General features: G+C 56.5%; 846 protein-coding genes, 11 tRNA genes, 7 rRNA genes, 2 other RNA genes, 10 pseudogenes and 2 other annotated features (2 of these 878 only partly in view). Of the genes and pseudogenes, 356 read left to right on the top strand and 520 right to left on the bottom strand.

Annotation, left to right across the window (positions count from 1 at the left end):
- Positions 1-931: the 5' portion of a glycoside hydrolase family 1 protein gene (locus BWI95_RS11660; protein WP_076769515.1), read on the bottom strand. It extends 473 nt beyond the left edge of the window; the window shows 931 of its 1,404 coding nt (coding positions 1-931); it begins with the start codon at positions 929-931; its stop codon lies beyond the left edge, outside the window.
- A gap of 281 nt (positions 932-1,212) precedes the next feature.
- Positions 1,213-1,434 (bottom strand): hypothetical protein, encoded by a 222-nt coding sequence (locus BWI95_RS11655; protein ID WP_054804549.1) that lies wholly within the window; start codon positions 1,432-1,434, stop codon positions 1,213-1,215.
- Positions 1,435-1,774: 340 nt separating this feature from the next.
- On the opposite strand from BWI95_RS11655, the gene BWI95_RS23725 reads away from it, so the two are divergent.
- Positions 1,775-1,957: a YnfU family zinc-binding protein gene (locus BWI95_RS23725; RefSeq protein WP_023479047.1), complete on the top strand. Its 183-nt coding sequence runs from the start codon at positions 1,775-1,777 to the stop codon at positions 1,955-1,957.
- 74 nt (positions 1,958-2,031) lie between these two features.
- Here BWI95_RS23725 and BWI95_RS11645 read toward each other — a convergent pair whose 3' ends face one another.
- Both BWI95_RS11645 and BWI95_RS11640 read right to left on the bottom strand, forming a co-directional pair.
- Positions 2,032-2,499: an Hsp20 family protein gene (locus tag BWI95_RS11645; RefSeq protein WP_023479051.1), complete on the bottom strand. Its 468-nt coding sequence runs from the start codon at positions 2,497-2,499 to the stop codon at positions 2,032-2,034.
- Between the two features lie 185 nt (positions 2,500-2,684).
- Positions 2,685-2,761, bottom strand: a tRNA-Arg gene (locus BWI95_RS11640).
- Positions 2,762-3,118: 357 nt separating this feature from the next.
- Between BWI95_RS11640 and fimY the strand changes: the two genes are divergently transcribed.
- Both fimY and fimZ read left to right on the top strand, forming a co-directional pair.
- On the top strand, positions 3,119-3,844 hold the full coding sequence (fimY, locus tag BWI95_RS11635; RefSeq protein ID WP_042717839.1) for a fimbria biosynthesis regulator FimY: 726 nt from the start codon (positions 3,119-3,121) through the stop codon (positions 3,842-3,844).
- Positions 3,845-4,456: 612 nt separating this feature from the next.
- On the top strand, positions 4,457-5,089 hold the full coding sequence (fimZ, locus tag BWI95_RS11630; RefSeq protein WP_042717797.1) for a fimbria biosynthesis transcriptional regulator FimZ: 633 nt from the start codon (positions 4,457-4,459) through the stop codon (positions 5,087-5,089).
- Positions 5,090-5,141: 52 nt separating this feature from the next.
- Here the strand turns inward: fimZ and sfmF are convergent, their stop codons facing one another.
- The 5 genes from sfmF to fimA form a co-directional block, all read right to left on the bottom strand.
- Positions 5,142-5,642 (bottom strand): fimbria assembly protein, encoded by a 501-nt coding sequence (sfmF, locus tag BWI95_RS11625; RefSeq protein ID WP_054804544.1) that lies wholly within the window; start codon positions 5,640-5,642, stop codon positions 5,142-5,144.
- 9 nt (positions 5,643-5,651) lie between these two features.
- The gene (gene fimH, locus BWI95_RS11620; protein ID WP_054804543.1) at positions 5,652-6,647 is read right to left on the bottom strand and encodes a type 1 fimbria D-mannose specific adhesin FimH; all 996 of its coding nucleotides are present in this window, start codon (positions 6,645-6,647) and stop codon (positions 5,652-5,654) included.
- Between the two features lie 4 nt (positions 6,648-6,651).
- Complete coding sequence (fimD, locus tag BWI95_RS11615; RefSeq protein WP_076769514.1) at positions 6,652-9,177, bottom strand: outer membrane usher protein FimD; 2,526 nt, start codon at positions 9,175-9,177, stop codon at positions 6,652-6,654.
- Between the two features lie 21 nt (positions 9,178-9,198).
- The gene (gene fimC, locus BWI95_RS11610; protein ID WP_076769513.1) at positions 9,199-9,885 is read right to left on the bottom strand and encodes a type 1 fimbria chaperone FimC; all 687 of its coding nucleotides are present in this window, start codon (positions 9,883-9,885) and stop codon (positions 9,199-9,201) included.
- Positions 9,886-9,979: 94 nt separating this feature from the next.
- Complete coding sequence (gene fimA / locus BWI95_RS11605; protein WP_054804542.1) at positions 9,980-10,534, bottom strand: type 1 fimbrial major subunit FimA; 555 nt, start codon at positions 10,532-10,534, stop codon at positions 9,980-9,982.
- 513 nt (positions 10,535-11,047) lie between these two features.
- Here fimA and folD point away from each other — a divergent pair.
- The 5 genes from folD to BWI95_RS11580 all read left to right on the top strand — a co-directional run bounded on the left by folD (position 11,048) and on the right by BWI95_RS11580 (position 15,896).
- Positions 11,048-11,914, top strand: coding sequence for a bifunctional methylenetetrahydrofolate dehydrogenase/methenyltetrahydrofolate cyclohydrolase FolD (folD, locus tag BWI95_RS11600; RefSeq protein WP_042717786.1), 867 nt, complete (start codon positions 11,048-11,050; stop codon positions 11,912-11,914).
- A gap of 1 nt (position 11,915) precedes the next feature.
- Complete coding sequence (ybcJ, locus tag BWI95_RS11595; protein ID WP_023479056.1) at positions 11,916-12,128, top strand: ribosome-associated protein YbcJ; 213 nt, start codon at positions 11,916-11,918, stop codon at positions 12,126-12,128.
- A gap of 594 nt (positions 12,129-12,722) precedes the next feature.
- Complete coding sequence (locus tag BWI95_RS11590; protein ID WP_054804690.1) at positions 12,723-14,225, top strand: PTS transporter subunit EIIC; 1,503 nt, start codon at positions 12,723-12,725, stop codon at positions 14,223-14,225.
- A gap of 66 nt (positions 14,226-14,291) precedes the next feature.
- On the top strand, positions 14,292-15,308 hold the full coding sequence (locus BWI95_RS11585) for a substrate-binding domain-containing protein (RefSeq protein ID WP_076769512.1): 1,017 nt from the start codon (positions 14,292-14,294) through the stop codon (positions 15,306-15,308).
- Between the two features lie 66 nt (positions 15,309-15,374).
- Entirely contained in the window at positions 15,375-15,896 is a 522-nt protein-coding gene (locus tag BWI95_RS11580) for a metal-dependent hydrolase (RefSeq protein WP_054804661.1), read from the top strand.
- Positions 15,897-15,990: 94 nt separating this feature from the next.
- Here the strand turns inward: BWI95_RS11580 and cysS are convergent, their stop codons facing one another.
- Positions 15,991-17,376: a cysteine--tRNA ligase gene (gene cysS / locus BWI95_RS11575; RefSeq protein WP_054804662.1), complete on the bottom strand. Its 1,386-nt coding sequence runs from the start codon at positions 17,374-17,376 to the stop codon at positions 15,991-15,993.
- Positions 17,377-17,550: 174 nt separating this feature from the next.
- On the opposite strand from cysS, the gene ppiB reads away from it, so the two are divergent.
- From ppiB to mnmH, 5 genes are all read left to right on the top strand, one after another.
- Positions 17,551-18,045: a peptidylprolyl isomerase B gene (gene ppiB, locus BWI95_RS11570; protein ID WP_023479044.1), complete on the top strand. Its 495-nt coding sequence runs from the start codon at positions 17,551-17,553 to the stop codon at positions 18,043-18,045.
- A 3-nt stretch (positions 18,046-18,048) separates the two neighbouring features.
- Positions 18,049-18,771, top strand: a complete 723-nt coding sequence (gene lpxH / locus BWI95_RS11565; RefSeq protein WP_076769511.1) for a UDP-2,3-diacylglucosamine diphosphatase — start codon at positions 18,049-18,051, stop codon at positions 18,769-18,771.
- A gap of 128 nt (positions 18,772-18,899) precedes the next feature.
- Entirely contained in the window at positions 18,900-19,409 is a 510-nt protein-coding gene (purE, locus tag BWI95_RS11555; protein ID WP_054804663.1) for a 5-(carboxyamino)imidazole ribonucleotide mutase, read from the top strand.
- The gene (gene purK, locus BWI95_RS11550; protein WP_076769510.1) at positions 19,406-20,470 is read left to right on the top strand and encodes a 5-(carboxyamino)imidazole ribonucleotide synthase; all 1,065 of its coding nucleotides are present in this window, start codon (positions 19,406-19,408) and stop codon (positions 20,468-20,470) included. The genes purE and purK overlap by 4 nt, the downstream gene beginning before the upstream one ends.
- A gap of 321 nt (positions 20,471-20,791) precedes the next feature.
- Positions 20,792-21,865 carry a tRNA 2-selenouridine(34) synthase MnmH gene (gene mnmH, locus BWI95_RS11545; RefSeq protein WP_054804538.1) on the top strand — a complete coding sequence of 358 codons (1,074 nt, stop codon included), beginning with the start codon at positions 20,792-20,794 and terminating at the stop codon, positions 21,863-21,865.
- 321 nt (positions 21,866-22,186) lie between these two features.
- Here mnmH and BWI95_RS11540 read toward each other — a convergent pair whose 3' ends face one another.
- The 6 genes from BWI95_RS11540 to ybbA all read right to left on the bottom strand — a co-directional run bounded on the left by BWI95_RS11540 (position 22,187) and on the right by ybbA (position 29,469).
- Positions 22,187-22,846, bottom strand: coding sequence for a methionine ABC transporter permease (locus BWI95_RS11540; RefSeq protein ID WP_076769509.1), 660 nt, complete (start codon positions 22,844-22,846; stop codon positions 22,187-22,189).
- Positions 22,839-23,858 carry a virulence-associated ABC transporter ATP-binding protein SfbB gene (gene sfbB, locus BWI95_RS11535; RefSeq protein WP_054804541.1) on the bottom strand — a complete coding sequence of 340 codons (1,020 nt, stop codon included), beginning with the start codon at positions 23,856-23,858 and terminating at the stop codon, positions 22,839-22,841. Before sfbB ends, BWI95_RS11540 begins: the two co-directional genes overlap by 8 nt.
- A gap of 62 nt (positions 23,859-23,920) precedes the next feature.
- Positions 23,921-24,757 carry a MetQ/NlpA family ABC transporter substrate-binding protein gene (locus BWI95_RS11530; protein ID WP_076769508.1) on the bottom strand — a complete coding sequence of 279 codons (837 nt, stop codon included), beginning with the start codon at positions 24,755-24,757 and terminating at the stop codon, positions 23,921-23,923.
- 288 nt (positions 24,758-25,045) lie between these two features.
- Positions 25,046-26,188, bottom strand: coding sequence for a porin (locus BWI95_RS11525; protein ID WP_054804537.1), 1,143 nt, complete (start codon positions 26,186-26,188; stop codon positions 25,046-25,048).
- A 183-nt stretch (positions 26,189-26,371) separates the two neighbouring features.
- The gene (gene ybbP / locus BWI95_RS11520) at positions 26,372-28,786 is read right to left on the bottom strand and encodes a putative ABC transporter permease subunit YbbP (RefSeq protein WP_076769507.1); all 2,415 of its coding nucleotides are present in this window, start codon (positions 28,784-28,786) and stop codon (positions 26,372-26,374) included.
- Positions 28,783-29,469 (bottom strand): putative ABC transporter ATP-binding protein YbbA, encoded by a 687-nt coding sequence (gene ybbA / locus BWI95_RS11515; RefSeq protein WP_054804540.1) that lies wholly within the window; start codon positions 29,467-29,469, stop codon positions 28,783-28,785. Before ybbA ends, ybbP begins: the two co-directional genes overlap by 4 nt.
- Between ybbA and tesA the strand changes: the two genes are divergently transcribed.
- From tesA to BWI95_RS11480, 7 genes are all read left to right on the top strand, one after another.
- On the top strand, positions 29,440-30,063 hold the full coding sequence (gene tesA, locus BWI95_RS11510) for a multifunctional acyl-CoA thioesterase I/protease I/lysophospholipase L1 (protein WP_164483652.1): 624 nt from the start codon (positions 29,440-29,442) through the stop codon (positions 30,061-30,063). The two genes, ybbA and tesA, sit on opposite strands and share 30 nt — an antisense overlap.
- Positions 30,064-30,091: 28 nt before the next feature.
- Positions 30,092-30,862, top strand: coding sequence for an SDR family oxidoreductase (locus BWI95_RS11505; RefSeq protein WP_076769505.1), 771 nt, complete (start codon positions 30,092-30,094; stop codon positions 30,860-30,862).
- A 59-nt stretch (positions 30,863-30,921) separates the two neighbouring features.
- Positions 30,922-31,776 carry a thioredoxin family protein gene (locus BWI95_RS11500; protein WP_054804535.1) on the top strand — a complete coding sequence of 285 codons (855 nt, stop codon included), beginning with the start codon at positions 30,922-30,924 and terminating at the stop codon, positions 31,774-31,776.
- A gap of 85 nt (positions 31,777-31,861) precedes the next feature.
- Positions 31,862-32,776, top strand: a complete 915-nt coding sequence (locus tag BWI95_RS11495) for an SPFH domain-containing protein (protein ID WP_023479088.1) — start codon at positions 31,862-31,864, stop codon at positions 32,774-32,776.
- Entirely contained in the window at positions 32,773-33,234 is a 462-nt protein-coding gene (locus BWI95_RS11490; RefSeq protein WP_128483472.1) for an NfeD family protein, read from the top strand. The genes BWI95_RS11495 and BWI95_RS11490 overlap by 4 nt, the downstream gene beginning before the upstream one ends.
- A gap of 21 nt (positions 33,235-33,255) precedes the next feature.
- On the top strand, positions 33,256-35,463 hold the full coding sequence (locus BWI95_RS11485; RefSeq protein ID WP_054804534.1) for a PA5441 family protein: 2,208 nt from the start codon (positions 33,256-33,258) through the stop codon (positions 35,461-35,463).
- Entirely contained in the window at positions 35,433-36,170 is a 738-nt protein-coding gene (locus BWI95_RS11480; RefSeq protein WP_054804533.1) for a DUF3142 domain-containing protein, read from the top strand. Before BWI95_RS11485 ends, BWI95_RS11480 begins: the two co-directional genes overlap by 31 nt.
- Here the strand turns inward: BWI95_RS11480 and cueR are convergent.
- Entirely contained in the window at positions 36,124-36,534 is a 411-nt protein-coding gene (cueR, locus tag BWI95_RS11475) for a Cu(I)-responsive transcriptional regulator (RefSeq protein WP_054804532.1), read from the bottom strand. The two genes, BWI95_RS11480 and cueR, sit on opposite strands and share 47 nt — an antisense overlap.
- A gap of 206 nt (positions 36,535-36,740) precedes the next feature.
- On the opposite strand from cueR, the gene BWI95_RS11470 reads away from it, so the two are divergent.
- From BWI95_RS11470 to ybaK, 4 genes are all read left to right on the top strand, one after another.
- On the top strand, positions 36,741-37,037 hold the full coding sequence (locus BWI95_RS11470; RefSeq protein ID WP_023479055.1) for a TM2 domain-containing protein: 297 nt from the start codon (positions 36,741-36,743) through the stop codon (positions 37,035-37,037).
- A gap of 171 nt (positions 37,038-37,208) precedes the next feature.
- On the top strand, positions 37,209-39,707 hold the full coding sequence (copA, locus tag BWI95_RS11465) for a copper-exporting P-type ATPase CopA (protein ID WP_054804531.1): 2,499 nt from the start codon (positions 37,209-37,211) through the stop codon (positions 39,705-39,707).
- 85 nt (positions 39,708-39,792) lie between these two features.
- Positions 39,793-40,602, top strand: a complete 810-nt coding sequence (locus BWI95_RS11460; protein WP_054804530.1) for a TraB/GumN family protein — start codon at positions 39,793-39,795, stop codon at positions 40,600-40,602.
- A gap of 77 nt (positions 40,603-40,679) precedes the next feature.
- Positions 40,680-41,159 carry a Cys-tRNA(Pro)/Cys-tRNA(Cys) deacylase YbaK gene (gene ybaK, locus BWI95_RS11455; protein ID WP_076769504.1) on the top strand — a complete coding sequence of 160 codons (480 nt, stop codon included), beginning with the start codon at positions 40,680-40,682 and terminating at the stop codon, positions 41,157-41,159.
- Between the two features lie 4 nt (positions 41,160-41,163).
- On the opposite strand, the gene ushA is transcribed toward ybaK, so the two are convergent.
- Positions 41,164-42,771 (bottom strand): bifunctional UDP-sugar hydrolase/5'-nucleotidase UshA, encoded by a 1,608-nt coding sequence (ushA, locus tag BWI95_RS11450; protein WP_415859157.1) that lies wholly within the window; start codon positions 42,769-42,771, stop codon positions 41,164-41,166.
- Positions 42,772-43,334: 563 nt separating this feature from the next.
- Between ushA and ybaL the strand changes: the two genes are divergently transcribed.
- Complete coding sequence (ybaL, locus tag BWI95_RS11445) at positions 43,335-45,017, top strand: YbaL family putative K(+) efflux transporter (protein ID WP_054804529.1); 1,683 nt, start codon at positions 43,335-43,337, stop codon at positions 45,015-45,017.
- Positions 45,018-45,469: 452 nt separating this feature from the next.
- Here ybaL and BWI95_RS11440 read toward each other — a convergent pair whose 3' ends face one another.
- From BWI95_RS11440 to BWI95_RS11400, 9 genes are all read right to left on the bottom strand, one after another.
- Positions 45,470-46,774, bottom strand: a complete 1,305-nt coding sequence (locus BWI95_RS11440; protein ID WP_076769502.1) for an inosine/guanosine kinase — start codon at positions 46,772-46,774, stop codon at positions 45,470-45,472.
- Positions 46,775-46,835: 61 nt separating this feature from the next.
- Positions 46,836-47,798: a ferrochelatase gene (hemH, locus tag BWI95_RS11435; protein WP_023478268.1), complete on the bottom strand. Its 963-nt coding sequence runs from the start codon at positions 47,796-47,798 to the stop codon at positions 46,836-46,838.
- A 112-nt stretch (positions 47,799-47,910) separates the two neighbouring features.
- Positions 47,911-48,555: an adenylate kinase gene (gene adk / locus BWI95_RS11430; protein ID WP_023478294.1), complete on the bottom strand. Its 645-nt coding sequence runs from the start codon at positions 48,553-48,555 to the stop codon at positions 47,911-47,913.
- A gap of 170 nt (positions 48,556-48,725) precedes the next feature.
- Complete coding sequence (htpG, locus tag BWI95_RS11425) at positions 48,726-50,600, bottom strand: molecular chaperone HtpG (protein WP_076769501.1); 1,875 nt, start codon at positions 50,598-50,600, stop codon at positions 48,726-48,728.
- 109 nt (positions 50,601-50,709) lie between these two features.
- Complete coding sequence (recR, locus tag BWI95_RS11420; RefSeq protein WP_023478251.1) at positions 50,710-51,315, bottom strand: recombination mediator RecR; 606 nt, start codon at positions 51,313-51,315, stop codon at positions 50,710-50,712.
- Entirely contained in the window at positions 51,315-51,644 is a 330-nt protein-coding gene (locus BWI95_RS11415; protein WP_023478246.1) for a YbaB/EbfC family nucleoid-associated protein, read from the bottom strand. The genes recR and BWI95_RS11415 overlap by 1 nt, the downstream gene beginning before the upstream one ends.
- 82 nt (positions 51,645-51,726) lie before the next feature.
- Positions 51,727-53,658: a DNA polymerase III subunit gamma/tau gene (gene dnaX, locus BWI95_RS11410; RefSeq protein WP_076769500.1), complete on the bottom strand. Its 1,932-nt coding sequence runs from the start codon at positions 53,656-53,658 to the stop codon at positions 51,727-51,729.
- Positions 52,330-52,394: a sequence feature (DnaX frameshifting element), on the bottom strand. (Overlaps the previous gene by 65 nt.)
- Positions 53,659-53,767: 109 nt before the next feature.
- Positions 53,768-54,319 carry an adenine phosphoribosyltransferase gene (apt, locus tag BWI95_RS11405; protein ID WP_023478292.1) on the bottom strand — a complete coding sequence of 184 codons (552 nt, stop codon included), beginning with the start codon at positions 54,317-54,319 and terminating at the stop codon, positions 53,768-53,770.
- A 151-nt stretch (positions 54,320-54,470) separates the two neighbouring features.
- Positions 54,471-54,848, bottom strand: a complete 378-nt coding sequence (locus tag BWI95_RS11400) for a DUF454 family protein (protein ID WP_042717622.1) — start codon at positions 54,846-54,848, stop codon at positions 54,471-54,473.
- Between the two features lie 67 nt (positions 54,849-54,915).
- On the opposite strand from BWI95_RS11400, the gene priC reads away from it, so the two are divergent.
- Positions 54,916-55,443 carry a primosomal replication protein N'' gene (gene priC, locus BWI95_RS11395; protein WP_042717620.1) on the top strand — a complete coding sequence of 176 codons (528 nt, stop codon included), beginning with the start codon at positions 54,916-54,918 and terminating at the stop codon, positions 55,441-55,443.
- A gap of 13 nt (positions 55,444-55,456) precedes the next feature.
- The gene (gene rsmS, locus BWI95_RS11390) at positions 55,457-55,618 is read left to right on the top strand and encodes a pleiotropic regulatory protein RsmS (RefSeq protein ID WP_023478300.1); all 162 of its coding nucleotides are present in this window, start codon (positions 55,457-55,459) and stop codon (positions 55,616-55,618) included.
- A gap of 17 nt (positions 55,619-55,635) precedes the next feature.
- On the opposite strand, the gene mscK is transcribed toward rsmS, so the two are convergent.
- Both mscK and acrR read right to left on the bottom strand, forming a co-directional pair.
- Positions 55,636-58,989 (bottom strand): mechanosensitive channel MscK, encoded by a 3,354-nt coding sequence (gene mscK, locus BWI95_RS11385; protein ID WP_054804489.1) that lies wholly within the window; start codon positions 58,987-58,989, stop codon positions 55,636-55,638.
- Between the two features lie 122 nt (positions 58,990-59,111).
- A complete protein-coding gene (gene acrR, locus BWI95_RS11380) occupies positions 59,112-59,765 on the bottom strand; it encodes a multidrug efflux transporter transcriptional repressor AcrR (protein ID WP_076769499.1) in 654 nt (217 codons plus the stop codon).
- A 142-nt stretch (positions 59,766-59,907) separates the two neighbouring features.
- Between acrR and acrA the strand changes: the two genes are divergently transcribed.
- From acrA to BWI95_RS11345, 7 genes are all read left to right on the top strand, one after another.
- On the top strand, positions 59,908-61,107 hold the full coding sequence (acrA, locus tag BWI95_RS11375) for a multidrug efflux RND transporter periplasmic adaptor subunit AcrA (protein ID WP_076769498.1): 1,200 nt from the start codon (positions 59,908-59,910) through the stop codon (positions 61,105-61,107).
- A gap of 22 nt (positions 61,108-61,129) precedes the next feature.
- A complete protein-coding gene (gene acrB, locus BWI95_RS11370; RefSeq protein ID WP_076769497.1) occupies positions 61,130-64,279 on the top strand; it encodes a multidrug efflux RND transporter permease subunit AcrB in 3,150 nt (1,049 codons plus the stop codon).
- Positions 64,280-64,810: 531 nt separating this feature from the next.
- Entirely contained in the window at positions 64,811-65,185 is a 375-nt protein-coding gene (tomB, locus tag BWI95_RS11365; RefSeq protein ID WP_023478264.1) for an Hha toxicity modulator TomB, read from the top strand.
- A gap of 23 nt (positions 65,186-65,208) precedes the next feature.
- On the top strand, positions 65,209-65,427 hold the full coding sequence (locus BWI95_RS11360; RefSeq protein WP_023478287.1) for an HHA domain-containing protein: 219 nt from the start codon (positions 65,209-65,211) through the stop codon (positions 65,425-65,427).
- 75 nt (positions 65,428-65,502) lie between these two features.
- Complete coding sequence (gene maa, locus BWI95_RS11355; RefSeq protein WP_076769496.1) at positions 65,503-66,069, top strand: maltose O-acetyltransferase; 567 nt, start codon at positions 65,503-65,505, stop codon at positions 66,067-66,069.
- 103 nt (positions 66,070-66,172) lie between these two features.
- Complete coding sequence (locus BWI95_RS11350) at positions 66,173-66,676, top strand: YlaC family protein (protein WP_054804487.1); 504 nt, start codon at positions 66,173-66,175, stop codon at positions 66,674-66,676.
- A 126-nt stretch (positions 66,677-66,802) separates the two neighbouring features.
- A complete protein-coding gene (locus BWI95_RS11345) occupies positions 66,803-67,504 on the top strand; it encodes a GNAT family N-acetyltransferase (RefSeq protein ID WP_076769495.1) in 702 nt (233 codons plus the stop codon).
- Here BWI95_RS11345 and ykgO read toward each other — a convergent pair.
- Positions 67,501-67,641 (bottom strand): type B 50S ribosomal protein L36, encoded by a 141-nt coding sequence (gene ykgO / locus BWI95_RS11340; protein WP_023478279.1) that lies wholly within the window; start codon positions 67,639-67,641, stop codon positions 67,501-67,503. The genes BWI95_RS11345 and ykgO overlap by 4 nt on opposite strands.
- A gap of 3 nt (positions 67,642-67,644) precedes the next feature.
- Positions 67,645-67,905, bottom strand: coding sequence for a type B 50S ribosomal protein L31 (locus BWI95_RS11335; protein ID WP_023478283.1), 261 nt, complete (start codon positions 67,903-67,905; stop codon positions 67,645-67,647).
- Between the two features lie 261 nt (positions 67,906-68,166).
- Between BWI95_RS11335 and BWI95_RS11330 the strand changes: the two genes are divergently transcribed.
- Genes BWI95_RS11330 through BWI95_RS11315 form a run of 4 tightly spaced genes read left to right on the top strand, consistent with a single transcriptional unit; the run spans position 68,167 to position 71,468 of the window.
- Positions 68,167-69,195: an isopenicillin N synthase family dioxygenase gene (locus BWI95_RS11330; protein WP_076769494.1), complete on the top strand. Its 1,029-nt coding sequence runs from the start codon at positions 68,167-68,169 to the stop codon at positions 69,193-69,195.
- 22 nt (positions 69,196-69,217) lie between these two features.
- Entirely contained in the window at positions 69,218-70,024 is an 807-nt protein-coding gene (locus BWI95_RS11325; RefSeq protein WP_076769493.1) for a MetQ/NlpA family ABC transporter substrate-binding protein, read from the top strand.
- Positions 70,021-70,812 carry a methionine ABC transporter ATP-binding protein gene (locus tag BWI95_RS11320; RefSeq protein WP_054804486.1) on the top strand — a complete coding sequence of 264 codons (792 nt, stop codon included), beginning with the start codon at positions 70,021-70,023 and terminating at the stop codon, positions 70,810-70,812. The genes BWI95_RS11325 and BWI95_RS11320 overlap by 4 nt, the downstream gene beginning before the upstream one ends.
- Positions 70,809-71,468 carry a methionine ABC transporter permease gene (locus BWI95_RS11315; protein WP_167552480.1) on the top strand — a complete coding sequence of 220 codons (660 nt, stop codon included), beginning with the start codon at positions 70,809-70,811 and terminating at the stop codon, positions 71,466-71,468. Before BWI95_RS11320 ends, BWI95_RS11315 begins: the two co-directional genes overlap by 4 nt.
- Position 71,469: 1 nt before the next feature.
- On the opposite strand, the gene BWI95_RS11310 is transcribed toward BWI95_RS11315, so the two are convergent.
- Positions 71,470-72,840 carry a PTS transporter subunit EIIC gene (locus BWI95_RS11310; RefSeq protein ID WP_076769492.1) on the bottom strand — a complete coding sequence of 457 codons (1,371 nt, stop codon included), beginning with the start codon at positions 72,838-72,840 and terminating at the stop codon, positions 71,470-71,472.
- Between the two features lie 277 nt (positions 72,841-73,117).
- Between BWI95_RS11310 and BWI95_RS11305 the strand changes: the two genes are divergently transcribed.
- Positions 73,118-74,317: an enolase C-terminal domain-like protein gene (locus BWI95_RS11305; RefSeq protein WP_054804484.1), complete on the top strand. Its 1,200-nt coding sequence runs from the start codon at positions 73,118-73,120 to the stop codon at positions 74,315-74,317.
- 1 nt (position 74,318) lies between these two features.
- On the opposite strand, the gene BWI95_RS11300 is transcribed toward BWI95_RS11305, so the two are convergent.
- The 7 genes from BWI95_RS11300 to yczE all read right to left on the bottom strand — a co-directional run bounded on the left by BWI95_RS11300 (position 74,319) and on the right by yczE (position 81,557).
- Positions 74,319-75,035 (bottom strand): GntR family transcriptional regulator, encoded by a 717-nt coding sequence (locus BWI95_RS11300; RefSeq protein ID WP_042712883.1) that lies wholly within the window; start codon positions 75,033-75,035, stop codon positions 74,319-74,321.
- 105 nt (positions 75,036-75,140) lie between these two features.
- Complete coding sequence (locus tag BWI95_RS11295; protein ID WP_076769491.1) at positions 75,141-78,212, bottom strand: beta-galactosidase; 3,072 nt, start codon at positions 78,210-78,212, stop codon at positions 75,141-75,143.
- Between the two features lie 103 nt (positions 78,213-78,315).
- Positions 78,316-79,395 (bottom strand): LacI family DNA-binding transcriptional regulator, encoded by a 1,080-nt coding sequence (locus BWI95_RS11290; protein WP_076769490.1) that lies wholly within the window; start codon positions 79,393-79,395, stop codon positions 78,316-78,318.
- A gap of 214 nt (positions 79,396-79,609) precedes the next feature.
- On the bottom strand, positions 79,610-79,828 hold the full coding sequence (locus BWI95_RS11285; RefSeq protein WP_023478265.1) for a hypothetical protein: 219 nt from the start codon (positions 79,826-79,828) through the stop codon (positions 79,610-79,612).
- Positions 79,825-80,076, bottom strand: coding sequence for a hypothetical protein (locus tag BWI95_RS11280; protein WP_023478273.1), 252 nt, complete (start codon positions 80,074-80,076; stop codon positions 79,825-79,827). The genes BWI95_RS11285 and BWI95_RS11280 overlap by 4 nt, the downstream gene beginning before the upstream one ends.
- Positions 80,077-80,312: 236 nt before the next feature.
- A complete protein-coding gene (locus tag BWI95_RS11275) occupies positions 80,313-80,858 on the bottom strand; it encodes a GNAT family N-acetyltransferase (protein WP_054804689.1) in 546 nt (181 codons plus the stop codon).
- Positions 80,859-80,945: 87 nt separating this feature from the next.
- Positions 80,946-81,557 (bottom strand): membrane protein YczE, encoded by a 612-nt coding sequence (gene yczE / locus BWI95_RS23100; RefSeq protein WP_083699384.1) that lies wholly within the window; start codon positions 81,555-81,557, stop codon positions 80,946-80,948.
- A gap of 84 nt (positions 81,558-81,641) precedes the next feature.
- On the opposite strand from yczE, the gene yczR reads away from it, so the two are divergent.
- Entirely contained in the window at positions 81,642-83,063 is a 1,422-nt protein-coding gene (gene yczR, locus BWI95_RS11260) for a MocR-like transcription factor YczR (RefSeq protein ID WP_076769487.1), read from the top strand.
- A 3-nt stretch (positions 83,064-83,066) separates the two neighbouring features.
- Here the strand turns inward: yczR and BWI95_RS11255 are convergent, their stop codons facing one another.
- Complete coding sequence (locus tag BWI95_RS11255; RefSeq protein WP_054804462.1) at positions 83,067-83,660, bottom strand: hypothetical protein; 594 nt, start codon at positions 83,658-83,660, stop codon at positions 83,067-83,069.
- A 112-nt stretch (positions 83,661-83,772) separates the two neighbouring features.
- Between BWI95_RS11255 and BWI95_RS11250 the strand changes: the two genes are divergently transcribed.
- Positions 83,773-84,192, top strand: coding sequence for a GFA family protein (locus tag BWI95_RS11250; RefSeq protein ID WP_076769486.1), 420 nt, complete (start codon positions 83,773-83,775; stop codon positions 84,190-84,192).
- A gap of 10 nt (positions 84,193-84,202) precedes the next feature.
- Here BWI95_RS11250 and treC read toward each other — a convergent pair.
- Positions 84,203-85,866: pseudogene (gene treC, locus BWI95_RS11245) on the bottom strand (alpha,alpha-phosphotrehalase).
- Between the two features lie 16 nt (positions 85,867-85,882).
- Complete coding sequence (treB, locus tag BWI95_RS11240; protein ID WP_076769485.1) at positions 85,883-87,304, bottom strand: PTS trehalose transporter subunit IIBC; 1,422 nt, start codon at positions 87,302-87,304, stop codon at positions 85,883-85,885.
- A 244-nt stretch (positions 87,305-87,548) separates the two neighbouring features.
- Between treB and treR the strand changes: the two genes are divergently transcribed.
- Positions 87,549-88,496: a trehalose operon repressor TreR gene (gene treR / locus BWI95_RS11235; protein WP_054804464.1), complete on the top strand. Its 948-nt coding sequence runs from the start codon at positions 87,549-87,551 to the stop codon at positions 88,494-88,496.
- Positions 88,497-88,547: 51 nt separating this feature from the next.
- Here treR and BWI95_RS11230 read toward each other — a convergent pair whose 3' ends face one another.
- The 5 genes from BWI95_RS11230 to BWI95_RS11210 all read right to left on the bottom strand — a co-directional run bounded on the left by BWI95_RS11230 (position 88,548) and on the right by BWI95_RS11210 (position 94,308).
- On the bottom strand, positions 88,548-89,327 hold the full coding sequence (locus BWI95_RS11230) for an acetoin reductase (RefSeq protein WP_042717102.1): 780 nt from the start codon (positions 89,325-89,327) through the stop codon (positions 88,548-88,550).
- Between the two features lie 69 nt (positions 89,328-89,396).
- Positions 89,397-90,794: a dihydrolipoyl dehydrogenase gene (gene lpdA, locus BWI95_RS11225; protein WP_076769484.1), complete on the bottom strand. Its 1,398-nt coding sequence runs from the start codon at positions 90,792-90,794 to the stop codon at positions 89,397-89,399.
- A complete protein-coding gene (locus BWI95_RS11220; RefSeq protein WP_076769483.1) occupies positions 90,787-92,313 on the bottom strand; it encodes a 2-oxo acid dehydrogenase subunit E2 in 1,527 nt (508 codons plus the stop codon). Before BWI95_RS11220 ends, lpdA begins: the two co-directional genes overlap by 8 nt.
- Before the next feature lie 2 nt (positions 92,314-92,315).
- Positions 92,316-93,335: an alpha-ketoacid dehydrogenase subunit beta gene (locus BWI95_RS11215; protein WP_042717108.1), complete on the bottom strand. Its 1,020-nt coding sequence runs from the start codon at positions 93,333-93,335 to the stop codon at positions 92,316-92,318.
- 10 nt (positions 93,336-93,345) lie between these two features.
- Positions 93,346-94,308 (bottom strand): thiamine pyrophosphate-dependent dehydrogenase E1 component subunit alpha, encoded by a 963-nt coding sequence (locus tag BWI95_RS11210; protein ID WP_023478290.1) that lies wholly within the window; start codon positions 94,306-94,308, stop codon positions 93,346-93,348.
- A gap of 228 nt (positions 94,309-94,536) precedes the next feature.
- Between BWI95_RS11210 and BWI95_RS11205 the strand changes: the two are divergent.
- Positions 94,537-97,286 (top strand): annotated as a pseudogene (locus BWI95_RS11205) (LuxR C-terminal-related transcriptional regulator).
- A 39-nt stretch (positions 97,287-97,325) separates the two neighbouring features.
- On the opposite strand, the gene ffs reads toward BWI95_RS11205, so the two are convergent.
- Positions 97,326-97,422, bottom strand: an RNA gene (gene ffs / locus BWI95_RS11200) — signal recognition particle sRNA small type.
- A gap of 170 nt (positions 97,423-97,592) precedes the next feature.
- Here ffs and BWI95_RS11195 point away from each other — a divergent pair.
- Complete coding sequence (locus BWI95_RS11195; protein ID WP_054804465.1) at positions 97,593-97,907, top strand: MGMT family protein; 315 nt, start codon at positions 97,593-97,595, stop codon at positions 97,905-97,907.
- 37 nt (positions 97,908-97,944) lie between these two features.
- Here BWI95_RS11195 and BWI95_RS11190 read toward each other — a convergent pair whose 3' ends face one another.
- Positions 97,945-98,514 carry a YbaY family lipoprotein gene (locus BWI95_RS11190; RefSeq protein ID WP_054804466.1) on the bottom strand — a complete coding sequence of 190 codons (570 nt, stop codon included), beginning with the start codon at positions 98,512-98,514 and terminating at the stop codon, positions 97,945-97,947.
- Positions 98,515-98,729: 215 nt separating this feature from the next.
- On the opposite strand from BWI95_RS11190, the gene tesB reads away from it, so the two are divergent.
- Entirely contained in the window at positions 98,730-99,590 is an 861-nt protein-coding gene (gene tesB, locus BWI95_RS11185) for an acyl-CoA thioesterase II (RefSeq protein ID WP_023478293.1), read from the top strand.
- 74 nt (positions 99,591-99,664) lie between these two features.
- Here the strand turns inward: tesB and amtB are convergent, their stop codons facing one another.
- The 5 genes from amtB to BWI95_RS11160 all read right to left on the bottom strand — a co-directional run bounded on the left by amtB (position 99,665) and on the right by BWI95_RS11160 (position 105,621).
- Positions 99,665-100,951, bottom strand: coding sequence for an ammonium transporter AmtB (gene amtB, locus BWI95_RS11180; protein WP_023478272.1), 1,287 nt, complete (start codon positions 100,949-100,951; stop codon positions 99,665-99,667).
- Between the two features lie 31 nt (positions 100,952-100,982).
- Positions 100,983-101,321 (bottom strand): P-II family nitrogen regulator, encoded by a 339-nt coding sequence (glnK, locus tag BWI95_RS11175; RefSeq protein ID WP_023478250.1) that lies wholly within the window; start codon positions 101,319-101,321, stop codon positions 100,983-100,985.
- 254 nt (positions 101,322-101,575) lie between these two features.
- Complete coding sequence (locus BWI95_RS11170; protein ID WP_054804468.1) at positions 101,576-103,354, bottom strand: SmdB family multidrug efflux ABC transporter permease/ATP-binding protein; 1,779 nt, start codon at positions 103,352-103,354, stop codon at positions 101,576-101,578.
- Complete coding sequence (locus BWI95_RS11165; RefSeq protein ID WP_054804469.1) at positions 103,347-105,110, bottom strand: SmdA family multidrug ABC transporter permease/ATP-binding protein; 1,764 nt, start codon at positions 105,108-105,110, stop codon at positions 103,347-103,349. Before BWI95_RS11165 ends, BWI95_RS11170 begins: the two co-directional genes overlap by 8 nt.
- Before the next feature lie 52 nt (positions 105,111-105,162).
- Positions 105,163-105,621, bottom strand: coding sequence for an Lrp/AsnC family transcriptional regulator (locus tag BWI95_RS11160; protein ID WP_023478271.1), 459 nt, complete (start codon positions 105,619-105,621; stop codon positions 105,163-105,165).
- A 115-nt stretch (positions 105,622-105,736) separates the two neighbouring features.
- On the opposite strand from BWI95_RS11160, the gene BWI95_RS11155 reads away from it, so the two are divergent.
- Complete coding sequence (locus tag BWI95_RS11155; RefSeq protein ID WP_076769482.1) at positions 105,737-106,789, top strand: PLP-dependent cysteine synthase family protein; 1,053 nt, start codon at positions 105,737-105,739, stop codon at positions 106,787-106,789.
- 73 nt (positions 106,790-106,862) lie between these two features.
- Here BWI95_RS11155 and cof read toward each other — a convergent pair whose 3' ends face one another.
- Positions 106,863-107,681: an HMP-PP phosphatase gene (gene cof / locus BWI95_RS11150; RefSeq protein ID WP_054804470.1), complete on the bottom strand. Its 819-nt coding sequence runs from the start codon at positions 107,679-107,681 to the stop codon at positions 106,863-106,865.
- A gap of 98 nt (positions 107,682-107,779) precedes the next feature.
- Between cof and BWI95_RS11145 the strand changes: the two genes are divergently transcribed.
- Positions 107,780-109,477 carry an SgrR family transcriptional regulator gene (locus BWI95_RS11145; protein ID WP_076769481.1) on the top strand — a complete coding sequence of 566 codons (1,698 nt, stop codon included), beginning with the start codon at positions 107,780-107,782 and terminating at the stop codon, positions 109,475-109,477.
- 65 nt (positions 109,478-109,542) lie between these two features.
- Positions 109,543-110,238, top strand: a complete 696-nt coding sequence (queC, locus tag BWI95_RS11140; RefSeq protein WP_076769480.1) for a 7-cyano-7-deazaguanine synthase QueC — start codon at positions 109,543-109,545, stop codon at positions 110,236-110,238.
- A 603-nt stretch (positions 110,239-110,841) separates the two neighbouring features.
- Here queC and BWI95_RS11135 read toward each other — a convergent pair.
- From BWI95_RS11135 to bolA, 9 genes are all read right to left on the bottom strand, one after another.
- Positions 110,842-111,249 carry a YbgC/FadM family acyl-CoA thioesterase gene (locus BWI95_RS11135; RefSeq protein ID WP_076769479.1) on the bottom strand — a complete coding sequence of 136 codons (408 nt, stop codon included), beginning with the start codon at positions 111,247-111,249 and terminating at the stop codon, positions 110,842-110,844.
- Positions 111,250-111,344: 95 nt separating this feature from the next.
- Positions 111,345-111,719, bottom strand: coding sequence for a ComEA family DNA-binding protein (locus BWI95_RS11130; RefSeq protein ID WP_054804407.1), 375 nt, complete (start codon positions 111,717-111,719; stop codon positions 111,345-111,347).
- 146 nt (positions 111,720-111,865) lie between these two features.
- Positions 111,866-113,740 (bottom strand): peptidylprolyl isomerase, encoded by a 1,875-nt coding sequence (gene ppiD, locus BWI95_RS11125; protein ID WP_054804406.1) that lies wholly within the window; start codon positions 113,738-113,740, stop codon positions 111,866-111,868.
- Positions 113,741-113,949: 209 nt separating this feature from the next.
- Complete coding sequence (hupB, locus tag BWI95_RS11120; protein ID WP_010428111.1) at positions 113,950-114,222, bottom strand: nucleoid-associated protein HU-beta; 273 nt, start codon at positions 114,220-114,222, stop codon at positions 113,950-113,952.
- 209 nt (positions 114,223-114,431) lie between these two features.
- Complete coding sequence (gene lon / locus BWI95_RS11115; RefSeq protein ID WP_023481941.1) at positions 114,432-116,786, bottom strand: endopeptidase La; 2,355 nt, start codon at positions 116,784-116,786, stop codon at positions 114,432-114,434.
- A gap of 184 nt (positions 116,787-116,970) precedes the next feature.
- Positions 116,971-118,245: an ATP-dependent protease ATP-binding subunit ClpX gene (gene clpX, locus BWI95_RS11110; RefSeq protein WP_054804405.1), complete on the bottom strand. Its 1,275-nt coding sequence runs from the start codon at positions 118,243-118,245 to the stop codon at positions 116,971-116,973.
- 124 nt (positions 118,246-118,369) lie between these two features.
- Positions 118,370-118,993 carry an ATP-dependent Clp endopeptidase proteolytic subunit ClpP gene (gene clpP / locus BWI95_RS11105; protein WP_007373538.1) on the bottom strand — a complete coding sequence of 208 codons (624 nt, stop codon included), beginning with the start codon at positions 118,991-118,993 and terminating at the stop codon, positions 118,370-118,372.
- A gap of 285 nt (positions 118,994-119,278) precedes the next feature.
- A complete protein-coding gene (gene tig, locus BWI95_RS11100) occupies positions 119,279-120,577 on the bottom strand; it encodes a trigger factor (RefSeq protein WP_023481893.1) in 1,299 nt (432 codons plus the stop codon).
- A gap of 349 nt (positions 120,578-120,926) precedes the next feature.
- Positions 120,927-121,244, bottom strand: a complete 318-nt coding sequence (gene bolA, locus BWI95_RS11090) for a transcriptional regulator BolA (protein WP_042713623.1) — start codon at positions 121,242-121,244, stop codon at positions 120,927-120,929.
- A 297-nt stretch (positions 121,245-121,541) separates the two neighbouring features.
- Between bolA and BWI95_RS11085 the strand changes: the two genes are divergently transcribed.
- The 8 genes and pseudogenes from BWI95_RS11085 to BWI95_RS11050 all read left to right on the top strand — a co-directional run bounded on the left by BWI95_RS11085 (position 121,542) and on the right by BWI95_RS11050 (position 130,516).
- Positions 121,542-122,120: a lipoprotein gene (locus tag BWI95_RS11085; protein WP_023481890.1), complete on the top strand. Its 579-nt coding sequence runs from the start codon at positions 121,542-121,544 to the stop codon at positions 122,118-122,120.
- Between the two features lie 43 nt (positions 122,121-122,163).
- A complete protein-coding gene (gene ampG, locus BWI95_RS11080; protein ID WP_054804404.1) occupies positions 122,164-123,639 on the top strand; it encodes a muropeptide MFS transporter AmpG in 1,476 nt (491 codons plus the stop codon).
- A 582-nt stretch (positions 123,640-124,221) separates the two neighbouring features.
- Positions 124,222-125,169, top strand: a complete 948-nt coding sequence (gene cyoA, locus BWI95_RS11075; protein ID WP_023481938.1) for a cytochrome o ubiquinol oxidase subunit II — start codon at positions 124,222-124,224, stop codon at positions 125,167-125,169.
- 16 nt (positions 125,170-125,185) lie between these two features.
- On the top strand, positions 125,186-127,177 hold the full coding sequence (gene cyoB, locus BWI95_RS11070) for a cytochrome o ubiquinol oxidase subunit I (protein ID WP_023481935.1): 1,992 nt from the start codon (positions 125,186-125,188) through the stop codon (positions 127,175-127,177).
- Positions 127,167-127,781: a cytochrome o ubiquinol oxidase subunit III gene (locus BWI95_RS11065; protein WP_023481905.1), complete on the top strand. Its 615-nt coding sequence runs from the start codon at positions 127,167-127,169 to the stop codon at positions 127,779-127,781. Before cyoB ends, BWI95_RS11065 begins: the two co-directional genes overlap by 11 nt.
- A complete protein-coding gene (locus tag BWI95_RS11060) occupies positions 127,781-128,110 on the top strand; it encodes a cytochrome o ubiquinol oxidase subunit IV (protein ID WP_023481940.1) in 330 nt (109 codons plus the stop codon). Before BWI95_RS11065 ends, BWI95_RS11060 begins: the two co-directional genes overlap by 1 nt.
- A gap of 11 nt (positions 128,111-128,121) precedes the next feature.
- A pseudogene (gene cyoE / locus BWI95_RS11055) lies at positions 128,122-129,008 on the top strand (heme o synthase).
- A 146-nt stretch (positions 129,009-129,154) separates the two neighbouring features.
- On the top strand, positions 129,155-130,516 hold the full coding sequence (locus tag BWI95_RS11050) for an MFS transporter (RefSeq protein WP_076769478.1): 1,362 nt from the start codon (positions 129,155-129,157) through the stop codon (positions 130,514-130,516).
- Between the two features lie 39 nt (positions 130,517-130,555).
- Here BWI95_RS11050 and BWI95_RS11045 read toward each other — a convergent pair whose 3' ends face one another.
- On the bottom strand, positions 130,556-131,047 hold the full coding sequence (locus tag BWI95_RS11045; RefSeq protein ID WP_054804403.1) for a YajQ family cyclic di-GMP-binding protein: 492 nt from the start codon (positions 131,045-131,047) through the stop codon (positions 130,556-130,558).
- A gap of 138 nt (positions 131,048-131,185) precedes the next feature.
- On the opposite strand from BWI95_RS11045, the gene panE reads away from it, so the two are divergent.
- Positions 131,186-132,097: a 2-dehydropantoate 2-reductase gene (gene panE, locus BWI95_RS11040; protein ID WP_076769477.1), complete on the top strand. Its 912-nt coding sequence runs from the start codon at positions 131,186-131,188 to the stop codon at positions 132,095-132,097.
- Positions 132,060-132,653, top strand: coding sequence for a protein deglycase YajL (yajL, locus tag BWI95_RS11035; protein ID WP_054804402.1), 594 nt, complete (start codon positions 132,060-132,062; stop codon positions 132,651-132,653). Before panE ends, yajL begins: the two co-directional genes overlap by 38 nt.
- Before the next feature lie 274 nt (positions 132,654-132,927).
- Here the strand turns inward: yajL and thiI are convergent, their stop codons facing one another.
- Positions 132,928-134,376: a tRNA uracil 4-sulfurtransferase ThiI gene (gene thiI / locus BWI95_RS11030; protein ID WP_054804401.1), complete on the bottom strand. Its 1,449-nt coding sequence runs from the start codon at positions 134,374-134,376 to the stop codon at positions 132,928-132,930.
- Positions 134,377-134,580: 204 nt separating this feature from the next.
- Here thiI and xseB point away from each other — a divergent pair, with 204 nt between their 5' ends.
- The 4 genes from xseB (at position 134,581) to BWI95_RS11010 (ending at position 138,651) form a co-directional block, all read left to right on the top strand.
- Positions 134,581-134,823, top strand: a complete 243-nt coding sequence (gene xseB, locus BWI95_RS11025; protein WP_054804400.1) for an exodeoxyribonuclease VII small subunit — start codon at positions 134,581-134,583, stop codon at positions 134,821-134,823.
- Entirely contained in the window at positions 134,824-135,723 is a 900-nt protein-coding gene (ispA, locus tag BWI95_RS11020) for a (2E,6E)-farnesyl diphosphate synthase (RefSeq protein WP_076769476.1), read from the top strand. It abuts the gene before it with no gap.
- Positions 135,724-135,752: 29 nt separating this feature from the next.
- Positions 135,753-137,615 (top strand): 1-deoxy-D-xylulose-5-phosphate synthase, encoded by a 1,863-nt coding sequence (dxs, locus tag BWI95_RS11015; RefSeq protein WP_076769475.1) that lies wholly within the window; start codon positions 135,753-135,755, stop codon positions 137,613-137,615.
- A gap of 61 nt (positions 137,616-137,676) precedes the next feature.
- On the top strand, positions 137,677-138,651 hold the full coding sequence (locus BWI95_RS11010) for an aldo/keto reductase (protein ID WP_054804399.1): 975 nt from the start codon (positions 137,677-137,679) through the stop codon (positions 138,649-138,651).
- A gap of 239 nt (positions 138,652-138,890) precedes the next feature.
- Here the strand turns inward: BWI95_RS11010 and pgpA are convergent, their stop codons facing one another.
- From pgpA to nrdR, 6 genes are all read right to left on the bottom strand, one after another.
- The gene (gene pgpA / locus BWI95_RS11005; protein WP_042712115.1) at positions 138,891-139,412 is read right to left on the bottom strand and encodes a phosphatidylglycerophosphatase A; all 522 of its coding nucleotides are present in this window, start codon (positions 139,410-139,412) and stop codon (positions 138,891-138,893) included.
- Entirely contained in the window at positions 139,390-140,367 is a 978-nt protein-coding gene (gene thiL, locus BWI95_RS11000; RefSeq protein ID WP_054804398.1) for a thiamine-phosphate kinase, read from the bottom strand. The genes pgpA and thiL overlap by 23 nt, the downstream gene beginning before the upstream one ends.
- 75 nt (positions 140,368-140,442) lie before the next feature.
- A complete protein-coding gene (gene nusB / locus BWI95_RS10995; protein ID WP_023481929.1) occupies positions 140,443-140,862 on the bottom strand; it encodes a transcription antitermination factor NusB in 420 nt (139 codons plus the stop codon).
- A 19-nt stretch (positions 140,863-140,881) separates the two neighbouring features.
- The gene (gene ribH / locus BWI95_RS10990) at positions 140,882-141,352 is read right to left on the bottom strand and encodes a 6,7-dimethyl-8-ribityllumazine synthase (protein ID WP_042712118.1); all 471 of its coding nucleotides are present in this window, start codon (positions 141,350-141,352) and stop codon (positions 140,882-140,884) included.
- Positions 141,353-141,441: 89 nt separating this feature from the next.
- The gene (gene ribD / locus BWI95_RS10985; RefSeq protein WP_076769474.1) at positions 141,442-142,545 is read right to left on the bottom strand and encodes a bifunctional diaminohydroxyphosphoribosylaminopyrimidine deaminase/5-amino-6-(5-phosphoribosylamino)uracil reductase RibD; all 1,104 of its coding nucleotides are present in this window, start codon (positions 142,543-142,545) and stop codon (positions 141,442-141,444) included.
- A 2-nt stretch (positions 142,546-142,547) separates the two neighbouring features.
- Positions 142,548-142,997 carry a transcriptional regulator NrdR gene (gene nrdR / locus BWI95_RS10980; RefSeq protein ID WP_054804396.1) on the bottom strand — a complete coding sequence of 150 codons (450 nt, stop codon included), beginning with the start codon at positions 142,995-142,997 and terminating at the stop codon, positions 142,548-142,550.
- Positions 142,998-143,150: 153 nt separating this feature from the next.
- Between nrdR and BWI95_RS10975 the strand changes: the two genes are divergently transcribed.
- The 6 genes from BWI95_RS10975 to BWI95_RS10950 all read left to right on the top strand — a co-directional run bounded on the left by BWI95_RS10975 (position 143,151) and on the right by BWI95_RS10950 (position 149,121).
- Positions 143,151-143,693, top strand: a complete 543-nt coding sequence (locus tag BWI95_RS10975; RefSeq protein WP_054804395.1) for a SadB/YajI family lipoprotein — start codon at positions 143,151-143,153, stop codon at positions 143,691-143,693.
- Between the two features lie 292 nt (positions 143,694-143,985).
- Positions 143,986-144,867, top strand: a complete 882-nt coding sequence (locus tag BWI95_RS10970; protein ID WP_042712126.1) for a nucleoside-specific channel-forming protein Tsx — start codon at positions 143,986-143,988, stop codon at positions 144,865-144,867.
- Between the two features lie 174 nt (positions 144,868-145,041).
- Positions 145,042-145,725, top strand: a complete 684-nt coding sequence (locus BWI95_RS10965) for an ABC transporter ATP-binding protein (protein ID WP_076769472.1) — start codon at positions 145,042-145,044, stop codon at positions 145,723-145,725.
- Positions 145,726-145,734: 9 nt separating this feature from the next.
- Positions 145,735-147,132: an ABC transporter permease gene (locus tag BWI95_RS10960; RefSeq protein WP_076769471.1), complete on the top strand. Its 1,398-nt coding sequence runs from the start codon at positions 145,735-145,737 to the stop codon at positions 147,130-147,132.
- Between the two features lie 31 nt (positions 147,133-147,163).
- Positions 147,164-147,955 (top strand): outer membrane lipoprotein-sorting protein, encoded by a 792-nt coding sequence (locus BWI95_RS10955; RefSeq protein WP_054804394.1) that lies wholly within the window; start codon positions 147,164-147,166, stop codon positions 147,953-147,955.
- On the top strand, positions 147,952-149,121 hold the full coding sequence (locus BWI95_RS10950; protein WP_076769470.1) for a hypothetical protein: 1,170 nt from the start codon (positions 147,952-147,954) through the stop codon (positions 149,119-149,121). Before BWI95_RS10955 ends, BWI95_RS10950 begins: the two co-directional genes overlap by 4 nt.
- Here the strand turns inward: BWI95_RS10950 and BWI95_RS10945 are convergent.
- The 13 genes from BWI95_RS10945 to gspG are packed head-to-tail and all read right to left on the bottom strand — an operon-like array spanning position 149,109 to position 158,995.
- A complete protein-coding gene (locus BWI95_RS10945) occupies positions 149,109-149,852 on the bottom strand; it encodes a prepilin peptidase (RefSeq protein WP_083699382.1) in 744 nt (247 codons plus the stop codon). The genes BWI95_RS10950 and BWI95_RS10945 overlap by 13 nt on opposite strands.
- A 4-nt stretch (positions 149,853-149,856) precedes the next feature.
- Positions 149,857-150,372: a type II secretion system protein gene (locus BWI95_RS10940; RefSeq protein ID WP_156884906.1), complete on the bottom strand. Its 516-nt coding sequence runs from the start codon at positions 150,370-150,372 to the stop codon at positions 149,857-149,859.
- Entirely contained in the window at positions 150,359-150,715 is a 357-nt protein-coding gene (locus BWI95_RS10935; protein WP_083699380.1) for a type II secretion system protein, read from the bottom strand. The genes BWI95_RS10940 and BWI95_RS10935 overlap by 14 nt, the downstream gene beginning before the upstream one ends.
- Complete coding sequence (locus tag BWI95_RS10930) at positions 150,702-151,175, bottom strand: type II secretion system protein (RefSeq protein ID WP_054804390.1); 474 nt, start codon at positions 151,173-151,175, stop codon at positions 150,702-150,704. The genes BWI95_RS10935 and BWI95_RS10930 overlap by 14 nt, the downstream gene beginning before the upstream one ends.
- A complete protein-coding gene (locus BWI95_RS10925) occupies positions 151,175-153,040 on the bottom strand; it encodes a secretin N-terminal domain-containing protein (RefSeq protein ID WP_076769466.1) in 1,866 nt (621 codons plus the stop codon). The genes BWI95_RS10930 and BWI95_RS10925 overlap by 1 nt, the downstream gene beginning before the upstream one ends.
- A complete protein-coding gene (locus BWI95_RS10920; RefSeq protein WP_054804389.1) occupies positions 153,037-153,555 on the bottom strand; it encodes a hypothetical protein in 519 nt (172 codons plus the stop codon). The genes BWI95_RS10925 and BWI95_RS10920 overlap by 4 nt, the downstream gene beginning before the upstream one ends.
- The gene (locus BWI95_RS10915) at positions 153,552-154,100 is read right to left on the bottom strand and encodes a hypothetical protein (protein ID WP_156884905.1); all 549 of its coding nucleotides are present in this window, start codon (positions 154,098-154,100) and stop codon (positions 153,552-153,554) included. Before BWI95_RS10915 ends, BWI95_RS10920 begins: the two co-directional genes overlap by 4 nt.
- 8 nt (positions 154,101-154,108) lie before the next feature.
- Positions 154,109-154,633, bottom strand: coding sequence for a hypothetical protein (locus BWI95_RS10910; RefSeq protein WP_076769465.1), 525 nt, complete (start codon positions 154,631-154,633; stop codon positions 154,109-154,111).
- A 2-nt stretch (positions 154,634-154,635) separates the two neighbouring features.
- Positions 154,636-155,322, bottom strand: a complete 687-nt coding sequence (locus BWI95_RS10905) for a hypothetical protein (protein ID WP_128483523.1) — start codon at positions 155,320-155,322, stop codon at positions 154,636-154,638.
- The gene (locus BWI95_RS10900; RefSeq protein WP_232374436.1) at positions 155,300-156,937 is read right to left on the bottom strand and encodes a GspE/PulE family protein; all 1,638 of its coding nucleotides are present in this window, start codon (positions 156,935-156,937) and stop codon (positions 155,300-155,302) included. Before BWI95_RS10900 ends, BWI95_RS10905 begins: the two co-directional genes overlap by 23 nt.
- The gene (locus tag BWI95_RS10895) at positions 156,937-158,115 is read right to left on the bottom strand and encodes a type II secretion system F family protein (protein ID WP_083699378.1); all 1,179 of its coding nucleotides are present in this window, start codon (positions 158,113-158,115) and stop codon (positions 156,937-156,939) included. Before BWI95_RS10895 ends, BWI95_RS10900 begins: the two co-directional genes overlap by 1 nt.
- The gene (locus BWI95_RS10890; RefSeq protein WP_232374435.1) at positions 158,103-158,558 is read right to left on the bottom strand and encodes a transglycosylase SLT domain-containing protein; all 456 of its coding nucleotides are present in this window, start codon (positions 158,556-158,558) and stop codon (positions 158,103-158,105) included. The genes BWI95_RS10895 and BWI95_RS10890 overlap by 13 nt, the downstream gene beginning before the upstream one ends.
- A 14-nt stretch (positions 158,559-158,572) precedes the next feature.
- Positions 158,573-158,995, bottom strand: a complete 423-nt coding sequence (gene gspG / locus BWI95_RS10885) for a type II secretion system major pseudopilin GspG (protein WP_042712149.1) — start codon at positions 158,993-158,995, stop codon at positions 158,573-158,575.
- Positions 158,996-159,228: 233 nt separating this feature from the next.
- Between gspG and BWI95_RS10880 the strand changes: the two genes are divergently transcribed.
- A complete protein-coding gene (locus BWI95_RS10880) occupies positions 159,229-159,912 on the top strand; it encodes a LuxR C-terminal-related transcriptional regulator (RefSeq protein ID WP_034814117.1) in 684 nt (227 codons plus the stop codon).
- Between the two features lie 98 nt (positions 159,913-160,010).
- Here the strand turns inward: BWI95_RS10880 and BWI95_RS10875 are convergent, their stop codons facing one another.
- From BWI95_RS10875 to queA, 10 genes are all read right to left on the bottom strand, one after another.
- Positions 160,011-160,781, bottom strand: a complete 771-nt coding sequence (locus BWI95_RS10875) for a lytic polysaccharide monooxygenase (RefSeq protein ID WP_076769463.1) — start codon at positions 160,779-160,781, stop codon at positions 160,011-160,013.
- Between the two features lie 196 nt (positions 160,782-160,977).
- Positions 160,978-162,546, bottom strand: coding sequence for a PKD domain-containing protein (locus BWI95_RS10870; RefSeq protein ID WP_054804381.1), 1,569 nt, complete (start codon positions 162,544-162,546; stop codon positions 160,978-160,980).
- Between the two features lie 168 nt (positions 162,547-162,714).
- Positions 162,715-164,034, bottom strand: coding sequence for an ATP-binding protein (locus BWI95_RS10865; protein WP_083699376.1), 1,320 nt, complete (start codon positions 164,032-164,034; stop codon positions 162,715-162,717).
- 63 nt (positions 164,035-164,097) lie between these two features.
- Positions 164,098-164,817 (bottom strand): hypothetical protein, encoded by a 720-nt coding sequence (locus tag BWI95_RS10860; RefSeq protein ID WP_054804378.1) that lies wholly within the window; start codon positions 164,815-164,817, stop codon positions 164,098-164,100.
- Between the two features lie 14 nt (positions 164,818-164,831).
- Complete coding sequence (locus BWI95_RS10855; RefSeq protein ID WP_232374434.1) at positions 164,832-165,449, bottom strand: response regulator; 618 nt, start codon at positions 165,447-165,449, stop codon at positions 164,832-164,834.
- A 232-nt stretch (positions 165,450-165,681) separates the two neighbouring features.
- A complete protein-coding gene (secF, locus tag BWI95_RS10850; protein WP_023481942.1) occupies positions 165,682-166,653 on the bottom strand; it encodes a protein translocase subunit SecF in 972 nt (323 codons plus the stop codon).
- A 10-nt stretch (positions 166,654-166,663) separates the two neighbouring features.
- A complete protein-coding gene (gene secD, locus BWI95_RS10845) occupies positions 166,664-168,511 on the bottom strand; it encodes a protein translocase subunit SecD (RefSeq protein ID WP_076769460.1) in 1,848 nt (615 codons plus the stop codon).
- 27 nt (positions 168,512-168,538) lie between these two features.
- Positions 168,539-168,871 (bottom strand): preprotein translocase subunit YajC, encoded by a 333-nt coding sequence (gene yajC / locus BWI95_RS10840; protein WP_023481946.1) that lies wholly within the window; start codon positions 168,869-168,871, stop codon positions 168,539-168,541.
- Between the two features lie 21 nt (positions 168,872-168,892).
- Positions 168,893-170,020 (bottom strand): tRNA guanosine(34) transglycosylase Tgt, encoded by a 1,128-nt coding sequence (gene tgt / locus BWI95_RS10835; protein ID WP_023481912.1) that lies wholly within the window; start codon positions 170,018-170,020, stop codon positions 168,893-168,895.
- Between the two features lie 158 nt (positions 170,021-170,178).
- The gene (queA, locus tag BWI95_RS10830) at positions 170,179-171,243 is read right to left on the bottom strand and encodes a tRNA preQ1(34) S-adenosylmethionine ribosyltransferase-isomerase QueA (RefSeq protein WP_076769459.1); all 1,065 of its coding nucleotides are present in this window, start codon (positions 171,241-171,243) and stop codon (positions 170,179-170,181) included.
- A gap of 93 nt (positions 171,244-171,336) precedes the next feature.
- Here queA and acpH point away from each other — a divergent pair, with 93 nt between their 5' ends.
- Positions 171,337-171,918, top strand: coding sequence for an ACP phosphodiesterase (gene acpH, locus BWI95_RS10825; RefSeq protein ID WP_054804377.1), 582 nt, complete (start codon positions 171,337-171,339; stop codon positions 171,916-171,918).
- Positions 171,919-172,155: 237 nt separating this feature from the next.
- On the opposite strand, the gene BWI95_RS10820 is transcribed toward acpH, so the two are convergent.
- The 7 genes and pseudogenes from BWI95_RS10820 to phoB all read right to left on the bottom strand — a co-directional run bounded on the left by BWI95_RS10820 (position 172,156) and on the right by phoB (position 183,609).
- On the bottom strand, positions 172,156-173,523 hold the full coding sequence (locus BWI95_RS10820; protein WP_076769458.1) for a DUF3999 domain-containing protein: 1,368 nt from the start codon (positions 173,521-173,523) through the stop codon (positions 172,156-172,158).
- Positions 173,520-176,220, bottom strand: a pseudogene (locus BWI95_RS10815) (DUF2339 domain-containing protein). Before BWI95_RS10815 ends, BWI95_RS10820 begins: the two are co-directional and overlap by 4 nt.
- A 55-nt stretch (positions 176,221-176,275) precedes the next feature.
- Positions 176,276-178,093, bottom strand: coding sequence for a maltodextrin glucosidase (gene malZ / locus BWI95_RS10810; protein ID WP_076769457.1), 1,818 nt, complete (start codon positions 178,091-178,093; stop codon positions 176,276-176,278).
- Between the two features lie 344 nt (positions 178,094-178,437).
- Complete coding sequence (proY, locus tag BWI95_RS10805) at positions 178,438-179,787, bottom strand: proline-specific permease ProY (RefSeq protein WP_054804600.1); 1,350 nt, start codon at positions 179,785-179,787, stop codon at positions 178,438-178,440.
- 85 nt (positions 179,788-179,872) lie between these two features.
- Entirely contained in the window at positions 179,873-181,192 is a 1,320-nt protein-coding gene (gene brnQ / locus BWI95_RS10800) for a branched-chain amino acid transporter carrier protein BrnQ (protein ID WP_054804601.1), read from the bottom strand.
- A 407-nt stretch (positions 181,193-181,599) separates the two neighbouring features.
- Entirely contained in the window at positions 181,600-182,898 is a 1,299-nt protein-coding gene (gene phoR / locus BWI95_RS10795; protein WP_054804602.1) for a phosphate regulon sensor histidine kinase PhoR, read from the bottom strand.
- A gap of 21 nt (positions 182,899-182,919) precedes the next feature.
- Positions 182,920-183,609 (bottom strand): phosphate response regulator transcription factor PhoB, encoded by a 690-nt coding sequence (gene phoB / locus BWI95_RS10790; protein WP_023481914.1) that lies wholly within the window; start codon positions 183,607-183,609, stop codon positions 182,920-182,922.
- 197 nt (positions 183,610-183,806) lie between these two features.
- On the opposite strand from phoB, the gene sbcD reads away from it, so the two are divergent.
- Both sbcD and sbcC read left to right on the top strand, forming a co-directional pair.
- The gene (gene sbcD / locus BWI95_RS10785) at positions 183,807-185,009 is read left to right on the top strand and encodes an exonuclease subunit SbcD (protein WP_054804603.1); all 1,203 of its coding nucleotides are present in this window, start codon (positions 183,807-183,809) and stop codon (positions 185,007-185,009) included.
- Positions 185,006-188,146, top strand: coding sequence for an exonuclease subunit SbcC (sbcC, locus tag BWI95_RS10780; RefSeq protein WP_076769456.1), 3,141 nt, complete (start codon positions 185,006-185,008; stop codon positions 188,144-188,146). The genes sbcD and sbcC overlap by 4 nt, the downstream gene beginning before the upstream one ends.
- 600 nt (positions 188,147-188,746) lie before the next feature.
- Here sbcC and mak read toward each other — a convergent pair.
- Entirely contained in the window at positions 188,747-189,655 is a 909-nt protein-coding gene (mak, locus tag BWI95_RS10775; RefSeq protein WP_054804569.1) for a fructokinase, read from the bottom strand.
- Between the two features lie 99 nt (positions 189,656-189,754).
- Here mak and rdgC point away from each other — a divergent pair, with 99 nt between their 5' ends.
- A complete protein-coding gene (gene rdgC / locus BWI95_RS10770; RefSeq protein WP_023478948.1) occupies positions 189,755-190,666 on the top strand; it encodes a recombination-associated protein RdgC in 912 nt (303 codons plus the stop codon).
- Between the two features lie 77 nt (positions 190,667-190,743).
- Here rdgC and ppnP read toward each other — a convergent pair whose 3' ends face one another.
- The 5 genes from ppnP to BWI95_RS10745 form a co-directional block, all read right to left on the bottom strand.
- Positions 190,744-191,028, bottom strand: coding sequence for a pyrimidine/purine nucleoside phosphorylase (gene ppnP, locus BWI95_RS10765; RefSeq protein ID WP_054804570.1), 285 nt, complete (start codon positions 191,026-191,028; stop codon positions 190,744-190,746).
- Between the two features lie 86 nt (positions 191,029-191,114).
- On the bottom strand, positions 191,115-191,795 hold the full coding sequence (locus BWI95_RS10760) for an AroM family protein (protein ID WP_034812323.1): 681 nt from the start codon (positions 191,793-191,795) through the stop codon (positions 191,115-191,117).
- Between the two features lie 224 nt (positions 191,796-192,019).
- Positions 192,020-192,211 (bottom strand): protein YaiA, encoded by a 192-nt coding sequence (gene yaiA, locus BWI95_RS10755; protein ID WP_034812321.1) that lies wholly within the window; start codon positions 192,209-192,211, stop codon positions 192,020-192,022.
- Between the two features lie 50 nt (positions 192,212-192,261).
- On the bottom strand, positions 192,262-192,786 hold the full coding sequence (aroL, locus tag BWI95_RS10750) for a shikimate kinase AroL (protein WP_054804568.1): 525 nt from the start codon (positions 192,784-192,786) through the stop codon (positions 192,262-192,264).
- Positions 192,787-193,000: 214 nt separating this feature from the next.
- On the bottom strand, positions 193,001-193,462 hold the full coding sequence (locus BWI95_RS10745; RefSeq protein ID WP_054804567.1) for a YaiI/YqxD family protein: 462 nt from the start codon (positions 193,460-193,462) through the stop codon (positions 193,001-193,003).
- A 130-nt stretch (positions 193,463-193,592) separates the two neighbouring features.
- Between BWI95_RS10745 and proC the strand changes: the two genes are divergently transcribed.
- Entirely contained in the window at positions 193,593-194,399 is an 807-nt protein-coding gene (proC, locus tag BWI95_RS10740; RefSeq protein WP_042712193.1) for a pyrroline-5-carboxylate reductase, read from the top strand.
- 37 nt (positions 194,400-194,436) lie between these two features.
- Here the strand turns inward: proC and BWI95_RS10735 are convergent, their stop codons facing one another.
- The 6 genes from BWI95_RS10735 to BWI95_RS10710 form a co-directional block, all read right to left on the bottom strand.
- The gene (locus BWI95_RS10735) at positions 194,437-195,960 is read right to left on the bottom strand and encodes an FAD-dependent oxidoreductase (protein WP_054804566.1); all 1,524 of its coding nucleotides are present in this window, start codon (positions 195,958-195,960) and stop codon (positions 194,437-194,439) included.
- Positions 195,961-196,138: 178 nt separating this feature from the next.
- On the bottom strand, positions 196,139-196,459 hold the full coding sequence (gene psiF, locus BWI95_RS10730; protein WP_042712197.1) for a phosphate starvation-inducible protein PsiF: 321 nt from the start codon (positions 196,457-196,459) through the stop codon (positions 196,139-196,141).
- 90 nt (positions 196,460-196,549) lie between these two features.
- A complete protein-coding gene (gene phoA / locus BWI95_RS10725; protein ID WP_054804565.1) occupies positions 196,550-197,965 on the bottom strand; it encodes an alkaline phosphatase in 1,416 nt (471 codons plus the stop codon).
- 101 nt (positions 197,966-198,066) lie between these two features.
- Positions 198,067-198,327 (bottom strand): anti-adapter protein IraP, encoded by a 261-nt coding sequence (gene iraP, locus BWI95_RS10720; RefSeq protein ID WP_076769455.1) that lies wholly within the window; start codon positions 198,325-198,327, stop codon positions 198,067-198,069.
- Between the two features lie 191 nt (positions 198,328-198,518).
- Positions 198,519-199,715 carry a multidrug efflux MFS transporter gene (locus tag BWI95_RS10715; RefSeq protein ID WP_076769454.1) on the bottom strand — a complete coding sequence of 399 codons (1,197 nt, stop codon included), beginning with the start codon at positions 199,713-199,715 and terminating at the stop codon, positions 198,519-198,521.
- A gap of 170 nt (positions 199,716-199,885) precedes the next feature.
- Positions 199,886-200,569: an extensin-like domain-containing protein gene (locus BWI95_RS10710; RefSeq protein WP_054804563.1), complete on the bottom strand. Its 684-nt coding sequence runs from the start codon at positions 200,567-200,569 to the stop codon at positions 199,886-199,888.
- A gap of 104 nt (positions 200,570-200,673) precedes the next feature.
- Between BWI95_RS10710 and ddlA the strand changes: the two genes are divergently transcribed.
- Positions 200,674-201,774 (top strand): D-alanine--D-alanine ligase, encoded by a 1,101-nt coding sequence (gene ddlA, locus BWI95_RS10705; protein ID WP_076770305.1) that lies wholly within the window; start codon positions 200,674-200,676, stop codon positions 201,772-201,774.
- 3 nt (positions 201,775-201,777) lie between these two features.
- On the opposite strand, the gene BWI95_RS10700 is transcribed toward ddlA, so the two are convergent.
- Positions 201,778-201,996, bottom strand: a complete 219-nt coding sequence (locus BWI95_RS10700; protein ID WP_054804562.1) for a DUF2754 family protein — start codon at positions 201,994-201,996, stop codon at positions 201,778-201,780.
- A gap of 268 nt (positions 201,997-202,264) precedes the next feature.
- On the opposite strand from BWI95_RS10700, the gene BWI95_RS10695 reads away from it, so the two are divergent.
- Positions 202,265-202,576 (top strand): DUF2755 family protein, encoded by a 312-nt coding sequence (locus BWI95_RS10695; protein ID WP_054804561.1) that lies wholly within the window; start codon positions 202,265-202,267, stop codon positions 202,574-202,576.
- On the opposite strand, the gene BWI95_RS10690 is transcribed toward BWI95_RS10695, so the two are convergent.
- From BWI95_RS10690 to BWI95_RS10680, 3 genes are all read right to left on the bottom strand, one after another.
- The gene (locus tag BWI95_RS10690) at positions 202,573-203,682 is read right to left on the bottom strand and encodes a DUF1615 domain-containing protein (RefSeq protein WP_054804560.1); all 1,110 of its coding nucleotides are present in this window, start codon (positions 203,680-203,682) and stop codon (positions 202,573-202,575) included. The two genes, BWI95_RS10695 and BWI95_RS10690, sit on opposite strands and share 4 nt — an antisense overlap.
- Positions 203,683-203,694: 12 nt before the next feature.
- Positions 203,695-204,915 (bottom strand): peptide antibiotic transporter SbmA, encoded by a 1,221-nt coding sequence (gene sbmA / locus BWI95_RS10685; RefSeq protein ID WP_076769453.1) that lies wholly within the window; start codon positions 204,913-204,915, stop codon positions 203,695-203,697.
- 120 nt (positions 204,916-205,035) lie between these two features.
- Positions 205,036-205,569 (bottom strand): isochorismatase family protein, encoded by a 534-nt coding sequence (locus BWI95_RS10680; RefSeq protein ID WP_054804559.1) that lies wholly within the window; start codon positions 205,567-205,569, stop codon positions 205,036-205,038.
- 190 nt (positions 205,570-205,759) lie between these two features.
- Between BWI95_RS10680 and ampH the strand changes: the two genes are divergently transcribed.
- The 9 genes from ampH to BWI95_RS10635 all read left to right on the top strand — a co-directional run bounded on the left by ampH (position 205,760) and on the right by BWI95_RS10635 (position 215,549).
- On the top strand, positions 205,760-206,917 hold the full coding sequence (gene ampH, locus BWI95_RS10675) for a D-alanyl-D-alanine-carboxypeptidase/endopeptidase AmpH (RefSeq protein ID WP_054804558.1): 1,158 nt from the start codon (positions 205,760-205,762) through the stop codon (positions 206,915-206,917).
- A 118-nt stretch (positions 206,918-207,035) separates the two neighbouring features.
- Entirely contained in the window at positions 207,036-208,007 is a 972-nt protein-coding gene (gene hemB / locus BWI95_RS10670; RefSeq protein ID WP_076769452.1) for a porphobilinogen synthase, read from the top strand.
- 272 nt (positions 208,008-208,279) lie between these two features.
- Positions 208,280-209,998, top strand: coding sequence for a bifunctional ornithine lipid synthase OlsF (gene olsF / locus BWI95_RS10665; protein ID WP_076769451.1), 1,719 nt, complete (start codon positions 208,280-208,282; stop codon positions 209,996-209,998).
- A 626-nt stretch (positions 209,999-210,624) separates the two neighbouring features.
- Complete coding sequence (locus BWI95_RS10660; RefSeq protein WP_054804673.1) at positions 210,625-211,125, top strand: hypothetical protein; 501 nt, start codon at positions 210,625-210,627, stop codon at positions 211,123-211,125.
- 10 nt (positions 211,126-211,135) lie between these two features.
- On the top strand, positions 211,136-211,585 hold the full coding sequence (locus BWI95_RS10655) for a DUF421 domain-containing protein (RefSeq protein WP_023478242.1): 450 nt from the start codon (positions 211,136-211,138) through the stop codon (positions 211,583-211,585).
- A 57-nt stretch (positions 211,586-211,642) separates the two neighbouring features.
- Complete coding sequence (locus BWI95_RS10650) at positions 211,643-212,179, top strand: 2-oxo-tetronate isomerase (protein WP_076769450.1); 537 nt, start codon at positions 211,643-211,645, stop codon at positions 212,177-212,179.
- Positions 212,180-212,264: 85 nt separating this feature from the next.
- Complete coding sequence (locus BWI95_RS10645; RefSeq protein ID WP_054804671.1) at positions 212,265-213,221, top strand: D-2-hydroxyacid dehydrogenase; 957 nt, start codon at positions 212,265-212,267, stop codon at positions 213,219-213,221.
- 109 nt (positions 213,222-213,330) lie between these two features.
- Positions 213,331-214,713 carry a D-arabinono-1,4-lactone oxidase gene (locus BWI95_RS10640; RefSeq protein WP_076769449.1) on the top strand — a complete coding sequence of 461 codons (1,383 nt, stop codon included), beginning with the start codon at positions 213,331-213,333 and terminating at the stop codon, positions 214,711-214,713.
- Complete coding sequence (locus BWI95_RS10635; RefSeq protein ID WP_076769448.1) at positions 214,710-215,549, top strand: glycosyltransferase family 8 protein; 840 nt, start codon at positions 214,710-214,712, stop codon at positions 215,547-215,549. Before BWI95_RS10640 ends, BWI95_RS10635 begins: the two co-directional genes overlap by 4 nt.
- A 600-nt stretch (positions 215,550-216,149) precedes the next feature.
- Here BWI95_RS10635 and BWI95_RS10630 read toward each other — a convergent pair.
- The 5 genes and pseudogenes from BWI95_RS10630 to BWI95_RS10610 all read right to left on the bottom strand — a co-directional run bounded on the left by BWI95_RS10630 (position 216,150) and on the right by BWI95_RS10610 (position 222,199).
- The gene (locus tag BWI95_RS10630) at positions 216,150-216,929 is read right to left on the bottom strand and encodes a heme ABC transporter ATP-binding protein (RefSeq protein ID WP_076769447.1); all 780 of its coding nucleotides are present in this window, start codon (positions 216,927-216,929) and stop codon (positions 216,150-216,152) included.
- Positions 216,922-217,917 (bottom strand): FecCD family ABC transporter permease, encoded by a 996-nt coding sequence (locus BWI95_RS10625; RefSeq protein ID WP_054804078.1) that lies wholly within the window; start codon positions 217,915-217,917, stop codon positions 216,922-216,924. Before BWI95_RS10625 ends, BWI95_RS10630 begins: the two co-directional genes overlap by 8 nt.
- A pseudogene (locus BWI95_RS10620) lies at positions 217,917-218,730 on the bottom strand (heme/hemin ABC transporter substrate-binding protein). The gene BWI95_RS10625 and the pseudogene BWI95_RS10620 overlap by 1 nt, the downstream one beginning before the upstream one ends.
- Positions 218,727-219,779: a hemin-degrading factor gene (locus BWI95_RS10615; protein ID WP_054804077.1), complete on the bottom strand. Its 1,053-nt coding sequence runs from the start codon at positions 219,777-219,779 to the stop codon at positions 218,727-218,729. The pseudogene BWI95_RS10620 and the gene BWI95_RS10615 overlap by 4 nt, the downstream one beginning before the upstream one ends.
- Before the next feature lie 65 nt (positions 219,780-219,844).
- The gene (locus tag BWI95_RS10610) at positions 219,845-222,199 is read right to left on the bottom strand and encodes a TonB-dependent receptor domain-containing protein (RefSeq protein ID WP_076769446.1); all 2,355 of its coding nucleotides are present in this window, start codon (positions 222,197-222,199) and stop codon (positions 219,845-219,847) included.
- A 205-nt stretch (positions 222,200-222,404) separates the two neighbouring features.
- Between BWI95_RS10610 and BWI95_RS10605 the strand changes: the two genes are divergently transcribed.
- Complete coding sequence (locus tag BWI95_RS10605; protein WP_023479005.1) at positions 222,405-222,692, top strand: Rdx family protein; 288 nt, start codon at positions 222,405-222,407, stop codon at positions 222,690-222,692.
- 1 nt (position 222,693) lies between these two features.
- Here the strand turns inward: BWI95_RS10605 and hutX are convergent, their stop codons facing one another.
- Complete coding sequence (hutX, locus tag BWI95_RS10600; RefSeq protein ID WP_054804074.1) at positions 222,694-223,182, bottom strand: heme utilization cystosolic carrier protein HutX; 489 nt, start codon at positions 223,180-223,182, stop codon at positions 222,694-222,696.
- A gap of 698 nt (positions 223,183-223,880) precedes the next feature.
- The gene (locus BWI95_RS10595; protein ID WP_023478999.1) at positions 223,881-224,054 is read right to left on the bottom strand and encodes a con-10 family general stress protein; all 174 of its coding nucleotides are present in this window, start codon (positions 224,052-224,054) and stop codon (positions 223,881-223,883) included.
- A gap of 346 nt (positions 224,055-224,400) precedes the next feature.
- Here BWI95_RS10595 and zinT point away from each other — a divergent pair, with 346 nt between their 5' ends.
- From zinT to BWI95_RS10565, 6 genes are all read left to right on the top strand, one after another.
- Complete coding sequence (zinT, locus tag BWI95_RS10590) at positions 224,401-225,039, top strand: metal-binding protein ZinT (protein WP_156884945.1); 639 nt, start codon at positions 224,401-224,403, stop codon at positions 225,037-225,039.
- 186 nt (positions 225,040-225,225) lie between these two features.
- Positions 225,226-225,780, top strand: a complete 555-nt coding sequence (gene paoA, locus BWI95_RS10585; protein ID WP_076769445.1) for an aldehyde dehydrogenase iron-sulfur subunit PaoA — start codon at positions 225,226-225,228, stop codon at positions 225,778-225,780.
- Positions 225,777-226,727, top strand: coding sequence for an FAD binding domain-containing protein (locus BWI95_RS10580; protein ID WP_076769444.1), 951 nt, complete (start codon positions 225,777-225,779; stop codon positions 226,725-226,727). Before paoA ends, BWI95_RS10580 begins: the two co-directional genes overlap by 4 nt.
- Positions 226,728-226,730: 3 nt before the next feature.
- Positions 226,731-228,920 carry an aldehyde oxidoreductase molybdenum-binding subunit PaoC gene (paoC, locus tag BWI95_RS10575; RefSeq protein WP_076769443.1) on the top strand — a complete coding sequence of 730 codons (2,190 nt, stop codon included), beginning with the start codon at positions 226,731-226,733 and terminating at the stop codon, positions 228,918-228,920.
- A gap of 9 nt (positions 228,921-228,929) precedes the next feature.
- On the top strand, positions 228,930-229,868 hold the full coding sequence (locus BWI95_RS10570; protein WP_054804071.1) for an XdhC family protein: 939 nt from the start codon (positions 228,930-228,932) through the stop codon (positions 229,866-229,868).
- Entirely contained in the window at positions 229,868-230,434 is a 567-nt protein-coding gene (locus tag BWI95_RS10565; RefSeq protein ID WP_076769442.1) for a nucleotidyltransferase family protein, read from the top strand. Before BWI95_RS10570 ends, BWI95_RS10565 begins: the two co-directional genes overlap by 1 nt.
- On the opposite strand, the gene BWI95_RS10560 is transcribed toward BWI95_RS10565, so the two are convergent.
- Positions 230,414-231,022 carry a histidine phosphatase family protein gene (locus BWI95_RS10560; RefSeq protein WP_054804069.1) on the bottom strand — a complete coding sequence of 203 codons (609 nt, stop codon included), beginning with the start codon at positions 231,020-231,022 and terminating at the stop codon, positions 230,414-230,416. The two genes, BWI95_RS10565 and BWI95_RS10560, sit on opposite strands and share 21 nt — an antisense overlap.
- Between BWI95_RS10560 and BWI95_RS10555 the strand changes: the two genes are divergently transcribed.
- The gene (locus tag BWI95_RS10555; protein WP_232374431.1) at positions 230,999-231,517 is read left to right on the top strand and encodes an Imm10 family immunity protein; all 519 of its coding nucleotides are present in this window, start codon (positions 230,999-231,001) and stop codon (positions 231,515-231,517) included. The genes BWI95_RS10560 and BWI95_RS10555 overlap by 24 nt on opposite strands.
- A gap of 33 nt (positions 231,518-231,550) precedes the next feature.
- Here BWI95_RS10555 and BWI95_RS10550 read toward each other — a convergent pair whose 3' ends face one another.
- A complete protein-coding gene (locus BWI95_RS10550) occupies positions 231,551-231,820 on the bottom strand; it encodes a hypothetical protein (RefSeq protein WP_054804067.1) in 270 nt (89 codons plus the stop codon).
- Between the two features lie 230 nt (positions 231,821-232,050).
- Between BWI95_RS10550 and BWI95_RS10545 the strand changes: the two genes are divergently transcribed.
- Together BWI95_RS10545 and BWI95_RS10540 are read left to right on the top strand one after the other, a co-directional pair.
- Complete coding sequence (locus BWI95_RS10545; protein WP_076769441.1) at positions 232,051-232,386, top strand: hypothetical protein; 336 nt, start codon at positions 232,051-232,053, stop codon at positions 232,384-232,386.
- Between the two features lie 65 nt (positions 232,387-232,451).
- Entirely contained in the window at positions 232,452-232,994 is a 543-nt protein-coding gene (locus BWI95_RS10540) for an RNA 2'-phosphotransferase (protein ID WP_054804066.1), read from the top strand.
- Positions 232,995-233,313: 319 nt separating this feature from the next.
- Here the strand turns inward: BWI95_RS10540 and BWI95_RS23290 are convergent, their stop codons facing one another.
- The 4 genes from BWI95_RS23290 to BWI95_RS10525 form a co-directional block, all read right to left on the bottom strand.
- On the bottom strand, positions 233,314-233,697 hold the full coding sequence (locus BWI95_RS23290) for a hypothetical protein (protein WP_156884904.1): 384 nt from the start codon (positions 233,695-233,697) through the stop codon (positions 233,314-233,316).
- Between the two features lie 312 nt (positions 233,698-234,009).
- The gene (locus BWI95_RS23710) at positions 234,010-234,705 is read right to left on the bottom strand and encodes a hypothetical protein (RefSeq protein ID WP_232374429.1); all 696 of its coding nucleotides are present in this window, start codon (positions 234,703-234,705) and stop codon (positions 234,010-234,012) included.
- 145 nt (positions 234,706-234,850) lie between these two features.
- The gene (locus BWI95_RS10530) at positions 234,851-235,231 is read right to left on the bottom strand and encodes a barstar family protein (RefSeq protein WP_076769440.1); all 381 of its coding nucleotides are present in this window, start codon (positions 235,229-235,231) and stop codon (positions 234,851-234,853) included.
- A gap of 158 nt (positions 235,232-235,389) precedes the next feature.
- Complete coding sequence (locus BWI95_RS10525; protein ID WP_076769439.1) at positions 235,390-235,767, bottom strand: hypothetical protein; 378 nt, start codon at positions 235,765-235,767, stop codon at positions 235,390-235,392.
- Positions 235,768-235,990: 223 nt separating this feature from the next.
- Here BWI95_RS10525 and BWI95_RS23705 point away from each other — a divergent pair, with 223 nt between their 5' ends.
- Positions 235,991-236,059, top strand: coding sequence for a hypothetical protein (locus BWI95_RS23705; protein ID WP_232374451.1), 69 nt, complete (start codon positions 235,991-235,993; stop codon positions 236,057-236,059).
- A gap of 151 nt (positions 236,060-236,210) precedes the next feature.
- On the opposite strand, the gene BWI95_RS10515 is transcribed toward BWI95_RS23705, so the two are convergent.
- From BWI95_RS10515 to BWI95_RS10430, 5 genes are all read right to left on the bottom strand, one after another.
- Positions 236,211-236,777, bottom strand: coding sequence for a hypothetical protein (locus BWI95_RS10515; protein ID WP_232374427.1), 567 nt, complete (start codon positions 236,775-236,777; stop codon positions 236,211-236,213).
- On the bottom strand, positions 236,778-237,176 hold the full coding sequence (locus tag BWI95_RS10510) for a DUF6896 domain-containing protein (protein WP_054804062.1): 399 nt from the start codon (positions 237,174-237,176) through the stop codon (positions 236,778-236,780).
- A gap of 1,168 nt (positions 237,177-238,344) precedes the next feature.
- A complete protein-coding gene (locus tag BWI95_RS10500; protein ID WP_076769438.1) occupies positions 238,345-238,818 on the bottom strand; it encodes a hypothetical protein in 474 nt (157 codons plus the stop codon).
- A 9-nt stretch (positions 238,819-238,827) separates the two neighbouring features.
- Entirely contained in the window at positions 238,828-253,521 is a 14,694-nt protein-coding gene (locus BWI95_RS23085) for a hemagglutinin repeat-containing protein (protein ID WP_083699370.1), read from the bottom strand.
- Between the two features lie 11 nt (positions 253,522-253,532).
- Positions 253,533-255,194 (bottom strand): ShlB/FhaC/HecB family hemolysin secretion/activation protein, encoded by a 1,662-nt coding sequence (locus BWI95_RS10430; RefSeq protein ID WP_054804076.1) that lies wholly within the window; start codon positions 255,192-255,194, stop codon positions 253,533-253,535.
- Positions 255,195-256,059: 865 nt separating this feature from the next.
- Between BWI95_RS10430 and BWI95_RS10420 the strand changes: the two genes are divergently transcribed.
- Positions 256,060-256,545 carry a hypothetical protein gene (locus BWI95_RS10420; protein ID WP_232374426.1) on the top strand — a complete coding sequence of 162 codons (486 nt, stop codon included), beginning with the start codon at positions 256,060-256,062 and terminating at the stop codon, positions 256,543-256,545.
- Positions 256,546-256,740: 195 nt separating this feature from the next.
- On the opposite strand, the gene BWI95_RS10415 is transcribed toward BWI95_RS10420, so the two are convergent.
- The 6 genes from BWI95_RS10415 to proB all read right to left on the bottom strand — a co-directional run bounded on the left by BWI95_RS10415 (position 256,741) and on the right by proB (position 261,026).
- The gene (locus BWI95_RS10415; protein ID WP_076769436.1) at positions 256,741-257,355 is read right to left on the bottom strand and encodes a hypothetical protein; all 615 of its coding nucleotides are present in this window, start codon (positions 257,353-257,355) and stop codon (positions 256,741-256,743) included.
- 94 nt (positions 257,356-257,449) lie between these two features.
- Positions 257,450-257,866, bottom strand: coding sequence for a type II toxin-antitoxin system VapC family toxin (locus tag BWI95_RS10410; RefSeq protein WP_076769435.1), 417 nt, complete (start codon positions 257,864-257,866; stop codon positions 257,450-257,452).
- Complete coding sequence (vapB, locus tag BWI95_RS10405) at positions 257,863-258,093, bottom strand: type II toxin-antitoxin system VapB family antitoxin (RefSeq protein WP_042715980.1); 231 nt, start codon at positions 258,091-258,093, stop codon at positions 257,863-257,865. The genes BWI95_RS10410 and vapB (BWI95_RS10405) overlap by 4 nt, the downstream gene beginning before the upstream one ends.
- A gap of 377 nt (positions 258,094-258,470) precedes the next feature.
- Positions 258,471-258,546, bottom strand: a tRNA-Thr gene (locus tag BWI95_RS10400).
- Between the two features lie 111 nt (positions 258,547-258,657).
- Positions 258,658-259,911, bottom strand: a complete 1,254-nt coding sequence (gene proA, locus BWI95_RS10395; RefSeq protein ID WP_076769434.1) for a glutamate-5-semialdehyde dehydrogenase — start codon at positions 259,909-259,911, stop codon at positions 258,658-258,660.
- An 11-nt stretch (positions 259,912-259,922) separates the two neighbouring features.
- Positions 259,923-261,026, bottom strand: coding sequence for a glutamate 5-kinase (gene proB / locus BWI95_RS10390; protein ID WP_023479003.1), 1,104 nt, complete (start codon positions 261,024-261,026; stop codon positions 259,923-259,925).
- Between the two features lie 294 nt (positions 261,027-261,320).
- Here proB and phoE point away from each other — a divergent pair, with 294 nt between their 5' ends.
- Positions 261,321-262,394 (top strand): phosphoporin PhoE, encoded by a 1,074-nt coding sequence (phoE, locus tag BWI95_RS10380; RefSeq protein WP_023478988.1) that lies wholly within the window; start codon positions 261,321-261,323, stop codon positions 262,392-262,394.
- A 134-nt stretch (positions 262,395-262,528) separates the two neighbouring features.
- Here phoE and crl read toward each other — a convergent pair whose 3' ends face one another.
- The 3 genes from crl to gpt all read right to left on the bottom strand — a co-directional run bounded on the left by crl (position 262,529) and on the right by gpt (position 264,788).
- Entirely contained in the window at positions 262,529-262,927 is a 399-nt protein-coding gene (gene crl / locus BWI95_RS10375; protein ID WP_023479000.1) for a sigma factor-binding protein Crl, read from the bottom strand.
- A 57-nt stretch (positions 262,928-262,984) separates the two neighbouring features.
- Positions 262,985-264,229: an esterase FrsA gene (gene frsA, locus BWI95_RS10370; protein WP_054804052.1), complete on the bottom strand. Its 1,245-nt coding sequence runs from the start codon at positions 264,227-264,229 to the stop codon at positions 262,985-262,987.
- Between the two features lie 100 nt (positions 264,230-264,329).
- Positions 264,330-264,788 carry a xanthine phosphoribosyltransferase gene (gpt, locus tag BWI95_RS10365; RefSeq protein WP_023478997.1) on the bottom strand — a complete coding sequence of 153 codons (459 nt, stop codon included), beginning with the start codon at positions 264,786-264,788 and terminating at the stop codon, positions 264,330-264,332.
- 256 nt (positions 264,789-265,044) lie between these two features.
- Between gpt and pepD the strand changes: the two genes are divergently transcribed.
- A complete protein-coding gene (pepD, locus tag BWI95_RS10360; RefSeq protein WP_076769433.1) occupies positions 265,045-266,502 on the top strand; it encodes a cytosol nonspecific dipeptidase in 1,458 nt (485 codons plus the stop codon).
- Between the two features lie 41 nt (positions 266,503-266,543).
- Here the strand turns inward: pepD and prfH are convergent, their stop codons facing one another.
- The 3 genes from prfH to dinB form a co-directional block, all read right to left on the bottom strand.
- On the bottom strand, positions 266,544-267,158 hold the full coding sequence (gene prfH, locus BWI95_RS10355) for a peptide chain release factor H (RefSeq protein ID WP_054804051.1): 615 nt from the start codon (positions 267,156-267,158) through the stop codon (positions 266,544-266,546).
- On the bottom strand, positions 267,155-268,294 hold the full coding sequence (locus BWI95_RS10350; RefSeq protein WP_054804050.1) for an RNA ligase RtcB family protein: 1,140 nt from the start codon (positions 268,292-268,294) through the stop codon (positions 267,155-267,157). The genes prfH and BWI95_RS10350 overlap by 4 nt, the downstream gene beginning before the upstream one ends.
- Positions 268,295-268,501: 207 nt before the next feature.
- On the bottom strand, positions 268,502-269,557 hold the full coding sequence (gene dinB / locus BWI95_RS10345; protein ID WP_054804049.1) for a DNA polymerase IV: 1,056 nt from the start codon (positions 269,555-269,557) through the stop codon (positions 268,502-268,504).
- Positions 269,558-269,907: 350 nt separating this feature from the next.
- On the opposite strand from dinB, the gene dpaA reads away from it, so the two are divergent.
- Complete coding sequence (gene dpaA, locus BWI95_RS10340; protein ID WP_023479016.1) at positions 269,908-270,645, top strand: peptidoglycan meso-diaminopimelic acid protein amidase; 738 nt, start codon at positions 269,908-269,910, stop codon at positions 270,643-270,645.
- Here dpaA and BWI95_RS10335 read toward each other — a convergent pair.
- Together BWI95_RS10335 and lpcA are read right to left on the bottom strand one after the other, a co-directional pair.
- The gene (locus BWI95_RS10335) at positions 270,616-271,383 is read right to left on the bottom strand and encodes a class II glutamine amidotransferase (protein ID WP_023478998.1); all 768 of its coding nucleotides are present in this window, start codon (positions 271,381-271,383) and stop codon (positions 270,616-270,618) included. The two genes, dpaA and BWI95_RS10335, sit on opposite strands and share 30 nt — an antisense overlap.
- 141 nt (positions 271,384-271,524) lie before the next feature.
- Positions 271,525-272,106, bottom strand: coding sequence for a D-sedoheptulose 7-phosphate isomerase (gene lpcA, locus BWI95_RS10330; RefSeq protein ID WP_023479022.1), 582 nt, complete (start codon positions 272,104-272,106; stop codon positions 271,525-271,527).
- 237 nt (positions 272,107-272,343) lie between these two features.
- On the opposite strand from lpcA, the gene fadE reads away from it, so the two are divergent.
- Both fadE and BWI95_RS10320 read left to right on the top strand, forming a co-directional pair.
- Positions 272,344-274,791 (top strand): acyl-CoA dehydrogenase FadE, encoded by a 2,448-nt coding sequence (gene fadE, locus BWI95_RS10325; protein ID WP_076769432.1) that lies wholly within the window; start codon positions 272,344-272,346, stop codon positions 274,789-274,791.
- Positions 274,792-274,900: 109 nt separating this feature from the next.
- Complete coding sequence (locus BWI95_RS10320; RefSeq protein WP_023478982.1) at positions 274,901-275,671, top strand: amidohydrolase; 771 nt, start codon at positions 274,901-274,903, stop codon at positions 275,669-275,671.
- Between the two features lie 557 nt (positions 275,672-276,228).
- Here BWI95_RS10320 and BWI95_RS10315 read toward each other — a convergent pair.
- The 10 genes from BWI95_RS10315 to BWI95_RS10270 form a co-directional block, all read right to left on the bottom strand.
- The gene (locus tag BWI95_RS10315) at positions 276,229-277,830 is read right to left on the bottom strand and encodes a gamma-glutamyltransferase family protein (protein WP_076769431.1); all 1,602 of its coding nucleotides are present in this window, start codon (positions 277,828-277,830) and stop codon (positions 276,229-276,231) included.
- Positions 277,831-277,839: 9 nt separating this feature from the next.
- Positions 277,840-278,715, bottom strand: coding sequence for an ABC transporter permease (locus tag BWI95_RS10310; protein ID WP_023479468.1), 876 nt, complete (start codon positions 278,713-278,715; stop codon positions 277,840-277,842).
- Positions 278,715-279,659, bottom strand: coding sequence for an ABC transporter permease (locus BWI95_RS10305; RefSeq protein WP_023479449.1), 945 nt, complete (start codon positions 279,657-279,659; stop codon positions 278,715-278,717). Before BWI95_RS10305 ends, BWI95_RS10310 begins: the two co-directional genes overlap by 1 nt.
- A 23-nt stretch (positions 279,660-279,682) precedes the next feature.
- Positions 279,683-281,197 (bottom strand): ABC transporter substrate-binding protein, encoded by a 1,515-nt coding sequence (locus BWI95_RS10300; protein ID WP_208864608.1) that lies wholly within the window; start codon positions 281,195-281,197, stop codon positions 279,683-279,685.
- An 11-nt stretch (positions 281,198-281,208) separates the two neighbouring features.
- A complete protein-coding gene (locus tag BWI95_RS10295; RefSeq protein WP_023479459.1) occupies positions 281,209-282,276 on the bottom strand; it encodes an ABC transporter ATP-binding protein in 1,068 nt (355 codons plus the stop codon).
- Complete coding sequence (locus BWI95_RS10290) at positions 282,273-283,286, bottom strand: ABC transporter ATP-binding protein (protein ID WP_054804608.1); 1,014 nt, start codon at positions 283,284-283,286, stop codon at positions 282,273-282,275. The genes BWI95_RS10295 and BWI95_RS10290 overlap by 4 nt, the downstream gene beginning before the upstream one ends.
- Positions 283,283-283,999 (bottom strand): FadR/GntR family transcriptional regulator, encoded by a 717-nt coding sequence (locus BWI95_RS10285; RefSeq protein WP_023479491.1) that lies wholly within the window; start codon positions 283,997-283,999, stop codon positions 283,283-283,285. Before BWI95_RS10285 ends, BWI95_RS10290 begins: the two co-directional genes overlap by 4 nt.
- Positions 284,000-284,404: 405 nt before the next feature.
- A complete protein-coding gene (gene hpxK, locus BWI95_RS10280; RefSeq protein ID WP_076769430.1) occupies positions 284,405-285,667 on the bottom strand; it encodes an allantoate amidohydrolase in 1,263 nt (420 codons plus the stop codon).
- Positions 285,664-286,905, bottom strand: coding sequence for a pyridoxal-phosphate-dependent aminotransferase family protein (locus BWI95_RS10275; RefSeq protein ID WP_054804607.1), 1,242 nt, complete (start codon positions 286,903-286,905; stop codon positions 285,664-285,666). The genes hpxK and BWI95_RS10275 overlap by 4 nt, the downstream gene beginning before the upstream one ends.
- Before the next feature lie 169 nt (positions 286,906-287,074).
- On the bottom strand, positions 287,075-287,914 hold the full coding sequence (locus BWI95_RS10270; RefSeq protein WP_054804606.1) for a MurR/RpiR family transcriptional regulator: 840 nt from the start codon (positions 287,912-287,914) through the stop codon (positions 287,075-287,077).
- Positions 287,915-288,029: 115 nt separating this feature from the next.
- Between BWI95_RS10270 and BWI95_RS10265 the strand changes: the two genes are divergently transcribed.
- The 4 genes from BWI95_RS10265 to hpxZ are packed head-to-tail and all read left to right on the top strand — an operon-like array spanning position 288,030 to position 291,564.
- Positions 288,030-289,613, top strand: a complete 1,584-nt coding sequence (locus tag BWI95_RS10265) for a gamma-glutamyltransferase family protein (RefSeq protein ID WP_054804605.1) — start codon at positions 288,030-288,032, stop codon at positions 289,611-289,613.
- 9 nt (positions 289,614-289,622) lie between these two features.
- Entirely contained in the window at positions 289,623-289,811 is a 189-nt protein-coding gene (gene hpxX / locus BWI95_RS10260) for an oxalurate catabolism protein HpxX (RefSeq protein WP_415859156.1), read from the top strand.
- On the top strand, positions 289,808-291,184 hold the full coding sequence (locus BWI95_RS10255) for an AtzE family amidohydrolase (RefSeq protein ID WP_076769429.1): 1,377 nt from the start codon (positions 289,808-289,810) through the stop codon (positions 291,182-291,184). Before hpxX ends, BWI95_RS10255 begins: the two co-directional genes overlap by 4 nt.
- Complete coding sequence (gene hpxZ / locus BWI95_RS10250) at positions 291,181-291,564, top strand: oxalurate catabolism protein HpxZ (protein ID WP_054804669.1); 384 nt, start codon at positions 291,181-291,183, stop codon at positions 291,562-291,564. Before BWI95_RS10255 ends, hpxZ begins: the two co-directional genes overlap by 4 nt.
- A 391-nt stretch (positions 291,565-291,955) precedes the next feature.
- Here hpxZ and cysH read toward each other — a convergent pair whose 3' ends face one another.
- From cysH to cysJ, 3 genes are all read right to left on the bottom strand, one after another.
- Positions 291,956-292,690: a phosphoadenosine phosphosulfate reductase gene (gene cysH / locus BWI95_RS10245; RefSeq protein WP_076769428.1), complete on the bottom strand. Its 735-nt coding sequence runs from the start codon at positions 292,688-292,690 to the stop codon at positions 291,956-291,958.
- Positions 292,691-292,766: 76 nt separating this feature from the next.
- Complete coding sequence (cysI, locus tag BWI95_RS10240) at positions 292,767-294,479, bottom strand: assimilatory sulfite reductase (NADPH) hemoprotein subunit (RefSeq protein ID WP_054804670.1); 1,713 nt, start codon at positions 294,477-294,479, stop codon at positions 292,767-292,769.
- On the bottom strand, positions 294,479-296,287 hold the full coding sequence (cysJ, locus tag BWI95_RS10235) for an NADPH-dependent assimilatory sulfite reductase flavoprotein subunit (protein ID WP_076769427.1): 1,809 nt from the start codon (positions 296,285-296,287) through the stop codon (positions 294,479-294,481). The genes cysI and cysJ overlap by 1 nt, the downstream gene beginning before the upstream one ends.
- 304 nt (positions 296,288-296,591) lie before the next feature.
- Between cysJ and queD the strand changes: the two genes are divergently transcribed.
- Positions 296,592-296,951: a 6-carboxytetrahydropterin synthase QueD gene (gene queD, locus BWI95_RS10230; RefSeq protein ID WP_023479478.1), complete on the top strand. Its 360-nt coding sequence runs from the start codon at positions 296,592-296,594 to the stop codon at positions 296,949-296,951.
- A gap of 45 nt (positions 296,952-296,996) precedes the next feature.
- Here the strand turns inward: queD and queE are convergent, their stop codons facing one another.
- The gene (gene queE, locus BWI95_RS10225) at positions 296,997-297,668 is read right to left on the bottom strand and encodes a 7-carboxy-7-deazaguanine synthase QueE (RefSeq protein WP_042717647.1); all 672 of its coding nucleotides are present in this window, start codon (positions 297,666-297,668) and stop codon (positions 296,997-296,999) included.
- Between the two features lie 183 nt (positions 297,669-297,851).
- On the opposite strand from queE, the gene BWI95_RS10220 reads away from it, so the two are divergent.
- The gene (locus BWI95_RS10220; protein ID WP_054804283.1) at positions 297,852-298,793 is read left to right on the top strand and encodes a TPM domain-containing protein; all 942 of its coding nucleotides are present in this window, start codon (positions 297,852-297,854) and stop codon (positions 298,791-298,793) included.
- On the opposite strand, the gene BWI95_RS10215 is transcribed toward BWI95_RS10220, so the two are convergent.
- Entirely contained in the window at positions 298,779-299,468 is a 690-nt protein-coding gene (locus BWI95_RS10215) for an N-acetylmannosamine-6-phosphate 2-epimerase (RefSeq protein ID WP_054804282.1), read from the bottom strand. The two genes, BWI95_RS10220 and BWI95_RS10215, sit on opposite strands and share 15 nt — an antisense overlap.
- A gap of 395 nt (positions 299,469-299,863) precedes the next feature.
- Here BWI95_RS10215 and BWI95_RS10210 point away from each other — a divergent pair, with 395 nt between their 5' ends.
- Positions 299,864-300,973: an SDR family oxidoreductase gene (locus BWI95_RS10210; protein ID WP_076769426.1), complete on the top strand. Its 1,110-nt coding sequence runs from the start codon at positions 299,864-299,866 to the stop codon at positions 300,971-300,973.
- A 52-nt stretch (positions 300,974-301,025) separates the two neighbouring features.
- On the opposite strand, the gene eno is transcribed toward BWI95_RS10210, so the two are convergent.
- The 5 genes from eno to rlmD all read right to left on the bottom strand — a co-directional run bounded on the left by eno (position 301,026) and on the right by rlmD (position 308,835).
- Positions 301,026-302,324, bottom strand: coding sequence for a phosphopyruvate hydratase (gene eno, locus BWI95_RS10205; protein ID WP_023479467.1), 1,299 nt, complete (start codon positions 302,322-302,324; stop codon positions 301,026-301,028).
- A gap of 77 nt (positions 302,325-302,401) precedes the next feature.
- Positions 302,402-304,039 carry a glutamine hydrolyzing CTP synthase gene (gene pyrG / locus BWI95_RS10200; RefSeq protein WP_023479487.1) on the bottom strand — a complete coding sequence of 546 codons (1,638 nt, stop codon included), beginning with the start codon at positions 304,037-304,039 and terminating at the stop codon, positions 302,402-302,404.
- 352 nt (positions 304,040-304,391) lie between these two features.
- On the bottom strand, positions 304,392-305,183 hold the full coding sequence (gene mazG / locus BWI95_RS10195) for a nucleoside triphosphate pyrophosphohydrolase (RefSeq protein ID WP_054804281.1): 792 nt from the start codon (positions 305,181-305,183) through the stop codon (positions 304,392-304,394).
- 60 nt (positions 305,184-305,243) lie between these two features.
- Positions 305,244-307,481: a GTP diphosphokinase gene (relA, locus tag BWI95_RS10190; RefSeq protein ID WP_054804280.1), complete on the bottom strand. Its 2,238-nt coding sequence runs from the start codon at positions 307,479-307,481 to the stop codon at positions 305,244-305,246.
- Between the two features lie 52 nt (positions 307,482-307,533).
- Positions 307,534-308,835 (bottom strand): 23S rRNA (uracil(1939)-C(5))-methyltransferase RlmD, encoded by a 1,302-nt coding sequence (gene rlmD, locus BWI95_RS10185; RefSeq protein WP_076769425.1) that lies wholly within the window; start codon positions 308,833-308,835, stop codon positions 307,534-307,536.
- 57 nt (positions 308,836-308,892) lie between these two features.
- Here rlmD and barA point away from each other — a divergent pair, with 57 nt between their 5' ends.
- Positions 308,893-311,664, top strand: a complete 2,772-nt coding sequence (gene barA, locus BWI95_RS10180) for a two-component sensor histidine kinase BarA (RefSeq protein WP_076769424.1) — start codon at positions 308,893-308,895, stop codon at positions 311,662-311,664.
- A gap of 129 nt (positions 311,665-311,793) precedes the next feature.
- Here barA and BWI95_RS10175 read toward each other — a convergent pair whose 3' ends face one another.
- The 8 genes from BWI95_RS10175 to syd form a co-directional block, all read right to left on the bottom strand.
- Positions 311,794-312,936: a glycerate kinase gene (locus BWI95_RS10175; RefSeq protein WP_054804279.1), complete on the bottom strand. Its 1,143-nt coding sequence runs from the start codon at positions 312,934-312,936 to the stop codon at positions 311,794-311,796.
- Positions 312,937-313,023: 87 nt separating this feature from the next.
- Positions 313,024-314,364 (bottom strand): glucarate dehydratase, encoded by a 1,341-nt coding sequence (gene gudD, locus BWI95_RS10170; protein WP_054804278.1) that lies wholly within the window; start codon positions 314,362-314,364, stop codon positions 313,024-313,026.
- Positions 314,365-314,384: 20 nt separating this feature from the next.
- Positions 314,385-315,725 carry an enolase C-terminal domain-like protein gene (locus tag BWI95_RS10165; RefSeq protein WP_076769423.1) on the bottom strand — a complete coding sequence of 447 codons (1,341 nt, stop codon included), beginning with the start codon at positions 315,723-315,725 and terminating at the stop codon, positions 314,385-314,387.
- On the bottom strand, positions 315,725-317,080 hold the full coding sequence (locus BWI95_RS10160) for an MFS transporter (protein WP_054804277.1): 1,356 nt from the start codon (positions 317,078-317,080) through the stop codon (positions 315,725-315,727). Before BWI95_RS10160 ends, BWI95_RS10165 begins: the two co-directional genes overlap by 1 nt.
- Positions 317,081-317,460: 380 nt before the next feature.
- Positions 317,461-317,910: a flavodoxin gene (locus BWI95_RS10155; protein WP_076769422.1), complete on the bottom strand. Its 450-nt coding sequence runs from the start codon at positions 317,908-317,910 to the stop codon at positions 317,461-317,463.
- A gap of 5 nt (positions 317,911-317,915) precedes the next feature.
- Positions 317,916-318,710, bottom strand: coding sequence for a tRNA pseudouridine(65) synthase TruC (gene truC, locus BWI95_RS10150; protein ID WP_054804276.1), 795 nt, complete (start codon positions 318,708-318,710; stop codon positions 317,916-317,918).
- Positions 318,710-319,039: a YqcC family protein gene (locus BWI95_RS10145; RefSeq protein ID WP_054804275.1), complete on the bottom strand. Its 330-nt coding sequence runs from the start codon at positions 319,037-319,039 to the stop codon at positions 318,710-318,712. The genes truC and BWI95_RS10145 overlap by 1 nt, the downstream gene beginning before the upstream one ends.
- 630 nt (positions 319,040-319,669) lie before the next feature.
- Positions 319,670-320,215, bottom strand: a complete 546-nt coding sequence (syd, locus tag BWI95_RS10135; protein ID WP_054804274.1) for a SecY-interacting protein — start codon at positions 320,213-320,215, stop codon at positions 319,670-319,672.
- A 68-nt stretch (positions 320,216-320,283) separates the two neighbouring features.
- Here syd and queF point away from each other — a divergent pair, with 68 nt between their 5' ends.
- From queF to xni, 5 genes are all read left to right on the top strand, one after another.
- Complete coding sequence (gene queF, locus BWI95_RS10130) at positions 320,284-321,129, top strand: NADPH-dependent 7-cyano-7-deazaguanine reductase QueF (RefSeq protein ID WP_054804273.1); 846 nt, start codon at positions 320,284-320,286, stop codon at positions 321,127-321,129.
- 89 nt (positions 321,130-321,218) lie between these two features.
- Positions 321,219-322,583 (top strand): nucleotide 5'-monophosphate nucleosidase PpnN, encoded by a 1,365-nt coding sequence (gene ppnN / locus BWI95_RS10125; RefSeq protein ID WP_076769421.1) that lies wholly within the window; start codon positions 321,219-321,221, stop codon positions 322,581-322,583.
- A 457-nt stretch (positions 322,584-323,040) separates the two neighbouring features.
- Positions 323,041-324,330 carry an HAAAP family serine/threonine permease gene (locus BWI95_RS10120; protein WP_023479482.1) on the top strand — a complete coding sequence of 430 codons (1,290 nt, stop codon included), beginning with the start codon at positions 323,041-323,043 and terminating at the stop codon, positions 324,328-324,330.
- Between the two features lie 57 nt (positions 324,331-324,387).
- On the top strand, positions 324,388-325,755 hold the full coding sequence (locus BWI95_RS10115) for an L-serine ammonia-lyase (protein ID WP_054804272.1): 1,368 nt from the start codon (positions 324,388-324,390) through the stop codon (positions 325,753-325,755).
- A 112-nt stretch (positions 325,756-325,867) separates the two neighbouring features.
- Entirely contained in the window at positions 325,868-326,620 is a 753-nt protein-coding gene (gene xni, locus BWI95_RS10110; protein WP_023479496.1) for a flap endonuclease Xni, read from the top strand.
- Between the two features lie 33 nt (positions 326,621-326,653).
- Here the strand turns inward: xni and puuE are convergent, their stop codons facing one another.
- Genes puuE through BWI95_RS10095 form a run of 3 tightly spaced genes read right to left on the bottom strand, consistent with a single transcriptional unit; the run spans position 326,654 to position 329,079 of the window.
- The gene (puuE, locus tag BWI95_RS10105; protein WP_076769420.1) at positions 326,654-327,595 is read right to left on the bottom strand and encodes an allantoinase PuuE; all 942 of its coding nucleotides are present in this window, start codon (positions 327,593-327,595) and stop codon (positions 326,654-326,656) included.
- Between the two features lie 30 nt (positions 327,596-327,625).
- The gene (locus BWI95_RS10100) at positions 327,626-328,363 is read right to left on the bottom strand and encodes an aspartate/glutamate racemase family protein (RefSeq protein ID WP_023479471.1); all 738 of its coding nucleotides are present in this window, start codon (positions 328,361-328,363) and stop codon (positions 327,626-327,628) included.
- On the bottom strand, positions 328,360-329,079 hold the full coding sequence (locus BWI95_RS10095; protein WP_054804271.1) for a GntR family transcriptional regulator: 720 nt from the start codon (positions 329,077-329,079) through the stop codon (positions 328,360-328,362). The genes BWI95_RS10100 and BWI95_RS10095 overlap by 4 nt, the downstream gene beginning before the upstream one ends.
- A gap of 146 nt (positions 329,080-329,225) precedes the next feature.
- Between BWI95_RS10095 and BWI95_RS10090 the strand changes: the two genes are divergently transcribed.
- Positions 329,226-330,698 (top strand): NCS1 family nucleobase:cation symporter-1, encoded by a 1,473-nt coding sequence (locus BWI95_RS10090; RefSeq protein ID WP_076769419.1) that lies wholly within the window; start codon positions 329,226-329,228, stop codon positions 330,696-330,698.
- Positions 330,699-330,744: 46 nt separating this feature from the next.
- On the opposite strand, the gene BWI95_RS10085 is transcribed toward BWI95_RS10090, so the two are convergent.
- Both BWI95_RS10085 and dnaQ read right to left on the bottom strand, forming a co-directional pair.
- Positions 330,745-330,821, bottom strand: a tRNA-Asp gene (locus BWI95_RS10085).
- 134 nt (positions 330,822-330,955) lie between these two features.
- Positions 330,956-331,687, bottom strand: a complete 732-nt coding sequence (dnaQ, locus tag BWI95_RS10080; protein ID WP_042712390.1) for a DNA polymerase III subunit epsilon — start codon at positions 331,685-331,687, stop codon at positions 330,956-330,958.
- Here dnaQ and rnhA point away from each other — a divergent pair.
- Complete coding sequence (gene rnhA, locus BWI95_RS10075; protein WP_161629337.1) at positions 331,641-332,213, top strand: ribonuclease HI; 573 nt, start codon at positions 331,641-331,643, stop codon at positions 332,211-332,213. The genes dnaQ and rnhA overlap by 47 nt on opposite strands.
- Here the strand turns inward: rnhA and BWI95_RS10070 are convergent.
- Positions 332,210-332,917 carry a class I SAM-dependent methyltransferase gene (locus BWI95_RS10070; protein WP_054804270.1) on the bottom strand — a complete coding sequence of 236 codons (708 nt, stop codon included), beginning with the start codon at positions 332,915-332,917 and terminating at the stop codon, positions 332,210-332,212. The genes rnhA and BWI95_RS10070 overlap by 4 nt on opposite strands.
- Positions 332,918-332,950: 33 nt before the next feature.
- Here BWI95_RS10070 and gloB point away from each other — a divergent pair, with 33 nt between their 5' ends.
- On the top strand, positions 332,951-333,706 hold the full coding sequence (gene gloB / locus BWI95_RS10065; RefSeq protein WP_076769417.1) for a hydroxyacylglutathione hydrolase: 756 nt from the start codon (positions 332,951-332,953) through the stop codon (positions 333,704-333,706).
- Between the two features lie 73 nt (positions 333,707-333,779).
- Positions 333,780-335,150, top strand: a complete 1,371-nt coding sequence (gene mltD, locus BWI95_RS10060) for a murein transglycosylase D (protein ID WP_054804269.1) — start codon at positions 333,780-333,782, stop codon at positions 335,148-335,150.
- A gap of 60 nt (positions 335,151-335,210) precedes the next feature.
- On the opposite strand, the gene BWI95_RS10055 is transcribed toward mltD, so the two are convergent.
- Positions 335,211-336,011 (bottom strand): endonuclease/exonuclease/phosphatase family protein, encoded by an 801-nt coding sequence (locus BWI95_RS10055; protein ID WP_054804268.1) that lies wholly within the window; start codon positions 336,009-336,011, stop codon positions 335,211-335,213.
- A gap of 215 nt (positions 336,012-336,226) precedes the next feature.
- Between BWI95_RS10055 and yafC the strand changes: the two genes are divergently transcribed.
- Entirely contained in the window at positions 336,227-337,123 is an 897-nt protein-coding gene (yafC, locus tag BWI95_RS10050; protein WP_042717373.1) for a DNA-binding transcriptional regulator YafC, read from the top strand.
- Between the two features lie 36 nt (positions 337,124-337,159).
- Here yafC and dkgB read toward each other — a convergent pair whose 3' ends face one another.
- Entirely contained in the window at positions 337,160-337,963 is an 804-nt protein-coding gene (gene dkgB, locus BWI95_RS10045) for a 2,5-didehydrogluconate reductase DkgB (RefSeq protein ID WP_076769416.1), read from the bottom strand.
- Between the two features lie 184 nt (positions 337,964-338,147).
- Here dkgB and BWI95_RS10040 point away from each other — a divergent pair, with 184 nt between their 5' ends.
- Together BWI95_RS10040 and fabF are read left to right on the top strand one after the other, a co-directional pair.
- Entirely contained in the window at positions 338,148-338,693 is a 546-nt protein-coding gene (locus tag BWI95_RS10040; protein WP_054804267.1) for a winged helix-turn-helix transcriptional regulator, read from the top strand.
- Between the two features lie 2 nt (positions 338,694-338,695).
- On the top strand, positions 338,696-339,976 hold the full coding sequence (gene fabF / locus BWI95_RS10035; protein ID WP_054804266.1) for a beta-ketoacyl-ACP synthase II: 1,281 nt from the start codon (positions 338,696-338,698) through the stop codon (positions 339,974-339,976).
- An 83-nt stretch (positions 339,977-340,059) separates the two neighbouring features.
- Here fabF and BWI95_RS10030 read toward each other — a convergent pair.
- The 5 genes from BWI95_RS10030 to BWI95_RS10010 all read right to left on the bottom strand — a co-directional run bounded on the left by BWI95_RS10030 (position 340,060) and on the right by BWI95_RS10010 (position 345,477).
- Positions 340,060-340,136, bottom strand: a tRNA-Asp gene (locus BWI95_RS10030).
- Between the two features lie 55 nt (positions 340,137-340,191).
- Positions 340,192-340,307 (bottom strand): 5S ribosomal RNA (rrf, locus tag BWI95_RS10025).
- Between the two features lie 203 nt (positions 340,308-340,510).
- Positions 340,511-343,424: ribosomal RNA gene (locus tag BWI95_RS10020) — 23S ribosomal RNA — on the bottom strand.
- Between the two features lie 198 nt (positions 343,425-343,622).
- Positions 343,623-343,697, bottom strand: a tRNA-Ala gene (locus tag BWI95_RS10015).
- Positions 343,698-343,935: 238 nt separating this feature from the next.
- Positions 343,936-345,477 (bottom strand): 16S ribosomal RNA (locus BWI95_RS10010).
- 469 nt (positions 345,478-345,946) lie between these two features.
- Here BWI95_RS10010 and BWI95_RS10005 point away from each other — a divergent pair.
- Positions 345,947-346,501: a gamma carbonic anhydrase family protein gene (locus BWI95_RS10005; protein ID WP_054804499.1), complete on the top strand. Its 555-nt coding sequence runs from the start codon at positions 345,947-345,949 to the stop codon at positions 346,499-346,501.
- Here the strand turns inward: BWI95_RS10005 and BWI95_RS10000 are convergent.
- Genes BWI95_RS10000 through dprA form a run of 6 tightly spaced genes read right to left on the bottom strand, consistent with a single transcriptional unit; the run spans position 346,477 to position 350,270 of the window.
- Positions 346,477-346,734, bottom strand: a complete 258-nt coding sequence (locus BWI95_RS10000; RefSeq protein WP_054804498.1) for a DUF1488 family protein — start codon at positions 346,732-346,734, stop codon at positions 346,477-346,479. The genes BWI95_RS10005 and BWI95_RS10000 overlap by 25 nt on opposite strands.
- Positions 346,731-347,549 (bottom strand): shikimate dehydrogenase, encoded by an 819-nt coding sequence (gene aroE, locus BWI95_RS09995; RefSeq protein WP_076769415.1) that lies wholly within the window; start codon positions 347,547-347,549, stop codon positions 346,731-346,733. Before aroE ends, BWI95_RS10000 begins: the two co-directional genes overlap by 4 nt.
- A gap of 5 nt (positions 347,550-347,554) precedes the next feature.
- Positions 347,555-348,127: an L-threonylcarbamoyladenylate synthase type 1 TsaC gene (gene tsaC / locus BWI95_RS09990; RefSeq protein WP_076769414.1), complete on the bottom strand. Its 573-nt coding sequence runs from the start codon at positions 348,125-348,127 to the stop codon at positions 347,555-347,557.
- Positions 348,128-348,131: 4 nt separating this feature from the next.
- A complete protein-coding gene (locus BWI95_RS09985) occupies positions 348,132-348,674 on the bottom strand; it encodes a DNA topoisomerase family protein (protein ID WP_076769413.1) in 543 nt (180 codons plus the stop codon).
- Positions 348,675-348,700: 26 nt separating this feature from the next.
- On the bottom strand, positions 348,701-349,174 hold the full coding sequence (gene smg, locus BWI95_RS09980; protein WP_023479416.1) for a DUF494 family protein Smg: 474 nt from the start codon (positions 349,172-349,174) through the stop codon (positions 348,701-348,703).
- Positions 349,146-350,270 carry a DNA-protecting protein DprA gene (dprA, locus tag BWI95_RS09975; RefSeq protein ID WP_076769412.1) on the bottom strand — a complete coding sequence of 375 codons (1,125 nt, stop codon included), beginning with the start codon at positions 350,268-350,270 and terminating at the stop codon, positions 349,146-349,148. Before dprA ends, smg begins: the two co-directional genes overlap by 29 nt.
- 129 nt (positions 350,271-350,399) lie before the next feature.
- Between dprA and def the strand changes: the two genes are divergently transcribed.
- From def to mscL, 5 genes are all read left to right on the top strand, one after another.
- A complete protein-coding gene (gene def / locus BWI95_RS09970; protein WP_054804496.1) occupies positions 350,400-350,909 on the top strand; it encodes a peptide deformylase in 510 nt (169 codons plus the stop codon).
- A gap of 20 nt (positions 350,910-350,929) precedes the next feature.
- On the top strand, positions 350,930-351,877 hold the full coding sequence (gene fmt / locus BWI95_RS09965) for a methionyl-tRNA formyltransferase (RefSeq protein ID WP_076769411.1): 948 nt from the start codon (positions 350,930-350,932) through the stop codon (positions 351,875-351,877).
- Positions 351,878-351,924: 47 nt separating this feature from the next.
- On the top strand, positions 351,925-353,214 hold the full coding sequence (gene rsmB, locus BWI95_RS09960) for a 16S rRNA (cytosine(967)-C(5))-methyltransferase RsmB (RefSeq protein WP_076770300.1): 1,290 nt from the start codon (positions 351,925-351,927) through the stop codon (positions 353,212-353,214).
- 22 nt (positions 353,215-353,236) lie between these two features.
- The gene (trkA, locus tag BWI95_RS09955; RefSeq protein ID WP_023479428.1) at positions 353,237-354,613 is read left to right on the top strand and encodes a Trk system potassium transporter TrkA; all 1,377 of its coding nucleotides are present in this window, start codon (positions 353,237-353,239) and stop codon (positions 354,611-354,613) included.
- Positions 354,614-354,756: 143 nt separating this feature from the next.
- The gene (gene mscL, locus BWI95_RS09950) at positions 354,757-355,170 is read left to right on the top strand and encodes a large-conductance mechanosensitive channel protein MscL (RefSeq protein WP_023479411.1); all 414 of its coding nucleotides are present in this window, start codon (positions 354,757-354,759) and stop codon (positions 355,168-355,170) included.
- Here mscL and BWI95_RS09945 read toward each other — a convergent pair.
- From BWI95_RS09945 to rpsJ, 31 genes are all read right to left on the bottom strand, one after another.
- Complete coding sequence (locus BWI95_RS09945; RefSeq protein WP_076769410.1) at positions 355,124-355,375, bottom strand: alternative ribosome-rescue factor A; 252 nt, start codon at positions 355,373-355,375, stop codon at positions 355,124-355,126. The two genes, mscL and BWI95_RS09945, sit on opposite strands and share 47 nt — an antisense overlap.
- 58 nt (positions 355,376-355,433) lie before the next feature.
- On the bottom strand, positions 355,434-355,865 hold the full coding sequence (gene zntR, locus BWI95_RS09940; protein ID WP_054804495.1) for a Zn(2+)-responsive transcriptional regulator: 432 nt from the start codon (positions 355,863-355,865) through the stop codon (positions 355,434-355,436).
- Between the two features lie 2 nt (positions 355,866-355,867).
- The gene (locus BWI95_RS09935) at positions 355,868-356,236 is read right to left on the bottom strand and encodes a DnaJ family domain-containing protein (RefSeq protein ID WP_054804494.1); all 369 of its coding nucleotides are present in this window, start codon (positions 356,234-356,236) and stop codon (positions 355,868-355,870) included.
- Between the two features lie 105 nt (positions 356,237-356,341).
- Entirely contained in the window at positions 356,342-356,728 is a 387-nt protein-coding gene (gene rplQ / locus BWI95_RS09930; RefSeq protein ID WP_023479432.1) for a 50S ribosomal protein L17, read from the bottom strand.
- A gap of 40 nt (positions 356,729-356,768) precedes the next feature.
- Positions 356,769-357,758 (bottom strand): DNA-directed RNA polymerase subunit alpha, encoded by a 990-nt coding sequence (locus BWI95_RS09925; RefSeq protein ID WP_023479415.1) that lies wholly within the window; start codon positions 357,756-357,758, stop codon positions 356,769-356,771.
- Between the two features lie 25 nt (positions 357,759-357,783).
- The gene (gene rpsD, locus BWI95_RS09920) at positions 357,784-358,404 is read right to left on the bottom strand and encodes a 30S ribosomal protein S4 (protein WP_000135224.1); all 621 of its coding nucleotides are present in this window, start codon (positions 358,402-358,404) and stop codon (positions 357,784-357,786) included.
- A 32-nt stretch (positions 358,405-358,436) separates the two neighbouring features.
- A complete protein-coding gene (gene rpsK, locus BWI95_RS09915; protein ID WP_002919257.1) occupies positions 358,437-358,826 on the bottom strand; it encodes a 30S ribosomal protein S11 in 390 nt (129 codons plus the stop codon).
- A 16-nt stretch (positions 358,827-358,842) separates the two neighbouring features.
- Complete coding sequence (rpsM, locus tag BWI95_RS09910; RefSeq protein WP_023479435.1) at positions 358,843-359,199, bottom strand: 30S ribosomal protein S13; 357 nt, start codon at positions 359,197-359,199, stop codon at positions 358,843-358,845.
- A gap of 146 nt (positions 359,200-359,345) precedes the next feature.
- Entirely contained in the window at positions 359,346-359,462 is a 117-nt protein-coding gene (rpmJ, locus tag BWI95_RS09905; RefSeq protein WP_000868187.1) for a 50S ribosomal protein L36, read from the bottom strand.
- A 30-nt stretch (positions 359,463-359,492) separates the two neighbouring features.
- Positions 359,493-360,824: a preprotein translocase subunit SecY gene (secY, locus tag BWI95_RS09900; RefSeq protein ID WP_007369823.1), complete on the bottom strand. Its 1,332-nt coding sequence runs from the start codon at positions 360,822-360,824 to the stop codon at positions 359,493-359,495.
- A 7-nt stretch (positions 360,825-360,831) separates the two neighbouring features.
- The gene (rplO, locus tag BWI95_RS09895; RefSeq protein WP_023479414.1) at positions 360,832-361,266 is read right to left on the bottom strand and encodes a 50S ribosomal protein L15; all 435 of its coding nucleotides are present in this window, start codon (positions 361,264-361,266) and stop codon (positions 360,832-360,834) included.
- Between the two features lie 3 nt (positions 361,267-361,269).
- The gene (rpmD, locus tag BWI95_RS09890) at positions 361,270-361,449 is read right to left on the bottom strand and encodes a 50S ribosomal protein L30 (protein ID WP_001140434.1); all 180 of its coding nucleotides are present in this window, start codon (positions 361,447-361,449) and stop codon (positions 361,270-361,272) included.
- A 6-nt stretch (positions 361,450-361,455) separates the two neighbouring features.
- Positions 361,456-361,956, bottom strand: coding sequence for a 30S ribosomal protein S5 (gene rpsE / locus BWI95_RS09885; RefSeq protein ID WP_007369821.1), 501 nt, complete (start codon positions 361,954-361,956; stop codon positions 361,456-361,458).
- A gap of 14 nt (positions 361,957-361,970) precedes the next feature.
- Entirely contained in the window at positions 361,971-362,324 is a 354-nt protein-coding gene (gene rplR, locus BWI95_RS09880) for a 50S ribosomal protein L18 (protein WP_017460073.1), read from the bottom strand.
- A 9-nt stretch (positions 362,325-362,333) separates the two neighbouring features.
- Positions 362,334-362,867: a 50S ribosomal protein L6 gene (gene rplF, locus BWI95_RS09875; protein WP_023479418.1), complete on the bottom strand. Its 534-nt coding sequence runs from the start codon at positions 362,865-362,867 to the stop codon at positions 362,334-362,336.
- A gap of 12 nt (positions 362,868-362,879) precedes the next feature.
- The gene (rpsH, locus tag BWI95_RS09870) at positions 362,880-363,272 is read right to left on the bottom strand and encodes a 30S ribosomal protein S8 (RefSeq protein WP_023479407.1); all 393 of its coding nucleotides are present in this window, start codon (positions 363,270-363,272) and stop codon (positions 362,880-362,882) included.
- A 33-nt stretch (positions 363,273-363,305) separates the two neighbouring features.
- Entirely contained in the window at positions 363,306-363,611 is a 306-nt protein-coding gene (gene rpsN, locus BWI95_RS09865) for a 30S ribosomal protein S14 (RefSeq protein ID WP_007369817.1), read from the bottom strand.
- Positions 363,612-363,625: 14 nt separating this feature from the next.
- The gene (gene rplE, locus BWI95_RS09860; RefSeq protein WP_023479410.1) at positions 363,626-364,165 is read right to left on the bottom strand and encodes a 50S ribosomal protein L5; all 540 of its coding nucleotides are present in this window, start codon (positions 364,163-364,165) and stop codon (positions 363,626-363,628) included.
- A 14-nt stretch (positions 364,166-364,179) separates the two neighbouring features.
- Entirely contained in the window at positions 364,180-364,494 is a 315-nt protein-coding gene (gene rplX, locus BWI95_RS09855) for a 50S ribosomal protein L24 (RefSeq protein WP_016538464.1), read from the bottom strand.
- Positions 364,495-364,504: 10 nt separating this feature from the next.
- Positions 364,505-364,876, bottom strand: a complete 372-nt coding sequence (gene rplN, locus BWI95_RS09850; protein WP_023479426.1) for a 50S ribosomal protein L14 — start codon at positions 364,874-364,876, stop codon at positions 364,505-364,507.
- Positions 364,877-365,041: 165 nt separating this feature from the next.
- Entirely contained in the window at positions 365,042-365,296 is a 255-nt protein-coding gene (gene rpsQ / locus BWI95_RS09845; protein WP_017460070.1) for a 30S ribosomal protein S17, read from the bottom strand.
- A complete protein-coding gene (gene rpmC / locus BWI95_RS09840; protein ID WP_004388609.1) occupies positions 365,296-365,487 on the bottom strand; it encodes a 50S ribosomal protein L29 in 192 nt (63 codons plus the stop codon). Before rpmC ends, rpsQ begins: the two co-directional genes overlap by 1 nt.
- The gene (rplP, locus tag BWI95_RS09835) at positions 365,487-365,897 is read right to left on the bottom strand and encodes a 50S ribosomal protein L16 (protein WP_007369814.1); all 411 of its coding nucleotides are present in this window, start codon (positions 365,895-365,897) and stop codon (positions 365,487-365,489) included. Before rplP ends, rpmC begins: the two co-directional genes overlap by 1 nt.
- Positions 365,898-365,909: 12 nt before the next feature.
- Positions 365,910-366,611, bottom strand: a complete 702-nt coding sequence (rpsC, locus tag BWI95_RS09830; RefSeq protein WP_000529945.1) for a 30S ribosomal protein S3 — start codon at positions 366,609-366,611, stop codon at positions 365,910-365,912.
- Between the two features lie 17 nt (positions 366,612-366,628).
- Entirely contained in the window at positions 366,629-366,961 is a 333-nt protein-coding gene (rplV, locus tag BWI95_RS09825; protein ID WP_002919773.1) for a 50S ribosomal protein L22, read from the bottom strand.
- A 14-nt stretch (positions 366,962-366,975) separates the two neighbouring features.
- The gene (rpsS, locus tag BWI95_RS09820; protein ID WP_001138115.1) at positions 366,976-367,254 is read right to left on the bottom strand and encodes a 30S ribosomal protein S19; all 279 of its coding nucleotides are present in this window, start codon (positions 367,252-367,254) and stop codon (positions 366,976-366,978) included.
- A gap of 16 nt (positions 367,255-367,270) precedes the next feature.
- A complete protein-coding gene (gene rplB / locus BWI95_RS09815; RefSeq protein ID WP_023479412.1) occupies positions 367,271-368,092 on the bottom strand; it encodes a 50S ribosomal protein L2 in 822 nt (273 codons plus the stop codon).
- A 17-nt stretch (positions 368,093-368,109) separates the two neighbouring features.
- Positions 368,110-368,412 carry a 50S ribosomal protein L23 gene (rplW, locus tag BWI95_RS09810; protein ID WP_000617546.1) on the bottom strand — a complete coding sequence of 101 codons (303 nt, stop codon included), beginning with the start codon at positions 368,410-368,412 and terminating at the stop codon, positions 368,110-368,112.
- Positions 368,409-369,014 carry a 50S ribosomal protein L4 gene (rplD, locus tag BWI95_RS09805; protein ID WP_023479434.1) on the bottom strand — a complete coding sequence of 202 codons (606 nt, stop codon included), beginning with the start codon at positions 369,012-369,014 and terminating at the stop codon, positions 368,409-368,411. The genes rplW and rplD overlap by 4 nt, the downstream gene beginning before the upstream one ends.
- Positions 369,015-369,024: 10 nt before the next feature.
- Entirely contained in the window at positions 369,025-369,654 is a 630-nt protein-coding gene (gene rplC / locus BWI95_RS09800; RefSeq protein WP_023479430.1) for a 50S ribosomal protein L3, read from the bottom strand.
- A 32-nt stretch (positions 369,655-369,686) separates the two neighbouring features.
- Entirely contained in the window at positions 369,687-369,998 is a 312-nt protein-coding gene (rpsJ, locus tag BWI95_RS09795; RefSeq protein ID WP_001181005.1) for a 30S ribosomal protein S10, read from the bottom strand.
- Between the two features lie 377 nt (positions 369,999-370,375).
- Between rpsJ and BWI95_RS09790 the strand changes: the two genes are divergently transcribed.
- The gene (locus BWI95_RS09790) at positions 370,376-370,831 is read left to right on the top strand and encodes a prepilin peptidase (RefSeq protein WP_076769409.1); all 456 of its coding nucleotides are present in this window, start codon (positions 370,376-370,378) and stop codon (positions 370,829-370,831) included.
- On the opposite strand, the gene bfr is transcribed toward BWI95_RS09790, so the two are convergent.
- The 11 genes from bfr to fkpA all read right to left on the bottom strand — a co-directional run bounded on the left by bfr (position 370,828) and on the right by fkpA (position 379,053).
- Positions 370,828-371,304, bottom strand: a complete 477-nt coding sequence (bfr, locus tag BWI95_RS09785; protein ID WP_034812713.1) for a bacterioferritin — start codon at positions 371,302-371,304, stop codon at positions 370,828-370,830. The two genes, BWI95_RS09790 and bfr, sit on opposite strands and share 4 nt — an antisense overlap.
- Before the next feature lie 72 nt (positions 371,305-371,376).
- Positions 371,377-371,571, bottom strand: coding sequence for a bacterioferritin-associated ferredoxin (bfd, locus tag BWI95_RS09780; protein WP_034812717.1), 195 nt, complete (start codon positions 371,569-371,571; stop codon positions 371,377-371,379).
- 175 nt (positions 371,572-371,746) lie between these two features.
- Positions 371,747-372,931, bottom strand: a complete 1,185-nt coding sequence (tuf, locus tag BWI95_RS09775) for an elongation factor Tu (RefSeq protein ID WP_076768836.1) — start codon at positions 372,929-372,931, stop codon at positions 371,747-371,749.
- Positions 372,932-373,001: 70 nt separating this feature from the next.
- The gene (fusA, locus tag BWI95_RS09770; protein WP_023481958.1) at positions 373,002-375,116 is read right to left on the bottom strand and encodes an elongation factor G; all 2,115 of its coding nucleotides are present in this window, start codon (positions 375,114-375,116) and stop codon (positions 373,002-373,004) included.
- Between the two features lie 100 nt (positions 375,117-375,216).
- Positions 375,217-375,687, bottom strand: coding sequence for a 30S ribosomal protein S7 (gene rpsG / locus BWI95_RS09765; protein WP_007369802.1), 471 nt, complete (start codon positions 375,685-375,687; stop codon positions 375,217-375,219).
- Between the two features lie 96 nt (positions 375,688-375,783).
- Positions 375,784-376,158 carry a 30S ribosomal protein S12 gene (rpsL, locus tag BWI95_RS09760; protein WP_003023654.1) on the bottom strand — a complete coding sequence of 125 codons (375 nt, stop codon included), beginning with the start codon at positions 376,156-376,158 and terminating at the stop codon, positions 375,784-375,786.
- Positions 376,159-376,283: 125 nt separating this feature from the next.
- Positions 376,284-376,571, bottom strand: coding sequence for a sulfurtransferase complex subunit TusB (gene tusB, locus BWI95_RS09755; RefSeq protein ID WP_042717852.1), 288 nt, complete (start codon positions 376,569-376,571; stop codon positions 376,284-376,286).
- Positions 376,572-376,578: 7 nt separating this feature from the next.
- On the bottom strand, positions 376,579-376,938 hold the full coding sequence (gene tusC, locus BWI95_RS09750; protein ID WP_076769408.1) for a sulfurtransferase complex subunit TusC: 360 nt from the start codon (positions 376,936-376,938) through the stop codon (positions 376,579-376,581).
- Positions 376,938-377,324 (bottom strand): sulfurtransferase complex subunit TusD, encoded by a 387-nt coding sequence (tusD, locus tag BWI95_RS09745; protein ID WP_076769407.1) that lies wholly within the window; start codon positions 377,322-377,324, stop codon positions 376,938-376,940. The genes tusC and tusD overlap by 1 nt, the downstream gene beginning before the upstream one ends.
- Entirely contained in the window at positions 377,324-378,046 is a 723-nt protein-coding gene (locus BWI95_RS09740) for a helix-turn-helix transcriptional regulator (RefSeq protein WP_023482043.1), read from the bottom strand. The genes tusD and BWI95_RS09740 overlap by 1 nt, the downstream gene beginning before the upstream one ends.
- A gap of 158 nt (positions 378,047-378,204) precedes the next feature.
- Positions 378,205-379,053 carry an FKBP-type peptidyl-prolyl cis-trans isomerase gene (fkpA, locus tag BWI95_RS09735; protein WP_076769406.1) on the bottom strand — a complete coding sequence of 283 codons (849 nt, stop codon included), beginning with the start codon at positions 379,051-379,053 and terminating at the stop codon, positions 378,205-378,207.
- Between the two features lie 229 nt (positions 379,054-379,282).
- On the opposite strand from fkpA, the gene BWI95_RS09730 reads away from it, so the two are divergent.
- Positions 379,283-379,501: a protein SlyX gene (locus BWI95_RS09730; RefSeq protein ID WP_023482131.1), complete on the top strand. Its 219-nt coding sequence runs from the start codon at positions 379,283-379,285 to the stop codon at positions 379,499-379,501.
- A gap of 110 nt (positions 379,502-379,611) precedes the next feature.
- Here the strand turns inward: BWI95_RS09730 and slyD are convergent, their stop codons facing one another.
- From slyD to kefG, 4 genes are all read right to left on the bottom strand, one after another.
- Positions 379,612-380,205, bottom strand: a complete 594-nt coding sequence (gene slyD / locus BWI95_RS09725) for a peptidylprolyl isomerase (RefSeq protein ID WP_023482004.1) — start codon at positions 380,203-380,205, stop codon at positions 379,612-379,614.
- Between the two features lie 94 nt (positions 380,206-380,299).
- The gene (locus BWI95_RS09720; protein WP_023482007.1) at positions 380,300-380,500 is read right to left on the bottom strand and encodes a YheV family putative zinc ribbon protein; all 201 of its coding nucleotides are present in this window, start codon (positions 380,498-380,500) and stop codon (positions 380,300-380,302) included.
- 10 nt (positions 380,501-380,510) lie between these two features.
- The gene (gene kefB / locus BWI95_RS09715) at positions 380,511-382,316 is read right to left on the bottom strand and encodes a glutathione-regulated potassium-efflux system protein KefB (protein ID WP_054804337.1); all 1,806 of its coding nucleotides are present in this window, start codon (positions 382,314-382,316) and stop codon (positions 380,511-380,513) included.
- Positions 382,316-382,867 carry a glutathione-regulated potassium-efflux system ancillary protein KefG gene (gene kefG / locus BWI95_RS09710; protein WP_023482071.1) on the bottom strand — a complete coding sequence of 184 codons (552 nt, stop codon included), beginning with the start codon at positions 382,865-382,867 and terminating at the stop codon, positions 382,316-382,318. Before kefG ends, kefB begins: the two co-directional genes overlap by 1 nt.
- 179 nt (positions 382,868-383,046) lie before the next feature.
- On the opposite strand from kefG, the gene BWI95_RS09705 reads away from it, so the two are divergent.
- Positions 383,047-384,951, top strand: coding sequence for an ABC transporter ATP-binding protein (locus BWI95_RS09705; RefSeq protein WP_076769405.1), 1,905 nt, complete (start codon positions 383,047-383,049; stop codon positions 384,949-384,951).
- Positions 384,952-385,009: 58 nt separating this feature from the next.
- Here the strand turns inward: BWI95_RS09705 and BWI95_RS09700 are convergent, their stop codons facing one another.
- Positions 385,010-386,500: a nicotinate phosphoribosyltransferase gene (locus BWI95_RS09700; RefSeq protein ID WP_054804338.1), complete on the bottom strand. Its 1,491-nt coding sequence runs from the start codon at positions 386,498-386,500 to the stop codon at positions 385,010-385,012.
- 12 nt (positions 386,501-386,512) lie between these two features.
- Positions 386,513-387,373: a ribose-phosphate diphosphokinase gene (gene prs / locus BWI95_RS09695; protein WP_076770299.1), complete on the bottom strand. Its 861-nt coding sequence runs from the start codon at positions 387,371-387,373 to the stop codon at positions 386,513-386,515.
- A gap of 196 nt (positions 387,374-387,569) precedes the next feature.
- Here prs and BWI95_RS09690 point away from each other — a divergent pair, with 196 nt between their 5' ends.
- Positions 387,570-388,292, top strand: a complete 723-nt coding sequence (locus BWI95_RS09690) for an NUDIX hydrolase (RefSeq protein ID WP_076769404.1) — start codon at positions 387,570-387,572, stop codon at positions 388,290-388,292.
- Positions 388,293-388,326: 34 nt separating this feature from the next.
- Here BWI95_RS09690 and BWI95_RS09685 read toward each other — a convergent pair whose 3' ends face one another.
- Positions 388,327-389,292 carry a 5-bromo-4-chloroindolyl phosphate hydrolysis family protein gene (locus BWI95_RS09685; protein ID WP_054804339.1) on the bottom strand — a complete coding sequence of 322 codons (966 nt, stop codon included), beginning with the start codon at positions 389,290-389,292 and terminating at the stop codon, positions 388,327-388,329.
- A 14-nt stretch (positions 389,293-389,306) separates the two neighbouring features.
- A complete protein-coding gene (locus BWI95_RS09680; protein WP_054804340.1) occupies positions 389,307-390,419 on the bottom strand; it encodes a toxic anion resistance protein in 1,113 nt (370 codons plus the stop codon).
- A 173-nt stretch (positions 390,420-390,592) separates the two neighbouring features.
- Here BWI95_RS09680 and BWI95_RS09675 point away from each other — a divergent pair, with 173 nt between their 5' ends.
- From BWI95_RS09675 to BWI95_RS09665, 3 genes are read left to right on the top strand one after another with little or no spacing between them, the layout of a single operon-like run.
- Entirely contained in the window at positions 390,593-391,612 is a 1,020-nt protein-coding gene (locus tag BWI95_RS09675) for a hydrolase (protein WP_076769403.1), read from the top strand.
- Positions 391,609-391,827: a YheU family protein gene (locus tag BWI95_RS09670; RefSeq protein WP_023481955.1), complete on the top strand. Its 219-nt coding sequence runs from the start codon at positions 391,609-391,611 to the stop codon at positions 391,825-391,827. Before BWI95_RS09675 ends, BWI95_RS09670 begins: the two co-directional genes overlap by 4 nt.
- Positions 391,828-391,881: 54 nt before the next feature.
- Positions 391,882-392,751, top strand: coding sequence for a phosphoribulokinase (locus BWI95_RS09665; RefSeq protein WP_023482098.1), 870 nt, complete (start codon positions 391,882-391,884; stop codon positions 392,749-392,751).
- A 30-nt stretch (positions 392,752-392,781) separates the two neighbouring features.
- On the opposite strand, the gene BWI95_RS09660 is transcribed toward BWI95_RS09665, so the two are convergent.
- Positions 392,782-393,186: an OsmC family protein gene (locus tag BWI95_RS09660; RefSeq protein WP_054804341.1), complete on the bottom strand. Its 405-nt coding sequence runs from the start codon at positions 393,184-393,186 to the stop codon at positions 392,782-392,784.
- Positions 393,187-393,495: 309 nt separating this feature from the next.
- Between BWI95_RS09660 and crp the strand changes: the two genes are divergently transcribed.
- Positions 393,496-394,128: a cAMP-activated global transcriptional regulator CRP gene (gene crp / locus BWI95_RS09655; RefSeq protein WP_000242758.1), complete on the top strand. Its 633-nt coding sequence runs from the start codon at positions 393,496-393,498 to the stop codon at positions 394,126-394,128.
- A gap of 48 nt (positions 394,129-394,176) precedes the next feature.
- Positions 394,177-396,255: a YccS/YhfK family putative transporter gene (locus tag BWI95_RS09650; protein WP_076769402.1), complete on the top strand. Its 2,079-nt coding sequence runs from the start codon at positions 394,177-394,179 to the stop codon at positions 396,253-396,255.
- Here BWI95_RS09650 and argD read toward each other — a convergent pair.
- Together argD and pabA are read right to left on the bottom strand one after the other, a co-directional pair.
- Positions 396,245-397,465, bottom strand: a complete 1,221-nt coding sequence (gene argD, locus BWI95_RS09645; RefSeq protein WP_076769401.1) for a bifunctional acetylornithine/succinyldiaminopimelate transaminase — start codon at positions 397,463-397,465, stop codon at positions 396,245-396,247. The genes BWI95_RS09650 and argD overlap by 11 nt on opposite strands.
- Positions 397,466-397,552: 87 nt before the next feature.
- Complete coding sequence (gene pabA, locus BWI95_RS09640; RefSeq protein ID WP_054804344.1) at positions 397,553-398,116, bottom strand: aminodeoxychorismate synthase component 2; 564 nt, start codon at positions 398,114-398,116, stop codon at positions 397,553-397,555.
- 151 nt (positions 398,117-398,267) lie between these two features.
- Between pabA and BWI95_RS09635 the strand changes: the two genes are divergently transcribed.
- Both BWI95_RS09635 and BWI95_RS09630 read left to right on the top strand, forming a co-directional pair.
- Complete coding sequence (locus BWI95_RS09635; RefSeq protein ID WP_076770298.1) at positions 398,268-398,645, top strand: type II toxin-antitoxin system RelE/ParE family toxin; 378 nt, start codon at positions 398,268-398,270, stop codon at positions 398,643-398,645.
- Positions 398,623-398,946, top strand: a complete 324-nt coding sequence (locus BWI95_RS09630) for a helix-turn-helix domain-containing protein (RefSeq protein ID WP_054804345.1) — start codon at positions 398,623-398,625, stop codon at positions 398,944-398,946. Before BWI95_RS09635 ends, BWI95_RS09630 begins: the two co-directional genes overlap by 23 nt.
- A gap of 19 nt (positions 398,947-398,965) precedes the next feature.
- Here BWI95_RS09630 and BWI95_RS09625 read toward each other — a convergent pair whose 3' ends face one another.
- The 4 genes from BWI95_RS09625 to BWI95_RS09610 form a co-directional block, all read right to left on the bottom strand.
- Entirely contained in the window at positions 398,966-399,568 is a 603-nt protein-coding gene (locus BWI95_RS09625; RefSeq protein WP_054804346.1) for a putative adenosine monophosphate-protein transferase Fic, read from the bottom strand.
- On the bottom strand, positions 399,558-399,728 hold the full coding sequence (locus tag BWI95_RS09620; protein ID WP_023482040.1) for a YhfG family protein: 171 nt from the start codon (positions 399,726-399,728) through the stop codon (positions 399,558-399,560). The genes BWI95_RS09625 and BWI95_RS09620 overlap by 11 nt, the downstream gene beginning before the upstream one ends.
- A gap of 126 nt (positions 399,729-399,854) precedes the next feature.
- Positions 399,855-400,427, bottom strand: coding sequence for a peptidylprolyl isomerase A (gene ppiA / locus BWI95_RS09615; protein ID WP_023482023.1), 573 nt, complete (start codon positions 400,425-400,427; stop codon positions 399,855-399,857).
- A 155-nt stretch (positions 400,428-400,582) separates the two neighbouring features.
- The gene (locus BWI95_RS09610) at positions 400,583-401,881 is read right to left on the bottom strand and encodes a cytosine deaminase (protein WP_076769400.1); all 1,299 of its coding nucleotides are present in this window, start codon (positions 401,879-401,881) and stop codon (positions 400,583-400,585) included.
- A gap of 240 nt (positions 401,882-402,121) precedes the next feature.
- Between BWI95_RS09610 and nirB the strand changes: the two genes are divergently transcribed.
- From nirB to cysG, 3 genes are all read left to right on the top strand, one after another.
- Complete coding sequence (gene nirB, locus BWI95_RS09600; protein WP_054804347.1) at positions 402,122-404,665, top strand: nitrite reductase large subunit NirB; 2,544 nt, start codon at positions 402,122-402,124, stop codon at positions 404,663-404,665.
- Positions 404,662-404,988, top strand: a complete 327-nt coding sequence (nirD, locus tag BWI95_RS09595) for a nitrite reductase small subunit NirD (protein WP_054804348.1) — start codon at positions 404,662-404,664, stop codon at positions 404,986-404,988. The genes nirB and nirD overlap by 4 nt, the downstream gene beginning before the upstream one ends.
- Positions 404,989-405,111: 123 nt before the next feature.
- Positions 405,112-406,476, top strand: coding sequence for a siroheme synthase CysG (gene cysG / locus BWI95_RS09590; protein ID WP_054804349.1), 1,365 nt, complete (start codon positions 405,112-405,114; stop codon positions 406,474-406,476).
- Between the two features lie 695 nt (positions 406,477-407,171).
- Here the strand turns inward: cysG and trpS are convergent.
- The 12 genes from trpS to BWI95_RS09525 all read right to left on the bottom strand — a co-directional run bounded on the left by trpS (position 407,172) and on the right by BWI95_RS09525 (position 417,258).
- A complete protein-coding gene (gene trpS / locus BWI95_RS09585) occupies positions 407,172-408,176 on the bottom strand; it encodes a tryptophan--tRNA ligase (protein ID WP_076769398.1) in 1,005 nt (334 codons plus the stop codon).
- Positions 408,169-408,930 carry a phosphoglycolate phosphatase gene (gph, locus tag BWI95_RS09580; protein WP_076769397.1) on the bottom strand — a complete coding sequence of 254 codons (762 nt, stop codon included), beginning with the start codon at positions 408,928-408,930 and terminating at the stop codon, positions 408,169-408,171. Before gph ends, trpS begins: the two co-directional genes overlap by 8 nt.
- Complete coding sequence (gene rpe, locus BWI95_RS09575) at positions 408,923-409,600, bottom strand: ribulose-phosphate 3-epimerase (RefSeq protein ID WP_023482084.1); 678 nt, start codon at positions 409,598-409,600, stop codon at positions 408,923-408,925. Before rpe ends, gph begins: the two co-directional genes overlap by 8 nt.
- 55 nt (positions 409,601-409,655) lie before the next feature.
- Positions 409,656-410,483, bottom strand: coding sequence for an adenine-specific DNA-methyltransferase (dam, locus tag BWI95_RS09570; RefSeq protein WP_023482009.1), 828 nt, complete (start codon positions 410,481-410,483; stop codon positions 409,656-409,658).
- A gap of 67 nt (positions 410,484-410,550) precedes the next feature.
- Positions 410,551-411,912, bottom strand: coding sequence for a cell division protein DamX (damX, locus tag BWI95_RS09565; protein WP_054804632.1), 1,362 nt, complete (start codon positions 411,910-411,912; stop codon positions 410,551-410,553).
- 87 nt (positions 411,913-411,999) lie between these two features.
- Positions 412,000-413,088 (bottom strand): 3-dehydroquinate synthase, encoded by a 1,089-nt coding sequence (aroB, locus tag BWI95_RS09560; RefSeq protein WP_076769396.1) that lies wholly within the window; start codon positions 413,086-413,088, stop codon positions 412,000-412,002.
- Positions 413,089-413,142: 54 nt separating this feature from the next.
- On the bottom strand, positions 413,143-413,664 hold the full coding sequence (aroK, locus tag BWI95_RS09555) for a shikimate kinase AroK (protein WP_002920267.1): 522 nt from the start codon (positions 413,662-413,664) through the stop codon (positions 413,143-413,145).
- Positions 413,665-413,950: 286 nt separating this feature from the next.
- A complete protein-coding gene (gene hofQ / locus BWI95_RS09545; protein ID WP_076769395.1) occupies positions 413,951-415,186 on the bottom strand; it encodes a DNA uptake porin HofQ in 1,236 nt (411 codons plus the stop codon).
- The gene (locus BWI95_RS09540) at positions 415,152-415,499 is read right to left on the bottom strand and encodes a HofP DNA utilization family protein (RefSeq protein ID WP_054804634.1); all 348 of its coding nucleotides are present in this window, start codon (positions 415,497-415,499) and stop codon (positions 415,152-415,154) included. The genes hofQ and BWI95_RS09540 overlap by 35 nt, the downstream gene beginning before the upstream one ends.
- Positions 415,489-415,950 (bottom strand): HofO family protein, encoded by a 462-nt coding sequence (locus BWI95_RS09535; protein ID WP_076769394.1) that lies wholly within the window; start codon positions 415,948-415,950, stop codon positions 415,489-415,491. Before BWI95_RS09535 ends, BWI95_RS09540 begins: the two co-directional genes overlap by 11 nt.
- Positions 415,934-416,473: a PilN domain-containing protein gene (locus BWI95_RS09530; RefSeq protein WP_054804635.1), complete on the bottom strand. Its 540-nt coding sequence runs from the start codon at positions 416,471-416,473 to the stop codon at positions 415,934-415,936. Before BWI95_RS09530 ends, BWI95_RS09535 begins: the two co-directional genes overlap by 17 nt.
- Positions 416,473-417,258: a DNA utilization protein HofM gene (locus BWI95_RS09525; protein ID WP_076769393.1), complete on the bottom strand. Its 786-nt coding sequence runs from the start codon at positions 417,256-417,258 to the stop codon at positions 416,473-416,475. Before BWI95_RS09525 ends, BWI95_RS09530 begins: the two co-directional genes overlap by 1 nt.
- 119 nt (positions 417,259-417,377) lie before the next feature.
- Here BWI95_RS09525 and mrcA point away from each other — a divergent pair, with 119 nt between their 5' ends.
- Positions 417,378-419,930: a peptidoglycan glycosyltransferase/peptidoglycan DD-transpeptidase MrcA gene (mrcA, locus tag BWI95_RS09520; RefSeq protein WP_076769392.1), complete on the top strand. Its 2,553-nt coding sequence runs from the start codon at positions 417,378-417,380 to the stop codon at positions 419,928-419,930.
- A gap of 66 nt (positions 419,931-419,996) precedes the next feature.
- Here mrcA and nudE read toward each other — a convergent pair whose 3' ends face one another.
- Positions 419,997-420,557, bottom strand: coding sequence for an ADP compounds hydrolase NudE (gene nudE / locus BWI95_RS09515; RefSeq protein ID WP_042717419.1), 561 nt, complete (start codon positions 420,555-420,557; stop codon positions 419,997-419,999).
- Positions 420,558-420,874: 317 nt separating this feature from the next.
- Between nudE and BWI95_RS09510 the strand changes: the two genes are divergently transcribed.
- The 5 genes from BWI95_RS09510 to pckA all read left to right on the top strand — a co-directional run bounded on the left by BWI95_RS09510 (position 420,875) and on the right by pckA (position 427,012).
- Entirely contained in the window at positions 420,875-423,010 is a 2,136-nt protein-coding gene (locus tag BWI95_RS09510; protein WP_042717418.1) for an intracellular growth attenuator family protein, read from the top strand.
- A gap of 66 nt (positions 423,011-423,076) precedes the next feature.
- Complete coding sequence (yrfG, locus tag BWI95_RS09505; protein WP_054802626.1) at positions 423,077-423,754, top strand: GMP/IMP nucleotidase; 678 nt, start codon at positions 423,077-423,079, stop codon at positions 423,752-423,754.
- Complete coding sequence (gene hslR, locus BWI95_RS09500; protein ID WP_023481974.1) at positions 423,754-424,155, top strand: ribosome-associated heat shock protein Hsp15; 402 nt, start codon at positions 423,754-423,756, stop codon at positions 424,153-424,155. Before yrfG ends, hslR begins: the two co-directional genes overlap by 1 nt.
- Positions 424,156-424,179: 24 nt before the next feature.
- Complete coding sequence (gene hslO, locus BWI95_RS09495; protein ID WP_054802627.1) at positions 424,180-425,058, top strand: Hsp33 family molecular chaperone HslO; 879 nt, start codon at positions 424,180-424,182, stop codon at positions 425,056-425,058.
- 334 nt (positions 425,059-425,392) lie between these two features.
- On the top strand, positions 425,393-427,012 hold the full coding sequence (gene pckA / locus BWI95_RS09490) for a phosphoenolpyruvate carboxykinase (ATP) (RefSeq protein ID WP_054802628.1): 1,620 nt from the start codon (positions 425,393-425,395) through the stop codon (positions 427,010-427,012).
- Between the two features lie 62 nt (positions 427,013-427,074).
- Here the strand turns inward: pckA and feoC are convergent, their stop codons facing one another.
- From feoC to greB, 5 genes are all read right to left on the bottom strand, one after another.
- Positions 427,075-427,314, bottom strand: a complete 240-nt coding sequence (feoC, locus tag BWI95_RS09485) for a [Fe-S]-dependent transcriptional repressor FeoC (protein WP_054802629.1) — start codon at positions 427,312-427,314, stop codon at positions 427,075-427,077.
- A gap of 11 nt (positions 427,315-427,325) precedes the next feature.
- Complete coding sequence (gene feoB, locus BWI95_RS09480; protein WP_076769391.1) at positions 427,326-429,644, bottom strand: Fe(2+) transporter permease subunit FeoB; 2,319 nt, start codon at positions 429,642-429,644, stop codon at positions 427,326-427,328.
- 30 nt (positions 429,645-429,674) lie between these two features.
- Positions 429,675-429,902 carry a ferrous iron transporter A gene (feoA, locus tag BWI95_RS09475; protein WP_023482091.1) on the bottom strand — a complete coding sequence of 76 codons (228 nt, stop codon included), beginning with the start codon at positions 429,900-429,902 and terminating at the stop codon, positions 429,675-429,677.
- Positions 429,903-430,351: 449 nt separating this feature from the next.
- Entirely contained in the window at positions 430,352-432,688 is a 2,337-nt protein-coding gene (locus BWI95_RS09470; RefSeq protein WP_054802736.1) for a Tex family protein, read from the bottom strand.
- Between the two features lie 101 nt (positions 432,689-432,789).
- Complete coding sequence (gene greB / locus BWI95_RS09465; protein WP_023482054.1) at positions 432,790-433,263, bottom strand: transcription elongation factor GreB; 474 nt, start codon at positions 433,261-433,263, stop codon at positions 432,790-432,792.
- Positions 433,264-433,480: 217 nt separating this feature from the next.
- Here greB and ompR point away from each other — a divergent pair, with 217 nt between their 5' ends.
- Complete coding sequence (gene ompR / locus BWI95_RS09460; protein ID WP_006177890.1) at positions 433,481-434,200, top strand: osmolarity response regulator transcription factor OmpR; 720 nt, start codon at positions 433,481-433,483, stop codon at positions 434,198-434,200.
- Positions 434,197-435,549: a two-component system sensor histidine kinase EnvZ gene (envZ, locus tag BWI95_RS09455; protein WP_054802631.1), complete on the top strand. Its 1,353-nt coding sequence runs from the start codon at positions 434,197-434,199 to the stop codon at positions 435,547-435,549. The genes ompR and envZ overlap by 4 nt, the downstream gene beginning before the upstream one ends.
- A gap of 42 nt (positions 435,550-435,591) precedes the next feature.
- Here the strand turns inward: envZ and bioH are convergent, their stop codons facing one another.
- The gene (bioH, locus tag BWI95_RS09450; protein ID WP_076769390.1) at positions 435,592-436,362 is read right to left on the bottom strand and encodes a pimeloyl-ACP methyl ester esterase BioH; all 771 of its coding nucleotides are present in this window, start codon (positions 436,360-436,362) and stop codon (positions 435,592-435,594) included.
- A gap of 38 nt (positions 436,363-436,400) precedes the next feature.
- Between bioH and gntX the strand changes: the two genes are divergently transcribed.
- From gntX to gntT, 3 genes are all read left to right on the top strand, one after another.
- Positions 436,401-437,084 (top strand): DNA utilization protein GntX, encoded by a 684-nt coding sequence (gntX, locus tag BWI95_RS09445; protein WP_054802632.1) that lies wholly within the window; start codon positions 436,401-436,403, stop codon positions 437,082-437,084.
- A 58-nt stretch (positions 437,085-437,142) separates the two neighbouring features.
- Positions 437,143-437,718 (top strand): Fe-S biogenesis protein NfuA, encoded by a 576-nt coding sequence (gene nfuA, locus BWI95_RS09440; RefSeq protein WP_023481993.1) that lies wholly within the window; start codon positions 437,143-437,145, stop codon positions 437,716-437,718.
- A gap of 612 nt (positions 437,719-438,330) precedes the next feature.
- Entirely contained in the window at positions 438,331-439,647 is a 1,317-nt protein-coding gene (gene gntT, locus BWI95_RS09435) for a gluconate transporter (RefSeq protein ID WP_054802633.1), read from the top strand.
- 437 nt (positions 439,648-440,084) lie between these two features.
- Here gntT and malQ read toward each other — a convergent pair whose 3' ends face one another.
- Together malQ and malP are read right to left on the bottom strand one after the other, a co-directional pair.
- The gene (malQ, locus tag BWI95_RS09430; RefSeq protein ID WP_076769389.1) at positions 440,085-442,166 is read right to left on the bottom strand and encodes a 4-alpha-glucanotransferase; all 2,082 of its coding nucleotides are present in this window, start codon (positions 442,164-442,166) and stop codon (positions 440,085-440,087) included.
- Positions 442,167-442,175: 9 nt separating this feature from the next.
- Positions 442,176-444,569 (bottom strand): maltodextrin phosphorylase, encoded by a 2,394-nt coding sequence (gene malP / locus BWI95_RS09425; RefSeq protein ID WP_076769388.1) that lies wholly within the window; start codon positions 444,567-444,569, stop codon positions 442,176-442,178.
- Positions 444,570-445,083: 514 nt separating this feature from the next.
- Between malP and malT the strand changes: the two genes are divergently transcribed.
- Positions 445,084-447,789 carry an HTH-type transcriptional regulator MalT gene (gene malT, locus BWI95_RS09420; protein ID WP_076769387.1) on the top strand — a complete coding sequence of 902 codons (2,706 nt, stop codon included), beginning with the start codon at positions 445,084-445,086 and terminating at the stop codon, positions 447,787-447,789.
- Between the two features lie 3 nt (positions 447,790-447,792).
- On the opposite strand, the gene BWI95_RS09415 is transcribed toward malT, so the two are convergent.
- From BWI95_RS09415 to glpE, 3 genes are read right to left on the bottom strand one after another with little or no spacing between them, the layout of a single operon-like run.
- Complete coding sequence (locus BWI95_RS09415) at positions 447,793-448,551, bottom strand: DeoR/GlpR family transcriptional regulator (protein ID WP_054802634.1); 759 nt, start codon at positions 448,549-448,551, stop codon at positions 447,793-447,795.
- Between the two features lie 17 nt (positions 448,552-448,568).
- Positions 448,569-449,399 (bottom strand): rhomboid family intramembrane serine protease GlpG, encoded by an 831-nt coding sequence (glpG, locus tag BWI95_RS09410; RefSeq protein WP_076769386.1) that lies wholly within the window; start codon positions 449,397-449,399, stop codon positions 448,569-448,571.
- A 58-nt stretch (positions 449,400-449,457) separates the two neighbouring features.
- Positions 449,458-449,787 (bottom strand): thiosulfate sulfurtransferase GlpE, encoded by a 330-nt coding sequence (gene glpE / locus BWI95_RS09405; protein WP_054802635.1) that lies wholly within the window; start codon positions 449,785-449,787, stop codon positions 449,458-449,460.
- Positions 449,788-449,975: 188 nt separating this feature from the next.
- Between glpE and glpD the strand changes: the two genes are divergently transcribed.
- The gene (glpD, locus tag BWI95_RS09395; RefSeq protein ID WP_076769385.1) at positions 449,976-451,481 is read left to right on the top strand and encodes a glycerol-3-phosphate dehydrogenase; all 1,506 of its coding nucleotides are present in this window, start codon (positions 449,976-449,978) and stop codon (positions 451,479-451,481) included.
- Positions 451,482-451,532: 51 nt separating this feature from the next.
- Here glpD and gntU read toward each other — a convergent pair whose 3' ends face one another.
- From gntU to BWI95_RS09370, 5 genes are all read right to left on the bottom strand, one after another.
- Positions 451,533-452,873 carry a gluconate transporter gene (gene gntU / locus BWI95_RS09390; protein WP_023481953.1) on the bottom strand — a complete coding sequence of 447 codons (1,341 nt, stop codon included), beginning with the start codon at positions 452,871-452,873 and terminating at the stop codon, positions 451,533-451,535.
- Positions 452,870-453,403: a gluconokinase gene (gene gntK, locus BWI95_RS09385; RefSeq protein WP_054802636.1), complete on the bottom strand. Its 534-nt coding sequence runs from the start codon at positions 453,401-453,403 to the stop codon at positions 452,870-452,872. The genes gntU and gntK overlap by 4 nt, the downstream gene beginning before the upstream one ends.
- A gap of 136 nt (positions 453,404-453,539) precedes the next feature.
- Positions 453,540-454,535 (bottom strand): gluconate operon transcriptional repressor GntR, encoded by a 996-nt coding sequence (gene gntR / locus BWI95_RS09380; protein ID WP_042712859.1) that lies wholly within the window; start codon positions 454,533-454,535, stop codon positions 453,540-453,542.
- A gap of 104 nt (positions 454,536-454,639) precedes the next feature.
- Complete coding sequence (locus tag BWI95_RS09375; protein WP_023482050.1) at positions 454,640-455,335, bottom strand: pirin family protein; 696 nt, start codon at positions 455,333-455,335, stop codon at positions 454,640-454,642.
- A 122-nt stretch (positions 455,336-455,457) separates the two neighbouring features.
- Positions 455,458-456,495 carry an oxidoreductase gene (locus BWI95_RS09370; RefSeq protein ID WP_054802637.1) on the bottom strand — a complete coding sequence of 346 codons (1,038 nt, stop codon included), beginning with the start codon at positions 456,493-456,495 and terminating at the stop codon, positions 455,458-455,460.
- A 237-nt stretch (positions 456,496-456,732) separates the two neighbouring features.
- Between BWI95_RS09370 and BWI95_RS09365 the strand changes: the two genes are divergently transcribed.
- Positions 456,733-457,341 (top strand): bactofilin family protein, encoded by a 609-nt coding sequence (locus BWI95_RS09365; RefSeq protein WP_076769384.1) that lies wholly within the window; start codon positions 456,733-456,735, stop codon positions 457,339-457,341.
- Between the two features lie 217 nt (positions 457,342-457,558).
- Complete coding sequence (yhhY, locus tag BWI95_RS09355) at positions 457,559-458,050, top strand: N-acetyltransferase (protein ID WP_054802638.1); 492 nt, start codon at positions 457,559-457,561, stop codon at positions 458,048-458,050.
- A gap of 35 nt (positions 458,051-458,085) precedes the next feature.
- On the opposite strand, the gene ggt is transcribed toward yhhY, so the two are convergent.
- Positions 458,086-459,846: a gamma-glutamyltransferase gene (ggt, locus tag BWI95_RS09350; protein ID WP_076769383.1), complete on the bottom strand. Its 1,761-nt coding sequence runs from the start codon at positions 459,844-459,846 to the stop codon at positions 458,086-458,088.
- A gap of 123 nt (positions 459,847-459,969) precedes the next feature.
- Here ggt and BWI95_RS09345 point away from each other — a divergent pair, with 123 nt between their 5' ends.
- The gene (locus BWI95_RS09345) at positions 459,970-460,497 is read left to right on the top strand and encodes a DUF2756 family protein (protein ID WP_054802639.1); all 528 of its coding nucleotides are present in this window, start codon (positions 459,970-459,972) and stop codon (positions 460,495-460,497) included.
- On the opposite strand, the gene ugpQ is transcribed toward BWI95_RS09345, so the two are convergent.
- From ugpQ to BWI95_RS24020, 7 genes and pseudogenes are all read right to left on the bottom strand, one after another.
- Positions 460,494-461,234: a glycerophosphodiester phosphodiesterase gene (gene ugpQ / locus BWI95_RS09340; RefSeq protein ID WP_054802640.1), complete on the bottom strand. Its 741-nt coding sequence runs from the start codon at positions 461,232-461,234 to the stop codon at positions 460,494-460,496. The two genes, BWI95_RS09345 and ugpQ, sit on opposite strands and share 4 nt — an antisense overlap.
- Positions 461,231-462,304, bottom strand: a complete 1,074-nt coding sequence (locus BWI95_RS09335; protein WP_076769382.1) for a sn-glycerol-3-phosphate import ATP-binding protein UgpC — start codon at positions 462,302-462,304, stop codon at positions 461,231-461,233. Before BWI95_RS09335 ends, ugpQ begins: the two co-directional genes overlap by 4 nt.
- A gap of 1 nt (position 462,305) precedes the next feature.
- Entirely contained in the window at positions 462,306-463,151 is an 846-nt protein-coding gene (ugpE, locus tag BWI95_RS09330) for a sn-glycerol-3-phosphate ABC transporter permease UgpE (protein WP_054802641.1), read from the bottom strand.
- A complete protein-coding gene (gene ugpA, locus BWI95_RS09325; protein ID WP_054802642.1) occupies positions 463,148-464,035 on the bottom strand; it encodes a sn-glycerol-3-phosphate ABC transporter permease UgpA in 888 nt (295 codons plus the stop codon). Before ugpA ends, ugpE begins: the two co-directional genes overlap by 4 nt.
- 97 nt (positions 464,036-464,132) lie before the next feature.
- Complete coding sequence (ugpB, locus tag BWI95_RS09320) at positions 464,133-465,449, bottom strand: sn-glycerol-3-phosphate ABC transporter substrate-binding protein UgpB (protein ID WP_023481967.1); 1,317 nt, start codon at positions 465,447-465,449, stop codon at positions 464,133-464,135.
- A 282-nt stretch (positions 465,450-465,731) separates the two neighbouring features.
- Positions 465,732-465,830 carry a Hok/Gef family protein gene (locus BWI95_RS24025; RefSeq protein WP_232374450.1) on the bottom strand — a complete coding sequence of 33 codons (99 nt, stop codon included), beginning with the start codon at positions 465,828-465,830 and terminating at the stop codon, positions 465,732-465,734.
- Positions 465,799-465,894 (bottom strand): annotated as a pseudogene (locus BWI95_RS24020) (hypothetical protein); the annotation flags it as partial. The pseudogene BWI95_RS24020 and the gene BWI95_RS24025, both read right to left, overlap by 32 nt.
- Positions 465,895-466,094: 200 nt before the next feature.
- Here BWI95_RS24020 and BWI95_RS23285 point away from each other — a divergent pair.
- Complete coding sequence (locus BWI95_RS23285; protein ID WP_156884903.1) at positions 466,095-466,256, top strand: hypothetical protein; 162 nt, start codon at positions 466,095-466,097, stop codon at positions 466,254-466,256.
- A gap of 217 nt (positions 466,257-466,473) precedes the next feature.
- On the opposite strand, the gene livF is transcribed toward BWI95_RS23285, so the two are convergent.
- The 5 genes and pseudogenes from livF to BWI95_RS24015 form a co-directional block, all read right to left on the bottom strand.
- Complete coding sequence (gene livF, locus BWI95_RS09310; protein ID WP_023482055.1) at positions 466,474-467,187, bottom strand: high-affinity branched-chain amino acid ABC transporter ATP-binding protein LivF; 714 nt, start codon at positions 467,185-467,187, stop codon at positions 466,474-466,476.
- A 1-nt stretch (position 467,188) separates the two neighbouring features.
- Positions 467,189-467,956, bottom strand: coding sequence for a high-affinity branched-chain amino acid ABC transporter ATP-binding protein LivG (gene livG, locus BWI95_RS09305; RefSeq protein ID WP_023482112.1), 768 nt, complete (start codon positions 467,954-467,956; stop codon positions 467,189-467,191).
- On the bottom strand, positions 467,953-469,230 hold the full coding sequence (locus BWI95_RS09300) for a high-affinity branched-chain amino acid ABC transporter permease LivM (protein ID WP_054802643.1): 1,278 nt from the start codon (positions 469,228-469,230) through the stop codon (positions 467,953-467,955). Before BWI95_RS09300 ends, livG begins: the two co-directional genes overlap by 4 nt.
- Entirely contained in the window at positions 469,227-470,153 is a 927-nt protein-coding gene (gene livH, locus BWI95_RS09295) for a high-affinity branched-chain amino acid ABC transporter permease LivH (RefSeq protein WP_023482039.1), read from the bottom strand. Before livH ends, BWI95_RS09300 begins: the two co-directional genes overlap by 4 nt.
- 56 nt (positions 470,154-470,209) lie before the next feature.
- Positions 470,210-470,359 (bottom strand): annotated as a pseudogene (locus BWI95_RS24015) (leucine ABC transporter subunit substrate-binding protein LivK); the annotation flags it as partial.
- A 625-nt stretch (positions 470,360-470,984) separates the two neighbouring features.
- Between BWI95_RS24015 and panM the strand changes: the two are divergent.
- Complete coding sequence (panM, locus tag BWI95_RS09285; RefSeq protein ID WP_054802644.1) at positions 470,985-471,368, top strand: aspartate 1-decarboxylase autocleavage activator PanM; 384 nt, start codon at positions 470,985-470,987, stop codon at positions 471,366-471,368.
- A 142-nt stretch (positions 471,369-471,510) separates the two neighbouring features.
- Here panM and BWI95_RS09280 read toward each other — a convergent pair whose 3' ends face one another.
- The 6 genes from BWI95_RS09280 to ftsY form a co-directional block, all read right to left on the bottom strand.
- Entirely contained in the window at positions 471,511-472,614 is a 1,104-nt protein-coding gene (locus tag BWI95_RS09280; RefSeq protein ID WP_139569052.1) for a branched-chain amino acid ABC transporter substrate-binding protein, read from the bottom strand.
- A 244-nt stretch (positions 472,615-472,858) separates the two neighbouring features.
- Positions 472,859-474,121, bottom strand: coding sequence for a 4-aminobutyrate--2-oxoglutarate transaminase (locus BWI95_RS09275; protein WP_054802645.1), 1,263 nt, complete (start codon positions 474,119-474,121; stop codon positions 472,859-472,861).
- A 148-nt stretch (positions 474,122-474,269) separates the two neighbouring features.
- Entirely contained in the window at positions 474,270-475,127 is an 858-nt protein-coding gene (gene rpoH / locus BWI95_RS09270; protein WP_023482062.1) for an RNA polymerase sigma factor RpoH, read from the bottom strand.
- Positions 475,128-475,393: 266 nt separating this feature from the next.
- Entirely contained in the window at positions 475,394-476,452 is a 1,059-nt protein-coding gene (gene ftsX, locus BWI95_RS09265; protein ID WP_054802646.1) for a permease-like cell division protein FtsX, read from the bottom strand.
- Positions 476,445-477,113: a cell division ATP-binding protein FtsE gene (gene ftsE, locus BWI95_RS09260; RefSeq protein ID WP_023482101.1), complete on the bottom strand. Its 669-nt coding sequence runs from the start codon at positions 477,111-477,113 to the stop codon at positions 476,445-476,447. The genes ftsX and ftsE overlap by 8 nt, the downstream gene beginning before the upstream one ends.
- 2 nt (positions 477,114-477,115) lie before the next feature.
- Positions 477,116-478,606, bottom strand: a complete 1,491-nt coding sequence (ftsY, locus tag BWI95_RS09255; RefSeq protein ID WP_054802647.1) for a signal recognition particle-docking protein FtsY — start codon at positions 478,604-478,606, stop codon at positions 477,116-477,118.
- Positions 478,607-478,796: 190 nt separating this feature from the next.
- On the opposite strand from ftsY, the gene rsmD reads away from it, so the two are divergent.
- From rsmD to zntA, 4 genes are all read left to right on the top strand, one after another.
- Positions 478,797-479,399 carry a 16S rRNA (guanine(966)-N(2))-methyltransferase gene (rsmD, locus tag BWI95_RS09250; RefSeq protein ID WP_054802737.1) on the top strand — a complete coding sequence of 201 codons (603 nt, stop codon included), beginning with the start codon at positions 478,797-478,799 and terminating at the stop codon, positions 479,397-479,399.
- Complete coding sequence (locus BWI95_RS09245) at positions 479,389-479,658, top strand: DUF1145 family protein (RefSeq protein WP_223284346.1); 270 nt, start codon at positions 479,389-479,391, stop codon at positions 479,656-479,658. Before rsmD ends, BWI95_RS09245 begins: the two co-directional genes overlap by 11 nt.
- A 122-nt stretch (positions 479,659-479,780) precedes the next feature.
- Complete coding sequence (locus BWI95_RS09240) at positions 479,781-480,407, top strand: lysoplasmalogenase (protein ID WP_023482129.1); 627 nt, start codon at positions 479,781-479,783, stop codon at positions 480,405-480,407.
- 75 nt (positions 480,408-480,482) lie between these two features.
- Positions 480,483-482,690 carry a Zn(II)/Cd(II)/Pb(II) translocating P-type ATPase ZntA gene (gene zntA / locus BWI95_RS09235; protein ID WP_054802648.1) on the top strand — a complete coding sequence of 736 codons (2,208 nt, stop codon included), beginning with the start codon at positions 480,483-480,485 and terminating at the stop codon, positions 482,688-482,690.
- Here zntA and tusA read toward each other — a convergent pair.
- Positions 482,687-482,932 carry a sulfurtransferase TusA gene (gene tusA / locus BWI95_RS09230; protein WP_054802738.1) on the bottom strand — a complete coding sequence of 82 codons (246 nt, stop codon included), beginning with the start codon at positions 482,930-482,932 and terminating at the stop codon, positions 482,687-482,689. The two genes, zntA and tusA, sit on opposite strands and share 4 nt — an antisense overlap.
- A gap of 188 nt (positions 482,933-483,120) precedes the next feature.
- Between tusA and BWI95_RS09225 the strand changes: the two genes are divergently transcribed.
- Together BWI95_RS09225 and BWI95_RS09220 are read left to right on the top strand one after the other, a co-directional pair.
- Positions 483,121-483,786 (top strand): 7-cyano-7-deazaguanine/7-aminomethyl-7-deazaguanine transporter, encoded by a 666-nt coding sequence (locus BWI95_RS09225; protein WP_042713185.1) that lies wholly within the window; start codon positions 483,121-483,123, stop codon positions 483,784-483,786.
- A gap of 72 nt (positions 483,787-483,858) precedes the next feature.
- Positions 483,859-484,416 carry a DcrB family lipoprotein gene (locus BWI95_RS09220; RefSeq protein ID WP_042713186.1) on the top strand — a complete coding sequence of 186 codons (558 nt, stop codon included), beginning with the start codon at positions 483,859-483,861 and terminating at the stop codon, positions 484,414-484,416.
- Positions 484,417-484,485: 69 nt separating this feature from the next.
- Here BWI95_RS09220 and BWI95_RS09215 read toward each other — a convergent pair whose 3' ends face one another.
- On the bottom strand, positions 484,486-485,676 hold the full coding sequence (locus BWI95_RS09215; protein WP_076769381.1) for an MFS transporter: 1,191 nt from the start codon (positions 485,674-485,676) through the stop codon (positions 484,486-484,488).
- A gap of 147 nt (positions 485,677-485,823) precedes the next feature.
- Here BWI95_RS09215 and BWI95_RS09210 point away from each other — a divergent pair, with 147 nt between their 5' ends.
- Positions 485,824-486,873: an AI-2E family transporter gene (locus BWI95_RS09210; RefSeq protein WP_023482089.1), complete on the top strand. Its 1,050-nt coding sequence runs from the start codon at positions 485,824-485,826 to the stop codon at positions 486,871-486,873.
- Here BWI95_RS09210 and arnF read toward each other — a convergent pair.
- The 8 genes from arnF to BWI95_RS09170 all read right to left on the bottom strand — a co-directional run bounded on the left by arnF (position 486,870) and on the right by BWI95_RS09170 (position 495,147).
- On the bottom strand, positions 486,870-487,256 hold the full coding sequence (gene arnF / locus BWI95_RS09205; protein ID WP_054802649.1) for a 4-amino-4-deoxy-L-arabinose-phosphoundecaprenol flippase subunit ArnF: 387 nt from the start codon (positions 487,254-487,256) through the stop codon (positions 486,870-486,872). The genes BWI95_RS09210 and arnF overlap by 4 nt on opposite strands.
- Positions 487,253-487,591 carry a 4-amino-4-deoxy-L-arabinose-phosphoundecaprenol flippase subunit ArnE gene (gene arnE, locus BWI95_RS09200; protein WP_042713190.1) on the bottom strand — a complete coding sequence of 113 codons (339 nt, stop codon included), beginning with the start codon at positions 487,589-487,591 and terminating at the stop codon, positions 487,253-487,255. The genes arnF and arnE overlap by 4 nt, the downstream gene beginning before the upstream one ends.
- The gene (gene arnT, locus BWI95_RS09195; protein WP_054802650.1) at positions 487,588-489,228 is read right to left on the bottom strand and encodes a lipid IV(A) 4-amino-4-deoxy-L-arabinosyltransferase; all 1,641 of its coding nucleotides are present in this window, start codon (positions 489,226-489,228) and stop codon (positions 487,588-487,590) included. Before arnT ends, arnE begins: the two co-directional genes overlap by 4 nt.
- Positions 489,225-490,127 carry a 4-deoxy-4-formamido-L-arabinose-phosphoundecaprenol deformylase gene (arnD, locus tag BWI95_RS09190; RefSeq protein WP_076769380.1) on the bottom strand — a complete coding sequence of 301 codons (903 nt, stop codon included), beginning with the start codon at positions 490,125-490,127 and terminating at the stop codon, positions 489,225-489,227. The genes arnT and arnD overlap by 4 nt, the downstream gene beginning before the upstream one ends.
- Positions 490,128-490,129: 2 nt before the next feature.
- Positions 490,130-492,109 (bottom strand): bifunctional UDP-4-amino-4-deoxy-L-arabinose formyltransferase/UDP-glucuronic acid oxidase ArnA, encoded by a 1,980-nt coding sequence (arnA, locus tag BWI95_RS09185; protein WP_076769379.1) that lies wholly within the window; start codon positions 492,107-492,109, stop codon positions 490,130-490,132.
- On the bottom strand, positions 492,106-493,089 hold the full coding sequence (gene arnC / locus BWI95_RS09180) for an undecaprenyl-phosphate 4-deoxy-4-formamido-L-arabinose transferase (RefSeq protein WP_054802652.1): 984 nt from the start codon (positions 493,087-493,089) through the stop codon (positions 492,106-492,108). The genes arnA and arnC overlap by 4 nt, the downstream gene beginning before the upstream one ends.
- Position 493,090: 1 nt before the next feature.
- Entirely contained in the window at positions 493,091-494,227 is a 1,137-nt protein-coding gene (arnB, locus tag BWI95_RS09175) for a UDP-4-amino-4-deoxy-L-arabinose aminotransferase (protein ID WP_076769378.1), read from the bottom strand.
- A 410-nt stretch (positions 494,228-494,637) separates the two neighbouring features.
- Complete coding sequence (locus BWI95_RS09170) at positions 494,638-495,147, bottom strand: phenolic acid decarboxylase (protein ID WP_042713196.1); 510 nt, start codon at positions 495,145-495,147, stop codon at positions 494,638-494,640.
- Between the two features lie 98 nt (positions 495,148-495,245).
- Here BWI95_RS09170 and BWI95_RS09165 point away from each other — a divergent pair, with 98 nt between their 5' ends.
- The 9 genes from BWI95_RS09165 to BWI95_RS09125 all read left to right on the top strand — a co-directional run bounded on the left by BWI95_RS09165 (position 495,246) and on the right by BWI95_RS09125 (position 503,468).
- Positions 495,246-496,106: a LysR family transcriptional regulator gene (locus BWI95_RS09165; RefSeq protein ID WP_054802653.1), complete on the top strand. Its 861-nt coding sequence runs from the start codon at positions 495,246-495,248 to the stop codon at positions 496,104-496,106.
- Positions 496,107-496,299: 193 nt separating this feature from the next.
- Complete coding sequence (gene nikA, locus BWI95_RS09160) at positions 496,300-497,871, top strand: nickel ABC transporter substrate-binding protein (protein ID WP_054802654.1); 1,572 nt, start codon at positions 496,300-496,302, stop codon at positions 497,869-497,871.
- Positions 497,868-498,809: a nickel ABC transporter permease subunit NikB gene (gene nikB, locus BWI95_RS09155; protein WP_054802655.1), complete on the top strand. Its 942-nt coding sequence runs from the start codon at positions 497,868-497,870 to the stop codon at positions 498,807-498,809. The genes nikA and nikB overlap by 4 nt, the downstream gene beginning before the upstream one ends.
- The gene (nikC, locus tag BWI95_RS09150; protein ID WP_076769377.1) at positions 498,809-499,642 is read left to right on the top strand and encodes a nickel ABC transporter permease subunit NikC; all 834 of its coding nucleotides are present in this window, start codon (positions 498,809-498,811) and stop codon (positions 499,640-499,642) included. Before nikB ends, nikC begins: the two co-directional genes overlap by 1 nt.
- Positions 499,642-500,403, top strand: coding sequence for a nickel import ATP-binding protein NikD (gene nikD / locus BWI95_RS09145; RefSeq protein WP_054802656.1), 762 nt, complete (start codon positions 499,642-499,644; stop codon positions 500,401-500,403). The genes nikC and nikD overlap by 1 nt, the downstream gene beginning before the upstream one ends.
- On the top strand, positions 500,403-501,194 hold the full coding sequence (gene nikE, locus BWI95_RS09140) for a nickel import ATP-binding protein NikE (RefSeq protein ID WP_054802657.1): 792 nt from the start codon (positions 500,403-500,405) through the stop codon (positions 501,192-501,194). Before nikD ends, nikE begins: the two co-directional genes overlap by 1 nt.
- Positions 501,176-501,589 carry a nickel-responsive transcriptional regulator NikR gene (nikR, locus tag BWI95_RS09135; RefSeq protein ID WP_054802658.1) on the top strand — a complete coding sequence of 138 codons (414 nt, stop codon included), beginning with the start codon at positions 501,176-501,178 and terminating at the stop codon, positions 501,587-501,589. Before nikE ends, nikR begins: the two co-directional genes overlap by 19 nt.
- A gap of 74 nt (positions 501,590-501,663) precedes the next feature.
- Entirely contained in the window at positions 501,664-502,458 is a 795-nt protein-coding gene (locus tag BWI95_RS09130) for an SDR family NAD(P)-dependent oxidoreductase (protein ID WP_076769376.1), read from the top strand.
- Between the two features lie 17 nt (positions 502,459-502,475).
- Complete coding sequence (locus tag BWI95_RS09125) at positions 502,476-503,468, top strand: alpha/beta fold hydrolase (protein ID WP_076769375.1); 993 nt, start codon at positions 502,476-502,478, stop codon at positions 503,466-503,468.
- 40 nt (positions 503,469-503,508) lie between these two features.
- Here the strand turns inward: BWI95_RS09125 and BWI95_RS09120 are convergent, their stop codons facing one another.
- The 12 genes from BWI95_RS09120 to BWI95_RS09060 all read right to left on the bottom strand — a co-directional run bounded on the left by BWI95_RS09120 (position 503,509) and on the right by BWI95_RS09060 (position 518,235).
- Positions 503,509-505,401 carry a methyl-accepting chemotaxis protein gene (locus BWI95_RS09120; RefSeq protein WP_376783330.1) on the bottom strand — a complete coding sequence of 631 codons (1,893 nt, stop codon included), beginning with the start codon at positions 505,399-505,401 and terminating at the stop codon, positions 503,509-503,511.
- Positions 505,402-505,601: 200 nt separating this feature from the next.
- On the bottom strand, positions 505,602-505,955 hold the full coding sequence (locus BWI95_RS09115; RefSeq protein WP_076769373.1) for a hypothetical protein: 354 nt from the start codon (positions 505,953-505,955) through the stop codon (positions 505,602-505,604).
- Positions 505,952-506,452: a hypothetical protein gene (locus tag BWI95_RS09110; RefSeq protein WP_076769372.1), complete on the bottom strand. Its 501-nt coding sequence runs from the start codon at positions 506,450-506,452 to the stop codon at positions 505,952-505,954. The genes BWI95_RS09115 and BWI95_RS09110 overlap by 4 nt, the downstream gene beginning before the upstream one ends.
- Before the next feature lie 162 nt (positions 506,453-506,614).
- Positions 506,615-507,118, bottom strand: a complete 504-nt coding sequence (locus tag BWI95_RS09105) for a hypothetical protein (protein WP_076769371.1) — start codon at positions 507,116-507,118, stop codon at positions 506,615-506,617.
- The gene (locus BWI95_RS09100; protein ID WP_083699366.1) at positions 507,118-507,504 is read right to left on the bottom strand and encodes a hypothetical protein; all 387 of its coding nucleotides are present in this window, start codon (positions 507,502-507,504) and stop codon (positions 507,118-507,120) included. Before BWI95_RS09100 ends, BWI95_RS09105 begins: the two co-directional genes overlap by 1 nt.
- Positions 507,505-507,588: 84 nt before the next feature.
- Entirely contained in the window at positions 507,589-507,915 is a 327-nt protein-coding gene (locus BWI95_RS09095) for a hypothetical protein (RefSeq protein WP_054802661.1), read from the bottom strand.
- A 131-nt stretch (positions 507,916-508,046) separates the two neighbouring features.
- On the bottom strand, positions 508,047-508,673 hold the full coding sequence (locus BWI95_RS09090) for a hypothetical protein (RefSeq protein WP_156884902.1): 627 nt from the start codon (positions 508,671-508,673) through the stop codon (positions 508,047-508,049).
- Between the two features lie 613 nt (positions 508,674-509,286).
- Positions 509,287-509,751 (bottom strand): hypothetical protein, encoded by a 465-nt coding sequence (locus BWI95_RS09080; RefSeq protein WP_076769369.1) that lies wholly within the window; start codon positions 509,749-509,751, stop codon positions 509,287-509,289.
- Positions 509,752-509,753: 2 nt separating this feature from the next.
- A complete protein-coding gene (locus BWI95_RS09075) occupies positions 509,754-514,304 on the bottom strand; it encodes an RHS repeat-associated core domain-containing protein (RefSeq protein ID WP_083699364.1) in 4,551 nt (1,516 codons plus the stop codon).
- Positions 514,305-514,306: 2 nt separating this feature from the next.
- On the bottom strand, positions 514,307-514,726 hold the full coding sequence (locus BWI95_RS09070; protein ID WP_054802667.1) for a DcrB-related protein: 420 nt from the start codon (positions 514,724-514,726) through the stop codon (positions 514,307-514,309).
- Complete coding sequence (locus tag BWI95_RS09065; protein WP_076769368.1) at positions 514,726-516,648, bottom strand: type VI secretion system Vgr family protein; 1,923 nt, start codon at positions 516,646-516,648, stop codon at positions 514,726-514,728. Before BWI95_RS09065 ends, BWI95_RS09070 begins: the two co-directional genes overlap by 1 nt.
- A gap of 387 nt (positions 516,649-517,035) precedes the next feature.
- Positions 517,036-518,235: a BaiN/RdsA family NAD(P)/FAD-dependent oxidoreductase gene (locus BWI95_RS09060; RefSeq protein ID WP_076769367.1), complete on the bottom strand. Its 1,200-nt coding sequence runs from the start codon at positions 518,233-518,235 to the stop codon at positions 517,036-517,038.
- A 229-nt stretch (positions 518,236-518,464) separates the two neighbouring features.
- Between BWI95_RS09060 and pitA the strand changes: the two genes are divergently transcribed.
- Positions 518,465-519,961, top strand: coding sequence for an inorganic phosphate transporter PitA (gene pitA, locus BWI95_RS09055; protein ID WP_023481972.1), 1,497 nt, complete (start codon positions 518,465-518,467; stop codon positions 519,959-519,961).
- Between the two features lie 718 nt (positions 519,962-520,679).
- Here the strand turns inward: pitA and uspB are convergent.
- Entirely contained in the window at positions 520,680-521,015 is a 336-nt protein-coding gene (uspB, locus tag BWI95_RS09050; RefSeq protein WP_023481978.1) for a universal stress protein UspB, read from the bottom strand.
- Positions 521,016-521,468: 453 nt separating this feature from the next.
- Between uspB and uspA the strand changes: the two genes are divergently transcribed.
- Entirely contained in the window at positions 521,469-521,906 is a 438-nt protein-coding gene (gene uspA, locus BWI95_RS09045; RefSeq protein ID WP_023482018.1) for a universal stress protein UspA, read from the top strand.
- Between the two features lie 65 nt (positions 521,907-521,971).
- On the opposite strand, the gene rsmJ is transcribed toward uspA, so the two are convergent.
- On the bottom strand, positions 521,972-522,724 hold the full coding sequence (gene rsmJ / locus BWI95_RS09040) for a 16S rRNA (guanine(1516)-N(2))-methyltransferase RsmJ (RefSeq protein WP_054802668.1): 753 nt from the start codon (positions 522,722-522,724) through the stop codon (positions 521,972-521,974).
- 3 nt (positions 522,725-522,727) lie between these two features.
- On the bottom strand, positions 522,728-524,770 hold the full coding sequence (prlC, locus tag BWI95_RS09035; RefSeq protein ID WP_023482076.1) for an oligopeptidase A: 2,043 nt from the start codon (positions 524,768-524,770) through the stop codon (positions 522,728-522,730).
- A gap of 180 nt (positions 524,771-524,950) precedes the next feature.
- Here prlC and BWI95_RS09030 point away from each other — a divergent pair, with 180 nt between their 5' ends.
- The 9 genes from BWI95_RS09030 (at position 524,951) to pqqF (ending at position 533,778) form a co-directional block, all read left to right on the top strand.
- Complete coding sequence (locus tag BWI95_RS09030; protein WP_054802669.1) at positions 524,951-525,793, top strand: 23S rRNA (adenine(2030)-N(6))-methyltransferase RlmJ; 843 nt, start codon at positions 524,951-524,953, stop codon at positions 525,791-525,793.
- An 84-nt stretch (positions 525,794-525,877) separates the two neighbouring features.
- Complete coding sequence (gene gorA / locus BWI95_RS09025) at positions 525,878-527,230, top strand: glutathione-disulfide reductase (protein WP_054802670.1); 1,353 nt, start codon at positions 525,878-525,880, stop codon at positions 527,228-527,230.
- Positions 527,231-527,285: 55 nt separating this feature from the next.
- Entirely contained in the window at positions 527,286-528,326 is a 1,041-nt protein-coding gene (locus BWI95_RS09020) for a dipeptidase (RefSeq protein WP_054802671.1), read from the top strand.
- 40 nt (positions 528,327-528,366) lie between these two features.
- A complete protein-coding gene (gene pqqA / locus BWI95_RS09015; protein ID WP_071789594.1) occupies positions 528,367-528,438 on the top strand; it encodes a pyrroloquinoline quinone precursor peptide PqqA in 72 nt (23 codons plus the stop codon).
- 56 nt (positions 528,439-528,494) lie between these two features.
- Positions 528,495-529,406, top strand: coding sequence for a pyrroloquinoline quinone biosynthesis protein PqqB (gene pqqB, locus BWI95_RS09010; protein WP_054802672.1), 912 nt, complete (start codon positions 528,495-528,497; stop codon positions 529,404-529,406).
- Positions 529,407-529,414: 8 nt separating this feature from the next.
- Positions 529,415-530,170 carry a pyrroloquinoline-quinone synthase PqqC gene (pqqC, locus tag BWI95_RS09005; RefSeq protein WP_076769366.1) on the top strand — a complete coding sequence of 252 codons (756 nt, stop codon included), beginning with the start codon at positions 529,415-529,417 and terminating at the stop codon, positions 530,168-530,170.
- Positions 530,170-530,448, top strand: coding sequence for a pyrroloquinoline quinone biosynthesis peptide chaperone PqqD (gene pqqD / locus BWI95_RS09000; RefSeq protein ID WP_076769365.1), 279 nt, complete (start codon positions 530,170-530,172; stop codon positions 530,446-530,448). The genes pqqC and pqqD overlap by 1 nt, the downstream gene beginning before the upstream one ends.
- Entirely contained in the window at positions 530,441-531,574 is a 1,134-nt protein-coding gene (gene pqqE / locus BWI95_RS08995) for a pyrroloquinoline quinone biosynthesis protein PqqE (protein WP_076769364.1), read from the top strand. The genes pqqD and pqqE overlap by 8 nt, the downstream gene beginning before the upstream one ends.
- A 2-nt stretch (positions 531,575-531,576) precedes the next feature.
- Complete coding sequence (pqqF, locus tag BWI95_RS08990; RefSeq protein WP_076769363.1) at positions 531,577-533,778, top strand: pyrroloquinoline quinone biosynthesis protein PqqF; 2,202 nt, start codon at positions 531,577-531,579, stop codon at positions 533,776-533,778.
- 214 nt (positions 533,779-533,992) lie between these two features.
- Here the strand turns inward: pqqF and BWI95_RS08985 are convergent, their stop codons facing one another.
- Entirely contained in the window at positions 533,993-534,886 is an 894-nt protein-coding gene (locus BWI95_RS08985) for a LysR family transcriptional regulator (RefSeq protein ID WP_076769362.1), read from the bottom strand.
- A 131-nt stretch (positions 534,887-535,017) separates the two neighbouring features.
- On the opposite strand from BWI95_RS08985, the gene aguB reads away from it, so the two are divergent.
- The 3 genes from aguB to BWI95_RS08970 all read left to right on the top strand — a co-directional run bounded on the left by aguB (position 535,018) and on the right by BWI95_RS08970 (position 539,075).
- Positions 535,018-535,905 (top strand): N-carbamoylputrescine amidase, encoded by an 888-nt coding sequence (gene aguB, locus BWI95_RS08980; RefSeq protein WP_023481996.1) that lies wholly within the window; start codon positions 535,018-535,020, stop codon positions 535,903-535,905.
- Positions 535,905-536,987 carry an agmatine deiminase gene (gene aguA / locus BWI95_RS08975; protein WP_054802674.1) on the top strand — a complete coding sequence of 361 codons (1,083 nt, stop codon included), beginning with the start codon at positions 535,905-535,907 and terminating at the stop codon, positions 536,985-536,987. Before aguB ends, aguA begins: the two co-directional genes overlap by 1 nt.
- 408 nt (positions 536,988-537,395) lie before the next feature.
- Positions 537,396-539,075, top strand: a complete 1,680-nt coding sequence (locus BWI95_RS08970; RefSeq protein WP_054802675.1) for an alpha,alpha-trehalase — start codon at positions 537,396-537,398, stop codon at positions 539,073-539,075.
- A 102-nt stretch (positions 539,076-539,177) separates the two neighbouring features.
- Here the strand turns inward: BWI95_RS08970 and BWI95_RS08965 are convergent, their stop codons facing one another.
- On the bottom strand, positions 539,178-540,770 hold the full coding sequence (locus BWI95_RS08965) for an STY4199 family HEPN domain-containing protein (protein WP_054802676.1): 1,593 nt from the start codon (positions 540,768-540,770) through the stop codon (positions 539,178-539,180).
- 276 nt (positions 540,771-541,046) lie between these two features.
- On the opposite strand from BWI95_RS08965, the gene BWI95_RS08960 reads away from it, so the two are divergent.
- The gene (locus BWI95_RS08960; protein WP_076769361.1) at positions 541,047-541,445 is read left to right on the top strand and encodes a YdeI family stress tolerance OB fold protein; all 399 of its coding nucleotides are present in this window, start codon (positions 541,047-541,049) and stop codon (positions 541,443-541,445) included.
- Between the two features lie 42 nt (positions 541,446-541,487).
- On the opposite strand, the gene BWI95_RS08955 is transcribed toward BWI95_RS08960, so the two are convergent.
- Positions 541,488-542,246, bottom strand: coding sequence for an SDR family NAD(P)-dependent oxidoreductase (locus BWI95_RS08955; RefSeq protein ID WP_054802739.1), 759 nt, complete (start codon positions 542,244-542,246; stop codon positions 541,488-541,490).
- 118 nt (positions 542,247-542,364) lie between these two features.
- Here BWI95_RS08955 and BWI95_RS08950 point away from each other — a divergent pair, with 118 nt between their 5' ends.
- The 3 genes from BWI95_RS08950 to BWI95_RS08940 all read left to right on the top strand — a co-directional run bounded on the left by BWI95_RS08950 (position 542,365) and on the right by BWI95_RS08940 (position 545,947).
- Entirely contained in the window at positions 542,365-543,267 is a 903-nt protein-coding gene (locus BWI95_RS08950; protein ID WP_054802677.1) for a LysR family transcriptional regulator, read from the top strand.
- 49 nt (positions 543,268-543,316) lie between these two features.
- Positions 543,317-544,360 carry an inner membrane protein YhjD gene (gene yhjD, locus BWI95_RS08945; RefSeq protein WP_054802678.1) on the top strand — a complete coding sequence of 348 codons (1,044 nt, stop codon included), beginning with the start codon at positions 543,317-543,319 and terminating at the stop codon, positions 544,358-544,360.
- Between the two features lie 270 nt (positions 544,361-544,630).
- Entirely contained in the window at positions 544,631-545,947 is a 1,317-nt protein-coding gene (locus tag BWI95_RS08940) for an MFS transporter (RefSeq protein ID WP_054802679.1), read from the top strand.
- 39 nt (positions 545,948-545,986) lie between these two features.
- On the opposite strand, the gene BWI95_RS08935 is transcribed toward BWI95_RS08940, so the two are convergent.
- Both BWI95_RS08935 and pdeH read right to left on the bottom strand, forming a co-directional pair.
- Positions 545,987-548,041 carry an AsmA family protein gene (locus BWI95_RS08935; RefSeq protein WP_076769360.1) on the bottom strand — a complete coding sequence of 685 codons (2,055 nt, stop codon included), beginning with the start codon at positions 548,039-548,041 and terminating at the stop codon, positions 545,987-545,989.
- Between the two features lie 67 nt (positions 548,042-548,108).
- Positions 548,109-548,879 carry a cyclic-guanylate-specific phosphodiesterase gene (gene pdeH / locus BWI95_RS08930; RefSeq protein ID WP_076769359.1) on the bottom strand — a complete coding sequence of 257 codons (771 nt, stop codon included), beginning with the start codon at positions 548,877-548,879 and terminating at the stop codon, positions 548,109-548,111.
- A gap of 231 nt (positions 548,880-549,110) precedes the next feature.
- On the opposite strand from pdeH, the gene kdgK reads away from it, so the two are divergent.
- Positions 549,111-550,040, top strand: a complete 930-nt coding sequence (gene kdgK, locus BWI95_RS08925; protein WP_076769358.1) for a 2-dehydro-3-deoxygluconokinase — start codon at positions 549,111-549,113, stop codon at positions 550,038-550,040.
- 41 nt (positions 550,041-550,081) lie between these two features.
- Here kdgK and BWI95_RS08920 read toward each other — a convergent pair whose 3' ends face one another.
- The 9 genes and pseudogenes from BWI95_RS08920 to bcsR form a co-directional block, all read right to left on the bottom strand.
- Entirely contained in the window at positions 550,082-551,572 is a 1,491-nt protein-coding gene (locus BWI95_RS08920) for a M16 family metallopeptidase (RefSeq protein WP_054802680.1), read from the bottom strand.
- Between the two features lie 216 nt (positions 551,573-551,788).
- Entirely contained in the window at positions 551,789-553,075 is a 1,287-nt protein-coding gene (locus BWI95_RS08915) for a dicarboxylate/amino acid:cation symporter (RefSeq protein ID WP_023482021.1), read from the bottom strand.
- 249 nt (positions 553,076-553,324) lie between these two features.
- Positions 553,325-554,935, bottom strand: a pseudogene (locus BWI95_RS08905) (EAL domain-containing protein); the annotation flags it as partial.
- A gap of 219 nt (positions 554,936-555,154) precedes the next feature.
- Positions 555,155-558,643, bottom strand: coding sequence for a cellulose synthase complex outer membrane protein BcsC (gene bcsC, locus BWI95_RS08900; RefSeq protein ID WP_076769357.1), 3,489 nt, complete (start codon positions 558,641-558,643; stop codon positions 555,155-555,157).
- On the bottom strand, positions 558,625-559,731 hold the full coding sequence (bcsZ, locus tag BWI95_RS08895) for a cellulose synthase complex periplasmic endoglucanase BcsZ (protein ID WP_076769356.1): 1,107 nt from the start codon (positions 559,729-559,731) through the stop codon (positions 558,625-558,627). Before bcsZ ends, bcsC begins: the two co-directional genes overlap by 19 nt.
- A gap of 6 nt (positions 559,732-559,737) precedes the next feature.
- Positions 559,738-562,134 carry a cellulose biosynthesis cyclic di-GMP-binding regulatory protein BcsB gene (bcsB, locus tag BWI95_RS08890; RefSeq protein ID WP_076769355.1) on the bottom strand — a complete coding sequence of 799 codons (2,397 nt, stop codon included), beginning with the start codon at positions 562,132-562,134 and terminating at the stop codon, positions 559,738-559,740.
- A 25-nt stretch (positions 562,135-562,159) separates the two neighbouring features.
- The gene (bcsA, locus tag BWI95_RS08885; RefSeq protein ID WP_076769354.1) at positions 562,160-564,763 is read right to left on the bottom strand and encodes a UDP-forming cellulose synthase catalytic subunit; all 2,604 of its coding nucleotides are present in this window, start codon (positions 564,761-564,763) and stop codon (positions 562,160-562,162) included.
- Positions 564,760-565,506, bottom strand: a complete 747-nt coding sequence (gene bcsQ / locus BWI95_RS08880) for a cellulose biosynthesis protein BcsQ (RefSeq protein WP_054802681.1) — start codon at positions 565,504-565,506, stop codon at positions 564,760-564,762. The genes bcsA (BWI95_RS08885) and bcsQ (BWI95_RS08880) overlap by 4 nt, the downstream gene beginning before the upstream one ends.
- 11 nt (positions 565,507-565,517) lie before the next feature.
- The gene (gene bcsR / locus BWI95_RS08875; RefSeq protein ID WP_023482010.1) at positions 565,518-565,706 is read right to left on the bottom strand and encodes a cellulose biosynthesis protein BcsR; all 189 of its coding nucleotides are present in this window, start codon (positions 565,704-565,706) and stop codon (positions 565,518-565,520) included.
- A gap of 172 nt (positions 565,707-565,878) precedes the next feature.
- Between bcsR and bcsE the strand changes: the two genes are divergently transcribed.
- The 3 genes from bcsE to bcsG are packed head-to-tail and all read left to right on the top strand — an operon-like array spanning position 565,879 to position 569,304.
- Entirely contained in the window at positions 565,879-567,438 is a 1,560-nt protein-coding gene (gene bcsE / locus BWI95_RS08870) for a cellulose biosynthesis c-di-GMP-binding protein BcsE (protein WP_076769353.1), read from the top strand.
- Complete coding sequence (gene bcsF / locus BWI95_RS08865) at positions 567,435-567,635, top strand: cellulose biosynthesis protein BcsF (protein WP_054802682.1); 201 nt, start codon at positions 567,435-567,437, stop codon at positions 567,633-567,635. The genes bcsE and bcsF overlap by 4 nt, the downstream gene beginning before the upstream one ends.
- A complete protein-coding gene (gene bcsG / locus BWI95_RS08860) occupies positions 567,625-569,304 on the top strand; it encodes a cellulose biosynthesis protein BcsG (protein WP_054802683.1) in 1,680 nt (559 codons plus the stop codon). Before bcsF ends, bcsG begins: the two co-directional genes overlap by 11 nt.
- A gap of 152 nt (positions 569,305-569,456) precedes the next feature.
- Here the strand turns inward: bcsG and BWI95_RS08855 are convergent, their stop codons facing one another.
- The 20 genes from BWI95_RS08855 to BWI95_RS08755 form a co-directional block, all read right to left on the bottom strand.
- Positions 569,457-570,452, bottom strand: coding sequence for a glycosyl hydrolase family 8 (locus BWI95_RS08855; RefSeq protein WP_076769352.1), 996 nt, complete (start codon positions 570,450-570,452; stop codon positions 569,457-569,459).
- 8 nt (positions 570,453-570,460) lie between these two features.
- On the bottom strand, positions 570,461-570,937 hold the full coding sequence (gene bcsD, locus BWI95_RS08850; protein ID WP_415859155.1) for a cellulose biosynthesis protein BcsD: 477 nt from the start codon (positions 570,935-570,937) through the stop codon (positions 570,461-570,463).
- Entirely contained in the window at positions 570,934-574,896 is a 3,963-nt protein-coding gene (locus BWI95_RS08845; RefSeq protein WP_076769350.1) for a cellulose biosynthesis protein BcsC, read from the bottom strand. The genes bcsD and BWI95_RS08845 overlap by 4 nt, the downstream gene beginning before the upstream one ends.
- On the bottom strand, positions 574,893-577,148 hold the full coding sequence (gene bcsB, locus BWI95_RS08840) for a cellulose biosynthesis cyclic di-GMP-binding regulatory protein BcsB (RefSeq protein WP_076769349.1): 2,256 nt from the start codon (positions 577,146-577,148) through the stop codon (positions 574,893-574,895). The genes BWI95_RS08845 and bcsB (BWI95_RS08840) overlap by 4 nt, the downstream gene beginning before the upstream one ends.
- On the bottom strand, positions 577,145-579,250 hold the full coding sequence (gene bcsA / locus BWI95_RS08835) for a UDP-forming cellulose synthase catalytic subunit (protein WP_076769348.1): 2,106 nt from the start codon (positions 579,248-579,250) through the stop codon (positions 577,145-577,147). Before bcsA (BWI95_RS08835) ends, bcsB (BWI95_RS08840) begins: the two co-directional genes overlap by 4 nt.
- A 14-nt stretch (positions 579,251-579,264) precedes the next feature.
- Positions 579,265-580,068, bottom strand: coding sequence for a cellulose biosynthesis protein BcsQ (gene bcsQ / locus BWI95_RS08830; RefSeq protein WP_054802685.1), 804 nt, complete (start codon positions 580,066-580,068; stop codon positions 579,265-579,267).
- The gene (gene bcsO, locus BWI95_RS08825; RefSeq protein ID WP_054802686.1) at positions 580,059-580,487 is read right to left on the bottom strand and encodes a cellulose biosynthesis protein BcsO; all 429 of its coding nucleotides are present in this window, start codon (positions 580,485-580,487) and stop codon (positions 580,059-580,061) included. Before bcsO ends, bcsQ (BWI95_RS08830) begins: the two co-directional genes overlap by 10 nt.
- A 1,054-nt stretch (positions 580,488-581,541) precedes the next feature.
- The gene (gene dppF / locus BWI95_RS08820) at positions 581,542-582,555 is read right to left on the bottom strand and encodes a dipeptide ABC transporter ATP-binding subunit DppF (protein WP_042713255.1); all 1,014 of its coding nucleotides are present in this window, start codon (positions 582,553-582,555) and stop codon (positions 581,542-581,544) included.
- Positions 582,542-583,534 (bottom strand): dipeptide ABC transporter ATP-binding protein, encoded by a 993-nt coding sequence (dppD, locus tag BWI95_RS08815; protein WP_042713256.1) that lies wholly within the window; start codon positions 583,532-583,534, stop codon positions 582,542-582,544. The genes dppF and dppD overlap by 14 nt, the downstream gene beginning before the upstream one ends.
- Before the next feature lie 10 nt (positions 583,535-583,544).
- A complete protein-coding gene (gene dppC / locus BWI95_RS08810) occupies positions 583,545-584,447 on the bottom strand; it encodes a dipeptide ABC transporter permease DppC (RefSeq protein WP_054802687.1) in 903 nt (300 codons plus the stop codon).
- Between the two features lie 9 nt (positions 584,448-584,456).
- Entirely contained in the window at positions 584,457-585,476 is a 1,020-nt protein-coding gene (dppB, locus tag BWI95_RS08805) for a dipeptide ABC transporter permease DppB (RefSeq protein WP_042713258.1), read from the bottom strand.
- 141 nt (positions 585,477-585,617) lie between these two features.
- Positions 585,618-587,225 carry a dipeptide ABC transporter periplasmic-binding protein DppA gene (gene dppA, locus BWI95_RS08800; RefSeq protein WP_042713259.1) on the bottom strand — a complete coding sequence of 536 codons (1,608 nt, stop codon included), beginning with the start codon at positions 587,223-587,225 and terminating at the stop codon, positions 585,618-585,620.
- 758 nt (positions 587,226-587,983) lie between these two features.
- A non-coding RNA gene (locus tag BWI95_RS08790) (RtT sRNA) lies at positions 587,984-588,115 on the bottom strand.
- A gap of 29 nt (positions 588,116-588,144) precedes the next feature.
- Positions 588,145-588,221 (bottom strand) — tRNA-Pro (locus BWI95_RS08785).
- A gap of 91 nt (positions 588,222-588,312) precedes the next feature.
- On the bottom strand, positions 588,313-589,995 hold the full coding sequence (gene eptB, locus BWI95_RS08780) for a kdo(2)-lipid A phosphoethanolamine 7''-transferase (protein WP_054802689.1): 1,683 nt from the start codon (positions 589,993-589,995) through the stop codon (positions 588,313-588,315).
- Positions 589,996-590,208: 213 nt separating this feature from the next.
- On the bottom strand, positions 590,209-590,640 hold the full coding sequence (locus tag BWI95_RS08775) for an organic hydroperoxide resistance protein (protein ID WP_042718589.1): 432 nt from the start codon (positions 590,638-590,640) through the stop codon (positions 590,209-590,211).
- A gap of 103 nt (positions 590,641-590,743) precedes the next feature.
- Positions 590,744-591,004, bottom strand: coding sequence for a Txe/YoeB family addiction module toxin (locus BWI95_RS08770; RefSeq protein ID WP_054802690.1), 261 nt, complete (start codon positions 591,002-591,004; stop codon positions 590,744-590,746).
- Entirely contained in the window at positions 591,001-591,255 is a 255-nt protein-coding gene (locus BWI95_RS08765) for a type II toxin-antitoxin system Phd/YefM family antitoxin (RefSeq protein ID WP_232045137.1), read from the bottom strand. Before BWI95_RS08765 ends, BWI95_RS08770 begins: the two co-directional genes overlap by 4 nt.
- Before the next feature lie 218 nt (positions 591,256-591,473).
- Positions 591,474-592,676 carry an L-lactate MFS transporter gene (locus tag BWI95_RS08760; protein WP_076769346.1) on the bottom strand — a complete coding sequence of 401 codons (1,203 nt, stop codon included), beginning with the start codon at positions 592,674-592,676 and terminating at the stop codon, positions 591,474-591,476.
- A 241-nt stretch (positions 592,677-592,917) separates the two neighbouring features.
- Positions 592,918-593,598 carry an autotransporter domain-containing protein gene (locus tag BWI95_RS08755; RefSeq protein ID WP_054802691.1) on the bottom strand — a complete coding sequence of 227 codons (681 nt, stop codon included), beginning with the start codon at positions 593,596-593,598 and terminating at the stop codon, positions 592,918-592,920.
- Positions 593,599-593,745: 147 nt separating this feature from the next.
- Here BWI95_RS08755 and tag point away from each other — a divergent pair, with 147 nt between their 5' ends.
- Entirely contained in the window at positions 593,746-594,327 is a 582-nt protein-coding gene (gene tag, locus BWI95_RS08750) for a DNA-3-methyladenine glycosylase I (protein ID WP_076769345.1), read from the top strand.
- Entirely contained in the window at positions 594,305-594,751 is a 447-nt protein-coding gene (locus tag BWI95_RS08745; RefSeq protein WP_076769344.1) for an N-acetyltransferase, read from the top strand. Before tag ends, BWI95_RS08745 begins: the two co-directional genes overlap by 23 nt.
- On the opposite strand, the gene BWI95_RS08740 is transcribed toward BWI95_RS08745, so the two are convergent.
- Complete coding sequence (locus BWI95_RS08740) at positions 594,714-596,993, bottom strand: molybdopterin guanine dinucleotide-containing S/N-oxide reductase (protein ID WP_054802742.1); 2,280 nt, start codon at positions 596,991-596,993, stop codon at positions 594,714-594,716. The two genes, BWI95_RS08745 and BWI95_RS08740, sit on opposite strands and share 38 nt — an antisense overlap.
- A gap of 243 nt (positions 596,994-597,236) precedes the next feature.
- Between BWI95_RS08740 and BWI95_RS08735 the strand changes: the two genes are divergently transcribed.
- The 5 genes from BWI95_RS08735 to ghrB all read left to right on the top strand — a co-directional run bounded on the left by BWI95_RS08735 (position 597,237) and on the right by ghrB (position 602,406).
- A complete protein-coding gene (locus BWI95_RS08735) occupies positions 597,237-598,253 on the top strand; it encodes a LacI family DNA-binding transcriptional regulator (RefSeq protein WP_076769342.1) in 1,017 nt (338 codons plus the stop codon).
- 114 nt (positions 598,254-598,367) lie between these two features.
- Positions 598,368-599,129 (top strand): sugar phosphate isomerase/epimerase family protein, encoded by a 762-nt coding sequence (locus BWI95_RS08730; RefSeq protein ID WP_054802692.1) that lies wholly within the window; start codon positions 598,368-598,370, stop codon positions 599,127-599,129.
- Positions 599,122-600,063, top strand: coding sequence for a sugar kinase (locus BWI95_RS08725; RefSeq protein WP_054802693.1), 942 nt, complete (start codon positions 599,122-599,124; stop codon positions 600,061-600,063). The genes BWI95_RS08730 and BWI95_RS08725 overlap by 8 nt, the downstream gene beginning before the upstream one ends.
- Positions 600,064-600,142: 79 nt before the next feature.
- Complete coding sequence (locus BWI95_RS08720) at positions 600,143-601,435, top strand: MFS transporter (RefSeq protein ID WP_054802694.1); 1,293 nt, start codon at positions 600,143-600,145, stop codon at positions 601,433-601,435.
- On the top strand, positions 601,432-602,406 hold the full coding sequence (gene ghrB / locus BWI95_RS08715; protein WP_054802695.1) for a glyoxylate/hydroxypyruvate reductase GhrB: 975 nt from the start codon (positions 601,432-601,434) through the stop codon (positions 602,404-602,406). Before BWI95_RS08720 ends, ghrB begins: the two co-directional genes overlap by 4 nt.
- Positions 602,407-602,473: 67 nt before the next feature.
- On the opposite strand, the gene BWI95_RS08710 is transcribed toward ghrB, so the two are convergent.
- Both BWI95_RS08710 and BWI95_RS08705 read right to left on the bottom strand, forming a co-directional pair.
- Positions 602,474-602,875, bottom strand: coding sequence for a hypothetical protein (locus BWI95_RS08710; protein ID WP_054802696.1), 402 nt, complete (start codon positions 602,873-602,875; stop codon positions 602,474-602,476).
- 252 nt (positions 602,876-603,127) lie between these two features.
- Positions 603,128-603,838, bottom strand: coding sequence for a DUF3053 domain-containing protein (locus BWI95_RS08705; protein WP_042718608.1), 711 nt, complete (start codon positions 603,836-603,838; stop codon positions 603,128-603,130).
- A gap of 390 nt (positions 603,839-604,228) precedes the next feature.
- Here BWI95_RS08705 and BWI95_RS08700 point away from each other — a divergent pair, with 390 nt between their 5' ends.
- On the top strand, positions 604,229-604,522 hold the full coding sequence (locus BWI95_RS08700) for an HTH-type transcriptional regulator (protein WP_042718609.1): 294 nt from the start codon (positions 604,229-604,231) through the stop codon (positions 604,520-604,522).
- Positions 604,523-604,573: 51 nt separating this feature from the next.
- On the opposite strand, the gene BWI95_RS08695 is transcribed toward BWI95_RS08700, so the two are convergent.
- The 3 genes from BWI95_RS08695 to BWI95_RS08685 form a co-directional block, all read right to left on the bottom strand.
- Positions 604,574-605,161 (bottom strand): hypothetical protein, encoded by a 588-nt coding sequence (locus BWI95_RS08695; RefSeq protein ID WP_076769341.1) that lies wholly within the window; start codon positions 605,159-605,161, stop codon positions 604,574-604,576.
- Positions 605,161-606,123 (bottom strand): hypothetical protein, encoded by a 963-nt coding sequence (locus BWI95_RS08690; RefSeq protein ID WP_042718613.1) that lies wholly within the window; start codon positions 606,121-606,123, stop codon positions 605,161-605,163. The genes BWI95_RS08695 and BWI95_RS08690 overlap by 1 nt, the downstream gene beginning before the upstream one ends.
- A gap of 174 nt (positions 606,124-606,297) precedes the next feature.
- On the bottom strand, positions 606,298-607,917 hold the full coding sequence (locus tag BWI95_RS08685) for an ABC-F family ATP-binding cassette domain-containing protein (protein WP_054802697.1): 1,620 nt from the start codon (positions 607,915-607,917) through the stop codon (positions 606,298-606,300).
- A 420-nt stretch (positions 607,918-608,337) separates the two neighbouring features.
- On the opposite strand from BWI95_RS08685, the gene BWI95_RS08680 reads away from it, so the two are divergent.
- The 3 genes and pseudogenes from BWI95_RS08680 to BWI95_RS08670 all read left to right on the top strand — a co-directional run bounded on the left by BWI95_RS08680 (position 608,338) and on the right by BWI95_RS08670 (position 610,308).
- Entirely contained in the window at positions 608,338-608,709 is a 372-nt protein-coding gene (locus tag BWI95_RS08680) for a response regulator (protein WP_054802698.1), read from the top strand.
- Positions 608,706-609,347 (top strand): chemotaxis protein CheC, encoded by a 642-nt coding sequence (locus BWI95_RS08675; protein WP_076769340.1) that lies wholly within the window; start codon positions 608,706-608,708, stop codon positions 609,345-609,347. Before BWI95_RS08680 ends, BWI95_RS08675 begins: the two co-directional genes overlap by 4 nt.
- Positions 609,348-609,349: 2 nt before the next feature.
- Positions 609,350-610,308, top strand: a pseudogene (locus BWI95_RS08670) (GGDEF domain-containing protein).
- Positions 610,309-610,506: 198 nt separating this feature from the next.
- Here BWI95_RS08670 and glyS read toward each other — a convergent pair.
- The 3 genes from glyS to BWI95_RS08655 all read right to left on the bottom strand — a co-directional run bounded on the left by glyS (position 610,507) and on the right by BWI95_RS08655 (position 613,932).
- A complete protein-coding gene (glyS, locus tag BWI95_RS08665) occupies positions 610,507-612,576 on the bottom strand; it encodes a glycine--tRNA ligase subunit beta (protein ID WP_076769339.1) in 2,070 nt (689 codons plus the stop codon).
- Positions 612,577-612,585: 9 nt separating this feature from the next.
- Complete coding sequence (gene glyQ, locus BWI95_RS08660; RefSeq protein WP_042718627.1) at positions 612,586-613,497, bottom strand: glycine--tRNA ligase subunit alpha; 912 nt, start codon at positions 613,495-613,497, stop codon at positions 612,586-612,588.
- Between the two features lie 135 nt (positions 613,498-613,632).
- Positions 613,633-613,932 (bottom strand): YsaB family lipoprotein, encoded by a 300-nt coding sequence (locus BWI95_RS08655; RefSeq protein ID WP_054802743.1) that lies wholly within the window; start codon positions 613,930-613,932, stop codon positions 613,633-613,635.
- A gap of 171 nt (positions 613,933-614,103) precedes the next feature.
- Between BWI95_RS08655 and BWI95_RS08650 the strand changes: the two genes are divergently transcribed.
- Positions 614,104-615,099, top strand: a complete 996-nt coding sequence (locus tag BWI95_RS08650) for an acyltransferase (RefSeq protein WP_076769338.1) — start codon at positions 614,104-614,106, stop codon at positions 615,097-615,099.
- On the opposite strand, the gene BWI95_RS08645 is transcribed toward BWI95_RS08650, so the two are convergent.
- From BWI95_RS08645 to xylA, 4 genes are all read right to left on the bottom strand, one after another.
- Positions 615,092-616,009, bottom strand: a complete 918-nt coding sequence (locus tag BWI95_RS08645; RefSeq protein WP_054802699.1) for a GlxA family transcriptional regulator — start codon at positions 616,007-616,009, stop codon at positions 615,092-615,094. The two genes, BWI95_RS08650 and BWI95_RS08645, sit on opposite strands and share 8 nt — an antisense overlap.
- Positions 616,010-616,546: a cysteine hydrolase family protein gene (locus tag BWI95_RS08640; RefSeq protein ID WP_054802700.1), complete on the bottom strand. Its 537-nt coding sequence runs from the start codon at positions 616,544-616,546 to the stop codon at positions 616,010-616,012.
- 121 nt (positions 616,547-616,667) lie between these two features.
- A complete protein-coding gene (xylB, locus tag BWI95_RS08635) occupies positions 616,668-618,122 on the bottom strand; it encodes a xylulokinase (protein ID WP_076769337.1) in 1,455 nt (484 codons plus the stop codon).
- Between the two features lie 39 nt (positions 618,123-618,161).
- Positions 618,162-619,484, bottom strand: a complete 1,323-nt coding sequence (gene xylA, locus BWI95_RS08630; RefSeq protein WP_042718634.1) for a xylose isomerase — start codon at positions 619,482-619,484, stop codon at positions 618,162-618,164.
- Positions 619,485-619,833: 349 nt separating this feature from the next.
- Between xylA and xylF the strand changes: the two genes are divergently transcribed.
- From xylF to xylR, 4 genes are all read left to right on the top strand, one after another.
- Positions 619,834-620,826 carry a D-xylose ABC transporter substrate-binding protein gene (xylF, locus tag BWI95_RS08625; protein ID WP_076769336.1) on the top strand — a complete coding sequence of 331 codons (993 nt, stop codon included), beginning with the start codon at positions 619,834-619,836 and terminating at the stop codon, positions 620,824-620,826.
- An 87-nt stretch (positions 620,827-620,913) separates the two neighbouring features.
- Positions 620,914-622,455 carry a xylose ABC transporter ATP-binding protein gene (locus BWI95_RS08620; protein ID WP_076769335.1) on the top strand — a complete coding sequence of 514 codons (1,542 nt, stop codon included), beginning with the start codon at positions 620,914-620,916 and terminating at the stop codon, positions 622,453-622,455.
- Positions 622,433-623,614, top strand: a complete 1,182-nt coding sequence (gene xylH / locus BWI95_RS08615; RefSeq protein WP_042718639.1) for a xylose ABC transporter permease XylH — start codon at positions 622,433-622,435, stop codon at positions 623,612-623,614. The genes BWI95_RS08620 and xylH overlap by 23 nt, the downstream gene beginning before the upstream one ends.
- Positions 623,615-623,716: 102 nt before the next feature.
- Positions 623,717-624,895 (top strand): D-xylose utilization transcriptional activator XylR, encoded by a 1,179-nt coding sequence (gene xylR, locus BWI95_RS08610; protein WP_042718640.1) that lies wholly within the window; start codon positions 623,717-623,719, stop codon positions 624,893-624,895.
- 48 nt (positions 624,896-624,943) lie between these two features.
- Here xylR and BWI95_RS08605 read toward each other — a convergent pair whose 3' ends face one another.
- A complete protein-coding gene (locus tag BWI95_RS08605) occupies positions 624,944-625,771 on the bottom strand; it encodes a protein bax (RefSeq protein WP_076769334.1) in 828 nt (275 codons plus the stop codon).
- Positions 625,772-626,088: 317 nt separating this feature from the next.
- On the opposite strand from BWI95_RS08605, the gene BWI95_RS08600 reads away from it, so the two are divergent.
- Both BWI95_RS08600 and avtA read left to right on the top strand, forming a co-directional pair.
- Positions 626,089-628,125, top strand: coding sequence for an alpha-amylase (locus BWI95_RS08600; RefSeq protein ID WP_076769333.1), 2,037 nt, complete (start codon positions 626,089-626,091; stop codon positions 628,123-628,125).
- Between the two features lie 136 nt (positions 628,126-628,261).
- Entirely contained in the window at positions 628,262-629,518 is a 1,257-nt protein-coding gene (gene avtA, locus BWI95_RS08595) for a valine--pyruvate transaminase (RefSeq protein ID WP_187291293.1), read from the top strand.
- Positions 629,519-629,525: 7 nt separating this feature from the next.
- Here avtA and BWI95_RS08590 read toward each other — a convergent pair whose 3' ends face one another.
- The 4 genes from BWI95_RS08590 to BWI95_RS08575 form a co-directional block, all read right to left on the bottom strand.
- Entirely contained in the window at positions 629,526-629,993 is a 468-nt protein-coding gene (locus BWI95_RS08590; protein ID WP_054802701.1) for a 4Fe-4S dicluster domain-containing protein, read from the bottom strand.
- A gap of 106 nt (positions 629,994-630,099) precedes the next feature.
- Entirely contained in the window at positions 630,100-631,950 is a 1,851-nt protein-coding gene (selB, locus tag BWI95_RS08585; RefSeq protein ID WP_076769332.1) for a selenocysteine-specific translation elongation factor, read from the bottom strand.
- Positions 631,947-633,323 (bottom strand): L-seryl-tRNA(Sec) selenium transferase, encoded by a 1,377-nt coding sequence (selA, locus tag BWI95_RS08580; RefSeq protein WP_076769331.1) that lies wholly within the window; start codon positions 633,321-633,323, stop codon positions 631,947-631,949. Before selA ends, selB begins: the two co-directional genes overlap by 4 nt.
- Before the next feature lie 92 nt (positions 633,324-633,415).
- Entirely contained in the window at positions 633,416-634,024 is a 609-nt protein-coding gene (locus BWI95_RS08575; protein WP_054802702.1) for a glutathione S-transferase, read from the bottom strand.
- Between the two features lie 654 nt (positions 634,025-634,678).
- On the opposite strand from BWI95_RS08575, the gene BWI95_RS08570 reads away from it, so the two are divergent.
- The 8 genes from BWI95_RS08570 to trmL all read left to right on the top strand — a co-directional run bounded on the left by BWI95_RS08570 (position 634,679) and on the right by trmL (position 643,264).
- Positions 634,679-636,592, top strand: coding sequence for a PTS mannitol transporter subunit IICBA (locus tag BWI95_RS08570; protein ID WP_076769330.1), 1,914 nt, complete (start codon positions 634,679-634,681; stop codon positions 636,590-636,592).
- Positions 636,593-636,701: 109 nt separating this feature from the next.
- The gene (gene mtlD, locus BWI95_RS08565) at positions 636,702-637,850 is read left to right on the top strand and encodes a mannitol-1-phosphate 5-dehydrogenase (protein ID WP_054802703.1); all 1,149 of its coding nucleotides are present in this window, start codon (positions 636,702-636,704) and stop codon (positions 637,848-637,850) included.
- The gene (mtlR, locus tag BWI95_RS08560) at positions 637,850-638,437 is read left to right on the top strand and encodes a mannitol operon repressor MtlR (RefSeq protein ID WP_076770295.1); all 588 of its coding nucleotides are present in this window, start codon (positions 637,850-637,852) and stop codon (positions 638,435-638,437) included. Before mtlD ends, mtlR begins: the two co-directional genes overlap by 1 nt.
- Positions 638,438-638,491: 54 nt before the next feature.
- The gene (locus tag BWI95_RS08555; RefSeq protein ID WP_042718723.1) at positions 638,492-638,854 is read left to right on the top strand and encodes a YibL family ribosome-associated protein; all 363 of its coding nucleotides are present in this window, start codon (positions 638,492-638,494) and stop codon (positions 638,852-638,854) included.
- Between the two features lie 261 nt (positions 638,855-639,115).
- Positions 639,116-640,771: an L-lactate permease gene (gene lldP / locus BWI95_RS08550; RefSeq protein ID WP_042718661.1), complete on the top strand. Its 1,656-nt coding sequence runs from the start codon at positions 639,116-639,118 to the stop codon at positions 640,769-640,771.
- Positions 640,768-641,544: a transcriptional regulator LldR gene (gene lldR, locus BWI95_RS08545; RefSeq protein ID WP_076769329.1), complete on the top strand. Its 777-nt coding sequence runs from the start codon at positions 640,768-640,770 to the stop codon at positions 641,542-641,544. Before lldP ends, lldR begins: the two co-directional genes overlap by 4 nt.
- Positions 641,541-642,728: an FMN-dependent L-lactate dehydrogenase LldD gene (gene lldD / locus BWI95_RS08540; RefSeq protein ID WP_076769328.1), complete on the top strand. Its 1,188-nt coding sequence runs from the start codon at positions 641,541-641,543 to the stop codon at positions 642,726-642,728. Before lldR ends, lldD begins: the two co-directional genes overlap by 4 nt.
- A gap of 62 nt (positions 642,729-642,790) precedes the next feature.
- On the top strand, positions 642,791-643,264 hold the full coding sequence (trmL, locus tag BWI95_RS08535) for a tRNA (uridine(34)/cytosine(34)/5-carboxymethylaminomethyluridine(34)-2'-O)-methyltransferase TrmL (protein WP_042718666.1): 474 nt from the start codon (positions 642,791-642,793) through the stop codon (positions 643,262-643,264).
- Between the two features lie 146 nt (positions 643,265-643,410).
- On the opposite strand, the gene cysE is transcribed toward trmL, so the two are convergent.
- The 5 genes from cysE to BWI95_RS08510 all read right to left on the bottom strand — a co-directional run bounded on the left by cysE (position 643,411) and on the right by BWI95_RS08510 (position 646,563).
- A complete protein-coding gene (cysE, locus tag BWI95_RS08530; RefSeq protein ID WP_076769327.1) occupies positions 643,411-644,232 on the bottom strand; it encodes a serine O-acetyltransferase in 822 nt (273 codons plus the stop codon).
- 83 nt (positions 644,233-644,315) lie between these two features.
- Positions 644,316-645,326 carry an NAD(P)H-dependent glycerol-3-phosphate dehydrogenase gene (gene gpsA, locus BWI95_RS08525; protein ID WP_042718668.1) on the bottom strand — a complete coding sequence of 337 codons (1,011 nt, stop codon included), beginning with the start codon at positions 645,324-645,326 and terminating at the stop codon, positions 644,316-644,318.
- The gene (secB, locus tag BWI95_RS08520; protein ID WP_042718670.1) at positions 645,326-645,793 is read right to left on the bottom strand and encodes a protein-export chaperone SecB; all 468 of its coding nucleotides are present in this window, start codon (positions 645,791-645,793) and stop codon (positions 645,326-645,328) included. The genes gpsA and secB overlap by 1 nt, the downstream gene beginning before the upstream one ends.
- Before the next feature lie 39 nt (positions 645,794-645,832).
- Entirely contained in the window at positions 645,833-646,084 is a 252-nt protein-coding gene (gene grxC, locus BWI95_RS08515) for a glutaredoxin 3 (RefSeq protein WP_054802704.1), read from the bottom strand.
- 47 nt (positions 646,085-646,131) lie between these two features.
- The gene (locus tag BWI95_RS08510) at positions 646,132-646,563 is read right to left on the bottom strand and encodes a rhodanese-like domain-containing protein (protein WP_042718673.1); all 432 of its coding nucleotides are present in this window, start codon (positions 646,561-646,563) and stop codon (positions 646,132-646,134) included.
- Between the two features lie 244 nt (positions 646,564-646,807).
- On the opposite strand from BWI95_RS08510, the gene gpmM reads away from it, so the two are divergent.
- The 3 genes from gpmM to BWI95_RS08495 are packed head-to-tail and all read left to right on the top strand — an operon-like array spanning position 646,808 to position 650,559.
- Positions 646,808-648,352 (top strand): 2,3-bisphosphoglycerate-independent phosphoglycerate mutase, encoded by a 1,545-nt coding sequence (gpmM, locus tag BWI95_RS08505; RefSeq protein ID WP_076769326.1) that lies wholly within the window; start codon positions 646,808-646,810, stop codon positions 648,350-648,352.
- A gap of 9 nt (positions 648,353-648,361) precedes the next feature.
- On the top strand, positions 648,362-649,627 hold the full coding sequence (gene envC, locus BWI95_RS08500) for a murein hydrolase activator EnvC (protein ID WP_054802705.1): 1,266 nt from the start codon (positions 648,362-648,364) through the stop codon (positions 649,625-649,627).
- Positions 649,628-649,629: 2 nt separating this feature from the next.
- On the top strand, positions 649,630-650,559 hold the full coding sequence (locus BWI95_RS08495) for a divergent polysaccharide deacetylase family protein (RefSeq protein ID WP_054802706.1): 930 nt from the start codon (positions 649,630-649,632) through the stop codon (positions 650,557-650,559).
- Between the two features lie 6 nt (positions 650,560-650,565).
- Here BWI95_RS08495 and BWI95_RS08490 read toward each other — a convergent pair whose 3' ends face one another.
- The 3 genes from BWI95_RS08490 to kbl all read right to left on the bottom strand — a co-directional run bounded on the left by BWI95_RS08490 (position 650,566) and on the right by kbl (position 654,116).
- Entirely contained in the window at positions 650,566-651,600 is a 1,035-nt protein-coding gene (locus BWI95_RS08490; RefSeq protein ID WP_076769325.1) for a glycosyltransferase, read from the bottom strand.
- Between the two features lie 287 nt (positions 651,601-651,887).
- Positions 651,888-652,913, bottom strand: coding sequence for an L-threonine 3-dehydrogenase (gene tdh / locus BWI95_RS08485; protein WP_042718684.1), 1,026 nt, complete (start codon positions 652,911-652,913; stop codon positions 651,888-651,890).
- A gap of 9 nt (positions 652,914-652,922) precedes the next feature.
- Positions 652,923-654,116: a glycine C-acetyltransferase gene (kbl, locus tag BWI95_RS08480; protein ID WP_042718685.1), complete on the bottom strand. Its 1,194-nt coding sequence runs from the start codon at positions 654,114-654,116 to the stop codon at positions 652,923-652,925.
- Positions 654,117-654,330: 214 nt separating this feature from the next.
- Here kbl and rfaD point away from each other — a divergent pair, with 214 nt between their 5' ends.
- The 4 genes from rfaD to BWI95_RS08460 are packed head-to-tail and all read left to right on the top strand — an operon-like array spanning position 654,331 to position 658,542.
- Positions 654,331-655,263 (top strand): ADP-glyceromanno-heptose 6-epimerase, encoded by a 933-nt coding sequence (gene rfaD, locus BWI95_RS08475; RefSeq protein ID WP_076769324.1) that lies wholly within the window; start codon positions 654,331-654,333, stop codon positions 655,261-655,263.
- Between the two features lie 2 nt (positions 655,264-655,265).
- Entirely contained in the window at positions 655,266-656,312 is a 1,047-nt protein-coding gene (gene rfaF / locus BWI95_RS08470; RefSeq protein WP_042718688.1) for an ADP-heptose--LPS heptosyltransferase RfaF, read from the top strand.
- Positions 656,313-656,315: 3 nt separating this feature from the next.
- Complete coding sequence (gene rfaC / locus BWI95_RS08465) at positions 656,316-657,275, top strand: lipopolysaccharide heptosyltransferase RfaC (RefSeq protein WP_076769323.1); 960 nt, start codon at positions 656,316-656,318, stop codon at positions 657,273-657,275.
- Between the two features lie 10 nt (positions 657,276-657,285).
- Positions 657,286-658,542 (top strand): O-antigen ligase family protein, encoded by a 1,257-nt coding sequence (locus BWI95_RS08460; RefSeq protein WP_054802707.1) that lies wholly within the window; start codon positions 657,286-657,288, stop codon positions 658,540-658,542.
- Positions 658,543-658,577: 35 nt separating this feature from the next.
- On the opposite strand, the gene BWI95_RS08455 is transcribed toward BWI95_RS08460, so the two are convergent.
- From BWI95_RS08455 to rfaQ, 9 genes are all read right to left on the bottom strand, one after another.
- On the bottom strand, positions 658,578-659,660 hold the full coding sequence (locus tag BWI95_RS08455) for a glycosyltransferase family 9 protein (RefSeq protein ID WP_076769322.1): 1,083 nt from the start codon (positions 659,658-659,660) through the stop codon (positions 658,578-658,580).
- Positions 659,661-659,686: 26 nt separating this feature from the next.
- Positions 659,687-660,544 carry a 3-deoxy-D-manno-oct-2-ulosonate III transferase WaaZ gene (waaZ, locus tag BWI95_RS08450; RefSeq protein WP_076769321.1) on the bottom strand — a complete coding sequence of 286 codons (858 nt, stop codon included), beginning with the start codon at positions 660,542-660,544 and terminating at the stop codon, positions 659,687-659,689.
- An 85-nt stretch (positions 660,545-660,629) separates the two neighbouring features.
- Positions 660,630-661,328, bottom strand: a complete 699-nt coding sequence (gene rfaY / locus BWI95_RS08445) for a lipopolysaccharide core heptose(II) kinase RfaY (RefSeq protein ID WP_076769320.1) — start codon at positions 661,326-661,328, stop codon at positions 660,630-660,632.
- Between the two features lie 20 nt (positions 661,329-661,348).
- Positions 661,349-662,371 carry a glycosyltransferase family 8 protein gene (locus BWI95_RS08440; RefSeq protein ID WP_076769319.1) on the bottom strand — a complete coding sequence of 341 codons (1,023 nt, stop codon included), beginning with the start codon at positions 662,369-662,371 and terminating at the stop codon, positions 661,349-661,351.
- 19 nt (positions 662,372-662,390) lie between these two features.
- Positions 662,391-663,407 carry a lipopolysaccharide 3-alpha-galactosyltransferase gene (gene waaO / locus BWI95_RS08435; RefSeq protein ID WP_054802710.1) on the bottom strand — a complete coding sequence of 339 codons (1,017 nt, stop codon included), beginning with the start codon at positions 663,405-663,407 and terminating at the stop codon, positions 662,391-662,393.
- Positions 663,404-664,498 (bottom strand): lipopolysaccharide 1,6-galactosyltransferase, encoded by a 1,095-nt coding sequence (gene waaB / locus BWI95_RS08430; protein WP_076769318.1) that lies wholly within the window; start codon positions 664,496-664,498, stop codon positions 663,404-663,406. Before waaB ends, waaO begins: the two co-directional genes overlap by 4 nt.
- 19 nt (positions 664,499-664,517) lie before the next feature.
- Positions 664,518-665,315 carry a lipopolysaccharide core heptose(I) kinase RfaP gene (gene rfaP / locus BWI95_RS08425; RefSeq protein ID WP_054802711.1) on the bottom strand — a complete coding sequence of 266 codons (798 nt, stop codon included), beginning with the start codon at positions 665,313-665,315 and terminating at the stop codon, positions 664,518-664,520.
- Positions 665,308-666,432, bottom strand: a complete 1,125-nt coding sequence (locus BWI95_RS08420; protein WP_054802712.1) for a glycosyltransferase family 4 protein — start codon at positions 666,430-666,432, stop codon at positions 665,308-665,310. Before BWI95_RS08420 ends, rfaP begins: the two co-directional genes overlap by 8 nt.
- Positions 666,432-667,484 carry a lipopolysaccharide core heptosyltransferase RfaQ gene (rfaQ, locus tag BWI95_RS08415; protein WP_076769317.1) on the bottom strand — a complete coding sequence of 351 codons (1,053 nt, stop codon included), beginning with the start codon at positions 667,482-667,484 and terminating at the stop codon, positions 666,432-666,434. The genes BWI95_RS08420 and rfaQ overlap by 1 nt, the downstream gene beginning before the upstream one ends.
- A 386-nt stretch (positions 667,485-667,870) precedes the next feature.
- Here rfaQ and waaA point away from each other — a divergent pair, with 386 nt between their 5' ends.
- Both waaA and coaD read left to right on the top strand, forming a co-directional pair.
- Entirely contained in the window at positions 667,871-669,148 is a 1,278-nt protein-coding gene (waaA, locus tag BWI95_RS08410) for a lipid IV(A) 3-deoxy-D-manno-octulosonic acid transferase (protein ID WP_054802713.1), read from the top strand.
- 8 nt (positions 669,149-669,156) lie between these two features.
- Positions 669,157-669,636: a pantetheine-phosphate adenylyltransferase gene (coaD, locus tag BWI95_RS08405; RefSeq protein WP_076770294.1), complete on the top strand. Its 480-nt coding sequence runs from the start codon at positions 669,157-669,159 to the stop codon at positions 669,634-669,636.
- A 39-nt stretch (positions 669,637-669,675) separates the two neighbouring features.
- Here coaD and mutM read toward each other — a convergent pair whose 3' ends face one another.
- The 4 genes from mutM to radC all read right to left on the bottom strand — a co-directional run bounded on the left by mutM (position 669,676) and on the right by radC (position 671,873).
- Positions 669,676-670,485 carry a bifunctional DNA-formamidopyrimidine glycosylase/DNA-(apurinic or apyrimidinic site) lyase gene (mutM, locus tag BWI95_RS08400; RefSeq protein WP_054802714.1) on the bottom strand — a complete coding sequence of 270 codons (810 nt, stop codon included), beginning with the start codon at positions 670,483-670,485 and terminating at the stop codon, positions 669,676-669,678.
- A 78-nt stretch (positions 670,486-670,563) separates the two neighbouring features.
- Positions 670,564-670,731: a 50S ribosomal protein L33 gene (gene rpmG / locus BWI95_RS08395; RefSeq protein ID WP_003024094.1), complete on the bottom strand. Its 168-nt coding sequence runs from the start codon at positions 670,729-670,731 to the stop codon at positions 670,564-670,566.
- A gap of 20 nt (positions 670,732-670,751) precedes the next feature.
- Positions 670,752-670,988 (bottom strand): 50S ribosomal protein L28, encoded by a 237-nt coding sequence (rpmB, locus tag BWI95_RS08390; protein ID WP_002436699.1) that lies wholly within the window; start codon positions 670,986-670,988, stop codon positions 670,752-670,754.
- A gap of 216 nt (positions 670,989-671,204) precedes the next feature.
- The gene (radC, locus tag BWI95_RS08385) at positions 671,205-671,873 is read right to left on the bottom strand and encodes a RadC family protein (protein ID WP_042714990.1); all 669 of its coding nucleotides are present in this window, start codon (positions 671,871-671,873) and stop codon (positions 671,205-671,207) included.
- 169 nt (positions 671,874-672,042) lie between these two features.
- On the opposite strand from radC, the gene coaBC reads away from it, so the two are divergent.
- The 4 genes from coaBC to BWI95_RS08365 all read left to right on the top strand — a co-directional run bounded on the left by coaBC (position 672,043) and on the right by BWI95_RS08365 (position 675,615).
- Positions 672,043-673,257 (top strand): bifunctional phosphopantothenoylcysteine decarboxylase/phosphopantothenate--cysteine ligase CoaBC, encoded by a 1,215-nt coding sequence (coaBC, locus tag BWI95_RS08380; protein WP_042714991.1) that lies wholly within the window; start codon positions 672,043-672,045, stop codon positions 673,255-673,257.
- Complete coding sequence (gene dut, locus BWI95_RS08375) at positions 673,235-673,693, top strand: dUTP diphosphatase (RefSeq protein ID WP_042714993.1); 459 nt, start codon at positions 673,235-673,237, stop codon at positions 673,691-673,693. The genes coaBC and dut overlap by 23 nt, the downstream gene beginning before the upstream one ends.
- A gap of 124 nt (positions 673,694-673,817) precedes the next feature.
- Entirely contained in the window at positions 673,818-674,414 is a 597-nt protein-coding gene (gene slmA, locus BWI95_RS08370) for a nucleoid occlusion factor SlmA (protein ID WP_054802716.1), read from the top strand.
- 184 nt (positions 674,415-674,598) lie between these two features.
- Positions 674,599-675,615, top strand: a complete 1,017-nt coding sequence (locus BWI95_RS08365) for an SMP-30/gluconolactonase/LRE family protein (protein ID WP_083699360.1) — start codon at positions 674,599-674,601, stop codon at positions 675,613-675,615.
- 35 nt (positions 675,616-675,650) lie between these two features.
- Here BWI95_RS08365 and pyrE read toward each other — a convergent pair whose 3' ends face one another.
- Complete coding sequence (gene pyrE / locus BWI95_RS08360; RefSeq protein WP_054802717.1) at positions 675,651-676,292, bottom strand: orotate phosphoribosyltransferase; 642 nt, start codon at positions 676,290-676,292, stop codon at positions 675,651-675,653.
- A 119-nt stretch (positions 676,293-676,411) separates the two neighbouring features.
- Positions 676,412-677,128: a ribonuclease PH gene (gene rph / locus BWI95_RS08355; protein ID WP_042715001.1), complete on the bottom strand. Its 717-nt coding sequence runs from the start codon at positions 677,126-677,128 to the stop codon at positions 676,412-676,414.
- A gap of 124 nt (positions 677,129-677,252) precedes the next feature.
- On the opposite strand from rph, the gene BWI95_RS08345 reads away from it, so the two are divergent.
- Together BWI95_RS08345 and BWI95_RS08340 are read left to right on the top strand one after the other, a co-directional pair.
- Entirely contained in the window at positions 677,253-678,116 is an 864-nt protein-coding gene (locus BWI95_RS08345) for a YicC/YloC family endoribonuclease (RefSeq protein ID WP_054802718.1), read from the top strand.
- Between the two features lie 263 nt (positions 678,117-678,379).
- The gene (locus tag BWI95_RS08340; protein ID WP_042715004.1) at positions 678,380-678,997 is read left to right on the top strand and encodes a trimeric intracellular cation channel family protein; all 618 of its coding nucleotides are present in this window, start codon (positions 678,380-678,382) and stop codon (positions 678,995-678,997) included.
- On the opposite strand, the gene ligB is transcribed toward BWI95_RS08340, so the two are convergent.
- The gene (gene ligB / locus BWI95_RS08335; RefSeq protein ID WP_054802745.1) at positions 678,991-680,670 is read right to left on the bottom strand and encodes an NAD-dependent DNA ligase LigB; all 1,680 of its coding nucleotides are present in this window, start codon (positions 680,668-680,670) and stop codon (positions 678,991-678,993) included. The genes BWI95_RS08340 and ligB overlap by 7 nt on opposite strands.
- 254 nt (positions 680,671-680,924) lie before the next feature.
- Here ligB and gmk point away from each other — a divergent pair, with 254 nt between their 5' ends.
- The 7 genes from gmk to BWI95_RS08300 all read left to right on the top strand — a co-directional run bounded on the left by gmk (position 680,925) and on the right by BWI95_RS08300 (position 690,149).
- The gene (gmk, locus tag BWI95_RS08330) at positions 680,925-681,548 is read left to right on the top strand and encodes a guanylate kinase (protein WP_054802719.1); all 624 of its coding nucleotides are present in this window, start codon (positions 680,925-680,927) and stop codon (positions 681,546-681,548) included.
- A gap of 54 nt (positions 681,549-681,602) precedes the next feature.
- Positions 681,603-681,878: a DNA-directed RNA polymerase subunit omega gene (rpoZ, locus tag BWI95_RS08325; RefSeq protein WP_007369481.1), complete on the top strand. Its 276-nt coding sequence runs from the start codon at positions 681,603-681,605 to the stop codon at positions 681,876-681,878.
- An 18-nt stretch (positions 681,879-681,896) separates the two neighbouring features.
- The gene (gene spoT / locus BWI95_RS08320; protein WP_076769316.1) at positions 681,897-684,014 is read left to right on the top strand and encodes a bifunctional GTP diphosphokinase/guanosine-3',5'-bis pyrophosphate 3'-pyrophosphohydrolase; all 2,118 of its coding nucleotides are present in this window, start codon (positions 681,897-681,899) and stop codon (positions 684,012-684,014) included.
- 4 nt (positions 684,015-684,018) lie between these two features.
- Positions 684,019-684,708, top strand: a complete 690-nt coding sequence (trmH, locus tag BWI95_RS08315; RefSeq protein WP_054802720.1) for a tRNA (guanosine(18)-2'-O)-methyltransferase TrmH — start codon at positions 684,019-684,021, stop codon at positions 684,706-684,708.
- 3 nt (positions 684,709-684,711) lie between these two features.
- On the top strand, positions 684,712-686,793 hold the full coding sequence (gene recG, locus BWI95_RS08310) for an ATP-dependent DNA helicase RecG (RefSeq protein ID WP_054802721.1): 2,082 nt from the start codon (positions 684,712-684,714) through the stop codon (positions 686,791-686,793).
- Between the two features lie 125 nt (positions 686,794-686,918).
- Positions 686,919-688,304: a nucleobase:cation symporter-2 family protein gene (locus BWI95_RS08305; RefSeq protein WP_054802722.1), complete on the top strand. Its 1,386-nt coding sequence runs from the start codon at positions 686,919-686,921 to the stop codon at positions 688,302-688,304.
- A gap of 123 nt (positions 688,305-688,427) precedes the next feature.
- Positions 688,428-690,149 (top strand): AsmA family protein, encoded by a 1,722-nt coding sequence (locus tag BWI95_RS08300; RefSeq protein ID WP_054802723.1) that lies wholly within the window; start codon positions 688,428-688,430, stop codon positions 690,147-690,149.
- A 194-nt stretch (positions 690,150-690,343) separates the two neighbouring features.
- Here BWI95_RS08300 and yicI read toward each other — a convergent pair whose 3' ends face one another.
- Together yicI and BWI95_RS08290 are read right to left on the bottom strand one after the other, a co-directional pair.
- A complete protein-coding gene (gene yicI, locus BWI95_RS08295; protein ID WP_076769315.1) occupies positions 690,344-692,662 on the bottom strand; it encodes an alpha-xylosidase in 2,319 nt (772 codons plus the stop codon).
- A gap of 10 nt (positions 692,663-692,672) precedes the next feature.
- On the bottom strand, positions 692,673-694,064 hold the full coding sequence (locus BWI95_RS08290; RefSeq protein ID WP_054802724.1) for a glycoside-pentoside-hexuronide family transporter: 1,392 nt from the start codon (positions 694,062-694,064) through the stop codon (positions 692,673-692,675).
- Between the two features lie 286 nt (positions 694,065-694,350).
- On the opposite strand from BWI95_RS08290, the gene BWI95_RS08285 reads away from it, so the two are divergent.
- Positions 694,351-694,445, top strand: a tRNA-Sec gene (locus BWI95_RS08285).
- 112 nt (positions 694,446-694,557) lie between these two features.
- Here the strand turns inward: BWI95_RS08285 and BWI95_RS08280 are convergent.
- A complete protein-coding gene (locus tag BWI95_RS08280) occupies positions 694,558-694,743 on the bottom strand; it encodes a hypothetical protein (protein WP_076769314.1) in 186 nt (61 codons plus the stop codon).
- 134 nt (positions 694,744-694,877) lie between these two features.
- Here BWI95_RS08280 and BWI95_RS08275 point away from each other — a divergent pair, with 134 nt between their 5' ends.
- The 5 genes from BWI95_RS08275 (at position 694,878) to BWI95_RS08255 (ending at position 700,304) form a co-directional block, all read left to right on the top strand.
- The gene (locus tag BWI95_RS08275; RefSeq protein WP_042715025.1) at positions 694,878-695,177 is read left to right on the top strand and encodes a SymE family type I addiction module toxin; all 300 of its coding nucleotides are present in this window, start codon (positions 694,878-694,880) and stop codon (positions 695,175-695,177) included.
- 120 nt (positions 695,178-695,297) lie between these two features.
- A complete protein-coding gene (locus tag BWI95_RS08270) occupies positions 695,298-696,341 on the top strand; it encodes a virulence RhuM family protein (RefSeq protein ID WP_054802725.1) in 1,044 nt (347 codons plus the stop codon).
- Between the two features lie 351 nt (positions 696,342-696,692).
- Positions 696,693-697,283 carry a hypothetical protein gene (locus BWI95_RS08265; protein WP_042715029.1) on the top strand — a complete coding sequence of 197 codons (591 nt, stop codon included), beginning with the start codon at positions 696,693-696,695 and terminating at the stop codon, positions 697,281-697,283.
- 251 nt (positions 697,284-697,534) lie between these two features.
- Positions 697,535-699,028 carry a pyridoxal-dependent decarboxylase gene (locus tag BWI95_RS08260; protein ID WP_232374422.1) on the top strand — a complete coding sequence of 498 codons (1,494 nt, stop codon included), beginning with the start codon at positions 697,535-697,537 and terminating at the stop codon, positions 699,026-699,028.
- Between the two features lie 217 nt (positions 699,029-699,245).
- The gene (locus BWI95_RS08255) at positions 699,246-700,304 is read left to right on the top strand and encodes an AbrB family transcriptional regulator (protein ID WP_076769313.1); all 1,059 of its coding nucleotides are present in this window, start codon (positions 699,246-699,248) and stop codon (positions 700,302-700,304) included.
- Positions 700,305-700,476: 172 nt separating this feature from the next.
- On the opposite strand, the gene vapB (BWI95_RS08250) is transcribed toward BWI95_RS08255, so the two are convergent.
- The 3 genes from vapB (BWI95_RS08250) to BWI95_RS08240 form a co-directional block, all read right to left on the bottom strand.
- Entirely contained in the window at positions 700,477-700,698 is a 222-nt protein-coding gene (gene vapB / locus BWI95_RS08250; RefSeq protein WP_054802727.1) for a type II toxin-antitoxin system VapB family antitoxin, read from the bottom strand.
- Positions 700,699-700,804: 106 nt separating this feature from the next.
- Positions 700,805-701,698: a dihydrodipicolinate synthase family protein gene (locus tag BWI95_RS08245; RefSeq protein ID WP_054802728.1), complete on the bottom strand. Its 894-nt coding sequence runs from the start codon at positions 701,696-701,698 to the stop codon at positions 700,805-700,807.
- 13 nt (positions 701,699-701,711) lie between these two features.
- Positions 701,712-702,401 carry a B3/B4 domain-containing protein gene (locus tag BWI95_RS08240; protein WP_076769312.1) on the bottom strand — a complete coding sequence of 230 codons (690 nt, stop codon included), beginning with the start codon at positions 702,399-702,401 and terminating at the stop codon, positions 701,712-701,714.
- 45 nt (positions 702,402-702,446) lie between these two features.
- On the opposite strand from BWI95_RS08240, the gene BWI95_RS08235 reads away from it, so the two are divergent.
- Together BWI95_RS08235 and BWI95_RS08230 are read left to right on the top strand one after the other, a co-directional pair.
- Positions 702,447-703,049 (top strand): helix-turn-helix domain-containing protein, encoded by a 603-nt coding sequence (locus BWI95_RS08235; RefSeq protein ID WP_076769311.1) that lies wholly within the window; start codon positions 702,447-702,449, stop codon positions 703,047-703,049.
- Positions 703,050-703,156: 107 nt separating this feature from the next.
- Positions 703,157-704,329, top strand: a complete 1,173-nt coding sequence (locus BWI95_RS08230) for a multidrug effflux MFS transporter (protein WP_054802731.1) — start codon at positions 703,157-703,159, stop codon at positions 704,327-704,329.
- Positions 704,330-704,409: 80 nt separating this feature from the next.
- Here the strand turns inward: BWI95_RS08230 and BWI95_RS08225 are convergent, their stop codons facing one another.
- The 3 genes from BWI95_RS08225 to BWI95_RS08215 form a co-directional block, all read right to left on the bottom strand.
- On the bottom strand, positions 704,410-704,820 hold the full coding sequence (locus BWI95_RS08225) for a lysozyme inhibitor LprI family protein (RefSeq protein ID WP_054802732.1): 411 nt from the start codon (positions 704,818-704,820) through the stop codon (positions 704,410-704,412).
- Positions 704,821-704,929: 109 nt separating this feature from the next.
- Positions 704,930-705,883, bottom strand: a complete 954-nt coding sequence (locus BWI95_RS08220; protein ID WP_076769310.1) for an aldo/keto reductase — start codon at positions 705,881-705,883, stop codon at positions 704,930-704,932.
- 61 nt (positions 705,884-705,944) lie between these two features.
- Complete coding sequence (locus tag BWI95_RS08215) at positions 705,945-706,880, bottom strand: LysR family transcriptional regulator (protein ID WP_076770293.1); 936 nt, start codon at positions 706,878-706,880, stop codon at positions 705,945-705,947.
- A gap of 194 nt (positions 706,881-707,074) precedes the next feature.
- On the opposite strand from BWI95_RS08215, the gene nfsB reads away from it, so the two are divergent.
- The 3 genes from nfsB (at position 707,075) to BWI95_RS08200 (ending at position 708,593) form a co-directional block, all read left to right on the top strand.
- Entirely contained in the window at positions 707,075-707,728 is a 654-nt protein-coding gene (gene nfsB, locus BWI95_RS08210) for an oxygen-insensitive NAD(P)H nitroreductase (protein ID WP_054802733.1), read from the top strand.
- A 157-nt stretch (positions 707,729-707,885) separates the two neighbouring features.
- Positions 707,886-708,191 (top strand): type II toxin-antitoxin system MqsR family toxin, encoded by a 306-nt coding sequence (locus BWI95_RS08205; protein WP_076769309.1) that lies wholly within the window; start codon positions 707,886-707,888, stop codon positions 708,189-708,191.
- A complete protein-coding gene (locus BWI95_RS08200; RefSeq protein ID WP_076769308.1) occupies positions 708,192-708,593 on the top strand; it encodes a type II TA system antitoxin MqsA family protein in 402 nt (133 codons plus the stop codon).
- A 57-nt stretch (positions 708,594-708,650) separates the two neighbouring features.
- Here the strand turns inward: BWI95_RS08200 and BWI95_RS08195 are convergent, their stop codons facing one another.
- The 6 genes from BWI95_RS08195 to BWI95_RS08170 form a co-directional block, all read right to left on the bottom strand.
- A complete protein-coding gene (locus tag BWI95_RS08195) occupies positions 708,651-709,844 on the bottom strand; it encodes a zinc-dependent alcohol dehydrogenase (protein ID WP_042715056.1) in 1,194 nt (397 codons plus the stop codon).
- Between the two features lie 73 nt (positions 709,845-709,917).
- A complete protein-coding gene (locus tag BWI95_RS08190) occupies positions 709,918-710,892 on the bottom strand; it encodes an ABC transporter ATP-binding protein (RefSeq protein ID WP_054802734.1) in 975 nt (324 codons plus the stop codon).
- Positions 710,889-711,872 carry an ABC transporter ATP-binding protein gene (locus tag BWI95_RS08185; protein WP_076769307.1) on the bottom strand — a complete coding sequence of 328 codons (984 nt, stop codon included), beginning with the start codon at positions 711,870-711,872 and terminating at the stop codon, positions 710,889-710,891. The genes BWI95_RS08190 and BWI95_RS08185 overlap by 4 nt, the downstream gene beginning before the upstream one ends.
- Positions 711,869-712,816, bottom strand: a complete 948-nt coding sequence (gene opp4C / locus BWI95_RS08180; RefSeq protein ID WP_076769306.1) for an oligopeptide ABC transporter permease — start codon at positions 712,814-712,816, stop codon at positions 711,869-711,871. The genes BWI95_RS08185 and opp4C overlap by 4 nt, the downstream gene beginning before the upstream one ends.
- Positions 712,817-712,818: 2 nt before the next feature.
- A complete protein-coding gene (locus tag BWI95_RS08175; RefSeq protein WP_054803558.1) occupies positions 712,819-713,775 on the bottom strand; it encodes an ABC transporter permease in 957 nt (318 codons plus the stop codon).
- A 47-nt stretch (positions 713,776-713,822) separates the two neighbouring features.
- On the bottom strand, positions 713,823-715,448 hold the full coding sequence (locus BWI95_RS08170) for an ABC transporter substrate-binding protein (RefSeq protein WP_373456989.1): 1,626 nt from the start codon (positions 715,446-715,448) through the stop codon (positions 713,823-713,825).
- A 708-nt stretch (positions 715,449-716,156) separates the two neighbouring features.
- Here BWI95_RS08170 and BWI95_RS08165 point away from each other — a divergent pair.
- Complete coding sequence (locus BWI95_RS08165; protein ID WP_156884901.1) at positions 716,157-717,011, top strand: hypothetical protein; 855 nt, start codon at positions 716,157-716,159, stop codon at positions 717,009-717,011.
- Between the two features lie 49 nt (positions 717,012-717,060).
- On the top strand, positions 717,061-717,900 hold the full coding sequence (locus BWI95_RS08160; protein ID WP_042715068.1) for a helix-turn-helix transcriptional regulator: 840 nt from the start codon (positions 717,061-717,063) through the stop codon (positions 717,898-717,900).
- A gap of 188 nt (positions 717,901-718,088) precedes the next feature.
- Here BWI95_RS08160 and BWI95_RS08155 read toward each other — a convergent pair whose 3' ends face one another.
- From BWI95_RS08155 to BWI95_RS08150, 3 genes are all read right to left on the bottom strand, one after another.
- On the bottom strand, positions 718,089-718,298 hold the full coding sequence (locus tag BWI95_RS08155) for a hypothetical protein (protein WP_042715070.1): 210 nt from the start codon (positions 718,296-718,298) through the stop codon (positions 718,089-718,091).
- 123 nt (positions 718,299-718,421) lie between these two features.
- Positions 718,422-718,865, bottom strand: coding sequence for a hypothetical protein (locus tag BWI95_RS23280; RefSeq protein WP_156884900.1), 444 nt, complete (start codon positions 718,863-718,865; stop codon positions 718,422-718,424).
- A gap of 201 nt (positions 718,866-719,066) precedes the next feature.
- Positions 719,067-720,023 carry a LacI family DNA-binding transcriptional regulator gene (locus BWI95_RS08150; protein WP_076769303.1) on the bottom strand — a complete coding sequence of 319 codons (957 nt, stop codon included), beginning with the start codon at positions 720,021-720,023 and terminating at the stop codon, positions 719,067-719,069.
- 292 nt (positions 720,024-720,315) lie between these two features.
- On the opposite strand from BWI95_RS08150, the gene BWI95_RS08145 reads away from it, so the two are divergent.
- From BWI95_RS08145 to BWI95_RS08120, 6 genes are all read left to right on the top strand, one after another.
- Positions 720,316-720,630, top strand: a complete 315-nt coding sequence (locus BWI95_RS08145; RefSeq protein ID WP_042715075.1) for a PTS sugar transporter subunit IIB — start codon at positions 720,316-720,318, stop codon at positions 720,628-720,630.
- A gap of 11 nt (positions 720,631-720,641) precedes the next feature.
- Positions 720,642-721,973, top strand: coding sequence for a PTS sugar transporter subunit IIC (locus tag BWI95_RS08140; protein ID WP_076769302.1), 1,332 nt, complete (start codon positions 720,642-720,644; stop codon positions 721,971-721,973).
- A gap of 12 nt (positions 721,974-721,985) precedes the next feature.
- On the top strand, positions 721,986-723,377 hold the full coding sequence (locus BWI95_RS08135; RefSeq protein WP_076769301.1) for a glycoside hydrolase family 1 protein: 1,392 nt from the start codon (positions 721,986-721,988) through the stop codon (positions 723,375-723,377).
- A gap of 5 nt (positions 723,378-723,382) precedes the next feature.
- Positions 723,383-723,688, top strand: coding sequence for a PTS lactose/cellobiose transporter subunit IIA (locus BWI95_RS08130; protein WP_094422682.1), 306 nt, complete (start codon positions 723,383-723,385; stop codon positions 723,686-723,688).
- A gap of 144 nt (positions 723,689-723,832) precedes the next feature.
- Positions 723,833-725,212: a carbohydrate porin gene (locus BWI95_RS08125; RefSeq protein ID WP_076769300.1), complete on the top strand. Its 1,380-nt coding sequence runs from the start codon at positions 723,833-723,835 to the stop codon at positions 725,210-725,212.
- A gap of 100 nt (positions 725,213-725,312) precedes the next feature.
- Positions 725,313-726,215 carry an EamA family transporter gene (locus BWI95_RS08120; protein WP_042715084.1) on the top strand — a complete coding sequence of 301 codons (903 nt, stop codon included), beginning with the start codon at positions 725,313-725,315 and terminating at the stop codon, positions 726,213-726,215.
- Positions 726,216-726,458: 243 nt separating this feature from the next.
- Here BWI95_RS08120 and nepI read toward each other — a convergent pair whose 3' ends face one another.
- Both nepI and BWI95_RS08110 read right to left on the bottom strand, forming a co-directional pair.
- The gene (nepI, locus tag BWI95_RS08115; RefSeq protein ID WP_042715086.1) at positions 726,459-727,643 is read right to left on the bottom strand and encodes a purine ribonucleoside efflux pump NepI; all 1,185 of its coding nucleotides are present in this window, start codon (positions 727,641-727,643) and stop codon (positions 726,459-726,461) included.
- Positions 727,644-727,739: 96 nt separating this feature from the next.
- Positions 727,740-728,192 carry a DUF1198 domain-containing protein gene (locus BWI95_RS08110; protein ID WP_054803550.1) on the bottom strand — a complete coding sequence of 151 codons (453 nt, stop codon included), beginning with the start codon at positions 728,190-728,192 and terminating at the stop codon, positions 727,740-727,742.
- Between the two features lie 157 nt (positions 728,193-728,349).
- On the opposite strand from BWI95_RS08110, the gene BWI95_RS08105 reads away from it, so the two are divergent.
- The gene (locus tag BWI95_RS08105) at positions 728,350-730,383 is read left to right on the top strand and encodes a DUF4034 domain-containing protein (RefSeq protein ID WP_076769299.1); all 2,034 of its coding nucleotides are present in this window, start codon (positions 728,350-728,352) and stop codon (positions 730,381-730,383) included.
- A 153-nt stretch (positions 730,384-730,536) separates the two neighbouring features.
- On the opposite strand, the gene ilvN is transcribed toward BWI95_RS08105, so the two are convergent.
- The 3 genes from ilvN to ivbL all read right to left on the bottom strand — a co-directional run bounded on the left by ilvN (position 730,537) and on the right by ivbL (position 732,717).
- Positions 730,537-730,821, bottom strand: a complete 285-nt coding sequence (gene ilvN / locus BWI95_RS08100) for an acetolactate synthase small subunit (protein WP_076769298.1) — start codon at positions 730,819-730,821, stop codon at positions 730,537-730,539.
- Positions 730,822-730,824: 3 nt separating this feature from the next.
- On the bottom strand, positions 730,825-732,513 hold the full coding sequence (gene ilvB / locus BWI95_RS08095; protein WP_076769297.1) for an acetolactate synthase large subunit: 1,689 nt from the start codon (positions 732,511-732,513) through the stop codon (positions 730,825-730,827).
- Positions 732,514-732,618: 105 nt separating this feature from the next.
- Positions 732,619-732,717, bottom strand: coding sequence for an ilvB operon leader peptide IvbL (ivbL, locus tag BWI95_RS23275; protein WP_124966939.1), 99 nt, complete (start codon positions 732,715-732,717; stop codon positions 732,619-732,621).
- Positions 732,718-732,734: 17 nt separating this feature from the next.
- Between ivbL and BWI95_RS23610 the strand changes: the two genes are divergently transcribed.
- The 4 genes and pseudogenes from BWI95_RS23610 to emrD all read left to right on the top strand — a co-directional run bounded on the left by BWI95_RS23610 (position 732,735) and on the right by emrD (position 735,642).
- Positions 732,735-733,064 (top strand): hypothetical protein, encoded by a 330-nt coding sequence (locus BWI95_RS23610; RefSeq protein ID WP_156884899.1) that lies wholly within the window; start codon positions 732,735-732,737, stop codon positions 733,062-733,064.
- Between the two features lie 168 nt (positions 733,065-733,232).
- A complete protein-coding gene (tisB, locus tag BWI95_RS24010; protein ID WP_076769296.1) occupies positions 733,233-733,328 on the top strand; it encodes a type I toxin-antitoxin system toxin TisB in 96 nt (31 codons plus the stop codon).
- A 119-nt stretch (positions 733,329-733,447) separates the two neighbouring features.
- A complete protein-coding gene (locus BWI95_RS08080; RefSeq protein WP_054803557.1) occupies positions 733,448-734,281 on the top strand; it encodes a DMT family transporter in 834 nt (277 codons plus the stop codon).
- A gap of 177 nt (positions 734,282-734,458) precedes the next feature.
- Positions 734,459-735,642: pseudogene (gene emrD / locus BWI95_RS08075) on the top strand (multidrug efflux MFS transporter EmrD).
- Here the strand turns inward: emrD and BWI95_RS08070 are convergent.
- The 4 genes from BWI95_RS08070 to BWI95_RS08055 form a co-directional block, all read right to left on the bottom strand.
- A complete protein-coding gene (locus BWI95_RS08070; RefSeq protein ID WP_208864607.1) occupies positions 735,545-736,633 on the bottom strand; it encodes a cellulase family glycosylhydrolase in 1,089 nt (362 codons plus the stop codon). The pseudogene emrD and the gene BWI95_RS08070 overlap by 98 nt on opposite strands.
- A gap of 94 nt (positions 736,634-736,727) precedes the next feature.
- Positions 736,728-737,078 carry a DUF202 domain-containing protein gene (locus BWI95_RS08065; protein WP_054803545.1) on the bottom strand — a complete coding sequence of 117 codons (351 nt, stop codon included), beginning with the start codon at positions 737,076-737,078 and terminating at the stop codon, positions 736,728-736,730.
- Complete coding sequence (locus tag BWI95_RS08060; RefSeq protein WP_042715102.1) at positions 737,068-737,415, bottom strand: YidH family protein; 348 nt, start codon at positions 737,413-737,415, stop codon at positions 737,068-737,070. The genes BWI95_RS08065 and BWI95_RS08060 overlap by 11 nt, the downstream gene beginning before the upstream one ends.
- Positions 737,416-737,448: 33 nt before the next feature.
- Complete coding sequence (locus tag BWI95_RS08055; protein WP_054803544.1) at positions 737,449-739,119, bottom strand: putative transporter; 1,671 nt, start codon at positions 739,117-739,119, stop codon at positions 737,449-737,451.
- 275 nt (positions 739,120-739,394) lie between these two features.
- On the opposite strand from BWI95_RS08055, the gene oxlT reads away from it, so the two are divergent.
- Positions 739,395-740,660 (top strand): oxalate/formate MFS antiporter, encoded by a 1,266-nt coding sequence (oxlT, locus tag BWI95_RS08050; protein ID WP_054803543.1) that lies wholly within the window; start codon positions 739,395-739,397, stop codon positions 740,658-740,660.
- A gap of 106 nt (positions 740,661-740,766) precedes the next feature.
- Here oxlT and BWI95_RS08045 read toward each other — a convergent pair whose 3' ends face one another.
- The 4 genes from BWI95_RS08045 to ibpA all read right to left on the bottom strand — a co-directional run bounded on the left by BWI95_RS08045 (position 740,767) and on the right by ibpA (position 743,424).
- Positions 740,767-741,234 (bottom strand): PIN domain-containing protein, encoded by a 468-nt coding sequence (locus BWI95_RS08045; protein WP_076769294.1) that lies wholly within the window; start codon positions 741,232-741,234, stop codon positions 740,767-740,769.
- Complete coding sequence (locus BWI95_RS23605) at positions 741,234-742,367, bottom strand: AAA family ATPase (RefSeq protein WP_076769293.1); 1,134 nt, start codon at positions 742,365-742,367, stop codon at positions 741,234-741,236. The genes BWI95_RS08045 and BWI95_RS23605 overlap by 1 nt, the downstream gene beginning before the upstream one ends.
- 103 nt (positions 742,368-742,470) lie before the next feature.
- Positions 742,471-742,902: a small heat shock chaperone IbpB gene (gene ibpB / locus BWI95_RS08035; RefSeq protein ID WP_042715111.1), complete on the bottom strand. Its 432-nt coding sequence runs from the start codon at positions 742,900-742,902 to the stop codon at positions 742,471-742,473.
- A 108-nt stretch (positions 742,903-743,010) separates the two neighbouring features.
- A complete protein-coding gene (gene ibpA, locus BWI95_RS08030) occupies positions 743,011-743,424 on the bottom strand; it encodes a small heat shock chaperone IbpA (RefSeq protein WP_042715112.1) in 414 nt (137 codons plus the stop codon).
- Positions 743,418-743,489: a sequence feature (ROSE (Repression Of Heat Shock gene Expression) occurs in the 5'-region of heat shock genes and acts as an RNA thermometer to modulate expression.), on the bottom strand. It overlaps the preceding gene by 7 nt.
- 247 nt (positions 743,490-743,736) lie before the next feature.
- Here ibpA and BWI95_RS08025 point away from each other — a divergent pair.
- A complete protein-coding gene (locus BWI95_RS08025; RefSeq protein WP_042715115.1) occupies positions 743,737-744,066 on the top strand; it encodes a YceK/YidQ family lipoprotein in 330 nt (109 codons plus the stop codon).
- Between the two features lies 1 nt (position 744,067).
- Here BWI95_RS08025 and BWI95_RS08020 read toward each other — a convergent pair whose 3' ends face one another.
- The 11 genes from BWI95_RS08020 to dnaA form a co-directional block, all read right to left on the bottom strand.
- Positions 744,068-745,294: a DUF3748 domain-containing protein gene (locus BWI95_RS08020; RefSeq protein ID WP_054803539.1), complete on the bottom strand. Its 1,227-nt coding sequence runs from the start codon at positions 745,292-745,294 to the stop codon at positions 744,068-744,070.
- A gap of 51 nt (positions 745,295-745,345) precedes the next feature.
- Positions 745,346-746,683 (bottom strand): MFS transporter, encoded by a 1,338-nt coding sequence (locus BWI95_RS08015; RefSeq protein WP_076769291.1) that lies wholly within the window; start codon positions 746,681-746,683, stop codon positions 745,346-745,348.
- Between the two features lie 109 nt (positions 746,684-746,792).
- Positions 746,793-747,941, bottom strand: coding sequence for a galactonate dehydratase (dgoD, locus tag BWI95_RS08010; protein ID WP_054803538.1), 1,149 nt, complete (start codon positions 747,939-747,941; stop codon positions 746,793-746,795).
- The gene (locus tag BWI95_RS08005) at positions 747,938-748,555 is read right to left on the bottom strand and encodes a 2-dehydro-3-deoxy-6-phosphogalactonate aldolase (protein ID WP_054803537.1); all 618 of its coding nucleotides are present in this window, start codon (positions 748,553-748,555) and stop codon (positions 747,938-747,940) included. The genes dgoD and BWI95_RS08005 overlap by 4 nt, the downstream gene beginning before the upstream one ends.
- Positions 748,539-749,417 (bottom strand): 2-dehydro-3-deoxygalactonokinase, encoded by an 879-nt coding sequence (locus BWI95_RS08000; RefSeq protein WP_054803536.1) that lies wholly within the window; start codon positions 749,415-749,417, stop codon positions 748,539-748,541. The genes BWI95_RS08005 and BWI95_RS08000 overlap by 17 nt, the downstream gene beginning before the upstream one ends.
- The gene (dgoR, locus tag BWI95_RS07995) at positions 749,414-750,103 is read right to left on the bottom strand and encodes a D-galactonate utilization transcriptional regulator DgoR (protein ID WP_042715123.1); all 690 of its coding nucleotides are present in this window, start codon (positions 750,101-750,103) and stop codon (positions 749,414-749,416) included. Before dgoR ends, BWI95_RS08000 begins: the two co-directional genes overlap by 4 nt.
- A 242-nt stretch (positions 750,104-750,345) precedes the next feature.
- Positions 750,346-751,158 (bottom strand): sugar-phosphatase, encoded by an 813-nt coding sequence (gene yidA / locus BWI95_RS07990; protein ID WP_054803535.1) that lies wholly within the window; start codon positions 751,156-751,158, stop codon positions 750,346-750,348.
- 127 nt (positions 751,159-751,285) lie between these two features.
- The gene (gene gyrB, locus BWI95_RS07985; protein ID WP_054803534.1) at positions 751,286-753,700 is read right to left on the bottom strand and encodes a DNA topoisomerase (ATP-hydrolyzing) subunit B; all 2,415 of its coding nucleotides are present in this window, start codon (positions 753,698-753,700) and stop codon (positions 751,286-751,288) included.
- Positions 753,701-753,728: 28 nt separating this feature from the next.
- Positions 753,729-754,802: a DNA replication/repair protein RecF gene (recF, locus tag BWI95_RS07980; protein WP_042715128.1), complete on the bottom strand. Its 1,074-nt coding sequence runs from the start codon at positions 754,800-754,802 to the stop codon at positions 753,729-753,731.
- A gap of 138 nt (positions 754,803-754,940) precedes the next feature.
- Positions 754,941-756,041 carry a DNA polymerase III subunit beta gene (gene dnaN, locus BWI95_RS07975; RefSeq protein WP_054803533.1) on the bottom strand — a complete coding sequence of 367 codons (1,101 nt, stop codon included), beginning with the start codon at positions 756,039-756,041 and terminating at the stop codon, positions 754,941-754,943.
- A 4-nt stretch (positions 756,042-756,045) separates the two neighbouring features.
- Positions 756,046-757,443, bottom strand: a complete 1,398-nt coding sequence (gene dnaA, locus BWI95_RS07970) for a chromosomal replication initiator protein DnaA (protein ID WP_054803532.1) — start codon at positions 757,441-757,443, stop codon at positions 756,046-756,048.
- 603 nt (positions 757,444-758,046) lie between these two features.
- On the opposite strand from dnaA, the gene rpmH reads away from it, so the two are divergent.
- The 6 genes from rpmH to BWI95_RS07940 all read left to right on the top strand — a co-directional run bounded on the left by rpmH (position 758,047) and on the right by BWI95_RS07940 (position 762,940).
- The gene (gene rpmH / locus BWI95_RS07965) at positions 758,047-758,187 is read left to right on the top strand and encodes a 50S ribosomal protein L34 (RefSeq protein ID WP_000831330.1); all 141 of its coding nucleotides are present in this window, start codon (positions 758,047-758,049) and stop codon (positions 758,185-758,187) included.
- 17 nt (positions 758,188-758,204) lie between these two features.
- A complete protein-coding gene (gene rnpA, locus BWI95_RS07960) occupies positions 758,205-758,564 on the top strand; it encodes a ribonuclease P protein component (RefSeq protein WP_076769290.1) in 360 nt (119 codons plus the stop codon).
- Positions 758,528-758,785, top strand: a complete 258-nt coding sequence (gene yidD, locus BWI95_RS07955; protein WP_076769289.1) for a membrane protein insertion efficiency factor YidD — start codon at positions 758,528-758,530, stop codon at positions 758,783-758,785. The genes rnpA and yidD overlap by 37 nt, the downstream gene beginning before the upstream one ends.
- Before the next feature lie 2 nt (positions 758,786-758,787).
- Positions 758,788-760,434, top strand: a complete 1,647-nt coding sequence (gene yidC / locus BWI95_RS07950; RefSeq protein ID WP_054803530.1) for a membrane protein insertase YidC — start codon at positions 758,788-758,790, stop codon at positions 760,432-760,434.
- Positions 760,435-760,627: 193 nt separating this feature from the next.
- Positions 760,628-761,992: a tRNA uridine-5-carboxymethylaminomethyl(34) synthesis GTPase MnmE gene (gene mnmE / locus BWI95_RS07945; RefSeq protein ID WP_054803529.1), complete on the top strand. Its 1,365-nt coding sequence runs from the start codon at positions 760,628-760,630 to the stop codon at positions 761,990-761,992.
- Between the two features lie 210 nt (positions 761,993-762,202).
- Positions 762,203-762,940 (top strand): 4'-phosphopantetheinyl transferase family protein, encoded by a 738-nt coding sequence (locus BWI95_RS07940; RefSeq protein WP_076769288.1) that lies wholly within the window; start codon positions 762,203-762,205, stop codon positions 762,938-762,940.
- A gap of 53 nt (positions 762,941-762,993) precedes the next feature.
- Here BWI95_RS07940 and BWI95_RS07935 read toward each other — a convergent pair whose 3' ends face one another.
- Complete coding sequence (locus BWI95_RS07935; protein ID WP_042714859.1) at positions 762,994-764,331, bottom strand: NCS2 family permease; 1,338 nt, start codon at positions 764,329-764,331, stop codon at positions 762,994-762,996.
- Between the two features lie 167 nt (positions 764,332-764,498).
- Between BWI95_RS07935 and yieH the strand changes: the two genes are divergently transcribed.
- The 3 genes from yieH to BWI95_RS07920 are packed head-to-tail and all read left to right on the top strand — an operon-like array spanning position 764,499 to position 766,707.
- On the top strand, positions 764,499-765,164 hold the full coding sequence (yieH, locus tag BWI95_RS07930) for a 6-phosphogluconate phosphatase (RefSeq protein WP_042714857.1): 666 nt from the start codon (positions 764,499-764,501) through the stop codon (positions 765,162-765,164).
- Positions 765,165-765,189: 25 nt separating this feature from the next.
- Complete coding sequence (gene cbrC, locus BWI95_RS07925) at positions 765,190-765,777, top strand: PF03691 family colicin E2 tolerance protein CbrC (RefSeq protein ID WP_076769287.1); 588 nt, start codon at positions 765,190-765,192, stop codon at positions 765,775-765,777.
- 27 nt (positions 765,778-765,804) lie between these two features.
- Entirely contained in the window at positions 765,805-766,707 is a 903-nt protein-coding gene (locus BWI95_RS07920; RefSeq protein ID WP_054803528.1) for an ADP-ribosylglycohydrolase family protein, read from the top strand.
- A 38-nt stretch (positions 766,708-766,745) separates the two neighbouring features.
- Here BWI95_RS07920 and phoU read toward each other — a convergent pair whose 3' ends face one another.
- The 5 genes from phoU to pstS form a co-directional block, all read right to left on the bottom strand.
- Positions 766,746-767,471 (bottom strand): phosphate signaling complex protein PhoU, encoded by a 726-nt coding sequence (gene phoU, locus BWI95_RS07915; RefSeq protein WP_042714854.1) that lies wholly within the window; start codon positions 767,469-767,471, stop codon positions 766,746-766,748.
- A 68-nt stretch (positions 767,472-767,539) separates the two neighbouring features.
- Positions 767,540-768,313 (bottom strand): phosphate ABC transporter ATP-binding protein PstB, encoded by a 774-nt coding sequence (gene pstB, locus BWI95_RS07910; RefSeq protein ID WP_042714852.1) that lies wholly within the window; start codon positions 768,311-768,313, stop codon positions 767,540-767,542.
- 46 nt (positions 768,314-768,359) lie between these two features.
- Positions 768,360-769,250, bottom strand: a complete 891-nt coding sequence (pstA, locus tag BWI95_RS07905; protein WP_076769286.1) for a phosphate ABC transporter permease PstA — start codon at positions 769,248-769,250, stop codon at positions 768,360-768,362.
- The gene (gene pstC / locus BWI95_RS07900) at positions 769,250-770,209 is read right to left on the bottom strand and encodes a phosphate ABC transporter permease PstC (RefSeq protein WP_076769285.1); all 960 of its coding nucleotides are present in this window, start codon (positions 770,207-770,209) and stop codon (positions 769,250-769,252) included. The genes pstA and pstC overlap by 1 nt, the downstream gene beginning before the upstream one ends.
- Positions 770,210-770,333: 124 nt before the next feature.
- A complete protein-coding gene (pstS, locus tag BWI95_RS07895) occupies positions 770,334-771,374 on the bottom strand; it encodes a phosphate ABC transporter substrate-binding protein PstS (protein WP_076769284.1) in 1,041 nt (346 codons plus the stop codon).
- Between the two features lie 435 nt (positions 771,375-771,809).
- On the opposite strand from pstS, the gene BWI95_RS07890 reads away from it, so the two are divergent.
- A complete protein-coding gene (locus BWI95_RS07890; RefSeq protein WP_128483958.1) occupies positions 771,810-772,199 on the top strand; it encodes a hypothetical protein in 390 nt (129 codons plus the stop codon).
- Between the two features lie 44 nt (positions 772,200-772,243).
- Here BWI95_RS07890 and BWI95_RS07885 read toward each other — a convergent pair whose 3' ends face one another.
- The 4 genes from BWI95_RS07885 to glmU form a co-directional block, all read right to left on the bottom strand.
- Positions 772,244-772,591, bottom strand: a complete 348-nt coding sequence (locus tag BWI95_RS07885; protein WP_042714846.1) for a hypothetical protein — start codon at positions 772,589-772,591, stop codon at positions 772,244-772,246.
- 10 nt (positions 772,592-772,601) lie between these two features.
- Positions 772,602-774,863, bottom strand: a complete 2,262-nt coding sequence (locus BWI95_RS07880) for a type VI secretion system Vgr family protein (protein ID WP_076769283.1) — start codon at positions 774,861-774,863, stop codon at positions 772,602-772,604.
- 97 nt (positions 774,864-774,960) lie between these two features.
- Positions 774,961-776,790 carry a glutamine--fructose-6-phosphate transaminase (isomerizing) gene (glmS, locus tag BWI95_RS07875; protein WP_054803525.1) on the bottom strand — a complete coding sequence of 610 codons (1,830 nt, stop codon included), beginning with the start codon at positions 776,788-776,790 and terminating at the stop codon, positions 774,961-774,963.
- A 243-nt stretch (positions 776,791-777,033) separates the two neighbouring features.
- Entirely contained in the window at positions 777,034-778,404 is a 1,371-nt protein-coding gene (gene glmU / locus BWI95_RS07870) for a bifunctional UDP-N-acetylglucosamine diphosphorylase/glucosamine-1-phosphate N-acetyltransferase GlmU (protein ID WP_076769282.1), read from the bottom strand.
- A 343-nt stretch (positions 778,405-778,747) separates the two neighbouring features.
- Here glmU and BWI95_RS07865 point away from each other — a divergent pair, with 343 nt between their 5' ends.
- Positions 778,748-780,853, top strand: coding sequence for a right-handed parallel beta-helix repeat-containing protein (locus BWI95_RS07865; protein ID WP_076769281.1), 2,106 nt, complete (start codon positions 778,748-778,750; stop codon positions 780,851-780,853).
- Positions 780,854-781,187: 334 nt separating this feature from the next.
- On the opposite strand, the gene BWI95_RS07860 is transcribed toward BWI95_RS07865, so the two are convergent.
- The 13 genes from BWI95_RS07860 to asnC form a co-directional block, all read right to left on the bottom strand.
- Complete coding sequence (locus BWI95_RS07860; RefSeq protein ID WP_042714842.1) at positions 781,188-781,607, bottom strand: F0F1 ATP synthase subunit epsilon; 420 nt, start codon at positions 781,605-781,607, stop codon at positions 781,188-781,190.
- Between the two features lie 20 nt (positions 781,608-781,627).
- Positions 781,628-783,010, bottom strand: coding sequence for a F0F1 ATP synthase subunit beta (gene atpD / locus BWI95_RS07855; RefSeq protein ID WP_042714841.1), 1,383 nt, complete (start codon positions 783,008-783,010; stop codon positions 781,628-781,630).
- Between the two features lie 26 nt (positions 783,011-783,036).
- On the bottom strand, positions 783,037-783,900 hold the full coding sequence (atpG, locus tag BWI95_RS07850) for a F0F1 ATP synthase subunit gamma (protein WP_042714839.1): 864 nt from the start codon (positions 783,898-783,900) through the stop codon (positions 783,037-783,039).
- A 50-nt stretch (positions 783,901-783,950) separates the two neighbouring features.
- Positions 783,951-785,492 (bottom strand): F0F1 ATP synthase subunit alpha, encoded by a 1,542-nt coding sequence (atpA, locus tag BWI95_RS07845; protein ID WP_042714836.1) that lies wholly within the window; start codon positions 785,490-785,492, stop codon positions 783,951-783,953.
- Positions 785,493-785,504: 12 nt separating this feature from the next.
- Positions 785,505-786,038 (bottom strand): F0F1 ATP synthase subunit delta, encoded by a 534-nt coding sequence (atpH, locus tag BWI95_RS07840; protein WP_042714834.1) that lies wholly within the window; start codon positions 786,036-786,038, stop codon positions 785,505-785,507.
- Positions 786,039-786,051: 13 nt separating this feature from the next.
- On the bottom strand, positions 786,052-786,522 hold the full coding sequence (gene atpF, locus BWI95_RS07835; RefSeq protein WP_042714832.1) for a F0F1 ATP synthase subunit B: 471 nt from the start codon (positions 786,520-786,522) through the stop codon (positions 786,052-786,054).
- Between the two features lie 58 nt (positions 786,523-786,580).
- Positions 786,581-786,820, bottom strand: a complete 240-nt coding sequence (atpE, locus tag BWI95_RS07830; RefSeq protein ID WP_007369368.1) for a F0F1 ATP synthase subunit C — start codon at positions 786,818-786,820, stop codon at positions 786,581-786,583.
- Between the two features lie 48 nt (positions 786,821-786,868).
- Positions 786,869-787,687, bottom strand: a complete 819-nt coding sequence (gene atpB / locus BWI95_RS07825; RefSeq protein WP_076769280.1) for a F0F1 ATP synthase subunit A — start codon at positions 787,685-787,687, stop codon at positions 786,869-786,871.
- An 8-nt stretch (positions 787,688-787,695) separates the two neighbouring features.
- The gene (gene atpI, locus BWI95_RS07820) at positions 787,696-788,076 is read right to left on the bottom strand and encodes a F0F1 ATP synthase subunit I (protein WP_054803523.1); all 381 of its coding nucleotides are present in this window, start codon (positions 788,074-788,076) and stop codon (positions 787,696-787,698) included.
- Positions 788,077-788,694: 618 nt separating this feature from the next.
- A complete protein-coding gene (rsmG, locus tag BWI95_RS07815; protein ID WP_042717098.1) occupies positions 788,695-789,318 on the bottom strand; it encodes a 16S rRNA (guanine(527)-N(7))-methyltransferase RsmG in 624 nt (207 codons plus the stop codon).
- Positions 789,319-789,413: 95 nt separating this feature from the next.
- Positions 789,414-791,303 (bottom strand): tRNA uridine-5-carboxymethylaminomethyl(34) synthesis enzyme MnmG, encoded by a 1,890-nt coding sequence (gene mnmG, locus BWI95_RS07810; protein WP_076769279.1) that lies wholly within the window; start codon positions 791,301-791,303, stop codon positions 789,414-789,416.
- A 372-nt stretch (positions 791,304-791,675) separates the two neighbouring features.
- Positions 791,676-792,125: an FMN-binding protein MioC gene (gene mioC, locus BWI95_RS07805; RefSeq protein WP_076769278.1), complete on the bottom strand. Its 450-nt coding sequence runs from the start codon at positions 792,123-792,125 to the stop codon at positions 791,676-791,678.
- Positions 792,126-792,242: 117 nt separating this feature from the next.
- The gene (asnC, locus tag BWI95_RS07800) at positions 792,243-792,701 is read right to left on the bottom strand and encodes a transcriptional regulator AsnC (RefSeq protein ID WP_039054911.1); all 459 of its coding nucleotides are present in this window, start codon (positions 792,699-792,701) and stop codon (positions 792,243-792,245) included.
- Positions 792,702-792,851: 150 nt separating this feature from the next.
- Here asnC and asnA point away from each other — a divergent pair, with 150 nt between their 5' ends.
- Positions 792,852-793,844, top strand: coding sequence for an aspartate--ammonia ligase (gene asnA / locus BWI95_RS07795; RefSeq protein ID WP_054803522.1), 993 nt, complete (start codon positions 792,852-792,854; stop codon positions 793,842-793,844).
- Here asnA and viaA read toward each other — a convergent pair.
- Complete coding sequence (gene viaA, locus BWI95_RS07790; RefSeq protein ID WP_076769277.1) at positions 793,841-795,292, bottom strand: ATPase RavA stimulator ViaA; 1,452 nt, start codon at positions 795,290-795,292, stop codon at positions 793,841-793,843. The genes asnA and viaA overlap by 4 nt on opposite strands.
- Positions 795,289-796,782 carry an ATPase RavA gene (gene ravA / locus BWI95_RS07785; RefSeq protein ID WP_054803521.1) on the bottom strand — a complete coding sequence of 498 codons (1,494 nt, stop codon included), beginning with the start codon at positions 796,780-796,782 and terminating at the stop codon, positions 795,289-795,291. The genes viaA and ravA overlap by 4 nt, the downstream gene beginning before the upstream one ends.
- 223 nt (positions 796,783-797,005) lie before the next feature.
- Between ravA and kup the strand changes: the two genes are divergently transcribed.
- The 7 genes from kup to rbsR all read left to right on the top strand — a co-directional run bounded on the left by kup (position 797,006) and on the right by rbsR (position 804,935).
- The gene (gene kup, locus BWI95_RS07780) at positions 797,006-798,874 is read left to right on the top strand and encodes a low affinity potassium transporter Kup (protein WP_076769276.1); all 1,869 of its coding nucleotides are present in this window, start codon (positions 797,006-797,008) and stop codon (positions 798,872-798,874) included.
- Between the two features lie 203 nt (positions 798,875-799,077).
- Positions 799,078-799,497: a D-ribose pyranase gene (rbsD, locus tag BWI95_RS07775; RefSeq protein ID WP_042711919.1), complete on the top strand. Its 420-nt coding sequence runs from the start codon at positions 799,078-799,080 to the stop codon at positions 799,495-799,497.
- Between the two features lie 7 nt (positions 799,498-799,504).
- Complete coding sequence (gene rbsA / locus BWI95_RS07770; protein WP_076769275.1) at positions 799,505-801,010, top strand: ribose ABC transporter ATP-binding protein RbsA; 1,506 nt, start codon at positions 799,505-799,507, stop codon at positions 801,008-801,010.
- Positions 801,011-801,015: 5 nt separating this feature from the next.
- Positions 801,016-801,981, top strand: a complete 966-nt coding sequence (rbsC, locus tag BWI95_RS07765; RefSeq protein WP_042711909.1) for a ribose ABC transporter permease — start codon at positions 801,016-801,018, stop codon at positions 801,979-801,981.
- Between the two features lie 26 nt (positions 801,982-802,007).
- A complete protein-coding gene (gene rbsB, locus BWI95_RS07760; RefSeq protein WP_076769274.1) occupies positions 802,008-802,898 on the top strand; it encodes a ribose ABC transporter substrate-binding protein RbsB in 891 nt (296 codons plus the stop codon).
- A 111-nt stretch (positions 802,899-803,009) separates the two neighbouring features.
- A complete protein-coding gene (gene rbsK / locus BWI95_RS07755) occupies positions 803,010-803,939 on the top strand; it encodes a ribokinase (protein WP_054803555.1) in 930 nt (309 codons plus the stop codon).
- A 3-nt stretch (positions 803,940-803,942) separates the two neighbouring features.
- Positions 803,943-804,935, top strand: a complete 993-nt coding sequence (rbsR, locus tag BWI95_RS07750) for a ribose operon transcriptional repressor RbsR (protein ID WP_094192957.1) — start codon at positions 803,943-803,945, stop codon at positions 804,933-804,935.
- Here the strand turns inward: rbsR and mdtD are convergent.
- Positions 804,927-806,330 carry a multidrug transporter subunit MdtD gene (gene mdtD / locus BWI95_RS07745; protein WP_042711905.1) on the bottom strand — a complete coding sequence of 468 codons (1,404 nt, stop codon included), beginning with the start codon at positions 806,328-806,330 and terminating at the stop codon, positions 804,927-804,929. The genes rbsR and mdtD overlap by 9 nt on opposite strands.
- A gap of 10 nt (positions 806,331-806,340) precedes the next feature.
- Complete coding sequence (locus BWI95_RS07740; RefSeq protein ID WP_054803519.1) at positions 806,341-807,030, bottom strand: FadR/GntR family transcriptional regulator; 690 nt, start codon at positions 807,028-807,030, stop codon at positions 806,341-806,343.
- A 454-nt stretch (positions 807,031-807,484) separates the two neighbouring features.
- Here BWI95_RS07740 and BWI95_RS07730 point away from each other — a divergent pair.
- The 6 genes from BWI95_RS07730 (at position 807,485) to rrf (BWI95_RS07705) (ending at position 812,748) form a co-directional block, all read left to right on the top strand.
- Positions 807,485-809,026: ribosomal RNA gene (locus tag BWI95_RS07730) — 16S ribosomal RNA — on the top strand.
- A gap of 84 nt (positions 809,027-809,110) precedes the next feature.
- A tRNA-Glu gene (locus BWI95_RS07725) sits at positions 809,111-809,186 on the top strand.
- A 201-nt stretch (positions 809,187-809,387) separates the two neighbouring features.
- Positions 809,388-812,294 (top strand): 23S ribosomal RNA (locus tag BWI95_RS07720).
- Positions 812,295-812,385: 91 nt separating this feature from the next.
- Positions 812,386-812,501 (top strand): 5S ribosomal RNA (gene rrf / locus BWI95_RS07715).
- A gap of 14 nt (positions 812,502-812,515) precedes the next feature.
- A tRNA-Thr gene (locus BWI95_RS07710) sits at positions 812,516-812,591 on the top strand.
- A 41-nt stretch (positions 812,592-812,632) separates the two neighbouring features.
- Positions 812,633-812,748: ribosomal RNA gene (gene rrf / locus BWI95_RS07705) — 5S ribosomal RNA — on the top strand.
- 118 nt (positions 812,749-812,866) lie between these two features.
- Here rrf (BWI95_RS07705) and BWI95_RS07700 read toward each other — a convergent pair.
- The 18 genes from BWI95_RS07700 to msrP form a co-directional block, all read right to left on the bottom strand.
- On the bottom strand, positions 812,867-813,625 hold the full coding sequence (locus BWI95_RS07700; protein ID WP_054803019.1) for an amino acid ABC transporter ATP-binding protein: 759 nt from the start codon (positions 813,623-813,625) through the stop codon (positions 812,867-812,869).
- Between the two features lie 8 nt (positions 813,626-813,633).
- Positions 813,634-814,680, bottom strand: a complete 1,047-nt coding sequence (locus tag BWI95_RS07695) for an amino acid ABC transporter permease (protein WP_369811789.1) — start codon at positions 814,678-814,680, stop codon at positions 813,634-813,636.
- Between the two features lie 66 nt (positions 814,681-814,746).
- The gene (locus tag BWI95_RS07690; RefSeq protein ID WP_076769272.1) at positions 814,747-815,928 is read right to left on the bottom strand and encodes an amino acid ABC transporter permease; all 1,182 of its coding nucleotides are present in this window, start codon (positions 815,926-815,928) and stop codon (positions 814,747-814,749) included.
- A gap of 73 nt (positions 815,929-816,001) precedes the next feature.
- A complete protein-coding gene (locus BWI95_RS07685; protein ID WP_023480752.1) occupies positions 816,002-817,027 on the bottom strand; it encodes an amino acid ABC transporter substrate-binding protein in 1,026 nt (341 codons plus the stop codon).
- Between the two features lie 473 nt (positions 817,028-817,500).
- Positions 817,501-817,722 carry a lipoprotein gene (locus BWI95_RS07680; protein WP_023480815.1) on the bottom strand — a complete coding sequence of 74 codons (222 nt, stop codon included), beginning with the start codon at positions 817,720-817,722 and terminating at the stop codon, positions 817,501-817,503.
- A gap of 336 nt (positions 817,723-818,058) precedes the next feature.
- Positions 818,059-820,146, bottom strand: a complete 2,088-nt coding sequence (locus tag BWI95_RS07675) for a putative bifunctional diguanylate cyclase/phosphodiesterase (protein WP_076769271.1) — start codon at positions 820,144-820,146, stop codon at positions 818,059-818,061.
- Positions 820,147-820,311: 165 nt separating this feature from the next.
- Positions 820,312-820,473: a DUF2556 family protein gene (locus BWI95_RS07670; RefSeq protein ID WP_042713125.1), complete on the bottom strand. Its 162-nt coding sequence runs from the start codon at positions 820,471-820,473 to the stop codon at positions 820,312-820,314.
- Positions 820,474-820,633: 160 nt separating this feature from the next.
- Positions 820,634-820,930, bottom strand: a complete 297-nt coding sequence (fis, locus tag BWI95_RS07665) for a DNA-binding transcriptional regulator Fis (RefSeq protein ID WP_000462905.1) — start codon at positions 820,928-820,930, stop codon at positions 820,634-820,636.
- A gap of 25 nt (positions 820,931-820,955) precedes the next feature.
- Positions 820,956-821,921 carry a tRNA dihydrouridine synthase DusB gene (dusB, locus tag BWI95_RS07660; RefSeq protein WP_034813628.1) on the bottom strand — a complete coding sequence of 322 codons (966 nt, stop codon included), beginning with the start codon at positions 821,919-821,921 and terminating at the stop codon, positions 820,956-820,958.
- Between the two features lie 310 nt (positions 821,922-822,231).
- Positions 822,232-822,969, bottom strand: a complete 738-nt coding sequence (locus BWI95_RS07655; RefSeq protein WP_076769270.1) for a carbonic anhydrase — start codon at positions 822,967-822,969, stop codon at positions 822,232-822,234.
- Positions 822,970-823,111: 142 nt separating this feature from the next.
- Positions 823,112-823,993 (bottom strand): 50S ribosomal protein L11 methyltransferase, encoded by an 882-nt coding sequence (gene prmA, locus BWI95_RS07650; protein ID WP_076769269.1) that lies wholly within the window; start codon positions 823,991-823,993, stop codon positions 823,112-823,114.
- Between the two features lie 11 nt (positions 823,994-824,004).
- Positions 824,005-825,456 (bottom strand): sodium/pantothenate symporter, encoded by a 1,452-nt coding sequence (panF, locus tag BWI95_RS07645; protein WP_076769268.1) that lies wholly within the window; start codon positions 825,454-825,456, stop codon positions 824,005-824,007.
- Positions 825,446-825,688, bottom strand: a complete 243-nt coding sequence (locus BWI95_RS07640) for a YhdT family protein (protein ID WP_023481056.1) — start codon at positions 825,686-825,688, stop codon at positions 825,446-825,448. Before BWI95_RS07640 ends, panF begins: the two co-directional genes overlap by 11 nt.
- Before the next feature lie 108 nt (positions 825,689-825,796).
- Positions 825,797-827,146, bottom strand: coding sequence for an acetyl-CoA carboxylase biotin carboxylase subunit (accC, locus tag BWI95_RS07635; RefSeq protein ID WP_023480919.1), 1,350 nt, complete (start codon positions 827,144-827,146; stop codon positions 825,797-825,799).
- Positions 827,147-827,156: 10 nt separating this feature from the next.
- Positions 827,157-827,627, bottom strand: a complete 471-nt coding sequence (accB, locus tag BWI95_RS07630) for an acetyl-CoA carboxylase biotin carboxyl carrier protein (protein WP_023480963.1) — start codon at positions 827,625-827,627, stop codon at positions 827,157-827,159.
- Between the two features lie 21 nt (positions 827,628-827,648).
- Positions 827,649-828,101: a type II 3-dehydroquinate dehydratase gene (gene aroQ / locus BWI95_RS07625; protein ID WP_054802956.1), complete on the bottom strand. Its 453-nt coding sequence runs from the start codon at positions 828,099-828,101 to the stop codon at positions 827,649-827,651.
- A 234-nt stretch (positions 828,102-828,335) separates the two neighbouring features.
- Entirely contained in the window at positions 828,336-828,935 is a 600-nt protein-coding gene (gene msrQ / locus BWI95_RS07620; RefSeq protein WP_076769267.1) for a protein-methionine-sulfoxide reductase heme-binding subunit MsrQ, read from the bottom strand.
- Complete coding sequence (gene msrP / locus BWI95_RS07615; RefSeq protein ID WP_076769266.1) at positions 828,936-829,934, bottom strand: protein-methionine-sulfoxide reductase catalytic subunit MsrP; 999 nt, start codon at positions 829,932-829,934, stop codon at positions 828,936-828,938. It abuts the gene before it with no gap.
- 290 nt (positions 829,935-830,224) lie between these two features.
- On the opposite strand from msrP, the gene csrD reads away from it, so the two are divergent.
- The 8 genes from csrD (at position 830,225) to tldD (ending at position 842,507) form a co-directional block, all read left to right on the top strand.
- Positions 830,225-832,168 (top strand): RNase E specificity factor CsrD, encoded by a 1,944-nt coding sequence (csrD, locus tag BWI95_RS07610; protein WP_076769265.1) that lies wholly within the window; start codon positions 830,225-830,227, stop codon positions 832,166-832,168.
- 306 nt (positions 832,169-832,474) lie between these two features.
- The gene (gene mreB, locus BWI95_RS07605) at positions 832,475-833,518 is read left to right on the top strand and encodes a rod shape-determining protein MreB (RefSeq protein WP_006818047.1); all 1,044 of its coding nucleotides are present in this window, start codon (positions 832,475-832,477) and stop codon (positions 833,516-833,518) included.
- Between the two features lie 61 nt (positions 833,519-833,579).
- Positions 833,580-834,578, top strand: a complete 999-nt coding sequence (gene mreC, locus BWI95_RS07600) for a rod shape-determining protein MreC (RefSeq protein ID WP_023480946.1) — start codon at positions 833,580-833,582, stop codon at positions 834,576-834,578.
- A complete protein-coding gene (gene mreD, locus BWI95_RS07595) occupies positions 834,578-835,066 on the top strand; it encodes a rod shape-determining protein MreD (RefSeq protein WP_023480801.1) in 489 nt (162 codons plus the stop codon). Before mreC ends, mreD begins: the two co-directional genes overlap by 1 nt.
- 8 nt (positions 835,067-835,074) lie before the next feature.
- Positions 835,075-835,668: a Maf family protein gene (locus tag BWI95_RS07590; protein WP_054802958.1), complete on the top strand. Its 594-nt coding sequence runs from the start codon at positions 835,075-835,077 to the stop codon at positions 835,666-835,668.
- Positions 835,658-837,127 (top strand): ribonuclease G, encoded by a 1,470-nt coding sequence (rng, locus tag BWI95_RS07585; protein WP_076769264.1) that lies wholly within the window; start codon positions 835,658-835,660, stop codon positions 837,125-837,127. The genes BWI95_RS07590 and rng overlap by 11 nt, the downstream gene beginning before the upstream one ends.
- A 55-nt stretch (positions 837,128-837,182) precedes the next feature.
- Entirely contained in the window at positions 837,183-840,977 is a 3,795-nt protein-coding gene (yhdP, locus tag BWI95_RS07580; RefSeq protein ID WP_076769263.1) for an AsmA2 domain-containing protein YhdP, read from the top strand.
- 84 nt (positions 840,978-841,061) lie between these two features.
- Complete coding sequence (gene tldD, locus BWI95_RS07575) at positions 841,062-842,507, top strand: metalloprotease TldD (RefSeq protein ID WP_054802959.1); 1,446 nt, start codon at positions 841,062-841,064, stop codon at positions 842,505-842,507.
- A 43-nt stretch (positions 842,508-842,550) separates the two neighbouring features.
- Here tldD and aaeR read toward each other — a convergent pair whose 3' ends face one another.
- A complete protein-coding gene (gene aaeR / locus BWI95_RS07570; protein ID WP_076769262.1) occupies positions 842,551-843,474 on the bottom strand; it encodes an HTH-type transcriptional activator AaeR in 924 nt (307 codons plus the stop codon).
- A gap of 178 nt (positions 843,475-843,652) precedes the next feature.
- Between aaeR and aaeX the strand changes: the two genes are divergently transcribed.
- The 6 genes from aaeX to BWI95_RS07540 all read left to right on the top strand — a co-directional run bounded on the left by aaeX (position 843,653) and on the right by BWI95_RS07540 (position 852,848).
- Entirely contained in the window at positions 843,653-843,856 is a 204-nt protein-coding gene (gene aaeX / locus BWI95_RS07565) for a p-hydroxybenzoic acid efflux pump operon protein AaeX (RefSeq protein ID WP_023480966.1), read from the top strand.
- A 7-nt stretch (positions 843,857-843,863) separates the two neighbouring features.
- Positions 843,864-844,796 (top strand): p-hydroxybenzoic acid efflux pump subunit AaeA, encoded by a 933-nt coding sequence (gene aaeA / locus BWI95_RS07560; RefSeq protein ID WP_076770292.1) that lies wholly within the window; start codon positions 843,864-843,866, stop codon positions 844,794-844,796.
- A 5-nt stretch (positions 844,797-844,801) separates the two neighbouring features.
- Positions 844,802-846,769 (top strand): p-hydroxybenzoic acid efflux pump subunit AaeB, encoded by a 1,968-nt coding sequence (aaeB, locus tag BWI95_RS07555; RefSeq protein WP_076769261.1) that lies wholly within the window; start codon positions 844,802-844,804, stop codon positions 846,767-846,769.
- Between the two features lie 83 nt (positions 846,770-846,852).
- On the top strand, positions 846,853-848,307 hold the full coding sequence (locus tag BWI95_RS07550) for an NAD-dependent succinate-semialdehyde dehydrogenase (protein ID WP_076769260.1): 1,455 nt from the start codon (positions 846,853-846,855) through the stop codon (positions 848,305-848,307).
- Positions 848,308-848,334: 27 nt separating this feature from the next.
- Positions 848,335-848,604, top strand: coding sequence for a barstar family protein (locus tag BWI95_RS07545; protein ID WP_054803020.1), 270 nt, complete (start codon positions 848,335-848,337; stop codon positions 848,602-848,604).
- A 152-nt stretch (positions 848,605-848,756) separates the two neighbouring features.
- Positions 848,757-852,848 (top strand): S6 family peptidase, encoded by a 4,092-nt coding sequence (locus BWI95_RS07540; RefSeq protein ID WP_083699358.1) that lies wholly within the window; start codon positions 848,757-848,759, stop codon positions 852,846-852,848.
- Positions 852,849-852,906: 58 nt separating this feature from the next.
- Here the strand turns inward: BWI95_RS07540 and yhcN (BWI95_RS07535) are convergent, their stop codons facing one another.
- The 3 genes from yhcN (BWI95_RS07535) to argR all read right to left on the bottom strand — a co-directional run bounded on the left by yhcN (BWI95_RS07535) (position 852,907) and on the right by argR (position 854,386).
- Positions 852,907-853,170: a peroxide/acid stress response protein YhcN gene (yhcN, locus tag BWI95_RS07535; RefSeq protein ID WP_054802963.1), complete on the bottom strand. Its 264-nt coding sequence runs from the start codon at positions 853,168-853,170 to the stop codon at positions 852,907-852,909.
- Positions 853,171-853,272: 102 nt separating this feature from the next.
- A complete protein-coding gene (yhcN, locus tag BWI95_RS07530) occupies positions 853,273-853,536 on the bottom strand; it encodes a peroxide/acid stress response protein YhcN (protein ID WP_023480826.1) in 264 nt (87 codons plus the stop codon).
- Between the two features lie 379 nt (positions 853,537-853,915).
- The gene (gene argR, locus BWI95_RS07525) at positions 853,916-854,386 is read right to left on the bottom strand and encodes a transcriptional regulator ArgR (protein WP_023480960.1); all 471 of its coding nucleotides are present in this window, start codon (positions 854,384-854,386) and stop codon (positions 853,916-853,918) included.
- 412 nt (positions 854,387-854,798) lie between these two features.
- Here argR and mdh point away from each other — a divergent pair, with 412 nt between their 5' ends.
- A complete protein-coding gene (gene mdh, locus BWI95_RS07520) occupies positions 854,799-855,737 on the top strand; it encodes a malate dehydrogenase (protein WP_042715833.1) in 939 nt (312 codons plus the stop codon).
- A gap of 51 nt (positions 855,738-855,788) precedes the next feature.
- Here the strand turns inward: mdh and degS are convergent, their stop codons facing one another.
- The 3 genes from degS to zapG form a co-directional block, all read right to left on the bottom strand.
- Positions 855,789-856,856, bottom strand: coding sequence for an outer membrane-stress sensor serine endopeptidase DegS (gene degS, locus BWI95_RS07515; protein ID WP_023480784.1), 1,068 nt, complete (start codon positions 856,854-856,856; stop codon positions 855,789-855,791).
- A 91-nt stretch (positions 856,857-856,947) separates the two neighbouring features.
- Positions 856,948-858,318 (bottom strand): serine endoprotease DegQ, encoded by a 1,371-nt coding sequence (gene degQ / locus BWI95_RS07510; RefSeq protein ID WP_076769259.1) that lies wholly within the window; start codon positions 858,316-858,318, stop codon positions 856,948-856,950.
- A 171-nt stretch (positions 858,319-858,489) separates the two neighbouring features.
- Positions 858,490-858,888 carry a Z-ring associated protein ZapG gene (gene zapG / locus BWI95_RS07505; RefSeq protein WP_042715830.1) on the bottom strand — a complete coding sequence of 133 codons (399 nt, stop codon included), beginning with the start codon at positions 858,886-858,888 and terminating at the stop codon, positions 858,490-858,492.
- Positions 858,889-859,077: 189 nt separating this feature from the next.
- Between zapG and zapE the strand changes: the two genes are divergently transcribed.
- The 5 genes from zapE (at position 859,078) to sspB (ending at position 862,744) form a co-directional block, all read left to right on the top strand.
- Positions 859,078-860,205, top strand: coding sequence for a cell division protein ZapE (gene zapE, locus BWI95_RS07500; protein ID WP_054802964.1), 1,128 nt, complete (start codon positions 859,078-859,080; stop codon positions 860,203-860,205).
- 248 nt (positions 860,206-860,453) lie between these two features.
- Positions 860,454-860,882 carry a 50S ribosomal protein L13 gene (gene rplM / locus BWI95_RS07490; RefSeq protein ID WP_023480976.1) on the top strand — a complete coding sequence of 143 codons (429 nt, stop codon included), beginning with the start codon at positions 860,454-860,456 and terminating at the stop codon, positions 860,880-860,882.
- 15 nt (positions 860,883-860,897) lie between these two features.
- Positions 860,898-861,290 (top strand): 30S ribosomal protein S9, encoded by a 393-nt coding sequence (gene rpsI, locus BWI95_RS07485; protein ID WP_023480836.1) that lies wholly within the window; start codon positions 860,898-860,900, stop codon positions 861,288-861,290.
- A gap of 309 nt (positions 861,291-861,599) precedes the next feature.
- Positions 861,600-862,238: a stringent starvation protein SspA gene (sspA, locus tag BWI95_RS07475; protein WP_023480809.1), complete on the top strand. Its 639-nt coding sequence runs from the start codon at positions 861,600-861,602 to the stop codon at positions 862,236-862,238.
- A 2-nt stretch (positions 862,239-862,240) separates the two neighbouring features.
- Positions 862,241-862,744 carry a ClpXP protease specificity-enhancing factor gene (gene sspB / locus BWI95_RS07470; RefSeq protein ID WP_023481029.1) on the top strand — a complete coding sequence of 168 codons (504 nt, stop codon included), beginning with the start codon at positions 862,241-862,243 and terminating at the stop codon, positions 862,742-862,744.
- A gap of 92 nt (positions 862,745-862,836) precedes the next feature.
- Here the strand turns inward: sspB and BWI95_RS07465 are convergent, their stop codons facing one another.
- Positions 862,837-864,255, bottom strand: coding sequence for a glutamate synthase small subunit (locus BWI95_RS07465; RefSeq protein WP_054802965.1), 1,419 nt, complete (start codon positions 864,253-864,255; stop codon positions 862,837-862,839).
- Positions 864,256-864,264: 9 nt separating this feature from the next.
- Complete coding sequence (gene gltB, locus BWI95_RS07460; protein ID WP_076769258.1) at positions 864,265-868,725, bottom strand: glutamate synthase large subunit; 4,461 nt, start codon at positions 868,723-868,725, stop codon at positions 864,265-864,267.
- Positions 868,726-869,393: 668 nt separating this feature from the next.
- On the opposite strand from gltB, the gene mnmL reads away from it, so the two are divergent.
- The 4 genes from mnmL (at position 869,394) to mtgA (ending at position 874,369) form a co-directional block, all read left to right on the top strand.
- Positions 869,394-870,320, top strand: coding sequence for a tRNA modification radical SAM protein MnmL/YtqA (mnmL, locus tag BWI95_RS07450; RefSeq protein ID WP_054803021.1), 927 nt, complete (start codon positions 869,394-869,396; stop codon positions 870,318-870,320).
- Positions 870,321-870,420: 100 nt separating this feature from the next.
- A complete protein-coding gene (gene arcB / locus BWI95_RS07445) occupies positions 870,421-872,757 on the top strand; it encodes an aerobic respiration two-component sensor histidine kinase ArcB (RefSeq protein ID WP_042715680.1) in 2,337 nt (778 codons plus the stop codon).
- A 230-nt stretch (positions 872,758-872,987) separates the two neighbouring features.
- On the top strand, positions 872,988-873,641 hold the full coding sequence (elbB, locus tag BWI95_RS07440) for an isoprenoid biosynthesis glyoxalase ElbB (protein WP_054802967.1): 654 nt from the start codon (positions 872,988-872,990) through the stop codon (positions 873,639-873,641).
- Positions 873,638-874,369 carry a monofunctional biosynthetic peptidoglycan transglycosylase gene (mtgA, locus tag BWI95_RS07435; protein WP_054802968.1) on the top strand — a complete coding sequence of 244 codons (732 nt, stop codon included), beginning with the start codon at positions 873,638-873,640 and terminating at the stop codon, positions 874,367-874,369. Before elbB ends, mtgA begins: the two co-directional genes overlap by 4 nt.
- Here the strand turns inward: mtgA and npr are convergent, their stop codons facing one another.
- The 11 genes from npr to BWI95_RS07380 all read right to left on the bottom strand — a co-directional run bounded on the left by npr (position 874,370) and on the right by BWI95_RS07380 (position 882,291).
- Positions 874,370-874,642: a PTS phosphocarrier protein NPr gene (gene npr / locus BWI95_RS07430; protein ID WP_023481048.1), complete on the bottom strand. Its 273-nt coding sequence runs from the start codon at positions 874,640-874,642 to the stop codon at positions 874,370-874,372.
- Positions 874,639-875,493, bottom strand: coding sequence for an RNase adapter RapZ (gene rapZ, locus BWI95_RS07425; RefSeq protein WP_023480906.1), 855 nt, complete (start codon positions 875,491-875,493; stop codon positions 874,639-874,641). The genes npr and rapZ overlap by 4 nt, the downstream gene beginning before the upstream one ends.
- A 45-nt stretch (positions 875,494-875,538) precedes the next feature.
- Positions 875,539-876,030 (bottom strand): PTS IIA-like nitrogen regulatory protein PtsN, encoded by a 492-nt coding sequence (gene ptsN / locus BWI95_RS07420; RefSeq protein ID WP_023480947.1) that lies wholly within the window; start codon positions 876,028-876,030, stop codon positions 875,539-875,541.
- An 80-nt stretch (positions 876,031-876,110) separates the two neighbouring features.
- A complete protein-coding gene (hpf, locus tag BWI95_RS07415; RefSeq protein ID WP_054802969.1) occupies positions 876,111-876,398 on the bottom strand; it encodes a ribosome hibernation promoting factor in 288 nt (95 codons plus the stop codon).
- A 22-nt stretch (positions 876,399-876,420) separates the two neighbouring features.
- Entirely contained in the window at positions 876,421-877,854 is a 1,434-nt protein-coding gene (gene rpoN / locus BWI95_RS07410) for an RNA polymerase factor sigma-54 (RefSeq protein ID WP_034813638.1), read from the bottom strand.
- A 48-nt stretch (positions 877,855-877,902) separates the two neighbouring features.
- Complete coding sequence (lptB, locus tag BWI95_RS07405; protein WP_076769257.1) at positions 877,903-878,628, bottom strand: LPS export ABC transporter ATP-binding protein; 726 nt, start codon at positions 878,626-878,628, stop codon at positions 877,903-877,905.
- 6 nt (positions 878,629-878,634) lie between these two features.
- Positions 878,635-879,195 (bottom strand): lipopolysaccharide ABC transporter substrate-binding protein LptA, encoded by a 561-nt coding sequence (gene lptA, locus BWI95_RS07400; RefSeq protein WP_042713870.1) that lies wholly within the window; start codon positions 879,193-879,195, stop codon positions 878,635-878,637.
- Positions 879,164-879,739, bottom strand: coding sequence for an LPS export ABC transporter periplasmic protein LptC (gene lptC / locus BWI95_RS07395; RefSeq protein ID WP_042713872.1), 576 nt, complete (start codon positions 879,737-879,739; stop codon positions 879,164-879,166). Before lptC ends, lptA begins: the two co-directional genes overlap by 32 nt.
- Positions 879,736-880,302 (bottom strand): 3-deoxy-manno-octulosonate-8-phosphatase KdsC, encoded by a 567-nt coding sequence (gene kdsC / locus BWI95_RS07390; RefSeq protein ID WP_076769256.1) that lies wholly within the window; start codon positions 880,300-880,302, stop codon positions 879,736-879,738. Before kdsC ends, lptC begins: the two co-directional genes overlap by 4 nt.
- A gap of 14 nt (positions 880,303-880,316) precedes the next feature.
- Positions 880,317-881,303, bottom strand: a complete 987-nt coding sequence (kdsD, locus tag BWI95_RS07385) for an arabinose-5-phosphate isomerase KdsD (protein WP_023481006.1) — start codon at positions 881,301-881,303, stop codon at positions 880,317-880,319.
- A 13-nt stretch (positions 881,304-881,316) separates the two neighbouring features.
- Positions 881,317-882,291: a calcium/sodium antiporter gene (locus BWI95_RS07380; RefSeq protein ID WP_042713876.1), complete on the bottom strand. Its 975-nt coding sequence runs from the start codon at positions 882,289-882,291 to the stop codon at positions 881,317-881,319.
- Positions 882,292-882,521: 230 nt separating this feature from the next.
- Here BWI95_RS07380 and mlaF point away from each other — a divergent pair, with 230 nt between their 5' ends.
- From mlaF to murA, 7 genes are all read left to right on the top strand, one after another.
- On the top strand, positions 882,522-883,334 hold the full coding sequence (gene mlaF / locus BWI95_RS07375) for a phospholipid ABC transporter ATP-binding protein MlaF (protein WP_054802970.1): 813 nt from the start codon (positions 882,522-882,524) through the stop codon (positions 883,332-883,334).
- 7 nt (positions 883,335-883,341) lie between these two features.
- On the top strand, positions 883,342-884,124 hold the full coding sequence (gene mlaE, locus BWI95_RS07370; RefSeq protein WP_054802971.1) for a lipid asymmetry maintenance ABC transporter permease subunit MlaE: 783 nt from the start codon (positions 883,342-883,344) through the stop codon (positions 884,122-884,124).
- 4 nt (positions 884,125-884,128) lie between these two features.
- Positions 884,129-884,680 carry an outer membrane lipid asymmetry maintenance protein MlaD gene (gene mlaD, locus BWI95_RS07365; protein ID WP_023480973.1) on the top strand — a complete coding sequence of 184 codons (552 nt, stop codon included), beginning with the start codon at positions 884,129-884,131 and terminating at the stop codon, positions 884,678-884,680.
- 17 nt (positions 884,681-884,697) lie between these two features.
- Positions 884,698-885,336 (top strand): phospholipid-binding protein MlaC, encoded by a 639-nt coding sequence (mlaC, locus tag BWI95_RS07360; RefSeq protein WP_023481036.1) that lies wholly within the window; start codon positions 884,698-884,700, stop codon positions 885,334-885,336.
- A complete protein-coding gene (gene mlaB, locus BWI95_RS07355) occupies positions 885,333-885,626 on the top strand; it encodes a lipid asymmetry maintenance protein MlaB (protein ID WP_042713885.1) in 294 nt (97 codons plus the stop codon). Before mlaC ends, mlaB begins: the two co-directional genes overlap by 4 nt.
- 126 nt (positions 885,627-885,752) lie before the next feature.
- Positions 885,753-886,007, top strand: coding sequence for a BolA family iron metabolism protein IbaG (gene ibaG, locus BWI95_RS07350; protein ID WP_023480818.1), 255 nt, complete (start codon positions 885,753-885,755; stop codon positions 886,005-886,007).
- A 53-nt stretch (positions 886,008-886,060) separates the two neighbouring features.
- A complete protein-coding gene (gene murA / locus BWI95_RS07345) occupies positions 886,061-887,320 on the top strand; it encodes a UDP-N-acetylglucosamine 1-carboxyvinyltransferase (protein WP_054802972.1) in 1,260 nt (419 codons plus the stop codon).
- A gap of 55 nt (positions 887,321-887,375) precedes the next feature.
- Here murA and sfsB read toward each other — a convergent pair whose 3' ends face one another.
- Positions 887,376-887,651: a DNA-binding transcriptional regulator SfsB gene (sfsB, locus tag BWI95_RS07340; protein ID WP_023481038.1), complete on the bottom strand. Its 276-nt coding sequence runs from the start codon at positions 887,649-887,651 to the stop codon at positions 887,376-887,378.
- A gap of 213 nt (positions 887,652-887,864) precedes the next feature.
- Positions 887,865-888,836, bottom strand: coding sequence for an octaprenyl diphosphate synthase (gene ispB / locus BWI95_RS07335; protein ID WP_023481026.1), 972 nt, complete (start codon positions 888,834-888,836; stop codon positions 887,865-887,867).
- A 260-nt stretch (positions 888,837-889,096) separates the two neighbouring features.
- Between ispB and rplU the strand changes: the two genes are divergently transcribed.
- The 4 genes from rplU (at position 889,097) to cgtA (ending at position 891,938) form a co-directional block, all read left to right on the top strand.
- The gene (gene rplU / locus BWI95_RS07330; protein WP_003025032.1) at positions 889,097-889,408 is read left to right on the top strand and encodes a 50S ribosomal protein L21; all 312 of its coding nucleotides are present in this window, start codon (positions 889,097-889,099) and stop codon (positions 889,406-889,408) included.
- Between the two features lie 19 nt (positions 889,409-889,427).
- Positions 889,428-889,685 carry a 50S ribosomal protein L27 gene (gene rpmA, locus BWI95_RS07325; RefSeq protein ID WP_017457338.1) on the top strand — a complete coding sequence of 86 codons (258 nt, stop codon included), beginning with the start codon at positions 889,428-889,430 and terminating at the stop codon, positions 889,683-889,685.
- A 93-nt stretch (positions 889,686-889,778) separates the two neighbouring features.
- Entirely contained in the window at positions 889,779-890,744 is a 966-nt protein-coding gene (locus BWI95_RS07320) for a DMT family transporter (RefSeq protein WP_023480720.1), read from the top strand.
- Between the two features lie 15 nt (positions 890,745-890,759).
- Complete coding sequence (gene cgtA, locus BWI95_RS07315; protein WP_042716908.1) at positions 890,760-891,938, top strand: Obg family GTPase CgtA; 1,179 nt, start codon at positions 890,760-890,762, stop codon at positions 891,936-891,938.
- Positions 891,939-892,017: 79 nt separating this feature from the next.
- Here the strand turns inward: cgtA and dacB are convergent, their stop codons facing one another.
- Positions 892,018-893,451, bottom strand: coding sequence for a serine-type D-Ala-D-Ala carboxypeptidase (gene dacB, locus BWI95_RS07310; protein ID WP_076769255.1), 1,434 nt, complete (start codon positions 893,449-893,451; stop codon positions 892,018-892,020).
- A gap of 247 nt (positions 893,452-893,698) precedes the next feature.
- On the opposite strand from dacB, the gene greA reads away from it, so the two are divergent.
- On the top strand, positions 893,699-894,175 hold the full coding sequence (gene greA, locus BWI95_RS07305; protein ID WP_023480955.1) for a transcription elongation factor GreA: 477 nt from the start codon (positions 893,699-893,701) through the stop codon (positions 894,173-894,175).
- Between the two features lie 153 nt (positions 894,176-894,328).
- On the opposite strand, the gene yhbY is transcribed toward greA, so the two are convergent.
- A complete protein-coding gene (gene yhbY / locus BWI95_RS07300) occupies positions 894,329-894,622 on the bottom strand; it encodes a ribosome assembly RNA-binding protein YhbY (protein WP_042712846.1) in 294 nt (97 codons plus the stop codon).
- A 118-nt stretch (positions 894,623-894,740) separates the two neighbouring features.
- Between yhbY and rlmE the strand changes: the two genes are divergently transcribed.
- From rlmE to BWI95_RS07270, 6 genes are all read left to right on the top strand, one after another.
- Positions 894,741-895,367 carry a 23S rRNA (uridine(2552)-2'-O)-methyltransferase RlmE gene (rlmE, locus tag BWI95_RS07295; protein WP_076769254.1) on the top strand — a complete coding sequence of 209 codons (627 nt, stop codon included), beginning with the start codon at positions 894,741-894,743 and terminating at the stop codon, positions 895,365-895,367.
- A 102-nt stretch (positions 895,368-895,469) separates the two neighbouring features.
- A complete protein-coding gene (gene ftsH / locus BWI95_RS07290) occupies positions 895,470-897,401 on the top strand; it encodes an ATP-dependent zinc metalloprotease FtsH (protein WP_054802973.1) in 1,932 nt (643 codons plus the stop codon).
- A 97-nt stretch (positions 897,402-897,498) separates the two neighbouring features.
- Positions 897,499-898,347 (top strand): dihydropteroate synthase, encoded by an 849-nt coding sequence (gene folP / locus BWI95_RS07285; RefSeq protein WP_054802974.1) that lies wholly within the window; start codon positions 897,499-897,501, stop codon positions 898,345-898,347.
- Positions 898,340-899,677 carry a phosphoglucosamine mutase gene (glmM, locus tag BWI95_RS07280; RefSeq protein ID WP_054802975.1) on the top strand — a complete coding sequence of 446 codons (1,338 nt, stop codon included), beginning with the start codon at positions 898,340-898,342 and terminating at the stop codon, positions 899,675-899,677. The genes folP and glmM overlap by 8 nt, the downstream gene beginning before the upstream one ends.
- Positions 899,678-899,903: 226 nt before the next feature.
- Positions 899,904-900,236 (top strand): preprotein translocase subunit SecG, encoded by a 333-nt coding sequence (secG, locus tag BWI95_RS07275; RefSeq protein ID WP_054802976.1) that lies wholly within the window; start codon positions 899,904-899,906, stop codon positions 900,234-900,236.
- Positions 900,237-900,256: 20 nt separating this feature from the next.
- Positions 900,257-900,343: transfer RNA gene (locus BWI95_RS07270), tRNA-Leu, on the top strand.
- Between the two features lie 129 nt (positions 900,344-900,472).
- Here BWI95_RS07270 and argG read toward each other — a convergent pair.
- A complete protein-coding gene (argG, locus tag BWI95_RS07265; protein ID WP_023481007.1) occupies positions 900,473-901,819 on the bottom strand; it encodes an argininosuccinate synthase in 1,347 nt (448 codons plus the stop codon).
- Positions 901,820-902,196: 377 nt separating this feature from the next.
- Between argG and BWI95_RS07260 the strand changes: the two genes are divergently transcribed.
- The 12 genes from BWI95_RS07260 (at position 902,197) to mtr (ending at position 915,895) form a co-directional block, all read left to right on the top strand.
- A tRNA-Met gene (locus tag BWI95_RS07260) sits at positions 902,197-902,273 on the top strand.
- 209 nt (positions 902,274-902,482) lie between these two features.
- On the top strand, positions 902,483-902,935 hold the full coding sequence (gene rimP, locus BWI95_RS07255; protein ID WP_017457352.1) for a ribosome maturation factor RimP: 453 nt from the start codon (positions 902,483-902,485) through the stop codon (positions 902,933-902,935).
- 28 nt (positions 902,936-902,963) lie between these two features.
- On the top strand, positions 902,964-904,451 hold the full coding sequence (gene nusA, locus BWI95_RS07250) for a transcription termination factor NusA (protein ID WP_076769252.1): 1,488 nt from the start codon (positions 902,964-902,966) through the stop codon (positions 904,449-904,451).
- A gap of 24 nt (positions 904,452-904,475) precedes the next feature.
- Entirely contained in the window at positions 904,476-907,190 is a 2,715-nt protein-coding gene (gene infB / locus BWI95_RS07245; protein WP_076769251.1) for a translation initiation factor IF-2, read from the top strand.
- Between the two features lie 95 nt (positions 907,191-907,285).
- On the top strand, positions 907,286-907,687 hold the full coding sequence (gene rbfA, locus BWI95_RS07240) for a 30S ribosome-binding factor RbfA (protein ID WP_023480926.1): 402 nt from the start codon (positions 907,286-907,288) through the stop codon (positions 907,685-907,687).
- On the top strand, positions 907,687-908,634 hold the full coding sequence (gene truB / locus BWI95_RS07235; RefSeq protein WP_076769250.1) for a tRNA pseudouridine(55) synthase TruB: 948 nt from the start codon (positions 907,687-907,689) through the stop codon (positions 908,632-908,634). Before rbfA ends, truB begins: the two co-directional genes overlap by 1 nt.
- Positions 908,635-908,779: 145 nt before the next feature.
- Positions 908,780-909,049, top strand: coding sequence for a 30S ribosomal protein S15 (rpsO, locus tag BWI95_RS07230; RefSeq protein WP_017457357.1), 270 nt, complete (start codon positions 908,780-908,782; stop codon positions 909,047-909,049).
- 244 nt (positions 909,050-909,293) lie between these two features.
- A complete protein-coding gene (gene pnp, locus BWI95_RS07225; protein ID WP_076769249.1) occupies positions 909,294-911,429 on the top strand; it encodes a polyribonucleotide nucleotidyltransferase in 2,136 nt (711 codons plus the stop codon).
- Between the two features lie 109 nt (positions 911,430-911,538).
- Positions 911,539-912,423 (top strand): lipoprotein NlpI, encoded by an 885-nt coding sequence (gene nlpI, locus BWI95_RS07220; protein ID WP_023481039.1) that lies wholly within the window; start codon positions 911,539-911,541, stop codon positions 912,421-912,423.
- A 109-nt stretch (positions 912,424-912,532) separates the two neighbouring features.
- Entirely contained in the window at positions 912,533-912,613 is an 81-nt protein-coding gene (gene yrbN, locus BWI95_RS24005; protein WP_124971232.1) for a protein YrbN, read from the top strand.
- Entirely contained in the window at positions 912,606-914,510 is a 1,905-nt protein-coding gene (locus BWI95_RS07215) for a DEAD/DEAH family ATP-dependent RNA helicase (protein ID WP_076769248.1), read from the top strand. The genes yrbN and BWI95_RS07215 overlap by 8 nt, the downstream gene beginning before the upstream one ends.
- 140 nt (positions 914,511-914,650) lie before the next feature.
- The gene (gene mtr / locus BWI95_RS07210) at positions 914,651-915,895 is read left to right on the top strand and encodes a tryptophan permease (RefSeq protein WP_076769247.1); all 1,245 of its coding nucleotides are present in this window, start codon (positions 914,651-914,653) and stop codon (positions 915,893-915,895) included.
- A gap of 221 nt (positions 915,896-916,116) precedes the next feature.
- Here the strand turns inward: mtr and BWI95_RS07205 are convergent, their stop codons facing one another.
- The 3 genes from BWI95_RS07205 to ubiU all read right to left on the bottom strand — a co-directional run bounded on the left by BWI95_RS07205 (position 916,117) and on the right by ubiU (position 919,146).
- On the bottom strand, positions 916,117-917,124 hold the full coding sequence (locus tag BWI95_RS07205; RefSeq protein ID WP_054802979.1) for a luciferase-like monooxygenase: 1,008 nt from the start codon (positions 917,122-917,124) through the stop codon (positions 916,117-916,119).
- 140 nt (positions 917,125-917,264) lie between these two features.
- Complete coding sequence (locus tag BWI95_RS07200) at positions 917,265-918,143, bottom strand: U32 family peptidase (RefSeq protein WP_054802980.1); 879 nt, start codon at positions 918,141-918,143, stop codon at positions 917,265-917,267.
- A gap of 7 nt (positions 918,144-918,150) precedes the next feature.
- Positions 918,151-919,146: a ubiquinone anaerobic biosynthesis protein UbiU gene (gene ubiU / locus BWI95_RS07195; protein WP_054802981.1), complete on the bottom strand. Its 996-nt coding sequence runs from the start codon at positions 919,144-919,146 to the stop codon at positions 918,151-918,153.
- 240 nt (positions 919,147-919,386) lie between these two features.
- Between ubiU and ubiT the strand changes: the two genes are divergently transcribed.
- Together ubiT and BWI95_RS07185 are read left to right on the top strand one after the other, a co-directional pair.
- Complete coding sequence (ubiT, locus tag BWI95_RS07190) at positions 919,387-919,911, top strand: ubiquinone anaerobic biosynthesis accessory factor UbiT (RefSeq protein ID WP_076769246.1); 525 nt, start codon at positions 919,387-919,389, stop codon at positions 919,909-919,911.
- A complete protein-coding gene (locus BWI95_RS07185; RefSeq protein ID WP_076769245.1) occupies positions 919,905-920,408 on the top strand; it encodes a GNAT family N-acetyltransferase in 504 nt (167 codons plus the stop codon). The genes ubiT and BWI95_RS07185 overlap by 7 nt, the downstream gene beginning before the upstream one ends.
- On the opposite strand, the gene BWI95_RS07180 is transcribed toward BWI95_RS07185, so the two are convergent.
- Entirely contained in the window at positions 920,395-920,736 is a 342-nt protein-coding gene (locus BWI95_RS07180; RefSeq protein WP_076769244.1) for a GIY-YIG nuclease family protein, read from the bottom strand. The genes BWI95_RS07185 and BWI95_RS07180 overlap by 14 nt on opposite strands.
- 14 nt (positions 920,737-920,750) lie before the next feature.
- On the opposite strand from BWI95_RS07180, the gene BWI95_RS07175 reads away from it, so the two are divergent.
- The gene (locus BWI95_RS07175) at positions 920,751-921,188 is read left to right on the top strand and encodes a YhbP family protein (RefSeq protein ID WP_076769243.1); all 438 of its coding nucleotides are present in this window, start codon (positions 920,751-920,753) and stop codon (positions 921,186-921,188) included.
- On the opposite strand, the gene BWI95_RS07170 is transcribed toward BWI95_RS07175, so the two are convergent.
- Positions 921,174-921,692, bottom strand: coding sequence for a type 1 glutamine amidotransferase domain-containing protein (locus tag BWI95_RS07170; protein WP_054802982.1), 519 nt, complete (start codon positions 921,690-921,692; stop codon positions 921,174-921,176). The two genes, BWI95_RS07175 and BWI95_RS07170, sit on opposite strands and share 15 nt — an antisense overlap.
- 119 nt (positions 921,693-921,811) lie before the next feature.
- Between BWI95_RS07170 and BWI95_RS07165 the strand changes: the two genes are divergently transcribed.
- Positions 921,812-922,465 carry an NAD(P)H-binding protein gene (locus BWI95_RS07165; protein ID WP_054802983.1) on the top strand — a complete coding sequence of 218 codons (654 nt, stop codon included), beginning with the start codon at positions 921,812-921,814 and terminating at the stop codon, positions 922,463-922,465.
- A 54-nt stretch (positions 922,466-922,519) separates the two neighbouring features.
- On the top strand, positions 922,520-922,746 hold the beginning of the coding sequence (locus tag BWI95_RS07160; protein WP_076769242.1) for a permease. The gene runs 811 nt beyond the window's last position; 227 of the gene's 1,038 nt are visible here — the first part of the coding sequence; its start codon is at positions 922,520-922,522; its stop codon lies beyond the right edge, outside the window.

The raw sequence follows: 922,746 nt of genomic DNA, 5'->3' as shown, positions 1-922,746 counted from the left end.
CGGGCCTGGCCGCGGCGCAGCTGCTCATGTAATAGCTGAAGGAGATAAAATCGACGGTCTCTTTGAGATCTTCCCTGTCCTGCGGTGTCACACGCAGCGTAATGCCATTTTCACGAAAATAGCGCGCAATCCACGCCGGGTACTCACCCCGCGCCTGAACATCGCCGAAGAAAAGCCACTCGCGGTTCTCCTGCTGCGCTTGCAACAGATCCTCCGGTTTACAGCTGATCGGGTAGCGCACCGCCCCCAACAGCATGCAGCCAATCTTCGCCTCCTCGATAATGTCATGACACGCTTTGACGGCCCGCGCACTGGCGACCAGCTGATGATGAAGCGCCTGATAAATCTCCTGTTTGCTGCGCTCTCCCATCAAACCTGCGCCGGTAAAAGGGGCGTGCAGCGCCATATTGATCTCGTTAAAGGTGAGCCAATATTTCACTTTATGACGATAACGGGTAAACACCGTGCGGGCGTAACGTTCAAAAAGATCGATAACCTGCCGGCTGCTCCAGCCGTCATATTTTTTCACCAGACCAAAGGGCATTTCATAATGTGAAAGGGTGATGAGCGGCTGAATACCATACTGCGCCATCTCATCGAAAAGCCGATCGTAGAACGCCAGCCCCTCTTCGTTCGGCTCCGTTTCATCACCGTTCGGGTATATTCGCGCCCAGGCAATCGAGGTGCGCAGGATGGTAAATCCCATTTCAGCGAAGAGTTTTATGTCCTGCGGGTAACGGTGGTAAAAATCGATGGCGATATCTTTGAGGTTGCCGTTTGTGCCCGGACGCACTGCAATTTCGCCATCGATTCCCCAAGGTTGCAGATCGGCGGTTGAGACACCTTTCCCCCCCTGATTCCATGCCCCCTCGATCTGGTTGGCGGCGACCGCTCCCCCCCATAAAAACCCGTCGGGAAATACCATTTTCATCGCTTCTCTCTCCTTGTTGTCATAGCGCCTCGACGCGAAACGTCGAACGACAGGCGAAAAAAAACCTGATTCCCTTAACGCCTGGCAGGCATTAAGGGGATCAGGTTTCGCTCGGTTTATCGATGACGATCCGGGTGGACTTTTATAACGAATCCCATTATCTGGCTCAAGCGCTCAAAACGGGAAATGTGATGATAATCAAGGATGACGGGGAGAGGAAAATAACGATAAATTGATGAAGACGCCCATTCGGGCTGCTTCATCAATGCGGGGCTAAAGCGTTAATCTGCTTCTAACGCATCCTGAATCGCATCGGCAAGCGTAGCGACTTCCTGCGAGACATTACGTAAATCCATCTGGCTGCGAATACCGGAATTTGCCGTTGTTGCAGAGACAGCCGCCTTCGAAATTTCCAGTGCTGCCTGTACGGCCAGTAAACGTTTTCTGTTTTCCAGCGCGTCATTACCGGTCGCGTCATCCAGATCAAAATATCCTTCTAACACTGTTTGCTCCTCAGTTTTCATTTCCAGTGGTCGGATATAACACCATCAGGTGCAGCAGGATGCAATCACATCCCTTTAAGATGTGAATAAAAATGCCGCCTGCCGATTAAAGGGGTAAAAAAAAAGCCGCTCGGGAAGAGCGGCGCAGAAACAGTATCAGGGTTAATAGGGGTTAATGATGATAGCTATTCAAATCATAGCGTTATATTAAAAACCTCGCTTAATATTGGGATTTATCCTGGAGGCGCCTGAGCGGCTAAGTTATTAGTTAAAATAATGATATCGAGCTATACGCAGCAGAATCGTGTATGGTTGCCGGCCATACATCAGGAAAAAATCTATGTCACAACGCAAAGATGCCAAAAGCCGCCGTAACTACCTCGTAAAATGTTCCTGCCCTCACTGCTCACAACATTCCGAACACAGTTTCTCCCGCGTCCAGAAAGGGGCAATGTTAATGTGCCCGCACTGCAGCAAAATTTTCCATCAAGATAAAAACGCTCTCGCTCAGGCAACAAGCTGAGTGTGCTATCACCTTCGGTGATAGAGATAAGGCCCGCATGGGCGGGCCTTAGCATGTGATTAAAAACGCCACGATTATGCCTGGTGCTCAATCACCTTCTGACTATTCTCAATAGCGATTTTGCGTGGTTTTTCACTCTCGGGGATCTCCTGATAAATGGAGACCTCCAGAATGCCGCTCTCTAATTTCGCGTTGCTCACTTTGGCATGATCGGGCAGCGAGAAGCTCAGGCGGAAATCCGCGCGCCGTATGCCTTTATAGATCCACCCCTGCTCTTCCTCGGAAGCCTCTTCACTGCGCTTACCGGAAATATGCAGGTTGCCGCCTACCGTCTCGATTTCCAGCTCCTCCTCCTTCCAGCCAGGCACGCTGACATGCAACAGGTAGTTGTTGGCATCGACTTTTTTCAGATCGTAGGCAGGCGTCGCCGCCACAGGCGTGTTGCCGGTGAGCTGGCTAAAAAGCGAATCAATACGGTTAAAACGATCGGCAAAAAGCGAATCTGAAAAGCCAGGGAGTGCTGACAAGGTTCTGAGTGCCATAAGTTAACCTCCTGAATAATCAATTCAAAAGCTCAAGTTAAAGGCAAGCCTTGCTTGTCCGCTAATAAAAATAATGCCATCGGCACGTTTTTCAAGAGTGGGTAAAAAAATTTTTTTTGCGGCTGTGCAATGTGCAGAAGAAGCGGTGGGGAGAAGAGTACGCGATGCCGGCATCGGCGGGAAAATGGTACGCCCTACAGGGTTCGAACCTGTGACCTACGGCTTAGAAGGCCGTTGCTCTATCCAGCTGAGCTAAGGGCGCATTGCGCGAATGTCACCACCTTTACGGTGGAAACGCCTGGAATTATACGGTGAGCACCAGGTGAGTCAATGTATTTTAGGCGGGTTGCCTGCGAAGTGAACGCGCCTGCGCGTTTTCCCGGCAATCCGCCAGTTTATGCACCGTTACGCCTACGTCCCCGCCTTAACCCTGCCCCACTTATTGGGAAATGTCGCAGATGGCTTTAAGTATCTGTACCTGTTTCTGCATGAATCAGATTGTAAGAATGTTGCTCTTAACAGGGCATAAAACAGGACATGCAGCGTGGGTTTGCTGCTGACAAAGCCTCAATGGACAGGGCGTTTTAGCCGAATAATAAAATACGTTGGCGAGGGAAAAATGCGAAAACGTATCCGTAGAGAAAAACATCGCAGCGATAAACCGACACATCGGGTTCTACCTTACCGGGGCGCAACGCCTCCCCTTTTCGATACGCTGGAACAACTGGTTCAGCAACTCAATTTCGCACTGCCGGAATATATGATTAGCCAGACGCTAATCTCTACCGACCACTACCTGAGTTATGCCTGGCGCAGTTGCCTCTTCTCCGGTAAACGCAATGCGGTCTTTCCATCGCTTGAGATGGCAAATCATCAGCTTTGCGAACCCTATCTGTCGCACTTAATTGTCGATATGGAGACCCTGACCACCTCCAGGCTGGAGGCGCTGGAAACCCTGCGGCAGCCCAATTTATGTAATCGCGGTCTGCACATCTATCTCTTAACGTCAAAAGACGATCCGGCGCAAATGAGCTTTCTGCGCGCAGCGGGCCCGTTTCATGTTATTGCCCGCGATCTCTCCGTTGTTCCGTTCCGCCAGGCGCTGTTGGTGCCCCCTGAAAGAAGTATTCACGCTCCGCTCTTTCCGGCCACAGAGTGGAAAATTCTCTCTTCACTGGCGCGAGGATTAACCATGAAACGCATCGCACGACAACTCAACCTTCCCTATCACCGCGTTGTTTACCGACTCAATACCCAACTTAAGCTGCTTGGCCTTCCCGATCGACAAAGTCTTATTCATCTCCTGCATCGTCTGACCCTTAACAGGCATCACCAGACGCTATGAATAAAACCACTCCTCATCTTGCCCTCGGGGTTAAAAGGAAGAAGAACGCACAGCTCGGCAGTGCATTTTTCACAAGACAATAACAATTCAAACAAATCCTGGAGCCAGAGAGAGCGCCTGTCTTTCTCTGGTATCCGCTCTCCACAATGCTTTGTCCACTCAGGCTGCGAATAATGTGCCATTCATCTTCTTAACACGCTGAAAACAATCAGTTTGTTATTTTGTTTTGCTCGCCGTAAAAATGATAATTCACTAAAACAAGAAAAATTGATAACAGATAGATTCAAATATCTTTTATGCGCTTTTATTCTTCAGGATTTCCTGTCGGCAAATAACTCACGCTAACTCATAAGACCTCTCCATACATATTTACCAGGTATAATTGATCTAGCGCATTAACTCGCACGCCATTTCTCTTGCGTTAATACGGAATAGATTATTTCTCCCCTTCGCAGTCTGCGAGGGGAAATAGTCTGGCAGACACCAGGATGCTACCGGTTTTCCCATGAAAATTATCTTCGTCACAGAAAACGTCAACGGCAATTACTCTTCTTAACGTCTGTGGCACACCTGCGTAGACGAGGCATAAAAAACAATCAGAGGCTAAAAAAGATGAAACCGGCTTCCGTCATTATTATGGATGAACATCCTATCGTCAGGATGTCGATAGAAGTTCTGTTACAGAAAAGCCAGAATGTAAAAGTCGTTCTGAAAACAGATGACAGCCGCAGCGCGCTTGATTTTATTCGCGCTAATAAAGTTGATCTGGTTATTCTGGATATTGAATTACCGAAGACTGATGGCTTTACTTTATTGAGAAAAATCAAAGCAGTACGCGAAGACGTCAACGTGCTTTTTCTCTCTTCAAAATCAGAGTCGTTTTATGCCGCACGTGCAATCCGCGCAGGCGCGAATGGTTTCGTCAGTAAAAGAAAAGATCTCAACGATATTTATAATGCGGTAAAGATGATTCTTGCCGGATACTCTTTCTTTCCTTCCGAAACGCTCAATTACATTAATCACCCCGGCAAACGTAAAGGGGAAACGCGGGATATGCCGCTCTCTAATCGCGAAGTCACGGTATTACGCTACCTGGCTAACGGTTTTTCGAACAAAGAGATTGCGGAACAATTGATTCTCAGCAACAAAACCATCAGCGCCCATAAATCAAATATCTTCTCTAAACTAGGCGTTCATACCATCGTTGAGCTGATTGATTATGCCAAGGCCCACGAACTCTTATAAAAAAGGCCGCAACAGGTGCGGCCTTTTATAAACCCTCGCGTTAAAAGAAAGCTTAATAATAATTAATGGTAAACGTGGCATCTGATTTAGCAATACCAGGCGTAGGGTTATTCACCAGCGCAATGTAATTGGCAAAGAACTGCAAAAGCGAATTGCCATTGTAATCCACGCTAATTGCCTGGCTGGGTGCCTCAAGATCTAAAGGCGACAGATCGTGGTCGCGCAGTTGGATCGCCACCTGATGCACCATCTTATCGTCGCTGAGTGCCAGCCATGCCGGATTACTGGCGGCTTTTCCCGAAAAGGTTATCGAAACACTTCCCGGCGGGCACCCCTTCAGTTTCAACGAAAAGGCGACCGGAGTGGTGATACTCCCTGCCATCTGCAACTTCCTGACCGGCCAGCGTCCTAACGAAACGGTTTTGTGGTTATCGCTGCTTTCCACCGCACAACCGGCGTGAATAACCCTCGCGCGCAGCTCAATGTTGCTTTGCGCAGCGGCAACATTGATCCCGTAGCCGAGCAGCAAGAAAAAGTGTAAAAACCGGGGCATTACGGCTCCTTAATTATATTCCACGCGTAAAAATCCGCGGGCGCTGAAGGGCCCCTCTGCCGGTTTCTTGCCGGTAACGCTGACGGGCCAGGCACGAATACCGACCTGTGCCGCAGCATTCTTATCGAGCTGAAGTGGGATCACACTGAAAATATTATTGGGCGTAAAGGGCTGGCCCATCTCATTGGCGACCACAAAGCCCAGATCCGGATTATCTGAGAGCAGTATGTGGTTGTCCGACTTTTCCGCTTCGAGCCGCACCGAGATGTACGCCCGGGCGTGAACATTGGTACAGCTGATTGACACCGTTTGACTTTGCGGCGTCACACCGCGTGGGCGATTCCCCGCTCCGGCCTCGCTAAACAGTGCGGCGCGAATATCACCAAAATCAAACTCCACCACCTGCCCGGCATTCACCTCGCAGCGCTGCGGCACTTCCACCACCCCGCCGAGGCTGATGGTATAGACCGGCGTGATCAGCGGATCGTTTACCCCGGTGGTGACGTAAACGGTAAAGAGGGTCTGCTGCGGGATAGTTACCTGGTTCATAAAGCGCTCGGTCACCCGCAGCTTGAGCAGCAGCTGCGAGTCCATCACGCCGAATGGCCGCTGCTTCGCCACATCCTCCTCCTGCCCCATGCGGATATAGTTACCCGGCGGATAAAATTCACCGGCAAAGCTGTCGCGGATGCGCATCGCCGCCTGCAAATGCGGGGAAATTTGTAGATAGTGGTAACCGTGCGCAGTAAATTCCACCGGGAAACGCGTGACGTAACTGCGGTAGGTATGCGTTTGTTGGGTTCCCGCCGGGCAGATTGCCCGTACGCCGATCCACGCTGATTTCTCCGATCGCGTAACCACTTTATTGAGCCGGTTACTGCTGCCATCGAAGCTGTTCGACAAATCATATGTAATATCGGTTGGTGTACCGTTGGCGTTGTAACAACTGGCGGCGAAGGCCTGCGTTGCCGCAAGCCATAACACGCCGGCAAAAATCGGTCGCATCGCGTTATCCTTTACTGACACAGTGTGCACTGGCGAGGGTGATGGGCTGCTGCAGGCTGGCTTCCGGCAAGGTATACGGGGCGAAGCAGCGTTCGTGATCGCGCTCCCCCCACTGCACCAGTAACTCTCCACGCAGCGGTAATCCGCTTAAAAAGATCTGTCCCTCCTCGCCCACCATGCTGCTGACGCCGCTGCCGCGTTCAGTGACCAGCGAGCCAAAGGGAACCGCGCGGTCTCCGCGCATGACGGTAAGCAGCGCACGCACGCCAATACGGGTCGTGAAACTGGCGCGCACCAACGCGCCCTCGGTGGGCACGACGCTGCCGACATTATTCTCAAGATCGGTATGATCGCTGAGCGTCGCCGTATCAAGCGCAACGCGATTTTGGCGATAGACGGTGGCATACGGCACCACAGCGTAACCGCGCCAGTCGGTAGTAATTGCCGGCTGATTTTCAATACGTACCCCCTGCGCGCCCGGCGCTTTTATCAGCACATTGGTATCGCCAAGCGGCTGGGCAAACGTGAGGCCATCGGCATGGGCTACCGCGCCACCACCGAATTGCCAGTTATAGTCGCGCTGCTGTTTATCGTAGTTGTAGCCGAGATTAAGCCTGCCCCATGCCGCCTGCCAGTGAGCATTTGCACTGCCGTTATAGCCGCGGGAATTACTGCTCCCCTGATTGAGGTTGTAGCTGAGGTTGCCGTCCTCCAGCAGTGTCCCGCCAATGCCGGTCTGCCAGCTGGACTGCCCGCTGCTGCTGCGGTTGAAGTTGGCGCTGGCGTAGACGTTTTGCGCCGCACTGCCGCCCGCCCCAAATCCGAGGGCGCTAAAGGGAACAGAGATATTGAGCGCTGCGATACGTTCCGCCCGCCTGTCGCCGGAAGCGTAGCTCCACGACCACGACACGGCATAGCTCATCCCTCGCCAGCCATCGGCATAGCCAAGCTGCAACCAGCGTCGGCTACGCGATTTATCCCAATAGGTTTGCTGCATGCCGGAGATATAGAGCGATCCATAATCGGTCAAGCTATGCGTGACATTGGCCTGCAAGCGCCGCTTTTTGTTCGCGCTTCCCTCTCCTGATGGTTTGACTTCACCGACCGCGTTTTCGCTGGCCGGATACGCCACCTCGTCCAGCGTGTGAAAACCGCGCGTCGAGTAGCGCCATGCCAGAAACTGAAAGTGTGTGCCAAGTTGATTGAGGGAGTTGGCATACATAAAGCGCAGCGACTCGCCCTGCTCTTTGCGAGCGTTGGCAAGGCGGCTGCGCGCATGGGTAAGATCGAGTGAGAGCGCTCCCAGATTGCCCATATTCACGCCTGCACCGCTGGCAAACGCCGTGTAATCGCTGGCAAGCTGCGTGCCGCCGTACAGGGTATAGCCATTTGCCAGCCCCGCCACCATCGTTCCCTGGGTAAAAAAGGGCGAAGCGTACTGACGGTTGCCGCTGCGATAACGCCCGGCGACCACATCATATTTGATGCGTCCTTCACGCTGCAGCAGCGGCAGCGTCGAATAGGGGACGCTATAACGCTGCTCGCTGCCATCTTTCTCCTCCAGCACAACGTCAAGATCGCCGCTGGAGGAGGTCGGATTGAGATCGGTGATGGTAAAAGGCCCGGCGGCAACCGTGCTTTGATAGATGACGTAGCCATTCTGGCGAATGGTGAGCCTCGCTGGCGTTCGCGCAATGCCGCGCACGGTGGGCGCATAGCCCTGCTGGCTATCGGGGTACATGGCGTCCGCTGAAAAGAGGCGCAGGCCGCGAAAACCAATGCTATCAAACAGTGCATTCTGCGTATTACTGTCCCCCATCACCAGCTCGCTTTTCAGCGGTACAACCGTCCGCTGTAGCCAGCTGGCAATGCTTTCCCAGCGTCGGTTGCCGGTGCCTGCGTTGCGCAACGCCCCACTGTTACGCAGCCGCCAGGGACCATAATTTAGCCCGCTCTGCAGAGCCACAAAATAGCTGTCGCGCTGCGTGCCGTGGTTACCGCTAAAGCTGTAATTTAACAACGCGGCGGGAATGCCTTCATCCCATGATTCCGGCGGGATGTAGTCACGGGCGTGAAGATGCATTGAGGCCTGTGGCAGGCCGATATCGAGCCGCATAGTTGAAAAGGTAAAGGCAGTTTGTGCCCCGGGGATAGCCTGGCTTATGTCAATACAGTCGCGATCCCGCTGCAGCTTCACCGCAGGGAATGCAGCCATATTGACGCCAAGGCGTGCTAATAGCGCTTCTGAGAAACAGGGCGTTAACCCGCCCGATGCTTTACCAGCAGCGCTGTTTGCCTCACGCTCAAAGCGGATATCCTGTGTGGTAATAAATTCATCGTTGCGCCAGATATCGACGCGGTAACTGCCCGGGCGCTGAAACCCTTTTTCCAGCAGCGATAAATCAGCGACCGAGCCGGGATCGTCAGATAAGAAAGCCGGATTGAAGTAGCGTTCAGCATAGAGATCCAGCGGGCATAGCGCGGCCAGCATGGGGAGCGCGAACCGGCGCGGAGGATATTTTATGGTCATAAATGTTTACCACTCGCCCGTCTAACGCAGGCTAACCGTTCTTTCTGCCGTCACGGCACCGTAGTCATTGACTGTCTGAAAAGTGAGATCGCCCGGGGCATCGGACGGCAACACCACCTGCGTACTATTTTTTGGCGCAACCATGACGTTGTTTAACTTCCGCTGGTTAATATGCACATTCACCAGCGAAAGATAGTAGGGCGAATTATTGGTGATCTTCAGCGCGTTCCCTTCGCGCGCAAAGCTCAGCGCCGCCGGGGCATCGCTTGCCGGATCGACGAGCGTTGAGGGGCGCACAAAGAGCTTAATGCGGGACAAAATCGCCAGATGCAGTACGTTTTTGCCCGCCATGCTCTCCTTATCCACCGAGGGGATCGCTTTGACATTGAGCCAGAACAGCGACTCCCGGTCGCCGGGCAGCGGTGGGCCGACATAAATAATTCGTAACGTATTTTCACTGTTCGGTTCACTAACGAATAATGGCGGGGTAATAGCAAATGTTTTTACTCTCTGCCCCTGCTCATTTTCAACCCATGAATTAATTAAAAAACGGGATTTCTTGTCACTATTATTCACCGCGAGAGAAGTCTGTTTCGCCTCGGCCGGATATATAACACGCGTGGCACCTAAAGAAATCCCACCTTCCGCATTTACGGCACTGGAAATAATAAATATAGCCGCAATACCCATTCGTAGTAAATTCTGCATGGTCAACTTTCTTGTAATAAGAATATTCAAGACAAAATAAACAGATGTCCACAAGAACTCATCCCTGAGAGTGTAGCCTCCTGTCCCCCATTCCTTATTCGTACTTCATAATAAACATCGTGTCAGCATTGGCCGAACCCGGCGTTACTTCTGCCGAGGTTGCTTTATAGCGGGCGGCGAAACGCAACGTATTGCTTCCGGTCGCCAGGTTTTGCGCAACAGAGTAAGTTACACCGTCGGGTTTCAGCTTTTGGGAATTACTGTCGAGGATCTCAATAGCCACCCCTTTCGCGCTGGCGCCGCTGTCGCCCGCAGTAAGCGCTAACAATGTCGGATCGACATCATCAGCCTTTCCTGCGAAAGCGACAGACGCCTGCGTGGCAACGCTGCGATCGCAGTCATTTACCGTGAGTGTAAACGGCACCAGAGGCGTCGTATCACCGACATTGCTAAACAAGGTCGTATGATATTGGCCCATGGCAACGGTCTGGGAGTTTGACTGCACGCTAATCGCGCAGGCAAGCTGTACCATTTCACCTTCAAAATGAATATTACCACCCGGAATAATGACTGGCCCGCGGGCCTGCGCTACACCGGATAACAGCATCATGCTAACTGCAAGAGAAATAACTATGGGTCTGGTGTTCATATCATATCCTTATAATTCTTCTGGCGATCTTCATCATCCTGTTGAATTTCGCCGATGACTGAAGGCATTAACTGCCCGAAAGATATTCTCTTCCGTGAAAATATTACGAAGCACTCCTCATTCGTATGCCCCCCAGGTCAAGCAAAACGAATTAAAGTTATGTAATTATCATTATTACTTGCTGCTCTATTAAATTATCCCTGTCGCAAATTTTAAAATAGACACAAATGCTGCATTTCCCCTAAGTGGTTTCTTAAGAAGAGCTAAGAAATAGCCCTGCCATATTTTATTGGAGGCTTATGAAATAGCGGCGAATACCGCACAGACGCAGGCTTAACCTTACGTTTCTTAGGGGTGATGAGTTGTTTCTTTTTTGTTAATTGATGATCAGAACTTTTCGCCTCGTCCAGGCTGGCAAGTGAAATCCGCAAACGGTAACTGACAGCGCGGCGTGCTTCTGACAGAATAGCGCGCATCCCCTTTAGGCAATTTAACAGATGGATCTTCTCTCTGATGGCAGCAAAAATTATTGATGGTAAAACGATTGCGCAGCAGGTGCGCTCTGAGGTTGCTGAAAAAGTTCGTGCCCGCGTTGCCGCCGGTTTTCGCGCGCCCGGTCTGGCCGTCGTTTTGGTTGGCAGCAACCCGGCCTCACAAATTTATGTCGGCAGTAAACGCAAAGCGTGCGAGGAGGTAGGTTTTATCTCCCGCTCTTACGATTTGCCGGAAACCACCAGCGAAGCCGAGCTGCTGGGGCTGATTGATAAGCTTAATGCCGACAGCGCAATCGATGGCATTCTGGTACAGCTGCCACTGCCCGCGGGCATCGACAACGTTAAAGTGCTCGAGCGTATTGCACCCGATAAAGACGTAGACGGCTTTCACCCTTACAATGTCGGACGTCTGTGTCAGCGTGCACCGCGCCTGCGGCCCTGCACGCCGCGTGGGATCGTCACCCTACTTGAGCGTTACAACATCGACACTTTCGGTCTGAACGCCGTGGTGATTGGCGCGTCGAACATTGTTGGCCGCCCGATGAGTATGGAGCTGCTGCTGGCCGGCTGCACCACCACCGTAACGCACCGCTTTACTAAAAACCTGCGCCACCATGTGGAAAACGCCGATCTGCTGATCGTCGCGGTGGGCAAACCGGGCTTTATTCCCGGCGAGTGGATTAAAGAGGGCGCGATTGTTGTCGATGTCGGTATCAACCGGCTGGAAAACGGCAAAGTAGTGGGTGATGTGGTGTTTGAAGAGGCCGCTGCGCGTGCCGCTTACATTACGCCTGTCCCCGGCGGCGTCGGTCCAATGACCGTGGCAACCCTGATCCAGAACACGCTGCAGGCGTGTGAAGAATATCACGATGTAAAAGGCAATTAAGATGGCAACATTTTCCCTTGGTAAACACCCGCACGTTGAGCTGTGCGATCTGCTGAAACTGGAAGGCTGGAGCGAGAGCGGCGCGCAGGCGAAGATCGTTATCGCCGACGGTTATGTTAAGGTCGACGGCGTGGTTGAAACGCGTAAGCGTTGCAAAATTGTCGCCGGGCAAACCGTGACCTTCGACGGGCAGAGCGTCACCGTCACCGCGTAATCTCCTGTGCCCGATGGCGCTGCGCTTATCGGGCCTGCGATTTCCCTGCTTTCCCTCTGCGGCAAGCCTGCCCGATGGCGCTGCGCTTATCGGGCCTACGATTTCCCGCTTTCCCTCTGCGACAAGCCTGCCCGATGGCGCTGCGCTTATCGGGCCTACGATTTCCCCGCTTTCCCTCTGCGACAAGCCTGCCCGATGGCGCTGCGCTTATCGGGCCTACGATTTCTCCGCTTTCCTTCTGCGGCGAGCCTGCCCGATGGCGCTTTGCTTATCGGGCCTACGATTTCCCGCTTTCCCTCTGCGGCGAGCCTGCCCGATGGCGCTGCGCTTATCGGGCCTACTATCTCCCTATGCTGATCCGATCCGCGTAGGCCGGATAAGGCGCAGCCGCCATCCGGCAATGCCCACTCAATGCCCCTTCACCGATAACGGTCAATTACCGATCAACCTCAAAGAATCACCAATTCCTCTGGCTGAACACCAAATTTCTGTTGCGGCGTTTTAAGAGTTATCTCACGATAAGTAGAACGTTCTACTAAAACGTTCTACTAACAAAAATAACGCGCAAAATGCGCAACTTCGGGGGAAGTCAGCATGAGTCTGATATCTGGATTTGTTAAATCGCTCTCTAAATTGTCGATGATTGGTCGCGCCTTAATGCTGCCTATCTCGCTGCTACCCGCTGCGGGCCTGTTACTGGCCTTTGGCGATAAATTCCATCTGCCGTTAATGATGAATGCCGGTGGCGTTATCTTTGACAACCTGCCCATGCTTTTCGCCATCGGCTCTGCGGTTGGTCTGGCCTCGGAATCGGGCATCGCCGCCCTCTCTGCGGCGGTCTCGGTATTTATTACCAACATCACCATCGGCACCATGCTCGGCATCACGCCGGAGATGGCCTCCCAGGGCGGCAAATACGCGATGGTGGTCGGCATCCCGACCTTACAGATGGGCGTCTTCGGCGGCCTTATCTGCGGTATCCTCGCCGCGTGGTGCTATAACCGCTTCCATACCCTGCAATTGCCCGAGTTTCTCGGCTTCTTCTCCGGTAAGCGTTTTGTCGCCATCGCCACCGCGTTTCTCTCGTTCTTACTCGGTCTGCTGCTGCCCTATGTCTGGCAACATATTCAGGCCGGTATCGATGCGCTGTCGGTGGTGGTCAACGGCGATAACCAGGCAGCATCGACCTTTATCTTCGGTCTGGTCGAACGCGCGCTGATCCCGCTGGGCCTGCACCACATCTGGTACCCTTCGTTCTGGTACTCGTTTGGCGATTACACCACTCAGGCAGGCCAGGTGATCCACGGCGATCAGACAATCTGGTTCAAAATGCTGGAAGAGGGTGTGAAATCCTTCAGCAGCGACAGCTACCACGATGCCGGTAAGTTTATGCAGGGCGAGTTCCCACTGATGCTGATTGCGCTGCCAGCGGCCTGTCTGGCGATGTACCACGAAGCGCATACGCGCAACAAAAAGATCGCCTTCGGTATTCTCTTCTCCGCCGCGTTGACCTGCTTCCTGACGGGCATCACCGAGCCGGTTGAGTTCACCTTTATCTTTGTGGCCCCGATCCTCTACGTCTTTAACGCCATCATGGCGGGCCTCGCCTATATGTCGATGTATCTGCTGCATGCCCACATCGCCAAATCCTTCTCCGCAGGCTTTATCGACTACCTGTCGTTCGGCATCCTGCCATCGTTTAACGGCTATCAAACCAACTACCTTAACGCAGTGATTGTCGGTATCCCGATGGCGGTGATCTACTACTTCACCTTCCGCTTTGTGATCCGTCGTTTTGATGTCAAAACGCCGGGGCGCACCGACGTAACGGCGACGGCAGATGATAAAACCGACAGCGAGCTGGCCGGTGAAATCATTGGCCTGCTGGGCGGCGAGCAGAATATCGCCTCCGTCGGCTCCTGCATCACCCGTCTGCGTCTGGAAGTAGCAGATAGCAAGAGAGTGGATAAAGATGGGCTGAATAATCTTGGCGCGCGCGGCGTGGTGTTTGTCGGCGATAGCGGCATCCAGGTCATTTTTGGCGCAAGGGCACAATTTATTGCCCAGAGCATGTCCACACAGATCGGCAAAGCATAAGATAGCGGCCTGGCACGCACCGGCGTGTCAGGCCCGGCTGAACAGCGTAAACGACAGGGAGCAGCGTTGAAGAAAGTCAGCATTATTGATGTGGCAAAGCACGCGGGCGTCTCCGTTTCCACGGTCTCGCTGGTGCTGCGCCAGAAAGGGAAAATCTCCGACGCGACCATCGAAAAAGTGCAGGTAGCGATTGCCGCACTCGGGTATGTGCATAACGTCGCGGCGGCGAATCTGCGCGCCAACACCTCCAATCTTATCGGTCTTATCCTGCGCGACTTCAGCGACAGCTTCTCAATCAAAGTGATGGCCAGCATCGTGCAGGAGCTGGAAAAGCACGGCTTTATGGTCTTTCTCGGCCAGCCGCTGAATGATGGCGAGCACCTCGAGCGCAGCCTGCTCTCCTTTAAACAACAGGGTGTGGCTGGCGTGATTTACCTCTCGTGCGATACGCGATCGCTCACCCTGCCCGCGCAACTGCAACAGTGTGCGCTGCCGCTGGTGGTGGTCTCGCAATCACTGCTGGAGGAGCCCTGCGATCTGGTGATGCGTGATAACCGCCAGGCCGCTGCGCTGGCGACCCGCTACCTGATTGAACGCGGTCATCGCAATATTGCCTATATCGGCGGTATTGAGGGAGATGTGATCCGCCAGCAGCGGCTGCTCGGTTTTCGCCACGCCATGGCGCAGCACGGCCTGGTACTGCGCGAGGGCGCGACGCCCGCCTGCCGCGGCGACACGGAAGCCGCCAGCCGCGCAACTCGTCAACTGCTGGAACAGCACAACACCATCACCGCCCTGCTCTGCCACTCACCCGATGCGATGATTGGCTCGATAAGCGGCATTCATCACACCGGGCGCACCGTCGGTAAAGATCTCTTTTTGACCCAGCAGGTGGCGCTGGTCGGCTTCGAGGATATGCTGCACATCAATCTCACCTCGCCAGCGTTTACCTACGTCTCCTCCGCCAGTGAAGAGAGCGGTCGCCAGGCCGCCGGGCTGATGATGCGCAAGCTCAAGGAGCCGCAGTTACAGACGCAGCGCATTACCCTCTCCGGGCAGCTCATCGTGCGTGAATCCGCCTGATGCGCAAATCAGGCGTGAAGAGTGCGCGTTTTAGCTATAATCCCTTTTTTCTCAGGGAGATGCTTTATGCCAACTATCGTCACTCACGCTGCTGTTCCGCTCTGTCTCGGGCTTGGGCTCGGCAGTAAAGTCATCCCTCGGGGTTTGCTGCTGGCGGGTATGGGACTTGCCATGCTGCCGGACGCCGATGTGCTGGCGTTTAAATTCGGCGTTGCCTACGGTGATGTTCTTGGCCACCGCGGTTTTACCCACTCCCTGCTCTTCGCCTTCGTCGTCCCGCTACTGGTCGCCTGGCTCGGCCATAAGCGCTTTAAGGCAAGCCTGACGCGCTGTTGGGCATTTTTAACCCTCTCCCTGCTGTCGCACAGCCTGCTGGACTCCATCACTACCGGCGGGAAAGGGGTTGGCTGGCTCTGGCCCTGGTCTGATGAACGCTTTTTCGCGCCATGGCAGGTGATAAAAGTCGCGCCGTTCGCCCTGTCACGCTATACCACGCCCTACGGGCATCAGGTGATCCTCTCTGAGCTAATGTGGGTATGGCTGCCGGGCGTGGTGGTGATGGGTTTGTTGTGGTGGCGCAGACGGTAAGGCCGGTCTGTAGAAAGAAAAAGCCGCCATCCGGCACAGTGCGGATGGCGGCTTCGATAAGCGGACAGCGCGTTCGCCTGCCCGGTATGCGGGATTACTTACGGCGCCAGGTGGTGCCCTGCGGGCCATCTTCCAGCACGATGCCCATCTCGTTCAGGCGATCGCGTGCGGCATCGGCCGCCGCCCAGTCCTTCGCTTTACGCGCATCCAGACGCTGCTGAATAAGCTGCTCAATCTCCGCGACTTCGCCGTCATCCGCCTGCGCGCCGCTCTGCAGGAAGAGATCCGGGTTCTGCTCCAGCAGACCCAGTACGCCCGCGAGTTTACGCATATGCGAGGCCAGCGCGTTTGCTGAATGAGCATCTTCCGTTTTCAGACGGTTCACTTCACGCGCCATATCAAACAGCACCGAGTAGGCTTCCGGCGTGTTGAAGTCATCATCCATCGCTTCAATAAATCGCGCTTCAAAGGCTTCACCCCCCTCAGCCGCAACCGATTCGTCGGTTCCGCGCAGCGCAGTGTAGAGACGCTCCAGCGCCGAGCGGGCCTGCTTGAGGTTCTCTTCGCTGTAGTTGAGCTGGCTGCGGTAGTGGCCGGACATCAGGAAGTAGCGAATGGTTTCCGCATCGTAATACTTCAGCACGTCGCGCACGGTAAAGAAGTTACCCAGCGATTTTGACATCTTCTCGCGGTCAACCATCACCATACCGGAGTGCATCCAGTAGTTAACGTACTCGCCATCGTGCGCACAGGTCGACTGGGCGATTTCGTTTTCATGGTGCGGGAACATCAGATCCGATCCGCCGCCGTGAATATCAAAATGCGATCCCAGCTGTTTGCAGTTCATCGCCGAACACTCAATGTGCCAGCCCGGACGCCCTTCGCCCCACGGCGACGGCCAGCTCGGCTCGCCCGGCTTGGACATCTTCCACAGCACGAAATCCATCGGGTTGCGCTTGATATCCGCCACTTCGACGCGTGCGCCCGCCTGCAGCTGGTCGAGATCCTGGCGCGAAAGCTGGCCGTAATGCGGATCGCTTGGCACGGAGAACATCACATCGCCATTATCCGCCACATAGGCGTGGCCGCGAGCCAGCAGGCTCTCGGTGATCTCAATGATTTCGTGAATATGGTGCGTCGCGCGCGGTTCGTTATCCGGGCGCAGAATATTGAGTGCGTCAAAATCGGTGTGCATTTCGGCGATCATGCGATCGACCAGCGCAACGAAATCTTCGCCATTCTCATTGGCACGTTTGATGATCTTGTCGTCGATATCGGTGATATTGCGCACATATTTCAGCTTATAGCCGAGGAAGCGCAGATAGCGTGCGACAACGTCAAAGGCGACGAAAGTACGGCCATGACCAATGTGACAGAGATCGTAAACAGTGATACCACACACGTACATGCCGACTTCCCCGGCATGGATAGGTTTGAATTCCTCTTTTTGGCGCGTCAGTGTATTAAAAATTTTTAACATCGAAGATTCCATGTAGACGTGTGTGGGCGTGAAAACCGTATATATTACCTGTAATTCAAACCCGAAGCAGCTCACTTTGCAAGGTGATCCAGCCTCGCGGTTATGCTATAACAAGCCACTATCTCTGACCCAAACGCGGGTCTACGCACCACACTATCAGAACAGGATGCAATAATGGTTACTTTCCACACTAATCACGGCGATATCGTAATCAAAACCTTTGATGACAAAGCGCCTGAAACAGTTAAAAACTTCCTGGACTACTGCCGTGAAGGTTTCTACAACAACACGATTTTCCACCGTGTGATCAACGGCTTTATGATTCAGGGCGGCGGTTTTGAACCGGGCATGAATCAGAAAGTCACGAAAGACGCGATCAAAAACGAAGCCAACAACGGCCTGAAAAACACCCGTGGCACGCTGGCAATGGCGCGTACCCAGGCTCCGCACTCCGCAACCGCACAATTCTTCATCAACGTCGCGGACAACGACTTCCTGAACTTCAGCGGTGAAAACCTGCAGGGTTGGGGCTACTGCGTCTTCGCAGAAGTGGTTGAAGGCATGGACGTGGTCGATAAAATCAAAGCGGTCTCTACCGGTCGCAGCGGCATGCACCAGGACGTTCCGAAAGAAGATGTGATCATCGAAAGCGTGGACGTCAGCGAGTAATTCGTGGCAACACTCTTTATCGCAGATCTGCATCTGCACACGGAAGAACCGGCGATCACCGCCGGTTTTCTCCATTTTTTAGACGGCGTTGCCCGTGAGGCCGATGCGCTCTACATTCTGGGCGATCTGTTCGAAGCCTGGATCGGCGATGACGATCCCAACCCGCTGCACCAGCGCGTCGCAGCCGCCATCCGCGCCCTTGTCGACAGCGGCGTCCCCTGCTATTTCATCCACGGCAACCGCGATTTTTTGCTCGGTAAACGCTTTGCCCGCGAAAGTGGTATGCAGCTTCTCCCGCAGGAAAAAGTGCTTGAGCTGTATGGGCGTAAGGTGCTGATTATGCACGGCGACACGCTCTGTACCGACGATGCTGGCTACCAGGCTTTCCGCGCCAAAGTGCATCAACCGTGGCTGCAAACCCTGTTTCTCGCCCTGCCGCTGTTTATTCGCCACCGCGTGGCGGCAAAAATGCGCGCCGACAGCCGTGCCGCCAACAGCAGCAAATCACTGGCGATCATGGACGTCAACCAGCAGGCCGTAATTGAGGCGATGGAAAAGCATCGCGTCCAGTGGCTGATCCACGGTCACACGCACCGCCCGGCCATTCATCAACTGACCGCGAATGAGGCTCCCGCCTTTCGTGCCGTACTCGGTGCCTGGCACAGCGAAGGCTCAATGATCCGCGTCAGCGAAAGCGACGTAGAGCTGGTGCAATTCCCCTTCTGAAACCCCAACTGGCTTACCCACGAATCAGGCAAACTTCACTGCGCAACCGTTTTCCTTGCCTTTTTTCCATGCTATTCTCTCTGCCCTCTGAAGTAGTCTGAAGCACACCCACAGGAGTTTTGAGACGCATGTCTTTAAGCAACCAACCGGCGCGCATCGCCATTGTTATGGGTTCTAAAAGCGATTGGGCCACCATGCAATTCGCCGCAGAAATCCTCGATACCCTGAATGTCCCGCACCACGTTGAAATCGTCTCTGCCCACCGTACGCCCGATAAACTGTTTAGCTTTGCTGAGCAGGCGGAGCAAAACGGCTTTCAGGTGATTATCGCAGGCGCCGGCGGCGCGGCGCATCTGCCGGGCATGATTGCCGCCAAAACGCTGGTGCCGGTGCTGGGTGTGCCGGTACAAACCGCAGCGTTAAGCGGCGTCGACAGCCTCTACTCCATCGTGCAGATGCCGCGCGGTATTCCCGTCGGTACGCTGGCGATAGGTAAAGCGGGCGCGTCAAACGCGGCGCTGCTGGCAGCGCAGATCCTCGCCCAGCACGATGCAGAACTGCATCTGCGCCTGGCCGACTGGCGCCAGGGGCAGACGGATGAAGTGCTGGATAACCCGGATCCACGGGGTGCGGCATGAAACAGGTCTGTATATTAGGCAACGGTCAGCTTGGGCGCATGCTGCGCCAGGCGGGTGAACCGTTAAGCATTGCCGTCTGGCCGGTTGGGCTGGACGACGCGCCGGAAGCGGTGCCGTTTCAGCAGAGCGTGATTACCGCCGAGATTGAGCGCTGGCCAGAAACCGCGTTAACCCGCGAGCTGGCGCGCCATCCGGCGTTTGTGAACCGTGACGTTTTCCCGGTGATCGCCGATCGCTTCACGCAAAAACAGCTGTTCGACAAACTCAACCTCGCTACCGCGCCGTGGCAACTGCTTGCCGATAAAAGCGAGTGGCCAGGCGTGTTTGAGCGCCTGGGCGATCACGCTATCGTGAAGCGTCGCGTTGGCGGTTATGACGGTCGCGGCCAGTGGCGTTTACGCGCAGCCGATATCGATCAGTTGCCGGATGAGTGCTACGGCGAGTGCATCGTTGAGCAGGGGATCAACTTCTCCGGCGAAGTATCGCTGGTAGGCGCCCGCGCCCACGATGGCAGCACCGTTTTTTATCCGCTGACCCACAACCTGCATCAGGACGGCATTCTGCGCACCAGCGTGGTCTTCCCGCAGCCGAATGCTAAACAGCAGCAGCAGGCGGAAGCGATGCTGTCGGCGATCATGCATGAGCTGAATTATGTCGGCGTAATGGCAATGGAGTGTTTCGTTACCCCTGGCGGTCTGCTGATCAATGAGCTGGCACCACGTGTGCATAACAGCGGTCACTGGACGCAAAATGGTGCCTCGATCAGCCAGTTTGAGCTGCATCTGCGCGCGATAGTCGATTTACCCCTGCCGCCGCCGGTGGTCAACAGCCCGTCGGTGATGATCAACCTGATCGGCAGCAATCTTAACTACGACTGGCTGAAGCTGCCGCTGGTGCATCTGCACTGGTATGACAAAGAGGTGCGCGCCGGGCGCAAAGTGGGTCATCTCAACCTCAATGATAGCGATACCGGCCGCCTAAGCGCGACGCTGGAAGCGCTGGTGCCGTTACTGCCCCCCGAATACGCCAGCGGCATTGCCTGGGCGCAGTCGAAGCTGTAAGGGTAACAGCTGCCGGATGGCGGCTTGCGCCTTATCCGGCCTACATTCGTGATGCTGATGGTTCTGTAGGCCTGATAAGCGAAGCGCCATCAGGCATTTGCCGCACCGCACTCGATTGCCGGATGGCGGCTTACGCCTTATCCGGCCTACATTGCATGATGCTGATGGCTTTGTAGGCCTGATAAGCGAAGCGCCATCAGGCAAAATCCCCCTGCCCCCACACCGTAGGCCGGATAAGCGTTAGCGCCATCCGGCAAAATTCCCCCACACCCGACGCATTCCGGCGTAAAATCGGCACCAGTTTTTGCAGAAGGACGCCCGATGAACGACGCCACCGATTATCTCGCCATCCTGCGGGATAACACGCCCCTTATTGATCTCCGCGCCCCGGTTGAATTTGCCAAAGGCGCGATGCCCGCCGCCATAAACCTGCCGCTGATGAACGACAGTGAACGCGCTGCCGTCGGCACCTGCTATAAACGCGACGGCGCAGAAGCCGCGCTGAAGCTCGGCCACAAACTGGTTAACGGCGACACCCGCGAGCAGCGAATTGCGGCGTGGGTTGCAGCCCATAAAACCGCGCCACAAGCCCTGCTCTGCTGCGCACGCGGCGGCCAGCGCTCGCATATTGTGCAGCAGTGGCTGCGCGAACGGCAGATTGACCTGCCGCTGGTCGCAGGAGGCTATAAAGCACTGCGCCAGGCGGCAATTGAGGCGACGCAGGCGCGCATTCAGCGTCCGCTACTGCTGGTGGGCGGCTGTACCGGCAGCGGCAAAACCCTGCTGGTACGCGAGCATCCTAACGGAATCGATCTGGAGGGGCTTGCCCACCACCGTGGTTCCTCGTTTGGCCGTACGGCTAAGGCACAGCACGCGCAGGCGACGTTTGAAAACCACCTGGCGGCCGCGCTGCTAAAAGTGTCGCCACCATTCTGGCTGCTGGAAGATGAAGGCCGGGCGATTGGCGCAAACCATCTGCCAGAAGCCCTGCGCGAGCGCATGGCGCAATCGCCGCTGGTGATTGTCGACGATCCGTTTGAGCTGCGCCTTGAGCGGCTGCGCGAGGAGTATTTTGTGCAAACCCTGCAGGCTTTTATTGACCGTGACGGTGAAGAGGCAGGATGGGAGACTTATGCGGAGTATCTGCGGCACGGGCTGTTTGCCATTCGCCGCCGGCTCGGTTTACAGCGCTATGAGCAACTGACTGTCCATCTGGAAGCGGCGCTGGCTGAGCAGCGAAGCCGCGGCACATCGGAGGCGCATTTCGCCTGGCTCGCCCCACTACTGGAGGTCTATTACGATCCGATGTATCGCTACCAGCTGGAGAAACGCGCGCCGATCGTCCATTTTCGCGGCACATTCAAAGAGGTTTCTGCCTGGCTGGCAGCACAGTGAAGCGTGCCGGATGGCGCTAACGCTTATCCGGCCTACATACCGTGACGTCGATGGGTTTGGTAGGCCTGATAAGCGAAGCGCCATCAGGCATATGCCGCAACCGCACTCAATTGCCGGATGGCGGCGGTGCCTTATCCGGCCTACATACCGTGACGTCGATGGGTTTGGTAGGCCTGCTAAGCGTTAGCGCCATCAGGCATTTACCGCACCGTACCCGATTGCCGGATGGCGGCGGTGCCTTATCCGGCCTACATACCGTGATGCCGATGGGTTTGGTAGGCCTGATAAGCGTTAGCGCCATCAGGCACATCCCTTTCGGGTCTAATGCCGGTCGCGTTTATCGGCCCGTTTTGCCAGCCAGTCGCCAACGACCTGCACAATCTGCACCAGAATAATCAGCGCCACGACGGTGACGATCATTACCTGGGTTTCATACCGGTAATAACCGAAACGGATCGCAAGGTCGCCGACCCCGCCGCCGCCGACAATCCCCGCCATTGCCGAATAGCCAATCAGGCTAACCAGCGTAATGGTTAAGCCGCGCAGCAGCCCGGCGCTGGCTTCCGGCAGCAGCACGGTGCAGATAATGCGCAGCGGGCTGGCACCAAACGCTTCCGCCGCCTCAATAATCCCCTTGTCCACTTCACGCAGCGCGCTGTCCACCAGCCGCGCATAAAAGGCGATAGCCGCCATCGATAACGGCACCGACGCCGCGATAGGCCCAATCGTGTTACCGAGCAGCCACTGCGTCAGCGGCAGGAGCAGCACCAGCAGGATGACAAACGGCACCGAGCGGATAATGTTCACCAGAATCGAGCTCAGCAGGTAGACGGCGCGGTTTTGCCAGAACAGATGCCTGTCGGTGACGAAAATCAGGAAACCGAGCGGCAGGCCGCCGACAATCGCCAGCACCGTTGAGATGCTGAGCATCTGGAATGTTTCGCCAAACGCGAGGCTCAAATCAGCCAGTAAATCATCCACGGATCACCTCCACCTGCGCCGTCCGGCTGTGAATGTACGCCACGGCATCGCTGACTGCCTGCGGATTTTCCGCCGTCAGCTGTACCACTAAAATGCCCAACGCGCGCTCACCGATATACTCGATTTTGCCGTGCAGAATATTGACCGCCACGCCGAATTTTACCGCCGCGTCCGAAAGCACTGGCTGCTCGGCAGAGTCGCCGATAAACAGCACCTTCAGCAGCTGGCCTGGCAAATGTTCATGCAGACGCGCGGGCAGTGTCAGGTTGAGAGTGTGCGACACCAGTTGCTGCGTAAACGGGTGCTGCGGATGGGCAAAAATATCGAACACCTCGCCCTCTTCCACCACTTTGCCCGCCGACATCACCGCCACGCGATCGCAGATGGTTTTGATGACATTCATCTCATGGGTGATCAGCACAATGGTGATCCCCATCTGCGCGTTAATCTCTTTTAGCAGCGCCAGAATGGTGGCAGAAGTTTCCAGATCCAGCGCGGAAGTCGGCTCATCGCAGAGCAGCACATCCGGGTGGTTAGCGATAGCGCGCGCAATGCCGACGCGCTGCTTCTGCCCGCCGCTAAGCTGCACCGGGTAGCGGTTCGCTTTATCGCTTAAGCCTACCAGCGCAAGGATCTCCGCCACACGTGGCGCAATTTTACTCCGCTCCCACCCCGCGGCCTTCAGGCTGAAGGCGACGTTTTGCGCCACCGTGCGGGTGTGCATCAGGTTGAAGTGCTGGAAAATCATGCCAATGCGCTGGCGCGCCTGGCGCAGCGTCACGCCCTCTAAATCAGAAATGGTGACGCCGTTAATATTGACTCGGCCTTCGCTTGGGCGTTGCAGAGCATTAAGCGTGCGCAGCAGGGTACTTTTGCCCGCGCCGCTGGTACCGACAATGCCGAAAATCTCTCCGGCAGCAATGCGCAGCGAGACCGCCTCGACGGCGCGCGTCGCGCCGCTGCCACCGCGCCCGGCCGGAAAATCGACGCAAACGTTATCTAGTTCAATCATGCCAACCTCAAACGGCAAAAAACAAAAGGCAGGCCGCAGCCTGCCTGGTCATCAATCCGCTGTTATTGTTTATCCGCGCTCTGCATCCAGTCGGGTTTCTGGAAAGCGGCAAAGATATTTTTCGGATCGTCGATCACCGCGCGGTAAGCCGGGGATTTCACCGCCGTCACGATATCTTTCGCGAAGGGCTTGTCGGCATCTTCACTGCGCACAGCAATGATGTTTTTCAGGTTCTCGTCGAGCTTCTCCTGCTTGATCGCCGAAGCGAGATCCATCCCGGCGGCCACCGCAAAGTTGCCGTTTACCAGCGAGGCGGTAACACCGTCGAGCGTACGCGGCAGCTGCGCGGCTTCCAGCGGTTTAAACACCAGCCCTTTCGGGTTGCTGGCGATATCGCGCTCGGAGGCTTTGGTCGGATCGATAGCGTCTTTGATGGTAATCAGCCCCAGCGATTGCAGGAAGCGCAGCCCGCGCGCCAGGTTAGTGGGATCGTTTGAGAGGGTGATGATGTCGCCCTTCTTCAGCTCATCAAGGCTTTTGATTTTGTGGGAGTAAAAGCCCATTCCTGCGGTCGGCACGGCGATCAGCTTGCTGAGCTTGAGGCCTTTATCGGCGGTGAATTTATCGAAATAGAGGCTGTGCTGGAAGAGGTTAGCATCGATGCTGCCGTTAGCCAGCGCCATATTTGGCTGCACGTAATCGCTGAACTCGCGCACCACAACTTTGTAGCCCTTCTCTTTCAGCGAAGGGGCAATCGCCTGTTTCACCATATCGCCATACGGACCCGGCGCGACGCCGAAAACGATGGTGTGTGGATCGCTGTTGGCCTGCGCGAAAGGCAGACCGCAAACCAGAAGTAGAGCGCTAAAAAGCGCGCGTAAACCGAGACGAGGTCCCATACATTCTCCCTGATGGTAATGATGTGCTGTGTGACGCGGCGTGCAGTGCGTCGCGTTCAGTGTGCGCCTTGTCGATAAGGCCGGGGAATAAGATGGCACAAAGCCAGCGCAGCGGTAATTGAAAAAAATTCAACTTGTCAGGGGGAAGGAGGAGAAATGCCGGATGGCGGCGATGCCTTATCCGGCCTACGCTGGTACATTTCCGTAGGCCTGATAAGCGAAGCGCCATCAGGCATTTGCAGCGTGCTGTGCGGCCTGCGCATCAGAGGCAGGCCGCACAGGTATCGATTAGAAATCGTAACGCAGACGAACCAGGTTCATATCGCCCAGGTTGTCGGTGCTGGAGGTGAAGACGTGTTCGTAATCGACACGGAAACCATAATCCAGCTGCACGGTTACACCCACGCCATTATCGATACGCTGATAATTACGGCCGCTGGTGAACTCCAGACGGTCACCCATCACGTACGGCTGAATGTATTTCACCGCGTACTGTGCGATCGGGAATTTATACCCGGCAAAATACTCAACGCCCCACGCATCGCCCGCGAAGTAGTTATGCACATCCTTCTTCTTGGTCAGCATGAAGTTTTGATACCAGCCGCCGCCCAGGGAGAAGGTCCAGTTATCCGGGGTCCAGCTCAACGCGGTGCCGAGGATGTTCTGATCGTAGGTTTTGCTGTCGCCGGTAGAAGGCTGACGCATATCCGCACGGGTGTAGTTCCACGCCGCGCCCCAGGTCAGATCGTCGGTCAGGTGATAATCGAGACCCAGTGAACCGCCGCTCTTACGTTTGTAACGGTTGCCGTCGGTCGCCAGGTAATCATCGCTGAACAGGTAAGAAGCATAGATATCCGCGTCACCCTCGGTTTTCTTATATTTCAGCATTTTGCGTGAACGATAAGAGCCGTCGTAATCGCCTTTGATGCCGTTACCCGGTGCCTGCGCCAGCATGTCGTAGTCCCAGATATCGGTTTTCGCGCCAACCACGTCGTAATAAACGCTGTTCTGCTGACCGAATGTCAGCGTGCCCCAAGTCTGGCTTTTCAGGCCGGTGTAGAGCATACGGCGCGTGGTGTTGTGCGCGGTTTCCGCGTAGTGGTTATCCCAGTCGAACAGTTTCGGGATATCAACGCCCAGCTCGTAGTAGCTGACCCAGCTGATGTCATCGAACAGGTAGTAATCTGCTGCGAAACGGAAGCGGGTACCGCCGTCAAAACCGTTACGTTTAAAGGCGTTTTTGCCATCGTTACCGGTAATATTCTGGAACTGCGGGCGAATAGAACCACCAACGGTAAAGTTCAGGCGGCTAAGGGGATCGCCCGCCTGCGGGTTTTGTTTCAGGACAGTAATTTCTGCTTGTGCTGTGAAAGACGCCAACGCCACTGCTGCGCCAATGGCTGTCGCCAGGGCGCTTGTTTTTATTTTCATTATTTTTCCTTGGGAATAGATACAACTAACTGTTAATTAGCGCGGGCATCATAGCTTTTATAAGATTCTGGTGGGCGAAGTTTTTTTAATGTTTTGTGCTACTAAACAACTATCGATTAATTGTTTACACGTTGAAACAGCGCGACACCGATTGAATTATCGGTGCCGCTTTTTCAGGCAGGATTAACCACTAAATTGACGAAAAAGCGCTTTGCCTTTTAATAACCGGCTGCCTAACCACCCGCCGCACAGGGAGAGCAGCAGTGCGCCGCAGAGCGGCAGCGTAATCCACAGCCGCCAGTCGGGCTGCCACGGGAAGTCAAACACGCGGGTTTGCAGCAGCGCCAGCGCCGTTTCCGCGCCGATGGCGGCAACCAGCCCGGAGACCAGCCCCAGCAGCGCAAACTCACACCACAAGGTGGTGCGCAGCAGCCGTTTGCCCGCCCCCAGCGTGCGGTAGACCACCAGCTCCTGGTGACGCTGACGCATACCGACCTGCACCTGCGCCAGCAGCAGTAACACGCCGCAGGCGGTAACCAGCACCACCATTACTTCTAGCGCCCGGCTCACCTGCTCCAGCACCTGGCCGACCTGTTTTAAAATCGCGCCAATATCGAGCAGGCTGATGGTCGGAAAGGCGCGGTTAAGCTGCGTTAACATGCCGTTGTTCCCCTCCAGCCGGAAGCTGGTGAGCCAGCTCTGCGGCTGCCCGTCGAGCGCACCCGGCGGGAAGATAAAGAAGAAGTTGGGCCGCAGGCTCTCCCAGTCCACCTTGCGCAGGCTGGAGATCTTTGCGCTGAACGCCTGCGTATCGCCGGTAAAGGTGACCGTATCGCCAAGCTTCAGACCAAGCCGCTCGGCAAGCCCCTCCTCCACCGACACTTCACCCGCTTTTGGCGGCCAGTTGCCTGCGGTAAGCGGGTTGTGATCCGGCCGCTGCTGCTGCCAGGTGAGGTTAAGTTCGCGATTCAGCGCCTCGTCGGCGTTGCCCTCCGTCGACTGGCCGTTAATTTGCGTCATCCTCGCCCGCACAATCGGGTAGAACGCCGCCGGGATCACCTGATGCTCAGCAAGGAAGGTTTTCAGCGGCGCAATCTGCTCCGGGGCGATGTTAATCAGAAAGTAGTTCGGGCTTTCGGCCGGTAACTGCTGCTGCCAGCGATCGAGCAGATCGCCACGCAGCACCAGCAGCATCGCCAGTAACATAAACGAGAGGGAGAAGGCCGACAGCTGGCTGAGCGTCGACCACGGCTGGCGCAGCAGGCGATTCACCGCCAGACGCAGCGGCAGCGCTTTCAGGGTCAGGCGCTTCAGCACATTGAGCAGCAGCCAGCCGACCACGCCACAGAGCATTGCCAGCACCACCGCCCCCGCCAGCACCGCCCACAGCAGCATGCTGCCGCCCATCAGCCAGGCGAGCAGCAGCACGGTGATAATCGCGACCGCCGAAAGATAGATCTTAAGCGGCCAGACATTCGCCACCGCATCGCGGCGCAGCACCCGCAGCGGCTGCGTCGCCAGCAGCAGACGATAGGGACGCAGCCCCACCAGCAGCGAGATCACCACGATTGCGCCGATGGCCCACAGCCACGGCCAGTAGCTTGCGGGCGGCAGCGCAGCGGGCAACACCGGTTTGAGAAGGAGCATCAGCACCTTTTCAAACAGCAGCCCCAGCGCGCCGCCGGTGATCACCGCCAGCCCAAGCAGCAGTGCCCACTGACCGACAATCAGCTTTTGCAGCTGTGCGCGACCGGCACCGAGGGTTTTCAGAATCGCCACCAGATCGTAGCGGCTGCGGCAGTAGTGGCTCATCGCCACCGCAACGGCGGCGACCGCCAGCAGCAGCGTCAGCAGCGCCGATAGCAGCAAGAACTGCTGCGAACGCTGTAAGGATTTCCCCAGCGCGCCGTCATCCTGCTCCAGCCCGTACCAGCGCTGATCCGCGCCAAGCTGCGGCAGCAGCCACGTTTCATACTTCTCTAACTGCGCGGGCGTACCGGCAAACTTCACCCGCCAGCTGACGCGGCTGCCCGGCAAGACAGCGCCGGTTTTTGCTACATCAGCGCTGTTCATTAGCAGCCGCGGTGCCATCTGAAAGGGGTTAAAGCCGGAATCGGGCTCCTGCGTCACTTCGCCAGCGATGCGCAGCGTGGCGTCGCCCACCTCAATCGTGTCGCCCGGTTTAACACTCAGTAAAGCCATCAGGCGCGGAGCGAGCAGCGCCGTGCCCGGCTGCGGCTTCAGCCCGGCGGGCTGCGTTTCCAGCTCACCATAGAGCGGGTAGCGATTATCCACAGCTTTAACACTCGCCAGCTGCGGCGTGTCGCCGGCAAACGTCATGGTGCTGAAGCTCACCTGCTCACTCACTTGCAGGCCGCTTTTACGCGCCTCCTCCAGCCAGCCAGGGGGAATTTCACGCGAGCTGCGCAGGGCGCGGTCGCCGGCCATAAAATCGCGGCTCTGCTGGCTTAAGCCCTTCTCCATGCGATCGCCGATGGTGCCGAGCGCCAGCACGCAGGCCACCGCGAGGCTCAGCGCCATCCAGACAATCAGCAGGGACGGCGAGCGCCATTCGCGCCAGAACCAGCGGGCAATCATGCTTCCTCCCGCAGTTCGCCGTTGACCAGCCGCAGACGCCTGTCACAGCGCGCCGCCAGCTGCGCATCATGGGTCACCAGCAGCAGCGTGGTGCCGTAGTGTTGATTCATGGAGAAGAGCAGGTCAGCGATTTTGTCGCCCGTTTGCCGATCGAGATTGCCGGTCGGCTCATCGGCGAAGAGCACTGCCGGGCGACCGTTGAAAGCGCGGGCCAGCGCCACGCGCTGCTGCTCGCCGCCGGAGAGTTGTGCCGGGAGATGATCGAGGCGCTTGCCCAGCCCCAACTCGTCGAGCAACGCTTTGGCACTGCTGCGGCTTTCACTGCTCTTCTCGCCACGCAACAGCGCGGGTAGTTCCACGTTTTCCAGCGCGTTAAGGGTCGGGATCAGCATGAAGGATTGAAAAACAAACCCGACATTTTGTGCGCGTAATTGCGCGCGCGCCTCTTCGTCCATTTTGTGTAAGGGTTTACCGAGCAGATGCACTTCGCCGCTGCTGCCATCATCCAGCCCGGCGAGGATGGCGAGCAGCGTCGACTTCCCGGAACCGGACTCGCCAATCAGCGCGATGGTTTCAGCTGGTTTGACAACCAGCTCAACTCCGGTAAGGATTGAAAGCTCCTGCTCCCCCTGACCGACGGACTTCTTAAGATGATGAACTTCAACAATGTTTTCCGCTGGCATTTGCCCTTCCTGTTTTTGCTTTTGTTAACCTTTCGCGCCGCGGCGGCGGACACGCTATTGATTCTTGGCGACAGCCTGAGTGCGGGCTATCGGATGGCGGCAACGGCGGCCTGGCCTGCGCTGCTCAATAACAAGTGGCAGCAACAGCCTGTGGTGGTGAACGCCAGTATCAGCGGCGACACCTCGCAGCAGGGCCTGGCGCGCCTGCCCGCGCTGTTAAAAGAGCATAAACCGCGCTGGGTGCTGGTCGAACTCGGCGGCAATGACGGCCTGCGCGGTTTTCCGCCGCAGCAAACGGAACAGACACTGCGCCAGATTATCCAGACGGTAAAGAGCGCCGATGCGAAGCCGCTGCTGATGCAAATACGGCTGCCCGCCAACTACGGTCGTCGTTATACTGAGGCCTTTGGTGCCATTTACCCGAAGCTTTCCAGCGAGCTGGATGTTCCTCTGCTGCCCTTTTTTATGGAAGAAGTCTATCTGAAACCGCAGTGGATGCAGGATGATGGTATTCACCCCAATCGCGATGCCCAGCCGTTTATTGCCGACTGGATGGCGACGCGACTGGCTCCTTTAGTTAATCACGCCTCCTGAATATTCAGGCGCGTCCCCAGGTAAAGTTATGCAAAAAACGGTCTTAATAACAGGATGTTCCAGCGGTATTGGTCTGGAGAGCGCCCGCGAGCTAAAGCGCCAGGGGTTTCGCGTGCTGGCGGCCTGCCGTAAAGCCGACGATGTGGCGCGGATGGATCAAGAGGGATTCACCGGCGTTTTGCTCGATCTTGATGACGCGGCGAGCGTGGATCGCGCAGCGGATGAAGTGATCGCCCTGACCGGTAATCGCCTCTATGGCCTCTTCAATAACGCCGGTTACGGCGTGTATGGGTCTCTTGACGCCATCAGCCGTGAACAGCTGGAGCAGCAGTTTTCCAGCAACTTTTTCGGCATTCACCAGCTTACGCTGCGTCTGCTCCCGGCTATGTTGCCGCACGGCGAAGGGCGCATTGTGATGACTTCATCGGTGATGGGCCTGATCTCCACGCCCGGTCGCGGTGCCTATGCCGCAAGTAAATATGCGCTGGAAGCCTGGTCCGACGCGCTGCGCATGGAGCTGCGCCACACCGGCATTAAAGTGAGCCTGATTGAGCCTGGCCCCATCCGCACCCGTTTTACCGATAACGTCAACCAGACGCAGCGCGATAAACCGGTAGAAAATCCCGGCATCGCCGCGCGCTTTACCCTCGGCCCGGAGGCGGTGGTCGCCAAAGTGCGCCATGCTTTTGAGAGTAAACATCCGAAATTACGCTACCCCGTCACGCTGGTGACCTGGGCGGTCAGCCTGCTGAAACGGCTGCTGCCCGCGCGCATGATGGATAAAATTTTGCACGGATGAGTTGAAGGCGCGTGACGCGTCCCCATCTCATTCTTACTTGTTTAAACAGAGAAATTGCCATGTCCGTACAGAATATCGTCAATATTACCGAAGCGAACCTGCAACAGGTGCTGGAACAGTCCGTTGCGACCCCGGTGCTGTTCTATTTCTGGTCCGAGCGCAGCCAACACTGTCTGCAATTGACGCCGGTCCTGGAAACGCTGGCCGCGCAGTACAACGGGCAGTTTATTCTGGCGAAAGTGGATTGCGATGCCGAGCAGATGGTCGCCTCGCAGTTTGGCCTGCGCGCCATTCCAACCGTCTATCTCTTCCAGAACGGTCAGCCGGTCGATGGCTTCCAGGGCCCGCAGCCGGAAGAGGCGATCCGCGCCCTGCTCGACAAAGTGCTGCCGCGCGAAGAAGAACTAAAAGCGCAGCAGGCGATGGAGCTGATGCAGGCAGGCAACCACGCGGAGGCGCTGCCGCTGCTGAAAGAGGCGTGGCAGCTCTCTAACCAGCAGAGCGAAATCGGCTTCCTGCTGGCGGAAACGCTGATTGTGTTAAACCGCGCCGACGAAGCGGAAGCGGTGCTGAAAGTGGTGCCATTGCAGGATCAGGACACCCGCTATCAGGGGCTGATCGCGCAGATCGATCTGTTGCGCAAAGCGGCCGATACGCCGGAAATCCAGCAGCTGCAACAGCAGGTTGCCGATAATCCGGAGGATGCGGCGCTGGCAACCCAACTGGCGTTGCAACTGCACCAGGTCGGACGTAACGAAGAGGCGCTGGAGCTGCTGTTTAACCACCTGCGTAAAGATCTGGGTGCGGCTAACGGCGACGCGCGTAAAACGCTGCAAGAGATCCTCGCCGCGCTCGGTACCGGCGATGCGCTGGCGTCGAAATACCGTCGTCAGCTCTACTCGCTGCTTTACTGATCACCCTGCTAAATTTGGCGATCGGGCTGCTTTCGTCGCCAATTCGGGCTAAGATGGCATCAAATTAAACAGGAGGTTTTTTTTGATGCCAATCGTCATTATCGTTCTTATCGTCGTCGCGCTGGTTATTGTCTTTTCCGGTGTAAAAATTGTCCCCCAAGGCTTCCAGTGGACCGTGGAACGCTTTGGCCGCTTTACCCGCACACTGCAACCGGGTCTTAGCCTTGTCGTGCCGTTTATGGATCGCATTGGTCGCAAGATCAATATGATGGAGCAGGTGCTCGACATCCCTTCCCAGGAGATCATCTCCAAAGATAACGCCAACGTCACCATTGACGCCGTCTGCTTTATTCAGGTTATCGACGCGCCGCGCGCCGCCTATGAGGTGAGCAATCTGGAACTGGCGATCGTCAACCTGACCATGACCAACATCCGTACCGTGCTCGGCTCAATGGAGCTGGATGAGATGCTCTCGCAGCGTGACAGCATCAACACCCGCCTGCTGCACATTGTCGATGAAGCCACCAACCCGTGGGGCATCAAGGTAACGCGTATTGAGATCCGCGATGTGCGCCCGCCGGCGGAGCTGGTCTCCTCAATGAATGCGCAGATGAAAGCGGAGCGTACTAAACGTGCCTACATCCTTGAAGCCGAAGGGATCCGCCAGGCGGAGATCCTGAAAGCCGAAGGGGATAAACAGTCGCAGATCCTGAAAGCTGAAGGTGAACGTCAGTCTGCCTTCCTGCAGGCAGAAGCGCGTGAGCGTTCGGCGGAAGCGGAAGCCCGCGCCACGCAGATGGTTTCTGAAGCGATCGCCTCCGGCGATATCCAGGCGGTGAACTACTTTGTGGCGCAGAAATATACCGAAGCGCTGCAGCAGATTGGCTCCGCCAACAACAGCAAAGTGGTGATGATGCCGCTGGATGCCAGCAGCCTGCTGGGTGCCATCGGCGGTATTGCAGAGCTGGTGAAAGATAGCGCCAACGAGCGTAAAAAATGATCGCCGAACTGCTGCTTGAACATACCTACCTCGCCTGGCTAACGCTGGGTGGGCTGCTGCTCGCCGCCGAAATGCTCGGCGGCAACGGCTATCTGTTATGGAGCGGCATTGCGGCCGTCGCCACCGGTTTGCTGGCGTGGGTCATCCCGTTTAGCTGGGAGTGGCAGGGGGTGCTGTTTGCCCTGCTGACGCTGCTGGCCGCCTGGCTCTGGTGGCTGTGGTTGTCAAAACGCGTAAAACAGCAAAACCCCGCCGACGCCTCGCTTAACCTGCGCGGGCAACAGCTGCTCGGTCGCCGTTTCACGCTCGATAATGCGCTGGTCAACAGTCGCGGACATATGCGCGTGGGCGACAGCTCATGGCCGGTCTGCGCCGATGCCGATCTCGCCGCCGGTACGCGCGTCGAGGTCATCGCCATTGAAGGTATTACGCTGCGTATCACTCCCGTAAGCGACTAACTTAATCCAAGGATCCCGGCTATGGGCCCGCAAAAACAGCTCGCGCTGGGCATCCTGCTCGCGCTTGGCGCCAGCGCATCCGCGCTGGCCTCTTCCGATATTGATGATTGCACATGGGGCAGCCCCGGCTGCTACCTCTCCACACCGCCGGTTATCGCTATCCATACCGATACCCGCGACAACCTGCTGCGCCTGCTGGGCGACAGCAAAGGCCTCTATCCGCTGCGCCAGCCGATGCCGGCAGATGTTACCCGCAGCCGCAACGTGTACTTCGGCGTGCATCACGATGACGCGCCGCCTGCCGCTGCGACAGAAGCCACAACGCTTGCCGCCACGCTGCGCCAGCAGATGAATGCGCTGGGCGTCGCGAGCGACAACACGCTGCCGCCCGCCCTGCTGCGCCTGCTTGCCGACGGCAATGACGCGCAAACCGCAACAGCGGTTGATGACGCGGGCAACGACGGTGAAACCCGCTTTGTCTCACAAAACAACGCGACGCTTTCAGCCTTCTTCGCCGCCCTGCTTGAGGATAAATCCCTGACCGCGCCGCAGCGCCAGGCGCTGGCGACCGCACGTATCGCTGCTAATGAATCTTCGCAGAGTACAGAGGCGATCAGCGCCCTCTCCTTCCCGGAGAATTCAGCAGCGGCGGGTTTTCGCACCTATCTTCAGGCCGCCAATAGCTTTTATGCCGGTGATTATGCCGCCGCCGAGCCGCTTTTCACTTCGCTGACAAAGAGCACGCAACCGTGGCTTGCCGAGACGGCGAGTTACATGCTGATGCGTAATGCGCTCAACGCCAGCAGCGAAAACGCCAACGGTGAATATGGCGATTTTGACGTTGCGAAAATTGATAAGCCCCACGCTGAGCAGGCGCGAAGCGCGGCGGAAAGTTACCTCAAGCAGTGGCCGCAGGGGCGCTATGCCGCCTCGACCCAGGGGATGCTGCGCCGTATTGATTGGTATCTTCAGCAGTGGGACAGCCTTGCGGTGCGCTACGAAAACGCACTCTCTGCCTCCACCAGCGGCGATGCGCTGGTGACGCTGATCAATGAGAGCGACAACAAGCTGCTGAGTAAGGATGTTAGCTGGGGAGGCGATGCGTTTGTCAGCGCGCCGAATGCTTCGCTGATGACCTTTATTGCCGCCCTGCGCTGGATGCGCGAATCGCCCTGCCGGGAAAATATGCCCTGTATCGATAACGCCTGGCTTGAGAGCCATAAAGCGGAGTTCGACAACAACCAGCGCGGCGCCTTATGGAACTACCTTCGTCTGCAACTGGCTTATAGCACGCAGGATTACGCTGCGGTGGTCAGCGGTATCACCCCGGCAAAAGCGCTGGCGGAGCATGACGTACTCGCCTTCAGCGAACAGGTGCTATATGGCGATGCGCTGATGGCGCAAAAAGCCTGGCCCGAGGCGCAAAGCCACTGGCTGCGCCTGCTCGATTTAAGCCGTGACGTCGAACAACAGCAGTTGTTACAGGCCAAACTGGCGGCCACGCTGGTCGCGAGTGAGAAGGTCGATGAGATCTTTGCAGCGAAGAGCCGGGTCACTAACCTGCGCTTTCGCTCGCTGGTGCTGAAAACCAAAGCCTCGCGCCCGCTGCTGCTTGCGCAGGCACAACACGGGCCGAACAGCGAAGAGCGTACGATCGCCCTGCACACCTTGCTGATGCGCGATTTGACCGCCGGAAACTACGCCGACTGGTTACAGGATAAAAAGCTGATTGCCGCCATTACGCCGCCGGTAAAAGATGAGGCGTTCTCGGATGTCGATCTGAACGTCTTTAACTGGCAAGGCAGCGATGAGGCGAGCCGCTACACCTGTGCCGCGCTGGATAAGACCGTCACTACGCTGAGCAAAACGCCAACGGATGGGCATGCGCTGAACTGCCTCGGCGAATTCTTCCGCACCACGCAGGCGAGGGTCTCGCTGGGCGCCGATCGCGGTGGCAATGATGCCCTTGACGATGCCACCACAATGAAAGCGCTGCCCGGCGTGCCGCAGCGGCTGGCCGCCTATCAGCAGGTAATTAACGACCCGAAAGCGGAGCCGGAAGATAAGAGCTATGCCCTCTACCGTGCAGTGATGTGTTATGCCCCCTCAGGCTATAACGATTGCGGCGGCGAGGACGTGGAGAAATCGGTGCGTAAAGCCTGGTTCCAGCAACTGAAGAGCCGTTATCCCGGAAGCGTATGGGCCAACGAACTCCGCTACTACTGGTAATCACGCTTGCTGCCCTGCTCGCTTCATTAAGCCCTGCAAAAGGGCAGGAGCAAGCGTTCTGGCTCTGGTCCGGCGTGCGCCCCGGCGAGGCGTTGCGCCAGGCCGACGTGGTCTATCTTCACCAGGGCGAGGTAGTGATCCACGGCGGTAAAGCGGTGTTTGAGCGCAAAGGGCTGCCCGTTAACCGGCTGGTCTTTCCGCGCATCTGGTTGACGGTGCGCTTTGCCACTCTCGACGTGCCGGATACGGTGCTGCTGCGCCTGAACAGCCTGCTGGCGCGTTGGCAGGCGGCGGGAAATGAGGTCGTTGGCCTGCAGATTGATTTCGATGCCGCCACCTGGCGGCTCGATGAGTACGCCCGCTTTCTGCAACGGCTGCGGCACACGCTGCCCGCGCACTATGCGCTGGGGGTTACCGGGCTGCTGGACTGGGCGAAAACCGGCAGCGTGGCCACGCTGAATGCCTTGCCGGTGGATGAACTGGTGGTACAGAGCTATCAGGGACGCCGTACGGTGGCGAATTTTACCGATTATCTGCCGGCGCTCGCTGGCCTGCGCATTCCCTTCAAACTGGGCGTCGTGGCGGGCGGGATGTGCGATGAGCAAGAGATTGCGAAGCTTGCCGCCTCGCGCTGGTATCGCGGCACGGTGACCTTTCTGCTTAACCCTTTGCCTGGCGATGACAGCAGCCGGAAAGGTTGTCCATAATCGGACAATCGGCACCCTCGTCGCCGGGGCAGGCTTCTGCCAGCGTCAACAACTGGGTGCGCATCGCCTGCAATTCGCTGATATGGCGCTCAATCTCGGCCACTTTCTGTAACGTACGGGCTTTCACATCGGCGCTGTGGCGGGTGGGATCGTTAAACAGATTAACCAGTTCGCCGCACTCCTCAAGGTTAAATCCCACCTGGCGCGCCTGGCGCAGCAGCGTCAGCTCATTGAGATGCTGCTGGTTGTAGCTGCGATAGCCGTTTTCACCGCGCAAAGGCGGCGTCACCAGCCCCTTCTGCTCATAAAAACGGATCGCTTTACTGGTTAAACCGGTCTTTTTTGCCACATCGCTGATATTCATCATCTTCCTCATCATTTACACAGACTCAGAGGGCGGCAAATAGTGCGACGCCTGTTATGAGGCCGGGAAATAATATTAATCCTTACGATATCGCAAAACAAATATATGCATGTGGTAAATATTTCTATTTGCTCATCTGCCGCTTCGCTATACCATAGCGCGGGATTTTCAAATAATGATAAAAGTTCGACACACAGGAGTTGTTTATGAGTGATATGGCTTTTTGCCGCGGTTGCGGAAAGGAGATACATAAAGAAGCGGTGGCATGCCCGAGCTGCGGTGCGCCACAGAGCACCGCTGGCAAGAAAAGCCGCATCTCCGCTGCGCTGTTCGCCTTCTTCCTTGGCGGCTTCGGCGCGCACAAATTCTATTTAGGTAAACCGGGACAGGGCATTCTTTATCTGCTGTTCTTCTGGACCTGTATTCCGGCAATCATCTCCTTTATCGAATTTATTATTTACCTGTGTAATTCCGACGAAGAATTCGCGCGTAAATATGGCTGAGTATTAACCGCCAAATGATGCCAGACCCCGCTCAATGCGGGGTTTTTTATTTCTGACGGCGTTTTTTGCCGTGTGAGCTATTTTGTGCCGCCCTGAACTTGACCTTCCCCTCGCGGGAAGGTTTAAGCTTATTGCGTGTTATCAAACGTCTCATCCCTGAGGAGAACGCGTATGTCTCAAACCATAGAGCTAAACCTGGATGGCCTCACCTGCGGCCATTGCGTTAAACGTGTAAAAGAGAGCCTGGAAAAGCGCCCCGACGTTGAGGCGGCCGATGTCACCATCGAGCATGCCCATGTAACGGGCAGCGCCAGCGCCGAAGCGCTTATCGCGACTGTCGAAGAGGCGGGATACGGCGCGAGCGTCAGCCACCCAAAGGCTAAACCGCTGGCAGAGTCATCACTCCCGTCGGAAGCACTGACAGCGGCCACTCCAGAGCTTCCGGCAGCACACGATCTTGATGACAGCCAGCAGCTGTTGATCAACGGCATGAGCTGCGCCAGCTGTGTCTCCCGGGTACAAAAAGCCTTACAGGCGGTTCCGGGCGTCACGCAGGCACGGGTAAACCTGGCGGAGCGCACTGCGCTGGTGATGGGCAGCGCGCCCGCCGCAGAATTGGTCAGCGCCGTTGAGCAGGCGGGCTACGGCGCGGAAGCGATTGAAGATGATATTAAGCGTCGCGAGCGCCAGCAGGAGACGGCGCTCGCTACCCTGAAGCGCTTTCGCTGGCAGGCGATTGTCGCCCTGCTGGTCGGCGTGCCGATCATGCTGTGGGGGATGATCGGCGACAATATGATGGTTACCGAGGCTAACCGCTCGCTGTGGCTCGGCATTGGCGTGCTCACGCTGGCAGTGATGGTGTTTGCCGGTGGGCACTTCTACACCAGCGCATGGAAAAGCCTGCGTAACGGCACCGCAACCATGGACACGCTGGTTGCCCTTGGTACCGGCGCGGCCTGGCTCTACTCGATGAGCGTCAATATCTGGCCGCAGTGGTTTCCGATGGAAGCCCGCCACCTCTATTACGAAGCCAGCGCGATGATTATCGGTCTGATTAACCTCGGTCACATGCTGGAAGCGCGCGCTCGCCAGCGCTCGTCAAAAGCGCTGGAGCGGCTGCTCGATTTAACCCCGCCAACGGCGCGGGTGGTCACGCCTGAGGGCGAAAAAAACCTCCCGCTGGCCGAAGTGCAGCCGGGCATGACGCTGCGCCTGACCACCGGCGATCGCGTACCGGTGGATGGCGAGATCCGCGACGGCGAGGGGTGGTTTGATGAAGCAATGCTGACCGGCGAGCCGGTGCCGCAGCAAAAAGGCGCGGGCGAGACGATCCACGCTGGCACCGTGGTGCAGGATGGCAGCGTCCTCTTTACCGCCAGCGCCGTGGGTAGCCACACCACGCTGTCGCGCATTATCCGCATGGTGCGCCAGGCACAGAGCAGTAAACCGGAGATTGGCCAGCTCGCTGACCGCATTTCAGCGGTGTTCGTTCCGGTGGTCGTCGCCATCGCCCTGCTGAGCGGTGCCATCTGGTACCTCTTCGGCCCGGCCCCGCAGATTGTCTATACGCTGGTGATCGCTACCACGGTGCTGATTATCGCCTGCCCCTGCGCCCTTGGGCTGGCGACGCCGATGTCGATTATCTCCGGCGTCGGGCGTGCGGCGGAGTTTGGCGTGCTGGTGCGCGATGCCGATGCGCTGCAACGCGCCAGCACCCTCGATACGCTGGTGTTTGATAAAACTGGCACCCTGACGCGCGGCAAACCGGAAGTAGTGAGCATCACCGCGCTGGAGGGGGATGAAACGATCGCCCTGCGCCTGGCAGCAGCGCTTGAGCAGGGCTCCAGCCACCCGCTGGCGCACGCGATTGTGGAAAAAGCCGCAAGTGATGCGCTGCCGGAAGTGAAGCAGTTCCGCACCCTGCGCGGGCTGGGGGTCAGCGGCGAGATTGACGGGCAGCGCGTGCTGCTCGGCAACCAGGCGCTGCTGGCGGAGCAGCAGATCGATACGCGCGCGCTGGATGAGGAGATTGCCGCCCAGGCCAGCCGTGGCGCGACGCCAGTGCTGCTGGCGGTAGAGGGCAAAGCGCGGGCGCTGTTCGCCATTCGCGATCCGCTGCGTGACGACAGCGTGCAGGCACTACAACGCCTGCACCGCGCCGGTTACCGGCTGGTGATGCTGACCGGCGATAACCCGACGACGGCAAATGCGATTGCCAAAGAGGCGGGCATCGATGAGGTGATTGCCGGAGTATTGCCGGATGGCAAAGCCGAGGCGATCAAACAGCTCCAGCAGCAGGGTCGCCAGGTGGCGATGATTGGTGATGGCATCAACGATGCTCCGGCGCTGGCGCAGGCCGATGTCGGTATTGCGATGGGCGGCGGCAGCGATGTGGCGATTGAAACGGCGGCCATTACGCTGATGCGCCATAGCCTGATGGGTGTGGCCGATGCGCTGGCAATTGCCAACGCCACACTGCGCAATATGAAGCAGAACCTGCTCGGCGCGTTTATCTATAACTCGCTTGGCATCCCGATTGCCGCCGGGATTCTCTGGCCGCTGACCGGCACACTGCTCAACCCGGTGGTAGCCGGAGCAGCAATGGCGCTCTCCTCAATTACCGTGGTGAGTAACGCCAACCGACTGCTGCGCTTTACCCCGCGCGACTAAGCCCCCGCCCCGCCGCTACCTGTGGCGGGGTTTACACCCTCCCGCTTCGCGCGTTAGCATGCCTTTTTACTCTCAGGAAGCGCGTATGAGCCTGTTTCAACGATTGAAAGCTTTTCTTTTCGCGCTTCGTCAGCGCCGCTACCCCTGGCCTGCATTGGACGTTGAGTTGCCCGGTGACCGGCACCTTCACCTGGTCGGCAGCATTCATATGGGCACCCACGGCATGGCGCCGCTGCCCGCCGCGCTGCTGCAAAAGGTGCGCGAGGCCGATGCACTGATTGTCGAGGCGGATATCGCCGGTTCCGACTCGCCGTTTGCTAACCTTCCTGACGCCGACCCGCTCGACACCCGCCTCAGCCCGGCGCTGCTCGCTTCGTTAGGGAGCACGCTGGAGAGCCTGTCGTTAAGCCGTGCGGCATTTGAGACGCGCCCGGCCTGGCACATCGCGCTGGTGTTACAGGCAACGCAGGCGCAGCGGCTCGGGCTGCGTTCCGACTACGGCATTGACTACCAGCTGCTACAAGCCGCACAGCGTTTTAACGTGGCGATCATGGAACTGGAGGGCACCACCAGCCAGCTCGATATTTTGCGCCAGCTGCCGGACGACGGTAGCGAACTGTTGCAGGACACCCTCACCCACTGGCATGAGAATGCGCGCCTGTTACAGGTGATGATGAGCTGGTGGCTGGAGAGCCCGCCGCGTGATGAAAACCTCAGTCTTCCCTCAACCTTTAGCCAGCCGCTGCACGATGTGCTGATGCATCAGCGTAACCGCGCATGGTGCGACTATCTGTTCCGCCTGCCGCCGGGGCGCTATGTGGTGGCCGCAGGCGCGCTGCATCTCTATGGCGACGGCAATCTTCCCTCGCTGTTAGCGGAAAAAATGGCCCATTAGCGCAAGATGCTACTATTTTCCCGGGTGGAAGCAGGCGTATGCTTACGGCGTGAAACCGCTTGATAAGAAGGATTATTATGACGCCCGCCGTAAAGTTACTGGAAAAAAATGGCATCGCTTTTCAACTCCACAGCTACGATCACGACCCTAACGAAACCAACTTCGGCGATGAAGTGGTGCGTAAGCTGGGGCTGGATGCCGACAGGGTTTATAAAACGTTGCTGGTGGCGGTCAACGGCGATATGAAGCAGCTGGCCGTGGCGGTGACGCCGGTGGCCGGGATGCTCGATTTGAAAAAGGTCGCCAAAGCGCTGGGCGCGAAAAAAGTCGATATGGCAGATCCGATGGTAGCGCAGCGCACCACCGGCTATCTGGTGGGCGGCATCAGCCCGCTCGGGCAGAAAAAACGCCTGCCGACGCTGATCGATGCGCCCGCACAAACCTTTGACACTATCTATATCTCTGGCGGTAAGCGCGGGCTGGATATTGAACTGGCGGCGAGCGATCTGGCGAAACTGCTGAGTGCGCAATTTGCCGATATCGCCCGCCGCGAGTGAGGCGTTACTGCCAGCTCACTTCGCCTTTCGGTTCGTAAGCATTCACATCCAGCGGTGAGTTGTTCTGGATGAACTCTTTCAGCACTTCAGCGTCAATAAAGCCGGTGTTCACGTACCCGGCTTTATCATCCAGCCGCGGATAACCATCACCGCCGGTGGCGTTGAAGCTCAGGGTCGCCAGACGGTAGCTTTTCGCCTCATCCAGCGGTTCGCCTTTGATCTTCACGTCGCTCAGCTGGCCGCCTTTCGCTACAAAACTGACGTTGGCAAACTGCGGGTAGGCGCCGGAATCGGGCTTCATCTGCGCTACTGCTGTCAGGTAATCCAGCAGCTCTTTACCCGTAAGATTGACGTAGGCGACGGTGTTACCAAACGGCTGCACTTTCAGCACATCTTTATAGGTGATATCGCCTGCTTCAATGCTGTCGCGAACGCCGCCGCCGCTCATCACCGCCAGATCCGCGCCGGTGCGCGCCATCTGCGCCGCAAGCAGTACCCGCGCCAGGTTGGTCTGCACAAAGCGCACTTTGCTGCGATCCCCCTCAAGGCGGCCCGTCGTACTACCAATCTTCACGCCCAACTGCGCTTTGCCTTTGTTCTGGAACGGCGTCAGCAGCGAGAGCATCTGCGCGTTTTCGGCAATTTCCGGCGTGTAGAGCACGCGTTCGCTTTTGCCGTTGTCGTAGGTCACTTTCTTCTTCAGGTTGACCGGGATGAGCTGGTAGCGCACCAGTTTCATCTCGCCGTTACGGAACTGAAAATCCGCGCGACCAACGTATTTACCCCACTCATGGGCCTGCACAATCCAGGTGCCGTTTTGCTGATCCGGTGCGCACGGTGTGCCGGGCACATAATCGGCCTGTTTTTTATTCTCCGAGGCCATGCAGACCGGATCCTGTGAGTGACCGCCCACAATCAGCGCCAGCGCCCCTTTCGGCAGGCTGCGCGCCATTTCGACGTCGCCCGGCGCGTTGGAACCATGCTCGCCGTTGTCGTAATGGCCCATATGGGTGGTGGCGATAATCACATCCGGTTTTTCATTTTGATTCAGTTCATCAATGACCAGCTTCGCTTCGGCAGCCGGTTGGCGGAACTCGATATCAGTGAAGTACTCCGGGTTACCGATTTTGGCCGTGTCGTCGGTGGTCAGGCCGATCACGGCAATTTTCAGCCCTTCGCGGTTGAAGATCATCCACGGCTTAAAGAGGCGCTGATTGGTGCTCTTCTGGTAGATATTGGCGGAGAGGAAGGGGAACTTCGCCCACTTCTCCTGCTGGCGCAGGACGCTCATCGGATTGTCGAACTCGTGGTTGCCGACCGCCATTGCGTCATAACCAATAAGGTTCATGCCGCGGAAATCGGGCTCGGCATCCTGCAAATCGGACTCCGGGACGCCGGTATTGATGTCACCGCCTGAAAGCAGCAGCACGCTGCCGCCCTGCGCCGCCACCTCTTTGCGAATGCCGTCCACCAGCGTCTTCTGCGCCGAGAGGCCATATTCGCCATACTCGCTGCGCCAGAAGTGACCGTGGTGATCGTTCGTGTGCAGGATGGTGATGTTATAGGTTTTATCCTGCTCGTAAGCCTGCGCCGGCAGGCTTAATGCGCCCATCGCCGCCAGCAGGCTCACCGTAATACTCTTCTTTAACACGCTCATGCTTCTCTCCCTGACCCCATTGGTGAAAGGAGAAAATACAGCGCTCGTCAATAATAGACAAATAAGTTCTGGTGACTCTGCCAGGCAGCGTTTGTTACGCGTCACTTTTTATTTCCTGCCTGCCCCTTCATTCTGCGTAAGCGTGCTGCAAACCCAATCTTGCGGACGCGCGAGCGCAACAAGCGTAGCGATGCGCGGTTGCATTGCATGAGCAGGCAGAAAGCGCATCTTCCCCTGTTTACACAGGATGATCACCATATTCGCTCACCATCACGCTGACTTCCCTGCCTTTCTGCCCGGGGAAAGCCCTAGTTTTCTCTGCCGTTTATCCTTTAAAACGGCGTTAGCGCCCTTAGTTATGTTATGGCAGAGCCGGTTGGCGATTTTTTTCATCCAAATTGCTGTTTTCTTCATAATTCAACAATTATTAACAAACGCAGCCGGCAAAATTGTCATAAACTGTTACTTAGCTATCGGTCGACGACCGTGGGATCCACGCATCAACGAAAGGAGACGGAATGCATCACGCCACACCGCTTATTACCACCATTGTCGGCGGGCTTGTGCTCGCTTTTATCCTCGGCATGATTGCCAACAAACTGCGCATTTCCCCTCTGGTGGGCTACTTATTAGCGGGCGTGTTATCAGGGCCGTTTACGCCGGGTTTTGTGGCGGACACCAAACTGGCACCCGAACTGGCGGAGCTGGGCGTGATACTGCTGATGTTTGGCGTCGGTCTGCACTTCTCCCTGAAGGATTTGATGGCGGTAAAGGCCATCGCCATTCCCGGTGCCATCGCACAGATAGCCGTCGCGACGCTGCTGGGTATGGCGCTCTCCGCCGGGCTTGGCTGGTCGCTGATGACCGGCATCGTCTTTGGTCTCTGTCTCTCAACCGCCAGTACCGTGGTGCTGCTGCGCGCCCTTGAGGAGCGACAGCTGGTGGATAGCCAGCGCGGGCAGATTGCCATCGGCTGGCTGATCGTTGAAGACCTGGTGATGGTGTTAACGCTGGTGCTGCTGCCCGCAGTAGCGGGCATGATGGAGAAAGGCGATGTCGGCCTTGCCTCGCTGGCGGTGGATATGGGCATCACCATCGGTAAAGTGGTGGCCTTTATCGCCATTATGATGCTGGTCGGTCGCCGCCTGGTACCGTGGATCATGGCGCGCAGCGCCGCGACCGGATCCCGCGAGCTGTTTACCCTTTCGGTGCTGGCGCTGGCGCTCGGTATCGCCTTCGGCGCGGTTGAGCTGTTTGATGTCTCCTTCGCCCTCGGTGCCTTCTTCGCCGGCATGGTGCTTAATGAGTCCGAGCTGAGCCACCGCGCGGCCCACGACACGCTACCGCTGCGCGATGCTTTTGCGGTGCTCTTCTTCGTCTCCGTCGGCATGCTGTTCGATCCGATGATCCTTGTCGATCAGCCGCTGGCGGTGCTGGCAACGCTGGCAATTATTGTCTTTGGTAAATCGGCGGCGGCTTTTCTGCTGGTGCGCATGTTTGGCCACTCGCCGCGTACCGCATTAACCATCGCCGCCAGCCTCGCGCAGATTGGTGAGTTCGCCTTTATTCTTGCAGGGCTGGGGATGGCGCTGGATCTGCTGCCGCAGGAGGGGCAAAACCTGGTGCTGGCAGGGGCGATCCTGTCGATTATGCTCAACCCAATCCTCTTTACGATCCTCGAGAAATATCTCGATAAGACCGAGACGCTAGAGGAGCAGACGCTGGAAGAGGCGACGGAAGATGAGAAGCAGATCCCGGTTGATATCTGCAACCATGCGCTGCTGGTCGGCTTTGGCCGCGTCGGCAGCCTGCTCGGCGAGAAGCTGATTGCCCAGGGCATTCCGCTGGTGGTGATTGAAACCTCCCGCACGCGGGTGGATGAGCTGCGCGAGCGCGGTGTTCGCGCGGTGCTGGGCAACGCGGCGAATGAAGAGATTATGAATCTGGCGCATCTGGATTGCGCCCGCTGGCTGCTGTTGACCATTCCGAATGGTTATGAAGCGGGTGAGATTGTCGCCACCGCGCGCGAGAAGTGCCCGAACATTGAGATTATCGCCCGCGCCCATTATGACGATGAGGTGGATTACATCAGCGAACGCGGTGCAAACCAGGTGGTGATGGGTGAGCGCGAGATCGCCAATACGATGTTGAATATTCTGGCGAATACGCCAGCGGGAAATGAAGCCGCTGAAACCGCGTAGGCCGGATAAGCGTGCAACGCGCCATCCGGCAATGGGGTTTTCATATGGCTCTGGTGGTATTATTCCGTTCACCAGGCGTGGGGGAGTTTCATTGACCTCTTATGCGGTGAACGGGATAAGGGAAGCGGCCGCGCTCCCCTTATCAATCCCCGCGGCCCCGCGAGGAAATCGGTGCTGCGCACTGCGCTCACCTCCCGCGTGCCCGACTGCGGCCGGCTCGACTCGACATCCTGTCTCGGTTCGCCTCTGTCCGCCATCCATGGCGTCCAGACCTTGTCATTCACGCTTCGGTTCGCCGATTTCAGCGGGGACACAACACCCCCGCTGTCATATTAGAGATAAAAGCAAAGTCGGTATCGCTGATAGATTGCCGGATGGCGCTAGCGCTTATCCGGCCTACGCCGTTTCAGCAACACGGGTACAATTACGCGGCTTCGTTACTGGCCTTATCCTTAACGCTCCCAGTACGCCTCTTCGAGGCTATCTTCCCGCTCCGGCAGGCCGCGGGTTAAGCGCGGGGAGTGCTGGTTCAGCACCTGGTAACTGACGCGGTTCGCGTATTTGCACACCTGCGCCAGCGACGAGTAGGTCAGCCAGCTGAAGTTATGCTTACTGGAATTTGGCACGTTATTACGGTGATAGTTATTAGCAGTAATATCATGCAGCAGCGCCGCCAGCGCGCCATCGCCTGCGCCGTTGGTGTTCATGATCTTCTCCGGCCCGCCCATATAGGGGGCGATATGGGAGTAGATGCGCAGCGGATGCTCGCAATCCTTATGACGGATCGCACGGCTAAACTCATACTGGTTAAATTCGGCAATCGCGCCCGGCAGCAGCGGGTGCTGGGTTTTGCGCTTCGCCTCATCTTCGGTAAAGCCCGCCATATATAAGCCGACCGGCCCGGCGGTGCAGAGCACCAGATCGACCCAGTCCAGCGCTTTATCCGCCGCCATCAGCGGATCGCTCTCACCGGTCAGGGCGTGCCCCTCCTCTTCATTCATCGCCAGAATCGAGACGTTCTCTTTGAGGAAGTCGCGCCACCACGGCACGTTATCGGCGATAACGTATTTGGTACCCAGCGTCAGCACCACCGGCACATTGTGCTTTTTGGCATAGGCCACCGCCTGCATGGTCGCCTCCGGCATCGGCTCGCCGGGCTTACAGCGCACTAAATAGGAGGAGAGCACCAGCGCGGAGGCGCCAGCAATCACCTCTTCAGAAATACTTTCCGGGCGCAGCTGGTTCATATGACCGGGGCTGATGGCGAAGGTGCGCTCACCGCTGTCGCTGACCAGCGTAAAGCAGCGGCCAATTGCACCCTCAACGCCCTGCAGGTAGTTAAGATCGGTACGGCTGGAGGTGTTGCAGAGGTAACGGTAAGCGTAACCGCCGATTTGCACGTTGTCGCACATCACGCCCAGCAGCACCGAGCGGTCATCGGCCAACACCGAGTAGTTGTGCAGGGTATTGCCAATGGTGCCGCCGGCAAACTGGTGGGTAATCAGGTTATTGCTCACCAGTTCCTGATAGAGCGCTTCGGCGACATCATCGGCGATCACCAGCGAATGGCCCGCACTGAGGCCGAAACGTGCGATAAACGCATCATCCACTTTCGCTTCGATATCCACCAGCGTCTGGTCGATGCCGACCACCCAGCTGGTGCCGGTTTCGCTCTCAGGCTGGATTTGCTGCAATAAGGGGTCGCGGGCGTTGACGGGGAAATAGTGTTTGGACTTACGTTTACCGGGAAATTTCATCTTTGTGCTACGTGCAATACATTCGGGCCGTGCATGGTATCACACTCGGCCCGCGCAGCGATCAGCGATATTTGGCCGTTAAGTTGACCATCATCTCAATATGTTCCGGTGAATCATTCAGCGCAGGAATGTATTCATACTTTTCGCCCCCGGCTTCGAGGAAGAACTCGCGGTTCTGCACAGCGATCTCCTCCAGCGTCTCCAGGCAGTCGGCGGCAAAGCCCGGTGACATCACCTGAATATGCTTCACGCCCTTCTCACCGAGCATTTTCAGCGTCTCATCGGTGTAAGGCGTCAGCCACGGCTCGCGGCCAAAGCGCGACTGGAAGGTCATCATCACCTTCTCCGGCGGCAGGTCGAGAGCGGAAACCAGCTCACGGGTGGTATCGCGGCAGCGCTGCGGGTAGTCATCCCCCTGCGAGGCGTAACGCTGTGGAATACCGTGGTAGGAGAGCAGGAGCAGATCCGGTTCGCCATGCTGCGCAAATGAGGCGCGCACGCTGTTCGCTAACGCCGCGATGTAGTCTGCGTTATCAGCGTAGTCGCGAATAAAGGAGATGCCGGGGATAAAACGTTTTTTGCCGAGAATACGCGCCAGCTCATCCCAGACGGCGGCAACCGTCGAGCAGGAGTACTGCGGGTAGAGCGTGAGCACAACGATATGTTCGACGCCCTGCGCCATCAGCGCCTCGACCGCGCTCTCCAGCGACGGTGAACCGTAGCTCATGCCGAGCGCAACAGGCACATCCGGCAAGCGAGCGGCTAACGCCTTTTCCTGCCTGCGGCTGTAGACCATTAATGGTGAGCCCTCTTCCATCCAGACGGATTTATAGAGTTTCGCCACGCGGGGAGAACGAATAGGCAGGATCACGCCGCGTAACAGCGGCCACCACAGCAAGCGGGGCGTATCGACCACGCGTCTGTCGCTTAAGAACTGCCGCAGATACCGTTTAACGGCCTGGGGGGTGGGTGCATCGGGGGTGCCGAGATTGGCCAACAAAATGCCCGTTTTTGCCTGACTCATTCGCGCCTCTTAACCATTTAACTGGTTGATTATTGTAGCCGAAAAGCGGGTAAACGGAACCAATTGCTGTGATTGATAGTTTCCCCCGACACATAGCCGGGGGAAATGGAAATTACCCGAGGATTTTTTCCAGTTCAGCGCGCACGTCGCTAACCGCTTTGGTGCCGTCAACTTTAACGTACTGGGTGTTACCCGCTTCCGCTTCTTTCTGATAGTAACCAATCAGCGGAGCCGTCAGCTGATGGTATTCGACCAGGCGCTTACGCACGGTCTCTTCCTGATCGTCTTTACGGGTGGTCAGCTCGTCGCCGGTCACATCATCTTTCCCTTCCTCTTTCGGCGGGTTGTATTTGATGTGGTAAACGCGGCCAGAGGCGGCGTGAACGCGACGACCAACGATGCGATCGACAATCAGCTCGTCCGGTACGGCGAATTCCAGCACGAAATCGACATTGATGCCGGCTTCTTTCATCGCATCCGCCTGCGGAATGGTGCGCGGGAAACCGTCCAGCAGGAAGCCGTTGCGGCAATCTTCCTGGGCGATACGCTCTTTCACCAGCGCAATAACCAGCTCGTCGGTGACCAGCTTGCCGGCGTCCATGATATCTTTCGCCTGTTTACCCAGCTCGCTGCCGGATTTTACTGCGGCACGCAGCATGTCACCCGTAGAGATTTGCGGAATACCGTATTTCTCCATGATGAACTGCGCCTGAGTTCCTTTACCTGCGCCCGGAGCGCCCAGCAGAATAATACGCATTGCGAAAATCCCCTCAAATGTTGGTTCAATTTTTCAAAAGCGCTAAAAGATACCATCAAGAGGAGGCAGGCTCAAGAAAGGCGCGGACGCTGAAACGGTAATGCTACCTTTTTCTTAAACGGCAAAAGCGGGAATAAAAAAGGGAGGCGCGGTGGCCTCCCTGGTGCAGCTTACGAAACCAGCAGCTGGTTCATACGGCGAATAAACTGGTTTGGATCTTCCAGCGTACCGCGTTCGGCAAACAGCGCCTGGTCCAGCAGCAGCTCAACCCACTGGTTAAACTGCCCTTCGTCCTGGGTATCCGCCGCGCGTTTCACCAGCGCGTGATCCGGGTTCAGTTCGAAGATGTATTTCACTTCCGGTGCGCTCTGGCCAGCCGCGGCAAACAGCTTCGCCATCTGCGTGCTCATCTCATCAGCATCGGTCACCACAACGGCCGGAGTATCGGTCAGACGGTGAGTCAGACGCACCTCTTTCACGCGCTCACCAAGCAGGGTTTTCACGCGCTCAACAAACGGCTCCAGCGCTTTTTCCGCTTCTTTGGTGGTCTCATCCACTTCGTCAGCCAGCTTGTCCAGTGAGGCATCGGCTTTCGCTACAGACTGGAACGGCTTACCGTCGAACTCGGTCAGGTAGCTCATCATCCACTCATCAATGCGGTCGGAAAGCAGCAGCACTTCGATGCCTTTCTTACGCAGCAGCTCAAGGTGCGGGCTGCTCTTCGCCGCGGCGTAGCTGTCGGCGGTGATGAAGTAGATCTTCTCCTGGCCCTCTTTCATGCGTGAGACATACTCTTCCAGCGACACGGTCTGCGCGGAGGAGTCGTTGTGCGTGGAGGCGAAACGCAGCAGTTTGGCGATGGTTTCCAGGTTGCCGCTGTCTTCGCCGGTCCCCTCTTTCAGCACCAGGCCGAACTGCTGCCAGAAGGTCTGGTATTTTTCCGCGTCATCCTTCGCCAGTTTTTCCAGCATCTGCAACACGCGTTTGGTCAGCGCGGTGCGCAGGCTGCGGGTAACGCTGCTGTCCTGCAGAATTTCACGGGAGACGTTGAGCGGCAGATCGTTGGAGTCGACCAGCCCGCGCACGAAACGCAGGTAGTTCGGCATAAACTGCTCGGCTTCATCCATGATAAAGACGCGCTGAACGTAGAGTTTCAGGCCGTGCTTGTGATCGCGGTTCCACATATCCCACGGTGCCTGCGACGGGATATAGAGCAGGCTGGTGTACTCCTGCTTCCCTTCAACGCGGTTATGGCTCCAGATCAGCGGATCGCTGTAATCATGGGAGATATGTTTGTAGAACTCATTGTACTCGTCATCTTTGATTTCAGACTTGTTACGCGTCCACAGCGCCTGTGCCTTGTTGATCTTCTCCCAGGTGACAACGGTTTCGCCGTCTTTCTCTTCCTGTTTTTCGATCTCAACCGGCAGCGCGATATGGTCGGAGTATTTGCTGATGATGGAGCGTACGCGCCAGTCGTTGAGGAAATCATCTTCCCCTTCGCGCAGATGCAGAGTGATCTCGGTACCGCGATCGGCTTTGGTGATATCAGCAACGGTGTATTCGCCCGCGCCTTCCGATTCCCAGAAGACACCGTTTTCCGCGCTTTCGCCCGCCGCGCGGGTGCGTACGGTCACTTTGTCGGCAACGATAAATGCCGAGTAGAAACCAACGCCGAACTGGCCAATCAGCTGGCTATCTTTCGCCTGATCGGAGCCCATCGATTCGAGGAAGGCTTTGGTGCCGGATTTGGCAATCGTCCCCAGATGGTCAATCACTTCATCGCGGTTCATGCCGATACCGTTATCGGCGATGGTCAGGGTACGCTTCTCTTTGTCGAAGGAGACGCGCACGCGCAGGTCGCCGTCGCCTTCATAGAGATCGGGTTTAGAGAGCGCGCGGAAACGCAGTTTATCCGCCGCATCCGAGGCGTTGGAGATAAGCTCACGCAGGAAGATTTCTTTGTTGGAATAAAGAGAGTGAATCATCAAATGCAGAAGCTGTTTTACTTCTGACTGGAAGCCACGTGTTTCTTGTCCTTTCATTGGGAAAACCTCAACAATGCCATTTACAAGGTGGAAAAAGCGTTGAGGGAGAAGTGGGGATAACGGCGGGGATTTTCAAGCGGAGGCAAAAATTTCTGCCCCCGTCTGGTTAAAAACGAATCTTGTGACGCCCGGCGAGAGAGTGGGAAAGCGTGGTGCCATCCACCATCTCCAGCTCGCCGCCCACCGGCACGCCGTGGGCGATACGGCTGGCTTCCACGCCATATTGCCCGCACAGCTCGGCAATATAGTTAGCGGTCGCCTCCCCTTCCACCGTCGGGTTGGTGGCGAGGATCACCTCCTGAATCTTTTCAGATTCGAGGCGCTGCTCGAGCCGGTCGAGACCGATATCATCCGGCCCGATACCATCCAGTGGCGACAGGTGGCCCATCAGCACAAAGTAGCGCCCGGAAAACTGACCGGTTTGCTCAATGGCGTAGATGTCCGCCGGGCTTTCCACCACGCAGATTTGACCGTTTTCCTGACGTCGCGGGTTGGTGCAGATGTTACACACCTCCTGCTCGGTAAAGGTGCGGCAATCCGCGCAGTGACCAATCTCCGACATCGCCCGGGTGAGCGCCTGCGCGAGGCGCATGCCGCCGCTGCGATCCCGCTGCAGCAGCGTAAATGCCATGCGCTGCGCCGACTTCGGGCCGACGCCCGGCAGGCAGCGCAACGCTTCCATAAGCTGCGTTAACAGCGGACTGGTTTGCATCAGAACGGCATCTTAAAGCCTGGCGGCAGGGACATACCGGAAGAGACAGAGGCCATCTTCTCTTTCTGCGTCTCTTCAATGCGGCGTGCAGCATCGTTGAATGCAGCGGCGACCAGATCTTCCAGCATCTCTTTGTCGTCTTCCAGCAGGCTCGGATCGATCTCCACGCGACGGCAGTTATGCGCGCCGTTGATGGTCACTTTCACCAGACCCGCGCCTGATTCGCCGGTCACTTCCAGCTGCGCGATCTCTTCCTGCACTTTCTGCATCTTTTCTTGCATCTGCTGGGCCTGTTTCATCAGGTTACCCAGACCGCCTTTTCCAAACATAGGCTTCTCTCTTTAGCTGTGGTGACTCACCAGGTTGATAAGTCACATTCAGGGTTGAAAACGGGAAGTATCGCTCTTCCTGTCAAAGGGGGCGGATACTCTCTTCATCCAGATCCGCATCGAAAAAGCGCTGCAGGGTCTGGATATTGCTATCCGCAATAATCGACTCGCGCGCCTGCGCGAGCTTCTCTTCATAGATGGCCTGACGCCACTCCAGCGGCGTACGCACCGCCGGATTATCATCTTCAATAATAGTCAGTTCAACCGTCGAACCGTGCAATTCGCTAAGCGCCTCGCCGAGCGTCTTCACCGCGCCGGGCGAATGGAGATGGCGCTGGGCGCTGCGGAGGTGCAGACAGATGCGCGCGCCATCCTGCTCTTTCCAGGCATTCAGCGCCACCTGCTCGACCAGTTTAGGCAATTTCAGCAGACTCACCTCTTTTGCCCACGCGTCGCGCTCGATCGCCTCTTCTGCCAGCTTCTTCGCCAGCTCCGGCGTTTTCTCGTGCTCAAGCGCCTTTTTCAGCGCTTTTGGCGTGGCGATGACCTCTTTTACCGTCTCAACGACGGTGGTCGCTTTCCAGCGATAGGCCTCTTTTTTCACCGGCTTGTTGTCGGCCGTTGCCGCCGCCGGGCGGGACTGTACGCGCTCGGTGACAGAGGCGAGCCTCTCCAGCGCGGCGTTACTCACCGGCCGCGCGCGGGTTGCGGCTGCCGGTTCACTCTTTTTTGCTTTGTCTGCTCCCTGCGCCTGCTGCAGCTGTCTGCGCGCCGCCAGCACCTGGCTGGTAGAGGGCGGCAGCGAAACATCTTGCTGGGGCGCGGACTGCGCCTGCGGTGCAGGAGCGACCTGCTGCGGCGACATCACCGCCGTCGGCGCGACCGGCGCAAACGAGGCCTGCTGCACCTCTGGCGCAGGCAACGGCGCGCGCGGATGGAACGCCAGCGCGCGCAGTAGGGTCATCTCAACGCCCATCCGTCTGTCGGGCGCGAAGGGTAACTCTTTGCGGCCAATCAGCAGCGTCTGGTAGTAGAGCTGAATATCGGCAGGCGGTACGGTGCGCGCGAGTTCGCGCAGACGGTGCTCCACCGACGCCATATCGCTGCCGAGTGCCGCCGGGGTGAGCTGAACCATGGCGATGCGGTGCAGCAGGCTCTGCATCTCCAGCAGCAGCGCGTCCCACTCGACGCCACGCGAGGCGGCATCATGAACCAGCGCCATTGCCCGCTCGCCGTTGGCAGCGATGACCGCTTCCACCAGGGAGAGCGCCTGATCGTCATTCAGCGTGCCGAGCATGGCGCTGACTACCGCAGCGGAAAGCTGGCCGTTGCCGCTGGCAATCGCCTGATCGGTCAGGCTCAGGGCATCACGCAGGCTGCCGTCGGCGGCGCGCGCCAGCAGTTGCAGCGCGCGCGGCTCGGATTCGATCTTCTCGTCAGCGAGAATATGTTCAAGCTGGGTGCGGATCTGATCGACATCCAGCGCTTTAAGATGGAACTGCAGGCAGCGGGACAGGATCGTCACCGGCAGTTTTTGCGGATCGGTGGTCGCCAGCAGGAATTTAACGTGCGCGGGCGGCTCTTCAAGGGTTTTCAACAACGCGTTGAAGCTGTGACGCGAGAGCATGTGCACTTCGTCAATCAGATAGACTTTGAAGCGGCCACGCGCTGGCGCGTACTGGACGTTGTCCAGCAGATCGCGGGTATCTTCCACTTTGGTACGCGACGCGGCGTCGATCTCAATCAGATCGACAAAGCGGCCCTGCTCGATTTCACGGCAGTTATCGCAGACACCGCACGGTGTCGCCGTAATGCCGGTTTCGCAGTTAAGCCCCTTCGCCAGCAAACGGGCAATAGAGGTTTTTCCGACGCCGCGGGTGCCGGAGAACAGATACGCATGATGAATGCGTCCTGATGTTAAGCCGTTCGCCAGTGCGGTCAGCACATGCTCCTGGCCGACGACGTCAGCAAAAGTTTGCGGTCGCCATTTTCGGGCTAAGACCTGATAACTCATTGGCAGGCTCTGAAACGCTGGAAGGTGGATTCACGAGGGGTAATGCTAACACAGCATCGGCTGAGAATGCACTTCATCCCTCAGGCGTGAGGGATGAAGGTACGCGGGATCAATGCCCCGGGAACGAGACCAGGCTGTAGCTAGTAACACCCTGTTTTTTCAGGCGCTCTTCGCCGCCCAGGTCGAACAGATTGATAATGAACGCCGCGTCGGTAACCTCGCCACCCAGACGGCGGATCAGTTTCACCGTCGCTTCGATGGTACCGCCGGTTGCCAGCAGATCGTCGACCACCAGCACGGTGTCGCCAGCCTGGATCGCATCAACATGGATCTCTAACTGATCGGTGCCATACTCCAGCTCATAACTCTCGCTGATAGTTTCACGTGGCAATTTACGCGGCTTACGTACCGGCACAAAGCCAACGCCGAGGCCTAACGCCACCGGCGCGCCGAACAGGAAGCCACGCGCTTCGGTACCAACAACTTTAGTGATCCCGGCGTTTTTGTAACGCTCAACCAGCAGTTCAATGCTGAGGGCGTACGCCTTCGGGTCTTCCAGCAAACTGGTGACATCACGGAACAGGATGCCCGGCTTCGGGTAATCCTGAATGCTTTTGATGCTGTTTTTGAGAAATTCAAGCTGCTGCGCAGTCGCTGTCATGGATATTTGCCTGATAGAAACGGTATTACTCACGGGACGTATGATAACGGCTCAATTGGCCCCTGGTTAAGCTTTAACCAGTCGACCCCGTGCTCGAAAACGCTCGAATTTACTGGCAGTGAGCGAGAATTGCAACTGCCATCGCAGCGCATTAGGTTTTTTGTTGCTTTGCATCAACCACCGGTATCCGCCACAGGAAAATCAGCAGACACGCGAGGATGATCAGCAGCAAAACGCGCACCCACATCATCTTCACAAAATAGAGCGAAACCGCGAAGGTCAGAAGCGTAATAACTATCGCACGCGGCTTTGCGCCGGGCGGCATGGCGCGATACTGCTGCCAGTGCCGCAGATAGCCGCCAAACCAGGAGCGGTAGAGCAGCCAGTGATGAAAACGCGGCGACGAGCGGGCAAAACACCAGGCGGCCAGCAGAATAAAAGGTGTGGTCGGTAAAACGGGCAGAACGACACCCAACGTGCCAAGCACTACCGCCAGCCAGCCAATGATGATTAAAATAGTGCGTTGCATAGTGCTAATCGTTGCCGGAATAAGCGGCTAATGTACCATAATCGCCGTGAAAAAGAGGGAATGAGAGATGAAAAGCGACGCGCTTTTAGAGAGGCTGGAGCAGCAGCTTGCCCGGTTACGCCAGCAGGCCGCGCCGCTGGCGGATCACTTCACCGTCAGCGCCCGTTTTGATCGCCATCTTTTTCAGACAAAAGATACGCGCATGCGTGCTTATCTTAATGAGACCGATAAAAACCTGGCGGCGCTGCGCGAGACCGTGGCGCGCAACCATCTGCCGCAGGCGCTCTGGCTTGCGGAGCATTTAACCGCACAAATCGCCGCGCTGACGCGGGAGAGCGCCGTCTGGCCGCTGCGCCAGTGGGATCACGCCTCGCCCGGCATTACGCGCTGGCAGCGGCGGCGCTTGCAGCATCAGGAGTATGAGCGCCGCCTGCAGGCGATGAAAAACGAGCGTAACGTACGTTTAGCGTCGGTCACCACTCTCGCCGAGCAGCAGAAACTGCATAAAGAAGTGGAAGCATTAGATGTCCGGCTCGGCCGCTGTCGCAAAGCGCTGGAGAATATTGAGCGCGTGCTGGCGCGTTTAACCCGTTAACCAAGGAGAGAAGATGTCGCTGGAAAATGCCCCGGATGAGGTCAAGCTGGCGGTCGATCTGATCATGCTGCTTGAACAGCATGAGATCGCACCCGATCTGGTGTTAAAAGCGCTGGAGATTGTCAAACGGGATTTTGAACAGAAGCAGTTACAGCCAGCAGCCCCCCTTCCCTGAGGAAGAGGGGCCAGCCATTACGGCGCTTCAGGAGTCGGATCGTCGCCCTTTATCTCGCGCTTCACTTCCGTTAACTCATCACCCTTCTCATTGCGCAGGTGCACTTCGAGCTGGTTAAAGGCGATATTGATGTCGTTTTCCCGGCACATGCGATCGATGGTGCGGTTAAGCTCATCCACCGTATAGCTGCGATCGCGCAGTTCACGCACATAGAGACGCAGCTCGTGATCCAGCGTGCTCGGCCCGAAGGTGGTAAAGAAGACCGCCGGTTCCGGGTCGTGCATCACTTTCGGGTGATCCATCGCCGCTTTCAGCAGCACCTTCTTCACTTTCTCCAGATCGGAGCCATAGGCCACGCCGATACGGATCACCACGCGGGTGATGGTATCGGAGAGCGACCAGTTGATCAGCCGCTCGGTCACAAAGGCCTTATTCGGGATAATCACCTCTTTGCGATCGAAGTCGGTGATGGTTGTCGCACGAATACGGATCTTGCTTACCGTGCCGGAGAAGGTACCGATGGTGACGGTATCGCCGATACGCACCGGGCGCTCAAACAGGATAATCAGACCGGAGACAAAGTTACCGAAGATCTCCTGCAACCCGAAGCCGAGACCGACCGACAACGCCGCCGCCAGCCACTGCAACTTATCCCACGAGACGCCAAGCGATCCGAAGACCGTTAGCGCTCCAACCGCGATAATGACGTAGTTCAGAATAGTGGTGACGGCGTAGGAGGAGCCCTGGCGCATATTGAGTCGCGACAGGACTAACACTTCCAGCAGACCCGGCAAGTTGCGGATCAGCGCCCAGGCCACCACAAAGGCGATAATCGCAAACAGCAGGCTGCCGAGAGTAACGCTCTTGGTCACCGCCGCCCCCGCTTCGGTGCCGTTGTAGTGCCACAGCGTAATGCTGTCGAGGTAGGCAAACACAGTGATCAAGTCTGACCAAATCGCCCAGAAGACCACGCCAAACAGCGCCACCATCACCAGCATGGTGATGCGCAGTGTCTGCTGGTTAACCTGCTCCAGCGCAATGGTCGGCTCTTCCGGCGGCTCGGCGCCTTCCGCGCCCTCTTTCACCATATTCTGGCGACGTGCCAGCGCACGGCGATAGGCAATACGCCGCGCCGCCACGCTCAGACCGCGCAGCACCGTCTGGTAGAGCAGGTTCCAGATAATCACCAGATAGACGGTTTCAATCCAGCGCCCGGCAAGACGCAGCGTGGTGTAGAAGTAGCCGGTAGCGGTCAGCACCATTAAGGCAATCGGCACAATCGCCAGCACCGTGACGGTGACCAGGCGCAGCGCATGGGACTCTTTATCGTGCCAGCTTTCGCGGAACATCGGCCACACCAGCGCGGTGATCACCAGCAGGTTCAGCAGAATAACAAACTGCCCGAGCACATCATCCATCAGATGCAGCGGCGACAGCTCCGCAACCACTGACCAGAAGTGGAGCGGCAGCAGCGCGAGGCTGATGCGCACAATCTGCCGCCGCCAGTGGCTGGTCAGTTGCGCCGGCATGCCAAAGTGATTAACGGCGACGCCCTCTTTTTCCAGCACTTTCCAGCACAGGCCAAAGACCAGCCAGAAGAGCGCCAGCTTCTTACTGAACGCCCACAGCAGCTCGCTGATGTTGAGCTGCATGGTCAGCAGAATCAGCCCCGCCGCCAGGATAAGCAGGCAGATCGGCAAGGCGCGGATCAGATCGATGAGGATCGCTTTTGGCGTATGTAGCTGGCTGTCGCTGCGTAGCTGCCCGACCTGCTCTGCCAGCTTGACCTGGTAGTTTTTCAGCCAGCGCAGACGCCAGCGGATCAGCCCGGCAATCAGCAGCAGCGGCAGCCCGGCGAGAAACGCGATCGCCACCGCCGGCAGCGCTTTTTCCCAGTTGACGGTGATGTGGGTGCCTTTGACCTCATCGCGCAGCGTTTGCGGGAAGGCTTTGAACCACTCCCAGTCCATCGGCTTGTTGCTGTTCACCCAGAAGATTTGCTGAGTCAGGATCTCCTGCAGGCTTTTCGACACGCTCATCAACTGCTGCTGATTGACCTGCAGGTTAATGGCCATCATCAACTGATTGCCGAGCTGCTTGTTCAGTTGATCGAGCAGCTCACGGCGCATATCGACCACCTGCAGCAGCGCGTCGTGTACTTCGTCGTTGACTTCGCTCTGGTGGCCCTCTTCCAGTTTGGCGACGAAGTTCTCGTTCTGGAACAGCGCGTCACGCTTCTGGTTGATGTCGAACTGCTCCAGACGCAGATCCGCAATGCGGTTGGTCATATCCTCAAGCTCATCGGCTGAGGGCAGCGTTTGTTGTTGCTGATAGAGGATGCGCGACAGCAGCAGGCTCCCCTTCAGCACCGAAATTTGTTCTTTAATATTGCGCTCGGATTGCAGGGCGCGGTCGAGCCAGTTCTTCACTTTGATATTCTGCTGCACCAGCGCGTTGCCGCTTTCGGTGGCTTCAATCAGCTTCTGGCTCAACTGGTGGTTAATCTCCAGCTCCTGGCTCACCAGCGGGTTCGCCTGAATGCGCGCGGTATCATCCGGCGTCACCGCCTCCTGCGCCGTCTTCTCGGTCAGCGTCAGGCGTTTGCTGTTAACCGCTTCCTGCAATAACTGGAGCTGGTGTTCGAGGCGGTTACTGTTTGCGGTGACATAATCCCGCTGCTTCTGCAGCGTATCCTGCAAAGTGGTATTGCCTTCGAGGCTTTTGCGCAGCTGTTCAATCTGCGCATTGAGCAGGGTTTGCTGAGCCTGTAACAGCGTTTGCTGCGTCGGGCGCAACGCCCCTTCGCCGGCGAGCGTGCCGTTCAGACGGTTGCGGATCTGCTGCAACTGCTGCGAGGCGCTATACATGGCGTTCTGCACGCGCTCCGGCTGCGTCTGCAGCGACACCAGTTGGCTGTTGTAGTTGGAGAGATCGTTCTGCGCGGTTTGCAGATCTTCAAGCAGTTGCGAAACGCGGGACTCCAGTTGACGAAGCGAGAGCGTGGCAAGGGTTTTGCGCGTCTCCTCATCGCTGTCTTTATCATTAAGCGCGTTGAGAGCATCGGTAGCCTGACGCAGCTGTTCCGGCGCCTGCGCCACTTTCTGCTTCAGCAGCGCGGTCTCCTGCTTGACGCGGTCGATTTTATCCAGCGTATCAAGAGTCTCATTGAGATCCTGAATAACCAGCTTCTCCTGCGCGGAGTGATCTTTTTGTTTATTGAGTGCGTCGAGCTGATTCTGCACTTCGCTGCGCGAAGGCAAATCACTTCCGCTCTGTGCGGACGCCGCCAGGCTTGAGAAGCTGATAAAAATAAGAAACAGTGCGGCGGCAAATGCTGCGAACGGGTTAGGTGTGCGATTGGTGTGCAACATAATTTGAGCGATCGTTGTCTGTTCGGGAAAGCGGCCGGAGTGGCCACGCGCGAAGAATATCACGCGTGCAGACAACTACCTAGAAGAGTGAGCGGCCTCCAGGAGAAATCCTGGCGGCCTGCTTATGCCTTGAGAGCCGGCGTGTCGTCGCGCAGCGTCGGGCAGAACTGGCACATCTCCAGCAGGATGGCGACGTAAGCGCGCGCCTCTTTTTTCAGATCGAAAGATTGCGGCGCAAATAGCCAGTTTTCCATAATTCCGGAGACATAGGCGCGCATCAGCACCGCAACACGGCGGGTTAAAAGATTGGCGGGCAATAATTTCGCCTGAATGCATTCGGTGAGCGTCGTTTCGATGCGGTCATAACTTTCCAGACATAAATCGCGCTGCGCCTCCTGCACCACCGCCATTTCGCCAACAAACTCGCATTTATGGAAGATGATCTCCATCATCAGCCGACGCCGCTCTTCAACAACGGTGGCTTCAAGGATATAAACCAATATTTCTCTTAATACTGAGAGTGGATCGCCAGGGAATTTTGCCCGATACTCAGTTTCAAGATCTCCAATACTGGATTCCGACAGTTCCCAAATTTCACTAAACAAATCTGACTTGTTTTTGAAATGCCAGTAAATCGCGCCGCGAGTTACTCCTGCCGCCTGCGCAATTTCAGCCAGCGAAGTTGATGAAACGCCCTGCCGGGAAAACAGCCGCATGGCGACATCAAGAATGTGTTGTCGCGTCTCAAGCGCCTGTTGTTTGGTTTTTCGTGCCATATGTCGGTGAATTTACAGGAGTCAGATTTACATACATTTGTGAATGTTTGTACCATAGCACGACCATAATATAAACGCAGCAATGGGTTTTTGGGCCTTTGATCCATTGATCAATTTGAAATCGGACACTCGAGGTTTACTTATGAACATAAACAGAGGGCTAACGCCTCTGGCGGTCGTTCTGATGCTTTCGGGCAGCTTAGCGCTTACAGGATGTGACGATAAACCTGCGCAGCAGCAGCAGGGAGCCGGCCAGGCGCCGGAAGTCGGCGTGGTAACAGTGAAAGCGGCACCTCTGCAGATCACCACCGAGCTGCCGGGTCGCACCACTGCATATCGCATTGCTGAAGTCCGTCCGCAGGTTAGCGGCATTATTTTGAAGCGCAACTTTACCGAAGGCAGTGACGTCGAAGCGGGTGTCTCGCTCTATCAAATTGATCCGGCGACCTATCAGGCCGCCTACGACAGTGCGAAAGGTGATTTAGCCAAAGCGCAGGCAGCGGCGAATATCGCGCAGATGACCCTGAACCGTTATAAGAAACTGTTGGGCACCAGGTACATCAGCCAACAGGATTATGATACGGCGCAGGCAGACGCGCAGCAGGCAAACGCCTCGGTTATCGCCGCGAAAGCTGCGGTCGAGAATGCGCGCATCAACCTGGCTTACACCAAAGTTACCTCCCCAATTAGCGGCCGCACCGGTACCTCTACCGTTACCGAAGGTGCGCTGGTGCAGAGCGGGCAGACCACTGCGCTGACCACCGTGCAGCAGCTTGACCCGATCTACGTCGATGTCACCCAGTCCAGCAACGATTTCCTGCGCCTCAAGCAGGAAATGGCTAACGGTTCGCTGAAGCAGGATAACGGCAAAGCGAAAGTGGAGCTGGTGACCAACGACGGCATGAAGTATGACCAGTCCGGTACCCTTGAGTTCTCTGGCGTAACCGTCGATCAGACCACCGGTTCAATCACCCTGCGCGCCGTGTTCCCGAACCCGGACCACACGCTGCTGCCGGGCATGTTCGTGCGCGCCAAGCTGGAAGAAGGGGTTAACCCGAACGCCCTGCTGGTTCCGCAACAGGGTGTGACCCGTACGCCGCGCGGTGACGCAACGGCGATGGTGGTAGGTGAAGGCGACAAAGTTGAAATCCGCAATATCACCGCGACCCAGGCCATTGGCGACAAGTGGCTGGTTACCGATGGCCTGAAAAGCGGCGATCGCGTGATCATCGAAGGGTTACAAAAAGTCAAACCTGGCGTGCAGGTCAAGGCCCAGGAAGTGACATCTGACAAGAAAGAGCAAGCCCAGGCCAACGGCCAGTCAGAGCAACCGAAGTCTTAACTTAAACAGGAGCCGTTAAGACATGGCTAAGTTTTTTATCGATCGCCCCATATTTGCGTGGGTTATCGCGATTATCATCATGCTGGCGGGGGCGCTATCGATCCTCAAATTGCCGGTGGCGCAGTATCCAACGATTGCGCCACCTGCGGTTCAGATCACCGCTTCTTATCCAGGTGCTGATGCGAAAACGGTGCAGGACACCGTAACGCAGGTTATCGAACAGAACATGAACGGTATCGATAACCTCCTTTATATGTCCTCCACCAGTGACTCCTCTGGTACGGTCCAGATCACCATCACCTTTGATTCCGGTACTGATGCGGATATCGCGCAGGTTCAGGTGCAGAACAAACTGCAGCTGGCGATGCCGCTTCTGCCGCAGGAAGTGCAGCAACAGGGCGTGAGCGTTGAGAAATCTTCCAGTAGCTTCCTGATGGTGCTCGGTATGATCAGTACCGACGGCTCAATGAAGCAGGAAGATATTGCCGACTATGTGGGCGCGACCATTAAAGATCCGGTCAGCCGTACCACCGGCGTGGGTGACGTTCAGCTGTTCGGTGCGCAGTATGCGATGCGTATCTGGATGGATCCGAACAAGCTCAATAACTTCCAGCTGACGCCAGTCGACGTGATCACGGCTATTAAAGCGCAGAACGCCCAGGTCGCGGCCGGGCAGTTGGGCGGTACGCCGCCGGTGAAAGGGCAGCAGCTGAACGCCTCGATCATCGCGCAGACCCGTCTCACCTCGACCGACGAGTTTGGCAAAATTCTGCTGAAAGTGAACAGCGATGGTTCGCAGGTTCGCCTGCGCGACGTAGCGAAGATTGAACTGGGCGGCGAAAGCTACGACGTTGTCGCACGCTACAACGGTCAACCGGCGGCGGGTCTGGGCATTAAACTGGCGACCGGTGCTAACGCACTGGATACCGCAGAAGCGGTACGCGCGACCATTGCCGGTCTCGAACCTTTCTTCCCGCACGGCCTGAAAGTGGTTTACCCGTACGACACCACCCCGTTCGTTAAGATCTCCATTAACGAAGTGGTTAAAACGCTGGTTGAAGCGATCGTACTGGTCTTCCTGGTCATGTATCTGTTCCTACAGAACTTCCGCGCGACGCTGATCCCGACCATTGCGGTGCCGGTGGTGCTGCTGGGTACCTTCGCCATTCTTAACGCCTTCGGCTACTCGATAAACACCCTCACCATGTTTGGTATGGTGCTGGCGATAGGCCTGTTGGTGGATGATGCCATCGTGGTGGTGGAGAACGTCGAACGTGTGATGATGGAAGAGGGTCTGCCGCCAAAAGAGGCAACCCGGCGTTCGATGGATCAGATTCAGGGCGCGCTGGTCGGTATTGCGCTGGTGCTGTCGGCGGTATTTATTCCGATGGCCTTCTTCGGCGGCTCTACCGGCGCAATCTATCGTCAGTTCTCCATTACCATTGTTTCCGCGATGGTGCTGTCGGTGATTGTAGCGTTGATCCTGACGCCGGCACTCTGTGCCACCATGCTGAAACCGGTCGCCAAAGGCGATCACGGCGAGCATAAAAAAGGCTTCTTCGGCTGGTTTAACCGCATGTTCGATAAGAGCACGCACCACTACACCGACAGCGTGGGCAATATCCTGCGCAGCACCGGTCGTTATCTGCTGCTCTATATTGTTATCGTTGCAGGCATGGCGGTGCTGTTTGTCCGTCTGCCGAGTTCGTTCCTGCCTGATGAAGACCAGGGCGTGTTTCTGACCATGGCCCAGTTGCCTGCCGGCGCGACGCAAGAGCGTACGCAGAAGGTGCTGGACGAAGTGACGAAATACTACCTGGAGAATGAGAAAGCCAACGTTAACTCGGTCTTTACCGTTAACGGCTTCGGCTTCTCGGGCCGCGGGCAGAACACCGGCCTGGCGTTCGTCTCCCTGAAAAACTGGGATGAGCGTGCGGGTGAGGAGAACAAAGTGCCGGCGATTGCAGGTCGTGCCAGCGCGCACTTCTCGCAGATTAAAGATGCGATGGTCTTCGCCTTTAACCTGCCGGCAATTGTTGAACTGGGTACCGCGACCGGCTTCGACTTCCAGCTGATTGACCAGGCTAACCTCGGTCACGATAAGTTAACGCAGGCGCGTAACCAGCTGTTTGGCGAGATTGCGCAGCATCCGGATCTGCTGGTGGGTGTGCGTCCGAACGGTCTGGAAGATACGCCGCAGTTCAAGATCGATATCGATCAGGAGAAAGCGCAGGCGCTGGGCGTGTCGATTAGCGACATCAACACCACGCTGGGCGCAGCCTGGGGCGGCAGCTACGTGAACGACTTTATCGACCGCGGTCGTGTGAAGAAGGTTTACGTTATGTCGCAGGCGCAATACCGCATGCTGCCAAACGATATTGGCAACTGGTATGTGCGCGCAACGGATGGTCAGATGGTGCCCTTCTCCGCGTTCTCCACTACTCACTGGGAGTATGGCTCACCGCGTCTGGAGCGTTACAACGGTCTGCCGTCAATGGAACTGCTGGGCCAGGCTGCACCGGGCCGCAGTACCGGTGAAGCGATGGATCTGATGGAGCAGCTGGCAAGTAAATTGCCAACCGGCATCGGGTTTGACTGGACCGGCATGTCCTATCAGGAACGCCTCTCCGGCAACCAGGCACCGGCGCTGTACGCCATTTCGCTTATCGTCGTCTTCCTCTGTCTGGCGGCGCTCTATGAGAGCTGGTCGATTCCGTTCTCGGTGATGCTGGTGGTTCCGCTTGGCGTTATCGGTGCCCTGCTCGCGGCGACGTTCCGCGGTCTTGGCAACGACGTTTACTTCCAGGTGGGCCTGCTGACAACCATTGGCTTGTCGGCGAAGAACGCGATACTTATCGTCGAATTCGCCAAAGATCTGATGGATAAAGAGGGCAAAGGGCTGATTGAAGCGACGCTTGAGGCGGTCCGTATGCGTCTGCGTCCGATTCTGATGACCTCGCTGGCGTTTATCCTTGGGGTACTGCCGCTGGTTATCAGTACCGGTGCGGGCTCCGGCGCGCAGAACGCCGTCGGTACCGGCGTAATGGGCGGGATGATCACCGCGACCGTGCTGGCCATCTTCTTTGTTCCGGTATTCTTTGTGGTGGTTCGCCGCCGCTTCAGCCGCCGCAACGACGATGTTGAACACAGCCACAAGGTTGAACAGCACTGATCCTCTCTGCTGATATAAGAAAAGGCCGCGCATAGCGGCCTTTTTCTTTTTTACATCGTTGTGCTTTCCAACTCATCGGATCATTAAATACGTTATTGTTTAACTGATTAATTTATGCGTTAGCATTAAGGCATATAATCACTGTGTATTTGCGAATGTGCTATATTTTCCAGTAATAATCTTAATTTCTCTTAATATTACTTTAAGTCAGAAAAATCCTGGCAGAAAAATATTCTTATAAGCGGAATAATCGGACTCATGCTAACTTAATGAATTGTAAGGCAGTCCGCTGACTTACTTAGCCTGATGAGACGATTCGCATCGCTACTTTTCTCTGTGCCGCGCCGCTTTTTCCGCAGGAAAAGATATTATTTGTAATTTTTCGTGATAGCTCAATGAAATCCTATTCATAGTGGCTTATAGTTATATCAACGAACATAAATCAGCATATGTCTCTGGTCAGAGCAGAAGTTCCCATCCTGAATCAGCCTTTGGTTAGTAAAAAAATTACCACTCAGAAGGGGATGCGTTATGGACGAATACTCGCCGAAAAGGCATGATATTGCGCAGCTTAAATTTCTCTGCGAATCGTTGCACCAGGAGTGCCTCGCCAATCTGGAAGAGAGCCATCATGGATGGGTTAACGATCCCACATCAGCCATCAACCTGCAGTTAAATGAGCTGATTGAGCATATTGCAACCTTCGCGCTGAATTATAAAATTAAGCACGACAAAGATAATAAACTGATTGAATTGATCGACGAATACCTTGATGACACGTTTATGTTGTTCAGCAGTTACGGTATTAATACACACGACTTACAGAAATGGCGTAAAACAGGCGGTAAGCTGTTTCGCAGTTTCGACAATGTAAGCAAGGCTAATCCAGTAAGTCACTCTTGTTAATTTTTCAACACTAAGGTGAAGACATGTCCGAAAAACCATTAACAAAAATTGATTATTTGATGCGTTTAAGGCGCTGCCAATCAATTGATACGCTCGAACGCGTTATTGAAAAAAATAAATACGAACTGACCGACGATGAGCTTACGGTGTTTTATTCAGCGGCCGATCATCGTCTGGCTGAACTGACCATGAATAAGCTTTATGACAAAATCCCCTCGTCGGTGTGGAAATTTGTTCGCTAATTCTTCTCAATGTTAAGAGATGTTATTTCTGCCACAGTCAATCGTTCAACCTCCGTACCAGGTACACTCTAAAAAATGAATGATGAAAAACAGAAAATGATCGCCGGTCTTCCCTACCGGGCGGGCGACGACACTCTGCGCGCCGATCGGCTGCGCGCGCGGCAGCTGCTGCACCGTTACAATCACTCCAGCCCCGATGAAAAAGCAGAACGTAAAGCGATTCTTGCCGATCTGCTCGGGCAGAGCGAAGGGGCTTATATCGAGCCCACTTTCCGCTGCGACTACGGTTACAATATTTTTCTTGGCGAAAGCTTTTACGCTAATTTCGATTGCGTAATGCTGGATGTCTGCCCGATTCATATTGGCGATAACTGCATGCTGGCCCCGGGCGTTCATATCTATACGGCGACGCACCCGCTTGATGCTGTCGAGCGAAACAGCGGCGTGGAATATGGTAAGCCGGTCACGATTGGTCACAATGTGTGGATTGGCGGACGCGCGGTGATTAATCCGGGCGTTACCATCGGCGATAATGCAGTGATTGCCTCCGGCGCGGTGGTGGTGAAAGATGTACCTGCCAATGTGGTCGTCGGCGGCAACCCGGCACGTATTATCAAACATCTGACCGAAGCAACCGTTTAGTAACTGTTATCTTTTTTTGTGGCAAAACTGTTACTTTTTTCACACTGGACGGCAACTTAAAATAGCGTGTCCACCTGCAAATCAGTATCAATAAAGGCCCAAGATGACAGAAATACAGCGGCTGCTCACCGAAACGATTGAAGAGATCAACCAGCGCGAGAAACGGGACAACCGACCGCGCTTCAGCATCAGTTTTATTCGCAACCATCCGGGTCTGTTTATCGGCATGTATCTCGCCTTCTTTGCGACCCTGGCGGTGATGCTGCTGTCCGACACCCTTATCGGCTCCGTCTGGCTGCTGGTGGTGCTTTTCATCGTCCTGAACGGTTTCTTCTTCTTTGATGTTTATCCGCGTTATCGCTTTGAAGATATCGACGTGCTCGACTTCCGCGTCTGCTACAACGGCGAGTGGTATAACACCCGCTTTGTGCCGCAAAGCCTGATCGACGCCATTATGCAGTCGCCGAAAGTCAGCGCTGAAGAGAAATCCCAGCTGGAAAAGATGATTACGCGTAAGGGCGAGCTGTCGTTTTATGACATTTATACCCTCACCCGCCCGGCCTCTGCGCAACCCACTGCGTCTGTGGCTCAGCACTCTGCCGGTTAAGCAGGCACGCTGCCGCGCGTAACAGCGCGGCACGCTCCTTTCCTCCCTCTTTTTCAGGAATATCTCTCCTTTGCGATTTGTGGTCTGATAAAAACCGACCGCCACCCGCCTTCTCAAGGAGAAACGATGACTCAGCTGAATCAATATCAACAACCTGTCGGCGAGGCCCTGCCCGACTGGCAGCCCCGCCCTTTTCCGCAACGTCTCACTTTTGAAGGCCGTTTCTGCCGCCTTGAACCGCTTAACGTCGATCATGCTGCCGCGCTGTTTCAGGCGCACCAGCAGGCGCCGGATAACCGAAGCTGGACCTGGCTCACCCGCGAGCCGGAACAAAACGAAGCGGAGTATCTTCACTGGGTTGAGAGCAACTGTGCGCTGCGCGATCCCATCCATTTTGCGGTGATCGATCTGCGCACCGGCAAACCAGTCGGCAGCCTGGCGCTGATGCGTATTGATACGGAGAATGGGGTGATGGAGGTAGGACACGTGCATTTTTCGCCGCTGCTCAGCCGCACGCCTGCGTCGACGGAAGCGCACTGGCTGTTAATGCGTTATGCCTTTAGCACGCTCGGCTATCGCCGCTATGAGTGGAAGTGCCACAGCCTGAATGAACCGTCACGCCAGGCGGCACTGCGGTTAGGTTTTCAGTTTGAGGGGCGCTTTCGCCAGGCGATGGTGCGTAAAGGGCATAACCGCGATACGGACTGGTTTTCGATTATTGATGGCGAGTGGCCCGCCGTTGACCAGGCGCTGCAACGCTGGCTTGCCGCCGATAACTTTACTCCCGACGGCAAGCAGCGCGCTTCGCTGGCATCGCTTCGCGCTTAACGTCTCTTCTTCTTACCCTGCACCGCTTTAAAGCGCGGGTTCGATTTGCAAATCACATAGATACGCCCCTTGCGCCGGACAATCTGGCAGTCAGGGTGGCGTTGTTTTGCGCTGCGCAATGAATTGAGTACCTGCATAGTTTACGCCTTCTTATCGTTAAAGAACCGGCCATAGCGCTGCTGGAACCGCGCCGCGCTGCCTTCACTGGAGATCACTTTCTGCTTACCGGTGTAGTAAGGGTGCGACGCAGACGAGACCTCAATGGTGATATAGGGATATTTCACCCCTTCAAGCTCAATTTCCCGATCCGTTCGGATGGTCGAACCCACTTTGAAGTATTCGTTGGCGCTGGTGTCGTGAAACACCACGGTGCGGTAATGGGGATGGATATCAGGTCGCATAATTTACTCATCTGTTTTGTTATAACATAACAAAAGTCTATCGGAGATGTGTCGCCATTTCAAGCAGCGCGCGTTATGCGTTTTTCGCAAAAGCACATGATCCTGCGCGGTCATAAATTAGAAAAGAAGGTTATTGGTTCATTTTTCTCGCCTGAGGCAAGCTGAGTTAAACCCGCTAACAGGAGACGATCATGCGTTGTTGTTGCCGCCCAACCCTGAACCTGACACATCCCCCTTTATCGACTATTTGCGGAGAAAACAGTGAACGCAGCCACCTTACCGGTTCTCGATCTCGCCCGTTATACCAGCAGCGCTGAACGCGATGCCTTCCTCGCCGACCTGCGCCACGCCGCGCGCGACATCGGCTTTTTCTACCTGATTAACCACGGCGTCGATGACGCTTTACAGAATGCCGTGCAGCGTGAAGCGCGCCGCTTTTTCGCCCTCACCGAGGCGCAAAAAGAGCAGGTAGCGATGATCCACTCGCCCCACTTTCGCGGCTATAACCGCGCCGCATCGGAGATCACACGCGGCCAGCCAGACTGGCGTGAACAGTTCGATATCGGCGCCGAGCGCCCGGCGCTGTTACTGAGCGACAGCGATCCGCGCTGGCGGCGGTTACAGGGGCCAAATTTATGGCCAGACGCCTTACCGACGCTGAAGCCGGCCCTGCTCGACTGGCAACGCGCCATGACATCGATGGCGCTGCGCCTGCTGCGCGCCTTTGCCGAAGCGCTACAACTTCCCGCCGATGCGTTCGACGCGCTGTATGGCAGCAAGCCTAACGAGCACATCAAACTGATCCGCTATCCCGGCCAGCACGCCACACAGAGCGCGCAGGGCGTCGGGGCGCATAAAGATTCCGGTTTCCTCAGTTTCCTGCTGCAGGATGAGCAAAAAGGGTTACAGGTCGAGGTCGCACCCGATCGCTGGATCGACGCAGCGCCGCGGGCGGGCAGTTTTGTGGTCAATATCGGCGAACTGCTGGAGCTGGCGACCAACGGCTATCTGCGCGCTACCGTGCACCGGGTGGTTTCCCCTCCAGCGGATCGCGAGCGCCTCTCCATCGCCTTTTTCCTCGGCGCGCAGCTGGAAGCCAATGTGCCGCTCTATACCCTTCCCCCTCATCTGGCAGAGGAGGCGCGCGGGCCGGAGAGCGATCCGCTCAACCCGCTTCTGCGTGATGTGGGCTGGAACTACCTGAAAGGCCGCCTGCGATCCCACCCGGACGTGGCGGAACGCTACTACCGCGATGTGCTGCGCAGCCGCACAGAACAGCTGATCGCCTGACGCTAACTACAAGGAAAAGACCATGAAATATGTCGCATTGACGCTGGCAGGTGCCGCGCTGTCTCTCTCGCTGGCGGGCTTCGCCGCCCAGGCCACGCCCTTACGTGTCGCCGCCGACCCGGTACCGCACGCCGAGATCCTTAACTACATCAAAACCCTCGATCCGAAACTCGATCTGCAAGTGGTGGAGCTGAGCAACGGCGCGAATGCCAACGAACTGCTGGCAAATGGCGACGTCGACGCCAACTACTTCCAGCACCTGCCCTACCTGAAAGATCAGGAGAAGGTACTTGGCAAGCCGTTTGCCGTGGCGGCAACGGTGCATATTGAGCCGCTGGGCATCTACTCGCGCAAATACAAAAACTTTACCTCGCTGCCGGATAACGCCACCGTTGCCGTGCCCAATAACCCCACCAACCTCAGCCGTGCGCTGTTTCTGCTGCAAAGCCAGGGGTTGATAAAACTCGACGCTAAATTTACCGATCCGGCCACCACCCAGGCGACGCCGAAAAACATCGCTGAAAACCCGAAGCACCTGAAGATCCTTGAGATCGAATCACCGCAGATCCCGCGCTCGCTGGATGATGTCGATTTGGCAGTGATCAACGGCAACTATGCGCTGGAAGCGGGGCTAACGCCGGCAAAAGATGCGCTGGGGCTGGAGAGTGCGGATCATAACCCCTACGCCAATATTCTGGTCACCACGCCACAGCTTGCCAACGATCCGCGCATCAACGCGCTGGCGAAAGATCTCACCTCACCGCAGGTGGCCGAGTTTATTCGCAAGCGTTATCACGGTTCGGTGATCCCGGTCGCGCCGCAGTCATGATTGCCATCGAAGGGCTGAGTAAAATCTATGCCGGAACAGGCCGACCGGCATTAAAGGATCTCTCGCTGCACGTACCGAAGGGGGCGATCTACGGCATCCTTGGGCGCAGCGGTGCGGGAAAAAGCACGCTGATCCGCTGCCTTAATCTGCTGGAGCGGCCCACGGCGGGCCGCATTATCGTCGACGGCTGCGACATCACCCGGCTTGATAACGCCGGGCTGCGCGCGCACCGCCTGCGTACCGGCATGATTTTCCAGCACTTCAACCTTCTTCATGCCCGCACGGTGGCGCAAAACATCGCCGTGCCGCTGGAGATTGCCGGCGTGCCGAAAACGCAGCGCCAGTCACGCATTGAGGAACTGCTGTGGCTGGTGGGGTTGAGCGATAAAGCGCACGCTTACCCCTCGCAGCTTTCCGGCGGGCAGAAACAGCGCGTCGGCATCGCCCGCGCGCTGGCTACCCGGCCGCAGGTGCTGCTGTGCGATGAAGCGACCAGCGCCCTCGATCCGCAAACCACCGCCTCGGTGCTGTCGCTGCTGGCGGATATCAACCAGAAGCTCAATCTGACGATTGTGCTGATCACCCATGAGCTGGAGGTGGTGAAAACCCTCTGCGATCACGCGGCGCTGCTGGAGGATGGCGAGCTGGTTGAGGATGGCAAAATCGCCGATCTGCTGATGACACCACGGTCGAAACTGCGCCAGTCGCTGTTACACGATCCGCAAAGCGAGCAGGCGTTTCTTGCCCGCCACGGTTTTAACGGGAGGCCATTATGCGTGGTGGCATGAGTTGGGACGAACTCTGGCCGCTGCTAGTGAACGGCACGCTAGAGACGCTCTATATGGTCGGGCTGGCGGCGCTCTTTACGGTGCTGATTGGCCTGCCGCTTGGCGTGCTGTTATTTATCTCCCGCCGCAATGGCCTGGCACCGATGCCGACGCTGAATGCCGTACTCGGCAGCATCGTCAATGTCGGCCGCTCGCTGCCCTTTATTGTGCTGCTGATTGCGCTGATCCCCTTCACCCGCCTGTTGATTGGCACCACGCTAGGCAGCACGGCGGCGATTGTGCCAATCACCATTGGTGCCTTTCCCTTCTTTGCGCGCTTAACGGAAAACGCCCTTGATGAGGTGGAGTATGGCCGTATCGAAGCGATCCTCTCGATGGGCGGCAATCTGTGGCATGTGATTGGCAAAGCGCTGCTGTCCGAAGCGCTCCCCTCGCTGCTGGCGAGCATTACGCTGACGGTGGTGATGCTGATTGGTTTCTCATCGATGGCAGGAGTTATTGGCGGCGGCGGGTTGGGCGATCTTGCTATCCGTTATGGTTATCAACGCTTTAACGACCAGGTGATGGTCGGGACGGTGGTGATTCTGGTGGTGCTGGTGCAGGGCGTGCAGATGGCAGGAGAGAGGCTGGTGCGCCGCCTGGCGCACCGACGTTAAGCTACTGTTTCGCCTCTTTCGCCAGCAGCAGCGTGGTGAGCGCAAAGGAGAGCACCAGCGCAATCGCCACGCCGGAGAGCGCAAAGATAAAGTAGGGGCCAATGTAGGCTGGCAGGCTGAAGATGCTCGACAAAATATAGCCGTAGAGCCGCACGCCGAAGAAGGCGATAAACGCCGAGGCCAGCGAGCTGGCAACGGTGGCGGCAATAAAGGCTTTTTTGTAGCGCGTTAAGACACCAAACAAGGCCGGTTCGGTAATGCCGAGCAGCGCTGAAATGGCCGCCGACAAGCTGACGCTCTTCTCCTGGCGATCTTTACTCAAGCGCCAGATGGCAAAGGTTGAACCGGCAATTGCCATATTGGCCATAAACATCATCGGCATCAGCATGTCATACCCGCGATCGCTGAAGTTTTGCAACGCAATCGGCGTCATGGCGTGGTGCATGCCGGTGAGGATCGCCACCGGGCGAATCGCCCCCACCACCAGCCCGGCGAAACTTGCCGAAATACTGAACAGCCCTTCAATAAACAGCGCCAGCCCTTTGCCGAGCCAGATGCCGATGGGGCCAATCACCACCAGCGCTGCCAGCGCACCGAGGAACAGCGTCAATGTTGGCGTAAAGACGGTCTTCAGCACCTCCGGCATAATGCTGTCCACCCAGCGATGGATATAGCTGAGCGCCAGCACCGAGAAGATCACCGGGATCACGCTTGCCGAGTAGTTAAAGACGGAAACCGGGATGGCGTTAAGCAGCCAGAAGGCGCTGACTGCCCCCTCCTGATGCGCCGCCAGCGCTTTCGCCGCCTCGATAAGCGAGGGGTACATCAGGCAGGCTGCGACCGCTGCCGCCAAATATTCATTGGTCTTGAATATTTTTGCCGCCGAGACCGCGAGGAAAAAGGGCAGGAAGTAGAAGACGCCGCTGGCAATCAGATCGATGACGATCACCGTATCGCTTTTCGCCGAGATGACGTTGAGGGCAATCAGCCCGGCCAACAGCCCTTTGATCATCCCCGCCCCGGCAATGGCGGGCACAATCGGCCCAAAGACGCCGGAGACCGTATCCATAAACAGCGACACCAGACTTTTGCGCCCCTTCTCTTTCGCAGCCGGTGCTGCCGGCGCGTTGCCGAGGGCGGCGAGAAGTTGCTCGTACCAGCTGTTGACCTGCGGGCCAATCACGATCTGGAACTGGTCGCTTTGCAACTGCGCGCCCAGCACGCCGGGCACTTTTTTAATCTCCGCCTGCTCCACTTTATTGTCATCCACCAGCGAGAAGCGCAGGCGCGTCATACAGTGCCAGACGTTATGAATATTATCCCGCCCGCCCACCAGGCGAATAATATTGGTGATGGCTTCTTGCGTGCCCATAAAAACTCCTGCCGGATGCGTTGTTGTTTTCGTCGTTGCTACCAAGGGTAGAGAAATGCCGGAAGCAAAACAAACCAATAAAATATGAAATCCGTCACACTTTGCTGCTATCAAGCATTCATTAACGCAACAAAGCGCAAATTGGTCTGGTTTTTAATTACATTAAGAGGGGAAAGCTGACCAAAATATTTATTCGAAAAAAGCATTTACCTCGCGGCGAAATTAGGGTGAAGATAGTGGCCATTCCCCGCTTATATTTCGCTGTAAAGGAGTTCCCGTGACGCCAACGCTTATCCAGAATATCGACTGTTTTATTACCCGTCCCGACAGGCATAACCTGGTCGTCGTGCGGGTAACAACCGATAAAGGTGTCATCGGCCACGGCTGTGCGACCTTTCAGCAGCGCCCGCTGGCGGTCAAAACGGTGGTGGATGAGTACCTGAAGCCGCTGCTGATTGGTCGCGATGCCAATAACATTGAAGATCTGTGGCAGATGATGAGCGTCAACGCCTACTGGCGTAACGGCCCGATCCTTAACAACGCCATCTCCGGTGTTGATATGGCACTGTGGGATATCAAAGGCCAGCTCGCCGGAATGCCGCTCTATCAGCTGTTGGGTGGGAAGTCCCGCGATGCCATCGCCGCCTACAGCCACGCCAGCGGTGAAACCCTCGACGAACTCTTCGTCTCGGTCGATAAGCTTGTGGCGCAGGGGTATCGCCATGTGCGCTGTCAGCTCGGTTTTTACGGCGGTACGCCTTCGCAGCTGCAAACGCCGGACAACCCGACGCCGGGCGCCTATTTTGACCAGCAGGAGTATATGCGCAACACCGTCTCCATGTTTAAAGCGCTGCGCGAGAAGTATGGCGACAGCCTGCATATTCTGCATGACGTGCATGAGCGCCTCTTCCCACAGCAGGCGGTGCAACTGGCGAAGCAGCTGGAATCCTGGCAGCCCTACTTTATTGAAGATATTCTGCCGCCCGCGCAGAGCGGCTGGCTCGATCAGGTGCGCCAGCACAGCAGCGCGCCGCTGGCGATGGGTGAGCTGTTTAACAACCCGGCGGAGTGGCACGATCTGATTGTGAACCGCCGCATCGACTTTATCCGCTGCCATATCTCGCAGCTTGGCGGCATCACCCCGGCGCTGAAGCTGGCGGTGCTCTGTCAGGCCTTCGGCGTGCGCCTGGCCTGGCACGGCCCGGGCGATATGACGCCCATCGCGGTAGCGGTCAATACCCATCTCAATATCCATCTGCATAACGCCGCGATTCAGGAGTATATCCCGCGCTCCGCCACCACGGATGCGGTTTTCCCCGGCGCGCCGCAGGTGAAAGCAGGCTTTGTCTATGCGCCGGAAAAACCGGGCATCGGCGTTGGGTTTAATGAAGAGGAGGCGCGCGCCTGGCCCGTCACTTACCGCCCCCATGAGTGGACGCAGAGCCGCCTCACCGACGGCACCATGCACACGCCGTAATTCAGCCGCCGCCCTGGCGGAAGGTCAGGTTTTCGCGGTTATGCGGGATGACATAGGTACAGCTGTAGTTGATATCGATAATGTCGCTGATCTCGTAGACCTGGCCGCCCTCAAGAATGCCGCGGTTGCTGATGTGCATCGCCGGGCTGCCCTTTTTACAGCCGAGCAGCGCGGCCTGCTCGCGGCTGACGTTCACCGCGCGGTAGGTGGTGAGCAGATGGGAAATTTGATACCCCTTGCTTAATACATACTGCTGCAGTGAGCGCTCAATCACCTGCTGATTGAGATCGGCAAACCCCTCCACCGGCATACGGGAAATCTCAATCTGCACCGCCTGCTCATCGACAAAGCGCAGGCGGCAAAACTGCCAGATAAAGCTCTCATCGCTCAGGCCAAAGATCTGCTGCTCATCGCGGTTCGGCCGCTTCTTATGCAGGCTTACCATGCGAAAGCGGATCTGATCGAAACGCTTCTCGGTGATTGAGTTGTAGACCAGCGGGTTGTTGCGCGCCTGCTCATTAATCCAGATGCCGGATCCCTGCACAATGCGGACCACACCAATGCTGGCAAGCTTCTCCAGCGCCTGGCGGATGGTGAAGCGCGACACGCCATACTCCTGCGCCAGCTGCCGCTCCGGGGGGAGTTTGCGCGGGCCTGGCGCACTGTTCTGGTAAATTTTGCTGAGCAGATCCTGCGTGACGAACTCTTTTTTCTTCATCCACCCCTTCCCAACGCGAACCGCCACCGGCGCATGTTATAGCCACAGACCGGTAAAGATACCCGATGTCGTGCGGGAACAACATGCCCGGCGCGGAACCGGCGTCTACGCCTGCTGCCAGCGCAAGCGGTAACGCACCCGCTCCTGCTGCAAAATAAACTCCGGCGAGACGCTCGGGCTCCAGGAGTCATCCCCGCCGACGCCCATATGGAAGGCGTCGAGATGCAGCCAGCAGCCCGCTTCTTCGCGCAGCAGATGGTGGTGCGTCGTCTCCCGCAGTTGGGTGTCGCTGTAGCAGCCGAGGGAGAAGTGGAACTGCCCCTCCAGCTGATGCGCGCCACACTGCAACAGCCGGGTGTCGCAGCGCAGGCCATTTTCGCCGGGGAAAATATAAGGCGTATGCAGCGCCGCCAGCGGCTGCGTCCAGCGCCCTTGGCTGGCCGAGAGTTTACGGTCCGGGTAGTTTTCATGGGGGCCAAGACCGAGCCAGCTCACCTCTGCCGGACGCTCCGCAAGCTGGCACACCAGCCCGATGCGCGCCGGCGGCGGAATATCATTTGCCACCACCACCTCAATATCGGCCTGTAACCCGCCGGTCCTATCAATCCGCCACGTTTTCTCGCTGATAAAGGCGCTTTTCCCGGCACCGATCCAGCGGTGAATCGTGCGCAGCGTCACCTGTTGTGCGCTCTCCTGCACCTCAAAGCTCAACATCTCGGCGTGAAGATCGTACATTCCCGCCGCTTTCCAGCGCTCCACCCAGGCATTGGGATCGATGCGCGTCACTTCACTGATGCCGATATCGTTATCGAGCGGCGCGCGGGTAAAACAGTCGGTCACCGGTGTCAGCAGCGTCTCCTGCCCGTCGCGCCACCACTGCACCAGATCTCCGCGTTGGCGGCAGAAGGCCCAGCGCTGGTTGCCCTGGGTAACGGTGTAAGTTTCATTACTGACCTCGAGCGTCGGTCGCTCGCCCTGTTCAGCAGGCGCCGCAAAATAGAGTGGTGCAGGTAAGCGCCACTGATCCCAGGCGCAGCGATGCCAGGCCGCAGACCAGGCCGTCGCCTCGCGCTGATAAACCTCAACGTTAAGCCACACTTCGCCCGGCGCAGCGGTCAGCTCCGGCAAATCCAGCGCAATCTGCACCTTGCCCTGCGGCGCAATGACCAGCGCGGTTTCGCCCTGCGCCAGCACCTCACCGTCGCGCTCGACACGCCAGCGCAGCACTTCGTTATCGCTGGTGCGGAACAGGTATTCGCTGGTCACTTCCATGGTCAGCGGTGAAGCGCTGAGCAGAGAAAACTGGAAAAACTGCTGCGCGCGCTGCGCTTCGAACAGCGCCGGGTGCGGGGTGCGATCCGGGAAAACCAGCCCGTTCATGCAGAACTGCCGGTCATTCGGCGTATCGCCAAAATCACCGCCGTAGGCCCAGAAGGGCTGCCCGTCTTCGCCAATTTTTGTCAGTGCCTGGTCAACCCAGTCCCAGACAAAGCCGCCCTGCAAACGCGGCGCGGCGCGAAACGCCTGCCAGTATTTGGCGAAACCGCCAAAGCTGTTGCCCATCGCATGGGCATATTCACAGAGGATCAGCGGCCGGGTCTCCTCCGGCAGGCCGATCCACTTTTTGATCGACCACTTCGGTACCTGCGGAAAAGGTTGATCCTGGTCGACGCGGGCATACATCGGGCAGATGATATCCGTCGCTGCGGTGTTCGCCCCGCCCCCTTCGTACTGTACCGGGCGCGTTGGATCGGTGCTCTTCAGCCAGCGGTAAAGCGCATCGTGATTCGCGCCATGCCCGGACTCATTGCCCAGCGACCAGATGATGATCGACGGATGGTTGCGGTCGCGCTGCACCATGCGCGTCACGCGCTCGCTCATCGCTGGCAGCCAGCGCGGATCGTCCGCCAGGCGGCTCATCGGCACCATGCCATGCGTTTCAATGTTGGCCTCATCTACCACATAGAGACCGTAGCGATCGCAGAGGCGATACCAGAGCGGGTGGTTAGGATAGTGGGAGCAGCGCACGGTGTTGAAGTTATGCTGTTTCATCAGCTCGATATCGCGCCGCATGGTCGCTTCATCGACCGCCTGGCCGTGCTCCGGGTGGTGCTCGTGGCGGTTAACGCCGCGGATCAGCAGCGGCTGGCCGTTAAGTTTCAATAAGCCCTGATGGATCTCCACGTGACGGAAGCCGACATCGCAGGCTTCAACTTCCACGCAGTTACCCTCTTCATCGCAAAGCGTCAGCGTCAGGCGATAGAGGTTCGGCGTCTCCGCGCTCCACAGCAGCGGCGACTCAACCGGCAGCGTAAGGCTCAGACGCTCCGCCCAGCTGCCGCGCTCATCGATCACCGCGCTGCCGGGCGTCTGTTCGCCAGAGGCGATTTTTTCACCATTGCGCCACAGCACCGCCGTCACGCGCGATCCGGCAAACTCGCCTGCCAGTTCCACCGCCACCTGCACGCTTGCGCGGGTAAACTCCGCGTTGAGCACGGTGGTGTAGTGGTAATCAGCAATGTGCAGCGCCGGTTTATGTTGCAGCGAGACGTCGCGGAAGATGCCGCTCATACGCCACATATCCTGATCTTCGAGATAGCTGCCGTCGCACCAGCGCAGCACCATCACCGCCAGGCGGTTTTCGCCTGCGCGTAGCACCGCGCTGAGATCGAACTCCGCTGGCAGGCGGCTATCCTGCGAATAACCGACCCACTGCCCGTTGCACCAGAGATGGAAAGCAGAGTTAACGCCGTCGAACACAATCCGCGTCTGCCCCTCGGCGATCGCCTCAGCGCCCACCTCAAATGTGAGCGAGTAACAACCGGTTGGGTTCTGCTGCGGAACAAACGGCGGGTTAACGGGGATCGGATAGGTCACATTGGTATAGATCGGCGTATCGAAGCCCTGCATCTGCCAGTTGGAGGGCACCGGCATTGCCACAGCATCGGCGCAATCGTGCGCCAGCCACTGCTCAGGCACCGCTTCCGGCGAGGCGAAAAAACTAAATTGCCACAGGCCGTTCAACGAGCGATGCGAGGGTGATTCCGCTTCATCCCGCGCGGCGGTTTCATCGCGCCAACTGCGCATTGGGGCATGTGCCGCCAGGCGATGCCACTGGGTGACAACCGGGTTTTCCCAGTCGCGACGGGAGAGTAATGAAGCAAGGGTAGATGGCATAACAACCTCTTTTGCGAAGCGCTCACAATTTTTAGCACAATGGCGCAAACCGGGCCGCAGGTAAAGGCGCAGAGCGGCTGAAAGCGAAGAGGATCACAAAAGCTTAGCGGCGATTGAGTAAAGCCACCTGCTCCGCCAGCTGTTGCAGACGCCGGGCCAGCGCTTCACCGCTCTCTTTTTGCTGCGACAGCGGTGCGCTGGAGTAGCGCCCGACCAGAGTGACCGGCAGGCGTATCTGGCAAAAGCCGTCGCCCTGCGCCTGGTTATCCAGTAGCCAGTCAACGCTACGCGTGCCCGCCTCTTTGAACGCCTGGCGCACGGTGGTGAGCGGTGGCGAAAACCAGGCACTGTCGTCGGTATCGTCATAACCAACCACCGAGATCTGCTCCGGGACGGCAATGCCTTTTGCCGCGCAGGCGCGCAGTACGCCAAGCGCCATCTGATCGTTTGCCACCAGCACCGCCTGCGGCAGCTGCGGCCCGGCGAGTAAGCGCTGCGCTTTTTCAAACCCGGAGGCCGCGCTCCAGTCACCGTGCGTGCAGGCGAAGGGAGACAGCTTTGCTTCCTCCAGCGCCGCCAGCCAGCCGCTAAAGCGTGCGCGTGCCGAAACCGAGCTCTCCGGCCCGCCGAGCAGCGCAATGCGCTGGTGCCCCAACGCCCGCAGGTGCTCAACCCCAAGGCGCGCGCCCTGAGCGGCATCAAACACCAGGCTGTTGACCGTCGCCGTGTCGCTGACATCGAGAAACAGCACCGGCACCGGTGCGGCCTGCGCCGCCAGCTGCTGCGCCAGCGCATCGTCGAGCGGGACGTTAATCAGCACCCCCTCCACCCTCTGCGCCAGCAATTCCTGCAGCGCCGCCGCGCAGCTCTGCTCATCGTGCTGTTCAACCATCGAAATCATCACGCTGGCTCCCGCCTGCCCGGCGCGGCTCTTGACCGCCGAGGCAATTTGCGACGGTGCATGCAGCGCCAGATCGGTGGTCACTAAGCCAAGGGTTTTGCTGCGTTTGCCCGCCAGCTGCTGCGCGCCGCGGTTGGGCACATAGTGCAGCGCCGCCATCGCCGCCTGCACCTTTTCACGGGTGCGCGCAGAGACATGGGCCGCATCGTTGATTACGCGGGAGACGGTCTGGTAAGAGACGCCGGCATGGCGGGCGACATCATAGAGAGTGATGGTTTTCATAAGCTTCCGGGCCACTGCGAATTTTAGGCAGTATACCCGCTTCATCGCCCGTTGCCTGCGCGCGGTTACGGGAAGCAAAAAGAAATAACGACGAGCCACAAACGGCTCGCCGTAAACATCATCCTTAATGCTTTATTGAGATGGTTGCTGTTATTATTTTAACCATCATCACACTTTTATTTGCAATTAAAATGATGGTTTCATGACAAGTGTGTTACTGCTGGCGGGGAATAGGGAATCCTTTCAGTGAAATAATAAAGCTGTTCCCTTCTTTTTTTATTTTCGCACCAGCGTCACACCAGTCCGATGCAATGCGAAAGAACTCATCTGTGCCAATATTCCAGTCCAGACGAACTTGTTTGACGAACCCTGAGCGCAGCAGCTCGCACGCTTCACGGTAACTGTGGGCGATGGAAAGCAGTTGTTGGTTCATTTTCTCTTCTTCAGAAGTTTGCGTAGTGCTTTGATTTCTTTGGTTGTAAGTGGCGTTGCGCTCTCTTCTTCCGTGTGCTGGCTGTCGACCTCTTCCTCTGATACGCTCTCCTCTTCCACCGCCTCAAACGCCAGCAGCAGAAGCTTTTGCGTTGCCGAGCCTAAATTCTCATTGTTGACTTCAGCATAATGGCGAAGTTTCTCTTTTAACGCTTCATCAATTCTTACGTTTAATACAGCGCTGGTCATGATTATCCCTTCTGGTGTGAATAAACACGCTAATTAATACACGAACTTAGGTAGCCGATCCACAAATATATTTCAGAAATATAACAAGCCGAAATACCCCATAAATAATTTGCACGAGAAAGATGACATAAATATTAAATTAATATTTCATTATTATGACAATTTTAATATATGGGTGAGAAATTACTTAGAAGAGATAAATAATTGACAGCCCGGGTGGGCTGTCGGCGCGGGCATCAGCCGTACAGGCGGTTCCAGTCATCGCGGGTGATCTCCCACAACTCGGTCTCTAACTCGCCCGCCACATAGTGGCCTGGCTGGCGGCGAACCAGCCGCATACCGCTGCTGTGCGAAATCTTTCTCGACCGCTCGTTAGCCACCGCTTTTGGCGCGCGCAGCACCTCGCGCTTCAGGCCATTGAACCAGTAATCGGTCACTGCGTGGCACGCTTCGCGCATATAGCCTTTCCCCTGCCACTCCGGCGCCAGCCAGAAACCACGGTTGTTATCCGGCGTGCTCATCAGGCAGATAACGCCCATTAACTCGCGCTCATCCTCTTTACGACGCAGCGTCCAGAACCAGCCTTCACCGGCGCGGCTCGCCGCCAGCGCGACGTTATCAACATAGTGCTGCGCGGCACCTTCCGGGTAGGGCCACGGCACGCTGGCAATCAGGTAACGCACGATCTCCCAGCGCGGAAAAACGCGCTGGATCTGCTCAGCATCGGCAGATACCAGCGGTAGCAGGCGTAATCTTTCGGTCTCCAGAATGGGTGTGGTCATAGGCTCTCTCCCTTCAGGCCGAAAGCGTCGGCCTGTGATAACTCAGCATCCCTTAACTTCATCTGCCTGTAAACCTGACAAAAATGGCTAAGCGGCAGGTTTTACTTCTGCGACGGGAACAGGACGCGGTGCGAAGCGAAACCACGGCAGGCAGAGCTGGATCAGCGGGCCGATGGTCAGCGCATAGAGCACCGTGCCGACGCCTAGCGTGCCGCCCAGCAGCCAGCCAATCAGCAGCACCGACAGCTCAATCACGGTACGGATGCTGCGCACCGACCAGCCGGTGCGCGCATGTACCCCGGTCATCAGCCCATCACGCGGGCCGGAGCCAAACCCGGCACCGATATACATCGCCGTGGCAATCGCATTAACCACGATGGCGCCCGCCAGCAGCCCGCTGCGCGGCAGTATGTCACTCAGCGTCGGGATGACGGAAAGCGCGGCATCGGCTGCCAGGCCTAACACCACCACATTACTGATGGTGCCAAGCCCAGGGCGCTGGCGCAGCGGGATCCACAGCAGCAGCACCAGCGCGCCGGTGGCGATCATCACCGTGCCGATATCCAGCGCCAGCAGTTTCGCCACGCCAAGGTGAAAGACATTCCACGGGTCGGCACCGAGATCGGCGCGCACAAACATGGCGGTAGAGAGGCCGTAAAGGGATAACCCGAAATAGAGTTGCAGTAATCGACGCAGCATAGATCTTCTCCGTTTGGACAGGCTTCCATCTTCCCCGTAAATGGACTTATGATTAATGTCCAGTTTTCAGATAGTGGACTGCTTATGTCATCCCGTCGTTTTGGTAGCCAGTCGTTGCTGCGCCTATTAGGCCACTGGCAACAATCGTCTTCCCGCACACCGCTCTGGCGTCAGCTTGCCGATGCGCTGCGCTTGTTGATCCTCGACGGCAGGCTGGCGCTGGATACCCGTCTGCCCGGCGAGCGGGAGCTGGCGACCACGCTCTCGGTGAGCCGCACGACGATTGCCAGCGCGCTGGCGCACCTGCGCGAGGAGGGCTATCTGGAGAGCCGTCACGGCAGCGGCTCGCGGGTGATCCTGCCCGATAACCGCGCCATACCGACGCGCAGCACTGCTGGCGCGGCGCTCGATCTCTCCACCGCCGCGCTCAGCGCCGGGCCGGAAATTCACCAGGCCTATAGCCACGCCTTAACGGCAATCGCTCCCTATCTTACGCGTACCGGGTATGGTCAGCTCGGCGTGCTGGCGCTGCGCGAAGCGATTGCCGCACGCTATACCGCGCGCGGTTTACCGACCCATGTCGATGAAGTGATGGTGGTGAATGGCGCGTTGAGCGGGCTGGCGCTGGTGTTGCGAATGCTGACCGGGCCTGGCGATCGCGTGGTGGTCGATCACCCTACCTACCCGCTGGCGATTGCGGCGATTCAGGGGGCGTCGTGCAGGCCGGTTGGCGTCTCGCTGCCACAGCGCGGCTGGGACACCGACGGTTTTGCCGCCACGCTGGCGCAGACCGCGCCACGCCTTGCCTACCTGATGCCCGATTATCACAATCCGACCGGGCGCTGCATGGACAGCGCGACGCGGGAAGCGATCGCCGCCATTGCCGCCCGCACGCGTACTACGCTGGTGGTGGATGAGACGATGGTTGATCTCTGGTACGAAAACGCGCCCCCGCCGCCGCTTGCCGCGTTTGATAAAAGCGATACGGTTATTACACTCGGTTCGGCGGGGAAAACCTTCTGGGGCGGTTTACGGCTGGGGTGGGTTCGCGCCTCGGCGCGCACTATCGCCCACCTGGCGCAGACGCGCGACTCGCTGGAGCTGGGAACACCGCTGCTGGAACAGCTGGCAACGCAGTGGCTGATGGCGAATGAAAACGACTTTCTGCCAGCGCGCAGGGCGATGCTGCAAGCGCGCCGCGACCGCTGCGGCGAACTCATGGCGGATCTCTTCCCCGCGTGGCATTTTCAGCCGCCGGAGGGCGGGTTGTCTTACTGGGTCGAGCTGCCCGACCGGCTGGCGACGGCTTTTGCCGCGCGCGCGGAAACCGAGGGCATTCATCTCGGTGCCGGCACGCGTTTCGGCCTCGACGGCGCGTTCGAGCGCAATCTGCGCATCCCCTTCGCGCTGGAGTCAACGGTGCTTGAGGATGCGCTGCTGCGCATAAAACCGCTGTGGCACGCGCTCAATCCGGCGGCCCCGTCGTTTAAGCGCAGCGTAGTGTAAGCATCAGGAAGCGGGCGGCGTCAGCGGGGCGAGCGCCTCGCTTTTCACCCAACCAGTGGTGCTTTTACCCTCGTCACTCACATACTCGACCTGCGTCCACTCGCCCTGAGCTTGCAGCACGCCGACCACATCATCCTGCACGACAAACGCTTTTCGCCTCGTCTTCTCTTCAGGCTGGCGATAGAAGTAGAGCCGCTCGGCGCGCACCTGCGCCATCGACTGCCAGTCGGTATCGCGGGTTTTACTCAATCCCAGACCATCATTGATCAGCGGCAGCATGGCATTGACGCAGCCGTCATGGGACTGCCCGCCGGGCACGGTGAGCGTCACGCCGTCGGCTGTTGCCGCAAGGTGCCCCGGCAGCACGGCAGTTGACCAGGAGGTGATCGTTGCATCGCCCTTTGCCGACACCTCCCCCGCCAGCGAAAAGGCGCAGGTGCGCGTCACGCCGACACCGAGGGTTTCGCTGTAGTAACCGCTGATCTTGCCCTGCGGCGAGACCGCAAGCTGCAGCGCTTCATAGATGCCGGAGTGCAGCGTGGCAGCCATACCGGATGTGGAAACAAGGAGTGTTAGTAAAATTAATGATTTACGCATAGTACTGAGCCTCAGGGCGATAAGTGCAGCGATTCTACACGCTTGCGCGCCCCTCCCGGTATCACCAAAAAAGGCTATGGTTGAGAGTATCGTTCCAGGCTGGAGAAGTGAGATGAGTGAGAAAAAACGGGCGCAGTGCCACTGCGGTGCGGTGGTGTTTAACGTGACGCTGCTCGACGGCTTTAACAACGCGCGGCGCTGCAACTGTTCCTACTGCCGGATGCGCGGCGCGGTGGCGGTCACCGCGCCGCTGTCAGGCATTGATATTCTTCAGGGCAGAGAGAAGCTTACGGAGTACCGCTTTAACACAGGGTTCGCCGTCCACTTCTTCTGCTCGGTGTGCGGCATATACACCTTCCATCAGCGCCGCTCTAACCCCGATCAATATGGCGTTAACGCGGCCTGCATTGAAGGCGTATCGCCGTTCGATTTCGCCGAAATCCCGGTCTCCGAAGGGGTGAATCACCCGTCAGACGGGGGCGATAACAGCGGCGTTGCCGGGTATCTGCGCTACACCCCCGCCGGGAAGTGAAGCGGCTTACCTACTCCCGCAGCCACCAGCCGCACTCATAAGGTCTGAGCGTGCCGGTGGTAAGCAGTTGCGCGCCATCCGCGTAGTTGCCATAGAGCAGACGCCAGCCCGCCTCACGGGCAGACACGCCTCATTCAGCGCCAGCGACTCGCCGCTGAGGTTGGCAATCACCCGCAGGGTTTGCGCCTCATCGTCCCGCTGGTAGCACCAGCATGCGGGCGAATCGGGGTCGAGATCCTGATAGTCGCCAAAGGTGAGCACCGGCAGTTTTTTGCGCAGCGCGATCAGTTCCCGGTAGGTGTGCAGCACCGAATCGCTATCCGCCATCTCACTGACCACGTTGATCTGCCGGTAGTTATCCGCCACGTCAATCCAGCTTTCGCCGTCGGTAAAACCGGCGTTCTCGCTGTCATCCCACTGCACCGGCGTTCTGCCGTTATCGCGGGATTTGTGCGCCAGCACCGCCAGCACATCCTTTTCATCCTGATGCAGGCGCAGGATTTTGAACATATTCAGGCTTTCGACATCGCGGTATTGATCGATGCGGCTGAAGTGCGGATTGGTCATGCCAATCTCTTCACCCTGGTAGATATAGGGCGTCCCCTGCATACCGTGCAGCACCATCGCCAGCATTTTCGCCGAGACGGTGCGCAGCGCCCCATCATCCCCCAGCCGGGAAACGATGCGCGGCTGATCGTGGTTACACCAGAAGAGCGCGTTCCACGCCAGGTTGTGCATCCCGCGCTGCCATTCGGCGAAGATGCGCTTTAGTGCCACCCGATCCGGCGGCGCAAGCCGCCACTTCTCACCCTGCGGATAGTCGATTTTCAGGTGGTGGAAGTTAAAGGTCATCGACAGCTCTTTGCCATCCAGCCGCGCATAGCGCTGGCAGTGCTCAAGCCGGGTGGATGACATTTCGCCCACCGTCATCAACCCGCGCGGCTGAAAGACATCCCGGCTCATCTCTTCGAGAAAGTCGTGAATCGCCGGGCCATCGGTGTAGAAACGGCGGCCATCACCCTCATCGTCATCCGGCAAATCGGGGTGCTTGGAGACCAGGTTGATGACATCGAGCCGCAGCCCGTCCACACCCTTATCCGCCCAGAAGTGGCAGACCGCTTTCAGGGCGTTGCGCACTTCCGGGTTCTCCCAGTTGAGATCCGCCTGCTGGGCAGAGAAGGAGTGCAGATAGTACTGCTGCGTCTCCTCATGCCAGCACCAGGCGCTGCCGCCAAACTTGGAGTGCCAGTTATTGGGCAGCCGCCCCTCTTTGCCGTCGCGCCAGATATAGAAGTTGCGCCACGGGCTGTTACGGTCGCTGGCGGCGGCTTTGAACCACGCATGCTCCGTGGAGGTATGGTTAAACACCATATCCATCACCACCTTGATGCCGCGCTGATGGGCGGCGTCGACCAGCGCCTCAAAATCCGCCATGGTGCCAAACAGCGGATCGATGGCGTAGTAATCCGCCACGTCATAGCCGTTATCCACCTGCGGCGAGAGGTAAACCGGCGTCAGCCAGATGGCGCTTACGCCGAGCCACTGGAGGTAATCAAGGCGACGCACAATGCCCTGAAGATCGCCGAGGCCATTGCCGGTACTGTCCTGAAAACTGCGCGGGTAGATCTGGTAAATCACGCCGTTTTGCCACCACGGAACATTACGTTTGCTCATTGCGTCGATCCCTTTTTCACACCACCAGCAGCTTGCCCGCTGCCTGCTTGCGTTTATAGATAACCGTGGTCAGCACGAGCGGGATCACAATCGCCACCAGCATCGCCAGACCATAAATCGACCAGTACTGGGTTTTCACCGAGAGGATCGCCGGTAAGCCGCCGACGCCAATACCGTTCGCCATCACGCCGGTTAGCCCGCAAATCAGCCCGGCGCAGGCACCGCCGACCATGCCGCAGAGCATCGGGAAGCGATACTTCATATTGATGCCGTACATCGCCGGTTCCGTCACGCCGAGATAAGCCGAGATGGCGGCAGGCACTGAGATCTCCCGTTCATTAACCTTCTTGCTCACCAGGATAATGCCAACCACTGCGGAACCCTGTGCAATGTTGGAGAGGGCGATAATCGGCCAGACCGGCGTGCCGCCAAGGTTCTGAATCAGCTGCAGGTCGACCGCCAGCGTAGTCTGGTGCACACCGGTGATCACCAGCGGCGCATAGAGGAAGCCAAACAGCGCGGAGCCAATCGGCGCAAACGGCCCGGTCATCAGGTGGCTGACGCCCCAGGCGATGCCGTTACCGACCACACGGCCGAACGGCCCGATGATGGTATGCGCGAGGAACACCGCAATCAGCAGCGAGAGCACCGGCACCACCACCAGCGTCAGGTAATCCGGCACGATGCGTTTAAGCTTCAGCTCAATCCACGCCAGCGTCAGGCCAGCCAGAATCGACGGAATAACCTGCGACTGGTAGCCCACTTTATCGATGGAGAACCAGCCAAAGTTCCACACTTCCGGCGTCTGCTGCCCGAGCAGATAGGCGTTCATCAGCTGCGGAGAGACCAGCGTAATCCCCAGCACGATGCCGAGGATCGGCGTGCCGCCCATCTTCTTCACCACCGACCAGCAGATACCCACCGGAATGTAGAAGAAGATCGCCTCGCCAATCAGCCATAAGAAGTCGTAGATGCTTTTCCACACCGGCGACGCTTCGGTGAGCGGCGCGTCGTTGAACAGTGGCAAATCGCCAATCAGGTTGCGGAAACCGAGGATCAGACCGCCGCTGATCAGCGCCGGCAGCAGCGGAAAGAAGATCTCCGCAAAGTGCGAGATGAGGCTCTCATGCCACTTCATATTTTGCCGCGCCACGCGCTTGGCGCTCTCTTTGTCGGTGCCGCTCACCTGCGTATGTTGCAACAGCAGTTGATACCAGTCGCCGACATCGGTGCCAATCACCACCTGAAACTGCCCGGCGTTGGTAAAGCAGCCCTTCACCATCGGCAGTTTTTCAATCTCGGCGGGTTTGGCTTTTTTCGGATCGTTAAGCACAAAACGTAAACGGGTAATACAGTGACTGACGGTAGCGACGTTCTCTTTGCCGCCGACCAATTCAATAAGTTTATCAATATCCTGGGGGTTACTTTTTATCGCCATCTTTTCTCTTCCAGCAGGTTTTGATGAGTGAGCTGTTGTTATTACAGCTTTTCGTAAAAACTCTTACTCTGAACCGAGCGATAGAGACCATAGCGGCAACCTATACTTCCGCCTAGTTGGAACGTTCCAATTTTAGCAGGCGATCACAAAATAAACGGTGAAGCGCAGCGGCACAGAGAGGTGCCTTAGGGGATTCATTAATGCTAGTATCGCCGGGTCCGATCTTCAGGAGGCCCGTGCGGGAATGAGTGATAAAAAGCTAACGTTAAACGACATCGCCAAACTGTGCGGCGTCGGAAAGTCCACGGTCTCGCTGGTAATTAACAACAGCGATAAAGTGAAGAAAGCGACCCGTGAACGCGTTGAAGCGATTATCAAAGAGCAGGGTTACACGCCATCGAAAGCCGCCCAGGCGCTGCGCTCGCAGCGGGAAAAGATCATCGGCGTGATCGTCACACGTCTTGATTCCGCTTCGGAAAATCAGGCCATTCGCGCCATCCTTCCACAGATATACCAGCATGAGTACGATGCGATTTTAATGGAGAGCCTCCTCGATCCCACCCTGCTTGCCGCGCACCTTAACGTGCTGGCGCAGCGCAATGTCGAAGGGGTGATTCTGTTCGGCTTTTCCGGCGTCGATAAGAGCCTGGTAAAAGGGTGGAAAGATAAGCTGGTGCTCATCTCCAGCGCCCTGCCGGAGGTGGCGTCGGTGGTCTACGATAACGTCGGCGCAGTCAATGTGCTGATGGAGAAGATGCGCGACGCGGGCCACCGCAGCGTCTCCTATATCGGTGTCACCACTAACGATCCCACTACCGGGAATATCCGTTACCAAACCTACCTTGAGCGATGTGCAGCGTTTGGCATGACGCCGCACGCGGCGCTCGGCGATCTGAGCTATCAGAGCGGTTACGACCTGGCGAAAGGGCTACTCACAGCCGAGAGCGGCGCGCTGATTTGCGCCTCTGACACCATCGCCATGGGCGCGATTAAATACATTCAGCAGCAGGGGTGGAAGATTAAAGTCGGCAGCATTGGCAGCACGCCGCTGATGACCTTCCTACAGCCCGATGTGCTGAGCGTCAAAATGGGCTATCAGCAGGCGGGGCTGAAAGCCTCGCAGCTGCTGCTGGAGATGCTGCACGGAACGCGTACGCAAGAGCATATTGTTATCCCCTGCACCTTCCAGTAACGCCCAACGGAAATGACGCCTTCGTCAGACGAAAGCGTCACTCGCCTGGCCTTAACGGTAGACCAGCCCGCCATCAATCAGGATCGCCTGACCGGTTACGTAGTCGGAATCCGGCCCGGCGAGATAGGCCACCAGCCCGGCCACATCTTCCGGCGTCTCCGCACGACCCAGCGCAATACCCTCAACATATTTCTTGTAGGTTTCACCCAGCGGCGCGCCGGTGATATCGGAGAAACGGCGGTCAATCTCCTCCCACATGCCGGTGCCGACAATGCCCGGGCAGTAAGCGTTAACGGTGATGCCGCGGCTGGCATACTCTTTTGCCGCCGTCTGGGTTAAGGCGCGAACGGCGAATTTGGTCGCCGAGTAGACGCCCAGCAGCGCGAAGCCATCATGTCCGGCAATCGAGCAGGCGTTGATGATCTTCCCCTTCTGCTGACGGTCGATAAATTTCTTCGCCGCCGCCTGGATGCCCCACAATGTCCCCTGCACGTTGATGCGCATAATGCGATCCACCTCTTCCGGGGTGACATCGGCAAGCGGCTGCACCTGCGCGATACCGGCGTTATTGACGATAATGTCAAAGCCGCCCAGCGCCTCTTCCGCGTGATCGATCGCCGCATAGACCTGGTCGCGCTGCGAAATATCAGCGACAAAAGTCGCCACTTTACGACCCAGCGCCTGCACCTCTTTCGCCACGGCTTCAAGGTTGGCGGCGTTCATATCCACCAGCATCAGCGACGCCCCCTCTTTCGCAAGGCGAAGCGCAATCCCACGTCCAATTCCCTGGCCTGCGCCGGTTACCAGCGCCACTTTATTATCAATTGTCATGCTTTCTCTCTTATGGTTTGAGTTACAACTGCGCCGCAACAGACTGTCGCGGCAAACTTCACTACCTATTCATTGGTGCAGCGCGCGCCCGTCGGCAGCGAGGATCGCTTCATGCATCGCTTCAGAAAGGGTTGGATGGGCAAAGATCACCTCGTGCAGGCTCTCTTCCGTCGCCTCCAGCGTATGGGCAATGCCAAATCCCTGAATCTGCTCCGTCACATCGCTGCCCACCATATGCGCGCCGAGCAACTCGCCGCTCTGCGCATCAAACAGGGTTTTGACAAAGCCCTGCGGTTCGCCAAGCGCCAGCGCTTTGCCGTTGGCCTGATAGGGGAAAACGCCGACGCGGATTTCCCGCCCGCTGGCACGCGCGCGTGCTTCGGTTAAACCGAGGCTGGCCACCTGCGGCCGGGTGTAGGTACAGCGGGGGATAAAATCAGGGCTGACGGGTGCCGCGACGGGTAGCCCGGCGAGTGCCTCGACGCAGCGCACACCCTCATAGCTCGCTTTGTGCGCAAGGCACGGTGCGCCCGCGACATCACCGATGGCGTAGAGGCCGAAGACGTTGGTGCGACCGCGATCGTCGACATGAATAAAGCCGCGCGCCATCTCAACGCCGAGCGCCTCAAGACCAAGGTTTTCGATATTGGGCTGAATACCGGCGGCGCAGAGCACGCGATCGACCTCCAGCGTCTGCTCGCCGTCGGCAGTTTTCAGCAGGCAACTGACGCGATCGCCATTGACCTTCGCCGAGCGGATCTGCGCCCCGGTGAAGATCTGCATTCCGCGCTTCGTAAACTGCTGCTGCACCTGTGCCGAGACATCGCGATCCTCCAGCGGCAGGATCTGATCCGCCAGCTCCACCAGCGTCACGTCACAGCCGAGATCGTTATAGAGACTGGCGAACTCCGCGCCGATGGCACCGGAGCCGATCACCAGCAGCGAGCGCGGCAGCGCGGCGGGGTTGAGCGCCTCGAAGTAGGTCCAGATATGGCTTTTATCCGGTTCAATACCCGCTAGCGCGCGCGGACGCGCACCGGTCGCCAGAATGATGTGATCCGCGCGGTACTCCTGCTCGCCGCCGTCGATACTGCGCACCGCCACCCGCCCCTTCTCCAGCAGGCGGCCTTCGCCGTTGATCACCGTGACGTTGTGCTTTTTCAGCAGGAAGGCGACGCCGTCGGTCAGCCGCTGCGACACCGAGCGGCTGTACTCCACCAGACGGCGGATCTCAAAAGCGATCTCGCCGACGCTAAACCCCAGTTGATCGGCATGGCGCATGGCATGCCCGACCTCAGCGCCGTGCAGCATCGCTTTGGTCGGGATGCAGCCCCAGTTAAGGCAGATGCCGCCAAGGTGTGTCTTCTCCACCAGCGCGGTGCGCAAGCCTAACTGCCCGGCGCGGATGGCGGCGACGTAGCCGCCCGGCCCGCCGCCGATTATCAGCACATCAAAGCTGTTATTCACCGCGCGCCTCCTCAACCAGCATCAAAGAAGGCGTTTCGATAGCGCGTTGCAGATGCTGCATAAAGGTCGCGCCGACCGCGCCATCAATCACCCGGTGATCGCACGACAGCGAGAGCGTCAGCCGCTCGCGCGCCACGATCTGCCCTTCATGCACCACCGCGCGGGATTCCGCCGCCCCCACCGCCAGAATCGCGCACTGGGGCGGGTTGATAATGGCGTCGAACTGGCGGATGCCGAACATGCCGAGATTGGAAATGCAGAAGGTGCCGCCCTGAAAATCCTCCGCTTTCAGCGTACCCGCTTTGGTGCGCGTCACCAGCTCATGCAGTTGCCGGGAGATGGCACCGACTGTTTTGCGGTTCGCTTCGCGCAGAATCGGCGTATAGAGCCCACCGGGCAGCGCCACGGCGATGGCAATATCGGCGGTGTGAAAACGGCGAATGGTCTGCGATGCCTCGTCATACTGCACGTTCATCTCCGGCACGCTCATCAGCGCCTGGGCGCAGGCTTTCACCAGCAGATCGTTGAGCGTCACTTTGAGCGACGGCAGCGCGCTGTTCACTTCCCGGCGCAGCGCCTGAATACGCGTCAGATCGACCTCGCTGACGAGGCGAAAGTGGGGCGCGTTGCGTTTGGACTCCTGCAAACGGCTGGCGATAGTGCGCCGCATCGCCGAGAGCGGCTGGCTGTCGTAGGTCGCGCGCTCCTCAACCGCTTCTGCTGTTCGTGCAACGCTCTTCTCACCGCTGCCGCGCAGCGCGGCTAACGCTTCCACATCGGCGCGGCTGACGCGCCCGGCCGATCCTGAGCGGCGGCAGTCGTGCAGGTTGATCCCCAGCTGGCTTGCCAGACGGCGCGCGATAGGTGTTGCCGGGATCTGGCTATCATCCTGGGTGGTGTGGCGCGGCTTTGCTTTTACCGCCGCGCGCGGCTGCAACTCGGCGCTGCTGCCGCCTGCGGTAATGGCTGCCTGCAGATCGGCGACGGAGATACGCCCGTCGCGACCAGAGCCGCTCACCTTACTCAGGTCGATACCCTGCTTTTTCGCCAGACGCAGGGCATGCGATGTGGCATTCACCTGCGTCTCATCAGTTTCACCACGCAGCGCCGCCGGGATCGCATCCTGCGCGGCGGGTTTTGCCGGTGCAGGGGCTGAAGGTTCAGATGAGGTTGTCGCTGCTGGTGCGGGTGTCGACGGCGCGGTTTCTGCCGCTGGTTGCGGCGCACCGCTGTTGAGGCTGGCGGCAAAAGCGTCGAGTTCGCTCTCGCTCACAGCTTCATCGGCCACCAGTGCCAGCACCGCGCCAACCGGCAGCGTATCGCCCGGCTGAGCCAGCACCCGGCGCAGTACGCCGTCCCACGGCGCTTCCAGCACGTTGGTTATCTTGCTGGTTTCAATTTCACAAATATCCTGCCCCTGGCTGAAGGCGCTACCCTCTTTAATCAGCCACTGAGCCAGCGTCCCCTCTTCCATCGAGAGCCCCCATTTGGGGATCTCCAGCGTGCGGATTGTGCTCATGGTTACGCCTCCATCAGTTGTCGAACGGCGGCCTCAATGCGATCCACATCAGGGATCCAGAGTTTTTCCAGCGCGGGCGAGAAGGGAACCGGGGTGTGCGGCGGGGTAATTAACACGATCGGCGCTTTCAGGAAGTGGAACGCCTGCGAGGCGATCAGCGCCGCCACATCATGGGCGAAGCCGAAGCGCGCGGCGGACTCATCGACAATCACCACCCGCCCAGTAGAAGCAACGGATTCGAGAATGCCCTCCTCATCCAGCGGCGACACGGTGCGCGGATCGACCACCTCAACGGAGATACCCTCTTTCAGCAGTTTGTCCGCCACCTGGTTGGCTTTATGCACCATCGCCGAGAGGGCAATAATGGTGACATCCTCCCCTTCGCGGGTGTAATTGGCCTGGCCCAACGGCACGGTATAGCTCTCGTCCGGCACCTCGCCTTTCATGTCGTAGAGCATCTTGTGTTCGCAGAAGACCACCGGATCGTCGTCGCGAATCGACTGGATCAGCAGCCCTTTGGCGTCATAGGGCGATGAGGGCACTACCACTTTCAGCCCCGGCGTGGTGGCGAAAATGTTGTAGGGTGACTGGGAATGCTGGGCGGCAGCCGAAAAACCGGCTCCGATCATGCCGCGCACCACCAGCGGCGCTTTCGCCTTGCCGCCGAACATATAGCGGAATTTCGCCGCCTGGTTGTAGAGCGCATCGTGGCTGACGCCGAAGAAATCCATAAACATCAGCTCCGCCACCGGGCGTAAGCCGGTGACCGCCGCGCCAGCAGCCATGCCGATAATCGCTGATTCAGTGATTGGCGTATCGATCACCCGTTGCGAGCCAAACTGGGTCCACAGCCCTTTAGTAACGCCGAGCACGCCGCCGAAGGCCTCCACTTTCGCCTCTTCCGGCGCGTTGCCGCCGTGGCCGCCGCGCAGATCTTCACCGATCAGCACCACGCTTTCGTCGCGCGCCATCTCTTGCGCCAGCGCGTCGCGGATCGCTTCGCGGTAAGTTTTGATTGTCATGACGGGCTCCTCAGTAAGAGACGTAAACGTCGGTCAGCAGGCTTTCCGCCACCGGGTAGCCGGCGGCGCGGGCTTTGATCACCGCATCGTCGACCTGGGCTTTCACTTCGGCGTCAATCGCCTCCAGCGCCTCGCGCGTGAGCTTTTCTGCCGTTTTGCTGGTGAAGATTTTCAGCGGATCGTGATCGGCGCGCAGGCGCTCAATCTCCCCTTCCCCACGGTAAAGCCCCGGATCGCCCTCAAAGTGGCCATGCCAGCGGAACGCTTTCGCCTCAATCACGCTCGGCCCGCCGCCTTCACGGGCGCGCTTCACGGCTTCAGCCGTCGCTTCGTAAACGGCAAAGAAATCGGTGCCATCTACAGTGACGGCAGGCAGGCCAAACCCGGCGGCGCGCCCGGCGATATCGCGGCCGCCAACGGCGTAGTTATGCCCGGTCGCTTCACCGTAACCGTTGTTTTCAAAGACGAAGATGGCGGGCAGTTGCAGCACCACCGCCATGTTGATGGCTTCAAACACCAGCCCCTGGTTGGAGCCGCCGTCACCGGTAAATGAGACGGCAACGCCGCCGTTATTACGGGTTTTCGCGGTCAGCGCCGCGCCAATCACCAGCGGCGGCGCGCCGCCGACAATGGCGTTCGCGCCGAGCATCCCTTTCGAGAGATCGGCAATGTGCATCGAGCCGCCCTTGCCACGGCACAGACCGGCATCTTTGCCGAAAATCTCCGCCATCATCGCGTGGATATCGCACCCTTTGGCGATGCAGTGGCCGTGCCCGCGGTGGGTGGAGCCGATGTAATCCGTCTGCTGTAAGTTCTCGCAGACACCGACGGCGATAGCCTCCTCGCCGGTATACAGGTGGATGAATCCGGGAATGTCACCGCTGGTGTTTTCAGTGTGCAGGCGCTCCTCGAATTCACGTATTTCACGCATTTTGCGATAAGCCTTTAACAGCTGTTGTGTGTTCAGCTCCATAGCTCCGTCCTCAGGTTGTATACCCGCGAGCGCCAGCACGGCGACCGGCAGGGGTTGCGGAAGTGGGGTTACTCTATAAGCGGGTCTTAAGGGGGGATAACCCCCCAATTGGGGGGGAGAGCGGGACTAAAAGAGATAAATGCGATAAGGGTCAAGTTCTGGCAGGTTACAGGCGGGTGTCAGTTACTTACACTTAGCAGCGACTTTTGTGAACAGGGGCAGGCTCGTATGAAATCGTTGACCTCAACAGACTCTCTGCTTGCGGCCAGCTATCGCGAGGAACCTTTCCGCTTCACGCGCCGGCTGCCGCTGATCCTCACCAAATTAACCCCGCCCCGCTCGCCGGGCGTGCTGCTTGAGCGTGACCGCCTGCTGGCCAGGCTGGATGAAGCCGCCGATGGTGCGCTGACGCTTATCTGCGCCGCGGCCGGTTCCGGGAAAACAACGTTGCTGGCGCAGTGGTATCGCCGTCGCCAGGAGCAAGGTGACGCCATCGGCTGGCTGAGCCTTGAAGAGGATGAGAACGATCCGGCGCAGTTTGCTCGCTACCTGGTCACCGCCCTGAAGCCGCTCTACAGCGGCTGGGGCGAGGCGCTCGCCCCCTTTTTGCAGGGCGATATGACGCCGGATCTCTCGGTGCTGCTGGCGGAGCTGACCAACCAGCTGCACCGCTGCCCGCACCCGGTGTGGCTGATCCTTGATGATTACCACGCCCTGACCCACCCCGCGCTGCACGAGGGCATAAGCTGGCTTATCAATCACGCGCCCGATTCGCTACACCTGATCATTGGCAGCCGTTTTCGCCCGCCGCTGGCGCTGAGCCGCCTGGCGCTACAGGATGCGCTCAAGGAACTGCACGACGAGGATCTGCGTTTCACTCTCGCCGAAGCGCAGGACTACCTCAGCGACGCCGCGCGTACGGCGATCCCCGTCGCGCAGGATGTTCAGCGGCTGATGCTGGCCACAGAGGGCTGGGTGGCCGGGATCAAGATCGCCGCGCTGGCACCGGACTGGCACCACGATCCGCAGCGCTTTCTGGCGCCTATTCCTTCCGGTTCACGCACCCTGGCGCGCTATCTCGATGAGGTGATCTTTACCCCGCTGCCGGAGGCGGTGGTCGATTTTCTGCTGCAAACCGCGATTCTCAACCGCCTCACCCCGGCGCTGTGCGATGCGCTGACCGGACGCGAGGACGGCGAAGCGATGCTCGGCTGGATCCAGCAGCATAATCTCTTTATCACCGCGCTGGATGAGCACGGCGGCTGGTTTCGCTACCACCACCTGATGCGCGACGCGCTGCTGGCCCGCTTGCAGCAGAGCGAACCGGCGCGCATGCGGCAGCTGCATGAGCGCGCCAGCAACTGGTTTGCCGGGCAGCAACTCTGGGCCGAGGCGGTGCGCCACGCGCTGGCGGCAGGGAAAAGCGGCGCACGGCATGCCGAAGCCAGCGCGCAGTCCCTCGCCGAAGAGGGGGATATCGACACGCTGGTGCGCTGGATGCACTTTCTGCCGCTGACGCCCGATCCGTCGCGCATTGATTTGCAGCTCAATCTCGCCTGGGCGCTGGCGCACCACTTCCGCTTCCAGGCTTCGCGCGAACTCCTCGACGGCATTGATGCGATGACGCATGACGCCGCGCTGACGCACAGTGTGCGGGTCAAGCTGCGGGTGGTGCGGGCGATTTGTGAAGCCTTCGCCGAGAACATTGAACTCAGCGTGGCACTGGTGGAGCCGCTGCTGGCGGAGATCCCCTGCGGTGATCGCTGGGTGGATGGGCTGGTGTGCAACATTCTCAGCTACTGCCACCTCGTTAATGCCGGCCGGGGCAGGCGCTGGCGGTGCAGAGCAGGTTGCCGGAGCTGAAAGTGGCAAACCGCAATCTGTTTGTTGATGTCTGGCGCGCTTTTGTCATCGCCCAGGCCCATTTACGTCAGGGCAATCTGGCTGACGCAAAACGGGTGGCGGCGCAGACGCTACAAGCCGCCGAGGCGCAAACCGGCAGCAACTCCAGCAGCGGCGCAACGCTGGCACCGATTCTGGCGGAGGTCGCCTGGGAGCGCGAGGAGCGGCAGGATATCGACGCGCTGCTGGCGCTGCGCCTTGAGATGATCGAGACCTTTTGCCCGCCGGAGGGGCTGAGCCGCTGCTTTATCGTTCTCTCACGCCAGGCGGCGCTCAACGGCCAGCTTGCGGAGGCGAAACGGCTTCTCACCTATGGCGGCGAGCTGACGCGCCAGCGCCAGTGGCTGCGCGCGCAGGCGGCGCTGCTGGCGGAAACGGTTGAACTGCATCTGCGTGATGAGTCGCTCTCCCCGGCCCTGGAGACGCTGGACGCGCTCCGGCAGTTGCACAGTGAACATGCTGAAAACGGAGCGATCGGCTTTTATCGGCGGGTCAGTGAAAGCCGCATCGCCCTTGCCGAGGGCCATGCCCATCAGGCCGCCGCTGCCTTTGCAGTGCTGGCCGACGAGCAGCAGCAGCGGGGCGAAGCGCGCTCTGCCCTGCGCTTACGTCTGGCGCAGGCCGCCGCCCTCTGGCATGCCGGGGCGTATCAACAGGCGGGTATGGTTTTCACCTCACCGCTGCAACAGGCGCTTGAGCGAGGTTTACTGCGCAGCCTGCTCGATCTCGGTGCGGTATTAGTAGGGCTGCTGGACGAACTGCTTGCCCGCCAGGCAACGCCGGAGGCGCTCCGGCAACAGGCTGCAACCCTGCGACAGCAGGCGGTCGAACGGTTTGGTTTACCGCCGAAACGGCACGATGAGGCGGAAGAGACGCGCTATCTCACCGAGCGTGAGCAGCAGACGCTTGAGCTTATCGCCAGCGGTCACTCGAACAAAGAGATTGCCCGCGTGCTGGGGATTTCGGCGGAGACGGTCAAATGGCACTTAAAACAGATGTATGAGAAGTTGCAGGTCAGCAGCCGGATGCAGGCGGTAAACCAGGCGCGTGAGTGGAAGTTGCTGAAAGTGGAGTAGTGCGGCGCGCTGCGTAACAGCGGCTGAAATGGGTGGGGGCCCTGCCAGCTACATCCCGGCACACACGTCCTTTGCCCTGGCTGCTTCCTTCCGGACCTGACCTGGTGAACAAAGTAGCATTGCGGGAGAACCAACAGGGCCCCCATTGAGAGCGAAGGTTGATAACCAACGCGCTGGCGCATTATCCCCATCCGGCAGGGCAATTGCAACCCATAGGCTGACGGATGCTGGTTTCTTGCGCAATCGCCCCTTCACAGCGGGTAAATCGCTGTTTATTCTGCCCCCTTCTCTGCTCAGGAGCATGTGATGGATACGCAAGACTCTTTTCCCCGCCGGGTATGGCAAATTGTCGCCGCCATTCCGGAGGGTTATGTCACTACCTATGGCGAGGTGGCGAAACTGGCCGGTTCGCCGCGCGCGGCACGCCAGGTCGGCGGTGTGTTAAAGCGCTTACCGGAGGGCAGCACGCTGCCGTGGCATCGGGTGGTGAATCGCTATGGGGCTATTTCGCTGAGCGGGCCGGATCTACAAAGGCAGCGTCAGGCACTGCTGGCAGAGGGCGTGGTGGTGTCGGGAAGTGGGGAGATTGATTTGAACAAGTATCGCTGGCGCTATGAGTAGCTCCTCCCCCGCAGGAGAGGAGCAAAACGCACGCAGATTAGTACTGGGTCGGCGCCGGAGTGGCGTTAGACGGGGTGACCTGCGTTGGTGATGTCGACGGTACGGTGTTCGGCGTACCACCGCTCTGCTGCAGCGGAACCGCGGTCTGCTGAACCGGAACCAGCGTCAGGTCGACTTTGGTGCCGCCCTGGTTGATAACCGGCTTAACCGAGTCGGTGATAAACACCATCTTGTTATCAACGGTGATCGCTGCACTCAGCAGGATACGCGCGTTTGGCTGGATGTCGGCCGGGTTAAACGGCAGGACATAGCTGTACGGCGGCTGTTTGCCATCGGTTCGCACTGCTTTCTGCGCCAGCACTTTCGACGGCGCGTTGGCCTGGGTGGCATCAGAAACGGTAACGGTTAACACCGCATCCGGCGGCAGCGCCACTTTCTGACGGATCCAGACCGTACCGGTCACGCTTGGCTGAGCAATCGCCGCTTTATGGGTTGCGGACGGCGCATTGGGATTAGGTGCCGGCGTTGGAATATCGCCGCCTTTTTGGGCGCACGCCGATAACGCGACTGCGACTGCTAAACCACTTAACATGGGCACGAGTTTCATTGATCTCTCCTTATCTTCAATGCACCTGCAGGCGCAGCGCCTGCCAGATGTGTGTGGCTAAACCTTCGTAACCTGAACAAGTGTGGCACATATACCCGATATATTCCTGTAAACACCAATTCATTCAGATTATTGCACCCATCGGACCACTCCATTTTCCAGGTTATACTCAGGCAATATATGCTACGTCAGCCGCTATTTATTTGAGGAATTGTATGAGTCAGGCGCTATCTAATCTGCTGGCATTATTGAATCTGGAAAAAATTGAAGAGGGGCTGTTCCGTGGGCAGAGCGAAGATTTAGGTCTGCGCCAGGTCTTTGGCGGCCAGGTGGTTGGGCAGGCGCTCTATGCGGCGAAAGAGACCGTTCCGGCAGACCGCCTGGTGCACTCTTTCCACAGCTACTTTTTGCGCCCCGGCGATAGCCAAAAACCGATTGTTTATGACGTGGAAGTGCTGCGCGACGGCAACAGCTTTAGCGCTCGCCGCGTGGCAGCGGTGCAGAACGGCAAACCGATTTTCTATATGACCGCCTCCTTCCAGGCACCGGAGCCGGGCTATGAGCATCAAAAAACGATGCCCGCCGCGCCCGCGCCGGACTCGCTCAAATCGGAAACGGAGATCGCCCGCGATCTCTCGCACTTGCTGCCGCCCGGCGTGAAAGAGAAGTTCCTCAGCGACAAGCCGCTGGAGATCCGCCCGGTCGAGTTCCATAACCCGCTGAAGGGCCATGTGGCCGATCCGGTGCGTCAGGTGTGGATCCGCGCCAACGGCGTGCTGGATGAAGATTTCCGCATCCACCAATATCTGCTTGGCTACGCCTCGGACTTTAACTTCCTGCCGGTGGCGCTGCAGCCTCACGGCGTTGGCTTCCTTGAGCGCGGCATGCAGGTGGCAACTATCGACCACTCAATGTGGTTCCATCGCCCGTTCAATATGAACGACTGGCTGCTCTACAGCGTGGAGAGCACCTCCGCCTCCAGCGCCCGCGGCTTTGTGCGCGGCGAATTCTATACCCAGGATGGCGTGCTGGTGGCCTCCAGCGTGCAGGAAGGGGTAATGCGTAACCGCAACTAAGCCGGTTGTGTTACCGCCAAAAGAAAAGCCTCCGTACGCGGAGGCTTTTTTATGCTCAGGAGATACTCAACTTATCAGGCGTTGTAGGCGTTTTCGCCGTGGCTGTTGACGTCCAGCCCTTCACGCTCTTGCTCTTCCGGTACGCGCAGGCCAACCGTCATATCCGCCAGTTTGTAGCCGATAAAGGCGACGACCGCAGACCAGACGATGGTGATGCCCACGCTCTCCAGCTGCACCAGCACCTGATGGCCCATGGTGACGCCGGAGGCGAAGCCTACGCCGCCGAGGGAGGTGGAGGCGAAGATGCCCGTCAGGATACAGCCGATAATGCCGCACACGCCGTGAACGCCGAAGACATCACACGGATCATCGACGCGCAGCATACGTTTCAGCGCCGTCACGCCCCACAGACCCGCCAGACCGCACACCAGACCGACAATCAGCGCGCCGCCGACACCGACATAACCACACGCCGGGGTGATACCCACCAGGCCAGCAATCGCACCGGAGCAGGCACCGAGCAGCGAAGGCTTGCCGCGCATTGCCCACTCGCCAAACACCCAGGAGAGGATCGCGGCAGCAGTGGCGACCACGGTGTTCACAAAGGCCAGCGCGGCGATTTCGTTGGCGCTGCTCGCCGAACCGGCGTTGAAGCCAAACCAGCCAACATAGAGGATCGCAGTACCGATAAAGACCATCGGCAGGTTGTGCGGTTTAAACGCCTCTTTGCCGAAGCCGACGCGTTTGCCAATCAGGTACGCACCCACCAGGCCTGCAATCGCGGCGTTGATGTGCACCACCGTACCGCCGGCAAAGTCGAGCGCGCCGTGGGTTGCCAGCAGACCGCCACCCCATACCATGTGCGCAATCGGCACATAGGAGAGCGTCATCCACACCACCACAAATATCAGCACCGCAGAGAAGCGAATACGCTCGGCGAGCGCGCCGACGATAAGCCCCACGGTGATGCAGGCGAAGGAGCCCTGGAAAGCGACATGGATGTATTGATAGATGCTGCCCATCACATCAGTGAGGGCAATATTTTTCAGCATCACCCAGTTGAAGCTGCCGAAGAAGCTGTTGCCTTCGCTGAAGGCGAGCGAGTAGCCGTAGACCACCCAGAGAATGCAGACCAGCGCGAAGGTAACCGCCACCTGGGTCAGCATTGAGAGCACGTTTTTGCCACGGATCAGGCCGCCGTAAAAGAGCGCGATGCCCGGAATGGACATAAACAGCACCAGCGCGGTGCAAATCATCATAAAACCGTTATCGGCTTTATCCGCAACGGCCGGCGCGGCAAGCGCCAGGCCCGGCAGCAAAGCCAGCGAGGCAAGGGTAGCTTTTACTGTTTTCATTCTCATTTTTCCGATCCCTATCACTGTGTGTCAGCTATTACAGCGCCGCTTCGTCGGCTTCGCCGGTACGAATACGGATCACGCGTTCGAGTTCGGCAACGAAAATTTTGCCGTCGCCAATTTTTCCGGTGTAGGCCGCTTTACTGATGATATCGATCACCTCATCAAGCTGATCGTCGGCGATCGCCACGTCGATTTTTACTTTTGGCAGGAAGTTGACGCTGTATTCCGCACCGCGGTAAAGCTCGGCATGCCCCTTCTGACGGCCAAACCCTTTTACTTCCGTCACGGTCAGCCCCTGAATACCAATCGAAGAGAGCGCTTCACGCACATCTTCAAGTTTGAATGGCTTAATCACCACGGTTACCAGCTTCATAGATTCCCCTCACTCGACATTCGCAAATGGACGCAGCCAACATGAGGAAGGTATTGCAAGGGGTGTGCCAGAAATGTGAAGGCGCGCGTTTTCGCGCAATAAAGAGACAAAGCCAGAAGCGGTGATGGGCGGCGCAAGCGCACTGATGATGCAGAAGCGGCGGAAAAAAGAAAAACGCACCATGACAGTGCATGGTGCGTTACATTTTTGCACCACCAGGCGCTGATGCGCGCAGGGTGCTTAATTTTGGTGCATCAGGCGCTGAGCGACTCTTCCCGCGTGCTGGCCGCCAGCTCTTCACCCGCTAACTGCAGCTGGTACATCTGGTAGTAGCGCCCTTTCGCCGCCAGCAGCTGCTGATGGGTACCGCGCTCAACCGCCTGTCCGCGGTGCAGCACCAGGATGGTTTCCGCTTCGACAATGGTCGATAAGCGGTGGGCAATCACCACCAGCGTGGTCTTCTCGCGGATCGCCGCCAGCGCCTGCTGGATCGCCTGCTCGGTGCCGGAGTCAATATTCGCCGTCGCTTCATCCAGGATCAGGATCTGCGGGGCATCAACCAGCACGCGCGCCAGCGCCAGCAGCTGTTTCTGCCCGACGGAGAGATTATTCCCCTGCTCGCCAAGGCGGGTGTAGATGCCTTCACTCAGGGTGCGTGCCAGGTCGGCAAGCTGGACAATCTCAAGCGCTTTCCAGACGCGCTCTTCGCTGATATCCCGCCCAAGAGTGACGTTGGCGAAGAAGCTGTCGGCCAGCACCACCGGATCCTGCTGCACCATCGCGACGCCTTTGCGCAGCGCGCTGTGGCCTAGCGTGGCAAGCGGGCGACCGTCGAGGCGGATCTCCCCTTTGGTTAACGGGTAGTAGCCCATCAGCAGGCTGGCAAGCGTACTTTTACCGCTGCCGGTATGGCCGACCAGCGCGACAAAGCTGCGCGGCTCAACATGCAGGGAGATATCCTGCAATACCAGTTGATCTTCGCGGTAGGCGAAGGAGAGGTTTTCAATGTCGATCGCCCCGCTGTGCAGCGGCGTCTCGTCATCGCCGTAGTTCTGGCGCGGTCGATCCATCAGTTCGAAGACGCGCTCACCGGCGACCACCGCCTGTTGCAGCATCGACTGCTGGGTCGTCAGCTCGATCAGCGGCTCGTTAAGGCGGCCAAGGTAGCTGATAAAGGCGTAAAGCACCCCAACCTCCACCGTGCCGACGGTTGAGAAGCCAAACAGCATCAGCAGGCCGCAGAGCACCAGCGCGGAAAAGAGGCTAAGCAGCGGGCGCAGCAGGAAGCCATCGAGGCGCAGGGTTTGCATCCGTGCGAAGTAGTGCGAGCGGCTCGCTTCGCTCATGCGCTCGCCGAAGCGCGCCTGCTGGCGGAACTGCTGGATCACGCTCATGCCGTTGATGATTTCGTTAAAGCCATCGTTGATATCGGCAAGGTAGGCGCGCATGCGCCGCACAATCGGCGTGCTGAAACGCTGATAGATCAGCATCACGATAATCACCGCCGGGAAGATGCCCATCGCTACCAGCGCCATACGCCAGTCGAGGCTGAACATCGCCACCAGCATCGCGCCAATTAGCGCCGCGCTGCGCAACACGGTGGCGACCACCGTTACGTAGAGATCGCGGATCACTTCGGTGTCGTTGGTCACGCGCGAGATAATCTGCCCTACCGGCTGGGTGTCGAAGGCGCTGAGCGGCTGGCGCAGCGCGGCATCCATTACATCGGTGCGCAGCTGTTGCACCACGCCGACCGCCGCCTGGTTAAAGAGCAGCGCCTGGGCATAGTGCAGCCCTGCCGCCAGCAGTTGCAGGCCAACATAAGCCGCCGCCAGCCCGGCGATCAGCGCAAGCGGAAGATAACTTTTCGCCACCATATTATCGATAAAGTAGCTGATCAGCGCCGGGCCGGAGACTTCGGCAATTGCCGCCACCCACAGCATCAGCACTGCTTTACTGAGCGGCTTGCGCCACGGTTTACCGTAGACCAGCAGACGTTTCAGCGTTGGCCACTGACGAGAGAAGTTACGCATCCCCGGCCTCCTGCGGATGGTCGTCCAGCGCCGCTTCCAGTTGCTGATACCGGTACATGTCGCGATACCAGCCAGGCTGGCGCGCGAGCTGCTCATGTTGGCCGCGCTGGGCGATATGGCCATGTTGCATAACGATAATCTCACTGGCTTCCGTCAGCGCCGACAGGCGATGCGCGCTGATAATTACGGTGCGCCCTTCGCCCCACTGGCGCAGGTTGTGCAAAATCTGGTGTTCGGTGCGCCCATCCACCGCGGAGAGGGCGTCATCAAGAATAAGGATTTCGGCATTCAGCAGCAGCGCACGGGCGATGGAGATACGCTGTTTCTGCCCGCCGGAGAGCATCACGCCGCGCTCGCCCACTTCGGTGTCGTAGCCCTGCGGCAGGCGCAGAATGTCGTCATGGACGCTGGCAAGCTTCGCCACATGCTCAATCTCCTCCTGCGTCGCACCGGGCCTGCCAAGGGCAATGTTATGGCCGATGGTGTCGGAGAAGAGAAACGGCGTCTGGTTGACGACAGCAAGGCGGCTGCGCCAGCTGTCCAGTTTCAGCTGCGTCAGCGGCATATCGTGGAAGCGAATATCGCCCGCGTCGACATCAAAATGGCGCTGAATCAACGCCAGCAGCGTACTTTTCCCCGCGCCGGTCGGGCCGCAGATGCCGAGCATCTGGCCCGGCTCAAGGGTCGCGCTGACGTTGGTCAGCGCCGCGCTGTCGGTTTGCGGATAGTGAAACGCTTTGATGGAGAGCGTTAAGGTGCCGCGCTCGGCGGGCACGGTTTCCGTGCCGTCGTTCACCACCGGCGCTTCCGCCAGCATATCGCGGATGCGGCTATAGGCCGCGCTGCCGCGCTCGACGATGTTAAACATCCACGCCAGCGCCAGCATTGGCCAGATCATCAGCCCAAGATACATGGCAAAACTGGTCAGCTCGCCGAGGGTCAGCGAACCATGCACCACCATCCAGCTGCCGCCGCCAATCGCCAGCATGTTTGCCATGCCGATGGCGATATAGATAGTTGGATCAAAGCGCGCATCGACGCGCGCCACGCGCATGTTTTTCGCGCCGGTATCCGCCGCCTCGCTGCCAAAGAGCGCCGACTGGCGATCTTCCAGGCCAAAGGCTTTGATCATGCGGATGCTGGTCATGCTCTCCTGGGTGCGATCGTTTAACGCAGAGAAGGCCGCCTGCGCGGCTTTAAAGCGGCTGTGCAGCTGATCGCCGTAGCGCTTGATCACCAGCGCCATAATCGGCATCGGCAATAACGACAGCAGGGTTAGCTGCCAGCTGATCTGGGTTGCCATCACAATCAGTACCACGCAGCCCATCACCAGCGAGTCGACCAGCGTTAACACCCCTTCCCCGGCGGCAAACACCACGCGATCCACATCATTGGTGGCGCGCGCCATTAAATCGCCGGTGCGGTGGCGCAGATAAAATTCCGGGTGCTGGCGGCTGAGCTGGCGGTAGAAATCCTCGCGCAGTTCAACGGCGAGCTGATAGGAGGCTCCGAAGAGCCAGACGCGCCAGACATAGCGCAGCAGATAGGTGACGACGGCAATCGCCACCAGCGCTGCTACCCACATCCACACCTGCTGATGGGTAAACTGCTTCTGGGTGACGCCATCCACCACAATCCCCACCACTTTTGGCGAGACCAGCTGCAAGATAGCAATAATGATAAGTAAGGCGACGGCGCCGAGGTAGCGCTGCCACTCCCGACGAAAATACCAGCCTAACTGAGCAAATAATCGCACGCGGTTACATCCTGAACGTGAATTGCCGACGGTCGGTTAACCGCCGGAAGGGTTATTCAATGGGCAAAGCCGTGGTGTATTTTATCTGTTCCATGGCGAAGCTGGAGGTGACATCCGAAAGCCCCGGCACGCTGTTGACCAGCTTCTTATAGAAGTCATCGTAGCGTTTCATATCCGCCACCTGGACGCGCAGCAGGTAATCGTACTCGCCAGCCATACGCCAAAAGCCTAGCACTTCCGGGAGCTGTGTCACTTCGCTAACGAAGCGGTTATACCAGTCGCTGCTGTGATGCTGGGTTTTGATCAGCACAAATGCCGTCAGCCCCAGCCCGAGCTTTTCCGCATCCAGCACCGCCACGCGGCGCAGTAAGATACCGTCATCTTCCAGTTTTTTCAGCCGTTTCCAGCATGGAGTGGTGGTCAGATTAACGGCATCAGCCAGCGCCTGCAAAGAGAGCGAACAATCCTGCTGCAACAGTGCGAGCAGCTTACGGTCAATTTTATCTAACATCCCCTACTCCGTTAGAAAATTTTTCTCTAAATAGTCTATCGAAAAGGCGAAATGGCAACCTTTTTTTCTTCACCTTTCGCTAGACTGGGCACAAAATGACAAACGGAACAGCATCATGAACAACAGCTGGGTCAAATACGCGATTAATGAAATCAATGCCGACGCGCAGCGCTCTGCGGATACCCACCTTATCCGCCTGACGCTGACGGGTTTTCCGGGTATCAACCTCTATTTAAAAGATGAAAGCACGCACCCCACCGGCAGCCTGAAGCACCGCCTTGCGCGCTCGCTGTTTCTCTACGGCTTGTGCAATGGCTGGATCAAGGAAGGCACCACGATTATTGAAGCCTCGTCCGGTTCGACCGCCATCTCAGAGGCGTGGTTTGCGCGCCTGCTCGGGCTACCCTTTATCGCCGTGATGCCTTACTGCACGGCGAAACGCAAAGTGGAGCAGATCGAGTTTTACGGCGGCCGCTGCCACTTTGTCGACAGCGCCTGCGAGATCTACGCCGAATCCGAGCGGCTGGCGAAAGAGCTGAACGGCCACTATATGGATCAGTTCACCTTCGCCGAGCGCGCAACGGACTGGCGCGGCAATAACAACATTGCCGACAGCATTTTCCGCCAGATGAAAAATGAGCCGCATCCGGTGCCGGAAGCGATTGTGATGAGCGCCGGAACGGGCGGCACCTCGGCAACCATTGGCCGCTATATTCGCTGCCAGGGTTATGACACGCGCCTGGTGGTGGTTGACCCGGAGAACTCCGTCTTTTTTGATTACTGGCAGCAGCGCGACAGCACGCTGCGCAGCCCGATCGGCAGCAAAATCGAAGGCATTGGCCGCCCGCGCGTTGAGCCGTCTTTTATTGCCGATGTGGTCGATGAGATGCTGCGCGTGCCGGATGCCGCCAGCGTTGCCACCGCCCAGTGGCTGGAGACGCAGCTTGGCCGCAAAGTGGGCGCGTCTACCGGTACCAATATGTGGGGCGCGTTACAGCTTGCGGCGCAGATGCGCAACGAAGGGCGCCATGGCTCAATCGTTACCCTGCTGTGCGACAGCGGCGAGCGCTATCTTGAAACCTACTACAACCCGCAATGGGTGGCGGCGAATCTCGGCGATATCGAACCGTGGAAAGCGCAGATCGCCCTGCTTACCTCACCGCAATAGCGCGAAGGCAATAGCGACGGGCAAAAAAAAGCCGGGTTTTATTAATAAAACCCGGCTTGCTGGCAATATCTTTTCATTCGGGGGAATAAGGAAGATGTGGAGTGTCCAGCCAGTGTGTCAAAAAGTGCGACACCGCCTGATTACGGCAGTGCCCGATAACCGGTAAATGCGGCAGCGCCGCGCGCAGTTGCGGCATGGCGTTGCCCATGATCATGCCGTAGCCGACGCTCTCTAACATCTCTCTGTCATTCATCGCATCGCCAAACGCCATACACTCTTGCAGCGTCAATCCTAACGAGGCGCTGAGTACTTCCAGCGCGGCGCCTTTGTTGCAGCCGACCGGCAGAACCTCAAGACAGTCCATCGCCGCAAAGCAGATATGCGCCTGCGCGCCAATCTGCTCATCAAGTTGCTGTTGCAAGCGGCAGAGATCGTCGTGATCGCCGACAAAACTGATCTTGGCAACGTCACAGGCGGGCAGGCGTTTAAGATCGGTGATCTGATAGCTAAAGTCGCTGAAGAGATGCGCCTGCAGCGCCTCCGGCATCGGCTTGTCCGTGAGCCAGCCGGAATCATTAAACACATGCAGCGAAGCATCGGTCTCCCAGCGGCCGTGCAGCACGCGCTCGACCACCTGCGGGGAGAGATCCTGGCGATGGAGTAGCTCGCCCTCTATGGAGTGGATGCGCGTGCCGTTGCCGGTGATGAGAAAAGCATCCAGCCCGATATGCTGCACAACGCGCTGCATCTCCAGCGCGTGCCGACCGGTGGCGAAGGCCAGCGTAATTTCCCGTTCATGTAAACGTCGTAGCGCCGCCAGCGTTTGATCGCCCAAACGATGGTCGGGCATAAGCAGGGTGCCGTCCATATCAAAAGCGGCCAGACGCGCCATGATCTACTCTCCAGTTCTGATGCCGTTAGGTTGTGTTTCAGTATTGCGTGAGATATACGGAAGTAATAGTGAATAGATAGGAATTATTGTTCCGGGTTATGAGATTACTTAACCGCCTTAACCAATTTCAGCGCCTCTGGTCACCCTCTGCCGGTGAGGATCAGGCGGTAAGCATTAGCGAGCTGGCTCTGCGCTGCTACTGCAGCGAACGCCATATGCGCACCCTGCTGCGCCAGATGCAGGCCGCCGGTTGGTTAACGTGGCAGGCGCAGTCCGGGCGCGGTAAACGCGGCGCGCTGCATTTCTGCGTCACGCCGGAGCGACTGCGGCGCGAGATGCTGGAGCAGGCACTGACGGCCGGGCAGCAGCACAATGCGCTGGCGCTCGCTGAACTTGATCCTGCGGATCTGCGTGCGCTGCTCAACCCCTATCTCGGCGGGCTGTGGCAGAACGAGACGCCGACGCTGCGCATTCCTTACTACCGCCCGCTGGAGCCGCTGGCGCCAGGCTTTCTCGCTGGCCGCGCGGAGCAGCACCTTGCCGGGCAGATCTTTAGCGGGCTGACACGCTTTATCAGCCGCAGCGCGTTGCCGCAGAGCGACCTGGCGCACCACTGGGAGAGCAGCGAGGATGGCCTGTGCTGGCGTTTTCACCTTCACGCTACCCTGCACTGGCACAATGGCGATACGGTCACCGCCACGCAGTTGCATCAGCAGCTTGTCGCCCTGCTTGAGTTGCCGGCGCTACGGACGCTTTTCGCCAGCGTTGAGCGCATTACGCTCACCCATCCGTGGTGCATTACCTTTCAGTTGCATCGTCCCGATTACTGGCTGGCGCACCGGCTGGCGAGCTACGGCAGCCGCCTCGCGCACCCCGCTCATCCGCAGATTGGCACCGGGCCGTTTCGCCTTGTCGCCTTCAGCGATGAACTGGTGCGCCTTGAGAGCCACGACCACTACCATTTAGGCCACCCGCTGCTGAAAGCGGTTGAGTACTGGATTGCGCCGCAGCTTTTTGATGAGGATTTAGGCACCAGCTGCCGCCATCCGGTGCAGATTGCCATCGGCGAGCCGGAGGAGTTGCGCCACTTGCAACCGGTGAGTAACAGCATCAGCCTCGGTTTTTGCTATCTCGCCCTGCGCCCCGGCGCGCGGCTAAGCCCGGCGCAGGCGCGCCGTCTGGTGCAGATTATTCATCACACCTCGCTTTTGCAGACGCTGCCGCTGGATGAGGGGCTGATTACCCCGAGCCGGGAGTTACTGCCCGGCTGGCATATTCCCGGCTGGCCTGAAGAAAACGTCGCCTTGCCGGCGAAACTAACGCTTATCTACCACCTGCCGGTGGAGTTGCACACCATGGCGCAGCAGCTGAAAGCCTCTCTGGGCATGCTCGGCTGCGAGCTGACGGTAATTTTTCACGACGGTAAACGCTGGGAAGGGTGTCGCGAACTGGCGGCGGCGGATCTGGTGATGGGCGACAGGCTGATTGGCGAAGCGCCGGAGTACACCCTTGAGCAGTGGCTGCGCTGCGATCCGCTGTGGCCGAACCTGCTCGGCAGCGCGCCGTTCGCGCATCTGCAGGCGACGCTGGATGCGGTGCAGCGCCAGGCCGACGAGCGGGCGCGTATTGCGGCGTTAAAAGCGCTCTTTGACAGGTTGATGGACGAGGCGCTGCTGACGCCGCTCTTTAATTACCACTACCGCATTAGCGCGCCGCCGGGCGTTGAGGGGATCGAGGTCAATCGCCGCGGCTGGTTTGAGTTTACCGAGGCGTGGCTTCCGGCCCCGTCGCCGTGAAGAAGCTGGTCGCTGCCTGGCTCACGCGCTACCATACCTTTTTTGTGTAAATGTCAGGAATAATTATGAAACGTGCCGTTGTCGTCTTCAGTGGCGGACAAGACTCCACGACCTGCCTGGTGCAGGCGTTACAGCAGTATGATGAAGTCCATTGCGTGACGTTTGATTATGGGCAGCGCCATCGCGCTGAGATCGACGTCGCACGCGAACTGGCGCAAAAGCTGGGCGCACGGGCGCATAAAGTGCTGGATGTGACGCTGCTTAACGAACTGGCCGTGAGCAGCCTGACGCGCGACAGCATTCCGGTGCCGGATTATGAAGAGAACGCGGACGGTATTCCGAACACCTTTGTTCCCGGGCGCAATATCCTCTTTCTGACGCTGGCGGCGGTATACGCTTACCAGGTGCAGGCAGAAGCGGTGATTACCGGCGTGTGTGAGACCGATTTCTCCGGCTACCCGGACTGCCGCGACGAGTTTGTGAAGGCGCTTAACCACGCGGTTAGCCTCGGTCTGGCGAAGGATATTCTTTTTGAAACACCGCTAATGTGGATCGATAAAGCCCAAACCTGGGCGCTGGCGGATTACTGGGGCGCGCTCGATATGGTGCGCAGCGAAACCCTGACCTGCTACAACGGCATCAAAGGGGATGGTTGCGGCCACTGCGCGGCGTGTCATTTACGCGCCAACGGGTTGCAGCAGTACCTTGCCGATAAAGCCTCAGTTATGAGCTCAATGAAAGCAAAAACCGGATTGAAATAAGCCGGGCCAATAAACCCGCACCAATCCAGTAGGCCGGATAAGCGGTACGCGCCATCCGGCGTTATCACCGCGGCACCATTGCCGGATGGCGGCTTCGCCTTATCCGGCCTACCAAAACGTAGTTCCAGCGATACCGTCTTTGCTTTTATGTGCAATATGACAGCGAGGGGGTTGTGTCCCCGCTGAAATCGGCGAACCGAAGCGTGAATGACAAGGTCTGGACGCCATGGATGGCGGACAGAGGCGAACCGAGACATGGACGAGTTCCAGAATGGAACGAGTAAGTCGAGTCGAGCCGGCCGCAGTCAGGCACGCGGGAGGTGAGCGCAGTGCGCAGCACCGATTTCCTCGCGGGGCCGCGGGGATTGACAAGGGGAGCGCGGCCGCTCCCCTTGTCCCGTTCACCGCATAAGAGATTAATGAAACTCCCGAACGCATGGTGAACGGAACAATACCACCAAAGCCACATGCAAACGCCATTGCCGGATGGCGGCTCCGCCTTATCCGGCCTACGCCTGACAATTCGGCATGGGCACCGTGAAACATGCCGGATGGCGCATAAATGCTTATCCGGCCTACGCGGTTTCAGCGATTCCAGCGCACCTAATCCCGCTCCCCGATCATTATCTCCAGCTTCTCCCGCAACTCCCCCTCCAGCGCCAGCGCTTTCTGGGTTTTCAGATCGATGCAGACAAAAGTCACCAGCGCATCGGCAACAACCTGCCCTTCCGGCTCTAATGTCACCACCTGACTTAACACGCCGCTTTTGCCATTAATCTGCTGGACATGGCTGGTGACCGTCAGCAGGTCGCCGAGCACCGCCGGACGGCGATAGTTGATATTGATGTTAACCACCACAAAAGCGATGTTGTGGACGGTCATCCATTGAAAACTCTCGTGATGCTCCAGCCCATCCCAGCGCGCTTCCTCAAGAAATTCGAGATAGCGGGCGTTGTTTACATGCTGGTAGACATCAAGGTGGAATCCACGAACTTTTATTTGGGTCTGCATAGCGCGTTAACCTTTACTGTTTATAGTTATAGAGACAGAGGTCATACTGGTATGACCTCCTAATTCTGGCAAAAATTAGCGACTACGCAAGCAGCTTACAGTTTCAGGTTTACCAGATTACGCTCCACCAGCTTGCCGCCCATGCCCGGCACCTGTTTTAAATCCTCAACGCTCTTAAACGGCCCATACTCTTCGCGATAGCTGACGATCGCCTGCGCCTTCTTAAGGCCAACGCCCTTCAGCGCCTTTGATAACTCTTCCGCCGTCGCGCTGTTGATGCTGACTTTAACGCCCTCTTCTTCTTCCTGCGCGGGCTTTGCCGCCTCCTGCCCTTTGGTGTGGGAAGCCGGTGCCGCGGCGTGTGCCGCCGGTGGTTTTGCACCGCTTGCGGGCACGGCAAGCGTGGCAGAACTGAATGCCGCACACATAAACGCCAGGGGCAGTAAAAGGGATTTGACTCCATGTTTCATGCTGTTATCTCCGTTGTGTTAACTCGCAGCGGAGCATAACCAGGGCAGAAAATGTCTACAAAGGGCAAACAGCAGAAATGGAAAAGGCCGCGAAAGCGGCCTTTATGTATTGCAGAGCGTTACCTTTTTTTGGGAGAAGCTTCCCGTTACTGCTGCTGTTCTGAGGTATCGCCCAGTTTGATTTTGGCTTCTTTACGCAGGTTGCTCATCAGCGCTTCAAAGGCGATTTGCGCGTTATTCTGCGTCACGCCCTGCATCATCGCTTTCTTCTGCGCTTCCGGCATTTCGCCTGCTTTCACTTCGTCCAGCGCTATGATCACAACATTACGCTGCTGATCGGTGGTGCTGCCGTAGGAGGGTTTATCCTTCGCCGGCAGTGGCAGGTTAAAGGCGGCGGTTGCAACCGGATCCTGTCCGAGGCGCGCCAGAGTTTTCGCTTCGCCGAAGCTCAGACCAGCGGCTTTCATCGCGTCGTCGCCTTTGCCCGCTTTCAGCGCTTCAACCAGTTTGTCGGCATCCAGCTTCGCCTGCTGCTCAGCTTTATCATGCTTAACGATATCCGTGACCTGCGCTTTCACTTCCGCCAGCGGCTTAATCGCTTCCGCTTTATGGTCGGTAACACGCAATACGAACGCGCGATCGCCATCAACGGTGATGATATCGGAGTTGTTGCCAGGCGAGCCGTTCTGACCTACCAGACCGCCGTTGAAAATCGCATCGCTCACCGGTTTGAAGTTCAGCTCTTCCGGCAGGTTGTCGCGGGTAAACCACTCGGTCTGCACCGCTTTGGTACCTGAAACCTGTTCAGCACCGGCCAGAGATTCGTTATCGTTAGTTGCCGCTTCGCTCACTTTACGCTGCAGCGCGAACCAGGCATCCAGCGCATTTTCATGCTTCACTTTCGCCGCCAGTTCATCGCGTACTTCGTTCAGCGGTTTGACAACGGCAGGCTGAATATCATCCAGACGCGCCACCAGGTAGCCAACGGAGGATTTAATCGGGCCTGAGAGCTGGCCTTTCTCTTTCAGACCGGCGTTTTTCAGTTCGTCCGGGGTGGTGGACTCTTCCAGCCAGCCCATGTCACCGCCGTTACGGGCAGAGATGATGTCGGCGGATTTCGCCTTCGCCAGGGCAGCAAAGTCAGCGCCTTTTTTCAGCTCGTCGATCACCGCTTTCGCTTCATCTTCCGTTTTGGTCTGGATGACGCTGTAACGATTACGCTGCGGCTGAGTGAACTGATCCTTATGCTCGTCGTAGTAAGCCTGAATCTGTGCGTCGGTGGCGTTTTCCTGCATCGCTGCCGCATCAAGCTTGATGTAGCTTACGCGGAACTGCTCCGGCGCAATAAAACGGCTCTTGTTCTGGTCGTAATAGCTGGCGATCTCGTCATCGCTGACCGTCTGTTTTGCTGCCAGCGCGTTCACATCAATCACCGCCTGGCGCACGACGCGCTGCTGGGATACCAGCGCCGCCAGCTCGTCGGTCTCGCCTTTGAGCATAAAATCGGTGCCGGCAACGGCGTTGATCAGTTGCTGAGAGATAAGCTGGTTGCGCAGCGCCTGCGCGTATTGATCGGCGCTCATGCCCATACGGTTAACGAGGGCGTTGAAGCGGTTATTATCGAACTTGCCGTCAGACTTGAAAGCATCGGTAGAGAAGATAGCGTTTTTGACCTGCTCATCGCTGATATCGAGGCCAAGCTTCTTCGCGTATTGATCCAGCAAAGCTTCATCAATCATGCGATTGAGCACCTGCTGGCGTACGGATTTCATGTAGTTTTCGTTTGCGGCCAGCTCCGAGAACTGGTCACCCAGCTTCTCCGCCATACGGTTGCGTTCGCTGGTTACCGCATTTTCAAACTGCGCACGGCCAATTTCCTGGCCATTAACTTTTGCGGCGTAATTATTGTTACCGCCAATCAGGTAGTTACCCACGCCAGTCAAAATGAATGACACGATAATCAAACCCAGAATGATCTTGAGCACGACGTGATTCGCCGCCGCGCGTAAATTGTCCATCATGGTGTAACAACACTCCGCTGTAGGTGACTGTAGATCTCAGGCAGCGCACGAGGCCCGCTGCATGTAAGCGCGTATTTTGACAAGAAAACGGTGCAATTGTTAGCCCGCATCGCGCATAAACTCGCAGAAATTGATTTTGCGAAAATAAAAAAGGCACACCTCGCGATGTGCCCTTGTATGTTGCCACCCTCCCCGCGTGGGGAAAGTCCTTAGTTCACGGCGTCTTTCAGCGCTTTACCTGCGCGGAAGCCAGGGACTTTGGCAGCAGCAATAGTAATCTCTTTGCCGGTTTGCGGGTTGCGGCCAGTACGGGCAGCGCGCTCTTTAACCGCAAAAGTACCGAAACCAACCAGTGCTACGTCGTCCCCGGATTGCAAAGATTCAGTAACAGAAGCAATTAACGCATCTAACGCGCGTCCGGCGGCAGCTTTAGAAATGTCAGCGCCAGCGGCAATCTTGTCTATCAGTTGAGATTTATTCACTCTTCTCTTCCTCTCTTTATATTTTATATCGCACCACATCCTTCGCAGTGCGACCGCGCAGCAGTTATAACAGGCCTGTCATGCCCTTACAACATCAGTTGATGATGACATAGCCGACCAGCAATCTAAATTAGCTATACAAAAAAAGACTGGCAAGTGCGAAATCACTCACCAGCCTTATATTTCTCTACGCACTTTGCGCGAGGTCACTATTTTGCAGTGGCGACCTGCATGCCAAACGGCGCATTCTGCAAGGCAAGCGTCAGCACTTCTTCAATACGTTTCACCGGATGGATATCCAGATCGGCAATGACGTTTTCCGGAATTTCTTCCAAATCGCGTTTATTTTCGTAAGGAATCAGCACGGTTTTGATGCCGCCGCGATGCGCTGCCAGCAGTTTCTCTTTCAGACCGCCAATCGGCAGTACCTGGCCGCGCAGGGTGATCTCACCCGTCATCGCAACGTCGGCGCGAACCGGGTTACCGGTCAGGCAGGAGACCAGCGCGGTGCACATGGCGATACCGGCGCTCGGACCATCTTTCGGCGTCGCACCTTCCGGCACGTGCACGTGGATGTCGCGTTTTTCGTAGAAGTCGCCGTTGATACCCAGCTTCTCTGCGCGCGCGCGCACCACGGTCAATGCAGCCTGGATAGACTCCTGCATCACTTCACCCAGCGAACCGGTGTAAGTGAGCTTGCCTTTACCCGGCACGCAGGCGGTTTCGATGGTCAGCAGATCGCCGCCCACTTCAGTCCACGCCAGACCGGTTACCTGGCCTACACGGTTTTCATCATCCGCACGACCGTAGTCGTAGCGCTGAACGCCGAGATAGTCATTCAGGTTATCGCCATTGATCTCGATATGCTTCAGGGACGGATCCAGCAGCAGCTGTTTCACCGCCTTGCGGCACAGTTTCGAGATTTCACGCTCCAGGCCACGCACGCCCGCTTCGCGAGTGTAGTAGCGAATAATACCGACGATCGCACTGTCATCAACCGTCAGTTCGTTCGGTTTCAGCGCGTTACGCTCAATCTGCTTGGTCAGCAGGTGGCGTTTGGCAATGTTCAGCTTCTCATCTTCGGTGTAACCGGAGAGGCGAATCACTTCCATACGGTCCAGCAGCGGTGCCGGAATGTTCATGGAGTTAGACGTGGCGACAAACATCACGTCGCTCAGATCGTAATCCACTTCCAGGTAGTGATCGCTGAACGCCACGTTCTGCTCAGGATCGAGCACTTCCAGCAGCGCAGAAGCGGGATCGCCACGCATGTCGGAAGACATTTTGTCGATCTCATCCAGCAGGAAAAGCGGGTTTTTAACGCCAACTTTTGCCATTTTCTGGATCAGTTTACCCGGCATAGAACCGATGTAAGTGCGGCGGTGACCACGGATTTCTGCTTCATCACGCACGCCGCCCAGCGCCATACGGATATATTTACGGCCGGTCGCTTTCGCGATGGATTGACCGAGCGAGGTTTTACCTACCCCCGGCGGCCCGACCAGGCAGAGAATCGGCCCTTTGAGTTTGTTCATACGGCTTTGAACCGCAAGATACTCAAGGATGCGGTCTTTGACGCGCTCTAAGCCGTAGTGGTCGGTATCCAGCACTTCCTGCGCCTGGCGAAGATCTTTTTTGACCTTGCTGCGCGCATTCCACGGAACCTGCACCATCCACTCGATATAGCCGCGTACCACGGTTGCTTCCGCAGACATCGGCGACATCATTTTCAGCTTCTGCAGCTCGGACTCGGCCTTCTCTTTGGCCTCTTTCGGCATTTTCGCCGCGTCGATTTTACGCTTCAGCGCTTCGTTTTCGTCCGGCGCGTCATCCATCTCGCCGAGCTCTTTCTGGATGGCCTTCATCTGCTCATTCAGATAGTACTCGCGCTGGGATTTCTCCATCTGCTTTTTCACGCGGTTGCGAATGCGTTTCTCAACCTGCAGCAGATCGATCTCCGACTCCATCATCGCCATCAGATACTCAAGACGTTCGTTGATGTCGGACATCTCCAGCACCGACTGCTTGTCAGCCAGCTTCAGCGGCATATGCGCAGCAATGGTGTCAGCCAGACGTGCAGGATCGTCGATGCTGTTCAGCGACGTCAGCACTTCCGGCGGAATTTTTTTGTTGAGCTTGATATAGCCTTCGAACTGGCTGATCGCGGTACGTACCAGCACTTCCTGCTCGCGCTCATCAATGGCCGGCGAGTCCAGGTACTCCGCTTTCGCAGAGAAGTGCTCGCCGTTATCGGCAAGCGAAGTAATGCGCGCGCGCTGAAGCCCCTCGACCAGCACTTTTACAGTGCCATCAGGCAGTTTCAACATTTGCAGAATAGACGCCACGGTCCCGACGGTGAAAAGATCGTTTACACCCGGCTCATCCGTTGACGCTTCTTTCTGCGCAACCAGCATGATTTTTTTATCATGATCCATGGCTGCTTCAAGACAACGGATTGATTTTTCCCGCCCCACAAATAACGGGATGACCATGTGCGGATAAACCACCACATCGCGCAACGGCAATACGGGGATTTCAATGCGTTCAGAACGCTCAGGATTCATAGAGCTCTCTCTTAGTTTAAAGTCCGCCAGGTAATCAAGGTGACGTGACTGTGCCACACGCACCATTAACATGTAATGGAGTATATGGGGATGTTTCCCACACATTCAACGCCGGGAAGTCGGAAAAATAAAAGGGGAGATAAAATCCCCCCTTTTTGATTAACTGACTGTATGAATTGACGAATTATTCGCCAGATGCCTGCTGCGCTTCCGGCTTGCCGTAAATCAGCAGCGGCTTGGTTTGCCCTTCGATTACCGACTCATCAATCACCACTTTCTCGACGTCTTCCAGAGACGGCAGATCGTACATGGTGTCGAGCAGCGCGGCTTCTACGATAGAGCGCAGACCACGGGCGCCGGTTTTGCGGCTCATCGCTTTCTTGGCGATAGCGTTCAGCGCTTCGTCGCGGAACTCCAGATCGACGCCTTCCAGATTAAACAGCGCCTGATACTGCTTAGTCAGGGCGTTTTTAGGCTCTTTAAGGATCTGGATCAGCGCTTCTTCGCTCAGCTCGTTCAGCGTAGCGACAACCGGCAGACGACCGATGAACTCCGGGATCAGACCAAACTTGATCAAATCTTCCGGTTCAACCTGCGCCAGCAGCTCGCCCTCTTTCGCTTTTTCGGATTTTCCTTTCACCGTTGCGCCAAAACCGATGCCGGAGCCGGTTTCCACACGGTGAGAGATCACCTTATCGAGGCCGGCGAAAGCACCACCGCAGATAAAGAGGATTTTGGAGGTATCAACCTGCAAAAACTCCTGCTGCGGATGCTTACGACCGCCCTGCGGCGGAACCGCAGCAACGGTACCTTCGATCAGCTTCAGCAGCGCCTGCTGTACGCCTTCGCCCGATACGTCACGGGTGATTGACGGGTTGTCTGACTTACGGGAGATCTTATCGATCTCATCAATGTAGACGATGCCGCGCTGGGCTTTCTGCACATCGTAGTCACACTTCTGCAGCAGCTTCTGAATGATGTTTTCCACATCTTCACCAACGTAGCCCGCTTCAGTAAGCGTGGTGGCATCCGCCATGGTGAACGGTACATCAAGCAGGCGCGCCAGCGTTTCCGCCAGCAGCGTTTTACCGGAACCGGTCGGCCCGATCAGCAGAATGTTACTTTTGCCCAGTTCAACACCGTTGCTGGTGTCGCCGTTGCGCAGGCGTTTGTAGTGGTTGTAAACCGCCACCGCCAGCACCTTTTTCGCCTGCTCCTGACCGATAACATAGTCATCGAGATGGTGGCGGATTTCATGCGGCGTCGGCAGTGCGCTGCGCTCGCGGTGCGGCGCAACTTCTTTAATCTCTTCGCGAATAATGTCGTTACACAGATCCACACATTCGTCGCAGATATACACGGACGGTCCGGCGATCAGTTTACGCACTTCATGCTGGCTTTTGCCGCAAAAAGAGCAGTACAACAGTTTGCCCGAACCATCTTTGCGTTTATCTGTCATGAGTAAAACCTCTTTTCTGTTCTTTGCGCCACACGACGACGCAAATGCCATTCCAGGCGCAAAACGTTACTCAGGCATTACGCCGCTTGCACTGGAAAGTATAGCGGCCAATGCGGACTGAGCATTAGTTACGATGGGTCAAAATTGAGTCAACCAGCCCGTAATCAACTGCTTCTTGCGCGGCAAGGAAGCGGTCACGCTCGGTATCACGCTCAATTTGTTCTAAGGATTGACCCGTGTGATGCGCCATAAGTTCATTCATGCGCCCTTTCACTTTCAGGATCTCACGCGCGTGGATTTCGATATCCGTCGCCTGACCCTGATAGCCGCCCAGCGGCTGATGGATCATCACGCGTGAATTCGGCAGGCAGAAGCGCTTGCCTTTTGCGCCAGCCGTCAGCAGGAATGCGCCCATTGACGCGGCCTGGCCCATACAGATGGTGCTGACGTCCGGTTTAATAAATTGCATGGTGTCATAAATAGACATACCTGCCGTGATCACGCCGCCCGGAGAGTTAATGTAGAGATAGATATCTTTTTCCGGGTTCTCTGCTTCGAGAAACAGCATTTGCGCCACGATCAGGTTGGCCATATGGTCTTCGACCTGACCGGTCAGGAAAATTACGCGTTCCTTGAGAAGACGGGAGTAAATATCGAAAGAGCGCTCACCGCGGGAGGTCTGTTCAATAACCATTGGCACCAGGGCCATATGGGGTGCAAAGTTGTCTCGTTCGCCGCTGTATGACATTTCCGTCTCCTGGATAAAAAATTAACAAACTTGCTGCACTGATTGTACTTGAGTGAAAGAGGTCTGACTACGACCCCTCACGGACGGATTATCAGCCAGAGTCTTTCCTGCCACCCTCTTTAGTGGGGATGACCACGCATGTTTTCAAGCATAACAATCTTTTGCTGTTACGCTAACCCTGAAACACGCTTTTAGCACAGTTCTGATAAAGCCAATACGATAAAAAAAGCCCGCCACCAGCAAGCAGGTGACGGGCTTATTACTTTTAGCTATCGCAGAAAACGATTAAGCCTGTTGGTTCATCAGCTCGCTGAAGGAGGTTGCTTTCTCCGTCACTTTCGCTTTTTCCAGAACCGCTTCAACCGCTTGTTCTTCCAGCGCGACGTTACGCATGTTGTCCATCAGCTCTTTGTTTTTGCTGTAGAACTCGATCACTTCTTTCGGATCTTCATACGCAGAAGCCATCTCTTCGATCAGGCCTTTAACGCGCTCTTCGTCAGCTTTCAGCTCGTGGGTACGAATCACTTCGCCCAGCAGCAGACCAACGACAACGCGGCGTTTAGCCTGCTCTTCGAACAGCTCACGCGGCAGTTCCAGAGCCTGTTTCTCGTTGCCACCGAAACGCTGAGCAGCCTGGCGACGCAGAACGTCGATTTCGCTGTCGATCAGTGCAGCCGGTACGTCGATGTTGTTGGCGTTAACCAGACCGTCGATCGCCTGAGATTTAACACGGTTACGCACGGCGCCTTTCAGCTCGCGTTCCATGTTTTTGCGTACTTCTGCGCGCAGACCGTCCATAGAACCATCTTCAACGCCGAAACGTTTGATGAACTCTTCGGTCAGTTCCGGCAGCTCACGCTCTTCAACTTTCTTCAGGTTAATAACGAACTTCGCCGCTTTACCTTTCAGATTTTCCGCGTGGTACTCTTCCGGGAAGGTCACGTCGATGGTGAACTCTTCGCCCGCTTTGTGGCCTTTGATGCCCTCTTCAAAGCCCGGGATCATACGACCCTGACCCATCGCCAGTACGAAATCGGTCGCTTTGCCGCCTTCGAACTCTTCACCGTCAACAGAACCGGTGAAATCAACAGTTACACGGTCTTCTGCATCTGCAGCGCCATCTTTCTCTTTCCAGTCTGCCTGCTGCTTACGCAGGGTATCCAGCATGGTGTCAACGTCGGCATCGGTCACTTCAACGAGCGGTTTTTCAACTTCGATGGTGTCCAGCGCTTTCAGTTCAACTTCCGGATAGACTTCGAATTCAACAGAGTAGGTGAAGTCTTCGCCCAGTTTGTATTCGCCCGGAACATAGTTCGGTGCGCCAGCCGGGTTGATTTTTTCCTGGATGATCGCGTCGATGAAGTTGCGGCTCATCAGGTCGCCCAGCACGTCCTGGCGAACAGAGGCGCCGTAACGCTGAGCAACAACGGTCATCGGGACTTTACCCTTACGGAAACCGTCAATACGTACTTTCTTCGCTACGTTGACCAGCTCGCTCTTCACAGCGGTCTCGATGCTGTCAGCAGCGATTGTAATCGTTACACGGCGCCCAAGGCCCTGAGTGGTCTCAACTGAAACTTGCATCTTGTTACCTCAAAAAATCACAGTGCTCGGTCAACTCTACCCTGCGCAGCAAACCTCTCGCTTTGCAGAACCGGGATGCTCTCTCAAATCAGATATACATTCCCTGTCGTCAGAATCACCCCGAAGACATTCCGAAAAATAAGACGCCGCATTATAGCGGCATCGCAGATATGAGTCGAGAACGGTAATAGCGCAACGGTGCGTCATTTTTCACACTTCTGAAGCAATTTTGCTCACAAAGGGGCGCTTCTCGCTCAAATTTCAGACAAAACAAAACGGCCCGCAGGCCGTTTTCACATTAACTGCATGCAACATACTGGAAAAGTTCAGCGCGTTGCAACCCGGTTTTCTAGGCGAGAGTCCCTGCGCCGCGGCAGGCTGGCGAGGTCAACAGGGTATCCTGTAGCCCCTCCCACTCTTTCAGGGTGTAGGTATGCAGCGCGAGCGCATGAATTTTCGTCGCCAGCTCATCTGCCAGGGTACCGTAAATCATGCGGTGGCGGTTGAGGAAACGTTCACCGGTGAAGCAGTCGCTCACCAGCACCACTTTGAAATGGCTTTCCGAACCCGCGGGAACGTTGTGACGGTAACTTTCATCCACAACGTCGAGGAAAACAGGCTCAAATGCCGCCTTCAGTTTTGATTCTATTTGATCACGCATCATCATGGTACGCCTCCGACAACGCTGAGATACCAGCTATCCCTTTAAATGTTAGCCGCTTTTACCGTCTCCGTTACAATAAGACAACAAAAATTTAGCCTTTGTCGCGCTTTTGCGTCCAACGGCATAATCTTCAGGGAAAACCTGGACATTTGGGGCCGGGATCGCGTTTGAAGATGTTACGGGCGCTGAAAAAAAACACAACACGATGAATTTACATGCGTTGAGGACTTCCTCTTAACAACGGCAATGTTATGATGGCGACAATTTTTCCCAGAAGCTTAGAGCCTTGAGAGCCTGAACATGATTAAGAAACTCCTCTTCCCGTTGGTTGCTTTATTTATGCTGGCTGGCTGCGCAACTCCGCCGACCACCCTTGACGTCACACCGAAAATTACCCTTCCGCAACAAGATCCGAGCCTGATGGGCGTAACGGTCAGCATTAACGGTGCCGATCAGCGTCCGGATCAGGCGCTGGCGAAAGTCACCCGTGATAACCAACTGGTAACCCTGACAGCATCGCGCGATCTGCGCTTCCTGCTGCAGGAAGTGCTGGAGAAGCAGATGACCGCACGCGGTTATATGATTGGGCCGAACGGCGCGGTTAACCTGCAGATCATCGTTAACCAGCTCTATGCTGACGTCTCTCAGGGCAACGTGCGTTACAACATCGCCACCAAAGCAGATATCGCGATCATTGCCACCGCTGCCAATGGCAACAAGCTGACGAAAAACTACCGCGCCAGCTATAACGTGGAAGGCGCTTTCCAGGCGACCAACGAAAAGATCACCAATGCGGTTAACAGCGTGTTGACCGACACCATCGCGGATATGTCTCAGGACACCACCATCCACGATTTCATCAAGCAGAACGCCCGTTAATCTCTCTGCACTGGCCCGGTTCCGCCGGGCCAGCTGAGCTGCCATGTCCAGTCACTACTTACGCATTTTCACGCAGCCTAAATCAGCGATTTTGCTGATGCTCGGCTTTGCCTCCGGTTTACCTCTCGCCCTCACCAGCGGCACGTTACAGGCGTGGATAACCGTCGCAGGCGTTGATGTCAAAACCATTGGTTTCTTCTCGCTGGTCGGCCAGGCCTACGTCTTTAAGTTTCTCTGGTCACCGGCGATGGATCGCTATACCCCCTCCTTTTTAGGACGCCGCCGCGGTTGGCTGCTGCTAACGCAGGTTGCGCTCCTGATCGCCATTGCCGCGATGGGCTTTTTACAGCCTGCCAGCGATCTGCGCTGGATGGCGGCGCTGGCGGTGGTTATCGCCTTCTGCTCGGCGTCGCAGGACATTGTTTTTGATGCCTGGAAAACGGATGTGCTCTCAGCCGAAGAGCGCGGCGCGGGCGCGGCGATAAGCGTGCTCGGTTACCGCCTGGCAATGCTGATTTCCGGCGGTCTGGCGCTATGGCTGGCGGATCGCTGGCTGGGCTGGCAAGGGATGTACTGGCTGATGGCGGCACTGATGATCCCCTGCATTATTGCCACGCTGCGCGCGCCGGAGCCGGTGGGCACCATTCCTGCGCCGCGATCTCTTGAAGAAGCGGTGGTTGCGCCGCTGCGCGATTTCTTCGGGCGCAACAACGCCTGGCTGATCCTGCTGCTGATTGTCCTTTATAAGCTCGGTGACGCGTTTGCCATGAGCCTGACCACTCTCTTCCTTATACGTGGTGTCGGTTTCGACCCCGGCGATGTCGGGATGGTGAATAAAAGCTTAGGGCTGGTGGCGACGATTATCGGCGCGCTGTGGGGCGGCGTATTAATGCAGCGCTTATCGCTGTTCCGCGCCCTGCTGATTTTCGGGGTGTTGCAGGCGATCTCCAACGCAGGTTACTGGCTGCTTTCCATCACCGATAAAGACATTGTGACGATGGGCGCGGCGGTCTTCTTCGAAAACCTCTGCGGCGGCATGGGGACGGCGGCGTTTGTCGCTCTGCTGATGACGCTCTGTAACAGCGCCTTTTCCGCCACACAGTTCGCGCTGCTCTCGGCGCTCTCGGCGGTTGGCCGGGTCTATGTCGGGCCGCTGGCGGGCTGGTTTGTTGCCAGCTATGACTGGCCGACCTTTTATCTCTTTTCGATCTTTGCGGCAATCCCGGGGCTGGCGCTGCTGCTGCTGTGTAAACGCACGCTGGAGTACACGCAGCGCACAGAAGCCTTTATGCCGCGCACCGAGTTCACGGCGCTGTACCGGCTGGCACTGCGCATCCTTGGTGCGGGCGCGCTGCTGCTTGCGGCTGGCCTGCTGGTGCTTGCCAGCAATGCGCTGGGTCTGACGCAGTGGTCTGTTGATGGCCTCCTCCTGGAGGGCGGCGCGCTGCTGGCGTTGGTGGGCATCCTGTTCGGTGGCGGGCTGGATCTGCTGGCCCTGCGCAGAACCGCCCTGCTCTAGCGAGGGCAAAACGGGCGTCTGCGGGTGGCGATATATTTTACATAGTGCAATTTAGGGTTATTTTTAAAGGAATAACTCTTTTAAAATCAGCTATTAAAAATAAAAAAAGCAGGAAAATAAATTTAGCGCCGTTATTATTTCGCTCATTAAACAGGCGTATTTTTTGTTTTTTGCCCAATCGCCCTGAGCGGGCAAAAAATAAAAATCTTATTTAATTTGTGCCTTATAAAATAAGGTCTATCCTATAACGATTCAGCACGGTTATTAATTGTTGGGTTTCATATTCGTTCCAATGATGTTTAATAGTTGCTGGATAATTGTTAATTATTTGTTTATTTGAACGATTGGTTATACCAATTTACCCTCAACGCAGATTGTAACGTCAGGTTTTCGTTATAATCGCTCTCTCTGGCTGTGCGAACGCCCGGTTTTACAGATTGTTGCATTCCGTGTGACATATGCGGCAGAACCCAGTAACACCTTACTGACACAAAGCCAATCATGTTTACAGTAACGTAACCTTTCCGTAAAATGCCCGCACACTTTAAGCGCCACCAGATCCCGTGGAATTGAGGTCGTTAAATGAGACTCAGGAAATACAATAAAAGTTTGGGATGGATGTCCTTAATCGCCGGCACTGTATTACTCAGTGGCTGCGATTCTGCGCTTCTTGACCCCAAAGGACAGATTGGTATGGAGCAACGTTCACTCATCCTGACGGCTTTTGGCCTGATGATGATTGTCGTGGTGCCTGCCATCTTAATGGCCGTAGGTTTTGCCTGGAAGTATCGTGCGAGCAATAAAGATGCGAAGTATAGCCCGAACTGGTCACACTCCAATAAAGTGGAAGCTGTGGTCTGGACGGTGCCGATTCTGATCATCCTGTTCCTTGCCGTGCTGACGTGGAAAACCACCCACTCGCTCGAGCCGAGCAGACCACTGGTACATGACGAACGCCCGATTACTATCGAAGTGGTTGCCATGGACTGGAAATGGTTCTTTATCTATCCGGAACAGGGCATCGCTACCGTGAATGAAATCGCCTTCCCGGCGAACACTCCGGTGGAATTCAAAGTGACTTCCAACTCCGTGATGAACTCGTTCTTTATTCCGCGTCTGGGCAGCCAGATTTACGCGATGGCCGGTATGCAGACCAAACTGCATCTGATTGCCAACGAAGCAGGTACGTATGATGGCATCTCTGCCAGCTACAGCGGCCCGGGCTTCTCAGGCATGAAGTTTAAAGCCATTGCAACGCCGGACCGCGCCGCATTTGACCAGTGGGTCGCCAAAGCGAAACAGTCTTCTACTACGGTGTCTGATATGGCCACGTACGAGAAAATTGCCGCACCAAGCGAATACAACAAGGTTGAATACTTCTCCAGCGTGAAACCCGATTTGTTTAAAGATGTTATTAACAAATTTATGGGCCACGGCAAGAGCATGGACATGACCCAACCGGAAGGTGAGCACAAGTCACACGAAGGTATGGAAGGCATGGACATGAGCCACGCGGAAACCTCTCACTAAGGGGCCGAGGAAAACGATGTTCGGAAAACTTACACTGGATGCAGTGCCGTATCATGAACCGATTATCATGATTACGATCGCTGCGATTGCCGTCGGTGGTCTGGCGGTAGTCGGCCTGCTCTCTTACTTCGGTAAGTGGAAATGGCTATGGAATGAGTGGTTGACCTCGGTTGACCATAAACGTCTTGGCATCATGTATGTCCTCGTAGCGGTTGTTATGCTGCTGCGCGGCTTTGCTGACGCCGTAATGATGCGTAGTCAACAAGCGATTTCGTCAATGGGCGAAGCGGGCTTCCTGCCGCCTCACCACTACGATCAGATCTTCACCGCCCACGGCGTGATTATGATCTTCTTCGTGGCGATGCCGTTTGTTATCGGTCTGATGAACCTGGTGGTTCCGCTGCAGATCGGCGCACGCGACGTTGCCTTCCCGTTCCTTAACAACCTGAGCTTCTGGTTCACGGTTGTGGGCGTGATTCTGGTTAACATCTCTCTGGGCGTCGGTGAATTCGCGCAGACAGGTTGGCTGGCTTATCCGCCGCTCTCGGGAATAGAGTACAGCCCTGGTGTCGGGGTCGATTACTGGATCTGGAGTCTCCAGCTCTCTGGTATCGGTACGACGCTGACCGGTATTAACTTCTTCGTGACCATCCTGCGCATGCGTGCGCCAGGAATGACCATGTTCAAAATGCCGGTCTTCACCTGGGCCTCTCTGTGCGCGAACGTGCTGATCATCGCTTCGTTCCCAATTCTGACGGTTACCATTGCGTTGCTTACCCTGGATCGTTATCTGGGCACCCATTTCTTTACCAACGATATGGGCGGCAACATGATGATGTACATCAACCTGATTTGGGCGTGGGGTCACCCGGAAGTGTACATTCTGGTGCTGCCGGTGTTCGGGGTCTTCTCCGAAATTACCGCCACCTTCTCGCGTAAACGCCTGTTTGGCTACACCTCGCTGGTGTGGGCGACCGTGTGTATTACCATCCTGTCGTTCATCGTTTGGCTGCACCACTTCTTTACTATGGGTGCCGGCGCGAACGTAAACGCCTTCTTCGGTATTACCACGATGATTATCGCCATCCCGACCGGGGTGAAGATCTTCAACTGGCTGTTCACCATGTACCAGGGCCGTATCGTATTCCACTCCTCTATGCTGTGGACTATCGGCTTTATCGTCACCTTCTCCGTAGGTGGGATGACCGGCGTGCTGCTGGCGGTTCCGGGCGCAGACTTCGTACTGCATAACAGCCTGTTCCTGATTGCGCACTTCCATAACGTCATCATCGGCGGCGTGGTATTTGGTTGCTTCGCAGGTATGACCTACTGGTGGCCGAAAGCGTTTGGTTACACCCTGAACGAAACCTGGGGTAAACGCGCATTCTGGTTCTGGATTATCGGCTTCTTCGTTGCGTTTATGCCGCTGTACGTACTGGGCTTCATGGGTATGACCCGTCGTCTCAGCCAGCATATTGACCCGCAGTTCCACAGCATGCTGATTGTTGCAGCTTGTGGTGCCGCGCTGATCGCACTGGGTATCCTGTGTCTGCTGATTCAGATCTACGTCTCTATTCGTGACCGCGATCAGAACCGTGACCTGACCGGTGACCCGTGGGGTGGCCGTACGCTGGAGTGGGCAACCTCCTCTCCTCCGCCGTTCTATAACTTTGCCGTTGTTCCGGAAATTCACGAACGTGATGCTTTCTGGGAGATGAAAGAGAAAGGCGAAGCGTACAAGCAACCTGCCCACTATGAAGAGATTCATATGCCGAAAAACAGCGGCGCCGGGATTGTTATTGCCGCGTTCGCAACGGTATTCGGTTTTGCCATGATCTGGCACATCTGGTGGATGGCGATTGCCAGCTTCGCAGGCATCATCATCAGCTGGATTGTGAAAAGCTTCGACGAAGACGTGGACTACTACGTACCGGTTGCAGAAATCGAGAAACTGGAAAAACAGCATTTCGATGAGATCAACAAAGCAGGGCTGACAAATGGCAACTGATACTTTGACCAACGCGCACGCCCATGCGCACGAACACGGGCACCACGATGCAGGGCCGAATAAAGTATTCGGTTTCTGGATCTACCTGATGAGCGACTGCATTCTGTTCAGCTGTCTGTTCGCGACCTATGCCGTTCTGGTGAACGGCACAGCGGGCGGCCCGACCGGCAAGGACATTTTTGAACTGCCGTTCGTTCTGGTAGAGACATTCCTGCTGCTGTTCAGCTCCATCACCTACGGCATGGCGGCGATCGCCATGCACAAGGGCAACAAGAGCCAGGTTATCTCCTGGCTTGCGCTGACCTTCCTGTTTGGTGCGGGCTTTATCGGCATGGAGATCTATGAGTTCCATCATCTGATTGCAGAAGGTATGGGTCCGGATCGTAGCGGCTTCCTGTCAGCGTTCTTTGCGCTGGTTGGTACCCACGGTCTGCACGTGACCTCTGGCCTGATCTGGATGGCGGTTCTGATGTTCCAGGTTTCCCGTCGCGGCCTGACCAGCACAAACCGTACCCGCATCATGTGCCTGAGCCTCTTCTGGCACTTCCTTGATGTGGTATGGATCTGTGTGTTCTCTGTTGTTTATCTGATGGGGGCGATGTAATGAGTCATTCAACCGATCACAGCGGCGCATCCCACGGTAGCGTAAAAACCTACATGACAGGTTTTATCCTGTCAGTCATCCTGACGGTCATTCCGTTCTGGATGGTGATGAGCGGTACCGCGTCACACGCCGCAATTCTGGGGACCGTACTGGTCACCGCAGTGGTACAGATTTTGGTTCATCTGGTCTGCTTCCTGCACATGAACACCTCTTCTGAGGAGCGCTGGAACCTGACCGCCTTTGTCTTTACCGTGATTATCATCGCTATCCTGGTAGTGGGCTCCATCTGGATTATGTGGAACCTGAACTACAACATGATGGTTCACTAAGAGCGGCGAGTATGTTCAAGCAATACCTGCAAGTAACGAAACCGGGCATTATTTTTGGCAATTTGATCTCCGTGATTGGGGGGTTCCTGCTGGCCTCTAAAGGCCAGATTGATTACCCCCTGTTCCTCTACACGCTGGTTGGCGTGTCGTTGGTGGTCGCCTCTGGTTGTGTTTTTAACAACTACATCGACCGTGACATCGATAAAAAGATGGAGCGGACGAAAAACAGGGTGCTGGTCAGAGGGCTGATCTCGCCAAAAGTCTCGCTGGTGTACGCCGCCTTGTTGGGTATTGCTGGCTTTATGCTGCTGTGGTTCGGCGCAAATCCGCTGGCCTGCTGGCTCGGGTGATGGGGTTTGTGGTTTATGTCGGGGTGTATAGCCTCTATATGAAACGCCACTCCGTCTACGGTACGCTGATTGGCTCTCTCTCCGGCGCAGCGCCGCCGGTGATTGGCTACTGCGCCGTGACCAACGAGTTTGACAGCGGCGCGGCGATCCTGCTGGCGATTTTCAGCCTGTGGCAGATGCCCCACTCGTATGCCATCGCGATTTTCCGCTTTAAGGATTATCAGGCAGCGAACATCCCGGTTCTGCCGGTGGTGAAAGGCATCTCCGTGGCGAAAAACCACATCACGCTCTATATCGTGGCGTTTGCTGTCGCCACCCTGATGCTCTCGCTGGGCGGCTATGCAGGTTATAAATACCTGGTGGTTGCTGCCGCGGTGAGCCTCTGGTGGCTGGGCATGGCGCTGCGCGGGTATAAAGTGGCGGATGACAAAGTGTGGGCGCGCAAACTGTTCGTCTTCTCGATTGTCGCCATTACTTCGCTCAGCGTGATGATGTCCGTGGACTTTATGGTGCCGGATTCACATAGCCTGCTGACTTACGTCTGGTGATCCAGACCGTCATATAAAGGGTGCCTCGGCACCCTTTTTTTATGCCCGCCATCCCATCCACGCAGGTAATATTTGTTAATTAAGCTGGTGTTTACCCCGCCCTGCCCCCGCACTACACTATGTCCGGTTTTCAACATGAGGTGGTAATGAACGATTACAAGATGACGCCAGGCGAGTTGCGCGCCACCTGGGGTTTAGGGACTGTATTCTCCCTGCGCATGCTCGGCATGTTTATGGTCCTGCCCGTTCTGACCACGTACGGTATGGCGCTGCAGGGCGCCAGCGAAGCATTAATCGGTCTGGCAATTGGTATTTACGGCCTCGCTCAGGCCATCTTTCAAATTCCCTTCGGCCTGCTCTCGGATCGCATCGGCCGCAAGCCGCTGATCGTCGGCGGGCTGGTGATTTTTGTCGCTGGCAGCGTGATTGCCGCCCTCTCCCACTCTATCTGGGGCATTATTCTCGGCCGTGCGCTGCAAGGCTCCGGCGCGATTGCTGCTGCTGTCATGGCGCTGCTCTCCGATTTAACCCGCGAGCAGAACCGCACCAAAGCGATGGCCTTTATCGGCGTCAGTTTTGGCGTCACCTTCGCCATTGCCATGGTGCTTGGCCCAATCATTACCCATAAACTGGGTCTGCATGCGCTCTTCTGGATGATTGCCGGTCTCGCCACGCTTGGGATCGCGCTGACGCTGTGGGTGGTGCCAAACAGCACCCAGCACGTGCGCAACCGTGAATCAGGGATGGTGAAAGGCTGTTTTAGCCTGGTAATGGCGAACCCGAAGCTGCTTAAGCTCAACTTCGGCATTATGTGCCTGCATATACTGCTGATGTCGACCTTTGTCGCCCTGCCGGGCCAGCTGGAAACTGCCGGGTTTGCTGCGGCGCAGCACTGGAAAATTTATCTCGTCACCATGCTGGTGTCGTTTGTCTCCGTCGTGCCCTTCATTATCTATGCCGAAGTGAAGCGCAAAATGAAGCGCGTCTTCCTGCTCTGTGTCGCCCTGCTGGTGATCGCGGAAATTGTGCTGTGGGGGGCGGGCCCGCACTTCTGGGAGATTGTGATCGGCGTACAGATCTTCTTCCTCGCCTTTAACCTGATGGAAGCGCTGCTGCCGTCGCTTATCAGTAAAGAAGCGCCCGCGGGCTATAAAGGCACGGCGATGGGCATCTACTCCACCAGCCAGTTCCTTGGCGTAGCCATTGGCGGCTCGCTCGGCGGTTGGGTCGATGGCTTTTTCGACTCCCAGACAGTGTTCCTCGCCGGCGCGCTGCTGGCGGTAGTCTGGCTGTTAGTCGCCAGCACCATGCAGGAGCCGCCTTATGTCAGCAGTTTGCGTATCGCAATTCCTGAGGATGTTGCAGTGGATGCGGCGTTGCAGCAGCGCCTGCTGGCAATGGAGGGGGTGAGCGAAGCGATGGTGGTGCCGGAAGAGCGCAGCGTCTATGTGAAGATAGACAGCAAGGTGACCAACCGTTTTGAAGTGGAACAGGTAGTTGCGGGTTAAAGGTGAAGCGCCCTCCCCCGCACGGGAGAGGGCAAGCGATTAATCGCGGAAGTTCTTAAACTGGAACGGCTGGCCTAAGTTACCGCCGCGTACCAGCGCCATGGCGGCCTGCAGGTCGTCACGGGCTTTACCGGTCACGCGGATCTCTTCACCCTGAATCTGCGCCTGCACCTTCAGTTTGCTCTCTTTAATCAGCTTGATGATCTTCTTCGCCGTGGCGGCGTCAATCCCCTGCTTGAGCTTGGCTTCAACAAACCAGGTTTTACCGCTATGGATAAACTCTTCCGGCACTTCCAGCGAGGTGCCTTCAATGCCGCGCTTTAGCAGCTTAGCGCGCAGGATATCGAGCAGCTGGTTGACCTGGAAGTCAGACTCGCTCAGCACCTTGATGGTTTTGTTGGTTTCGTTTAATTCAAACGTCGCTTCAATGTTGCGAAAGTCGAAACGCGTGGCCAGTTCACGGGTCGCATTCTCAACGCCGTTTTGCACTTCGCGCAGATCAATTTCGGAAACAATATCGAAAGATGGCATCTTTTCTCTCCCTCTGTAATTTCAGCGATGCATAATACCCGCACTGTGTATTAACACAATCTTGAATACTGGAAGCTTAGCTGACAGCGCTATACTTATCGCTGTAACACCTGGCGCAGTTGCAGGTGAGGAGGAATAATGAGAATTACCGTACTGGGATGCGGCGCCTTAGGGCAACTGTGGTTAACGGCACTGTGCAAGCAGGGACATGAGGTACAGGGCTGGTTACGTATCCCGCAACCTTATTGCAGTGTGAACCTGGTTGAAGAAGACGGCACGATTTTTAACGAGTCCCTGACGGCTAACGACCCCGATTTCCTGACCCGCAGCGATCTGCTGCTGGTCACGCTTAAAGCCTGGCAGGTCTCCGATGCGGTAAAAGGGCTGGTTGCCTCGCTCTCGCCCACCACGCCGGTGCTGTTGCTGCATAACGGCATGGGTACCGTAGAAGAGCTGAAATCCCTGCCTAATCCGCTGCTGATGGGCACCACCACCCATGCTGCGCGCCGCGATGGTAATGTGATTATTCATGTCGCCAGCGGCATCACCCATATAGGCCCGGCGCGCGCGCAGGATGGCGAGTTCAGCTATCTGGCCGACACGCTGCAAATGGCGCTGCCGGATGTCGCCTGGCACAACACCATTCGCCCCGCACTGTGGCGCAAGCTGGCGGTGAACTGCGTCATCAACCCGCTGACGGCGCTACGCGACTGCAAGAATGGCGATCTGCGCGATGTGCCGGAAGAGATAGAGAAAATCGCCCGCGAAGTGGCGGCGGTGATCGAGCGCGAAGGCCACCATATCTCTGCCGACGAGCTGATCGCCTATGTTCACCAAGTAATTGAGAGCACGGCGGAGAATATCTCATCGATGCTGCAGGATGTGCGCGCGATGCGCCATACCGAGTGCGATTACATTACCGGCTATCTACTAAGACGCGCACGCGCGCACGGCATCGCGGTGCCTGAGAATGCCCGGCTGTTTGACCTGATTAAACGTAAGGAGAGTGAATATGAGCGCATCAGCTCTGATATGTCTCGCCCCTGGTAGTGAAGAGATGGAGGCTGTCACCACTATCGATCTGCTGGTGCGCGGCGGGATCGCAGTGACTACCGCCAGCGTGGCCAGCGACGGCGAGCGCGTCATCACCTGCTCGCGCGGCGTAAAGCTGTTAGCGGACGCGCCGCTGGTTGAGGTAGCGGATGGCGATTACGACGTTATTGTGCTGCCTGGCGGGCTGAAGGGCGCGGAGTGCATGCGCGATAACCCGCTGCTGGTAGAGACCGTGCGCCAGTTTCACCTCTCCGGGCGCATCGTTGCGGCGATTTGTGCCGCCGCCGGCACCGTGCTGGTGCCCCATGAGATCTTCCCGATCGGCAATATGACCGGTTTTCCAGGGCTTAAGGAGACGATCCCGGAGGAGCAGTGGCAGGATAAGCGCGTGGTATGGGATCCGCGCGTCAATCTGTTGACCAGCCAGGGACCAGGTACGGCGATTGATTTTGGTCTGAAGATTATCGATCTGCTGGTCGGGCGCGAAAAGGCCCACGTCGTGGCATCACAGCTGGTGATGGCGGCGGGAATTTATAACTACTACGAAGCGTAAGCTTTGGCACTGCATGCCGGATGGCGGCTTCGCCTTATCCGGCCTACAGGTTCGTGCGGTCTGTTTGCCGGATGGCGCTGACGCTTATCCGGCCTACAGGTACGTGCGGTTTTTTTGCCGGATGGCGCTGACGCTTATCCGGCCTACGGGTAGGTGCGGTTTATTTGAATGCTATGCGGCAAACGTATTTATGGCATGTTGCACCGCGTAGGCCGGATAAGGCGAAGCCGCCATCCGGCACAATCCACGGTGCTATTCCTGGCACAACGTAAAACTACGGGCGATAAACCTTCACATTGGTAAAGCCCTGCTCACGCAGATAAAGCGCCTGCAGGCGGCTCATCACGCCGCGCTCACACCACAGCAGCCAGGTTTTGCTCTGATCGAGATCGCCAAACTTGGTGCTCAGCTTGTAGAACGGCAGCGACACCACATCTACGCCTTCAAGCTGCAACGGCTTGTCATCCTGCTCATCGATGGAGCGGATATCGAGGATCGCGTCATTCTCACCGAAGCCGGTTACCGTTTCGACCTCCACCACCTCTTCCGAGGTCTGCTGCGCGATTTCACGAATATCGATATTGCTCGCTTCCGCGACCACTTTCTCAAGGATCGCGAAATCGAAGTTCGCCTCTTCCGCTTCAATCTTGCCTTTAACCGCTTTTACCGTCGGTTTTTTGGAGATCACGCCGCAATACTCCGGCATGGTGCGGGCAAAATCTTCGGTGCCGATTTTGCGCGCCAGATCGATGATGTGCTCTTTATCGTGAGAGATAAGCGGGCGCAGGATCAGCGTATCGGAGACGTTATCAATCAAACGCAGGTTGGTCAGCGTCTGGCTGGAGACCTGGCCCAGCGCTTCGCCGGTCACCAGTGCCTGCACGCCGTAGCGCTCGGCTACCTGAGAGGCTGCACGGACCATCATGCGTTTCAGCACCACGCCCATCTGGCCGTCGTCGACTTTCTCGAGGATCTCGCCCACTACCGGCTCAAAGTTGATCGCCACAAAGCGCACGCGATGGGAACTGCCGAAGCGGTTCCACAAATAGTGCGCCACCTGGCGTACGCCGATTTCATGCGCCGCGCCGCCAAGGTTAAAGAAGCAGTAGTGTACGCGGCAGCCGCGACGCATCAGCATATAGCTGGAGACGCCAGAGTCGAACCCGCCGGAGATGAGCGACAGCACATCTTCCTGCGTGCCGATCGGGAAGCCGCCAATACCTTCATAACGGCCCTTCACCAGCAGCAGGCGATCGTCTTCAATCTCCAGATGTACGGTCACATCCGGATGGGTCAATTTAACCTTTGCCGACGCAACGTGTTGATTAAGGCCGCCGCCGATGTAGCGTTCTGCTTCGATCGAGCTAAACTCATGTTGCCCGCGGCGTTTTACCCGCACGCAGAAAGTTTTGCCTTCGATTGCATCGCGATACTGCGCCAGCGCTTTCTCAAAAATGTCGTGCAGAGAGGTAAACGGAACATCTTCCACCTCCAGCACATGGTGAATGCCCGGCACGCGGGTCAGCGCATCGCGGATGGCCAGACGCTGAGTCTCGTCTTTGGCGCGCACTTCAATATGGTCCCAGTGGCGCACAACGGCGAGCGCCTCATCGTAGTGCTTCAGAACGTTACGAATGTTCCCGGTGAGAATTTTAATAAAGCGCAAACGCACAGATTGGCTTTTGATGGTGATTTCCGGGAACAATTTAATGATAAACTTCATGGCGGCAATGGTTCGTTGGCAAGCCTGCAAAGGCCTGTAGAGGAAAATTTACAGCAGCCCTTACCCGCGGCTGCATCCAGGCGCGGAAGTATACCACCATCGCGAAGATCATGTGCAACGCATTACCACTGAGCGTTATTTGCTATGTGCCCCGACTTCGCTACCATAACGTAGTCGGAATAATAGAAGAGTCAGACATTCACTATGCCAAAGAAAAACGACGCACCCGCCAGTTTCGAAACCGCACTGAGCGAACTGGAACAGATTGTCACTCGTCTTGAAAGCGGCGAACTTCCGCTTGAAGATGCCCTGAACGAATTCGAGCGCGGCGTCCAGCTGGCCCGCCAGGGACAGGTTAAGCTTCAGCAGGCAGAGCAGCGTGTACAGATCCTGCTCTCCGATACCGAAGAGGCGCCGTTAACCCCTTTCGCTCCGGATGCTGAATAGATGGATTTCAATCAACAACTGCAGGCCTGCGTTGAACAGGCCAACGACGCGCTGCGCCGTTTCATCGATCCCCTGCCCTTTCAGAACACTCCGCTGGTTGAGGCGATGCAGTATGGCGCACTCTTAGGCGGTAAACGCCTGCGCCCCTTTTTGGTTTATGCCACCGGCCGCATGTTCGGCGTCAGCCAGCAAACGCTAGACGCGCCCGCCGCGGCGGTGGAGTGCATTCATGCTTACTCATTAATGCATGACGATCTGCCGGCGATGGACGACGACGATCTGCGTCGCGGTCTGCCCACCTGCCATATTAAATTTGGCGAAGCCAATGCCATTCTCGCGGGCGATGCCTTGCAGACGCTGGCCTTCTCGATCCTGACGGAAGCGCCAATGGCGGATGTCGCCGCAGAAGATCGCCTGGCGATGGTCGCCACGCTCGCAAACGCCAGCGGCGTTGCCGGGATGTGCGGCGGGCAGGCGCTGGATCTGGCAGCGGAGAACGAGCAGGTTTCTCTTGAAGGGCTGGAGCAGATCCACCGTCATAAAACCGGGGCGCTGATCTGCGCGGCGGTAAAAATGGGCGCGCTGAGCGCCGGGCAACGCGGTCGCGACGCGCTGCCGCTGCTCGAACGCTACGCGCAGTGTGTCGGCCTGGCGTTTCAGGTTCAGGATGACATCCTCGATGTGGTCGGCGATACTGCGACCCTTGGCAAACGCCAGGGTGCTGACCAGCAACTGGGTAAAAGCACCTACCCCGCACTACTGGGCCTTGAGCAAGCCCGCACGAAAGCCCGCGATCTGATTGACGATGCCCGCCAGGCGCTGAGCCTGCTGTCGGCGCAATCGCTGGATACGACGGCACTGGAAGCACTGGCGAATTACATAATCCAGCGTGATAAATAACGATATAACACGATGAGTCCGAGTCTCTGATGAGTTTTGATACAGCCAAATACCCGACGCTGGCGCTGGTTGATACCACGCAAGAGTTGCGCCTGCTGCCGAAAGAGAGTTTACCGAAACTGTGCGACGAACTGCGTCGCTACCTTCTCGACAGCGTAAGCCGCTCCAGTGGACACTTCGCCTCCGGGCTTGGCACGGTTGAGCTGACCGTGGCGCTGCATTACGTCTATAACACGCCCTTCGATCAGTTAATCTGGGACGTCGGCCACCAGGCCTATCCGCACAAAATCCTCACCGGTCGCCGCGACAAAATCGGCACCATCCGGCAGAAAAACGGCCTGCACCCCTTCCCGTGGCGCGGCGAGAGTGAATATGACGTGCTGAGCGTCGGTCACTCCTCCACCTCCATCAGCGCCGGGATCGGCGTGGCCGTGGCGGCAGCGAAAGAGAATAAGCAGCGTCGTACCGTCTGCGTGATTGGCGATGGCGCCATCACCGCAGGCATGGCGTTTGAAGCGATGAACCACGCTGGGGATATTCGTCCGGATATGCTGGTGGTTCTTAACGACAACGAGATGTCGATCTCCGAGAATGTTGGCGCGCTGAATAATCATCTGGCGAAGCTGCTCTCCGGCAAGCTCTACTCCACCCTGCGCGAAGGCGGGAAAAAAGTGCTCTCCGGCGTGCCGCCGATCAAAGAGCTGCTAAAACGCACCGAAGAACACATCAAAGGCATGGTCGTGCCGGGCACGCTGTTTGAAGAGCTGGGCTTTAACTATATCGGCCCGGTGGACGGTCACGATGTGCTGGGTCTGGTGCAGACGCTGCGTAATATGCGCGACCTGAAAGGCCCGCAGTTCCTGCATATCATGACCAAAAAAGGGCGCGGCTATGAGCCGGCCGAGAAAGATCCTATCACTTTCCACGCGGTTCCGAAGTTCGATCCAACCAGCGGCACCCTGCCGAAAAGCAGCGGCGGTATGCCGAGCTATTCGAAAATCTTCGGTGACTGGCTGTGTGAAACCGCGGCGAAAGATAACAAGTTAATGGCCGTTACCCCGGCGATGCGTGAAGGCTCCGGCATGGTTGAGTTCTCGCGCAAATACCCAGGGCAATATTTTGATGTCGCCATAGCCGAGCAGCACGCGGTCACTTTTGCCGCCGGGCTGGCGATTGGCGGTTATAAACCGGTAGTGGCGATCTACTCCACCTTCCTGCAGCGCGCCTACGATCAGGTGATCCACGACGTGGCGATCCAGAAGCTGCCGGTGCTGTTTGCTATCGATCGCGCCGGGATTGTTGGCGCGGACGGCCAGACTCACCAGGGGGCGTTTGATATCTCCTATCTGCGCTGCATCCCGGAGATGGTGGTGATGACGCCAAGTGATGAGAATGAGTGCCGCCAGATGCTCTTTACTGGCTACCACTACACGGATGGCCCGAGCGCCGTGCGCTACCCGCGCGGTAACGCGGTCGGCGTGACGCTGGAGCCGCTGGCGAAACTGCCTATCGGTAAAGGCGTGGTGAAACGCAAAGGCGAGAAGGTGGCGATCCTTAACTTCGGTACTTTGCTGCCGGAAGCAGCTAAAGCCGCCGAGGCGCTGAATGCGACGCTTATCGATATGCGCTTTGCCAAACCGCTCGATGAAGCGCTGATCCTGCAGGCGGCTTCGCAGCATGAGGTGCTGGTAACGCTGGAAGAGAACGCCATTGCGGGCGGTGCCGGCAGCGGCGTTAACGAAGTGCTGATGGCGAAGCGCAAGCCAGTGCCGGTGCTCAACCTCGGCCTGCCGGACTTCTTTATTCCGCAGGGTACGCAGGATGAAGCGCGCGCTGAGATTGGCCTTGACGCCGCCGGTATCGAATCGCGCATCAAAAACTGGCTCGCCTGATTCCGCCCTTTTCCGCTCCTGCTATGCTTAAGCCTAATTCGTGACCAGCAGGAGTGGAACCATGCAATACAACACATTAGGGAAAACAGACCTCAAAGTCTCCCGCCTTTGCCTTGGCTGTATGACTTTTGGCGAGCCGGACCGGGGTAAACATGCCTGGACGCTGCCGGAAGAGAGCAGCCGGCCGATTATTCAACGCGCGCTGGAAGGCGGGATTAACTTCTTTGATACCGCTAACAGCTACTCCGACGGCAGCAGTGAAGAGATCGTTGGCCGTGCGCTGCGCGATTTCGCCCGCCGTGACGAGGTGGTTGTTGCTACTAAGGTTTACCATCAGGTCGGCGATCTGGCGGAGGGCCTCTCCCGCGCGCAGATCCTGCGCTCCATTGATGACAGCCTGCAACGCCTCGGCATGGAGTATGTCGATCTGCTGCAAATCCACCGCTGGGACTACAACACACCGATTGAAGAGACGCTGGAAGCGCTGAACGATGTGGTGAAAGCGGGTAAAGCGCGCTATATCGGTGCATCTTCCATGCACGCCAGCCAGTTTGCGCAGGCGCTTGCCTTGCAGGAGCAGCACGGCTGGGCGCGCTTTGTCACCATGCAGAATCACTACAACCTGATCTACCGTGAAGAAGAGCGCGAGATGCTGCCGCTCTGCTACAAAGAGGGCGTGGCGATTATTCCGTGGAGCCCGCTGGCGCGCGGACGTTTGACCCGACCGTGGGGGGAAACCACCGCCCGCCTGGTTTCTGATGAGTTTGGCAAAACGTTGTATAGCGAAACGGATGCTAACGATGCGCAGATCGCCGAACGTCTGGCGAGCGTGGCAGAGGAGTTGGGCGCGTCGCGTGCGCAGGTGGCGCTGGCATGGTTGTTGAGTAAGCCAGGCGTTGCCGCCCCAATTATTGGCGCGTCGCGTGAAGATCAGCTCGAAGAGTTGTTAGGCGCGGTTGAGTTAACGCTGAAGCCGGAACAAATTGCCGAGCTGGAGATGTCCTACAAACAGCACCCGGTGGTGGGGTTTAAGTAACGCGCGGATAAGTTGCCGGATGGCGGCTTGCGCCTTATCCGGCCTACGCCCAAATGTTAATTCGGTGTCGTAAGCCTGATAAGCGAAGCGCCATCAGGCATTTTCCACCGCATCCACATGCAAATCCGGAACCGTAGGCCTGATAAGCGCAGCGCCATCAGGCATTTGCCACCGCATCCACATGCCAGCCCGAAACCGTAGGCCTGATAAGCGAAGCGCCATCAGGCAGTTAGCCGCAGCTAAATCAGACCAATCGGCCAATGATGACCAATCACGTAGAGCAACCCGGCGGCGACAATCCCGGCTACGATATCGTCGACCATAATCCCCATGCCGCCATGCACGTTGCGATCGAACCAGCGGATCGGCCACGGCTTCCAGATATCAAAAATGCGAAACAGCACAAACCCAACGGCGACCCACTGCCAGTCGTTAGTGGGCAGCGCCATCAGGGTGATCCACATCCCGATAAACTCATCCCAGACGATACTGCCGTGATCGTGCACGCCCATATCTTTTGCCGTCTGATGGCAGAGATAAACGCCCAGCGAAATTCCCAGCATCACCAGCAGCGAATAGAGCTGCCAGGGCAGGAAGGTCATCAGCCACCAAAAAGGGATCGCCGCAATCGAGCCCATGGTGCCGGGCATAAACGGGATTAAACCGCTGCCAAACCCGGTCGCCAGCAGGTGCCAGGGGTTACGCATAGTGAGACGGCTTTTAGCGATATCTTTATCTTTAGTGCGCTGCAAAATGGTCATATCCTTTCCAGTCGAGGGTGACGGCTTTTCCCTCGCGAGTGAAGTAGAGCCCCTCCCCGTCCGCGCCCATCTGCCCGATGCAGGTAAACGGTGCGCCCAACTGCCCAATCGCCACATCCAGTGCGCCGCGATTCAGCTCAGGTACGGTAAAGCAGAGTTCATAATCCTCTCCGCCGGACAATGCCCAGCGCAGCGCCTGATCCGGCTCGACGTGCCGACGCATGGCATCCGATAACGGGATCGCATCAAGATCGATCCGCGCGCCAAACCCGCTCGCTTTCAGGATATGCCCGAGATCGGAGATAAGACCGTCAGAGAGATCGATGGCCGAGCTTGCGAGGTTACGCAGCGCCTGGCCCTGCAACACGCGCGCCGTCGGGCGCAGATGGCGCTTTTTCAGGTAAGCCGCATCATCGCTGTCGCTAACGGTTAAACGGTTTTGCAAAATCGCCAGCCCGGCAGCGCTGTCGCCCGGCGTACCGGTGACATAGATCCAGTCGCCCGGCTTCGCGCCGGAGCGCTTCATCGCGCGGCCTGCTGGCACGTAACCATGAATACCAATGGTCATCGACAGCGGCCCGCGGGTGGTATCACCGCCGATAAGCTGCATATCGTAATAGCTGATTTGCTCAAACAGGCTGTCGCTGAAAGCCTGCAACCACGCTTCGTCCGCTTCCGGGAGCGTTAACGCCAGTGTCAGCCAGGCAGGATCGGCACCCATCGCCGCCAAATCGCTAAGATTGGAGGCCATTGCTTTCCAGGCCAGATCGGCAGGATCGATATCGGGGAGAAAATGGTTACCCGCCACCAGCGTGTCGACGCTGATCGCCAGGGTCTGTTTTTCGGGGACATTGAGCAGCGCACAATCGTCACCGATACCGGTTTCGACGTCGCGACGTGAAGTTCGTACGCGGTCAAAATAACGGGCAATCAGGGAGAATTCACCGCATGCCATACGTTATTCCTCTGTAGAAAAAAGAAAAAGCCGGGACCGGCGCGCTGAAAGCGTCGCCCGTCACCGGCTTGCGGATCACTTCTTGTGGGGACGGATCGCAGGTGCGGCTTTATCCAGCACGCCGTTCACAAACTTATGGCTGTCTTCAGCGCCAAAGGTTTTAGCCAGTTCGATAGCTTCGTTGATCGCCACTTTATAGGGCACATCATCACGTTTTGAGAGTTCGAACAGCGCGATACGCAATACCGCTTTCTCAACCTGACCCAGCTCTTCGAGCAGACGGGAGAGGTATGGCTTCATCAGGCCATCGAGATATGCGCTATTAGTCGCCACCCCGTTCAACAGTTCACGGAAGTACACGACGTCAACATCTTTCACGTCCTGTTCCGCCAGGAACTGGTATTCAACATCAGTGATGTCGTTCTGGGACAACTGCCAGGAGTAAAGCGCCTGAACGGCACACTCACGGGCGCGGCGACGAGCAGCAGGTTTCACGTAATTCCCCTTACAAAATTCAAGCCTTGATGGCTTTCAATACATTAATCATTTCAAGCGCGGTCAGTGCGGCTTCCGCACCTTTATTACCGGCTTTGGTGCCAGCGCGTTCGATGGCCTGTTCAATACTTTCTGTGGTGAGCACGCCGAATGCGACCGGAATGGCGCTCTCCTGCGCGACATGCGCCAGGCCGTTGCTTGCGCCGCCTGCCACATACTCAAAGTGCGCTGTACCGCCGCGAATCACGGTGCCGAGCGCAATCACGGCATCATATTTGCCGGTTTTCGCCAGCTCGCCTGCGGCCAGCGGCAGCTCGTAAGCGCCCGGAACCCACACGACGGTGATGTTATCGTCCTGCACCTGACCAATACGTTTCAGGGCATCGATCGCGCCTTCCAGCAGACTGTCATTGATAAAGTTGTTGAAACGCGCAATGGTGATGGCGACGCGAGCGTCCGGAGCAGCAACGTTGGCTTCAATAATGTTCATACACTTCCTTCACAGGTTCAGTTCGGACCCCGCAGGGGGGCGGATTTTAGCATACTATTTAACGCGCTGCTTCCCTTTTACAGCAGGCTTCACGCGTTGGTGAGGTGCAGGCAAACATCAGGGCCAACCTGCCGTATCTCACTGAAACTAAAGCGCGGCGCATCGGCAAGCGCCGTCAATCCCGGCAGTTGGCAGAGCCCGCGCGCATCGCTGCCTAACAGTTTAGGCGCAAGATAGACCACCAGCTCATCAACCAGCCCCGCGTTCAGCAGCGCGCCAGCAAGCTCTGCGCCCGCCTCAACCCAGACGCTGTTAATCTGCTGTTTACCGAGCATCATCATCAGCATCACCAGATCGGCATGGCCGTTATGTTCCGGCACGATGATTTCGCGCACGCTCTCAGGCCACGCGCGCGTATCGGCTTTGGTGCGCGCAAACCAGGTCTCCCCCGGCTGGCTGACGACGTTATGCTGCGGCGTCACGCGGTTCTGGCTATCAATAATAATGCGCAGCGGCTGGCACAGATCCGCTTCGGGATAGCACGCCTGGGTATCGCTGTTTAATTCATTCCAGCGCACGGTAAGCGACGGATCGTCCGCCAGCACCGTGGCGCTGCTGCTGAGAATGGCATGGCTCTGCGCGCGCAGCTGCTGCACGTCGCGGCGCGCCTGCACAGAGGTGATCCACTGGCTTTCGCCGCTCGCCATTGCCGTGCGCCCGTCGAGCGACGCGCCGAGCTTAAGCTGAAGATAGGGAAAACCGGTGCGCATACGTTTGAGAAAGCCTTTATTCAGCGCTTCGGCCTCGCTCATCATCAGGCCGTGGCTCACCTCAATCCCGGCCTGCTGGAGACGATAAAGTCCACGCCCGGCAACCTGCGGATTGGGATCCTGCATGGCAGCAACGACCCGCGCTACTCCGGCGGCAATCAGCGCATCGCAGCAGGGCGGCGTGCGCCCGTGGTGGCTGCAGGGCTCCAGCGTCACATATGCGGTACCGCCGCGCGCGCGATCGCCCGCCATGCGCAGGGCATGCACTTCCGCGTGCGGCTCACCGGCGCGGTAGTGAAACCCTTCACCGACAATCTCGCCATCGTTAACAATCACGCAGCCGACGCGCGGATTCGGATGGGTGGTAAAGCGGCCGCGCTGCGCCAGTTTCAGCGCACGCGCCATATAGATTTCATCCTGCATGATCAATCCTGTAGACGGGCGATCTCTTCGCCAAATTCGCGGATATCCTCGAAACTGCGGTAGACGGAGGCAAAGCGCACATAGGCCACTTTATCGAGCTTTTTCAGCTGCTCCATCACCAGATTGCCGATCATCTTACTCGGCACTTCGCGTTCGCCGGTTGCGCGAAGTTGCGATTTAATATGGTTTAACGCCATTTCTACGTCATCGGCGCTCACCGGGCGCTTCTCCAGCGCTTTCAACATGCCGCTGCGCAGCTTGTCTTCATTAAAGGGTTCACGCACATCATTGCTTTTTACTACGCGCGGCATCACAAGCTCTGCCACTTCAAAGGTGGTGAAACGCTCATTGCAAACCAGACACTGCCGACGGCGGCGAACGGATGAACCTTCTCCCACCAAGCGGGAATCGATGACTTTGGTGTCCACGGCGAAACAGAATGGGCAATGCATACGGGATCCTGACGTGAGAGTTAACTGAAATCTATTTTAACCTGAAGTGGCATGACAACAAAGGCAGACCCTTTTTGAGACAATGGATCGATGGCAAAGCCGCGGTTGCGATCTACCATTACAGCGATCCTCCCCTTCAAGGAAACAGACGCAATGACAAGACGTTACCTAAGAACACTGTTGCTGGGAAGCCTTTTTACCCTCAGCGCCTGCGCCCCGCAAAGCGAAGTCCGCCAGCTCCACCAAAGCGTCAGTACGCTCAATAAAGAGATGAGCAAGCTGAACCAGGAGACGGTCAAAATCACACAGCAAAACAGCCTTAACGCCAAATCGGGCAGCGGTGCCTACCTGCTGCCCGGCGCCAATACGCCTGCGCTGCTGAAGAGCCAGATCGGCACACTGCGTCTCTCACTGAAAGATATGGCGCCAAACGCCGCCGGAACACGCGTTGTGCTGCATATTCAGGGCCAGTCCAACGATCCGCTGCCCGCCTTTAGCGGCACCATTGAGTATGGCCAGCTTCAGGGCACCACCGAGAACTATCAGGAAGTAAATGTACAGAATCAGTTGATCAATGCCCCGGCCAGCACGCTGGCACCAAGCGATGTCGACATTCCGCTACAGCTTAATGGCATCACGCCTGAGCAACTCGGTTTTGTGCGCGTTCACGATATTCAGCCGGCTACCGCTCAGTAACCGCTCTTCTGCGGGCGATCCTCTCGCCCGCCCTTTCGCTGCTCCGTTTTTCAGCCACACTGCAACGTTGATATTCATCAATTGGCATTATCAATAAATGTCAGTACAATCGCCGCCGTTTAATCGACGCAAACGTGAACGCAATCGATTACGTATATGTCAATAATGTGAAACAACACATATTTTTGTGAGCGTGGATACTTATAATAGGCGCGCAGAAATATGAAACATTTAGCAATTTAATGCGTGCTTACTTTCACTCCCGTCTGGGATCTTAATCAGTGGCGTAATGATGAAAAAAACTCTCCTCGCAGCCGGTGCCGCACTGGCGCTTACCGCTTCTTTCTCTGCCAGCGCAGCGGAAACCAGCAAACCTGAATTTGTCTCCGACTGGTGGCATCAGAGCGTGAACGTAGTGGGCAGCTATCACACCCGCTTCGGAGCTATTCCGCGTAACGATACCTATCTGGAATATGAAGCCTTCGCCAAGAAAGATTGGTTCGACTTCTACGGCTACCTGGATGCGCCGGTCTTCTTCGGCGGTAACTCCGGCGCGAAAGGGATCTGGAACCACGGTTCTCCGCTGTTTATGGAGATTGAACCGCGCTTCTCCATTGATAAGCTGACCAACACCGATCTGAGCTTCGGCCCGTTCAAAGAGTGGTACTTCGCCAACAACTACATCTACGACATGGGCCGTAACGCCGGTGGTCGCCAGAGCACCTGGTACATGGGTCTGGGCACCGATATCGACACCGGCCTGCCGATGAGCCTCTCCCTGAACGTCTATGCGAAATACCAGTGGCAGAACTATGGCGCACCAAACGAAAACGAGTGGGACGGCTACCGTTTCAAAGTGAAATACTTTGTGCCGATCACGCCACTGTGGGGCGGCCAGTTGAGCTATATCGGCTTCACCAACTTTGACTGGGGCTCCGATCTCGGCGATCGCCGCTACTACAACAATGGCCAGCAGCAGCGTACCAGCAACTCCATCGCCTCAAGCCACATTCTGGCGCTGAGCTACGATCACTGGCACTACTCCGTCGTTGCCCGTTACTGGCACAACGGCGGCCAGACCAAAGATGATGCGATCCTGAACTACGGCGCGGGCGATTTCAGCGCCCGCACTACCGGCTGGGGTGGCTACCTGGTGGTTGGCTACAACTTCTAATGTAACGCCTGAAAAGCCGACCTCGAGTCGGCTTTTTTATGCCCGAACGCTGCTGAATAAAAATCTGAAAACAGACCTTTCCAGTACACCAGTACCAATCCTCCCCATCCATTGCTCATCGCCATGCTTTAAAATCCGCTCCTGAGAGGAATTTACTCTAAGGAAAAGAGAACCATGTGGGCCGTAGAAATGGAGGGCATCAGTAAGAAATATTTACTGGGCCAGGTGTGGGTAGATGCCCTTAAAGACGTCACGCTCAACATTGCAGCAAACCGCTTTACCGTCCTGTCCGGGCAATCCGGCAGTGGCAAAACAACCCTACTTAATTTAATCGGCGGCATCGATCGGCCCGACAGCGGGTATCTGACGATTGCCGGCCAGCCAATGGCGGAGCTGGATGATGACCAGTGCAGCGACTTTCGCGCCCGCCACCTCGGTTTTATCTTCCAGAACTTCAATCTTATCCCGGTGCTGACCGTGCGCGAGAACATCGAAGTTCCGCTGCTGATACAGCATAAAAACCCGGCGTATCGCCAGCAGCGCATCGATGAGATGCTCGACAATGTTGGCCTGGCACATAAGGCTGACTCGCTGCCTAACCAACTTTCCGGTGGTCAACGCCAGCGCGTTGCCATTGCCCGAGCGCTGATCCACCGCCCCGCGCTGATTGTCGCCGACGAACCCACCGCCAACCTCGACAGCAAAACCGGTGCCGCCATTTTGCAGCTGCTGCGCCATTTACAGCGTGAATACGCCGTGACGGTAGTGTTCTCCTCCCACGATCCGCAGGTGATTGCCGCCGCGGACGATCTCTATGTGGTGCATGACGGCAGCGTCACGCGCCCGGCAATGGTGTAAGGGGGGATAATGCAAACTACAACGCTAATGAAACATGCCCTGCGCAACTTACTGCGCAGCCGCCGACGTACCCTTTCAACCCTCTGCGCCATTATCGTCGGGGCGATAGGCATTCTGCTGTTCGCAGGCTATAACCAGTCGATTGAGTACAGCCTGCAAACCACCTTCGTGCGCGATAAAGGCCATCTGCAGATCCAGCAGCGGGACTATCTTCTGCACGGCACCAGCAACCCTGCGCTTTACAGCATTCATAACTATCAACAGATCGTCGATATCCTCATCCGCGACCCGGTGCTGAAAAAGATGATCGCCGTTACCACGCCGGTCCTCTCCCTGACCGGGCTCGCGGGCCACTATGCGGTTGGCACCTCGCGTCCGGTGTTGATCTATGGCACAGAGGCCGTTGGGCAAGCACAGCTGGATAAGTGGGATGAATATCAGATAGGCGCAGACCTTATCGTCCGCAAACCGCTGACCGGTACCCAGCCGGAAGCGGCTTTAATTGGCCGCGGGCTGGCCCGCCTGCTGCTGCTGTGTGATTTTGTTAAAGATCAACCCTGCGCGCCGCCGCCGTCGAAAGAGAACAATGCCAGCGCACTACCTGACGATCTGCTGGCGCTGTCGCAAAGCGCCCGCGATACGCGCCCACCGGCCACGGGATCGCATATTGAGCTGCTGGCCGCTTCCGCTGCCGGTGCGCCGAATATTATCCGCGTCAACGTGCTGGGCACCCAGCCGCAGCAGGCGCGCGAACTGGATGACACCGTGGTCAGCCTGCATCTGCGCCAGGCGCAGCAGCTGCTTTTCGGCCAGGAGACGCCCGGCGTAACGGCAATCCTGCTCCAGTTGCACAGCACCAAAGAGATGGAGGCTGCACGGGCGCGCCTGCGGCAGATCTTCGCCAATAAGCTCTCCGGCGAACCGCTGGCGGTGTATGACTTCACGCAATTACAGCCGCTCTATAACCAGGTGCTGGCGATGTTCGGCAAGATCTTCTCATTCCTGCTGGCGCTGATCCTCTGCATTGCTCTCTTCACCGTCGGCAACACCATGAATATGGCAGTGATGGAGCGCACGGTGGAGATCGGCACCCTGCGCGCGGTGGGGCTAAAACGTGGCGATATCCAGCGCCTGTTCCTGAGCGAAGGCGCACTGCTGGGCGCGATTGGCGCGGTCTCTGGCGTGCTTATCGCGCTGGCGCTGGCCTGGCTTATTAACCGCTCCGGGATGACATGGCAGCCGCCCGGCGTCACCTCGCCGCTGCCGATCCGCATCAGTATCTGGGGAGAGTGGCGCATGCTGGCCAGCGTCACGGGCACCCTGCTGTTGGTGACCGTGCTCTCTTCCTGGTGGCCCGCACGACGCGCCTCACGGGTGTCGATTGTTGAAGCGCTGCGCCATATCTGATGCAACACCCTGAATAAAAAAGGAGGAATTCATGTCATTACGGAAAAAGAGCCTGACATCAGCGTGGCTGACCATCCTATTAATAAGCGCCGCACCGGCGTATGCGGCGCTTAGCGCCCAGCAGATCCTGAAGAAAAGCGATGAGGTCCGTAACCCGGATCGCTCCTTCAGCCTGGTGACCACACTTATCAGTTACAAAAATGGCAAACAGCACGAAACCAGTGAACTGATGCTCTACTCCCGGGTTGCGCCGGACGGCGGCCAGTTTCGCAGCCTGCTGCGCTTTATCAGCCCGCAGCGCGATGCCGGTAAACTGACGCTGAAAAGCGGTCGCGATTTGTGGCTTTACGATCCCACAAGCCAGGCCAGCGTGCCAATTTCGCCGCAGCAGCGGCTGATGGGGCAAGCCTCCAACGGCGATGTCGTTACCGCAAACTGGGCGGCGGATTACCAGGCAAAGCTGGTGGGAGAGGAGCGCATTCAGGATGGCGAGCGGCAGATGCGTGACTGCTACCACCTGCATCTGGAGGCGCAAAACAGAGATGCGGCCTATCCATCGATGGATCTATGGGTCGATAAAACCGACTTTAAGAGCCGCAAAGCGGAGTTCTATGCCGTTAACGGCAACCTGCTGAAAACCACCTTCTATCGCCGCTATGCGCCCGTGCTGGGCGGCATCCGCTCGACGGAAGCGGTGATTATTGATGGGGTTAATGCGCACTGGGTTACCGTGCTGCGCCAGAAGGATTTCCAGTGGCGCGACGTGCCGGAGTCCTGGCTGCAACGTGATTTCCTCGCCCATTTCCGGGATGCGAATTCATGACACGATCGCCCCTTTCCCTTCTCTGCCTAATGCTGCTGACCGCGCTGCCAGCCGCGCCCGCGCTGTCGCAGGAGGATGAGACCCTGGCAGCCCTCGATCTGGCCGACAGCGCCGAGTTCAGCCCCGACGCCTACCAGGCGCTGAATATGATGTTTGAAGCGGCCAGCAGCATCAATCAGCAGCAGGAGAAAGAGCAGCGGCTGTCGCTGGATATGCGTCTGGATGCGCCGCTGGGTGAGAAGTGGCGGCTGGTGCTCTCCAACCGCCTGGATAGCCGGTTTACCCACAGGCTCAGCGAAACCCGCTATACCAATACCCTGCGCGAAGCGTGGCTCAGCTACCACCTGACGCCGCAAACGATGCTGGATATGGGCCGCATCAACACCCGCTACGGCGTCGCGCTGGGCTATAACCCGACGGACTTTCTTGGCCGGGGCACCGTGCGATCCATGACCTCTGCCGACCCGGAAACCCTGCGTAACAACCGGATGGGCAATGGGATGGTGCGCCTGCAACACTTTTGGGACAACGCCGCCGTTAGCGCGCTCTGGGCACCGAAAATCCGCAGAGGCAGCGCCGATCGCAGCGCCAGCCTCGACTGGCAGGCCAGCAACCCGCGCGACCGCCTGCTGCTCAGCGCCAGCTACCGCTTTGCGGAGAATTTCAACCCGCAGCTGCTGCTGTTTAAAGAGCAGCAGCGCGAGCCGCAGCTTGGCCTCAATCTTTCGCGGGTGCTCTCCCGCTCAACGCTGATTTATGGCGAATGGGCAGGTGGGCGTCAGCCCTACAGCTGGCAGGAGACGCTGCTGCCGGAGAGCCAGTGGGATATCGCCTGGCGCAACCGCGTGGCGGCGGGTCTCACCTGGACCGGCGAGAGCGATCTGACGCTGCGGCTCGAAGGGCATTACAACGGCAGCGCCCAGCCGACCGTGGCCGGGCAGGATCCTCGCCGCAGCGTGCTGTTGCAGGCTTACTGGAAAGACCTTTTCGAACAGTACGATCTCAACCTGATTGCGCAGCGGGATCTGCAGCGGCATACCAATATGGGCTTTGCCGAACTGCGCCGCCATCTTGGCTCGCTGGATGTGGCATTGCAGTGGCAAAAGGTCTACCTGCTGAATCTGAGTGAGCGCCGCTGGCAGATCTCACTGGATTACTGGCTGTAAACCATCGCCCAGCCGATGCAGGCGAGAATAATGGCGGGGCCAAATGGAAAGGGCTGCTGGCGCGCGGCGCGAAAGAGCAGCAGCCCGCTCGCCAGCCCGATAAGTGCGGCGATCAGCATAATATCAAACAGTGCCGGTAAGCCGTGCCATGCGCCGATGCCGGCAAAGAGTTTCATATCCCCTCCCCCAATGCCCTCACACCCGCGCCAGCGCGCAAACCCATAGTTGAGCAACCACAGAATAGAGAAGCCGACCGCCGCGGCCAGGAGATGTTCCTGTAGCGTCGCAAGAAGTGGCTGGCGGCACCAGGCGCAGAGCAGCGCCAGCAGCATAAAGGGATACGTCAGCACATCAGGCAGCAGCATATGGTCGATATCGATAAAAAACATCGCCACCAGCAAACTCAGCAGCGCCAGCGTCAGAAGCGCCGCCAGGTTGACGCCATCATGGGCTATCACCGCTGCGAAGAGCAGCGCCATTAACGCTTCAATGGCCGGGTAGCGAACGCTTATCCGCTTGTGGCAACAGCGGCTGCGCCCGCGTAGCCACAACCAGCCGAGCAGCGGAACATTGTCGTGCGCTTTTATCTGTGTCCGACAGTGGGGGCAGAACGACGGTGGCCAGCTCAGGCTTATCGCTTCCCCCTGCATTTTTCGCGGTAAACGGTAGATCACCACATTAATAAAACTGCCGAAAATCGCGCCGATCAGCGCAAAAAAGAGGTTTTCCACAGGGTTATCGCTCCGGTTTATTAAGCAGCGAGCGGCAGGCAGAAGGGAGCGGTGCGGAGAGCACCTCCGGGGTTTTGAACAGCCACTGTTCGTAGCGCTCGGCCTGTTTGAAGTTCTTTATTTGAGGCGGGAAGAGCGTGTGGCGCAGCGGCGTACCGTGGCCTTTGCTGTAGACGCCAACCCAGCGCCCCTGCTTGTCATAGCTCATCCCCCAGTCACGCGAGCCGGTGAGCGGGTCGGCAAACCACTGGCGCAGATGGGCGACGGGCTTTTTATCGCGGCTGTCCTGTAGCAGATCTTCAAAGCCCAGCGGAAAGCAGCCGCTGCCCTTTTTCTGATAACTGTGGATCGCATTGCGGATCTGCACGCCGCGAAAAAAGAGCTCCTCCTCCTGCTGCTGGCGAAACTGCACCTCGCGCGAGCGGGTCTCTTTCAGCAAGGAGAGCGACAGCATGGTGAGCATCAGCAGCACCCACAGGTAGGTGAAACCGCCCTGCACTGCGGGCTTACTCCTGTGCATTTTCCTGCTCCGGCAGGGAGGGCGAAGTAACATCGATAATCTGATCGTTCTCATCACGCTTCACTTGCCAGTTGTCGCGTCGCTGGGTGACGGGATCTAAGGGAATATCAAACAGGTACCCCTGCTCAACCAACTCCTCCAGTTGCTCCGGTCCGCTCAGACGATCGTGACGCCAGGCGGCAATCGCCGCGCGCAGAGCGTTGCGGTTATGCTGCAACACCACAATTTTTGCGCGCTCGGTTTGATTAAAAAAGCGCGGCGCGACCAGCGTCATCAGCGTGGCGATAATCGCCATCACCACCAGTAACTCGATCAGCGTAAAACCCTTTTCACCACTGCGCATACGGCACTCCATTCAGTCCGGGCTGCATGCTGGTGGAGCTGACATCCCAGATATCCTTCCCACCGGTGCTTTCACCGGGTGCCTGCGTCGAAGCGCGCAGCCGCCAGGTTTCGCTGTTCGGCTTGCCTTCACAGTCGCAGAAAGGATCGCGCGGGATGGCGCGCAGCAGGTAGATCTTCTCCCGGTTGGCCGACTTTTTATTGATCACGCCATCCACCAGCTGATTCAGCGACACCGGCCAGTTCGACATATCCGCCTCTTTTTCGATAATCCCCTCTTCACTCAGTTGCGCATAGCGATCGAGGGCGGTGCGGATCTCGCGCAGCGCCACGCGCAACGCCTCTTCGTTGCGCTGCTGGATCTGACGCTGGTAAATCGGGATAGCGGCGCTGGCAAGCGTGGCGAGCAGCGCCAGCGATACCAGCATCTCAATCAGCGTGAAGCCGTTGCGCCGCGCCATTACGGCTTGCCTTTGGCAAGGGTTGGTGCCGGCACTTTTTTCAGCGCCGGGAAGGTGGCGGGCGGCGTCAGCGGCGGCGGAGCAAAGTGCGAGGCTTCAGGCGTCTCCTCTGCGGCAGGCGGCAGGTAGGCGCTCTCACCCGGCGCATCTTCGCTGCCCATCTCAATGGTGTTGATATGGGTGCCCGGCAGATCGATGCTGCGCTCAATGGTCGGCGTGATCAGCAGCACCACTTCGGTTCGCTCATGGTTACTTTCGTGGCTGCCGAAGAATTTGCCGAGCAGCGGCAGATCCGCCAGCCCCGGCAGGCCGTTCAGCCCTGCACTGTCGCTCTCTTTGATCAGCCCCGCCAGCATCTGCGTCTCGCCATTCTGGCTGCTGAGCACGGTGGCCGCGTCGCGGTTGTTGGTACGATAGTAAGCGACGCCATCTTTTGAGTGTTCGGCGCTGCCGATGGTGCTGAGGTTAAACTTCACATCCATCGAGATGGTGTTATCGACGCTGATATCCGGCGTGACTTCCAGCTTCAGGCCAACATCCTGATACTCCACCTGCTCTTGTGAAAAGCTCTCAGAGATACTGCTGGTCAGCACCGGGATGCGCTCGCCAATCTCCACCACCGCCTTTTTATTGTTTTTCACGCGGATGCGCGGGTTCGCCAGCACGCGCCCATGGGAGCGGATCTTCTGCATATTGGCGCTCAGCCCCTGGCCGGAGCCGAGATTGACGAACATATTATTTTTATTCAGGGCGTTAATGGCGATATTGCTGTTGCCGGACTCGATAGCGTTAAAGCCTATGCCAATCTGCCCTGGGAAGTTGATGCCCAGGGTTTCAACATCTTTGGCGTCCACTTCCAGCACCTCTACCGCCAGCGTCACCTCCGCTTCCGGACGGTCGAGGGTCAGCAACAGCTGCTCGGCTTTTTCCACGCTTTCACGCGGGCCGCGAAAGGTCACTGAGTTGGTGCGCTCATCGACGTGGACATCGCGCAACTTAATCAAATTACGCAGCGCCACATTCAGCTCTTTCGCTTTGGCGTAGCCGAGAAAAACCGTTTTCACTACCGTATCGCGGTAGAGCTTCTCTTTCTGCATCGTGGCGGGATAGATCAACAGCGTGTTGCCATTGAGGATCTTTTTACGCAGCTGGTTGGAGAGCAGCAGCAGATTGAGGGCGTTCTCCGCGCTGGTGTCGTGGGCGATCAGGCTGGCGGTAGCCGCATCGGAGACATCCTTATCGTAGATGATATTGATGCCGGTAATCTGGCTGATGGCAGCGAAGATCTCCTTCAGATTATGTTTGTTGAAAGTAAAGCTGACGGGCTTGCGCAGCTCGCGCTTGATCTTCTTCTCCGGCTGATTCTGCACGGCGATTTCACGCATCAGACGGTCGCGCATCTCCGCCGCCTGCGGCCAGCCGGGTGACTCTTCAAGGATCTGCTGGATTTTGGCTAACGCCTGCTCCGGGTCGGTTTGATACTGCGCTCGCGCCTGTTGATAGAGCTTATCCAGCACGCGCAGCCGGTCGATTTTCTGTAACCCCTGCTGCGCGACAAAGTGGCCCGGCTGATAGCGCAGCACCGCTTCCCATGCGCGGCTCGCCGCGACATAGTTATTTTTCGCCGCCGCCTGGCGGGCGGTGGTGATATAGCCCTCCACTAACTGCGTCACCAGCAGTTGCCGCTGCGTTCGCAGCTTAACATCTTGCGGGTGGCTCTTAAGCTGGCTATCGATACGCTGCAACGCATCGCGCAGCGACGCCGTATTGACGGGGGCGGCATCTTCCGGTGCGACGGATTTGCTGCTTGCGCAGCCCGTCAGCAGCGCAAGCGCACATACCATAGTGAGAATCGGTTTTTTCATTGTGTTGTTACGGCTTGTGTAGTCAAAGAGTTAAGGCTGATGCTGTACGGCTCATGCCCCGGTAATGATTCAAAAAGCAGGCTGCCCTGCGCCATCGCCTGCAGTCGCCAGTCGGGTGTGATCAGGCCACCAGGCCGGATATAACCCGCTTTACGGCAGGCATCACAGAGCAGCCAGTTACGTGCGCCATCCGTCAGGATGACGATGCGCATGCCGTTGCGGATCCACAGCCCCACCGCGCGAAAAGGGAACGTGACGCGCTGCACCTTTGCCACCGGCGCGGGTGCGGCCGCTTTCGTTGCTGGCGCGTTATAGATCGGGAAGAGATCGGCAATCGCGCTGGCATCATCAGTGACGTGCAGTGGACGGTTTGCCTGGCGCGGCGGACGCGTTTCGTCTGGCGCAGCCTGGCTCACCTCAGGGCCGTTTTCGGCGCTTTCATCGGTAACATGCACCCAGAGAAGCAGCCCGGCGGTCAGCAGCAGCAAGATTTTCAGATATCGCGGCAGCTTCATGACGCCTCCAGACCTGATGCCAGGCTGAGCGTTAACTGCAACGTGATCAGCAGATGAGCGCTCTCCGGGCTGGCGCGGCTGATGGCAAGCCTGTCGACATGAAAGATCAGGCTTTTACTCATGGTGATAAGGGATCGCGTCAGGTTGTTCCATTCGCCCTGCAGCGGAATGGTTAGCGCCAGCGCCCGTTGACGCCCTTTGCCGTTTTTGCCGAACTGATAGCGGCTGCCGTCAACCTGCAGGTGGTTCTGCTGAAAAATGTCGAACACCGCTTTCACCTGCTGATACTCGGTATCATTCAGCGTGCGCTGTAAGAGAGCCGCGCTATTTTTAGGCTGAGGCGAGAGCGCCAGCGGTTTATCTAACTGCAACTCCAGTTGCGCATTCTCACTGCGAAGCTGGCGCTTTTCCGGCGCGAGCGCGCCCTGCCAGTAACCGGCCATCAGCAGTGGAAAGAGCGCGGCCAGCAGCGGCGCCCTGCCCGTTCTCTCCACGAGAGAGGCCAGCGACCAGCGTAGATAAGGTAAAGAGAGGGAAGATCGCATAAGTTCACTCAGAGCCGGGGGTTATTGGGATAGATGACTATCAGCGTGGCGTTGACCGCCCATTTCTGGCTAAGCTCCTTTGACGGCGTGTGGTGTTGCAGCTCAACACGCGCCGGGATCGCCTCCAGTCGGGTGCTGAAATCGAGCAGCGCCTCAAGCGACATCGCTTTGACCTGCAGCCGAACCACTTTTTTCTCAGGCTCAACGCTGACGTTCATGATCGCCACATCGGGCAGGAGTAATTTCGCCAGCGGGTTCAGCATCGCCACCACCTGCATGGCGGCTCGCGCATCCGGCTGATGTTTTTTCATGCGTGCCGACAGGCCACGAACAATTTCATCCCGCTTCGCCACCGTCTCGAGCAGGTGTTGATGCTGGCGCTGTAGCGCGTCGCGCCGTTGATAATCCTTCATACTCGCCAGCAGCAGCCCGCCGGTCAGCAGCAGCACGACACCCATTACCGGCCAGGCGGCGCGGGGACGATAGTGAAAACAGGGAGCGGCCCACTCTTTAAAAGCCGATATGGAAAACATCCTTACTCCCCCGGTGCATCAATGTTGTTGAGAAAGTAGTGCGGAATGCCAGCGTCCAGCCCCATCAGCCGCGCGGTCTGAGCGACCTGCTGCTGCGCGCTCACGCCCGCGTCATTGTGCAGACACCACGCCTGCTGCCACTGCCCGCGCTGGCGCGAGACAAAGATCGTCGACTGCTCATCACGCAGACAGAAGAGCGCATCGGCGGGCAGTGCGCCGCGCCAGGCGCGAAGCTTTTGGTGCAGCGCGACATGAATACCGCCCACACGCAGTTTCCATTTACGGGCGGTGAGCAGTAAGGCCTGCCAGAGTGCTTCATCAATGGCCGCCGCCAGCGCCGTTGCGCCGAACTGCACCGAGATAAAGGCGGTTTTACACGCCAGCACATGGCGCCAGAAGGGTTGCCTGGCGGCCTCGGTGGCGGCGAAGCTGCGTAACTCCTCCGGCGTACTCAGCCCTGGCTGCCAGGGCACGGTAAAGTAATGAATCCGGCTGCTGCTCAGGCAGAAGCTGAGCTTTCCCCACCAGGGCAATCCTGAGGTGTGGGCGCTTAACAGCTGGTCGAGCGCCTCATCCAGCGCGGTCTGTGCGTTTAACGCCTGTTCGCCAAGCACCCGGTTGCCCCGGCGCAGCACCAGCCGCTGCGGATGAATGTCGCACTGCAACTCAGGCGGGAGGAGTGATAACACGGTTGATCTCCGAAAAAGTGGTTTTGCCCTCCAGCACCGCGCGAATGGCAACGTTATGCAGCGGGACAAAGCCTTCTGCTAAAGCGATTTCGCGCATCTGGCGCACCGAGGCGCGCATCTGGAGCGCCTCTTTCATCCTGTCGCTGAACGGCAAAACTTCCGCCAGCGCCAGCCGGCCACGAAACCCGCTCTGTCGGCAGGCCGGGCAGCCGCGCCCTTTACGCCACACCGGCGTCAGCGTATGGAGCGCGCTCTGCTGCCACTGATGAAGATCCTGCTCGCTCGGCTGCGTCTCCTCCAGGCACTGCGGGCAGATGCCACGCACCAGCCGCTGCGCCAGCACGCCGCGCAGCGCGGAGAGCAGGCTATTGGCATCGACGTTCATATAGAGAAAACGCTCCAGCACGCTGAAGACATCATTGGCGTGGACGGAGGAGAGCACCAGGTGACCAGTAAGCGCAGCCTGCACGGCGATACCGGCGGTTTCGCTGTCGCGGATCTCACCAACCAGAATGGTGTCAGGATCGTGGCGCAAAATAGCGCGCAGGCCGCGGGCAAAGGTCAGCCCTTTTTTGTCATTGACGGGAATTTGCAGCACATCGTTAAGCTGATACTCAACCGGATCTTCAATGGTGATGATCTTATTGTCGCCGGTGTTCAGCTCGCTCAGCGCCGCGTAAAGGGTGGTCGATTTGCCGCTACCGGTCGGCCCGGTGACCAGCACCATGCCGTGCGGCTGGTGAGTTAACAGGCGGATTTCGCGCAGCGTATGGTCGTCAAAACCGAGCGTCTCCAGGCTCAGGGTGCTGCTGTGAGACTTGTCGAGCACGCGCAACACGGCATCTTCGCCATGGATACCCGGCACCACCGAGACACGAAAATCGACCGGTCGCTGGTGGATCATTGCCTTGAAGCGGCCATCCTGGGGAATGCGGCGCTCCGAAATATCCATGCTGCTCAGCACTTTAATGCGCGAAATAATCTGACCGGACGCCTGAATACCAGGGCAGTGACGAATAGCGTGGATAACGCCATCAACGCGGTATTTGACCGCCAGGCCGTCCGGCGCGGCGCTAAGGTGGATATCGCTGGCGCGACTCTGGATCGCATCATAGAGCGTGGCGTTAACCAGCTTAATGATCGGGTTGCTTTCACTGGCGATATTGCCGGGGGTGATCTCAAGGATCACCTCATCTTCGCCCTCTTCATTTGCCTGCTGTTCGAGCTGATCGAGGGTGCGCTGCTGGCGGGTCAGCGCCTCAAGCTGCTCGCGTAACCAGCCGGGCGAGGCAATGGCAAGCGTAACCGGCAGCCGCTGCGCCCACTGGCGTAGCGCCAGCGAAAAGGGATCGCTCAGCAGCAACCACTGGCGATCGCGCCAGCACACCGGAAGGACATGCATCGCCAGCGCGTCATTGAGGGGAATATGCTGAAAATCGACGGTAACCTCTTCCTCCGCCTCCGGGGCAAAGAGCGCGATGCCGAGTGCCGCGGCAAGCTCGGGCAGCGCGGTGGGCTCGGCGTCAATCAGCTTCTCAAACGCCTCGCTGCGCTGGGCTTCATCAACCGCCAGCAGGCCATCAATCAGGGTGGAAACTTCCGGCTGCGACATCATCAGGACATACTCCCGGCCATCTCAAAAATGGGCATATAGAGGAGAAACACCACCAGCCCGACGATACCGCCGACGATCATCATCAGTAACGGCTCAAAAATGCGGGTGAAGGTGTCGATCGCGCGCTCCAGCGCCTCGTCATAAAAGCCCGCAATGCGTTCGCACATACCGGCTAACTCCCCGCTGCGCTCGCCCACTTGCAGTAAACGCATCGCCACCGGGGTGGTTAAATGCTGGCTCTCCAGCGACTCCGAAACGCTCTTACCCGCCATCACATGCTCCACCACGGTGTTGAGCTGGGAGTGATGGCTGACCGGGATCACCGATTGCGCAAGGCGTAACGCGTGGGTAACCGGTACACCGCCATCAAGCAGCAGGCCGAGGGTGCGATAGAAACGCACCAGAATGGTGAGAAACTGCTGCTGGCGCAGCTGGGGGATTTTCATCGCGCCTCGCATCAGTAGCTGTTTGGTCAAGCTCTGTTTACACACCACGATCAGCGCGCCGATGGTGGCGATAGTGCCCATTAACAGCTCCGGCCCCGACTGCTTAACCAACTGTCCCCACCACAAAATCAGCTCGGCGCTGCGGCTGAGGGTGTTCACCCCTTCAAACACCTGTGAAAAGCTGGGCACGATAAAACCCAGCAGGAAACAGACAATCAGCCCGCCAACCGTCAGCACAATCAGCGGGTAGGTTAAGGTACCGCGAATGCGCTTACGCAACTGCTCAAGGCGCTGTTCATAGAAGTGGTAGCGTTTCAGGGCGTTGGCCAACTGGCCAGTTTGTTCAGAAGAGGCGACGGTATTAACTAATAGCGGCGGAAAAATATCGGGCTGGGCGGCCATCGCCTGCGATAACTGACTCCCGGCGTAGAGCTTCTCCAGCAGCCCCTCCAGCATCTCCAGCGCCTGTTCATCGCTTGAGCAGGCGCAGAGTGTCTCAATCGCTTCGGTTACCACCAGCCCGGCATCCAGCAGCGCCATCAGCTCCTGCGTAAAGAGCGTCAGCGAGACGCGCTTTGCCGGGTGCTGCACCTGTTGTGCCACGCGCAGCACCACATAGCCTGCCTGTTGTAACTGGTGTCTGGCTGAAATGGGCGTATCGGCCTGGGTGCGGATTTTTTTGCGTTTACCCTTTTCTAAATAGGTCACTTCCCAGGTGCTCATTTTTCCCATGCCGCGAACTCCTTATCGTTACTTTTCAGCCCCTGATAAATACGCGCCACTTTTTGGCTATAGCGCAGGCGTGCTAAATGCGTTTTCCTGTTACGGGCATTCCCGGCGTTATAGGCACCCACCGCTTCCCAGTTATAACCAAACTGGCGAATTTGCCCGGCCAGCACCCAGGCACCCGTTATTACGTTTTGGCAAGGGTTAGTAATAAGCGAGCGTGCGGTGATGTGATATTGCTTGAGCTGCGCAAAATGCTGGCTGTTGATCTGCATTAAGCCGACATCCGTGGAGCCATTACGATTTTTATGCACCACCGTTGCTGATAATCCCGATTCAACCACAGCGATCGCTTTTAATAATGCCGGCTCAATACCGTAACGCGCGCCTGCACGTTGCCAGCAATGGGCTTCAGCGCTATGCCCCGCCAGCAGAATGAGTACCAGCATTAGCCGAATCATTATCAGAAGCCGTAAACAATGGCCTTGCCATTATTATCAGTGGTAGAAATATCCACTTCGTATACGCTTTGCGATTGTCGACTCGGGTTATGCCACTGATACTCTTTGCCCCACGGATCATGAGGAATTTTTTGCGCCAGATAGGGGCCGTTCCAGTTATTGACGTTATCGGGCTTCTCAACCAGCACATTTAACCCTTCAGACTCTGAAGGATAACTGCCGGTATCCAGCCGATATTGCGTTAATGCATCCGCAAAGGCGTGCATCTGGCGTAACGCGGTTTTTTCTTTTGCCTGATCAACATTGGAAAATAATTTCGGGCCAACAAAGCCGGCCAGCAGCGCAATGATCATTAATACCACCAGCAGCTCAAGCAGTGTAAAACCCTGCTGCTGATTAATCCTAAGGCGTTGTTGATAATTCATGATTCACTTGCTCACTCAAAGAATTGCCGTTTACCGTGGCTATTCTCCCCCGATGCAACAGAGACGAAAGCTGATTGCTCCCGCGGCATTAAAGAATGCTCTACCCGCGCGCGGAAATCTCTTTTCCGTAAAAGGCCGCTGATTTTTCTTACTGGTCAGATAGAAATAACGTCAGGAACGCCGTATGGTGCTTTTGTACTCTTCATTCCTACAGGACGTTGGGAGGATAATTAATGCCAATTAATATATTGATTGCCGATGAGCATACGATAATACGCCGGGGGATGACCTCGATGATTAACTCTCTGAAGGCCAGTAATATCAACACAGAGAGATTAGATATAGAGGTTGTCGGCGACACACATGAACAAACAGAACTGCTAAATATTCTCGCAAATAAACAAGTTGATCTTCTTTTCCTCGGCTACGGATTGACCACAATAAAAACCGGAAGCCCCTTATCAGAATTAGATGGCATCGCGCTGGTAAAATGGATTTCAGGCCGCTATCCCAAAACAAAAATCATCTTCTTATCTCCGTATAACAACACCAATCTTATTCGAATTGCCCTCGAAGCCGGCGCCAAAGGGTATATCAGCCGCAATACCAGTGAGCGCACATTATGGCGCGCCATGGCCACTGTCTTAATGGATGAAGTCTATATTGAGCGCGGCTTAATGGACTCCCTTTTCCGCCGCGATGCCATCACGCCGCAGGAGCTTTCAACGCGCGAAAGTGAAGTACTGCGCCTGCTATGCCGTGGTCTCTCATTAACCACCATCTCCAGGCGTATGAATATCAGCATTAAAACGGTGAGCGCGCATAAGCTGCGGGCAATGGCGAAACTGAACGTGCGAACCGACTGTCAGCTTTACTGCCTGCTGTTCCAGACGCGGATGTTTGATATCGCGATGTAACCGCAAGGCCAGCCATTTCACTTAACACCGCCACTGCGCCAGCGTAATAAAACAAGGCCATCCACTTTGCTGTATGACCTTGTTTTTTCTTCCGCGCCTTATTTCACTTCGCTCCAGACTTCATGCTCGCCCGGCTGGTTGCCGCGCGTCCACCAGCGCGCCTGGTACGCTTTCCCGTCCCACGTCACCCGGTCGCCGCTAACGTAGATGGTGTCGTTATGCCACTGTGCCGGGAGATCGCTCTGCGGATCGTCATCCGGCGCAGGGGTGTTATGGCCGCCGAAATCAACGTCAATCACGTTGTAAAAGGTCGCGCCCGTGTCGGCAACGTCCCAGGCGGCGAGGATCACATGGTAGCCCTGCCGTTCAGGCACCGTACACTCATGAGGCAAGTCCGGGCCGGTGCTGGGCTGAATGTTTTTCCCTTCGATGTGACAAAAAGGTTCTGTCTCAAAGGAGGCACGCGTCAGCGGCTGCGCGGGATCCCAGTCGCTTTTCGTCAGGTAGTAGTCCCACGATTTGGTTTTATGTGGCGCGGTATAGGTCCATGTGAAGGCATGTTTCCCTGCGCTGATGGGGTGTTTCGCCCAACGCATTTCACTCTGCTCATCCAGCCGGCCCATTGACGCTAACCCCGCGCTGGCGAGATGTCCATCCGCAGGCCCTTGATTCGCTGCGGGAAAGCCATCAGGCCCCTCAACGCTCTGCATCTCATACAGCGGACCGCTGCCGCACTCTTTATTTTGGTAACCCATATTGGCATTGCACATATAGGCGCGTGACGCCGGGAGAGAGACATAGCCATGCGCCAGCGCACCGCCTGCCATGCATAATGTAATAACCGCCAGGCCTAATTTCGAATAATTCATACGTACTCCGTTTATTAGCGAAATAAATCCACAGCGCTAAATTAATGGCTTATCACCCCGGCAGTAATATCAACCTTCTTTTATCCCTTCAGAGGCAACGTAATAAAGCGAGGAAAATTCCCAGCCGGGATAAATAAAAAAGGCCGCAATAAAAATATTGCGGCCAAAACATCAAAAAGATTAACTCAACTAGAACTTACTCAACTACCTGCCACACTTCATTCGTGCCTGGCTCATTACCACGTGTCCACCAGCGTGCTTTATACTCCAGCCCTTTCCACGAGGCTTTATCGCCGCCGACATAAATCTTATCGCTCTGCCACTCGTCAGCAGCGACGGGATTATCCGGGATAGTGACGCTGCCCTCCTCCGGAACGTGCTTAATGGTCAACGTCAACGGCAGGGAGTCATGCACGCCATCGTTCACCGTAAGATTGAAGACCAGCGTGCTCTCCTGATCCGGCGCATTGAGCGTAAAGCTCGCTTTCTGCTGGTTAGCATTAGTCAGCGTCACATGCGGGCCAGAAACCTGCGTCCAGCTCCAGCTAAGCGCTGCACCCTCTGGATCTGTTGATGCCGAGCCATCAAGCACCACGGTTGCGGCGCCGGTCACCGTTTGCGGATAAACGGCGTTCGCCACGGGGATATGATTCTCCACCTGCGGTACGTCGCCGCCCGCCGCCTGTTTCATCTCATTAAGGTAGCTCACCTGGTCCGGGAAACTGAGCTGAACATTATTGGAGCCAAGCGCCCAAACGAAGACGCCGCCGTAACCCTGCTCTGCCTGCCAGGCCGCACGCGTCAGGTTATTCTCTTTGGATTCAACATAGCGGCCTTCCGGCCCCCACTGGGAGTTGATGGTATTGCCGAGAATAATCTTCTTCTTGTCGCCCACTGCACGCGCGTAGTTGGCCATCGCGACGTCATAGCGGAAACGCGGACCGGCGTCATAGGTCATGACATTAAAGAAGTCGAACACATCGCGCCCGGCGGTGAGCAGCCCCAGCACTTCGCCGTGATGCGCCGAACGGGCATCCTCAATAAACGAGCAGTTTTCCATCACCGATGGGCTGGCGCAGGATTCAGGATCGGCCCCGACGTGATAGGTAGTCAGGCTCAGCACTTTACCGCTGTTCGGCCCGAGCAGCGACTTAACGCGTTTTGCGAGGATCAGCAGGTTTTGGTTCTCCTGCGGCGTCAGGCGGGCCACTTTTTCATAGTCGAAATCGATGCCGTCCAGTTGAACCGTGCCTGCTTTCTGGAAACTCGCCATATTGCAGGTTTTATCCCAGTTGGCGCTTAAACAGCCGCCTACCATCTCTTCCGGCTTCATATCCTTTTTGTAAACCGGGAAGTCAGTTTTCAGCAGTTTAACCAGCCCCTGTGCAATCTTTTCGCGGCTCGCGGCATCGGCAATATAGCCCCACATTCTTTCATAGGTCTCCCCCCCGAAAGCCACCAGCATACGTTTAGAGGGCGCAGCCAGCTTGGTCTGCGTCCAGGAGGTGTAGGAAGGAGAGAGCCAATATGGGTCGTATTCAGCAGGTTTAATGATGTTGTCAGAAGAGGAGATCTCACCATTCTGATTCCAGCCGCCAAAAGAGAGGAAGAAAGTATCAACATTGGACTTCTCTAACTGGGTCGCGGCGTCCTGTGGAAGACCCCAGGATGTCAGGTAACTCATGATGCGGTTATTTTCAGCCGCTAACACAGATTGCGTCAGTAATACCGAGCCAATCAAGGCAGCTAAAGAGAGCTTTTTCAATGTAACCTCCTGTTACAGGTTAAGTAATTATTCTGTCCTCCATCTTAATCCCGGCCATTAATAATCCTATTAGCGCCCTCTTTTCCGGATTGAGAAGCGAGAGGTATTAACAAGGAAAATTCCTGGCAACAATCGATGCTATTTTTCACTCGCCAATAAGCACCGCGTTTATATTATCCATTGTGCAATATCCTGCTGGCTGCAGGGTTTAAATAAACAGCCATCCATTCCTGCGTTCTGGCACTGCTCAATAATCTCTTGCTGGGCAATAGCGGTAAAACCCAACAGCGTCGCACGGGTAATAGCCTGCTGCTGCTCCTGAAGACGAATAGCTTTCGCAAGCTGAAAGCCATCCATCAGCGGCATATTGCAGTCCATCAGAATGTAATCAAACGGTTTATGGGCATGCCACTTTGCCAGCGCCTCTTCTCCGCTTTGCGCTTCGATTACCTGATGGCCGAGCAGTTCAAGCTGGTGGCGCAGCAGCAGCAGGTTTGGCCGGTAGTCATCAACAATCATCACCCGCCTGCCCGTGGCGGTCGAAACCGGTATATCGGGCAGGCTTCGCTGCGCCGGATAAGGGTCCTGTGACGGCGGTAACGTGAGGTGCAGGGTGACGCAGGTGCCTTTGCCTGGCGTGCTGTTTAGGGTCAGTTTCCCCGCCATTAACTCGCACAACGCCCGGCAGATGGCGAGGCCCAGGCCTGAACCGTTTCGTGCACCATCCTCATCGGGGCCGAACTGTGCAAAAGGGGTAAAAAGCCGCGCCTGGTGCTCTGGCGCAATGCCCGGCCCGGTATCGGTGACGCTCAGCGAAACCGCAACCCGCTGTGCATCCCTTATCTGGTGGGAGAGCGTAATGCGGATCTCCCCTTCACGGGTAAATTTAATGGCGTTACTCACCAGGTTGGAGAGGATCTGCTTGTAGCGCCAGGGGTCAATCAGCACCGGACAGCGCTCGCCGCCCACAACCGAAAACCGGAGAGCAAGTTGCTTCTGCTCGCTCGCCTCTTCAAAGAGCAGCACCACGGCGCGGGTCAGGCTAACTAACTCCTGCGCAGAGGGTTGAAGGGGCATATGACCCGACTCGATGCGCGACATATCAAGCACATCACCGACTAACGCCAGTAGATCTTTTGCCGCGCCGTGCGCCACCTCCAGCATCGGCTGGGCATGTTGCGTCTGCGCATTCTGTTTAATTTGTAGCTCGAGAATGCCCAGAATCGCATTGAGCGGCGTGCGGATTTCATGGCTCACCATGGCGAGGAAGTGAGTTTTCGCAAGCGTTGAGGCCACACTCTGGTTACGCCTGCGGATGCGCAGTGCCAGCCCGCAAACCAGCAGCAGCACGCCGATAAAAAGGGTGCTCAGTAAACCCGCATAGTGCCCGCGCGCAGAGGTGGCGGCACATGCTGGCAGGGAGAAGCTAAAAAGCCCCGGCATATAAGCAAGCCATAAGAGGCGATAACGAGAAGTGCTGCGCATCATCTGCTCCGCGTTAAACAGGTCACCATTAACAACAGGGAGAGCTGTTTAACCGTCGGCACCACATTAAGGTTGCGCGGGTAACAGCCCCTTACATTGACGAAGCGACGCAAACAGCACGGAAATAAAATTGATGCGCATCTTTTCGCTCTCCTGCGCGCTTATGACCCCGTTATCCAGCAGCGCGGGCAGGCGCTCCATAATGATGCAGCTTCGTCTGGCGTGGCTCATGCCCAGCAGATACCAGGAGGATTTCATACGGTGGGCGATCTCAGCGATTGCCGTGAACGGCGCCTGCGCAGGCAGGCTGGCAAGGTGCTGGATGTCGTCATTAAGTGTCTGAATAAGTACCGGCATCATCGCGTCAACCACCGCCTGCTGCCCGCCTGCCAGCGCGTTTAACTCGCTGAGGGTCAGCACCTGTGGCGCGCTCCTGGGCAAGGTTTCAGTTATCGGTAAAGGAAGCAGCCTGTCAAAACCGTTAAGACGCAGCAGAGAGCTATTTAAGGTTTCCGGGGTCGCGCTGCAGGCTAGCAACAGCGGCGGCGGAGCGAAGGTGCCGGTCAGCCCGGCCGCCAGCACCCTGTCGATAAGCATCAGGCCCGGAGTGGGGTGATGGGTTAAATCAATGAGTAAGGCGTTCCAGTGCCGGGAGCGCAGCGCGCAAATGGCAGATTCACCCTCAATGACATCGATCTTATTAAGAACACCTTGCTTGCACTCCTGCGTTAAACGCTGCTGTTGCGACGGGTCAAAAGTGACGAGCAGGTTTGCTGGCTTCTTCATCTTTCTGTCGGTAATCAGCTGACCAGCCCAAGCTGTTGCAGCTGTTGATAGAGCTCATATTCGGAGGTGACGCCGAGCTTACGCATCGCGCTCTTTTTTTGTGCGCTGACGGTCTGTTTGGTGCGGTTAAGGCGGGTGCTGATATCGCTCACCGTTAAGCCGCGCAGCAGCAGACGCAGCACTTCACTCTCTTTTGGCGTCAGGCTGATGCAGCTCAAGGCCGGTGCGTCGGCGGAGGGTTTGCTGGATGCAAACGCGCCGGTAAGCCCTTTGATAAAATGTACCAGCTCCGTTGAAAGACCCGCTTTGCTGAGCACGCCGTGTACGCCGAGTTGCCGTAACGCGCGCTCAATTCCAGGGTTGTTGATCATTGTCACCACAATAATCACCAGTGCGGGCCAGCGCCGCTTTATTAGCTGAATAAGCGCAAGCCCATCGTTATATTTATCCCCCGGCATACTGAAATCGGTAATCAGAATATCGATATCATCACGTTCGAGTTTGTTTATTACGTCATCAGTGGTGAGCGCTTCGTCAACAATGTGATATTGCCCGGCAAGCGGTGAGAGTAATGCGCGCAGTCCCATTAAATAGATGGGGTGATCGTCTGCTATCAGGATCTTTTTTTCCATTACCATGCTTAAGGATGTTGAGGTGGCATCGTCGTTACGAAAGTGGCGGCTACTCTAGCAAAAACCTCCCGGTGGAGGGTGAATATTTATTAGCAATAACGCAAGAAAAGTGAATAAATTTGCAGAGATAATACATATAACAAATAAAAATAATTAACCAATAAACACTACGTATATTTCAGGCAAAAAAAACCGCAACGTTACGCTGCGGTTTTTTATTATTGCTCGTTTGTTACGGCAGAATCGAGGGCTGATCCGCCCCCTCTTTTTCCACTTTCTGCTGCAGGAGATGCTCGCGCTTCATCCCAAGTTTCAGCGCCAGCGCTGAAGCAACATAGATAGAAGAGGCCGTACCGATAGAGACACCGATCAGCATCGTCAGCGAGAAGCCTTTCAGCATCGCGCCACCGAAGAGATAGAGCATCAGGATCACCACCAGCGTTGTGCCGGAGGTGATCAAGGTACGATGCAGCGTCTGCGTCAGTGAGATGTTGAAGATCTCATACGGCGTACCGCGACGGATCTTACGGAAGTTCTCACGGATACGGTCCGATACCACGATACTGTCGTTGAGCGAGTAACCGATCACCGACATCAGCGAGGCCACGATGGTCAGATCAACCTCGATCTGGAACAGCGACAGCACGCCCATGGTAATGATGACGTCGTGCGCCAGCGCAATAACCACGCCCGCCGCCAGACGCCATTCAAAACGGAAACCGACATAGACAAGGATGCTGATCAGCGCCACCAGCAGCGCCATGCCGCCGGTTTGTGCCAGATCCGCGCCCACGCTCGGGCCGACGAACTCAATACGCTTCACGGCGGCATTCTGGCTGGTCGCTTCATTGATCACGCTAACCACTTTGCTGCCCAGCAGCTGCCCGCCGTTATCGCTCTGCGCAGGCGGCATGCGTACCATGATGTCACGGCTGCTACCGAAGTTCTGCAACAGTGGATCCTGGAAACCCGCTTTCTCCAGCGCTTCGCGCATCACGTCCATATCCGCCGGTTTTTCCAGCGAGATTTCGATGACCGTACCGCCGGTAAAATCCAGGCCCCAGTTAAAGCCGCGAACACCCATCACAACGATGGAGAGGATCAGCAGCGCGCCGGAAATGATAAAAGCCCAGTTGTCCCAGCGCATAAAGTCCCAGACTTTACGGCCATGGTTCAATTGTTCAACAGTATAATCCTGTGCCACAACGCACTCCTCAGATAGACAGCTTGTTAATGCGTTTGCCGCCGTACAACAGGTTGACGATGGCACGGGTACCGACAATAGCGGTGAACATGGACGTCGCCACACCGATACCGGTGGTGATTGCAAAGCCTTTGATTGAGCCAGTACCGACCGCGTAAAGGATAAGCACTTTGATCAACGTGGTGATGTTGGCATCGAAAATGGACGAGAACGCGCCCTGATAACCTTCGTGAATCGCCTGCTGTACGGATCGCCCGTTGCTCAGCTCTTCTTTAATACGTTCGTTTATCAGTACGTTAGCATCCACCGCTACCGCAAGGGTTAGCACGATCCCCGCAATCCCCGGCATGGTCAGCGTTGCACCCGGCAACAGGGACATAATGCCGACAATCAGCACCAGGTTCGCCAGCAGCGCCGAGGTCGCGATCAGGCCAAACTTCTTATAGAAGAAGAGCATGAAGATGATCGACACCGCCAGACCAGCCAGACACGCTTCCAGACCCTGAGTGATGTTCTGCGCCCCAAGGGTTGGACCGATGGTACGCTCTTCCACGATCTGAATCGGCGCAATCAACGCACCCGCGCGCAGCAGCAGTGAAAGCTGACGTGCTTCATTGGCGTTTTCGATACCGGTAATACGGAAGCTGTTACCAAGGCGAGACTGGATATTGGCGATGTTGATCACCTCTTCCTGCTTCACCAGTACCGAACGACCATTGGCATCTTTTTTACCGCTGTCTTTATACTCCACAAACAGGGTCGCCATCGGTTTATTGATGTTGTCCTTGGTGAAGTTAGACATGATGTTACCGCCCGCGCTATCCAGTGAAATGTTCACCTGCGGCACGTTGTACTCATCCATACTGGAGGTTGAGTCGGTAATGTGGTCGCCGGTGAGAATCACGCGTTTGTAGAGCACAACTGGCCGCCCATCACGTGTCTCTTTCACTTCGGAATCGCCCGGAATACGACCATTTGCCGCAGCGGAAGCGTCGACATTGGTGTTAACCAGACGGAACTCAAGCGTTGCGGTCGCGCCAAGGATCTCTTTCGCGCGCGCCGTATCCTGAATACCCGGCAGTTCAACCACGATGCGGTCAGCGCCCTGGCGCTGCACCAGCGGCTCGGCAACGCCAAGCTGGTTGACACGGTTACGCAGGATATTGATGTTCTGCTGAACAGCATATTCACGGGCTTCGCTCAGGCGCGCATCGCTCATCACCACGCGCAGCACGTTATCGCCCTGATTAGAGAAGACGAGATCGCGATGACGGCCGGTCAGGTAGGTATTCGCCTGGTCGCGCGCCGCGCTGTCGCGGAACTGAATGCTAAGACCATAGTTATCTTCCTTACGCACGGTGGAGTAAGGAATGCCTTTTTCCCGCAGATCGCTGCGCAGGCTGTCGATATTCTGTTCCTGCAATTTGCCCAGTGCCGTTTGCATATCCACTTCCATCAGGAAGTGAACCCCGCCACGCAAGTCGAGGCCGAGTTTCATCGGTTCCGCTTTCAGGAGGGAGAGCCAGCGAGGCGTTGCCGGTGCGAGGTTGAGCGCGACAACATACTTGTCGCCTAATGCGCTAAGCAGGACTTCGCGGGCGCGCAGCTGGGTGTCAGTCGATTCAAAGCGAGCAAGTACCGTGCCCTCTTCCATCGCCACAGATTTCCAGCTGATCTTTTCTTTTGTTAGTTCGTTCCGGACCTGGATCAGAGTTTGTTCGCTGGCGGCGACACCGCGCGCGCCAGAGATCTGAACAGCCGGATCCTCACCATAGAGGTTGGGAAGTGCGTAAAGCAGGCCGACGATAAGGACGACGACCAGCATGATGTACTTCCACAAAGGATAACGGTTTAACACGGCAGTTCCCTTTGGGAAAAACGAAAATTACAGCGCCTTCATGGTGCCTTTCGGCAGAACGGCAGCTACGAAGTCACGTTTGATTACCACTTCAGTGGTGTCGTTCAGTGCGATAGCAATGTAGCCGGTTTCCGCTACTTTGGTTACGCGCCCAACCAGGCCACCGTTGGTCAGCACTTCATCGCCTTTCGCGATGGAGTCCATCAGCTTTTTATGCTCTTTGGTACGTTTTTGCTGCGGGCGCAGGATCATGAAATAGAAAATCAGACCAAATACTACCAGCATCAGGATCAGAGACATCGGGCTGCCCTGTGACGGTGCGCCTGCTGCCGCTACCGCGTCAGAAATAAAAAAGCTCATTCAAATTCCCTCATTATTAAATTAATCAACGTTCAAAGGTGGAACCGGTCGACCCTGACGCTGGTAAAAATCTGCTACGAAGCTCTCTAATTTACCCTCTTCAATAGCCTTGCGTAAACCAGCCATTAAGCGCTGATAGTAGCGCAGGTTATGAATGGTATTGAGACGCGCGCCCAGTATTTCGTTGCAACGATCGAGATGATGCAAGTAGGCGAGCGAATAATTGCGACAGGTGTAGCAATCACACTCGGCATCGAGCGGGCTGGTGTCGCTCTTATATTTTGCGTTACGGATTTTCACCACGCCGTTGGTCACGAACAGGTGGCCGTTACGCGCGTTACGCGTCGGCATGACGCAGTCGAACATGTCGATGCCGCGACGCACGCCTTCGACCAGATCTTCCGGTTTACCTACGCCCATCAGGTAACGCGGTTTGTCTGCGGGGATCTGCGGACAGACGTGCTCCAGAATGCGGTGCATATCCTCTTTCGGTTCGCCCACAGCAAGACCGCCGACAGCGTAGCCATCAAAGCCTATCTCTACCAGACCTTTGACGGAGATATCGCGTAAATCTTCGTAAACACTGCCCTGAATAATGCCGAACAGCGCGTTTTTGTTGCCAAGCCCGTCAAAGCGGTCGCGGCTACGTTTTGCCCAGCGCAGAGACATCTCCATTGAGCGTTTGGCGTAATCCCAATCCGCCGGGTACGGCGTACACTCGTCAAAGATCATCACGATATCGGAGCCGAGATCGTACTGAATCTCCATCGACTTTTCCGGATCGAGGAAAATCGGATCGCCATTGATCGGGTTACGGAAGTGAACGCCCGCTTCGGTGATTTTGCGGATATCGCCGAGGCTGAACACCTGGAAGCCGCCGGAATCGGTAAGGATTGGCCCTTTCCACTGCATAAAGTCGTGCAGATCGCCATGCAGCTTCATGATCTCCTGGCCGGGACGCAGCCAGAGGTGGAAGGTGTTACCCAAAATGATCTGCGCACCGGTGGCTTCAACCTCTTCCGGGGTCATCCCTTTCACGGTGCCGTAGGTGCCAACAGGCATAAACGCCGGCGTTTCAACCACGCCGCGCTCAAACACCAGCCGGCCGCGGCGGGCGCGTCCGTCGGTGGTATCCAGTTCGAATTTCATCTTTTCTCCAACACCAGATAGACAGTCTGATGATTACTCTCTGTTGCGGATTCACTCCACAACCTCGAATTGACCAATCCGCACGCAAGGCGTTATTGGCGCAGCCACTCTGGACGCGGGCACTGCCCGGGTCCAGAAGGGCACGTAAAATAGCCCTGTTAAGGGCGCTCTAAAATCGCCTGCGGATTGTACGTGATAAACATCGCGTCCCCGTAACTAAAAAAGCGATATTTTTCAGCAACTGCGGCGCGGTACGCATTCATAGTGTGTTGATACCCGGCAAACGCAGAGACCAGCATGATCAGCGTCGATTCCGGCAGGTGGAAGTTGGTCACCAGCGCATCAATCACTTTGTATTGATAGCCCGGATAGATAAAGATTTGCGTGTCGCCGAAGAAGGGTTCGATCAGATCCGCTTTTGCCGCCTGCGCGGCGCTCTCCAGCGAGCGCACGGAGGTCGTGCCGACTGCCACGACGCGGTTGCCGCGCGCTTTTGCCGCCAGCACCGCATCAACCACCTCTTGCGGCACTTCGGCATATTCGGAGTGCATGATGTGATCTTCGATGCTATCAACCCGCACCGGCTGGAAGGTGCCGGCACCGACGTGCAGCGTGACAAAAGCCATTTCAATGCCTTTGTTGCGCAGGCGCTCGAGCAGCGGCTCATCAAAGTGCAGGCCTGCGGTCGGCGCGGCAACGGCACCAGGCTTCTGGCTATAGACCGTCTGATAGAGTTCGCGGTCGGCGTCTTCATCCGGGCGATCGATATAGGGCGGCAGCGGCATATGGCCGATGGCGTTGAGAATATCGAGCACCGGGCGCTCATCGTGGAATTCCACTTCAAACAGCGCGTCGTGGCGGGCGACCATGGTGGCCTGAATATCCTCCGCGTCGCCCAGCAGCAGCTCGGCACCCGGCTTCGGCGCTTTCGAGGCGCGAATATGTGCCAGAATACGTTTATCGTCGAGCATGCGCTCAACCAGCACTTCAATCTTGCCGCCGCTGGCTTTACGCCCGAACAGACGCGCCGGAATAACGTGGGTGTTGTTGAACACCAGCAGGTCGCCCGGGTTGAGCTTATCGAGCAGATCGGTGAAAGTACCGTGCGTCAGCGCGCCTGTTGGGCCATCCAGCGACAGTAAGCGACAGCTGCTGCGCTCAGGCTGTGGATAGTGGGCAATCAGGGATTCGGGTAACTCAAAGGAGAAATCGGTAACGCGCATGACACTGACTCGAGACATAAAATAAGAGGCGGGTAGTCTAGTGCCCACGCCCCTTCGCTGCAACCGTTAGCCGCTTTTGGATAAATAATAGAGATGAATTTTTTAGCACACCTGCACCTTGCCCACCTGGCGAACAGCTCCCTTGCCGGTAACCTGCTGGCGGATTTTGTTCGCGGCAACCCGGAAAACCTCTACGCACCGGAGGTAGTGGCGGGGATCCATATGCATCGCCGTATTGATGTGCTGACCGACAATCTGCCGGAGGTGAAGGTCGCCCGCGAGTGGTTTCGCCCCGAAACGCGGCGGGTTGCGCCGATTACGCTTGATGTGATGTGGGACCACTTCCTCTCGCGCCACTGGGCAAAGGTTTCGCCCGATATTGAACTGGTGGATTTTATCCGCTACGCCCATTCGCAGGTGGCAACTATTCTGCCCGATTCGCCGCCGCGTTTTATCAATCTGAACAATTACTTATGGTCGGAGCGCTGGATGGAGCGCTACGGCGAGATGGCGTTTATCCAGAATGTGCTCAACGGCATGGCGAGCCGCCGTCCGCGGCTGGAGGCGTTGCGTGACTCATGGCAGGATCTGGATGCCAATTATCACGCGCTGGAAACGCAGTTCTGGACGTTTTACCCACGCATGATGGCGCAGGCGCAGGCGGGGACGTTGTAGACGCCGTCACGTTTGGCATTGCATTGCCGGATGGCGGCTTACGTCTTATCCGGCCTACAGGTTGAGTGCGATCTGCATCGCCGGATGGCGGCTCGCGCCTTATCCGGCCTACGGGTTGAGTGCGGTCTGCATTGCCGGATGGCGGCTTACGCCTTATCCGGCCTACAAGATGGTGCAACGCAGGTTTTGTAGGCCGGATAAGCGCAGCGCCATCCGGCACTTTATCGGTGTCACACCTTAGCGGCTCTGCGCTTCGCGCCAGATGCGGATCGCCATCCACGCCAGCACCGCGACGCCCAGCACTAAAGCCCCCCACACCAGCAACGTTTTCCACATCCCCTGCTGTTCGGTGACGGAGGTCGCCGTCATGCGCGCCTCTCCACCCAGCTTGATGTTTTCTCCCACAAACGCATCAGGAATCGACGCGGGATCGAGCTGCTTACGCAGATCCGGCGGGATCAGCGTATCCGGCGTGACGGCGGCAGGCTGCGCCGCTTTATTTCCCCACGCCAGCATAAACGGCCCTTTCCCCTGGGCGTTAAACACCAGCGCCAGCCGATCGCGGCTACCGGAGACCTCAGGAAGCGTATCAGGCAGTCGTGCGTCCAGGGTGGTGATGCGCACCGCCTGTACCGTCTCGCCCGCCAGTTCCACCGGTGCGGATCGCTGCCCGTTACGTTGCCAGAGCACGGTTTTGGTCAGCGGCTGCCACGGTGAGGTAGCTGTGCGGCGAATGGCAATCTCTGCCGGCAACACCGCATCGTCGTTAAAGCCAACCGAGAGTGAGCGGAACGGCTGTGGCTGCGGCCATTGATATTGCGCCTCGGTCGGTGAAATCTGCCGCCCGTTGCCCGTCATCTCCATTTTTTCAAGCGGTGCAGGCTGGCGGCCAGGCATGGCTGTCGCCTCGGAGATGGTGACCGGCAGGTTTGGCGTATCAAACACCAGCAGCAGATAATGGCTGCCATCGGGTAACTGCATTTCCGGGAGCTGTATACGATCGAGCCTGAGCTTGTCGTTCCCGCTCGCCAGCGCCATCACCGGAGCATCATCCTGCAACGTATCCCAACTGCGCATATCGCGGCTCACCAGGACGGAGACTTTGCTGCGCCAGTTCTGGCCGTTTTCCTGCCAGCCGAGTTTGATCTCGCCAAGAGTAAACGTGTTGGGCAGAGTAGAAGGCAGCACCAACAAATAGCTCTTCCCGACCGGTTTTGAGGCGTCACCTTCAATACGGATCTCTACCCCGGATGGCGCCTGGAGGCGCACAACATTCTCCTCCTGTGCCGCGCCGCCTGCGGGCGACGCATCCAGCGGAAAGACGCGCAGCGGCACCGCTTCAGGAGTCGTGGTTTTGGTACTTTGCGTTTCAAGAGCGAACGGTACCCGCTCACCATCCTGGTTAAACACCCGCACATCGCGCAGATCTGGCCATGCGCTATGGGCATAGACCTCCTGGGGCAGATCGACGCGATACCATGAGGAGGGCTGCGGCACATCCAGCATTACGCCGCGGGCATAATCCTGCGGTTTTTCAGGGAGATCTGCAGCGCCCGCCGGGGCGCAAAGCAGCGTACTTAACAGTAATCCGTACAGCCTTTTCATTGTCCTTCTCCCTCGTTCTCTTCCCGCGCCGCTTTGGGCGGCAGGGGTGAAAAATAGCCCACGATCAGCACCAGCACCGCGACGCCGATAAAGGCGATGGCGCGCGCCAGCCCGCCGCCGCCCGCGCTGTCGACCAGCATCAGTTTCAACAGCACAACGCCCAGTAACCCTCCACCAACCAGCCACTGCTGGCGGGCCTGCCGACGCGTCGCGCGGATCATCACCACCAGCGCAATCAGCATCCAGAAGAGAGCAAACGTCGTCTGGATAAGCCGCGACGCCCACAGGCTTTCCGCACTCCACGTCACCTCGCCATAACAGGAGAGCGCGCGCAGCAGGATGCCATTCAGCCACCAGAAAGCCAGCGCAGCGAGCGCCCACGGGCGGGCGCTCCGGAGATCGGGCGCGAAATGGGGATAGTGTTTCCAGGCGAACTGGGTATAGAGCCACACGCCGAGCAGCGCGAACGCCGCGCCCTCTTCCAGCGGATTGAGCAGCGGCAGGTACGGCATTCCCATCACCTTGCCGTCGTTCAGGTTGGCAAACAGCAAGGCGATGATGAGCAGCGGCACCAGCGGTGCCAGCGCCTGCGCGCCATAAAGCGCAGGCCAGACGCGGAACGGCCACAGATTACGGCGCACCGCCGCCAGCGTCAGCATAATCACCGCGCCGCCCGCCGCCATCGGCAGCCCCAGCGCCACGGCGCGTTACCCACGGCAGCGCGTCTACAAACCACCACAACTCGCTACCAGCCGCGATCAACAGCAGCCAGAAAAGGGAGATGTGCAGCCCTTGCGACAGGCGCGGTAACAGCGTGCTGCCCGCTTTACGCAGCAGTAATAGCGCGGAAGGCAGCGCCACGCACCAGACCAGGTTTTGCCAGCCGGAGGCCAACAAGTGCCCCTGAGCAACCAGACGCTCGCCGATTAACAGCGCCATCGCCGGCCACAGTAACCACTGGGCAAGACCAAGCTCCGGCCAGGCAAAACGCAGGCTGCCTGCACGCCATAGCCATACAGAGAGCGCCACCAGTAGCAGCAGACCAAAGCCCACCTGCATCGAATGCGGCAGTAGCAGTTCTGCCGCGCCGGCCAGCGCGACAATCCAGAAGAGGATGCCGCCCGCCAGCAGCAGCCAGCTTCCCTCACGGCGAAGAGTGCGCCACAGCCACGCGCCAATCAGCCAGCTTGCGCTGAGTACGGCAAAGATCATCAGCGTCGAGAGCGCGGTGATGCCATTAGCCACCGCCCACAGCGCACTGAAGAGCGCCAGCAGTAACAGCGCCGTGCCGCTGTAGCTCATGCGGCGCTGCTGTTGCTGCACACCGAGCCACAGCACGCCTAGCCCCTCAAGCGACCAGGCCATTGCCGTCCAGCGCGCGGACAATGCCAGCGGAATAGCGAGCGTAGCGAACGCGCCGCCCAGCGCCAGCGCGGCGAGCACCAGCGGTTTACCGGCTGTCGGGAAGCGTTTAAGGGCAACTGCGGCCAGCGTCAGGTAGAAGAGACCAAACCCAAGGGCGCTGAACGCCGGGCCGTAGGTCCAGTGCTGGGTCATGGCGTACTGCATGCCAAAACCCGCCAGCGGCGGTGCAAACAGCAGCACACCGTCAATAATGCGCTCGCCCCGGCGCTGGGCGCGCAGGGAGAGGCCAACGCTGAAGACGCCAAAGATCAGCAGATTAGCGATTAGGAAGAGCTGACAGCTGAGGTAATCTTCCGGGCGATAGCTGGCAATGCCCCACAGGGCGGCCACGCCAAAGGTGAAGAACATGCCGAGGATATTCAGCTCGCGCCAGTGCTGCCATACGCTGATGGCGAGAATACCGACGGAGAGCAGAAGATAGAACGAGAAGAGCGCGATATGGCTCCCGCCTCCGGTTGAGAGCAGGATCGGCGCGAGATAGCCGCCGAGGCTTGCCAGCAGCGCCAGGCTCAGCGCGCGTTGCAGCACCGCAAGCCCGACGCTCGCCGCACAGATCACAATCAGCAGCGCAAAGGCGAGCGTCATCGGCAGCATCTGCCAGAGGCGAAACGCGCCAAACACCGTGAGATAGAGTGCACCTACTGCCCCGCCCTGCAGAATAAGGGCAAAGACCGTCTGTTTATGCCGCAATCGCCAGCCGAGAACCAGCAGCACCAGCGCGACAACCGCCACGGCGACAAGCCGCAACTCCAGCGGGAAGAGCGCATATTCAACGCTGTAACGCAGCAGGAAAGAGAGACCGATAAAGAGCAGCACCACGCCCAGTTTCGCCAGCGGGTTGCCCTGCATAAACCAGCGCACCAGCGCGGTAACCACGCCCCAGGATTCGCCATCCGATGCTTTCGCCTCTTCACGTTCGCGCACCACAGGTGCAGGCGTCGGCTCTGCCGTCGCGACTTTGCGTCCCCAGACATTGGGTGCGGGTTGCGGCTGTGCAGGGGTGATTTCGCTTGCCGCAATTGGCTGCGGCTCAGGAGGTGGCGGTGGCACCTCAGGCGCTGCGCTTACCGGCTCGTTTATCGGCTCAACGGCCGGTTCCTCGCTTGCCGCAGGCGCAATTGCCCGTTGTTCGAGTATGCTGACGCGCTGGCGCAGCAGTTGCAGTTCGACCTGCGTGGCAAGGCTGCGCCGCCAGGCGACAATCGCCATTATCGGCACCACGACCAGCGCCAGAATCAGCACGATGACACCGAATATCAGAAGACCATCCATGTACTTTCGCCTTCGCTAAAGGGGAGACGTTACGCCCGCCTCCCCGCACGCAGGCTCAGGAGGCAGACCAGACAGAAGCGCTGATAGCTGAAAGCGTCAGCACGCCGTCCTGTAGGTTACCTGTACCTTCCAGAAGCCGCCACTGTTTCGCTTGCAGCAGCGGTGAATCTTCCAGCACTACGTCACACGCCTCGCCACGGTTAATGGCAATCAGCACCCGCTGCTGGCGATAAACGCGCAGAAAAACCAGCACATCCTGCCGGGCATAGACCACCAGACAGCCGCCGTGACGCAGCGCCTGGCTGCGGGCGCGCAGCTTTGTCATCCGCTGGTAGAGCGCCAGCAGGTGGCTATTCTGCTGCGTTTTATCCCACGGGAAGGGCTTGCGGCAGAAGGGATCGTTCGCGCCATCCAGCCCCACTTCATCACCGTAGTAGATGCACGGCGTACCGGGCCAACAGAAGAGCCACACCACCGCCAGCGGCAGGCGGGCGATATCCTTGCCAAGAATGGTTTTGAAGCGCGGCGTATCGTGGCTATCGAGCTGGTTGAACATCCGTAGCTGCTGCTGATGCGAGAGCGCAGCGCGGTAGTTATCCATCCACGCGGCGCAGGTCTGGGCATCGATACTCTGCGGATCGAGGGAGATATCGGTATTGGCGAGAAACGCCCACACCGGCAGGGTAAAGCCGCGGTAGTTCATCGCCGCATCTTCCGCATCCGCCTGCAGCCACTGGCGCGCGTCACCAAAGTGTTCGCCCACTACATAGGCCTGCGGCTGGGTCTCTTTCGCCGCCCGGGTGATGCCGCTTACATGATGCAGGTTATTTCGCGCCCCGCCGTTTTCACCCAGCATATGCACCACGTCGAGCCGCCAGCCGTCCATATTCCATGGCGCTTTCAACCAGTGGCGCACAATGCTCTCCTCACCCTGATAGATCTCCTCAATCAGCGACGAAGAGCGGTAGTCGAGTTTCGGCAGGCTGGCGTAGCCCAGCCAGTCATGGGCGTAGCCATTCTCATCAAAGTTGTACCAGCTGCGCCAGCGCGAATCGGGGTTATGGCAGGCCCCGCCGGTGGCGCGGTTATGGCGGTCGAACCAGCCGTGGGAGTCGCCGGTGTGGTTAAAGACGCCGTCGAGGATCAGGCGTATGCCGTTCTCCTGGGTGTTATGGCGCAGACGCAGCAGCGCCTCATCGCCGCCAAACTGCGGGTCGACGTGGCGGTAATCTTCGGTGTCATATTTATGCACGCTGGGCGCGACAAACACCGGGTTGAGGTAGAGCGCGGTGACGCCGAGCTTTTTCAGGTACGGCAGCTTTTCGCTGATACCGTCCAGATCGCCGCCGTAAAAGGTCGACCCGCCCGCCTCGCCGGTAAGCGGCTCATCCCAGTCACAAAAACGAATTTCGCGCCCTGCGGCATGGTGCCAGTAACGCTGATCCTGCTGTGCGGTGCGCGCTTCGCTACGGGCAAAGCGATCCGGGAAGATTTGGTAGAAGACCTGATCGGCGACCCACGCCGGGCCTTCATCGGGCGCATCGATGGCAAACTGCTCAAGCCTGGCGGGCGGGAAGCGGCTAAACCCTTGCGGGGTAAACCAGAGCTGGCGATCGTCCCACAGCAGCTTAAAACTGTAGCGGCGGCGCGGCTGGCCGTTGCTGATATCAATGGCGGCGCGCCAGAGGGTGACGCCATTATTGGCGGTGTTGCGCGCGCGGTGCATTGCAACCGGCGTCTCTTCGTTATCGATCTCAATTCGCAGCGTGACGCGCGACGGTAAATCCGTTCCGCGCAGCCAGAGGTTAATGATTAACTGCTGCTGGTGCGCTTTGACAAACGGCGCGACGGGCAGGTGCCATGCATTCAACATCAACGATCCCCTTTACGTAATCAGGATCACTGTAGCCAACGTTCGGCCCGGCACGCCTCCTTCTTTCAAATTTTTTAAGGGGTTGAGAGACGGGGCGCAGAGGTAAGACGAAAAAAATGGGGGAGAGATCGTAGGCCCGATAAGCGCAGCGCCATCAGGCACAGCGCCGGGTGGCGGCTATGCCTTACCCGGCCTACAAGGGCGAAACAATAACGCCAGAGAATTTATGTCAGCGTTTAAATGCGCAGAGATCGTAGGCCTGATAAGCGTAGCGCCATCAGGCATAACGCCGGGTGGCGGCTGCGCCTTACCCGGCCTACGAAGGAAAACGACGCTACCGGAGATTACGCCCGGCGCTTAAACGCCCAGCCAATCAGCAGCAGCACAATCCATGCAAAGCCGACATAGAGCGAAATGCGGGTTTCCGGGTGCCAGCCAATCAGCGCGATGATAAACACCAGGAAGATCAGCCCGGCAACGGTGGTCGCCACGCCGCCCGGCACTTTAAACTTCAGCGCTTTCACTTCATCCACCGAGAGGCGACGGCGGAAACCAATCTGCGACAGCAGGATCATAATCCACACCCATACCGTCGCGAAGGTCGCCAGCGAGGCAATCACCAGGAAGACATTCTCCGGCATGATGTAGTTGAGATAGACCGCCATCAGCAGCGCCAGCGTCATCACCAGCACCGTTACCCACGGAATACCGCGGCGGGAGGTTTTGGCGAACATTTTCGGCGCACTGCCCTGCTCCGCCATGCCGTGCAGCATACGCCCGACACCAAACACATCGCTGTTGATCGCCGACAGGGAAGCGGTCAGCACGACAAAGTTCAGGATGCTGGCGGCAAAGGTGATGCCCATATGCTGGAAGGTCAGCACAAACGGGCTACCGTTGGTGCCCACCTGGTTCCACGGGTAGATCGACATAATCACGAACAGCGTGCCGACATAAAACACCAGAATACGCATCGGCACCGAGTTGATGGCGCGCGGAATCGACTTCTCCGGCTCTTCCGCTTCACCGGCGGTGATACCGATGATTTCGATGCCGCCGTAGGCGAACATCACCATTTGCAGCGCCATTACCGTGCCCAGCCAGCCGTTACTGAAGAAGCCGCCGTGGCTCCAGAGATTGCTGATGCCGGTCGGTTGCCCGCTGTTGCCGATACCCCAGATGATGATGCCGAAACCGGCGGCGATCATGATGATAATGGTGGCGACTTTAAAGAAAGAGAACCAGAACTCCAGCTCGCCGAAGACTTTTACGCTCATCAGGTTGATAGCGCAGATCAGCAGCACCACGCTCAACACCCAGATCCAGTGCGGCACCGTCGGGAACCAGACGCCCATATAGATGCCGAAGGCGGTGACGTCGGCGATGGCCACAATCAGAATTTCAAAGCAGTAGGTCCAGCCAGTGATATAACCGGCCAGCGGGCCGAGGTTTTCCTGCGCATAGCGTGAGAAGGAGCTGGCGGAGGGGTTATGCACGGACATCTCGCCCAGCGCACGCATAATGATATACGCCGCAACCCCGCCGATAATGTAGGCCAGCAACACGCTGGGCCCGGCCATTTTGATGGCGTCCGCGGAGCCGTAAAACAGCCCGGTGCCGATCGCTGAACCCAGCGCCATAAAGCGAATGTGGCGGGTGCTTAGCCCACGCTTCAGCTTATTCGTACTTTCCATCGTTTCCACTGCCGTTATTCATCACAAAAAATAAAAAACCACGGAGTGCGCTACCCCGTGGTTCAACAAACCGTGCTTGCTGCTGTTAATGCGCGCTGGAAGTCACCTGACGTCCCGCCGCGCGATCCCAGATAGCGGCCAGAACCACCATCACCAGGCTCGGCAACAGCCAGGCCAGGCCCTGCTCCGCCAGCGGTAAGCGCTGTGTCCAGAGCGGAAGGTGCTCAGCAAACGCGGAGGCTTTCACGCCGTCAAGGATACCAAAAAGCAGGCTGATAAACATGGTCGGCGCAATTACGCGGGTGGAACAATGCCAGAAAGAGCGGGTAAAGCTCAAGACCACCAGCACGATACACGGCGGATAGATCATGGTCAGCACCGGAATTGAAATCTGGATCAGGTGGCTCAGACCAAGGTTTGAGACCGCCATGGAGAAGATGCCGAGGATAAAGACCAGCGCACGATAAGAGAGCGGCAGGTACTGGGCGAAGAACTCTGCGCAAGCGCAGGTCAGGCCAACCGCCGTCACCAGGCAGGCGATGAAGATCAGCGCCGCCAGCAGGAAGCTGCCCGCACCACCAAAGGTGTGCTGGACGTAGGCATGCAGAATCGCCGCGCCGTTAACAGACTGATCGACCAGCGTCGCGCTGTCGGAGCCGAGGCGGAAGAGCGCCAGGTAGAGCAGCGTCAGGCCAACACCGGCCATCAGGCCCGCCCAGACGGTGTAGCGGGTCAGCAGACGCGCTTCGGTCACGCCGCGCGAACGGGCGGCATTAACGATAACAATCCCGAAGACCATCGCGCCGAGGGTGTCCATCGTCAGGTAGCCATTGACGAAACCGTTAGAGAACGGCGCGGTCTGGTAGGCTTCCAGCGCGTGGCTGATCGGACCGGCTGGCCACACCAGCGCGGCGATTGCCAGAATCGTCAGAGCGATGATTTTCAGCGGTGCGAGGAAATTGCCAACGGTATCAAGCAGTTTGCCCGGATAGAGAGAGACCAGGATCACCAGCGCAAAGTAGACCAGGCTGTAGATCAGCAGCGCCATAGAGCCGTCGCCGGTCAGCGGCGCGATGCCCACTTCAAACGAAACGGTTGCGGTACGCGGCGTAGCGAACAGCGGCCCCACGGCCAGATAGCAGACCGTTGCCAGCAGCACGCCGGCCACTTTGCCGATCGGGGTGCTAAGGCTATCAATGCCGCCGCCCACTTTCGCCAGCGCAACCACCGTTAGCACCGGCAGGCCCACTGCAGTAATCAGGAAGCCCAGCGCCGCCGTCCAGACGAATTCACCCGCCTGTAAGCCGACCATGGGAGGAAAAATAATATTACCTGCACCAACAAACAGTGCGAAGGTCATAAAGCCCAGCGCGATGATGTCACGCGGTTTTAAGTGATGGGTCATAATGTTTACTGCCTGTGGATGTGGTGTCGTAAATATGTTGAATAATTAGCCTCTCCGCACCGGACAATAACGCATCATTAACGCGTTAAATCAGCGGGAAATGCTTAATGCACTGCGTGGCGAAGAATAGTTTTTCGGTTTACCACGCAAACACAGTCGGTCTGACAATGCATGGGGCGCAATTTAAACGCTTATAACGTTTAAAGGCAAGTCGGGATCGCAAAACCAGATAGTTATACTAAACAGTAGAATCCAGCCAGTGAAAAACTCTATTTATCAGAAAAACACGTGGCTGATCGTGCGAACAAAAAAGCAACAACCGTACAAACTACGTTGCAGGCGCGGGATGAGGCGAGGCAGAGCGGCTCGCCGTCACGAGCCGCCGGAAAGATAAGCTGACAAGGGGGTTATGGGTGGGCGTTTTTGGCAATCAGGCGTTCCGGCAGGACAAAGCTAAAACGCGTCCCTTTGCCCGGCGTGCTGCTGATATCAAGGCGGCTATCGTGGTGATTAACCGCATGTTTGACTATTGCCAGCCCAAGCCCGCTACCGCCGGTCTGGCGCGAGCGCGCTTTATCCACGCGGTAGAAACGCTCGGTGAGGCGTGGAATATGCTCGGCGGCGATCCCCGGCCCATTATCCTCAACGCTGAACTCAGCGCCGTGCGCCACCGGCTGCCAGCGCACGGTAATGTGCGTCCCGGCGGGGGTGTGATTCACCGCGTTATAGACCAGGTTTGAGATGGCGCTGCGCAGTTGCTCTTCACTGCCCAGCACTTTCAACTGGCTGTCGATTTCAAAGCTAAAGCTCTGTTTCTGCTGGCTGAGGGTTTGCGCTTCCCGCTCCACCACGCGCAGCATCATCGGCACATCAATCACTTCATTTGCGCCATGCGTCGGCGCCGCTTCGATTTTTGACAGGGTCAGAAGCTGGCGCACCAGCCCCTCCATCCGCGAGGTTTGCTCACGCATAGTGTGTAATGCTTTTTCACGCGGCGCGCCTTCCAGCGTCTGCTCCTGCATCATCTCAAGGTAGCCCTGCAACACCGTCAGCGGTGTGCGCAGCTCATGGCTGACGTTAGCGAAGAAGTTGCGTCTGGCCCCTTCCAGCTGGTGCATCTGCGTGACATCACGCGCCACCATCAGCAGTTGTTGTTCGCTGTAGGGCATTACGCGGATCTCCAGGTGGCGACCGTTGTTAAGCACCAGATTGAGCGGTTTGCTGAAGGACTGGCTTTTCAGGTATTGGGTAAATTCGGGGTAGCGCAGCAGGTTGAGGATGTTCTGCCCGTTATCATCGGGCCAGCGCAGCCCCAGCAGTTGTTGCGCAAGGCCGTTACACCAGAAGATCATCCCCTCTTCCGTGGTCAATACCACCGCATCCGGCAGCGACTCGGCGCCGCTGCGAAAGCGTTTGATCAGGTTGCCCAACTCGCGGCGGCGCTTTTTATTGCGCATCTGCATCTGGTGCAGGCCGTAGAGCAGCGGCTCCCAGCTGCCGGTGCCGGGCGGCGGCGTCATGCTTTTATCGACCCATAGCCACCAGGAGAGACGCAGCAGATTCCAGAAGTGCCAGATCAGAAGCCCGGTCACTGCCGCCAGCAAAAACCACGGCAGATAGCCGAACATCGCGCCCAGAATAAAGGCGGGGATACAACAAAGGAGGAGCTCCAGCACCAGCCTTTTCCATGACAGCCTTTCCAGCACGCGTCACACTCCTGTCAAATTTCAGAAACGGGTCGAAAAACGATATCCCGTGCCGCGTACCGTCTGCACCATCCGGTCGTGTCCACTCCCTTCCAGCGCTTTACGCAGACGACGAATATGCACGTCTACGGTTCTGTCTTCAACATAGACATTGGTGCCCCAGACGTGGTTCAGCAGCTGTTCGCGGCTGTAAACGCGCTCCGGGTGGGTCATAAAGAAGTGTAAGAGTTTAAATTCGGTGGGGCCCATATCGAGGGGATTTTCGCCGGTCATAACGCGATGGGAGGAGGGATCAAGGCTTAAGCCCTGCATCTCAATCACCTCTTCCACCGCCATCGGCGAAATGCGGCGCATCACGGCTTTAATGCGCGCCACCAGCTCTTTCGGCGAGAAGGGCTTGGTGATGTAATCATCGGCGCCCGTCTCAAGGCCGCGAACGCGATCTTCCTCTTCACCGCGCGCGGTGAGCATCATCACCGGAATATCGCGGGTCATCGCTTCGCGCTTCAGGTGCTTGATAAATTGAATGCCGGACCCGCCGGGTAACATCCAGTCCAGCAGCACCAGATCCGGCCAGGGTTCATTAAGCTGGTTTACCGCGCTGTCAAAATCTTCAGCTTCAACCGGCTGAAAACCATTTTGTTCGAGCACAAAGCACACCATTTCACGGATCGGTGCTTCGTCTTCCACGACCAGAATTCGTCTCGCCATCATTCGCCCTGTATTAATTAGTCTGCAGTATAAATAGCGTCGCCATTATGCGTCAGTTTTATGACAGATTTATGAATAACATGACCGCTATATGACCCAGCCCGCGCGATTGTGACAACGCAAATTTGCGCCAGGCGATGTCCCTGACCCGCTTAATGTTTATAATCGCCGTTATGCTTTTTTGCCACGGGACCACTATGCGCATTCTTCACACATCGGACTGGCATCTCGGCCAAAACTTCTACAGCAAAAGCCGCGCCGCCGAGCACAGCGCTTTTCTTGACTGGCTGTTAACCACGGCCGAGCAGCAGCAGGTCGACGCTATCGTGGTGGCGGGCGACATTTTCGATACCGGATCGCCACCAAGTTACGCCCGCGAGCTCTATAACCGCTTTGTGGTCAATTTGCAGCGCACCGGCTGCCAGCTAATCGTGCTGGCAGGCAACCATGACTCTGTGGCGACCCTCAATGAATCAAAAGAGATCCTCGCTTATCTCAACACCACCGTGGTTGCCAGCGCAGGCGTTGCGCCGTTTCTGCTCTATCGCCGCGACGGCGAACCCGGCGCGGTCTTCTGCCCGGTGCCCTTTCTGCGCCCGCGCGACATTACCGTCAGCCAGGCGGGGATGTCCGGGCAGCAAAAACAGCAGCACCTGCTGGCAGCCATCACCGACTACTACCAGCAGCAGTATCAGGCCGCCTGCGACCTGCGCGGCGATAAGCCGTTACCGATTATCGCCAGCGGCCATTTGACTACCGTCGGCGCCAGTAAAAGTGACGCGGTGCGTGATATCTATATCGGCACGCTGGATGCTTTCCCTGCACAAAACTTTCCCCCGGCGGATTACATCGCGCTCGGCCATATCCATCGCGCGCAGAAAATCGGCGGCACGGAGCATATTCGCTACTGCGGCTCGCCGATTCCCCTCAGCTTTGATGAGACCGGAAAAAGTAAAGGTGTCAATCTGGTGACATTCGCTGACGGCAAGCTGGCAGAGGTGACCACGCTTGACGTGCCCGCCACTCAGCCGCTGGCGGTGATTAAGGGCGAGTTTGCCGATATCTGCCGTCAGCTTGAGCAGTGGCGCGATGCGCCCAGCACGCCGCCGGTGTGGCTCGATATTGAGATTGTCAGCAGCGACTATCTGGTCGATATGCAGCGCAAAATCCAGCAGGTAACCGAAGATCTGCCCGTTGAAGTGCTGCTGTTACGCCGCAGCCGCGAACTGCGTAATCGCCTGATGGCAGGCGAGCTTCGCGAAACCTTAAGCGAATTAAAAGTGGAAGAGGTCTTTGACCGCAGGCTGGCACAGGAGGAGCTCGACGAGATGCAGAGTGCGCGCTTACATACGCTGTTCAGCGAGACCCGTCAGGCGCTGGATGAGGAGAATGACGCATGAAGATCCTCAGTTTACGGCTGAAAAATATCAACTCGTTGAAAGGCGAGTGGAAAATCGACTTTACCGAAGAGCCCTTCGCCAGCAACGGGCTGTTCGCCATTACCGGTGCCACCGGGGCCGGGAAAACCACCCTGCTGGATGCAATCTGCCTTGCTCTCTATCACGAAACGCCGCGCCTCAGCACCCTGTCACAGTCGCAAAACGACCTGATGACCCGCGATACCGCCGAGTGTCTGGCGGAGGTGGAGTTTGAAGTCAAAGGGGTTGCCTATCGCGCCTTCTGGAGCCAGACGCGCGCCCGCGGGCTGGCGGATGGCAATTTGCAGGCCCCGCGCGTCGAGCTGGCACTTTGCGAAACAGGGAAGATCCTCGCCGATAAAGTCAAAGATAAGCTCGATCTCACCGCCTCCCTCACCGGGCTGGATTATGGCCGTTTCACCCGCTCAATGCTGCTCTCGCAGGGGCAGTTCGCCGCATTCCTCAATGCCAAACCGCGCGAGCGCGCCGAACTGCTCGAGGAGCTGACCGGCACCGAGATCTACGGGCAGATTTCGGCGATGGTGTTTGAGAAGCATAAAAGCGCCAAAGGCGAGCTGGAACAGCTGCGCGCGCAGGCCGAGGGCGTCGTTCTGCTGGATACCGAGCAGCGGGCGCAGCTTGAGCAACGTTTGCAAGTACTGACTGACGAAGAGCAGACGCTGCTGAGCGCCCAGCGCAGTGCGCAGGCGCAGGCACAGTGGCTCAGCCGCGAAGCGGAGCTACAAGCGGCGCGCGGGCGGGCGAAAGCGACGCTGGCGCAGGCGCTGCAGGCTCGTAATGACGCCAGGCCGCAGCTTGCGGCTCTTGAACTGGCGCAACCGGCGCAGCAGCTTCGCCCGCTGTGGGAGCGGCTTGAAGAGCAGCGTAAAACCCTGACGCGTACCCGCACGCAGAGCGAGGAAGTGAATACTCGCTTACAGGCCAGCCTGTTACAACGCGCGCAGATACGCGCCAGCGCCGCGCAGCAGCAAGCCTCGCTGCTTGCGTCGCGGCAAATCCTGGAGACGTGGTTAAACGAGCATGCCCGCTTCCAGCGCTGGCAGAGTGAATTAACCGGCTGGCGAGCGCTCTTCAGCCAGCTGGCGGAGGAGAAAAAGCAGTGGCTCGCGGCGCAGCAGCGGGTGCAGAGTCAGCAGGAGCGCCTGCGCACGTTGCCACTCTCCACCCTTGAGATGAGCCTTGAGGAGACGGCGGCGGCGATGGCGCTCTGCGCGCAAAACCGCCCGCTGCGCCAGCAGCTTACCGCCCTGCACGCCCGCTACGCGCCGCTGCGCAAGCAGTTGAGCCAGCGCCAGCAGAGCCTGCTGGATCTGAAAGCGGAGCAGGAGAAACTGACCGCCGAGCTGGCGCGCAAACGCGAGCTCTATAAAGAGAAGAATCAGTTACTGAGCGAGGTGCGCACCATTTGCGAGCTGGAGAGCCGGATTAAGGATCTCGAAAGCGAGCGCGCGCGCCTCCAGCCTGGCCACCCCTGCCCGCTGTGCGGCGCAACGGAGCACCCGGCGGTCGCCCACTATCAGGCCATCGAGCCGGGCGTAAACCAGACGCGCTTTAATGCACTCGATCTGGAAGTGCGCACGATGAAGGAGGCGGGCGTGGCGCTCGGTGAGCGGCTAAAAGGCCTCGCCGAGCGTTACGAGAAAGATGAGCGCGAAGCGAAACTGCTTGAGGAAGAGGAGCGCAGCTGGCTTGAGGCGTGGGCAAAGGCCTGCGCCGCGCTGAACGTTACCCTTGAGCCGCAGCGCGATCTCAACAGCTGGCAAAGCGCGCAGGATGCCTACGAGCATCAGCTTTACTTGCTCAATCAGCGCCTCACCCTGCAACAACAGATCAATGAGCTGCGCCAGCAGAGCGAGCAGTATCAGCAGGCGGTTGAGCGCCGCCGCGAAAGCCTGGCCGCCACCCTTGCAGCACTCGACCTGGCGCTGCCCGCCGAAGATGACGAAGCGTCGTGGCTGGCCGCGCGCGCCGATGAAGCGCAGCAGTGGCAGGCGCATCAGCAGCAGCTTACCGCGTTGCAGGAGCAGCTGGCGCAGTTGGCGCCAATCCTCGACACGCTGCCCGAAGACGATATCGCCGTTGGCGAAGCACGCGTGGCGCTGGAGGGGTGGCGCAAAGTGCACGATGCCTGCCTGGCGCTGCAAAGCCAGTGGCAAACCCTGCATCAGCAACTGGCGCAGGTGGCGGAGAGCGAGCGTCAATCTGAGCAGGCATTTAACGATGCGCTGGCGGCGAGCATTTTTGACGATCGCGACGCCTTCCTGCGCGCCCTGCTTGATGATGGCGAACATCAACGCCTTGCGCAGCTGCGCCAGACGCTGGAGAGCGATTGCCAGCAGAAACAGGCACTGGCGGCAAGCGCAGAGCAGGCGCTCACTGACCATCAGCAGCAGCGCCCCGCCGGGCTTGCGGCGGATGCCAGCGTGGAGAGCACCGCTCCGACGCTGGAGCAGCTTGCACGACAGCTGCGCGAGAACACCACCAGCCAGGGCGAGGTGCGCCAGCAGCTGAAACAGGATACGGATAACCGCAAACGCCAGCAGACAGTGCTACAGCAGATTGAGCACGCCAGCGCCCGCTGCGATGACTGGGGCCATCTCAATGCGCTGATTGGCTCCAAAGAGGGGGATAAGTTCCGTAAGTTCGCCCAGGGGCTGACGCTGGATAACCTGGTCTGGCTGGCAAATAACCAGCTGACCCGCCTGCACGGGCGCTATCTGCTCAAACGCAAAGTGAGCGATGCGCTGGAGCTGGAGGTGGTCGATACCTGGCAGGCGGATGCGGTGCGCGATACCCGCACGCTCTCCGGCGGCGAAAGCTTCCTGGTGAGCCTTGCGCTGGCGCTGGCGCTATCCGATCTGGTGAGCCACAAAACGCGTATTGATTCGCTGTTCCTCGATGAGGGCTTCGGCACGCTGGATAGTGAAACGCTGGATACGGCACTGGATGCGCTCGATGCGTTAAATGCCACCGGCAAAACCATCGGCGTGATAAGCCACGTCGAGGCGATGAAGGAGCGAATTCCGGTGCAGATTAAGGTGAAGAAGATAAACGGGCTTGGCTACAGCAAGCTGGATGGGAAGTATGCGGTGCAGTAGGCCGGATAAGGCGTAGCCGCCATCCGGCAATGGGTGCGGCATGTTGCACTGGTGGAATGGTTCCGTTCACCAGGTGCAGTAGGCAGCGGCATCATGCCGCTGAAACCGCGTAGGCCGGATAAGCGGTACGCGCCATCCGGCATTATCTCCGCGGCACCATTGCCGGATGGCGGCTAACGCCTTATCCGGCCTACAAAAGCGAGCCTGCAGCGACACCGTCTTTGCTTTTATCTGCAATATGAAAGCGATGGGGTTGTGTCCCCGCTGAAATCGGCGAGCCGGAGCGTGAATGACAAGGTCTGGACGCCATGGATGGCGGACAGAGGCGAACCGAGACAGGGAGCGAGTCCCGGAACGGGCGAGCAAGTCGAGTCGAGCCGGCCGCAGTCAGGCACGCGGGAGGTGAGCGCAGTGCGCAGCACCGATTTCCTCGCGGGGCCGCGGGGATTGACAAGGGGGGAGCGGCCCCCCCCTTGTCCCGTTCACTGCACAAGAGATTAATGAAACTCCCCAACGCCTGGTGAACGGAACCCTTCCACCAATCCAGTCCAATTGCCGGATGGCGCGTAACCGCTTATCCGGCCTGGGCGGTTTCGCGGCCTACTCCCCCTGCGGCCAGAGCCATGCGGCGCCGCGCACGCCGCTGGAATCCCCGTGCAACGCTTTGCGGATTGGCGTTTCACACTCGCCGCCAAAAACCCACTTCTGCATTAAACCGGGTACAGTCTGGTACAGACGATCGACATTACTCATCCCGCCGCCCAGCACGATCACATCGGGATCGAGGATATTCACCACATGCGCCAGTGATTTCGCCAGCCGCATCTCATAGCGGCTCAGCGCCAGCTCGGCAACCGCGTCCTGCTCGTTCACCAGGCGAATAATCTCGTTGCCCTTCAACGCCTGGCCGCTCAGTCGCTGGTAATCGGTGCCAAACCCGGTGCCGGAGATAAAGGTCTCAATGCACCCCTGTTTGCCGCAATAGCAGGGCACTTCATTACGGTAACGCAGCTCATCCTCATCCATCCACGGCAGCGGATTGTGCCCCCACTCGCCCGCCGTACCGTTAGCGCCGATATGCGAATGGCCATTGAGCGCAATACCGGAGCCGCAGCCGGTGCCGATAATCACCGCAAACACCGTCTGCGCGCCCGCTGCCGCGCCGTCGACCGCTTCCGACACCGCCAGACAGTTGGCATCGTTCGCAAGGCGCACTTCACGATTAAGGCGCTGGCTTAAGTCTTTATCAAAGGGTTTACCGTTGAGCCACGTGGAGTTGGCGTTCTTCACCACCCCGGTATAGGGCGAGATAGAGCCCGGAATACCCATGCCAACCGTGCCGCGCTGGCCGGTCTCTTTTTCCGCTAAGTCGACCAGCGAAGCGATAAGCTCAATGGTCTGCAGATAGTCGCGCGGCGTCGGCTGCCGATGGCGGAACAGCGTCTCGCCGCTCTCGTCCAGCGCAATAATCTCTGTCTTTGTACCACCCAAATCGATACCGATACGCACATCAAACTCCTCGTAGTGGACCACGCATTAGCAATGCAAGCGCGGCGACAATTCGCTATTATGCCCGCTGCATTTAACGACAAGGCCGTGGAAAAAATCATGCTGTGGTTCAAAAATTTAATGGTATACCGTCTCAGCCGCGATGTGGCGCTCCGTGCGGAAGAGATGGAAAAACAGCTCGCCCCGCTCTCGTTTACGCCATGCGGTAGTCAGGATATGGCGAAAACCGGTTGGGTTCCACCGATGGGCTCACACAGCGAAGCGCTGACCCACACCAACAACGGTCAGATTATTATCTGCGCGCGTAAAGAAGAGAAAATCCTGCCGACGCCGGTGGTGAAACAGGCGCTGGAAGCGAAAATCGCCCGCCTTGAAGCCGAGCAGGCGCGCAAACTGAAAAAAACCGAAAAAGATGCGCTGAAAGATGAAGTGCTGCACTCGCTGCTGCCGCGCGCCTTCAGCCGCTACAGCCAGACGATGATGTGGATCGACACCGTCAACGGCCTGATTATGGTCGACTGCGCCAGCGCAAAAAAAGCGGAAGATACGCTGGCGCTGCTGCGTAAAAGCCTCGGCTCTCTCCCGGTCGTACCGCTGACGATGGAAAACCCGATTGAGCTGACGCTGACCGAGTGGGTACGCTCCGGCACCGTCGCGCAAGGGTTCCAACTGCTGGACGAAGCCGAGCTGAAAGCGATGCTGGAAGATGGCGGCGTGATCCGCGCGAAAAAGCAGGATCTGGTGAGCGACGAAATCGCCGTGCACATTGAAGCAGGCAAAGTGGTGACCAAACTGGCCCTCGACTGGCAGCAGCGCATCCAGTTTATGATCTGTGATGATGGCTCGGTAAAACGCCTGAAGTTCAGCGATGAGCTGCGCGATCAGAATGAAGATATCGACCGGGAAGATTATGCCCAGCGTTTCGATGCCGATTTTATTCTGATGACCGGCGAGCTGGCGGCACTGATTCAAAATCTGGTGGAAGGCCTGGGCGGCGAAGCCCAGCGCTAACGATTTTAGCGACTCACTTTCACAGGCCCGGTCAGCGCAGCGCTACCGGGCTTTTTTGTCGCCGGAAGGCGCAAGCGTTACAGATAACGGCAGAGATAGGCACTCGGCTCGGCGACCTGCAGATGGAATTCGCTGTGACCCGGGACATTGAACACTTCGCCGGCGGCATGCGTTTTCCATTCGGTTTCGCCTGGCAACAGCACATTCAGCGCGCCGCTGACCACCGTCATCTCTTCCGGCTGCGCGGTGGAGAAGGTGTACTCCCCTTCCATCATCACGCCGACGCTGGCGCGGCCGGTGCTGCTGCTGGTAAACCCAATGGACTTCACTTTACCGGAAAAGTATTCATTACTTTGAAGCATAAACAGGCCCTTATAGAGAAATGACTGGAAAACCACTATAGAGGCCGGGCTTAAGTGATGTCACGCGAAATTGCGCCGTTCTGCGGCTATACCAGCAGTTCTGAGGCCAGGCGCGCCACCAGCACATTGGAGAGTAAAACCGGGACATCCAGCGCTTTTTGCAGCAGATCGCGATGCAGCTGATGGAAGCCAAGACAGTCGAGCATCAGTACATCGGCACCGCGTTCCAGCAGCGCTCTTCCGGCGTCAATCAATTCCGTCTCGCTCGCCTGATAGGGGTGGCAGAGCTCATACAGTGGCTCTTTTTCCAGCACCTGCCACTTCTTCTTCTGCGGTGCCATCAGTTCAGGTACCGGCACAATCACGCCGACCTGGTGACCATCAACAATCGAGGCAACCAGCGGGGGAATGATGCGCTGCGGTTCAATCAGAATGGCATTTCGCGCGTTTAAGCCGCGGATATCGGCGGTGCTCATCAGCAGAATGACGTCATAGGTCCCCTGGTTATCGAGCACTTCGATCACGCTTTGCAGATCGCGCTCCACCTTCTGGCGCGAAACCATGCCGAGGCTGTCGTCGCTCAGACGTGTCGGGATGGCGGTCTCGCCGGGATCAACGCAATAATCGATACGAACTTGTGCCGGGTCCATCTTCCCCAGCAGGCTGACATGGGTGATTTGATCTTCTGAAACATGCTCTGCCAGAAGCGGCAGGATCTCTTTTACCGGCACCACACCTATGGTGAGGATCGCCAACGTCGCACTCATCTTTGCTTACCGCCTTTCAAAACTGCTTTTAGTTATGATTCTCTACACAACAACCGACGGAGGATGGATCACCGCCGCCGTGTAAAGAGAATGTGCCACTCCTGTGTTCTAATAAATTCCAGTAATAATGAATATAAACAGTGACTGGCATTAAGCCAGTCAAAAAATGTGATGCAAGCGACTTTCTGAAAGGTTCAGGAAATCATACTGGCGGGATCGCCGGGTTAGCTTTTATCGGGATCCTCGTAACGCTTTTTCGCATCCAGCGCTTCCTGCTCCGAGGGGTGTTCGCTGATCAATGAGTCCGGCTTCGGATGATCCGCGCGCAGTTCATACCAGGTGACAGTCGCGTCGCTGGGTCCCTTCTCAACAGCTACAACACGGGCTTCACGCGGATAGGGCGGTTTAGTCGGCATAGCTTATTCTCCTTTTGTGGTTAGAGAGATAAGTATAGTCAAACGTTTCGCTAACTGGCGCGCGCCAGCCGTAAAGCCGCCTCAATTTCTGCCACCACCGCCAGCGGCGGCTGCGCGGCATCCACCACAAAGTGTGCCGCATCGCGGTAAAGCGCATCGCGGGTGGCGAGCACTTCGCTCACCTCTTCGCTGATCGGCTTGCCGGTCAGCGTAGGGCGTAGCCCCTCTTGCGGAAAGGCTTCCAGCCGTCCTGCCAGCACATCGACCGGCGCGCAGAGGTAAATCACGCGCCCGTGCTCGCGCATAAAACGGCGGTTATAGTCGCTGAGAATAATGCCGCCGCCGGTGGCGATGACCAGAGCGGGTTCGGTCACGGCTTCAAGTGCTGCCGTTTCGCGGGCGCGAAAACCGGCCCACCCCTCCTGCTCTACGATTTGCGCAACGGTCTGCTGCGCCTCTTCCTGCAACCAGCTATCGGTATCGATAAACTGGAAGCCCTGTGACAGCGCCAGCGCCCGGCCAACAGTGGTTTTACCGCAGCCGCGTGCGCCGATGAGAAAGATGGGTAGCGTCATGAGCAGGTTGTTCCTCCAGGCCCCCGGTTGGGGGACAACAATAAGATGGCGATGATAGCACTAAACCAACGGCGCGTGCTGCGTAAGAGTAACGTTACACACTCCCAATTTTGTGCATTAGAACGTTCTGGCGCAGCCATTGAGGCTGTAAAGTTTCCGTGGCATCACCTGTAGCGGCAACCTTACTGGAAGTGATAAAAACTGACAAGCCCGGTTACGGTGTCTGGCGGCGCTGGCGCTCAAGCAGCCACTTATCGAGCTGCGCGGCGAACTGCTGGCGATCGCGCTGCGAGAGGGAGTCCGGGCCGCCGGTCTGAATGCCGCTGGCGCGCAACGTATCCATAAAATCGCGCATGGTCAGCCGCTCGCGGATGGTCGCTTCCGTGTAGCGCTCACCGCGCGGGTTAAGCGCTGCCGCCCCTTTTGCTATGACCTCCGCCGCCAGCGGAATATCGGCGGTGATCACCAGATCATCCGTCGCGCAGAGGCGTACGATTTCGTTATCGGCAACGTCAAAGCCTGCCGGCACCCTGAGCGCGCGGATCACCTTCGAGGGCGGCACGCGCAGATTCTGGTTAGCGACCAGCGTTAACGGCGTCTGTGTCCGCTCCGCAGCGCGAAATAAAATCTCTTTAATCACATTCGGACAGGCGTCCGCATCAACCCATATCGCCATGGTGACTCCTTTTTGTTTCGGCGCATTGTCCCTTTAATTGCCCGCCGGGGAAAGCAGAGATCCTTTCGCCCTCGCCGGAAAAGCGCGTTAAGCTATGAATCACATGCAATAACAAGCAGAGAGGGACGTGATGGAAAAGAAAATCGGTTTTATCGGCTGCGGTAACATGGGTAAGGCGATTCTCGGCGGGCTGATCGCCAGCGGCGAGGTGAAACCGGGGCAGATTTGGGTTTACACGCCAACGCCTGATAAGGTCGCCGCCCTGCAACAGGAGTATGGCATTAACGCCGCGCAAAGCGCGCAGGAAGTGGCGCAGATCGCCGATATTGTCTTTGGCGCCGTGAAGCCGAACATCATGGTGAAAGTGCTTAGCGATATCGCCTCCAGCCTGAACAAAGAGACGCTGGTGGTCTCCATCGCGGCGGGCGTAACGCTCGATCAGCTGGCGCGCGCGCTGGGCCACGACCGCAAAATTATCCGCGTGATGCCGAACACCCCCGCGCTGGTTAACGCCGGGATGACCTCCATCACGCCAAATGCGCTGGTGACGTCTGAAGATACCGCCGATGTGCTGACCATTTTCCGCTGCTTTGGCGAAGCGGAAGTGATTGCCGAAGGGATGATCCACCCGGTAGTCGGCGTCAGCGGCTCGGCTCCGGCGTATGTGTTTATGTTTATCGAAGCGATGGCCGATGCCGCCGTGCTGGGCGGTATGCCGCGCGCGCAGGCCTATAAATTTGCTGCGCAGGCAGTAATGGGTTCGGCGAAGATGGTGCTGGAAACGGGTAAACACCCTGCCGAACTGAAAGATATGGTCTGCTCGCCGGGCGGCACCACCATCGAAGCGGTGAAGGTGCTGGAAGATAAGGGTTTTCGCGCTGCGGTGATGGACGCGATGGCCGCCTGTATGGCGAAGTCGGAAAAACTGAGCGCGTAAAAGGCAGCGCCACGGCGATAAGACCGTGGCGCGAACGTTACGAGAGGAGTTCGCTGGCCGCACGCATGGTCAGCGGCTCCTGCATTTTCAGCACCAGTTCCGCCGTGGCAGTGTTCTCGCCGCAGCTCAGCACCGCTTTCAGCATCCCTTCCTGGCCGTAGAGCACGGCAAAACGTTTATTCTCAAACGAGCCCAGCATCTTCATGCTGTCCCACTCGCGGGCATATCCGAGGTATTCAAAACGCGTGCCGAAGTGGGTAGTCCAGAAGAAGGGCACCCGATCAAAGGGCTGTGATTCACCGAGCATATTGAGCGCCGCAATGCGCCCCTGCTGCTGCGCAACGCGCCAGTGCTCAATGCGTCGAGGCCCTTCCGGTGCCGGATAGGTGGCGATATCGCCCACCGCCCAGATATCGGGCGCGGCGCGCAGATACTCATCCACCGTCAGGCTGCCATCCTCTTCGTGGGGCAGATCGCCCACCAGATCGGTCGAAGGCTCTACGCCGGTGGCAAACACCACCACATGCGCCGGAATGGTACGACCATCTTTCAGCGCCACGCGCTGCACGTGCTTATCGCCCTGCAACTCCGCTGGCTCGCCGGTCACAAACTTGACGCCATTCTGCTTATGCAACTGCATAAAGTGGCGGCCAATCTCTTCGCCGAACTGTGGCACAAACGGCAGCGCATGGCGCGACAGGACGGTGACATCGACATCCTGGTTACGCAGCGCCGCCGCCAGCTCCATAGCGATAAAGCTGTTACCAACAATCACCAGTTGCTGCTCATCTTCCACTTCACTGAGCAGCGTCTGCGCCTGGTGGATATCACGCAGCACATGCACGCCCGCCAGCTGGTTACCGCTAATCTCCGGCCAGACGGGGCGTCCACCGGTCGCCAGCAGCAGTTTATCGAAGGTAATTTCACGCCCGTCGGCGAGCGTCAGCTGATGCGCTTCAGCATCAAGCGTTGTCACCTCTTGATCAATGTTTTCCACCCCCGGCTGGGCATAGAACGCCTTATCCAGCAGTTGCGGCACTTCGCTGATCTTCATCTTGCCTGACGGCACAAATTTGCTTAGCGCCGTGCGGTCATAGGGCGCTTCGCTCTCTTTATCGATCAGCATCAGATGGCCGTTAAACCCGGCGTCGCGCAGCGTCACCGCCGCCGAGCTACCGGCCGCGCCGGTCCCGAGGATCACTACCGTTTGCGGGCCATCGCCACGAATGGTGTTGTGGGTAGTCGGCGAGAGCGGACGCGGGTTAACCAGTACGCGGTTCTGCTCAATATGCACCGGATACTGCTTCAGGTTTTGCAGCGCCAGCGGCTCGCACCACTCGCCGTTAGTGATATCGAAGTTGGCTTTATGCCACGGGCAGACCAGCCGCCCATCGCATACTGCGCCCTGCTCAAGCGGCGCACCGGCATGGGGACAGCGGCTCTGGAACGCGCGCACCTGGGTTAAGGTGCGGATGAGGATAAGCGAGGTGCCATCGACATCGAATTTCACCGGCTGGTTTTCCGGCAGATCGTTCAGGTCGGTAACATATTGATAATTCATTACTCTTGCTCCCGTATTGGTGTGGCAAAACGGGCGTAACGTCTGGCGACGTACACTCGCAAAGGAAAAAAAGACAACACAGCTCACAAATTAAGCCTGGCAGAGATTAAGCGGGGAGCAACACAACGGCAGAAACACGGTGAGTATGCGGGCGCGATGTACGCCCGCGCGGGGAGGATTACGCCGCTTTTTTCAGGCAGGCGCTCATAAATTTACTGCGGTCATCGCCTTTCAGGGATTGCTGCGTCGCCTGGGCGTTGCATTCGCGCATCCGCTGCTGCTGCGGTGTCAGGCTCTTTTGCCCCGGCTCGGTTTTGGTGCTCTTCAGGCAGTCGCTCATGTAGCTCTTGCGCGCATCGCCGCCAAGGTTCTGCGCCTTAGCCTGCTGGTTGCAGAGCGTCATACGTTGTTGTTGCGGGGTCAGTGTTTTCTCGGCAGCGCTTAACGCCGTCATAAACAGCACACCGAAGATAAGAGTAACGAGGAGTGTGATTTTCATAGCGCCATCCTTCTGTCAATGAACTCTTTAAGGATGGTCCTAATTGGCGAAAAAACCACCCGGCAGCAAAGATTTACCGCCGGGCAGCCCTTACTTGAGGCTCAGCGCCGCTTTCATGGTGTAGAAGAGATCGGTCTGATCCGTCAGCCCCACCACGTTCGCTGCATGCGGGCCGTACGCCGCAATGCGCACCTGCGTGCCGGTATGCTCCATCGACTCCTCTTCCGAGTTGCCGTAGGTCATCGCCATTACCGCGCCATCTTTGGTGGTCAGCGCCTGGCTCAGGCCTGGTGCTTTGGTATCTGCCGGGATGATCTGGCTGGCATGGGCGTGGTCTGCGGTGACGATCACCAGCGTATTGCCATCTTTACGCGCAAACTCCAGCGCTTTCTGTACCGCTTCGTCGAGATCAACAGTTTCACCAATCTGGCCGCACGGGTTCGCCGCGTGATCCTGTTTATCAATCGAAGCCCCTTCCACTTGCAGGAAGAAGCCCTTCTCATTTTTGCTCAGCAGTTCAATCGCTTTTTCCGTCATCGCCGCCAGCGTCGGCACGCTGTCGGTGCGTTTCGGGTTTGGCGTACAGGTCACGGCAGGTTTATCCAGGTTGCCATGCAGAGAGGCTTTCGGTCCCTCCCAGCGCACCGGCATATTACCGTCGGCAAACAGGCCGAGCAGCGGTTTATCTTGATTGGCTGTACTGATTGCTGCAAGCGATGCGGCATCGTTCACCAGCTGGTAACCGCGCGCCTGCGCCTGCTCGCGTAGGGTTTTGCCCTGCCACTCACCGGCGGTGGCGGTTTCACTGAAGGTTTTTGCCCCGCCGCCGAGCGTCACGTCCGGGCGCGCGTTCAGCAGTTGTTCGGTAATCGAGCCTTTGCCGCCCTTCTCCAGCGCGTTAAGCGCGCACTTCTCGCTGGTCACCGTCGGGCCGTAGCAGCGGCGAGAGATAACATGGGAGACCAGTGCGGCAGGCGTCGCGTCCTGCAATTCAGCAGTGGAGACGTCGCCCGTCGCCAGACCGGCGGCTTTTGCCATCTCAAGGATGGTCATATGATCGTTGTCGTGGATATCGACGCCGAGCGCACCGTTATAGGTTTTTACGCCGGTGCTCCACGCTGTCGCCGAGGCGGCAGAGTCGGTGACGTAATCAGGTTTACCGCTTTTTTTGTCCAGCGAGTAGTGGGTGTACTGGCCGGTCAGCGGCAGCGCATCAATACCTTTAAAGAAACCGCCCGCCCCTTCGGCATAATTTCGCGCGGCGGTAATTTCGGAATCGCCCATGCCGTCGCCAATCAGCAGAATAATATTTTTGGCTGGCTTGTCATTCAGGGAATCACGCAGGGCGGCAGTCTGGTCGCCCGTCAAACGGCGTGCGCCACCGGGCGCGGAAATATCGCCGTGAGCTGCGCGGCTTTCAAGAACCGGCGCTACAGATGATTCTGCATAAATAGCAGGCGAGGCAAGCAGGGATAATAGTGCAAGATATAACGCGCTCTGTTTCACTTAATATTCTCCATGTACAAATACTTAAAGAAAATAAAACAGAGCGACTATAGGCAGCCCAGATGACAGTGAGATGACAGATGTTACATGCTAACGCGGGCTCAACTGCGAGGGTGCCTTAAAAGCTTTTTTACGTATTCTTGCAGCAGCTCTGAGTCTCTGGATAAAGGCTGATCGTCCGGCAGAGCCTCTGCCAGCGCGCCTTCAACGCTTAAAATGAGCGACTGTTGCTCGGCGGCCGCCATCTGGCGCAGCAGCGCGGTGACGACAATTTCCAGCGCTTCAACCTGGGCGACCAGCTCCTTCGACTCCTCTTCCTTCTCCGCAAGCTTGACCAATAACTCAGCAATGAGATTTTTCATGGCGCTATTTCCTTTTGAGATGTTGCATGAAGTTAGCACTCGATTTAGTAGTTGCAAAGGAGATGCATCTATTATTTTTGCGCTTTAATTCACACTGTTAGTAAGGTCATTGGGGAAATAACGGCGTCGCGGGTTGGGAAGTATATAAAGAACCAGGAGGCGCAGGCCGGAGATCTATTTCCGGCCTGCGTTTAGCGTGGTTGCCGCACGCGGCGAAATGCCCGTGCCAGCTGTATCAGGTTAATCAGCACCACCACCGCCGTGGCGGCGAAGACCCAGCGAAAGCCAGCCATCGCCGAGACCGAGGCGCCCATCAGCGGGCCAGCAACATTGCCAAGATACATAAAGGATTGGTTATAACCAAAGATGCGCCCGGTGACCTGCTCGCTGGAGTACTTCAGCAGCAGCGTCTGCACGGCGGGCAGCATCGCGCCATCGGCAAAGCCGAGCAGAAAGCGCAGAATGCCAAGCTGCAATGGCGAGGTAACAAAGGACATGGCGAAGAAGAGCACAATCGCGCAGGCGAGCGTTGCTAACAGAATGCGCGAGGTGCCGATGCGATCGCCCAGTTTGCCAAGCCTTGGTGCCGAGAGCAGCGCCGACACGCCGGGAACCGCGGCGATAAGCCCGCTAAGAAAGGCGATATTGGCGGTATCGGGCGACAGTGACTGGACAAACAGCGCGAGGATCGGGCCAATCGAGCCGTTACAGAGCTGGATCACCATGGTGGTGACAAAGAGGCTGATCACCAGCGCCGGATAGGGCAGCGTCGAGAAGACTGCTTTACCGCTGAGGCGCTCGCCCTTCTTCACCTTCGGCCTGCCCCCCTCTTTAATCAGGAACAGCGTTACCAGAAAGCTCACCATCAGCAGCATCGCGGTGATGATAAACACCGTGCGCAGGCCTAAGTGGTCAGCGAGAAAACCGCCCATCAGCGGGCCGCCGATCACGCCGCTGATCTGCGCCGTGGAGAGCGTACTGAGCGCCCAGCCGCTGCGCTCGCGCGGCACCTGCGAGGCGACCAGCGCCATCGCGTTAGGAATATAACCGGAGGTCAGCCCCATTACGCCGCGCAGCAGAAGCAACTGCCAGACGTTGGTGGCGAAGGCCTGTAGCAGAATGGCGATCGCCATCCCCAGCGAAGCGCGCAGCAGCATCAGCTTGCGCCCTTTGCGGTCCGCCAGGCTGCCCCACATCGGCGAGACAATCGCCGAGATGAGAAAAGTGATGCTGAAGGTTAGCCCTGACCACATCGACAGCGCCTCGTGCGAGGTCACACCCAGTTGCGCCACGTAGAGCGGCAGAAACGGCAAAATCTGGCTGATGGCAAGCCCGGTAAAAAAGCAGCCGAACCACACCGAGATAAGATTGACCTTCCAGGATTCCATAAATACGCGTAATCACTCAGGTTTAAAAAAACGGCGCATAGGGTAGCAAGAATGCGCCAGCGATAAGTTACCAGATATGCGCTTAGCCGCACTTTGGAGTTTTATCTCTCAACCCACGCCTAATGGCGCAGGCGCGCGGAGAAAAACCGTAAATGCTAAGCGCGATATGCTTAGCGACAGAGGCCGTAGCCGCGCATGCCGAGATGGAAATGATCCGCGTGCGCGGCGTTATACTCCGGCCCGAGGCCATTACCATAATAACCGCAGCTGGCGCTAAGCATCGCGCGCAGCCAGGGTTGTGTACGCGTCTGCCGCCAGCCGCGCAGGACAGAAACCTGCTCGCCATTCGCCAGCCTGAAAGCGCTGATATCGAGCGCTTCCGCGCTGGCATGTTCGCTGCGCCGCGCATCAGCGCGATTGTAGATATTGCGGCAGGCGTAGCTGCCGACGTGATCGATGCGCGTTAAGGCGCTGCCCATCATCGTTTGGCTTAGTGGCCGCGCCTGCTGCTCGACAAACAGCGCCGAGCTGAGCGCCAGCGGGCAGCTCGCCAGGAAGCTGCTGCTCAGCTTCACGGCACCGAAATCTTTAACCCGCACTACGTTAGTTAATGGGCAGTCGCCGCCGCTGTCCGCCACCGCGACGGAGGAGATAAGCCGCTGCTGATTCGCCTGCTTCAGCAGCGCGGCGCACGCTTCAGGCGTTAAGCGCCGCAGTTTGAACTGGGTGATGCGCCCCGGCGGATCGCTCAGCTGAAGCGGGGCAAAAGGGTTGTACCACGCTGGCAGCGCGCGGTAGCCCGCATAGGCGCCGCCGATAAGAATAGCGATTACGATCAGGCTCTTCCCGCTCACCTCTCCTCCTCTTTTTTCTCCAGACATTATGGCAGAAGGCCGCGAATCGTGCGTTTTGACGTGATATCGTATGGGTTTTCTCATCAGTGTGAGTGATTGTTGAAATGGCAAAACTGCGGGTAGGGGTCGTCTTCGGCGGCAAATCGGCGGAGCATGAAGTGTCGTTACAGTCGGCGAAGAACATTGTCGATGCGATGGATACATCGCGCTTTGAAGTGGTGCTGCTGGGTATTGATAAATCAGGGCAGTGGCATATTAGCGATGCGCAGAACTATCTGCAAAACGCCAGCGATCCGGCGCGTATCGCGCTGAATCCGTCGGACAACAGCGTGGCGCTGGTGCCGGGCGTCGCCGAACAACAACTGATTGCGGCGGATAACCGCTCGCCGCTGCCGAATGTTGATGTTATTTTCCCGATCGTTCACGGCACGCTCGGCGAAGATGGCTCCCTGCAGGGGATGCTGCGCCTCGCCAACCTGCCGTTTGTTGGCTCCGATGTGCTCGCGTCCGCAGCCTGCATGGATAAAGACATCACCAAGCGCCTGCTGCGCGACGCCGGTCTGGCCATCGCGCCGTTTATCACCCTGACGCGCGCCAACCGCGACAGCTTCAGCTTTAGCGACGTGACCGCGCAACTCGGCCTGCCGCTGTTTGTTAAACCCGCCAACCAGGGCTCATCCGTCGGCGTCAGCAAAGTAACCAACGAAGCGCAGTATGTTGACGCGCTGCGTCTGGCCTTTGCTTTCGACAAAAAAGTGGTAGTAGAGAAAGGGATCGTCGGGCGCGAGATCGAGTGCGCGGTGCTGGGCAATGATGAGCCGCAGGCCAGCACCTGCGGTGAAATTGTGCTGAACAGCGAGTTCTACGCTTACGACACCAAATACATTGACGATCAGGGCGCGCAGGTTGTGGTGCCGGCCGCCATCGATCCCGAGACCAACGAGAAGATCCGCGCGATCGCCATTGAAGCGTATAAAACGCTGGGCTGCGAAGGGATGGCGCGGGTGGATGTGTTCCTGACGCCGGACAACGACGTGGTGATCAATGAGATCAACACCCTGCCCGGCTTCACCAATATCAGCATGTACCCGAAACTGTGGCAGGCGAGCGGCATCAGCTATAGCGCGCTGATCACCCGCCTGATTGAGCTGGCGCTGGAGCGCCACCAGCAAAGCAGCGCGCTGAAGATCTCCATGAACGATTAAGCGTTACTCGGTACTTTCCGTCGCCTCATTTTGCGCGGGGCGGCGGATAATCAGCCCCGACAGCCAGAACCCTATAAGCCAGGTCACCAGCCCGACGGCATAGGTTTGCCACCCTTTTGCTTCAAATCCCAGCAGCCCGACCACGCCATTGAGAATAAAGATCAGGCCGATCGCGAACGCGTAGTAGTGCCAGTCACGGCGAATTTTCTCAGGCAGCTTCATGACAACTCCAGCAGGTAAAGGGCGCATCATCGCACAGCGCGCGGGCTGAGAGTGTGTGCTGTGCGGTAATTCCGAAATGTTACTGAAATAATTAATACGTTACAAAAATGTGATGACTCACAAAAAACGCTTCCCTGGGATCCTTCCCGCTCCGAAATTATCACCATTCTGATGTTGACAAAGCGGGACTGGTGCCAAACTAACCAGGAGTTACGGCTCTGAGCCTATCTTCCCTGAGCGTTTAAAAGTAACGAGTACCGGAGGTCTTATGGCTGATTTTACCCTATCAAAACCCTTTACTAAGGGCGCGAAAAAACGAGACACCTCCAGACCGGGTAATATTGCTTACGCCGTCTTCGTACTGCTCTGCTTCTGGGCAGGCGCGCAGTTGCTTAATCTGCTGGTGCACGCGCCTGGCGTGTTTGAACACCTGATGCAGACGCAGGACGTCTCCCGTCCCCACGTTGAGATGGGTATGGGCGTAGGCACGATTTTCGGTCTTGTGCCGTTTATCGCCGGCAGCGCGTTTCTGGGCGTGATCTTCCTCGTCCTGCGCTGGCGTAGCCACAATCTGCGCTAATTGCGCGCCATGCAAGCGGCCCGACGATCGTCAACGCGTTTCGCAAACCACGCCGTGGTTAAGTTACGCGTGATTTTCGGGCTCTCTAACTGAATCCCCGGTAGCATCTCGCGCGGCAGCGCTTTTCCGCTGCGCTTGTCCGCCAGGCGATAAATCTCCCGATAGAGCTTCGTCTCTTCAAACTCCTGGCTGTCGCCACGCTCAAGCTGGCGGCGAATATCCCGATCGCTCATCGCAAGCTGCGCGCCCAGCGTCTGTACTGCACGCTCGGTGGTGCCCGCTTCGCGGCTGCCATAAAGGATCAGATCGCCATCCAGCGCCAGCTTAATGCCCGTCACTTTGCTCACTGCGTTCTGGAACGCCGCGTTACGGCTGGCGTAGAAGCCGGCGTTGTAATCGGCGAAGCGGTAGATAGGCGCGCTGTAGCTGGCCGGGTAGTTAAGCAGATGATAGGTGCCGAACCACAATCCGCCGCGGCGGCTGAAGACCTCCTGGCGCACGGTGCCGGACATCTCCCACGGGTAGCCGTCAGTGTGCTGCTCGGCAAAGGAGACGCTCACCTGCATCGGCCCGCCGGTGTGCACCGGGTTATAAGAGCCAAACAGCGTCTGCCCCATCGGCACCATATTGATCATGTCGTCGAAGATCGCGCTCAGCTCGCGTTCGGTGCGCACCTTATCAAGCCGCTCGCTGTAGCTTTTGCCGTTGGGCGACGGGATTTTCAGCGCCGTGTGCACCAGCAGCGCTGGGATATGCAGCTGCCCGGCGCGCTTGTCGATCTCTTTCCAGGCAATCTTATTGAGCCCCGGCACCACCGGATCGGACTGGTAGTTGGACTCCTGCTGCGCCACCGCTAATACGGAGCAGATATTCTCCAGCGTCGGCGGCAGCTTCTGGCTTTTAAAGGTAGTCGCCAGATCTTCAGCCCAGCCGTCGCGATCTTTAACGCTCGCGGGAATGGTGTTACGCACCACGCTTGCGACATCCAGCGCCTTCGCCTTTTTAGGCTCCTTCGCGGCCTCTTTATCATAGAGCGAGCCCTGCGAACTACACCCGGCGACAATCAGCGCCGCCAGCAACCAGCTAAAACGGGGTACGTAAGACATAACCTTCCTTTGTTAATGGCACTGAGAGGCGACAGGAACGAACTCCTGATTATCGACCTCACGCTCAAAACTGCGCAAACGTTTATAGATAGACATCAACTCCACCAGTGTCGTCCACGAGGTGATCAGATACTGGAACGAGCTGCGCACCTGTTCAAAGACGTTCGTGATCTGCTGCATCAACCCGAAGGTAATCGCCCCGGCTGCCAGCGTCGGGAAGAGCATAACCAGGCCAAACACTGCGTCAACCTGGAGATAGAGAATGCGCACGACGTTGAAATAGGTGTAGTGGAAATAGAGCCGAAAGTAGTTACGACGCACGGCGTTAAACAACTCCACCACCGTATGCGGCCGCGCACGTTCAGCATCATCTTCACCATAGACCAGCTCTTTGCGGTACGCCGCTTCGACGCGCTGATTTTTAAATTGCAGACCGGGCAGCTTGATGCCCACCACGCCGAGCACCAGCGTGCCAAACAGCGCCCAGCCGATGGCGGCAAACACCAGCCCGTAAGGAACATGCCCAATAAGCGGCAGCTCCGGCACGTGAGGCGAGAGCGCAATCAGCACCGGCAGAAAGGCAAAGAGAGTCATAATGGCGTTGATAAAGCTGGTGCCCATATCCTCCAGCGTGCTGGCAAAGCGCATGGTGTCCTCCTGCACACGCTGCGCGGCGCCCTCAATATGGCGCAGCTGCTGCCAGTGCGCCATATAGTATTCGTTCATCGCCGTGCGCCAGCGGAACACATAGTGGCTGACGAAGAAGTTATTCAGCACCGCCACCGTCACACCAATCAGCGCGATGCCCAAAAAGACGCCGCTACCGCTGTAAAATTTCTCCAGCGGCACGGTATTGGGCGCGGTAAGCGCCTTTTGGATCAGATCAAAAAAGGGCTGATACCAGGCGTTGATGGCGACGCTCACCTCCACCTGAAACCAGGTGACGAAGATAATCAGCGCGGTGCCGAGAATCGACCACCGCTGCCAGCGATGGGGCGAGTAGATATACCAGAAAGCGGCGAAGAGGCAGACGCAGAGCGCGTAGTAGGCGTAGAAGAGCAGAAAGTTGGGGCTCCAGAAGCGCGCGGCGCTGATTGGCACCTCGCTTGATATGCCGGTCAGGTGTAACAACCAGCGCTCGCCGCCTGCCAGCCAGAAAACAATGGCGAGAAGCGTCCAGATAAACGCCGAGGCAAAAAAGGGCGTCGGCCGGGGGAAAAAGGAACGAAACATAGTGCTCTCCTGGGTCTTTCTTATTCTTTACGACGTGTGCTGTGTCATGCTCGCGGCCAGCGACAAAAAAGCGCCGCGGGTGCGGCGCTGGCTCGTTTAATCAGACCTCAGGTTAACCGTTTAGTGGCTTTGCCAGTCATAAACAATTGTATCGACACTTTTCACCTGCACCGGGTTGTCCGGCACGATGAGCGTGCGCCACACCTCGTTGTAGTGGTCAATAAGCGTGGTCGCCTTCGCCGCCGCGCGGTCAGCAGTGGTGTGAGCATCTTCCGCAACGGTAATCGCGAAGCCTTTGCTGGCACCGTTTTTCAGCGTGGTATCGACACAGTAATCCGTTGCACAGCCGCAGATAACAAAGCTTTCGATCGCCCGTTCACGCAGCAGCGCCTCCAGCCCGGTTTTATAGAAGGCGTCGCAGGCGGTTTTGGTGACGTAAAAGGCGCTGGCTGGCTGGGTTAACTCCGGCAGCAGCGCAAAACCTTCACTCCCCTCCTCCAGCCCGCCCGCTTCGGCATGCTGGATAAAGATCACGGTCTCTGCCACCGCCGTCAGCTGATTGATCCGCGCGACGCACTGCGCGCGCTGATGACGCGGTGTGGCGAACACGCCGTTTTGCATATCGACCACCATCACTACCCGTTGAGCAACCATTGCCTGCCTCCTGTTTGGCGAAAAACGGAGCTTACCACAGCCCACGGCGGCGGCGGTCGACAGAAAAAAATGCTCTTATTTACCTGGCGTTACGGATTAGGGCGAAACATTCCGCTTTTCGCCCCTTTGCAACGGCACGCAAGTAGTATAAATACGCTCTATCTTTCCCCGTGATTAATGGATCCTTTCGTTGAAACGTTGTCTGCTTCTCTGTGCGATGTGGTGTGCGCTGGGCCTGACCAGCGTCCGGGCGGCGCAGCAATCCCCCGACCCGGTGTTTGCTTCTGAAATTGTCGATCGTTATGCCAACCATATCTTCTATGGCAGCGGCGCAACCGGCATGGCAATGGTGGTGATTGACGGCAACCAGCGCGTCTTTCGCAGTTTCGGCGAAACCCGTCCCGGCAACAATGTGCGCCCGCAGCTCGACTCGGTGGTGCGCATCGCCTCGCTCTCCAAGCTGATGACCAGTGAGATGCTGGTGAAGCTGCTCGATCAGGGCCGCGTGCGCCTTGACGATCCGTTAAGTAAATATGCCCCGCCTGGCGCGCGCGTACCGACTTACCAGGGCGCGCCGATCACGCTGGTTAACCTGGCGACGCACACCAGCGCCCTGCCGCGTGAACAGCCCGGCGGCGCAGCGGTGCGTCCGGTGTTTGTCTGGCCGACGCGCGAGCAGCGCTGGAACTGGCTTGCCACCGCCAAACTGAAAACCGCGCCGGGCACCCAGGCGGCGTATTCCAACCTGGCCTTTGATCTGCTGGCAGATGCGCTGGCGCGCGCGGCGGGAAAACCCTATCCGCAGCTGTTTGAAGAGCAGATCACCCGCCCGCTGGGCATGAAAGACACCACCTTTACCCCGTCGCCGGATCAGTGCAAACGGCTGATGGTGGCGGAAAAAGGCGCCAGCCCGTGCAACAACACGCTGGCGGCGATTGGCAGCGGCGGCGTCTACTCCACGCCCGGCGATATGATGCGCTGGATGCAGCAGTTCCTCTCCTCCGACTTTTACCACCGCGATACGCAGGCCGACCGGATGCAGACGCTGATCTACCCGCGCGAACGCCTGACGAAAGTGGTGGGAATGGATGTACCGGGTAAAGCCGACGCCCTCGGTCTCGGCTGGGTCTATATGGCCCCGAAAGAGGGTCACCCGGGGATTATTCAGAAGACCGGCGGCGGCGGTGGGTTTATCACCTATATGGCGATGGTGCCGCAGCATAACGTTGGCGTGTTCGTGGTTATCACCCGTTCACCGTTGACCAAATTTACCAATATGAGCGACGGCATGAACGATCTGGTGAGTGAGCTGAGCAACAATAAACCGGTGGCGATCCCCGCCTCCTGATGAAGTAACAGGCAGGCGCATTGCCGCCTGCCTGTGGCTTAACGGCGATTTTGGTAAAACGGGGGATTATATTTTCGGCTACAATGCCGCCATCTGTTCCATAAATCTTAGGCATATCATGACCGATTTAATCACCCGTCCTCGCCGCCTGCGTAAAACCCCTGCGCTGCGCGCCCTGTTTGAAGAGACAACACTGAGCAAAAACGACCTGGTGCTGCCGATCTTTGTTGAAGAAGAGCTGAATGATTACCAGGCGATCTCCGCCATGCCCGGCGTGATGCGCATTCCGGAAAAGTATCTCGCCCGTGAAATTGAACGTATCGCTAAAGCGGGTATCCGCTCGGTGATGACCTTTGGTATTTCACACCATACCGACGACACCGGCAGCGATGCCTGGCAGGAGAACGGCCTGGTGGCGCGCATGTCGCGCATCTGTAAAGAGACGGTACCGGAGATGATCGTGATGTCCGATACCTGTTTTTGTGAATACACCTCCCACGGCCACTGCGGCGTGCTGTGCGAACACGGCGTCGATAACGACGCAACCCTGCTGAACCTCGGTAAGCAGGCGGTGGTTGCTGCGGCAGCCGGGGCGGACTTTATCGCGCCATCGGCAGCGATGGATGGCCAGGTGCAGGCGATTCGCAAGGCGCTGGACGCGGCGGGCTTTAAAGATACCGCCATCATGTCCTACTCCACCAAGTTCGCCTCCTCCTTCTACGGCCCGTTCCGTGAAGCGGCCGGTACCGCGCTGAAAGGCGATCGTAAAACCTATCAGATGAACCCGCTGAACCGCCGCGAAGCGATCCGCGAATCGTTGATCGACGAAGCGCAGGGCGCCGACTGCCTGATGGTGAAACCGGCGGGGGCCTACCTCGATATTCTGCGTGATATTCGTGAGCGCACCGAACTGCCGCTGGGCGCATACCAGGTGAGCGGTGAGTACGCGATGATCAAGTTTGCCGCCCAGGCGGGTGCGATCGATGAAGATAAAGTGGTGATGGAGAGCCTCGGCGCCATAAAACGCGCAGGCGCGGATCTGATCTTCAGCTACTTCGCCCTCGATCTCGCCGAACGCGGCCTGATTTAATTTTCCCGCTCTGCCTTCTGCAATGCCGGATGGCGGCTTATGCCTTATCCGGCCTACATAATTCGTGGCCCGCTTTACCGTATGTTCGTCTGTCCTGCCTTTGTAGGCCGGATAAGCGTAGCGCCATCCGGCATTTCACCGCACTCCCCCCTGCCGGATGGCGGCTTGCCCCTTATCCGGCCTGCAATAAATGCTCATAACGTCATTGTAATGAAATGTAAGCGTCATCTTCTCCCGCTACTGTCAGCGGCAAGACGGGAGGAGAAATCGCCATGTTTAGTCTCGACAATGTACTTGAGGATCTCTGGCCGCAGGCCAGACCGGCACCCTGGCAAAAGAACCTGCTCAGGCGTCTGCTTTACGAACAGGAGTTCCAGCAATTCGCCGCCCAGCACCGCCACCTGAAAGGGCTGGATATGGTGGAACATGTCCTCGACCATCTGCAAATTCGCTGTACCATCCCCGCTCACTGCCTCGAACAAATCCCCGAACATGGCCCGCTGGTGATTATCGCCAACCACCCGACCGGTACGCTGGATGGGCTGGCGCTGATGTATGCCGTCTCGCGCGTGCGCCGCGATGTCAAAGTGGTCACTAACCGCCTGCTGAGCCACCTCGAACCCTTAAGTTCGCTCTTTATCGCAGTGGACAATATCGGCGGGCGCACCACCAAATCGGCCCTACAACAGATGGAAAACCAGCTGCAATCCGGCGGCGTGCTGATCTTTTTCCCGGCGGGCGAAGTGTCGCGCCTGACCCGCAAAGGGATTCGCGATAAACGCTGGCACGCCGGGTTTATCAAGCTGGCGAACAAGTTCCGCGCCCCGCTGCTGCCAGCGTGGATCGATGCCCGCAACAGCGCGCTGTTTTACGCCAGCGCCCTGCTCTCAGACACCCTGCCGCTGCTGCTGTTGATGCAGCAGATGTTTCGCCGCCGTAACAGCAGCTTGCCGCTCACCCTCGGTCAGCGCATTCCCTGGGAGAACTGGCACACTACCGCCCTCGCGCCGCGCGAGCTGGCCGAGAAGTGTCGCCAGCATCTTCTGCGTCTCGGCAAGGGAGTGCCCGGCACGTTCAAAACCGAATGCGCCATCGCCCGGCCGGAAGACAGAGCCACCCTGCGCCGCGAACTGAGCCGCGCCGAGTGCCTTGGCCGCACGCCGGACGGCAAAACAATCTATCTCTGGCAGCGCAACGGCCAGGAGGATGCACCGCTGTTGCGCGAACTGGGGCGGCTGCGCGAGATCGCTTTTCGCGCGGTGGGTGAAGGGAGCGGCAAACGGCGCGATACGGATCGCTACGATGATCACTACCTGCACCTGATCCTCTGGGATGATGCCGATCTGGAGATCGTCGGCGCTTACCGCTTTATGCCGACGGCGCAGCTTATCGCCGAGCAGGGGCCGGAGGGGCTCTATAGCCATAGCCTGTTTCACTACGATGCACGTATGGCGGAGGTGCTGCGCGAAGGGCTTGAGTTGGGGCGCAGCTTTATTCAACCGCGCTACTGGGGTCGTCGCGGGCTCGATTATCTCTGGTCGGGGATTGGCGCTTATCTGGCGCGCTACCCGCAATACCGTTATCTCTTTGGCCCGGTCTCTATCTCCGGCGGCCTGCCGCCTGCGGCGCGCGATCTGCTGATTGCCTTCTATCGCCTCTGGTTCCCCGCTGCCTGGCCGCTTGCGTCGTCGCGCCGCCCCTGCCCCGCCACCCTGCCCGAGGTGCTGGCGCAGTTTACCGGCGAGGATTACACCGAAGATCTGACGCGGCTGAAATCGCTGCTTGGTAATCTCGGCTGCGGCATTCCCCCGCTCTATAAACAGTATTCCGAGCTGGGCGAGCCCGGCGGCGTGCAGTTTATCGACTTCGGTAGCGATCCCGATTTCAGTAACTGCGTCGACGGCCTGGTGCTGGTGGATTTGACGCGGCTGAAGGCGAACCGCTACGAGCGCTATATTGGTGTGCATCAGGTGCAGCAGAAAGCGGGGTAAGTTCCTCGCAGATTGCCGGATGGCGCTGGCGCTTATCCGGCCTACAAAACCACATCCGCTGAAACCGCGTAGGCCGGATAAGGCGTAGCCGCCATCAGGCAATCGGTGCCGCAGAGATAATGCCGGATGGCGCGTACGCTTATCCGGCCTACAAAACCGCAGTTCCAGCGATACCGGTTTTGCTTTTGTCTGCAATATGAAAGCGAGGGGTTGTGTCCCCGCTGAAATCGGCGAACCGAAGCGTGAATGACAAGGTCTGGACGCCATGGATGGCGGACAGAGGCGAACCGAGACAGGGAGCGAATCCCCGTAGGGGTGAGCAAGTCGAGTCGAGCCGGCCGCAGTCAGGCACGCGGGAGGTGAGCGCAGTGCGCAGCACCGATTTCCTCGCGGGGCCGAGGGGATTGACAAGGGGGGAGCGGTCCCCCCCTTGTCCCGTTCACCGCATAAGAGATTAATGAAACTCCCCAGTGCCTGGTGAACGGAACCATTCCACCAATCCAAACCCATTGCCGGATGGCGCTACGCTTATCCGGCCTACGGGATCGGAGCGGCTTCGTTACCGCATGGCCCCCGCCTCATCTACACTCTCTTTACGTGGTTTCCACCGACACCGTGGAGGAGAGATGGAGAAGAAGTCGCACCGCTATCCGGTGGCTGACAGCCCGTTCTGGCTGCATGTTGAAACAAAGGTGCAGCGCATTGGCTCCGTAATATTGTTTGCGGTAGTGATCGCCGGGCTGCTCGGTCTCTTTTCCCAGGGGTGGCTCAGCGCGCGAAGCGCCCATAGCATTGATGGCAAACTGACGGTGCAGTATGACCGCTACGCCCGCCTGCAAAGCGATATCGATATGCAACTCACCGCCCACGCCTCAAACGAACGCCGCACCGTTTTTATCCTCGGCGGCAACTTTATGCAGGATTTTGAGATCCGCACCCTGCAACCGCAGCCGGAAAAGATGACCAGCCAGAACGGCGAACTGGTGCTGGAGTATGCCCGTCCTCATCCCGATCAACCCTTCACCGTCTGGCTCGGACTGACGCCGCAAACCCCTGGCAGCAGCGAATTGCGACTTTCGTTAAATGACACCACCCAGCTGGCGGTGAAACAGTTTATCTGGCCCTGAGGAGACGGCGATGGATATGGTGTTACGCGCGGTAGCGATCTATCTGGTGTTAATGGTGGTATTCAAAATCGCTGGTCGGCGAGCCTTGTTGCAGATGACCTCCTTCGATCTCATTTTGTTGCTGATCATCAGTGAAGCGACGCAGCAGGCGCTGCTCGGCAACGACTTCTCCGTCACCGGCGCGGCGCTGACCATCATCACGCTGGTGGTAGTGGATATTCTGTTTGGCAAGCTGAAGAAGTACGTGAAAGGGGCAGAAAACTTTATCGACGGCACACCGGTGGTGCTGGTCGAGAACGGTGAAATGCTGCCGGAGAAGATGCGCGAGGCGGATATCTCCCGCGCCGATATTATGCTCTCGGCGCGCAATAACCAGGGCATTGTCGACCTCGCAGAGATTAAATTCGCCATCCTTGAGCGCAATGGTCATATCTCGATCATTCCGAAAAATTCGCCTTAAAAGTGCGCTGCTATACTTTTGCCAGGCAGAATTTTCTTTCGGATGGAAGGGAGTAATATGAACAGTGAAACCACCACATTACAAAGTGAGCGCGTCGCGCCGCTGTTAAAGCTTGAGATCAGCGATCTGGCCGACCGGCTCGGCACGCTGTTGTGCGATAAAAAACTGCGCGTCACCACCGCCGAGTCCTGCACCGGCGGGCAGATCGCCACCGCCCTCTGCGCCTGCGAAAGCACGCCGGAGTTTTACGGCAGCGGGTTTATCACCTTTACCGATGAAGCGAAACAGACGCTGTTGCAGGTGAACAAAGAGACGCTGGCGCGCTGGACGGCGGTTAGCCAGCAGACGGCTTTCGAAATGGCGCAAGGCGCCTGCGACGCCAGCCACGAGCCGGTCAGCATTGCCGTGACCGGCTACACTGGCCCCGACGGCGGCGAAGATGGCACCCCCGCCGGCACCGTGTGGTTTGGCTGGGGCCTGCCGGATAGTGAACCGGTCACCGTCAAATGTCTCTTCGAGGGCGATACCAAAGAGGTGATTGAGCAAGCGGTGAAATATGCCCTCTCAGGCGTGATAACGCTATTAAGTGATTGATTGCAATTTGCTTCTTGTGTGCGAATGCCGGACGATAGGGTCCGGCTTTTTTATGGCATCACTTTCATGACCGAATGGGGAAAAGATGAAAATAGTTGTGCTGGATGGCGGTCTGCTTAACCCCGGCGATCTCAGCTGGGAGCCACTGCATGCGTTGGGCGAAGTCACGGTTTATGACACCACCCCGGCCGATAAAGCCGCGCAGCGCCTGCGCGATGCGGATATCGCCATTACCAATAAAGTGGCGTTTAGCGAAGACCTGCTCGCCCACTGCCCGCGGCTGAAATGTATCGCTGTGACCGCCACCGGCTACAACATTATCGATCTTGAGGCTGTCCGCGCCCGACAAATTGTCGTTACCAATGTGCCAACGTACGGCACCGCCACGGTGGCGCAATTTACCACCGCGCTGCTGCTGGCGCTCTGCAACCGCGTCGGCGAACACGACGCCGATGTGCACGCTGGCGGCTGGAGCAAGTCACAAAGCTGGTGTTACTGGCTGCAACCGATGATCGAGCTGGCGGGGAAACGCGTCGGTATCATCGGCTATGGCCGCATCGGCCAGGCGTTTGGTGCCATCGCCCAGGCGATGGGCATGACGGTGCTCGCCCACTCTACCCGTTCGCGCCCGCTGCCGGAGAGCGCGCAACTCCGCTATGTCGATCTCGACACCCTTTACGCCGAGGCGGATGTTATCAGCCTGCACTGCCCGCTGACGCCGCAGACCAAGGGGATGATCAACCGCGAGGCGCTGGCGAAGATGAAGCGCAGCGCGCTGCTGCTGAACGCCTCGCGCGGGGATCTGATTAACGAGGCGGATCTCGCCGCCGCCCTTAACGAAGGGCGCATTGCCGGGGCCGCGGTGGATGTGCTGAGCAGTGAACCGCCTGGCGCGGACAACCCGCTGCTGAGTGCGAAAAACTGCATTATTACGCCGCATATCGCTTGGGCATCCGTCGATGCGCGCGGGCGCATTCTCGCCACCACGGTGGAAAACGTGCGGGCGTTTATCACCGGCGAACCACAAAATCGTGTCGATTAGTCGCATCAGGATGGCCAGATCGCACGAAAATAAGCGACATGCGTCACACTTTTACATGATGAGCTACGCTTGATAAATCATTACAAAAATATTGCGCAAGGAGATGCCAATGACAACGCTACAGGCTCTTTTTCCACCTCGCCTGCCACAGCAAACCTCTGATGAAAACGTCGTTGTAAACTGGGCGAAAAACGCCACGCTGGCCCCCGCTCAGGCCGTTGCAACACCGGAAAACGAAGCGCAGTTGCAGCAGATGATTGCTGCTGCAAAGGGGCGCATACGCGTGATGGGCAGCCGCATGTCGCCGGGCAGAATGCTGAAATTAAGCGAGCCGGGCGATACGCTGATTGACCTCTCGCGCCTGCGCGGCGTGCTGGCGGTGAGCGATGAGAGCGTCACCTTTGCCGCCGGAACCGTGCTGCATGAGGTGTTTGAGACCCTCACCAGCATGAACCGCATGCTGCACGCCTCACCGGGCGTGATCGATTCACAAACCCTCGCGGGCGCAGTGTCGACCGGCACCCACGGCCAGGGCATGGGGCAGAGCTCGCTGGCTGATGAAGCGCTCAGCATTCGCCTGATTGATGCCCACGGTGAAGCGCACGATATTGAGCGGGACGATGCGGCCTTTGACGCCGCACAGCAGGCGCTCGGCACCCTCGGCGTGATCACCGCCGTGACGCTGCGCACCCGCCCTTCCACGCTCTATACCTGCTTTAAGAGCGCGGGCAACGCCGATAACCTGGCGGAGGATCTGATCGCGTGGAACGACGAGTGGACCTTCAGCAAAGCGTGGTGGTTCCCGGATGAGAACAAGGTGCACACCTGGAACGCGCGCGAAGCGACCGCCGAGGAGCAGGCACTGTGGCGGGACAACCACGGCGAGCTGGTCGAAATGGAGGAGACCGACGAGCAGATGAATGCCACGGTGGATAAAACCCTCGCGCAGATGCGCGATGACACCCGCATTGTCGATGAGAATGGCAAACCGTTTCGCACCGTTACGCGCTTTAAAGATTTCACGGATGTGATTGGCGATATCTACCAGGTCTTCTGCCGCGGCATCGCCACTCCGCAGATCAATATTGAGATCGGCATTCCCATGTCGCGCGTTGCGGCAGTGATTGCGCGCATGAAAGCGTGGCACAGCGAGTCGCAGCCGCATATGCACTACCCGATTATTCTGCGCTGCACCGGGGCCTCCAGCGCCTGGCTTAGCCCGGCTGGCGGGGAACCGACCTGCTTCTTCGGTTTTGTCGTCTACTACGCTGAAGATGGATCGCTCTCCGCAGAGGGAACGGCTTTTTTACGCGCCGCAGAACAGCTGCTCGCCGAAGAGGGCGGCAGACCGCACTGGGGCAAATATTTTGACCCGTCGCTCTACAACTGGCCCGCGCTCTATCCGCAGTTTGAGGCGTTTAAAGCCGTGCGCCGCCGCTTCGATCCGGACGGTAAGTTTATGAACCGCTTTATGGCGGAGGTGCTGTCATGAGCGCCGCCTTCGCCTGGGTCACGCTATTAACGCAGCCGGGCTACCTTCCCGGTGTGGAAGCGCTGCAACAGTCGCTGCGCGACAGCGGCTCGCCGTGGCCGCTGGTGGTGATGGTGACGGAGACCATCGACGCCGCCACGCGCCAGCAGCTGCAGGCGCAGGGGTGTGAAGTGCGCGAAGTGCCGATCGTCGGCCCGAACCCTGCCCTTGCCCACCGCTACGCCAACGCCCGTTTCGCCGAAGTGTGGAGCAAGCTGGCGGTCTGGACGCTGACGGAGTATCAGCGCGTCGCGTTTCTTGATGCCGATATGCTGGTGGTGCAGAACATGGATGAGGTGTTCGAACTGCCGCTCGCCAAAGGGACGCTTGCTGCCTGCCACGCCTGCCGCTGCAATCCGAACCATATTGCTACCTATCCCGACAGCTGGCAGCCGGATAACTGCTACTACAGCTGGGTTGAGGATGCGCAGATGAACGCCGCGCCTCCGGCCTCGGTCGATAACTACCTGAACGGTGGTTTTCTGGTGCTGACGCCGGATCGCGACGTTTATGACGCGATGATGGCGAAGCTGGCGGCGAAAGAGGATATCGCCGAGTGGGTTTTCGCCGAGCAGGATTTCCTCAACGAGGTGTTCCGCGACCGCTGGCTGCCGCTGCATTATGGATATAACGCCCTGAAAACCCTGCCGAAGCAGCACCCGCAGATGTGGGATCTTTCACGGGTGAAGAATATCCATTACATCATCGACAAACCGTGGGACAAATACCCCGAACCGGGCGATAAATATTACGATCTGCACAAAATGTGGTGGCAACATGCCCACGTTGAAGCGTAATTATTGAGAAATCTCCAGGCCGGATAAGCGTTACGCACCATCCGGCATTATCTCCGCCGCACCACTGCCGGATGGCGGCTTCGCCTTATCCGGCCTACGGTAACGAAGCCCCTGAAACCGCGTAGGCCGGATAAGCGGTACGCGTCATCCGGCATTTTCTCCGCGGCACCGATTGCCGGATGGCGGCTGCGCCTTATCCGGCCTACCAAAACGCGCTTTCAGCGACACCGACTTTGTTTTTAGCTCAGATTTCACAGCGAGGGGTTGTGTCCCCGCTGAAATCGGCGAACCGAAGCGTGAATGACAAGGTCTGGACGCCATGGATGGCGGACAGAGGCGAACCGAGCCAGGATGGCGAGTCGAGCCGGCCGCAGTCAGGCACGCGGGAGGTGAGCGCAGTGCGCAGCACCGATTTCCTCGTGGGGCCGCGGGGATTGACAAGGGGAGCGCGGCAGCTCCCCTTGTCCCGTTCACCGCATAAGAGATCAATGAAACTCCCCAATGCCTCGTGAACGGAACCCTTCCACCCATCAAGCATGAATGCCAACCCCATCGCCGGATGGCGCGTACCGCTTATCCGGCCTACGCCGTTTCAGCCCCCTAAACACAAAGAAACACCTGCGGCGTCTGCCCATCCGGATGCGTCGCCACATGCACCTGCGCGCCATACCACCGGGTGATAACCTCCGGTTGCAGCACCTGCTGCGGCGTCCCCTCCACCACCAATCTCCCCTTATGCAACAGCACAATGCGATCGGCCCACAGCGCCGCGAGGTTCAGATCGTGCAGCACCACGCAGACATGCAGCCGGGCACGCTGCGTCAGGGATTTAAGCAAACGCAGCAACTGCTGCTGATGGTAGAGATCGAGCGCCGAAGTCGGCTCATCCAGAAATAGCCACCCCTCCGGCGCGCCGTTGCGCCAGAGCTGCGCCAGGCTACGCGCCAGCTGAACCCGCTGCTGCTCGCCGCCGGAAAGTGTGGCAAAGCGGCGTCCAATCAGCGTTTCACAGCCGGTTAAACGCATCACTTTACGCACGATATCGCACGCATGCCTCTCTCCCCACGGCGCACGCCCCATCGCCACTACCGACTCCGCGGCCCACTCCACGCCGAGGGCGTGATGTTGCAGCATCACCGCCCGATAGCGCGACAGCGCCTGCGAAGGCCAGGCGGTAAGGGGTTTTCCCGCCAGGGAACAGACACCGCGCGACGGCGTAAGAAACCCGGTCAGCAGGCGCAGCAGCGTCGATTTTCCCGCACCGTTCGGGCCAATCAGCGCCACCATTTCACCAGGCGGCAGCGTAAGGGAGATATCATCCACCAGCCGCCGCTGGCCGACCGTGAACTGCACCTGGTGGGCAATAAAACCGTTATCCATAGAGCGCACTCCGCTGGCGGAAAATAAGCCATAAAAACCACGGCGCGAAGAGCAGGCTGGTCAGTAAGCCGACCGGCATTTCGGCAGGCGCCACCAGCGTGCGGGCGGCGGTATCTGCCAGCAGTAGCAGGCTCGCCCCCGCCAGCAGCGAGCCGGGGATCTGGTGTTGATGATCGGGGCCTAACACCATGCGTATCAGGTGCGGAACCACCAGCCCGACAAAACCGATGATGCCACTGATGGCAACAGAGGCCGCCACCAACAGCGCGCTACAGAGCAGCAGCCGCCGCTGTAAACGCCGCACATCCACGCCCAGATAGTGCGCCTCCTCCTCGCCCAGTTGCAGAAAGTTGAGCTGTTTCGCCACCCGCCAGATCCCGAGCATGGCGGGCAGGATCAGGGTCGCCGTAACGATGAGCGTCGGCCACTGTGCCTGCCCGAGGCTACCCATTCCCCACTGCGAAAGCTGGCGCAGCTGCGCATCGTTGCTGATCCACGCCAGCATGCCAACGCCCGCGCCGCACAGAGCGTTGATGGCGATCCCCACCAGCAGCAGCCGCGACAGCGCGCTCTCACCCGCTTTGCTAAGTAAAAAGATCACCACCATTACCGCCAGACTACCGATAAAGGCGGCGACCAGCGGGGCATAGAGGGCAACCAGCACCGGCACCGACAGCGGCAGCACCAGCCAGCAGGCGACGACCAGCGCCGCGCCGCTGCTGATGCCAAGTAACCCCGGATCGGCAAGCGGATTGCGAAACAGCCCCTGCATAACGCAGCCGGAGAGCGCCAGCGCCGCGCCAATAAGCAGCGCCAGCAGCACGCGCGGCAGGCGAATGGTGAACCAAATCTGGCGCAGCACCTCATCATCGCCGTACCACAAGCTGGCAAGAGAGAGATCCATCGCCCCCTGCGTGGAGGCGAAGAGCGTGAGTGCCGCCGTCAGCAGCAAGAGTCCCCACAGGAGACGGGAAGCGGCTCGGGTGATCACGGTAGCTGCTCCGCTTTTTTACGCAGTTCCAGCAGCGCCTGCGGGGTGCGCAGACCAAAGCCCAGCAGCGCAGCCTCGCTACTTAACAGCTGTTTGTTGCGCCCGGCGGGGGTTTGCGCAAGGCCCGGCAAGTACCAGATATTCTCCTCGCCGCCAGATGCTTCACGCCTTCAGCTGAGATGAGCACCAGATCCGGCTGGCTGGCGATCACCCCCTCCTGCGACATCGCGCGGTAGTGGGAAAAACCCTGCATCGCATTATTAAGCCCCGCCGCCTGGATAGCGCCATCCGCCGCCGTCTCTCTTCCGCCACCAGCGTGCCCATGCCGCCGTGGCTTAGGATATAGAGCACCTTTTTATCCAGCGGCGAGGTGGGCAGCGCGGCAATCTCCGTCGCCAGCTTTTTGCGCAGCGCCAGGCTCTCTTCGTTTTTGCCAAGGGCGCGGGCAATCACCACCACTTTCTTATCGATCTCTGAGAGCGTATAGCCGCCCGGCACCGGCACCATGTAGACATCGTTATCCTGCACGCTTTTCAACACCAGCGAGGGTTGCGCCTGGCTGCCCGCCAGCACGATGGTAGGCCGCAGCGACAGAATGCCCTCCGCATTTAGCTGGCGAACATAGCCGACATTTGGCAGCTGCTTTACCTCGGCAGGCCAGGTGCTGGTGCTGTCGCGCCCCACCAGCTGATTCTGTGCGCCCAGGCCATAGACAATCTCTGTGACATCGCCGCCAAGGGCGACAACTTTTGGCTCGGCGGCCACCGCCAGTAGCGGTAGCGCCAGCAAGAGCATCACTACGCGTTTCATACCTCGTTCCTCCACGGCGTCAGGGCTTTAATCTGCGCGCGCCAGCAGGCCTGTTCGCGATCCCCTTCGCTGCGCTGACCATAAAGCTGAGCGATTTGCGTACCATCTTCGGCAAACAGCTCCAGGCTGGTGACATGCCCGTCCGCGGTCGGCTTGCGCGTCACCCAGCTTTCGTGGATCCCCGCCTCGCGCAGGTGCAGGGTAAAGATCTTATTCATCACCCGCAGCCAGTCGCCCACCGGCGCACACTTCTCCAGCGCACCGGTAAAAATCTGTATGCAGCCACGGTTGCCGACAAAGATCATGATTTCATTCCCCTCTTGCTGCACCTGCTGCAACAGAGCGGGCAGCGCGTCGTTGCTGACCTGGCAGGCGAGATCGTCGCCCACCAGCCGAAACGCCTGCTGACGTGAGACGTTATGCTTACGCAGCAGGTTGAAGAACTGGTGGACATCGGTCATCTCCCGCCAGTCGTGATCGACCGCCTCTGCATCGGGCGCTTCGTCGTAAAATTTGCTTTCGACCGCGTAGATGGAGAGCGGCACCTGACGCCGACTCGCGAAGCGCTCCACGATTTCATCCCACTGGCCGCCGTCGGTGTAGGGCGTGGCGTAGATTTTCAGTAGCCCATCGCCCTGATGATCGAAAAACTGAATACTGCGGCGCTCGCCTCTTGGCCCCTGCTCCCGCAGGTAGTAGGCGCAGGCCCACTGGCTCATAAAGAGGCGCAGATCGAGGCCGCGCGGGTTGAGCACTACCCCGGCGCGATCGCTGATATGTTGATTGCTGAAACGCCCGGTCATCTCATGAACCGCGTATTCATTGCGACAGATACTTTTGGCTTCGCCGACGCTCTCCAGCGCCTTGAAGATATGGCGCACCGCGCCATCCAGCCGCACCGCATCGTAGCCAACGCGCGCCTCGGCCAGCTCCGCTTCGCTTATCGCCAGCTGGAAAGCGATATCTCTGGCGCTTTTTGCCGGTTCAAGCGCTCTGATTAACTGATACTCCTGCCAGATGGCGGCATAATCCTTTGAAGATACAGGCATATTTTTCACGTCCTTTATGTGTCCTAACATCCCCGGCGCGCGCCGGGGGTAAAGAGGCTGCCGGATTAAAAATCAATATTGACGCCCAGCTGCCAGCTGCGTCCTGGCATCACGCTCAGCGCGTTGTCATAGCGATCCTGGAGGGTGCGCGTTTCCTGCGTCCGGCTGCTGAGGTAATCCCAATATTTGCGGTTGGTGAGGTTATAAACGCCGCCGTTCACCTTCACCTGCTTCGCCACCTGCCACCAGGCGCTCAGGTCGACAACCCCGTAACCGGGCACGCGCATGTAGCTGCTGCTGGCGCTGGCGACCGGTTCGCCGCTGTTCTGATAGGTTTCACGACCGGTCGCGGTGGCGCGCTTACCTTTGACAAAGGTGGCGGTCAGCGCGGTGCCGTAGCGTTTTGCCGGATCGTCCCAGCCGAGGCCGACAATCGCTTTCATCGGCGCGACGCTGTCGAGATCGCGGTAGGCATCGCCCATGTAGCGCGATTTGGCTTGCCCCTCGGCGTAGCCATAAGCGAGGGTTGCGCGCAGCCCTTCCGCCTGCTCAAACCAGCTACCGACATCGAACGTGGCGCTGATTTCACCGCCGTAGATAAAGGCCTTATCGCGGTTTTCCGCCTGATAGCTGGTGTAGATATTCGACGGCACGTTGGCAAAGTTGCCGGGGTTGTCGGCGCGGCGATAGCGGGTGTAGGCGATAAAGTTTTTGTAGCTGTTGTAGAACACTGCACTGCGCAGCTTCACGCCCTGCGCCACCTCGCCTTTCAATCCCCATTCGAGGTTATCGCTGGTTTCGGTTTTTAGCGCCGCGTTGCCGATCAGCGCATACTGCGCGCGCCCGGCATAGTTAGAGCCAAGATTCCAGGAGCCGTAGCGCTGGCTGGCACTGGGGAACTGTGCGCCGCGCCGGTATTGCAGATAGCTCATCAGACGCGGCGTGATGTCGTACTGGAAAGTGAGCGATGGCAGCCACTCGGTATCGCTGTTTTTGTGGTACAGCGCGTTAACATCCGTGGTGTTCAGCACGTTGCTGGTGGTAGTCAGGCTGCCGAGGTTTTCCGGCTTCATTGACTGATGCACCACGCGTAGGCCGGGAATGAGGGCAAAATCGTGCTCTCCGGCGGAGAAATTGATCTGATCCTGCACAAAAGCGCTGAGGATCTCGCGTTTGCTGTCCGCTTCAGGCTGCATGATCGCGCTGCGTGCGTTCGGCATTGGCTGCTGGTGGAATGGGCGCTGCGTTTTGCTGGCGCTGGCATTGAAGCCAGCGCGCAGATCGTGGCGGCCGAAGCTCTTCGCCAGCGCATGCTGAATGCCTATCGTGTCGGTATCGTAACTGGAGTAGACGGTACCCGGAATGCCGGTGGTGCTGTCCGGCATCCACGTGGCATCGTGCGCCTGGGTGCGCTGTAAATAGATCTTTGTCGAAGCGCTATCGACCCACGCATCGACCGGTGTCCAGTCATCTTTCAGGCTGATGGCCCAGCGCCGGGAGTAGCTGCTCTGCTGGGCGTTGCCAATGATGTTACTGCCGTCACGGTTCCAGGCGTCAAAGTGGGTATGCGTCGTTTTGTTATAGTACTCCGCCGTATAGGTCCGTTTGTGCGCCTCAGAGGCTTGCAGGATCCCGGAGAGCAGCAGCGCATCGGAGTGCCAGTTAGCGGGGTAAGCCCCGACTCTGTCGCTGTTATTGCGCGTTTGCTGGCCGTCGCGGCGGCTGTAAACCACAATGCCGCGCACTCTCTCATCCCCTGCCGCGGCCGTTACGCCGTTGTGCCAGCTGCGATCGCTGGAGTCGTAATCGCTCTGGTAACCCGCGTAGTAGTGCTTCGCCCCTTGCAGGTAGTCATTGGCGGATTTTGGCCGGAACGAGACATTGCCACCGATGGCAGTGTTGGCCTGTTCCGCAGACGTTGCGCCCGGCTGGATTGCCACGCTGCCGTAGAGGTAGGGGTCAATATAGTCGCGGCCAATGCCGAAGGTGTTAAGCCCGGCGCGCCCGGCGTAGCTGCGCCCGGTGGCCTCCGGCTGGGGAATGCCATCAACATCAATGCCGACGCGGTTACTCTCAAGGCCACGAATGTTATAGCCGGTGTAACCGCCGCGATCGAAGCCGCTCTTACCGTTGCCGGAACCGCCCCTTGCCCCGGTGGCACCAATCAGCGGTTCATACCGCATGATGGAGCCAAAATCATTCGCCCCGTTGCGTTGCAGAGTGTCAGCATTGATGGCGCGATCGCTCCCGGCTTTAAGCAATGGGGCTGGCGCGGTAATGACCATCTCTTCGGCACGTTCTTGTTCATCGCGTGGTGCGGTTTCTGCCGCAAAGCTTGCGCTGGGTGTAAGCGTTGTCAGTAATGAGGTGACCAGCACGCGGTTTCTGAAGCGTAGCCGGCAAAAAGGTGTAGTCGTCATAAGTGTGTGTGCCTTTGAATTATTATCATCGGGCTCACATCAACTCCCAGAACTCAGCGGAACCGTACACCAGCCGCACGGGCCAGGCATCAGCTCTCTGTTATGGTCAGGATAATAATGATAACCATTATCACTTGCAACGATTTCATAATCCCAACATTTTGCTTACACTTTGCGGACCCCTTTCCCTTCTGGTAACGAGAAGATGTCCACTAAACCTGCCATCACCCTGCACTACTGCGTACAGTGCAACTGGATGCTGCGCGCCAGCTGGATGGCGCAGGAGCTGCTCCATACGTTCAATACCGACTTGGGATCCGTGACGCTAATCCCCGGTACCGGGGGCATATTTGTCATCGAAGCCGATGGCAGCGTCATCTGGGATCGCAAGCAGGAGGGCGGCTTTCCCGATGCCGCAGAGTTAAAACGCCGCGTGCGCGACTGCTGCTTCCCGGAAAAACCGCTGGGTCATGTTGAAAAGCGCAGCGAGTAATCTACTGCGCGAAGGCCTGCCTCAGCGCACGGAACGCCGCCAGCTGCTGTGGAATAAGCTGGTGGCGTTCGTCACGGGCAACGAAAATTTTTAGCATCGCGCTGCCTGCGGCGTTGAAAAAGAGGATGGTGGCGGCGTCCATCGCCATAAATTTGCGTTCAATAAACGCGATATGGTAGCAGTGGTCGGCTTTGATATGACCCGATACCTGCTCTTTGCCCTGCAGGTTGAAGTAACCGTGGCTGTAAAATCCCGGCGGTAGCGCGATGCTGCACTCCAGGATCACATCTTCAGTGTGGATCAGGAGCAGCACCGTGCCCCAGGTGGTCACCTCTTGCCACACCTCATCAAAGTGGGTACCGGCAATCATCTTGCTGCCAGGCAGTTGGCGTACCACTTCAAGCAGCGTGGTTTGATAATGCCGGGCGACATGTTCAAGTATGCAATCCGGCTCGGTGTGCAAAAACTCCTGTAAGCTCTTCTCTGTCATCTCTCTCTCCTTTGACTTTCCCTTCGCCACCTCTCCACTGCAGCGATGAATGAGAATTACTATCATTTGTCTCGAGAAAAAACTGCGAGCTACCGCGCAATAAAAAAGGCCGCCGAAGCGACCTTGTAACTATTTTTTAACCGGTTGCGGTTTTTTGTCGCCGGATTCCGGCGCTTCGCGTGGATCGTCTTTTTCAATATTGAACACAAAACCTCCTTTTGCGAATGGATGTTTAGTAAATATAGCTAAGCCTTGCACTCTAAACCAGGCGGCAGAGGATTAAAAAAGCGCCATTGGCGGAGAATAATTAAGCTGAATCGGTTCAAAAAACCGTCGACATAGCTAAAAACGGCGTATTTTCAAATATTTATTCATGAAATAATTTATTCGTGAGCAGCGTAAAATTTCATTACAAATGCGGGTTTTAGCAGCTTATGCTGTTGCCCAATTGTGCATAGATCGCCAACTCATTGTTAGTAACGAAGATGCATTTGCATACCCTCAGGCGCAGATCGGATTTCCTGTACCTGAGGGATTTTTTTTGCCTGCAGCCGTTCAGGAAAATAATTAACCAAGGGAATTAATTTTATTTCTTTTGGGATCTACAAAACCGTACAAATAATTAAGCGAGCCGTTTCCGACTCGCTATCGTTTAAAAATTAAATTTTAAACTTCAGGTTAAAACAGCAACGGCACCACTATTTTTTATTGCTGCTGTTGCTATTCTGTCCGCCTTTCTTACCGGCTTCGGACGCGCGCTCTGGGTCGTTTTTAAAGTTCCCACCGCTCTGCTGTCCGCCTTTACGCCCTGCTTCTGAGGCTTTCTCACGATCTTCAGCGAAATTACCGGAACCGCCTCTATGCTCGGCCATGTTATTTCTCCATCTGTCGTTTCAAATATAATCAATATGACATCAGCGTCATATCAATCGCCTTTCATGATTAAGCCTGGCCATAAACATAATTTATGTCAAAGCGCAGCCGTTAATTAATATCGCGTTTATGCAATGCATATTTTTTATTTCAGCTATCCCACTGGTTAGCCGAGGAAAAATAGCGCAGCGGGAGGCTAAATTTATTTTACGGCTGCGTTTAGTGTACTAATCACACAGCTTGCCGCGAGCCTGTCGTGACAGGCTCTGCCAGGGCTGGCATTTGCTTTTGTTATAATATAACATTTCAATTTATGACAAACGTAACCAGGGAGTGATCACGATGATGAAGAAAACGGCTTTTGCTTTGGCGATGGGCGCGCTGCTGATGAGCACGCAGGGCTTTGCCCATGGGCATCACCACGGCAAACCGCTGACGGAAGTGGAGCGTAAAGCGAGCGAAGGGATTATTGATGATAAAGATGTGAAAGATCGCCCGCTCTCGGACTGGGATGGCGTGTGGCAATCCATTAACCCTTACCTGCTGAACGGCGATCTCGATCCGGTGCTGAAGAAAAAGGCGCAGCACGGCGATAAAACGGTCGAGGAGTACCGCGACTATTACAAAAAGGGCTACGCCACGGATGTCGAGATGATCGGCATTGAAAACAACGTGATGGAGTTCCACTCCGGCAAAACCGTCAATAGCTGCCGCTATGATTACGCCGGCTACAAGATCCTGACCTACGTTTCGGGCAAAAAGGGCGTGCGCTATCTGTTTGAGTGTAAAGACGCAAACTCTAAAGCACCGAAGTATGTGCAATTCAGCGATCACACCATCGCCCCGCGCCAGTCCCAGCATTTCCACATTTACATGGGCAATGAGTCTCAGGAAGCCTTGCTGAAAGAGATGGATAACTGGCCGACTTACTATCCCTACAATATGACCAAAGCGCAGATCGTAGACGAGATGCTGCACCACTAATTTCTCTGCGGGCGGCCATCGCTGCCGCCCGCCTCTCCCCGTTATCTTCCCCCGTTTTTCCCGCGCCGATGATTTAGGAGTAATCCTCTCCAGAGTGCCGTCTATGCTTAAGGCTTAAAAAAACGATAACGCCGTTATAAGCAGACCCCTTTTTTATTCACCCGCATTGATGACTGGAGGCCTGGTATGAGCAACCAAGGCAACAACCCGGACGCGCACCGCGCCCCGGAAATGATCCCGCTGTCCTTAACTGTTAACGGCGAGCGCCGACAGCTTGAGGTTGATACCCGTACCACGCTGCTGGATGCGCTGCGTGAAAGTTTACACCTCACCGGCACCAAGAAAGGGTGCGACCACGGCCAGTGCGGCGCCTGCACGGTGATCGTTAACGGGCGGCGCATCAACTCCTGCCTTACCCTGGCAGTAATGCAGCAGGATGCCGACGTCACCACCATTGAGGGCCTCGGTTCGCCGGACGATCTCCATCCGATGCAGGCGGCCTTTGTCAAACATGATGGCTACCAGTGCGGGTACTGCACGCCGGGGCAGATCTGCTCCTCCGTCGCCATGCTGAAAGAGATTGAGCAGGGCATTCCCAGCCACGTCACTCTCGATCTCGTCTCCCCGCCCCAGATGACGGCAGATGAGATCCGTGAACGCATGAGCGGCAACCTCTGCCGCTGCGGCGCCTACGCCAACATGCTGGCAGCGATTGAAGAGACCGCCGGGGAGAAATCATGAAGACCTTTACCTATGAGCGGGTCACCACCCCTGCCGAAGCGGCTGCCAGCGCGCAGCGCACAGAGGGGGCGAAATTTATCGCGGGCGGCACTAACCTGCTTGATTTGATGAAGCTGGAGATTGAGACGCCGACCCATCTGATTGATGTCAATGGCCTGGCGCTGGATAGCATTGAAGTGACCGCTGAAGGCGGCCTGCGTATTGGCGCGCTGGTGCGCAACACCGATCTCGCCGCCGATGGGCGCGTGCGCCGCGATTATGCCGTCCTCTCCCGCGCCCTGCTTGCCGGTGCTTCTGGTCAGTTGCGTAACCAGGCAACGACCGCTGGCAACCTGCTGCAACGCACGCGCTGCCCCTATTTTTACGACACCAATCAACCCTGCAACAAACGCCAGCCGGGCAGCGGCTGCGCGGCGCTGGGCGGCTACAGCCGTCAGCTTGCGGTGGTCGGTGCCAGCGAATCCTGCATTGCTACCCATCCGAGCGATATGGCGGTTGCCATGCAGCTGCTTGATGCAGTTGTTGAGACCGTCAACCCGGACGGTAGCGAACGCCAGATCCCGCTGGCGGAATTTTATCGCGCGCCGGGCGACACGCCGCATCTGGAGACGGTGTTGCAGCCCGGCGAACTGATTGTCGCCGTCACCCTGCCGCCGCCCGCAGGCGGCACGCATATCTACCGTAAAGTGCGCGACCGCGCTTCTTACGCTTTTGCGCTGGTCTCCGTGGCGGCTATTGTCCACCCGGACGGCAGCGGGCGCGTGGCTATCGGCGGCGTTGCCCATAAACCGTGGCGGCTTGCCGAAGCGGATGCGGCGCTGCCGCAGGGGGCACAGGCGGTGTATGACAAGCTCTTCGCCACCGCGCAGCCTACGGCTGAGAATGCATTTAAATTGACGCTGGCGAAGCGCACGCTCGCCTCGGTGTTGTCGGAAGCGAGGGCGTAAACGATGAAATTTGAGAAACCGGCAGGCGAAAACCCCATCGATCAACTGAAAGTGGTCGGGCAGCCCCATGACCGCATCGACGGCCCGCTAAAAGTGAGCGGCCGCGCCCACTACGCCTACGAATGGCATGATGTGCTGCCCAATGTCGCCTATGGCTACATCGTCAGCGCGGGCATTGCGAAAGGCAAAATCAGCGAGATTAATTGCGATGCGGCAGGCAACGCGCCGGGCGTGCTGTCGATTATCACCGCCGATAACGCTGGCCCGCTGGGCAAAGGCGAGCGCAACGCCGCCACGCTGCTTGGCGGCCCGCAGATTGAGCACTATCACCAGGCCGTTGCGCTGGTGGTGGCTGAAACCTTTGAGCAGGCGCGCGCCGCCGCCGGGCTGGTGGACATCACTTACCAGCGCGAAAGCGGTGCCTACGATCTGGCGGCAGAGAAACCGGCGGTCAACAGCGCGCCGGAGAGCGCACCGGACAAAAATAGCGGCGATTTTGACGCTGCCTGGGCAAGCGCCGAGGTGAAACTCGACGCCACCTACACCACGCCGGATCAGAGCCATATGGCGATGGAGCCGCACGCCTCGATGGCCGTCTGGGAAGGGGATAAGGTGACGGTCTGGACTTCCAACCAGATGGTCGCCTGGTGCCGCACCGATCTGGCCGCCACCCTCAAGTTGCCGGAAGAGAACGTACGTATCATCTCGCCCTATATTGGCGGCGGTTTTGGCGGCAAGCTCTTCCTGCGCAGCGATGCGCTGCTGGCCGCCCTCGCCGCTCGCGCCTTGCAGCGCCCGGTGAAAGTGATGCTGCCGCGCCCGATGATCCCCAATAACACTACTCATCGCCCGGCGACTATTCAGCACATCCGTATCGGCACCGATCGGCTGGGGAAAATCACCGCCATCGCGCACGATAGCTGGTCCGGTAACCTGCCGGGCGGGACGCCGGAGACGGCGGTAAACCAGACCGAGCTGCTCTACGCGGGGGCTAATCGCCATACCGGTTTACGGCTGGCGACCCTCGATCTACCCGAGGGCAACGCCATGCGCGCGCCGGGTGAGGCACCGGGGATGATGGCGCTGGAGATTGCCATTGATGAGATGGCAGAGCGAGCCGGGATCGATCCGGTTGAGTTTCGCATTCTCAATGACACGCAGGTTGATCCGAAGGATCCACAGCGCCCCTTCTCACGCCGCCAGCTGGTGGAGTGCCTGCGCAGCGGCGCGGAGCACTTTGGCTGGTCGCAACGCAACGCCACGCCCGGCCAGACGCGGGATGGAGAGTGGCTGGTGGGCTACGGTGTCGCGGCGGGCTTTCGTAACAACCTGCTCGCCCCCTCCGGCGCACGCGTGCATCTCGACGACGCAGGCCGGGTGACGGTAGAGACGGATATGACCGATATCGGCACCGGCAGTTACACCATCATTGCCCAGACCGCCGCCGAGATGCTCGGCGTGCCGCTCTCCCACGTTGAAGTGCGGCTTGGCGACTCCAGCTTCCCGGTCTCTGCCGGTTCCGGCGGGCAATGGGGTGCCAACACCTCCACCGCAGGCGTTTATGCCGCCTGCGTCAAGCTGCGTGAAGCCATCGCCAAAAAACTGGGCTTTGATGCCGCTTCAGCGGTGTTCGCTGATGAGACGATAAGCGTGGGCGATCGCAGCGCACCGCTAAAAGCCGCGGGCGCGCTCAGCGCGGAAGATACCATTGAGTTTGGCGATCTGGATGAGCAGTATCAGCAATCGACCTTTGCTGGCCACTTTGTTGAGGTCGCCGTCGATGCGGCAACCGGCGAAGTGCGCGTGCGCCGTATGCTGGCGGTGTGTGCCGCCGGGCGCATCCTCAACCCGAAAACCGCGCGCAGCCAGGTGATTGGCGCGATGACGATGGGGCTGGGCGGCGCATTGATGGAGGAGCTGGCGGTTGATACGCGCCAGGGTTACTTCGTCAATCACGATATGGCGACCTACGAGGTGCCGGTGCATGCCGACGTGCCTGAGCAGGAGGTGATTTTCCTCGACGACACCGATCCCATCTCCTCGCCGATGAAGGCCAAGGGCGTAGGCGAACTGGGGCTGTGCGGCGTCAGCGCGGCGATCGCCAATGCGATCTACAACGCGACCGGCGTGCGGGTGCGGGATTACCCGGTCACGCTCGATAAGCTGCTCGACGCCTTGCCGGATATTGCCTGAGGAGACGTTATGCAGCAGACCATTCTGGCACCCGACACGGCAGATGAAGCGCTGCTGACACCGCAGCAGGCGCTGCTCACCGATGATAGCGAAGAAATTCTGCGCTTCGCCGTCGATGCGCTCGGCGCAGGCCTGGGGGCAGCGCTGGTCACGCTGACCGGCATTCGCGGCGGCGCAGCACGCGCAGTGGGCGCGCAGATGGTGGTGCGCGAAGATGGCGGCTATTGCGGCTTTGTCTCTGGCGGCTGCGTGGAGTCTGCCGCCGCCTTTGAAGCGATGGCGGCAATCGCCTGCGTTGAAGATCGCGTGGTGCGCTACGGCGAGGGATCGCAGTGGTTCGACATTGTGCTCCCCTGCGGCGGCGGTATCACGCTGCATATTCATCGCCTGCGTAGCGCGCAACCGCTGCTGGCGGTGCTGAACCTGCTTGCGCAGCGCCAGCCCGCCGCGCTGCGCTACCATCCGGCTCGTGAACAGCTTGAGTGCGTTACCGGTGTGACCGAAAGCGGCTGGCATGAGGAGGTCTTTACCGTCGCCTACCGCCCGCGCGTGCGGGTAATGGTGTTTGGTCGCTCGATTGAGGCGCAGGCCACCGCCAGCCTCGCCCGCGCCTCTGGCTACGATGTGCAGCTTGTCGAAACGCTAAACGATGGCACGCAGATCGATACGCAAACGGCAGTGATCCTGCTCTCGCACGATCTGCACCGGGAACTGCCGGTGTTGCAGGCGGCGCTCCGCGCGCAGCCTTTCTACATCGGCGCGCTTGGCAGCTATCGCACCCATCAAAAACGCACGCAGAAGCTCAGTGAGATTGGCTTTGCGCCCTCTGACATTGCGCGGATCAAAGCGCCGATTGGCATTTTCCCGAAAGCGCGCGATGCGCGTTCGCTGGCGCTCTCAGTGCTGGCGGATGTCGCCGCCGCGCAGCTTGCAGCGGACGAAAGCTGATGGCTGAGCCAGTGGTAATTATTCTTGCCGCAGGACGCGGCGAGCGCTTTCTCGCCTCCGGCGCGCAACACCATAAGCTTGATACGCCGCTCGGTGAGCGCACGCTGCTGGAACATGTGATTCATGCAGTAGCGCGCGCCGGACTCAGCTGGCACCTTGTTCGCCCCGTGGGCGGCACGGGCGGGATGGGTGACTCTATCTCATTAGGCGTTAACGCCACGTCGACTGCATCCGGCTGGCTGATTCTGCCCGCCGACCTGCCGCTGATCGCCCCGGAATCGTTGCTGCGCGTCGCCGAAGGGTTAGGAGAAAAACCGCTGGTGGCGCCGTGGCATCAGCAGCGCCAGGGTCATCCGGTGGCCTTTTCGCGATGCTACCTCCCTGCCTTACGGTCATTAACTGGCGATAGCGGCGCAAAAAGTATTGTGCAGCAGGCAAGAGCACGCGGCGAGGTGCTGGATCTGCCGCTGACGGATGCAGGAATTATTCAGGATATTGATACGCTGGAGGATTTGCGGCGGGCGGAGCGTATCTACGATAGCCATTTACGCGTCCAGCGTGCGTAAGTGAGTCGCCACGCCCCAGCGCAGCACCGCGCATTTTTCTTCCGCCATCTCTAACACCGCGTAGCTCGCATTGGGCTGCGCATAGCGGGCGAAGTTCTCAAGACTCCCTTCCTTCAGCAGTGCCAGCAGACCCTGAGTGACGTGCCCATGGCAGACAAGGCAGAGGGTTTTATGCGCCGCACGAATGTGCTGACGCTGTAAAAACACCAGCATGCGCTGCACCGCCTGCGCCAGTGATTCACCGCCTGGCGGGCAGAATGCGGCATCGTGCGCGAATAACGCATCTGCTTCAGCCTGCAACTCTTGCGTGGAAAGTCCTTCGTAGCGCCCGAATGACTGCTCCATCAGCGCGGCATCAATCACCAGCGGCGCCTGAAAAAGTGCGGCGAGTTGTTCCCCCATGCTGCGCGCCCGCGCGAGCGGCGAGCTAAAGACGCACTCTGCGGCGTAACCTTCATCTTTTAATGCCGCGAGTAATGCCGCCGTTTCCCGCTCGCCGCGTTCGGTGATTGGGCTGTCCTGCTGGCCCTGAATCATGCCCGCGCGGTTCCACTGCGTTTGTGCATGCCGTACGAGAATAACCTTCATCTGCCCTGCTCCTCGCCCGGATATCCGCGGGAAATTTATAATGGGTATGAATGGAAAAAGAGTGGCTATCATGTGGCGGGAATACAAGCGAAAAATAACGCTGAAGACGGGGAAAATATGATTGGGATAAAAACGTTTAATGCAGTTTGCGCGAATGTCGCCAACGAGGATGAGGTGCTAACCCTTGGCGTAGGAGACGATGCACACGACCCGGATCATTTTTTTATCATCGGGAGATTTGATGAAGATGATCTTGCTATTGATGAGTGCATCGGGTTTCAGAGCGACGACACAGCCTATGAACTGGCGGCGGCAATAGAAGCCGTTACGCTAAGCGTGGATACATTGACGATTCGGCTGAACGAGGCTGCGGCGCAGCAGGCAGGTTACAGGGAATATTGCGCGAAGATTTCTGCTGTTCAAAACAGCGGGGAGTTGCAAGCCGCCTTGCTGACGTTATTTTCAGGCAGCAAAGTGAGGCTGCAACTTAAATAATGCTGTGGTGTGAATGTGCCAAACAGCCAAGGCTCAGCGTACGCGCTGATACTGGTTCACCCGGTGGCCCACCGCGATGCATTTCGCCTCGACCATGCTGATGTAGTAATAGCGGGGGTTTGGCAGATGGGTCATCAGCCACGGAAGCTCCGTGGAGTATTCGACATCAGTGGTGGCGATCATCCACACCGGCTCGCCGTATAAGGTGATGACCGTAGCGTGATGGGCGTACTCATCCCACCCGCGTCGGCTCTGCGCGGCATAGGCTCTGGCGATCTCAATGGCTTCAGCTTGAGTGATCAATACAGCATCCTGAGCAGAAGAAGTTTTGAGTAAGCTACACGGCTTTGTGACCAGTGGCTATGACGGTTTTTAGCTGAGGGAGTGGGGATAAATTATTTCGTGCCTGGGGATGCCTCTGCTGCGGCGAGAGAGAGCATTTCGCATGTGGTGCTTTTGTTTGGGCTTCGTTTTTACATTCTCTTTTCGCCTCAGCTACACTACTCCCTCAATTTTTCTTGCTGAACTCAACAATGTTAAAAAACTTACGCTTTATCATTCCACTGCTCGCGCTGGTTGGCGCTGTCGCCTACTGGCTAACGCCGCACTACTCCGAAGAGGAAGAGAGCTATTACCGCGCGGTGTTCTGCACCATCGATCATGACGATCCACAGAATTTTTCCCGTGATATGGAAAACATTATCGAGGGCGGCAACTCCGATTACGCGTTACGTAAAAATCACTACATCTCCGCGCTGGGCGAACGGATGATCGATACCTGGACGTCGCTCAGTGCGCAGCAGCAGGCAGAGCTCAAAGAAAACCAGCAGAAGTGCCGTGACATAATGAGTGACAAACAGCGGTCATAATAAAATTATGAGCTTTGCAGCAGTGGCCTTCTGGTTTAACGGCAGAGATTATTTGAGAGTAAGTTATGAGCAAAAAAAGTACCGACACCAGTAAATTCTTAAGTTATATCTTGCGCCATGAACCAGAAGCCATTGAGCTATCTCTGGATAAAGAGGGGTGGGCGGTTATAGACGACCTTATTCTGCGTGCTGGTAATAAAGGCCATGCACTCGATAGAGATCTTATTTTCGACATTGTTGAAAGCAGCGAAAAGAAACGCTTCACGATTTCAGAGGATGGCTTACGCATTCGCGCAGCTCAGGGGCACTCCACTCAACAGGTCAATATCACTTACGCAGAGAAAACGCCTCCAGATATTTTATATCACGGCACTGCAACCCGCTTTATCGCACAAATCAGAGAGCAAGGCCTACTCCCTTTGTCACGCCAGTATGTACATCTTTCCTCTGATGAAGCTACGGCAATTCAGGTCGGGCAACGTTATGGAAAGCCCGTGTTATTAAAAATAAAAGCCGTGGATATGTATAAGAAGGGCTTTACATTTTATCAGGCGGATAATGGGGTTTGGTTAACGGAGCGTGTCCCGTATGAGTATATTCAGGAGTGACGGCTACTCATCGCCATCCTGATCATCTTTATGACGGGTTGCGTCAAGGCGAGCCGATTTTAACCTGAGTAATTACAAATGCGAAGAGATGAAAACCAACCGACAAAAATACCTTTTCCCATTATCAGAGAAATAGACAATTTCTAAACCATCAACTTTTCTGTGCCGGGAACAACACGTGCATCACTTCGCTCAATCTTAGCGCCACAATTCTTTTCAAGCTCATCTAGAAATTTAGTCATACTATCGCTATTTATCTGCTTTTGGTTTAAAGGGATATATTTAGCGTTTATTACCGCTGATGCCTAAATCGCTGCTTTCAGCAAAATGGCTGATAACGCTCTTGAAGCTTGGTTATATAAATGATTACTAACCCTTCATCATCCTGGTACTCCTTGATATAACTTCGAGAAAGAAAGGATATTAAATCAACAAATTTTTGAGGAGAAATTGCTGAACTTTCATAGTCCCCAAACATAAAGCTGACTTCGTTAAAATCTTCAGGAACATCCCAATTTTGATCTAGCGAATAACCGCATCCTTCTGATGGGGAGCATCCATACCCTTCGCTAGCGCGTTTCAAAAAGGCGATATAACTCATCTTATTTAGTGATAAAACCAAATAAACAATATCATATAAATCCCTGCCATCATTTTGATAAAAATAGTTTTTTGTTGTTTCTAACCACTTTAACTTTTTCATGCGCGTTAATGATGACTTGTAAGAAGTAGAATAAATTTTTTATTCACAGTGTACGCTATGTGGTTGCGCCAGGATAATTTACGAAACCAGATCAGCTTGTCAATTATCACTCATTAGGGTCAATATAATCCAGTGCAACCTCCCAATCAACTGTCAGTTATTGAGGGACACTAACGAACTCAGAGAATAAACTTCCCTGCACGGTACTGTTTTGCGAGAAATTTCTTGTAATTCATTCTTTTTTTCATGATTTTATCTTAGCTCTGTAAGTTAACGCTATTCTAAATTTGCTTTAATAATTACTGTCAACTATTAAACATTATAATTTTTGATCGCAAAATTTCCAGTTTCGCTATAATCGAAATATTTAATATTATTATTAAACTCTAAGAGCTCAGACTTTATATTATTAAAACCTAAATCTTCTATTCTTATTTTTTTCAAAGATATAAAAGAATCATTAGCTTTATTAAAGTCATTTACATTATCAAAATCAATATAGCTATTGAAATTAATCGACTCAATAACTATATCTGATTCATGGAAATTTAAATGAATTTCCCCATCAAAAACTAGCATTATATTAATTGTTGTATTTTCGAAATCAGAGCAGTAGCCAGCAAGCCATATGTGCTTATCTCCAACACAAAACTCATTCCCTATGGAGTGATAATAGTTATCGGTGTCAGTCGATAACTTAATATACACACATTTAATTCCTGAAATCGTTAACTCTGCTCGTTGCATCATTAAAGTAAAAATATCTAAATCATTAACATCCAAGCTATTCAAAGCTCTAGTCACAATACTATTGCTATTTTTTTTAGTTATTACGCCATACCATGATTCATCATCAATATTTATAACCATATTGTTCAACAAAATAGATGAGTTTTCTTTTTTATTAATGATATCAAAAATTGAAAAATATGATTTCAAACCAATGTTATTATCCAGACAAATTACTTGGGGATAGCAATCCGTTATATTTAACTTATACTTAATCATTTACTGGCACCTTTTTTTTAAATTCATATTCAGTAACTGTTGATTTGTTTATCGGTTTCCCATCAGTCTATGGAAACCCAGTAAAGTTCCCACGCTCTTCGATCTTTCGTCAACATAACGCTCAAATAATCTGTGTCTTGTTATTTTATTTTGTAGCTATAGTGATATTTTCAATTTTTTCTTTATCGGATAAGCTAAAGCACACTTCTAGTTCATGCTTATCATCATCAACCCAGGACAAAATAGCATCATTTAAGATATCAAGATAAATATCTAAATCGTGCACTGGTAACTCAGGGAGTTGCTCGTGAATGAGCACTATTTTCTTATTAGTGATCCAGTGAAAATCGCATAAGCAATCATACAAGGCATTCCAGTTAAATCCATAATATCCAGGAAAACCGAGGAGACAATATAATTTCTTATGCAATTCAGTTCTGCTTCGAATAATGGGAGCAAGCCAAACACAACACTGCCCAAATTCATAATGGGGAAATATTCCTTTGTAATAATTAAAAGCCATCATTTTATTTATTTAATACGTGTAATTTCAAAAATTCATGCCTTTGACCAGCAGGCATTTATCTGAATCTGGCACTAATAAACCAAAATCACTGTTTGCCTGGGTGTTCCAATCAGAAGGAACTTTAGCCTCATGCAATAGGGAATAATACCACGTCAATATCAAGTATAGCGCTCTTTAAGCCTAGCCATAGAGGATTCTATTGTCTCTTTATTTTCTGGATTCTCAGTTATATAAATATCCGTTATGTCCTGCATTAACTCAACAAATTTCTGAAGTGAAATCGTCGAACTTTCATAGTCACCAAGGATGAAACAAGCACCATCAAACTCGCTTGGATCATCTAGATCTTGATCTAATACGTATTCTACCCCTTCAGAGACAACACTGCCTATTCCTCTTGATGCATCATAGATAAATTGTTGGAAGTTCATTTTTTGTTCTTTATACATCACTTCTAATAAGCAATATAAATCTTCAGCCCCATCATTTATGAGGCGTTGTTCTACTTTTTTTAACCAAGCTAAATTGTCTATCATTTATTGTTCCCCGGGGGAAAACTTCTCATCACTTCCTTTCATTTTTTCCTGCCTCCTGAATTATTTTATCTTGTAACTCTTTCAATTTTTCGTGCCTTACTCCATATTGATCCTTCGCTTTCGTTAGAACAGTAATAATTGGTTTCCAGAAGCGATTAATTTAATTCTTGTGACCTGCCCCACTCTTTACCTCAAGGGCAACTGACTGGAAAAGGCGGGGTTTGTGACCGATACACCAGTTACCGTGGCGATTGAACGCGGGCAACTGGTGATACGACTGCTGGCTGCGTGACAGACATCAATCCCGTGTTAGTGATAGTCTGAGCAATCACCGTTAAATATGGTGGAAGTTGCACAGCATTATTGACAGTATGAAAATTAATAAAAGATCCTAGTTTAAAAATTTAGGATCCTCTTTGTTAATTCATAAAAACCTTTAATTTTTATTCAACTGGTTTTAATGAAACAGCCATTTCTAAAGCGATTTTATTATATTTTTGACCAAAGTTAAGCATTGCCTTTGGTTTAAGCTCATCAAGAGCATAGACAATACTTGCCCTATGTCCCTTTTCAAAAGAACTTAAGTCTTCATTTTGATTAGTATAAATACCAACGGATTGGATGGTTCCATCATCAAGTAATAAATCGATGGTATTATTAAAATCAGAAGGGTCTTGCCCTGCTACATAAGCTTTTTTTATTACCCCAGACAGTGATAGCAACGGCATTTTACCTTGATTGATACTATCCCACCATTCTTGTGACCCAAAAAGACCATAGGTTCCATTTAAGCCAAGATAAGGCCTTGATTTATCTAATGTTAAAGCTTGAGTCAAGGAAACATATTCAGGATCAGCTTTTAACTCTTCAGAAAGAAGATATACCAGTTTCATAGGTGTTTGTGTGTTTTCTAACGTTTTTCCGGGGGCGCTTGTACACCGGCGATCTGCTGGTGTACAAGCGCGGGAACGGGCGTTTTGCCTGATGGTTGACAGCACGATCCCGGCCATTCAGGCCGGAATTTCTTTTAACCGGTATAATTTATCCGATATTTTCTCTAATTCACCTGAGATAACCATATTATTTAAAAGTACCTCAAGCTGGTTTTCATCATCAAGCGAAAAGTACTGTAGTAATCGCCATGTATCAGCCAATTCAGGACAACTTATATTATTATGTACATCAACCACTTTATCAATGTGTGATCCTTCCATAAAGAACATGATTCCTTTTCCATGTTTGGAAAAATTCCATATATCCTCATTAATATGGACATATCCATTTTTGGGAAAATCTAATAACCACTCAATGTCTTTTGCCATTGGATAAGCTTTAAATAAGGCTTTAACCAGCTCATTCTGAAGTAGAAAAAATTGGATAATTTTATCTTTATCAAAAACACTATTCATTTCAGTGCCTCACCCTTGCCTCAGCAGCTTCACGCAGTAATTGATCACCTTGTTCTTTTGTAACAGGGTGAACTCTGACTGGGATAATGGAGTTTGGTTAACGGAGCATGTGCCGTATGAGTATATGCAGGAGTGATGGCTACTCATCCTGATCATCTTCATGGCAAGTTGAGTAAGGTGAAGCCACCTATAATTTGAGAAAATGCGACTAATGTTCGATAAAAACATCTTTAAACCTTAGCTTAGCTAGCTAACTGGCTTATTCAATCAAGAACCAATAATAAGATACATATCCTAATTAATGGCAAGGATTCAGCATCGATTAGAGTATTGAGAAAAGTCATGAGGAAACTTAACTTACATAACTAAATTAGCCGACGCATCAAATTACTTACACACTTAGTTTAAACATCATACCCAGAATTTTTAAATACCAAGCGTATATGCTCGGTTAAACCAGCAAGATCGTCATAGGCTATCGGGCCGAATTCTGGGTAATACTTTTCGATATAGTGATTAACGTCCTGCGTACTTTTAATATGCCTTAGCCTCTCAACAAATGTAGGAAAAATACGATAATTAATGCCAGAACCATACTTTTTCGGATGATGAGTCATACACCATTCAACCTTCCCTTTATATGACTCAATTGCATCCTCCATAAGTAAATAACCTCAGAAAGTTCATTTTCAAAACGGAAGCTGGAATATGGGGGATACTTAGAACGATTAATCTTCTCAAAGTGGTCATTGATCCATTCATCTTGAATACGGCTCTGATAATGTAACCACTCCAATTTTCCCAAAGAACCAATAAAGTCCAACAATATTGTCTCTTTTGTACCGATAGGAAACATTACTTTAACCCTCTGATTTATCAGAAATCGAAACATTCTCATTTCAAGAAGCTCAGAAGCTATATCTGAGCATTCCATACAACCAGTAACACTCATTCATGCAATAACCTTAGGATCGTTCATTTTATCAAAAAATTTCGGATTAACTGGATAAGCGGGATGTTCAGGTCCGGAATTTTCCAAACTAGGGATCTTCTCTTTCTTATAGAAAAAATCATCGGGCAAAGTTCACCACAAAAGTAATGTGACAGGTGCTATGCATACAGCTGGCGGAGAAAAAGTGACCAAGAAAAAGCTAAAAAGTAATTTAAGTCAAACAATAATTTCATAAAGAGTATCCGGTGGCGCTTGATACTTTTCGAAATCAGCATGTATGACCTCATATAAATCAGATAACTGAATTTTTTTTATTGTTTCAATTTGTTCGCACTCATTCAATGAAACAACCATTTTTTTTGCATTTGATATCTTTATCATTTCAAAAAAAGCATCTAAAAGAATATTTAAACGTTCTTTTGGATCAGGAGGAAAACCTATATCTGCTGATATAGGATCATATTCTGAATAATCAATTAAATACGTTGCATTAATGCTACCCCGCCGATCTGCAATATCAAATATAAAACAGCCATCTTCTGGCAAGTATGCCAGAGGATAATTAAACAACTCTCCCTTCGTTATCTCTCTAATATTTAAAGAGCTATCACCCACATACTTCCCTAAAGACATGAGATCTAAGGAACTTCCCATTGCAGGTTGTAAATATCCATAGACATTATTTGACATGATTGCACCTTAATTTTTATCTTCAATCCAAGGGCCTACAGGCTTACCATTCTTATCTATTTCTCGATAATATTTTTTATCCACATACCCACGTTCGTTATAACTAATCTTATGCTCGTGAGGCGGAACTTTACCGTTTGAATCATACCCTAATTGACCATGTGTTTTTTGTTGCCCGAAATCCTCGCGTGAAAACGTCCTTCCTTTATCATCATAATAAGTAATACTCTTAGTTCCATCTGCACGAGAAACTTCATAAACTGAATTTGGTGCCGACGTTTTTGGAGCTTTCCCAGAAGAAACTATTGTATGCTCAGTAACTATCTTATTATTTGCTGGATTGACTAATTTTTCTTTTTCCAGATATTTACCAAAATTGCTTGCGCTATTTCCTTTCTGACTTACAGCAATATTTTCTTTGATCTGATAAGGATTGACGTTCGGCTGGCTGTTAACTTTATTACTTCCACGCGAGCCTTTCGCCCCGCTAATCAACAATGGCAGGGTTGCCGCCATTGCCTCTGCAACATCCTTATTAGCACCCATAGCTTCGAAGCGTTCAGTCCAACCTGGACTGGCCATAATGCCTTGAGCTTCAATCCCTTGAGCATACGTCGGCGTCAGCGCATCTCTGAAATCATTTGGCAGTGATCCATCGGCAGCCATGTGTTTGATCATTGCATCAAACGCTGGCCATTGCTCTACCAGATAACCATATTTCTGTTGGCACTGTTTTGGATTGGTTGTACAAAGAACAGCTATATCTACCTGCTGCTCTGCACTTAGCGTGATCATTTCTCTAACAACGCTTTCGCAACCAGATCCTTGACAACTCCTGGCTCTTTCAGCATATGCGCTTAATTGATTGGTACTCAGTGCATTATTCTCAACCGTCGTTTTCCCGGCCTGCGCCGCTGCCACCACACTTGCGCTGCTGTCGCCCACGAGGCCGCCGGCAAGGCCGGATGCCAGTGTTGCCAGTGCGGAAACGGTCTGTTTCTCTTCCTCGCTCAGTTCACCAACGGTTTTATGGTACGTGTCAACGGCAATTATGCCTGCCAGTTCTCCGGTGGCGGCTCCTGCCGCTGCGGTCGCTGCATCTTTTTTGCTGGCTGCCGCCAGCACGGCATTCACCACAGCGTGCGCCAACACGCGTGCTTGCCAATCTGTTTCGGGGATTAACCTGGCGATCTCATTCGCCAGGTAAGGTGCGGCGCCACCGGCAATCGCTGATTTGAGGTCGCCTCCCGCCAGCGCCTGCACTGCGGCAGTTGTGGCAGTGATGGCACGCTGAACGCTGCCGCCTGTGCCCTGTTGTGTTTTCGCAAACTCTCGGTTATAGAAGGTCTGGTACATCTGGTCACTGATGGCCTCATCAGTAACCGGCTTCCCTGCCTTCTGCAGCAGGCTGATGGCTGCCGCGCGGTCTTTCTCATCCGCGTGTTGCATTCTGGCTTTGGCGTTTTCCGTCGCGGTGATCTTCGCCTCGGTGCGCACAACATCCGAGACCTGGCTGCCAATCTCGCCAATCAGCTGTGCCGTTTGCAGGCGCCGTTGCTCTTTTTCCTTGTTAAATATCGGGTCGATGCTGCCGTTGGCATGTTCCGTGTCGCGGCTCAGCGTGCCGACATCCTGCTGCTGATTCGCGGTATCGCGCACAATCACCGTACCGTCAGCCACCGCTGATTGCGTGGTGCCTTCGGCATGCCCGCTACCGCCGAGCCCGGTCAGCATGTTGCTCGCCATATTGCCGATCACGTTGCCGGCAATGCTTCCCCCGGTGCTGAACCCGCCGCCGACGTGTTCGACTTTGTAATCCGCTTTGTTGGCGATATCCGTGAAGCCAAGCGTACCGGTGTCGAGCCGGTTTTTGTCGGCCTCTGCGCGGCTGGCAAGCACCGCGCCATCCAGCTGCGTATGGTTGCCGACCGTAACATCGAAACCACCCTTGCCAGCGAAGATACCCGTCTGCTCCTGCACCGAGTCGTAGTTGCTCTTCATCTTGTCGCGGCTGTAGCTGAAGCTGCCACCCGCTCCGCTGCCGAAGGTGTAATTCAGCCCGCCGCTGACGCTCTGCTGCTTGCTGTTGTAGTTATCGCTGTCCTGCAGGCTGCTCAGCGTCAGGTCTCGGCCAACATCCGCCGTCACCTTGTCGCCATTAACCTGCGCGCCCTGCAGCAGGGTGTCCCGCCCGCTGCTCAGGCTGACATTTTGCCCGGCATCCAGCGTGCTCTCCTTCCAGGTGGTGCCGCTACCTTTCTCGCCGCCCTTCGCGGCGTTGCCGCTGGCGGAAACGGTAAACCCTGCGCCATCTTTTCCGGCGGTGATGCCGACGCCAAGGGAGCCGCCCTTGCTGGAGTTGCTGCCAGTGGTTTTCTGGGTATCTGCCGCGCCCGTGAGGGTGATATCCCGCGCGGCATCGAGAGTGAGATCTTTCCCGGCTTTCAGCTGGCTGCCCGCAATAGCAATATCGCCGCTGTTCGCCGCCTGCCCTTTGCCGCTGGCGGTGATGCTGAGATCGTTCCCGGCATTGAGCGTGCTGCCGGTATTGGTCTCCTGCTCCGAGTGGGAGGTGGATTTCGACGACTGCCCACCGATGGAGGCCATCACGCCGAACGCACCGTTCTTCGTCATATCGCCGCCGCTGACAGCATCTGCCAGACGGCTCGCCTGCCCGGCCTGAATGCCGGAAAGCGCCGCTTTGGTGGCCTGCAATGCGGCCAGTCGTCCGTCGCTCTGATCTTTGGCTTCCATGGCGGTGGTCGCCGCCGTGTTCACCGCATCGCCGACCGCGCCGGAGAGCGCTACTGTCAGGCCGCTGCTCTTCTGCTTGAACGTCTGGTCACTGACGCGTTTGTCACGGCCAGGCTCGACAACCACACTGTCACCGGAAAGGGAGAGATCCTTTTTCGCCACCAGATCTGCGCCGCCCACGTGCAGTTGCTCGCCCGCGTTAATCGCGACGTTGCCACCGTTGCTGCCAATGGCGCTCATGCTCTGGCTCTGGGTGGTGCCCTTCTCTTTCAGATCCTGTGTGGTTTTACTGGTGCCGATGGTGAAACCAATCCCGCCGGAGCCCATCAGGCCGCTCTTTTTCTTCTCTTTGAACTGCCAGTTCGAATCCGTGTTGGTGGCGGCCTCAATATTGACATCGTGACCGGCACTCAGCGCCACATTGCCATCACCCACTACATTCGAGCCTTTCACCAGCAGGTCATTGCCGGATTTGAGGGTGATGTTATCGCCGCTCAGCAGCGTGCCGGACTCGCGCGTTGCGCTCTGTTCAGAGATGGTGTGCGTGGTGGTTTTTTTCAGGAACCCTTTCTTGGTTTTGGTTTGCTCCTGGTAGTGGTAATCGCTCTCGGTGGCGGTCGTCAGGTTGATGTCACGCCCAGCCTGCACGCCGATATCGCCCTGCGCTGTCACCTGTGCCGCTTCGGCATTCATATCGCGCCCGGCGATAATCGTGGTGCCAGCGCCGCTGGCAATCTCCGTACCCTGCTGGCGTACCTGCTCGTTGATAACGGTTTTTTTGCGGGCTTTATAACTGTCGCCCTGCGTCATCTCTGCGGCTTGTAGATCGACATCGCGCCCGGCCTGCATCCCGACCTGCTGCTCTGCTGCCAGCCCGGCGGCCTGGGAATGAATATCCTGCCCAGCGGTGAGGATCAGGTTACCGCCCGCGCTGACAGTGGTGCGATCAAGCCCGGTGCTGTGATTTTCGCTGTTGCCGTTACGGCTGCTCTGGCTGGTCTGCTGCGCATTCAGGTTGAGATCATTGCCCGCGGCAAGCGAAGCATCTTTCCCTGCGCGAACATCGCTGGCGGTCAGCGTTAAATCTTCGCCTGCCTGCATGGAGAGCGATCCGCCCGCTGTGATGCCGCTGCCCTGATAGCTCACGGTGGACCGGCTGGTCGGCGTTTGCCGCCGGAAGCCGGACTGGCTGTGAGCATCGTTAATTTCAATGGCGTTGACGGCGATATTGCCGCCCGCGTCCATCAGCAGGTCGCCGCCTGCCGCCAGGGTAGAGCCAGTGAGCGTGATATCTTTTCCGGCCGTGAGCGATAAGCCATCCAGCGCCGTGATACTGGCGATGCTGCCAAGCGTGGTGTCCTTCAGGCTTATCGTGCCGCCCTTACCCTGCGCATTGAGCGCAAACTGGTCGGCCAGAGTGATGTTGTTGATGCTGCCGTCGAGGCTCTCAAGCGCTACCGTTTTGCCACTGATGGCAGAGCTGATGTTGTTGATATCGCCAACGGCGCTGAGATCGACATTGCCGCCCGCTTTCAGCAGCGCATCGTTAGTGTTGATAATCTGCGAGGCGCTGTTAACGCTGAGATCGTTGCGCGCCAGCAGCGTACTGCCGCTGTTGGTGACCTTGCCGCCATTAATGGTGACGTTGTTCCCGGCAATAACACTGCCGTTATTAACGGTGACATCTTTCGGCGAGAGGTAAAGTTTCGGGATCATCACCGTTTCGCCGCCGATGGTCGCGCGCTCCCACCACAGGATGCTGTGGTCCAGTGCGGCAATCTGATCGGCGGTGAGCGCAATACCAAACTGCAGCCCCAGGGATTGCTTCGCGTTGGCGGCGTTATCCATCAGGTAGCGCATCTGCTCCAGATCGGAGCCGATACCGTTCAGGTAGCGGTTACCGGTCTGGTTCAGCATGGCATTGCTGACATAACGGGTATCAAATGCGGCATCACCGAGGAAACGGTAGTCGTAATCCGGTTTCAGGTTGATGCGGTCCAGCATGTAGGCTGAACCGAGGAACAGCTTCTCGTCGGTATACTTTGGATTGGTCTCGCGCGGCGCAACCAGTGTGGTCATGCCAGCCTGGACGAAGAGCGGGTTGCCTGCCAAATCAGGCGTTGATACGCCCGCACCGGCGATACCGCCAGGCGCACTGACAAGCTTCACGCCCTCTGACGGCGCCATTCCCTGCGGTAGCGACGGACCATTTACCAGGCTGACTGGCGTAATGCCGCCAGGTAACCCGGAAGAGTTCTGCCCGGTGGGCTTCGCCGCAGGGTTAACCCCGGCCGGCAGGTTCGCGGCGTTATAACCGGGCGCGGAGGCCGAAGGCGACAGCCCCAGTAATACATTCAGGTCGCCGAACAGCGCCGGATCTAAATCACCCAGCCCGTCCAGTTTTGGGTTGAGGGTAATGAGATAAGGGCTTTTCGGGTTAGCCGACACCACGAAATAGCCGTTATTACCCGTTGGCAGCGGATAGGCGCTGGTATCAACGGTTTTCCCCTGATGCTGACCGGGTCCGCTGTTAGCGATATTTTTCAGCGCCGCCTGGGTAACATTGGCACTGGCCAGGCTTCCTGCATTACCGAGGCTGGCACTGCCTTTTTGCTGGCCGCTGACGGTGCTCAGCGCCGTTCCGGCGGTTGTGCCATTGTCCAGCGAACCGCCGCCGTTAATCTGCTGCAGCGCGTTTTGTAGCTGATCCTGCCACTGCGGCGAGTTGACGGACGCGGAGCCTGCGGCAAGCGCCTGTTTTGCCACGCTACCGCCAATACCCTGGTTGCTCAGGGTATTCAGTGCAGGAGCGGTAATCGTACCACTCACACCACCCGCGTTGGAGGTGGTTGTTTCGTTACTGATATTGCTACTGAAGTTAGCGGTTACATTACCACCGGCCTGGATAACGGCGCGATAGTTCTGACCATTTACAGCTTCTGTGGTTTGCCCACTTAACTCGTAAATAAAATAGCCACTACTTGATGGATCTATGACCTTCTTGGATCGAGAAGTGTCCGTTGTGGATGAATATTTGTATGTGTAATACGCTGTTACGGTTCCATCCTGATAGCTCTGGTTATTGAGATCAGTACCGAATAACGCAATGTTTCGGGCACTTAGGATACGGCTTGCTTTATTATCCAGCGCACCTGCAAAGATAGATATATCACGCCCGGAAACTACACCGCCTGCACCACCGTTGGCGTTTACTGAACTATGGGTAACTGATGAGGCTATTTTTTGGATCTGATCTTTATCGCCCGGTACAAATTGCAGTTTATTTTTTTTCAGGCTTTCAACTGGGAAATCCTTAATACTCAAATATAACTTATCCTGAATAGCCCCCGTCTGGGTTGCAGGTTCAGTCCAGCTATTAACACTGAGCCCATCCCGCTGATTCAGCAGATGCCCGGTTCTGATGGTGATATCACCACTCTGCGTTTCAATATTCCCTGACGTGTTAACCACTTCACTATTCGTATTCCCCGCCGCATCACGCTGCATCGTCAGGTTATTCCCTGCCAGCATATCGCCGCGCTGGTTGGTAATCGTGTTCGCATAGAGCGCCAGGTTGTTCGCCGCGTAGAGCAGCGCGGTGTTAACAATGCTTCCCGGCGCGCTGAGCGTCAGGCTGCCGCGGGTGCCGGTAAAGCCGTTTACTGCGATCCCGCCGCGGCTTAACAGCGTCACATCACCGCCGCCCTGCAGGGAGCCATTACCATTCAGCACAATCGTGCTGCCGCTTAGGGTGCTGCTACCGTTGCCGGTGGTGATTTGCCCGTTGTTCGTCAGCTGCCCGCCTGCGCTCAGGTTGACTGCCTGGCCCTGCATCACAGACTGGTTATCAATTGCGCCATTACTGCTGATGTTCAGATTTCTGCCCGCCGCCAGCGCCGTTTTACCGGTAAAGGCATCGGCGAGTTGCAGCGTCAGGTTGCCCAGCGCAACCACCTGCCCCAGCGCATTCATGCCGGTTGCGCCAACAAACAGATCGCCGCCGCTGAAGAGCTTGCCGCTAGCAGACTGATTCACTTGTGAGGCATTGACCGTCAACTGGCTGTTGCCCAGCAGCGTGCCGTTGTTAGTGAGTTGGGCGTAATTCAGCGCCAGGTTGTTGGCCTGGGTGGTGCCCTGGTTAGTGAAGGTGTTGCCGGTCAGCGTCATCTGGTCGGCAAGCAGCGTCCCGGTGCCAGCGTTATTGGCGGCATTGAGGATCAGATTGGTGGCCTGTAACCAGCCCGCGCCGCTGTATTGCGGGGTGGTTAAGGTCAGACGCGCGCCGGAGAGGAGTTTGCCCGCATTTATTGCCTGTGCGGTGCTCTCAATGCGGGTTTCGCCCGCCCCCTGAATCAGCCCATAGTTGAACAGTGATGGCGCGGTCAGCGTTAGCCCTCTGGCGCTCACCAGTTCGGCACCCGCATTGTTGGTCAGCGAATTCGCCGTGAGCGTAAGATCACCGCCCTGGATTTTGCCCTGATTGCCCACGGTTGCGGCGGTCAGCCCCAGCGCACCGTTGCTGGCAAACGTGCCCCGCGCCTGCTGGGTGAATGCGCCGTTGAGCGTCGCGGTCGCGCCGTCGCGCCCGCTGATGGCGCCGCTATTATCGAGTGTGTTGCCCTTCAGCGTAAGGGTGGCTGCCGCCCACTGCCCCTGGTTGGTGAGCGAGAGCGCCTGCAACGCCGCCGCGCCCATGGCGGTAATTTTACTGCCCGCCGTGGAGTTGAGATTGCCCGTAAGCGTCAGGTTCAGCGCCCCGGCGCTCTGCACCGCGCCGCCATTCTCCAGCGACTGGGCCGCCAAAATTACCCGGTTTCCTTGCCAGCTCCCGGCGTTACGCACCGTCCCGGCGGTAATATCGAGCGTGCCCTGAGTGAGTAACGATCCCGTCGCGCCGTTGCTCAGCTCAAGCGCCGGTGCCACCAGCGCCATGCGCGCAAGTGTGGTGACAGCGGGTTGACGATTATCCAGTTGCAGGCCTTTCAGCCCGATCAGTTTGCCCGTGTTGGTGATGCGGCTCTCATGTGCCGCCAGGCTGTTGCCCTGAAGCATGCCGGTGTTGGTCAGCGACTGGCCGCTCAACGTAATATCACCGACGCTCAGCATCTGCCCGTCGTTATTCAGCGTCTGAGCGCGTACATTCATTCCACCCTGGCTGGTTAACGAGCCGGACAAGGCCAGCGTGTCGCCAACCCTGGCCGTCAGCTCACCCTGGCTCAGCAGCGAGCCACCGAGCGTCCAGTTATCGGCGGCCACATTGACCTGGCTGCCCTGCAACGTCCCCAGCGTGGTGAGCGATCTACCATCCAGCGTCAACGCACCGCCGCTCAGGGTGCGCGATCCCGCGCCGGTGGTCAGCGTGTCGCCGCTCACCGCCAGGCCATTATTGCCCTGCCATAAGCCGTTGTTGTGCAGTTCCGGGCCCGTTAACGTCAGGGTGTTGCCGGTGATGCGTCCGCTGTTGGTCAGGGTTTGCGCGCGGAAATCGGTCGCGCCGCCGCTGACCAGTTGCCCGTCGTTGATGAGATCTGCGCCGTAAACCCCGGTCAACCCCTGCAAGCCGTTAACCAGACCGCGGTTGTTCAGGCTCGAACCGTTTAACGAGACGGTGCCACCCTGCACTGTTCCGCCATTTTCCAGCTTGCCCGCCTTGAGCGTCATGGCATCGCCGGAGAGCAAACGACCGCCCGCATTATTGAGTAGCGTGTCCGCCGTGGCTTGCAGCCCGTGCGTTCCCTGCATCAGCCCGCTATTACTGAGCGCTCTGCCCTCAAGGGTCAGTGACTGCGCGGCGATATCACCGCTGTTGGTCTGTGTGTCGCCACGCAGCACCGCGTCCTGATGGGCAAGCAGAGTTCCGCTGTTGGTCAGCGTGCCGCGCAGTGTGGCGTCGAGAGCGTCAGACTCCACGCTGCCCCCGTTGACCAGCGTGAGCGCGTTCAGGGTCAGCCCGCCGTTCACATAGAGCTGCCCCTGGTTCTCCAGCCGATCGAGATTCAGCGCCAGCGCGTTGCCGCTGACCAGTTGACCCTTGCTGCCATTCAGCAGGTTCAGGGTGCTGAGCGTCAGGGCATCGTTGCCCTGCAACAGGCCGGTGTTGGTCAGTTCAGGCGCGGTAAGCCGCAGTACTTTTGCCGCCAGTTTGCCGCCGTTCTGGGTTTGCGCAGTGCGGATATCCGCCGCGCCCTGGCTCAGCATCTGCCCCTGGTTATCCAGCTTGCCGCTCAGGGTGGCGTTAAGATCGTCCTGCGCCTGCAGGGTGCCGCCGTTGTGCAAACTGTCGGCGGTTGCAGTAACGGTGCGGCCCTGCATCTGCCCCTGGTTATCCAGCGTGCTGCCATTAAGCGTAAGGCCGTTGCCGCTCAGCATCTGCCCACTGGCCGCATTCACCAGCGAGGCTCCATCCCAGGCGAGCGTGTCGCTGCCCTGAATCAACCCGCTGTTGCGCACATCGCCGTGCAGGGCGAGCACTTTAGCCATCAGCGTGCCGTCATTCTCGCTGCCTGCCGCCTGGAGCATCATTGCCTGCTGGCTGATGATGCGCCCCTGGTTATCCACTTTGCCGCTAACTTCGGCATTCAGGCCATTTTTACCCAGCGCGGTGCCGCTGTTGAGCCACTCGCCGGTGGCTAAATCCAGCGTATCGCCCTGCAACTGCCCGGCATTGACCAGGCGGCCATTTTTGACGGTGACGGCGCCATTGCTCAGCACGACGCCGCCCTGCTCATTGGTCAGGCTGGTGCCGGTTGCTGTCAGGCCGTTCGTGCCCTGCAACGTTCCACTGTTGGTAATATCGCCCTGCTTCAGCGTCAGGGTGTTACCCGCCATCAGGCCGCGGTTAAGCAGCGTCGGTGCGCTGAGCGTTAACCCGTTCTCGCCGATGATGCGCCCGCTATCGTGGTTTATCGCCTGCCGCGTGAGCGTCAGCAGCAGCGAGGTGGCGGTCAGCTCACCGCGGTTCTCCAGACTTTGCGCCGTCACGCTGCCGGTATCTGCCGATACCAGCCCGTCATTCACAATACTGGCTGAATTAAAGGTGAGGTTTTTGTCGGCCAGCAGACGCCCGCTGGCGGCGTTGTTCAGGTTTCGGTAATCACTGGAGAGGCTGACGCCGTTTATCTCGCCGTCATTGACCAGCGTATTGCCGCCAATGTGCAGATCGCCATCAGTGGTGATGAGACCGCTGTTGGCTAATTCAGGGATAGCGAGGGTGAAGCCCTGCGAGGAGTAGATTGTCCCGCCGGAGAGGTTATCCAGTTTGCCGGTCTGAAGATCGAGTACGCGGGTTCCCTGCAACAGGCCGCTGTTGCGGATCTCCCCGCCGTTCATCGCAAGAGTGTCGGCAACCAGCGTGCCGCTATTTCCAAGTTTATTTTGTACGTTTAAATCGATGCCAGCGGCGCTGGACTTGCCGCCGTGGCTCAGCGAATTGGCCTTAACATCCAGCGCGCCTTTGACCGCCTGCGTCCCGTTTAGGGTGATGCTGTCCGCATCAAGGGTCATATCGCCCCCGCTCTGCAACTGCGCCTGTTGCTGGCTGCTCAGCGTCCCGGCGTGAACAGTAAGCGCACCATCAGCGTTAACCTGCCCGTCGAGATCGGCCCGCGTTTGTGCACGCAGCGCCACATTGCCGATACCGGTAATGGTGGAACCCGCACCGCTGGCGAGCGTTCCGGCCTGCACGCGCAGTGCGCCATCGGATGCCAGCGTGCCGCTGTTTTGCACCCGATCGCCAGTAATATCAAGAGCCTGCCCCTGTACCGTACCGGCGTTGTTAAGCGCCGTGACAGTGGCGGTGAGCTGGCCTTTTGCCGCCACCGCACCGCTGTTTGTTACCTCTCCGCCGCGGATCTGCGCCGCACCCGCTGCATTCAGCGTGCCGCTGTTTTGTATGGCGTCGCCGCCGATATCCAGCGTCTGGCCCTGCAACGTGCCGCTGTTGATAAGCGTCTGGCTATCGGCTGTTAGCTGGCCTTTTGCCGCCATCGTTGCGCGGTTATCCAGCAGCCCGGCGCGCAGTTGCGTATCACCCGCAGACAAGGTTGAGCCGCTGTTGTGCAGCGTATCAGCGGCGATCTCCAGCGTCTGGCCTTCAAGCGCGCCGCTGTTATCAAGCGTTGCGCCTTCGGTGGTTAAGCGCCCTTTGGCCGTGATCGCGCCGCGGTTTTCCAGCGTGTTGGCACGCAGCAGCGCGTCGGAAGTAAAGGTCAGCGCCCCCTCGTTATGTAACGTATCGCCGGTGAAACCCAGAGAGAGCGCCTGAATGGTGCCGAGGTTATTGAGATGAGGAATGTTTAACAGCAGGCCCTGCACCGAATAGATCGAGCCGCCGGCCTCGTTATCCAGTTGCCCGGTGTTCAGCTTCAGCGCCTGGGTGCCCTGGAGCAGGCCACGGTTGGCGATCTGCTGTGCGTTCAGCGCCAGGCTATCTGAAATCAGCGTGCCGCTGTTGGTCAATCCATCCTGCGCGGTGAGTGTAATGCTTCCCGCGCTCGTTCTGCCGCCGTGGTTCAGGGTGTTGGCCTTCACCTCCAGCGCCCCTTTCGCCCACTGCGCGCCGTTAAGCGTGGCGCTGTCGGCGGCGATCGCCATCTTGCCGCCGCTTTGCAACTGGGCGGTGCTGGTCAGCATTCCTGCATCAATCACCAGCGATTTGTCGGCGTTGAGCTGCCCTTGCAGAGAGGCGTCACGTTTAGCTGAAAGCTGGAGGCCACCTTTGCTGTTGAGCGTAGAGTCAGCCGTTGTCGTCAGGGAACCGGCATCAATACGCAGTGCGTCATCCGCGACCAGCATGCCGCTGTTGCGCACCTGATCGCCGCGCATATCGAGGGTTTTGCCTTGCAGCGTCCCGCTGTTTTCCAGCACATCACCGGCAATGCCGAGTGTCAGCCCCTGCATCATCCCCTGGTTGTTCAAGTGGCCAGCACTGGCGTTCAGGGCGCCTTTTGCCGCCACGTTGCCGCGGTTTTCCAGCTGTCCTGCTTTTAGCACCAGCCCGGTATCGGCAAGCAGCTTGCCCTCGTTTTGCAGCACATCGCTGGTGGCATTAAGTGTCAGCCCCTGGATGGTGCCGCTGTTGTGCATTTGCGGAATGTTGAGGATCAGATCCTGAGCGGTGTAGATCGTGCCGGTCGACTGGTTCTCCAGCCGATCCGCCTGCAGATTGAGGGCCTGGGTGCCCTGAACCTGCCCGCTATTGCTAACCTGCGCGGCATGCAGCGTGAGGCTATCCGCGATCAGCTTCCCGCTGTTGTTGATGTTATCTGTTGCCGTCAGGGCGACAGCGGCTCCGCTCATCTCTCCGCTGTTGTTAATGCTATCTGTCGCCGTCAGAGCGACAGCCGCCGCACTGCTCTGCCCGCTGTGATCGAGCGTTTTCGCCGTCACATTCAGCGCGTCCTGCGCGATTTGCGTCCCGCTCAGCGTCGCGTCATCTGCGCTGAGATCCATGCGGCTCTTGCTTTCCAGACGTCCCGAGTTGCTGAGCCGGGTAGCGTTAGCGGTTAACTGGCCTTTTGCAGCAATGTTACCCCGGTTATCGAGCTGCCCGGCTCTCAGCCAGAGGCCGGTATCGGCAAGCAGCGTGCCCTCGTTTTGCAGTACATCGCCCGTCGTGCTGAGCGACAGCCCCTGAATCGTGCCGCTGTTGTGCAACTGCGGAATATTGAGGATCAGATCTCGGGCGGTGTAGATTGTGCCGGTCGCCTGGTTCTCCAGCCGATCCGCCTGCAGATTGAGAGCCTGGGTGCCCTGAATCTGCGCGGTGTTGTTAATCTGCGCGGCATGCAGCGCGAGGTTATTCGCCACCAGCGACCCGCTGTTGTTGATGACATCTGTCGCCGTCAGGGCAACGGCAGCCGCACTGGTCTGCCCGCTGTGGTTAAGGGCTTTCGCCGTCACGCTCAGCGCGTCCTGCGCGATTTGCGATCCGCTAAGCGTCGCGTTATCCGCGCTGAGATCGACACGCCCCTTGCTTTCCAGACGCCCGCGGTTATTAAGCTCAGTCGCGCTGGCGGTGAGCTGGCCTTTCGCCGCGATGCTGCCCTGGTTTTCCAGTTGCCGTGCCTTCAGCCACAGGCCGGTATCGGCAAGCAGCGTGCCCTCATTTTTCAGCACGTCGCCGGTGATACGCAGCGACCGCCCCTGCACCGTGCCCTGATTGTTCAGCTGTGGCAGGGTAAAGTTGAGATCTTTTGTTGAATAGAGCGTGCCGCTGGCCTGGTTATCCAGCAGGCTGGTGTTCAGGTTCAACGCGTCGGTGCCCTGAACCTGCCCGCTGTTGCTGATGTGGGCTGCGCCGAGAGTCAGGTTATTCGCTACCAGCGAACCACTGTTGGTCAGGGTGTCACGGGCATTGAGATTGAGCGCACTGGCGCTGGATTTTCCTGTGTGCTGGAGCGTGTTCGCCGTAACGTCCAGCGCCCCGTTGGCCTGCTGAGTGCCGTTCAGCACTGCATTATCAGCGCCGAGTCGGATATTACCGTTGCTTTGCAACTGCCCACTCTTGCCATTGTTCAGCGAGCTGGTTTCGGCAGTGAGTTGCTGTTTTGCTGCGATGGTTCCCTGGTTATCCAGTTGCCCGATCTTCAGTTGCGTATTGCTTTCCGACAGCAAGGTGCCGCTGTTATGCAGCACATCGCCGGTCAGGTTAAGTGAGCGCCCCTGAACCGTGCCCTGGTTGTTGAGTTGCGGCAGCGTGAGCGTGAGATCCTGCGCAGAGTAAAGCGTACCGCTCGCCAGGTTATCGAGTTGAGTGGTGTTGAGATTCAGAGCCTGGGTGCCCTGAAGTTTCCCGCTGTTGGTGATGTGCGACGCGCCAAGCGCCAGCTCTTTCGCTACCAGCGAGCCGCTGTTGGTAAGCGTCTGCTGGCCGGTCAGCGCGATGCGATTCGCCGTTGAGGTTCCGCTGTGGGTGAGGCTTTTTGCTTTAACCTCCAGCGTCTCTTTTGCCACCTGAGTGCCATTCAACGCCACCGCCTGCGTTCCGGCGATGACCATATTGCCGCCGGTCTGATGGCTTCCGTTCAGCGTCACGCTCTCACCGCTCGCGGTTAACGATCCGCTGGCGACACTCTCCCGGATGACCATTTTCCCGTTAGCATCAAGCCGGATATCGCCCTGCCGCGCGGCCAAGTTGCCGAGGTTCACCCCGACGCCTTTTTCGGTCGAGACCAGATGAATACGGTTGGCATACATACCGCCGAGCGCGCCGGTATCTACCGCCACGACCGGAGCCGCGCCTTCGCCAGCAATTGGTGTGGCGTTTCCGCTGGCATCGACGCGGTTAGCGCCTGCAGTTACCGTTAACGCTTTCGCATGGATCGCGGCGTTCACTTCGGTGGCGCGCGAGATCAGCGACAGCGCATCGCTCGCGCTGGCGTCCAGCCCCTTCCCTTCCACCGTAATGGTGCCTTTTCTCACCTCCAGCGCAGAGAGGTTGCCCGCCGCGTCAAACTGCGGTTTACCGGTCGTCAGCGTAGCATTCGGCGTGTTGATAAAGCCGCAGCCGTTACAGGTGATGCCATACGGGTTGGCGACCATCACATTCGCCGCTTTCCCGGCTACTTCGGTATAACCCTGCAACCGGGAACGGCTGCCGCCGGTGACTTCGTTGATAATGCCGCGCGCTTCCTGGCCTGCGCGCAGGTTCGGGTTGTTCTGGACAAGCCCGCCCAGCTGCGTCTGTGTAAGCTGACCAGTGGCGTTATTGAGGATTAACCCCTCGGCACCGACGTTGTAATCTTTGAACTGGTTATGGGAAATACCCGCGCCGTTAGGCGTGGCGATATTAACCACCGGCACGCCATTGGCGGCCTTGTCCATGGTGGCCGGGCCATTCGGCGTGATGGCCGCGGCAAAGGAAGGCGCAACGGGCTGCCAGACCAGCAGGCTGATAATCAGCCAGCTCAGCGCGCGTTGTGAGAAACGAACAGGTTTGACAGTATCCATTGCCTTCTTCCTTAAAATGTCACCGCAACACGCCAGTTAAGCGTCAGATGATCCGGCCCCAGCCAGTCGGGATAGGCGAGCGGCGTCCCTAGTGTGATTTGACTTGCGAACCAGCGCCCGGCGCTGCTAAGCGATACCGCCGTTCCCCACAGCGTGCCCGAGGCAAATTTGTCGAAGCGATCCTTTTCCAGCCAGCCGCCGTCCAGCGCGACGGTGGCGCTGATCTGCCCGAGCACCGGCAGGGTAAACAGCGGGTAGTTGAGTTCGTTACGCCAGTAACCCCCGTTATCGCCGGAGAGATACTGCTCTTTGAAGCCGCGAACGGAGCTTTCGCCACCGAGGGTCAGCCGTTCGCTGCCATAGAGCCGGTCCGGCGACCACTGCCCGTACAGGCTGGTAAGCCACAGAAGATCATGGGTTACCGGGCGCTGGAAACTGGCGCTCAGGTTCCACTTACGGAACTCTGCGCGCGGCACGTCGCCGATCTTCTCTTCATCGGTTTCAGCGTTAAACCACGGCATACCGTGGCTGTAACCGGGGTTGAACGTTGCCACACCGCCGAACATTTTCTGTGTGTGGTTGATACCAAGCTGGAGGCTGGAGAGGTTGCGGGTGCTGCTTTTCAGCGGCGCGTCGTTAAGCCAGTTACGGCTGGAGCGCTGGGTTACGCCCGCCGAGAGCGCGGTTTTGATATCGCCATTACGAAACACCACCCATGAACCATTCAGCCGATGGGTTTTGGTGTCACCCGTCGACATCCATGGATAACCCTGATTCATAATGGTGGTGCGGTAGTTACTCCAGGCGTAGCTGTAATCCAGCAGGCCGTAGCCATAAGGCACGCTGACGCCGGTCTGGAAACTTTGCGCGTCATATCCGGTGGCGAAGTCACTGCTGCGCCCGCCGCTGACAAACCATTTATCGGCCAGCCCCAGCAGGTTATTTCCACTCAGTGAACCGTTTAATTGCTTCTCGCCAGTGCTCTTCTGCCCGCTATTATCGAGCGAGAAAGAGGCACTTAACGGGAATTCCGGCGTGGCGGTGAGATTAACGATGGAATATCCCGGCTCGGTATCCGGCACTATTTCTATCTGCACAGGGTTGCTGCGCAAACGGTTTATTTGCTCCATCCCCTGCTCAATATCACGCAGGTTTAACACCTTGCCTTCCAGACCGGGGAAAACCATTTTCAGAATGCGCGGCGATTCACCGTCGAGGCGGATATGGCTTAATTTCCCTTCCATTACCACCAGGCGTAATTCACCCTGCGACAGATCTTGCTCAGTAAGAAATGCGCGGCTGGTGATATAGCCGCGGCTGATATACCAGTCGGAGATGGCGGTAGTTAATTGGGTGATTTTTGCCATATCCAGGCATTGATTCAGCCACGGTGAGATCAGTTTCTGCTGCGCTTTCGCGCTGATAAGCGTGACGCCTGAAAGGGTGATGGTGTGGATGGTAAAACAGGGCCCCTGAGCGTTGCCGTCGGGCGTACGCACGTCCTGACGCGGCAGCGGCGTGCTTCGCTCCAGCTCATCGCGCTGTTGCTGGCTCTGTCGCAACAGCTGTTCCTGCTGTTGACGCACCGCATCCCGATCAGCCGGCGATAATGGCGCAGCCTGTGCGGCAGAGATAAATAATATAAACAGCAATAAATAACGCACTTTTCTCATCCCTGAAGAAAACATAGGTCACCCGACCAATATAATTTTGGTTAAGTTGCTTTTAATAATGATTTCTAAGTATTTTCTTATGGATTAATTAAAAAGGCAATACTCGATTAGGCAAATAGATAATGCACTTTTAAATTTCACTTTAGTTCAGGATATATTCTGGAGAAGGTTGAAGTATATCGCAGTGGCTTTGAAGATTAAGTGATACGCAGGGTTGGCTAATAAGATGCCATTAGCATTTTTGGTAATTGTAAGCATCGATTATTTGGCTACTTAAATTAGTAGGTTAATAGAGAGAGATGGATATATCAAAGCAGGGATGGGGGTAATAGCCACAGGCTATTATGTTGCCGGGTTCGCCGGGCGCTCCGGCTGATGTAAGCGCGGTGCTCTCTTGTGCCTGATTTGCGCTGCTCGCGCTCTTTAGCTAAATCAATGATACTGATGCCGACCATTACCACAGCCATGCAAAACTAAGGTCTTTACCAGACTATCGTCTGTTAAATCACTGTCTAATATGGAATGATTGGCAGACAATCTTAATAATAAAGGGAGTCAATTTTGCAGCATGAACTATGGTTAGAGCCAGACGGGAGCCAAACCTTTTGCCTCAAAGGTGTTCACGGACATGCAGCAAGATCGTTATTAGCGCCCGGCGCAGAGCTCGTATGGGAAGTTGAAGCTACGAGCTATTATGAAGCAATGACACTTTATTATAAATATATGGGCTGGGGTCAATATATGACCTCTTTTCCTGACCAGGATTGTAAGACTTATAGTGAGCTGGGTTGGGAGTAAAATCCTTTAAACTCCATTCCTGCTTTGCGATCCCACGCCACGCTGCACGGCTCAGGCGGTAAGCCGCATGAAGGCCAGCAACTCAGATGCTGAGAAAACGATGCCTAAAATTATTGATAAAAATTTAGTTATGTCTTCTGTACTGTCAGCGGTATTTGGCAGTTTATCTGGCTCATTATTTCTTTTGATATATCTTTACTGGGCAAAAAATAACGATTCCGCTGAGGAATTGGTATCTGTCATTTTTGTCTATTTGTTTACCGTCATGATAAGTATTTACGGCACCCTGGCAGGGTCTTTTATAGTGGGTCTTCCGGTGGTGGTGATAACAAGGCGAATATTCCCTGCCCCTTCATTTAAGGGATGCTTTTTTATACTGTTCACTACGCTCTTCATATGGCTGGTTGTACTGGCATGGCCTGTCATCAGCATATTCGAAATTACTTACCACGAAATTCTGCTTTTAAGCCCTTATGCTTTTTGCTCAGTTGCTGCACTTACGTATCTGATTTACTGGAAAGGAAGCGAGCGGCACAAATCAGGTTCTGCGTAGAAGGTTTGTACTGATAATCCAGGCTTCCTGCCGGGTAAGAGGAAATGGTCATGTGCGGGCTGGCTTCATCAGAACGGGTACTGACTGAGATCTAACTCGCCGCCCGGTTGCGGCGAGATTCCGGCCCGATGAGAGCAGGATAATACCCTGCTTTTAGCGGTTATTCCGGACGCGGGCTGGAACCTTACATGCTCGTTACCAGCTAATATTGTTACACTTCCTGAATGATTTAGTAGGAACGATTTTCATCATATGGTTTTTTACCATGCACTGGTTAAAGATTTCAGACCTGAAGCCTTCAACGTTTAAGCCCAACAGTGTGGAAGAACGTTTATCTGCATCTTTTTTGACGTAATACCCACAATACTCCTTGAAACTGTCAGGGTTATCGCTGTGCGCCACTGACCATTTCAACTGTGATTCGGCTGACTCTTTCTTCGGCATTTTTGCATTCATCATTCCTGAAACTGCTCTGGAATAATTAGGATCGCTGAATATCTTTTCAACGAAGAGGCGGTTCCCGGTATCAAGATGACCTGCTTTGCACAACTGGATATAGGCCGATGAAAGGCGCTCCTTCTCCGCATCAGACTGGGTGTTACACTCCATAACAACCTGCTTGTCACTCTTCAGGGGATTTTTTTTAGTTGACTCCCAGTAACTCTTATCGAATTGCTGAATCTCGCCTTTATGTGCGCCGAAAGGACAGAGTAATTGGTAGTTGGAGGAACAACTGAGCAATAAAAATGACGCTGGTATCAGCACCAGACAGCGGTTGAACCGAAACGATAGCAGGTGCTTAATTTTCATTTGAGGGGGTTCCAGAAGTTTTATTGTTAAAGGGTCGCGATGTGCCGGAGTGAAACACCGGCTTTACAACATACAATCGACCGTAAACTGTGTATTAACGGCTCCAGTCTTCAAGCTCGAGTCCGGGAACGCGAGCAAACTCACGGGTATTGTTGGTCACCAGAATAGCGCCGGCCGCAATGGCGTGCCCTGCAATCGCCGTGTCGTTTGGACCAATCGGTGTGCCGGCTGCGGCCAGTGCGACCTTAATTTCGGTCGTGGCATCCACTGCTGCACGATCCCAGGCGAGAACTGCATCAAGGCGAGCACAGAATGCGTCAACAAGCTTTGCGTGACGCGGTGAGGCTTTCTTGCCGACAGCACCGAAGCGCATCTCGGCATAGGTGATGGCCGATACCACGATGCGGTGGTTACGCAGAACGGTCTGCTCCAGGCGTTTCAGTACTGCCTCAGGCTGCTCGCGCATGATGAATGAGCAAATATTTGTGTCGAGCATATAAGTCTTGTTCACAGATCAAATCGTCCTTCATCGGTGACAACGTCCTCACGCTCCGCCATAAAGTCCGGATCGGCCTTCTCAAGTTGAGAGAAAGAGCCCCAAGTGGGGCGCACGGGACGCAGGATGATGCTGTCCCCTTCACGAATGATCTCCAGTTCACTCACCCCTTCAAAATCCAGATCGCGGGGCAGGCGTATGGCACGATTGTTGCCGTTTTTGAAAATAGATACGGTTCTCATAATTCTCTCCCGAATATTATGGATATGTGGGACATATCTGGAACGCTGTCCAGGTACCGGGCGTGTACATATGCCAAGTATATGCAAGCTCAATACATGTGTATAGGGTTGGCATATGTATATGCTCTTCACATGGCTATGTAATGACATTCAACAGTATTGCGAAGAGTCGGTACCGGAGCTGTGGTGAGTTGCCGTACAAAGGAAATAAGCGGCAGGGAATATCCCGAAATGGTCGGTCGCTGTGCGCAATTGGCACCTAATTACCGGACTGAGCATGCGAAAAAATCGACTCAATCCTTTGGTGATTGTGTCACAAATTTGTACCACAGCGAAAATGAGAAAGGTACTAATGAGGCGTAACTTATTGAAGTGACTGGTGCCGATAATAGGAGTCGAACCTACGACCTTCGCATTACGAATGCGCTGCTCTACCAACTGAGCTATATCGGCCCTGCGAGGTGTTCACGAGCGTGAATCACGGGTTAGAAGGTTAAAACTAAGCGGGTGATGCGTCAATGCCCTTGTGAATCAAACGGCTACTTTTGCATCACCCGACTTTATTTACGCACGAATGGTATCGTCGCCAAAACCGATCCACTTATAGGTGGTCAGTGCTTCGAGGCCCATCGGGCCGCGCGCGTGCAGCTTCTGCGTGCTGACCGCCACTTCCGCGCCGAGGCCAAACTGGCCGCCGTCGGTAAAGCGCGTCGAGGCGTTCACATACACCGCTGAGGAGTCGACCTCGTTGATAAAGCGGTTGGCGTTGCGCAGGGTGCGGGTGAGGATCGCATCGGAGTGCTGCGTGCCATGCTGGCGAATATGATCGATCGCATCATCGAGATCGGCGACGATCTTCACATTCAGATCCAGCGACAGAAACTCATCGTCATACTGCTCCGCCTTTACCGCTTCAACCTTCGCCGGGCCGCTTTGCAACAGGGCGAGCGACTGCTCGTCCGCATGCAGCGTCACGCCGCTCTCCGCCATCTGTTGGCTGAGCGCCGGTAAAAAGGTGCTGGCAATGCCCTGATGCACCAGCAGCGTCTCAACGGTGTTACAGGTGCTCGGGCGCTGGGTTTTAGCGTTGACGATAATCTTCAGCGCCGGGGCGATCTCTGCCGTCTCGTCGACCAGAATATGGCAGACGCCGATACCGCCAGTAATAACCGGGATCGTTGACTGCTCGCGGCAGAGCTTATGCAGCCCTGCCCCGCCGCGCGGGATCAGCATGTCGATGTACTTATCCATGCGCAGCATCTCGTTGACCAGCGCGCGATCCGGGCTCTCAATCGCCTGTACAGCGCCCGCCGGTAAACCGCACTCCTCCAGCGCCTGCTGAATCACTTTCACCGTCGCGGCGTTGGTGCGCCAGGTCTCTTTCCCGCCGCGCAGGATCGCGGCGTTGCCGGTTTTCAGGCACAGAGAGGCGACATCCACAGTGACGTTCGGGCGCGCTTCATAAATCACGCCAATCACGCCGAGCGGCACGCGGCGGCGCTCGATGCGCAGCCCGCTGTCCAGCACGCCGCCGTCAATCACCTGACCGACCGGATCGGCAAGTTTGCAAACCTGGCGCACATCGTCGGCAATGCTTTTTAAGCGCGCCGGGTTGAGCGCCAGGCGGTCGAGCAGCGCCTCGCTAAGGCCGTTGCCACGCGCTTCCTGCAGATCCTGCTCGTTAGCCAGCAAAATCGCCTCGGACTGCGCCTCTAAATAGTCGGCAATCTTCTCCAGCACGCGGTTTTTTTCCTGGCTTGTGAGCAACGCCAGCTTGTACGACGCAGCTTTCGCCGCGATGCCCATCTGTTCCAGCATACCTCTGCTCCTTAACGGGTGATCATATCGTCGCGGTGCACCGCGACAGGGCCATACTCATAGCCCAGAATCTCATCAATCTGCTGCGAGTGGTGGCCGGCAATCCGGCGCAGCGCATCGCTGTTGTAACGGCTTACGCCGTGGGCGATATCGCGCCCCTGCAGATTACAAATGCGGATCACTTCCCCACGGGAGAAGTTGCCTGTCACGCTTTTAATCCCTTTCGGCAGCAGCGAACTGCCGCGCTCAAGAATAGCGGCGGTCGCCCCTTCATCAACGGAGATCTCCCCAGCAGGCGGTGCGCCGAAGATCCAGCGTTTACGGTTCTCCAGCGGCGAAGTCTGAGCATGAAAACGTGTGCCGACCGGCGTGCCGCTCACCACATCGGCAATTACGCCGGGCTTGCCGCCTGCGGCAATAATCGTCTCGATACCGGCGCGGCAGGCAACGTCGGCAGCCTGTAACTTGGTGCCCATGCCGCCGGTGCCGAGGCCGGAAACGCTGTCACCCGCAATAGCGCGCAGCGCGTCATCAATGCCGTAGACATCTTTAATCAGCTCCGCCTGCGGGTTGTTGCGCGGATCGGCGGTAAACAACCCCTGTTGATCGGTAAGCAAAAGCAGCTTATCGGCTCCGGCCAGAATCGCCGCCAGCGCCGAGAGGTTATCGTTATCGCCAACTTTAATCTCCGTGGTCGCCACGGCGTCGTTCTCGTTAATCACCGGCACGATGTTGTTATCAAGCAGCGCGCGCAGCGTGTCGCGGGCGTTGAGGAAGCGCTCGCGGTCTTCCATATCGGCACGGGTCAGCAACATCTGACCAATATGAATACCGTAAATGGAGAAGAGCTGCTCCCAGAGCTGAATCAAACGGCTCTGGCCGACAGCTGCCAGCAACTGTTTTGAGGCGATGGTGGCGGGCAGTTCCGGGTAGCCCAGGTGCTCACGCCCGGCGGCGATAGCGCCGGAAGTAACGATTACTATGCGATGCCCGGCGGCGTGCTGCTGCGCACACTGGCGCACCAGCTCCACAATATGGGCGCGGTTCAGGCGACGGGAACCGCCTGTTAAAACACTGGTGCCGAGTTTTACCACCAGCGTCTGGCTGTCACTCATGATTCTCTGCCGTTTTTAGAAAAAATAAGAAGTTTATTAGTAATCAGACGTTGTAACAGGAGTGAGCGCGCTTGCCAACCGCCAGCGTGAATCGACCACTTTTTTGTTGCGCGGGATCAGCAAGCGTAGCGGCAGAGTTTGACAATTTTATGGCAAACACAAAAAAACATAACTTTTTCAAATTACTCTTACTTTGTCATAAATGTTTCATTTCAGAGCGTTACAACCCTTCCTGTTTTTCACGGGGCGAGAGCCCAGCGAATAGTGGCGCGTTAGTTTAATCAGGAATTCAAAATGAAAAAGAGCACTCTGGCATTAATGGTACTGGGCGTTGTTGCATCGGCTTCTTCTGTTCACGCGGCGGAAGTCTATAACAAGAATGGCAACAAACTGGACGTGTACGGCAAAGTGAAAGCCATGCACTACTTCAGTGATGACAACAGCAACGACGGTGACAAAACCTACGTGCGTTTCGGCTTCAAAGGTGAAACCCAGATTAACGACCAGCTGACCGGTTTCGGCCGTTGGGAATCTGAATTCGCCGGTAACAACGACGAAACCACCTCGGGCCAGAAAACCCGTCTGGCCTTTGCTGGCCTGAAAATCAAAGATTTTGGTTCTATCGATTACGGTCGTAACCTCGGCGTGCTCTACGACGTGGCTTCCGTGACCGATATGTTCCCGGAGTTCGGCGGCGACTCGCTGGCCCGTACCGATAACTTTATGACCAAGCGCACCACTGGCGTGGCGACCTACCGCAACACCGACTTCTTCGGCATGGTGGATGGCCTGGACATGACCCTGCAATACCAGGGTAAAAACGAAAACGGCCGTAACAGCATTATCAAGCAGAACGGCGACGGCTGGGGCACCTCTCTGGCCTACGATTTCGGCGGCAGCCCGGTCACGATTATTGGTGCTTACGCCAACTCTGACCGTACTAACGCGCAGAACACCGCGCTGGCGCTGGGCCGTGGTCAGAATGCAGAAGCCTGGGCGACCGGCGTGAAATATGATGCTAACAACGTCTACCTGGCGACCTTCTACTCCGTCTCATACAACATGACGCCGGTCTCCTCTTCGCTGGGCTTTGCCAACAAAGCACAGAACTTTGAAGCCGTCGCGCAGTACCAGTTCGACTTCGGCCTGCGTCCGTCCGTGGGCTACGTGCTGACCAAAGGCAAAGATATGGAAAACGGTATCGGCGACGAAGATCTGGTGAACTACATCGACGTTGGCGCCACTTACTACTTCAACAAAAACTTCTCGGCGATGGTCGATTACAAAATCAACCAGATCAAAGACGACAACAAACTGGGCATTGCTGACGACGACATCGTTGCTGTTGGCGTGACCTACCAGTTCTAAACCCTGTAGTGACCCTCGTTATATGAAATGCCCTCGGTTGAGGGCATTTTTTTCCCGTCTGATGGGAGAAAGCAGGCCAGTGCCTGTTCATGCCCGGCGTGCGAAGAGCAGCCGGGCATTTTTTATCGGGGGCGTTATGCGGGGAGTTTTAACTTCTCTTTGAAGTCATCGGCAGGTTCAAGCTTCAGCTCAAGGGAGGCTAACAGCGTACGCGCGCGCTCGTGGAAGTCGCGCAGCGTTTTTTCCAGACGGTCGACCACTTCCTGGTCTTTAATGGCGGTGGGTTTCCAGTGCCCCTCTTTGTCGAAGAGCCCAAAGTGGTAGCGATAGGTAAAGCGCTTCTCCTGCGCTTCCATTTCCATCCACCATCCCCAAAACTCGCGTTTTTCCGGCGCGGGTTTCACATTCACGCAAACTGCCAGGCAATCAAAGAAAAAACGGTTTTCTTCGCACTGCTCTTCGCGGATATAAGGTCCTAGCGCAGTAAACTTTTTAATCAACCTGCTTCTCGGATGTCCACTTGGTAACGTCATTGCGATCTCCTTTTGTGATGCAACTGTTTTACCAAATCAATGGAAATTCTCAAAGTATTAACCGAACTGATGGTTGATCCAGTCAACAATCTTCCTGAGCGCAGCGTCAAAATTGCGATAAACCGGGTTAAACGGGATGTCGAGCAGCTTTCCATTACTGGATGAAGAGGTGATTAAGCGCGACTCCGCCTCCGGGCTGAAGGGATCGTTTTGCCAGAAACCGGAGAGCATCGGCGTAGGGCAGCGGCGGCCGAGTAACCCCTGCGTTTTTAATGAATAGCGGTTAAGTTCAACGCGCAGCGCCTCATCGGAAGCGTCATGCATGCCTAAACGGCTGGCGAGCACGTCCAGATACATCTCCGGCACATCGCCCTGACGCAGCGGCTCGCTAAGCAGGGAATGCACCACCGGCCCGAGGCAGGCCACCGCTTTCAGGCGCGACGCTTCAAGATAGGCCAGCCGCACCGCCACGTTGGCACCAAAGCGGAAACCAAATGCCGCCACGCGGGTGTGGTCAATCCACGGAATGTTGGGCAATGCCTGGAGCGCATGCTGATGCAGCAGGCTGGAGTCCTGGGTCAGCTTCCATTTGCTGGAGAAGCCCACCGAGGGCATATCGAGCGTCAGCATGGCAATGCCTTTCGGGGCCAGGTAGCGCTCATAAAGGGTGTAGTAATCGATCTGCAGGCCATCAAGCCCGCCACACATCAGCACCGTCGGGAAGGGGCCTTCGCCTTCCGGCATATGCAGAAAGCCGGTGACCGGCGCGCCGCCGGGAATGGCGAACTCCAGCTCTTTAATGCTGCCCGGCAGGCGCTGCGCGGCCTCTTCATAGGCGCGGTTGGCCAGCGCCTGCGCCTGTTCGGCCAGGCTATCGCCTTTGATGTGAGGATAGGCGGCGATGCTATAGAGGTTAGAGGCGTGCAGCCAGTGGCGGCCGCTCAGCGCACTGTCCGTCTCCTGCATCGCTTTTTGCTGCCAGCTCATCGCCTGCGCGGACCATTCGTAGATCCAGTTGCCGTTGCGGTAGCCGACCACCGTATCGAGCAGTTCCGCGTCGGTGCGCTCGGCCTGGCTCATCACAATGCGCGCCTGCACTTCAAGGATCTCGCGCGCGTCGATGCCGCGCCAGATCCACATCAGCCGGTTGATCATCCGGTACCACTGCGGCACGTTTTTGCCATCCAGCGCGGACTGCACGGGCGGCTGCACGCCAGGGTTAAAGCGGCGCACCAGCGTCGAGGTCTCAGGGTATTTAAAGCGGGGTTTGAACAGCGTTTCGCTAAGATTTGACTGGGACATGGCGCGCAGCTCCTTAAAATTCACCGGAGGGCATTGTAACCCGTGACGCGCCAAAAAGAACAACGCCCGGCAGAACCGGGCGCGTGTACAACAGGGGGGATTAACGGCCGCTGATTGGCGGAACGAAGGCTACGCCCATATCCCACGGCTGCTCAATCCAGGTATCCTGCGGGATATCAATCACATAATCATTCACCAGCGGGCGACCGGCCGGCTTGGCGAAGATAGTGACAAAATGTGCTTTCGGGTACATTTCGCGGATCGCTACGGCGGTGCCGCCGGTATCCACCAGATCGTCAATCACGATAAAGCCTTCGCCGTCGCCTTCCGCGCGCTTCAGTACTTTCAGTTCGCGCTGGTTGTCGTGGTCATAGCTGGAGATACAAACGGTATCGACATGACGAATGCCCAGTTCACGCGCCAGCAGCGCGCCTGGAACCAGACCGCCACGGCTTACGGCGATAATGCCTTTCCACTGTTCTGAAGGCATTAAACGGGCAGCAAGTTTGCGGGCGTGAATCTGCAACATGTCCCAGGTGACGACGTATTTTTCGCTCATGTGAAGTGTCCCAGCCTGTGTTTTACGGCTTAAAAAGTGTTCGAGGGGGAAATAGGTTGCGCGAGATTATAGAGATCTGACGCGCTAAAAACCAGTGTTACCCGGCATCGCCGCCGCTTTTTCCCCAATCCCGTGCTCGCGCTGTCGCCATAAAGTGGTATTCTCAACCGCATCTCGCAAGAGGGTCTTGCGATTCGTTTATCTAACCCGCGACCTGCACGCAACCTGTTCGCAGGCGCTTTTAAGGAGACTCATCGTGTCTGAACTGTCTCAACTATCTCCGCAGCCGCTGTGGGATATTTTTGCCAAAATCTGCTCTATTCCGCACCCGTCTTACCATGAAGAACAGCTCGCCGAACACATTATGGGCTGGGCGAAAGAGCAAGGCCTGCACGCAGAGCGCGACCAGGTGGGCAATATCCTGATCCGCAAACCGGCCACGGCCGGGATGGAAAACCGCAAGCCGGTCGTGCTGCAGGCGCACCTCGATATGGTGCCGCAGAAGAACAACGACACAGAACACGACTTCACCAAAGACCCGATTCGCCCCTATGTTGACGGCGAGTGGGTGAAAGCGCGCGGCACCACGCTTGGCGCGGATAACGGCATCGGTATGGCCTCTGCGCTGGCGGTGCTGGCAGACTCCACCGTGCAACACGGTCCGCTGGAAGTGCTGCTGACCATGACTGAAGAAGCGGGCATGGATGGCGCATTCGGCTTACAGGCGAACTGGCTGCAGGCGGATATCCTGATCAACACCGACTCTGAAGAAGAGGGTGAGATCTATATGGGCTGCGCGGGCGGTATCGATTTCATCACTACCCTGCCCCTGACCCGCGAAGCGGTGCCTGCCGGTTTTGAAACCGTCAAACTGACGCTGAAAGGGCTGAAAGGCGGCCACTCCGGCGCCGATATCCATTTAGGTCTGGGCAACGCCAACAAACTGCTGGCGCGCTTCCTGGCGGCTCATGCTGCTGAGCTGGATCTGCGTCTGCTCGACTTCACCGGCGGTACGCTGCGTAACGCCATTCCGCGCGAAGCGTTCGCCGTGATCGCCCTGCCGGCGGATAAAGCCGCACAGCTGAAAACCCTGGCGGATGAGTACCAGGCGATCCTGAAAAACGAGCTGGAAGCGAAAGAGAAGAATCTGGTGGTGCTGGTCGATAGCGTAAGCAGCGACAAAGCGGCGCTGACCGCGCAGTCGCGCGATGCGTTTGTTCGCCTGCTGAACGCCACGCCGAACGGCGTGATCCGCAACTCCGACGTCGCCAAAGGCGTGGTGGAAACCTCGCTGAACGTCGGCGTGGTCACGTTGCAGGATGACAGCGCTGAGATCATCTGCCTGATCCGCTCGCTGATCGATAGCGGTAAAGATTACGTGGTAAGCATGCTGGAATCGCTGGGTGCGCTGGCCGGTGCGAAAACTGCGCCGAAGGGCGGCTACCCGGGCTGGCAGCCGGATGCCCAGTCGCCGGTGATGGCGCTGGTGCGTGAAACCTATCAGCGTCTGTTCAACAAGATGCCGAACATTCAGATTATCCACGCCGGTCTGGAGTGTGGTCTGTTCAAAAAACCCTATCCGGAGATGGATATGGTGTCGATTGGGCCGACCATTACCGGCCCGCACTCGCCGGATGAGCAAGTGCATATCGAAAGCGTGGGCCACTACTGGACCCTGCTGACCGAACTGCTGAAATCTATCCCGGCTAAATAAGCCTGCTGTCCGCGCCGCCCGGCGCGGACATTTTCCTTCCTTTACTGCGCCTTAAACCCTGGCCCCTTAAAGGTGCGCACCGGGTTGCCGCGCTCTATCTGATGATGAAACAGCCTGCGTTCCGACTTAAGCGCCGCGCGCTCGTCATCCTGCGCCTGCTCCAGCCGGTGTGAAATCAGCAGCATCGCCAGCCGCTTATTCGCATGCTGGCTGCGCTCCGACTGCACTTTTACGCTAATGCCGGTGGCAATATGCGTGGCGCGCACGGCGGAATCGGTTTTATTCACGTGCTGGCCGCCCGGCCCGGATGAGCGCAGCGTCTCAAAGCGGATGGCGCTATCCTGCAAGGCAGTCTGCGGAATAAACTCCGCCACGCCGATAAACCAGTTCTTCCGTGCATGATTGGCGCGATAGGGGCTCGGGCAGATCCACTGCACCGTGCCGCACCAGCGCGCACTCAGCGCCTGCGCGTTTTCGCCATCGAGTGAGACCAGCACCGAGCGGTAGGCGCCCGGCTGGCGCGCCGCTTCCGTTTCGATCACCGCCAGCGACACCTTTTGCGCCTCAGCCTCTTCCATCAGCCGCGCTAACGCTTTACCCACTGCCAGGCAGCACTCATCAGGCCCCTGCGCGGAGGAGAGTTGCAACAGTCTCATTCGCCCGCCCCTCCGCTCACTTTCAGGGTTAACACCGGGCGCAAGCGCGCAACCGGCGTCACCAGATCGGCGTCGACCAGGCACTCAAGCACGCTCTCAACCGATTTATACGCCTGCGGCGCTTCTTCATAGATCAGCTGCCGATCGCGGCAAATCACCCGGCTGCCGAGCGGTGTGCGTGCCAGTTGCGCCGGGGTGAATTTCCCGGACAAGCGCCCTTTGCACTCGGTGCGCATCCATTTGCGTCCCGCACCGTGCGCCAGCGAATAGAGGCTCACCTCGCTCACTTTCGGCATTACCAGCCAGCTGTGATCGCCGCGTGAACCGGGGATCACTACCAGGCCCTGCCCGTCCGGCGTCGCCCCTTTGCGATGCAGCCAACCGGCTTCACCGCCCACGGTGCAGGCTTCGACGAAGTTATGCGCCACATCGAGCAGCGCTTCGCCATCGGCGTTGAGATGATCGAGAATGCGCCGCGCAATCAGCGCCCGGTTGATGCGGGCAAAGTTAAGCGCGTCATCGTGCTCGGCAAGATAGTGGCGAGCCGCGTCGCTCCCCTCCACCAGCCCGGCGTGCGAGAAGGCGTCGACGTGGCGGCGCAAAATCTGCTGCCCCAGCCCGCGTGAACCGCTGTGGGCCAGTAACAGCAGGCGCTGCTCATCGAGGCCGCTTTGCGCGAACAGCGCCGCATCGCTCACGCTATCGACCTGTTGCAGCTCGGCAAAGTGGTTGCCGCCGCCAATCGATCCCAACGCGGCGCGCCAAGGGTGGTTTTGCCACGCATCCGGCACCGCTTCATCCAGCCAGTCGGCAGAGGCGCTATCGCCTAGCGCGCTGAGGCGTTTTTCGACCTTATCGGCGTTATATTTGCGCCGTACCATGTTGGTCTGCCACAGCGCCATGCCGCAGCCGATATCGTTCCCGACCAGCGCCGGGTAGAAGCGCCCGGTGGAGAAAAAGGCCGCGCCAATCGGGTAGCCTCGGCCGGGGTGAAGATCCGGCATGCCGACGACGCGCGTCATACCCGGCAGTGCCGCAGTGGTGTGTAATTGTTGGATCGCTGAACCTTCGATCCACAGGTTTTCCGACGCAATATAGGAGATCGCGTCTGAGATATGACAAACAGAGTTGCCCATATACCAATCCATATGTAGAGAAATAAAAGGAATTGGCAGACGAAACCAGGGGCAAGTTTTTGAAGAATTAAGCCTGGAGAGGTCTGCAAAGAGAAATCAGGGCATGGTGTGTCATGGTGAACCTCCTTTGCAGTTAATAGGGAATGAATAAACGCCGGGGATGATAAAGAAGCGGGCGGGAAATTACCACCGCAAATTCTGGTAGGGTTACAGCCCGAGCACCAGCTGGCGCTCAAGCTGCGGATCGAGCAGTGTGACGTGCAGGCCAACCAGCCGCACGCCGCGCCCGCCGCGTCGCTCATCCCATGCCTGACGCGCAGTGGCGAGCAGATCCTCTTTATTCAGACACGGCCAGACATGCTCCTGGGTGGTCTGCTGAAAGTCGTTGAACTTCAGTTTCACTCCCTGGCGGGCGATGCGCAGATCCGGTTTTACCACCGAAAGCCGCCGCTCAAGCTCCGGGTAGAGCCGCTCGATAATCGCCTCGCACTCCTCCCACTGATGAATATCCTCCACCAGCGTGCGCTCAACGCCGACCGATTTTCGCAGCCGCTCGCTGCTGATCTCCCGCTCATCGATCCCCTGGCTGCGCTCCCATAATACGCGGCCAAACTTGCCAAACCGCTTAAGCAGCATGGCGAGATCGCTCCTCTGCACATCCTCACAGGTGCGCAGCCCAAGGGTCTCCAGCTTGGCCGCTGAGACTTTGCCGACGCCGGGGATTTTGCTCAGCGGCAGCGTGCGCAGAAAGGCCGGCACTTCCGCAGGGGTAATCACATATTGCCCGTCGGGCTTATTGAGATCGGAGGCGATTTTAGCGAGGAACTTCACCGGCGCGATGCCCGCCGAGGCGGTAAGCTGCGTCTCATTAAAGATGGTCTGGCGGATCTCCTGCGCCATCAGCGTTGCAGAGCCGTAGCAGTGCGGGCTGTCGGTAACATCAAGATAGGCTTCATCCAGCGACAGGGGTTCAATCAGTGAGGTGTAGCGCGAGAAGATGTCGCGGATCTGGCGGGAGGCTTCTTTATAGGCGTCGAAACGGCCAGGTAACAGCGTGAGGTGCGGGCAAAGTTTTAGCGCCATTCCGGTTGGCATCGCGCTGCGCACGCCATATTTTCGCGCCGGGTAGTTGGCGGTGCTGATGACGCCGCGCTGCACGCGGCTGCCACCAATGGCAATCGGAATGTCGCGCAGGGCCGGGTTGTCGCGCATCTCTACCGCCGCGAAAAAGCAGTCCATATCGACATGTATGATTTTGCGCATGCGTACACCCTCACAGAACACTGGATAAGTATACAGCACGTTCCAGCGAAATGAGAAGCCAGCCGAGAAACCGCCGAAAAGAGGGCAATCTGCTGTTTAATTCTCAGCATTTACTTTCATAATAGCCGTCGCCAAATTGCGCAGGTGGTTGAAAGGAAAAACAGAACACTTTTTGTGCGATGGCGAAAAGACAATCAACAGGATCGACGGGCGCGGAATCACCGCTATTCGGGGCTTGCGAAAAAATGTCGGAGTGCTAAGGTTAGCGCTCAAAACAGAATTGTCCGAATTCTGGGCATCTTTTGCCGTTCTGGCAAAGTCGTATCCGTTTTATCAAGGAAACACGTTGTATGCGCAAAATCGCATTGTTCATTGCGATGCTTCTGATCCCGTGCGTCTCCTTTGCTGGCCTGGTTGGCAGCAACAGTGCCACTAAGCCGGTAAGCAAAGATTTTAAACAGCAGTTGATGGGGTCACCGGTCTATATTCAGATCTTCAAAGAAGAGCGCACCCTTGATCTCTACGTCAAGATGGGCGAACAGTATCAGCTGCTCGACAGCTATAAAATCTGCAACTACTCCGGCGGCCTTGGGCCTAAACGCCGTCAGGGCGATTTTAAAAGCCCGGAGGGGTTCTATTCGGTACAGCGCAGCCAGCTTAAGCCGGACAGCCGTTTCTATAAGGCTATCAATATTGGCTTTCCGAACAACTTTGACCGCGCCCACGGTTATGAAGGCAAATACCTGATGATTCACGGTGCCTGCGTCTCCATCGGCTGCTACGCCATGACGGATACCGGCATTGATGAGATCTTCCAGTTTGTTACCGCAGCGCTGATTTTCGGCCAGCCGAGCGTGCAGGTGAATATCTATCCGTTCCGCATGACCGATGCGAACATGCAGCGTCACAAATATTCGACCTACGCGGATTTCTGGAAGCAGTTGAAGCCGGGGTATGACTACTTCGCGGCCACCCACCAGCCGCCGATTGTCGCCGTGGTGGATGGACGCTACGTGGTCAGCAAGCCGCTGGCTACCTCCGTGCAGCCGCAGCTGGCGTCAAACTATACGCTCACCGAGGCAAAATAACGCCCACTCGCCTGGCATAATCTTGTGCCAGGTTTCGTTTGCCGTTAACGGCTGCGTCGCAATCACGGTGACCACATCATTCGGTGTGGTCTCACGCTGAAAATCAATCTCCACATCCTGATCCAGCAGCTTCGCCACGCCAAACGGCGCGCGGCGGGTAATGCAGAAGAGATTGGTGGAGCAGAACGCCATCACATAGCGCCCGTCCGACAGCAGCATATTGAACACGCCCTTCTCACGCAGCTCCAGCGCCAGCGTCGCAATATACTTAAACACCGCCCCCATATTGCCCGGCGTGCGCGGGTAGCGCTGCGTCAGCTTGTGCAGCATCCAGCAGAAGGCTTTTTCACTGTCCGTTTCCCCCACCGGGCGGAAGTTGCCGGTCTGCAAAGATTTATACCCCGTTAATTGGCCGTTGTGGGCATAGGTCCAGTTGCGGCCCCACAGTTCACGGGTAAAGGGATGGGTATTTTCCAGCGCCACTTCGCCGCGGTTCGCCTGGCGAATATGGGCAATCACCGAGCAGGACTTGATGGGGTACTCCTGCACCAGTTTGGCGACGGGCGAGTTGTAGCTTGGTTGCGGATCTTTGAAGGTGCGACAGCCTTTGCCTTCGTAGAAGGTAATACCCCAGCCATCTTTATGCGGCCCGGTTCCCCCGCCGCGCTGGACGAGACCGGTAAAACTAAAGCAGATATCGGTCGGCACATTAGCGCTCATCCCGAGCAGTTCGCACATAGTCACCTCCACAACCGCCTCAATCTGAGAAGGCGTTATTGTTGCCGCCCATCAGACACGGGCAGCGCCGCGATTAACTGCGAAGTCACGCAGGAACGTTGAGCACTGCCCAGGCTGAACAGGGCAAATAAAAAGCCTGCTTTACGCCTTAACCATCTCTTTTTCGATCAGCTGAATCAGGATATGGATCACTTTGATATGGATCTCCTGAATGCGATCGGCATAGCCAAAGTGCGGAACGCGAATTTCGATATCCGCGGTGCCGGCCATTTTGCCGCCATCTTTACCGGTCAGGGTGATCACTTTCATCCCCTTCTCACGCGCCGCGGCAATCGCTTTGATCACGTTGCCAGAGTTACCGGAGGTGGAGATCCCCAGCAGCACGTCGCCCTCACGGCCAACGGCTTCCACATAGCGGGAGAATACATAGTCGTAACCGAAGTCGTTGCTGACGCAGGAGATATGGCTGACGTCAGAGATGGCGATCGCCGGGTAGCCAGGACGGTTTTCACGGTAGCGCCCGGTTAACTCCTCCGCAAAGTGCATCGCGTCGCAGTGCGAGCCGCCGTTACCGCAGGACAACACTTTGCCACCGGCTTTAAAGCTGTCGGCCAGCAGCACCGCCGCGCGCTGAATAGCGTGAATATTGGCTTCATCTTTCAAGAAATTCGCCAGCGTTTCCGCCGCTTCGTTCAGTTCGTTACGAATAAGATCCTGGTACATGAGGATATCCTTCAGCATAAATGTAAATAACACTGCGCAGTGTACCGGATAGGCTTTCAGCCGAGAAGCTAAAGCCGCCGCTCCCGCCGCCGTTTTCATTTTCCGTGCGCAAAACGACCTCAACAATGTGAACCAGGTTGTAATTATTTTGTAAACACATTGCTAAAAGAAATGACATCCACTACAAACAATACATCACAAGTGGTCAGACCTCCTACAAGAAGGGAGCTTTTCGTTATGATGATTTTGAGTATTGTCGCAACGCTCGTTCTGCTCGGTGTGCTCTTCTATCACCGCGTTAATCTGCTGCTCAGCAGCGTGATCCTGCTGGCATGGACCGCAGCCCTTGGGCTGGCGGGCATCTGGTCTCTCTGGATGCTGGTGCCGGTGGCGCTTATCCTCCTGCCGCTCAACTTCACGCCGATGCGTAAATCCTTTATCTCCGCGCCGGTGTTCCGCGGTTTCCGCAAAGTGATGCCGCCGATGTCGCGCACGGAAAAAGAGGCCATCGACGCAGGTACCACCTGGTGGGAAGGCGATCTGTTTCGCGGTAACCCGGACTGGAAAAAGCTGCACAACTACCCGCAGCCGCGCCTGACCGCAGAAGAGCAGGCCTTTATCGACGGCCCGGTTGAAGAAGCGTGCCGCATGGCGAACGACTTCCAGATCACCCATGAGATGGCCGATCTGCCGCCGGAGCTGTGGGCCTATCTTAAAGAGCACCGCTTCTTCGCGATGATCATCAAAAAAGAGTACGGCGGGCTGGAGTTCTCTGCCTATGCGCAATCCCGCGTGCTGCAAAAACTCTCCGGCGTCTCCGGCATTCTGTCGATCACCGTCGGCGTGCCTAACTCCTTAGGCCCGGGCGAACTGCTGCAACACTACGGCACGCAGGAGCAGAAAGATCACTACCTGCCACGCCTGGCGCGTGGGCAAGAGATCCCCTGCTTTGCGCTGACCAGCCCGGAAGCGGGTTCCGATGCGGGTGCTATTCCCGATACCGGCGTGGTCTGCATGGGCGAGTGGCAGGGCGAGCAGGTGCTCGGCATGCGTCTTACCTGGAACAAGCGCTACATTACGCTGGCGCCGATTGCCACCGTGCTTGGCCTGGCATTTAAACTCTCCGACCCGGACAAACTGCTGGGCGGCGCGGAAGAGTTGGGCATTACCTGTGCGCTGATCCCGACCTCGACGCCGGGCGTGGAGATTGGTCGTCGTCACTTCCCGCTTAACGTTCCGTTCCAGAACGGCCCGACGCGCGGAAAAGATATCTTTGTACCGATTGATTACATCATCGGCGGCCCGAAAATGGCCGGTCAGGGCTGGCGTATGCTGGTGGAGTGTCTCTCCGTTGGTCGCGGCATCACCCTGCCCTCCAACTCAACGGGCGGCGTGAAATCGGTCGCGCTGGGCATTGGTGCCTACGCCCACATTCGCCGTCAGTTCAAAGTGGCGATTGGCAAGATGGAAGGTATCGAAGAGCCGTTGGCGCGTATTGCCGGTAACGCCTATGTGATGGACGCCGCGGCGTCGCTGATCACCTACGGCATTATGCTCGGCGAAAAACCGGCGGTGCTGTCGGCGATTGTGAAATATCACTGTACCCACCGTGGTCAGCAGGCAATCATCGATGCGATGGATATTGCCGGCGGTAAAGGCATTATGCTCGGCGAAGGCAACTTCCTCGCCCGTGCTTACCAGGGCGCGCCGATCGCCATCACCGTTGAGGGCGCTAACATCCTCACCCGTACGATGATGATCTTCGGTCAGGGGGCAATTCGCTGCCATCCGTATGTACTGGAAGAGATGGCCGCCGCGCAGAACAACGACGTTGATGCGTTCGATAAGCTGCTGTTTAAACATATCGGCCATGTCGGCAGTAATGAGATGCGCAGCCTGTGGCTCGGCCTGACGCGCGGTTTAACCAGCGCCTCACCGACCGGGGATGCCACTAAACGTTACTACCAACACCTGAACCGCCTGAGTGCCAACCTGGCGCTGCTGTCGGATATCTCAATGGCAGTGCTCGGCGGTAGCCTGAAACGCCGCGAACGCATCTCCGCCCGTCTGGGTGATGTGTTAAGCCAACTGTTCCTCGCCTCGGCGGTGCTGAAGCGCTACGACGATGAAGGTCGCCAGGAAGCAGATCTGCCGCTGGTGCACTGGGGCGTGCAGGATGCGCTCTATCAGGCTGAGCAAGCGATGGTCGACCTGCTGGAGAACTTCCCGAACCGTCTCGTCGCGGGCATGATGAGCTTTGTCATCTTCCCGACCGGCCGCCACTACCGTGCGCCGTCCGACAGGCTTGATCATAAAGTGGCGAAGATCCTGCAAACGCCAAACGCTACCCGTTCGCGCATCGGTCGCGGTCAATACCTGACCCCGAGCGAGCACAACCCGGTCGGGCTGCTGGAAGAGGCGCTGGTTGATGTAATGGCTGCCGACCCGATCCATCAGCGCATCTGTAAATCGCTGGGTAAAAATCTGCCGTTTACCCGTCTGGACGATCTGGCTAACCAGGCGCTGGCAAGCGGGCTGATTAACCAGGATGAAGCGGCGCTGCTGATTAAAGCGGAAGCGAGCCGTCTGCGCACCATCAACGTCGATGACTTTGAGCCGGATGCGCTGGCGACACAACCGGTGATCCACACGCCGGAAAAGCTGCGCAAGCCCGAAGCCGCCTAAGCGCCTGACGGCTCCCCTCCTCCTTCGACAAAACCCGCAACCCTGCGGGTTTTTTTCGTTTTTTGGCGTGCTACAGTGTGCCGATGCTGTCTGATGGAGAGTCGCGATTGTGCCTGGATTAAAAATTACGCTGTTACAACAACCGCTGGCGTGGATGGATGGCCCGGCGAACCTGCGCCATTTTGATGTGCAACTGGAAGGGATTAGCGGGCGCGATGTAATTGTCCTGCCGGAGATGTTCACCACCGGCTTTGCGATGGAGGCCGCCACGCGGTCGTTATCGCAGGAAGAGGTGGTGAGCTGGATGCGTGATAAAGCGCGGCAGACTAACGCGCTGATCGCTGGCAGCGCGGCGCTGCAAACGGATCGCGGAGCGGTGAACCGCTTTTTGCTGGTCGAGCCGCAGGGCGAAGTGCATTTTTACGATAAGCGCCATCTCTTCCGCATGGCGGATGAGCACCACCACTATCAGCCGGGTGAGACGCGCGTGATATTCGAGTGGCGCGGCTGGCGCATTATGCCGCTGGTCTGCTACGACCTGCGTTTTCCGGTCTGGTCGCGCAACCGCGATGAGTACGATCTGCTGCTCTATGTCGCTAACTGGCCTGCGCCGCGCTCCCTGCACTGGCAGTCGCTGCTGCTGGCCCGCGCGATTGAGAACCAGGCCTGGGTGGCAGGCTGTAACCGCGTTGGCAGCGATGGGAATGGTCACCACTACCGCGGCGACAGCCGGGTGATTAGCCCGCAGGGGGAGATCGTCGCCAGCGCCGACGCGCACCTGGCAACGCGCATCGACGCCGAGATGTCACTCACCGCGCTGAAAGAGTACCGCACCCAGTTCCCCGCCTGGCAGGACGCCGATCCCTTTACTCTGGAATAATTCGTAGGCCGGATAAGCGTTTACGCGCCATCCGGCAATGAGCCTGACATGTGGCATTGGTGGAAGGGTCCCGTTCACCATACGTGGTGGGGTTTCATTGACCTCTTATGCGGTGAACGGGACAAGGGGGGGACCGCTCCCCCCTTGTCAATCCCCGCGGCCCCGCGAGGAAATCGGTGCTGCGCACTGCGCTCACCTCCCGCGTGCCTGACTGCGGCCGGCTCGACTCGACTTGCTCACCCCTACGGGGATTCGCTCCCTGTCTCGGTTCGCCTCTGTCCGCCATCCATGGCGTCCAGACCTTGTCATTCACGCTTCGGTTCGCCGATTTCAGCGGGGTTCAACACCACCGCTGTAAGATGGACGCCCAATGAAAAACAGTCGCAGCTGGAACCGCGTAGGCCGGATAAGGCGAAGCCGCCATCCGGCAATATTACCGCTGATAAAATGCCGGATGGCGCGTTACACGCTTATCCGGCCTACGGGAACGGCGCTGGTTTGTATGCCGCCATCCGGCAATCGGTGCCGCGGTATTAATGCCCGGGAGCGGAGCTCCCTTAACTCACCAATGCCTGCCCATCTTTGCGGCTCTCGGTGGCGGCAACATACTGCCCCTCCGGCATCCGGTAAATCACCTGCGCGCCGCCGAAATTGTACCCCGCCTGCGGATCCTCGACGGTAATCTGATGCCCGCGATCGCGCAGCGCAGCGATCACATTGTGCGAGAAGGTCGACTCAACAATCACCTCCCGCCCGCGCACCACGCGCCAGCGCGGAGCGTCAATCGCCGCCTGCGGGTTCTGCCCGTGCTGCATAATGCGCAGCGCCATCTGCATATGCCCCTGCGCCTGCATCGGCCCGCCCATAACGCCAAAAGACATCAGCGGCTTGCCGTCTGCCCCCATCGCAAAACCGGGAATAATGGTGTGGAACGGGCGCTTACTGCCCGCCAGCGCATTCGGGTGTTTCGGATCGAGCACAAAGCCGCAGCCGCGGTTTTGCAGGCTAATTCCGGTCTCCGGCACCACCACGCCCGAGCCAAAGCCCATAAAGTTGGACTGAATAAACGACACCATCATGCCACTGGCATCAGCCGTTGAGAGATAGACCGTGCCGCTCTGCGTCGGCGAACCGTAGACAAAGTCAGAGGCTTTATCAGGGTCGATCAGCGCCGCACGGGTTTTCAGGTAGCTGTCGCTGAGCAGCAGGTCAGCGGCAAACTCGAGGTGATCTTCATCGGCGATATAGCGATCGAGATCCGCCAGCGCCAGCTTCATCGCCTCAATCGACAGATGCAGCGACTGCACCGAATCGGGATCGTAACGGCCAATATCGCACTGTTCGAGAATGCCGAGGGCAATCAGCGTCGCAATCCCCTGCCCGTTCGGCGGCAGCTCCTGCACCGATCCACCGGCAAAGTCGCGCGACAGCAGCGAGACCCAATTGGCTTCATGATTCGCCAGATCCGCTTCGCTCAGGTGCGCGCCGTGCTGCTTTGCAAAGGCGGCGATCTTCTGCGCCAGCTCGCCGCGATAGAAGGCTTCACCATTAGTCTCGGCAATCAGCTCCAGCGTGCGCGCCTGCGCCGGGTTACGGAAGATCTCGCCGATTTTCGGCGCCCGGCCTTCAGGGGCAAAGCACTCGCTAAAGCCCGGCTGATCTTTCAGCTTGTCATAGCCGCGCTGCCAGAGATGGCCAATCAGCGGCGAGACGGGAAAACCGTTACGGGCATACTCAATTGCCGGTTGCGCGAGTGTGGTGAGCGGCAGCGTGCCGAAGCGCTCCGCCAGCGCCACCCAGCCAGAGACCGCGCCGGGCACCGTCACCGCATCCCAGCCAATCTCCGGTACCGCGTCAAGACCGGCAAAGAGATCCGCATGCCAGCTGGCGGGCGAGCGGCCAGAGGCGTTCAACCCGTGCAGCTCTTTGCCATCCCAGACGATGGCAAACGCATCGCTGCCGATGCCGCAGCCGGTCGGCTCTACCACTGTTAACGCCATCGCCGCGGCAATCGCCGCATCCACCGCGTTACCGCCCTGCTGCAACATACGCATTCCGGCCTGCGCCGCCAGCGGCTGCGACGTTGCCACCGCGTTTTGGCCAATCATCGGCGCGCGGCGTGAGGCGTAACCGACGCTAAAATCAATCGCTTTAGTCATGCAAACTCCTTAGTCGTGGCGCGGATCGAGCGCGTCGCGCAGCCCGTCGCCGAGTAAATTGAATCCCTGCACGGTGAGGAAGATCGCCACACCGGGAAAAATCGACATCCACGGCGCCTGCTCGAGGAACCCTTTTGCCGTGTTAAGCATTGCGCCCCAGGAGGGGTATGGCGGCTGCTGCCCGAGGCCGAGAAACGAGAGACTCGCTTCGGTAATGATCGCCGAGGCGATGGCAAGCGTGGCCTGTACCAGAATCGGCGACATCACGTTGGGCAGCACATAGCGCACGATGATCCAGCGGTCCGGCAGGCCGATGGCGCGCGCGCCGTCGATATACTCTTCATTGCGAATAGCGATCACCTGGCCGCGCGTCAGGCGGGCAAAGATCGGCATCGCCGAGAGGCCAATGGCGATCATCGCGTTGGTCAGGCTTGGGCCGAGAAACGCGCCGAGGGCAATCGCCATAATCAGAAACGGGCAGGCGAGCAGCGCTTCGATAAAGCGCGAAATCACCCCATCCCACATCCCCTGAAAATACCCGGCCAGCAGGCCGAGCGGCACGCCAATCACCACGGCGATCACCACCGAGACACAGCCCGCCAGCAGCGAGGTGCGCGCGCCCCATACCATGCGCGAGAGGATGTCGCGCCCCAGCTCATCGGTGCCAAACCAGTGGAGCACCGAGGGGGCTTTACGCACCGCCAGAAAATCGGCTTTGACCGGATCAAACGGTGCGATCCACGGTGCCAGCAGTGCGATAAGTACAAAGATGCCGACAATCACCGCGCCAAGCACCGCGCTTTTATTGGCGAGAAATTTCTTCAGCACCCGGTTTTCATTGCGCGGCAGCGTAGCCGCCGCACCGACAGAGGTGAGTTCCGCCATTATTCGCTCCGCATTTTCGGGTTGATCAACACATACAGCACGTCGGCCAGCAGGTTGAGGGCAAGAAAACCGATCGCCACCACCAGCACTACGCCCTGCACCACCGCGTAGTCGCGGTTGAAGACGGAATCGACAATCATCTTGCCGAAGCCGGGAATGGTAAACACCTGCTCGGTGAGCACCGCCCCGCCGAGTAACTCGCCGAACAGTAGCGTTGTCAGGGTGATTACCGGCACCAGCGCGTTACGAAAAGCGTGCTTCATAATCACCGCTTTCGGTAACAGTCCTTTGGCGCGGGCGGTACGGATATAATCGGCTTTCAGCACCGCAATCATCGACGCGCGGGTGTGGCGCATCAGCGTCGCCGCAAGGCCGGTGCCGAGCACCAGCGACGGCAGCAGCAGCGTGCGCAGGTTTTGCAGCGGATCCTCCGCAAAGGGCACAAAGCCGGAAGCGGGCAGCCACTGCAAATTGACCGAGAAGATAAGGATCAGCAAAATCCCCAGCCAGAAGTGCGGCACCGAAATCCCCGAGATGGCGACGAAGTTGGTGCCGTGATCGATCCAGCTGTTCTTATTCACCGCCGCAAGGATGCCCATGCTGATGCCGACCAGCAGCGCGATGATCATCGCCAGCAGCGACATCTCCAGCGTCACCGGCAGCTTGGCCGCAATCAGATGGGTCACCGGCTCCTGCGTACGTAAGGAGACGCCAAGATCCCCCTGCAACGCGCGGGTCAACCAGTGGAAATATTGCACCGGAATCGGTGCATCCAGGTTCAGCTCCGCGCGCAGATGGGCGATCACCGCCGGATCGCGCTCCTCGCCGAGCATGGCGGTGATCGGATCGCCGGGCAGCAGCTTCTGCAACCCGAACACCATCATGCTCACCAGCAGCAGGGTTGGCACCGCGAGCATCAGGCGTTTGCAAATCAGTTCCAGCATGGTCTCTCCTTACGGCTGACGGGTTATTTGGCGAAGCTCAGACCCGCCAGACGCACAATGCCGTCCGGGTAAGGGGTAAAGCCCTGCACTTTTTTGTTCAGCCCGAACAGGCGCGGCTCAAAGTAGAGGTAGGCAATCGGCATATCCGTTTGCAGCTGTTTCACCACTTTTTCATACAGCGCCTGGCGGGTAGCGGGATCGTTCTGCGTCCGCGCTTCGGTCAGCCATGTGTCGACCTGAGCGTTGCTGTAGCGGCCATCGTTTAGTGCGCCTTTGCTGTGTACAAAACCAAAGACGCTGCCATCGGGATCCGGGCGGCCGGACCAGCCGGAGAAGCTGAGCTGATAATCACCGCTCTGCTGTCTGTCGAGCAGGGTGGCAAATTCCGTCATCTGCAGGTTGATGTTAAAGCCCGCTTCGGCGGTCATCGCTTGCAGCACCTGGCCCACCTGCTGCGAAGTGGGGTTATTCGGCACCAGCAGCGAGACGGTCAGCGGCGTTTTCACCCCGGCGGCCTGCAACAACGCTTTTGCTTTCTCCACATCGCGCGGCGCAACCGGCAGCTTGACGTGATACGGGCTGACCGGCGAGAAGGCCTGATTTGCCGGGGTATAAAGCCCCTCGAATACCACCTGGTTGAGCGCCTCGCGGTCGATAGCCAGCGAGAAGGCTTCGCGCACGCGTGCATCTTTAAACGGATCGTTGGCCGGCACTTTGCCGTTATTGATATTAAACGTAATGCCCTGATAGCCGAGGCCGGTTACCTTCGCCAGTTGCAGCTTGCTGTCGCCCTGCACGGTTTTCACGTCGCTGGCGGCAACGCCTTCCGTCAGATCGAGATCGCCCGCACGCAGGTTGGCCAGCCGCACGGAGGCATCCGGGATTGGCAGATAGACCACTTTGTCGAAGTGGTACGCGCCTTTGTTCCAGTAGTTATCGAAGCGGGTCAGCACAATGCGATCCTGCGCGACGCGGCTGTCGAATTTATAGGGGCCAGAGCAGACCGGGTGCGCGGCGAAATTGGCTTTCTTCGCCGCCTCTGGTGCCAGCATCGCCCCGGCGCGGTCGGTGAGCTGCATCAGCAGCGCGGAGTCCGGCGTTTTCAGGTGCAGCGCGATCTGCATCGGCCCGGTCACCTCAACGGATTCCACCGACGAGAGCTCGCTTTTACGCAGCGAGCCTGGCAGCGTCAGGGCGCGGTCGAGGCTATATTTTGCCGCTGCGGCGTCAAACTTCTCGCCATCGTGGAAGGTGACCCCTTCGCGCAGAGTCATGGTCAGGGTTTTGCCATCTTCGCTCCATGTCCACGCTGTGGCGAGGCCCGGCACCACCTTCAGGTTGGCGTCGACATCCACCAGCCGATCGCAGAGCGAGGCAAAGACAAAACGCCCGTAGTAGGTGCGTGCCAGATGCGGATCGAGCATATCGGGATCGGCGCCGAGGCCCACTTTCAGCACACTTTCAGCGTGGGTCGGCAACGCCGCGCCCAGCAACATAACGCTTCCCAGAACGGTCAACAGAGAATTTCGCACAATCATTATTGTTTCCTTTAACGGGACGAGTGAGAGGCTGCCTGTTCAAACAGCGCGCGGCGGCGCAGGAAGGCGGCGGAAGGTGGAGCAATCTGGATAACGCTGCGATCGCGGTTAATCTCCTGCCAGCGATGGCAGGCCACCTGACGGCCGCCGTCGAGCAGCTGGTTAATCGGCTCAAGCTGGCGGCACTCATCGCTGACATAGGGGCAGCGGGTGTGAAAACGGCAGCCCTGCGGCGGGTTGGCCGGGTTAGGCAGATCGCCCTGCAACAGCGGCGTTTGCCGCTCAAGGCCCGGCTGCGTCTGCGGCGCAGAGGCGATCAGCGCCTGGGTGTAGGGGTGCAGCGGTGCATCGAAAATCTCTTCGACCGTCGCCATCTCAACAATCTGCCCGAGATACATCACCGCCACCCGGTCGCTCATATGACGGATCACCGCCAGACCGTGGGCGACGATAATCATCGTCAGGCCAAACTGCTGCTTGAGGTTCTCCAGCAGGTTGACCACCTGCGCCTGCACCGAGACATCGAGCGCCGACACCGGCTCATCGCCGAGCAGCAGTTTCGGCCCCGAGGCCAGCGCGCGGGCAATGCCGATACGCTGGCGCTGGCCGCCGGAGAACTCGTGGGGGTAACGGCGCGCCCAGGCGGCGGGCAGCCCGACGGTGGAGAGCAGTTCCGCCACGCGCAGCTGGCGATCGCTTTTTCCCATCTTCTGGTGCAGCCACAGCGGCTCGCCGACGATCTGCTCGACGGTCATGCGCGGGTTGAGGGAGGCAAAGGGGTCCTGAAAGATAATTTGCAGCTCGCGGCGCAGCTGGTTAACGCGCGCGCCGCTGGCATGGGTGATCGCCTCGCCCTGGTAATACACCTCGCCTTCGGAAGCGGCGAGCAGGCGCAGCAACAGGCGGCCGAGGGTCGATTTACCGGAGCCGGATTCGCCAACAATCGCCAGCGTTTCGCCGGGGTAAACCGTCAGCGAGACGCGATCGACGGCGGTGACATACCGTTTTGGCGCAAAGAGGCGCGACGGCCCGGCAAAGCGTTTGCTGAGATCGTGGGCTTCAAGAATCGGTGTGCTCATGCGGTTTCTCCCAGCGCGATATGCTGTTCAAGGGGCGCGCGGAAACAGGCCACCAGGTGACCATGCCCCTGCGGCTGTAAGGTCGGTTTTTCCTGATGGCAGCGCGTCTGCGCAAAGGGACAACGGGTGGCGAAGCGGCACCCTTTCGGCATCGCTTCCGGCAGCGGCACCGCGCCTGGAATGGTGGAGAGCGGGCCTTTGCGTGCGCCGAGGGACGGGATCGAGCCCATCAGGCCGATGGTGTAAGGGTGCTGCGGATCGGCAAAAATCGCCTCGACGCTTCCCTGCTCCACCACCTGACCGGCGTACATCACCGCCACCTGCTGCGCCACCTCTGCCACCACGCCAAGATCGTGGGTGATCATCAACACTGCCGTGCCGGTCTCGGCCTTTAGGGTGTTGAGCAGAGCGAGGATCTGCGCCTGGATGGTGACATCGAGCGCGGTGGTCGGTTCGTCGGCAATCAGCAGCCGGGGATTATTAATCAGCGCCATGGCGATCATCACGCGCTGGCGCATACCGCCGGAGAGCTGGTGCGGATAGGCTTTGAGGCGCATCTCCGGGGCGGGGATCTGGACTTTTTCGAGTATTTGTAGCGCCGCCGCCATCGCCTCGTTGCGCGAGACGTTCTGGTGGCGCATCACCGCTTCACTGAGCTGATCGCCTAACGTGAACGCCGGGTTGAGGGAGGTCATCGGCTCCTGAAAAATCATCGCCAGTGCATTGCCGCGCAGGTCGGCATAGTCACGCGGGGCGAGCTGGCGCAGATCCTGGTCGCGAAAGTGCATCTCGCCGCTGACAATCTGCGCGCTGGTGGGCAGCAGCCCCATTAACGCCAGCGAAGTAATACTTTTCCCGCAGCCCGATTCGCCCACCAGCGCCAGCGTCTCACCGCGTTTTACGCTCAGAGAGATGCCATCTAATACGCTGACCGGCGATCCGGCAAACTGCACCTTCAGGTTGGTTATCCGCAGCACCGGCGCGGGATCGTGAAACGGGATCGTCGTCATGGCATATCGTCCTCAATGTGGATGGCCTGGATCAGGGCGTATTGCAGATCGAGCAGGTGTTCGCGCATCGCCATGGCGGCCGCGGCCGGCTTGCGATCGCGGATCGCCTGCATAATGCGGTGATGATGATCGTTGTAGCGGTCGACCTTCGCCGGGGTACGCGCCAGCTCGCGCAGGTGGTGCCAGGCGGGTTCGCGGCGCACGGCGTCGAGGGTGTCGAACAGGCCAAGCAGCAGGCGGTTGCCCGCCGCTTCGGCAATCGCCCGGTGAAAGGCGCTGTCCCACAGTTCATTGAGGTCCGGATCTTCGGCACTGACGTTATCGATGCGCTCAAGCATGCGCTGCATCAGCGCCAGCTGCTCGGGGCTTGCCCGCAGTGCCGCCAGCCGCGCCAGGCCTGGCTCAATCTGTAAGCGCGACTCCATCACTTCCAGCATATTGGTCTGCTGAACCAGCCCTTGTAGCGCAACGGGCGAGGCAGGCGCGGTAGGGCCGGTAAAGGTCCCTTTGCCCTGCTTGCGCCAGATGCGCCCCTCCTCCTCCAGCACGTCGAGGGCGCGGCGGATCTCGCGCCGCCCGACGCCAAACATTTCAGCCAGCTCGCGCTCTGTCGGCAGAGGAGTCCCTGGTGTTGACTCATACTGGTGGATAAGGCCACGAAGCTGTTCAAGCGCTGTGCTGGAGTTCGCCAGATAGCGTGAGGGTTTTTCCATATTGGTTCATCCGCGTTTTGCGTTATCTTTTTATTTCATAACAGCAAGTTATGGTTTTTATGCCTGCTGCCACTCAGGGTTTATTAAGCAATTTGCGAACCAATAGATCATTGGTTCAGTTATATTTTTGAAATATTTGTTAATACATTGATTTAAAGATGTTTATTTTTTGCCAGCAGTGGCGGGAAAAGCAGCGCTTCAGAGGAGGATAAGCGGCGAATGCACAGTTTTTGTGCAACATATGCACCAAAAAAGAGCAAAACGTTCACAAATGCACCATCCGATGGTGCGATTCTTGAGAGGGATGTGGGGTTTGTATCGCCCGATGGCGCTGCGATTATCGGGCCTACGGGTGTGTTGCGTGTGTGAGCCGGGTGTTGTAGGCCTGATAAGGCGCAGCCGCCGTCAGGCAATGGCGGAAGGACGTGCAATAAGCTGACCAACTGCGAGGCTAAAGGCGCGCAGCGCCTGGGCGACATCACCCCCCGCAATGCTCTCCGCCGGATGGTGGCTAATGCCTCCCGCACAGCGCACAAAGAGCATCGCCGACGGCCAGCGTTCGGCGATGGCGATGGCGTCATGCCCGGCACCGCTCGGCAACAACAGCGTGCGCCCCTGCACTTCCCACACCGCGTCGCTTAACTGCGCACGCAGAGCTTCATCGCAGGGCGTGGCGGCAATGGTATAAAAAATCTCATGGCTAAAACCCACGCCGCGCCGCGCCGCGATCTCCCCGGCCTGATCCAGCAAGCGTTGCAGCAGCGCGTCGCGCGCCTCATCCTGCGGGCTGCGAATATCGAGCGTCAGGCTTACCGCACCCGGGATCACGTTCACCGCGCCGGGTTCACACTGCAAGGTACCAACGGTGGCGACAATATCCGGCGCGAAGGCCTGGGTGGTCTGCTCAATAAACAGCAGCCATTCGGCAGCGGCGGCCAGCGCATCGCGGCGATGGCGCATCGGCACCGTCCCGGCATGGCCCGCTTCGCCGGTAAAGCGGGCATGCAGGCGGTGCGCGCCATTAATCGCGCTCACCACGCCGAGGGCGAGATCCTCCTGCTCCAGCACCGGCCCCTGCTCAATGTGCAACTCGAGGTAGGCCGAGAAATCCGCCGCCGGGCGCTGGGCGGCAAAAATCGCATCGGCGCTCAGCCCGGCAAGGGCTAACGCCTGCGCAACGCTTATCCCCTGCGCATCCTCGCAGGCAAGCCACGAGGCGGGCCAGCTGCCGGTCAGCCCGCGACTGCCAAGCAGGGCGATGTTAAAGCGCGTCCCCTCCTCATCAGCAAAACCGATAATCTCAATCGCCTGCGCCCCGCGCAGCCCGGCACGGTTCAGCGCATCGACCACTTCAATCGCCGCCAGCACACCGAGCATGCCGTCGTAACGCCCGGCGTTGCGCACCGTGTCGAGATGGGAGCCGAGCAGCAGCGCCTGCGCGCCCGGCTGCGCGGCCTCATAGCGCCCGCAGATATTGCCGACCGCATCCTGCCAGGTGTTCATGCCCGCCTGCTGCATCCACTGCGCGACCAGCGCGTTGGCCTGCAAATGCTCCGACGAGAGATAAACGCGGGTCAGCCCCTCTGTGCTTTCGCTTAATTGCGCCAGCGCGTCGCAGCGCGCCATTACCCGAGCGGCGGCGCAGGCGGCCTCCTCCTGATTCATCATGCGCGCGCTCCTTCATACACATCCCAGGCTGCCTGCATCGCCGCGCCCTGCACGGTACGAAAACCGAGGCGGTTGAGCACCGCTTCCAGCGCGGTGAGGGTTTGCAGGACGCAATCTTTGCGCGCGTTATAGCCCATGGTGCCGATGCGCCAGATCTTGCCCTGCAACGGGCCGAAGGAGGTGCCAATCTCAATATGGAAATCGTTCAGCAGGCGCTGGCGCACCTCTTCACCGTGCACCTCAGGCGGGATCACCACCCCGAGCACGTTATTCATCTTGTGGCGGATGTCGCCAAACACCCCAAGCCCCATTCCCTGGATACCGGCGAGCAGCGCGCGGCCGTGCAGTTCGTGGCGGGCAATCAGGTTATCCATCCCCTCCTCCAGCATAATGCGCGCGCATTCGCGGGCGGCGAAGAGCATGCTGGTGGCTTCGGTGTGGTGGTTCAGGCGCTCCGGCCCCCAGTAATCCATTACCATGCCGAGATCGAAATAGTTGGAGTAGATCATCTCCTCGCTGCCATCTTCGTGGGCCTCGGTGCGGATCCCCTGCTCAACACAGCGGCGAGCGCGGATCGCCGCCTCCATGCGCGGGCTTAAGGTGACCGGCGCGCTGCCGGACGGCCCGCCAAGGCACTTCTGCAACCCGGCAGAGACCGCATCCAGCCCCCAGGCATCGCTCTCCAGCGCGTTGCCGCCGAGTGACGCCGTGGCATCGGTGTAAAACAGCACATCGTGGCGGCGGCAGATCTCGCCCAGTTTATCGAGGGGTTGCAGCATCGTTGTCGAGGTGTCGCCCTGCACCGTCAGCAGCAGGCGCGGCTTAACGCGCTTGATCGCCTCTTCAATCTGATCCGGCGTAAAGACTTCGCCCCACGGCACCTCGATGGTATGCACCTCGGCGCGGCAGCGGCGGGCGATTTCACAAAGCAGGTGACCGAAGCGGCCAAACACCGGCACCAGCACGCGGTCGCCGGGGCGAATGGCGGAGACGAGGATCGCCTCAATACCGGCGCGCGAGGTGCCATCCACCAGCATCGTCCAGCGGTTTTCGGTGCGAAAGACGCCGCGATAGAGCGCCATTACCTCATTCATGTAGCCGGTCATCACCGGATCGTACTGGCCGATAAGCTGGCTCGCCATTGCGCGCAGTACGCGCGGATCGGCATTGATCGGCCCTGGCCCCATCAGCAGGCGTTGAGGCGGGTTGATTTGTGAACTGTGGGAGAGATCAAACATTGGCACGTCCTTCATCCGGTCAATGAAACAAAAGGTTCTTATTTTCTATTTCTGCAACTAATGTGCCATAGACGGAGGGGACGGGACTGCGGGGTAAACCACAAAATCGGGGGCACAGCGTGCCCCGCGAGGTGTCATCAGCGTGGTGCGAAAGCACCAAAAAAGTGCATCAGCGCGCTTCGAGTTCGTCGAGATCCTGATAGAGCGCAGCGATAGTGTGAATGCGCTGCCGCCCTTCGCTAAGCGTGGTGTGCAGCAGCGCGTTAGCGAGGAGATTCACCAGGCTCATGGCGCTGCTGTAGCTGTCGAAGGCCGAGACGCTCTCCAGCGGCAGGCCGATATGCCAGCGGCTAACGGCTTTCAGCCCGCTGGCCTGCGCTTCACTCAGCACCAGCACCGGCACGCCGCGGCTTTGCAGCGTCTCCAGCAGCGGACGCACGCCGCGCGGACGGCGGCGAAACGCCACCATTACCACCATATCCTCCTCAGTGAGATCGACAATCTCCTCCGCCAGCGTCTGCCCAGGCTGTGGCATCACCGCCACCTGCCCGCGGCTTTGCAATAACTGCTGGCGCAGATGCAGCGCCACCGGCGCGCTGTTGCGAAAGCCAATGATCACCACCCGCCGGGCAGCGCTCAGGGCCGCGATAATGGCGGCAAACTGCTCCGCATCGAGGCTGTTGATCCACTGGGTCAGGTTCGCCATCTCCTGCTTATAGTGGCGCGCCAGCAGCGTGTTGCCCTGCACCGCCTCGCGGCTTTCCGCCAGCGGCATCCCGCTCTGGCGCAGGGTGCGCAGCTCATCGCGCATCGCTTTGAAGTTGTCGTAACCGAGTCGGCGAAACAGGCGGCTGACGGTCGCCTTCGACACGCCGCTTAAGCGGGCAAGCTCCGCGCTGTTGTAGCTCACCAGGTCGTCGAAGTGATCGAGAATAAAGGCGGCCACCCGCTGCTCCTGCGGCGAGAGGTGGTCGTAACACGCGCGTAAGCGCATATCGAGCTGCTGCATAACGCCTCCTGCAACTTTTGTTTCAGCTAAAGCTGACACAGTGAAACGTATCGCGTCAATCTGGAACAGCTCTTGCTTAGCACTCTGCTATACCCGCAAAAAAGGAAGCGTGACGATGCAGAGTAATATGGCCCCCTCCGGTATGGCGGTAACGCCCCACCACCTTGCCAGCGAGTCGGCGCTCTCGGTGCTGCGCCACGGCGGTGACGCCATTGAAGCGATGGTCGCGGCGGCGGCCACCATTGCGGTGGTCTACCCGCATATGAACGGCATTGGCGGCGACGGCTTCTGGCTGATTGTGCCGCCGAACGGCGAACCGTTGGCGATCGATGCCAGCGGCGCGGCGGGCCAGCACGCGACCACCGCCTTTTATGACGGGCATGCGCATATTCCCCATCGCGGCCCGCTGGCGGCGTTAACCGTGCCCGGCACATTGAGCGGCTGGGAGGAGGCGCTGACGTTCTCCACCTCACTCGGCGGCGGGCAGCTTCCACTTTCGCGCCTGCTGGCAGATGCCATTCGCTACGCCGCCGACGGTATTCCCGTCACCCAGTCGCAGGCCAGCGCCACCCAGGCGAAGTACGCTGAGCTGGTCGATGTCCCCGGTTTTGCCGACACCTTCTTACCAGAGGGCAGTGCGCCTTTGGCGGGGAGCCGCTTTTGCCAGCCGAAACTGGCGCGCACCTTAACCCGGCTTGCCACTGAGGGGCTGGGCAGTTTTTATCGCGGCCCGCTGGCAACGATTATCGCCGCTGAAATGGCGGCCTTAGGCCTGCCGGTGACCGCGCAGGATCTCGCCGCTCATCGCGCCCAGCGCCGCGTGCCGCTGCGCCTCGCGCACAGCCAGGGCGAGGTGTTCAACATGACGCCGCCCACTCAGGGGCTGGTGTCGCTGGCGATCCTCGGCATTACCGATCACCTGGCGATGGAACAGGCCAGTGAAGTGCAGACCATCCACCGAATTGTCGAAGCGACCAAAAAAGCCTTTGGCCTGCGCGACCGCTATATCACCGATCCGCGCCACGTCACGCTGCCGGTGCAGAGCCTGCTGGAGCAGGCACCGCTGGAACAGCTCGCCGCCAGCATCGATGAGCAGCGCGCCGCCCCCTGGGGCCCAGGCAAAGGGCCGGGGGATACGGTGTGGATGGGCGTGGTGGATAAAAACGGGCTGGCGGTGTCGTTTATCCAGAGTATCTATCACGAGTTTGGCAGCGGCGTAGTGCTGCCGGAGAGCGGCGTGCTGCTGCAAAACCGCGGCGCGGCCTTCAGCCTCGACCCGGAACATCTGCTGGCGCTGATGCCGGGCAAACAGCCGTTCCACACCTTAAACCCGGCGGCGGCGCGGCTTAATGATGGGCGCACCATGGTCTACGGCACGATGGGCGGTGACGGGCAGCCGCAGACCCAGGCGGCGATCTTTACCCGACATGTATTGCAGGGAATGGGATTGCAGGAGGCGGTCTGCGCCCCGCGCTGGCTGCTCGGGCGCACCTGGGGGCAGACCTCCGACAGCCTGAAGCTGGAGAACCGTTTTAGCGAAGAGACGGCGCAGGCACTGCGCGCCATGGGGCATGAAGTGGAGTGGCTGCCCGGCTTAAGCGAAGCGACCGGCCATGCCGGTGCGATTGTGCGCCATGCCAACGGCATGCTGGAGGGGGCATTTGATCCGCGCAGCAACGGCAGCGCGGCAGGTTTCTAAGGAGCGATGATGAATAACGACGCAACAGACTGGCCGGCGTGGATCCGGCTGGTGGAGCAGATACTTGACGTGCCGCTTGATGACGCGCGCCGTGCGGAGCTTGAGGTGCAGCTGGCGCGCATCGCGGCGATGGCGCAGCCGTTAATGCAGTTTCCCCTGCCCCCTCGTCAGGAAGGGGCGGGAGAGTACCGCTTATGAATCTGTCGATTGAGGATATTCAGCGCGGGCTGCGCGAGAAGTGGTTCAGCGCGTACGAACTGGCGCTGCAGACGTTATCGCGCATCGATCAACTTAACCCCGGCATTAATGCCTTTACTGAAGTCACCGCTCCGCGCCTGCTTGCCGAGGCGGCGCAGATTGACCGCCAGATCGCCGGGGGCGAGACGCTGCCGCCGCTGGCGGGGGTGCCGTTTGCGGTGAAAAACCTGTTTGATATTGCAGGCGTGACGACGCTGGCTGGTGCGGAGTTGTTTAGCAACGATCCGCCCGCCGCGCAGGATGCCTTTGCCCTGCGCCAGCTCCATCGCGCCGGAGCGCTGCTGGCCGGGGCGCTTAATATGGACGCCTATGCCTATGGCTTTACCACTGAGAACAGCCACTACGGCGCGACGCGCAACCCGCGCGATCGCACCCGCGTGGCAGGCGGCTCCTCTGGCGGCTCGGCGGCGGCGGTCGCGGCGGGGATGGTCAGTTTCGCTCTCGGCACCGACACTAACGGCTCGATCCGCGTGCCCGCTTCTCTCTGCGGTGTGAATGGCCTGAAACCAACCTTCGGGCGTTTGTCGCGCAGCGGCAGCCACCCCTTTGTGCCGAGCCTCGATCATATCGGCCCGCTGGCGCGCACCGTCGACGATCTGACGCGGGTGTATGACGCCATGCAGGGGCACGATCCGGACGATCGCGCCCAAGCGGATCGCCCGCTTGAGCGAGCGCTTACGCAGCTTACCCGTGACGATCCGCTGCGCTGCGCGGTGCTGGAGGGGTTCTTCACCACCTGGTGCGATAACGATGCCAGGGGCGCCTTAAGCCAGGTGGCACAAGCACTAGCTGCGGATCGTGCGATGACGCTGCCGCAGGCGGAGCTGGCGCGTTCGGCGGCGTTTGTGCTGACCGCTGCCGAAGGGGGAAATGCGTACCTGCCTGCCCTGCGCACGGCGGCGGATAAGTTTGAGCCGAACTCGCGCGAGCGCCTGCTGGCAGGGGCGATGACGCCGTCGGCGTGGTATACGCAGGCGCAGCGCTTCCGGGCCTGGTTTCGTGATGAGACGCTGGCGCTGTTTAAGGATGTCGATCTGCTACTCGCTCCCGCCACGCCGTGCAGCGCCACGCAGATCGGGGACGCGACAATGCGCATTAACGGCTGTGACTTGCCGGTTAAAGCGAGCATGGGGATGCTGACGCAGCCGATTTCGTTTCTCGGCCTGCCGGTGGTGACCGTGGCACTGAAGAGTGAGCGCGGGCTGCCGATTGGCGTGCAGATTATTGGCGCGCCGTGGCAGGAGGCGCGCTGTTTACAGGCAGCATGGCGGCTGGAGCAGGCCGGGCTTCTTTATCCGCAGGAGGGGGCATGAATCGGGACAATATTGACCGCCCGCTGATCCTCAACGAGGTGACAGCGGCGTTTTATCGTTATGAGCAGGCGTTAATCAGTAATGATGTGGCGGTGCTGGATGAGCTGTTCTGGGATGACGGGCGCACGGTGCGCTACGGGGCGACGGAGAACCTTTACGGCATGGCGGCAATCCGCGATTTTCGCCATGCGCGACCGTCAGCCGGATTAGAGCGGGTGTTACGTAATACCACCATCACCACCTTCGGCGATGAGATGGCGGTGGCGAGCACCGAGTTTACCCGCGAAAACAGCGAGCGCATCGGCCGCCAGATGCAGACATGGGTGAAGTTCCCGTTCGGATGGCGGATTGTCGCCGCCCATGTGAGTGTGATGCAGTAAGAGTGTTACAAAACCGCAGCCATCATCGTAGGCCGGATAAGCGTTAGCGCCATCCGGCAATGTGATGCCGTAAGCCGGTGCGGTCTGTTTGCCGGATGGCGGCTGCGCCTTATCCGGCCTACAACCCCGGGCTCTTCATCGTAGGCCGGATAAGCGTTAGCGCCATCCGGCAGTGTGGTGCCGTAAGCCGGTGCGGTTTGTTTGACGGATGCGGCTTTGCCTTATCCGGCCTACAACACCGGGCTCTTCATCGTAGGCCGGATAAGCGTTAGCGCCATCCGGCAATGTGATGCCTTAAGCCGGTGCGGTCTGTTTTCCGGATGGCGGCTGCGCCTTATCCGGCCTACAACACCGGCAAAATCGCGGTAGCCATCCGGCAACGGCTGAAGAGTTACCCTTCGTGCAGCCCGCATTCGCGTTTCAGGCCGAAGAAGCGCGTCTCCTCTTCTGCCATGCCCGGCTCCCATTTGCGGGTGGTGTGGGTGTCACCGACTGACAGATAGCCCTGATCCCACAGCGGATGGTACTTAAGCCCCTGCTTTTGCAGATACTGGTACACCGTACGGTTATCCCAGTCGATGATCGGCAGCACTTTGAACACACCGCGCTGAATGCCCAGCACCGACAGCGCTGCGCGGCTACCAGACTGCTCACGGCGCAACCCGGCAAACCAGGTTTGCGCATTGAGATCAGCCAGCGCCCGGTTCATCGGCTCGACTTTGTTGATCTGGTTGTACTTCTCAATCCCTTCCACGCCCTGCTCCCACAGCTTGCCGTAGCGCGCTTCCTGCCAGGCCGGGCTCTGCTCGGCGCGATAGACCTTAAGGTTTAAGTTGAGCTTCTCTGTCAGCTCATCAATAAACTGGTAGGTCTCCGGGAAGAGATAACCGGTATCAGTCAGGATCACCGGGATATTCGGGCAGACCTGGTTGACCAGGTGCAGGCTGACCGCTGCCTGAATGCCGAAGCTGGATGAGAGCACATACTCACCCGGCAGGTTTTCCAGCGCCCACGCCACGCGCGCTTCGGCGGTGAAGGTTTCAAGCTGGGCATTGGTGTCGGCCAGCTGCTGGTCGCGTTCCTCTTTCGCCAGCGCGTTGAGCGCGTTCAGATCGAGTATGGACATAGGTTCCTCACAGTGTTGTTGCCGGGTGGCGTGGTCAGTGCCGGATGGCGGCTTCGCCTTATCCGGCCCGTAACGCTTATTCCCAAAAATCGCGCGCCGGATCTAATACCGGGCGGATAATGCCGCTGCGCACGGTGAAATCGCCGAAACCTTCACCCGCGTCGCGCTCCTGTGCCCAGCGCCCGACGAGGGTGTCGATCTCGCCAAGGATCTCCGGCTCGGTAATGTTTTCGCGGTACATGCGCGGAATGCGCGTGCCGCTGCGGTTGCCGCCGAGGTGCAGGTTGTAGCGACCCGGTGCTTTGCCCACCAGGCCAATCTCCGCCAGCATCGCGCGACCACAGCCGTTCGGGCAGCCGGTGACGCGCAGCACGATATGCTCGTCGCCGACGCCATGTTTCACCATCAGCGCTTCCACTTTATCGACGAAGGATGGCAGGAAACGCTCCGCTTCCGCCATCGCCAGCGGGCAGGTCGGGAAGGAGACGCAGGCCATCGAGTTTTCACGCTGCGGGGTTACCGCATCCATCAGACCGTGGCTGCGCGCCAGCTGCTCGATCGCCGCTTTCTGGCTCTCCGGCACGCTGGCAATGATCAGATTCTGGTTGGCAGTGATGCGGAAATCGCCCTGGTGGATCTTCGCGATCTCCAGCAGGCCAGTTTTCAGCGGACGTCCCGGATAATCCAGGATACGACCGTTTTCAATAAACAGCGTCAGATGCCAGTTATTGTCGATCCCTTTAACCCAGCCGATGCGATCGCCGCGCCCGGTAAACTCATACGGGCGGATCGGCTCAAATTTGATCCCCGCACGGCGTTCCACTTCCGCTTTAAAGGTCTCAACGCCGACACGCTCAAGGGTGTATTTGGTTTTGGCGTTTTTACGATCGGTACGGTTACCCCAGTCGCGCTGGGTAGTGACCACCGCTTCCGCCACCGCCAGCGTATGCTCCAGCGGCAGGTAGCCAAACTCGCTCGCCGTGCGGGCGTAGGTTTTCTTGTTGCCGTGCTCAATAGAGAGCCCGCCGCCGACCAGCAGGTTAAAGCCGACCAGCTTGCCGTTCTCGGCAATCGCCACAAAGTTCATGTCGTTGGCGTGCAGATCGATATCGTTCTGCGGCGGGATCACCACCGTGGTTTTGAACTTACGCGGCAGATAGGTCTGGCCGAGGATCGGCTCTTCATCGGTGGTGGCGACTTTCTCCTGATCGAGCCAGATCTCTGCATAGGCGCGGGTGCGCGGCAGCAGATGCTCGGAGATCTTCTTCGCCCACTCGTACGCTTCGGCGTGCAGCTGCGATTCGAACGGGTTCGAGGTGCAGAGCACGTTACGGTTCATGTCGTTGGCGGTCGCCAGCGCATCCAGCCCGACGGAGTGCAGCATCTGGTGCACCGGCTTCACGTTCTTCTTCAGAATGCCGTGAAACTGGAAGGTCTGGCGGTTGGTCAGACGGATGCTGCCGTAAATGGTGTTGTCATGGGCGAACTTATCGATCGCCTGCCACTGTTTAGTGGTGATGACACCGCCCGGCAGACGGCAGCGCAGCAGCATTGCGTGGCGCGGTTCGAGTTTTTGCTCGGCGCGCTCGGCGCGAATGTCGCGGTCATCCTGCTGGTACATGCCGTGAAAACGGATCAGCAGGAAGTTGTCGCCGGTGAAGCCACCGGTCAGACCGTTATTTAAATCTTCGGCGATGGTGCCGCGCAGATAGTTACTCTCAAGCTTCATGCGCTCGGCATCGGCCAGTTTGCCTTCGACCACCAGAGGGCCGGGATGTTTTTCGCTCATTAGTAGACATCTCGCTGATAACGGCGCTCAACGCGCAGCTCACTTAAAAATTCATCCGCCGCTTCGGTATCCATGCCACCGAACTCGGCAATCACGTCCAGTAAAGCCTGCTCAACGTCTTTCGCCATACGATTGGCGTCGCCGCAGACATAAATGTGGGCACCCTCATTGATCCAGCGCCACAGCTCTGCGCCCTGTTCGCGCAGTTTGTCTTGTACGTATATTTTCTCTTTTTGATCCCGCGACCAGGCGAGATCGATACGGCTCAGCACGCCCTCTTTCACATAGCGCTGCCACTCCACCTGGTAGAGGAAATCCTCGGTAAAGTGCGGGTTGCCAAAGAAGAGCCAGTTTTTGCCCGGTGCTTCATCGGCGGCGCGCTGCTGCATAAAGGCGCGGAACGGCGCGATGCCGGTGCCAGGACCAATCATAATGACCGGCGTTTCCGGGTTGGCCGGCAGGCGGAAGTGCTCGTTATGCTCGATAAAGACGCGTACTTCGCCCTCCTCTTCCACGCGATCGGCGAGGAAGCTTGACGCACCGCCAGCACGCGGACGGCCTTCAATCTCGTAACGCACCACGCCAACGGTGACGTGCACTTCGCTCTCCACTTCTGCCTGCGCAGAGGCAATGGAGTAGAGGCGCGGCGTCAGCGGGCGCAGCAGGCCAATCAGCGCGTCGGCATCCAGCTGCGCCGGGGAGAAGCGCACCATATCAACAATAGGCGTAGTGGCGGCGTAGTGCTGCAACTTCGCTTTATCACCCACCAGCGGCAGCAGCGATTCGCTGCGTGTCAGGGTGGCGTAGTTCTCAACGATATTGGCGGTGTTAACGGTCAGCTCGAAATGCCACTGTAAAGCTTCAGCCAGCGGCAGGGTTTTGCCGTCTACCATTACCGGCTCGTCGCCCTTCAGCCACAGCAGCTCCACCAGCTCTTGCACCAGCGCCGGATCGTTCTGGTACCAGACACCGAGCGCGTCGCCAGGCTGGTAGCGCAGGCCAGAGTCGCCAAGATCGATTTCGATATGGCGGACATCTTTTTCCGAGTTACGGCCGGTGATTTTTTGATTAACGGAGAGCGTCGCGGCAAGCGGCGCTTCTTTAGTATAGGGGCTGGAGGTGACTTCATTCACCGCGCCGCTGGTGCTGGCTGCGGTCTGCGCAGGCGTAGCGGCCGGGGCGCGGGCTTTCAGCACCTCGACGACGCGCGCGCGCCACTCGGCGGCGGCGGCCTGGTACTCAACATCGGCATCGACACGATCGAGCAGACGCTCGGCACCCAGCTCTGCCAGCTTGCTGTCGAAATCTTTTCCCGCCTGGCAGAAGAACTCATAGGAGCTATCGCCAAGGCCAAACACCGCAAAGGCGGTATCGGTAAATTTCGGCGCTTTTTTCGAAAAGAGGAATTTATGCAGTGCTACCGCTTCTTCCGGCGCATCCCCCTCGCCCTGCGTCGAGGCAACAATTACCAGCAGCTTCTCGTTGGCAATCTGTTTGAATTTGTAGTCGCCCGCGTTGACCAGGTTGACGCTCAGTTTCGCCGCCAGCAGATCGTCGCGCAGCGCTTCAGCGACGCGGCGCGCATTGCCGGTCTGCGAGGCGGAGATCAGGGTAATCGATGGGGTTTCGGCAACGGGTGCAGCGGTGGCAACGGCCGCCGCGCCGGGCTGCTGATTGAGCACGCCCCAGAAATAGCCGGAAACCCAGGCGAGCTGGGTGGGAGTCAAATCGGTGGTGGCCGCCTGGAGGCGCGCCAGTTGCTCCGGGTTTAACGGGAGCAACGCGGAAGATGGGGCCTGGGTTGTCATGCGTCGTTATGTTCCAGTAGCAAAGCTGTTTTTATGTTTTGAAAAACAGAAGAGAAAGTAAGGTTAACGGCGGGGATAATAACAATTAAAGAAAGGTTGGAAATAATAAATAACCAAAAGGACTAACCTGTTTTAGCTATCATCCTTAACAGTAAAACAGGTTGAATAAGTGACTGAATTTTAGCGATAAATCGACTGCTTCGTTAAGCGCGTGCAGCGGTAATCGTTTTTAGCGGTTTTAGTTAATGCTAAAAAAGGTCATTTCCGCTACCATTCGGCGGTTTTTGTAGCCTGAGAGTGCATTATGTCGACCACCTTGTTTAAAGATTTCACCTTCGAAGCCGCGCACCACCTGCCCCACGTTCCTGAGGGACATAAGTGCGGCCGCCTGCACGGCCACTCCTTTATGGTGCGCCTGGAGATCACCGGCGAGGTGGACCCTTATACCGGCTGGATTATGGATTTCGCCGAGCTGAAAGCGGCGTTTAAACCGCTCTACGACAGACTGGATCACTACTATCTGAATGAGATCCCGGGGCTGGAAAACCCGACCAGCGAAGTGCTGGCGAAATGGATTTGGGATCAGATGAAGCCGGTTGTGCCGCTGCTGAGCGCGGTGATGGTGAAAGAGACCTGTACCGCCGGATGCGTCTACCGCGGCTGATCCTCTGCGTAAAACAACAAACCCGCCGCTGGCGGGTTTTGTTTTTCAGGCGATGTTGAGATATTTGTGCGTCTGCATCGACAGCCGCCAGTTGCGTGCAATGCAGGTTTCAATGCACAGACGCGTGGCGTCCTCTTTCTGGCTGATGGGTTGCAGAGCGATAACCCGCTGCTTCTGATCGTGCAGCTGCGCCAGCAGTTCATCCAGCGCTTCGATATCGCGCATGCGCCCGACCGGGTGCTTGATCTCATCGGCCCGCTCCAGCGCCTGCTGTAACACATCATACCCGCCGCGCATATTCACCTTCGGCGAAACCGTCACCCAGGTGGAGTGGGAGGTACGCACTTCGTGGGTGCCGCTGGTTTCGATCTGGCAGCTAAAGCCGTGCTTCTCAAGCAGCGCGGTGAGCGGGATAAGGTCGTGAATGCAGGGTTCGCCGCCGGTGATCACCACGTGGCGCGCCGTCCAGCCCTGGCGCTCAATAATGGCGAGCAGATCTTCGCTGCTGGCCGCGCCCCACTTGTCGCTCTCTTTGGTCTTGCCAAGAATGCTGTAGAGCGACACCTCCCGATCCGCGAGCTTATCCCAGGTGTGTTTGGTGTCGCACCAGGCGCAACCAACCGGGCATCCCTGTAAACGAACAAAAATGGCGGGAACGCCGGTGAAGTAACCCTCGCCTTGCAGGGTCTGGAACATCTCGTTAATCGGGTACTGCATGCTGGCTCTTTATCGAAGTGAAAAAAGGGATTATTGCAGATAACCCGCCGCCGATCATGTGCCATTTGCGCTTTGCCGCAACATCTCCGGCGGGTAGTACGCCATTTATGGCGAATTGTCAGCGGTGAAAGAGTGCCGCTATGATGTGGCGAATCTCCCCCAGCCCTGCAAGGAAGTTGCTTTATGGCACGCGTAGTCACCTTATTGCTGCTGTTCGTGAGCATGACGTTTCAGGCTCACGCGCTCCCGGTTCCGTCGATGCGCGGCTTCGTCAACGATCCGCACGCCATGTTTGCCACCGAGGATAAGTTGTCACTTATTAGCGAGGTCGCGGAGATTAACAGGCGAACCGGCGCGCAGGTCGCCGTGCTGGTGCTGCCCTCCCTTGAGGGAGAGAACCTCGAAACGTTTGCCACACAAACCTTTAATGAGTGGCGGCTGGGCAATGCGCAGCGCAATGACGGCGTGCTGATCCTCGTGGCATGGCAAGATCGCCGGGTGCGCGTTGAAGTCGGGCGCGGTCTTGAAACCACTATCAGCGATGCGCTGGCAAGCCAGGTGATCAAAGAGCAGATGCTGCCCTACTTCAGGGAGGGGGATCTGCTCTCCGGCTTACAGCACGGGCTGAAAGGGATTGATGCGCTGCTGAGCGGGCAACCGCTGCCATCGCCCGCCTCCGCCTCGTGGGCTTGGGTGCGCGGAAAGCTGGTTAACTTCTCTTACTGGCAAGGGTTGCCCTTTCTCGCCGTCGGCCTCTTTTTACTGATCCTCAAGCGCAAAAAGAGAACGGTGCGGGTACTCTTTTTTGGCTCGTTGTTACTGACCCCGGCACTCGCCATCACCTCTGAGTTTGTCTCCTGGGTGATGCCTTTTGTCTGGCTCAGCTTCTCCATCCCTTTTATCAGCATCTTTTCGGGATTGTTCTTCCTGTGGCTCTACCCGCAGCGCTTGCTGGCTGAAGGCGGCGGTACGATGCGCGACGACAGTGCGACCTGGACCTCGACCTCCACCAGCCACCTTCACCACCATTCAGGCGGTGATAGCGGCAGCCACAGCAGCAGCGATAGCTCAAGCTCCGGTGACGGCGGCTCCAGCGACGGCGGCGGCTCGTCAGACAGCTGGTGATCTTATTGCGTCGGTAAAACGGCGCGTAATCTGCTGGGGACGGGTAATGGCACCGCCCACTACCACCGCATGGGCACCGAGCGCCAGGCAGCGCGACGCGCGCTCGGGGGTATCAACATTCCCTTCGGCAATGACCGGAATGGCAACGGCTGCGAGCACTCCTTTGAGCAGGGCAAAATCGCTCTCCGGCAGCGTATGGCCTTTTGTCTGCGCCGTATAACCGTAGAGCGTGGTGCCGACGCAGTCGAAACCAAGCTGCTCTGCTATCACTGCCTCTTCAACGCTTGCGATATCCGCCATTAATAACAGCGCGGGCCAGCGGGCACGGATCCCGGCGACCAGTTGTGCAAGGGTTTCTCCACCGGGGCGCGGGCGCTGGGTGGCATCGAGCGCAATCATCTCTGGCGCGGCGGCCACTAACTCTTCGATTTCGCGCAGCGTGGGCGTAATAAACACCTCGCTATCGGGGTAGTCGCGCTTTAAAAGGCCAATCACCGGCAGTGCGACCTGCTGTTTGATAGCTTCAATATCCGCCACGCTGTTAGCCCGAATTCCCGATGCTCCACCCTCGGCGGCCGCCAGCGCCATCCTCGCCATAATAAACGGGCTATGCAGTGGCTCATTTTCCAGCGCCTGGCACGAAACGACCAGCTTGCCTTTTATTTGCTCTAACATCGTCGGCCTCCCTCTGACTGTTTAATGTTATCTCTATTATTGTCGTTAAAAGCGAAAGTGCCTGCCCGCGATTAGTGTATGCGAATCGTCTAATATGATTTAAAAAAGGGGAAAAAGGATGTAAGCAGAGATTATTTATTTTACATATGGAAATAATTTACGCTTTTATTTCACATGCATGACAGGCAATTAATAATAAATAAAATCATCAACATAGATAATTTATTTATCTTGCCTGAATTTTTTCCCCGGCTTCGCTGTCCTATAAAAATCCCCCGCGACACTTTCCTTAAATTAAGCTTAATTTTCGCCTTTTCACGCCGCGTGTTTATTTATCTGGCGTTTACTTTTCTGCTCCTACAATCCGCCCATTCAACCATAATGGGATAGCACGCATGACCACACTATTAATAACGGGCGCAACGGGTTTTCTGGGCGGAGCAGTATTAGAAAAAATCCTGCAGCGTAATGAAAAGGTCAATTTATTACTGCTGGTGCGCGCCGCCGATCGCGAAACCGGGCTGGCGCGCATTGTCACGAATATGCGCAAATTTAATCTCAGCGAGGCGCAGCTTGCCGCCCTCACCGCCGGGCAGATCCTTTGCGGTGATTTGGGCGAGCCGGAGAGCTTTCTCGACGATCCGCGCCTTGAGCAGGTCACCCATGTAGTCAACTGCGCGGCAGTGGCCTCATTTGGCAGCAATCCGCTGATCTGGAAAGTGAACGTGGAAGGTACCCTCGCCTTCGCGCGCCGGATGGCGCAGGTAACAGGCTTGCAGCGCTTCCTGCATGTTGGCACGGCGATGTCCTGTACTCCGGAGCCGGATTCGCTGGTGGCGGAGAGCGCAGAGTTTCGTGAAAACGCGGAGCACCTTGTGGCGTATACCCACTCCAAATCGACCATTGAACAGCTGATGCGCCAGCACTGCCCGCAACTGCCGCTGGTTATCGCCCGTCCCTCCATTGTGGTTGGGCACACGTGCCACGGCTGCCAGCCGTCGACCAGTATTTTCTGGGTCTTCAGTATGGGGCTGATGCTGCAAAAATTTATGTGCTCGCTGGAGGATCGCGTGGATGTGATCCCGGTCGATTACTGTGCTGATGCCCTGCTGATGCTGCTGGAAAAAGAGATGGCGCACGGGGAAGTGGTGCATATCTCTGCCGGGGAGGAGAACAGCGTGCGCTTTGCGGATATCGACAGCGCGATGGCGCAGGCGCTGGAGAAAGCCCCGATTGCCGATAACTACGCGCAGGTGAGCTATGAGACGCTGGTGAAGATGCGCCGCGAGCTGAAGGATATCTTCGGGCCGTGCAATGAGCGGCTGATGCTGAAAGCGATGCGGTTATATGGTGCCTTCGCCACACTCAACGTGCGTTTCAGTAATGATAAGCTGCTGAGCCTCGGCATGCCGAAGCCGCCGCGCTTTACCGACTATATCGCCCGCTGTGTGCAGACGACGCGCGGTTTGACGATTCCGCAGCAGATGGAAGTCGATTTTAAGTAAAAAAAAATGCCAGTCATTCGACTGGCATTTCTCTAAGACGAACGCGCAGGGATTATGCCTGGCCTTTGATCTCTTTACGACCGTTGTACGGTGCTTTTTCACCCAGCGCTTCTTCGATACGAATCAGCTGGTTGTATTTAGCAACGCGGTCAGAACGGCTCATGGAACCGGTTTTGATCTGGCCAGCCGCAGTACCTACCGCCAGGTCAGCGATGGTTGCGTCTTCAGTTTCGCCAGAGCGGTGAGAGATAACGGCAGTGTAGCCCGCATCTTTCGCCATCTTGATGGCAGCCAGAGTTTCGGTCAGAGAACCGATCTGGTTGAATTTGATCAGGATGGAGTTAGCGATACCTTTGTCGATACCTTCTTTCAGGATCTTGGTGTTGGTTACGAACAGGTCGTCGCCCACCAGCTGGATTTTGTCGCCCAGCACTTTGGTCTGGTATGCAAAGCCGTCCCAGTCAGATTCGTCCAGGCCATCTTCGATGGAGACGATCGGGTACTGTTTGGTCAGCTCTTCCAGGAAGTGAGTGAACTCTTCAGAAGAGAAGGCTTTGTTGCCTTCGCCAGCCAGCACATATTTGCCGTCTTTGTAGAATTCAGATGCTGCGCAGTCCATCGCCAGAGTGATGTCTTTGCCCAGTTCGTAGCCTGCTGCTTTTACCGCTTCAGCGATAACAGCCAGCGCTTCGGCGTTGGAACCCAGGTTCGGCGCGTAGCCACCTTCGTCACCAACAGCGGTGTTCATGCCTTTAGACTTCAGCACTTTCGCCAGGTGATGGAACACTTCAGAACCCATGCGGATCGCTTCTTTAACGCTGGAAGCGCCAACCGGCTGGATCATGAATTCCTGGATGTCGACGTTGTTGTCAGCGTGCTCGCCGCCGTTGATGATGTTCATCATCGGAACCGGCATGGAGTATTTGCCCGGGGTGCCGTTCAGTTCAGCGATGTGCTCGTACAGCGGCTGGCCTTTAGAGGCAGCAGCAGCTTTCGCAGCAGCCAGGGAGACCGCTAGGATAGCGTTGGCGCCGAAGTTAGATTTGTTCTCAGTACCGTCCAGATCGATCATGATCTTATCGATGCCAGCCTGGTCTTTGGCATCTTTGCCAAGCAGCGCCTGAGCAATCGGGCCGTTAACTGCGCCAACTGCTTTGGTTACGCCTTTACCCAGGAAACGGGATTTGTCGCCATCGCGCAGTTCCAGCGCTTCGCGGGAACCAGTGGAAGCACCTGACGGAGCGGCAGCCAGACCAACGAAACCACCTTCCAGGTGAACTTCTGCTTCAACAGTCGGGTTACCACGGGAGTCGATGATTTCACGACCGATGACTTTAACGATTTTGGACATTAGGTTTTCCTCAGTACAAGTTAAACTAAAACTCCAGACAACAATGCACCCGTCGGGGTGCACTGTCTTTGTATATTTTACTTCGCCTGGCGCTTTTGATACTCGCTGGCAGCTTTCACAAAGCCGGCAAACAGCGGATGTCCGTCACGCGGCGTAGAAGTAAACTCCGGGTGGAACTGGCAAGCAACAAACCACGGATGGTTCGGCACTTCGATGATCTCGACCAACTGATCATCCCCGGAACGGCCCGCAACGCGCAGGCCCGCAGCTTCAATCTGTTTCAACAGCATATTGTTGACTTCGTAGCGATGGCGATGGCGCTCAACAATCGTTTCTGAGCCATACAGCTGGCGAACCAGGCTCTCATCGCTAAGCTGGCACTGCTGCGCGCCAAGGCGCATGGTGCCGCCGAGATCGCTCTTCTCAGAACGCTGCTCAACGTTGCCCTCTTCGTCACGCCACTCGGTGATCAGCGCCACAACCGGGTACTTACAGTCTGGCACAAATTCCGTGGAGTTGGCGTTCTCCATCCCGACAACGTGGCGCGCATACTCAATCAACGCAACCTGCATACCCAGGCAGATGCCGAGGTAAGGAATATTGTTTTCACGCGCAAAACGCGCGGTGGCGATCTTGCCTTCTACGCCGCGGTAGCCGAAGCCGCCCGGGATCAGAATGGCATCGAGGCCTTTGAGGATCTCAACGCCGCGCGTCTCAACATCCTGCGAATCAATCAGCTTGATGTTGACGGTTACGCGGTTTTTCAGACCACCATGTTTCAGCGCTTCAATCACCGATTTATAGGCATCCGGTAACTCAATGTACTTGCCGACCATACCAATCGTGACTTCACCTGACGGATTCGCTTCCTGGTAGATCACCTGCTCCCATTCGGCGAGATTCGCTTCCGGGCAGTCTAAGCTGAATCGTTTACAAATATAATCGTCCAGCCCCTGAGATTTCAACAGGCCCGGGATTTTATAAATGGAATCGACATCTTTCAGAGAAATCACTGCTTTTTCTGGAACGTTACAGAACAAAGCAATTTTGGCTCTTTCGTTGGCCGGAACGGCGCGATCGGAGCGGCAAATCAGGATATCTGGCTGAATACCGATGGAGAGCAGCTCTTTCACAGAGTGCTGAGTCGGCTTGGTTTTCACTTCACCGGAAGCGGCCATATATGGCACCAGCGTCAGATGCATGTAGAGGGTGCGCTCGCGGCCCACTTCTACCGCCATCTGGCGGATCGCTTCGAGGAATGGCAGGGATTCGATATCACCCACGGTACCGCCGATCTCAACCAGCGCAACGTCGTGGCCTTCGCCGCCGGCAATAATGCGCTCTTTGATGGCGTTGGTGATATGGGGGATAACCTGCACGGTCGCACCGAGATAGTCGCCGCGGCGCTCTTTACGCAGCACCTCGGAGTAGATACGGCCGGTGGTGAAGTTGTTGCGACGGGTCATCTTGGTGCGGATGAAACGCTCGTAGTGACCCAAATCAAGATCGGTTTCTGCGCCATCTTCGGTAACGAACACTTCACCATGCTGGATAGGGCTCATTGTGCCCGGATCGACGTTGATGTACGGATCCAGTTTCATCATGGTGACCTTGAGGCCACGGGCTTCAAGAATAGCTGCCAGGGAGGCTGCGGCAATGCCTTTACCCAGAGAGGATACGACCCCGCCGGTCACAAAAATATAGTTCGTTGTCATGCTGAACCTGAGAAGTTAGGTTTAAAAGACGGTGGAATAACCAGGACGGGAAAGCAGTATACCGGATGATGAGTTGCGCCACAAACTTTCATTCCCCCTCCCCTTCTCTCTTCAGGCCGCATTAGCGTTAGCTCTCTTGGCTGACGCCGCTTGTACAACAATTCTGAACGTTTACTGATTCGTGCTGTTGCCGCCCGGAAGCCCTAAGGATAAGCCGAAGCGGCGTTAGCGGAAACGTTTCAACAAACGTAATGAGTGTGAAAATAGCCCCTTTCCAGCAAATGTTTTTGACGCAAATCAAGCGCTTGCTATTTAAAAAATCACACAAATCGGGCTTGTTACCACAAATGCCTTAAAGATCATGTTCCTGCCGCTTTACCTGCTGCCAGATAGTTTCCATTGTTTCCAGATCTACGCCGGTCATTTCCAGGCCGCGCTCCTGAACCAGCCGTTCGACTTCGCGAAAGCGGCGCTCAAATTTGAGGTTCGCTTTTTGCAGCGCCACTTCCGCTTTAACGCCCAGGTGACGAGAGAGATTAACAGTGGCAAAGAGCAGATCGCCCATCTCCTCTTCCACGCGCGCCTGGTCGACAACCGCCTGTTTGGCTTCGTCCATCACTTCGTCGATCTCTTCATACACTTTGTCGAGCACCGGGCCGATGGTGGTCCAGTCAAAGCCAACGGTTGAGCAGCGCTTCTGGATTTTGTGGGCGCGCATCAGTGCCGGCAGGCTGTGAGGAATATCATCCAGCGCCGAGTGCTGCGCTTTCTCTGCACGCTCGGCGGTTTTGATCTGCTCCCAACGCTCAAGCACTTCGGCACTATTGCCCGCCTGCGCGTCGCCAAAGATATGCGGATGGCGGCGCTCCAGCTTGTCGCTGATGGCAGCACAAATATCGTTGAAATCAAAACGCCCCTCTTCCTGCGCCATCTGCGCGTAGAAGACCACCTGGAAGAGCAGATCGCCCAACTCGCCGCGCAGATCGTCGAAGTCTTCGCGCGAAATGGCGTCCAGCACTTCGTAAGTCTCTTCCAGCGTATAGGGCGCGATGGTGGCGTAAGTCTGCTCTTTGTCCCACGGGCAGCCGGTTTGCGGGTCGCGCAGCCGTTGCATGATCCCGAGCAGACGTTCGATTTGTGTCATGAAAAATCCTTGCTAAAAAGCGATCCTCCCAGAAGATGGGAGGATCGGGTGAAGAGACGATCAGCCGCCGTGCAGGCGACGTGCGTCGATAACGTCAGGCACCTGATTCAGTTTGCTAAGCACGCGGCCCAGCACCTGCAGGTTGTAGATTTCGATATTCATATCGATAGTCGCCAGCTGCTCGCGGGTGTCGCTGCGGCTGGCAACGCCCAGCACGTTGACCTTTTCGTTGGCGAGAATGGTGGTGATATCACGCAGCAGCCCGCTGCGATCGTTCGCCGTGACGCGCACCACCAGCGAGTAGCCCGCCGAGTAGCTTTCGCCCCAGACGGCATCCACGATGCGCTCCGGCGCGACATTGCGCAGCTCTTCCAGCTGATCGCAGTCGGCGCGGTGAATCGAGATGCCGCGCCCCTGGGTGATAAAGCCGACGATTTCGTCGCCAGGGATCGGCTGGCAGCAGCGCGCGATGTGGTGCATCAGGTTGCCAACCCCTTCCACCACCACGCGCCCGTTGTCTTTGCTGCGGTTCTGCGGTGCGTAGGTCTTCTGCTGCAACTGCTTGAGCGCAGCGGCATCCTGCTCCTCGGCGCTCGGCTTGTTGAACTGCGCCTGCAGGAAGTTGACCATCTGGTTAAGGCGAATATCGCCGCCGCCAATCGCCGCCAGCAGCTCGTCCAGCTCGTTGAAGTTGTAGCGCGGCAGCAGGTGCTTCTCCGCCTCTTTCAGGCTGATGCCGAGGTGCGCCAGCTCATCGTCGAGGATCTGGCGACCGGCAAGAATGTTCTTGTCGCGATCCTGCTTGCGGAACCAGGCGTGGATCTTCGAGCGCCCGCGGCTGGTGGTGACATAGCCGAGGTTCGGGTTGAGCCAGTCGCGGCTCGGGTTCGGCTGTTTCTGGGTGATGATCTCAATCTGATCGCCCATCTGCAGCTGATAGGTAAAGGGCACGATGCGGCCGCTGATTTTTGCGCCGATGCAGCGGTGACCCACATCGCTGTGAATATGGTAAGCGAAGTCCAGCGGCGTGGAGCCAGCGGGCAGATCCACCACATCCCCTTTTGGCGTAAAGACGTAGACCCGGTCGTCGAAAACCTGGCTGCGCACCTCGTCGAGCATTTCGCCGGAGTCCGCCATCTCTTCCTGCCAGGCAATCAGCTTACGCAGCCAGGCAATGCGATCTTCATGTGCGGAACGCGCGCCGGTCGCCGTCGCGGTGCCCTCTTTGTACTTCCAGTGTGCGGCAACGCCCAGCTCGGCATCTTCGTGCATCTGGCGGGTACGGATCTGGATCTCAACGGTTTTACCGCCCGGCCCGAGTACCACCGTATGGATGGACTGGTAACCGTTCGGTTTCGGGTTGGCGACATAATCGTCGAACTCATCCGGCAGGTGGCGATAGTGGGTATGCACAATCCCCAGCGCGGCGTAGCAATCCTGCAACCGTTCAGCGACGATGCGCACGGCGCGGACATCAAACAGCTCGTCGAAAGCGAGGTGCTTTTTCTGCATCTTGCGCCAGATGCTGTAGATATGTTTCGGGCGGCCATAGACTTCGGCTTTGACGCCTTCGGTCTTCATCTCGGCGCGCAGGTGGCCAACAAACTCATCAATGTAGTGTTCGCGATCGATACGGCGCTCGTGCAGCAGCTTAGCGATGCGTTTGTACTCTTCCGGGTGCAGGTAGCGGAAGCAGTAATCCTCCAGCTCCCACTTCAGCTGGCCGATACCTAAGCGGTTCGCCAGTGGCGCATAGATGTTGGTACACTCTTTCGCCGCCAGCACGCGCTCGTCTTCCGGCGCATCTTTCACTTCGCGCAGATGGGCGATACGTTCAGCAAGCTTGATGACTACGCAGCGGAAATCATCCACCATCGCCAGCAGCATGCGGCGGACGTTATCCACCTGTTCGGAGGAGACGGAATCGGTATGAGTCGCTTTTAACTGGCGGATGGCGGCCATGTCGCGCACGCCGTGGATCAGCTCAACCACCGCCGCGCCGACGTTTTCGCGCAGCACCTCTTCGCTGACCACTTCCGCATCGGCGAGCGGGAAGAGCAGCGCGGCGCGCAGCGTGTCGGTGTCCATACTCAGCATCGAGAGGATCTCCACCATCTCGATCCCGCGTGAAAGCAGGATCTCCGCCTGCGGATGCCCTTGAGTTTGACGCAGACAATAAGCCCAGGTTTCGGTTAAGCGTTCACACGACGGCTGACTGGTAATGCCCAGACTGGCGATCCATTTGGCCGGATCGAATTCACCCGCTTTGTTCAAATGCGCACTGCGTACCGCAACCATTGTCCTCTCCTTTCAGGGACCGGGCCTGCCGAATTCGGCAAGCCGAAATTAATCATTTGTGTTTCACAAACAACACCATCGATTCCAGGTGACCAGTGTGCGGGAACATGTCCAGCATCGCCAGCCGCTCAATCTGGTATCCCGCACTCAGCAGCGCTTCACTGTCGCGTGCAAGCGTGGCGGGATTACAGGAGACGTAGACCACCCGGCCCGGCGACAATTTTATAATATGCTGCATCACACCTGCCGCCCCCGCGCGCGCAGGGTCGAGTAAAACTTTGTCAAACCCACGGCTCGCCCACGGCTGTTTTGTAACATCTTCCTCCAGATTTTCGTGAAAGAATGTCACATTGTGCAAACCATTCTGTTGCGCGTTCTCCTGCCCTTTCGCTACCAGCTCGGCAACGCCCTCCACGCCAACCACTTCCGCCGCGCGTTTCGCCAGCGGCAGCGTGAAATTTCCCATCCCACAAAAGAGATCGAGAATGCGGTCCTGCGGCTGCACAGCGAGCCACTCCAGCGCACGGGCGACCATCTGCTGATTTACGCCATCATTGACCTGGATAAAATCCCGCGGGCTGAAGTGTAAGGGTAGCCCGTCAGAAGCGTAGCAGGGAGTCTGACCAGTGATCTGCTCAACAATATCGCTTTGCGGCGCGAGATAAAGCGCCAGATGATGGGAATGCGAAAAGCGTTCCAGTTTTGCTCTGTCGGCGGCGTTTAACGGTGCGGTGTGACGCAGCACCATCAGCGGGCCATTATCCGCCTCAACCAGTTCGACATGCCCCAACTGGCGAGCACCGCTTAATTCCGCCAGGCAGTCGCGCAGCGGCGTAAGCAGTGCTTCAAGACGGGGCACCAGCACCGGGCATTGTGTGACATTGACGATATCGCTGTCGCCCGCTTTGCGAAAACCCATCTCCAGACGCTGCGCTTTCGGCTGCCAGCTCAGGCTTAAGCGCGCGCGGCGGCGATATCCCCACGGCTTACCGGCGATCACATCGTCGACCTCCTGCTTTATCAGGCGTGCCAGCGCGGCGCGTTTGCTGCGCTGTTGCAGCTCAATGCTCGCATGCTGCTGCTGACAGCCGCCGCAGACGCCAAAGTGCGGGCAGCGCGGCGCTACGCGCTCCGGGCTGTCGCTCAGGCGGCGGCTCACTTCGCCGCGGGCAAACTGGCGTTTATCCTCTTTAAGGATAATTTCCGCCGTCTCTGCGGGTAACAAACCGGGAATAAACAGCGCTTTACCATTATGACGCGCCACCCCCTGCCCAAACGGGTCAAGGTCGTTTACTGTTACGGTTATTTTTTGACGAGTCGTCACTCGTCGTTTTGCAGAGTAGAATTGCGCCATTGCGGTGAAAAATCTCAATTACTGATCAATGGCCCCATTCTCCCATAACGGAATTCCATGACCAACTACAGCTTGCGCGCACGCATGATGATTCTGATTCTGGCGCCCACCGTACTTATCGGTGTGCTGCTCAGCGTCTTTTTTGTCGTCCATCGCTATAACGATTTGCAGCGTCAACTGGAAGACGCCGGTGCCAGCATTATTGAGCCGCTGGCGGTCTCCAGCGAATACAGCATGACGTTGCAGGATAAAGACGCCATCGGCCAGCTGATTAGCGTCCTGCACCGCCGCCACTCCGATATCGTGCGGGCCATCTCGATCTACGACAATAAGAACGCGCTCTTCGTCTCGTCGAACCTGCAACTGGAGGGCGACTCCCTCAAGCTGCCCGCCCATCAGCCCTTCCCGCGCAAGCTGAGCGTCACCCGGCGCGGCGATGTGATGATCCTGCGCACGCCGATCCTTACCGAAGGGTTTGCGCCCGCCAACTCCTCGCTGCCGGCAGATAAGATCACCGGCAATCTGCTCGGCTATGTGGCGCTGGAGCTGGATCTCAAATCGGTGCGTTTGCAGCAGTACAAAGAGATCTTTATCTCCAGCCTGATGATCCTCTTCTGTATCGGCATCGCGCTCATTTTTGGCTGGCGGCTAATGCGCGATGTCACCAGCCCAATACGTAATATGGTCAACACCGTCGACCGCATTCGCCGCGGCCAGCTCGATAGCCGCGTCGAAGGCTTTATGCTCGGCGAGCTGGATATGTTGAAAAACGGCATTAACTCGATGGCGATGTCGCTGGCTGCCTATCACGAAGAGATGCAGCACAATATCGACCAGTCCACCTCCGACCTGCGTGAAACGCTGGAGCAGATGGAGATCCAGAACGTTGAACTGGATCTGGCGAAAAAGCGCGCCCAGGAAGCGGCGCGCATCAAATCCGAGTTTCTCGCCAATATGTCCCACGAGCTGCGGACGCCGCTTAATGGCGTGATTGGCTTTACCCGCCTGACGCTGAAATCGGAACTGAATCCTACCCAGCGCGACCATCTGCTGACCATTGAGCGCTCAGCCAATAACCTGCTGGCGATCATCAATGACGTGCTCGACTTCTCCAAGCTGGAAGCGGGCAAGCTGATTCTGGAAAGCATCCCCTTCCCGCTGCGCAGCACGCTGGATGAGGTGGTGACGCTGGCGCACTCGGCCCACGATAAGGGGCTGGAGCTGACGCTGAGCATCAAAAACGATGTGCCGGATAACGTCATCGGCGATCCGCTGCGCCTGCAGCAGGTGATCACCAATCTGGTCGGCAATGCGATCAAGTTTACGGAAAACGGCAATATCGACGTGGTGGTGGAGAAGCGCGCCATCAGCAATAACAAAGTGCAGGTGGAAATGCAGATCCGCGATACCGGCATCGGCATTCCCGAGCGCGACCAGTCGCGGCTCTTCCAGGCGTTTCGTCAGGCGGACGCCAGCATTTCGCGTCGCCACGGCGGCACCGGGCTGGGGCTGGTGATCACCCAGCGGCTGGTCAATGAGATGGGCGGCGATATCTCTTTCCACAGCCAGCCCAATCGCGGCTCAACCTTCTGGTTCCATATCAATCTCGATCTTAACCCGAATGCTATCAGCGAGATGCAGCCGACCCGCTGTCTGGTCGGCAAGCGTCTGGCCTACGTGGAGCCAAATGCGACGGCGGCGCAGTGTACGCTCGATGTGCTGAGCGAAACGCCGCTGGAGGTGATTTACAGCCCGTCGTTTTCCGCGCTGCCGCAGGCACACTACGACATGCTGCTGATGGCGATCCCGGTGACCGTGCGCGAGCCGCTGAGTATGCAGCATGACCGCCTGGCGCGTGCCGCGGCGATGACCGACTACCTGCTGCTGGCGCTGCCATGCCACGCGCAGGTTGACGCCGAATCGCTCAAACAGGATGGCGCGGCGGCCTGTCTGCTTAAACCGCTCACCTCGACGCGCCTGCTGCCTGCGTTAACGGAATATTGCCGCATCACGCGGCTGGCGGAGCTGCCCGCGCCCGACGAGACCAAATTGCCGATGTCAGTGATGGCGGTGGATGATAACCCCGCCAACCTGAAGCTGATTGGCGCGCTGCTTGAGGATCAGGTTCAGCAGGTGGAGTTATGTGAAAGCGGCCAGCAAGCCCTTGAGCGGGCGAAGCAGATGCAGTTCGATCTGGTGCTGATGGATATTCAGATGCCGGAGATGGACGGGATTCGCGCCTGCGAATTGATTCGCCAGCTGCCGCACCAGCAGCAGACGCCGGTGGTCGCCGTCACCGCCCATGCGATGGCCGGGCAGAAAGAGAAGCTGCTCAGCGCCGGGATGAATGACTACCTGGCGAAGCCGATTGAGGAGGAGAAGCTGCGGAACCTGCTGCTGCGCTATAAGCCCGGCCACAGCGTCGGCCCATGGTTGACGCCGCTGGAGCCGGAAGCAGAGCAGACGCCGCCAGTTATTACCGTGGATGATGAAACGACGCTCGACTGGCAGTTAGCGCTGCGTCAGGCAGCGGGGAAATCAGATTTGGCGCGCGATATGCTGCATATGCTGGTCGAATTTCTGCCAGAGATCCGCAATATGGTTGAAGAGCAGCTGGTCGGCGAAGCGCCCAGCGGGCTGGCGGAAGGGATCCATAAATTGCACGGCAGCTGCGGCTATAGCGGCGTACCGCGCCTGAAAAAGCTCTGCCATTTGCTTGAGCACCAGTTGCGCAGCGGCGTGGCCGCCGAAGATCTGGAGCCGGAGCTTCTCGAATTGCTCGACGAGATGGATAACGTAGCGCGCGAAGCGCACCGGTTGATTGGTTAAGCAGCGTTCATTGCCGGATGGCGCGTAAACGCTTATCCGGCCTACGCGGTTTCAGCGGCTTCGTGAACGTAGGCCGGATAAGGCGCAGCCGCCATCCGGCATAACCACCCATCAGGCATTCGGCACGCCTTACCGTAACCCCTGCCCCGCTTTTAATACCGCCGCCACATTGCGCGCGGTGAGGCGCACATTCTCCCCGGCGTTGGCTAATGCCTCGTCGAGGGAACAGATGCTGTAAATCACGCTGAACACCGCGTCGATGCCGTGCTCGTGCACCACACCAACATCGGCGGTCAAACTGCCGGCAATGCCGATCACCGGAATATCATACCGTTTGGCGACCTTCGCCACGCCGACCGGCACTTTACCGTGCACGGTCTGGCTGTCGATTCGCCCTTCGCCGGTGATCACCAGATCCGCATCGGCCACGTGCTTATCCAGCGCCAGCGCATCGGTCACAATCTCAATCCCCTGGCGCAGCTCGGCTCCGCAAAAAGCGTACAACGCCGCGCCCATGCCACCCGCCGCGCCGCCGCCGGAGAGCGTTAACACATCGCAATCGAGATCGCGGGCAATAATCTGCGCGTAGTGCGCCAGCGCCTTATCCAGCCGCGTGATCATCTCCGGCGTCGCCCCTTTTTGCGGGCCGAACACCGCCGAGGCTCCCTCTTTACCGGTAAGCGGATTGGTGACATCGCAGGCCACATCAATCCGGCACTGCGCCAGGCGACAATCCAGCTCGCCAATATCAATACGCGCCAGGCGCTCCAGCGCCGCGCCGCCTGTGGCGATCTGCTCCCCCTGCTCATCAAGAAGCTTTGCACCCAGCGCCTGCACCATGCCTGCGCCGCCATCGTTGGTCGCGCTGCCGCCAATGCCGATAATGATCTGTTTCACGCCCGCATCCAGCGCATGGCGGATCAGCTCCCCGGTTCCCCATGAGGTGGTGATTAACGGATCGCGCTTCGCCGTGGGCACGCGCTCCAGCCCGCTTGCTGCCGCCATTTCGATAAACGCCGATTGCTCATCGCCGGAGAGGCCATAAAAGGCGTCGGCCTCCTCGCCGAGCGGCCCTTTAACCGTCACCTTCACCACCCGCCCCTGGGTGGCGGCGACCATCGCTTCTACCGTCCCTTCCCCGCCGTCCGCCACCGGGATTTTCACGTACTCAGCGTTGGGGTACACCTCGCTAAACCCCGCTTCAATGGCGGTCGCCACCTCCAGGGCCGTTAAACTCTCTTTGTAGGAGTCCGGTGCGATGACAATTTTCATAAGCCGTCCTTACGCATATTCACCACGGTAAGCATACACCTTGCGGGCAGTGGGAAATGCCAGCCCCCGCAAGGAGTGGCAATTTCATTAACGCACCATGCAGGGACGCTTGTTATCGAATTTCCAGTCGGGGATCAGGTACTGCATGCCCATCGCATCGTCGCGCGCGCCGAGCCCATGCTTTTGGTACAACTCGTTAGCCTTCATCACCTGATCCATATCCAGCTCAACGCCGAGACCCGGCGTGGTCGGCACCTGCACCATTCCGCCTTTGATTTCAAACGGCGCTTTGGTCAGGCGCTGGTTGCCCTCCTGCCAGATCCAGTGAGTGTCGATGGCGGTGATCTTGCCCGGCGCAGCGGCAGCGACATGGGTGAACATCGCCAGTGAAATATCAAAGTGGTTATTGGAGTGCGAACCCCAGGTGAGGCCAAACTCATGGCACATCTGCGCCACGCGCACCGAGCCCTGCATGGTCCAGAAGTGCGGATCGGCCAGCGGAATATCGACCGATTGCAGCGACAGGGTGTGGCCCATCTGCCGCCAGTCGGTGGCGATCATATTGGTGGCGGTCGGCAGACCGGTGGCGCGGCGGAACTCCGCCATCACTTCACGCCCGGAGAAGCCCTGCTCGGCCCCGCACGGATCTTCAGCGTAGGCGAGCACACCTTTCAGCTGCTTGCCGATGGCGATCGCCTCATCGAGCGACCACGCGCCGTTCGGATCGAGGGTGACGCGCGCCTGCGGGAAACGTTTTGCCAGCGCGGCAATCGCTTCTGCCTCTTCCATCCCGGCCAGCACGCCGCCCTTCAGTTTGAAGTCGTTAAAGCCATATTTCTCATAAGCCGCTTCCGCCAGGCGCACCACGCGATCCGGCGTCATCGCCTCTTCATGGCGGATGCGATACCAGTCGCACGCATCGTCGGGCTGGCTCTGGTAAGGCAGGGGCGTCTTTTTGGCATCGCCGACAAAGAAGAGGTAACCGAGCATCTCCACTTCGCTGCGCTGCTGGCCTTCGCCGAGCAGGGAGGCAACGTTCACGCCAAGGTGTTGACCGAGCAGATCGAGCATCGCCGCTTCGATACCGGTGACCACATGAATGGTGGTGCGCAGATCGAAGGTCTGCAGCCCGCGCCCGCTGGCATCGCGGTCGGCAAAGGTGTTGCGCACGCTGTTGAGCACATTTTTGTATTCGCCAAGCGTTTTACCGACCACCAGCGCAGCGGCCTCCTCCAGCGTCTGGCGGATCTTCTCCCCGCCGGGGATTTCGCCAACCCCGGTATGACCGGCGTTATCTTTAATGATCACGATATTGCGGGTGAAGAAAGGCGCGTGCGCCCCGCTCAGGTTCATCAACATGCTGTCGTGACCGGCAACGGGAATAACCTGCATCGATGCCACAACGGGCGTGGAACTGTAAGTACTCATAATGGTGTCCTTTTGCTCTTTTAATGCCGTCCAAAAACGGGGCGTTTTTTATCAAACGTCCAGCCAGGAATGAGGTACTGCATCGGGCCTGCGTCATTGCGCGCGCCGCCAGGCAAGGTTTTATAGAGTGCGTGCGCTTTCTCAATTTGCGCCCAGTCCAGCTCAACGCCAAGACCCGGCGCGTCCGGTACGGTGATTTTCCCCTCGCGGATCTGCAAAGGTTCTTTCGTCAGGCGCGCGTCGCCCTCCTGCCAGATCCAGTGGGTATCAATCGCCGTTGGCGTGCCTGGTGCAGCGGCGGCGACGTGGGTAAACATCGCCAGCGAGATATCGAAATGGTTGTTGGAGTGGCAGCCCCAGGTTAAGCCCCAGTCGTCGCACAGCTGCGCGACGCGCACCGCGCCGGAGAGGGTCCAGAAGTGCGGATCGGCGAGCGGAATATCGACCGCGTTGAGCATTACCGCGTGGCCCATCTCCCGCCAGTTGGTGGCGATCATATTGGTGGCAACCGGCAGACCGGTGGCGCGGCGAAACTCCGCCATCACTTCACGCCCGGAGAAACCCTGCTCCGCGCCGCAGGGATCTTCCGCGTAGGTCAGCACATCGTTCAGCCCTTTACAGAGGCGAATAGCTTCGTCGAGCAGCCACGCGCCGTTAGGATCGACGGTGATGCGCGCATCGGGGAAGCGTTTTTTCAGCGCGCGCACGGTATCGATCTCCTTCTCGCCCGGCAGCACGCCGCCCTTCAGTTTGAAATCTTTAAAGCCGTAACGATCCTGCGACGCTTCGGCAAGGCGCACCACCGCTTCGCTGCTCATCGCCTCCTGATGGCGCAGCCGGTACCACTCATGGCTGCCCGGCGTCGCATCCAGATAGGGCAAATCGGTTTTCGTGCGATCGCCGACATAGAAGAGGTAGCCGAGCACGGTAACGGCATCGCGCTGTTTGCCCGGCCCCAGCAGTTCGCACACCGGGACATTCAGGGTTTTGCCGAGCAGATCGAGCAGCGCCGCCTCCAGCGCCGCGACGGCGTTAACGCGCAGTTCAAAGGTCCACGCGCCGTTGCCGAAGGTGTCGAAATCCGCCGCCTGGTTGCCTTTGTGCACCCGCTGCACCACTTTGTTCAGCCGGGCGATCTCTTGTCCCACCACCATTGGCGTGGCATCGACCAGTGTTTGATAGATCACCTCTCCACCCGGCGCTTCACCTACGCCGGTCTGCCCGGCGCTGTCCGTCAGCACCACGATATTGCGGGTGAAGTAAGCGTTATGCGCGCCGCCGATATTCATCAGCATGCTGTCGTGCCCGGCAACCGGGATCACCTTCATGTCGGTGATGACGGGCGTGGCTTGTGTATTCATCATTCGCGTCCTGTTACGGGTTTAAGTTCGATGCGTTTGATATTGCCCACCAGCACCAGGTAACTGAGCACCGCCACCAGCGCATGAACGCCAACGTAAATCAGCGCGCCGTTAAACGAGCCGGTGGTGCCGACGATGTAGCCAATCGCAATCGGCGTGACGATGCCGGAGATATTGCCGAACATATTAAACAGGCCGCCGCTCAGGCCGCTGATCTCTTTCGGCGCAGTATCCGCCATCACTGCCCAACCGAGCGCACCGATCCCTTTGCCAAAGAAGGCCAGCGCCATAAAGGCAATAATCAGGGTTTCCGAATCGGTGTAGTTACAGAACACCATACTCATCGAGAGCAGCATGCCCAGCACGATGGGCGTTTTACGCGCCACGTTCAGCGATCCGTAGCGGCGCATTAACCAGTCGGAGATCACCCCACCAAGCACGCCGCCGACAAAGCCGCAGATCGCCGGGATCGAGGCGACAAAGCCCGCTTTCAGGATCGACATGCCGCGCGCCTGCACCAGATAGACCGGGAACCAGGTGATAAAGAAGTAAGTTAAGGCGTTAATGCAGTACTGCCCGAGATAAACGCCGATCATCATGCGTGAGGCGAGCAGCTGTTTGACCTGGCCCCACTTCTGCGAAAAGGGCACTTTCTGCTGATTGTTTTTCAGATCCATATTGATCAGCGCGCCGCCCTCGGCGATGTACTCCAGCTCCTTTTTGTTGACGCCCGGATGCTGGTTCGGCTCGTGGATCATTTTCAGCCACAGGAAGCTGATGAAGATCCCAAGCCCGCCCATAAAGAAGAAGACGTGCGACCAGCCCACTTCATGGGTTAGCCAGCCCATGATCGGCGCGAAGATCACCGTGGCGAAGTACTGCGCGGAGTTGAAGATGGCGACTGCCGTGCCGCGCTCCTGCGCCGGGAACCAGGCGGCAACGATGCGGCTGTTGCCCGGAAACGAGGGGGCTTCTGCCAGGCCGACCATAAAGCGCAGCGTAAAGAGCGCGATGATGATGCCAAAGCCGCTGAAGAGATCGACGAACCCTTGCAGCAGGGTAAAGAGCGACCAGGTGAAGATGGACCAGAAGTAGACGCGTTTCGAGCCGAAGCGGTCAAGCAGCCAGCCGCCCGGGATCTGGCCGATGACATAGGCCCAGGAGAAGGCGGAGAAGACATAGCCCATACCGACAGGATCAAGGCCGATAGCCTTGGACATTTCCGAGCCAGCAATCGATAGCGTAGCGCGATCGCCGTAGTTGAAGGATGTGACGATAAATAGCATCACCACGATCCAGTAGCGGGCGTTAGTGCGCTTTTCAGCGCCGCTCGCCGCCTGGCTTAATGCACTCATGGTTGTACTCCCGAAGCATAGATGTTCTTTTCAACATGCATCCTGTACGGCGCAACCTGTAGGGGAAGACAGAACGCTGTCGCTCTTTTTATGCCGCGGCCCGACGCGTTTTCACTCCACGGCGGGCGGCTTTGTTAACTGGCTCAAGGAGTATAAAAAGCGGCCTGGTAACTCTCACCGTGCATCAACACAACATTCGGCGACAGCTCAGCGCGGGTTTGGGGCATTAGCCCAGGGCGATGGGGGGTATTTCACGAAAATTGAAACAGACGATAAACGACGGGGTAAAAGCGCGGGTCAGGTGCGAAGAGTGTGAATGGCGTCGCTTGACGGTTAATAAAAAGAGGCTAACCCTCCCGGCAGGCGGGAGGGAAACGGGCCTATTTCAGCAGGCTTGCCCACTGCTCAACCCACGGGTTGGAGACGCTTTCTGGCTCCGGATCTTCGCTGGCATCAATCAGCAGCACTTCGCCGATGCGCTGCGCGCCCTGCTCCTGCAACAGCGCATCAAATTTTTTCCCGCCGCCGCAGAAGTGGCTGTAGGTGCTGTCGCCCAGTGCAATCACGCCGTAGCGCAGTTCGGGCTGATAGCCGATGGTGTCGCGCAGGTAGTGAAACAGCGGCGCGATGCTGTCCGGCAGATCGCCCTGGCCGGTGGTAGAGGTGACTACCAGCGCATAGTTGCCTTTGTTGCCCTCCCACTGCGCCGCTTCGGGATCTTCATACACCTTTGCCGTATGGCCCTGGGCTTCCAAAATCGCCTGCGCTTCTTCCGCTACCAGCAGCGAATTGCCGTACATCGTGCCGACAAAAATGCCTATATTCGCCATGCTTATCACTCCTTGCGTGATTCCAGATTGCCCTCATCCTGACCGCTGAGGCCGCTAAACTCAACCCTTTCATTCTCAGGGAGAAGGCCGCGCCAGCCGAACTGATCCAGCGCCTGCATCCATACCGCATCGAAGCCGGCGCGCAGGGTTAGCGCCTCGCCGGTAAACGGGTGCGTAAGGCTTAACTGGCTGGCGTGCAGCATCAGGCGGTTGAGGCCGAAATGCGCCGCCGCGCTGCGGTTTTGCCGCAGATCGCCATGCTTGCTGTCACCAATAATCGGATGGCGCAGATGGGAGAGATGGCGGCGAAGCTGGTGTTTGCGTCCGGTTTTCGGCTCCAGCTCGACCAGCCCATAGCGCGTAGAGGGAAACTTACTAATCGCAACCGGTAATTCGGTCGTCGCAAGGCCGCGATAGTGGGTTACGGCAGGCTGCGGATCTTTATCGGTGCGGGCGAATTTATCCGCTACTTTGTCCAGCTCCTCGACCAATGGATAGTCGAGCAATGCCTCCTCCATCAGCCAGCCGCGCACAATCGCGTGGTAGCGCTTCTGCATCTGGTGCTGTTCAAACTGCTGGGATAAACGCCGCCCCGCTTCGCTGGAGAGCCCCATCAGCAGGACGCCAGAAGTCGGCCTGTCGAGACGATGGGCGGTAAAGACATGCTGACCAATCTGGTCGCGCACGGTCTGCATCACCACCACTTTTTCGTCGCGGTCGAGCCAGCTGCGGTGCACCAGCCAGCCGGAGGGTTTGTTGACGGCGACCAGCCACTCATCCTGGTAGATTATCTCCAGCATCAGTGGTTTTCGTCGCTAAACAGCGCGTCAAGCTGCTGGAGATGAACCAGCATCGCATCGCGGGAGGGGTGTGTCGCCTCAAGGGCCATTTCGTAATAGGGCGCGATAGCAAACGCCTGCGGCAGCGCCTGCTTGCTGTCGAGCAGCGCGTGCATACGAGGGATCAGCACCCACTGCAGCCACTCAAAGGGTGCGAGGGTGTCCATGCAGAAGGGTTGCGTGCTTTCAAAGGCGCTCAGCGCCGGGGCAGTGGTTTGCCAGAGATCGTGCTCGCGCAGCTGCGCTTCAATCAGCTGAAGCTGCTGGCGCACGCGTTGATGTTGAGTCATAAAAGCCCCCGTTTAATCAGACTGGCGCGCAGCATAGCAAAGAGCGGAAGAAATAAAAAAAGGGAGCACTGTAAAAACAGTGCTCCCGGTTCGTTTCGCAGCTATCCGGCTACCCGTGTGCTCCCTGCTCATCCATGAAAACTTTTCCTGCGGTCTCCTGACCCGTTCATCCTTAAACAACGCATCATGCTCACACCACCCCGATGTGACCTGGCCTTATCCTTAAAGCGTGTCCTGGATCCTCCTGATCTACCGTCCATCCTGACCGGCTCTCATTCTCCGTCCTGGAGGTGTCCTTTAACGCACTCCGGCGATATCCTCTCACTTCGTCCTGAAGTCTGTCCGTGAAGCACCTTCCCGGTGTGTCCAGAAACAACATCATCCTGATGTACGTCTCTTAGTCAGACTCCGTGTCGACAGGAGATAGAATTACGTATTCCGGCCGGTCTTACAAGGAGACTTAACGACAAAGCTATGCCGTAATCGGGCATTAACCCCAGGGATTATCGTATTAACATTATGATTTATAATTGTTTAAATAAAGATAACTCACGTGAGTTATAGAATACGAACAGCCGATCTCCTACAGGCTTTGTAAGAGATCTCTCACACGGGACGTAGGCTAAGGGCTTACACGACGGGTTGTAGCTGAGTGAGGAAATCGGGCAGATCGCTGGCCAGACGCGTGCGTTTGCGCGTACCGAGCGTCTCCTGCATCACCTCACCGCTCAGGTTACACACCGAGATGACGTCCAGCTCGCTCTCAAGCGTGGCAATAAAAAGTGTAGGCGATAATTTGAGCCTTTTCTGCGTCACCAGGTGCCCAATCAGATTTTCCTGTACCCGGACAAAATCCGCTTCGCTCCAGGTTTGCAGCAGCGTCAGGCTGATATCCCCCAACCGCGCGCCCATATCACCGGCAAACTGCGTGGTATAGAAGGCATGGATCGGCGGTTGTACCACAATCTCCATCGCCTGTTCAACGGGGTGGACGTTCTGCTGCGCCGTAAAGGGCTGCGGCTGCCAGAAAACGGCATCGTCGGTAGAAGAGATAATGCAGGGCGAAGGGACGCCATACAGATCTTCACTCTGCGGCCAACTGCCGTGCGCCGCATGCCACGCATCGCAATAACGTTCCGTAAAGGCTTTCAGCGCCTGAGCCGTCTCTTTTTCCACCGATTTCTCTCTTTACTTAAGCCAGGATAAACTTGCGCCATAGTTTACCTGCAAAATGGCGATGAAACATGTCTTCTTATGATAACCACCAGGCGCTTTCGGGCCTGACGCTGGGCAAAACCACCGACTACCGCGACACCTATGACGCCAGCCTGCTGCAAGGCGTGCCGCGCTCCCTCAACCGCGATCCCCTTGGGCTGAAGGCTGATAACCTCCCCTTTCACGGCGCGGATATCTGGACGCTGTATGAGCTCTCCTGGCTCAATGCCAACGGGCTGCCGCAGGTCGCGGTCGGCCAGGTGGAACTGGATTACGCCAGCCTCAATCTGGTGGAGTCTAAAAGTTTTAAACTCTATCTCAACAGCTTTAACCAGACCCGTTTCGCCAGTTGGGATGAAGTACGCAGCACCTTGCAACGCGATCTCAGCGCCTGCGCGCAGGGTGCGGTAAGCGTCACGCTCTACCGCGTCGATGAGCTGGAAGGCCAGCCGGTTGCCCGCTTTGCTGGCCTCTGCATCGACGATCAGGATATCGCTATTGATAACTATGAGTTTGATGCTGCGCTGTTGACCGACGCCGCGCATGGCGAAGTGGTGGAAGAGACACTGGTTAGCCATCTGCTGAAATCCAACTGTCTGATTACCCACCAGCCGGACTGGGGCTCGGTGCAGATCCAGTATCGCGGGGCGCAAATCGACCGGGAAAAACTGCTGCGCTATCTGGTGTCGTTCCGCCATCATAATGAGTTTCACGAGCAGTGCGTTGAGCGCATCTTTACGGATATTCAGCGCTTCTGCCAGCCGGAATCCCTCAGCGTATACGCGCGCTACACCCGACGCGGCGGCCTCGATATCAACCCGTGGCGCAGCAATACAGACTTCGTTCCGGCAACCGGGCGGCTGGCGCGCCAGTAAAACATGCGTTGACAGGTTGTTAAACGTCATAAGCCAGGGCTATTGTAATCAGCAGGGAAGATAAAATTTTCGTCCCGTAAGGAGTTCACTTGATTACACATATTAGCCCGCTTGGCTCGATGGATATGTTGTCGCAGCTGGAAGTCGATATGCTTAAACGCACGGCCAGCAGCGACCTGTATCAACTGTTTCGCAACTGTTCGCTCGCTGTACTGAACTCAGGGAGCCAGACCGACAGCAGCAAAGAGCTGCTCTCCCGTAACGAAAGTTTTGATATCAACGTTTTGCGCCGTGAACGCGGCGTCAAGCTGGAGTTGATTAACCCACCGGAAGAGGCGTTTGTCGACGGGCGTCTGATCCGCGCGCTACAGGCCAACCTGTTTGCCGTGCTGCGCGATATCCTGTTTGTGAACGGCCAGATCCATAACGCCGGGCGCTTTCAGCATCTTGATATGGAGAGTTCGACCCATATCACCAACCTGGTCTTCTCAATTCTGCGTAACGCCCGTGCCCTGCACGTCGGCGAAGCGCCGAGCATGGTGGTCTGCTGGGGCGGCCACTCGATCAACGAAACCGAGTACCTCTACGCACGCCGCGTCGGCACCCAGCTTGGCCTGCGCGAGCTGAATATCTGTACCGGCTGCGGGCCGGGAGCAATGGAAGCGCCGATGAAGGGCGCAGCGGTCGGCCACGCGCAGCAGCGTTATAAAGAGGGGCGTTTTATCGGCATGACCGAACCATCGATCATCGCCGCAGAGCCGCCAAACCCGCTGGTTAACGAGCTGATTATCATGCCGGACATTGAAAAGCGTCTGGAAGCGTTTGTGCGTATCGCCCACGGCATCATTATCTTCCCGGGCGGCGTCGGCACGGCGGAAGAGTTGCTCTACCTGCTGGGTATTCTGATGAACCCGGCGAACAAAAATCAGGTGCTGCCGCTGATCCTCACCGGGCCGAAAGAGAGCGCCGACTACTTCCGCGTGCTGGATGAATTTATCGTCAACACGCTGGGCGAAGCCGCGCGCCGTCACTACACCATCATCATCAACGATGCGGCCGAAGTGGCGCGCCAGATGAAAAAGGCGATGCCGCAGGTGAAAGAGAATCGTCGCGAAACCGGCGATGCCTACAGCTTCAACTGGTCGATTCGCATTGCGCCGGATCTGCAGGTGCCGTTCGAGCCGACCCATGAAAATATGGCCAACCTGAAGCTCTACCCGGATCAACCCGTCGAAGTGCTGGCGGCGGATCTGCGTCGCGCCTTCTCCGGCATTGTGGCGGGTAACGTTAAAGAGCACGGCATTCGTGCGATTGAAACGTTTGGCCCTTACAAAATTCATGGCGACAGCGACATGATGCGCCGGATGGATGATCTGCTGCAGGGCTTTGTCGCCCAGCACCGTATGAAACTCCCCGGATCGGCCTATATCCCCTGCTACGAAATCTGCGCCTGATAACCCCTTTTTACCGGGCGGCCATAAGCCGCCCTTATACCTTCCCGCCTTTCGCGCGGCAATTCCCCTACCCTGCACAAGGTAATGATCCACTCCAGTTGGCTTAAAAGTCGATAAATCACTGCTAATGGGATGATCTACAGCGCTTTTATCGTCTTTCACCGCTGTGAGTTTGATCGCATATCTGGCGGGTGATAGCCTTCGCGCCCATAAATCTCAGATGATTTTAGATAAGCAGACAGATGGTCTAAATATGCCCACTTAAGAAGTGGATTATTGCAATTGCGATCCTGATCACTGATAGAGTCATAACATACATGTATCTTTCCGCTGCAAATAATTGCGGTAAGAAATTATAAAAATAGCCGCAATCAACCGGATAAAATATTACCGCTGACGTGGATGGCAAACGATTTGTCTAAATGGCAGCTTTTTGATTTTCCCAGGAGATTTACCAATGGAAACGACTCAAACCAGTAATCTGGCTTCAACCGGAACGCGGAGCGCATGGCGTAAAACCGACACCATGTGGATGCTAGGCCTCTACGGTACCGCGATTGGCGCTGGCGTACTGTTCCTGCCCATCAACGCTGGCGTAGGCGGACTGATTCCGCTGATCATCATGGCGATCCTCGCCTTCCCAATGACCTACTTCGCACACCGCGGCCTGACCCGCTTTGTGCTTTCCGGTAAAAATCCCGGCGAAGATATCACCGAAGTGGTGGAAGAACATTTTGGTATCGGCGCGGGTAAACTGATTACCCTGCTCTACTTCTTTGCCATCTACCCGATTCTGCTGGTCTATAGCGTGGCGATCACCAACACCGTCGACAGCTTTATGACCCACCAGTTGGGCATGACGCCGCCGCCTCGCGCCATTCTCTCCCTGATTCTGATCGTCGGTATGATGACCATCGTGCGCTTCGGCGAGCAGATGATCGTCAAAGCGATGAGCATCCTGGTCTTCCCGTTTGTTATCGCCCTGATGCTGCTCGCGGTCTACCTGATCCCGCAGTGGAACGGCGCGGTGCTGGAAACCCTCTCCTTCAACAGCGCGTCTGCTACCGGTAATGGCCTGTGGATGACCCTGTGGCTGGCGATCCCGGTGATGGTCTTCTCCTTTAACCACTCACCGATCATCTCCTCCTTCGCCGTGGCGAAACGTGAAGAGTACGGCGCAGAAGCAGAACGTAAATGCTCACGCATTCTGGCATTCGCCCACATCATGATGGTGCTGACGGTAATGTTCTTCGTCTTCAGCTGCGTGCTGAGCCTGGCACCGGCCGATCTGGCTTCGGCGAAAGAGCAGAACATCTCGATTCTCTCCTACCTGGCTAACCACTTTAATGCGCCAGTCATCGCCTGGATGGCACCGATCATCGCGATGATCGCCATCACCAAATCCTTCCTCGGCCACTACCTCGGCGCGCGTGAAGGTTTCAACGGTATGGTGATTAAATCTCTGCGCGGCAAAGGCAAAACCATCGAAATCAACAAGCTGAACCGCATTACCGCGCTGTTTATGCTGCTGACCACCTGGGCTGTTGCGACCTGGAACCCGAGCATCCTCGGCATGATTGAAACGCTGGGCGGCCCGATTATCGCCATGATCCTCTTCCTGATGCCGATGTATGCGATTGCCCGTGTTCCGGCGATGCGTAAATACAGCGGTCACATCAGCAACGTCTTCATTGTGATTATGGGTCTTATCGCTATCTCCGCGATTTTCTACTCCCTGTTCAGCTAATCTCTGCGCGCCGTCCAGCCGGGCGGCGCGATCCCTCTTTGTCATGGATAACGCGTTATGATCAGCGTATTCGATATTTTTAAGATCGGTATCGGTCCCTCCAGCTCGCACACCGTCGGCCCAATGAAAGCCGGCAAACAGTTCACCGATGATTTGATTGCCCGCGGCCTGCTGCGCGACGTCACCCGCGTGGTGGTCGACGTTTACGGTTCGCTCTCCCTGACCGGCAAAGGCCACCATACGGATATCGCCATTATTATGGGGCTGGCCGGCAACCTGCCAGATAGCGTTGATATTGATGCGATCCCGGGCTTTATTCAGGATGTGAATACGCACGGCCGCCTGCTGCTGGCGAACGGCGAGCACGAAGTGGAGTTCCCGGTCGATCGCTGCATGAATTTCCATGCCGATAATCTCTCGCTGCATGAGAATGGCATGCGCATCACCGCGCTGGCGGGCGAAACGGTGCTCTACAGCCAGACCTACTACTCGATTGGCGGCGGCTTTATTGTCGACGAAGCACACTTCGGCCAGACCACCAGCGCGCCGGTTGAGGTGCCATACCCCTATAAAAACGCTGCCGATTTACAGCGTCACTGCCAGGAGAGCGGGCTTTCCCTCTCCGGCCTGATGATGAAAAACGAGCTGGCGCTGCACAGCAAAGAGGAGCTGGAGCAGCACCTGACGCGTGTCTGGGAGGTGATGCACGGCGGCATTGAGCGTGGCATCAACACCGAAGGCGTGTTGCCGGGACGGCTGCGCGTGCCGCGTCGTGCCGCCGCGCTGCGCCGCATGCTGGTCAGCAGTGATAAAACCACCACCGATCCGATGGCGGTTGTCGACTGGATCAATATGTTCGCGCTGGCGGTCAATGAAGAGAATGCTGCCGGTGGCCGCGTGGTGACCGCACCGACAAACGGTGCCTGCGGCATTGTCCCGGCGGTGCTGGCCTATTACGACAAGTTTATCCGCGAAGTGAACGCTAACTCGCTGGCACGCTATCTGCTGGTCGCCAGCGCCATCGGCTCACTCTATAAGATGAACGCCTCCATCTCCGGCGCGGAAGTGGGCTGCCAGGGCGAAGTGGGTGTCGCCTGCTCGATGGCAGCTGCCGGTCTGGCTGAACTGCTCGGTGCCAGCCCGGCGCAGGTGTGCATTGCGGCGGAAATCGGTATGGAGCACAACCTCGGTCTGACCTGCGATCCCGTCGCCGGCCAGGTACAGGTGCCCTGTATTGAGCGTAACGCCATTGCCTCGGTTAAGGCTGTTAATGCCGCGCGTATGGCGCTGCGCCGCACCAGCGAGCCGCGCGTCTGCCTCGATAAAGTGATCGAGACGATGTACGAAACCGGCAAAGATATGAACGCCAAGTACCGCGAAACCTCCCGCGGCGGGCTGGCGATGAAGGTCGTTACCTGCGATTAACCTGCCTGACAGATGCCTCGTTTTGCGAGGCATCTTCCTGAATAGTCACCGTTTCATAGCCTCATAAAGCGGGCAATGTTACCCTTAGCGCTCGCTTACAAGGAGGGTATCCGTGGCTCATCTGCTTATTGTCGACGCACTCAATCTTATCCGCCGTATTCATGCGGTGCAGGGTTCGCCCTGCGCGGAGACCTGCCTGCACGCGCTTGAGCAACTGATTGTGCACAGCCAGCCGACCCACGCGGTGGCGGTGTTCGATGATGAAGCGCGCAATCAGGGCTGGCGTCACCAGCTGCTGCCGGACTACAAAGCGGGCCGACCGCCGATGCCGGAGCCGCTGCATCAGGAGATGCCCGCACTGCGCGCGGCGTTTGAGCAGCGCGGCATTCGCTGCTGGGCGACGCCGGGCAATGAAGCCGACGATCTCGCCGCCACGCTGGCGGTGAAAATGGCGCAGGCGGGGCAAGAGGCGACAATTGTTTCGACGGACAAAGGCTACTGCCAGCTGCTCTCACCCACCATCCGCATCCGCGACTACTTCCAGAAACGCTGGCTGGATGCACCGTTTATTGACCAGGAGTATGGCGTCACGCCGCAGCAACTGCCGGATTACTGGGGGCTGGCGGGCATCAGCAGTTCAAAAGTACCGGGCGTCGCCGGGATCGGGCCGAAAAGCGCCACCCAGCTGCTCAGCACTTTTCCCACGCTGGAAGCGCTGTATGACAATCTTGCCGAGGTGCCTGAGAAGTGGCGACAGAAGCTGGAAGCGCACCGCGAAATGGCCTTTATCTGCCGGGATGTGGCGCGTCTGCAAACGGATCTACAGCTTGATGGCAACCTGCAGCAGCTGCGCCTGACGCGCTAAACTTCGCCCGCGCACTGGCGGGCAGCAGGCCGGTTACGCTTTATAGGGGTGATGTTTCAGCCAGTGCTCGGCGATCTCCTGGCGGCGGCAGATCCACACCTTGTCGTGGCTTTGCACGTAATCAAGAAAACGCTGCAGGGCGCGAAACCGCCCCGGTCGCCCCAGCAGACGGCAGTGCATGCCGATCGACATCATCTTCGGTGCCGTTTCGCCCTCGGCATAGAGCACATCGAAACTGTCTTTCAGGTAGGTGTAAAACTGCTCGGCGGTGTTAAACCCCTGCGCGGTGGCAAAGCGCATGTCGTTGGCATCCAGCGTGTAGGGCACAATCAGATGCGGTTTTTCGCCGACGGTAGTCCAGAAGGGCAGATCGTCGCCGTAGTAGTCGCTGTCATAGAGAAAATCGCCCTGCTCTACCACCAGCGCGCGGGTATTGGGGCTGTCGCGCCCGGTATACCAGCCGAGCGGGCGTTTGCCGAACAGCGTTTGCAGGATCTCAATCGCCTGCTGCATATGCTGGCGCTCGGTCTGGATATCGAGATCCTGGTAGTGGATCCAGCGCCAGCCGTGGCTCACCACGTCATAATCCGCCGCCTTGATCGCCTCGACAATCGCCGGATTGCGCGCCAGCGCCATCGCCACGCCAAACACCGTTAACGGCAGGCCGCGCTGCTGAAACTCCTGATGGATGCGCCAGAAACCGGCGCGCGAACCGTACTCATAGAGGGAGTCCATCGACATATGGCGCGCCGGGTAGCTGGCCGCGCCGATGATGTCGGAGAGAAACTGCTCCGAGCCGCTGTCGCCGTGCAGAACATGGTTCTCTCCGCCCTCTTCAAAATTAAGCACAAACTGCACGGCGATGCGCGCGCCGCCCGGCCACTGTGCGTGCGGCGGCTTGCCGGCGTAGCCCGCCATATCGCGCGGGTAGTCGGCAGTAAAGTGCCAGAAGGGAGTCTCGGTTGCTGCTTGCATGCTGATTCGACCTCTTAACCGGGGCCGCCTTCAGCTGAGCATATCGAAGCATCCTGAAAGCGGCTTTTTATTGGGATACGCGAGATCGCCATATTTACTGGTGCCAAAACCGAGGGCGAGCAAGGACTCAACCATTTTGACCGCCGCCGTTACGCCGTCGATCACCGGGATGCCCAACTCCTGCGTCAGTTCACTGGCAAGATTCGCCATACCGCCGCACCCCAGCACAATCGCCCCGCTTCCATCCTCACGTTTGGCTTGTATACAACGCTCGCGTACCTTTTGCTGAGCAAGACCCGTGCCATCTTCCAAAGCCAGCACCGGTAAATCGATGGCGTGCAGCGCGGCGCAGTGATGTTCAAAGCCATACTGGCGCAGTAAATGGCGGGCGATGATCACCGTGCGCGGCAGCGTGGTGACAATCGAGAAACGCGTCGCCACCAGCGTCGCCATATGCATTGCCGCTTCGGCAATACCGATAACCGGGCCGCTCGCCAGTTCCCGCGCCGCCAGCAATCCCGGGTCGCCAAAGCAGGCGATCACATGCCCCTGCGCGCCCTGCGCTTTGCCCTGCTTTACCTGCTCCAGCACGCCGATGGCGGCAATCGCTTCATCGAAATGCCCTTCTATGGATTCCACGCCCTGCGTCGGGCAGCTGGCGAGGATAGTTGTGCCCGGCGAGGCGATGCGGCGCGCAGCGCTGGCTATGGTTTCGGTCATCTCCGGGCTGGTATTGGGGTTAATGACTTGTATACAAAATGCACTCATTGCGGCTCTCCTCGGGTGCCAAACAGGCGGGTAAAATCCGGCAGCGTTTCGCCGCTGCGCTCAAAGCGCAGGCTGGAAACAATGTGGTCGAAGTGGTGCGCCATGGCATGCTCAAGGCCCGCCAGGTCTTTGTTACGTAAGAGTTCGATTAACGCATCGTGATCGTGACAGCGGCAGCCCTGCTGCCACGGCGCGCCCCAGGCGGCAATCACCAGCGAGGAGCGCTGCGTCAGGGTGGTGATAATATCGGTCACCACCGTATTGCCCGATATCGCCTGTAATTGAATATGGAAAGCCGCCGAGTGGCGAATGGCCGCCGCGCCGTCATGCTGCTGGTGCGCCGCTTCCTCCTCGGCAATGATCGCCTCCAGCGCCGCCAGATGCGGCGGTTGCAGATGTGCCAGCACCTGCGGCAGGTTGGCACACTCGATCATTTTGCGCGTGGCGAAGATCTCTTTTGACTCGTCGATGCCAGGATTAGCGACAAATGCACCGCGCCTGGGCGCGATGGTGATCATTTGCACCGTTGCAAGGCGTGTGAGCACTTTACGAATGCCAGTGCGGCTAACGCCAAATACTTCCGCCAGCGCCTCTTCAGGCAACTTACTGCCCGGCGGCAACTGGTGCTCAACAATGGCCGTTAACAGCGATTGCCAGATGAAATGCTCTCTCTCTTCCCGATCCGCAGGCGCCTGTAGCCCGGTGTAATGATTCATAACCTGATTCCTGTGTGACGCAGCATTGCCTTTTTTGTATACGGTTTTTATCTGTCTTGTATACAAAAAATCCAAACCTGGCCTGGTTAATGCAATAGCCGATAGCAGACCTATGAACGCTATCGCTATTTAAAGGAGCAGATTCCATGCCAAACCCTGAACCGCAGTACGATGCTCGTTATAGCCCAAGATTGACCAATGAGGACCTTGCGCCGACTCGCCAGCAGAACTGGACCTGGTACAACATCTTCTCGTTCTGGATGTCCGATGTGCACAGCATGGGCGGCTATGTGGTTGCCGCCAGCTTCTTTGCCTTAGGGCTCGCCAGCTGGCAGGTGCTGCTCTGCCTGTTGGTGGGGATCTGTATTGTGCAGCTCTGTGCAAACCTGGTGGCGAAGCCGAGCCAGATGACCGGCGTGCCCTATGCGGTGATTTGCCGTCAGGCATTTGGCGTATTCGGCGCCAATATTCCGGCGGTGATCCGCGGACTTATCGCCTTCGCCTGGTACGGGATTCAAACCTATCTCGCCGCCAACGCCCTGATGCTGGTGGCGCTGAAATTCTGGCCTTCGCTGGGCGCGCTGACAAGCAGCCACTTTCTGGGGCTGTCGGCGCTGGGCTGGATCTGCTTCGGCATTATGTGGGCGCTGCAGGCACTGGTGTTCTGGCACGGAATGAACGCGATCAAACGCTTTATTGATGTCGCCGGACCGGCGGTGTATGTAGTGATGATGGCGCTGGCGGGCTGGATCCTCTACCAGACCGGGTTTGACGGCATCTCCTTTACCCTTGCCAGCAAGGCGCTGACGCCGGGTGAGCAAGCGTGGCAGATGATCACCGCCACGGCGCTGGTGGTCTCCTACTTCTCCGGCCCGCTGCTCAACTTTGGTGACTTCTCCCGCTACGGCAAAAGCATGCAGGCGATCCGCCGCGGCAACCGCTGGGGACTGCCCTTTAACTTCCTGCTCTTCTCGATTGTGACGGTGGTGATTGTCTCGGGAACGCAATCGCTGTTTGGCAAAATGATCACCGACCCGATTGAAACCGTCAGCCACGTGGGCAGCGATCTGGCGATGGCGATTGGCCTGCTGACCATGATTACTGCGACTATCGGCATTAATATCGTGGCGAACTTCGTCTCACCGGCGTTTGATTTTTCTAACTGCGCGCCGCAGAAGATCAGCTTCCGTACCGGGGGAATGATTGCGGCGGTCGGCTCGGTGCTGCTGACGCCGTGGAATCTGTTCCAGTCGCCGGAGTTAATCCACTACACGCTGGATGTGCTCGGTGCCTGTATCGGCCCGCTGTTCGGCATTCTGCTGGCGGACTTCTACCTGATTAAACGCGGCCAGGTGTTTGTCGACGATCTCTTTACGGTCTCCCCGAACGGGCGTTACTGGTACAAAAACGGCTTTAACCCCAAAGCGATTGCCGCGCTGCTGCCGTCGGTGATGGTAGGCCTGGTGATCAGCTTTATTCCGGCGCTGCATGAAGTGGCAAACTTCAGCTGGTTTATCGGCGTCTTTCTCGGTGCAGGTTGCTACTGCTGGCTGGCGCGTCATGAGCGCGCGGGCGTGGAGAGCGGATTTATCGCGCAGCGCGCGGTGGTGAAGGAGTAGAAACGACGAAGGCCTGAATCATTGCTGATTCAGGCCTTCTGAATAGTGGCGGAACGGACGGGACTCGAACCCGCGACCCCCTGCGTGACAGGCAGGTATTCTAACCGACTGAACTACCGCTCCGCGTTGTGTTCCTGTTAGGGAACGAGGCGCATATTACGTATTGCGCCTGGTGCCGTCAACGCTTTTTCTCTTGTTTTGAATCGTTTGCTGCAAAAATCGCCCACGGGCTGATTTTTCACGGTTAATAAATGAATTTAGCCGCGCCAGAGGCAACTTCCGCCCTTTTTCTGTACTAAATCGAGGCGCGATTCATGGGCCATCAGCTCTTCATCACTGGCTAAAACAACGCGCAATTTGTTTGCCTGGCGCACAACGCGCTGGATCCCCGCTTCGCCTGACTGATTCTGGTTCTCGCCCTCCATCGAAAACTTTATCGATGTCTGGCCGCCGGTCATCATCAGATAGACGTCGGCAAGGATTTGGGAGTCGAGAAGTGCGCCGTGCAGCGTTCGCTTGCTGTTATCTATTTCGTAACGCGAGCAGAGCGCATCAAGGCTGTTACGCTTGCCCGGAAACATCCTGCGCGCCAGTGCCAGGCTGTCGGTAATTTTGCAGAAGGTTTCGGTTTTCGGAATTCCACGGTTCAGCTTGCTGAACTCATAATCCATAAAGCCGATATCAAACGAGGCGTTATGGATCACCAGCTCCGCGCCGCGGATATAGTCGATAAACTCATCGGCAATATCGCCGAAGGTCGGTTTATCCAGCAGGAACTCATCGGCGATGCCGTGAACGCCAAATGCTTCCGGGTCCACCAGCCGATCGGGCTTCAGGTAGACGTGATAGTTATTGCCGGTCAGGCGGCGGTTTATCACCTCAACCGCACCGATCTCAATGATCTTATGCCCTTCGTAGTGCGCACCGATTTGGTTCATACCGGTGGTTTCGGTATCGAGGACGATCTGTCGTGTAATTGCAGTGCTCATAGCGGCCATTTATGTCAGACTTGTCGTTTTCAACTCAGGAAGTCTACCAGAGATGCTCAAACAGGTAGAAATTTTCACCGACGGATCGTGCCTCGGCAATCCGGGACCGGGTGGATATGGTGCCATTTTACGTTATCGCGGACATGAGCGGACCTTCAGCGAAGGTTACCGTTTAACCACCAACAATCGCATGGAGCTAATGGCGGCGATTGTCTCCCTTGAAGCGCTGAAAGAGCACTGCGAAGTGGTGCTCAGCACCGACAGCCAGTATGTGCGCCAGGGCATTACCCAGTGGATCCACAACTGGAAAAAACGCGGCTGGAAAACGGCGGATAAGAAGCCGGTTAAAAATGTCGACCTGTGGAAGCGGCTCGATGCAGCGCTCAGCCAGCATCAAATCCGCTGGGAGTGGGTGAAAGGCCACGCCGGGCATCCGGAAAACGAACGCTGCGATGAGCTGGCGCGCGCGGCGGCGATGAATCCCACCCAGGAAGATGTCGGTTACCAGCCGGAAACGCTGGCTTAAGATTGCCGTGTCGCGCCAACGGCCTGCGGCACGCGCGCCCGTGAGCGGCTCTGCTTTAACGGGTTGATGGTCAGCGGAATGGTGCGTTTACGGGCCACGATCAGCTGCATACAGCCCAACGCCGGCAGATGCGCGCTCAGCAGCTTTCCGCCCTGCTTCGTCCAGGGCAACACGCGAAAGCGGCTATAATGAAGCACTTCAAAATTGAGCAGCGCGAGCCAGTCAAACTGGCGCGTGAGGGTGAACATTCGGCTTTTGACCGCCGGCGAGCGGCGCGCAAACGGCACCGCTTTGCAGGCGCCTAACAGGCTGATGGGGTTAAACCCGCTCATCACCAGCCAGCCATCGTCAATCAGCACACGATCGACCTCCTGCAGCAGCCGGTGAGGATCGGGGCACCAGGGCAGGGTATGGGCCAGCAGGCAGGCATCGACGGACTTTTCTGCAAACGGCAAATAGAGCGGATCCGCGCGCACCTGCGCCGGTTCGCCTGCCAGCGAGACATTGACCTGGTGGGAGATCGCGCAGCTTTCAAGGTTGATTTCCGCGCTGAGGTTGCCAATCTTAAGCAGGTGAAAACCATACATTTTCACCAGCCACGGCTTGAGCTCCTCCTCCAGCGCCTGACGGTAATAAACACCTTTTGGGAGCGCGCCCCAGTTTACGGGCGCGACGAATTTTCGGGGAGTCCTTGCCGGCTTCATTACAACCTTCCGCTACGCTTTGAGAGGTAATTTATGAATCTTAACAGTATTCCCGCGTTTCAGGACAACTACATCTGGGTGTTGAGCGAGCATGACGGGCGCTGCCTGATTGTCGATCCGGGCGAAGCCGCCCCGGTGCTGCGTGCCATTGAAGAGCACAAGTGGCAACCCGAAGCTATTCTACTGACGCATCACCATAACGATCATGTCGGCGGTGTGCAGGCACTGCGCGACGCTTTCCCTGATGTAGTGGTTTATGGGCCAGCAGAGACACAACATAAGGGCACCACTCAGGTTGTGGCCGAAGGCGATACGGTCACCGTTTTAGGCCAGGATTTCTCGGTCTTCGCCACCCCAGGGCACACTTTAGGACATATCTGTTTCTTCAGTTTTCCTTACCTTTTTTGCGGCGATACGCTCTTCTCTGGCGGCTGTGGAAGATTATTTGAAGGGACGGCAACGCAGATGTATCAATCCTTCTGTAAAATTAACGCCCTTCCCGATGACACGGTGATTTGTTGCGCACATGAATACACTTTAGGGAATATGAAGTTTGCTGTCAGCGTGCTGCCTGAAGATGCAGAGGTTCAGGAATACTATAAGAAAGTGAGTGAGTTACGTGCTAAAAACGAAAAGACACTCCCTGTAATTCTGAAAAATGAGCGGAAAATAAATTTATTTTTACGCACGGAAGATGCTGATTTAATTGAAGTAATAAATCAAGAAAGCCTATTGCAACATCCAGAGGAGCGTTTCGCCTGGTTACGGGCAAAGAAAGATGCTTTCTGACATTGCGGGTTGCCTTTTGAAAACATCGCCGTTATCATCGCTCGTCTTTTAAGCAACTACTATTGACACACACATGAAGGCAAGAGCGATATTACTCGCCTCTGTCCTGCTCGTGGGGTGCCAGGCGTCGCAGCGCGACGGTTCGGTACAACAGCACGCACAGAGCCTTTCTGCAGCTGGTCAAGGGGAAGCTGGGAAGTTCACAAGTCAGGCACGCTGGATGGACGACGGAACACTCGCCGACCAAACGGATAGCAACTTGTGGGCCTCCATAAGCGACGAGCTAAAGATGGGAATTCCGGAAAACAGCCGGATTCGCGAACAGAAACTGAAGTATTTAAACAATAAGAGCTATCTCCACGATGTAACTTTACGGGCAGAGCCGTATATGTACTGGATAGCTGGGCAAGTTAAAAAACGTAACATGCCCATGGAACTGGTACTACTACCCATAGTGGAGAGCGCTTTTAACCCGCACGCAACGTCTGGTGCCAATGCCGCAGGCATTTGGCAAATCATTCCGAGCACAGGGCGAAATTATGGTTTAAAACAGACACGCAGCTACGATGCGCGTCGTGACATTGTGGCCTCTACCACGGCCGCGCTCGACATGATGCAGCGTCTTAACCGTATGTTTGACGGCGACTGGTTACTGACCGTTGCCGCCTATAACAGCGGTGAAGGCCGCGTGCTGAAGGCAATTAAAGCGAACAAAGCGCAGGGGAAACCCACCGATTTTTGGTCGCTGTCATTGCCTTATGAAACAAAGATTTATGTGCCTAAGATGCTGGCGTTGAGCGATCTTCTCAAAAACAGCAAACGCTATGGCATTAATCTGCCGACGCCGGACGAAAGCCGTGCGCTGGCGCGCGTCAGGCTGAGTAGCCCGGTAGAAGTGAGTCAGCTGGCTGAAATGGCGGGAATTTCCGTCAACAAACTGAAGGCGTTTAACGCAGGCGTTAAAGGTTCGACGTTGGGTTCAGCTGGTCCACAGTACGTGATGGTGCCGAAGAAACATGCAGATCAACTGCGTGAGTCGCTGGCATCCGGCGAAATCGCCGCCGTACAGCCGACGCTGGTTGCGGATAACACCCCGCTCTCCAGCAAGAGCTACAAGGTTCGCTCAGGCGATACGATCTCAGGCATCGCGTCACGCCTCGGCGTAAGCGCGAAGGATCTGAAGCAGTGGAATAATCTGCGCGGCGCGAACCTGAAGGTGGGTCAAAACCTGACGGTTGGTGCAGGCAGCAGCGCACAACGTCTTGCCAGCAACAGCGATAGCATTACCTATCGCGTGCGCAAAGGTGATTCGTTGTCGAGTATCGCGAAACGTCACGGCGTGAACATCAAAGATGTGATGCGCTGGAACACCGATACCTCCAATCTGCGACCGGGCGATCAAATCACGCTCTTCGTGAAGAACAGCGCGACGCCAGACTCCTGACCTGAAGCAATAAAAAAAGCACCGTTTCCCCACGGTGCTTTTTTTTATCTTTTTTTCGCCCTACTTGCCGGAAGGGAGCGGGCTGAACTCTACCAGCAGCGGATTGTGATCCGATGCGCGGGTCACCAGCACCGACGCCTCATCAACATTTAAGCCACGATAGAAGACAAAATCGAGTGGTCGGCCAAAGGCTCGACTGCGATTGTCATCGGTGAATCGTACCTGCCGCAGCGCCATTTCGCGCGCAAAACGGTAGAGGGCATTCATGCGCGGGCGGCTCCAGGCATTAAAATCGCCGGCCATAATTACCGGGCCATCGTGGCGGCCAATCTGGTCGCCAATCGGCAGCAGCTGTTTACTGTAGACATCGACACCGAGACTGAAGTTGACCGCATGCACATTCACCACCATCAGATTACGGCTGTCCGGCAGCGGGTAGACCGTCACCAGGGCTGACTTTGCCAGCCGCAGAATCGGCTCACGCTCGCGCAGAGGGCAGCAATAGACCGGATGGGCAGAAGAGAGCGTCATCACGCCTGAGGGGTGCTGAGGCAGCACAAAGGCGGGAACCTGATCGGCAGCAAGATAGTTGCTGGTTGCGAAACTCACCAGTTCGGGCGTCGTCTGCGCTTCCTGCAACAGAACCAGGTGCGCATCTTTGCCGAAGCTTTGCAGCACCGAGAGCCACTCCGCCCGCTGCTGCTTGAAGATGTTCCATACCAGTACGCGGATCTTTTCATCCTGGCTGAGAGGAACCCCGGCAGGTAAAGCCTGACCAATACTGGCGAACGATCCCGGCGGTAAAATGCGCTCCGCAGGTTGTCCGGCAACATATCGCATAGCGTAAGTATTTTTCGCCACTTCGGCTTTGAACCTCTTTGATTTCCGCGCCCGAAAAAGGGGCGTCACTCAGTTATAGGGATTGTAGACCATAGTTTCAACGAATAATCACCAGAAAAGCGCCAGCTTGTATAGGTGCCATTGACCTTTAGGCCGCGCGATGGCGTTGCGACACGCGGCGTGGTTAAATACACGCGCATGAATAATCTCGTTGAAATGTTGCTACAGAGGCAATAATGAAAACCACCTCGGAAGAACTCGCCATTTTTGTCGCGGTCGTGGAGAGCGGCAGTTTCAGCCGTGCCGCTGAACGTCTTGGTCAGGCAAACTCAGCCATTAGCCGGGCGGTGAAGAAGCTGGAGAATAAGCTCGGCGTTAACCTGCTCAATCGCACCACTCGCCAGCTTAGCCTCACTGAAGAGGGCGAGCGCTATTTCCGTCGCGTACAAACGGTGCTGCAGGAGATGGCGGCGGCGGAAAACGAGGTGATGGAGAATAAATCGGTGCCGCGCGGCACGCTGCGTATCGATGCCGCCACGCCGGTAGTGCTGCATTTTTTAATGCCGCTGATTAAGCCGTTTCGTGAACGTTACCCGGAGATCAGCCTGTCGCTGGTCTCGAGCGAAACCTTTATCAACCTGATTGAACGTAAAGTGGATGTCGCTATTCGCGTCGGCAAGCTGACTGATTCCAGCCTGCGCGCGCGTCCGCTCTTTAAGAGCTACCGCAAAATTATCGCTTCGCCCGAATACCTTGCCCGTTACGGTACGCCTGAAACGGTCGAGGATTTGCAAAACCATGTCTGCCTCGGATTTACCGAGCCGGTATCGTTGAATACCTGGCCGGTGGCGGCAGCGGATGGTCAACTGCTGGAGGTGACGCCCACGCTCGCCTCTAATAGCGGTGAAACCCTTAAACATCTCTGTCTGAGCGGCAACGGTATCGCCAGCCTGTCGGATTATATGATTGATAAAGAGCTGGCGAGCGGCGAGCTGGTTGCGTTGATGTCAGACAAACTGCTGCCGGTAGAGATGCCCTTCAGCGCCGTCTACTACAGCGATCGGGCGGTGAGTACGCGTATCCGCGCCTTTATCGACTTCGTCAGCGAGCATGTGCCGCAGACGGGCAGATAAGCGAAAACGGGAGCCAGGCTCCCGTCACGTTGCTGATTAATCCCACTCAGGCGCAAGCCCTTCCGGGCTGACCAGCCGGTCATTGCAATCCAGCGCGGCGATAGCGGCTCTGTCATCCGCATCCAGTTTCAGCGTCTTTGCTTGCAGGTTGCTCGCCAGGTTCTCGCGTTTGGTTGAGGATGGGATCACCGCGTACCCCTCCCCCATTGCCCATGCCAGGATCACCTGCGCTGGCGTTGCGCTGTGCTTCTGCGCGATGCGGGCAATCGTGGCATCTTTCAGCGCCTTACCATACGCCAGCGTCATATAGGAGGTGATGTGGATCCCGTGCTCTTTTGCCCACTGCGCCACTTTTCGGTTCTGCAGATAGGGTGAAAGCTCAATCTGGTTAGTGGCAATATTTTCCGCCCCGACTGCTGCAATCGCCTGCTCCATTAACTCAATCGTGAAGTTGGAGACGCCGATCTGACGCGTTAGCCCCTGCGCTTTGGCGTTCATCAACTGCTGCATCGACTCGGCAACCGGCACCGCTGCGCCCGGCGATGGCCAGTGAATCAGCGTCAAATCAACGTAGTCGGTGCCTAACTTCTTCAGGCTCTCTTGCAGGCTTGGGATCAGCTGGCCTTCACCCAGGTTTTCAGTCCAGATTTTAGTAGTGATAAACAGCGATTCCCGCGCGACGCCACTCTGCGCCAGCGCTTCGCCAATGGCGGCTTCATTGCCATAGATCTGTGCGGTATCAATCACGCGATAACCCAGTTCAAGGGCGGTTTTCACCGAGGCGATTACCGCCTCATCGGTTAAACGGAAGGTCCCCAGACCAAATGCAGGGATAGACATATCAATTCCTCTCTCATTATTTCTTAACAGATGGCGTGATTATGGTGAGTTGAGCACGGGGGAAAAAGAGGCAGTAAAGCAGAGGATATTTGCCGCAGCGGCAATAGTGCTAAAAGTAGTGACTTGCATATTGAAAGTCACTATGTCACTTTGGTGTGGCATGTTTACTACAGCAGATACCACCATGAAAAATGAAGCACTTTACCAGGCTCCCTGCCCTATTGCCCGAAGTCTGGGACGCATTGGTGATAGCTGGAGCATGATTATCCTGCGCGACGCCTTCGCAGGCTTTACCCGTTTTGATGAGTTCCAGAAAAACGCCAATATTGCGCCGAACATTCTCTCCCGGCGCCTGAAGGAGCTGGTTGAAGAGGGGTTGCTTGAAAAGGTGAGCTACAGCACAACCCCGCCGCGCTATGAATATCACCTCACGCCGTTAGGCTATGATTTTCGTCCAGTCATCATCGCGCTGGCGCAGTGGGGAAACCGCCATTTCTCACCTGAAGGTCCACAGATGATGCTGGTTGAGCGGGAAACCGCGCGCCCGGTTGAAGCGATCCTCGTCGATAAGGCCACCGGCGAAGCCATAACCCCTGAAAAATACGCCATGGTGCCAGGCCCGGCAGCGTCGCCGGTTCTCCACTATCGTCATCAATATTTGCAACGTAAGCAGGCTGGAGAGACGTCGCTGAAATATGCGCCACAATTACAGATGAATAAGGAGGAGTGAATATGAGCATTTCGCAAAAGCGCGTCGTTATAACCGGTATGGGCATCGTCAGCCCGCTGGGCTGTGGCCTTTCCCACGTCTGGTCATCATTGGTTGCGGGCAAATCGGGTATTTCCCGCCTTGACGACGAAATGGTCGACGATATTGCCTGCAAAGTGGCAGGCCAGGTCCCTTCGATTGAAGAGGATCCGCATCACGGTTTCGATCCCTTAAGCACGATCCCGGCGAAAGAACGTAAAAAGATGGATCGTTTTATTGAGTTCGCACTGGTGGCAGCGAAAGAAGCGCTGACGCAGGCGAACTGGTTCCCTCAGGAGGAGGCGCAGCGCGATCGAACCGCAACGGTTATTGCCACCGGGATCGGTGGCTTCAGTGAGATCACCAACGCGGTGCGCACCACCGATTCACGCGGGCCTCGCAAACTCTCCCCGTTTACCGTTCCCTCTTTCCTTGCCAACCTCGCAGCCGGCCATGTCTCGATTAACTATGGTTTTCGCGGCCCGATCGGCGCGCCCGTTTCGGCATGTGCGGCCGGCGCGCAGGCCATTGGTGATGCCGCGCGGTTGATACGCAGCGGCGAGGCAGATATCGCCCTATGCGGCGGCAGTGAAGCGGCGATCCATCGGGTAAGCCTTGCCGGATTTGCAGCTGCACGGGCGCTTTCGAGCGGTTTTAACGATCAACCGACAACTGCTTCACGCCCATTTGATCGCGATCGTGATGGATTTGTGATGGGTGAAGGTGCCGGGCTGCTGGTGATTGAATCGCTCGAACATGCGCTGGCACGCGGCGCGACGCCGCTGGCGGAACTGGTGGGTTATGGCACCCGCGCAGATGCGCATCATCTCACTGCCGGCCCGGAAGATGGTAACGGTGCCGCACGGGCGATGGAAGCCGCGATCCGTCAGGCGGGAATTTCAGCCTCCGATATCCAGCACATTAACGCTCATGCGACGTCTACTCCGGTTGGTGATAAGGGCGAACTGGCAGCGATAAAGCGTGTGTTTGGTGCGAACAGTACGGTAGCGATTACATCGACTAAGTCAGCGACCGGGCATCTTTTGGGTGCCGCGGGCGGTATTGAAGCGATCTTCACGGTTCAGGCGTTGCGTGAACAGATCGCACCACCGACGCTGAATTTACATCATCCTGATGAGAAGGCCGATGGGTTAAATCTGGTGGCGCTTGCCGCATGCCCACTTGAGATTCGCTACGCGATGTCGAATGGTTTTGGCTTCGGCGGGGTGAATGCCAGTTTGCTGTTAAAGCGCTGGGAAGAGTAAATAACAGGGCCGTTTGGCCCTTTTTCACAAATTGCAGACGAAAAAAAACCGTATCTCGTGAGAGATACGGTTCTTAAAATAAGTGGCGGAACGGACGGGACTCGAACCCGCGACCCCCTGCGTGACAGGCAGGTATTCTAACCGACTGAACTACCGCTCCACCGAATTTTTTCACAACCACCGGTTTGTTGCCCCGGTTTACTGCTTAATTTGATGCCTGGCAGTTCCCTACTCTCGCATGGGGAGACCCCACACTACCATCGGCGCTACGGCGTTTCACTTCTGAGTTCGGCATGGGGTCAGGTGGGACCACCGCGCTAGTGCCGCCAGGCAAATTCTTTGTGCTCCGTCCTGTGTCTTTCACGCCGCTCCTGCGTTGGCTGCCTTCGCTCGCAACAGTCACATACTTCAGTATGCTCCTGTCGTCTCGTCTCAGTTGCCGCCTTGCTGCTGCGTAAAATCCTTCGGACTTAACATCTAATCTGGTATCAGCTGAAAATCTGTCTCTCATCGCCAAAACATCTTCGGCGTTGTAAGGTTAAGCCTCACGGTTCATTAGTACCGGTTAGCTCAACGCATCGCTGCGCTTACACACCCGGCCTATCAACGTCGTCGTCTTCAACGTTCCTTCAGGAGACTTATAGTCTCAGGGAGAACTCATCTCGGGGCAAGTTTCGTGCTTAGATGCTTTCAGCACTTATCTCTTCCGCATTTAGCTACCGGGCAGTGCCATTGGCATGACAACCCGAACACCAGTGATGCGTCCACTCCGGTCCTCTCGTACTAGGAGCAGCCCCCCTCAATTCTCCAGCGCCCACGGCAGATAGGGACCGAACTGTCTCACGACGTTCTAAACCCAGCTCGCGTACCACTTTAAATGGCGAACAGCCATACCCTTGGGACCTACTTCAGCCCCAGGATGTGATGAGCCGACATCGAGGTGCCAAACACCGCCGTCGATATGAACTCTTGGGCGGTATCAGCCTGTTATCCCCGGAGTACCTTTTATCCGTTGAGCGATGGCCCTTCCATTCAGAACCACCGGATCACTATGACCTGCTTTCGCACCTGCTCGCGCCGTCACGCTCGCAGTCAAGCCAGCTTATGCCATTGCACTAACCTCCTGATGTCCGACCAGGATTAGCTGACCTTCGTGCTCCTCCGTTACGCTTTAGGAGGAGACCGCCCCAGTCAAACTACCCACCAGACACTGTCCGCAACCCGGATTACGGGTCCACGTTAGAACATCAAACATTAAAGGGTGGTATTTCAAGGTTGGCTCCACGCAGACTGGCGTCCACGCTTCAAAGCCTCCCACCTATCCTACACATCAAGGCTCAATGTTCAGTGTCAAGCTATAGTAAAGGTTCACGGGGTCTTTCCGTCTTGCCGCGGGTACACTGCATCTTCACAGCGAGTTCAATTTCACTGAGTCTCGGGTGGAGACAGCCTGGCCATCATTACGCCATTCGTGCAGGTCGGAACTTACCCGACAAGGAATTTCGCTACCTTAGGACCGTTATAGTTACGGCCGCCGTTTACCGGGGCTTCGATCAAGAGCTTCACCTTGCGGTTGACCCCATCAATTAACCTTCCGGCACCGGGCAGGCGTCACACCGTATACGTCCACTTTCGTGTTTGCACAGTGCTGTGTTTTTAATAAACAGTTGCAGCCAGCTGGTATCTTCGACTGGTTTCAGCTCCGCGAGCAAGTCGCTTCACCTACACACCAGCGTGCCTTCTCCCGAAGTTACGGCACCATTTTGCCTAGTTCCTTCACCCGAGTTCTCTCAAGCGCCTTGGTATTCTCTACCTGACCACCTGTGTCGGTTTGGGGTACGATTTCGTGTTACCTGATGCTTAGAGGCTTTTCCTGGAAGCAGGGCATTTGTCACTTCAGCACCGTAGTGCCTCGTCATCACGCCTCAGTGTTAAAGTGAACCGGATTTACCTGGAACACACACCTACACGCTTAAACCGGGACAACCGTCGCCCGGCCGACATAGCCTTCTCCGTCCCCCCTTCGCAGTAACACCAAGTACAGGAATATTAACCTGTTTCCCATCGACTACGCCTTTCGGCCTCGCCTTAGGGGTCGACTCACCCTGCCCCGATTAACGTTGGACAGGAACCCTTGGTCTTCCGGCGAGCGGGCTTTTCACCCGCTTTATCGTTACTTATGTCAGCATTCGCACTTCTGATACCTCCAGCAGCCCTCACAGGCCACCTTCGACGGCTTACAGAACGCTCCCCTACCCAACAACACATAGTGTCGCTGCCGCAGCTTCGGTGCATGGTTTAGCCCCGTTACATCTTCCGCGCAGGCCGACTCGACCAGTGAGCTATTACGCTTTCTTTAAATGATGGCTGCTTCTAAGCCAACATCCTGGCTGTCTGTGCCTTCCCACATCGTTTCCCACTTAACCATGACTTTGGGACCTTAGCTGGCGGTCTGGGTTGTTTCCCTCTTCACGACGGACGTTAGCACCCGCCGTGTGTCTCCCGTGATAACATGTCTCCGTGTATCTCGTATCGTAGTTTGCATCGGGTTGGTAAGCCGGGATGGCCCCCTAGCCGAAACAGTGCTCTACCCCCGGAGATGAATTCACGAGGCGCTACCTAAATAGCTTTCGGGGAGAACCAGCTATCTCCCGGTTTGATTGGCCTTTCACCCCCAGCCACAGGTCATCCGCTAATTTTTCAACATTAGTCGGTTCGGTCCTCCAGTTAGTGTTACCCAACCTTCAACCTGCCCATGGCTAGATCACCGGGTTTCGGGTCTATACCCTGCAACTTAACGCCCAGTTAAGACTCGGTTTCCCTGCGGCTCCCCTATACGGTTAACCTTGCTACAGAATATAAGTCGCTGACCCATTATACAAAAGGTACGCAGTCACCCCATAAAGAGGCTCCCACTGCTTGTACGTACACGGTTTCAGGTTCTGTTTCACTCCCCTCGCCGGGGTTCTTTTCGCCTTTCCCTCACGGTACTGGTTCACTATCGGTCAGTCAGGAGTATTTAGCCTTGGAGGATGGTCCCCCCATATTCAGACAGGATACCACGTGTCCCGCCCTACTCATCGAGCTCACAACCTGTGTGCTTTTGTGTACGGGGCTGTCACCCTGTATCGCGCGACTTTCCAGACGCTTCCACTAACACTCAGGCTGATTCAGGCTCTGGGCTGTTCCCCGTTCGCTCGCCGCTACTGGGGGAATCTCGGTTGATTTCTTTTCCTCGGGGTACTTAGATGTTTCAGTTCCCCCGGTTCGCCTCACAGCACTATGTATTCATGCTGTGATAGTGCAACGGATTGCACTGGGTTTCCCCATTCGGACATCGCCGGCTGTAACGGTTCATATCACCTTACCGGCGCTTTTCGCAGATTAGCACGTCCTTCATCGCCTCTGACTGCCAGGGCATCCACCGTGTACGCTTAGTCGCTTAACCTCACAACCCGAAGACGTTTCGTAAAACATCATCAGTTGCGAAAATTTGAGAGACTCACGGAACAATTCGCATTGAGACTCACGAACATCGCATTGTTCTGTGTTCAATTTTCAGCTTGATCCAGATTTTTAAAGAGCAAAACTTCGCAGCACACACAGAATGTGTACTCTGAAGTTTTCTAGTGACGAACAGTGAGGATGGTGGAGCTATGCGGGATCGAACCGCAGACCTCCTGCGTGCAAAGCAGGCGCTCTCCAGCTGAGCTATAGCCCCATCGTAGTTAAACTCTGTACCTTGAATTCGTTCCGGCGCGGCGTGATGAGCGAAGCATACGTACGTATGTGAGCTCGCACAACAAGCACGGAGCGTTTGGTAGGCCTGAGTGACTGAAGGGACCACAAAGTCCTATCAGTGCGCTCTAACACCTGACTACAAGCCCTGCAGAGATTTTCACTGCTCTTATTTTCATCAGACAATCTGTGTGGACACTACAGGGAAAGGTTCTTTAAGGTAAGGAGGTGATCCAACCGCAGGTTCCCCTACGGTTACCTTGTTACGACTTCACCCCAGTCATGAATCACAAAGTGGTAAGCGCCCTCCCGAAGGTTAAGCTACCTACTTCTTTTGCAACCCACTCCCATGGTGTGACGGGCGGTGTGTACAAGGCCCGGGAACGTATTCACCGTGACATTCTGATTCACGATTACTAGCGATTCCGACTTCATGGAGTCGAGTTGCAGACTCCAATCCGGACTACGACGCACTTTATGAGGTCCGCTAGCTCTCGCGAGATTGCTTCTCTTTGTATGCGCCATTGTAGCACGTGTGTAGCCCTGGTCGTAAGGGCCATGATGACTTGACGTCATCCCCACCTTCCTCCAGTTTATCACTGGCAGTCTCCTTTGAGTTCCCGGCCTAACCGCTGGCAACAAAGGATAAGGGTTGCGCTCGTTGCGGGACTTAACCCAACATTTCACAACACGAGCTGACGACAGCCATGCAGCACCTGTCTCACAGTTCCCGAAGGCACCTTTCCATCTCTGGAAAGTTCTGTGGATGTCAAGACCAGGTAAGGTTCTTCGCGTTGCATCGAATTAAACCACATGCTCCACCGCTTGTGCGGGCCCCCGTCAATTCATTTGAGTTTTAACCTTGCGGCCGTACTCCCCAGGCGGTCGACTTAACGCGTTAGCTCCGGAAGCCACGCCTCAAGGGCACAACCTCCAAGTCGACATCGTTTACGGCGTGGACTACCAGGGTATCTAATCCTGTTTGCTCCCCACGCTTTCGCACCTGAGCGTCAGTCTTCGTCCAGGGGGCCGCCTTCGCCACCGGTATTCCTCCAGATCTCTACGCATTTCACCGCTACACCTGGAATTCTACCCCCCTCTACGAGACTCAAGCCTGCCAGTTTCGGATGCAGTTCCCAGGTTGAGCCCGGGGATTTCACATCCGACTTGACAGACCGCCTGCGTGCGCTTTACGCCCAGTAATTCCGATTAACGCTTGCACCCTCCGTATTACCGCGGCTGCTGGCACGGAGTTAGCCGGTGCTTCTTCTGCGGGTAACGTCAATCGACGTGGTTATTAACCACATCGCCTTCCTCCCCGCTGAAAGTACTTTACAACCCGAAGGCCTTCTTCATACACGCGGCATGGCTGCATCAGGCTTGCGCCCATTGTGCAATATTCCCCACTGCTGCCTCCCGTAGGAGTCTGGACCGTGTCTCAGTTCCAGTGTGGCTGGTCATCCTCTCAGACCAGCTAGGGATCGTCGCCTAGGTGAGCCGTTACCCCACCTACTAGCTAATCCCATCTGGGCACATCTGATGGCAAGAGGCCCGAAGGTCCCCCTCTTTGGTCTTGCGACGTTATGCGGTATTAGCTACCGTTTCCAGTAGTTATCCCCCTCCATCAGGCAGTTTCCCAGACATTACTCACCCGTCCGCCACTCGTCAGCGAAGCAGCAAGCTGCTTCCTGTTACCGTTCGACTTGCATGTGTTAGGCCTGCCGCCAGCGTTCAATCTGAGCCATGATCAAACTCTTCAATTTAAAGTTTGATGCTCATCGAATTAAACCGTAATGAATTACGTGTTCACCCGTGAGACTTGGTATTCATTTATCGTCCGAGGACATTAAGAATCCATGTCACCTGAGTGCCCACACAGATTGTCTGATAAATTGTTAAAGAGCAGTTGCGACGCGCTTCAGCGCTCTGTCGCGAGGTGGCGTATATTACGCTTTCCTCTTTCAGAGTCAACCCTGAATTTCAGGATTTTTTCTCTTCCGTTGAAGCGACTATCTGGTGAAGTGATTCACGTTGTCATGTCAACGGAGGCGCATTATAGGGATCCCATTTTTTAGCACAAGTCTTTTTGCGATCTTTTTTTCCGACTGCTGTTTTTTCACCCTTTTCGCTGAGATCTCATGCGATCTGCACAGTTTATGCACCATAAAACAGTTGCAGAAGGCGGATCCCGCGATCAAAGTGATAGCTCTGGCCCGATTGAAGTGAGGTGTTATGTCTACTGTACTGCGTCCTTATAAGGATCTTTTCCCAACTATTGGTCAACGCGTCATGGTTGATCCCACCAGCGTCGTCGTTGGCGATGTAAGAATGGCAGAGGATGTCGGCATTTGGCCGCTGGTAGTGATTCGGGGTGACGTCAATTATGTAGAGATTGGCGCACGCACAAATATTCAGGACGGTAGCGTTCTGCACGTTACGCATAAGTCCTCCTACAACCCTGAAGGCAATCCACTGCTTATAGGAGAGGATGTCACGGTGGGCCATAAAGTAATGCTGCATGGCTGCACCATCGGTCATCGCGTGCTGGTCGGGATGGGATCAATTGTGCTGGATGGAGCCGTGATTGAAGATGAGGTCATGATTGGCGCAGGCAGCCTGGTACCACAGAATAAGCGCCTGGAGAGCGGCTACCTTTATCTGGGCAGCCCGGTAAAACAGATTCGCCCCCTGATGGAGGCCGAAATCGAAGGTTTGAAATACTCGGCCAATAACTATGTGAAATGGAAGGATGAGTATCTTACTCAGGAGAGCCAGATTACGCCCTGATCGTCCTCTTCCTGGCGGCGGATGCACTGCTCCGCCTCCTCTTCCAGATCCCAGCGATGCTGGCGAAAAAGCGAAAGGTAATCCTCTGGCGTATTGCCACCGAAACGCTGCGCCAGCACTGAACCCTTTATTGCACACATCATCTGCATGCCGTTAACCAGCGCGGGAAAAACGATCGCCTGTGTGGAGTCATGCCACTCTTCGCGATCGGGAAACTGGATCGCCTGGTTCATTTCGCCAGCTCCTGTTTAAGCATTGCGATAACAGGTTCAACTTCTGGCAATAAGCCATGCCATAAAAACAGAGCATGCGCCGCTTGTCCCACCAGCATCCCGAGGCCGTCAGCGCGATTCATGGCGCCAAGCTTTTCGCACCAGGCCAGGAACGGTGTGCTGCCTTTCTGATAAAACATATCGTAGCAGTAAGTCTGCGGGCGAATAATTGCTTGCGGTAGCGCCGGAATATCGCCCCCCATCCCGCTTGAAGTCGCATTGATGATGAGATCAAACTCCCGCTCTACAAGCGACTCCATCTCCGCCGCCTCTATGCTTCCGGTATGGGCAAAGAGCTCAGCTAACGTTTGTGCGCGAGACCAGGTGCGGTTGGTAATAGTTAAAGCACAATCGAGTGATAAGAGGGGCAAGATCACCCCACGCGCCGCGCCACCCGCGCCCACCAGCAGAACACGCGAACCGGGGCGGATAAATGCCAGCCGTTGTAGATCGCTTAAGAGCCCGATGCCATCGGTGTTATCGCCGAGCAGGCGCCCATCATCGAGTCGTTTAAGGGTGTTAACTGCCCCTGCCAGCGCAGCGCGTTCCGTCAACTCATCCGCACGCGCAAAAGCCTCTTCTTTAAAAGGCACGGTGACATTTGCTCCCTTGCCTCCCTTATCAAAAAAAGCATTTAGCGTATTAACAAAATCATCAACAGGGGCGAGTGCTTTCCCATAGGGGTGATCGATTTGCAGCTGGCTGGCGAATTGCTGATGTATAAGTGGCGACTTGCTGTGCGCGACAGGATTTCCAAAAACGACGTACGGTTCCATGCTATTTACCCCTGTCGGAAGAGTTCACCGGTGAGTGCATCACGGATTTCGGAGGGATTCTGCCGGCCGCCAGTCGGTACATCGACGACCGGGAAATCTGGTCCGAATTGGGCGACAACCTCCTGGGCGGTTCTGCACGGCGGCAGACCGGATAAGTTGGCGCTCGTCGATACCAGTGGTTTGCCATAAGCCTCGCACAACTCAACCACCAGCGGATGGTCGGTGACACGCACGGCAAGGGAATCAAAGCGTCCAGTGAGCCAGCGCGGCGTGGTTGGTTTTGCCGGAAATACAAAAGTCACCGGACCTGGCCAGCAGGCAAAGATTGCCTGACGTTGGGTGTCAGACAGCATGCTGTCATCAATATAGGGTTTCAGCTGCGCAAAATTAGCGGCAATCAGTATTAGCCCTTTCTCGACAGGCCGCTGCTTGAGTTCAAGCAGGCGATACACAGCGGTTTCACTGTCCGGATCGCAACCGACGCCGAAAACGGCTTCTGTTGGATAAGCGATGACTTCTTCTTTTTTCAGGATCTCCACCATGGTGGCGATGGGATCTTTTGGCAGGTTATTCTTCACGAGTTTATTCCGCTGGGAGCAGCTTTCCACATTGTTTATTGGCACAGAAGCATTTAACGCCCTGCGCGGTTTTCTTCTCTGTCAGCAACGGGTAGTGACATTCGGGGCACTCGCCCGCCACCGGTCTGGAATTGATGACGAACTGGCAATCAGGATAACGATCGCAGGAGTAGAAGGTTTTGCCGTAACGCGAACGACGCTGGACAAGATGCCCGCTCTGGCATTGCGGACAGCCAATAGCCGTTTCATCAGGCTTATCGATCAGTTCGGTGTGTTCGCAGGCCGGATACTGGCTGCATCCGATAAACATACCGAAGCGCCCCTGGCGTAGTACCAGCTCTGCACCGCAAAGAGGGCATAACTGACCGTCCAGAACTTTAACGATATGGCCGTCTGCCTGACTTTTCAGGGGACGTACATAATCGCATTCCGGATAATGAGAGCATCCGAGAAACGGACCGTGTTTCCCGGAGCGAATGACAAGTTCAGCCCCGCATTGTGGGCAGGGCTCATTATTACGCACAGTAAATAGTGCTGATTTGGTCATAACAACTCTTGAAGCTGCAAAAACAGTTAATGCAGCATACCTTCATTCACTTCAAAGAGTAATTCTTCCATTTGCTGGTAGGCGTTTTCACACCCTGGAATATTAAAGAGCACCATCAGGATGACCCATTTAAGATCTTCCAGCTCGAACTCTGCGTTATCCAGCGCCAGCGCACGCTCAATCACCATTTCCCGTGTTTCGAGGTTTAGCACCTGAATCTGTTCCAGGAATAACAGGAATCCCCGGCAACTGGCATCCAGCCTTTCACTCTCTTCTGCGGTATAGATGCGTAAGGAGAGTGGATCAGAAGCAAGCTGCATCGGTTCGGCGAGGCCTTCCTGATAATCAGCCAGCTTTTCCAGCCACATAAGCGCGTTGTAGATATCCTCACGATCAAATCCGGCGTCGGTAAGATCCCGTTCCAGTTTGTCCTGATCCACACGCAATTCAGCTTCGTTATGGATGTAAGTCTCAAACAAGTACATTAGTACGTCGAACATGGCTTGCCCTCCTCAATCGGACATAGCCGCCGGGTACAGCTGCGATCCATCCTGCTAACTCCAGTTCAAGCAATTGAGCAGCTGCCACTGGCACAGGTTGGCCGGCACGTTCAGCGACGACGTCAACAGGTGTTACCTCATCTCCTACGTTAGCCAGGAGCTCAGGAAATGGCAATGCCGCCTGTTCGCCTTCTGGAGGATAATTTGCATTTTCGTGTGTTTCCGCCACCCAATTTAGCCCATATTGCAAATGTTCGAGGATCTCTTCAGGCGATGTAACGGGCGTCGCGCCCTGCTTTAATAGCCAGTGCGGCCCCTCGCTGCCGGGGCTACCAATGGCCCCCGGTAAGGCAAAAACGTCTCTCCCTTGCTCAAGCGCGAGCCGGGCCGTCACCAACGAACCGCTACGTAATGCGGCCTCGATCACAAATACTGCCCGGCTAAGACCGCTAATAATCCGGTTACGACGGGGAAAATGCCCCGGCTTCGGGGTGGCTGATAATGGAAACTCGGAAACCAGCGCCCCACCCTGCTCCAGCAACTGGGAAGCAAGGGCAGTGTGTCTGCGCGGATAGAGGCTAAAGAGCCCATTACCCAGCACGCCAATGCTTTTCCCTCCAACGCTTATTGCCGCGCGATGGGCGACGCTGTCAATTCCGAGCGCCATTCCGCTGGTAATGGTTAAGCCCGCACGCGCAAGCGATTCACAAAAGAGGCGCCCCCAACGCTCGCCATACCATGAATGCGCGCGGCTACCCACGACGGCTAATTGCTGGGATTTCAATACCGCGATATCGCCTTTAACAAACAGCGCGCCCGGGTAATCAGCAATGGCGCGCAGTGGTTCAGGGTAGGCCGCATCGCTGGCCACAATCATGTGATGTTGAGGGTTAGCCAGCCATGACAGACAGCGATCGAGTTCCCGTGCCGAAAGGGAAAAAAAGCGGCGCGTCTGCGCAACCGTTAAGCCTAAAACCTGCAGGTCAGCGGCCGTCATCGCACCGCTTCGCTCCAGCTGCTGCGCGATACTCAGCCACTTGTCGCCAGAGAGGTCGCCAACCTGTATCAGACGTAGCCAAATTTCCGTGGATGTCATTCCCTCTCCCTTGCCATAAGCCGTATCGGCAATCCTTGCGATCGGTCACTGATGCTGTCAATCGCCAGGGGATTTGTCTAGAATAGAGGGCATATTCTTTACAACTCCTGAACACAACTCTGGATATTTATGGCAGTTTTGCATGTGTTACATATTCCGGACGAGCGGCTTCGCAAAGTCGCCGATCCGGTAAAAGAAGTGAATGCGGATATTCAACGTATCGTTGATGATATGTTCGAAACGATGTACGCCGAAGAGGGTATTGGTCTCGCGGCAACGCAGGTTGATATTCATCAGCGAATTATCGTGATTGATGTGTCAGAGAATCGCGATGAGCAGCTGGTCTTGATCAACCCGGAACTGCTTGAGAAGAGCGGCGAAACGGGTATTGAAGAGGGTTGCCTCTCTATTCCGGAACAACGCGCCCTTGTTCCACGAGCGGAGAAAGTGAAAATCCGCGCGCTGGATCGTAATGGCAAGTCGTTTGAACTCGAAGCGGATGGTCTGCTGGCCATTTGTATTCAGCATGAAATGGATCATCTGGTCGGTAAACTCTTTATCGATTATCTGTCTCCGCTGAAACGCCAGCGTATTCGTCAGAAAGTCGAAAAACTGGATCGTATGAACGGCCGCGCTTAAGCGGGCAGAAAAGGATAAACGTGTCAGATTCTCTACGTATTATTTTTGCCGGCACTCCTGATTTTGCAGCGCGTCATCTTGACGCGCTGCTCTCTTCTGAACATGAGATCGTAGGGGTCTTTACCCAACCCGATCGCCCTGCTGGCCGGGGTAAAAAACTGATGCCCAGCCCGGTAAAAGTGCTGGCGGAAGAGAAAGGCTTGCCCGTGTTTCAACCGGCCTCTTTACGGCAGCCGGAAAACCAACAGCTGGTCGCCGAACTGAAGGCTGATGTGATGGTGGTCGTCGCTTATGGGCTGATTTTGCCTAAAGCCGTGCTCGATATGCCACGTCTTGGCTGCATTAACGTGCATGGCTCCTTGCTCCCGCGCTGGCGCGGTGCGGCACCGATTCAGCGTGCGCTATGGGCTGGCGATGCGCAAACAGGCGTCACCATCATGCAGATGGATGTAGGTCTCGATACTGGCGACATGCTTTATAAACTGGCGTGCCCGGTAACGCCTGAAGATACCAGCGCCACGCTGTACGACAAGCTGGCGGCGCTTGGGCCGCAGGGTCTAATCGAAACGCTGCAACAATTAGCGCAAGGCAGTGCCCAGCCGCAAGTGCAGGATGAAGAGTTGGTCACCTATGCTGAGAAGCTTAGCAAAGACGAGGCGCGTATGGACTGGTCCTTAAGCGCAGAACAACTTGAGCGCTGCATTCGCGCATTCAATCCGTGGCCGATGAGCTGGTTTATGGTTGATGAGCAGCCGGTCAAGGTATGGAAAGCCTCTGTGCTTCCCTCTTCTACGCAGGCTGAGCCCGGCACGATTATCGAAGCATCGAAATCCGGGATTCAGGTCGCAACCGCAGAAGGCATACTGAATCTTGAGTCGCTGCAGCCTGCGGGTAAAAAAGCGATGAGCGCGCAGGATCTGTTGAATTCGCGGCGGGAATGGTTTGTGCCAGGCAACCGTCTGGCCTGATCTCGTATTTAAGCCCGGTTCTGCCGGGCATTTTTATTTTTGTGGTTATGAAAAAACAGATGAATTTACGCAGCATGGCTGCGCAGGCAGTTGAACAAGTTATTGAACAAGGGCAATCGCTCAGCAATATCCTGCCGCCGTTACAACAGAAAGTGACTGATAAAGATAAGGCACTGCTGCAGGAGCTCTGCTTCGGCGTGCTGCGCGTTATGCCGCAGCTGGACTGGCTTATTAATAAGCTCATGTCACGGCCAATGACAGGCAAACAGCGGACGGTACACTACCTCATTATGGTTGGGTTATACCAACTGCTGCATACGCGCATTCCTGCTCACGCAGCGCTGGCAGAAACCGTTGAAGGCGCAGTGGTCATCAAACGCCCCCAGCTGAAAGGGCTGATTAATGGCGTGCTGCGTCAGTTCCAGCGCCAGCAGGAAGAGCTTCTGACCGAGTTCGCCAATAGCGAAAATCGTTACCTTTTCCCGGCATGGCTGTTAAAGCGTGTGCAACAAGCCTATCCGCAGCAGTGGTCAGAGATCGTTGAAGCCAGTAATCAACGCCCGCCGATGTGGCTGCGCGTCAATCGCCAGCACCATACGCGTGATGGCTGGCTGGCACTGCTCGAAGAGAGCGGGCAGCAGGGTTTCACTCATAGCGATTACCCGGATGCAGTGCGCCTGGAAAACGCAGCGCCGGTAATGTCTCTGCCAGGGTTCAGCGAAGGCTGGGTAACGGTTCAGGACGCAGCGGCCCAGGGTTGCATCACCTTCCTTGCGCCGCAGAATGGCGAGCGTGTTCTCGATCTATGCGCCGCGCCAGGCGGTAAAACCACCCATATTCTTGAGGCGGCACCGCAGGCTAGCGTATTAGCAGTTGATGTTGACGAACAACGTCTGTCACGGGTCTATGACAACCTGAAACGTCTCGGCATGAAAGCCGAGGTGAAACAGGGTGATGGTCGCTTCCCCGCGCAGTGGTGCGGCGATGAACTGTTTGATCGCATATTGATTGATGCACCTTGTTCGGCTACGGGCGTTATCCGCCGTCATCCTGATATTAAGTGGTTGCGTCGCGATCGTGATATCTCCGAACTGGCACAGCTACAAGCAGAAATCCTTGATGCTATCTGGCCACATTTAAAAAGCGGCGGTACGTTGGTTTACGCAACCTGCTCGATTTTACCGCAAGAGAACAGTTATCAGGTGGCAGCATTTCTGAAGCGAACCCCTGATGCGCAACTCAGCGAGACCGGAACACCGGAGGCGCCAGGCCTGCAGAGGCTGCCGGGTGCCGAAGAGGGCGACGGCTTCTTTTACGCTAAGCTAATCAAACAGTGAGAGAGACAACGGGTCACAGCAGATGAAGATAATTATTCTGGGTGCGGGACAGGTCGGCGGCACGCTGGCTGAAAACCTGGTCGGTGAAAATAACGACATCACCGTTGTCGATACCAATGGCGATCGCCTGCATAGCCTGCAGGACAAGTTCGATCTCCGCGTTGTTCAGGGCCACGGTTCACACCCGCGCGTGCTGCGCGAAGCGGGCGCCGATGATGCAGATATGCTGGTCGCGGTCACAAGCTCTGATGAGACCAATATGGTTGCCTGCCAGGTGGCGTTTTCACTGTTTAACACGCCAAACCGCATCGCGCGCATCCGCTCCCCCGATTATGTTCGGGATGCGGATAAGTTATTTCATTCCGAAGCCGTGCCTATCGATCATCTGATTGCGCCAGAACAGCTGGTTATCGACAGCATCTATCGCCTGATTGAATACCCCGGCGCGCTGCAGGTGGTCAATTTTGCTGAAGGCAAAGTGAGCCTCGCGGTCGTAAAAGCCTATTACGGCGGGCCGCTGGTTGGAAATGCGCTCTCCACGATGCGCGAGCATATGCCGCATATTGATACGCGAGTGGCGGCGATTTTCCGTCATGACCGGCCAATTCGCCCGCAGGGTTCGACCATAGTTGAGGCCGGCGACGAAGTTTTCTTCATTGCCGCATCACAGCATATTCGCGCGGTAATGAGCGAACTGCAAAGGCTGGAGAAACCCTATAAGCGGATCATGCTGGTCGGTGGCGGGAATATCGGAGCCGGACTGGCGCATCAGCTTGAAAAGGATTACAGCGTCAAATTGATCGAGCGCGATCAGCAGCGCGCTGCGGAACTTGCCGAGAAATTGCAAAATACGATCGTTTTTTACGGCGATGCGTCGGATCAAGAGCTGCTTGCTGAAGAGCACATTGATCAAGTGGATCTCTTTATCGCCGTCACGAACGATGATGAAGCCAACATTATGTCAGCGATGCTGGCCAAACGGATGGGTGCAAAAAAGGTGATGGTGCTGATCCAGCGTCGCGCCTATGTTGACCTGGTCCAGGGCAGCGTTATCGATATCGCCATCTCCCCTCAGCAGGCGACCATTTCTGCCTTGCTGAGCCATGTGCGTAAAGCGGATATCGTCGGCGTTTCTTCCCTGCGCCGCGGCGTCGCTGAAGCGATCGAAGCGGTGGCTCACGGCGATGAAACGACATCCCGCGTGGTGGGCCGAGTGATTGATGAGATCAAATTGCCGCCGGGTACGATCATCGGCGCGGTGGTTCGTGGAGATGATGTCATGATCGCCAATGATAATTTGCGCATTGAGCAAGGCGACCATGTGATTATGTTTTTGACCGACAAAAAATACATCACCGATGTCGAGCGACTCTTCCAGCCCAGTCCCTTCTTCCTGTAATCCTTCAGGGCGCTTAAATAAGCGCCCTTCTTATTTCCACTTTATTGTAAGGGTCTAACAGGACTCGTTATTTTATTTACCTAAATGGAAATTGTTAGGTATGTTGTTAGACTTAGTGTGACGCAAAGCACATGGAGAAGATTATGAGTATGTTAAAAGAGTTTCGCGAATTCGCGATGCGTGGGAATGTTGTCGATTTGGCAGTCGGTGTCATTATTGGTGCGGCTTTCGGTAAAATCGTCTCTTCACTGGTGGCCGACATCATTATGCCACCGCTGGGATTGTTGATTGGCGGCATCGACTTTAAACAGTTTGCGCTGACACTACGTGAAGCACAGGGCGACGTGCCTGCTGTTGTGATGCATTACGGCGTATTCATTCAGAACGTGTTTGATTTCATTATCGTCGCTTTTGCGATCTTCCTGGCAATCAAAGTGATTAATAAGCTGAAACGCAAACAGGCTGAAGAGCCGAAAGCGCCACCGGCTCCGAGCAAAGAAGAAGTATTACTCAGTGAAATTCGCGACCTGCTGAAAGAACAAAACAGCCGCGTTTAAAAGTAAGAAGGCCAGTGGTAAATAAGCGATTCGCTTGCTTGCCACTGGCCTCCTGAAAGCCCTTTTTTGCATGTTTGTTTTTCCGCAGGTAACTTCCTTTCCCTTTCTTATTCTTTTCAACTCGCTGACGAAAAAGCGGGTCATGCAGAAGTGCCTCAATGGCGTTGTCGTTTATCTGCCCTTTTGTATGTTGGTAGCGACTCATGTATTTCTCCAGGTTGTGTAGTAAAACGGCCGAAGTGTAGACCTCGCAATGAAGAAGATCAACTCCGGGAGTTGGTCGTATTGTTAGCTGGCCCCTGCTCAAGCGCCTCAAGAATAGAACAATAGACACTACTGTGGGCAGTGCCGCAACAAGCGTCGTTTAACTTCTGCAGTGAACGCCGCATGGCCTGCATCTCTTCGATGCGCGCTTCAACTTCGCTCAGCCGCGCCTGGACGATGCTCTTCGATTCCTGACAGGTATGATGCTCAGGATCGACACGGATCGAAAGTAGTTCGCGGATCGACTCAAGCGTGAAACCCAGCTGGCGGGCATGGCGGATGAACTTAAGGCGTTTGAGATCGTGATCGGTATAGAGGCGAAAACCACCTTCGGTACGCCCTCCATGATCCATCATCTGCTGCTTTTCGTAATAACGAATGGTGTCCGGCGTAACGTCGGCCAACTTTGCAATTTCACCAATACGATACATGATCACTCCGGGTTAACTTTATGCTGTAGTTTGGCCGCGTACTCACCGCGAAGAAAATCAGTACTCACGCCAGCCTGGCGCAGCTTAAGCTCCAGTAAGGCGAGACGACGGTTAAGTTCATGGCGCTGATGGGGATCGTTTTGCACACTGCTAAGCAGATCGAGCAGTTCGACTGCCTCTTTACGCATTTCGAGTTCAGGCGGAAGATAACCGGCATTCTTTAATAATCGATAGCCCGCGCGCAGATCCTGAGGAATATGGGAATCGTCATCCAGAGTGAGCGGCTCACCGCTACCCACAAGATTATCGAATTCACCTTTTTGCTGGGCATCAATGATATGCCGTTCTGCCCATTGATCAAGTAACCACATGATGGCCTCCGGGGTTGAACTCAAGAACAGGCTTAGTTTAGAGGGGTGAGGATAGACTAGAAATAAAAAAACCCGCCGAGGCGGGTTTTTTTACGTTACTACAGATTACTCTGCAGCAGCTTCTGCTTTCGATTCAGCGCGATCAACCAGCTCGATGTAAGCCATCGGAGCGTTGTCACCTGCACGGAAGCCACACTTAAGAATACGAGTGTAACCACCGGCACGGCTCGCGAAACGCGGGCCCAGTTCGTTAAACAGTTTTGCCACGATCTCGTTATCACGAGTGCGGGCGAATGCCAGACGACGATTAGCAACGCTGTCAGTCTTAGCAAGTGTAATCAGCGGCTCAACTACGCGACGCAGCTCTTTCGCTTTCGGCAGGGTCGTCTTGATGATCTCATGACGAACCAGAGAGCCTGCCATGTTACGGAACATGGCCTGGCGATGGCTGCTGTTGCGGTTCAGTTGACGACCACTCTTACGATGGCGCATGACCTTATCCTTCTCAGTAAAACCTTAACCTGTGATCCGGTTACTCGTCAGCAATGCTTGCCGGCGGCCAGTTTTCGAGGCGCATGCCCAGAGACAGACCACGTGAAGCCAGCACGTCTTTAATCTCGGTAAGAGATTTTTTACCCAGGTTCGGCGTTTTCAGCAACTCAACCTCGGTACGCTGTACCAGATCACCGATATAGTGGATAGCTTCTGCCTTGAGGCAGTTAGCAGAGCGGACAGTCAATTCCAGATCGTCAACAGGGCGCAGCAGAATCGGATCGAACTCTGGTTTCTCTTCTTTAACTTCCGGCTGACGTACATCACGTAAGTCAACGAAAGCTTCAAGTTGTTCTGCCAGAATGGTTGCCGCACGACGAATCGCCTCTTCAGGATCGATTGTGCCGTTGGTTTCCATTTCGATGACCAGCTTGTCCAGGTCGGTACGCTGTTCAACACGTGCTGCTTCAACATTGTAGGCAATTCGCTCTACAGGGCTGTAGCACGCATCAACCAGCAGACGGCCGATCGGGCGCTCATCTTCTTCCGAATGAATTCGGGCAGACGCCGGCACGTAACCACGACCGCGCTGAACTTTGATACGCATATTGATAGATGCGTTTTCATCGGTCAGGTGGCAGATCACATGCTGCGGCTTGACGATTTCGACATCACCGTCATGGGTAATGTCGGCTGCGGTCACAGGGCCAATGCCAGATTTACTCAGAGTAAGAATAACTTCATCTTTACCCTGAACTCTCACCGCCAGCCCTTTCAGGTTGAGCAGGATTTCAAGGATATCTTCCTGAACGCCTTCTTTGGTGCTGTACTCATGAAGTACACCATCAATCTCAACCTCAGTCACCGCGCAACCCGGCATCGATGAGAGCAGAATACGGCGCAGTGCGTTACCCAGAGTATGGCCAAAGCCACGCTCTAAAGGCTCAAGGGTCACCTTGGCGTGCGTCGAACTCACTTGCTCGATATCTACCAGGCGCGGTTTTAGAAACTCTGTCACAGAACCCTGCATTGTGTCCTCTCTTTGGTACTAAGCTTTACTTGGAGTAAAGCTCGACGATCAGGTGTTCGTTAATGTCCGCAGACAGATCAGAACGCTCCGGCTTACGCTTGAACGTGCCTTCCATCTTGCCAGCATCAACTTCCAGCCAGGTTGGCTTTTCACGCTGCTCAGCCAGCTCCAGAGCGGCTTTCACGCGAGACTGCTTTTTCGCTTTCTCACGAATGCTAACAACGTCATTCGGACTAACCTGATAAGAAGCGATGTTAACAACACGACCGTTTACCATGATTGCTTTATGGCTAACCAGCTGACGTGCTTCTGCACGAGTGGCGCCGAAGCCCATACGGTATACAACGTTGTCCAGACGACCTTCCAGCAGAGCCAACAGGTTTTCACCGGTGTTGCCTTTCAGACGTGCTGCTTCTTTGTAATAGTTACGGAACTGACGCTCCAGCACACCGTAGATACGGCGAACTTTTTGCTTTTCACGCAACTGCACACCATAGTCAGACAGACGCGGTTTACGCGCACCGTGCTGGCCAGGAGCTTGTTCAATTTTACACTTGGTATCGATCGCGCGAACGCCAGACTTAAGGAACAGGTCTGTGCCCTCACGACGGCTCAGCTTGAGCTTAGGACCCAAATATCTTGCCATTTTCTTTCTCCAACAATCCTAGAAAACGAGCGTTATACGCGACGTTTTTTCGGCGGACGACAACCGTTGTGAGGGATCGGAGTCACATCAGTAATATTAGTGATGCGGAAACCAGCGGCGTTCAGAGCACGAATAGTAGATTCGCGACCCGGACCCGGTCCCTTAACCATAACTTCCAGATTCTTGATACCGTATTCTTTTACGGCTTCAGCGCAACGCTCTGCTGCAACCTGAGCTGCGAACGGAGTAGATTTGCGAGAACCACGGAAACCGGAACCACCGGCTGTTGCCCAACCCAGTGCGTTACCCTGACGATCAGTAATAGTAACGATGGTGTTGTTGAAAGAAGCATGGATATGAGCCACGCCGTCAGAGACTTGTTTTCTTACACGTTTACGTGCACGAATTGGTGCCTTTGCCATTATTCAATCACCCCGATTATTTCTTGATCGGTTTGCGCGGACCCTTACGGGTACGTGCGTTGGTCTTGGTACGCTGACCGCGAACCGGGAGACCACGACGATGACGCAAACCGCGGTAGCAACCAAGATCCATCAGGCGCTTGATGCTCATGCTAACTTCACGGCGCAGATCACCTTCAACGACAAATTTGGCAACTTCGTCACGCAGCGTGTCGATTTGTTCTTCAGACAGCTCACTGATCTTAACATTCTCAGCGATGCCCGCAGCAGCCAGAATGGCTTGAGAGCGGGTTTTGCCGACACCATAGATCGAAGTTAATGCGATCACGGCATGTTTTTGATCAGGAATGTTAATGCCTGCTATACGGGCCACTATGCACTCCTATAATTTCATTTGCACGCCCCATGCTGAAAAGCCCGTTTTCAGGATACTCAAATGGAAACGTACAGACATACAAAAGATTGGCTGGCTAATCTAGCCAGCTCAACCCAACTTTGCAAGAAAAATATGCGAAATAATCAGCCTTGGCGCTGTTTATGCTTCGGCTCGGCACTGCAAATCACGCGGATGACGCCATCACGCTTAACGATTTTGCAGTTACGGCATAATTTCTTGACGGAAGCACGAACTTTCATTTTTACTCTCCGTAACTTCTCGAGCGACCTTTATCGACCGTAGCCTTTCAGGTTCGCCTTCTTCAATGCAGACTCATACTGACTGGACATCATCAGAGTTTGCACTTGAGCCATAAAGTCCATAATCACGACAACAACGATAAGCAGTGAGGTCCCACCGAAGTAGAACGGTACTTTCATCGCATCACGCATGAACTCCGGGATCAGGCAGATAAAAGTAATATAAAGCGCACCAACTAAAGTCAGGCGGGTCATTACTTTATCGATATACTTCGCCGTTTGTTCTCCCGGACGAATTCCTGGTACAAATGCACCGGACTTCTTCAGGTTATCCGCTGTTTCACGCGGGTTGAAAACCAACGCCGTGTAAAAGAAACAGAAGAAGATGATTGCAGACGCATAGAGTAACACATAAAGCGGTTGCCCAGGCTGCAAATACAGCGAAATTGTTGTCAGCCAGTTCCAACCAGTACCGCCCCCGAACCATGACGCGATGGTCGCCGGGAACAGAATAATACTGGAAGCGAAGATTGCCGGGATTACCCCCGCCATATTCACTTTCAGCGGTAAATGTGTGCTCTGAGCAGCATAGACACGACGACCTTGCTGACGTTTCGCGTAGTTCACCACAATGCGGCGTTGACCACGTTCAACGAAGACAACAAAGAACGTCACTGCGAATACTAATACTGCAACCAACAGCAACAGGAGGAAGTGCAGGTCGCCTTGACGCGCTTGCTCAATAGTATGGGCAATGGCTGGCGGTAAACCCGCCACGATGCCGGCGAAGATAATGATCGAGATACCGTTGCCGATACCACGTTCAGTAATCTGTTCGCCGAGCCACATCAGAAACATAGTTCCTGTGACCAGACTCACAACAGCGGTGAAGTAGAATGCAAAGCCTGGATTCATTACCAGGCCCTGCATACCAGGCATATTCGGTAAACCGGTAGCAATACCGATTGACTGAAATATTGCCAACACCAGAGTGCCGTAACGGGTGTACTGGCTAATCTTACGACGACCAGACTCCCCTTCTTTCTTAAGCTCTGCCAGGGCCGGATGAACGACCGTCAGCAGCTGGATAATAATTGATGCCGAAATATACGGCATAATACCCAGTGCAAAGATAGAAGCACGGCTGAGAGCACCACCAGAGAACATGTTAAACATTTCAATGATGGTGCCACGCTGTTGCTCAAGCAGTTTGGCAAGTACAGCGGCATCAATACCAGGGATCGGAATAAAAGAGCCAATACGGAACACAATCAACGCACCGATAACAAACAGCAGTCTGCGTTTCAGTTCGCCAATTCCACCCTTGGCACTTTGAAAATCTAATCCCGGTTGCTTAGCCATCTGCTACTTATTCCTCAATTTTACCGCCAGCAGCTTCGATAGCAGCACGAGCGCCTTTAGTCACACGCAGGCCACGAACAGTTACCGGGCGAGATACTTCACCAGACAGGATCACTTTCGCGAACTCGATCTGGATGCCGATAATGTTAGCCGCTTTCAGCGTGTTCAGGTCTACTACGTCGCCTTCTACTTTAGCCAGATCGGACAGACGAACTTCTGCCGTGATCATTGCTTTACGTGAAGTGAAACCGAATTTCGGCAGACGACGGTACAGAGGCATCTGACCACCCTCGAAACCGCGACGTACGCCACCGCCAGAACGAGAGTTCTGACCTTTGTGACCACGACCACCGGTTTTACCGAGGCCAGAACCGATACCACGACCCAGGCGTTTACCCGCCTTTTTGGAGCCTTCGGCCGGAGACAGAGTATTTAAACGCATCTCTTACTCCTCAACTTTAACCATGAAGGAAACCGCGTTGACCATACCGCGAACCGCAGGAGTATCCTCGCGTTCTACAGTGTGCCCAATACGACGCAGACCCAGGCCAAGCAGCGTTGCCTTGTGTTTCGGCAGACGACCGATTGCACTGCGGGTTTGAGTGATTTTAATAGTCTTTGCCATGGTCAATTACCCCAGAATTTCTTCAACGGATTTACCACGCTTGGCAGCGACCATTTCTGGAGACTTCATATTTTCCAGGCCATCAATAGTTGCACGAACCACGTTGATCGGGTTGGTGGAACCATATGCTTTGGCCAGAACGTTATGAACTCCAGCGACTTCCAGAACGGCGCGCATTGCACCACCGGCGATGATACCGGTACCTTCGGAAGCCGGCTGCATGAAGACACGAGAACCCGTGTGAGTACCCTTAACCGGGTGCTGCAGGGTGCCGTGGTTCAGCGCGACGTTAATCATATTGCGACGGGCTTTTTCCATCGCTTTCTGGATCGCTGCTGGAACTTCACGCGCTTTACCGTAACCAAAACCAACGCGACCGTTACCATCGCCAACAACAGTCAGAGCTGTGAAGGAGAAAATACGACCACCTTTAACGGTTTTAGATACGCGGTTAACCGCGATCAGCTTTTCCTGCAGTTCGCCAGCCTGTTTTTCGATGTGAGCCATCTTACACCTCTACCTTAGAACTGAAGGCCAGCTTCACGAGCAGCATCTGCCAGTGCCTGGACGCGACCATGATATTGGAACCCGGAACGGTCAAAGGACACATCTTTAATGCCTTTTTCCAGAGCGCGTTCAGCAACAGCTTTACCTACAGCTGCAGCGGCGTCTTTGTTACCGGTGTACTTCAGTTGTTCAGAGATAGCTTTTTCTACAGTAGAAGCAGCTACCAGAACTTCAGAACCATTCGATGCGATTACCTGGGCGTAAATATGACGCGGGGTACGATGTACCACCAGGCGGGTCGCACCAAGCTCTTTGAGCTTGCGGCGTGCGCGGGTCGCACGACGGATACGAGCAGATTTCTTATCCATAGTGTTACCTTACTTCTTCTTAGCCTCTTTGGTACGCACGACTTCGTCGGCGTAACGAACACCCTTGCCTTTATAAGGCTCAGGACGACGGTAGGCGCGCAGATCAGCTGCAACCTGACCGATCACCTGCTTATCAGCGCCTTTCAGCACGATTTCAGTTTGAGTCGGACATTCAGCAGTGATACCCGCCGGCAGCTGATGGTCAACAGGATGTGAGAAACCCAGAGACAGGTTTACAACACTACCTTTAACCGCTGCACGATAACCTACACCAACCAGCTGCAGCTTCTTAGTGAAGCCTTCGGTAACACCGATAACCATTGAGTTCAGCAGGGCACGCGCAGTACCAGCCTGAGCCCAACCATCCACGTAACCATCACGCGGACCGAAGGTCAGGGCATTGTCTGCCTGGTTAACTTCAACAGCATCGTTCAGGGTACGAGTCAGCTCGCCGTTTTTACCTTTGATCGTGATAACCTGACCGTTGATTTTTACATCAACGCCGGCAGGAATGACGACCGGTGCTTTAGCAACACGAGACATTCTTTCCTCCGATTAGGCTACGTAGCAGATAATTTCGCCACCAAGACCAGCCTGGCGCGCTGCACGATCAGTCATAACACCTTTAGAGGTAGAAACAACTGCGATACCAAGACCACCCATAACTTTCGGCAGCTCATCTTTTCTTTTATAGATGCGCAGACCAGGGCGGCTGATACGCTGAATGCTTTCTACCACAGCTTTTCCCTGGAAGTACTTAAGAGTCACTTCCAGTTCCGGCTTGGTGTCGCCTTCAATTTTGAAATCTTCAATAAAACCTTCTTCCTTCAGCACGTTGGCAATTGCCACTTTCAGCCTGGAGGAAGGCATGGTGACCGCAGCTTTGTTCGCGGTCTGACCGTTACGGATACGGGTCAGCATATCCGCGATCGGATCTTGCATGCTCATCTGTCTTTACTCCCGTGATTCAATTGGTGACAATTACCAGCTAGCCTTTTTCAGACCCGGGATTTCACCGCGCATTGCGGATTCACGGACCTTAATACGGCTCAACCCGAACTTCCGCAGGAAACCATGCGGACGACCAGTTTGGCGGCAGCGGTTACGCTGACGAGACGGGCTGGAATCACGCGGCAGACTCTGCAGCTTGAGAACAGCGTTCCAACGATCTTCGTCGGAAGCGTTCACATCAGAAATGATCGCTTTCAGTTCAGCGCGTTTCGCGAAGTATTTTTCAGCTAAAGCTACGCGTTTAACTTCGCGTGCTTTCATTGATTGCTTAGCCATGAAGTAACCCTACCTTACTTGCGGAACGGGAAGTCAAAGGCAGCCAGCAGAGCACGGCCTTCTTCGTCAGATTTCGCAGTAGTGGTAATGGTAATATCCAAACCACGCACGCGGTCGACTTTGTCATAGTCGATTTCTGGGAAGATGATCTGCTCACGGACACCCATGCTGTAGTTACCACGACCGTCGAACGACTTAGCGGACAGGCCGCGGAAGTCACGGATACGAGGTACAGCAATAGTGATCAGGCGCTCAAAGAACTCCCACATGCGTTCGCCACGCAGAGTCACTTTACAGCCGATCGGATAGCCCTGACGGATTTTGAAGCCCGCAACTGATTTGCGCGCTTTGGTGATCAACGGTTTTTGACCGGAGATTGCTGCCAGGTCAGCTGCTGCGTTATCCAGCAGTTTCTTGTCAGCGATCGCTTCACCAACACCCATGTTCAGGGTGATCTTCTCGACCCGAGGGACTTGCATGACAGAATTGTAGCTAAACTCAGTCATGAGTTTGTTAACTACTTCGTCTTTGTAGTAATCATGCAGTTTCGCCATCGTACTACTCCAAATTACTTGATAGTTTCGCTGTTAGATTTAAAGAAACGGACTTTTTTGCCGTCTTCGAATCTAAAGCCTACACGGTCAGCCTTGCCGGTTGCCGCATTGAAGAGTGCAACGTTAGAAACCTGAATTGCAGCTTCTTTTTCAACGATGCCGCCTGGTTGGTTCAGGGCCGGAACCGGCTTCTGATGTTTCTTAACCAGGTTGATACCTTCAACAATGATCTTGCCGGAAGACAGAACATTTTTTACTTTACCGCGTTTACCTTTATCTTTACCGGTTAACACGATAACTTCGTCATCACGACGGATTTTCGCTGCCATGACTCGCTCCTTAAAGTACTTCTGGTGCCAGAGAGATAATTTTCATGAACTTCTCAGAACGAAGTTCACGAGTTACCGGCCCAAAAATACGCGTACCGATAGGTTGCTCGCTGTTATTGTTTAAAATAACGCATGCATTACCATCGAAGCGAATGACAGAACCGTCCGGGCGACGAACACCCTTCTTGGTGCGCACCACTACCGCCTTCAGCACATCACCTTTTTTGACCTTACCACGCGGAATTGCTTCCTTGATGGTGATCTTGATGATGTCGCCTACGCCTGCGTAGCGACGGTGCGAGCCACCCAGAACCTTGATACACATTACGCGACGTGCACCGGAGTTGTCGGCGACGTTCAGCATAGTCTGTTCTTGGATCATTTTAGTGCTCCGCTAATGTCAACTACTACTGAAGACCCCAAAATCAGGGTCGATAAAAAGCCCCATATCGAGGGCGCGGCATTATAACACCGCTTCTGTGATATGGGTAGAAAAAATAAACGGCTCATTACTGAGCCGTTTATTCGTTAGAGAACGCGTACTCTATTACAGAATCGCTTTCTCTACAACGCGAACCAGCGTCCAGGACTTAGTCTTGGACAGCGGACGGCATTCGCGGATTTCAACCACGTCGCCGGTACCGCATTCGTTGTTCTCGTCGTGTACGTGCAGTTTGGTCGTACGTTTGATGAATTTACCGTAGATCGGGTGTTTCACAAAACGTTCGATAGCTACAACAATGGATTTCTCCATTTTGTCGCTAACAACACGACCTTGCAGAGTACGGATTTTATCGGTCATTACGCACCCGCCTTCTCAGTCAGTAAAGTCTTAACGCGTGCGACATCACGACGCACTTGCTTCAACAGGTGAGTCTGTTGCAGCTGGCCACTCGCAGCCTGCATACGCAGGTTGAACTGCTCGCGCAGCAGGTTAAGCAGCTCGGTGTTCAGCTCTTCAACGCTCTTTTCACGCAGCTCTTTTGCTTTCATTACATCACCGTCTTAGTTACAAAGGTGGTTTTAATCGGCAGTTTTGCTGCTGCCAGCTCGAAGGCTTCACGGGCCAGCTCTTCCGGAACACCGTCCATTTCGTACAGGACTTTACCCGGTTGAATCAAGGCAACCCAATACTCCACGTTACCTTTACCTTTACCCATACGAACTTCCAGCGGCTTCTCGGTGATCGGCTTGTCCGGGAATACACGGATCCAGATCTTACCCTGACGCTTAACAGCACGAGTCATAGCACGACGTGCTGCTTCGATTTGACGAGCGGTCAGACGACCACGGCCAACAGCTTTCAGACCGTAAGTGCCGAAGCTCACATCCGTGCCCTGCGCGAGACCACGGTTGCGGCCTTTGTGCACTTTACGGAATTTTGTACGCTTTGGTTGTAACATCAGCGACGCTCCTTATTTACGGCCTTTACGCTGCTGCTTTTTAGGTTGAGCAGCCGGTTTTTCCGGTTGTTCAACTGCAGCCATACCACCAAGGATCTCACCTTTGAAGATCCACACTTTAACGCCGATTACACCGTAAGTGGTGTGCGCTTCGGAGGTGTTGTAGTCAATGTCAGCGCGCAGTGTGTGCAGCGGAACGCGACCTTCACGGTACCATTCGGTACGTGCGATCTCAGCGCCACCCAGACGGCCACTAACTTCAACTTTGATACCTTTAGCGCCCAGACGCATGGCATTCTGTACAGCACGCTTCATAGCACGACGGAACATAACACGACGTTCCAGCTGAGAAGTGATGCTGTCAGCAACCAGTTTTGCGTCCAGTTCAGGCTTACGAACTTCGGCGATATTGATCTGAGCAGGAACGCCAGCGATATCCGCTACGACCTTGCGCAGTTTCTCAACGTCTTCACCTTTCTTACCGATAACGATACCCGGGCGAGCAGTGTGAATAGTCACACGGATGCTTTTAGCCGGACGCTCGATAACGATACGAGATACAGACGCTTTCGCCAGTTCCTTCGTCAGGTACTGACGTACTTTAAAATCGCTGTCCAGGTTGTCAGCGAATTCTTTGGTGTTCGCAAACCAGGTAGAGTTCCATGGTTTTACAATACCCAGGCGAATACCATTAGGATGTACTTTCTGACCCATTGCTAGTCTCCAGAGTCTCAGCGATCGGACACAACCACAGTGATGTGGCTGGTGCGCTTCAGGATGCGATCTGCACGACCTTTTGCACGCGGCATAATGCGCTTCATGCTCGGGCCTTCGTCTACGAAAATTTTCGCAACTTTCAGATCGTCAATGTCAGCGCCATCGTTGTGTTCAGCGTTAGCAATGGCAGATTCCAGAACCTTCTTGACCAGTACAGCCGCTTTCTTGTTGGTGTAGGTCAGAATATCCAGAGCCTGCGACACTTTCTTACCGCGAATCAGGTCAGCAACAAGGCGAACCTTCTGAGCAGAAGAACGAGCATGGCGATGTTGAGCTAAAGTTTCCATCTCTTCCTCCTACCTTATTTCTTCTTCGCTTTTTTATCAGCAGCGTGGCCGCGATAAGTACGAGTCGGTGCGAATTCACCCAGTTTGTGACCGACCATTTCGTCGGAAACAAATACCGGAACGTGCTGACGACCATTATGGACAGCGATGGTCAAACCGATCATGTTAGGAAAGATCGTTGAACGACGGGACCAAGTGCGCAGGGGCTTCTTGTCTCCGCTTTCCACCGCTTTCTCTACCTTCTTCAGCAAGTGCAGGTCAATAAAAGGACCTTTCTTGAGAGAACGTGGCATGGCTTATCCTCTAAAATTATTTGCTACGGCGACGTACGATGAATTTATCAGTACGCTTGTTGCTGCGGGTCTTCTTACCTTTGGTCTGAACGCCCCACGGAGTTACCGGGTGCTTACCAAAGTTACGACCTTCACCACCACCGTGTGGGTGGTCGACCGGGTTCATCGCAGTACCGCGAACGGTAGGGCGAATACCACGCCAGCGTGCAGCACCTGCTTTACCCAGAACGCGCAGCATATGCTCAGCATTGCCAACTTCGCCCAGAGTCGCGCGGCAGTCTGCTTCTACTTTACGCATTTCACCAGAGCGCAGACGCAGGGTGACATAAGCACCATCGCGAGCAACGATCTGAACGTAAGTACCAGCGGAACGTGCCAGCTGACCGCCTTTACCTGGTTTCATTTCTACGTTATGAACGGTAGAACCAACCGGGATATTGCGCATCGGCAGGGTGTTGCCTGCTTTGATTGCAGCATCAACGCCAGACTGAATCTGGTCGCCAGCTTTCAGGCCTTTCGGGGCCAGGATGTAACGGCGCTCACCGTCTTTGTACAGAACCAGCGCGATGTTCGCGGAACGGTTCGGATCGTACTCAAGACGTTCAACAACTGCCGGGATACCATCTTTGTTGCGTTTAAAGTCAACAATACGGTAAGCCTGCTTGTGGCCACCACCGATATGACGAGTGGTGATACGGCCATTGTTGTTACGACCACCGGATTTGCTGTTTTTTTCCAGCAACGGAGCAAAAGGTTTGCCCTTGTGCAGCTCAGGGTTAACCACTTTAACTACGTGGCGACGACCCGGAGATGTCGGTTTACATTTAACAACTGCCATTGTATTACTCCTCCGACTTACTCAGCGCCGCCAACGAAGTCCAGATTCTGGCCTTCTTTAAGGGTGACGTAAGCTTTTTTCCAGTCGCTACGACGACCGATACGCTGTCCGTGACGTTTAACTTTCCCTTTAACTACCAGGGTGTTAACGACTTCGACTTCGACTTCAAACAGTTTCTGCACAGCAGCTTTGATTTCTGCTTTGGTCGCGTCTTTTGCAACTTTGAGAACGATGGTATTGGTTTTTTCCATCGCAGTAGACGCTTTTTCAGAAACGTGCGGTGCGCGCAGCACCTTCAGCAGACGTTCTTCACGAATCATGCCAGCATCTCCTCAACTTGCTTAACAGCATCAGCAGTCATTACGACTTTGTCGAAGGCGATCAGGCTAACCGGGTCGATACCAGTCGCATCGCGTACGTCAACCTTGTGCAGGTTACGTGCGGCCAGGAACAGGTTCTCGTCCAGCTCACCGGTGATGATCAGCACATCTTCCAGAGCCATGTCTTTCAGTTTCTGAGCAAGCAGCTTAGTTTTCGGCGCTTCCAGAGAGAACTGCTCGACAACGATCAGACGATCCTGACGTACCAGTTCGGACAGGATGCTTTTCAGCGCGCCGCGGTACATCTTTTTGTTAACTTTTTGACTGTGGTCCTGCGGACGTGCAGCGAAGGTCACGCCACCAGAACGCCAGATCGGGCTCTTAACAGAACCTGAACGCGCACGGCCGGTGCCTTTCTGGCGCCACGGTTTTTTACCGGAACCAGTTACTTCAGCACGGGTCTTCTGAGCACGAGTACCCTGACGAGCACCAGCTGCATAAGCAACAACAACCTGGTGTACCAGCGCTTCGTTGAAGTCACGACCGAAGGTAGTTTCGGAAACAGTCAGCGCGCTCTGCGCGTCTTTCAATACTAATTCCATTGCTATCTCCTCACGCCTTCACAGCTGGTTTAACGATCAGGTCGCTACCGGTTGCACCCGGGACAGCACCTTTAACCAGCAGCAGGTTGCGCTCAGCGTCAACACGTACTACGTCCAGGCTCTGAACGGTTACGCGCTCATTACCCAGCTGACCTGCCATTTTCTTGCCCTTGAACACTTTGCCCGGAGTCTGGTTCTGACCGATAGAACCCGGAACGCGGTGGGACAGGGAGTTACCGTGAGTAGCGTCCTGGGTACGGAAGTTCCAGCGCTTAACGGTACCTGCGAAACCTTTACCTTTAGAGGTGCCAGTTACGTCAACTTTTTTAACTTCAGCAAACAGCTCAACGCTAATGTCCTGACCTACGGAGAACTCTTCACCGTCAGCCAGACGGAATTCCCACAGACCACGGCCAGCTTCTACGCCAGCTTTAGCGAAGTGACCCGCTTCCGGCTTGGTTACGCGGTTAGCTTTTTTAGCACCGGTGGTAACCTGGATAGCGCGGTAGCCATCGTTAGCCAGATCTTTAACCTGAGTAACGCGGTTTGCTTCAACTTCGATTACGGTTACTGGGATAGAAACGCCATCTTCAGTGAAGATGCGGGTCATGCCCACTTTTTTACCGACTAAACCAATCATTGTTTCAACCTCTCAATCGCTCGATGACCTGATCAACCCAGGCTGATCTGCACGTCTACACCGGCAGCCAGATCCAGACGCATCAGAGCATCAACGGTTTTCTCGGTTGGCTCAACGATGTCAACCAGACGCTTATGAGTGCGGATTTCGTACTGATCGCGCGCATCTTTGTTGACGTGCGGAGAGATCAGAACGGTAAAGCGCTCTTTGCGGGTCGGCAGCGGGATCGGACCACGTACTTGCGCACCAGTGCGCTTCGCAGTTTCGACGATTTCGGCGGTTGATTGATCGATCAGACGATGATCAAACGCTTTCAAGCGGATACGGATTCTTTGGTTCTGCATGAGACCAGAGCTCCAATTATTTATAGACGAAAATAATTACTCCTCACACCCATTACGATTGATGGGGGAGTGTAATCGTTCTTACGTAGCTCCCCGATTGGGAGCATTGTTAGCGGCAAACATCGTCGCTATGGTTCAGATCGAACCAGCCGTCAATTACGACAAGCCCGCGCATTATACGTAAATCTGGCGCGGACGCAAGTCCAGTTTAGAAATTAAACAGCGGTGCGTGCTGGCTCGCAAAGAGAGTGTCGCCCTTTTTATCATGCATAGAATCTCTGGAAATCAGCTCGCACTCTGCTCACCCTCCCCTTCCCTTGTTCATTCGTATGAAGCACTCTTGCCAGCGGATTGGTAAAGCTTAAGGCAGGGACGCCATGTTTTTTCTCATTATCTATGTCGTATTAAACCTTCTACTTGTCAGGAGTGACCTGCGCTCAAAGATGCTTCCGGATCGCTACACCTGCCCTCTTCTCTGGACGGGCTTGCTCTGGCACTGTTTATCACGCCCTGATTTTTTGGCAGATGCTGTCGTCGGGGCAATGGCGGGTTATGCAAGTTTTGCAGCTATATACTGGGGATATCGATTATTGCGTGGACGTGAAGGGTTGGGCTATGGCGATGTGAAGTATCTTGCCGCACTCGGCGCGTGGCACGGCTGGCCTGTTTTGCCTGCTCTTGTATTTTATGCAGCCCTCTTTGGCTGCTGCGCAGTGGCTTTCACTCTTTGCCGCCACCGTAATTTGCAGGTAATAAAAAACCCGCTGTCGTTTGGACCCTTCCTCGCGGCAGCGGGTTTCGTGGTGGGTTACCCCACGCTAATACGGTTTTAACCTTCGACTTTAATCTGCGACTGAAGGTAATTCTGCATACCAAGTTTAGCGATCAGATCCAGTTCGGTTTCCAGCCAGTCAATGTGGTGCTCTTCGTCGGCAAGAATTTTGATCATCATATCGCGGCTGACATAGTCATGGATGCTGTCAGCGTAGGCGATCGCTTCACGCAGATCTCTCGCACCTTCCAGCTCCAGACGCAGGTCTGATTGCAGCATCTCTTCAACGTCTTCACCAATGCCGAGTTTGCCAAGATCCTGCAAGTTCGGGATTCCTTCGAGAAACAGAATACGCTCGATGTACAAATCGGCGTGCTTCATTTCATCGATGGACTCGTGGTATTCAACATCATTGAGGCGGGTCAGCCCCCAGTTCTTGAACATTCTCGCATGGAGAAAGTACTGATTGATTGCGACAAGCTCATTTCCCAATAATTTATTGAGATAATTTATGATTTTAACATCACCTTTCATTATGTAGTCCCTCCGCTTCCACTCATTGAAGCGTAGATGGGGCTACAGGGATGTCAAAAAAAAGATAGAGCCTCAGGCAATCTCTTTGTATTCCGGCATCTGGGTCAACTCATCCTGCATTATCTCGCGAGCAGCACGAATGCATTTACCACACTGATTTCCTACCGGAACAAACTTGCGGAGCTGCTGGAATGATTGAGGGTGAAACTGGCGCACAGCCTGGCGGATTTTTTTATCACTTACACCATTACACAAACAAACGTACATGGATCACTCCCGTTCACTTAATGCGCAAAGTGTAAATGAGAATGGTTATGATTACAACAGGACAGCGGTACCGGATTTTGCAGAAAAGTGTGAACGGCTGTAATGGAAGGATGGCTGAATAGCAGGCAGCAAAAAGGGCACCGAAGTGCCCTCTTTCAAATTCAAAGCTAACGAATTAGCTCAGAACTTTTGCTACAACGCCCGCGCCAACGGTACGGCCGCCTTCACGGATTGCGAAACGCAGACCATCGTCCATCGCGATCGGGTGAATCAGGGTAACAACCATTTTGATGTTGTCGCCCGGCATTACCATTTCAACGCCTTCCGGCAGTTCGATGGTGCCAGTCACGTCAGTTGTACGGAAGTAGAACTGCGGACGGTAGCCTTTGAAGAACGGAGTGTGACGACCGCCTTCATCTTTGGACAGGATGTACACTTCAGATTCGAATTTGGTGTGCGGCTTGATGGAACCCGGCTTAGCCAGTACCTGACCACGTTCGATTTCTTCACGTTTGATACCACGCAGCAGAACACCAACGTTCTCACCAGCACGGCCTTCGTCCAGCAGTTTGCGGAACATTTCAACGCCGGTACAGGTAGATTTCGCGGTGTCTTTGATACCAACGATTTCAACTTCTTCACCAACTTTGATGATACCGCGCTCTACACGACCGGTAACAACGGTACCACGACCGGAGATGGAGAATACGTCTTCGATCGGCAGCAGGAACGGCTTGTCAATCGCGCGCTCTGGTTCCGGGATGTAGGAATCCAGGTAGCCAGCCAGCTCGATGATTTTCTCTTCCCACTCAGCTTCGCCTTCCAGCGCTTTCAGCGCGGAACCGCGAACGATCGGGGTGTCGTCGCCCGGGAAGTCGTACTGAGACAGCAGCTCACGCACTTCCATCTCAACCAGTTCCAGCAGCTCTTCGTCATCAACCATGTCACATTTGTTCAGGAACACGATGATGAACGGAACGCCTACCTGACGACCCAGCAGGATGTGCTCACGGGTCTGCGGCATCGGGCCGTCAGTCGCAGCAACAACCAGGATCGCGCCGTCCATCTGCGCAGCACCGGTGATCATGTTTTTAACATAGTCGGCGTGGCCCGGGCAGTCTACGTGCGCGTAGTGGCGAGTCGGGGTGTCATATTCAACGTGAGAGGTGTTGATGGTGATACCACGAGCTTTTTCTTCCGGCGCGTTATCGATCTGGTCGAATGCGCGAGCAGCACCGCCGTAGGTCTTAGCCAGTACGGTAGTGATTGCAGCGGTCAGAGTAGTTTTACCATGGTCAACGTGGCCGATTGTGCCGACGTTGACGTGCGGTTTTGTACGTTCAAATTTTTCTTTAGACACGGCTTTATTCCTTACTATAGTGCTCTCCCTCAATGGAGAGAGCACGGGACTTTGGTTTTAACCCTGCGGCTTATTTACCACGGGCTTCAATTACGGCCTGAGCAACGTTGTTCGGCGCATCATCATACTTCAGGAATTCCATGGTATATGATGCACGACCTTTGGTCAGAGAACGCAGCTGAGTTGCATATCCGAACATTTCAGACAGCGGAACTTCAGCGTGGATCTTAACGCCAGTAACTTCAGATTCCTGACCGCGCAGCATGCCGCGACGACGGCTCAAGTCACCGATAACGTCACCGGTGTTCTCTTCCGGAGTCTCTACTTCAACCTTCATGATCGGCTCAAGCAGAACTGGTTTCGCTTTCTTAAAGCCATCTTTAAAGGCAATAGACGCAGCCAGTTTAAACGCCAGTTCAGAGGAGTCAACGTCGTGGTAAGAACCGAAGTGCAGACGCACGCCCAAGTCAACTACCGGGTAACCAGCCAGCGGACCAGACTTCAGCTGCTCCTGGATGCCTTTATCAACGGCAGGGATGTATTCGCCAGGAATTACACCACCTTTGATGTCGTTGATGAACTCGTAACCTTTCGGGTTAGAGCCCGGCTCCAGCGGGTACATGTCGATAACAACATGACCGTACTGACCGCGACCACCAGACTGCTTAGCGTGTTTACCTTCGATATCGGTAACTTTCGCGCGAATCGCTTCGCGGTAAGCAACCTGAGGTTTACCCACGTTAGCTTCAACGTTGAACTCACGCTTCATACGGTCAACGATGATGTCGAGGTGCAGTTCGCCCATACCAGCGATGATGGTCTGGTTAGATTCTTCGTCAGTCCATACGCGGAAAGACGGGTCTTCTTTAGCCAGACGGCCCAGAGCCAGACCCATTTTTTCCTGGTCAGCTTTGGTTTTCGGTTCTACAGCGATGGAGATTACCGGCTCCGGGAATTCCATACGCTCCAGAATGATCGGGTTGTCCGGATCACACAGGGTGTCACCGGTGATCACGTCTTTCAGACCGATCGCTGCAGCGATATCGCCCGCGCGAACTTCTTTGATCTCTTCACGTTTGTTAGCGTGCATCTGAACGATACGACCGAAACGCTCACGTGCAGATTTCACGGAGTTCAGTACGGTATCACCAGAGTTAACCACACCGGAGTAAACGCGGAAGAAGGTCAGGTTACCAACGAACGGGTCAGTTGCGATTTTGAACGCCAGTGCAGAGAACGGCTCTTCGTCGCTTGCGTGACGCTCAGCCGGGGTATCTTTACCATCGTCCAGCATACCGTTGATCGCAGGAACGTCAGTCGGGGACGGCAGGTAATCAATTACCGCATCCAGCATCGCCTGAACGCCTTTGTTCTTAAACGCAGAACCACAGGTTACCAGGATGATTTCGTTGTTCAGAACACGCTGACGAAGAGCAGTTTTGATCTCTTCTTCAGTCAGGTCTTCACCACCCAGGTATTTCTCCATCAGCTCTTCTGAAGCTTCCGCCGCAGATTCGATCAGGTTCTGGTGCCATTCGTCAGCCAGGTCCTGCATCTCAGCCGGGATATCTTCGTAAACGAAGGTAACGCCCTGGTCAGCATCGTTCCAGTTGATCGCTTTCATTTTCACCAGGTCAACAACACCGGTGAAACCTTCTTCAGCGCCAATTGCCAGCTGCAGCGGAACCGGGTTCGCGCCCAGACGGGTTTTGATCTGATCAACAACTTTCAGGAAGTTAGCGCCCATACGGTCCATTTTGTTAACGAACGCGATGCGCGGAACTTTATATTTGTTAGCCTGACGCCATACGGTTTCAGACTGTGGCTGAACACCACCAACGGCACAGTAAACCATTACCGCACCATCCAGTACACGCATGGAACGTTCTACTTCGATGGTGAAGTCAACGTGCCCCGGGGTGTCGATGATGTTTACGCGATGCGGTTCATACTGCTTCGCCATACCAGACCAGAATGCAGTAGTCGCTGCAGAGGTGATGGTGATACCACGCTCCTGCTCCTGCTCCATCCAGTCCATGGTTGCGGCGCCGTCGTGAACTTCACCGATTTTGTGGTTTACACCGGTGTAGAACAGAATACGTTCGGTAGTGGTGGTTTTACCGGCGTCGATGTGCGCACTGATACCAATGTTGCGGTAGCGTGCGATGGGTGTTGTACGAGCCATTTGATTCCTCGTTTGTGTCTTTTAGGCGTTCAGAATTAAGTTGCCAAACGGCGGGCGACTTACTTGAAGCGCCCGCCAGTTGACTAGAACTCCGAAGGGATTACCAACGGTAGTGTGCGAACGCCTTGTTGGCTTCGGCCATACGGTGAACGTCTTCACGTTTCTTAACTGCAGTACCTTTGTTGTCTGCAGCATCGGAAAGTTCGTTCGCCAGGCGCAGAGCCATGGATTTATCACCGCGTTTACGAGCAGCTTCAACGATCCAACGCATTGCCAGAGCATTACGACGAACCGGACGAACTTCAACCGGAACCTGATAAGTAGAACCACCAACGCGGCGAGACTTAACTTCGACAGTCGGGCGCACGTTTTCGAGAGCTACTTCGAAAGCTTCCAGTTCATTTTTACCAGAGCGCTGAGCCAGGGTCTCCAGCGCGCTGTATACGATTGCTTCTGCAGTAGATTTTTTACCGTCTACCATCAGGATATTTACAAATTTAGCCAGCAGTTCTGATCCGAACTTAGGATCCGGCAGAATTTTACGCTGACCAATAACACGACGACGTGGCATGGAAATACTCCGTTGTTAATTCAGGATTGTCCAAAACTCTAAGAGTTTAGTGTGACATTAAGTTAAAACAGTTTGGCCTTACTTAACGGAGAACCATTAAGCCTTAGGACGTTTCACGCCGTACTTGGAGCGAGATTGCTTACGGTCTTTAACACCAGAGCAGTCAAGCGCGCCACGAACGGTATGGTAACGAACACCCGGAAGGTCTTTAACACGACCGCCACGGATCAGGATCACGGAGTGCTCCTGCAGGTTGTGACCTTCACCACCAATGTAGGAAGTCACTTCGAAACCGTTGGTTAAACGAACACGGCAAACTTTACGCAGTGCGGAGTTCGGTTTTTTAGGGGTGGTGGTATATACACGAGTACATACGCCACGTTTTTGCGGGCATGCTTCCAGCGCCGGCACGTTGCTTTTCGCAACTTTGCGGGCGCGTGGTTTGCGTACCAGCTGGTTAACTGTTGCCATTAAATAGCTCCTGGTTTTAGCTTTTGCTTCGTAAACACGTAATAAAACGGCCTCATATAATATGAGGACGCAGAATTTTATGGCTGTGCTTAAAAGGTGTCAAGAAATATACAGCGATCCCTGCATTACCAATTCAGCTGAACGGCGTTTTTCACCGCCAGGCTAACGAAATCAGTATAGCTAACGCTGACGGCGCTGCTCGAAATTTGAGCAGAGAGACCACGCGCGTCAACATCGTCTTTCAGCACATGCAGAGTTATGGGGGCATTAAGTAGTAATTCAACGAAAGGCGAACCGTTAAGGGCGGCCAGCACACCGTCAGAGAGCAGTAACAGATCGTCACCGGGGCGCAGGACGCGCAGCAGCGCCGTCATATCGCAGTGCCAGGGTGAGCGGGATAGAGTCAGCAGCATAAAGGCCTCAAAAATTGAGCACGACGGTGTACTGCTCAAGCTGCTCACGCAGCGCGTCCGGCTCCAGACGCTGAGCAGGTAAGACAAACGCCGCATGTTCGTCCAGGCCCCTTTCACGCAGAGAAGCGGCGCAGAGCCAGACCTCTTCAACATCGTACAGCGGCAATACTTTAAAAGTCGCGATATAGTCGCGCGCCAGGATCTTGCCAGGCTGCTGGTTTGCCAACAGTTGCAGCACGCCATCGCCGATAAAAAAGAGGCCAATCTCTTCTGTTAACGCGGAGGTGGCCAGTACCGCGTCCAGCCCTTCACGCCCGGAGGAGGAGCCGTGCGGTGCAGAGGAGAAAACAAAGGCGATTCGCTTCATCAGAACTGCACCACTCTGTCACAGGTCAGCGCCGCTTCCGCCAGCGCGCCCAGACCGGTAAGTGAAAACCCCGCCTGCAGATTAGCGCCCGTTAATTCCAGCCGTGCGGCCTCGCTCTCATCAACCACGCCACGGCGCAGCGCCGCGGCCACGCAGATGTGCAACTCAACCTGCTGCTCAGCATGCAAACGCTGCCAGGCGCGCACAAGATCAAACTCGTCGCTGGCGGGCGCAGTCAACGCGTTCGCGTTACTCACCCCTTCCCGGTAGAAAAAAACGCTCACGAGCGTATGTCCCGCTTCCAGTAGGGCAAGCGCGAACTGATACGCGCTGCTTGCCTGCTGCGTGCCATAGGCCGGGCCGGTCACCATCAACGCAAAACGCATTAATGCCCTTGCCCTGAGAAATCGCCGCTTTTGAACTGGCGAATGTAGAGGTAGACCGTGTGCTTGGAGATATTCAGGCGGTCGGCCACCTGGTTAATGGCGTCTTTGATATCAAAGATGCCCTTCTCGTAGAGGTTCAGGACGATCTGGCGATTTTTGGCGTTGTTAGAGACGTTGCGGTCGGCGTTCACCTCTTCAATGGTGAACTCGAGAGTTTGCATCACCAGGTCTTCAACAGACGAGGCGAAGTTAACCGAGGAGCCAACATCCGGCGTTTCCGGCGGAACAAAGGTGCTCATGATCTGCGAGAAGGGCACATCCAGATTCATGTTGATGCAGAGCAGACCAATCACCCGGTGATCGCGGTTGCGGATAGCAATCGTCACCGACTTCATCAGTACGCCGCTTTTCGCGCGGGTGAAGTAGCACTTCGACACGCTGCTGTCGGCACCGGTCATATCGTGCAGCATACGCAGCGCGAGATCGGTAATCGGCGAGCCGATTTTACGCCCGGTGTGCTCGCCGTTAGCGATGCGGATGGCCGAGCATTTGAGATCCTGTAAGGAGTGCAACACGATTTCGCAGTGCGAACCAATGAGCATCGCTAACCCGTCCACTACCGCTTCGTAGGATTTGAGGATATCGAAGTCGGTCTGATCGAAAGGACGTTGATCCAGGAGGTCAAGCTCACTGGTTTCGTTGGTTAATAGCGACCTGGACATGAAAAAAAACACTCCTTTTCAGGAGCCTGTCGTTAAGTTTTCAGGGCAGGCTCAGTATTTGCAGGGGGATATAAATTAATACATCGTAGGTTATGCTTTCCAGAATTATATCCGCGATGCAAAAAAAACGCCGCTCTGAGGCGGCGCGTTTCACACTTTTACTTCTTCGCAGCGGGTGCGTCTTTTGCATCATCCGCTTTATCGCCTGCGGCTGGAGCCGCTTCCGGCGCTGCAGCGTCTGCTTTCGGTGCCGGTTTGATATCCAGCAGCTCAACATCGAACACCAGCGTGGAGTTTGCCGGAATACCCGGTACGCCGGTTTTACCGTAAGCCAGCGCCGGCGGGATCACCAGCTTGATTTTGCCGCCTTTCTTGATGTTTTTCAGGCCTTCGGTCCAGCCCGGGATTACGCCATCAAGACGGAAGGAGAGCGGTTCGCCACGGGTGTAAGAGTTGTCGAACTCTTTACCGTCAATCAGCGTACCTTTGTAGTTTACAACCACAGTGTCGCTATCTTTCGGCGCATCGCCGGTACCCGCTTTGTCTACTTTGTAGAGCAGGCCGGTGCTGGAGGTTTTCACGCCCTTCTCTTTTGCGAAGGCGTCACGGAAGGCTTTGCCTTTGGTTTCGTTTTCAGTCGCGTCTTTTTCCATGCGATCTTGAGCGGCAGTTTTCACGCGAGTTTCAAACGCCTGCAGAGTCTGCTCGATCTCCTGGTCACTCAGCTTGCTCTTATCAGCAAAAGCGTCCTGAACGCCGGCAATCAGCTGGTCTTTATCCAGTTTGATGCCCAGCTTTTCCTGCTCTTTCAGGGAGTTTTCCATGTAACGGCCCAATGAGGCGCCCAGCGCGTAAGCTGATTTCTGGTCGTCGTTTTTGAATGCCGATTTGCTGTCAGTTGCAGCAGTTTTGTCTTTGGTTGCGGCATCAGCAGCTAAGGTGAGCGGTGCATGAAGGGCTACAGCCATGGTGGTCGCCAGCAGCGTGACTTTAAACAGTGATTTCATCCATTTCTCCAGGGACCGGGGCATCTCGCCCCAGGGTTAAACATAAAGTAAGAAGCGTACTATAAAGTGTTGCGGCGGAAATCAACATAAGGACTCTGCCCGAATTCACCCGATCTGTGACTATTTTTGTTTAAATAAGTTTCTGCATGAAGGCTGTACCTTCGCGCAAAGTTAAGTAAAATCCGCCCGATTACCCCAATCGACCCGGATATTACCCGGAGGTGAAAAGATGCAAGAGTTATCGATAGAAGCGCGACTGGCTGAACTGGAGAGTCGACTGGCTTTTCAGGAGATGACCATTGAAGAGCTAAACCAGACGGTGGTGGCTCATGAGCTGGAAATGGCGAAGCTGCGCGAACATCTGCGTTTGCTGGTGGAGAAAGTGAAAGCCAGCCAGCCTTCACATCTGGCCTCCCCGTCGGAAGAGACACCCCCGCCCCATTATTAAGACGTAAAAAAAGCGGGTCTCCCCGCTTTTTGTGCCCGGTCGGCTGACGCTTACCGGGCTTCTCGATACCTTAGCCAACGCACCTGCGGCGCGAAAGACGACGGGTATGATTAATGGCAGCCGCAACCGCCGTTACCGCAACCACCTTTACCACCGTGATCGTGACCATGGTCGTGGTCGTGGCCGTGACCGCCGCAGCAGCCGTCGTGACCGTGGTCGTGGTCATGATCGTGACCATGCGGGCCATGAACGTGGCCGTGCGCCAACTCTTCTTCAGTTGCTTCACGAATCGCGACAACTTCGACGTTGAACTTCAGGTTCTGACCCGCCAGCATGTGGTTACCATCAACCACTACGTGGTCATCTTCCACTTCGGTGATCTCAACCGGCACCGGGCCCTGGTCAGTTTCAGCCAGGAAGCGCATGCCAACCTGCAGTTCGTCAACGCCCATGAAGACGTCTTTCGGAACGCGCTGCACCAGGTTCTCGTCGTACTGACCGTAAGCGTCGTTCGCGCCAACAGCCACATCGAATTTGTCGCCGACTTCATGACCGTCCAGCGCGTTTTCCAGACCGGAGATCAGGGAGCCGTGACCGTGCAGGTAGTCCAGCGGTGCACTCACCGGAGACTCATCAACCAATACACCGTCTTCTGTACGTACCTGATAGGCCAGGCTGACCACCAGGTCTTTTGCTACTTTCATGATATCTCCTGAGCGTGGGAAAATTACTGGCGCAGATTGTAACGGAATTCTGCACCCGTGTACCCTTAAGCTTAAAAAATCCTGCCTGATATCGCTAGTCCGGATGAAAAATCCCGATAACTTGCTCATCTTTGCGAACATGATCGCGCGCTTCTTTATCCGCTTCGCGCATCTGATGCCCGCACTTAACACACTCAACAATATCGACGTTATTTTCGCGCCACATCGCCATTGAGTCTTTCGCCTGGCACGACGGACAGGTCGCGCCAGCGATAAAACGTTTACGAACAGCCATTCGACTCCCCTTATTCAAACTCATCCCAGCCGTCGAGTTGACGCCGCTCTTGCTGCATCTCACGCTGGAAAATTTCTTCCAGCTCGCGGCGCGCTTCACGTACGCGGGAAATTTGTACCGTATCGGTATGCACCGGCATCAGCTCACGCAGCATGCGCATATCGAGCCGTCTGAAGTGCAATTGCGCTCGCTGCGCCTGATGCGGATGCATACCCAGAGAAATCAGCGCCTTACGCCCCAACTCCAGCGCACTGGAGAAGGTTTCGCGCGAGAACTGCGTCACGCCCGCCTGCAACAGTTCATGCGCTTCGACACGTCCCCGCGCCCGCGCCAGAATCGCCAGGTGGGGAAAGTGCTGCTGGCAAAGCTCCACCAGCTTCATGGTATCGACCGGATCGTTACAGGTAATGACGATCGATTGTGCGGCCTCAGCACCTGCCGAACGCAGCAGCTCAAGCTGCGTCGCATCACCGTAATAGACTTTGTAGCCATATTTACGCATCAGGTTCACGGCGCTGATATCGCGCTCCAGCACGGTGATGCGCATTTCGTTCGCCATTAGCAAACGGCCAATCACCTGCCCGAAGCGACCGAAGCCGACGACAATCACCTGCGGCTTATCATCATCAACCCACGGCGCTTCATCTTCATCCTCCGGCTTGTTGAAGCGCCGGGAGAGCAGCTTATCAATGGCGCGCATCAGCAGCGGCGTGGTCATCATCGACAGCGTGACGGTCACCAGCAGCAGCGCCATCTGATCGTCTTTAAACAGCCGCTGCGATGAGGCGGTGGAGAAGAGCACAAAAGCGAACTCACCGCCCTGGCTCAACACCCCGGCAAACTGCATCCGCTCTGAGCTACGCAGACCGTAAATGCGCGCCAGCCCGTACAGCACCAGCGATTTTACGGCCACCAGCACCGCAACGCTCATCACGACCCACAATAGATGGGTATAGAGCACGCCGAGGTTCAGCGCCATGCCGACCGAAATAAAGAACAGCCCCAGCAGCAGTCCTTTAAACGGCTCAATGGCAATCTCAAGCTCGTGGCGGTATTCGCTCTCCGCCAGCAGAATGCCGGCGATAAAGGTGCCCAGCGCCATCGACAGGCCGAGGGCATCCATAAACAGCGCCGACCCAAGCACCAGCAGCAGCGTCGCGGCGGTAAAGACCTCGCGCACGCCGGAAGCAGCGATAAAACGAAACACCGGGCGCAGCAGGTAACGCCCGCCAATCAGCATCCCGGCAAAGGCCAGCACCTTCATGCCCACCTTCATCCAGTCAAGATGATCGTCGCCGTTGCCCGCCAGCAGCGGTACCAGCGCCAGCGCCGGGATCACGGCCAGATCCTGGAACAGCAACACCGAGAAACCAAGCTGACCGGACTCGCTGCGGTTCATCCCTTTATCGCGCATCAGTTGCAACGCCATCGCGGTAGAGGACATCGCAAGACCAATACCGCCAATTAACGCCGCCTGCCAGGAGAATTGCGTCAGCATCAGCAGGCCTGCGAGGATCGCCGCACTTAACAGTACCTGCGCTGCACCGACACCAAAAATAGAGCGACGCAGCTCCCACAATTTCGAGGGGTTAAGTTCGAGCCCAATGATGAACATCAGGAACACCACGCCCAGCTCTGAGAAGTGGAGGATCTCATCAACATCACTGATAAATCCGAGTCCCCATGGGCCAATGGCGATACCTGCCAATAGGTAGCCGAGCACGGCGCCAATCCCTAAACGTGCGGCCAGCGGCACAGCGACCACGGCCGCGAAGAGAAATAGCACGCCGGCCAGTAAGAGTGCGGAACCTTCCATTAACGGCCTCCCGGCGGCAGCGGCGAAGCCAGCCAGTCACCGTAGGCTTTGGCGTGGTGCGCCAGCTCCTGCGGCGTCTGCCGACGTGCCCAGTAGATGATAATTGGGCTGAGCCAGTGCATGCGACACATCGCGGCGGTCAACTCAAAGGGGCGTAAAACATCGTTGAGGGAGTAGCGGTTGAGACCATCATGGCGATAAGCCGCCTCCGGCTCACCGGTGGTGATCACGCTACGCCAGTACTTTCCCGCCAGTTCATTCCCGCCTGCTCCGCTGGCAAAGCCGCGGCTCAACACACGATCGAGCCACTCTTTCAGCAGTGCCGGACAACTGTAGGTATAAAGGGGATGTTGAAAAACGATAACGTCATGCTCGCGCAATAACGCCTGTTCATAGGGAATATCAATAAAAAAATCGGGGTAACGGGCGTAAAGATCGTGCACCGTTACATTCTCCAGTTGCGTGGCCGGCTTAAGCAAAACCCGGTTCGCCACCGAGTCCTGTGATTCCGGATGGGCATAGATCAGCAACACTTTTGCTGCCTGCGACATCACTCCCCTCCCGGGTATAAATTCTCTCTTCTCTGCAAACCAGCGCCCTGCGGCGTGGCCAGAATGCTTTTGTCTATCGTCTTCATTTTGGGCTAACATTGCGGCCCCGGTGCGGCATTTCGCCGTGGCCTTACATTACCATAAAGACAAATTAACATAGTCTGAACATACGGCGTCTTATGATTGTTTTCTCCTCGTTACAAATTCGTCGCGGCGTGCGTGTCCTGTTGGACAACGCCACAGCCACCATCAATCCGGGCCAGAAAGTGGGCCTGGTGGGTAAAAACGGCTGCGGCAAATCGACCCTGCTCGCGCTGTTGAAAAACGAGATAAGCGCTGATGGCGGCAGTGCCACTTTCCCTGGCACCTGGCAGTTGGCGTGGGTCAACCAGGAAACACCGGCGCTGGACGAAGCGGCGATAGATTATGTGATAGACGGCGATCGTGAATATCGCCAGTTGGAAGCGGCGCTTAATGCTGCCAACGAGCGCAATGACGGCAATGCTATCGCCACGGTACACGGCAAGCTCGACGCTATCGACGCCTGGACAGTGCGCTCCCGCGCCGCCAGCCTGTTGCACGGTTTAGGCTTCTCTAACGAGCAGCTCGACCGCCCGGTCAGCGCCTTCTCCGGCGGCTGGCGTATGCGTTTAAACCTCGCGCAGGCGCTGATTTGCCGCTCCGATTTACTGCTGCTTGATGAACCGACCAACCACCTCGATCTCGATGCCGTTATCTGGCTGGAGAAGTGGCTGAAGAACTATCCGGGCACGCTGATCCTTATCTCGCACGACCGCGATTTTCTCGATCCGGTAGTCGATAAGATCCTGCACATTGAGCAGCAATCAATGTTTGAATACACCGGCAACTACAGCTCGTTTGAGCGCCAGCGCGCTACGCGGCTTGCGCAGCAGCAGGCCACCTATGAAGGCCAGCAGCAGCGCGTTGCCCATCTGCAAAGCTTTATCGATCGCTTCAAAGCGAAAGCGAGTAAAGCGAAGCAGGCGCAAAGCCGCATCAAGATGCTGGAGCGCATGGAGCTGATTGCCCCCGCGCATGTTGATAACCCGTTCCACTTCAGCTTCCGCGCGCCGGAAAGCCTGCCCAACCCGATCCTGAAGATGGAGAAAGTGAGCGCCGGTTATGGCGATCGCACTATTCTGAACGCCATCAAACTCAACCTGGTGCCTGGCTCACGTATCGGTCTGCTGGGGCGTAACGGTGCCGGTAAATCGACGCTGATTAAACTGCTGGCGGGCGAGCTGGCGGCGCAGAGCGGCGAAATCGGCCTGGCGAAGGGGATCAAACTTGGTTACTTCGCCCAGCATCAGCTGGAATTTTTACGCGCCGATGAATCGCCATTGCAGCATCTGGCCCGCCTGGCCCCGCAAGAGCTGGAGCAGAAGCTGCGTGATTACCTGGGCGGCTTCGGCTTCCAGGGCGATAAGGTCACCGAAGCAACAGAGCGCTTCTCCGGCGGCGAAAAAGCACGGCTGGTGCTGGCGTTGATCGTCTGGCAGCGCCCGAACCTGCTGCTGCTCGATGAACCGACCAACCACCTCGATCTCGATATGCGCCAGGCACTCACCGACGCGCTGATTGAATTTGAAGGCGCGCTGGTAGTGGTATCACACGACCGTCACCTTTTACGCTCGACTACCGACGATCTCTACCTGGTGCACGATGGCAAAGTGGAGCCGTTCGATGGCGATCTGGATGATTACCAGCAGTGGCTGAGCGATGTGCAGAAGCAGGAGAGCCAGCCGACGGACGCGGCAAAAGAGAATGGTAACAGCGCTCAAGCGCGTAAAGATCAGAAGCGTCGTGAAGCGGAGCTGCGCACGCAAACACAGCCGCTGCGTAAAGAGATTGCCCGTCTGGAAAAGGAGATGGAGAAGCTCAATGCGCAATTGGCCAACGCGGAAGAGAAGCTTAGCGACAGCGGTCTGTACGACCAGAGCCGTAAAGCGGAGCTGACCACCTGCCTGCAACAGCAGGCGACGGCGAAAGCGGGTCTTGAAGAGTGTGAAATGGCGTGGCTCGACGCGCAGGAACACCTTGAGGCGATGCTTACAGCGGAGTAATGGTTTTCGCCGTAAGCGGTAAAGTTGATGGCGGTACAGCCGTACCGCCATTCAGGGTTTAACGCTGGTTAGCCAGCCGCTGGCGAATGGTCTCAAAGTGCTCGGTGTCGTACAGCTTGCCATCGAGGAAACGGGTTTTTAGCTCCCCGCCCTGCTCCTGCTCCCAGCTTTGCTCATCGTGCAGTTGCAGTTCGCCCTGCGCATCGCGCTCAACCCGTAACAGACCGCGCGCTGAGCGTTTCAGGCCGTTATCCGTTTTCGGCTCTTTAAAGATCATTCGGCCTTCGCCATTCACCGCGCCCCAGGTCGCCTTCATCGCAAAGCCGAAGGTGTCGCGGGTGTTGTACTGGTAGGTGAAAGAGCCGACGCCGAAGACCACGTTGGAGCTGGCGAAACCTTTGGCTTCCAGCCGCGAGAGAATTTGATTCGCGCGCGCCAGCGTAATTGAGTCGCCATAAATCAGGCCGACATGCGGATCCAGCACCTTGTAACCCTTCTCGTTAACGGTGCCGCCGAAAATCTCCCACAGCACTTCAACGGAACCTTTCTCCTCCGGGCTGCGATCGGCACTCGTGTCGTCATCTGCGCCGGTGCCGCAAAGGATCTCAACCGGGTCACCGCTGTCCGGGCGGAAAACGACGCGTCCTTCACGTCCCAGAATCAGCGATTTCAGCTCGCGGGTATATTCAGTAATCACGCGCCAGTAATCCCAGGTATCGGAGACGATGGAGACAAAGCCCTGCGGATAGATATCAGCAATCAGGCGGCGGAAGGTCTCAATTTCGTGCTCATGCTCGCCCATACACATCACGCTGTGCTCGGTCGCCGGAATGCTTGCGCCGATAAAGTACTCCTCGCCCCCAGTGTAGAAATCGCGGGCATAAAGCAGCGAAGGGATGCTATCGGTGCCTTTAAAGCTCAGCAGGTGACCCGCGCCCGCCTGTGCGGTATCGTGCAGACCCGCCATGCCGCGGAACGAAAAGTCGTGGCACTGGAAATCCAGGTGCGAGAGGTCGCTACAGGTTTTCGCTGCCCACTGCTCACAAATTTTGCGGTAGTGGTGCGCGATAGTGGCGTTAGTCGAGGCTTTCCACAACTCCGCGGAGAGCACCGTTTCCAGATAGTTCACCAGCCAGAAGAACTCCTCACGGGTGTTGGTGATGGTCAGCACCGGTACCTTCATCGGTACTTTGCTCCCCTCATCCAGCGATTTGATGTGCAGCGGCAAGTAACCTAAACGGTGCAGGTCACGGATATGATCGACCGCCACGCTATCCTTACCGAGGTAGCTGTCCATCACCTCTTTGTACTCATTCACCACCTCCTCTTCCGGGCGGGCAAAGAAGGCGTCGTTGAAGAGATCGACCATAAACCACTTCAGAAAACCCTGCAGGCCGAAGAAGACCAGCTTACCGTCGGCAACCGGAGACTGGAAAAAGCGGTCGCTGCGCGGCGTGAAGTTGGAGTAAACCTTTGTTGTGCCCTGCGGATACTGTACGCGGTGCGAAACTTTATAGCCGTCGATGGCGAGAATCGGATTCAGTTTCATGGTGTGGTCCCCTTAAGCGCGAAATAACGTGGCGATGTCGATCAGTTCAACGCCCGGTGAAGCCAGCGTCGGCGAAGTAAACGAAGTGGTGGTGTAGATAGCGTCAATCCCGTTATTGAGCAGGTTTTCAACGCCTTTCGAGAAGATACCGTGCGTAACATACAAGCTGACGCTGCGCGCACCTGCTTCACGCAGAACCTGCGCCGAGCCAATAAAGGTGCCGCCCGCATCGCAGAGATCGTCGACAATCAGCAGATCTTTCCCCGCCACCTCACCGGCCACCAGCGCAAAGCCGGTCAGATTACCGCTGGCAACATCGCGCTCTTTAGTGAGAATGGCGTAATTCTTCGCGCCGGTGGCTTTCGCCACGTTGTGAATTTTTTTCAGCGCGCCCGCGTCCGGAGCCACCAGCATCAGTTCGCCCTGCGCAATGGCGCGGCGCAGCGTCTCGCTCTGCAGCAGGCAGGTTTCCTGAGGAATGGCGACGCAGTTGTTAATCGCGGCTGCGGCGGCATCGCTGTGGGGATCGAGAATAAAGACTTTATCGAAGTTCAGGGTATTGAGCTGGTTGGCGAAGACTTTCAGCGCGAAGCTGTCGCCCGCCACCATATGGCGATCCTGACGTGCCCACGGCAGCCAGGCGAGCTGCAGATGGCTAACCGTAACATCAGTAACGTGGCGTACCGCGTCTACCAGCTGTGCCAGCAGCATAAAATCATTCATATCGCGCATGGCGGCGACACGGATACGCATCAGCTGGGCGAAAGCAGGCAGTTCGCCCGTCACTTTCAGCCACACTGCACCATCGGGAAATACGCCGTTTTCGATTTCAACGTTTTGATTATCGATAAAGAGTTCGATTCTGCTCGCCATCATTCACCTCACCTGCATTAGTTAATGTCCCTTGGACACATTTAATATTGTCCATAAGACACTATTAAGCAAGCCCCTGTCTGGATTATTTTTATACTGAATATATAAGACACTGAAAATACATAAAATAAAAGTTCGCTTGCCGCACCAGGGTAGGCTGATAAACTTGCTGCGTGTGAAATGAGGTGAGTCAGTGATGATCAGCGAAGCAGAGTATCTGGATTCTTACGATCCGAGTCGTTTTCCCTCGCCGCTGGTGACGGTCGATAGCGTGCTGTTTAGCCTGCATCAGCAGACGCTCTGCGTGTTGTTGGTCGAGCGCGCCAGCCAGCCGCAACAAGGGCGCTGGGGATTGCCCGGTGGCTTTATTGATATGGCGCAGGATAGCTCTACCCGCGCCACGGCGCTGCGCAAGTTGACGGAAAAAACCGGCGTCTCGCCCTCGTGGCTTGAACAGCTGGATACCTTCTCCGGCCCGGATCGCGATCCGCGCGGCTGGAGTTTGACCGTTGCCTGGTATGCGCTTATTTCGTGGGTCGCCTGCGCGCCGCATATCGTAAGCGTCAGCGATGCTAAATGGGTGCCGGTGGCCGAACTTAATGAGCGCGAACTGGCCTTCGATCACGGCGAGATAATCCACGCCGCGCTGCGCCGCTTGCGGCAGAAAACGATGTATTCGTTACTGCCCGTTTACTGTTTGCCTGAGACCTTTACGCAGAGCCAGCTGCAGGAAGCGACGGAGATCATTCTCGGCCAGCCGATTCAGCGCAAAAGCCTGATCCGCCGTTTTGAAGCCTCCGGCATGTTTGAAGAGACCGGGGAGAGCGTGGCGACCGGCGCGCGGAAAGCCCGTTTGTGGCGACGTAAAGCGGATGTTGATATCCACCTCTTTTCGCGCAACCTGCTGGCAGACAGCTAAAGCAGCACCCGTTGAACAACGGGTGCTGCGTGTGTTATTTACCGAAGCCATCCGCTTTCAGCATATTGTCTAAGGTCAGTAACTCCGCGTCTAAATCAAGCGAGTCATTCTCCAGCAGAGCCTGATGCTGCTGCATAAACGCGCGCTCAACGCGTTCAAGCACTACCGCCAGCTCTGTTATCGCCTTTTGCCGTTGCGCCTCGTCACTGAGTTGTTCGGAAAGTATCTGCCCCCTGGCGGCAATCTTTTCCAGAAGCGGCAAATAGCGCTCAAGAAAACGCCTCCCCGGCCCAACATCTCTGGGATCAGACTTCATGCACTGCAGGATCTTTTCTGCCAGTGTGACAATGCCTTTCAGATGAACAACCAGCGTATCGGGTAAGGTGTACTTATTTACCAGCCGATAGATTTGCTGCTCGAGCGATGACGGTTCCTCAACGGGGTTTTGGCTAGCTTGCTTAAGCTTTTCCATATGCGCAATGTGCAGCTCAAGTTCGTGTGCTTCGCGCGCCTGGCGCTTGAGGTGTATTTTGCGAAACACTATGCCGCCAATCAGGATAAACCAGAACAACAAGCCCAATACCGTTGAAAAGGCACCATTAACGTTGGCGTACGCCGTTGCCGCAAATAGCCACACAAACAGATACCAGACATGAATGCGTCCCAGCGAGTAGCGGCTTCGGTAAGCGTGCACCACCATCGCGGCCGTGCCCGCAGCAAATGGCATCGTCGCTGCATCGTAAAACATCAGCCAGACAAAGCCTGCGAAGGCACCTATTCCCAGCGCAATGCGATCATAAAAGAGTGTGCGAGCCAGCAAGACAAAACTGCACCATGCCAGGATCTGCATTAGCACAGGAACATCAGATGGATCGAGCACCTCTTTCGCTTTCTGGCTGCCATAAATGAATCCCAGGAAGCAGAGGACGATCTGAATAATGACCCGGTTTACGCGGTTGCTGTAGATTTTATCCAGTGCGTCAGTAATTTTATTGCTCATTCTCTTTTCCTGACTCAGGCCTGTGCCTGATTACCGCTGGCGATGGCAGCAAGGCGCATGCGCAGATCGGTTTCCATCGTGCCCAGCTCTTTTTCCACTTCCTGACGGCGCTGGCGTGCATCGGTCGCGATCTTCACGGACTCTTCAATGGTGTTAAGCAGGCGTGACTGCACATCGCGCAGCGTCTCGATATCCACCACTGAGCGCTCGACTTCGCGGGCGGTCTCAATTGTACCGGTCTGCAGCATCTCGGCGTTGCGGCGCAGCAGGTCATTAGTGGTATCAGCAACCTCTTTTTGCAGCTTCGCTGCCTGGCGCTGGGTCTGCAAAGAGAGCGATAAGGCAATCTGGTTTTTCCACACCGGAATGGTGGAGAGAATGCTGCTCTGGATCTTTTCCGCCAGCGACTGGCTGTTGCTCTGCATCAGGCGGATTTGCGGCGCGCTCTGCATAGCAATGGTGCGCGACAGCATCAAATCATGCAGACGACGCTCAAAACGCGAAATACCGTCGAGCAGGTCACGCACGCGCTGGGCAATCATCGGATCGGACGCGGCCTGCGCTTGCAGAGCGGGCAGCTCTTCCTGTTTTATCTGCTCCAGTCGTTGCTTACCGGCGATAACGTGCAGGGTAATTTGCTGGAAAACATCGCGGTTGCGCTCAAACAGGATCTGCAGCGTCGAGATATTACGCAGCAGGTCGACCATCGCGTTATTCAGCTTATCCGTAATATCTTCCACCTGAGCTGAAAGCGTTTTGTACTCCAGCATGGTGCGCTCAATGCGGTTAAAGATCGATCCCACGAAGGGTAGCGAGGCCAGAAAACCCGGCTTTTGCTCAAAGGCGCTAATATCAACCTGCTTAATTTTTTGCAGGAGATCGGTAAGTTGCGCACCGATGACGCCCGCATCTTTTGCCCGCACTTGCTGCATGAGGGAATCAGAGAATTGCGACATCGTTTGCATGGTTTTCGCACCGAAACCGAGCGAATAGGCCGGATCGTAAATATCGATCTCTTTAACAATCGCCTGGATTTGCGTCTGCTGCTCGGGGGTTAAATTATCCGTCTGCGGCAAATCATTTAATGGCTGCGCTGCCGTCAGGCCAGACGAAGTAATGTCCGTCATAATAAGTGTCCTTGAAGGTGAAATTGCAGGCAGGCGCAGTGTCAGCGTGGGTTGTAATACGTCTTTTTGCCGCTGCCTTAGTGGGTCAATACGGTACAACAGCAGCAAAGTATTAAACAGGCCAATTATTAGCAAGTATAATAACCGCCTATTTACCTACCTATTTTGATGAAATGGCAGAAATTACACCTGCACTTCTCGATGCAGATCAACGCGTTGCCTCCACCTTCCAACCGATGCGTGGCGCAAGCAACCCACATCTTCAGACCATGCTGCCGCGTCTTATACGCCGTCGCGTCGCGTTTGAACCCTGGTGGCAGCGCCTTGAACTGCCGGACGGGGATTTTGTCGATCTCGCGTGGAGCGAAGAGCCGAATCAGGCGCGGCATAAACCGCGGCTGGTGGTGTTTCATGGCCTGGAGGGCAGCCTGCACAGCCCCTATGCGCACGGCCTGATCAATGCGGCGAAACAGCGCGGCTGGCTGGGCGTAGTGATGCATTTTCGCGGCTGTAGTGGGATCCCGAATCGCCTGAACCGCATCTATCACTCCGGCGAAACAGAGGACGGCACCTGGTTTCTCACCTGGCTGCGTCAGGAGCTTGGCGAGGCGCCGACCGCGGCGGTGGGATATTCGCTGGGCGGGAATATGCTCGGCTGCCTGCTGGCGAAAGCGGATGACGTTCTGCCCCTCGATGCGGCGGTGATTGTCTCGGCCCCGCTGGTGCTGGAAGCGTGCAGTTATCATATGGATAAGGGCTTCACGCGCGTTTATCAGCGTTATTTGCTCAACCTGCTGAAGGCCAATGCCGCGCGGAAACTGCGCGCCTATCCCGGCTCGCTGCCAACAACCATGGAAGTGCTGCGTAAAATGCGGCGCATTCGCGATTTCGATGATGTGATCACCTCGAAAATCCACGGCTTCGACGATGCACTTGATTACTATCGCCGCTGTAGCGCTATGCCGCTGCTGCCGCAGATTCGTAAACCGACGCTTATCATTCACGCCAAGGATGATCCGTTTATGGATCATCACGTCATCCCCGATCTTGCGCAATTACCCGCTAATATTGAGTATCAACTGACGGAACATGGCGGGCACGTCGGCTTTGTCGGCGGCACGCTGCGTCGCCCGGAGATGTGGCTTGAAACGCGCATTCCGGACTGGTTATCCGCTTATCTGGGAGCATCATGATTATTCCGTGGCAAGAACTCGACGCCGACACGCTCGACAATCTGATTGAGAGCTTTGTCTTGCGCGAAGGCACCGATTATGGTGAACATGAGCGTTCGCTTGAACAAAAGGTCGCCGACGTAAAACGGCAATTGCAGCGCGGCGAGGCCGTTCTGGTATGGTCAGAACTGCACGAAACGGTGAATATTATGCCGCGCGGACAGTTCCACGAATAACCGGACGCCGGGCGGCTTTGATACTGAACAACAGCTTTTCTTCAGGGAGTTGCTATGTCCGCCAAACATCCGGTCATCGCCGTCACTGGCTCCAGCGGCGCGGGAACCACCACCACCAGCCTCGCCTTCCGTAAGATTTTCGCCCAGCTCAACATGCATGCGGCGGAGGTGGAAGGCGACAGCTTCCATCGTTATACCCGTCCGGAAATGGATATGGCGATCCGCAAAGCCCGCGATCTCGGGCGGCATATCAGCTACTTTGGCCCGGAAGCGAACGATTTCGGCCTGCTGGAGCAGACCTTCAGCGAGTATGGCCAGAGCGGCCAGGGCCAGGCGCGCAAATATCTCCACACCTATGATGAAGCCGTGCCGTGGAATCAGGTGCCAGGAACTTTTACCCCCTGGCAACCACTGCCGGAACCAACCGATGTGTTGTTCTACGAAGGGCTGCACGGCGGAGTGGTGACGCCGCAGCATGATGTGGCGCGCCACGTTGATCTGCTGGTGGGCGTGGTGCCTATCGTTAACCTGGAGTGGATCCAGAAGATGATCCGCGACACCAGCGAGCGCGGCCACTCCCGGGAAGCGGTGATGGATTCGGTGGTGCGCTCAATGGAAGATTACATCAACTACATCACGCCGCAGTTTTCCCGCACCCATCTCAACTTCCAGCGCGTTCCCACTGTCGATACCTCAAACCCCTTCGCCGCCAAAGGCATTCCTTCTCTGGATGAGAGCTTTGTGGTCATTCACTTCCGCAATCTGGAGGGGATCGATTATCCGTGGCTGCTGGCAATGTTGCAGGGATCGTTTATCTCACATATGGATACGCTGGTGGTGCCGGGCGGCAAAATGGGGCTGGCGATGGAGCTGATTATGACGCCGCTGGTGCAGCGGCTGATGGAAGGCAAAAAGATTAAATAACCCGGCGGAAAGCGCCGCCGGGCGGGCTAATCAGGCCTCGATCACCTCGAAGGAGTGGGTAATCTTGACCGCTTTTTCCAGCATCAGCGCCACGGAGCAGTACTTCTCAGCCGAGAGATCGACCGCGCGGGAGACGGCAGCGTCTTTCAGTGCTTTGCCAGTAACGATGAAGTGCAGGTTGATATGGGTAAAGTAGCGCGGCGCTTCTTCCCGGCGCTCGGAGGTCAGCTTCACTTCGCAGTCGGTCACGTCATGACGCCCTTTTTGCAGGATCGACACCACGTCGATGGCGCTGCACCCACCGGCGGCCATTAAGACCATCTCCATCGGGCTGGGAGCTTTGTCCCCGGAGTTGCCATCCATCAGGATTTGGTGGCCGGAAGCGGACTCACCAAGGAACGTTAACCCTTCAACCCATTTCACTCGTGCCTGCATGTTCATCACTCCGGTATGGCAAATTTTTTCACAGATTACGCGTACATAACAAAACGCGCAACGGAAGGCGACCTGCGTCATGCTGAAGCGAGACACCAGGAGACAGGCGCCAAAAGCTATGCTAAAACAGTCTACATGCTACAGAGAAACATTGACGTTACGAATGTACGCAAGGGATATCATACATTAGAGACCGCAGATGTCGCTGACGGTCCACTTCCCGGGATTTGGGAAGCTTTGATTGCAACCCCAGAAGCTGAATGATTCACGCCGTTTCTGGAGCCAGCTTATAACAGAGGATAATCGCGCATGGTGCTTGGCAAACCGCAAACAGACCCGACTCTCGAATGGTTCTTGTCTCATTGCCATATTCATAAGTACCCGTCGAAGAGCACGCTGATTCACCAGGGTGAAAAAGCGGAAACGCTGTATTACATCGTTAAAGGCTCAGTGGCAGTGCTCATCAAGGATGAAGAGGGTAAAGAGATGATCCTCTCTTACCTCAACCAGGGCGATTTTATTGGTGAACTGGGCCTGTTTGAAGAAGGTCAGGAGCGTAGCGCCTGGGTTCGCGCCAAGACCGCCTGTGAAGTGGCGGAGATCTCCTACAAAAAATTCCGTCAGCTTATCCAGGTGAATCCGGATATTCTGATGCGCCTCTCCTCGCAGATGGCGCGCCGCCTGCAGGTGACCTCGGAGAAAGTCGGCAACCTGGCGTTCCTCGACGTGACCGGCCGTATTGCTCAGACTCTGCTGAACCTGGCGAAACAGCCGGACGCGATGACCCACCCGGACGGTATGCAAATTAAAATTACCCGTCAGGAGATCGGTCAGATCGTCGGTTGCTCCCGCGAAACGGTTGGCCGCATTCTGAAAATGCTCGAAGATCAAAACCTGATCTCTGCCCACGGTAAAACTATCGTCGTCTACGGTACGCGTTAATCTGCAAAATGGCGCATCGCTTATGCGGTGCGCCGTTTTTGTTTTCCCATGTGGCGCAGGCTGATTTATCACCCCGAAATCAACTACGCACTGCGACAAACGCTGGTGTTATGCCTGCCTGTGGCGGTTGGGCTGCTGCTCGGCCATCTGCAACAGGGTCTACTCTTCTCGCTGGTTCCCGCCTGCTGCAATATCGCGGGCCTCGATACCCCGCATAAACGCTTCTTCAAACGCCTGATTATCGGCGGCTCGCTGTTTGCCGGCTGTAGCCTGGCGGTGCAGCTTCTGCTGGCGGAAAATCTTCCCCTGCCGGTGATCATGACAGTGTTAACCCTGCTGCTCGGCGTAACGGGCGAAATCAGCACGCTGCATGGTCGCCTGCTGCCGGCCTCGCTGATCGCCGCCATCTTTACCCTCAGCCTCGCCGGGAACATGCCGGTGTGGGAGCCGCTGCTGATCTACACCCTCGGTACCTTGTGGTACGGGCTGTTTAACTGGTTCTGGTTCTGGCTGTGGCGCGAACAGCCGCTGCGTGAATCTCTCAGCTTGCTCTACCGACAACTGGCGGACTATTGCGAAGCGAAATATAGCCTGTTAACCCAGCACATCGATCCGGAAACCGCGCTGCCGCCGCTGCTCGACCGCCAGCAGAAAGCGGTGGATCTGATTAGCCAGTGTTACCAGCAGTTGCATATGCTGGCGGCCAATCAGAACAACGATTACAAGCGCCTGCTGCGCGTCTTTCAGGTCGCGCTGGATCTGCAGGAGCATATCTCTGTCAGCCTGCATCAGCCGGAAAAGGTGCAGAAGCTTGTCGAGCGAACCCATGCCGAGCAGGTGATTCGCTGGAATGCGCAAACCGTCGCGGCTCGTCTGCGCGTGCTGGCAGATGACATTCTCTATCACCGCTACCCGACCCGCTTCACCATGGAGAAGCAGGTCGGTGCGCTGGAAAAAATTGCCCGTCAGCATCCTGATAATCCGGTTGGGCAGTTTTGCGCCTGGCACTTTAGCCGCATCGCCCGCGTGCTGCGCACCCAGCGCCCGCTCTATATTCGCGATTTGATGGAGGATAAGCAGGAGCGCCTGCCGCTGATCCCGGCGCTAAAAAGCTATCTGTCACTGAAATCGGCCGCTCTGCGCAATGCGGCGCGCATCAGCGTGATGCTCAGTATCGCCAGCCTGATGGGCAGCGCATTAAATCTGCCGAAACCTTACTGGATCATGATGACGGTGATGGTGGTGACGCAGAACGGTTATGGCGCGACCCGCGTACGCATTGTGAACCGTGCCGCCGGTACGCTGGCGGGGCTGGTGGTGGCGGGTATGACGCTGCACTTTCATGTGCCGCTCGGGTTTACGCTGGCAGCGATGCTGATGATCACCCTAAGTAGCTATTTGATTATCCGCAAAAGCTACGGCTGGGCGACGGTCGGTTTCACGATTACAGCGGTCTATACCTTGCAAATCCTGACGCTCAATGGCGACCAGTTTATTCTCGCCCGGCTTGTCGATACGCTGATTGGCTGCCTGATTGCCTTCGGCGGGATGGTGTGGCTGTGGCCGCAGTGGCAGAGCGGCCTGCTGCGCCAGAATGCGCACGATGCGCTGGAGGCCTATCAGGATGCGATTCGCCTGATCCTCAGCAACAACCCGGAAGCGACGCCGCTAGCCTGGCAGCGTATGCGGGTTAACCAGGCGCATAACGCCCTGTTCAACTCCCTCAACCAGGCGATGCAGGAGCCCGGCTTTAATAGCCGCTATCTGAGCGATATGAAGCTGTGGGTGACGCATAGCCAGTTTATTGTCGAACATATCAACGCCATGACGACGCTGGCGCGGGAGCACACCATGCTGACACCGGATCTGGCGCAGCGCTATCTTGAGTCGTGCGAAATTGCGCTGCAACGTTGTCAGCAGCGGCTGGAGTATGACGGGCCAGGGGAATCAGGCGAGGTAAATGTTATGGAGGCGCCGGAGACGCTGACCCACGGTCCAATGAGCACGCTGGAACAGCATCTGCAGCGCATTATCGGGCATCTGAGCACCATGCACACGATCTCGTCGGTGGCATGGCGTCAGCGCCCGCATCACGGCATCTGGCTACGCCGACGCCTTACGCGTTAACCACGCTTGCGACGGCCTGCGCAAAGCGCTGCATCCCTTCATTAATATCCTGCTCTTCGATAATCAGCGACGGCGCGAAACGCATCACATCCGGACCGGCATTCAGCACCATTACGCCCGCTGCGGCAGCCGCATGCAGGAAGTCGCGCGCACGGCCTTTGTATTGCGGCTTCAGTTCAGCACCAATTAACAGGCCCATGCCGCGAATATCGCTGAACAGGTCGTACTGCTCATTAATCTGCTGCAGACACTGAACAAAGTGCTGACGTTTGGCACTGACGCCATTCAGCACCTCAGGGGTGTTGATGATATCGAAAGCAGTGCCTGCCACCGCGCAAGCCAGCGGGTTTCCGCCATAAGTGGAGCCGTGGGAACCGGCGTGGAATACGCTGGCGATTTCATGGGTCGTCAACATGGCGCTGACCGGGAAGCCGCCGCCGAGGGCTTTGGCGCTGGTCAGAATATCCGGCGTCACGCCGTAGTGCATATAGGCGAACAGCTCACCGCTGCGCCCCATGCCGCACTGCACTTCATCAAACACCAGCAGAGCATTATGCGCATCGCACAATTCACGCAGCCCTTTGAGGAACTCAGGGGTTGCCGCGGTAACGCCACCCTCGCCCTGAATCGGCTCTACCACCACGGCGCAGGTGTGATCGTCCATCACCGCTTTAACCGCGTGAAGATCGTTAAAAGGAACATGCACGATGTCGGCCGGTTTCGGGCCAAAGCCGTCGGAGTATTTCGGCTGACCGCCAACGGTTACGGTAAAGAGCGAGCGTCCGTGAAAAGCGTGGTGGAAAGCGATGATTTTGGTTTTGTGCGGGCTGTGGCGCGTGGTTGCATAAAAACGCGCCAGCTTGAAGGCGGTTTCGTTGGCTTCGGTACCGGAGTTCATAAACACGACGCGCTCGGCAAAGGTGGCGTCCACCAGCTTACGCGCCAGACGCAGCGCGGGCTCGTTGGTAAAGACGTTGCTCAGGTGCCAGAGGGTCTCGCCCTGCGCTTTCAGCGTCTCCACCAGCGCCGGATGGCAGTGACCTAAGGCAGTGACCGCAATGCCGCCGGCAAAATCAATGTACTCTTTACCCTGCTGATCCCAGACGCGGCTGCCCTTTCCCTTTACCGGGATAAACTCGGCCGGTGCGTAAATTGGCAGAATAACGTCATCGAAGTTTGCACGTGTCACCGCGTCTTGCTGAGTTGCCATAGGTTGCCCATCCCGTGTTATGTTTCATTCATAGTGAAAATATAATCACGAAATATGCATAAAAAATCACTAGATGGCAACCACAAATCACCGCGAAAGGAAGTTTTCCAGCAATTGATGGCCCTGCTCGCTCAGAATACTTTCCGGGTGGAACTGCACGCCTTCCAGATCCCACACCTTATGGCGAATGCCCATGATCTCGCCGCTTTCACTCCAGGCAGTGACCTCGAAGCAGTCAGGTAAGGTAGGCGGATCGATGACCAAAGAGTGATAGCGGGTAACGGTTAACGGATTATTTAAGCCGCTAAACACACCGCTGCTGGAGTGAGTAATGGGGGAGGTTTTGCCGTGCATCACTTTCGCCGCGCGCACAATGGTGGCACCAAACACCTGGGCAATCGCCTGATGGCCGAGGCAAACGCCGAGGATCGGCAGTTTACCCGCATAGTGCGCAATAACGTCAAGCGAAATGCCGGACTCATCCGGCGTGCAAGGGCCTGGCGAAATAACCATTTTCTGCGGCGCTAACATCTCAATATCCGCCAGCGTCAGCTCATCGTTACGCCTCACCTCCACGTGTGCGCCCAGCTCACAAAAATATTGGTAGAGGTTCCAGGTGAAGGAGTCGTAATTGTCGATAAGCAGGATCATGTCAATTCAACCAATGGATGTGCCGCGTTTCATGCAGTTTGCGCGAAACTATACGGCACTTCGCAAAGATAAAAAATGGATTTACGGAAATCTTTCTTTCCACACATGAAGGATTACTATTGCACCAAGTGCTACATTGTGGATGGAAGTAATGGTATCTTTTAAACGGATTTTTAAAACCAAATGGTTTGCCAAAGCGGCCAAAAAATTTGGCATCCGCGACAGCGAATTACGTCAGGCAATCGATGAGTTGATGCAGGGCAAGGCGGATAATTTAGGCGCAGGGGTCTACAAGAAACGGCTAAATCAGAACCGCGATCGTGCCATTATCCTGACAAAAGGCGGCGCACATGCGTTTTACACCTTCATCTATGCAAAGCAGGATATGGCAAATATCGATGACGGTGAGTTAGCCGCGTTTCGTGAGCTGGCAAAACATTACGCTGGCCTTTCCGAAAGCGTCCTTTTGGTGCTAATCAATAACAGAGAGTTGGTTGAGATTACTCATGACAACGACACGAAAAAGTAAAAGCCTCGCTTATGAGGCAATCCATAGCGCGGCAAAGGGGTTATTTGATGCCGGGGCCATGACTCAGGAAACAATGCGTAACTTTGATGAGCGTTGCCTGAGCCCCGTTGATGCTCTTAAACCTGAGGAGATCAAAGGGCTACGCGAGCGATTCAACGTTAGTCAGTCGGTCTTTGCCCGCTATCTCAACACCAGCGTTTCAACGATACAAAAGTGGGAAAACGGTATGAAGCGGCCAAGTGGCGTCTCCCTCAAGTTACTTTCTGTAGTGCAGAAACATGGGCTTAAGGTCTTGCTCTGACTGGAGCAAGACCTTCGTTTTACTCGCTCTCGTGCGCCTCGCTAACCACCTGGCTGAAGATTACAGTTAACGGTTCAAGATCGCCCATCGCACCGGCCTGGTTAGCGTTGCGCCAGTCGTCGGGATCGATATCGCGCCAGTCGAGCGAGAAGCCCGCGTGCAGCGCCAGCTGTTCGAAGAAGATGCGCTGCGCAATGCCATTACCCAGGCGGAACGGGTGCAGGACGTTGATTTCGCAGTAGTAATGCGCAAGGCATGCGATGAACGCCTCTTTTTCAAGCCCGACGAGCCACTCCTCATCCTCAAGCTGCTGCATCAGGGCATTGCCCTCTTTCTCGATATACTCGAAGTGGCAAAAGCGGGTATCGCCCTCGTAGATATCGACTTCGCGGATCTGCCCGGCCCAGTCGAACACATCCTGGTAGAGGTGCCGATGAATGGCGCAAAGATGCGGCAGCCCGCGGGCAATCGGCCCCAGTTCCAGGGTTGCAGCACGCAGCGCGGTAAACTGATACGCCTCCTTCTCCAGCCCCTTAGCATTGCGAATGCCGAGGCGATTGCGCATCACTTTCAGGCCCGGGAAAAGATACGGGTCGCGCCCGTCGCCGAATTTATCGCTCATTTTGCCTCCGCAGCTCTTCAAGACGTAAAGTAGCCTCTTCCGCATTCAGCGTAACAAGCTCGCTATCAACGCCCTCCAGCCGACGGCTGGCCTGAAAATTGATGTTGCGCTGCTGCTCCCAGAGTCGGGATTTTTGCCTGTCGGTGAGTTTTTTCGGCATAGCGCCTCCCAGTTAAGCGATATACATACCCAAATGATGTACATGCCCAAAAAATTATAAGCAGTAATTCCGGGTTACGCAGGGAAGCGGTAAAACACGGGCCGCAAAGCCCGTGTGGAGGGAAACTTATGGCAGCACTTTCGCGGAGAGGATAACAACCGGTTTTGACGGGACATTCTGATACGGTCCAACATCGTGCGTCGGCACCTGGGAGATCTTATCGGCAACGTCCATACCTTTTACCACTTTGCCAAATACCGCGTAGCCAAAGTCACGCTGGCCATGGTCGAGGAAAGCGTTATCCGCAACGTTGATAAAGAACTGGCTGGTGGCGCTGTCTTTATCCGCAGTCCGCGCCATAGCAATGGTACCGCGCGTGTTTCGCAGGCCGTTATCCGCTTCGTTCTTGATAGGCGGGTTAGGCTGCTTCTGCTGCATCTGCTCGTTAAAGCCGCCGCCCTGAACCATAAAGCCAGGAATAACGCGATGGAAAGTGGTGTTGTTATAAAAACCGTTATTCACGTAATCAAGGAAGTTTTTCACCGACACAGGGGCTTTCTGGTTGTTCAGCTCCAGTTCGATATTACCGGCGGAAGTCGTGAGCAGAACATGCGGGTCGCCTTTTGCGGCCAGCGCAGCAGGAGAGAGAGCAGAAAGGGCGAGCAGAGCCGCCATAGCCGCCAGAGTCGATTTAACCATAAGGTTTCCTTAACGAAGTGCAGTAACGAAAGCGAGTGGCTTGATTCTAAAGAGCAGTCAGCCAGCAGGCCAGCCTTTTACTTAATTTTACGTATTTGGTAACAGATGTAACGCCAGACCGCCAAATTCGTGCGTCTTAACGGCCTGGCACGCCGCTACGCTTGCTGCATCCGGTTAAAATGCACCTCTTCGCACCCCTGCTCCATCCGCACCCAACTCTGCGCCGGTTGTGTGCTGGCAATGATGCGTCCGTGACGAATTGACCAGCGTACCGGGGACTGGCAGCGCACCGCCTCAAAGCCGTTTTCAACAGGCAGAATAACCATATTGGCAGGCAAGCCTGGCGCAATGCCGTACTCTTTCAATCCCAGCGTCTTGGCGCTGTTGTGGGTAATGAGTTGCAGACCCTGTTCAATCTGCGAATAGCCCATCAGCTGACATACGTGCAGACCCATATGCAGCACCTGCAACATATTGCCAGTGCCGAGCGGATACCAGGGATCGAACACATCATCGTGACCAAAGCAGACATTCATCCCTGCCGCCATCAACTCTTTCACCCGCGTAACGCCCCGCCGTTTCGGGTAGTCATCGAACCGCCCCTGCAGGTGAATATTGACCAGCGGATTGGCCACGAAATTGATGCCGGAACGTTGCAGCAGGCGGAAAAGACGGGATGTATACGCGCCATTGTAGGAGTGCATGGCGGTGGTGTGACTGGCGGTGACGCGCGAACCCATCTCCATTTCGAGCGCCAGAGCAGCGACGGTTTCGACAAAGCGCGACTGCTCATCGTCAATCTCATCGCAGTGGATATCCAGCGGGCGCTCATACTCACGCGCCAGATCGAAGGCGATATTCAGAGATTCAATGCCATATTCACGCGTGTGCTCAAAATGCGGAATCGCACCGACCACATCGGCGCCCAGCTGAAGCGTTTTTTCTAACAGCGCAGCGCCGTTCGGGTAGGAGAGGATCCCCTCCTGCGGAAAAGCGACAATTTGTAGATCGATCCACGGCGCAACCTCCTCTTTTACCTCCAGCATCGCTTTCAGCGCCGTTAACAGCGGATCGGAAACATCAACGTGGGTGCGCACATGCTGTACGCCGTTGGCCATTTGCCATTTCAGCGTCTGCCAGGCGCGCTTTTTCACGTCCTGATGGCAGAGCTGCGCTTTACGTTCTGCCCAACACTCAATCCCTTCAAACAGCGTACCGGACTCGTTCCAGCGGGGATCGCCCGCCGTTTGCGTGGTGTCCAGGTGAATATGCGGTTCGACGAACGGCGGCAGCGCTAAACCGCCACCGGCATCAAGCACATCAAGTGTCTCGCTCTGGGCGTCGCCCATCGGCGTAATCTCGCCAAATCGCCCGTTCTCTATGGCGATTTGCCAAACTCCTTCGCGATCGGGCAAGTGCACATTTTGCACTAACCATAGTGGTGTTGCTGACATCGCATTATCTCCTCTTTCTCCCTCAGATATGTCGTAGCTAACCTCGTGCTAAAAAACATCACTTTCAGTATAGAAATTCCTCAACATATAAATATGAATGATATCCAATACTTATAAAAACCATGAAAAATCAGCAATATACTCATTAGTGGGTAGGCTAAGGTGTAATTGATATACATCAATAACCGTGCAAGCTGAATCGTTAAGGTAGGAGGTAGTAAAAAAGAAATCGAGGCAAAAATGAGCAAAGTCAAACTCGCTATCATCGGTAACGGCATGGTCGGCCACCGCTTTATCGAGGACCTTCTCGACAAAGCCGACGCCAGCCAGTTCGACATTACCGTATTCTGTGAAGAGCCGCGTAAAGCCTACGACCGCGTCCACCTGTCATCCTACTTTTCCCACCATACAGCCGAAGAGCTGTCGCTGGTACGCGAAGGCTTCTACGAAAAACATGGCGTCAAAGTGCTGGTCGGCGAACGCGCCATCACCATCAACCGCCAGGAAAAAGTGATCCACTCCAGCGCGGGCCGCACGGTCTATTACGATAAGCTGATCATGGCCACCGGCTCCTACCCGTGGATCCCGCCGATCAAAGGGTCTGAAACCCAGGACTGTTTTGTTTACCGCACTATTGAAGATTTGAATGCCATTGAGTCATGCGCGCGTCGTAGCCGCCGTGGCGCGGTGGTTGGCGGCGGCCTGCTGGGTCTGGAAGCCGCAGGCGCGCTGAAAAACTTAGGCGTCGAAACTCACGTTATTGAATTCGCCCCGATGCTGATGGCAGAACAGCTCGATCAGATGGGCGGCGAGCAGTTAAGACGTAAAATCGAAAGCATGGGCGTGCGCGTGCACACCAGCAAAAACACCAAAGAGATCGTGCAAGAGGGCGTTGAGGCGCGCAAAACCATGCGCTTCGCCGACGGCAGCGAGCTGGAAGTGGACTTTATCGTCTTCTCCACGGGCATCCGTCCACGCGACAAGCTGGCGACCCAGTGCGGGCTTGAAGTTGCCCCGCGCGGCGGCATCATGATCAACGACTGCTGCCAGACCTCCGATCCCAATATTTATGCCATCGGCGAGTGCGCCAGCTGGAACAACCGCGTTTATGGTCTGGTCGCGCCAGGCTACAAAATGGCGCAGGTGACGGTTGACCATATTCTCGGCACACAAAACGCGTTTCAAGGCGCGGATCTTAGCGCCAAGCTGAAACTGCTCGGCGTGGATGTCGGCGGCATCGGCGATGCACACGGCCGCACACCGGGCGCGCGCAGCTATGTCTACCTCGACGAGAGCAAAGAAGTTTATAAGCGCCTGATTGTCAGCCCGGATAATAAAACCCTCCTCGGCGCCGTGCTGGTTGGCGACACCAGCGATTACGGCAACCTGCTGCAACTGGTTCTCAACGCCATCGAACTGCCGGAAAACCCCGACGCATTGATCCTGCCGGCGCACGCCAGCGGCGGTAAACCCTCAATCGGCGTCGATAAGCTGCCGGACAGTGCGCAAATCTGCTCCTGCTTCGACGTCACCAAAGGCGACCTGATTACTGCCATCAACAAAGGCTGCCACACCGTAGCCGCACTGAAAGCGGAAACCAAAGCCGGAACCGGCTGCGGCGGCTGTATTCCGCTGGTTACGCAGGTGCTGAACGCCGAGCTGGCGAAACAGGGTATCGAAATCACCAATAACCTGTGTGAACACTTCGCCTACTCCCGCCAGGAACTGTTCCACCTCATCCAGGTGGAAGGGATTAAAACCTTTGACGACCTGCTGGCGAAATACGGTACCGGCTACGGCTGCGAAGTGTGTAAACCGACCGTTGGCTCGCTGCTCGCCTCCTGCTGGAACGAGTACATCCTGAAACCACAGCACACGCCGCTGCAGGATACCAACGACAACTTCCTCGCCAATATCCAGAAAGATGGCACCTACTCTGTTATCCCACGCTCGGCGGGCGGTGAAATCACGCCGGAAGGGCTGATGGAAGTGGGCCGCATCGCGCGGGAGTTCAATCTCTATACCAAAATCACCGGCTCGCAGCGTATCGGCCTGTTCGGTGCGCAAAAAGACGATCTGCCGGAGATCTGGCGTCAGTTAATCAATGCCGGGTTCGAAACTGGTCACGCGTACGCCAAAGCACTGCGTATGGCGAAAACCTGCGTCGGCTCGACCTGGTGCCGCTATGGCGTCGGCGACAGCGTCGGGTTCGGCGTCGAGCTGGAAAACCGTTACAAAGGTATCCGTACCCCGCACAAAATGAAGTTCGGCGTCTCCGGCTGTACCCGTGAATGTGCGGAAGCGCAGGGGAAAGACGTGGGGATCATCGCCACGGAAAAAGGCTGGAACCTTTATGTGTGCGGTAACGGCGGCATGAAACCGCGCCATGCGGATCTGCTGGCGGCGGACCTCGATCGCGACACTCTGCTGCGTTACCTCGACCGCTTTATGATGTTCTACATTCGCACCGCCGACAAACTGACCCGCACCGCCTCCTGGCTTGAGGGGATGGAAGGCGGCATCAACTATCTGCGCAGCGTCATCATCGACGACAAGCTGGGCTTTGATGCACAGCTTGAAGCAGAGATGACCCGCCTGCGCGAAGCGGTGATTTGCGAGTGGACGGAAACCGTCAACAACCCGGCGGCGCAAACACGCTTCAAACACTTTATCAACAGCGATCGCCGCGACCCGAACGTGCAGGTGGTTCCGGAGCGCGCGCAGCATCGCCCGGCGACACCCTATGAACGTATTCCGGTGATGTTAGTGGAGGAGAACGCATGAGCCAGTGGAACAGCGTTTGCAATATTGATGAGATTGTCCCGGCAACCGGCGTCTGCGCGCTGGTCAATGGCGAGCAGGTGGCGATTTTCCGCCCGCGCCACGATGACCAGGTTTACGCCATCAGCAATATCGACCCCTTTTTCCAGTCGAGCGTGCTCTCTCGCGGCATTATCGCCGAACATCAGGGCGAACTGTGGGTTGCCAGCCCGTTAAAAAAACAGCGCTTCCGTCTGCGTGATGGCCTCTGCATGGAAGATGAAAGCCGTTCAGTTGCCCATTTTGAAGCACGAGTGAAGGATGGTGAGGTGCAGATCAAAGCATAATCCCCTGCCCTCTCAACGGCCGTAGCGACAGCTTGCTGTTATGCTACGGCTCATGCTCAGCGCCCGCGGTTCTCGCCGCGCGGCGCCCGCTTCAGCCTATAACTACAATTCCGGGGTAATGTCGTGGATCACCTGCCAATTTTCTGTCAATTACGGGGACGCCCCTGTCTGCTGGTCGGCGGCGGCGACGTCGCGGAGCGCAAAGCGCGTCTGTTGCTGGATGCGGGCGCGCAGCTCACCGTCAATGCCCTCACCTTTATTCCTCAATTTACCGCCTGGGCCGCCGAAGGCATGCTGACGCTGGTCGAAGGCGAATTTAGCGAAACGCTACTCGATGAGTGCTGGCTGGCAATTGCCGCCACCGATAACGACGCGGTAAACCAGCGGGTCAGCGATGCGGCAGAAGCGCGTCGCATCTTTTGCAATGTGGTCGATGCGCCGAAAGAAGCGAGCTTTATCATGCCGTCGATTATCGACCGTTCGCCGCTGATGGTGGCGATATCCTCCGGCGGCACGTCGCCGGTGCTGGCGCGTTTGCTGCGCGAGAAGCTGGAGTCGCTGCTGCCGCAACATCTTGGTCACGTGGCGAAGTTTGCCGGGCAGCTGCGCAGCCGTGTGAAGCGCCATTTCGCCACCATGAGCGAGCGCCGTCGTTTCTGGGAGAAGCTGTTCGTTAACGATCGACTGGCGCAGTCGCTGGCGAACCAGAATATGGTCGCGGTGGAGAGCATCACCGAGCAGATGCTGAACGAGCCGCTGGATAATCGTGGTGAAGTGGTGCTGGTGGGCGCGGGGCCTGGCGATGCCGGGCTGCTGACGCTGAAAGGCTTACAGCAAATCCAGCAGGCGGATGTGGTGGTGTATGACCGGCTGGTCTCCGATGAGATCATGAATCTGGTGCGCCGTGACGCCGACCGTGTGTTTGTCGGTAAACGAGCGGGCTATCACTGCGTGCCGCAGGAGGAGATTAACCAGATCCTGCTGCGCGAGGCGCAAAGCGGGAAGCGCGTGGTGCGGTTAAAAGGCGGCGATCCCTTTATTTTTGGGCGCGGCGGCGAAGAGCTGGAAACGCTCTGCCATGCGGGCATTCCCTTCTCGGTTGTGCCAGGGATTACCGCGGCTTCCGGCTGTTCGGCTTACTCGGGTATTCCGTTGACTCACCGGGATTACGCCCAGAGCGTGCGGCTGGTCACGGGCCACCTGAAAACCGGCGGTGAGCTGGACTGGGCTAACCTGGCGGCAGAGAAGCAGACGCTGGTGTTCTATATGGGGTTAAATCAGGCAGCGGCGATTCAGGAGCAGTTGATCGCCCACGGCATGCAGGCGGATATGCCGGTAGCGCTGGTGGAAAATGGCACATCGGTGCAGCAGCGGGTGGTGAGCGGCACGCTGTCGCAGCTTGGCGAGCTGGCGCAGCAGGTGAAAAGCCCGTCGTTGATTATCGTCGGCAGGGTTGTCGCGTTACGCGATAAGTTGAAGTGGTTTTAAAGACAATGCCTGATGGCGCTGCGCTTATCAGGCCTACGAAATCGTGCTAAACCGTAGGCCGGATAAGGCATTTATGCCGCCATCCGGCAGTCAGCGCCGGGCACAAGCCTGATGGCGCTACGCTTATCAGGCCTACAAAACCGCGCTAACCCGTAGGCCGGATAAGACATTTATGCCGCCATCCGGCAATCAGCGCCGGGCACAATGCCTGATGGCGCTGCGCTTATCAGGCCTACAAAACCATGCTAACCCGTAGGCCGGATAAGGCGTTACGCCGCCATCCGGCAGTCAGCGCCGGGCACAATGCCTGATGGCGCTGCGCTTATCAGGCCTACAAAACCGTGCTAACCCGTAGGCCGGATAAGGCATTTATGCCGCCATCCGGCAGTCAGCGCCGGGCACAATGCCTGATGGCGCTACGCTTATCAGGCCTACAAAACCGCGCTAACCCGTAGGCCGGATAAGGCATTTATGCCGCCATCCGGCAGTCAGCGCCGGGCACAATGCCTGATGGCGCTGCGCTTATCAGGCCTACAAAACCGCGCTAAACCGTAGGCCGGATAAGGCAGTTACGCCGCCATCCGGCAATCAGCGCCGGGCACAATGCCTGATGGCGCTGCGCTTATCAGGCCTACAAAATCGTGCTAACCCGTAGGCCGGATAAGGCATTTATGCCGCCATCCGGCAATCAACGCTTACGGCTTCGCAACAAACCCAATCGCTTCGTACACCTTCTTCAGGGTTTCTGAAGCGTGCGCGCTCGCTTTTTCCGCACCTTCGCGCATGATCTGCTGCAGGAAAACTTCGTCATTGCGATAGCGATGGTAGCGCTCCTGCAACTCGGTCAGCATGCCGGAAACCGCGTCCGCCACTTCGCCTTTCAAATGGCCATACATCTTGCCTTCGAAATGCTGCTCCAGCTCGGCGATGCTCTGGCCGGTCACGGCAGAGAGGATATCGAGCAGGTTAGAGACGCCCGCTTTGTTCGCCACATCGTAACGCACAACCGGCGGCTCGTCGGAGTCGGTCACGGCGCGTTTGATCTTCTTCACTACCGATTTCGGATCTTCCAGCAGGCCAATCACGTTGTTGCGGTTATCGTCCGACTTGGACATCTTCTTCGTCGGCTCCAGCAGCGACATTACGCGCGCACCGGACTTCGGAATAAACGGCTCAGGCACTTTAAACACATCGCCATAAATGGCGTTAAAGCGCTGGGCGATATCGCGGCTCAGCTCCAGATGCTGCTTCTGGTCTTCGCCGACCGGCACCTGATTGGTCTGGTAAAGCAGGATGTCTGCCGCCATCAGCACCGGGTAGTCAAACAGGCCGGCGTTGATGTTTTCTGAATAGCGTGCGGATTTATCTTTGAACTGCGTCATACGGCTCAGCTCGCCGAAGTAGGTGTAGCAGTTCAGCGCCCAACCCAGCTGGGCATGCTCAGGAACGTGGGACTGTACAAAGATCGTGCTTTTCTGCGGATCAATACCGCACGCCAGGTAGAGCGCCAGCGTATCCAGCGTCGCCTTGCGCAGCTTCTCCGGATCCTGACGCGCGGTAATGGCATGCAGGTCAACGATGCAGTAGATACAGTGATAGTCGTCCTGCATGTTCACCCACTGACGCAGCGCACCCATATAGTTGCCAATGGTCAATTCACCTGAGGGCTGTGCGCCACTAAAAACGATGGGCTTAGTCATTTTTCATTTCCTGATGTTCACTGAGCGGGAGCCCGAGCGCGGGCAGTAAATCGTTAAAGCGGTCGAAGACGTAGTCCGGCTCGCTTAGGGTAATCGCTTCACCATAGTTATAGCCGTAGGTCAGGCCAACGGAGACGCTGCCGGCCGCCTGCGCGGCGCGGATATCGTTGCGTGAATCGCCAACGAAGAGTAACTCATGGGGTTGAATCGCCAGCTTGTCGCACACCAGCAGCAGCGGCTCCGGGTGCGGCTTCTTATTCACCACATCATCGCCACCGACAACAAAAGTGAAGTAGTGGGCAATCTCCAGCGCGTCCAGCAGCGGCGCGACAAACGGCGTCGGCTTGTTGGTCACCAGCGCCAGCGGCAGCCCTTTTTCGTGCAGCGCCGCGAGAGTTTGCGCCACGTCCGGGAACAGGAAGCTGCCCTCCTCCACGGTCTCTTCGTAGTAGCGGTTGAAGAGCTTGCGCAGCATGGCGATCTGCTCGGCCTGCGGCACGTCACCGGTATCAATATCGGGCTTGCCCTGCGAAGCACGCTGAATGGCACGCTCCTGGCGGGCCCAGTTGAAGGCGCGCTCCATCAACACATCGGCGCCATTCCCAATCCAGGTAATCACGCGCGCTTCGCCAGCCTGCGGCAGCTCAAGGGCATACAGCGCGCTGTCTACGGCGGCGGTGAGCCCCGGCGCGCTGTCCACTAATGTGCCGTCAAGATCGAACGCGACACCCCGAATCGACTGCAATTTATCCATGACTTACCTTCGCCAGTTCGCTACGCATTTCATCAATAACCTGTTTGTAATCCGGCTGATTGAAAATCGCCGAGCCCGCCACGAACATATCCGCGCCAGCTGCCGCGATCTCGCCGATATTGCTCGCTTTCACGCCGCCGTCCACTTCGAGACGGATATCAAGGCCGGATGCATCTATGCGACGACGCACTTCGCGCAGCTTGTCAAGGGTATGGGGAATGAAGGATTGACCGCCAAAACCGGGGTTAACGGACATCAGCAGGATCACATCCAGCTTATCCATAACGTGATCCAGATAGCTCAGCGGTGTCGCCGGGTTAAACACCAGCCCCGCTTTGCAGCCGTGCTCTTTGATCAGCTGCAGCGTGCGGTCGATATGTTCAGAAGCTTCAGGATGAAAGGTGATAATGCTTGCCCCGGCTTCGGCAAAGTCCGGCACCAGGCGGTCGACCGGCTTCACCATCAGGTGCACATCGATAGGCGCGGTAATGCCGTAGTTGCGCAGCGCTTTCAGCACCATCGGGCCGATGGTCAGGTTCGGTACGTAGTGGTTGTCCATCACGTCAAAGTGAACAACGTCGCCGCCCGCGGCCAGTACGCTGGCGGTGTCTTCGCCCAGGCGAGCAAAATCAGCCGACAGAATCGAAGGGGCAATTAAATACTGTTTCATCCGCATCTCCTTGAGAAAGTAGGTTTCGGCAGGCGGCGGCGCGGTGAACGCAGGGTTAGCGAGGCGCGGGAGCCGGGCGATAGAGCGCCAGCAGCTCATCCACTTTTTTACGCGTCCCGCCATTACTGCTGATACTGCGTCGCACTTTCACCACGTGCAATTTCGCCTGACTGTACCATTCACGCGTCAACAGCGTGTCATGGTTGGAAATCAATACCGGGATTCGGTTTTGCACCAGACTCTCCGCAATCGCGGCAAGATGAGCCTGCTGCTCAAGGGTAAAGCTATTGGTATGGTACGCCGTAAAGTTGGCTGTCGCAGAGAGCGGCGCATAGGGCGGATCGCAATAGACCACCGAGTTCGCATCCGCGCGCGCCATACTCTCGGCGTAAGATTCGCAGTAAAAGAAGGCATTCTGCGCTTTTTCTGCAAAGTGGTACAACTCCGCTTCCGGGAAGTAGGGCTTTTTATAGCGCCCGAACGGCACGTTAAACTCCCCGCGCAGGTTGTAACGACACAGACCATTGTAGCCATGCCGGTTGAGGTATAAAAACAGCAGCGCGCGCCGGAACGGCTCCTGGCACTGGTTAAACTCCTGACGCAGCTGGTAATAGACTTCGGACTGGTTCACCGCGGGCACAAACAGCGCGCGCGCGTGATGAACATACTCATCAGGGCGCTCTTTAACGATGTTATAGAGGCTGATTAAGTCGCTGTTGATATCTGCAAGGATATAGCGGGAGTAGGAGGTGTTGAGAAACACCGAGCCCGCGCCAACGAAAGGCTCGATGAGGCACTCTCCCTTGGGCAAGTGCCTACCGATATCGTCGAGCAGGGGGTATTTCCCCCCTGCCCATTTTAGAAAAGCGCGATTCTTTTTCATGCTGACTGATTACTTACACTCTCTCCGGCTGTGGAGAAAGCTCCGACAGCATCCTGCGCTTTACACATTACTTAAGATCGGCCTGAACCTGATGCAGCGGCTTCGCCCATGGGTTTTTCGCCTGCACATCCGCTGGCAGCGCGGAAACGGCGCGTTTAGCATCATCTTTCGAGGCATAGACGCCGCTCACCAACACGTACCACGGCTGACCGTTACGCGTTGTCTGGTAGACCACGAAGTTTTTCAGATTCTCTTTCTTCGCCCACGCATTGAGGTTGTTGTAGTTCGATGAACTGCTCAGCTGCAGGGTGTAGTGGTTGCCCGGCGCTGACTTCAGCGCACCGACATTGCCGGTAGAGGCCGTGCCGCTGGCAGCAGGCGCGCTGCTTGCGCTCGCCGCCGGTGCCGTGGTTTTCGGCTGAGCCGGTGTGGATGCGGCCGTTGACGTTGACGGTGCTGCTGTCGACGTTGTCGCAGGCGCTTTCACTGGCGCAGAAGCGGTGCTTTCCGTGCGCTTCGGCGGTTGAGCAACCGGGCGGGATTCCGCTTTCGGCTCGCTTTTCGCTACCGGCGTTTTGGCGGCTGGCTTCGGCTCAATCACCATCTGCTTGCGTTCGTTACGCGGCGCCGTAGTGCGGCTTTCACCGGACGCTGGCTGCTGCTGATTACGCGCGGCGTTGGCATTGTTACTGCCATTACCGTTATGAATCGGTGCAACCGTTGCCGGTTCGGTCGGCAGCGTCGAGCTGGCCGCGCTATCAAGCTGCGTCTGGCTCTGCGGCTGCGACAGTGCGTTGTTGAGATCGCCCTGCACTTCAACGCGGTTTTGCCCTTCCGGCGTAGCGGATGGCTGGCCTTGCGACGGCGTCGAGGAGATCGGCGGCAGCGTCACATCCTGCTGAGCCGGCGCGGTGCCTGCGTTCTGAGCCTGAGATGGCGACGCGCCCGGTGCGGGCTGTGCGCCATTTGCCTGATCGGCAGCGTTGCCGCTGTTACCGGCAGTGTTATCCGTCGCGCCGAGATCGATATTTTTCTCGCCCGACGTGTTTTGTTCGTTGTTAGCAGGCGCGGGGGATTTCAGCGCAGAGCCAATGCCGATAATCAGCAGCAGTAACACAAGGATACCGACGCCCATCATCAGATACTGGCGGGAGGCTGGCTTCGCAGCGGCAGCGGCTTTCTTACGCTTACGCGGGCGACGCTCCTGCGGCTCCTCGTCCAGAGCGGCTTCATCTTCTTGATAGCTCTCTTCTTCGCGATCATCACGCACCCGGCGCGAACGCGCAGGACGGCGATCGTCGGCATCAACATCAACCTCATCAAAGTTGATCTGCGGCTCATCGACACGCTCGGAAGATTGACGAGAACGACCAGTACGACGATCGCTGGGATCGGGTTTCAGCTCGTCTTCTGGTTTGAATTCATCCATTTAACACCCCACACAAAGGCGTATGCCACTGATGCATATCGCCCGAAGTTAAACGCCACGCAGCGCGTGAACAGACCTTTCTTATCGTTACGCCTGCTGGCAATCAGCAATAGCGCTAAGTACTACGTCGTGCGACACTCCGCCGCGAACTTCACTCTTCCCTATGGCCAGCGGAAGCACTAAACGCATCTCTCCCGCTAACACTTTTTTATCGCGCATCATGTGCGGCAGGTAAGCCTGCGCCGCCATTTCACGCGGCCCCTCAACGGGTAAACCGGCGCGTTTTAACAACGCTTTGATGCGCTGCGTATCTGCTGCGCTAAACTGCCCGAGGCGTTCTGACGCGTGTGCCGCCATCACCATCCCGGCAGCAACGGCTTCGCCGTGTAACCAGTTACCGTAGCCCATCTCCGCCTCAATCGCATGGCCGAAGGTATGACCAAGATTGAGTAAAGCACGTAAGCCGTGTTCGCGCTCATCGGCGGCGACGACCTCCGCTTTCAGTTCGCAGCAGCGGCGAATACAGTAAGCCAGCGCCGCGCCATCAAGGCGCAGCAGAGCATCCATATTCTCTTCCAGCCAGCTAAAGAACGCGCCGTCGAGAATAATGCCGTATTTGATCACTTCCGCAAGACCGGAGGAGAGTTCACGGGCAGGAAGGGTTGCCAGGCAGTCGAGATCGACCACGACCGACGCGGGCTGATAGAACGCGCCAATCATGTTTTTGCCAAGGGGGTGGTTTACCGCCGTTTTGCCGCCAACGGAGGAGTCAACCTGAGAAAGGAGCGTGGTCGGCACCTGGATAAAGCGCACGCCGCGCTGATAGCTGGCCGCAGCAAAACCGGTCAAATCGCCGATTACGCCGCCGCCGAGCGCGACCAGTGTGGTATCGCGCCCATGTGGTTTTTGCAACAGTGCGGTGAACACCGTGTCCATCACCGCCAGGCTTTTGTACTGCTCGCCGTCAGGCAGGATCACGCTATCGACATTAACGCCGGCCTGTTCCAGCACGCTACGTACCCTATCAAGGTAGAGCGGTGCCAGGGTTTCGTTGGTGACCAGCATAACCTGATCACCAGACTTCAGGGGCGCGAAGGAAGCTGGGTCGTTAAACAAACCAGCCGCGATGGTGATAGGGTAACTACGTTCCCCGAGAGTAACGGTGATCCTCTCCATGACGCGACATCCACCTTAGTTGCTTAAACCTACAGGCCGTCTATTAAGCCTGATTTAGTTGCTTTCCAGCATATGAATAATCTGGTTCGCCACCACTTTCGCGCTCTGATCGTCAGTACGGATGGTCACGTCGGCAATCTCTTCGTAGAGAGGATTACGTTCGTCGGCCAGCGCTTCCAACACTTCACGCGGCGGCGCGTCCACCTGCAGCAGGGGACGTTTTTTATCACGTTGAGTACGTGCCAGTTGCTTCTCGATAGTGGTTTCCAGATACACCACTACACCGCGGGCGGAGAGACGATTACGGGTTTCGCGGGATTTCACAGAGCCGCCGCCGGTCGCCAGAACGATGCCCTGCTTCTCCGTCAGCTCATTGATGATCTTTTCCTCGCGATCGCGGAAACCTTCTTCACCTTCAACATCGAAGACCCAGCCCACATCAGCTCCGGTTCGTTTCTCAATCTCTTGATCAGAATCGTAAAATTCCATATTGAGTTGTTGAGCTAACTGACGCCCAATAGTGCTTTTGCCGGCACCCATAGGCCCAACCAGAAAGATATTGCGTTTCTCTGCCATTTTTTCGGTACTACTAAGACTATTCGTTGATGATAAACCCGCTTCGCAAACGTGCGGCGTAGCAGGACATGAACTGAAACCTCATATGCGATAGTGCGAGAGTCAGATCGAAAATTATCTCAGTACTCCGGCTTGTTTGGCAACTGAATAAACACGTTATCCCTCTTACCGCCCTTTATTATTCGGAGACCGCTGACACTCAAATCGGTACTCCTTGTAAGCTAAATCATCTCCCACGTCAAACACCTGGGCCAAGTTACGGCGAAAAAGGGGCGTTACGGCAGATTTAATGTACCGCTGCCAGCCTGGGGGTAATAAAGACCACCAGTTCGCGGCGATCCCCCTCTTTTGCTTCCTGGCGAAACAGACGACCGAAGCCGGGAATAGCACCAAGGCCCGGAACCTGGGTTCTGCCATTACGCCTCTTTTGCGAGAAGATGCCACCCAATGCCAGCGTTTCACCGCTTTTCACCTCCACCACGGTTTCAATCTCCTGCTTATCAATCGCCAGCGCTTCGCCTCCGGCCTGTTGCAGTACCTGGCCGGGCATATTCTGGCTAATGCGCAGCTTCAGGCGTACCCGCCCATCGGGCAGCACAGTTGGGGTCACTTCCATGCCCAGCACAGCCTCTTTAAACTCAACCGCCGTGTTGCCGCTCTCTCCATTCGCCACCTGGTAAGGGATTTCACTCCCCTGCTTGATGCTTGCGGGCTGAAGATGGGAAGCCAGCAGGCGCGGGCTGGCGATAATCTCCAGTTGCTGCTTCTGTTCAAGCGCGGAAAGCTCCAGCTCAAGAAGACGCGCATTAATACTGCCGATATTAAAGCCGATGCGCGTTGTGGCGCTGGCAACGCTGTGATCTGCCGCCAGAGTGCTCACCTGCCCGCGCGTGGCGGCAGGCTCTTGCCCGAGCCCCCACTTCACGCCAAGCTCACGCAGGCTTTTTTCATTAATAGTGACGATCCAGGCCGCCAGTTCGACCTGCTCAACGGGCAGATCCATCTGCGCGATCCACTTTTCCAGCGCGGCGAGGCTCTCTTTATTATCCCGCACCAGTAAGCGGTTAAGGCGCGTATCCACGGTGAGGGTCCCCTGGGCACTGATTAGCTTCTCTGCGGCTTTTGCCAGCTCAGCGGCATTCGCATGGTGCAACACAATGCCGCGCGTCAGCGTTGGCGCGTTCTTTTTACGCCGCGCCTGCGCCGCCTCCCGCTCAGCCAGCTTCTGCTGCTGCCACGAGGCGGTATGCACCTGCCAGATAGCGCCCTGCTGACTCAGAATTAACCCTGCGCTGGCCGCGACGGTCTGCATCGCCTGTAACCAGGGCACTTCCGTCAGGTTAAGGGAGACGACACCGCTCACCTCCGGCGGGATAACGATATTCTTTTTTTCCAGCGTCGCCAGCGCCTGCAGCACCTGCGCGACAGGCACCTCGTCAACGCTCATCGTCACCAGAGGCGCGGCACTGACAGCCGCCACTGGCAGACTAAAGAGCACGACGCTTGCTATCCATTTCCTCATCCTGAGTTCCTTTTCGTTTCCAGCGCCATGTTGAGGGGGCGCACGCCTTCCCTGTTGCTATCTCTGTTTCATCTACGTTGATGGCGGTAACGCGCCAGCCGGGTGAAAGCGTGTCGCCCACGCTTACCCGGTGCCAGCGTCCTGCCGCATCGCGGATGATGGCCAGCCGCTGCCCGCTTTCAATAACGCCGTGCAGTTGCCAGGCGCGGAGCTGCGCAAGCTGGCAGCGATCCGGCGCGGGCTGAAAAGGATCGCGCATACCGCACAGCACAGTGACGATCCCAAAGGTGAAAAGCAGGCGTTTAACCATCATCGTCATGCTCCAGTTGCAGCGTAAAACGTAGCCCGCTTTCGCTGGCGGAGAGAGAAAATGCCGGAATCTGCATACCACGCTCTGCCAGCAGTGAAAAAGTCTCCACAGCCTGCGACCAGCGGCTCTCCAGCACCAGTTCACCGTCGCCCTGCATCGGCTGCCAGCGCAAGAGCTGCCGCGACTGGCCGTGAAAGTCGAGCGGGCTAAAGCGGCGCACCTGCGTAACAGTGCTTTGCGCTTCCGGCAGCGCCAGCGCGCGAAGCTTTCGCCACTCTGCCTGTAACTCCGGCTGGAGGGCGCTCTGCTGACGCTGCGTAAGGCGTTGCGTCTGATTCAGCGGGCGGATGGCGAACCAGCCGATAAGCAGAACACTGCTAAACATCGCGGCAAGCCAGCAGATCGCCCGCATGCGGGGCGAAAGTGCGAGCCAGACTTCAGGGTTTAGCGACATCGACCTGCTCCCGGCTCAGCTGGTAGGTAAACTGCCAGAGCCCCTGACCATCACGCGAGGCGCTCCCCATCGGCTGAAGATGAAACCCCGCCAGCTTTTGCAGCCGCGGCTCGAACTCGCCCAGGGCGTTGACGGCGCGTGCCAGGCCGTGGATTTCAAGCTGGTTCTGCCGCCAGCGCAGCTGCGTCAGCCAGGCGTTTTCCGGCAGCGCATCCGCAAGCGTGAGCAGCGTTTGCCGCCAGGCGGCTGTTATCTGCCGCCGACGCGCTTTCTCCTGCGCCAGCTGCCACTGCTGTCGCCGCAGGCGAAGCGGTTGTTCTTGTGTATGCAGCGCGGCCAGCAGCGACCGATCCGCCGCCAGCCAGAGTGTGCCGCTACGCCCGGCCTGAGCGCGCTGCGCATGCCATAGCGTACCGCCCAACGACAGGCTCACTACGCTTGCCGCCGCGATTGCCACCCAGAAGCGCAAACAGCGCCGCCGCTGCAGCTGTCGCCACGGCATAAAATTGACCGCAGGGCGCATCAGTACCCCCTGGCGATCGCCAGCCCCAACGCAACGGCATAGCGCTGGCTTGCATCCGGTAGCGGCGGCTGGCGCGACGGCACCGCGCTCCAGCAGTCGAACTCCCCCACACCTTCGCCGCACTGGATAATCTCATCCAGGGGAAGTGCGAGCAGCTCGCCAAGCTGTGCGACATTTTCCGCCTCTTCGCGTGCTCGCCGCCCCCAGCTCTCTTTTGTCGCCCACAACCACTGGCGCTCATCGCACCAGGCGAGACAGCGCACCGGTGCCGCTAACGAGGGCAGCAGCGGCTGAAGAGCACAGGCATCGGGCGTGATAGAGGAGAGGTGGAGTGAAAGCTGCTGCGCGATCTCCAGTAGCGCGGCGATATCCCGGTTCTGCGCGGCGGTCACGCCGTAGCTTCTGGCGGGCTCATCCTCGGTGAAGTCGAAGCAGAGATCGCTTTGCGCCATCTCCAGCTCGCGCGCCATCGCCTGTGAAACCCAGCCGGTCAGTGCAGGTTCACGCAGCGTCACCGCCGGGCGCGGCAACCTTCGCTGCAGCGTCTGCCCGGCGGGAAAGGCGATGCGCGCGCAGTGGCGCTGCGGCAAAGCATGGCGCCATGGGCGCAGCGCAGCGAGCAGCTGCTCCGGTGCCTTAATCCGCCCCTGAACCACCGCGCCACTGGGGAGAGGAAGGTGCCACCAGCGGCGCAGCGCCCGCCCGGAACGCCCAGCGGAAAGCGCCACGATAAAGACGCCATCCTGTTGAATATGCACACCAATTTGCCAATGCCTGAATGTCATAAATTACGATCTCCTTATCGTCTCGCTGGCGGACGCTATATCAATGCTCAAGGCTTGCCTTTATACTACCGCGCGGTTGTTTATAAACTGCCCAAGTGACTCTAAATGGGAAATCTCCAGTGAAGTTCGTAAAGTATTTATTCATCCTTGCAGTCTTTTGCATTCTGTTGGGAGCAGGCTCGATTTACGGTCTGTACAAATATATTGAGCCGCAGTTACCTGACGTCGCCACGCTGAAGGATGTCCGGCTGCAGATTCCAATGCAGGTCTATAGCGCCGACGGCGAGCTGATCGCGCAGTACGGTGAAAAGCGCCGTATCCCGTTGACGCTGGATCATATTCCGCCGGTAATGGTGAAAGCCTTTATCGCCACGGAAGACAGCCGCTTTTATGAGCATCACGGCGTCGACCCGGTAGGGATCTTCCGTGCGGCCAGCGTGGCGCTCTTCTCCGGCCACGCCTCGCAGGGTGCAAGTACCATTACGCAGCAGCTGGCGCGTAACTTCTTCTTAAGCCCGGAACGCACAATGATGCGTAAAATCAAAGAGGTTTTCCTGGCGATCCGCATTGAGCAGTTGCTGAGCAAAGACGAAATTCTTGAGCTCTACCTCAATAAAATTTATCTCGGTTACCGCGCTTACGGCGTGGGTGCAGCGGCACAGGTCTACTTTGGTAAAAGCGTCGACCAGCTCACCTTAAGCGAAATCGCGGTGATTGCCGGGCTGCCAAAAGCACCCTCTACCTTTAACCCGCTCTACTCTCTCGAACGTGCTACCGCGCGACGTAACGTAGTGCTGACGCGTATGCAGAGCGAAGGGTATATCAGCGAGCAGCAGGCTGATGAAGCCCGTAGCGAAGCTATCGACGCTAATTACCATGCGCCGGAAATCGCCTTCTCTGCCCCTTATCTCTCCGAGATGGTGCGCCAGGAGATGGTGAGCCGCTACGGTGATAAAGCCTACGAAGATGGTTATCGCGTTTACACCACCGTGACACGCAAAGTGCAGCAGGCCGCGCAGGATGCGGTGCGCAATAACGTGATGGATTACGACATGCGTCACGGCTATCGCGGGCCGTCTAACGTGCTGTGGAAAGTGGGCGAAGCGGCGTGGGAGAGTAAAAAAATCACTGACTCTCTGAAGGCGCTGCCGACTTATGGGCCGCTGTCGCCTGCCGTTGTCACCAGCGCCGATCCGCAGGAAGCGACCGCGATGCTGGCGGACGGTTCGACGGTCTCGCTGAAGATGGAAGGTGTGCGCTGGGCGCGCCCTTACCGCTCGGATACGCAGCAGGGCCCGACGCCGCGCAAAGTGACCGATGCCGTTCAGGTAGGTCAGCAGATTTGGGTTCGCCAGGTTGGCGACAGCTGGTGGCTGGGACAGGTGCCGGACGTCAATTCGGCGCTGGTGTCGATTAACCCGCATAACGGCGCGGTAATGGCGCTGGTAGGTGGTTTCGATTTCAACCAGAGCAAGTTCAACCGCGCCACGCAAGCGCTGCGCCAGGTTGGCTCGAATATCAAACCGTTCCTGTATACCGCCGCGATGGATAAAGGCCTGACGCTGGCGAGCATCCTTAACGATGCGCCGATTTCGCGCTGGGATGCGGGCGCGGGCTCCGACTGGCGACCGAAGAACTCGCCGGATGAGTATGCCGGGCCGATCCGTCTGCGCCAGGGTCTGGGGCAGTCGAAGAACGTAGTAATGGTGCGCGCGATGCGTGCGATGGGCGTTGATTACGCGGCAGAATATCTGCAGCGTTTCGGTTTCCCGGCGCAAAACATTGTGCATACCGAATCCTTAGCGCTCGGCTCTGCCTCCTTTACCCCGTTACAGGTGGCTCGCGGTTATGCGGTGATGGCCAACGGCGGCTTCCTGGTTGACCCTTACTTCATCAGCAAAATCGAGAATGTTCAGGGCGATAAGCTGTTTGAAGCGCGTCCGAAAGTCGCCTGCGCCAATTGCGATATTCCGGTGATTTACGGCGAAACGCCGAAGTCGAACGTGCTGGAAAACAAGGACATGGAAAACGTCGCGACCTCGCAGGAGCAGCAAAACCCTGCCGTCCCGATGCCGCAGCTGGAGCAGGCAAACCAGGCTCTGGTTGAACGCACCGGCGCGGAGGAGTATGCGCCGCACGTCATCAGTACGCCGCTCTCCTTCCTGATTAAGAGCGCGCTGAACAGTAACGTCTTCGGCGAGCCGGGCTGGCAAGGTACCGGCTGGCGCGCGGGTCGCGATCTCAAGCGCAATGATATCGGCGGCAAAACCGGTACCACCAACAGCTCGAAAGATGCCTGGTTCTCAGGCTACGGTCCGGGCGTGGTGACATCGGTGTGGATTGGCTTCGACGATCACCGCCGCAACCTTGGCCGCACCAGTGCTTCCGGCGCGATTAAGGATCAGATCTCAGGTTATGAAGGCGGCGCGAAGAGTGCGCAGCCGGCGTGGGATGCTTATATGAAAGCGGTGCTGGAAGGCGTTCCGGAAGATCCGCTTACGCCGCCGCCGGGCGTGGTAACGGTCAATATTGACCGCAGCACCGGGCAGTTAGCCAACGGTGGTAGCAGCCGTCAGGAGTACTTTATCGAAGGAACGCAGCCGACTCAGCAGGCGGTTCATGAAGCGGGCACTACGCTTATCGATAATGGCGAGACGCACGAGCTGTTTTAGCGCAGCCACTGCACAGAGATATAAAAAAGGGCGCTTTCGCGCCCTTTTCTTTTATTGCTTGCTCAGTTAAAGCCGCCCCTGCCCTTTGAGCCACTCACGCACTAAGAAGAGCGCGCTGACATTGCGGGCTTCGTGGAAATCGGGGTCTTCAAGCAGATCCATCAGATGCTTTAAAGGCCAGCGCACCTGCGGCAGCGGCTCAGGCTCATCGCCCGGCAGTGATTCCGGATAGAGATTTTCCGCCACCAGGATATTCATTTTGCTGGAGAAATAGGAGGGCGCCATGCTCAGTTTTTTCAGAAAAGTGAGCTCGTTCGCACCAAATCCAACCTCTTCCTTTAGCTCCCGATTGGCCGCTTCATATATACTTTCACCCTCGTCGATCAGGCCTTTGGAGAAGCCCAGCTCGTAGGATTCGGTCCCAACCGCATATTCACGGATCAGAATCAGGTGATCGTCGATGATCGGCACAATCATTACCGCTTCACGATTAGAGGGGCGCATGCGTTCATAGACCCGACGCACACCGTTGCTAAATTCCAGATCCACGCTTTCGACGTTAAAAAGCCGTGATGAAGCCACGGTTTTGACGTTGAGAATGGTGGGTTTTTGCAATGATTTGCTCATTATTATCGGTCTTTGCAGAGAAACTTTCGTTATTGTGCGACACTACGCACGCCCTGGGCAATCTCCTTTGCCGCTTATTTACATTCTTGCAACCTATCTGAAATCAATTCGCATTTTCACTAAAAAGTCAATAGCTTGAAATAAAACTAAGAATTTGCTGATATTCCCGCCAGGGGGCTTTTGCTATTCTTCCCAACGATGGTATGCGCTTAAAAATACTCAAGTTAATTTCTTGCTTATCGCGGCCAACCACATTAGATATTTACGGGAAGGGTGCAACTGACTACACCTGTTTGAAAAAGTAAGATGGGGAAAGCATGAGCACCATTTTGATTTTTTTAGCTGCTATGCTGGCCTGCGCATTCCTCGCCGGATGGATTTACAGGTACAGGTCGCAACGTCGATACCGACTGCCTTACTTACCGGCATTCTCCGGCGCGACGGCTCGCAAATTGACTCCAGAAGAGCGCGACGCCGTCGAACGCTACCTGGAATCGCTTTCCCGTACCCAAAATACCCCAGGCCCGACCGGCGCGACTGCCGCTCCCGTCCCGATTAAACTTACCGCACACAGTAATACGGTACTGTTTGTCGCCCATCCCATCACGCGCTACGGCATCACTACCGATGCGCCGAATAAATGGCGCTACTACCTGGACTCCGTTGAGGTCCATCTCCCGCCATCATGGGAGCAATATATTAATGATGAGAATAATGTTGAGCTGATTCGCACCGACTCCATGCCGCTGGTGATTGCGCTTAATGGGCACACGCTTAGCGAATATATGTATGAAGAGCGCGGCAGCGAACTACAGCATATTGGCTCAACCCATTCGGCTATCCGCGGTGAAGAGAGTGAACAGATTGAACTGCTCAATATTCGCCGCGAAAGCCCCTATGAACATACTCTGAACCGCCCGGACGGCATGCGCGAAGCGCTGCTGATCTGTGCCTCATTCCTGATGTTCTTCTTCTGCCTCGCGTCGCCGGAAGTTTTTGTTCCGTGGATGGCGGGCGGCGGCGTGCTGCTGCTGGCGGCAGGGCTGTGGGGGCTTTATGCCCCCCCGGCGAAAAACACGCTGCGCGAAATTCATTGCCTGCGCGGGACGCCAAAGCGCTGGGGGCTGTTCGGTGAAAATAATCAGGAGCAGATGAACAACATCTCGCTCGGTATTATCGATCTGATTTATCCAAAACACTGGCAGCCCTTTATTACCCGTGATTTAGGCCAGCAAACCGATATTGATATCTATCTCGATCGTCACGTCGTGCGCCAGGGGCGCTTTTTGTCACTGCATGACGAGGTAAAGAATTTCCCGCTTCAGCACTGGGTACGCAGCGCGGTGATCGCTCTCGGCTCGTTGGTGGTGCTGGCGATGCTGCTGATCTGGGTGCCGCTGGATATGCCGATCAAATTCACCGTGTCGTGGATTAAAGGCGCGCAAACAGTTGAAGCCAGCAGCGTAAATCAGCTTGAATCCGCCGGTCTGCGTATCGGCGATACGCTGCGCATCAGCGGCACCGGGATGTGTAACATTCACACGCAGAGCAACTGGGCCTCGCGCCAGACGTCGCCGTTCACCCCGTTCGACTGCTCGCAGATTATCTGGAACAACGCCCCTCCTCTGCCGCTGCCGGAATCGGATATTGTGACCAAAGCCACCGCGCTGGCGCAGGCAGTCAGCCAACAGCTGCATCCGACCACGGAAGAGGATTCCCGCGTCAGCCCGGTGTTGCGCTCCGCTATTCAAAAATCCGGCATGGTTCTGCTGGATGATTTCGCTGATATCGTGCTGAAAACTCAGGAACTTTGCTCTGCTGAAGATGAGTGCCTGCGCCTGAAAAATGCGCTGGTAAACCTGGGCAACAGCAAGGATTGGGAGACGCTGACTAAGCGCGCCAGCGAAGGCAAGCTTACCGGGGTGAATGTGCTGCTGCGCCCGGTGAGCGCAGAGTCCCTCGACAACCTCGTCACCACCTCGACCGCGCCGTTTATTATGCGTGAAACCACGCGCGCGGCGCAGGCGCTGAACAGCCCGGCTCCGGGCGGCTTCCTGATTGTCAGCGAAGAGGGTAATGAACTGGTCGATCAGCCGTGGCCGCCGATGGCGCTCTACGATTATCCGGCACAGGAGCAGTGGGCCGAGTTCCAGCGCCTAGCGCAGATGCTGATGCAGACGCCGTTCCACGCTGAGGGGATCATCACAAGCCTGGTGACCGATGCCAACGGCACCAAACATATCAGCCTGCACCGCATGCCGGATGCCGCCGGTTTATGGCGCTATGCCGCCACCACCCTGCTGCTGGCAGCAATGCTTTTATCCAGCATCTACAATGGCGTGCTGGCGCTGCGCCGCTATCAGCGTAACCGCACCCGTATCGAAGAGATTCAGCAGTACTACGAGAGCTGCCTGAACCCCCGCCTTATCCCCAGCGAAGATAGCCTCGGCTGATAACGATCTGCTGCGCGAGCTGTGTTAACCTTTCGCGCAGATTTTTCTCTGGCTGGAGCCCTTCTCATGCACATTGATATTGCCTGGCAGGACGTCGATACCGTTCTGCTGGACATGGACGGCACGCTGCTCGATCTCGCCTTCGATAACTATTTCTGGCAACAGCTGGTGCCGCAAACCTACGGTGAGAAAGCGGGTTTAACGCCGCAAGAGGCACAAAGCGCCATCAGCCAGGCCTATCACGACGTGCAGCATACGCTAAACTGGTACTGTCTGGACTACTGGAGCGAACGGCTTGGGCTGGATATTTGCGCCATGACCACCCAGCAAGGGGCGCGCGCCGTACTGCGTGAAGATACGGTTCCGTTTCTTGATGCGTTGAAAAATAGCGGCAAGCGCCGCATTTTGCTGACCAACGCGCACCCGCATAACCTGGCGGTTAAGCTTGAACACACGGGTCTGGCGGCGCACCTTGATTTATTACTTTCCACCCATACATTTGGTTATCCGAAAGAGGATCAGCGCTTGTGGCAGGCTGTCGCCAGTCATACCGGCCTTGATCCCGCGCGGACGCTGTTCATTGATGACAGCGAGCCGATTCTCGATGCCGCCGCGACATTTGGTATTCGCTACTGTCTCGGCGTCGCCAATCCAGACTCCGGGTTGGCGGATAAGCGCTATTTGCGCCATCCGGCCATGAACGACTACCGCCGCTTACTCCCCTCGCTTCTAAAGGAGATGTAATGAAACAGCAGCCTGCGCAAGAGGTCCGCCTGGATAAATGGCTCTGGGCAGCGCGTTTTTATAAAACCCGCGCCTTTGCCCGCGAGATGATCGACGGCGGAAAGGTGCACTACAACGGGCAACGCAGCAAGCCGAGTAAAATCGTCGAGCTGAACGCTACCCTGACCCTGCGTCAGGGCAATGATGAGCGAACCGTGATCGTAAAAAGGATTACCGATCAGCGCCGTCCGGCAAGCGAAGCCGTTGAACTGTATGAAGAGACGGCAGAGAGCATTGAGAAACGCGAAAAAATGGCGCAGGCCCGCAAGCTCAATGCGCTGACCATGCCGCACCCCGATCGCCGCCCGGATAAGAAGGAGCGCCGCGATCTGATGAAATTTAAATCCGGTGGCAGCGAGTAACGCGCACCCGCAAGAGAGAAAAACATGGCCAATCAAGACCAATTACACCGTTACCTTTTTGAAAACTATGCCGTGCGCGGCGAGCTGGTAACCGTCTCCAATACCTGGAAAGAGGTGCTGGAAAACCACAACTACCCTCTGCCGGTGAAAAACCTGCTCGGCGAGTTACTGGTTGCCACCAGCCTGCTGACCGCAACGCTGAAGTTTGCCGGTGATATTACCGTGCAGGTGCAGGGCGATGGCCCGATGAGCCTTGCGGTGATCAACGGCAACAACCGTCAGCAGATGCGCGGCGTCGCACGCGTACAGGGCGAGATTGCGGACGATGCAAGCCTGAAAACGCTGGTGGGTAACGGCTATCTGGTGATTACCATTACGCCGGAAGAGGGCGAGCGCTATCAGGGCGTAGTTGGCCTCGAAGGCGAAACGCTGGCCGAATGTCTGGAAGATTACTTCCAGCGCTCCGAACAGCTGCCGACGCGCTTGTTTATCCGCACCGGTGATGTCGAAGGCCAACCGGCGGCAGGCGGTATGCTGCTGCAGGTGCTGCCGGCGCAGGATACGCAGGCGGAAGACTTTGAACACCTGGCCGTGCTCACGGAAACCGTCAAAGCGGAAGAGCTCTTTACCCTGCCGGCGAATGAAGTGCTGTGGCGTCTCTATCATGAAGAAGAGGTCACCCTTTACGATCCGCAGGACGTTGAGTTCAAGTGCACCTGCTCGCGCGAGCGCTGCGCAGGTGCGCTGAAAACCCTGCCGGATGAAGAAGTGGACAGCATCCTCGCCGAAGAGGGCGAAATCGATATGCACTGCGATTATTGCGGTAACCACTACCTCTTCAATGCAATGGATATTGCGGAGATCCGCAATAACGCCTCCCCTGCCGACCCCCAGGTTCATTGATAGCAGTTATTAATCGCCGCCTCCGGGCGGCGTTTTTGTCTCGCCGATCACGTTTCCGTTAAAATCCTGCCTGTAAGTGTTACGTAATTCTCTTTCATGAAAGCGATTACAGTCACAAAGCAAAGGTTAAAAATGCCGTCCCGCGCCGTTTTAAGAACATTTCCCCGATGAATGTAATAAATTTTGGCATAATCCGTGCCGTTAAGTGACCTCAATCACAGCGTTTTCGTCAGACTGGGCTTTGAGCCAGGTAAATCTATGAACCTCGTCCCGGTTGCGGCAAAGAATCACCCCTACACTTTCAGGCAGTACATTTTGGCTAAGGAGCAGTGACATGCGTGTTAAGAGTTTAACCCCGCAAGATCTCAAGGCTTATGGAATCAACGATGTTCAGGATGTCGTTTACAACCCCGATTACGAAACGCTGTATCAAGAGGAACTTCGTCCGGACCTGGAAGGGTATGAGCGCGGCGTATTGACCACCTCAGGCGCGGTTGCCGTCGATACCGGCATCTTTACCGGCCGCTCACCGAAGGATAAGTACATTGTTCGCGATGACACCACACGCGATACCGTCTGGTGGTCTGATAAAGGCAAAGGCAAGAACGACAACAAACCGCTCTCGCCACAAGTGTGGCAGCATCTGAAAGGCCTCGTCACCGAACAGCTCTCCGGCAAGCGTCTCTTTATCGTCGATGCCTTCTGCGGCGCCAACCCGGACACCCGCCTCGCGGTGCGCTTTATTACGGAAGTGGCCTGGCAGGCCCATTTCGTCAAAAACATGTTTATTCGCCCGAGCGACGACGAGCTGGCAGAGTTCACGCCGGACTTTATCGTGATGAACGGCGCGAAGTGCACCAACCCGCAGTGGAAAGAGCAGGGCCTCAACTCAGAGAACTTTGTTGCTTTCAACCTGACCGAACGCATCCAGCTGATTGGCGGGACGTGGTACGGCGGTGAGATGAAGAAAGGGATGTTCTCAATCATGAACTACCTGCTGCCGCTGCAAGGGATCGCCTCGATGCACTGCTCGGCGAACGTCGGCGAGAAAGGCGATGTCGCCGTCTTCTTCGGCCTCTCCGGCACCGGCAAAACTACCCTCTCCACCGATCCGAAGCGCCGTCTGATTGGCGATGATGAGCATGGCTGGGACGACGACGGCGTCTTCAACTTTGAAGGCGGCTGCTACGCGAAAACCATTCGTCTCTCTGAAGAGGCGGAGCCCGATATTTTCCATGCTATTCGCCGCGATGCGCTGCTGGAAAACGTCAGCGTACGCGCCGATGGCAGCATCGACTTTGACGATGCGTCGAAAACCGAGAACACCCGCGTCTCCTACCCGATTTACCATATCCAGAATATTGTTAAACCGGTCTCGAAAGCGGGTCACGCTACCAAAGTGATCTTCCTGACGGCGGATGCCTTCGGTGTGCTGCCGCCGGTATCGCGCCTGACCGCCAGCCAGACGCAGTATCACTTCCTCTCCGGCTTTACCGCTAAGCTGGCCGGCACCGAGCGCGGTGTCACCGAGCCGACGCCAACCTTCTCCGCCTGCTTTGGCGCAGCCTTCCTGTCGCTGCACCCGACGCAGTATGCCGAAGTGCTGGTAAAACGCATGCAGGCTTCAGGGGCGCAGGCTTACCTGGTGAATACCGGCTGGAACGGCACCGGCAAACGCATCTCCATTAAGGATACGCGTGCGATCATCGATGCCATTCTCAATGGTTCGCTGGACGATGCCGAAACCTTTACCCTGCCAATGTTTGACCTGGCGATCCCGACCTCGCTGCCGGGCGTTGAGAGCCGTATTCTCGATCCGCGCGGAACCTACGCGTCGCCGGAGCAGTGGCAAGAGAAAGCCACGCAGCTGGCGAAACTCTTTATTGAGAACTTCGAGAAGTATACCGATACCCCTGCGGGTGCCGCGCTGGTCAGCGCCGGGCCGAAACTGTAATCCGCTTACGCAAGAGAGACAAAACCCGCCGAAAGGCGGGTTTTTTTATGACAATGAGTCGGTTAGCGCAGCATCCACCATTCGCGTGAGCAGGCGGCTTTGCCCTCCGGACACGCTTTGCAGCTGCCGATCAGGCAACCACTCGCCTCCTCTTCAACACGCACCGCGCGCCCCATTGCTTCCAGCCGCGCCAGCATGGCGTCAATTAACGCTTTGGGCGTGTGCAGGGCGAGGCTGAGCTGGCTTGCCTCCATCCGCCCCTGCAACGCCAGCAGATCGCGTACCTCAATAAGCGATGCCATTACGCGACTCCTTAATGACAGTCGCTTGCCGGGCTGTCGCAGCAGCTGGCCACCGTTCTGCGCGTAGCCAGCAGATTCACATTCACGCGGCTGCGCGCCCGGCGCAACACGCTAATCACCAGCACGTTAAACACCACCACCGCCAGGATGCAGGTCATGCTGTAGAGCGGGTGCTGATGGAAGGTGACGGTTTGATAAAAGAGCGTGGAGAGCGAGTAGGCAATATTCAGCCCCCACAGCACCGAGAAGCCCATCCAGCCGCGGCTCGCTTCGCGGGCAATTGCGCCCATCGCCGTAATGCATGGCACGTAGAGCAGGACAAAAATCAGGTAGCTGTAGGCCGCAGCCGCGCTGCCGAATTTCTGGCTCATCACCCCCATTGTGCCGGTCGCCATTTCGCCGTCGCCCTTGCTGGCTTCAATCGGGTTAGCAAGCACGCTCAGGCTGAAGGTCTCTTTGACGGAATTGCCGGTCTCTTCCAGCGCGGCAATTAGTTCATCGCTCAGACTGAATGTGGCCGGATTAAAAGCCTCCTGCTCAATATTTTCCGCGGTGTAGAGCGTGTTGAGCGTGCCGACCACCACCTCTTTTGCCATCGCGCCGGTAACCAGCCCGACCGTTGCCTGCCAGTGATCGCCCTGCACGCCAATCGGCTCTAACAGCGGGGTAAAGACGCGGCTGATAGAGGCCAGCGCCGAGTCGTTGATGTTATGCACCGTGCGGCCATTCAGCGAGAAGCTGTTCATCGCGCTGAGGAAAATGCTGACGATGATGATCACTTTCCCGGCGCGGATAACAAAACCTTTCAGTCGCTGCCAGGTTTGCAGCAGCAGGCTTTTCAGATGCGGAACATGGTAAACCGGCAGTTCCATCACAAACGGCGACGCTTCACCACGCAGCAGCGTGTATTTCAGCATCAGCCCGGTAAGGATCGCCATCACTACGCCCAGCAGATAGAGCGAGAAGACCGCCACCGCACCCTGCTGGCCGAAAAAGGCGGCAGCAAAGACGGCAAAAATCGCCAGCCGCGCACCGCAGGACATAAACGGCGCCATCATGATAGTAATCAGCCGTTCACGCGGTGCATCAAGCGTACGCGCGCCCATTACTGACGGCACGTTACAACCGAAGCCGACAATCAGCGGTACAAAGGATTTGCCCGGCAGACCGAGCGACTGCATCAGGCGGTCCATTACAAACGCGGCGCGCGCCATATAGCCGGAGTCCTCAAGAAAGGACATAAACAGGTACATCATCCCCAGTTGCGGCACCAGTGGCAGCACAGTATTTACACCGCCGCCCAGCCCCTGCGCGAGAAAGACCGTCAGCCACTCCGGGAAGTGCAGCGTATAGCCGAGCCACTGAATGCCGTGGATAAAGATCGCCACGGAGCCGGCATCAAAAATGGGTGAGAACGCCCCGCCAATATTGATGGCGAAGAGGAACATCAGGTACATGACAAACAGGAAGATCGGTAAGCCGAGAAAGCGGTTGAGAATGATGCGGTCAACGGCGGCGGTGAAACGGCTTGGCTCGGCGGTCAGCGTATTGCTGACGGTATCGCAAATCGCGGCGATGGCCTGGTAACGCGCATCGGCGATATGCAGCGCCGGATCGTCCATCTCCGCCTGCAAACGCGAAAGCGCGGCGTTAAGCTGGCTGTCGGAAATATCGGCATTGGCGCGGCTATAGATATCCCCTTCCAGCATCTGCAAACCCATCCAGCGGCGCTGCTGCCAGGGAAGCGCGTCGTGCATCTGCCCGGCCAGCGTATCCGCCTCGCGCGCCAGCGGCAGCGCATAATGCACCAGCTCGACATTGTCATTGGCACGGTGGCGATCGATGGCGAGTTTCAGCGCCTCGATCCCGCGCCCGCGCGTGGAGACCAGCGGGATCACCGGGCAGCCAAGGCGGCTGGTCAGCGCATCGATATCAATGCGCAACTTCTGCTTTTCGGCGATATCGAGCATGTTGAGGGCGATAATGCACGGCACGCCAAGCTCCAGCAGCTGTAACGTCAGGTAGAGGTTACGCTCAAGGTTGGAGGCATCCACGACGTTTATCAGCAGATCGGCATCGCCGTTCAGAATGTAGTGGCAGGCAATCTGCTCATCGAGAGAGGTTTGCGCGGAGATGGTGGTTAGCGAGTAAGTGCCGGGCAGATCAACCAGCGTGACCTGGTGGTCGGTGGTGGTAAAGAGCCCCTCTTTGCGTTCAACGGTGACCCCGGCCCAGTTGCCGACGCGCTGGCGCGCACCGGTTAACTGATTGAATAACGTTGTCTTGCCTGAATTGGGGTTGCCAATTAAGCCAATGGTCATTTTTTTCATTTTATTTCGCACCCCGCGAAAACGTTGCGATTAACGTGAAACCACTTCTAATTTGAGAAAGGCGAGATCTTTTTTTCTTAACACTAAATTAACGCGGCGCGTTTCGATATGCACCGGATCGCCCAAAGGGGCAACGCGAACAACATTAAAAGAGGAGCCGGGCAACATGCCGAGGGATAAAAGTTTCTGCCGCCATGCCGGGCTTATTTCTGGCGAGAAACCGAGAATTTTCCACGCGCTATCAGGAGAGAATTGCATAGAGCCTACTTATCTTTTCTGCGAGTCAATATCACTCATGCGTCGTTGAGACGTACCGTTGGTCATCAAAGAGAGAAGGAGTGAACCTGTGTCTGCGATGATAATGAGAATGGTTTCTATCAGCAATCCAAAGCGTGCGCTTCCGGCGGGGATAATTAAAAAGTTACGCTCTTTTTGATGTAGAACAATATTTTCCACATCGGAATTTTCGGGAACAAATAGTGACGAGAGAGTCAGAATAATAAGAATAAATTTATATTTGGCAGCCTGGTTTAATAACACAGCGAAATATAATAAATGACGTCAATATTAGCTCAATCGCTAAGGGCACACGGAATAGCTTAAATTTCCTCACGATTTTCTTCAGCGAAAAATAAAACCCTAAGCGCAACGGAGAAAATAAGCAGCGGGCGAGAAAAAGCCCTCTTCAGGTGAAGAGGGCTTTTCTATTAGCGTTTCTTACCCATCGCCGCTGCTAGCGCATCCATCATCGCGCTGTTGCCGGCAGGCTGCGTGTCGCGACCGCGCGGTGCTTTAGCCGGACGAGCGGCATTACGGTTGCCGTTATCACGGTCATTACCGTTGCCACCACGGCGCGGCGCGCTTTCACCCGGCTGCTCATTGAGACGCATAGTGAGCGCGATACGTTTGCGTGGCAGATCGACTTCCAGCACTTTCACCTTCACGATATCGCCCGCTTTCACCACCGTATGCGGATCTTCAACGAACTTATCCGCCAGCGAAGAGATGTGCACCAGCCCATCCTGGTGGACGCCGATATCAACGAACGCGCCGAAGTTGGTGACGTTTGTCACCGCCCCTTCCAGCACCATGCCCGGCTGGAGATCGTTAAGGGTTTCAACGCCTTCCGCAAAAGTCGCGGTTTTGAACTCCGGACGCGGATCGCGGCCCGGCTTCTCCAGCTCTTTGATGATGTCGGTCACCGTCGGCACGCCGAACTGCTCATCGGTAAATTCTGACGCTTTCAGCTTGCGCAGCTCGGTGCTGTTACCCATCAGATCGCGCAGAGATTGCTCAGTCGCCGCCAGAATGCGCTCCACCACTGGGTAGGTTTCCGGGTGAACGGTAGAGGCATCAAGCGGGTTATCGCCATGGTTGATACGCAAAAAGCCCGCACACTGCTCAAAGGCTTTCGGCCCGAGGCGGCTCACTTTTAACAGCTGCTGGCGGTTCTGGAACTGACCGTTTTCATCGCGCCAGGCGACAATATTCTGCGCCATCATGCGGGTTAACCCTGCTACGCGTGTCAGCAGCGGCACGGAGGCGGTATTGAGATCGACACCGACGGCGTTCACGCAATCTTCCACCACCGCATCGAGTTTGCGCGCCAGTTGGCTCTGGCTAACGTCATGTTGATACTGGCCGACACCGATAGATTTCGGGTCAATCTTCACCAGCTCGGCCAGCGGATCCTGTAAACGACGGGCAATCGATACTGCGCCACGCAGGGAGACGTCCAGATCCGGGAACTCCAGCGCCGCCAGCTCAGAGGCGGAGTAGACCGATGCCCCCGCTTCGCTGACAATCACCTTCTGCGCCGTCACTTTCGGGAACTGTTTCTGCACATCGAGGAAGAAGCGCTCGGTTTCACGCGAGGCGGTGCCGTTACCAATCGCCACCAGCTCAACGTTATGCTTTTCGCACAGCGCCGCCACGGCCACCGCCGCTTTAGCCGCCTGCCCGGTGTGGGGGTAGATGGTGTCGGTAGCGACCAGTTTGCCGGTGCCATCGACCACTGCCACTTTCACGCCGGTACGTAAACCGGGATCGAGACCCATCGTAGCGCGCAGGCCAGCTGGTGCGGCCATCAGCAGATCGTGCAGGTTGCGGGCGAAGACGTTGATCGCCTCATCTTCTGCACGCTCACGCACGGTGCCCATCAGCTCCGTTTCCAGATGCATCAGCACTTTAATGCGCCAGGTCCAGCTCACCACACCTTTACGCCAGCTATCCGCCGGGGCGTTATTCAGGCGCAGGCCAAGGTGATCGATAATAATTTGCTCGCCGTGGCTCTCTTTTGGCGGCTCATCGAACTGCGGATCGGCGTTCAGCGAAAGTTGCAGGATGCCTTCGTTACGCCCGCGGAACATCGCCAGCGCACGGTGAGAAGGGACGGTGGAGAGCGGTTCATGATGATCGAAATAGTCGCGGAACTTGGCGCCCTCCTCCTCTTTCCCGGCGACAACCGTCGAGACGAGATGGGCGTTCTTCCACAAGTAGTTACGCACTTTCGCCAGCAGCGTGGCGTCTTCCGCGAAGCGCTCCATCAGGATATAACGCGCGCCGTCGAGGGCCGCTTTGCTGTCGGTAACGCCTTTGTCGGCATCCACGAAGGTCGCTGCAAGGGCTTCAGGATCCTGCGATGGATCGTTCCACAGCGAATCGGCCAGCGGTTCGAGACCCGCTTCAATAGCGATATGCCCGCGCGTGCGGCGTTTCGGTTTGTAGGGAAGATAGAGATCTTCGAGTTCAGTTTTGCTCAGGGTGCCGTTAATCGCCTGCGCCAGTTCATCGCTCAGTTTGCCCTGCTCGCCGATCGATTTCAGGATCGCCTGGCGGCGCTCTTCCAGCTCGCGCAGGTAGCCGAGACGGGTTTCAAGTTGACGCAGTTGCGTGTCGTCCAGACCGCCGGTCACCTCTTTACGGTAACGCGCGATAAACGGGACCGTGTTGCCTTCATCAAGCAGGCGAACGGCGGATTCCACCTGTTCGGTTCGTGCCTTAAGTTCACCCGCAATAATGCGGCAGAGCGAATCATTCATCATGTCTTTCATCATCTTCTGAACAAAAAATCAGGGGACAGTTATACGGACTGACACCGCAAAATGCCAGCCGTCGGCGGGCGCTCTCAGACTCATCCGGGCACTTATTTCACGTAGACAATCTCGTTGACGTACCAGGTCGCTTCACCACCCGGTGTCTGCACCACCGCCACATCACCGACCTCTTTTTTCAGCAGCGCGCGGGCCATCGGCGAATCGATGGAGATGTAATCTTTGCGGCCGAAAATTTCGTCGTAGCCGACGATGCGAAAACGCAGGGTGTCGCCATCGTCGTTTTCAATCTCCACCCAGGCACCAAAAAAGACCTTTCCTTCCTGTTGCGGCGAATAATCGACGATTTTTAAATTTTCGAGGCATTTTGTCAGGTAGCGCACGCGACGATCGATTTCACGCAGGCGTTTTTTGTTGTATTGATAATCAGCGTTTTCACTGCGGTCGCCGAGGCTTGCCGCCCAGGTGACCTTTTTTGTCACTTCCGGGCGCTCCTGACGCCAGAGAAAATCGAGTTCCTGCTTCAGTTTGTCGTAACCTTCACGGGTAATCAGGGGCGTTTTCATTGATCGGCCTTATTAATGTCTTCGCTGCACTTTACAAACGGAACGCGGTAAGGTGCGGATTAATCATGCTTTATGTGATGCAATATGCATATAAGCTGCTGTTAAATATGCTTTGTAACAATTTCGACTAGAATGTATACCAGATTTCGCTGGTCGTTAACGCGCACTTTTTTAGAATACGGAAACATTATTGTCGGAACCTTTGGGAGTAAAAACAATGCAAGAGAATTATAAGATTCTGGTCGTGGATGACGATATGCGTCTGCGCGCATTGCTCGAGCGTTACCTTACTGAGCAGGGCTTCCAGGTTCGTAGCGTGGCTAACGCGGAACAAATGGATCGTTTGTTAACCCGCGAATCCTTCCATCTGATGGTGCTGGATCTGATGCTGCCGGGCGAAGATGGTCTCTCTATCTGCCGCCGTCTGCGCAGCCAGAGCAACCCGATGCCGATCATTATGGTGACGGCAAAAGGCGAAGAGGTTGACCGCATTGTCGGGCTGGAGATCGGTGCCGACGACTATATTCCCAAACCCTTCAACCCGCGTGAGCTGCTGGCGCGTATCCGCGCGGTGCTGCGTCGCCAGGCCAATGAACTGCCGGGCGCACCCTCTCAGGAAGAAGCAGTTATCGCCTTTGGTAAGTTCAAACTGAACCTCGGCACCCGTGAAATGTTCCGCGAAGATGAGCCGATGCCGCTAACCAGCGGTGAGTTTGCGGTGCTGAAAGCGCTGGTCAGCCATCCGCGCGAGCCGCTGTCGCGCGATAAGCTGATGAACCTGGCGCGCGGTCGCGAATACTCGGCGATGGAGCGCTCCATCGACGTGCAGATCTCCCGCCTGCGCCGCATGGTGGAAGAGGATCCGGCGCATCCGCGTTATATTCAGACCGTCTGGGGCCTGGGCTACGTATTTGTACCGGACGGCGCTAAAGCATGATGCGAGTGCGTTTCTCGCCGCGAAGTTCCTTTGCCCGCACGCTGCTGCTCATCGTCACTTTGCTGTTCGTCAGCCTGGTGACGACGTACCTGGTGGTACTGAATTTCGCCATTTTGCCAAGCCTTCAGCAGTTCAATAAGGTTCTCGCCTACGAAGTTCGTATGCTGATGACCGATAAACTGCAGCTGGAGGATGGCACGCAGCTGGTGGTGCCCCCGGCATTTCGCCGCGAGATCTATCGCGAATTAGGCATTTCTCTCTACTCCAACGAGGCGGCGGAAGATGCCGGCCTGCGTTGGGCGCAGCACTATGAGTTCCTGAGCCAGCAGATGGCGCAGCAGCTCGGCGGCCCGACTGAAGTACGCGTTGAGGTGAACAAAAGCTCGCCGGTGGTGTGGCTGAAAACCTGGCTGTCGCCCAATATTTGGGTGCGCGTACCGCTCACGGAAATTCATCAGGGCGATTTCTCCCCACTCTTTCGCTATACGCTGGCGATTATGCTGCTGGCTATCGGCGGCGCGTGGCTCTTTATCCGTATTCAGAACCGACCCCTTGTTGACCTTGAACATGCCGCCCTGAAAGTGGGGAAAGGGCAGATCCCGCCGCCGCTGCGGGAGTATGGCGCATCGGAGGTGCGCTCGGTGACCCGCGCCTTCAACCAGATGGCGGCGGGCGTCAAACAGCTGGCGGATGACCGCACGCTGCTGATGGCGGGCGTCAGCCACGATTTGCGCACACCGTTAACGCGTATTCGCCTGGCGACCGAAATGATGGGTGAAGAGGATGGTTATCTGGCTGAATCCATCAACAAAGATATCGAAGAGTGCAACGCGATTATCGAGCAGTTTATCGACTACCTGCGCACCGGCCAGGAGATGCCGATGGAAGCGGCGGATCTTAACGCCGTGCTCGGGGAAGTGATTGCGGCGGAAAGTGGCTACGAACGTGAAATCGACACCGGTCTGCAAGAAGGCGAAATCATCGTGCGCATGCATCCGCTCTCGATTAAACGCGCGGTCGCCAATATGGTGGTCAACGCGGCGCGCTACGGTAATGGGTGGATCAAAGTCAGCAGCGGCACGGAGCTTAACCGCGCCTGGTTCCAGGTGGAAGATGATGGTCCTGGCATCCAGCCGGAGCAGCGCGAGCATCTTTTCCAGCCGTTTGTGCGCGGCGACAGCGCTCGCAGCACCAGCGGCACCGGCTTAGGCCTGGCAATTGTGCAGCGTATTGTTGATAACCATAACGGGCTGCTGGAGCTGGGTACCAGCGAGCGCGGCGGGCTTTGCATTCGTGCCTGGCTGCCGATCCCGGTCGTTCGCCAGAACGGGCAGCTCAAAGAGGTGTAAAGCTGTAGCGCTTTGCCCGGCTGGCAAAGCGCTTTTCCCCTTCTATAACTTCGCTTTCAACGCCAGTAACGCGTCGCAAAAGGCTTCTGGGTGTGACACAAACGGTGCATGCGCCGCTTTCGGGAAGATAATCGACTCGCTTGCGGGCCACATCTCATCGAGCAGCGGCACAATCTTACGCGGCACCAGTCCATCAAGATGACCATACAGACGCAAAAACGGCAGCGACAGGTTTTGTAATTCCTCGCGCAGATCGACCGTCTTCAAAATCTCCAGCCCGCCGTTCAGCACCTCTGTCGACGGCATATCCAGCGATAAGACAGCGCTTTTCAGCAGGCGCGCATCCTGACGGGCTGTGTCGCTGCCCATGGTTTGCAGCGCCAGAAAGCGCTCGACTGTGCGTTGAAAATCTTCACTCAGCTGGTGCTGAAAGCCGGCCAGCACTTCGGGTTTAATTCCCGGCCATGCTTCACGCGCACTGAAACAGGGCGAGGAGGCGACGGTGACCAGCGCGCTCACCCGTTCCGGTGCCTGAAGCGCAACCTGGCTTGCCACCAGCCCGCCGAGGCTCCAGCCGAGCCATATCGCCTTTTCCGGCGCCTGGGCTAAAACGCACTGCGCCATCTGCGCCAGGGTCTGCGCGCCAAAACTGCGACTGCGGCCATACCCCGGAAGATCGACCAGGTGCAGCGTAAAGTGCGAGCTGAGTTCCGCCGTAATGCAATCCCATACTTGTGCATTCAGCCCCCAGCCGTGCAGCAGCACAAGATGCGCATCTCCTTCGCCTTTGGTTTGCCACCAGATGTCACTCATCAGTTATCGTTCTCTTCTTTCACACAAGGAGGTGCCACATGCTAACAGTGCCGGGATTGTGCTGGCTATGCCTGATGCCATTAATGCTCAGCCATTGGGGGGTCTGTTCGCGCTGTACGCGAAGCCTGCAACGACGCGAAAAAGTTTGCCCTTTGTGCGGTTTACCCGCCGCCTGCGAACGGCTTCCCTGCGGGCGCTGTTTACGCCGCGCGCCGCCCTGGCAGCGGCTGATTGCCGTTAGCCGCTATGCGCCGCCGCTCAGCCTGCTGGTGCATCAGTTTAAATTCCATCCGCGCCCGGAGATGGCCCCCGCGCTGGCGCGCCTGCTGCTGCTGACGGTACACAGTGCGCGGCGCATCAATGTGCTGTCGCCGCCGGATATGCTGATGAGCGTGCCGCTGCACGGCCGTCGCCAGTGGCGAAGAGGGTTTAACCAGAGCGATCTGCTGTGCAGAAGCCTTTCGCGCTGGCTGCGCTGCCCTTACCCGCGCGCGGCGCTCAGGCGACAGCGGGCGACGCCGGTTCAGCATCAGTTAGCGGCACGGCTACGTAAAAGGAACGTGAAAAACGCCTTCCGTCTTGAATTGCCGGTGGCGGGTCTCCATATCGTTGTTGTGGATGATGTCGTCACCACCGGCAGCACGGTCGCAGAGATCAGCCAGCTGCTTTTACGCAGCGGCGCAGCCACTGTTCAGGTCTGGTGCCTGTGTCGAACCTTGTAGACCCTCGATGATGGGCGTATTATAACCGAGTAAAATAGTCAACTATTAGGCCATTGCTATGATCCGTATTTCCGACGCTGCCCAAGCGCACTTTGTCAAACTGCTGGCGAATCAGGAAGAAGGGACACAAATCCGCGTATTTGTGATCAACCCAGGCACGCCAAACGCAGAGTGTGGTGTCTCTTACTGTCCGCCGGATGCGGTCGAAGCCACCGATACCGCGCTGAAATTTGAACAACTGGTTGCCTATGTCGATGAGCTGAGCGCACCGTATCTGGAAGATGCGGAAATCGATTTTGTCACCGACCAGTTAGGTTCTCAGCTGACGCTGAAAGCCCCGAACGCCAAAATGCGTAAAGTCTCCGACGACGCCCCGCTGATGGAGCGCGTGGAGTATTTACTGCAATCGCAGATCAACCCGCAGCTCGCAGGCCACGGCGGTCGCGTTACGCTGATGGAGATCACCGATGAAGGCTACGCCATTCTGCAGTTTGGCGGCGGCTGTAACGGGTGCTCCATGGTTGACGTAACCCTGAAAGAAGGCATCGAGAAGCAGCTGCTGAACGAGTTCCCGGAACTCGCCGGCGTGCGTGACCTCACCGAGCACCAGCGCGGCGAGCACTCCTACTACTAAGCCTCTCTGCGCGTTGAGTATATTGCCCGGTGGCGCTTCGCTTACCGGGCCTATTCCTTTATGTAAGCCCTCTCGGTTCAATCTCTATCCGGCTATCCAACCGCTCCATCCTATGAGGCTTTTCCTCTGCCCCGATGGGCCGGATAAGGCGTAGCCGCCATCCGGCAATCAAACCGCTCCATCCCAGTGGCTTTTTCCTCTGCCCCCGTAGGCCGGATAAGGCGTAGCCGCTATCCGGCAATCAAACCGCTCCATCCCAGTAGCTTTTTCCTCTGCCCCCGTAGGCCGGATAAGGCGCAGCCGCCATCCGGCAATCAAACCGCCCAGCCCATAAGCCTGCTCCAGCCACCATCCGGCAAATACCCCCTGCTTTTGCTCCGCTGTTAGTATGACGAAGCTCTCACTTCTTACATTTTGATCCGCCGGGTGATTCTCTTTATCGGGATGTTACCCGTATCATCCCGACCGGCACCGACAAGATAAAAAACATCCGACTACAATTTTCAGCAATGGATGTAAGCCGAAACGGTGCCGCAGCGCGATTTCACCTTTTGAAAACGGCTGCCCGAAAACACTGACGTTACCCATAACAAAATAAAGGCCAGGTAAATCATGCCATTAGTCATCGTTGCTATCGGTGTTGCTCTCCTACTGTTACTCATGATCCGTTTCAAAATGAACGGGTTTATCGCTCTGATCCTCGTCGCGCTTGCCGTGGGGATGATGCAGGGCATGCCGCTGGATGCGGTGATTAAATCGATCAAAGCCGGTGTTGGCGGAACGCTGGGCAGTCTTGCGCTGATCATGGGCTTCGGTGCCATGCTGGGCAAGCTGCTGGCGGACTGCGGCGGTGCGCAGCGCATTGCCACCACGCTGATTGAAAAGTTTGGTCGCAAGCATATCCAGTGGGCGATCGTGTTAACCGGTTTTACCGTCGGTTTCGCCCTCTTCTACGAAGTAGGTTTTGTACTGCTGCTGCCGCTGGTCTTTACCGTTGCGGCTTCGGCGCGCATTCCCCTGCTCTACGTCGGCGTGCCGATGGCCGCGGCCCTTTCCGTGACGCACGGCTTCCTGCCGCCGCACCCGGGCCCAACCGCTATCGCCACCATTTTCCATGCTGATATGGGTAAAACCCTGCTCTACGGCACGCTGCTCGGCATTCCGACAGTGATCCTCGCTGGCCCGGTGTACGCCCGTTTCCTGAAAAATATCGATAAACCGATCCCGGAAGGGCTCTACAACTCAAAAACCTTTAGCGAAGAAGAGATGCCGGGCTTTGGCGTCAGCGTCTGGACATCGCTGGTGCCGGTGATCCTGATGGCGCTGCGTGCCGTGGCTGAGATGGTGCTGCCGAAAGGCCACGCGTTGCTGCCCTACGCTGAGTTCTTCGGCGACCCGGTGATGGCGACAATGATTGCGGTGCTGATTGCGGTCTTCACCTTTGGCCTCAATCGTGGCCGTTCGATGGACGATATCAACGACACGCTGACCAGCTCGATCAAAATCATCGCCATGATGCTGCTGATCATCGGTGGTGGCGGCGCGTTTAAGCAGGTGCTGGTCGACAGCGGCGTGGATAAGTACATCGCCTCAATGATGCATGCCACCAACCTCTCTCCGCTGTTTATGGCCTGGTCGATTGCCGCCGTGCTGCGTATTGCGCTCGGTTCCGCAACGGTTGCAGCGATTACCGCAGGCGGTATCGCGGCACCGCTGATCGCCACAACCGGCGTCAGCCCTGAATTAATGGTGATTGCAGTTGGCTCAGGGAGCGTGATCTTCTCGCACGTTAACGATCCGGGTTTCTGGCTGTTTAAGGAGTATTTCAACCTGACCATCGGCGAAACCATGCGTTCATGGTCCGCGCTGGAAACCATTATTTCAGTATGTGGCCTGGTGGGCTGCCTGCTGTTAGGGATGATGGTATAAGGCGGGAATTGCCGGATGGCGCTTGCGCTTATCCGGCCTACAAATGCGAATCGGTGTGAATGAAACCACATGCCGGATGGCGCTTGCGCTTATCCGGCCTGTGAAGGTGATTCGGTGTGGCTGAAACCACATGCCGGATGGCGCTTACGCTTATCCGGCCTACGAATATGTTTCGGTGTGGCTGAAACCACATGCCGGATGGCGCTTGCGCTTATCCGGCCTGTGAAGGTGATTCGGTGTGGCTGAAACCGCGTGCCGGATGGCGCTTCGCTTATCCGGCTTACGAATATGTTTCGGTGTGGCTGAAACCACATGCCGGATGGCGCTTGCGCTTATCCGGCTTACAGGTTCGGTGTTACTGAAACGGCGTAGGCCGGATAAGGCGCAGCCGCCATCCGGCAATATGCCCGGGCGCATTACGCGACCGGGCATTTTTATTACCGTTTTCCGGCGGCCTTACGGCGGCGGTCGAGATCCTTAATCAGCCTGTTCACCGTCTCATCGGCAAACATCTCCTCCAGCGAAACCGCAAGCTTACGCCGCCAGTTTTGATACTGATCGCTGGTGCCGGGCACGTTAACCGGCGATGCCATATCCAGCCAATCCTCCGGTTGCAGCCCCAGCAGAGCGCTGTTGCTGTCCGCAATATAGCGCTGCAAACCGCGGTTAAGGATCGACGACATCGGCATACGTAACGCCTTTTTGCCCGCGCGCTGCGGCAAGCAGCCATGCTGATGCAGCGCCGCCAGCAGCCCCTGTTTAGCCTGCTCACGATCGTCATATAATCCGCTCAGCAGCTCTTCATCCGGATAGAGGCCCAACGTTTTGCCGAGAGTTAAATCGCCGCTCTCCCAGTAGCCGCGCAGGGTCGGCAGATCGTGGGTGGTGGCAACCGCCATCGACTGCGCTGGCCACGCTTCGGGAGCATGGAACACCTTATCGTCGTTTTCGAAATAGAGCACTTTGTAGGAGTAAACGCCGCTGCGCCGCAGCTTGCCGACGATCTCCTGCGGAACAGTACCGAGATCTTCGCCAATCACCATGCACTGGTGACGGTGACTCTCAAGGGCGAGGATCGCCAGCAGATCGTCAACCGGATAGTGAACATAGGCCCCCTGATCCGCCGTTTCGCCATAGGGGATCCACCACAGGCGCAGCATCGACATCACATGATCGATACGCAGCGCGCCGCAATTTTTCATATTCGCACGCAGCAGATCGACAAACGGCGCATAGCCACGCGCCTGCATGACGTGCGGATCCATCGGCGGTAAGCCCCAGTTTTGCCCCAGCGGCCCAAGAATATCCGGCGGTGCGCCAACGGAAGCTTTCAGGCAGTAAAGCTCACGATCGCACCAGGTCTCTGCGCCGCCTTCCGCCACGCCAACCGCCAGGTCACGATAGAGGCCAATCGGCATCTGGTAACCCTGGCTGGTTTGCCAGCACTCGGCGAACTGCGTAAACGCCAGCCACTGCAGCCAGAGGTAGAAATTGACCTCATCGGCATGCTGCTGGCAAAAGGCTTTAACTTCCGGGCTGTCGATGGATTGATAGCCCTGCGGCCAGGCTGGCCAGCCCCAGCGCAGCGGATCTTCCTGCACCTGGAACGCGTGCAGCGCATCGAACGCCGCCTGCCAGTAGAGGCTGTCGCCCTCCTGCTCTACGAACGCGCGGAAGGCAGCGAACTGCTCATCCCCCTCGCCGCGCTGGCTGAAGCCTTGCCACGCCATGCGCAGTGCCGTCAGCTTGAGCGCAGTGACCGCCGAATAGTCGACCCACTCGCTCTCGCGGGCAGCACGCAGCGCCTTCTGGGTGGCGGCTTTTTTCCACCACGCCTGCGCTGCTTTGCTCTGGGCAAAATCCTCTACTGCGTTAACGTCGATATAGATTATGTTCAGCCAGCGGCGAGAGGACGGGCTATAAGGGCTGGCGCTCTCAGGGTAAGCGGGATAGAGGGCATGAATCGGGTTCAGCCCGATAAACGCGCCGCCGCGCTCGCCGACGCCTGACAGCATCTGTTTCAGATCGCCGAAATCGCCGATCCCCCAGTTGTTTTCGGAGCGCAGCGTGTAGAGCTGCACGCAGGCACCCCACAATTTTTTACCGTCACGCAGCGCCTGCGGCTCATAACAGCGGGCAGGCGCGATAATTACCCGGCACGTCCACTGCTGCTTTTTCTGCGTCAGCGTCAGAGCGTGGTAACCCAGCGCCAGGCCACCCGGCAGCGGCAGATCGTCACCGCCGCTTACTTCGCCCTGGTAGATTTTTTCCGCTTCGGTCGTCAGCTGCCACTGGTATTGCCCCTTCCCGGAGACCACCAGCCGCTTCTTTTTACCGTGAATAAACACCTGTACCGCCGGCACAGGTGCACTATTTACCGTCGCCGGGACAGGGTGCATTGCATCCAGTAACCGCTGTTTGGTCTGCGCACTGATGGACTGCGGTTTACCGTGCGCATTGATGTAATTTGGGCTGATTCCTGCCGTCAGCGCGGCCTGTTCCAGACGTTTACTCTGCATTGCGCTTCCTTAACGTTTTGCCTGCCAGATGCGGGTCTGGTAATCGCGGATCGAGCGGTCAGAACTGAACATGCCGCAGCGCGCAGTGTTGAGGATCGCCGCACGCGTCCAGGCCTCCTGGTCACGATAGAGCACATCCACCTGCTTTTGCGCCTCGACATAGGCGGCGAAATCCGCCATCACCAGGTAGGGATCGCCGCCCTGTTTGCCGATGCTGTGCAGCATCTGGTCGAAGGCATGCTTATCGCCGCCGCTGTATTTCCCGCTCTCCAGCTCTTTCAGTACCGCATCCAGCAGCTTATCTTTTTTACGCCACTTGACCGGGTCGTAACCTTTCGCTTTTAACGCCTTCACCTGCTCAACGGTGTGACCGAAGATAAAGATATTCTCTTCGCCCACCTGCTCAGCGATTTCAACGTTAGCGCCATCCAGTGTGCCGACCGTTAATGCGCCGTTGAGCGCCAGCTTCATGTTGCCGGTGCCGGAAGCCTCTTTGCCTGCGGTTGAGATCTGCTCGGAGACATCCGTCGCCGGGATCAGTTTTTCCGCCGCCGAGACGCAATAATCCGGCAGGAACACCACTTTCAGCTGGTCGCCAATCGACGCATCGTTGTTAATTACGTCTGCCACTTTGTTGATAGCGTAGATGATATTCTTCGCCAGGTAGTAACCCGGCGCCGCTTTTGCACCAAACAGGAAGACGCGCGGCACGCGGTTCGCCTGCGGGTTTTCGCGTATCTCCTTATAGAGCGCAATGATATGCAGCAGGCCAAGGTGTTGGCGTTTGTACTCATGCAAGCGTTTGATCTGAATATCGAAAATCGCTTCAGGGTTGATCACAATACCGGTGCGCGCTTTGACAAATTCCGCCAGCCGCACTTTGTTTTGCCGCTTAATGTCGCGATAGTGCTGGCGAAATGCCGCATCGTCGGCGTATTTCTCAAGATTGATCAACTGATCGAGATCGTTGGCCCACTCTTTTTTCAGCGTCTTATCAAGCAGCGCGGCCAGCAGCGGGTTGCACTGCTTGATCCAGCGGCGCGGCGTAATGCCGTTGGTGACGTTATGGAATTTGCCCGGCCACAGCTGGTGGTATTCCGGGAAGAGATCTTTCACCACCAGATCCGAGTGCAGCGCAGCCACGCCGTTAACGGCAAAGCCACCAACCACGCAGAGGTTGGCCATGCGCACCTGCTTGTCATGCACCACCGCAAGTTTTGCCCACACCGCTTTATTACCCGGCCAGGTCTGCTCAACCTGCGCTTTAAAGCGCTCGTTGATGCGTTTGATGATCTGCATATGGCGTGGCAGCAGCGCTTTCACCAGCGACTCATCCCAGCGCTCCAGCGCTTCCGGCATCAGCGTATGGTTGGTGTAAGCAAAGGTACGGCTGGTAATTGCCCAGGCGTCATCCCAGCTCAGCTGATGCTCATCAAGCAGCACGCGCAGCAGTTCAGGGATGGCAATGGTTGGGTGGGTGTCATTCAACTGGATCACTTCGTAATCCGGCAGTTGCGCCAGCTTGCGTCCGGCCAGGTGATGACGACGCAGAATATCTGCTACCGAGCAGGCGCACTGGAAATATTGCTGCATCAGACGCAACTTCTTACCGGCCTGATGGTTGTCGTTCGGGTAGAGCACTTTGGTGAGCTTTTCAGCGTCGATACCCGTCTGCTCCGCGCGCAGGAAGTCGCCGTCGTTGAATTTGGTGAGGTTAAACGGATGCGCATGAGTCGCCTGCCACAAACGTAGCGGCTGGGTAATGCCATTGCGGTAGCCAATCACCGGTAGATCCCAGGCTTCGCCCACGAGGGTAAAGGCCGGTTGCCACTGCCCCTCTTTACTCACTTTGCCGCCAATGTTGACCTGCACATCCAGCTGTTCGTTGTGGCGGAACCATGGGTAGCTGCGGCGGTGCCAGTCGTCCGGCGCTTCATGCTGCTGGCCGTCGACAAAGGACTGGCGAAATAGCCCGTACTGGTAGTTGAGGCCATACCCGGTGGCGGGCTGGCCGACGGTCGCCATCGAGTCGAGGAAACAGGCCGCCAGACGCCCCAGGCCGCCGTTACCGAGCGCCGGATCGATCTCCTCTTCCAGCAGATCGGTCAGCTGGATATCGTGCGCCTGTAATACGTCGCCGACCGCCTCATACCAGCCGAGGTTCAGCAGGTTGTTGCCCGTCAGGCGACCGATCAAAAACTCCATTGAGATGTAGTTAACGTGGCGCTGCTCCTTCGCCGCTTTTGGCGCAGGCTGCGCCGCCAACAGTTCCGCCAGCGCGCCGCTCACGGCATGCCACCACTGGCGAGTTGTCATTTCCGTTGCAGAGTGAACCCCAAAACGCTGCCACTGGCGCGTCAGGGCCGCTTCAAATTGCGCTTTATCAAACGTTGGCTTTGTCATAAAAATCCGGGTCCTGTGTGAAGATAATCGACATTAGCGCTAGTGTGCAGATCTACGGGAATCACTTCCTCATCCTGGCGGGGATTAGACAGGGAGGAGTAGCGGGGATGAGCGAAAAAGTGTGATCGCCGCCACCTAAAATTTTTATCGCACGGTGAGCCGATAATGAAATGCCGTTTCGGTAATAAATTGTTTTACGCGCGCAGAGAACGCGGCGAAATAATATTTTATGCGCGGCGAGGTTACCGTTTCGCTAATTGCGCGTTGCTTTTACGCGACCCATTAATATGGCCTATTTTTCTGCGGAAAATTTGCCCGTTTTTACGCCGCCGCCCGCCCTGCATGGGCTGAATTTATTCGGCACATAAATAGAACTGTGACATAGTGCAAATTCACAATCGTCAGATCCGGACATAACTTGCAATATTTCCTCATCTGTCCGAACGTATTGAGATTAATTACGAAGCACAAAAAAAATCGCATCTCAGTTCTCCCTCACAGTGAAGTGATAACTATGTTGATTCCGTCCAAATTAAGTCGCCCGGTTCGACTCGACCATACGGTGGTGCGCGAACGTCTGCTGGCGAAACTTTCCGGCGCCAACAATTATCGGCTTGCGCTGGTAACCAGCCCTGCGGGCTACGGCAAGACTACCCTCGTTTCGCAATGGGCGGCGGGGAAAAGCGACGTCGGCTGGTTCTCGCTCGATGAGGGAGATAATCAGCAGGAGCGCTTCGCCAGCTACTTTATCGCCGCAGTGCAGCAGGCCACCGGCGGGCATTGCGTCAGCAGCGAAGTGATGGCGCAAAAACGCCAGTACGCCAGCCTGCCTTCACTCTTCTCGCAGCTGTTTGTTGAACTGACCGAATGGCAGCGCCCGCTCTACCTGGTGATTGATGATTACCATCTGATTACCAACCCGGTGATCCACGATGCGATGCGTTTCTTCCTGCGCCATCAGCCGGAAAACCTGACCCTGATTGTGCTCTCGCGTAACCTGCCGCAGCTGGGGATTGCCAACCTGCGCGTGCGCGAACAACTGCTCGAAGTGGGCAGCCAACAGCTGGCCTTTACCCACCAGGAGGCGAAGCAGTTTTTTGACTGCCGCCTCAATGCGCCCATCGAAGCGGCTGAGAGCAGCCGGCTGTGTGATGATGTCGCTGGCTGGGCCACGGCGCTGCAACTGATCGCCCTCTCCGCCCGTCAAAACCACAGCGCGCCGCACCACTCCGCGCGCCGCCTCGCGGGCATCAACGCCAGCCATCTCTCCGATTATCTGGTCGATGAAGTGCTCGATAATGTCGATCCCGCCACCCGCCAGTTCCTTCTCAAAAGTGCTCTGCTGCGCTCAATGAACGATGCGCTGATTGTGCGCGTCACCGGCGAAGAGAACGGGCAGATGCGGCTCGAAGAGATTGAGCGTCAGGGGCTCTTTTTACAGCGCATGGATGACTCCGGCGAGTGGTTTAGCTACCACCCGCTGTTCGGCAGTTTCCTGCGCCAGCGCTGCCAGTGGGAGCTGGCGACGGAGCTACCCAATATTCACCGCGCGGCGGCCGAGAGCTGGATGGCGCAAGGTTTCCCGAGCGAAGCGATCCACCATGCTCTGGCGGCGGGCGACGGCGTGATGCTGCGCGATATCCTGCTCAATCACGCGTGGGGTCTGTTTAACCACAGCGAGCTGAGCCTGCTGGAGGAGTCGCTGAAAGCGCTGCCGTGGGAGAGCCTGCTGGAGAACCCGCGGCTGGTGCTGCTGCAGGCGTGGCTGATGCAAAGCCAGCACCGCTATAGCGAAGTGAACACCCTGCTGGCACGCGCCGAGCAGGAGATGACGACCCAGATGGATGCCTCGCTGCATGGCGATTTCAACGCCCTGCGCGCCCAGGTGGCGATTAACGATGGCGATCCGGTAGAAGCAGAACGGCTGGCGATGGTGGCGCTCGACGAACTGCCGCTGGCTAACTACTACAGCCGGATTGTCGCCACGTCGGTGCATGGCGAAGTTCTGCACTGCAAAGGCGAGCTGGCCAATTCGCTGGCGGTGATGCAGCAAACCGAGCAGATGGCCCGCCGTCACGATGTCTGGCACTACGCGCTGTGGAGCCTGATCCAGCAGAGCGAAATCCTCTTCGCGCAGGGCTTTTTGCAGGCCGCGTGGGAGATGCAGGAGAAAGCCTTCGCGCTTATCCGCGAGCAGCATCTTGAACAGCTGCCGATGCATGAATTTTTACTCCGCATTCGCGCCCAGCTTCTGTGGGCGTGGGCGCGGCTCGACGAGTCGGAAGCCGCCGCACGTCAGGGGATGGAAGTGCTGGCCGCACTGCAACCGCAGCAGCAGTTGCAGTGCCTGGCGCTGATTGTGCAGGTCTCGCTGGCGCGTGGCGATCTGGATAACGCCCGCAGCCACTTGCACCGGCTGGAGAACCTGCTCGGCAACGGCCAGTATCACAGCGACTGGGTATCGAACGCCGATAAAGTGCGGATGATCTACTGGCAAATGACCGGCGATAAAAACGCCGCCGCGCAGTGGCTGCGCCAGACGCCAAAACCAGCCTTTGCCAATAACCACTTCCTGCAAAGCCAGTGGCGCAACATTGCCCGCGCGCAGATCCTGCTGGGCGATTTTGACCCGGCGGAGATGGTGCTTGAGGAGTTAAACGAAAACGCGCGCAGCCTACGCCTGATGAGCGATATCAACCGCAACCTGCTGCTGCTCAACCAGCTTTACTGGCATGCCGGGCGCAAAAACGATGCCCAGCGCGTGCTGCTTGAAGCGCTACAGCTCGCCAACCGTACCGGGTTTATCAGCCACTTTGTGATTGAGGGTGAGCCAATGGCGCAGCAGTTGCGCCAGCTCATTCAGCTCAACACGCTGCCGGAGCTGGATCAGCACCGCGCCCAGCGCATTCTGCGCGAAATCAACCAGCATCACCGGCATAAGTTCGCCCACTTTGATGAGAGCTTTGTCGAGCGCTTACTGACGCACCCGGAAGTGCCGGAACTGATCCGCACCAGCCCGCTGACTCAGCGTGAATGGCAGGTGCTGGGGCTTATCTATTCGGGGTACAGCAACGAGCAGATCGCCGGTGAACTGGCTGTCGCCGCGACGACCATCAAAACCCATATCCGCAACCTCTATCAGAAGCTGGGCGTTGCCCACCGTCAGGATGCGGTGCAGCACGCCCAGCGGCTGCTGAAAATCATGGGTTATGGGGTATAACGGCTAGCAGAGTTCCAGCTGCACATTGTTGTGGCTGATCACCTGCATCACGCCTGCGGGCGGCATCACATCGGTGTAGACCGCATCGACAAGGCTGATGCTGCCCATATTGACCATCGCATTGCGGCCAAACTTCGAGTGATCCACCACCAGCATCACATGGCGCGAGTTCTCAATGATCGCGCGCTTGGTGCGCACTTCATGGTAGTCAAACTCCAGCAGCGAGCCGTCTGCATCGATGCCGCTGATACCCAGGATGCCGAAATCGAGGCGGAACTGGGAGATAAAATCGAGGGTCGCTTCGCCGACGATACCGCCGTCGCGGCTACGCAGTTCGCCGCCCGCCAGAATGACGTGGAAATCCGACTTCTTCATCAAAGTATTAGCGACGTTAAGGTTGTTGGTGACAACCCGCAGTTCGCTGTGGTCGAGCAGCGCATGGGCGACCGCTTCCGGCGTGGTGCCGATATCGATAAACAGCGTCGCGCCATTGGGGATCTGCTCGGCCACGCGGCGGGCAATACGCTCTTTTTCCGCCGCCAGCGTCGTTTTCCGGTCGTGCCACGAGGTGTTTTCCGAGCTGGAAGGCAGCGCAGCACCGCCGTGGTGACGCAAAATTTTGTTCTGATCGGCCAGATCGTTCAGATCGCGACGAATTGTCTGCGGGCTGACGGAGAACTGTTCAACCAGCTCTTCGGTGCTGACATATCCCTGTTGTTTAACCAGCTCGATAATCGCGTCGTGACGCTGTGTCTGTTTCATCATGTGTCCCTGGATAATTATGTTCGTTTTCGCACATTCTGCGAGTCCACCAGCGCCATCGCCAGGCCAATAACAATCCCTGCCGTATGCGCGCCGCTGGCAATGGCGAAGCCGGTTAAGCCGAACCATTCCGCCACCATCAGTAACACCGTAAAGATAAATAGGCCGTTCGGCAGCGCCACCTTCGGTTCCGGGTCGCGTATGCCGCGCAGCCAGACATAGCCAATCAGGGCATAGACCACGCCGGAGAGGCCGCCGAACCAGGGGCCGGTAAGCTGGTGCTGTACAAACCCGCTTAACAGCGCGCTAATCAGCGTAATCACTACCAGTTTGCCGCTGCCGAGCCGCTTCTCCACCGCGCCGCCAAGATACCACCACCAGAAGAGGTTAAAGAGAATGTGCAGCAGCGAAAAGTGCATGATCGCGTGGGTGAAGTAGCGCCAGGCTTCAAAGCGCAGGCTCTCATCCCATGGCCAGGCGAGCCACGCCATCACGACTTCATCGCCCATCACGTTCATCAGCAGGAATACGATAATGCAGAGCACGGAGATGGCGATAGTCAGCGGCCCGCCGCGCTCACGCAGGGCGGCTGAAAGAGGGAAACGGCGGTAGTGCAAACCGCTGTCGGTCTGGCCGGATTGCCAGCTCGCCGCCAGATAGCGCGGATCGGCGGGGTTTTCCAAAAAGCGCGCCAGCTCGCTGCGCACGCGTTCGGCCTGGCTTTCGTCCGCCAGCCAGATGTCGGTCTGCTCATGGTGCTGGATCGTCAGGATAACGCCCTGAGTCTGCATATAGTCGACAAACGCCTGGGCGACGCGGGGGTTAGCAAAAGAGGTAATCATCAACATGACGGGCGTCGCTTAGTCCATACAAAGAGAGACAGTATAGCGGAGAGTCGCGCTTCGCCTAAAGCGTGCCGTGCTCGACTTCTGCCGGGAAGTGGCGATGCCACGCATCGAAACCACCATCGACGCTGTAGACCTCTTCATAGCCCTGCTGCAACAGATATTGCGCGGCACCTTTACTGCTGTTGCCGTGATAGCACATCACCATCACCGGCGTGTCGAAATCGTTGTCGCGCATAAACGCGCCCAGCGTGTCGTTGGTGAGGTGAAACGCGCCCGGCGTATGGCCCATCGCGAAACTCTGCGGATCGCGGATATCGACCAGCACGGCCTGTTGCTGCTGCAATTTCTGGTGGGTCTCTTCGACATTAATACATTCAAACTGATCCATGGCGTTCTCTTTATTGACACGAATTATGGCTAGGCTGCGACAAGTGTACGTCGTGACCCCGGTGATGCGCCATTATGTTATGCATATCACTCTAAATTGTTTTTTTGATGTTACCAAAAGCGCGTTCCTTTGCTATTATGAGCGATATCGAACATTTTTGAGCTTTTACGAAAGTGCGTGAGGATAGCATGGAAACCAAAGATCTGATTGTGATAGGCGGGGGCATTAACGGTGCCGGTATCGCGGTTGACGCCGCAGGGCGTGGTTTATCCGTGCTCATGCTTGAGGCTCAGGATCTCGCCTGCGCGACATCCAGCAACAGCTCTAAATTGATTCACGGTGGCCTGCGCTACCTTGAACACTATGAATTCCGCCTGGTGAGCGAAGCGCTCGCCGAACGTGAAGTGCTGCTGAAAATGGCACCGCATATCGCTTTCCCGATGCGTTTCCGCCTGCCGCACCGCCCTCACCTGCGCCCGGCGTGGATGATTCGCATTGGTCTGTTTATGTACGATCACCTGGGTAAACGCACCAGCCTGCCGGCGTCCAAAGGGTTGCGATTTGGCTCAGAATCGGTGCTGAAACCGGAAATCGTGCGCGGATTCGAATATTCCGACTGCTGGGTTGATGATGCGCGCATGGTGCTGGCGAATGCGCAGATGGTTGAGCGTAAAGGCGGGAAAGTAATGACCCGCACCCGCGCCACCAGCGCGCGTCGTGAAAACGGCCTGTGGGTGGTAGAAGCGGAAGATATCGATACCGGCGAGAAATTTAGCTGGAAAGCGCGCGGTCTGGTCAACGCCACTGGCCCATGGGTGAAAGAGTTCTTTGATGACGGCATGAAACTGCCTTCGCCATACGGCATTCGCCTGATCAAGGGCAGCCACATCGTGGTGCCGCGTGCCCATGCGCAGAAGCAGGCCTATATCCTGCAAAACGAAGATAAACGTATTGTCTTTGTGATCCCGTGGATGGATGAGTTCTCCATTATCGGTACCACCGACGTTGAGTACCACGGCGACCCGAAAAACGTGAAGATCGACGAAGACGAGATCAATTACCTGCTCAATGTCTACAACGATCACTTTAAGAAACAGCTCACGCGTGAGGATATTGCCTGGACCTACTCCGGCGTGCGCCCGCTCTGCGATGACGAATCCGATTCACCGCAGGCGATCACCCGTGATTACACGCTCGATATCCATGACGAGAACGGCAAAGCGCCGCTGCTGTCGGTCTTCGGCGGGAAACTCACCACCTATCGTAAGCTGGCGGAGCATGCGCTGGAAAAACTGACGCCGTACTACAAAGGTATCGGCCCGGCGTGGACCAAAGAGTGCGTTCTGCCCGGCGGTGATATCAACGGCGATCGCGAGGATTACGCAGCGAAACTGCGCCGTAAATACCCGTTCATTAGCGAATCGCTGGCGCGCCATTATGCCCGTACCTACGGTAGCAACAGTGAACTGATTCTGTCGGGTATCACCAGCCTGGATGGCATGGGCGAGCACTTCGGTCATGAACTGTATGAAGCCGAACTGCGTTACCTGGTGGAGCATGAGTGGGTTCGTCGCCTCGACGATGCCATCTGGCGTCGTACCAAACTTGGCATGTGGCTGAGTGAAGAGGAGCAGGCGCATGTGGCTCAGTGGCTGACGCGCAATAACAAAGCGGAACTGTCGCTCGCTTCTTAAGCGTTAAGATAAAAACCCGGTGGCCTGAAACCACCGGGTTTTCTTTTGCCTTTAGCTCAGCAGCGTAAAGGCGATCATCCCGATAATCGCACCGGTAGTGCCGAGGATGGTTTCCATCATTGTCCAGGTCTTCAGGGTTTGCGCTTCTGTCGCGCCAGTAAAGCGGCCATAGAGCCAGAAACCGGCATCATTCACATGGCTCACCACAATCGAACCGCCCGCGATACAGATTGAGAGTGCCGCCATCTGCGCGCCGTTGAAGTGCAGCTGTTCAATAACCGGCATTACCAGACCGACTGCGGTCAGACAGGCGACCGTTGCGGACCCCTGGATAATGCGCACCGCCGCTGCCAGCACGAAACAGGTCAGGGCAATCGGTAGACCCATGCCGGTTAACGCTTCACCGAGCGCTGGGCCAACGCCGGAATCGACCAGCACCTGTTTGAAGACGCCGCCCGCACCAATCACCAGCAGAATAATCCCCGCCGGTTGTAGCGCCTGGCCGCAAATCTCCATTACGCGATCTTTTGCCATTCCCTGACGCACTGCCAGACCATAAATCGCTACCAGACAGGCAACCAGAATGGCGGTGAAGGGGTGACCGATAAACTCCAACCATTGATAGAGCGTGCTGTCTTGCGCTACGAAACGCGCGGCGATGGTTTTCATCCCCACCAGCACCAGCGGCAACAGGATCAGCGCGAGGCTGAAGCCAAACGACGGCATTTTGCCTTCGCCGAGATGCGGCTCGCTAACATCGTCCGGAATATGCAACTCAACGTGGCGGCTAATAAAGTTGCCCCACAGCGGCCCGGCGACCAGCATGCCCGGGATCGCGGCGCAGAGGCCAATCAGGATCATCCAGCCGAAATCTGCATGCATCTGCGAGGCGAGCAGCATCGGTGCAGGCCCCGGCAGCAGAAATGCCGCCGCTGCCGCAACGCCTGCGAACAGCGGGATAACCAGTTTGACCAGGTTAGTGCCGGTGTGGCGCGCCATCGAGAAGGCAACGCTTATCAGCAGGACAATCGCCACTTCGAAGAAGAGCGGCAGGGCGCAAATCAGCCCGGCGAGGCCAATCGCATAGTGCGCGCGGCTGTGCCCGAAGGAGTTAAGCATTTTGACGGCGATTTGGTCCACCGCACCGGTCTCATGCAGGATTTTGCCGAACATCGCGCCGAGTGCGACCACAATGGCGAGGAACCCGAGCGTACCGCCCATCCCCTTTTCCATGGTCTGCGCAATTTTCGTTAGCGGCATACCGGAGAAGAGCCCGGCACCAATCGAGACCACCATCAGCGCAACGAAAGCGTGCATTCGCGCTTTCATCACTAAAAATAGCAGCAGTAAAACAGAACCGACTGCGGTTAATACCAGCGTTAATGTACTCACTGCTCACGGCCTTTGGTTATCACTTCAATGGTGCTGGCGACCACGCCATCAAGCGGTTGGTCAATGTTCACCACCAGCACATCGCGTTCATCTTCGCCCGGCTCCTGCAGCGTTTCGAACTGGGTGACCAGCATCTGCGTTTTGAAGAAGTGGCCTTTACGCGCTTTCAGGCGGCTTTCGATAACATCGAATTCGCCCTTCAGGTAGATAAAGGAGAGGTTAGGATTACCGGCGCGCAGCTGGTCGCGATAGTGCTTTTTCAGCGCCGAGCAGACGATCAGCGACACTTTGTTGGTGCGCTGCATAGCGAAGGCAGCATCGTTCAGCGCCTGCAACCACGGTTTGCGGTCATCGTCATTCAGCGGCTCGCCGGAGGCCATCTTGTTGATGTTGCTCCGCGGATGGAGAAAGTCGCCGTCGAGAAACGCGGCTTTAAGCTGATACGCGACTTCGCTGGCAACCGCTGATTTGCCGCTGCCTGAAACGCCCATCAGAACGAAAACATGGTGATCAAGGTTTGTTGTGCTCAAAGGGAAGCCCCCACGGGTGCAAGAGTGATTGTTACGGGTAACTGTTATCGGTAACATTGTCCTGCCGCGATCCCAGAGAAGCAATATCCACAGCGGTCAGAGATAAATAAGTGTGAGCTACTTCAAATTTGTCAGACTAAATAGATCCACCCGGTGACAAAGTGAAACCTAAATCTAACATTTTTGGCGTAACTGCTTCACCACGGATACGCGCCAGCAGCCGTTCCGCACCGATGCGCCCCATGCGCTCACGCGGCGTCAGCACGCTTGCCAGACGCGGCTCCATCACCTGACCGATGTCATGCCCGTGGAACCCGGCAATCGCCATATCTTGTGGGATCTTCAGCCCCAGGCGCTGGCACTCAAACGCGGCGCCAACGGCAAGATCATCGTTAGTACAGAAGATCCCATCAAGCTGCGGATACTCGCGGCGCGCCTGACGCATCAACTCAATGCCGGCGGTATAAGAGGAGGATTGTTCCACCATCACACTGTACGGCGTCAGCCCCGCATCCAGCATCGCCTGCTCGTACCCCTTCTGTTTGATGATAGTACGTTCATCCAGACGTGCACCGAGATAGGCAACGCGACGATGGCCGCGCGCAAGAATGGCGGCGGTAATTTGCCTGGCGGCCTCAAAGTTATCAAAGCCAACGGCGATATCGAGGCAGGGAGATTTGCTGTCCATCAATTCCACAACCGGAATGCCCGCCACTTCGATCATTTTCAACGTGCGCGGCGTGTGGGTGCGTTCGGTGAGGATCAGTCCATCGATGTTCCAGGAGAGCATCGACTCCAGCCGCTCCTCCTCCATTTCCGCTTTGTAGCCATAGTGCGCCAGCATGGTTTGATAACCGTGCGCGTCGGTGACGCTTTCAATGCCGCGAAGCACTTCAGCGAAGACCTGGTTCGTCAAAGAGGGGAGAAGCACGCCAATGGCGCGGCTGGTGGCGTTGGAGAGAATATCGGGTGCGCGGTTGGGGATATAACCCAGTTCATCAAGGACAGCGGCGATTTTGCCCCGTAAAGCGACGGAAACCTGTTCCGGGTTACGCAAAAAACGGCTGACCGTCATTTTGGTCACGCCTACGCGATCGGCCACATCCTGTAGTACGGGTCTTTTCTTTTTCATCGCCCTGATAATTTACGCAAAAGAGAGGGGTGCGCAGTTTATCACGGACAATGCGCAATCCTGCGGTCAAAAACCCCAGGATTGCGCGATTTATTTACGCCACATCACACCGGCGGCAGATCGAAGAGCAGGATTTCGCTGTCGCTGTCGGCATGCACAGAGATCGCCTGCTCATCCCAGATCGCAAGACCATCGCTGGTGGTCGCTTTGGTGCCATTAATGGTGACTTCACCTTTCACGACCTGGATCCAGACGCGACGTTCGGCGGCGATCTGATGCACAGACTGCTCATCTTTCAGCAGCGCCCAGCGGTAAAGCTCCATATCCTGATGCACTTTCAGCGAACCGTCGCGGGCGTCCGGCGAAAGCACCAGCTGTTTGCCCTGGGTAGCGTCAAAGCGGCGCTGCTCGTAGCGCGGCTCGATACCGTTAGTTTCCGGAATGATCCAGATTTGGTACAGGCGCAGACGATCGGTTTTGCTCGGGTTGTACTCAGAGTGGCGTACTCCGGTACCGGCGCTCATGATCTGGAATTCACCCGCCGGAACCTGCTCTTTGTTACCCATGCTGTCCTGATGCTCTACCGCACCTTCCAGGACATAAGTCAGGATTTCCATGTCTTTATGCGGATGGGTCCCGAAGCCCTGCCCCGCATCGATAACATCATCGTTAATCACGCGCAGCGCTGAAAAACCCATGAAGTTCGGATCGTAATAGTTAGCAAACGAGAAGGTGTGCCAGGAGTCCAGCCAGCCATGGTTAGCGTGTCCGCGGTCATTTGCTTTGCGTAAGAAAATCATCTTGTTTACCCCGTCTGTTTTCGATGGGGTAAGTGTGGACGCAATCATTGCCCAATCATAGAGGGTGAAAATTGACTCCTCTGTTCAAAAAAAGTGAACAAGAAAAGAGGAGCCATTCAGCCTTATTTGGCAAGGGTTATCGTGGCAGGCGACGCCTGCTCAAACGCGCGTTCCAGCAGCTCAAGGTTGGTAAGAACGTCAGTTTCCTTGACGTAATTTTCCGCGCCGTTCGTCAGCGTTTCATAGAGCGCATCATAGACGCGTCCGTAGTCGCCCGACTCGGGCGTAATCTCTTCACGCACCGTTTCGCCCGCCTCGTTGACATACTCCAGAATGCCCACGCTGTCGTCTGCGGCAAAGCCCGCGTCGCCCGGCATGATATTCGCCTTCAGGCTGGTCTCCTGCTGATCGACGCCATATTTAACGAACGAGCCTTTACGACCATGGACGATAAATTTCGGGTAATCGATTTTGACCAGATGGCTGGTTTTCACAATCGCTTTCAGATCGCCATAGAAGAGTTGTGCTTCAAACGTATCGTCAGGGTTGGCTTTGTTGCGCAGGCTGCGAATGTCGTACGCGGCGTGATCCGGGCGGCCAAACAGCGAGATAATTTGATCCATGGTGTGCACGCCGAGGCCATAAAACGAGCCATCCTGCGGCAGACCCGGCTTGCTTTCCGCTTCCGGGCGGTAGTAGTCAAAATGACTTTCGATCTCGACGATCTCACCCAGTTTGCCGCTCTCAATCACCTTTTTGGTGGTGAGGAAGCAGGAGTCAAAACGGCGGTTCTGATACGGCGTCACCGTCAGGCCTTTGCTTTTCGCCAGCTCAAATAGCGTGATCGCTTCAGCCATGGTCGGCGTGAAAGGCTTCTCGACCAGCACGTTTTTACCCGCTTCCAGCGCGCGTTTTGCATAGTCGAAATGGCTATCGGCATGGGTACAGACGATCACCAGTTTGACCTGCGGATCGTTAAGCACTTCGTCCAGATCGCTGGTGAAGTGGATGTGCTGATAGTCGGGATGTTGCTCCTCTGGCTTCGGATGGCGACGGAAGATGTGCGCCACGTGCCAGCTGGCTTTACGGTTGAGAACATAAGGCAGGTGATAACGGGTGGTGCTTTTACCAAATCCAATAAATGCGCAATGTAGAGTCATCGTGTCGTCCTTTGCAGAATATCTCTCTTTACCTTAGACCAGGCGCGGCGAGAGCTAAAACCAGAAGCTTCTATTTATCGATTATTGTTATGTTTTTAAGCCATTTATAAATTCCGATTTTTCTTCCGCGCTCTTGATCGCCACCCCTAATTCCCGCATAAAACACGCGGCAATATCCTTTTGCCCCTTTCATAAGTCAGAAGCACCCACCACGCAGGGAGTTGCGCGCAATACAGCATGGATAAGCACTACTGGTATTTAAATCTCGCTCTTGCTTTTTGGGCCTTCGCGCTGGGGAGCTGGTGCATTGACGCACGGCTCTGGGCACTGGTTGCGGCATCGCTAACGCTTCTCGGCTTCTTCTTACACTTTGTACAACATCAGGTTAACGCTATGTTTGGTAAAGAGAAAACCCCAAAAACGCCCCCACTACAACCGATTGCAGCCTCACTGATTAACGAAAAAGAGACGCTGCGCGATGAGAAGCAGAATACGGTTGTCGCCAGCGGCACCAACTTTGTCGGCAACATTACCTCGAACGGGCAAGTGCATATTTACGGCACGCTTACCGGCAATATCGAAGCGAAAGACAACATTATTCGCATCATGCGTAATGGCGTGGTTGAAGGTAACCTCTCCTGTCGCGAACTGTTTATTGATGGCACGGTGAACGGCGAGTGCAGCAGCGAAACGCTGAATATCGAAGAGAATGGCAACATCAATGGCACGCTGACCTACAGCGCGCTGACCATCAAGAAAGGCGGCACCTTCTCAGGCCAGGCAAAACTCACCGCGCCAGTAGCAAAATTAAGCGTTGAGAAAGAGAAGAAGCGAGCCGCTGAATAGCAGGTAAAAAAAAGCCAGCACCCGGCTGGCTAAGAAATACTGGAAGCAATGTGAGCAATGTCGTGCTTTCAGGATTACCGTACGGTTTCCCTGAACGCATGGCAATAATAATCATTATCATTCGCACTTGTCTACCCCCTGTGACAAAAAATGGCAGTTGACGCTTCGCCTGAAAGACCGGAATGTGAAAGCTAACCCAACCAACAGGAGAAGCAGGATGAGCGAGATAGTGATACGCCACGCTGAAATGCACGATGTCGAACCGTTACGACAGATTTACGCGCAGCCCGAGGTGTATCAAAACCTACTCCAGCTACCTCATCCCTCTTCCGACCACTGGCATAAACGCCTGACGCCGCAGCCGGGCCGCCGGGATCTGATTGCCACGCTTGATGAGCGGGTAGCGGGCCATCTCGGTTTAATGGTCGAGCAGAACCCGCGTCGCAGCCACGTCGCCAGCTTTGGCATTATGGTTGCGCCTCAGTTTCAAAACCGCGGCGTCGCCAGCGCGTTAATCAACGAGATGGTGCAATTGTGCGATAACTGGCTGCGCATCGACCGCATTGAGTTGTCGGTTTTCGCCGATAACGCACCCGCGCTGGCGGTCTACCGTAAGTTTGGTTTTGAAGTGGAAGGCACGGCGAAACGTCATGCGCTGCGTAACGGCGAGTATGTCGATTCGTACTATATGGCGCGAATGAAGGGCTAAAAGATCCCTCTCCCGGCCGGGAGAGGGAAATTGCTTTAATATCCTGCGGTTAAATCATCTACCGAACGCGGATCGGACGCACCATACAGCGTGCCATCCGGCCCAACCATAATGCTCTGCGTACTCCCCATTGAGGCTTTCACGGCGACTTTCTGCCCCTTCTGCTCCAGCAGTTTCAGAGTGTCAGGGCTAAAACCCTTCTCCACGCGCAGTTCGTCCGGCAACCACTGATGATGGAACCGTGGCGCATTGGTCGCTTCGGCAACGTTCATTCCATAATCGATGGTGTTCACTACCATTTGCAGCACAGTAGTGATAATCCGGCTGCCGCCAGGGCTACCGGTGACCAGCCAGGTTTTACCATCTTTCAGCACAATGGTTGGCGACATGGATGAGAGCGGACGTTTACCCGGCCCGATAGCATTCGCATCGCCGCCCACCAGGCCATAAACATTTGGCACACCCGGTTTGGCTGAGAAATCATCCATCTGGTTGTTCATCAGAATGCCGGTATTGCCGGCAACAATGCCGCTGCCAAACACGGTGTTCAGCGTATAGGTCACCGCTACGGCATTCCCCTCTTTATCCACCACCGAGAAGTGCGTGGTCTGGTTACTCTCGTAAGGTTCCAGCTTGCCGGGGCGGATCTGGCTGGAGGGGCGCGCTTTATTGACATCAATCTGTTCAGCAATCGATTTGGCGTACGCTTTGCTGGTCAGCGCCTGCCACGGCACTTTGACAAAATCGGGGTCGCCAAGGTATTCAGAGCGGTCGGCGTAGGCATATTTTTCCGCTTCCGCCATTACCTGCATCGCATCCGCGCTGCCGAAGCCATATTTCGCCAGGTCGAAATTCTCCAGGATGTTGAGGATCTGAATGATATGGATCCCGCCAGAGGATGGCGGCGGCATGGAGTAGACCTGATAACCGCGGTAGTCGCCGCTCACCGGCGTACGCTCAACGGCTTTATAATTTGCCAGATCCTCTTTGGTGATCAGCCCGCCGTTTTTGCTCATCTCCTGGGCGATCTGCTCTGCCGTTGTGCCTTTATAGAAACCATCTGGCCCCTTTTCAGCAATCAGTTCAAGGCTCTTCGCGAGGTTGGCTTGCACCAGCTTGTCACCCTTCTTCAGCGGCTCACCCTCTTTCCAGAAGATCGCCTTACTGGTGTCGTGGTTCGGCAGCACTTCACTGCCGTAGGTTTTGAGATCGTCCGCCAGCGCATCGTTAACCGTGAAGCCCTGCTTCGCCAGTTTGATGGCAGGCTGCACCACCTTTTTCAGCGGCAGCGAGCCGTACTTCTCCAGCGCCAGCGAGAAGCCGGCGACCGTGCCGGGCGTACCGGAAGCGAGATGGGAGGTCAGGGATTTTTTGCTGTCCGGGTTGCCCTGTTCATCAAGGAACATATCGCGCGTAGCGGCTGCGGGCGCCATTTCGCGGAAATCGATCGCCGTGACCTTGCCCTCTTTAGTGCGGATCATCATAAACCCGCCACCGCCCAGGTTGCCCGCCTGCGGATGGGTCACCGCCAGCGCATAACCTACCGCGACCGCCGCATCGACCGCATTACCGCCCTCTTTGAGGATCTCCACACCCACGCGGGTCGCGGCTTCATCCACCGAGGCCACCATCCCCTGATGGGCTACTACCGGATGAAAGACATCGGCTTCCACCCCATACGAAACGGGGGCTGGCGCGGGTGCCTGAGCAGGCGGCGGCGCAGCGCCGACACTGAAACATGCTCCCGCCGTCAGCGCGGCGATTGCCGCCCAACGCGCAAACTGCTGTTTGATCATCGTCGTTCTCCACAAAGAAGGGCTACAGTTCCCGCTTAAGTCTGGTTCACAATGCGCAAAAAATCATGGTCATGCAGGAATGCGACTAAACTTAGGGGCAGGCCTCAACGGGAGGAGATGAGAATGAAACGCCTTGTGATTGTGGCAGCCCTGCTGCCGTTTACCGCTTTCGCACAGCCGCTTAACCCGACAAATAACCCGAATCAACCGGGGTATGTCGTGCCAAGCCAGCAGCGGATGCAGACGCAAATGCTCAACCAGCAACAGCAGCAGCAAGGGTTACTGAAACAGCAGCAACAGACGCAGAGCCGCCAGCAGCAGCAGAACCTGCAAATGCAGATGAACGATAATTCACAGCGAATAAGGCAGGCTCAGCCGGGGGAGCTCGACCCCGCCCACCAGCAAGTGCTCCCCAACAGCAACGGCGGGATGTTAAGCCAGGGCAGCAGTAGCGGTGGCGGGATGCTCAGCCAGCCGGGTAGTAACGACGCAGGAGCATTAAGCCAGAGCAGCAATAATGGCGGCAGCGGGATGTTACATCCGCAAAACAGCGCCAGCGGTTCGACCCTGCAGCAGCCGCATATGCTGCCGCAGACCCAAACGCAAAGTGGCGGCATGCTGCACAGCACACCGCAAACCACTACGCCTTAAGCGCCAAAGTGGGGCCCGATAGCGTCAATATTATCCGTACAGATGCAATCGACGCCCCACGCCAGCAACTCCGCCGCACGCGCCGGCTGATTCACCGTATAAACCAGAATGCGCAGGCCGGCGTCGCGCAGCATGCAGACGCGCGCTTCATCAAGCAATTTGTGGTTGAGATGAATAGAGGTGCAGGCCAGGCGGTCAGTCACCTCCTGCCAGTCATCGCGCCAGGCATCCAGCAGCAGACCGCGCGGCAGTTCCGGCGCAGCCTGTTGCGCCGCTTCCAGTGCATCAATCTCAAACGACGAGAGCAGCGGCGGGGTCATCTCTGACCACAACTCGCGGGCAGCAAGCGCAACAGCTTTACCCGTCAGCGGGCCGGTGCCGGTCGTTGGTTTGATTTCAATATTCGCCATCATGCCATGCTGCTGGCAGCGCTGCGCCACCTCCGCCAACAGCGGCAACGTCTCGCCTTTAAACTCGCCGCTGTACCAACTCCCGGCATCGACTTTCAGCAGATCGCTCCACGCCAGCTCGCCCGCCACGCCCCAGCCATTGCTGGTACGCTCCAGGTTGTCGTCATGCAGCAGGAAGATCTGCCCATCTTTTGATAATTTGGCGTCAAATTCGATCATTGTGTGGCCATATCTGGCGCCGACATCGATCGCTGCCAGGGTATTTTCCGGAGCCAGTTTTCCACCGCCGCGATGGGCGACGATGCGGGGATAGGGCCAGTTATTCATACGCGTTGTCCTGTTTCACCATCGAATAAGTGCAGGTGATGTTCAGCCAGATGCAGCCACAGCGTGCTGCCGGGTGCCGGGCGCTCCTGATGCGACAGACGCGCCACCAGTTTCTGCTCACCCCAGCGGCCATGGGCCAGATTATCCGCCCCGAGCATCTCCAGCGTATCCATCACCAGCGGTACGCCGCCTGCGGCTTGTGAGCTTAACGCAATATGTTCCGGGCGGATACCCAGCGTCATTTTCCGCCCGGCATAACCGCGATAGTGCCAGTTAATCGGCAATGCCATGCCGCTTGCCAGCTCAAAGTGAGTGCCGGTCTGGCTGATATGACCATCGAGTAAATTCATCGCCGGGCTGCCGATAAAGCTCGCGACAAAACGGCTGGCGGGCTTTTCATACACCTCAACTGGCGTACCGATCTGCTCGGCGACGCCTTTATTCATCACCATCACGCGCTGCGCCAGCGTCATCGCTTCCACCTGATCGTGGGTGACATAAAGCGAGGTGGTATTAAGGCGGCGATGCAGCTGCTGCAACTCAAGGCGCATCTGCACGCGCAACTTGGCATCAAGGTTAGAGAGCGGCTCATCAAACAGGAAAACCGCCGGATCGCGCACAATCGCGCGGCCCATCGCCACGCGCTGGCGCTGACCGCCCGAAAGCTCACGCGGTCGACGCTTCAGCAGGCCTTCAAGCTCGAGAATACGCGCCGCTTCCGCCACGCGTCCGGCAATATGTGCTTTGCCCATACCGCGGATTTTCAGCCCCCAGGCCATGTTCTCCTCCACGCTCATGTGTGGATAAAGTGCATAGTTCTGGAACACCATCGCGATGCCGCGATCTTTTGGCTCCTTCTCCGTGACGCGCTGGCGGTCAATCCAGATATCGCCGCCGGAGACGCGCTCCAGCCCGGCAACCATGCGCAGCAGCGTCGACTTTCCGCAGCCCGACGGGCCAACCATGACAATAAATTCGCCGTCGGCCACATCCAGCGTCAGCGGCTCAATCACCTGAGTTTTCCCGCCGTCCCAACTTTTTGTCACTGCCTGTAATTTTAGAGATGACATCTTATTTCTCACTGTCGACCAGACCGCGCACAAAGGCGCGCTGCATGGTTAAAACGATAACAACCGGGGGGATCAGCGTCAGCAGCATTGCGGCCATCACCTGGTTCCACTGCGTCGTACCCTCACCGCTCGACATCATCCCTTTAACGCCCGCCACGGCGGTGCCGAGGTTGACGTCGCTGATAATCAACAGCGGCCATAAATACTGGTTCCAGCCGTAGATAAAGGTGATGACGAACAGCGCCGCAAGATTGGTGCGCGACAGCGGCAGCACAATGTCGCGGAAAAAGCGCATTGGCGAGGCGCCATCAATGCGCGCGGCTTCGATTAGTTCATCCGGCAGCGTCATAAAGAACTGACGGAAGAGAAAAGTCGCGGTAGCAGAGGCCATCAGTGGCAAAGTCAGGCCGGTATAGCTGTCGAGCAGCTTAAGGTTGGCGATCACTTCCACCGTCGGGAAGATGCGCACCTCTACTGGCAGCATCAAGGTACTGAAGATCATCCAGAAGAAGAGGTTTCGCAGCGGAAAACGAAACCAGACGATGGCGAAGGCCGAGAGGATCGAAACTGAGATTTTCCCTACGGTTATCACCAGCGCCATGATGAAACTGTTAGTCAGCATCAGCCAGAAGGGCGCGCTGTGGGGACCGACGCCGTTAACCCAAATCGCGCGCAGGTTCTCCCACAGATGGCCGCCGGGGATCAGCGTCATCGGCGTGTCGTATACCGCGTTGTTATCAAGCGTGGCAGTGACAAACGCGACGTAGAGCGGAAACAGCACCACCGCAACGCCTAAGATAAGCATGATATGGCTGAACAGCGTCAGCCCTGGGCGATTCTCAATCATTGGTAGCGCACCTTACTTTCGACATAACGGAACTGCACCACCGTCAGCACAATCACCAGCACCATCAGGATCACCGACTGCGCCGCAGAGGCGGAGAGATCCAGCCCGGCAAACCCTTCGCGGTAAATCTTATAAATCAGCGTGGTGGTCGCCTGCACCGGGCCACCGGCTGTCGCCGCATCGATAACCGGGAACGTATCGAAGAAGGCGTAGACGAGGTTGACCACCAGCAGAAAGAAGCTCACGGGTGCGATCAGCGGCAGTGAAAGCTTGAAGAAACGGCGAATGGGTCCTGCGCCATCAATGGCGGCGGCTTCCACCAGCGAGCGGGGAATCGACTGCAACGCGGCGAAGAAGAAGAGGAAGTTGTAGCTGATCTGCTTCCAGACCGAGGCGAACACCACCAGAAACATCGCCTGACCACTGTTTTGCGCATGGTTCCAGTCATAGCCGAACTGCTCAAGGAAGTGCGTAATCAAGCCGCGTCCGGGATTGAACAAAAAGATCCACAATACGGCGGCAACAGCAGGCGCCACCGCATAGGGCAGCAGCATCAACGTCTGGTAGATGCGGCTGCCACGCACCACGTTATCCACCAGCGCGGCAAAGAACAGCGAAACCAGCAGACCGCTGAAGGTGACCATCGCGCTAAAACGGATCGTCGTCCAGAAGGCGTCGAGGTAGTAGCTGTCATGAAACAGCGCGGTAAAGTTATCCAGCCCGACAAACTGGCTGGAGAGACCAAAGGGATCGACGCTCTGCACGGAGTACCACAGCGCTTCGCCCGCAGGCCAGAGAAAGAAAATCACTGTAATCGCCAGCTGCGGCGCGACGAGCAGATAGGGTAGCCAGCGTGAACGAAACACCGGACGGGATGCGGACATAGCAAGACTCTTTTTGAAAATGCCGGGGGGCGGCGACGCGATAGATTGACCGATTTACAGGCCGGACAAGCGCTGCGCTTATCCGACCCTTAGTACATTAAGACTTGGTCGACTGCTGGAAGCGGCGCAGCAACTGGTTACCGCGCTCAACCGCAGAGTCCAGCGCCTGTTGCGGGGTCTTCTTACCGGTCCACACGCTCTCCAGCTCTTCATCAAGCACGGTGCGGATCTGCGGCATATTGCCCAGACGCAGCCCTTTGGTGAAGGCCAACGGCGGCTTGTTCAGCATCTGGCGCGTGGCGATATCTGCCCCAGGATTTTTATCATAGAAGCCCTGCTGGCGCGTCAGATCGTACGCCGCCTTGGTGACAGGCAGATAACCGGTTTTCTGATGCCACTCGGCAGCGATTTCCGGTTTGGTCAGGAAGTCGAGGAACTGCGCCACGCCTTTGTAAGTCGCGTCATCTTTGCCCTTCATTACCCACAGGCTGGCACCGCCGATAATGGCGTTTTGCGGCGCGCCCTTCACGTCGGCGTCGTAGGGCATCATGCCGACACCGTAGTTAAATTTCGCATAGTGGCGAATATCCGCCAGCGAACCGGATGAGGCGGTGGTGATGGCGCAATCGCCGTTATAAAACTTCTCGGTGGATTCATCTTTACGGCCAAAGTAGCTGAATTCGCCCTTCTTATTCAGCTCTTCCAGCATGGCGATATGCTTCACCTGCTCCGGCTTGTTGAACTCCAGCACCGCATCGGTACCGTCAAAACCGTTGTTTTTAGTGGCAACCGGCAGACCGTGCCAGGCGCTAAAGTTCTCAATCTGGATCCAGCCCTGCCAGCCGCTCGCGTAGCCGCACTTCATGCCCGCCGCTTTTAGCTTCGCTGTGTAAGCCGCCAGATCCTGCCAGGTTTTTGGCGGTTGATCCGGGTTCAGACCTGCTTTTTTGAAAGCATCTTTATTGTAATAAAGCACCGGTGTGGAGCTGTTAAACGGTTGAGAGAGCAGATGCCCGGTTTTTGAATCGGTGTAGTAACCCGCAACGGTCGGCACAAACTGGCTTTCGTCAAAGGTGATACCCGCATCTTTAAAGACCTCGTAAACCGGCTTGATCGCTTTAGAGGCCATCATCGTTGCGGTGCCAACCTCGTAAACCTGCAGCAGCGCTGGCGCATTGCCGGTGCGGAAGGCGGCAATGCCCGCGCTCAGGTTCTGCTCGTAGTTGCCTTTATAGACCGGAACGATTTTGTAATCGGGGTGAGTATCATTAAAACGTTGCGCCAGGGAGTCGACCTCTTTGCCTAACTCGCCTTCCATGGAGTGCCAGAACGGGATAGTGGTTACGGCCATGGCATTACCAGCAAAAACAAATCCCAGCGCCAGACCCAAAGCTGTATGTCGTAACGTCGTCATTGTGCTCTCTCTTGTTATACGGGATGCGCGATATCACGCGTTTTGTGCTCGGGAGGTAACATGACACGCTCGAATGACAGAAAAATAACTTTTTAATTACAAAAGCATGACAGCCAGGCGTCAGGCAGATGTCGGGCAAGTGATGGAAAGATGAAGGAAAAATGGCGGTTCAGACAAAGGGCTTCCCGGTGAACCAGGAAGCCCTTTAAGCGGCGCTCGAAGGCAACGCTGCAACAACATCATCGCACCTGAAAGGCAGGGATTGCTCCCTGCCCCAGGTCGCTACTTACCGGATTCGTAAGCCATCAAAGCCGCCACCTCTCTCTCCTTGTCCCGGTAGCGAAGCTCGCACAGGGATTTGCGGGTCAGATAGGTGAATATCAGCAGCGTGAAGCAGAGAATAAACACGCAGCAGATAAAAGTTTGCGGGATTTTCATAGCCTATAACTCCTTGCCTTTCAGCAGGTAAGAGGCTACGCTGACGTTGTTGATGCGTTGGTGTAGCCTCGGGTTAATTGAAAAATTGACTCGGGGCTTTCATCTTTCTGCCTCACAACATTTCTGCGTATTACTTCTAAATGCAGCCCATGAGGCAAAAAGCCTCAAGCGCCGCCCGCATCATATCCCGGCCACACGCCATACTTCATGGCTGAAATATATTTTTCAGATTTAAACCCGATCGCTGATGTTACTGTTTTCACTAATAAAAAAGAGCTTTCCGGCGAACCAGAAAACCCCTTGTTTGCGCAGCTTTACTTCCTTGCCTTTCAGCAGGTAAGAGGCTACGCTGACGTTGCTGATGCGTAAGTGTAGCCTCGGGTTAATTGAAAAATTGACTCGGGGCTTTCATCTTTCTGCCTCACAACATTTCTGCATAACTTCCTGAAGCGCAGCCATGAGGCAAAAAGCCTCAAGCGCCGCCCGCATCCTGTTGCGAACCCTCTCGCTGCGTATGGTTGAAGTGCATTTTTCAGAAAAAAACCGACCCTTGCGAGGCCGGTTTTTATGTCTTTACTTCCAAGTGTTAGCCGCCGAGATAAGCGCTTCTCACCGCTTCATTCGCCAGTAGCGCATCACCGGTATCTTCGAGCACCACATGCCCGTTCTCCAGCACATAGCCGCGATCGGCGAGCTTCAGCGCCTGATTAGCATTCTGCTCCACGAGGAAGATGGTCATCCCCTCTTTACGCAACTGCTCAATGGTGTCGAAGATCTGTTGAATGATAATCGGTGCCAGCCCGAGCGACGGCTCATCCAGCAGCAGCAGGCGCGGCTGGCTCATCAGCGCGCGGCCTATCGCCAGCATCTGCTGCTCGCCGCCGGACATGGTGCCGGCACGCTGTATGCGGCGTTCATGCAGGCGCGGGAAGAGTTCATACACCCATTTAATACGCGTCTGATATTGATCGCGGTGGGCAAAGAAGCCGCCCATTGCCAGGTTCTCTTCCACGGTCATCCGCGAGAAGACGCGGCGGCCTTCCGGCACGATCGCGACCGCTTCACGCATAATCTTCGCCGTTTGCCAGTCGGTAATATCTTTACCATCAAACACCACGCGGCCGCTGGTGGCGCGCGGATCGCCGCACAGCGTGCCGAGCAAGGTGGTTTTCCCCGCACCGTTGGCACCAATCAGGGTCACGATCTCTCCCTGATTAATATGCAGACTGACCTCGTGCAGCGCCTGGATTTTGCCGTAGTGGGCGCTAACTTTGTCGAAAGATAACATTGCGTTTTCCATCTTATGCCTCACCCAGATAAGCGCGGATCACGTCCGGGTTGTTACGAATCTCTTCCGGCGTCCCGTTGGCCAGCGGTGTCCCCTGGTTGACGACATAGATCCGGTCGGAAATACCCATCACCAGTTTCATATCATGCTCAATCAGCAAGATGGTGGTGTTGTGATGGTTACGCAGCTCGACGATCAGCTCATCCAGCTCTTTGGTCTCTTTCGGGTTTAACCCTGCCGCCGGTTCATCCAGCATCAGGATCTCCGGCTGCGTCACCATGCAGCGGATAATCTCCAGACGGCGCTGATCGCCATAAGCCAGATTGCTGGCCTGGCGGTTGGCGTGCGCTAACAAACCGATCCTCTCAAGCCAGGTCGCGGCGCGATCGAGCGCTTCGCTCTGCGTGCGGCGAAACGCGGGCGTCTTCAACAGGCCAGAGAAGAGGCCGGTTTTTAATTGCTGATGCTGAGCGACCAGTAAGTTCTCAATCACCGTCATTTCACGGAACAGGCGCACATGCTGAAAGGTACGCACCACACCCATACGCGCGATTTGCTGGCCCGGCAGCCCTTCAAGATGCTGGTCGCGCAGCATAATGGTACCGCCGGTGGGTTTATAAAAGCCGGTCAGGCAGTTGAAGACGGTGGTTTTCCCCGCGCCGTTTGGGCCAATCAGCGAGACAATCTCCTGCGGTCGCAGCTCCAGCGAGACGTTGTTAACCGCCAGCAAACCGCCGAAGCGCATCATCAGGCCATTTACCGATAACAGTGGCTGACTCATGCCTGCTCTCCTTTTGCCTGGCCGTTTTTCAGTTTCAGCTGCGGCCGCGTCATCGGCAGCAAGCCCTGCGGACGCCAGATCATCATCAGCACCATCAAACCACCCAGCATTAACATGCTGTATTCATTGAAATCACGCATTAGTTCGCGCGAGACCACCAGCAGAATAGCGGCGAGGATCACCGCGAACTGCGAGCCCATCCCGCCCAGTACGACAATCGCCAGTACAAAGGCGGATTCGGCAAAGGTGAAGGACTCCGGGCTGACAAAGCCCTGGCGCGCGGCAAACAGCGTGCCAGCAAAACCTGCGAATGCGGCGCTGATGGTAAATGCCGTCAGCTTGATACGTGTCGGGTTGAGACCCAGCGAGCGGCAGGCGATCTCATCTTCACGCAGTGCTTCCCACGCGCGGCCCAGCGGCATACGCAGCAGGCGGTTGATAACAAACAGCGTCAGCACAACCAGCAGCAGCGCCACCAGATAGAGGAACACCACGCGGTCGCTCGGATCGTATTTCACATTGAAGAAGTTGCTGAAGGTATCCCAGCCCCCTTCGCGCGCTGTGCGGCTGAACTCAAGGCCAAACAGCGTCGGTTTCGGGATCTGGCTGATGCCGTTTGGCCCGCCAGTCACTTCGGTGTTGTTAAGCAGCAGAATGCGCACAATCTCACCGAAGCCCAGCGTTACAATCGCCAGGTAGTCGCCGCGCAGGCGCAGCACCGGGAAGCCGAGCAGGAAACCGGCAGCGGCAGAGACCAGCCCCGCCAGCGGCAGGCAGGTCCAGAAGCCAAGCCCGTAATAGTGGTTCAGCAGCGCAAAGGTGTAGGCACCGATCGCGTAAAAACCGCCGTAGCCCAGCACCAGCAGGCCGGAAAGGCCAACAACCACGTTCAGCCCAAGACCGAGGATGATGTAGATCATCGTCATGGTGGCGATATCAATGGTGCCGCGCGACACCATAAACGGCCACACCACGGCAATGACCAACAGCGCCAGCAGGAACAGCTTCTGCTTAACGGTAGATCCATCGATAGCCGGCAGGACAAATTTCGGCCCCGAAACGCCTTTCAGGCTCTTCTGGAAAACAGGGCGCAGTAACTGGAAGAAAAAGACCACGGCGGTGCCGATGAAGATCCACTGCCAGCGGATATCCGCCGCGTTATCGACCACCAGTTTGGTGCCATTCAGCTCCAGCTGAACGCCCATAAAGACGCCAGCAAGGATGAAGAACATGGTGGCAGAGAGCAGCGCCATCGCAAAATGCATCGGTTTCATACTTTCTCTACCTCCGGGCGACCGAGGATACCGGTCGGCATCACCAGCAGGACGCCAATCAGCAGCGCGAAGGAGACCACATCTTTATACTCAGTGCTCAGGTACGCTGAAGAGAGCGCTTCCGCCACGCCGAGGATCAGCCCCCCAATCATCGCGCCAGGAATGCTGCCGATACCACCCAGCACCGCGGCGGTAAATGCTTTCATACCCGCCATAAAGCCGATATAGGGATTTATCACGCCATAGAACTGGCCGAGCAGCACGCCAGCAACCGCCGCCATCGCCGCGCCAATCACAAAGGTCAGCGCAATCACCCGATCGGTGTTGATGCCGAGCAGGCTCGCCATTTTCAGGTCTTCAGCACAGGCGCGGCAGGCGCGTCCCATGCGCGAATAGCGGATAAAGAGCGTTAATGCGAGCATGGCAACAAAGGTGACGATCCAGATAACCAGCTGCATTGTGGTGATGGAGGCGGCAAAGTTTTCGCTGCTGCCGATAGTCCACTGGCCGTTGAACAGGCTTGGCAAGGCTACGTCGCGCGAGCCTTCTGTCAGGCTGACGTAGTTTTGCAGGAAGATGGACATGCCGATGGCGGAGATAAGCGCAATCAGACGCTTGGAGCTGCGCACCGGGCGGTAAGCAACGCGCTCGATACTCCAGCCGTAGGCACTGGCGATAATAATCGCGCCGACAAAACCTGCCCCGACCAGCAGCCAGCTTGAGTCGATGCCCATCATCATCAGGGCGGCGATAATCATAAAGGAGACGTAGCTGCCAATCATGTAGACCTCGCCATGGGCGAAGTTAATCATGCCGATAATGCCGTACACCATGGTGTAGCCAATGGCGATCAGGGCATAAGTGCTGCCCAGCGTGACGCCGTTGAACATCTGCTGCAAGAAATAGAGAAACTGCTCAGACATAACTTAACCTTCTTAAATCTCTCAAGATTTTCGTCCAAAGAGAGGGATGACTGTGACTTCGCCACACAGGACGAACCATCGGCGTGTCGTTGCAAGACACTCAACTTAAATCCCTTCAGATCGCCTTTTTCATCCCAGTTCAGCGGCCCTGTTTCGGTTTTAGCCCCGTTGGCTTTTAACGCGTTAATCAGGTCAGCGGCTTGTTTCAGCGTCCCCGGCGCAGCATCTCTCCACTATCCGGTTAATAACCACCGTAGTAGACAAAGACGATATTTTCTTTTTTTAGATGAGCGTTAAGCGCAGAAAAAACTACTTCCCTGACGGTAATACCTTTTAAACAAGACCGCGTTGCCATGACCGGCTTTCAATCATTCCCGCGACAAATGTTTTCGCGTGCCTTTTCATGCCTGCTACCCCGTTCGTGATGTTGTGTGAAAATTTTGTTTTTATATGGTTAAAAAGCATTCTGTACTTTTAATGCACAATGCTATTTTTATCAGCGCCTTTAATGAGTTAGCGTGGTTTTCTGGCGTAAACCATACTAAATACTCTATTTTTCAGGCGATTAAGCAGAGATAATATTCTGTATTAAGCGCGAGATAAACATCTAAAAGTGGGGCTTTCAGCATAAAATAACGGCAGTATACGCGGTAGAAAGCGCCATCATTCAGGTTAAAATGCTGTGTCTTTTTCGATCTCTGATGTTTCTGGCTATGCCAGTCGCTGCGCTAAAACTATTCACCTGTTGTATTAAATATAAAAAAGTCTCCAGCCCCGGCGGGTGAAATTGTTTACACTCATTCCCTGTTTCACGTTTTGGACAAACGGTAGATGAAATTAACCATTATCCGGCTGACCAGTTTCAGCGAGCAGGATCATATTGATTTAGCGAAAATCTGGCCGGAATACTCCCCCGCCTCTCTGCATATTGACGATACGCACCGCATTTACGCCGCACGGTTTAATGACCGCCTGCTGGCCGCCGTACGGGTGACGTTGCGCGGCACCGAAGGCGTGCTGGATTCGCTGCGTGTGCGGGATGTCACTCGCCGTCGCGGCGTCGGGCAATACCTGGTGGAAGAGGTGATGCGCGATAACCCGGCAATGACCAGTTGGTGGATCGCAGATATCGGCGTTGAAGATCGCGCCGTGATGGCCGCCTTTGCTCAAGCGCTCGGCTTTACCGCGCAGCAAGATGGCTGGGAAAAGCGCTAAAAATAGCGGGCAAGGTGAGCCATGCCTGAGCGGGATTTCATGTCGCAGGAAGTCGTTAATCCCCGGAAGCTTACAGGCGTAAGCGACCGGGGCGAATGCAGCCAACGCACCTGCGGCGCGAAAGGCGACTATCAAATACTCATCACTTCGCGTCGGTCGCGGTACCGTTCGCATGCCAGGTAAAGACGCCGAACTCAAAGCCCTTCAGATCGCCCTTCTCATCCCACGTCAATGGCCCCATCACGGTTTCAACAGAGTGACCTTTCAGATAGGTGGCGATTTCAGCAGGATCGTCAGACTGGTTCAGGCCCGCAGCCAGCGACTGCAACGCGGCGTAGGTGGTCCAGACAAACGCGCCGCTCGGATCCTGTTTCTTGCCTTTGATGGCATCCACAATCGGTTTGTTGGCCGGTACCTGATCGTAGTTCTTCGGCTTGGTGACTAACATCCCTTCGGCAGACTCCCCGGCGATGTTAGAAAGCGAGACGTTCGCCACGCCTTCCGGCCCCATAAACTGGGTTTTCAGACCAGCCGCACGTGCCTGGCGCAGGATCTGCCCCATTTCCGGGTGGTAACCGCCGTAGTAAACAAAGTCGATATTCTCTTTCTTCAGACGCGCAACCAGCGTGGAGAAATCTTTTTCACCGGCGGTGATGCCGTCAAAGAAGACCACGTTGGCATTGCCTTTTTTCAGGCCATCCTGCACGGCGCGCGCCAGGCCTTCGCCATACTGCTGCTTATCATGAATGATAGCGATGCGTTTCGGCTTCACCTTATCGAGAATGTATTTCGCCGCCGTTGGACCCTGGTCAGAGTCGAGACCGGTGGTACGCAGCGTCAGTTTGTAACCGCGTGCAGTCAGCTCAGGGGCAGTAGCCGCAGGCGTGATCATCAGGATGCCTTCGTCTTCATAAATGTCGGACGCTGGCTGAGTGGAAGAGGAGCAGAGGTGGCCGATAACATATTTGATGCCGTCGTTAACCACTTTGTTGGCTACCGCTACCGCTTGTTTCGGGTCGCAGGCATCGTCATATTTCACCACGACTAGTTTGTCGCCTTTGACGCCGCCTTTTGCGTTGATATCGGCAACAGCCTGCTCAGCACCGGTAAATTCCTGATCGCCATACTGCGCAACCGGACCGGACATCGCACCGACAACGGCAACTTTGATATCTTTGGCGAATGCCACATTGCTCATTGCTAACGCAATACATCCTGCCAGTAACGCTTTGCCCTTCATTTTCATCCTGAGTTTCCCCATTGTTATGGTTTTTGCAATTGTTGTGATGTTGTTATCTGGAATATTGCTTCGCTTATTACCCTAAGCAAAGAATATGATATTTGTTATTGTGCAGAATAGTGCCCTGTAAGCAGCATACTCTGCTAAAACATACCCCATTTTATGGAATAAGGAATAGCAATTTTGCAGGTTGTGCGGCAGAGCGATGCGAGAACGTGACAAAGCCGCCCATAAGGCGGCTGAATAATTACTACATTAACGACCGCTGGATAATATCCAGCGCTTTTCGGAACTGCTCATCAGGAATGGTCAGCGGATAGAGGAAGCGGATAACGTTGCCATAGACGCCGCAGCTTAGCAGCAGCAGCCCGGCCTGAAGCGCTTTATCCTGCACCTGTTTGGTGAACTCCGGGGACGGCGCGCCGGTTTGCGGGTCCTGAAACTCGACCGCCACCATCGAGCCCTGCGCGCGGATATCGGCAATATGCGTGCAATGCGCTTTCGCATGGGTCAGCACTTCGACCAGATCTTTGCCCAACTGGTTGGCGCGTTCGCACAGCTTCTCCTCTTCAATCACATCCAGCACCGCATGCGCTGCCGCCACCGCCAGCGGGTTACCGGCATAGGTTCCGCCCAGGCCGCCAGGCGCAGGAGCATCCATCACTTCGGCACGTCCGGCAACTGCCGAGAGCGGTAAACCGCCCGCCAGGCTTTTCGCCATAGTGATGAGATCGGGTTTGATGGCGTAATGCTCGCTAGCGAAGAGTTTGCCGGTGCGGGCAAAACCGCTCTGCACCTCGTCGATGATCAGCAGAATGCCGTGGCTGTCGCACAGGGCGCGCAGCGCCTGCATAAACTCTGGCGGAGCAATATTAAAGCCCCCTTCACCCTGCACCGGCTCTAACAGGATCCCGGCGACCTGATCGGGCGCGATATCGGCTTTGAAGAGATGCGTCAGGCTTTGCAGCGCCTGTTCAGTGCTGACGCCGTGCAATTCATTTGGATAGTGGGCGTGATAAACCGAACCGGGAAACGGCCCGAAGCCGATCTTATAAGGTGCAACTTTTCCCGTCAGCGCCATGGTCATAAAGGTACGACCGTGAAAGCCGCCGCCAAAGGCGATAATGCCCGGACGTTTGGTATAAGCGCGGGCGATTTTTACCGCGTTTTCAACCGCTTCGGCGCCGGTAGAGAAGAAAGCGGTTTTCGCCGGGCCATCAATGGGGACGCGCGCGTTGATGCGCTCGGCAAGTGTGATATAGCTTTCGTAAGGAACGATTTGGTACGCGGTGTGCGTAAAGGCCTGGAGCTGTTTTTCGACTGCGGCCATCACTTTTGGGTGTCGATGGCCGGTGTTTAGCACCGCAATCCCGGCGGCGAAATCAATCACCTCGTTGCCTTCCACATCCCATAGCGTGGCGTTTTCTGCTTTCTCAGCGTAGAAGCCACACATCACGCCAACCCCGCGCGGCGTGGCGGCTACACGCCGCTGATGTAATTCACTATTCTTCACCTTTTTCCCCTCTCTGTGCCAACCCACAGAGTAAGTATATAGCGCCTTCGTTAAGACGACGTTTTAACCAGCGCCGGGAGTGAGAGGAAATTCAGATAATAAAAAACCGGGTGAGCTTTCGCTGACCCGGTCTGTTTGCAGCTGGCGCTTACGCTTCGATAGCGGCGCGCAGTTTTTTCATCGCGTTCTTTTCAAGCTGTCGTACGCGTTCAGCGGAAACGCCGTAACGGTCGGCCAGCTCCTGTAGCGTGGACTTGTTATCTTCGTCCAGCCAGCGGGCGCGGATGATCTGCTGACTACGTTCGTCGAGACCCTGCATCGCATCGGTCAGTTTGTTGGCTGCCTGCTCTTCCCAGTTATCATCTTCAATGCCGTCAGCAAAGTTAGATGTTTTGTCCTGTAAGTAGAGCACCGGTGCCATCGGCTGGCCGTCCTGCGCATCGTCATCGGAAGACATATCAAACGTCATGTCCTGGGCCGCCATACGCGACTCCATTTCACGCACGTCTTTGCTGGTCACACCCAGTTCGCGGGCGACCATTTCGACTTCGTCCTGGTTAAACCAGCCGAGACGCTGTTTAGCCTTACGCAGGTTAAAGAACAGCTTACGTTGTGCTTTGGTGGTCGCGACTTTCACGATACGCCAGTTGCGCAGCACATACTCGTGGATCTCAGCTTTGATCCAGTGCACGGCGAAAGAGACCAGACGCACACCGACTTCAGGGTTGAAGCGGCGTACCGCTTTCATCAGGCCGATATTTCCTTCCTGGATCAGATCCGCCTGCGGCAGACCATAGCCCGAGTAGTTACGAGCAATATGAACAACAAAGCGCAGGTGAGATAGAATCAGCTTTTTCGCTGCTTCCAGATCGCCCTGGTAATGCAGCTTTTCAGCCAGCGCCCGCTCTTCATCAGCCGTCAACATCGGCCATGCGTTAGCGGCCCGGACGTAAGATTCCAGGTTGCCAACAGGGGCTAAAGCTAAAGTTTGCATTTCTTTGGTCATTCAAATCCTCTCAATTCACTATCAACTGGCGGCGGTCTGTCCCCATCAGGCAACAAACATGCCAGCATTTTTGAGCAACGAGAATAGCATTCACTTTTTTATCAGACAGTGATTTTATCCACAAGTTCCTTGTAGGCGTGTGAATAAATTACGCACAAATTGTGACATCCGGATGAACAGCCGACGCGGGGAACAGCAAGATAGTTGGATACGCTCTCCCTGCAACGGTATTCGTCATTGCAGGGGAGGAGTATACCAGAGAATCGTTAGTCCGGAGTAAAGTGACGTAAATGTTGCACCGTCGCCAGCCAGGCGGCAATCCAGCCAATCATCGAACAGACCAGCAATAGCAGCAAACATTCATCGAAAGATAAGCCACTTAACTCAAACTGCGTGCCGAAGACCTTCGCCACATCCGTCACCGCCGACGAGAGTCGCATCACCAAAATTTCAGACAAAATGAGCGATAAAAACGCGCCGGAGAAGCCAAGAAGCGCGCCGCCGTAAAGGAACGGGCGCAGGATAAACCCATCCGTTGCGCCAATCAGCTTTTGCACATTAATGGTGTCACGACGGGCAAAGATGCTGAGACGCACGCTGTTACCGATCACCAGGAAGACGGCAGCGATCATCAACACGCCAATCATGGCCGAAACGCGCCCAACCAGCCCGGTCAGCGCCGACAGACGTGCAAACCAGCTATCGTCCATACGCACTTCGTCAATGCCCTGCACGCGCGTAATGCGATCGCGCAGCGTGTTCAGCGCCTCGGTGCTCTGGAAATCAATTTTCGGCACCACCACCGCCACTGCCGGCAGCGGGTTCTCTTCCAGCATATCTAACGCGCCGCCAAAGCCGGACCAGTTACGAAACTCGCCGAGCGCATCCTCGCGGGAGAGATAGTTCACCTTCTCAACGCCCGGTTCGGACTGCAACTGCCCGACCACCTGCTGCGCGGCGTTGTCATCCAGCGCTTTATCGAAGTAGACGGTAATTTGCGGCGAAGGATAGTACTGCGACGCCGCATGGCTGACGTTTTTGTAGACCATATAGCAGACGCTCGGCAGCGTCAGCGAGATGGCAATCACCATCACTGTCAGGAACGTTGCCAGTGGTTTACTCTTCAGATCCTGCAGCGCACCATGCCAGGCGTAGCGCATCTGCTCGTTGAAGACATTGGTTTTACGCGAAGGCGGTCGGGGGGCCTGCTTGCTGCGTCTCGGCGCGCTGCGGCTGCCTTCGCCCGCCGACGAGGCGGATTTGCGAAAACGGTCGAGCTTGCTGCCGAATTGCCGAATATGATTGATTGCGTCGCGCTTATTCACCCGCCAGGCCTCCATGCAAATGGCCGTCGCTCAGGCTCAGCATGCGGTACGAACGCCGGGAAATCAGCCCCATGTCGTGCGTCGCCATCAGTACCGTCACCCCAACGCGGTTAAACTCTTCAAACAGACGTAAAATCCCTTCAGACAGGGCTTCATCCAGGTTCCCGGTCGGTTCATCCGCCAGCAGTACGGCAGGTTTATTCACCACCGCGCGGGCGATGCCCACACGCTGCTGTTCACCGCCGGAGAGCTGGATCGGGAAGCTTTTCGCTTTGTCCAGCAGCCCGACTTTATCCAGCGCCGCCGACACGCGACGACGAATGTCATCCCCGCTGGCACCGGCGATAATCAGCGGGATCGCGACGTTATCAAACACCGTGCGATCCATCAGCAGATGGTGATCCTGGAAAATCATGCCGATCTGGCGGCGCAAAAACGGCACTTCGCGGCTTTTCAGCCGGGAAATATCGTGGCCGCTGAAGAAGATTTTCCCGGCGCTTGGCCGTTCAATCCCGCAGATCAGCTTCAGCAGGGTACTTTTCCCCGCGCCGGAGTGCCCGGTCAGAAACGCCATCTCGCCCTGCTGCAGGTGAAAGGTCACCCCCTGCAGCGCTTGTCTCCCACCGAGATAGGCTTTGCTGACATGTTCAAAGCGAATCATTGTTAATCCTCTCGGGCAAAAAGCGCCTCAATAAAATCGCCCGCATTAAACGGACGCAAATCTTCAATACGTTCGCCAACACCGATATAGCGAATTGGGATACCGAACTGATCCGCAACCGAGAAGATCACCCCACCTTTCGCGGTGCCGTCAAGCTTGGTCAGCGTGATACCGGTTAAACCGACCGCTTCGTGGAACAGTTTGGCCTGGCTTACCGCATTTTGCCCGGTGCTGGCATCAATCGTGAGCATCACTTCGTGCGGCGCATTTTCATCGAGCTTTTTCATCACGCGCACAATCTTTTTCAGCTCTTCCATCAAGTGCGATTTATTCTGCAGACGGCCGGCGGTATCCGCAATCAGCACATCGACATTACGCGCCTTCGCTGCCTGGATAGCGTCAAAGATAACCGAAGCGGAATCCGCGCCGGTATGCTGGGCAATCACCGGAATATCATTGCGCTGGCCCCACACCTGCAACTGTTCAACCGCCGCTGCGCGGAAGGTATCGCCCGCCGCCAGCATCACCGATTTACCCTGCTGCTCAAACTGGCGCGCCAGCTTGCCGATGGTGGTGGTTTTACCAACGCCATTAACGCCGACCATCAGAATAACGAACGGCGTTTTGCCTTCGACATTCAGCGGCTCGTCCACCTTCGCGAGGATCTCGCTCATCTCCTCTTTCAGCAGGCCATACAGCGCTTCCGCGTCGCGCAGCTGCTTGCGGCTGGCCCCTTCCGTCAGGTTGGTGATGATTTTCCGCGTGGTCTCAACGCCGACATCAGCAATCAGCAACTGCTCTTCCAGCTCTTCGAAGAGATCATCATCGATTTTTTTACCGCGGAACAGACTGATAAATCCGGAACCGAGATTCTCTTTTGTTTTCAGCAGGCTGCGCTTCAAACGCGCGAAGAAACCCTCTTTAGTCGGCTTCTCCTGCTCCTGAACCGGCTCGTCGACCGGCACAACCATCACCGCTTCTTCCGCCGCTTCGGCCGCCAGCGCATCCAGCTCTTCCTCGCTCGGCAGCGTCTCGTCTTCTATCTCTTCAACTTCTGGCTCGGTGACTTCAACGTCCGCAGTAACCAGCGGCTCGGCTTCGGCCTGCCACTCTTCGGCGTCAATGCTCTGCTCGCTAAGCTCTTCCGGCAGCGGCAGCGCTTCATGCTCAACGGCAGCAACGGGTGCTACTTCGATAATCTCTTCGACGGGTTCTTCAACAGCCGCTTCTTCTATAACCTGTTCTTCGGCAACCGGCTCTTCTGCAACGCGCTCTTCAGCAACAGGCTGCAATGCCTCTTCATGCGCCAGCTGCTCGCTGACCTCGACAACCTCTTCGGCGAACTTTTCGCTGTCGGCGGCAGGCTCGGCAACCGGCGTCTCTTCTACCTGTTGTTCTGCCGTTTTCTGCTCTTCAGCTTGCGCCTCATCGGCCCGCTCTTTCTGCCCAAAGCCCAGCCAGGAAAAAAAGCCACGTTTCTTTTCATTTGCCATTGGCGACTACACTCCTCGCTGTTGATTCTATAGCGCAGCCTGTCTGCTCGACCAGGACTGAAATCATTGGTGAATTAGTCGGATAGTCTAACACTTTCCTTATCTCTCATCACGGCCTGAGGATTAGGGTTTAACGCAATTCATCCGCCCGCTAGAATAGCAGGCCGAAATGATGAGCAAAGCGAAGACCATGAAGAAACCCAACCGTGCCGCCAGCGGACAAATTCGTATTATTGGCGGGCAGTGGCGGGGCCGTAAATTACCGGTTCCCGACAGCCCAGGCCTGCGCCCGACCACCGATCGCGTGCGCGAAACCCTCTTTAACTGGCTGGCACCGTCAATGGTTGACGCCCGCTGTCTCGACTGCTTCGCCGGCAGCGGTGCGCTAGGGCTGGAAGCGCTCTCCCGCTACGCCGCCAGCGCGACGTTGGTTGAGATGGAGCGCAGCGTCGCCCAGCAGCTTCAGCAAAACCTCGCTACGCTTAAAGCCACCAACGCGAAAGTCGTTAACAGCAACACGCTGAGCTTTTTAGCCGCAGCCGGCACGCCACACACCATCGTGTTTATCGATCCACCGTTTCGCAAAGGGATGCTGGACGACACCGTGCGTTTGCTGGAGAACAACGGCTGGCTGGCGGATGACGCGCTCGTTTATATCGAGAGCGAAGTAGAAAATGGTTTACCGTCAGTGCCTGCGCATTGGCATTTACACCGGGAAAAAGTCGCGGGCCAGGTGGCTTATCGTTTGTATCACCGCGAAGCACAAGGAGAGAAGCATGCCGTTGCTGATTAATCTGGGCCGTCTGATGATGCTCTGCATCTGGGCCTTTCTGATCTTCAATCTGATCCACCCCTTTCCGCGCCCGTTGAATATTTTCGTCAACGTCGCGCTGGTTTTTACCTTCTTTATGCATGCCTTGCAGGCGACGATGATGAAAACCGCGCTGCCGAAAGAGGGGCCGCAAATGACCAAAGTCGAGCAGCTGCGCATTTTTCTTTTCGGCGTCTTTGAACTGCTGGTCTGGCAGAAGAAGCTGAAAGCAAAGAGATAACTCTGTCAGATTAAGTGGAATTGCAGGGCATTGGGGGAAGTTCGCATTGTCATCCCCCTTTTTACGCCACTACACTTGAGGGGAGAGTTTTACGCAACAATAACAGTTACAGGGACTTAATTATGCTGTGGTCATTTATTGCTGTCTGCTTTTCCGGCTGGTTGTACGTCGACGCTTCCTATCGTGGCCCGGTGTGGCAACGCTGGGTGTTCAAACCCGTAACCCTTCTGCTGTTACTCCTGCTCGCCTGGCAAGCGCCCATGTTCGATGCCATCAGCTATCTGGTGCTGGCGGGTCTGTGCGCCTCGCTGGTGGGTGATGCCCTGACGCTGCTGCCGCGGCAAAAGTTACTTTACGCCATCGGCGCTTTCTTCCTGGCCCATCTGCTTTATACCATCTACTTCGCCAGCCAGATGACGCTGACCTTCTTCTGGCCGCTGCCGCTGGTGCTGCTGGTGATTGGTGCCCTGCTGCTGGCGGTGATCTGGACGCGTCTTGAAGAGCTGCGCATGGCCGTCTCCACCTTTGTCGCCATGACGCTGGTAATGGTGTGGCTGGCCGGTGAGCTGTGGTTCTTCCGTCCGACCAGCCAGGCGCTGTCGGCATTTATCGGCGCGTCGCTGCTGCTTATCGGTAATATTGTCTGGCTCGGCAGCCACTACCGTAAACGCTTTAGCGCGGATAACGCCATCTCCTCCGCCTGCTATTTTGCCGGCCACTTCCTGATCGTCCGTTCGCTCTATATCTAAAGCGCTTGACTCTGGAGTCGACTCCAGAGTGTATCCTCCGGTTAATGAGAAAATTATCATTCACCGGAGGATGCGATGGCTGCTCCCGAACTCAAGAAAACGCCGCACTTTGCCGCGCTCAAACTGCGCCCCGTTGCTGAAAGCAATGTCCCCTGCTGCGGCGATACAAGCTGTGAAACCCGCTCCGAACCGCAAATAACCGCCGCCGGCGATCGCTTTAGCTGGCAAGTGAGCGGTATGGATTGCGCCGCCTGCGCACGTAAAGTGGAAAATGCGGTGCGCCAGATCGAGGGTATCACCCAGGTGCAGGTCGCTTTTGCCACTGAAAAGCTGATTGTCATCGCGCAGAGTGATGTGCGCGAGCGCGTCGAAAAAGCCGTTCAAAACGCGGGCTACCAGCTTCGCAGCGAAAACAGCGCTCCCCCGCCTACGCCTTCATCCCTGCGCGAAAACCTGCCGCTGATCCTGCTCATCGTCATGATGGCGCTAAGCTGGGGGCTGGAGCAGTTCAATCACCCCTTCGGCCAGGCGGCGTTTATTCTCACCACGCTGGTTGGTTTGTGGCCGATTGCCCGTCAGGCCGTGCGCCTGATGAGAAGCGGTAGCTGGTTCGCCATCGAAACGTTGATGAGCGTGGCGGCGATAGGCGCGCTGTTTATCGGCGCGACCGCCGAAGCGGCGATGGTGCTGCTGCTGTTTTTAATTGGCGAGCGGCTTGAAGGCTGGGCCGCCAGCCGCGCGCGCAAAGGCGTAAGCGCACTGATGGCGTTAAAACCCGACAGCGCCATTCGCGTGCGTAACGGCGTGCGTGAAACCATTCCTGCCAGCCAACTGCAACCTGGCGATACCATTGAAGTCCCGGCGGGCGGGCGCTTACCGGCGGATGGCCGCCTTATCTCGCCGTTCGCCAGTTTTGATGAGAGTGCCTTAACCGGCGAGTCACTGCCCGTCGAGCGCAGCGCAGGCGAAAGCGTGCCCGCAGGTGCCACCAGCGTCGATCGGCTGATTACCCTGGAAGTCGTGTCAAAAGCGGGCGAAAGCGCCATCGACCGCATCCTGAAACTGATTGAAGAGGCGGAAGAGCGCCGCGCGCCCATTGAGCGCTTTATCGATCGCTTCAGCCGTATTTATACGCCAGCGATTATGGCCGTGGCGCTGCTGGTCGCGGTGGTTCCCCCCCTGCTCTTTTCCGCTCCGTGGCTGGAGTGGGTCTATAAAGGGCTGGCGCTGCTGCTGATTGGCTGCCCCTGCGCGCTGGTGATCTCCACGCCTGCGGCCATCACCTCCGGGCTGGCGGCCGCCGCACGTCGCGGCGCGCTGATCAAAGGCGGCGCTGCGCTGGAGCAGCTCGGCACCCTGCGTCAGGTGGCGTTTGATAAGACCGGCACCCTGACCCTCGGCAAACCGCAGCTGGTCGCCATGCAGGCATTTTCGGGTACAGAGGAGCAGGAGCTGCTGGCGCTCAGCGCCGGGGTTGAGCAGGGCTCGACGCACCCGCTGGCGCTGGCGATTGTGCAGGAGACGCAGCGTCGTGGCATCGCTATTCCGCAGGCCGACGGGCAACGTGCGCTGGCCGGGAAAGGTATCGAAGCGCGTATCGGCGCGCATGACATTCACATCTGCGCACCGGAAAAGGTGCCAGCGGGCCTGCTTAATGACGCCGGGCGCAAGCAGATTGAGCAGCAGGAAGCACAGGGGCAAACGGTGGTAGTGGTTCTGCGCGATAACACCGCAATCGGTACGCTGGCGCTACAGGACACCCTGCGCGACGATGCGAAAGCCGCGGTGGCGGAACTGCATGCCCTTGGCATCACTGGGGTGATCCTCACCGGCGATAACCCGCGGGCAGCGGCAGCGATTGCCGGTGAGTTAGGGCTGGAGTTTCGCGCCGGGCTATTGCCGGAAGATAAAGTGAGCGCCGTGCGCGCGCTGAATGAAGCGGCTCCGCTGGCGATGGTCGGCGACGGCATCAACGATGCCCCGGCGATGAAAGCGGCAACAATTGGCATTGCGATGGGTAGCGGTACCGATGTCGCGCTGGAGAGCGCCGATGCGGCGTTAACCCATAACCGGCTCGCCGGCCTTGGGCAGATGATCCGCCTGGCGCGCGCCACGCACCGAAATATTCGTCAGAACATCGCTATTGCGCTGGGGCTGAAGGGGATCTTCCTGGTCACCACGCTTTTGGGGATCACCGGATTATGGCTGGCGGTGCTGGCAGATACCGGCGCAACGGTGCTGGTGACAGCCAACGCGCTGCGCCTGTTACGCCGCAACGATTAGTGGCTTTTACGCACTAAATAGCGGTAGGGCAGCGTCTCAGTCTGGTCGGCAACCAGCTCATGTTCCATAAAACGGCAGAAGCCGGGAATATCGCGGGTGGTTGCCGGATCGTCGGCGATAATCAGTACAGTTTCGCCAACCTTCATGTTACGCACGGTTTTGCGCACCATCATTACCGGCTCCGGGCAGCGCAGGCCAAGGGCGTCAAGAGTGTGGTCGGCGGTAGAAAACGGATCGCTCATCTTCATCTCACAAGTGAAAAAACCGCCCTAGTTTACGCTGCCATTTTCAGGGCGCAAGGGAGGTTAACGATTGCGTTAAAATTAGCCATTGCATCGCGCGATGATTGCAGTATCATGCGGCGGCTTCTGCCTGGCAGAGCATAAATTGAACTGGGTTCCCTCACCCCATTTACCAAAAAGGTCACAATATGACGCACTTTTCCAACGCACAGCGCATGAAGGCGCTGGTCTGGCTATCGCTATTCCACCTGCTGGTGATTATCTCCAGTAACTATCTGGTGCAGCTCCCGGTCGCCATTTTCGGCTTCCACACCACCTGGGGTGCATTCAGTTTTCCGTTTATCTTTCTGGCAACGGATCTCACCGTACGCATTTTTGGCGCGCCTCTGGCACGAAGGATTATTTTTGCCGTGATGGTGCCCGCCCTGCTCGCCTCTTACGTTATCTCGTCGCTGTTTTATATGGGCAGCTGGCAAGGTTTCGGCGCGCTCGCCCACTTTAACCTGTTTGTCGCGCGTATCGCCGCCGCCAGCTTTATGGCTTATGCGCTGGGGCAGATCCTCGATGTGCACGTCTTTAACCGCCTGCGCCAGAGCCGCCGCTGGTGGCTTGCACCAACGGCCTCGACCATTTTTGGTAACGCCAGCGATACGGTGGCCTTCTTCTTTATCGCCTTCTGGCGCAGCCCGGATCCCTTTATGGCGCAACACTGGACCGAAATCGCACTGGTGGATTACAGCTTCAAGGTGCTTATCAGCATCGCCTTCTTCCTGCCGATGTACGGCGTGCTGTTGAATATGTTGCTGAAAAGACTGGCAGACAAATCTGAAATCTCGGCATTACAAGCGGGTTAAAGGTACGACTTATCAGTTGTGATAATATGGAACAACGAGCCATTATGGCTGTTTATTGAAAGGATGAAGTCAATGCGCAATCTGGTGAAATATGTCGGTATTGGCCTGCTGGTGATGGGGCTGGCTGCCTGTGATAACAGCGACAGCAAGAAGCCCGTTCAGGGTGCCGCCGCAGAGAGTAACGCCTCCGGCCAGCCGGTGACCCTGCTCGACGGTAAACTCAGCTTCTCGCTGCCTGCGGATATGACCGATCAGAGCGGCAAGCTGGGCACGCAATCCAACAACATGCACGTCTACTCTGATGCCACCGGCCAGAAAGCGGTGATTGTGATTGTGGGTGATAACACGCAGGAAGATCTGAGCGTGCTGGCGAAACGTCTGGAAGATCAGCAGCGCAGCCGCGACCCGCAGTTGCAGGTTGTGACCAACCGTGCGATTGAGCTGAAAGGGCAGACTCTGCAACAGCTTGACAGCGTGATCTCCGCCAAAGGCCAGACCGCATGGTCCTCCGTGGTGCTGGGAAAAATTGATAACCATCTGGTAACGCTTCAGGTGACGCTGCCGGCGGAAAATCAGCAGCAGGCGCAGACCGCTGCCGAGAACATTATCAACACCATCGTGGTGAAATAACGCCGCAATAATCGAAAAGAGAAAGGGAACCTGCGGGTTCCCTTTTTTTATGTCAGGCCGGATAAGCGTTTACGCGCTATCCGGTACTCTCTGCTTTAACCGCCACGCCAACAGCAGCGCAATCGCCACCAGCCCGGCGGCGGCAAGATAAATAGATGAGACGCCCGCCCAGGCCATCAGCAGCCCTGCCAGCGGGCCGGTCACGCCTAACGAGAGATCCATAAACACCGTATAGGTCGCCAGCGCCGAGCCCTGATTGTGTTGCGGCACCGCTTTTACCGCCACCACACCCAGCGCCGGGAAGACCAGCGAGAAACCGGCCCCTGTCAGGAAAACGCCCAGTTTCACCATCCACGGGTCGACCGCCAGGCCCACCAGCAGCAGCCCGCAGGTCTCCACCGCGAAGCATATTAGCGCCACATTGAGGCCGCCAAAACGGTTGATACCATTGGGAAACAGCAGGCGCGCGCCAACAAACGCCACGCTGAAGAGCGTCAGGGCGAACGCCGCACCGTCCCAGCCTCTGGCATCGTAATAGAGGGTGATAAAGGTAGCGATCACGCCAAAACCGGCCGAACCGAGCGCCAGCGCCATCCCGTAGAGCCAGACGCGGCCGAGCACGGCGCGAAACGGCAGCGGTTTGCCTTTGCTGGCTTTCACCGCCGCGCGCGGTAGCGCAAGTAGCACCGCCAACAGCGCGACGGCCATAATCGTCACCGCCAGCCCGTGCAGGCCGCCATAGTGATAACAGAGCACGCCGAGCGGTGCGCCAAGCGCCATCGCCCCGTATGTGGCAATACCATTCCACGAGATGACGCGCCCGATATGCACTGAACCGACCACGCCGACGCCCCACAGCGTCGCGCCGGTACCGGCAAAACTCTGGCCGATGCCTAAAATCACCCGCCCAAGGCAGAGCAGCACCAGGCTCAACACGCCCGACTGCATTCCCGCCAGCAGATAGCTCAGCCCGCTGAGAAACGCGCCGCAGAGGCCGAAAATCACCACTTTTTTTGGCCCCAGCAGATCGGCATAGCGCCCGGCATGCGGGCGGCTGAGCAGCGTGGCGAAGTACTGAAGACTTATCACCAGCCCCGCCCAGAAGGCGCTGTAGCCCATCACGTCATGGACAAAGCCGGGCAGCACCGCCAGCGGGAGACCGATGGTGAGATAGCTGGCGAAGTTAAATATTACGACGGACAAAATCCGCAGATTGAGGCGCAATCCGCTCGGCGCCGGTTCAGCGCTGTGTTCAGGCATCAGGATTTACTCAGATTTTTTACAACAGTATTTCACTATTACCACGACACAAGGTAGAAAGCAGCACGACTTTAAGATTATCTCTGTCAGGCGAAGGTGGCGCGGCGCACTACACTTACTGGCAATAAGAAAAAAAAGGAATTAATCATGATGCAACCTCAGCCAGACCGGGCGGGCCTCCACATTCTTCTCAAACTGGCGTCACTGGTGGTAATACTCGCCGGTATCCACGCCGCAGCCGATATTATTGTGCAACTCCTGCTGGCGCTCTTCTTCGCCATTGTTCTTAACCCGCTAGTGACCTGGTTTCTACGCCGCGGCATCAAGCGCCCGGCGGCCATTGCCATTGTCGTGCTGGTGATGCTGGTCTTCCTGACCGCCTTATTCGCCGTGCTTGCCGCGTCGATGAATGACTTTATGACCCTGCTGCCGAAGTACAACCGCGAGCTGACACGCAAGTTTTTGCAGCTTCAGGATGCGCTGCCGTTCCTGCATCTGCATCTCTCCCCGGAGCGCATGCTGCAACGCATGGACTCCGACCGCATGATGTCCTTCGCCACCACCATGGCGACGCAGTTATCGAATGCGATGGCAAGCGTCGTGCTGCTGGTGATGACAGTGGTGTTTATGCTGTTTGAAGTGCGCCACGTGCCCTACAAAATGCGCTTTGCCCTTAACAATCCGCAGATCCACATCGCTGGTCTGCACCGCGCGCTGAAAGGGGTATCGCACTACCTGGCGCTGAAAACGCTGCTCAGCGTCTGGACCGGGCTGATTGTCTGGGTCGGGCTGGTGGCGCTCGATGTGCAGTTTGCGCTGATGTGGGGCGTGCTCGCCTTCCTGCTGAACTACGTGCCGAATATCGGGTCGGTGATCTCCGCCATTCCGCCAATGATCCAGGCCCTGCTGTTCAACGGCACCTACGAGTGCCTGTTAGTCGGCGCCCTCTTCCTGGTGGTGCACATGCTGATTGGCAATATCCTTGAACCGCGCATGATGGGCCACCGCCTCGGCATGTCGACGCTGGTGGTGTTCCTCTCATTATTAATCTGGGGATGGCTGCTCGGCCCGGTGGGGATGCTGCTCTCGGTGCCGCTCACCAGCGTATGCAAAATCTGGATGGAGACCACCACCGGCGGCAGCAAGCTGGCGATTATGCTTGGCCCAGGCCGACCGAAATCGCGATTACCGGGTTAAGCTTTATTGCGGGCGGGCAGGAAGATAACCAGCACGCCCGCCACAATCAGCGCCACGCCAAACGCGCCGCGCAGCGTGAAGGGTTCATGCCAGCCAGGCAGCCAGATGGCGGCGGCCCACACCAGAATGTAACTCAGGCTGAGCAGGGCATAGGCTTTGCTCAGCGCCATCCGGTGCAAAGCCAGGTACCAACAGCCCATCGACGCCACGTAGCCCGCCAATCCCAACAGCAGCGCCAGCGTGCCAGCCCGCGCATGCAGCAGCGCCAGCAAAAAGGCGCGCAGATCGGTTAACGGCGGCAGCGACAGCATGCCATCACGCAGTAACAGTTGCGCCCCGCTCACCAGCAGCACGCTAATAAGCGCCCAGGGTAGCCCCTTCATAATGAACTCCCGAGCAGCGCCACACCGGCAATAATCAACGCCAGACCGCAGGCATGGCGCAACGTGATCCGCTCATGCCAGATCGCCCTCGCCGCCAGGGTCACCCAGACAAAATTGAGGCTCAGCATCGGGTAGGCGACGCCGACCGGAATGCGCTGTAACACCAGCAGCCACAGCACCATCCCCGCCCCCAGCGCCAGCAGTGCCAGCGCCAGCCATAGACCAACGTGCCTGCCGCGCGATGCCCCGCTCGCCGGGCGCGTCGCCTGCTTCTGGCACAGCTGCCCAAGGCAGCTCAACAGGCTGGCGGCGCCGAGCCAGATCCAGCTACTCATTGCGGAAAGTACTGCAATAACACCATCCGCCCCTGCTGATAGACGTTATCCGGTTTTGGAATGGGTAGACGCATAAACTCATCGGCCTGCGACTGGTGCAGCACCAGGGAAACAATTCCCTGTTGGCGATGCCCGGCCAGCCAGTCGGTGAAATCACGCTCGGCGACAAAGCGCCCTTTCGCATCAGGATAATCCAGGCCATAAGCCAACTCACCGCGCGAACCGAACAGCAGAATATCGCTGCGCTTCAGCTCCCAGGCGAGACCGGAGGCGACGCCGGGATTATCCGACAGCACATAGCGGCTCTCCGCCAGCGCGTCATCAATACAGGCGATCAGGAACTGCGGCTGTTTGGAATCCATCACTTTATCCGGAATGGCAAACCCCACCAGCAGCGCCAGCGTCAGTGGCGAAAGCGCGGCGAAGAACCAACGCTCGGCGCTGGCCCTGAAGGTAAACAGCCCGACCAGCGCCCACATCAGGAAGATAAAGGCAGCAAGCGCCGCTTTATAATCTTCGATCGGCAGCCAGACGGGATGCTTCAACATTCCCCACGGCGACACCACCAGCGCGGCGATCGCGCCAGTGACCCCGAAAGTGATATTGATCCCGGCGTTGATGCGCAGCACTTTCACGCTCGCAGCGGTGCGCGCGTAACGCGCCATCAATATCGCCAGCGGCGCAAAGCAGGGCAGAATATAGGTCAGCAGTTTTCCCTGGGCGATGCTGAAGAAGATCAGCGGCATTACCACCCAGCCGAGCAGGTAGAAAGCATCACTGCGCGCGCGCCAGCCGGTTTTCAGCGCGCCGGGCAGCAGGCCAAGCCACGGCAGCGAACCGGCAAGCAAACAGGGAATGTAGTACCAGAACGGGGCTTTATGCTGAGCGTCCTCCAGGGCAAAGCGCTGAATATGCTCAACCCAGAAGAAGTAGCGCCAGAAATCCGGCTCGCGCGCCGCAATGGTCAGCCCCCACGGCAGCACCGTCAGGACGCATGCCAGCACGGCCAGCCAGCCCCAGATCAGCACCTCTTTCCAGCGCCGCTGCGCAATCACCCACGGCAACACGCCGATAACCGGCAGTGCCAGCGCCAGAAACCCTTTGGTCATCACCCCCATACCGCAGGCGATGCCGAGCAGCAGATAGCCGCCCGCTTTCCCACGTCTGCTGGTGGCCTGCGCCGCCAGCCAGAAGCTGAACATCGCCAGCGTCATCCATAAGGCGATCATCGGATCCAGCACGGCATAGGTACCGACACCGTAGACCAGCAGCACGGTCAGGTAGATGACGCCCGAGAGCAGCGCCGTCGCTTTGTCGCGCCACATCTTCCACGCTAACGCGCCAACCAGCAGGGCAGAAACGGTGGTGGAGAAGACCGCGCCAAAGCGTACCGCGAAGTTGTTATGACCAAATACCCACTGCGCGAGGGTGTTGATCCAGTATCCGGCGATCGGTTTTTCAAAATAGCGCAGCCCGAGGAAATGGGGCACTATCCAGTCGCCGCTTTGCAACATTTCGCGGCTGATCTCCGCATAGCGGGTCTCGTCTGGTTGCCAGAGCAGGCGATACTCCAGCGGCGCAAGGTAATAAAGGGCAAACAGCGCCAGCAGCGCTAAACCATAATGAACAGGTTTCATCGTTGTGCACTCAACAGTTTTTGGCATCCCAGCCACCCTTCGCGGCCAACCACTTCGCCGCGTACCACTTTGCCGGGCGGCAGTGTCGTGACATCGTCCGGTAGCAACTGCCCCAGCGGGCAAAACGTAATCTCCTCCTGCGCCGCCAGCGTCAGCAGTTGATCAAACGCATCGGCACCGATAATCCCCTCCACTTCGGCATGGATGGTGTAGACCGGCGTACCCCGGGCGCGATGCATGCGATCGAGGATAAAGCGGTTGAAGCCCTCGGCGCTCACCGAGGAGCCAACGACCTCATCCCAGGTGGGTAACGAAACGGGAATTTGTGGCGCGGCGTAGACGTTTTCCGCCAGTTGCGGGCGGAAAGGCTGGCTGCCGCGACAGTCGCTGTTGTAGCGAAACGGGAAGACCGATTTCGCTTTCACCACCCGCTGATCCGCCCGCCAGCCCGCCGCCGCCGAGCAGGTGACCGGCTGGCCGATAATCCGCTCCAGCGCCGAGAGGCCGCGAGCGATCTCCGTTTCCAGCCGCGCCTGATCCCAGACGCCGCTCCAGCTTTGCCAGGCGTGGTGATCCCAGGCGTGCAGCCCCACTTCATGCATGCGCGCCGTCTGGCGAATGATCTCTGCATTGGCATCGCCAATAATGCGCCCCGGCCAGGCAGTTCCGGCCAGCAGAATATCCCAGCCATATAGCGACGCCGCGCGCGAGCGCAGCATCTTCCAGAAAAATTTCGGCTTCAGCAGACGCCAGATATGCCGCCCCATATTGTCCGGGCCGACGCTAAAAAAGACGCTCGCCTGAATCTGGTGCTTCTCCAGCAGCTGCAGCAGGCGCGGCATGCCCTGCTGCGTGCCGCGAAAGGTATCGACATCAATACGTAAGCCGATTTTTTTCATGCTTATTGCTCATCCGTCAGTTCGACCGTACGCAGGAAGAAGTCGAGCGTCTCGTCAACCGTCTGGCGCATCGCCACCGTCGGCTCCCACTGCAGGCAGCGTTTGGCGTTGCGAATGCTCGGTTTGCGGTGCTCAACATCCTGGTATCCTTTACCGTAATAGCTGCTGCTCTCGACGTCGCGGAAACCGGCAAAAGGCGGGAAGCGGTGGCGCAGCGGATGCTGCTCAAAGCTCTCCAGCAGCATCTCGGCAAGCTCCTTGATACTGGCTTCGTTCTCCGGGTTGCCGATATTGATAATCTCGCCGTCGCAGCGCCCGTCACGGTTTTCAATAATGCGGAACAGCGCTTCGATACCGTCACTGATATCAGTAAAGCAGCGCTTCTGTTTTCCGCCCTCAACCAGCTTGATCGGCGAACCTTCCACCAGGTTGAGGATCAGCTGAGTGATGGCGCGAGAGCTGCCGATGCGCGCGGCATTGAGGTTATCCAGACGCGGGCCCATCCAGTTAAACGGACGGAAGAGCGTAAACCGCAGCCCCTCTTTCTCGCCGTATGCCCAAATCACACGGTCAAGAAGCTGTTTCGACACCGAGTAGATCCAGCGCTGTTTGCTTACCGGCCCGACCACCAGGTTCGAGTTATCCTCATCAAACACTTTGTCGGTGCACATGCCGTACACTTCCGAGGTCGACGGGAAGATGATGCGTTTGTTGTACTTCACGCAGTCGCGGATGATCTTCAGGTTCTCTTCAAAATCGAGCTCAAAGACGCGCAGCGGGTTGCGGGTGTACTCAATCGGCGTGGCGATCGCTACCAGCGGCAGCACCACGTCGCATTTTTTAATGTGGTACTCGATCCACTCTGAATGGATGCTGATGTCGCCTTCGACAAAGTGGAAACGCGGGCAGTCGAGAAAACGTCCGATGGCGTCGGAACCGATGTCGAGGCCGTAAATCTCATAGTTATCGTCGCGCAGCAGGCGCTCGGTCAGGTGGTTGCCGATAAAGCCGTTTACCCCAAGGATCAGCACGCGAGTGCGGCGTTTTACCGCCACCACCGGTTTGCTGCTCAACAGCGCCCCGGCCACCAGCCCCAGCGACTGCGCCAGCTGTGCGCCCTGCATATAAACGCCTTTCTCAGTCTGGCCGGTCATCACCTCCAGCGCGCCCTCGCCGCAGGCGATAATCAGCGGCGCAACGGAGATAACGGTTCCCGCTCGCGCTGGCGCCACGTCGCTGCGCACGCGAGATTTCCAGACGATAAATTTGTGCGTGCCAACAAAGCTGAACGCGCCCGGCCAAGGATCGCTCACCGCACGCACCAGGTTGTGCAGGGTTTGTGCCGGTTTTTCCCACTCCAGGCGACCATCTTCCGGCGTGCGGCGGCCAACATAGCTCGCTTTACTCTCATCCTGTGCGGTTTCGCTGAAGGTGCCGCTTTTCAGCGTCGGTAAAGCGCCTTCCAGCAGATGTTTGGCGCTCTCGGTCAGTTTACGGTGCAGCGACAGCGCGTCATCGGCGTCGGCAATCTCGACCGCTTGCTGGGCGATGATCGCTCCGGCATCCGCGCGGGAGATCATCCGGTGCAGCGTGACGCCGGTTTGCGTTTCGCCATTCACCAGCACCCAGTTCAGCGGCGCGCGTCCACGATAGGCGGGCAGCAGCGAACCGTGCAGGTTAAACGCGCCGATGCGCGCGTTATTCAAAATCGCTTCGCCGAGCAGGTTACGGTAGTAGAACGAGAAAATAACCTCCGGCTTCATCTCGGCAATGCGGTCAACCCACAGCGGATGGTTAACATCATCCGGGGCATAAACCGGAATACCGCGCTCGGCGGCAAGGCGTGCTACCGAGCCAAAAAAGGCGTTTTCCTGTGCGTTGTCGGCATGGGTAAAAATGGCCGCAATATCAAACCCGGCGTCCAGTAAGGCCTGTACGCCGACGCATCCCATATCGTGATAAGCAAAAACAACGGCTTTCATTGGTTCTTTTCCTCTTGCGAAACGTCATGATCCTGGCGGACAACGCGTTGAATAAAATAGCGGGGACGGGCGCGCACATCGTTATAGATGCGCCCGATATACTCCCCAAGCAGGCCCATGCCGATAAACTGTGCGCCGATAAAAGTGAAGAGAATGGCGAAGAGCGTGAATACCCCTTCCCCCGCCCACTGCGCGCCAAACGCCAGCCGCAGAATCACCAGCAGCAGCGACAGCGAGAAGCCAAACAGCGCGATGACGCTGCCAAACACGCTGAGTAGGCGCAGCGGCGTGGTGGTCAGGCAGGTCACCAGGTCGTACATCAGGTTAATCAGGCGCATAAAACTGTATTTCGAGTCGCCAAATTCGCGCTCGGCGTGCTGCACCGGGATCTCAACCGCCCGGCGGGCAAAGGTGTTAGCGAGGATCGGGATAAAGGTGCTGCGCTCGTGGCAGCGCAGCATCGCGTCAACGATATGGCGGCGATAGGCGCGCAGCATGCAGCCGTAGTCGCCCATCGCTTTCCCGGTAGCGCGCTGGATCAAGTGGTTAACGCCGCGCGACGCCAGCTTGCGAAACAGGCTGTCCTGGCGGTTTTGCCGCACGGTGCCCACCACGTCATACCCTTCGTTGGCTTTCGCCACCAGCCGCGGGATCTCTTCCGGCGGATTTTGCAGATCCGCGTCCAGGGTAATCACCAGATCGCCGGTGACATGGCTAAAACCGGCCATGATCGCCGAGTGCTGGCCGTAGTTGCGGTTGAGCAGCACCGCGACGATATGGCTGTCGGGTTGCTCTGCCGCGTCGGTCAGCATACGTGCGGAGTCATCGCTGCTGCCGTCATCCACCAGCAGGATTTCGTAATCGATACCGATTTGCGCGCAGCTGGTGGTGGTGCGGCGGATCAGCTCCGGCAGGCTCTCCTGTTCGTTATAAACCGGGATCACCACCGAGACTTTTTCAATAAGCGGGAGGGTGAACATATCAGCAGCCTGCAATCTGTTTAAGCGCGTCAATGACGCGGGTTGTGTCGTCATGGGTCATATCCGGAAAGAGCGGCAGGGAACAGATACGCGCGCTGTTCCACTCCGTGTTGGGAAGTTCGGTCGGGAAGTTTTCGCGGTAGTACTTCTGGGTATGCGCCGCACGAAAATGGAGGCCGGTGCCGATACCCTGCGCTTTTAGCCGCTCCATCAATGCGTCGCGAGAGAGGCCGCAGCGCTGCTCGTCGACGCGAATAATAAACAGATGCCAGGCGTGCTGATGCGGCCACGACGGCAGCGCCAGCGGCTGAAATGGCGTCGTTGCCAGTTCATTCAGATAGCGTTGGGCAATTTCCTGACGGCGGGCGTTGGCGGCCGGCAGTTTATCGAGCTGCACCAGCGCAATAGCGGCGTTGATATCCGCGAGGTTGTATTTAAAGCCCGGCGAAATCACCTCGGCCTGCGGCGCGCGGCCGTGTGTCTGGCGGTCATAGGCATCGACGCCGAGGCCGTGAAACTTCAGGCTGCGAATGCGGTTTGCCAGCGCTTCGTCATCGGTTACCACCAGCCCGCCTTCGGCACAGGTCATATTTTTGATGGCGTGGAAGGAGAAGATTGCGCAACCGCGCGCGCCAACGTGGTGGCCCTTGTAGTACGTGCCCGCCGCGTGGGCGGCATCTTCAATCACCGGAATGCCGTACTTCTCACCGAGGGCGTGAATGGCGTCGATATCCACCGGTGCGCCGGCGTAGTGCACTGGCACAATTGCTTTGGTACGCGGCGTGATTGCCGCTTCGATCGCCTCGGGTGTCACCATCAGCGTGTCGCGATCGACATCGATCATCACCGGCGTCGCGCCGAGCAGCACGATCATGTTGAGGGTGGAGACCCAGGTCATTGAGGGAGTAATCACTTCATCGCCCGCACCGATACCCAGCGCCATTAACGTGACGTGCATCCCCGCCGTGGCGGAGCTGACGGCAATGGCGTGCTGGTTGCCGGTCAGTGTGCAAAACGCGGCTTCAAGTGCCTGATTCTTCGGCCCGGTAGTGATCCAGCCCGACGCCAGCACCTGCTGAATGGCGGCGAGTTCATCCTCTCCCATCGATGGGCGTGAAAAGGGTAAAAATTCACTCATCATTTTTTCCTGGCATCAACGGCATATTAAAAAACTGCCACAGTGAAACATGTAATGGGAATAAAATGGCGCACAAAACTTAAATGAAAATAGAATGAACCTACGATTTCAGTGTTTTTTACCGAAAAGGTGATAATGGTTAGGGTAGCAATAAAAGATTAGGACAAGATTAAGAATTTAACCTTCAGATAAAAATATAAAAACCTTTAAAAACATCTAGATATATAATACAGCAAGTTTTTTATACTGTGATACCTGTCAAAAAAGTGCAATAAAAAACGCCCATTCAGTCAATGAACGGGCGTTATCTTAATTATTTAAACGGAATGACAACAAAGCAAAAATAGTCTTATTTTTCTGCAAACAATTATTTCATCAGCTACAACGTTAATAGCGTCATAAATGTGAAACTATTCTGATAAGTTTCGCGGGAAATTAGCCGGTAATTCACTGGCCGGGCAGGCAATGACCTGCTCATTATTCTCACCGCAGTCGCGCACAAAGGTGATGGTGGCAAACTCATCAATCACTTCTGTCGGGTAAGCGGGGCCTGCCTCGCGCAGGGATTCCATCAGCGCAATATGCTCGTTCTGGAAGCAGACGGTTTTCTCCGGATTGTTGATCACCCAGCGCGGGAAGAAGATGGTGCCGTGGAACAGGCGATCGCCGAGGTTGGCAATCAGGCTGACGTCGGTGCCGGTCGGCTCAGTCCAGGAAATTTTATAGATGCTTTCGCCAACGCGAACGATATAGACCCGCTGATCTTTCACCCAACGGTTGGCCACAATCCCGCTGTGAATGCGGTAATCAATGGTGTTGGCATTTTTTACATACAGCTCGTAGTTCCAGCCATTATCGTAGGTGTAGACCAGATGTTTACCGACAAAGCCACTCAAATCATGTTTATCAAAGCTGCTCATATCTCATCTCCTCTTGTTGTTGAGGAGATCGTACCTCTGCAAAAAACCAATGAATAACGCTATATTTGCATCACATTCATTCAAAAATTAGATGAGTCATGCACAAGAGCACGCTGGAACAATGGTCGCTGCTGCAAAAAGTGGTCGAACTGGGCAGCTTTGCTAAAGCGGCGGAAGAGACACACCGCAGCCAGTCTTCGGTCAGCTATAACCTCGCGCTCCTGCAGGAGCGGCTCGGCGTTGCGCTGCTGATGCCGGAGGGGCGACGGGCAGTGCTGACGCCAGCGGGCGAACTGCTGCTCAGCCAGGTGAAGCCGCTGCTGAAAGCGTTTGAGTGGGTGGAGACCCGCGCCGCTACGCTGCGTAACGGTATGCGTACCCGGCTGGATCTGGTGGTCGACAGCATCTTTCCGCGCGCGCGACTGTTCGCCATCCTGCGCCAGTTCCAGCACTGTTACCCGCAAACCCAGGTACGCCTGACTGAAGTGCTGGAGACCGCCCCGGACGATGCGCCGAGCTACGCGCAGGCGGATGTGATGGTGCTGACCCGCCGCCAGGATATGACCGGGCGCGGCGAGTGGCTGATGAATATCGATTTTGTCTGCGTGGCGCACCGCGATCACCCTCTCAGCGCGGCGCAGCAGGTGAGCGAAGCGATGCTCGCCGCCTGGCCGCAGATCCGCATCGCCGAAAGCGACGCCCGCCAGACGCCTGTTGCGCAGGAGGCGTGGACCTTTTCCACCATTGATGCCGCCATCGAAGCAGTGCAGTATCAGGTCGGTTACGGCTGGCTGCCGCAGGAGCGTATTGCGCCGCTGCTGGCGAGCGGTCAGTTGAAAGCGCTGCCGCTTAACCACGGCGCGCGGCGCGCCACGCCGCTGCATCTGATCGTCAAAAAGGATCTCGCCCCGCTCGATGAGCAGGTAGAGATGTTGTTGCAGCTGTTTAAAGCGCAGTAAGGGAAGATGCCCGGTGGCGCTGCGCTTAACGGGCCTACGTATTCCGCGCGTATCCATCCGGCAATCCTCATCCGCCCACCGAGAATTAATCCCGCGCAACCGCCCGCCGTTTGATCTAAAACATCTCATTCGTATGATGAATAATTAAAATCGTCATACTTTCCCGCCAATGACGTTTCGTCAGGACGCTTACGTGTTTTTCTACCGTTATGCTGGCGCTCTGCTGCTGCTCTGCGCATCGTTTGCCCTTTTTGCGGCAACGGATACTCTCACCACCGCCTGGCCGGTGAATGTCGGCCCGCTCAACCCTCACCTCTACACTCCGAACCAGATGTTCGCGCAAAGCATGATTTATGAACCACTGGTGAAATATGAGGCCGACGGCACGGTGCGCCCGTGGCTGGCAACAGGCTGGCGCCATTCGCCGGATGGCAAAACCTGGGTCTTCACCCTGCGCGACGGCGTGACCTTCTCCAACGGCGAGCCCTTTAACGCCGAAGCGGCAGCGGAGAACTTCCGTGCGGTGCTGGATAATCGCTCGCGCCACGCCTGGCTGGAGTTGGTGAACCAGATAAGCGAAGTGAAAGTGTTAAGCCCCAATCAGTTACAAATCACGCTCAAAAGCGCCTATTACCCCTTCTTGCAAGAGCTTGCCCTGCCCCGCCCGTTTCGCTTTATCGCCCCGTCGCAGTTTAAAAACCATGAAACCCTGAACGGCATTGTCGCCCCCATCGGCACCGGGCCGTGGGTTTTGCAGGAATCACGCCTGAATCAATATGACGTAATGGTGCGCAACGAGCGCTACTGGGGCGCGAAACCGGCGCTGGCGAAAGTGGTGATTAAGGTGATCCCCGATGCCACCAGCCGCGCCGTGGCGTTTGAAACCGGCGAGATTGACCTGCTCTACGGCAACGAAGGGTTGCTGACGCTCGATACCTTCGCCCGCTATCGCCAGAACCCGCAATGGCGCACCCAACTCTCTGCGCCAGTGGAAACGGTGATGCTGGCGCTCAACTCCGCTCGCGCGCCGACCAACGAGTTGGCGGTGCGCGAAGCGCTGAACTATGCGGTGGATAAAAAAACCCTTATCGTCGGCGCGCTGTACGGTACGCAGCAGGTCGCCGATACGCTTTTCGCTCCGGACGTGCCCTACGCCAATATTGGTCTTAAAGCGCGTCAGTACGATCCCGCCCGGGCGAATGCGCTGCTGGAAAACGCGGGCTGGTTATTGCCCGCCGGGAAAACCATTCGCGAAAAAGCGGGCCAGCCGCTGCATATCGAGCTGGCCTTTACCGGCACCGACGCGCTGAGCAAATCGATGGCGGAGATTATTCAGGCCAATCTGCGCCAGGTGGGCGTGGATATCGCGCTGATCGGTGAAGAGGAGAGCAGCATCTACGCCCGCCAGCGCGACGGCCGTTTCGGCATGATCTTCAACCGCAGCTGGGGCGCGCCCTACGATCCCCACGCGTTTGTCAGTTCGATGCGTGTGCCCTCGCACGCCGATTACCAGGCGCAGCAGGGTTTGCCTGACAAGCCACTGATCGACAAAGAGATTGGCGAAGTGCTCACCGCCCGGGATGAGGCCACCCGGCAGGCACTCTATCGCGATATTCTGACCCGCTTGCATAACGATGCCGTCTATCTGCCGATCAGCTATGTGTCGACAATGGTGGTGGCGAAGCCGGAGCTGGGAGAGATCCCGTTTGCGCCCGTTGCCGCCGAGATCCCGTTTGATCAGATCAAACCGGGCAGCGCGCAATGAGCCGCTACGTGATAAAGCGTTTGCTGCTACTGATCCCGATGATCCTTGCCGCCTCTGTGGTGATTTTCCTGCTGCTGCGCCTCGGCACGGGCGACCCGGCGCTCGATTACCTACGCTTGTCGAACCTGCCGCCGACGCCGGAGATGATTGCCGCCACGCGCGTGGCGCTCGGCCTGGATCAGCCGTTAGTCGATCAGTACGCCCACTGGTTATGGCGCGCGCTGCATCTCGATTTTGGCCTCTCCTATGCCACCCAGCGCCCGGTGCTGGAGGATGTGCTGCGCTTTCTGCCCGCCACCTTGCAGCTGGCGGGCGCGGCGCTGGTGCTGATCCTGCTGACCTCGCTGCCGCTCGGCATCTGGGCAGCGCGACACCGCGATAAGTGGCCCGATTTTGTTGTCCGCGCGGTGGCGTTTCTTGGTGTCTCAATGCCCAACTTCTGGCTCGCCTTTCTGCTGGTGATGCTCTTTTCCGTGCATCTGCACTGGTTGCCTGCGCTCGGTTACGGCGGCTGGCAGCACCTGATTCTGCCCGCCGTCTCCATCGCGCTGATGTCGCTGGCCATCAATGCGCGTCTGCTGCGCGCCAGCCTGCTGGAGGCCGCCGGGCAGCGCCACGTCACCTGGGCGCGGCTGCGCGGGTTGAGCGAGAAACAGACCGAGCGGCGCCATATTTTGCGCAACGCGTCGCTGCCGGTGATCACTGCGCTGGGGATGCATATTGGCGAGTTGATTGGCGGCACGATGATTATTGAGAGCATCTTCGCCTGGCCCGGCATTGGCCGCTACGCCGTCTCGGCGATCTTCAACCGCGACTACCCGGTGATCCAGTGCTTTACGCTGGTGATGGTGATGGTTTTTGCCCTCTGCAACCTGGCAGTGGATCTGCTGAGCGCCGCGCTCGATCCGCGCGTCCGTCATCATGAAGGAGCGCACTGATGCACTTTCTCCACACCGCGCGCTGGCCGGTGCGCCTCGCCCTGCTGATGCTGGCGTTGCTGTTTATCATCGCTCTGAGTTGCCAGTGGTGGCTGCCCTTCGATCCGCAGGCTATCGACCTGCCTGCGCGGCTGCTGCCGCCCGATAGCCAGCACTGGCTCGGCACGGATCATCTCGGGCGCGATATCTTCTCCCGGCTGCTGGCCGCCACCCGCGTGTCGCTCGGATCGGTGCTCTGCTGCCTGATGCTGGTGTTGATCCTCGGGCTTGGCGCCGGTGGCTGCGCCGGGCTGCTTGGCGGACGCGTGGATCAGCTGATTATGCGTGTTGCCGATCTCTTTATGACCTTCCCCACCTCGATCCTGTCGTTTTTTATGGTGGGTGTGCTTGGCACCGGCCTGACCAATGTGATTATCGCCATCGCGCTCTCTCACTGGGCCTGGTATGCGCGGATGGTGCGCAGCCTGGTGCTGTCGCTGCGCAGCCGCGAATATGTGCTGGCCGCACGGCTGAGCGGAGCGGGTTATTTGCATCTTTTTCGCGATCACCTGGCGGGCGCAATAGTGCCGTCGCTGTTGGTGCTGGCGACGCTGGATATCGGCCATATGATGCTGCATGTCGCCGGGATGTCCTTTCTCGGCCTCGGGGTCAGCGCGCCGACGCCGGAGTGGGGGGTGATGATCAATGACGCGCGGCAGTTTATCTGGACGCAGCCGCTGCAAATGCTGTGGCCGGGGCTGGCGCTGTTTCTCAGCGTCATGGCCTTCAACCTGGTGGGCGACGCGCTGCGCGACCATCTCGACCCACATCTGGTTACGGAGCACGCCCACTGATGGCTACGCAATTGAGCCTGCAACATCTCACGCTTTCCGCAGCGCGACCGCTAGTTGCCGATCTCTCTCTTACCCTACGCCGCGGCCAGGTGCTGGCGCTGGTCGGTGCCAGCGGCAGCGGCAAATCCCTCACCTGCGCGGCAGCGCTTGGCGTATTGCCCGCAGGCGTTCGACAAACGGCGGGCGCGGTGCTGATCGACGGCCAGCCGGTTTCTCCCCAGGCGCTGCGCGGCGTGACGGTGGCAACGGTGATGCAAAACCCACGCAGCGCGTTCAACCCGCTGCGAACCATGGCCGACCACGCGCGGGAGAGCAGCCTGGCGCTGGGCAAACCGTTCAGTGAAGCGCACGCTATCGCTGCGCTGGAGCGGGTGGGCCTGCGCGATGCGCGCCGCGTTCTCGCCCTTCACGCTTTTGAGATGAGCGGCGGCATGCTGCAACGGGTGATGATTGCGCTGGCGCTGCTGGCCGAGGCGCCCTTTCTTATCGCCGATGAGCCGACCACCGATCTCGACGCCATCGCCCAGGCCAGTATCCTTGACCTGCTCGACTCCCTGATGCAGCAACGCCAGCCGGGAATGCTGCTGGTAACGCACGATATGGGCGTGGTGGCGCGTCTCGCCGATGAGGTGGCGGTGATGGATAACGGGCGCATCATCGAGCGCGGCGCGGTCGGGGCTATTTTTCACGCGCCGCAGCATCCGCTCACTCGCCAGTTAGTGAGCGCGCACCTGGCGCTCTACGGCATGGAGCTTGCGTAATGACCCTCCTCACCGTTAACCAACTCTCCCACGCTTACCGCCACCAACAGGTGCTGAGCGATATCTCCCTGACGCTAAAGCAGGGTGAAACCGTCGCCCTGCTCGGGCGCAGCGGCTGCGGCAAGAGCACGCTGGCGCGCCTGCTGGTCGGGCTGGAAGCACCTGAGCAAGGCCACGTCTGCTGGCGTGGAACGCCACTTTCGGCGCTTGATCGTGCCGCGCGCCGCAATTTTCGCCGCGATGTACAGATGGTGTTTCAGGATCCGATTAGCGCGGTCAACCCGCGCATGACGGTGCGCGACATCGTGCGTGAACCGCTGCGCCACCTGGCAAAGCTCAGCAAAGCGCAGCAGCTCCAGCGCATCATGCAATTGCTCGCAGATGTCGAGCTGGAGCCTGATTTATTGGAGAAACGCCCTATGCAGCTGAGCGGCGGTCAGTTGCAACGTGTCTGCCTCGCCCGGGCGCTGGCGGTCGCGCCGGGGTTGCTGATCCTGGATGAAGCGGTCTCCAGCCTCGATCGCGTGGTGCAAAGCGGCATCATCGCCCTGCTGCAACGCCTGCAACAGCGCTCCGGCGCGGCGTGCCTGTTTATCACCCACGATCTGCGCCTGGTTGAGCGCTTCTGCCAGCGGGTGCTGGTGATGGACGCCGGGCAGATAGTCGAAAACGTCACCGTCAGTGCGCCGCTGCGCTTTAGCTCCGCTGCGGGCCAGGCGCTACAACAGGCGGTGTTACCCGCCCTCCCTTCACTTCGCCCGAGGAACCCGCTATGCAACGCGTTACCCTAACGCTTGACGACGATCTGCTCGCTGCCCTGGACGCGCTAAGCCAGCGGCGCGGCTACCACAACCGCTCAGAAGCCGCGCGGGATCTGCTGCGCGGCGCACTGGCGCAGGAGGCTCCGGCGGATCCGGAGAAGCAGGGCTTTGCTGTGCTGACCTACGTGTATGAACATGAGAAGCGCGAGCTGGCAAGCCGCCTTGTCGCCACTCAGCACCACCATCACGATCTCTCAGTGGCCACCCTGCACGTGCACATCAGCCATGACGACTGCCTTGAGATTGCCGTACTAAAAGGCAAACGCGGCGAGATTGAGCATTTCGCCGATGAGGTGATCGCCCAGCGCGGCGTGCGCCACGGCCATTTACAGTGTCTGGCGCAGGACCCCCATAGCCACAGCTGATGCTTTTTCGCCCGCACGGCGCCACATGTGCCAGGCTTATTTATTTGCCAAATCCACGTGATAAGGAGCGAATGATGAAGATTGATCTGAGCGGAAAAGTGGCGCTGGTTACCGCCTCGACGGGCGGGATTGGTTTCGCAATTGCGACCGGGCTGGCGCAGAGCGGTGCAGAGGTGATCCTCAACGGGCGCAGCGACGAGTCGGTCAACAAGGCCAAAGCGGCGTTAACCCAGCACGTGAGCGGCGCTCGTGTGCGTACCGCTGTTGCCGATCTTGGCTCGTCTGCGGGCGTCTCTTCGCTGCTTGAGGCGGCCTCCGGGGTTGATATCCTGGTCAATAATGCCGGTATTTATGGCCCGCAGGATTTCTACGCCACCGATGACGAGACCTGGGAGAATTACTGGCAGACCAACGTCATGTCCGGCGTGCGGCTGGCACGCACGCTGCTGCCCGAGATGGTTGATAAGGGCTGGGGCCGCGTGGTGTTTATCTCCTCCGAGTCCGCCCTGAATATTCCGGCAGATATGATCCACTACGGCGTGACCAAAACGGCGCAGCTCTCGCTGGCGCGCGGGCTGGCGAAGTTTGTTGCCGGCAGCGGCGTCACGGTCAACAGCGTATTACCGGGGCCGACGATGTCCGACGGTTTCGCCGGCATGATGCAGGAAGAGATGGAGAGAACCGGTAAATCGCTGGAGACGCTGGCGAAAGAGTTTGTGATGGCGAATCGCCCTTCATCGGTTATCCAGCGCGCCGCCACCGTTGAAGAGGTGGCGAATATGGTGGTCTATGTCTGCTCAACGCAGGCGTCGGCGACCTCTGGCGCAGCGCTGCGCGTCGATGGCGGCGTGGTGGACGATATCGTTTAAACGAGCCAGGAGGTTGTATGCGACGTTTTCCCCGCCGCGCGCTACTGCTCGCGTTGCTCTTCACCGGTGCGGCGCAGTCCGCGGAGTATGGTGGCCAGCTTGAAGGGTTCACCTACCCGTGGCCGCTGATGCACTTTGAGTTTCAGTCCCAGCGCCAGCCCTTAAGCATGGGGTATATGGATATCTCCGCCGATAAACCGAACGGCGAAACCGTGGTATTGCTGCACGGCAAAAACTTTTGCGCCGCCACCTGGGAGAGCACCATTACCGCGCTGCATGAGGCCGGTTACCGGGTGATTGCCCCCGATCAGATTGGCTTCTGCACCTCCACTAAACCGGCCAATTACCAGTACAGCTTTCAGCAACTGGCGGAGAATACCCATCAACTGCTGGCGAAGCTGGGGGTAAAAAAAGCGGTGATTATCGGCCACTCCACTGGCGGCATGCTGGCGACGCGCTATGCGCTGATGTACCCGCAAGAGACGCAGAAGCTGGTGATGGTTAACCCGATTGGGCTTGAGGACTGGAAGGCGAAGGGCGTGCCCTATCGCAGCGTGGACGCGTGGTATCAGCGCGAGCTGAAAAGCACCGCGCAGAGCATTAAAGCCTACGAGCAGAAGACCTATTACATGGGTGAATGGAAGCCGGAATACAATAAATGGGTTGAGATGCTGGCGGGGTTAAATAACGGGCCGGGCAAGACGCGGGTGGCGTGGAACTCGGCGCTGATCTACGACATGATCTACACCCAGCCGGTGTTCTATGAGTTTAAGGATTTACGCGTGCCCACTACGCTGTTTATCGGCACCGGCGATACAACTGCGCCCGGTAGCGATGATGCGCCGCCGGAGGTGAAAAAGGCGGTCGGCAACTACAAGGTATTGGGCAAAGAGGCGGCGGAGCTGATCCCCAATGCCCGGCTGGTGGAGTTTGATGGTTTAGGCCACGCGCCGCAGATGCAGGACCCGGCGACGTTTCACCGGGCGCTGCTCGACGATCTGGCAAAATGACGCATTAAAGAGAAAGGCCCGCTCATTGCGGGCCTTTGCATTACACCTGACGCGCGGCGAAGAAGGCCAGCGTCTCTTCCAGTGATTTCGCTTGCTCCTCCAGCGACATGGCGGCCGCGGAGATCTGCTGCACCAGCGAGGCGTTCTGCTGGGTGGCGCTATCCATCTGATTTACCGCCACGCTGACCTGGTTGATGCCCTTGGTCTGCTCATCCAGCGCCTGTACGATTTCGTTGATCACCAGGTGGACATTGGTGACCGCCTCGATGATCTGCTTCATCATCGCGCCAGTTTCATTCACCAGCGCCACGCCTTTGCTGACGCGGCCGGTCGACTCATCAATCAGCGTTGAGATCTCTTTCGCCGCATTGGCGCTGCGCTGCGCCAGGCTGCGCACTTCACCCGCAACCACCGCAAAACCACGCCCCTGCTCCCCGGCGCGCGCCGCTTCCACGGCGGCATTCAGCGCAAGGATATTGGTCTGGAAAGCGATGCCGTCGATGATGCTGTTGATATCGCCGATCTTCTGCGCGCTTTCGTCGATTTTATTGATGACATCGACCACTTCGTCGACCAGCGCTTCGCCCTGCCCGGCAATCTCCGTCGCCTGCTCGGTAAGACGCGTCGCTTTGTGAGCGTTATCGGCGTTATTTTTCACCGTGACGGCAATCTGCTCCATGCTCGCCGCGGTTTGCACAATCGCCGCCGCCTGCTCTTCGGTGCGTGAAGCGAGATCGAGGTTTCCGGCGGCAATTTCGCTACTGCCCGCACGCACCGAGTTGCTGGCATCGGTGATGGTGCTGACAATGCGGTGCAACTGCCCCTGCATGGCGTGCAGCGCGTAGAAGATGCTGCTGCTGTCACCCCTCTGCACGGGGATGGTGCTGCTGAGATCGCCCTGCGCAACCGAGAGCGCGATCTCCGCCGCTTCGGATGGCTCACCGCCCACCGGGCGCGCGACTTTGCGGGTAAAGACCAGCGCCACCACCAGGCTGACGATAATAATACTCAGCACCATCATCACAATTGCGTTCATCAGGAAGTGCCAGGCTTCCGCCATCACCACGCTGACCGGGGTGATAATCGCCAGTTTCCACGGCGTGCCGCTGTTGCCGACCGCAATGGTGCGCCAGGTAATAAATGCCGGTTCGCCGAGCTGCGGATCGTCAAAACGCACCACCTCGCTGCCCGTAATGGTGCCCTTGTAGGGCTTGCCGATGGCCGCTTTGTCCGGGCTGGAGACGACGTTATTCTCCGCCGACAGCAGCACGGCATAGCCGACGCCGTCCCATGGTTTGATGGCACCAATCCGTTTTTGCAGCGTCGCCAGTGAGAAGTCCGACGTGACCGACCCCTGGAATTTACCGTTGCGCATAATCGGCGCGGCGATGGAGGTAAGCATCACATCGACCCCGTTGTAGGGGTAGATATAGGGCTCGATAATCACCTCTTTTTGGCGCTGGCGCGGCAGCACATAGTAGTTGCCGCTGCCCGGCGTTTCGTAATCGAGCAGGTTGTGCAGAGACGGGTTGCCTGCCGAGTCACGATCGACATAACGGGCGTAGCGACCAGCAGGATCCTGCTCCGGTTTGCCGGCAAATTCGGCATCTTTGCCGTCGAAAGCGTTCGATTCAAAGGCCAGCGACATCGAGAGGAAATCGCTGTGCGCATGCAGGTAGTCGCGCAGGAGCTGATCCAGCCCTTTGCGATCCGCAAGGCCTGCTTCACGCAGTGACCAGGCGCTGTTGCCGACATCGCGCGCCGCAACCAGCGCGGAATCAAGCTGCTGGCTGACCTGCAGGGTTTCGGTCTGGGCAATCTGTTGCAGATGTTTCTTTGCCACCGTCTCCTGCTGCGCCATCGCTTGCCATATCAGCAAGCCAATGGTCACAAGAAAACCGGCGGTTATCGTGACAAAGATGGATATCAACATCAGCGTCCTGGCTTTGAGCTTTTTCCCGGTATTTCTTTTGACTGACATAACTTCTCCGATATGGCGTGGCGCGGGGCGCATGACGGATATATCGGAAGAATGTGCGCAAAAGTTATACCAGCTTTAAATTAAATTTTTGTCTGGCAAGCGAACGGGCAGCGCTGGAAAGGGCTTTGTGAGGAAAATCAAAGGCAAAATGCTCAGGCGAGCAGCTGGTCGATACTCTCAGCGGCAGGCTCCATCGGCAGCGCGCCAAGCGCACCGAGATCCTGCCTGTAGATCGTCTCGTTGCCCGATTTGCCGTGAATAAAGTAGCCAACGTCGCCATCCTGACCAATCAGCAGATACTCAGGCTCCACCTGCTGGATGGCGTAGGTGTCGTTTCGCTCCAGCAGATCGCCGTGGGCGTATAAATAGATAGCATCACCTTCGGGCGTGGTGATTTCAGTAGCGTCGCGCTGCGCGGCGAGAAATCGCGTGTAACGTTCGGGGAAAGTTAAATGGTGAGTGGTTTTGAACGCGTCCAGGGTGGTTTGCAGCAGGCTGGTATTCATCTTTTTTTACGTCCTCTGCGTGAAGCTGGCGGTGCCCAGGAAGAGTAGTCGCTGACGACAATCTCAAAAAGTTGCAGATCGCCGGGTATGTGCTGCAAATGATCGGCAATTTCGTCATAGGGCGAAGGGAGAGAAAAAGCGAGCCCGTAGTCATTATCAACAATCAGAGCGCCGTTAATCAGCAGGACGCTTTTGCTGAGAAGCGTTAGCCGCTCCATGGTGATACCGGCACAGAGCTTATTCTGGTATCTCCCGTGATAATTCTGGTTACCGATGACGGAGACGATGATGTCGTTCGCATCGGTAAAGATCGATACCGTGTTGTCATCAAGAAAATAGCCGTGCATATCGCCGCCCAACGGCGGTGAAGAGGGGTACTCTTTCGTCTCGACAGTAAAGCGGGTAAGCATCTCCTCAAGGTACATATCCACAGAATGCCCGAGACGGATATTGGCAAGTGAGGTGAAGCTAATAATATCGGCGTTAAAATCAATCATGGTTTAATAGGTCGAGGGCTTTCGGGAAAACTAGCGTGGCGAGGTGTGGTTGTCAATTTGGCCTGCCAGAAGAGATAAGTAAGGTCTTAAGAAGCGCGACGTGTTGCGGATAACGCGCCTTCACGCCTTAAAGATCAGCCAATCCAATAAGCTTGTTCTGCTTTAGCGCCGGACTCTATTTAAGTATTTTTGTGCATATTGACGGATTAATTCATTATCAGCGCTGGCTAATAATTTCATTTTCTCAATAGCATTTTGGTCCTGTATTCTCTCCAGCGTCCGTATGCATTTATTTGCCAGTATGAAATCATCATCGTAATCCCTGTAATCAAGATTGAGCAGCGCGGCTTCATAAAGAGGATTAACGCTGGAAGGCTGCCGATAATGATCTAACAATCTTACGATCTCTTCATGTTTCTGATGCCAGGGATCTGTCACAAGCTGGTTTAATATGTCGACATCGTAGTAATCAAATTTTACTACCGCACTGAGATAAAGAAGAAGGTCAACAAGCTCAGCGTCTTTGGCTTCTCGCGCAATGGTTAACTCCTTACAGAGATCTAACACTCCGGAACCATCACCAAACTGGCATAGAAATTCAGAGAGATTAATTTGCTTCATCATTAACTTTAGAATCAGCGCTTTTTTATTTCCCAGCAATTCCATCACTCCTCATCTTTAAATATCAGCGCATTAGTTTTGAGATTGTTATCTTTTATATATTTGCTTTCCCACTCATCGTAGCTACCAGGCGCAGCATAACTAAATCCCTTTTCAAAATACCGATCACCATGTGAAATAACCATAGCCCAATAATACTCCTCCTCGTGCCCCAGCAAGCAAGCTTCCAGATAATTTTGGGGTGGCACATTTAGCATAGGTGAGTTATTAATTATAGACTCTGCCTCGCCTTCTGATTTTTTACCATAAGCGACCATTATGCCTTTGACAAGGCTAACAAAAGTGTAGAAATTAACTATAACGGACTCGCCTGGGTTATCGTCATTTATAAAAACCAAACCATCTTTAAGAGTGCTCTTTTTAATTGCCACGATAAAAATCCAACATAGTATTACTATTGATAAAAAGCAGCGCCGATAAAAACCCCTACAAAATTCCGATTTATCAGTACCCTACTACGAACGTGGCCTCCAATAACGAATATTTTCTAATTCTCTTTCAATATCATCCATCTCATCATCACCTGGCTCAAGGTTAAATTTCTCGCTAATTACTCTTCTTATATTTGCTATTTTTTTAGTAATCTCATTTTCATCTATAAATCTTGCGGTTTCTTCACAATATGCAGATCTATTCTCAGATGTAATCTCACCGTCGACGTTATCGTAGTAATGCCTGGCAATATCTCGCAATGAAATAAGAACATATTCAACATCTGTTAATATTTTAATGGCCTCATCTCCTGATAAAGAGATCTCTTCATTTTCTTTTAATAATTTCATTTTACTGCCTCCTGGATGTTATTGATAAATCCAGACCAAATAACCATCAAGAGCAATACGCTTGATGATTTCAGGCCATAACTGGGGAGATAAGAAAGACAGAGCTATGCTTAAACCACACCTAAATTATGCTATTTCGTATATAAATCATTAAAAGAAATTTCTACGTATTCCTCTGGATTATTTATCAAACAACTTTCTCCTGGAAAGAGACATTCCCAAGCGGCCACATAAAACTGTTTCATACTCATATTGTTAGGCGGATCAAAAAGCGGAATGGCAGACTCATAAAGACGTGAAAGTGGTTTTTCATCATAGAAATTAATCGCATATGCAAGACTATTTTTGCATCTGTCTTTTATAAAATTAGGGAAGTTATCATAAGACGGCTTTATTAACTCCCGGAAGGCTAATGATAAGCTTTTTTCATTCGATAAGCTTAAACCAACAAGGGAAGCATCCATATTTGGATCTTCAGAAAGTACCTGCCAAAGCATCGAAATATAGCTATTGTTGATTTTTTTCATATTTATTCCGCGATTCCTGGCCGTGTGATACCAGAAAGTTTCCGTATGCTTACCGTGGCTGTCGACGCGCGCCAGCGGTTCATAGCTGTTTTCGGTGTAGATATACTGCACCGCGGCGTCGGATGATTTTCGCTGGTTTCCGTCAATATATCCGCTTACTGCATGGCACAACCCACTTTCAGAGGTGATTAATGGCTGAAAAAGTATTACGCCATAAGTCACCATTTCCAAAACACACGCCGTCTTGTCGGCACCTCCCACACTAACCGCAATGCTAAATTGTTTCCTGGGTTTTATTTATTTAATTAAATCAAGAGCAATTATTGCCACCTCATAATTATCACCATCATTTGATGACAATGATATATTAAGCCATCAATTAGTCTTTTGTCAGGAAATGAAACTGCAAACTGAGTTACTTAATATCTGACACCTTTCGTTATAAGAGGATTTTCAATAATATTTGAAATAGACATTATGACATCGTCACTATCATACTTATAAAAATATTTTCAAATAAGTGATATACTCCCCAACCATCCCCACATCCATAAGATTTAATAAATAGAGATATGGCCTCTTTACCGGAGTGATTAATGAAAAATCGTCTAACATCATCATATTTATTAATAAGATCCTCTGTCAAAAGCTGATCAGGCGGCATCGGTTGATCATCTGATAAAAATTACAACGTTAGTTCTCTATTCATATTCCAATCTCAAGCACTTTTCATAGTTCTTTGTCCTAGTGAATCAACCCACATATGGAAATAAATTAATCCTCATTTTCGAAACCATGGTACAGAATAGAATAGAGAAAATCACAACTTAGAATGACTTAATAATTAGGCAGTTGACTTTTTTATCCATAAAACCCCATCCCAGCAATTAGATGAATTAGATATAAAGCTGACAATCTCTTTGCCATCTAAAAAATAACTTACAGGACAATACTCGTCGCCACTCAGCGGCTTAAAACTAGTTAGAACATCACACCTTAACTGTAGAGAAAGCACTTGAGAAATAAAATCAATATATGCAGGTAAATAATTACTTTCAATAGAAGCTACCGATGTACCAAAGTCAACCTCATATATAAAATCCACCTTACTTAATATTTCAATATATTTTGAATCGTCATCAGGGATTATGCCTCTCCCTTCAACATATTCCTTATATTCATTAGCATCAAAATAATCATATTCCATAATAGTGAAGTCAATATCAGCCGCCCCTAATAAATTAGATATTTTTTCTGTCAATATCTCTTTATTTTCATAACTAATAAGAATGCTTGCTTTAGTAATCATGTTTAAAATCTCCAAAAAGGATCCAATACTGATTGATCTATTAAATCTACACGGACGCTAGGGTTATTGGGTTTAAAGCCGCCAAAGAACTCATCAAATTGTTCGAGTGTATTTTTAGAATTAGAACTCCTTATTACTTGAACAATACCATTGTCGCCGACCTGACGTACGCCTTTATTGGCATTCTTTGCAGCATTTCCACCTATACCGCTCAAGAGCTTCGTATCGACCTGCGTACCGTTAACCGTAAAATCAGCCATCGAAATAGAACGGTTCGGCGGTGTGTTAAAATGCACATGATTACCCTGACTGCGCATATATTTAGCATATGCTATCTCTGCTTGTGCTGAGACGTCACCATTTCTGGCAAGTCTAAATTTCTCGCGAATAGTTTTAAAATCACCAGTAACCTTCCCTGGACCACATCCCGCCAATCCCAGCGGATCCACCCACCCCAGCGGATCAACCACATAGGTATAGGTGTTAAGCCCGCCCAGCAGCCCTATCGGGTCCATCTGCGTGTAACACCCGCCCGCGGGGTCGTAGTAGCGGAAGGTGTTGTAGTGCAGGCCCGTTTCACGGTCCAGGTACTGGCCCTGAAAGCGCAGGTTCTGTGGGGTGTCCCAGGTTACCGGTGTGCTCTCGCGCAGGCTGCGGCCCCAGGCAGTGGAAGCTCCGCGCCAGACGGTGTCGCCGTTGCTGTCGGTCACGCTGTCCGGCAGGCCGTTCAGTTCCGTGTGATACCAGAAGATATCCGCGTGCTCACCGTGGCTGTCGACGCGTGCCAGCGGTTCATAGCTGTTTTCGGTGTAGATATACTGCACCGCTGCGTCCGGGTGACTGTCGCTGGTTTCACCCACCATCTGCAGGCCGGACCAGGCGTACTGCGTGCGTTCCGGTTTACGGGCATGGCGTCGCCACACCTGTTTCTCCGTGCGGCGGCCCAGCGCGTCGTAGCGGTATTCTGCTTTTGTGAACTCCGCGTCGCCGTCGATTTCCACCCGGCTGATGCGGTGCTCGTCGTCGTAGCTGAAGCGCTGCGTCACTCTCCGGTGCGTGTCGTGGCGCACGGTCATACGCCCGAAACCGTCATACTCCCGGCTGACGCCGTCCAGGCGTTTCAGCAGGTTGTTCCATACCGGCTGCAGCGCCGGCGTGGTGCGGTTGTCCGCGGCGTCATACCAGAAACGCTCTTCCCCTTCCGGCTGCAGGCTCTGCGTCATGCGCCCGGCCGCGTCGTAGCCCCACAGGGACTGGCGGTACTTCTCCGCCGGGGTGGAGGGTGCGCCGTCGGTGTACATGCGGCGGATTATCTGGTCCGCGCGGTCCCACTGGTAGCGGCGCTCCGAGACCAGACGGTCGCGCAGGTTGTCGGTGCAGCGCCGGTGCGTGATACGCCCGGCCATGTCGTAGTGCGTCTCGAGCTCCAGCGCGCCCATCGTGCGGTGCGTCTCCCGGTGCAGGCGGTCACGCTGGTAGCCGGTGACCGGCAGCGTTTTGCCGCTCAGGGAGAGCTGCATCTCCAGCAGGTGCCCGGTGCCGTAGCGCAGGAACTTCAGTTCCCGCCCGTCCGGGAAGGTGGTGGCGCTGAGGTTGCTTAAGGCATCATATTCATGCTGATAAACGCCGGAGTGGTTCTCCTCGCGGACCAGGTCGCCAAGCTTGTTGCGCGCGAGGATGATGGCTTCGCTGTGCGCGGGCTCGCGCATCTCCACCGCGGCCTGACGCCACTCGGTGTAGGCATAACGGCGGATTTCGGTAGCCAGCGCGCTGTAGCGGTACTCGGTGCGGTGCTCTGGGGTTTCGCGCGCCGTCATGCGCCCGAGGGCATCATATTCGTAATTCAGCACCTGCGCTGGCAGGTCGCTGCCGCGCTCCGGGTGGCGCACCAGAGAAGCCACTTGCTGCGCGGCGTTGTAGTGATACTCCGTCTGCCGCCCGGCGTAATCCTGCTGACAGGTCAGCAGCCCGGTCGGGGTGTAGTCGAAACGCCACTCCTGGTTGTTGGCGTTGGTGAGCGTCACCAGACGGCCCGCCCGGTTGAAGCGGAAACGGGTCACATGCCCCGCCGGATCGGTGGCTTCCGTCACCTGGCCGCGCGCGTTGAGTTTTACCCTGCGCGTGCTGACGCCATCGACGCTCTGGCCGCAGAGCAGGCCGGATTGGGTGTAGCTGAACTGCGTCTCGCGCCCGTCGGCACGAATATAGGTCTGCAGGCGGCCGGCGGGGCTCCAGACGTAGCGGTCCGTATTGCCGAGCGGGTCGGTGCTGCGGATAAGGTGCCCGGCACCATCATACTGATTCTGGCTCTGGTTACCGGAGCAGTCCTCTTCGCGGATCAGCTGGCCCAGCGCATCCCACCAGAAGCGGTGGCTGTTCTCCAGCGCATCAATGCGGCGGATTAAGTCGCCCTGATCGTTCCACTCAAAGCGCGTCACGCCGCCTTCCGGATCGGTCAGCGCCACCACATCGCCCGCCAGGCTGTATTCGTACTGCCAGACGCCGCCGTCCGGCAGCACCTCTTTTAACGGGAAGTCATACAGCGGATGCCAGGTTTTCAGCGTTGCGCGTTCGAGCGGGTCGCGCTCCAGCGTCATATTGCCGCGATCGTCCCAGGCATACTCCCAGCGTCCGCCGTCCGGCTGTACGGCTGAGAGCAACTGTTCGGACTGACCTGCCCAGTTGAACTGCCACTTACCGCCGTGCACATCGGTGTACGCGGTGATGCGGTAGATCTCATCCCAGTAGTGTTCGCTGACCACGCCTTCATCGTTGCTGACGCGGGCGTAGCGTTTGCTCTCATCGGCGTCGATACGCCAGTTTTCCAGCACCGTGCCCTGCTCGTCGTGAACCTGGTACGCCTTCACGCGCCAATGTTCAGCGTCTGCGCTCGGCTGCCACTGGTAATGCACTTTCAGACCGGTCGAGAAGCTGTGCCAGGCCAGCATATCGCTGGCGCGATCCCAGCCAAACTGGCGGGTTACCACATCATCGGCATCGATGACCGCAATCAGCTGCGCCTGGTCGTTGTAGCGATAGCTCACCAGCAGCTGGCGTCCGCCATCAACGATCTGATAAACCGCGCGTAACCGCCCGCTATGGGCGTCGTACTCAAGTTCGACATCCAGCGCTTCGTTGTCACTGGAGATACGCGCCAGCTGGCCCTGGTCGTTCCAGCTGAAGTAGTGGGCGTTTTCATGGCGGTCGTAGATGCGGTGCATGCGCCACTCGCCGGGGCGGGTGGGATCCGGCTCATAGACCTGATGATCGCCTTCGCCGGTCTGGATCGCGATCGCGCCGTTCGGGCTGGAGAAGAGCCTGAGCCCCTCGTCCGGATAGGAGATCATGTCGCCGCTGAGCACTTCACCAAGCCCCAGCTCGCGCCCGCTCATATCTTTGAAAATCAGCTGATTATCCGCCAGACGGTAAAGACGCGTCTCAAACGGCATCATCCAGCCGGGGCCAAACATGCCGGAGGCGCGGTTGCGGCTGTTGTAGATACGCTGCCAGTAGAGCGGCATACGATCCGGCATCACAAAGTCGAGATCCTCCTCTTTGGCGAGGATCTTTGCGCCGCTGGCAATATTGACCGGGAAAGCGGTGCTCGCCGCGGAGACAAGAACGGAGGAAATCGTATCTGAAACCACCGCGCTGCCAAAAGCGCAGACGATATTTTTCAGCACGCTGCGGGTTAGCATGCGTCGGCAGAGCATTCTTGCCAGATTCGCCAGCTCGCCAACCCCCAGCGAGCCGACAATCGCGCCCAGCATATAGGCCAGCTGGTTCTTGCCGCTGCGAATATCACGAACGGTGATCGTGTCGCCACCGATGCGAACCCGGGGATTTTCACTGACTTTGATTTCCGCTTCGCAGGTGCTTTTCTCACCATTGCGCGCCGCGGGCTGATTATTGATTAGGACGCTTTTGGAACCCTGCGCGATAAAGTTACTGCTGGTGACCGCATGGCCTTTTTTGCAGTCAACGGTATCGAGTGGCATCGGGGTCGCATGGGGATCGGCGCTCTCAACCAGCGGTTGCGAAAGGGATTCCCACAGGTTTGAGCCCCACTTTTTCATATCATCGAGGGTGAGATTTTTGGCGCGTTCGGCAAGCGCTATCGTCATGCCGCCGGGCGTCACGATGAGCTTTGCCGCTTCAGCCGCAGTGGCCAGCGCCAGCACGCCAACAGCCGCCCAGTCGATGCTCTCTTCAGGAGCAGGAGGCGCGAGCAGATAATCGCGATCCACGCTTCCGGCGGCACGCGCGGCTTTTTTGCCCTTGATATGCACGTTTTCAGAGCCGGTGACGATATGCGCGTCGGGGGGCCCGGGGTCTATCAGGCTGTCGACCAGCTTCCCGGCGGCATCGCCGATTTTTTCCAGATCGCCGCTCAGGACCAGTGCGGCAATCACCACACCGCCCACTATTGCACCGACACCGGAAAAAATGATCCCGGCGATAATCGCCCCTTCCACGACAGCGCCAACAAAATCTGCCAGCGCCGAGCTGTGAATCAGTGGGTCATCAATACGGGCCGCGATGTAATCCGTCATCCTTACGCCCCTAACTGTAAGCCCGATTTGATCGATGCCCAGAATGCATCAGCCGGTGCGTCAAACGGCGCGGTGCGGCTGAATGTCAGCACCAGAAGATGATCCTCCACGCGGGTGATGGCCAGTTTCTCATGCACCAACACGCCCTGGTTTTCAAAGCGCAGCGAAACTTCACGGGCAGGCTGGTTCGCCACCTGGCTATCTCCCACTTCGCCCATTACTACCTTCTTCATGCTGCGCTTCACTTTCGCCAGTTGCTGGCTGATAAACGCCTCTTCCTCGCCTGCCTTGATGTCCCACGCACGGGTGATCACCAGCGTCGCGTTGCTCTCATTAAAGCGCAGCACGTTAATGCTGCGATCCTGGCATGCTTCCGGCAGGTTGAGGATGCCTTCCGAAACAACAAACTGTGCGGTCGCCATTATTTATCCTTCCCTTGATCAAATGCTTTTGTAACCGCGGCCTGGATTTGGTCGATGGTGGGGGCAACATCGTCATGTTTTTGCGGTGTTGATAAGTTCAAATCCAGCAATCCTTTGGTATTAATCTGCCCACTGCCCAGCGCATCGATTTTAAAATCATTGCACTGCAGTGTGACCGTGCCGTTGGCACCCAGTATCAGGGCTGATTGTCCGGTAACGAGTTTGATGCTGGAGCCAGAGGCAAGTGTCAGATTACCCTGCACTTTCTGCGTAAAATCGCCACCGATCACCTCGTCGTGGGAAAGCTGCGTCGCCTGGAAGTGGGTTCCGGCCACTTTGCCGCTGTGATCGCGCGTGATGTTGACGGTCTGTGAGCCGCCAACGCTGCGCGTCTCATCGTTTTTCACATGGGTATCAAGGTTACGCTCGGCCTGGATCCACACCTGCTCTTCGCCCGCTTTATCTTCAAAGCGCAGGGCGTTGGCATTATCTACCGAGCCATCTTTCGAGCGGCTGAGGAAGCCCATCTGCGTTGCGGCGGCAGGCAGCGCCCAGGGCGGCATGCTCGCTTCGTTGTAAACGCGGCCGGTAACAATCGGGCGGTCCGGATCGCCGTTGATAAAGTCGATGACGACTTCGTCGCCGACGCGCGGGATCTGTACGCCGCCATAGCCCTGACCGGCCCAGGCGCTGGAGACGCGCACCCAGCAGGAGCTGGTGTCATCGCCTTTCGCCAGCCGATCCCAGTGGAACTTCACTTTTATGCGGCCATATTTATCCGTCCAGATGCTCTCACCCTGTGGGCCAACGACGCGCGCGGTCTGCGGGCCGTAAGTGCGCGGCCAGGGAGTGTGCTGCGGCGGGCGAAACACCACCGAGGAGGGAATAACGCTGAAGTCGATGCGGTGCACTGTCTGGCTGTCGGCACCGCTGGCGTAGCGGTTCTCTTCAAAGTTGTAGTGCGCGGCGGTGACAAGGTATTCGCCATTGTCATTAAAGAACGCGGCGTTGGTCAGCTGGAACGTGCAGCCCGGCGCAATTCCGATTGCCGTGGCGGTGCCTTCGATTTGCTGATGCTCAACCTGCCAGCGCTCCTGGCGAATGCGGGCGTAGAATTCACCGTGCCCATGCTCGACGAAGCGGCCCGGCCAGTCATAAACATCAATCGTGCCAGGCGACGGAGAGTTCGGGTTTTGCCGCGCCTGGAAAAGCCACGCGTTCGGTTTGCGGAAATCGTAATCATCCAGGCTGTAAATCCCTGGCGTCACGCTATCTTCCAGCGCCCACTGGCTAATTCCCTCTTCATCGGTGCTACCGCCCGATGGGGTCTGGTGATAGGGAATAAATTCATAGCCGCTGAAAGGTTGATGTTGGGTAGCCGCGTCGGTCAGCACCAGCGTGTGTTTGTCCGCTTCATGCTTGAAATGGTAGGCGATGCCTTCCAGCTCCATCAGACGGCTGATGAAATCGAAGCTGCTCTCCTGGTACTGCACGCAGTACTCCCACGTGCGGTAGCTGCCTGTCAGCTTATCTTCAATATTGACCTGGTATTCGCCCAGCAGGGTTTTCACGATTTGCGGCACCGTCTGTCCCTGGAAAATACGCAGGTTGCGGTCGCGCTTCATCGGCCAGAGATCCGACTCTACGGTAAGTTGGTAAACGGCATAACGCGTACCGCTCAGCTCGACGGCGCTTACGGCGACGCGGGTGATTTTACCGTTAAGGTAGCGGCTGCCGGACAAGCCCTGGGTTGGCAGGGTGACGGTGACCGGTTTCCCGAGCAGCTGGCTGCGATCCATGCGCGCGTCAGTCCCGAGCAATTGCAGGGTAAAGGAGAATGCTTCGGACAGGGCTTCACGACCAGAAATTTTCCAGAAGAGCAGCCCCTCGGCAGGTAACTGAACAGTGATGCGATTGCTCATAAAGCGGATCCTGACATAAAACGCACCACTCCAGGCGCGTTCATCGGTTTAACGTGGCGGGCTTGATAGAAAGCTACCGCACCCTTTTTGAAAGCGAAAAGGCCTCTATTGTCTGATTTTTCGGCGAAATAAGTGCCAGGAATTATCCTAATCCATAGCAAACCTACCAAAAAAAGCGTCTGTTTTTAGCGAGTTAATAACACTCTCGCAAAAATAAAGACGCTTAAATCAATGGCCTTCAGCGTAATTTGCTTTAAGTGAAAAGGATTGTGTGAGTGCGCAGCCGCAGAGTCAAATGCTCACATTGCGGTTTCGCGAGGGCTCTCGCAATTTATTGCCTGAAAGATGAACGTTGCTGGCGGTAAACCGTGCGCGATCGAAAAACGCTTATGCCTCTTGCTCCGCCAGTGCCTGTGCGCAGGCCCACGCGCTGGACCATGCCCACTGGAAGTTGTAGCCCCCCAGCCAGCCGGTCACATCCATCACTTCGCCAATAAAATAGAGCCCCGGCACGTTTCGCGCTTCCATCGTGCGCGACGAGAGTTCATGGGTATCCACGCCGCCGAGCGTTACCTCTGCGGTGCGGTAACCTTCGGTGCCGTTGGGCTGGACTCGCCACGCGGTCAGGGCCTCGACCAGCTTCTCCTGGTCACGGCTATTGAGCTGCTTCAGCGTCACATCGGGGATCTGCCCGAGCTGCTGCAAACACTCCACCAGCCGTTTTGGCAACTGCATGCCGAGGGTGTTTTTCAGGCTCTGATTGGGATGCGCATCGCGCTGCTGATTCAGGAATTCTGCCAGATCGCACTCCGGCACTAAGTTAATAGTGACGAACTCGCCCGGCAGCCAGTAGCTGGAGATTTGCAGCACCGCAGGCCCCGACAGACCGCGATGGGTAAAGAGCAGGTTTTCGCGAAATACCGTGCCGTTTTCAGCGGTGATAACAGAGGGCACAGAGACGCCAGAGAGGGTCTGCACCTGCTTAAGCAAAGGTTTGTGCAGGGTAAAGGGCACCAGGCCGGCGCGGGTCGGCAGCACCTTCAGGCCAAACTGCTCGGCGATTTGGTAGCCGAAAGGCGAAGCGCCCAGCCCCGGCATCGACAGCCCGCCGGAGGCGATCACCAGTTTAGCCGCCTGCACCGTGCCGCCGTTCAGCTGTAAGGTGTAGCCGTTATCATCACGCTCGACGGAGAGGATTTCCGTGCGCAGGCGCTGGGTGACATTGCCCTTCTCGCACTCTGCCACCAGCAGATCGACAATCTGCTGCGCGGAGTCGTCGCAAAATAGCTGGCCGAGCGTCTTCTCATGCCAGGCGATGCCGTGTTTACCCACCAGATCGATAAAATCCCACTGGGTGTAGCGCGCGAGGGCAGATTTACAAAAATGGGGGTTCTGGCTTAAGTAAGCCGCCGGTTCGACATAAAGATTGGTGAAGTTGCAGCGCCCGCCGCCGGACATCAGGATCTTACGCCCCGGCTTTTTGCCGTTATCCAGCAGCAGCACGCGCTGGCCCGCTTGCCCCGCCAGCGCCGCACAAAACATCCCCGCCGCGCCAGCACCGACTATAATGGCATCAAAGCTTTCCACATCTTCACCCTCTCTCTTACCTGGTCGCGAATTGTAAAGAGTTCAGGCTGGTCACACCAGCGCGGTGTGGTGAGAAAAGAAACATGCCATTGAAATTTATAAGATAATTTTAAAAATTCAGCGGAATGTAAGCGATGATGTCAAAAAAAGTCGATATTTCACTTTGCCCATACCGCCAATGTCCCTGATAATGCGCGGCGTTCGTGTCCCCAAAATGGCTTAACGACCTATGGTACATTTGTTTGCCGGCCTGGATCTCCACACCGGGCTACTCCTCGTGCTTGCACTGGTTTTTGTTCTGTTTTACGAGGCCATTAACGGCTTCCACGACACAGCGAATGCCGTTGCAACCGTGATTTATACACGCGCTATGCGTTCTCAGCTGGCGGTTGTGATGGCGGCAGTGTTTAACTTCTTCGGCGTTTTGCTGGGTGGGTTAAGCGTTGCGTATGCCATTGTGCATATGTTGCCAACCGATCTGTTGCTGAATGTTAGCTCCGCACACGGCCTGGCGATGGTCTTTTCCATGCTGCTGGCTGCCATTATCTGGAACCTCGGCACCTGGTATCTGGGCCTGCCTGCTTCCAGTTCTCACACCCTGATTGGCGCAATTATCGGTATTGGTTTAACCAATGCACTGATGACCGGCACTTCGGTGGTCGACGCGCTGAACATCCCGAAAGTGCTGAATATCTTTGGTTCGCTGATCGTTTCACCGATCGTCGGCCTGGTATTTGCCGGTGGATTGGTGTTCCTGCTGCGTCGCTACTGGAGCAGCACCAAAAAACGTGCGCGCATCCATATGACGCCTGCGGAACGTGAGAAGATCGACGGCAAGAAAAAGCCGCCTTTCTGGACGCGTATCGCACTGATCCTCTCTGCTATCGGCGTCAGCTTCTCTCATGGGGCAAACGACGGTCAGAAAGGTATCGGCCTGATTATGCTGGTGCTGATCGGCGTCGCGCCGGCGGGCTTCGTGGTCAATATGAACGCCTCCGGTTACGACATCACCCGTACGCGGGACGCCGTCAACAACGTGGAAACCTACTTCCAGCAACATCCGGCGCTGCTGCAAAAAGCGACCGGTGTCGATCCGCTGATCCCAACGCCGGAAGAAGTAGCCACTAAACCTGGCGAGTTTCACTGCCACGCGGGCCGCGCTATCACTGCGCTGGACCGTGCGAAAGCGATGCTCACCGGCATTGAAAACTACGACCAGATCCCGCTGGAACAGCGCGGACAGCTGCGCCGGATTATGCTCTGCCTCTCCGATATCACGGATAAAGTGGCGAAGCAGCCGGAGATCGGTGCCGACGATCAGCGTCTGCTGAAGAAACTGAAAGGCGATATGCTCAGCACCATCGAGTACGCGCCAATCTGGATCATCATGGCGGTCGCGCTGGCACTGGGTCTGGGGACGATGATTGGCTGGCGTCGTGTTGCCACTACCATCGGCGAGAAGATCGGTAAGAAAGGCATGACCTACGCTCAGGGGATGTCCGCGCAGATGACCGCAGCGGTGTCGATTGGTCTGGCGAGCTATACCGGGATGCCGGTCTCAACCACCCACGTGCTCTCTTCGTCCGTAGCCGGTACGATGATTGTCGACGGCGGCGGTCTGCAGCGTAAAACCGTGACCAACATTCTGATGGCCTGGATCTTCACGCTGCCGGCGTCGATTATCCTCTCCGGCGGTCTGTACTGGATTGCGCTGAAGCTTATTTAACCTAAGCCTCAGAGAGACAAAAAACGGGTCAGGAAACTGACCCGTTTTTTTATTGCCGGAACCGTGCACATTGCCGGATGGCGGCTTTCGCCTTATCCGGCCTACGAGAAAGCTCAGCCCGGTCCCCGTAGAACTGATAAGCGCAGCGCTATCAGGCATTTGTTGAAACCGTGCACATTGCCGGATGGCGGCTGGCGCCTTATCCGGCCTACGCGAAAGCTCAGCCCGGTCACCCGTAGGCCTGATAAGCGCAGCGCCATCAGGCAGTTGCCGGAACCGTGCTGATTGCCGGATGGCGGCTTTCGCCTTATCCGGCCTACGCCGAAAGCTCATTCAGGTAACCCGTAGGCCTGATAAGCGTAGCGCCATCAGGCAGTTGCCGGAACCGTGCTGATTGCCGGATGGCGGCTTTCGCCTTATCCGGCCTACGCGGAAAGCTCAGCCCGGTAACCCGTAGGCCTGATAAGCGTAGCGCCATCAGGCAGTTGCCGAAACTGTGCACATTGCCGGGTGGCGGCTGACGCCTTATCCGGCCTACGCCGAAAGCTCATTCAGGTAACCCGTAGGCCTGATAAGCGCAGCGCCATCAGGCAGTTGCCGAAACTGTGCACATTGCCGGATGGCGGCTTTCGCCTTATCCGGCCTACGCGGAAAGCTCATTCCGGTAACCCGTAGGCCTGATAAGCGCAGCGCCATCAGGCATTTATCAAAACAGCGCTCAGTGCCAAATCATCAGCCCAATCAGGCTCAGCACCACCAGCCCGCATAACGAACTGGTCAAAATAAACAGGTGACGCACCCGCTCGCAGCGGCGGATAAACTCATCGTCATGGTGATCGCGGTAACGTTGAGCGTAGATGTACCACACCAGCCGCATCTGCTTGCTCGGCTGACCGTGGGCGGTAAAGAACCCACCGCCATCGACATATTGATACAGCAAGGGATCACACCCGCGAAGTACCACCAACAGGGCGCGCAGCGATGAGTAATAACGCGCCATGTTCACTACACACACCACACACAAAGCCCAAAACAGCGCAACAGTGCTGATCACCATATCCCCTCCCCGGCGAGAGCCCACAGAGTTTCACTCCAGCGCTCACGCTCCTGAAAACCCCACTAAGGTAGACAACAAAGAGTGTAACCAAGGCTCCGGACGGACCACAACGAAGGCGATGTTCCGTAGTTGACCTCGCGCAAAGCATCAGGACAACTTCGGGACACCGTCTCTCTCTTCCGTACGGTTTCTTAATAGTGTAGGAGATAGCGCTCTTTTTTTGCCACAAGCGAACGCATATCCCTGCATCTCGCTGTAAATATTACGTAAGTGAATCGTGATCCAGGTTGATTGACGGTGCTGTTAGAGCGTTATAAGGTAGGAATCATTTTGAATGCGACCTGAAAAGTCGGGCGCAACGCTCACGTACAACGCAGGATGCGAGCGCAGCGCAACCCCATCAGGGTTTCACCCGGATGGCCATCGACAACTTATGGAAGGAGTAACATTATGGCTTACAAACACATCCTTATCGCCGTCGATCTCTCCCCTGAAAGCAAGCTGCTGGTTGATAAAGCCGTCTCTATGGCGCGCCCTTACAACGCAAAGATTTCACTGATTCATGTCGATGTGAACTACTCCGATCTCTACACCGGCCTTATCGACGTTAACCTCGGCGATATGCAAAAGCGCATCTCCGACGAAACGCACCATGCGCTGACGGAGCTCTCCACCAACGCCGGCTATCCGATTACCGAAACCCTGAGCGGCAGCGGCGATCTGGGCCAGGTGCTGGTCGATGCGATCAAAAAATATGATATGGATTTGGTGGTGTGCGGCCATCATCAGGACTTCTGGAGCAAACTGATGTCCTCTGCGCGCCAGCTGATTAACACCGTTCATGTGGATATGCTGATTGTCCCGCTGCGCGATGAAGAGGACGAATAATCGTTCGTTGACCTTTCGTCAGTAGCCTGAATACCGCCCGGTGCGCGCAACGCCACCGGGCTTTTTTATTCCCCGGAGCCGGGGTAGATATCGAAACGGTGGCTTTTGGTCACCACCGCAGATTGCGTAGCGACGCCTGCCAGCGGCGGCGCATAGTCGGGCCGTTTAACCACCACGCGTTTAATCGCTAACTGACGCGCAGGCTCCAGTAAGCCATCAGCATCAAGATCCGGGCCAACCAGCGACTGAAAGACCCGCATCTCCTTTTTCACCAGCGCGCTTTTCTGCTTGTGCGGAAACATCGGATCGAGATAGACCACCTGCGGGCGCGGGGTAATATCCGCCAGCCCGGAAAGGCTTGAAGCGTGAATAAGCGTTAACCGGTCGCGTAGCCACGGGCCGACTTCTGCATCTGCATAGCCGCGCTGCAGACCATCCTCCAGCAGAGCGGCAACCACCGGGTTGCGCTCCAGCATGCGCACCCGGCAGCCAACGGAAGCGAGCACAAAGGCGTCGCGCCCAAGCCCGGCAGTCGCATCCACTACCTCCGGCAGATAGCTGCCTTTAATGCCGACCGCTTTCGCCACCGCTTCGCCGCGACCACCACCAAACTTGCGCCGGTGCGCCATCGCGCCTGCGACAAAATCGACAAAGATACCGCCGAGTTTCGGTTCATCGCGTTTACGCAGCTCAAGATGGGTTGGCGTGCGAACCAGCGCCATCAGGTTGTCGTCATCCGGCTCCAGCCCAAAGCGGGCGATAAGATCGGATAAGGCACCGTCTCCGGTGCCTGTTTCATCCACTAAGCAGATCTTCAAGTGTTAGCCTTCGATACCATAATGCTCAAGCATCGCGTCAATCTGCGGCTCGCGGCCACGGAAGCGTTTGAACAGCTCCATCGGCTCTTCTGAACCGCCGCGCGTCAGGATGTTATCGAGGAATGACTGCCCGGTTTCGCGGTTGAAAATCCCCTCCTCCTCAAAGCGGGAGTAGGCATCCGCTGCCAGCACATCGGCCCACAGGTAGCTGTAGTAACCTGCGGCGTAACCGCCTGCGAAGATGTGGCTGAAGGCGTGCGGGAAACGGCCCCACGACGGCCCAGGCATCACCGCCACCTGGCGTTTGATCTCAGCCAGGGTTTCGAGGATTTTCGCCCCCTCTTGCGGGTTGAATTCCGCATGCAGACGGAAGTCGAACAGGCCGAACTCCAGCTGGCGCAGGATAAACATCGCCGCCTGGTAGTTTTTCGCCGCCAGCATTTTATCCAGCAACTCCTGCGGCAGCGGCTCGCCGGTCTCAAAGTGACCGGAGATAAACGCCAGCGCCTCCGGCTCCCAGCACCAGTTCTCCATAAACTGGCTCGGCAGCTCAACCGCATCCCACGGCACACCGCTGATGCCCGCAACGCCTGCGGTTTCAACCCGCGTCAGCATATGGTGCAGGCCGTGACCAAACTCATGGAACAGGGTGATCACTTCATCATGGGTGAAGAGCGCCGGTTTGCCGCTCACCGGGCGGTTAAAGTTACAGGTGAGATAGGCGACCGGCTTTTGCAGCGTGCCATCAGCGCGGCGCATCTGGCCGACGCAATCATCCATCCACGCCCCGCCGCGTTTGTGCTCGCGGGCATAGAGATCGAGGTAGAAGCTGCCGCGCAGCTCGTTGTTTTCGTCATACAGTTCGAAGAAGCGCACTTCCGGGTGCCAGACATCGACATCGGTACGCTCTTTAGCGGTAATGCCGTAAATGCGTTTTACCACTTCGAACAGGCCGTTAACGGCGCGGTTTTCCGGGAAGTAAGGGCGCAGTTGCTCATCGCTGATGCTGTAGAGGTGCTGCTTCTGTTTTTCGCTGTAGTAGGCGATATCCCACGGTTGCAGATCGTCGACGCCAAACTCCGCTTTCGCAAAAGCACGCAGCTGCGCCAACTCTTTTTCGCCCTGCGGGCGCGCGCGTTTCGCCAGATCGGTTAAGAACTCCAGCACCTGCGCCGGGTTTTCCGCCATTTTGGTCGCCAGTGATTTATCCGCATAGCTCTCAAAGCCAAGCAGCTGCGCCAGTTCGTGACGCAGGGCGAGGATCTCTGCCATCACCGGGCTGTTATCCCATTTACCCGCGTTCGGCCCCTGATCGGAGGCGCGGGTGCTGTACGCGCGGTACATCTCTTCGCGCAGCGCCTGGTTGTCGCAGTAGGTCATCACCGGCAGGTAGCTCGGAATATCGAGGGTTAACAGATAGCCCTCTTGCTCTTTGGCTTCTGCCTGCGCTTTCGCCGCCGCTAAGGCGCTTTCCGGCATGCCGGAGAGTTCAGATTCGTCAGTAACCAGCTTGCTCCAGCCCATGGTGGCGTCGAGCACATTGTTGCTATAGAGGTTGCCCAGCTCAGAGAGGCGCGCGGCGATTTCGCCATAGCGTTTCTGCGTCTCTTTCGGCAGGCCGATGCCCGACAGTTTGAAGTCACGAAGGGCGTTATCGACCGACTTTTTCTCGGCAACGCTCAGTTCAGCGTAGTGGTCGCCGTCGCGCAGATCGCGATAGGCGTTATAGAGCCCTTCATGCTGGCCGACCCAGGTGCTGTACTCAGAGAGCAGCGGCAGGGTCTGTTCGTAAGCTTCACGCAGTTCCGGGCTGTTTTTTACGGAATTCAGGTGGCTGACGGGAGAGAAGAGACGACCCAGGCGGTCATCAACTTCCGCCAGCGGCTGGCAAAGATTGGCCCAGGTATAGGGGCCACCCTGCGCGACAACGCTCTCAACCGCGTTCCGGCAGTCGTCCAGCGCTTTCGTTACCGCAGGGACAACATGTTCAGGACGAATGTGGGAAAACGGCGGTAACTCGAAAGGCGTCAAAAGGGGGTTGGTCATATGCGCAGTCCTGTTGAAAAGGGTGTTTGATTAGCATGGGGCTAACTTATGGAGATTTCAATGCCGGAGGGTGCGCTTAAGCCGGGTATCGCTGCAATAAGCGGAGGGTTGAGCGGTAATCCGCCGCGATCTGCGATAGACTGTGCGAAATCTCGTTTAATTTCTGGAATCTCCAACGCTATGCTCAGTTATCGCCACAGCTTCCACGCGGGCAACCACGCCGACGTCCTCAAACACACCGTTCAGAGCCTGATCATCGAAGCGCTGAAAGAAAAAGAGAAACCGTTTCTCTATCTCGACACCCACGCCGGCGCGGGGCGTTATCAGCTCTCCGGCGAGCATGCGGAGCGCACCGGTGAATATATGGAAGGGATTGCGCGCATCTGGCAGCAGGACGATCTGCCCGCCGAGCTGGAACCCTATATGAATGTGGTGCGTCACTTTAACCGTGGCGAGCAGCTGCGTTACTACCCAGGCTCACCGCTGATCGCCCGCCAGCTGCTGCGCGAGCAGGACACATTGATGCTGACCGAGCTGCATCCGAGCGACTTCCCGCTGCTGCGCCAGGAGTTCCAGAAAGATGAACGCACTCGCGTGGCGCGCGCCGACGGCTACCAGCAGTTAAAAGCCAAACTGCCGCCGGTCTCCCGCCGTGGTCTGATCCTGATCGACCCGCCGTATGAGATCAAAACCGACTACCAGGCAGTGGTAAGCGGTATCAGCGAAGGCCACAAACGTTTCGCCACCGGCGTGTACGCCCTCTGGTATCCGGTTGTAATGCGCCAGCAGATCAAACGCATGCTGCGCGATCTGGAAGCGACCGGCATTCGCAACATCCTGCAAATCGAGCTGGGCGTGCGCCCGGACAGCGATCAACGCGGCATGACCGCCTCCGGCATGATCGTGATTAACCCGCCGTGGAAACTCGAAGCGCAAATGAACAACGTGCTGCCGTGGCTGCACAAGAAACTGGTCCCGGCCGGTACAGGCCATACGCTGGTAAACCAGGTAGTACCAGAGTAATCGCAGCCATCGGTGGCGCATTACGCCCGGCGCGTTACAATCGCGCCACGACTGTCGACTTCGTTCAGGATTAAGGAAACGACCATGAGCAAACATTATGACTACCTCGCCATCGGTGGCGGCAGCGGCGGTATCGCCTCGATCAACCGTGCCGCCATGTATGGTCAAAAATGCGCGCTGATCGAAGCTAAAGAGCTGGGCGGCACCTGCGTTAACGTCGGCTGCGTGCCGAAAAAGGTGATGTGGCATGCGGCGCAAATCGCCGAAGCGATCCATCTCTACGGCCCGGATTACGGTTTCGACACCACGGTGAATCACTTCGACTGGGGCAAACTGGTCGCCAGCCGCAGCGCCTACATTGACCGTATTCACACCTCTTATGACAACGTGCTGGGCAAAAATAATGTGGATGTGATCCGCGGCTTTGCGCGCTTTGTCGATGCCAAAACCGTGGAAGTGAACGGCGAGACGATCACCGCCGACCATATCCTGATCGCTACCGGCGGTCGTCCGAGCCACCCGTCGATTCCCGGCGCGGAATATGGCATTGATTCCGATGGCTTCTTCGCCCTGCCCGCGCTGCCGAAACGCGTGGCGGTGGTAGGCGCAGGCTATATCGCCGTTGAGCTAGCGGGCGTGATCAACGGCCTCGGTGCCGAAACGCACCTCTTTGTGCGTAAACACGCGCCGCTGCGCAGCTTCGATCCGATGATCACCGAGACGCTGGTGGAAGTGATGGCGGCAGAAGGCCCGAATCTGCACACCCACGCGGTGCCGACTGCGGTTATGAAAAATGGCGACGGCAGCCTGACGATCACGCTGGAAGATGGCCGTTCGCAGACCGTTGACTGCCTGATCTGGGCGATTGGCCGCGAACCGGAAACCGATAACTTCAACCTTGCCGCCACCGGTGTGAAAACCAACGACAAGGGCTATATCGAAGTGGATAAGTTCCAGAATACCAGCGTTCCCGGCATCTACGCGGTGGGCGATAACACCGGCGCGGTTGAGCTGACGCCGGTTGCCGTGGCCGCTGGCCGCCGCCTCTCCGAGCGCCTGTTTAATAACAAGCCGGACGAGCATCTGGACTACAGCAATATTCCGACCGTGGTCTTCAGCCACCCGCCAATCGGCACCGTTGGCTTAACCGAACCGCAGGCGCGCGAGCAGTATGGCGACGACCAGGTGAAGGTCTATAAATCCTCCTTTACCGCGATGTATACCGCCGTCACCTCTCACCGCCAGCCGTGCCGCATGAAGCTGGTCTGCGTCGGGCCAGAGGAGAAGATTGTCGGTATTCACGGCATCGGATCCGGAATGGATGAGATGTTGCAGGGCTTCGCCGTGGCGCTGAAGATGGGCGCGACCAAGAAGGACTTCGACAACACTGTCGCCATCCACCCAACGGCGGCGGAAGAGTTCGTCACCATGCGTTAATGCCCCACGCAAACTGGCCCCCGCGGCCAGTTTTGCTTTTACACAAGGTTTAAAGATGGCGGTGCAACTCCCCGTGTTTGATGGTCATAACGATCTGCTGCTGCGGTTATGGATGGAGCAGCCAGACACCTCTGTCGAACAGGTTTTCAGCGGCCTTAACGGCGGCCATCTCGATTTTCCCCGTATGCAGCGCGCCGGTTTTGCCGGCGGGCTGTTCGCCGTCTTTGTGCCTCCCGCGCGTTATATCGCAGAGATGCGCGGCATCACGCCCGATGCGGCGCAGGCGCTGCACGATCCGCTCCAGATCACCCACCAGCAGATCGATCTCTTCTACCGTATGGTCGACGCCTCCGAGGGCAGAATGCGCGTCTGCCACAGTGCGCAGGAGATTGCGCAGTGCCTGCAAGATGGCACCATTGCGCTGGTACTGCATATTGAAGGTGCCGACGCGCTCAACGCAGAGTTAGAGCCGCTTGATGCGCTGGTCGCTCGTGGCGTGCGCAGTATTGGGCCGTTCTGGAACCTGCCGAATGTGTTTGGCGAAGGGGTAAACGGCCGCTTTCCCGGTTCGCCGGATACCGGGCCAGGCCTGAGCGAGGCGGGCAAACGGCTTATCCACGCCTGCAACCAACGGCGGATTCTGATCGACCTCTCGCATATGAATGAACGGGCGTTCTGGGACACCGCTGCCCTCAGCAATGCGCCGTTAGTCGCCAGCCACTCCAATGCTCACGCCCTCTGTCCGCAGCCGCGCAACCTCACCGATGCTCAGCTGGAGGCGATTGCCGCCAGCGACGGGCTGGTGGGCGTTAACTTCGGTACCGCCTTCCTGCGCGAAGACGGCAAGCGCGACGCCCGCACCCCTTTACACAAAATTTTCCAACACATCGACTATCTGCTTACTAAACTTGGTGAGGATCGTGTAGCATTCGGCTCCGACTTTGACGGCATCGACCTGCCGGAAGAGTTGGGCGATGTCACGGGGCTACCGCGACTCATGGCCCTGCTGACATCGTCTGGCATCAGCCAGTCGTTGGCAGAGAAACTTGCCTGGCGCAACTGGCTGCGAGTTCTGAATATGACCTGGGGTAACTGAATCACGCGGGTTACCTCCTCTCATCCCAAGGAGTTACGCTATGTGGACTAAACCAACGTTCGTGGATCTGCGCTTAGGTCTGGAAGTCACTCTCTATATTTCCAACCGCTAAACGCGCCCGCCCGCCTTGCTGCGGGCTTCCTCTTTTTTGCTTACCGGTTTACACAGATGCTGATTACTGTTTTAGGTTCCGCAGCGGGCGGCGGCTTTCCCCAATGGAACTGCAACTGCCCGAACTGCGCGGGAGTGCGTAACGGCACAATGCAAACCTCAGCGCGCACGCAATCGTCGATTGCGATAAGCGATGACGGCAAAAATTGGGTGTTGTGCAACGCCTCGCCCGATATCAGCCAGCAATTACGCGCCACGCCGGCGCTGAACAGGCCAGAACAGCTGCGCGGTACCGCCATTGGCGCGATTATCCTGACCGACAGCCAGATTGATCACAGCGCGGGGCTGCTAAGCCTGCGCGAAGGGTGCCCACATCAGGTGTGGTGCACGCCGGAAGTGCATGATGATCTCAGTACCGGCTTTCCCGTCTTCCCGATGCTCAGCCACTGGAACGGCGGGCTGCAACATCACCCTGTTGAGCCGCTGGCGCGCTTCCAGGTGGCGGTTTGCCCGCAGTTGCACTTTACCGCTATCCCGCTGCTGAGCAATGCGCCGCCCTACTCGCCTTATCGCGATCGCCCGCTACCCGGGCACAACGTGGCGCTGTTTATTGAAGACAGCAACAGCGGGCAGAGCCTGCTTTACGCGCCGGGTCTCGGCGAGCCAGATGAGACGATTATGCCGTGGTTGCAGCGCGCCGACTGCCTGCTGATCGACGGCACGCTGTGGCGTGATAACGAGCTGAGCGCTACCGGCGTTGGCGGCCACAGCGGCAAAGCGATGGGTCACCTGGCGTTAGCCGAAGAGCAGGGTCTTGCATCTTTGCTCGCGACGCTGCCCGCCCGTCGCAAGATTTTAATTCATATTAACAATACCAACCCGATCCTGAATGAAGCCTCCCCGGAGCGAAAAAGCCTTGAGCAACAGGGGATTGAAGTGAGCTGGGACGGGATGGTTATCGCGCTATAAGAGGTTTCATGAGTGAAGCAATATGCCTGACGCCCGAGGAGTTTGAGGCCGCATTACGGGCGAAGGGTCAGTACTATCATATTCATCACCCTTATCACATCGCGATGCATAACGGTGAAGCGACGCGGGAGCAGATCCAGGGCTGGGTCGCCAACCGCTTCTACTACCAGACCAGCATTCCGCTGAAAGACGCGGCGATCATGGCCAACTGCCCGCATCCGGAAGTGCGCCGCCAGTGGGTGCAACGCATTCTCGATCACGATGGCGAGGGGGAAAGCGAAGGCGGCATCGAAGCGTGGCTGCGTCTTGGCGAAGCGGTGGGGTTAACCCGCGAAAGCCTGCTCTCGGAAGAGCGGGTGCTGCCGGGCGTGCGTTTCGCGGTGGATGCTTACGTCAACTTTGCCCGCCGCGCCTGCTGGCAAGAGGCGGCATGCAGCTCGCTGACCGAACTCTTCGCGCCGCAGATCCACCAGTCGCGCCTCGACAGCTGGCCGCAGCACTACACGTGGATTGAACCGCAGGGGTATGACTACTTCCGCAGCCGTCTCGGCCAGGCGCGACGCGATGTCGAGCACGGTTTGTCGCTGGCGCTGGAGTGGTGCGACACCGCCGAGAAGCAGCAGCGGATGCTCGACATCCTGCAATTTAAACTCGACATCCTCTGGAGCATGCTTGATGCGATGACCATGGCCTATAGCCTTCATCGCGCGCCCTATCACACCGTCACCGCAGACGCGGTGTGGCACACAAGGAGACTGGTGTAATGCACATTCAGGCACACCATATTCCCGCCTTCCGCCGGGGTTACCGCCTGCAGTGGGAAGCCGCTCAGGATTGCCATGTGATCCTCTACCCGGAAGGGATGGCGAAGCTGAACGACAGCGCCACGGCGATCCTCTCAGAAGTCGATGGCATTAAAAGTGTGGGCGAGATTATCGCCACGCTGGAGGCGCGTTTTCCCGACGCCGAAGAGCTAGCCGCCGACGTGCTCGATTTCCTGGCGCAGGCCTATGCACAGAAGTGGGTGATTTTCCGTGAGTGAGGCCGTCAAAAGCGTCAATCCGCCGCTCTGGCTGCTGGCGGAGCTGACCTATCGCTGCCCGCTACAGTGCCCCTACTGCTCCAACCCGCTCGACTTCTCGGCCCAGGAGCAGGAGCTGAGCACGGCGCAGTGGATTGAGGTATTTCGCCAGGCGCGGGCGATGGGCAGCGTGCAGCTCGGTTTTTCCGGCGGTGAGCCGCTGCTGCGCAAAGATTTGCCGGAGCTGATTGCCGCCGCGCGCGGGATGGGGTTCTACACCAATCTGATCACCTCCGGCATTGGCCTGAGCGAGAAGAAGCTGCACACCTTTGCCGATGCCGGGCTGGATCATATCCAGATCAGCTTCCAGGCCAGCGATCCTGAACTGAATGCCGCGCTGGCAGGCAACGAAAAAGCCTTTCACCAGAAGCTGGCGATGGCGAAAGCGGTTAAAGCGCTCGGCTACCCGATGGTGCTGAACTTCGTCTTGCACCGGCACAATATCGACCAGATCGACCGGATTATCGCCCTGGCGTTACAGCTGGAAGCCGATGACGTTGAACTGGCGACCTGCCAGTTTTACGGCTGGGCACAGCTTAACCGTGAAGGGCTGCTGCCGAGCCGCGAGCAGATTGCCCGCGCCGAAGCGGTGGTCAGCGACTACCGGGCGAAGATGGCGGAAAGCGGCAATCTGACCAACTTACTGTTTGTCACCCCGGACTACTATGAAGAGCGCCCGAAGGGCTGCATGGGCGGCTGGGGGGCGATCTTCTTAAGCGTGACGCCGGAAGGCACCGCGCTGCCGTGCCACAGCGCGCGCCAGCTGCCAGTGAAGTTCCCCTCAGTGCTGGAGCACTCGCTGGAGCACATCTGGTATGACTCCTTCGGCTTTAACCGCTATCGTGGCAATGACTGGATGCCGGAGCCGTGCCGCTCCTGCCCGGAGAAGGAGCAGGACTTTGGCGGCTGCCGCTGCCAGGCCTATATGCTGACCGGCGATGCAGCGAATGCCGACCCGGTATGCAGCAAGTCGCCGCATCACGGCACCATCCTCGCGGCACGCGAAGAGGCCAACCATAGCCGCATCGGCGTGCATGAACTGCGTTTTCGCAACCGCGTTAACTCGCAACTGATTGTCAAAGGCTAACCATGCAGACCCGACAGCTCCACCTCGACAATGGGTTGCACGTCACCCTGGTGCATCAACCCGACGCGCGCCAGGCGGCAGCGCTGTGGTGCGTCGATGCCGGCAGCCTGCAAGAGCCGCAGGGCTGGCCGGGGCTGGCGCATCTACTGGAGCATATGCTGTTTCGCGGCAGCCTCGGTTTTCCGCAGGCGCAGCGCCTAATCAGCTGGGTACCCTCGCAAGGCGGGCGGCTTAACGCCTCAACCCGGCTGGCGCAGACGGCCTACTTTTTTGAGGTGCCAGCTGACCTGCTGGAGCCGGGTCTGTTACGCCTTACCGATATGCTGGTGACACCGCAGCTTAATGAGAGCGAGATCCTCGCCGAAGCCTCGGTGATCGACGCAGAGTATCGCCTGTTACAGCACGATGCTGAAAAACGCCGTGAAGCCGCCCTGCTAAAAATGTTGGATGGTGATGGTCAGCTGGCGCGTTTTCGCATCGGCAATCACGCAAGCTTTGGCGACGAATCCGCCCCGCTTCAGCAGGCATTGCAGGCTTTCCACCAGCAGCACTATCACGCCGGGAACCTGCGCCTCTTTTTACAGGGGCCGCAAACGCTGGAGAATCTCGAAGCGCTGGCGCGCTGTAGCGCTGCGCCGCCTCCCTCTGCCAGAGAGGCCGATGCGTTAATGCCGCTCACCCTCGAACGGGGAGATTGCGCGCTGCATCAGCCGCGCGAAACCATGCTGGTGCTGAGCTTTACCCCTCCCGCCGCCGCCAGCGGCGCGCTGCGTCTGCTGGAAACCCTGCTGCTGGACGAAACCGCAGGCGGGTTGATGGATATCTGGCGCCAGCGCAACCTGGTGACAGCCATCAACTTGCAGGCCGATTGCCTGAATGCCGAAACCCTCTGGTTGCGGTTCACTTTTACGCTGCGCGATGAAACCGTCAGCCCCGCACAGGTTGAATCCCTCTTCTTCCGCTGGCTGGATGCCGTCAGCGCCCTGAGCGAGGCGCAGTGTCAGGCGCTCTGCAATTTTACGCAGCACGCGTTTATGCAGCTCGCACCGCTTGAAGCACTGCGCGCGCGCGCCATTGGCCTGCTGCCGCCCGATCCCGACGGCTGGCCTGCCTTGCTGGCCGCCATTACCCCGGCAAACGCCAGCCGGTTATGGGCCTCGCCTGAGGTGCGCGGAGAAACCGTTGAGAGCCAGGGCTTTACCCTGACGCTGGCGCCTTTCGTGCCGCAAGCGGCACACGATGAGCCGGTCTCGTTTACCCCCTTCCCGACGCCTGCGCCGCTGCATGCGCCTGCGCTCCCTTCAGCCTCTGCGCCGCTGGCGTGGCAACCGGCAGAGGGCGATGCTTCATTGCGGCTGCGACCACAGCCCACCACGGCGTTTAGTGATGAAACCGGCTGGTGGCTGGCATCACGCCTGCGCCCACTCAGTGCATGGGCAGCCCGCCAGGGCGGCGTGTTGACCGTGCAGCGTGAGCAGGGGATCTGGCAGCTTCACCTCTGCGGAGAGGCGCTGTTGATGCAGTCCCTTCTGGCGGAAATTAACCAGATTTTGCAGCGCGAGGATGCTAACGCCGGGGTGCAGGCGCGCCTTGCGCTGGCGCAGGAGACCGCCCGCGAGATGCAGGGCAGCGCCGTGCGCCGCCTGCTGGCGCAATTGCCGCGCGAACTGACAACGGCTGACATTCATCCCGCTCAACAAGCGTGGCAAGCGCATCTGGCGGGCGGCGACGCGGCGCTGCATCAGGCGCTCTCCCGCCTGTTAAGCACCTTTATCTTTCCTGTTGAGACCGAAACAGACGCACCGCCGCTTATCGCGGTCGGCAAGCACTTCACGCTCGATACGCAGGAGGAGGACAACGCGCTGCTGCTGTTCCTGCCGGTTGAAGAGGAGATTGAGGAGATGCAGGCGCTTGTCCAGCGCTATCAACCGCTCTTTTTCCACCAGATGCGTGTCGAGCGCAGCCTCGGCTACGTCGCCCAGTGCCAGTGGTACTACTGCGCGGATCGGCAAGGTGTGCTGGTAGTGATGCAGTCGCCGACTCACTCCCCGGATGCGCTACGCGAAGAGGCGCAAGGGTTCTTTGTGCAGCAGGCCAGCGCAACGCCCGGCCCGCAAGCCGAGTGGCTGGCGCAGCAGATGCCGAATGCCTGGCGCGGCACGAGCGGGAAAGCAGCGACTGGTGTCCAGAGGAACTCTTATTAGTACTAAAACGATTGGTAAATCTTTACGGGAGAAAGTTGTCTGCCTTATATTGCACCAGTTAGTTAAAGGCAGTCCCATTCCGGACAGAGCAACATTCAGTACCGGAAAATAAAAAAACCGACCTCACCAGTCGGTTTTTTTATGCCTTCGAAACGCAGAGTAAATGCATGTTTACTCTCTTTAATAACGCTTTCTCTTCAACCGCATACAGCATCTATATCCGCACCGTTTTTAATTCATCGATCAGCCACTGCAAGGCGGGTTGATAGTCATAGAGGCGGTGCGACAGCAGCAGTAAATCATATGAGGGCGCGCCTTCCGGCAGCGTCATGATGCGCAGCGGCAACATCTTTGCCAGCTCCTGGGCGATACGAAACGGGACGCACATTAAATACCCCGATGCCACCGCGACACGGCCGCCGACGGCGTAGCTTTGCACTACTGTTGCCAGCGGGCGGTAGAGGTGCTGCGATAAGAGCCAGTTGTCGATATGGTCCGCGCCGGAACTGACGGCGGGCAGGTGAATTTGCGCCTCGCTGACCAGATGGCGCATCGTCAGCTGATCCGGCAGATCGCTGCGCTCAAGCGAGGCGATGGCGACAAAGTGATCGGAGATAAGCCGATGCTTATTAAAGTAGTGAGGAATATGCTGCACATTTTCGACGCCGATAAACGCATCCAGCTGCCCGTTCTCCACACGTTCGACCTTGATCGTCTCCGAAAGGATATCCACCGAGAGCCGCACATTCGGCGCGATAGTTTTAAAGCGCGCGGTGAGCACTGGCATAAACATAAATTCGAAGTAGTCGACCGCGCCAATATAGAAGGTGTGCGCATCACGCGCCGGATCAAAGTGGCTTGGCCCGCGTGTGGCGGTATCGAGCTTGCTCAGCGCGCTCTCAATCACCGGGATCATCCGCGCCGCATAGGGCGTCGGCTCCATGCCGCTATGGGTGCGAATAAACATCTCATCTTTCAGTTGTTCACGCAGGCGGTTCAGCGCGTGGCTAAAGGCCGACTGGGACAAATTCGCCTTCTGCGCCGCGCGGGTAACGTTTTTCTCTTTCGCCAGAATAGGGATAAGGCGCAGCAAATTCAGATCGACCACAATTATGCATCCTGTTCATGTTTTCATGATAACAATACATTTTATTCATAACGCAGATCGTTGCTATAGTTTGCGCCACAATAAGTGCTGAAATTTTGCACTAACCGAACCGAGACCTACGGGAGATGTTTATGAGAAATGTAACTGTCGCCGCCACCCAAATGGCATGCACCTGGGATCTGGAGAAAAACGTACAGAACGCCGAGCGTCTGGTACGTGAAGCTCACCGCCAGGGCGCGCAGGTTATCCTGATTCAGGAGCTGTTCGCCGCGCCTTACTTCTGCATCGATCAGAGCCCGGAGCACTATGCGCTGGCGCAGGAAGTGGACAACAGCCCGCTTATCAAACATTTCTCTGCCCTGGCAAAAGAGCTGGAAGTGGTGCTGCCGCTGAGCCTGTTCGAAAAGAGCAACAACGCCTACTACAACTCGCTGGTGATGATTGATGCCGACGGCAGCGTGCTCGACACCTACCGTAAAACACACATCCCGAACGGCCCGGCGTACCAGGAAAAACAGTTCTTCATCCCTGGCGACACTGGTTTCAAAGTGTGGAACACCCGCTATGCGAAGATCGGCGTCGGTATCTGCTGGGATCAGTGGTTCCCGGAAACTGCTCGCTGCCTAGCTTTGCAGGGCGCGGAACTGATTTTCTACCCGACCGCTATCGGTTCAGAACCGGCTTACCCGGATATCGACAGCCAGCCGCACTGGACCCGCGTCCAGCAGGGCCACGCTGCCGCAAACGTTGTGCCGGTTATCGCCTCTAACCGTATCGGTACCGAAGCCAGCAAATATATTGAAGGCCTGGAAATGACCTTCTACGGCTCCTCTTTTATTGCCGATCAGACCGGTGCGCTGGTTGAGCAGGCAAACAAAACCAGCGAAGCCGTGCTGGTTCACACGTTCGATCTCGATGCGATTGCCGCACAGCGCGCCTCCTGGGGCCTGTTCCGCGACCGCCGTCCGAACATGTACACCGCGCTGGCAACCTCCGATGGCAGCGTAAGGAGCAAGTAATGTCACAGCTGACCATGCCGGTGAAAGACGGATTCAGCATGCCCGCCGAGTGGGCGCCACATCAGGCCGTGTGGATGATTTGGCCCTACCGTACGGATAACTGGCGTGCCGACGCCGCGCCCGCGCAGCAGGCTTTCTCTGCGGTGGCAAAAGCGATCTCCCGTACCACGCCAGTGATCATGGGCGTGCCGGCAGCGGAAATGGCGAAAGCGCGGGCAACAATGCCCGCCGACGTCACGCTGGTGGAGATGGAGAGCGACGATGCCTGGATGCGTGATACCGGCCCGACGGTCGTGACTAACGCTGCCGGCGAAAAACGCGGTATTAGCTGGACATTTAACGCCTGGGGCGGCCTTAACGGCGGTCTCTACGCCAGCTGGGATCGCGATCAGTTAGTGGCAGAACAGGTAGCAAACTACCACCAGATGCCGTGCTACCACACGGACCTGGTGCTGGAAGGCGGCTCGATTCACGTTGATGGCGAAGGCACCCTGCTGACCACCGAGGAGTGTCTGCTTAACGCGAACCGCAACCCGGACCTGAGCAAAGCGCAGATTGAGCAGCAACTGCGCGACTACCTTGGCGTATCGCAGATCATCTGGCTGCCGGACGGCGTGTTTAACGATGAGACCGACGGTCATATCGATAACATGTGCTGCTTTGTGCGCCCGGGCGAAGTGGCTCTGCACTGGACCGATGATGAAAACGATCCGCAGTACGCACGCTCCATGGCAGCGCTTGACGTGCTGCAAAGCGTGGAAGATGCGCAGGGTCGTCGCCTGAAAGTGTGGAAAGTGCCCTCTCCGCAGCCGCTTTACGCCAGCGCGGAAGAGACGTGCGATGTTGAGAAAGGTACGGCGATTGAGCGTCACGAAGGCAACCGCCTCGCGGGCTCCTACGTTAACTATCTGGTCAGCAATCAGCAGATCATTTTCCCGCTGCTGGACCCGGCGACCGATGGCGCGGCGCAGGCGCTGTTTACCGAGATGTTCCCGGATTTCATTATCACCGGGGTGCCGGCTCGCGAGATCCTGCTCGGCGGCGGTAACATCCACTGCATCACGCAGCAAATCCCCCGCTAACACCCTTCCCGGCGGCCTCTGTCGCCGGGAGTTTTCACTCTTTCTCTCGCGCCGTATGGCGGGTATGCCGACCTTGCTCTAACGTAATAAGAGCGTATTCTGATTTCTTTCCCCAGCGATAAAATGAACGACCCTGTTCTGCGGTGGTCAACTGCGTAATACCGGGTTAATTCACAAATCGTTGCAAAACGAATGCTCCGAAATTTACCGCTACTTAAAGCACAGGAATAAGTGACTTATTCGTGCTTTATCAGCCAGTTGTGGATTTTTAGCTGCTGTAAGGCCGATTTTAAAACGTGATCATCCGCACACTTTGATCACCATAGATCGAAGCGAATGTCTAAGCTTTATAGATAGCCGGGCAACACCCGTAGTTTTTTACGACGACATCCGGAGGCCAACGTCACTATGTTCAACCAGAAACTACAAAGCGCAGAATTAATGGAATGGGTATTCGAAGATGAAACCTACGACACCGATCCGTGCGAGTTAAAACTGGATGAAATGATCGAGGCGGAACCGGAACCGGAGATGATTGAGGGGATGCCCGCATCTGATGCGCTCACGCCTGCCGATCGTTATCTGGAACTGTTTGAGCACGTGCAGTCCTCCCGCATCTTCGCCGACAGCAAAACCTTCCCTGACTGTGCGCCGAAGATGGATCCGCTCGATATCCTGATTCGCTATCGCAAAATTAAACGTAAACCGGAATTCAATTTACGCCAGTTCGTGAAGGCGCACTTCTGGATGCCGGAAAACTACGCCAAAGAGTATGTCTCCAACCCGGAAAACTCGCTGAAAGAGCATATCGACCAGCTGTGGCCGATCCTTACCCGTGAGCCGCGAGACCATATTCCATGGTCTTCACTGCTGGCGCTGCCGCAATCCTATATTGTGCCAGGCGGGCGTTTCCGTGAGACCTACTACTGGGACTCCTACTTCACCATGCTGGGGCTGGCAGAGAGCGGGCGCGACGACCTGCTGCGCTGTATGGCCGATAACTTCGCGTGGATGATTGAGCGTTACGGGCATATCCCTAACGGCAACCGTACCTACTACTTAAGCCGTTCCCAGCCGCCGGTCTTTGCGCTAATGGTTGAACTGTTTGAGGAAGATGGCGTGCGCGGCGCGCGACGCTACCTCGACCATCTGCTGATGGAGTATGACTTCTGGATGGATGGCGCGGAGTCGCTGGTGCTGAACCAGGCCTACCGCCACGTGGTGCGTATGCCGGACGGCTCGCTGCTTAACCGCTACTGGGATGACCGCGATACGCCGCGTGATGAATCGTGGATTGAAGACGTGGAGACCGCCCGTCACTCTGGTCGTCCGCCGAATGAGGTGTATCGTGACCTGCGTGCTGGTGCAGCTTCCGGCTGGGATTACTCCTCCCGCTGGCTGCGGGATGCGCACCGCCTGGCGAGCATCCGCACCACGCAGTTCATCCCGATCGATCTGAACGCGTTTATGTTTAAGCTCGAGAGCGCCATTGCCAACATCTCCGGGCTGAAAGGCGACCGGGAGCGTGAAGCGCTGTTCCGCCAGAAGGCGAGCGACCGCCGTGCGGCCATCAACCGCTATCTGTGGGATGACGAAAGTGGCTGCTTCCGCGATTACGACTGGCGTCGCGAGGAGATGGCGCTCTTCTCGGCTGCGAGCATTGTGCCGCTCTATGTCGGCATGGCGACTCATGAACAGGCTGAACGGCTGGCAGAAGCGGTCACCAACCGTCTGCTGACACCGGGCGGGATCCTGACAACAGAGTATGAAACTGCCGAGCAGTGGGATAAACCCAACGGCTGGGCACCGCTGCAGTGGATGGCGGTGCAGGGCTTTAAGCTCTACGGTAACGATGAGCTGGGCGACCAGATTGCCCGCAGCTGGCTGAAGACGGTGAATGTTTTCTATCATCAGCACCACAAGCTGATTGAGAAGTACCATATCGCCAGCAGCACGCCGCGCGAAGGTGGCGGCGGTGAGTATCCGTTGCAGGATGGTTTCGGCTGGACCAACGGCGTAGTACGCCGCTTGATTGGCCTCTACGGCGAGCCAAAAGTGGACGAGCCGGACGACAAGCCGCAAGAGTGATAATGCTGCACATTCCGTAGGCCTGATAAGGCGGAGCCGCCATCAGGCAGTGTTTGCCGGATGGCGCTAGCGCTTATCCGGCCTACGGGGTTTGAGCATTAATTAATCAATGGCGTTATAAATGGCGGTGTGCGTCTCTGCCCATTTACGGTTCTCATCGTTCGGACTGGCGTCATAGCGCAACTGTGCCTGCTCCATCTCATAACGCTGGCGATCGACCACCGGTTTGGTGGTACAAAACGCCTGCAGATAATTTTTGGTGATGGAGGTGAGCGGCTTATTGTTCGCCACCATCTCATGGGTCAGGGTGGTAATAAAACGCCGGCACGGGCGCTTCTCATCCATCTGTAACCGGTAGCGCAGCAGCAGATCGAGCACATCGTTGTAGTCCGAAATCACCGCATGTTCGGTCCAGGAGAGTTTCCAGTTCATGCCGGTACGCAAAAAGAGCGACACCACGCGAGTATCGTTGCGGTCGATAGCCGAGCGGAAGTTGTTCTCATCCCGCGGCAGCCCCATCGAGCTGAGCTCCTCTTTCGCCGACGGCTTCTGACGCTCTTCGGCAATGGGCACCGTAATATTAGTCTGACGTGCCGCCGGCGCGGAGACGCCGCCCATAAAGAGCCAGAAAGCGCCAATCGCAATCACCAAAGCGACGACGCCCACTGCGCCCCACAGCACGCCAGAGACCATCTGTTCACGCTCTTCGCGGCTGCGCACCTGGCGGGTCGCAGGTTTATCAATACTGTCGCGAATCGGTTGTGTATCGCCACCCGCCGCGCGATCCTTCTTGCGCGCCTGCTCCCAATAAGCATCCAGCTCACCTGCCGCCTCTTTCAGTAACGCAGCGGGGTTAATTTTGCCACGCCCCTCATCACAGGCGCGCTGTACTGGCCCGGCGATCTGCGGATAGTAGCCCTCAAGCATCGCTAACTGATTAGAACTCAGCGCATTGCCGGCGATGACGCTGGCGCGGATCTCGCGCACATCATCTAACAGGGTTTGCAGGGTTTTACGCGGTTCGACAAACAGGCTCAGGCCGGACGCATCGTTAAACAGGCTGGCGTAGCGCTGGCCGTACTCTTTTTTATCCACCAGCAGCAGCGCCAGCTCGCTAAACAGCATGCCGCTTAACACATCATTGCGGTCGCCGAGGCGCAGCCAGCGGCGCACGCGATCGGCGCCAAACTGGGTTTTCAGGTGATTGCGCAGACGCTCCGCATCGGGCCACGCCTGCATCACCAGCCCTTTCATCATCATCTCCATCGCGCGCAGGTGTTGCAGCCCGCTCTGCTGCTGGAGCGGATCGTTAGGGCCGAGCGCGGTGCTGTAGGTCAGCAACTTCTGCTTTTTACGCAGGTTCTCCAGCGCGGCGATAAAGCGCAGCGCGGCAATAAGCTGGTTTTCCGTGACGCTCTGACCGTTTTCATAGCGTGGCACCAGCTGTTGCAAGTGACGAAGCTGCAACGTGAACTGCGTTAACTCCGCATCGTTAAGTTTGAGTCTTTTCGCCACCGCTCCCCAACCACCCAAACTGAGGCGCGCAACATCAAGCTGTTCCAGAAACCAGCGCGGATCTTTTCCTTCATCAAAATGCACATTGAGCAGCAACAAAATTTCGACAGAAGCCTGGCGAATAATAGCGATGCATTTTTCAAACTGTTCACCTGTATTAACAGGGGCAGGAGTTGTCATTATTTTCCCTTAAGCACAACTTAAGACATATTGCGCTGACCCGGTCAGCGGGTAATTTTTTCTTTAGTTATTAGTCGTTAAAAGATAGCTCAGCGGCGGCTAATTATCAGTGATACCTGTTTCAGAATAATAAAAACAGCCCCAAATATTCACGATATTTATTTTTTTACGCGCGGCCATTTTTTTATAAGACCAGGAAAACAGATAAATCGCCTGTACAGTTGCCCGCTCTCTGCCAGGCTTAAAGTCGTGTACTGGTAACAATCAGGAGAAGTTATGAAAAAAATCGTGCTTTCCGCCTGCTTAGCAGCTCTCTTTTCGATGTCAGCATTTGCAGATGAGGCACCCGGCCTGAAAGCGGATAAAGCCCCGCCGCCGCCACATAAAATGGATGACGGTTACCGGGGCATTGAAGATGCGCGCAGCATGAACGTTAAACAGGCGAAGAGCCTGCATGACGGCGCTTCCGTCTCGCTGCGCGGCAATCTGCTGAAGAAAGAGGGGAACGATCTCTATCAGTTCCGCGATAAAACGGGCCATATCCAGGTGCAAATTCCGATGGCGGTGTTTGAAGGTAAATCCTTCTCACCGGACGATCTGGTGGGCATCAGCGGCTCGCTGGATAAAAAGCAGAAGCCCGTGCGCGTTAAAGTCACGCACTTCCAGGTGGAGTGAGTGGCCGCCCGGTAGCCTTCACGCTGCCGGGCGTTATGCGCATTACAGGAACATCCCGCCAGAGACCTCCACCCGCTGCGCCGTCATCCATGCCAGCTTATCGCTCAGCAAGGCAGCAATCGCATCGCCAATATCATCCGGCTGCCCAACCCGCCCGAGCGCCGTCTGCGAAGCGATATAGTGATGAACCTGCTCGTTGTCCCGCACCACGCCGCCGCTAAAATCAGTGGCAATCGCGCCTGGTGCGATGATATTTACCGCAATACCGCGCTCGCCCAGCTCTTTTGCCTGGTAGCGGGTCAGCACTTCCATTGCCCCTTTCACCGCCGCATAGCTGGCGCGTCCCGGCTGGCAAAAGCGCGTTAGCCCGGTGGAGACATTCAGAATGCGCCCGCCGTTTTTTATCAGCGGCAGCAGTTTCTGCGTCAGGAAAAAGGGGCCTTTAAAGTGGATGTTGACCATCTCGTCAAACTGCGCTTCACGCGTCTCGGCAAAAGCGGCCTGAATGCCGGTTCCGGCATTGTTCACTAAATAGTCAACGCTATCGCGCTGCCATACTGCTTGCAGCCGCTCCTGTACCTGCGAGACAAAATCATCAAATTGGCTGATATCGCCGACATTCAACGCTAATGCTGTTGCCTTACCGCCTTTTTGCTCAATCTCTTCCACGACTTTTTGCGCTTCAGCGTGGTTGGTGTTGTAGGTCAGGATGATGCCGATTCCACTCGCCGCCAGTTTCAATACCGCGTTTTTACCCAGCCCGCGGCTGCCACCCGTTACGATTGCGATTGGTTGTGTCATATAAACCCCTTTGTTGTTGATAACCTGCACAACAAAAAGCTTATTGGCTGCACTGTAAACAATAAAGATGCTAAATTACGCTTTACTGTTTCATAAATAACAACAATAGTGCACAGTGATGGATAAAATTTACGCAATGCAGCTTTTTGTCCGCGTCGCGGAGCTTTCCAGCTTCTCTAACGCGGCGGAGTCGATGGGGTTACCGAAAGGGAGCGTGTCGCGCCAGATTCAGGCGCTGGAAACGGAACTCGGCACGCAGTTGTTGCACCGCACCACGCGCCGCGTGCAGCTGACGCAGGATGGCATGGTCTATTACGAGCGGGCGAAAGATCTGTTGGCGAATATTGAGGAGCTGGACGGTATGTTCCTGCACGATCCCTCAAGTATCAGCGGGCGTTTGCGGGTGGATATGCCGGTCGCGGTGGCGAAAAATTTAGTGATCCCGCGGCTGCCCGATTTTTTGCAGCACTACCCCGGCATTGAACTGGAGCTGAGCAGCAGCGATCGGCTGGTGGATGTGATCCGCGAAGGGTTTGATTGCGTGGTGCGCGTCGGCACGCTGAAAGATTCCGGCCTGATTGCCCGCCAGCTTGGCAAGCTGTCGATGATTAACTGCGCCAGCCCCGATTATCTGGCGCGTTTTGGCTACCCGGAGTCGCTGGAGGATCTCTCCTCCCACGCGCTGGTGCATTACGCCGTCAACATTGGTGCGCGCCCGCAGGGCTTTGAAGTGTGGCTGGATAAGCAGACACGCTGGGTGAAAACCGGCGGTATTCTCACCGTCAATAGTACCGAAACGTACCACGCTGCCTGCGTGGCAGGGCTGGGCATTATTCAGGTGCCGCGCGTCGGCGTGCGCGAGGCGTTACGCAACGGAAAGCTGGTGGAGATCTTGCCGCAATATCGCGCCGAACCGATGCCGGTTTCGCTGATCTACCCGCACCGGCGCAACCTTTCGCGGCGCGTACATCTGTTTATGGAGTGGCTCTCAACCGTGCTGAAGGATTATGTCGACCAGTAGCGACTATAATTCTGCATACCACACATTCAGGAGAAGGAAATAAAACCTGATGAAAACGGAAGATGTCGAAAAACGTCCCACGCAAGACCTTGAGTATGAGCCTGTCAGGAAGATGGCAGAAACCCCGGAAAAGCCGGAAAAAGAGACCTCTGATAAAGATAGCGGGGCGATTGCCGCCGTGACCGATACGGCAAAGAAGATCCAGCGTAAACCGTTGGTGGCGCATCTTATTCGCGCTACAGAGCGCTTTAACGATCGGATGGGCAACCAGTTTGGCGCGGCGATTACCTACTTCTCCTTCCTGTCGATGATCCCCATCATGATGGTCTCGTTTGCCACCGCCGGGTTTATCCTCGCCTCGCATCCGACGTTATTGCAGGACATCTTCAATAAGATCCTGCAAAGCGTCAGCGACCCGACCATGGCGTCGACGCTGAAAAACACGCTGCATATTGCCGTGGAGCAGCGCACAACCGTCGGCATTGTCGGTTTTGCTATCGCGCTCTACTCCGGCGTGAACTGGATGGGCAACCTGCGGGAAGCGATTCGCGCCCAGTCGCGCGATGTCTGGGAGCGTAACGCGCAGGATGAAGAGAAGATCTGGGTAAAGTACTTCCGCGACTTTATCTCACTGATTGGCCTGCTGGTGGCGCTGGTGATCACCCTCTCCATCACCTCGGTGGCCGGGGCGGCGCAGGAGCTGATCATCTCCACGCTGCACCTTGATTACATCGACTGGCTGAAGCCAGCCTGGGGGCTGATTGGCCTGATGATTTCGGTGCTCGCCAACTACCTGCTCTTCTTCTGGATCTTCTGGCGGCTGCCGCGCCATCGTCCGCGCAAGCGCGCACTGATCCGCGGTACGTTTATCGCCGCCATTGGCTTTGAAGTGATCAAAATCGTTATGACCTGGACCCTGCCGTCGCTGGTGAAATCTCCCTCCGGCGCGGCATTTGGCTCGGTACTTGGTCTGATGGCGTTCTTCTACTTCTTCGCCCGCCTGACGCTTTTCTGCGCGGCGTGGATTGCCACCGCGCAGTATAAAGATGACCCACTGATGCCGGAAAGTCGCCGTCGTCGTACCGCTAAATAAGCTATCGGGCTGATAGATAGAATGAAAATATCAGCCCGATCCATAATTCCAGCATGAAAATCCAGTCCGTAACTTTAATTTAACCGAAAACCAGTTTTATCCACTAACTTCTAAAATGTGTGAAGCATTTCATAGATGTGAAATCACAGGTCTGAAAATTATTCGCTTTTTGCCGCTTTTTTGCCCGCCCGCCGGGTTTGTTACAGATTGAAATAACGCTTTTGCTGTGGCTAATATGCTCGTTCGTTCGCCTAAAAATAAGAAAACATTATGCAAGCTACAGCTACAACCTTTGACAACGAGCAGGAAAATCCCCCGGTAAACTCGCGCAGAAAAGTCGTCGTCGCCTCGCTGATTGGCACCGCCATTGAGTTCTTCGATTTCTATATTTACGCCACCGCCGCGGTTATCGTTTTCCCGCATATCTTCTTTCCCCAGGGCGACACCACCGCAGCCACGCTGCAATCACTGGCAACCTTCGCTATCGCCTTTATCGCCCGTCCTATCGGCTCCGCCGTTTTCGGCCACTTTGGCGATCGCGTCGGGCGCAAAGTCACCCTCGTCGCTTCGCTGCTGACCATGGGTATCTCTACCGTCGCCATCGGCCTGCTGCCGGGTTATGAAACCATTGGCGTGATGGCACCGCTGCTGCTGGCGCTGGCCCGTTTTGGTCAGGGCTTAGGTCTGGGCGGTGAGTGGGGCGGCGCTGCGCTGCTGGCCACCGAGAACGCGCCGCCGCGTAAACGCGCGCTGTATGGCTCCTTCCCGCAACTGGGCGCGCCTATCGGCTTCTTCTTTGCCAACGGCACCTTCCTGCTGCTCTCCTGGCTGCTGACCGATGAGCAGTTTATGCAGTGGGGCTGGCGCGTGCCGTTTATCTTCTCTGCCGTGCTGGTGCTGATTGGTCTCTATGTTCGCGTCTCGCTGCATGAAACCCCGGTCTTCGCCAAAGTGGCAGCGGCGAAGAAGCAGGTGAAGATCCCGCTTGGCACGCTGCTGACAAAACATGTGCGCGTGACGGTGCTGGGCACCTTTATCATGCTGGCGACCTATACGCTGTTCTATATCATGACCGTTTATTCGATGACCTTCAGCACCTCGCCGCAGGGCTTAGGTATGCCGCGCAATGAAGTGTTGTGGATGCTGATGATGGCGGTAATTGGTTTTGGCGTGATGGTGCCGATTGCCGGTCTGCTGGCGGATGCATATGGCCGTCGCAAGAGCATGATTGTCATCACCACGCTTATCATTCTCTTCGCGCTGTTCGTCTTCCCGCCGCTGCTGGGCTCCGGTAGCCCGGCGCTGGTGATGACCTATCTGCTGATTGGCCTGAGCCTGATGGGATTAACCTTCGGCCCGATGGGCGCGCTGCTGCCGGAGCTGTTCCCGACGGAAGTGCGCTATACCGGTGCCTCGTTCTCCTATAACGTCTCGTCGATCCTCGGCGCCTCGGTAGCCCCTTATATCGCCACCTGGTTGCAGGCGAACTACGGCCTGATGTATGTCGGCTTCTACCTGGCGGCAATGGCGGGGTTAACCCTTATCGCCCTGCTGCTGACCCACGAAACCAAGCATCAATCCCTCTGATGATTCCCCCCTCTCTGTCACCAGAGAGGGGTTTTCCTTTTAGCGTTTCATCTGTGACAGAATCGCCTGGCACTGGTTCTCTTCGCCTTCCGAGGGGGAGATAAGCGCCAGCAGCGCGGCGGCTGGCGTCACCAGCGTTGCCAGCGCGGCCGCCACTGCGCCACGGGCAATCAGCGGACCCGGTTTCACACCGGCCTGCGGGTTCTTAAAGCTACCGCGCACATAGAGCGGTGAACGCAGCGTGACGATGCGCACCCCTTTGCTCTCCGGGTTGATGGTCAGGTCGAGCTGTTCAGAAGCCATGCTGGCGGTGCCGGTAATGTTAATCAGCGCGTTTTCCGTATCGAAGGCGAAGATCTGCGGCCGGGCAACGCCGTTAACCAGATCGAGGTTAGCCGCCGCGCAGTTGACGCGCACTTCATCATCGCCAAACAGTTGACCGACCACATAGTTCCCGACGTTGAGGCCGACGATCTCCATCAGGTTGCGGCTTATCAGCCCGTCGTTCATCAGCAGCTTCAGGTTACCGTTGCTGGTGCCGAGCAGGGCCGCTACCGAGTTGCCGACGCCGCGGAATTCAGCATCACCGTTCATCTCGCCGAGGGTTTTCTGCATCAGTTCAACATCGGGCATCAGCTGTTTCAGCTTCAGCTTACGCGCCTGAATAGTAGCGCTGCCCTGCATCGGTTTCTTATCTCCTTCGAGATGAATGTTCGAGGAGATAATGCCGCCCGCAAGGCCAAACTTCAGCGGTTGCAGGCGCAGGTCAGCGTTTTTCAGCAGGATATGGGTGGTGAGATCGCTAATCGGCAGCGAGGAGCCGTGCTCAATGCGGCGGCCTTTAAAGCGCACATCGGCATCCATCACGTTCCACTTATCCGTTTCAAAGCGATCGTAAGGCAGCACTTTGTCGGCAGGCTGCACCGATTTCTCGCCCTTTTTCTGCTCCGATTTCTTCGACTGCTCGGCCCCTTTACCAGAATCGACGCCAATCAGCGGCCCGAGATCCGCCAGACGCAGCTGGCGCGACTCGACATCGCCCTCCAGTTTCGGGCGCGGTTTGCCATTGGTATAGGTCAGGGTGCCGTGAATATCGCTCTCGCCGATATGGCCGTTGAAGTTGCGATAGTCGTAGACCGCACCTTTGTCGCCGTTGAGTTTCGCCACCAGACGACCATCCGTTTCAAACGGCGGCGTATCGGGCAGCAGCACGCCGGTCAGTTCATAGAGATCGCCCAGCGAATCGCCGCCAAACTTCAGCTTCAGATCGACGCCGCCCATATTCATCGGATCTTTCACCGTGCCGACAAACGCCACGCGGGTGTTACCGGAGCGGAAATCCGCCTGCACCGGGAATGGCGTCGTTTCGCTGCGCAGCGACAGCATGCCGCCAATTTTACCTTCGCCGCTCAGCGGCTGGTCGTTGTAGCGCCCTTTCGCCTTCAGGCCGAAGACATAATCGCCCGCTTTGTTGCTGTCATCCTTTTTACCGGTCACTTCGCTGAATGGCAGCGGTTTGCCCAGCGGATCGACCTGAATGGTCATGTCGGCGCGGCTCACCGCGTCATCAATGACAATTCGTCCTTTATCAAACAGGATGTTATCGAGACGGAATGACCAGGAGGAGGGTTTAGCGTTGGCATCGGCGTTCTCATCCGCTGCGAGGGTAAAGGTCCAGTTGTTGAGCTTTTCCGAGCGGCGAATCAGCCGCGCATCGGGCTGTTGCAGCTTGATCCACGGCAGATAAACGGTTTTGGTAAACAGCGCTAACGGCGAAATCGTCGCGTCTACGCGCGGCAGATGCACCATGGTGATCTCATCGATCCCCGGCGGGTTACCCAGAATAATATCTTCGGCGTGAATATGCGGCCATGGGATCCAGCTGCGCCAGCCGGTCTCCTCTTTTGGTCGCGCCCAGTTAACGCCAAGATCGCCGCGGATCGCGAAGGGGCGATTTAGCTCAGTGGAGACTTTTTCATTAATAGTGGGTTTAAGCCGGTTCCAGTCAAATGTCGCAATGATGACGATGGCCACCACAATAACCAATAGCAGCGTCGACACAACCGCCGTCACTATTTTGCTCGTTCTTGTCATTGATATGCCTTTTCCTTTAAAGCCTTACCTCTCATAAAGATAGTAGACCTGGCGGAAAGGGCAGCGGTTAAAGATCGAGAATTACATTCTCAAGATTGGCCAGCGGAACCGGACGCGAGAGGAAATAGCCCTGCGCGGCAAAGGCGGGCGAGTTTTGCACATCGCGCCACTCCTCCAGCGTTTCGACGCCTTCGACGATCACGCCCTGGCAGTAGTGGTTCATCAGTTGCAGCAGCAGGGTGAAGAGATTCTGCCCTTCCGGCGTTTTGCGCAGCATCATAAAGAGCTCCCGCGCGATTTTGATGTAGTCGTAACGCACTTCGCTCAGCGCGGAGAAGTTGGCCATGCCGGTACCAAAATCATCCAGCCACAGCGGGCCAATCTCGCAGATGGAAGCAAACGACGAGTCCTGCGGTAAGCCAATATGCTCCACCAGTTCGAAGCGGATCCACGGTAGCGAATCGACCAGCGCCATGACGTCACCATACTGCCGCATCGCCAGCAGCGTTGGGCCATCGACATTCACCGACGCCAGCACGCCGTGCTGCGCAAAGAACGCTTTCTGCTTCGCCAATAGCGCAAGCTGTTCATGCACCACATCAATACGCTGGCGCACCGGCACTTCTGAGAAGTAGCGATCGGGCGCGATACGTTTTTCCGGCTGCGAGGGGTGAGTTACTACGGTCAGCACTTCAATCGCCATCAGACGACCATCGGTTTTATAGATGGGCTGGTAAGTGTACGCACGCTCGCACTGCAGCCAGTAACGGTGCTCGTGCAAGCTTTCGACATTCATATGAGGAATGTCTGGCGGCGTGTTGACCTGCTGTAACGTCATTTCTGCTGTCCTGTCGATGGGGATGATCTGGAGGAACTCGTCAACAGGTTATCGGCGGGTGTGCTGAGAACTTTACCTCGGGTTGCCCGGCAAAACGGAAAAAGCGTAGCGTGCTAATTGCAGGTAATACGTCTTAGCTCAAAAAAATAGTGGAACGATGTTTTAATATAGTTGACCACAAAACAGCCCCATCGCACACTAGCGATAATTTATCTGATTCAGGTTACGACTATGTCCAGGAAAATTGCCGTCATCGGCGAATGCATGATTGAGTTGTCACAAAAAGGCGCAGAAGTTAACCGTGGCTTTGGTGGCGACACGCTGAACACCTCTGTTTATATCGCCCGCCAGGTCAATCCGTCGGCGCTGGCGGTGCATTACGTTACCGCGCTCGGTACCGACAACTTCAGCCAGCAGATGCTCGACGCCTGGCAGCAGGAAGCGGTTGATACCAGCCTGACGCAGCGTATGGAGAACCGTCTGCCGGGCCTCTACTACATCGAAACCGACAGCAGCGGCGAGCGCACCTTCTACTACTGGCGTAACGAAGCGGCGGCGAAATTCTGGCTGGAGAGTGAACAGTCGGCGGAAATTTGCGAAAAACTGGCGACCTTCGACTACCTCTACCTGAGCGGCATTAGCCTGGCGATTTTAAGCCCCGGCAGCCGGGCGAAGCTCCTGTCACTGCTGAAAGAGTGCCGCGCCAACGGCGGCAAAGTGATTTTCGATAACAACTACCGGCCGCGCCTGTGGGCGAGCAAAGAGGAGACCCGCGAGGTCTATCAGCAGATGCTTGCCTGCACCGATATCGCCTTCCTGACGCTGGATGATGAAGATCTGCTCTGGGGCGAGCAGCCGGTGGAGACGGTGATTGAGCGCACCCAGCAAGCGGGCGTCAGTGAAGTGGTGATCAAGCGCGGCGCGGACTCCTGCCTGGTGGCGATTGCCGGCGAAGCGGTGATTGAGGTCCCGGCGGTGAAGCTGCCGAAAGAGAAGGTGATCGATACCACGGCAGCGGGCGACTCCTTCAGCGCCGGTTACCTTGCCGTGCGCCTGACCGGCGGTGACGCTTCTGAAGCGGCGAAACGCGGGCATCTTACCGCCAGCACCGTTATCCAGTATCGCGGCGCGATTATCCCGCGCGAGGCAATGCCGGAGTAATAGCAAAAAGCCCTCGCTAAACAACGAGGGCTTTTTTTCACTTACTGCTGCGGTGGGATATCCGACACATCCGGTCGCACATCCTCACTGGCGGCGGCGGGCGCGGCGGTCTGCGGTTTCATCACCTCGTCCCACGTTGCCTGCAGATCCTGCATGTTATGCTCCGGCTCGCCTTTCGGCTGCATCAGCACCAGCGTCATCTCCTGCGACAGCTGTTGATGCAGATCCTGGTTCAGCATCTGCGGCGTCAGGTTGTCGAGAAAACGCTGGCGCAGTTTCTGGTACTGCTCCGGCGCGATATCCACCACCTGGTTTTGCAGGGAGCGCATCCGCTGGCTGATGAGAATATCGGTATCGGCGCGCGCATAAGTGGCAAACAGCTTTTGCAGTTCGAGGGACTTCTGCGCAATCAGCGCCTTCAGCTCCTCTTCCGGCAACCCTTTTTCCCGCACTTTCGCCAGTTCACGCGCAATCACGCCGGTATTGGCGTTCAGCTTGTCGTTTGGCGAATCGACGTTAATGGCGCACTGCGCGCGCTGGAACAGCACGCGGCAGTCAAAACCGAGACTCAGATCTTTGGCATTGTTCTTGTTGAGGCTCTGCTGAACGTGCCAGAACAGCGCTTCACGGGCTAAATCTGCGCGCCAGTAGCGCTCCAGCTCCGCCGATTCGCGGATTGGCTGCCAGGCCGACTCCCACATGATCGACAGACGATCCTGGGTGACCGCCTCGCTCATCAGGCTCACCGGCTGATGCGGCAGCGGCGAAAGCGTCGCGACCGGCGTCGGCGTCTGGCGTTTGCCTTTCAGCTCGCCAAAGGTTTTGGTGATCTGCTCGGCGACCGCGCGGCTGTCGACGTTACCGACCACAATCAGCGTCATCGCATCCGGCGTATACCATTTTTCATAGAAATCTTTCAGCTGCGCGGCATCGACCGGCGCTTTCACCTCGGCCGCCGGATCGTGGCTCAGCAGCGACGACCCTTTCAGGCGGTAGCGCCACCAGCTCTCTTTGGTGTCGGCAGGCCAGGTCGCGACCATATCATTGCTGCTCAGCGCGTAGTTTACCGTCTCTGGGGTAACGGTGAGTTTCCCGGCAGCATCGGCCAGGTAGACCATCGCCTCTTTCAGCAGATCGCTGCGGTTATTCGGCAGGCTGAGGTTATAGAGCGTGTATTCGTAGGAGACCAGCGCCGGCGGCAGCGGGCGTTTCGGGTCAATACCCTGTTGCCAGAGAGATCGCACCTGCGCCGGTTCGAGGCGGCCGCTATGGGTTAAGGCAACGCGGGGAATAACGTGACTGAAACCGCTCTGCTGCGCATTTTCAGTGAGCGAGCCGGTATCAATCGAGAGTCGGATTTCAATACGATCGCTGGGGCGCTGCGGAGTGGAGAGAACCTGCCACTGGAAACCATTCGCCAGCTTGCCTTGTTGCCATGCCGGATCGGGCTGGAGCGCCTCTGCCTGCACATAACCGGCCGCTGCCAACATCAGCAACCCGCCTGTTAACAATCGAATTTTTGTGCCCTGCATGAGAACCCCTAATCAACATTCCTGGTTAAAAAGTATGCCGCCCATAGGTCAATGGACAGACATAAAACACTCCGCTTTTAGACCGCAGGAAACGCAAAACGTCACAGCGCGAAGTGAAGAATCCCGAAAATTCAGCGTGAATTGTGACGGAAGCAAGAGGGTAATTATGCTTAGCTGCCCGTAGTCAGACAAGGACTACGGGCGTAAGTCTTGAAATTATGAAGAGATTTCTGACGTTTTTGCGGCGCTGGTTCGATTATTAAGCGTATCGTTGAGCTGTTTTTCATCCAGCTCTTTAACCCATTTCGCCACCACAATGGTCGCTACGCCGTTACCGACCAGGTTGGTCAGCGCACGCGCTTCGGACATAAAGCGGTCAATACCGAGGATCAGCGCCAGGCCCGCAACCGGCAGGTGGCCAACCGCAGAAAGCGTCGCCGCCAGCACGATAAAGCCGCTACCCGTAACCCCGGCCGCCCCTTTGGAGGAGAGCAGCAGCACCACCAGCAGAGTGATCTGATGGAAAATATCCATATGGCTGTTGGTCGCCTGCGCAATAAACACCGCCGCCATCGTCAGGTAGATAGAGGTGCCATCCAGGTTGAACGAATAACCGGTCGGGATCACCAGACCTACCACCGATTTGCGGCAGCCCAGGCGCTCCATCTTCTCCAGCATGCGCGGCAGCGCCGATTCGGAGGAGGAGGTCCCCAGCACAATCAGCAACTCTTCACGGATATAGCGAATGAATTTGAAGATGTTGAAGCCGGTGACGCGGGCGATAGTCCCGAGCACAATCACCACAAACAGAATACAGGTTGCGTAGAAGCAGATGATCAACTGACCCAGCTGCACCAGCGACCCGACGCCATATTTACCGATGGTGAAGGCCATCGCCCCGAACGCACCGATGGGCGCCAGGCGCATGATCATGTTGATGATGCCGAAAATCACCTGCGAGAAGCTTTCGATGACGTTAAAAATCAGCTGGCCTTTGTGGCCCAGTCGATGCAGGGCAAAGCCAAACAGCACGGCGAAGAGCAGCACTTGCAGGATGTTGCCGCTGGCAAAAGCGCCAATCACGCTCGCCGGGATGACATCCATAATAAACGCCACAATCCCCTGCGACTGCGCCTGTTCGGCGTAGACAGCTACCGCCTTGGCATCGAGGGTGGAGGGATCGACGTTCATCCCTGCGCCGGGTTGCACGACGTTGACGATAATCAGGCCGATGATCAGCGCCAGCGTACTGACAATTTCAAAGTAGAGCAGTGCCACCGCGCCGGTACGCCCGACCGCTTTCATGCTCTCCATACCGGCAATACCGGTAACAACGGTACAGAAGATAACCGGCGCGATGATCATCTTGATGAGCTTCACGAAGCCATCACCAAGGGGTTTCATCTGTGCGCCGAGTTCAGGGTAGTAATGGCCAAGCAAAATACCGATAGCGATCGCTGTCAGGACCTGAAAGTAGAGACTTTTAAACAGGGAGGTTTTCATAAGGTGTCCTTGAGATTAACCTCAGGCTTTATAGGGTTTTCGGTTAGCCTGCGGATTAAAAATAACACCCGTCCTGAATGACAGAAATGTGCTTACAGCGTTTCTGAAACAAGAATGTTAAAAACTTTGAGCTGACTCGCACAATCTCGTAACAAAGTAACTATTTTAATCAACGCCCGCAGCCGCCAGATAGCGCTTCTCAAAGGCATCTGGCGATACCACCTCATCCTTAGCGGAAAAGAGCTGACGTTCACAGAGATCGAGACGCAAACTCTGGGGCGGAAGATCGTAGTGGCGCAGCCGCTCAGCAACCCCGGCAACATTCGCCTGCTGCAACAGCGCCTCAGCGGGAAGCGCCACCGCCAGCGGCAGCGTAATGCCCCGTGCCTGCCAGTCGGCCAGCAGGTGACACGCCTCTTCCAGCATCCAGTCGCACACTTTGCCCGTCAGCCCGCAGGCCTCGATTTGCGCGAACAGTTCTGCGTCTGCAACCTCGTTATTATCGGACTTACGTAAACGCAGCAGCGCACGGGCGCTGAGCACTTCGCTATCCGGCTGTGCGCGCAGCGGTTGCAGCCAGAGCGCAAAACGCTGCTGCTCAAGAGCAGAGAGAATGTCAGCTTCCTGCGACAGCCAGCGCTGGGCCGCTTCGCGCTGCTGCGCATCGAAGAAGTGGATCTGGTTTTTGCCATTTCGCTGGGCGGCGGCAAGGGCGGAAGTGGCCTGCTGCATAAGCGCCTGAGCAGAGTGCGTGCTGCCCGTCATTGCCACCCCAAGGTTGGCGTGAGGGCGCAACTGAATGCCCTTTAGCGGCACACGCTCGTTAATAACAGTGAGCACTTGCTTACTTAATTTCATCGCCTGCCAGGGCTGCTGAATGGCGGGCGCGAAGAGGGCAAAATCGCTGATATTAAGCTGCGCCAGCAGCATACCCGGCGACAGCACCGATTTGAGCTTCTCCACCAGCGTCAGTAGCAGCACTTCACGCTGATCTTCATGCAGCACCCCGGCGGTGTCGCGCAGGGTATCGCTGGAGATAATCAACAGCGCCGCGCGCGCATCGGCGGTGACGGCCTGCTCAAGCAGCGCCAGCAGGACGGCTTTATTCGGCAGTTCGGAGACCGGGAAGCGCACCGATTGCGCATGGCTCTCCTCCTGCTGATGCTGTAGCTGCTGCTGGTTGCGGTTATAGCTGCGCACAATGCGGCCAATTTCATCATCTTTATGATGGCGCGGCAGCGGCAACTGGTGGCCGGGCAGCGCCTGCGGCGGTATCTCATCCAGTTCGCGGGCGATTTTACGCAGCGGGTGCATCACCAGCCGGTTGATACACCAGGTGAGCGCCACGGTCAGCATTAACGTCAGCAGTAAGTAAGCCGTCACTAACGTTGATAATGTGCTGATAACAAACTTATAAACGCGGTACGAGTCTGCCTGCAGCACAAGGTAAGCCAGCGGCTGCGGGTTGACCGGGCGCTCAAGCGAATAGATGGGCAGTGAAATCTGGATCGGCAACTCAAACATGCGGGTGATGGTCACCGGCACCGGGCGCTCGGGAATAAAGCGCATGCGCAGCGCCTGGAACTGGTTGGGTAACATCACGTCGGCGCGGCTTACCACCCCGGCGGGTTTAATCTGTTTGATGATCGCTTCGGCTTCAGGAATATCCGCCTTTAAAATTGCTGCCGAGAGGGGTTCGCGCACAGAGCGGGCGATACTTTCCAGTTGCGTAGCCGTGTTATAGCGATTCTGCTGCAGGAAATGGAACAGCAAAATAACGCAAAAAATAAGCACAAAGAACATGGAGACAACAGCAACCATGGCCATTTGTTTGATGGTTAAAGAACGGCTAACACGCAAAATCACTCTCCAGAGAAACAATCGGCGCAGAGGATGGGTCAGGATGACTCTGCCGCCAGAGTATACTCTATCGCAGGGCGATTAAGATAAGGGGCTACGCAGATTCTCATTGGCCCGCGAGTGGCGCAAAAAGATGAAATAACGCTTTGAATCTTAGGCGATTAATCGCCGCGCAACGCAGCCGATGCGCGGCGATCTTCCGCCAGGAATAGTCTATTTTTACCAGTCGGCCTGCGGCACCAGCGGTTGTAGCGGCATATCCATGTCACCCTGCCAGCCCGCGCCGGAGTAGCGCACATAAATCATCCCGTGGCTTGGGGTGTAATCTTTCGCCTGCTGAATATCAATGCCCGCACCGACAAACCAGTTGTTGGTCACCCGCCGCTCGACCAGCGCCCGCGCCGTATAACCAAAGCCGTTACTGTGGCTTCCGCTCTCAGGGATATCACGTGCGCGATTGCGGAATTCTGACGGAATGAGATCTAAACGCGGATAGCGCGGCATGGTTTTATTACGCGAATGGGACCACGACGCGGAACCGCCCAGCTCCCACGACCAGTTCTCGGTGCGTTGACGCCACAGCACCGGCACCGCGAACGAGAGGTACTCCTGCGGGCTGTAGTAACCGCCCTGGCCCAGCGTGTAGTTGCTCAGGTCTTTGTCGTAGTGCCAGATCATGTTGTTCAGACCGACGGTAACGCGACGATTATTCTCGTTAATCAGCTTGTAGTAGTAGCCGGTCATCCAGCGCACGCGCCAGTTATCGTCGACGTTTTTCCCCTGCAGCGTATCCGCGCCGAGGCTTGCCCAGACGCCGTTGGCTTCACCCTTATCGTAACTGAGGCTCAGCGTAGCGCCGTTGGCGCGCACCCCGCCCCAGGTTTTCCCGGTGTTGGGATCTTTCTGCCCGCCAAAGGCCAGCAGCGAGCTGGAGATAGCGCGACGGTGTAGATCAACGGTGTAACCGAGCGGCCCGGCATCTCCGCTGTAGCTCACGCCGCCAACCACATCGACAACGTTAAAGCCCATCGGCGTAGTGCCGATATCCATCCCCCAGCGCTCGTTACGCCAGCCTGCGCCAATACTGACGCCGCGATCGGACTGATGGCGGTTACCGCCCACGCAAGTAATGTCTCCACAGGTACCAAAGTTCGGGCTGTAGGTGCCATCGGCTTTTTGGCTGAAGGTACCAACATCCATATCCACCATGTCGGCGCGCAGCAACAGCCGTCCGTCTGCCAGCGGCGTATCCGCCTGCAACATGGTGGTGTGGCCTTTCAAATCGGAATAGCCGCCGGTGCCGCTGGAGCCGGAGTACTCATGTTGCAGCGTGACGTTGAGATCCTGCTGGCGATAGAGATCCGCCGCATCGCTGCGCACGCCGCGCTTCAGCCAGTCATCACGCTCATCGTTGCGCGTCAGGCGAGTAAAAGTGTCGTTATCGGCAGGGCGCTGCGGCGTAATGCCTGCGGCGACCATCGCCTCTTTATAGTGCTCCAGCGCCTGCTGTGGCGCGCCGTTCTGCGCCTCAAACCGTGCGGCATCGCGCAGCACCAGCGCGCTCTCCATCGACGGCGGCTGCGCTTTGGCCTGCGGCACAATGGCGCTGAAAATGCGTTTTGCGCTGGCGCTATCGCCAAGCTGATTCTCTACCAGCGCCAGTCGCCGCTGGGTGTTGATCGAGGGCGGTTCGCCGCTGGCTGAGGCCGCAGGCAGTTTCGCCAGCTGCGCCCGCGCCGCCAGCGGATTGCCGCTGTAGGCATAGAGTTCAGCCAGCCCGAGCAGAGCCTCTTGATTAGCCGGTTCCCGCTTGAGCGCGCGCTGATAGTAATCCTGCGCCTCGGTGGCGTCGCCGCGCTGCTGCGCCCAGTCGGCAAGGGTTAAATCGAGCCGCGTGCTCGCCGGTTGCTGGGTTAATAGAGCGATAGCCTCATCTTCGTGGCCACTGTCGCGCAGACGGTTCGCCCGATCCAGCAGTTGGTTGCTTTGCAGCCGGTCGGCCAGCTCCTGAATATTGCTGTTCCACTGCGCTTTCGGCAGCGTGTTGAGGTGATTCAGCGCTGCCTGTGCCCGCTCGGTGCCGGAGAGATAGAGCCCGTAGGCGTAAACCTGCTCCGCATCGCCCGCTTTCTGCGTCGCCAGTTGCCGCATCAGGCTGTCTGCTTCACCCGCCTGCCCGGCCTGGCGCAGATCGCTCGCCAGCCGGTAGGTGATCCAGACGCTGCCCGGATCGAGCGCCAGCCGCTGGCGTTGCAGCGCGGCGGCCTGCGCCCACTTGCCTTTGCTCTCCAGCGCCTCGGCCTGCTGCGCTAAGCGATCATTGTTCAGGCCGCGTTCAATATCGTCGATACTGCGCCGCTGGCTGGCGTTGAGGGAGCGGATAAAGCTTTCGGCTTTTTCCGGCGACTCGGCGCGGTAAATATTGGCCAGCCCGCGCACAGCATTGGTGTTTTCACTGTCCATACGCAGCGCCTGGCGGTAGAAGGTCTTTGCCGCGGCGTTATCTTTGCGCGCTGCCGCCGCGTCACCGAGGCCGAGCACCGCGTAGCTGTCGCTATTATCCGTTGCCCGTGCCTGCTGGTAGTAACGCTCGGCCTGCGCCGGATTATTGGCTTTTAACGCCGCATCGCCCTGCTGGATCAGCAGCCAGTAGCGGTTGGTTTGCAGCAGGCTGTCCCACTTGCTGCGATTGCCGCTGTTTGGATCCATGGCGATCGCTTTTTCAAACTGCGCCACCGCGCGGGCGCGATCGCCGCGTTGGGAATAAGCCTGGCCCAGCGCGCCGACGGCTTCGCTGTCGGCACTGTTAGCATTAACCGCCTGCTGTAGCTCACCAATCGCTTTCCCACCCTGCCCGGCATCGACTGCCGCAAGGCCGGTGGCACGGGCGCGAAACGCCGGGTCAGCCAGCTGTTTTTGCTGCGCCGCCAGCAGGGAACGAGCGTTATCGACCGTGTCGCCAGCGGAGAAGATAGTCAGAAAATGTTGTAATGCTTTCACGCTGGCATCGCTGACCGGCATACGCTGGATCTGCTGATACCAGAGCCCGGCTGCGGTGTCGCGCCCGGCGTTCGATTTCGCCATCTCCTCCAGTAGCGCGTAGCCCTCGGCATCGCGCCCGTCGGCAAACAGCATCTGCGCCAGACCGCCCTGCAACTGCGCATTTCCGGGGTTACGGCTGTTCAGAGCCTGCAATCGGCTGACCGCCTCGTTGTGGCGCGCCGGCACTTTTGCCACCAGCAGCCAGTACTCAACGGCGATATCACCTTCCGGCGGGTTGCCTTTAAACAGCGCGTCATAGGCGGCAATCGCCTCCTGCGTGTGGCCGGTGGTAGCTTGTAAACGCGCCTGTTGCAGCGCCTGGCGGCCTTCAGCCGAGGAGAGCGCCATCGTCGTCACCGACGCTTTATAGGCGCTGGAGTCCGGTGCCAATTGCTTTAAGCGGTCGAGCTGTTTCTGCGCACCGGCACTGTCGCCCTGGCGCAGCAGATAGCGCATACGCGCCGCCACCACTTCAGGGTTATCGGGGTCGATCAGTTCAAGGCGATAGAGCGACTGGCGCACCAGATCTTCGCGGCGCGCGCTTTCGCCCAGACGCACCTGCGACAGCAACTGCTGCTGCGCGCTGGTTGGCTCGGCCGCCCCGGCGGCAGGTGCCAGCGAGAGGCCGATTGAAACACAAAGAAAACTTACGACGAACTTGTGCATTCCGCGCCCCAGTCAGGTTGTAACTCACCGCGAGAGGTGAAGCGAAAACGGTGTTGATCCCAGCCCTGGCCGAACAGCGTCAGCACCGCGCTGAAGTAGGCATCATCGCCGGGATAGTGGTCAGCAACGCGCTGGCGCTGCACGGCCTGTGCGTCACGATCCTGCAAGAAGGGAAGCATCGAGGCGGAAAAACCAACCGGGCCATCGCCGCGGATCTGCCCGCTGGCAACATCCACCTTCTCCGGCACCACGCCATTTTTTATGGTGGCAGTCGCCATCGGCTTCAGTTTGTTGAGCAGGCGCGCTTTTTGCGGATCGGCATCATTCATCATGCCGACCCAGAGATAGACGCGGATGGCATCGTAGCTGCTGACCAGCGTTTTACCTGGCTGTAGCTGCCACCCTTTACCCTTCTCGTAGCGCACCCAGTCCGGTGAGAAGCCTTTCGGCGCGGTCTCCAGCAGCAGGCGCAGGTTGGTTTCACGCAGCGTCGACCACGGCGCGCCAAAGCGGGTGAAGTAGCTCGCCAGCTGCGGCGGGAGGTAGCTCGGATTAAAGCGCCACGTTGTCGGTTCAGCGAAGCTGACCTTACCCGGCAGCAGCATGGAACCGAGCCCCGGCACCGTCACCACTTCCTCTTTCGCAATCCGTGTCAGCAGGGATTTACCCAACTGGCTGTAGCGATCCTCTTTCCACAGCCTGCCCGCCTCCAGCAGCGACCAGGCGATCCAGATATCGGCGTCAGAGGCAGAGTTGGTGTCGAGCACTTCCCAGCCGTTATCGGCCTTCTTGCCCCACAGCCAGGCGGGAAGCTGCTTGTTCAGCGAGCCTGCGGCGAGATTATCTTCGGTCCAGCGCAAAACTTTATCGAACATGGCGCGATCGTTAGCCGCCAGCGCGAAGAAGAGCGCATAACTCTGCCCTTCCGAGGTGGTGATTTTGCGCGAATCGCTCGGGTCGATAACGCGCCCGCCGTCGCTGATATAGGCCTGTTTAAAGTGGTCCCAGGCCGGCCAGCTACAGGCGGCGCGAACGTTCATCGCCGCCATCACCAGCATCGCCATCACCACCCAGCGTACGCTTTTCATTACCGTTTACTCATGATCCGAAGGGTCAAGACGGCGGCGGCTGATGATACGCAGCAGACGCCACAGCACCCACGCCATCAACACCACGCAAACCGCAGCCAGCACCGCCAGCAGCACCGGATGGTTCGCCAGCGCATACCAGATGCGCTCAAACCACGGTAGGTGGCCAACGTAGTAAATATCGCCAACGCGCAGGCCATTTACCCCCGATTCACGGATCACCGTCACCGAGCCGTAGATCGCCGCGCGCTTGCCGCTGTCGTTAATCGCGCCATTCAGCAACTCATAACCGCGCGGGCTGTCGGCAAGCAGCGCCACCACGCTACGCTGGTCGTTGTACGGTGACTGGAAGCCGATAATCGCCGCCATCGGGCCATCAGAAGTAATGCCGGTTTGCGTATCGGCCTGGCGGTCGGCTGCATCCGGCACAATCGACGCGAACGGCGTCTGGCGCAGCGGGGTTTTCACCCAGCTCTGGGCGGCATTCACCAGCAGATCGATATGCTTATCATCTTTCAGCTCAGGCGGAATGGCACCGATGATCATGATATCGGCGTCTTTATCCTTGATCTGGTTGCCATCGCTGGTTAGCTGCACGTTAATTGCCGGGAAACCGGTCTGCGCGCCTACCGTGCCCAACGAGTCGAGCAGCGTGGAGACCTGTGCCGGCGTCGGCTGCGGCGGCGTCACAACGATGGTTTGCGACAGATCCGCCATGCGGCTGAACGGGAAGCCCGCATTGGCAAAGGCACGCAGATCCGGCATCGCGAGGAAGTGGTAATACTTCGAGAAGTCGATGGTGGAGTCATCGCCAATCACCACGCGGTTCGGCACCTGCTGGAAAGTAACGCAGTTATCAATCGTGCCGCCCGGCATCGGGTTCATATACTGGAAATCGAAGCGCAGCTGGTTCACCGCGCCGAGTTTCAGCGCCGGAATGGAGACATCCGTTTTGCTGTCGAGCAGCCCTTGCAGCACCGGCAGACGCAGCAGCAGGTTGTTGCTCTCCTGGGTGCCGGTCAGGTTGAAGTATTGCAGGAACTGGTTATTCAGGCTGATATCCATCCGCGAGCCATCTTTGGTCGGCGGCGCGGTATAGCGATAGTTGAGGTTCATGTCGATGCCGGTGCTGCGCAGCAGATAGAGATCCGGCGGCAGGTTCAGCGACAGATTGATGGACGAGGGCTGCAGGCCGGTCGCCTGCAGCTGCTCTTCGTAGCCTTTCAGCTCGCCAAAGGTCACCGCGCGGTCGGTGCGCACCCAGTTTGGCGCATCGTAAGGCTGGCGGGCCAGCAGCGGTTTCACCTCATCCACCGTCACGCTCTCGCCGCGGAACAGCACATTGCCCTGGGCAATGCCTTTCGCCGCCTGCAGCAGATCCTTATCGTCACGCCCGCTGATCACCAGCAGCTTCAGGTAAGGGTTGTTCGGGTGGTTAACCATTGAGATGGTCGGCCCCTTCGCTGGCGGCAAATCTTTAAGGAAATCAGGACGCTTATCGTTGGTGGCAAAGATAATGGCGTTGCTCTCCGGCAGCGCGTTATAGGAGACCGGGAAGGTCTGCCCGCGCCAGCCGGTGCGTGAACCGAACCACGAAGCGACAATCGCCGCCGCCTGCTGCTGCGCGATATCCGGCGCGCTGGCGAAAACCACCGGCAGCGTCAGCGGGCGGTTATCGCGCGGGTCGTAGAACGGGATCGGGAAGTGGGAGAGATCGTTTTTCACCGACAGCTTCTGGTAGGTGAGATCGAGCGAACTGCTGCGCCCGATATCGAGCCACAGCGTTGAGCTGGCCGGGTTTTCACACACGTCGCGATAGTGGCCGACAAACTCCAGCCGCACGCGGTTAAAGTCGGTGATAAACAGCGGGTTGATCGGCATCTGCGCCTGGGTTTTCTTACCCAGTTGCTCTTTGGTCACCGGCAGCACGCCCATCAGCTCATCGTTGAGATAGACCTTCAGCTGCGACTGCACCGGTAACAGCGACGGCGACGGCGTGTACTCAAGGTTGAGCACCGCATTCGAGACCACTTCATCGCTACGCGTACCGAACTCAATCCCGCCATTCGGGTTGATACCGCGCAGCACCATGCTGCCCGGCGGCGGCGCGATCTCGGCGAAGGTGAGTTTCACGTCGCGTGACGGCGCATTGGCGGCCACCACAGGCGCATTCGCCCCCTGCACGCCAGGCATCACCTGGCCAATGACAGTCTGGCCTTCGGTCGGCATGGTTGGCGTAACGCTCTCCGTCTCTCCCGGCGCAGGCGTGACCACCGGTTGAGTCGCTGGCGCGACGGCGGGCACGCTCGGCGCGGGTTGCGCAGGCGCTGCGTGGGTCATCATTGGGGCCAGCGTGCTCATCCCCACTGCCACTGCACACATCCAGGATAATTTTCTTTTCATCGCGTATTCATCATTGTTAAGCCAATCACGTCATCGGTTGCTGCACGGCCACATTCCGTTCCGGGCGGCGCGGAATAAATGACACCACCCAGGACACCAGCGCGGTGAGCGAGCGGAAAATCACTTTGACGGACGATGGAGCAAATTCCGCGAGATGGCGGTAGCCGCGGAAACCCAGTTTTAAAATATCCAGCAGGCTCTCCAGAGGTTTATCCTCCGGGAAGCTGTCCTGCCACAGCGCCCAGGTATCGGCGCGGGCGAAGGTACACTGCACAAAATCGATATGCTGTTTGGTGGTCAGCGGCAGCAGTTGCAGACCCACTTCATTACCGTTGACGCGCGCTACGGTCGCCGGGAAGGCGTACTCCTGCTGGCCGCGTTTAAGCAGCAGGCTCACCTTCTGCCCTTCCAGCACCTGCGCCTGACCGTTGATCTTGATGCCCAGCCCACCGTCAGAGAAGTCCTGCACGGTACAGGAGAAGAGGTGCCCATCTTCACGGGCAATCGCCGCTGGCATGGTCATCTCCACGCGGTGCGCGCGGCGCACCTGTTTGCTCTCCACCGACACCGCCACCGCGCCGCCGAGGATCACCATGTTGTAGAAGACCCACGCGATACTGACGAAAACCGTGAGAATTTCATTTTCCGGGCCGTAGAAGTAGCGCCAGATGCCGACCGCCACGCCGAGCAGGTTGAGCAGCACGAGGAAGATATAGGGGCGCGAGATCACCCAGTCGACATACTCCTCTTCGACCAGCCCGCCTTTAGCGGTAACGTTGAACTTCCCTTTGTGCGGGTTAATCAGCGCCACCAACGTTGGCGGTGCGATATACCACGCCAGCACCGTTTCGTAGATCTCACTCCAGAAGGAGTGGCGGAACTTGCCCTGGATTTTTGAGTTAGTCAGGCTGGCGTGCACCATATGCGGCATCACAAAGAGCGCAATCATGATCGCCGGGGCATAGATGATGTAGGCATGCAGCAGCAGAAACGCCAGCGGCGCGGTCAGGAAGATAAGCCGCGGAATGCCCGACAGGAAGTGGAACATGGCGTTGACGTAGCAGAGCCGCTGGGCAAACTTCAGCCCTTTGCCCATCAATGGGTTATCGAGGCGGAAAATCTGCACCATGCCGCGCGCCCAGCGGATACGCTGCCCGATATGCGCCGAGAGGCTCTCGGTCGCCAGCCCCGCCGCCTGCGGAATACGCATATACGCGGAGGTGTTGCCAAGGCGGTGCAGGCGCAGCGAGGTGTGCGCATCTTCCGTTACCGTCTCAACCGCAATGCCGCCAATCTGATCCAGCGGCCCGCGGCGGATCACCGCACAGGAGCCGCAGAAGAAGGTGGCATCCCACATATCGTTGCCATCCTGCACCAGGCCGTAAAAGAGCGTGCCTTCGTTCGGCGTTTTACGAAAACGCCCGAGGTTGCGTTCAAACGGATCCGGCGAGAAGAAGTGGTGCGGGGTCTGCATCATCGCCAGCTTCTTCTCTTTCAGGAACCAGCCCATGGTCATCTGCAGGAAGGAGCGCGTCGGCACGTGGTCGCAGTCGAAGATCGACACGAACTCCCCCTTCGCATACTTGAGGGCATTGTTGATGTTGCCCGCTTTCGCATGCTCATGGCTGGTACGGGCGATGTACTCAACGCCGACCTGTTTGGCGAACTGGCGAAACTCTTCGCGGCCGCCATCATCCAGAATCCAGACCTTGAGCTTATCTTTCGGCCAGTCGATACCCAGCGAGGCGTAAATGGTGTTTTTCACCACGTTGAGATCTTCGTTGTAGGTCGGAACAAAAATATCGACCGACGGCCAGAGCGACATATCTTTCGGCAGCGGCACCGGCTGGCGGTTAAGGGGCCAGATCACCTGGAAGTAGCCGAGCACCAGCACAATCCACGCATAGGTTTCAGCAAACAGCAGCACCAGGCCGCACACCAGGCTGACCGGGTCGTCCCAGTTGAGGGTCGAGGTGTAGCGCCACCAGATGTAGCGGCAGGAGACCGTCAGGGAGAGCACCACCAGCATCAGCACCGAGAAGCGCCCCGGAATGCGCCGCACCAGCAGCGCCACGCCCCACAGCAGAATCAAAAAGACGAATTGCGACAGCGGGTTAAAGGGCTGGGTAATACATAAAATGGCGAGCAGGAACGAGAAGACCACCACGGTGCCAAGAATAATGCGCCGCACTTTCGGGTTGATGTGCCCCAGCTCTTTTTTATTGTCGAGATGACCGGTGCGCTGTGTCATGCGCTCCGGCAGCGTTTCAAGGAAGTTATGCCAGCGCCCGCGCAGCACGCGAAGACGGGCAAAGTGCTGGCGACGCGGCGATCTCGGCGCGCCCAGCGGGAGCGTCACCATCAGCCACAGAGTTTGAATCAGGTAGCGCGCCGGGTCGAGCGGGCGCGGACGGTCAGGATCGATATGCGGAAACCAGTGGTTCTGCTGCGCACGAAGCTGCTGCCAGCGCGGGTGCTCCAGCGGGATAAACATCCAGGCGAGGATCGCCCAGAAACAGCCCAATGCCGCGCTAAAACGCGGTGCGCCATGGTCGCGATAATGCTGATAGCGCGCGTTCAACCGCGCGCCCACTGGCGGAATAAGCAGCCAGGTGGCAAGGCGAATCATGCCTCACTCCCCTGTACAGCAGGCGCGAAATGGAGCAGACACCAGTTGGCCAGCGTCAGGATCTCCTCGGCCGCCAGCGCATCGCTGCGGTACTCGCCGAGCGGCTGCTTCGAAGCCAGGCACTCTGCCATCGCCTCATCGCGGTGGATCACCATCGGCATCATGCGCGGCTGGCTTTGCAGCCACACCTGCCAGAGATCGTCCTGCAACTGGCTGCCAATGCGCAGATCGTTAATTAACAGATGCGCACCGGTGGGCAGAGGCTGCTGGTGCAGGCGCACATGGCAGTTGGTATCGGGTTTGATAATGGTAAAGAGATTGTCGCAGAGATCGATAAAGTGCCGCGCCAGCGGTGATACGCCGTGCGGCAGGTCAATCAGCACCCATTGATAGTGCTGCTGGGTTGTTAACCCTTTCAACGCGGAGGTCAGCTGTGCTGCCACGGCGTCAAGCTGCGCGGCATTCTCCCACTCGTTGGCTGCCAGACGGCCAAACGGCAGCAGGTCGAGCTGCGTGGTGTAGCGCATGCCCGCATCGCGCCACTCGTTGCCGTCCAGCAGCGACCGCGCCCAGCCGGTTGGGTTCTCATATTCGACATTAAATGAGAGGCGCAGAAGGTTATCCGGGCAGGCATCAATTACCAGCACCGACTCACCTAAGAGTTGCAGTGACCAGGCCAGAGCCGCGGTGATCGAGGTCGTCCCCACGCCACCACGGATCCCCTGTAGTCCCAAGATGGTCATCCACGGGTCCTTTATTGTTGACGGGCTAATTCAGCCAGCAGCGGCCAGCGCTTAATCGCGGCGGCAAGTTGTTCGCGCTGGGAAATATCGGCATAGTCGATTTCAGGCAGGGAAAATACCCGGCTAAGCACCAAAAAATCGTTCTGGAATGTGTAACCCAGAGTCGGGTCAGATTGCGTAACGGGTTCATTTTTTTTCATGTTGGCCCGATCCCAGTTGCATATAAAATGATGTAAGAAGTCACAAGGCATCGTGCCCAAGAAAATGCGTTTACATGCTAAATCTGATGTTCTTTAATTTCAATGTTAGGTTTATTTCTCGGCTTTCGCTAGTAAACTGAGTTACAGATAAATTCGCTGCAAGAGGGACACCGTGAACCCCATATTTTCTATCGGCATCCAATCATTATGGGACGAATTGCGTCACATGCCTGTGGGCGGGGTCTGGTGGCTAAATACCGACCGTGAACAGGACGCACTGAGCCTGCTTAATCAAACCCTTGCCGCGCAGGATAAAGCGGCGAAAGTCGCGGTAGCGGGCATGGGTCACGACCTGCAAAACCTCATTAAATTAGATAAAAATCACGGCCCGGAAAAAATCGAGCTGTTCTCCATGCCAAAAGAGGAGAATAGTCTATACTTTTTCACCCGCGATTTGCTCAGCTCTATTGACCCGGACAAATATTTAGTGTTTCTGCTCTGTGCGAATAATGCCTGGCAGAATATTCCCGCCCCTAAATTACGCAAATGGTTAGAAAAAACTCACGCCTGGGCGAAATATAATAACTGCACGCTGGTGGTAATTAACCCCGGCAGCAACAATGACAAGCAATCCTCGATTCTGATGAGTGAATATCGCTCGCTTTTTGGTCTGGCGAGCCTGCGTTATCAAAATGGCATTCCGCTATATGATGTAGCGTGGTGGTGTAATGAAAAAGGCATTAGCGCCCGTCAGCAATTACTGCTCACCGAAGTTGAAGGACAGTGGCAATTAGCCAAACAGGAAGAGGCCTCCGTTCAGCCACGCAGCGATGAAAAACGGGTTTTAAGTAATGTCGCCGTGCTGGAGGGCGCACCGCCGCTCTCGGAACACTGGTCCGTGTTTGCCACCAACGAGGCGCTGTTTGAAGAGGCGCGCGCCAGCCAGGCAGCGACGCTGATTTTCGTCCTCGCGCAGAATAGCCAAATCGACGGCCTCGCGCGCCAGATCCACACCCTGCGCCGCCAGCGCGGCAACAATCTCAAAATTATCGTGCGTGAAACCATCGCCAGCCTGCGCGCCACCGATGAGCGCCTGCTGCTCGGCTGCGGTGCGAATATGGTGATCCCGTGGAACGCGCCGCTGTCGCGCTGCTTAACGCTGATTGAGAGCGTACAGGGTCAGCAGTTTACGCGGCTGGTGCCGGAAGATATCTCCACCCTACTGTCGATGACGCAGCCGCTGAAGCTGCGCGGCTTCCAGCCGTGGGAGGTGTTTTGCGATGCGGTGAGCAATATGGTCAACAACACGTTGCTGCCGCCCGATGGCAAAGGGGTGCTGGTGGCGCTGCGTCCGGTGCCGGGCATTCGCGTTGAGCAGGCGCTAACGCTCTGTCGGCCAAACCGTGTCGGCGATATTGTCAGCATGAGCGACAACCGGCTGGTGCTCTTCCTATCTTTCTGCCGGGTGAACGATCTCGATACCGCGCTGAACCACATCTTCCCGCTGCCGACGGGCGATATCTTCTCTAACCGCATGGTGTGGTTCGAAGATAACCAGATTGCCGCCGAAGTGGTGCAGATGCGCGCCCTGCCGCCGGAGCGCGCCTCAAAGCCGCTGCCCGCCACGCGTCAGGAGAAGAAGTTGATTAATGTCGAACACGATGGCACCAGCTGGCGTCGTATCCCCCAACCGCACCGGTTATTAAGCGATGTGACGGAGCCCTCCTCATGATGTCAATCAGCGATATTATTCAGCTTATCGTGCTTTGCGCGCTGATCTTCTTTCCGCTGGGCTACCTTGCGCGCCACTGGCAGCGCCCGTTACGTACCGCGCTCCGTTTAACTTTTACTAAACCCCGCTATGTAAAACCGATTGGCGTTTTACGCAGGGATTCGCACGCCAAGGCAGACCGTAAACATGACAAATAATACGATCCCCTCTTCTGCGCCATCGCCGCTGTGGCAATACTGGCGCGGCCTTTCCGGCTGGAACTTCTACTTTCTGGTGAAGTTTGGCCTGCTGTGGGCCGGATATCTTAATTTCCACCCGATGCTGAACCTGGTGTTTATGGCCTTTCTGCTGGTGCCGCTGCCGCGCCTGAGCCTGCATCGCCTGCGCCATTGGGTGGCAATCCCGCTCGGCTTTGCACTCTTCTGGCATGACACCTGGTTGCCGGGGCTTGAAAGTATGATGAGCCAGGGCACGCAGGTGGCGGGCTTTAGCGCCGATTATCTGCTCGACCTGGTAACGCGCTTTATCAACTGGCAGATGATTGGCGCGGTGTTTGTGCTGCTGGTAGCGTGGCTCTTCTTGTCGCAGTGGATTCGCGTCACGGTGTTCGTGGTGGCGATCATGATCTGGCTGAACGTGCTGACCTTAACCGGCCCGGCCTTTAATCTCTGGCCCGGCGGCCAGCCGACTACCACGGTCACCACCACCGGCGGTTCGCAGGCGGCAACGGTTGCCGCTGCGGGCAATACGCCGGTAGTCGGCGATATTCCGGCGCAAACGGCCCCGCCAACCTCGGAAAACCTCAACGCATGGCTTGCCAGCTTCTATGCGGCGGAAGAGAAGCGTCAAACCACCTTCCCGACGCAGCTGCCCGCCGATGCGCAGCCGTTCGATCTGCTGTTTATTAATATCTGCTCCCTGTCATGGGCCGATATTGAAGCCGCCGGTCTGGCATCGCACCCGCTCTGGTCGCACTTCGATATTGAGTTTAAAAACTTTAACTCGGCAACGGCCTACAGCGGCCCGGCGGCGATCCGTCTGCTGCGCGCAAGCTGCGGCCAGCCATCGCACAAAAATCTCTATCAGCAGGCGAATAACCAGTGTTATCTCTTTGATAACCTGTCGAAACTTGGCTTTACCCAACAGCTGATGATGGATCATAACGGCGAGTTTGGCGGCTTCCTGAAAGAGGTGCGCGACAATGGCGGCATGCAGGCGCCGCTGATGAACCAGGCGGGTCTGCCGCCGACGCTGCTCTCCTTTGACGGCTCGCCGATTTTTGACGATACCGCGGTGCTTAACCGCTGGATGGAATCAGACAGCTTCAAGCAGGGCAAACCGACCGCCACCTTCTATAACCTGCTGCCGCTGCACGATGGCAACCACTATCCGGGCGATCGCAAAACGGCGGATTACAAACTGCGGGCGCAGAAGCTGTTTGATGAGCTGGATGCCTTCTTTACGCAGCTTGATAAGTCCGGGCGCAAAGTGATGGTGGTGCTGGTGCCGGAGCACGGCGCGGCGTTGCAGGGGGATAAGATGCAGGTTTCCGGCCTGCGCGATATTCCAAGCCCGTCGATTACCAACGTGCCGACGGCGATTAAGTTCTTCGGCATGAAAGCGCCGCATCAGGGCGCGCCGCTGGTGATTAACCAGCCGAGCAGCTTCCTGGCGGTGTCGGAGATTGTTACCCGCGTGCTGGATGGCAAAATCTTCACCGAAGATAGTGTCGACTGGGATAAGTTGATTGGCAATCTGCCGCAAACCGCGCCGGTATCGGAGAACGCCAACGCGGTGGTGATCCAGTACCAGAACAAGCCGTACGTGCGGCTTAACGGCGGCGACTGGGTGCCCTATCCGCAGTAACACCCTTGCCTGATGGCGCTGCGCTTATCAGGCCTACGAAAACCGCTCCGGTGGTATTCGCAGGCCCGGTAAGGCGCAGCCGCCCCGTCCATTGATACCGCACACGTAGGCCGGGTAAGGCAAAGCCGTCACCCGGCATCAGACCGCAGTTGTTAACGCTGCTGCGCCAGCCAGACCAGCATCTTCAGGCTGGCGGAATAATAATCATCCTGGGCGGTAATCTGCGGCTCGCCCGTCGGCTCGCCAACGGTTAAATCCCGCACCGCCAGCAGCCCCTCGTTCATGTTGTAAGGCGCATTCTCGTTGCTGGTCACATTGACCCACGCCGGTGTTTTGCTGCGCTCAAACCCCTGCCACCAGCTGCGCCACGGCGTTAACAATGGGCTCTGCGGATTGTGCCAGGCGATGTAGAGCGGCACGCGAATGGCGTCGTAACTCATACGCGGCGGCCACTCTGTTGCCGGGCTAAAGGTACCGTCCGCCGAGAGCGACACCCAGTCGGTCGGCAGGCGCGGCTTGCCGAAGGCCATCTTACCCACCATTTTTTGCCCGTCATCAATCAGTTGCTGCCAGATCACCCGGTGGCTGCGGTTGGCGAAATCCTGCCACGCCGGGAAGATGAAGTAGGAGGGGTTCAGCGTCACGCGGCTGTTGAGGTTAAAGCCCTTCGCCCCCGGCAGCATCACGTGATAGCCAGCAAAATTAATCACGGTATGTTTCAGCACCGCCTGGGTAATGGCGTCCGACGCGGCGGTATACGCGGGCAGATTCCAGCGCTCACCCGCCTTCAGCAACGCCCAGGCGATAAGGATATCGCCGTCGGTGGCATCATTTTTATCGGCAATCGGATCGGCCTCCACCGGGTTATAGCGCCAGTAAAAGAGGCCGTTTTCCTTGTTTTGCAGCGTGGTATGCGTCCAGTGCCACATGCTGTCGAACGCCGCTTTATCGTTATTGCCGACCGCCATCAGCATGGCGAAACCCTGCCCTTCGGTGTGGGAGACGTTGTTATTGCCGGTATCGACAATCCGCCCGTCGGGCATTAAAAAGCGCGCTTTGTAGCTCTCCCAGGCGGTCGCGGCCTGCGACACGGTGGAAAAGAGCAGACTGGTTAACATCACCATCGCGGCAAAGAGGGGTTTAAACATAGTGAGTCTCACTCTGGGTTGGCGTAGCGAAAGAGAACATCCGAGACAGAATAGAGTGCTTCCCGGCTAAACACGAGGCGCGCATCGCCGCCCTGATCCTGCATCCAGCGGCCATAAAGCCCTTCAAGCACGGCGCAAAAGGCGTGACACCAGCGCGTCTGCTGCGCCTCATCGCGGGCGACGGGCAGCGCGCGGTGGCGAAAAGTCATCCCGCTGTCGCTGGCCTCAATATCAATCACGCCCCAGTTGAAGGCGGCAAGCCTGGCGTTGATCGCCGCTTCCAGCTCACCAACGGTAGTTGATGCCATAAGCGGCGTCTGCATGGCCAGCGTCTCGCCCATCTGGCGCAAAAACGGCAGGCTCTGCGCTTCGCCGACGTTTCTCACCATGCCATCGACCATCACGCTAAGCAGATCAAACCAGCCCGGCGGCGTCTGCTGTTGCTGATGCCAGGCCAGTTCAGGGGACAGGTTGGTGGTCATTATTTCTCTCCCAACATATACCGCAGCCAGAGGCCTGCGGTGCTTTCGTTATAACTGCCGAAGGTGTCGTACCCGACGTTGCCACCCACCGACATATTTTTGTTCACGTTGTAATCCAGCCCGGCGCGGAAGTTGTAGCCAATGCCGTTTTGCGACGAGCCACGATACTGCGCCTCTTTGATAAAGCCGAGCGCCGCCAGTTGCTCCAGCATCCCCTGCGCCTGCGGAGAGGTCGGGAAGTAGTCGCTCTTATCCTGGGTGTAGGATTGATACCCCACCGCGCCGCCGAGGCGCACTCTCCAGTTATCGATCTTCTGCGTGAAGTCCACCGGCAGCGAGACGCTGACATAGTTCTGCGGGCTGAAGTAACCGCCCTGGCCGAAGGTGAAGTAGCTGAGGTTTTTCGCGTAATCCATCCAGCTAATGCTCAGCCCGGTCTGTAGCTGGCGGAAATCATCATGCCACGGGCGTAAATAGACCCCGGCGTTTGCGTTGAGGCTGCTGTTGCTGGCCACGTTTTCGCCGAGATAGCTGTAGCCACCGCCGCCGACGTAGAACCCGGCATCGCCATCATCGTAGCTCAGTTGCGCACTGCCGCCGTTTTTGGTCACCCGTCCCCAGCGCTCGCCGGAGAACTTATCCTGCAAGCCGACGTAGGAGAGCAGGCTGTCGGTCACCGCGCGGCGTTCGCCGGTAAGGATCAGCGTCAGGTAGTTGGTCAGCTTCGGCGACCACTTCACGCCGCCCACCAGCGTGCTGAGATCTTCCCCCAGCGGCGTGGTGCCGATATCGAACTTATAGCCTTCGCCGCTCAGCGCCATGTTCAGCTCAACGCCATTGCCGTTCTGCGCATCGGTCGAGGCGCGGATCGGATCGTTATAATTTTTCTTATAGGTCGACTCGCTCAGACTCTGTAAACGGCTTGAGCCGAGCAGCGTGCTGAGGTTGTCGAAACCCTCTGTGGTAAAGGGTGATAGTTTCCCGGCGTCGGCGTAACGGGCCAGGTCGGTGAACTTATCGCTGCCGTCAGTGGCGGTTGAACTGTTCGCCGTTTTAATGGAAGTCGCCAGATTGGTCGCCGCATCCGCCAGAGGGTTACTGCCGTAGCGCCGCCAGGCATCACCCGACGCGCTGCCGGAACTAAGGGAAACCGGCGTGGCGGTCAACTCAAAGCGCGACTCGCCAAACGGCGAGCTGGACCAGGTAAGCGGTGCTTTCGCCTCCGTCAGCTTGCTGGTGCCCGTCTCGCCATCGCGCCCGCGGATCGCCACCCCGCCCTGCAACCACATGCCGGTTTTCTCGTTCATCTGCTGCATCATCTCGTCCACCTGGCGCAGGGTGCGGCTTTGCGTGGTCTCGATCGGCAGATCGGTGCGTGCGGTACCCGGCAGTTGGCTACCCGGCTCGCGCGCCGTCTGCGCCACCTGCCACGGCATAGCTTGCCCGTAAGGGGACGGTGTTTTACTGGTGGTGGTGAAGGGGTTATCCGCCAGCAGCACGCCGCCAAGGGTTGGCGTGCCGGTGCCGTTGCTCTCCTCCAGCCCGACCAGCTTGCCGCGCGCGCTGCGTAAATAGGTCATCGCCTGCTGGTGGTTGCCTTTCGCCTCCTCCAGCCGCGCCAGTAACAGCAGGCGGTCCGGCGAGCTGCCGCTGCGCAGGCCGCTGGCGAGGGTTTGCGCTTTCTCGACGTTGTTCTCTGCCAGCGCGACATCAATCGCGCCGACGCGTGCCGCCTGATCGTCGCTGTCGCGGGTCATCAGGTAGTCATAGAGCACGCCCGCCTCTTTGTTCATCTTGCCGGACTGGTACAGGCGCCCCATCGCGAACATCAAATCGGTGTTCTGCGGGTCGTTTTGCAACGCGCGGATCAGCGTGTCGTACGCCGCGGCGTAGTTCCCCTGCTCGCGCAGCCTGTCGGCCTCGTTGATGACATAGCCATTGCGTACCCCGGCAAGCTGCGCTGGCGTGCTGCGCGCCTGCATCTCGGGGCTTTCGACAAATGTCTGCGCTTCGGCGTTGAGTCCCGCCTGGTTGAGCACGGCAATCTGATCGGCATAATCCCCGGCGTTGCCCTGCACGCCCTGGCGCATATTGCCGCGCACCAGCGCCACCGCCGAGGTGAGATCGCCGCTGCGCGCCAGCATGCGCGCCAGTTTTCCGGCATCGACGGGGCTGGCGGGCGAGGTTTGCGCCAGCGCTTTCAGGGTATTGGCGGCAGCGGTCATATTGCCCTGCGCCAGATAGCGCTCGGCGGTGATCATCTGTAAGTTGTAGTTGGCCCGCTGCGCCAGCTCGCGCATCTGCGTCGTCTGGCTGGCTGGCGAAATGCGCCCCAGCAACGCGCTGGCCTGCTGCCAGCCGCCCTGCTCACTGGCGAACAGCGCAGCGGCATAGAACGCGCTGGCCCCTGCACCCTGACGCTGCGCGGGCAGCATCACATTCGCCGCCTCGTTCTCCTGCCCGGCCTGCACCAGCAGACGCGCCAGATCGAGACGCAGCCAGCCATCATCCGGTAAGCGCGCCACGCCCTGGCGCAGCACGGCAATCGCCTGCTCGCGGTTGCCGCTTGCCGCCAGCTGTTGCGCTTCGCGGCGCAGCGGATCGCCCGGCGTGCCGCTTACCGTGCGCGGTTGCAGCTTTGCCTGTAGCGTGGCGGGCAAGGTGCGCAGAATAGTTTGCGCCTCGGCGGTTTTGTTCTGCTCACGTAACACGTAGTAGAGGTTTTCCCGCGCCGGAGCGTTTTGCGGTTCGCTATTCAGCACGCCGCGCAGCGCCTGCTCCGCCTGTGGGTAATCTTTGTTCTGGCGCAAGACATCGGCACGAAACAGCTTCGCCGCCGTGCCGCGATCGCCGTTCTGCTCTGCCAGCGGCGCGGAGATCGCCAGCGCCTGGCTGAGGTTCCCCTCTTTCAGCGCCTGCTGCGCCTGCGCCAGCTGGCCGTAAAAGGCGGCATCTTCCGCCTGCGCCCGGCGCTCGTCAGAAGCGTCGCCGCCCTGGCTTGCTGCCCGGCTCAGATACTGCGCCGCCGCCTGGTAATCACCGTTGCGCTGGGCGATATAACCCATGCCCGCCAGCGCGTCGGCATCCTGTGGGTTGGTTTGCAGCACCTGGGCAAACTGGCGCTTGGCCGCGCTGCTGTCGCCGCTGTTCAGCGCCTCAAAGCCTGCGCCCTTCGCCCGCCCGCCGATGCTTTTGCGATACCAGGCCTGCATTTCGCTGTCGTCCGGATGACGCTGCAACCAGGTGTCGTAGAAGCGCTCATCGCCCGCCTGCGGCGCGAGCCATAACAGCGCCTGACGCAGCCCCTCGTCAGCCTCTTTGCTGCCGCCTGCCATCGGCTCCAGCGCCAGCATCCCTTCGCGCCGCGTCGCCTCCTGCCAGGTGAGCAGTTTGCCGAGCGCGATGCGCGCAGCGTTATCCTGCGGATGTTGCTCAACCAACGCGCGCAGCTGCGCCAGCGCCTGCGGGTAGAGGCTTTTGTCGCTCGCCATGGTGAGGTAATACTCCGGCGCCAGGCTCTGCGGCGGCGTATCGCCGTTAAACAGGCCGTGCCAGGTCTCCAGCGCCGCCGGAATATTGCCGCTGCGCGCCTGCTGCCGCGCGAGGGTTAGCTGCCCCTGCGGCACCTGCGCCAGCGCGTTGGCGTTATCGAGTGCTTGCAGGCTGCCATCGGCCGGGGCGGTTTGTACCAGCCGCGCGCGCCACTGCGCAGCGCTTTTCAGATCGCCATTTTGCTGCGCCCACAGCGCCAGTAGGTAGAGCGCCTGGGTGTTGTTGGCATCGACCATCAACACCTTTTGTAGCGACGCCGTCGCCAGATCGTCATGGGATTTCTCATGCCAGTAGTTGGCCTGATCAAACAGCGCTTTTAGCGCCGCCGGGTTAGACGCGGCCTGCGCCTGGCCGAGCGCCGCGAAGCTGAGCGCGCCGGAGAGGCAAAATAACGCGGTGATCTTTTTCATTTCTGCTTCTCCGGGTTGAGTCGTTTACGCTCGCGCTGTTTCAGGGTGCGGTAGAGCAGCCCGCCCACCAGCGCGCCCAGCAGCAGGCCGAGCAGCGCCAGCAGCGCCGAGTGCTGGTTGGCATACCAGATAATCATCATCTGCGGCGGCATCTCGCCGCTCGGGAACTGCTCGCCGACGCGGAAACTGCGCACGCCGTTCTCATCGGTGATGATCGCCGCATCGCCGCGAATCCCGGCGTTGATGGTCGCCGAGGAGAGATCGTCATGCAGTTGCGCCAGCTGGGCGTCACTGCTGCCGAGCGCCAGCACCACCAGCCGTTTGCTGCTCCACGGCGAACGGAAGCTGACAAAACCGCGCCACGCTTCGTTGGAGGAGAAGTAGCGATCCGCCTCCAGCCCGTCGGCGGCCCAGTCGCCGGTCATCCAGCGCTGCGCCTTCTGCCATGCGCTGGGTTTACGTACGCCGAGCGTGCTGTCATGGGCGGTGAAAGGTGAGTCAGCGAGCAGCGCACGGTTAAACTCATGCTGATCCATGCCGCTGATCGCCAGCACATCGCGCTTCTCCAGCAGCTCACGTGCCTCGCCGCCGGACGGCATGCCAAGCAGCACGCGGTTATGGGTTAATGCCGTGCCGGTGGCGTTACCGGCGCGCGCCGCCATATCCAGCAGCGTTGCGAGTTGCGTTTCGCTCGGCGCGGACGGCAGCATCAGCACCGTTTCGGCGTAATCCGCCAGCCGGGTGAAGGGGAATGAGGCGCCGACGAAGTAGGAGAGATTGGGCAGCAGCGCGAAGTGGCGCGTATGGCTGAGATCGATCCACGAATGCTCGTCAATGCGGCTCTTGATGTTGTTGTTCAGCAAGGTGCTGCACGGCGCATCCGTCTTCGGCACGATATTGAAGTAGAGGGAGAGCTGGTTGTCGCCATAGATCATGTAAGGCTCAAGTGGCATATCAAACTGCTCCTGGCGGGCATCGCCACCGAGCTTGTGCCACAGCTTCTCCAGCGCGCCCTGCTTGTTCACCGGCAGGTTGTGCAGGAAGGTGTTGTTGAGCGTCATGCTCAGCCACGAGCGCTCTTCATCGATCCAGTTCTCGGTCGGGAAGCGGTAACCGATATGCAGCGGAATGGTCTCGCCATCCCACAAAAAGAGATCCGGCGCGGCGCGAAACGCAACCTGTAACGACGGGTGCCAGATGCCAGTGGCGGTCAGGTTTTGATCCTTGCGGATCAGTTCTGAGAGCATCACCGGACGATCGGTGGCGATCCAGCGCGGCGCATCATAGGGCTGGCTCAGCGGCAGCTTCTGCGCGGCGACTTCTGTGGCAGCCGTTTGCGCATTGAACTCGCCGCGCGTCAGCCGCCAGGCCGCCGCCCGCAGCGCTTCATCATCTTTGCCCACCACCAGCAACAGCTTATAGACCGGGTTAGCCGGGTTATCGATGATCTTCAGCAGCGGCTGTTGGCTCTGCGGCAGCATCAGGCCGCCGATCTGCTCGCCTGGGTGACCAATCAGAATGCCGTTCTTCTCCGGCAGCCGGTCGTGGTAAGCGGCAAAGGCGACGCCGCGATAATCGGCCTGAATGCCTAACCATGAGGCAATCAGCGCTCCGGCGCTAAGGGCATCAGGACTCAGTTTCGCCGAAAAAGCGATGGCGATGGCGGCAGGTGTCATCTGCATGCTGTCGAAAAAGGGGCGCGGGAAGTGGCTGAGATCGGCACCAATATCGAGCTGCTGCCCCTCCAGCTCAAAGCGCGAGTCCGGCAGAATGGTCACATACCTTTTGGTGTCGGCATCGCGCTGGCACTGCGCGGCGTCACCGCCGTTGATTTTGAAGCTGAGGTTATTGCTGGAGACCATCAGCGCCGCCGGAACATCAAGCTGGTAGCGGGCGGTATCGCCCTCAACGGCGCTCAGCGGCACGGTGCCGAGCGGTTGCCCGTTCAGCATCAGTTGCAGCGTGGCGTTAGCCGCCGCCAGCGCCGGGGAGATTTTCAGGTTCAGCGCCAGCCGCGCGTTAGTGACTACCTGATCGACCGGCAGGGTGAAATCGACGCCGCCCTGGAACTGGCCGCCGCTAAGCGTCAGGCCCTGCGGCTGGCCCATCTGCGCCAGCGACACGCTTTCGACGCGCGAGGGGGCAAAGGCGGAGACCGCAGGCAGCAGCGCGTCAACGGAGGTCGGCTCGCTGTGCAGCGGCGCGGTGACCAGCGCGCTGGCCAGCAGGGTTAATAAGGTGAGACGTTTCATACCCGGCCCTCCTCCTGCGCTTTTTCGCCGCGCAGGCGGCGGTTTTCGCGTCGCGAACGCCAGGTGAGCCAGAAGAGGTCAAAAACGCAGCGCACAATGGTCAACATCGAGCGGAACGGGTTGTCCTGCGGTTTCGGCGGGTGGATCCACGCATCGGCACGCGCCAGCACCACGCGCACCAGTTCGCGGCGGCGCGCCAGCGGAATATCATTGAACATCAATCGGATGGCGCTCTCATCGCTGGCGACGGTCTGTACCGGCAGGGCAATCGCCCCGGAGTGCAGCAGCAGTTCGATCTCCTCGATCTCATCCTTTAAGTGACGATCGTCCGGCGCGACAATGCGGCAACCACCCATCGACAGATCCGCCGTCTGGCTGCGGGAGACAATGCCGCTGGCGTAGTGGATCAGCACCGGGATTTCGACCTCAATGCGGATGGTTTTACGGGTTTGCCGCGTTTCGCGCGCCACCGCAATCGCCGCCAGCAGGAAGATGAGGCTGTATAACCCCCAGCCGACGTTGAGGGCAATCACGCGCGGATCGACGCCGAAGTAGTCGTGGGCGCAAGCGCGGACAATCCCGGCAATCACCCCTGCGCCAAGCAGCAGGGCGATAATCAGGTGCGGGCGCACCACGCTGAAGTCGAAGTAGCCGACGTTAAGCAGGCCACCCTTGTCGGTGACGTTGAATTTGCCGCGTTTCGGAAACAGCATGGTGACCGCCGTCGGCAGCACAATGTGGAAGGCGAGCACCAAGTCGTAAATCTCGCCCCAGAAGCTGTAGCGAAAGCGCCCATTCAGCCGCGAGTTAACATACACCGCGAGAAAGAGGTGCGGCAGCGCGTAGGCGAAAATCAGGCTCGCCGAGGAGTGAATGATGTTGAGGTTAAAGAGCAAGTAGGCCAGCGGCGCGGTTAAGAAGGCGATGCGCGGCAGGGCAAACTGGTAATAGAGCATCGCGCTCAAGTAGCAGAGCCGCTGTTGCAGCGTCAGCCCGCGCCCGAGCAGCGGGTTGTCGAGACGGAAGATCTGCGTCATGCCGCGCGCCCAGCGGGTACGCTGAATAACATGCAGCACCAGCCGCTCCGTCGCCAGCCCCGCTGCCAGCGGGATATCAATAAACGCCGAGCCCCAGCCAAGACGCTGCAACTTCAGCGCGGTGTGGGCATCTTCGGTCACAGTTTCGACCGCAAAGCCGCCAATCTGATCGAGCGCGCTGCGGCGAATCACGGCGCAGGAGCCGCAAAAAAAGGTGGCGTTCCAGTTGTCATTCCCCTGCTGGATTGGGCCATAGAAGAGTGCCCCTTCGTTGGGAATATTGCGCCCGACCGAGAGATTACGCTCGAACGGATCCGGCGAGTAGAAGTAGTGCGGCGTCTGCACCAGCGCCAGTTTCGGATCTTGCAGGAAACCGCCGACGGTAGCCTGTAAAAAGATGCGCGTCGCCACGTGGTCGCAGTCAAAAACACAAATTAACTCGCCGTGGGTCAGCTTCATCGCATGGTTGAGGTTGCCCGCCTTCGCATGGGCATTGTCATTGCGCGTGATGTAGCCGACGCCGACATCGGCGGCAAACACCGCGAACTCGCTGCGTTTACCATCGTCGAGTAGGTAGATCTTCAGTTTGTCACGCGGGTAGTCGAGGCACTGCGCCGCCAGCACCGTGTCGCGCACCACCTCCAGCGGCTCGTTATAGGAGGGGATATAGACATCGACCGTTGGCCACAGGCTGGTGTCATCCGGCAGCGGCACAATGTCGCGCTTCAGCGGCCAGGCGGTTTGCAGGTAGCTGAGCAGCAGCATCACCCAGACATAGACTTCGGCCAGAAACAGCCCCATGCCGAGCAGCGTTTCAATTTCCGAGTTGAAGTGCAGCGTCTGGGTCAGGCGAAAGTACATGTAGCGGGTGGAGAGCAGCACCGACATCGCCACCATCACCAGCGAGACGCTGCGCTTTTTACTGATAGTGCCCGCAATAAACAGCGCGCCGATGCTGATGAGACCAAAAATATACTGCTTCTGGCTGTCCATCGGCGTGATGATCACCAACAGGGCGAGCGGCAGCATAACCAGCGCCAGCAGGAGAGAGAGGATTTTTTTCATAGTTGTCCTGACGCTTAAAGCCCCGACATGCGCGGCGAGCTGTGCAGCGTGCCGTCGCCAATGTTGACGCCCAGCATGCCAGCGGCGCGTTTGGCGATAAGCTCAATATCAAATGCCGCAGCCGAAGCCGGGCTGAAGTCGAACACCGACTGCTGTGAAGCGTTGGCTTCCACCACGCTTTCGTCGCGGTGCAGCACGCCGAGCAACTGGTTGCCGAGGCGCTGCTCCATAAATGCGGTGACATCACGGCTGATTTGGCGGCGATTATCGCTCTGGTTGAGCACCACAAAGTGGCCCGCTTTCTGGTTCAGCACATCTCCGGTGAGGCGGTGGTTTTCAATCTGCGGCAGCAGTGAGAGCGAGGCGCTATCTGCCAGCAACGGAATCAGGTGCAGATCGGCCTGGCGCGACAGGGCGGTTAACGCCGCTGAGGGGCCTGTCGGGAAGTCGGCGACAATAATCAGCCCCGGGTAGTTAAGCAGCGTGTTCAGCCCACGGGTGAGGAAGTGCTCATCATGGGTGAGGCGCTCTTCAAAGTCGCAGCGCTGCGCGTCGGTGGCATCGCCATAGGGCAGGACAAAAATATTGCCGCCGGCGGTGAGGACAAACTGGCTCCAGTCGGAGGCATCCGCAGCGCGGGCGACATAGCCGCGTGTGTCGGAGAGCGGCACGCCGAAGTGCAGGCGCAGGCTGTTTTGCACGTCGAAATCGAGCGCCAGCACTTTGCTGCCGTTGCGGGCCAGCGCATAGGCGAGGTTCGCCGCGAGGGTCGTTTTCCCTGTCCCACCTTTCGGCGAGCAGACACAAATCAGCGGCATGCGGCAATCCTTTCTAGCAACGGTTGTAGAGGCTGGTTTTTCTGGCTGCGCGGTTTAGTTTGCGCGGGTTTCGCGGCAAACAGCTGCTCATAATGAATGCTGACGTCACGCTGCGGCGGTGCGGCCGGGCGCTGTGCTGGCGCGCTTTCGGGTTGGCTGGCGATCGCGGTGTCGCGGATTGGCGGGGGCATCATTTGTGCTTCTGAAGCGAAGCGCTCGATATCAACAGGTTGTGGAACAGAAGAGGCCACATGCCCGCCCAGCGCCAGCCCGGCATTTTCATCGGCGGGCGCGAGCTGGTTGAGGATCGCCCAGTTACCCTGGTCGGCGGCAAGGGATTGGGTAGAGAGGTCTTTGAAGGCGTGATGCTGTTTGCCGCTCTTCTCCCTGAATCTCTGCAAATCATCATAATGCTTCATGGTTAAATCCGTGATTTACGCAATAAACGAATACTCCCCACCAGCAGGAGAGGCTCTTCTGCCACGCGTAGGGTGATGAATGTGTTTTTATTGGCGGTACTGTTTATGAGGGTACAGGTGAATGAAACGGCGATGACCTGCGGCCTGCGGTTGCGCTATTAATTTTAGTGGTGCTAATTCGCGCTTTAACTGGCACTAAATATATAAACAATGCTGCTGTTTGCATCTTTTTTTTTAAGCGCGAAGAGGGGTTACAGCGTTAATCGCTGCCAATAAATAGACGTGCGATATTTATACGAACACCAAAGGCAAATCAGATTATTTAAACAGCGGTTAGGCGCGAGAAAAGAGCATAAACAGAATAATGCAGCACGAAGAGCTTCTGAAACCGCGTAGGCCTGATAAGCGAAGCGCCATCAGGCATTTTCTCCGCCGCACCATTGCCGGATGGCGGCTGCGCCTTATCCGGCCTACGTAATCCGAGCTACTGAAACCGTGTAGGCCGGATAAGCGTTAGCGCCATCCGGCATTATCGCCGCGGCACCGATTGCCGGATGGCGGCTGCGCCTTATCCGGCCTACAAAAACGAGCCTACAGCGACACTGACTTTGTTTTTATCTGCAATATGACAGCGAGGGGTTGTGTCCCCGCTGAAATCGGCGAACCGGAGCGGGAATGACAAGGTCTGGACGCCATGGATGGCGGACAGAGGCGAACCGAGACATGGACGAGTCCCGTAGGGGCGAGTAAGTCGAGTCGAGCCGGCCGCAGTCAGGCGCGCGGGAGGTGAGCGCAGTGCGCAGCACCGATTTCCTTGCGGGGCCGCGGGGATTGACAAGGGGAGCGCGGCCGCTCCCCTTGTCCCGTTCACCGCATAAATGGTTAATGAAACTCCCCAGCGCCTGGTGAACGGAACCATTCCACTGAGGTAATCTCATTGCCGAATGGCGCGTAAAACGCTTATCCGGCCTATGGAACGGAACCCTTCCACCAATGCCCCATGCAAGCCCCATTGCCGGATGGCGGCTTCGCCTTATCCGGCCTACAAATCAACCTACACCTGTGGAATCTCGCGATTCTCATCCTTATCCACCGCAAAACAGGCCACCAGCTGACCATTGTAATCCTTCAACTGCGGCTGCAACTGCGTGCAGGGGCCGAAGCGCCGGCTACAACGGGCATTAAAGGCACAGCCCGGCGGCGGGTTGAGCGGGCTCGGCAGCTCGCCGGTGAGCTTAATGCGCTCGCGGCGATCGTCCGGGTTAAGCCGCGGCGTCGCGGAGAGCAGCGCCTGGGTGTAAGGGTGGCGCGGGTTGGCAAAGATCTGCTCTTTGCTGCCCTTCTCCACGCAGCGGCCGAGATACATCACCATGACTTCATCGGCAATGTGCTCCACCACCGACAGGTCGTGCGAAATAAAGACGTAGGAGAGCCCTAAATCCTGCTGCAGATCCATCATCAGGTTCAGCACCTGCGCACGCACGGAGACGTCGAGCGCGGAGACCGGTTCATCGGCAATCACCACGTCCGGGTCGAGCATGAGGCCACGGGCGATAGCAATACGCTGACGCTGACCGCCGGAGAACATATGCGGGTAGCGGTCGTAGTGCTCGGTTTTCAGCCCCACTTTCGCCATCATCGCCAGCGCTTTCTCGCGGCGCGCCTCTCTGCTGAGGGAGCTGTTAATCAACAGCGGCTCTTCGAGGATCTGCCCCACTTTTTTACGCGGGTTCAGCGAGCCATAGGGGTTCTGAAAGACGATCTGGATTTTCTGCCGACGCAGCTTCTGCGCCTGCGGATCGTGCTTGAGCAGATCCTGGCCCTGGTAGTACAGCTCGCCGCCGGTCGGTGTTTCAATCATCGTCAGCAGGCGGCCAAGCGTTGATTTACCGCAGCCGGACTCGCCGACCACCGCCAGAGTTTTACCGCGCTCCAGCGAAAACGAGACGCCGTCCAGCGCTTTAACCAGGCGCTCCGGGGCGAAAAAGCCCTTCTTCACCGGGTAGTGTTTTTTCAGGTCGATCGCCTGCAACAGCGGCTGCTGCGAAGTGGCCTCATGCGTACTCATAATTCGGCCTCCCGGCATCATCGAGTGGGTAGTGACATTTGGACTGGCGGCCGCCGTCGACGGTGTTCAGATCCGGCTCATCGACGCGGCATTTGTCCGTCGCATAGGGGCAGCGCGGGTTGAGCAGACAGCCGCTCGGGCGGTCATATTTCCCCGGTACTACGCCCGGCAGCGACGCCAGACGCGCTTTGTCCTGGGCAAACTCCGGCAGCGCGCGCAGCAGCGCCTGGGTGTACGGGTGACGCGGCGCGCGGAAGATATCCCGCGATTCGCCCGCTTCCACCACCTGGCCTGCATACATGACGATGATTTTGTGCGCCGCTTCCGCCACCAGCGCCAGATCGTGCGTAATCAGGATCAGCGCCATGTTCTTTTGCTGCTGCAACTCCAGCAGCAGTTCGATGATCTGCGCCTGAATGGTAACGTCCAACGCAGTGGTCGGTTCATCGGCAATCAGCAGCTTCGGCTGGCAGGCAATCGCCATCGCGATCATCACGCGCTGGCTCATACCGCCCGAAAGCTGGTGCGGGTAAACGTCCAGCCGCGAAGCCGGGTCGGGAATACCGACCTGGTTGAGCAGGTCGATCGCCCGCTGGCGGCGGGTTTTCTTATTGCCGCCCTGATGCACTTTGATCGCTTCCATAATCTGGAAACCGACGGTGTAGCAGGGGTTAAGGCTGGTCATCGGATCCTGGAAAATCATCGCCACTTCCGAGCCGACCAGGCTGCGGCGCTCTTTTTCCGAAATCCGTTTTAAATCCTGACCGTTAAACTCCAGCTTCTCTGCCATGACGCGGCCGGGGAAATCAATCAGCCCCATGATCGCCAGCGAGCTGACCGATTTACCGGAGCCGGACTCGCCGACGATGCCGATCACTTCGCCCTGATTTACGCTGTAGCTAATGCGGTCTACGGCGCGGAACTCGGCACCAACGTCGCCGAAGTGCACCGATAATTTATCTACATTTAATAACGCCATCTCGAACCTCTTACTGCTTCAGTTTGGGGTCGAGCGCATCACGCAGTCCGTCACCCATCAGGTTAAATGCCAGCACCGTCAGCAGGATCGCCAGACCCGGGAAGGTCACGACCCACCAGGCACTCTGTGCGAACTGCAACACGTCGGAGAGCATGGTGCCCCACTCCGGTGTTGGCGGCTGCGCACCCATGCCGAGGAAGCCAAGGGCGGCCATATCGAGAATGGCGTTGGAGAAGCCGAGCGACGCCTGAACAATCAGCGGCGCAAGGCAGTTCGGGAAAATATTGACGAACATTTGGCGCATCGCGCCTGCACCCGCCACGCGGGAAGCAGTCACATAATCGCGGTTCACCTCCACCAGCACGGCGGCGCGCGTCAGACGCACATAGTGCGGCAGGGCGACAAAGGTTAATGCCAGCGAGGCGTTAACTATCGACGGGCCGAAGATCGCCACCAGTACCAGCGCCAGCAGCAGGCTCGGCAGTGCCAGCATGATATCGACGACGCGCATGATGATGTTGTCGATAAGCCCGCCAAAGTAGCCCGCCACCAGGCCGAGGATAATCCCGGCGACCAGCGACAGTGCCACCACGAGGCAGCCAACCAGCAGCGAGAGGCGCGCGCCGAACATCAGGCGCGACAGCGTGTCGCGACCCACATCGTCGGTGCCGAGGATATGCGTCCAGGTGCCGCCATCCTGCCAGACCGGCGGTGCCAGCAGCGCATCGCGGAACTGATCCGCCGGGTTATGCGGCGCGATGAAGTTGGCGAAGATGGCGATAATCAACATCACCACCACGTAGGCCAGGCCGACTACCGCGCCTTTGTTGCGTTTGAAGTAGTGCCAGAACTCCTGCAGCGGCGTCATTGGCACCGGTGCAGAGACAACTTTATTTTCAGTAACTTGTGACATGATGGCCCCTTACTTCTTATGCCGAATACGCGGGTTCACCACGCCGTACAGCAGGTCGACCAGCAGGTTGACGAGGATAATCATCGTCGCGACCAGCAGCACCCCACCCTGCACCACCGGATAATCGCGGCGTTGCAGTGCATCAATCAGCCAGCGGCCAAGGCCCGGCCAGGAGAAGATGGTTTCGGTCAGGATCGCGCCCGCCAGCATGGTGCCGACTTGCAGACCGATAACCGTTACCACCGGCAGCATCGCGTTGCGCAGCGCGTGGACGATAATCACCCGCATACGGGTCAGCCCTTTGGCGCGCGCGGTGCGGATATAGTCTTCGCCCAGCACTTCCAGCATCGAGGAGCGCGTCATACGCACAATCACCGCCAGCGGAATGGTGCCGAGCACGACGGCCGGTAGGATCATGTGCGCGACGGCATCAATAAAGTTGCCCTCTTCGCCCCAGATGGCGGTGTCGATCAGCATAAAGCCGGTTAACGGGTTGGTGTCATCGAGGAACACCATATCGCTGACGCGCCCGGAGACCGGCGTCAGGTTTAGCTGCACCGAGACCAGCATAATCAGCATCATGCCCCACCAGAAGATCGGCATGGAGTAGCCGGTCAGCGCAATGCTCACCGCGGTGTGATCGAAGATGGAGCCGCGTTTGACCGCAGCGAGTACGCCCACCGGAATGCCGACGGCAACGGCGAAGATCATCGCGCAGACGCCCAGCTCCAGCGTGGCTTTAAAGCGCGGTACGAATTCGTCCCACACCGGAAGACGGCTCTTCAATGAGAGACCTAAATCGCCGTGCAATACGCCCCACACATAGTGGACATACTGTTCCCACAGCGGCTTGTCGAGACCGAGCTCGGCCAGCAACTGAGCGTGACGCTCAGGGGAGATACCACGCTCACCCGCCATGATCATCACCGGATCGCCGGGGATCATATGAACAAAGGCAAAGGTGAGAAGGGTGATACCGATAAACGTCGGGATAACTAACCCCAGACGTCGGAGGATGAACTGCAACATAACCCGGATTCTCAGTAGTGACGCGACGCCTGGCGACGGCACGTCTGTATTGCTCACAAATGTATTTCCACTCTCATCACAAGAGGGAACAGACCTTTCCCCCTCTCCCAGCGAAGAGGGGGAAGTCAGGCATTTTACTTATTATTCGACAGAGACGTTTTCGAAGTGGTGTTTGCCTAATGGATCAACCACATAGCCTTTCACTTCTTTACGCACTGGCTCATAGACGGTGGAGTGCGCGACGATCAGCGCCGGAGCCTGGTCATGCATCACTACCTGCGCTTGTTTGTAGAGCTCAATACGCTTGTTGTGATCGTCAGTGGCGCGCGCCGGCTGAATCAGATCTTCAAACGGCTTGTAGCACCAGCGCGAGTAGTTGGAGCCATCTTTTGCTGCTGCGCAGCTGAACAGGGTGGCGAAGAAGTTATCCGGATCCCCGTTGTCGCCGGTCCAGCCCATCATAACGGCCTGGTGCTCGCCCGCTTTCGCACGCTTGAGGTATTCGCCCCACTCGTAGGTGACGATTTTGGCCTGTACGCCCACTTTCGCCCAGTCAGACTGGATCATCTCTGCCATACGGCGCGCGTTCGGGTTGTACGGACGCTGTACCGGCATCGCCCACAGTTCAACGGTGAAGCCCTTCTCATGACCGGCTTCTTTCAGCAGCTGCTTCGCCTTCTCCGGATCGTAAGTGTAGTCTTTAACGTCGTCGTTATAGCCCCACATGGTCGGCGGAATCAGGTTTTTCGCCGCAACGCCCGCGCCCTGATAGACCGCTTTGATGATCGCTTCTTTGTTTACCGCGTAGGTCAGCGCCTGACGCACTTTCACATCATCAAACGGTTTTTTCTCGGTGTTGAAGGACATGTAACCGACGTTCAGGCCAGCCTGCTCCATCAGGTTAATGTTTTTGTCCTGCTTCATGCGCGCGATGTCAGCCGGGTTCGGGTACGGCATCACCTGACATTCGTTTTTCTGCAATTTGGCGTAACGCACGGAAGCATCCGGCGTAATGGAGAAGACCAGGCGATCAATCTTCGGCTTGGTGCCCCAGAAGCCTTCAAACGCTTTGTAGAGAATGCGCGAGTCTTTCTGGTATTGCAGCAGCTGGAACGGACCGGTACCGATTGGGTTGAGGTCAACTTTGTCCGGCGTGCCGGCTTTCAGCATGTTGTCCGCGTACTCTTTGGAGAGGATGGAGGCGAAGTCCATTGCCAGGTCAGCGAGGAACGGCGATTCCGGGCGCGTCAGTACGAACTGCACGGTGTGATCGTCGACTTTTTTCACTTCGCTAATCAGATCCGGCAGACCCATGCCTTCGAAGTATTCGTAGCTGCCGCCAGAGATTTTATGGTACGGGTTCTGGGCATTTTTCTGGCGATCGAAAGAGAACACCACGTCATCGGCGTTGAATTCACGCGTCGGTTTGAACTCTTTGTTGTCCTGCCATTTCACGCCTTTGCGCAGGTGGAAGGTGTAGGTTTTGCCGTCTTCGCTGATGTCCCACTTCTCCGCCAGACCCGGAATCACTTCCGTGGTGCCGGTTTTGAACTCAACCAGACGGTTATAAATTGGCACAGAGCTGGCATCGTAAGTGGTACCAGAGGTGAAAAGCTGTGGGTTAAAGCCTTCGGGCGAACCTTCAGAACAATAAACCAGGGTTTTAGCCTGCACGCTTGCCGCGACGGTCATGGCCACCAGGCTAAGACCGAGCTTCAGCATCCCTGACTTCTTCAAGGAAATACTCATTGATTCTGCTCCAATGTGATATGTGTTGTTACCCATGCAGTGGGTATGTCCGACAGGCCTTTTTTAGTTTTTTACCCGGTCTGGTCGGTTGTGCCCGCAGGCGTTATGAGAGATGGGGATTCCTTTCACAAGGTTGACTGAGTTGCAGTACAGATTCTCCATGAAATGCCCCTCATGCCCTACAATCTGTCAACAGAATGTCAAAACGTCAATACAGGTAACCGGGATTTACAACGACGGTGAGAATCGGCAAACAAAGTTAAAAAAAAGTTCAAGCCACCATATTCAGCAGGGAAATTTATGCTAAGGGCGCGGAGGCAGAATATTCCCCTTATAAAGCGCCCTTACCCAGTGATTAACATTCATGCAGATTATGAAAAATTTCTATCACAATGATGATTATCTGAGCGGTATATCCCGCGAACGCTAAAACGCACAGCGCAAAATGCTGACTTTATCCATAAGCAACGCGAAAAAAGATCGTTAGATATATAAATAAATACGATGGAATATCGCAAAAAATAGCCGTCAGGCAGCGGGAAGCAGGGATAAGGAGAGTTTCAGCGGGTTTTGGTTTTTCACGGATGGATTGGCTGCAGAATGGTCGGTTTGCCGGATGGCGCGTGAACGCTTATCCGGCCTACGGAATTGAGGGTTTTGCTGAATCGCGTAGGCCTGATAAGGCGAAGCCGCCATCAGGCAATTGTGCTGACGCAGAAAGCAAAAAACCCAACCTTGCGGTTGGGTTTTTCTGAATTTGGTCGGTGATAGAGGATGACTCGCCACTGCGTGGCTCGCCCTGCGGGCCGTTGCTGCGCAACGTTCTCTCGCTGCGCTCGAGTCGAACCTCCACCCCCGGAGGTTCTCATCCTCTTTTCTTCAGATGCAAAAAACCCCGCCGAGGCGGGGTTTTCAAATTTGGTCGGTGATAGAGGATTCGAACCTCCGACCCCTTCGTCCCGAACGAAGTGCGCTACCAGGCTGCGCCAATCACCGAATGCGGGGCGCATCTTACTGCCGCCGACATGCCCCGTCAATCCTTTAATCGAAAAAAGCTAACTGACTGGCGAGAAAGCCAGCAGCGCCGTTACTTCGCGGCCTGCGCCGGCAAACGGCACCAGTTATTGTTCTCGTTAATGCCACCGTCTGGTGAGGTATAACCGAGGCAACCCATAATGGTGTCGTACAGCTCAACGTGGCGGCGCGGCGTTTTATAGGCCGCCTGCTGCTTAAGCTGCGCCAGCATCTGCGCCTTTTGCGGATCTTCAAGGTACTTATCAGACATCCACACCATCATCGGCACGCGGAACTGCTCCGGCGGTGCCATATGGCGCGGCGTGCCGTGCAGGTGCTCCTGCTCATTGATCGATTCGCCGTGATCCGCTGCGTAAAACACAATCGCTTTGCGGTCGCGCATCTTATCGATCACGCTATCGATAAAGTGATCGACATAGGTCACCGAGTTATCGAAAGAGTTAATCATCTCCTCTTTACTGCACTTGCGATCGACGCCCATGCACTCCGGTTTCCACTGCGCAAAGCTGCGCGGGTAACGCTGGGTATAGTTAAAGTGCGACCCTTTGGTGTGGAGAATAATCATATGCTTACCGTTGGCGTTATCCGCCAGCGAGCGGTCCATCTCATCGACCAGCAGCATATCGTCAACGTGCTTGCCACGGTTGCGCGGCTCAGCGCCAATCTGCTCGCGGTAGGCGATATTGTCCGCCATGGTGTTGCTGTAGAACCACATTTCGCTCTGCATGGCGTAGAGATCGCTGGAGAAGCCAAGCTGCTTGAGCACCGCGAAAATATTCTGCTCTTTCAGGGTACGCTGCGGGTTGGTCTCCGCCCCGCCTTCGCGCACAAACATACAGCGCAACGAGAGCTTCGTCGCGGTATCGCACGAGTAACCGCGGAAGGCGACGAGGTTCTTCTCCTGCGCCAGCTTCGGCGTCGTGTTTCGTTCATAGCCGAGCATGCCCATATGGTCCCAGCGCGTGGTCTCGCCGATGATAAACACCACCCAGGTATCATCAATATCCTTCGGCGCGACGTAGGTAAACTTCGTCGCTGGGTTCATCAATGAACTGTTATCTGAAGACTCATCAACGCGCGCCCAGGCATAGAGCCCCAGCGCAGAGAGCCAGTTAGAGGGCAGATAGGAGTTAGCAACCACGCCGCCGTAGCTTGGCAGGTCAACGCCCGAAGCGCGCTCGGTCTGCTTCTGCTGCACATCCATCAGGCGAATCGGCCCCCACACCAGCAGCCCGGCTAACACCACCAGCCCTGCGCTGCGAATGCGCGCGCCAGGCTGACGTAGCTGGCGCAGCAAGGTGTCGCGGCAGCGGTTGTGCCAGATAAAGAGCAGGGGGAGCGCGCTCACTGCCACGATCCAGACGAACAGCTGCCAGCCCACCACCTCTTTGGAGAGGTCAATATCCGTGGTCATCACCGAGGCGATAATGCCGTAGCCAATCACCACGTTGAGAAAAGTCATGTAGTAGCTGGCGGCGGCCGAGAAGACCACAATCAGCGAAGTCAGAATACGCCAGACGCGTCGGCCAAACAGCGACAGGACGCGCAGCAAGAAGAAGGTGACCAGTACGGTCGCGACCAGCTCCACGGCAGCAGAGAGCCCTTTCAGCAGGGTGAATGCGTGCGCGTAACCATCGAACCGACGGTAAAACACTGCGCTATTCATAAACAGGCCGATATACAACGCAAGCAGGAAGCTCAACTTCTGCTGGGTTATCGTTTTGATATAGTTCATGCAAGCAACTCAAAAAAGAGGAAAAAGCTCCTGAAAGCGAAAGTCATTCACGCGCCAGGCTAAAAAATGCGAAGGAAGTTAATACGTGAAACTTCTGAAGCGCGCTAAGTAGACCATAGCGGCAGAGAAAAGTGTCAATGGGAGATGAGATTCGGCCATATATTTACAAAAAATAGATGGCCGATGACAAAAAATGTTAACCGCGATGGGTTATCAGGAGGTAATTACATTGAGTTTTACATCAATGTTACCGCGAGTGGCATTGGAGTAAGGGCAGACAATATGCGCCTTTTGCACCAGCTCTTCCGCTTCTTTGTGATCCATGCCCGGCAGGTGGATATCCAGCTGCGCTTCGATACCAAAACCGGTCGGCAACGGCCCAATGCCTACCTGACCTTCAATGTAAGCATCCTGCGGCACTTTCTTCTTCTCGGTCGACGCCACGTGTTTTAGCGCGCCAAGGAAACAGGCCGAGTAGCCCGCTGCGAAAAGCTGTTCCGGGTTGGTCACTTCGCCGCCAGGGCCGCCCATCTCTTTCGGTACGCCCAGTTTGACATCCAGCACACCATCAGAGGAGGTTGCACGGCCATCGCGTCCCCCGGTTGCTTTCGCTTTAGCACGGTAAACCACTTTCTCTAAAGACATTTGTGACTCCTTCTGTTGGATGAACCTGATTAATAAGGATAGTCGCTTTGCGGAAAGTGTGCGGCGCAAAGAGAGAAAAGCCTCGCGAAAGCGAGGCCAGGCATTAAAGATTTACGTAGTGGTAGCGGCAAGAAACGATAATCAGCGAGTCATCTTTTATGTAGTAAACGAGACGATGCTCTTTGGTGATGCGGCGCGACCAGAGCGGTTTATGGTGCTTAAGCGCTTCCGGCTTTCCGAGCCCCTGAAAAGGGTGCTCAAGCGCATCCCTGACAAGGGTATCAATCTTCTGCTTTACCTTAGGGTCGTTCTGCTTCCAGAAATCTATATCAGCTTGCGCTTCCGGCGTTATCCTGGGCGTCATTCAAATTTATATTCCTGTAGGTCGCCGCTTTCCGCCTGTTGGATGCTGCGCTCAATATGCGCGGCGTTGACCGGATTACTGAACAGATGAAGCGTCTCTTGCATAGAGGCAAACTCCTCGGCATCGATAACCACCACGCTTTTAGCCCCTTTGCGGGTGACAAGGATCGGTGCCAGCTCGTCATTTGCCTGCTGCATCAGCGAGGCCAGGTTCTGGCGGGCGTCGGTGTAGTTAACATGTTGCATATTCATCTCCCAGATTCTGTTACGCGAGACACTATAGCCCACGTACAAGTACCTGTACATATAGAACCCCGCCCTTTACGCAACGGATGGCAGGGCGAAATCATAGCGGGCCGTGAAAGTTAGCATTGCGATCGCCCGCAACAATCGTTGATGGCGTGAGAAATTCAGAAAATAACAAGGCCGCGACGATTGCCGCGGCCTGCAAAGGTGTAGCCAGTTCGTTATTACGCGTGCGCTTGCTGGTAGACCTCGCGCTGCGGCTGGCGGATGGTGGTGGAGAGAGCCAGCGACAGGATCAGCAGGGCGAAGATGACACAGAAGGTGACATAAAAGCCGCCGAACAGTGAGGCGATAATCGAGCCGCAGATGCTGCCAATACCGAAACCGAGGTAAATCACGCCGTAGTTTTTCGCCAGGTTGTTGAGGCCGAAGAACTCACTGACCAGCGACGGGAAGACGGTGATGGTACCGCCGAAGTTGAAGGCAACGCAGGCGATGGCGGCAAAGAAGCTCACGGCGTTCAGCGGTGCGAAGAGCAGTGCGGCCATGCCGACTAATGAAATCACCTGACCAATGGTAATCACGCGGATACGGGCAATCTTGTCAGAGAGGATACCCAGCACCAGGCGGCCGCTGAGGTTGGCAATCGCAATCACCGTTACCGCATTGGCAGCAGTGGCAATATCCAGATGCACCATCCCCTGCGCAATATCTTTCGCCACGCCAATCACATACAGGCCGCTCATGCAGGCGGTCAGGAACATCACTGCCAGCATCCAGTACTGCGGTTTACGCATTGACTGCGCCAGCGTGAAGTCATTTTCCACTACGCCGTTAACGGTGGAGACTTTCTGCAGCGGCGCATCGGTCATCAGCATCGCACCGAAGACAATCATCACCAGCGTGATCGCGCCCCAGATCATAAAGGTGCTTTCCAGGCCGACGGTCGCCAGCAGATGGCTGTCGATAAATTTAAAACCGAGGCTGCCAAGGCCGTAAGAACCGATAGAGAAGGCAGAGATCAGCCCTTTGCGCTCCGGGAACCACTTCACGCAGTTAGAGAGGGTTAACAGGTAGCCCGCGCCATCTGCCAGGCCAACCAATACGCCTGCGCTGAGCCACAGCATCATCAAATTGGTCGCATGAGCGGTGAGGAAGAAGCCAAGCCCGAGCAGCAGGCCGGAGGCGATGGTGACGCGCTTCACGCCAAAACGCTCCTGCAGTTTACCGGCTACCGAGGAGGAGAGCGCGAGGCCAAGGCTCAGCAGGCCAAAGGAAAATGCGACCTGGCTTACCGGCTCGCCCAGTTTTTCCGCCAACGAACTATTGAACAAACTCCAGGTGTAAACCGATCCTAACGCAAACTGCGTGATGATGGTGCCGACCAGCGTCAGCCAGCGAGTGTGTTGAGCAAAGGAACTATTCATGGCAGTTGTCCCGCAGAAGAATAAAAAGGAATTCACTGCCGACAACCATAACGAAGCGCATTTCATGCCTGGGTAAAAAAGGCATGAAATGCAGCGAGAGAGGAATGAAATGCCGCTAAGCGGGAATGAATGACCGCGCGAAATATCACTGCGGCGAATACTAAGTGTGAGTTAGTACATACTATCAATACAAAACGCGCCGCCATTGTTTCCAGAGTGTAAAAAGATTGTTTTAATCGAGCTAAAAACGGGCGCTGACTCCCATGCTGTAGAGGTAGTTTTGCCCCCAGGTCTCGTTTTCCGATTGCGACATTGAAGCGTAGGCCGCGAGGTGCGGGTTGAGCAGCATATCGGCCCCCAGCGTCACATCCATCCAGTTACCGTACTGGTTGGCGGCGGTAAGGCGATAGAGACCCGACTGGCTCTTCCAGACGTTTTCGCCAAACTGCTGGTTGACGCTAATTTGCGCCCACGGACGCAGATCGCCAAAGCGGCTATCAATGCGCCAGCCCAGCGAACTGACGCTGGCGTGCCACAGCGGATCGCTGTACTGCACGTTGGTCGCGCTGTCGCCGAATTCGTTATACATTGAGGTCGTTGAGCCATCGTAGTGCCACACCGCCACCGGGCCGGTGGTGACTTGACTTGAGAGCGGAATATTCCAGCCAAGGCTCATGGTGCTAATCGTATCGAGCGGCGACGTGTCGGGGAGATTAATGGCCAGCCCCGGCGAGTTTTGCGTCGAACGAATGCGCTCTTCAAGGATATCGTTATAACGGGGTTGCCGTTCGCTATCCCAGCGATAGCGTCCATCGGTGTCATCAGCACCGACATACTCTTGCTGCCACGCCGCCGCCGTCTGAGTAAAAAGCAGACAGGCAGGCAGCAGCGACATCATCAGGCCACTGCGGGTTGTTTTCATTATTTTACGACTCCAGAGAAGAGCCGAACTCGGCGTAATTGTTATCGTTGTTAGAACGGGCAAAAGCCCTGTAATAAATATTGTCTTTCTGAGGTTTACGTCAAGGCAGGACGACGTTTATTTTTCCTTCACAAACGGAGTACGGATATGCAGCGTTGTGGTTGGGTTACCCAGGACCCGCTCTATCTTGATTACCATGATAACGAGTGGGGCGTGGCGCAAAGGGACGGTAAAAAGCTGTTCGAGATGATCTGCCTCGAAGGGCAGCAGGCGGGCCTGTCGTGGATTACGGTGTTGAAAAAGCGGGAGAATTACCGTCACGCCTTCCATAACTTTGACCCGCAGCGCGTCGCCGCCATGACGGCGCAGGATGTCGATAATTTACTGCAAAACGCCGGGATTATTCGCCATCGTGGCAAGATTGAAGCGATTATTGGCAATGCCCGCGCCTACCTGGCGATGGAAGCCAACGGCGAGCCATTTTCAGATTTTATCTGGGGGTTCGTCGATAACCAGCCACAGATCGCGCACGCCGCCCTGCTCGCAGAAATCCCCGCCTCAACGCCCGTCTCCGACGCCTTATCAAAAGCGCTGAAAAAACGCGGCTTCAAATTTGTTGGTTCAACTATCTGTTATGCCTTTATGCAGGCCTGCGGTCTGGTTAATGACCACGTTGTCGGCTGCATCTGTTACCCGGGAGGAACGCATGATTCGCGTATGGAACAGTGAAGATTTAACCCCGCTGCTGGCGCTGTGGCTGGAGAGCACCACCCTCGCCCACCCCTTTATTAAGGCCAGCTACTGGCAGGAGAGCGAAGCGCTGGTGCGCGACGCCTACCTTCCATCGGCGAAAACCTGGGTGGTTGAGCAGGAGGGAGAGTTGCAGGGGTTTGTCAGCGTGATGGATGAGCAGTTTATCGGCGCGCTGTTTGTGCGCCCGCAGGCGTTTGGCCAGGGGTTCGGAAAAGCGCTGATTAACCATGTTAAACAGCACTTTCCCCGCTTAAGCCTTGAGGTTTACCAGCAGAATGAGCGGGCGGTGAACTTCTACCATGCGCAGGGCTTTACCATTACCGAAAGCGCATGGCAGGAGGAGACCGGTCATCCGACGTGGATCATGAGCTGGCAGGCGGATCAAACGCCGTCAGCGTAAGCGCCGGGCCGCGATACTTCTCAACCCACGCCAGCGCCGTATTTCCCGCGCAGCCATTGCCCAGCCGCGAGCTGGGCAGATCTTTGGTCAGCACATTCACCGCGCCGTTTTTACACAGCCCGTCCGCCGTTGGCTCAAGATCCGGCCATGCCCCTTCATGAATACAGATCACGCCAGGCTTAATGCCGCTGCTCACCACCGCGCCCGCCAGCACCTGCCCGCGCTGGTTCCACACCCGCACCACATCGCCCGGCGCAATCCCGCGCGCCTGCGCATCCAGCGGATGGAGCGTAATTGGCTCGCGCCCGGCAACCGCATACTCCTCGCGCAGACGGGTAAAGTTGAGCTGGCTGTGCAGGCGGTGTGCCGGATGCGCAGAGAGCACCTGCAGCTGCTCCGGTTCGGCATTGCCATGCCACTCATCCGGCTCCAGCCATGTCGGATGCGGCGGGCAGTCGGCATAGCCAAAGCTTTTAATGCGCTCAGAGAAGATTTCGATTTTACCGCTCGGCGTTTTCAGCGGGTGCGCCTGCGGATCGCGACAGAAATCGGCGTAACGCACAAAGCGCGCGTTCTGCTCGCTCTGCGGCATCTCAATCAGCTGGTTTGCCTGCCAGAACTCAGCAAATGGCGGCAGCGTCACCTGCTGGCTCGCCCCGCGCTCGCCGGCGATGGTGTAGAAGGTCTCCAGCCACTGCAGATCGCTCTTCCCTTCGGTAAAGCGTTCGCGCCCGCCCGCTTCCCAGCGCTCGCTTAAGTCAGCGAATACCTCAAAGTCATCGCGCGCCTCAAACTGCGGCGGCACGACGCGCTGCATCGGCACCAGGTGCTGGTTGCTGTAATCCCCGGTCATCGTCAGATCGTTACGCTCAAACGAGGTGGTAGCGGGCAGCACGATATCGGCGTGTTTCGCCGCAGCCGTCCAGAAACACTCGGAGATCACCACCAGTTCCGGCTTCTGCCAGGCGCGGATCAGGCGATTGGTATCCTGGTGATGGGTAAAATTGGCGCCGCCCGCCCACCAGACAAAGCGGATATCCGGGAAGTGTCCGTTTATGCCGTTATGTTGATAAGGCGCGCCGGGGTTCTCCAGCGCTTCAACGATGCGCGCGACGGGGAATTTATGTACTGCGTCGGTACCGCCTTTGACCAGCCCCTGCATTGAAGCGAGCACCGCCGCGCGGCGTGTCGGGTTACCGCCGTTGGCAAAGTGATAAGAGAGGCCAAACCCGCCGCCCGGCGTGCCGATCTGCCCAAGCATCGCCGCCAGCGTTACCAGCATCCAGTGTTTTTGCTCGCCAAACTGCTGGCGCTGCATCCCCCAGCCTGCCATCAACATGGTGGTGTTTTTATGGAAAACTTCCGCCAGTTCGCGGATTTTAGCCGCTTCAATGCCGCAGATACCTGCCGCCCACTCCGCCGTTTTCGCCACGCCATCGCTTTCGCCGGTGAGGTAGGCGGCAAAAATCTCGTAGCCCACGGTGCAACGGGAGAGAAAATCATTATCCTGCCAGCCGTTCTCCACCAGCGTATGGGCAATGCCGAGCATCAGCGCCACGTCGGTGCCCATATGCGGCGCGATCCACTCAGCGCGGTCACCGAGGAAATCGACGGTCTCCGATCGCATCGGATCGATACAGATCACCCGCTTGCCGCTGTTGCGCAGCGCATCAAAGTAAGGAATGCCCTGCTCATCCGAGGCGTTCCAGGCGATCTTCAGGGTGTTTAGCGGGTTGGCGCTCCACAGCACCACCACGTCGCTGTGCTCAAGGATCAGCGGCCAGCTGGTCTGCTGCTGGTAAACTTCGTTGCCGCCCACCACGTGCGGCATAATCGCCTGCGCGGCACCGGTGGAGTAATCCCCGAGATGACCGGTATAGCCGCCCGCAAGGCTCATATAGCGCTGTAACAGCGTGGCGGCTTTGTGCAGCACGCCGTTGGAGCGCCAGCCGTAGGAACCCGCAAAGATTGATGACGGGCCATAGCTGTCACGAATACGTTTGTGCTGCTGATGGATCAGATCCAGTGCCTGATCCCAGCTGACGCGCACAAACTCATCCTGCCCGCGCACGCCCTGCGGGCTGTCGGGCGAGGCGAGAAAGCCTTTGCGCACCATCGGGTAGCGCACACGCGTCGGGCTGTGTACCTGCTCCTGCACCACGCTTTGCAGCGAGTTGGGGAAAGGCGTCGGCAGCGCGCCGCGTGAGGCGAGCACCTTTTCACCGTCGGTGTCGACCAGCATCGGGCCCCAGTGGGCCGCCGTAAGAACTGTTTTGATAGCAGAGTTTGCCAAAGCGCGCTCCTGAATAGCTTGCAGGTGGTGTCGGATGTGTTGTTTGCGCTCTATCATCCACGGCGGGGCGCGTTTGGCAAAGAATTAAACGTCATTACCGCCGCGCGCCGGGTGATAAGCGCAGGTTAGTGCTTGATTGCCCGCGATTTCGCGCTAAGGTGTGGGCAACCAGTTACGGCGAGGGAAGCAACAATGGCGAAAACGACGCGCCCAACCATCAGCGATGTGGCGAAAGCGGCCAACACCGGCAAAACCAGTATTTCACGCTATCTCAACGGTGAAAAACATCTGCTTTCCGATGCCCTGCTGGCGCGCATTGAGCAGGCCATCGCCACACTCGATTACCGCCCAAGCCTGATGGCTCGCGGTCTTAAGCGCGGGCGCACCCGGCTTATCGGGCTGATTATCGCCGATATCACCAACCCCTACTCCGTGCACGTGCTGAGCGGCATCGAAGCCGCCTGCCGCGAAAAGGGGTTTACGCCGCTGGTCTGTAACACCAATAACGAAGTCGATCAGGAGCTGCACTACCTTGATCTGCTGCGCAGCTACCAGGTGGAAGGGATTGTGGTGAACGCCGTGGGCATGCGCGAAGAGGGGCTAAACCGCCTGCAACAATCCTCCCTGCCGATGGTGCTGATTGACCGCAAAATCCCCGATTTCGCCTGCGATGTCGTCGGGCTGGATAACACCCAGGCCGCCACCACCGCCACTGAACACCTTATCGAGCAGGGTTTTGAAGCCCTGCTGTTCCTCAGCGAACCGCTTGGCACCGTCAACACCCGCCGCGAACGCCTGCACGCCTTTCACTCCACCCTTGCCCGCTACCCCGGCGTGGTGGCGGAAGATGCGGAAGTGGTGCTGCACGAAGCGGCGCAGCTGGATAACACGCTGCGCCAGTTCCATGCCCGCCACCGCGGCATGCGCAAAGCGGTGATCTCCGCCAACGGCGCATTGACCCTGCAGGTGGCGCGATCGCTAAAGCGTATTGGCCTGAACTGGGGCAGCGATATCGGCCTGCTCGGCTTTGATGAACTGGAGTGGGCAGAGCTGGCAGGCGTCGGCATTACCACCCTCAAACAGCCCACCTGGCAGATCGGTTTTGCCGCCGTCGAGCAGGTGGTGCGACGCATTGAGGGCCACAGCGACACGGTGCACGAGCGGGTTTTCTCCGGCGAACTGATCGTGCGCGGCTCCACGTCGCGTTAATTCTCCCCTTCGTGATGCCGATCATAAATTCGACACAGTGAACTTTTCTTTGGAACCGGTTCCATCTAGCGTTAATGGAAGCTAATCACCCTGCCGTTATCGGGGAACCGGAAGATGGAAAGAAAAATTATTGTTGTTACCGCCGCCTATGGTCATGACCAGGTGGCGGCGCTGGGCGGCCAGGTCGGCACGCTGCCGATCATTGCCGATGCCGGTGCCGACGGCGTGGAGATTCGTCGCGAACTGCTGAACGACGAAGAGTTATCGCATCTGCCCTCGCTGGCCTTCGCCATCGATATGCATAACCTGCTGGTCTGCTACTCCGCCCCGGAGCCGCTCTGCCTGCAAGATGGCACATTAAACCCGCGCCTGCCCGCCCTGCTGGACGAAGCCTGCACGCTAAAAGCGCTGTGGCTCAAAGTCTCACTAGGGCATTTCAAAGATAACGCCGTGCTGGAGACTCTGCGCGGCTGGCTGGCGGCAAGCGATGTGCCGCTGGTGGTGGAAAACGATCAAACTGAGTGCGGCAAGCTCGCGCCAATGCTGCGCTTTAAAGCCGCCTGTCACACCGCGCACCTCCCCGTCACGCTCACTTTTGATACCGGCAACTGGCTGTGGGTTGGCGATGAGCCGGAAGAGGCCGCGCGCCAGCTCGCGCCCGCCGTCAGTTATGTGCACGTTAAAGCCGTTGAGCGCGCAGGCGATAAACACCGCGCAACACCACCGAATGCCGAAAACCCGCGCTGGCTGGCGCTGCTCGATGCACTGCCCGGTGATGTACCGCGCGGCATCGAGTTTCCGCTTGAGGGCGACGATTTGACTGCCGTAACCCGCCACTATGTCTCTCTGCTGCGTAAGGAGTTCAGCCATGCATAACGCGCTGGATGTCATCACCCTTGGCGAAGCGATGGCGATGTTTGTCGCCACCGAAACCGGCGATCTCGCCGAGGCCGGGCACTTTATCAAACGTGCGGCCGGTGCCGAGTTAAATGTCGCTACCGGCCTTGCGCGGCTGGGGTTGAAAGTGAGCTGGGTCAGCCGCGTCGGCGATGACAGCTTTGGCCGCTTTATCCTCAATACGTTGCGCAAAGAGGGGATTGATACCTCTGGCGTGACGCTGGATACCCGCTACCCGACCGGCTTTCAGCTGAAATCGAAATGCGATGATGGAACCGATCCCATTGTGGAGTATTTCCGCAAGGGTTCCGCAGCCAGCCACCTTTCGCCGGAGGATTTCAACGCCGCGCTGTTCAGTGATGCGCGCCATCTGCACATGAGCGGCGTGGCGGCGGCGATCTCCACCACCTCTTACGCGCTCCTGGAGCACGCGGCGAAGGCGATGAAATCGCAGGGCAAAACCCTGTCGTTTGATCCCAACCTGCGCCCGGTGCTGTGGAAGAGCGAAGCGGAGATGGTCGAGAAGCTCAACGCGCTCGCCTTCCAGGCGGACTGGGTGCTGCCGGGGCTGAAAGAGGGCGTGATTCTTACTGGTCAGCAGACGCCGGAAGGGATTGCTGATTTCTATCTGCAACGCGGCGTGAAGGCGGTAATTATCAAAACCGGCCCTGACGGCGCGTGGTTTAAAACCGCCGAGGGCGAACAGGGGGCGGTTGCGCCGGTTATTGTCGAGAACGTCGTCGATACCGTTGGCGCAGGCGATGGTTTTGCCGTCGGGGTGATCAGCGCCCTGCTGGAAGGAAAAACGCTGCACGATGCGGTGCGCCGGGGCAATGCCATCGGTGCGCGGGCGATTCAGGTGCCCGGCGACAGCGAAGGATTGCCAACCCGCGCGGAGCTGGGCGCGCTGTAAGCGCCCGTTTCGCCGATACTCAAACCGCCTGTACCCTACATGACAGGTGGAAAATAACCTCAACCATAGAGGCAACCTTATGAGCAACGCCACCAACTCAGCCAAACGCTGGCTCTATATCATGCCGATTGTGTTTATCACCTACAGTCTGGCCTACCTCGATCGCGCGAACTTCAGCTTCGCCTCCGCGGCCGGGATTAACGAAGATCTCGGCATCACCAAAGGCGTCTCTTCGCTGCTGGGCGCGCTCTTCTTTCTCGGCTACTTCTTCTTCCAGATCCCCGGCGCGGTCTACGCCGAACGGCGCAGCGTGCGCAAGCTGATCTTTATCTGCCTGATTTTGTGGGGTGCCTGTGCGTCCCTGACCGGCGTGGTGAGCAATATCCCAATGCTGGCCGCCATCCGCTTTATCCTCGGCGTGGTGGAAGCGGCGGTGATGCCAGCGATGCTGATTTACATCAGTAACTGGTTTACCAAATCGGAGCGCTCGCGGGCGAATACCTTTTTAATCCTCGGCAACCCGGTCACGGTGCTGTGGATGTCGGTGGTCTCCGGCTACCTGATCCAGTCTTTCGGCTGGCGCGAGATGTTTATCATCGAAGGCGTGCCAGCGGTGATCTGGGCCTTCTGCTGGTGGGTGCTGGTAAAAGATAAACCGACCGAAGCGAAGTGGCTGAGCGAAGATGAGAAGCGCGCGCTGCAAACACAGCTTGATAAAGAGCAGCAGGGCATTAAAGCGGTTCGTAACTACAGCGAAGCCTTCCGCTCGCGTAACGTGGTGCTGCTCTGCCTGCAATATTTCGCCTGGAGCATCGGCGTGTATGGCTTTGTGCTGTGGCTGCCGTCGATTATCCGCAGTGGTGGCGACAACCTTGGCATGGTGGAAGTGGGCTGGCTCTCTTCCGTACCTTACCTGGCGGCGACCATTGCCATGATCCTCGCCTCCTGGGCCTCCGATAAGCTGCAAAACCGCAAACTCTTTGTCTGGCCGCTGCTGCTGATTGGCGCGTTCGCCTTTATCGGCTCGTGGGCAGTGGGCGCGAACCACTTCTGGATCTCCTACACCCTGCTGGTGATTGCCGGGGCGGCGATGTACGCGCCGTATGGCCCCTTCTTCGCGATTATCCCGGAGATGCTGCCGCGTAATGTGGCGGGCGGCGCAATGGCGTTAATCAACAGCATGGGCGCGCTCGGCTCGTTCTGCGGCTCGTGGTTTGTCGGCTACCTCAACGGCGCGACCGGCAGCCCGTCTGCTTCGTACATATTTATGGGGGTGGCACTTTTCGCCTCTGTATGGCTTACTTTAATTGTTAAGCCTGCTAACAATAAGCAGATTCCGGCAGGCGCACCGTCACAAGGGAGAACCGCATGAAGCCATCTATCATCCTGTACAAAGCCTTGCCCGATGATCTGCTCGCACGACTAGAGACGCACTTTACCGTGACCCAGGTTGCCAACCTGAAACCAGAAACGGTGCAGCAACACGCTGAAGCGTTTGCCAACGCGCAGGGGCTGTTAGGCTCCAGCCAGACGGTGGACAGCGCGCTGCTGGAGAAGATGCCGCAACTGCGTGCTACCTCGACCATCTCGGTAGGCTATGACAACTTTGATGTGGATGCGCTGAACGCGCGCAAGATTGCCCTGATGCACACGCCAACCGTGCTGACCGAAACCGTGGCAGACACCATTATGGCGCTGGTGCTAAGCAGCGCACGCCGGGTGGTGGATGTGGCTGAGCGCGTTAAAGCGGGCGAATGGACCAAGAGCATTGGACCGGACTGGTTCGGCATTGATGTACACCATAAAACGATGGGCATTGTCGGTATGGGGCGCATTGGCCTGGCGCTGGCGCAGCGCGCGCACTGTGGCTTCGGTATGCCGATCCTTTACCACGCCCGCCGCCAGCACGCCGAAGCGGAAGAGCGCTTTCAGGCGCGTCATTGCGATCTGGAAACGGTTTTGCAAGAGTCCGATTTTGTCTGTGTCGTGCTGCCGCTCACTGAAGAGACGCAGCATCTAATCGGCAAAGCGCAGTTCGCGATGATGAAAAAATCCGCCATCTTTATTAATGCCGGGCGCGGTCCGGTAGTGGATGAAGCGGCGCTGATTGAGGCGCTGCAAAACGGCGAAATCCACGCCGCCGGGCTGGATGTGTTTGAGCAGGAGCCGCTGCCAGCGGACTCACCGCTGCTGTCGCTGCCCAACGTCGTGGCACTGCCGCATATCGGTTCTGCGACCCATGAGACGCGCTATAACATGGCGGCCTGCGCGGTCGATAACCTGATTGATGCGCTCAATGGCAAGGTGGAGCAGAACTGCGTTAACCCCCAGGTCGTCCGCTAAGGTCAATTGGGCAATAAAAAATGAGGCGATCCTGTCGCCTCTTTTTTATGCCTGCATCCGCTTACTGCTACGGTAAATCGACAGCCTCTTGCCCCTCGGGATCGACAATGTTTTCAACGGCAGTTTTTGGAGGGTTAAGACTGTATTTGAGCACTACAGACGCGCCCTTCTTGATGAGCTTCACTTGCGATACCGGTATCACGCCCGCGGCTTTCAGTACCGTTTTTTCCCCGCTGATAATGCATTCCAGCGTGAACAGGTAGAAGTAGTCAAAATTATGCATGACGCTCAGCTGCTTCCACTCAACAACAGAGGCAGCGGTCACTTCACCTTGCCATTTTCCTCTGCTGTTCCACTGCCTGATTAGCGTGTTCTCTTCTTTATTTACTTTTATTCCTTTTAAGGAATAAAAGATGTTTATTCCAACGAGTATCCATGGAACAAAATGTAAGTATTTGGTTATCTCCACTGATAAATAACCTCTACGTTGAAATCTAACCGCGTTCATGGGTAAAGGCGATGGGCTGGCTCAGCCATTTACGGCGACTTGTTTGCGAAGATTCACTGTGACAGATGAATATAGAGGAAAAAGCGCTGACATAGCTTCCTCGTCTGCCTGAAGAGGAGCGGAACGGCCATTAACAGGCCGTTCCTTTCAGGCGCGGATGGTACAGGTGTCGCGCCAGCCATTAGCAACCGCGCTTCACCGTAACCTTATTACTTATTTCATTCCTGAGACGGTTGCCGTCCAGGCCTGGGTAAATGCCTGATGCTGCGCCGCCAGCGGCCCAATCAGCGCGTTATACTGGCTGGCCTGCTCGGAGGTCGGGAACTGAATGCCGTTCGCCGTAAAGCTCACCTGCGTGCCCTGCTGCGCGATAAAGTCGCCAACCTGCACCAGCTGCTGGGTGAAGACCTGCGCCGCCGGGATCAGCGGTTGCAGCGCGTTAGCCGGGTTGGTCACCACTTTGGTGTAAACCTGGTCATAGACCGGTTTCAGATCGTCTGCCTGCTTGAGCGCGGCATGGGAGGCATCGGCCTGCATTTTCGCGTTCTGCAGCTGCTGGCTCAGCACGCCGAGCGAACCGTTGGCCTGGCGAAGCGGCTCGCGCTGCGTCATATAATCCTGCGGCACGCGGATGGCGTTAACGCTATCAACGACCGGGCGCAGACCGGAATCCATCGCCTGGTTCACCTGCTGGGAATAGCCATAGATAACCGCATAATCAGAGACAAACGGGCCGAACTGTTTTTTCTGATCCGCCGTCAGCGCCGGCAGACGTTCGCTGCTGCGCATTGCCGTATTCTGCAGGAAATCGATAAACGCTTTACGTTGATCGCCTTCTTTATCAAAACACCCACTCAGGCTTACCACCATTAATAGCGCCGCAAGAGACGCAAACCAGCGAGAGCAGGACTGTCCTGTCGCCATTTTATTACTCCTTTCACCCATAAAACCGCTTCTCGGCACACGCGTGCCCAACGGCCTACAAGGATAGTCCAGGTCAGCCTCGCAAGATACCCCTTCATTACACACAAAAGCGTGCGGATCCGTTTTGGCACGATATTTTCCGTGATCGCGGTCAGATTATTCTTAATCCAAATTTTTGCTGACGATTTACAAATTTATACCGAGCAAAATCGCTCTCTTATTAATCAATCAATTAAACAAAACTTAAGCGGCAGAAGGTGCATTTTCAGCACATCTACCCCGCTTACAACGTAAATAATCACTGGCGAAATCATACGCCAGGTTTTTTTCCGACTACTCTTATCAGGCTGTATCACGATATCCGCTGTGTGATTTTATGAGGAGTGCTCAATGGAGTACAAAGACCCGATGTTTGAACTGATGAGCAGTCTCGAACAGATCGTATTTAAGAAAGATGTTGCGCAGACGGGAACCCTGAGCAAGAAGCCGAATTCCTTTAGTGACTTTGAACAATTGCGACGTGGAACCGGTCTGAAGATTGACGACTTCGCTCGTGCGATGGGAGTGTCAGTCTCAATGGTGCATGAGTGGGAATCACAACGTATAACCCCCACCGCCACCGAGATGAAACTGATGCGCCTGATTCATTCGAATCCGATGCTCAGCAAGCAGCTTATTGACTAAGCCGCAACGGTCAGAGCCCCCGCCACGCCGGGGGTTTATGTTTTTCCCGCCTTAACGAGACTTCAACCGCAACGTCCTCGCTACTCTTGTCAGACGCGCTGTTCGACAGTAGAGCGCAAACACCACAAACCCTTCGCCATTAAGCAACCGCCGACACCCTACTAATGCCACCAGCGCAATCAGCAACGGTATCGCCGCGCCGCCGCCCGTCAGCAGATTAATCACCAACTGCGCCACGGTGACCAGCAGTAAGCCGCTAAAGAGATACGCAAAACCGGCAAGCCCGGCGCTAAAGCCGCGCGCCAGCATAAACATGCTGCTAATGGTTGTCGCCAGCACCACCAGCGCAGGCGCAAAAAAGGCGAGTGCGTGTAGCGGCGGCGTCAGCCCTGGCAAGAGGCGCAGCAGAGAAAGCAGATTGAGCGCAAACGCCACCAGCAGCAGCAGCATCACAAACGCCACAGGGAAGCCGTTCTGGCGCGGCTGCTCGACGGCGGTTTCGTCAAAATGGCGCTCCAGCTCGGGCGTGGAGCGCGACAGGACGCGTTCATCTTTGCGCGCTATCAGCGGCTCGATTTCACGCCCGTGCTGCCATAAATCGTAGAACACCGATCCTGTCAGCCAGCTCAACAACGACATCAGATCACCGCCAGCGACTGAATGGTGCCGACGATATAGCGCCCGGTGCGCGGCACGTTGCCCGGTGCGGCAATAACGCCACTCACCGCGCTGCCTGCCAGTGCCGCTGCGCTGGTCACCACCTGGCCCAACTGGCGGGTCAGCTCAACCTGGACCGGCTCGACGGGGAAGCGTTTCGGATAGAGCCCGGCGCGGATGGCAGCCTTGATGCCTTTATTGCTGATACCGGGGTTCTGCGCGCGAATAATCAGCTCCGTCAGGCGGGCGCGATCCTGGCGCGGATACTCTTTCAGCCACTGCGTCGCTTTCAGCGAGGAGACCGACTTCATCGCTTTCCAGGTTGCCAGCGCCTCTTTCAGCGCACCACCTGCGCTCGCCAGTGAGACAAGATCCAGCGAGGTTGAAGTGGCGACATACCACTCCTGCGAATCAAGCCAGGCGACGTTTTCACCGCCGTTCTCCACCAGATCGTACACGCGATAGATACCGTTAAGGCACTGCAAACCGGTCGCCGCCGTGCCCGCATAGCCAATCGCCACCAGCACGGTGCTGCCGCCCGCGGTGAGCGGTGTGGCGACGGTACCGGCGGCCATCACGCCCGCGGTGATAAGCATCGCGCCGCAGGAGAGCACCGTCGAGGCGATCTCGGTGCCCATTGACGTTGCGGAAACCGCTTCCGTCAGCGCTTTACCGTTGCTGGAGTTGGTCGGCTGGGCGGCGGCTTTGGTGACGATAACATGGGTGACGATGCCGCTCTGCCCGTTGGGATGGCGTTTGCTCGGACGCACCAGGTAACGCTCGGGGCCATCGGCATAGATGATGCCTGCGTCGGCAAATTCACGGGTACAATCCATTGCGGCGCCGAGGGCTTTAAAATCAAAATCACTCGCTCCTGCACCGGTCATACGGGCAAATTCATACCCCGGCAGATTTCTTTCGGGGTTCATTCCTGGCAGATTCATCATCGTTTCCTTGTGGCGGTGGCGTAGCAGAAGCTGTCGAGCCGGGGCTAAACAGCGTGAGCATATCTATCGCTTTCACTTATGTTACTTCTTATTAACAGCAGGCAACCGTATCGCGTTTATTTTCATCACTCAAGTTTAGAGCAGGATTGACTACGAGAATTGGTTGCCCGCTCACGCTTGCTGCCAGCACCATCCGCTGGCCTGCCATGTCAGGCTGTGCGTCAGCCCAAGCCCGGCAAGAAACGCCTCATCATGCGACACCACCAGCATCGCGCCGGGAAAATCCGCCAGCGCTGCCTCAATCGCACGGGTGGAGGCGAGATCGAGATGGTTGGTCGGCTCGTCGAGCAGTAACAGCTGCGTGGCATCGCGCTGCCAGAGCACGCAGGCAAGCGCCGCTTTCAACCGCTCGCCGCCGCTCAGGGCCGCCAGCGGCAACATCACCTTCTCTGCGCCCAGCTGTAACTGCGCCAGGCGGCTGCGCAGCACTCCCTCCTCCAGTAATGAGTTGCCCCGCTGAAGGTGCTCAAGCACCGATAACGAGAGATCAAACCGGGAGAGATGCTGATCGAGCCAGGCGCAGCTGACCGAGCGGTGACATTCACCTGCCAGCGGCAATAGCTCACCGAGGATCACCTTTAACAGTGTCGATTTGCCGCAGCCATTTGGCCCACGGATGGCAACGCGCAGCGGGCCGTCGATACGCAGGCTCAGGGGAGGAAGCGCGACGTGCGGCAGTACCACCTCGTCGAGCACCAGCACCTGTTTGCCTGGCGGCACCTGGCTGCCGGGCAGCGTAAACAGCACCGGCATCTCCTCCTCGACCCGCTCACGCGCCTCGGTGACCGCAGCGTTAAGTGCCTCATTTTGCTGCTGATGCTGCTTGCGCCAGCTCGCTGTGCGCTCTTTGGCGAGGTTTTTATATTTCACCCGCTCAAAGGAGGCGATGTTGAGCGTATCGACGGTGCGTAGCGTTTTCGCCGAACGCCGCAGGCTGGCGTCATGCTCCTTCTGCATTCGGCTGCGCGCTCGCCGACGCTCAACGGCGGCATGATCCAGCATCGCGCGGGCGGCCTGCTGCTGCGCCTCGCGCTGCTGTTCATAATCAGCGTAATTGCCGCCGTAGCTGCGAAGCCCGGCGGGCGTCAGTTCAACAATGCGCGACATCTCGCCGAGCAGCTGCCGGTCGTGAGTGGCGATCAGGGCACCGCCTTTATGCTGCCGGAGCTGGTCGCTAAACCATGCCCGCCCTTCTCCATCAAGGTGATTAGTCGGTTCATCCAGTAACAGGTAATCCGCGCCGGTCATAAACGCGCCGCAGAGCAGTGCCCGAACGCGCTCGCCGCCGCTCAGTGCGGCAGCCGGTTTGTCCGGCGCGAACGGTGGCAGATTAGCGTGCGAAAAGGCGGCCTCAAGCCGCTCATGCAGATCCCACTGACCGTCGAGTAACTCCAGATCGGCGGGCTGATAGCGCCCCTGCAACACGCGCTCCAGCGCGGCAATGATTTCGCCATAACCGAGCAGTTGCGCCAGGGTGGTGTGCGCAGAGAGAGTGTGTTGCTGCGCGACATAGGCCCAGCGCACTGCGGATTCGATATGCCCGGTTGCGGGCTGACTTTGCCCGGCAAGCAGGCGTAAAAGTTGGGTTTTGCCGACGCCGTTACGCCCGACCAGCCCGCACAGCGAGGCGTCGAGGGTTAGATTCAGCGGGCCGAAAAGGGTCTCGCCCGTCGCAAACTGACAGGTGACCTGATGCAAAATAAAGGCGGGTGACTGCGCACAATGAGCCATAAGCACTCCTGAATGAGATCGTTAACGGCCTTGCCAACGCGCGAGCGTTTAACAAGGTGGCGGATTCATCAGTCGTGTTTGTTCATTTTCCGGGTGCGCTCCAGTGAGACGAGAAGTTCGTCGCCGCACAGGATAGCCAGAGAGCCAGGCCAGGTTCAAGGTCAAATTTTCATCTTTACGTTGCAGTGCGCAAAATTGAGGGCTAATTGTTTGCGCAATATTGCCGATGAATAAGGTGACTTAACTGAAAGTAGCAGGCCATGCGTGCAATCCAGGATCGCCATTTCAGAAAGGAGACGATAAAACCGCGCGTTACCCCAAACGCATAACGGTGGCATATCGTTCAGTAGTGCTCAGGGAGGAGATCCGGAAGTAAAGCATTGTTCTGGTTTCAGGCCCTGAATCCTAAAATGAGAATGAATGATGTCCAGATATATTCTGATTGTCGATGACAGCCGCCTGTCACGCATGATTTCCCGCCAGTATGTTCTTAACTTGCACAGCGACTGGAGCATTGATGAGGCCGGTACGGGCGAAGAGGCGATTGCCCATGCTGCGGCGAATACCCCCTATCTGATTCTGCTTGATGTGAATATGCCCGGCATTGGCGGCATTGAAGCGGCGTCACGCCTGCGTCAAACGCACCCGCAGACCCACATCGTGCTGCTTACCGCTAACGTGCAGAACTCTGTGCAGGCTGCCGCCGAAGAGATGGGCCTCGGTTTCCTGCCAAAACCGCTGAAAGAGCCGCAGCTGCACGCCATGCTGAAGAGCCTGGAGAGCCAGCCATGACCGAGTTGCCCGATATCAGCGAGATTGAAGCGGACAGCCTGATGGAGATCTTCAACATCGGCGTCGGTCACGCGGCGGCGGCGATGAGCAATATCGTCAATGAAGAGGTGCGCATGTCGGTGCCGACCATTCGCTTTACGCCGCGCTCGAAAGCGGCCGACGAGATGGGTGCGGGCGTATCGCTGTTCGGCATTAGCCAGCATTACGAAGGGGCCTACGCCACCGAAGCGATTCTGATGTTTCCGGAAGCTGCGAGTTTCGAAATCGTGCGCATGATGGTCGGCGATCTGATCCCGGCGCATGAACTGGGCGAGATGGAGCGCGAAGCGATGAGCGAGATTGGCAATATCGTGCTCAATGCCTGTGTCGGCACGCTGGCAAATATGTTCCAGAAAGAGCTACAGGGTTCGCTGCCAGTGGTGCGGGTTGGCAGCAGCGAAGAGATCCTCAACCCGGAAAAAGATAAGAACGATCCGCTGGTTATGATGCTGCGCATTGATTTTGCGCTCGAACGCCAGCAGATCCAGGGCTATCTCGCGTTTATCCTCGATATGTCCGCTCTGTGCGACTTACGCGAGCAGGTTCGGCTTTATATCAGCCGTTTAGAATCCGGTAGTGTTCCCAGCGGAATGCATTAATCATGAAAGATAAGTTGTTATTGGATGCGTTTTCAGCCCTCAGCCTCGGTGTCATCCTTGTGGATGCGCAGTACCGTATCGCGCTGTGGAATGCGTGGTTAGAGACGCATACCGGGCGGGCGGCCAGCGACACCGTTGGCGAAGACTTTTTTTCCGTCTTCCCGGACCTGACCTATCACCGCGTTGGCGATGCGATCCGTCAGGCCATTGGTCACAATTTATCTTCCCTGCTTTCACAATCGCTACACCGCTCCCCTTTTCCGCTCTATGCGGAACCGGCGCGGCCAACCGCCCGTCTGAGCCAGGCGGTGACCATTGTTCCACTCGGCGATGCCGAGCGTTACTGCCTGATTCAGATTGTCGATGTCACTGCGGCAGTACGCCGTGAGTCGTTACTGCGCGATCAGGCCCATGAATTGTTGTCGCAATCCCTGTCGGATGGCCTGACGGGCGTCGGCAATCGCCGCTATTTCGATCTCTGCATTGAGCGCGAGTGGCGCGCCAGCAAGCGTAATAACAAACCGCTGTCGTTGCTGTTGATTGATGTGGACTACTTCAAGTCCTATAACGATAGCTATGGCCACCAGCACGGCGACGAGTGCCTGCAGCAGATTGCGTCGGCGATGCGCAGCACGCTCTGCAACCCGAATGAGATCCTGTTTCGCTACGGCGGCGAGGAGTTTGCGCCCTGCTGCCGGAAACGCGTTCTGCTGATGCGGTGGAGTTGGCGGAGAAGCTGCGCACCAGCGTGCAGCACCTTGAGCTTCCCCACGCCAGTTCACCGGATGGCTGCGTCAGCGTCAGTATCGGCGTCGCCAGCCTGTGTCAGCAGAACCATACCGAATATGGGCAACTGATCCAGAGCGCGGATAACGCCCTTTACGAGGCAAAACGCGCCGGGCGCAACACCGTGCGCGTCAGTAATGCCTTTCGTCGATTCACCCACGCGCCACGCCACTGAGTTGGGCGCTGTTGCCGGATGGCAGTTCCGAACCGTCTGCTTTGCCGGATGGCGGCTACGCCTTATCCGGCCTACGATTTAGCGCGGCTGATGTCCCTTGTAGGCCAGATAAGCGAAGCGCCATCCGGCAAAACCAACTCCCGGCAAAATCGGGGCATAAAAAAACCCGCCGTAGCGGGTTTTTTATCGACTGAACGATTACTGCAGCAGCGAGATATCCGCAACCTGCAGGAAGAGTTCACGCAGTTTCGCCAGCAGCGTCAGGCGGTTGATGCGCACCTCTTTATCGTCGGCGTTCACCATCACGTTCTCAAAGAACTCATCCACCGGCTCGCGCAGCTGCGCCAGCTCGATCAACGCTTCCTGATAGCGCCCTTCAGCAAAGAACGGCTGCAGGGTATCGCGCAGAACCACCACGTTGCCCGCCAGCTTAATCTCTGCGGCCTCTTTCAGTACCGCCGCCTGCACGTTCTCATTCAGCGTTTCGTCAGATTTCGCCAGGATGTTGGAGACGCGCTTGTTGGCTGCCGCCAGCGCCGCCGCTTCCTCCAGCGTACGGAAGTGGGAAACCGCCTTCATACGCGCGTCGAAATCGGCCGGTTTGGTCGGACGGCGCGCCAGCACCGCCTGAATGGTATCAACGCTGTAGCCTTCGTCCTGATACCAGGCGCGGAAGCGGCCCAGCATAAAGTCGATCACATCGTCGACCACTTTGCCGTTCGTCAGCTTATCGCCGTAGAGACGCACCGCCTCTTCGGTCAGGGTTTGCAGATCCAGCGCCAGGTTCTTCTCGACGATAATACGCAGCACGCCCAGCGCGGCACGGCGCAGCGCGAACGGGTCTTTATCGCCTTTCGGATGCTGGCCGATACCGAAGATCCCCGCGAGGGTATCCATCTTATCGGCAATCGCCACAGCACAGGCCACCGGGTTAGACGGCAGCTCATCACCAGCAAAGCGCGGCTGATACTGCTCGTTCAGCGCAACGGCAACGTCTTCCGCTTCGCCGTCGTGACGCGCATAGTGCATGCCCATCACGCCCTGGGTGTCGGTAAACTCAAACACCATGTTGGTCATCAGATCGCACTTGGAGAGCAAGCCCGCGCGCGTGGCGTGGTTCACATCTGCGCCAATCTGACCGGCAATCCAGCCCGCCAGCGCCTGAATGCGATCGGTCTTGTCGCGCAGCGTGCCAAGCTGCTGCTGGAACAGCACGGTTTGCAGACGCGGCAGGTGATCTTCCAGGCGTTTTTTACGGTCGGTATTGAAGAAGAACTCGGCATCCGCCAGACGCGGGCGCACCACTTTTTCATTACCGGAGATAATCTGTTGCGGATCTTTCGACTCGATATTGGCGACGAAGATGAAATTTGGCAGCAGTTTGCCGTCGTTGCCATACACCGGGAAGTACTTCTGGTCACCCTTCATGGTGTAGACCAGCGCTTCCGCCGGAACGGCGAGGAATTTCTCTTCGAACTTCGCGGTCAGCACCACCGGCCACTCAACCAGAGAGGTGACCTCTTCCAGCAGGCTGTCGCTCAGATCGGCGTTACCACCAATCTTACGCGCCGCCTCTTCGGCGTCCGCTTTGATTTTGGCTTTACGCTCGGCGTAATCCGCCATCACTTTGCCGCGCTCCAGCAGGATTTGCGGGTACTGATCGGCGTTGTCGATGGTGAACTCCGGCTCGCCCATAAAGCGGTGGCCGCGAATGACGCGATCGGACTGAATGCCAAGGATCGTTGCCGGAACCAGCTGGTCGCCCAGCAGCAGGGTAACGGTGTGAACCGGACGCACAAAGTGCACGTCCGACGCGCCCCAGCGCATCAGTTTCGGGATCGGCAGTTTGCTAAGCGAGGTGGCGATCATGTTCGGCAGCAGCGCTTCGATGCTTTCGCCTTTAACATGGGCGCGATAGAGCAGCCATTCGCCTTTGTCGGTGGTCAGACGCTCGGCCTGATCGACGGTAATACCGCAGCCGCGCGCCCAGCCTTCAGCCGCTTTGCTCGGTTTGCCTTCCGCGTCGAACGCCTGGGCGATGGCCGGGCCGCGTTTTTCAACTTCGCGATCCGGCTGCGCGGCGGCAAGGTTAGCCACTTTCAGCGCCAGACGGCGCGGTGCGGCGAACCATTTAACGTCGCCGTGGGCAACGCCTGCTGCATCCAGCTCAGCGGTAAAGTTGGCAGCGAAGGACTCCGCCAGGCTGCGCAGGGCTTTTGGTGGCAGCTCTTCGGTGCCGATTTCCACCAGGAATGTTTTCTCTGACATGGCCGCCTCTTATTTATTTCTGTTGCACATCGGGAAGCCAAGGGCTTCACGGGAAGCGTAATAGGCTTCAGCGACTGCTTTGGTCAGCGTACGGATGCGCAGAATGTAGCGCTGGCGTTCGGTGACGGAGATGGCTTTACGCGCATCAAGCAGGTTGAAGCTGTGGGCGGCTTTCAGAATGCGTTCGTAAGCCGGCAGCGGCAGCGGGTTTTCCAGCGCCAGCAGCTGCTGAGCCTCTTTCTCATACTGCTCAAAGCAGGTGAAGAGGAAGTCGACATCGGCGTATTCGAAGTTGTAAGTGGACTGCTCCACTTCGTTTTGATGGAACACGTCGCCGTAAGTGGTTTTACCCAGCGGGCCGTCGCTCCAGACCAGATCGTAGACGCTGTCTACGCCCTGAATGTACATCGCCAGACGTTCCAGACCATAGGTGATCTCGCCGGTGATCGGCTTGCACTCAAGGCCGCCAACCTGCTGGAAGTAGGTGAACTGCGTCACTTCCATGCCGTTAAGCCACACTTCCCAACCAAGACCCCAGGCACCCAGCGTCGGGTTCTCCCAGTTATCTTCCACGAAACGAATATCGTGAATGGTCGGGTCCATACCCAGCTCTTTCAGTGACCCGAGGTACAGTTCCTGAATGTTGTCCGGAGAGGGTTTAATCACCACCTGGAACTGGTAGTAGTGCTGTAAGCGGTTCGGGTTTTCGCCGTAGCGACCATCGGTCGGACGACGGGAAGGCTGAACGTAGGCGGTTGCCATCGGCTCCGGGCCCAGCGCGCGCAGGCTGGTCATTGGGTGCGAAGTACCGGCACCCACTTCCATGTCCAGAGGTTGAACGATGGTGCAGCCCTGACGAGCCCAATAATCCTGTAAGGTCAGGATCAGACCCTGAAAGGTCCTGGTATCAAACTTTTGCATATTATTTCGTGCTGGATACGTGTGGATTTAAAGGAAGCGACCAGTATACCCGCTGACTGCAAGATATACAGTACGAAACGGGGTTGTTTACGGAAAATTGGGAAATAGCGGCGGCATTGGCGCGTATTATGGGGCTTAACGCATCGAAAGATGCAAAAACTGCCCTTCAGCGTCAAAAGTGCAGACAAACGCTTCATGACGCGGCGTAACGCCACGCATCTCGTAACTGCCCTGATACTGTTCGAAGCCGGTAACGTTCACTTTTTCCGCCCCGGTGTTGTAGCGGTGCGCGGCGTTTTCCCGGCAGAGTTGCTCCATATCGAGGGAGCGTGTCGGGCCAGGCCGTGCCGTTTGCGCCTTCTGCTCCGGCGTTTTCTCGGGCGCGCTGCAACTTGTCAGCAGCAACATCAGCATCGGCAGAGTAAACTTCATCATTTTCTTACGCATTTCCTTGCGGGCTGATAGGGTGAACGGCCAAAAACGCCATTGTGCAGCACTGCGCTTAGTGCACAACCACGCGTGGGAAAACTCAGAATTATCCAAAGAGATACGCAGGTAAATTACCAGTCTTAGGATATTTGTCGACAATAAGAAATTGAGGAAGTGATGCCGTCAAAAATTCACTGGATAGATAATTTACGCGGGATAGCCTGTTTAATGGTGGTCATGATCCACACCACCACCTGGTACATTACTAATCCAGCCGCCGTTACCAGCTTCGACTGGAATGTTGCCAATCTGCTCAACTCCGCCTCGCGCGTCAGCGTTCCCCTCTTTTTTATGATTTCAGGCTACCTCTTTTATGGCGAACGCAGCGCCCAGCCGCGCCACTTTTTGCGTATCGGCCTCTGCCTGCTGTTTTATAGCCTCATCGCCCTGCTCTATATCGTGCTGTTTACCTCGATTAACAGCGACCTGTCGCTGAAGAACATCCTGCAAAAGCCGATTTTTTACCATCTGTGGTTCTTCTTCGCCGTCATCGTTATCTACCTGCTCTCGCCCCTGATTCAGGTCAAAGCCCTGAGCGGCAAGATGCTGCTGGCGCTGATTGCGGTGATTGGCGTTGTCGCTAACCCCAATCTGGTGACGTTAAAAAGCGATGGCGTTGAGTGGTTGCCGATCAATCTCTACATCAACGGCGACACCTTTTACTACGTGCTCTACGCCATCCTCGGTCGCGCCATCGGCATGATGGAGACGCAAAAACGGGCGCTGAACTGGCTGAGCGCCGCAGTTGTGGTGCTGGCAGTGGTGGCGATTTCACGCGGTACGCTGCATGAGCTGAGATGGCGCGGCAACTTCGCCGATACCTGGTATCTCTACTGCGGCCCGATGGTCTTTCTCTGCGCCATCGCGCTGTTTACGCTGGTAAAAAATACCCTTAACAGCCGCACTCTGCCCGGGCTGGCGCTGATTTCGCGCCACTCACTCGGTATTTACGGTTTCCACGCGCTGATTATTCATGCGCTGCGCACGCGCGGCGTTGAGGTGCAAAACTGGCCGCTGCTCGACATTCTGTGGGTCTTCAGCGCGGCGCTGGCGGCAAGCCTGGCGCTCTCAATGCTGGTGCAGCGCATCGACCGGCGGCGGTTTGTCAGCTAATTATTCGCGCCCGCGCCCGGTGCAGCTGGCGCGGGGAGGAAAAACCGGCGGCCAGCGCCGCCTGCTCCGCGCCCTGGCCCTGCAACAGCGCCTGCTCGGCAATCACCAGCCGCAACTGCTCCAGATAGTCCCGCACGCTGATCCCCAGATGTTGCTGAAAAAGACGGGTGAGATGCCGGGCGCTGACGTGTGCCTGCGCGGCAATCTCCGCCAGTTGCCAGGCCTTTTGCGGCTCGGCGGTCAGCGCATCCTGCGCCCGGTGCACCGCCGGGTGGAGATGGTTGCGATAGCGCAACCACGGTGAAAGCTGCGGGTCATCGCCGGAGCGGCGAAACCAGACCACCATTTCGCGCGCCACCGCCAGCGCACGCGCCGGCCCGCATAAACGGTTGATAATATGCAGGGCGAGATCGATGCCTGAGGTGATGCCCGCGCTGGTCCAGATGCCGCGATCCTCAATAAATATCCGGTTCTCTTTGACCAGCGCTGCCGGTTCGAGCGCCTGCAAGCGGGCAATCACATTGTGATGGGTCGTGCACTGAACCCCGTTAAGCAGCCCGGCTTTCGCCGCCAGCATTGCGCCGGAACAGACGCACATCAGCGTAATCGCCCGGCGGTGGAGCAGCGGTTGCAGACGCATCAGCCAGTTGCGCACCTGCCTTGCCTGCGGCGTGTCGAATAACTGCGACGAATCGCTGACGCCGGGCAGCACCAGCAGGCTCCCCTCCGGCAACGTCTCCGGCAGCGGCGCGATGTTGCCCATCGTTAAGCCAAGGGAGGTTGCCACCTCCGCTTGCGGGCCGATGTAGTGCAGGCGAAAAGTCTCCTGCGCCTGCGCAAAGGTCTCCGCCGGACCGGCCATATCGAGCGCCAGCACGCCGGGCAGCATCACAAACCAGACATCACACATTTATTGTTCCAGCGTCTCCTGGACGGTTTTAATGGCGGCAAAGCGCCCGACGAGCACGGTTTCCGTACGGTGGCGCAGCGTGTGGCTATCCAGCGTCACGCCATTATGTGTCATTGGGAAAGTGAGCGTCGCTTCGCTGACGAAGGTCACGCGATAGCCCAGATCCGATGCCACCCTGGCGGTCGTTTCACAGCACTGCTCCGTACGAATACCACAAATAATCAGATGAGTGATATCGCGCTGACGCAGCCAGCGATCGAGGCCGGTATCGGTAAAGGCGTTGTGGACATGCTTGTGGAAGGTGACATCCGCCTGGTGCTTTAAAAAGGGCATCGGTTTCACGAAGCCGCTCTCCAGCGAGAAGGGGCCGCTGTCGGCGACGTGAAAAATATCCACCAGCGGAATGCCGCGCGCCTGGCAACCGGCAATCAGCGTCAGCATCGCCTGCTGGAAAGCGGGAAAGTCGTTATCCTGCCAGAAGTCACGGTGGAAAAAGGATTGCTGGGTGTCGATGTTAATCAGGGCGGTACGGGTCATTTCAGGACTCCTTGCTCAGTGGGGTTAACGCTATTCTGGCAAGGCTTTACGCCGCTGCTAAGACCAAAAAAGGACAACATCAGGGTGATTACGGCCCACCGTTGCCAGCGGGCCGAAAAGGTTATGACATCAGCGGCAACAGCTGCTGATAGATGCGGCGGAAGGTGTCGCGCTTCGCGGCATAGTGCGCGTGGCGCTGCGCGTCCGGCTGATGCTGCTGCTCCACCGGCAGTTGCGGCAATAGCGTTGCCAGCGGTACGTCAGGATTAACGGCGATTTGCGCCAGCCGCGCCGCGCCGAGCGCCGGGCCAACATCCCCGCCGGTGCGGTAATCAAGCTGCAAGCCGCTGATATCCGCCAGCATCTGCCGCCACCAGTCGCTGCGCGCGCCGCCGCCGATAAGGGTAATGCTTTGTGGCGTTACGCCGCAGGCATGCACCACATCCATCCCGTCTGCCAGCGCATACCCCACCCCTTCCAGCACCGCACGCGCCAGCTCTGCCGGGCCATGCTGATGGGTCAGACCAAAGAAGACGCCTTTTGCCTGCGGGTTGTTGTGCGGTGTGCGCTCGCCGGAGAGATAGGGCAGAAACCAGATATCGCCCGCGTTCTCGTCGGCTTGCTGCGCAGCGCTAATCAGCGCCTGCACCGATGCCATGCCGGTCAGTTTGGCCGCCCAGTCCAGACAGGAGGCCGCACTCAGCATCACCGACATCAGGTGCCAGCGCCCCGGCAGCGCGTGGCAGAAGCTGTGCACGGCGCTTTCCGGCTTGCTGAGGAACCCTTCGCTGACGGCAAAGTAGACGCCGGAGGTGCCGAGCGAGAGCATCGCCTGGCCCGCATCCGCCATGCCGACGCCGACCGCGCCAGCGGCGTTGTCGCCGCCGCCTGCAACAATCGGCACTACCGGCATCGCCCAGCGCCGGGCAACTTCTGGCAGCAGTTCGCCGGTGATCTCACTGCCTTCAAAAAGCGTTGGCATATGGCTGCGCGACAGCGAGCAGGCGGCGAGCATCTCGTCACTCCAGTCGCGCCTCGCCACATCAAGCCACATGGTGCCTGCGGCATCGGACATATCGCTGGCAAAGACGCCGGACATCTTCAGCCGCAGGTAATCTTTCGGCAGCAGCACCTTCGCCACCTTTGCGAAGATTTCCGGCTCATGCCGCTGCACCCACAGCAGCTTCGGCGCGGTAAAGCCCGGCATCATCAGGTTACCGGTGATCGCACGGGCGTTAGCGACCCGCGCTTCCAGCAGCCCGCACTCCTCACCACAGCGACCATCGTTCCAGAGGATCGCCGGGCGCAGAACGCGGTTTTCGCTATCGAGCAGCGTCGCGCCGTGCATCTGCCCGGCAAGGCCGATGGCCTTCACCTGCTGCAACGAATGCGCTGCGCCGAGCGCCTGGATGGCGCGATCCGTCGCCTGCCACCAGCTTTCGGGATCCTGCTCCGACCATAGCGGGTGTGGGCGAGAGACGCTGAGTTTCTCCGTATGGGAGGCCAGCACCTCGCCCTGCTCACCGAGCAGAATCGCCTTCACGCCCGAGGTACCGAGATCGATCCCGATATACATAGTGACTACTCCTTGTTGAGTGTGCCGCGCAGAGGCCGGTTACTTATCGAAGAGATACGCGTTGACCAGGTTCTCCAGTTGCTCCTGGTGACCGCTCTGGTGACGCGGCGCCAGGTTCTGCTCTTCAGCGTACTTCGCCAGCTCCGCAAGGCTAAGCTGCCCCTGCAAAATTTGCTGGCCCAGCTCACCATTCCAGCCCGCGTAACGTTTAGCGACGCGTTTATCCAGCTCGCCCTCTTCGACCATGCGGGCAGCGATTTTCAGCGCCAGCGCCATGGTGTCCATCGCGCCGATATGGCCGTAGAAGAGATCGTACTTATCGGTACTCTGGCGACGGACCTTGGCGTCAAAGTTGAGGCCGCCGGTGGTGAAGCCGCCCGCTTTGATGATTTCATACATCACCAGCGCGTTCTCTTCGACGCTGTTCGGGAACTGGTCGGTATCCCAGCCGAGCTGCGGATCGCCGCGGTTGGCGTCGACGGAGCCAAACAGCCCCAGCGCAATGGCGGTGGCGATTTCATGATGGAAGGAGTGGCCCGCGAGGGTGGCGTGGTTGGCTTCGATATTGAGCTTGATCTCTTTTTCCAGCCCGAACTGTTTCAGGAAGCCATAGACGGTCGCGGCGTCATAATCATACTGGTGCTTGGTTGGCTCCTGCGGTTTTGGCTCAATCAGCAGCGTGCCGCGGAAACCGATTTTGTGCTTATGCTCAACCACCATGTTCATAAAGCGGCCAATCTGCTCGCGCTCCTGGCGCAGATCGGTGTTGAGCAGGGTTTCGTACCCTTCGCGTCCGCCCCACAGCACGTAGTTTTCGCCGCCGAGTTTATGGGTGGCGTTCATCGCGCTTACCACCTGGGTTGCCGCCCAGCTGAAGACTTCCGGATCCGGGTTAGTGGCCGCGCCCGCGCCGTAACGTGGGTTGGTAAAGCAGTTTGCCGTGCCCCACAGCAGCTTGACGCCGCTCTGCTGCTGTTTTTCCCCCAGCACATCAACCATTTCGGCGAAGTTGCTCAGGTACTCTTTCAGCGAGGCGCCTTCCGGGGAGACATCGACATCATGGAAGCAGTAGTAGGGCACATTGAGCTTATGGAAGAATTCGAAGGCGACATCGGCTTTGCGTTTTGCCAGCGCCATCGCCTCGCCCGGCTGCTGCCACGGGCGATCGAAGGAGCCGACGCCAAACATATCCGCGCCGTTCCAGCAGAAGGTGTGCCAGTAGCAGGCGGCGAAACGCAGGTGATCTTCCATGCGTTTCCCGAGCACCAGCTCATCCGGGTTGTAGTGACGAAACGCGAGCGGATTCGTACTCTTTGAACCTTCAAAACGAACCCGATCCAGCTGGTCAAAATAAGCGTGCATAATGAGCTCCATTGGCGAGTGAACATATCTGAGTTAATACTGGATTCTCTCTGCGCCTTGCTCAATTACGTTATTTCACACTGCCATTGAGAGAATACGCAAACGTGCGCTGGCTCGCAAAATAACCGCAAAAGTTGCTGCGAGGGACTTTCCTGTTTTTTATGCAACGCCAGTTTTATTTTTTTTAAAATAAGATCGGGGTCATAAATCAGCAAATAAACCAAAAAACGTAACCCGCCTATTAAAATCTGTAATTGCCACTATTCCATTCTGCGTTAAGAATTTGCTCGTTCTAAGCAGTGCACGTTTCTTTTATCTCGCACACCACCCTACGAAAGGTATTCCTATTATGAAGATAAAGAATCTCTGCCTTACACTCTGCGCCACCCTGCTGCTTGCCAGCACGTTCGCTCACGCCAAAACGATAAAAATCGGCATGGCGATTGACGATCTCCGTCTTGAACGCTGGCAAAAAGATCGCGACATTTTTGTTAAGAAAGCCGAATCCCTCGGCGCCGATGTCTTTGTCCAGTCGGCGAACGGTAATGAAGAGACCCAGATGTCGCAAATTGAAAATATGATCAACCGCGGCGTCGACGTGCTGGTTATTATTCCCTACAACGGTCAGGTATTAAGTAACGTTGTGAAAGAAGCCAAACAGGAAGGAATTAAAGTTCTGGCCTATGACCGCATGATTAATAATGCGGATATCGACTTCTATATCTCCTTCGACAATGAAAAAGTCGGGGAATTACAGGCGCAAAGCCTGGTCAATAAGGTGCCGCAGGGTAATTATTTCTTAATGGGCGGCTCGCCGGTGGATAATAACGCCAAGCTGTTCCGCGCCGGGCAGATGAAGGTATTGAAGCCCTATATCGACAGCGGCAAAATTAAAATTGTCGGCGACCAGTGGGTCGATGGCTGGCTGCCGGAAAACGCGCTGAAAATAATGGAGAACGCGCTGACCGCCAACAACAATAAAATCGATGCCGTGGTGGCCTCGAATGACGCAACCGCTGGCGGCGCTATCCAGGCCTTAAGCGCGCAAGGGTTAGCGGGCAAAGTTGCCATCTCCGGCCAGGATGCGGATCTCGCCGGAGTCAAACGCCTGATGAACGGCAGCCAGACGATGACCGTCTATAAACCTATCACCCAGCTTGCCAACACCGCGGCGGAGATCGCCGTCGAGCTTGGCAACGGTAAGCAGCCGAAGGCCGATGCTTCACTTAATAATGGCCTGAAAGATGTGCCCGCCCGCCTGCTGACGCCGATTGAAGTCACCAAAGAGAATATTGACGCCACGGTGATCAAAGACGGCTTCCACCAGAAGAATCAGCTCTGAAAACGACGGCGCGCCTGAGTTCAGAATCAGGCGCGCCGCCGCCCTCACTTCAGGCGCTGTCTGATAAGCGATCGACGTGGAGCAGCCATGCCTTACTTACTCGAAATGAAGAACATCACCAAAGCCTTCGGCGTCGTGAAGGCGATTGATAACGTCAGCCTGCAACTTAACGCGGGCGAAGTGCTCTCCCTGTGCGGCGAAAACGGTTCGGGTAAATCGACCCTGATGAAAGTGCTGTGCGGCATCTACCCGACCGGCAGCTATGAAGGCGAAATCTACTTTGCAGGGGAGCTTCTGCAAGCAAGCCATATCCGCGATACCGAGCGTAAAGGGATCGCCATCATTCACCAGGAGCTGGCGCTGGTGAAACATCTCACGGTGCTGGAGAACATCTTCCTTGGCGCGGAGATAACCCGCCACGGCGTGATGGATTACGACCAGATGACGCTGCGCTGCGAAAAGCTGCTCAAACAGGTGAGCCTCGCCATCTCGCCCGATACCCGCGTCGGTGACTTAGGCCTGGGCCAGCAGCAACTGGTGGAGATCGCCAAAGCGCTGAACAAGCAGGTTCGGTTGTTGATTTTAGATGAGCCAACTGCCTCGCTGACCGAGCAGGAGACGGCGGTGCTGCTCGATATCATCCGCGACCTGCGCAACCACGATATCGCCTGCGTTTACATCTCCCATAAGCTCAATGAAGTGAAAGCGATCTCCGACGTCATCTGCGTTATCCGCGACGGGAAGCATATCGGCACCCGCGATGCGGCGGGGATGAGTGAAGATGACATCATCACCATGATGGTGGGCCGCGAGCTGACGGCGCTCTACCCCAATGAACCGCACACCCACGGCGAGGAGATCCTGCGCGTCGAGCACCTCACCGCCTGGCATCCGGTTAACCGCCATATCAAACGCGTCAACGACGTCTCCTTTAGCCTCAAGCGCGGCGAGATCCTCGGCATTGCCGGGCTGGTCGGCGCCGGGCGCACCGAAGCCGTGCAGTGCCTGTTTGGCGTCTGGCCGGGGCGCTGGGAGGGAAAAATTTTTCTGGATGGCAAGGAGGTTGAGATCCGCAACTGCCAGCAGGCGATTGGTCACGGCATCGCCATGGTGCCGGAGGATCGCAAGCGCGACGGTATTGTGCCGGTGATGGCGGTGGGCAAAAACATCACGCTGGCGGCGCTAAACCAGTTTACCGGCAGCCTGAGTAGCCTCGATGACGCCGCCGAGCAGGCGTGCATTTTGCAGTCCATCCAGCGGCTGAAAGTAAAAACCTCGTCGCCGGAGCTGGCGATTGGCCGGCTGAGCGGCGGCAACCAGCAGAAAGCGATTCTCGCCCGCTGCCTGCTGCTCAACCCGCGCATTTTGATCCTCGATGAGCCGACGCGCGGCATCGATATCGGCGCGAAGTATGAAATCTACAAACTGATTAACCAACTGGTGCAGCAGGGGATCGCGGTGATTGTGATCTCCTCCGAGCTGCCCGAAGTGCTGGGCCTGAGCGACCGCGTGCTGGTGATGCACGAAGGGAAGCTGAAAGCCGATCTTATCAACCGTCATTTGACCCAGGAGCAGGTTATGGAAGCGGCGCTGAGGAGCGAACATCATGTCGAAAAGCAACCCGTCTGAAAGTCAGTTATCCACCGCGTCGCCGGGCCCCTTCTCCGGGCTGAAATCACTCAACCTGCAGGTGTTTGTGATGCTTGCGGCCATCGTTGTGATTATGCTCTTTTTCACCGGCATGACCGACGGTGCCTACCTGAGCGCGCGTAATATCTCTAACCTGCTGCGCCAGACCGCCATCACCGGCATCCTCGCGGTGGGGATGGTGTTTGTCATTATCTCGGCAGAGATTGACCTCTCGGTAGGCTCGATGATGGGCCTGCTGGGCGGTGCCGCAGCCATTTTCGACGTCTGGCTCGGCTGGCCGCTGCCGCTCACCGTGGTGGTAACGCTGCTGCTTGGCCTGCTGCTCGGCGCGTGGAACGGCTGGTGGGTGGCTTACCGCAAAGTGCCGTCGTTTATCGTCACCCTCGCCGGGATGCTGGCGTTTCGCGGCGTGTTAATCGGCATTACTAATGGCACGACCGTTTCCCCTACCAGCGCGGCGATGTCGCAAATCGGCCAGAGCTATCTGCCGGACGGCGTTGGCTTCGGCGTGGGCGCGCTGGGGCTGGTGGCATTTGTGCTCTGGCAGTGGCGCGGACGCATGCGCCGCCAGTCGCTGGGCTTAGCCACCTCCTCCTCCGGCCATGCGGTGGGGCGCCAGGCGCTGATCGCGGTGATCGTGCTCGGTGCCATCTGGCTGCTGAATGATTACCGCGGCGTGCCGACACCGGTACTGCTGCTGGTCTTTCTGCTGCTGGCAGGTCTGTTTATGGCAACGCGCACCGCTTTTGGCCGCCGCATTTACGCCATTGGCGGCAACCTTGAAGCGGCGCGGCTCTCCGGTATTAACGTTGAGCGCACCAAGCTGGCGGTCTTCGCAATCAATGGCCTGATGGTGGCGATTGCCGGGCTTATCCTCAGCTCGCGTCTCGGTGCAGGTTCGCCGTCGGCCGGGAACATTGCCGAGCTGGATGCGATTGCCGCCTGCGTGATTGGCGGCACCAGCCTCGCGGGCGGCATCGGCAGCGTGGCGGGCGCGGTAATGGGCGCTTTCATTATGGCCTCGCTGGATAACGGCATGAGTATGATGGATGTCCCCACCTTCTGGCAGTACATCGTCAAGGGAGCCATTTTACTGCTGGCGGTGTGGATGGACTCCGCCACCAAACGTCGCGCCTGAGCCAGGCGAACCGAGGCGCGATCACACTGCCGGATTATTTTTGTCCGGCAGTGTGTTGAATATGGTAATCAGAACTGATGAATAGTCAGGAAGCGAACCACTATGTTTGAAAAGCGCCATCGCATCACGCTGTTATTTAACGCGAATAAAGCCTACGACCGCCAGGTGGTCGAAGGCGTTGGGGAGTATCTTCAGGCGTCGCAATCGGAGTGGGATATCTTTATCGAGGAGGATTTCCGCGCCCGTATTGAGAACATTAAGGAGTGGCTCGGCGACGGCGTGATCGCCGACTACGATGACCGGGAGATTGAGCGGCTGCTGGCGGATGTCGATGTACCGATTGTCGGCGTCGGCGGCTCTTATCACACGCCGGAGCACTACCCACCGGTGCACTATATCGCCACCGACAACCACGCGCTGGTCGAGAGCGCGTTTCTGCACCTGAAAGAGAAAGGGGTGCATCGCTTCGCCTTTTACGGCCTGCCCGCCTCAAGCGGTAAGCGCTGGGCCGCCGAGCGCGAATATGCCTTCTGCCAGCTGGTAGCGCAGGAGAAGTATCGCGGCGTGGTTTACCAGGGGCTGACCACCGCGCCGGAAAACTGGCAGCATGCGCAAAATCGCCTTGCCGACTGGCTGCAAACGCTGCCACCGCAAACGGGGATTATCGCCGTTACCGACGCGCGGGCGCGCCACGTTTTGCAGGTCTGTGACCATCTGCATATTCCGGTGCCGGAGAAGCTGTGCGTGATCGGCATCGATAACGAAGAGCTGACCCGCTACCTCTCCCGCGTCGCGCTCTCTTCGGTGGCGCAGGGCACGCGGCAGATGGGTTACCAGGCCGCGAAGCTGCTGCACCGGCTGCTGGATAACGAAGCGATGCCGTTGCAGCGCCTGCTGGTGCCGCCGATGCGGGTGGTTGCCCGCCGTTCAACGGATTACCGTTCGCTTAACGATCCGGCGGTGATTCAGGCGATGCACTACATCCGCAACCACGCCTGCAAAGGCATTAAGGTCGATCAGGTGCTGGATGCGGTCGGTATTTCGCGCTCCAATCTGGAGAAGCGCTTCAAGGAGGAGGTAGGCGAAACCATTCACGCGGTGATCCACGCCGAGAAGCTGGAGAAGGCGCGCAGCCTGCTGATCTCCACCTCGCTCTCTATCAATGAGATTTCGCAGATGTGCGGCTACCCGTCATTGCAGTACTTCTACTCGGTCTTCCGCAAGGCTTACGACAGCACGCCGAAGGATTATCGCGATCGCTACAGCGAAATCCTGATTTAGGGGCAAAGAAAAACGCCTTCCGGGCGGAAGGCGTTTCAGCAAGCGGGGTTACATGTGGGCGGCAATTAACTGCTGATTGTCCTGATACATGGCAAACAGATAGTTGTTATAACTCGCGCCGCGGGTGGAGTAGCCCTTCAGCTTGTGGATCATCGCCGTCGCCGTTACTTCCTGGTCCGCTTTACGCAGCTGCGCACGGGATTTACGGAATGAAGCATAGGCCGCGTGCGTGTTCAGGTTGGTGACGTAAGCGTCCACCGACTCCTGCACCGAGCCAAACTGCGAGTAGCCTTTCACTCTGCCCGAGCCGCTTTTACAGGCGCCTTTCGCGCACTTCATGCCGAACAGGTTGTTGTTGCTGCGCGCCAGCTTAGAGGTGCCCCAGCCGCTCTCTGCTGCGGCCATGGTGGCGACCATGCTGTCCGGAATAATGTCAACGCGCTCCAGCAGCGTGTTCCACGGAATACGGCGCGTATTCCCGGACCAGCTCACTTTGTAGCGTTTGGCAATATCCTTCATACGCGTGCGCTCAGAGGGCGACCACTGGCTGTCGTACTGTTTTCTGAGCAGCCAGTTACGCTCTGCGGTGATCGCAGCGTTTTTGCTGGTGATGTAAGGCATTACGGTCCGGAGAAACGCTCTCTTTCGTGGTGTCCCGGAAGGGTATTTTCGCAAATCAGGAAGTGAACGGCTTTTTACACTATTGCGAGAATACTCTTTCTTACTGCTTGCCTGTTTTTTTACGCTTGCCTTAGTGACGTGGGCTTTGTGACTCGCTGTTTCTGTGTGCGTTTTTGCCAGCACTCCACCTGAAAACATCAAGGTGAAAAACATGAGTATCGTCGCCCCACTTCGTCGCATGGGTATCGATATCATTAGGTCTCCTGGTCGGATATAAGCATTCCAACGCCTTCTTTTATGCACGATTTTGCGGGCTGAATCGCAAATCATACCAAAATTAACCTTATCGGGCACGTACAGAAATAATCCAATTCTGAAACTATGTCACCGGTAAACTGCATATAAAGCGCACAAGTTCTTAAAATTGCGGCGATTATCGCAATTTCGAAAACCGCACGTTTTACGTATTTTCTCAACCCTCGCTCTCCTCCCTGGCGAACCGGCGATGGGGAGGAGTCACCCGCGCCAGCAGACGGGCACACTAGGGAAAATCGCTATCACGGGGCTTATTGATGAAACACGCTGCCTTACTTCTGCTGTTACTGCCTGGCGTCGCCTGCGCCAACTGGACGGCTGCCGGTTTTCCCGCGTTAACTGACGACGGCACCGGCGTCTGGCGCAGCCAGGCAACGCTGAAAAAGGGTGAGATGCCCGTTACCGTGCAGCAAGGCGACGCGTGCTGGCAGCCTGCCGGAGCCATCAAGCTCAATCAGATGCTGTCGCTTGTGCCGTGCAGCGCCAGCGCGCCGCAGTGGCGCATCTTCCGCGACGGCGACTATCAGTTGCAGCTTGATACCCGCTCCGGCACGCCGACGCTGTTAATCAGCGTGAAAGCCCCGGCAGAGAAGCAAACGGTGGTGGCGCGCCAGTGCCCGGTGCGCAGCGATAAACCGCTGACCATTCCGGTGGGCGACACCTTCCCGGAAGGCAGCGAAGTGCGGGATTTCTACAGCCAACAAACCGCGACGGTGCGCGAGGGCAAAATCACGCTGCTGCCAGCGAAAGAGAGCAACGGCCTGCTGCTGCTTGAGCCTGCGCAGACGCGCGGCGCGGCACCATTTCAGTGGCATAACGCCACGGTCTACTTCGTGCTGACCGACCGCTATGTCAACGGCGATCCCGCCAATGACAATAGCTACGGGCGGCACAAAGATGGCATGCAGGAGATTGGCACCTTTCACGGCGGCGACCTGAAGGGGCTGACCAGCAAGCTCGACTATTTGCAGCAGCTCGGCGTAAACGCGCTGTGGATCAGCTCGCCGCTGGAGCAGATCCACGGCTGGGTTGGTGGCGGCACCAAAGGGGATTTCCCCCACTACGCCTACCACGGTTACTACACGCTCGACTGGACGCGCCTCGACGCCAATATGGGCGATGAAAACGATCTGCGCACGCTGGTTGATGAAGCGCACCGCCGCGGCATCCGCGTGCTGTTTGATGTGGTGATGAACCACGCCGGTTACGCAACGCTTGCGGATATGCAGACCTACCAGTTCGGCGCGCTCTACCTGAAAGAGGAGGAGCGCAAAAAAATCCTCGGCGAGCACTGGACCGACTGGAAACCTGCCGCCGGGCAAACCTGGCACAGCTTCAATGATTACATCAACTTCAGCGATAAAACCGCCTGGCAAAACTGGTGGGGCAAAAAGTGGATCCGTACCGATATTGGCGATTACGACAACCCCGGTTTCGACGATTTGACGATGTCGCTGGCCTTCCTGCCGGATCTGAAAACCGAATCGAAAGAAGCTTCCGGGCTGCCGCTCTTTTATCGCCATAAACCGGATACCGCCGCGCGCGAGATTGCCGGTTACACGCCACGCGACTATTTGACCCACTGGCTGAGCCAGTGGGTGCGCGACTACGGCATTGATGGTTTCCGCGTTGATACCGCCAAACACGTTGAGCTGGAGGCCTGGCAGCAGTTAAAAACCCAGGCAACGGCGGCGCTGGCAGAGTGGAAACAGGCCAACCCGCAGAAGAAAACCGACGATGCGCCCTTCTGGATGACCGGCGAATCCTGGGGGCACGGCGTGATGCAGAGCGCTTACTATCAGCACGGTTTCGATGCGATGATCAACTTCGACTACCAGCAGCAGGCCGCAGATGCCGCCAGTTGCCTGGCGAATATGGACAGCGTCTGGCAAGAGATGGCGGAGAAGCTGCAAAGCTTTAATGTGCTGAGCTACCTCTCTTCCCACGATACCCGCCTGTTCCGCGAAGGCGGTGCGCAGTCGGCAGAGCTGCTGCTGCTCGCCCCTGGTGCGGTGCAGATCTTCTACGGCGACGAAACCGATCGTCCCTTTGGCCCGACAGGTTCGGATCCGCTACAAGGGACGCGATCGCAGATGAACTGGCAGGATCTTGATGGTAAAGCCGCCGCCAGCCTGCGCCACTGGCAGACGCTCGGGCAGTTCCGCGCCCGCCATCCGGCGCTCGGCAGCGGCAAGCAAACATCGCTTACGTTGCCACAGGGTTACGGCTTTGTGCGCACCCAGGGCGAGGATAAAGTGATGGTCGTCTGGGCCGGACGTGCGCAGCAGAATTAATACCAGAAGATTGTGCTGATAAAGCACTCTTGTTAAGAGCAAACGTCGATAAACTGCGACGAAGGGAGATTTGCACCTCGCGGGTGAGAGCGTTATGGTTAGCCACTTTCACCCGCAGCCCGACAGAGCAGTAGCGATGACATTTTCACTTTTCGGCGACAAATTTACCCGACATTCAGGCATTACGCGTCTGATGGAGGATCTTAACGACGGTTTACGCACCCCAGGCGCTATCATGCTCGGCGGTGGCAACCCGGCAAAAATCCCGGCGATGACCGACTACTTCCAGCAGCTGCTTTCGCAGATGCTGGAGAGCGGCAGCGCCACGGATGCCCTGTGTAATTACGATGGTCCACAGGGAAAAACCGAGCTTCTGACGGCGCTGGCCGCGATGCTGCGTGAAGAGTTAGGTTGGGATATTGAACCGCAGAACATTGCACTGACAAACGGCAGCCAGAGCGCGTTTTTCTACTTGTTTAACCTCTTTGCCGGCCGCCGCGCCGACGGCAGCACGCGCAAAGTGCTCTTCCCGCTGGCACCCGAGTATATCGGCTACGCCGACGCCGGGCTGGAAGAGGATCTCTTCGTCTCTACGCGACCCAATATCGAACTGCTGCCGGAAGGGCAGTTTAAGTACCACGTCGATTTCGAGCACCTGCATATTGGTGAAGAGACGGGGATGATCTGCGTCTCGCGCCCGACCAACCCGACCGGCAACGTCATCACCGATGAGGAACTGATGAAGCTGGACGTGCTGGCCAATCAGCACAATATCCCGCTGGTGATTGATAACGCGTACGGCGTCCCCTTCCCCGGCATTATCTTCAGCGAAGCGCGCCCGCTGTGGAACCCGAATATCATTCTCTGCATGAGCCTGTCGAAGCTGGGCCTGCCGGGCAGCCGCTGCGGCATCATTATCGCCAATGACAAAGTGATCTCTGCCATTCGCAATATGAACGGCATTATCAGCCTCTCACCGGGCGGCATTGGCCCGGCGATGATGTGCGAGATGATTAAGCGCAAAGACCTGCTGCGCCTCTCAAACGAGGTGATTAAGCCGTTTTACTACCAGCGCGTGCAGGAGACCATCGCCACGCTGCGCCGTTATCTGCCGCCGGAGCGCTGCCTGATCCATAAACCGGAAGGGGCCATTTTCCTCTGGCTGTGGTTTAAAGATCTGCCGATCAGCACCGAGCTTTTGTACCAGCGCCTGAAAAAACGCGGCGTGTTGATGGTGCCGGGAGACTACTTCTTCCCCGGCCTCGATAAGCCGTGGCCGCACACTCATCAATGCATGCGCATGAACTATGTGCCGGAGCCAGAGCTTATCGAAGCGGGCGTTAAAATCCTCGCCGAAGAGGTGGAGCGCGCCTGGCAGGAGCACAGCGCCTGACAACGGTTTACGCGGGCAGGCTTTTTAGCCGCGCTTCGCGTAACCGCGCCGGATCGACACAACTCAGCGCGCTCGTCGGGCAGGCCTCAACGCAGGCTGGCCCGCCATCGCGGTGCTGACAGAGATCGCACTTCAGCGCCTGCAGCGGTGCTGAAGTCACCTCCATTGCGCCGAACGGGCAGGCGATCATGCAGCTTTTGCAGCCAATACAGCGCGACTGCTCCACCGCCACTGCGCCCTGCGCGCGGTAAATGGCACCGACCGGGCAGGCTCTGGCACAGGGTGCCTCTTCACAGTGATGGCAGGTAACTGCCGTGGAGAAGTCGCCGGTTTTGACCACGCGAATGCGTGAAGAGAAACGGGCGGGATTAAGGCCCGAACAATCCTGATTTTGCTGGTGCGACACCGCGCAGGCCACTTCGCAGGTGCGGCAGCCGATGCATTTTTCCGCATCGGCGATGATAAATCGGTTCACGCGTCCTCCCGCCTGAGGCTGAAAAGAGCGAGAGTGCCAGAAAAAACTGCCTGCGCGCTTTGATCGCACCCGGCAGATCGGCAGATTTCTCCCCGGGCGTAGTGCCTTAACCCTTCTCGTTAATAAAGAGCGCCTTGTCGCGCAGAATATGGTCATTGCCCCGGCGGCGGGTAAAACCAATGCGATCGAAGTACTCAAGGATCTGAATCGCCAGCTTGCGCCCGACATTGAGCTGGTCGCGAAAATCCGCCGCGCTGGTGGAGCCGCGCCCCTGATCGAGATCGCGGATCATGCTGGCGAAGGTGACAATGCGATCGTTGCGGTAGTAGCGGTCTTTGACGATAGCGGTAATCAGCCCCTGCTGCGCCGCCTGGCGCAATACGCCGCGCATCACCTGCTCATCAACCCCCGTTTCACGCGCCAAATCACGCACCCACCAGGGTTCATCGCCGAAGAGCGGTGCGGCTTTCTGCCACAGCTGTGCCTGCTCATCGTTAAAACCGGCTTTATGCTCCGGCAGATGCAGCCAGCCGTGATGGCTCTGGATATCGCCGCTTTCGCGCATACGCTCAATCAGCGTTAAGACCAGCGCTTCATCCTCCATCGGCAGCGCCATGCGGCGTAGACGCTCGCGGCCAGGGCCGGGTTCGTCATGGTGCTGCTGATGGTAGGTCGCCAGCGTCTCCAGCAGCTTGCGCTGCCAGCGGGCGGCTATCGGCGCATCGAGCAGGTTATTACCGGCACGAATAAAACAGGGATTTTCCAGCAGCAGATTCAGGCCGCTGGTGCTGAGCTGACGCGCCCAGCCGAAGGCGGTGAGATCCACCGCGCCGCGCGACAGGTGCGCGCTGAGCGCCTGCGCATCATCTTCAGCACGCGCAAGGTCAGCGATCCACGCCAGATAGTCCGCTTTGCGTTTGCCGCGCCGTGGCGAGTTCAGCGTCACCACGCGAGCGCCTGCAAGCGTAGTGCGCGCGGAGATATCGCGCAGCACCAGCCGGTCGTTATCTGCCAGCCACAGCGGCGTATCCAGCACCAGCTCGGCTAAGCCATCCTCCAGCAGCGACACGCGACCGGTAACATGGCTGGCGGCGTGATGGATATGCAGCGGCTGCCACTGGGTGAGCGGCGTATGGCTATGGAGGGCAACGATCGCCCGCTCCGTTGGCGCAGGCGGCTGTTGCGACAGCAGCCAGTCGCCGCGGCTGAGCGCCTCTTTTTCCGCATCACCGGCAATGTTCAACGCAATGCGCTGCCCGGCGTGGGCATGCTCAACGGGTTGATTCTGCGCATGCAGACCGCGCACGCGCATCGGCTTATTAACGCCGGTGAGCCACAGCGTATCGCCGATACGGACATCGCCAGAGAGCGCCGTGCCGGTGACCACCAGCCCTGCCCCCTTCACCGTAAAGGCGCGATCCAGCGCCAGCCGGAAACGCTGATGCTCCGGGTGCGCCCGCTCCGGCAGCTGCAACAGGTGCGCGCGCAGCGCATGAATGCCGCGCATCCCGGCGGCAGCGGTGACAAACAGCGTCGCCTGTGGGTAGCCAAACTCCCGTAAGGTCTGCTCCACCTCTTCGCGCACCTCGTTGATGCGCGCTTCGTCAACGCGATCGGCTTTGGTAAGCGCGACGGTGAGCGCCGGGTTGCCGGTCAGTTGCAAAATCGCCAGGTGTTCACGGGTCTGCGCCATCACGCCATCGTCGCAGGCCACCACCAGCAGGGCGTGATCGATACCGCCGACGCCCGCCAGCATATTACTGAGGAATTTTTCATGCCCCGGCACATCTATAAAGCCCGGCACGCGGCCATCCGGCTGTGGCCAGTAGGCGTAGCCCAGATCGATAGTCATGCCGCGCCGCTTCTCTTCCGGCAAGCGGTCGGCGTTGACGCCGGTAATGGCCTCTATCAGGGTGGTTTTGCCGTGGTCAACATGCCCGGCAGTGGCAATAATCATTTCAGCAATATCTCCAGCAAGCGGGATTCATCATCAAGACAGCGGCAATCGAGCCACAGACGGCCCTCATAGATACGACCAATCACCGGCTGCGGCAGCGTGCGCCACTCGCTTGCCAGCGCTTCCAGACGACGGCCGCTGCCGTCATGCGGGGTAAAGGTTAGCGCCGCGCCCGGCAGCCGCTCGACGGGCAGCGATCCGCTGCCAATTTGCGACAGACAGGGCTCGACGCGCAGCGCAAACTCGCTGTAGCGGGCGGTAAGCGCGTCGCACAAGCGCTGGGCCTGGTCGCGGATCTCCGCCTGTGGGCGAGTGAGATAGCGCAGCGTCGGCAGATTTTGCGTCAGTTTTTCCGGGTGCAGATAGAGGCGCAGCGTCGCTTCCAGCGCCGCGAGAGTCATTTTATCCGCCCGCAGCGCGCGTTTCAGCGGGTGGTGCTGAAGCTGCTCAATCAGCGCCTTTTTACCGACGATAATCCCCGCCTGCGGCCCACCGAGCAGCTTATCGCCGGAGAAGCTCACCAGGCTGACACCCGCGGCAATCAGCGCCTGCGGCATCGGCTCTTTCGGTAAACCGTAGAGGCTTAAATCGACCAGCGAGCCGCTGCCGAGATCGACAATCACCGGCAGGTCGGCTTCCTGCGCCAGTTCAACCAGCTCGGCTTCCTCCACCGCTTTGGTAAAGCCTGCAATGTGGTAGTTACTGGTGTGGACTTTCATCAGTGCCGCGGTGTTGGCATTGATCGCCTGGCGGTAATCTTTGGCGTGGGTGCGGTTGGTGGTGCCCACTTCATGCAGAATGCAGCCCGCCTGGCGCATCACATCGGGAATACGAAACGCGCCGCCAATCTCCACCAGCTCGCCGCGCGATACCACCACTTCACCGCCGGCTGACGTTGCCGCCAGCATCAGCAGCACCGCCGCGGCATTGTTGTTAACGATGCAGGCATCTTCCGCGCCGGTTAACTGGCAGAGCAGCGCCGCAATGGCGCGATCGCGATGACCGCGCCCGGCGCCGTCGAGATCGTATTCCAGCGTTACCGCCGAGCCCATCGCCGTCGTCACCGCATCAATGGCGGCCTGCGACTGCACCGCGCGCCCGAGGTTGGTGTGCAGCACCGTGCCGCTAAGGTTAAACACCGACCGCAGCGCGTGGCTGTTCTCATGCTCCAGGCGCTGCGACGCAGCCTGCGCCCAGTTTTCACACCATGCAGGCAAGCGCTGGGCGTCGCGGATCGCTGCGCGCGCCTCATCCTGCAGCTGACGCAGGGTTTGCGTGACGCGGCTATGGCCATACGTGGTTAACAGCGACGCGAACGCCTCATCACGTAACAGGCGATCGGTCGAGGGAATCTGGCTGTAAAGAGTTGTCATGAAAAGGCCCGGCTGTGGAGTTACCCCTCCCGTCAGGGGTGTTGACGTGAGGGGGATTGTACAGCGATTTTCTCAGGCGGGCATAACACGGATCACGCCTTGGGCGGTTCCGTGCGGGCAAAGCTTTCACGCTGGAAGAGATTTTCCACCAGCTTCACCAGCAATGGGCGATCGACGTTCCAGCCCGGCGAGACGCGGCGGAAGTTGAGGTAGCTGATGGCGCAGGCAATGGCGATGGTGGCCAGGTTGAGCGTATCGACACCGAGTTCGCCCTCTTGCAGGCACTTTTCCAGCGCATCCAGACCGCGAGAGACTTTTTCCCGCTGGCGCAGCAGCTCCGCCTGCGACTGCTGCTCTACCGGGCGCGCTAACTCACGCACCGAGACCAGCGCAGCATCCATAATGCCGTCGGCCAGCGCTTCCAGCTGGCGGATTTTCAGCGCCGCTTTAGCATCGTCCGGCAGCATCGGCGGCTCTGCACCCAGCAGGTCAATGTATTGCGCAATGATCGGCGAGTCGTACCACACTTCCCCCTCATCGGTGACCAGCGCCGGCACTTTGCCGAGCGGATTATAGTGACCGACGCCGCTGTCGGCGTTGTAGGGCTGCTCATTGATAAATTCGAAGGTGATGCCTTTTTCCAGCAGTATGACGGAGATTTTGCGTACAAACGGGCTGGTATAGCTGCCGATCAGTTTCATTGCCGTGTCCTTTTGAAATTTGCCGCAGGGTTAAAAAAGAGTGTACGTCACGTGCCGGGGTTGTACAGCGAACCTCCTTACATCGCAGGTCAATAACAAAATAGTCCTTTTCACTCAGGCTGGAACGGCAAGCGGCTAAAACCAGGAATCTCATCCAGAAAAAAAGAGCCTCTCTTAAAGCGTAGAAAGCGCGCGTTGCGTTCATCACGCTGTCAATTTCTTACCGCAGCATAAATAGCGGCTGATGGGTGAAAGGGAGTTACATCTTTGGTCTTTCGAAAAGGCGCACTTTGCGGTCGATCACGTTCGGAATTTTCCGAGGAAAATATCTTGTGATTCACGTCACAAATAACTAACAAACTTCCGACAAATAAATGTGATTTGAATCACATTTATTCCCCAGCGCCGGGCAAATTCTGCGCACTGTTCTTTTTTTACACTCATTTTTTGTGACGCAAGTCACTATGAATGGTGGATAACCCCCAGCACCAGCGTGATCAAGATCACATAAAAGTGTGTCATCTGGACAGGTTAACGATTCGGTGCCAGATTCCGCATCACAGACAATTCAGGTCCGGCTACCTCTGCCGCCACATTAACAATAAACCTCGGGCTTCCGGCCTGTGCGCTAGCAAACATAAGAAGGGGTGTTTTATGTCATCCGATATCAAGATCAAGGTGCAAAGCTTTGGTCGTTTCCTGAGCAATATGGTGATGCCGAATATCGGCGCCTTTATCGCGTGGGGGATTATCACCGCCCTGTTTATTCCGACAGGATGGTTACCTAACGAGACGCTGGCGAAACTCGTCGGCCCGATGATTACCTACCTGCTGCCACTGCTGATCGGTTTTACCGGCGGTCGCCTGGTAGGCGGCGATCGCGGCGGCGTGGTCGGTGCTATCACCACCATGGGCGTGATCGTGGGCGCGGATATGCCGATGTTCCTCGGCGCGATGATTGCAGGCCCGCTGGGCGGCTACTGCATCAAGAAATTTGACGCGGCCGTCGACGGTAAGATCAAGTCCGGTTTCGAAATGCTGGTGAACAACTTCTCCGCGGGCATCATCGGGATGATCCTCGCCATTCTGGCGTTTCTGGCGATTGGCCCGGCGGTGGAAGTGCTCTCTAAAGCGCTCGCTGCGGGCGTGAACTTTATGGTGGTTCACGACATGCTGCCGCTGGCCTCTATCTTCGTTGAGCCGGCGAAAATCCTCTTCCTTAACAACGCCATCAACCACGGTATCTTCTCGCCGCTGGGTATTCAGCAGTCCCATGAGATCGGCAAGTCCATCTTCTTCCTGATCGAAGCAAACCCGGGTCCGGGTATGGGTATCCTGCTGGCCTATATGTTCTTCGGTCGCGGTAGCGCGAAGCAGTCTGCGGGCGGCGCGGCGATTATCCACTTCCTCGGCGGGATCCATGAGATTTACTTCCCGTACGTGCTGATGAACCCGCGTCTGCTGATTGCGGTGATCCTCGGCGGTATGACCGGCGTCTTTACCCTGAGCGTGCTCAACGGCGGCCTGGTCTCTCCGGCTTCTCCGGGCTCTATCCTCGCGGTACTGGCGATGACGCCAAAAGGCGCTTACTTCGCTAACCTCGCGGCGATTTTCGCAGCCATGATTGTCTCCTTCGTTATCGCGGCAATCCTGCTGAAAACCAGCAAAGTGAAAGAGGACGAGGACGATATCGAAGCGGCAACCCGCCGTATGCACGATATGAAAGCCGAATCCAAAGGCGCTGCGGCTGCGCAGGGCACAAAAGATGTCACTAACGATCTGAGCCACGTGCGCAAAATCATCGTCGCATGTGATGCCGGGATGGGCTCCAGCGCCATGGGCGCCGGCGTGCTGCGTAAGAAAGTGCAGGATGCGGGTCTGACCAACATCTCTGTTACCAACAGCGCGATTAACAGTCTGCCGTCCGATGTCGACCTGGTGATTACGCACCGCGACCTGACCGAGCGCGCCATGCGCCAGGCACCGCAAGCGCAGCATATCTCGCTGACCAACTTCCTCGACAGCGGCCTTTACACCGGCCTGACCGAGCGTCTGGTGGCTGCCCAACGCCACACGACTAACGAAGCGAAGGTTAACAGCAGCCTGCAGGATAGCTTTGATACCTCCAACACCCATCTGTTTAAGCTGGGCGCGGAAAATATCTTCCTCGGCTGTAGCGCCACGCAGAAAGAAGAGGCGATTCGCTTTGCCGGTGAGCAGCTGGTCAAAGGCGGCTATGTACAGCCTGAATATATTGACGCGATGCTGGAACGTGAAAAAATGACGCCGACCTATCTGGGCCAGTCTATTGCGGTTCCGCACGGCACGGTGGAAGCGAAAGATCGCGTCCTGAAAACCGGCGTGGTCTTCTGCCAGTATCCGCAGGGCGTGCGCTTCGGTGAAGAAGAGGATGAGATTGCGCATCTGGTGATCGGCATTGCCGCGCGCAATAACGAACACATTCAGGTCATTACCAGCCTGACTAACGCGCTGGATGATGAGACGATTGTCGAACGTCTCTCGCACACCACAAGCGTTGAGGAAGTGCTGGCATTACTGAATCAGTAATCCGCTCCACGTTCTCTCCTCTTCGGAGGAGAGGGCTTGGGTGAGGAGAACCCGCTGACGTTCCTCACCCCAGCCCTCTCGGGTAAAAACATTGATAAAGGGTCATTCTATGAAAGCATTACATTTTGGCGCAGGTAATATCGGACGTGGCTTTATCGGCAAGCTGTTGGCCGACGCGGGGATTGAACTGACGTTCGCCGATGTTAATCAGGTCGTTCTGGACGCCCTCAACGCCCGTCATAGCTATCAGGTTCACGTAGTCGGTGAACAAGAGCAGGTGGATACCGTCTCTGGCGTCAATGCGGTGAGCAGCATCGGTGATGAGGTTGTCGACCTGATTGCGCAGGTGGATTTAGTTACTACCGCCGTTGGCCCGGTGGTGCTGGAGCGTATCGCCCCGGCGGTTGCCAAAGGGCTGGTAAAACGTAAGGCGCAGGGCATTGATACGCCGCTGAACATTATCGCCTGTGAAAATATGGTGCGCGGCACCAGCCAGTTGAAAGGGCACGTTTTCGCCCAGTTGGCGGAGGAGGATAAAGCCTGGGTTGAGGCGCATGTCGGCTTCGTTGACTCTGCCGTTGACCGCATTGTTCCCCCTTCTGCATCTGCCAACAACGATCCGCTGGAAGTGACGGTTGAGACCTTCAGCGAGTGGATTGTCGACAAAACCCAGTTTAAGGGCGCGCTGCCGACCATTCCGGGGATGGAGCTGACCGACAATTTGATGGCCTTTGTTGAGCGTAAACTCTTCACGCTAAATACCGGGCATGCTATAACCGCCTACCTTGGAAAACAGACCGGTCATCAAACCATTCGCGACGCGATCCTTGATGAGAAAATTCGTGCCGTGGTGAAAGGCGCGATGGAAGAGAGCGGCGCGGTGCTGATCAAGCGTTATGGCTTCGATGCTGACAAGCACGCAGCCTATATTCAGAAAATCCTGGGTCGTTTTGAGAACCCCTATCTGAAAGACGATGTGGAGCGCGTAGGGCGTCAACCGCTGCGTAAACTGAGCGCGGGCGACCGTCTGATTAAACCGCTGCTCGGCACGCTGGAGTACAACCTGCCGCACGCAAACCTGGTGCAAGGGATCGCTGCCGCGATGCACTATCGCAGCGAAGAGGATCCGCAGGCGCAGGAGCTGGCTCAGCTTATTGCTGAGAAAGGCCCGCAGGCGGCACTGGCACAGGTTTCCGGTCTCGACGCCGACAGCCCGGTGGTACAGGAAGCCGTCAACGCTTATCAATCCCAGGCATGATGCCGATATTGGCGCGGGAGATCCCGCGCCAGCTAACGAAGTTGTCAGATATGCAGGCAATAATGGAACACACCCAGGCTTTCGAAAACCGTGTACTCGAGCGTCTGAATGCGGGAAAAACCGTGCGCAGTTTTTTGATTGCCGCCGTTGAGTTGCTCAACGAAGCGATCAACATCCTCGTGCTGCAGGTGTTTCGCAAAGATGACTACGCGGTGAAATATGCCGTCGAGCCGCTGCTGGACGGTGACGGCCCGCTGGGCAATTTGTCTGTGCGTTTGAAGCTGATTTACGGCCTCGGGGTTATCTCGCGGGCCGAGTATGAAGATGCCGAGCTGCTGATGGCGCTGCGCGAAGAGCTGAACCACGATGGCACCGAGTACGCCTTCACCGATGATGAGATCCTCGGGCCGTTTGGCGAGCTGCACTGCGTCGCCGCCCTGCCGCCTCAGCCTGTGTTCGATACCAGCGATGCAGATTTTTTCGCCATGCAAAAACAGCGTTATCAGCAGGTGGTGCGCTCCACCATGGTGCTCTCGCTCACCGAGCTGATCTCACGGATCAGCTTAAAAAAAGCATTCCAGAAGTAATCCCCTCCTGAAGTGTTGTATCCTTGCACTTTGTTCCTGAAGAAAATGCCTATCATGAAAGAAGTCGAAAAAAACGAAATTAAGCGTCTGAGCGACCGTCTCGACGCCATCCGCCACCAGCAGGCGGAGCTCTCTCTGGTTGATGCGGCTGAGAAGTACGCCGAACTGGAAAAAGAGAAGACCACGCTGGAAACCGAAATCGCCCGTCTGCGCGACCAGTACAGCCAGAAGCTGAGTAAAGAGGCGCAGAAGCTGACGCAAATGCGCTACAGCCGCCCGATTACCAAGAAAGAGCAGGCTGACCTCGGCAAGCTGAAAAAAAGCGTGCGCGGGATTGTCGTGGTTCACCCGATGACGGCGCTGGGCCGTGAAATGGGCCTCGACGCGATGACCGGTTTCGCCAACACCGAGTTCTGATAGCTTCTCTCCGCCCCGCCTCCCTTGAGCGCGCGGGCGGCCTTAATTGGCCCTACCAATTCCCTGTGCTTTTTCTCCGCGCTTCACAGTTCCACTAAATCCCTTCACAGCCTGATTGCCACGCCGCAACATTTGGATAACCATTCGTTATCACAAACCCTACACAACCCCATTGGCAGGACCACTTTTACAAAACCTGTGAGACAGAGCTAAGCAGAGACTTATCGCTCGCGGTTTTGCCGTGGTTCTCAGGAGACCTGCATGACGCTCTGGCAACAGAACTATGACCCGGCTGGCAATCTCTGGCTTTCCAGCCTCATCGCATCGCTTCCGATCCTGTTCTTCTTTTTCGCGCTGATAAAACTGAAGCTCAAAGGCTACGTTGCCGCAAGCTGGACCGTTGCCATCGCCCTTGCCGTTGCGCTGCTGTTCTACAAAATGCCGGTGGATCGCGCGCTGGCGTCGGTGGTGTACGGCTTTTTCTATGGTCTGTGGCCCATCGCGTGGATTATTATCGCCGCCGTCTTTGTCTATAAGATCTCCGTCAAAACCGGCCAATTCGACATTATTCGCTCGTCGATTCTCTCCATTACGCCAGACCAGCGTTTGCAGATGCTGATTGTCGGTTTCTCGTTTGGCGCGTTTCTGGAAGGGGCCGCCGGCTTTGGCGCGCCGGTGGCGATCACCGCCGCCCTGCTGGTGGGGCTGGGCTTTAACCCGCTCTATGCCGCCGGGCTGTGCCTGATTGTGAATACCGCGCCGGTGGCCTTCGGTGCGATGGGGATTCCGATTCTGGTTGCCGGCCAGGTGACCGGGCTGGACAGCTTCGAAATCGGCCAGATGGTGGGCCGCCAGCTCCCCTTCCTGACCATTATTGTGCTCTTCTGGATCATGGCGATTATGGATGGCTGGCGCGGGGTGAAAGAGACCTGGCCTGCGGTAGTGGTTGCCGGGGGGTCGTTTGCCATTGCGCAGTATCTCAGTTCTAACTTTATCGGCCCGGAGCTACCGGACATCATCTCCTCGCTGGTGTCGCTGGTCTGCCTGACGCTGTTCCTCAAACGCTGGAAGCCAGTGCGCATTTTCCGCTTTGGTGATATGGGCGCGTCGCAGGTCGATCTCGATCTCTCCCGCACGAAATACAGCGCCGGGCAGATCCTGCGCGCCTGGTCGCCGTTCCTGTTCCTGACTGCAACCGTGACGCTGTGGAGCGTTCCACCCTTTAAAGCGCTCTTTGCGCCGGGTGGCGCGCTCTACGACTGGGTGTTTAATATCTCTGTGCCGCACCTTGATAAGCTGGTGGCGCGCATGCCGCCGGTGGTGAACGCCGCCACGCCGTATGCAGCGGTCTATAAGTTTGACTGGTTCTCTGCCACCGGCACCGCCATTCTCTTTGCGGCAATCCTCTCGATTGTGTGGCTGAAGATGAAACCGAAGGATGCCATCACCACTTTTGCCGGTACGCTGAAAGAGCTGGCGCTGCCTATCTACTCTATCGGCATGGTGCTGGCTTTCGCCTTTATCTCCAACTACTCGGGCCTGTCGTCGACGCTGGCATTAGCGCTGGCACACACCGGCAGTGCGTTTACCTTTTTCTCGCCGTTCCTGGGCTGGCTGGGGGTCTTTTTGACCGGCTCCGACACCTCATCAAACGCGCTGTTTGCCGCGCTGCAAGCCACCGCCGCGCAGCAGATTGGCGTCTCGGATGTGCTGATGGTAGCGGCTAACACCACCGGCGGCGTCACCGGCAAGATGATCTCGCCGCAGTCCATCGCTATCGCCTGTGCGGCGGTGGGACTTGTGGGCAAAGAGTCCGATCTCTTTCGCTTTACCGTCAAACACAGCCTGATATTCACCTGCATGGTCGGCGTGATCACCACCCTGCAGGCTTATGTGCTGACCTGGATGATCCCATGAGCGTATTACCCAGACGCCTGGCTGACGAGGTTGCTGACCGCGTACGGGCGTTAATTGCAGAACAACAACTGGAAGCGGGCATGAAGCTGCCCGCCGAGCGCCAGCTTGCCGTGCAGCTTGGCGTATCACGCAACTCCTTACGCGAAGCGCTGGCAATGCTGGTCAACGAAGGCGTGCTGTTAAGCCGCCGCGGTGGTGGAACCTTTGTGCGCTGGCAGCATGAGGCGTGGTCGGAGCAGAATATCGTCCAGCCGCTGAAAACACTGCTCAATGACGACCCCGATTACAGCTTTGATATTCTCGAAGCCCGCCACGCCATTGAGGCCAGCACCGCCTGGCATGCGGCGATGCGCGCGACCGACGCCGATAAAGAGAAAATCGTGCTCTGCTTTGAGGCATCGCAATCCGATGACCCGGATCTCGCCTCGCAGGCGGATGTGCGTTTCCATCTGGCAATCGCCGAAGCCTCACACAATGTGGTGTTGCTGCAAACCATGCGCGGTTTCTTCGACCTGCTGCAATCCTCGGTCAAGCAGAGCCGCCAGCGCATGTACCTTGTTCCGCCGGTTTTCGCCCGGCTTACGGAGCAACACCGCACGGTGATGAACGCCATTCTTGCGGGCGATGCGGAGGGCGCGCGTCAGGCGATGATGGCGCACCTCGCATTCGTCCACACCACGATTCGCCAGTTTGACGAAGACCGGGCCCGCCAGGCGCGCATTACCCGCCTGCCCGACGAGCAACTGATTCATTTAAGGGAGAAAAAAGCATGATTATTTCCGCAGCCAGCGACTATCGCGCCGCGGCAAAACGCGTTCTGCCGCCGTTCCTGTTTCACTATATTGACGGTGGCGCTTACGCCGAATATACCCTGCGCCGCAACGTCGAGGATTTATCGCAGGTCGCGCTCCGCCAGCGGGTGCTGAAGAATATGTCCGACCTGAGCCTTGAGACCACGCTGTTCAAGGAGCAGCTATCAATGCCGGTCGCGCTGGCACCCGTCGGGCTGTGCGGGATGTATGCCCGTCGCGGCGAAGTGCAGGCCGCAGGCGCAGCAGATGCCAAAGGCATCCCCTTTACCTTGTCGACCGTCTCCGTCTGCCCGATTGAAGAGGTGGCACCAACCATTAAGCGCCCGATGTGGTTCCAGCTCTATGTGCTGCGCGATCGTGGCTTTATGCGTAATGCGCTGGAGCGGGCAAAGGCAGCGGGCTGTTCCACGCTGGTGTTTACCGTCGATATGCCGACCCCCGGCGCGCGTTATCGCGATGCGCACTCCGGGATGAGCGGGCCAAACGCCGCACTGCGCCGCTACTGGCAGTCGGTGATGCATCCGCAGTGGGCGTGGGATGTTGGCGTCAATGGCCGTCCTCACGACCTGGGCAATATCTCTGCGTACCTCGGGAAGCCAACCGGGTTGGAGGATTATATTGGCTGGCTGGCGAACAACTTCGATCCCTCTATCTCGTGGAAGGACCTGGAGTGGATCCGCGAATTCTGGGATGGCCCGATGGTGATCAAAGGGATCCTCGATCCGGAAGATGCCCGCGACGCGGTGCGTTTTGGCGCGGATGGGATCGTCGTCTCTAACCACGGCGGTCGCCAGCTTGATGGCGTGCTCTCTTCGGCGCGCGCGCTGCCAGCGATTGCCGATGCGGTGAAGGGCGATATTGCCATCCTTGCGGACAGCGGCATTCGTAACGGCCTTGATGTGGTGCGGATGATTGCGCTCGGCGCCGACACCGTGCTGCTTGGCCGTGCCTATCTCTATGCGCTGGCGACACATGGCCGACAGGGGGTGGCTAACCTGCTGGATCTGATTGAAAAAGAGATGCGCGTGGCAATGACGCTGACCGGCGCGAAATCGATTCGCGAAATCAGTAAAGAGTCGCTGGTGCAGGCGCAGAGCGAGATCCCCGCCGCGCTGGCACCGCTGTCGCACGGCGATGCGGCGTAGTAAAAAATGCTCTCCCCGCCCTGGGGAGAGTGCTATCCTGCCCCCGCTATTAAGGGGGCTGCATGCTGAACATTGTCTTATTTGAACCTGAGATCCCGCCCAATACCGGGAACATTATCCGCCTGTGCGCTAACACTGGCTTTCGTCTGCATATCATCGAGCCGATGGGCTTTACCTGGGACGATAAGCGCCTGCGCCGTGCAGGGCTGGATTACCACGAATTCACCGCCGTGCAGCGCCACGCTGATTACGACGCCTTTATGGCCGCCGCTCAGCCTCAGCGCCTGTTTGCGCTGACCACCAAAGGGACGCCCGCGCACAGTGCCGTGTCGTTTGCCGATGGGGATTATTTAATGTTCGGCCCGGAAACCCGCGGCCTGCCCGCCACCATTCTTGATGCGCTACCGCCGGAGCAGAAGATCCGTATTCCGATGATGCCGGACAGCCGCAGCATGAACCTTTCCAATGCGGTGTCGGTAGTGGTGTATGAAGCCTGGCGCCAGCTCGGTTATCCCGGCGCGGTGTTGCGCAGCTGATGAGGTAGTTGGTTGGAATTGCCGGATGGCGGCTACGCCTTATCCGGCCTACGGGTAGTATGGCAAATGCATCAACCTACCGCACTTCTGGCGTTATTGGCAAAAATAGTTGTAGGCCGGATAAGCGCAGCGCCATCCGGCATTTTTCAAATACCGTCGCCGTACTCAAACCCGTGATTGGCTCCACTGAAATGCTGATCCATATCCATCGCCGGCTTGTCGCTCTCTGGCTTACCAACGATACGCGCCGGAACGCCTGCGGCGGTGGTATGCGGCGGTACGGGCTGCAACACCACGGAGCCGGCACCGATTTTCGCGCCGCGCCCCACTTCGATATTGCCGAGGATCTTCGCCCCTGCGCCAATCATCACCCCTTCACGGATCTTAGGATGGCGATCGCCGCTGGTTTTGCCGGTGCCGCCGAGGGTAACCGATTGCAGAATCGACACGTCATCTTCGATAACCGCCGTTTCCCCCACCACAATGCCGGTGGCGTGGTCGAGCATGATGCCGCGACCGATGGTCGCTGCCGGATGAATATCAACCTGGAAGCTCACTGAGACCTGGTTTTGCAGGAAAATCGCCAGCGCCTGTCGGCCCTGCGTCCACAGCCAGTGACCAATACGGTGCGCCTGCAGGGCGTGGAACCCTTTCAGGTAGAGCAGCGGCGTTGAGTATTTATCCACCGCCGGGTCGCGGGTGCGCACGGCCTGAATATCACAGGCGGCGGAGGCGATCATCTCCGGGTCTGCGGCGTAGGCCTCTTCCACCACTTCGCGAATGGCGATGGCGGGCATAATCGGCGACGCCAGCTTGTTCGCCAGCATATAGCTCAGGGCACTGCCGAGGTTTTCATGCTTGAGTAAGGTTGCGTGATAAAAACTGGCCAGCATCGGTTCACAGTCCGCCAGCGCGCGGGCTTCGGCTTTGATATTTTTCCAGACCAGATCCAGTTCTTCACACGGCATTGCTTACTCCAGACGAAATAAAAGCAAGGCCGGACTCAGCCAGCCTTGACGTGATAGTGATGAGAATCCCTGCGATTAGCCGCTTATTGCTCATCCTTGCGGGCGCGGCCCAACAGCGTTAATGCTGCCTCGCGCGCATTTTTTCCGCAATACAATACCTGATAAATTTCCTCGGTTATTGGCATTTCGACGCCGAACCGGTGCGCCAGCGCGCGCACTTCTTTGGTATTGCGATAGCCCTCAACCACCTGGCCTATCTTCTCCTGCGCGCCTTCGACATCCATGCCCTGACCGAGCATCATGCCAAAACGGCGGTTACGCGACTGATTGTCGGTACAGGTCAGCACCAGATCGCCCAGCCCCGCCATGCCCATAAAGGTAGCAGGATCGGCACCCAGCGCCGCGCCAAGCCGCGACATCTCAGTCAGACCGCGCGTGATGAGCGCCGTGCGCGCATTCGCGCCAAAGCCGATGCCATCAGACATGCCTGCGCCAATCGCAATCACGTTCTTCACCGCGCCGCCAAGCTGCACGCCAATGAAGTCCGGGTTGCTGTAGACGCGAAGGCTCTTGCCGCAGTGCAGCAGTTGCTGAAGATCGTCGGCAAACTGCGGGTCGGTGGAGGCTAAAGAGATTGCCGTCGGCATTCCCGCCGCCAGCTCTTTGGCGAACGTCGGGCCGGAGATCACCGCCAGCGGAATAGAGGAGCCTAAGACTTCACGCGCCACGTCCTGTAACAGACGCCCGGTTTCTGCCTCCAGCCCTTTTGTCGCCCAGACAATGCGCGCATCGCTGCGCATTAGCGGTTTGATCTGCGCCAGCACCTCGCCAAAGACGTGGCTTGGCACAACGACCAGAATGTCGCGGCTGGCGGCCAGCGCGCGGGCAAGGTCGCTCTCAAGCTCAAGGGTGTCGGGGAAAGGTACATCGGGCAGGAACGCCACGTTGCAACGGTCGCGTTGCAGCGTCGCGATATGTTTCGGGTCATGGCCCCACAGCACAACTTGGTGGCCATTTCTTGCCAGCGTGATGGCAAGAGCGGTGCCGTAAGAGCCGGCACCGATCACAGTCATTGCAGCATTAAGTGCGTTCATCAGGCATCCTGATGTTGTTCGGCACCTTCGCCAGTCTGCTGTTGCAGGTAGTTCATGAACAGCGCATCAAAGTTGACCGGTGCAAGGTTCAGTTGCGGGAATGTACCGCGGGAAACCAGGCTGGTGATGCATTCACGGGCATACGGGAACAGGATGTTCGGGCAGTATGCGCCCAGGCAGTGCGCCATCTGGGTGCCTTCGATACCGTCGATAGAGAAGATGCCGCCCTGCTGTACTTCGCACAGGAAGCCGGTCTCTTCGCCCAGTGAGGCAGTTACGGTTACGCGCAGAACCACTTCATACACGCCGTCCGCCAGCTGCGTTGACGCGGTGTCGAGGTCCAGTTTGACTTCCGGCTGCCACTCTTTCTGAAAGATGTGCGGCGCATTCGGCGCTTCGAAAGAGATATCTTTCGTGTAGATACGCTGAATCTGGAAAGTCATTTCGGTGTTGTTTAGCTCAGACATGAATAAGTAACCCTTAAGTGTTGTAGTGCTTAGAAAGCATTAACCTAACAGCGGATCCAATCCGCCACGCGCATCCAGCGCAAATAAATCGTCGCAGCCGCCGATATGCTGTGCATCAATAAAGATCTGCGGAACCGTGGTACGGCCACTACGTTGAATCATCTCTTCACGTTTTACCATGTCGCCATCGATCGGCAGCTCGGCAAAATCAACGCCTTTGCTGCTCAGCAGCGCTTTTGCGCGGTGGCAAAACGGGCAGGTTGCTTTGGTGTAGATCTCAATATTGGCCATATCTCTTCTCCTGGTTTTACCCCGTGAGCCGAAGCCCACCGGATAACTTATTTACCGCGTACTAACGGCAGATTTTCGCCGACCCAGCCGGAGACGCCATCTTTGAGCACAAAGACTTTCTCGAAACCGGCTTTTACCAGCTCGTTTGCCGGGGTCTGCGCCTGCAGGCCGGTACCGTCTACAACAATAATCGGCGTGCTTTTACGTTTTTCAAGCTCACCTACATTATTGGCTTTGATCTCGCCTGGCAGCAAATTCACCGCGCCGGCGATATGACCTTTACGGAAATCATCGCGCTGACGTAAGTCCACAACCACCGCATCTTCTTTGTTGATGAGGCGCGTGGCTTCGCCACGGGAAATCACTTTCACTTTCGACGCGACGCCTTTGAAGGTCGTGTATAACACCGCGGCGAACAACGCAAGCCAGCCGATACAGAGTATCGGGTTGCGTCCAATAAATTGCATAATTTCTTGCATCTGGGGTAACAGCTCCCGACTAAGTGATTAAAAACCAGCAAGGAGTATACCTGCGCAGATGGGCAAATACAGCCAGCGAGCGCGATGGATTGCATTTTCTGCGGCGTGTTACGAAAAAAATAAACAAAGCGATGTAAAACACCCCCTCAGGTGACCCCTTTCTTTGATCTTCTGCGGCTATTTGATCGATTCAGCTGTAGTAAAATTACGCAAATTTTTATCTTCAGAGCATGAGGTTGTCGCAATGTCGGTTTCAAAAAAACCTATGGTACTGGTGATTCTCGATGGCTACGGCTATCGCGAAGATCAGCAAGATAACGCCATTTTGAACGCTAAAACCCCGGTGATGGATAGCCTGTGGGCCAGGCGTCCGCACACCCTGATCGACGCCTCCGGGCTGGAAGTGGGTCTGCCGGATCGCCAGATGGGCAACTCCGAGGTCGGGCACGTCAACCTCGGTGCCGGGCGAATCGTCTACCAGGACTTAACCCGCCTGGACGTTGAAATTAAAGAGCGCACCTTCTTCACTAACCCGGTGCTGCGCGGCGCGGTGGATAAGGCAGTTAGCGCCGGCAAAGCGGTGCACATTATGGGCCTGCTCTCCGCAGGCGGCGTGCACAGCCATGAAGATCACATTATGGCGATGGTCGAACTGGCCGCTGAACGTGGCGCAGAAAAAATCTACCTGCACGCCTTCCTCGATGGCCGCGATACGCCGCCGCGCAGCGCGGAATCTTCGCTGAAAAAATTTGAAGAGAAGTTCGCCGCCCTTGGTAAAGGCCGCGTGGCGTCCATTATTGGTCGTTACTTCGCCATGGATCGTGACAACCGCTGGGATCGCGTCGAACAGGCTTACGACCTGATGACACAGGCCAAAGGCGCGTTCACCTTCGACAGCGCCGTTGCCGGGCTGCAAGCCGCTTACGCCCGCGACGAAAACGACGAGTTTGTGAAAGCGACGGTTATTCGCGCCGCCGGCCAGCCCGATGCGGCGATGGAAGATGGCGACGCGCTGATTTTCATGAACTTCCGTGCCGACCGCGCCCGCGAAATCACCCGTGCTTTTGTTAACGCCGATTTTGACGGCTTCCCGCGTAAGAAAGTCGTGAAGCTCGATTTCGTGATGCTGACCGAATACGCCGCCGACATCAAAACTGCCGTGGCCTATCCGCCGACCTCCCTTGCCAACACCCTTGGTGAGTGGATGGCGAAGAAAAACCGCACCCAGTTGCGTATCTCCGAAACGGAGAAGTATGCCCATGTCACCTTCTTCTTTAACGGTGGCGTTGAAGAGCCGTTCCCGGGCGAAGATCGCATTCTGATCAACTCACCCAAAGTCGCAACCTACGATCTGCAACCGGAGATGAGCTCCGCCGAGCTGACGGAAAAACTGGTCGCCGCCATTACCAGCGGCAAATACGACACCATCATCTGTAACTACCCGAATGGCGATATGGTTGGCCATACCGGCGTGTTTGATGCGGCTGTCGCTGCCGTGGAAGCGCTGGATAACTGCATTGCGCAGGTCACCCGCGCCGTTGAGTCCGTTGGCGGCCAGTTGCTGATTACCGCCGACCACGGCAACGCCGAGCAGATGCGCGATCCCTCAACTGGCCAGGCACATACGGCGCACACCAATCTGCCGGTTCCGCTGATTTATGTGGGTGAGAAAACGGTGAAAGCGCTCTCCGGTGGCAAACTTTCCGACATCGCGCCGACCATGCTGTCGCTGATGGGCGAGGAAATCCCGCAAGAGATGACTGGTAAGCCGCTGTTCATCGTGGAATAATCGCTCCCCATGAGGGGAAAGGCGATTTTTTCAATTACATGGGTCGGGCTCCGACCTCTGCTCTGCGCCAGCGCACTCAGCGCTGGCGCTTTGCTGTGCGCCGTTCCCGCCCACGCGGATGACCGCGATCAGCTCAAATCCATCCAGGCCGATATCGCCGCCAAAGAGCGCGCGGTTCGCCAACAGCAGCAGCAGCGCGCAGGCCTGCTCGCGCAGTTGAAAGCGCAGGAGGAGGCCATCTCCGCTGCCGCCCGCCAGCTGCACGAAACCGAAAACACGCTGGCAGAACTCAATAAACAGATTGATGAGATGAACGCCTCCATCGCCAAACTGGAGCGTCAGCGCGCGTCGCAGGAGCGCAATCTTGCCGCGCAGCTCGATGCCGCGTTTCGCCAGGGCGAGCACAGCGGTATCCAGCTTCTGTTGAGCGGTGAAGAGAGCCAGCGCGGTCAGCGTTTGCAGGCTTACTTCGGTTATCTCAACCAGGCGCGCCAGGAGACCATCGCACAGCTCAAGCAGACGCGTGAAGAGGTCACCTCGCAGAAAGCCGAGCTGGAAGAGAAGCAGAGCCAGCAGCAGACCCTGCTCTATGAGCAGAAAGCGCAGCAGGCGAAGCTGGAGCAGGCACGAAACGAGCGTAAAAAGACCCTTGCCGGACTTGAATCCTCAATTCAGGAAGGTCAGCAGCAGCTTAGCGAGATGCGCGCTAACGAATCACGTCTGCGCGATCGCCTTGCCCGCGCGGAAGCGGCAGCAAAAGCCCGCGCCGAGCGCGAAGCCCGTGAAGCACAGGCGGTACGTGAGCGGCAGAGCGAGGCCAGCCGCAAAGGCACCACCTATAAGCCAACCGAGAGCGAACGCTCACTGATGTCCCGCACCGGCGGCTTAGGCTCGCCGGCAGGCCGCGCGATCTGGCCGGTTCGCGGCCCGTTGCTCCACCGTTATGGCGAACAGTTGCAGGGTGAGCTACGGTGGAAAGGGATTGTTATCGGTGCGTCTGAAGGCAGCGAAGTTAAAGCCATCGCCGACGGACGCGTGATCCTCGCCGACTGGCTGCAGGGCTATGGCCTGGTGGTTGTCGTTGAGCACGGCAAAGGCGATATGAGCCTTTATGGTTATAACCAAAGCGCCCTCGTTAGCGTTGGCGCGCAGGTGCGCGCAGGCCAGCCGATAGCTCTCGTCGGGAGCAGTGGTGGTCAGGGCCGGCCTTCACTCTATTTTGAAATTCGCCGTCAGGGCCAGGCGGTCAACCCACAGCCGTGGTTGGGAAGATAGGTTTGCTTCAACTTCGCCGCATCGTGATTACTCTTGCCAGCGTGCTGGCGCTCTCCTCGCCGGTGTTTGCCGGCAAACTGGCCATCGTTATCGACGATTTTGGCTACCGTCCCCAGACAGAAAACCAGGTGCTGGCGATGCCGCAGGCGGTCTCCGTCGCGGTGCTGCCAAACGCGACACATGCCCGCGACATGGCGACCAAAGCGCACAACAGCGGTCACGAAGTGCTGATCCATCTGCCGATGGCACCGCTCAGTAAACAGCCGCTGGAAAAAGATACCCTGCGCCCGGAGATGGGCAGCGCAGAGATTGAACGCATCATCAGTGACGCCGTGAATAAGGTGCCCTATGCCGTCGGGTTGAATAACCATATGGGCAGCGCCATGACCTCCAGCCTGTTTGGCATGCAGAAAGTGATGCAGGCGCTGGAGCGCTATAACCTTTACTTCCTCGACAGCATGACTATCGGCAATAGCCAGTCGATGCGCGCAGCCTCCGGCACCGGGGTGAAGGTGATTAAGCGCAAAGTGTTCCTCGATGATACGCAGAATGAGGGTGATATTCGCCGTCAGTTCGACCGTGCCGTCGCGCTGGCACGACGGAATGGCTCGGCTATTGCTATTGGACACCCGCATCCGTCGACCGTACGTGTGTTGCAGCAGGCGCTGGCAAACTTACCCTCCGACATTACGCTGGTGCGGCCGAGCGACCTGCTTCATGAGCCGCAGGTGGACAACTCAACGCCCGCCAAACCTGACGCGCAGCCGCAGCCGCCACGTAATCCGTTCCACGTTGCGAAAGTGTGTAAAGCGAAGCAGAAGCCAGAGCCGGTGAATGCCAGCCGCTTCTTTAGCGTGGTGGGAGAGAGTATCAGCGAAAGTACGCTGGTACAGTACTTCCAGCACCAGTGGCAGGGCTGGGGCCGGAAGTAAGCAGCGCTAGTAGATTTTCACCGCTTTACGGGCAAGACGGTGGTGTGACGTCGTCTTGTCCCGCCATTTGTACAGACGAAGTGACCACAGCAGCGCCTGATAAGCGAGCTTAGGGCTGCGCACATTAGTGACCATACGTTTAAACATTCCTGATGCATATATTTCGGCAATCATGCGCTTGCGAATTATTTCATCCGGCTCTTTTCGCACGGCGTGGCATACGCGAAGTGCTTCATACGTAATTTGTTGGTGGAATTCGGGATATATCGTAATGCGGTCAGCGTAATCGCGATTCAATTTCTCCAGTAGGCGCGTAATTTTCATGTAATGACGCTGATAGGCGAGGTTTTTTAATCCCTGGCGCTTCAAACGGCTGACCGAACAGCCATGGAGAAAATATTTATATAACGATTGTTCGGTATAACGCACGCGTTGGGCGTTATACATAAATTCGGTGCTCCAGATAATATCCTGGTGATGCAGCCCGGGAATAAATTCAATACGATTTTGCTTAATTACATCGTGGCGATAAACGCCCATCCAGACCACGTGCGTCCAGCGGCGGCTTGCCAGCGCCACTCTTAACCAGTCAGGCCCGCTGAGTACGCCGGTAGAACGAATACGATCCAGCGGAATGGATTGCCAGGTGCTGCCGTTCTGCCGATCGCACCAGTCCGAGTTACACTGCGCGACATCCAGATCGTCTTCCAGCGCCATTTTCATCAGCGTTTCATACATTTGCGGATAGACAATATCATCGGCATCAACGAAAGCGATGTATTCACCTGTGGCATAGGTTAAGCCACGATTACGCGCCACCGAGGCACCGGCGTTACACTGGTGAATAAGCTGGATATGCGGGTACTTCTTTGCGTAACGCTCTGCTATTTCAGCAGAATTATCGGTCGAACCATCATTAACAATGATGATTTCAAGCGCTGTCCAGGTTTGCGCTAACAGGGATTCCATGCAAGGTACAAAGTCATCGCCCGCATTGTAGAGGGGGATAATAACGCTAAGCTTACCAGGGCTATTCATCATTAATTACCTGATTCATTGTCATTACAGTGACTATTTTTAAATTGTTTTAATTAAGAAAAAATTAAGGTCGGTCAGATTGAGTAGGTAAATTCTCAGACACAGCGGTTGCGATTAAGTTTCATCGCCGATGCGAACTAAGAATATTCAGAATAGTCGGGGGAGTTAAAGGACGTAATAAGAGTATTGCGTAATTGCGAAGAATTTATGACACTGACAAAAGTTTACATTTAATAATGTGTTTTGGGATTTGTCGCAGAAAAAAGGGCCATTATCTGGCCCTTACTCTTTTAATCCCAGCTCAGCACTACTTTACCGGACTGACCTGAACGCATCGCGTCAAATCCCTGCTGGAACTCATCAATTCCGAAGCGGTGGGTAATGATCGGTGAGAGGTCGAGACCGGACTGGATCAGCGCGGCCATTTTGTACCAGGTTTCGAACATCTCACGGCCATAAATCCCTTTGATAAACAGCCCCTTGAAGATGACTTTGTTCCAGTCGATCGACATCTCCGAAGGCGGAATACCGAGCATGGCAATGCGTCCGCCGTGGTTCATGGTATCGAGCATGGTGCGAAACGCCGCAGGCGCGCCGGACATCTCCAGACCTACGTCGAACCCTTCCGTCATCCCCAGTTCCGCCATCACCTCGGTGAGGTTCTCTTTGGCGACATTTACCGCGCGCGTAACGCCCATTTTGCGTGCCAGCTCAAGACGGTATTCGTTCACATCGGTGATCACCACATGGCGCGCGCCAACGTGCTTAGCGACCGCAGCCGCCATGATGCCGATAGGACCTGCACCGGAGACCAGCACATCTTCGCCCACCAGATCGAAGGAGAGTGCCGTATGGACTGCGTTACCGAACGGGTCGAAAATCGACGCCAGCTCGTCAGGGATATTGTCCGGGATTTTGAAGGCGTTGAAGGCCGGGATCACCAGATACTCCGCAAAACAGCCGGGACGATTGACGCCTACGCCGACGGTATTACGGCATAAATGGGTGCGGCCCGCGCGGCAGTTACGGCAGTGTCCGCAGGTGATATGCCCTTCGCCGGAGACGCGATCGCCGATCTTAAAGCCTTTCACTTCCTGACCGATGCCAACCACTTCACCTACGTATTCATGACCGACCACCATCGGTACCGGAATGGTTTTTTGCGACCACTCATCCCAGTTGTAGATATGCACGTCGGTGCCGCAAATCGCGGTTTTGCGGATCTTAATCAGTAGATCGTTGTGCCCAACTTCCGGTTCCGGCACATCGGTCATCCAGATGCCCTCTTCCGCTTTCAGTTTGGATAACGCTTTCATTTCACGTCCTCAGATCACACCCAGTTGTTTACCAATGCGGGTAAAGGCTGCTACCGCGCGTTCAATTTGTTCTGGCGTATGGGCCGCCGACATCTGTGTACGAATACGCGCCTGGCCTTTCGGCACCACCGGGAAGAAGAAGCCCGTGACGTAAATGCCCTCTTTTTGCAGCTCGCGGGCAAAGTTTTGCGCCACCACGGCATCGCCAAGCATCACCGGAATAATGGCGTGATCGGCACCCGCCAGCGTAAAGCCCGCAGCGCTCATCTGTTCGCGGAACAGGCGGGCGTTAGCCCACAGGCGATCGCGCAACTCACCGCCGGACTCCAGCATCTCCAGCACTTTGATCGAGGCGCTGACAATGGCAGGCGCCAGCGAGTTGGAGAAGAGATAGGGGCGCGAACGCTGACGCAGCCACTCCACCACCTCTTTACGCGCAGCGGTATAACCGCCCGATGCGCCGCCGAGGGCTTTGCCAAGCGTCCCGGTAATGATGTCGACCCGGCCCATCACCTCACAGTATTCGTGGGTTCCGCGGCCGTTGGCACCGACAAAACCGACGGCGTGGGAATCATCAACCATCACCAGTGCATCATATTTATCCGCCAGGTCGCAGACGCCCTGCAGGTTGGCGATCACGCCATCCATTGAGAAGACACCATCGGTGGCGATCAGCACGTGGCGGGCACCCGCTTCGCGCGCTTCTTGCAGGCGAGCTTCCAGTTCCTGCATGTCATTGTTCGCGTAGCGGTAACGCTTCGCTTTACACAGACGCACGCCGTCAATGATTGATGCGTGGTTGAGGGCATCAGAAATAATGGCATCTTCCGCGCCGAGCAGCGTTTCAAACAGCCCGCCGTTCGCATCGAAGCAGGAGGAGTAAAGGATAGAGTCTTCCATGCCGAGGAAATCGGCCAGCTTCTTCTCCAGCGCTTTGTGGCTATCCTGCGTACCGCAGATAAAGCGCACCGAGGCCATGCCGAAACCGTGGCTATCCATACCGGCTTTCGCGGCGGCGATCAGCTCCGGGTGGTTGGCAAGGCCAAGGTAGTTGTTGGCGCAGAAGTTGATGACGTGGCTACCATTCGCCACGGTGATATCAGCCTGCTGCGCTGACGTGATAATGCGTTCCTCTTTGAACAACCCTTCCGCACGTGCGGTTTGCAGATCGTTCGTTAACTGTTGATAAAAATCCCCACGCATCGCAATTCTCCAGACTGGGCAAATTTCGGCACATATTACCCAAAGCTATACGTTGATACGAGATGACGCTTCACTGCTTATCCGTTTTGCAGCATAAATCACGCATAGCCCTCCCCTTTCCCGGGGAATGGCTGAAGGGGCAGCAATGTGATGGTATGATAAAGTTATTCGTGTCTGAGATTGTCTCAACGCTTCATTTTGCAAAGGTACAGTTATGATCATCGTCACTGGCGGCGCGGGTTTTATCGGCAGCAATATCGTTAAAGCCCTGAATGACAAAGGCATCACCGATATCCTGGTGGTGGACAACCTGAAAGACGGCACTAAGTTTGTCAATCTGGTCGACTTGCATATCGCCGACTATATGGATAAAGAGGATTTTCTGATCCAGATTATGTCTGGCGAAGAGTTCGGCGAGATTGAAGCGGTGTTCCATGAAGGTGCGTGCTCCTCCACCACCGAGTGGGATGGCAAGTACATGATGGAGAACAACTATCAGTACTCCAAAGAGCTGCTGCACTACTGCCTGGAGCGCGAAATCCCCTTCCTGTATGCCTCATCCGCAGCCACTTACGGCGGCCGCACTTCTGACTTTATTGAATCGCGCGAATATGAAAAGCCGCTTAACGTCTACGGTTACTCGAAAATGCTGTTCGACGAGTATGTGCGCAGCATTCTGCCGGAAGCGAACTCGCCGATTGTCGGCTTCCGCTATTTCAACGTCTATGGCCCGCGTGAAGGGCACAAAGGCAGCATGGCGAGCGTCGCTTTCCATCTCAACACACAGCTGAACAATGGCGAGAGCCCGAAACTGTTCGAAGGCAGCGACAACTTTAAACGCGATTTCGTCTACGTGGGCGATGTGGCGGCGGTCAATCTGTGGTTCTGGGAAAACGGTGTCTCCGGCATCTTTAACCTCGGCACCGGTCGCGCGGAGTCCTTCCAGGCCGTAGCGGATGCCACGCTCGCCTTCCATAAAAAAGGCAGCATTGAGTACATCCCGTTCCCGGACAAGCTGAAAGGCCGTTACCAGGCTTTTACGCAGGCCGATCTCACCAACCTGCGTGCGGCGGGCTACGACAAGCCGTTTAAAACCGTGGCTGAAGGCGTGAGCGAATATATGGCCTGGCTGAACCGCGACGCGTAAGTATGAAAATTCTGGTCATTGGACCCTCCTGGGTAGGCGACATGATGATGTCGCAGAGCCTCTACCGCACGCTGAAGGCGCGCTTTCCCCAGGCGATAATCGATGTGATGGCACCCGCGTGGTGCCGTCCGCTTTTATCGCGCATGCCGGAAGTTAACGAGGCGATCCCGATGCCGCTCGGCCACGGCGCGCTGGAGATTGGCGCGCGCCGTAAGCTGGGGCACAGCCTGCGCGAACGACGTTACGATCGCGCCTATGTGCTGCCGAACTCCTTTAAATCTGCGCTGGTGCCCTTCTTTGCTGGCATTCCGCACCGTACCGGCTGGCGCGGTGAAATGCGCTATGGCGTGCTTAACGATGCGCGGGTGCTGGACAAACAAGCCTGGCCGCTGATGGTCGAGCGCTATGTTGCGCTGGCCTATGACAAAGGCGTAATGGGCTCGGCGAAAGATCTGCCGCAGCCGCTGCTGTGGCCGCAGTTGCAGGTCAATGAGAGTGAGAAGCTACAGGTTTGCGCCACCTTCGACCTCGCGGCTGAACGCCCGATGATCGGTTTTTGCCCCGGCGCCGAGTTTGGCCCGGCAAAGCGCTGGCCGCACTATCACTACGCTGAGCTGGCGAAGCAGCTTATTGATGAAGGCTATCAGGTGCTGCTGTTCGGTTCAGCAAAAGATCACGACGCGGGTAATCAGATTCTGACCGCGCTGAGCATTGAGCAACAGGCGTGGTGCCGCAATCTGGCGGGAGAGACGCAGCTGGAGCAGGCCGTGGTGCTGATTGCTGCCTGTAAAGCGGTGGTGAGCAATGATTCAGGTTTGATGCACGTTGCCGCCGCGCTCGATCGCCCGCTGGTTGCGCTCTATGGCCCCAGCAGCCCCGATTTCACGCCGCCGCTCTCCCACAAAGCGCGCGTGATCCGCTTAATCACCGGCTACCACAAGGTACGCAAAGGCGATGCCGCTGAAGGGTATCACCAGAGCCTGATCGATATTACGCCGCAGCGCGTGCTGGATGAGTTGAATGGTTTGTTGCTGGCAGCAGAAGGATAAGCGATGCGGGTCTTGATTGTGAAAACCTCGTCAATGGGCGATGTGCTGCACACGCTGCCTGCGCTGACCGATGCCGCGCAGGCCATTCCGGGGATCTGTTTTGATTGGGTAGTGGAAGAGGGATTTGCCCAGATTCCTTCATGGCACCCAGCGGTCGACCGGGTTATCCCGGTGGCCATCCGCCGCTGGCGCAAAGCGTGGTTTTCCGCGCCTGTTACGGCAGAGCGCCAGGCTTTTCGCAACGCGGTGAAGGAGAAGCAGTACGACGCCATTATCGACGCGCAGGGTCTGGTAAAGAGCGCCGCGCTGGTCACCCGGCTGGCGCATGGTGTGAAACATGGGATGGACTGGCACTCCGCACGCGAGCCGCTGGCAAGCCTGTTCTATAAACGCCGTCACGCCATTGCGAAACAGCAACACGCCGTTGAGCGGACGCGCGAACTCTTTGCGAAGAGTCTGGGCTATGCCAAACCGCAGGCGCAGGGTGACTACGCCATTGCGCAGCATTTCACCTCCAGCGCTGCGCCAGCTTCCTCCTATGCCGTCTTTTTACATGCCACCACGCGAGATGATAAACATTGGCCGGAGAGTCACTGGCGCACATTGATTGGCCTGCTTAAAGGAAGCGGTTTGCAGATAAAGCTCCCATGGGGAGCCCCTCATGAAGAGGCGCGTGCGAAGCGGTTAGCGGAAGGGTTTGATTACGTTGATGTGCTGCCGAAGATGAGTCTTGAGAAGGTCGCGCAGACACTGGCTGGCGCGAAATTCGTGGTATCGGTGGATACGGGCCTTAGTCATTTGACGGCGGCGCTGGATCGACCAAATATCACGTTATATGGCCCAACCGATCCTGGGCTTATTGGCGGGTATGGAAAAAACCAACATATATGCCGCGCGAGTAATGGCGACTTAGCCCATCTCAGCGCAGATACCGTTTTTAATGAAATAGCCTGTTTAGCATAAAGGAAAGTGAATGCCAGTCTCTATGAATGCGCAAACCTGGAAGGGGCGAAGTGAAAAAGCCGCCTTTATTATGGAGTATGGTACGTTTATTTTTAGCGCCGTTACGCTTCTGGTAGCGATGGTAAATAATAATTTGAGCATGAAGTTATTTAATATCTGCGGCATTCTCGCGTTATTAACACTCATTATTAAAGGAAGATCATCGAATCTAACCTGGAAAAGTTTCGCCCTTCCCGCGTCCATCCTGTTTATTGGCATTATCGATCTTATCTGGTACAAGCTTTTTAAAGTTAATAACTCGCCCTTTCAGGCGACGTACCATAACTACATCAATACCGTGCGGGTCTTTATTTTCGGCTTCTTCATGGTATTGCTGGCCGCAACGACAAAAATTAAGTACAAAAGCAGCGCGCTGCTTTATCTTCTCTATTCCGTTTCGTTTATTATCCTGGGCTATGCTCTGTTTCAGAAATTCTCTATCGGCCTGGACAGGATCGATTTTGGTATTGGCACGTCGACGGGTGCGGCTTACTCCATCATGCTGGTCGGGTTGATCAGCGCGGTAGCAATTCTGTATACGCCTAAAAGTCATCCGCTTTTATTTGTGTTGAACACGGTGATGGTTTTTGCTGCTCTGGTGATGACACAGACCCGCTCATCCATTTTGATTTTCCCTGTTATCTGCTGCATCACTATCGTTACCTATTACCTGAAGAACCCTAAAAAGCTTTTCCTTGGCGTATGTGGGTTTATGGCGCTGTTGATTGTTCTTGGTCTTGTCTTCAGCCAGTCCATTGCTAAACGATATGATGCCGCTGTAAATGACATCAATTTATATCAACAAGGGAAGGGTAATACCTCGCTCGGGGCGCGCTTTGCAATGTACGAGGCCGGTTTGATGATATTTAAAGATGCTCCATTAAGCTGGAGGTCTGCAGATGAGCGTTCGTATGAGGTAAGTGAACTTATCAAGCAGGATAAGACGTTGAGCCCTGTAAGATTATTCACAAATATTCACTTACACAATGAAATCATTGAAAGTGCCTCATTGAAAGGGATAGTCGGTATATTGTCGATTATCGCTTTTTACGCCGCATTGATGTTTTCCGTTTACTATTATCGATCGTTGGGATTATTTGCCTTTTCACTGGCGATAATAGGCACGGGTCTAAGCGATGTCATTCTATGGGCGAGAAGTATACCTATTATTATTGTCTGTGGGCTGACACTTTTATTGCTTTTCAATAAACAGCGCAGCAAACATTAAAATCTCGTAAAAATGGCCACTTAATGTGGCCATTTTTATTGCTTGCTATCCATTTCAGCGGCCAACAACATTTCCAGCCCGTGAACTAACAAGCGTTCATCAATATCACTAACGAAAGGTGTCGGCGAAATAATTTGCTGCGCGGAAGGGCTATTCGGCGCCCAAATCAGCGGCGACGGATACTCAACGGTGCGTGCCTGAGGGTAGAGCGCCAGCATTGGCCGGTTAAAAGCAGAAGCGATATGCACCAGCGCGGTATCGACGGAAACAACGTATTTGCTGAGCTTCGTTAAGGCTACGGTATAGATAAAATCAGGATAGGGCAGCGTTTCAATATTACTTACAGGGATGGACGATAAGTCATCCGGATGACCAGTATAGATAATTCTCAGACCAGGATGGTGCTGTGCAAACCAACTGTGGATAAGCATCATCTGCTCAGAGGAAAGACGGCAAATCTTCTTGGCACCCAGTGGATTGATAACAACAACGTCAGACGATCCTACCAACGCGCTTACCGCCTCTTCGACATCTGCCGGAATAGCGATATCGTAGCGATAATCATCGTCTGCATCGCGGCCGAAAAGATGCCGCACAATGACGTTTGTGCGCGAAGACATATGCTCGTTTAACTGCTCGTCATGGGGGTTGTAGCGCGAATAGTAGCGCTTGTACCATTTATCAAATCCCAGCACGTACGAATCCCGAAAACCCGAGAGCAGCAGCGCATGACCAAAGCAGGGAAACGTTTCAAAGGGATCGAGAACAACATCGAACTGCCGCTCTCGTAACTGGCGGCGTAGTTTAAGCGTTTCCGTCAGGCTGTTAGTTTTTTTTATGAACAGCTGCTTGATATGTGGGTGCGCTTTAAGAAAAGCGTGCCCCGTGCCGCAGGAGAGTATCGATAACGTGATACCTTTTTTAGCCAGTATTCTGTAAAGCGCGCTGAGAACAATCAGGTCGCCAATCTTACTGTTATCATGAATTAACAAGCAGCTTTTTATGCTATTGCCATCAATATCAGCTCCTCTTCTGTTTTTAAGGAACAAAGAGAGAAAATTGATTTTTACTTTATTGATTAAATGCTTTTTCTTCTTGTGGAAAGTTCCAAGGCGCATTTTTCTTACCAAAAAGATGTCAGTCACTAGTTAGCAAAGGTGTTTGCTTTGCGTTCGAAATCAATTTTTTCATGCAACTCGAGACTGTTAGTATGGTGTTTTTTTTCAAGTTCATCGGGTTGAATGAAAGGAATGATGTCGTAACTAATAGCAGTATCATCCGAAAGATTAAAGATATTAATATCGGGAATGTTAGCTCGCATAAAAATAAAGAAAGGTAAAATCTTAGGTAAATCTTTACTTAATTCAGATGGCATCGGATTATTGCTTTCATCATAAAAGCGGCGGCAGGTGTTGGTCAGATCCAGGCCTGAGCAAATAATTGCGCTGTATTGTAGCGAATAGGCAATTTGAATCGCGGTGTAAGCCACCGTATGGCATGAGCAGTAGCCAAGAGCAATATCTTTGCTGAAGCCAACAAGACGCCCTTTCTTGGACCATGGGATATTAATGAGTAAATTTTTATGCAGGCGGCTTTTTATGAGGAATTTTACCTTCTTAACCGCCCCACCTTTTTCCCGTTTATAGAAGGCGCGCAGTATCAGGCAATTTTCGCGCAGATAACGCTTATCCTCCTCCGTTGCAGCCTCGTAAACATCTGCATTCACGATGGTAAAACGACAGCTGCGGCTGAATTTATAAAAATCATCACGTCGCTGCAGCAAAAATCGGGCGTCCGTTAAAACGTAAATCAACGGAGTAATATCATTCTCTATTAAATACGCCGCCGATCCGTTGACCGCGATAATATCCCGACTCTGAAGAATCGAAAGAGGCGTCTTCTTTGACGTGGGCCCAGAGAGAAAGATAACAATGTCATCTGAAGACTTGTGTCTTTTCAACCGTTCAACACATGCATGTGTAATATATTTAATATTTTTCATAATAAACCTGTTGGGATTAATACATATTACCGTTTCAGACTAACAATATGCTTATCTTTAGTAATGCAGGCCAACCATATAATTTTCAGCGAACTGGCTTACCTTTTAGACGACGAATAAAATTACGTACCTTTTTCTTATAAATAAACTGGTAGTAACCTACATCCTTCACGCTATTAACAATACCGTAATGTCGTTCCAGGTCGATGCGATCTTTCGCTTTTCGTATCCGGGAGGGTGACTTACCTGACAAATCGATAATCCTGACTTCACCGTTTTGAATAATAAAATTGCCTTTATGCGGATCGCCTGAAACCATACCATTTTGATGCAACTCATCTATCGATATTTTTATTTTCTGTTTGAGCTCATCATCAATAGAAGTAATGTCTGCTAACTCAATGCCATCAATATATTCAATTAACATAATATAGGAGTGGGCAAAGCGAAAAGTTTTCTTAGCCGCCAGCAGATAAAAATCATTTATTGCACCAGCACCATTTTTCCTGATGCGTTCCGTCTGATGGAACAAGGCTTCATAGTAATCGCCCTTGAAAATAGACTTGAGAAAACGCTCCGTTTTTTTCTGCTTAGGTGCGAAGACTTTTAAAATATACTTTCCATATTCCGTATTGATTAACACGACTTTTGTATCATCAATACTGCGAAAAACCTTTATCACATCGAGATTATAATCCATGAAATCTTTAAAGATTTTCAGGTATTTTTCACCACCAGTTTTGGTGAAAACAACATAATCCCCAACTTGATATTTGTCACTCATAAATTAGACCAGCTATTATATTATTTTGAATGTAAAGAATATTTTCTCAGAAGATATAAAAAACCTGCTTTGATACCTGCCATATATTTATGCTGCACCAGAAGATGTTTGTATCTCTTCTTAAACTCAATAAATGTCCTTGCGTCACGCGGCGGTTGATCTTTCCAGGGTGACGCAGCTAATGCAGTCTGGTAATAAACGGTAGATGGATACGTCGCCCATTTATGCCAGGGTTTTGTGGCCCCCGTATAATGTATTAATACGGTTTCATCTGAAATAATATTCTTGTAGTTTTGGTGAGTACGATCTTTTAACTCACTTTTGATGGTATAGATTGTATTAAACTTCCCGGGCAGAAAATAGACTTTGTCTTTTAGTAATACATTAAGCACATCCTGATCCGGGTACTTAAATTGTATGCCGCGGTTATTTTTACCAAGCAGTATCGAGAATGCCTGATTAGTGAGATCGTTTTTCACCCACTCTTTAAGATTGGCAAACACTACGCCAGAGTTAAAATAATTGTTGCGGATATCAGGATCTTTTAATCTTTCGATGGCTTTATTTTGCATCGAATCAACATCCCTGACCACTGCGGCAGCAACGTTTTCAAGATTACACGCAGCCAGTTCATCAAGCTTGCCTTTACAAAAGACGTCGGCGTCGAGATAGAGCAATTTATCGAAGCTATCGCTAAAGTACTCGAAGGCAAATAACCTGAAATACATGGCACGTGACCATATTTTAGTGCTCGGAAGATCGCTAAGGCATTCAGCATTAATCAAGTATAAGCTAATCTTGATTGCATACTTCTCAGCCAGAAGGGCAATTCTCTTCAAGAAACAGTCATCATACTCATCGGAAATGATGTGATAACTAGTGTTGATGTTGTTATTAATTACAATCGACGTTATTGATACGCCAACCCAATCAAGATAGTTGCGATCAATTCCATAGGCGATGTTTAGAGCGTTGGTTGTTTTCTCTTTGCTATGATCAAAAACTTCGAATTCAGAAATTTTAATACCTGGAAATGAGTCCACTGCATCACCTATGTATTTTTTAGTTTGCGATTTTCTTTTGAAAATAGAACAAATAACTAATCAACCCTTTAACGAACTTCTTCTGATGCAGCATGTGTTTGGCACAATATCGATACTGATTTGCATTAGTTGGCTTCAGTAAGCGATCGTTTTTCCACGGCGACTCTCTTTTAGCCCGCAGAAAGCCTTGAGAAACAGGATAATCTGACCAATCATGCCATGGTTTTGTTGGCCCAATATAATGGATAAATACCGTACTTTCGTTTACCGGATTTACCACACCCGTTTTTAATTCATAATTAATGCTGTACTGAGTATTGAATTTTTTATCAATAAACTTCGCTTTATCCACCAGCAGCATATTTAACACATCTTGATCGAGATGCGTAATTTTGCCAGCCACAACCGGATCGCGTAACATTTCAATCGCATTCCGCGAGATATCATTCGCTGTCCAGCACGGAATATTAATCAGCAGGAAACCGGCATTGAAATAGCCATTAACTAACCCAGGTGAGTCCAGGCTTACTGCTCGCTTTTGCCACCATGTAATATCACCTTCCGCGACCACTGCGGCGATCTCATGCTCGCTAAACTCAAGATCGATCAGCTCCTGGACGCTACCCTGGCAGGCGATATCCGCATCGAGATAGAGCACGCGGTCGGCTTTTTCCGTAAAATAATCGGCAATAATGAAGCGGAAATAGGTCGCATATGTCCAGTTTTTGGTGCTGGGAAGCGATTTTAATTTATCGCAGTTGACCAGATAAACCGTGATTCTTGACTGGTACTGCTCTGCGAGCGAAGAGAACTTTTTGTTATCTTCTTCGGTTATATAATCGGTAAAGACATGGAAGGATAAACGCTTATCTTTGTTATTTAAAAGAATTGACGCTATCGAAATCCCACATCCATAAAGAAAGTTTTTATCGATGCCGTAGGCGATATTAAACGTACTGATGTCAGCATCAGACAGATGGTTGTAATCCTTTATCGAAAGAATCACTTCTTTCTCATCAAAATAAGTTTGGCTCATTTAATGCTCGTTGTCAGTGCAGCGAGGACAGAGCGAATCGCCTCTCGCATATTTCGATTATATGTTTCGCTGTAGAACTTGTTGATTGACTGCTTAATCGTATCCGGCTGGAACGAGGTACGACGATCAACGACCTGCTGTAGCAATGTCACAAACTCAGCCATTTCGCCCGGCGGGTAGAGGTATCCATTCACGCCCTCGCGAATAATATCTTCCGGGCCGGCCACACAGTTTGCACTGATACAGGGAATACCCCACGCCATCGCTTCCAGCAGCACCATGCCGAAGCCTTCAAAGGATGAGGTCAGCAGCAGCGCAGATACTTTTTTGATTTTGTCCCTGACCACGTCCCAGGGCTCAGCCTGCCAGCCATGCCATGTGATGTTGCGGTCGATATTGAGTTTACGCGCGTAGGCCTTGCACTTTTCAAAATCGGAGCCATCGCCAATCGCATGCATATGCCAGTCACCCTTGATCTGCGCGAGGCCATCAAGCAGATCTTTAACCCGTTTCTGCCCTTCAAACTTCATCCTGCCGACGTATAAGAAGGTCGTCGTCTCGTCCGCATTCGGGGCGGGGATCGTATCAGCCTGCGGTTCAACCGGGTTATAGATGACGTGGATTGCCTCCGGCACAATATCCCGCGCCTCCATCTGCCTTTTGATGCCGCTGCTTATCGCGAGGTGATAATCAGCCCAGGCTACAGCGTCGCCGTGCTTTTTATGATCCAGCGAGAAATGCGGCCAGGACAAAACGGTAAAACGATGTTTGCATTTCCGCTGGGCTCTGCTTGTCAGAAAGCAGGAGGGCGTATCAATGCAGATAACGAGGTCGGGCTTATGCTCATCTACCCAGCGCTTGAAATTGCGGATATGTATCGCGCGCCTGAGAAAGCTGAGTTTACTGTTCGAGAAGGAGTAAGCGGCGTTAATGCCTGCCAGCCACCCTTTATCCATTTTGTCGTTACGGCAAAAAAAGAACATCTCGCACTGCGCGAAGGCATCTTGCTGAAACGAATGAATGACGGCTTTGATGACCGTTTCCATACCACCAAAACCCGATACGGCTTCACCAACAAATGCAATTTTCATTGAGTGACCACTTCTCATTTTAGAGAGACTTTCGTTCCGTTCTTTCACGGATCTTTTCGGCCCGGGCCTGCGCTTTCGCTAATAAGCCCGCTTCTTGCTGAACAATCTTTCGCGGCGATGCGGCAAAGTAGACGGTAAGAAAACGCCAGATATCCCGCTGGGTAAGACCAATATTGAGTGAAGAGAAGTAGAGCCCAATCAGATCCTTATCGCGCCAGCGCGTCGGCACATGCGCCCGCATTTGCGCCCGATGAAGATCGATTACCGAGATTTTCAGGTGCTGTTCATCGCCCTCAAAAGGCAGATGAAGCAGAAAATGGCAGATATAGCAGTCGCGATGGTTTACGCCAGCCTGGTGCATCTTGCGCACCATGGTCGCAACACGATGAATTATCATCCGTTTAACGCGCGGTTGCGGCGGCGTTGTCAGCCAGTCGGCGCAATAATCTTCCAGGCTAATGGTTGGCGTCAGATCTTCAGTGATAATAAAGGAGGTTTTATTGATAGGGTTGGCACCCTTTTCGCCAAACCCAACGCCGTGCATGGTATCAACACCTGCATCATGCAGACGATGAATGGCTTTCCACTCGCGATCGGCACCCAGCACCGGCAAGCGCAGCGAAAGCAGATTTTTCACTACCTCTTTAAACGCGGTGCCCTGATGCCATTTCAGGAAATAGCTCTTACCGGCAAGTTCAAAACGCAGGGTGCGGCGCGTTTCAAGCTGGCGAAACACCTCTCCCTGTAACTTTTCAACTTCAGTAAACGCATCTTTACCCCGCCAGAGTGTCGCCAGCGGCTCTTTCAATTCAACCATTCACTTCACCCGTAATGATGTCCGCCGCTCTCTCCGGCAGGCTATAAAGATCTTCTGTGTCCGCAAAGTGGCGCGCCCGCGCAGCCCACGCTTCGCGTAAGGCTGGCTCTTGCAGCGCACGCTGTAGCGCTTCGTTTAACGCGGCCTGAGACCATGGCTCCTCAATCACCACGCCGCACTGCGCGCGGGCAATGTAGTGCGCATATCCACAAACGGCACTGACAATCACCGGCAGGCCAGCTGTTATCGCTTCGAGCAGCACAATACCCGCCGCTTCCTGGTAGGCAGGATGCATCAGCAGATCGGCACCCGCCATCAGTTCAGCTACGTCGCTGCGCCCGGAAAAGAAGTGCACATTCTCTTTAATGCCAGCCTTCGCCGCCTGGGCGGCAAAGCGCCCGGGCTTGTCCTGGCCGACCACAAACAGCGTCGTCTTCTTTCTTAATGCTTCTGGCAGGGCGGCAACAGCGGCAAGCGTCCGGTCAACGCCTTTCCTGCTGAAATCGGATCCAACCTGTAACAGCCAGAACTGATCGTCCGCGATACCATTCTTTTCACGGTAGATCTGGCGGGCATTGGCGATCTGCTGGCTGTATTTACGATCCGGATAGATCCCCGGTGGCAGAATGTGAAACCTGTCGCTTTCGGTATGGTAGTGCCGTTGAAAATCGCCAATCTGCTTATCTGTCAGCATCAGCAGCTGCGTCGCTTTCCCTTGTTCAAAGGTTGCTTTCTCAAAGGCGGCATAATGGCGATAGCGAGACGTCAGGCGGTAAAAGAAGCCCTTCTCCTGCGCCACTTTTTCGGCGTAGCAAACGTCGGCCGCATAGTAGACATCAAGGCCCGGCATTTTATTAAAGCCGACCACGCGATCGGCGGGATGCTGCGCCAGATGCGCCACTACCCAGGCGTGATATTCAGCGTTGCGACCGTGGTTAGTGCGCGAGGTGACCGGGACGCGGATCAGCTCAAACTCGGCTGGCACATCGCCTTCCCAGGACTGGACATAGACCCTGACATGATGCCCGCGCCCGGCAACGGTTTGCGCAATACGCATAAAGTCGCGCTGCAGGCCGCCGAACGGAAAATATTTGTATAAGCAGAAAGCGACAACCATCAGGAAACGCCTTCTAAAGAGGGCAGCATTTTCTCTGTTGCCGCGATGACATCTTCTGCCGGAATGACGGAGAGATATTTCTTGTTTCTGTCGAGCTGGCTGCGCGCCGGCATTGGCTGATAATTACCGGCCCAGAACTGAATAATGTTGTCGCTCCACGGGCGCCAGAAAACGTGGTCGGTCGCGCCAAAGAGACAGATAATCGGCGTCTTCACCGCGGCGGCGATATGGCCTGGCGCGGAATCCACGCCAATAAACAGCGCGGCGTGAGCAATTAAGGCACCGAGTTCAGGGAAACGCGTTTTACCCGCCAGAGAAGTGACGGGCCTGCGCGCGCATCCGTGGGCAATCTCCTCAACGCAGGCGAGATCGTCCGCACCAGGGCCGGAGGTCAGCACAACGTCATAGCCCCGGGCTTGCAGCGCATCAATCACCTGCGAGAATTTTTCATTGTCCCAGCATTTAAACAGCTGGCGGGCAGTCGGCTGCACAACGACATAGTGCTCGCCAACGCCTGCCTCATTCAGCGCGCTGCGCATACGCTCCCAGTGTTCGGGCGCGTAGCTCATGGTGGTATCACGGCAGAAGTCGGTGATACCCAGCGGAACAAGGGTCGATAAGTTACGTTCTACCGCGTGTTCACCGGCAAACGGCGCGAGATGGGTAAAACTCTTTTTCCAGAAAGCGGACTGCCGATGGGCGTAATCCTGCGAAATTTTCACTTTTGCCGGCAGCGAGCGTACTAGCGGCGCCACGATATGCTGATCCGTCAGGTTGACGATGAGATCGTAATTATTCTTGCGTAATTGGCTCACCAGAGAGAAGAAGTTCTGTATCTTTTCCTTTAAAGGCGCCCCTTTATTGCTCATGCCATAAAGAGCATGAATCTCAGGGTTTTCGGATAAGATTGGCATTGTGTCTTTGTAGAGCAGCATATCAATGCGCGCATCAGGATAGTTGCGTTTTAACGTACTGACGACCGGCGTGGTCAGCAGCATGTCTCCATGAAAACGCATTTTAATAACCAGAATTCGGTGAAATCGCTTTTCCACAATCGGCTCTTCTTGATGTGATATCCGTGAAAAAATTACAGGCACGCTACCGCCCCAGGCTCGACAGCTACCTGAACACTGATATTGCGCACTTATAGATCTTTTATTGTACCACTTCTTTAACACCAATCCGATCTGAAGCACTTTTCAACAAAACCCTAAAAAAGATAATAAAAATCAGATAAATAGATAAAAAATATTGCTTCATGGTCATAATGGGCCCGCGCTGAAACATTCAATAAACTAGATAAAAATGAAAAAAAATTGATAAGACTGATACAAATAACGTGATAAGAGGTGAATTTGACCGATTTCAGCAAAAGTAATAGCAATGGCGGTACTAAATACATAAAATCCCCAGCACATTCCTAAGCCTGCAACGTACTATGCTCCAATTGCTCTACACCACACTGCTGTACATCATTCAGCCGCTGATTTGGGTGCGGTTGTGGGTGCGTGGTGCAAAAGCTCCGGCTTACCGCAAACGCTGGGGTGAGCGCTATGGCTTCTACAATAAGCCGTTGAAAGCAGGCGGCATCATGCTGCACTCCGTCTCGGTCGGCGAAACACTGGCGGCGATTCCGCTGGTGCGCGCCTTACGTCACCGTTATCCCGATTTACCCATTACCGTCACTACCATGACGCCAACCGGCTCCGAGCGCGTGATGTCAGCATTCGGCGGCGACGTTCAGCATGTCTATCTGCCTTACGATCTGCCCGGTGCGCTAAACCGTTTCCTTGATAAGGTCGACCCCAAGCTGGTGTTGATTATGGAAACCGAGCTGTGGCCCAATCTGATTAGCGCACTGCATAAACGAAACATTCCGCTGGTGATTGCTAACGCCCGTCTCTCGGCGCGCTCCGCCGCTGGCTATGCGAAGCTGGGTAAATTTATTCAGAAGCTCCTGCGCAAAATTACGCTGATTGCCGCGCAGAACAGCGAAGATGGCGACCGTTTTATCGCACTTGGCGCCAAACGCAATCAGCTTACCGTAACCGGTAGCCTGAAGTTTGATATCTCTGTCACACCGCAGCTTGCCTCCCGCGCTGTCGCCCTGCGTCGTCAGTGGGCACCGCATCGTCCGGTGTGGATTGCAACCAGCACCCACGAAGGCGAAGAGAGCATCATGCTGCTCGCGCATCAGGCCTTGCTAAAACAGTTTCCTGATTTACTCTTGATTCTGGTTCCACGTCATCCTGAACGCTTCCCTGACGCCGTGAATATGGTGCGGGAGGCGGGTTTGAGTTTCATCACGCGCTCTTCCGGCGAGATCCCCTCTGCCAGCACGCAGGTGGTGGTTGGCGATACGATGGGCGAGCTGATGCTACTTTACGGCATTGCCGATTTGGCCTTTGTCGGCGGGTCGCTGGTAGAGCGAGGCGGTCATAATCCTCTTGAAGCTGCCGCGCATGCGATCCCGGTGTTGATGGGGCCGCATACGTTCAACTTCAAAGATATCTGCGCGCGGTTAACGCAGGCTGATGGGTTGATCACCGTAAACGACGTGGATGCCCTCATCAAAGAGATCACCTCTTTGTTGACCGATGAAGATTACCGGAATTTTTACGGTCGCCATGCAGTGGAAGTGCTCTACCAGAACCAGGGCGCTCTGCAGCTTCTGTTGCAACTGCTGGAACCCTATCTGCCACCTAAAGCGCAATAAGGTTGATTATGCAAAAGCGGGCGATCTACCCTGGTACGTTTGATCCCATCACTAACGGGCATATCGATATTGTGACCCGTGCCGCCGCGATGTTTGATGAGCTGATACTGGCGATTGCTGCCAGCCCAAGCAAAAAGCCGATGTTCAGCCTTGATGAGCGCGTTGCGCTGGCGCAAGAAGCAACGGCGCATCTGCAAAATGTTACGGTAGTCGGTTTTAGCGATCTGATGGCTAACTTCGCGCGTGACCAGCAGGCCACGATTTTGATCCGCGGTCTGCGTGCGGTGGCGGATTTTGAGTATGAGATGCAGCTGGCGCATATGAACCGGCATCTGATGCCGACTCTGGAAAGTGTCTATTTAATGCCGTCGAAAGAGTGGTCGTTTATCTCCTCTTCGCTGGTCAAAGAGGTGGCGCGCCATCAGGGCGACGTCGCGCATTTCCTGCCGCAGCCGGTTCACCAGGCGCTGCTTGATAAGCTGAAGTAAGCTTCGATGCCGGATAGCTTATCCGGCTTTACTCCACACCTATTTCTGGCACTGACGACAGTAGAACGTCGAGCGCTGCGCATGTTTTGCCGCCACGATTGGCGTACCGCAGATGCGACACGGCTGCCCTTCTCGCCCGTAAACCTGCAACTCCTGTGCGAAGTAACCCGGTTTGCCGTCGCTTTGCAGGAAGTCTTTCAGCGTTGTCCCGCCCTGCTCAATGGAGCGTAACAGCACCGCTTTGATCACGCGCACCAGCAGTTCGTAATCCTGCTGCGAGAGGGTTGAAGCGAGCCGATCGGGATGGATCCCGGCGGCAAACAGCGATTCGCTGGCATAAATATTCCCGACGCCCACCACCAGCTTGTTATCCATCAGCCAGGGTTTGATCGCTGTTTTCTTCTTCGCGCACTTCTCCCGCAGATAGTCGGCATTAAACGCATCGCTCAGCGGCTCCGGGCCGAGATGCGCCAGCACGTTATGTCCTTCCAGCTCTTTGGTCCACAGCCAGGCGCCAAAACGACGCGGATCGGTGTAACGCAGCACTTTGCCGTTGCTCATCACCAGATCGACATGGTCATGTTTTTGGGCGGGGAGTTCGTGGGGAAGAATACGCAGACTGCCGGACATACCGAGGTGAATGATGATCCAGCCATCCGGCAGCTCGAGCAGCAGGTATTTAGCGCGTCGCTGCACGCTGAGCACCGGTTTGTCGCTCAGGCTGTGGATCTCTTCGGAAACAGGCCAGCGTAAGCGGCCGTTACGTACCACCGCATGCAGGATGGTTTCACCGACCAGGTGCGGTTCAATGCCTCTGCGGCTGGTTTCAACTTCAGGTAATTCAGGCATCTCATCTCCGGCTTTTTGCGGGCTATCAGAAATGCAAAAACCCCGACAGTGCGGGGTTTTTGTTCAAGAAAACTAAAATTATTTAATTTTAGCTTCTTTGTACAGCACGTGCTGACGGACAACTGGATCGAACTTTTTCAGTTCCAGTTTTTCCGGCTTAGTACGTTTGTTCTTCGTGGTGGTGTAGAAGTGACCAGTACCAGCGGAAGAAACCAGCTTGATTTTCTCACGAATACCTTTAGCCATGATTTATATCCTTTAAGTACTTAGTACTTTTCGCCACGGGCACGCAGTTCAGACAGAACTGTATCGATGCCTTTCTTATCAATTACACGCATACCTTTAGCAGATACACGCAGGGTGACAAAACGCTTTTCGCTCTCAACCCAAAAACGGTGAGAGTGCAGGTTCGGCAGGAAACGGCGTTTAGTCGCGTTCAGTGCGTGGGAACGGTTATTACCGGTCACCGGACGCTTGCCAGTAACTTGGCAGACTCGGGACATGTCTATTCTCCAAAAATCAAATTAGCTCGAGCTTCGTATGGGGTATTGGCGCCTCGTCAGGCTTTACAGCCCGGTCATCGCAGTTCTATGTGAACTCTCGATTGCCAGGCCCAAATGCCAAACCCGAGATTCTCAAAGGTGGCGTAGTATACGCTGACTCGGCGGTGTGCTCAAGTCCCGAACAGACAAAGATCCCGATGGATCGCGCAAAGTGGTCTAAATCCAACCGCGTTCCGCAAAAGAAACGCACTCGCCGCGACCAATGACCAGATGATCAATAACGCGAATGTCCATGAGTTGGCAGCATTTTATCACTCGTTCGGTGATGGCCTTATCTGCTCTGCTGGGCTCAGCATTACCCGAGGGGTGATTATGCGCGAGGATCACGCCGACCGCATTGAATTTTATCGCTTCGCGTAAAATTTCTCGCGGATGTACCTCAACGTGGTTAATCGTGCCGGAAAAAAGCCGGGCATGTTTGATGATGCGATTGCGGTTATCAAGCAGGATCACCATAAAGACCTCCCGCTCTTCGTTCGCCAGCTGGCTCTGCAAAAACTCCCGCACCATCTCCGGGCTGAGCAGAGAGCTCTCCTCGGCAATACGCGCGTTGTAGGAGCGCCTCGCCAGTTCGCCGATGCCCCTGAGCTGCGCATATTTGGCGACGCCAATGCCCGAGATAAACCGGAACTCATCATAGTCGGCACAGAGCAGAGAGTGGAGCGAGCTAAAATGGTTTAACATCTCGCGCGCAACGGTAAGTACGCTTTTCCCGCACGCGCCGGTGCGTAAAAACAGCGCCAGTAACTCAACGTCCGTAAGAGACTCAACGCCCAGCTGCATCATCTTTTCGCGCGGCTTTTGAGGAATTAACACAATCGCCATATCCACACCTCCCTGTCAGAAACTCATGCTGCCACATCCGGGAATGCTCATCGAATGGCACTTTTCAACGCTGCGTAGCGCCTCGCAAAGTGGTTTACGGGCATAGGCACGACGACATCAGGATTGTGATAAAATCCCCAACCTCTGGCGAATCCAACGGGAAAGAATCATGACAACTCTGGCGGGTAAAAAAATTGTCCTCGGCGTAAGCGGCGGTATCGCGGCCTATAAAGCCCCTGAGCTGGTGCGTCGCTTGCGCGATCGCGGCGCGGAAGTCCGCGTGGCGCTGACCGAGGCCGCCAAAGCCTTTATCACACCGCTGAGTCTGCAGGCCGTTTCCGGTTACCCGGTCTCCGACAGCCTGCTCGACCCCGCTGCGGAAGCGGCAATGGGGCATATCGAGTTGGGTAAATGGGCCGATCTGGTGATTCTGGCACCCGCTACCGCTGATTTAATCGCCCGTGTCGCGGCGGGTATGGCAAACGATCTGGTCTCAACCATCTGCCTGGCCACCCCGTCACCGGTTGCGGTTGTTCCGGCGATGAATCAGCAGATGTACCGCAACGCCGCTACCCAGCACAATTTACAGGTGCTGGCTTCGAGAGGCCTGCTGTTGTGGGGGCCAGACAGCGGCAGCCAGGCGTGCGGTGATGTCGGCCCGGGCCGCATGCTCGATCCGCTGACCATCGTTGATATGGCCGCGGCTCACTTCTCACCGGTCAAGGATTTGCAACATCTGAATATTATGATTACCGCCGGTCCGACCCGCGAACCGCTGGATCCGGTGCGCTACATCACTAATCTCAGCTCCGGCAAAATGGGCTTCGCCATTGCTGAAGCGGCCGCGAAGCGCGGCGCGAATGTGACGCTGGTTTCAGGCCCGGTGTCGCTGCCTACGCCCGCCTTTGTTCAGCGCGTGGATGTGACCACCGCCCTTGAGATGGAGGCGGCGGTACAGCAGCGCGCCCAGCAGCAGCATATTTTTATCGGTTGTGCGGCGGTCGCAGACTACCGCGCCAGCGAGATCGCGCCGGAGAAAATTAAAAAGCAAGGCGATGAAATCACAATAAAAATGGTGAAAAACCCCGATATCGTCGCCGGCGTTGCGGCGCTCACCAGCCATCGCCCTTATGTTGTTGGGTTTGCCGCGGAAACGAATAATGTGGAAGAATACGCCCGGCAGAAACGCGCCCGCAAAAACCTCGACCTGATTTGCGCCAACGATGTTTCGCAATCTAATCAAGGCTTTAATAGCGACAACAACGCATTACATCTGTTCTGGCAAGATGGCGATAAGCGCTTGCCGCTGGAGCGCAAAGCGCTGCTGGGACACCTATTACTGGACGAGATTGTTACCCGTTATGATGAAAAAAATCGACGTTAAGATTCTGGACCCGCGCGTGGGTGAGCAGTTCCCGCTGCCGACCTATGCCACCTCCGGCTCCGCCGGTCTTGACCTGCGCGCCTGTCTGGATGACGCCGTAGAGCTGGCGCCAGGCGACACCACGCTGCTGCCGACTGGTCTGGCGATTCACATTGCCGACCCAACGCTTGCAGCCGTGATTCTGCCGCGCTCGGGCCTGGGTCATAAACATGGCGTGGTACTGGGCAACCTGGTGGGGCTGATTGATTCCGATTACCAGGGGCAACTGATGGTCTCCGTCTGGAACCGCGGGAAAGAGAGCTTCACCATTGTGCCTGGCGAGCGTATCGCGCAGATGGTCTTTGTACCGGTGGTGCAGGCTGAATTTAACCTGGTGGAAGAGTTCGATGCCACCGTGCGTGGCGAAGGCGGCTTTGGCCACTCCGGGCGTCAATAATCCGCGCTATTTAACGCATTACACAACACTATAACGCGATAAGATGACCGCAAATGCCAGGCATTTGCGGCCGTTGTGTGGTTGCTCGCCTGACAAGTGATTATTTTCTGGGGTTTTTTAGAACATGGCAGAAAAACAGACTGCGAAAAAGAATCGCCGTGAGGAAATACTTCAATCTCTGGCGTTAATGCTGGAATCCAGCGATGGAAGCCAACGTATTACCACGGCGAAACTGGCGGCATCGGTCGGCGTCTCTGAAGCCGCGCTGTATCGTCACTTTCCCAGCAAAACACGCATGTTCGATAGCCTGATCGAGTTTATCGAAGATAGCCTGATTACCCGCATCAACTTGATTTTAAAAGATGAAAAAGACACGACTGCGCGTTTGCGTCTGATTGTCTTACTGATTCTGGGCTTCGGCGAACGTAATCCCGGTTTGACCCGCATCATGACCGGTCATGCGCTGATGTTTGAGCAGGATCGCCTGCAAGGGCGCATTAACCAGCTGTTTGAGCGTATCGAAGCGCAGCTGCGCCAGGTACTGCGCGAACGCAAAATGCGTGAAGGCGAAGGGTATGTGACCGACGAAACGCTGCTGGCAAGCCAGTTGCTGGCCTTCTGTGAAGGGATGCTGTCGCGCTATGTGCGCAGCGAGTTCAAATATAGCCCGACCGAAGATTTTGACGCGCGCTGGCCGCTGTTACTTCTGCAATTACAGTAATCACCCTATGCAGCCTCTGTGGCTGCATTCGCATTTCCCGCCATTCTGTGTAAAAGCCCAACGTAATTCGTAACAATGCCAGATGTGGCACCCTTCCCGATTCTCTACGCTCCTTCAGGCACCTGGTTATTCCTGAAACAAATCACCGCTTCGATACCCTATAAAAGCAAGAAGGAGAGACCGGATGGCAACATCTCGTCGGGAACTGTTAAAGCTGAGCGGTATCGCTACCGCTTCCCTGTTACTGAGTCAAAAGAGCTTCGCTGCCTGGACACCTGCACCGCGCTACCCCGATCCGCGCGTGGTCGCGCTTGATGACGCGTTTCGCGCGTACATGGTCTCCAGCGCGAAAGTGGAGCAAATCGCCACCGGCTGTCGCTGGGCGGAGGGGCCAGTATGGTTTGGTGATATGCGCATGCTGCTCTGGAGCGACATTCCCAATAATTCGGTGATGCGCTGGGATGAGCAGACCGGCGAGAGCGCTGTTTTTCGCAAACCAGCAAATAACGCCAATGGTCATGCCCGCGATCGCCAGGGGCGATTGATCAGCTGTGAGCACGATACACGGCGCATTACGCGCACGGAGTACGACGGCACCATCACAGTGCTGGCGGATAGCTTCGATGGTAAGCCGCTCAACTCGCCGAACGATCTCGCGGTCAAATCAGACGGTTCAATCTGGTTTACCGACCCGCCATTTGGCATTACCGGTTTTTATGAAGGACATAAAGCCGAGCCGCAGCTGCCGCAGAATGTTTATCGTCTCGATCCGCAGACCCGCAAGCTGGAAGTGGTGCTGGGCGATGTGCGCGGGCCGAATGGCATCTGCTTCTCGCCGGACGAGAAAACCCTCTATGTGGTGGAGAGCCGTGCCACGCCTAATCGTTTAATACTGGCGTGGGACATTGTCGACGGGCAGTTACAAAATAAGCGGGTGCATATTGATTGTGGCAACGGCACCGCGGACGGTATCGCCTGCGATGTTGACGGCAATTTATGGTGCGGATGGGGGATGGGCAGCGACGAGCTGGATGGTGTCCGGGTGTTTAACCCGCAGGGCAAAGCGATTGGCATGATTCATCTGCCCGAGCGCTGCGCCAATCTCTGCTTCGGCGGTGAGCAGCGAAACCGGCTTTTTATGGCAGCCAGCACCTCGATTTACACCCTGTATGTCAACACGCAGGGCGCACAGCTTCTGTAAGGCGAAACCCGGCAGACCTGCTGCCGGGTAGCTACTCAGACGCCGTACTCTTCGCGATACGCACGCACAGAGGCGACCAGATCGGCTAACTCCGGTTTCTCTTCCAGATAATCCACCAGGTCATTCAGCGTAATGATGGAAATAACCTTGCAGCCGTAATCACGCTCAACTTCCTGAATTGCAGAGATATCTGCACGGCCGCGCTCCTGACGGTCGAGCGAGATCAGCACGCCAGCGAGGGTCGCGCCGTTAGCCTGAATAATCTCCATCGACTCGCGGATCGCCGTACCGGCGGTGATCACATCATCCACCAGCATCACACGGCCCTGCAGCGCGCTGCCGACCAGGTTACCGCCTTCGCCATGATCTTTGGCTTCTTTACGGTTAAAGCAGTAAGGCACATCGCGCTCGTGATGCTCTGCCAGCGCTACCGCGGTGGTGGTCGCAATCGGGATACCTTTATAGGCAGGGCCGAACAGCAGATCGAAATCAATCCCGGAATCCATTAACGCTGCAGCGTAAAAACGGCCTAACAGCGCCAGATCGCGCCCGGTATTAAACAGCCCGGCATTAAAGAAATAGGGGCTTTTGCGCCCGGATTTCAGCGTGAACTCGCCGAACTTCAGTACCTGTTTGTTAAGCGCAAATTCAATAAACTGACGCTGGTACGCTTTCATGGATCCGCTCCTCTTCCTGTTTTGATGATTTAAAATTTAGCAAAGTGCGTTGCGCAGACAGCAGGGTTGCAGCCCGAATGTTGCGCAAAAAAAAGGGCGACTCATCGTCGCCCTCAAAATCAATTTTCTAACGCCGCTTTTTGCGCCGCGACAATGGACTCAATGCCCCCTCGGGCTAGCGCCAGCATTGCGAGCAGTTCCTCGTGGGTGAAGGGCTCGCCCTCTGCGGTGCCCTGCACTTCAATCATGCGGCCATCTTCGGTCATCACGACGTTCATGTCGGTCTCAGCCGCTGAGTCTTCAACATACTCCAGATCGCACACCGCTTCGCCATTGACGATGCCCACAGAGACGGCCGCGACCATGCCTTTCATCGGGTTGGTCTTCAGCTTGCCTGCGGCAATGAGCTTGTTCAGCGCATCGGCCAGTGCCACGCACGCACCGGTGATCGACGCAGTACGGGTACCGCCATCGGCCTGCAAAACATCGCAATCGAGGGTGATAGTAAATTCGCCAAGCGCTTTCAGATCGACCGCCGCGCGCAGTGCACGCGCGATCAGGCGCTGGATCTCCATGGTACGTCCGCCCTGCTTGCCCTTCGCCGCTTCACGAGCGTTACGAGTGTGGGTCGAACGCGGCAACATGCCATATTCGGCAGTGATCCAGCCCTGGCCCTGGCCTTTGAGGAAGCGTGGAACACCTTCGTCGATGGAGGCGGTGCAGAGCACTTTGGTGTCGCCAAATTCCACCAGCACGGAACCTTCTGCGTGTTTTGTGTAGTTACGGGTCAGGGTGACGGGGCGCACTTGAGTGGCGCTTCGGCCTGCTGGACGCATGATGATTTCTCCGGCTGTTACGAATGTGGCTGCGCATTATACTGGCTAACCCTGGTTATTCCTATCCTGATAAGGCCACCAAAGCTATAATCCCCCGCATCTCTCCTTCAAAACGGGAACGACTATGATCCGCAGTATGACCGCCTACGCCCGGCGTGAAATCAAGGGTGCATGGGGCTCCGCCTCCTGGGAACTGCGCTCGGTTAACCAGCGTTATCTGGAAACTTACTTCCGCCTGCCGGAACAATTCCGCAGCCTTGAACCCGTTGTCCGCGAACGTCTGCGTACCCGTCTGACCCGCGGTAAAGTGGAATGCACCTTACGCTTTGAGCCGGACGCCAGCGCGCAGGGCGAACTGATTCTGAATGAAAAGCTGGCTAAGCAGCTGGTCACCGCCGCGAACTGGGTAAAAATGCAGAGCGACGAGGGTGAAATTAATCCGGTCGATATTCTGCGCTGGCCTGGCGTGATGGCGGCTCAGGAGCAGGATCTCGATGCGATTACCGCTGAAATTCTCGCCACGCTGGATGGCGCGCTGGACGACTTTATCGTCGCCCGTGAAACCGAAGGCCAGGCGCTGAAAGCGCTGATCGAGCAGCGTCTGCAAGGCGTCAGCACCGAAGTCAACAACGTGCGCGCCCATATGCCGCACATCCTGCAATGGCAGCGTGAGCGCCTGGTCAGCAAGCTGGAAGAGGCGCAGGTGCAGCTGGAAAACAACCGCCTCGAGCAAGAGCTGGTGATGATGGCGCAGCGAATCGACGTTGCCGAAGAGCTGGACAGGCTCGAAGCGCATGTGAAAGAGACCTACAACATCCTGAAGAAGAAGGAAGCTGTAGGTCGCCGCCTCGACTTTATGATGCAGGAGTTCAACCGCGAATCGAACACGCTGGCCTCTAAATCAATCAATGCGGAAGTGACCAACTCGGCTATTGAGCTGAAAGTGCTTATTGAGCAGATGCGCGAGCAGATTCAGAATATCGAATAAGCCTCTCGTCTCATTAAAAGGTCCGCGAGGGCCTTTTTTTGTATCCAGTCACCCACATATTATTTATTGATAACTGCTTTAATATTTCGGCGAACATTACAGGCAAGCCTGATTAAATAAAAATAAAATCAATGATATATATAACATAGCCTATCACATTACACATTAACATAACTAATCCGAAACACCGCTCGTTAGAAAATCTCAATAGCCCTCTTCCTGCTTAATCATTACCCTGCCCGCACTGAATTTATGGGGGCGGCATGCTGTTACACATTCTCTATCTGATCGGCATCACTGCCGAAGCCATGACCGGCGCGCTGGCCGCCGGGCGACGTCGTATGGACACCTTTGGCGTCATTATTATTGCTACCGCGACGGCGCTTGGCGGCGGTTCGGTGCGCGATATCCTGCTTGGCCACTATCCGCTCGGCTGGGTGAAGCACCCGGAGTATGTGATCATCGTGGCTGTCGCCGCGGTGCTGACCACAATCTTTGCCCCGGTAATGCCCCATCTGCGCCGCCTGTTTCTGGTGCTGGATGCACTTGGCCTGGTGGTATTTTCTATTATCGGGGCGCAAATCGCGCTCGATATGGGCGAAGGCCCGATTATCGCCGTGATTGCGGCCGTTATCACCGGCGTCTTTGGCGGCGTGCTGCGCGATATGTTCTGTAAGCGCATCCCCCTCGTGTTCCAGAAAGAGCTCTATGCCGGCATCGCGTTTGCTGCCGCCGTGTTCTATATCGCGCTGAGCCATGTCGTTACCAACCATGACATCGTGGTGATTACCACCCTGCTATTTGGCTTTACCAGCCGCCTGCTGGCGATTCGCTGGAAGCTGGGTCTGCCAGTGTTTCACTATAAGCATAATGCTCACTGAAAGGCCTTTACGCCCTGCTTTGCAAGCCAGGCCGTGAGTTGCTCAATCGCCGGCTCGCGGATAAAAGCCACAACCTGCCGCGCTTTCTCTTTGCCGATGGCCGGTAGTTGTTGCCAGGCCAGCTCATCCCGGTTGCGCATCTGCCGCCATGAAGCATCGCCCGCCGCATTGATCGCCGATTGTGGCAGCGGCGTACCGAGCGCGTGAAGCCAGCGGTTTAGCAGCCTCTCACGTGTTAAGGAAAAACGGTGCCAGAGTTGCAGCCCGCGCGCGGGCGACATTCCGGGTGTCGTCTGCAACTGCTCTTTGGTCAACGCCAGCCAGGAGAAAAGATGCTCAAAATGGTGCGCCTGGTGCAGCGTTCGCCAGCCGCTCTCGCTCAAGCCGGCTATCTCCAGCGCCTTGTCGGAGCTGAGCCAGGAGAGGCGGGCAATAAACTGTTGCTGGCAATCCGGCGTGGCATAAAAGCAGCTCAGCGGCGTAAAGCGAGCTTGTGGCGGTGTGGGTGGCTGTCGAACAAGGTTGCGCCAGACCACTCGCTCCACGCGCGGGATCCCCTGCCCGGCAAGGGTGACGGCAATATGGTCGCCTGGTGCGATATCTAACGCCTGCCAACGCTGAACGGACCCAATATTCACGCGCTGCACGCGCTTATCATCCAGTTTTACCGGCTCCAGCAGCGCGACAACGGAAATTTTCCCGGTCCGCCCGATGGCAAACTGAATATCCTCTACCGCTGCCACCTCTTCTACCGGTTCATACTTCCAGGCCACCACCCAGTCGCTTTGACCAGGTAACCACGCTTTGCCCGCAGGCTCTACACTGGAGCGCACCACCACACCATCCGTGACGAAGGGCAGCGGCGAGGTGAACCAGTGCTGGCGAAGACGCTCCACCTCCTGCACGCTGTTGACCGGCGCGCTGTAGTAGTGCGCCTCTTCAAAGCCCGCCTTTTTCAGTGCCACCAACCGCTGCGCTAAAGTGGCTGGGCCATCGGGCCAGGCCCAGACAAACAAAGCAAGCTCATTAAGTAGCTGCGGGTTGTCGTGCCGCATCATCGCGCCGGCGACTTTTGCTCGGGCATTAAGACCTCCGGCCTGTTTTTGGATATGCCCCTTACGGCGTAAATAGAGTTCACCCTGCAAGACGCTATTCGCCAGCGCACCGGTGACGGTTTTCGGGATCGCGGGGATGGCCTGCGCCTTTGCTGTCCACTCCTCACCCGCCAGACCATTACCCCGGCTGATAGCCTGTGCCAGCCTGCCGTTGCGATAGACCAGCGTGACGGCAACGCCATCCACTTTCGGCTGCACCCACAGATCCTGCTTTCCCCTCATCCACTGCTGCAATGCCCATTTATCCGCCAGTTTGCGCACCCCGGTATGGGCAACCGGATGGGCAACATTGCCGCCCGGCAAAGCAGGCGCAACGTTTGCGGATGTCATGTTGAAACAGCGCTGCCAGTTCGCCAGGCGCGCGCTCATCCGATCGTAAACATCATCGCTCACCGCGCTTGCGCCTCTGGACCAGTAATCGTCGTTCCATCTGCTGAGCTGCTGTTTCAGGCGCGTTACCTCCTCCTGCGCCCGTGATGGCGACCAGACCGGGCAAGCCGCCAGGCTAAACGCACTCCATAGCAGTAGAAAAATAGTTATCCCAACGCTTCTCCACATCATGCCTCTCCCTTGTGATTGCGGAGTGGTTATAACGCTGCGCTTGAGCGCTTTCGAGTGGGAAAAAGGCAGGATGCGAGCGGGCTTCCGGGAAACTTACATGGCAATGAAAACGTGCATAAAAATCAGGAAAGCAGTACGCAAAATCGAATCATTGACAGGAAAACGGGTGACAAAAGCTACGTCACGTAGCGGCGATGTGTATAATAGGCACGTATGTAAGTTCCTATCGCATTCACATACAAAAGACTCTCATGGCTCAAGGCACGCTCTATATTGTTTCCGCCCCCAGCGGCGCGGGTAAATCAAGCCTCATCCAGGCTTTGCTGAAAACCCAACCGTTATACGACACGCAAGTTTCTGTTTCGCACACCACGCGCGCACCGCGCCCGGGTGAAGTGCACGGTGAACACTACTTCTTCGTTAATCACGATGAGTTCAAAGCGATGATTAGTGAGGATGCGTTTCTTGAGCATGCCGAAGTGTTCGGCAACTATTACGGCACCTCGCGCGCGACGATTGAGCAAGTGCTCTCAACGGGCGTCGATGTGTTTCTTGATATCGACTGGCAGGGCGCGCAGCAAATTCGCACCCGCATGCCGCAGGCGCGCAGCATCTTTGTTCTGCCGCCGTCGAAGCTGGAGCTGGATCGCCGCCTGCGTGGCCGCGGCCAGGATAGCGAAGAGGTGATCGCGAAACGTATGGCGCAGGCGGTTGCCGAAATGAGCCATTACGCCGAGTATGATTACCTGATTGTGAATGATGATTTCGATACCGCCTTGGGCGATCTGAAAACCATTATTCGCGCTGAACGTCTGCGCATGAGCCGCCAAAAGCAGCGACATGACGCTTTAATCAGCAAACTATTGGCAGACTGAGCCTGGTTTCAGTATCATGCCCAGTCATTTCTTCACCTGTGGAGCATTTTAAGTATGGCACGCGTAACTGTTCAGGACGCTGTAGAGAAAGTTGGTAACCGTTTTGACCTGGTGCTGGTCGCCGCGCGTCGCGCTCGTCAGATGCAGGTTGGCGGTAAAGATCCGTTAGTACCGGAAGAAAACGATAAAACCACCGTTATCGCGCTGCGCGAAATCGAAGAAGGTCTGATTAACAACCAGATCCTTGATGTACGTGAGCGCCAGGAACAGCAAGAGCAGGAAGCCGCAGAACTGCAGGCTGTTACCGCCATTGCTGAAGGTCGTCGTTAATTAACCTGCAGGTCACCCTTGTATCTGTTTGAAAGCCTGAATCAGCTGATTCAAAACTATCTGCCTGAAGACCAGATCAAACGTCTCAGGCAGGCGTATCTCGTTGCACGTGACGCTCACGAGGGTCAGACACGTTCAAGCGGTGAACCTTATATCACGCACCCGGTAGCGGTGGCCTGTATTCTGGCCGAGATGAAACTCGACTACGAAACGCTGATGGCCGCGCTGCTGCATGACGTGATTGAAGATACCCCCGCCACCTACCAGGATATGGAGCAGCTCTTTGGCAAAAGCGTTGCCGAGCTGGTGGAGGGTGTCTCCAAGCTGGATAAGCTCAAATTCCAGGATAAAAAAGAGGCGCAGGCGGAAAACTTTCGCAAGATGATCATGGCGATGGTGCAGGATATCCGCGTCATCCTTATCAAGCTTGCCGACCGCACCCACAACATGCGCACGCTGGGCTCCCTTCGCCCGGACAAGCGTCGCCGCATCGCCCGTGAAACCCTCGAAATCTACAGTCCGCTGGCGCACCGTTTAGGTATCCATCACATCAAAACCGAGCTGGAAGAGCTGGGCTTTGAGGCGCTCTACCCGAACCGCTATCGCGTGATCAAAGAAGTGGTAAAAGCCGCGCGCGGCAACCGCAAAGAGATGATTCAAAAAATCCTCTCGGAAATCGAAGGGCGTTTACAGGAAGCGGGTATTCCCTGCCGCGTCAGCGGGCGGGAAAAGCACCTTTACTCCATCTACTGCAAGATGGTGCTGAAAGAGCAGCGTTTTCACTCGATCATGGATATTTACGCCTTCCGCGTCATTGTTCACGATCTCGATACCTGCTATCGCGTACTCGGTCAGATGCATAGTCTTTACAAGCCGCGTCCCGGTCGCGTAAAAGACTATATCGCCATCCCCAAGGCGAACGGCTATCAATCCCTCCATACCTCAATGATTGGCCCGCACGGCGTACCGGTCGAGGTGCAGATCCGTACTGAAGATATGGATCAAATGGCGGAGATGGGGGTTGCCGCGCACTGGGCTTATAAAGAGCACGGCGAAAGCAGCACCACCGCGCAAATCCGCGCCCAGCGCTGGATGCAGAGCCTGCTGGAGCTGCAACAGAGCGCCGGTAGCTCGTTTGAATTTATCGAAAGCGTTAAATCTGATCTCTTTCCCGATGAGATTTATGTTTTCACCCCCGAAGGCCGCATTGTCGAACTGCCTGCTGGCGCCACGCCAGTGGATTTCGCCTATGCGGTGCACACGGATATCGGTCACGCCTGCGTTGGCGCGCGCGTCGATCGCCAGCCCTACCCGCTGTCGCAATCGCTCTCCAGCGGCCAGACGGTGGAGATTATCACCGCGCCGGGCGCCCGTCCGAATGCCGCCTGGCTGAACTTTGTCGTCAGCTCGAAAGCGCGCGCGAAGATCCGCCAGATGCTGAAGAACCTCAAGCGCGACGACTCCGTAAGCCTCGGCCGTCGTCTGCTGAATCACGCGCTGGGCGGAAGCCGCAAGCTGGCGGAAATTCCGCAGGAGCATATTCAGCGCGAGCTGGAGCGTATGCGGCTGGCGTCGCTTGACGATCTGCTGGCAGAAATCGGCCTTGGCAACGCGATGAGCGTTGTGGTGGCGAAAAATCTGCAGCATGGGGAAGCAACGCCAGGCACCGCAGCACCGACTGGCGCAAACACCGCGCACCTGCCGATTAAAGGCGCAGACGGCGTGCTGATCACCTTCGCCAAATGCTGCCGCCCGATCCCTGGCGACCCGATTGTCGCCCACGTCAGCCCCGGTAAAGGGCTGGTTATCCACCATGAATCCTGCCGTAATATTCGTGGCTACCAGAAAGAGCCTGAGAAGTTTATGGCCGTGGAGTGGGATAAAGAGACGGCGCAAGAGTTTATCACCGAGATCAAGGTGGATATGTTTAACCACCAGGGCGCGCTGGCGAACCTGACGGCGGCCATTAACACCGCCGCTTCCAATATTCAGAGCCTGAATACGGAAGAGAAAGATGGCCGCGTTTATAGCGCGTTCATCCGCCTGACGGCGCGCGATCGCGTTCATCTGGCGAATATCATGCGTAAAATCCGCGTGATGCCGGATGTGATTAAAGTCACCCGTAACCGAAACTGATTGTATGAATGCTCAGCGTTATGCGCGAATCCGCGAGATGCTCGCCAGGCGTCAGCCGGATCTGACGGTCTGCATGGAGCAGGTCCACAAACCTCATAACGTCTCTGCCATTATCCGTACTGCGGATGCCGTCGGCGTGCATGAAGTGCACGCTGTCTGGCCGGGGAACCGCATGCGAACCATGGCCTCTTCCGCCGCGGGCAGCAACAGCTGGGTGGATGTTAAAACTCACCGTACCATTGAAGACGCCGTCGGCGTGCTCAAGCAGCGCGGCATGCAGATCCTGGCTACCCATCTGTCAGACAAAGCCGTCGACTTCCGTGAGATCGACTATACCCGTCCGACCTGTATTTTGATGGGTCAGGAGAAAACCGGGATCACCCAGCAAGCGCTGGATCTCGCGGATCGGGATATCATCATTCCGATGACAGGCATGGTGCAGTCGCTCAATGTCTCCGTTGCCTCCGCGCTCATCCTCTACGAAGCGCAGCGCCAGCGGCAAAACGCCGGTATGTATAAGCGTGAAAATAGCATGTTGCCGGACGCCGAGCAGCAGCGCCTGCTGTTCGAAGGCGGCTACCCTGTGCTCGCCCGCGTCGCGAAACAAAAAGGCCTGCCTTACCCTCATGTGAATAATGAGGGGCAGATTGAAGCCGACCCGACGTGGTGGGCTACCATGCAGGCTTCGAGGTAACCGATGAAAGGGAAGCTGCTCGATGCGGTGCCACTGAGTTCATTGACCGGCGTTGGCGCGGCGCAGAGCAGCAAGCTGGCGAAAATTGGCCTGCACACCGTTCAGGATCTGCTGTTACACCTTCCCCTGCGTTACGAAGATCGAACCCAACTCTACCCCATTGCTGACCTGCTGCCGGGCATTTACGCCACGGTGGAGGGCGAAGTGCTGAACTGTAACGTCACTTTCGGCGGTCGCCGGATGATGACCTGCCAGATTAGCGACGGCTCCGGCATGCTGACCATGCGCTTTTTCAACTTCAACGCAGCGATGAAAAACAGCCTTGCGGTTGGCCGCCGCGTGCTGGCTTATGGCGAAGCGAAACGGGGAAAGTATGGCGCGGAGATGATCCACCCGGAGTATAAGGTGCAGGGCGACCTCAGCACTCCGGAGCTTCAGGAGACGCTGACGCCGGTCTACCCAACGACCGAAGGCGTTAAGCAGGCCACGCTGCGCAAATTAACCGATCAAGCGCTGGAGCTGCTGGCAACCTGCGCCATCAGCGAACTGCTGCCGCCCGAGCTGGCGCAGGGTTTGATGAGCCTACCAGAAGCACTGCATACGCTGCATCGCCCGCCGCCTTCGCTACAATTAAGCGAACTGGAGAGCGGGCAGCATCCCGCTCAGCGCCGACTCATTCTCGAAGAGCTACTGGCTCATAACCTGAGCATGCTGGCGCTGCGCGCCGGTGCGCAGCGTTATCATGCGCAGTCGCTCGCCGCTAACGATACGTTAAAAGAGCAACTGCTCGCCTCCCTGCCCTTTAAACCAACCGGCGCACAGGCGCGGGTGGTGGCGGAAATTGAACGCGACATGGCGCTGGATATGCCGATGATGCGTCTGGTCCAGGGCGACGTTGGCTCCGGTAAAACGCTGGTGGCCGCGCTTGCCGCCCTGCGCGCCATCGCCAATGGCAAGCAGGTGGCGATGATGGCGCCCACCGAATTGCTGGCAGAGCAGCACGCCAATAACTTCCGCGCGTGGTTCGCGCCGCTCGGTATCGAAGTTGGCTGGCTGGCGGGCAAGCAGAAAGGCAAAGCCCGCCTGGCGCAGCAAGAGGCGATTGCCAGCGGGCAGGTGCAGATGATCGTCGGCACCCACGCTATTTTCCAGGAGCAGGTGCAGTTTAACGGCCTGGCACTGGTGATCATTGATGAGCAGCACCGCTTTGGTGTCCACCAGCGGCTGGCGCTATGGGAAAAGGGGCAGCAGCAGGGCTTTCATCCCCATCAGCTAATTATGACCGCCACGCCAATCCCGCGAACGCTGGCGATGACGGCCTATGCCGATCTCGATACTTCGGTGATTGATGAACTGCCGCCGGGCCGTACGCCGGTGACCACGGTTGCCATTCCCGATACGCGTCGCAGCGAGATTATCGATCGCGTCCGCAGCGCCTGCACCGGCGAAGGTCGCCAGGCCTACTGGGTCTGCACGCTGATTGAAGAGTCGGATCTGCTGGAAGCCCAGGCCGCGGAAGCGACATGGGAAGAGTTAAAGCTGGCTCTGCCGGAGCTGAACGTCGGGCTGGTGCATGGCCGCATGAAGCCGACCGAGAAACAGGCAGTGATGCAGGCCTTTAAACAGGGCGAGCTTCATCTGCTGGTCGCCACTACAGTCATTGAGGTTGGCGTGGATGTACCGAACTCCAGCCTGATGATTATTGAGAACCCTGAACGCCTTGGTCTTGCGCAACTCCACCAGCTACGCGGGCGCGTCGGACGTGGCGCGGTGGCCTCACACTGTGTGCTGCTCTACAAATCCCCGCTGTCGAAAACCGCGCAAAAGCGCCTGCAGGTGCTGCGCGACAGCAACGACGGCTTTGTGATTGCGCAAAAAGATCTCGAGATCCGCGGCCCGGGCGAACTGCTGGGCACCCGCCAGACGGGCAATGCCGAATTCAAAGTTGCCGATCTGCTGCGCGACCAGGCAATGATCCCCGAAGTTCAGCGCGTTGCGCGCCATATTCACGAACGTTACCCGCAGCTGGCAGAAGCGCTGATTGACCGCTGGATGCCAGAAACCGAACGCTACTCCAACGCCTGATTTTTAGAACCTGATGGTGTGAGATCAACCTCCCTTAGAAAAGTATGCTTCCAGCCGAAGCAACCGTTTGCTTTTACCATTCAGTCCGATAAAATCAGCGCTTTTCCATCAGGGGATAGCTTGAGATGTCCGTAAACACCATCGAGTCGGAAAATGCGCAACCGGTTGCGCAGACTCAACCCAGCGAATTGATCTACCGCCTTGAAGATCGTCCCCCGCTGCCGCAAACGCTGTTTGCTGCGCTGCAACACCTGCTGGCAATGTTCGTTGGCGTGATCACGCCCGCGCTGCTGATCTGCCAGGCGCTGGGTTTACCGGCTCAGGACACTCAACATATTCTCAGCATGTCGCTCTTCGCTTCCGGCGTCGCGTCACTGATTCAAATTAAAGCCTGGGGCCCGGTCGGCTCCGGGCTGCTCTCAATCCAGGGCACCAGCTTTAACTTCGTGGCACCGCTGATTATGGGCGGCACGGCGCTGAAAACCGGCGGTGCCGATGTGCCGACGATGATGGCAGCGCTGTTTGGCACCTTGATGCTGGCAAGCTGCACCGAGATGATTATCTCGCGTATTCTGCCGCTGGCGCGCCGCATTATCACCCCGCTGGTTTCCGGCGTAGTGGTGATGATTATCGGCCTGTCACTGATTCAGGTTGGGCTGACCTCCGTCGGTGGCGGCTTCGCGGCCATGGGCAACCATACCTTTGGCGCGCCGAAAAACCTGCTGCTGGCAGGCGTGGTGCTCGGGCTGATTATCCTGCTTAACCGCCAGCGCAACCCCTATCTGCGCATTGCCTCACTGGTGATCGCGATGGCGGTCGGCTATGTGCTGGCGATGTTTATGGGCATGTTGCCGGAGTACAACGCGCCGGAGAGTACCTTTATGGTGCCGACGCCGCTCTATTACGGCCTGAGCATTGACTGGAGCCTGCTGCTGCCGCTGATGCTGGTCTTTATGATCACCTCCCTGGAGACCATCGGCGATATCACTGCCACTTCCGATGTCTCTGAACAGCCTGTTACCGGCCCGCTCTATATGAAGCGGCTGAAGGGTGGCGTGCTGGCGAATGGTCTTAACTCCTTTGTCTCTGCGGTGTTCAATACCTTTCCCAACTCCTGCTTTGGTCAGAATAACGGCGTGATCCAGCTGACCGGCGTCGCCAGCCGTTATATCGGCTTCTTTATCGCGGTGATGCTGATGGTGCTCGGCCTCTTCCCGGCGGTAAGCGCGTTTGTGCAGCAGTTACCGGAGCCGGTACTCGGCGGCGCCACGCTGGTGATGTTCGGCACTATTGCCGCCTCCGGCGTGCGCATCGTCTCCCGCGAACCGCTCAACCGCCGCGCGATCCTGATTATCGCGCTGTCGCTGGCGGTAGGTTTAGGCGTGTCGCAGCAGCCGCAGATCCTGCAATTTGCGCCGGACTGGCTGAAAAACCTGCTCTCCTCCGGCATCGCAGCAGGCGGGATCACCGCTATCGTCCTGAACCTGATTTTCCCACCGGAAAAAGAGTAAATTACCTCGCGCGGCAACAGAGCATCCTCTGCTGCCGCCGCAATTTCCTTTCATCATTCCTCCCTTGAGCATCGCGCACAATTCGTGCATAACTCCCTTACGGTCACGTGAGGGAGGAAGATGATGAAATTTCTTGGGAAGCTGCTGTTAGCGGTCGTTATTATCCTGTTTGTGCTGCTGCTGGCGGCCTACTTCCTGCTGCAAACTCGCTGGGGCGCAACGCAAGCGAGCCAGTGGATCAGCGACAACAGCGATTATCACCTCACGTTCGATTCCGTTGACCACCGCTTCTCTTCCCCTTCTCATCTGGTATTAAAAGGCGTCAGTTTCGGCCGCAAAGGCCAGCCAGCAACGCTGGTGGCGAAAATGGTCGATATCGGCCTCAGCAGCCGGCAACTCACTGACCCGCTGCATGCCGACACCATTCTGCTACAGGACGGTACGCTTAACCTCTCCCCCACCGCCGCGCCGCTACCTTTCCAGGCCGATCGCCTGCAACTGCGCAACATGGCTTTTAACAGCCCGGCAACTGGCTGGGAGTTAAGCGCGCAGCGCGTTACCGGCGGTATCTCACCCTGGCAGCCAGCCGCAGGTAATGTGATCGGCAGTAAAGCACAGTTGCAGATGAGCGCCGGTTCGCTGACGTTAAATGGCGTTCCCGCCAGTAACGTGCTGATTCAGGGCAGCATTGATAAAGATGTGGTGACCTTAACCACTATCGGTGCCGATATGGCGCGCGGCTCGCTCACGGGTGATGCAAAGCGCAGCGCCGATGGCAGTTGGGTGGTGAATAATCTGCGTCTTAACGATATTCGTCTGCAAAGCGATAAGTCGCTGCAGGATTTCTTTGCCCCGCTCACCACCCTACCTTCGCTGAAAATCGGCCGTGTGGAAGTGACCGACGCCACCTTGCAGGGGCCAGAGTGGGCAGTGACTGACCTCGATCTTAGCCTGCGCAACCTGACTTTCAAGAAGGGCGACTGGGAGAGCGAAGAGGGCAAACTGTCGATGAATGCCAGCGAGTTTATCTACGGTTCGCTGCACTTTTTCGACCCGATTCTGAATGCCAGCTTCTCCCCGCAGGGCATCGCGCTGCAGCAGTTCACCTCCCGCTGGGAAAACGGCATGGTGCGCACCTCCGGTAACTGGTACCGCACAGGCAAAGCACTAGTGCTGGACGATGCGGCGTTTGCCGGCCTGGAGTACACGCTGCCGGCGAACTGGAAACAGCTGTGGATGGAGGATCTGCCCCCATGGCTAAATAGCCTGGTGCTGAAAAAATTCAGCGCCAGCCGCAACCTGGTGATTGATATCGATCCGACGTTCCCGTGGCAGCTCACCGCGCTGGATGGGTATGGCAACAATTTGCAGCTGGTGCGCGAACGGAAATGGGGTGTCTGGAGTGGGAATGCGAAGCTGAACGCTGCCGCAGGCACCTTTAACCGCGTCGATGTCCGCCGTCCGTCGCTGGCGCTCAATGCCAATAGCAACACGGTCAATATCACCGAGCTTAGCGCCTTTACCGGTCAGGGGCTGCTGGAAGCAAGAGCGGTGGTTGCGCAAACGCCGGACCGCAGCGTCAATGTCAGCCTCAACGGGCGCGGTGTGCCGGTCAATGTATTGCAGGCGTGGGGCTGGCCCGCATTGCCGATTGATGGCGAAGGTAATTTACAGTTAACCGCCAGCGGCCAGGTGCGCGCCGAGGCACCGTTAAAACCCTCCGTCAACGGCGAGTTACAGGCGGTGAACGCGCAAAAACAGCAGATTAAGCAGAGCATGCACAGCGGCACGGTGAGCAGCGCGGGTGCCGTTGCGCCAGCCGCCGCGCCGCAGGCGACGCCGTAAAACCGTGCCGGATGGCGCTACGCTTATCCGGCCTACGTTTGACTTTCCCTTTGTAGGCCCGGTAAGCGTTAGCATCACCGGGCAGCTCCTGCACCATTGCCGGATGGCGCTGCGCTTATCCGGCCTACGTTTCTACGTTTGACCTTCGCTTTTTGCAGGCCCGGTAAGCGGTAGCGCCACCGGGCAATCTGCGCTTAGAGGGTGATATAAACTTCGGTGCCCTGCGGGGTAATGACCAAACCGGTTTCACTCCTGTTCGCCGTCGCCCCCTGCAGATGGGTTATCTGCATAATATTGCGCAGGCATAGCGTCCAGTTTTTGCCTTCGCCATCAGCCCGCACGGTAATCACAGCGCCTTCACGTTTGGCTGATAAACGGAAAACGCTCTCGCCGCGGCTATCCGGCACCTCACACACGGCTTCGCGCCCATCGTCGAGTTGAAAGAGCTGGAACGCGGTGCCCTGATGCCATGCGTAATCGGGTCGCCGATCGTTATCGCCCAGCGCCAGCAGCGTATTGTCGCGAACGTAGACCGGCAGGCTCATAAAGCCATGCTGCTGTTTGTGCCAACGGCTGCCGTCGAGGAGGTCGTTATGCCACAGGTGCGTCCAGCGCCCTTCCGGCAGGTAAAACTGCACCTCACCCGCTTCACTGAACACCGGCGCGACCAGCAGAACGTCGCCGAGCATATACTGGCGGTCAAGGTAATCGCAGGCCGGATCGTCCGGGAAAGCCAGCATCATTGCGCGCATCATCGGTACACCCGATTCGTTTGCAGCTACCGCCTGCCGGTAGAGATAGGGCATCAGGCGGCATTTCAGCTGCGTGAAAAAGCGCACCACATCGCAGGACTCGTCATCGTAAGCCCACGGCACCCGATAGGATTTGCTGCCATGCAGGCGGCTGTGGCTGGAGAGTAAGCCGAACGCACACCAGCGCTTATAGACATGCGCAGGCGCGGTATTCTCGAAGCCACCGATATCATGGCTCCAGAAACCAAAGCCGGAAAGACCAATGGATAACCCGCCGCGCAGGCTTTCCGCCATCGATTCATAGGTGGCATAACAGTCGCCGCCCCAGTGCACCGGAAACTGTTGCGCGCCGACGGAGGCCGAGCGGGCAAACAGCACCGCCTCTTGCTCACCCACCTTATCTTTCAGCACGTTCCACACCATCTCGTTGTAAATATAGGCGTAGTGGTTATGCATTTTTTGCGGGCAGGCACCGTTGTGCCATACCACATCCGTTGGGATGCGCTCGCCGAAATCGGTTTTAAAACAGTCGACGCCCATGGCCACCAGCGTGTTGAGCTTATCGGCATACCACTGGCAGGCTTGCGGGTTGGTGAAGTCATAAATCGCCAGCCCCGGCTGCCATTTATCCCACTGCCATATCGAGCCGTCCGCGCGTTTCAGCAGATAGCCCTTCTCTTTCAGTTCGCGGAACAGCGGGGATTTTTGTCCAATGTAGGGGTTTATCCAGACGCAGATTTTTAGCCCACGCTCCTTCAGGCGTTTGATCATCCCTGCCGGATCCGGGAAGGTCACCGGGTCCCACTCAAAATCGCACCATTGGAAGGCCTTCATCCAGAAACAGTCGAAGTGAAAAACATGCAGCGGCAGCTGGCGCTCAGCCATGCCGTCGATAAAGCTGTTTACGGTCGCTTCGTCGTAGTTGGTGGTAAAAGAGGTGGTGAGCCACAGGCCGAACGACCACGCCGGTGGTAGCGCAGGGCGGCCGGTGAAGCGGGTATATCGGTTTAGCACCGCTTGCGGTGTCGGGCCGTCAATGACGAAGTACTCAAGCGACTCCCCCTCAACGCTGAACTGCACTTTGGAGACTTTCTCCGAACCGATTTCGAACTCCACCGCCTGCGGATGACTGACCAGCACGCCGTAGCCCCGGTTGGTGAGATAGAAGGGAATGTTTTTATAGGCTTGTTCGGTGCTGGTCCCACCATCACGGTTCCAGGTTTCCACAGATTGCCCGTTCCGCACCAGCGCAGTGAAGCGCTCGCCCAGGCCATAAACCGTTTCACCGACGCCCAGATCCAGCCGTTCGAAAACGTATTTGCGCCCGCTGTTACCATCCTGCACGTAGCCGCTGTTTTTAAGCTGGCTGCCGGTGATGCGCTCGCCGTTGCGCAGAAAATCAATGGCCCACGCTTCGCCTTTCGTCACCCGAACGGCCAGCGCGCCGCTGCGTAGCTCGGCATACGTCTGCGTGTTATCTATCGCGACAGCCACATCTTGCGCAATGTTGAGCGGAAAATGCGGACCTTTCTCTATGCCGCCCTCAAAGTGCGCGATACGCACCCCGATAATGCCCTCCTGCGGCGAGAAGAAGCGCAGCGTAAAGAGCGGCGTATCCAGTTGCCAGGTGCGCTCGCGCACGTCGCGCGGGGCGGCATACACCACCATCTCACTCCCCTGCTGGTCAACATCAAATACCTGAATCGGATTGATTAATGTCAGGCCGGGCTGGATAAGCCAGTTGCCATCACTGATCTTCATACGTTGCTCCTTACAGTAACTCTTCCCGGGGTGAGATATTGCCGAAGCGCTTCTGGCTACGGCGTTCGCCGCGCGCCAGCTGCGCCGCAATCGACTTCAGCAGGGGGGTTTTCAGGGTGTAGTAGCGTCTGGCGATAATGGCGCTGAGCAGATAGCAGGCAGCCGGCACCAGTGTGAATAGCGAGACGATGATGGTGAGCGTCATACTGTTTTGCCGCGGTGCGGCGGCTTCATAGCCACTGCCCGCCAGCGCCCAGCCAATCAGTGCGCCGCCAAGGGCGAGGCCGAGTTTCAGCACAAACAGCGTGCCCGCAAAGCTGATGCCGGTCAGACGCTTGCCGTTGCACCATTCGCCGTAATCGACAGTATCAGACATCATCACCCACTGGATCGGGGTGACCAGCTGGTGCAGCACGCCGATAACAAAGATAAAGGCGAACATGGTGAAGCTGGCCTGAATGGGGATAAAGAACATGGCGATGCTGAGCAGGGTGAGCGCGGCGTTGGTCCACCAGAAGATGGTGACTTTGCACTTCCAGTCGGTGAGCGGTTTCGCCAGCGCGCTGCCAATCAGGTTGCCGACGCAGTAGGTTGTGAGGAAAGCAGTAAAGATGGCGGCATCGCCCATGATCCACGTGACGTAATACATCATCGCGCCGCCGCGCACGCACACCGCAAGAATGTTCAGGATGGTCAGCATACCCACAATGCGCCACTGATCGTTTTGCCAGATATCGCGCAGATCTTCGCGCATGGAGGTGGTCGCTGGTGGTGCCTGGATGCGCTCTTTGGTGGTGAAAAAGCAGAATGCCAGCATCATAAATGCGATTACCGAGAGCACGGCGATCCCACCCTGAAAACCGACAACCTTATCCCCTCCGCCAATCAGCGTCACCAGCGGCATCATCAGTACCGTGGAGAGCATGCCGCCTGCGGTAGCCAGCACGAAGCGCCAGGATTGCAGAGAGATGCGCTGCTGCGGATCGTTGGTGATGACCCCGCCCAGCGCGCAGTAAGGAATATTCACGACGGTATAAAGCAGGGTGAGTAACGTATAGGTGACGGCGGCATAGAGCATCTTGCCGTTAAGGCTGAGATCCGGCGTGCTGTAAGCGAGCACGCAGACGATACCGAAAGGGAGCGCGCCAAAGATAATCCATGGCCGGAATTTGCCCCAGCGGCTGCGCGTACGGTCGGCGAGCAGCCCCATGCAGGGGTCGGAAACAGCGTCCAGCGCACGCGCCAGCAGGAACATGGTGCCGACAAACCCGGCGGGAATGCCGAAGATATCGGTATAGAAGAACATCATGTAGAGCATGACGTTATCAAAGATGATGTGGCTGGCGGCATCGCCCATCCCGTAGCCAATCTTTTCTTTTACAGAAATAGCCTGACTGTCCATTTTTGTTTCCTTAACGCAGCAAAACCATGCCGATTGCGGTGTTAAGGGTTTTAATCGATCGCTTTACGGGCGGAAATTGCGATTTCTGGTTATTAAATTACGTTTATTCTTTTCTGTGATCGCGATTCCTTAACGTATGAAAAAAGCTAAGCAATGGAAAAGATAGAGATTTATCTTAAACGATCGTAGAAAGGGAAAGCAGAATGTGAAAAATTACGGTGAGGGATGTGGTAAATCACTGAAAGTAGGTATAATGCGCCCCGCCTCCATGTAGCAATGCAGGCGCGGAAGATCGTCATCTCCGGTGAGGTGGCTGGACTTCAAATCCAGTTGGGGCCGCCAGCGGTCCCGGGCAGGTTCGACTCCTGTGATCTTCCGCCAAAATTAAGCCTCTAGTTGGCACATCGCTAAATATCACTTCTTATTTACACCATGCTTTTTGCAGCCTGAGCGCGTATTAAATTAATTCAGCGTCACGCTTGTTTTATTTTTCTTAGGCATCGTTCGCTAATCTTTCCAGTTCTTTTCTTCCTAAAGATTTAAGCCAATTACCTAAACTCATCCCCGCATTTTTTGCAGCTGCGTCAAATTGTTGTTTTAGTTCCGGTGTAATACGCATTTGAAAGGTGGGAGCTTTGCCGCATTTTGATTGATTGGTATCACGTTTGGCTGTTGTCATGTACGTACCTGGAGCATAATCCTTAACCAACAGGTACGTACCTTCAAGGAAAGACGACCTGATTCTTAAACGCTCTCATCAGGTAATGCCATACCTGACAAGAGCTAACCATCACAACTATCAAGGAGTTGATAATGGCTGATTCGCATTCTACCCCAGCGATCCCGACTACCGGAACCGAGCGCAGCGTAATTGTGCGTTACCGCCCAAATGGTGGCGATAAAAGCATCCCCAGCATTACTCTTTCAGGCGCGTGGCTTCGCGATGCCGGGTTTGATACAGGACAGCATTTAACGGTTAAAGCAATGAATGGTTGTATCGTGCTGGTGAAATACAGTGAAAGAGAGGAGTTTTTATTAGCCGAAGCGAAAAAGAGCAGCAGTGAGCTGAAGGAAATTAAGAGCATGATAAAAACGGCCTGCAAAGACTCCTGACCGGTTTAATATCCCTTCAAGGTGTATTAACAAGTAGCGGTTGCACTAATGAAATGCAGTGTACCTCTCTGGCATACTGCATCAACCACTCTCACTTCATATGCGTAGCGCGGAGACGACATGACTGATAAACACCTACCCCCATCCCCCGCGGGCGAGTTCATTATGTTCGCCAGCGGAGACGGGAAAGTGCGTATTGAATGCCGCTTTGAAAGCGATACGCTGTGGCTTCCGCAGGCTGCAATTGCTTCACTTTATCAAGTGACGCCGCAAGCTATTACTCAACATATTAAAGCTATTTATGAAGAGAACGAGCTTGAACAAAATGTAACCTGTAAGTCTTACTTACAGGTTCGACAAGAAGGAACACGGCAAGTAAGTCGTAATACGCTTCACTACAGCTTGCCTATCATTATTGCCGTGGGCTACCGCGTCCGCTCTGTCCGCGGCACACAATTCCGCCAGTGGGCAACGCAAACCCTGCAAGAGTACCTGGTCAAAGGTTTTGTAATGGATGATATCCGGCTCAAGAATCCGCCTGTCGGTTCATCCGCTTTGCCTGACTATTTCGATGAGATGCTTGAACGCATCCGCGATATTCGCGCCAGCGAGCGTCGGGTCTATTTGCGGGTTCGAGAGATCTTTGCGCTGGCTGCTGATTATCAGCCGACGCTAAAAGAGACCACACAATTTTTCCAGACCATCCAGAACAAGCTCCATTTTGCCTGTACAGGCCATACCGCGGCTGAGCTTATCTATCAGCGAGCAGACGCCAATAAACCTAATATGGGTTTAACCAGCTATAAAGGCGATGAGGTGCGTAAATGTGATGTCACAGTCGCCAAAAATTTCCTCAGCCAACATGAGGTTGGAGAGCTCAACCGTATAGTAAATATGTGGCTAGATTTTGCAGAAGATCAGGCCCGTCGTCGTAAGCAAATATTCCTGAGAGACTGGCAAGATAAGCTAGATCAATTTTTGCAATTTAACGATCGGGAGGTTTTACATGACGCAGGCAAAATCACTAAAAAAATAGCTGATGACAAAGCACTAGCTGAATATTCTCGCTTCACCGAGCAGCAACGCCGCTTAAAAGAGACGGAGGGCGAAAAAGACATTGTCGATCTGATCCGCTGGGAAAAGCATAATAACGCTTCATCCTGAACGCGTTATTTTTAAAAGAGATAGAGGTAAATCCTCTCAGCTAGCTTAATGCATCTCCTTTTAGAATGAAGAGAGGAAAAATGAAAAAGTTAAATAAAAAGATAAATTCCTGAATTGCTTTCCCTTAATTTTATTCTCTTAAATAAAAAATATCGTTTTCACGTGAGTGAACAAAAAAACCTCAATAATTATTCACCCCATTAACAGAATACACCCGATAATTTATTTTCGGATGTTTCGTCACCCTCGCATTTATTAATCATGATATCTTTTTGCGCCATACCACCTCCTGAAATTAATAAGACGCATTAATAAAGCATTTATATCAATCCAACCAACCGAGGGAAAATAATGAATGTAAGGGATGCTACCTTTTCTGATATCGAGCTGATATGCGACCTGCTGGCCGAGGCATTTTATGACGATGTGCTTATTGAATCAGCCTTTCCGGCACCGGAAAGACGACGAGAGGCATTGCGCAGCTTTTTCAGGATCTATGCCGAAGTCGCGCTACGCAAAGGCGGCGTTATTATTGATGAAAATAATGTCGGCGCACTAATGTATTTTCATTATGACTCAGAAAATATTACCGATGAGATCCTGTTCAAGCAATTACGAGATGAATATAGTGCCGATTACGCCACTATGGCCTATTTAATGCACAAGCTGAGCGCTTATCATCCAACAACTCCCCACTTCTATATTTTCGTGCTCGCTATTCCTGGCCAGGATCGCGGCATGGACGTTATCAACGCGTTGATGTACCGGTTAATCCATTTACAGGATCAAGCAGGCGTTCCTTGCTATGCCGAATGTACGGCTGCGCGTGTGCAGCGTCTTGCCGGGCGTCTTGGCTTCAAACCCGCAGATTTCAAACTCTGCGTCGACGGTTTCCCTGAGCTCTACCCTATTTTAAGAGAACCGCAAAAAGCGCTCATTTAATACCACTCCACGCGCAAAGGATTGTGATGAATACTATTAATAAAGATCCAAACAGACGAGCAAAGAAATATCAGGAAGTAGCCAGCTCGTTGTTTCCTTCAGCCTTTTCTGATAACCATGATGCTCTTACTGAAAACATGACGCGTATTTCAGAGCATATAAACCGATTGCGTCCGCAGAATAATGGCCCGGCGTGGTTAGGTAATAGCGGTAAGCTTGACGTTGATTATAAAAGTGTCAGGGTTGCCGAAATGGCCGATAATTTACGCCAGTGCGAGGATGTTATTAACGAGACGGCAGCACTTTTTCACGGTATGCCGAACTGGGGCCATCCCTTAGCGATGTGCAATACCATCCCGCAGGGAAATACGGCTTCAGTTATTGCAGGCATGATCGCGCAGGTCTTCTCCCCTAATATTGTGTCGGGGGAGTACTCCTGGAACGTTCAACGCGCGGAACTGGAAAGCGCCGGGATGGTAGCAAACCTGATTGGCTGGGATGCGCAACGTGCTGGCGGTCTTTATACCTACGGCGGCTCCGGCTGCTGGACCTATCATCTCAAATATGCCCTGTCGCGCGTGCTGCCTGGCTCCAGACGCGAAGGCGTTCGCACTAATGCGAAAGTCCTCTGTTCCCAGCAGGCGCACTTCACCATGCTCAACAGCACCGACTGGACCGGTCTAGGAACGGATAACATTATCTGCATCAAAACCGATCCAAAGACTAACGCCATGGATCTAAAAGATCTGGAAGCGGTGCTGATTGCGCTGTGGATGCAAAATATCCCGGTTGCGTCAGTGGTCTGTACGATGGGGACAACCGACGCTAACGCCTTCGATCCGGTGGCGGACGTGCGCCGCTTACTGGATCGCTATCGCAACGCCGCGCCATATGGCAAGGCGCTGCTCTACTGCGATGCGGTGACCAGCTGGTCATGGCTGGCCTTCCAGAAATATGACTTTGCCACTAACCCGCTGCAGTTCACCGAAGCGCTACTGCCGATGATGAAGAGCAACGCTCGTGAACTTGAGAAGATGAAATACGCGGACGCTATTGGCATTGATTTCCATAAAGCGGGCTTTTCGCCTTACACCAGCAGCTTCTTTGCATATCGCGATGCTGGTGAGTTTGAAGCGCTGTTGCAGCGCCCTGGCTCGGCTTATTTGCAGTCCCGCACGGATTACAACCCTTACCACTACACGCTTGAAGTCTCGCGCGCGGCAACCGGCGCAGTCGCGGGCTGGGCGACGATGAAATACTTTGGCTATGAGGGCTTCCAGGCATGTCTGGGCTCGATCCTGGAAAATCATCTGGTGATGCGTAATCTGCTGCAAGCAGAGCAATCTACGGTATGCGTCAATCCGCAGGATAATGGCATGGTCACCCTGCTGCGCATCTATCCGCAGGGAGTGAATGCCCAGCAGCAGTATCAACGTGAACTGACCGACCCCGCGTATAAACCGCAGCTGTCGGCACATAATCAGTTAACGCTAGCGATTGGCAATAAACTCTATGAATGGTTCCGCGCAGGTAAGCAGATCAACGGGATGCATACGCCCTATATGAGCTTTACCACCGGTTTCTGCGTCACCGAGTACAACCGCGATGCGGCCGATCCGGAGGCCAAAGTGTTCGCCCTGAAAATCTACATTATGAATATGCACCTGACGCCGGAGCTGATGAAGCACGTGCTGGATTGCATTATGGCGGCACGGGACGAGGTCGTTGGGCAGGAATTCCAGTAATAAAAGATCTCTTTATTTTGTCGCCAGTAGTAATGCAGGGTGTAAATAATGTTTGATTTACACCCTTTTTATCTAAAAAGAGTCTCAGGTTTGCAGTCCACAGAGAGAGCGCTTACATTCCAATAATCTGATTTGCTCTTCAATTTATTGATTGCGGGAAGCGTATGTCATCCAGCCTATTTATTCATATTACGGCGACACAAAAGGATTGCCGTTAATGACCACGTTAACGCCCATATGGCGTAACTGGTTGCAGCTTATTACGCTCTCATTATTGTTGGTGGTGGTAATGGAGTGGCTCCATCTTCCCGCCGCCCTGCTGCTTGGCCCGATGTTCGCGGGCATTTTTCTCGCCATCAACGGCCGCCCGGTCACCATTAATAAACAGGGGTTTAGCGCCGCGCAGGCGGTGGTTGGCGCGATGATTGCGCACGCCATTCCGCCGTCGGTATTTGGTCGTATCGCCGCCGACTGGCCGCTGTTTGTGGTCTGTATTTTCTCCGTAATTTTCGCCAGCGCCATTCTCGGCTGGATAATGGCGAAATTGCAGGTTTTTCCCGGCTCGACTGCCATCTGGGGTTCATCGCCCGGCGCGGCAGCGGCGATGACAATCATGGCAGAGAGTTTTGGCGCCGATGTGCGCCTGGTGGCCTTTATGCAGTATCTGCGGGTGATGGTGGTGGCGCTGGTCGCGGTGCTGGTCACCCGCCTCGGCATGGGGGCAGAAAGCGCCGAGCATGCGGTGGCAACCTTTACGCTGTTCGCCCCGCTGCGCGCGTGGCCATTTATCGCAACGTTAATGCTGATTGCCATTGGTTTTCTAATTGCCCGACGCGTGAAAATGCCCTCCGGGCCGTTACTGATTACGCTCGCGCTGGGGATTATCGTCGAGGATAGCGGCCTAATGACGCTTGAGTTGCCGCCGTGGCTGCTGGCGCTCTCTTACGCGCTTATCGGCTGGAGTATTGGCCTGCGCTTTACGCGCGAGATTGTGCGCTACGCCGCCCGCGCCCTGCCCCGCGTGCTGCTGTCGGTATTGACGCTGGTGACGATCTGCTGCGGTTTCGCCTTCCTGCTGGTGAAATTTGCCGGCATCGATCCGCTTACCGCCTACCTCGCCACCAGCCCCGGCGGGGCCGATACGGTGGCAATTATCGCCTCATCCAGCCATGTTGATATCGCCTTTGTGATGGCGATGCAGACCGGGCGCTTTATTGTGGTGCTGATTACCGGCCCGGCGATCTCAAGGTTTGTGGCGAAGCGGCTGGGAAAATAATTCGCTAGTGTGTTGTCCAGTCCTGCAATCTTAAGCCCGGGATACGCATAAATTCATGGGTGTTGTTAGTTTACGCATCTGCACATGATGCCCATTGGAAGCCTGGCGGAGGATTTCTGGCTTATTTTATAAGTCGAAAATTCAGAAGTTTGTATCAAGCATGATTTGAGCATCAAAACGCTTCTCTGTCCTGTTCGCCCGGCTGTTCCCGTGAAGGCATAAAATCTGATGATGCTCTTTCACCGTCAAACCAGCTGTCCAACGCCGGCATGATGATGCGCGAATTATCTACGGAAATGATATCGACCTGTTTCACGTCCCCTGGCAGCGTCACCGCTTTGGGCGCGTGCATGGTCAGACGACGATTACTTTTGAAGACCGCTGTTTTTACCATTTACTGTTCCAGTGCTGAAATTTAATGCTTCGACAGTACGTACCAGCTATGGGGTTTACAAAGCTATTTTTGCCGGATAAGGCGCAGCCGCCATCCGGCATCCCTCTCACACGGTTAATCGCAGTTGCTCAATAACCTGGGCAACCTCGCGTCGTGCGTTGCCTTGCAGCGTCTGTAAAGGCGCGGGTAAACACGGTGCTTTCACCACGCCGAGCAGCTCTGCGGCAGTGGCGATAACGCGCAGGCTGCCGCCGTAACGCTTAAACAGATCCCATAGCGGCTGGAGCGCGGCGGTATGCTGGCGCGCCTGTACGATATCGCCCGCCATCGCCGCGCGGGAAATTGCCAGTGCCGCCTGCGGGAAGAGCCCGCCGAACACCGAATACCAGACGCTGCACCCGGCATTCAGCGCTTCAACCGCCGTGCCGTCGCCGCTGATGCCGAGGCGGATCTCCGCCGGGATTTGCGCGCGCAGCGCACTCACCCGCTCCGGGGCAAGCTCCGCGGCAAGAGGCGGGATTTTGATCGAGCCAATATTAGGCAGCTGGGCGATACGGGCAAATAGCTCGTCGCTGAAGTTAAAGTGCGTGGCGTTAGGGTTGTTATAGATACAGAGCGGCACCGACAGTTCGCGGGTGACGGTGGCAAACAGATCGAAGACTTCATCTTCCGTTAACGGATGATAGGAGACCGGGGCCAGCAGCACGGCGCTGACGCCCGCTTTCTGCGCATCCTCCGCCAGCCAGAGCACATCGCGCGTACGCAGCGCGCCAATCCCGGCGATCACCGGCACTGCGCCGGAATACTCCGTTGCCAGACGCAGGACGCTCGCGCGCTCGCTGCGGCTAAAGTAGGGATAACATCCCGTAGAGCCGAGCGCGCCGATGGAGTCGACGCCAGCAGCGCGCAGTTTTTCAATAATGGTGATATAGGCCGCCTCATCCAGGCGGTCATCGAGAAGCGGCGTCAGCGCAAAGGCGCTTAATCCTGTGAAGTCCATTCTTGTTCCCTCATTACGCAAACCCAATCAGGCTTTTTTCAGTGTGGCAACCCGGCATCATACGACCTAACCCGGCGATCAGTTCGTCGCCTGCCTCACATAATGCATCGAGCGGCATTGCCGGCAGACTCTCAAGGATAAACCACATCTGGCTGTCTGCCGCACTCAGCCGGGTACGCACACCCTGACGCCAGTTCCAGCGTCGGCAGGTTACGCCCTGCGCATCGCGCCAGATAACCTCCCCTGGCTCCGGTGATTCCAGCGCCGGTTCGCCCTCTTTCAGGGTATCGAACGGCTCGCTGCCGTCGGCCAGCGTCAGGCAGGGCGCGCCGACATACGCGGCGATATTTTCGCCGCCGACCGGCACAGCGTAGCGCAAACTGATGGCGTTATAGAGATCGACTACCGGGTCAATGGCGGGTAGTACACCGTCTCGCAATACGCGTTTTCGTAAAGCCTGGGCGGAACAGGGCGTGCGTTTGGGTTTCGCGCCAAACTGTTTAAACACTTCATCCCAGGCCGCCAGGTGCGCATCCGCCCACGCAGGCTCGCCCGCCGCGACACATGCACAAGCGTGGATTAACGCCTCTTCGCCCACCTGCGGGTGGATCAGCGGCGCGGCCTGCAACGAGATGCTGATAGCGCGAAAGCCGGGCGCCAGCGCGGCAAGACGCGCATCGATTGACGGCTGAACGGAAAGCATTGGATAATCCTTTTTAGTGACCATTTTATTGCACAGTATCGACCGATGACCAAAAAAGTCAATAAATCGACCGACTCCGGCGCGGATATCCAGCGCGTCAGTGAAGCGGTTGCTACGCGAATCAAAGCGTTTCGTAAGCAGCAAAAACTCTCGCTGGATGAGCTCTCCCGCCGGGCGGGCGTCAGTAAAGGTATGTTGGTCGAGATTGAAAAATGTCTCGCCAACCCGAGCATCGCGCTGCTGTGCAAAATTGCGGCGGCGATGGGCGTCTCGGTGGCCGACATTGTTGATGTCGCCAGTAAACCGCTGGCGCACCTGATTGCCAAAGAGGATATTCCGCTGCTCTGGCGCGGCGAGAAAGGCGGCAGCGCGCGCCTGCTGGCGGGCACCAGCGGCCCGGATATGCTTGAGCTGTGGCGCTGGGAGATCTTTCCCGGTGAGCGTTTTACCTCGCCTGGCCATCCGGTCGGCACCGTCGAGCTGCTGCACGTTGAGCGCGGTACGCTGACGTTAGAGGTCGCGCAATCGTCGCTGATTATTGCCGAAGGGTGCTCTGCCGTGGCGCAAACCGATGTGCCGCACCACTACGCCAACGATGGCGACCTCCCCGTGGTCTTTACCATGACGGTCAGTGAACGCCACGCCTGAGCCCGCGTTAACGCCATGATGATTTAATGGCGTTATGCTTTGTGTCGCCCTGCTTAAGTTAACGCGCCGCGTTGTCGGCACCCTCTTCGTGACTTAATCAGGATCTTATGCAAACCAAGCTACACGGGCCGCTGTTTCTCGCGATCCTCAGCGCGCTGATGGCCTTCACCTCCCTGTCGACGGATATCTATCTGCCCGCGATGCCGTTGATGGCGCGCGAGCTGCAGGGCGATGTCGAACTGACCATCACCGGCTTTTTGATGGGCTTCGCGCTGGCGCAGCTGGTGTGGGGGCCGGTGAGCGATGCGATTGGTCGCCGCAAGCCGCTGTTTATCGGCATGGTGCTGTTTATCATCGGCTCGGCGGGGTGTGCGTTATCGACGGAGATCCATCAGATGGTGTTCTGGCGCGTGTTTCAGGCATTTGGTGCCTGTACCGGGCCGATGCTGGCGCGAGCGATGATCCGAGACCTCTTTGTGCGCACCCGCGCGGCGCAGATGCTCTCTACCCTGACCATTATTATGGCGATCGCCCCGATTATCGGGCCGCTGGCGGGCGGGCAGATTATCAAGTTCACTACCTGGCATGCGGCTTTCTGGATCCTGGTGGTGATTGGCGGGCTGATGTTTGTCTCCCTCTTCGCGCTGCCGGAAACCCTGCCCGCCGAGAAGCGCATTCATGCATCGCTGGCGGGCGTATTTCGCAACTACATCACGCTGCTGCGCAACCGCGCGTTTATGCGTTACACGCTGTGCGTCACCTTTTTCTATGTCTCCGCGTACGCTTTCGTCACCGGCTCGCCGTTCGTCTATATCGGCTATTACGGCGTCGCGCCGCAGCATTTTGGCTGGCTGTTTGCGCTCAATATTGTTGGTCTGATGGGGATGAGTGCCGTTAACCGACGGCTGGTGCAGCGCCATCCGCTCGATAAGCTGCTGAAGATTGCCGTCACGCTGGCTGCCCTCGCGGGCATAGTGCTGGCGCTGCTGGTGAAGCTGCAATTTGGCGGTCTGGTTGCGGTGCTGATTACGGTGTTTGTCTTCTTTTCGATGAACGGCATTATCGCCGCTGCCTCGACCGCCGCCGCGCTGGATACCGTCCCGGCCTTTGCCGGCTCGGCCTCGGCGCTGATTGGCTCCCTGCAATATGGCAGCGGCATTATCTCTTCCCTGCTGCTGGCGGGATTTCGCGACGGCACGCCGTGGACGATGGCGTGGATCATGGCGCTGTTCGCCGTCGCCAGCGCTGCGATGGCCTGGCGGGTCGGCTCCCAGCAATGAAGGGCGATGCCGGATGGCGGCTTGCGCCTTATCCGGCCTACGGGGTTTGTGGGCCGGAAAAGCATCGCGGTATGGCGGTTTTAAAGCCGGATTTTATTAATCTGATCGATGCGCAACGCATTCATATTGAGAACGCAACCTAACATAGCTTCACCAAATACATGGGTGCCCATGGCTTGTGTGCTCACCAGTTCACAGTAGCTGTTTCTGTACTGAAGCCACTCTTTCTGATTCTGCTTATAGGTTGCCAGCATGCGATCTTTCTGCTCCTGAGAGCCTCGCCACCAGCGCGTGTAGTCAAAAGAGGCGATCTCTTTCAGCTTCGCTTCATAAGCCTTATTCAGCGCAGCCTCAGAGGTATCGTTTACATCCGCCAGGCACTCATCATTGTTTTCGCCATATTGTTCGATGCAGTGGGAAATGCTTTTTTGCGCGGAATAAGCGTGATGGCTAAACAGAAGGAGCAGGGAAACCAGGGCGTAAGCTTTCATAATCTTTATTTCAGCCGACAGTGAAGGTGGCGCGATTATAAAACCTTATTTTATGAAGTGCAGAAGTTCGTAGGCCCGGTAAGCAGCGCGCCACCGGGCATTTAGTGGTTTACGCGCCGGCTTTATTTAGTGCGGCGATCTCGTCGGTGGAGAGGTTCAGCGCCACCGCGGTAGCGAAGCTCTCGACGTGTGCGGTTTTGGTTGCGCTGGCAATCGGCGCGGTGACGCCCGGTTGGTTAACAAGCCAAGCGAGCGCTACTTCGGCGGGTTTCACATTATGATTCGCCGCCACCTTGTCGAGCGCGTCGAGAATGGCGAAGCCGCGTGGATTCAGGTATTTGGCGATGCCCTGCCCGCGCTGGCTCTGGTTAAGATCGCTTTCGCTGCGATATTTGCCTGACAGGAAGCCGGAAGCGAGGCTGTAATAGGTCACCACGCCAATATTTTCCCGTACCGTTAAATCCTGCAACGCGCCTTCGAAGCTCTCGCGATCGTAGAGGTTATATTCCGGTTGCAGTACCTGGTAGCGCGGCAACCCTTTCTCATCTGCCACTTTCAGCGATTCTGCCAACTGTTGGGCGTCGAGGTTGGACGCGCCAATCGCGCGAATTTTCCCCGCTTTCAGCAACTTTTCGTAAGCGCCTAACGTTTCATCGTAGGGTGTTTCGCTATCCGGCCAGTGGGAGAAGTAGAGGTCGATATAGTCCGTTTGCAGGCGACGGAGTGAGTCATCAACCGCCTGCTCAATCCAGCGTGCCGAAAGCCCTTTTTTGCCGGGTTCGCCCATATCGGCGCCCACTTTAGTAAATAGGGTGATCTTGTCGCGATGACCAGGGTGCGCCGCCAGCCACTTACCAATAATGGTTTCCGATTCGCCACCCTTGTTGCCCGGCGCCCATGCAGAGTAAACGTCTGCGGTATCGATCGCCGTAAAGCCCTTTTCCAGTAACGCGTCCAGCAAACTGAAGCTCTGCTGCTCATCGACGGTCCAGCCGAATACGTTGCCGCCAAAAACTAATGCCGGGATCTGTAACCCCGTGGTGCCTAATGAACGTAATGCCATCGCCACTTCCTCCTGTGAAGGTCAAACTTTAAGCCTGGCGCGTAATGGCGATCGCTTTTGGTTATCCGTGCGTTTTTTCCGCTGCCAGGCTGCGCAGCTGTGCAGTAATGGGTCTTAACGCTTCCCGCAAAACCGCGTGCAGGTGGCGAATCGCCGGGGAGAACTGTTTGCGGTGCGGGCAGATAAGGTTAAGCGGCGCGGCCTCGCCGGGATGCTGCGGCAGCAACATCTCCAGCCGCCCGGCCAGTACATCGGCGCTAACATCGATCCACGATTTATAGACAATGCCCATCCCTTCTACCGCCCAGCGGCGGGCGACATCCGCGTCGTCGCATAACATCCGGCTTTTGACGATCAGCTGCCGACGCAGGCCATTTTCCGGAAAGCTCCATTTGTCATACACCTGGTTGTTCATGGTGAAGAGCAGACAGTGATGGTTAACCACCTCATCGAGGGTTTGCGGCCTGCCGTGCTGCGCCAGATAAGCGGGCGAGGCGGCAAGCACCCGGCGGTTATCTTCGGCAATCGGCAGCGCCACATAGCTGCTGTTATCCAGCACGCCGTAGCGGATAGCGACATCCACCGGATCGCGAAACACATCGCTAAGCTGATCGGAAAGGGAGAGGCGCAGAGAGACCTTCGGATACTGGGCACAAAAACGGGTGATGATCGGCAGCAGCACGTTACGCCCCAGATCGGATGGCACCGCCATGCGCAGCTCGCCCTGCGGTTCGTTATCGCCGCTATGCAGGCTTTCAGCCCCGGCGCGCACCACCTCCAGCATCTCCTGGGCGAAGGGGAGGTACTTTTCGCCTTCGGCAGTTAAGCGCAGGCTGCGGGTCGAGCGCACGAACAGGCGCTTATCGAGATCGCGCTCCAGACGGTGCACCGCTGCGCTGACCTGGCCGGGAAGCAGCCCGGCTTCGCGCGCGGCGTTAGAAAAACTGCCCAGCAGCGCCGAGCGAACAAACAGCGTGACATCTTCCAGCCGAATCATCATCTCTCCGAACGGCAAATAACAAGCGCTTCTGTTGTGCCAGAAAAGCGGGCGCAGGCAAACCGCATTTTCACTTTGTGAGTGAAAGTGTTGCCGTTTTTCACCAATTTATCTTCGCTGGCGTTGCGTTTATCCTCGGCGACTCTACGGGACGGTGCGCCCCGCATTATTTGAATGTTCGCCAGGAGAGAAAAATGACCCTTGATGAAGCCGTGATTTCCCGCCATACCGTCAAAGCCTTCGACCCCGCTCAGCGCGTGCCGCAGGAGAAGATCGACACCCTGCTCAACGTGCTGCACAACAGCCCCTCTTCCGTTAACTCGCAGCCGTGGCACTTTGTTGTCGCCTCAAGCGAGGAGGGACGCGCGGCGATGGCGAAATCCGCCACCAGCAACTTCATCTATAACAAACCGAAAATTGCCGATGCCTCGCACGTGATTGCGCTCTGCATGCGCAGCGATCTCGATGAAGCCCACCTGCAAAAGGTGCTTGCGCAGGAGGAGAAGGATGGTCGCTTTGTGGCTGACGGCGCGAAAGCGGGTCAGGATAAGGGTCGCCGCTCCTATGTCGATCTTCACCGCTATGAGCAGCGCGATCTGCCGCAGTGGATGGAGAAACAGGTCTATCTGGCGCTCGGCGGCCTGCTGCTCAGCGCAGCGATGCTCGGCATCGACGCCACGCCGATGGAGGGATTTGACGCGCGTGAACTCGACCTGGCGCTGGGCCTGCGCGAGAAAGGGCTGACCAGCGTCGTGCTGGTATCGCTCGGCGTGCGCAGCGAACAGGATTTTAACGCCGCGCTGCCTAAATCCCGCCTGCCGCGCGACGAGATCTTCACCTTTATCTAAAAATGGAAGCCCGGTTCACCGGGCTTTTTATTTGTTGCATTCTCTTGCAGGCCAACCAGTTCATCACCCGCATTTCCCTACTTTCCCGCTTTGACCAGGACATTGCATGCGGTAGCTTTTTACCCTATTTGCATAATTTAGCTTTTAGGTTAAAACTATGGAGAAAGGAACTCCCCATGTCCGCTTACATATCGTCAAGCGGATGGTGCTTGAGGGAAAGGTCAGAACCACGGCCAGCGCTGTCGCGGGAGCGATTGAATTAGGCTTTAATCCACCGCCATTTGACGAGATGTGCGCAGTAATTCAGGCGCTCACTTCAGAAGATTTTTTTAAAAGCATGACGGCATATGTCGATCATACGGTGTGGCACGATGTTTACCGGCCAGTCTGGAAGAGGCAAAAACTTTATCTAAAGTTAATCGTCTCTGACGATGTACTGATCGTGTCATTTAAGGAGAGATAAATGAAATGCCCTGTTTGCGGCGCTGCGGGACTTAAATATGACACCCGCAACATTGAATACCGTTACAAAGGGAAAGTGACTACGCTCACTGCGATCGCAGGCGATTACTGCGACGCATGTGGAGAGATCATTTTTGACCGTCTGAACGGTGAACTTTACTCAAAACAGGTTGCGGCTTTTGTCCGCAAAGTTAACGCAGAAGAGGTTGATCCTCAGTTTATTGCCACTATCCGAAAGCGGTTTAATCTCGATCAGCGCCAGGCGGCAGAGATGTTTGGCGGTGGCGCAAACGCCTTTAGCCGGTACGAAACCGGACGTGTTGCACCGCCAAGACCTTTAGTTTTGCTCTTTAAGGCGCTGGACAAGCATCCGGAGCTTTTCGAGGAGCTAAAACATGCCTGAAAGCCCGGTGCACCGGGCTTTTTGCTTGTCTGCCCGGCGAACCGGGCATTGGCGGGGTTAGATCGTCGCTTTCGCGGCGTTGAGCCCCGGAACGAGGATCACTTTGCGGCAATCTTCTGCATGCTTATCGAAGATCTCATAGCCGCGGGCGGCCTCTTCGAGCGGCATATGGTGCGTGACAATCTCTTCCGGTTTGAGATGGCCGGACTCAATCAGCGGCAGTAGATCCGGCAGGAATGAGTGGACGTGAGTCTGCCCCATTTTGAAGGTCAGCCCCTTATCGAAGGCGTCGCCAAACATAAAGGCGTGAATAAACCCGGCGTAGACGCCCGGCACGCTGACAATCCCGCCGCGCCGTACGGCGGCAATCGCCTGGCGCAACACTTTGCCGCTGCTGCCCTCAATTTTCAGGGTGCTGAGCACCGTTTCGGTGGTGCTGCCTTTGGCTTCAAAGCCCACGGCATCAATCACCGCATCAACACCGCGGTGGCCCGGCGTGTTTTCAATAATCCACGCCGCCGGATCGTCATTCTTATCAAAGTTGATGGGAATAACGCCGTAGCGGTCGCGGGCGAAGGCGAGCCGGTAGTCGCTGTCATCGATCATGAAAATCTGTTCAGCCCCTTCCAGACGCGCGCACGCCGCCGACAGCAGCCCGACCGGGCCTGCGCCATAAATCGCCACGCTTGAACCCTGTTTAATTTCGGCGTTTTTTACCGCCTGCCAGGCCGTGGGCAGAATATCGGAGAGGAACAGCACCTTCTCGTCAGAGAGCGTATCCGGCACTTTAAACGGCCCGGTGTTGGCCTTCGGCACGCGGACATACTCCGCCTGGCCGCCGGGAATACCGCCATAGAGATCGCTGTAGCCAAACAGCGCCGCCGGCGGAGTAATGCCTTTTCGGTTTAGCGCCGCACCTTTGCCTTCGTTGGTTTCCGAACAGGCGGAGTATTGATGGAGCTTACAGAAAAAACATTCGCCGCAGGCGATAACAAACGGGATCACTACCCGGTCGCCCTTGCTGACCGCATGCACGCCAGCCCCGGTCTCGACCACTTCGCCCATAAACTCATGGCCGAAGATGTCACCGTGATGCGTACCGGGGATTTTGCCGTGATAAAGGTGCAGATCCGAGCCGCAAATCGCCGTCGCGGTCACGCGGAGGATAATATCATCCGCCGCCTGGATAATCGGATCGGGGTGGTTATCGACGCTGACTTTATGTGAACCGTGATAAGTAAGTGCTCTCATGTACCGTGTTCCCCATGATTTCAGACAGGACTGATAAGCATAGAACAGCCTGGGGAAGCACGGCGAAGCGGCACTACATCTTATCCACCCAGTGGCAGGCAACATGATGCCCGGAAGCCACTTCACGCAGCGCTGGTGCCTGTTCACGGCAGATCTCCGTGGCGTGCGGGCAGCGCGACGAAAAGCGGCAGCCCGGCGGCGGTCGCGAAGGGTCAGGGATCTCGCCCTGCACTGCCGCTACCGGCTCACGCAGCGGATCGAGAGTCGGCACAGCGGCCAGCAGCGCGCGGGTATAGGGGTGCAGCGGCTGGTTGAAGAGCGTGTCGCGGCTGGCGGTCTCCACCAGTTGCCCGAGATACATCACCGCCACGTCATCGCACAGATGTTCGACCACGCCGAGATCGTGGGAGATAAAGAGAAACGTGACGCCGAAGTCGTCGCGAAGATCGGCGAACAGGTTGATAATCTGCGCCTGAATGGAGACATCCAGCGCTGAAATCGGCTCGTCGGCAATAATAAAGTCGGGGTTGAGGATCAGCGCGCGGGCAATGCCAATTCGCTGGCGCTGACCGCCGGAAAACTCATGGGGAAAGCGGTTGTAGTGCTGCGGCGCCAGCCCGCAAATCTTCATCACCGCAATCACCTTGTCATACAGCTCTGCGCGGGTGCAGAGCTTATGCTCCAGCATCGCTTCACCAATCGCATCGCCGATGCGGATGCGCGGGTTGAGCGAGCTGTAGGGATCCTGAAACACCAGCTGGATTTTCGGTCGCAGGGCGCGCAGCGCCTTCGCCGGGAGATCGCCCAGCTCCTGGCCGCGATACTTCACGCTGCCCGCGGTTTTGTCGTACAGCCCGAGTAGCGTACGTCCGACGGTAGTTTTGCCGCTGCCGGATTCGCCGACCAGGCCAAAAATAGTGCCAGGGCGAATATTAAAACTGACGCCATCAACCGCACGCACCTCTCCGGTCTGCTGACCAAACAGCCCATCGCGCAGCGGGAAGTACTTCTTCAGGTCGTTAACTTCAATCACATACTCTGCGCTCATGCCTGCGGCTCCGTTAACGCACTGTGAATACAGGCCGCCTGCCGGGTCTCGTCGCCCATCAGCGGCGGAATGCCGCGCCGACAGGCATCGGTCGCGCGCTCGCAGCGATCGTAAAAGGCGCACCACGGCGGCAGTTCAGCCAGATCGGGCACCTGGCCGGGAATCGAGTAGAGCCGACGCCGCCGCTCGCCCGGCACCGGACGCGAGGCGATCAGCCCTTTGGTGTAGGGGTGCAGCGGATGACGTAACACGTCGGCGGTTGGCCCCTGCTCGACAATCCGCCCGGCGTACATCACCACCACATGCTCCGCCATCTGTGCGATCACGCCCAGATCGTGAGTGATCAACATCAGCGCCATATGGTGCGCCTGCGCCTGGTCGCGCAACAGTCGCAGGATTTGCGCCTGCACGGTGACATCCAGCGCGGTAGTTGGCTCATCGGCGATGAGCAGCTTCGGCTGGCAGCTCAGTGCCATAGCAATCATGATGCGTTGCAGCATGCCGCCGGAGAGTTGATGCGGGTAGCTGCTCATCAGGCTCTCTGCCCGGGCCAGCCCCACTTCAGCAATTAATTGCGTTGCGCGCTGCCAGGCCGCTTTCGCTGACAGACCACGATGGCGGATCAGCGGCTCGCACAGCTGCTCACCGATGGTCAGCACCGGGTTCAGGGCGGTCATCGGCTCCTGGAAAATCATCGCCAGCTGGTTGCCGCGCAGATCGGCCATTTTCGACGGCTTCAGGCGCAGCAGATCCTCGCCCTGAAAGCGGATTTCCCCGCCATCGATGCGCGCCGCCTGCGGTGGCAGCAAACCCATCAGCGACATCGCCGTGACGCTTTTTCCGCAGCCGGATTCACCGACTACGCCGATAGTCTGCCCGGCCTTAATGGCAAAGGAGACCTCCTGCACGGCGCGCACGCGCCCCTGCTCTGCGGCGAAAGAGACGGAAAGTTGGTTGAATGTGACCAGCGGTTCGCTCATTTCAGGCTCCGTTTCATCTTCGGATCGAGCGCATCGCGCAGGCCATCGCCCAGCACGTTAATGGCAATCACGGTAATAAAAATGGCAATCCCTGGCGGCATCCACAGCCACGGACGGCGTTGAAAATCGATCAGGCTGTTGGCGGCATCCATCATATTGCCCCACGACGGTGTCGGCGGTACTACGCCCATGCCAAGGTAGCTGAGCGCCGACTCCATCAAAATGGCATTCGCCACCGCCATGGTCGCCATCACCACCAGAATCGGCACCGTGTTGGGTAACAGGTGACCAAACAGACGGCGACGCGAGGAGAGGCCCAGCACCTGGGTGGCCAGCATAAAATCGCGCTCGCGCAGGGAGAGGATCTGCCCGCGCACCAGCCGCGCCAGCTTCGGCCACTCCAGTAGACTCAGCATCACTACCACCATGTAGATACGCGATTCGGCGGGGAAATCGAGCTCCGACAGCATCGCCCCGGCGACAATCAGCAGCGGCAGGCTTGGGATGGTCATCACCAGATCCGCCAGCCGCATAATCACTTTATCGGTCCAGCCGCCCGCATAGCCCGACAGGGCGCCAAGCAGGTAGCCGAGCGCTACGGAGAGCAGCATGGTCAGCAGACCAATAATCAGCGAAATACGTCCGGCCAACAGCAGGCGGGTGTAGACATCGCGCCCGAGGAAATCGGTGCCCAGCCAGTGCGCAGCACCAGGTGGTTTGTTGATCATCAGTGCATCGGTAGCGTCGTTTTTCCACGGCGACCAGATAGGCCCGACAACGCACCAGACAGCCATCACAATCAGCGCCAGCAGGCAGAGCATCGCCAGCCGGTTGTGACGCAGCGCGCGCCACGCCTGTCGCCACGGTGACGGCGTCGCCTGAGCCAGCGCCGGGATCTCTGCTTTACGCAGACGGCGGTTGGTTGAGAAGAGTGAACCCAGCATTATCACCTCACCCGGATACGCGGGTCAGCCCACGCGTAGAGCACATCGGCAATCAGGTTGCCGACAATGGTTAATACCGCCAGGAAGAGGGTGAAACCCATCAGCACGGGGTAATCCCGCGCGGCCAGCGAATCGATATGAATATGCCCGGCACCCGGCCAGTTAAACACTTTTTCAGTGATGATCGCCCCGGAAAAGAGCCCCGGCAGCTCAAAACCGAGCAGAGTGATAATCGGCAGCAGGGCATTGCGCAGCGCGTGTTTGAAGATCACCGTGCGCTCGCGCAGCCCTTTGGCGCGGGCGGTGCGGATAAAGTCCATCTTCACCACATCGAGCATGCTGGCGCGGAAGTAGCGCGTCAGGCTGCCCGCCTGCAACATCACCAGCGCCAGCACCGGCAGCGCCAGATGCGCGGCAACCTGCATCACCCACGCCCAGCCGCTTTCATCGCTGCCGGTATTGGTCATGCCGCCCACCGGCAGCCAGTGCAGATCAACGGCGAACCACTTAATCAGCAGCAGGCAGAGGAAAAAGGTCGGAAAGGACATGGCGGCGAAGACCACCACGCTCACCACGTGGTCAAACAGCGAATTGGGTTTCAGCGCTGAAGCAATGCCGACCGCGAGGCCAATCCCCCAGTAGAAAACCAGCGCGATGCTTGCCAGCAGGAAGGAGTTCCAGATGTACTGGTTCAGCAGTTGGCTGACCGGGATCTGGTACTGCAACGAGAAGCCGAGATCGCCGCGCAGCAGCTGGCCAAGCCAGTGCAGATAGCGGGTAAAAAGGGGCTGATCGAGGCCGTAAATCGCTTTCAGTTCAGCGGCGCGGGCGGCGGTCAGGGTGATATTACCGTCGATAAAGTCGCCCGGTGTTTTGGCGAACAGCATAAAGATGATCAGTGAAGCCAGCAGCAGCATCGGCACGGTTTGCAGCAGCCGCCTGAGGATAAAGTTTCCCATAACGCTCTCATGCCCGCCGCCGGGCATTCCCGGCGGCGGTGAAGGTCTTACTTAACGATTTTGACATCCGGCAGGCTGCCGGTCAGGCCGTTATAGATGTCCGGTTTGAAGCCGGTCACGCGGGCGCTGCTCGCCGACAGAATCTCGCGGTAGCCGAGGAGAATCACCGGCGGATCGTCGGCCAGCACTTTATAGAGCTGGTGGTAGATCGGTTTGCGTTTCTCAACATCCAGCTCGGCGTTGCCTTCGTTAATCAGCTTATCGACCTGCGGATTGTTATAGCCCGACTCTTTCGCTTCCGTGCTGTAGTAATCCCAGACGCCATCATGGGGATCGTTCAGCGTGCTGGTGCTAAACGAGGCGAGATCATAGTTGCCCGCTTTGCGCTGGGACATCAGGGCGTTGAAGTCCACCACCTGCGGCTTCAGCAACACGCCAATCTGCTGCCAGTTCTCTTTCGCGATAGGGATCAGCGCATCGTTGAGCACTTTTTTGCTCACCAGCAGCGTCAGTTCAAGGCGTTTGCCCTCTTTTACGCGGATGCCGTCCGGGCCCGGTTTCCAGCCGGCTTCATCCAGCAGCTTTTTCGCCTGTGCCGGATCGTACTTATAAGGGTTTACGCCATCGGCGTTGTAGGCCCAGGAGATGGGCGCGATCGGCTCAATCGCCACTTTGCCGTAGCCCTGATAGACCACATCAATCAGTTTCTGGCGATCGAGGCCATAAATCAGTGCCTGACGCACTTTCGCATCCTGCAACGCCGGGCGATGCACGTTGAACTCCACTTTGCTGTAGTCGCTGGAGCCGTAGAGGTTGATATTGGCGAAGCCCAGCATTTTGAGCTGCTCAATATCATCCGGGCGCGAGGTAAACGCGTCGTAATCGGTCTCGCCGGTCTGGAAAAGCTGGAAGTTGGTCGACGGGTTGGTCACGCGATAGATAAAGCGCGGCGTCGGCGGTGTACCACGGTAGAAATGGGTATTGGCGTGGAAGCGGATCTCCTGGCCTGGAATGTATTTGTCGTAGACGTACGGCCCGTTACCGAGCGGCTTGCCGTGCAGCGTGCGTAAATAGTCGAGATTGCCGCGCTGATACCCTTTACCGTAATAGGCTTTCGACAGCACTGGCCCGCCGATTTTCGCCAGCGTCGTCGCGCCCGGCTGGGTGGTGGTCACTTGCAGCGTGTGGGCATCGATCACTTTCAGGCCGCTGACGCTCTCCGCTTTGCCCGCTTTATACTCCGCGCCGCCCGCGATATTCGCTAACGTGATATCGGTATCGCCGTCATATTTCGGGTCATAAAGCACGGTTAAGGTGAAGGCTACATCTTCTGCGGTGAGCGGTGAACCGTCGCTAAAGGTCAAATTGGGGCGCAGCTTGATGGTGTAGACCTTATTGTCCGGGCTGATGGTCCAGCTCTCTGCCAGGCCCGGCACCAGCTTGCCGTGGCTATCCCAGTCGATCAGGCGCGAGAAGATGACGTTAGTAACGTTCTCATCCCAACCGTTAACGAAAAAGTAGGGGTTAAAAATGCCCTGCGGCTCAGAGATGCCGGCCACAACGGTATCTTTACGTAATTTCGCCGCCGTCGGGATCTGGCTGGCATCCGTTGCGGGTGTGATTCCCTCTTTTAAGGGTTCATCGGCGAAAGAGGCGGTGGAAAACGCCACCATGCCGCTGAGCAACGCAATTTTCAGCGCAAGGGTGAAGTGCGTGGGCTTTGTTGTTAAGCGATTCAGTAACCTGGCCAAAATTGCTCCCTCATCAAGTCATTGCATGAAATTTACAAATCATGACGAAAGATAAGAGTCGCACTTCAACCTGTCTAACAACGAAAACGTATGGCTTATAGCAAACTGACCTTAGCAATCTTATGGCTAACCAGCTGACTTTTTTAGCTAAGGATTAACCTGGTTATCTTCTAATAAAGTAAACGCGTTAAATCGCGCGGATGGTGCCCGGCCGACCGGTGGGAGAGTGTGACAATGGCTTAGCAAGCTGGTTAGTCAGCCAGGCGTAATAAAAATACCCGCTTGAGATTATTTATTGAACAGGCCATTATTATTTGCAGACAAAAAGAAAAAACAGAAGAATATTCTTAACGAAAGCGCAATTCCTGCTAATTATCTACAGAGAGATTATTATCACTAAAAGCTTTTTTGCATGAGATAATAAATTCCTGGTTTTACTTATCGCTTTATTACTGCCTGAATCACGCTATTCCGCGATCAAATACACAATTTTATGTGACACAGATCACATAAAATTGTCTGTTTGCCGCTAACCCTTTTTTTGCCGATTTGAAAAAAGCAGCAACAAAAAATATCTTACTTAATAGACCAGGAGGTTGCTTTAACCATTTAACAACGAGGGTTAAATAAATGGCATCACAACAGTGCCGCATGGGGAATAGTAATAAAAGCAATCACACTTCAGGAATATTAATTACTCTTTATCATGCCCGCCGCGACATCATTTGCTTTGGTATAGTAGGTTTTATGTTGGCGATACTGAGTACATTTTATTACCCTCAACAATGGCTCACATCACTCACCATCAGCTCTGCAGAAAAATTTTCTCTTTATCCCCTGATGGCCTGTATACAAAACTTTTATGGTGCTGAGGTGGTAATTGAAGCTGACGTTTTTTTTAATGACTACCTTATTTACTTAAAAAAAGTTATCGCTCGCGGCGAGTGGCAGGATATCTATCTTGATGATTCCAGTCCTAATCAGATTAGAATATCCCTACTCTCGTGGTTTGCCGGCGCGCAGAATACGTCAATTCAGCTGGTGCTGCAGCAAGCGAACAATGAGCAGCAGAGCATGATTAACGAAATCAGCAAATGTTATTTAGAAGATATTAACCACACGTTTTACCGTATAGATAAAGAGTCTTATCAACTCTATCCCGTGCGAATGCGCTACAGCATCAGGATGTTTTTTGCTACTGCCACGGGAGTGATTGGCGTCAGTTTATTTGTTCTGCTCAGGGAAAAATGGCGGCAACTTGCCAGAGACTTTTACTATCAAAGAAACGAGGACGTTATGGAACGGAATAACCATGAGCCGGATCGGTTCAAAGAAAATTGCACTGAAGAGAAATACTGGCAGGACGAAGAAGGAAATAAAAAAAAGAAGGTTGCAGACGGAACGATTGCAGCAATAACCATCTATTTGATCATGTTGGTCGTCAGCTTGATTTGGCTCGGTCTGGAAATTTATACCGGGCTTTAAAAATAAAATACCTCTCATACTTGCAGGTATAAATAAAGGGAGTTTTTGTATGTCTGCTGAGATCATCGTCTTTAGCTATTCCTGGCCTGCGCTCCTGGCCATCACCGCATTTTTTGAAAAAAACAGCTTTATTGTTATAAAAATATATCAGGATGAGCAAAAGCTTTTAGAGGCCCTGCATAAAAACACCTCACTTCCCTTAATCATTGATGCGTCACCGCACCGTAAGGTATTACTTATTGCAGCGGTCGCCTCAACGTCACGCCTGCGCGCCGTTTTCTTTACCGCGCGTAAAATCCATCTCAATGACAAAGTCGTTGCTGAATTTTATTTTGAAGAGAAGCGCTGCATAACGCATTCGAAACTGATTACCCTGACGCGTGCAGAGATAGAGACAGCGATGCGTGTGGATCGCTCACCGGTCTGCCTCTCGCCAGGTATTATGCGACCGAGAATGATGAATCTGCTCTATGACAGGCAAACGTTATATAAAGAGATTCAGGACAAAATCTATCATCGACTTTATTTACTGGGCGCAACGCCCAATGAGATTAACACCCTGCGACTGCTTATTGCGGGTTTTTCCATACAGAAAATAGCGGAATTAAAGAACCTACAGATTAAAACAATATATGCCTACAAATCACAACTCGCGCAAAAAATTGAGCACACCATGTCTTCCCGTGAGTTGATTCGCGTATTAAGTGTTGAGGATAAAAACCAGGATAACGAGTGCCTTAACCATTTGTACAAGACGCGCTGTAATAATGAGAGAGCGCTCTGCGAAACCTGCCCGCTTTACCACTTCTGCTATGACTCAGAATCTGATAAATGTAATTTACCCTGCCATGAAGGATGTAAAACAGGGACAGATGAGAACCCTCCCTGATCACGTTATTTAATCTGATAGTGAAATCCGGGGCTTTATAACGCACGGCCATCTCGCTATATTCCACTCATTATTTCTGCGCTTTCAGAACGCATTCGCCTGGGCATTAGGGATTATTCCAGCCTTCTTTTTTGCATTGAAGGTAGTGCCCAGACGAATGCTTTTTACTTTCTGCACGCCTGCCTGTTTCAGGTCTTTTCATCAGCATGATTTTTAATCAGGCTGACCGCCACCACCTCTATCTCGCGCAGCGTCATATATTTCAACCGATCCCCATCAAGCTCCAGTCGGACTGTGCGAAATACACGCCCATCCGTCAGGGAGACCAGCGGACAATAGAGGCGGCTGGCGAGGTTAGTAATGCCGGCAACTTTCCAGAGGCTCTCTCTCTTTTCCACGGCTCTTCTCCTTGGCTCTGCGGCGGCCTGCCAAAAAAAAGCCGGTCCACAGACCGGCAAATCTAACAAGTCGTACAAGTCAGACCATCAACGCAGGGGTATATGAAAAAACGCACTCTCAATTCAGTAACAGGCTGCCATTTGCATGGTGTGGCAGCAGGGTGAGAACCATTCAATATCGCCGGAATAACGTCGGCTTTCTGGCTTAAACGGCACGCTGTAGCTGGTCAGCCGTGAACGATTATCGCTAAGCCCCATAAAACAGGTGCAGCAGGATGCACACAGATCGCAAGAGAGGGGGCACTCTGACAGGTTGCGGAAATAGTCCCGATGCCGCAGCCCATCAGGGTCGGTGCTTTTTTGCTTTTCGCCGGCGATGCGGACGAAATGCCTGGCCACCGTATTGCGGCCAGAGGTAAGAAGGGGGGTAAATGAATCCGTCGACACCTGTACGATCGCAGCGGATATTGGCTTCTGAATATGTGAATCCGCAGGCATGGCGACCATCATAATAATAAAAGCGAACAGGATTTTTATCCCTGAATCACATATATTCGAGTGCCGCATAGCTACCTTCCTTATTAAAAGAATGGATTTTACAGGTACGACTCGATACCGATTAAGCTCCCTTAAAATCGATGTATGATAGGTTTGTTTATTTTCTATTACATTTCAATAGCGAAGGATGAGTTTGGGAAAGGTTAACCGCCGAAGAGAGTATTCTTATCCACTATAAAATAAAAAGCCTCCGTCTGGAGGCCCATTTATTTAGCGTTTTCTTACATCCGGAATAATTAAATCCCCGCGAACGCGATATGTCCCTAATACGCTCTGCGTTTTTTCATTGAGCCACGACACAATACGCGCGGCCATTGCATCCATTGAATATTCAATCGCCGGAATCGTCGGAATACCCGGCAGATGCAGCGAGCCGGCGAGGCTAAAGACCATAATATCTTCCGGCACCGACTTATTAAACGCCTGTAACTGCGGGATCACGCGCTGCGCTTCCTGCTCATCGGCAACCAGTAACGCGTTGAAGTTAAGCGTGGTGGCGTTGTTCAGCAGCACCTGCAGCGCCACGGATGATGAGGTGTCATCCATAAAGACCAGGTTGCGGTTAAAGGGCAGGAAATTGTTTTCCAGCGCCAGTTTATAACCGTGCAGTACCTGTTCGGCGGCGGCATTGTGCGGGTGAATAAGCGCGATCTGACGGCGGCCCTGGCTTGTCAGGTAGTTGCAGGCGGTTTCGGCGGCAAAGGCGCGATCGAACTGAATGCTGTTAAGCGTAGTATCGGCAGACTCGACGCAATCCACGAGAATCACATTCTCGTCATCAATGGATAGCGGAAAACGGGCGCCAATGATCAGCACATCGTCACACAGCCCGCAGGTGAGCTCATCCAGCGCGCTCATCACCTCTGCTTTGGTATTAGCGAAGCGCAGCAGCAGGTGCTTCTGGCTCTGGCTGAGATGCTTCTCCAGCGCGTAGAGGTAACCGGTGGTCTGGTTAACGTTCTCCTGGGCGCAAATCACTCCGATGCAGCCTGTCGACTGGCTGAGCAGCGACTGGGCGATAACGTTGGGCCGATAGTTCAGCTCGTCGACCGCTTTCAGTACCGCGAGGCGGCTGGCTTCCTTAACGCCGCGCGAACCGCTCAACACCCGTGAGACTGTGGCTTTCGACACCCCAGCTAAACGTGATACGTCGTTGATTGTAGACATCTTTCTCCCCTGGCAGGCGCAAGGTGCGCCCGCAAAAAACAGACACTGCAATGGCTAATCTATAACCACCGCGAGTATAGCCGTTTCTTTTTTTCATGGAAACCGATTTTCCATTTGCGCCGTTTTGCCTGTTCAAATGGCGCAATTTCGTGACGGAAATCCAATAACTCAGCCTTATTATTTACAGATATTGACAGCTATCACACTTCTATGGCGAATCCATGGAAACCGGTTTCCATATGATATCCAATCGTCTCCGCAATAACTTTTTACACTTCGAGGACGGTTAACGATGTTCAGGATCATGTTGTGTTGCTCAGCCGGTATGTCCACCAGTCTGCTGGTCAGAAAAATGGAAGAGGCGGCGAAAGCCCGCGATATCCCGGTTGAGATCGACGCGTACGGCGTAGCTGAGTTTGATCTGCAGTTTCCACGCTACCAGGTCGTGCTTCTCGGTCCACAAGTTAAATACATGTTAAAAACACTGGCAGAAAAGGCCGCCGCCCAGGGCATTCCGGTACAACCCATCAACCCGATGGATTACGGCATGCAACGTGGCGACGAGGTACTGGACTATGCTCTGTCGCTGATTGAAGCGGCACATTAAAAGGTGTTCTTATGAGTTCCCTCTACCAATCCATGATTACGGTGATTGAGCAAAGCATCACGCCGCTGGCCGGTCGTCTCGGTCAGCAAAAGTACGTTATCGCCATCCGCGACGGCTTTACCGCCGCGCTGCCGTTTATGATCATCGGCTCATTTATGCTGGTGTTTATTTTCCCGCCCTTTTCAGCGGATACCACCGTCGGCTTCGCCCGCGCGTGGCTTGATTTCTCGACCGAATACCGCGAACAGCTGATGTTGCCATTTAACCTCAGCATGGGGGTGATGACCTTTTTCATCTCTGTCGGTATTGGCGCCAGTCTCGGTCGCCAGTTTAATCTCGACCCGGTGATGACCGGCCTGCTGGCGTTTATGGCCTTTCTGCTGGTCGCCGCGCCTTACAAAGATGGCACCATCTCGACGCAGTATCTCTCGGGCCAGGGCATCTTTACGGCGCTTATCACCTCGATCTACTCGTCACGGGTTTATGCCTGGCTGAAACAGCACAAGATCACTATTCGTCTGCCGAAAGAGGTGCCGACCGGCGTGGCCCGCTCGTTTGAGATCCTCATTCCGGTGCTGGTGATTATTGGCACGCTGCACCCGCTCAACCTCTTTATCGAAGCGCAAACCGGCATGATTATGCCGCAGGCGATTATGCATCTGCTTGAGCCGCTGGTTTCCGCCTCCGACTCGCTGCCCGCGGTTCTGCTCTCTGTGCTGCTGTGCCAGATTTTCTGGTTCGCCGGCATCCACGGTTCGCTGATTGTCACCGGCATCATGAACCCGTTCTGGATGGCCAACCTCTCCGCAAACCAGGCCGCGCTGGCGGCGGGCGCAGCGTTACCGCATGTCTATCTGCAAGGCTTCTGGGATCACTACCTGCTGATTGGCGGTGTCGGTTCCACGCTGCCGCTGGCCTTCCTGTTACTGCGCAGCCGCGTCACCCATTTGCGTACCATCGGCAAAATGGGCGTGGTGCCGAGCTTCTTCAACATCAACGAACCGATTCTCTTCGGTGCGCCGATCATCATGAACCCGATGCTGTTTGTGCCGTTTGTCTGCGTTCCGCTGATTAACGCCGTGCTCGCCTGGACCGCCACCAAAATGGGGCTGCTGGCACAGGTAGTCTCCCTGACGCCGTGGACAACGCCTGCGCCAATCGGTGCTTCATGGGCGGCAAACTGGGCCTTTAGCCCACTGGTAATGTGTTTGATCTGTATGGTGATGTCCGCCCTGATGTATCTGCCTTTCCTGCGCGCTTATGAGCACTCGCTGATGAAAGCAGAAGAGGAAAAAGCCGCGCAGAGCAGCGCCCCGATGGCGGAAACCGTCAGCAGTAATTAAAAGGAGCCGGTAATGAAATATGAATTTCCCGCAAACTTTTGGTGGGGCAGCGCCTGCTCTGCGCTGCAAACCGAAGGGGAAAGCGAACAGGGCGGTAAAAGCGCCACCACGTGGGATGCCTGGTTTGCCCGTCAGCCGTGGCGTTTTCATCAGCAGGTGGGGCCGCAGCAGACGTCGACCTTTTACCGCCACTGGCGCCAGGATATCGCCCTGCTCAAGCAGCTAAAGCACAACAGCTTTCGCACCTCACTGAGCTGGGCGCGTCTTATCCCGGACGGTACCGGCGAGGTGAATCCGCAGGCGGTAGCGTTTTATAACAGTGTGATTGACGAACTGCTGGCGCAGGGCATTACGCCTTTTATTACCCTGTTCCACTTCGATATGCCGATGGTGATGCAGGAGAAGGGCGGCTGGGAGAGCCGGGAAGTGGTCGACGCCTTCAGCCGCTATGCGCAGATCTGCTTTGAGCTGTTCGGCGATCGCGTGCATCACTGGTTCACCTTCAACGAGCCGATTGTGCCGGTGGAAGGCGGGTATCTTTACGATTTCCACTACCCGAACGTGGTCGACTTCAAACGCGCAGCCACGGTGGCTTACAACACGGTTTTGGCTCACGCCAGCGCGGTGCGCGCCTTTCGCGCCGGGCATCATCCCGGTGAGATTGGCATTGTGCTCAACCTGACGCCCTCTTATCCGCGTTCGCAGCACCCGGCGGATGTGAAGGCGGCGCACTACGCTGACTTACTGTTTAACCGCAGTTTTCTCGACCCGGTACTGCGTGGCGAGTATCCCGCTGACCTGGTGGCGCTGCTGAAAGAGCACAATCAGCTGCCCGCCTGCCAGCCAGACGATATTGCGCTGATCGCAGAAGGGAAGATCGATCTGCTCGGCATCAACTATTACCAGCCGCGGCGGGTAAAGTGCCGGGAGAGCGCGGTCAATCCCGATTCACCGTTTATGCCGGAGTGGTTGTTTGATTATTACGATATGCCGGGCCGTAAAATGAACCCTTATCGCGGGTGGGAAATTTATGAACCGGGTATTTACGATATTCTCACTAACCTGCGCATGAATTACGGTAACCCGCGCTGTTTTATTTCTGAAAACGGTATGGGTGTCGAGAATGAACAGCGGTTTATTGAAAATGGCCAAATAAACGATAGCTACCGAATTAATTTCGTTCGCGATCACCTTATCTGGCTGCATAAAGGGATTAGCGAAGGCAGCAACTGTCTTGGCTACCATATGTGGACCTTTATTGATAACTGGTCGTGGTGTAATGCCTATAAAAACCGCTACGGTTTTGTGCAATTAGATCTCGACACCCAACAACGCACCGTTAAAAAAAGCGGAGAGTGGTTTGCCGCCACCGCTGAGAATAATGGTTTCACTACTCAGGATTAAAAATTATGGTCGCACTTGAAGAGGCGGTAATGGAGATTATCGTCAACGCCGGGCAGTCGCGCAGCCTCTGCTTTGAAGCCCTGCGCTCCGCGCGTGAAGGCAACATCGATGAAGCGAAACTGCTGTTGAAAGAGGCCGATGGCTATGCGCGCCAGGCACACCAGATGCAAACCAAATTAATCGAACAGGATGCTGGCGAAGGCCGCCAGCCGATGACCTTAATTATGGTACATGCGCAGGACCATTTAATGACGTCGTTATTAGCTCGTGAATTATCTGAGGAGATCGTTCAGCTTTATCAGCGTAACTGAATGGAGAAGTGATTACGGTAAATCTTAATACGTCTGTACCCAACTTAATAAAATAAAGCAGTCTGTTTTGATGATGGCAATATTCCACTCTGTAACGGAGCGGAAGGTTATTGTCTGAGAACAACTTACTATATTGAGATAACCATGAAGATAAATAAAAAACTTCCAGTGGCGCTGGCGGTTGCGGCTACACTTTGCTCTGGTTCCGCCCTCGCCCAGGAGTTTACGCAAGAGCAAATTGACGCCATTGTCGCAAAAGCGGTGGATAAAGCGCTGGCGGAACGCGAGGCGAAAATGGACGCCGCAATTAATAAAAAAGCCGATGTGGTAGTGGAGCCGCAAAGCGCAGCGCAAACCCCCGATTTGGCGATCCCTTACGGCGTGAAATTTACCGGTTATGCCCGCTATGGCGCGCATTACCAGTCCGGCGATCAGAAGTATGTCGGCGTTGACGGCTCCTACAACGGCGCGTCGGCGATTGGTCGCCTTGGCAACGAAGGCAACGGCGGCGAATTCCAGCTCTCGAAAGCGTTCAAAGGCGATAACGGCGCGATCTGGGACATCAACGTGATGTTCGATCACTGGGGCGATGAAGTTAACCTGAAAAAAGCCTACGCTGGCGTGACTAATCTGCTGGCCTCCAACCCTAACGCCTATTTCTGGGCGGGGCGTGATTTCCACCAGCGTCCGCAGCAGGGGATCAACGACTACTTCTGGATGAACCACGACGGTCAGGGCGCGGGGGTGAAAAACTTCGATATCGGCGGCGTGCAGTTTGACGTTGCGGCCGTTGGCTCGATCGAATCCTGTAGCCCGGAAGTGCTGGAGGATGAATCCAACCCGTCGCGCATTACCTGTACCGGCAGCTCTAACGTTGGCGATAAAGGCAACTATGCGGTCACCTCAAAAGTGCACGGCATGAAAGTCGGCCCGCTCGATCTGGAGATTTACGCCAACTACGGCTTTGACTCGAAAGCGGTGGATCGCGACGAGCGCCTGCACGCCTGGCAGGGCGGCGCGGTGCTGAGCCATACCTACGACAGCGGCATCAACAAACTGATCGCCCGCTACTCCGATAACTCGGACAACAGCGTCTTTAACAAAACCGACGATCTGAAGGCCATCTACACCAGCTTTGAAGGGACCTATAAATTCACCCAGCAAACCCAGGTGGATTACCTGCTCGCCTTCCATGATTACGACAACAGCAGCATAAAAACGGATAACCGCCGCAACTATGGCGCGATTGTTCGCCCGATGCACTGGTGGAACGATGTGCACTCGACCTGGCTGGAGCTGGGCTACCAGCGCGTGGATTATGATGATGGCGGCGACAACCACGGCTGGAAGGCCACGCTGTCGCAGAACATCTCTATCGCGATGGGGCCGGAGTTCCGCCCGATGCTGCGCTTCTACGTGACCGGCGGCGAAGTGGATAACAAACGCACCGCGCGCGTTAACGGCACCAACGATACCTCCCTCGACTCGCTCAACATCGGCGCGATGTGGGAAGCCTGGTGGTAAGGTAACAGCCCGGAGGCGGTTCCCCTCATGCCGCCTCCGGTTCCTGCCTGGCCCTGTGTTATGCTTCTTAACCTGTTAATAAGTTATCAACGGGTTAGCGATGAGTTCGACGAAAAAAGGGATGCTCTGCGTGCTCGCAGCGGCAGTGCTGTGGGGCAGTTCCGGCGTATGTGCGCAGTTTATTATGGAGAAGAGCGCCATCTCTGCGCAGTGGCTGACCATGACGCGTCTGCTGTTTACCGGCGTGATCCTGCTTACGCTGTCGTTTGTCCACGGCGACAAGATTTTTACCATTCTGAAAAACCGTAAAGACGCGCTGAGCCTGCTCTTCTTCTCGCTGTTTGGCGCGATGGTGGTGCAGCTGAGCTTCCTGGTGACCATCGAGAAATCAAACGCCGCCACCGCCACGGTGCTGCAATTCCTCTCGCCGACGATTATCGTCGCGTGGTTTGCGCTGGTACGCAAAGCGCGCCCGACGCTGCTGGTCTCAGCGGCGATCATGACCTCGTTAATCGGCACCTTCCTGCTGGTGACGCACGGTAATCTTACCTCGCTCTCCATCTCCTCCGGCGCGCTGGTGTGGGGGATTATTTCCGCCTTTTCTGCCGCGTTTTACACCACGTACCCTTCGGCGCTGATTGCCCGTTACGGCACGCTGCCGATTGTCGGCTGGAGTATGTTGCTGGCGGGGTTAATGCTGACGCCGTTCTATGCCGGGCAGGGGAGTGATTTTGTCATCGACGGCGCGCTGTTGATGGCCTTTTTCTACCTGGTGGTGATTGGTACGGCGGTGACTTTTAGCCTCTATTTGAAGGGCGCGCAGATGATTGGCGGCTCGAAAGCGAGCATCTTAAGCTGCGCCGAACCGCTCAGTAGCGCCCTGCTTTCGGTGGCGCTGCTCGGGGTGGTGTTCACATTGCCGGACTGGCTCGGCACGCTGTTGATTGTCTCATCGGTGTTGCTCATCGCGCTGGATTCACGCCGCAAGGTGCGCGCCGCATAACCAATATCGGCACATTGCCCGATGGCGGCTGCGCCTTATCGGGCCTACGCGAATTGTTGGCCGGGTAAGCGGAGCGCCTCCCGGCACATTGCCCGATGGCGGCTACGCCTTATCGGGCCTACGCGAATTGTAGGCCGGGTAAGCAGAGCGCCACCCGGCATAAAGCACGATGGCGGCTGCGCCTTATCGGGCCTGCGCGAATTGTAGGCCGGGTAAGCGCAGCGCCACCCGGCATTTTGAGATTTAGGCTCTGACCTTCACTTTTGCTGCCACCAGCAGCGCGGTGAGCAGCATCAGGCCGCCGGAGAGCATCAACGGCGAGAGCAGGCCGTAATGATCGAGGGCGAAGCCGCCAATCGCCGCGCCGCAGGTATTCGCCAATTGAATAACCGCCACCTGAATTGAACCGGCTTTCTCCGCCTGGTCGGCAAGGGTACGGGTGATCCACGTTGACCAGCCCACCGGAATCAGGGCGAAGCCCAGCCCCCAGACAATGGCGATCCCCGCCGCCACCACTTTATCGCTGCCCCACAAAATCAGCACCAGCGCGCTTATCGCCAGCGTCAGCGGCGCAAGGGCCAACGTCATTTTTACCGAGCGCTTCATCACCACCGACGAGAATGAGGTGCCGACGAAACTGGCGATACCAAAACTGAGCAGCACCAGCGTCAGCCCATCGACGCTGAAACCGGCAAGGGTCGTATAGACCGGGCGAATGTAGGTGAAGAAGGAGAACTGGCCAGCGAAGACCATGAAAATCGCCAGCATTCCCGCCGCAACGCCGGGGCGTTTCAGCAGGCCAAACATATTCTGATGCTGCTCGGTCTGGCCTGGCAGCGACGGCAGCGCCATCCACACCCAGATAATGCAGGCCACGCCCATCAGCGCTGCGCCGTTAAAGACGTTACGCCAGCCGATAATCCCGCCAAGAAAACTGCCCAGCGGCGCGGCAATCACCAGCGCAATCGACACCGCGCCAAAGATGACCGACAGCGCTTTCGGCACCGTGCGCATCGGCACTAAACGCATGGTCAGCGAGGCGGACATCGCCCAGAAGCCGCCAAGCGCCAGCCCGAGGCAGGCACGCCCGACTAACAGCAGGGTAAAACTGGTGGCAAACGAGACCAGCAGGCAGGAGAGGGTCAGCAGCAGCGCAAAGGCGAACACCACATAGCGGCGGTCGGTGGTGCGAATAATGCTGGTAATAAACAGGCTGGCGAACATCGCCACAAAAGCGGTCACGGTGACGGTTTGCCCGGCAAGCCCTTCGGAGACGCCCAGGTCCAGCGCCATCGGCGTCAGCAGGCTGACCGGCAGAAACTCAACGGTGATCAAGCATGCTACACAGAAGGCCACGGCGAAAACGGCGGACCAGTTCGGCCGCGTGACCGGATCGGCTGAAGATTGCGCCATACTTTGCTCACTCATTGATTACCTGCTTAATTGTTAAACGTGAAAGTCGCGCAGTGTAACATTCATAAAGTGTGACGCAATTAACAATTCGGCAACTCTTCAGCATCGCTATCAGTGCAGCCAATAGACGCCCTCTTCCGGTGCGAAAAGCGCGTTGTAGCGCATCTGGAAATTGCTCAGTTCGGCTTTATCCGGATCGATTTCACGCAGAAAGCCGAGCGCCAGGCGTAATTGCGCATCGGTGATCGGTGCCGCAAGCCGCGCTTTCTGCATCAGCCGGTGCCAGTAGTGAAAATTTTGCTCGCCGCTATCGACAATCGCCACTTGCCAGATCAGCAGCAGTTGCGCCGCGTTTTGCAGGTGCGCTTCATCGGGACGCGCTAAATAGCGCAGAAATTCATTGCCCGCAGTTTTGCCCATCTGATCAATCATCGACTCCACCGGCACGGGTTGAATATTAAGCCGGTCGGTAAGACGGCGGATCGCACGGCGGGAATCGGAGGTTAACACCCGAAAACCAATCACAAAGACCACCACCAGCGTGGCCAACATCAACCAGATCATACGTTCTCCCGCAGCGAAAAGAGGCTCATCATACGGGCAAAGCGGCGTCGACTAACAGCGCTAAGTGCGCTCAAACACCTAAATCAGGGGTTTGTTCTTGCCGGCTTTTTTCGGGACAATGGGCAACATTTTTTTCACATCTCCCTTATGAGGCACCATGATTTCACTGGATGAGATTTTTTCTGTCCGCCAGCAGTTGCGCGATTTGATGCACGCCGGGGAGTTTGAAGCCCTTACTCGCTACTATGCGGCCGCCGAGGCGCGCTGGCAGCAGGATCGCGATGATGCATTTTTTCCCATCATCAGCCAGTACACCTTTCTCTTTACCCCGCAGTTGTATAGCGAAGAGAAGATCGTCGAACTGCTGACCGCCTGGCATCAGCAGCAGCCGCAGGCCCATTACCCCTGTGCGATGCTGGCTCAGCGCTGGCTTAACATCGCCGGCGACGCGCGCGGCGGCCACTACGCTGACCGGGTGACGGCCACCCAGTGGAGCCGCGCCCGCATCAGCAGCGATCTGCTCTTTTACTGGGCGGCGAAGGCGATCTCCCTGAATAACCAGACGCCTTATCTCTATTACCTACTGCTAACGGCGAGCGGGCACTTTAACCAACCCGCGTGGTTCGAGGAGCCGCATCAGCCGATAGTGCTCGATCTGAGCGCTTATTCAGACGCGGCGCTGGCCTTTGCCCGCGAAAAAGGCGGTTTACCGCTCTCCAGTGAGCCAATTTACACCGGTCTGCCCGTGGCCGATGAGCAGGAAGCGGAGATGCCGCCGCTTTACTGGCTCAACCGCGCGCTGGAGTGCGACCCGCAAAGCATGCCGGTGCGCGAGCAGTTTATCTATTACCTCTACCCGCGCTGGTACGGCGATGATGAGCATGTCGCCATCGACAACTTTTTAGCCAGCAACTACTGCACCGTGCTGCCGGACCTTAAGCGCAACAAACTCTACAGCGTGAAGTGGCTGGATAAGCTCGGCAACCCCGAGCACTGGCCCGATAAGCACAGCGGCAAAGCGATCGGCGCGTTCGATGAAGAGTTCCAGCAGATGCTGGCCCTGCCGATGGAGCCGGAAGATAAGGCGGCGCTGCACCTCACCTGCCTGGACACCTACGTCCACTTCCTGCTGGACGACGATTACACCTTCTACGCCCATAGCCCGCTCTTCGCGCGGCGCATTTATGAGAGCATTGAGTTTATGCTCAACCACGGCTCAGTCCGGCTGCTGTTTGCCCAGGAAGGGGCATTGCTCTTCTGGCTGCTGTCGGTGCTGTGCCATAAAGAGTACGCGCTGCAAGATGAGAAGGGGCTCTTCCCGCGCTATATCGCGCTGACCGGCGCGCGCTGCGAAAACGACGCCGAACTGCTGCTGAGCGCCTATCTGCGTTTGCAGACGCTGGAGGGTGTTCATCTTCCTGGCCCGGCAGAGCCGTGGCTTGCGCGCCTGAAGCAGACGGACGATCGCATCGGGCCGGACAAGCTCAACGTGCTGCTCAACCGTCTCTGCTTCTTCCAGCAGAAAGCGCAGGCGCAGGGCTTTTTAACGCTGCTCGCCGAACATGACGTGATCCCCGCCCTGCTGCTGTTAAGCGACATCCATAGTGGCCTGGCACCGGTTGCCGCGACCAATTTGCTGATTACGCCATCCGCAGAGTCGGCGGCCGTAGCGCTTGATCGCGCCTGCCAGAACCGCTCGCCGGAAGCACTGTTCCGCAAAAGCCGCATTCTGGAAGCGCAGCACGGAAGAGAGGCCCAGCCCGAGCGCCTGAAGCTGTTAGAAGAAGCGACCCGCAGAGGCCACGCGCTGGCGCATTATGATTATGCCTGTGCGCTCTTCTGGTCGCGCGATGTGGAGCATCAGCGGCTGGCGGTGGAAAAAGTGTGTGCGGAGGTGCTGCTTGAGTCGCGTGTTGAAGAGGAGAAGCTGGCCTATATCGCCTATCTCTACGCGTTTGGCGTGCTGAATCAACGCGGCGGTATGCGTAAAAATGTCTGGCTGTTTATCCGCTGGATCAACTACGCCATCGAGCTTTGGCCGGACGAGCACTACCAAAAAATGCAGCAGTTCTTCGAATCGCGCTACGTCAACTTTTTAGTGGTTCGCTTCCTGGCGAAGCGCGATAAGAAGCGGGCACCCGAGTGGCAAGTAGAATTACTGGGCAAGCTTGGCGTACTGGAGGATGAGTAATGTCTTATATCGGTTATATCCTGTTCATCGTAGTACTTGTGGTCGTCGGCGTGAGAACCAATAAGAAGTCGCGCTACTACCTCAGCACTCCGCTGCCGCGCAAAAAATAGGGCGTAGCGCGCCGCCTTAACGGGCGGCGTGCCGCTTTAGCGCTTACTCAAAAAAGAGCCCCAGCTTATTGAACACGCCGGGATCGCTCTGGTGACGGATGATCTGCACCACATCTTCCAGCTTGTCGATCTGGCTTATCATCTGCTCCAGCCGCTGATCGTTGGCGACCTGGAGCCAGATGCGGCTCTGCTCGCCGTTTTGGAGCGGCAGGCAGAGAATGCCCTCCACGTTGAATGCCCGCCGGGCAAATAGCCCGCAGACGTGGGTCATTACGCCCGGGTGGTTACGCACGGTGAGTTCAAGAATGACGTTATCAGTGCTCTGCATGGCTTATTCCCCCACCATTTCTGTATTCGCCGCGCCCGGCGGCACCATCGGGTAGACTTTCTGTTGCGGATCGATGCGCACATGCACCAGCGCAGGTCCTGGGCGGTCAATAATCTCCTGCAACGCGGCCTGCGGATCGGCGACGGCGTTTAAATCGCAGGTATGCAGGCCAAACCCGGCGGCAATCTGCACAAAGTTAACCATGCCCGGATAGGTCGCGGCAAAGACGCCGGATTTGTAGAACAGGCTCTGCTGCTGATGCACCAGCCCCAGCGCCTCGTTATTCATCAGGATGATTTTGACATCGAGATTGTTTTCCGCCGCCGTCGCCATCTCCTGAATATTCATCATCAGGCTGCCGTCGCCGGAGAAGCAGATCACCTTCCGCTCCGGGTTCGCCAGCGCCGCGCCGATCGCCGTCGGCAGGCCAAAGCCCATGGTACCGAGGCCGCCGGAGGTGAGCCACTGGCGCGGTCGATTGAACGGATAAGCCTGCGCCGTCCACATCTGATGCTGCCCGACGTCGGTGGTGATAATCGCCTCATCATCAACGCAGGCTGCCACCGCGTTAATCAGCCCGTAGTGGCTTAAGGGATCGCTGTTCTGCGCAATGGAGGAGGGGAACTCCGCTTGCAGCTGTTCGACGGTGTTGCGCCAGGCGTGGCGCGCGCTCGCCTCAATCTGCGGGATCAATACGTCCAATACTTCGCCGACATCGCCCTGGATCGCGACATGCGCCTGCTTCACTTTCCCCAGCTCGGCGCGGTCGATATCGACATGAATAATCTTCGCATTCGGGCAGAACTGCTCGGTCTTGCCAATCGCCCGGTCATCAAAACGCGCACCCAGCACAATCAGCAGATCCGCCTCTTGCAGAATAAAGTTAGTGCTGCGCGCACCGTGCATACCGAGCATGCCGAGGGAGAGCGGGTGGTGCTTCGGCAGCATGCCGAGCGCCATCAGCGTCATGGTAGTCGGCAGGCTGGCTTTCTCCGCCAGCAGGCGAATTTGCTGCGGCGCATTGATCACCCCGCCGCCCAGGTAGAGCACCGGGCGCTGCGCGGCATTGATCATCTCCGCTGCAGCGCGCACATCCTGCGCATTCCACGCCGGAGCCGGTGCTTTAATGCCCGGTTCTGGCAGCTCGCTTAAGGTGATTTCCGCAGTCTGCACATCTTTAGGAATATCTATCCACACCGGGCCTGGACGGCCGGACTGCGCAATGCGAAACGCATCGCTGATAACCTGCGGCAGTTCGGCAATGTCGCGGACCAGATAGTTGTGTTTAGTGATGGGGATAGAGATGCCGTAAGTGTCCACTTCCTGAAACGCGTCGGTGCCGATCATTGAAGCGGGCACCTGGCCGGTAATGCAGACCAGCGGGATGGAGTCGAGGCGCGCGTCGGCAATGGCGGTAACCAGATTGGTCGCACCCGGCCCGCTACAGGCGAGACAGACCGCCGGTTTTCCCTGCGTGCGTGCCATTCCCTGGGCGATAAAACCGGCACCCTGTTCGTGGCGGGCCAGCACGTGGCGAATCTGCGTGCTTTGGCTCAGGGCATCGTACAGCGGCAGCACGGTGCCACCCGGAATGCCGGTAACGGTGGTGATGCCCTGTCGTTCCAGTAAATGAACAATCAGCTGCGCGCCGGTGTAGCGCGTGGATTGAGGAGTGCTTTCCGAACTTGCCATGCTCCAGTCCTTCTTATTCTGGGCCGACTTTCCGGGAGAGATAAAACAAGAAACCCCGCCCGGTTTGCGCCGGCGGGGTTTTGGAATCGTGTGTTGTTCCGGACCCTACGGCGCATTGCCGACGACCACCACCACACGCACGACGACCACCGCGGCGTTGTGCGCGGTTTTTAGTAGGTTCATCGGTTTAGTGGCAGCGTTCATGGGGGACCTGTTGTTGTGTGAACAATTTTTATGTCATTAACGAGATTTATACAAACACAGGAATCATTCGCCGACAACTGCTTTTTACGCACCGGCAGCAAAGTGGGCCATTGATCACATTTCTTATTGCCGAAATGAAAACAAAAAACCCCGCCGGAGCGAGGTTTTTTTTGCAGCTTTTTGCGGCTGGTGACCGCAAGCACACTGCGTTACGTCAACAGCGGAACTATACGCTATATCGTCCGGTTGCGCAATTTTTACACATAACCATCCGCATTAAGTATGGCTCAATGGCGCAAAAACAACCAATAATTACTGTATATAAATACAGTATTCACATATACTGATGTTGCGCATCTGTGTGGGGGCCGCAACTACGGCGCGCTAAGTCCTGGCTGAAACGGGTGGTGCCGTCAGCGCCTTAACCCCTTGAGAGCACACTGCGTTACGCCAACAACACGGCTGATAACAGGCAGCGGAAAGGTAAGTCAGCCGGTGCTCCTTTACCTGAGGAGATGCGTATGGGCCAGACGGAGATGGTTATCCTGATCCTGAAACTCATTGTTGCCTTGTTGCAACTACTTGAAGCAGTCCTGAAGTTTGTTCGTTAACTCAGGTTCAAGTCGCACCAAAGGGGGGCGGGCAACCGCCCCTCTTTAATATTCGCGTTCTGGCGCGCCTTGCGCCGGTCATGTTACATTTTGGTGACATTTCCCGTGCGCAGGTCGCCATGACGCTTTCGGTTTTCTGCATTCTGCTCTTCGCCGCGCTGCTTCACGCCAGCTGGAACGCCATCGTCAAAGCGGGCAGCGATAAGCTCTATTCCGCCATCGCCGTGAGCGGGTTTGCCGCGCTAATTGCGCTGATATTGCTCCCTTTTTCTCCCCAGCCTGCGCTTGCCAGCGCGCCCTACCTCGCACTCTCCTGCGCCCTGCAGGTGGTTTATACCGTGCTGGTCGCCAAAACCTACCAGGTCTCAGAGATGAGCCAGACCTACCCGCTGATGCGCGGCACCGCGCCGCTTCTGGTAGCGTTAGTCAGTGTGCTGTTTCTCGGCGACGCCCTAAGCGCGGTGGCGTGGAGCGGGATTGCGGTGATCTGCCTGTCGATTCTCGGCATGGCATTTAACGGGCGCAGCCAGTCGCGCACCGGGATCTGGCTGGCGCTGCTCAACGCCTGTTTTATCGCCAGCTATACGCTGGTGGATGGCACCGGCGTACGCCTCTCCGGCACGGCGCTCGGGTACACCCTCTGGACCTTCTTCCTCAACGGTTTCTGCCTGCTGCTATGGGCGATGGTGGCGCGCCGCCACGCGGTTTCCCGTTATCTGGTTGCTAACTGGAAATCAGGGCTGCCGGGCGGTATCGGTACGCTCGGCTCCTACGGCCTGGCGCTATGGGCGATGACGCAAGCACCGCTGGCGGTAGTGGCTGCGCTGCGCGAAACCTCGATACTTTTCGGCGCGCTGTTAGCCTGCTTTGTGCTCAAAGAGCGCGTGGCGGGCGTGCGCGTTGTCGCCGCCTGCGGTATTGCCGCCGGTGCGATCCTGCTGCGCCTTTCGTAGATCATTCTGGCAACAAAAGTTGCCGATAATTGTTTAGAAATCCTGCCTGGCAGCCTCTGCCAATTACTTAGTCACCTGGTGGCTCATCTCGCGCCTTGTGGTAGATTCCTCCACAACCTGGGCTGCATTGCAGCCATATATTCTATAATTCTTCACTTTTGAAAAGTAATCATCGATATGAAAAGGCAGAGAAACGTCAATTTGTTATTGATGCTGGTGCTTCTGGTCGCGGTCGGCCAGATGGCGCAAACCATCTATATTCCGGCGATGGCCGATATGGCGCACGATCTGGCGGTGAGTAAAGGGGCGGTGCAGAGCGTAATGGCGGCCTACTTGCTGACCTATGGCATCTCGCAACTCTTTTACGGCCCGCTGGCCGACAGAGTGGGACGCCGTCCGGTGATCCTCGCGGGCATGTCGATTTTCATGCTGGCGACGCTTATCGCTATCACCACCAACAGCTTACTGGTGCTGATCCTCGCCAGCGCCTTACAGGGCGTCGGCACCGGCGTTGGCGGCGTGATGGCGCGCACCCTACCGCGCGATCTCTATGCGGGCAGCGAACTTCGGCATGCCAATAGCTTGTTAAATATGGGTATTCTGGTCAGCCCGCTGCTGGCACCGCTGATTGGCGGCGTGCTCAACACGCTGGTGAACTGGCGCGCCTGCTTTATCTTCCTGCTGGTGCTGTGTGTGATTGTCACCTACAGCATGGCGCGCTGGATGCCGGAAACGCGCCCGGTAGATGCGCCGCGCTCACGGCTGATCACCAGCTATAAAACCCTGCTCGGTAACGGCGCGTTTAGCTGTTATCTGCTGATGCTGATTGGCGGCCTGGCGGGCATCGCGGTGTTTGAGGCCTGCTCCGGCGTGCTGATGGGCGGCGTGCTGGGGCTGAACAGTATGATGGTGAGCGTGCTGTTTATCTTGCCTATTCCGGCAGCGTTTTTCGGCGCGTGGTTTGCCGGGCGGCAGAATAAGCGATTCACCACGCTGATGTGGCAGGCGTCGCTAAGCTGCCTTCTGGCCGGCATCCTGATGTGGATCCCCGGTATCCTTGGCGTGATGACTATCTGGACCTTAGTGGTGCCCGCCGCGCTCTTCTTCTTCGGCGCCGGGATGCTCTTCCCGCTGGCAACCAGCGGCGCGATGGAGCCGTTCCCCTTCTTAGCCGGTACGGCGGCGCGCTGATTGGCGGCCTGCAAAATATGGGTTCCGGCGGGCTGGCGTGGCTCTCTGCGCAGCTGCCGCAAAACAGCCAGTTTAGCCTTGGGATGCTGATGACGCTGGCCGGGCTGCTGATTGTGTTGTGCTGGTTGCCGCTGGCGTCGCGCCCTGGCCACCACGAACAGGCGGTTTAACCTCATGATGGCCCGGCTTCTGCTCGGGCTTTTCGCAGGTTGGCGTAATCATCTCTTTTAGCAGCGGCGCGGGCGCAGGCCGCCATGCGCCCTCTTCCCCATCATAAAATTGCGTATCGGCATTAATCGCATACGGGATTTTCGCCCGGTTCAACTCGCACGCCATAAAACGGGCGAAGGCCATCTGCGAGGCGGTCGGCGCATTTTTTATCGACTCACCCACCGCCCAGCCACCGACCCAACTGGCGTGACCGGTTTTTTGCTGCCAGCGCAGCGCCGCAGCGATACGGGCGCGGATCGCCGCTTTTTCTGCCGCTGTGCCGGAGGTCCACGGGTATTTGCCGTTACTTTTTAGCGGCCCCCACGGAAAGATATGCCACTCCGCCAACAGGTAGTTCTGGCTGTGCGCAGGCAGCCGCAGCGAGGCGAGATCCTCAGGCGCGGCGCGCAATCGCGGGGCGATGAAGATCATGCGCTGGGCATCAATCTGATGCAGGGTGCGCACCACATTGTCGTAAGTGCGATTTAAGGCGGGCAGATCGCGGTTCAGTTTGTCGGCAGGTTCATAAATCACATCAAAACCGAGCGTCGGATGCTCGCTGCCAAAAAATTGCCCGACCGTTGTCCACCAGGCCACCAGCTGCGCTTCGGTTTTTGCGTTGGGCTCGGCTTTAAAGCCATCGGCCTGATACGCGATGATCGGCGTTACGCCATAGGCTTCGCAGGCTTCGACCAGCTTACGCAGGTGAATCAGCCGCGCTTCGGTCATATTATCCGCCACGCGAATACGGACATGGCGAATGCCGGCGTTATAAAAATCACGCACCACCAGCGGGTCAAATTCGCGGATGCCGCGCTCGGTGCGCGCCCAGTCAACGTCCATGCCGACGCCCAACTGCTGCGCGTAACGCGCCGCCGTCAGCGGCGTATCGGCGGCATACACAGCGGTTGCCGCCAGCAACATAACAACAGCAATCAGTGGCTTTAACACGGTTGACCTTGCGAAAATCGGGGGTGATTACATGTATTTAGCATGCTTTTGCTCAGCACGCGTAGCGGCAAAGCGTAATAAATTTTTCCCGCACTCAGAGCAGAAGCCATAACTGGCGAATATGGGTAACGGCGAACAGCAGGGCGAGAGAGAAGACGCCAAGGGCAATAAGCAGCTTGTCACGCACGCTGCCGGGCAGCGCGAAGTCACCGACGTTCACATCCATTCGCTGCCGCAGATGGGTATAACGCCAGAGAATACCCGCCACCAGCGCCAGCAGCGCGAGGGAGATCCAGAACGGCGTGCCCGATTGCTGCCAGTTATGCTTTACCGCCAGCGCCATCAGCGCGCCATAGCCGAACAGCGTGCGCAGCCAGGCGAGCGAGGTGCGCTCCGGCTGCAAACCAGGGTCGACAGCGCGGCGCGCTTTACGGCTATCCGGCATAGAACACCAGCACCATCACCACTGCGGCGACCGCCGCCAGCGCCACACTGATGAGCAGCAGCGTGCGGGTGTAGGGCAGATCCTCTTTTAAGCGCATCGCTTTCTCATTACGCAACCAGCGCAGATAGCCATACAGCGCCAGCGCGCCGGCGAAGAGGCAGAGCAGCAGCGCCAGCGTTTCGCGGATCAGCGGCGTGGCAAACTGCGGTGCAAGCTGATCGAGGCCAACGCCCGCGGCGAGAAAGCCCAGCGCGGTGCGGATCCAGGCAAGAAAGGTGCGCTCGTTGGCCAGCGAAAAGCGGTAATCGGGCGCTTCGCCGACGCGGGAGATTTTCATCAACACTCCTTATAAAGCAGGCCGTTCGCCAGGCTAAAACGCCTGGCCCAGCCCCCAAAATAGCACCGCCAGGAGTTGAGGGGTAATAATGCGCAAAAACATCACCAGCGGATAGACCGTCGCATAGGAGAGCGCCGCCGCGCCGCTGGTGGCATGCAGGTTATTGGCGAAGGCCAGCGCCGGTGGATCGGTCATCGACCCGGCCAGCATACCGCAGAGGGTTAAGTAGTTCATGTTGCCGAGCATCCGCGCCAGCACGCCGACGGTCAGCAGCGGAATGGCGGTAATAAAGATGCCGTAACACATCCACGTCACGCCTTCGCCGTGAGTTAGCGTGGCAAAGAAATCACCGCCGGACTTCAAGCCGACAACGGCCAGAAACAGCACAATGCCAAGCTCACGCAGCGCCAGGTTGGCGCTCGGCGGCATAAACCAGTAGAGCTTGCCGATGGTGCCGATGCGCCCGAGGATCAGCGCCATAATCAGCGGCCCGCCCGCCAGACCAAGCTTTAAGGCCACCGGAAAGCCGGGAATAAACAGCGGCACCGAGCCGAGCAGCACGCCGAGACCGATACCGATAAACACCGGCAGCATCTGCACCTGCTGTAATTTCTGCTGCGCGTTGCCCACTTCGCTGGCTACGGCCTCAATCGCCGCCGGTCGGCCAACCAGATTGAGGATATCGCCAAACTGCAGGCTGGCGTCGGAGCTGGCCACCAGCTCCACCCCGGCGCGATTGAGGCGTGAAATCACCACGTCGTAGCGCTCTTTCAGTTGCAGGTCGCGGATCTTTTTCCCCAGCACTTTTTCGTTGGTCACCACCACCCGCTCAACGCGCAGATCGGTGCCGCGCGTTGAGAGCGAGGTCTCCACCTCTTTGCCAATCACCACCTGGGCGTTATGCAGATCGCGCGGCAGGCCGACCAGGTGCAGCAGATCGCCCGCCTGAATTACCGTGGTGGGCGAGGGCACCATCAGCAGCTCGTCCCGTTTCAGCCGTGAACAGATGATTTTGTCGCTGTTGAGTAGCGGCACATCCTGAATCGCCATATTGTTGAGGTTGCTGTTTTCCACCCGAACATTGATGGTGCGAATATGCGAGACGCCGCTATTGAGGGTGGCGTCGTGCTTGCGGGCCTCCTCATCCACATTGACGCGAAACAGCACCCGCAGCAGCCACATGCTCAGCAAAATGCCGCAGATACCGAACGGGTAGGCCATCGCATAGCTGGTGCCCATTACATCCAGCTGTTCGGCGGGCAGGCCCAAATCGCGCAGGATCTGCTGCCCGGCACCCAGGGCGGGCGTGTTGGTTACCGCGCCAGAGAAGATACCGAGCACCACCGGCAGCGGAATGGCGAAGAGTTTATGCAGGATCGCCGTGACCAGGCCGCCCAGCAGCACAATCAAGATGGCGAAGAGGTTGAGGCGCAGCCCCGAGACGCGCAGCGAGGCGAAGAACCCAGGCCCGACCTGGATGCCAATGGTGTAGACGAAGAGGATCAGGCCGAGCTCCTGCACAAACAGCAGCATCGGGCCGCTTAAGGTAATCCCCAGCCGATCGGCGATGTGGCCGACAATAATCCCGCCAAACAGCACGCCGCCAATGCCAAAGCCGATGCCGCGTATTTTGATGTTGCCGATCCACAGCCCAACCACTGCCACCAGCGCCAGCATGCTGACCATTAACGCTATCTCACTCATGATCGAATCCCTTTCCATGATGATTAGGCTAATTCTCGCAGAGAAGAGGGCAGTTTTATGGGCGATGACGCACAAAATGCAGGGCTTTTCGCGCCCTCTAATGTGGCGAACCGCGCACCATATAATGTGATGCTGCGCTCAATTAACGCATAGCTGAGGCGTTTACCCGCAGGTGAAACCCTGCGCCTGCTAACTATCTCCTGATGATTCGTGCGCTGGCAGGTTATGGCATGGTTAATGCACAACTCCACTTTTGTTAACAACAGGGTGGCAGAATGACAAATACAACCTTAACCAGCGTAGTGGTAGCAAGCCCGTCGAAGAAATGGGTGCAACTGGCGCTGGGCTTACTGTGCATGATCTCCATCTCCAGCCCGCAATATGTCTGGGCGCTGCTGGCAAAGCCGTTTATGGCAAAGCTGGGCGTTCCGCTGGCGGAGATCCAGCTAACCTTTTCACTGCTGATTATTCTGCAAACCTTCTTTTCCCCCTTCCAGGGCAAGCTGATTGATAAGTTTGGCCCGCGCCGGTTGATTGCCATTGGTACCGTGCTAAGCGGCGCGAGCTGGATGCTGACGGCGAACATCAGCAGCCTGACGGGGCTCTATCTCTGTTATGGCGTGATCGGCGGCCTCGGCACCGGCATTGTCTATATCGGCGTGGTCGGTTTGATGGTGCGCTGGTTCCCCGAAAAACGCGGCTTTGCCACAGGGATGGTGGCGGCAGGCTACGGCATGGGTGCCATCCTCACCACGTTTCCGGTAACGCAGTCGCTGGCCGCCAAAGGGCTGGAGAGCACGCTGTGGCAGTTCGGCCTGCTGATGGCCGCTATCGGTTTTATCGCCAGCCAGGGGTTACGCGCGCCGCAGCATGCCAGCGCGCAGCCGGTGAGCAGCCCGTTGAAGATGAGCGAGAAGAGCTTCGCGCCAAAAGAGATGCTGCGCAAACCGCTGTTCTGGCTTATGTTTATCATGATGACCATGATGTCCACCTCCGGGCTGATGGTCACCTCGCAGATGGCGATTTTCGCCGACGATTTCGGTATTACCGCCGTCACGGTGCTTGGCATGGCGGCGCTGCCGCTGGCGATGACCATCGACCGGTTTATGAATGGCTTAACGCGCCCGGTGTGCGGCTATATCTCGGACCGCATTGGGCGCGAAAACATGATGTTTGTCGCCTTCGGTCTGGAAGGGTGCGCAATGGCGCTGTGGCTGTTGTGCAAAGACGATCCGCTGCTGTTTGTACTGCTCTCCGGGGTGGTCTTTTTCGGCTGGGGCGAAATTTTCTCGCTCTTTCCGGCCACCCTCACTGACACCTTCGGCACGCAGCATGCCACCTCAAACTATGGCTGGCTCTATATCTCGCAGGGGATCGGCTCGATTTTCGGCGGCCCGCTGGCGGCGCTGCTCTATCAACAGACCGGCAGCTGGAACCTGGTGTTTGGCTGCGCGATCACGCTGGATATTCTCTGCGCGCTGCTCGCCCTCTTTGTGCTGAAACCGTGGCGCCAGCGCTTTTTGCAGAGCGTGCATGCTTAAATAAAAAGGCTCCGCATGCGGAGCCTTATCTGCCAGGTGGTGGCATGCCTTAGATTGCATCCTGCCGTGGGCCTGGTAAGCGAAGCGCCATCAGGCATTGGCTTTGTCAGAGGTTACTGGCTGCTACATCATAGGATTGATGTAGCAGACGGATGCGCCCGATATCGGAATCGTTGGAGCAGAGCTCAAGGCTGTTACAGTGCGCGCTACTGAAATGAAACACGTCAAACTTTCGTTTCTCCAGGTTACGTGCTGCAGCACCAGGTTGGGCCGCCTGCCAACTATCGAAACGGAACAGATTGGCCGACAGTTCAGAGATATCGCGCGTAATATCCAGCTCGGGAAAATCGTTCAGGGTGGCCTGAAGTTCATCAAAGTCCGCTTTATTCGACCAGCTGACGCCACGCAACACTTCATAGCGAATCAACGGCGTAATAAACAGCGCCACATCATTGTCAGCCAGTAGCTGAGTAAGCATAGTTATCGCGGAGGTTTTCATTTCCACAGATGTTCTGCCGCTTTTATCAAATGCTGCAATCAGAAGGTTGGTATCCAGCAAAACTCTCCGTGTCATTACTCTTTCTCCTGCTGGTTGAGCAAGCGTAATAAGTTCGCTTTTGCATCCTGCTGCTCGTCGGCGCTGCTGTTCTGAAGCTTCATCTGGTTTAGATCAACGCTGAATACATCTTTCAATATATCGGCCAGCGCGGCTTTATTCGGCGCGGCGATTTTTTTCGTCTTCACAACGCCATCACCGTCGCGATAGAGGTTATACGCTTCACCCTCTTTAAGCTGCGCGAGAACAACAGAGGAGTGCGTGGTGATGTAAAACGTCGTGTTAGGAAACAGCTTCTTGAGCAACGGCACGATATTCGCCTGCCAGGAGAGGTGCAGGTGGCTCTCTATTTCATCGATAAAGACAACGCCTTTCACCTTCTGAATATTGCTTTCATTGGTGAAATAGCCATAGCCGGAAACAATCGCCTGAATCAGTTTGAGGATAGAGGTAAAACCGGAGCTGAGCTGGCTTATTTCTCTCACCTGGCCGTCAACTTTCAGGCTCACCCGATCGTCACCGCTAATTTCCAGGAAGTGCGGGTCGATGCGTTGATCGATTTCATGCAGCAGACCCAGCACCGTCGAAATCTCAACTTCGCGGTTATCTTCACTCTTCTGCCAGCGGTTCGAAGAGCGCGCAATAGAAATAAACCACTCCTGAATACTGGCTGACATATTCATGGAGCCGAAATCGAACTGCATCTGTTTCGCCAGAGTCTGGAAATAAACATTTCTACGCGTCTCAAGCCCACCGAAAGCGATGTTTGGAATATCGTTTATTTGAGTAATCACTCCTCGAGATTGCGCGCCAAGAAACACAACAGGAAGATGATGACTTAATAAACCAGGCAAAAATTTGCGCGCAACCGGCCATGGCGGTGAATAGCTGCCTTGATTTTCAAGTATGGTTTTTTCAGGCCGATTTGTGGTGAATGATTTGAAGAACAAAAAAGCAGAGTCATGAGAAGTCAGCGATTTTTTTACCAGTTCATTATTAAAAAATAAGACCTGGAACATAGCTTCCAGCATTTTGGTTTTACCGACGCCGTTGGGGCCGATAAAGGTATAAATCCGCTGGTTAGGTTCAAGCCTAAGCTGCGCGCGCCCAACGCCGATAAGTCCTTCAATCTCAAGCTTTTCGCCAAGCATAGCTATCTCCTGAATGCCGCAATGGCTCCAGTGTATACCAGCCTGCAAAAGAAACAAAAAAGCCCTGCTCAGAAAGCAGGGCTTAGCGGTTTTATGCGCGGTTTTAGCTATTCAACGCCGGGCGCGAGCTGATGGCAATGCGCTGCGGTTCGGCGCTTTCGGGCACGTTGCGCAGCAGATCGATATGCAGCAGGCCGTTCACGAACGTTGCGCCGGAGACTTCCATAAAATCGGCCAGCGTAAAGCTCAGGGTAAAGGGCTGGATCACCAGACCCTGATGGAGCCATTTCGGTTCGTTGGCCGGTTTTTCCGGCGTGCCTTTAATGGTCAGCCGACCATTTTCCAGCTGAATATCCAGCTCTTGCTGGCGGAAACCGGCCAGCGCAAGGGTAATGCGGTAGTGGTTATCGTCGCTCTTTTCGATGTTATAGGGCGGGAACGCCTGCTGATCGACATTGGTGGTTTGCAGAGCGTTTGCCAGTTTGTCGAAGCCAATCCACTGACGCAGAAGCGGGGATAAATCGTAGTTACGCATTGTGTTTCTCCTTCAAAGAAGCGAGTGAATACCTGCGAGCTTTCGGCTCACATATGCCCCCTGTCGGCGAGCATGTCGGGAGTGGGCCGCGCGAGCGACCCGACGTAATTAGTTAATTTCAATACGGCGCGGTTTTTTCTCTTCCGGGATGACGCGCTCCAGTTCGATATAGAGCAGGCCGTTCACCAGGTTGGCGCCTTTGATTTGAATATTTTCTGCCAGCTGGAATTTACGCTCGAAGTTACGCTCGGCGATGCCCTGGTAGAGATAGGAGCGCTCTTTCTGTTCAGCGGCGTGGGAGCCTTTCACCACCAGCAGGTTATCCTGGGCGGTAATATCCAGTTCGCTTTCAGCGAAACCGGCCACGGCGATAGCAATGCGGTAGTGGTTTTCATCCACTAACTCAACGTTGTACGGAGGGTAACCGTTATTGCTCTGGTTCGGGTTGTTTTCCAGCAGGTTAAACAGGCGGTCAAAACCGATAGCTGAACGATAAAGCGGGGAGAGATCAAAATTACGCATAGTTAAAGCTCCTGAAATCAGCGAGTGTGTAAGACCTTCCATAATGGACCGATCTTCATGCCATATAGCCGAACACCCTTGCGGCATGTTCTGCGGCTACAGTGATAAAATGTGGCTGTCGCGAATTTTTTCAAGGGCAAATTTTTGACTTTTTTTGCACTTTCTCTGTCAGGGCATAGACTGGGGGTAGCCGCACAAAGGGTTAAAGTGCGAATGCCGCCACAGAGCGGAGCGCGAATGCTGTTGTTTTCGCAGGCGTAGGGCTATAAACGCCGTGACAGCATTCAGACAATAAACAACGATGATTAATCGATGATGAAAACGCGTTTGATAGTTTCTGCACTGGTTTGCGGAGTGATGGTCTCGGGCTGCTCCAGCGTGATGTCGCATACGGGCGGCAAGGAGGGGCTTTATCCCGGCACAAAAGCGAGTTCGTCGATGATTTCCGATGACGATACCGGCATCGGTATGAAATCGCTGGTGGCGCTGGATATGCCCTTTACCGCTCTTCTCGACACGCTGTTGATACCCTGGGATCTCTTTCGCAGAGATAACTCGGTGAAAGCGAGAGTCGAAAAGAGCGAGCGGGAAAATGAGGCTATCAACTCACTTATCCCGCCCGCGCCGATGCCGGTGCACTGATTTAATAACCGGTCTGCGTCATCCAGAGCTGGCGGAAACCGTCGGCCTCTTCCATCCAGGCTATCTGCTTACCGTCCGGTGAGAAGACCACCGCATCCCCGGAAGGGGGGTTGGTGTGATCGGCCGTCAAAAAGGTTATCTCTCCGCGCATCGCGTCACACAGCGCAATGCGGTTATCCAGCACAAACCCCAGCGCCTCGCCAGAAGGGTGCCAGTTAAACGCCGACTGAATCCCCGTCTCGCAGTGGGTTAGCTGCCGCGGCTCGCCGCCCGCCGGGCTGATTAACCAGATCTGCACAACGCCGTTGTCATCACGCATTAAAAAGGCAATCTCGCTCGCCTGCGGGTTGCTGCGCACCCAGTGGCGCGGCGTCGTGACCAGCCCCGGATAACGCCGGTGATGGGTGAAGGTGAGGCGCTGCTGCTGCACGCCTTTTGGCGGCGCGGGCAACGTCTGCTCTGTACCGGCCAGCGGCGCATCGCCCGCGGTTTTCCAGCCCTGTTCATCCGCGGGAAGATCGACAATAAACAGCTCCGGCACTTTTTCGCTGCTGACGGAGAGCGTATCGCCAATAAACGCCAGCCGCTGGTTGCCGACCCAGCCCTCTTCATAAGCACGATTGATCTCATCGCTGCCGGGCGCAGGCGTCGGCGTCGTGCGGCTCACCAGCACGCACCAGTGGCTGCCGCCATATTCACGCGGATGGGTGCAGGGCGGCGTTACCGGGCCAAACGGCACCGCTACGCCAACGTTGCGCAGATCCAGCGCCGGGTCGCGCTCATGCATTACGTGATCGTTATAGGTAAAGCTAATGTTCTGCCCGTTCGGGCTAAAGACATGCACGTGCGAGCCGCCGCGCAGCGCGCCGGGCGTGTAGGGCGAGGTGATATCCAGCGCATCAAGATTGGTTGTGCGGCCCTGCCCGGTTATTACGCCGCGCCGATGGTGGAAATCGTACTGCCATGTCTCATCCGGGTTTTCCGGGCCGTGAATAAACACATATTTCTGCGCTTCAGGGTGAACGGTCACCACGCCGACATGCGCGCCATCCGTTGCGGTATAGATCACCTCGACGTCGCCGGAGTGAACGTTGACGCGTTCGATGGTTTTGCCGGTAAAGGAGGCGCCGGAGGGGCGCACATCGAACACCAGCCACTGGCTGTCCGCCGTCCAGGTGTTGATATTGGTCAGTTGATGATTGCGCGGGGCGAAGGTGAGCTGTTTCATGAAAGTACCCTGAAGCCATAAACAGGCCTCAGGGTATAAGATTGCGTGGCGTTAGCCTACTCGCTTCACATCGCCGACCAGCAAAATGTAGGAGAGCGCGCCAATCAGCGCCACGGCGGAGATATAGACCAGCGCCGGGCCAAAGCCGTAATCCTGCGCCAGGTAGCCAATCACCAGCGGCACGGTAATGCCGCCCAGCCCGCCGACAAAGTTAAATACCCCGCCAGTCAGGCCAATCAGGCGCATCGGTGCCAGCGACGACACCAGCGACCAGGTGATCGAGGCAAAGCCGTTGCCGAAGAAGGCCAGCGCCATCAGCGTCATAATCCACACGGGATCGTTGGTGTAGTTCGCGCCCATAATGCAGGTGGAGATAAGCAGACCGCAAATAATCGGCGTTTTACGCGCAATACCCAGCGAATAGCCCTTTTTCACCAGCGTATCGGCGACCCAGCCGGAGAGCAGTACGCCAAAGAAGGCGGCCAGGAACGGTACGGTGGTCATAAACCCGGCTTTCAGCGCGGTGATGCCTTTCTCTTGCGTCAGGTAGTTCGGGAACCAGGTGAGGAAGAACCACAGCGTTGAGGTGACGGCGAACTGGCCGAGATAGACGCCAATCAGCTTGCGGTGGAACACCAGTTTCCACTCTGCTTTGGTCAGCGGCTGGCGCGCCTCTTTTTTTACCGGCGCATCGCCATCAATCAGGCCGCCGCCCGCTTTGATGTACTCCAGCTCTGCCTGGCTGATGTTTTTAGTCAGGCGCGGCGGCTGGTAGACCTTAATCCAGATCAGCGACCAGATAATGCCGATACCGCCGGTGATGATAAACACCCAATGCCAGCTCAGCAGCTCCTGGATCCAGATCAGCAGCGGGGTGAGAAAAGCCAGCCCGACAAACTGCCCGGAGGTGTAGAACCCCACCGCCGAAGCACGCTCCTGCTCCGGGAACCAGCTGGTCACCATACGGTTGTTGGTCGGGAAAGCGGGTGCTTCAAAAATGCCGGTAATCGCACGCAGGCCAATCAGCGACAGCAGGCCGCCGGCGAAACCCTGAAACAGCGTGGCGACCGACCAGCCAAAGATGGCGATGAAATAGGTAAGACGCGAACCGACGCGGTCAAGGAACCAGCCGCCGGGGATCTGGCAGAGGGTATAGAGCCAGGCGAAGGCGGAAAAGACGTAGCCCATCTCCGCTTTGCTAATACCGAACTCTTCCTGAATATGGGCAGAGGCCACGGCCAGGTTGGCGCGGTCGACATAACAAATAACCACCGTGATAAAGATCATCAGCAGCGTCAAATAGCGGCGACGCCCTGTTTTTGCAGTCGTTACAGAAATATCCATAACTGTCTGTCTCCGGGTTTTGGGCATGGCGAAGCCGCTCACCATGCCCTGTTAAATACAGAGGGTGTAGGAAAAAAATTATTTTTGATGTTCTGAATGCGCTAAATAGTTTGTTTAACCGCCAACGCACCGGCGGCGCAAAATATGACGAGCATTACCACTCGGCGACGGTACCGTCCGCATGTCGCCACACCGGGTTACGCCAGTCCGGCGCATTTTTGCTTAGCTCAATCACTTTCTCTTCGTCGATCTCTACGCCAAGGCCCGGCTTCATCAACGGCTTAAAGAAGCCGCCTTCCATATTGAAGTCCTCTTTGTTCTTCACGAAGTCGAGCAGTTCGGCACCTTTGTTGTAGTGAATGCCCATGCTCTGCTCCTGGAACACCGCATTGTGCGAGACGAAGTCGACATGCAGACAGGCGGCGAGCGCCACCGGGCCGAGTGGGCAGTGTGGAGCCAGCGCCACGTCGTACGCTTCCGCCATCCCGGCAATTTTGTAGCACTCGGTAATGCCGCCCGCGTGAGAGAGATCCGGCTGCAAAATCGCAATGCCGCCCGCTTCCAGCACGCGTTTAAATTCGAAGCGCGAGAACATACGTTCACCGGCGGCAATCGGAATATGGGTTTGCGCGGCAAGGCGCGGGTAATACTCCGCCTGCTCGGCCAGCACCGGCTCTTCAATAAACAGCGGGCGATAGGGCTCCAGCTCTTTAATCAGCACTTTCGCCATCGGCGCGCTGACGCGACCGTGGAAGTCGAGGCCAAACTCAATCTCGTTGCCAAATGCTTCGCGGATCTGCGCCACGGTATTGACCGCCGCATCGACTTTGCGCGAATCATCAATAATGCCTAACTCTTCGCAGCCGTTTAATTTAAAGGTGTCGAAGCCGATGGTGCGCAGGGTTTTGATGCCATCAATGACTTCTGCCGGACGGTCACCGCCGACCCAGCTGTAGGCTTTGATTTTGTCGCGCACCAGGCCGCCCATCAGTTGCCACACCGGTGCATTAAGCACTTTGCCTTTGATATCCCACAGCGCCTGGTCAATCCCGGCGATGGCGCTCATCAGGATCGGGCCGCCACGATAGAAACCTGCGCGGTACATCACCTGCCACAAGTCGTTGATACGAGAAGGATCCTGGCCAATCAGGTAGTCGCCAAGCTCATGTACCGCCGCTTCAACGGTGCGCGCACGCCCCTCGATCACCGGCTCGCCCCAGCCAACCACGCCTTCATCGGTTTCGATTTTTAAGAACATCCAGCGCGGCGGTAAGCGGTAAGTCGTCAGTTTGGTTATCTTCATTGCACAGCCTCTTGATACGCGTTAACAAATGCTTTCGCCTGCTCGATGGTGCGGCTTACCGGCTGCCCGGCGCGATAGAGATCGCTGCCCAGCCCGGCGCCAGCGCAGCCTGCCTGTAGCCACAGGTGCAGGTTTTCCGGCGTCACGCCGCCGACGGCAAATACCGGTACGTCCGCTGGCAGAACTGCTTTCAGCGCTTTGATGTAACCGGGGCCAAAGGCGGAGGAGGGGAAAATTTTCAGCGCCTGCGCACCGGCTTCAAGCGCAGTGAAGGCTTCGCTGGCGGTGGCGCAACCTGGGCAGACGGTCATGCCGTGGCTAACCGCGCGGCGGATCACCTCCGGCTGCGTATTCGGCGTGACAATCAGTTTGCAGCCCATCTCCGCCAGCCGATCAACCTGCTCCGGTTTCAGCACCGTACCGCCGCCGATCAGCGCGCGATCGCCGAAGTTCGCTACGATATCGCCAATACTGGTCTCCCAGTCGGGTGAGTTTAGCGGAATTTCGACGGCGTCGAAACCTGCATCGAGTATGGCGGCGACGTGCTCGCGCGCCTCATCCGGGGTGATGCCACGTAAAATGGCGATCAGCGGAAGCTTAGTTTGCCACTGCATGGGCAATCCTCCTGATACCTGCCTGAAATGCCGTGTCGCCATCCAGCGTGTTTACCGCCCGCCCGATGGCGCGAAAGGCGCGCTGATAGCGGGCAGAGAGGGATGGGCTGGCGACCAGCGTGATTGCCTGCGAACCGGCGAAGCGGGCGTTCATGGTCGCCACTTCACCGCCGATTAGCAGGCCCGAAAGGAATTCGCTCACCTGTTCGCGCGCAAGAGCGCCCAGCACATGGGCGGCGCGAACTTCAAAAAGCTGCGGCAGGATCTCAGGTGACGCGAGGCCGCGCGTCAGGCCTGCGTCGAAGGCATCATCACTGGCGGTTTGCTCCGGCAACCCTGCGCCCACCAGCGAGTGGCGCAGCAGGAGATGATGCAGTTCACCGGTCATTACGGTGCGAAAATCACGAATCTGATGCTCATCAGCCTCGACCCATTTGCAGTGGGTGCCGGGCATCACATACAACGCGGCGGGGGCAAGTTCGCTGGCGCCGAGCAACTGGGTCTCTTCGCCGCGCATCACGTTGTGATTGTCATCGCTGGAGACGCACAGGCCGGGGATGATCCAGACACGCTCTTTTACCTGGGTCAGCTGCTCGCCGATGCCGTCAAGCGAAGTCGGGCAGGGCAGATAGGGGGCGATTTTCCAGCCTGCGTTACTGCCGACCATGCCCGCCATCACTACCGGCGTGGTGTCGCTGCTCCAGCCCTCGGTCACTTCTGCTAACACCGCTTCGGGGGATCGTCCATTAAGTCGGGTTACACCCGCCTCAGAGTGCCTGCTCTCCAGGCAAACGCCATCCTGAAAATGCCAGGCGCGTAAGTTGGTGGATCCCCAGTCGATTGCGATGTAGCGAGTTGTCATGTAATTTCCTTCAACCTTCGTGTTGAGCTGGCGATCATGGTGAGCGCCGCCTGCTCTGCCGCTGTGCTGTCCTGATGCCGGATCGCATCGAACAGCGCCTTATGTTCCTGCAGGGTTTTCGGCATGTTCGCCTCATCCCCCATCCAGGTCCGTTCAAATACCGCCCGTTGCAGTGAGCTAATCGCCACACTCAACTGTTGCAGCACCGGGTTATGCACCGATTGCAATACCGCTTCGTGGTAGCGGATATCGGCCTCGTTAAAGGCATCCCGGTCCTGGTTGTTGGCGATCATGTCATTGAGCGCCGACTCAATATTTGCCAGGTCGCTGGAGGTAGCGCGCTCCGCCGCCCAGCGGGCGATGGCCGGTTCCACCAGGTTTCGCACTTCACTCATCGCGCTGATTAAGCGCGGATCGTAGTCGTGCTCCAGCACCCATTGCAGCACCTCGGTGTCGAGGTAGTTCCACTGGTTACGCGGGGCGACAAACGCGCCGCGATAACGCTTCATTTCAATCAGCCGCTTTGCCATCAGCGCGCGGTATACCTCGCGGATGATGTTGCGCGAGGTTTCAAACTCTTCGCACAGCTCAGCTTCGGCGGGTAACGCCGAGCCGGGGACATATTTGCCGCTAATAATCTGGCGGCCCAGCGAGACGATAATGCGGTCGGTTTTATTCATAGTCATAACGCGTCCTTAGCAACGGTTTCTCTGCCACTACTTTATCGCCTCTGCCGCAATTTCCCTCAACATTGAAGTACAAATATGCTGACTTCCCCGCAAGAGATGCCGCAATCGTAGTACAATCACTTTGTGCTGTACTACAATTTGGATCACAAAAACGACAATTGGTAAGCAAATTGTTATCAGAATGGTGCGCGGGGAAAAAAAACCCGCGCAGAGCGCGGGTCAGGGAGAGTGGGAAGGGCTTAGTTGAGGGCGAACTTCTCGATTGCGTAAGCAACGCCATCTTCGAGGTTGGTTTTGGTAACGAAATCTGCCGCCTCTTTCACCGACGGAATAGCGTTTTCCATCGCCACGCCGACGCCGGCGAACTCAATCATGGCGATATCATTTTCCTGATCGCCAATCGCCATAATCTCTTCCGGCTTGATGTTTAACACATCGGCAAGGGCTTTAACGCCGGTGCCTTTAGTGACGCTTTTATGCAGGATTTCCAGGAAGTAGGGCGCGCTTTTCAGCACCGTGTACTTCTCTTTTACCTCCTGCGGAATGCGGGTGATCGCCTGGTCGAGGATCGTCGGCTCATCAATCATCATCACTTTCAGGAACTGGGTCTGCGGATCCATCTTCTCCGCTTCACAGAAGACCAGCGGAATGGTGGCGACAAAAGATTCATGCACGGTATAGGGGCTGATATCGCGGTTTGCGGTATAGAGCGTGTTGCGATCCAGCGCGTGGAAGTGCGAGCCGACTTCGCGAGAGAGTTGTTCCAGATAGCGGTAATCGTCATAGCTCAGCGTGGTCTGCGCCACGGTACTGCCATCGCTGGCGTTCTGCACCAACGCGCCGTTATAGGTAATGCAGTAATCACCTTCCCGCTCCATATGCAGCTCTTTCATATAGCTGTGTACGCCAGCGTAAGGGCGTCCGGTGGTCAGCACGACATTGATGCCGCGTTCGCGCGCGGCGGCAATCGCATTTTTTACCGCAGGAGAGATAGTGTGGTCGGGCAGCAGCAGCGTGCCGTCCATATCGATTGCAATGAGTTTGATAGCCATGAGATCCCCAGATGAGAAGTGTTTGACCTCATGCTAACGCGATTCCGCTCAAAAAACAGCAGCGCGCCGGGGAGAAAAGGGGGAGAGAAAGGGGGATACGGGATCCCCCTTTTAATGCAGGATTACCTTAGATATCGATATTCGCCGCTTTCAGGGCGTTCTCTTCGATAAAGGCGCGGCGCGGTTCAACGGCATCGCCCATTAAGGTAGTGAAGAGCTGATCGGCTGCAATCGCATCTTTCACGGTAACGCGCAGCATGCGGCGGCTTTCCGGATCCATAGTGGTTTCCCACAGCTGATCCGGGTTCATCTCGCCAAGGCCTTTATAACGCTGAATGGAGAGACCGCGACGTGACTCTTTCACCAGCCACTCCAGCGCCTGCTCGAAGCTGGTCACCGGCTGGCGGCGTTCGCCACGCTCGATATAGGCATCTTCTTCAATCAGGCCGCGCAGCTTCTCGCCGAGCGTGCAGAGGCGACGGTACTCACCGCCTGTCACAAACTCGTGATCGAGCGGATAATCGGTATCCACACCGTGGGTGCGCACGCGAATAATCGGCTCGAACTGGCTCAGCTCGCTGTTCACCCGGACATCATATTTCCAGGTGCTGCCGTGGGCTTCGTTCTCATTCAGCACGGTGATGAGCTGAGAGACCCACTGCGTAACGGCGCGCTCATCGGCGAGATCCGCTTCTGCCAGCGTCGGCTGATAGACCAGCTCTTTCAGCAGCGCGCGCGGGAAGCGGCGCTCCATACGGCCAATCATCTTCTGCGCAGCGTTGTACTCGGACACCATTTTCTCCAGCGCTTCACCCTGCAGGGCAGGCGCGCCTTCGGTGGTGTGCAGCGTTGCGCCATCGAGCGCGATAGAGATCTGATACTGATCCATCGCCTCGTCATCCTTGATGTACTGCTCCTGCTTGCCTTTCTTCACTTTGTAGAGCGGCGGCTGGGCGATGTAGACGTGGCCACGCTCAACGATTTCCGGCATCTGACGGTAGAAGAAGGTCAACAGCAGCGTACGGATGTGCGAACCATCGACGTCCGCATCGGTCATGATGATGATGCTGTGGTAGCGCAGTTTATCCGGGTTGTACTCGTCGCGACCGATGCCGCAGCCGAGCGCGGTGATAAGCGTCGCCACTTCCTGAGAAGAGAGCATCTTGTCGAAACGCGCTTTCTCGACGTTGAGGATTTTACCTTTCAACGGCAGGATCGCCTGGTTCTTACGGTTACGGCCCTGTTTTGCAGAACCGCCCGCAGAGTCCCCTTCCACTAAGTAGAGTTCGGACAGCGCCGGGTCACGCTCCTGGCAATCCGCCAGTTTGCCTGGCAGACCAGCCAGATCCAGCGCGCCTTTACGGCGGGTCATTTCACGTGCTTTACGCGCCGCTTCACGGGCACGGGCAGCGTCAATGATTTTGCCGACGACGATTTTGGCGTCAGCCGGGTTTTCCAGCAGGTATTCGGCCAGCAGTTCGTTCATCTGCTGTTCCACCGCCGATTTCACCTCAGAGGAGACCAGTTTATCTTTGGTCTGTGAGGAGAATTTCGGATCCGGCACTTTTACCGATACCACCGCAATCAGGCCTTCACGGGCATCATCACCGGTGGCGCTGACTTTCGCTTTCTTGCTGTAACCCTCTTTATCCATATAGGCGTTCAGCGTACGCGTCATCGCCGCGCGGAAGCCTGCAAGGTGGGTACCGCCATCGCGCTGCGGAATGTTGTTGGTAAAGCAGTAGATATTTTCCTGGAAACCGTCGTTCCACTGCAGCGCAACTTCAACGCCGATACCGTCTTTTTCGGTGGAGAAGTAGAAGATATTCGGGTGGATCGGCGTTTTGTTTTTGTTGAGATACTCAACAAACGCCCTGATGCCGCCTTCATAGTGGAAGTGGTCTTCTTTGCCGTCGCGCTTGTCGCGCAGGCGAATCGACACGCCGGAGTTCAGGAAGGAGAGCTCACGCAGGCGTTTCGCCAGAATTTCATATTCAAATTCAATGACGTTGGTGAAGGTTTCGTAGCTCGGCCAGAAACGCACCATGGTACCGGTTTTTTCCGTTTCGCCCGTCACTTCCAGCGGAGCCTGCGGCACGCCGTGGGTGTAGATCTGACGGTGAACTTTGTTATCGCGCTGGATAACCAGCTCCAGTTTCTGCGACAGGGCGTTTACCACTGAAACGCCAACGCCGTGCAGACCGCCGGAGACTTTATAGGAGTTATCGTCGAACTTACCGCCCGCATGCAGTACGGTCATGATCACTTCCGCGGCAGAAACGCCCTCTTCCGGGTGAATACCGGTCGGAATACCACGCCCATCATCCTGTACGGAGACAGAGTTATCGCTGTGAATGGTGACGATAATGTCTTTACAGTACCCTGCGAGCGCTTCGTCGATAGCGTTATCTACTACCTCGAATACCATGTGGTGCAGACCGGTGCCGTCATCCGTATCGCCGATATACATACCCGGGCGCTTACGCACTGCATCCAGCCCTTTGAGGACTTTGATACTGGAGGAGTCATAAGAATTCGACATCAACGTTTCTCGCTCATTTCAACTTGGGTTAATCGGCTATTTTACCCTTTTCCACGGTGAACATCTTCGAATTTTTGTCCGACATGTCCATAACGTGTTCAGCGCTGATGGCGCTGACGAAAACCTGTGACTGAGTGGCTTTTAACCGGCTGGCTAACAGCCCGCGCTTTTCGTCATCAAGCTCCGAGGCAAAATCATCTATCAGGTATAAACAGCGTCGCCCGCTTTCACGCGTTAAGAACTCCCCCTGCGCCAGGCGCAGCGCGCACATCAGGAGTTTTAACTGTCCGCGCGAAAGGGTGTCTTCAACGGGCGCGCCATCCGCACGAATGCGGAAATCCGCTTTATGCGGGCCGTGCGCGGTGTAAGTGAGCATGCGGTCGCGCTCAAAACTGCGCGCCAGCACCTCTTCATAATCGGTCTCTTTCTCCCAGCCGCGCTGGAAAGAGAAGGTCAGGGAAAATTCCGGTAAGAACTGCCGGCAGGTGTCGGCCATATCTTCCGCGATAGCGGCGCTGTACTCCGCGCGCCAGCGGCTGATCTGCTCGGCGAGCGGCACAAGCTCTTTGTCCCACGGACGCAGCTGGCCATAATGGCTCACCTGGCGTAAGGCGGCGTTACGCTGTTTTAACAGGCGCTTGAGGTTGCTCCAGGCGGTAAAAAAGCCGCTTTCGTTGTGGAAGCATCCCCAGTCGAGAAAGGCACGACGGTATTTCGGGCCGCCGTTGAGTAAGGTAAACCCTTCGGGCGTAATAAGCTGCATCGGCATCAGCAGCGCCAGCTCCGCCACTTTATGACCGTCGGTGCCGTCGATGCGCACTTTGCTGTCGCCGAGTTTATCTTTAGTCAGGCCAATGGCGATTTCGCGCGATTCGGCCTGCAAACGCCCGTGCAGAACAAACGCCTCCTGCTCATGGCGAATAACGCGACCAATTTGCAGGCTGCGAAACGCCCGACCATGACCGAGGGTGTAGATCGCCTCCAGCACGCTGGTCTTCCCGCTGCCGTTAGCGCCCACCAGAAAGTTAAAGCCAGGGGAGAGCGCGAGATCCGCGCTTTCGATATTGCGGAAATCTTTAATCAGTAAGCGGGTTAGCGACATGATTCACTCATTACCAGGGCGTATCGTCGCAGTTAGCCTGTCAACAGCCAGCGCGCAGCAACCGCAGCGTACTGAAGTACGTGAAGATTGCGGGCGCTGCCCGAAGCCAGAGTAACCAGAAAGATAGCCCGCTATTTTCTACAACCGCATTGGCATAACGACATAGGCTGCGCTCTGGCTCGCCGCGTCTTCAATCTGCACGCTGGAAACGGAATCGGTCAGCAGAATGCGCACGTTCTCGCACTTCAGCGCGTTCAGCACATCAAGCACGTAGCTGACGTTAAAGCCGATTTCCATTTCGCTACCGCCGTAGGTGACATCGAGAAACTCTTCCGCTTCTTCCTGTTCCGGGTTGTTGGCGGTGATTTTGATCTGATTCTCGCTGACGTAGAGGCGCACACCGCGGAACTTCTCGTTAGAGAGGATCGCCGCGCGGGCAAAAGCCTGCTTCAGCGAATCGCAGCCCGCTTCCAGCGTTTTGTCCGGGTTTTTCGGCAATACGCGGCGATAATCAGGGAAACGACCATCAACCAGCTTCGACGTGAAGATAAAGTCGCCGACGTGCGCGCGAATGTTGTTGCTGCCGATCTGCACGCGCAGCGGCGTCTCGCCGCCGTCGAGCATACGCATCAGCTCAATCACGCCTTTACGCGGCACGATCACCGAATGGTTGGGCAGTGTTTGCCCAATCGGCATCGAGCAGACGGCAAGGCGGTGACCGTCGGTGGCTACGGTACGCAGCTCCTCACCTTCGGTTTCAAACAGCATGCCGTTTAAGTAGTAACGGACGTCCTGGTGCGCCATCGAGAACTGCGTCGCTTCGATCAGGCGCTTCATGGTGGCCTGCGGCAGCGTGAACTCCACTTCGCTTTGCCAGTCATCCAGGTTAGGGAAATCCGCTGCGGGCAGGGTTGAGAGGGAGAAACGGCTGCGCCCGGAACGGATCAGCATGCGCTCACCCTCCAGCTGCATCGCAATTTCCGCCCCTTCCGGCAGGCCGCGACAGATGTCGAAGAATTTACGTGCCGGTACGGTTGTCGCGCCCTGTTCATGGGGCTGGACAAGCGCCACACGGGCAACCATCTCCATTTCAAGATCGGTGCCGGTCAGCGAAAGCGCGCCGTCGGTAACCTGAAGCAGCAGATTACCGAGAATAGGCAACGTCGGGCGTCCGCCCAGCGGGCCGCTGACTTGTTGCAGCGGCTTTAATAAATGTTCACGTTCAACGGTAAATTTCATAGCGTCACGAAGAGAGAGTTCGGATTAAATTGGAAAAATCTTCTTTGATATCATGGCTTTCTTCACGCAACTGCTCAATCTTACGGCAGGCATGCAGTACGGTGGTGTGGTCACGGCCGCCAAAGGCATCGCCGATTTCCGGCAGGCTGTGGTTGGTCAGCTCCTTGGCCAGCGCCATCGCCATCTGGCGCGGGCGTGCAACGGAACGGGAGCGTCGCTTCGACAGCAGATCTGCCACCTTAATCTTGTAATACTCCGCCACCGTCTTCTGAATATTGTCGATGGTGACCAGCTTCTCCTGCAGCGCCAGCAGATCGCGCAGCGCTTCGCGCACGAAATCAATGGTGATGGCGCGCCCGGTAAAGTTGGCGTTGGCGATAACGCGGTTCAGTGCCCCTTCCAGCTCACGCACGTTGGAGCGCAGGCGCTTGGCAATAAAGAAGGCCACTTCGCCCGGCAGACGGATATCGTTCTCGTCAGCCTTTTTCATCAGGATCGCAACGCGGGTTTCCAGCTCCGGCGGCTCGATCGCCACGGTCAGCCCCCAGCCGAAGCGGGATTTGAGACGATCCTCAACGCCATTGATCTCTTTCGGATAACGATCCGAGGTGAGAATGATCTGCTGATTGCCTTCCAGCAGGGCGTTAAAGGTGTGGAAGAACTCTTCCTGGGATCGCTCTTTATTGGCAAAGAATTGAATGTCATCGATCAGCAGGGCATCAACGGAGCGGTAGTAGCGTTTAAACTCTTCGATCGCATTGTTTTGCAGGGCTTTTACCATGTCCTGGACAAAGCGTTCGGAGTGCATATACACCACTTTGGCATTCGGCTTACGCGCCACAATGCCGTTACCCACCGCGTGCAGCAGGTGCGTTTTACCGAGACCCGTGCCGCCATATAAAAAGAGCGGGTTGTAAGCGCCGCCGGGGTTGTCTGCCACCTGGCGGGCCGCCGCACGGGCCAGCTGGTTCGACTTACCTTCAACGAAGTTATCAAAGGTGTGTTTGACGTTGACGTTTGAGCGGTAGGTCGGTTCCGCCGGTGCGGGCACGTTGTCCCAGCCTGAACGGGCGACAGGCGCAGCGCGCGGAATCACGACCTGCGCCGCCTGAGCGGGCGCGGCAACGGTGGCAGGCTCTCTCAATGTCTGGTTAGCCGGACGAGCGCCCACTTCAAAACGCAGCTGTGGCGTGTCCGCCCCGCAGAATTCATTAAGCAGGCCGTTGATATTATTAAGGTATTTGTCTCTTACCCAATCAAGCACAAAACGGTTTGGCGCATACAAAGCCAGCGTGTTGTCACTCAGTTCCGCCTGCAACGGGCGGATCCACATACTAAATTCAGTGGCTGGTAACTCATCCTGCAATCGGGCAAGACACTGCTGCCAAAGCGAAAGTGACACGGCGGACTCCACTCGAACGTAAATCGATAAATAGTAAAGACAGAGACATTAATCTTTTTTGACACACATCGATAAGACCCAGCGGGGTGATGTGCGAACCGCTGTTTACGGTTTTTGCCCCAGAGCGATCGTGGATCGCGATCGGGACCGCGGATCATAGCGTAAACCGCCGAAGAGATCTTCTGTTTCTCACAGATTCTTCACGATTTATCCACAGGCCGATCCGGAACGCGCTAAGTGTAAACGATCCAGGCATGGGTGCGGGAAGATTTAGGCCGCATATTGGAAAATTAAATGGTTTTCGCCGAATAATCCCATAAACGATCTAAGGAAGATCCAGGCGGATCCTTGCGCTTTGCCATTTGCCCCGTATAATTCTGCCCCCGGCGCGTCTTACTCTTTTCAGGCGCCGGAAGCCGCTTAGTTTTTGCGCAGATCTGTGCAAAAATACGTGCGCTATAAGGAAAGAGAATTGACTCCGGAGTGTACAATTATTACAATCCGGCCTCTTTAATTACCCATGGCTTGCGCGCCGGTCGTTCGATATTCGTTCGGGCATACGCAAAAGTCAGTGAATTTATTCAAGTTTAGGTAGAAATCGCCATGAAACGCACTTTTCAACCGTCCGTACTGAAGCGCAACCGTTCTCACGGCTTCCGTGCTCGTATGGCTACTAAAAATGGTCGCCAGGTTCTGGCTCGTCGTCGCGCTAAAGGCCGCGCACGTCTGACCGTTTCCAAGTAATAAAAGCTAACCCCTGAGTGGTTAAGCTCGCTTTTCCCAGGGAGTTACGTTTGTTAACTCCCACTCATTTCACATTCGTCTTCCAGCAGCCACAACGGGCTGGCACGCCGCAAATCACCATCCTCGGCCGCCTGAATTCGCTGGGGCATCCCCGTATCGGTCTTACCGTCGCCAAGAAAAATGTCAAACGCGCACATGAACGCAATCGGATTAAACGTCTGACGCGTGAAAGTTTTCGTTTGCACCAACATGACCTGCCGGCCATGGATTTTGTGGTGGTGGCAAAGAAAGGGGTTGCCGACCTCGATAACCGTGCTCTCACGGAAGCGTTGGAAAAATTATGGCGCCGCCATTGTCGCCAGGCTCAAGGGTCCTGATAGCCCTTATACGGGTCTACCAACGCCTGATTAGTCCGCTACTCGGGCCGCACTGCCGTTTCACCCCTACCTGTTCTCACTATGGAATTGAGGCCTTGCGCAGGTTTGGGGTGTTAAAAGGCAGTTGGTTGACAGTGAAACGCGTATTAAAATGCCACCCTTTACATCCGGGTGGCGACGATCCCGTCCCGCCAGGACCTTCTAAAACCAGAGAACACTAACGATGGATTCGCAACGCAATCTTTTTATCATCGCTTTGTTGTTCGTGTCTTTCATGATCTGGCAAACGTGGGAGAAGGAACAAAATCCTCCTCCGGCGCAGCAGCAGACCACGCAGACTACGACCACCGCAGCGGGTAACGCAGCCGACCAGAGCGTTCCGGCCAGTGGCCAGGGGAAACTGATTACGGTTAAAACCGACGTGCTTGAGCTGACCATCAACACCCGTGGTGGTGATGTTGAGCAGGCACTGCTCCCGACGTACCCGAAAGAGCTGGGTGCGACCGAGCCGTTCCAGTTACTGGAAACCACGCCTGAGTTTGTCTACCAGGCGCAGAGCGGTCTGACCGGCCAGAACGGCCCGGACAACCCGGCTAACGGCCCACGCCCGCTGTATAACGTCGATAAAGATGCGTTTGTACTGGCAGAAGGCCAGAACGAGCTGGCGATCCCGCTGACCTATACCGATGCGGCAGGCAACACCTTCACCAAAACCTTCACCCTGAAACGCGGTGAATATGCGGTGAACGTTGGCTACAGCGTGAAAAACGCCGGTGCGACACCGCTGCAGGTGGCCACCTTTGGTCAGCTGAAGCAAACCATCAAACTCCCTTCTCACCGCGATACCGGCAGCAGCAACTTTGCGCTGCACACCTTCCGCGGCGCGGCGTACTCCACGCCGGACACCAAGTATGAGAAGTACAAGTTTGACACCATCGCCGATGACGAAAACCTGAACGTCAGCTCGAAAGGCGGCTGGGTTGCGATGCTGCAACAATATTTCGCCACGGCGTGGATCCCACGTAACGACGGCGCGAATAACTTCTACACCGCGAATCTGGGCAACGGCGTTGCGGCCATCGGCTACAAATCTCAGCCGATTACTATCGCAGCAGGCCAGACTGGCTTACTGAACAGCACCCTGTGGGTCGGCCCGGAGATTCAGGACAAGATGGCCGCTGCGGCGCCGCACCTGGATCTGACCGTGGATTACGGCTGGTTGTGGTTCATCTCTCAGCCGCTGTTTAAGCTGCTGAAATGGATCCACAGCTTCCTCGGCAACTGGGGCTTCTCTATCATCGCGATCACCTTTATCGTGCGCGGCATCATGTACCCGCTGACCAAAGCGCAGTACACCTCGATGGCGAAAATGCGCATGCTGCAGCCGAAGATTCAGGCTATGCGTGAGCGTCTGGGCGATGATAAGCAGCGTATGAGCCAGGAAATGATGGCGATGTACAAAGCGGAGAAAGTGAACCCGCTGGGCGGCTGCTTCCCGCTGCTGATCCAGATGCCAATCTTCCTTGCGCTCTACTACATGCTGATGGGCTCCGTTGAGCTGCGCCATGCGCCGTTCGCGCTGTGGATCCACGATCTCTCTGCGCAAGACCCGTACTACATCCTGCCGATCCTGATGGGCGTAACGATGTTCTTCATTCAGAAGATGTCGCCGACCACCGTGACCGACCCGATGCAGCAGAAGATCATGACCTTTATGCCGGTCATCTTCACGGTGTTCTTCCTGTGGTTCCCGTCAGGTCTGGTGCTGTACTACATCGTCAGCAACCTGGTAACCATTCTGCAGCAGCAGCTGATTTACCGTGGTCTGGAGAAACGTGGTCTCCATAGCCGCGAGAAGAAAAGCTCTTAATACGCTTCATTCTTTAAGCTGCATGTGCGTTGGCTGCACTTGCTCACCCCAGTCGTTTACTGATGTAAACTTCTGGGGACTCACAAGCTTGCCGCCTTCCTGCAATTTAAATTATTTTGCGTATTACTTGTAAGATTCAGACAAGGCGGTCAACTGACCGCCTTTCTTATTTTGAGATTTTGGAAAATAAACCATGAGCCATAACGACACTATCGTCGCCCAGGCAACCCCACCGGGACGCGGTGGTGTGGGCATCCTGCGTATCTCCGGCCTGAAAGCGCGCGACGTCGCGCAGGCGGTGCTGGGCAAGCTGCCGAAACCGCGTTATGCCGACTATCTTGCGTTTCAGGATGCCGACGGCAGCGCCCTCGATCAGGGCATTGCGCTGTGGTTCCCCGGCCCCAACTCCTTTACCGGTGAAGATGTGCTGGAACTACAGGGCCACGGCGGCCCGGTGATCCTCGATCTGCTGTTAAAGCGTATTCTGACGCTGCCCGGGCTGCGCATCGCTAAACCGGGCGAGTTCTCTGAACGCGCGTTTCTCAATGACAAACTCGATCTGGCGCAGGCAGAAGCGATTGCCGACCTGATTGACGCCAGCTCCGAGCAGGCCGCGCGTTCGGCGCTCAACTCCTTGCAGGGCGCGTTTTCCGCCCGCGTTAATCATCTGGTGGAAGCACTCACTCACCTGCGCATCTACGTCGAAGCGGCAATCGACTTCCCGGACGAGGAGATCGACTTTCTCTCCGACGGCAAAATCGAAGCACAGCTTAATAATGTGATAAGCGATCTCGATGCGGTTCGCGCCGAAGCGCGCCAGGGCAGCCTGCTGCGTGAAGGGATGAAAGTAGTGATTGCCGGGCGTCCAAACGCCGGGAAATCGAGCCTGCTTAACGCGCTGGCCGGTCGCGAAGCGGCGATCGTCACTGATATCGCCGGTACCACGCGCGATGTGCTGCGTGAACATATCCATATCGACGGTATGCCGCTGCACATTATCGATACCGCCGGGCTGCGCGAAGCCAGCGACGAAGTAGAGCGAATCGGGATTGAGCGCGCCTGGCAGGAGATTGAGCAGGCGGACCGCGTACTGTTTATGGTTGACGGCACCACCACTGACGCCGTCGATCCGGCGGATATCTGGCCTGATTTTATCGCCCGTTTACCGGCAAAATTGCCGATCACCGTGGTGCGTAATAAAGCAGACGTCACCGGCGAGCAGCCGGGGATCAGCGAAGTGAACAATCACTCACTTGTTCGCCTCTCTGCGCGCACCAACGAAGGGGTGGACGTGCTGCGTCAGCATCTCAAGCAGAGCATGGGTTTCGACACCAGCATGGAGGGCGGCTTCCTTGCGCGTCGTCGTCATTTACAGGCGCTGGAAATGGCGGCTGAGCACCTGCAACAGGGCAAAGCGCAGCTACTGGGTGCCTGGGCGGGCGAGCTGCTTGCAGAGGAGCTGCGCCTGGCGCAGCAGAGCCTGAGCGAGATCACCGGCGAATTTACTTCTGATGACCTGCTGGGCAGGATTTTCTCAAGTTTCTGTATTGGTAAATAATCCCTCATCCCACGGCTGGCGGGCGTTTTAGCGCTCGTTAGCCATCATTTCATCACTTTTTCTGAAAGTGCTCCCCATTGACGAAAGAAAGTGTAAATATCACTCCTTAGGACTTTTCAGATGGGACTTTTAGCATTAAAACCTATTCATCACAGGCGATAATGTCGATTGTCGATTTGATTCACGCAGCCCATTATCACGGAGCGAAAAATGGCGACACACTTTGCAAGAGGGATCCTTTCAGAAGGCCATCTTGTCTCGACCCGGCTCCCTCAGGCATGCCTTGATGCCGCAGCTCAGCTTCCGGAACATCGCCGCTCCCGTTATATCGCTTCCCGGGCGCTGCTCGCAGAGATGATGTTTATGCTTTATGGCATCAGCGAATTGCCGGAGATGGTGGTTGAGGAGAGCGGACGACCGCGCTTTGCCGACAGCAGCTTGCCGAGCTTTTCCCTGGCCTACGCCGGGAATTTGGTTGGCGTTGCCATCACTACCGAAGGTGAGTGCGGACTTGATATGGAGCTACAGCGCGCGACGCGCAGCTTCCACAGTCCGCACGGGCATAAACACACCTTCAGCAACAATGAGCAGCTGTGGATAAACAACCAGAACGATGCCAGTGAAGCGCAAACGCAGCTGTTAACGCTGCGCCAGAGCGTGATGAAGCTGATTCACCAGATGCAGGACGACCCGATGCAGCTCCAGCTGCTGCCCGGCTCAGGGCGGCTTCGCGTCACGCGGCATGCGCAGGTAGAAGTGATGTGCGATGCCGAAGATGTGCTGATTTGGTCAGTTGCGGTCGCGCCTGCGATTGAGAGCCTGCGCATCTGGGAGTTCGATAGCCAGAGAGGGTGGCACTACCTGACTGATGTGCTGACCCGCGCCAACGATCCGGCTTCCCGCCTGATGCGTTTCACCAGCCTGCCCGCCGAAAAAGCGTTGATCTGAATAAGTGTTGGGATAAGACTTTCCCTCCCCCGACGTGGGAGAGGGAGAAGGGATTAATGCGCGTCGATAAAGACGATTTTCAGCAGGAACAGCAGCGCCACGATCACCACGCACGGGCTAAGCTCACGCAGACGACCGGTACCGATTTTCATCACGCAGTAGGAGATAAAGCCAAGTGCGATCCCCTCGGTGATGGAGAAGCTGAACGGCATCATCACGGCGGTAATAAACGCCGGTACCGCTTCGGTGAGATCATCCCACTTCACACGCGCCAGGCTTGAGGTCATCAGCACCCCGACGTAAATCAGCGCGCCCGCGGCCGCGTAACCCGGCACCATTCCCGCCAGCGGCGAGAGGAAGATCACCAGCAGGAACAGCAAACCTACGACTACCGCCGTCAGGCCGGTACGCCCACCAACGGAGACACCCGAAGAGGATTCAATGTAGGCGGTAACCGACGAGGTACCGAAGAAGGAGCCGGTGACAGAGGAGATACTGTCAACGTAGAGCGCCTGCTTCATGCGCGGGAATTTGCCCTTCTCATCCACCAGCCCGGCTTTGTCGGTCACACCGATCAGCGTCCCGGAGGAGTCGAACAGGTTCACCAGCATAAATGAGAAGATCACGCCCGCAAGACCGAGGTTAAAGGAGCCGGCGAGATCGACATTGCCCACCACCGACATCACGCTTGGCGGCTTAGAAACAATGCCGTGGTACTGCACATCGCCCAGCAGCCAGCCTAAAAGCGTGGTCACAACGATTGAGACCAGCACCGCGGCGTGAATATTGCGCGAGGCCAGAATAGCGATGATAAAGAAACCAAGCACGCCCAGCAGCACGCTGTGCGACGTCAGATTACCGATGCTGACCAGCGTCTCTTTGTTGGCGACAATCACACCCGCATTCTTCAGGCCCATCATGCCGATAAACAGGCCGATCCCGCTGGTGATGCCGACACGCAGGCTCATCGGGATATTGGCAATCATCCAGTAACGTACGCGGAAAATGGTCAGCAACAGCAGACCGACCGCCCCCCAGAAGATCGCGCCCATGCCGACCTGCCAGGAGAGCCCCATCGCGCCAACCACCACAAAGGCGAAGAAGGCGTTCAATCCCATTGCCGGAGCCAACGCGACCGGCAGGTTAGCCACCAGACCCATCAGGATGCTGCCGAACGCAGCAATCAGACAGGTGGTGACAAATACTGCGCTGGTATCCATTCCGGCGACGCCTAAAATTTGCGGGTTAACGAAAACGATGTAGACCATCGTTAAAAACGTCGTGAAGCCGGCGATCACTTCGGTGCGTGCCGTTGTGCCGTGGTCACGCAGTTTGAACACGCGGTCAAGCAACCCCGGGCGAGAGGCCTGGGAAGTCTGTTGTTGGCTCATTATCAATTTCCGGAATAGGAGGGAAAATTCGTCGCTATCCTATACCAAAATGAGGCAGTATTGACGGTTATCACGCACTTTTTTTCATTGAATTTGCTTATACGGCAACGATTGCGTCCCGCAATCTGCGTTAAGTAATCGTTAAACTTGTAATCACAGGAAATGGCATGTCCCACATTGAAGCGATCTTTTTCGACTGTGACGGCACCCTGGTCGATAGCGAAGTAATCTGTTCCCGCGCATACGTCCATATGTTTCAAACCGTTGGCATTACGCTGGATCTCGAAGAGGTCTTTAAGCGTTTCAAAGGTATGAAACTGTATGAAATTATTGATGTTATCGGCGAAGAGCACGGTAAAGCGCTGGATAAAGCGCTGCTTGAGCCGGTTTATCGCGCCGAAGTAGCGCGGCTGTTCGACAGCGAGCTAGAGGTGATTCCGGGTGCCAGCGCACTGCTTGATGCCGTTAGCGTTCCCATGTGCGTGGTCTCTAACGGGCCAGTGAGCAAAATGCAACACTCATTAGGTAAACTTGGGATGTTGCACCACTTTCCGGAAAAACTGTTCAGTGGCTATGACATCCAGCGCTGGAAGCCCGATCCAGCGTTAATGTACCATGCAGCAGAGGTACTCGATGTCTCGCCGGAGAAGTGCATTCTGGTGGATGATTCCGCCGCCGGAGCGCAATCTGGCATTGCGGCAGGGATGGAAGTCTTTTACTTCTGCGCCGACCCGCATAACGTACCTATCGATCACCCAAAAGTGACGACATTTACTGACTTAGCACAGCTGCCAGCATTGTGGCGCGCTCGCGGGTGGTCTGTTACGCGCTAACTTACCTACAAAACAGGATGTTTTTATGGACCAGAATAATCGCCCTCTCCCGGTATTCAAATACCATCCACAGCCCCTGGAAACGGGCGTCTTCTCTGAAGGCAAAACCGTGACCTGCGCCTGTTGCTCACAGCCAACAGACGTCTACTACACCAACCCGTTCTTTACTGCGGAAGATGTCGATACGCTCTGCCCGTGGTGCATTGCCGATGGCTCAGCAGCAGAGAAATTCAACGGCACATTTCAGGATGATTGCAGCCTTGAAGGTGTCGAAGGGGAGTTTGATGATGAGGGCGAATTTACCGGCTTTAGCAGTTCGTGGCCGGAAGATACCGTTGCTGAGTTGACGCAACGCACACCCGGCTATTGCGGCTGGCAGCAAGAGCACTGGCTGGCGCACTGCAATGATTTCTGCGCCTTTATCGGTTACGTTGGCTGGAAAGAGATAGCCGACAGGCTGGATCAGTTTGCCGATCTGGACGCCGATTGCCGGGCCTTTGGTATGGATATCAACAAACTAAAGGAGTATCTGCGCGACGGCGGCGACTGTCAGGGCTACCTCTTCCGTTGCCTCCACTGCGGGAAGCTGCGTCTGTGGGCAGATTTCTCCTGACGACTTGCCCGAAATAAGGAATAAAAGATGTCGGATTTACTTGCGCGTTATCAGGGGTGCCTTCTCGGCCTTGCGGCCGGAGATGCGGTTGGCACAACGGTAGAGTTCAGTCCCAGAGAGAGCTTTACCCCGGTCACCGATATGGTCGGCGGCGGCCCGTTTCATTTAAAAGCCGGGCAGTGGACGGACGACACCTCAATGGCGCTCTGCCTCGCGCACAGCCTGATCGCCTGTAAAGGGTTTGATGCGACCGATCAGATGAACCGCTATCTGAACTGGTGGAAGTGGGGCTATTTAAGCTCCACGGGGACCTGTTTTGATATCGGCATGACTGTCTCATCCGCGCTGCAGCGCTTTGCGCACGACGGCGAGCCCTTTGCCGGCTCGAGCGATCCGCGCACGGCGGGCAACGGTTCATTGATGCGGCTGGCGCCGGTGGTGCTCTGGTACTATCCGGATGTACCAAAGGCGCTGGAGTATGCCGAAGCGTCATCGCGGACGACGCACGCCGCGCCAGAAGCGCTGGCCAGCTGTCGTCTCTTCGCGCAGATGCTTATCAATGCGCTACAGGGCAAGAGTAAATCCGACACGCTGACAGATATTGCGCAGCTGCCGGAACAGGCTAATCTGCGCCAGATCGCCGAAGGGCATTACCGGCAGAAATCGCGTGCGGAGGTGTTCGGCACCGGTTACTGCGTGCAAAGCCTGGAGGCGGCACTTTGGTGCTTCGCTCACGGGGAGAGTTTCGAAGAGACGATCCTGCTGGCGACCAACCTTGGCGATGATGCGGATACCACAGCGGCGATTGCCGGGCAGCTCGCTGGTGCCTGGTACGGCGTGGAGGGGATCCCGCACCGCTGGCGGGAGAAGCTGTGGCAATGCGATGAGATCGCAACGCTTGCCGGTCAGCTACTCAGTAAGTCAGCGTGAAGCAAAACCCCCTCATCACGAGGGGGTTTTTATTGCGCTTACTCTTTCGGATCTTTTCCGGCGAGCAGCTTGTCCAGCTCGTCGCCGCCAACGTGGCGGAAATCCTGGCCTTTAACGAAGTAGAAGATGTACTCGCAGATGTTCTGGCAGCGATCGCCGATACGTTCGATAGAGCGGGCGCAGAAGAGGGCGGTCAACACGCTCGGAATGGTGCGGGAGTCTTCCATCATGTAGGTCATCAGCTGGCGCACAATGCCTTCATACTCCTGATCCACCTTCTTATCTTCGCGATAGACTCGCACCGCTTCGTCAATGTCCATGCGCGCAAAGGCGTCCAGCACGTCGTGCAGCATCTGCACGGTATGGCGTCCTAACGACTCAAGGCTGACGAGCAGCGGCTGGTGCTGCTGGGAGAACTTCTCCAGCGCCGTGCGGCAGATTTTATCCGCCACGTCGCCAATACGCTCCAGCTCGGCGATGGTTTTGATGATCGCCATCACCAGGCGTAAATCGCTCGCCGTCGGCTGACGCTTGGCGATAATGCGCACGCAGGCCTCATCGATGGCGACTTCCATCATATTGACCTGCTTATCCCCTTCAACAACGCGCTTTGCCAGCTCGCTGTCCTGGTTATGCATCGCGGTGATCGCATCCGAGAGCTGCTGCTCTACCATTCCACCCATCGTCATGACCTGAGTGCGAATACTTTCCAGCTCAGCGTTAAACTGCCCGGAAATATGTTTGTTAAGGTTCAGATTGTCCATGGTGCACTCCAAATGCCCGACAAATTTCACGTGGTAACGAGGTGGCTGCCACCTCTGTGGTTCGGCAATCAGCCGTAGCGCCCGGTAATGTAATCTTCCGTTTGCTTCTTCGCAGGCTTGGTGAACAGATCGTCTGTATTGCTGAACTCAATCAACTCACCGAGATACATAAACGCAGTGTGATCGGAACAACGCGCCGCCTGCTGCATGTTGTGCGTCACGATAACCACGGTGTAATCCTGCTTAAGCTCGGTGATCAGCTCTTCGATACGGCCGGTTGAGATCGGATCCAGCGCCGAGCAAGGCTCATCCAGCAGCAGCACTTCCGGGCGAATAGCAATGCCGCGCGCGATGCAGAGACGCTGCTGCTGGCCGCCGGAGAGAGAGTAGCCGCTCTGGTGCAATTTATCCTTGGTTTCATTCCACAATGCGGCCTTGGTCAAGGCCCACTGCACGCGCTCGTCCATATCGGGGCGCGAAAGCTTTTCAAACAGACGCACGCCAAAGGCGATGTTGTCGTAAATCGACATCGGGAACGGCGTCGGTTTCTGGAACACCATGCCCACTTTCGCGCGCAGCAGAGCGATATCCTGGGTATTGGTGAGAATGTTGTCGCCATCCAGCAGGATTTCGCCTTCGGCGCGCTGCTCAGGATAGAGCTCATACATTTTGTTAAAGGTGCGCAGCAGCGTGGATTTCCCACAGCCAGACGGCCCGATAAACGCCGTCACCTGATTTTTGGCAATATCCAGGCTGATGTTTTTCAGTGCATGGAATTTGCCGTAATAGAAGTTCAAATCACGAACCTGAATCTTGCCCGGCGTAGTATCAACCATACTCATTTATCTCTTTCCTCAACTCGACGCCGCCTTCGCCGCGTCGCAAAAATTAACCGTGTCGATTCTTGGCGAAGACGACGCGCGCCAGGATGTTCAACAGCAGTACGCAGAGCGTGATAATCAGCACCCCGGCCCAGGCCAGCTGCTGCCATTCGGCAAACGGGCTCATGGCGAATTTGAAAATCGTCACCGGCAGGTTAGCAATAGGCTGCATCATGTCGGTGCTCCAGAACTGGTTAGAGAGCGCCGTAAAGAGCAGCGGTGCCGTTTCACCGGCGATACGCGCTATCGCCAGCAGTACGCCGGTCATGATGCCGGAGACAGAGGCTTTCAGCGTAATCGCGGAGATCATCTTCCACTTCGGCGTGCCCAGCGCGTAAGCCGCTTCACGCAGGCTATCCGGCACCAGTTTCAGCATGTTTTCCGTGGTACGAATGACAATCGGCACCTGCAGCAGCGCCAGCGCAATCACGCCCGCCCAGCCGGAGAAGTGCTGCATCTGCGCCACCACGATGGTGTAGACGAACAGGCCAACCACGATAGAGGGCGCGGAGAGCAAGATGTCGTTGATAAACCGGATAATCTCGGCGAGCCAGGATTTACGTCCATACTCTGCCAGGTAGATCCCCGCCATAATGCCCAGCGGCGTACCGATTACCGTCGCCCAGAGGATCAGCAGGCCACTGCCCGCCAGGGCGTTCGCCAGACCACCGCCCGCGGTGTTTGGCGGCGGGGTCGATTCGGTAAACAGCGCCAGCGACATGCCGTCGATACCGCGCGTTACGGTAGAGAAGAGGATCCACACCAGCCAGAAGAGGCCAAACACCATGGTCGCCATTGAGAGCGTCAGGGCGATGCGGTTTTTCAACCGGCGGCGCGCCTGCATTTTGCGACGGGATTCAGCCAGCTCTGCGGTGTGCTGCATTTCAAGCGTAGCCATCAGCGTGCCCCCTCGTTTTTCGCCAGGCGCAGGATCATAAATTTCGAGATCGCCAGCACGATAAAGGTGATGACAAACAGAATCAGCCCCAGCTCCATCAGCGCCGCAACGTGCAGGCCCGATTCCGCTTCGGCAAACTCATTCGCCAGCGCAGAGGTAATGCTATTGCCCGGCATATAGAGCGAGGCGCTGTCGAGCTGGTAGGTGTTGCCGATGATAAAGGTCACCGCCATGGTTTCACCCAGCGCGCGGCCGAGACCGAGCATGACGCCGCCTATCACCCCGTTTTTGGTAAACGGCAGCACGATGCGCCAGATCACCTCCCAGGTGGTGCAGCCGATGCCGTAAGCCGACTCTTTCATCATCACCGGGGTCTGTTCAAAGACATCGCGCATCACCGCCGCAATGTAGGGGATGATCATAATCGCGAGGATCACCCCGGCGGCGAGAATACCAATGCCGAACGCCGGGCCGGAGAAGAGGGCGCCGACAAACGGAATATTGGAAAGTACATTGCCAACCGGCTCCTGGAAGTAGGTCGCGAACAGCGGGGCGAAGATAAACAGCCCCCACATGCCGTAAACGATACTCGGGATCGCCGCCAGCAGTTCAATGGCGATACCCAGCGGGCGCTTCAGCCAGCCGGGCGAGAGTTCCGTCAGGAACAGCGCGATACCGAAGCTCACCGGCACGGCGATCAGCAGTGCGATAACAGAGGTCACGATGGTGCCGTAAATGGGCACCAGCGCGCCGTAAATTTCATTCGGCGCATCCCACTCTTTGGTCCACAGGAAGGAGAAACCAAATTTCTGGATGCTGGGCCAGGAGGAGAAAATCAGCGAAACGATGATGCCGCTCAGCAGCAATAGCACAATCAGCGCAGCCAGTCTTACCAGTGCGCTGAAGATCATGTCGCCTTTTTTACCCGGTGGGTTAAATGCCGGCTTGGTTGCAGCCATAAATTACTCTTCAGTTTGACGTCTTACGAAGTTGCCCGCAGGCGCTTGCGCTTACCGGGCCTACAGAGGATCTGTAAGGCGGATGGTGTAAGCGCCATCCGCCATGTTCTTCAAAAATCAGCGATTAGTAAACGGCTTTACCGCTGCTGTCTTTCACGTTGGTTTTCCATGCGGCGCGAACTTGTTCAACAACGCTGCTCGGCAGGGTTGCGTAATCGAGATCGTTAGCCTGTTTGCTGCCGTTTTTGTACGCCCAGTCAAAGAACTTCAGTACTTCAGCGCCCTGCTCAGGTTTCGCCTGCTCTTTGTGTACCAGGATGAAGGTGGTGGAGGTGATTGGCCACACATCAGCACCTTTCTGGTTGGTCAGGTCCTGGGCGAAGGATTTGCTCCAGTCGATATCTTTTGCCGCGTTAGAGAAGCTCTCTTCGGTCGGGCTAACGGCTTTGCCATCGGCAGACATCAGTTTGGTGTAGGTCAGGTTGTTCTGCTTCGCGTAAGCGTACTCAACGTAACCGATAGAGCCCGGCAGACGCTGAACGAAGGCGGCGATGCCGTCGTTACCTTTACCGCCCAGACCGGTCGGCCAGTTAACGGTAGAGCCGGAACCGACTTTAGATTTCCACTCTTCGTTCACTTTCGCCAGGTAGCTGGTGAAGACGAATGAAGTACCGGAACCGTCAGCGCGGCGAACCACGGCGATGTTCTGTGAAGGCAGTTTCAGGCCCGGGTTGAGTTTGGCGATAGCCGCGTCGTCCCATTTTTTGATTTTGCCGAGGTAGATATCACCCAGCGTTTTACCGTCGAGAACCAGCTCGCCAGATTTTACGCCCGGTACGTTAATAGCCAGCACGATGCCGCCGATGACGGTCGGGAACTGGAACAGACCTTCCTGGGAGAGTTTTTCGTCAGACAGCGGTGCATCAGATGCGCCGAAATCAACGGTTTTGGCGGTGATCTGCTTCACGCCACCGGAGGAGCCGATGCCCTGATAGTTGACCTTATTGCCCGTCTCTTTTTGGTAGGTATCAGCCCACTTGGCATACACCGGCGCAGGGAAAGTTGCGCCCGCACCAGTCAGGCTAGCTGCGGCATTTACAGCAAAAGCGCTCAGAGAAAAGGTCGCGGCGACAACAGTTGCGACAGTGGTACGCATAACGTTCATAATGTCTCCTGCAGGAATCGTAAATCGTTGTTTGAGTTGCTACTCGGAGCAAAATAGGACACTTTGATGACAGTTATATGCAACGATTGTTACTGTTTGATGACAGCGGCGGCTTTTCGCAGCACCAATATTTATTGGCTATAAAAATCAAAAGATTAAGGTTAGATAACACCTTAACAATTCGCTGATGTTTTATTTTTATGACAATCCAAATGTAGCTGAAAAGGCGAGGCTGCTCGCCCTGACCGAATAAATTTTACGCAAAATCCCCGCCTCTACCACGCGCTTTCCCACGCACTTCGCAATCATCCAATGCTGATTTTTTATCCCTCATCGCTACTGAAAAGAGGTAGGAGACAAACCCTGGTTTTCATATGTATATAGCGGTGTTGAACAGGCGTTGTTAACACCACTGAGTGGACACTAAGGATGAGTATGAACAGAACCATTGTTTTCGCGACAGGATTGCTAACGTTGTTACCCGCTACCTTCAGCCAGGCGGCAGATGAACCCGTATATTTCATGTCCAACCACTATTCGGGCGATACACTGATGACCTATGAACAGGGCTCGTCTGCCCAAGGAAAAACGTATATCTCACCGGCATCTGATCTCAGCGCAAGAACCCTTTCCGAGATCCAGCGCGATTACCCTAAGCAGCAGGATAAAATTAAGGGCATGGAAAGTGACCTTGAAAAGATGAGCCGCGAAAGGGATGAGCTGAAAAGAAGCAATGACGATCTCAGCCGCAAAGTCGATGATATGCAGCGCAGCATCAGCACCCTTGAGAAACAGCTTGCTGACCTGAGCCAGAAAGTAAAATAAGGTCTAAAGAGGTTGCCGCCTGGCAGCCTCTTTTTCATCCCGCATTACCCCGGGTTCGCCGACGACTCCTGCTTATCAAAAATAAACAGAATATGCTGGTCATCCAGGTACTTAATATCGACCTTCTGCCCTTTCTGCATTTTCGGCGAGTTGAACGCAGCAATGGTCTCTTTCCCCTCGACCGAGCGCGTCACGCTCCCATCATGAATCGCCAGCCGGTAACGGATATTTTGAGTCCCGTTATCATTAGAGCTGATATAGCTCACCTCTTCGATGGTGGCCTGCAGGTCGCGCCCCTGAGTCTGGATGCGGTGATCGCGATTAAACAGGTAAACGATGTAGGCGATCATCCCTACGATAAAGAGGACAGAAAAAGCGATCGCAATCTTCATACTCAATCCCTTACATAAACATCGTTAAGCCATGAACCGACGCCATGACCTGGCCATACTGCATCATCGCTTTGCCAAATGCGACGCGCCCTTCGTGCGAGGCTAAATCAAATGCCGATTTATCGAACTTCAGGCTCGTTAAGCCCACCTTGCTTATCGCTGACAGGGTGAATGAAGAGCCTTCGGTAGCGACCTTGAGGGCGGTGAAATCAAAAGAGAAAAGCGATGCCGTCTCTTTATGATCTTTATATTCAAACGCATGCGGCGTCTTAATATGTACCTTCTCCGCGCTCTCAATGGTGATCGTTTTCGGCGAGTAGATTTTCGCCCCTTTGGCGACGGTCTGATCCCACCTGCCGTTGATGGTGGCCGCGCTATTTCCCTCAATGGTCTGCGTCAGGTGTTGAGAAATCTGCTCTTGACGATCGCCGGTAATGGTCGAGGTGACGCCGCTATCAAAGGTATAGCTCACTAACGCAGTGACATGTTGTGAAGCCGCGCCTTCAATCTCCTCAACGCGTCCCCCTTTGATCGTCACCTTCTCCCCGCCGCTGGTGATGCTCTTCACGCGGCCATTGGTGACCGTCAGCTCTTCGCCATTATTCACCGTGCGCGTGTCCTTCTGCTCCACCAGCGTGGTGCGGGTAGCGTGGTATGTAAAATCCGCTTTTTTCGTCACCTCATCAGCAAGCTCACCCGACACCGTCAGGCTTCGGTTGCCGCCAACGGTGATCGCCTGGTTGTTCTCAACGGAGATATTCATATCCTTTTCGGCATGCATATCGACCCGCTCAACGCCGAGCTTATCCTCAAACAGCAGATAGCTGGCGTTGTCACAGCTTCCGGTTTTCGAGCGCGTCATAAACCCCATTACCGTGGCGGCAGCGGGTAGTGCCCATGGCGGCATATTCGCATCGTTGTAGACGCGCCCGGTGACGATGGGCCGGTCGGGATCGCCATTAATAAAATCAATCACCACCTCATCGCCGACGCGCGGGATCTGCACGCCGCCGAAACCCTGGCCCGCCCACGCGCTGGAGACGCGCACCCAGCAGGAGCTGGTTTCATCACTCTTGCCGAGCCGATCCCAGTGGAATTTCACCTTGATACGGCCATATTTATCGGTCCATATCGTCTCCCCGGCGGGGCCAACAACGCGGGCTGTCTGCGGACCATAGGTGCGAGGCCAGGCGGTTCGCTGCTCCGGCCGCCAGACCAGCGACGCAGGAATAACGCTGAAGCTTATCAGCCGCGAGCTGGCGCCCTCATCACCGCTGGCATAGCGGTTCTCCTCAATGTGCAGCACGGTTTTTGTCACCAGATAACGCCCGTTATCCTGCGCAAACGGCGCATGGGTTAACTGGAAGGTATGACCGGCGGCAATCCCGCTTGCGGTGGCGGTGGCGGAAATCTGTTGATGATCAACCTGCCAGCGCTCCTGTTTGATGCGGGCATAATATTCGCCGTCATTTTGTTCAACAAAGCGGCCGGGCCATTCGTAAACATCGATCTGGCCGGGAGAGGGCGAGGCGGGATTCTGCCGTGCCTGGAACAGCCAGGCGTTGGGCTTACGAAAATCATAATCTTCGGTACTAAAAAGCCCTGGCGTGACGCGATCGTGCAGCGACCATTGGCTGATGCCTTCAAAATCAGCCACGCCGCCTGCGGCGGTTTGAATATAGGGGATCACCTCATAACCCGGCGCAGAAGGAAAAGCGGTACCGGCATCCGCCAGTACCAGAGTGTGGCTATCCGGCTGGTGGCGGAAATACCAGCTGATCCCCTCCAGCTCCATCAGCCGGCAGATGAAGTCCAGGCTGCTCTCCTGGTACTGCACGCAATATTCCCACACCCGGTAACTTTGCGTCAGCTGATCGTCTACTTTGATGCCCTGTTCGGACAACATCGTCTGCACAATCTGCGGGATGGTTTGCGCCTGAAAGATACGCATATCGCGCGCCAGCCGCATTGGCCAGAGGTCGGACTCAACGCTGAGCTGATAGGCAGCATAACGCTCCCCCGATAGCTCAACAGAGGAGACGGCAACGCTGGTCACTCTGCCATTGATATAACGCCTTACCGCGCCGCCTTGCGCAGGAATATCAATAGTGATGGGCTGCCCGAGGATCTGACTTCGGTCGATGCGGGCATCTTCGCCCAATAGCGTAAGTGCATATTCAAAAGGCTCAGAGAGCGATTCACTGCCGGACATTTTCCAGAAAAGCAGGTCAGGTGCGGCAGCCAGGTTAACCGTGATACGAATTTGAGACATAAAAAAATCCGGTATGCTTTTTTAAGGAGCATATCCGGACTTATTTACACTACGGTTAACGTCACCCTCCCGATGGGCAGATGACGTTAGTTTAGGATTATTCCACCGTTACCGATTTTGCCAGGTTGCGCGGCTGGTCAACGTCGGTGCCTTTAATCAGCGCGACGTGATAGGCCAGCAGTTGCAGCGGCACGGTGTAGAAGATCGGTGCAATCGTCTCTTCTACGTGCGGCATATCAATGATGTGCATGTTGTCGCTGCTGGTGAAACCGGCATCCTGATCGGCGAAGACATACAGCACGCCACCGCGGGCGCGCACTTCTTCGATGTTGGATTTCAGTTTTTCCAGCAGTTCGTTGTTCGGTGCAACCACGATAACCGGCATATCGGCGTCAATCAGCGCCAGCGGGCCATGTTTCAGCTCGCCTGCGGCATAGGCTTCGGCGTGAATATAAGAGATCTCTTTCAGCTTCAGCGCGCCTTCCAGCGCGATCGGGTACTGATCGCCGCGGCCGAGGAACAGCGCGTGATGCTTGTCAGAGAAATCCTCTGCCAGCGCTTCAATGCGTTTATCCTGCGACAGCATCTGCTCGATACGGTTCGGCAACGCCTGCAGGCCGTGCACGATATCGTGCTCAATAGATGCATCCTGGCCTTTCAGACGGCTCAGTTTCGCCACCAGCATCAGCAGCACCGTTAACTGCGTGGTGAAGGCTTTGGTTGAAGCAACACCGATTTCGGTACCGGCGTTGGTCATCATCGCCAGATCCGATTCACGCACCAGCGAGGAGCCCGGTACGTTACAGATTGCCAGCGAGCCCAGGTAACCCAGCTCTTTCGACAGACGCAGCGCCGCCAGCGTATCGGCCGTTTCACCGGACTGCGAAAGGGTGATCATCAGGCTGTTGCGACGCACGGCGGATTTGCGGTAGCGGAACTCCGACGCAATCTCCACATCGCACGGCACACCGGCCAGCGATTCAAACCAGTAGCGCGAGACCATACCGGAGTTGTAAGAGGTACCGCAGGCGACGATCTGAATATGTTCGACTTTCGACAGCATCTCGTTCGCGTTCGGCCCCAGCTCGCTGAGATCGACTTCGCCATGGCTGATGCGGCCAGTCAGGGTGTTTTTGATAGCGTTCGGCTGCTCGTAGATCTCTTTCTGCATGTAGTGGCGATAGATACCTTTATCGCCCGCATCGTACTGCAGACTGGATTCGATATCCGGGCGTTTGGTTTCCACGCCAGATTTATCAAATATCGTCACGCTACGGCGGGTCACTTCCGCAATATCACCCTCTTCGAGGAAGATAAAGCGACGGGTCACCGGCAGCAGTGCCAGCTGGTCAGAAGCGATAAAGTTTTCGCCCATGCCGAGACCGATAACCAGCGGGCTGCCGGAACGTGCGGCCAGCAGGGTCTCAGGATGACGGGTATCCATAATCACCGTGCCGTAGGCACCGCGTAACTGCGGGATGGTGCGCAGTACCGCTTCACGCAGCGTACCGCCCTGTTCCAGCTCCCAGTGCACCAGGTGAGCAATCACTTCGGTGTCGGTTTCGGAGACAAACACATACCCGCGCGCTTTCAGCTCTTCGCGCAGCGGTTCATGGTTTTCGATAATGCCGTTATGTACGACAACGATATGTTCAGAAACGTGCGGATGCGCGTTTCCTTCCGACGGTTCGCCATGGGTCGCCCAGCGGGTGTGCGCGATACCGGTTCCGCCGTGCAGCGGATGATCTTCCGCCGCCTGCGACAGCATCTGCACTTTACCGAGGCGACGCAGACGGGTCATATGACCCTCTTCGTCGACGACTGCCAGACCGGCAGAGTCATAGCCACGGTATTCGAGGCGACGTAAGCCTTCGAGAAGAATTTCTGCAACATCACGCTGCGCGACTGCGCCTACAATTCCACACATAGTTTTTGATTCCGATTTTGGCATTATGCCTTTTGTTGTCGGTCAACCTGTTTACACGTCGCGATCGGGCAACCGTTTTGCGGCGCCGCGAATCATTCCGTGTACGTGTCCGCTTTGCGGACGCCCCGAGCCTTGTAGAGAGTGGGGTTATTGTTATAGGTACTGCCTGGTGGGCGGAGGATTATCTTCCTCTCATCCCTGAATCTATGCCGGATAGCGCTGAGCATATCCGGTCTTATTGCTTTACTTCTTCTTCACCGGGCGTTGCCAGCCCTGCTTGTGCACCTGCGGCACACGGCTTAATACCAGCTCGTTTTCGGCGATATCGCGGGTAACGGTGGTACCAGCAGCGATGGTCGCGCCTTTGGCAACCGTGACTGGTGCCACCAGCTGCGTATCGGAGCCGACAAACACATCATCGCCAATGATGGTTTTGAATTTATTGGCACCGTCGTAGTTGCAGGTAATCACCCCTGCGCCGACGTTAACGTTATCGCCAATCTCCGCGTCGCCGAGGTAAGTCAGGTGACCCGCTTTTGAGCCTTTGCCGAGACGCGCTTTTTTCATCTCAACGAAGTTACCCACGTGCGCGCCAGCCAGCAGCTCTGCGCCCGGACGTAAACGGGCAAACGGGCCGATGGTGCACTCCACGTCGAGGCGGGCATCTTCCACTACGCTGTAGGGGCTGATCTCGCAATCATCACCAATCACGCAGTTCTTCAGGATCACGCCTGCGCCGATTTTCACGCGATTACCCAACGTAACGTTGCCCTCAATGATGACATTGGTGTCGATCTCAATATCGCGGCCATGAGAGAGAGTGCCGCGCAGATCGAAACGTGCCGGATCGCGCAACATCACACCTGCCAGCAGCAGCTTCTCTGCCTGTTCAGCCTGGTACGCACGCTCGAGACGCGAAAGTTGCAGGCGGTTATTTACCCCTTCCACTTCGCTTAAGCGCTGCGGGTGAACGGCGGCAATTTCACGCCCTTCGTGATAAGCCAGGCTGATAATGTCAGTGATGTAGTATTCACCCTGCGCATTATTATTGGTCAGCTTAGCGAGCCAGCGCTTCAGATCCGCGCCGTTGGCGATCAGAATGCCGGTGTTAATCTCATTAATCTGCCGCTGGGCTTCAGTGGCGTCTTTCTGCTCAACGATGCCGGTGACCACGCCGTTTTCACGGGTAATGCGGCCATAACCGGTCGGATCGTCGAGTTTAACGGTAAGCAGTCCGATGCCGCCCTGCGGTTTGGCTTCACGCAGGCGCTCAAGCGTCTCGACGGAGATCAGTGGTACATCACCGTAGAGCATTAAAATATCTTCATCGTCAGCAAAGAAGGGCGCCGCCTGCTGCATGGCGTGACCGGTGCCGAGCTGTTCCGCTTGCAGCACCCAGTTAAGTTTGTCGTCTACGAGGCGCTGTTTAAGCAGTTCGCCACCGTGGCCGTATACGAGATGAACATGATCCGCACCCAATTTCGTAGCAGCATCAATGACATGCTGCACCATCGCTTTACCTGCAAGAGTATGCAGCACTTTGGGAAGATCGGAGTACATGCGTGTGCCTTTGCCAGCCGCAAGGATCACCACGCTCATTTTTGAGTTCAACATATTCGTCCTGACTATTATTTGGGAAAGAAGTTAACCTCTTTCATATTGAAAATACTACATATTTTGTAGCATGAAATGGAGTGCTGGTGAAACGTGCAACATTCCATGCCAGGCGCCCACTAACGCGCTTTTTATCGGCAGAGTAAAGCAGTTTACGGCCAGAAAGTCGCTCCATTTTTCACTGCTGCTCATTTATACAATGAGTTAGCTGTTATTTTTCATCCTGAATAAAGATCGCACAAAACAAAACGACGTTTTATTAAGCAAAGAGTGTGAGCCATAAAAAAGAAACACCGTTTCATATTGATGATAATAAACGGCAATTATCCATCAGGAGAATAAAATGAATTATAAAATACCTCTGGCCCTCGCGATATGCAGTTCCCTTATCTGCGCCCCAACCTTAGCTGAACCCGCACCAGCGTGGAAAGCTATTACCTTCGGCCAGTCGACCGATCTCAATTTCTCATCAAACGTGCTTGCCGGAAAGATTGGCGTCAATGATGTGACTATCGCGGGTAAGAAGCTCACACCCGAAACAATTGCCGATCTGTCGAAGCCCATCACCCTGGAGAGCCGCGGCGGTAAAATTGCCAACTCCCATGATGGCCTCACCTTCTTCTATACAAAGCTGCCGGTCGGCACAAACTTTACGCTGCAAGCGAACGTCACCGTCGATCAGTTTGGCCCGGAAAATGGCGCAAAGCCTGCGGCACAAGAGGGCGCGGGCTTATTGGTGCGCGATGTGATCGGCCCCGCGCGCCAGCAGCCATTGCAGGAGGGGTATGAAGAGTTTCCGGCCGCCTCCAATATGGTGATGAATGCCATTATGACGCAGGACAAAAAGGATAATTTCCGCGTCAAAATGCAGGCCATCAGCCGGGAGGGCATCACGCAGCCGTGGGGCAACGCCGGCGCAGCGATTGTCAAAACCAGCTATCAGGAAGAGGTCGATCTACGTAAGACACCGACTTTCCGGCTTAAGCTCGAGCGCACTGATAACGGTTTTATCAGCAGCTGGGCACCTGCCGGGAGCGAGCAATGGGTTAGCCAGCAGATCCCACGCGCCGATCTCATTGCGGTACAGGACAAAGCATTTTATTACGTTGGTTTCTTCGCCTCGCGTAATGCGAAAATCACCGTGACCAACGCCTCGTTAACCACCTCTGAAGCTCACACGGTTGCTTCTGCGCCCTGGCAGCCACCCGTGTTACCGGTGGTAGTGCAAATCGCTTCGCCTGCACAAAGCGGCAGTGAGAAATACCAGCTCCAGGCGCGAGCCAACTACGATGGCAGCTTCAGCGTGCGGGAGAATGAAGTAGTGATCGGTAATGAGAAACCGGTAAAAGCGGGCGAGATGTACACCCTGCCGACACGGCTGAAACAAAACACCACTTTTGCGCTCACCTTTACCCCAAAAGCGGGAGGGGAAGCCGTAGTTCAACAGATCAAGGTTGAGAAGGTCGACCCGGTGGCACTGACGCTGCATGTTGCGCCGCAGGGTACGGCAGAAGGTTCCGGCACCGCCGCCGCACCGCTGGATATCGCCACGGCAATCCGCTTGCTGCCGCCGGGCGGCAAAATCGTGTTGCAGGCGGGTGATTACCCCTATACCGAAATCCCGCTGACGGCGAGCGGCCTGCTCAAACAGCGCAAAACGCTGGAAGCAGAAGGCAAAGTGGTGATCCATGGCCTGCTGCTTGATGCCAGCTACTGGCGTATCAAAGGGATTGAGGTGACGGAGAAGAGCCTGCGCATCCAGGGCAGCCATAACCTGATTGAAAAGGTCGTTGCCTGGCGTAACGACGACACCGGCATTCAGATCTCCTCCCCGGAGAAGATTGGCCGCGCGCTGTGGGCCAGCGATAACAGGGTGGTCGATTCAGAGTCCTGGGGCAATGAAGATGCGGGCAAGATTAACGCCGACGGCTTCGCGGTAAAAATGCGCGTAGGGGAGGGGAACCGGCTGATCCGCTGCTACGCCCATGACAATATCGATGACGGTTTTGACCTGTTTAACAAGATAGAAGATGGCGCCAATGGGGTAGTGGTGATCGAGAATTCAATTGCTCGCAATAATACCAGTAACGGCTTTAAGCTCGGCGGGGAAGGGCAGCCGGTGGCGCATCAGATCCGTAACAGCAAAGCGGTGGGTAACCATCTGGATGGGTTTACCGATAATTTCAATCCCGGCAGGCTGCTGGTGGAGAACAACATTGCGGCTGATAACCAGCGCTTCAATTTTATCTTCCGACCCAGCCCGTATGGCGACGCTTCAACGCAGGGCGTGTTTCGCGGCAACAAATCGGTGCGCAGCGCGCCGGGTCGCTATGACGATGCGGTGATCGGGAATATTGATAACACCAACTACTTTATCAGGCAGGGAAAAAGCGTGAACAGCGAAGGGAAGGAGCTGGAGAGCGCGGCGGTGGAGGCGGCGCTGAAGTGATAGCCCGATGGCGCTCGCTTCTCCAGGTGGAGTCAGCGCAGCGCCACACGGCATCACAGCAATCAGTGATTGAACGTGCCGAAAGAGACGTTCATGTTGCTGAACATAGCGATGATTTTGTTGATCAGTTTCATGATGGCTTCCTTTTTTGGATTTGGTTATGTGATGTACATCACAGAAAAGGAGTCTACGCCTCGCTGTTAAATCGATCAACATTTTTGTGACATTTATCACAAAATATTAAAACACCTTTTTAGTTTCATTTTCCCTGAAACGCAGCCATAAAAAAAGCCAGCCTGGAGACCAGACTGGCTTTTTAACGTTCAAGCCGGTGTTACATCGCTTTCTTCGTCAACTCGATAACACGCAGTTTCGCGATAGCTTTCGCCAGCTCTGCAGACGCCTGAGCGTAATCCACGTCACCGTGAGAGCCTTTAATGTGCTCTTCTGCTTTACGCTTCGCTTCCAGAGCTCGCGCTTCGTCGAGATCCTGGCCACGAATTGCTGTATCAGCCAGAACGGTCACGCTGCCAGGCTGCACTTCGAGAATGCCGCCGGACAGATAGATAAACTCTTCATGACCGAACTGTTTAACGATGCGGATCATACCAGGCTTAATGGCGGTGAGCAGCGGTGCGTGACCCGGGAAAACACCCAGTTCACCTTCACTGCCCGTTACCTGGATTTTCTCGACCAGACCAGAGAACATCTGTTGCTCTGCGCTGACGACATCCAGGTGGTAAGTCATTGCCATATCACCCTCCGATTAAGGCGTTAAAGTTTTTTGGCTTTTTCCACGGCTTCGTCGATGGAACCGACCATGTAGAACGCCTGCTCCGGCAGGTGATCGTATTCGCCTTCCATGATGCCTTTAAAGCCACGGATGGTGTCTTTCAGGGAGACGTATTTACCCGGAGAACCGGTGAATACTTCCGCAACGAAGAACGGCTGGGAGAGGAAGCGCTGGATCTTACGAGCGCGAGCAACCACCAGTTTGTCTTCTTCAGACAGCTCATCCATACCGAGGATGGCGATGATGTCTTTCAGTTCCTGATAACGCTGCAGCAGAGACTGTACGCCACGCGCGGTGTCGTAGTGCTCCTGGCCAACTACCAGCGGATCCAGCTGACGGCTGGTGGAATCCAGCGGGTCAACGGCTGGGTAGATACCCAGAGAAGCGATCTGACGGCTCAGTACCACGGTTGCGTCAAGGTGCGCAAAGGTGGTTGCCGGAGACGGGTCAGTCAAGTCATCCGCTGGTACGTATACCGCCTGAACGGAGGTGATAGAACCGGTTTTGGTAGAGGTGATACGTTCCTGCAGAACACCCATCTCTTCCGCCAGCGTCGGCTGGTAACCTACCGCTGAAGGCATACGGCCCAGCAGTGCGGATACTTCAGTACCGGCGAGGGTATAACGGTAGATGTTGTCGACGAACAGCAGAACGTCACGACCTTCGTCACGGAACTTCTCAGCCATGGTCAGGCCGGTCAGTGCAACGCGCAGACGGTTTCCCGGCGGCTCGTTCATCTGGCCGTACACCAGGGATACTTTGTCCAGTACGTTGGAGTCGGTCATTTCGTGGTAGAAGTCGTTACCCTCACGAGTACGTTCACCCACGCCCGCAAACACAGAGTAACCGGAGTGCTCGATCGCGATGTTACGGATCAGCTCCATCATGTTTACGGTTTTACCTACACCCGCACCGCCGAACAGACCGACTTTACCGCCCTTGGCGAACGGACACATCAGGTCGATTACTTTGATGCCGGTTTCCAGCAGTTCCTGAGAGCTGGAGAGCTCTTCATAGGACGGCGCAGAACGGTGGATAGCCCAACGATCTTCTTCACCGATGTCGCCTTTCATGTCGATCGGCTGACCGAGCACGTTCATGATACGACCCAGTGTTGCTTTACCTACCGGGACTTCGATCGGGTGCTGGAGGTCTGTTACTTGCAGACCACGACGCAGACCGTCGGAAGAACCCATGGCGATGGTACGTACGATACCGCCGCCGAGCTGCTGCTGAACTTCCAGCACCAGCGTCTCGTTACCATTCTGAACCTCAAGAGCATCGTACACGCGCGGTACGGCATCCTGAGGGAATTCGACGTCAACCACGGCGCCGATTACCTGGACAATTTTTCCAGTAGCCATCATGAATCCTCTACGAATTAACCTGGTTATACCGCGGATGCACCACCGACGATCTCGGTGAGTTCCTGAGTAATGCTGGCCTGACGAGCTTTGTTGTATACCAACTGCAGCTCTTTAATCAGGCTGCCGCCATTGTCGGTCGCGGCTTTCATCGCCACCATACGTGCGGCCTGCTCGCTGGCCAGGTTTTCAACAACACCCTGATAAACCTGAGATTCAACATAACGGCGCAGGAGCGTATCCAGCAGCGCTTTTGGATCGGGTTCATACAGGTAATCCCAGGATTTATGCTTCAACTCTTCATCTTCTGCAGCCGGTAACGGCAGCAGCTGAGTGATGGTCGGAACCTGAGACATGGTGTTGATAAATTTATTGCTAACAATATAAAGCTTATCCAGACGACCTTCGTCGTAAGCCTGCAGCATGACTTTCACCGGGCCGATCAGTTCAGACAGGGACGGGTTATCACCCATACCGGTCACCTGAGCTACCACGTTGGCACCAACGGAATTGAAGAAAGAGACGCCTTTAGAGCCGATCATCGCGAGTTCGCTCTGAACGCCTTTATCGGACCATGCTTTCATATCCGCCAGCACTTTTTTGAACAGGTTAATGTTCAAGCCACCGCACAGACCACGGTCGGTCGACACTACCAGGTAGCCCACGCGTTTTACGTCGCGCTCTTCCAGGTAGGGGTGCTTATATTCCAGATTACCGTTCGCAAGGTGACCAATCACTTTGCGCATGGTATCTGCATAAGGACGGCTGGACGCCATGCGATCCTGCGATTTACGCATTTTGGAAGCGGCGACCATCTCCATCGCTTTAGTGATCTTTTGCGTGTTCTGGACGCTTGCGATCTTACTACGTATCTCTTTTGCGCCGGCCATGAGCTTCTCCTCAATGCCTTACGGCCTGCCCTAAGACAGGCCGCCAGACGTTACCAGGACTGGGTTGCTTTGAAGGAATCGAGGATGCCTTTCAGCTTGCCTTCGATTTCGTCGTTATAGCCACCGGACTGGTTGATCTCTTGCATCAGCGGAGCGTGTTCACGGTCAACGTACGCCAGCAGAGCGGCTTCGAAGCTACCGATTTTCGCCAGTTCCACATCTTCGAGGTAACCGCGTTCAGCCGCGAACAGCACCAGGCCCTGTTGTGCAACAGACATAGGGGCATACTGTTTCTGTTTCAGCAGCTCGGTCACTTTCTGACCGTGGCTCAGCTGTTTACGGGTTGCTTCGTCCAGATCGGATGCGAACTGAGAGAACGCCGCCAGCTCACGATACTGTGCCAGCGCGGTACGAATACCACCGGACAGTTTCTTGATGATCTTGGTCTGCGCTGCACCACCCACACGGGATACGGAGATACCCGGGTTAACCGCCGGACGAATACCGGAGTTAAACAGGTTGGTTTCCAGGAAGATCTGACCATCGGTAATGGAGATTACGTTGGTCGGAACGAACGCGGAAACGTCACCTGCCTGCGTTTCGATAATCGGCAGGGCAGTCAGGGAGCCGGTTTTACCTTTCACTTCACCTTTGGTGAAGTTCTCTACGTATTCCGCGTTTACGCGGGATGCGCGCTCCAGCAGACGGGAGTGGAGGTAAAATACGTCGCCCGGGAACGCTTCACGTCCTGGCGGACGACGGAGCAGCAGGGAAACCTGACGGTAAGCAACGGCCTGTTTAGACAGGTCATCGTATACGATCAGCGCATCTTCACCGCGGTCACGGAAGTATTCGCCCATAGCGCAACCGGCATACGGCGCCAGGTATTGCAGTGCAGCGGATTCAGAGGCAGTTGCCACAACAACGATGGTGTTGGACAGTGCGCCGTGCTCTTCCAGTTTACGAACCACGTTAGCAATGGTGGACGCTTTCTGGCCGATGGCCACGTACACACATTTGATGCCTGAGTCGCGCTGGTTGATGATGGCGTCGATAGCCATCGCCGTTTTACCGGTCTGACGGTCGCCGATGATCAGCTCACGCTGACCACGACCGATTGGGATCATGGCGTCGACGGATTTGTAACCGGTCTGAACCGGCTGGTCGACGGACTGACGATCGATAACGCCCGGTGCGATAACTTCGATTGGCGAGAAGCCATCGTTATCAACCGGACCTTTACCGTCGATTGGCGCACCCAGGGTGTTCACCACACGACCCAGCAGGCCACGGCCAACCGGAACTTCAAGAATACGGCCAGTACATTTGACCTTCATGCCTTCGGCGAGGTCAGCGTACGGACCCATCACAACTGCACCTACGGAGTCGCGCTCCAGGTTCAGTGCGATAGCGTAACGGTTACCCGGCAGAGAAATCATCTCGCCCTGCATACAGTCGGCCAGGCCGTGGATGCGGATAACACCGTCGCTTACAGAAACAATAGTACCTTCGTTGTGAGCTTCACTCACAACACTGAACTGAGCAATGCGCTGCTTGATCAGTTCGCTGATTTCGGTGGAATTCAGTTGCATGCTCCAGTCCCCTTAAGACTGCAAGACGTCTGCAAGGCGCTCAAGACGGCCGCGTACGCTGCCATCAATGACCATATCACCCGCTCGGATGATTACGCCTGCCATTACAGACTTATCGATATTGCAATTCAGCTTCACTTTACGTGACAGACGTTTTTCCATCGCTGTGCTGATTTTCGCAAGCTGTTCTTCACTCAGTGCGGAGGCGGAAGTCACTTCGACTTCGGCGATAGCCTCGCTGGCCGCGCGCAATTGAATGAACTGCTCAAGAACATCAGGGAGCACCTTAAGACGACCATTTTCGGCCATCACACGAATCAGGTTTTGGCCTTTTTCGTCCAGTTGCTCACCACATACGGCGATAAACGAGTCGGCGAGCGTTTCCGGTGCAATCGCACCAGAGAGCAGCTCGGCCATTTGTTCGTTTTTCGTCACCTCGGCGGCGAACGCCAGCATATCCTGCCAGCGGTCAACGCTTTGGGTTTCGACGGCAAAGTCAAAAGCTGCTTTGGCGTAGGGGCGAGCTACCGTTACAAATTCAGACATCAGCCCCTCCTCCTTACAGTTCAGCGACCAGTTTATTCACGATGTCGCTGTTAGCAGCTTCATCCACGGAACGCTCGATGATCTTCTCGGCGCCAGCAACAGCCAGCAGAGCCACTTGTTTACGCAGCTCTTCGCGAGCGCGTTTACGTTCGGCGTCAATTTCCGCCTGCGCCTGCGCCACGATTTTGTTACGTTCCTGCTCGGCTTCAGCTTTCGCTTCGTCCAGGATCTGAGCACGGCGTTTGTTCGCCTGTTCAATGATAACCTGAGCTTCAGCTTTCGCTTTTTTCAGCTGGTCGGTCGCATTGGCCTGTGCAAGATCCAGGTCCTTTTTGGCCCGTTCTGCGGAAGCGAGACCGTCAGCAATCTCTTTCTGACGTTTTTCGATGGCAGCAATCAACGGCGGCCATACATACTTCATGCAGAACAGAACGAACAGGACAAACGCGATGGCCTGGCCGAGGATTGTTGCGTTTAGATTCACAGCACAATGCCTCTTATCTGGTTAACGTTCTAAACAATTGCTTGAAAAGCAACCCTTACTACGCGACAGCAAACATCACGTACAGACCCAGACCCACAGCGATCATCGGGATTGCATCCACCAGACCCATAACGATAAAGAACTGAGTACGCAGCAGAGGAATCAGATCCGGCTGACGCGCAGCGCCTTCCAGGAATTTACCCCCGAGGATGCCGATACCGATCGCAGCACCGATCGCCGCCAGACCCATCATCACAGCGGCAGCCAAGTACAGCAGATCCATATTCAGGTTTTCCATGACAGTCTCCAGTTTGTTTCAGTTAAAACGTAGTAGTGTTGTTAAAAATCAGTGCTCTTCAGACGCCATCGACAGATAGACGATCGTCAGAACCATGAAGATAAAGGCTTGCAGCGTAATGATCAGGATGTGGAAAATGGCCCATGGCACATTCAGAATCCACTGTGACCACCACGGCAGAAGACCCGCGATCAGAATGAAAATCAACTCACCCGCGTACATGTTGCCGAACAGTCGCAGACCGAGAGAAACCGGTTTGGACAGCAGGCTCACGCCCTCAAGGATAAGGTTTACCGGAATAAATACCGGATGGTTGAACGGCTGGAGAGTCAGCTCTTTAGCGAAACCGCCAATACCCTTCATTTTGATGCTGTAGAACAGAATCAGGATAAACACGCCCAGTGCCATCGAGAGCGTGATGTTAACGTCAGCAGACGGCACCACACGCAGCGCAGGCAGACCGAACACATGCTCACCGATATACGGCAGCAGGTCGATAGGCAGCAAATCCATCAGGTTCATCAGGAATACCCAGACGAAAATCGTCAGGGCCAGTGGCGCGATAAGCTTGCTTTTGCCGTGGTACATGTCTTTGACGCTACCATTAACAAAACCAATCACCAGCTCGATCGCCGTCTGGAATTTCCCTGGTACGCCGCTGGTCGCTTTCTTCGCTACGCTACGGAACATCACCAGGAACAACAGACCCAGGACCACCGAGAAAAACATGGAGTCGATATTGAGCGTCCAGAACGTGGCCGGGGGGTTATGCGGATCCACCAGCGAGAAGGTACGCAAGTCAATCTGAAGGTTATTCAGATGGTGACCGATGTACTCCTGCGGTGTTGAAATTTCTCCTGCAGACATGATGCCTCTTACCCTTTGTTGTTAATTACAGCAGGTGCCAGTATCTGAACCACTAGCACCGAAACCCACGTGACTATCAGCGGCAAAAACACCGCCTTCAAAACTGCCAGCGCCACCACCAGTAACACGAATGTCAGTAACACCTTGAGCGCCTCACCGAGGGCGAAGGTCCAGGCCACACGGCCTTTAGAAGGTGTATTCGCCTGATGACGCCAGGCAAAAATCATAAACAACATATTCGGCAATAAGACTGCCATACCTCCGCTCACGGCGGAAATGCCCCAGAAGGGGTCTTTGAGGCTAAACAGCAATCCACTTGCCATTACTGCCAGAAACTGAATAAGCAGAAGCCTGCGAGCAACGTTTCGGCTAAAGAGCGACACAGACATATTCTTTCTTAACTCCTGCTCCCTTTGAGGTATGTCGCGTGTCGTATAAAACGTTCTTTACGGCCCGGAGTCAAGCATCAAAAAGCGGTCAAATTATACGGTGCGGCCTCGTGATTTCAAACAATAAGTAGCGAAAAGGTGAATAAATGTTTAAATATTTTTCCCGAGGTCTATTTTTAAACTTTTGCACAAACGATGAACCTTCGAGCAAAAGTGCAAATAACGCGAAAAACCCGGCGATAAAGCGTGCACCAGGTCACAAATTAAACATATATGCCGCCATCGTTTTAAAAGCCCGCAGATTTTAATGCTTTTCATCTTTATGAAAATAAAGACGATTTATCACAACTCTTTTTAAAACACTCGCCTCTACAACAAAAACCTTTGTTTGACATTTTTAATAATTATTTTACAAGCCGCCCTAGTTTTGGCTGCCGATTTTTAGCGGGCTGATATTTTCATTGTTGATTATTTTGATGCTGAATGAAAAAAAGCGACGTTAAATGTCAGATAAATCCTGGTTAAATTTAAGTTAAATGTAACCGGAAGTATCACTCTTTTTCGTCGCCTTTTTTAACATTCACGCAACAGCATCAATGCAACATTTTTTGATAAAAATTAAACTTTGTTTGCTTTAACGATAACCAGATGGCGCTCGCCTTCCAGATGCGGAACCTTTAATTCAACAATTGACTCCACGGCTAACCCCGCAGGTAACAGCGCAATCTCATCTTCCGGCAGCTGACCTTTCAGGGCATAAAAGCGACCCGCGTCGCCCGGAAGGTGGTGGCACCAGCTCACCATATCGTTCAGGGAGGCAAAAGCGCGGCTAATTACACCGTCAAAAGGCGGCTCAGCAGGGAAGTCCTCGACGCGGCTCTGCACCGGCTCGATATTGGTCAGCTTCAGCTCATGCTGCACCTGGCGCAGGAAGCGAACGCGCTTGCCGAGGCTGTCGAGCAGCGTGAAGTGGGATTCCGGACGCACGATGGAGAGCGGAATTCCCGGCAGGCCGGGTCCGGTGCCGACATCGATAAAACGCGTTCCCTGCAGATGCGGCGCGACGACGATGCTGTCGAGGATATGGCGCACCAGCATCTCGTTCGGGTCGCGAACCGAGGTGAGGTTGTAGGCTTTGTTCCACTTGTGCAGCATTTCAACATACGCCACCAGCTGCTGTTGTTGCTGATCGGACAGCGAAATGCCGGCTTCGGCCAGCAGACGAGAGAGTTTATTGAGCACAACGAATACCTGTTGAGAGACGACATGGCGAATAGCGCGATGCTTATCCGCCTTTTAGCGTTATCAGGCCCGCCGTGCGGGCCTGAGTGATACGGTTATGCGCTGCGGCGCAGCATCCCTTGCTTCTTCAGCCACACCAGCAGAATGGAGATTGCCGCTGGCGTAATACCTGAGATCCGCGAGGCCTGACCGATGGAAGAGGGTTTGTGATCGTTAAGCTTCGCGATCACCTCATTCGACAGGCCGTTTACCTGGCGGTAATCAAGGGTCGCCGGCAGGATCGTATTCTCATTGCGCTGCTGCTTTTCGATCTCATCCTGCTGACGGGCGATATAGCCTTCGTACTTCACCTGGATTTCAACCTGTTCCGCAGCCTGCTTATCTTCTAAGCCCGGTGCGAACGGCGTCAGCTGCACCAGCTGCTCGTAGGTCATCTCCGGGCGACGCAGCAGATCTTCGCCGCTGGCTTCGCGGGACAACGGTGCGGTCAGCTGTGCGTTAACGATCGGCGCATGTTCAGAAGCCGGTGACACCCATTGGGATTTCAGGCGCTGACGTTCGCGCTCAATGCTTTCCAGTTTCTCGTTGAAGCGCGCCCAGCGCTCGTCATCCACCAGACCCAGTTCGCGACCCGCTTCGGTCAGACGCAGATCGGCGTTATCTTCACGCAGCATCAGGCGATACTCCGCGCGGGAGGTAAACATGCGGTAGGGCTCTTTGGTGCCCAGCGTGCAGAGATCGTCCACCAGTACGCCCAGGTAAGCCTGATCGCGACGCGGTGCCCAGCCCTCTTTATCCGCCGAGTAGCGCCCGGCGTTCAGACCTGCCAGCAGCCCCTGCGCGGCAGCTTCTTCGTAACCGGTGGTGCCGTTGATCTGGCCGGCGAAGAAGAGGCCGTTGATATATTTGCTCTCGAGCGTCGGTTTCAGATCGCGCGGGTCGAAGAAGTCATACTCAATGGCGTAGCCCGGACGAACAATCTTCGCGTTTTCCATCCCCTGCATCGAGCGGACGATCTGCATCTGCACATCGAACGGCAGGCTGGTAGAGATGCCGTTCGGGTAAATTTCGTTAGAGGTAAGCCCTTCCGGCTCAAGGAAGATTTGATGCTGGTTGCGATCGGCAAAGCGCATCACTTTATCTTCGATCGACGGGCAGTAGCGCGGGCCGATCCCTTCGATCACGCCGGCATACATCGGGCTGCGATCGAGGTTATTGCGGATCACCTCATGGGTCTTTTCGTTGGTGTGCGTGATGTAGCACGGCACCTGGCGCGGATGCTGAGCGGCATTGCCCATAAACGAGAAGACCGGCATCGGATCGTCGCCGTGCTGCTGTGCCAGCACGCTGAAATCGATGGTGCGCGCATCAATTCGCGGCGGCGTACCGGTTTTCAGACGGCTGACGCGCAGCGGCAGTTCACGCAGACGGCGGGAGAGCGGGATCGACGGCGGATCGCCTGCACGGCCACCGCTGTAGTTATCCAGCCCGATATGGATCTTGCCATCCAGGAAGGTGCCGACGGTCAGTACTACCGCTTTTGCGCGGAACTTCAGCCCCATCTGGGTAACGGCACCAACCACGTGATCGTTTTCGACGATCAGATCCTCAACCGCCTGCTGGAAGATCATCAGGTTCGGCTGGTTCTCCAGCGCAGTGCGTACCGCCTGGCGATAGAGCACGCGATCCGCCTGAGCACGGGTAGCCCGAACGGCAGGGCCTTTGCTTGCGTTTAGTATCCTAAACTGGATCCCGGCATGATCGATCGCTTTCGCCATCAGCCCGCCCAGTGCATCCACTTCTTTAACCAAGTGTCCTTTCCCAATACCGCCGATCGCCGGGTTGCAGCTCATCTGCCCCAGGGTGTCGATATTGTGTGTCAAAAGCAGAGTCTGCTGACCCATACGCGCTGCGGCCATGGCGGCCTCAGTGCCTGCATGACCCCCGCCAATGATGATGACGTCAAAAGGATCCGGATAAAACATGGTGGTATGCCTCGCCTGAGCGGTTAGAAAGTGAATTTGTGGCCGGGCCGTGGATTCTACTCAACTTTAGTCCAGTGAGAAAGACTCCGGATCCCGGCTATTAAAAAGAAGATCTTTATATAGAGAGATCTGTTCTATTGTGATCTCTTATTAGGATCGCGATGTCTTGTGGATAAGCCGGATCATCGCTTTAAGATCAGTTCATTAGGAAGGATCATTAACTGTGAATGATCGGTGATCCTGCAACGTATAAGCTGGGATCAAAAGGGCTAGTTATACACAGGGCGGATCGGTGAGCAGAGTTATTCATTGGATAACTACCGGTTAATAAGCGCTTTTAAGCCTAGTTATCCACTGCTGATCGCACGATCTTTACACAATATTGAGCAATTTAATCCAGGATCCCAGCCACTCTTCGGCCGGATCCTCCGGAATATCGTGATCGAGGATGTTGATCTTCAGCGTTTCACCGATCTGTTTGGCACCGTTTTTCTTCAGTCCGGCTTCCATTTTTTCGATTGCCTGACAGAAAGTGTCATATTCACGGCTGCCGATACCGATCGCGCCAAAGCGAATCTGCGACAGATCCGGGTTCAGTTCATCAAGCTCTTCATACATTGGCAGCAGGTTGTCCGGGATATCGCCCGCGCCGTGGGTGGAAGTGACCACCAGCCAGAGCCCCTGCTGCGGCAAATCCTCTAATAACGGCCCATGGAACGTAAAGGTATTGAACCCGGCTTCCTCCAGCTTTTCAGCCAGATGTTCTGCCACGTATTCCGCACCGCCAAGGGTGCTGCCGCTAATAAGAGTAATGTCTGCCATGAATCCGCTCCGTTTCAGTCGCCCTGCGACGACAAAGTGGGGCGTATTGTACGCTGTGAATGAGCTGGGATCTACCTGTGGACAATGCGGGTATTGATCGTGGATGAAAACGCCCGGTTACGGGCGGATCGTGCGCATGATGGGGTTTTGCAACGAGATCAATGTCTCGGTGGACTGGATTTCATCAATAGTCTGGATCTTGTTGATAAGTACCTGTTGCAGTGCGTCGATCGAGCGGCACATCACTTTAATAAAGATGCTGTAGTGTCCGGTGGTGTAGTAGGCTTCGGTCACCTCTTCGAGGCTCTCCAGTTTTGCCAGCGCTGAGGGGTAATCTTTGGCGCTCTTCAAAATGATGCCGATAAAGCAGCAGACATCGTAACCGAGTTGCTTCGGGCTGACGTCGATGCGCGCGCCGGTGATAATACCCGCCTGCTTCATCTTCTCTACCCGCACATGAATGGTGCCTGGGCTGACGCCGAACTGCTTCGCCAGCTCGGCATACGCCGTACGGGCATTGGCCATTAAGGCTTCGAGGATGCCGCGATCCAGATTGTCGATCTGATAATTTTCCATACGTTTTTCTTATGTAGATTAATGATTCATTCTATTTTAGCCGGCTATTTTAGCGATTCAAAAGCCTGTTGGCCTTTTTAATTGTGGATTATTGAACTCACGCCTGTTTCTGTTGCTTAATTGCAAGCCTACGCAGACAGGAGTTAAAAAATGAAAACCGCCTACATCGCAAAACAACGCCAGATCGCCTTCGTGAAATCCTTCTTCTCTCGCCAGCTGGAAGAGAAACTGGGCCTGATTGAAGTACAGGCACCGATCCTCAGTCGGGTAGGGGATGGCACGCAGGATAACCTGTCGGGTTGCGAGAAAGCGGTACAGGTCAATGTGAAGACGCTGCCGGATGCCCGCTTTGAGGTGGTGCACTCGCTGGCAAAGTGGAAACGTCAGACGCTGGGGCAACACGATTTCAGCGCGGGCGAAGGGCTTTACACCCATATGAAAGCCCTGCGACCCGATGAAGATCGCCTCTCTCCCATTCACTCCGTGTATGTGGATCAGTGGGACTGGGAGCGCGTATTGGGTGACGGTCAGCGCCAGCTGGCGACCCTGAAATCGACCGTTGAGGCGATCTGGTCCGGGATCAAAGCGACTGAAGCCGCGGTTAGCGAAGCGTTTGGTCTGGCACCGTTCCTGCCAGAGCAGATCCACTTCGTGCACAGCGAAACGCTGCTCAGCCGATTCCCGCACTTAGATGCGAAAGGGCGCGAAAAAGCGATCGCCAAAGAGCTGGGCGCCGTCTTTCTGATGGGGATTGGCGGCAAGCTTAGCGACGGCAAGCGTCACGATGTTCGCGCGCCGGATTATGATGACTGGAGCACGCCAGCCGAAGCCGGTTTCAGCGGCCTCAACGGCGATATCCTGGTGTGGAACCCGGTGCTGGAGGATGCGCTGGAGCTTTCATCGATGGGGATCCGCGTTGACGCCGAAGCGCTGAAGCGTCAGCTGAAACTGACCGGCGATGAAGAGAGGCTGCAACTCGACTGGCACCAGGCGCTGCTGCGCGGTGAGATGCCGCAAACCATCGGCGGCGGCATTGGTCAGTCGCGCCTCACCATGCTGCTGTTACAACTCTCGCACATCGGCCAGGTGCAGTGCGGCGTATGGCCCGCCGCCGTGCGCGACGAAGTTGCCGGCCTGCTTTAACGCCGCCAGCGGCGCAGCAAGCGGCTGCGCATCCCGGTATCAAAGCGCCAGATATGGTCAAAGATACGCATGATGCCGGGCTTACCGTGGGCTGACATCGCCACCGCGTGAAAGCGGTGTTGATGCAGCTGTTGCAGCTCCTTTACCTTACCGATCACCTCGTCCGGCAGCCGCTGGGCGATAAAATCGGAGATCACCACCGCATCGGCGTCATACCACTCGCCGCCCTGCATCCGTTCAATCACCGCACGAAAGCAGCTCGCCAGATCGGTACCGCCGCGAAAGCGCTGGCTCAGAAAGCGGATCGCCTGCTCCAGCCCGCTATCGCAGGTCAGCTCATAACGCACCACTTCGCTGGAGAAGAGCATAATAAAGCAGCGCCGTTTGTCCGCCAGCGCCACGCGCATCAATGCCAGGCAGAACGCTTTCGCGCACTGTTCGTTGAACCCGCCCATGGAACCCGAGGTGTCGACGCAGACGATAAATGGCCCGCGCGGCTGCTCATCGAAATCCTGATGAATCACCGGACGTTCAGTGATCTTTTCGTGCCAGGCATCGCCGTGAAGCCGGTAGGTCAGCAGTTGTTTCTCCACCAGCCGCCGGTAAAACTCATACTCCAGCTCGGTGATGCCGAGGGTCGCCAGCTCAGGCGGCAGCAGACGCAGAATATCGTCACTTTGATGCAGGCCATCGACCTGCTCCGGCACCGTTGACGGCTCGCGCACCAGGCTGCGGAAGGTCTCCATCGGAGCATCTTTGCGCGGCACCGAACGCGCCTCCCGCGAACGGCCCAGCTGCTCTGCCAGTTGCTGGAGTTCGGGCTGCTCTTTGAGGAAATCACCATATTTGACGATCAGCTGGTAATCACCGCGTTTAAGCTGCCCGGCGCTCATATCCCATAACCTGCCGGCCGCGTTCTCATTTTCAATCAACACTGGTTCAAGCTGGCCGCTGAGGGTCATGCGCGCCTGCACTTCACTCAGCAGTTGTTCGCGCTCCTCCTCCAGCAGTTGCTGGTTAAAGGCGGTAGTTTGCACCACCAGGCTCAGACGCCAGCGCTGAAGAAACAAGGTATGCAGAGCCGGGGTGAAGGCCGGGTTATCGCTGACCATCTGGCGAGCCTGCGCCGCGAAAGGGGATTGCACTTTATCGAGCAGGGCCAGTGTTTGTGGCAGCTGAACGGTAAACTGCGAGGTGGAGAGCAGCTGGCTCTGCTGAAAGGCGAGCACCTCTTCCGCCAGGGTTTTGGGTACTTCTGCCTCTTTAAGGTGCTTTTTTAGCGCTTCGCGCCAGCGCGGCAGATCTTCCGTAATGGCATGCTTGAGCTTGGGAAACTTTTCAAAAAAGATCGCCAGCTGCGGCGAAGCCAGTAAGAGGATAATAAGATCCTCTATCAACGCCTCTTCGCTGATGGTCAGAATCACATTGAGCGTATCGAGTGGGATCATTGACGCGCCTGTTGGATCTGCGCTCTGACATCCTGCAGGCTGGCTTCAATGCGACCCAACCAGTCGCTGGAGATAAACAGACACTTCTGCTGTTCGCTAAAGCGGGTGTGCTGCTGGTGCCAGGTGGTGTCCAGCGCCTCCAGCTGCTGCCTGATCTCATCCGGCACGTTCTCTGACGCTGTGCCCGGCAGCGCCAGGCGCGAACTCTGCAAACTGACATCACGCACCAGCAGGTGCTGGCTGGCATCCACTTCCATATTGAGCGGCTGAGCAAAGCCAATGCCGTTAAGTTTGCCGCGGATCTCACCCCCTTTCGTCAGCCACTGCTCCAGCGCGCTGCGCTCAAGGGTAATGTGGATCACGTTGAGATCGTGCAGCTTCAGCGGTTGCTGTAGCAGAAGTGTCAGCACCGGCTCGGTCAGATCCGCAGGAAGTTCATAATGGGGGCGACGACTGAACATGCCACCCTGGCGCTCCACTCTGAGCGCGGTTTTATCGCTTTGCTGCTGCTGAAGTTGCAGGTGTCGTTGGGCTATCGCACTCAGCTGCGTCACCATCGCCTGCTGCTGCCAGGCGTGCCCGGTCATCAAAACGTCAAGCTGCTGTTGCAGCAGGCGAAGGCTTTCCGCGTCGTGCCACAGGCAATCTTTCAGCAGGATCAGGTCGATGGGCGCCACCGCGTCGCGGCCGCTGAACAGGGCACTGGCCTGCAGCAGGCGAATCGCTTTTTTCCAGCGCCGGTCGGAAACATACGGCGCGTTCGGCAGGGTATCGAGCTGCTGGCGCAGGGTGTAAATCAGCTCAAACACCGGTTCCGGCAGCGCCACCTGTGAAATGTCATGCTGCCAGCGGATGTACTCTTCATCGGTGATTTGCAGATCTGCCGGCACCGGGTTTTCACTCTCACTCTGCTGGCTGATAAGCATTGAGCGGAAGTTGCTCTTCTCCTGCACTTTGTCGAGCCAGAGACGAATCAGCATGCGGTCATAGAGCGCTTCGAGGCTGCTGTCCGCTTCCGGTAGTTCGTTAGAGGCCGCCACCAGCAAGCGCATCGGAATGTGATCTTCGCTGGCACCGTTACGGAAACGGCGTTCGTTAATGGCGGTCAGCAGGGTGTTAAGGATCGCCGGGCCTGCTTTCCAGATTTCATCCAGAAAGACGATTTCCGCTTCCGGTAAATAGCCGCTTGTGAGACGCTCATAGCGCCCTTCATCTTTCAGCGCCTGAATGGAAAGTGGGCCGAAAACCTCTTCCGGCGTGGAGAAACGGGTCATTAAATATTCAAAAGCGCGGGCATTTTTAAAGGCGAATTTCAGGCGGCGGGCAATCAGGCTTTTGGCGATGCCCGGTGGACCCAGCAGGAATACGCTTTCGCCGCTCAGGGCGGCCAGCAAACAGAGCCTGATCGCATGGCTGCGCTCAAACAGGCCTTTCTCCAGCGCGCTGCTGAGGCGGGAAATTCTTTCTGCTAATAGATGTAAGTGAGCCATAATGAATCTGCGTCCTTTCGCCGTGGTTTCCGGCTTGTCAGAGCGATTATAAACGTTCCTGAAAGTGCCTGTAATAGACTGAAGAACGGCTTTGTTTTCATTGAGCCAGATTAATGTGGTTGCATTTAGGGGTACGATTCCGTCGATAATCGTGCATACTGTGCGCTTTTTGTGGGCCAAGGGACTAAGCACACATAATTGCATTCAATCAAAAGATTAGTCTATGAGCACTGATAAGAAACAATCGTTACCCGCGGTCACTCTCGCGGCAATTGGGGTTGTCTACGGTGATATTGGTACCAGCCCACTCTATACACTGCGTGAATGTTTATCTGGCCAGTTCGGCTTCGGCGTTGAGCGCGATGCCGTCTTTGGCTTCCTGTCGCTGATTTTCTGGCTACTGGTTTTTGTCGTCTCGATTAAGTACCTCACCTTCGTAATGCGGGCGGATAACGCCGGTGAAGGCGGGATCCTGACGCTGATGTCGCTGGCCGGGCGTAACACCTCCGCCAGGATGACCTCGGTGCTGGTGATTATGGGCCTGATCGGCGGCAGCTTCTTCTATGGCGAAGTGGTAATTACGCCCGCCATCTCGGTGATGTCGGCCATCGAAGGCCTTGAGATTGTCGCCCCCTCCCTCGACACGTGGATTGTGCCCCTTTCCATCGTGGTGCTGACGCTACTGTTTGCGATTCAAAAACATGGCACCGGGCTGGTGGGCAAACTCTTTGCGCCGATTATGCTGGCGTGGTTTTTGATTCTGGCGGTGCTCGGCGTGCGCAGCATTATTGCCAACCCGGAAGTGCTGCAGGCGCTTAACCCGATGTGGGCGGTTAACTTCTTCTTGCAGTACAAAGCCATTTCGTTTGTTGCCCTCGGTGCGGTAGTGCTCTCTATTACCGGTGTGGAAGCGCTCTACGCGGATATGGGCCACTTCGGTAAGCTGCCGATCCGCGTGGCGTGGTTTAGCGTGGTGCTGCCATCGCTGGTGCTGAACTACTTTGGCCAGGGCGCGCTACTGCTGAAAACTCCCGAAGCGATTAAAAACCCCTTCTTCCTGTTAGCCCCTGAATGGGCGCTGATCCCGATGCTGATTATCGCCACGCTGGCGACGGTGATTGCCTCGCAGGCGGTCATTTCCGGTGTCTTCTCCCTGACGCGCCAGGCGGTACGCCTTGGTTATCTGGCGCCGATGCGGATTATTCACACCTCGGAGATGGAGTCCGGGCAGATCTATATCCCATTTATCAACTGGCTGCTCTACTTCGCAGTGGTGCTGGTGATCGTCAGCTTCGAGCACTCCAGCAACCTGGCGGCAGCGTATGGTATTGCGGTGACCGGCACCATGGTGCTGACCACCATGCTCTTCACCACCGTGGCGCGCAAAAACTGGCACTGGAATAAGATTCTGGTCGGCATGCTGCTGCTCTTCTTCCTCTGCATCGATGTGCCGCTCTTCTCGGCGAACCTCGATAAGATTGTCTCCGGCGGCTGGCTGCCATTGAGCCTCGGTCTGGTGATGTTCCTGGTGATGACCACCTGGAAGAGCGAGCGTTTCCGCCTGCTGCGCCGCATGCATGAGCACGGTAACTCGCTGGAAGCGATGATCGCCTCGCTGGAGAAATCGCCGCCGGTTCGCGTGCCGGGAACAGCGGTCTATATGTCCCGCGCGCTGAACGTCATTCCCTTTGCGATGATGCATAACCTGAAGCACAACAAGGTGCTGCATGAGCGTGTGATCCTGCTGACGCTGCGTACTGAAGACGCGCCTTATGTGCATAACGTTCGCCGTGTGCAGATTGAGCAGCTTTCACCGACTTTCTGGCGCGTAGTGGCAAGCTACGGCTGGCGTGAAACGCCGAATGTCGAAGAGGTGTTCCACCGCTGCGGGCTGGAAGGGCTGAGTTGCCGGATGATGGAGACCTCCTTCTTTATGTCCCATGAGTCGCTGATCCTCGGCAAACGTCCGTGGTATCTGCGCCTGCGCGGCAAGCTCTACCTGGTATTGCAGCGCAACGCCCTGCGCGCGCCGGACCAGTTTGAGATCCCACCTAACCGGGTTATTGAACTCGGTACACAGGTCGAAATCTGACACCTCTCAAACCCCTCCCTAAGAGGGGTTTTTGCTCTCATTTGCTATAAATTTCCCTTAAGAAAGTCGCGCTGATTTTTTCGCCACTCCGTTGAGCGAAACGTTTCGATTTCGATCACACTTCTTCAATCACGCGATAGTTTTCAGAACATTCTTCGTACTACACTGCCGTCAGCGAAACGTTTCGCTCATGGAGCAAAAATATGAAAAAAGGTTGTGTTCTGAACGCTGATATTTCGTCTGTCATCTCTCGTCTTGGTCATACCGATACGCTGGTGGTGTGTGATGCCGGGTTGCCGGTGCCGCGCAGTGCGCAACGCATTGATATGGCGTTAACCCAGGGCGTGCCTTCCTTTATGCAGGTGCTGGAAGTGGTGACCGCGGAAATGCAGGTTGAGGCCGCAATCATCGCGTCGGAGATCAAGCAGTTGAATCCGCAGCTCCACGAAACGTTGCTCACTCACCTTGAGCAGCTGCAGCAACATCAGGGGAATACCATCGAAGTGCGGTACGTTACGCACGAACAATTCAAAAAAGAGACCGCAGGTAGTCAGGCGGTTATTCGCAGCGGGGAGTGTTCCCCGTTTGCGAATATCATTCTCTGTGCCGGCGTCACCTTCTGAGGCGATCATGGACGCATTACTGCAACTTAAAGGCATTGATAAATCCTTTCCCGGCGTTAAAGCCCTCTCTGGCGCGGCGCTGAACGTCTATTCCGGCCGCGTGATGGCGCTGGTCGGCGAAAATGGCGCCGGAAAGTCGACAATGATGAAAGTGCTGACCGGCATCTACAGCCGCGACGCCGGTTCGCTGCTCTGGCTGGGTAAAGAGACCACCTTCAGCGGGCCAAAATCCTCTCAGGAAGCGGGCATCGGCATTATTCACCAGGAGCTGAACCTGATTCCGCAGCTCACCATTGCTGAGAACATCTTTCTTGGCCGCGAGTTTGTTAACCGCTTCGGCAAAATCGACTGGAAAAAGATGTTCGCCGAAGCCAACACGCTGCTGGCCAAACTCAATCTGCGCTTTAAAAGCGATCGCACGGTAGGTGAGCTCTCCATCGGCGATCAGCAGATGGTCGAAATCGCCAAAGTGATGAGCTATGAGTCGCAGGTCATCATTATGGATGAGCCGACCGATGCTCTGACCGATACCGAAACCGAGTCGCTGTTTCGCGTGATCCGCGAACTGAAAGCGCAGGGGCGCGGCATCGTCTATATCTCTCACCGTATGAAAGAGATCTTCGAGATTTGCGATGACGTTACCGTGTTTCGCGACGGGCAGTTTATTGCCGAGCGCGAAGTGGCAACGCTAACGGAAGATACGCTGATTGAGATGATGGTCGGCCGCAAACTGGAAGATCAATACCCGCGTCTGGACAAAGCGCCGGGCGAGGTGCGTTTGTCGGTCGATAATCTCTGCGGGCCGGGGGTTGATAACGTCAGCTTTACGCTGCGCAAAGGCGAGATCCTCGGCGTGGCCGGGCTGATGGGCGCCGGGCGTACGGAGCTGATGAAAGTGCTGTATGGCGCACTGCCGCGCACCAGCGGATATGTCACCCTCGACGGCCATGAAGTGATCACCAGGACGCCGCAGGATGGGCTGGCGAACGGTATTGTCTATATCTCCGAAGACCGCAAGCGCGACGGGCTGGTGCTCGGCATGTCGGTAAAAGAGAACATGTCGTTGACCGCGCTGCGCTACTTCAGCCGCACGGGCGGCAACCTTAAGCATAAAGAAGAGCAGCAGGCGGTAAGTGATTTTATTCGTCTCTTCAATGTTAAAACGCCGTCGATGGAGCAGCCGATCGGTCTGCTCTCCGGCGGTAATCAACAAAAAGTGGCGATTGCGCGCGGTCTGATGACTCGCCCGAAAGTGCTGATCCTCGATGAGCCTACGCGCGGCGTGGACGTCGGGGCGAAGAAAGAGATTTACCAACTTATTAACCAGTTCAAGGCCGATGGCCTGAGCATCATTCTTGTTTCGTCGGAAATGCCGGAAGTGTTGGGCATGAGCGATCGCATCATGGTGATGCATGAAGGGCATCTCGGCGGGGAATTCACGCGCGAGCAGGCCACTCAGGAAGTGTTGATGGCTGCCGCAGTGGGCAAGCTTAATCGTGTGAATCAGGAGTAAGAGAGATGACTACCCAGGCCGTTTCTGGTCGCCGCTATTTCAGCAAAGCGTGGCTGATGGAACAAAAATCGCTGATCGCCCTGCTGGTGTTGATCGCCATCGTTTCGACCATGAGTCCCAACTTTTTTACCGTCAATAACCTGTTGAATATTCTCCAGCAGACCTCTGTGAACGCCATTATGGCGGTGGGCATGACGCTGGTGATCCTGACCTCGGGAATCGATCTGTCCGTCGGTTCTCTGCTGGCGCTCACTGGTGCGGTCGCCGCTTCGCTGGTGGGTATGGAGGTGAATGCGCTGGTGGCGGTCGCCGGTGCGCTGGCGCTGGGCGCGGCGGTGGGTGCTGTTACCGGCACCATCGTCGCCAAAGGCCGCGTGCAGGCGTTTATTGCCACACTGGTGATGATGCTGCTGCTGCGCGGCGTGACGCTGGTTTACACCAACGGCAGCCCCGCCAATACCGGCTTTACCGCTAACGCCGATATTTTTGGCTGGTTCGGTATCGGTCGCCCGCTCGGCGTGCCAACTCCGGTGTGGATCATGGCTGTGGTCTTTATTGCCGCCTGGTATCTGTTACATCACACCCGTTTGGGGCGCTACATCTATGCGCTGGGTGGTAACGAAGCGGCGACGCGTCTCTCCGGTATCAGCGTCGATAAAGTCAAAATCATCGTCTACTCCCTGAGCGGCCTGCTGGCCTCGCTGGCGGGCATTATTGAAGTTGCGCGTCTCTCCTCAGCGCAGCCGACCGCGGGCGCGGGTTATGAACTGGATGCGATTGCCGCGGTAGTGCTCGGCGGTACCAGCCTTGCCGGCGGGAAAGGTCGTATTGTTGGGACATTGATCGGCGCATTGATTCTTGGCTTCCTCAATAATGGCCTGAATTTGTTGAGCGTTTCTTCCTATTACCAGATGATCGTTAAAGCAGTGGTGATTCTGCTGGCGGTGCTGGTAGACAACAAAAAGCAGTAATTCCCTACACAACAGGACTCATGAACATGAACATGAAAAAACTGGCCACTCTGGTTTCTGCTGTTGCCCTGAGCGCCACGGTAAGTGCGAACGCGATGGCGAAAGACTCTATTGCTCTGGTGATCTCGACCCTGAATAACCCCTTCTTCGTCTCGCTGAAGGATGGCGCGCAGAAAGAGGCCGACAAACTGGGTTATGACCTGGTGGTGCTGGACTCGCAGAACAACCCGGCGAAAGAGCTGGCCAACGTCCAGGATTTAACCGTTCGCGGCACCAAGCTTCTGCTGATCAACCCGACCGATTCCGATGCGGTCGGTAACGCCATCAAAATGGCTAACCAGGCCAAAATCCCGGTCATTACCCTCGACCGCGTTGCCAGCAGCGGTGAAGTAGTAAGCCATATCGCCTCTGATAACGTGCTCGGGGGTAAAATTGCCGGTGATTACATCGCCAAGAAAGCGGGTGAAGGCGCGAAAGTGATCGAGTTGCAGGGCATTGCCGGGACCTCCGCCGCGCGCGAGCGTGGTGAAGGTTTCCAGCAGGCTGTTGCTGCGCACAAATTCAAAGTCCTCGCCAGCCAGCCAGCTGACTTCGACCGCACTAAAGGTCTGAACGTGATGCAGAACCTGCTGACCGCGCATCCGGATGTGCAGGCGGTATTCGCCCAGAACGATGAGATGGCGCTCGGTGCGCTGCGCGCGCTGCAGACCGCGGGCAAAAGCGACGTGATGGTGGTCGGTTTTGACGGTACGCCGGATGGTGAAAAAGCGGTTAACGACGGCAAACTGGCTGCTACCGTTGCCCAGCTGCCGGAGCAGATTGGCGCGAAAGGCGTTGATACCGCAGACAAAGTGTTGAAAGGCGAAAAAGTTTACGCTAAAAATCCGGTTGACCTGAAACTGGTCATCAAGCAGTAACAGAACGTTCAGGCTCGATGTACGTTCTGTCAGCCTGAGGGACAAGGTAATAAAAGAAAAGCATGGCACGCGCCACCGTTCGCGGTGGCGCACTTTATGGACACGCTCATCATGAAAACCGCAGGCAAACTCGTCGTTCTTGGCAGTATCAATGCCGATCACATTCTTAACCTTGAATCTTTCCCGACACCCGGCGAAACCGTAACCGGCAACCACTATCAGGTGGCGTTCGGCGGCAAAGGGGCCAATCAGGCCGTCGCGGCCGGACGCAGCGGCGCGGATATCGCCTTTATCGCCTGCACCGGCGATGACGATACCGGCGCGCGGGTGCGTAAGCAGCTCACCAGCGACAACATTGATGTGGCACCCGTCAGCGTGGTTGCGGGTGAGTCGACCGGCGTGGCGCTGATTTTCGTTAACGGCGAAGGGGAGAATGTCATCGGTATTCATGCCGGCGCCAATGCGGCGCTCTCCACCGAACGCGTGGCTGAGCAGCAGACGTTAATTGCAAATGCGTCGGCGCTGCTAATGCAGCTGGAATCACCGGTTGAGAGCGTACTGGCGGCAGCCCGTATTGCTCAGCAGAACCAGACTACGGTCGCGCTAAACCCCGCGCCCGCCCGGCAACTCTCCGATGAGCTGCTGGCGCTGGTGGACATCATTACCCCCAATGAAACCGAAGCAGAAAAACTCACCGGCATCGCGGTTTCCAGTGATGAAGATGCGGCGCGTGCCGCGCGGGTGCTGCATGAGAAAGGCATCCGTACGGTCATCATTACTCTCGGCAGCCGCGGTGTGTGGGCCAGCGTAAACGGTGAAGGCAAGCGCGTACCGGGCTTCAAGGTGAAAGCCATTGATACCATCGCCGCGGGCGACACCTTTAATGGTGCGCTGATGACTGCGCTGCTGGAAGAGAAGCCGCTGGATGAGGCGATCCGCTTTGCCCATGCGGCGGCGGCTATCGCCGTGACGCGCAAAGGGGCGCAGCCTTCGGTTCCGTGGCGTAATGAGATTGATGATTTTCTCGCTCAGCAGGGGTGACGCGTGGCCACCATGAAAGATGTTGCCCGCCTGGCGGGCGTTTCTACCTCTACCGTCTCCCACGTTATTAATAACGATCGCTTTGTCAGTGAGGCGATTCGCGAGAAGGTAGACGCCGCGATCACGTCGCTGAACTATGCGCCTTCCGCGGTGGCGCGCAGCCTGAAGCTTAAACAGACGCGCACGATTGGGATGCTGATCACCGCCAGTACCAACCCTTTTTACTCTGAGCTGGTGCGCGGGGTAGAGCGCAGCTGCTTCGAGCGTGGCTACAGCCTGGTGTTATGCAATACCGAAGGCGACGAGCAGCGGATGAACCGCAATCTGGAAACGCTGATGCAAAAGCGCGTCGACGGGCTGCTTCTGCTCTGCACCGAAACGCATCAGCCTTCGCAAGTCATCATGAGCCGTTACCCCTCGATTCCTACCGTGATGATGGACTGGGCGCCGTTCGATGGTGACAGCGATCTGATTCAGGATAACTCGCTGCTGGGCGGCATGATGGCGACGGAGTATCTCATTCATAAAGGGATGACGCGTATCGCCTGTATTACCGGCCCGCTGGATAAAACGCCCTCCCGGCTGCGACTGGAGGGGTACCGCGAGGCGATGGCGCGCGCCGGGCTAACGATTCGCGACGGCGACGAGATCGAAAGTGATTTTGAGTTCGGCGGTGGCCTGACGGCGATGCAGCGTCTGCTGGCGATGGATGAGCGCCCGCAGGCGGTGTTTATCGGCAATGATGCGATGGCGGTGGGCGCTTATCAGGCGCTCTACCAGGCGGGGCTGTCGATCCCGCAGGATATGGCGATTGTCGGTTACGACGATATCGAGCTGGCGCGCTACATGACGCCGCCGCTCACCACCATCCATCAGCCAAAGGATGAACTGGGTGAGCTGGCGATTGATGTGCTGATCCACCGTATTGCCGACCCGAGCCTGCAACAACAGCGTCTGCAATTGACACCGGTCTTGATGGAGCGTGGCTCAGCCTGATTTTTTGTGGCGCTCCTTGATCAGGTTGCGGCCATCTTTCGCCTTCAGCAGCATAAAGGTTAAAGCGGAGACCACCGTTACTGCACCCATCGTAATAAAGGTGTAGTGGAACTGCTCAACGGTGTTGGTGCCATCAACCCCTTCATAAAAACGCAGCACCGCTGCGCTCACGGCTACACCGAGGCTTATCGACAGCTGCTGCGTTACCGCCAGCACGCTATTGCCACTACTGGCGTTTTCATCCGTTAAGTCGGCAAGGGAGATGGTGTTCATGGCGGTAAATTGCGTCGACATCGCCATACCTAATATGAACAGCGGCAGCACCAGCATCCAGATCGCCATTGCCTGAGTTTGCAGGGCGAACTGCGCAATCATCACGCCAATAAAGAGCGTGACGCCAACCAGCGTTTTGCGATAGCCAAACCAGCGCAGGATCTGCGTGACGGTCGATTTTGCCAGAATAGAACCCAGGGCGGTCGGTGCCATCATGCAACCGGCAATCAGCGCCGGATAGCCAAAGCCAACCTGCAACATCAGTGGCATTAAGAAAGGAACGCAGCCGGTACCGAGGCGCGAAGCGATATTCCCGGCGATGCCGACGGAGAAGGTGCGGGTCTTAAACAGGTTGAGCGAGATGAGCGGCGTCGGGTGGCGGCGAGCATGGCGAATATAGAGCAGCAGCAGGGCGATGCCGCTGAAGATGATGCTAAGGGCAAGCCAGGTTTCTACCACTTTCTCGCCGAACAGCTCCATCCCGCTGGAGAAGAGCACCAGGCTTAAGCCGAATAACAGGAAGCCCCACATATCAAAGCTGCGGCGCGGGGTGGTGAAGTTCGGCATATATTTACGCGCGTAGAGCAACCCGGCGACACCAATGGGAATATTAATCAGGAAGATCCAGTGCCAGCTTGCCCAGGTAACCAGCACGCCGCCCATTACCGGGCCAAGAATCGGCCCGACCAGCCCCGGCATAGTGACAAAGTTGAGCACCGGCAGTAATTCACTGCGCGGATAGGCGCGCAGCAGGGCGAGGCGCGCGACAGGCATCATCATCGCCCCGCCAATCCCCTGAATCACGCGGAAGACAACCAGCATGCCCAGGGAGTTGGAGAGGGCGCAAGCCAGCGAGCCGAGGGTGAAGAGGCTGACGGCTAACATAAAGATACGCCGCGTGCCGAAGCGGTCGGCCAGCCAGCCGCTGACCGGGATCAGCATCGCGACGGTCAGGGTGTAGCTAATGATCGCGGACTGCATCGCCAGCGGCGAACGGTTAAGACTTTGCGCAATAGCGGGGAGGGCGGTGTTAAGGATGGTGGCGTCTAGCGCCTGCATAAAAAAGGCCATCGCGGCTATCCACGGCAGCCCGGCCATACTGCGCCCTTTCTTCTTTGTCATACTCATTCCTTTAATTAGGCGAATTCAACAATCTCTGGCACGCCTGAAACGCACTATCCCCGTCGCTTTCCTGAATCGCATCGACGATAGCCTGGTGAAGATCCAGCTTAATCACTTCGTTTTCAGTAATAGAGGTGAAGTAAGTATGGTAAACCGAGTGGAAAAGTGTGGCGAAAGACATAAGGAAAGGATTACCGCTCATGGTGTAGATATGTTCATGCCACGCCATGTCCACCTCTATCCAGCGTTCCCGGTTAAATGCCTTCTTCAGACACACCATCTCTTCCATTAATGTATTCAGATATGCCTTTTGCTCGGCGCTTGCCATTACAGCAGCGAGAAGACAAGCCTGCGGCTCGAGGCTGGCGCGCATAACGAGAAAGTGTTGGATCACTTCCTGGAAATTGTCTTCGCTCATCCACCATGAGAGAAGCTCCGTATCAAGGAAGTTCCAGTTCCCCTTCGGCATCACGCGCGTGCCGATGCGCGGGCGGGGTAAGACCATGCCCTTCGCGGTTAATGTCTTTATTGCCTCTCTCACTGCGGTACGGCTTACGCCAAACGTCTCACCGAGTTCCATCTCGCCGGGCAAAATGGCCCCTGGGGCGTACTCTCCTCGCAGGATCTGCTGCGCCAGTTTCTCGGCTATGACCCAGGAGATGTTTTTCTGCGCGGCAAGTTGCTGTGCGTTTAAAGGCATTTCTCACTTCCTTCTTCTTTATTTCACTCGGTAGTATGCCATTCGATATCTATAAGTGGTGGTAAAAACAGCGATACCCGCTATTTATGCCGCTTTTAACCGCACTTTGTTGAAAAAAAACACGGTTGAAAAGTTTTTTGAAATTAGGGGTTGTCAGGGGAAATTAACTCCCTATAATGCGCCTCCACTGACACGGCACAACGGCAAACACACCGGCCTGTCAGGTGAAGAATTCTGAAAATAATCAGTTGACTTCACAGCGGGAAAGCGTAATATGCACACCCCGCGCCGCTGCGAAAAGCGAAGCGGCACTGCTCTTTAACAATTTATCAGACAATCTGTGTGGGCACTCAGGTGACATGGATTCTTAATGTCCTCGGACACTAAATGAATACCAAGTCTCACGGGTAAACACGTAATTCATTACGGTTTAATTCGATGAGCATCAAACTTTAAATTGAAGAGTTTGATCATGGCTCAGATTGAACGCTGGCGGCAGGCCTAACACATGCAAGTCGAACGGTAACAGGAAGCAGCTTGCTGCTTTGCTGACGAGTGGCGGACGGGTGAGTAATGTCTGGGAAACTGCCTGATGGAGGGGGATAACTACTGGAAACGGTAGCTAATACCGCATAACGTCGCAAGACCAAAGAGGGGGACCTTCGGGCCTCTTGCCATCAGATGTGCCCAGATGGGATTAGCTAGTAGGTGGGGTAACGGCTCACCTAGGCGACGATCCCTAGCTGGTCTGAGAGGATGACCAGCCACACTGGAACTGAGACACGGTCCAGACTCCTACGGGAGGCAGCAGTGGGGAATATTGCACAATGGGCGCAAGCCTGATGCAGCCATGCCGCGTGTATGAAGAAGGCCTTCGGGTTGTAAAGTACTTTCAGCGGGGAGGAAGGCGATGCGGTTAATAACCGCGTCGATTGACGTTACCCGCAGAAGAAGCACCGGCTAACTCCGTGCCAGCAGCCGCGGTAATACGGAGGGTGCAAGCGTTAATCGGAATTACTGGGCGTAAAGCGCACGCAGGCGGTCTGTCAAGTCGGATGTGAAATCCCCGGGCTCAACCTGGGAACTGCATCCGAAACTGGCAGGCTTGAGTCTCGTAGAGGGGGGTAGAATTCCAGGTGTAGCGGTGAAATGCGTAGAGATCTGGAGGAATACCGGTGGCGAAGGCGGCCCCCTGGACGAAGACTGACGCTCAGGTGCGAAAGCGTGGGGAGCAAACAGGATTAGATACCCTGGTAGTCCACGCCGTAAACGATGTCGACTTGGAGGTTGTGCCCTTGAGGCGTGGCTTCCGGAGCTAACGCGTTAAGTCGACCGCCTGGGGAGTACGGCCGCAAGGTTAAAACTCAAATGAATTGACGGGGGCCCGCACAAGCGGTGGAGCATGTGGTTTAATTCGATGCAACGCGAAGAACCTTACCTGGTCTTGACATCCACAGAACTTTCCAGAGATGGAAAGGTGCCTTCGGGAACTGTGAGACAGGTGCTGCATGGCTGTCGTCAGCTCGTGTTGTGAAATGTTGGGTTAAGTCCCGCAACGAGCGCAACCCTTATCCTTTGTTGCCAGCGGTTAGGCCGGGAACTCAAAGGAGACTGCCAGTGATAAACTGGAGGAAGGTGGGGATGACGTCAAGTCATCATGGCCCTTACGACCAGGGCTACACACGTGCTACAATGGCGCATACAAAGAGAAGCAATCTCGCGAGAGCCAGCGGACCTCATAAAGTGCGTCGTAGTCCGGATTGGAGTCTGCAACTCGACTCCATGAAGTCGGAATCGCTAGTAATCGTGAATCAGAATGTCACGGTGAATACGTTCCCGGGCCTTGTACACACCGCCCGTCACACCATGGGAGTGGGTTGCAAAAGAAGTAGGTAGCTTAACCTTCGGGAGGGCGCTTACCACTTTGTGATTCATGACTGGGGTGAAGTCGTAACAAGGTAACCGTAGGGGAACCTGCGGTTGGATCACCTCCTTACCTTAAAGAACCTTTCCCTGTAGTGTCCACACAGATTGTCTGATGAAAAGTAAATAGCAAGGCGTCTTGCGAGTGAGACTTTGTGTCCCCTTCGTCTAGAGGCCCAGGACACCGCCCTTTCACGGCGGTAACAGGGGTTCGAATCCCCTAGGGGACGCCACTTGCTGGTCTGTGAGTGAAAGTCACCTGCCGATGTATCTCAAACCTGATTCCTGTCTGACAGCGAGTCATGTATGAGATATTTGCTCTTTAAAAATCTGGATCAAGCTGAAAATTGAAACACAGAACAATGCGAATTGTTCCGTGAGTCTCTCAAATTTTCGCAACTGATGATGTTTTACGAAACGTCTTCGGGTTGTGAGGTTAAGCGACTAAGCGTACACGGTGGATGCCCTGGCAGTCAGAGGCGATGAAGGACGTGCTAATCTGCGAAAAGCGCCGGTAAGGTGATATGAACCGTTACAGCCGGCGATGTCCGAATGGGGAAACCCAGTGCAATCCGTTGCACTATCACAGCATGAATACATAGTGCTGTGAGGCGAACCGGGGGAACTGAAACATCTAAGTACCCCGAGGAAAAGAAATCAACCGAGATTCCCCCAGTAGCGGCGAGCGAACGGGGAACAGCCCAGAGCCTGAATCAGCCTGAGTGTTAGTGGAAGCGTCTGGAAAGTCGCGCGATACAGGGTGACAGCCCCGTACACAAAAGCACTCTTGCTGTGAGCTCGATGAGTAGGGCGGGACACGTGGTATCCTGTCTGAATATGGGGGGACCATCCTCCAAGGCTAAATACTCCTGACTGACCGATAGTGAACCAGTACCGTGAGGGAAAGGCGAAAAGAACCCCGGCGAGGGGAGTGAAACAGAACCTGAAACCGTGTACGTACAAGCAGTGGGAGCCTCTTTTATGGGGTGACTGCGTACCTTTTGTATAATGGGTCAGCGACTTATATTCTGTAGCAAGGTTAACCGTATAGGGGAGCCGCAGGGAAACCGAGTCTTAACTGGGCGTTAAGTTGCAGGGTATAGACCCGAAACCCGGTGATCTAGCCATGGGCAGGTTGAAGGTTGGGTAACACTAACTGGAGGACCGAACCGACTAATGTTGAAAAATTAGCGGATGACCTGTGGCTGGGGGTGAAAGGCCAATCAAACCGGGAGATAGCTGGTTCTCCCCGAAAGCTATTTAGGTAGCGCCTCGTGAATTCATCTCCGGGGGTAGAGCACTGTTTCGGCTAGGGGGCCATCCCGGCTTACCAACCCGATGCAAACTACGAATACCGGAGAATGTTATCACGGGAGACACACGGCGGGTGCTAACGTCCGTCGTGAAGAGGGAAACAACCCAGACCGCCAGCTAAGGTCCCAAAGTCATGGTTAAGTGGGAAACGATGTGGGAAGGCACAGACAGCCAGGATGTTGGCTTAGAAGCAGCCATCATTTAAAGAAAGCGTAATAGCTCACTGGTCGAGTCGGCCTGCGCGGAAGATGTAACGGGGCTAAACCATGCACCGAAGCTGCGGCAGCGACACTATGTGTTGTTGGGTAGGGGAGCGTTCTGTAAGCCGTCGAAGGTGGCCTGTGAGGGCTGCTGGAGGTATCAGAAGTGCGAATGCTGACATAAGTAACGATAAAGCGGGTGAAAAGCCCGCTCGCCGGAAGACCAAGGGTTCCTGTCCAACGTTAATCGGGGCAGGGTGAGTCGACCCCTAAGGCGAGGCCGAAAGGCGTAGTCGATGGGAAACAGGTTAATATTCCTGTACTTGGTGTTACTGCGAAGGGGGGACGGAGAAGGCTATGTCGGCCGGGCGACGGTTGTCCCGGTTTAAGCGTGTAGGTGTGTGTTCCAGGTAAATCCGGTTCACTTTAACACTGAGGCGTGATGACGAGGCACCACGGTGCTGAAGTGACAAATGCCCTGCTTCCAGGAAAAGCCTCTAAGCATCAGGTAACACGAAATCGTACCCCAAACCGACACAGGTGGTCAGGTAGAGAATACCAAGGCGCTTGAGAGAACTCGGGTGAAGGAACTAGGCAAAATGGTGCCGTAACTTCGGGAGAAGGCACGCTGGTGCGTAGGTGAAGCGACTTGCTCGCGGAGCTGAAACCAGTCGAAGATACCAGCTGGCTGCAACTGTTTATTAAAAACACAGCACTGTGCAAACACGAAAGTGGACGTATACGGTGTGACGCCTGCCCGGTGCCGGAAGGTTAATTGATGGGGTCAACCGCAAGGTGAAGCTCTTGATCGAAGCCCCGGTAAACGGCGGCCGTAACTATAACGGTCCTAAGGTAGCGAAATTCCTTGTCGGGTAAGTTCCGACCTGCACGAATGGCGTAATGATGGCCAGGCTGTCTCCACCCGAGACTCAGTGAAATTGAACTCGCTGTGAAGATGCAGTGTACCCGCGGCAAGACGGAAAGACCCCGTGAACCTTTACTATAGCTTGACACTGAACATTGAGCCTTGATGTGTAGGATAGGTGGGAGGCTTTGAAGCGTGGACGCCAGTCTGCGTGGAGCCAACCTTGAAATACCACCCTTTAATGTTTGATGTTCTAACGTGGACCCGTGATCCGGGTTGCGGACAGTGTCTGGTGGGTAGTTTGACTGGGGCGGTCTCCTCCTAAAGCGTAACGGAGGAGCACGAAGGTCAGCTAATCCTGGTCGGACATCAGGAGGTTAGTGCAATGGCATAAGCTGGCTTGACTGCGAGCGTGACGGCGCGAGCAGGTGCGAAAGCAGGTCATAGTGATCCGGTGGTTCTGAATGGAAGGGCCATCGCTCAACGGATAAAAGGTACTCCGGGGATAACAGGCTGATACCGCCCAAGAGTTCATATCGACGGCGGTGTTTGGCACCTCGATGTCGGCTCATCACATCCTGGGGCTGAAGTAGGTCCCAAGGGTATGGCTGTTCGCCATTTAAAGTGGTACGCGAGCTGGGTTTAGAACGTCGTGAGACAGTTCGGTCCCTATCTGCCGTGGGCGCTGGAGAATTGAGGGGGGCTGCTCCTAGTACGAGAGGACCGGAGTGGACGCATCACTGGTGTTCGGGTTGTCATGCCAATGGCACTGCCCGGTAGCTAAATGCGGAAGAGATAAGTGCTGAAAGCATCTAAGCACGAAACTTGCCCCGAGATGAGTTCTCCCTGAGACTTTAAGTCTCCTGAAGGAACGTTGAAGACGACGACGTTGATAGGCCGGGTGTGTAAGCGCAGCGATGCGTTGAGCTAACCGGTACTAATGAACCGTGAGGCTTAACCTTACAACGCCGAAGATGTTTTGGCGGATGAGAGATGATTTTCAGCTGATACAGATTAAGCCGTCCGGCTAACGCGGGATGGCAACAGAATTTGCCTGGCGGCACTAGCGCGGTGGTCCCACCTGACCCCATGCCGAACTCAGAAGTGAAACGCCGTAGCGCCGATGGTAGTGTGGGGTCTCCCCATGCGAGAGTAGGGAACTGCCAGGCATCAAATTTAGTGTGCTGATATGGCTCAGTTGGTAGAGCGCACCCTTGGTAAGGGTGAGGTCCCCAGTTCGACTCTGGGTATCAGCACCAGTTATAACGGTTTAAAAGTTCGGCAATAAGAAAAGAATTTGCCTGGCGGCACTAGCGCGGTGGTCCCACCTGACCCCATGCCGAACTCAGAAGTGAAACGCCGTAGCGCCGATGGTAGTGTGGGGTCTCCCCATGCGAGAGTAGGGAACTGCCAGGCATCAAACAAAGCAGAAGGCCTCGTCGAAAGACGGGGCCTTTTGTCATTCTGGATCCAGCTAAACCCGACGATAAAAAAGGCCACCCATTGGGTAGCCTTAACAGGAAGCATGCGGCAATCAGTGAATAACCTGCGATAAAAACGCCCGGGTACGCTCTGATTTTGGCTGTGCAAAGAACTCATCGGGCGCTGCCTGCTCTACGATCTCACCGCGATCCATAAAGATCACCCGGTCCGCCACGGTGCGGGCAAAGCCCATCTCATGGGTCACGCACAGCATCGTCATACCCGACTGCGCAAGCCCAATCATGGTATCAAGCACCTCCTTCACCATCTCCGGATCCAGCGCCGAAGTGGGCTCATCGAAAAGCATGATCTTCGGCTTCATACAGAGTGAGCGCGCAATCGCGACGCGCTGCTGCTGCCCACCCGAAATCTGCCCCGGGAACTTATGCGCATGCTCTGCAATACGTACCCGCTCCAGATAGTGCATTGCCAGCGCTTCTGCCTCTTTCTTCGGCATTTTGCGCACCCATATTGGTGCCAGCGTGCAGTTTTGCAAAACGGTCAGATGGGGAAAGAGATTGAAGTGCTGGAAAACCATCCCCACTTCCTGGCGGATCTTCTCGATATTGCGAATATCCTCATTCAGCTCAATACCGTCGACTACAATACGCCCCTGCTGATGCTCTTCCAGGTGATTGATACAGCGAATGGTGGTTGACTTTCCTGATCCCGACGGGCCACAAAGTACAATCCTTTCCCCTTGCTTCACATGCAAATTAATATCTTTCAACACATGGAATTGCCCATACCACTTATTCACATTTTCGAGCGTGATCATCGCGTCGCCAGATTGCATTGTTGTATTACTCATCATCATCCTCAGTGCGGTGTACGCCCGGTGTTAAAGCGCTTCTCCAGATGCTGGCTGTAGCGCGACATGCTGAAACAGAAAATCCAATAGACTAACGCAGCAAACACATACCCTTCCGTCGACATCCCAAGCCAGGCGGGATCGACCGTCGCTTGCTGCACGCTGCTAAAGAGATCAAACAGGCCGATGATGATCACCAGGCTAGTATCTTTAAACAGCGCGATAATGGTGTTCACCAGCCCCGGGATCACCAGTTTTAACGCCTGCGGCAGGATCACCAGCCCCTGCGTTTTCCAGTAGCCCAGCGCCAGCGACTCGGCCGCTTCGTACTGCCCTTTCGGCAGGGCCTGTAAACCGCCACGTACCACTTCCGCCACATAGGCTGACTGGAACAGGATCACCCCGACCAGCGCACGGATCAGCTTATCGATGGTGGTACCTTCAGCCATAAACAGCGGCAGCATCACCGACGACATAAACAGCACCGTAATCAGCGGTACGCCGCGCCAGAACTCAATAAACATCACCGACAATATCCTCACTACCGGCATCGTCGAGCGTCGGCCCAGCGCCAGCAAAATCCCCAGCGGCAGGGCACCGGCAATACCGACCGAGGCGATAATCAGCGTCAGCGTCAGTCCACCCCACTGGCGGGTTTCAACGCGCTCCAGGCCAAGAAAGCCGCCAAACATCAGCCACCACACAACCAGCGGGTAGAGCACCGCCCAGCAGGCAATGTAGCGTCCGCGTCGCGGCATCCCCTTCCAGAACATCGGCAGGATAGAGAGCAGGCCAACAATCAGCGCCAGGTTGATTCGCCAGCGCTGATCGTGTGGGTAGAGCCCATACATAAACTGGCCGAAGCGTTGATGGATAAATACCCAGCAGGCGCCCGCTTTGGTGCAGTCCGCGCGAGTCGAGCCGACCCAGTTCGCCTGAAACAGCGCCCACTGCAGGAGCGGCGGAATAAGCTCCCACATCATCCACAGACAAAAGAGCGTCAGCAGCGAGTTTGACCAGCTTGAAAAGAGATTTTTACGCACCCACAGCAGCATGCCGTTATTTCCCGATGGCAGCGGGCGCGTGGAGGGCGACACAATAGCTTTTGTCATCATTGATCCTCAGCGCTCAATCAGGGCAATACGGCGGTTATAGATATTCATCAGCAGCGAAATGGAGAGGCTGATAAGCAGATAGACCGACATGGTAATGGCAATGGTTTCAATCGCCTGGCCGGTCTGGTTCAGCACCGTACCGGCAAACAGCGACACCATATCGGGGTAGCCAATCGCCGCCGCCAGCGATGAGTTCTTTGCAATATTGAGATATTGGCTGGTCAACGGTGGAATGATCACCCGCAGCGCCTGGGGAATAATCACCTGTCGCAACGTGACCGGATGAGGCAGCCCAAGTGAGCGCGCTGCTTCATGCTGCCCGTACGGCACAGACTGAATGCCGGCGCGAATAATCTCAGCAATAAACGCCGAGGTATAAACCGAGAGCGCGATAGTTAGCGCCGCCAGCTCCGGAATCAGCACCATGCCGCCGCGGAAGTTAAAACCGCGCAGTTGCGGAACTTCCCAATGCAGCGCCGCTCCGAACAGCGCATGCGCCATCAGCGGCAACACAATAATCAGCCCCAGCGCCGCTGGCCAGGTTCGCCGCAGCTGGCCCGTTTTAATCTGGTGTTTTTTATTGAAGCGGAACAGACCAACGATGAGTACCGCCGCCAGCACCAGCGCGCCGACAAAGGCAAACATTCCTTCACCCATTTGTGGCGAGGGGATATAGAGGCCACGGTTGCTGAGAAAGACCAGCTCCATGGCATTTACCGCCTGGCGCGGACCGGGAAGGTTGCGCAGCACCGCAAAGTACCAGAAGAAGATCTGCAACAGCGGGGGAATATTGCGGAACGTCTCGATATAGATTGTCGACAGCTTTCGCAGCAGCCAGTTTTCAGACAGCCTTGCAAGACCAAGGAAAAAGCCCAGCAGTGAGGCAAAGACAATACAGAGCGCCGAGACCAGCAGCGTATTGAGTAAACCGACCAGGAAGACCCGTCCGTAGGTGTCACCCTGCTCATAATCAATCAGATGCTGAACAATGCCAAAACCGGCCGCGCGGTCGAGGAAGGCGAAGCCGGAGGTAATACCCCGGTTGTTGAGGTTAGTCACCGCGTTATGGAGCAAATAGAGGGCAACAACAACCACGGTGATAATCGCCAGGATTTGAAACAGCCAGGCGCGAACCGCAGGGTTTGAAAGGGAGAGCGCGCCTTTCACGGTTGGGCGGCGATGGGGCATAGAGAAAACCTCAGTAACCATAATTCTGGACTGGGCGTCACCGCAGAGTGACGCCCGTTACGGCAGTAGCGGATTAACGCACCGGCGGAGCGTACTGAATCCCGCCGTTGTTCCAGAGGTTGTTCTGGCCACGTTTAATTTTCAGCGGGCTTTCAGAACCGACGTTACGTTCGAAGACTTCGGAGTAGTTACCGACCTTCTTAATAATGTTGTAAGCCCACTTGTTATCGAGTTTAAGATCTTTGCCGAAGTCGCCCTCTTTGCCGAGCAGGTGCGCCATATCCGGCGTAGCCGGGTTAGCCACTTTCTCATCGACGTTCTTCGAGGTAATGCCCATCTCTTCGGCATTGAGCATGGCGAAGAGCGTCCAGCGCACGATGGCGAACCAGTCATCGTCACCGCGGCGCACCACCGGGCCGAGCGGTTCTTTAGAGATCACTTCCGGCAAGACGATCCACTCTGCCGGGTTGCTCAGCTTAATCCGCAGCGCATAGAGTTGAGACTGATCGGAAGCCAGCGTATCGCAGCGGCCGGATTCCAGCGCCTTCGCCGACTCGTCAGAGCGGTCAAAGGTCACCGGGGTGTAGCTCATTTTGTTGGATTTAAAGTAATCTGCCACGTTCAGCTCGGTATCCGTCCCGGCCTGAATACAAACGGTTGCGCCATCAAGCTCTTTAGCGCTCTTCAGGCCCGCTTTGTTATGGGTCAGGAAGCCGATGCCGTCATAGTAGGTCACGCCGGTAAAGGAGAGCCCCATACCGCCATCACGCGAAGAGGTCCAGGTGGTATTGCGCGAGAGCATATCCACTTCGCCGGATTGCAGCGCCGTAAAGCGCTCTTTCGCCGTCAGCGGGGTATATTTCACTTTGCTGTCGTCGCCAAACAGGGCGGCAGCAACGCCACGGCAGATATCCACATCGATACCGGTAAATTTCCCGTTTGCATCCGCATAAGAGAAACCGGGCAGACCATCACTGATCCCGCACTGAACAAACCCTTTCTTTTTGACAGCATCAAGCGTTGTACCTGCGTGCGCCTGGCTGGCGACAGCAAACAGCACGCCGGCAGCGGCCAGGCTGGCGATCATCATCTTTTTCATAATGCATCCTGTGTGGCGAAAATTATCGTTATATGGGGCGTCCGGGTAACGCCTGAACCTGTCTGTGGCGAAGGCCGCAGTGGATATAGCAAAGGTGATGCCAGGTTGGTGTATGCAGGGTATTTAAGGAATCAAACAGGTTTCAGGATGAGTGTAGACAGGAATGTAGAGAAGCAATGCCCCAGGCTGGTGCAAAAATAGAACGCACTCCACAAAATGGAGCAAAACAGCGTCGTTAATTCGCTATTTCTGCCAGACAAGTTTCGCAGGTGAATATAAGCATCAAATACGATGGGGTTGATTTGTGAATGTAATCACGTAAGAGAAATAACAGCGTCGGAATCGCATTATGAAATATAAAAAAGTGATGCTTGTAACTGGAATTGATGCACGTTTTCGATAGCAAAAGTGGCGAAATGAAAATTTACTGCACCGTTATAAAGCAAAAGCGCGGAAAACCGCGCTTAAGAGAACTATTTAGTGAGGGCCACAATACCGAGCGTTAAGCCAGCCAGGGCTGCCGCGCCGCCGGCAATCGCGCCTGCTGTTTCCCAGTTATCCTGCGTGGTGCCTTTCACACAGGTGTTGGTATGCACCAGGCGGCCCTGATCGTCATAGACCGGTACGCAAGGTGAGTCGTGTGCACAGCCCGCGAGGAAGGTTGCCAGCAGGGCGACGGAGATCATTTTTTTCATTGTAATTACCTCTATGTAACCGCGACTCTTGATATCAACAGTCGCAATGTCTGGTCAGTATCTATTGCTTGATTTTATCATTCAGCAAAACAGATTCATCGTGGCAATAATGTCCAGATATGTACTTTGTAAACTTGATGAAGTTAAAAAAGGTATTTAAGCGAAATCGTGCAGAAATTATGGAGGCGGGATAAATAAAAGTGAGATTCAGAAAAAAGGAAGACAAAAGCGCGCGTTAAAAAGCGCAAACAGCGCTTAAGGGCATGAGAATAATCTAATTTGTCACTGACGTAAAATAAAAGCGTCCGTAGACGCTTTTATTAAATCCTTAAAAATTCACTTTACCGTTTCAGTGGGGGTGAGGTTTTTCCCCTGAGCAGTAATCGTTTCTGCACTCACTGGTTTCCCCAGGAGATAACCTTGCAGGGTATTGCAGCCCAGCTCGGTGAGAAATGCCTGCTGTTCTTCCGTCTCGACGCCCTCTGCCACAACTTTGAGGTTCAGCGTTCTGGCTAACGCGACAATCGCAGAGACAATCGTGGCGTCTTCACCCTCCTGGCCCAGTTCACGGACAAACGCGCGATCGATCTTCAGCTCGCACGCCGGCAGACGCTTAAGGTAAAGCAGGCTCGAATAACCGGTCCCGAAATCATCAATTGACGCTTTCACGCCCGCATCGCTCAGCTCGGTCAGCACCCGCACGCTCTCATCGGGGTTACTCATCGCCGTCGTTTCAGTTACTTCCAGAATTAGCTGCTCAGGCGGAACATTATGTCTGCTCAGTGTGCCCAGAATGGTTTCTACCAGCGCGCTATGCTCAAACTGTAACGTCGAAAGGTTAACGGCAATTGTCCAGTCCATGTGCCCCTGCTGGCGCCATTCGCTGAGCTGGCGGCAAGCCTCGTCGATTACCCAGTCACCGAGCGGGACAATCAGGCCGGTTTTCTCCGCCAGCGGCAAAAAGAGATCCGGGCTCAGCACACCCTGCTGGGGATGATGCCAGCGCAACAGCGCCTCAAAACCGACAACCGGCCCGGAAGGTGCCTGGAATTTAGGTTGGTAAACGAGGCGGAACTCTTTACGCTCCAGCGCCATCCACAAATCATTCAGCAGCTGTAACTGGGTTTGCGCCAGCCGGTTCATCGAGGGCTGGAAAAAGTGATAGCCGTTACGGCCCATATGCTTGGTGTGATACATCGCAGCATCGGCGTTGAACATCAATTCGCGCTCATTTTTGCCATCGTCAGGGTAGAGCGCGATACCGATACTGAGGGTCACCATCACATCATAGGGATCAATAGTAAAAGGGCGATCGACAGCGCGGATAAGCGAACTGGCGATCGTTGCGGCATCGTCCGGCGCGGCAATCTCTGCCAGCAGCACAAATTCGTCGCCACCAATGCGCGCCAGCGTATATTGCCCCTGCAGTTGCTGCGTGAGCCGCTCGGTTACCGCCACCAGTAACTTATCGCCGACATCATGTCCCCACGCGTCGTTGACCGTTTTAAAGCCGTCGAGATCCATAAACATCAAGGCAAACGCGCTCTCTTCACGGCGCGCTTTATTGATCGCCTGCTCGATGCGATCTTCCAGCAGGACGCGGTTTGGCAGACGCGTTAAGGTGTCGTGCAGCGCCAGCCTCGCCAGCTCGCGGTTTGCCGCCGCAAGCGACGTGGCCAGCAGCGACGTCCGCGCCTGTAAACGGGCGTCGAACATCGAAACCAGTAAGGTAATGCCGAGCACGGAAAAGGCCATCATGCTGACCAGCACGGCAAGCCAGTTGTTATTGAAGCCGTGATGCACCATTGCAATGTGATGGTGCTGGAAGGGGATCTGCGCCGCCATCATCCCGGTGTAGTGCATGCCGGTGATAGCCAGCCCCATTAAGATGGCTGCGCCAAAGCGCATAAGCGCAACCTGTGCCGCTTCGTGGCGCAGGCGGAAGGTGAGCCATAACGCAGCGAAAGAGGCCGCCAGGGCAATTACTATCGAGAGGGCGATCCACCCTTTATGCCAGACAATCGGCGGGGAAACCTGTAGCGCCGCCATACCGGTGTAATGCATCGCGGCAATGCCAAGCCCCATTACGACAGAGCCAGGAATAAGCCGACGCAGGTGCAGCTTCGGCGCGCTAACCAGCCACAGCGCAAACAGCGAGGAGCCAATGGCGATCGCCATCGATAAACCGGTGAGAACCGGCTCGTAGCGCATGTTCATCGACATATTCATCGCCAGCATGCCGATAAAGTGCATCGCCCAGATGCCGATACCCATCGCCACGCCGCCGCCGCTCAGCCATACCCAGGATGAAGCACCGCTGCTGGTGGAGACGCGTCCGGCCATGTTCAGGGCGGTATAAGAGGCCAAAATGGCTACAACAAACGAAACAACAACAAGGATATAGTCGTATTGGCTAACCAGCATGATGTCATCAACTCATTCACTAAGGGCGTTACGTATTGCTACGGTCGTAGAGGCGAAAAGGGCTGAGACATTATCACTGTCTGGGAAGGACTCAAATCGATTTAAATCCCTGCGTTAATCAGGGCGATCGCTGCATTTTTACCAAATATCGCAGCAAGCAACCACTTAGAGAGAATCGCAGTTAACCAGTTTGAGTGGATTGACGGAATTCATATTGCGGCATTTATTAATGTCAGTGATCAGATACTCGATCCACTGCATGATTAAGCCATCCAGCGCAAAGATCGAGAGAGCGAAAACCAGCAGCCACCCATATTTGCGAATCATTCCGTCTCTCCCTTTCTTGCAACCATTTGCGGAAAATATACACGATTTTGCGCTGATGTAATGCCGATGTAAGCGCTCTTTTTAGCGTCATTTCAGGCAATAAAAAAGGCGCTTACCCATGCCGGTCAGCGCCTTTTTATCAATACCACTCACTGACGAATCAGTTCATGCCGTATTTTTTCAGTTTTTTACGCAGCGTACCGCGGTTGATGCCCATCATCAGCGCCGCGCGGGTCTGATTACCACGGGTGTATTGCATCACCATGTCCAACAGTGGCTGTTCTACTTCAGCCAGTACCAGCTCATAGAGGTCATTAACATCCTGACCGTTCAGTTGAGCAAAATAGTTCTTCAGTGCCTGTTTTACCGAGTCACGGAGCGGTTTTTGGGTTACCTGATCCTGAGAGTTAACGGTAGAAACGGTCAGTACGTCAGAATTTACGCGTTGTTCGAACATAGTTCTGTCAGCTCTTTATTTCTGTTTACGCAAAATTTTCGAAGTATGCCTCCAACGCCTCCAGCTGTTCGCTGGCATTCTCAATGGCGTTGAATGTGCGCCGAAACTGGTCATTCGGGGCGTGCTCCTGGAGATACCAGGAGACGTGTTTACGTGCAATTCGGTAACCTTTTGCCTGACCGTAAAAGTCATGCAGTTCCCGAACGTGCGCGCAAAGCAAGCGCTTAACCTCTGCCAGTGGCAGCGGAGCCAGCAGCTCCCCAGTGTCCAGATAGTGCTGGATTTCCCGAAAGATCCAGGGTCTTCCCTGAGCTGCGCGGCCTATCATCAGGGCATCCGCCCCCGTATAGTCGAGCACAGCTCTGGCTTTAAGCGGGTCAGTAATGTCGCCATTCGCGATAATCGGAATGGAAACTTTCTGCTTAACTGCCCGAATCGTGTCGTACTCAGCTTCTCCATTGAACAAACAGGCGCGGGTGCGTCCATGAATGGTCAGAGCCTGAATGCCACACTCTTCAGCCAGTTGGGCAATCTCTACGCAGTTACGGTGCTCAGGGGCCCAGCCTGTGCGAATCTTCAGGGTTACAGGAACATCCACTGCGCCAACCACCGCGGTGAGGATCGATTTCACCAAATCCGGGTGCTGCAACAGGGCGGAACCTGCAAGCTTGCGATTCACCTTTTTAGCCGGACAGCCCATATTGATATCAATAATTTGAGCGCCACTTTCCACGTTAATACGTGCGGCTTGGGCCATCTCTTCCGGGTCGCTGCCCGCAATTTGCACGGTGCGAATACCGGGCTCATCAATGTGCACCATCCGCAGTCGTGATTTGTCGCTTTCCCAAACTTGCGGGTTAGACGACATCATCTCGGATACGGTTAAACCGGCTCCCATCTCGTAGCACAGCGTCCGGAAAGGTCTGTCAGTAATGCCAGCCATGGGCGCTGCGATCAGGCGATTTCTAAGCTGGTGGTGTCCGATGCGCATGAGTTAAGAAATGACCATACTGTGACTGCAAGGCGGCGTATATTACGCATTTTTTGCACGAGATGAAAGGCCAAACTTTGAGCAATCCACTGTTGTAGATCAAGGAATAGCCAGTCCTGGCGAGGCAAACAGGCATTACATCATAATTTTCATTGGGTTATAGCAAAGCTAAAATTTTTAGCTTGCTGATAAATTCACGAGATTTATCGTTTTTAATGGGGCAATAAGCAGCATAACTGCTGATTTTTAAGCCAAAAAAAAGCGGATTTTGCGAACCCGCTCTCATTTTTATGCTGGTATTTACAGGCTGCTACTCGACGACCAGCCGGCCATACAGCTGCTGAGTAGGGCGGTTATTGGCGTGCCCGAGCGCAGATTTGAACGCGTCAAGTTGTTGGGGAGAGAGTGTCAGGGGCTGTTTCATTACCAGCCAGGTGACTCCTTCTGAACAGGGCGGTGTGGTTAGCGACCCGCTAAAGCGCCAGTAGGTCTTATCACGCGGCAGCAGCGCCGCCATATCGATGTGCTGCGCCGTTAGCGCTGTCGAACCACCACGAGTAGGGAGATGCTGCCACAGCGCCGCCAACTCCCGGTTAGCTGCCCCCGTTTCAAACAGCACCGCGACAACGGTGATATCGCCCTTTGCGGAGGTATGAACCAGGTGCATCTCCAGCGGGGCATGTTTGCCATGCAGGGTGTGTTCACTGGGGGCGTGGAAGTGGAACTGCTGCAAATGCGAGACAATACCTGCCAGCTCAATGGTATTGAGGTTATTGATAAAATTAGCTTGCAGCGTATGGCCGTTGTTTATCAGCAGCGCAGGGCTTTCGTGGTAGTGGTTGCTAAAGGGCGTGAGGTGAGCAGTGACGATATTATCAATATCAATTGGTGACTGGTTTTTACCACTCTGGCAGGTCTGAAACTCCTGACTTAACTCACCCCAATGTTCCGGCGAGGTTGCGCCTTGATAACTCCAGTGAGCGGAGCAGGCAAATAGAGGGAACAGGCTTGCCACAGCGAAGGCTGTTTTTACTATACGAAGTGACATAGTATTCATCCGATGAATGTTTATAAATCAATGATTTACCATCCGTTGATACAGCGGCGGCTCATTATAAACTTCACGGGAAATAAATCACTACAAACGGCAGGGAAATAAAAAGCGTGGCCGGGAGGCCACGCTGTGGGGACTATTTTTTCTGACCGGTGATCCGGCACCACTCCTCTTTTTCAACCACCGGATCGAGGTTGAACAAGTTGGTATAGGCTTCACAAACGCTCTCTGCCTGGCTGGCAAGGATGCCCGACAGCCCCAGCAGCCCGCCCGCAACGGGCAGAACGCTAATCAGCGGTGCCAGCTCGCGCAGCGGGCCAGCGAGGATATTCGCGACCACCACGTCGGCTTTCATCTCTGCAGGCTGATCGTCCGGCAGATAGAGTTCAAGGCGGTCTGAGACGCCATTGCGCTCGGCATTATCGCGGCTCGCCTGGATCGCCTGCGGATCGATATCGATCCCGATCGCTTTTGCCGCGCCCAGCTTCAGTGCCGCGATCGCCAGAATGCCGGAGCCGCAGCCAAAATCGATCACCGTTTTGCCGTTAAGATCGAGGCCGTCGAGCCACTGCAGGCAGAGCGACGTTGTCGGATGGGTGCCGGTGCCGAATGCCAGGCCGGGATCGAGCATCACGTTAACGGCGGTTTCATCCGGCACATCGCGCCAGCTCGGGCAGATCCACAGCCGCTCGCCAAAGCGCATCGGGTGGAAGTTATCCATCCATTCGCGCTCCCAGTCTTTATCTTCCAGCTGCTCAATTTTATGCGCGAAGCCTTCGCCCAGCAGCGGATGAGACGCGAGTTGGGCAACCACCTCCGCCATCTCTGTTTCAGCATCGAACAGGCCGATCACATCGGTATCGCCCCACAGGCGAGTCTCGCCCGGCAGTGGCTCAAACACGGGCGTGTCGTGCGTGTCCTGGAAGGTAATGGAGACTGCGCCTGCTTCCATCAGAGCGTCGCTCAGATCTTCAGCATGCGCGCCGGTGGTGTTCAGTTTCAGTTGGATCCATGGCATGGCGTTACTCTTTATTGATTAGCAGAAAGGGAAGCAGCCTGCGGCACCGGGCGACCAAAACGGTTCCCGACCACAAAGGCTAACAAACTTAGCAGCAGCGAGGGCACAATCGGATGAAAGCCCAGATACTGAATATTCAGGGTGGCGAGCACGGCATACAGCACGCCGCCGACAATCATGGCGCTAAGCGCGCCTGCGGCATTTGCGCGCTCCCAGTAAAGCCCCAGCACCAGCGGCCACAGGAATACGGCTTCAAGACCGCCGAACGCCAGCAGGTTCAGCCAGATGATCATCTCCGGCGGACGCCATGCGGCCAGCATCATCAGCACACCGAGAATGAGCGTGGTTGCCGTCGAAATACGCTTCAGACGCGGCTCATGACGAATTTTAGTCGGCTGGGCGCTGAGCCACAGATCTTTAATGATGGTGGCAGAAGCTTGTAACAGATGAGCGTTGACGTTAGACATGATCGCCGCCATCGGCGCGGCGAGAAACAGCCCGGCCGCCCACGGTGGCAGCACTTCCACCATTAAGGTTGGGATCACCTGGTCCGGCACCGACAGATGCGGCAGCACCGCCCGGCCCAGCGCGCCCGCCAGGTGCATACCGAGCATCAATAGCGCAATCACAATGGTGCCGATAATAATGCCGCGATGCACCGATTTACTGTCTTTATAAGAGATGCAGCGCACGGCGGTATGCGGCAGGCCAATCACGCCGAAGCAGACCAGCACCCAGAAGGAGGTCATAAAGGCAGGGGTCAGGATATCGCTTGCGCCGTGCGGGCTGACCAGTTTCGGGTCGATCTGCCGCAGGGTATCAACCGCATGATGCAGGCCGCCCGCCGCGTGGATCACCCCCGCCAGCAGAACAAGCGTGCCGATCAACATCACCATTCCCTGCATGGTGTCGTTCAGTACGCTTGCGCGAAAACCGCCAAACGCGGTGTAGAGCGCAATGGTGATGCCGAAAATCAGCAGGCCAGATTCATACTTGATGCCCGCAGCGGTCTCCAGCAGCCGCGCGCCGCCGATAAACTGCACCGCAATCGCCCCGACAAAGGCCACCAGTAAACTGATGCTGGCAAGCCACACCACCGCCCGGCTCTGGTAGCGGGCCATCAACATATCGTTGAGGGTAATGGCGTTATAGCGGCGGGCAAGAATGGCGAATTTTTTGCCAAGGATACCGAGCGACAGCCAGATGGTCGGCACCTGAATCATCGCCAGCAGCACCCAGCCGAGGCCGAATTTATAGGCAGCGCCAGGGCCGCCGATAAAGGAGCTTGCGCTGACATAGGTCGCCGTCAGGGTCATCGCCAGCACAAATCCGCCCATCGAGCGGCTGCCGAGGAAATACTCGCTCAGGAAGGTGCCGCTGCTGCGCTGACGCATAGCATAGAAGGAGAGGCCGAAAACGATGAACAGGTAGATCACCAGCACGGCAATAATTTCAGTTTGCATCCTTATCCTCCAGCGGGATATCACGGAAGATAAAACGCACCATCGCCCAGCAGAGCAGCACAAACACCAGCGGCGTTAACAGGCAGGCCATCTCAAACCAGTGGGGTAAACCGGTGATGCCCTGCGCTGAATCCGGTAGGTAAGCACACACTAACCAGGCAGCAAGATAGAGAAGGGTCAGCCACAGCGCCCAGCGGGCCTCAATGTGTGCCTGAACAAAACGGTTGTCCATTTTATTCCCTTGTGGATGAAGAAAGCGGGGATTGTACCTTAAGGAAAAGATGAGGGGAGAGAAAAAGAAAAAAGGCCGGAAGAACCGGCCTTTTGCGCGTAATCGCGATTATTTTTCCTGCAGACCGAGTTTCTTCTCCAGGTAGTGGATATTGGTTCCACCGTGCTGGAAGTTCTCGTCGGACATAATGCGCATCTGCAGATCAACGTTGGTTTTAATCCCGTCGATGATCAGCTCCTGCAGCGCATTCTTCATGCGTGCAATCGCCACATCACGGCTCTCGCCGTAGCAGATCAGCTTGCCAATCATGGAATCGTAATACGGCGGTACGGTATAACCGGCGTAGATATGCGATTCCCAGCGCACGCCAAAACCACCTGGCGCATGGAAGCGCGTGATTTTGCCCGGGCTCGGCAGGAAGGTGTTGGGATCTTCGGCGTTAATACGGCATTCGACCGCATGACCTTTGATCACCACCTCTTCCTGAGTGATGGAGAGCGGCTGACCGGCAGCGATACGCAGCTGCTCTTTGATCAGGTCAACGCCGGTGATCATTTCGGTTACCGGGTGCTCTACCTGAATACGGGTGTTCATCTCAATAAAGTAGAACTCGCCGTTCTCAAACAGGAACTCGAAGGTACCCGCGCCGCGATAGCCGATATCAACACAGGCTTTCGCACAACGCTCACCGATGTAGCGGCGCAGTTCCGGCGTGATGCCCGGAGCCGGTGCCTCTTCAACCACTTTCTGGTGGCGGCGCTGCATGGAGCAGTCACGCTCGGCCAGATAGATCGCGTTACCCTGACCATCCGCCAGCACCTGGATCTCGACGTGGCGAGGATTTTCCAGGTACTTCTCCATGTAGACCATGTCGTTGTTGAACGCTGCTTTTGCTTCCGCGCGCGTCATGGCAATGGACTGCGCCAGGTCGGCGTCTTTGCGCACAACGCGCATGCCGCGACCGCCGCCACCGCCGGAGGCTTTGATGATAACCGGGTAGCCGATGCGTTTTGCATGGGCACGGTTAGCGTCAACGTCGTCGCCCAGCGGGCCGTCAGAACCCGGTACGCAAGGTACGCCCGCTTTCTTCATCGCGTTGATCGCGGACACTTTATCGCCCATCAGGCGAATGGTGTCGGCTTTCGGGCCGATAAAGATAAAGCCGGAGCGCTCAACCTGCTCAGCGAAGTTGGCGTTCTCAGAGAGGAAGCCATAACCCGGGTGAATCGCCACTGCGCCAGTGATTTCGGCCGCAGAGATGATCGCCGGGATATTCAGGTAACTTTTAACGGACGGTGCCGGACCGATACAGACCGTTTCGTCCGCCAGTAATACGTGTTTTAAATCGCGATCCGCCGTGGAGTGCACAGCGACGGTCTTAATGCCCAGCTCTTTACAGGCACGAAGGATTCGCAGTGCGATCTCGCCGCGGTTGGCGATAACAATTTTATCCAGCATGTGCGCCTCGTTACTCGATGACGACCAGCGGCTCGTCAAATTCAACCGGTTGGCCACTCTCGACCAGAATGGCTTTCACCACGCCTGATTTATCGGCTTCGATCTGGTTCATCATTTTCATCGCTTCAACGATGCAGAGGGTGTCGCCCACGTTAACTTTCTGGCCGATTTCGATAAAGGCTTTCGCATCCGGGCTCGGGGTGCGATAGAAGGTTCCGACCATCGGGGAACGTACGATGTGACCACTGATTTCTGCTGCGGCTGCCGGTGCTTCTACTGCGGCTGTCGTCGCGACAGCATTCGCCAGGGCAGGCTGTTGTTGCATCATCGGCGCGGCATAAGCCTGCTGCATCATCGGGAAACTTGCGGCAGGTGCACTGCGGCTGATGCGCACAGACTCTTCGCCTTCGGAAATTTCCAGTTCGGAGATGCCTGATTCTTCAACCAGCTCGATCAGTTTTTTAATCTTACGAATATCCATGAGTGGGTTCCGTACTCTTGTTTAGTGTGATTGTGACAGGCGTTTTACCGCCGTCTGTAAAGCGTATGAATAACCGTCCGCACCAAGCCCGCAGATAACGCCAACGGCAATATCCGAGAGATAGGAGTGGTGGCGGAACGGCTCCCGCGCATGTACATTGCTGAGGTGGATCTCGATAAACGGGATATTCACCGCCAGCAACGCATCACGGATAGCAACACTGGTGTGCGTAAACGCGGCCGGATTAATCAGGATGAAGTCAGTTACGTCTTTAGCCTGATGAATACGGTCGATGATTGCGTACTCCGCGTTAGACTGAAAATGTGCCAGTTCCACGTTAAGTGCCGCGCTTTCCGTTCTCAAAGAATTAACAATCTCCTCGAGCGTCAGCGTGCCGTACTTCTCCGGCTCTCGCGTACCGAGCATATTCAGGTTCGGTCCGTTCAAAACCAATACATGGAACTTATCAGCCATTATGCTGCTATCTCCTGCGATTCTTCGGCAAAAAACAAAATATACCTTCGATTCGCGCTTGTCACCTTTTCGGAGCTTAAAAAAGTCCGATAAGCGAACCAAAGTCGCACATTATAACCATTTCGTTGCTTTTGGCAGCTAAATACTGGTCTTATCTGAGAAGATTCTAATTCATGTTGCGGGAACGCGTCGCGAAAGGCGCTTTTTCTGCGGGGAACCGCGCAAAAACGGTGGCTAACGCCACCATTGGCGGAATTTTTTGTAACGCAACGCTAACAATACCAGCGCGGCAGCCGCGTAGATAATCGGCTGTGGGGAGAGAATCTTCACCGACCAGAGGTAGTGAACAGGTGCGAGGATCGCTACCAGATAGACGAAGTTGTGCAGAGTTTGCCAGCGTCTGCCCAGTTTACGCTGCGCCCACTGCGTCGATGTCGCAGCCAGCGCCAGTAAGATCAGCCAACTAATTGCGCCAAGGGTTAAATAAGGACGGGTGACAAGCTCTTGTCCGAGCAAAGCCAGGTTATTAATGCCCAGCTCCAGCAACGTATAGCTCACCAGATGTAAGCTGGCCCATGCAAAGCACCACAGCCCAAGCAGCCGACGCGTACGGATCAGCAGTGGCTGCTTACCGTAGCGCGCCAGCGGGGTGATAAGCAGGCTGGCGAGCAGAAACTTCAGCGCCATTCGGCCGGTGAAATGTTGAATATCTTTTGCCGGATCGGCGCTGAAATAGCCCTGGTTCGCAGCCCAAAAGAGCCAGAGCAGCGGCAGGAAACCGGCAAGATGTAGCGCAACTTTCAGCCAGGTAATCTGTTTTGCCGTTAACCGCACTTAGAAGTTCTCCCGCAAATCGAGACCGCGATAGAGGGAAGCGACCTCTTCACCGTAGCCATTAAACAGCAGCGTCGGCTGGCGCTTCACGTCCAGCGCGCCGCCCGAACCGATAAAACGTTCCGTCGCCTGCGACCAACGCGGGTGATCGACATGCGGGTTCACATTGGCATAAAAACCATACTCATTCGGTGCGGAGAGGTTCCACGTCGTCGGCGGACGCTGGCTGGTGAGCTTGATACTGACGATAGACTTAATGCCTTTAAAGCCATATTTCCACGGCACGGTGAGGCGAATCGGCGCTCCGTTCTGCGGCGGCAGCGCTTTGCCATAGACCCCAACGGTGAGCAGCGTGAGCGGATGCATCGCTTCATCTATACGCAACCCTTCTACATAAGGGTAGGCCAGCCCGCCGCCAATAAAGCGATCCTTCTGGCCCGGCATCTCATCGGGCGCATAACGTGTTTCAAAAGCGACATACTTCGCTTTGCTGGTCGGCTCTACCAGCGCCAGCAGTTTATGCAGCGGAAAACCAATCCACGGCACCACCATCGACCAGGCTTCGACGCAGCGCATGCGATAAATACGCTCTTCCAGCGGAAAGCGTGAGGTCAGCGCCGCATGATCGAGTGTCAGCGGTTTCGCCACTTCACCATCAATGGTCAACGTCCAGGGATCGGTCTTCATGCTGCCGGCATTGGCAGCAGGATCGGCTTTATCCAGCCCGAACTCGTAAAAGTTGTTGTAGCCGGTAACTTTCTCTTCCGGCGTCAACGGCAGCTTACTTTGCCATTCGGCAGGCTGGGTGAATGTCAGCGGTTTGCCAGCCGGCGCTTTTGGACGGTCATTGCCTTTAAACCAGTCCAGAAGATCGGCGTGCGCCACTGAAGGGAGTGTGGCGGCCGTTGCACCGATGCCGAGCATCTTTAATACCTGGCGGCGCTGCATAAAAAACACGGATTCAGCGGTGACATCTGCTTCGGTCAATTTTTTCTTCATTTACATCCTCTGAGGGGTGTCGCGGCTGGCGTAGGGAAAACTACGTTAACGCGAAGAAGAGCAAGTTAGCAATTAGTGAAAATTGCGTGTTAAAGACATTCTTTAAGCTTATTGATGATTGGAAAAAAATTTCTGAAGACTATACTCGCTGGGTGAAACGGTGTGCCATTTTCGGGCTTCACCGCAGTGCGCGCGCGTGTCGCGGCGAAGCTCAAAAGTTAGTGCTTACTATACAGACCTTCTTCAGGCGATATCGTTCTGTTCTTTACACGCGCGGAGTTAAATCAGGGATGCGATTAACGACGAAATTTAGTGCTTTTGTAACACTTCTGACCGGGCTGGCGATTTTCGTCACGCTCATTGGCTGCTCACTCAGCTTTTATAACGCCATACAAGATAAAGTCGCCAACCGCGTACAGGCCGTTGCTGCTGTTATCGATACCCGCCTGATCTCCACGCCGCTTCCGCGCCTCTCAACGCAGCTTGATGAGATGATGGTGCCGGTCGATATCACCTCGATTGCCATCAAGCAGGGCCGCCATACCCTTTTAAGCCATACGCGCAAAGGGAATTATCGCCCGGCGGGCAGTAACTACGCGATGCGCGAGATTGAGATGCCGTCGATGAAGATCCCCGGCGTGACCTTTACGCTGGTCTATCAGGATCCGATGGCCAACTACTTCCGCTCCATGATGACCACCGCGCCGCTGACAGTGGCGATTGGTTTTATGATAGTCATTATTTTCCTCGCGGTGCGCTGGCTGCGACGCCAACTCTCCGGCCAGGAGCTGCTGGAACTGCGGGCGACGCGCATCCTTAACGGTGAGCGCGGCGCACAGGTGCGCGGCAGCATCTATGAGTGGCCGTCGCGCACCAGCAGCGCGCTGGACGTCTTACTCACCGATATTCAGTTTGCCAGCGATCAGCGCAGCCGCATGGATACGCTAATCCGCTCTTACGCGGCGCAGGACACGCGTACCGGCCTCAATAACCGCCTCTTTTTCGATAATCAACTGGCAACACTATTAGAAGATCAGGAAAAAGTTGGCTCGCACGGCGTGGTGATGATGATCCGCCTGCCCGATTTTGACCTGCTGCGCGACAGCGACGGGCTTGCCTCTGCCGCCGAAGAGTATCTCTTTACCCTCATCAACTTACTTTCCACCTTTATTATGCGTTACCCCGGCGCGCTGCTGGCGCGCTATCACCGCAGTGATTTTGCGGTACTGCTTCCGCACCGCACATTAAAAGAAGCGGAGAGTATCGCCGGGCAGATCCTGAAAGCGGTGGATGGTTTACCGCCGACCAAGATGTTGACCCGGGAAGACATTATGCATATCGGCATCTGCAGCTGGCGCGGCGGGCAGTCGACAAGACAAGTGATGGAGCACGCGGAGGCGGCGGCACGCAACGCGGTGCTGCAGGGCACCAACAGCTGGTCAGTCTATGACGACTCGTTACCGGAGCAGGGGCGCGGCAATGTGCGCTGGCGCACGCTGATTGAGCAGATGCTGAATCGCGGGGGGCCGCGCGTCTACCAGAAACCGGCGGTTAACCGCGACGGGCAAGTGCACCACCGGGAGCTAATGTGCCGCATTTTCGACGGCGAGCAGGAGGTGATCGCTGAAGAGTATATGCAGATGGTGCTGCAATTTGGCCTGTCAGAGGAGTACGACCGGCTGCAGATCACGCGCTTAATGCCGTTCCTCGGCTACTGGCCGGAGGAGAACCTCGCCATTGAGGTCACCGTCGAGTCGCTGATCCGCCCGCGTTTCCAGCGCTGGCTGCGCGATACCTTGATGCAATGCGAAAAATCGCAACGCAAACGGATTATTTTTGAACTTGCAGAGGCCGATGTGTGTCAACACATCAGCCGATTGCAGTCGGTCGTGCGATTGATCAATGGATTAGGCGCGCGCGTGGCGGTGGTTCAGGCGGGTCTGACGTTGGTCAGCACCAGTTGGATCAAAGCTCTGGATGTCGAGTTACTGAAGCTGCATCCGGGGTTGGTCAGGAACATTGAGAAGCGCACCGAAAACCAGCTGCTGGTACAGAGCCTTGTTGAAGCGTGTAAAGGCACACGAACCCGCGTCTTTGCGACCGGCGTTCGCACGCGCGGCGAATGGCAGATGCTGGTGGAGCGAGGCGTTGCGGGCGGACAGGGCGATTTCTTCGCGGCGTCTCAGCCGCTCGACACCAATGTGAAAAAATATTCACAAAGATACTCGGTTTGAACTGCTGTTTGAGTCGTTTTCACGTAGAATAACGCGCGCTGCCGTGGTCGGGGGGCGTGCGAGCCTGCCCGCCAGATTGTTGCAGTAAAAATGCCGGTTTGACCTTTGCCAGCTTGCAGGCGCAACGTGCCGGAACGACGGTTTTTTTACGCTTCCGGACAGAGTCATGTCGTTTTGCAACAAAGGAAACAAACTGCACTAATTTTCACCGTAGCTGAGACTTCTTGTGCCTTGTCGCTGCTGCGTGTGGTTGGTAAAGTAAGCGGATTTTTCTTTCCGCCCCAGCTTTCAGGATTATCCCTTAGTATGTTGAAAAAATTTCGTGGCATGTTTTCCAATGACCTGTCCATTGACCTGGGTACCGCGAATACCCTGATTTATGTAAAAGGACAAGGCATCGTACTGAATGAGCCTTCCGTAGTGGCCATTCGCCAGGATCGTGCCGGTTCACCGAAAAGCGTGGCCGCAGTCGGTCATGAAGCGAAGCAGATGCTTGGCCGTACGCCGGGCAATATCGCTGCAATCCGCCCGATGAAAGATGGCGTAATCGCGGACTTCTTCGTGACCGAAAAGATGCTGCAGCACTTTATCAAACAGGTACACAGCAACAGCTTTATGCGCCCAAGCCCGCGCGTACTGGTCTGTGTGCCGGTTGGCGCCACGCAGGTTGAGCGCCGCGCGATCCGTGAATCCGCGCAGGGCGCTGGCGCCCGTGAAGTCTTCCTGATTGAAGAGCCGATGGCCGCCGCGATTGGCGCGGGTCTGCCGGTTTCCGAAGCGACCGGTTCTATGGTCGTCGATATCGGTGGTGGTACCACCGAAGTCGCCGTTATCTCCTTAAACGGCGTGGTTTACTCCTCCTCTGTCCGCATCGGCGGCGACCGCTTCGACGAAGCGATCATTAATTATGTGCGCCGCAACTACGGCTCGCTGATTGGTGAAGCCACCGCAGAACGTATCAAACACGAAATCGGCTCTGCCTACCCGGGCGATGAAGTGCGCGAAATCGAAGTGCGCGGTCGTAACCTGGCAGAAGGTGTACCGCGCGGTTTCACCCTGAACTCCAACGAAATCCTTGAAGCCCTGCAGGAGCCGCTGACCGGCATCGTTAGCGCTGTCATGGTCGCGCTGGAGCAGTGCCCGCCGGAGCTGGCATCCGATATCTCCGAGCGCGGTATGGTTCTGACCGGCGGCGGCGCGCTGCTGCGCAACCTCGACCGTCTGCTGATGGAAGAGACGGGTATTCCTGTGGTAGTGGCAGAAGATCCCCTGACTTGCGTAGCGCGTGGCGGCGGCAAGGCGCTGGAAATGATCGATATGCACGGCGGCGACTTGTTCAGCGAAGAGTAATCCGCGTCAGATACGGGGCCTCGTGCTCCGTATCTGTCTGGCCTGAGAATACGCAAAGCCTATGAAGCCAATTTTTAGCCGTGGCCCGTCACTGCAGATTCGCCTGTTCCTGGCGGTTTTGGTGGCGCTTGGAGTCATCATCGCCGACAGCCGCCTCGGTACGTTCAGCCAGATCCGGACGTACATGGATACGGCCGTCAGCCCTTTCTATTTTATTTCCAATGGTCCCCGCGAATTATTAGACAGCGTGTCGCAAACGCTGGCCTCGCGCGATCAGCTCGAACTTGAAAACCGGGCGCTGCGCCAGGAGCTGCTGCTGAAAAACAGCGAGCTGCTGATGTTAGGGCAGTACAAGCAGGAGAACGCGCGGCTGCGCGAACTGCTCGGCTCGCCGCTGCGTCAGGATGAGCAAAAAATGGTCACCCAGGTGATCTCAACGGTTAACGATCCCTACAGCGATCAGGTGGTTATCGATAAAGGCAGCGTCAACGGCGTTTACGAAGGCCAGCCGGTGATCAGCGATAAAGGCGTTGTCGGCCAGGTGATTGCGGTTGCGAAAATGACCAGCCGCGTGCTGCTGATTTGCGATGCGACCCACGCGCTGCCGATCCAGGTGCTGCGTAACGATATCCGCGTCATTGCCGCCGGTAACGGCTGTACTGACGATCTGCAGTTAGAACATCTGCCGGCGAATACCGATATTCGCGTGGGTGATGTGCTGGTGACGTCCGGTCTCGGCGGGCGTTTCCCGGAAGGCTACCCGGTTGCGGTGGTCTCCTCGGTGAAACTTGATACCCAGCGGGCGTACACGGTGATTCAGGCGCGTCCAACCGCCGGTCTGCAACGTTTACGTTACCTGCTGCTGCTCTGGGGCTCCGATCGCAACGGCGCTAACCCGCGCACGCCGGAAGATGTTCACCGCGTGGCGAACGAGCGTCTGCTGCAGATGATGCCGCAGGTCTTGCCTTCTCCGGATACCATGGGGCCGCCTGCACCGATGCCTGCGCCGGCGACCGGCTTAACCCAGCCGATGCCGCAACAATCGTCGGGAGGGCAGTAGTGGCAAGTTATCGTAGCCAGGGGCGCTGGGTCATCTGGCTCTCGTTTTTCATTGCGCTATTGCTTCAAATCATGCCCTGGCCGGATGACATCATCGTCTACCGGCCAAACTGGGTGCTGCTGATTCTGCTCTACTGGATCCTCGCCTTGCCGCACCGCGTAAATGTCGGTACGGGTTTTGCGATGGGTGCCATACTGGATCTCATTAGCGGATCCACCCTTGGCGTACGCGCGCTCTCCCTGAGCATCGTCGCCTATCTGGTCGCACTGAAATTTCAGTTATTCCGTAATCTGGCGCTCTGGCAACAAGCGCTGGTGGTAATGTTATTGTCGCTGGCAACAGAAGTGGTCGTCTTCTGGGCCGAGTTTTTGGTGATCAACGTCTCGTTCAAACCAGAAATTTTCTGGAGCAGCCTGGTCAATGGCGTGCTCTGGCCGTGGATCTTCCTGCTTATGCGTAAGATCCGTCAGCAGTTTGCGGTGCAATAAAGGTTGATATGACAGCTATCTGGCTTGCTTCTGGTTCTCCCCGCCGTCAGGAATTACTGACGCAGCTTGGGGTGTCGTTTGAGCGTATTGTTCCGGGTATTGAGGAGCAGCGGCAGGCCGGCGAGAGCGCCAGGCAGTACGTGGCGCGGCTGGCGCGGGAAAAGGCGCAGGCGGGCGTGGCGATGGCATCGCGCGATCTGCCGGTGCTGGGCGCCGACACCATTGTCATATTAAATGGGGAAGTGCTTGAAAAACCCCATGACTCCTCGCATGCTGCCACTATGCTGCGCCAACTCTCCGGGCAGACTCACCAGGTGATGACCGCCGTCGCTATTGCGGACCGCGAACAGGTGCTGGAGTGTCTGGTAGAAACCGAAGTGACCTTCAGAGCGTTATCAGAAAAGGATATTGCCGACTATGTAGCGAGCGGGGAACCGCTGGATAAAGCCGGTGCGTATGGTATTCAGGGGCTGGGCGGTTGCTTTGTCAGGAAAATTAACGGGAGTTATCACGCTGTCGTTGGCTTACCGCTAGTGGAAACCTTTGAATTGCTGAGCAATTTCAACGCAGTGCGTGAAGGAAGAGATAATCATGACGGCTGAATTACTGGTCAACGTTACACCATCGGAAACGCGTGTTGCCTATATTGACGGCGGCATTCTGCAGGAAATTCACATCGAGCGCGAAGCACGGCGCGGGATAGTAGGCAATATCTACAAAGGTCGGGTTAGCCGGGTGCTACCGGGTATGCAGGCGGCTTTTGTAGATATTGGTCTGGAAAAGGCGGCGTTTCTACACGCCTCCGACATTATGCCGCACACCGAATGCGTCGCCGGTGAAGAGCAGAAGAACTTTACCGTGCGCGATATCTCCGAGCTGGTGCGCCAGGGCCAGGACCTGATGGTGCAGGTGGTGAAAGATCCCCTAGGCACCAAAGGCGCGCGTCTCACTACCGACATCACTTTACCCTCCCGTTACCTGGTCTTTATGCCGGGCGCCGCGCACGTTGGCGTTTCTCAGCGTATTGAGAGCGAAGCCGAGCGCGATCGCCTGAAAAAGGTGGTGGCGAGCTACTGCGATGAGCAGGGCGGATTTATCATTCGCACCGCTGCGGAAGGGGTTTGCGAAGAGGATCTCGCCTCTGACGCGGCCTACCTGAAGCGCGTCTGGACGAAGGTGATGGAGCGCAAAAAGCGCCAGCAGACGCGTTATAAACTCTATGGCGAGCTGGCGTTAGCCCAGCGCGTCCTGCGCGATTTTGCGGATGCCCATCTCGATCGCATCCGCGTTGACTCGCGCCTCACCTTTGAAGCGCTGCTGGAGTTTACCGCGGAGTACATCCCGGAGATGACCAGCAAGCTTGAGCACTACAGCGGCCGCCAGCCAATCTTCGATCTCTTTGATGTCGAAAACGAAATCCAGCGCGCGCTGGAGCGCAAAGTTGAGCTGAAATCGGGTGGCTACCTGATTATCGATCAAACCGAAGCGATGACCACCGTCGATATCAACACCGGCGCGTTTGTCGGCCATCGCAATCTCGACGACACCATCTTCAATACCAACATTGAAGCCACCCAGGCGATCGCCCGCCAGCTGCGGCTGCGCAATCTCGGCGGCATTATCATCATCGACTTTATCGATATGAATAATGAGGATCACCGCCGCCGCGTGCTGCACTCGCTGGAGCAGGCGCTGAGCAAAGACCGGGTGAAAACCAGCATCAATGGTTTCTCCCAGCTTGGCCTGGTGGAGATGACCCGCAAACGCACCCGCGAAAGCGTTGAACATGTGTTGTGCAACGAGTGTCCGACCTGTCACGGGCGCGGCACGGTAAAGACGGTCGAAACGGTGTGCTATGAAATCATGCGCGAAATCGTGCGCGTGCATCACGCCTACGACTCCGATCGCTTCCTGGTCTACGCCTCTCCGGCCGTGGCGGAAGCACTGAAGAGCGAAGAGTCTCATGCGCTGGCGGAGGTGGAGATCTTCGTCGGTAAGCAGGTCAAAGTACAAATCGAGCCGCTCTATAATCAGGAGCAGTTTGACGTAGTCATGATGTAATTCGCGGCCATGCTGCGAAACAAGCGGGTCTGATGGGTTTGACAAGGAGAGAGGCGTGAGGCGACTGCCGGGGATATTACTGCTTACAGGCGCGACGCTGATCGTTATCGCGGCGCTGCTGGTAAGCGGGCTGCGCCTTGTGTTACCCCACCTTAATGAGTGGCGTGAGCCAATTCTGGCGCGCATCTCTGCACAAACCGGGCTTCCGGTTAAGGCCAGCGAGTTTCAGGCGCGCTGGCAAACCTTCGGCCCGGAGCTGGAGGTTCGCGATATTCAGGCCACGCTGAAAGATGGCGGCAGCGTTGAGGTAAAGCGCGTTACTCTGGCGCTTGACGTCTGGCAGAGCCTGCTCCATCTGCGCTGGCAGTTCCGCGATCTCACCTTTTATCAACTCGCGGTTAACAGCAATACCCCCCTTGAGAGCAGTGAAGAGGGCAACACCCTCGGCAAGGATCGCATCAGCGATCTCTTTTTGCGCCAGTTCGATCACTTCGATCTGCGCGACAGCCGCGTCAGCTTTTTAACCCCCTCTGGTCAACGTGCCGAACTGGCGATCCCGCAGCTCACCTGGCTTAACGGCGACGATCGTCACCGTGCCGAAGGGCAGGTAAGCCTCACCAGCCTCACCGGACAGCATGGCGTGATGCAGGTGCGTATGGATCTGCGCGATGATAACGGCCTGCTGAATAACGGCCGCGTCTGGCTACAAGCCGATGATATCGATGTCAAACCGTGGCTCAGCCAGTGGATGCAGGATAAGGTCGCGCTGACCTCCGCCCGCTTTAGCCTCGAAGGGTGGATGACGCTCAACAAGGGCGAAATTGAAAGCGGCGATGTGTGGCTGAAAAAAGGCGGTGCCAGCTGGCTGGGGAATAACACCACCCATCGCTTGACCGTCGACAACCTGACCACCCATATCAGCCGTCAGAAAGCGGGCTGGCAGTTTGACGTGCCGGTGACGCGCATTGCGATTGATGATAAACCCTGGCCGCAGGGGGCGCTCAGCTTCGCCTGGGTCCCGGCGCAGGAAGCGAAAGAGGCGAGCGATGAGCTACGCGTTCGTGCCACCAACCTTGAATTGAATAGCCTCGACGGGCTGATGCCGATTGCGCAAAAAATTTCCCCGGCGATGTATGACATCTGGAACACTCTGCAACCGGCGGGCGAGCTTGCGCGGCTGGCGGTCGATATTCCATTAAAAACGCCGGAAAAGAGCCGCTTCCAGGCGCGCTGGCAGGATCTCAGCTGGCATCAATGGAAGCTGCTGCCCGGTATGGAGCACTTCGCCGGCACGCTTGATGGGAGCGTTGAAAACGGGCGCTTAACCGCCGATATCTCGCAGGCGAAGATGCCGTATGAGACGGTGTTTCGCGCGCCGCTGGAGATCGAAAAGGGGCTGGCCACGCTCAACTGGCAGAAGAACGACCAAGGCTTCCAGCTGGACGGGCGCAATATTGATGTACAGGCCACCGGGCTGCACGCGCGCGGGGATTTCCGTTATCTGCAACCGGAAGGCAAAGCGCCGTGGCTCAGCATTCTGGCCGGAATTAACGTCTCCGACGCCGGGCAGGCGTGGCGTTACTTCCCGGAAAACTTAATGGGCAAAGCGCTGGTGGACTATCTCAGCGGTGCGATTAAAGGCGGGCAGACGGAAAACGCCACGCTGGTCTTCGCCGGTAACCCGAGCCTCTTCCCCTATAAGCATAATGAAGGGCAGTTTGAAGTGCTGGTGCCCCTGCGCAATGCCACCTTTGCCTTCCAGCCGGACTGGCCCGCGCTGCAAAACCTCGATATTAGCCTCGACTTCCTCAATGACGGCTTATGGATGAAGAGCGACAAAGTGATGCTCGGCGGCGTGACCGCCAGCAACCTGGCCGCTGCGATTCCGGATTACATCAAAGAGAAGCTGATCATTGATGCCGATATCAATGGGCCGGGCAAAGAGGTCGGCCCCTATTTTAAACAGACGCCGCTGCACGACTCGCTCGGCAGCGCGCTAGATGAGCTGCAAATTGATGGTGATGTGAGCGCTCGCTTACATCTCGATATTCCGCTGGACGGCGAGATGACGCTGGCCAAAGGCGAGGTCGCGCTGAAGAACAATTCACTGTTTATCAAGCCCATCAGCAGTACGCTGAAAAACCTCAACGGCAAATTCAGCTTTGAGAATGGCAACCTGAAGAGTGAGCCGCTGACCGCCACCTGGTTTAACCAACCGCTGAACGTCGACTTCACGACTACCGAGGGCGCTAAAGCCTACGAAGTGGCGGTCAATCTCAACGGCAACTGGCAGCCATCACGTACCGGCGTACTGCCGGAGCAGCTTAACGATGCGCTGCGCGGGAACGTGACGTGGAAAGGGGATGTTGGCGTGACGCTCCCTTACCGCGGCGAAGCGAGCTATAAGGTCAACCTGGCAGGCGATCTCGGCAATATCGCCAGCACCTTACCGCCGCCGCTTGAAAAGCGGGCAGGCCAAGCGCTGCCGGTGAAGGTGAAAGTGGACGGCAACCTGCACAGCTTTGCGCTGACCGGTAACGCAGGCGCGGATAATCACTTTAACAGCCGCTGGCTGCTCGGCAGCAAGCTGGCGCTCGATCGCGGCATCTGGACCTCGGAGAGTAAAACCACGCCGCCGCTGCCGGAGCAGAGCGGGCTGGAGCTTAATCTGCCGCCGCTGGACGGCGCGCAGTGGCTGGCGCTGTTTAATCAGGGCGCAGCAAGCCATGTCAGCAGCAGCGCTTCGCTGCCCTCGCGCATCACGCTGCGTACGCCCGCCCTGACGCTCGGCGGGCAGCAGTGGAATAACATGAGCATCGTCTCGCAGCCGCAGTTTGCCGGCACCACTGTTGACGCGCAGGGCCGCGAGCTTAACGCGACGCTGAAGATCAATAAAAACGCGCCGTGGCAGGCCGATATTCGTTATCTCTACTACAACCCGGCGAGCGCCGCGAAGACGAAAGATATCACTTCGCCAACCACACTTTTCAGCGAGAAGCAGCGCATTGATTTCAGCGGCTGGCCCGATCTGCAACTGCGCTGTAAAGAGTGCTGGCTGTGGGGGCAGAAATATGGCCGTATCGAGGGCGATTTCGCCATTAAAGGCGATACGCTGACGCTGGCAAATGGGCTGGTTGACAGCGGCGTGGCACGCCTGACCGCCGACGGCGAGTGGGTCAACCGCGCGGGCGGCGAGCGGACGTCCATTAAGGGCATTCTGCGCGGCGACAAGCTCGATTCGGCGATGGGCTTTTTCGGTGTGCCGACGCCGGTGCGCGACGCGCCGTTCAACGTCAATTACGATCTGCACTGGCGCAGCGCGCCGTGGCAGCCGGAGGAAGCATCGCTCAACGGTATTCTGCGCACGCGCCTCGGCAAAGGCAAAATCGATGATATCAGCACCGGGCATGCCGGGCAGATCCTGCGCCTCTTCAGCGTCGATTCGCTGCTGCGCAAGCTGCGCTTTGATTTCAGCGACACCTTCAGTAATGAGGGCTTCTGGTTTGACTCCATTCGCAGCACGGCGTGGATCAAAGATGGCGTGCTGCACACTGATGACACGCTGGTCGATGGACTGGAAGCGGATATTGCGATGAAAGGCTCGGTGGATCTGGTGCGTCGCCAGCTCGATGTTGAAGCGGTGGTGGCACCGGAAATCTCCGCGACCGTTGGCGTGGCGGCGGCGTTTGCCGTTAACCCGATCGTCGGCGCGGCGGTGTTCGCGGCCAGCAAAGTGCTGGGTCCGCTGTGGAATAAAGTCTCCATTTTGCGCTACCGCATTACCGGCCCGGTAGACCAGCCGCAGATCAACGAAGTGATGCGCCAGCCGCGCACCGACAAAAAGCAATGATTTGACGGCATCAGCGAATTGCCTCAAGCTCCTTGTATCGCACTTTTTTATTGCCCGATGTGGCGGCAACGACGAGAAAACATGATGAGTCTTAATCTGGTGAGTGAACAACTGCTGGCAGCGAATGGCCTGAATCATCAGGATCTGTTTGCCATTCTCGGTCAACTGACCGCGCGTCGTCTTGACTACGGCGACCTCTATTTCCAGTCGAGCTATCACGAATCCTGGGTTTTAGAAGACCGCATCATCAAAGATGGTTCGTACAATATTGACCAGGGCGTGGGCGTGCGCGCCATCAGCGGCGAGAAAACCGGTTTTGCTTACGCAGACCAGATCAGCCTGCTGGCGTTAGAGCAGAGCGCGCAGGCCGCGCGCACCATCGTCCGCGAAGAGGGCGACGGTAAAGTCAAAACTCTCGGCGCGGTTGAGCATCAGAGCCTCTATACCAGCATCGATCCGCTGCAAAGCATGAGCCGCGAAGAGAAGCTCGATATCCTGCGTCGCGTCGATAAAGCGGCACGCGCTGCCGACAAGCGGGTGCAGGAAGTGACTGCCAGCCTGACCGGCGTCTACGAGCTGATTCTGGTGGCGGCGACGGACGGCACGCTGGCGGCCGATGTGCGCCCGCTGGTGCGTCTCTCTGTCAGCGTACAGGTTGAAGATGACGGTAAACGCGAGCGCGGTGCCAGCGGTGGCGGCGGTCGTTTCGGTTACGAGTGGTTCCTGCAAGAGGTGGATGGTGAAGTTCGTGCCGACGCCTGGGCGCACGAAGCGGTGCGTATGGCGCTGGTCAATCTCTCTGCCGTCGCTGCGCCTGCGGGCACGCTGCCGGTGGTGCTGGGCGCAGGCTGGCCGGGCGTGCTGCTGCACGAAGCGGTCGGTCACGGCCTCGAAGGAGACTTCAACCGTCGCGGCACTTCCGTATTCAGCGGCCAGATGGGGCAATTGGTTGCCTCCGAGCTTTGCACCGTGGTCGATGATGGCACCATCGCCGATCGCCGTGGTTCAGTTGCCATTGACGATGAAGGGACGCCGGGCCAGTACAATACGCTGATCGAAAACGGCGTGCTGAAAGGCTATATGCAGGACAAGATGAACGCGCGCCTGATGGGCGTGAAACCGACCGGTAACGGCCGTCGTGAGTCTTATGCCCATCTGCCGATGCCGCGTATGACCAACACCTATATGCTGGCGGGCAAATCGACGCCGCAAGAGATTATCGAATCCGTGGAGTACGGCATCTATGCGCCGAACTTCGGCGGCGGCCAGGTAGACATTACCTCCGGCAAGTTCGTCTTCTCCACCTCTGAGGCTTACCTGATTGAAAAAGGCAAAGTGACCAAAGCGGTTAAAGGCGCGACCCTGATTGGCTCTGGCATCGAAGCGATGCAGCAGATCTCCATGGTCGGCAACGATCTGAAGCTTGATAACGGCGTTGGCGTCTGCGGCAAAGAGGGGCAGAGCCTGCCGGTTGGCGTGGGTCAACCGACGCTGAAGGTCGACAATCTGACTGTCGGCGGCACGGCTTAATCCTTACCGTTCACCCTCTTTCGCGCAAAGAGGGTGAATGCTTTCACACCCTGCGCCCCTGCATGCTCTGGTAGACCTTCGCTACCTCAATAAAGTAATCCGTCAAATAGTTGATACAGACCTGCACTTTCAGCGGCAGCTTATCTTTCTGTGTGTAGAGCGCGTAAACCGGGCGCGGATCAGACTGGTAGCGCGGGAGCAGGATCTCAAGCTGACCGCTGTTGATCTCATCGATCACCCACATCAGCGGCACGTAGGCGATCCCTGCGCCAGCGGTTAGCCAGCGGGTTAAGGTCATCGGATCGTTGGTGACAAACCGCCCCTGCGGGATCAGGCGCGTGGCGATCCCTTCCGGGGCCACCAGCTCAAACTCGTTATCCGGGCGCACGCTGTACTCCAGCCACGAGTGGTTCACCATATCGGCCGGCTTTTCCGGCGTGCCGTAGTGGGCGAGATAGTTTTTGGCCGCGCAGACCACCATCGGCATGGTGCCGAGGCGGCGGGAGAAGAGGCTGGAATCCTGCAACGCGCCCACGCGGATCACCACGTCCAGCCCGTCGGCGATAAGATCCGGCGCGGGGATGCCCGTCACCAGATTAACTGACAGCCCCGGATGCTCTTTCAGCATCTCGGCGGTCATTTTTGCCAGCACATTTTGCGCCATGGTTGAAGAGCTACCGATGCGCAGCGTGCCGATGGGCGTATTGTTAAAGGCGTAGAGCTGCTCGTGCACATCCTGCACCTCATGGAGCATCCTGCGACAGCCCTGATAGTAGATCTTTCCTGCTTCGGTCAGCCCAATGCTGCGCGTGCTGCGGTTCAGCAGCTTCACCTGCAATTCATCTTCCAGCTTCGCCACGGTCTGGCTGATGGACGAAACGCTCATTTGCAACTGACGTGCAGCGGCGGTAAAGGAGCCCAGTTCCACCACTTTGGCGAACACCGACATGCGTTTTAAACGTTCCATTATTCACTCTGACTTAAAAGTGATTTAGATCACATAATATAGATAACAGCATAACAGTTACGCTAATATACTATCTATCCATAATATTCACGTCACTCTCGCCTGGCTCTCCTTGCCCTTTCCTGCGGTGGCGTACGAACGATTTATCACCTGCAAGCGTAAAAAAACCAAGGTCAACATGAGTCTGTTTCCCGTCATCGTGGTGTTCGGTTTGTCGTTCCCACCGATTTTTTTCGAGCTGATTTTGTCGCTGGCGATTTTCTGGCTGGTGCGTCGGATGCTGATCCCGACCGGGATCTACGATTTTGTCTGGCATCCTGCGTTGTTTAACACCGCGCTCTATTGCTGCCTGTTTTACCTGCTGTCGCGTTTATTTGTTTGAGGTAGAAGTGAAAACACTAACAAGAAATATCACCCGTACCGCGATCACCGTGGCGCTTGTTATCCTGGCGTTTATCGCCATTTTCCGCGCCTGGGTTTACTACACCGAATCACCCTGGACGCGTGATGCGCGCTTCACCGCCGATGTGGTAGCCATCGCCCCGGATGTCACCGGGCTGGTTACCAGCGTTGATGTTCACGATAACCAGTTGGTCAAACAGGGCCAGGTGCTCTTCACCATCGACCAGCCGCGCTACCAAAAAGCGCTCGAGCAGGATGAAGCCGATGTCGCCTATTACCAGGCGCTGGTCAATGAGAAGCGACGCGAAGCCGGTCGTCGTAACCAGTTAGGCATTCAGGCAATGTCGCGCGAAGAGATTGATCAGGCGAATAACACCCTGCAAACCGAACTGCATCAGTTAGCGAAAGCGCAGGCGACGCGCGATCTGGCGAAGCTCGATCTGGAGCGCACCACTATTCGTGCTCCGGCCGATGGCTGGGTCACCAACCTCAACGTTTATGCCGGTGAGTTCATTACTCGCGGCTCCACCGCCGTGGCGCTGGTGAAACAGAACAGTTTCTATGTGCTGGCCTATATGGAAGAGACCAAGCTTGAGGGCGTGCGCGCCGGTTATCGCGCTGAGATCACGCCGTTAGGCAGCAATCAGGTGCTGAAAGGCACCGTCGACAGCGTCGCCGCCGGGGTGACTAACTCCAGCAGCACCAATGACAGCAAAGGGATGGCGACCGTCGACTCCAACCTCGAATGGGTTCGCCTGGCGCAGCGCGTACCGGTGCGCATTCGTCTGGACAAACAGCAGGGCAACCTGTGGCCGGCGGGCACCACCGCAACCGTCGTGGTTACCGGTAAAACCGATCGCGACGCCAGCCACGATTCGCTGTTTCGTAAAATCGCCCACCGTCTGCGTGAGCTGGGGTAATCGCTATGGGGCTGTTCTCTATCGCCAGCCAGCATCTGCGCTTTGCCTGCAAGCTTGCTGGCGCGGTAGTGCTGGCGCTGTTTGTCGGCTTTCACTTCCAGCTTGAAACACCGCGCTGGGCGGTGCTGACCGCGGCGATTGTTGCCGCCGGCCCCGCGTTTGCGGCAGGCGGTGAGCCTTATTCCGGTGCGATCCGCTACCGGGGTATGTTGCGTATCGCCGGGACCTTTATCGGCTGTATTGCCGGGCTGACCATCATCATTATGCTGATCCGCACGCCGCTGCTGATGCTGCTGGTGAGCTGTATCTGGGCGGGCTTTTGTACCTGGGTCTCTTCGCTGATACGCGTTGAGAACTCCTACGCCTGGGGGCTGGCGGGCTACACGGCGCTGATCATTGTTATCACCATTGAGCCCAACCCGCTGCTGGCACCGCAATACGCCGTGGAGCGCTGTAGTGAGATCGTGGTGGGGATTTTGTGCGCGATTGTCGCCGATCTGCTCTTCTCGCCGCGCTCTGTGAAGCAGGTGATCGATCACGAGCTCGATAGCCTGCTGGTGGCGCACTATCAGTTGATGCAGCTCTGTATCAAGCATGGCGACAGCGAAGAGGTCGATGCCGCCTGGGCGGCGCTGGTTCGCCGCACCGCCGGGCTGGACGGTATGCGCAGCAACCTGAAGATCGAATCCTCGCGCTGGGGGCTGGCAAACCGCCGTCTGAAGGTAATCAACACCCTCTCGCTGACGCTGATTACCCAGGCGTGCGAGACCTACCTGATTCAGAACACGCGCCCGGATCTGATCACCGATACCTTTCGCGAGCTGTTCGACGAGCCGGTCGAAACGGTGCAGGACGTACACCGGCAGTTAAAACGCATGCGGCGGGTGATTATCTGGACCGGCGAGCGCGACACGCCGGTGACGCTCTACAGCTGGGTCGGGGCGGCGACGCGCTACCTGCTGCTTAAGCGCGGCGTGATTGGCAATACCAAAATCAGCGCCATCGAAGAGGAGGTGCTGCGGGGCGAAGCGGTGGTGAAAGCGGAATCCGCCGAGCGCCACCACGCAATGATTAACTTCTGGCGCACCACGCTCTCCTGCGCCCTCGGCACGCTCTTCTGGCTGTGGACCGGCTGGACCTCCGGCAGCGGGGCGATGGTGATGATTGCCGTTGTCACCTCGCTGGCGATGCGGCTGCCCAATCCGATTATGGTGGCGAAAGATTTCGTCTACGGCATGCTGTGGGCGCTACCGATAGGCGCGCTCTACTTCCTGGTTATTCTGCCCGCCACCCAGCAAAGCATGCTGCTGCTCTGTATCAGCCTTGCGGTGCTGGCCTTTTTTATTGGCATCGAAGTGCAGAAACGGCGGCTGGGATCGATGGCGACGCTGGCAGGCACCATCAATATTCTGGTGCTGGATAACCCGATGACCTTCAAGTTCAGCTTCTTCCTCGATAGTGCCTTGGGGCAATTAGTGGGCGTGGTGCTGGCGATAACGGTGATCCTGCTGGTGCGCGATAACTCGCAGGCACGCACCGGACGCGTGCTGCTTAACCAGTTTGTCTCGGCGGCGGTCTCGGCAATGACCACCAACACCGCCCGGCGTAAAGAGAACCACCTCCCGGCGCTCTATCAACAGCTCTTTCTGCTGCTGAATAAGTTTCCCGGCGATGTGGCGAAGTTCCGCCTGGCGTTAACGCTGATCATTGCCCACCAGCGGCTACGCGATGCGCCGGTGCCGATCAATGACGATCTCTCGGCGTTCCACCGGCAGTTGCGCCGCACCGCCTCTGAGGTGATCGCCGCCGGATCCGATACCAAACGGCGTCGCTACTTTACCCAGTTGCTTGAAGAGCTGGCGGTGTATCAGCAGAAACTGCGTGAGTGGAATGCCTCGCCGCAGGTGACGGAGCCGGTCGAGCGGTTAACCGGCATGCTACATAAGTATCAACACGCGCTAACCAGCAATTAATGACAAAGCCGACGCCCTAAGCGTCGGTTTTTTTATGACTATACTTCACAGGAGAATCAACACACCGCAGATCAGGAGAACTCATGAGCACGCAGGCATTGCAGGAGAGTGCGCTTTTTCAGACCGGTTATCTGGTCGATGGCGTCTGGAAAACCCTGGAGACCACCTTTGAGGTTCTGAACCCGGCCAGCGGCGAGGTGATCGCGCGCGTGGCGAAAGCGGGGAAAAAAGAGACCGAAGAGGCGATAGCCGCCGCGGCGCGCGCCTTTCCCGCCTGGCGGGCAAAAACCGCCAAAGAGCGCTCAACCATTCTCTATCGCTGGTATGAACTGATTATCGAGAACAAAAGCTGGCTGGGGCGTTTGATGACCAGCGAGCAGGGTAAGCCGTTGAAGGAGGCGGAGGGCGAAGTCGAATACGCCGCCAGCTTTATTCAGTGGTTTGCCGAGCAGGCAAAACGCGCCAACGGCGAGATCATTCCGCCGGTTAAGCCGGGATCGCGCATTCTGGCGACCCGGGAACCTATCGGCGTGGTGGCGGCAATTACGCCGTGGAACTTCCCGATGGCGATGCTGACGCGCAAGCTCGGCCCGGCATTAGCCGCAGGCTGTACCGGGGTGATCAAGCCCGCCAACAATACGCCGCTGAGCGCCTTTGCGCTGTTAACGCTGGCGAAAAAAGCGGGTGTCCCGGATGGCGTGCTGAATGCGGTCGCTGGCACAACCTCTGAGATCAGCGATGCCATTATGGCAAGCCCGGAGGTGCGCAAAATCTCCTTCACCGGCTCAACGGCGGTGGGCAAAACGCTGGTGCGTAACGCTGCCGAGACGATGAAAAAGGTCTCAATGGAGCTGGGCGGAAACGCGCCCTATATCGTCTTTGATGATGCGGATATTGATGCCGCAGTGCAGGGCGCGGTGGCGAACAAGTTCCGCAACGCAGGCCAGGTGTGCGTCAGCGTTAACCGCTTCTATATCCAGGAGGGTGTCTATGACGAGTTTACCCGCAAGCTGAGCGAGGCGGTTAAGGCGCTGAAAGTGGGTAATGGCATGGAGGAGGGGGTAGTCGTTGGCCCGCTGATTGAGTCGTCCGCTGTCGATAAGGTGCGTGAGCATGTTGAAGATGCGGTAGCGAAAGACGCGAAAGTGCTGACCGGCGGCGAACCGCACGCGCTGGGCGGTAACTTCTGGCAGCCGACGGTGCTCGGTGACTGTAGCGATGGCATGAAACTGGCGCAGGAAGAGACCTTCGGCCCGCTTGGCGCCTGCTTCCGCTTCACCAGCGAAGAGGAGGTGATCAAACGCGCCAACGCCACGCCGTTTGGGCTGGCAGCCTACTTCTATACGCAAAACCTGCAACGGGTGTTCCGCGTTTCGCAGGCGCTGGAGAGCGGCATGATTGGCGTGAACGAGTGTGCGGTATCGACCGAAGTCGCGCCTTTTGGCGGCGTGAAGGAGTCGGGTTTAGGCCGCGAAGGCTCCGTGCTGGGATTAGACGAGTTTATGGAAGTGAAAACGCTACATTTAGGCGGTTTATAAACAGTGGAACGGCAGATGATGGAGAGCATGAAAACCTACACCTTCGATTTCAAAGAGATCGCCGATCAGCGCGCCTTCTATCGCGATTTTTGTCGCCAGTTCGCCCTTGAAGAGGAGAAGGTGCACGATCTCGATTCGCTGTGGGATGCGGTAATGGGGGAAGCGTTACCGCTGCCGTTGGAGATTGCTTTTATCCATCTGCCGGAGAAGAAGCGCCGCCGTTTCGGGGCGCTGATCCTGCTGTTTGATGAAGCGGAAGAGGAGCTGGAGGGGGCGCTGCATTTTAATGTGCGCTAACTGCACTCTATTTTCGGAATATATAAATATCACACTGTGCTAGAGTTAATTCGCGGCAGGCAAAGAGCCTGTCGCGATAAATATAATCAGTAGGGGCTTATTACTATATTTTCAATGTAGAGCAATATTTTCTTCTATTACTAAACCAAAGGATGGTTAGTATGAAAAAGATATATTCGCTTGAAGTCACACTATCACTCTGTTTATCTCTCTTTTTCCCTTCCTGCGCATTGCATGCGAAAGCGCGCATTGTCCAACGCTCCGTAGCGAATGCCGATATTCCTTATCAGACCTATCGTGATTTCGCGACTAATAAGGGGGCGTTTTATCCGGGAGCCCGGGACGTGGCCATTTATAATAAATATGGTCAGACGGTTGGCCTGCTAAATCAGGCACCGATGCCCGATTTCAGCAGCGTAAATAACAGGTCGGGTATCGCTACACTTATTCACCCGCAATATGCAACGACGGTGCATCATAATCCCACGTCATATCTCAGAACCCTGGAATTTGGTCATTACCCTTATGAACTGGCGGACAGAGAGAGTATCCGGCTAAAGGACTTTAGCGTTATTCGTTTAAATAAAGTGGTCACGGAGGTGGCGCCCGCCGCGATCTCCCCCTTAAACATGCCGCTCAAAACCCTGCATGACGAGGCGCGTTTTCGTCTCTTTTACCGCATGGGATCCGGCAGACAAAAAGTGAGTGATGCCTCGGGTAAGCGGAGCGATATCCAGGGGGCGTATCGTTTTCTCACTGGTGGGACCATCGGGCAGCCGCGGATTAACCTTTACCAACTGTTAGTAATCAACTCCGGTGATGTTTTTGACCCTAAAAATGGTCCGCTGGCGAGCCACGGCGCACTGGGCGATAGCGGTTCTCCGCTCTACGCCTGGGATAGCCTGAACAACCAATGGATCGTGGTCGGCGCATTAAGCATGCTCTATCTGGGGCCAATTGAGCAGACTGCGTACACCTTTGTTGACCCACAATTCATTCAGCAGACAAGGGATAAATATGCCAGTGCGGCGATAGAAAACCGGCAACGCAATGCGCTGTTTTTCTGGCGATACGATGCGGCAACCGGGGCGGGCACGTTAACGCAGGGGAGCAGCACTTATGCCATGCAGGGCAAGGGCCCAGAGGGTACCAGTAGCGGTAACGATCTGACTTTTCGCGGCGCGAATGCTGTTTTGATGTTGCAGGATAGCGTCGATCAGGGCGCGGGAAGCTTAACCTTTTATGGCAACGCTAGCGTCTCGCCGATGGAGGCGCAGACGTGGATCGGCGGCGGCGTTAATGTCGCTGCCGGCGCAACGGTGAAATGGCTGGTGAACGGCACCGAAGGCGATAATTTGCATAAGGTGGGAAAAGGTACGCTGAGCATTAACGCGCTGGGCATCAACCCTGGGGGGTTGAATATCGGTGACGGAACCGTGGTGCTCGCCCAGCGCCCCGATGCACAAGGCAGGGTGAAGGCATGCAGCGTGCTGCGCATCGTCAGCGGCAGGCCGTTAGTGGTGCTTCGCGATGGTCAGCAGGTCGATCCCGACTCGATTACATGGGGCTTTCGCGGCGGCAGGCTGGACGTTAACGGCAATGCGCTCACCTTCCACCAACTTAATGCCGAAGATTACGGGGCCGCGCTGATTAACCGGGCAGTAAAGCGGGCCGATATCCATCTACGTTATCAGCGCGCGATCGACGCCATCCCTGTCTACGAGTGGTCCTACTCGCGAACCGGGCAGGTCGGCGAGCTGTATGGGTACCGTAATTCCAATACCGGCACTAATGATTACTTCATTCTTAAAACGCCTGAGTATGACTGGTTCCCGGACAATCAACACAGTAATGAACATTGGGAGTTTGTCGGTCACGATCATCAGCAGGCGATCCGCACCCGTTATGAGCGCCTTAAAGATGAGGGCTATATCTATCACGGCCAACTGCGGGGAAATCTTAACTTCACTAACCATGTCGCACCCGGAACGCGGGGCGCGTTGATTCTCGATGGCGCGGTCGACATAGCCGGTGATTTTACGCAGCAGTATGGCCGGCTGGTGTTTCAGGGCCATCCTGTTATCCATGCCTATAACACGCCGGAGATTGTTGAAAAACTGCGTCTGCTGCGGGATTTCTCGCTGCGCAGCGAGCCGGTTTCGTTTACGCAGCCGGATTGGGAGCGCCGCATTTTCCACGTCAATCGTTTAGTGCTCGATTATGCCTCGTTCGATCTGGCAAGAAATGCGTCACTGCTTGGCAACATTGAGGCCAGAGGCTCGGCTATCACGCTGGGCAGTTCTACGCCTTATATCGATATTAATGATGGCAATGGCGTGGTGAACGTGCCGCGCAGGGGCAACTCAACGGGGGCGCTTGATGAGGAACTTAGCCGCTTCTGGGGTCACATTAACCTCTCCGCGCACTCGACACTCGCCATTCGGGAGAAATTTACCGGCACGGTTTACGGACAGGATAGCCAGGTTACGGTTTCGTCGCGGGAAGCCACTTTTGATGGATTCAGCCAGTTCAGCCAAACCCCGCTCACCCTTCTGGAGAATGCGCGGCTGACCGCAACGGGCGGCTGGAGCAGTGATGCTACGGTGAGCGTTGGCCCTTCCGCCTCGCTACTGCTGGCGGCCAATCCTGTCGCGCCGGGGCGTGTTACTCCAACACTCTATGCGCTTAAGAGCAGTGCGACGTATGAACTTAATGATGAAAGCACGCTTAACGTGGCCCCCTTTGCCTCACTATGGGGACATATTCACGCCGTCGGCGAGGCGTTCATCCACTTTGGTGAGAGTGATGTGCCGCGTCTTGTTCAGGGTGTGACACCCGGGCAGAAGGGGAGCATGGCCAGGCTCTTTGGTTTTCAGAGCAGCTGGATTGGTTCACTCTCTGCGCCGCGCGCACGCTTAAGCCTCAATGCGACACGGTGGCAGCTACGCCGCGATTCCGGGGTCGGCAGGCTCTCGGCTTCGCGCTCGCTGGTGGGACTTTCCGCTGGAAGACATCGCTTTAACACCTTAAGAATTGGCGAGTTAGAGGCCAGTGAAACGGGGTTTGCCCTGCGTACGGATCTGCAAAGCAGCGATAAAATCGTGATCAGCCAGCATGCGACTGGGGAAAACAACGTTCTGTTTCTGGATGTGCTTAAGCTCTCACGACGCATCCAGGGGCTGCATCTTCCATTGATTACGGCCCCGCGCGGCACGCCCGCCTCGCTCTTTACAGCGGCAAAAGCGGTGCGGGGGTTTAGCAAACTTGAGCCGATTATCAAACGGCAAGAGGATGCGCTAAGCACGCAGTGGATCCTGACCGGTTTCAGTCAGACGCCCGATCCCGCCGCTATTGCCAAGGCCAGACGCTTTTTTGCCATGAGTTATAAGCGGTTCATTACGGAAGTAAATAGCCTGAATAAACGCGCCGTGCAGTTGCGGGAAAGAGGCGGGGGTGAGGGGGCATGGGCATTCACGCAACGCCATAACGGTACCGGCAAAGGGGGGAGCAGTCATCACGACGCCATGACCTGGTCGGGTATCGACAGAAAAAGCGCCTTGCCCGGTGCCGATCTCTTTTCCGGCGTCTATATGAGTTACGCCACCCATCAGTTGAGCGGCGAGAGCATGCAGGGAAGCAGCCGCGATTTCGGCGCAGGCTACTACGCTACGTTGCTGAGCAAGTCCGGTTTCTATCTCGATGCTGGCGTGAAATATGTCCACTCATTCAATCATGATTGGCTGGCGTTTAGCGGTCTTAACGCACGGGATTACCGCACCAACAGCTGGTTAGGCGGCGTTGAAACGGGCTATCACTATCCGCTGACCCGGCATGCCTACATCGAGCCGCAGGCGCAGGTTGTGCTGGGCAAGCTCTCTGGTGCCACGTTTCACTGGCACGATCGTGGTCTCCCTCTCTCCCTGCATCGTCAGAGCGCGATCCCGTGGGTGGGGCGTACAGGGATCGTGGCGGGGGCACACTTCTGCGATGATGATCGGGCGATTACGCTGCGGGCAGGGTGGCATTATGAGACGGAACTGCGGGCGGATGGCGATATCATCCTTCATGATGATGCAGGCAATATGCGGGTTAAGGCCGAACGTGACGGGCGCATACACTACCATGCCAGCATTGATGGGCAGGTGAGCGACAACCTCCATCTTGAGCTTGATGTTGCGCACTCAAGGTTTGGCAACATGGATGCGGAGCAGGCTATCAACGCGCAGGTGCACTACTATTTCTGATAAAAAAAAGCCCCTGCCAGGGGAGGCAGGGGCAAGTCGTCGGACAGACGACGAGGGTTTATTTGTACAGTTCAGCCGTCACGTGGGTATGAGAACCGGTGCGGGCTTCAATAATGCGGTAGCTGCTTGCGCCAGCCTGGTCGGCTTTCGCAGAGAGTTCCTGGCGGATATCCATCGGTACACCGGCAATCTGTGAAACAGAGACGGTGCCTACGGATTGCAGGTTGCTGGCCTGATCGCTGTTAACCAGCGTTGCGGCACTTGCGCCGAATGAGATCAGGGAAGCAAGGCCAAGGGATGCGATAATCAGATTGCGTTTCATACTGTGTTCTCCGTAAGAGAGACTCAACGGCGAGAAGGGTTAAACGTCTTTTCTTATGCCTGGTGCCGTTGAGCGATTAATTCATAGGGTTTGGGGTAAAACTTATTTGTAGAGTTCTGCCGTCGCGTGCCAGCGGTCACCGCTGTGCGCTTCAATGATGCGGTAGGAGGATGCACCCTGCTCTTCCGCTTTTTTGCTCAGCTGCGCGTTCATGTCCATCGGTGAAGAGGCGATGGCGCCGACGGAGACGGTACCCAGAGACTGGCGGTCTTGCGCCTGGTCTGCATTGATCATGTCAGCGGCAAAGGCGCCGAATGAGAGTGCTGAGAGGATACCCATAGTTGCGATAGATGATTTGATATTCATAATGCTTACCTCGTCGTATTCTTTTCTTCGAATTTTTCCAGGGGCTCGTTTTGTGACCCCCATCACGAAATCAAGTATACACTAATCACGCGAATAATTAATACCAAGCTAATTATAACTGCGCCGAATACATATAACGCACGGCGCTTTTTATAACCTGTCGGCATAAAAATTTTGCTTAAGTCGAAGAATTAGTTAACGAGGATTAATAAAATCAGCGAGATAGATTGCTTTGATTTTTTGTGCGGTGCTATCGGCTGCGGCAGGGTAATGAAACGAAAAATCGCACTATTTGTTAAATGATATGGGGTGAAAAGTTGCCTGAAAGGGGAGAAATGCCGAACATTCCCCCTCAGCGGGAACCGAGGGGAATGCGCGGTTAAAGCTCTTGTTCGAAGAGGACGAGGATCGCTTCGTAGAGATCTTTAACGGTAAAGCCGCGGGCTGGCGTGGTGAAGATGGTGTCGTCACCAGCGATGGTGCCGAGGATCCCCTCCGCTTTACCCAGCGAGTCGAGCAGACGCGCGATCAGCTGTGCGGCACCCGGACTGGTGTGGATGACCACTACCGCGTCGTTGTAGTCGATGTCCAGTACCAGGTTCTTCAGCGGGCTGGAGGTGGTCGGCACGCCCATCTCGATCGGCAGGCAGTAGACCATTTCCATCTTCGCATTGCGCGTGCGCACCGCGCCGAACTTGGTCAACATGCGTGAGACTTTGGACTGGTTGATATTGTCGAAGCCCTCTTCTTGTAAGGCCTGGACAATTTCACCCTGGGAACTGAATTTCTCTTCTTTTAAAAGCGCCTTAAACGCCTTCACTAATTCTTCTTGTTTAGCCGAGCTTCGCATAAGTCACCCGTAATATGGCTGTGAAAACGACTTTATTATGCATATTAATGAATTTTTATGCAAACATTCTGCAGATAAATATGCTGAAAAGTTATGGGGAAGGGCGCGGAGTTTAGCAAATTCTTTCGTTAAGGACATCAGCATGTGGCTTACGTCGCAAATAAGAGTAAAAAGTAAATTAAATGTTATAAATATGATGTTATTTTGGTGAATTCTACAGCTATATTATAAACTCGTTAAGTTAGTTGCTTAGCTTGCCGATCTGACGGTCATATTTAACCCTTTTATAAAATCGCTACAGTGGGCTGTGCCGCGTTATTTTGGCGCACTTATTGTCATAATTAGCAGGGTGAATTAAGGTCGCCGCAGCGGAGTAACAATATATTTAGCTAACCATAATAAGGAGTTTAGGATGAAAGTCGCAGTCCTCGGCGCGGCCGGCGGTATCGGCCAGGCGCTTGCCCTACTACTGAAAACACAACTGCCTTCAGGTTCAGAACTCTCCCTCTACGACATCGCACCTGTCACTCCCGGTGTCGCTGTAGACCTCAGCCATATCCCGACCGATGTAAACATCAAAGGCTTCTCCGGTGAAGATGCGACGCCAGCGCTGGAAGGTGCCGACGTGGTGCTGATCTCCGCAGGGGTTGCGCGTAAGCCGGGTATGGATCGCTCTGACCTGTTTAACGTGAACGCCGGTATCGTGAAAAACCTGGTGGCGCAGGTGGCAAAAACCGCGCCGAAAGCCTGTATCGGTATCATTACTAACCCGGTCAACACCACTGTCGCGATTGCGGCTGAAGTGCTGAAAAAAGCGGGTGTCTATGACAAGAACAAACTGTTTGGCGTGACCACGCTGGACATCATTCGCTCCAATACTTTTGTTGCTGAGCTGAAAGGTAAGAAACCAGCAGAGATTGAAGTGCCGGTAATTGGCGGGCACTCTGGCGTGACGATCCTGCCGCTGCTGTCGCAGATCCCGGGCGTGACCTTCAGCGAGCAGGAAGTTGCCGACCTGACCAAACGTATTCAGAACGCGGGCACCGAAGTGGTGGAAGCGAAGGCGGGTGGCGGTTCAGCAACCCTCTCCATGGGCCAGGCGGCTGCACGCTTTGGTCTCTCGCTGGTTCGCGCCCTGCAGGGCGAGAGCGGCATCGTTGAGTGCGCCTATGTTGAAGGCGATGGCGAACATGCGCGTTTCTTCTCGCAGCCGCTGCTGCTGGGTAAAAACGGCGTAGAAGAGCGCAAGGCGATTGGCCAGCTCAGCGCGTTTGAACAGCAGTCGCTGGAAGGCATGCTGGATACGCTGAAAAAAGATATCGAACTTGGTGTCGACTTCGTCAACCGCTAAGCGCGGCTGAGATGAGAAACCGGAGCCTGTGCTCCGGTTTTTTTATGGCCGTCAGTTGGTGGCCGGGTACTCCTGAATCGTGACGTGCAGCGTCAGCTTTTTGTCGTCACGCATCACTTCAACCGGGATCTCTGAACCGGGGCGGATCTCTGCTACCTGGTCCATGGTTTCAAGCGCGGATACCGCCGGCTTGCCGTTCACCGAGGTGATCACGTCGTTGACCTGAATACCTGCCCGCGCCGCCGGGCCGTCTGGCGACACTTCATTAACCACAATCCCCTGAATCGGATCGATGCCGGTGCCCTGAGCGTGCAGCGGGGCAATCTCGCGTCCACCGATCCCGATATAACCGCGGATCACCCGCCCGTCGCGAATCAGCTTATCCATAATTTTTGTCGCCAGCTGGAACGGAATGGCGAAACCAATCCCCTCCGGCGTCTCGCCGTCGTTACTCTTATCAAACGACAGGGTATTGATGCCCATTAACTCGCCCAGCGAGTTGACCAGCGCGCCGCCGGAGTTGCCGTGGTTGATGGAGGCATCGGTTTGCAGGAAGTTTTGCCGCCCGCTGGGGTTGAGGCCGATACGCCCGGTGGCGCTGATAATCCCCTGGGTGATGGTCTGCCCGAGGTTATAGGGGTTGCCGATCGCCAGCACCACATCGCCAATATGCGGCGTGCGCTTGGCATTGATCGGGATCACCGGCAGGCCGGAATTAGCGTTCACCTTCAGCACCGCCAGGTCTGTCAGGCTATCTGAGCCAACCAGTAAGGCTTCAAAGACGCGTCCATCCTGCAGGGCGACGATAATCTGATCCGCATCGTTAATCACATGCTTGTTGGTGATGATATAGCCGCGCTGATCCATGATGACGCCGGAGCCGAGGGTGCGGATTTCGAGGCGATCGTGCGTGGAGCTGTTCAGGCTACGGTTATAGACGTTGACCACTGCGGGCGCGGCGCGGCGCACGGCCGGGTTATAGGACGCAGGCGTCTCATCGGCGCTGTCTAACTGATGCGTCGCGAGCGGGTTATTCTGACGTAGCGACGGCATGGCGGCGATGATCAGGCCACCGACGACAACACCGATTGCAATCGAACGTAAAAGCTTCACATACATGATGGGATAGTCGTTAAAAGAAGGACCGCAGCAGCATACCATGAGTTATCCGGACATCACACGCAGCGGTGATGCCCGGACGAGGAAAGGGTTAACGCAGCAGCAGATAGATGCTGTCGTTACCCCGCACAATGTGCAGCGCCATTATCGACGGCTTGGTCTCCAGCACTTTGCGCATTTCGGCGATGGACTGCACGCGGGCGCGGTTAACGCCGATGATCACATCATCTTTATGCAAGCCGGCCTGTGCCGCCGAACTGCCTTTCTCAACTTCACCGACCCGGATGCCTTTGGTGCCATCCTTCAGCTGCCCGTCGCTCAACTCTGCGCCCTGCAATGCCGGGGAGATCAGCTCTGCGCTGGCGGAAGCGGAGGTGCTCTTATCCAGCGTCACTTCAACGTCAAGTGGTTTACCGTCTCGCAGCAGCCCAAGCTTCACTTTCGCGCCCGGTTCAGTGGTGGCGATGCGCGAGCGCAGCTCCGCGAAGCTGTTCAGGGCCTTACCGTTGAGGCTGACAATCACATCCCCGGATTTAATTCCCGCTTTCGCCGAGCCGGAGTTGGGCAGCACTTCGCTGACAAACGCCCCGCGCTGCACATTCAGGTTAAAGGCTTTGGCGATATCGGCGCTCATCTCCGTGCCTTTAATGCCGAGCAGGCCGCGCTTAATCTCACCAAACTGAATCAGCTGGTGGGAGAGGGTTTGCGCCATATTGCTGGGGATAGCAAAACCGATGCCGACGCTGCCGCCGCCGGGGGCGAGAATGGCGGTATTAATGCCGATCAGCTCACCGTTAAGATTGAGCAGCGCGCCGCCGGAGTTGCCGCGGTTAATCGAGGCATCGGTCTGGATAAAGTTCTCCAGACCTTCGAGGTTAAGGCCGCTGCGACCGAGCGCCGAGACAATCCCGGACGTTGCGGTCTGCCCGAGGCCAAACGGGTTACCAACTGCGACGACAAAGTCACCGACGCGCAGCTTATCGGAGTCCGCAATGGCGATTTGCGTCAGGTTGCTGGGGTTTTGTAGCTGTAGCAGTGCGATGTCGCTCTGGTCATCGCCGCCGATCAGTTTGGCGTCGAATTCACGGCCATCATTAAGCTGCACGCTGATTTTTTGCGCCTGGTTGATGACGTGATTATTGGTCAGGACGTAGCCCTTTGCGGCATCAATAATCACCCCGGAGCCCAGCCCTTCAAACGGCTGCGGCTGTTGCGGCTGGTCAGGCGCTTCTTCACCGAAGAATTTTTTTAGCTCTTCCGGGACCTTCTGGCCCTGGACTGCCGTGCCTTCAACCTGCACGCTGACCACGGCGGGAAGCACTTTTTCAAGAACCGGCGCAAGACTGGGTAACGCCCCCTGGCCAGGCACCTGTGACGGCATCGCCGCCGTTGCCAACGGTGCCGAGAGAGATAAGCCGACACTTAACGCGATTGCACTCAACAGCTGGGTTTGTTTCTTCATCGATGCTGGCTCTCAGTAACCTGAAGTGGAAGGATTGATGCCCAAAACAGAGTGATGTTATTGAAATTTCAACCGGGTAACAATGCGAAGAATGACTAAATGATAGCTGGAATGGGGAAGTTGCGACGGGCGCGGGGGACGCGCCCGTATAAATAAGGAGAGTGAGATGCCTTATTTGCGATTGGCGCGACCGCGCAGCAGACCCGATGCGCCTTCAGAGTAGTCACGCGGGATCTGTACCGGGGCCTGATCGTTGTTCGCTTCAGACTCTGACAGACGGTTGCGGAAGGGATTCTCTTCCGCAGACATTTCCGGCAGCAGGCTGGAGGAGCTCTTCGCCATATGCTGATAGAGCTGACGATAGTCGTCCGCCATGTTGTCCAGAAGTTCAGCGCTGCGGGCAAAGTGGCTCACCAGCTCTTCGCGGTACTCTTCCAGATCTGCTTTGTTTTTTTCCAGTTCATACTGCAAGGCCTGCTGTTGACGCAATTTCCGGTTTCCGAAACGCATGCCCACGGCACCAATAATAATGCCGACAACTAACCCAATTAGCGCGTATTCCCAGGTCATGACTTCTCCCATTGTTGTTCGATTCCGTAGGGGGTGGGCTGCAAGCTTCTTGCCTGCGCCGGAGAGTGCCACTATAACCGCTAAAGGTGCAGAAGTGGAATCCTGACGCTGCATCGCGTAGTGTAGAGCGGCCTTTTTTTCGTCAACCCTGTGGGGGCGGATCGATTTTCAAGGAACAACAATAACACCATGCAAAGCCTTTCCCCGACATCGCGATATCTTACTGCCCTGAAAGAGGGTAGCCATCAGCCGGACGATGTGCAAAAAGAAGCTGTTACCCGGCTGGATACGATTTATCAACAGTTGATTGCCGAACAGGAGCCCGCCGCACAGCAGAGCGGAGGCCTGATGGCGAAATTCAGCAAACTGCTGGGCAAACGCGACAGCGCATCGCGCGAACCGGTGCGCGGCCTCTATATGTGGGGCGGCGTCGGGCGAGGCAAAACCTGGCTGATGGATCTCTTCTATCACAGCCTGCCGGGCGAGCGTAAGCAGCGTCTGCACTTTCACCGCTTTATGCTGCGTGTGCATGAAGAGTTAACTTCGCTGCAAGGGCAGAGCGATCCGCTGGAGATTGTCGCCGACCGTTTTAAGGCGCAAACCGACGTCCTCTGTTTTGACGAATTTTTCGTTTCCGATATCACCGATGCGATGCTGCTTGGCGGATTAATGAAGGCGCTGTTCGCGCGCGGCATTACGCTGGTGGCGACATCGAACATTCCCCCGGACGAGCTCTATCGCAACGGTCTGCAACGCGCCCGTTTTCTGCCCGCCATTGAGGCGATCAAGCAGTTTTGCGATGTAATGAATGTCGACGCCGGCATCGATTACCGCTTACGCACGCTGACCCAGGCGCATCTGTGGCTGTCGCCGCTTGGTGAAGAGACCGCGCAGCAGATGGATAAGCTGTGGCTGGCGCTGGCGGGCGCACCGCGCAGCCATGCGCCGGAGCTGGAGATTAACCATCGACCGCTGGCGACGCTTGGCGTGGAGAATCAAACCTTAGCCGTCTCTTTCGCTACATTATGTGTTAATGCGCGCAGCCAGCATGATTACATCGCCCTGTCGCGCCTTTTCCACACCGTGATGCTGTTTGAGGTGCCGGTGATGACCCGGCTGATGGAGAACGAGGCGCGCCGCTTTATTGCGCTGGTGGATGAATTTTATGAGCGCCACGTGAAGCTGGTGGTGAGCGCCGCCGCGCCGCTGCATGAGATTTATCAGGGCGAGCGGGTTAAGTTTGAGTTTCAGCGCTGTTTATCGCGCCTGCAGGAGATGCAGAGCGAGGAGTACCTGAAACGCGAGCATATGCCGTAATCCTTTTTTCATTGCCACCAGGCGCAGAAATCGAACAGCAAAAGACGAAAAGGGGTCGATCTTTGACCCCGACTTCTCTATAATCCTGCGACCCCACGTTACGGGAAAGTTTTTTTTCCCCAAAACTTTCTATGCGCCGGCATAGGCTATTCGAAGGGGTAGGTTTGCCGGACTTTGTCGTGTGAACCTCAACTGACAAACGTTTGGGTGTTCACCAACGTGAAACTAATTATTTGGGTAAGCTTTTAATGAAAACTTTTACAGCTAAACCAGAAACCGTAAAACGCGACTGGTATGTTGTTGACGCGACCGGTAAAACTCTGGGTCGTCTGGCTACCGAACTGGCTCGTCGCCTGCGCGGTAAGCACAAAGCGGAATACACTCCGCACGTTGATACTGGTGATTACATCATCGTTCTGAACGCTGAGAAAGTTGCTGTAACCGGCAACAAGCGTGAAGATAAAGTGTATTACCACCACACTGGCCACATCGGTGGTATCAAACAAGCGACCTTTGAAGAGATGATTGCCCGCCGTCCTGAGCGTGTGATTGAAATCGCGGTTAAAGGCATGCTGCCAAAAGGCCCGCTGGGTCGTGCTATGTACCGTAAACTGAAAGTTTACGCTGGCAACGAGCACAACCACGCGGCACAGCAACCGCAAGTTCTTGACATCTAATCGGGATTATAGGCAATGGCTGAAAATCAATACTACGGCACTGGTCGCCGCAAAAGCTCCGCCGCTCGCGTGTTTATCAAACCGGGCAACGGTAAAATCGTAATCAACCAGCGTTCGCTGGAACAGTACTTTGGTCGTGAAACTGCCCGCATGGTAGTTCGTCAGCCGCTGGAACTGGTCGACATGGTTGAGAAATTGGACCTGTACATCACCGTTAAAGGTGGTGGTATCTCCGGTCAGGCTGGTGCGATCCGTCACGGTATCACCCGCGCTCTGATGGAGTACGACGAGTCCCTGCGCGCTGAACTGCGTAAAGCTGGCTTCGTTACTCGTGACGCTCGTCAGGTTGAACGTAAGAAAGTCGGTCTGCGTAAAGCACGTCGTCGTCCGCAGTTCTCCAAACGTTAATTGTCCTCTGCTTCGGCAGAACGATTGGCGAAAAACCCGGTGCAAGCCGGGTTTTTTTATGGATAAAAATTGTGTTATCCACAGCAATCAATCGCTTATCTCCTCTTTTTCAGCATTTCCGGAATCCCCTCACCACAAAGCGCGCAAAATCTGGTAAACTATCATCCAATTTTCTGCCCAAATGGCTGGGATTGTTCGTTTTTTGTTTGTTTTTTGAACAAGAGAGACAGTGCGCGCGGGTAGCTAACTAACATCTGACCGGTCGATTAAGTCCGGTAGCAGTATTTCTGAATATACCTGGAGGTTTTCATGGCTGTCGCTGCCAACAAACGTTCGGTAATGACGCTGTTTTCTGGTCCTGTGGACATCTATAGTCATCAGGTCCGCATCGTGCTGGCCGAGAAGGGTGTCAGCTTTGAAATTGAGCACGTGGAAAAGGATAATCCTCCTCAGGATCTGATTGACCTCAACCCGAGTCAAAGCGTACCGACACTTGTAGATCGTGAACTCACCCTGTGGGAATCACGCATCATTATGGAATATCTGGACGAGCGTTTTCCGCACCCGCCATTAATGCCGGTTTATCCGGTGGCGCGCGGTGAAAGCCGTCTCTACATGCACCGCATCGAGAAAGACTGGTACTCGCTGATGAACGTCATCGAGAACAACAGCGGTGCGCAGGCCGATGCCGCCCGTAAACAGCTGCGTGAAGAGCTGCTGGCGATTGGCCCGCTGTTTACCCAGAAGCCTTACTTCCTGAATGACGAATTCAGCCTGGTTGACTGCTACCTCGCGCCGCTGCTGTGGCGTCTGCCGGTACTGGGCATCGAGCTGAGCGGCACAGGCGCGAAAGAGCTGAAAGGGTACATGACGCGCGTCTTCGAACGTGATTCTTTCCTTGCCTCTCTGACAGAAGCCGAGCGCGAAATGCGCCTTGGTCGGGGTTAATCATGGATTTGTCGCAACTGTCTCCACGCCGCCCGTATTTACTGCGGGCCTTTTACGAATGGCTGCTGGATAACCAGCTGACGCCGCATCTGGTTGTTGATGTGACGTTGCCGGGCGTACGCGTGCCGATGGAGTATGCGCGTGACGGCCAGATCGTATTAAACATCGCACCGCGTGCGGTGGGCAACCTGGAGCTGGGCAACGACGAAGTGCGCTTCAACGCGCGTTTCGGCGGTGTGCCGCGTCAGGTAGAAGTGCCGATGGCTGCCGTACTGGCCGTTTATGCCCGTGAAAACGGTGCCGGCACCATGTTTGAGCCAGAAACCGCCTACGACGAAGAGCTCGTCAGTCTCAACGATGATGGTGAGATGCCCGAGCAGGAGAACGAGACGGTGATGTCGGTTATCGACGGTGATAAACCCGATCATGCAGTGGATCAGGATAACGATCCGGATGACGATCCGCCGCCGCGCGGTGGGCGTCCATCGCTGCGTGTGGTGAAATAACCTGAGAAAAGCAGAACCCCGGTTCTGCTTTTTTATTGCCCGCAGAATATAAAAAAGGAGGCCGTAGCCTCCTTTTCATCGTTTTCGCAAGATCACACTTCGAGATAGTTGAGGATGCCGTCCGCGGCTTTACGCCCTTCGGCAATCGCTGTCACGACCAGGTCGGAACCGCGAACGATATCGCCACCGGCGAAGATTTTCGGGTTGCTGGTCTGGAACGCGTTATCGCTCCCTTCCGGGGCAATCACGCGGCCCTGCGAATCGAGCTCAACGCTGTGCTTCGCCAGCCACTCCATGCTGTGTGGACGGAAACCAAACGCCATCACCACCGCATCAGCCGGAACAACGTGTTCAGAGCCGGCAACGATCTCGGCGCGGCGACGGCCTTTCTCATCCGGTGCGCCCATTTCGGTGCGCGCCATCTTTACGCCGCTCACTTTACCGTTGGCATTCACTTCAATTCCCAGCGGCTGTACGTTGAACTGGAACTCAACGCCCTCTTCACGCGCGTTTTTCACTTCGCGGCGTGAGCCAGGCATGTTCTCTTCGTCACGACGATAGGCGCAGATTACGTGAGTTGCCCCCTGGCGCACCGAGGTACGCACGCAGTCCATCGCGGTATCGCCCCCGCCCAGCACCACGACGCGTTTGCCTTCCATCGTGATATAGGGTTCTGACGGCGTTTCGCCATAGCCCATGATCTGCTTGGTGTTGGCAATCAGGAACGGCAGCGCATCAAACACGCCCTGCGCATCTTCGTTTTCGAGACCACCACGCATCGACTGATAGGTGCCGACGCCGAGGAACACGGCGTCGTACTCTTTCAGCAGATCGTCAATCTGCACATCGCGGCCCACTTCGGTGTTGAGCTGGAACTCAATGCCCATGCCGGTAAAGATCTCACGGCGACGCGTCATCACCTCTTTTTCCAGCTTGAAGGCCGGAATACCGAAAGTCAGCAGGCCGCCAATCTCCGGGTGACGATCATAGACCACTGCTTTCACGCCGTTACGGGTCAGCACATCCGCGCACGCCAGACCAGCCGGGCCCGCGCCGATAATCGCCACGCGTTTGTCGGTCTGCTTCACGCCGGTCAAATCGGGACGCCAGCCCATCTCGAAGGCTTTATCATTGATATAGCGCTCGATATTGCCGATGGTCACCGCGCCGAACTCGTCGTTCAGCGTACAGGAGCCTTCACACAGGCGATCCTGCGGGCAGACACGCCCGCACACTTCTGGCAGCGTGTTGGTCTGATGCGACAGTTCTGCCGCCTCAAAAATACGCCCTTCATTAGCCAGCTTCAGCCAGTTCGGGATGTAGTTATGAACCGGGCACTTCCACTCGCAGTAGGGGTTGCCGCAGGCGAGACAGCGGTCAGCCTGCGCTTTCGCTTGCCCTTCCGAGAAGGGCTCGTAGATCTCGACAAAGGCAATCTTACGCAGCTTCAGCGGTTTCTTTGCCGGATCAACGCGCTGTAAGTCGATAAATTGGTAAACGTTCTGACTCATCTCAATTCCTTACTGCGCCTGCACGCGCAACTCTGCCGCGCTACGACTACGGTGACCCAACAGCGCTTTCACATCGCTGGACTTCGGCTTAACCAGGGCAAATTTGGCGGCAAACGTCGGCCAGTTGGCCAGCATCTCTTCACCGCGCTGCGAACCGGTATGCTGCACATGCTCGGTAATCAACCCGCGCAGATGCTCTTCGTGGATCGCCAGATCGTCGACGCTCAGCACTTCCACCAGCTCCGGGTTCACGCGCTTGCGGAACTCACCATCTTCATCCAGCACGTAGGCGAAGCCGCCGGTCATGCCCGCGCCAAAGTTGACGCCGGTTTTGCCGAGTACGCAGACGATACCGCCCGTCATATATTCACAGCCGTTATCACCAATGCCTTCAACCACGGTGATCGCACCGGAGTTACGCACGGCGAAACGCTCGCCCGCGCGGCCTGCGGCATACAGGCGACCGCCGGTTGCGCCATACAGGCAGGTGTTACCGATAATGCTCGCTTCGTGGCTACGGAACGCCGAACCGACCGGAGGACGTACCGCCAGCAACCCGCCCGCCATGCCTTTACCGACATAGTCGTTGGCATCGCCGGTGAGGTAAAGCTCAACGCCGCCCGCGTTCCAGACGCCGAAGCTTTGGCCTGCGGTACCGCTGAAGTAGGCTTTAATCGGATCTGATGCCAGGCCCTGATCGCCATGCGTCTGGGCGATATAACCAGAGAGCAGCGCGCCAACCGAGCGGTCAGTGTTGCGGATATCAAACCAGAAGGTTTTGCTCTGGCGCTCATCAACAAACGGTTTCGCCTGCTGCAACAGCTGGGCATTCAGCACGCCATTGTCGAACGGCGGGTTGCTCTCGGTGCAGTAGAGCGCTTTGCCGGCATGCGGTTCAGCGGTCTCCAGCAGTTTGGAGAGATCCAGCTTCTGCTGACGCGCGGTAAAGCCATCAAGCTCTTTCAGCAGGTCGGTGCGGCCAATCAGATCCACCAGGCGTTTCACGCCCAGCTGCGCCATCAGTTCGCGGGTTTCACGGGCGATAAATTCAAAGTAGTTGGTCACTTTGAACGGCAGGCCGTGGTAGTGATTCTTACGCAGCTTCTCATCCTGGGTTGCAACACCGGTTGCGCAGTTGTTGAGGTGACAAATACGCAGGTATTTACAGCCCAGCGCCACCATCGGGCCGGTACCGAAACCGAAGCTCTCTGCACCCAGAATCGCCGCTTTGATAATGTCCTGGCCGGTTTTCAGACCGCCATCGACCTGCAAGCGAATCTTATGACGCAGACCGTTCGCCACCAGCGCCTGCTGGGTTTCCACCAGACCAAGCTCCCACGGGCAGCCCGCGTATTTTACGGAGGAGAGCGGGCTTGCGCCGGTACCGCCGTCGTAACCGGCAATGGTGATCAGATCGGCATAGGCTTTCGCCACGCCGGTCGCAATGGTGCCGACACCCGGTTCGGAAACCAGTTTGACGGAGATCAGCGCCTTCGGGTTGACTTGTTTCAGGTCGAAAATCAGCTGCGCCAGATCCTCGATCGAGTAGATATCGTGGTGCGGCGGCGGCGAAATCAGCGTCACGCCCGGCACGGAGTAACGCAATTTGGCGATGTACGGGGTCACTTTATCACCCGGCAACTGACCGCCTTCGCCCGGCTTCGCGCCCTGCGCCACTTTAATCTGGATAACATCGGCGTTCACCAGGTAGGCTGGGGTTACGCCAAAGCGACCTGAAGCGACCTGCTTGATACGCGACACTTTGTTGGTGCCGTAGCGCGCCGGATCTTCGCCGCCTTCGCCGGAGTTGGAGAAGCCGCCGAGGCTGTTCATCGCTTCCGCCAGCGCTTCGTGTGCTTCCGGGCTGAGCGCGCCGATAGACATCGCCGCCGTATCGAAGCGTTTAAATAGCTCCGTCGCCGGTTCAACGTCGTTAAGACTTACCGCGTCACTGCCCGGCGTAATGGCCAGCAGATCGCGCAGCGTTGCCGCCGGACGCTCGTTAACCAGCTTCGCGTACTGCTGATAGTCGCTGTAGTCGCCGCTCTCAACCGCTTTTTGCAGCGTGCGCACCACGTCCGGGTTGTAAGCGTGGTATTCGCCACCGTGAACGTACTTCAGCAAGCCGCCTTGCTCCAGCGGTTTGCGCGCCAGCCAGGCACGTTTGGAGAGGTTCAGCAGATCCTGCTGGAAGTCCGGGAAGCTGGCGCCGCCGATACGGCTGACCACGCCCTGGAAGCAGAGCGCTGTGACATCATCGTGCAGGCCAACCGCTTCAAACAGTTTTGAGCAGCGGTAAGAGGCGATAGTCGAGATGCCCATTTTGGACATGATCTTGTACAGCCCTTTGTTGATGCCGTTGCGGTAGTTCAGCATCACGGTGCGGTAATCTTTCTCAATCGCTTTGCTGTCGATAAGCTTCGCCAGCGTTTCATACGCCAGGTAGGGGTAGATCGCCGTCGCGCCGAAGCCCAGCAGCACCGCAAAGTGGTGCGGATCGCGGGCGCTGGCGGTTTCAACAATGATGTTGGCGTCGCAGCGCAGGTTCTTATCCACCAGGCATGCCTGAATCGCACCAACTGCCATTGGCGCCGGAACCGGCAGGCGGTTTTTGGCAATGTTGCGATCGGAGAGCACCAGCAGAACGGTACCGGCGCGCACCATCGCTTCCGCTTTGTCGCACAGCGCTTTAATGGTCTCTTCCAGCGTCGTTGCCGTGGCGTCGAAGGTAATATCGAGCGTATCCGCGCGATAGTGCTCCTCAGTCATGGTGGTGAGCTGTTTGAAATCGGAGTAGAGCAGAATCGGCGATTTGAAGCTCAGACGGTGCGCCTGGCCTTCCGCTTCGCAGAAGACGTTCATTTCACGGCCGATGCTGGTCGCCAGCGACATCACATGCGCTTCGCGCAGCGGATCGATAGGCGGGTTGGTGACCTGCGCAAACTGCTGGCGGAAGTAGTCATAAATGATGCGCGGCTGGCTGGAGAGCACGGCGAACGGCGTATCATCGCCCATCGAGCCGACCGCTTCCTGGCCGTTCTCGCCCAGCACGCGGATCACCGAGTCCAGCTCTTCAAAACTGTAGTTAAACTGTTTCTGGTAGCTGGTGAGCAGATCGTCATCCATCTCGCGGATGCCGACTTCGTCGTCGGAGAGATCTTCAAACGGCACCAGGCGGCGGACGTTTTTCTCCATCCACTCTTTATACGGGTGGCGGCTTTTCAGATCGTCATCGGTCTCGGCAGAGTGCAGAATGCGCCCGCCGCGGGTATCGATAACCATCAGTTCGCCTGGCCCAACGCGGCCTTTCTCGACCACTTCATCCGGCTGGTAATCCCAGATGCCCACTTCAGAAGCGCAGGTGATGAGCTTATCTTTGGTGATGACGTAGCGCGCCGGACGCAGACCGTTACGGTCGAGGTTACAGGCGGCAAAACGCCCATCAGACATCACGATGCCCGCCGGGCCGTCCCACGGCTCCATATGCATGGAGTTAAAGTCGAAGAAGCTGCGCAGATCCGGATCCATCTCCGGGTTGTTCTGCCAGGCTGGCGGCACCAGGAGACGCATGGCGCGCACAATATCCATCCCGCCCGCTAACAGCAGCTCCAGCATGTTATCCATTGAGCTGGAGTCAGAGCCGGTTTCGTTGACGAACGGCGCAGCATCATGCAGATCCGGGATCAGCGGCGTCTGGAATTTGTAGGTACGCGCGCGCGCCCACTGGCGGTTACCGGTAATGGTGTTGATTTCACCGTTGTGCGCCAGGTAGCGGAAAGGCTGCGCCAGCGGCCAGCGCGGCACGGTGTTGGTGGAGAAGCGCTGGTGGAACAGGCAGATGGCCGATTCCAGACGCAGGTCCGCCAGGTCCAGGTAGAAGCGCGGCAGATCCGCCGGCATACAGAGACCTTTATAGATGTTGACGAGGTTAGAGAGGCTACAGACGTAGAACTCTTTATCCTCCTGTAAACGCTTTTCAATGCGGCGACGGGCAATAAAGAGACGGCGCTCCATATCGCGCGGACGCCAGCCGGCCGGGGCGTTAACGAAAACTTGCTCAATACGAGGCAGTGAGGAGAGGGCGATTTCACCGAGTACGCCTTCGTTGGTCGGCACATCGCGCCAGCCAACGAGCGAGAGAGTCTCACGCTGAAGTTCTTCTTCTACAACACGACGCGATGCAGCCGCTTTTTCCGGATCCTGATTGAGGAACAGCATGCCGACGGCGTAGTTTTTGGCTAAGCGCCAGCCGCGCTCTTCGGCGACGATGCGGAAGAAACGGTCAGGTTTTTGCAACAGCAGGCCGCAACCGTCGCCGGTTTTACCATCGGCAAGGATCGCGCCGCGGTGCTGCATGCGGGCCAGTGCGTGAATAGCGGTACGCACTACCTTGTGGCTAGGTTCGCCTTCTATGTGGGCGATCAGGCCGAAACCACAGTTATCTCTCTCAAGAGATTTATCGTACAACATATCAGTGAACCTCCCCAGGCTCTGCGAGAGCCCTCCCGATCGTTACGCACAGGCGCAGAAAGAGCATGGCGACGGGGCAATGGCCTCGTATGTCGCCCTCTTCTATTTCCTTTTCGCATCGATTCACAAGTGTTGAGGACTTGCTTAAGAGGGAATCTCAATTACTGCATAAATATGATGAGCAGACTGCTCATCCAGAAAGCTTCCAGCGGATTTCCAACTTATCGGGAATCCGCACACAGGTCAAATGCCGAGCTTATTTATCCAAAAATGTGCTAACAGCTATTCATCCAATTGATTTAAAAGGATGTTTAATCAGTTTTACATTCAGTTATGGTTGCATATTGCAGGGGGAGAGTGTGATCTGACTCACTATAGTTATGCGCTGTTTCCGCTCTTCTGTTCTGACCTGACTTTTATTAGCAGATTATTATCCTGCTTGTGTGGCTGGCGCCGCATAATCCCACTGTTTTTGAGATGGAGACCTATTTCTGCAAATTTACCTTTCAGCATAAGGAAAAGTAATTACCCTGAGGGTGAATGAAATGGCGGTTATGTTGACTGATTATGCAATGGATAAAGCCTTCCCGGGCGATTGATCCAGGTCATCGCCGATGAAAGCTAATAGTGGCAGGCTACGCCCTTTGATTTGGGCGGCCTTTCAGATTATGCAGTTACAGAAATTAGTCAATATGTTTGGTGGGGATCTTGCCCGACGCTATGGCGAAAAAGTTCATAAGCTGACCCTGCACGGCGGCTTTAGCTGCCCAAACCGCGATGGCACGCTGGGCCGCGGCGGCTGTACTTTCTGCAACGTCGCCTCTTTTGCCGATGAGGCGCAGCAGTACCGCTCAATTGCGGTGCAGCTTGCCGAGCAGGCGCAGTGCGTTAACCGCGCCCGGCGCTATCTCGCCTATTTTCAGGCCTATACCAGCACCTGGGCGGAAGTGCAGGTGCTGCGCGAGATGTATCAGCAGGCGCTGAGCCAGGCCAATATGGTTGGGTTGTGTGTCGGAACGCGTCCCGACTGTGTGCCGGACGCGGTGCTGGATCTGCTGTGTGAATACCGCCAGCAGGGCTTTGAGGTGTGGCTGGAGCTGGGGTTACAAACCGCGCACGATAAAACCCTGCACCGCATCAATCGCGGCCACGATTTCGCCTGCTATCAAAACACCACGCGGCTCGCCCGCGAACGCGGCCTGAAGGTCTGTACGCATCTGATTGCTGGCCTGCCGGGCGAGCGGCTGCCGGATTGCATGGCGACGCTTGAGCGCGTGGTGGAGACCGGCGTCGACGGCATCAAGCTCCACCCACTGCATATTGTGAAAGGCAGCATTATGGCAAAGGCCTGGGAAGCGGGGCGCCTTAACGCCATCGGGCTTGAGGAGTACACCGCCATTGCGGGCGAGATGATCCGCCACACGCCGCCGGAGATAATCTACCACCGCGTTTCTGCAAGCGCCCGTCGTCCTACCCTGCTGGCGCCGCTTTGGTGCGAAAACCGCTGGACCGGCATGGTCGAAATTAATACCTACCTTAATGCACACGGCGGCCAGGGATCGGCGCTCGGTCGCTGCTGGACGCCGCCTGCCTGAACCTGGGTCAACCACACATTATTGCCGCATTTTTCGCACAAGCTTCAACGCCTTGCTCAGAATTGAGTATTATTGAGCGGACTTGTTTAAGGAAAACGCTATGAAGCAAATCCGTTTACTGGCGCAATATTACGTCGACCTGATGATGAAGCTGGGTCTGGTGCGCTTTTCCATGCTGTTGGCGCTGGCGCTGGTGGTGCTGGCCATTGTGGTGCAAATGGCGGTCACGATGGTGTTGCAGGGGCAGGTTGAGCGTATTGACGTGATCCGCTCTATCTTCTTTGGTCTGCTGATCACCCCCTGGGCGGTCTACTTCTTATCGGTAGTGGTTGAGCAACTGGAGGAGTCACGCCAGCGCTTATCGCGACTGGTAGAGAAGCTGGAAGAGATGCGCGAGCGCGATCTTAAGCTCAACGTGAAGCTTAAAGACAACATCATGCAGCTTAACCAGGAGATCAGCGATCGCGAAAAAGCCGAAGCGGAGCGACAGGCAACGTTTGAGCGGCTGAAGATTGAGATGCAGGAGCGCGAGCAGACGCAGATCCAGCTTGAACAGCAATCTTCTTTTCTGCGCTCTTTCCTGGATGCCTCCCCCGATCTGGTCTTCTATCGTAATGAAGATAAAGAGTTTTCTGGCTGCAACCGCGCTATGGAACTGCTCACTGGCAAAAGCGAAAAGCAGCTGATTCACCTCAAGCCGCAGGATGTCTACTCGCCGGAAGCGGCACAAAAAGTGATTGAAACCGACGAGAAAGTGTTTCGTCACAATGTCTCGCTCACCTATGAGCAGTGGCTCGATTACCCCGACGGGCGCAAAGCCTGCTTCGAAATCCGCAAAGTTCCCTATTATGACCGCGTCGGTAAACGCCACGGGCTGATGGGCTTCGGGCGCGATATTACCGAGCGTAAGCGCTATCAGGACGCGCTGGAGCGTGCCAGCCGGGACAAGACCACCTTTATCTCTACCATCAGCCACGAACTGCGTACGCCGCTTAACGGCATCGTCGGTTTAAGCCGCATCCTGCTGGATACCGACCTGGCACCTGAACAGGAAAAATACCTCAAAACGATCCATGTCTCTGCGGTGACGCTGGGAAATATCTTCAACGATATCATCGATATGGATAAGATGGAGCGGCGCAAAGTGCAGCTCGATAACCAGCCGCTCGACTTCACCAGTTTCCTGGCGGATCTGGAGAACCTCTCCGGGCTGCAGGCGCATCAAAAAGGGCTGCGCTTCGAGCTGGAGCCGACGCTGCCGCTGCCACACCAGGTGATCACCGACGGCACCCGCTTGCGGCAGATCCTCTGGAACCTGATCAGCAACGCGGTGAAATTTACCCGCGAAGGGCAGGTGACGGTGCGTGTGCGCTATGACGAAGGTGAGATCCTCCACTTCGAAGTGCAGGACTCCGGGATCGGTATTCCGCGCGATGAGCAGGACAAAATCTTCGCCATGTATTATCAGGTGAAAGATAGCCACGGCGGCAAACCGGCCACCGGTACCGGCATCGGGCTTGCGGTCTCGCGCCGTCTGGCGAAAAGCATGGGCGGCGATATCACCGTCAGCAGCCAGCCCGGCAGCGGCTCGCTCTTTACGTTGACCGTCCATGCCCCTGCGGTGGCGGAGGAGGTTGACGACGCTTTCGAAGAGGATGAGATGCCTTTACCGGCGCTACATGTGCTGCTGGTAGAAGATATCGAACTCAACGTGATTGTCGCGCGCTCGGTGCTGGAGAAACTTGGTAACAGCGTCGATGTGGCGATGACCGGCGGTGAGGCGCTGGAGATGTTTGCGCCGGGCGAATATGACCTGGTGCTGCTCGATATTCAGCTGCCGGATATGACCGGGCTGGATATTTCGCGCGCGCTCACCAGCCGCTATTCGCGCGACGAACTGCCGCCGCTGGTGGCGCTGACCGCAAACGTGCTGAAAGATAAGCAGGAGTATCTGGATGCCGGCATGGATGATGTTTTAAGCAAACCGCTGGCAGTGCCGGCATTAACGGCAATGATCAAAAAGTTTTGGGACGCCGGAGATGAGGAGGAGGAACAGGTGGCAACGATAGACAACGACAAAGCGCAAACTCTGCTGGATACCGCCATGCTTGAGCAGTATCTCGAACTGGTTGGGCCGAAGCTGATTACCGATGGGCTGGCGGTGTTTGAGAAGATGATGCCAGGTTATCTGAGCGTGCTGGAGTCGAACCTTACCGCGCGCGACCAGAAAGGGATTGTCGAAGAGGGGCACAAAATTAAGGGCGCTGCCGGATCCGTCGGCCTGCGCCATCTGCAGCAGTTAGGCCAGCAGATCCAGTCTCCGGATCTTCCCGCCTGGTGGGATAATGTCGGCGAATGGGTGGAAGAGATGAAGCAGGAGTGGCGCAATGATGTCGCCGTGCTCAAAGCCTGGGTGGCAGACGCTGCAAAAAAATGACCCCGGATTAACCGGGGTGCGCGAATACTGCGCCAACACCAGGGAAACCGTGGCTGCGCCGTAATTTTTGGTTTTAATTGCAAGGGCGCAGTCTATTAAAATTCGACCACACGCACATAAGATAGCAAATCTTAAATGATTTGTTACAGCAATCAGTGAAATGTGTGAAGCAAGGCTTCCTTATCAAAATTTTTAGTTATTGACCGCAATTCGCAGAAAGGATGTTTGGCATGAAAAGAGTCGGCGTTGTTCTTAGTGGGTCTGGTGTGTATGACGGTTCCGAGATCCACGAAGCGGTAATTACCCTGCTGGCGCTTGCCCGCAACGGCGCAGAGGCCGTCTGTTTTGCACCAGATAAAGCGCAAAGTGATGTCATCAATCATCTCACCGGCGAAAGCATGGCGGAAAGCCGCAACGTGCTGGTTGAGGCCGCCCGCATTACGCGGGGTAAGATCGCGCCACTGGCGCAGGCATCAGTAAACGATCTGGATGCGCTGATTGTCCCCGGCGGCTTTGGCGCGGCGAAAAACCTCAGCAGTTTTGCCAGCCTCGGCGGCGACTGCGAAGTGGATAGTGATCTGAAAACCCTCGCGCTGGCGATGCACGAGGCTGGAAAACCGCTCGGTTTTATGTGCATTGCGCCGGCGACGCTACCGAAGATTTTCGACTTCCCGCTGCGTCTCACCATCGGAACCGATGTCGACACTGCCGAAGTTTTGGAAGAGATGGGCGCTGAGCACGTGCCGTGTCCGGTGGACGATATTGTTGTCGATGAAGAGAACAAAGTGGTGACCACACCGGCTTATATGCTGGCGGAAGATATTGCCCAGGCGGCAACAGGAATTGAGAAGCTGGTGACGCGCGTGCTGGTATTGTGCGAATGAAGCGAGGCGGAGGCGGTAAGCTGAAGGCCGCGCTAAAACGCCTTCTTCTGCGTGTTCTGTTAGTGCTGGTGGCCTTCTGGGGCGGCGGTATTCTGCTGTTCAGCTTCTTACCCGTGCCGTTTTCCGCAGTGATGGTCGAGCGGCAACTGAGCGCGTGGCTGACGGGGGATTTTAGCTATGTCGCCCACTCGGACTGGGTCAGCATGGATGAGATCTCACCGTGGATGGCGCTGGCGGTGGTTGCCGCTGAAGATCAGCGCTTTCCCGATCACTGGGGATTAGATGTAGAAGCCATCGAAAAAGCGCTCTCACATAATGAAAAGCATGAGAACCGCATTCGCGGCGCCTCGACACTGTCGCAACAGACGGTGAAAAACCTCTTTTTGTGGGACGGTAAAAGCTGGCTGCGAAAAGGGCTGGAGGCGGGGCTGACGGTAACAACGGAAGCGGTATGGACGAAACGGCGCATCCTGACGGTCTACCTGAATATTGCGGAGTTTGGTGACGGCATATTTGGTGTGGAAGAGGCGTCGCAGCGCTATTTTCATAAACCCGCGAGCCGGCTGACGATGTCGGAAGCCGCGCTGCTGGCGGCGGTGCTGCCGAACCCGATTCGTTATAAAGCGGCAGCGCCTTCAGGTTATGTGCGTAACCGTCAGGCGTGGATCATGCGCCAGATGCAACAGCTGGGTGGCGAAGGCTTTTTGCAGAGTAACAACCTGCACTGATTACTCTTCGTCGAACCCGGCGATAAACAGCGCCACCACCGCGGCCAGCGCTTCCTCTTCCTGAGGGCCGCTGGCTTCGACTTCAATCTGTCGGCCTTTGGCGGAATCCAGCATCAGCAGAGCGATCACGCTGCTGGCTTCCGCTTCGGTTCCCTCTTCATTACGCAACAGCACTTCCGCGTCAAAGCCCTGCACCAGTTCAAACAGTTTCATCGCCGGGCGCGCGTGCATGCCCAGCTTATTGGTGATCTCAACGGTTTGTTTTACGGTCATGTTTTGCGTTTTTCCAGCGTACGGTGACGGGACTGCACGTTTTTGCCGCGCGAGCGGAAGTAGTCCGCCAGCTGTTCGGCGATATAAACAGAGCGGTGTTTACCCCCGGTACAGCCGATGGCAACCGTCAGGTAGCTACGGTTGTTGGTCTCCAGCATCGGCAACCACAGTTCGAGGTAACTGCGCGTCTGGTAGATGAAGTTATGCACTTCGGTGTGCCTGTCGAGGAATGCGGCGACGGGCTTATCAAGGCCGGTCATCGGACGCAGCTTCGGATCCCAGTGCGGGTTCGGCAGGAAGCGTACGTCAAAGACGTAATCGGCATCGATTGGAATGCCGTGCTTGAAGCCAAAGGATTCGAAGACCATGGTCAGTTCGCGCTCGCGTTTGCCCAGCAGGCGCGTGCGCAGCATCTCTGCCAGCTCATGCACCGACATCTCTGAGGTATCAACAATCAGATCGGCACGCGAACGCAGCGGCTCAAGCAGATTGCTCTCTTCATCGATGGCGCTCTCCAGCGACAGGTTTTTGCTTGAGAGCGGGTGCAGGCGGCGCGTGTCGCTGTAGCGGCGGATCAGGGTGTTGCGATCCGCATCTAAAAAGAGCAGCTGCGGCGAAAACGCCTCCGGCAGGTTGCTCATCGCCTGCTCAAAGATCTCCGGCGACTCCGGCATGTTGCGCACATCGATACTGACGGCGGCAGAGATCTGGCGATCGGCGAGGGTTTGCGCCAGTTCCGGCAACAGCACAACCGGCAGGTTATCAACACAGTAGAAACCCATATCTTCCAGTGCGCGTAGCGCCACGGATTTCCCTGAACCCGAACGACCACTGACGATCATCAGGACCATGGGTCATTTCTCCTCAGAACGACTGACAAGTATAGTCTTACCCGGTTACGCATCGCCGCGCTCGCCTTCTGTCTGCGTGATGATCTCATAGAGCTCTTCATCACTCTGCGCGCCGCGCAGGCGTCGACAAATGGTTTTATCTGCCAGCCGCTTGGCGACCAGTGAAAGGGTGTGCAGATGCGTTTTGGTTTGATCTGCCGGCACCAGCAGGGCAAAGAGCAGATCGACGGGTTGATTATCGATAGCGTCGAAGGCAATCGGCGTTTCGAGTTGTACAAACACGCCGACGGCGCGCAGTGTATCTTCCTCGAGCTTGCCGTGGGGAATGGCGATACCGTTACCAATGCCGGTACTGCCCATTTTTTCACGCGTAAGAACCGCTTCGAAGACCACCTGCGGCGGCAGACCTAACTGTTTCGCCGCCAGCTCGCTGATAATTTCCAGCGCGCGTTTTTTACTCTGGCAGTGAACGCCGCTACGGGTACATTCCTGGTTAAGCACTGTGCTCAGTTGAAGAGCCGAATCGTTATTCATCATAATTTCACCTAAGCGACGCCGGAGCCAGCACCCAACCGGGTTGCGGTCGGGTGCAACGCGCCAGACGGACGCCCGGACAATTAGTGTTGTTTCAGTTTATCTTTATGCTTCGTGAGCTGCCGCGCCAGTTTATCAATTAAACCGTCAATAGCAGCATACATATCTTGTCCTTCCGCACTGGCATGCAGTTCGCCTCCATTCACATGCAGCGTGGCATCTGAAATGTGCGTCACCTTTTCCACTTTCAACACAACATAAACCTGATTAATCCTGTCGAAATAGTGCTCCAGCTTGGCGAATTTGCTGTTTAAAAACTCGCGCAGGGCATCGGTAATCTCAACGTTTTGTCCGGTGATGTTTAGCTGCATAGTGTCTTCCTTATCGGTTGGGTCACACCAGCTGTTTACGCTGGTTAGACGGCGGAATGGATAAAGATTCTCGATACTTCGCAACGGTTCGCCGCGCGACCATGATTCCCTGATTGGAAAGCAGCGTCGTCAGCTTACTGTCGCTCAGCGGTTTTGCAGGGTTTTCAGCGGCGATCAACTTCTTCACCAGTGCGCGGATGGCCGTGGAGGAGGCTTCGCCGCCGCCTTCGGTATTCACATGGCTAGAGAAGAAATACTTCAGTTCAAAAATGCCGCGAGGACTGTGCAGGTACTTCTGGGTCGTAACACGAGAGATAGTGGACTCGTGCATCTCGACGGCCTGGGCGATATCCGCCAGCACCATCGGTTTCATAAATTCTTCGCCCTGCTCAAAGAACGCCTGCTGCTGCTCGACGATGCAGCGGCTGACGCGCAGCAGCGTGTCATTGCGGCTCTCCAGGCTTTTGATCAACCACTTCGCTTCCTGCAAATTACTGCGAATGAACTGCGTGTCGGCGTCGTTACGCCCGCCGCTGCCCATCGCTGCATACTGCTGGTTGATCTTAAGACGTGGAATGCTGTCGGCGTTAAGCTCTACCGTCCAGCGCCCGTTGTGTTTGCGCACCAGCACATCGGGGATCACATACTCCGGCTCGCTGGTCTGGATCGACTGCCCGGGACGCGGATCGAGGGACTGGATCAGATTGACCGCCTCTTTCAGCACATCCTCTTTCAGGCGCGTCACGCGCATCAGCGAGCGGAAGTCATGATTGGCCAGCAGATCGAGATGATCGCAGATAATAAGCCGGGCCTCTTCACACCACGGTGTCGCTTTGGCGAACTGAGAGAGCTGAACCAGCAGGCAGTCGCGCAGATCGCGCGCCGCAACGCCAACGGGATCAAAACGCTGAACGCGCTTTAGCACCGCTTCGACTTCATCCATGCCGATCTCGTCGTTCCCCATGCTCTCGAGGATCTCCTCAAGCGTCACGGTGAGATAGCCAGTTTCGTCCACGGCATCAACGATCGAGGTCGCAATGGCGCGATCCGTATCGGAGAAGGGGGTCAGCTCTACCTGCCACATCAGGTAATCCTGTAGCGACTGGGTGGTTTCACCCTGGTAGATCGGCAGTTCATCATCAATGTAATCGTTACTGCTGCCTGACGGCGTGCCGGCGGTGTAGATCTCATCCCAGCTGGCATCCAGCGGCAGTTCGTCAGGCATCTCTTTCTGTTCGAGTGCATCCGCGGTGTCCAGGCCATCTTTTTCCTGAACCTGTTCGCTATCCACTTCTTCGTGAAGATCGGTTTGTTCCAGCAGTGGGTTGCTCTCCAGCGCCTGCTGAAGTTCCTGCTGAAGTTCCAACGTGGACAACTGCAAAAGGCGAATGGCCTGTTGCAGTTGCGGCGTCATGGCTAGCTGTTGGCTAAGCCGTAGTTGCAAACCTTGCTTCATATTCAGAGCAGCACTCTCCGACAAAAAATGTCAATAAACCTTACCCTATCAGAGTCTGAAGTCTTCCCCAAGATATACGCGCTTAACATGTTCGTCTTCAAGGATTTGCTGCGGCGTGCCGTGGGCGATGAGATGCCCCTGGCTGACAATATAGGCGCGCTCACATACGGCCAGCGTTTCGCGCACGTTATGGTCGGTAATCAGCACCCCAAGCCCGCTGTCACGCAGATGCTCGATAATGCGTTTGATGTCGATAACCGAGATTGGGTCAACGCCCGCAAAGGGTTCATCGAGCAGGATAAATTTCGGGTTTGCCGCCAGCGCGCGGGCAATCTCGACGCGGCGACGTTCACCGCCGGAGAGCGCCTGGCCCATGCTGTCGCGCAGGTGATCGATATGGAACTCTTCCATCAGCTCGTTGGCGCGATCTTCACGCTGTTCCGTGGTGAGATCGTCACGAATCTGCAGCACTGCCATCAGGTTGTCATAGACGCTGAGGCGACGGAAGATCGAGGCTTCCTGCGGTAAATAGCCGATGCCGCGACGCGCGCGCGCATGCAGCGGCAGCAGGCTGATATCTTCATCATCAATAATGATGTTGCCGGCATCGCGCGCAACAATCCCGACCACCATATAGAAGGTGGTGGTTTTCCCTGCGCCGTTAGGGCCAAGCAAGCCGACGATTTCACCGGAGTTAACGGTCAGACTGACGTCTTCGACCACGCGACGGCCTTTATAAGCCTTGGCGAGATTCTTTGCAGTTAATGTTGCCATAACGGATTAGTTACTCTTCTTTTGCGCCGGGGCCGGGGCGGATTTGTTGCTCTTGTCCTGTAACTGCGACGGTACCAGCACAGTAGTTACGCGCTTACCTTTGTCGCTGAACGCCTGCATCTTCTGCTCTTTCACCAGGTAGGTGATTTTGTCACCAGCAATATTGCTGTCCAACTGCTCGAGATAGGCGTTGCCGGTCAGGATGACGAAATCTTTTTCCAGTTCGTAGTGCATCTGCGAGGCGTGGCCTTTAACCGGCTTGCCGTTGTCCTGCATCTGGTAGAAGGTGGCCGGATTGCCGTAACCGTCGATGATCTCTCTGCCTTGCTGGCCGCCCGGACGGGTGACCACCACCTTATCGGCGTTGATCTTAATCGTCCCCTGCGTCACGACGACATTGCCGGTGAAGGTGACAACATTCCCCTGCATATCCAGCGACTGCTGATCGGAGTCGATGTGGATCGGCTGGTCGGTATCCCCGGTCACAGCGAGCGCCGGAAGCGCGGCAGCGAAGAGCGTACTCGCCAGGAGAAGATTAAGGCTGCGTTTGTTTGTTTTGAATTTCATAGGAGCTTCTAACCTTTTCAATCAGCTCGGCGTTTTTGCTGCGTAAATTGCCGCGCATTTTCAGGCCGGTGGAATTAAATGTTGTTCCGTATAACGTAACCTGATCGTCTGAGAAAACATCCTGGGTGACCAGGTTGATCCGGGCGTTATCCGTGGTGATTCTGCGTAATTGTGCGTCCGCAGTCAGCGCGTTAACTTCGACATGTCCATAGAGGTAAAGCATTTTGTCGTCGGTGAGCTTTGCTTTATCCGACTTGATAGACCAGGTCGGAACTTTGTTCTCATCGAAGGTGGTTAACACCGGTTTGGCAAACCAGCTAACGCTATCGGCGGAGTAGTACTCCACATTCTGCGCGATCAGACGATAGTTCAGCGCGCCTTCCGGGCTGTAAACGACAGTATCCGTATGTTGGCTTTTATAAGTCGGATCTGAATTGTTCGCTGCGCTCTGTTCCGGCGCATCCTGAGTGGTGAAGTTAATACCAATCAGAACCAGTGCGACCAGCGCCAGCAGAATAATGACCCAACGTCTGGTTTTACTCATATTGATTGCCCTTTGGCTTCATCCAGCTTGCCCTGTGCCAGCAGCAGTAAGTCACACACTTCACGCACCGCGCCGCGACCGCCGTTAATCCGCGTCACGTAATCGGCGCGCGCGCTGAGCAGCGGGTGCGCATCTGCAACGGCCACGCTCAGGCCAATCTCCGCCATCACCGGCCAGTCGATCAAATCGTCGCCGATATAGGCGACCTGATCCGCCGTCAAATCGAGGCGGGCAAGTAGTTCACGATAGGCGATCATTTTGTCTGATTGCCCCTGGTAGAGATGGATGATGCCCAGCGTTTCGCAGCGATCTTCTACCAGTTTAGCGTTACGCCCGGTAATGATCGCCATCTCGATACCGGAGGTGAGGCCGCTGCGAATGCCATAACCGTCGCGAACATTGAACGCTTTTAGCTCTTCACCATTATTGCCCATATAGATGAGCCCGTCGGACAGCACGCCATCCACATCGAGGATCAGCAGGCGAATCTTCGCGGCTTTCTCCATGACTTGCGTGCTTACCGGCCCATAGCAGGTAGCAAGCGACGCGCCAGCATTACTCATTCTTGTGTCCTTCTTTACACCACGCCCGCGCGCAGTAAGTCATGCATATGTAACACACCCAGTAACTGCTCACCATCGGCAACCAGTACGCAGGTAATGTGACGGGATTGCATCAGGTTAAGGGCATCGACTGCCAGCGTATTGGGCCGCACGCGCACACCGCCTGGCGTCATCACATCGGCGATGCCAAGGCTGCGCACATCGGCGCCCATATCAAACACGCGACGCAGGTCACCATCGGTAAAGATACCTTCGATCTTCATCAGATCGTCGCAGATCACCGTCATACCTAAATTCTTACGCGTGATCTCCAGTAACGCATCACGCAGGCTGGCTTCTTTGCTGACGTGTGGGATCTCATCCCCGGTGTGCATGATGTCATTCACACGTAGCAGCAGTTTGCGGCCCAGCGCGCCGCCCGGATGGGAGAGGGCAAAATCTTCGGCGGTAAAGCCGCGCGCTTTCAGCAGCGCCACGGCCAGCGCATCGCCCATTACCAGCGCTGCGGTGGTGCTGGAGGTCGGTGCCAGCCCCAGCGGGCAGGCCTCTTTCGGCACTTTTACGCATAAATGGATATCCGCCGCGCGTGCCATGCTGCTCTCAGGGCGGCTGGTCATGCAAATCAGCGCGACCTTGAGGCGCTTGAGCACCGGGATGAGCGCGAGGATCTCGTTGGACTCACCGGAGTTCGACAGCGCAATCACCACATCCTGCGGGCTGACCATACCCAGGTCGCCGTGCGCGGCTTCGCCGGGGTGGACGAAAAAGGCGGGCGTGCCGGTGCTGGCGAAGGTTGCCGCCATTTTCCGGCCGATATGGCCCGATTTGCCCATGCCCATCACCACGACTTTGCCAGCACAATAAGCGATGCTTTCGCATGCGCGGGTGAAATCTTCATTAATGTACTGATCCAGCTGTGCGAGGCCTTCACGTTCAATCGCCAGAACTTCTTTGCCGGCTTGTTGAAAGTCAAAACCCGGCTGCAAATCTATTTGCGACATAGTGCGTATCCGATTATCCCGTCAAAAGCGGCGACAGCCAGTAGAGCATCGCCAGCCATATGATAAACCCACCGAACAACAGCCCCCCGACAGCACGACTGATCTGCTTGCGTCGCCAGCAGATCAGCGCGAAAAGGGCGCTGACCAGCACCATTACCCCGTAATCGCGCGTGAACGCCATCGGGTTAAAGCTGCCTGGCGCAATCAGTGCCGGCAAGCCAAGCACGATCGCGATATTAAAAATGTTGGAGCCGATAAGGTTGCCGATGGCGATATCGTCTTCCCCTTTGCGCGCGCCCGCGATGGCGGTGGCAAGCTCAGGAAGGCCGGTACCGATGGCGATAACCGTCAGGCCGATAGTCAGTTCGCTGATGGCAAAGAAGTTCGCCACCACCGTGGCGTTATCCACCACCATGCGTGTCGCCATCGGCATGATAATCAGCGCGACGCCCAGCCAGAGGCAGGCAACCGACACACTTCCCTCGCGCGGCAGCTCGGCCAGCTGCTCTCGCGTCAGGCTATCATTACCCTGGCGTTCGGCCAGACGGGCGATTTTAACAATGAACACCAGCCATAGCACGGCTAATAACAGTAAAAAGATGCCGTCTATGGGCGTAAGCCGCCCATCATACAGTACGACGCCCGCCAGCAGGCTAGCTACTAAGGTTAACGGCAATTCACGGCGCAGAATATCGGAATGCACGGTAAAAGGGTGTAACAGCGCGGCAACGCCGAGGATCAGCAGGATATTGGTGATGTTCGATCCGATGGCGGTGCCGATAGCGAGATCGAGCTGGCCATGCAGTGAGGCAGCGACAGAGGTGATGATTTCCGGCAGCGAGGTGCCAATACTGACCACCGTCATGCCAATAATTAATGGCGGAATACCAAGAGCGCGGCAAAGAATGGAGGCGGCAAACACCAGACGATCGGCACTGTAGACCACAAGAAGTAAACCAATTATCAATAGCGCCGTCGCTAAGAGCATCTAACGTCCTTTCTTCAGGTATAATTTCGCCGTTTCGCAGGCCGCTATACCGGGTTAAAACCGGAACTTCCGCGTAGCGTAATGATTCCTAATTTTGACTTTATGCGGCTCAAAAGTAAAACAAATGCCAGCTTTCGCTAACCTGGGCGGGTAATATTCTGTAAAAATGCTGGGTTCGTGATGATATCAAGCGTAATGCTTGCAGCCCACAGGGTGATAAGGAAGAGGAAATGAGCCAGACAGTGGCGAATTTGGTCGATGTTCGCGGCGTCAGCTTCTCCCGAGGCAGCCGCCCGATCTTCGACAATATTTCACTGACCGTGCCGCGCGGGAAAATCACCGCCATTATGGGGCCGTCAGGGATCGGTAAAACCACCTTACTGCGCCTGATTGGCGGGCAGATCCCGCCCGATAGCGGCGAAATCTTATTTGATGGCGAAAACGTGCCGGCAATGTCGCGTTCGCGCCTCTTCACCGTGCGCAAAAGAATGAGCATGCTCTTTCAGTCCGGCGCACTCTTCACTGATATGAATGTGTTCGATAACGTCGCCTATCCGCTGCGCGAACATACCACTTTGCCACCGGCGCTATTGCACAGCACGGTGATGATGAAGCTCGAAGCGGTCGGGCTGCGCGGTGCGGCAAAATTGATGCCCTCCGAGCTCTCTGGCGGTATGGCGCGGCGTGCGGCGCTGGCGCGCGCGATTGCGCTGGAACCGGATCTGATCATGTTTGATGAGCCTTTCGTTGGCCAGGATCCCATAACCATGGGGGTGCTGGTGAAGCTTATCTCTGAGCTGAATAACGCGCTGGGCGTCACCTGTATCGTTGTTTCCCATGATGTGCCGGAGGTGTTGAGCATCGCGGATTACGCCTATATTGTGGCGGACCGGAAAATTGTCGCCCACGGCAGCGCGCAGGGGCTGCAGGATAATAGCGATCCTCGCGTCCGTCAGTTCCTTGATGGCATCGCCGACGGGCCGGTTCCGTTCCGCTATCCTGCTGGTGATTACCAGCGCGATCTTTTAGAAACAGGGAGTTAATACACTCATGCTGTTAAATGCACTGGCTGCGCTTGGCCATCGTGGGATCAAAACGATCGCGACGTTCGGGCGTGCCGGGTTAATGCTGTTCAACGCCCTGGTTGGCAAGCCGGAGTTTCGCAAACACGCGCCGCTGCTGATCCGCCAGCTCTATAACGTCGGTGTGCTGTCGATGGTCATTATCCTCGTCTCCGGCGTCTTTATCGGCATGGTGCTGGGATTGCAGGGCTACCTGGTGCTGACGACTTACAGCGCGGAGACGAGCCTCGGCATGCTGGTGGCGCTATCGTTGCTACGCGAATTAGGCCCGGTAGTTGCCGCGCTGCTGTTTGCCGGACGCGCAGGCTCGGCGCTCACCGCAGAGATTGGCTTGATGCGCGCCACCGAGCAGCTCTCCAGCCTCGAGATGATGGCGGTCGATCCTTTACGTCGGGTCATTTCGCCGCGTTTCTGGGCGGGCGTCATCTCTCTGCCGCTGCTGACGGTTATGTTTATTGCCGTTGGCATCTGGGGCGGCTCGCTGGTGGGCGTTAACTGGAAAGGGATCGACAGTGGTTTCTTCTGGACTGCGATGCAGAACGCCGTCGACCTGCGAATGGACCTGGTTAACTGTCTGATTAAAAGCGTGGTCTTTGCCATCACCGTGACCTGGATTGCGCTGTTTAACGGTTACGATGCGATCCCGACTTCGGCCGGGATCAGCCGCGCGACAACACGCACCGTTGTGCACTCTTCGCTGGCCGTTCTCGGTCTGGATTTTGTGCTCACCGCATTGATGTTTGGGAATTGAGTTCATGCAAACGAAAAAAAGTGAAATTTGGGTCGGCCTGTTTCTTCTGCTGGCGTTACTGGCGGGGCTCTTTATCTGCCTGAAAGCGGCAGATGTCGCCTCGATGCGTACAGAACCGACGTACCGCGTTTATGCCACCTTTGACAATATCGGCGGCCTGAAAGCCAATTCGCCGGTGCGTATCGGCGGGGTGGTGATTGGGCGCGTATCGGATATCTCTCTCGACCCGAAAACTTATCTGCCGCGCGTGACGCTGGATATCGAAGAGCGTTACAACCAGATCCCGGATACCAGCTCGCTGGCGATCCGCACATCAGGCCTGCTGGGCGAACAATATCTGGCGTTAAACGTCGGGTTTGACGATCCCGAGATGGGAACATCTATGCTTAAGGAAGGCAGCACGATTCAGGACACCAAGTCCGCGATGGTGCTGGAAGATCTCATTGGTCAGTTCCTTTACAACAGTAAAGGTGGCGACAATAAGAATTCAGGCGATGCGGCGGCGCAAAATGAAGGGAATACTCAACCTGCGCCGTCTGCGGATCAGACGCATTAACGAGGAGAAGTGACGCAATGTTTAAACGTCTCATGATGGTTGCTCTGCTGGTCGTTGCACCGTTGAGCTCGGCTTTGGCTGTTGATCAAAGCAACCCTTACACCGCAATGCAGGGGGCGGCGAAACAGACTTTCGATCGCCTCAAAAATGAACAACCGAAAATCCGCGCGAACCCGGATTACCTGCGCGAGGTGGTCGATCAGGAGCTGCTGCCCTACGTCCAGGTGAAATATGCCGGCGCGTTGGTGCTGGGCCGTTATTACAAAGAAGCGACCCCTGCGCAGCGTGATGCCTACTTCAAGGCGTTCCGCGAATATCTGAAACAGGCATACGGTCAGGCGCTGGCGCTCTATCATGGCCAGACTTACCAGATCGCCCCGGAACAGCCGCTGGGCGATGCCACTATCGTGCCGATTCGCGTCACCATCGTCGATCCGAATGGTCGTCCGCCGGTACGCCTCGATTTCCAGTGGCGTAAAAATAGCCAGACCGGCAACTGGCAGGCTTATGACATGATCGCCGAAGGCGTAAGCATGATCACCACCAAACAGAATGAGTGGAGCGATCTGCTGCGTACTAAAGGTATCGATGGCCTGACCGCTGAGCTGCAGTCTATCTCCCGCCAGAAAATTACCCTGGACGAGAAGAAGCAATGACCCAGCAGCTAAGCTGGTCGCGTGACGGTGAACGCCTGGTGTTGCTGGGCGAGCTGGATCAGGATGTGTTAAATCCTTTATGGGATGCGCGCGCAGAGGCGATGAAAGGGGTAACCACCATCGATCTACAGGGCGTAACACGGGTTGATACCGCAGGCGTCGCGCTGCTGGTTCATCTGGTTGAACTCGGTAAAAAGCAGGGCACGGATGTGACGCTTCTGGGCGTAAGTGAGAATGTGAGCACCCTTGCGGCGCTCTATAACTTGCCGCAAAGTGCCTTGCCACGCTAATTTTTTCAATACGTTACTATTTAAAGCCCCGTCCAGAGAGTGGATGGGGCTTTTTGCTTATTTAAGACCGTCGCACTTTCCTCTAAGATGTGTGACTGTTTTCACTTTTAGATGATATTTACGCCCATGGAAAATCATGAAATCCAGACCGTGCTGATGGAAGCACTCTCTCTCCAGGAAGCCCACGTCACTGGCGATGGCAGCCATTTTCAGGTTGTCGCTGTGGGTGAAGTTTTTGACGGCATGAGCCGGGTCAAGAAGCAGCAAACCATCTATGGCCCGCTGATGGAGTACATCGCGGATAACCGCATTCATGCCCTGTCGATCAAAGCGTATACGCCGCAAGAATGGGCGCGCGATCGCAAACTTAACGGCTTTTGAGCGCTGGCGGTATGACCCGCCGCGCGTGTGAATTCTTAACAGAGATCAGATAAATGGATAAGTTTCGTGTACAGGGGCCAACGCGTCTCCAGGGCGAAGTGACAATTTCAGGTGCCAAAAACGCCGCACTGCCGATTCTTTTCGCCGCGCTGCTGGCTGAAGAGCCGGTCGAAATCCGCAACGTGCCGAAACTGAAAGATATCGACACGACCATCAAGCTGCTGAGCCAGCTCGGCACCAAAATTGAGCGTAATGGCTCGGTATGGATCGATGCCAGCAAGGTGAACGTCTTCTGTGCGCCGTACGACCTGGTGAAAACCATGCGCGCTTCGATTTGGGCGCTGGGTCCGCTGGTTGCCCGTTTCGGCCAGGGGCAGGTTTCACTCCCGGGCGGTTGCGCGATTGGCGCGCGTCCGGTCGATCTGCATATCACCGGTCTTGAGCAACTGGGCGCGGAGATTAAGCTGGAAGAGGGCTACGTTAAAGCCTCTGTCGATGGTCGCCTGAAGGGCGCGCACATTGTGATGGACAAAGTGAGCGTTGGCGCGACGGTGACAATTATGTCCGCTGCGACGCTGGCTGAAGGCACCACCATTATCGAAAACGCCGCGCGCGAGCCGGAAATTGTCGATACCGCCAACTTCCTCAATACGCTCGGTGCCAAAATTACCGGCATGGGCACTGACCGCATCACCATCGAGGGCGTTGAGCGCCTCGGCGGCGGCGTTTATCGCGTGCTGCCGGACCGCATCGAAACCGGGACCTTCCTGGTGGCAGCCGCTATCTCCGGTGGAAAAATTGTTTGCCGCAATGCCCAGCCGGATACGCTGGATGCCGTGCTGGCTAAACTGCGTGACGCGGGTGCTGATATTGAACTGGGCGAAGACTGGATTAGCCTCGATATGCACGGTAAACGTCCGAAAGCCGTTAACGTGCGTACCGCGCCGCATCCGGGCTTCCCGACAGATATGCAGGCGCAGTTCACGCTGCTGAACCTGGTGGCCGAAGGTACCGGTGTGATCACTGAAACCATCTTCGAGAACCGCTTCATGCACATCCCTGAGCTGATTCGTATGGGTGCTCATGCAGAGATTGAGAGCAACACCGCGATTTGCCACGGCGTAGAAACGCTCTCCGGCGCGCAGGTGATGGCGACCGATCTGCGTGCATCGGCGAGCCTCGTGCTGGCTGGCTGTATTGCGGAAGGGACGACCTATGTCGATCGCATCTACCACATCGATCGTGGTTATGAGCGTATCGAAGATAAGCTCAGCGCGCTGGGCGCGAAGATTGAGCGTGTGAAGGGCGAATAACCTCTACACCGTTAAAAAAGGGAGCGAAAGCTCCCTTTTTTTATCTGCGACATTTTTACGCTTCACTACGTTTTTTCCTGATGAATTTGGTTTTATCAAGAAACGCGTGCGTGATGGGATCGTGGTAACGCGAAGGCCATATAACCCAGGGATCGGTATCCAGCGCCCGGGCAATAATCAACTCTCCCTTCGGCCAGGGTCGGGTCAGTGCATTGGCGAGGGTGGAGGAACTCAAGCCATTTTTTCGAGATTCAGCCGCCAGCGACGTACCCTTTTTTCGCAGCCCGGCAATAATATCGGCTTGATGCCAGTCGGTATATTTCGTTTCCATAACATCTCCCTGATGAGAATCGGTTTCAACCATTGTTCGCCAACAACGCAGATCACTATACGCATATGGGAATATTTGTTCTAAAAAGTTCAGGTCGATTATTATGTTTTCAGATTATGCCAAGGCTTTCGCAGCAAGGATTCGGCGCCTGAAAAAGGATGTTATAAGAGCTTATTGGAACTTTCCCGCGATAAATCGCGGGAAACAGAGAGATTAACGATCGCGCTGAACGGCGATGTGGGCAAGCGCAATGAGCGCATCGCGCCACTCAGAGTGCGGGAGAACCTGCAGCGCGGCGATGGCTTTATCCGCCTCTTCTTCAGCACGGCGGCGCGTCCACTCCAGCGACCCGCACTGCGCCATTGCTTCCAGAACCGGTTCCAGAAGATGGCGTCCGCTTCCCTGTTCAATCGCTTCGCGGATCATTTGCGCCTGCTCAGGGGTACCGTTATGCATCGCATGCAGCAGCGGCAGCGTCGGTTTGCCTTCGTTAAGGTCATCGCCGGTATTTTTACCCAGCGTTTCGCCATCGGCGCTGTAATCGAGCAGATCGTCAATCAGCTGGAATGCAGTGCCCAGGTAGCGGCCGTAATCCTGCAGCCCCTTCTCCTGTGCCTCTGAACAGCCCGCCAGTAAACCAGAACACTGGGCGGCCGCTTCGAACAGGCGCGCGGTTTTGCTGTAAATCACGCGCATGTAGTTCTCTTCGGTAATGTTCGGGTCGTTGACGTTCATCAATTGCAGCACTTCGCCTTCTGCAATCACGTTCACCGCTTCTGACATCACCTCTAGCACCTTCAGCGAGCCGAGACTGGTCATCATCTGGAATGCACGGGTATAGATAAAATCCCCGACCAGTACGCTGGCGGCATTACCAAAGGCGGCGTTCGCCGTTGCCTTGCCGCGGCGCATATCTGATTCATCCACAACGTCGTCGTGGAGGAGGGTTGCTGTGTGGATAAATTCGATTAATGCAGCGATGGTGACATGCGCGTTGCCTTCATAGCCAACTGCGCGCGCCGCCAGTACAGCGATCATCGGACGTATGCGTTTGCCGCCGCCGCTTACGATGTAATAACCCAACTGGTTGATTAATTTCACATCCGAGTTGAGTTGTTGCAGAATCGTCGCGTTCACACCCGCCATATCTTGCGCGGTTAACTCATTGATTTTTTCTAAATTCATCGCAAAAGCCGGGCTTTCAGTCCTGTTTACCACATATCAAAAGTGGGATAACAAAGGGTTACGGGTTTGAATAGTATTGTCGATTGTACTGAAAAAACGCGCCAGATAAACGTTACCTTACACGTTGTGTTTTTTTTCTGCGAGGAGTGACGATCACACTTGTCAACGGCTCGCAATTTGCGTAATATTCGCGCCCTATTGTGAATATTTATAGCGCCCTCTGAATTAATCAGGATAGGTGCGCGGAAGCGGAGTTTTATATGTACGCGGTTTTCCAAAGTGGTGGTAAACAACACCGAGTAAGCGAAGGTCAGACCGTTCGCCTGGAAAAGCTGGACATCGCAACTGGTGAATCTGTTGAATTCGCTGAAGTTCTGATGATCGCAAACGGTGAAGAAGTCAAAATCGGCGTTCCTTTCGTTGATGGCGGCGTAATCAAAGCTGAAGTTGTTGCTCATGGTCGTGGCGAGAAAGTTAAAATCGTTAAGTTTCGTCGTCGTAAACACTACCGTAAGCAGCAGGGCCATCGTCAGTGGTTCACTGATGTGAAAATTACTGGCATCAGCGCCTAAGACCTGAGGAGAGATTTAAATGGCACATAAAAAGGCTGGCGGCTCAACTCGTAACGGTCGCGATTCAGAAGCTAAACGTCTGGGCGTAAAACGCTTCGGCGGTGAAGCAGTTCTGGCAGGTAGCATCATCGTTCGTCAACGTGGTACTAAATTCCACGCTGGTTCCAACGTAGGTTGCGGCCGTGACCACACTCTGTTCGCTTTGACTGACGGTAAAGTTAAGTTCGAAGTTAAAGGCCCGAAAAACCGTAAATTCATCAGCATCGTTGCTGAATAAGTTTTTCGCGTCCCGGTAACGGAAGAAAGCCCCGCAACACGTTGCGGGGCTTTTTACATTAGAAGCCCGGCAAAATTCGGGCAGGGAAGAAGCATGAAACAGCAGGCGGGCATCGGTATTCTCCTGGCGCTGACAACAGCGATGTGCTGGGGAGCGTTGCCGATTGCAATGAAGCAGGTGCTGGAAGTGATGGAGCCGCCAACGGTGGTCTTCTATCGCTTTTTAATGGCGGGCATTGGTCTCGGTCTGATCCTGACCTGGAAACGAAAACTGCCGCCACTGCGTATTTTCCGCAAGCCTCGCTGGCTGCTGCTGCTGGCAATTGCCACCGGCGGGTTGTTTGGCAACTTCATATTGTTCAGCTCTTCTCTGCAGTATGTCAGCCCGACCGCGTCGCAGGTGATCGGCCAGCTCTCGCCCGTCGGTATGATGGTCGCCAGCGTCTTTATCCTCAAAGAGAAGATGCGTATCACGCAGGTGATTGGCGCGCTGATGCTGATAAGCGGTCTGGTGATGTTTTTTAACACCAGCCTGATTGAGATCTTCACCCGGCTAACGGATTACACCTGGGGCGTTATCTTCGGCGTCGGTGCGGCGACGGTGTGGGTGAGCTACGGCGTGGCGCAAAAAGTCCTTCTGCGTCGTCTGGCCTCCCAGCAGATCCTCTTTTTGCTGTACACTTTATGTACGCTTGCGCTGCTGCCACTGGCGAAACCCGCCGTGGTGTTCCAGCTGAGTGACTGGCAACTGGCCTGTCTGGTTTTTTGCGGGCTCAACACGCTGGTTGGCTACGGCGCGCTGGCGGAAGCGATGGCGCGCTGGCAGGCGGCGCAGGTAAGCGCGTTAATTACCTTAACGCCGCTGTTTACACTGTTTTTCTCAGATTTGTTATCAATGGCCTGGCCCGATGTTTTCGCCAGACCGATGTTAAACCTTGTCGGTTATCTCGGTGCGTTTGTCGTGGTTGCGGGCGCGATGTTTTCCGCTATTGGCCATCGTCTTTTGGGACGCAGGCGTAGTCGTGAAGTGGTCGTCACTGTGCCCCGCTCAGGCGAATGAGTTACGGAGAGTAAAATGAAGTTTGTAGATGAAGCTACGATTCTGGTCGTAGCGGGTGATGGCGGTAACGGCTGCGTAAGCTTCCGCCGCGAAAAGTATATCCCGAAAGGCGGCCCTGATGGCGGCGACGGTGGCGACGGTGGTGATGTCTGGCTGGAAGCGGACGAGAACCTGAATACCCTGATTGACTACCGTTTTGAAAAGTCCTTCCGTGCAGAACGTGGGCAGAACGGCCAGAGCCGTGATTGCACCGGCAAACGCGGGAAAGATATTACGGTGAAAGTGCCGGTTGGTACGCGTGTGATCGACCAAGGCACCGGCGAAACCATGGGCGATATGACCAAACATGGTCAGCGTCTGATGGTCGCGAAAGGCGGCTGGCACGGTCTCGGCAACACCCGTTTCAAATCCTCGGTAAACCGTACTCCGCGTCAGAAAACGATGGGTACGCCGGGCGATAAGCGCGATCTGCAGCTGGAGCTGATGCTGCTGGCAGATGTCGGGATGCTGGGGATGCCGAATGCCGGTAAATCCACCTTTATCCGCGCGGTCTCCGCAGCGAAACCAAAAGTGGCGGATTATCCGTTTACCACGCTGGTCCCGAGCCTGGGCGTTGTTCGTATGGACAATGAGAAGAGCTTCGTGGTTGCCGATATTCCGGGGCTGATTGAGGGTGCGGCTGATGGCGCAGGCCTCGGTATCCGCTTCCTGAAACACCTTGAGCGCTGCCGCGTGCTGCTGCACCTCATCGACCTCGATCCGATCGACGGTTCCGATCCGGCAGAAAACGCCCGTATCATCGTCGGCGAGCTGGAAAAATACAGCGAGAAGCTGGCTGCCAAGCCGCGCTGGCTGGTATTTAACAAGATCGACCTGATGGATAAAGAGGAAGCAGAAGCGAAAGCGAAAGCGATCGCCGAAGCGCTGGGCTGGGAAGATAAGTTCTACCTGATCTCTGCTGCCAGCCAGCAGGGCGTCAAAGACCTGTGCTGGGACGTGATGACCTTTATCATCGAAAACCCGATTGCGCAGGCGCAGGAAGAGCAGCAGCCGGAGAAAGTCGAGTTCATGTGGGATGATTATCATCGCCAGCAGCTCGAAGAGGCCGAAGCGACAGAAGAAGATGACGAAGAGTGGGATGACGACTGGGACGAAGACGACGAAGAGGGTGTCGAGTTCATCTACAAACGTTAATCTCAGCTTCCTCCCCGCTCAGGCGGGGAGAAGAGATAAAAAAATGCCGGGTCAGCATGATGCTTCCCGGCATTTTTTATTAGTTGTTCTGATAGATATCTTTGTAGAGGCGGCTTTCGAAACGCACCAGCGGAATACGGCGATTGCGCTGATCGGCGGGTTCAACCGCATACCCCGAAAGATACTGCACAAATGCCATTCGCTGACCGCTGGCGGTGGTGATAAACCCTGCCAGGTTATAAACACCCTGCAGCGAGCCTGTTTTGGCTGATACCTTACCGTCGACGCCCGCTTCATGCAGCCCTGCGCGGTATTGCAGCGAGCCGTCATAGCCTGCCAGCGGCAACATCGAGATAAAGTTAAGCTCGGTATCATGCTGGGCAATATATTGCAGCACCTGCATCATGGTCGCCGGTGCGAGCAGGTTATGGCGCGAGAGGCCGGAACCATCCGCAATAATAGTGTTGCCCAGATCGACCCCGGCCTGCTGGCGCAGGATCTGCCTGACTGCGTCCGAACCCGCTCGCCAGGTGCCCGGCACGCCAAAGCGCGCATGGCCAATCATGCGAAAGACGGTATCCGCAATCATGTTGTCGGACTTCTTCAGCATGATCTTCAGCAGATCGTGTAACGGCGCGGATTGTTTACTGGCGATAACGGTACCGGGCTGATTGACCTGCGTCTGGCGCAGCAGCGTGCCGGTATAGGTAATGCCCGCCTGCGTTAGCTCCTGCTTGAGAATAGCCCCTGCATAGCTGGCACCATCCTGCACGGCGAAGGCGAGCGGCAACGGATCGGCGCGCTGAGGCAAACAGCCTGTTAACGTGAACCGGTTGAGATCGCCCGGCACCACATCCAGTTCGCAATATTGTGCTTCGGCCGATCCGCGCGCCAGGGTGCGTACCTGGCTGAACATGTTCACCGGATAGTAAGAGGCGACCCGGATGTAGGCCAAATCACCCGCGTTTTGCGCGCTATACAGCGAAATGGAAAAACAGTTGCGATCGATGATGGCAGCGGCGGGCGGCGCACTAAAGCACTGCGTCATATCGTTCCACGGCCAGCCCGGCGCTTTGTCATGACTGGCGAAGATCGAGGTATCGATCAGCACGTTGCCATCGATTTTTTGCACGCCTGATTTTTTAAGCGTTGCGACCATATTGCGAATATCCTGACGTTTTAGCGTCGGATCGCCACCAAATCGTGCAACTAAGTCGCCTTTTAGCGTACCGCCGTCGACAGAACCTTTGCTTTCCAGCGTGGTTGTAAAGCGAAAGTCCGGCCCCAGTTGTAGGAGTGCAGCCAGCGCGGTGATCACTTTCTGGGTGCTCGCCGGCAACGCCATCTGTTTGGCGTGATAATCAATTTCGGGAGCCTCGGCGCCGACCTTCTGTACCATCAACGCCAGGTTGGCACCATCCGGAAGCTGGTTGATGTACTCGTCGACATTCGCGGCCTGAACATTCAGGGCTATACTGGTGGACAATCCGATGATAAAGCTGGGAAATCGCATAATCTCGCGCTAACAAGCTGGAAACAGGCCGACATACTACGGCGCATCGACCCGGAAAGTAAACGATGACCCACGGTGAACTTCCGGTTAAAATACGTATCAAATTGAAAAATTGCGCTGACCTGGGGCTTTGTCTCCGGGTCAGTTTTCTTTTGCTCCTGCCCGGCTGTTTACGCCTGAATGCGGGGAGGTAACGCTGACGGGGTGGGGGACTACTCCTAACAGGAATGTTTAAGAGGTATAACAAATGCAAGCTATTCCGATGACCCTACGTGGTGCAGAAAAACTGCGCGAAGAGCTGGAGTTTTTAAAAACCGTTCGTCGCCCTGAAATCATCGCCGCTATTGCGGACGCCCGCGAGCATGGCGATCTCAAAGAGAACGCTGAATACCACGCCGCGCGTGAGCAGCAGGGCTTTTGTGAAGGCCGCATTAAAGATATCGAAGCGAAACTGTCGAATGCGCAGGTTATCGATATCTCCAAAATGCCAAAAAATGGCCGCGTCATTTTCGGTTCCACGGTCACCGTGCTGAACCTGGATAACGACGAAGAGCAAACTTACCGCATCGTTGGCGATGACGAAGCCGACTTTAAGCAGAATCTTATCTCGGTGAACTCGCCTATCGCACGAGGCCTGGTGGGGAAAGAGCAGGATGATGTGGTTGTCATTCGCACCCCTGGCGGCGAAGTGGAATATGAAATCATCAAGGTGGAATATCTTTGATTGCAGCGTCAGCGTTAATTGTTGACGGATTGTAAAGATAAGAAAAAGGCCGCATTGCGGCCTTTTATGAACTCCAGGAGCGTGGCATTTTGCTCATCTGCTGGCGGAAACCCCTCGTTTTACACTGATTTTGTGTTCAACTCAGGATATCCTTTAGCGCGGCAGCGAAATTTTACGCTCTGCGGTCGGGCGATAAAGCACCAGCGTTTTGCCGATGACCTGGACATTACAGGCACCGGTTTCGCGAACGATAGCTTCCACGATCAAGGTTTTAGTTTCTCTCTCTTCAGAGGCGATCTTCACCTTGATAAGTTCATGGTGCACAAGCGCTTGTTCAATCTCGGCCAGTACCCCTTCGGTCAAACCATTGTTGCCAAGCATAACTACCGGCTTGAGCGGATGTGCCAGACCTTTCAGGTGCTGTTTTTGTTTAGTACTCAGATTCATCGTATATTTTGCTTACGTTGGGATTGAAAACGGGTCATTCTACCGCCATCTCCTCTGTATCGCCAAATTGCGCGTCGAAATTTCTCGGTGTCGCCGATGAAACCGGATGGAAAGTTAAATGACAGGTAAAAAGCGTTCTGCCAGTTCAAGCCGCTGGCTTCAGGAACACTTTAGCGATAAATATGTTCAACAGGCGCAGAAAAAAGGGTTACGTTCCCGTGCCTGGTTTAAACTTGATGAAATACAGCAAAGTGACAAGATTTTTAAACCGGGGATGACCGTAGTTGACCTGGGTGCTGCACCCGGTGGATGGTCGCAGTATGCGGTAACACAGATTGGTGGGAACGGGCGCATCATCGCGTGCGATCTTTTACCGATGGATCCAATCGTCGGCGTAGACTTCCTTCAGGGCGATTTTCGTGATGAATTAGTTCTGAAAGCGTTACTGGAACGTGTTGGTGACAGTAAAGTTCAGGTTGTCATGTCAGATATGGCGCCTAATATGAGCGGAACGCCAGCGGTTGATATTCCCCGCTCTATGTATCTGGTAGAGCTGGCGCTGGAGATGTGCCGCGATGTGTTAGCGCCAGGCGGTAATTTTTTAGTGAAAGTGTTCCAGGGCGAAGGTTTCGATGAGTACCTTACGGAAATTCGCTCCCTGTTTACGAAGGTTAAAGTGCGTAAACCGGACTCTTCGCGTGCTCGTTCGCGCGAAGTGTATATTGTAGCGACCGGGCGAAAATGATACCCCGTTGATTTCGGCCTTCGGTTTGAATGAAACGGGATATGTTGTATCCTGCCGCTGTTTTTAACACAGTTGTAATATGAGGTTAATCCCTTGAGTGACATGGCGAAAAACCTAATACTCTGGCTGGTCATTGCCGTCGTGCTGATGTCAGTATTCCAGAGCTTTGGGCCCAGCGAGTCAAATGGCCGTAAGGTGGATTACTCTACCTTCCTGCAAGAGGTCAACCAGGACCAGGTTCGCGAAGCGCGTATCAACGGACGTGAGATCAACGTTACCAAGAAAGATAGTAACCGTTACACGACTTACATCCCGGTCAACGATCCTAAACTGCTCGACAACCTGCTGACTAAAAACGTCAAGGTTGTGGGTGAACCACCTGAAGAGCCGAGCCTGCTCGGTAACATCTTCATCTCCTGGTTCCCGATGCTGTTGCTGATTGGGGTATGGATTTTCTTCATGCGCCAGATGCAGGGCGGCGGTGGCAAAGGCGCCATGTCGTTCGGTAAGAGCAAAGCGCGCATGCTGACTGAAGATCAAATCAAAACCACTTTTGCCGACGTCGCGGGCTGCGATGAAGCGAAAGAGGAAGTGGGCGAGCTGGTTGAGTATCTGCGTGAGCCGAGCCGTTTCCAGAAACTGGGCGGTAAAATCCCGAAAGGCGTCCTGATGGTCGGCCCTCCGGGTACTGGTAAAACGCTGCTGGCGAAAGCGATCGCTGGCGAAGCGAAAGTGCCGTTCTTTACGATTTCCGGTTCTGACTTTGTTGAAATGTTTGTCGGCGTGGGTGCATCCCGCGTACGCGACATGTTTGAACAAGCCAAGAAAGCTGCACCGTGCATCATCTTTATCGATGAGATTGACGCCGTTGGCCGTCAGCGTGGCGCAGGTTTAGGCGGTGGTCACGATGAACGTGAGCAGACCCTGAACCAGATGCTGGTTGAGATGGATGGTTTCGAAGGCAATGAAGGCATCATCGTTATTGCTGCGACTAACCGTCCGGACGTACTCGACCCGGCGCTGCTGCGTCCAGGCCGTTTCGACCGTCAGGTTGTCGTTGGGTTGCCGGACGTTCGCGGTCGCGAGCAGATCCTGAAGGTGCATATGCGCCGTGTACCGCTGTCGCCGGATATTGACGCTGCGATTATCGCGCGTGGTACTCCGGGCTTCTCCGGTGCGGATCTGGCCAACCTCGTCAACGAAGCTGCGCTGTTTGCTGCGCGCGGTAACAAACGCGTTGTCTCGATGGTTGAGTTCGAAAAAGCGAAAGACAAAATCATGATGGGTGCGGAACGTCGCTCCATGGTGATGACGGAAGCGCAGAAAGAGTCTACCGCGTATCACGAAGCGGGCCATGCGATTATCGGTCGTCTGGTGCCGGAACACGATCCGGTACATAAAGTGACGATTATTCCGCGCGGTCGTGCGTTGGGCGTAACCTTCTTCCTGCCGGAAGGGGATGCGATTAGCGCCAGCCGTCAGAAGCTGGAGAGCCAAATCTCTACGCTGTATGGCGGTCGTCTCGCAGAAGAGATCATCTATGGTGTTGAGCATGTTTCTACCGGTGCGTCGAACGACATTAAAGTCGCGACCAACCTGGCACGTAACATGGTGACGCAGTGGGGCTTCTCGGACAAACTGGGTCCGCTGCTCTACGCCGAAGAAGAGGGCGAAGTGTTCCTCGGACGTTCCGTCGCGAAAGCGAAACATATGTCTGATGAAACTGCGCGTATTATCGACCAGGAAGTGAAAGCGCTGATTGAACGTAACTACAATCGTGCGCGTCAGATCCTGAACGAGAACATGGATATTCTCCATGCGATGAAAGATGCTCTGATGAAATATGAGACCATCGACGCACCGCAGATTGATGATCTGATGTCTCGTCGTGATGTACGTCCGCCAGCGGGCTGGGAAGATCCAGGCGCGAATAACTCTGACAGTAACGGTACCCCACGCGCGCCGCGTCCGGTTGATGAACCGCGTACGCCGAACCCGGGCAATACCATGTCAGAGCAGTTTGGCGACAAATAAGCTTTCTGCAGTTGATGAACTGTCTGTAACGAAACCCTGGGGCCTGCTCCGGGGTTTTTCTTTTCTGTTCAACCGTAATACCTTCAGGACTTCAGTCATGAAACTTCATGCCCAGGGCTCCACACTCGAGCTGTCTCATCCCCACGTGATGGGGATCCTCAACGTCACGCCGGACTCCTTTTCTGACGGCGGCAGCCACAACACGCTGATTGAGGCGGTCAAACACGCCAACCTGATGATTAACGCAGGGGCGACCATTGTGGATATCGGCGGTGAATCTACCCGGCCCGGTGCCGCTGAAGTGAGTGTTGATGAGGAGCTGGCGCGCGTTATCCCGGTTGTGGAAGCGATAGCGCAGCGCTTTGAAGTGTGGATCTCAGTTGATACCTCGAAGCCTGAAGTGATCCGGGAAGCGGCGCGGGCGGGCGCGCACATCATCAATGATATACGCTCTTTGACGGAGCCCGGCGCGCTTGAAGCAGCGGCACAAACCGGATTGCCTGTCTGCCTGATGCATATGCAGGGTCAACCGAAGACGATGCAGGAAGCGCCAAAATATGAGGACGTCTTTGCCGACGTAAACCGCTTTTTTGTGGAAAATATTGCGCGCTGCGAACGTGCAGGGATCGCAAAAGAAAAATTGTTGCTCGACCCTGGGTTCGGTTTCGGTAAGAATCTCTCCCACAATTATGCGCTGCTTGCCCGATTAGGCGAGTTTCACCACTTCGGTTTGCCGTTGTTGGCAGGAATGTCGCGTAAGACGATGATCGGCCAGTTATTAAATGTCGGGCCCACAGAGCGGTTAAGCGGCAGTCTGGCATGTGCAGTGATTGCTGCGATGCAGGGTGCGCAGATTATTCGTGTCCATGACGTAAAAGAAACGGTAGAAGCTATGCGGGTGGTGGAAGCCACACTGTCAGCGAAGGAAAATAAACGCTATGAGTAATCGTAAATATTTTGGCACTGATGGCATTCGTGGCCGTGTTGGCGACGCACCTATCACCCCGGATTTCGTTCTGAAACTGGGCTGGGCGGCAGGCAAGGTGCTGGCGCGTCACGGCTCACGTAAAATTATTATCGGCAAAGATACCCGCATCTCGGGCTATATGCTGGAATCGGCACTGGAAGCCGGGCTGGCCGCAGCCGGTCTCTCTGCTTCCTTTACCGGTCCGATGCCGACCCCTGCTGTCGCTTACCTGACACGTACTTTCCGCGCGGAAGCGGGGATTGTGATTTCTGCTTCCCATAACCCGTTCTATGACAACGGGATCAAGTTCTTCTCCATTGACGGCACTAAACTGCCGGACGCGGTTGAAGAGGCGATTGAAGCGGAGATGGAGAAAGAACTGACCTGTGTTGACTCTGCCGAATTAGGTAAAGCGAGCCGTATCGTCGATGCCGCTGGCCGTTATATTGAGTTCTGCAAAGCGACCTTCCCGAATGAGCTAAGCCTCAACAGCCTGAAAATTGTGGTGGATTGCGCCAATGGCGCGACATACCACATCGCCCCGAATGTCTTCCGCGAACTGGGTGCTAAAGTTATTGCGATTGGCTGCGATCCGGATGGCGTCAACATCAATGAAAAATGTGGTGCGACGGATGTGAAAGCGCTGCAAGATCGTGTTCTGGCAGAGAAGGCGGATCTGGGCATCGCTTTTGACGGCGACGGCGATCGTGTGATCATGGTTGACCACGAAGGTAATAAAGTCGATGGCGACCAGATTATGTATATCATCGCGCGTGAAGGGCTGCGTCAGGGACAGTTGCGCGGCGGTGCTGTCGGTACGCTGATGAGCAACATGGGTCTTGAGCTGGCGCTCAAGCAACTGGGCATTCCGTTTGCGCGCGCGAAAGTGGGCGACCGCTACGTGCTGGAAAAAATGCAGGAGAAAGGGTGGCGCATCGGTGCGGAAAACTCAGGCCATGTGATCCTGCTGGATAAAACCACCACGGGTGACGGGATTGTTGCCGGGTTGCAGGTAGTCGCGGCAATGGTGCGTAACCATATGACGCTGCACGACCTTTGCAGCGGCATGAAAATGTTCCCGCAGGTTCTGGTGAATGTGCGCTTTACCGCCGGTAATGGCGATCCGCTGGAAGATGAGAACGTTAAAGCCGTGATGGCAGAGGTTGAAGCGACGCTGGGGAACCGTGGTCGCGTGCTGCTGCGTAAGTCCGGCACTGAGCCATTAATCCGCGTGATGGTCGAAGGCGAAGATGAAGCGCAAGTTACCGCGCTGGCAAATCGCATCGCCGATGCGGTTAAAGCGGTTTAACGATTCGGTAAGTGGCTAAAAAGGCAGCTTTTGCTGCCTCTTTCTTCACCATAATGCACGCTTTTGCTGTTTTTTTCCGCACTTGATAAAAAGCGTCAAAATTGCCCTTGCGAAGGTCATTCGCTTTGGTTAGTATTCACACCCGCTTCAGTGGGAAAGCATGAAACATCCCGCGTTATTGGTTTGAAGCATTGGCTGCGGCAACCCCGCAAGGAACAGGTTGATTATGTACGAAGCTCTTTTAGTAGTTTTCCTTATTGTGGCTCTGGCTCTTGTAGCTCTGATTATGCTGCAGCAAGGTAAAGGCGCTGACATGGGAGCCTCCTTTGGCGCTGGCGCGTCCGGTACGCTGTTCGGTTCAAGTGGTTCTGGTAACTTCATGACTCGTGCAACTGCTGTGCTGGCAACACTGTTCTTTATTATTAGCCTTGTGCTGGGCAACATTAACAGCAATAAAACCAATAAGGGAAGCGAGTGGGAAAACCTGAGCGCACCGGCCAAGAGTGAACAGACTCAGCCAGCAGCGCCGGCGAAGCCGACCAGCGATATCCCGCAGTAAGTTGTGAAGAAGTAAGTCGTGCCGAGGTGGTGGAATTGGTAGACACGCTACCTTGAGGTGGTAGTGCCCAATAGGGCTTACGGGTTCAAGTCCCGTCCTCGGTACCAACATTCCGAAAGAAAGACATCGAAAGATGTCTTTTTTTTCGTCTGTCGTTTGTGTGCCTGAATGGTTTGGCTACTCAACCGACAATAAAAAAGCGCCCGCAGGCGCTTTTTGTATTTCAGTGGCGGCGATTATTTCTTATCGCTGTGCTCCAAGTTTTCAACCTGCGGCAGGCCATTACCTGCGGTGGTGGAGATCAGGCCAGTCTGTACATAGTTGAAGAGCTTGGCGCGAGTATCGGTGATGTCGAGGTTACGCATCGTCAACTGACCAATACGATCGTCCGGCGAGAATACCGAGTCGCCTTTCTCCATGGTCAGACGCTCTGCCTGGTAGGTCAGATTGTCGGAAACCGTATTGAGGATTGAGTAGTCATTCCCGCGACGCAGCTCGAGCGTCACTTCGCCAGTAATAGCACTTGCCACCCAACGTTGCAGAGCATCACGCAGCATCAGCGCTTGCGGATCGAACCAGCGGCCCTGATAGAGCAGGCGTCCAAGCTGACGACCATGCGCATGATACTGCTCAATGGTGTCTTCGTTATGAATGCCGGTCAGCAGACGTTCGTAAGCGATATGCAGCAGCGCCATCCCCGGGGCTTCATAGATGCCGCGGCTTTTCGCTTCAATGATACGGTTTTCGATCTGATCGCTCATGCCCAGACCGTGACGGCCACCAATACGGTTGGCTTCCATCATCAGTTCGACATCGTCGCTGAAGGTTTTGCCATTCAGCGCAACAGGGTGGCCCTGTTCAAAACGTACGGTAACTTCCTCGGCCGGGATCTTCACGCTCTCATCCCAGAATTTCACGCCCATAATCGGGTTAACGATTTTGACGCTGGAGTTGAGGAACTCGAGATCCTTCGCTTCGTGGGTGGCACCCAGCATATTGGAGTCCGTCGAGTAGGCTTTTTCGGCCGACATTTTGTAATCGAAGCCCGACGCGGTCATGAATTCGGACATTTCCTGACGGCCGCCAAGCTCGTCGATAAAGTCAGTATCGAGCCATGGTTTGTAGATCTTCAGCTCGGCATTGGTCAGCAGGCCATAACGATAGAAACGTTCGATATCGTTGCCTTTATAGGTGCTGCCGTCACCCCAGATATTGACACCATCCTCTTTCATGGCCGCAACCAGCATGGTGCCGGTTACCGCACGACCGAGTGGGGTGGTATTGAAATAGGTTAAACCGCCGGTGGTATTATGGAACGCCCCGCACTGAATAGCCGCGATGCCCTCAGCGACCAGCTGTTTACGACAATCGATCAGGCGAGCATTTTCTGCACCGTACTCTTTCGCGCGACGCGGGATCGCCTCATAGTCATCCTCGTCAGGCTGGCCCAGGTTGGCAGTATATGCATAAGGAACTGCGCCTTTCTGACGCATCCACAGCAGCGCTGCGCTGGTGTCCAGACCGCCTGAAAAAGCAATACCAATACGTTGACCTGCGGGAAGATGCTTGAGAATCGTTGTCATAAAAAAATCCCTGCTTGATAGACTGATGGTGAGAGACTTAACAGCCACGCCACGCTATTTGTACCACTCATTCTTACATCTTTAGTGAATGGTTATGCAAAATAAATGAGTTTTCATTTAATCATCTTTTGGCGCGGACCGGAAGAGAGAAGCGCAATTTTCATTGTATAACTGAAAGAAAAAGCGGCATCTGTGCATAAAAACTCTCTTAATAATATGCAACAACGGCGGAGCACGTGATGCTATAGATGAGCGGTTGACACAACGCGATGTTTTTCAATATACTGCAAGCCGGTTTTACGTCCCGTCTTCGGTACCAAATCCCAGCATTATTTGCAAGTTGACGCTCAATCGAGTAAAATTTGCCACGTTTCAGGCGCGGGGTGGAGCAGCCTGGTAGCTCGTCGGGCTCATAACCCGAAGGTCGTCGGTTCAAATCCGGCCCCCGCAACCACTTTCCCTTAGTGTTCTTTTTCAAATATACTGTGAAGACTTAACGCCTTCTTTAGCGGGATTTGAAAAGAGTTCTTCCGGAAGGTTATCCAGGCCGCAGTTGCGGCTATAGGGTTCAGTTATTTAAAGCCCCGATTTATCGGGGTTTTTTGTTATCTGAGTACGAAATAACTGGGCTATATGCCCTTTTTTTATGTCTTGGGGGTGGACTTGTCCACATTAGAGCAAAAATTAACAGAGATGATTACGGCGCCGGTTGAAGCACTGGGCTACGAACTGGTCGGTATCGAATTTGTGCGTGGTCGCACATCTACGCTGCGCATCTATATTGATAGTGAAGATGGCATCAATGTTGATGATTGCGCTGATGTCAGCCACCAGGTCAGTGCGGTACTGGATGTCGAAGATCCCATTACCGTTGCGTATAACCTGGAAGTTTCCTCACCAGGTCTTGAGCGACCTTTGTTTACGGCTGAGCACTACGCGCGCTTTAAGGGCGACGAAGTTTCGCTGGTGCTGCGGATGGCGGTGCAGAACCGTCGTAAGTGGCAGGGCATCATTAAAGATGTCGATGGCGAAATGATCACCGTTACGGTCGAAGGTAAAGATGAAGTGTTCGCCTTGAGCAATATTCAAAAAGCGAACCTGGTCCCCCACTTTTAACAGTCTGGATTGAGGTGAAAGGCCCCCAATGAACAAAGAAATTTTGGCTGTTGTTGAAGCTGTTTCTAACGAAAAGTCGCTTCCGCGTGAAAAAATCTTTGAAGCGCTGGAAAGTGCTCTGGCTACAGCAACCAAGAAAAAATATGAGCAAGAGATTGATGTGCGTGTAAGCATCGATCGTAAAAGCGGTGATTTCGACACATTCCGTCGCTGGCTAATCGTTGAAGAAGTGACGCAGCCGACGCGTGAAATCACTCTCGAAGCGGCACGTTACGAAGATGAGAGCCTGAACCTCGACGATTACGTTGAAGATCAGATTGAATCCGTGACGTTTGACCGCATCACCACCCAAACCGCGAAGCAGGTTATCGTACAGAAAGTACGTGAAGCAGAGCGCGCAATGGTTGTCGATCAGTTCCGCGAACACGAAGGTGAAATCATCACCGGCGTGGTGAAAAAAGTGAACCGCGACAACATCACGCTGGATCTGGGCAGCAACGCTGAAGCCGTGATCCTGCGCGAAGATATGCTGCCGCGTGAAAACTTCCGTCCGGGCGACCGCATTCGCGGCGTGCTGTACGCAGTGCGCCCAGAAGCGCGCGGTGCGCAGCTGTTCGTTACGCGTTCCAAGCCGGAAATGCTGATTGAACTGTTCCGTATTGAAGTACCAGAAATCGGCGAAGAAGTTATCGAGATTAAAGCCGCAGCCCGCGATCCGGGTTCTCGCGCCAAAATTGCGGTGAAAACCAACGACAAGCGTATTGACCCGGTTGGGGCATGCGTTGGTATGCGTGGTGCCCGCGTTCAGGCCGTTTCTACCGAACTCGGCGGCGAACGTATCGATATCGTACTGTGGGACGACAACCCGGCCCAGTTCGTTATCAACGCAATGGCACCGGCTGATGTTGCTTCTATCGTGGTGGATGAAGATAAGCACACCATGGATATCGCTGTTGAAGCGGGCAACCTGGCGCAGGCGATTGGCCGTAACGGTCAGAACGTGCGTCTCGCGTCTCAGCTGAGCGGCTGGGAACTCAACGTTATGACCCTTGAAGATCTGCAGTCCAAGCATCAGGCTGAGGCTCACGCAGCGATTGATACCTTCACCCGTTATCTGGACATTGACGAAGATTTCGCCACTGTTCTGGTCGAAGAGGGTTTCTCAACGCTGGAAGAACTGGCCTATGTGCCAATCAAAGAGCTGCTGGAAATCGATGGCCTGGATGAAGACACCGTCGAAGCGCTGCGTGATCGTGCGAAAAGCGCACTGACTACTCTGGCGCTGGCGCAGGAAGAAAGCCTGGGGAATAAAGAACCGGCTGAAGACCTGCTGAACCTGGACGGTCTGGATCGTGCACTGGCTTTCAAACTGGCTGCTCGTGGTGTTTGTACGCTGGAAGACCTCGCCGAGCAAGGTGTGGATGACCTGAGCGATATCGAAGGGTTAACTGCCGACAAAGCCGGTGAGCTCATCATGGCCGCGCGTAATATTTGCTGGTTTGGTGACGAAGCGTAATAAACTGTAGCAGGAAGGAACAGCATGACAGATGTAACCGTAAAAACGCTGGCCGCTGAGATTCAAACCTCTGTGGACCGCCTGGTACAGCAATTTGCTGATGCAGGGATCCGCAAGTCTGCTGATGATTCAGTGACGGCGCAGGAAAAACAGACGCTGTTAGCGCATCTGAACCGTGAACACGGTTCTGCGCCTGATAAGCTGACGTTGCAGCGCAAAACGCGCAGCACATTAAATATTCAGGGCACCGGTGGGAAAAGTAAATCGGTGCAGATCGAAGTCCGTAAAAAGCGCACCTTTGTAAAACGCGATCCACAAGAGGCTGAACGTCTCGCTGCGGAAGAAGAGGCGATGCGTGAAGCGGAGGAGAAGGCCCGTCGTGAAGCAGAGGAAGCCGCTGAGCGAGAAGCCGAGGAAAAAGCCAAGCGTGAAGCCGAAGTGCGTCTGAAACGTGAAGCTGAAGAAAAAGCTAAACGTGAAAATGCCGAAAGCACGAAACGCGAAGCTGCGGAAAATAGCAAAGTGAGCAACCATCAAACTGACGAAGTGACCAGGGCAGCCCAGACGGAAAAAGCCCGTCGTGAATCCGAAGCGCAGGAACTTAAGCGTAAAGCGGAAGAAGAGGCTCGTCGTAAACTGGAAGAAAATGCACGTCGCGTAGCGGAAGAAGCCCGTCGAATGGCAGAACAGAACGAAGCAACCTGGACGGCAACGCCAGGCGAAGAAGAAGAGACGACCGGCGATTATCACGTCACCACCTCCCAGCATGCACGTCAGGCTGAAGATGATAACGATCGTGAAGTCGAAGGTGGCCGTAGCCGTACCCGTACCGCTAAAGCCCCGCGTCCGAAGAAAGGCAACAAGCACTCTGAAAGCAAAGCTGACCGTGAAGAAGCGCGCGCCGCGGTTCGCGGTGGTAAAGGCGGCCGTCAGCGTAAAGGCTCTGCACTGCAGCAGGGCTTCAACAAACCGGCCCAGGCCGTTAACCGTGACGTTGTGATCGGTGAAACCCTGACCGTCGGCGAGCTGGCTAACAAAATGGCAGTTAAAGGCTCTCAGGTCATCAAAGCGATGATGAAACTGGGCGCGATGGCAACCATCAACCAGGTCATCGACCAGGAAACCGCACAGCTGGTTGCGGAAGAGATGGGCCACAAAGTTATCCTGCGTCGTGAAAACGAGCTGGAAGAAGCGGTAATGAGCGACCGTGACACAGGTGCTGCGGTTGAACCACGCGCGCCGGTCGTGACCATCATGGGTCACGTTGACCACGGTAAAACCTCACTGCTGGACTACATACGTTCAACGAAAGTGGCATCCGCTGAAGCGGGCGGCATTACCCAGCACATCGGTGCTTACCACGTTGAAACCGACAACGGCATGATCACCTTCCTGGATACCCCAGGCCACGCCGCGTTTACCGCAATGCGTGCCCGTGGTGCTCAGGCAACGGATATCGTTGTTCTGGTTGTTGCAGCAGACGATGGCGTGATGCCGCAGACTATCGAAGCTATTCAGCACGCGAAAGCGGCGAAAGTGCCGGTAGTTGTTGCAGTGAACAAAATCGATAAGCCGGAAGCCGATCCGGATCGCGTTAAAAACGAACTCTCTCAGTACGGGATCATTCCGGAAGAGTGGGGCGGCGAAAGCCAGTTCGTACACGTCTCCGCGAAAGCCGGTACCGGTATCGACGACCTGCTGGATGCAATCCTGCTGCAGGCCGAAGTTCTGGAACTGCACGCTGTCCGTAACGGCATGGCGAGCGGTGTTGTTATCGAATCCTTCCTTGATAAAGGTCGTGGTCCGGTAGCTTCCGTCCTGGTGCGTGAAGGTACGCTGCATAAAGGCGACATCGTACTCTGCGGCTTCGAATATGGCCGTGTCCGTGCGATGCGTGACGAGCTGGGTCGTGAAGTGACCGAAGCGGGTCCGTCCATTCCGGTAGAAATCCTTGGCCTCTCCGGTGTTCCGGCGGCGGGTGATGAAGCCACCGTGGTACGTGACGAGAAGAAAGCGCGTGAAGTTGCGCTCTATCGTCAGGGCAAATTCCGCGAAGTTAAACTGGCTCGCCAGCAGAAATCTAAGCTGGAGAACATGTTTGCCAACATGACCGAAGGCGAAGTGCACGAAGTGAACATCGTGCTGAAAGCTGACGTTCAGGGCTCTGTGGAAGCTATCTCCGACTCGCTGCTGAAACTCTCTACTGAAGAAGTGAAAGTGAAGATTGTTGGCTCTGGCGTAGGTGGTATCACCGAAACCGACGCCACGCTTGCAGCTGCGTCTAACGCTATCCTGGTTGGCTTCAACGTTCGTGCCGATGCCTCTGCGCGTCGCGTGATCGAATCGGAAGGTCTGGATCTGCGTTACTACTCCGTCATCTATAACCTGATCGACGAAGTGAAAGCGGCGATGAGCGGTATGCTCTCACCTGAGCTGAAACAGCAGATCATCGGTCTGGCTGAAGTGCGCGATGTGTTCAAATCGCCGAAATTCGGCGCGGTTGCTGGCTGTATGGTTACCGAAGGCGTCGTCAAACGTCACAACCCGATCCGCGTCCTGCGCGACAACGTGGTTATCTATGAAGGCGAGCTGGAATCCCTGCGCCGCTTCAAAGATGACGTTAACGAAGTCCGTAACGGCATGGAGTGTGGTATCGGCGTTAAGAACTACAATGACGTACGTACCGGCGATATGATCGAAGTCTTCGAAATTATCGAAATTAAGCGCTCTATCGAATAATCGACGCATTAGCGCAACGTAGGCCGGGAGCGAAGCGCCACCCGGCAAGAGATATCTAAAGGGGCTACGGCCCCTTTTTAGTCTGGAGAAGTAATATGGCGAAAGAATTTGGTCGCCCGCAGCGCGTCGCTCAGGAGTTGCAAAAAGAGATTGCTACTATCCTGCAGCGTGAAATCAAAGATCCGCGCCTGGGCATGATGACCACCGTATCCGGTGTCGAAGTCTCCCGCGATCTGGCGTATGCCAAAGTGTTCGTGACTTTCCTGAATGACAAAGATGAAGAGTCGATCAAAGCGGGCATTAAAGCCCTGCACGACGCTTCCGGTTTTATCCGCTCCCTGCTGGGGAAAGCGATGCGTCTGCGTATCGTGCCGGAACTGACATTCTTCTACGACAACTCGCTGGTTGAAGGGATGCGCATGTCCAACCTGGTCACCAGCGTGGTGAAGCACGATGATGAACGTCGTGTGAACCCGGACGACAGCAAGGAGGACTGATGAGTCGTCCTCGTCGTCGCGGTCGCGACGTGCATGGCGTACTGCTGCTGGATAAGCAGCAGGGCGCATCAAGCAATGATGTCCTGCAGAAAGTAAAACGCCTCTATAACGCCAACCGTGCGGGTCACACCGGCGCGCTGGATCCGCTGGCAACCGGCATGCTGCCGATCTGCCTCGGTGAGGCGACAAAATTTTCTCAGTATCTGCTGGATTCCGATAAGCGCTACCGGGTAATTGCCCGCCTTGGCCAACGCACTGATACATCGGATGCCGATGGCCAGGTCGTTGAAGAGCGCCCGGTGACCTTTACCGCCGCAGAACTGGCGAGCGCACTGGAGAGCTTTCGCGGTAACACGCAGCAAATCCCTTCGATGTACTCGGCTCTGAAATACCAGGGTAAGAAGCTTTACGAGTATGCGCGTCAGGGCATTGAAGTGCCGCGTGAAGCGCGCCCCATAACCGTGTATGAACTGCTGTTTATCCGCCATGAAGGGGATGAGCTGGAGCTGGAAATCCACTGCTCAAAAGGGACGTACATTCGCACCATCATTGACGATCTGGGCGAAAAGCTGGGCTGTGGCGCGCATGTTATCTATTTGCGTCGTCTGGCGGTCAGCCGCTATCCGATTGAGCGGATGGTTACGCTTGAGCAGTTGCAGGCGTTAGTCCAGCAGGCCGAGCAGCAGGATGTTCCTGCGGCAGAGCTGCTCGATCCGCTGTTGATGCCGATGGATAGCCCGGCGTCCGATTTCCCTGTTGTAAACATCCCTACCGTGGTTGCTGCCTATTTCAAAAACGGCCAACCGGTGCGCGCTTCCACTACGCCGGCCGAAGGGCTGGTTCGCGTGACGGAAGGCGAAGAGGGCAAGTTTATCGGCATGGGCGAAATTGATGAGCAGGGGCGAGTTGCGCCGCGTCGTCTGGTTGTTGAGTATCCTGCTGACTGACGGGCTTACCTTGCGGGAATGCCCGACTACGAGTAGAATATTGCCGCTTAACGCCGGGCTATGTATTTAACATACCCGGCGTTAAACCTGGGGGAGCTGAATTAGAGATCGGCACCCTGTCATTCTTATATCACTGGAGTTGAAAATGTCTCTAAGCGTTGAAGCTAAAGCAAAAATCGTTTCCGAGTTTGGTCGTGGTTCTAACGACAGCGGTTCTACCGAAGTTCAGGTTGCACTGCTGACTGCTCAGATTAACCACCTGCAGGGTCACTTTGCAGAGCACAAGAAAGATCACCACAGCCGTCGTGGTCTGCTGCGTATGGTTTCTCAGCGTCGTAAACTGCTCGACTATCTGAAACGTAAAGACGTTGCACGCTACACCGCGCTGATCGAGCGTCTGGGTCTGCGTCGCTAAGTCTGGCGAGTTTCAAGAAGGGGCCTTTACGGCCCCTTTTTTCAACCAGGCGGCAGCAATTGGCACTAAACTGATGTATTGTTGCCAGGTATGATCTTCATTGCAGAGGTTCGCGCGGCTAATGAGAGGCTTTATCCGTAATGGGCGGGTTAAGGTTGTCATTAGTCGCGAGGATGCAAGAAGGTCCGGTTTAATTATCAGCACGCCCTGGGTGTGCTGATGTTCATTAAGAAAGGATAGAATTTTGCTGAATCCGATCATTCGTAAATTCCAATATGGTCAACACACCGTCACGCTGGAAACCGGCATGATGGCCCGTCAGGCAACCGCTGCCGTGATGGTAAGCATGGACGACACCGCGGTATTCGTTACCGTTGTTGGCCAGAAAAAAGCAAAACCAGGTCAGGACTTCTTCCCACTGACCGTTAACTACCAGGAGCGTACTTACGCTGCCGGTAAAATCCCGGGTGGCTTCTTCCGTCGTGAAGGCCGTCCAAGCGAAGGCGAAACCCTGATCGCGCGTCTGATTGACCGCCCGGTTCGCCCGCTGTTCCCGGAAGGTTTCGTCAACGAAGTCCAGGTTATCGCGACCGTGGTTTCCGTTAACCCGCAGGTTAACCCGGATATCGTGGCGATGATTGGTGCTTCTGCTGCACTTTCTCTCTCTGGTATTCCGTTCAACGGCCCGATCGGTGCCGCGCGCGTTGGTTACATCAACGACCAGTATGTGCTGAACCCGACTCAGGAAGAGCTGAAATCCAGCAAACTGGATCTGGTTGTTGCCGGTACCGAAGCAGCTGTGCTGATGGTTGAATCCGAAGCAGAACTGCTGAGCGAAGATCAGATGCTGGGCGCGGTGGTTTATGGCCACGAGCAGCAGCAGATTGTTATCCAGAACATCAACGATCTGGTGAAAGAAGCGGGTAAACCGCGCTGGGACTGGCAGCCGGAAGCGGTCAACGAAGCGCTGAACGCGCGCGTTGCAGCGCTGGCAGAATCCCGTCTGAGCGATGCTTACCGCATCACCGACAAACAGGAGCGTTACGCTCAGGTTGACGTGATCAAATCTGAAACCATCGCGACGCTGGTTGCAGAAGATGAGTCCCTGGACGCTAACGAGCTGGGCGAAATCCTGCACGCTATCGAGAAAAACGTTGTTCGTAGCCGCGTACTGGCAGGCGAACCGCGTATCGATGGCCGTGAAAAAGATATGATTCGTGGTCTGGACGTTCGTACCGGCGTTCTGCCGCGTACTCACGGCTCCGCACTCTTTACCCGTGGTGAAACGCAGGCGCTGGTAACAGCAACCCTGGGTACCGCACGTGACGCGCAGAACATCGACGAACTGATGGGCGAGCGCACTGACAGCTTCCTGTTCCACTACAACTTCCCTCCGTACTCCGTAGGTGAGACCGGTATGGTCGGTTCGCCGAAGCGTCGTGAAATTGGTCACGGTCGTCTGGCGAAACGCGGCGTGCTGGCTGTTATGCCGGAAGCTGATAAATTCCCGTACACCGTGCGTGTGGTTTCTGAAATCACCGAATCCAACGGTTCCTCTTCCATGGCTTCCGTGTGCGGCGCATCGCTGGCACTGATGGATGCAGGCGTACCGGTGAAAGCCGCTGTTGCCGGTATCGCAATGGGCCTGGTGAAAGAGGGCGAAAACTTTGTCGTTCTGTCTGACATCCTCGGCGATGAAGATCACCTGGGCGACATGGACTTTAAAGTGGCCGGTTCCCGCGACGGTATCTCTGCGCTGCAGATGGATATCAAAATCGAAGGCATCACCAAAGAGATCATGCAGGTTGCGCTGAACCAGGCGAAAGGTGCACGTCTGCATATCCTCGGCGTGATGGAGCAGGCGATTAACGCGCCGCGTGGCGATATCTCTGAGTTCGCGCCGCGTATCCACACCATCAAGATCAACCCGGACAAGATCAAAGACGTTATCGGTAAAGGCGGCTCCGTTATCCGTGCCCTGACCGAAGAGACCGGCACGACCATCGAAATCGAAGATGACGGTACCGTGAAAATCGCGGCAACCGACGGCGACAAAGCGAAATTCGCGATTCGTCGTATCGAAGAGATCACCGCTGAGATCGAAGTGGGCCGTATCTACAACGGTAAAGTCACCCGTATCGTCGACTTTGGTGCGTTTGTTGCCATCGGTGGCGGTAAAGAGGGCCTGGTGCACATTTCTCAGATCGCCGATAAGCGCGTAGAGAAAGTGACCGACTACCTGCAGATGGGTCAGGAAGTACCGGTGAAAGTTCTGGAAGTTGACCGCCAGGGCCGTATTCGTCTAAGCATTAAAGAAGCAACTGAACAAACTCAGCCTGTTGAAGCGTCAGAAGCGCCGCAAGCAGAACTGGGCGAGTAAGGTTTGCCTTTGCCCTCCGCGCAGGCGGAGGGCGTATTCTCAGGCAGGACGCCATGTTTGCAGCCGGGGGACAGGACGTTCATCCAATTGTTGTCTTCGGGAGTAGGAAATGAAGCCTTTTTTGCGCTGGTGTTTCGTTGCGACAGCTCTAACGCTGGCAGGATGCAGCAACTCTGCCTGGCGTAAGAGCGAAGTCCTCGCGGTGCCATTGCAACCGACTTTGCAGCAAGAAGTGATTCTGGCACGCATGGAACAAATTCTTGCCAGTCGGGCTTTATCCGATGATGAACGCGCACAGCTTTTATATGAGCGCGGAGTATTGTATGATAGTCTTGGTTTGAGGGCGTTGGCGCGGAATGATTTTTCACAAGCGCTGGCCATCCGACCCGATATGCCTGAAGTATTCAATTACTTAGGCATTTATTTAACGCAGGCAGGCAATTTTGATGCTGCCTATGAAGCGTTTGATTCTGTACTTGAGCTTGATCCAACTTACAACTACGCGCACTTAAACCGCGGCATCGCTCTGCACTATGGCGGTCGTGATAAGTTAGCGCAAGATGATCTGCTGGCGTTTTATCAAGACGATCCTAATGATCCTTTCCGTAGCCTGTGGCTTTACATCGTTGAGCGGAAGCTCGATGAGCACAAGGCGAAAGAAGCACTGAAACAGCGCTTCGAAAAATCGGACAAGGAACAATGGGGATGGAATATTGTCGAGTTCTACCTCGGTGACATTAGCGAATCTGAGCTAATGGATCGCCTGAAGGCGGACGCAACGGATAACACCTCGCTCGCTGAGCATCTCAGTGAAACCAACTTCTATTTAGGTAAGTACTACCTAAGTCTGGGGGATAAGGACAGCGCTACGGCACTGTTCAAATTAGCGGTTGCTAACAACGTCCACAACTTCGTTGAGCACCGTTATGCATTGTTGGAATTATCGCTCTTGGGCCAGGAGCAAGACGACCTGGCAGAATCGGACCAGCAATAGCTGACGACATAAACATCAGCCCGTAATCTTTTTTGATTGCCATCACCTTAACTGGTGAGGGCGTTGTTGTTCGTCAATACACCTACTTTGAGCCGGTTCACACTTTTCAATGAAAATTGCCAAATATTTTCACGATGAGTTATGTAGACTGGCCGCCAATGACATAGAGGCACTTGTACTACATGGCTGAATTCGAAACCACTTTTGCAGATCTGGGCCTGAAGGCTCCTATCCTTGAAGCCCTTAACGATCTCGGTTACGAAAAACCATCTCCGATCCAGGCTGAGTGCATTCCGCACCTGCTGAACGGTCGTGACGTGCTGGGCATGGCCCAGACTGGTAGCGGGAAAACCGCAGCGTTTTCTCTTCCGCTGCTTCATAACATCGATCCGGACCTGCGTGCGCCGCAGATCCTCGTGCTTGCTCCGACCCGCGAACTGGCGGTTCAGGTAGCTGAAGCGATGACCGATTTCTCTAAACACATGCATGGCGTGAACGTGGTTGCTCTTTATGGCGGCCAGCGTTATGACGTGCAATTACGCGCCCTGCGTCAGGGCCCGCAGATCGTTGTCGGTACGCCGGGACGTCTGCTGGATCACCTGAAACGCGGCACCCTGGACCTCTCCAAATTGAGCGGTCTGGTGCTGGATGAAGCCGACGAAATGCTGCGCATGGGCTTTATCGAAGACGTAGAAACTATCATGGCGCAGATCCCGGAAGGTCATCAGACCGCTCTGTTCTCCGCCACCATGCCGGAAGCGATTCGTCGCATTACCCGCCGCTTTATGAAAGAGCCGCAGGAAGTGCGCATTCAGTCCAGCGTGACAACTCGCCCGGACATCAGCCAGAGCTACTGGTCTGTCTACGGCATGCGTAAAAACGAAGCGCTGGTTCGCTTCCTTGAAGCAGAAGATTTTGATGCAGCGATCATCTTCGTGCGCACCAAAAACGCGACCCTGGAAGTGGCTGAAGCGCTGGAGCGCAACGGTTACAACAGCGCCGCGCTGAACGGTGACATGAACCAGGCCCTGCGTGAGCAGACTCTGGAGCGTCTGAAAGATGGTCGTCTGGACATCCTGATTGCAACCGACGTTGCGGCCCGTGGTCTGGACGTTGAGCGCATCAGCCTGGTTGTTAACTATGACATCCCGATGGACTCCGAGTCTTACGTTCACCGTATCGGCCGTACCGGTCGTGCGGGTCGTGCTGGCCGCGCTCTGCTGTTCGTTGAGAACCGCGAGCGTCGTCTGCTGCGCAACATCGAACGTACGATGAAGCTGACCATTCCGGAAGTAGAGCTGCCGAACGCAGAACTGCTGGGCACACGCCGTCTGGAAAAATTCGCCGCGAAAGTACAGCAGCAGCTGGAAAGCAGCGATCTGGACCAGTACCGTGCGCTGCTGGCGAAAATCCAGCCCTCTTCTGAAGAAGAGATGGATATCGAAACGCTGGCTGCCGCACTGCTGAAAATGGCACAGGGCGAACGTCCGCTGATCCTGCCGCCGGATGCACCGATGCGTCCTAAGCGTGAGTTCCGCGAGCGTGATGAGCGTTTCGAACGCCGCGGCGATCGTAACGACCGCAATGACCGTGGTCCGCGTACCGAACGTGCCGGTGAAGACCGTCCGCGTCGTGAGCGTCGCGATGTTGGTGATATGGAACTGTACCGTATTGAAGTGGGCCGTGATGACGGTGTCGAAGTTCGTCATATCGTTGGTGCAATCGCCAACGAAGGCGACATCAGCAGCCGCTACATCGGCAACATCAAGCTGTTCGGTTCTCACTCCACCATTGAGCTGCCGAAAGGCATGCCGGGCGAGGTTCTGCAGCACTTTACCCGCACGCGTATTCTCAACAAACCGATGAATATGCAACTGCTGGGCGATGCACAGCCGCGTGAGCGCAGCGAACGCCGTCCTGGCGGCGGTGAGCGTCGTAGCTTCGGCGGCGGCGAGCGTCGTGAAGGTGGCCGCGGTCCGCGTCGTGATGGTGCAGCACCTGCTGGTGCAGGCCGTTTCGGCGGTGAACGTCGTGAAAATCGTGGCCCGCGCCGCGAAGAAGGCACAACCCGTCGTCGTGACGCGTAAACCTTACGCTTCAAACGTAAAGTAATAGATACAGCCCCGATCGAAAAGATTGGGGCTTTTTTATCCGCAATGTACTCCTGTACTGGTACAATGCATCGGCTTTACTTTCGGCATAGCGCCATTACAGGAGAACGTTTCAGATGTCGACACTGACAACCACCCAGGCTTCCCCTTCGCTGTTCGGCGGAGTGGTGATTATCGGCGGCACAATTATTGGCGCAGGCATGTTTTCCCTGCCGGTGGTCATGTCCGGCGCGTGGTTCTTCTGGTCGCTTCTGGCACTGGTGTTTACCTGGTTCTGCATGCTGCACTCGGGCCTGATGATACTTGAGGCCAACCTCAACTACCGCAGCGGCGCGAGCTTCGACACCATCACCAAAGATCTGCTGGGCAAAGGGTGGAACCTGATCAACGGCCTCTCTATCGCCTTTGTGCTCTACATCCTGACCTACGCCTACATCTCGGCGAGCGGCTCGATCCTGCACCACACCTTTGCTGAAATGTCGCTGGATGTTCCGCCACGGCTGGCAGGGCTGGGGTTTGCGCTGCTGGTAGCGTTTATCGTCTGGCTCTCAACCCACGCAGTCAGCCGCATGACGGCGATTGTGCTGGGCGCAAAAGTGATCACTTTTTTCCTCACCTTCGGCAGCCTGCTCGGGCATGTGCAGCCGGCAACGCTGTTTAACGTGGCGCAGAGCGGCGCCTCTTACACGCCCTACCTGCTGATGACGTTGCCGTTCTGTCTCGCCTCCTTCGGCTACCACGGCAACGTGCCGAGCCTGATGAAATATTACGGCAAGGATCCGCGCGTGATTACCCGCTGCCTGGTCTACGGTACGCTGCTGGCGCTCGGGCTGTATGTGATTTGGTTACTGGTGACGATGGGGAATATTGCCCGTCCGGCGTTTATCGATATCGCGGCTAAAGGCGGCAATATCGATGTGCTGGTGCAGGCGTTGAGCGGCGTGCTGAACAGCCGCAGCCTCGATCTGCTGCTGGTTATCTTCTCTAACTTTGCCGTTGCCAGCTCTTTCCTCGGCGTGACGCTCGGGCTGTTCGATTACCTGGCGGATCTCTTTAAGTTTGACGACGCGCCGCTGGGGCGTTTTAAGACCGCGCTGCTGACATTCCTGCCGCCGATTATTGGGGGGCTGCTGTGGCCGAACGGCTTTTTATACGCCATTGGTTATGCGGGTTTAGCCGCCACGATCTGGGCAGCGATTGTGCCAGCGCTGCTGGCGAATGCTTCACGTAAACGCTTCGGCAGCCCGGCGTTTCGCGTCTGGGGCGGTAAACCGATGATTGTTTTGATCCTGCTTTTCGGCGCAGGCAACGCGGTGGTGCATCTGTTATCGAGCTTTAACCTGCTGCCGGTCTATCACTAATCTAACCCGGCCTGCACAATTATGTAGGCCGGATAAGCGCATCACCATCTGGCATAAACACCGCACGATCCCGTAGGCCGGATAAGCGCAGCACCATCCGGCATAAAGACCGCACGATCCCGTAGGCCGGATAAGCGCAGCGCCATCCGGCATAAACACCGCACGATCCCCGTAGGCCGGATAAGCGTCAGCGCCATCCGGCACACAAGCCAGGCAACGTTCTAACCGAACAACGCCTCTTTCACCTGCATCGCCAGCTCAAACGAGTGCAGCCGCGCCTGGTGATCGAAAATCTGCCCGTTAACCATAATCTCATCCGCCTGGGTTTCCCGCAGGATCGATTCAAGACCGTGGCGCACTTTCGCTTTATCACCCACCAGCGACATGCTCAGCGCCTGCTGCACGCCATACTTTTCAGACGGCGACCAGAAGTGATCCATATTCTCAATCGGCGGCGGAAGCTGGCTCGTCTCACCACGGCGCAGCTTCACAAACGCCTGCTGCATCGAGGTAAAGAGATACTCCGCATCGCGGTTGCTATCGGCGGCGACAATATTGATACACACCATCGCATAGGGTTTTTCCAGCCGCGCGGAGGGTTTGAACTGGGTGCGATAGAGATGCAGCGCCTGGAACAGCATATCCGGCGCAAAGTGTGAGGCGAAGGCAAACGGCAGACCCAATTGGGCGGCAAGCTGCGCACTGTAAAGGCTGGAGCCTAACAGCCACACCGGGATCTTCTCACCGTAACCCGGCACCGGGCGCACGTGCGGGTTCGGATCGTTGGCGTCAAACCAGTCGACCAGCTCCCTCACATCGCGCGGGAAATTATCAACATCGCCGCTCATATGGCGGCGCAGCGCCATCATCGTGCGCTGATCGCTGCCCGGCGCGCGGCCAAGCCCGAGATCGATACGTCCCGGATAGAGCGTATTCAGCGTACCGAACTGCTCGGCAATCACCAGCGGAGCGTGGTTCGGCAGCATCACGCCGCCAGAGCCGAGACGCAGGGTTTGCGTATTCGCTGCCAGGTAACCGATCAATACAGACGTCGCCGCGCTGGCGATCCCGGTCATGTTGTGGTGCTCCGCCAGCCAGAAGCGATCGTAACCGCGCTTCTCCGCCAGCTTCGCCAGATCGAGGGAATGGGTAAACGCGTCACGCGCGCTTGAGTTTTGTGGAATCGGCGCTAAATCCAGCACCGAAAACGCAACGGTTTTCTCAGACATAAACACTCACTTTGCTACAGCATCGTCATCAGATTGAAGGTCTTCTTCCAGCCTGGCGCAAGGAGCCGCGTCAGGCCAGAAAAGCTGCAACTTTCATACTGCATGAACGGGCGGCGATTGCTGTTAACAAAGTGAGCCTTTTACGCCTCGAGCATCAGCCCCGGCAGCCTGCGCCAGTAACCATTGCACTCGCTGTTCGACGCGAGCGGCAGCGGCGCGCTACCGGTTTCATTCGCTTTAAACGCCTCCAGCATGGTGAAGGTTTCACTCCCCATCGGCGAGAGCCGTACCACATCGACCAGCCCCTGCATCGAGGTCAGCTCATTACCGAGGTTGTAGACATAACCGCTCATGGTCTGAATGCCGTTGAGCACGAAGACCTGCTGATCCTCCTGGGAACGCATGCTGCGCCCGGTCGGGTATTTAATGCAGCAGGTTTCGCACTCATCTTTTGCTCGATTCTCCGAGCGCGCGGTAAAGCAGCGGGCAGAGTAGGCGAGAGGCAGATGGCCGTAGCTCAACACTTCGACTTCAAACTGCTGGCGAATACCGAGCGTGTCGCACTGATCGAGCAGGTTTACCAGCCAGTCGCGGGAGAGCTCCACCGGCATGCACCAGCGCACCATCCCCTGTTTCAGCAACAAGCGCAAGGTAACGGCGTTATAGCAGTTGAGGGCATGCCCGGCGACAAATGGCAGCTTGCGCTCGGCGCACAGATTCACCACCCCGAGATCGCTCGCCTCCAGCAGAAACTCGCCGTTATCGACATAGCGCTTCAGTTCGTTGAGTTCCGATGAAGCCTGCACCAGCGCCAGCGTCGAAATCACCACCTGTTTGCCGCTGTCGGCCAGCGCTTTCGCCATCGCCAGCCAGTCGCCCACTTTGGTGGCGCGGCGTTTGCTGCACACCGCTTCGCCGAGATAGACCACATCAGCGCGGCTGTTTGCCGCCTGCTGATAAAACTCCTCAAGCGTCTCTTTTGACCAGTAGTAAAGCACCGGCCCTAATGAATATTTCATGGTTTACCTACTGCCATTTACGGTGATATGCGCCGAGGGTGGTCTGGGTGCCTTCTGACATGGCACCGAGTGTCTCCATCCACGCCGGTTGCGGCACAAAATCCTGCGGGGAGGCAATGCAGCGATCGATCGCCTGTCGCCACACCTTTGCCACCTGGCTGACATATGCCGGGCTGCGCTGGCGTCCTTCAATCTTCACCGAGGCGATATTTGCCGCAAGCAGATCCGGCAGCAGCTCAAGCGTATTGAGGCTGGTCGGCTCCTCCAGCGCGTGGTAGCGCTCGCCATCCACCCGATAGCGCCCTTTACACAGCGTCGGGTAACCGGCGTTTTCCCCCTCCTGATAGCGATCGATCAGCACATCGTTGAGGCGCGATTCCAGCCCCTGCGGCGTCTGCTGCCAGCGCACAAAGCGCGCCGGAGAGCAGGCACCAACGGTATTCGGCGACTCGCCGGTCAGGTAAGAGGAGAGGTAGCAGCGCCCTTCGGCCATGATGCACAAGCTGCCGAAGGCAAACACTTCCAGCGGCACCGGCGTCACGCGGGCAAGCTGTTTGACCTGATGAATGGAGAGTACGCGCGGCAGCACCACGCGGGCGACATCAAAGTGACGGTGATAGAAGCGGATCGCCTCTTCGTTGGTCGCCGAGGCCTGTACGGAGACGTGGCGCTCGATGTGCGGATAGCGCGCGGCGGCATACTCCAGCATTGCGATGTCGGCAAGAATCAGCGCATCGGCACCAATCTGCGCCGCCATATCCACCGCACGCTCCCAGCGCTGATAGCCATCCGGGTGCGCAAAGGTGTTGATAGCAATATGCAGCTTGCGGCGGTGCTGATGGACGAAACTGACCGCTTCCTGCAGCTTCTTCTCGGTAAAGTTGAGTCCGGCAAAATGGCGGGCGTTCGTGTCATCTTTCAGGCCGATATACACCGCATCGGCACCGTTTTCGATGGCCGCTTTCAGTGCCGGTAGGTTCCCGGCAGGGCAGAGCAACTCCATAGTCTTTCCTGCAATCAGGGGCGCAGTGGCCCGGGCGTACCCCGAAGGGTCACTGAATTGTTAATGAACTGGGATTCTAGTTAACCTGTCAGCGACAATTTTTGATTTGAGGCAGTTAAATGCGTATTGATGACGGCAATAATCGTTGCCCATTTATTCCGTAATTGTTGATGTGCGCCGTTATGCACATTGCTGATTGTGGCAAAATAGCCCGCATTATCACTTCAGGGAGTCATCGTCGTGTTGGAAAAATTGCGCTCACAGCTTGTTCATCTTGGCCCGTCACTGCTTGCTTTTCCGGTGAAGCTGACGCCGTTTGTGCTTAAACGTCAGGTACTTGAGCAAGTGCTGCGCTGGCAATTCCAACAGGCGCTGGCGGATGGTGAGCTTGAGTTTCTCGAAGGGCGCTGGTTAAGTATTCAGGTACGTGATATTGGCCTGACGTGGTATACCTCTGTTGAGGATGGGCAGATGATCGTACGTGAATCTGCCGACGCGGATGTCAGCTTTAGCGCCGATGCCAGCGATTTACTGATGATTGCCGCGCGAAAACAGGATCCGGATACGCTTTTCTTCCAGCGTCGCCTGCTTATTGAAGGGGACACGGAACTGGGGCTGTATGTTAAAAACCTGATGGACGCCATTGAGCTGGAGCAGATGCCAAAACCCCTGCGGGTGATGCTGCTACAGCTGGCGGATTTTGTTGAGGCGGGCCTGAAAGCGCCGCCTGCAACGACACAACCTTCTGTAGGTGAGCCATGCTGATTAGAGTTGAAATTCCCATTGATGCACCCGGTATTGATGCCCTGCTGCGCCGCAGTTTTAACGGCGAGGCTGAAGCGTCACTGGTGCACGATCTGCGTGAAGACGGGTTGATCACGCTGGGATGCGTTGCCACGGACGATGAAGGGCAGGTAGTGGGCTATGTGGCATTTAGCCCGGTCGCTGTCGCAGGTGAGGAGTTACAGTGGGTCGCGCTTGCGCCGCTGGCGGTAGATGAAGCCTACCGTGGTCAGGGCATCGCCCGCCAGCTCGTCTATGAAGGGCTGGATTCCCTCAACGAATTTGGCTACGCCGCTGCGGTAACGCTGGGTGATGCCGATTTCTACCAGCGTTTGGGCTTTGAGCGCGCCTCGCAGTACGATTTACGCTGCGCCTGGTCGCAAAGCGAAGCCGCATTCCTGGTACATCGCCTTGCTGACGACGCCTTCAATGGCGTCAGTGGTCTGGTGGAGTACAGCGATCACTTCAATCGCTTTTAACCGCTGACGTCAGTAGCGTTTCCCGTAGCGCCTCGAAGATGCCCTCTCCGGCAACGAGGCGCTCTTTCTGGTGCTTGGTCAACTGCTTAATGCGGTACTCAAGGCGTAGCGCCAGCGAACGCTCACCAACCTGCGCCGAAAAGACCAGTTCCAGCGCACCCTTACCGCGCAACGCTTTTGCTCCCTTTCCCGTTTGATGCTGCGTAAAACGCCGTGCAACATCGGTGGTAATACCGGTGTAGAGCAGGTTGTCGCGCGTGCGGATGAGATAGAGAAACCAGGGCGTCATGGCAATCTTCGCTGTGTTAAGGTGGGCGAAAAATAGCATGAGAAGGAGAAAAAATGGAGTCCCTTGCGGCGATTAACCGCTGGCTGGCAAAGCAGCATGTCGTGACCTGGTGCGTGGCAAAAGAGGGCGAACTCTGGTGCGCCAATGCGTTTTATATCTACGATCCGCAGGCCGTCGCCTTCTATGTGCTGAGCGAAGATAAAACGCGCCATGCGCAGATGACAGGCGTACAGTCTAAGGTTGCCGGTACGGTTAACGGGCAGCCGAAAAGCGTTGCCTTGATTCGCGGCGTACAGTTTTCCGGTGAGATAAAACGGCTGGAAGAGGCGGAAAGCGCGGTGCTGCGCGAACGCTACAACCGACGCTTTCCGATAGCCCGCGCGCTGTCAGCCCCGATGTGGGAGATTCGCCTTCGCGAAATCAAATTCACCGACAACACGCTGGGGTTTGGCAAAAAATTTCACTGGTTACGCGACTCAGGCACCGAGTAGACGCAGCGCTTCGCGGTTAAATGCCGGTAAGTCGTCAGGCGTACGGCTGGTGACCAGCTGATCTTTATCGATTACCACTTCCTGGTCGAAGAACTCCGCACCCGCGTTTTTCACATCAATCACAATCGGTTTCACCGCCGTCAGCTTGCGACCGCGAATAACATCAGCGCTGATCAGCAGCTGTGGGCCATGGCAGATGGCGAATACCGGTTTACCGGAGTTAACAAACTCGCGGGTAAAGGTGACAAAGCGATCGTCGCCGCGCAGGGAGTCAGGGGAGTGGCCGCCGGGTAACAGCAGGGCGTCAAATTCATCCGGGCTCACCTCATCAATGGCTTTATCGATCTTAACTTTTGCCTCGCCCTGTTTGCCGGTGACGGTTTTTCCGGCCTCTTTCTCAATCGTCACAACCTCATGCCCGGCCTTGCGATACGCTTCTGCCGGAGAGGTGAATTCTGAATCTTCAAACTCGTCGGTGATCAAGACCGCTATTTTCTTGCTCATACTTCCTCCGTTGTTTTGGCTTCAGAAAGGGAGTTATCCATACTGTAACTCACCAGTAACCGTAAGCCTGGTTCACGAGGCTGACATTGCAAGGCAGATTCGTCTGTAAAGGGGAAAGGATGGAACGGGTATTAATCACCGGTGCGACCGGTTTAGTGGGTGGGCATCTGCTGCGGTTGCTGATGGCGGAACCGGGCGTCGACGCCATCTTTGCGCCAACGCGTCGCCCACTGCAAAGTGCCGAAGGCGTCATTAATCCGCATGATCCGCAACTCAGCGATGCGCTGGCGCAGGTCACCGAACCGGTTGATACGGTCTTCTGCTGCCTGGGCACCACGCGGCGCGAAGCGGGCAGCAAAGAGGCGTTTGTGCTGGCCGATTACACGCTGGTGGTGGACACGGCGTTAACCGGCCAGCGGCTGGGCGCCAGACAGTTGCTGGTGGTGAGTTCAATGGGCGCTAATGCACATTCGCCCTTTTTCTATAACCGGGTGAAAGGGGAGATGGAGGCGGCGCTTATCGCGCAGCAGTGGCCATCGTTGACGCTGGCGCGCCCGTCGATGCTGCTCGGCGAACGTGAGAAAAAGCGCGCTAACGAATCATTGCTGGCACCGCTTTTCCGCCTGCTGCCGGGTAACTGGAAGTCGATTGCCGCGCAGGATGTCGCCCGCGCGCTGCTGGCCGCTGCGCGTTCTGGCGGCAATCGCGGCGTTGAGATTATCGAATCGGCCCAGTTGCGGGCGATGGCCGCTCAGAGCCCGTTTGCAAAATAGCAATTCAGGCGTACTATGCCGGGGCTAAAAACTACACTATCCCCGGGGCATGTTATGGCTGGTCAGTCTTCACCTCATGCGGCGACACCGATCCAATGGTGGAAACCCGCGCTGTTCTTTCTTGTTGTTATTGTTGGTCTCTGGTTCGTGAAATGGCAGCCTTATTACGGCAAAGCCTTCACCGCCGCCGAGACGCATAGCATTGGTAAATCGATTCTTGCCCAGGCTGATGCCAGCCCGTTTAAGGCGGCGCTGGATTACGCCATGGTCTATTTCCTCGC

It is taken from the genome of Kosakonia cowanii JCM 10956 = DSM 18146, assembly GCF_001975225.1.
Lineage (GTDB): Bacteria > Pseudomonadota > Gammaproteobacteria > Enterobacterales > Enterobacteriaceae > Kosakonia > Kosakonia cowanii.
Note: the sequence above shows the minus strand (reverse complement) of the source record. Positions and strands in the feature narration are given on the sequence as shown.

Bases quoted from the DNA above. Each gene is read 5' to 3' on its own strand.
- ggt (WP_076769383.1), bottom strand. From the start codon at position 459,846: ATGATCAAACAGCAGTTTGCGCGTTGGGCGGCAATCGCCGCGCTGACG.
- BWI95_RS10655 (WP_023478242.1), top strand. From the start codon at position 211,136: ATGGATATGGTGTTACGCGCGGTAGCGATCTATCTGGTGTTAATGGTG.
- BWI95_RS07175 (WP_076769243.1), top strand. From the start codon at position 920,751: ATGGAGTCCCTTGCGGCGATTAACCGCTGGCTGGCAAAGCAGCATGTC.
- xylR (WP_042718640.1), top strand. From the start codon at position 623,717: ATGTTTGAAAAGCGCCATCGCATCACGCTGTTATTTAACGCGAATAAA.
- BWI95_RS10115 (WP_054804272.1), top strand. From the start codon at position 324,388: ATGATCAGCGTATTCGATATTTTTAAGATCGGTATCGGTCCCTCCAGC.
- sbcC (WP_076769456.1), top strand. From the start codon at position 185,006: ATGAAGATCCTCAGTTTACGGCTGAAAAATATCAACTCGTTGAAAGGC.
- barA (WP_076769424.1), top strand. From the start codon at position 308,893: ATGACCAACTACAGCTTGCGCGCACGCATGATGATTCTGATTCTGGCG.
- gntX (WP_054802632.1), top strand. From the start codon at position 436,401: ATGCTAACAGTGCCGGGATTGTGCTGGCTATGCCTGATGCCATTAATG.
- ugpE (WP_054802641.1), bottom strand. From the start codon at position 463,151: ATGATTGAGAATCGCCCAGGGCTGACGCTGTTCAGCCATATCATGCTT.
- BWI95_RS11290 (WP_076769490.1), bottom strand. From the start codon at position 79,395: ATGAAAACCATCACTCTCTATGATGTCGCCCGCCATGCCGGCGTCTCT.
- tig (WP_023481893.1), bottom strand. From the start codon at position 120,577: ATGCAAGTTTCAGTTGAGACCACTCAGGGCCTTGGGCGCCGTGTAACG.
- aaeB (WP_076769261.1), top strand. From the start codon at position 844,802: ATGGGGCTGTTCTCTATCGCCAGCCAGCATCTGCGCTTTGCCTGCAAG.
- rpmB (WP_002436699.1), bottom strand. From the start codon at position 670,988: ATGTCCCGAGTCTGCCAAGTTACTGGCAAGCGTCCGGTGACCGGTAAT.
- BWI95_RS07655 (WP_076769270.1), bottom strand. From the start codon at position 822,969: ATGTCACTTCGTATAGTAAAAACAGCCTTCGCTGTGGCAAGCCTGTTC.
- coaD (WP_076770294.1), top strand. From the start codon at position 669,157: ATGCAAAAGCGGGCGATCTACCCTGGTACGTTTGATCCCATCACTAAC.
- lpcA (WP_023479022.1), bottom strand. From the start codon at position 272,106: ATGTACCAGGATCTTATTCGTAACGAACTGAACGAAGCGGCGGAAACG.
- aaeR (WP_076769262.1), bottom strand. From the start codon at position 843,474: ATGGAACGTTTAAAACGCATGTCGGTGTTCGCCAAAGTGGTGGAACTG.
- rplD (WP_023479434.1), bottom strand. From the start codon at position 369,014: ATGGAATTAGTATTGAAAGACGCGCAGAGCGCGCTGACTGTTTCCGAA.
- BWI95_RS10940 (WP_156884906.1), bottom strand. From the start codon at position 150,372: ATGCACAGGAGTAAGCCCGCAGTGCAGGGCGGTTTCACCTACCTGTGG.
- BWI95_RS08735 (WP_076769342.1), top strand. From the start codon at position 597,237: ATGGCGAAAACGACGCGCCCAACCATCAGCGATGTGGCGAAAGCGGCC.
- gpt (WP_023478997.1), bottom strand. From the start codon at position 264,788: ATGAGCGAAAAATACGTCGTCACCTGGGACATGTTGCAGATTCACGCC.
- rpsG (WP_007369802.1), bottom strand. From the start codon at position 375,687: ATGCCACGTCGTCGTGTTATTGGTCAGCGTAAAATTCTGCCGGATCCT.
- ugpA (WP_054802642.1), bottom strand. From the start codon at position 464,035: ATGTCCGCATCCCGTCCGGTGTTTCGTTCACGCTGGCTACCCTATCTG.
- rbsC (WP_042711909.1), top strand. From the start codon at position 801,016: ATGACTACCCAGGCCGTTTCTGGTCGCCGCTATTTCAGCAAAGCGTGG.
- ppiD (WP_054804406.1), bottom strand. From the start codon at position 113,740: ATGATGGACAATTTACGCGCGGCGGCGAATCACGTCGTGCTCAAGATC.
- BWI95_RS09095 (WP_054802661.1), bottom strand. From the start codon at position 507,915: ATGAAATTATTAAAAGAAAATGAAGAGATCTCTTTATCAGGAGATGAG.
- trpS (WP_076769398.1), bottom strand. From the start codon at position 408,176: ATGACTAAGCCCATCGTTTTTAGTGGCGCACAGCCCTCAGGTGAATTG.
- BWI95_RS08150 (WP_076769303.1), bottom strand. From the start codon at position 720,023: ATGTCTACAATCAACGACGTATCACGTTTAGCTGGGGTGTCGAAAGCC.
- xylH (WP_042718639.1), top strand. From the start codon at position 622,433: ATGTCGAAAAGCAACCCGTCTGAAAGTCAGTTATCCACCGCGTCGCCG.
- panM (WP_054802644.1), top strand. From the start codon at position 470,985: ATGAAATTAACCATTATCCGGCTGACCAGTTTCAGCGAGCAGGATCAT.
- BWI95_RS09170 (WP_042713196.1), bottom strand. From the start codon at position 495,147: ATGAGCAGCTTTGATAAACATGATTTGAGTGGCTTTGTCGGTAAACAT.
- BWI95_RS07185 (WP_076769245.1), top strand. From the start codon at position 919,905: ATGCTGATTAGAGTTGAAATTCCCATTGATGCACCCGGTATTGATGCC.
- BWI95_RS10970 (WP_042712126.1), top strand. From the start codon at position 143,986: ATGAAAAAAACTCTCCTCGCAGCCGGTGCCGCACTGGCGCTTACCGCT.
- gntT (WP_054802633.1), top strand. From the start codon at position 438,331: ATGCCATTAGTCATCGTTGCTATCGGTGTTGCTCTCCTACTGTTACTC.
- BWI95_RS10430 (WP_054804076.1), bottom strand. From the start codon at position 255,194: ATGAGAAAAGTGCGTTATTTATTGCTGTTTATATTATTTATCTCTGCC.
- yhbY (WP_042712846.1), bottom strand. From the start codon at position 894,622: ATGAATCTGAGTACTAAACAAAAACAGCACCTGAAAGGTCTGGCACAT.
- BWI95_RS08705 (WP_042718608.1), bottom strand. From the start codon at position 603,838: ATGGCGACAGGACAGTCCTGCTCTCGCTGGTTTGCGTCTCTTGCGGCG.
- malZ (WP_076769457.1), bottom strand. From the start codon at position 178,093: ATGTTGAATGCATGGCACCTGCCCGTCGCGCCGTTTGTCAAAGCGCAC.
- BWI95_RS10915 (WP_156884905.1), bottom strand. From the start codon at position 154,100: ATGCGATCTTCCCTCTCTTTACCTTATCTACGCTGGTCGCTGGCCTCT.
- tusC (WP_076769408.1), bottom strand. From the start codon at position 376,938: ATGAAGCGAATCGCCTTTGTTTTCTCCTCTGCACCGCACGGCTCCTCC.
- yhcN (WP_023480826.1), bottom strand. From the start codon at position 853,536: ATGAATATCAAATCATCTATCGCAACTATGGGTATCCTCTCAGCACTC.
- rbsB (WP_076769274.1), top strand. From the start codon at position 802,008: ATGAACATGAAAAAACTGGCCACTCTGGTTTCTGCTGTTGCCCTGAGC.
- rpmJ (WP_000868187.1), bottom strand. From the start codon at position 359,462: ATGAAAGTTCGTGCTTCCGTCAAGAAATTATGCCGTAACTGCAAAATC.
- xylA (WP_042718634.1), bottom strand. From the start codon at position 619,484: ATGCACGCTTATTTTGACCAGCTGGATCGGGTTCGTTTTGAAGGTTCA.
- murA (WP_054802972.1), top strand. From the start codon at position 886,061: ATGGATAAGTTTCGTGTACAGGGGCCAACGCGTCTCCAGGGCGAAGTG.
- BWI95_RS08490 (WP_076769325.1), bottom strand. From the start codon at position 651,600: ATGATGAATAGCCCTGGTAAGCTTAGCGTTATTATCCCCCTCTACAAT.
- BWI95_RS07920 (WP_054803528.1), top strand. From the start codon at position 765,805: ATGTCGGATTTACTTGCGCGTTATCAGGGGTGCCTTCTCGGCCTTGCG.
- BWI95_RS10000 (WP_054804498.1), bottom strand. From the start codon at position 346,734: ATGAACCAGGCGATCCAGTTTCCCGATCGCGAAGAGTGGCATGACTCC.
- BWI95_RS11010 (WP_054804399.1), top strand. From the start codon at position 137,677: ATGCAATACAACACATTAGGGAAAACAGACCTCAAAGTCTCCCGCCTT.
- acrA (WP_076769498.1), top strand. From the start codon at position 59,908: ATGAACATAAACAGAGGGCTAACGCCTCTGGCGGTCGTTCTGATGCTT.
- rfaY (WP_076769320.1), bottom strand. From the start codon at position 661,328: ATGAGTGACAAATATCAAGTTGGGGATTATGTTGTTTTCACCAAAACT.
- pgpA (WP_042712115.1), bottom strand. From the start codon at position 139,412: ATGACCATTTTGCAGCGCACTAAAGATAAAGATATCGCTAAAAGCCGT.
- yhcN (WP_054802963.1), bottom strand. From the start codon at position 853,170: ATGAAACGCAATCTGATTATCGCATCCCTTGGCCTTGCTTCCCTGATC.
- dxs (WP_076769475.1), top strand. From the start codon at position 135,753: ATGAGTTTTGATACAGCCAAATACCCGACGCTGGCGCTGGTTGATACC.
- proA (WP_076769434.1), bottom strand. From the start codon at position 259,911: ATGCTGGAACAGATGGGCATCGCGGCGAAAGCTGCGTCGTACAAGCTG.
- eno (WP_023479467.1), bottom strand. From the start codon at position 302,324: ATGTCCAAAATCGTTAAAGTCATCGGTCGTGAAATCATCGACTCCCGT.
- ispB (WP_023481026.1), bottom strand. From the start codon at position 888,836: ATGAATTTAGAAAAAATCAATGAGTTAACCGCGCAAGATATGGCGGGT.
- BWI95_RS08195 (WP_042715056.1), bottom strand. From the start codon at position 709,844: ATGAGAGCACTTACTTATCACGGTTCACATAAAGTCAGCGTCGATAAC.
- BWI95_RS09700 (WP_054804338.1), bottom strand. From the start codon at position 386,500: ATGAAACTGAATCCGATTCTCGCCATCGACGGCTATAAAGTTTCGCAC.
- BWI95_RS07465 (WP_054802965.1), bottom strand. From the start codon at position 864,255: ATGAGTCAGAACGTTTACCAATTTATCGACTTACAGCGCGTTGATCCG.
- bcsB (WP_076769355.1), bottom strand. From the start codon at position 562,134: ATGAAAAGAAAATTATCCTGGATGTGTGCAGTGGCAGTGGGGATGAGC.
- livG (WP_023482112.1), bottom strand. From the start codon at position 467,956: ATGAGTCAGCCACTGTTATCGGTAAATGGCCTGATGATGCGCTTCGGC.
- folD (WP_042717786.1), top strand. From the start codon at position 11,048: ATGGCAGCAAAAATTATTGATGGTAAAACGATTGCGCAGCAGGTGCGC.
- thiL (WP_054804398.1), bottom strand. From the start codon at position 140,367: ATGGCATGCGGTGAATTCTCCCTGATTGCCCGTTATTTTGACCGCGTA.
- BWI95_RS07685 (WP_023480752.1), bottom strand. From the start codon at position 817,027: ATGAAAAAGATGATGATCGCCAGCCTGGCCGCTGCCGGCGTGCTGTTT.
- aguB (WP_023481996.1), top strand. From the start codon at position 535,018: ATGAGAAATGTAACTGTCGCCGCCACCCAAATGGCATGCACCTGGGAT.
- BWI95_RS23285 (WP_156884903.1), top strand. From the start codon at position 466,095: ATGGCTGAAATATATTTTTCAGATTTAAACCCGATCGCTGATGTTACT.
- BWI95_RS07200 (WP_054802980.1), bottom strand. From the start codon at position 918,143: ATGAAATATTCATTAGGGCCGGTGCTTTACTACTGGTCAAAAGAGACG.
- bcsR (WP_023482010.1), bottom strand. From the start codon at position 565,706: ATGAAAAAAAATGAACCCGTTACGCAATCTGACCCGACTCTGGGTTAC.
- def (WP_054804496.1), top strand. From the start codon at position 350,400: ATGGCAGTTTTGCATGTGTTACATATTCCGGACGAGCGGCTTCGCAAA.
- secB (WP_042718670.1), bottom strand. From the start codon at position 645,793: ATGTCTGAGCTAAACAACACCGAAATGACTTTCCAGATTCAGCGTATC.
- aguA (WP_054802674.1), top strand. From the start codon at position 535,905: ATGTCACAGCTGACCATGCCGGTGAAAGACGGATTCAGCATGCCCGCC.
- ftsY (WP_054802647.1), bottom strand. From the start codon at position 478,606: ATGGCAAATGAAAAGAAACGTGGCTTTTTTTCCTGGCTGGGCTTTGGG.
- BWI95_RS09525 (WP_076769393.1), bottom strand. From the start codon at position 417,258: ATGACATTCAGGCATTGGCAAATTGGTGTGCATATTCAACAGGATGGC.
- BWI95_RS09030 (WP_054802669.1), top strand. From the start codon at position 524,951: ATGCTCAGTTATCGCCACAGCTTCCACGCGGGCAACCACGCCGACGTC.
- BWI95_RS11170 (WP_054804468.1), bottom strand. From the start codon at position 103,354: ATGCGTAACTTCTCTCGTCAGTGGCCAACGCTGAAACGTCTGCTGGTC.
- BWI95_RS08300 (WP_054802723.1), top strand. From the start codon at position 688,428: ATGAAATTTCTTGGGAAGCTGCTGTTAGCGGTCGTTATTATCCTGTTT.
- rplV (WP_002919773.1), bottom strand. From the start codon at position 366,961: ATGGAAACTTTAGCTCAACATCGCCATGCTCGTTCTTCTGCTCAGAAG.
- mtr (WP_076769247.1), top strand. From the start codon at position 914,651: ATGTCGACACTGACAACCACCCAGGCTTCCCCTTCGCTGTTCGGCGGA.
- BWI95_RS10890 (WP_232374435.1), bottom strand. From the start codon at position 158,558: ATGCTGGTACTCATTCTGCTGGCGGGGCATAGCGCTGAAGCCCATTGC.
- ykgO (WP_023478279.1), bottom strand. From the start codon at position 67,641: ATGCAGGTACTCAATTCATTGCGCAGCGCAAAACAACGCCACCCTGAC.
- hemB (WP_076769452.1), top strand. From the start codon at position 207,036: ATGACCGATTTAATCACCCGTCCTCGCCGCCTGCGTAAAACCCCTGCG.
- thiI (WP_054804401.1), bottom strand. From the start codon at position 134,376: ATGAAGTTTATCATTAAATTGTTCCCGGAAATCACCATCAAAAGCCAA.
- lptA (WP_042713870.1), bottom strand. From the start codon at position 879,195: ATGAAATTCAAAACAAACAAACGCAGCCTTAATCTTCTCCTGGCGAGT.
- BWI95_RS11315 (WP_167552480.1), top strand. From the start codon at position 70,809: ATGAGTTGGGACGAACTCTGGCCGCTGCTAGTGAACGGCACGCTAGAG.
- BWI95_RS08215 (WP_076770293.1), bottom strand. From the start codon at position 706,880: ATGATTCGGCTGGAAGATGTCACGCTGTTTGTTCGCTCGGCGCTGCTG.
- rplN (WP_023479426.1), bottom strand. From the start codon at position 364,876: ATGATCCAAGAACAGACTATGCTGAACGTCGCCGACAACTCCGGTGCA.
- BWI95_RS07205 (WP_054802979.1), bottom strand. From the start codon at position 917,124: ATGTCTGAGAAAACCGTTGCGTTTTCGGTGCTGGATTTAGCGCCGATT.
- frsA (WP_054804052.1), bottom strand. From the start codon at position 264,229: ATGTCCCAGTCAAATCTTAGCGAAACGCTGTTCAAACCCCGCTTTAAA.
- rfaP (WP_054802711.1), bottom strand. From the start codon at position 665,315: ATGGTTGAATTGAAAGAGCCGCTGGCGACACTCTGGCGGGGTAAAGAT.
- BWI95_RS10640 (WP_076769449.1), top strand. From the start codon at position 213,331: ATGACAACGCTACAGGCTCTTTTTCCACCTCGCCTGCCACAGCAAACC.
- BWI95_RS08185 (WP_076769307.1), bottom strand. From the start codon at position 711,872: ATGAGCGAACCGCTGGTCACATTCAACCAACTTTCCGTCTCTTTCGCC.
- aroQ (WP_054802956.1), bottom strand. From the start codon at position 828,101: ATGGCTGATAAGTTCCATGTATTGGTTTTGAACGGACCGAACCTGAAT.
- BWI95_RS08065 (WP_054803545.1), bottom strand. From the start codon at position 737,078: ATGCCGGATAGCCGTAAAGCGCGCCGCGCTGTCGACCCTGGTTTGCAG.
- BWI95_RS07215 (WP_076769248.1), top strand. From the start codon at position 912,606: ATGGCTGAATTCGAAACCACTTTTGCAGATCTGGGCCTGAAGGCTCCT.
- mioC (WP_076769278.1), bottom strand. From the start codon at position 792,125: ATGGCAGACATTACTCTTATTAGCGGCAGCACCCTTGGCGGTGCGGAA.
- yidA (WP_054803535.1), bottom strand. From the start codon at position 751,158: ATGGCTATCAAACTCATTGCAATCGATATGGACGGCACGCTGCTGCTG.
- BWI95_RS08755 (WP_054802691.1), bottom strand. From the start codon at position 593,598: ATGAAAACAACCCGCAGTGGCCTGATGATGTCGCTGCTGCCTGCCTGT.
- glmM (WP_054802975.1), top strand. From the start codon at position 898,340: ATGAGTAATCGTAAATATTTTGGCACTGATGGCATTCGTGGCCGTGTT.
- rph (WP_042715001.1), bottom strand. From the start codon at position 677,128: ATGCGTCCAGCAGGCCGAAGCGCCACTCAAGTGCGCCCCGTCACCCTG.
- BWI95_RS08175 (WP_054803558.1), bottom strand. From the start codon at position 713,775: ATGGGAAACTTTATCCTCAGGCGGCTGCTGCAAACCGTGCCGATGCTG.
- csrD (WP_076769265.1), top strand. From the start codon at position 830,225: ATGCGATTAACGACGAAATTTAGTGCTTTTGTAACACTTCTGACCGGG.
- BWI95_RS10595 (WP_023478999.1), bottom strand. From the start codon at position 224,054: ATGGCCGAGCATAGAGGCGGTTCCGGTAATTTCGCTGAAGATCGTGAG.
- clpP (WP_007373538.1), bottom strand. From the start codon at position 118,993: ATGTCATACAGCGGCGAACGAGACAACTTTGCACCCCATATGGCCCTG.
- BWI95_RS07640 (WP_023481056.1), bottom strand. From the start codon at position 825,688: ATGGACAACCGTTTTGTTCAGGCACACATTGAGGCCCGCTGGGCGCTG.
- fadE (WP_076769432.1), top strand. From the start codon at position 272,344: ATGATGATTTTGAGTATTGTCGCAACGCTCGTTCTGCTCGGTGTGCTC.
- selA (WP_076769331.1), bottom strand. From the start codon at position 633,323: ATGACAACTCTTTACAGCCAGATTCCCTCGACCGATCGCCTGTTACGT.
- BWI95_RS10090 (WP_076769419.1), top strand. From the start codon at position 329,226: ATGCCAAACCCTGAACCGCAGTACGATGCTCGTTATAGCCCAAGATTG.
- BWI95_RS10760 (WP_034812323.1), bottom strand. From the start codon at position 191,795: ATGAGTGCGACGTTGGCGATCCTCACCATAGGTGTGGTGCCGGTAAAA.
- mlaC (WP_023481036.1), top strand. From the start codon at position 884,698: ATGTTTAAACGTCTCATGATGGTTGCTCTGCTGGTCGTTGCACCGTTG.
- BWI95_RS07180 (WP_076769244.1), bottom strand. From the start codon at position 920,736: ATGCTATTTTTCGCCCACCTTAACACAGCGAAGATTGCCATGACGCCC.
- queD (WP_023479478.1), top strand. From the start codon at position 296,592: ATGTCGACCACCTTGTTTAAAGATTTCACCTTCGAAGCCGCGCACCAC.
- rpmC (WP_004388609.1), bottom strand. From the start codon at position 365,487: ATGAAAGCAAAAGAGCTGCGTGAAAAGAGCGTTGAAGAGCTGAACACC.
- bcsB (WP_076769349.1), bottom strand. From the start codon at position 577,148: ATGAAACGTCTCACCTTATTAACCCTGCTGGCCAGCGCGCTGGTCACC.
- BWI95_RS10175 (WP_054804279.1), bottom strand. From the start codon at position 312,936: ATGAAAATTGTCATCGCACCGGACTCCTACAAAGAGAGTTTAACGGCC.
- prfH (WP_054804051.1), bottom strand. From the start codon at position 267,158: ATGAGACTGTTGCAACTCTCCTCCGCGCAGGGGCCTGATGAGTGCTGC.
- BWI95_RS10910 (WP_076769465.1), bottom strand. From the start codon at position 154,633: ATGTTTTCCATATCGGCTTTTAAAGAGTGGGCCGCTCCCTGTTTTCAC.
- BWI95_RS10300 (WP_208864608.1), bottom strand. From the start codon at position 281,197: ATGATTGTGCGAAATTCTCTGTTGACCGTTCTGGGAAGCGTTATGTTG.
- BWI95_RS08420 (WP_054802712.1), bottom strand. From the start codon at position 666,432: ATGGTTGTCGCTTTCTGCTTATACAAATATTTTCCGTTCGGCGGCCTG.
- nfsB (WP_054802733.1), top strand. From the start codon at position 707,075: ATGACCCTTGATGAAGCCGTGATTTCCCGCCATACCGTCAAAGCCTTC.
- BWI95_RS09670 (WP_023481955.1), top strand. From the start codon at position 391,609: ATGATTATTCCGTGGCAAGAACTCGACGCCGACACGCTCGACAATCTG.
- BWI95_RS09675 (WP_076769403.1), top strand. From the start codon at position 390,593: ATGGCAGAAATTACACCTGCACTTCTCGATGCAGATCAACGCGTTGCC.
- lptC (WP_042713872.1), bottom strand. From the start codon at position 879,739: ATGAGTAAAACCAGACGTTGGGTCATTATTCTGCTGGCGCTGGTCGCA.
- mnmG (WP_076769279.1), bottom strand. From the start codon at position 791,303: ATGTTTTATCCGGATCCTTTTGACGTCATCATCATTGGCGGGGGTCAT.
- BWI95_RS08460 (WP_054802707.1), top strand. From the start codon at position 657,286: ATGCCAGTCTCTATGAATGCGCAAACCTGGAAGGGGCGAAGTGAAAAA.
- rplQ (WP_023479432.1), bottom strand. From the start codon at position 356,728: ATGCGCCATCGTAAGAGTGGTCGTCAACTGAACCGCAACAGCAGCCAT.
- BWI95_RS08060 (WP_042715102.1), bottom strand. From the start codon at position 737,415: ATGAAAATCTCCCGCGTCGGCGAAGCGCCCGATTACCGCTTTTCGCTG.
- BWI95_RS09790 (WP_076769409.1), top strand. From the start codon at position 370,376: ATGTTTTTTCTCATTATCTATGTCGTATTAAACCTTCTACTTGTCAGG.
- BWI95_RS10255 (WP_076769429.1), top strand. From the start codon at position 289,808: ATGAATCTGTCGATTGAGGATATTCAGCGCGGGCTGCGCGAGAAGTGG.
- xseB (WP_054804400.1), top strand. From the start codon at position 134,581: ATGCCAAAGAAAAACGACGCACCCGCCAGTTTCGAAACCGCACTGAGC.
- glpD (WP_076769385.1), top strand. From the start codon at position 449,976: ATGGAAACCAAAGATCTGATTGTGATAGGCGGGGGCATTAACGGTGCC.
- BWI95_RS10935 (WP_083699380.1), bottom strand. From the start codon at position 150,715: ATGCGCAGTGGTGAAAAGGGTTTTACGCTGATCGAGTTACTGGTGGTG.
- lldD (WP_076769328.1), top strand. From the start codon at position 641,541: ATGATTATTTCCGCAGCCAGCGACTATCGCGCCGCGGCAAAACGCGTT.
- BWI95_RS10155 (WP_076769422.1), bottom strand. From the start codon at position 317,910: ATGGCGAATATAGGCATTTTTGTCGGCACGATGTACGGCAATTCGCTG.
- sfsB (WP_023481038.1), bottom strand. From the start codon at position 887,651: ATGGAAACGAAATATACCGACTGGCATCAAGCCGATATTATTGCCGGG.
- phoB (WP_023481914.1), bottom strand. From the start codon at position 183,609: ATGGCGAGACGAATTCTGGTCGTGGAAGACGAAGCACCGATCCGTGAA.
- BWI95_RS11470 (WP_023479055.1), top strand. From the start codon at position 36,741: ATGAGTGATATGGCTTTTTGCCGCGGTTGCGGAAAGGAGATACATAAA.
- cysS (WP_054804662.1), bottom strand. From the start codon at position 17,376: ATGTTAAAAATTTTTAATACACTGACGCGCCAAAAAGAGGAATTCAAA.
- BWI95_RS11060 (WP_023481940.1), top strand. From the start codon at position 127,781: ATGAGTCATTCAACCGATCACAGCGGCGCATCCCACGGTAGCGTAAAA.
- dgoD (WP_054803538.1), bottom strand. From the start codon at position 747,941: ATGAAGATAACCAAACTGACGACTTACCGCTTACCGCCGCGCTGGATG.
- BWI95_RS07590 (WP_054802958.1), top strand. From the start codon at position 835,075: ATGACAGCTATCTGGCTTGCTTCTGGTTCTCCCCGCCGTCAGGAATTA.
- rplE (WP_023479410.1), bottom strand. From the start codon at position 364,165: ATGGCGAAACTGCATGATTACTACAAAGACGAAGTAGTTAACAAACTC.
- ybcJ (WP_023479056.1), top strand. From the start codon at position 11,916: ATGGCAACATTTTCCCTTGGTAAACACCCGCACGTTGAGCTGTGCGAT.
- cyoA (WP_023481938.1), top strand. From the start codon at position 124,222: ATGAGACTCAGGAAATACAATAAAAGTTTGGGATGGATGTCCTTAATC.
- BWI95_RS10265 (WP_054804605.1), top strand. From the start codon at position 288,030: ATGCAGAGTAATATGGCCCCCTCCGGTATGGCGGTAACGCCCCACCAC.
- malQ (WP_076769389.1), bottom strand. From the start codon at position 442,166: ATGCAGAGTAAACGTCTGGAACAGGCCGCGCTGACGGCAGGAATCAGC.
- BWI95_RS07675 (WP_076769271.1), bottom strand. From the start codon at position 820,146: ATGCTGGTTAGCCAATACGACTATATCCTTGTTGTTGTTTCGTTTGTT.
- BWI95_RS08690 (WP_042718613.1), bottom strand. From the start codon at position 606,123: ATGAATCTGCCAGGAATGAACCCCGAAAGAAATCTGCCGGGGTATGAA.
- rfaC (WP_076769323.1), top strand. From the start codon at position 656,316: ATGCGGGTCTTGATTGTGAAAACCTCGTCAATGGGCGATGTGCTGCAC.
- BWI95_RS08770 (WP_054802690.1), bottom strand. From the start codon at position 591,004: ATGACGCCCAGGATAACGCCGGAAGCGCAAGCTGATATAGATTTCTGG.
- hpxX (WP_415859156.1), top strand. From the start codon at position 289,623: ATGAATAACGACGCAACAGACTGGCCGGCGTGGATCCGGCTGGTGGAG.
- ompR (WP_006177890.1), top strand. From the start codon at position 433,481: ATGCAAGAGAATTATAAGATTCTGGTCGTGGATGACGATATGCGTCTG.
- prmA (WP_076769269.1), bottom strand. From the start codon at position 823,993: ATGCCATGGATCCAACTGAAACTGAACACCACCGGCGCGCATGCTGAA.
- BWI95_RS10955 (WP_054804394.1), top strand. From the start codon at position 147,164: ATGTCATTACGGAAAAAGAGCCTGACATCAGCGTGGCTGACCATCCTA.
- BWI95_RS08165 (WP_156884901.1), top strand. From the start codon at position 716,157: ATGGCATCACAACAGTGCCGCATGGGGAATAGTAATAAAAGCAATCAC.
- ddlA (WP_076770305.1), top strand. From the start codon at position 200,674: ATGGCAAAACTGCGGGTAGGGGTCGTCTTCGGCGGCAAATCGGCGGAG.
- panE (WP_076769477.1), top strand. From the start codon at position 131,186: ATGAGAATTACCGTACTGGGATGCGGCGCCTTAGGGCAACTGTGGTTA.
- BWI95_RS07885 (WP_042714846.1), bottom strand. From the start codon at position 772,591: ATGAAGATTGCGATCGCTTTTTCTGTCCTCTTTATCGTAGGGATGATC.
- yicI (WP_076769315.1), bottom strand. From the start codon at position 692,662: ATGAAGATCAGTGATGGCAACTGGCTTATCCAGCCCGGCCTGACATTA.
- zinT (WP_156884945.1), top strand. From the start codon at position 224,401: ATGAAGAAAACGGCTTTTGCTTTGGCGATGGGCGCGCTGCTGATGAGC.
- BWI95_RS10650 (WP_076769450.1), top strand. From the start codon at position 211,643: ATGAACAGTGAAACCACCACATTACAAAGTGAGCGCGTCGCGCCGCTG.
- BWI95_RS08110 (WP_054803550.1), bottom strand. From the start codon at position 728,192: ATGATCTGGTTGATGTTGGCCACGCTGGTGGTGGTCTTTGTGATTGGT.
- mazG (WP_054804281.1), bottom strand. From the start codon at position 305,183: ATGACACAAATCGAACGTCTGCTCGGGATCATGCAACGGCTGCGCGAC.
- atpE (WP_007369368.1), bottom strand. From the start codon at position 786,820: ATGGAAAACCTGAATATGGATCTGCTGTACTTGGCTGCCGCTGTGATG.
- BWI95_RS07880 (WP_076769283.1), bottom strand. From the start codon at position 774,863: ATGTCTCAAATTCGTATCACGGTTAACCTGGCTGCCGCACCTGACCTG.
- eptB (WP_054802689.1), bottom strand. From the start codon at position 589,995: ATGAACTATATCAAAACGATAACCCAGCAGAAGTTGAGCTTCCTGCTT.
- bcsC (WP_076769357.1), bottom strand. From the start codon at position 558,643: ATGCACAAGTTCGTCGTAAGTTTTCTTTGTGTTTCAATCGGCCTCTCG.
- opp4C (WP_076769306.1), bottom strand. From the start codon at position 712,816: ATGCTGGGTTCACTCTTCTCAACCAACCGCCGTCTGCGTAAAGCAGAG.
- sspB (WP_023481029.1), top strand. From the start codon at position 862,241: ATGGATTTGTCGCAACTGTCTCCACGCCGCCCGTATTTACTGCGGGCC.
- cgtA (WP_042716908.1), top strand. From the start codon at position 890,760: ATGAAGTTTGTAGATGAAGCTACGATTCTGGTCGTAGCGGGTGATGGC.
- paoA (WP_076769445.1), top strand. From the start codon at position 225,226: ATGAGCAACCAAGGCAACAACCCGGACGCGCACCGCGCCCCGGAAATG.
- prlC (WP_023482076.1), bottom strand. From the start codon at position 524,770: ATGACCAACCCCCTTTTGACGCCTTTCGAGTTACCGCCGTTTTCCCAC.
- BWI95_RS08280 (WP_076769314.1), bottom strand. From the start codon at position 694,743: ATGACAACAGCCAAACGTGATACCAATCAATCAAAATGCGGCAAAGCT.
- rpsO (WP_017457357.1), top strand. From the start codon at position 908,780: ATGTCTCTAAGCGTTGAAGCTAAAGCAAAAATCGTTTCCGAGTTTGGT.
- BWI95_RS10100 (WP_023479471.1), bottom strand. From the start codon at position 328,363: ATGAGTGCATTTTGTATACAAGTCATTAACCCCAATACCAGCCCGGAG.
- BWI95_RS10540 (WP_054804066.1), top strand. From the start codon at position 232,452: ATGAGCAAAAAAAGTACCGACACCAGTAAATTCTTAAGTTATATCTTG.
- pstA (WP_076769286.1), bottom strand. From the start codon at position 769,250: ATGGCTACGCTTGAAATGCAGCACACCGCAGAGCTGGCTGAATCCCGT.
- BWI95_RS07860 (WP_042714842.1), bottom strand. From the start codon at position 781,607: ATGGCAATGACTTACCACCTGGATGTCGTCAGCGCAGAGCAACAGATG.
- rfaF (WP_042718688.1), top strand. From the start codon at position 655,266: ATGAAAATTCTGGTCATTGGACCCTCCTGGGTAGGCGACATGATGATG.
- mnmH (WP_054804538.1), top strand. From the start codon at position 20,792: ATGAACGACGCCACCGATTATCTCGCCATCCTGCGGGATAACACGCCC.
- BWI95_RS09125 (WP_076769375.1), top strand. From the start codon at position 502,476: ATGCGACGTTTTCCCCGCCGCGCGCTACTGCTCGCGTTGCTCTTCACC.
- bcsA (WP_076769348.1), bottom strand. From the start codon at position 579,250: ATGAAAAAAATCCTCTCTCTCCTGCTGGCGCTGGTTATGCTGCCGCTC.
- adk (WP_023478294.1), bottom strand. From the start codon at position 48,555: ATGCGTATTATTCTGCTGGGCGCTCCGGGCGCAGGTAAAGGAACTCAG.
- arnE (WP_042713190.1), bottom strand. From the start codon at position 487,591: ATGAGTAGCTGGATCTGGCTCGGCGCCGCCAGCCTGTTGAGCTGCCTT.
- rlmE (WP_076769254.1), top strand. From the start codon at position 894,741: ATGACAGGTAAAAAGCGTTCTGCCAGTTCAAGCCGCTGGCTTCAGGAA.
- npr (WP_023481048.1), bottom strand. From the start codon at position 874,642: ATGACCGTAAAACAAACCGTTGAGATCACCAATAAGCTGGGCATGCAC.
- BWI95_RS09365 (WP_076769384.1), top strand. From the start codon at position 456,733: ATGGATAAGCACTACTGGTATTTAAATCTCGCTCTTGCTTTTTGGGCC.
- BWI95_RS08275 (WP_042715025.1), top strand. From the start codon at position 694,878: ATGGCTGATTCGCATTCTACCCCAGCGATCCCGACTACCGGAACCGAG.
- gorA (WP_054802670.1), top strand. From the start codon at position 525,878: ATGAGCAAACATTATGACTACCTCGCCATCGGTGGCGGCAGCGGCGGT.
- ligB (WP_054802745.1), bottom strand. From the start codon at position 680,670: ATGTGGAGAAGCGTTGGGATAACTATTTTTCTACTGCTATGGAGTGCG.
- ptsN (WP_023480947.1), bottom strand. From the start codon at position 876,030: ATGATGAATAACGATTCGGCTCTTCAACTGAGCACAGTGCTTAACCAG.
- ppiB (WP_023479044.1), top strand. From the start codon at position 17,551: ATGGTTACTTTCCACACTAATCACGGCGATATCGTAATCAAAACCTTT.
- BWI95_RS08605 (WP_076769334.1), bottom strand. From the start codon at position 625,771: ATGATATCGATACCCATGCGACGAAGTGGGGCGACGATACTCATGTTT.
- kbl (WP_042718685.1), bottom strand. From the start codon at position 654,116: ATGCGTGGGGATTTTTATCAACAGTTAACGAACGATCTGCAAACCGCA.
- waaB (WP_076769318.1), bottom strand. From the start codon at position 664,498: ATGAAAATTGCATTTGTTGGTGAAGCCGTATCGGGTTTTGGTGGTATG.
- tag (WP_076769345.1), top strand. From the start codon at position 593,746: ATGCAGCGTTGTGGTTGGGTTACCCAGGACCCGCTCTATCTTGATTAC.
- BWI95_RS09985 (WP_076769413.1), bottom strand. From the start codon at position 348,674: ATGACCAAATCAGCACTATTTACTGTGCGTAATAATGAGCCCTGCCCA.
- clpX (WP_054804405.1), bottom strand. From the start codon at position 118,245: ATGACAGATAAACGCAAAGATGGTTCGGGCAAACTGTTGTACTGCTCT.
- accC (WP_023480919.1), bottom strand. From the start codon at position 827,146: ATGCTGGATAAAATTGTTATCGCCAACCGCGGCGAGATCGCACTGCGA.
- slyD (WP_023482004.1), bottom strand. From the start codon at position 380,205: ATGAAAGTAGCAAAAGACCTGGTGGTCAGCCTGGCCTATCAGGTACGT.
- fimD (WP_076769514.1), bottom strand. From the start codon at position 9,177: ATGACCATAAAATATCCTCCGCGCCGGTTCGCGCTCCCCATGCTGGCC.
- yrbN (WP_124971232.1), top strand. From the start codon at position 912,533: ATGAAAATTGCCAAATATTTTCACGATGAGTTATGTAGACTGGCCGCC.
- selB (WP_076769332.1), bottom strand. From the start codon at position 631,950: ATGATTATTGCCACTGCCGGGCATGTTGACCACGGCAAAACCACCCTG.
- glyQ (WP_042718627.1), bottom strand. From the start codon at position 613,497: ATGCAAAAGTTTGATACCAGGACCTTTCAGGGTCTGATCCTGACCTTA.
- rlmD (WP_076769425.1), bottom strand. From the start codon at position 308,835: ATGGCGCAATTCTACTCTGCAAAACGACGAGTGACGACTCGTCAAAAA.
- BWI95_RS11580 (WP_054804661.1), top strand. From the start codon at position 15,375: ATGCCAACTATCGTCACTCACGCTGCTGTTCCGCTCTGTCTCGGGCTT.
- malT (WP_076769387.1), top strand. From the start codon at position 445,084: ATGTTGATTCCGTCCAAATTAAGTCGCCCGGTTCGACTCGACCATACG.
- BWI95_RS08685 (WP_054802697.1), bottom strand. From the start codon at position 607,917: ATGGCTCATTGTGCGCAGTCACCCGCCTTTATTTTGCATCAGGTCACC.
- BWI95_RS09165 (WP_054802653.1), top strand. From the start codon at position 495,246: ATGCACAAGAGCACGCTGGAACAATGGTCGCTGCTGCAAAAAGTGGTC.
- ilvB (WP_076769297.1), bottom strand. From the start codon at position 732,513: ATGGCAAGTTCGGAAAGCACTCCTCAATCCACGCGCTACACCGGCGCG.
- BWI95_RS08000 (WP_054803536.1), bottom strand. From the start codon at position 749,417: ATGACAACTCGCTACATCGCAATCGACTGGGGATCCACCAACTTACGC.
- BWI95_RS10950 (WP_076769470.1), top strand. From the start codon at position 147,952: ATGACACGATCGCCCCTTTCCCTTCTCTGCCTAATGCTGCTGACCGCG.
- mdtD (WP_042711905.1), bottom strand. From the start codon at position 806,330: ATGACAAAGAAGAAAGGGCGCAGTATGGCCGGGCTGCCGTGGATAGCC.
- BWI95_RS07550 (WP_076769260.1), top strand. From the start codon at position 846,853: ATGAGCACGCAGGCATTGCAGGAGAGTGCGCTTTTTCAGACCGGTTAT.
- BWI95_RS08260 (WP_232374422.1), top strand. From the start codon at position 697,535: ATGGCCGATAATTTACGCCAGTGCGAGGATGTTATTAACGAGACGGCA.
- BWI95_RS09240 (WP_023482129.1), top strand. From the start codon at position 479,781: ATGCTGTGGTCATTTATTGCTGTCTGCTTTTCCGGCTGGTTGTACGTC.
- yajL (WP_054804402.1), top strand. From the start codon at position 132,060: ATGAGCGCATCAGCTCTGATATGTCTCGCCCCTGGTAGTGAAGAGATG.
- BWI95_RS10880 (WP_034814117.1), top strand. From the start codon at position 159,229: ATGCCAATTAATATATTGATTGCCGATGAGCATACGATAATACGCCGG.
- rpsS (WP_001138115.1), bottom strand. From the start codon at position 367,254: ATGCCACGTTCTCTCAAGAAAGGTCCTTTTATTGACCTGCACTTGCTG.
- BWI95_RS11460 (WP_054804530.1), top strand. From the start codon at position 39,793: ATGAGCCTGTTTCAACGATTGAAAGCTTTTCTTTTCGCGCTTCGTCAG.
- degS (WP_023480784.1), bottom strand. From the start codon at position 856,856: ATGTATGTGAAGCTTTTACGTTCGATTGCAATCGGTGTTGTCGTCGGT.
- dppC (WP_054802687.1), bottom strand. From the start codon at position 584,447: ATGTCACAAGTTACTGAAAATAAAGTTGTCTCTGCACCGGTGCCAATG.
- BWI95_RS07380 (WP_042713876.1), bottom strand. From the start codon at position 882,291: ATGCTCTTAGCGACGGCGCTATTGATAATTGGTTTACTTCTTGTGGTC.
- cysJ (WP_076769427.1), bottom strand. From the start codon at position 296,287: ATGACAACCCAGGCCCCATCTTCCGCGTTGCTCCCGTTAAACCCGGAG.
- BWI95_RS08345 (WP_054802718.1), top strand. From the start codon at position 677,253: ATGATCCGCAGTATGACCGCCTACGCCCGGCGTGAAATCAAGGGTGCA.
- glpE (WP_054802635.1), bottom strand. From the start codon at position 449,787: ATGGATCAGTTTGAATGTATTAATGTCGAAGAGACCCACCAGAAATTG.
- dppB (WP_042713258.1), bottom strand. From the start codon at position 585,476: ATGTTGCAGTTCATCCTCCGACGTCTGGGGTTAGTTATCCCGACGTTT.
- gpsA (WP_042718668.1), bottom strand. From the start codon at position 645,326: ATGAACGCACTTAATGCTGCAATGACTGTGATCGGTGCCGGCTCTTAC.
- fimZ (WP_042717797.1), top strand. From the start codon at position 4,457: ATGAAACCGGCTTCCGTCATTATTATGGATGAACATCCTATCGTCAGG.
- BWI95_RS09540 (WP_054804634.1), bottom strand. From the start codon at position 415,499: ATGATGGTTAAACGCCTGCTTTTCACCTTTGGGATCGTCACTGTGCTG.
- BWI95_RS09650 (WP_076769402.1), top strand. From the start codon at position 394,177: ATGTGGCGCAGGCTGATTTATCACCCCGAAATCAACTACGCACTGCGA.
- BWI95_RS09625 (WP_054804346.1), bottom strand. From the start codon at position 399,568: ATGAGCGATAAATTCGGCGACGGGCGCGACCCGTATCTTTTCCCGGGC.
- rplC (WP_023479430.1), bottom strand. From the start codon at position 369,654: ATGATTGGTTTAGTCGGTAAAAAAGTGGGCATGACCCGCATCTTCACT.
- BWI95_RS08950 (WP_054802677.1), top strand. From the start codon at position 542,365: ATGGATAAAATTTACGCAATGCAGCTTTTTGTCCGCGTCGCGGAGCTT.
- waaZ (WP_076769321.1), bottom strand. From the start codon at position 660,544: ATGAAAAATATTAAATATATTACACATGCATGTGTTGAACGGTTGAAA.
- aaeX (WP_023480966.1), top strand. From the start codon at position 843,653: ATGAGTCTGTTTCCCGTCATCGTGGTGTTCGGTTTGTCGTTCCCACCG.
- dkgB (WP_076769416.1), bottom strand. From the start codon at position 337,963: ATGTCTATCCCTGCATTTGGTCTGGGGACCTTCCGTTTAACCGATGAG.
- BWI95_RS08055 (WP_054803544.1), bottom strand. From the start codon at position 739,119: ATGAGTGAGATAGCGTTAATGGTCAGCATGCTGGCGCTGGTGGCAGTG.
- BWI95_RS08725 (WP_054802693.1), top strand. From the start codon at position 599,122: ATGCATAACGCGCTGGATGTCATCACCCTTGGCGAAGCGATGGCGATG.
- rpmG (WP_003024094.1), bottom strand. From the start codon at position 670,731: ATGGCTAAAGGTATTCGTGAGAAAATCAAGCTGGTTTCTTCCGCTGGT.
- greA (WP_023480955.1), top strand. From the start codon at position 893,699: ATGCAAGCTATTCCGATGACCCTACGTGGTGCAGAAAAACTGCGCGAA.
- pstS (WP_076769284.1), bottom strand. From the start codon at position 771,374: ATGAACGTTATGCGTACCACTGTCGCAACTGTTGTCGCCGCGACCTTT.
- aroL (WP_054804568.1), bottom strand. From the start codon at position 192,786: ATGACGCTACCCATCTTTCTCATCGGCGCACGCGGCTGCGGTAAAACC.
- rplX (WP_016538464.1), bottom strand. From the start codon at position 364,494: ATGGCAGCGAAAATCCGTCGTGATGACGAAGTTATCGTGTTAACCGGT.
- BWI95_RS09470 (WP_054802736.1), bottom strand. From the start codon at position 432,688: ATGATGAATGATTCGCTCTGCCGCATTATTGCGGGTGAACTTAAGGCA.
- nepI (WP_042715086.1), bottom strand. From the start codon at position 727,643: ATGAGTGAGCAAAGTATGGCGCAATCTTCAGCCGATCCGGTCACGCGG.
- queF (WP_054804273.1), top strand. From the start codon at position 320,284: ATGTCTTCTTATGATAACCACCAGGCGCTTTCGGGCCTGACGCTGGGC.
- ubiU (WP_054802981.1), bottom strand. From the start codon at position 919,146: ATGGAGTTGCTCTGCCCTGCCGGGAACCTACCGGCACTGAAAGCGGCC.
- rpsJ (WP_001181005.1), bottom strand. From the start codon at position 369,998: ATGCAGAACCAAAGAATCCGTATCCGCTTGAAAGCGTTTGATCATCGT.
- BWI95_RS08645 (WP_054802699.1), bottom strand. From the start codon at position 616,009: ATGTGTGATGTCTGGTTTGTGATGCTGCCCGGCGTGCTGGCGCTCGAT.
- BWI95_RS09115 (WP_076769373.1), bottom strand. From the start codon at position 505,955: ATGAATACCAGCCTGCTGCAAACCACCCTGGACGCGTTCAAAACCACT.
- BWI95_RS09720 (WP_023482007.1), bottom strand. From the start codon at position 380,500: ATGGCTGTTCGTAAACGTTTTATCGCTGGCGCGACCTGTCCGTCGTGC.
- BWI95_RS10295 (WP_023479459.1), bottom strand. From the start codon at position 282,276: ATGAGCACACCGATTCTTGAAGCCCACGATCTCAGCAAACGCTTTGCC.
- BWI95_RS09415 (WP_054802634.1), bottom strand. From the start codon at position 448,551: ATGAAACAGACACAGCGTCACGACGCGATTATCGAGCTGGTTAAACAA.
- dgoR (WP_042715123.1), bottom strand. From the start codon at position 750,103: ATGACTATGAATAAAACCGACCGCATTATCGTCTCGCTGGGCCGCCAG.
- yrfG (WP_054802626.1), top strand. From the start codon at position 423,077: ATGCACATTGATATTGCCTGGCAGGACGTCGATACCGTTCTGCTGGAC.
- tusD (WP_076769407.1), bottom strand. From the start codon at position 377,324: ATGCGTTTTGCGTTGATGGTGACCGGCCCGGCCTATGGCACGCAGCAG.
- BWI95_RS10925 (WP_076769466.1), bottom strand. From the start codon at position 153,040: ATGAAAAAACCGATTCTCACTATGGTATGTGCGCTTGCGCTGCTGACG.
- mlaE (WP_054802971.1), top strand. From the start codon at position 883,342: ATGCTGTTAAATGCACTGGCTGCGCTTGGCCATCGTGGGATCAAAACG.
- BWI95_RS08160 (WP_042715068.1), top strand. From the start codon at position 717,061: ATGTCTGCTGAGATCATCGTCTTTAGCTATTCCTGGCCTGCGCTCCTG.
- phoU (WP_042714854.1), bottom strand. From the start codon at position 767,471: ATGGACAATCTGAACCTTAACAAACATATTTCCGGGCAGTTTAACGCT.
- proC (WP_042712193.1), top strand. From the start codon at position 193,593: ATGGAAAAGAAAATCGGTTTTATCGGCTGCGGTAACATGGGTAAGGCG.
- BWI95_RS10545 (WP_076769441.1), top strand. From the start codon at position 232,051: ATGTTAAAAAACTTACGCTTTATCATTCCACTGCTCGCGCTGGTTGGC.
- trmL (WP_042718666.1), top strand. From the start codon at position 642,791: ATGCTGAACATTGTCTTATTTGAACCTGAGATCCCGCCCAATACCGGG.
- BWI95_RS11085 (WP_023481890.1), top strand. From the start codon at position 121,542: ATGATTAAGAAACTCCTCTTCCCGTTGGTTGCTTTATTTATGCTGGCT.
- kdgK (WP_076769358.1), top strand. From the start codon at position 549,111: ATGTCCAGGAAAATTGCCGTCATCGGCGAATGCATGATTGAGTTGTCA.
- BWI95_RS08655 (WP_054802743.1), bottom strand. From the start codon at position 613,932: ATGATGAAGTTTACTCTGCCGATGCTGATGTTGCTGCTGACAAGTTGC.
- ftsH (WP_054802973.1), top strand. From the start codon at position 895,470: ATGGCGAAAAACCTAATACTCTGGCTGGTCATTGCCGTCGTGCTGATG.
- BWI95_RS10350 (WP_054804050.1), bottom strand. From the start codon at position 268,294: ATGGGCAACTCTGTTTGTCATATCTCAGACGCGATCTCCTATATTGCG.
- bcsQ (WP_054802685.1), bottom strand. From the start codon at position 580,068: ATGCCGCTGATTTGTGTCTGCTCGCCGAAAGGTGGGACAGGGAAAACG.
- proB (WP_023479003.1), bottom strand. From the start codon at position 261,026: ATGAGTGACAGCCAGACGCTGGTGGTAAAACTCGGCACCAGTGTTTTA.
- BWI95_RS08650 (WP_076769338.1), top strand. From the start codon at position 614,104: ATGCCGTCAAAAATTCACTGGATAGATAATTTACGCGGGATAGCCTGT.
- atpH (WP_042714834.1), bottom strand. From the start codon at position 786,038: ATGTCTGAATTTGTAACGGTAGCTCGCCCCTACGCCAAAGCAGCTTTT.
- dppF (WP_042713255.1), bottom strand. From the start codon at position 582,555: ATGAGTACGCATGAGGCCACTTCGCAGCAGCCGCTGTTGCAGGCGATC.
- BWI95_RS10570 (WP_054804071.1), top strand. From the start codon at position 228,930: ATGCAGCAGACCATTCTGGCACCCGACACGGCAGATGAAGCGCTGCTG.
- BWI95_RS08270 (WP_054802725.1), top strand. From the start codon at position 695,298: ATGACTGATAAACACCTACCCCCATCCCCCGCGGGCGAGTTCATTATG.
- ghrB (WP_054802695.1), top strand. From the start codon at position 601,432: ATGAAGCCATCTATCATCCTGTACAAAGCCTTGCCCGATGATCTGCTC.
- BWI95_RS07165 (WP_054802983.1), top strand. From the start codon at position 921,812: ATGGAACGGGTATTAATCACCGGTGCGACCGGTTTAGTGGGTGGGCAT.
- BWI95_RS10315 (WP_076769431.1), bottom strand. From the start codon at position 277,830: ATGACTAAAGCGATTGATTTTAGCGTCGGTTACGCCTCACGCCGCGCG.
- BWI95_RS08105 (WP_076769299.1), top strand. From the start codon at position 728,350: ATGATTTCACTGGATGAGATTTTTTCTGTCCGCCAGCAGTTGCGCGAT.
- rpoZ (WP_007369481.1), top strand. From the start codon at position 681,603: ATGGCACGCGTAACTGTTCAGGACGCTGTAGAGAAAGTTGGTAACCGT.
- BWI95_RS07690 (WP_076769272.1), bottom strand. From the start codon at position 815,928: ATGCCCCATCGCCGCCCAACCGTGAAAGGCGCGCTCTCCCTTTCAAAC.
- BWI95_RS10560 (WP_054804069.1), bottom strand. From the start codon at position 231,022: ATGAAGGTTATTCTCGTACGGCATGCACAAACGCAGTGGAACCGCGCG.
- avtA (WP_187291293.1), top strand. From the start codon at position 628,262: ATGACATTTTCACTTTTCGGCGACAAATTTACCCGACATTCAGGCATT.
- BWI95_RS09705 (WP_076769405.1), top strand. From the start codon at position 383,047: ATGATTGTTTTCTCCTCGTTACAAATTCGTCGCGGCGTGCGTGTCCTG.
- BWI95_RS10415 (WP_076769436.1), bottom strand. From the start codon at position 257,355: ATGAAAATTAAGCACCTGCTATCGTTTCGGTTCAACCGCTGTCTGGTG.
- ybbP (WP_076769507.1), bottom strand. From the start codon at position 28,786: ATGATTGCCCGCTGGTTCTGGCGCGAATGGCGCTCGCCGTCCCTGCTG.
- BWI95_RS08005 (WP_054803537.1), bottom strand. From the start codon at position 748,555: ATGCAGTGGCAAACTAAGCTTCCGCTGATCGCCATTTTACGTGGCATC.
- BWI95_RS11505 (WP_076769505.1), top strand. From the start codon at position 30,092: ATGCAAAAAACGGTCTTAATAACAGGATGTTCCAGCGGTATTGGTCTG.
- fimC (WP_076769513.1), bottom strand. From the start codon at position 9,885: ATGCAGAATTTACTACGAATGGGTATTGCGGCTATATTTATTATTTCC.
- pstB (WP_042714852.1), bottom strand. From the start codon at position 768,313: ATGAGTATGGTTGATACTACGCCGGGCAAGATTCAGGTTCGTGATTTG.
- grxC (WP_054802704.1), bottom strand. From the start codon at position 646,084: ATGGCCAATATTGAGATCTACACCAAAGCAACCTGCCCGTTTTGCCAC.
- BWI95_RS10700 (WP_054804562.1), bottom strand. From the start codon at position 201,996: ATGAAGCTGCCTGAGAAAATTCGCCGTGACTGGCACTACTACGCGTTC.
- arnT (WP_054802650.1), bottom strand. From the start codon at position 489,228: ATGAAACCTGTTCATTATGGTTTAGCGCTGCTGGCGCTGTTTGCCCTT.
- BWI95_RS09345 (WP_054802639.1), top strand. From the start codon at position 459,970: ATGAAACGCCTTGTGATTGTGGCAGCCCTGCTGCCGTTTACCGCTTTC.
- zapG (WP_042715830.1), bottom strand. From the start codon at position 858,888: ATGACCTGGGAATACGCGCTAATTGGGTTAGTTGTCGGCATTATTATT.
- radC (WP_042714990.1), bottom strand. From the start codon at position 671,873: ATGGCGATTGTGTTAATTCCTCAAAAGCCGCGCGAAAAGATGATGCAG.
- BWI95_RS08620 (WP_076769335.1), top strand. From the start codon at position 620,914: ATGCCTTACTTACTCGAAATGAAGAACATCACCAAAGCCTTCGGCGTC.
- uspA (WP_023482018.1), top strand. From the start codon at position 521,469: ATGGCTTACAAACACATCCTTATCGCCGTCGATCTCTCCCCTGAAAGC.
- rsmD (WP_054802737.1), top strand. From the start codon at position 478,797: ATGAAGAAACCCAACCGTGCCGCCAGCGGACAAATTCGTATTATTGGC.
- ftsE (WP_023482101.1), bottom strand. From the start codon at position 477,113: ATGATTCGCTTTGAACATGTCAGCAAAGCCTATCTCGGTGGGAGACAA.
- pyrG (WP_023479487.1), bottom strand. From the start codon at position 304,039: ATGACAACGAACTATATTTTTGTGACCGGCGGGGTCGTATCCTCTCTG.
- BWI95_RS07320 (WP_023480720.1), top strand. From the start codon at position 889,779: ATGAAACAGCAGGCGGGCATCGGTATTCTCCTGGCGCTGACAACAGCG.
- cof (WP_054804470.1), bottom strand. From the start codon at position 107,681: ATGGCGCGTCTGGCCGCTTTTGATATGGACGGCACCCTGCTTATGCCC.
- BWI95_RS08965 (WP_054802676.1), bottom strand. From the start codon at position 540,770: ATGACAACTCCTGCCCCTGTTAATACAGGTGAACAGTTTGAAAAATGC.
- rdgC (WP_023478948.1), top strand. From the start codon at position 189,755: ATGCTGTGGTTCAAAAATTTAATGGTATACCGTCTCAGCCGCGATGTG.
- dut (WP_042714993.1), top strand. From the start codon at position 673,235: ATGATGAAAAAAATCGACGTTAAGATTCTGGACCCGCGCGTGGGTGAG.
- pdeH (WP_076769359.1), bottom strand. From the start codon at position 548,879: ATGACGTTACAGCAGGTCAACACGCCGCCAGACATTCCTCATATGAAT.
- ispA (WP_076769476.1), top strand. From the start codon at position 134,824: ATGGATTTCAATCAACAACTGCAGGCCTGCGTTGAACAGGCCAACGAC.
- mnmE (WP_054803529.1), top strand. From the start codon at position 760,628: ATGAGCCATAACGACACTATCGTCGCCCAGGCAACCCCACCGGGACGC.
- BWI95_RS09635 (WP_076770298.1), top strand. From the start codon at position 398,268: ATGGTATCTTTTAAACGGATTTTTAAAACCAAATGGTTTGCCAAAGCG.
- rpsH (WP_023479407.1), bottom strand. From the start codon at position 363,272: ATGAGCATGCAAGATCCGATCGCGGATATGCTGACCCGTATCCGTAAC.
- BWI95_RS09665 (WP_023482098.1), top strand. From the start codon at position 391,882: ATGTCCGCCAAACATCCGGTCATCGCCGTCACTGGCTCCAGCGGCGCG.
- BWI95_RS10040 (WP_054804267.1), top strand. From the start codon at position 338,148: ATGAAAAATGAAGCACTTTACCAGGCTCCCTGCCCTATTGCCCGAAGT.
- ugpQ (WP_054802640.1), bottom strand. From the start codon at position 461,234: ATGAATAACTGGCCCTATCCCCGCATCGTCGCCCATCGCGGCGGTGGA.
- smg (WP_023479416.1), bottom strand. From the start codon at position 349,174: ATGTTCGACGTACTAATGTACTTGTTTGAGACTTACATCCATAACGAA.
- yczE (WP_083699384.1), bottom strand. From the start codon at position 81,557: ATGCTGCGTCGATTACTGCAACTCTATTTCGGGTTATCCCTTTACGGC.
- hpxZ (WP_054804669.1), top strand. From the start codon at position 291,181: ATGAATCGGGACAATATTGACCGCCCGCTGATCCTCAACGAGGTGACA.
- BWI95_RS23605 (WP_076769293.1), bottom strand. From the start codon at position 742,367: ATGCTTGGCGAAAAGCTTGAGATTGAAGGACTTATCGGCGTTGGGCGC.
- rplR (WP_017460073.1), bottom strand. From the start codon at position 362,324: ATGGATAAGAAATCTGCTCGTATCCGTCGTGCGACCCGCGCACGCCGC.
- xylB (WP_076769337.1), bottom strand. From the start codon at position 618,122: ATGTATATCGGGATCGATCTCGGTACCTCGGGCGTGAAGGCGATTCTG.
- BWI95_RS09370 (WP_054802637.1), bottom strand. From the start codon at position 456,495: ATGACTCTACATTGCGCATTTATTGGATTTGGTAAAAGCACCACCCGT.
- BWI95_RS09945 (WP_076769410.1), bottom strand. From the start codon at position 355,375: ATGAGTCGCTACCAACATACAAAAGGGCAGATAAACGACAACGCCATT.
- livH (WP_023482039.1), bottom strand. From the start codon at position 470,153: ATGTCTGAGCAGTTTCTCTATTTCTTGCAGCAGATGTTCAACGGCGTC.
- pitA (WP_023481972.1), top strand. From the start codon at position 518,465: ATGGTACATTTGTTTGCCGGCCTGGATCTCCACACCGGGCTACTCCTC.
- rplB (WP_023479412.1), bottom strand. From the start codon at position 368,092: ATGGCAGTTGTTAAATGTAAACCGACATCTCCGGGTCGTCGCCACGTA.
- feoC (WP_054802629.1), bottom strand. From the start codon at position 427,314: ATGGCATCGCTTATTGAGGTACGCGATCTGCTGGCGTTGCAGGGGCGG.
- truB (WP_076769250.1), top strand. From the start codon at position 907,687: ATGAGTCGTCCTCGTCGTCGCGGTCGCGACGTGCATGGCGTACTGCTG.
- hemH (WP_023478268.1), bottom strand. From the start codon at position 47,798: ATGAGTCAGGCAAAAACGGGCATTTTGTTGGCCAATCTCGGCACCCCC.
- BWI95_RS23280 (WP_156884900.1), bottom strand. From the start codon at position 718,865: ATGCGGCACTCGAATATATGTGATTCAGGGATAAAAATCCTGTTCGCT.
- mlaF (WP_054802970.1), top strand. From the start codon at position 882,522: ATGAGCCAGACAGTGGCGAATTTGGTCGATGTTCGCGGCGTCAGCTTC.
- BWI95_RS08230 (WP_054802731.1), top strand. From the start codon at position 703,157: ATGCAAACCAAGCTACACGGGCCGCTGTTTCTCGCGATCCTCAGCGCG.
- BWI95_RS10165 (WP_076769423.1), bottom strand. From the start codon at position 315,725: ATGAATACACAAGCCACGCCCGTCATCACCGACATGAAGGTGATCCCG.
- BWI95_RS08145 (WP_042715075.1), top strand. From the start codon at position 720,316: ATGTTCAGGATCATGTTGTGTTGCTCAGCCGGTATGTCCACCAGTCTG.
- paoC (WP_076769443.1), top strand. From the start codon at position 226,731: ATGAAATTTGAGAAACCGGCAGGCGAAAACCCCATCGATCAACTGAAA.
- BWI95_RS11065 (WP_023481905.1), top strand. From the start codon at position 127,167: ATGGCAACTGATACTTTGACCAACGCGCACGCCCATGCGCACGAACAC.
- BWI95_RS10530 (WP_076769440.1), bottom strand. From the start codon at position 235,231: ATGATGGCTTTTAATTATTACAAAGGAATATTTCCCCATTATGAATTT.
- glyS (WP_076769339.1), bottom strand. From the start codon at position 612,576: ATGTCAGAGAAAACATTCCTGGTGGAAATCGGCACCGAAGAGCTGCCA.
- sspA (WP_023480809.1), top strand. From the start codon at position 861,600: ATGGCTGTCGCTGCCAACAAACGTTCGGTAATGACGCTGTTTTCTGGT.
- BWI95_RS09660 (WP_054804341.1), bottom strand. From the start codon at position 393,186: ATGCAGGCACGAGTGAAATGGGTTGAAGGGTTAACGTTCCTTGGTGAG.
- rpsD (WP_000135224.1), bottom strand. From the start codon at position 358,404: ATGGCAAGATATTTGGGTCCTAAGCTCAAGCTGAGCCGTCGTGAGGGC.
- BWI95_RS07540 (WP_083699358.1), top strand. From the start codon at position 848,757: ATGGTTAGTATGAAAAAGATATATTCGCTTGAAGTCACACTATCACTC.
- BWI95_RS08220 (WP_076769310.1), bottom strand. From the start codon at position 705,883: ATGGCATTACGTTCATTAGGCACCACGGGGTTACAGATCCCGGCATTA.
- fimH (WP_054804543.1), bottom strand. From the start codon at position 6,647: ATGCGACCGATTTTTGCCGGCGTGTTATGGCTTGCGGCAACGCAGGCC.
- BWI95_RS08675 (WP_076769340.1), top strand. From the start codon at position 608,706: ATGACCGAGTTGCCCGATATCAGCGAGATTGAAGCGGACAGCCTGATG.
- BWI95_RS07680 (WP_023480815.1), bottom strand. From the start codon at position 817,722: ATGAAAAAAATGATCTCCGTCGCCCTGCTGGCAACCTTCCTCGCGGGC.
- BWI95_RS11320 (WP_054804486.1), top strand. From the start codon at position 70,021: ATGATTGCCATCGAAGGGCTGAGTAAAATCTATGCCGGAACAGGCCGA.
- BWI95_RS11415 (WP_023478246.1), bottom strand. From the start codon at position 51,644: ATGTTTGGAAAAGGCGGTCTGGGTAACCTGATGAAACAGGCCCAGCAG.
- pstC (WP_076769285.1), bottom strand. From the start codon at position 770,209: ATGGCTGCAACCAAGCCGGCATTTAACCCACCGGGTAAAAAAGGCGAC.
- tisB (WP_076769296.1), top strand. From the start codon at position 733,233: ATGCGTATGGGCCAGACGGAGATGGTTATCCTGATCCTGAAACTCATT.
- crp (WP_000242758.1), top strand. From the start codon at position 393,496: ATGGTGCTTGGCAAACCGCAAACAGACCCGACTCTCGAATGGTTCTTG.
- BWI95_RS11645 (WP_023479051.1), bottom strand. From the start codon at position 2,499: ATGGCACTCAGAACCTTGTCAGCACTCCCTGGCTTTTCAGATTCGCTT.
- BWI95_RS08135 (WP_076769301.1), top strand. From the start codon at position 721,986: ATGAAATATGAATTTCCCGCAAACTTTTGGTGGGGCAGCGCCTGCTCT.
- kdsC (WP_076769256.1), bottom strand. From the start codon at position 880,302: ATGAGTAATGCTGGCGCGTCGCTTGCTACCTGCTATGGGCCGGTAAGC.
- BWI95_RS10335 (WP_023478998.1), bottom strand. From the start codon at position 271,383: ATGTGCGAACTGCTCGGGATGAGCGCTAATGTGCCGACCGATATCTGC.
- yhjD (WP_054802678.1), top strand. From the start codon at position 543,317: ATGAAAACGGAAGATGTCGAAAAACGTCCCACGCAAGACCTTGAGTAT.
- BWI95_RS08200 (WP_076769308.1), top strand. From the start codon at position 708,192: ATGAAATGCCCTGTTTGCGGCGCTGCGGGACTTAAATATGACACCCGC.
- BWI95_RS09210 (WP_023482089.1), top strand. From the start codon at position 485,824: ATGATGCAACCTCAGCCAGACCGGGCGGGCCTCCACATTCTTCTCAAA.
- ribD (WP_076769474.1), bottom strand. From the start codon at position 142,545: ATGCAGGATGAAATCTATATGGCGCGTGCGCTGAAACTGGCGCAGCGC.
- kefG (WP_023482071.1), bottom strand. From the start codon at position 382,867: ATGTCGCAGGCAGCAAAAGTGTTGCTGATCTATGCCCATCCGGAATCA.
- BWI95_RS11495 (WP_023479088.1), top strand. From the start codon at position 31,862: ATGCCAATCGTCATTATCGTTCTTATCGTCGTCGCGCTGGTTATTGTC.
- BWI95_RS11345 (WP_076769495.1), top strand. From the start codon at position 66,803: ATGACTCAGCTGAATCAATATCAACAACCTGTCGGCGAGGCCCTGCCC.
- BWI95_RS09070 (WP_054802667.1), bottom strand. From the start codon at position 514,726: ATGGCGACCGCACAGTTTGTTGTTTCGGAAGGCATCCTCAACCTGCCG.
- hofQ (WP_076769395.1), bottom strand. From the start codon at position 415,186: ATGAGGAAATGGATAGCAAGCGTCGTGCTCTTTAGTCTGCCAGTGGCG.
- tldD (WP_054802959.1), top strand. From the start codon at position 841,062: ATGAGTCTTAATCTGGTGAGTGAACAACTGCTGGCAGCGAATGGCCTG.
- BWI95_RS10555 (WP_232374431.1), top strand. From the start codon at position 230,999: ATGCCGTACGAGAATAACCTTCATCTGCCCTGCTCCTCGCCCGGATAT.
- BWI95_RS09925 (WP_023479415.1), bottom strand. From the start codon at position 357,758: ATGCAGGGTTCTGTGACAGAGTTTCTAAAACCGCGCCTGGTAGATATC.
- arnA (WP_076769379.1), bottom strand. From the start codon at position 492,109: ATGAAAGCCGTTGTTTTTGCTTATCACGATATGGGATGCGTCGGCGTA.
- gntR (WP_042712859.1), bottom strand. From the start codon at position 454,535: ATGAAAAAGAAAAGACCCGTACTACAGGATGTGGCCGATCGCGTAGGC.
- BWI95_RS08045 (WP_076769294.1), bottom strand. From the start codon at position 741,234: ATGACACGGAGAGTTTTGCTGGATACCAACCTTCTGATTGCAGCATTT.
- BWI95_RS07935 (WP_042714859.1), bottom strand. From the start codon at position 764,331: ATGAGCCAACAACAGACTTCCCAGGCCTCTCGCCCGGGGTTGCTTGAC.
- ibpA (WP_042715112.1), bottom strand. From the start codon at position 743,424: ATGCGTAATTTTGATCTCTCCCCGCTTTATCGTTCAGCTATCGGTTTT.
- BWI95_RS09225 (WP_042713185.1), top strand. From the start codon at position 483,121: ATGACGCACTTTTCCAACGCACAGCGCATGAAGGCGCTGGTCTGGCTA.
- mdh (WP_042715833.1), top strand. From the start codon at position 854,799: ATGAAAGTCGCAGTCCTCGGCGCGGCCGGCGGTATCGGCCAGGCGCTT.
- purE (WP_054804663.1), top strand. From the start codon at position 18,900: ATGTCTTTAAGCAACCAACCGGCGCGCATCGCCATTGTTATGGGTTCT.
- ybaK (WP_076769504.1), top strand. From the start codon at position 40,680: ATGACGCCCGCCGTAAAGTTACTGGAAAAAAATGGCATCGCTTTTCAA.
- BWI95_RS09220 (WP_042713186.1), top strand. From the start codon at position 483,859: ATGCGCAATCTGGTGAAATATGTCGGTATTGGCCTGCTGGTGATGGGG.
- BWI95_RS09685 (WP_054804339.1), bottom strand. From the start codon at position 389,292: ATGAGCAATAAAATTACTGACGCACTGGATAAAATCTACAGCAACCGC.
- mtlD (WP_054802703.1), top strand. From the start codon at position 636,702: ATGAAAGCATTACATTTTGGCGCAGGTAATATCGGACGTGGCTTTATC.
- BWI95_RS08575 (WP_054802702.1), bottom strand. From the start codon at position 634,024: ATGAAACTGATCGGCAGCTATACCAGCCCGTTTGTACGCAAAATCTCC.
- BWI95_RS11295 (WP_076769491.1), bottom strand. From the start codon at position 78,212: ATGCCATCTACCCTTGCTTCATTACTCTCCCGTCGCGACTGGGAAAAC.
- BWI95_RS10920 (WP_054804389.1), bottom strand. From the start codon at position 153,555: ATGAAGCTGCCGCGATATCTGAAAATCTTGCTGCTGCTGACCGCCGGG.
- nikB (WP_054802655.1), top strand. From the start codon at position 497,868: ATGAGCCGCTACGTGATAAAGCGTTTGCTGCTACTGATCCCGATGATC.
- BWI95_RS10580 (WP_076769444.1), top strand. From the start codon at position 225,777: ATGAAGACCTTTACCTATGAGCGGGTCACCACCCCTGCCGAAGCGGCT.
- bcsF (WP_054802682.1), top strand. From the start codon at position 567,435: ATGATGTCAATCAGCGATATTATTCAGCTTATCGTGCTTTGCGCGCTG.
- BWI95_RS11250 (WP_076769486.1), top strand. From the start codon at position 83,773: ATGAGTGAGAAAAAACGGGCGCAGTGCCACTGCGGTGCGGTGGTGTTT.
- BWI95_RS08740 (WP_054802742.1), bottom strand. From the start codon at position 596,993: ATGCTGGTCGACACCGACGGTGAAAAGGTGCTCGCCTCACGCGGCGCG.
- zntA (WP_054802648.1), top strand. From the start codon at position 480,483: ATGGCTGCTCCCGAACTCAAGAAAACGCCGCACTTTGCCGCGCTCAAA.
- BWI95_RS11310 (WP_076769492.1), bottom strand. From the start codon at position 72,840: ATGGGCACGCAAGAAGCCATCACCAATATTATTCGCCTGGTGGGCGGG.
- BWI95_RS09740 (WP_023482043.1), bottom strand. From the start codon at position 378,046: ATGTCCAGGTCGCTATTAACCAACGAAACCAGTGAGCTTGACCTCCTG.
- zntR (WP_054804495.1), bottom strand. From the start codon at position 355,865: ATGTATCGTATTGGTGAAATTGCAAAGTTGGCCGACGTTACGCCGGAC.
- apt (WP_023478292.1), bottom strand. From the start codon at position 54,319: ATGACAGCGACTGCGCAGCAGCTTGAATTTCTCAAAAACAGCATCAAA.
- BWI95_RS08235 (WP_076769311.1), top strand. From the start codon at position 702,447: ATGACCAAAAAAGTCAATAAATCGACCGACTCCGGCGCGGATATCCAG.
- queE (WP_042717647.1), bottom strand. From the start codon at position 297,668: ATGCAGTACCCGATTAACGAGATGTTCCAGACCCTGCAAGGCGAGGGT.
- dusB (WP_034813628.1), bottom strand. From the start codon at position 821,921: ATGCGCATCGGACACCACCAGCTTAGAAATCGCCTGATCGCAGCGCCC.
- infB (WP_076769251.1), top strand. From the start codon at position 904,476: ATGACAGATGTAACCGTAAAAACGCTGGCCGCTGAGATTCAAACCTCT.
- proY (WP_054804600.1), bottom strand. From the start codon at position 179,787: ATGGAAAGTACGAATAAGCTGAAGCGTGGGCTAAGCACCCGCCACATT.
- BWI95_RS08920 (WP_054802680.1), bottom strand. From the start codon at position 551,572: ATGCAGGGCACAAAAATTCGATTGTTAACAGGCGGGTTGCTGATGTTG.
- cueR (WP_054804532.1), bottom strand. From the start codon at position 36,534: ATGAATATCAGCGATGTGGCAAAAAAGACCGGTTTAACCAGTAAAGCG.
- gspG (WP_042712149.1), bottom strand. From the start codon at position 158,995: ATGAATTATCAACAACGCCTTAGGATTAATCAGCAGCAGGGTTTTACA.
- bcsZ (WP_076769356.1), bottom strand. From the start codon at position 559,731: ATGAAAAGCGTACGCTGGGTGGTGATGGCGATGCTGGTGATGGCGGCG.
- rbsD (WP_042711919.1), top strand. From the start codon at position 799,078: ATGAAAAAAGGTTGTGTTCTGAACGCTGATATTTCGTCTGTCATCTCT.
- BWI95_RS09530 (WP_054804635.1), bottom strand. From the start codon at position 416,473: ATGCGCCCTGCGGTCAATTTTATGCCGTGGCGACAGCTGCAGCGGCGG.
- maa (WP_076769496.1), top strand. From the start codon at position 65,503: ATGAATGATGAAAAACAGAAAATGATCGCCGGTCTTCCCTACCGGGCG.
- BWI95_RS11590 (WP_054804690.1), top strand. From the start codon at position 12,723: ATGAGTCTGATATCTGGATTTGTTAAATCGCTCTCTAAATTGTCGATG.
- nikE (WP_054802657.1), top strand. From the start codon at position 500,403: ATGACCCTCCTCACCGTTAACCAACTCTCCCACGCTTACCGCCACCAA.
- BWI95_RS08170 (WP_373456989.1), bottom strand. From the start codon at position 715,448: ATGGTGGCGTTTTCCACCGCCTCTTTCGCCGATGAACCCTTAAAAGAG.
- rpmD (WP_001140434.1), bottom strand. From the start codon at position 361,449: ATGGCAAAGACTATTAAAATCACTCAAACCCGCAGTGCAATCGGTCGT.
- BWI95_RS10120 (WP_023479482.1), top strand. From the start codon at position 323,041: ATGGAAACGACTCAAACCAGTAATCTGGCTTCAACCGGAACGCGGAGC.
- greB (WP_023482054.1), bottom strand. From the start codon at position 433,263: ATGAAAACGCCCCTGATTACCCGTGAAGGTTACGACAAACTGAAGCAG.
- feoB (WP_076769391.1), bottom strand. From the start codon at position 429,644: ATGAAAAAAATGACCATTGGCTTAATTGGCAACCCCAATTCAGGCAAG.
- BWI95_RS08720 (WP_054802694.1), top strand. From the start codon at position 600,143: ATGAGCAACGCCACCAACTCAGCCAAACGCTGGCTCTATATCATGCCG.
- copA (WP_054804531.1), top strand. From the start codon at position 37,209: ATGTCTCAAACCATAGAGCTAAACCTGGATGGCCTCACCTGCGGCCAT.
- BWI95_RS11135 (WP_076769479.1), bottom strand. From the start codon at position 111,249: ATGCAGACCCAAATAAAAGTTCGTGGATTCCACCTTGATGTCTACCAG.
- BWI95_RS11280 (WP_023478273.1), bottom strand. From the start codon at position 80,076: ATGACCAGCGCTGTATTAAACGTAAGAATTGATGAAGCGTTAAAAGAG.
- rpoN (WP_034813638.1), bottom strand. From the start codon at position 877,854: ATGAAGCAAGGTTTGCAACTACGGCTTAGCCAACAGCTAGCCATGACG.
- BWI95_RS10820 (WP_076769458.1), bottom strand. From the start codon at position 173,523: ATGAAAAGGCTGTACGGATTACTGTTAAGTACGCTGCTTTGCGCCCCG.
- nikC (WP_076769377.1), top strand. From the start codon at position 498,809: ATGCACTTTCTCCACACCGCGCGCTGGCCGGTGCGCCTCGCCCTGCTG.
- BWI95_RS10855 (WP_232374434.1), bottom strand. From the start codon at position 165,449: ATGGAAAAAAAGATCCTGATAGCAGACGATCACCCCATCTATTTAATG.
- BWI95_RS09080 (WP_076769369.1), bottom strand. From the start codon at position 509,751: ATGATTACTAAAGCAAGCATTCTTATTAGTTATGAAAATAAAGAGATA.
- sbmA (WP_076769453.1), bottom strand. From the start codon at position 204,915: ATGTTTCGTTCCTTTTTCCCCCGGCCGACGCCCTTTTTTGCCTCGGCG.
- BWI95_RS11160 (WP_023478271.1), bottom strand. From the start codon at position 105,621: ATGTTAGATAAAATTGACCGTAAGCTGCTCGCACTGTTGCAGCAGGAT.
- degQ (WP_076769259.1), bottom strand. From the start codon at position 858,318: ATGAAGAAACAAACCCAGCTGTTGAGTGCAATCGCGTTAAGTGTCGGC.
- BWI95_RS08340 (WP_042715004.1), top strand. From the start codon at position 678,380: ATGCTGTTACACATTCTCTATCTGATCGGCATCACTGCCGAAGCCATG.
- queC (WP_076769480.1), top strand. From the start codon at position 109,543: ATGAAACGTGCCGTTGTCGTCTTCAGTGGCGGACAAGACTCCACGACC.
- BWI95_RS10310 (WP_023479468.1), bottom strand. From the start codon at position 278,715: ATGGCGGAACTCACCTCTGTCGGTGCGGCGGCTACGCTGCCGCGCAAT.
- BWI95_RS10290 (WP_054804608.1), bottom strand. From the start codon at position 283,286: ATGACGACGATCCCGTTTCACGATCCCGCGCCGGTGCTGCGGATAACC.
- mtlR (WP_076770295.1), top strand. From the start codon at position 637,850: ATGCCGATATTGGCGCGGGAGATCCCGCGCCAGCTAACGAAGTTGTCA.
- waaA (WP_054802713.1), top strand. From the start codon at position 667,871: ATGCTCCAATTGCTCTACACCACACTGCTGTACATCATTCAGCCGCTG.
- hpxK (WP_076769430.1), bottom strand. From the start codon at position 285,667: ATGATGAATCAGGAGGAGGCCGCCTGCGCCGCCGCTCGGGTAATGGCG.
- nudE (WP_042717419.1), bottom strand. From the start codon at position 420,557: ATGAGCAAATCATTGCAAAAACCCACCATTCTCAACGTCAAAACCGTG.
- BWI95_RS10420 (WP_232374426.1), top strand. From the start codon at position 256,060: ATGAAGGCCAGCAACTCAGATGCTGAGAAAACGATGCCTAAAATTATT.
- BWI95_RS08940 (WP_054802679.1), top strand. From the start codon at position 544,631: ATGCAAGCTACAGCTACAACCTTTGACAACGAGCAGGAAAATCCCCCG.
- ybaL (WP_054804529.1), top strand. From the start codon at position 43,335: ATGCATCACGCCACACCGCTTATTACCACCATTGTCGGCGGGCTTGTG.
- arnB (WP_076769378.1), bottom strand. From the start codon at position 494,227: ATGAGTGAATTTTTACCCTTTTCACGCCCATCGATGGGAGAGGATGAA.
- tesA (WP_164483652.1), top strand. From the start codon at position 29,440: ATGAACTTCAACAATGTTTTCCGCTGGCATTTGCCCTTCCTGTTTTTG.
- BWI95_RS09075 (WP_083699364.1), bottom strand. From the start codon at position 514,304: ATGACGGATTACATCGCGGCCCGTATTGATGACCCACTGATTCACAGC.
- gudD (WP_054804278.1), bottom strand. From the start codon at position 314,364: ATGAGTACTTACAGTTCCACGCCCGTTGTGGCATCGATGCAGGTTATT.
- BWI95_RS10735 (WP_054804566.1), bottom strand. From the start codon at position 195,960: ATGAATTATCAATATGTTACCGACCTGAACGATCTGCCGGAAAACCAG.
- BWI95_RS11350 (WP_054804487.1), top strand. From the start codon at position 66,173: ATGACAGAAATACAGCGGCTGCTCACCGAAACGATTGAAGAGATCAAC.
- gph (WP_076769397.1), bottom strand. From the start codon at position 408,930: ATGGATAAATTGCAGTCGATTCGGGGTGTCGCGTTCGATCTTGACGGC.
- aroE (WP_076769415.1), bottom strand. From the start codon at position 347,549: ATGGAACCGTACGTCGTTTTTGGAAATCCTGTCGCGCACAGCAAGTCG.
- BWI95_RS08760 (WP_076769346.1), bottom strand. From the start codon at position 592,676: ATGAATAGTTCCTTTGCTCAACACACTCGCTGGCTGACGCTGGTCGGC.
- BWI95_RS10895 (WP_083699378.1), bottom strand. From the start codon at position 158,115: ATGGGAAAAATGAGCACCTGGGAAGTGACCTATTTAGAAAAGGGTAAA.
- tesB (WP_023478293.1), top strand. From the start codon at position 98,730: ATGAGTCAGGCGCTATCTAATCTGCTGGCATTATTGAATCTGGAAAAA.
- BWI95_RS11490 (WP_128483472.1), top strand. From the start codon at position 32,773: ATGATCGCCGAACTGCTGCTTGAACATACCTACCTCGCCTGGCTAACG.
- priC (WP_042717620.1), top strand. From the start codon at position 54,916: ATGAAAAGCGACGCGCTTTTAGAGAGGCTGGAGCAGCAGCTTGCCCGG.
- tdh (WP_042718684.1), bottom strand. From the start codon at position 652,913: ATGAAAGCGTTATCCAAACTGAAAGCGGAAGAGGGCATCTGGATGACC.
- crl (WP_023479000.1), bottom strand. From the start codon at position 262,927: ATGACGTTACCAAGTGGACATCCGAGAAGCAGGTTGATTAAAAAGTTT.
- acrB (WP_076769497.1), top strand. From the start codon at position 61,130: ATGGCTAAGTTTTTTATCGATCGCCCCATATTTGCGTGGGTTATCGCG.
- nirB (WP_054804347.1), top strand. From the start codon at position 402,122: ATGAGCAAAGTCAAACTCGCTATCATCGGTAACGGCATGGTCGGCCAC.
- rsmB (WP_076770300.1), top strand. From the start codon at position 351,925: ATGAAAAAACAGATGAATTTACGCAGCATGGCTGCGCAGGCAGTTGAA.
- BWI95_RS10860 (WP_054804378.1), bottom strand. From the start codon at position 164,817: ATGAAGAAGCCAGCAAACCTGCTCGTCACTTTTGACCCGTCGCAACAG.
- BWI95_RS09335 (WP_076769382.1), bottom strand. From the start codon at position 462,304: ATGTCATCTCTAAAATTACAGGCAGTGACAAAAAGTTGGGACGGCGGG.
- BWI95_RS08365 (WP_083699360.1), top strand. From the start codon at position 674,599: ATGGCAACATCTCGTCGGGAACTGTTAAAGCTGAGCGGTATCGCTACC.
- dnaQ (WP_042712390.1), bottom strand. From the start codon at position 331,687: ATGAGCACTGCAATTACACGACAGATCGTCCTCGATACCGAAACCACC.
- BWI95_RS11530 (WP_076769508.1), bottom strand. From the start codon at position 24,757: ATGGGACCTCGTCTCGGTTTACGCGCGCTTTTTAGCGCTCTACTTCTG.
- BWI95_RS08080 (WP_054803557.1), top strand. From the start codon at position 733,448: ATGACGCTTTCGGTTTTCTGCATTCTGCTCTTCGCCGCGCTGCTTCAC.
- nikD (WP_054802656.1), top strand. From the start codon at position 499,642: ATGGCTACGCAATTGAGCCTGCAACATCTCACGCTTTCCGCAGCGCGA.
- treB (WP_076769485.1), bottom strand. From the start codon at position 87,304: ATGGCGATAAAAAGTAACCCCCAGGATATTGATAAACTTATTGAATTG.
- rapZ (WP_023480906.1), bottom strand. From the start codon at position 875,493: ATGGTCCTGATGATCGTCAGTGGTCGTTCGGGTTCAGGGAAATCCGTG.
- BWI95_RS08960 (WP_076769361.1), top strand. From the start codon at position 541,047: ATGAAAAAAATCGTGCTTTCCGCCTGCTTAGCAGCTCTCTTTTCGATG.
- BWI95_RS11190 (WP_054804466.1), bottom strand. From the start codon at position 98,514: ATGAAACTCGTGCCCATGTTAAGTGGTTTAGCAGTCGCAGTCGCGTTA.
- fis (WP_000462905.1), bottom strand. From the start codon at position 820,930: ATGTTCGAACAACGCGTAAATTCTGACGTACTGACCGTTTCTACCGTT.
- BWI95_RS07740 (WP_054803519.1), bottom strand. From the start codon at position 807,030: ATGCCTTTAAACGCACAGCAACTTGCCGCGCAGAAAAACATCTCCTGG.
- BWI95_RS10145 (WP_054804275.1), bottom strand. From the start codon at position 319,039: ATGACTCAACATCAACGCGTGCGCCAGCAGCTTCAGCTGATTGAAGCG.
- BWI95_RS08190 (WP_054802734.1), bottom strand. From the start codon at position 710,892: ATGAGCGCAGAGTATGTGATTGAAGTTAACGACCTGAAGAAGTACTTC.
- rplP (WP_007369814.1), bottom strand. From the start codon at position 365,897: ATGTTACAACCAAAGCGTACAAAATTCCGTAAAGTGCACAAAGGCCGC.
- nlpI (WP_023481039.1), top strand. From the start codon at position 911,539: ATGAAGCCTTTTTTGCGCTGGTGTTTCGTTGCGACAGCTCTAACGCTG.
- msrP (WP_076769266.1), bottom strand. From the start codon at position 829,934: ATGAAGAAAAAATTGACCGAAGCAGATGTCACCGCTGAATCCGTGTTT.
- BWI95_RS08255 (WP_076769313.1), top strand. From the start codon at position 699,246: ATGACCACGTTAACGCCCATATGGCGTAACTGGTTGCAGCTTATTACG.
- rplO (WP_023479414.1), bottom strand. From the start codon at position 361,266: ATGCGTTTAAATACTCTGTCTCCGGCCGAAGGCTCCAAAAAGGCGGGT.
- BWI95_RS10525 (WP_076769439.1), bottom strand. From the start codon at position 235,767: ATGATAGACAATTTAGCTTGGTTAAAAAAAGTAGAACAACGCCTCATA.
- BWI95_RS09105 (WP_076769371.1), bottom strand. From the start codon at position 507,118: ATGGAATTGCTGGGAAATAAAAAAGCGCTGATTCTAAAGTTAATGATG.
- BWI95_RS08730 (WP_054802692.1), top strand. From the start codon at position 598,368: ATGGAAAGAAAAATTATTGTTGTTACCGCCGCCTATGGTCATGACCAG.
- gltB (WP_076769258.1), bottom strand. From the start codon at position 868,725: ATGTTGTACGATAAATCTCTTGAGAGAGATAACTGTGGTTTCGGCCTG.
- lldR (WP_076769329.1), top strand. From the start codon at position 640,768: ATGAGCGTATTACCCAGACGCCTGGCTGACGAGGTTGCTGACCGCGTA.
- purK (WP_076769510.1), top strand. From the start codon at position 19,406: ATGAAACAGGTCTGTATATTAGGCAACGGTCAGCTTGGGCGCATGCTG.
- BWI95_RS08305 (WP_054802722.1), top strand. From the start codon at position 686,919: ATGTCCGTAAACACCATCGAGTCGGAAAATGCGCAACCGGTTGCGCAG.
- BWI95_RS10960 (WP_076769471.1), top strand. From the start codon at position 145,735: ATGCAAACTACAACGCTAATGAAACATGCCCTGCGCAACTTACTGCGC.
- arnC (WP_054802652.1), bottom strand. From the start codon at position 493,089: ATGTTCACCCTCCCGCTTATTGAAAAAGTCTCGGTGGTGATCCCGGTT.
- BWI95_RS08970 (WP_054802675.1), top strand. From the start codon at position 537,396: ATGTTCAACCAGAAACTACAAAGCGCAGAATTAATGGAATGGGTATTC.
- gloB (WP_076769417.1), top strand. From the start codon at position 332,951: ATGAATCTTAACAGTATTCCCGCGTTTCAGGACAACTACATCTGGGTG.
- glpG (WP_076769386.1), bottom strand. From the start codon at position 449,399: ATGTTGATGATTACCTCTTTTGCTAACCCCCGCGTCGCCCAGGCGTTT.
- nusA (WP_076769252.1), top strand. From the start codon at position 902,964: ATGAACAAAGAAATTTTGGCTGTTGTTGAAGCTGTTTCTAACGAAAAG.
- oxlT (WP_054803543.1), top strand. From the start codon at position 739,395: ATGACAAATACAACCTTAACCAGCGTAGTGGTAGCAAGCCCGTCGAAG.
- BWI95_RS07545 (WP_054803020.1), top strand. From the start codon at position 848,335: ATGAAAACCTACACCTTCGATTTCAAAGAGATCGCCGATCAGCGCGCC.
- livF (WP_023482055.1), bottom strand. From the start codon at position 467,187: ATGGAAAACGCAATGTTATCTTTCGACAAAGTTAGCGCCCACTACGGC.
- BWI95_RS09630 (WP_054804345.1), top strand. From the start codon at position 398,623: ATGACAACGACACGAAAAAGTAAAAGCCTCGCTTATGAGGCAATCCAT.
- rbsA (WP_076769275.1), top strand. From the start codon at position 799,505: ATGGACGCATTACTGCAACTTAAAGGCATTGATAAATCCTTTCCCGGC.
- BWI95_RS08935 (WP_076769360.1), bottom strand. From the start codon at position 548,041: ATGACAAGAACGAGCAAAATAGTGACGGCGGTTGTGTCGACGCTGCTA.
- rpoH (WP_023482062.1), bottom strand. From the start codon at position 475,127: ATGACCAAAGAAATGCAAACTTTAGCTTTAGCCCCTGTTGGCAACCTG.
- dppA (WP_042713259.1), bottom strand. From the start codon at position 587,225: ATGAGTATTTCCTTGAAGAAGTCAGGGATGCTGAAGCTCGGTCTTAGC.
- BWI95_RS09020 (WP_054802671.1), top strand. From the start codon at position 527,286: ATGGCGGTGCAACTCCCCGTGTTTGATGGTCATAACGATCTGCTGCTG.
- puuE (WP_076769420.1), bottom strand. From the start codon at position 327,595: ATGCAAGCAGCAACCGAGACTCCCTTCTGGCACTTTACTGCCGACTAC.
- BWI95_RS08510 (WP_042718673.1), bottom strand. From the start codon at position 646,563: ATGCAAGAAATTATGCAATTTATTGGACGCAACCCGATACTCTGTATC.
- bcsQ (WP_054802681.1), bottom strand. From the start codon at position 565,506: ATGACCATCTTGGGACTACAGGGGATCCGTGGTGGCGTGGGGACGACC.
- tusB (WP_042717852.1), bottom strand. From the start codon at position 376,571: ATGCTGCTGACTCTATCCCGCTCACCCTGGCACTGCGATATGACGGCG.
- htpG (WP_076769501.1), bottom strand. From the start codon at position 50,600: ATGAAAGGACAAGAAACACGTGGCTTCCAGTCAGAAGTAAAACAGCTT.
- ilvN (WP_076769298.1), bottom strand. From the start codon at position 730,821: ATGCAGAGCACTGATAACGTCATTCTTGAACTCACCGTGCGTAACCAC.
- bioH (WP_076769390.1), bottom strand. From the start codon at position 436,362: ATGAGTGACATCTGGTGGCAAACCAAAGGCGAAGGAGATGCGCATCTT.
- BWI95_RS09130 (WP_076769376.1), top strand. From the start codon at position 501,664: ATGAAGATTGATCTGAGCGGAAAAGTGGCGCTGGTTACCGCCTCGACG.
- BWI95_RS09610 (WP_076769400.1), bottom strand. From the start codon at position 401,881: ATGTCAGCAACACCACTATGGTTAGTGCAAAATGTGCACTTGCCCGAT.
- rbfA (WP_023480926.1), top strand. From the start codon at position 907,286: ATGGCGAAAGAATTTGGTCGCCCGCAGCGCGTCGCTCAGGAGTTGCAA.
- hslR (WP_023481974.1), top strand. From the start codon at position 423,754: ATGAAACAGCAGCCTGCGCAAGAGGTCCGCCTGGATAAATGGCTCTGG.
- aroB (WP_076769396.1), bottom strand. From the start codon at position 413,088: ATGGAGAGGATCACCGTTACTCTCGGGGAACGTAGTTACCCTATCACC.
- BWI95_RS11195 (WP_054804465.1), top strand. From the start codon at position 97,593: ATGGATACGCAAGACTCTTTTCCCCGCCGGGTATGGCAAATTGTCGCC.
- BWI95_RS08225 (WP_054802732.1), bottom strand. From the start codon at position 704,820: ATGAAAGCTTACGCCCTGGTTTCCCTGCTCCTTCTGTTTAGCCATCAC.
- BWI95_RS09280 (WP_139569052.1), bottom strand. From the start codon at position 472,614: ATGAAAATGAAGGGCAAAGCGTTACTGGCAGGATGTATTGCGTTAGCA.
- BWI95_RS08290 (WP_054802724.1), bottom strand. From the start codon at position 694,064: ATGGACAGTCAGGCTATTTCTGTAAAAGAAAAGATTGGCTACGGGATG.
- BWI95_RS10975 (WP_054804395.1), top strand. From the start codon at position 143,151: ATGACAAGACGTTACCTAAGAACACTGTTGCTGGGAAGCCTTTTTACC.
- BWI95_RS11220 (WP_076769483.1), bottom strand. From the start codon at position 92,313: ATGAGCACAATCCGCACGCTGGAGATCCCCAAATGGGGGCTCTCGATG.
- sbcD (WP_054804603.1), top strand. From the start codon at position 183,807: ATGCGCATTCTTCACACATCGGACTGGCATCTCGGCCAAAACTTCTAC.
- pqqB (WP_054802672.1), top strand. From the start codon at position 528,495: ATGCTGATTACTGTTTTAGGTTCCGCAGCGGGCGGCGGCTTTCCCCAA.
- BWI95_RS10615 (WP_054804077.1), bottom strand. From the start codon at position 219,779: ATGCCTGTATCTTCAAAGGATTATGCCGCCATCTGGCAGGAGTATCAG.
- rpsC (WP_000529945.1), bottom strand. From the start codon at position 366,611: ATGGGTCAGAAAGTACATCCTAATGGTATTCGCCTGGGTATTGTAAAA.
- BWI95_RS08765 (WP_232045137.1), bottom strand. From the start codon at position 591,255: ATGAATATGCAACATGTTAACTACACCGACGCCCGCCAGAACCTGGCC.
- fabF (WP_054804266.1), top strand. From the start codon at position 338,696: ATGAGCATTTCGCAAAAGCGCGTCGTTATAACCGGTATGGGCATCGTC.
- secG (WP_054802976.1), top strand. From the start codon at position 899,904: ATGTACGAAGCTCTTTTAGTAGTTTTCCTTATTGTGGCTCTGGCTCTT.
- atpB (WP_076769280.1), bottom strand. From the start codon at position 787,687: ATGTCTGCAGGAGAAATTTCAACACCGCAGGAGTACATCGGTCACCAT.
- trmH (WP_054802720.1), top strand. From the start codon at position 684,019: ATGAATGCTCAGCGTTATGCGCGAATCCGCGAGATGCTCGCCAGGCGT.
- BWI95_RS07890 (WP_128483958.1), top strand. From the start codon at position 771,810: ATGAACAGAACCATTGTTTTCGCGACAGGATTGCTAACGTTGTTACCC.
- BWI95_RS11300 (WP_042712883.1), bottom strand. From the start codon at position 75,035: ATGAAGAAAAAAGAGTTCGTCACGCAGGATCTGCTCAGCAAAATTTAC.
- BWI95_RS08020 (WP_054803539.1), bottom strand. From the start codon at position 745,294: ATGAAACAGCTCACCTTCGCCCCGCGCAATCATCAACTGACCAATATC.
- BWI95_RS08140 (WP_076769302.1), top strand. From the start codon at position 720,642: ATGAGTTCCCTCTACCAATCCATGATTACGGTGATTGAGCAAAGCATC.
- rpsN (WP_007369817.1), bottom strand. From the start codon at position 363,611: ATGGCTAAGCAATCAATGAAAGCACGCGAAGTTAAACGCGTAGCTTTA.
- nrdR (WP_054804396.1), bottom strand. From the start codon at position 142,997: ATGCATTGCCCATTCTGTTTCGCCGTGGACACCAAAGTCATCGATTCC.
- rpmH (WP_000831330.1), top strand. From the start codon at position 758,047: ATGAAACGCACTTTTCAACCGTCCGTACTGAAGCGCAACCGTTCTCAC.
- pqqF (WP_076769363.1), top strand. From the start codon at position 531,577: ATGCAGACCCGACAGCTCCACCTCGACAATGGGTTGCACGTCACCCTG.
- BWI95_RS08700 (WP_042718609.1), top strand. From the start codon at position 604,229: ATGGAGTACAAAGACCCGATGTTTGAACTGATGAGCAGTCTCGAACAG.
- BWI95_RS08680 (WP_054802698.1), top strand. From the start codon at position 608,338: ATGATGTCCAGATATATTCTGATTGTCGATGACAGCCGCCTGTCACGC.
- dnaN (WP_054803533.1), bottom strand. From the start codon at position 756,041: ATGAAATTTACCGTTGAACGTGAACATTTATTAAAGCCGCTGCAACAA.
- ibpB (WP_042715111.1), bottom strand. From the start codon at position 742,902: ATGCGTAACTACGATTTATCCCCGCTTCTGCGTCAGTGGATTGGCTTC.
- truC (WP_054804276.1), bottom strand. From the start codon at position 318,710: ATGCTGGAGATAATCTACCAGGATGAGTGGCTGGTCGCCGTCAACAAA.
- rplM (WP_023480976.1), top strand. From the start codon at position 860,454: ATGAAAACTTTTACAGCTAAACCAGAAACCGTAAAACGCGACTGGTAT.
- BWI95_RS10070 (WP_054804270.1), bottom strand. From the start codon at position 332,917: ATGAAGCCGGCAAGGACTCCCCGAAAATTCGTCGCGCCCGTAAACTGG.
- pckA (WP_054802628.1), top strand. From the start codon at position 425,393: ATGCGTGTTAAGAGTTTAACCCCGCAAGATCTCAAGGCTTATGGAATC.
- gpmM (WP_076769326.1), top strand. From the start codon at position 646,808: ATGTCGGTTTCAAAAAAACCTATGGTACTGGTGATTCTCGATGGCTAC.
- recR (WP_023478251.1), bottom strand. From the start codon at position 51,315: ATGCAAACCAGTCCGCTGTTAACGCAGCTTATGGAAGCGTTGCGCTGC.
- mutM (WP_054802714.1), bottom strand. From the start codon at position 670,485: ATGCCTGAATTACCTGAAGTTGAAACCAGCCGCAGAGGCATTGAACCG.
- BWI95_RS11440 (WP_076769502.1), bottom strand. From the start codon at position 46,774: ATGAAATTTCCCGGTAAACGTAAGTCCAAACACTATTTCCCCGTCAAC.
- mtgA (WP_054802968.1), top strand. From the start codon at position 873,638: ATGAAGCGAGGCGGAGGCGGTAAGCTGAAGGCCGCGCTAAAACGCCTT.
- BWI95_RS07865 (WP_076769281.1), top strand. From the start codon at position 778,748: ATGAATTATAAAATACCTCTGGCCCTCGCGATATGCAGTTCCCTTATC.
- BWI95_RS10930 (WP_054804390.1), bottom strand. From the start codon at position 151,175: ATGGCGCGGCGCAACGGCTTCACGCTGATTGAGATGCTGGTATCGCTG.
- rng (WP_076769264.1), top strand. From the start codon at position 835,658: ATGACGGCTGAATTACTGGTCAACGTTACACCATCGGAAACGCGTGTT.
- rpsL (WP_003023654.1), bottom strand. From the start codon at position 376,158: ATGGCAACAGTTAACCAGCTGGTACGCAAACCACGCGCCCGCAAAGTT.
- rplU (WP_003025032.1), top strand. From the start codon at position 889,097: ATGTACGCGGTTTTCCAAAGTGGTGGTAAACAACACCGAGTAAGCGAA.
- mscL (WP_023479411.1), top strand. From the start codon at position 354,757: ATGAGTATGTTAAAAGAGTTTCGCGAATTCGCGATGCGTGGGAATGTT.
- dinB (WP_054804049.1), bottom strand. From the start codon at position 269,557: ATGCGCAAAATCATACATGTCGATATGGACTGCTTTTTCGCGGCGGTA.
- BWI95_RS11480 (WP_054804533.1), top strand. From the start codon at position 35,433: ATGGGCCAACGAACTCCGCTACTACTGGTAATCACGCTTGCTGCCCTG.
- sfbB (WP_054804541.1), bottom strand. From the start codon at position 23,858: ATGATTGAACTAGATAACGTTTGCGTCGATTTTCCGGCCGGGCGCGGT.
- BWI95_RS11155 (WP_076769482.1), top strand. From the start codon at position 105,737: ATGAACAACAGCTGGGTCAAATACGCGATTAATGAAATCAATGCCGAC.
- asnC (WP_039054911.1), bottom strand. From the start codon at position 792,701: ATGGAAAATTATCAGATCGACAATCTGGATCGCGGCATCCTCGAAGCC.
- BWI95_RS10715 (WP_076769454.1), bottom strand. From the start codon at position 199,715: ATGGAATCCTGGAAGGTCAATCTTATCTCGGTGTGGTTCGGCTGCTTT.
- accB (WP_023480963.1), bottom strand. From the start codon at position 827,627: ATGGATATTCGTAAGATTAAAAAACTGATCGAGCTGGTTGAAGAATCA.
- acrR (WP_076769499.1), bottom strand. From the start codon at position 59,765: ATGGCACGAAAAACCAAACAACAGGCGCTTGAGACGCGACAACACATT.
- bfr (WP_034812713.1), bottom strand. From the start codon at position 371,304: ATGAAAGGTGATGTTAAAATCATAAATTATCTCAATAAATTATTGGGA.
- tomB (WP_023478264.1), top strand. From the start codon at position 64,811: ATGGACGAATACTCGCCGAAAAGGCATGATATTGCGCAGCTTAAATTT.
- lldP (WP_042718661.1), top strand. From the start codon at position 639,116: ATGACGCTCTGGCAACAGAACTATGACCCGGCTGGCAATCTCTGGCTT.
- BWI95_RS08205 (WP_076769309.1), top strand. From the start codon at position 707,886: ATGGAGAAAGGAACTCCCCATGTCCGCTTACATATCGTCAAGCGGATG.
- BWI95_RS08125 (WP_076769300.1), top strand. From the start codon at position 723,833: ATGAAGATAAATAAAAAACTTCCAGTGGCGCTGGCGGTTGCGGCTACA.
- dpaA (WP_023479016.1), top strand. From the start codon at position 269,908: ATGCGCAAAATCGCATTGTTCATTGCGATGCTTCTGATCCCGTGCGTC.
- BWI95_RS11485 (WP_054804534.1), top strand. From the start codon at position 33,256: ATGGGCCCGCAAAAACAGCTCGCGCTGGGCATCCTGCTCGCGCTTGGC.
- BWI95_RS10865 (WP_083699376.1), bottom strand. From the start codon at position 164,034: ATGATGCGCAGCACTTCTCGTTATCGCCTCTTATGGCTTGCTTATATG.
- BWI95_RS08240 (WP_076769312.1), bottom strand. From the start codon at position 702,401: ATGCTTTCCGTTCAGCCGTCAATCGATGCGCGTCTTGCCGCGCTGGCG.
- BWI95_RS09300 (WP_054802643.1), bottom strand. From the start codon at position 469,230: ATGAAACCGATGCATTTTGCGATGGCGCTGCTCTCTGCCACCATGTTC.
- cyoB (WP_023481935.1), top strand. From the start codon at position 125,186: ATGTTCGGAAAACTTACACTGGATGCAGTGCCGTATCATGAACCGATT.
- BWI95_RS11325 (WP_076769493.1), top strand. From the start codon at position 69,218: ATGAAATATGTCGCATTGACGCTGGCAGGTGCCGCGCTGTCTCTCTCG.
- BWI95_RS08025 (WP_042715115.1), top strand. From the start codon at position 743,737: ATGATGAAAACGCGTTTGATAGTTTCTGCACTGGTTTGCGGAGTGATG.
- envZ (WP_054802631.1), top strand. From the start codon at position 434,197: ATGATGCGAGTGCGTTTCTCGCCGCGAAGTTCCTTTGCCCGCACGCTG.
- arcB (WP_042715680.1), top strand. From the start codon at position 870,421: ATGAAGCAAATCCGTTTACTGGCGCAATATTACGTCGACCTGATGATG.
- BWI95_RS08855 (WP_076769352.1), bottom strand. From the start codon at position 570,452: ATGTTTAAACCCCTCTTTGCCGCGATGGTGATGTTAACCAGTCTGCTC.
- dacB (WP_076769255.1), bottom strand. From the start codon at position 893,451: ATGCGATTTCCCAGCTTTATCATCGGATTGTCCACCAGTATAGCCCTG.
- rpsE (WP_007369821.1), bottom strand. From the start codon at position 361,956: ATGGCTCACATCGAAAAACAGGCTGGCGAACTGCAGGAAAAGCTGATC.
- BWI95_RS10645 (WP_054804671.1), top strand. From the start codon at position 212,265: ATGAAAATAGTTGTGCTGGATGGCGGTCTGCTTAACCCCGGCGATCTC.
- BWI95_RS08775 (WP_042718589.1), bottom strand. From the start codon at position 590,640: ATGTCTTTAGAGAAAGTGGTTTACCGTGCTAAAGCGAAAGCAACCGGG.
- mnmL (WP_054803021.1), top strand. From the start codon at position 869,394: ATGCAGTTACAGAAATTAGTCAATATGTTTGGTGGGGATCTTGCCCGA.
- BWI95_RS08695 (WP_076769341.1), bottom strand. From the start codon at position 605,161: ATGTCGTTGTTGAGCTGGCTGACAGGATCGGTGTTCTACGATTTATGG.
- yafC (WP_042717373.1), top strand. From the start codon at position 336,227: ATGAAAACCACCTCGGAAGAACTCGCCATTTTTGTCGCGGTCGTGGAG.
- BWI95_RS11525 (WP_054804537.1), bottom strand. From the start codon at position 26,188: ATGAAAATAAAAACAAGCGCCCTGGCGACAGCCATTGGCGCAGCAGTG.
- BWI95_RS23085 (WP_083699370.1), bottom strand. From the start codon at position 253,521: ATGGATACTGTCAAACCTGTTCGTTTCTCACAACGCGCGCTGAGCTGG.
- BWI95_RS09680 (WP_054804340.1), bottom strand. From the start codon at position 390,419: ATGACGGACATTACTTCGTCTGGCCTGACGGCAGCGCAGCCATTAAAT.
- BWI95_RS08015 (WP_076769291.1), bottom strand. From the start codon at position 746,683: ATGGTGAGCGGCTTCGCCATGCCCAAAACCCGGAGACAGACAGTTATG.
- ppnP (WP_054804570.1), bottom strand. From the start codon at position 191,028: ATGCTTCAAAGTAATGAATACTTTTCCGGTAAAGTGAAGTCCATTGGG.
- acpH (WP_054804377.1), top strand. From the start codon at position 171,337: ATGAATTTTTTAGCACACCTGCACCTTGCCCACCTGGCGAACAGCTCC.
- damX (WP_054804632.1), bottom strand. From the start codon at position 411,912: ATGGATGAATTCAAACCAGAAGACGAGCTGAAACCCGATCCCAGCGAT.
- BWI95_RS09730 (WP_023482131.1), top strand. From the start codon at position 379,283: ATGCAAGAGTTATCGATAGAAGCGCGACTGGCTGAACTGGAGAGTCGA.
- iraP (WP_076769455.1), bottom strand. From the start codon at position 198,327: ATGAAAAATCTCATTGCTGAGTTATTGGTCAAGCTTGCGGAGAAGGAA.
- mreB (WP_006818047.1), top strand. From the start codon at position 832,475: ATGTTGAAAAAATTTCGTGGCATGTTTTCCAATGACCTGTCCATTGAC.
- ibaG (WP_023480818.1), top strand. From the start codon at position 885,753: ATGGAAAATCATGAAATCCAGACCGTGCTGATGGAAGCACTCTCTCTC.
- BWI95_RS10875 (WP_076769463.1), bottom strand. From the start codon at position 160,781: ATGAATTATTCGAAATTAGGCCTGGCGGTTATTACATTATGCATGGCA.
- argD (WP_076769401.1), bottom strand. From the start codon at position 397,465: ATGGCAACTCAGCAAGACGCGGTGACACGTGCAAACTTCGATGACGTT.
- rsmS (WP_023478300.1), top strand. From the start codon at position 55,457: ATGTCGCTGGAAAATGCCCCGGATGAGGTCAAGCTGGCGGTCGATCTG.
- BWI95_RS07700 (WP_054803019.1), bottom strand. From the start codon at position 813,625: ATGAGTAATACAACAATGCAATCTGGCGACGCGATGATCACGCTCGAA.
- viaA (WP_076769277.1), bottom strand. From the start codon at position 795,292: ATGATCCCACTCGATACGCTCAATGTGATTCTGACCATCAGCGAAGAG.
- BWI95_RS09620 (WP_023482040.1), bottom strand. From the start codon at position 399,728: ATGCCGAAAAAACTCACCGACAGGCAAAAATCCCGACTCTGGGAGCAG.
- BWI95_RS09215 (WP_076769381.1), bottom strand. From the start codon at position 485,676: ATGCCTGAACACAGCGCTGAACCGGCGCCGAGCGGATTGCGCCTCAAT.
- BWI95_RS09065 (WP_076769368.1), bottom strand. From the start codon at position 516,648: ATGAGCAATCGCATCACTGTTCAGTTACCTGCCGAGGGGCTGCTCTTC.
- glmS (WP_054803525.1), bottom strand. From the start codon at position 776,790: ATGTGTGGAATTGTAGGCGCAGTCGCGCAGCGTGATGTTGCAGAAATT.
- rpe (WP_023482084.1), bottom strand. From the start codon at position 409,600: ATGAAACAGTATTTAATTGCCCCTTCGATTCTGTCGGCTGATTTTGCT.
- BWI95_RS07940 (WP_076769288.1), top strand. From the start codon at position 762,203: ATGGCGACACACTTTGCAAGAGGGATCCTTTCAGAAGGCCATCTTGTC.
- BWI95_RS10305 (WP_023479449.1), bottom strand. From the start codon at position 279,659: ATGCTGGAACTGATTTGCAAACGCCTGATGCTCGCGGTGCCAACCCTG.
- queA (WP_076769459.1), bottom strand. From the start codon at position 171,243: ATGCGCGTTACCGATTTCTCCTTTGAGTTACCCGAATCCCTGATTGCC.
- BWI95_RS07695 (WP_369811789.1), bottom strand. From the start codon at position 814,680: ATGCTGCTGTGGGTGCGTAAAAATCTCTTTTCAAGCTGGTCAAACTCG.
- BWI95_RS10605 (WP_023479005.1), top strand. From the start codon at position 222,405: ATGTCCACTAAACCTGCCATCACCCTGCACTACTGCGTACAGTGCAAC.
- BWI95_RS10965 (WP_076769472.1), top strand. From the start codon at position 145,042: ATGTGGGCCGTAGAAATGGAGGGCATCAGTAAGAAATATTTACTGGGC.
- ugpB (WP_023481967.1), bottom strand. From the start codon at position 465,449: ATGACGACGTTACGACATACAGCTTTGGGTCTGGCGCTGGGATTTGTT.
- recG (WP_054802721.1), top strand. From the start codon at position 684,712: ATGAAAGGGAAGCTGCTCGATGCGGTGCCACTGAGTTCATTGACCGGC.
- BWI95_RS11335 (WP_023478283.1), bottom strand. From the start codon at position 67,905: ATGCGACCTGATATCCATCCCCATTACCGCACCGTGGTGTTTCACGAC.
- BWI95_RS09690 (WP_076769404.1), top strand. From the start codon at position 387,570: ATGATCAGCGAAGCAGAGTATCTGGATTCTTACGATCCGAGTCGTTTT.
- BWI95_RS09535 (WP_076769394.1), bottom strand. From the start codon at position 415,950: ATGTCGCTAAACCCTGAAGTCTGGCTCGCACTTTCGCCCCGCATGCGG.
- gmk (WP_054802719.1), top strand. From the start codon at position 680,925: ATGGCTCAAGGCACGCTCTATATTGTTTCCGCCCCCAGCGGCGCGGGT.
- BWI95_RS10610 (WP_076769446.1), bottom strand. From the start codon at position 222,199: ATGACGACTACACCTTTTTGCCGGCTACGCTTCAGAAACCGCGTGCTG.
- mlaB (WP_042713885.1), top strand. From the start codon at position 885,333: ATGACCCAGCAGCTAAGCTGGTCGCGTGACGGTGAACGCCTGGTGTTG.
- sfmF (WP_054804544.1), bottom strand. From the start codon at position 5,642: ATGCCCCGGTTTTTACACTTTTTCTTGCTGCTCGGCTACGGGATCAAT.
- xylF (WP_076769336.1), top strand. From the start codon at position 619,834: ATGAAGATAAAGAATCTCTGCCTTACACTCTGCGCCACCCTGCTGCTT.
- trkA (WP_023479428.1), top strand. From the start codon at position 353,237: ATGAAGATAATTATTCTGGGTGCGGGACAGGTCGGCGGCACGCTGGCT.
- ybbA (WP_054804540.1), bottom strand. From the start codon at position 29,469: ATGCCAGCGGAAAACATTGTTGAAGTTCATCATCTTAAGAAGTCCGTC.
- kdsD (WP_023481006.1), bottom strand. From the start codon at position 881,303: ATGTCGCAAATAGATTTGCAGCCGGGTTTTGACTTTCAACAAGCCGGC.
- dppD (WP_042713256.1), bottom strand. From the start codon at position 583,534: ATGGCGTTATTAAATGTAGATAAATTATCGGTGCACTTCGGCGACGTT.
- feoA (WP_023482091.1), bottom strand. From the start codon at position 429,902: ATGCAATTCTCTCCTGATAGCGCGTGGAAAATTCTCGGTTTCTCGCCA.
- yidD (WP_076769289.1), top strand. From the start codon at position 758,528: ATGGCGCCGCCATTGTCGCCAGGCTCAAGGGTCCTGATAGCCCTTATA.
- BWI95_RS23725 (WP_023479047.1), top strand. From the start codon at position 1,775: ATGTCACAACGCAAAGATGCCAAAAGCCGCCGTAACTACCTCGTAAAA.
- glnK (WP_023478250.1), bottom strand. From the start codon at position 101,321: ATGAAGCTGGTAACCGTGGTGATTAAGCCATTCAAACTTGAAGATGTG.
- hutX (WP_054804074.1), bottom strand. From the start codon at position 223,182: ATGACAGAGAAGAGCTTACAGGAGTTTTTGCACACCGAGCCGGATTGC.
- BWI95_RS11215 (WP_042717108.1), bottom strand. From the start codon at position 93,335: ATGACAATCAAAACTTACCGCGAAGCGATCCGCGACGCGCTGGCGCAA.
- prs (WP_076770299.1), bottom strand. From the start codon at position 387,373: ATGGCGAGCAGAATCGAACTCTTTATCGATAATCAAAACGTTGAAATC.
- BWI95_RS08640 (WP_054802700.1), bottom strand. From the start codon at position 616,546: ATGACCCGTACCGCCCTGATTAACATCGACACCCAGCAATCCTTTTTC.
- waaO (WP_054802710.1), bottom strand. From the start codon at position 663,407: ATGAGCCAAACTTATTTTGATGAGAAAGAAGTGATTCTTTCGATAAAG.
- BWI95_RS10680 (WP_054804559.1), bottom strand. From the start codon at position 205,569: ATGGTTGCTCAACGGGTAGTGATGGTGGTCGATATGCAAAACGGCGTG.
- elbB (WP_054802967.1), top strand. From the start codon at position 872,988: ATGAAAAGAGTCGGCGTTGTTCTTAGTGGGTCTGGTGTGTATGACGGT.
- ivbL (WP_124966939.1), bottom strand. From the start codon at position 732,717: ATGAACGCTGCCACTAAACCGATGAACCTACTAAAAACCGCGCACAAC.
- BWI95_RS11230 (WP_042717102.1), bottom strand. From the start codon at position 89,327: ATGACAATTGATAATAAAGTGGCGCTGGTAACCGGCGCAGGCCAGGGA.
- arnD (WP_076769380.1), bottom strand. From the start codon at position 490,127: ATGAAAAAAATCGGCTTACGTATTGATGTCGATACCTTTCGCGGCACG.
- BWI95_RS10695 (WP_054804561.1), top strand. From the start codon at position 202,265: ATGGCTGATTTTACCCTATCAAAACCCTTTACTAAGGGCGCGAAAAAA.
- BWI95_RS23290 (WP_156884904.1), bottom strand. From the start codon at position 233,697: ATGAAAAAGTTAAAGTGGTTAGAAACAACAAAAAACTATTTTTATCAA.
- glmU (WP_076769282.1), bottom strand. From the start codon at position 778,404: ATGTTGAACTCAAAAATGAGCGTGGTGATCCTTGCGGCTGGCAAAGGC.
- phoE (WP_023478988.1), top strand. From the start codon at position 261,321: ATGAAAAAGAGCACTCTGGCATTAATGGTACTGGGCGTTGTTGCATCG.
- BWI95_RS08955 (WP_054802739.1), bottom strand. From the start codon at position 542,246: ATGACACAACCAATCGCAATCGTAACGGGTGGCAGCCGCGGGCTGGGT.
- recF (WP_042715128.1), bottom strand. From the start codon at position 754,802: ATGTCGCTAACCCGCTTACTGATTAAAGATTTCCGCAATATCGAAAGC.
- BWI95_RS08455 (WP_076769322.1), bottom strand. From the start codon at position 659,660: ATGCGCCTTGGAACTTTCCACAAGAAGAAAAAGCATTTAATCAATAAA.
- malP (WP_076769388.1), bottom strand. From the start codon at position 444,569: ATGACAAAGCCAACGTTTGATAAAGCGCAATTTGAAGCGGCCCTGACG.
- BWI95_RS10275 (WP_054804607.1), bottom strand. From the start codon at position 286,905: ATGTTTGATCTCTCCCACAGTTCACAAATCAACCCGCCTCAACGCCTG.
- BWI95_RS10515 (WP_232374427.1), bottom strand. From the start codon at position 236,777: ATGGCCGGGATCGTGCTGTCAACCATCAGGCAAAACGCCCGTTCCCGC.
- argR (WP_023480960.1), bottom strand. From the start codon at position 854,386: ATGCGAAGCTCGGCTAAACAAGAAGAATTAGTGAAGGCGTTTAAGGCG.
- mltD (WP_054804269.1), top strand. From the start codon at position 333,780: ATGAAGGCAAGAGCGATATTACTCGCCTCTGTCCTGCTCGTGGGGTGC.
- fimA (WP_054804542.1), bottom strand. From the start codon at position 10,534: ATGAACACCAGACCCATAGTTATTTCTCTTGCAGTTAGCATGATGCTG.
- mreC (WP_023480946.1), top strand. From the start codon at position 833,580: ATGAAGCCAATTTTTAGCCGTGGCCCGTCACTGCAGATTCGCCTGTTC.
- atpD (WP_042714841.1), bottom strand. From the start codon at position 783,010: ATGGCTACTGGAAAAATTGTCCAGGTAATCGGCGCCGTGGTTGACGTC.
- fimY (WP_042717839.1), top strand. From the start codon at position 3,119: ATGCGAAAACGTATCCGTAGAGAAAAACATCGCAGCGATAAACCGACA.
- BWI95_RS08600 (WP_076769333.1), top strand. From the start codon at position 626,089: ATGAAACACGCTGCCTTACTTCTGCTGTTACTGCCTGGCGTCGCCTGC.
- pabA (WP_054804344.1), bottom strand. From the start codon at position 398,116: ATGATCCTGCTTATCGACAATTACGACTCCTTCACCTGGAACCTCTAC.
- coaBC (WP_042714991.1), top strand. From the start codon at position 672,043: ATGACAACTCTGGCGGGTAAAAAAATTGTCCTCGGCGTAAGCGGCGGT.
- bcsO (WP_054802686.1), bottom strand. From the start codon at position 580,487: ATGAAGCATTATGATGATTTGCAGAGATTCAGGGAGAAGAGCGGCAAA.
- olsF (WP_076769451.1), top strand. From the start codon at position 208,280: ATGTTTAGTCTCGACAATGTACTTGAGGATCTCTGGCCGCAGGCCAGA.
- BWI95_RS10745 (WP_054804567.1), bottom strand. From the start codon at position 193,462: ATGGCGATATGGGTTGATGCGGACGCCTGTCCGAATGTGATTAAAGAG.
- kup (WP_076769276.1), top strand. From the start codon at position 797,006: ATGAGCACTGATAAGAAACAATCGTTACCCGCGGTCACTCTCGCGGCA.
- yaiA (WP_034812321.1), bottom strand. From the start codon at position 192,211: ATGCCGACTAAACCGCCCTATCCGCGTGAAGCCCGTGTTGTAGCTGTT.
- brnQ (WP_054804601.1), bottom strand. From the start codon at position 181,192: ATGACCCATCACTTAAAACCGCGTGACATCATCGCGCTGGGCTTTATG.
- BWI95_RS11130 (WP_054804407.1), bottom strand. From the start codon at position 111,719: ATGAAACATGGAGTCAAATCCCTTTTACTGCCCCTGGCGTTTATGTGT.
- BWI95_RS10270 (WP_054804606.1), bottom strand. From the start codon at position 287,914: ATGCAGCAGCTCGATATGCGCTTACGCGCGTGTTACGACCACCTCTCG.
- BWI95_RS08130 (WP_094422682.1), top strand. From the start codon at position 723,383: ATGGTCGCACTTGAAGAGGCGGTAATGGAGATTATCGTCAACGCCGGG.
- bolA (WP_042713623.1), bottom strand. From the start codon at position 121,244: ATGATGATGCGTGATCAAATAGAATCAAAACTGAAGGCGGCATTTGAG.
- rpmA (WP_017457338.1), top strand. From the start codon at position 889,428: ATGGCACATAAAAAGGCTGGCGGCTCAACTCGTAACGGTCGCGATTCA.
- ppiA (WP_023482023.1), bottom strand. From the start codon at position 400,427: ATGGTTAAATCGACTCTGGCGGCTATGGCGGCTCTGCTCGCCCTTTCT.
- BWI95_RS08265 (WP_042715029.1), top strand. From the start codon at position 696,693: ATGAATGTAAGGGATGCTACCTTTTCTGATATCGAGCTGATATGCGAC.
- folP (WP_054802974.1), top strand. From the start codon at position 897,499: ATGAAACTTCATGCCCAGGGCTCCACACTCGAGCTGTCTCATCCCCAC.
- rplW (WP_000617546.1), bottom strand. From the start codon at position 368,412: ATGATTCGTGAAGAACGTCTGCTGAAGGTGCTGCGCGCACCGCACGTT.
- treR (WP_054804464.1), top strand. From the start codon at position 87,549: ATGAGTGATAAAAAGCTAACGTTAAACGACATCGCCAAACTGTGCGGC.
- BWI95_RS11400 (WP_042717622.1), bottom strand. From the start codon at position 54,848: ATGCAACGCACTATTTTAATCATCATTGGCTGGCTGGCGGTAGTGCTT.
- BWI95_RS10215 (WP_054804282.1), bottom strand. From the start codon at position 299,468: ATGTTAGAGCAAATAAAAGGCAAGCTGGTCGTTTCGTGCCAGGCGCTG.
- fusA (WP_023481958.1), bottom strand. From the start codon at position 375,116: ATGGCTCGTACAACACCCATCGCACGCTACCGCAACATTGGTATCAGT.
- lptB (WP_076769257.1), bottom strand. From the start codon at position 878,628: ATGGCAACATTAACTGCAAAGAATCTCGCCAAGGCTTATAAAGGCCGT.
- BWI95_RS08245 (WP_054802728.1), bottom strand. From the start codon at position 701,698: ATGGACTTCACAGGATTAAGCGCCTTTGCGCTGACGCCGCTTCTCGAT.
- nikR (WP_054802658.1), top strand. From the start codon at position 501,176: ATGCAACGCGTTACCCTAACGCTTGACGACGATCTGCTCGCTGCCCTG.
- BWI95_RS10635 (WP_076769448.1), top strand. From the start codon at position 214,710: ATGAGCGCCGCCTTCGCCTGGGTCACGCTATTAACGCAGCCGGGCTAC.
- arnF (WP_054802649.1), bottom strand. From the start codon at position 487,256: ATGAAGGGGCTACCCTGGGCGCTTATTAGCGTGCTGCTGGTGAGCGGG.
- yajC (WP_023481946.1), bottom strand. From the start codon at position 168,871: ATGAGCTTTTTTATTTCTGACGCGGTAGCGGCAGCAGGCGCACCGTCA.
- BWI95_RS23710 (WP_232374429.1), bottom strand. From the start codon at position 234,705: ATGATTAAGTATAAGTTAAATATAACGGATTGCTATCCCCAAGTAATT.
- BWI95_RS10510 (WP_054804062.1), bottom strand. From the start codon at position 237,176: ATGAATAGTGTTTTTGATAAAGATAAAATTATCCAATTTTTTCTACTT.
- BWI95_RS11275 (WP_054804689.1), bottom strand. From the start codon at position 80,858: ATGACCACACCCATTCTGGAGACCGAAAGATTACGCCTGCTACCGCTG.
- BWI95_RS10500 (WP_076769438.1), bottom strand. From the start codon at position 238,818: ATGTCAAATAATGTCTATGGATATTTACAACCTGCAATGGGAAGTTCC.
- hpf (WP_054802969.1), bottom strand. From the start codon at position 876,398: ATGCAGCTAAACATCACCGGACAAAACGTTGAGATTACCGATGCCCTG.
- dnaX (WP_076769500.1), bottom strand. From the start codon at position 53,658: ATGAGTTATCAGGTCTTAGCCCGAAAATGGCGACCGCAAACTTTTGCT.
- rfaD (WP_076769324.1), top strand. From the start codon at position 654,331: ATGATCATCGTCACTGGCGGCGCGGGTTTTATCGGCAGCAATATCGTT.
- BWI95_RS11500 (WP_054804535.1), top strand. From the start codon at position 30,922: ATGTCCGTACAGAATATCGTCAATATTACCGAAGCGAACCTGCAACAG.
- yieH (WP_042714857.1), top strand. From the start codon at position 764,499: ATGTCCCACATTGAAGCGATCTTTTTCGACTGTGACGGCACCCTGGTC.
- mscK (WP_054804489.1), bottom strand. From the start codon at position 58,989: ATGTTGCACACCAATCGCACACCTAACCCGTTCGCAGCATTTGCCGCC.
- atpA (WP_042714836.1), bottom strand. From the start codon at position 785,492: ATGCAACTGAATTCCACCGAAATCAGCGAACTGATCAAGCAGCGCATT.
- pqqD (WP_076769365.1), top strand. From the start codon at position 530,170: ATGCACATTCAGGCACACCATATTCCCGCCTTCCGCCGGGGTTACCGC.
- secY (WP_007369823.1), bottom strand. From the start codon at position 360,824: ATGGCTAAGCAACCGGGATTAGATTTTCAAAGTGCCAAGGGTGGAATT.
- envC (WP_054802705.1), top strand. From the start codon at position 648,362: ATGAGGGGAAAGGCGATTTTTTCAATTACATGGGTCGGGCTCCGACCT.
- rbsK (WP_054803555.1), top strand. From the start codon at position 803,010: ATGAAAACCGCAGGCAAACTCGTCGTTCTTGGCAGTATCAATGCCGAT.
- BWI95_RS10565 (WP_076769442.1), top strand. From the start codon at position 229,868: ATGGCTGAGCCAGTGGTAATTATTCTTGCCGCAGGACGCGGCGAGCGC.
- bcsA (WP_076769354.1), bottom strand. From the start codon at position 564,763: ATGATTCGCCTTGCCACCTGGCTGCTTATTCCGCCAGTGGGCGCGCGG.
- pyrE (WP_054802717.1), bottom strand. From the start codon at position 676,292: ATGAAAGCGTACCAGCGTCAGTTTATTGAATTTGCGCTTAACAAACAG.
- atpI (WP_054803523.1), bottom strand. From the start codon at position 788,076: ATGTCTGTGTCGCTCTTTAGCCGAAACGTTGCTCGCAGGCTTCTGCTT.
- BWI95_RS11255 (WP_054804462.1), bottom strand. From the start codon at position 83,660: ATGCGTAAATCATTAATTTTACTAACACTCCTTGTTTCCACATCCGGT.
- rpsK (WP_002919257.1), bottom strand. From the start codon at position 358,826: ATGGCAAAGGCACCAATTCGTGCACGTAAACGTGTAAGAAAACAAGTC.
- rpsI (WP_023480836.1), top strand. From the start codon at position 860,898: ATGGCTGAAAATCAATACTACGGCACTGGTCGCCGCAAAAGCTCCGCC.
- nfuA (WP_023481993.1), top strand. From the start codon at position 437,143: ATGATCCGTATTTCCGACGCTGCCCAAGCGCACTTTGTCAAACTGCTG.
- cysE (WP_076769327.1), bottom strand. From the start codon at position 644,232: ATGCCGTGTGAAGAACTGGATCTGGTCTGGAAAAATATCAAAGCCGAA.
- vapB (WP_054802727.1), bottom strand. From the start codon at position 700,698: ATGGTAAAAACAGCGGTCTTCAAAAGTAATCGTCGTCTGACCATGCAC.
- BWI95_RS10660 (WP_054804673.1), top strand. From the start codon at position 210,625: ATGGAGAAGAAGTCGCACCGCTATCCGGTGGCTGACAGCCCGTTCTGG.
- tgt (WP_023481912.1), bottom strand. From the start codon at position 170,020: ATGAAATTCGAACTGGATACCACCGACGGACGCGCCCGCCGCGGCCGG.
- BWI95_RS09110 (WP_076769372.1), bottom strand. From the start codon at position 506,452: ATGATTGATTTTAACGCCGATATTATTAGCTTCACCTCACTTGCCAAT.
- gyrB (WP_054803534.1), bottom strand. From the start codon at position 753,700: ATGTCGAATTCTTATGACTCCTCCAGTATCAAAGTCCTCAAAGGGCTG.
- BWI95_RS11210 (WP_023478290.1), bottom strand. From the start codon at position 94,308: ATGGAGCTGAACACACAACAGCTGTTAAAGGCTTATCGCAAAATGCGT.
- lon (WP_023481941.1), bottom strand. From the start codon at position 116,786: ATGAATCCTGAGCGTTCTGAACGCATTGAAATCCCCGTATTGCCGTTG.
- dprA (WP_076769412.1), bottom strand. From the start codon at position 350,270: ATGACATCCACGGAAATTTGGCTACGTCTGATACAGGTTGGCGACCTC.
- ushA (WP_415859157.1), bottom strand. From the start codon at position 42,771: ATGGGCGCATTAAGCCTGCCGGCGCAGGCTTACGAGCAGGATAAAACC.
- slmA (WP_054802716.1), top strand. From the start codon at position 673,818: ATGGCAGAAAAACAGACTGCGAAAAAGAATCGCCGTGAGGAAATACTT.
- mlaD (WP_023480973.1), top strand. From the start codon at position 884,129: ATGCAAACGAAAAAAAGTGAAATTTGGGTCGGCCTGTTTCTTCTGCTG.
- BWI95_RS07670 (WP_042713125.1), bottom strand. From the start codon at position 820,473: ATGATTCGCAAATATGGGTGGCTGCTGGTTTTCGCTCTCTCGATCTTT.
- BWI95_RS08555 (WP_042718723.1), top strand. From the start codon at position 638,492: ATGAAAGAAGTCGAAAAAAACGAAATTAAGCGTCTGAGCGACCGTCTC.
- ravA (WP_054803521.1), bottom strand. From the start codon at position 796,782: ATGGCTCACTTACATCTATTAGCAGAAAGAATTTCCCGCCTCAGCAGC.
- atpG (WP_042714839.1), bottom strand. From the start codon at position 783,900: ATGGCCGGCGCAAAAGAGATACGTAGTAAGATCGCAAGCGTCCAGAAC.
- ribH (WP_042712118.1), bottom strand. From the start codon at position 141,352: ATGAACATTATTGAAGCCAACGTTGCTGCTCCGGACGCTCGCGTCGCC.
- BWI95_RS11145 (WP_076769481.1), top strand. From the start codon at position 107,780: ATGAGATTACTTAACCGCCTTAACCAATTTCAGCGCCTCTGGTCACCC.
- nirD (WP_054804348.1), top strand. From the start codon at position 404,662: ATGAGCCAGTGGAACAGCGTTTGCAATATTGATGAGATTGTCCCGGCA.
- BWI95_RS09375 (WP_023482050.1), bottom strand. From the start codon at position 455,335: ATGATTTTCTTACGCAAAGCAAATGACCGCGGACACGCTAACCATGGC.
- BWI95_RS09120 (WP_376783330.1), bottom strand. From the start codon at position 505,401: ATGTTGATATCCATCTTTGTCACGATAACCGCCGGTTTTCTTGTGACC.
- yidC (WP_054803530.1), top strand. From the start codon at position 758,788: ATGGATTCGCAACGCAATCTTTTTATCATCGCTTTGTTGTTCGTGTCT.
- BWI95_RS08745 (WP_076769344.1), top strand. From the start codon at position 594,305: ATGATTCGCGTATGGAACAGTGAAGATTTAACCCCGCTGCTGGCGCTG.
- BWI95_RS10285 (WP_023479491.1), bottom strand. From the start codon at position 283,999: ATGGAAAAACCCTCACGCTATCTGGCGAACTCCAGCACAGCGCTTGAA.
- aroK (WP_002920267.1), bottom strand. From the start codon at position 413,664: ATGGCAGAGAAACGCAATATCTTTCTGGTTGGGCCTATGGGTGCCGGC.
- dam (WP_023482009.1), bottom strand. From the start codon at position 410,483: ATGAAAAAGAATCGCGCTTTTCTAAAATGGGCAGGGGGGAAATACCCC.
- kefB (WP_054804337.1), bottom strand. From the start codon at position 382,316: ATGGAAGGTTCCGCACTCTTACTGGCCGGCGTGCTATTTCTCTTCGCG.
- rpsQ (WP_017460070.1), bottom strand. From the start codon at position 365,296: ATGACCGATAAAATCCGTACTCTGCAAGGTCGTGTTGTTAGCGACAAA.
- vapB (WP_042715980.1), bottom strand. From the start codon at position 258,093: ATGAGAACCGTATCTATTTTCAAAAACGGCAACAATCGTGCCATACGC.
- BWI95_RS10900 (WP_232374436.1), bottom strand. From the start codon at position 156,937: ATGATGTCGCAGCCGGAAGTTTCCACCCTGATTGATGGCCTGCTGGCG.
- BWI95_RS09935 (WP_054804494.1), bottom strand. From the start codon at position 356,236: ATGTGGTTACTTGATCAATGGGCAGAACGGCATATCATTGATGCCCAG.
- BWI95_RS08120 (WP_042715084.1), top strand. From the start codon at position 725,313: ATGAGTTCGACGAAAAAAGGGATGCTCTGCGTGCTCGCAGCGGCAGTG.
- psiF (WP_042712197.1), bottom strand. From the start codon at position 196,459: ATGAAAATCACACTCCTCGTTACTCTTATCTTCGGTGTGCTGTTTATG.
- BWI95_RS10690 (WP_054804560.1), bottom strand. From the start codon at position 203,682: ATGTCTTACGTACCCCGTTTTAGCTGGTTGCTGGCGGCGCTGATTGTC.
- BWI95_RS07170 (WP_054802982.1), bottom strand. From the start codon at position 921,692: ATGAGCAAGAAAATAGCGGTCTTGATCACCGACGAGTTTGAAGATTCA.
- BWI95_RS08570 (WP_076769330.1), top strand. From the start codon at position 634,679: ATGTCATCCGATATCAAGATCAAGGTGCAAAGCTTTGGTCGTTTCCTG.
- cysH (WP_076769428.1), bottom strand. From the start codon at position 292,690: ATGTCCATACTCGATCTGAACGCGCTCAACGCGCTGGCGAAAGAGGAA.
- argG (WP_023481007.1), bottom strand. From the start codon at position 901,819: ATGACAACGATTCTCAAGCATCTTCCCGCAGGTCAACGTATTGGTATT.
- fkpA (WP_076769406.1), bottom strand. From the start codon at position 379,053: ATGAAATCACTGTTTAAAGTCACGCTGCTGGCGACCACCATGGCTGTA.
- BWI95_RS10095 (WP_054804271.1), bottom strand. From the start codon at position 329,079: ATGAATCATTACACCGGGCTACAGGCGCCTGCGGATCGGGAAGAGAGA.
- hslO (WP_054802627.1), top strand. From the start codon at position 424,180: ATGGCCAATCAAGACCAATTACACCGTTACCTTTTTGAAAACTATGCC.
- BWI95_RS11045 (WP_054804403.1), bottom strand. From the start codon at position 131,047: ATGCCATCTTTCGATATTGTTTCCGAAATTGATCTGCGCGAAGTGCAA.
- BWI95_RS08845 (WP_076769350.1), bottom strand. From the start codon at position 574,896: ATGAAAAAGATCACCGCGTTATTTTGCCTCTCCGGCGCGCTCAGCTTC.
- cysI (WP_054804670.1), bottom strand. From the start codon at position 294,479: ATGAGCGAAAAACATCCCGGCCCTCTGGTGGTCGAAGGCAAACTGGCC.
- relA (WP_054804280.1), bottom strand. From the start codon at position 307,481: ATGGTTGCGGTACGCAGTGCGCATTTGAACAAAGCGGGTGAATTCGAT.
- ampG (WP_054804404.1), top strand. From the start codon at position 122,164: ATGTCCAGTCACTACTTACGCATTTTCACGCAGCCTAAATCAGCGATT.
- amtB (WP_023478272.1), bottom strand. From the start codon at position 100,951: ATGAGAATGAAAACAGTAAAAGCTACCCTTGCCTCGCTGGCTTTGCTG.
- cbrC (WP_076769287.1), top strand. From the start codon at position 765,190: ATGGACCAGAATAATCGCCCTCTCCCGGTATTCAAATACCATCCACAG.
- yczR (WP_076769487.1), top strand. From the start codon at position 81,642: ATGTCATCCCGTCGTTTTGGTAGCCAGTCGTTGCTGCGCCTATTAGGC.
- BWI95_RS11360 (WP_023478287.1), top strand. From the start codon at position 65,209: ATGTCCGAAAAACCATTAACAAAAATTGATTATTTGATGCGTTTAAGG.
- rplF (WP_023479418.1), bottom strand. From the start codon at position 362,867: ATGTCTCGTGTTGCTAAAGCACCGGTCGTCATTCCTGCCGGCGTTGAT.
- BWI95_RS10630 (WP_076769447.1), bottom strand. From the start codon at position 216,929: ATGGATAACGGTTTTATTGCCCACCAGGTGCAGTTCACGGTCGGCCAG.
- yhhY (WP_054802638.1), top strand. From the start codon at position 457,559: ATGAGCGAGATAGTGATACGCCACGCTGAAATGCACGATGTCGAACCG.
- BWI95_RS10005 (WP_054804499.1), top strand. From the start codon at position 345,947: ATGTCTACTGTACTGCGTCCTTATAAGGATCTTTTCCCAACTATTGGT.
- BWI95_RS09510 (WP_042717418.1), top strand. From the start codon at position 420,875: ATGAGCACCATTTTGATTTTTTTAGCTGCTATGCTGGCCTGCGCATTC.
- BWI95_RS10220 (WP_054804283.1), top strand. From the start codon at position 297,852: ATGGCACGCGTAGTCACCTTATTGCTGCTGTTCGTGAGCATGACGTTT.
- BWI95_RS08915 (WP_023482021.1), bottom strand. From the start codon at position 553,075: ATGAAAACCTCCCTGTTTAAAAGTCTCTACTTTCAGGTCCTGACAGCG.
- BWI95_RS10160 (WP_054804277.1), bottom strand. From the start codon at position 317,080: ATGAGTGCATTAAGCCAGGCGGCGAGCGGCGCTGAAAAGCGCACTAAC.
- pqqC (WP_076769366.1), top strand. From the start codon at position 529,415: ATGAGTGAAGCAATATGCCTGACGCCCGAGGAGTTTGAGGCCGCATTA.
- BWI95_RS11050 (WP_076769478.1), top strand. From the start codon at position 129,155: ATGAACGATTACAAGATGACGCCAGGCGAGTTGCGCGCCACCTGGGGT.
- asnA (WP_054803522.1), top strand. From the start codon at position 792,852: ATGAAAACCGCCTACATCGCAAAACAACGCCAGATCGCCTTCGTGAAA.
- tusA (WP_054802738.1), bottom strand. From the start codon at position 482,932: ATGAGCGATCCGTTTTCTACCGCCGACCACACTCTTGACGCCCTTGGC.
- zapE (WP_054802964.1), top strand. From the start codon at position 859,078: ATGCAAAGCCTTTCCCCGACATCGCGATATCTTACTGCCCTGAAAGAG.
- panF (WP_076769268.1), bottom strand. From the start codon at position 825,456: ATGCAAACTGAAATTATTGCCGTGCTGGTGATCTACCTGTTCATCGTT.
- bcsG (WP_054802683.1), top strand. From the start codon at position 567,625: ATGACAAATAATACGATCCCCTCTTCTGCGCCATCGCCGCTGTGGCAA.
- bfd (WP_034812717.1), bottom strand. From the start codon at position 371,571: ATGTACGTTTGTTTGTGTAATGGTGTAAGTGATAAAAAAATCCGCCAG.
- BWI95_RS11285 (WP_023478265.1), bottom strand. From the start codon at position 79,828: ATGAACCAACAACTGCTTTCCATCGCCCACAGTTACCGTGAAGCGTGC.
- BWI95_RS10210 (WP_076769426.1), top strand. From the start codon at position 299,864: ATGACCACACTATTAATAACGGGCGCAACGGGTTTTCTGGGCGGAGCA.